This is a genomic window from Streptococcus parauberis NCFD 2020 (assembly GCF_000187935.1).
Taxonomy (GTDB): Bacteria; Bacillota; Bacilli; order Lactobacillales; family Streptococcaceae; genus Streptococcus; species Streptococcus parauberis.
This window is the reverse complement of the sequence record NZ_AEUT02000001.1, coordinates 1,094,779-1,890,000: the sequence shown is the minus strand read 5'-3', so window position 1 is coordinate 1,890,000 and position 795,222 is coordinate 1,094,779. Positions and strand designations below refer to the sequence as shown.

The window sequence follows — 795,222 nt, the reverse complement described above, 5'->3', positions numbered from 1 at the left end:
GATTTGTTGATGGCTCGGTAGCTCAGTTGGTAGAGCAATGGATTGAAGCTCCATGTGTCGGCGGTTCGATTCCGTCTCGCGCCATAAAATTTAATATTTTACTTGGAAAGATAGCGAAGAGGCTAAACGCGGCGGACTGTAAATCCGCTCCTTCGGGTTCGGGGGTTCGAATCCCTCTCTTTCCATCCTAACGGGCATAGTTTAAAGGTAGAACTAAGGTCTCCAAAACCTTCAGTGTGGGTTCAATTCCTACTGCCCGTGTTTGGAATATGGCGGGTGTGGTGAAGTGGTTAACACATCAGATTGTGGCTCTGACATTCGTGGGTTCGATTCCCATCACTCGCCTATTTTTTTGGGGTATAGCCAAGCGGTAAGGCAAGGGACTTTGACTCCCTCATGCGTTGGTTCGAATCCAGCTACCCCAGTTTTTAAATGAAAATTTTAAATGCCGGCGTGGCGGAATTGGCAGACGCGCTGGACTCAAAATCCAGTGTCCTCACGGACGTGCCGGTTCGACCCCGGCCGCCGGTATACTTATAAAGACAAGGTTTAATGACCTTGTCTTTTTTGTTTTAATTTAACATTTTTTATTACATGGTACCTAAAGGTTACCTTTTTCAATTCTTAATTGATTTAATGTCAAAAAAAATCCATATGCTAGAATTGCCTTTTTTACTAGTAAATCTGTGATTTTTTCATCTTCTACATGGCCATTCATAAATAAATTTCTATTTAGTGGTATATAACCATTGTCTATTGATGTTGCTACTAAAGGATCTTCTGAAAAATCTCTATATATGTTGAATTTGAGATATTTTTTAGGATCTTTTTCTTTAAGTTTTAAAATTTGATTCAATATTTCTTTCAAATCATCATTAGTTGTTTCAGTTAAGATTTTCATATATTCTTGAACTGATTTCATTTGTGTAGTCCTATTTTTAATAGTTTTTGTTGTGTATGAAAATCTAAGCTGATGCATACAATGTTCTATTCTCTCGAAACAGAATAGTATAATTAATTTTTTATAATTAAATTCATACAATGTCTTTATTTGCGCAACCTCATTTTTGGTTTCTTCAGTTTCTGGAATTGAATCATATACAGTAAAATTTATTGATTCTAGATATTCTAATAAGTGTGACAAATAATCATCAGCTTCTTCTTGTGAATTAAATTCTGATGTAATTGGGATTTCTTTTAATATTTGTAAAGGAAGATATATATCATATTCTAGACAAATCGGTATTTTTGATTTGTTTATTAAATCTAACTCTTCAATAATTTTTTTAATATCTATCTTGTGTAAAGTCTTAATTGTATTTTCAAAGATATTACTGTTAATTATTTTTTGAGTTTCAAATTTTAGTTTTGGTATATTCAACTGTTTTATTATTTTAGAATCTATATTAATTGAGTTTTTGGGAATATTATTTTTGTAAAAATTTTTTGGTATGTTAAATAAGTTTGTATTGTTGTGGTTTAATAGATTCTTATTGTATAGTAAGGCAGTATTTTTAATATTACTAGTATCAATTATATTAATATAATTGTTTTTCAACATTTTCCCATGTATCATATTTTGTCTTTGTAATTCAGTGTATAGACTTGTGTTAACAAACTGACTGGATATTTTACTAAAGTTATTTAGATTTTTGGAAAGTGAAGTATTTTTCAGTATTTCATTTAGGTTTAAATTATTATGATTATTTTTAGAATTGCCATTTACTTGTTGTATATCTTTTCCCATTTTTTCTCCTTTTTTTCATTATATAAAAAAGAACTATTAAGATAAATAGTTCTTTGAATTTTAATTAATATAAATCGTCTAATTTGTCAGCAATTGATTTTTGTTTGCTGGGATATAGATGGGAATAGGTATCAATTGTAGTTGTGATAGAGGCATGTCCTAAACGTTCTTTTACAACTAGGTAATCTTCTCCTTGATTAATCAATAATGAAGCGTGAGAGTGCCTAAAATCATGGATTCTTATTGTCTTTAAGTTGGGATCTCTTTGAAGTATTTGTTTAAACTTTTTATCAATCATATTTTTAGTAACTGTTACCGGTGTTGACTGAATTACTTGCAAGTTTTGTGTTGAATTGGTAAATTGACTGAGTATTTCACCTTGCTTGTTTTTCCACTCTTTCAGTGTATTTAAGAGTTTCTGATTTAAAGTAATATACCTTGTTCCAGCTCTTGTTTTTGTACTATTAACATGGTTGGTTTTATGTACGTAGTAAACGGATTTAGTAACATGAATAGTAGAGGTATAAAAGTTTATATCATTCCAAGTTAAAGCAAGGATTTCTCCCATTCTCATACCAGTAAAATATGCCAGAGTGAAAAATAAATTATATTGATATTCATCCTCAGTAATTAAACTTTTGAATTTTAAATATTCTTCAATTCCCCAAAAATTTAATTCTGGTTTTTTTATAGGTAATTTTCTTAAATTTTGACAAGGATTTTTAGTGATTAATTCATTTCTTATACCAGAATCAAACATTTTTTTTACTAATATCATTATTTTATTGATTGTATTATTACTTAGTTTTTCTTCACTATTTTGTTTAGTACTTTTTTCCTTCAGTGACTCTCTAAATCTGTAGATATGTTCATATGTTAATTTTTTCATATCTACTTGTTGAAAATATGTCTTTATATGTCGGTCATAGTTGTTCCTTTGAGTCGTTAAGTAACTAATTTTTCTGTGATTCTGATTGTCCTCTTTTTCAAGCATTGAAAATAACATATCACTAGTTACAAATGTGTCTCTGTTCTTTTCTTTTAATTCAACAACTCTTAAGTGATACTCCAACTCAATAGCATCTTTTTTGCTTTTTAGTCCTTTTCTAACTATACGAATTCTTTTAAAAGTTACAGGATCTATTCCGCCAGAAACATCAACAGTCCAAGTCCCATTCTTTGCTTTACGTACTGCCATGGCTTTATACCTTGGAAGTTAGTTTTAAATCTAATAATTCCTCCGCAATTGTTGCAGGTATAGTTCCAATCCGTTTATTGTCATAAACATAGAAGCCACGTTGAACGAGGAGGTGTTTCCCCTTACGAATAATGGAACGTGAGGTTCCTTCTGAAAAACCTAAGGCTACTAAATCATCTTTTGTTACGGTTGCTATCATGTGTATTCTCCTTAATAACTATGGTATAATTAAGGACAGGTTGAGGAGTTCCAGCTCCTCGGCTTGTCCTAAGCGTTTCCTTTTTCTCTAGCGGGATTTTGGGGACGCTTTTTTATTTGTGGTAAAATGCGAGGAAGAATATGTTCATCTAAAACACGATTAATAAAATCTGCTTTATTGTCAGTGCAATAGATATCTTCTTCCCCAAAGTGTAATTGAATCTCTTGATCATATCCCATTTGGTAATAATCGTTATAGCTCAATTCTTTAACTTCTGATAGATTATAAAATCTATCTTTTTCTTTGTCGTGATTTCCTTTTTTCTTAGAAATCTCTAGAACGTTATTAAACCGTCTGATATACTGGTTTAAATCTTCATTTTGAATCTTTCCAAAGAAAGACTTAAGAGACTGATAATTGGTAATCACAATCAGTCGACCAATAACCAATTTATTCTTATAGCGCGCAGATAGGTAAGACTTGTTTAAAGGATCTAAAAGTTTTAACCAGTCTGCTGGCAATAAGCTATCAGACCTTGGGTCATCTAAAAGAATAACCTCTTCACCAAAATACTCATCAAAAATATTCTTAGCACCAGCACTGTACATTTTCCAGTTGAGACCTTGTTCTTTAGCTCTCTTGATAATTTCTTCAATCACTTCAAGTGCTAGTGTTGTTTTTCCAATTCCAGAGGAACCATGCACATAAATAATTGTTGGCTTGAACTCACCATTCTCTAACTCCCTTAAGGTTCGTTTAGAAGCTATCTTGCCATAAGCTCTAAAAGCTTCATCAAGTCTTGTTTGATTATAAGACCAAAGAAAGGTTAACTCTTCGTCCGCAAAGATGTCATCTTCTGTTAGATTACCATTGATAATTTCTTGAAATACTTTATCCAGACTTTCGTCTGATTTTTCTCTTTTGGCAACAGCATAGCGCTTCGAAAAGTCTGCTCTGTTATCCTCAATGAAGGCCACGTAGTCAAATGTTCCAAAAGTTTCCACTTCGCTAGGAGCATACTGATGTTTATCAGGACTCTTTGCGTGAATTAAATAAGCTTTGGAATTTACCTTACCATATTTCCCTTGACCACTAGGTTCAATATATTGTGGTAAGAGACCAAGAGTACTAGCTAATACAGATAAGTCTCTACGACTGGCAAATTCAATATAAGCATGGATATGAGGCTCTACTGGCTTAATACCATACTTGATATCTTTATCATGAACAATAAAAGCGACCTTTGCTGGAATGTCTTCTTCAAGGGTTTTAATCCGACGATGAATTTCTTGGAAGATTTTTGTCTTATTCCTCTCCCAATTGGAAAATAATGCCTTTTTATCATCTTCCCAATCCCAATATTCCGCATGTAATTGTTGCTCAAAGATATAAGTTGTTGTTCTTTTTCGGCTCATTTGACTCCTTTCTAATGAATTTTTTTATTATTCTTGGGCAAATTAGTTTAATTTGCCCATTAATTTACCCATCAATTTGCCCAATATTTTCAAGGATTCTTGATTTTTCGAAAATCGCTGAAATCATTGGTATTATTGGGTTACACACCATTCTGTCGACAAGCCCTGAATGGTGTGCCCGTCATAATTGAACATTGGGCAAATTAAATCCTAGAAAACTCTTTACAAAATCAATCTAAGATTTTCCATTGTTGTTCATGCGGACACGTTTCTCACTCCCTTACGAGCTATGACTTTGTCGTCTCGCTCGTAGTGAGTGAACTCTCCGCACTCACATGAAAAATCTTTGATTATTTAGCAGGTTCCTTAGCTAATGAAATCCCATCTGCCTTTGCGCTTAACTCTAGCGAGACAAATTCGGAATTTTTGGCAGTACGTGTATACATACCAACATTAAGATTAGTAAAGGTAACAGTAGCAGATCCTAATTCAGCTAATTTTTCACTTGAAATCAAAGGAACTTCACCGTTTGGGTTTGGAACTTTAACAGCAACTTTCTCATAACGTAAGCGAGGTAAGACAATAACATATTTCCAACCAGCATGTTCACGGTCATTCCCTTTGTATTCAAACCATTCTTGAACCTCGACTAATTGGTAATCTTTTTCTTCCCAATTCTTCACTGCGATATCAGTATTTTTTAAACTCATAGTTTTCTTCTTTCTATTTTTTCCATTTTGAGAGGAAAGTTTTATCTTTTTTCTCTTCTAGTTGATCTAACCGTTCACTAAGAGTGGTTAGACGTTGCGATAAAGAATGATTCTGTTTCCCAAGTGATTGGATTAATAACAAGCTTTTCTTTTGATAAGCTTGAAAGTCTTTTCTCAAGTCAGCAATCATTTCTATTGAATCTTGTTCGAGCTGGGTATCAAGGTCACCCCAAACCTGTTTGATAGCTTGATCTAAGTTATTAGTTTTATTAACTAAACGATTTACTTCGATAAACTTAGATACTTCGTCATCAGTAAACTCATAAAAGACTTGTGTTGAATAGCGACTAACTTTATGTTTAGCTTTCTTAAAACTATATCCAGAAAGCTTTTCTATTCGTAAACGCCATTTCTTAATAGTAGATACTGATTTGCTTGTCTGTTTTGCGATTAACTTGTAATCAATATGATTTTCCTCGATATTAAATTGAAATTTAATTCTTTCTTTGTTATAATCTTTATAAAGTTCAATTATTGAACAAATCCATTCTAACATTTAAAATGGACATAAGTCAATAAAAAAAGTTCAAAAAAAGAACATTTTATTAGAAGGTGGTTTTATAATGTCAAAATTTTCTACGAGATTAAAAGAACTTCGTAAAGAAAAGAAGATTACTCAACAAGATCTTGGGAATGCAATTGGAGTCAGTCGAGTTACAATTACAAAATGGGAGAAAGAATATATTGAACCAAATATCTCACAAATTACTGATTTAGCCATCTTTTTTGATGTAAGTATCGACTACTTAACAGGGAAAACTGATTTAGATTACAGTAAATTAAACGCTGAATCTGTATTAAAAATGCCACAGGAAGAAAGAGAAAAGTTTATCCGACAAATTATTGATCATATTCTATTAACAATACAAGTATCTAAACAAAAAGGTGTATCAGAGACTGAGATTGAAAGAATATTAGTCAAAAACGGAATTGAAAAAGAAATAATAGAGACTTTACTTAATCAATTGTAGTCAGCTTCAACTTTGCTTATTACAGTATTGTCAATGATTACTTGTAGTAATAATTAATAAAGATAAAATTTGAGGATGATAAATGAAAAAAATAGATATTTTTAAGGAAATCATAAGAATTATGACAAATGATTCTTCTACTAAAAAGGACATAAAAGGAAAAAATCCAGATTTATTTCTAAATGAGATAAATGAAGAAATGTCCGATGATGAATTCTACTACTTAGTTCGATCATATTTAGCTAGTTTTGGAATAATTGGACATGTCGCTATTTCAAAAAAGGAACTTGATTTATCTTTTTTAAGATTAAAATATTATAATGGTTTACTATATGTTATTGATTCAGATGCTGAAACAAATTTGCTTAAAGGTGATCAAATAACATATATTGATGGTCTATCAATATATGACTTTTATTTAAAACATAAATTATTTTTTGTTCAAACGAATGAGGAAAGACGGTACATGGATTGGTCCTATTTTGTTAAAAAATCAAAACAAATTACCATATGTCGCAACTTCAAAGAAGTATTAGTCATATACCAACCAGTTAGTAATGAGAAGAAACGAATATTGTTTGAAAGTAAATGGATTGAGAATGATATCTTTTATATGAGAATGGATAATTTTTTTGAAGAAGATAAGATCTCTCAATTATATAAAGAATGCGAACAAGCTTTATCTTCAGCAAAATATTTGATCATAGATGTTCGTCACAATCAAGGAGGAAGTGATTCACTCTATTTTCCATTGTTTAAATATGCTTTACCAGAGGGTAAAGGATTTAATGATCTTAATATTGTAGATGACTTTGATATGGAAATCCTTTATACACCTTTTAATACAGAACAAAGATTAATATCGTTCACTGAACAATTAAATGATCCTGCAACTAGTCAAGAAACCAAGGATCTCATTAATAATTTTAAGGAAGAATTGATAACTAATGAAGAAAAGGGATATGTTAGATATCCAAGTGATATTTCCTCGTTTTTACCAGAATTAAAAGGAATTTCAGTCAGCCCTAAACAAATATTTCTTCTTTCTGATGTTTATTGTGGTTCTTCAGGTGAAAATTTTGTAGAAATGATGAAATGGATGCCTAAAGTGACGGTTGTGGGAAGAGCAACAATGGGCATTCTAGACTACTCTAATTGTTCTAGTGTTGAATTTGCAGACTATATATTAACTTATCCAACATCTAGAAGCCTTTCTATCGATGTAGGAAAAGGAATGACTAATAAAGGGGTGATACCAGATATTGAAATACCTTGGACCCAAAAACATTTAACTGAGGATATTGATCTAAAATATATAATAGACTTGATAAAAGACAAAAAAGGTAAATAGTTATAAGGAAGTCTTAATTCAAAAAAAAGTATTCAGCTGACAGTTATTATTTGTACTAAAATTATTGGGTTTTGAATCTCTTTATCTGATAAACTCCTATTTGAGAGGTGATAAAAATGATGCATCAATTTAACAAAACAATTGACTATTTAGAAAGTACACTTACATCGGAAGTTGATTTTAAAAAATTTCAAAACATATCAGGTTATTCATATCCTCTATTTAGTAGAATTTTTTCAATTCTCTCAGAGATTACATTGGCAGAATACTTGAGAAATAGAAAACTTACACTAGCTGTAGATGATTTGTTGAATACTGATCAAAAAGTAATTGACATTGCTTTGAAATATAATTATGATTCAGCTGATGCTTTTAGTTTTGCTTTTAAAAAGTTTCATGAGAATTCACCCTCAGAAGTTCGAAAAGGGAAAAACTATAAGTTATTTTCTAAAATGAAATTAGCTTTAAAAGTAATAGGAGGAAGTCAAATGAATATTAAAATAGAAACAAAACCATCCTTCAAAGTAGCTGGCATATTAAAAGAAAACATTGAATCTAATCAATGTCCAAGTACATGGGATGAATTATATAGTAAATATAGTTTTGATCAATTAGAAAGTTTTGGAAATGGTCAGTCATTAGGTGTTTGTTATGAGAATGAGGGAAATGATAAGATTAATTATATGGCAGGATATAACGTCTTGTATGACGCTAAAGCTAGAAATTTAGGACTTGATATCTTAGAAGTTAAAGAAACTGAGTATGCAGTAGTTCCAGTTAAAGGATCAGTCCCTGATTCCATTCATCAGGCATGGAAATATCTGCTTGAAGAATTTTTCCCAGAAAATGGCTACAAACATTCAGGGTTACCAGATTTTGAAGTATATACCGAAAATGATATTCATGATCCCAATTATGAAATGGAGCTTTGGGTACCAATTAGTAAACAATAAAAATGTAGATTATTAAAATTCTTAAGAAAGATTTCTTAGGGATTTTTTGGTATTCGAATAGTCTGTGCTATAATTATAGTAATTTGACGAAAGGAGGTAAAATTATGAAAATAAATAAAGTTGGAGGTTTGCTTTTAGTTTAACCTCCCAAGGAGAAAAAAATGAAAGCTTATATTGATCATAATCAAGAAAGATGGGATAGGGTTTCTAGTAGACAAGGTAACCCATATACAATTCCATACAGTCACGAAGAATTACAAGCATTAAAAGATAAACCAATTGAAGTAGCTCTTACAGTTGGGAAACTAGTGCCGTTAGGCTGGTTTGAAAAAGCCAAAGGTAAACGTTTATTAGGATTGGCTTGTGGTGGTGGACAGCAAGGACCTATGTTTGCTATGCATGGTTACGATACTACCATTATGGATTTTTCGGAATCTCAGCTCTCTAAAGACGTAGAAGTAGCAAAACGAGAAAATTTACATATTAAAACTGTACAGGCTGATATGACCAAACCATTCCCTTTTGAAGATAATAGTTTTGATATTATTTTCTGCCCAGTTTCAAATGTCTATATCGAAAATTTAGATAATATGTATTCAGAAGCCTACCGTGTTTTAAGAAAAGGTGGTTTATTAATGATTGGATATATGAATCCATGGATTTATATGTATGACGGAGATGAGGTTTGGGATCAACCTGAGAAGGAATTATTATTAAAATATAGCCTTCCTTTCAACTCAAGACTTTTAGAAGAAGAAGGTCAACTAACAATTGACCCAGAATTTGGATATGAATTTAGTCATACTTTAGAAGAACAAATTCAAGGTCAGCTGAAAAATGGCTTTGCTATGATTGACTTTTATGAATCAAAAGATAGTAGAAATCGCTTAACTCAGTTTGGCTCAGATTATATAGCTAATCTATCGATTAAGCTATAGGAGGGAATTGTGGAAAATAGTAAAGTTGAAGATTACTGGCAAAAGTTTAAGTCTGAAAAAAACATAAATAATAATCACTATGATGCTTGGCAATTTGGTTTTGATGCAGATTTGTTAGGTGGATTAGTGGTTGAGGGAAAGAAAACGGCAACAGCAAGTGCACATGTTTTTTATGGCATTGAACAAGAGGATTTACCAAAAGTTGACGATTATAATATAATATTAGACTCACAAGATAATCCACTTTGTATCACAAAAACGACTAAAGTAAATGTTATTCCATTTAACCAAGTTAGTAGTGAACATGCATATAAAGAAGGTGAAGGGGATAGATCACTAGATTATTGGAGAGAGGTACATAAAACATTCTTTACTAATGAGCTGAAAAAAATTAATCAAGACTTTCAAGAAGATATGGAAGTAGTCTGTGAAGAATTTGAAGTAGTTTATAAATAATTAATTCGTGTTTGCAATTAATAGTTTTGGTTTGCTACTTATAATTTCACATTGCAATTATTAAGTTCTTTAACAATAAAGCATTAAATGTTATTATTTATCCATCATAGATAGTAGTAAAGAAAGGTACCAAATGAAGCTAATTTTCTCACAACAACTCGTAAAACTAAGAAAAGAAAAGCATTTTTCTCAAGATGAACTTGCGGAGAAACTTTTTATAAGTAGACAAGCAATATCTAAGTGGGAAAGAGGAGAAGTAACACCTGATTTAGCTAAGATTGAACAAATTGGTGAAGTTTTTGGTGTAACAACAGAATTTCTACTCTTTGGGAAAAATTTTGAAGATACTTGGGGTGTTGAAAGTTTCAAGTATGAAGAGTTTCAAAATATTGCGGATGAGAAAAAGGAAGAACGGTTTGATAAACTTTTAGACTTATTTCGTTCATATTGGTGGTTATTATTTCCTTTTAGCGGTTTATTATTTGCACTTATAGAAGAAATCGGAAAGCTCTTAAATTAATAATGAAATGTCTCTACATAAAGTAATAATTTTGATATGCGATAGTTAATAGTTATTTGGAAAGAGGACTAATGCCAAATAAATAGAAGAAAGAAATGTATCTAATAGAATTAAAATAATTTAATATAAAAACCTCTCTTTTAGTATTTACTTCTGAAAGAGAGGTTTTTACTTACATTTTTAATCTTAATCCTAATTTTTTTCGATGATAAATAATGAATTTAGTAAAAATTAAGTTTTCCTTGTTAAACTCAATCAAATTAAAAAATTGGAGGAAAAATATGAATTTTTTAAAGAGAGCTTGGTTAGCAACAAAAGCTAAAAAAGGTCGATCAATACTATTAACTTTAGTTACCACTGCAATATTGATATTTGTTTTAGCTGGAATAACAATAAAAAATGCATCAAGTGTCGCTGTTGAAAATGCTAAGAAGGAAACAGGTTCAACTATATCATTACAATTAAATAGAGATTATATGATGTCACAAATGAAACCACCAAGTAGTTCCGGATCATCTATAATTAATAGTAAGATTATTTCAATTCCAACTTCAGTTGCAAAAAAATTAGCAAAAAATAGCGTAGTATCAAGTTATCTCTTTTCTACCACAACAACTGCAAATGCTTCTAAAGGAGTTGAAGCTATCTCAACTTCAGCAAATAATAACACAAGTACATCCGATAGTAAAGGTCCACAGATGGAATCTGGTGATTTTACCATAACAGGAGTTTCAGATACTGAAAAAGTTAGTGAATTTAAATCATCCACTAATAAAATCAGTAAAGGAACTGGTATTACATCAGATACAGCCAATAATTATGCAATTATTTCATCTGATCTTGCTGATTCAAATAAATTAGAAGTTGGTGGAAAATTCAGCATTACAAAAACAGTAAATAATAAAACTGTTACCCAAGAATTGACAATTATTGGTATTTATAAGTCATCAAGTAGCGTAAATTCTGCTCAACTTCAAAATAGTAGCAGTAATCCACAGAATAATATCTATACAAATATTGCGACTGTAAATAGCCTTAAAGGAAGTACAGATACTATTGATAGTGCCACATATACAGTTTCAAATCCAGATAAACTAAATAGTTTGTTGAAAAACATGAAGAAAGAAATCAATTCTAAGAAGTACTCTTTAGTTTCTAGTGAAGAAATGTATAAACAAATGCTACAGCCACTAAACAATATATCCTCAATTGCCCAAAATATTATCTTGTTGGTTTCAATTGCAGGAGCCATTATTTTGACTTTAATTGTTATGTTAAGTATTCGTGAACGTCGATATGAAATTGGTGTACTAATGAGTTTGGGTGAGAATCGATTTAAAATTATTGCACAATTTTTCACTGAATTACTAATTGTAACATTAGTATCACTTAGTTTAGCAAGCCTAGCAGGTAACTATGTTGGAAATGTCTTAGGAAATCAATTAATTTCAAAGAATACAACTCAACAAACGCAACCAATAGGTTCAAATAGTAGGCAAGGGAATGTACCCCCTGGGCAAGGAACACCTCCTGGTCATGGAACACCTCCTGGTCATGGAATTAATAGTGGCAGTATGGGTTCTACAGCAAATCCTAAAGGTGTAACAAAAGATTTAGATATTACAATGGGGGCACAAGATGTTGTCAAGCTTGGTGGAATGTCATTGATTATTTCATTTATTTCTACTTGCCTTGCTAGTATCGGGATATTAAAACAGAAACCCAAAGATATTTTAACATCGAATTAGGAGGAAAAGATATTGTTAAAAACTGAAAAATTAAGTTATTGGTATACAAATAAAGAAGATTATTTATTTAAAGATTTATCGGTTGAATTTACAAGTGGGAAAGTTTATGCTATTTTAGGTCAATCAGGTAGTGGTAAGACTACATTATTGTCACTGTTATCTGGTTTAGATAATCCAAAAGAGGGTAGTGTAATGTATGGTAATGAAACTATTGAAAAAAATGGATTAACCAAATATAGACAAAATTCGGTTTCAACTATCTTTCAAGCATATAATCTACTAACCTATATGACTGCTCGTGAAAATGTAAAAACAGCACTAGAAATTTCAGGAAAATCAAGTCAAGATGAGACAATTGAAAAATTATTCGAAAAAGTTGGAATAGCTAAAGATTTAATTGACAAACCTGTTTTGAAGTTATCAGGGGGTCAGCAACAACGAGTTGCTATTGTTAGAGCTTTAGCAACAAACCATGAAATAATTATTGCAGATGAACCAACAGGTAATCTTGATGAAAAAACAACTGATGATATTGTCAATATTTTTAGAACTATTGCTCATGATGAAGGTAAGTTAGTAATTATTGTGACACATGAACAATCTGTAGCAAATCAAGCTGACTTTGTTTATGAATTATCAAACAAAGAATTAGTCAAAATTAGTTAAAATTGGAGGGACTATGATATTAGAGGAGCAAATTGTTCTATTATTAAAAAACAGTTATCTAATGATTTTTAGTGACTAATAAAAAGTAATATTCTGATATTTCATTCTAAACTATCCAATCAGATATTTCGAAATTAGTAAAACTCAGAACCTATTTTCTTCCTAATTACTGAATATTATTTTATACATAAAAAAGACAAAGTTTCTGAACTATGTCTTTTTTTATGATGATTATATCAAAATAAAATTAGCTATTTCTTAGGTGGTAATATAAATAAGTAAATAATATTTTTGAGATATCTATCAATTTACTAATCAGCTATTTTTCAACTCTATTTACAAATAAGATGATTTTGTGCATATTTTAAATATTATTTTTGTTATAATATTCTAAAAATTATTAATTGTTTTAAAGGATAGGGTTTTGGAGAGATGAAAAAATGGGAAAGTATGGAAAACAAAATATTTATCGCTTATAGTCAGTTACTTTCAGAAATATTTGACAGAAAAATTAAAGTTACTGATATTATAGAAATTTGTGGAATTAGTCGACGAACATTTTATAATTATTTTTCATCAACAAATGATTTGCATTTACAAATAATTATTTTTATGCAAGATGAAATTAATTTAATTTTAAACGATAATACGATTTTTGAAAATGGAACATCAAAGAAAGTTCTAAACTATTTATTTTCAAATAAAGATTTATTTTTTAATATAATAAATTATTACCCAGATATTGATAAAATTAGTAATGCATTCATAAAGTCAACATTTCAAAATTATTCAGAGGAAAGTTTTTATGTCAACTTAAATAGATCAATGGTGATACCTACAGATTATTTATTTGATGTCTATGTTTCAATTATTCAAACTATAGTTTTTAGGTGGATAAAAAATTACTGTACTGAATCTAGTGAAGAAATTTTATTAATAATAAATAATGCAACTGCACACATTAAGATTGGGGAGGCTTTAAATTGAGAAATTTTTATAAACTATTTGCATTGCTATTAATGGCTATGACATCTATATTAAGTGTGGAAAACATTCAACAAGTAAATGCTTCAGAAATAACGAATTATATAAATAATACTAGTGTAATATATGGCGGAAAACCATTAGATTCTACAACAACTAATGAGACAGTACAGCCATATAGAAGGTTTTCTATAACTTCAAGTTTTGATTTTCCAGATGAACAAACAATTCTTTCTGGTGACAGTTTAACTTTAACAATCCCCAAAGAATTACGATTTTATGGTGCTATTCCGCCTTTTAACGTCACAAATGATGGTGGCGATGTTGTGGGGGTGGCTACTGTAAATGCTTCTACTCAGCCAAATAGTGTGAGTGTTGTATTTACCGATCAGTTTTCAAAAGTTCCTGAAAATAAAAAGATGAATTTAAATTTTGAGTTGGTAGCAAATGAAAACGTTTTAACTACTGGGGAAAAAGTTAATACTACAATTGGGGGTACTCCAATAGCATTTACCTACCAGCCGGGTACAGGAGTTGGTATAGATCAAAATATTCTAAAATATTCTTATAAAGATAACGTAGATCCTGATATAATTCATTGGGTAGCTATTGTTAATGCGGGACAAAAACCCATAACAAACATGGTAATTTCAGATACTTTAGGGCAACACCAAACATTTATTGATGGATCCCTAAAATTAGATAGACTTGAAATAAAAGCTGATGATCCAATTGATAATGAAACAGAGGCAAAATCCAGAACTGTAATAGGGAATCACGCAAGTGAAGTCATTTTTAACTCAGAGAAGACTCAGATGACTTTTACGGATTCAGTGGGTTATATTTCTAATATAAACGGAAAAGACTATGGAAATGCATATTATATAAGATATTCAAGTAAAATTGATCGAAGTACGTCTGGAGAAATGAAATCATTTGATAATACAATAAGTGTTTCAGGATCAAATATTTCTACTGTTTCAAAAAATGCCAATTATAATGATGAGAGTGGTTCAGGGAACGCCTCCTCAAGTAAATCAGAAAATGTAATATTAAAAACTAAGAAAAATTTAATCGGTAAAGATGCAGTTCTCACAGAAAATCAATTCCATTTTGAATTATATAATAAAGATGATTTATCTAAGCCAATTCAAACTAAAGGAAACAATGCTGATGGAACAATAATTTTTGATGCTATTAAATATTCTCAGGTTGGAACATACAACTATATTATAAAAGAGGTTATTCCAGCACCTGAAGATAGGGAGCCGGGATTTACCTATGATACAAATGAGGTTATAGTAACCGTAACAGTTACTAAAGAGGCAAATGGAGTCTACATGGGAGCAACAAGTTATGGCTCTACAACGGAATTTACTAACAAGTATACCTCAACTATTTCTGTGAAGGGAACAAAAATTTGGGTTAATGATAATAAAAAGAACCGCCCCGCTACCCTGCAAGTGCAACTCTATGCTAATGACGTTGCAGTTGAAGGAAAAATAACTTCAATTAATTCTGACAATACATATAGTTTCGAAAATTTACCTAAGTATGATGAAAATAGTGATTTAATTATGTATACTGTCAAAGAGATTAATGTTCCAAAAGGATACCGTGTTTCTTACGATCCTACGGGATTAAATATAACAAACACCTATACACCGACAAGTACCCAAGCAAAAATTTCAGTGACAAAAAATCTAACTGGTCGAGAGTTAAAATCGGGTGAGTTTGAATTTACTTTAAGTGGTGAAGATGGCAACAAAGTGGAAACAGTTAAAAATGGAGCAGATGGTTCCGTAAACTTCTCAAGTATTAGTTATGATAAAGCAGGAACATATAAGTATATCATTGAAGAAACCAATACAGAACTTTCAGGTATTACTTATGATACAACTCCAATAACTGTAACTGTAACAGTTATTGAAGACGATGAAGGAAAACTGGAAGCTAAGGTCACATATGAGAATGAGGATACAAGCTTTGAAAACACCTATACACCCAAAATGCCTTCTAATCATAAACCAACAAAAATTGTGAAATCACCTTACAATAGAGTAGTTTCAAAAATTAAAGCGTTATTACCATCTACAGGTGAAAAAAGTACAATAATATTATCTTTACTAGGTATTTCAATTTTAGTATTTGTTATAAGGAGACAAAGAAAGAATAAGTAAATTTTAAGCGTGAAAATTTTACATCATAAAAAATTCTGAAATTACAAATTAAAGATTATTAGTTAGTTTTTGAGTACTAAGAATAGTGAATATATCAATTACCTCAAACTAAAAATTGTAGTATCATTAATACTACTACTATTAGGATAAAATCAAACGGTTGTGGTGTATTTTTAATGAAATTGATTACTTAAATTTATCGAATAAATTTGTCACTCCAAAATCACTAAAATCTAAAAAATACTTGTTTTTTAAGTTGATTTCCAAAACTCAAACCTTGTTAAATCAAGGTTTGGTATCTTTAAAAAGTGCTTGGTAGCACTCAAAATCCAGTGTCCTCACGGACGTGCCGGTTCGACCCCGGCCGCCGGTATACTTATAAAGACAAGGTTTATTGACCTTGTCTTTTTTCTTTTCTTTGCTGAGTTAACGATAAAAGTTACTTAAAATTACTTATGTTTCTTGATATCAAAAAAACAAGATGATGGAAAAGAACCTCTTTACATGGTCAAAAACGGTAGTCACTTTCAACGATATTCCTATGATTTTAAAGTAAAAGTTGTCGAAGATTATTTAAGTCGTAATAGTGGAGAACACCAGAATAGTAAATAAATATGGCTTGAATCTACTTATCAGGTAATGATGGGGTTAAAAAATATCAATCCAGTCTAACTAGCTTATCTAAAGATCCAAGAGGAGGTAGGAGAGTTGGAAGGCCCAAAATATCACCTGGCTGACAATCCAACTCGCGGCAGAGGGCATTTAAGGTTGAGAAGCGGATCGCCTTGGCCTTATTGTTTTTCAAAATGGATAAATTGGCAGGTGTTAGCTCGATCAATTCCGCAAGGCGACCGGCGCTGATGTGTTTCTGGGCCATGACCAGATCTAAGTTTATACGTATCATAGGTCCCCTTTCTTAAATGGTGAAATCGACAGTGTCTTGTAACTGAACGGCTTTTCCGAAGGCATTACGGATGACGCGGATAACCAAGGTGAGCGCCAAGCCAGAGGCCGTAATCAGTAACATGGGAATGTAGCAAGTGACCCCCATTAGAAATGATAAGAGGGTAATGGCTGCAGCTTCCCAACCAAGAATTTGCAGGCAACGGACATTTTTCTCAATGAAAATTTGCTCCTTGCCAATGCGACTAACCAAGCTGTAAAGGTGATAGAGAAAAATCAGAGACATAAAGCCAATGCTATAACCGATGACTAACATACTCAGGTAGCGGGCAGAGCCGTGGAGGAAGGGCGAAGGGTAAATAATGGCTTAATCGACCACCCAAGTTCCTGTTGATAGCAAACCGACGGCGCCAATGAAAAGGGAAATCAAACAAATTTTGGTTAAGACAATACTAAAATCTTCGTAATTTTGGGGTTTCATAAATTTATCTCCTTATTTCGTGACTTCAGTATAGCACATTTTTATCGATTATCAATAAAAAAATATCGTTTTTAAATAAACACTTGTTGGCAAACGATAATTAAGGCTTTTTCCAAGTATGTTTTTCTCTATTTTTGCACGGTGTCGATTTCTTTTTTTGCCAGGAAATGCGAAAACGCTTTATTGATTATTCCTTGAAACATGGTTATAATAAATAGAAAGTTTAATTATCCATGCATACTTATGCATGGTTTTGTCGATTCATCAGCAGCTTGCTTGGCCAAGGACTATCCTGTATGGAGGAAAGCAAATATGGAAGAAAAATATTTTGAAATCGTAGAGCTTTTATCCGAAGATAGCTATTGTTCATCGGTGCAACTATCCGAAAAGCTTAGGCTCAGTGAAAAAACGGTTAGAACCAGAATCAAAGAACTAAATGCTATTTTGTCTGATTTTGGGGCCACTATTCCTTCAAAAAGAGGAAAAGGCTATACCATTCTGATTTCGGATAAAAAGCTCTTTTTGGAAAAGGTCAATCGTTCCAGTCTTAGTCAGTCTAACCAAAAGCAAGTGATTTATGAAGAAGTGGTCCATTTGCTTTTGGATGCGGAAGACTACATGACTATCGACGATATTGCCAGTCAATTGTATGTGTCGCGGGGGATTATTTCTAATCATATCAAGAAACTAGAAACCTTACTGGAATTATACGATTTGAAAATTGATCGTAAACCACACTATGGGATTAAGCTTTTGGGCGATGAGTTTGATATAAGGACTTTCATCGTTACCAATAATTTTTACCGCATTGAGAATAGTCAAGAAACCAAAAAATTGATGGAATATATTATTGCAGGAAATCAAGTTTATCAAGTTCATATGTCTGAAGTTGCCTTAGAGGCATTTATTCATTCAGTTTTTGTTGCTATTCGACGGATAAAAAAGCATTTCAGTATTGAAAAACCATTGGCAGGTCGGAAAGAGATTAGTCCGGCATCGCAAAAAATCGTCTCTGATTACCTCAACTACTTGAATAAGGAAAATAATGTCTACTTTAATAAATATGAAAGAGACTATATTGCCTTACAATTTACTTCTAAGTTATCTTCAAATTCATTAAGCAAGTTTGGTCCTAACTTTATTATTAGTAGCCATATTGATCAGCTGGCCTTTTCCATGCTAGAACAGGTTAATAAGGCTTTGAATCTAGATTTTCGTAATAATCTAGATTTGCGCATGTCTCTCAGCCAACATTTAGTCCCCATGGATATTCGCCTACGCTACAATATGTTACTGGATAATCCTTTAACGGAACAAATTCTCAAGGAATACCCTTTTCCTTATACAATTGCTAATACAGCTGTGACTGTTTTAAGTGAGTATTATCAAAGAGAAATTCCATTGGCTGAAGTTGCCTATATTGCCTTGATATTTGCCTTGGCAACTGAAAAACGTGATCGCGATTTGGCACGCAAAAATATCCTTTTGGTTTGTATTTCGGGGACCAGCAGTTCCCAACTTTTCAAATACAAGTATTTACAAGCTTTTGGAGAATACATTGATCATGTTTACGAATCTTCTATATCAGATTTAGACTTTTTCGATTTTGAAGGGTATCAGATTGATTATATTTTTACGACAGTTAGTCTCAATAAAAAATATCCGGTACCGATTTATGAAATCAATTTGTTCATTGATACCAATGACATTTTGACGTATAAGCAATTCTTTGAAGAGGGGGAGAAAAACTATCTTTTAGATTATTATTCAACCAATCTCTTTATGCCAAAACTTAAGGCTTCTTCGAAAGAAGAAGCTTTGCAGCAAATGTGCCAACACATCAGTCATTACGGTTTAGCCCCAGCAGATTTCTTTGAGGCTGTTATGAAAAGGGAAGCTCTCGGGCAAACGGATTTTGGCTATATTGCCCTTCCTCACCCCTACAAGGTAATGACTTCCAAGAGTTTTGTTTGTGTTGCTATTTTAGAAGAGCCGATTTTATGGGAAAACAACCAAATTCAAGTTATTTTCTTAATGTCCATAGGCAAAGAAAAGGATAAACAACTGGAAAATTTCTATAAAAGCACTAGTAATATCATGTTTGATCAGACCAAAGTTAAGCAATTGATAAAGGTACCTACCTTTGAAACTCTGGTTCAAATACTGAAATAAAGCCATTTCTCAGGATTTGGTTTTTTCTTTTGCCCTTTTACCGTTAGTCTACGGTAAAAAGAGTTATGGTAGTCTCTAAAAGATAGCGCTATCATTAAACTATAAAAAAGTGAAAGGACTTTTACCATGAGTCAAGAAAAAATCCTATTAGTTTGCTCTGCTGGAATGAGCACAAGTTTATTAGTGACAAAAATGAAGGACTACATTAATGCATCTGGTTTAGATTATGATGTTAATGCTGTCGCTTCTTCCGAGGCTTTAGATTACGCTGTTGAAAATAAGGTTAATGTTATTCTCCTCGGCCCTCAAGTACGCTTTATGGAAGGTCAATTCAAGAAAGCACTTGCTGAACACAATATTCCAATTGATTTGATTTCACCTCAAAACTACGGAACGATGAATGGGGCAAATGTTGTCAAACAAGCGCAAGACTTGATGGCAAAATAAGTGGAGGCAATATGGAACAGAAAGATTTAGAAAGCTCAATGAGTCTCATAATCCATGCTGGGAATGCTAAATCTTCAGCCATGGAAGCCATTGCCATAGTTAAAGAAGGTAGACATGAAGAAGCAGCCTTGAAAATGAAGGAAGCTGATCAGGAGATTGCTGAAGCTCATAAGGCACAAACAGCACTGCTCACCAAAGAAGCAAACGGTGAGATGACAACTTTTTCATTGCTTTTAGTTCATAGTCAAGATCACTTAATGACTGCAATTACCTTCCTTGATTTAGCAAGAGAAGTTATTGATATTTATAAAAAGTTTTAGGAGAAAAAAATGGGAAATTCATTTTTAGACAAAATGACGACAGTCTTGGGAGGCTTTGCCAACTGGGTAAACTCTCTCAGATACATCATTGTAATTAAGAATGCTTTTGCAGCCTTGATTCCAGTTATCATCACGGGTGCCTTTGGGACCTTGTTCTCAGCAATGGTTTTCAATGCTGAAACTGGTTTAGCCAGATTTGAAGCTTTACGTTTCTTAGCAGATTTACAACCAATTTCTTCTGCTATTTCGTATGTAACCTTAAGTTTCTTAACCATTTACGTTGTTTTCTTAATGGGTATTGAATTATCAAAACTTAATAACCAAAACAATGTATTTGCAGGTATTGTAGCCGTTATGAGTTACCTATCAGTAAACCCAACCATCTTCGAATTTATCACTGAAGATCAAAAATCAGTTATGGTTTCAAATGCTTTAGCAAAACAATATACTGATACAAAAGGTCTTTTCTTGGGAATGATTGTTGCTGTTTTAGCCATCGAATTATTCTGTTGGTTAAACCGCCAAGATAAATTACAAATTAAAATGCCGGACACTGTTCCACCAAGTGTTGCTAAAAGTTTCTCAGCGTTATTTCCTACAGTTATTACTGTAGCAACAATTGCTACTGGCGGTTTCATTATCAAAGCCATTACTGGTCTTTATGCTTACGATATTATCTATAACATTGTTCAAAAACCTTTAGAAGGTGTTGTTCAAGGTTTACCTGGTATCTTATTACTTGTCTTTGTTGCTCAAGTCTTCTGGGTAATCGGTATCCACGGTAACCAAATGGTTAAACCAATCCGCGAACCGTTGTTACTTGCTGCAATTGCTGTCAATACTGAAGCTTTCCAAGCTGGGAAAGAACTTCCAAATATTATCACTATGCCTTTCTGGGATATGTATATGAGTATGGGTGGTTCAGGTGTAACTATTGGTCTATTAGTATCAATCTTCTTGGTTGGTAAACGTGATGATATGAAAGAAATCACTAAATTATCAATTGGTCCAAGTATCTTCAATATCAACGAACCAGTTATCTTTGGTATGCCAATCATGCTTAACCCAATCTTAGCAATTCCATTTATTATAACTCCATTAGTAACTGGTACTATCGGATACTTTGCAACAGCAGTGGGTTTTGCTGCTAAAGCTGCTGTAATGGTTCCATGGCCAACACCACCATTAATCAATGGATACCTTGCAACTGCTGGTGACTGGGGTGCTGTAGCAACTCAAGCCATCTGTATTGTTGTCTCAATTCTGATTTACCTACCATTTGTTAAAATTGCAAATAAAGAACAACTTGCACAAAACTAAGGACAACTTATGAAAATAAAGATCCCAGAAAATTTTATTCTGGGTGCTGCCACTTCAGCATGGCAAACAGAGGGTTGGATTGGTAAAAAACCAGGTCAAGATTCCTTCTTAGATAAATGGTTTCAAGAAGAACCCTTTGTTTGGCATCAAGGGCAGGGCCCACAAGTAGCTACCAATTTTATGGAAATGTATCAAGATGATTTAGACTTAATGTCAGAAATTGGGATTAGTCATTATCGCACCTCCATCAATTGGTCTCGTTTCTTTATCGATTATGAAAATCTGATTGTCGATGAGGATTATGCTAGTCATATTGACGCTGTCATTAATGGGTTGGTAGCCATTGGGGTCAAACCAATTATCTGTTTGGAACATTATGAAGTTCCCTATCAGTTAATGGAAAAATATGATGCTTGGTCTAGCAAAAAAGTTGTTGACTTATTTGTTCAATACGCGCAAGTCCTTTTTCAACGCTATGGTGATCGGGTTCAGGATTGGATTACCTTTAATGAGCCAATTGTTAGTCAAACCCGCTGCTATCTGGATGCTATTAGATGGCCACATGAAAGAAATTCTAAAAAATGGATGCTTTGGAACTACCATAAGGTTTTAGCCACTGCTAAAGTTGTTAAGATTTTCCATGAAGGCGGCTATTCAGGACGGATTGGCTGTATCATTAATCCGGAAATGGTTTATCCTAGATCAAGTTCTCAAGAAGACCTTGATGCGGCTAGACGCTATGACTTATTTTACAATCGGGTCTTCTTAGACCCAATGATTAAAGGGTCTTATCCTGAGGAATTGATTGAGCTCTGCAAAGAAAATGATATTTATTTTGATCCAACGGAAGAAGAGCTTGCGCTAATCTCCACAAACAGGCTTGATTTTGTTGGTTTAAATCAATATTATCCAAAGCGTGTGAAATCACAACGATTTGCTTGGAGAGAAGGTGAACACTTCCATCCAGAAAAATACTATGAGGATTTTCAGTTACCTGGTCGCCAGATGAATCAATCACGCGGTTGGGAAATTTATCCTCAAATTATGTATGACTTATCACTTTATATGAATCGTAACTATCCTGATATTCCTTGGTTTATTGCGGAAAACGGAATGGGACAGGAAGATGAAGATCGATTCAAAAATCAATCAGGTATGATTGATGACCAGTACCGCATTGACTACATTAGTCAACATCTTTACCATCTTCTTCGAGGGGTTGAAGAAGGTTCTAAATGTGAGGGCTATATGCTCTGGGCCTTTACTGACTGTGTCTCACCGATGAATGCTTTTAAAAATCGATATGGTTTGGTTTCGATTGATCTTGAAAATGATAAGAAAAGAAGTTTAAAAAAATCAGCTTACTGGTTTAAATCAGTAATTGAAAATCAGTCATTTGAGTTAGAGAACAAAATGTGAAGGATTTTGATTGACTGTTAGCCAGTCAGATGAAAAAGCTGACCAGTCAAATAGTAATCAAATTGCGCACATCCTGTTGGGCGCAATTTGTTTTTTTAAAAGGAAAGAGGATTATATGTTTGGAATTATTGGATTAGGGAAAATGGGCTTGAATTTATCATTTAACGCCGTTGACCATGGTCAAGAACTAGCAGTGTATGATATTAACCAAGAAGCTGTTAAAACAGCAGCTGACTATTCAGAAAAAATTTTACCTGTAGCAAGTATTGATGACATGATTGCTACTTTGCCGACTCCACGTATTGTTTGGGTCATGCTACCTTCTGGACAAATTACAAATGAAACCATTGATTATTTAATTGAACATTTAGATGCCAAAGATATTATTATCGATGGTGGCAATTCTAATTATAAAGATAATTTAAAACAAGCTGAAGTAGCACATCAAGCAGGTCTTTATTACTTCGATGCGGGAACTTCAGGTGGCATGTCTGGTGCCCGCAATGGTGCTAACTTTATGATTGGTGGCGACCAAGAGGCTTGGCCTATTGTAGAACCAATTATTGCTGCTTTGGCTCAAGAAGATGGCTACCTCTATACTGGACGCGTTGGTAGTGGTCATTATTTAAAAATGATCCACAATGGGATTGAATATGGCATGATGCAGGCTATTGCTGAAGGCTTTGAAATATTAGATGCTAGTCCTTTTGACTATGACTTTGAAAAAGTGGCTAAACTTTGGAATCACGGTTCAGTTATTCGCGGATGGCTAATGGAATTAGCTGAACAAGAATTTGCTAAAGATCCACATTTAGAAAATATCATCGGCCGGGTTCAAGCATCTGGCGAAGGCAAATGGACTGTTGAGGAAAGTCTTGATTTAGAGGTTCCTGCACCAGTTATCGCCCTTTCATTGATGATGCGTAACCGCTCATTGCAAGATGACACAGTAACCGGAAAAGTTTTGGCAGCCTTACGAAATGGCTTTGGCGGTCATGATGTGACTAGAAAATAGGACAGAGCTATGACAGAAACAAGTCAATTTCCTAAATCATTTCTTTTTGGTGGTGCTATTGCAGCAAACCAGGCCGAGGGTGCTTGGCAAGAAGGGGGACGAGGACTGTCAAATATCGACATGATTCCTCATGGACCCGATCGGATGCCTGTCAAATTAGGCTATGTCAGCGATCCTCAACTTGATGCTCAACACTATTATCCTAGCCATTCCGGTATTGACTTCTACCATCATTACCAAGAAGACTTGGACATGTTGGCCGACATGGGCTTAGAAATTTTTAGAACCTCCATCTCATGGAGTCGTCTTTTTCCAAATGGTGACGAAAGTCAAGCTAACCCAGAAGGTTTGGCATTTTACCAAAATCTCTTTGAAGCTTGTCGTCAGAGAAAGATGAAAATTTTGGTGACCTTGGCCCACTTTGATATTCCAATGGGCTTGGTCCGCGATTATGGTTCTTGGCGCAACCGTCAGGTTATCGATTTCTATCTAAACTTTGCCGAAACTTGTTTTAAAGCCTTTGGCCAGCTTGTGGATTACTGGATTACCTTTAACGAGATCAACATCGTCTTGCATAGTCCTTTCTCAGGTGCTGGCTTGGCTATTTCGGAAAATGAAAACAGAGACCAAGTACTCTTCCAAGCTGCGCATCATATGTTATTGGCTAGTTCCAAGGCAGTTAAGAGCTTCAAGAATCTATGCCCTCAGGGACAAATTGGCTGCATGATTGCAGGAGGCAGTTTTTACCCTTACTCTTGTAACCCAGATGACGTCTGGAAAGCCATGATGGACGACCGCCTCAATACCTTCTTTGTTGATGTTCAAGTACATGGCGAATACCCTTTTTATATGGACAAAATTCTCAAAGACAAAAATGTCAGTCTAGAAATCACTGATGAGGACCGACAAACCCTCAAATCAAGCGTTGATTTTGTAGCTTTCAGTTATTATTCATCACGAACGTCTATTGCTGATATGAGTCGCGTGGAAATCAATAGCGGCAATGTGGTCAAATCAGCCAAAAACCCTTACCTCAAAGTCAGTGATTGGGGCTGGGCTATTGACCCTAAAGGCTTGCGAATCACCATTAACAGCCTTTATGAAAAATACAGAAAACCCTTGTTTATTGTTGAAAATGGCTTAGGTGCACAGGATAAACTGGAAGGTGACAAGACCGTCCATGACCCTTACCGGATTGCCTATATGGAAGAACACCTGAACGAAGTGGCTAAATCCCTTGAGGATAACATTCCTTTGATTGGATATATTTCTTGGGGGATTTTAGACTTGGTTTCGGCTTCGACGGGTGAAATGTCCAAACGCTACGGGGTCATCTACGTAGACAAGGACGACCAGGGCCAAGGCTCTTTAGCCAGATATAAAAAGGATTCCTATTGCTGGTATCAAAAATTAATTGCAGACAGAAAACTAGATTAGAAAGAGCAGCGCTATGAATTATATTTTGGGCATTGATATTGGGACAACAGCAACAAAAGGGATTCTCTACCAAAACGATGGCCAGGCTATTTCTGCCCACAGTCGAGCAAACTACTTGCTACGAGGTGACCAAGGGCAAGCCGAGCAAGATCCTGAAGCTATTTATCAGGGATTGGTTCAACTGATTCAGGAAGTCTGCACTAGTTTGAAAGCTGAAGATAAAATTGATGCGGTGGCTTTTTCTTGCCAGATGCACTCCTTAATTCTTTTAGACCAAGCTTATTCTCTGCTAACGCCTTCTATAACCTGGGCTGATACCCGAGCCAAAGCTGCTGCGGAAGCGATTAAGGACTCAGAAGTGGGACGGGTATTTATGACCACTTCTGGGACGCCGATTCACCCTATGAGTTGGTTGGCAAAAATCAAGTATTTTCAAAGTGAAAAGCCAGACTTAATGGTCCAAACTGCTCATCTGATGGGAATCAAGGACTATCTCTTCTATCGGCTTTTTGCTGTTAATGCTATTGATATTTCCTCAGCGACGGGGACTGGTTTAGTAAATCTGCAGCAAGGGACCTGGGATCAGAAGATTCTTAATTATCTTGAGATTTCGCCTGCTCTTTTGCCAGAAATTAAGGATTCTCTAGACTTTGTTCAATGTCTGCCAGCTGTTTTTCAAGGCTTAAATGGCATGACTTCGGAGACCCGCTTTATATATGGAGCAGGGGATGGACCGATGGCAAATTTAGGTATTGGCCAAATGGCTGAAAATGCTGCTGTTATTACAATTGGCACCTCATCAGCTGTTCGCCTCTTATCGCAAGATTTGCAAGTAGAAGAAAGTGGCAGTCTCTTTACCTATGCCGTCAAAAAAGGCCTTTGGGTCATTGGTGGCCCAAGCAATTCAGGTGGTAATATCCTGGAATGGCTACACAAAACCTTTTACCAAGGGCAAGCTTTAGAATCTATCTTCCAAGATATAGAAGCGACACCAATTGGAGCAAATAATCTTTGTTTCCTACCTTATCTTGGCGGTGAAAGGGCACCTCTATGGGACTCTGAAACCAGAGGGGCTTTCCATAATCTGTCCTTCACTCACCAGAAATCTCACTTTGCTCGTGCTTGTATAGAGGGTCTCTTCTATAACCTCAGAATGATTTTAGAAAGTATTGAGAAACACTACCCTGTCGACACCCTTTATGTCAGCGGAGGCCTTTTCCAAACTCAACTCTTTATTGAACTTTTAGCCGATATTAGTGGTAAAATCATTGTTCAATCGGACGAAAAAGAAGTGGGATGTCGAGCAGCCTATATACTAACAAAAGAAGCTTTAGGTCAAAGCTACATAAGTCAAAGACAGGATCAAGAATACTATCCTAATCAAGAAAATTATAAACACTATACAGTAGCCTATGAGCAGAATTTTAAACGATTGCTAGGATAATCTAAGAAATAGTCATTTATAAATAGAAAAGGAAACACCTGGATTGGTATTTCCTTTTTATTATGTGACAAAATAAAAAAAATAGCCCTAGCAGAATGTTAGTAAATCAGTATTTTAGCTTAATTTATTATCATAAAACATAAAATTTTGAAATTTTAACAAAGTGGTCAAAATATAGCTAGCTTTTTTATAAAAATGGGTTATACTAAGAATTGTATCTATTATTAAAAATTGAAAAAATAAGACCATTTATTGGAAAAAAGTATGTTTAAAAAAAATATAGTCCCTAAGAATTATCGAAGAAAAATATTAACAACCATTTATGGGCAATTTTTGCTATTGTTCATAATTTTTTGCACACTTCTCTATCTAGAAACAAAAGATTGGGATCAATCAACTCTGATCTATCTTCTGGTTGCAGGTTTTGTGCTTTATTTTATCTTCTTTGAAGTTAAACGGATTCTCTCCTACTTTGAAGCTTATGAAAATGAAAAGACCTTGTTTCAAGATAGTTTTGAAGTCCTCGATAATGTCAATCTTTACATTATTGATTTAAACTATCAATTTTTATACCTAAATCAATCCAACATCAACTTTATGGAAAAGTATTATCAGGTAAGTCCAAAAAAAGGAGACAGTGTATCCAAGTATTTATCTGAAAATCATATGCAGTTATTGAAAGAAAATTGTAAACAGGCCTTGTTTTCAGGTTTTCAAACCTCCCAAGATTCTTTCAACTACAATGGTGAAACTATTTATCTTTATACCTCTTATTCACCAGTGAAAAATAGAAGAGGACAGACTTATGCCATCTGTTGTATTACTATGAATGTCTCCGATCAAGTCAAAGAGAAAGAAAAGTATAGGGAACTCATTTATCAGGACCCGTTAACAAATGTCTTTAATCGTCGGAAAATGGTAGATTATTACAAAGACCAAATCCAAAAAAATAATCAATCAACCTGGATTTTTGTCTTTGATTTAGATAATTTCAAACAATCTAATGATCAGTTTGGTCATAAAATAGGAGATCAATTATTAATTGATTTTGCAAATATTTTAAAGATGGAATTTCCATCTGAGGCTATCATCTCTCGGATAGGTGGAGATGAGTTTAGTGTCCTGATTCCAGATGTAACTTATCAAGATGTTGTCGGAATTCAATCCAATATTAAAATGCGCATGGATGACTTTGAAAAATATGGTGTCTCTGTGTCGTTTGGTAAAGTTTTTGCAGAAAATACTGCAAGTAATGACTTAATATACTTTTTGGATCAAGCAGATAAAGAGATGTACAACCACAAGAATTCACAAAAGAGAGTTCATCTGTCTTTATCCTAATACATTCAGTTAAACGAATATCAATGAGGAAATGATTCATTGCTTCATACTAAAAGAAAGATAAAGGAAAAGAATGTCATTAGACCAATTATATTTGATCTTCCAACCGATTGTTAAAGTCGAAAAAAGAAATTCAATAATCGTAGAGGAATATGAAGTGCTGCTCAGATCGACTGAGAAGGACCAATTTCCGACCCAGTTATTCTGTGAGATTCTCTCAAACGAGGTAAAATACCAGAACTTTTTTCAGTGGTTTCAAATTGAGATTCTTAAGGTGTTAGAGGAAAATCCTAAGACTATCTTTTCACTAAATTTTGATATTGATCAATTTCAATTTTCAGCAACTACTTTTTTCTTTGATCGAGTAAGTTCATTTTCTGATCGCTTAATTATTGAAATTACAGAACATCGCCCTCGCCATAAACCTGAGCTGATGGACAGTCTTACTGACATTTTAAGAACCTTAAAAGCTTATCATTTTACGATTGCCATAGATGATTTTACGGAAGAAATTAATACTTGTTTGCTTTATATTAAATATAAAGACTATTATGATCGCATCAAAATCAGCCTAACGGGGACTTTTTCACTGTTTTATATTCTTCTACTGGTGTGCTATACAAAATGGTTAAAACTTGTATCTGAAAGAGAGATTGCAATTGTTGTGGAAAGAGTAGACAGTCGCAAAAAATCGAAAATGTTGCAAAAAATTGGGATCTCATTACAGCAAGGATTTTATTGGGGCAAGGGTAATAAATCTCCTAAAGTCTTAAGATTAAATCAATAATTATCAAAAATGCAATTTTAGAAAAGGAAATACGATGGAAAAAATGAAAAAAAAAGAAGTAACCTATGCTTATACAGATTCATTTTTTGAAGAGGGGCATTATCTGTTAAAGATAAAACAAACATTCTACGCCCTCTTTGGATGGTTTTTTTTTATCCTACCAACATTTATCACTGTCAGTAGTTACATATTCTTTGTGTCACAGCATCAACTTGGTTGGGGAATTTGGAGTTATCAAGAAGGGATCAAATTAGTTAGCTTTTTAATTGTTTTGTTCATTTTTGCTGCTTTTATGACAATGATCTATACTGTCACAATGACAATCGTTCAAAATAACCGTAGAGAATCTTTTGTTGAAAAATGGCCAACCTATGATTCAGTTTCAAGCATTGAAAGGCAAAAGAAAGCTTCCCAATTTATGGAAGATAGATTTGGTAAGGAAGATTATCGGATTAATGTTCGATATTATGATGTTATGCCAGAGAAAAACTTAGCGAATAATGAGTTGGCTAATGTTATCAACAATAAGGAGTAAACAATGATTAACGATACCATTTTTAATAATTTATCCTTAACCGAAAATTTTCTTTATAATATTATTTTGATTTTATTCTTAATTTTGTGTCTATATCCTGTAATTGGTGCCTTATTCTGGTTTTTTGGAGCCTTAAGCTATAAATTTCTAAAAAAAGATAAAAAAGAAAATGATTTCCAGTTCTTAAGTCCTCAAGACCAACCAATGATTACAATCATGATTCCTGCTCATAATGAAGAAGTTATGATTGAAGAGACAATCGATTATTTAGCCACGCAAATAAACTATACTAACTACGAAATATTGGTCATCAATGATGGCAGTAAAGATGCTACACTGGACATTTTAAAAAAATTACAAGAAAAATATGACAAGTTACGGGTTCTCAATATTCAAAAAAACCAGGGTAAGGCACATGGCTTTAATTTAGGTCTTTTCTTTGCAAAGGGGGAGTATATTTTGAGTAACGATGCAGATACCATTCCCGAACCGGATGCTTTAATGAAATATATGAACTATTTTATGAGTGATAAAGATGTCAATACGGCAGCTGTTACGGCCAATATGGATGTGCAAAATAGGAGTACACTTTTAGGGAAATCACAAACAGTTGAGTTTTCTAGTATTGTTGGCGTTATTAAACGTAGTCAGACGGCGGTCAATGATTCTATGTATGCTTATAGTGGCGCTAATACCATGTATAAAAAAGAATTTTTAATTAATGTTGCTGGGTTTCGTCAGGACAGAAGTACAGAAGATATTAGTATTGCTTGGGATCACTTGATGTTTGGAATTGTGCCTCGATTTGCCCCTGATATTATTTTCCATATGAATGTGCCAGAGACCTTGTCACAACTTTATAAACAGAGACAACGGTGGGCACAAGGAGGTACAGAAGTATGGCTGACCAACTTTAGTATGTTTATCAAACATCCAATCAAATACCGTTATGTTTTTTCGATGTTTGTTGATACGACATTTTCAATTATCTGGTCTTTCTTCTTTTTTATCTCTTCATTTGTTTTCATAGTAACTCTCACTTACTTTTTGGCAACTAGCAATTTTGAAAGAGTTTGGCATGCTGTAATAATGTCATTTATTTTTGTTACATTTGAATTGGTGGCAGGTTGTCTTCAATTATTAGCTGCACTTATTTTAGACAGTAAGGGTGAAAAGTTAAAGTATTTTATTTTTTCACCATTATATATGATTTTTTTCTGGATGATTAATCCTTTAACTATCGTAACAACTTTCCTACCAGCAGTAAGAGCCTTTCTAGGAAAAGAGACAGATTATGGAGCTTGGGTTAGTCCTACACGAAAAAGCTTAAAGAAGGAATAAAAAGATGCTTATTGAAATCTTGTTACTCATTGCAATTATTTTTACTATAGTTAGTATTGTTACAATTTTGATTAGTTATATTGGGGCCAAAAGACAAAATGCTATCTACCCAAAAACTATGAAAAATATCAAAAATTACTCATTTCATTTTCAGAAAATTATAGATAGAGATGGTCGGGTAAGTGGCTTTGAAGCCCTACTTAGGAAATATAATGAAGAAAATAAGAACTGGTCTTTACCAGAAGACATTGATCATTTTACACTACGTGAAGTTATCTACCTACTTCATAAAAGTCTACTAAAAAAGGAATACCCTAATGGTTTTCTAGCTATCAATATTAGCTTAAAACAACTGGTTGATCCTCGTTATGTCTACTTTATCAAATGGTTAAAAGGGGCCATTTACCCAATGAAAGTCCGTATAGAATTTCATATTGCTTCAACTCAATTTATTAGCCCTTGGACCAGCTGGCGCCTGAAAAAGAATTTAAAAGTAAGTAAAGACTTAGGCGTAGAAGTCATCTTGGAACAAATAAGTCCAGACAAAAACTATTATCAAAAGGTTAAAAAATATCTGAAACTGGTGTCTGGGCTTAAAATACCATTGTCCAAATTTCAAAAGAAAAATGATGAAGAATGGTATTTTAAGAACATAGGTGACTGGGTGAGACTAAGTCAGTTAAATCAAATAAGTATTGATTTAACTGAGATTGAGTCTACAGAAGATATGTCTTTAGCAGATCAATTAGATATGTCTAACCGCCAAGGTTATTACATTGGAAAACCACACCTCAAGGAAAACTAAATAGATATTTCAGTTATTCTTACTTAATACAAGAAAGTTTATAGTCGAAGGATATTTGAAATTAAAAAAATCTATCGATGTATATCAATAATAGACTACGAAATTTTAGCAGATAGTTTTTACATTAAATATTACAATATTTACTTGAGTTATGATTATTTCTTTTTATAAAGTATGTATGTACTCAGTTAATAAATAAACTGGAGAAGTTATTAGATGAATTTCGCTATATTAATACCAAGTTATCAACCGGATTTTAAATTAATAGAATTAATAAATACATTAATAGTGGATGATTATTTAAAAAAATGTCCAATTATTGTCATTGATGATGGAAGTGGTAGTGGTTATAAGAAAATTTTCTCAGAGATAGAGAAGAATGTACACTTTATCACATATCAAGAAAATAGAGGAAAAGGGTATGCTCTAAAGACTGGTTTTACATATATTTTGAAGAAACTAGATTTTATAGATGCAGTAGTTACAATTGATGGTGATGGTCAGCATACCATAAGAGATACAGTAAGGTGTTTGAAATCTTATGAAACAAATAATAAATTAAAACCAGTCGTATTAGGTTCCCGTAATTTTGAAGATAATGTGCCATTAAGAAGTAAGTTTGGAAATCTTATGACAAGAGATATTTTAAGTTTTTCAATGGGACTTAATATTTCAGACACTCAAACAGGCTTACGTGTTATTCCAGTGCAATACTTAAACAAATTATTGGAACTAAATGGTGAGCGTTATGAATATGAGATGCAAATGCTTTTATTTTTAAAAGAGAACAATATCAGAATTGTAGAAGTACCAATTGATACGATTTATATTGATGAAAATAACTCATCACATTTTAATCCTATTAAGGATTCACTTAAAATCTATTCAACCTTTTTAAAATTTATCATATCCTCTTCTAGTTCATTTATTGTCGATATCTCAGTTTTTGCATTTCTTATATTTCTTCTAAGAAACTTCAGCATCAATACTATATTTTTGGCTTCATTTTTATCTCGATTTATTTCTTCTCTCTTTAATTTCTTCATGAATAAAGCATTTGTATTTAAAAAAGGAGATAAAACAAGCTTAATTAAGTATTTTTTACTGGTGATAATTCAAATTACAATGTCAGCATCTTTTGTAACCATTATTAACAAGGTACTCCCTCAATTTAATTTAACACTTGTGAAAATATTGGTTGATGTATTTTTATTTATTTTCAGTTATCAAATTCAAAAAAAATATATTTTTACAAAAAAATCGGAGAATCAAATTGTTAAAAAATTCAAAAATTAATAAAATCCTATATTTTTTTGCCTTTCTTACTAGTGTTCTTTATTTATTTTGGAGATTATTTTTTACAATACCTTGGGAAGATTCACATTTTTCATATATTTCAGGTTTGATTCTATGGTTTAGTGAACTGACGTCCTTTTTTACAGCTTTTGTTTTAATTGTTAATAAAAGTAAGGAAGTTAATTTAGAAAAAGGTGTTATGACACAGGAAAACTTACCTGATATTGATGTGTTTATTGCAACTCATAACGAAGATTACGAGATTTTGTACAAAACAGTGAATGCTTGTGTAAGAATGAATTATCCTGATAAGTCTAAAGTACATATTTATATTGCAGATGATACAAATCGTCCAGAAATTAAAAAACTTGCTGAAGAGTTTTCTGTTGGTTATTTTGGATTAGAAAATAATAAGCACGCAAAATCAGGAAATCTAAATAATGCACTTAGTCTGACCAACTCACCTTATATTGCAACATTTGATGCAGATATGATTCCCTACAAAGATTTTTTATTAGAGACTGTCCCTTATTTTTTAAAAGACCGAGGAGACTCTAAGCCGATTGGATTAATTCAAACACCGCAGAGTTTTTATAATCCAGATATTTTCCAATTTCATTTTTATTCCGAGGATAAACTTCCAAATGAGCAGGACTTTTTTTCAAAAAGTGTAAATGTACTTAATAATACACGTGGAGCATCTGTTTATACTGGATCAAATACATTATTGAGAAGAAAAGCAATTGAAGATGCTGGTGGATTTCCTACTCAAACCATAACAGAAGATTTTGAACTCGGAGTAAGAATGAATATTGCTGGTTATCTCAATTATTCAACCACAAAACCTATGGCAAGCGGTTTAACACCAACAGACCTAAGAAGTGTCATTAAACAAAGGATAAGGTGGGGAAGAGGAGTTATTAAAAGTAGTTATAATGTAAATATCTTTTTTAATCCAAAGTTAACTTTGGGACAAAGAATGATCTATATAAATGGCTATTTTTATTGGAGTTCTTTTTTTAGAAGATTAGTCTATATTATTGCTCCGATACTTTACACTGTATTCCATATTAGAATTGTAAAAGCTAATGTCTGGCTACTATTAATTTTTTGGTTGCCATCCTATATTTTAACGAAGTTAGCCATGAGAGATGTGACAGATAGTTACCGTACGCAAACTTGGGGGGAAATAGTAGAAACAGTCTTTGCCCCATATCTTGTTATCCCTATTTTTTTAGAGTCAATCGGGATTAGTGAAAAAAAATTTAAAGTAACCTCTAAATCAGTAAGTAATCGTAATTTTGACTATCTTTTCGCCTTACCATATTTAATTTTATGGATTTTATCTTTATATGGATTAATTAGTTTTAATATTGGAAAATATGGATCGGAACTATTTTATGGTTCAGTGATTAGCTTTTGGTTGTTGCATCATTTAATAAATTTAACTTTTGCTCTTTTTTCGACTTTAGGAAGACCTATTTTTAGAAAAGAAGAGAGATTTTTGGTTAAAGAAAATGCAAATTTAACAGTTGGTGGACTGCAAGAAAATATTCAAATTGTGGATGTTTCTGAACATGGTTTATCGTTTGTTAGTTCAAAACCGCTTTACATAAGGGATAGTATGCAAATATCATTATATGATGGTGAATATGAATTTGATATAAAAGGTCAACTTACAAGAGTTGTGAGTAAAAAGGGAAAATGGCTATACGGAATTAAAATAGTTGATTTAGACAATAAGAATAAAAAGGCTTATTTCTACTATATCTATGACCGTTCCAATAAATATTTAACTGAGGTACGTGATAATTGGGTTACTATTTGGGATGATCTGTATAATAATTTAATTCAACGATTACATTTAATGACGAATTACAATTTAGTAAGTTCCAGAGGGAATACCATGTTTCCAGAAATTTCAACAAATTTTCCAGTATCTCTTAATAGTGAACCAATGCGAATAACTAAATTTAATGTTAGTGAAATTGAATTGAGTTATGATTCTCAGTTAACACCAAAAGATTATATTACTTTCGATAATTCAGATATCAGACTTAATCTTCAGAAAAAAATGATCAGCCCTTCTAATCAATTGGTATGTTATAATGTTGTAAGTTTTGAAGAGAAAGCAAATGGAGGAATGCAAAGATTTTATAACGAATTATATATGGGGAGTGTAAATGGAAATCATTAAGTTTATATTTTTTATAGTTTCTTTAGTTGGATATACAAGTTTCATTAGATTAATGACCAGTATTTCGAAATATCATATATATATAGTTGTCATTAGTTGTCAAGTTGTAATCCTTTATTTATCTTCATTAGTAAATTTCTTATTTCCTGCTTCTTTAATGATTTATTTTCTAGGTATTTTGTTGTTTATTTTTAGTATTGTGAAAGCAAAAGGATTAACAATTGGAAATCTTTTAAACCGTTTAAACTTTGTTACCTTTGGGATGTTGTTTTATGTTGGTGTTTATATAGCAGCATTATGGAATCAATCACTTTTGCATTATGATAATTTTACTCATTGGGCTACGATTGTAAAATTCTTGTTTCTAGAAGATAGACTACCGGCTGTTGCAGATCGTATTATATCATATAATACTTATCCAGTTGGGAGCTCATTGTATTTATATTATATAACGAAATATGTAGGCTTCAGTGAAGGAATTATGCTGGTTGGTCAGTTTTTAATAATCGCAGCCGCACAGTTCTCAATTTTTGGAGTCGTAAAAGATCATCGAAGGCTGTTACCGAATGCGATCATTTTTGCGAGTTTGGGAGTAATGACTTACTTAAACTTTTCTATTAGATTTAATAATTTATTAGTAGATTTATTAATTGCTATTTTGGCAATTTCAGCAATTTCGGTCTTATATTTGCAGAAAAATAATTTTCTGCAAATATCGTTTTTCATTTCTATTATTTTATCATTTTTAGTTCTTGTCAAAGCTAGTGCTTTATTTTTTGTAATATGTATTATTATTGCTTACCTAGGTGTTTTTATTAGAAAGAATAGACATGAAAAAAATATTAAGCTCTATTTAAGTAGCTTACTTTTACTACTGCCAATTATTTTTAATCAATTATGGTCAGTTCATGTGAAAAGTGTTTTTGCTGGTATGGCTAGCAAAAAACATGATTTTGCAGCTGGCCCAATCACAAGTGTGTTCGAGGGAAGGCTATCTATCAATCAGCAGCTTATACTAAATAATTATCTAAAAACGGTATTCTCAATTCACACACTCACATCTCTTCAAATTATCGTTATTTTTTCTTCTTTTCTATTATTTAGTCTTGTTATTGGAATAAAGTTTAAGACTTGGAAAACTAATATAATGGTTTTTTGGGCCAACGTACTAATTACATTTCTTTATTATTTTGGAAATTTAATAATGTATCTTACTGCAATGCCAGTTGAGGAAGCAAAAAGAATTGCTGGTTTTGAAAGGTATATTTTGACAATCATTGTTATTAATTTCTTTATGTTTATCATACAGGGAGTTAGACAATTAGATGACCTTTTTTATGAGAAAAATTATTCCAAAAGAGATAATAGATCATTCAAAAATTTTAAAAATAAAAATATTTACGAGAATGCGACACTTCTTGCAATCGTTGTCTTTCTAGGTTTTGTGATATCTGATACAAATGGTATAATCAAACAAAATATGCTACAGTCAAAAGATCAAATAATCCTAAAGAAACTATCCAAAGAAAAAGACTATGGGAAAGGGAAATTTTTGATAGTTTCTGATAACAAAGAATTAGTTGATAACTATTTTTTAAGTTATTATTCGAGATATCAATTGTGGAATTCCAAGGTTGATGTTAAATTTGATTTTATGACATCTGAGGAAAAGTTTGAAAAGACTATTAAGAATTATGATGGTATTTTTCTTTTAAATAATCACTATACATTTAAAGCAAATGTATATAAAATGACAAATAAAAAGATAAAACCGGGCTATTACCCTCTTAAGTGGTTTCAAGAAAAAGATGATTGACAGTTAGTTTAATCATAAAAAATAAAGTTTACCAATTTTCAAAAGTTAGACAAATAATCTAATAAATTGAGGTCGGTTTCTTATGGCGAAATATAATTTTTAGTCTCAGAAAACAGCTCCTAATTCCCTTAATTTCATATCTACTTTTTATTGACAGTTTTCGCTTAACTAAAAATATAATGTCCAACTTTTGGGGGTCAGTACATAATCTCATGATGATAAAGGTCCATGATAGATGATAAATAAAGTTTACGTCCTCCGAAATGGAGATAGGTAATATCTGTAACAAGTTTTTGAAGTGGTTTGTCGACGTTAAATTGACAGTCTAACTTATTATCAGTGACATAATAAGTTTTCCTAAATGAGGATCCTTCTTTGGTCTTGTGCGATATAACCAGCCATTTTTCTTCATAATGGCGATAGACTTTTTTAACATTCACAACAATCCCATACTCATCAATCAGTAAAATTCTGGTAGTTCTATACCCATAGATAAATTCATATTTTACAGATAAATTCTCAATTTTCTCAACGATGCTATCGTGATGAGTAGGTTGGCTCATATCAGATTTCCAACGATAGTAAGTAGATCGTGACACTTTAAAACAGTCAAGTATGAATTTTATAGGATATTGATTTTTATAATGTTCAACGAGCTTGATAAGACTTACCTTGTCGATTTTCTCATCAAGCTTCGATAGTTTTTTTAAAAACTCAAGTTGAAGCCTCAATTCTTCAACCTCGGATAACTGCTCCATACCTTTCCATAGGTATATTGTTTGCCTACTGGTTATAAGAAGCGATGAGTCTCTCCTTTTTGATAGCAGCTTCACCAAGTATAGACCTGACTTTTAATTTTTATTCCAAGTGTATCCATAATGACTTTGTCACTTTTACCTGTTTTTTTTATTTCAATACATGCTAATTTTGTTTCTAACGCACAAGCTTTTTTGAACATAAAAAAACACTCCTGATTCTATTTTACTAGAATTCATCAGGAGTGTTTTTCTTGAGTTTAACTTTTGGGGTGCAGGTCAAATTTCCTCAGAGTATTTTTAATTGCCTTATTTTTAGAGTTGTTTTTTTATAACTTATCTTAGTTTTCAGATGATTTTTCCATAATTTCACCAGATTTGGCATTTACAGTGTATTCATACTCTTTATTGTTAGCTGTAAAAGTTACTTCATAAGTGCTAGTTGTTCCATCCATATCTTTTTCAATAGACATCATAGATGTATCTTCTTCTTTAACATTAGCATCTTTTAAAACAATACTCTTAGCTTTATCTTGAGAGATAGCGTCCTTAGTTAAATCTTTAGCTCCGGATAATCCTTTGCTATCAGTCGATTTTTCTAAAATTTTACCAGTTTCAGCATTTACAGTATAATCATACTCTTTTTTGTCTGTATCAAAATCAATTTCATAAGTAGCTTTACCATCTTCTTTATCAGACTTAATTTGGAAATTAGATACTTCTTTTTTAGTTAGCTTAGCATCTTTTAAAACGATATCAGTAGCTTTATCTTCAGAAATACTTTTACCTGTATTGCTCTCAGAGCAAGCTGTTAACATTAGAGCTGATAACAATACTAGGGTAGATGTAAATGTTTTTTTCATATAATCACCTTTTCTATATTTAATTTAAATATATTATACCAAGTGACCACTTATTTGTAAAGTGATATGGTCTTTTTAAGACGGTTGATATAGCTATAAATTATGTTGAAAAATTGTAAAAACGTTCACTAAGTATTATATATAAATGTTTAATATGCTAATTTATTGTATTCCTACATTTTCCTCCAAAAATCAAGTCGTTCACTAATAATATTGCTTTGACTGATAATACAAGTAACCGTATAAGAACAAAGTAGTGCTTCGTTACCTGTTAAATTATAACTGCTTTATTTTTGTTAACATTAGTATTTAAAGAAGCCATTAAAGTTGGGATAGTTTTTCTATTATTGGTATATGTAAATAGGTAACCAAAAAGTTACTAAAATTTCAAAATCACTTGCTTTTTAAGTTGATTTCCAAAACTCAAACCTTGTTAAATCAAGGTTTGGTATCTTTAAAAAGTGCTTGGTAGCACTCAAAATCCAGTGCCTCACGGACGTGTCGGTTCGACCCCGACCGCCGGTATAATTGAAAAGACAAGGTTTCTATACTTTGTCTTTTTTGATTTTTCAAAGTTCAATATTTGATTTACCTTTATTCACAACATCTTATCCTAAAATTTGATATACTATAGTAAAAGCGGTTACAGGAGAAAAGTTATGGAAATTAAAGAAATTATGACTATCATTGAAGACATGAAAGTCGGAGTCTTTGCTACAGTTGATAAAGATGGAAAACCACATGCACGGCATGCACACATTGTTGCTGCAAATGAAGAAGGTGTTTTCTTTATGACCAGTCCTAAAACGCATTTTTACCAACAGCTTATGGGTGATGAACGCATTGCTTTGACAGCCATGGTCGAAGATGGTTATCTGACACAGGTTATTCGAATTGAAGGAATGGCTCGCCCTATTAATAATGAAGAATTGCGAACCATTTTTGCCAATAATCCCTACTATAACTTTATCTATACTGACGAAGAAAGTAATACTATGCAAGCATTCCAAATCTATGACGGTGAAGGTTTCTATCACAGTATGACGCAAGGTCATAAGTATGTTTACTCAATTGGCACTACCAAAGAACCATACATTAAATCAATAACATAAGGCATACAAAACATTATAGGCTGGACAAGAACTGAAGTGACCCCCAAAAGTTAGACTAAATATTTAAACTAAGGATTGAGTTCTGTATTGCACAGGACTCAGTCCTTTTAATGTTAGTTTGATTCGTTTAGTATTGTAGTAGTTGATATATACTGAAATAGCTTTTTTCAGTGCTTCAAGGGAAGTAAATTCTTTCTCAAACCCATAAAACATTTCTGTTTTCAGTGTTCCAAAGAAAGATTCCATCATGCCATTGTCTAAGCTATTGCCTTTACGAGACATTGAGGGTTTCATCCCATGGATTAAGAACATTTGACTGAGGATGTGGATTTGGAATTGGTAAAGAGATTAATAAACCGATAAAATAATATTAATTTAAAGAAACAGTAGAGGCTGTTTCTTTTTTCATGATTAACATCTCAGAAGACTTCTATTGTATTTTTGTTTTACAAGTATGTGCTTCTAGGCTTGAACCCCTCCCTTCATTGAGTGACGTTTATTTTAATATTAAAAAATATTAAGTCTTTTATAATTTTATGAAATAAGCATTGCAGAAATCGATTTCGATAGTGTATAATGTAATAAATTAAGTAAGCTTAATAAATAAAATAAACGGCGTTAAAAACATTTGCCGATTAGAAGGATAAATATGAAAGAGAAAAAAATCTGTAAAATTGCTATTTTAAGTTTAGTTTGTCCGCTAACCTTACTTTTAACTAGTCAGGCAGCAGCAGCTGAATCACAAAATGAAAACACAAGTAATTATCTCTCCAAGGTAAAAGCTGATGAGTCTCGTTCTCTAGAGGTGGAAAATGCTAGTAATTCCTCGAGTCCTATGTCAATTTATGAAGAGAAAGCAACAAATCAGTCTTCTGCTTTTGTTGAGCAAACTAATTCAGAAAATGAAAGCACTAATAAGAGTGAGCCTCTACCTACAAATCATGTTAATTTAGAACAGCCAATAAGGTCAGAAAATGCTGATGAGGCTTCTAGTCATGGAATAAAAGAATATGAAATAGAATTTGATCAGAAAACCAAGTATGTTAATGACGAGCTAATTGCAATGTTAGCAAAAAAAGAGGAAAAAGGGAAACAGAGCCTCAATGATTCCAAGGTTAATATTCAAGTCCCAGAACAATTTTCTTATTATTTAAATAAACTGGTTGGTGTCAAGAATATCAAGGAAATTGCTAATACAAATTTAGAAAAGTCAGAAAAAGAAGCTCTCACTAAATTAATTGATTCCTATATTAAATCGACAAATGATCGAAAGTTTGATGGACGGGGAATTGTCATTGCTTCTGTCGACTCTGGTGCAGACGTTAATAGTCAGGATATGACAATTGATCAAGATCCAAATGTTAAAAAGCATTTAAAATTAGCAGCTAATAAGGACTTGGGTTTTACAGAAAAAATCCCTTTTGGTTTTAATTATTTGACTGGAACATACGATATAAAAGACCGAAGTAATCGTCCGCACGGGATGCATATTGCTGGTATTTTGGCTGGGAACTCAAAAATCCCTGGAGGCTTTAAAGGTATTGCACCAAATGCACAAATTTTATCCTATCGTGTTTTTTCAACGGAACCTAAAGATGAAGATAATCCATCTTATGTCGGTCCAGATTCAAAATTCCATGCTATTGATGACGCTATTAGACGAAAAGCTGACATCATTAGCTTGAGTATCGGTGAACGAGCAAGTGGTTTATCTGATGATGACTTTTACGCCGCAGTTAAGAAAGCTACGGATGAAGGTATAATTGTAGTTGCGGCTATGGGGAATTACGCAGGTTCAGCTTCCACCAATTCTTACGATACTTATGTTGATAATGAATATAGATTAAAAGACACCTCGACAGCGGTAGGAGTTGCGGCAACAGAATCAGCAATCGGAGTTGGGTCGATCAACAATATGGTTGTTCCACTACCAAGAGTTTTGATTGATGGGAAAGAGTACCCATTCACAGAAGTTGGTGCACATTCTATTAAGCGCTTACCAAAAAACAAAGAAGACTTCGGCATTATCTATTTAGGAAAAGGGACACCGGAGGATATTGCCAAGTATAATCCAAATAATGACAGTTATAAGGATAAAGTCGTTCTTATTCAACGTGGAGATGAATCTTTAAAAACAAAAGTTGAGCGATTTTTGAAAAACTCAAAAGGTGTTATTTTAGTGAATGAGATTGTTTCTTCTACACGTGGAAATTATCATAGGGCACCTGTTATGGGATATGATGACTTGGATTTAAAACAAAATTGGGTTATTTCATTATCACATGATGACGGTAAAGAGTTAATTGACAAGGTCCAAAAGCTTGGAAACAAAAAAGTAAATCTCCAATTTAAAACGGAGCTTAAGCCATATATTATTGCTGATCAAAACGGTGTTTCTGGCTTTAGTAGTTGGGGGCCAAATTTTGGTTTAGAAATGAAACCTGATCTTCTTGGACAAGGAGAATATATTTATTCTACTAGGAATGATGATGACTATTTCATTAGTTCCGGGACATCAATGGCATCGCCACACGTTGCCGCTTCAGCAGCTTTGCTATTGCCTAAAGTTAAAGAATGGATTAATCAGAACCCAGAATTAAAAAGCCGCTTTCAATTAACTAACAGTGACATCATGAAAATTTTATTGATGAACACGGCAACTCCATTAATTAATCATCAAGCTTCTGATCTAGGAAAAGAGATTGAGCATTCTCCTCGACAACAAGGGGCTGGTTTTATCAATGTGAATAAAGCTTTTAACTCTGAGGTATTAATTAGAAGTAAGCGAAGTGGTGGAGCATCATTAGGTGAGATAGGTAAGGACCACTCCTTTACTTTGACTTTACATAATATGAGTAACCAAAGCCAAACTTTTGACATTGAAATGGGAGATATTTTTACAACAAGTGTTAAAGAAGTCACTCGAGATGATGAGTATGGTCCAGTTAAAATAAAAGCTGTCATTCCGAATATCCTAAGTGATGTCAAGTTGTCTGGTCCAAAACAGCTTACTTTAGCAGCCAAGGGTAGTATGGAAATCACCTTTAATTTGCAAAGTTCGGAATTAATTAATGATTTCATTGAAGGCTATCTTTACTTCAAGTCACATGATGGAAAACATCCACATTTAAGTGTTCCATTTATGGGATTTATGGGGGATTGGAATAGTGAGGCAGTTTTAGACAAGCCGGCGTGGGATAAAGACGCTAACACACATCTTGTTGAACTTGTTAAGGAAAAATATCTGGAACATGATAAAAATGATTATGAACCTCTAATTAAACATGAGTCTGACGAAGCAGTAAATCCGAAAGATTATGCAATGACAACGAATCTAAATCGTAAAGTTGGACCGCGACTTATCTTTTTAAGAGATGCTAGTGACTACGATGTAGCCATTGTTAAAGGAGAACAGAAAGATCAGCTTGTCCGTGTTTTAAAAGTTGGACATTACCCGTTCAAGTATATGGAAAGTTCTTACCGTGAGAGTGCAGACCTTAAAGCTAAGTTAGAAAATATTGACAGCGATATCTTATGGGATGGTAAAATCCATGATGAAAATAGCTTTGGAGAATTGAAGAAAGCTGATCCGGGCCAATATTATTTTAGAATTCGTGCTAAAGCTGGGAAATCGGATGAATTCGAAACTATTTATTTACCAATTTTAATTGATAATGAAAAACCAGACTTTGACTTGAAGTATAAAAAGCAAACACTTCAAATTAGTGCGACAGATAACCATAAAGTTGAATCCGTTAAGGTATCATTAGAAAAAGGCTATAGATATGAAGCTTTAAATGTAAGCAAAGACCAAAACGACTCATATGTTGTCGAAATTCCGAAAAAAGAAGGAGGACAAGTCACTTTAAGGATTGTAGCGACTGATATTGCAGGGAACGCCTGTGAAAAAACAGTAGTCCTTGACCAAAATGGGAAACTGACGGTTAAAGAAGAGACGCTTTCAAACTATAACTATCAGCCTAAAAAATCAGATGATAATTATGATGAGGCTGAAAATGACCTCCATAGTCTAGCTAGACACGAACTAGAAGATAGAGCAGACTCAGATGATGATGACGATGACTGGAGCGATGACGAAGAGGATGATGAAGACTCGGATATAGATGCTCATAATATAGTATTGACGCATGGAAAAGAAATTACTTTGCATACACTAGCTAGTCTTCAAGAAAATCATATTACTTATGATGATAACTCAAAAATAGCAACTTTAGACTATGCTATTTATCTTAAGAAAGGCTATCAAGCTCGTGTTAGAAATATCAATACTCAATACAACAGCCTTCAAAACAATCTTTCGGATCCATACAAAGCTATGTATGATACAACACTCAAATATGAAAACGACTCTTATAATAAGGAAAGTCAGGAGTATAATACTAAAAAAGTTCCGGATAAGCTCAAATTGGCAAATGGGAATAATCTCGTTTATGTTGATATTCTTGATGAGAAAGGTTCCACAGTCTTTCACAAAAATTATTTCATTTTTGTAGACTTAGAAACTCCGACTTTAGAGTTACTCAACAAAGAGGTCTTTAAAGACGATGAAGATTTAACTCCTGTATTAGATACTTCTAACGATTCTGACGATTTGGATGATTTTGAAGATGCCAACGAAAGTGATACCTCACAACTAGGATATTATAAAGGTATTATCAAAACAAATACCAACCAACTTACTATGAAATTTAGTGTAAAAGACAATCTTGATTTTTGGAAACTATACGTCAATAATGATATGATTGATTCCTTTAGTTTAGATGGCTATTATCAAAAAAATCAAAAATTTGTGTCCTATACAATGCCAGTTAAAGATAAGCAAAAAATCTGTGTCAGATTAGAAGATAGGTATGGAAATAGCGTTGAAGACCATTATGTAGTTGTTATTGATCCGACTTACCAAGATAAAAAGGATGTGATTCAAGCAAGTACACTTGTAACGGCAAAAAGTTATTGGAATCAAACAAGTACTCTGCCTGTTAAAGTTAAACAAGGTATTCTTGAAAGAGGAAAAGAGTACTCAATCAATGACTTAATAGAAGTTGGAGAAGGCACTTCTTATAGTATTAAAGAACCATTATCAACACAGCAAGAAGGGATTAAAAAACTGAGTATTGAATTATTTAAAGGCAATACACGACAATTCCAAATCCTTACATTCACTATTACAGATCCACAATCTGATAATATTCAAAAGAAGGAAATTAAAGATTTGCCACTAACTGAAGATGAGAGCCAAAAACAGGTAGATGACTTAAATAGTCAGGAAGTAATACAGGTGCAAGACGGTTTAAATATTATTAATCCTATACCACTTAAAATAAAGGAAACTCAAAAACATCAACAAAAAGTGCAGGGTAACAGAGGACATACCTTACCAGAAACTGGAAGCCGAGATGATTGTTCTAAGCTTGGTGCACTGTTTAGTGTAGTTATGTCTCTGGCAATATTCCTAAAAAATCCAATTAAAGGTAAAAAATTTTAGTGGAACATCTCAAAACCTATGGCTGTATTAAGGTCATAGGTTTTTTAGCTAGTTAATTTTTGGTGCTAGAACTTGTCATCTGAAACTGAGATATTAGTAGTGTTTTTGTCAAAAAACTCAGTAAATCGATAAGATCACTGTTAAAAGAAGTATAATGATAAGAATAGTAGGAAAAAATTTTTTAATCATTTGATTTCTTGAAATGAAAGCAGGTTCAAAAAGTGAATAAAATTAAAAATATGATTGCTTCTTGTCCAGAAATTATGGATATATTAGCCATGATTAAAAGTGTTGGGTTAGAAGATTCATGGCTTTGTGCAGGAACCTTACGAAACTTTGTTTGGAATCAACTATCCAATAATGCAAACGAGCAAACAACTGATGTGGATTTAGTATTTTATGATCCAAACATAAGCTATCAAGATACTCTAAATTTAGAACAAGAAATCAAAGAGAAGTTCCCGCAGTATGATTGGGAAATAAAAAATGAAGTCTATATGCACGTCCATACTCCAAATGCGCAACCCTATCTAAATGCCTGTGATGCCATTGCTAAGTTTCCGGAAAAATGCACAGCCATTGCAGCAAGACTCGACCCAGAGAATTGTTTAGAAGTCTTTTTACCTTATGGGGAAAGTGATATTTTGGAATTTAAGGTAAGTCCAACTCCTTTCTACCAAGAAGATACCCAACGTCATAAAGTATATAACCAGAGGATGCTCAAAAAGAATTGGCAAAAGTCTTGGCCACAACTTGATATTTATTATTTCTCTGAATAAACTCGCAAAAGAAAGGCACTCTATGTCAGTTAATCTTGAATCATATAAAGAAATGCTTGCTCAACCCTGGGGTAAAATTCAATATGAATTAACCTTTGTCCAGCTTGCCCATATCAAAAATCAGAGGGTCCTAGATTTCGGGGCTGGCTTTGGCTTGACCAGTCAATTCTTAGCCAAAGAAAATGAGGTCATCGCTATCGAGCCAAATGAGGCGGTGCTTGATCCCCAGACGCCGCAAGCTTTTCAGAAAATTTTAGGAAGCATCGAAAAAGTAGAGGAGTTAGAAGCTCAGTCTTTCGATCTGATTATTTGCCACAATGTTTTGGAATATGTAGCTCCGCAGGAACGGACGACCTATTTGCAGGCACTAAAGCGTGTCTTGAAGCCAGATGGTCAACTATCTATTATTAAGCACAATCAGGCCGGTAAGGTCATGCAGGCAGCAGTTTTTGAAAATCGAATCGATAAAGCTTTAGGTCTACTTAACGGTGAAGACTTTGAGTCTGTGTCTTTCACGCAAGGCACTACTTATTCTTTGGAGGAATTGCTAGACGCTTCGCAGATGACCTTGGTCAAATATCAGGGATTGCGCTGCTTCTACAGCCTCCAACCTAATGCCTTCAAAACAGGCGATAATTGGTTTGCAGAAATGACCCAGCTAGAATTAGCTGTCTGTGACTTGAAACCCTATAAAGATATTAGCTTTTTACAACATATTTGGTTAAAAAATTAGTTCTTTTTTCGAAAGCCTATATTAGCTAAAAACTAAGTGGAAATACCCTCTTATTATAGTTAAATATGATATCTAAACCACTTGCTTTCCCTTATGTTTAAGAGTATACTTCATCTCATATTAATTTATGAGAAGGTATATGAGAATGGAAACTATATTGGAACCCTTTTTTGCTCTTATTGGCTTTGCATTTTTAGTGGCTCTCGTTTACTTCCCTTTTAAGGGGAATATTGATGCTGCTAAGGCAGTCGGTGCTCTATACGTCGTAAGTTTTCATGATGTTGATAGACATATTGACTTGAAAGAAAACAAGAAGATGGTGGGAAAAGTCAGGATTGTTTCTAAAACCAGTGACGGTAATTCTTACAATGTCCAGTCTAAAATGAATGACAAAAGCTTAAGAGAATTCTTGATGCAAGAATATGGCCTGACCAAGCATCAAGTTGTAGTTGCCATTGGATAAAAAGTAAAAAGTGTATTTCATAAATGGCTCAGTTGATAAGAATCAGCCGGGTCTTTTTTTATATACAAATTTTTTCTTGACTTAAAGTCCACTTCAAGGTGTATACTTAACATAAGTTATCAGAATTATTAAAAATCATAACTGGTAAAGAATAAGGAGAAGTCAGATGAAAGCAACTATTTTTCATAAAGCAGGCTTAGTTGAAGTTGAAGAAGTCTCAAAGCCTAGTATTCAAGAGGCTGACGATGTTATTATTAAAGTTGTCAGAGCATGTGTTTGTGGCTCGGACTTGTGGGCATATGCTCACGGTGACAACAAAGCAGCTCATTCCATTAATGACGGCCATGAGGCTCTAGGAATTGTTGAGGAAGTTGGAGCAGATATCACGACTGTTCAACCTGGAGATTTTGTTATCGTTCCTTTCACCCACGGATGTGGGCATTGCGATGCCTGTCGAGCTGGTTTTGATGGAACATGTGATAATCATCCTGGCTACAGTAATTGGTCTAATGGTTTCCAATCAGAATACATTCGTTTCCATTATGGCAATTGGGCCTTAGTAAAAGTTCCTGGTCAACCTTCAGACTTCTCTGAAGGAATGATAAAATCATTATTGACACTTGCAGATGTTATGCCAACTGGCTATCACGCTGCTCGTTGTGCACAAGTTTCGGCTGGTGATAAGGTAGTTGTCATAGGTGATGGTGCTGTTGGTCAATGTGCTGTTATTGCTGCTAAAATGATGGGGGCATCTCAAATTGTCTTAATGAGCCGTCATCAGGATCGTCAAGAAATGGCTTTAGCATCTGGTGCCACAGCGGTTGTTGCTGAACGGGGCGAAGAAGGTATTGCCAAAGTTAGAGAAATCCTTGGTGGTGGTGCGGATGCTGCTTTAGAATGTGTTGGGACAGAAGCAGCGATGGACCAAGCCTTAGGTGTTCTTCATAATGGTGGTCGTGTCGGTTTTGTTGGTGTTCCTCACTACAATAACCGTCCATTAGGGTCAACCTTTGCTCAAAACATTTCAGTGGCTGGTGGTTCTGCCTCAGTGACGACTTATGATAAGAAAGTTCTTTTAAAAGCGGTCTTGGATGGTGATATTAATCCAGGACGTGTTTTCACACAGACCTATGCGCTTGAAGATGTCAACCAAGCTTATCAAGATATGCAGGATCGTAAGACCATAAAATCTATGTTAGTCATTGCTGAATAAGGCTAAATTGACCTAGGCTAAATGGGCATAATTCTTTAAAATTCTGAGAAAAGACATTTCTTTTTCAAGGAGATGTCTTTTCTCATGTCTTTCTGTAAAAAAATGACAAAAATGACTTCAAAATGAAAAATTTCAAAATCATTTGTTTTATTCTTGAAACAAATTGGAGTATAATATAAGGGTTAAAGGATATCTAAAAGAAAGGCTTTTTATGACAATTCCTGTATTTTTGGAGCTTGTGGAAATGAAAGCTAAAACAGCGAGTGTTTTACCTTTTCTGATTGGTTTATGCCTTAGCTATTATTACTATGATAGTCTTCATCCCTTCTTAGTTCTTTTGTTCTTTATCGCCATGTTCTTTTTCAACATGTTTGTCGATATGTGGGATAATTATAACGATTATAAAAATGCTATTAACTTGGATTACCAAGCAAAGACCAATATTATTGGCCGCGAAAGCTTATCGGTCAGTTTGATTGAAAAACTGATGGCTGGCTTTCTCTTCATTTCAGCTAGTATTGGTATCCTGTTAACCGCAATAGTGGGTTGGCCCTTATTTGTGATGGGACTCTTTTGCTTTGGTGTCGGCATCCTTTATTCCTATGGTCCGAGACCCTTGTCTAGTTTACCTTTGGGTGAGTTTTTCTCTGGCTTTACGATGGGCTTTGTCATCTCACTGATTTGTGTTTATCTCAATACTTATCAAGATTTCAAGTGGGATTTACCTAACTTAGCAGCTGTTTTCTTGATTTCTCTACCCAACACCCTTTGGATAGCAAATCTCATGTTAGCAAATAATTTATGTGATAAAGAAGAAGATGAAAGTAATCACCGTTATACTTTGGTCCATTACACGGGCCTAAAAGGTGGACTTATGCTATTTGCATTAGGAAATATCATAGCAATTTTAGCAATTGTAGGACAATACTTACTTGGTTTAGCTCCAGTGACTGTATTATTGTGCTTATTTTTGGTACCATTTATATATAAGCAAAGTCGCTTACTATGGCAAAAGCAAGTCAAAAGAGAAACCTTTATCTGCGCTGTCCGCATTTTAGCTTTAGGATCATTTACACAGGTTGTAACCTATTTTATTGGTATATTTTTAAAATAATAAATTGACGTTAATATTACAAGGAGAATATTATGCAAGAAATTTTAGTATTAGGAGCTGGTTACGCTGGCTTGAAAACGGTTCGTAGTTTACAAAAACAAGCTGGTGATTTCCATATTACGCTTGTTGATCGGAACGATTATCATTATGAAGCAACTGAATTACATGAAGTAGCATCTGGTTCACAGCCAAAAGAAAAAATTACTTTCTCAATCAAAGAAGTAATTGATGAAAAAAAAGTAACTTTCATTCAAGACAGTGTTGTTAAAGTTAATCCTGAAGAAAAAACTGCTGAATTAGCAAAATCTGGGACACTCCATTTTGACTACGTTGTAGTTGCTTTAGGTTTCTGCTCTGAAACCTTTGGTATTGTAGGTGCGGAAGAAAATGCCTTGCAAATGGTTGATATCAACACTGCAGAAAATATCCACCGTCATATCATTAAAATGATGGAAAAATACCGTGAAACTAAGGATAAAAATTATTTACGTATCTTAGTATGTGGTGCAGGTTTTACTGGAATTGAGTTAGCTGGTGCTCTTACTGACGAAAAGAAACGTTATGCTGAAATTGCTGGTGTTACTGCAGATCAAATTGAAATCATATGTATCGAAGCTGCAACACGTATCCTTCCAATGTTTGATGATGAGTTAGCTAATCATGGACTTGAATTGATTAAAAAACTTGGTATTAATTTAATGCTTGGTTCTATGATTAAAGAAATCAAACCAGGTGAAGTCGTATATGCAACTAGTCCTGATGAAAATGCTGAACGTCAATCAATCGCTGCAGAAACAATCATCTGGACAACAGGTGTAAGTGGAAGTAAGGTTATGGGAGAGTCTGGATTTGCAGAACGCCGTGGTCGTGTTATAATCAACGCTGATTTACGTGACCCTAAATATGACAATGTCTATATCATCGGTGATGTATCAGCGCTAATCGATCCTTCAAATGATCGTCCTTACCCAACAACTGCTCAAATTGCAACACAAATGGGTGCGCATGCTGCAAAAAATATTTCGCATCAATTGAACAATGAAGCTACTGAGAACTTTACTTATGAATCGAAAGGAACAGTTGCCTCTGTTGGTAATACTCATGGCTTAGGTATTGTTGGTAAATCAACTAAAGTTAAAGGTTATCCAGCATCGTTCATTAAAAAAGCAATTATGAATAAATCATTAGTTGATATGGGGGGGTTGAAAGAACTCTTAGCCAAAGGTCGTTTCGATTTATATCATTAAGATAAAGGCTACTATTTAATTATCGGTTTTTCTTAGCTGTGATGGGTTAGGAAGACACTATACAAATCGGAGGATTTATTAATGACTATTGAAACACTTGCACGTTTTCAATTTGCCATGACAACGATTTTTCACTTCTTTTTTGTGCCTTTTACAATCGGGACATGTTTTGTTGTTGCAATCATGGAAACCTGTTATGTTGTCACTAAAAATGAAGAATATAAAAAGATGACAAAATTCTGGGGCAATATCATGCTCCTCAGTTTTGCTGTTGGTGTTGTTACAGGTATAATCCAGGAATTTCAATTTGGAATGAACTGGTCTGACTATTCTCGTTTCGTAGGGGACATCTTTGGGGCGCCTTTAGCTATTGAAGCCTTACTTGCATTCTTTATGGAATCAACTTTCTTAGGTTTATGGATATTTACTTGGGACAATAAAAAAATTAGTAAAAAGATGCATGCTAGCTTTATCTGGTTAGTTGTTTTCGGTTCATTGATGTCAGCAATGTGGATTCTTATTGCCAATGCCTTTATGCAACATCCAGTGGGCTATGAAGTAATCAATGGACGTGCTCAGATGACGGATTTCTTCGCGCTTATTAAAAACCACCAATTTCTCTATGAATTTTCTCATGTTATTACTGGTGCCATTACAATGGGTGGAACAGTTATTGCAGGTATGGCTGCCTTTAGATTATTGAAAAAAGATAGTTTATCTGAATCTACTCAAAAAATTTATCAAAAGTCATTACGATTGGGGCTACTTGTTACCTTAATTGGATCTATTTCAGTTATGGGTGCAGGAGACTTGCAAATGAAAGCTTTGCTTAATGACCAACCAATGAAATTTGCTGCTATGGAAGGTGACTATGAAGATTCTGGTGACCCTGCAGCATGGACAGTGGTTGCTTGGGCAAATGAAGCAAAAAAAGAACAAGTCTTTGGTATTAAAGTTCCTTACATGTTGAGTATCCTATCCTATGGTAAACCTTCTGGAGCTGTTAAGGGGATGGAAACGGCAAACAAAGAATTAGTTGCTAAATATGGCGAAGACAATTATTACCCAATGGTCAATCTATTATTCTACGGCTTCCGTACGATGGCTGCATTTGGGACATTGATGCTTGGTGTATCAACAATTGGACTATTCTTAACACGTAAGAAAAATCCAATTCTATTTAGACAAAAATGGATGCTTTGGATTGTTGCCCTAACAACAGTTGCACCTTTCCTATCAAATACATTTGGGTGGATTATTACAGAACAAGGACGTTACCCATGGACAGTCTATGGATTGTTCAAAATCAAAGATAGTGTCTCACCAAACGTTTCAGTAACCTCGCTTTTTGTTTCTAATACTGTTTACTTTTTACTATTTAGTGGACTGGGTGCTATGATGGTCTATCTGACTATTCGTGAGTTGAAAAAAGGTCCGGAATTTGAAGAAGAACAATTGTTACTTATGAAAAATGCAGTTGTTGATCCATTTGAGAAAGGAGCCTACTAATGAGCGGTTTACAAATTTTTTGGTTCATCCTTATCGGAGTGCTTTTCTCAGGTTTCTTCTTCTTGGAAGGTTTTGACTTTGGTGTTGGTATGGCGGTTCAAACACTCGCCCATAATGAAGAAGAGAAAGATCAAATTGTTTCTACCATTGGTCCAGTTTGGGATGGTAATGAAGTTTGGTTGCTTACTGGTGGCGGTGCAATGTTTGCATCATTCCCATACTGGTATGCATCTCTATTTAGTGGTTATTACTTAATTTTATTAACAATCTTATTTGGATTAATTATTCGTGGTGTCTCCTTTGAATTTAGACATAATGTTCCTAAATCTCAAAAACAAATTTGGAATTGGACTTTATCAATTGGCTCTGCCATTGTTCCCTTTTTCTTTGGGGTTATGTTCATTAGTTTAATTCAAGGGATGCCTTTAGATGCTAAAGCAAATATGACTGCTCATTTTGGAGATTATTTCAATATCTTCTCTATCGTTGGTGGTGTTGCCATGGTCTTGTTATCTTATCTTCACGGTCTAAATTATATTGCTTTAAAAACAGAAGGACCTGTTAGAGAACGTGCAAACAACTTCGCACAATTTCTTTACTTTGTTCTCTATCTTGGATTAGTAGCATTTGCTATTCTTTTATTCTTCCAAACAGACTTCTTCAGTAATCATCCAATAGTAACAACTCTCTTAGTTTTATTAATTGTTGGGCTAACAGTTTTTGCTCATATCTCAAGCTTTAAAAAAGCTGAGATGCAAGCTTTTATTGCTAGTGGATTGACATTAGTGGCAGTTGTTGTCTTGATTTTCCAAGGATTATTCCCACGTGTAATGATTAGCTCTATCGGCTCAAAATATGATTTGCTAATTCAACATGCATCGTCATCACCATATACTTTAAAAGTGATGTCCTTTGTAGCTATCGGTTTAATACCTTTTGTACTTGCTTACACAGCTTGGGCATATTATATCTTTAGAAAACGGATTACTCTACCAGTTATTGTAACGGGGGAAAAATAATGCTAGATAAAGCAGTTATGCGCTTGTTCGGTATTCATAAAATATTAGGATTGCTTGCAGGATTAGATTTCCTTCAAGCAATCTTTATTATAGGACAAGCTTATTTCTTAAGTAGTGCCATTACAGGACTTTGGCAAGGCCAGAGCCTAAATGCTCAGTTGCTATCTATAATGTTTTTTGTTGGAGCTTATTTTTGCCGACATCTGATTAACTATATTAAGGATGAAAGTTTAGATAAATTCTCTGCTAGGCACGCAAAAGAAATTCGAACGCAACTTTTGAAAAAAGTTTTTGAATTAGGACCAAGTGTAGTGCAGGAACAAGGCTCAGGGAATATGATTACTATGGCTTTAGATGGTGTCTCACTCGTAGAAAATTACTTACATCTTGTTCTCAATAAGATGATGAATATGACAGTAATACCAGTAATCATACTTGCTTTCATTTACTATTTGGATATTGATTCAGGGATCATTTTAACTTTGGTTTTTCCTTTAATTATTCTATTTATGATAATACTAGGTTTGGCTGCTAAAGCAAAGGCTGACCGACAATATGCTTCTTATCAAGTCTTATCGAACCATTTCTTAGATTCACTAAGAGGTATTGACACTTTAAAATTTTTTGGTTTAAGTAAACGTTATGCTAAAAGTATTTATAGTACCAGTGAAAACTTTCGCAAGTCGACCATGTCGGCATTACGAATTGGAATTTTGTCGACCTTTGCCTTAGATTTTTTTACTACCTTATCAATAGCTATTGTAGCTGTCTTTCTTGGGTTAAGATTAATTAATGAAGAAATCTTACTTTTCCCTGCCTTAACAGTCTTGATTCTTTCTCCAGACTATTTCACACCAGTTCGTGATTTTTCAAGTGATTATCATGCAACTCTTGACGGAAAAAATGCATTCCAAGCTATTCAGTCCATTTTAAGTAAAAATAGTTTTAAAAAAGACCAAGTTACTCTAAAAAGTTGGTCTCAAAATAGTCGGTTAGATTTAGAAAACATTGAACTAGCATATGATGGTAATCATTTTATGTCAATTCCAGGCATTAGTATTTCTGGTTTTCAAAAGATTGGTATCATCGGCATGAGTGGTTCTGGGAAATCAAGTCTGATAAATCTCCTTAGTGGATTTTTAGCGCCAAGCAAAGGACAATTTGTACTTGATGGTCAGAAACTAGAAAATATGGATCAAGATGATTGGAAGAAGCAGATGCTTTATATTCCACAAAATCCTTATGTTTTTGAAATGACATTAAGAGACAATTTGACCTTCTATACACCAAATGCAAACCAAGAGGAGATTGATCAAGCAATTGCGGTCGTTGGTCTCCAAGAATTAGTTGCGGAATTACCGCAAGGGTTAGATACAAAAATTGGTAATGGGGCGAGACCTTTGAGTGGAGGTCAGGCACAACGGATAGCTTTAGCTCGTGCTTTTCTGGATAAGGAACGCCGTATTATGCTTTTGGACGAACCCAGTGCTCACCTAGATATTGAAACAGAGCTGGAATTAAAAGAGAAAATGGTTCCACTTATGGCTAATCGTCTTGTCTTTTTTGCCACTCATCGTCTTCACTGGTTAAAAGAGATGGATCAGATTTTGGTTATGGATCAAGGAAAGGTTGTGGAAATGGGTTCTTATCAAGAGTTGTTGGCTAAAAAAGAACATCTTTATAATCTGCAACATGCGATGGGAGGTTTTGATGATTAAAATACCAATAATTCAAGCCCTAGCAAAAGATCAATGGGTCAAACCTTTTTTCAAACGCTATAAGAAATCATTAATATTGGCCTTGTTTTTAGGATTTTTAACTTTCTTTGCTGCCAGCTCACTCATGTTTAACTCAGGTTTTCTCATCAGTAAGTCGGCATCACTACCAAGCAATATCCTCTTAGTTTACATACCAATTGTTTTAACTCGCGCCTTTGGAATTGGTCGCCCTGTTTTTCGATATGTCGAACGACTAACAAGTCACAATTGGGTATTAAAAATGACTTCTAAGCTGCGCCTAAAACTTTATGAAACATTAGAGGAAGACGCAATTTTTCTCAGGAAGAATTATCGACTAGGCGATATCATGGGTCTGTTAGCTGAAGACATCAATCATATTCAAAATCTATATTTGAGAACTGTCTTCCCTACCATTATTGCCTGGGTCTTATATGTCTTTATTATTGTTGGACTGGGTTACTTTAATATCTGGTTTGCCCTATTTGTACTTCTGTATTTGGGAGTTCTTGTTTTTCTTTTTCCACTTTGGTCAGTTATTATTAATGGTGCCAGACAAGAGCAGGAAAAACAGTTAAAAAGTAAATTATATACAGATTTAACAGATAATGTGTTAGGAATTTCAGATTGGATTTTTAGTCAACGTGGTCAAGAATATGTTGCCTTACATGCAGAATCTGAAGCGAAGTTGGCAAGTGTTCAAGCCAAAATGAAGCATTTTAATAATAAACGTAATTTCATTTTTCAATTAGCCTTTGCCATCCTAGCAGTTGTCACCCTAGCTTGGGCTTCAAATCAGTTCCCAGGTGACCATGGAGGTGCGGCTAACTGGATTGCTGCCTTTGTTTTATCAGTCTTTCCACTGATTGATGCCTTTTCAGGCTTAGCTGCTGCAAGTCAAGAATCATCAAGTTACGCAGAATCTTTAAATCGTTTAAACGATTTGCCACAGATCAAAGAACAACAGGTCACTAGACAGCTTCCTGCTGCACCATTTAATTTGAGTATCAGAAATTTAGATTTCCATTATGCTGATTCGGATAAGTTAGTCCTGTCTGACTTGAATTTGGAAATAACAGCTGGCCAAAAACTAGCTATTCTTGGTAAAAGTGGTTCAGGTAAAAGTACCTTAGCCAGTTTAATACGTGGAGATTTACTAGTATCAGCGGGATCTATTTCTCTTTCTGGAATACCTGTTGGTGAGTTAGGAGAACACATTTCAGATTATATCGGTGTGATTCAACAAGCACCCTACCTCTTTAACACAAGTCTCTTGAACAATATTCGCCTTGGCAATAATCAAGCGAGTGAATCCGATGTCTGGGATGTCCTAGCACAAGTTGGTTTAAAAGGAATGGTTTCAGCACTACCCCACGGTATCCATACCATGGTTGATGAAGCAGGTTTGCGTTTTTCAGGTGGTGAAAGACATCGGATTGCCCTTGCTCGGATACTCTTGCAAGACACACCGATTGTACTTTTAGATGAACCAACTGTTGGTTTGGATCCAATTACTGAAAAAGCATTATTAGAGACAGTTTTGGAAGCCTTACAAGGTAAAACTCTTATTTGGATTACACACCATCTGAAGGGAATTGAAAAAGTTGATAAGGTCATCTTTATTGAGGATGGTCAAATTGAAATTTCAGGTGAACCTTCTGTTTTACAAGAAACGAATGACCGTTACCGTCAATTAAAAGCTATCGATGATGGTAAATAAAAGAGCAAGGGAAGAAATCCTTTGCTCTTTTTATATATTTCGTTTTAACAATTCCTTGGTTACTTTTAAGAGTTGTTTTTGGGCTTTTATTTTTGGTAGTTGTTCAATATCGGCCAGTGCTTTTTCGGTGTACTTATTAGCCAATGCTTTAGCTTCCTCAACACCACCATAAGTTAAAACTAATTCTTTGACTTGTAACCGATCTGCGGAGGTCATGTCTCGCTGCTTATCGAGTAGGGGTTTAAAGGCAGCAGGATTTTTTTTCATTGCTAGTAAAAGAGGCAGACTATAGACACCATTGCATAAGTCTTCTAATACAGGTTTGTTGAAAGTTTTAGGGTCTGCTGTGTAATCTAAGATGTCATCTAAAATCTGGAATGTCATTCCGATGTGATGGCCAATTCTACCAGCAAGGCTTACTACATCTTGACTTGCTCCGGCAAAATAAGCCCCTTCTTGACTAGCTAATTGGAAAAGCTCTGCCGTTTTCCCCGAAATAGCAGTTAGGTAACTTTCCACATCTTGTTCTTGATTGAAGTAGAGCTCCATTTGTTCCAATTCGCCAATTAGAATCTGTTTCATGGCTTTGGCATTGATGGTCATGTAAGGAGAATCTTGCATGCTTTCGAGGATTAATTCGAAGAAAATGGTGAAAAGAAAATCACCTGTATATACGGCCACATCTTTTCCGAATTGGGTTTGAATTGTTTTTTGACCTCGTCTAAGCGGAGAATCATCAATGACGTCATCATGAATTAAGGTGGCCATGTGGAGAATCTCTAGAGAGGCAGCAATTTGACGGAGTTGGTCACGATTTTTTTGTTCTTGGTCTCCGAATTGAGAAAAGAAAAAGAAAAAGGCTGGTCTCAGGTATTTTCCCCCGGCTGTACTTAAATCTACAATTGCAGCTTTTATATCCGAATTTCGAACATTGGCACGTTGACCGATTAATTCTACAACGGCATCAATTTCTTTTTGGATTTCTGGAAACTTGTTCCAATAACGTGACATCTATGGTTCTCCTTGCATACTTTTACCTCTCTATTCTACCTTAAATAGAAGGTGATTGCTAGAATAATATTCGGAGAAAAGTATTATTAGCAGGCATAAGCTATTGATAGACTTGGCTTTTGAGGAATTGACAGAGTCAGTTGACATAAAATTGGAATAACAGATAGTTGAGTTTTTTATTAATATTGTGTATATTTTAAGATATATCAAAGATTAAGTGAGGGGTCTTATGGTTTCAATAATTGAAAGAGCTCCTGCAAAAATTAATTTAGGCTTGGATGTGCTTGGTAAGCGGGATGATGGCTATCATGATTTATCAATGGTCATGGTAAGTGTTGATTTATGTGACTATATTACATTGTCAGACAGAGAAGACAATAAGATTGTGATAACTTCTAATTCTCCTAAAATGCCAGTAAATGATAAAAATGATGTCTTTAAAGCAGCTCAACTGATAAAAGCTGATTATGGTATAAAAAAAGGAGTAAGCATCAATTTGGACAAGAAAATTCCAATTTGTGCAGGTATGGGTGGTGGCTCAAGCGATGCAGCGGCGACAATTAGAGGACTCAATAAGCTTTGGCAATTAAATCTAACTAAAGAGGAAATGATTGCAATTGGCAAACGTATTGGCAGTGATGTTCCCTATTGTATTTCAGGTGGCTGTGCTCAGGTTGGCGGCATGGGAGAGCAGGTAGATTGTATAGATGGGAAATTGTCATCTTGGGTTGTTCTGGTTAAGCCTGAATTTGGGATTTCAACGCGAACGATTTTTTCTGAGGTTGATTGTCAAGAAATTTCTCGTGTTGATATTTCTGCCATAATAAATGCTTTAGAAACTAATAACTATCAGGCTTTGATTACTAGCATGGGAAATTCTTTGGAAAATATTAGTATTACAAGAAAGCCATTTATTCAGAAAATAAAAGATAAAATGATTTTTTCGGGAGCAGATGTTGCCTTGATGACTGGGAGTGGACCAACAGTGTTTGCTCTATGTCGGACAGAAAAACAGGCCAATCGGGTCGTCAATAGTCTAAAAGGATTTTGTAAGGAAGTTTATAAAGTAAGAACATTATAGAGGCAATTCATCTTGCTTCTTTGATTTCTTTTTGTTATAATTAACTGGTTAAGAAAATGAGGTGTGTTATGGGGACTTTAGAAAAGAAAATTGATAGCTTGGTTAATCGAATTTTGATGAAGGCTGAAAATCAGCACGAACTATTATTTGGCTCATGCCAAAGTGATGTTAAATTGACAAATACTCAGGAACATATTTTGATGCTCCTGTCACAGGATAAACTGACAAATACTGAATTAGCAAAAAAATTAAATATCAGTCAGGCTGCTGTTACAAAAGCAATTAAAAGTTTAATTAAGCAAGGCATGCTGGCTTCATCTAAGGATGCAGTAGATGCGCGTGTTACCTATTTTGAATTAACTGAACTGGCTATGCCAATTGCCCAAGAACATACACATCATCATGATCAAACACTAGATGTCTATAAGAGACTGCTTGAAAACTTCTCAGAGGAAGAGGAAGCAGTCGTTGAAAAATTCTTGACTGTATTTGCCAAGGAATTAGAAAGGTAAATTTTGAGATATTTAACAGTTGAAAATCTCTCCTTCTATTATGAAAGTGATCCCGTCCTAGAGGGGGTCACTTATCATTTAGACAGCGGAGAGTTTGTTACCTTAACCGGAGAAAATGGTGCCGCGAAATCAACCTTAATTAAAGCGACTCTAGGTATATTGACACCAAAGGTTGGTACAGTAACTTTTTCGAAAACGAATAAAGAAGGAAAAAAACTTCGAATCGCCTACCTACCGCAGCAAGTTGCCAGTTTTAATGCTGGGTTTCCATCAACTGTCTATGAGTTTGTGAAATCAGGACGGTACCCTCGTAATGGTTGGTTCAGACGTCTTACAAAGCATGATGAAGAACATATCAAAGCTAGCTTGGAATCAGTTGGCATGTGGGAAAGTCGTAACAAACGGATTGGTAGTTTATCTGGTGGACAAAAGCAAAGGGTTGTGATTGCACGAATGTTTGCTTCTGACCCTGATGTTTTTGTCCTCGATGAACCGACTACTGGTATGGATAGTGGAACGACTGAAACATTTTATCAGTTAATGAATCATAGTGCACATAAACATGGTAAAGCTGTTTTAATGATTACCCATGACCCTGAAGAGGTCAAAGATTATGCTGATCGTAATATTCATTTGGTTCGTAATGAAAACCTCCCATGGCGTTGTTTTAATGTCCATGACCAAGAAAGCAAGGAGGTTTAAGTATGTTAGAGATATTATCTTATGATTTTATGCAGAGAGCTGTAATGGCTGTTATCGCTATTAGTATTTTTGCTCCTATACTTGGTATCTTTTTAATTCTGCGTCGCCAAAGTCTAATGAGTGATACACTGAGTCACGTTTCCTTAGCAGGGGTGGCACTTGGCGTGGTCCTGGGTGTTAATCCAACTTGGACAACGATTATTGTCGTAGCGATTGCAGCGGTGGTTCTTGAGTATCTTCGTGTAGTTTACAAGCACTACATGGAAATTTCAACAGCCATTCTCATGTCAATGGGGTTAGCAATCTCGCTCATTATTATGAGCAAATCTTCAAGCAACTCCAATGTTAGCCTAGAGCAGTATCTCTTTGGATCAATCATTACAATTAGCATGGAGCAGGTTATTGCCCTCTTCGTTATAGCTATTCTAATCCTTGTCTTGACTATGCTCTTTATTAGACCCATGTATATTTTGACCTTTGATGAGGATACCGCTTATGTCGATGGCTTACCTGTTAGATTGATGTCAGTTCTGTTTAATGTTGTAACCGGTATAGCTATCGCGTTAACAATCCCCGCGGCAGGAGCCTTACTAGTTTCGACAATCATGGTCTTGCCAGCAAGTATTGCTATGCGAATAGGTAAAAATTTCACTTCCGTGATTTTCTTAGGTATTGGCATTGGGTTTGTCGGTATGACTGCCGGAATCTTCCTGTCCTATTTCTGGGAAACACCAGCAAGTGCCACTATCACAATGATTTTTATCACAATTTTCTTGATTGTGAATATTATCGGGATACTCAAAAAATTAGTTAAATAAAAATGTCCTACCTTGAGGTAGGACATTTTTTCTTGTGATTAATAAGTTAATACAGCGTACTTTTTCTTGCCACGACGGATAACAGTTAATTGTCCATCGATTTTATCTTCATCTTGTAATTGATAGTCTAAATCTTGAAGGCGTTCGCCATTGACATAGATTGCACCATTACTTACATCTTCGCGTGCTTGACGTTTTGATGGGGAGATACCAGCTGTAACTAACATCTCAACAATATTCATATTAGCTTCGGAAGATACATGATAGTTTGGCACATTGCTAAGACCTTGTTTTAATTCACTTGCTGATAATTCTTTGATATTTCCGGCAAAAAGTTGTTCAGTGATTTTGACAGCTTGATCGTAAGCAGCCTTACCATGGACTAGAGTAACAACTTCACAAGCTAATGTTTTTTGAGCTAGACGTTCATGTCGCGCAGCATCAAAAGTTTTTTCGATGGCATTAATTTCGTCTAAGCTTAAGAAAGTAAATATTTTCAAGAAGCGAACAGCATCATCGTCCATTACGTTTAACCAGAATTGGTACATTTCATAAGGAGATGTTTTATCTGCGTCTAGCCATATTGCATTACCTTCAGACTTACCGAACTTTTTACCAGTTGCATCTGTGATTAACGGAACGGTCATAACATGACCGGTCTTGTCTGATTTTCTGCGAAGCAGCTCTGTTCCGGCAGTCATGTTTCCCCATTGGTCAGAACCACCAATTTGGAGAGTGACATTGTGTTTTGCGTTCAATTCGTAGAAGTCATATCCTTGCATGATTTGGTAGGCAAATTCAGTGTATGAAATTCCTGTTTCAATTCTTTTTTTAACAGAATCTTTACTCATCATGTAGTTAACGGTAAAGTACTTACCAACATCTCGGAGGAAGTCGATGAAGCTAATTTGAGAGAACCAATCATAGTTGTTTACAAGTTCAGCTTTGTTGTCACCATTTTCAAAATCAAGGAAATTAGATAGTTGTCCCTTAATTTTGTCACTCCATTCCAAAACAGTTTCTTTGGTTTGAAGGCTACGTTCAGCATCTTTAAATGAAGGATCACCAATTAAACCTGTTGCTCCTCCGACAAGAGCATATGGTTTGTGCCCTGCAAGCTGTAAGCGACGTGAAGTCAAAATCGCCACTAAGTGACCTAGGTGTAAGCTATCAGCTGTTGGATCATAACCTGTATAATAGGATACTTGCCCTTCTGTTAGTGCTTTGACAAGGGCTTCTTCGTCGGTCGTTTGAAAGACCAAGCCACGAGCTTTGAGTTCTTCAAAAATATTCATAGGCTTTCTCCATTTTCTTTTTAGTTACGGAAATCATTATATCAAAAAAAGCAACTGCTATGCAAGCTTTATCAAAGTTTGGTATAATAGAAGTTGAGGTATTTTATAGTGAACCAATTAAAGAAGAAAAAAACAGGTAGAAAGCAAAATCTGGATGCTAAAGATATTAGCTTTGTTGCCTTAAGAACTGCAAAATTACTAACCAATTTTATATATATTACAATCTTCCTATTTGGTATGCTTGGTGCTGGGATGGCTTTTGGCTATTTAGCTAGTCAGATTGACTCGGTTAAAGTTCCTAGTAAGGATAGTTTAGTCAAAGAAGTTAAGACTATCACGATGATTTCACAACTTAAGTATTCAGATGATAGTATGATTTCTCCGATTGATACTGATTTATTGAGAACGCCTGTAGCTAATGATGCTATTTCACCAAATATGAAGAATGCCATTATTTCAACTGAAGATGAAAACTTTAAAGAACATAAAGGTGTTGTTCCCAAGGCAGTCTTTAGGGCAACTCTAGGATCTATCCTAGGTTTAGGAGAATCTAGTGGGGGGTCAACCTTAACTCAGCAGTTAATTAAACAGCAAGTGCTTGGGGATGATCCAACCTTTAAACGTAAATCCAAAGAAATTATTTATGCTTTAGCTTTAGAAAGATATATTAATAAGGATGATATTTTATCTACTTATTTGAATGTCTCTCCTTTTGGTCGTAATAATAAAGGACAAAATATTGCTGGTATCGAAGAAGCTGCTCAAGGGATATTCGGTGTTTCAGCAAAAGATTTAACAGTACCGCAAGCAGCTTTTTTAGCTGGTTTGCCACAAAGTCCAATTGTTTATTCACCTTATTTAGCAACTGGTCAGTTAAAATCTGAAAAAGAAATGTCTTTCGGTATTACACGACAACATAATGTTCTCTATAATATGTATCGGACAGGATTCCTTTCTAAGAAAGATTATGAATCTTATAAAAACTATCAGATTAGTAAAGATTTTAAAAAACCAGAATCTATCAAAATTAATAAGCATGACTATCTTTATTATGCTGTTTTAGAAGATGCTAAAAAAGCCATGTTCACTTATCTTATTAAACGAGATAAAATTTCGCCACGAGATTTGAAAAATGATGAGATAAAAGCCTCTTATGAAGAGATGGCTATGAAAGAGCTACAACAAGGTGGTTACACTGTAAAAACAACAATCAACAAGAATGTATACAATGCTATGCAAGATGCTGTTAACCGATTTGGCGGCTTGCTTGATGATGGCTCTGGTATGGTTCAGGTCGGGAATGTCTTAACCAATAATTCTAATGGAGCAATTATTGGTTTTATTGGCGGACGTGATTATACCATGAACCAAAATAATCATGCTTTCAATACCATGCGTTCTCCAGGATCAAGTATTAAGCCAATTATTGCATATGGCCCTGCTATTGACCAAGGTTTGATGGGGAGTGAAAGTATGCTTTCTAATTACCCGACAACCTATTCTAGTGGACAAAAAATTATGCACGTTGACAGTGAAGGTACGGCAATGATGAATCTTCAGGAAGCTTTAAACACTTCTTGGAATATTCCGGCATATTGGACTGAGAAATTGCTTCGTGATCAAGGTGTTGATGTTGAAGCCTATATGTCTAAGATGGGATATCGAATCAATGATTATTCAATTGAAAGTCTTCCACTTGGCGGAGGTATCGATGTATCTGTTGGAACACAGACAAATGCTTATCAGATGATTGCTAATAATGGTGAGTTTCATGAGCAATATATGGTTGAAAAGATTACTGCTAGTGACGAAACTGTCGTTTACCAACATGAGAAAAAAGGACAACGTGTTTTTTCAGCGCCAACAGCGACAATATTACAGCAATTATTACGTGGTCCAATTGATTCTGGTGCAACTACAACTTTCAAATCACGTTTGAATGGACTTAATCCATCTTTGGGTTCAGTTGATTGGATAGGTAAAACGGGTACTACTGAGAATTATTCTGATGTTTGGCTAATGCTTGCTACTCCAAAAGTAACCTTAGGTGGTTGGGCTGGACATGATAATAATAATTCCTTAACACCGATGGCAGGCTATAATAATAATTCAAATTATATGGCAAATTTAGTAAATGCCATTAACCAAGCAGATCCAAGTTTATTTAAATCAGGAAGATTTGGATTAGACAAAGGTGTAATAAAATCTAATGTCTTGAAAACAACAGGGCTACAACCAGGAACTGTAACAGTCAATGGTCGCCGCATCACACTTGGAGGCCAAACAGTGACTAGTTTATGGGCGAAAAATGGAGCTGGTCCGATGACTTATAAATATGGTATTGGTGGTACGGATGCAGACTATCAAAAAGCTTGGGCAAGTTTCAATATTAGAAAAAAATAGCTTGAATTTTAGTGACAAATAGTGTATAATACTAATAACTATTTGTCGTCCAATCTAGTTGAAATATTGTCCAACTAGGAAGTACAGCAGTTAAATCAAACTGATTCAGTCAGATTTAGCTGCTCTTTTTGTGCCTATTTTTGCTAAATATAGTCATTTGTCATCTATATTTAAAGATTCTAAAAATTCACAATTGGGATAAATTATAAAATTAGACCTATTTGCTATCATGCAAATGTTAAAAAGAAAAAGGAGCTAAAAACTTGGCAGGACATGAAGTTCGATACGGAAAACACCGTACACGTCGTAGCTTTTCAAGAATCAAAGAAGTTCTTGATTTACCAAACTTAATTGAAATTCAAACTGACTCATTCCAAGAGTTTCTTGATGCAGGATTAAAAGAAGTTTTTGAAGATGTATTACCAATTTCAAACTTTACTGACACAATGGAACTTGAATTTGTAGGTTATGAATTTAAAGAACCAAAGTATACTTTAGAAGAAGCTCGTATCCATGATGCAAGTTATTCTGCACCAATCTTTGTTACTTTCCGTTTAGTTAACAAAGAAACTGGTGAAATTAAAACTCAGGAAGTTTTCTTTGGCGATTTCCCAATCATGACTGAAATGGGAACATTCATCATCAATGGTGGTGAACGTATTATCGTATCTCAATTAGTTCGTTCGCCTGGTGTTTACTTTAATGATAAAGTGGACAAAAATGGCAAAATTGGTTATGGTTCAACTGTAATCCCTAACCGTGGTGCATGGTTAGAATTGGAAACTGATGCTAAGGATATTGCTTATACGCGTATCGACCGTACTCGTAAAATTCCATTTACAACACTTGTTCGTGCTTTAGGATTCTCAGGTGACGATGAAATTGTTGATATCTTTGGTGAAAGTGATTTAGTTCGTAATACAATTGAAAAGGATATTCACAAAAACCCAAGTGATTCACGTACTGACGAAGCCCTTAAAGAAATTTATGAGCGCTTAAGACCGGGTGAACCTAAAACTGCTGATAGTTCACGTAGTTTATTGATTGCTCGTTTCTTCGATGCTCGTCGTTATGATTTAGCAGCTGTTGGACGTTACAAAGTCAATAAAAAATTGAACATCAAAACACGTTTGTTGAATCAGACAATTGCTGAAAACTTGATTGATGCTGAAACAGGTGAAATTCTTGTTGAGTCTGGTACAGTAATGACTCGTGAAGTGATTGAATCAATTGAAGAACATATTGATGGAGATTTGAACAAATTTGCATATACACCAAATGATTATGCAGTTGTCACTGAACCCGTAATTCTTCAAAAATTCAAAGTGGTTTCACCAATTGATCCGGATCGTGTTGTTACCTTGATTGGTAATGCCGCTCCTGATGATAAAGTTCGTGCATTGACACCTGCTGATATTCTTGCAGAAATGTCTTATTTCTTAAACCTTTCTGAAGGTATTGGTAAAGTAGATGACATCGACCACCTTGGTAACCGTCGTATTCGTGCCGTTGGTGAATTACTTGCTAACCAATTCCGTATTGGTCTTGCACGTATGGAACGTAACGTTCGCGAACGTATGTCTGTTCAAGATAACGATGTTTTAACACCACAACAAATTATTAATATTCGTCCTGTAACTGCTGCGGTTAAAGAATTCTTTGGTTCTTCTCAGTTGTCACAGTTTATGGACCAACATAATCCATTGTCTGAGCTTTCTCATAAACGTCGTTTATCAGCCTTAGGCCCTGGTGGATTGACTCGTGACCGTGCAGGGTATGAAGTACGTGACGTACATTACACTCACTATGGTCGTATGTGTCCAATTGAAACTCCTGAAGGACCAAATATCGGTTTGATTAATAACTTGTCATCATTTGGTCACTTGAACAAGTATGGCTTTATTCAAACGCCTTATCGTAAGGTTGATCGTTCTACTGGTATCGTTACTAGCGAAATCGTCTGGTTAACAGCTGATGAGGAAGATGAGTTCACAGTTGCACAGGCAAATTCAAAACTAAATGAAGATGGCACATTTGCGGAAGAAATTGTAATGGGTCGTCACCAAGGTAATAACCAAGAGTTCTCTGCAAGTATTGTTGACTTTGTTGACGTTTCTCCTAAACAGGTAGTTGCTGTTGCGACAGCATGTATTCCTTTCTTGGAAAACGATGACTCAAACCGTGCCCTTATGGGTGCCAACATGCAACGTCAGGCTGTTCCATTGATTAATCCAAAATCACCATTTGTTGGTACTGGTATGGAATATCAAGCAGCTCATGACTCAGGAGCTGCCGTTATTGCTCAATACAGTGGTAAAGTTGTTTTCTCAGATGCTGAGAAAGTAGAAGTTCGTCGTGAAGATGGCTCTCTAGATGTTTACCATATTACAAAATTCCGTCGTTCAAACTCTGGTACAGCCTATAACCAACGCACACTTGTTAAAGCTGGCGATATCATTGAAAAAGGTGACTTCATTGCTGATGGACCTTCAATGGAAAATGGAGAAATGGCACTTGGACAAAACCCAGTCGTAGCCTATATGACTTGGGAAGGTTATAACTTCGAGGATGCTGTCATCATGAGTGAACGTCTTGTCAAAGAAGATGTTTATACATCAGTTCACTTAGAAGAATTTGAATCAGAAACTAGAGATACAAAGCTCGGCCCTGAAGAAATTACACGTGAAGTACCAAACGTTGGTGAAGAAGCTCTTAGAGATCTTGACGAAATGGGGATTATCCGTATTGGTGCTGAAGTTAAAGAAGGCGATATTCTTGTAGGTAAAGTTACACCTAAAGGTGAAAAAGACTTGTCTGCTGAAGAACGTCTATTGCATGCAATCTTTGGTGATAAATCTCGTGAAGTTCGTGATACATCACTTCGTGTTCCTCACGGTGGAGATGGTATCGTTCGTGATGTTAAAATCTTTACACGTGCTAACGGAGATGAATTACAATCAGGCGTAAACATGTTAGTTCGTGTTTACATTGCCCAAAAACGTAAAATCAAAGTTGGAGATAAAATGGCTGGTCGTCACGGAAACAAAGGGGTTGTTTCTCGTATCGTTCCTGTGGAAGACATGCCTTATTTACCAGACGGAACACCAGTTGATATCATGTTGAACCCTCTTGGGGTACCTTCACGTATGAACATTGGACAAGTTATGGAACTCCACCTTGGTATGGCTGCTCGTAATTTAGGAATTCACATTGCAACACCAGTCTTTGACGGTGCTACTGCCGATGACCTTTGGGAAACAGTTATAGAAGCTGGCATGGATTCAGATGCTAAAACAGTTCTTTATGATGGCCGTACAGGTGAACCATTTGATAACCGCGTTTCTGTTGGTGTCATGTATATGATTAAACTTCACCACATGGTTGATGATAAACTTCATGCGCGTTCTGTTGGGCCATACTCACTCGTTACACAACAGCCTCTTGGTGGTAAAGCACAATTTGGTGGACAACGTTTTGGTGAGATGGAAGTTTGGGCCCTTGAAGCCTATGGAGCTTCAAATGTTCTTCAAGAAATCTTGACTTACAAGTCAGATGATGTAACTGGACGTTTGAAAGCTTATGAAGCTATTACAAAAGGTAAACCAATTCCAAAACCAGGTGTTCCAGAATCATTCCGCGTGCTTGTAAAAGAATTACAATCTCTAGGTCTTGATATGCGTGTCCTTGATGAAGATGATAACGAAGTTGAACTTCGTGATCTTGACGAAGGTGAAGATGATGACGTGATGCACGTTGATGATCTTGAAAAAGCACGTGAAAAACAAGTTCAAGAAACTCCAGTTCCAGAAACAACTGAAGTAGCTGAAACAACTGAAGACTAAGAATAATAACATTGAAGTGAATTTACTAGACTAGAGCAGGAGCTCTAGTAACTAGTAAAATGATAAAACGAAGAAAGGTAAAACTAGTGGTTGACGTAAATCGTTTTAAAAGTATGCAAATCACATTAGCTTCACCAAGTAAAGTCCGTTCATGGTCTTACGGGGAAGTTAAGAAACCTGAAACAATCAACTACCGTACGTTAAAACCAGAACGTGAAGGTCTATTTGACGAAGTCATCTTTGGCCCAACAAAAGACTGGGAATGTGCGTGTGGTAAATACAAACGTATCCGTTATAAAGGAATCGTTTGTGACCGTTGTGGTGTAGAAGTAACTCGTGCCAAAGTTCGTCGTGAACGTATGGGACATATTGAGTTGAAAGCACCTGTATCTCATATTTGGTATTTCAAAGGAATTCCATCACGTATGGGACTAACATTGGATATGAGTCCTCGTGCCTTGGAAGAAATTATTTACTTCGCAGCATATGTTGTTATTGATCCAATGGACACACCTCTTGAACCTAAATCACTTTTAACAGAACGTGAATATCGTGAAAAAGTTCAAGAATATGGTTATGGATCATTCATCGCAAAAATGGGTGCCGAAGCTATTCAAGATCTCTTGAAACGTGTTGATTTACCAGCAGAAATTGCTGAGTTAAAAGAAGAACTTAAATCAGCATCTGGTCAAAAACGGATTAAAGCTGTTCGTCGTTTAGATGTTCTTGATGCCTTTAACAAATCTGGTAATAAACCTGAGTGGATGGTTCTTAACATCTTACCAGTTATCCCACCAGATTTGCGTCCGATGGTTCAATTAGATGGTGGCCGTTTTGCTGCGTCTGACTTGAATGACTTGTATCGTCGTGTTATCAACCGTAACAACCGTCTTGCTCGTTTATTAGAACTAAATGCCCCAGGTATTATCGTTCAAAATGAAAAACGTATGTTACAAGAAGCAGTTGATGCTTTGATTGATAATGGTCGTCGTGGTCGTCCAATTACAGGACCAGGAAGTCGTCCATTGAAATCTTTAAGTCATATGCTTAAAGGTAAACAAGGTCGTTTCCGTCAAAACTTGCTTGGTAAACGTGTTGACTTCTCAGGACGTTCAGTTATCGCAGTTGGTCCAACTCTTAAAATGTACCAATGTGGTGTACCACGTGAAATGGCAATCGAACTCTTCAAACCATTTGTTATGCGTGAAATTGTTGTTCGCGAATTCGCAGGTAACGTAAAAGCTGCTAAACGTATGGTTGAACGTGGAGATGAACGCATTTGGGATATTCTTGAAGATGTTATTAAAGAACACCCAGTTCTACTTAACCGCGCACCGACTCTTCACAGACTTGGTATTCAAGCATTTGAACCAGTTCTGATTGATGGTAAGGCACTTCGTCTTCACCCACTTGTGTGTGAAGCCTACAATGCCGATTTCGATGGTGACCAAATGGCCATCCACGTACCACTTTCAGAAGAAGCGCAAGCTGAGGCTCGTCTATTGATGCTTGCAGCGGAGCATATTCTTAACCCTAAAGATGGTAAACCAGTTGTTACACCTTCACAGGATATGGTTTTAGGTAATTATTACCTTACTATGGAAGATCCAGGTCGCGAAGGCGAAGGAATGATCTTCAAGGACTTAGATGAAGCTGTTATGGCTTATCAAAATGGCTTTGCCCATTTACATAGTCGTGTAGGTATTGCAGTTGAAAGTATGCCTAACAAACCTTGGAAAGATAGTCAAAGAAATAAAATTTTAGTAACAACAGTTGGTAAAATCTTGTTCAATGCTATCATGCCTGAAGACCTTCCTTATTTAAATGAACCAAACAATGTGAATTTAACTGAAGGTACTCCAGACAAATACTTCCTTGAACCTGGTAAAGAAATTCAAGAATTAATTGATTCATTAGAAATCAATGTACCATTCAAGAAGAAAAACCTAGGAAACATTATCGCTGAAACCTTTAAACGTTTCCGTACAACAGAAACTTCAGCATTCCTTGACCGTCTTAAAGATTTAGGTTACTATCATTCAACACTCGCTGGTTTGACAGTGGGTATTGCCGATATCCCTGTAATTGATAATAAAGTTGAGATTCTTGAAGCTGCTCACCATCGCGTTGAAGAAATCAACAAAGGTTTCCGTCGTGGTTTGATGACTGATGAAGATCGTTATGTTGCCGTTACAACAACATGGCGTGAAGCAAAAGAGGCTCTTGAAAAACGCTTAATTGAAACTCAAGATCCTAAGAACCCTATCGTTATGATGATGGACTCAGGAGCCCGTGGTAATATCTCAAACTTCTCACAGCTTGCTGGTATGCGTGGTTTGATGGCTGCTCCGAATGGTCGCATTATGGAACTTCCTATCCTCTCAAACTTCCGTGAAGGTTTGACCGTTTTGGAAATGTTCTTCTCAACTCACGGTGCTCGTAAGGGGATGACCGATACAGCCCTTAAAACAGCCGATTCGGGTTACCTTACTCGTCGTTTGGTGGACGTGGCTCAGGATGTTATTATCCGTGAAGATGATTGTGGAACAGACCGTGGTCTACTTATCAAAGCTATTACAGATGGTAAAGAAGTTACAGAAACTCTTGAAGAACGTTTACAAGGTCGTTATACTCGTAAATCAGTAAAACATCCTGAAACTGGCGAAGTACTTATCGGAGCTGATCAATTAATTTCTGAAGACATCGCACGCAAAATTGTTGAAGCTGGTGTTGAAGAAGTTACAATCCGTTCAGTATTTACATGTGCAACACGTCATGGTGTATGTCGTCACTGTTATGGTATTAACCTTGCAACTGGTGATGCGGTTGAAGTTGGTGAAGCAGTTGGTACAATTGCTGCCCAATCAATCGGTGAACCTGGTACACAGCTTACAATGCGTACCTTCCATACGGGTGGTGTTGCGTCAAATACCGATATTACTCAAGGTCTTCCTCGTATCCAAGAAATCTTTGAAGCACGTAACCCTAAAGGGGAAGCTGTTATCACAGAAGTTAAAGGTAAAGTGGTTGATATTGAAGAAGATGCTTCTACACGTACTAAGAAAGTATTTGTTGAAGGCAAAACGGGTAAAGGTGAATATGTTGTACCATTTACAGCTCGTATGAAAGTTGAAATTGGTGATGAGATTAATCGTGGAGCTTCACTAACTGAAGGTTCTATTCAACCTAAACGTTTGTTAGAAGTTCGTGATACACTGTCAGTTGAAACATATCTATTGGCTGAAGTACAAAAAGTATATCGTAGCCAAGGGGTTGAAATCGGAGATAAACACGTTGAAGTAATGGTTCGCCAAATGCTTCGTAAAGTTCGTGTTATGGATCCAGGTGATACTGAATTGTTACCAGGAACACTACTGGATATTGCTGACTTCACTACTGCTAACAAAGATATTGTTATCGCTGGTGGAATCCCTGCAACTTCTCGTCCAGTTCTTATGGGTATTACTAAAGCCTCACTTGAAACTAACTCATTCTTATCTGCTGCTTCATTCCAAGAGACAACACGTGTTCTTACAGATGCTGCAATTCGTGGTAAGAAAGACCATCTACTTGGTCTTAAAGAAAATGTTATTATTGGTAAAATCATTCCAGCTGGTACTGGTATGGCTCGTTATCGTAACATTGAACCACAAGCAATGAATGAAGTTGAAATTATTGAAGAACCTGTTTCAGAAGAAATTGTGGTTACTGAAAACTAATGAAAAAGAGTCTATTGACTCTTTTTTATTTTCTTCGTGAGCAGAAACTTTTTAAAAAGCCTACTATTTAGCTATAATATACTAAAGAGAAGGAAAAATGTATATGTATGAAGTAATAAAAATGTATGGTGACTGGGAACCTTGGTGGTTCATTGACGGTTGGAGAGATGATATTATCTATCAAAAAGAATATGAAAAATGGGAAGATGCTTTAGCTGATTTTCAAAATCAGTGGAATCACTTAAAGGAAACTTACCCAAGTATTCATAGTCAGAAAAATTTACTAGCTACTTTTTGGCAAGAAAGTGAAAAGAAATGGTGTGAAGATTGTGCTGATGATTTACAACAATACCATTCTATTTTACTTTTAAAAAATAATGACATTATCCCACTTGAAAAAAATATTGCTTCCTTCGAACAGCGTAATGATATCCCACCAGTACCATTTATTTGTAAATTAAGACTAAAAAAAAGTTAACTTATTATTAATAAGTTAACTTTTTTTCGAATAAATTGATAAGGAGGTAAATAATGATCCAAGGTTTGGGTAAGCAAATAATAAGTGAAGCGATGGAGTTGCAAGTTCAAGATATCTATATTTTACCTGAAGAGAATGGGTATCAATTGTTTTTCCGAATTCATGATGAAAGGCAAAAATTAGAAAATTTTCAAACAAGTCAATTACAACAATTAATGAGTCATTTTAAGTTTTTGGCTGGTATGAATGTTGGCGAAAAAAGAAGGTGTCAGTTAGGTTCTTGTAATTATGATATAGATGATTCTATATCAATCTCATTAAGACTTTCTACAGTTGGTGATTATCGTGGGCGTGAAAGTATGGTTATTCGTATTCTTTATCCTTATCAAGAGAATCAAACCTATTGGGAGGATATGGATGAAAAAATTAATCAATTTATAATCGGACGTGGACTCTATCTTTTTGCTGGACCAGTTGGATCAGGTAAAACAAGTCTAATGTATAGACTTATTGAGAAAAATTTCCATGACAGGCAAGTGATTACGATTGAGGATCCAGTTGAAATAAAGAATCCCAAATTCTTACAATTACAAGTTAATGATAGTATTGGAATGACTTATGATAATCTCATAAAGTTATCTCTGCGTCATCGACCGGATATTTTAGTAATTGGTGAAATTCGAGATAGGGAGACTGCACAGGCTGTGATTAGAGCAAGTTTAACAGGAATTATGGTCTTTTCAACAGTACATGCAAAAAGTATTCCAGGGGTATATTATCGCCTTTTAGAATTAGGAATTAATCAAAATGAATTAGAAAACGCCTTAAGATTAATAGTTTATCAAAGATTAATGGGAGGGAAAGGTTTAATTGATTTTACTAACAAAAACTATATTAGTCATTCGCATGAAAAATGGAATCAAGCTATTGATCAGTTGGTTGCAAAAGGACATTTCCCTGAAGAAAAAGGGGAAAAAGAAAAGATTATCAAGTAAAAAACAATATCAACTTATCCAATTGTTACATAATCTCCAAGCAAGCGGATTTAATTTAGTTGAAATGGTATCTTTTCTGAAGAAAAGTAAATTAATATCTGAAGAGCAGGTTAAAATTATGGAATTTCACATGCTCAATGGTAGTAGTTTATCAAAAATCATGCTTGATTTAGGTTACCCAGATAGTATTATAACTCAATTGAGTTTAGCAGAATTACATGGGAATATTTTGGGGAGTCTTGAAAATATAGAAACATACCTTTTGCAAGTGAATCATATTAAAAAGAAAACTTTCGAAGTGGTAATGTATCCACTTGTATTACTATTTTTTCTAACAACTATACTACTTGGTTTGAGACAATATTTATTGCCTTCGCTTAATGAGGAAGGTCCACTTATGTTCCTACTAACCTATTTTCCTCACCTTTTAATAATCCTAATTGTGATAATCCTCTTTGTCTCTATAGTAGTTATTTATAAATGGCGACGCAGTTCACCACTCAAGCTAATTAGCCAAATTAGTCGATTGCCTTTAATAGGATACGTCATCCAGTTATATATGACAGCCTTCTATGCTCGAGAATGGGGAAATTTATTAGATCAGGGGCTTGAATTAAGTACGATTTTGTCTGTTATGAGTAAGGAAAAATCACTTTTGGTACGGGAAATAGGTATAGAAATGAATAGTGCTTTTGTAGAGGGGATTCCGTTTGAGCAAAAGGTACTAGATTATCCATTTTTTAAAAATGAATTGAGTTTAATTATTTCATATGGACAAGTTAAATCAAAATTAGGGAAGGAGTTAGAAATATATTCTCAAAATACATGGGAGTCTTACTTCAGGTTCCTCATACAACTTACTCAGCTGATTCAACCAATTGTATTTTTAGCAGTTGCTCTAATTATTGTCATGATTTATGCAGCAATGCTATTGCCAATTTATCAAAATATGGGAGGAAATTTATGAAAAAATTTATTATTAATTTTAAAAACAAATCAGTACAAGCATTCACTCTTTTAGAGATGCTAATGGTTATTCTTATTATTTCTATACTGATGCTCTTATTTATTCCAAATTTAAACAAACAAAAAGAAAAAGTCTTGAATACCGGAGGAGAGGCTCTAGTTAAAATAGTTGAAAATCAAGCTGAACTCTATGCATTGAATAATGCTGGCAAAGTGCCATCATTAAATGATTTAAAGAGCAATGTAAATTTAACAGAAAAGCAAATAACCGCTTATAATGATTATTATAAAAAACACAGTGATAAAATCCCAAATGTTAAATAAGGAAGTATCAGCGTTTACCTATTTTGAATCTTTACTATGTCTAGTAATTACTTGTTTTTCAGTTATTATATTGACAACAAGTGTGGGTACAGTATTTGAAAAAGTTACAAATAATCTATTCTATATTGAATTTGAAAATTTTTATCGGCATAGTCAAAAAATTTCCATACTAAAACGGGTTGCAGGAACAATGGTATTTAAGGAAAAATCAATTTCATATCACAATGAAACAATTACCTTACCAGATACAATCAGACTTGGATTTGTTAACAAGGTAAAGATAAACCAGTTTGGTGGAAATCATTCTCTTGCTAAAATAAATTTTATTAGTTCGGATGAAACTGTTACTTATACTCTAAATTTAGGAAGTGGTACTTATAAAAAAACAAAAAATTAAAGGTTATATCCTTTTTGAAAGTCTTCTTGCTTTAGGTATTCTTGTTTATATTGTATTAGTTATTTTAGGCGCAATTGAGCAATATCAACAACTTCATAATCGGTACATACAGGAAGAAGAGGCTCTAAATGCTGCAATATCAGCTATTCAGACTCAAAAGGACAGTCTGGCTATTAATAATGTAGAAATTATTGTTCATTCAACAGCAAAGGAAATGAGAGTCAATGACAAAAGTAAAGAGTTGTTTCATGTTACAAAAATTAGTGACTAAGGGTTTTACCTTATTTGAAGCCTTAATTGCACTTTTAGTTATCTCTGGATCTCTACTGGTTTATCAAGGTTTAACTAAGTCAACGTTTGCCAATATGAACTATCTAAGTCAAAGTGATCAAGATAGTTGGCTCTTATTTGCAAATCAGTTTAGAGCTGAATTGGAAGGTTCACAATTTATTGAAATTAAAGGAAAAAAAATGCTTGTTAAAAAAGATGAAAAGGTAGTTTCTTTTAGATTAACTGAAAAAAATGACTTTAGAAAATCGGCGGCTAGTGGGAAAGGCTTAAATCCAATGTTGTTAAACTTACAGGATATTCAAATGACGACAGTAAATCACCAACTAACTCTTCATTTGATCTGGCAAAGTGGCCTGGAAAGGGATTTTATCTATGCATTTGAGAAGCCAAGTTAAAGCAGGAGTTCTCTTATATTCACTTTTGATGGCTTCAATTTTCATATTAATTGTTCAGGTTTACATTATTCAGAGCAACCGACTACAAGTTGAACATCAAGCTCATCTTGCAATTGCTAAGGCTTATGCAATGGCTGAAATGACAAAGTCTTCTCGTTCTGACAAACAGAATGGACAAATCTCATTTAATACAGGTACTGTAAAATATTCTAATAAAAATGATCAACTTCATATGCAAATTAATGTGGAAGGAGGTTTTGATTATCACTTTAGTTATGGCAATCAAAAACAAGAAAATCTAGAAAAAAACTCATTAATTGAAGATAACCAAAATCCAAATATACCAAGTAAAAAGAGAAAAGTTCGAAAAGAAAAACCATCAACAAACCAAGAGGAGAGGCAAGGTAAAGTCAAAGATCATACAGTATAATTTGAAAAAGATGATGAGGATAAGATATTATCAGTTGTTGAATAATTGGTAATATGAAAAGAATAATGAAATTTATTGAAATTATAAAGCAAGATTACTAACTGAAAGAAACTTCCTTTTCAATTAAGGCTTATTTTGTTATGATAGAATTATGAATTTTGAAAAAATAGAAAAAGCCTTTGAGCTTATTTTAGAGAATAGTCAGCTTATTGAAACGGACTTACATACACATATTTATGATGCAATTATTGAACAAAATTCCTACTTATTGGGTGCAAAAGGGGCAAACAAACAAGTTGAAGGAAATATTCAAGCATTAAAAGAATTACACTTAACAAAAGAAGAATGGCGACGTGCCTTTCAATTTGTATTTATTAAGGCCTCACAGACCGAGAGATTGCAAGCCAATCATCAATTTACTCCAGACAGTCTTGGTTTTATCTTGCTCTATATGATGGAGACTTTAGTATCTAATCATTCATTTGATTTATTAGAAATTGGTAGTGGAACTGGTAATTTGGCTCAAACTATCTTAAACAATACGAGTAAGTCTATTGACTATCTTGGTATTGAGCTGGATGACTTGCTTATCGATTTATCAGCAAGTATTTCTGAAATAATGGATTCTTCTGCAAAATTTTTACAGGAAGATGCTGTGAGACCACAAATTCTTAAAGTAAGTGATGTTATCATTAGTGACTTACCAGTTGGTTATTACCCAAATGACGATATAGCAAGTCGTTATAAAGTAGCTAGTAAGGAAGAGCATACTTATGCTCACCATTTATTAATGGAACAGTCATTGAAGTATCTAAAAGAAGGTGGTTATGCTATATTTTTAGCTCCAACTAATATTTTAACTAGTCCACAAAGCGATCTGTTGAAGCAATGGTTAAAAAACTATGCCCAGGTTATGGCAGTTGTTACTTTACCTGAAACGATGTTTGGCAATCCAAATAATGCCAAGTCGATTTTTGTCTTAGGAAAAACGAAAAATCAAGCGGTTGAAACATTTGTCTTTCCAATTACTAACATTCAATCCACAGAGCTTATTCAAGATTTCATGAACAAGTTTAAAAATTGGAAACTTGCTAATGTCATTTCATAGAATTTTTGATATAATAGTAGAGCATTACAGAAAACGATTACAAGCGAGGTAAAACATGTCAAAAACAATTGCAATTAATGCTGGTAGTTCAAGTCTTAAATGGCAACTATATCAAATGCCTGAAGAAACAGTTCTTGCACAAGGAATTATTGAACGTATTGGATTAGAAAATTCAATTTCAACTGTTAAGTTTAATGGTCAAAAAGAAGAAGATATTACTGATATTCCAGATCATTCAACAGCAGTTAAAATTTTATTGAATGATTTAATTCATTTAGGGATTATTGCATCTTATGATGAAATTACAGGCGTTGGTCACCGTATTGTGGCTGGTGGTGAATATTTCACGGATTCAGTATTAGTTGATGAAAAAGTTGTCGAACGAGTTGAAGAATTAGCAGCTTTGGCACCATTACATAACCCAGGTGCAGCAGCAGGTATTCGTGCTTTCCGCGAAATCTTACCGGATATCACAAGTGTATGTGTCTTTGATAATGCTTATCATATGACAATGCAAAAACATACTTACTTATATCCAATCCCACAAAAATATTATACTGAACATAAAGTTCGTAAATACGGTGCACACGGAACTAGTCATAAGTATGTTGCCAATGAAGCAGCAAAAATGTTAAACCGTCCTGTTGAAGAATTAAAGATCATTACTGCTCATATTGGTAACGGTGTTTCAATAACTGCTAATTACCATGGAGAGTCTGTTGATACATCAATGGGATTCACTCCACTAGCAGGTCCAATGATGGGAACTCGTTCAGGTGATATTGACCCTGCAATTATTCCTTATATCATTGAACGTGATCCAGAATTAAAAGATGCAGCTGATGCCGTAAATATGCTTAATAAAAAGTCTGGTTTAGGTGGCGTATCTGGTATTTCAAGTGACATGCGTGATATTGAAGCTGGACTACAAGAACATAATCCAGAGGCTGTGTTGGCTTACAATATGTTTATCGATCGTATTAAAAAATATATTGGTCAATATTTTGCAGTTTTAAATGGAGCTGATGTGCTTGTCTTTACAGCAGGTATGGGTGAAAATGCACCATTAATGCGTCAAGACGTTATTGCTGGTATGTCGTGGTTTGGTATGGAACTAGATACTGAGAAAAATGTATTTGGTTACCGTGGTGAAATCTCTACTCCGGATTCAAAAGTTAAAGTACTTGTTATTTCAACTGATGAAGAGTTATGTATTGCCCGTGACGTTGAACGTCTACGCCAAAAATAAGAAACAAGAAAACACATTATTCTTAATGTGTTTTTTATTTTTCTCTTGACAAAAAATGTAAAGTCAACTATACTATAAATGTAAAGTTAAGTTGACATAAAAGGGGAAATATGAAAAATAATCTTCAAGAACTCCGCAAAGAAGGTAAAATAAGTCAATCAGATTTAGCTGAACAAGTTGGAGTTACAAGGCAGACGATTATCTCACTAGAAAAAGGTCGCTACAATGCATCTTTAGAATTAGCCTTTAAATTATCAAAGTATTTTCATGTGGGTATTGAAGATATTTTTATCTATGAAGAAGAGGGATTAGAAAATGATTAAAGGATTAGTTAATGTGTTAACAGGTAAGAAAACACTTGAAGATTATAAAAAATCAATTCAATTTTGGTCTATTCTTTTATTTTTTATTGCATCACTTACATTAATTATAAATGGAAAACTGCATCTTACTTCGTTTGGTAAAGGGGTTTTAATTGGTGTAGCATTAGCCTTGTTCGTTTTAATTGGTAGAAATTACTATTTATTAGGTAATGAAAAGAAATTAAAAGAAGCTTACTTAAGTGCCTATGATGAAAGAAATCAGCAAATTTTTTTAGTAGCCAGTGCTTTTGCCTTGAGTTTGCAAGCAATAATCGTTAGTATAGGATTAATCCTATTTGCTTTCTGGTCAATTGAATGGTCAATCATTGGTTTTCTGATCATTGATTTGTATGTCTTATTGATCAGTTTCATAGGAACTAAAATAATTTTAGATAAAGTCATATAGGAGGTTTCATGGATACAGCTCTATCAAAAATTAAGTGGTTTTTTATTGCTCTGGGGATTGTTGTTGTCGAGCAATTACCAATTCTATTGGTAAAAAAAGGCCAACCACTATGGCAAGTTTTAGCCATTTCAAGTATATTATTAATTATCACTGGGCTAACTTATTATTTTGCGAAAAAATCGGAACTGCTAGAAAATAAACTCATTTCAGATGGTGATTCTGCCATCCTTTGGATAGGGCTGGGTTTTGCAGCATTAACGATCACCAAATTCATAGGTGGTATGGTTCTATTTTTAGAACACGGAGCTAATGCTAACACAGCTAACCAGGCGGCTTTAGTACAGGCTGGTCTGCATCCGATCTTGCTCTTCATTCTAGCAGCAATAGTTGCACCGGTCGTTGAAGAGACAGTCTTTCGTGGCATTATCTTTGGGAAACTCTTTGGTAGTGAATCCTATCTTGGCTTAGTTGTCAGCAGTTTGCTGTTTGGTGGTCTACACATGCCATCAGACATCGGCAGTTGGATTATTTATGCTGGTATGGGACTGGTTTTAGGCTTCGTTTATCATAAAACTAGAAATTTAAGCTATTGCATGATTATCCATTTTATCAACAATGGCTTAGCTGTTGTTCTCATGCTCTTGCTCCCTCATATAACATAAAAAAACCTTGTAAATTTTACAAGGTTTTTGCTTTTTCGATTGTTTTGTCAATTGCAGAGCTGACAGTTGAAGTCAGACCTTTTTCTTCAAGTTCCATTAGACCAGCAATTGTAGTTCCGCCGGGGCTACAAATCTTATCAATTAAGTCGTTAGGGCTATCATTGCCAACTAATAACTGTTGGGCACTGGCCTGAACAGTTTCAGCTACGATTGCTAAAGCTTTGTCCTTTGGCAATCCATGTTTAACCCCGGCCTTTGCCATGGCTTCGATGAAGAGGTAGATGTAAGCAGGGCTAGAGCCGGCTAATGCAGTAAAAGTATCAAAGTCCTTCTCATCGATAATAAAAGTCGAACCAAAACTATCAGTAATCTCTTTAGCAGTTTCTAACAGATTATCTGACACCCAATCGTTGGCTGTTAAAGCAGTTGTAGATTGCAAAATCTGAGCATTCATGTTGGGCATAATTCGAATCACAGGTAGATCAGAACCAACAAGTTGACTGATCCGCTCTAAACTTAAACCAGCAGCCATTGATAAAACAGTTTGCTTGAAATGTAAGGGGCTGAGCACTGATTCAAACATCTGGGGTTTTATGCCTAAGACAATTAAATCCACTTGATCAATTAAATCTTGATGTGAGTCGGCATAGTTTAGATTGAGCTGTCTCGCTAATTCTTTTGAGCGATCCAAGGAAGAACCAGAGATGAGGATCTCATGCTCGGTCTTTTTCAAACCTTGGATAATAGCGCTAGCCATTTTTCCGACTCCGATAAATCCAATTTTCATAGGTCTACCTTCTAGTATTTCTTAATTAAATCAACAGTTGAGCGGTCAAGTTTTTTAATAATGGCTTGTAAATAAGCTTGTGCTTCAAGGAAATCATCCATAGCATAAAGCGTTTGATGTGAGTGGATGTAACGGGCACAAACACCAATTGTAGTTGATGGAACGCCGCCATTTTTAAGGTGTGCAGCACCAGCATCAGTACCACCTTTTGCACAGTAGTATTGGTATTTGACACCAGCTTCTTCAGCTGTTGTTAAAAGGAAATCACGCATATTTTTGAGCATGATATGGCCAGGGTCATAGAAACGTACTAATGTGCCTTCTCCAATAGCTCCTTGATTACCTGAGATATCACCTGCAGGTGAGCAGTCAACGGCAAAGAAAAGTTCAGGATCAAATTTAGTAGTGGAAACATGAGCTCCACGTAGACCAACTTCTTCTTGAACATTAGCACCCGCAATTAGGGTATTTCCTAATTCTTCTCCCTTAAGACTTTCCAGTAACTCAGAGACCATTAAGACACCATATCGGTTATCCCACGCTTTTGAAATGATATTCTTTTTATTTGCTGTTAAAATGGTTTCAGACTGTGGCACGATGATATCACCTGGTGTAATTCCGAAGCTTTCAGCCTCTTCCTTGTTAGCAAAGCCACCGTCGAATGTGATATCACTGATAGCTGGGAGACCTGCAGAGCCATTTCCTCCGCGTAAAAAGTGAGGGGGAACAGAACCAGAAATAACTGGAATGGCTTGTCCTCGGCGAGTATAGAGGGTGAAGCGTTGGGAACTCACAACTAATGGATTCCATCCACCGATCCCAACAACATTGAAAGTCCCGTTAGCATTGATTTGACTAACCATAAAGCCGACTTCATCCATGTGAGCAGCGACTAAAATACGTGGGGCATCACTTGCTTTGCTTTCTTTAATACCGAAAATTCCTCCAAGACCGTCTGTTTCGACACGATCAACCAAGGGGGTCATTTTTTGACGCAAAAAATCACGGACATTATGCTCATAGCCAGCAATGCCATCAAGTTCGGTTAATTCTTTAATTTTAGAAAATAATTCTGTCATTATTACACTTCCTTTATCTATTAAGGGATTTCCCTATTATCATTATATATTTTACCATTTTTATAGCAGAAAAGCCCTATAAATATAGATTAGTAGTGTAAGGTGAAAAGAAAATAGAGGAGAATTACTAATGAAAAAAGAAGAAAGATGGTGGCACAAAATATGGAAATTTGTGTTTCGTTTGTACAAGCAATAAGTTGACTACATAATTGGGACATTGGGCCTCCTTTTTATGACTAACTTACCTAAATTACAATTAAATGTCAATATTTTAACCAAAAACTAATATAAAGAAATTTTTCATTTATCATTCTAGACTCAGACCTATCCCAAATACTCCATTTTATGATAAAATATAGGATATGACTAATAGAAAACAAAAAGGTATTTCTGGGTTAGTAGGGCTATCAGCAGTTGCAGTGACAGCCCTAGTACTCAAGGAAAAATACCAAGAAAACAGAAGACTAAAAATCACAAATGAGATTCGTCAGTATTTTTCTGATTTAGGAGAAATTGATGTTCTTTATATCAATGACTATTCCTCAAGTTTTAGGGTTATTAATGGAGGAGTCGTCATGGCTGATAGCAGAGCTTACCAATTTACCTATAGTCGGGGCGATATTGTCTTTCAGGAGGAAAAATAATGATTATTCCAAAAAACTATGAAGAAATCGCTGAATTGCTTGAAAAGAAAGAAAAACTATTGCTTTTCTTTACTGCCGATTGGTGCCCAGATTGCCAATTTATATATCCAGTCATGCCAGAAATTGAATCAGAAAATCAAGAGTTAACCTTTGTCCGTTTAGATCGCGATGATTTTATGGATCTTGCACAAAAGTGGAATATTTTTGGCATTCCAAGCTTTTTAATCATTGAAAATGGACAAGAGAAGGCGAGACTGGTTAATAAATTAAGAAAAACTAAAGCTGAAATTAATCAGTTCATTTCAAGTAACAAGTAAGGAATAGGAAGAAAAATGATATTTGCTTATAATAAAGAACAAGTCGGTGATGTCTTGATGGTCATCTTAGAAGACACTAAAGATATCAAACGTTCTGTTGAACGTAAGGGACAAGTTGCCCGAATTACTGCTGATGAAACTGGCAAGACGCTTGCTTGGAATATCTTTGATGTCTCTAGCTTGATTAAGGTTGAAGGAAACGGCCAAGTTTTCCCAAGTCGAGAAGAACTTGATCGTTTAAATCAAGAATTAGCAAAAGAAGGATTTGAAGAAAGATTAACTGAGACAGTGTCTCCTGTGTTTGTTATTGGACAAATTACAGAAATGGTAGCTCATCCTGACAGTGATCACCTCAATATTTGCCAAGTGGCCATCGGAGAAGATAAAACAGTCCAAATCGTAGCAGGAGCACCAAATGCAGCTCTTGGTTTGAAGACGATTGTCGCCTTACCAGGCGCAATGATGCCAAGCGGCAGCCTTATTTTCCCTGGCAAACTACGAGGACAAGACAGCTATGGGATGATGTGCTCTCCACGTGAATTGGCACTTCCAAATGCCCCGCAAAAACGTGGCATCATCGAACTTGATGATAGTGCAGTTGTTGGCGAATCATTCAATCCAGAAAAACATTGGCAAGTTTAATAAATTTGAAAGCGGGACAAAAATCAGTCATTTCGTAGAAATGACTGATTTAGTTGTTCCCCTTTTTTTGTTTAAATATAGACAAATACCTTAACTAAACATTTCGTTTACGAATAATTAGTTAAGGAGGTACAAAAATGTACAATAGAGTAATCATGATAGGACGCTTAGTTGCCGACCCACAATTAATCAAGACACCGAAAGATAAGTCGGTTTGTCGTGTTTCAGTTGCTGTTAATCGTCGTTATAAAAATGCTCAAGGTGAAAGGCAAGTGGACTTTGTCAATTTAGTCTTATGGGGGAAACTTGCTGAATCACTAGTTTCCTATGGTAGTAAAGGCAGCCTAATTTCTTTGGAAGGCGAGTTGCGAACACGTCGCTATGAAAAAGATGGGAAGAACTGTTATGTGACCGAGGTTTTGTGTCATACTTTTCAATTATTAGAAAGTCGTGCGCAGCGAGCAATGCGTGAAAATAACATGACGAATGATCTCTCTGACTTAGTTCTTGATGAGGAAGATGACCTACCCTTCTAAAATTTTTTTATTAAACTTTTGATTTTGTCTTATATGTCTGCTTAGCCCTGTCATAATAGGCTTTAGCAGTGAATCATTTGTCAGAATATTTCAACTAAAAGAGATGATTTGTATTTTTAGGTGTTGACAGGCCTAAAAAAATGGATTATAATTTAAAAAAATTAAACGAAGGAAAACAGGAGGTGCCCTATGGTAAACATTTGCACAACTCATAACATCAATAAGCGTTATTACTTTAGCTTCTTTAGATAGTGTTTGTAGTCATGGTAAACATGGATACAAACACGTGAAACGTAAGTTTGTATCTATGAGGCTAGGGCTATTTGAGTTGTATGTCCACATAGATAAATCATATCTAAGTGGACACCACCATAGAGCAGTGTATTTTTAGCACTCTTGTATTTGTGTAAGACCATTTAGATATATCTAAATGGTCTTATTTTTGTACACAAATGAAAGAGGAGTCGAATGAAATTTAAACAATTATTTTTTACAGTCGGTGTATTAAGCTTATTGGTTATCTTATCAGCTTGTCGTAGAGAAGCGACAGAAAACAAAGGACAAGTTAAAGTAGGGATTATTCAATATGCCAAGCATCCTGCTTTAGATGCTTCACGAAAAGGCTTTATCGAGGCACTTAGAGATGGTGGTTATAAAGAAGGCAAGAACTTACAAATTACCAGTAAAAATGCTCAAGGTGAACAAGCTAATCTCCAAACCATGGTTGACCAATTAACTGGTAAGAATGATTTGAATTTTGCCATTGCAACACCGGCAGCACAGGCACTCTTGACTAGTGATCCAGATACACCCGCCGTTTTTACTGCCGTTACTGATCCCGTTGGAGCAGGTTTAGTTGATTCAATGGAAAAACCTGGTAAAAACATGACCGGTTCAATTGATGCTGGAAATGTTCCACAACAAGTCGCCTTGTTGCTAAAAGCTGTTCCGACTTCTAAAAAAGTGGGCATCTTTTATAATTCCAGTGAAGTAAATTCACAGATGCAAGCTAAAGAAGCAAAAAAAGCTCTGAAGAAAAAAGGAATTATAGCTGTTGAAAAGACAGTTACAACAAGTAATGATGTGCAACAAGTGATGACAAGTTTAGTTGGTCAAGTTGATGCTGTGTACTTACCGACTGATAATACAGTTGCATCAACAGCGATGACAATTGGTCAAATTTTAAAAGAAAATAAAACCCCGGCAATTGGCAGTGACAAAGCTTACCTTGACGCAGTACTCTTCACATCAGGCGTTGATTATGAAGCGATTGGTAGGCAAGCCGGGGAAGAAGCTGTAGCAATACTCAATGGCAAAAAAGCTTCAACCATCGCCGTTGCCAAACCAGAAAAACCTGAACTAGCTATTAATAAAGACATGGCTAAATCACTTGGATTAAATCCTAAAGAACTTGAAAAACAATTAGTAGAAAGCAAATAGAGGACACTGACATGGAAGTTAACTATCAAAGAATCACAAAATTAAGCAAATTACTCTTCTTAGCTCTTACTAGCATTGTCTTAGTTGCATGTCGGACAAGTGCAACGGAAAATGTGAGAACCTCAAAAAAAGAAATTAAAATTGGAATTCTGCAGTATATGGAACATGTCTCTTTAGATCAAGCTCGTAAAGGGTTTAAAGACGAGTTAAAAGCGCAGGGCTACACTGAAGGTGAGGATGTAACCTTTGATTACCAGAATGCGCAAGGGGATCAATCTAATTTACAGACTATCTCAGAACAGTTGGTCAAAAAAAATGATTTGGTCTTAGCTATTGCAACACCGGCAGCGCAAGCAATGGCAACAGCCTCTACTGATAAACCGATTGTTTTTACAGCTGTAACAGATCCTGTTTCTGCTAAATTAGTTTCTTCTATCAAAAAACCTGGGGGGCTGTTGACCGGAGCAAGTGACCAAGCACCAATCGATAAGCAAGTTGATTTACTGGGGCAAGCACTTCCCAAGGCAAAAAAAGTCGGAATTCTCTATACAAATAGTGAGCGCAACTCAGAAGTACAAGTTAAAGAAGCTGAGAAAGATTTGAAGAAAGCTGGCTATCAAGTGGTTAAAAAAGCTATTTCTTCGACCAATGATGTGCAAGATGCGACTAATAGTCTGATGTCACAAGTGGATGCTGTTTTCGTTCCGACAGATAACACGGTTGCTTCAACCATGTCAATGATTGGTCAATTGTCAGTAGAGCACAAGGTTCCAATCATTGGTGGGTCAACAGATATGGTCGATGCGGGTGGCTTGCTGACTTATGGTACAAACTATCGTCAGTTAGGTAAACAAGTAGCAAAACAAGCTATTAAAATCATCGAAGGTAAAAAGGCAGCTGAGATTCCGGTTGAGTATCCAAAGACACTTGAGTTGCATATCAATAAGGAGCAAGCCAAGAAATTAGGCTTAGATCTTAATCACTTATCAGTTAAATAATAAACAAGTAGTGGTAACTACTTAAGGGGGAAACATGGCATTAATATTATCAAGCTTGTCACAAGGGCTCTTATGGTCCGTGATGGCAATTGGCGTATACATCACATTTAGAATATTGGACATCGCGGACTTAACAGCAGAAGGGTCATATCCCTTAGGTGCAGCGGTTTGTGCGACAGGAATTGTATCTGGTCTCAATCCTTTACTTTCCACTCTCTTAGCTTTAGCTGCCGGGTTCATAGCCGGACTTGTATCTGGATTAATTCATACCAAGCTAAAAATTCCAGCTCTTTTGACGGGGATCATCACTTTGACAGGCCTTTACTCAATTAATCTGAAGGTGCTAGGTCGTGCTAATGTCGCCTTATTAGGACAAAAAACCTTAGTTAGCCAAGTCTATGATCTGGGCTTTACCAAAACGGCCTCAGTCATGATTCTTGGTGGCATCTTTGTTTTAATGGTTATTGCTGTCCTAACCTTACTCATGAAAACACAACTAGGATTAGCACTTCGTTCGACCGGAGATAACATTCCGATGAGTGAGTCCAACGGCATTAAAACGGACAATATGAAGATTTTAGGATACATGATTTCCAATGGCTTAATTGCTCTTTGTGGGGCACTTCTTTGTCAGAATAATGGCTACGCAGATTTGAATTCTGGGGTAGGAACCATTGTTATCGGTCTGGCATCAATTATTATTGCAGAAGTAGTGATTCGGAATTTGAGCATAGGCTGGCGCCTAACCTCAATTGTTATCGGTTCAATTATCTACCGTCTGATTATTCTAGCCATTTTATCTATTCCTGGTATGGATGCAGACTTAGTTAAACTCTTCTCAGCTATTCTTTTAGCCAGCGTTCTTTATGTTCCAGAAGTTCAAAAGAAATTACGTATTCGTCAACCCAAATTAGGTTAGGAGTTCATATGACAGCATTATTAACAATCGATTCGATTCACAAAGTATTTGAAGCAGGCACTGTTAATGAAAACCATGTCTTGCGAGGTCTATCTTTGGAAGTTGAGCAAGGTGACTTCATTTCTATTATTGGGGGCAATGGAGCCGGTAAGTCAACATTAATGAATAGCTTAGCAGGAACTCTCAGTCTTGATCAAGGAGATATTTTATTAGAAACTCAATCGATCAAAAATCAACCAGCTTCTCGTCGCGCAAAATTCATCAGCCGTGTTTTCCAAGACCCTAAGATGGGGACAGCATCACGCCTAAGTATTGAAGAAAACATGGCTATTGCTTACCGCCGTGGTAAAAAACGTGGTTTATCTTGGGGAGTTAAAGAAAACGAACGGCAGATTTTCAAGGAAGCTTTAAAAGAACTAGATTTGTCTTTAGAGAATAGGATGAAAGTGGACACACAATTCCTATCTGGTGGACAAAGACAAGCCTTAACTCTATTAATGGCTTCATTAGAAAAGCCCAAACTCTTGTTGTTGGATGAGCATACAGCGGCCCTTGACCCAAAAACCAGTGATATGGTGATGCGCTTGACTGATAAAATTGTCCAGACACATCAATTAACAGCCTTAATGATTACACACAATATGGAGAATGCCATTGCCTATGGCAATAGACTAGTGATGCTCCATCAAGGTAAAATTGTTGTAGATATTTCAGGGGAAGAAAAGCAAAAGCTCACCGTCCCACAGCTGCTAAATCTTTTCCAAGAAAGAAGTGGTCAAGAACTTAATGATGATGCCCTAGTTTTAGGCTAAATACCTACCATATCGTTTAAAACAGGAAAAATGATAAGATAAAAAACCCAGTATAGAGCTATTTTCTATACTGGGTTTTTTATTATAGTAAATCTAATTTTTTAAGTTTTTCATCGACCATTGCTAAGACGCGTTTGAGGTCATCTTCGTTTTGGACAAAATCAAGAACGTCGCCATTGATTTTCATTTTTGGTGATACATCGTAGTTTTCATACCATTCTGGATATTCACCGTGAACTTGTTGGTAGTAGTGTTCAAGACTTGGATTATCATCCACTTGCTCAAAGCTACGGCCACGTTTTTCAATGCGTTCTAGCATCCGTTCAAAGGAAACATCAATATAAATTAAGAGATCGGGACGTTTTTTTGGCATGCCTTCAAGTTCTTCAAGCATATTTGCCAATAATTCTTTATAGATTTCTAATTCAGCTTCTGTTACATTGCCATTTTTATAGTTGAGGGTTAAAAACAACTCGTCTTCAAATATAGAACGATCTAGTATATTGTTATCTGCTTTGTAAGCTTCCTTGATTGATTTAAACCGTTTGTTTAAAAAGAAAATTTGAAGTAAAAAAGCATACTTCTTAGGGTCTTCGTAATATAAATCAAGAACTGGATTATTATCCACAGCCTCATAAAAGACTTCAGTTCCGAGGTGTTCACCAAGTGCGGCTGCAAGAGAACTTTTTCCTGCACCAATTGTTCCAGCTAATACTATCAACATGATTCTCCTTCTTTATCTTAGCGGACAGTTGCAAAAATGTCCTGAACTTCACTTAATGTTTCGGCGCGTGATACTACCCCACGAACCTTTGCAGCACCTGCCGTACCGCGAAGGTAGTGCGGTGCTAAACCACGAAATTCACGAACAGCAATCATTTCACCTTTCAGTGAAACCAGCCGCGTTAAATGATCTTCAGCAATATCTAATTTTTTGGTAAATGGAAGATCTGGCAATTCTTGACCCGTTTCAAAGAAATGGTTAATTTGTGTGAAAAGGTAAGGGTTGCTCATAGCTGCGCGCCCAATCATCACGGCATCGACACCAATTTCTTCAATCATAAATTTGGCATCTTGGACATTGCGAACATCACCGTTGCCAATAAATGGAATTGTAGTGATGGCTTTTGAAACGCGTGCTAGTGTCTCATGATCACAGGTGCCCGTATACATTTGTTTCCGGGTCCGGCCATGCATGGCTAGCGCAGCGACACCTGCTGATTCAGCAGCTAATGCATTCTCAACAGCAAGAGAGCTGTCGTTCCAGCCGGTCCGCATTTTGACGGTTAATGGTATATCAAGGACAGCTGTGACTTCTTTTATAATCTGGTAGATTTTCTCTGGGTCGCGGAGCCATTTGGCGCCAGCCTCATTTTTAACCACTTTGTTGACCGGGCAACCCATATTTATATCAACGATGTCTGCTTTTGTATTGGTCTGAATAAAATCAGCGGCTCGTTTTAAGCCTTCAATATCACCTCCAAAGAGTTGAATCGACATTGGATGCTCAGTCTCGTCAATATGAAGCATGTGCAGGGTCTTTTCGTTATTATAAAGTAGTCCCTTTTCCGAAATCATTTCCATGACAACTAAACCAGCTCCAAATTCTTTGGCGATTGTCCGAAATGCTGAGTTAGTCACACCAGCCATCGGTGCTAGCACTGTACGATGAGGTATCTCAACATTCCCAATCATAAAGGAAGAATTAAGCTTTGTCATTGATGATTCCTTCCAAATTTGTTTCATCAAATGTGTAGACAGTCTGACAAAATTGGCAGACGATTTCGGCACCATGATCTTCATCGATCATGGCTTTTAAATCACTGGTCGGTAAAGAGATTAGTGCAGACTCAAACCGTTTCTTAGAACAATCACAGGTAAAGCTGAGAGGCTCTTCTGATAAACATTTGTATTCATCTTCTCCATAGATAGCTGATAAGAGAGCTTCAATATGGTCATCTGATTCTAAGAGAGTAGAAATGGCGGGCATTTCTTGAAGACGCTTTTCATAACGGGCAATTTCTTCGTCCGATGTACCAGGTAAAACTTGGAGCATGAAGCCACCAGCAACTTTGACCTGATCATTCTCGTCTAAAAGAACGTTTAAGCCGACAGCAGATGGTGTTTGTTCAGATTCAGTTAAATAGTAGGCGAAGTCTTCACCGATTTCACCAGAAATTAAAGGGGTCGTCGACGTATATGGGTTACCTGTTCCGTAATCAATGATTGATACAAAATGGCCATTACCCATAAAAGGTCCGACTAGAACTTCTCCAGTAGCAGTCTTTTTAATGTCAACGCCTCTGTTTTGGATGTAGCCCTTAACATGGCCTTTGGTATCAGCAACAGAGATAATGTGGCCAAATGAAGAGTCACCAATGACTTTGACCGTAATTTTACTATCCCCTTTTTGATTAGCTGCTAAGATTTGATTGGCAATTAAAGTGCGTCCTAAAGCAACAGTAGATGAAGAAAGAGTTTCATGTTTTTTTTGAGCAGTTCTGACTGTCTCAGTGCTGTCAAGAACAAAGGCTCTAAACGAGCCTGATTTGGCTATTGATTTAATTAGTTTATCCATAGCTAATATTATAGCATAAAGACAATTTTATGACTTATGAGATAACTGACTTCTTTCATATTTAGATTGAAATTGCAATTTTAATTGTTTTCGTAAATAGTCATTTAAACGACACAAGACTTCTGCAGGAACCAATTTATTAAAGTAAAGAACGGTCACGCCTTCCATTTCACTTAAAAGTGTGTCGGTGATGATTAGATCACAGTCATCGGTATTTAAGTGGGCTAAGTTATAATCTGTGAAAATCGAAATTTCAAAAAATTGTCCCAAATAGACTTGAAGAAAATGACCAAGGCTCCCTTTCCCGCGTTCAACGACCATCAACTTCTGTTTCTCAATATGCTGACTTAAATGGAGGAACAGATTTTCCCAAGTCATCAGTAAAAGATAAGTTAAATGGTCAACAGTATAATCAATAATCTCACTAGGATATTCGCGGATCATCAAATTAGCATGCTTTTGGACTTCTTGCATAAAATGAGGATAATCTTGACTAAAGTAATCTAAGAATTCTTTACGATAGTCGTAAACCAAGAAATTAAGATAAAAGTCCTCATTTCCGAGTTCCAGTGCATTATGACAGCGCATGATAATCTCATCTTTGTTGGTGATAGGAAGATGAATTTCGCCTTCTAAGCAAAGCAAGAGGTGACGCCAAGTTTTGAAATGTAAAAACTTATTTTCAGACAAGGAAACTTGCTTTGGGTTGCACAGCAATTCCTCTGACAAGAAAGAGGAAAAAAGGTCTGTAAAGGTCTGATCGTCTAAAGGTTTTTTGAAGTTTTCGTGGAATCGCTGGCACAGAAAGTGATTTTTTGGAGATTGAGCTAGTTGCTTTGACAAATTATGGTTGAGGCAAGAGAGGTTCCCCTTTTGATAACCATCCAAGTAACGAATCAAGTTAACAGTAGCATAAATCAGCAGGTGCTGATACTGTGAAAAATCCATTTGCCACTTTTGTTTCTCTGCCACAAAGGAAACCAAATCTTCAATTAAATCTTTGGGAATGTAGGGAGTAAACGGCCAATCGTCAATACTATTAATTTCTGAAAAATACTTAAGAAAAAAGAGACGAATAGCTTTCTCCTCACCAATAAAGACTAATTTTTTCAAGTCTACTTTAAAGTGATAACGAGTTGTCAGATAACTGTTGGTCTTTTTTAATAAACGTTTTAGAGTAGACAGACTAATGAAGAGTTTATCTGCTAGTTCCTCCATCGTTTCGCATTCGGAAAAAAAGATGAGCTTCAAGAGATTTAAAGAGGGAGAATCTTTAAGGATTGTCTGGTAAAACTTTTGGGTTCCGTATTGTTCTTTATAGGTAATGGCTAGGTGGGAGGGCTGGTAAGACATATCTTCTATCTCAGGAAATGTTTTCAAGGTGGAAATTTCAGTCTGCAGGGTCAGAAAGGAGCAATCTAAATAGTGACAAACCTTTCTATAATCTAATAATGACTTATGTTCTTGCAAGAGGGTGATCAATTTCAATTCACGCACTTGCTGATTGGTAAAGATATCCTTATGAAATGGCATAACTACTCCTTATTAAATGTATTACAATCCCTTATGGATAAGGCTTTGAAACGGTACCATAAAAGCTTGCTTGTTCAAGATATCTCAAAATGAGATAGTTGTCAATGATTTTATAATAAAAAATTAATTGTTTTATTAGAATAGTTTTGAGTAACACATGCCAATTAATGTAAGTAATAAGCGGTTTTAAATCTTTTTTCCTATTTATTATAGAAAACTGACACAACCAAAAATTATAAATTAAATAAAAAATATGAACTTTATTCTAATTAAAAACTCATATATAATTTATTAAGAGCTTTAGTGAACAGGTAGATAGATAATGCATTTTGTCTACAGCATAAAGCGATACTTAAGAAGTAAAAAGGAGAAAGAAACAAATGGCTAAAAAAATTAAAGCCCGCAAACACGCACTTAGAAAAGCGGTCACTGCTACAGTATTAGCAGGTACCGCCATGCAAAGTCTTGGAGTACTTTCAAGTGATGTAGAAGCAAAATCTAAATTGGATAGCCTATCAGCATATAATACCTTTCGAAGAACTGGACCAGATAAAAGAATTCGAAGAGATATTGTAAAAAAAATTGTAAATGATGCATCTGATAATCTACTTGAATACTATTTAAAGCTGAATGGTAAAAGTAATTTGAACATTGTTTCTCCAGAAAATGCACCAATTTTTAAAGGGGTAGCGAATGAAGTAGCAATCGAAAGGATAAAAGATTTCAGAAAACAAAAAGATATGTATAAAAGTCTTTTTGAAAATTCAAGAAAGTACTCTAAGGAAATTGAAAAAGAAAAAGCAAATGTTCTTGAAAAATTTTATGATCAAGAAAAGCAGTTAAAAACCACTAATAATATCATTGCTGATAAAAACAGAGAAATTGTTAAACGAGATTTAAAAATTAAAGAATTAGAAGATAAAGAAGTAAAGTTAAATGAACGACTTGCTAAGGAAAAGAACAGATACCGACATGTAGTTAAAGATGCTGCAAATCTATTTATTCAACGAGAGTCAATTCAAAAAGAAGCTGATAAATACAAAAACGAAGCTAAGGTCATGACCCATGCCTTAGAACAAGCTAAGCAAGAGTTTGATCAAAAAGCTAAAGAGGGTGAAGTTGCTAACAATCGTGTTATTGTTTTAAGTAATGCTTTAAATCAAGCTAAAGAAGAATTTGATTTGAAAGCTGCTGAAGCACAAAAACTGAATAATAACGTCACTGTATTATCAAATGCCCTACAACAAGCTAAAGAAGAATTTGACAAAAAAGCCCAGGACTATCAAGCAGCTCTTGCAGAAAAAGATGCTATTGACGGACAATTAGAAACTGCTTTGACTAAAGTTTCAGACCTAGAAAGTCAATTGGCAAGTTTAAAAGAAGCTAATGAAGCTGCTAATCAAAAGATTACTCAATTAGAACAAGAAGTTGCTGATGGTGGGGTTGCCTTTAAAGACCTTAAAGGGCAAAAAGAAAAATCAGACGCACAAGTTAAAGCTCAAGCAGATAAGATTAAAGAACTGGAATCTGACTTAGAAGCGACTCAATCAGAATTAAACCAGGTGAAAGAGCAACGTGCTAATTTAGAACAAGAAGTTGCTGAGCTTGGAACTAAGGTAAAAGATTTAGAAAAAGAAAAAGCTGATTTAGAGAAAAAAGCGATAGACTTGGAAGCTGACAAAGCGGAACTTGAAGCAGAAATGGATCGTTTAAAAGCCTTACTAGCTGATAAAGACTTAGCAAATGATAAATTACTTAAAGAAATGGAAGATCTACAAAAAGACTTTGATACTAATAAAAATCATAGTGACAGAGAAATTGCCGACTTCCAAGCTGAAATTGCACGCCTTCAAAAAGAATTGGCTGACCAATTAGCTAAGATGAACATTGCTCACCCACAGAACCAAGGTTTAGGCAAAGCGATGGCTGCTTCACCGATGACTGACAGTCACAAAGCGTCTACAGATGCTAAAAACCATTTGCCTTCAACTGGTGATGTGATGGCAAATCCTTTCTTTACAGCCTCTGCAATGGCTATTATTATTGGAGCTGGTGGTTTGGCTCTCAATCGTAAACGTAAAGAAGCTTAAGCAAGTCGTCCATTCCCCCTTATACATTTAGTCTTGCTTAATCAAAAGAGTTGAACCTAGATGGTTCAACTCTTTTTTGTCTTCTATAAAATGGGCACTTCTGGAAATAGTTTTGCTAAGATTTTAGGAGTAATAGCTTGTCCAGGTCCACCATGACAGTATGTGTGCATGTACATTGAAGGATTGAAATTTAATTCAATACAAGAACAGTTTGGTTCTACTAGACTAGCTTGTTTACTGATATCTGGAATAATCAGATCAACGCCACAGACCCACGCCCCAATAGCTTTAGCCATTTGTGCTGCTAACTCTTTATATGACGGGTCCATTTCCTCTGTTAAATCAATAGAATCTCCACCAGTTGAAATGTTGGAATTCCGTCTTAATTCGACCTTGCGATCTTTCTCTAGAACACTGTTTTCATCTAGTCCTTCTTGAGCAAGCATTAGTTTTTCAATTTTGCCCAGTTGAATTTTTTCTAAAGGAGAACGATGGTCTAATCCTCGAAGAGGATTTTGGTTCTTGATTTCAATTAATTCTTTTATAGTATGCTTACCATCGCCAACTACATTAGCCGCTATGCGAAGCAGTACAGCCTCGCATTTGCCATCTAAGATGAAGAAGCGGTATTCTGTTCCAGAAATGAACTCTTCAACTAAGACATCGGTATCTTCAGAAAAAGCAATGTCCAATGCTTTTTCATAATCTGAAAGGCTAGCCGGTTTTTGGAAGATGGAAATGCCAAGTCCAAAATTAGTTGATTTTGGTTTGACCACAATCGATTTGTCAGCAATTAATTGATAATAACGAAGAGCCTCATCCTTAGTGGCAAATTCTCTTCCCTTTGGTGTTGGATAACCAGCCTGATCCAAAATTTTCTTGGTTACTGTCTTATTAGCCATGGCTAATGGAACAATATAATTATCTTTGGAGGTCATATTACCATTTTTGACATACTCAAAATGATCATTGTGCCAAAGCTTCAGAAATTGGTCATTTTCATCCAGAATTTCTAAATTGATTCCTTTTTGAATGGCATCAAACATTAGCATCTGAGTTGACAATTCCATGGTTTCATAACCTTTTAAAGCATAAGGAGCTTGGTTTAACTCTTCTGTGAAGTGTCTAGCTTGGTCTAATCCAAATGCTTCTAAAGAACCCTCTTGAATATGTGATGCGAGCTGTCCACCTATTGTGCGTACTGGCTGATTTACAGCCTCAGACAGGTGCTCAACTAACTGCTTAGCATAGTCCCCTAATTGGAAATGTTCAATCATGTCTGTCATCTCTTGGAGAATAGCTATTGCGTCAGCCGGGTTTGGCAATGGGTCAAGAGGAGATGCAAGGGCAATGTCCTCATTAAGTTGACGGGCGCTAGCAATTTCTCCATCAAAATCAAGCACATCGTCCATCCAAAGGAGGCTGAGGATAAAGAGATGGAAGCTATCTAGAGTCTCTTGAGAGATTCCTAGACGGTCAAAGGGGTTGATGTCGAAATTACGAAACTCAATATAGGTAATGCCCTTTTCCAGATAATCACGCGAGTGCTTGCTGCCGCGTAAGCGTACGGACGAGTAGAATTCCTTTTCAAGTGACAGAGCGCCAGAATTAATGGCTGTTTCCATATCCTTAACGTAATTTTCAAGTGAAGAAAATGAAATTTGAACAGAATCATCGTTGCTATAGCCAAATTGATGGCTGGCCCGCAGTGCACGAACAGTTTGCTGAGGGGCATCTTGGTAGAAGTCTTTTTCAGCAATCGGACTAGCACCAAATAAGTAAGTTGCAAACCATTGATAACGTAAGAACTGTCTGGCAATTTTCATGTAAAGCTGATTTTTAAAGTCAGTTAGATTGTCACTTGCACTTAATTCGAAAAGGTGCTTCGTTAAGTCTTTACCTAATTCAAAGTTATAGTGAATCCCCGAAATAGATTGGAGTCTTTTGCCATAATTTTGGGCCAACTTTTCGCGGTAGTCAACTTCATCTTGATTTTCTAGTTTGGCGATTTGAATGTCATCTTCAGTAATGTAAGGTGGCATTGATAGTGGCCAAATCATTTCATCGGTGGGCATTGAAGCATGAGCAACATCAGTAATAGCATTTAATCGTCTAAGTGCTTGTTTTGTTGTCTGTGAAATTGGTGTAATTAATTCTAATTGCGCTTCACTAAAATCGGTTTGGATATAGGGGTGAGATGTTCGTGATCCTAATGATTTCGGATGGTTGGTTTGAGCAACCTGTCCTGATTCCTTGATACGTAAGCCTTCACGTTCCAAACCAAAAGTGGCTTCTAATATATTAGTTGTCGCTGGGACATTTTGTAATAGCTGATCTAATACCAAATACTTGGTCTCCTTCGTAGTCTTTTGTTCCAGTTTACATGTTTCAAGACTGAATTTCAAAAAATTGATACGTTTATCACAAAAAAATGACTTACTTTCGCAAGCCACTTTTTAAAAGGATAGTTTATTCTTAATTAGTCGTAGATGCTGACGGTTGATCAACTTCATCTTGCGTAGTTCGCCCTTCATTGAGTAATGCTTGGACAATCTTCTCATCACGCAGTTTGACCGAGTCATTAATAGTTTCAGCGGATTTAATAATAGTATGTTCCAATTGGGCCCGTTTTTGACGGCCACTATCAATAGCAGCAATAATGCCGTTATTTTGAGCAACTAAACTTTCAGCAAGGGAAGTGACAGACTTGATAGACATGGTTGGGTTTTGTGCCGAACGTTCCAAAGCAGGAATAACTTCTTTACTTGTTTCAGCTAACATTTGAAGAGCTGCATTATTAGCATTAACAATGGCATCCGCAGTAATCCCAGATTTGAGTGATTGTTGCAAAATGCCTAGTTGCGCAATTGACAACTTCATCGTAGGGATAGTGTTGCGACGCAGCATGCCAAGTTTTTGACGCATGTCAGAAGAAACTTTTACTAAGTTACGCATTTGTGGTGTTGTTGCCCAGGCAACATAGAGACGACTGAGGTACTCAGTATGTTGTTGTTCAAGCGTATTAATGACTTCAGTTGTGCGCGCTAAGAGATCACTAGCTTGTTGGTATTCAGGAGTTTGGGCATCTAGTTTAGCAAGTTCAGTCTGAATACTACTTGCACGTTTAGTAGCTTCATTTTGGCTGGCTTCAACAAAGGAGATAACACCAACTAAATTTTCAATTGATTTAGTATTGTCTTCAATTAAGAGTTCAGCTGAAACAATATTTCTAGCCAAGGTGTCTTCTTGCTTGACAACAGCAGCAGCCATCCCGTCCATTTTTTGCTCAATATTCTGTGCATCAAAATAGAATTCTTGGAGGGTATCTTTGCTTTGTTTAAAGAATTTTTGAAGCAAGTTTGGTTTCTTTTCTAATTCAACAGGACCGATGTCTTTATATTTAGCAATAAAACCGTTGAGTTCACGGTTAGTATTTTTTAACAAATCATCAACTTGTGGAATTTCAATTTTCTTTTGTTCAGCAAGGATATGATTAACAGTGTTATTTACTCCTTCGACAGCAGATTGACCAAAGTCAAGTAAGGCATTTTGGTCTGCCATAAAACTATCAACAACAGCAGGTACTTTGCTTTGAATAGCTGTTCGTTGTTCAGGACTTAATTTCTCTAAGAAGGAAATTGGCTTACTAACATCACTTGCTTCATGGCTAATGATTTCAGTTGTTTTATCATTTTTAGTAATAGCATTATTAGCTATTTGGTCAATGTCAAAATTAAAATCTGGCATGGTTTATCTCCTCTAAATTGTTGTATCTGAGTCAGGTGTCCGCTTATTAGTTTGCATCATTCGAAGACTAATATCAAAATCACTAAGATCACTTTCATTGAGTTGTCGCAATGTTTCATCCAAATCTAAGTCAAAAGCTTTGATAGCGACTAATGCATTTTCTAGCCGTTGTTCAGCGTTGTAGTAATCCTTTGGTGAAGCTTTTATTTTGAGGTAACCATCTAAAATATCATAGAATTTTTGCATACCACTTTCATGAAGTGCTTCTAGTTCAGCAACATTATCTGCTTTTTTGATTTTTTCAAGAATGTTATGATGATCTTTTTGGATATTTTGATAGAGTTCGTTTATTTCCGGTGCTTCTTGGACAATCTGTAGATGTAAATCGGTATGTTCAGCTTGCGGACCAGATATTTGTTGCAGTTTTTCTAATTGTAATACTGTATCTACTTTGACATCGTCTGCTTTTTGGTTCATTCGACTATAAACATCTCGAGGAATATGAGATTGTAAATTGTAAGATTCATCTTTGATATATTCAATTCGGGCTAATAATTGTTCAGCTGTTACTTTGAAATTACTGTAATCACTGATAGCTAGATAGTCTTTTAAGAGATTACTTTGCTTGTCAGCCAAATGAACATTGTCTTTGAGATTTTGAATGCGTTTAGCTAATTTTTGGCCAGTTAGCCATTTTTTCCGTTTGCCGACATAATTAAAACCAAGACCAAGACCAATCATAGCCGTAAAAAGAAGACCATCTGGTAGGACATCAGATAATGGTGCAATCATCAAAAAATAAATAATAAACCAAACCCACTTTGGTAGCTTTGGAAGATGCTGAATAATACCATCAAATTTTTGTAACATAGATTGTTCTCTTTCTAGGACTCTTTAGTGGGTTAAACCCATTATTATACTGTTATTTTACCTCAAATAGGACTTTTCTTAAAGAGAATACTTTAAAAATAGCGGATATTATTTAGATTACAAATAGAATAGCAAAATAGGGCATAATAAAGTGATGAAATACAAATGTTCGGATTTTGCTTAATTGAAAATAATAATTTTTCTAATAAAATGTATTTTCTTAATATTATTATAAAAGTTGGCAAATATATCCATTTTTTGCTATAATAGGGTGTAAGATAAACTGCAGGTGAGATTCCTGCCATGTTTTCAAGAAAGGTGAAGGCCCCTGCTCTACCATTCTAGAGTAAGCCTATATCGTATACATATGACATCAGTAGTAGTTGTTGGTACCCAATGGGGTGATGAAGGTAAAGGAAAAATCACTGACTTTTTATCTGCAGATGCAGAAGTGATTGCTCGTTATCAAGGTGGTGATAATGCTGGACATACAATTGTCATCGATGGAAAAAAATTCAAATTACATTTGATCCCATCAGGTATTTTCTTCCCAGAAAAATTTTCTGTTATTGGTAATGGAGTGGTTGTTAACCCTAAATCATTGGTTAAAGAACTAGCTTATCTTCATGAAGAAGGCGTTACAACAGATAATTTGCGTATTTCAGATCGTGCCCATGTTATCTTGCCTTATCACATTAAATTGGATCAATTACAAGAAGATTCAAAAGGTGATAACAAAATCGGAACAACTATTAAAGGAATTGGCCCAGCTTATATGGATAAAGCTGCGCGTGTTGGTATCCGCATTGCTGATTTATTAGACAAAGAAATCTTTGCTGACCGTTTGATGGCTAATTTGGCTGAAAAAAATCGTTTGTTTGAAAAAATGTACGATTCGACTGCACTTGACTTTGATGAGATTTTTGAAGAATACTATGCTTATGGTCAAGAAATCAAAAAGTATGTAACAGATACATCAGTTATTTTGAATGATGCCCTTGATGGTGGTAAACGTGTCTTATTTGAGGGCGCACAAGGTGTTATGCTTGATATTGACCAAGGTACTTACCCATTTGTAACATCTTCAAATCCAGTAGCTGGTGGAGTAACAATTGGTTCTGGTGTTGGCCCAAGTAAAATCAATAAAGTAGTTGGTGTATGTAAAGCTTACACTAGCCGTGTTGGTGATGGACCATTCCCAACTGAATTATTTGATGAAGTTGGGAACCGTATCCGTGAAATTGGTCATGAATATGGTACAACAACTGGCCGTCCACGCCGTGTTGGTTGGTTTGACTCAGTTGTTATGCGTCATAGCCGTCGTGTGTCAGGGATTACTAACCTTTCACTCAACTCAATCGACGTTCTTTCAGGACTCGATACAGTTAAAATTTGTGTTGCTTATGACCTTGACGGAGAACGCATTGATTACTACCCAGCAAGTTTAGAAAAATTAAAACGTTGCACACCAATCTATGAAGAATTACCAGGTTGGTCTGAAGATATCACAGGTGTTCGTAGCCTTGAAGACCTTCCAGAAAATGCTCGTAACTATGTTCGCCGTGTTGGTGAATTAGTTGGTGTTCGCATCTCTACTTTCTCAGTAGGTCCAGGACGTGAACAAACAAACATTCTAGAATCAGTTTGGGCAAATATCTAATAAAATGTAAATAACAATCTTTCTTTGGAAAGATTATCAGAGTGAAGATAAGCTACTTGTCTTCACTTTTTTTGTTTGTAAATGGAAAAGCATCATAGGATGTCCAACGACTATCAATAATTCAGCGGAATTATTCTATAAAGGGTGAAGAAAAAATTGACTTGTAAAGTTAATAAATGTTATATTTATGAAAAATAATTAAAAGGAGAAAAATATGTCTAAAATTTCGAAAGATAGATTTTCAGTTATTAATACTGATTTTGGAACACAAGTGATTGTTGATAATGAAACAGGTGTCGAATACTACAAAAATGGTAACCACATTATTCCTCTTCTTGAAGCAAATGGCAAACCTAAGTTAAATAGAGAATGGTTATCAAATCAATAATCCTATCGGAACATATGAAACATCATGAATTATCCTGTGACCATTCTGTGTTAAAATAGAAAAAAAGAGTTGGAGTTTAATGCTATGTCACATAAAGTATTTCAAATGTCATTTCAATCAATCTATAAGGCTTTAGTAGCCAAAGTTGAGCGCAAAGGTGGCCAGGCTCAGAATGTGGATGCCATTATTGAATGGTTAATGGGCTATTCGGCCGATCAAGTTGCCCAACTGAATCAATCAGATACTACTTATGGAGAATTTCTCGAGCAGGCACCTAGCTATAATCCTTTGCGTCAAAATATCACTGGTAAAATTTGTGGTGTTCAAATTGAAACCATCGAAGATGATCAGACACAAAAAATGCGCCAGTTGGATAAACTCGTTGACTGGTTAGCAAAAGGCAAGAGTCCTCAACAAGTCTTCGACAAGTATGATAAGTAAAAAAGAATAGCTGAAAAATTAGATTAAACATATGAAAAGACAAGCCAATCTTTTAGCTTGTCTTTTTCTTTCTTAAAAGTAACAATGAATCTGATGGTCTAGGAAGACTTGTTGATAGTCTTTGAGGTCTTCGGGATGGTAAGCTGGGACATCACTCATTGTGTAGTCGCGTTCCAAGAGTTTGTATTTGTTTTCCCCAAATTGATGGAAAGGAAGTAATTGCACCTGATTAATGTCCAACTCGTTAAAGAGTTGGGCAAAGCATTGGGCATCTTCTAGGCTGTCATTGAAGTTAGGGATGACAGGGATGCGGAGAACGATTTTTTTGCCAGCTTGAAAGGCAGCATGGATATTCTTGATAATGACCTGGTTAGCTACGCCTGTAACCTTGCGGTGTTTGATTTGATCATAGTGCTTGAGGTCGGTGTAGATAAAATCGACATATTGAATCAAATCTAGGAATTGCTCGTGTTTGGTATAAGCGGTGGTCTCAATGGCGGTATGCAGTCCAGCTTTTTTGGCTGCCTTTAAGATGGCCTTTGCGAATTCAAATTGAGCAAAAATTTCACCACCTGATAAGGTTAGTCCGCCTCCAGATTCTTCATAGAAATCTTGGTCTTTGAGGACTTCTTCCATAATTTGGTCGATTGTTTTAACTTGACCGACTGTTTCATAGGATTGACCGTCTGCCTTGAGCATTTCCTCCGGTTCTCTCCGTTGAGACTCTGGGTTAGCACACCAAGGACATCTTAGAGGACATCCCTTTAAAAAAACAGTGGTCCGGATACCTGGGCCGTCATGGATACTAAAGTGTTGGATGTTAAAGACAATTCCTGATTCTGTCATAGTGCTACCCTTTCTTTTATGGACATGATAACACATAAACGTAATTTTATCAATTACGTTCGTAAGTCATTTTTTTCTTTCAATTTTCTTGCTCAAACTGATATAATGACAAGTGAGGTGTCCAATGAATAGATTAGAAAAGATTATCCAATTAGTATCAAAACATCAAAAAATTGACGTTAATACCCTTTCTCGTAAGTTAGCTGTTTCGAAAGTAACTATAAGGAAAGATTTAGATAAATTAGAAGGAAAAGGTCTTCTGCATCGAGAGCATGGTTATGCTGTTTTGAACAGTGGCGATGACCTTAATGTTCGCCTGTCTTACAATTATAATATCAAGCGTAAGATTGCTGAAAAAGCGGCTGAATTGGTTGCGGACAACGATACTATCATGATTGAATCAGGCTCAACCTGTGCTCTTTTGGCGGAAGTCCTTTGCCAGACCAAACGCAATATTAAAATTATTACCAATTCTTGTTTTATAGCCAATTTTTTGCGTCAATATGACTCCTGTCAAATCATTCTCTTAGGGGGTAATTATCAGCATAACTCGGAGGTGACTGTTGGGCCTCTGCTCAAGCAAATGATTAACCTCTTCCATGTGGATATGGTTTTTGCGGGGACGGATGGCTTTAGCCCACAAGTTGGTTTTATGTGCAAGGATATGATGCGCTGTGAAGCGGTCCAAAGCATGGCTGACGCGGCCGAAAAAACGATTATTCTTACTGATTCCAGCAAGTTTCTCAAATCAAGTTTGGTGCATCAGCTGAGCCTTGACAAGGTTAGCCGCATTATTACTGACAAGGGGATTGATCAAGAGAGCAAAGGCTTTCTAACTTCCTCTGGGATTGCCATGGACTACGTATAAGAGCAAGTGAGGGTGTCATGAAGGAAGAAAAAAAACGACTCTTGGCCAAAATCGCCTATATGCACTATATTGAGGGCAAAAGTCAAACCACCATTTCCAAGGAGTTGGATATTTATCGGACCACGGTCTGTCGCATGTTGGCCAAAGCTAAGGATGAGGGCATTGTTAAAATAGAGATTCAAGGCTATGACTCCACCCTATTTGCCTTGGAATCCTACGTTCAAGAAAAGTATGGTCTCAAAAAAGTGACTATCTTGCCTTATCAAGTAGGGCATGACGACCAAGATAACCTCAATCATATAGCTAAAGAAGGGGCGGAAGTTCTCCGTTCCATGATTAAAGACAATGAGGTTATTGGCATTTCATGGGGTTCTAGCATTAGCGCCTTGATTGACCATATGACTCAGAAGAGTTTGAAGGGGATTTCGATTTTCCCACTTTCTGGAGGTCCAAGTGCTATCCATGCTAACTTTCATGTGAATACTTTGGTTTACCGCTTAGCTCGGTTATTTCACGGTCAAAGCTCATTTATTAATGCCACTGTCATTCAGGAAAATGCTACGATTGCTCAGGGGATTAAGAAATCCAAATACTTTGAAAAAACCTTGCTTTCCTGGGAGAAACTGGATTGGGCAGTTATTGGTATTGGAGCCGAGCCTAATGCTCAAAAAAATAGCCAATGGCGTGATCTTTTGATGGGTAGCGACTATATGAAACTGCGTCAACTTGAGGCTGTCGGTGAGATTTGCTGCCGCTTCTTTGACAAGAATGGTCAGTCAGTTGATAAAGACCTACAAGAACGCACGATCGGTATTTCCTTGCAACAATTAAGGCAAGTACCAAATGTCTTTGCCATTGCTTGCGGCCAAGAAAAAGCTGCTGCCATCTTAGCTGCTTTAAAAGTTAAGTGTATTAATTATTTAGTTACCGATGAAGAAACTATCAAAGTCTTATTAGCAAAGGACGGCGATACCTATCTGCAAGATAAAATAGGATAATTTTGCACAATTGTGTAAAATTCCTCTCCCTATACATTTTATTTTTAAGTATGCTTTCCATGGAATGAAATAGCTTAGCATTTTCCAGCTTAAAAAATGTCAGTTATGACTATGAAATGGTAAGAGGTAAGTATCTGAAATACTGATTAGATATTTTCATAGCTATTGCAAAGAACTTGTTTTGAAAGACAGGTTCTTTTCATTAGCAAAAATATGCATCAAGCAAAACTGGAAAATCTTGAAGTAGCCTAAAGTGCTAGCGTATGTTTTTAATTTGTCTAATGTTTATACATTTTTTTGAGAAAAACTTAAATATTGAAATGAAAAAATGAATGAAAATAAATTTAGGCATGGGAAAGGGTGATAGCCCAGGATGAGATTTTATCAGATTATTCAAAAAAATAGAGGTATATTTTTTTGCTGAAAGTAAAAATTGTTTAATTAATTATAAATATAAGACTATACAAAATGTCTAGACAAGGAATGGAGTAGTCTTGATTAAGACCTCCTTTTTCGGCTTGACAGTGAGGATAGGAGCTTGTTATACTGACAAATGTAACCGCTTTCTGAAAAAAGAGTTACTTTTATTTATTAGAGAAAGTGCACTAACTCTAATAAATGATTCACATCAAACACAAATCCAAAGGAGAATTTACGCATGAGCGTTAATAACGAAGTCTTAGCAAGAAATACTGAACTTGCTCCTAAAATTCTAGGATCTCACACTGTAGCTTTTTCACACTACAACAATCTATCAGCACAGTTACCAATTGATGTTTCATCTGGTCAACTGGTTGAAGGTGGGATTAAAGAACAAGCCCAACAATGTTTTCAAAACTTAAAAATAGTTGTTGAAAGCATTGATCATGTCCTAACTGACATTGTAAGACTTACTATTTTCGTTAAAGATATTCAAGATGTTGATACTATTAATTTAGTTCAAACAGATTTCTTCCCAACCTATGTACCTTCACGCACAGTTGTAGCAGTTTCTGCTCTACCAATGGATGCGAAAGTGCAAATGGATGCCATTATTTCAAATGGTGAGGGGACAATTCCAAATGCTCCTCAAGCAGGTGATTTGGTTAAATTAACGAATAATACTTATAATGCTCCTGTGTCCGCAATGTCAACACAAACAGTAGCTTTTTCACACTATAATAATGTAACTGCTCAATTACCAATCGATCCTAAAACTGGACGTTTAGCAATTGGTGGCGTTAAAGAACAAGCCCAACAATGTTTGAAAAACATCAAAGTAGTGCTTGAAAGCATCGATGTCCCTCTTGATGACGTTGTTAAAATGACTGTTTACGTCACTAACTTAGCTGACCTTGATGTCGTTAACGAAGTATACAAAACTTTCTTACCAGATTCAGGAATTGCGCGTGCTGTCAACTACCTACCAGCTCGTACAGTTGTTCCAGTTGCAGCACTTGAAATGGGTGCATTAGTTCAAATGGAAGCAACGGTATCACACGGTGATGGAACTCCGCCACAAGCTATCGAAGACCGTCACGGCCTTATCATTGAACACTCAAACACTGACAAAGCTCCTAAATGTGCTTATTCTAGCCAAACAGTTGCCTTCTCACACTACAACCACATTTCAGGCCAACTTCCAGTTGATGCAAGCACTGGTGACTTAGTAGCTGGGGCTGTTAAAGAACAAGCACAATTAGCTTTTGAGCATATCCAAGCAATCATCGAAAGTGTTGATCATGTTATGGCTGATGTTGTGAAAATCAATGTTTACATGACTGATCTTAATGAAATGACTGCAGTAGAAGAAGTCTTCTCAGCAATCTTTGCTGAAACTAAACCAGCACTTCGTTTCGTAGGTGTTTCTGAATTACCAAAAGGTGCTTCTGTTCAAATTGACGCAACAGTTGGTAATGCTGAAGGAACTCCTCCAGTAATTTAATATAAACAATGTCAAGGCACCGAGATATTGCACAATTGTGCAATATCTTTTTGCTTACGCTTTTAACGAAAGAACATATCTTTTAGAATATATTTTATGTTAAAATAGTTACGAAAGAAACATAAAACTATTACGAAAGAAAAAACAAGGAGTGATAGCTATGACCCTAACTAATTCACGTTTTGGCCAATTAACTGAACGGATGAGCACTTACCGCGAGGCTGTGCTTGATAAAAAACCGTATATCGATGCTGAGCGAGCTATTCTGGTAACAGAAACTTATAAAGAGCATCAAGATAAACCAGCCAATCTTAAAAGAGCTTATATGTTGCAAAATATTTTGGAACATATGTCAATTTATATTGAAGATGAAAGCTTGATTGCTGGTAACCAAGCTTCTTCAAATAAAGATGCCCCCATTTTTCCTGAGTATACACTTGAATTCGTAATTAATGAATTGGATCTCTTTGAAAAGCGCGATGGCGATGTCTTCTATATTAAGGAAGAAACCAAAGAGCAGTTGCGTTCAATAGCACCATTCTGGGAAAACAATAATCTCCGGGCACGCGCAGGTGCGCTTCTACCAAGAGAAGTTGATGTCTATATGGAAACAGGCTTCTTTGGGATGGAAGGTAAAATGAATTCAGGTGATGCTCACTTAGCTGTCAATTACCAGAAAGTTCTTGAATTTGGCTTGAAAGACTTTGAAGCCCGTGCACATGCTGCTAAAGATGCCTTGGACCTAACTGTTCCAGAAAACATTGATAAGTATCATTTCTACGATTCCATTTTCATCGTCATCAACGCCATCAAGACTTACTCTCGCCGTTATGCAGAATTAGCACGCCAAATGGCGGAAAAGGCTTCGGCTGATCGCAAAGCTGAACTCTTGGAAATTGCTCGAATCTGTGACAAAGTACCTTATGAGCCAGCTGCGACATTTGCGGAAGCTGTCCAATCTGTTTGGTTTATCCAGTGTATTTTGCAGATAGAATCAAATGGTCACTCCCTCTCATATGGACGTTTTGACCAATACATGTATCCCTATGCCAAAGCAGATTTAGAAGCTGGACGTGAAACAGAGGAATCAATTGTTGAACGCCTAACCAATTTATGGATAAAAACTTTAACCATCAATAAAGTACGCAGTCAATCACATACCTTCTCTTCAGCAGGTAGTCCAATGTACCAAAACGTGACCATTGGTGGTCAAACCAGAGATAAAAAAGATGCTGTCAATCCAATGTCCTATATGGTTCTGCGCTCAGTAGCTCAAACTAAATTACCACAACCAAACTTGACTGTTCGTTACCATAAAGGTTTAGATAATGATTTTATGAATGAATGTATCGAAGTCATGAAACTTGGTTTTGGAATGCCAGCCATGAATAATGATGAAATTATCATTCCGTCCTTTATCAAAAAAGGTGTTTTGGAAGAAGATGCTTATGATTACTCAGCTATTGGCTGTGTTGAAACAGCTGTCCCTGGTAAGTGGGGTTACCGTTGTACAGGGATGAGCTATATTAACTTCCCGAAAATCTTATTAATTACTATGAATAACGGCATTGATCCCTCATCTGGTAAACGTTTTGCTAAGGGACACGGTTACTTTACAGATATGACTTCTTATGAGGAGTTGAAAGTTGCTTGGGATAAAACTCTACGCGAAATAACCCGCATGAGTGTCGTTGTCGAAAATGCCATTGACCTTGGTTTGGAACGCGAATGCCCAGACATTCTTTGCTCTGCCTTAACTGATGACTGTATCGGCCGAGGTAAGACTTTGAAAGAAGGCGGAGCAGTTTATGACTTTATCTCTGGCCTTCAAGTAGGGATAGCCAACCTTGCTGATTCCTTAGCAGTGCTTAAGAAATTAGTCTTTGAGGAGCACAAACTGACTCCTCAAGAATTGTGGCATGCTTTGGAATCCGATTTCGCGGGGGACCGCGGCGAAGAAATTCGTCAAATGCTCATTAATGATGCCCCTAAATATGGGAATGACGACGATTATGTCGATCAGTTAGTCGTCGATGCTTATGATACTTACATTGATGAGATTGCCAAATATCCAAATACGCGTTATGGTCGTGGTCCAATTGGAGGTACGCGCTATTCAGGAACATCATCAATTTCAGCTAATGTCGGTCAAGGAAAAGGAACACTGGCAACGCCCGATGGACGTCATGCTGGTACGCCACTAGCTGAGGGTTGTTCTCCTGAACATAGTATGGATAAAAAAGGGCCAACTTCAGTACTGAAATCTGTTTCTAAATTGCGCACAGATGAAATTGTTGGTGGTGTCTTGCTTAATCAAAAAGTCAACCCACAGACTTTAGCCAAAGAAGAAGATAAGTTGAAACTGATGGCTCTTTTAAGAACATTCTTTAATCGCCTTCATGGTTATCATATCCAATATAACGTGGTCTCTCGTGAAACCTTAATTGACGCTCAACTGCATCCAGAAGAACACCGTGATTTAATTGTTCGTGTTGCTGGCTACTCAGCATTCTTCAATGTTTTATCAAAAGCAACACAAGATGACATCATTGAACGCACTGAGCATACTTTTTAAGGATTTTGTTTAGAAAAGGAAATGTAATGGAATATATGTTAGACACCCTCAATCTTGAGGCAATTAAAAAATGGTCAAAAATTTTACCTCTAGCCGGGGTTACTTCAAATCCGACAATTGCTAAAGCAGAAGGTCAGATTGATTTTTTTGAACGAATTAAAGAAGTTCGTTCCATTATTGGTGATAAAGCGTCAATCCATGTTCAAGTGGTCGCAAAAGACTATGAAGGGATATTAAAAGATGCTGCTGAAATTCGTCGTCAGGCAGGAGATAGTATTTTTGTTAAAGTTCCTGTAACTACCGATGGCCTTACTGCTATTAAAACCTTGAAAGCTGATGGTTATCATATTACAGCAACAGCTATCTATACAACTTTCCAAGGTCTGTTGGCTATTGAAGCAGGAGCAGATTATTTAGCACCATACTATAACCGGATGGAAAATCTCAATATTGATGCGGAAGCTGTTATTGGACAATTAGCGGAAGCAATTGACCGCGAATGTTCTGACAGTAAAATTTTAGCTGCTAGCTTTAAAAATGTTGGACAAGTTAATAAAGCATTTGCCCTTGGCGCCCAAGCAATAACAGCAGGGCCAGATGTCTTTGAAGCCGGATTTGCTATGCCATCAATCCAAAAAGCAGTTGACGATTTTTGCAAAGACTGGGAAAGTATTCATCAAAAACAAAGCATTTAGGAAAAACAATGTTTACCAAAGGCAATGAAAAAGGAATTATTACTTGGGATGATAAGCAACAAGTCCTTATCTTAAAGAAGAAAATAATCCCATTAAATGATATCAAGGCTGTAAAATTGTATACTTCAGGCATTGAAACAACTGTCGATGATTTAGTAAGGCGATTAAATCCCCAAACTAATTATCTGGACTACTTTGCAATGACTTCTCTAGAAGTAGAACTTTACTTAAAATCAAAAGCAAGACCAGAACAAATTACCTATTACAAAACACCCTTTCAAGCTTCTGAGAAAGAATAGCTTATGGAAAAGAAGTAATAAGTCTAATCAATAAGGTTAATCAGATAATATCTGGGAACTAAAAAGTAATGAATAAAAATGACAAAAGCACCCATTTTCCAGGGTGTTTTTTTATTCCTAACAAAAATAGAACAAAAGTGTTAATTGTTCATCTTTGATTAATTATTTAAAAAATTTACAATACTTTTACAAAAATCATATGGGAAATTTAAAGTCTCTCGCTATACTTAGCTTAAGCTTTAGTTAAGGAGAGAAACATGGCCCTCTATTTTTTACTCTTAGCCATCATCGCAGAAGTCATTGCAACATCAACTTTAAAGTTGACTAAGGGATTTACACTATTCTGGCCAAGTATCTTGTGCTCTTGTGTATATATGATCTGTCACTATTTTTTTGCCAAAGCTATCCAAGAATTAAATTTGGGAGTGGCATATGCCTTATGGTGTGGTCTAGGAATCCTAGTAACAGTTCTAGTATCTCTTATTTTTTATAAGGAAAGTCTATCTCTTACTGGGGTACTAGGGATTATATTAATTTTAGCTGGCTGTCTTTTAGTCAATTTAGGAGGAAACTAACCAATGACCTTAAGTCAAAGTCGTTTCAAAAATGCCTTGTTGGTAGCATTATTTGTTCTACCAGCCTTTATTCCTTTATTTATTTTCTGGGTTTATCCAATTCTTCGAACCTTTTGGTTAAGTTTTACAGACTGGAACTTCATGACACCGGAGTATCAGTTTGTACAGTTTAGCAATTATAAGAGTTTACTTGCTGATTCCAGATTCTACGAAGCCTTAAAAAATACCCTAGTCTTTACATTGGGAACTTTAGTTCCAACGATACTTGGTGGACTAACTTTAGCTATGTTATTACAAAAAAAGATGGCAGGATCAGGTTTATTCAAATTCATCCTATTCTCACCTTGGATTACACCAACAGTAGCAATATCAATTGTTTGGACTTGGATTTTTGAACCTAAAAATGGTTTTGCAAACTTAATCTTACAAGCTTTGCATTTACCAGCTTTAGAGTGGTTAAAGAGTTCTCAGACAGCAATGTTAGCAGTTGTTATTGTTACTGTTTGGAAAAGCCTCGGCTACGCAATGATTTTCTACTTGTCAGCTCTTGAAAAAGTTCCAAAAGATATCTACGAAGCAAGTTCACTGGATGGGGCAAAGCCTTTGCGTCAATTCATTGACATGACTTTACCAAGTATTTCTCCGACAACCTTCTTTCTGATGATCATTACCATGGTTAATTCTTTACAGGCCTATGACCAAATTCAGATTTTAACACAAGGTGGACCAAGCGGAAGCACCAGAACCTTACTTTATATGTATTACCAACTTGGTTTCCAAGAATACAATATGGGACAAGCAACAGCCGTTGCCGTCGTCATGGTCCTTATAACAGTGGTTCTATCTTATATGCAATTTGTTGGTTCTAAACGTTGGGTTCATTATTAAGGAGTAATCATGTCGGAAAATCAAAATATGAATGCCAAGAGCATTTTAGCCACACTTATTAAGTGGACCATCTTAATTCTCGTTAGTATCTTTACAGCATTTCCATTCTTATGGATGATTATTAGTTCTCTAAAAACTAAGGCGGAAGTAATGAATCCAGATAATTTTTGGCCAACCGTACCACAATGGTCAAATTTTTCAGAGATTTTCTTCAACTCACCTATTCCGCTTTATATCTGGAATAGTTTGTGGACATCATTAGTCATTGTTTTAATCCAAATTGTTACTGGTGCTATGTTAGCCTATGCCTTAGTTTTTTTGAGATTTAAAAGCAGAAACCTCATTTTTACCATCGTTATGGGAACATATATGTTACCAGCGGCGGCAACTTATATCCCGAGCTACATTATCTTATCTCAAAGTGGCTTACTAAATACTTTATCAGGCTTGATTGTCTCAAGTACGATTAGTATCTTTGGAATCTTCTTGTTACGTCAGGCATTCATGCAGGTTCCAAAAACCTTAGTTGAAGCCTCGCGGATGGATGGTGCTTCACATTTCCGAGCTTTATGGGAAATTGTTTGTCCGATGACCAAGTCATCATTTATTACTTTCGGTTTGATGAGTTTTATAGCAGCTTATAACAGTTATATGTGGCCATCATTAATTACTAATGATCAGCCTAAGTATCTAGTGTCACAAGGGTTGCGTAGTTTCTTCATTGAAGGTGGAGCTTATGGAACAGAGTGGGCAAAAGTAATGGCAGCAAGTGCTGTTATTGTCCTACCTTTACTCATCATCTTTGCATTCACTCAAAAATGGTTTATCAATGGTATCGGTGGTGACACTGGTGTCAAAGGTTAATATATATTGTTTTACACTTATTAAAAAAAGAGGATTTTATCATGAAAAAAAATTGGTTAGCACTTGCTTCAGTTGGACTATTATCGACACTTGTACTTTCGGCATGTGGTGGTTCAAGCTCCTCAGCTCCTAAAACAAAAGATGGCAAAATTGAAGTTGAATTTTGGTTTGCAGGTGGGAAAACAGCCGTTAATGTTTGGAAAGATATTATTAAAGACTATAACAAGTCTCAAGATAAATATGAAATTAAAGCAGTAACACAAGCAGACTATGGTGAAACTTATACTAAATTACAAGCAGCAATTGCTGGTAATAAAGCACCAGACCTTGTCCTATTAGATACTGCACCATCTCGTAATCTAGATAAGAAAAAATTATTAGTTGATATCAATGAATTAGCTAAGGATGATAAAGACTTCAAAGAAGATAACTACCTTCAAGTATTCGCTGATCAAGGTAAAAATAAAGATGGTAAACGTTATGGCTTACCAGCTTATGGTACAACACAGGTTATGTACTATAACCAAGAAGCTTTCAAAACTGCAAATATTCAACCAGATTCAATTAAGACTTGGCAAGATATGGGCAAAGCAGCCCAAGCCATCAAAGATACTGGTAAATTCAAATATGGTTGGGAACCAATGTGGGGCCAATATAACCTAATTGATGCATCTTTAAGTAATGATGCAAAAATGTTCAGCGAAGATGGGAAAACAGTTACCATCAATGATAAAGAGTGGGTTGAAGTTTGGGAACAATTCAGAAGTTGGATCCATGATGATAAAACAATGACTGTTAACTCAGGTGGGCAAGGCTGGGAGTATTGGTACAAAACAATTGATGATGTACTAGATAACACTGCCGGTGGTTACATTGGATCATCTGGTGACCAAGCCGACCTTGACTTCAAAAAAGTACAAGCAATGGAACAACCTGCTTGGGATGCAGACTCTAAATCAGCACCAGCAGCAGACGCTCTCTTAATGGACGTCCTCGCGAAATCTACCAAAGACGAGCAAAAGGGTGCTTATGACTTCATGAAATACTTTACAGATGTTGAAAACCAAGTTAAGTGGACTAAAGCTGTTGGTTATGTAGCCGTAAACAAAGCAATCACAGAAAATACTGACTACAAAGCATATGTTAAAGAAAACCCACAAGCATTAGTACCATTTGAACAAGCAAAACATGGTTCAGTATTACCAATTGACCCAACTGATGGTGCTATTTACGACGCTTTGAAGATTGCTGCTGATAAAGTTGAATTAGAAAATGTTCCTGCACAAAAAGCTTTAGATGATGCACAAAAAACAGCACAAAAAGCCTTAGATAAAGCTTTAGAAAAATAATAATAGGAGTTAAATCAGCATGGAAACTTATCACTTTCAATTAAATAAAGATACGCATAAGATATCTCCAGTCTGTTTCCAAATGCCTGAAAATTGTACAGGGATTAGTTTACAGTATGATTTAGAAGCGCCTTATACAATGCTTGTTCTCTTAATGATTAAGGATGAAAAAGGCAGACTCCGTTTTCAAAAGCAACTCAGTTATAGCAACCCAATTATTTCATTAAGTAATGACCCTAAAACCAGCACCCTTGGCGCAATTCCAGGGGAGCTCGGCCAAGGTCAATGGACAATTGAAGCTGTCTACAACCAAGAATATGGCAAGCACTTTGATAAAGACTTGATTGAATTCAAAATTGACCTTAGTTTTGAAGCTAGTTCTATTTTGGAAGCAATTGGTGGCCCAATCTGGGTTGATAAAGACTTTAACTATAGCTTTTTCGACCAAGACAAAATTTATCAAAAAGGCAAAGCCTGGTATAAAGGTGACTTCCATACACACACCCAATTATCAGATGGAAAAGAATTAATTCCTACAGTCACTGAAAAAGTTCTTGGAGAGGGATTAGATTTCTATTACGCAACTGAGCATAACTTGCTTCATACAGGATGGCAAGAAACAGAATTAATGGTTCTACCAGGAATGGAAATGACCACTAATTTTGGTCATGCTAATGTTTTTGGAATGACTAAACGACCTGAAAGCCTTGATGCCATTATCAACGATAGTGGACAAGAAAAGGTTCTTGCAGCCATTGATAAATTTATCAAAGAGTGTAATGATAATGATTGGTATTTTTCAATCAATCATCCATTTCTATACCAATGGAAATGGCAATTCGATGAATTAAGTCTAGACAAAATAAGAAGTCTAGAAATAATAAATGACCCTACTTATGAATTAGAGCCCAAAGCCCGAGGGAAATTGGCTAATCAACAAGCTGTGGATTTATCAGATTTCTTCTGGTCAGAGGGGTATCGTATTTGTGCAATTGGTGGTAGTGACTCTCACCTCCTAAAAGATGAATGTTATCCAACTGCAACGACCCCTTCTGTGCCTGGAGACCCTGCAACATGGGTACTAATGGATGACCTTACGCCCAATAATCTCAAAAAAGGATTGGCAGCTTGCCATACCTATGTGACTCGTTTTTGTCAGTTAGACAGTCAATTTACAACTGATGACAATCAAGTAATTGTTTATGGTGATAAAGTAGCTGATGACTGTCAGGAATTACACTTTGATATTTGTATTGAAATGGAAAAAAAACCATACCTTTTCTATAAACTTAACGGCCAAGAAGTTGCTCTTGATTTAGAAAAAATCGATCAAGATCAATACCGTGCTCAAGGGAAAATTAGCTTTAGTCAAGAATCGTATGACTGGATTCGCTTTGGTGCAAATACTCAGGATGGAGATTTTCGATTTTATGGTAATCCAATCACTAGGGGTGAAAAAACGACTAGTATTAAAACATTTGGTCAAGCTAAAGAGAAGTTAGGACTGGAATAATGATAAAAGGAATATTATTTGATAAAGATGGCACTTTAATAGATTTTTTCAGCTTGTGGCAACCAGCTATTATTCCTGTATTAAATCAACTTATTAAAGATTATCACTTATATCCAAGTGACATATATCTTGAACAATTGTCTGATGCCATCGGGTTTCATAAAGGTGAAGTTGATCCAGAAGGAGCAATTGCCTGGAAACCATATCAGTTGATTGCTGAAGATTTAGGTGAGATTATTGAAAAAGAAGTCAAAGACCTTGATTATAACCTCTTAACACAACGCTTACAAGATTATTTTACAGATGCCGTTCATGTTTCTATGTCGGATATACCAACCTTTACAGATACTAGAAAACTCTTTGATAAGCTCAAAAGAATGGATATTGCAATTGGAATTGTCACAACGGATACTTTCTTATCTACCTGGAAAACGATGGAAGATTTAGGTTTAGATCATTTCATTAGTTTCGTTGGAACGTCAGACAATAGTCGGCCAATTAAACCAAATCCTGAATTGCTTTATCAAGCTGCAAGACTTTGGGGATGCGACAGCTCTGAGATTATAGTTGTAGGAGATACACCTAATGATATGCGTTTTGCTAATAATGGCAGAGCGATAGGCGTAGGCGTAACCAGTGGAACTGGCAATCTTTTCAGTCTTGCAGAATACACGTCTTATGTGATTCCTACGGTGGCAGAATTAGTGCCTCTATTGGAAGAAATTAATCAAATGAAAGAGGATCCGCGTGTCAACTATTGAATTAAAGCACATTAATAAGGTTTATGAAACTGCAACTGCAGTAAAAGATTTCAATTTAAAAATTGAAGACAAGGAATTCATCATCTTTGTTGGACCATCGGGATGTGGCAAGTCAACAACGCTTCGAATGATTGCTGGCTTGGAAGATATTTCATCTGGTGATTTACTGATTGATGGTAAGAAAATTAACCACGTCAGTCCAAGTGATCGAGATATCGCCATGGTTTTCCAAAATTATGCCTTATATCCACATATGACTGTTCGGAATAACATGGCTTATAGCTTGAAAATTCGTGGTCTAAAAAAAGCCCAAATTGATAAAAAAGTAGCAGAAGTTTCTAAATTGTTGAGAATGGATGCTTATCTTGATCGTCGTCCAGGTCAATTATCTGGTGGACAAAAACAACGTGTAGCCATGGGTAGAGCAATGGTTCGCCATCCTAAAGTGTTTTTAATGGATGAGCCTTTGTCGAACTTAGATGCTAAGTTGAGAGGGGAAATGCGCCTTGAAATTGCTAGTCTTTATCAAAAATTAGATGCAACATTTATCTATGTTACACATGATCAGACAGAAGCAATGACTTTAGGTACACGAATTGTTGTTATGAAAGATGGCGAAATTCAGCAAATTGATAGTCCAAAAAATCTCTTTGATCATCCAGTAAATCTTTTTGTTGCTGGTTTTATAGGAACTCCACCAATGAATTTCTTAGATGGTCACTTGACGCAAACGAATGGTCAACTACAGCTTGAAACAGACTATCATGAGCAAGTGATTAGTCCAGCTAAAGCATTAGAATTTGAAGATAAAGGTTGCCTAGCCAAAGAATTGGTCCTAGGAATCAGACCAAATGATATTGAAATTTTCCATGAGGAGAAAGCAAATACCATTAAAGGTCACGTTAAAGTTTATGAGATGCTTGGTGAGGATGCAATAATTCATGTCAAAATTGAAGGCTCCAAAACAAATCTTGTCGTAAAAAGCACCTCTAAAGAATTATTTGAAGTTGGCGATTCATTGTACCTTGGACTTCCTGAAAAATTTCTTTACCTTTTTGATAAAGCAACTGAATTAGCTTTAGTCAATTAAAAAAAGCCCTAATGGGCTTTTTTTAATTGATCTATTTGGCTATGATGTTTTAGAGTAAATAGTCGTTTAATAGAATGAATTGATACCACCAGTGAAGGCTTGAATTAAATCATCGTAATAGTAGTTTTGATCACTATCAGATGTATCAACAGTCCATTTACCAGTATCAGTGTCTTTAGTTAAGTTAATTTCGTACCCATCACCAGACATAGAATCTGGTGTTGAAATTGATGCAGAATCATAACGTGTGTGCATATTTTCAAAGATATACTTTTCAGCATCTTTGTAGACTTGGTCATAATCTGAATAGTTATTGTTTTTCAATTTCTCTTTTGCATCATTAATTAAGCTATCATAATCCATATCACCATAGTTGATAACGGATGGTTTAACAGCAATAGTAGCTGATGTTGGGAGATAATTTTTTACAGTATATTCAATTTTTGCACGTTTTGAATTAGCCGCAATATATTGTTGAGCGAATTTTTGTAAATCTGCTTCGCTTGGACTGTAATCTGAGAATGAACCTTTAATTTCTTCTTTAAATTTATTCATATAAGCAGCACGATCTTCGTCAACTTTATTAGTTAATTGCCACTCTTTGCTTTTTTTAGATCCAAGTAGTTCAACTTGTCCACCACCAGTTGTGCTTGCAGCTTCAGCATCTGAACCAGCAATAGCCGCTTTCTCATCTAGGAAAGTTTGTGTAACAAAGGTTTCAGCAAGTTTTGTAATTTTCTCTGTGTTGTCATTGTATTTAGTTGCATTAACAGGAATTTTAAGTTCTTGAGAATTTTCGTCATCCATTGAAGCATCAACAACTAGATTGTATTTTTTCTGATCTTTATCAACTTCATATACAAGATAGCCTGTTTTTGAGCGACCTTTTGAAACTTTACCGTAAGAAATAGTTTTAAAATGATCTAGCGAGTCATAAACTTGACTTGGTTCGATACTTTCTTCATCTTCATCCTTACCAGTATAAAGTGTGAAATTATCTTCACCATAAGTAACACTTTTATCACCAGTATTTTTTAATTTAACTTCTAAAGCAAGGTAACCTTTGTTACTACTAGATGTTTTTAAGTCCTCATTTGTGATATACTCGCCGTCAACAATTTTTACTTGAAGACCATCTTTAGTTGTTGTTGCATTTTTTTCATCTTTGCCACCGCAAGCAGTTAAAACAAATACTGATGACAACGTTAACAAGCCATAAATAATTTTACGTTTTTTCATAAACTTCTCCTAACCCCAAAACGATTTCTAATATATGAGCCAAAATTAGAAATTGTATTATTATTTAAATTTACTCTAAAATCCAGACAAGAACTGGATATCATATCCTCCTTTCTATTATTTTACCCCCGTTTTGTAAAGGCTGTCAAATGTTACCTTAATTTTTTCACAATTTTATGTAAATAAACGAACGTTGAAGGTCGAAAATTTTCTGAAAATATCATAATAATATTTTATAAAATAGAAATTTTCATTGACAAGTGAGTGATTACTCACTATAATGTATTTATAAAAAGTGAGTGAACACTCACCTAAAAGAAGGTAACTATGGAAAACATCTATATCCTAGATTCACTAGAGAAATCATATGGACAAAGTAAAATATTAGATAAGGTTAGTTTTGCCCTATCTAAGGGTCAGATTGTTGGACTGATTGGTCCCTCAGGTGCCGGCAAATCTACCATGATCAAATTAAGTCTAGGGATGGAGAAAGCTGACGCAGGGCAATCCACCATACTTGGGGTAACAATGCCGAACAGACAAGTATTAGGTAAAATAGGGTATATGGCACAGGCTGATGCTCTTTATGAAAGCTTAACGGCCTATGAAAACTTGAAATTTTTTGCCCAAATGAAAGGTGTTAAAGGTAATGCTATAAAGGAAGTCATTGAACATGTGGCCAAGATTGTTGGACTTGTAAATGATTTAAGCAAATTGGTATCAGGCTTTTCAGGTGGAATGAAACGCCGTTTATCTTTGGCAATAGCCCTACTAGGTGATCCTCAAGTACTAATTTTGGATGAACCAACAGTTGGGATAGACCCATCCTTAAGATTAAAAATTTGGCAAGAATTATATCACTTAAAAGAAAAGGGTGTTGGTATCCTTGTAACAACCCATGTCATGGATGAGGCTGAGAAAACAGACAAAGTAGGCTTATTATTGGATGGACGGCTAATTGCTTTAGATACTCCGGAACAATTGAAGACTACTTATGGTGTATCAAGTATTGAAGAAGTCTTTTTGAAAGCTGAAGGTGAGTAATATGACACTTGCAATTGTAAAAAAAGTAATTACTGAATTATTAAGAGATAAGCGGACAGTCTTGATGATGTTTGTAGCACCTATATTTATACTTTTCTTGATGAATGTCATGTTTTCGGCTGAGACTAGTGTTTCTGTCAATTTGGCTGCCAATAACTTACCAACAGAACTTGTTAACGGGTTGAAGAAAGTAGAAGGTATAGAAATAATGGATGTCTCTTCAGAAGAAGAAGCTGTAAAAGGTATGAAAGAAGATATGTATGATGCGTATCTTAATCGAGAACAAGACGGCAATTATACTTTGCTCCACGCAAATACCGACAGTTCGAAGACCAAGATGACTCGTCAGGCAATTAATACCGTTCTAGCAACAGATGGACAAAAAGAGCTCATTTCATCAATTACCAAAAAGTTATCCCAACTATCAATTCCGAAAACTACCCCACAAGCTAAACCAGCACTTAAAATTGAGGCACCCAAGCTTCCTGAAATAAGTCAAAGCTACCGATATGGTGATAAAAATACCAGCTTCTTTGCGAAGATGATTCCAGTTTTAATTGGTTTTATTACCTTCTTCTTTGTTTTTCTAATTTCGGGTATGGCTTTGCTGAAAGAAAGAACTTCAGGTACACTTGATCGCCTCTTAGCAACACCAGTCAAAAGATCACAAATAGTCTTTGGCTACATGATTTCTTATGGCATACTAGCTTTAATTCAGACAACAATTATTGTCATTGCATCAGTTTACCTTATGAAATTAGAAGTTGTCGGCAACATTTATTTATTAGTTTTGGTCAGTAATGTTTTAGCACTTGTTGCCTTAGCCTTTGGGATCTTGTTATCAACGCTTGCGAAATCAGAATTTCAAATGATGCAATTCATTCCTTTAGTTGTTCTTCCCCAATTATTCTTCTCAGGAATTATTCCGTTAGACACGATGACAAGCTGGGTTCGAAGTATTGGTAAAATTTTACCTCTCACTTATTCTGGTCATGCCATGTCAGGGATTGTCCTTCAAGGCAAAGGATTTATGGATATCTGGTCTGATATAGCAGTCTTGTTAATTATTTTAGTTATCCTCACATTTGCTAACATTTTTGGGATGAAACGCTACCGCAGAGTATAGAAAGGACTTATGATGACCGACAATCAAATGACCACCTATCTTGAGGTTTTAGCAACGCTATCTATTCCCAAAGGAAAAAAGCAAACCATTTTAGCTGCCTTAGAATTATTTTCCAAGCAGGGGTATGATGGAACCTCAACAGCAGAGATTGCAGCAGCCGCTAGAGTTAGTCAAGCAACCGTATTTAAGTATTTTGTGACCAAAGAAAACTTATTGTTAGAAGTTATTAATCCAGTTTTACCAGCATTGTTTGGTGATTTTTTTAATCTATTAAAGGATAAAAATGATTTAGAAGAAGCGGTTGACTTCATTGTTGTCAATCGACTAACCTTTTTTGAAGTAAACTATCCACTTCTACAAATCGTATTTCAAGAAGTGATGGTTAATGCCAGTCTAAAAAAGCACATTTTGGCCTTGTCCGAGAAAAATCATATACTTTCCAAAATGGGAAGTTGGTTGGAAACCCTAAAAGAAGCTAACCCAACTGTTAATCAAGACTTAGACTTAGTATCAATAATCAGATGCATTATTGGCCCGATGTTAGCCTATTTTGGTCAACGTTACATCATGGGCATAGCAAGTCAGGACCCAGAAATGGATATTGCTATTATCAAAAAACAAATTCTAGCAGGCATAACAAATTAGATTTGGAAGTTAATTCCGTTTATATAAAAAAAGGAACTAAAATATCTTAGTTCCTTTTTTTAGGTCATATTCAGGTCATATTTCTCTTTTATTCAGGGCACTACAGTAGCTGTGTCTTTACCCAACAAACTGTAAAAGTTGAAGAGGTTGTTTTCTTCAGTTTTTTTTAATCTTTGAAAGAAAATTTACAGAAGGTTTACACAAATCGCAAACTAATTTTACAAGCGAGTATTACAATAGAGGTGTAGCCAATTTGTTTAGGGAAAAAAGGAGATTTATTGTGGCAGTAACTACACATTCGTTTAAAAAGATAGGTACACTTCTCATAGCATCATCTATTTTATTAGGAGCTTGTTCAAAACAAGCCGATGTCAAAATTGATACTGATGCAGCAAATAGCACTAAATTAGCTAAGAAAACAGCTAATGGTAAAGCTGTTCAAATGTATGATGCGAAGCGTCCAAAAACTGAGGATTACTCTAAAGTTAATGAGAACAAAGCAAAATATGTTTTCTTATTTATTGGTGACGGGATGGGTGTTACCCCAGTAACGGCAGCTGAGGATTATTTAGGATTTACTAAGACCAATAAAGATGAAGTTTATCCTACACGCATGAATTTCACTGAGATGCCAGTCATTGGCTTAAAGTCACAATATGATTGTCACTCTTTCATTCCTGATTCGGCTTCCACAGCGACAGCCTTTGCCACAGGAAATAAAACACAAACCAATACAATTGGCCTTAATGGCGACTTCTCAAAATCAAGTGACTCTGTAGCTGAAAAAGCTAAACGGGCTGGGAAATCTGTTGGGATTTTAACAACTGTTACACTTAACCATGCAACACCAGCTGCTTTCTATGCTAATGAAGAATCACGTAAATCAAATTATTCAATTGGTTTACAGATGGCAGAATCAAATTTTGACTTCTTCGCTGGGGGTTCTTTAATGGATCGTAAAGGTGAAAATGAAGATCAAAAGGACCTTTATGATGTCTTGAAAGACAAGGGCTACAATGTCGTCGAAACCAAAGATGAAGCTAAAAAAGTCAATCCTAAATCGAAGAAGACTTACATTGTTTCAGAAGATCTTCAAGATGATGGCGCAATGCCATATCAGATAGATCAGAAAAAAGGTACGCAAAATCTTAATGATATGGTCAAAAAAGGGATTGAAGTAATGGAAGATGATCCTGAAGGCTTCTTCATGATGGCTGAATCTGGTAAAATCGACTGGGCTGAGCATGCAAACGATGGAGCAACAACAGTTAATGAAGTCATTGGATTCCAAAAATCAATTCAGTCAGCTGTTGATTTTTATAACGAACATCCAGATGAAACGCTAATTGTTGTAACGGCAGACCATTCAACAGGTGGCTTTACGATCGGTAACGAATCAACTGGTTATGAAACTTACTTTGATCAATTAACTAAACAAAAAGGTTCACAGGTTGAATTTGATAATCTTGTAACCAAAGAATTAGAAGCAAATCCTGATATGTCTTTCAAAGACTTTGCATCAAAAATTGAAGACTACTTTGGTTTAACTTTGAAAGAAGATGCACCGTCTGAAAAAGTAAGCAATGCTGATGAAGATGCTTACCTTGAAGAAAAAGCTAAAGATCGTGGCTTATGTTCTAAAGAAGAATATGAGGCCTTGAGAGCAGCTTTTGAAGAGTCTAAAAAAGAATCTGATGATCAAGATACCAATTATGGTGGCTATATTCCAGTTTCAATTACAGCAACTCGTATTCTAGATAAGAAGGCTGGACTTGCTTGGTCAACAACTGACCACTCAGGTGAAAAAGTTCCTGTCTATGCTATGGGTTCAGGTGCTTTCATGTTTGACGGCGAGTATGATGATACAGATGTAGCTGTGCGCATGGGTGAAGCTATGGGCTTCAATGGAAAAGATTCAAAACCGAAAAAAGAAGTTGAGAAGAAATCCAAAAAACCAAGTGGTGTTGGCTTAAAAGCACCAAAGAAAAATTAATTAACCAATAAGGCTTCCTCCTAAAAAGTCGTTGAAAAAACCTCTATTTTCTAATAGAGGTTTTTTGCTTATTGTTGGTTAGTAATGGCACTTTTATCTGGGTCATTATGAGCTAGACGGCTAGCGGCAGCCGCAGCAATGGCTGCTACGATATCATCTAAGAAAGTATGACATTGTTTACCATCTTTTTCGTTAAGCTTGGCGATAACGCCAGGTTTAATTTTATCAAGGTAACCGTAGTTAGTGAATCCAATTGAACCATAGAGATTGACAATTGAAAGTGCCAAAATTTCATCTATCCCATACAAGCCTTCATCTTTCATCAGAATAGTTAATAGTGGCTTAGACAGAAGCTCTTGCTCAGCTAATTTGTCTAATTCAATCCCCGTTATGATAGCATTTTGAACTTCTCTTTTTTTCAAAACGGCAGCAATACTTTCTAAACACTCTTCTTTATTCAGATTTGGAATATATTTGTTTTGTAAAGATAAAACGATGTCAGCAATATCATCAAGGCTAACACCACGTTCGACTAATAATTGACTGGAAATCTCTTTTAATTGATAACTATTATTCATTTTGAATCCTCCTTGACACAATCATTATAACACAGTCTGCAAAAAAGCTTAGATAATAAGTTGGGATTGATTTTATATTTTATTGTTACAGTCATTTTAGAACTGTATTACAATTTTGAAATATATAAGTTTATATTATCCTAATCACTGAAATATATAGTATAGTAGTTGTACTATACTATATATTTCAGTGATTAGGATAGGTCTAAACAAGTGTGGACGCAAAAATTGAGGGATTGGGATGGTATGCATTGTTGCAAAATCCTAATGTCTTTTCTTTTTATTCAAGTATCATTAGTCCTTCTTTTAAAGTTTAATTTTGAACGTTAATTCAGATATTATTTTAATTGGATATCGTAAATAGACAAGTAAAGAAATTGATTCTTTTAATCATTTGCTTGATAAATAAGGTTAATTAGAAAGGTTCTAATTGGTTTATGATGAAATAATGATGTTTTCTGAAAACAATTCTTTTTAAATTACAACCTTTAAAAGTTTATGTTCAGAGAAATAGTTACTTGTGTTATTGAATAAATAGGAAAGAAAAACCTTTAAAGGTTGAAAGGGAATAAAAATGTCATTAAAAAATCTAAAAAATTTTGTGATATATGTGTAGAATTAATGTTATGAGGTAAAAATTAATGGATAATAAAATATTACAGGAATATATTTCCAAGAGAATTCGACTTTTAAGGTTGGAACGTGGGATGACCCAAGAGCAACTAGAGGAAAAAGCAGACCTCGGGACTAATTATGTGTATAAATTAGAAAATCAGTCCACAAACATAAAGGTGAAGACTCTGGAAAAGGTCATGAAGGCACTAGAAGTTGATTTTGAAGGATTTTTTGATATTAGTTTAATTGAAGAAAATTCTGATCTATCAGATCTCATGATGCAAATTAAAGAACTATCTTCAGGTCAACAAGATCGTATTATAAACGCCTTGTCAGTGATTATAGGGGAAATAAAAGGGAAATAATAGCCTTTTATGTCACCACATTAAAAGAAGTCGTATTGAAGTACGCTTTTTTTTATTGAAAAATTCAGAAAAGGTATGATTCTTCATTGGATATGATAAATAAAACTTGAAGACGGAGGAAAACAATGGAGAAAATGTGTCAATCATGTGCTATGCTTTTAATGCCAAAGGGACAAGATTTAAGAGGAAGCAATGATAAAGGATGAAAATCTGATGAGTATTGTTATTTATGCTATGTAAATGGCAAATTTTTATCTCCAGATATCACCTTTGAACAAATGGTTGCCTTAGGACGGAAAGGTATTTCTAAAGGAGAAGGGAGTACTCTGGCAAAAGTGATTTTCAAAATGACCTATCCAATGGTCTTAAAACAGACAAAACGCTGGCGGAACGCTAAGTAGAAGGACTAGTTAAAAACTAGTCTTTTTTTGTTAGAATCATCACCATATAATAACTAAATCAGACTATAATTTACCTAAAAAGGAAAGGTATGGCGATTATGGAAAAAAAGGTATTGAAATCATTAGTAAAGCAGAAGCAATCAACATAAGAAAAGAAAATGGAACGGAAGTAGATTATTATAGTTCTAGTGAATTTGAAGTACATCATAATCTGATACCAGACCAAAGCCATCAAGATTAGCATCGCCATATAAAAATAGAGGAAGTCCTATACATCTTAACTGGACAAGGAAAAATTCAAGTATTTGAAGAAAATAGAATAGAAAGCTTTAATGTAACAACAGGTGATGTAATTAGGGTTAAAAGATCAATTCATCGATTAATTAGATAGTACAAATTCAGCTGCAACTTTCTTAGTTTTTAGGTTTGTATCAGATGGTATTAATAAAAGTACAATGATAAAAAATGATAAGGTTGATAGCCAAGATATAATTGACTGAACGAAGTTGAAATCAATAAATCAAAATCATTAACAATTATGCTATAATAAAAAAACTAAGGAGGTGTATCTGATGATTAAAACAATTGGTATAGTTAGTTTATCCAGTGGTATTATTGGTGAACAAATGGTTAAACATGAAGTCCTACTTGGAATTCAACGACTTGAAGACATGGGCTTGAAAGTTGTTTTTCTACCCCACAGTTTAAAGGGTGTCGACTTTATTGAAGACAATCCTAAAGCACGTGCTGAGGATTTAATCCAAGCATTTGCTGATCCAGATATTGATTTGATTCTCTGCGCCATTGGTGGTGAAGATACTTACCGCCTTTTACCTTACCTCTTTGAGAATAATGAACTTGAAAAAGTCATCCAACAAAAGCCTTTTTTAGGATTCTCAGACACGACGATGAATCACCTGATGTTGCACAAACTTGGAATTCAAACTTTCTACGGGCAGGCTTTCCTACCAGATATTTGCGAGTTGGACAAGGACATGCTTCCCTACACTGAGCACTATTTCAAAGAATTGATCAGAACAGGAAAGATTTCTGAAATAAAAGCTAGCGATGTTTGGTATGATGAACGGACTGATTTTTCGGAGGACGCCCTAGGTACACCACGTATTTCCCATGATAATCAGGGTTTCCAACTGTTAAAAGGTTCTGGAAAATTTAGTGGCCCTATATTGGGAGGGTGTTTAGAATCCCTCTATGATCTCTTTAATAATGAGCGACATGGAGATAGCGTTGAGCTCTGCAAAAAATATGACTTATTCCCAAGTTTGCAAGATTGGACAGGAAAAATTTTATTGCTTGAAACTAGTGAAGAAAAACCGGAACCAGCCCTCCATAAAAAAATGTTACTAGCTCTAAAAGAAACAGGTATCTTCTCTGTCATTTCTGGACTGCTTGTTGGTAAACCGATGGACGAAACCTTCGATCAAGAATATAAGGAAAACTTACTAACAGTAGTTGATCAGGATATCCCTATAGTGGCTAATCTAAATGTTGGTCATGCGACCCCAAGGGCCATTATCCCGTTTGGTCCAGTAGCTTATGTTGATGCAGAAACAGGCTTAATCCGTTTTTCTAATGAAAAGTCCATCTAAATTATGGCTAAAATGTTTTTATAATCAAAAAATTTGAATTACTTCATAAATCATCTATACTTGAATCAGAACATAATATTAAGGAGATTGTTGTGAAAAAATATATTTCAGAATTTTTTGGTGCATTTTTACTAGTTTTTATCGGCTCTGCGACAGCTGTTATTACAAAAGGTAGTGTTTTGGCCATTGCCATGGCATTTGGTTTAGCTATTACTATTTCAGCCTATACATTTGGTAGTATTTCGGGTGGTCATTTTAACCCAGCCGTTACAACAGCCATGTTAATTCAAAAGAAAATTTCCGGTAAAGATGCTGGATTTTACATGCTTGCCCAATTTGTTGGCGGACTCATAGCAGCAGGCCTTATTGCCTTATTTGTTAAAGCAGCAGGCTTACCAGCAAATATGCTAGCACAAAATGATTTTCCAACTATTTCAGCTGGGATGGCGATTTTAGTTGAAACTTTAGCTACTTTCTTGTTTGTAACATTAATCTTACTAGTAACTGATAATAGATTTGGTAATCCAAATTTTGCCGGCTTAATTATCGGCTTGTCACTAACGCTATTAATTCTTACAACAATTAGCTTGACAGGTGCATCATTAAATCCTGCTCGTTCATTTGGTCCAGCTTTATTAGCAGGTGGATCTAGTTTGAGTCATTTATGGGTTTACTTCTTAGCACCTGAACTTGGTGGCGCATTAGCAGCAGTTTTTGCTAAATGGTTAACAAGCGAAGACAAGTAATTTTAAAACAGTCCTTAGGGCTGTTTTTTTATTTTCACTTGAAATAAGAAGACAATTGTATTATTATAACAAGATAAGAATGAAATGAGGATGATTATGGCTAATAAAATGTTGTCATTTAATACTGACCGCTACCAAAAATGGCCAGCTTGGCTTATCATTATCTTGGCTTGTGTGATGACACAGGTCGCTATGTTCGTAGGAGTGACTATTTATTCTTTACTTTCACTACTTGTTTTTTTTATATATAGTTTACTAAAAGATGGTCATACGGGTAATGTCTTGAATATGATGCAAAGTATGCATTTTGAATTATTGGGATTTGCTGGGGCAGCGTTGGCCTTAATGGCTTGGGTAAAGTGGTTTGAAAATCGACCAATTACCAGTCTCGGTTTTTTTAAGCAGAAATGGGCTTTCGAGATTGCCAAAGGTTGGTTCTGGGGAACAGTTCTTTTATCAAGTGCCTTTTTACTATCCTATCTATTTGGAGGTCTGACTTTTGATAAAGTTGACTTATCCAGTAAAACCATCTGGTATGTACTTTCCTTAATTCCCTTATGGTTTATTCAAGGAGGGACTGAGGAGTTGATTACCCGAGGGTGGTTCCTACCTCTCATAAATAAGCGAAGTAATTTGGCGATAGCAGTTGCAGTGTCAAGTAGTCTTTTTGGTCTTATGCATTTAGGAAATGATCATGTGACCATTGCTTCTATGCTTAGTCTCATTTTATCTGGTTTCCTAATGGCACTTTACATGCTGAAAACGGATAATATTTGGGGTGTGGCTGGTCTTCACGGAGCATGGAATTTTATGCAAGGTAATTTCTTTGGTGTTGCAGTCAGTGGTTCGCAGACGGGGGCTTCGATTCTAACATTCAAAAGCAAGGTTGGTGCACCGGACTGGCTATCAGGCGGAGCTTTTGGGACTGAAGGTAGTCTTATGGCAAGTCTTGTTCTTTTTGTTGGAATTGCTATACTAGCTTGGCAATTGAAAAAAGGAGAAATTTCATAAGATATGATAGAGGCTGAAATGGGTAAAGATAATCAAGGAAGTTTAAAAAAACAAATCATTATGAATGAGACACCTTATTTAGTCTTTGACTTGGACGGAACACTGGTTTTTGATGGGATAAGGATTGCTGATGGTCTTAACGAAATCTTGCAACTCTTAAATAGTCGTTTTAACATCATTTTTGCGTCCGCTCGTCCGATTCGTGATATGTTGCCACTTTTAAATGATTTTCCAGATAATGATTTAATCGGTGGGAATGGAAGCATGTATCGTCAGGATGGCCAAATCATTCTAATGGAATCCATTCCTGTTAAAGCTGTTGCTGCAATTAGAGTAATTATGGACAGGGAAGATTTAGATTATATTTTTGATTATGATTGGGATTATACAGCTAGAATTAGAAATTCTCAAAATCATATTTTGCAAAAACTAGACAGTGGACGATTGGCAAAGGCTCAGCCTATAAGGAATAGTAAAGTCAGTAAAATTATCCTGTTTGATGTATCTTCTGAAAGGCTTGCTCATTTTTCTGACATAAAAGGCATTTCTTATGTTTATCATCCGTTAGAAAAGGAACTTGTCATTACAGCAAAAGGAAATGATAAGTATGCCGCTCTTTCTAGATTAATCGGTGCCCAAGCATATCTTGCTTTTGGAAATGACCACAATGATATAGAAATGTTAAGACAGGCAACCTATGGCTTTGCGATTGGAAAAGAATTAGTTTCGGGTGCAAATCAATTTATATTAACAGTTGACCACTTACAAAAATTATTAAATCAATTTGAAAAAGAGAATGCTAAATAGTTTTCTCTTTTTTTTGCCATTTTAGGAGAGGGATTCAGGCTGTCTACCATGGTATAATAGAAGAAAGATTATCTGGAGGGATTATTATGATTGACAGACAATTGTTGTGTGATTTATTGGACCGATCTGAGGAACGATTTTTAGATTCTTTCCATCAAATGACCCTGGAAGAAGCAAACACCATGCCAGATCCACTGATTAAATCAGTCTCATGGTTGATTTGGCATACTGCTAAGATGTTGGATCAACAAGTATCAGAGCTAAAGGGTGAGGAAGCACTCTATTTTTCTCAGGGGTGGGTTGATCGCTTTGCATTTGATTTACCAAGAGACACTGAAGAATGGAAACATCGTCCAGAGGAAGCAAGAAAAGTCATTATTAAGGATAAGAATTTGTTGATAGATTACTTGAAGGTCACATTTAACCTAAGTAAGACTTATCTCAGTCAACTTGATTTTAACAGTCTAGATGAAATTATTGATCGTTCTTGGAATCCACCAGTCACTCGCGCAGTTCGCCTAGTCTCAACTATTGACGATGCTCTCATGCATTCAGGTCAAGCAGTTTATACAAGACGATTGGTTCTTGGTAAATAGATAGGAAAGGAAATGACAAACAATACCAAAAAAGACCTTATCATAGGGTCGCTTTGTGCCATTGGATGTGAAATTTTATTTGGGCTAAGCTACCTTTTCACTAAAGAAGCTGGCCAAACAGCATCAGCTTTAGCTCTACTTGGCTGGCGTTTTCTAGTGGCTGCACTTTTTCTCCTAATCCTATTTGTGATAGGATTAATAAGAGTCAATTTTAAAGGCAAGTCCATTAAGTATGTCCTTTTGGCAGCAATTTTTAGTCCCGTTCTCTACTTTTTAGGTGAAACATTAGGTATCAATTTAACTACAGCATCCGAAAGTGGAGCCTTTTTAGCCTCAATTCCAGTCATGGCTTTAATTGCGGCAACTTTGATATTGAAAGAAAAGCCAAGTAAGCATCAGATTGTCGGTATTGCAATAACTGTTTCAGGTGTTTTGCTTAGTGTTATGGCCGTAGGCATGTCAGCTAGTTTTTCGGTGCTAGGGTATGCCATGCTCTTTCTAGCAGTACTATCCTATGCCCTCTATTGTGTTTATGTAGACAAGGCTAGCCATTTTACAGGAGTAGAATTAACCGTCGTCATGATTTTGCTTGGTTTTCTGGTATTCGCTAGCCTGGCTATAGGCGAAGCAATCGTTCATCAAAACTTATCACAACTCATCATTCTGCCATTTGAAAATAATACTTTTGCGCTAGCCATTCTTTATCAAGGTATTGGTTGTTCAGTCTTGGCCTTCTTCTTATCAAATGTGGCTATTGCCAAAATTGGTGTCAATCGAACAGCTTCCTTTATTGGCGTATCGACGGCTGTGGCTATTGTGTTTGGTGTGCTTATTTTAGGCGAATCTTTTACGGGCTTGCAAATTTTTGGTGTTTTGGCTATTATGATTGGTGTTTATACTTCAAATAAAGGATAAGTAAAGGAGTTGCTTATGGACTTATATCAGCCTGTTGCAGACAAGTTAAATGAACTAGGCATTGCTTTTCAGATTGTGGGACATGAACCTGCTTTAACAACTGAACAAGCTGATTCTTTCATTGAAGGGATAGACGGCGTCCGGACAAAAACTATGTTTTTAACCAATAAGAAAAAAACACAGTTTTATCTTTTGATAATGGATGACCAAAAGATGTTAGATATGGATGCTTTTAAGGAGGTTGTCGGAGCTAATAGAATGCGCATGGCTTCAAGTGACAGTCTATATGAGAAGATGCTCTTACCACCAGGTGTCGTCTCACCTTTTGGTTTACTAAATAACAAGGACCACGACATCTCAGTTTATATTGACAAGGAGATTATTCCTGAAGAACGAATGAGTTTCCACCCCAATACGAATGAAAAAACAATTTTCTTAGCTACCAATGATTTACTGACATTCTTGGCAGCAATCGACTATCCAGCAACAATTATTGAATTGTAATGGAGATATCCAATAAAAAAGACGCCATATAAAATGGCGTCTCAGAATGAAGGACCTTGATTCATTTTTAAATCCTTATAAGAAAATAAAGTTCTATTTGAGAAATCACTTTTCAAAAAAGTTTCTAGTTAGGAAAGTTGAGTTTTCTGATATGGATACTCATCAGTGATATAATATATTTCATAAGGCATTGATATTATTGTAAAACAATAATATAATTTGCTTGTTAAATAAAGAAATTGTTGTCTATTAAGTACTTAAAGGGGGATTTTGATTGTTGTTTAGGCAAGGTGTCAGCTATCGGAAAGAATAGAATAAAGGTGAAATAGATGAAAAATTTTATTAAAATAATAATTGTTATATTTTGTCTTGTACTTGTATTTGGTGGTGTTATTATAGCACTTCGAAAAACGAATGATGCAAAATATGGAGATGGTGATCCAAATACCCCTAAGTATTTGACCGACGTGACCAATGTGAGTTATTATCCTACTAAGATAGCTGGTGTATCGGTAACTTATGTGGATGAGGGGACTATGCAAGGCTTCCACTTGGTTCCGGATCAGAAAAAATATGAGGGAATTGTGGTTTGCTATGGCGGATCTGAAGGGAGTCCTAACTTTGGAGAGGCTGAGCGTTTAGCTAAAGAGGGATATGAGACATTGGCAGTCTTTATGTATGGTATGAACAATCAACAAAAAACATTGGCAAGAATTCCTTTAGAACAATTTGAAGATGTCCTCAATTATATTCAGGAACAGAAGGTTGAAAAAGGGCCGATAACAGTTTTAGCTGGGTCAAAAGGCGCAGAATATACTTTGAATCTTGCCAGCAAATATGATGATATTTCAAATCTTGTATTGACAGCCCCATCTGCGTATAATTTTGCCGGTTTGGATTTTAAGGATTACGGGTCTTCATGGACTTGGCAAGATAAAGAACTACCATATATTGATATTAAGAAGAGTTCATTTGTTGCTTTGGTAAAAAATATGCTTTGGCCGATGCTCACAAAAGGACCAATTGTATATAAGGAAACCTATGATACGGCTATCAAGAGTGACAAATCATTGGTAAAAAAAGTCATACCTGTAAAAGATGTTAAAGCTCATATTATGATTATTGTAGGGGAAGATGACCAAATGTGGAATAGTCCAGCTATGGCTAAAAAAATAAAAGAGCAAAAACCTGATACAGAAATTAATCTTTATAAAGATGCTGGTCACCTCTTTCTTGGAAATGGTGTTCTTAGTACACCTGAGATGAGGATGAGAACTGGTGGTAGCTTATCCGCAAATGAAAAAGCCAATACAGAAAGTCAAAAAGCTATTAACAATTTCCTATTGGAAAAACATGGTAAATAAAAAAAGCCTTTAGATAAGGCTTTTCTTTTATTCTAAATATTACAGTAGACAACTCCTCGCTCTGCCATCTTTTGAATTTTAATGGTGGAGTTGTTTTGGTAAATGACACCATTAATCAGCGCTCCATGTGCAAATAGAGTTGGCATTGCACCATATTTAGGTGACATGACTTGCATAGTCTCTGGTCTGACAGACAGCCCTCCAAGGTCATCGATTTGAGCTAGTTCTTGCTTAACGATGTTTTGCAAGAATGGAGTCGCCAGTTCAATTGTCTTTTCGGTCAGTTGGTAGCCAGTAGCATTAATAACTTGATCAACAGTGATTGCTTCGCCAACCAGGAATTTGTCGCCCTTTACGTTGATTTCCTCAACACCAGAAATGATGTTCAATCTACCTTGGGCTGCCGCTTCTAAAATAGTTTGAGCTGACTCTTCAGGCATGGGGTTTCGTAAATTCACGATGGCTTTACCATAGTTTTCTTGGTAGGAATGGCGGTCCGCAGGGGACATTAAGGGCCACAGGTCGGTTAAGTAATCGACCAGTCGAGATGCTAGTTGCTGTAAGTGATAGAGATGCTCGGCCATGTCAAGCGACAGCTTGATACCAGCAATCCCTTCTGACAAGAATTCATTTTTTGTTTTTTCCCAGTTACTAAAGCCTAGTGCCTGCAATTCCTTTTGGAATAGTTGATCAAGTTCCTGATAGCTGACGCTTTTGCTGTCAATGAGTGTTTGAATGGTTTGGTCGGTCAGATGGTGCCAGGTGATGTCGGGGCCTTGGGTGATGCGAACAGTCGGAAAGTAGTTGCTACGTGAGAAGGCTTTGATAGTAACAGTTGTTCTCAATAAAAGCCATTTGATCACATCAACTGCTGCTAGGCCGGTGCCAATAATTGCTACATCTTTATTATCCCAGCTCTTTGTGGCTAATTCCTTTTGAATTGGATAAGGATCTGCTATGTAGGAAGAATGCCCGGTTAGCTGATAGGGGTCAGCAACGGGAAGTGCTCCACAGGCCAAGTGAACATGGTCAAATATTTGAGGGGACCTTGTATTAGTAAGGGTTAATTGGAAGGTCTGAGTCGAAGGCGAGTAGCTAATAGACTCAACGGGTTCTTTGATAATGGTAACTGGTAGTTGTGTAATGAGCTGATGAGCACGTTCTTTCATGTATCTTCCATAGAGGGCGCGTGAGGTGTAGGTCACACTTGTATCGTACTTGTTTACTTTTAGCCAGTCCATAAAATCCATCATCTGATGGTAATCAAAAGAAATATCATCGAGTGGTGAATTAATTAAGGCTGAGTCATCATCTTCCTGAAAAGGAATACCACGGCCAAAATGTTCACTGTCATCAAAACAGCTAATTTCTATTGATTGTAAATACTCTTTTGTCTGTTGAGAGATGGCCAGTAAAACAGCTAAACCACTGACACCCATCCCAATAATTGCAATCTTCTTCGTCAAAATTAAACCTCCGCTTTAATATCATAGCATAAACAAGGAGTAGGATATAGGTTTTAGAGGAGGAGAAGCCCTATTATTTATTAATTTAGGTCATTATTTATTGTGATACATAAAAAGTTGATTATTAGAGAAATATCCAATTGAAAATCTCAATTTAGCTATTGTATCTAGTGATACTGGTATTCTTGTCGAAAAGAGAGTTTCAGATTTATAAAAGTCAGATTATTCCCATAAAAATAGCATTGACTGTATAAAAAATAAATAATAACATATTTACAAATTGGTTAAGAGAGCCATTTGAAAAGTAAGTCTTAGAGATTCTTAAAGTGACAAAACATTCTCTATAGACTAAGCTTTCTTATAAAATAATTGAATAATTTTAAAAATTGAAAGGAGAAAGATGAAGAAATTATCGAAAAAAGAAAAGAAAATGATCACAGCAGGACGATTCTGTATCGTTGGACTTCCTAAACGAAAAGGACTTTTTTGTTGGGATTAGAATATAATTGGTGAGAAAAATGAAAAAATTATCAAATAATGAAAAGAAGATGATTACAGCAGGCCGTCTTTGTGTTTTTAATATAAGAAAAATAGGATATTTCTGTTTTGATTAATTATCTATAAGATTAAATAATTAGTAATTGTTTCGTCGATAGTTTGTCACTTTACTATCGACTTTTTTATATTTTAATAAGAGATGTTGAGGTTTAGTAAATGAATCAAGCTTTAATAGATATTCAAAATATAACAAAATACTACAATAAACGTATAACATTAAATGATCTTAGTTTCACAGTTCATAAAGGAGAAATTTGTGGTCTGGTTGGTGAAAATGGTGCTGGTAAGACAACATTAATTCGGATTATTGCAGGACTAATAAAATCCGATGGTGGTGTAATAGATAAATCTAAAATTAAGAATTTAAGCTGCATTATTGAATCGCCAGCATTTTATCCCAATCTGTCAGCATATGATAATTTAAAGTATCATATGCTCAGACTAGGTTTTCCAAAAAGTAATAAAAAAATTGATGAAATTCTAAATTTAGTAGGTTTAAAATAGGTTGAAAGAAATAAGAAAGTAAAAAATTTCTCCTTAGGAATGAAGCAACGTTTGGCTATTGGACTGTCCATAATTGATTCTCCTCAGTTACTGATATTGGATGAGCCTATTAATGGACTTGACCCAGTAGGAATTAAAGAAATGCGAGAGCTTTTGTTAAACCTGAAAAAAAATTACAATATGACAATTCTTATATCCAGTCATATCTTATCTGAACTAGAACTCGTAGTGGATCGATATATTATTTTGCATAAAGGAAAAATTATTCAAAATATTACAAAGGCAAGTATTCAAAGATATTTATCTTCAAAAATAATATTAGAAGTAGATAATATTGATGATTGCTATCGACTTTTAAATAAAAATAATTATAGTTGTAGAATAGTTTCTAATAGAATTGAAATTAATTCTTCCACAGATTCAATTAATAATATTGTTCAAGGCATAATTGAGGAGAATCTAGTCATTTATGGAATTTATTCAAGAAAAACCTCTTTTGAAGAATATTATATGGCTTTACTTCAGGAAAGGAAGTTGATGAATGTTTAATTATTTTAAAGCAGATTTTTTTAGAGCTACTAAAGAAAGCAGTTTTAGAGGAACTATCTTGTTGATCGTTGCTATTTCATTGGTATTTTCCTATCTATTTAGAAATGAATCAGGACAAGAAGGTTATTGGGAAACTCAGTCGATGTTGACTAGTTTTATACCATTATATTTTATGAGTATCACAAACTTTTTTTGGGGTGAAGATATATATTATCGAACTATAAATAATGTAATAATAAAATCGAATTCTAGGTCATCAATTTTTATTTACAAAGTAGCAGCTACATTAATAACTTCTTTTGCTATTATATTACTTAATTTATGTTTAATTGCAATTATAAGAGGAATAATTGGTTTCCAAGTATCTGGATACTATTTGTTTACAATTTTTTGTAATCAATTACCAATATACAGTTGCCTTATTATGCTTTGTATTTTTATTTTTATTTATTTGGATAGAAGTTATCAGGCATATATAAGTTACATCATAATTATTTTACTGTTTGACCAATTGTTTGGTTTTGTAATCGACTCAATGTTTGAAACTAATTTTATGGATGACTTTTTAATGATGACAAATTTAAAAGAGATTTGTGTTAATGATGTCTTTTTTACTAAAACATCATCAGTAGCACTTGTTTTTTCAATAGTTTACTTTTCTGCAAGTTATACAATATTTATTAGAAAGGAATTTAAGTAAGGGGTTTAATGAAAAAAATAATTTTACCGATAGTTTTACTAATTGTTATGATCATGGTAGCAGTAGTTACAAGTTTTAATAACGGCAAGACAAATTTAAAACTATCAAAATCTTGGATACTAAAAGACAAAAATATTAAGTCTATCGTTTTATATGGAACTGAGCAACCCTTAAAAGTCGCCTTGCATGAAACGGATCAAGAGGTGACAACTATTTTAGCAGAAGGAATAGTTTCTAAAGAGACTCTGAAGTCATTAAAGAAAGCAAAGGTATCAGATTCAGAAGTTTATATCCCTTTCACAAAGAAGGGATTTAAGTGGTCAACTTCAACTGAAGGGAAAGACGTATTAAATGTAACTATTAATCTGAGGAAAGATGCAATTGCTAAGGAAATATTTATTGACCCTTGGAATGGTAATGTAAATGTTTTGGTACCAAAGACATTCAATGGTTCTTATGATATTAAGCTAAATCAAGACTCTAAGTTATTACATATACCTCAAACCGATGAATCCGATGACAGCACTATAAAAGTTGATGCCTATGGTGATGTCACAATTGAGAAAGCTAACTACTATGACAATAGAACATCATAAACAAGTATCTCTATTAGATTGTGGTTTAGCATGTACTAAGACTCTTTTATCATTCTTTGAGATTTCAAGTGAAAATATAAATGAAAGTTTTAATGTTAAGTCTACTCAAGGAATGTCTCTTCTAGATATCGAAAATGTTTTAAAGAAATATAATATTAGTTCCAATTCATATAAGATAGATGATATAAAATCACTTAGACAAATAGAACGACCTTTTATTGCAGTAGTAGAAAGAAACTCTTTACCGCATTATATTGTGATTATTAATATAACAGAAAATAAGCTAACGATTTCTGATCCTGCATTTTCTAAAATTTCAACTAAGAAAATTGATGAATTTAATGATGAGTTCTTAGGAATAATATTAATTCCCGAGTTAGCTAAAGAGTGTCTGGAAAGTTTAAACACATATGAAGCTAAAGAGGATGTTTCCTCTGAACTCTATTGTAGTTTTATTTCAAATTTAAAGACACAACAAAAATTTCTTTTAGTATGTACAGGAATTTCTAGAATAATTTTGCCTATGGTAATAGCATTATTTTTACAATATATTTTAACGCATGTTTTTCTCGAAGAAACTCAACTAAAAGTATTGACGACCTTAGTAATATTATTTGTAATGTTTATTTATTATGTAATTACTAAGACTGATACAAAATTAAAAACAATAATTGAAAATGATTTTCTCCAAAAAACAATAGAAAAATACTATTGTGAAAGGCTATATAATTACGAAAATAGTAAAAATTATGATTTTGTAATGGGTTATTTTTGGAACCTTTTAACATCAGCCTCAGGAGTAATACACAAATTTTATCTTTCAATTTATTTATTTATGTTGATGATAATAATATTGTGCCTCTTATCCTTGAACCTTTCACTAGCAATATTAACAATATGTTCCCTCGTAGTTTTATTTTTTTATAATTATAAAAAGTTATCTAAAATTGAGGAAAATCAAAGGAAATATGTGATAGCAAGTTCAAATTTCACGTATTTGGTTGAAAGTTCTATCGATGGCTTGTATGATATATCCGCTAATAAAAAAGAAGAGTCATTTAAGAAAGAGTTCATAGAAAAAATTAAAAGTTTACTTACTGTAAAACTGGAAGCAGCTGAACTTTCAAATTGTATCTTTACATCTATCTCAATATACATAATTGGATTAGCAACTTGTATATTGATATTCTCAAATTTTTATCGATTTGAGACGAGTTATGTTGATAATTCAAATATAATATTACTCATTTCATTGTTGACTACAATTTTACAACCTATCTTAACTACTTGGCTTTCTTATAGTAGAAGTAGGTTCTCACTTGAATATATAAGTATGAAAGATAAGGGAAATTTTATTTCTAGTATGGATATATATTCTTTAGGGATAACTGAGATAGAATCAATCAAGATTGAAGGACTATCAATGCAATATCTAGATAAGACAATCTTTAATGATATCAATATTAATTTAGAAAAGGGAAGTCTGTATGTTATTACTGGAGATAATGGATCAGGTAAGTCTACATTTTTAAAAATCTTACAAGGTTTTATTACTCCAACAAAAGGGAAAATTATTATAAATAATTCCGAGTATAAAACTCTCAAACATACAAATATATGTGATTATATAGGAATTTATTCAAATGAATTCCGTTTATTTGCTGGAAGCATTGATAAAAACATCAATTTTGATTTGTTTAATCTTAGTTCAGGAATTAATTATAAAGAAAATAAATTTATTGGTTTACCACTTAGTTATCAAATCGACTCTCAAGGAAAAAATGTGTCTTTAGGTCAAAAACAAAGAACATTGATTTTGCGATCTTTGTCTGATGAGAGTAAAGATATTTTTTTACTTGATGAACCAACAAGTAACCTTGATAAATCCTCAAAACAGCAGTTAAAAGAAATGATAGCAAGACTCCTAAAAAAGAAAAAGATAATTTGTATTGTAACCCATGATGAGGAATTTATAGAGCTTGCAACTAATATTATTCATTTAAATAAGTGACTGCTCTATCATTAATTATCTTTCTATCTTATTTTGAATAGTTATTTTTTTATGAATGTGCTAGATTATATAATTCTTGGATGTTTTTTGGTAGGTTGTTTGGCAATTTTGCTTGTATTTTCTTTTCTGTGCCATCAATAATAGCTTGGTCATAGTACCAAGATTTGAATTTCACCATTGCTAAGTATTTTTCTAATTGTTTCATTTCTTCTTCAAGATGGGCCTGCTTTTCTTTAAAAAGTTCTTTTCTTAGACGATATGTTGACGGACCTTGATTACACCAATCAATGAATAATTTAATATCTTTGATTTCTAAACCAGCAAATTTTAAGCATTCAATAATATTTAGTGCTTCAATTTCAGTTTCACTAAATTTACGGATACCGTTTGTTCTTTCTAGAAATGGGAAAAATCCTTCTTTATCATAATAACGTAATGTAGAGACAGGTAAATTAAATAATTTTGAAACTTCTCCAATTGTGTACATTTTTTCTCCTTATTCCTTGACCTAAAGTCAACTTTAGGTGTTATAGTGATTATAACATTTAATATTAGATGTTGTAAAACAGATATGGAGGATATTAATTATGCAACAAGAAAAGTTAGTTCTAGAGGAAAAGTGGGATAAAACATTTGAAAAAAGTAACGCTGTAAAACATCAGAAGGTTACTTTTACAAATCGATACGGAATTACACTTGCAGGTGATTTTTATCTTCCTTTAAATAAAGAGCACAAGAAATTATCAGCTATTGCAGTGTCAGGTCCATTTGGCGCTGTTAAAGAACAATCAAGCGGACTTTATGCTCAAATAATGGCTGAAAAAGGGTACGCAACACTTGCTTTTGATCCTTCTTTCATAGGAGAAAGCGGAGGTTATCCAAGAAATATGGCTTCTCCTGACATTAACACAGAAGATTTTCAAGCAGCTGTAGATTTTCTGTCTACTCATGAGTTTGTTGATACTGATAAAATAGGAATAATAGGTATTTGTGGCTTCGGTGGAATGGCAATTAATGCTGCTGCTTTAGATACACGTATAAAGGCAACACTTGTTTCTACCATGTATGATATGACAAGAGTTAATGCTAAAGGCTACTTCGACGCAGATGATAGCGAAAAAGCAAGATATGAAACACGAAAATTATTAAATCATCAACGAACTCTTGATTATAAAAATGGAGATTATGCGCGTGCAGGAGGCGTTGTTGATCCCCTTCCAGAAGATGTTCCGTCTTTTGTGAAAGATTATTTTGACTATTATAAAACTAATCGTGGCTATCATGAAAGATCTTTAAATTCTAATGAGGGATGGAATGTAGTTGGAACGATGTCTTTCTTGAACCAACCAATTTTACAATATAGTAATGAAATTCGTAGTGCAGTACTAGTTATTCATGGTGACCAGGCACATAGTTATTATTTTGGAAAAGATGCATTTGATAATATGATTACTAACAGTAATTATATTGAGAATAAAGAGATGTTAACTATCCCTGGGGCTTCTCATACTGATTTATACGATCAAACTGATGTTATACCATTTGATAAAATAGAACAATTTTTTGAGAATTATTTAAACTAATATTTAAGCTTATCGAAGAGAGTAGGTAATATGTCAATGAAATTAAAAATTAAAGACAATGACATCCCAGTTGATTGGGAATTAAATCAGGCTGTGTATACCTTGAATGAAGATGCTCAAAAAAGTCCAATTAACGTAAAGATGGAAAAATATGGTGGTTTTGAACAAGTCGGATTTTTAGGAAAGAATTATCCGAGAAGTGATAAACATATAAAAACAGAAGTAGGAGATATTGTCCTTTATAATGGCAATAATATTGTTATCTTTTACGGACAAAATAGCTGGTCTTATACGAAATTAGGAAGAATTAAGCTTTCTGACAATCAAATAGTGGACTTATTAAGTAATGAAGAATTACTTCTAACATTAACAAGTTAAAAGAAAAAAGCCTTGTGAAAGGCTTTTTTCTTAATAGTTACGGATGCTTGGTGCTTGATAATCAGTGATAAAGCTCTCAATTTTTGAGATATCATCTGTGAAGAGTACCTTATTACGGTCTTTTTGGCTGAGAAAACCTTCTGAAACCATGTGGTCAAACTGATTTTTCAAGTCATTAAAATAACCATTGACGTTATAGAGAACACAGGGACTATCATTTTGACCAATACGAGACCAAGAAATGACTTCTGATATTTCTTCGAGTGTTCCTGGGCCTCCAGGTAAGGCTATGAAGGCATCGCCTAAGGTCATCATTTTTGCTTTACGGTCTGACATATTGTTGACAATAATTAGTTCGGTTAGACCCGCGTGAGCAATTTCCCGATCCTTCAAAAAAGCAGGCATGACACCAGTTGTGTGGCCTCCATGGGCAATAATCGTATCTGCCATGATTCCCATTAAACCAATCTTTCCACCACCAAAAACAAGATTATGTTTTGTCTCAGCCATCCATTCAGCTAGCTGGATTGTTTTTTGACCATAAATAGGGTTATTGCCTGTGCTCGCTCCGCAAAAAATTGTGATGTTCACTCTTCAAATCTCTTTTCTAATTTTGTTTTGTGGGCTTGGACGATGTCTTCCAAGGATATTTGATACAAGTCAGCTAGGATGAAAATATTATCTAACACATCTCCTAGTTCTTCCTTAATATCTTCTAGATTTTCTCTTTCAGTCCTGGTGGTTTCGTCCGGACGATCCCGTCCAATTTCATATTTGCGAATAGCTTGCGCAAGTTCACCGACTTCCTCAGTCAAAAAATTACTGCGGATAAAAGGGTTGTACTGGTACCAGTGACGCTTCTTGTAAAAATCACTGACCCATTGCTGATAAGCTTTAATATCCATAGATACCTCCAAAATTAGTACAATATTATCAAATATTGTAATATTGTACCATCAGAAACTATTTTTATGAAAAATTATTCGTCTTTTGTCGAATATTCCATCTATTAGAATTGACTCTAAAGCACAGCTGATCCTTGCATTTTGTTAAGCAAGTGAGATATAGTAAGTGTAATAAAAAGGTGGGGAGTGCTAACGATGGACCAGTGGTTTAGAAAATTACTTTTGACGGATACGCAAGGAGCAGCCAAGGCTTTGCTTGGGATGGAACTCTATTTAGGTGATGAGAAGCTAGGGCGGATTGTCGAAACCGAGGCTTATCTAGGTGCTTTTGACAGTGCTTGTCACAGTGCCCAAGGACGTCGGACTCCCAAAAATGAGTCCATGTATCTGGAAGCGGGTCATTGGTATGTTTATCAGATTCATGGGCACAACATGCTTAATTTAGTGACGCGAGAGAAAGAAGTCCCTGAAGCAGTCCTTATTAGAGCTTTAGAAACGCCTGATGGTTTGCCTGAAGGCAATGGGCCGGGCAAACTGACTCGACTTTTTGGGATCACTCGAGCTTGGGATGGGCAAGATAGTGAAAACTGCGCCCTGCATCTTAGGCCAAGTCTTAAGCCGAAAAAAATTGCCAGTCGTGCTAGAATTGGCGTGACATGTACAGACCTCTGGCGCGAGGCGCCACTCTGTTTTTATGTAGCAGGCAATCAGCATGTTTCGAGAATTCGCAAACGGGGTTTGGTTCCTGATCGGGAGACGTGGAGATAAGAAAAAAGCCTATAATTGGGGCTTTTTTGTTAGATTATAATATTTTTTAATAAGCAGTTGACTTATATAGTTAAACTGTATATAATATAAATATAAAGTTAAACTGTACATTGAGGTGATATAATGAAAAGAGATAAAAATATTCCACTAACTGAAACAACTTTCTATGTTCTACTAGCATTACTAGAACCTGCACATGGCTATGTAATTATGCAAAAGGTAGAAGACATGAGTAATGGTGACGTTAGAATTGCTGCAGGAACCATGTATGGAGCTATTGAAAATTTACTCAAACAAAAGTGGATCAAATCTGTTCCTAGTGAGGATAGCAGAAGGAAAGTTTATATTATCACTGAAAAAGGTAAAGAAATGGTTAATCTTGAAATTAATCGTTTAAAATATCTGGTTAATTTAACCAACCAACTAAGATTAGGAGATAAGTGAGATGATAAAATTTAAACTTTATTTTAATTCGATGACTAAAGAAGAAGAATGGTTAAACAGTATTCAAGAAAAGGGTTACTCTTTATCTGGAGTCAGTTCAATTATCCCCTCGCTTTATTATTTTAAGAAGGATGAATCTAGTCGGGATAAGAAAGTAAGAATGGATTATAAAAGATACATGTCAAAAGATAAATTTTTAGATTATGTAACGCTCTTTGAAGATAGTGGCTGGAAACATGTTGCGGGCAGCCGTTGGGGTGGACTTCATTATTTCCAACAACTTAATTCCCGAGAAAATTCCGAAATTTTCTCTGATCCAGAATCAAAAGAGGCCATGGTGAATAGTTACTACAAATATGCTAGTGAAATGGCTTTTGTCTTTATTATTTATTTCTTTTTGTTAATGAGAGTAACTCAATTTAATCTTATAAATCCTCAATCATGGTACTTAACTCAGGGCTTATGGGGCATGGAAGGACGTATGTTCTGGCTAGGATTTCTCTTTGAAACTCCATTTGTTCTCCTTAGAGTTTTACCTATATTCTACTTTCTTATAGCTGGTATATATTATTTGGGGCGAGCACACAAAAGTAAGAAATAATTATTAATAAAAAAAAGCCTTTATTTAAAGGCTTTTTTGTTAACTCTAGATTAAAAATATATTGTACATAAATGTAGGAATTCATGTCATTTAATTTCTTTTTTATGTTTCAATTATTATGTTTGCTTCCTTCTCGAACGGTTTGTAGAAAAGGTCATAAGACTCCTTTGATTCAATTAAGGATAATTTCTACTAATTGAATTAGTTTCTATTTTCTTGTTTAAAAGTAATTTCTTATAGTATCTATCATACTATAAATTAAACATTCAAAAATGAAGAGAAATAACTTTTTCTTCATTCTGAAAGCAGTGTTAAAAGGCTTTTTATGTATTAAATTTTCATCATACTTTAAAGAAATGTTGTTCATCAAAGTGATATTAAGAGAGTTAAGTTAAATTAGATAAAGTATCTTAATTCAATATGAGGTGTTTGAAAATTATAGGGCTCTTCAATAGTCTCTAATAACAAGATCTTAGTAATGTTCTGTTCATTTGATAACTGTTTGATTTTATTTTCAAGATTATGTTTAGTGATATGTTCAGCATGAATATGACTATTCTTCAGACAAATAATATTTTTTACTAAACTGTCTTTTTTACATTTTTGAACTTTACAGGCAAGAAAAGATTTCCATTGGTCCTCATTTTTTACCATAAAGATACCAATTCGTTGATCAAATATTAGATTTTTTTTCTTAATTTCCAGAATCATTTTCTGAATTCCGTGATAATAACCTTCAGATAAAATAGTGGCGTCCGTGGATTCAAGGAAGTAGTCTTCATCACCAGGTTCGATATGATAATGTGAGCTATGGTCTAGTTGATTTGACAGATTTATTTGCTTTTTAAATTGCTCTATCTGATATTTGTCTTCTTTGATAGCTAACTCTTTTAAACGAATTTTTTCTTCTGCTTGTTGTAAAAGCTCAGCTATATGAATCTGACCATCTTTATCAATAAATTGAGTAAATTCTTTTAAGGGAATACCATAGTCTGCACAGATTTTAATCAATTTTACATAATCAATTGTAGCAAATAGAAAATATCTATAACCATTTTGAGGATTTATATATGTTGGTTTTAAAATATTAATACTCTCATAATAGCGCAGGGCCTTGATATGAATTCCAGAAAGTTTACTTAATTGTCCAATTGTTAATAATGAGTGCATTTTTTTACCTCACCCTTGACATTACCGTGACGGTATGGTTTATACTTCTAGTATATCATAATTACGACTCAGAGGTAGAAAAAGATGAAACAATTAAAAAAATTAAATTTAGAAATTAAATTATACTTCTTTGGGGTTGTCCTCTTTATGATTGGCCTTATCATTCCTTTACCAACTCAATTTAAAACAATTATCTATATGATAGCTATTTTGATATCAGGTTTTCATGTGATGTGGGAGGGTTTATCTGACACAGTCACAAACTCACTAAGCAGAAAAAAATTTTTACCAAATACACACATTTTAATGACAATTGCTGCACTCGGAGCAATATTTATCGGGGAGGCAATAGAAGCGGCCTTGTTAATTTTTATCTTTGCAGGAGCTCACTTTTTAGAAGAATATGTTGAGTCAAAAAGTCAAAAAGAGATAAAGGCACTCTTAGAGCTTAATCCGACTGAAGCAAGAAAAATAATGAGTGATGGTTCAATTGCTTTAGTGGCTGTCGAAAGTTTAAAAGTTGGGGATCAACTGCAAGTACTAAATGGCGCTCAAGTTCCTACGGATGGGGTTATCACTGAGGGTCAAGCAAGCATAAATGAATCAAGTATTAATGGGGAATCTATTCCTCGAGAAAAAAGAATTGGTGATACAGTTTTTGGATCAACCATAAACGGGAACACAAGTTTTACAATGAAGGTTACTAAGGATAGCAAGGATACAGTTTTTGCAAAAATCATCCGTTTAGTAGAAGCCTCTCAAGGGAACTTATCACCGACAGCAAGTTTTATAGAACGTTTTGAACCTATCTATGTCACAACTGTGTTAATTATATTTGTTCTGCTCTTACTATTGGGACCTAACTTGTTTGGGTGGACACTTATGGGAACACTGACTAAAGGTTTGATTTTTATGGTTTCAGCATCTCCATGTGCATTGGCAGTCTCCGCTATTCCAGCGACACTGGCCGGCATATCGAATTTAGCCAAAGAAGGTATTCTTTTCAAAGGAGGAGCTTTTCTTTCAAGCTTAGAGGATGTCAAAGCCATAGCATTTGATAAAACAGGAACGCTGACTGCTGGCAAGCCGAGAATAGTCGACTACGATTTAGAGCCAAGTCAGGTAAGTACGGCAGTACTAATGACCATTATTTTAGGAATGGAGCAACAATCAAACCATCCCCTAGCACAGGCTATTTGTTCTTACTTTTCGGAAAAGGTCAAACCTGTTATGGTTATTAAAACTGAAAACAAACTTGGTGAAGGTTTAACGGCTGACTACCAAGGTGCCCTTTACCAAATTGCAAAGCCTAGTATTTTTGATAACGTCCCTCAGAAATGGCTTAGTGCAAAAGAAACTCAAGAAAGTAAGGGGGCTACCGTAGTGTTTGTTGCTATAGACCATCAAGTCTGTGGTTACATCGCAATTCAAGACAAACCACAGGAATCTGCTCACATACTTTTAGATTATTTGAGAAAGAATCAAATAAAAAGTGTTATGATTACAGGAGACTCTGAAAAAACTGGAAAAGCATTAGCTAGTCAAATGGGTATGGATGATGTTAAGGCAAATGTTTTACCTGAAGAAAAATCAAATTTGATTCAGAGACTACAAAAGGCAGATGGATTGACAGCGATGGTTGGAGATGGAGTAAACGATGCGCCAGCACTAGCAAAAGCCGATATTGGGATTGCAATGGGAGATGGAAGCGACGTGGCAATTGAAACTGCTGATATTGTGATTATGAAAAATGATTTGAGTAAACTCATAATTGCTCACAAACTTTCGAAATCTTTGAAACAGATTATTATTCAAAACGTTGCCTTGTCTATGATAGTAGTTCTTCTCTTAGTTATTTTTACATTTTTTAGCAATTTAACAGTTGTTCAAAGTGTTTCCTTGCATGAAGGGTCGACATTATTAGTTTTAATTAATAGTTTAAGATTACTCAGAAAATAATAACTTAATGGGAGGTGTTATGCTATTTCGGTTGTTTATTATACTCTTATTTGTCATATTTTATAGTATTTATTTTGGCAAATTACATTTTTTAAAAGGAAAACAGATTAAAGCAGTCCATTTAGGACAAGGAAAATTATACTCTAAAGAAAAAATTGCACAACAATTTATGTCTGGAATAGCTTTTTCTTTAGTTCTTTATCAGATATATAAACTTTTCTTTGATTATCATGTAGATAATAGATTTTATACTCTTGGTATAGTCATAATTATATTAGGAATTGTCATATTTGGTCTAAGTGTCTCTGAAATGAAAGACAGTTGGCGCGTGGGCTTTGAAAAATCTGATAGAACAACCCTTATAACTAAAGGAATTTATGCCTATTCTCGAAATCCAGCCTATCTAGGCTTCTTCTTATTCAATTGTGGTTATTTATTTCTCATTGGTGATGCTATGATGGTTCTACTCATTTTAGTTGACACACTCTCTTTACATTATTTAGTGTTAAGTGAAGAAAAACATTTACGAAAAATGTTCCAAAAAGAATATGATACTTATTATAAAAAAACAAGACGCTATTTATAAAGAATATTGCATTTTAGGATTCCCGTATAGATATACAAAAAGCCTTTATTTAAAGGCTTTTTGTCTGTATTTTCATCCTTCTAATTTAAATACATCGCAAATAAATAAGGAAGTATTGTAATAGTTATAATGATATAAAAGATACCATAACGGATGGCTAGGAAGAGTTTGTGGATTCTGATGATGGTTAACATTGTCCAAAAGATGAGGACAGTGATAAACCAGCCTGAGATTAAGCGAAGTGGTGTTATACCATAGAGAGCTATGTAGATGCCAAATAATTTCCATGAGGCCAAAAGTGCAAAGGCTAGGGTATAGCCAAATAGAATGGTTAATAGAATTTTTCCTGCTTTTTTATTCCACACTGCTACTTTTGAGAAGAAGTAGCAAACAGCTAGGGTCGCAAAGTTAAGAAGAGCGACGCGGACTAGCTGCCAGAAACCTGATACGGCTGTATGTGAGGCATTTTGTGGGCTAATGGTATGCACTTGAAAGAGGGATTGCAAATCCAGGAAACTAATGACTAAAAAGAGAGTGTAGATAAAGCAGAGACTACCAATTACAATATAACTACTAAATAGAGGTAAAAGTCGGTTTCGATTGATTTTTGCCTGGATAGCTTGGTAGTTAGCCTTTTTACCCGCCTTGCGAATTAGTGGACCAAAGATAAGGCCATAAATATAGGCGCCTAAAGGCAATGAAAAGAGTAGATAGACCATAAAGTCAATGATGGAATCCATCCAATGAATTTTTGAAAAGAATACTCCCCAAAGGTCAGTGAAGTTAGTTGTGAGTAACTTGAAATTTTCGGAGACAGCTTGCAATTGATTAACGGCAAAGAGAACGACACCAATAGCAACCCAAAAGGTTCCTATGCTAATCAGAACTAAAGCTGGTGTGATTTTCATTTTCAAATGTTGGTCTGGAAGTTGCACTTTTAGTATATTTTTTCTGAATCGAAAATTCTTAACTGGAATGATCCAAAAGCCACGCCAGGCATCAATCAGAAAGAGACTTCCAAATCGACCTTGAATGAAGCTGTTATTTCTGGACAAAATATAATAAAGGAAGGTCATGTGTAAGCTGACCATCTGAAAGAGTACTAATTCTTCGAAGGTTCCCCAAATGGCTAGGGCTACAATCTGTACGAGTAGGGCACTTATGAGCAAAAAATCCTCAGCAGTTTTTTGCTTGAACAGTTCTCGATAGTTAAATTTGGCTACATTCATTTCCACGATTAGAATTATCAGTATACAAGACAAAATAAGGTAAAAGTAGTTGTCCTGATAGAGGTTCACGATATAGAAATAAGCCGGGAAAAAACTAAGGAGGGCGCCCAGTTTAAAGTGTTTCAAGTCGGCATCGGGGTGTTGGTTGATGTAGAGTGGGGACAGGTGCTTGCGGTTTAAAGGTTGAGGGTTCACGCAAATTTACTCACTTTCTTCGTCAGGGACATACTCTAGAATGTCGCCAGGTTGGCAATCCAATTCACGGCAAAGGGCATTCAAGGTCGAAAAACGAATAGCTTTGGCCTTGTTGTTCTTCAAAATCGAGAGGTTGGCGGGCGTCAGATCAATCAGTTCGGCAAGCCGGCCAGCGCTGATGTGCTTTTGCACCATAATTAGGTCTAAATTTATACGTATCATAATGGTCCTTCCTTAAATCGTGAAATCAACTTCATCCTGTAATTCGACAGCTTTCCCAAAAGCATTACGGATGACCCGAATGACAAGGGTTAGGGCAATTCCTGCGGCAGTAATCAAAAGAACGGGAATATAGCAAGTTACCCCAATGATTAAGGAAAGTAGCGTAATGGCTGCCGCTTCCCAACCAAGTAATTGGAGACTGCGTACATTTTGAGCAGTAAAAATTAGATTTTTAGCAAAACGACTAACCAATTGATAAATATGATAAATGAAAATTAGAGAAAGAAAACCAATTCCATAGCCCAAAATTAGCATGGTCATGAAACGCTGAGTACCCTGTAGAAAAGGTGAGGGGTATACGACAACAAGGTCAACAACCCAAGTTCCAGTGCAAAGAAGAATGACAGCACCAATAAAAAGTGCAATCAAACTAATCTTAGTTAAAAGGATGCTAAAGTTTTCATAAGTTTTTGTGTTCATAATTGAATCTCCTCTTTCATATTGACAACAGTATAACACAAATATATCGATAATCAATAAAAAAATATCGTTTTTTAGAAAAAAATAATTGAAAATCGATAAAAATAATGAATTTGGTTAAATTTTTATGAAAAGTTAAAAAATTGATGGAAGTATTTCTGTAAAAAAAAGAATAAATTTCGTATAGTAAGATGAATGGGTAAGTAATTAAAAGGATCTGAAAAATGAATAAACTGAATTAGAAGCAAGGGTAGTACCTTGGATGACCGTCTTCATTCCATTAGGTCAATAAGTTGGTTTTATGAATTTTTTAAAATGTTCTATTAAAAAGCCGAAAAATTATTATTTTGTAATTGTGGTTGAAATCTTTTTAAAAATAAATATAAACTACAAATAAATAAGTGAAGAGGAAGTTAAGAGTTTAGTTGTCGCCCTTTTATTTGTAGGAATGCTAATTTCAGGAACTGTATTGGCAGCTTCTGTTGATGGAGAAACTTGGCATTACGGTGTGGGATATACTGGAACATATGGTTATTCTAATTACCATCATCCTAATAGGAGTCATACTGCTAGAAGATCCTTTCTGGTTATGTGGAGGAATCTATGGGCAAAATTGTGAAATCTACTTGCATTGTCATTACACTATGTATCAGCTTACTTATCATAAACATTTTTCGAACACAAGAAATAAATCGAATTAACAATATGGAAGATAGTCCCTATATTGTCCATTTTTATCTAACTGATCAAAGACAAAATTCAACTGAAATGATGAAATATTTATCATTTCTATCAAAGAAATATAACGTTTATTGAACCAACAGAAATTAAAAAAGAAGATAGCTTATTGAAATAATAATTTGATAATCTAAAATTGGAATAAAAAAAATAAAAATATTTTTCGTAGTTATCAAGATCTTTCATTTTTCAATCTCCTAAATGAAAGTAGAAAGAGTACTAATAATTTATTAGTACTCTTATTTTTATTATCTTTAATATCTAAAACAATTATAATATTGACGAAAGCGCCTATATAAATCTGCCCTACAGACGTAATTGAGTTAAGATTGATTAAATCAAGAATTGAAAAGGCAGATTTATCAAGGTTTTATCACTCATTAATTTGTAGGAAAAATATTTTGGTAGAGTAAAAGAAAAACTGCATCATATTTTAATTTCTATTTCTATTTATTGATAAAAGAATTTATGATCTATTAGTTCTTATTAATATATTAATAATTCACGTTGTAATTAAATTTTATTAACGCTTTAAATGCAATAACATAAAGGGATTAGTTATTTCTTGATGGTTTCTATAATATACTAATTTATGTAATTTTTTCAAAAAGATTTATTAATGTTATTAATGTGTCGTTTAGTTGAATATTTTCGGGATACGCATAACTAATAAAAAAAGAAATGTCATCTTCTGTTTTTAGTGGAACTTTTACAAGATTATTATCATCTTGATCTAAAGCAATGTCAGTTAGTAAGGATATACCTTTTAATTCTAGGTGGTATTTTGATTAGATTTTTTAATTAAAGAATTCCAAAATAAGAGGTGTAATAAAAAAGTTTCTATGACTATAAAATAAATATCAAGAAGGTGCTTCAGATGAGATCATTCTTACTTAAATTGGATAATTGTATACTGGAGATAGTCTTAAATGTTTTTTATAAATTATAGATAAAGATTTATGTCATAAAATAAGATAGTAAAATTTCTTTTGAAAATTTCCCATAATAACGCTGATATTTATTAGTGTAAATTGAATTCAATATAAATCTCTCAAATAGAACACATCAAAACAAAGCATCCTAGCAGTTAATTGCTAGGATGCTTTGTTTTAATATGATAACGATGGTAAAATAAATACTAAAATAAAATAGGACAAAACACAAATATGGAAATTTCATGGGTGTTGTTTAACTAGAAAAATGGCTCAGATGCAGGAATTAGAAGTCCTGAAGAATGTTATATTTATACTACTGAAAAAGAAAAGGAATTGTTTAAAAAAAATGATTCTGAGACAGAAAAGATGTTATTTTATCGTGCCCAGCAATTAGTAGTTGATGTCTACTGTAAAGGTGCTAAATAACAAATAAGATTGGCCCCAGAGGTAACTATACAAGATTCGTTGTTTGTAGATAATATGCAGGTCAAAATTCAAGAATTTTTTGATCTAGTTCATGCAGTGGGTCTTCAAGAAGATGGGACTTTTTCTATAGTTTAAATATTACACCGATTACGTCGCAGGTGATGAAGGTGAAAATACTCCGATTGTATCACCTTGTGTTAATTTTATTATTATTATCAAGTGTTAGCTATTTTTTTAAAAAGTATTAAATTCTTTATTTAACATCCCATCAAAAATTATTTCGGGGACAAATCCTCTTTAGACAAGCAAAAATCCTTTAATAAAAGGCTTTTTTGATAATTACACTATGCCCCCTACAGCCTAAAATGAGTTGAATTTTAATAAATTAGGAAATAAAAATATTAAATTATCAAGGTTTTGTCACTCTTTTATATGTAGGAAAAATGTTTTGGTAGAACAGTGGTAGAACAAAAGCTTTTTAGTTATTTATATTTTCTAATTTAAGCATTGTACAAAAAATGTAGGTGATTTTATGTATTTAATGTCATAGATCTAAATATAAAAGGAGAGAACTAGGGGAATTTTCACAGAGATTTTTTTTGGGGAGGGGGTGCAATATCTGCTAATCAATTAGAAGAAGCTTGGAATATTGATGGAATAGAGTTAGTGTTGCTGATTGTTGCACTGAAGTATCAGTTAATTATCCACAAAATTTCTTTTCATGCAACTTTTTATTAAGAAATACATTCATTATAGTTAGTAAATTTGAACTCGGTATGACCTAATATTTTTTAACTATTGTTAAAAATTGTACTTCACAAACTAACTAATCTATCTAAGAATAATTTATAAGTTTTATCACCTAATTGAGTCAATTTTTCAAATGATGGAACTATTAGTAAGTGATACTGCCAATAATTTTATGTAGTACACAAGCAGAGTTTGCAAATATTATTCAAATAAACATTCAAGGTTATCACAGCATTTTATTTAGCTTTTTATGAATACGATATCCGAACCTAGCCTTAGATTCATCAAAAAAGCTTACAAGGTATCGTTTTAAAGCTTCCTCATTTGAAAAAACTACCCCTCTTCTTGTTTTGGCGTTTGATTTCCTAATTTAGCGATTCAATCAATTTTTTAGAGTATGTACTACTCCAAATGTGATGTGGAAATTGGAATACGGTGTGGAAATTTTCCTTTGTTTCAAGTGATATCATGAACTTTTTGTAACGAGGCTTCCATTCAGAGACAAATTGCTCTAATATTTTAGTAACTTCGTGTAAATTTGTGGTGTGATAAATCTGTTTGAACTAATTCAGAATAAGTGATCTATGTGCTCGCTTGACTTTACTGCCAACATTACGACCTATATGAACCATATAACACTGATGTTTAGCTAGTGGATATTCTTGTTGGATAATATAAACTAGTCCGTGTTTTTGAAGGCGATTGATAAGCTCCTTCAAAGAGATATTATTTATCTCATAGCCAAGACCCACTTATTCCTTTCAGGCGTGTTACCGAGTTCAATGTAAATACATTCTTTACTGACCGTACCTCATCGCAAGAGAAAGTAAGTTCCGTCCAGATACAAGACTGAGTAGTTAGTTTGAAGTGAACGCTCATGAAAGACAGAGATACTTTCTTGGGTCACTTTTGTGATATTTGAAACAGCTGCTGGACTGTAATGGGGAGCCTACATGCGCTCAGCAATGTCACTGATTTCCCGTGCCGTAACGCCAGTCTGATAGAGTTTAATCACCATATCTTTTAGCATAATATGGCGATTAACTGGTGAAAATTTACCGATTCGATTTTTTAGGATTATAAAAATTACTGCCCCTACTTCGTTTCAAACTGTCGAGAAATAGTCCCATTACGGCTAGTACCAGAGTTGTAACCTTTTTTTCATATAGCTCATGTCCAAGGAAAGCTGGGAGTTCAACCTGCAATTAGTCATTCATAGCTATTACTTAAGAGGAACGAATGAATTCTTCAACATCTAATTTTGTGCTAGGAAGTTAAGTAATTTGGTGGCAAACTGAGTCATGAGAATAAATCTCATTCTAGAGAAATATTGTAAGTATACCATACAGGATTTATTCCTTTTTTTGTGTTTACACAAGATATTTTACACTACCTGATTACTTTGCTTAGCAAACTCTTCTAATCTATTTTTTGAAAAGAAATCATTTATTATATTGTTAGTTATTCTGCCAAAAACTCTATCTTCATCTAATAATTTTTGAATATTGGCTTCAATGATTTCATTATCGATTAAAAAGTCTTCAGAATTAAAAATTTTTATCAAAGGTAACAGTAAAGATAAAAGGTTGGACAGTTTCTTTTTATCAACACCAGGATATGTTTCAATTACTATACTTTTACCTTCTTTAATATATTTATTTATTTTTTGACTAATTTTTTTTACATTTTTGGCTAGTAAATGTTGGTTATGGTTAATAACTTTGGGTTCCAAATTATACATTATTTCTCCTTTGTATAAATCTATTTAGAAAAGCAACCTAAATACTGATTGTTTCTCTACCTATAGTATAGCCAAAGAACAGACTAAGTCTTAGAAAAAATGACAATCGTAACTAGATTCTGTAGTTTAATAGTGTTAAAATTGTGGGTAAAGAGAATGGAGGTATGTACATGAAAAAAATCATTTTCAGTGATATTGATGGGACTTTAATAAACGATCGTTTAGAGGTGACGCCAAGGACAGTACAATCTCTTAAGAGGGCTATTGCTAATGATACGTTATTTGTGCCTGTATCAGCAAGAATGCCCCTAGCTATAGAACCTTTAATTAATAACATCTCTGAAAATAGTCCAATTATTTCATATAATGGAGCTTTAATTCAAAATGAAGATGGTGAGACCATTGATTCAATCACTATAGATTTAGAAGAAGTAATTCAATTATGTACTTTTATAGAAGAAAGTTCCCAAAATGTTTATTGGAACGTATATAGTAATAATAATTGGTTATCACAAGATAAAGAAAATTTCTGGATAAAACGTGAAGAAAAAATTGTTGATATTCATTCAAATGAATCAACTATCAATGAGATTTCTAAACTAAAAGAAGTTCATAAATTATTGATTATGGGTGATACAAATGAAATAATAGAATGTGAAAAAATTTTGTTGAGAAAATTTCCAGATTTATCATGTTCAAAGTCTACCCCATATTATTTGGAAATTATGCGAAAAGGAATCAATAAGGGGAAAGCTGTAAAAATATTAGCTGACTATTATCATATTGATCTAACAGATACAATTGCTTTTGGTGATAATTTTAATGATATCGATATGCTTCAAACAGTTGGAAAAGGGTATGTTATGTTAAATGCTCCACAAGAAGTAAAGCAATTAATTGGTAATATAACAAATAGTAATAATTTCGATGGAATTGCTGAAGTCTTAGAAAAAATGTACCCTTAGTAACTTATATCACACACGAAATTTTGGAGTAATATGAAATCAGTAAAAAAACTTTTATGGATATTTATGTTTATGATACTGACAGTTTCAGTGAGTATCATACTAACTAATAAAAAAGTTGAACAGTATAGTTCCAAAAAATTAAAAGTCGGAACGACTTATATGACCATGAATAATCCTTTTTACGCAGTTATCAATGAAGAAATTAAAAAGAATATATCAGCAGTTGGTGGAAATGTCTATACTAGAGATCCGGGATTAGATAGTAAAAAGCAAGTAAAACAAATAAAATATTTCATAAAAAATCATATGGACGTTATTATTTTAAATCCAGTAAAAAGTGATGATAGTGCAACGATTGAAATAGTAAAAAAAGCAGAAAAGTTAGGGATTAAAGTTATTGTAGTTGATAGTGAGCTTTCCAAAAAAGTAAAAGTCACTTCTACCATTATTTCCGATAATTATAATGCAGGAGTATTAATCGCTAAAGATTTAATAAAGCGAAAATCCAATGCAAATATTTTGATATTGGAACATAGGGGTGCAAATTCAAGTGAGGAGAGAATATCCGGTTTTACCAATACAATGAATAATAAAGAGCAATATCAGATTATTTCAAGGATAGAAACGATGGGGCAAACGGAGATATCCATGCCTGAAGTAGAAAGAGTCTTAAATTCTGGGAAAAAATTTGATGTTGTAATGGCTTTAAATGATCAAGCAGCAATAGGTGCTGTAGCTGCAATTGAAAAAAGTGAAAAAAAAGAATCATTTCTCATCTATGGTGTTGACGGCTCTCCTGATATGAAAAATCTGTTACAGACAACTGAAAAGGTCACTGGAACGGTATCTCAGTCACCAATTAAAATGGGTAAGAAAGCAGCAGAACTTTCTATTTTGGTTTCGAAGAAAAATCAAGTTCCAAAAATGACTGTTATTCCTGTGAAGTTGATAACTAAGCAATCAGTTTCTAGTAATAATATTAGTGGGTGGCAATGATGGGGAAATCAAAGTATATAAAAGTTAGTAAATTTCTATTATTATTTATAAACTTTGTTGCGGTTATATTTTATTCCCTAGTTTACAAATTCTCAACAGAGTATATAACTATACAGGGTAATAGCAGATCATTATTGGAGGAGCTAACAACCTTAAACACTAATCCAACAGTTATACTTTACTTATCACTGTTTTTATTTTTTGTTTTAGTTTTGTTGATTTTTTATAGAGATTATATTAAGCCTCAAAATGATATTCAAATTTTAGATATTTGGATTATTTGTGAACTTATAGTGTCATTTGGTTTATTATTTAGCCTACAATTCTCATATAATGGTTTTCTACTTCTTGTATTTTCAAATGTTTTCTATCATTCCAATGATATGTACGATTTGTTAGATAAGAAATACTGGCTATTTTTTTTAGTACTTAGTTTTGGTTTATTATTAATTACTGATAACAGCGTGTTGTCAACTTTTGTGAGACTTCCTGATATAAATGTATACATAAGTTACTTACCTTATTACTTACGAATCTCATTAATTTTTGTTAAGAATTTCATCAATTCTTTAAATATTACAGTATTTATCACTTCACTTATCTCTTATATTATATACTCAATTACGGAAAAACATAAACTAGAAGAAGAATTTCGTATGGTATCTCGAGTTAACGGGGAGTTAAATGACTATATAGCCATAACAGAGAAAGTTGCGGTAGATAGAGAAAGAAAACGGATTTCCAGAGAAATACATGATACATTAGGTCATGCTTTAACTGGAATATCTGCAGGGATTGATGCTGTTAAGGTGTTAATTGAGATAGACTCTAATAAAGCTAAATCCCAACTTAATATTGTATCTGATGTTGTAAGAGAAGGAATTGTTGATGTTCGAAGGTCTCTAAATAAACTAAGGCCAGATGCTCTTGAGGGAAGAACACTTGAAGATGCGTTAAATAAAATTATTAGAGAATTTGAAGGTGTTTCAAATATAAAAATAAAACTAAATTATAATTGGACGACTGCAGATTTATCGGTCGCAGTAGAAGATATTATTTTTAGGATTATTCAAGAGTCTATAACAAATTCATTAAGACATGGACATGCCTCAGAAGTAATTATTGATATGGTAGAAGATGCAGATTATATGATGTTTATTAAAGATAATGGCATCGGAGCTGAAGAAATAGTTTATGGTTATGGCTTAATGCAAATGCAAGAACGACTTGCGATTATAGGAGGAGAAATTACTTTTAATACTAAAAATGGTTTTGAAACTGTTATACGTATTCCAAAAAAAATAAGGGGATCCAATGATAAAAGTTATGATAGCTGATGATCAGGAATTGATAAGAGAATCGTTGAAGATCATTTTATCAGCAAATAATGATATTGAAATTGTTAGTTCAGCCTCGAACGGTTTTGAGGTTCTAGAAAAAATTGAATGTAATAAACCAGATATCATATTAATGGATATCAGAATGCCAAAAATGGATGGAGTAGTTTGCACAAAGGAGGTAAAAGATAGATATCCAGATATAAAGATTATTATTTTAACAACTTTTGATGATGATGAATTTATTTTTTCTGCTTTAAAGCATGGTGCCTCAGGTTACCTTCTAAAAGGTGTTTCGATGTCAGAACTTCATGAAGATATAAAAACTGTGTACAATGGCGGAGCAATGATAAATCCAGACATAGCAACAAAAGTATTTAAGGCATTTTCTCAAATGTCCCAAAATACAAGTTCAATAAAGGTAAAAGAAACTGAAATAGAGAATATTTCTAAGATGGATTGGAAAATAATTCAACAAGTTGGTTTAGGACTTTCAAATAAAGAAATCTCAAATAAACTATATTTATCAGAAGGAACTATCCGGAACTATCTTTCAACAGTTTTATCAAAGCTTAATTTAAGAGATAGGACACAATTAGCAATTTGGGCTGTCCAGACTGGAGTGACAACACGAAATTTGGAGGAATAAAGTGAAAAAAAATAAACTTTATACTATTTCTATACTGATAATTCTCATTATATTTTTCGGTGGAATTTACAAATTTATTTTCACTCCAAAGAAGGTGACTCTAACGTTAGGAATACAGGAAGGTTCAAGTTGGGGTGTTCCACAGGGAAAAGAAAATAAAGTTATAGATGATGCCATACGCAGGTTTGAAAAAGAAAACCCAGGTATTGAAATTGAATATGAGAGTGGAATAAGGAAAACAGATTATTCTGATTGGTTGTCAAATAAACTCCTTAAAGGAGAACAACCAGATATATTTTTAGTTCCAGATAAAGATTTCAATTTATTAGCTTCAATAGGAGCGTTGAAAAATCTTGATAGTAGTATTGACAAATATATTGACCCAACAGATTATTATAATGTAGCGTTTGATGCTGGAAAATATGAAAATTCTCAGTATGCACTACCATTTGAAAGTAATCCGATGATGATGTGTATTAATAAAGATTTGCTAGAGAAGTCCGGGTATAGTATTCCAAAAAAAAACTGGTCGATTGAGAATTTTTTTAACAGTATTAAATCAACAACAAAAGATACTAATAATGATGGTACCTTTGATCAGTTTGGTATTGTTGGTTACAATTGGTATTATGCAACGGCAGCTTATAATAGCAATATATTTACTAAAGATAAAATAAATTTAAATACAAACCAAACTAGAAAAGCTTTCAATTTAATTGAAGACATCAATACCTTGACTGGTAACAATAAGGTTTCTGTAGAAGATTTTGATAAAGAGAAAGTTGTCTTTAGGCCAATGTCAATGGCAGAATATCGAACGTATAAGCCATACCCCTATCATATTTCAAAATATTCAAGATTTGAATGGACCTGTGTACCAATGCCAAGTCAAACTTCGAAAGATCAGACTACCCAGGTAGATACATCATTGTTTGCTATTTCAGCTCGTACAAAACATGTAAAACAAGCATGGAAATTTTTAAAATTTTTATCAAATGATAAAGTAACACAACAAGAATTAATGAACCATTCACAAGGTGTATCAGTTTTAAAAAGTACAATGAAATCTAAAGAAACACAAGAAATACTGCAAAAAGATAATTTTGGAAGTAATTCATTAGTTTCAACTACAATAGACCAGATGATGTCTTCAGGTTTCTCCACGCAAAAGTTTAAAAAATATAATTTAGTTTATGAAGAAGCAGATTATTTAATAAAAAATTCTATTGAAAAAGGAACTTTAGATTTTGATATTGAAAATATCGAAAAGAGATTAAACTTATTATTAAAATAAAAACAATAACAATTAGTTATTGTTTTTTTATGACATTTGTCATATTAAATTCGTGACATTTAACAATTATATCTTATAAATAATAATATTAAAATAAAGGAAAGAGATGAAAGGAAGAACAAAATGAAATATATTCTACTAGTTAGCCATGGAAAATTTTCAGAGGGAATTAGAGATTCTTTATCTATGTTTGTTGAAGATAAAATGGATCAGGTTATCGCTGTTGGTCTAAAAAAAGGACAGTCAGTAGATGATTTTTCTAAGACTTTATCTAAAAAATTAGTTGATATTAGTCTGGGGAATCAAATTATAATTCTTTCAGATATTATTGGCGGAAGTCCTCTTACGACAACTTTAAACTATTTAGATGAAAAGGGACTATTAGATAACTCAGTCGTACTTGGTGGTATGAATTTAACGATGGCTATAACTGCTACTGTTATGAAAGATATTTCTGAGGGTGATGATTTTGTCGACAATATTTTATCAGAATCACATTCTGCACTTCAGGAATTTAAAATTAGTGATGCAAAAGCAGAAGAGGATGAAGAAGATTTCATCTAATTCTATGATTTTAGGAGGATAAAAGAATGTCAGTATCATTTGTTAGAATTGATGATAGAATCATCCATGGTCAAACGGTAACTCGTTGGGCAAAAGAATACCCATGCGATGGGTTGATTGCAGTTAATGATGCAGCTGCAAATAGTAATGTCCTTAAACAAGCATTTAAGGGAGCTTCAGATAAAAAAACATTTGTATGGTCCGTAGAAGATTTTAATAAAAAATCGCAAAAAGTTTTGGATTCGGATACACAATATTTTATTATTGCAAAAAATCCAATAGATATGAAAAAAATACTCGTTGATAATAAATTCGTACCTGGGGATATTAAAGAAATCATCGTTGGTCCAGCAAATGATCGTCCTGGAACTATTAAGCTTGGAAACAACCAATCAATTACACCTGAAGAAGCAGAAGCTTTTGAAGAAATTGAAAAAATGGGTTATAAAGTGAAATTCCAACTATTACCTGATGTATCAATTGGATATTGGAGCAATTTCAAGAGTAAATTTGGTTATTAATAAAGGAGAAGGATATGACAATATCATGGTTTCAAGCGACTATTCTAGGAATATTTGCTAGTCTTGCATCAATGCCTGGTATGGGTGGATCAAGTATTGGGAATTATACTTTGGGTAGACCATTAGTCGGTGGTTTGGTTTGTGGTTTAATTTTAGGAGATTTAAAATTAGGAATTATATGTGGTGTAGCTATGCAATTGGTATATATTGCCCTAGTTACTCCTGGAGGAACAGTCTCAGCGGACGTTCGTGCAGTTTCATATATTGGAATACCACTTGCAATGATTGCTATAAAATCTCAAGGGCTTTCTTTAGAATCAAGTCAAGCTTCTGATTTAGCAAAATCAATGGGAACTCTAGTTGGTACTATTGGTACAGTTTTATTTTATGGTACAGCAACACTTAATCTGGTTTGGCAACATATTGGTTGGAAAGCTGTTGAAGATGGTGAGTTTCATAAGCTTTATAAAGTAGACTGGGTGTATCCTTGGATTTCACATTTTATTTTCTCATTTCTACCAACACTAATTATGTGTAAATTAGGATCCACTGCAGTTACTTCACTTCAACAAGCTTTACCAATGGATGGTATTGCAATGAAAACTTTATTCACTGTTGGAGCATTATTACCATGTGTAGGGATTGCTATCTTATTAAAACAACTAGTTGATAAAGTAACTGACTTTATTCCATTCTTTGTTGGTTTTACATTAGCAGCTTCACTTGGATTAAATCTTGTTTCTAGTGCTGTGATCTCACTAATCTTTGCTTTCCTATTTTATGAATTAGATATGATTAAATTAAATCCTAAAAATCAACAGGTAGCATCTGAAGAATATATTGATGATGAAGAGGAGGATATCTAAAATGGCAGAAAAGAAAAAACTTTCTAAAAAAACATTAAATAAGGCTTTTCATCATTGGTATTATGGCCATTTAACTTGTTTCTCACAAGAGCATATGCAAACTTTTGGATACTTAACTTCAATGTTACCAATTATTGAAGAATTGTATGATGACAAAGAGAAACAAAAAGAATCAATGAAAACCTATACTGCTTTCTTCAACACTGAACCTCAGTTAGGTACCGTAGTAGTAGGTATAACTGCTGGTTTAGAAGAAGCAAGAGCAAATGGTGAAGCTGTTGACGATGAAGCTATTAATGCTATGAGAGCTGGTTTAATGGGGCCAGTAGCAGGTATTGGGGATTCCTTAATTGTAGGAACTTTGATTCCTATATTACTTGGGATAGCATTAGGCCTATCAAAAGGTGGTTCACCAGTTGGTGCAATCTTCTATATCATTGTTTGGAACTTATTAGCTTATTTCGGTATGAAATTTGCATTCTTTAAAGGCTATGAACTAGGTGATAAAGCTGTTGAATTTCTAGTAGGGCCTCAAGGTCTTGCAATTAGGAAAGCAATAGGTATTGTAGGTGGAATGGTAATTGGCGCAGTTGCAGCTACCTGGGTTTCTGTTAGAACATCATTTACACTTGGAAGTGGGAAAAAACCATTTCTAGTTCTGCAAGATCAATTAGACGCTGTCTATCCTGGGTTACTAACAGCTATATTCATCGTACTTTGCTGGTGGTTGATGTCTAAAAAGAAAATGTCTCCACTAAAAGTAATGTTACTTTTGGTCGTGGTAGCTTTTGTAGGAGTTTTAATTGGATTTTTCAATCCAGGATTAAGTTATTAATTTTATAGGAGTAGTCAATGACTGATAAAAATGTAGTTAAAGGATATGAAACAGAAATCAGCTATCAAAAACATATGATAGAAAATCTAGAACGCTGGTTTTCAACACTATTACTTACCTCCAGTGTTGCTGTAGCTCTTTTATTTATTTTACTTCATCAAAATTCTATTTTTAAAGTTATTGAAATTGTGCTTTTATTAATAAGTGTTTTAGGAATGATAGTAATTGGTCGTGGAATTTATAATGGTAAAAGAAATATTAATATGATAATTATGGAATTTGAAAAGAAATTAAGTGTGTAAATATTATTAATCTCCTTAATATTTAAATTAATGATCTATCATTTAAAAATTCTTTCTAAAAGATCTACCATCAATTTATGGTAGATCTTTTATTTTTATGTTAAAACCTGAGGTTGTTTTTAATGATGATAATGAATACTAAAAAACTAATACTTTTTTAGTATTGCTTTTTTTTGTACAAATAAATACTGTCTTTTTCTATTTTTTGTCTTATTGAAATAAATTTAAGTGATCTAAATTTAATTTATTGAATCAAGAATGGCATTAAATCAACTTTTCTGACGATTACAAAACTTTAAAAAACATGGAGTAAATGTTGTTCAAAGATGTGGCACGTTACATCGAATTCTACAACACATAACTTTATGAATCAAAATTAAACTACCTAACTCCTCAAGAATTCAGGAATCAGATTGCTTAACTTATCTTATATTATTTGACTGTCTAATTGACAGTTAGCTATTCACCTAAAATAGTATTGTCTTTATTTGTATATATTTTTACCAATAAAGGCAACAAGACTGTAAATTAGATAATAATTTTTATATAATTTAATAAATATATTGTAAGATGCCCCCTACAACGATTTCCTACAAATTTTTGTGATAATAATAATTAAGAATGCTGATTTTAAAGGCTTTTTATTTTGCTGAATTTTTGAAAAATTGTTATCAGAAAAATAATGTGGGACAAAAAGGGGACAATATAAATTTTCGTTTAGTTCTTGTATTAATTTATTCATTGTCATATATCACTTTAAATTAAATTTGAAAAATGAAATTAGCAAACTTCAAAACTTATAAACGGTATTTTAAAAATATTTAGTTTTTAAAATAGTAACATCTCCATTTGGATTGATTTTTATTAATTTCATTTCTGTAATTTGAGATTTTAGATTTATTATTTTATTTAAACAATAACTAAAAAGCTCTTTAATTTTGTTAGATGCAATACGATTGGCGATTGTTAAATGAGGAACCCAATTTTCTATTGAGTAAACTGAATTAACATCAATGTAGTTTGAGAAGAATTTAGCTACATTATTGTGTAGGTAAATTAATTGCTGACTGTAAAATGGACTCAGAAATAAAATATTTGTTTTGCAAAAAGATCCAATTGAGACGAAATTAATTGGAAAACCATTTGGAAGATTATACTTTTCGAATCGATTTATTAATTCACTTTCTCTACAATTTTCAGAGAATGAGGCTAAAGTTAAGTGGGGTTCTCGATCCATTATTTCAAATCCATAGTTTGAAAGATCGTTGTCTCTAAGATCTTTCCAAATTGATTTGATAAAATTTTGAGTATTATTGTCAAAAGTAATTATTATTGCATACATATTTATCTCCCTTTCTTAAATATATCAAAATAATATTTAAGATAACTTATACCAAAATTACTTTACTATAGATCTGTAGTTTTGATAGTTCTGTCTTTTACTTATCACTTTTAGTTGAAACATTCTATTATTTCGTGTAATTTCCTCTTTTATTTCAATTTCAGCTTTATGAAAATTGGAGGTGTCGATAAAATGAATATAGTTTTCTGAAGAAAGATTAACTAATGTATCTTTTCCTAAAAAAGTTGATAAGTTCCTTACTTTAGATTTTAGGTCATCATTTCCAAAATAAAGTACAAAAAATTCAACTTTTGTGACTTTTTGAAAATCCTTATTAAAAAAATCTAAAAAAATTTCTTTATCAAGAATATCAAGTGAGTGACCAAAAATTATGATTCTACAAATATCAAAATTTTTTAATGAACTTGGATCAATAAACTTCTTATATTTAAAACCTGTTTTTTTAATAATTCTTTGGAAAGTTTTTTGATAATTAACTAGATCGTTGTTTACGATATTATCGTTATCTTCAATTCCAAAGACCAGGTGATTATTATCTATTGAAGACTCAATGAAATTTTGTCTACCATGAATATAGTGAATAGATTCTTTGTCTAAATTATATTTCTGTTCAGCAGTATCAGTATAGTTAAAAGTCAATATATTATCTATTTTCCCAAAGTTATCAATAATATTGACGCCATTATTCTTAATAATTTCTTTTTTATCTTCAATATTATCAAGATAAAATAGATAAAATTCTAGTAGTAAGGTTAATGAATTTAATGATTGTTCTACTCTATGATTATATCTAGTTAATATACTATAAATTGAAATTTCATCAGAGTTATCTTGATATGCCAATTCTTCTAAAATAAAAGATATATGACTGCTATTTTGAAAGTTTTGGAAATAGTTTTTAGCAGATTGTAATTTATCATAATCTGTTTGAGAATTGATATCGTTATATATAAAAAGTAGATCTTGTTCTTTAAGGCTTTCTTTAATTATTGTAATTCCACTCGCTAACTGTGAAATTTGACTTTCAAGGTTATTCCAATTATCAATTTTTAGTTTATTTAAAAGTATGAATCTAAGGATAATGTTATCAGAGAATTGATCGAAAAAAGCTCGGTACGAATTAATAATTTTATCGTCATTAACTTCTTTTATATTTTTATTGTTTTCATACCAACTTTCAGTATATTTGGAATAATTGTCTTTAAAAAAGTTGGTAGTCTGAACTATATCTAGTAATAATTCAAAATAAATACTACTATCTTTATAAGTTATCCAAAGGTCTTGAAATGTATCATGAATAAATTCAATAAAATAATCAGTTTCTCCCATAGGGAATTGAATATTATCACTGAATAATGAAACATATTTTTCTATCGTTTCGTCGTACCCAATAAAAGTTGCATCCTGAAAAAATATTAAATTATAATCATAAATAAAATTCAAATTATTTTTATTAAGACCTGGGTATCTATCACTGTATAAATTAATAATTTTTTCAATAATTTCATAAGTTAAGACATTTTTATTTGAGTTAAAACTTTCCAAGATAGTTTCTGGTGAAACTGCAAACGAAAATGTTTCGGATAGACTTATATATTTTTTGTCTCTATCAGGAAATCCAACTATCTGGCATGCAAACTTAATGAAATCTTCATATTTAGTTTTTCTTTTCAGTGCAAGATCAAATCCATTACCAATAATTAATATATTTTTTTCTTTCATAACTTTAATTATAATTTCTTCCGTTATATTTTATTTATTTTCAATATCAAAATGATCGGAGATATATCGAACTTTTTCAAACATCTCATTAATCTTTTCTTCCGAACCTAAGATTAGGTCTAAAGGTGCATTTCCTCTAGCCATTTCAATTGCTTCTTCAACCTCAGTTGTTAGTTTTCCATCATTATCTCTATACAATTCCTCTCCTCTTGAATCATATAATTGATAACCTCTAGTAAGGAATAATAGATCATTAATTAAGTTTTGGAAATTTTTATCGTACTCTAATTCGGAGATAGCATTACTTGCTTTTAGAATGGTACTCGCTTTATCGCTATATTCATCTGTTTCAAACACAGCTTTTTCTAATTGAATTTGCTGTGGTGTTCCAAATAGATCTGTTGGAGAAGCATTGAAAAATCCAGCAATTTTCTCTAAATTTGTAAATGTTGGATAAGCACTTTGATTTTCGATATTTGAAATAGTTTGTGATGAAATACCTAGTTCTTGGGCTAACTCTTTTTGAGATAGTCCTTTTTGTTTCCGTAAACGAATTAAATTAGGTGCAAAGTTTTCAATCATTATAAAAGCTCCTTAAAATTTATATTTATATTATAACATTTATTTTGATAATTTTATAAGCTTTTGTTGACAATTTAAAATAACGATGTATAATGTAATTAAATAAATTATAATATAAAAAAATAATTTAAAATTTAATAAAGGTGGTGATGCTATAGATTATAAAGAAATAGCTTTAATAACAAACAAGTCGGTTAGTACAATCAAGAAATGGCGTTTACGTATTGAAACTTTATCTGGATACAAATTTAAAAAAGTCAGGAGAAGAGTTTCTAAGCGTAGCACACAAGTTTTCTTTGATTTTACAGAAACAGAAGTTACTAAATTTATTGTCTTGTCTAAACTGGTAGATAAGACAAAGAAATTGGATGACTCTATTAAAGAAGTCTGGGGCGACTCAAAAGCTCAGTCCGAACGAGATATAAAAAGTGAATTAGAAATGCTATCAGATGATTTTTATAAATTCCTATTTAAAGCAGAAGATAGTTTATTTCAATTGAAAAAATCTAATCAGTCTTTACAGAAACAGGTCGAGAATCTAGCAGAGCGATTAGACACTTTAGAAAATGAGAAAACTTCAAGTATACTTAACAAATTCAAGCGAGGTTTCTGAGGGCAATCGATTATCTAACGAGGAGCGAGGTGCTGGAAGCCATAGCGACTCGGGAGATAAAAGCAGAGTGCTCGAGGACAAACCTAAGTTTGATAAGTTAATAATCTATGAAAATTCTTTTGAAATTTATATGAAAATAGTTACCCCGCTACTAATAGGGGGTACACACGTACATGAAATACTGCTCAAACCTTTGATATATATGGGGTGAAGGTGATTTGATACCATTAAATGCTGAAATCCATTGAGAGAGTAAGGCTGAGAGTAACTTTTGTGTACAGGAAGAAAAGATGCAAATAATTTATTATGAAAATGAGGTAGAAAAATGGCAATAATTAAACTAACAGATACAGTAAGTCTAGGAGACTTAAACTTGGAAAAATCTCAATTTGAAATTCCTAAAAGAGTAATTATCTTATCCGCACGTATTAACAATAAATATAATAATATCAATGGTGAATCAGTTCAAACTGATGAAATTTCAAAAATAACTTGTCAAGTACAAGATGCGGAAAAAGTTAAAGTCTTAAAAGAGATGGGAATGTCTGCTGATGACTTGAAAACAATCCCATTAGAAATTTTGGATAATCTTGATAAGATTAGTAAAATTGCAAGCAATGATGGGCTTATTGAAAAATCAATTGAATTGGTTAATCCCCAAGTTCGTTTAGCATGGAACATGAATCGAAAAGGTTGGGGTGGAATAAAACTTACAACCTCAGATATCAAAATTATAGGTGAATAAGATTGTTTAACAGCGTTAAGATTGATTACTTCGCTGTTACAGTAAAAGATGTCACTCCAAGGTTTGTAATAGAGAAAATTTTATTGATACCTTTAACGAATTTTACATTGAATGATTGGGGAGTCAATAAGTATCAACGTCACTATGCTTGTTCAGAGATAAAAGTTTACTTTAACTTAGATCCTAATAGTAGTATGGGAGTTTATATTGAATTGAAAGGACAAGGCTGTCGTCAGTATGAGGAATTTCTTGAAGGTAATGATAATAATTGGACTAGTTTAGTACAGAGACTAATTGATTATAATTCAAATTTTACGAGATTAGATATTGCGAATGATATTTTTGATGACTCAATAAATGTTCAAAAGCTTTATGACTATAGCAAAAAAGGATTATGCATCACGACTGCTAGACATGCGGAATATCATGAAAAATTTATTATCGACTCAGGAGAACTCGTTGGTGAAACAGTTGTCTTTGGTGCAAGAGGAAACCAACAATGGTGTGTCTATAATAAATTAATGGAGCAAAATGGAAAATTACAGATGGATATTGACATTAATTCATGGGTTCGAGCTGAGCTAAGATGTTGGCAAGAGAAGGCTAACCTGATTGCTTATCAACTAAATGACATGCGACCTCTTGCTTCAATATATTTTGAGGCTATCAATGGACATTATCGTTTTGTTTCTCCAAAAGCAAGAGATAAAAATAAACGAAGAAGAGAATCTGTAAGATGGTGGCAAAACTATATCAATACAGAGGAGAAAACACGACTGAGTATTGTGAGAGAAAAACCAACATTAAGGCAGTCTGAAGCGTGGACTGATAAACAAGTGTCAAAGACAATCGCAAAGGTTTATATGGCAAAATACGAAGCCTACGGTATCGATCAGGCAGAAGTCTTTTTACAAGACTTACTTCGCAGGGGAGTTGAAAAGTTTACTGATAATGACGAAAAGGAGATTGAACAATATGTACGTGAACAACAAAGCTCTGAATATTGGGGCATAAAAAAAGCCGACTTGTGAAAGAAGTCGACATAGAAAAAATATTCTAGATAAATTATAACACGAAAGGAAAAAAATACAATGACAAATAATGTAATGACTAATAAAGACTTAATTGAAATGGGCTATCGTCCCTCAACAGCAAACCATATTATCCATCAAGCTAGAAATTTAATGGTGGAACGTGGTTATACTTTCTATGATCGTAAACGTCTTATGGTTGTCCCTAGAAGTGCGGTTTCAGAAGTAATTGGACTTGAGGTGTAACATATGGCAAATGCAAGATATAGAAGGAGAGGGAATCAAAATCTTTGGGCATATGAAATTCGTGAAGAAGGTAAGACGGTTGCCTATAATAGTGGTTATAAGACTAAGAAACTAGCGGAGGCGGAAGCAGAGCCGATTCTCCAAAAGTTAAGAACTGGGAGCATTATTACAAAAAATATCTCATTACCAGAACTTTATCAAGAGTGGTTAGATTTAAAGATTATACCTAGTACTAGAAGTGATGTGACGAAAAAGAAATATCTAAGTCGTAAGGTAACACTTGAAAAGTTATTTGGAGATAAGCCTATTTCTCAAATTAGACCTAGTGAATATCAACGGATTATGAATAACTATGGTAATAGGGTAAGTCGTAATTTCCTAGGTCGTTTAAATACTGGCGTGAAACAAAGTTTACAGATGGCTATCGCTGATAAAGTTATGATTGAAGATTTCACTCAAAATGTAGAATTATTTTCGACAGCAAAAAGTCAAGATGCGGATAGTAAATACCTTCATAGTGAAAAGGATTATTTGGATCTTATAAATGCTGTAAAAGGTAAATTCAATTATAAGAAATCTGTTGTTCCATATATTATCTATTTTTTATTAAAAACAGGTATGAGATATGGAGAATTAATTGCTTTAACTTGGGGAGATATTGATTTTCATAAAGGAATCTTAAAAACTTATAGAAGATTTAACTCTGAAACAAGTCAGTTTGTTCCACCTAAAAATAAAACGTCAATCAGAATTGTTCCAGTTGATAATGAGTGTCTAGAAATCTTGAAAAATCTTCAGATTGAACAAAATCAATCAAATAAAGAGCTTGGATTACAAAATACAAACAATATGGTATTTCAACATTTTGGTTATCCTAATAGTGTACCGAGTACAAACGGTACAAATAAGGTTCTAAGAGGCATCGTTCAAGAGTTGAATATAGAACCCATCATTACGACAAAAGGTGCTAGACACACCTATGGAAGCTTCCTATGGCATAGAGGATATGATTTAGGAATTATTGCGAAAATTCTAGGTCATAAAGATATATCTATGCTAATTGAAGTATACGGTCACACGCTTGAAGAAAAAATTCAAGAAGAGTACAATGATATTAAACAACTTTGGCAATAATTTAATAACAAGGGATTAATAGATGACAGATGAAGAATTTGCAGATTTGGTAGAACAAAAAAGTATGGGTAAAAAATTAGATATCAATAATAAAGAAGCTATTGAAGAATTCTTTGGCGATGAAGATTTTTCTGAATATGAATATTTATTTTTTGACGATTCTCAAAAAAATTAAAATCAAAGCTATTTATGATAAAGGGGTGAAATATGAAAAAATTAACATCTTATATTAGAAGTATTGAAATGATACTATAGTTAATATCATCATTCATTGCTACAATGTTTTATCTGTCCTTTAGGTAAAAGTTGAAAAAAATAATTTTATTGGTCGTTCAGAAAAAAAGCACCATGAGTAGTGTGTAAAAAAACAAAATACTCATGGTACTTTTTACTTTTATTAAGGATACGATATTTATTAATTAATATTTGTGTAACTGTGATAGAATAAATATTAAAATCCCGAAAGGAAAAAATAAATATGGAAATTTCAAAGATCTTGTTTAATTTAAAGAGTGGCTCAGAAGTTGAAATACGAAGTCCGAAAGAAAGTGATGTTGAGAAAGTCATTTCTTATTTATTTAAAACGGCTGGCGAGACAGAATTTATTTATAGATATCCTGAAGAATGTTATATCTATACTCCTGAAAAAGAAATGCTACTCTTTAAAAAAATTAATGAATCTGAGACTGAAGCGATGTTGTTGTGCTTGAAAGATAATGAGGTAATCGGAGATTGTCGTATCTCATGGAATAAAAGGATTAAGACAAAGCACAGAGCCAATCTATCAATTGCTGTTTTGCAAAAGTATTGGAGTCAGGGAGTGGGTTCAAAGTTACTGAGCGAGGCAATAAATATAGTAAATAATAATAAGGATATCTTACAAATAGAATTAGATTTTGTTGAGGGGAATTCGAGAGCTAGGGCTTTATACGAGAAATTTGGTTTTAGAATAACAGGTGTTAAACCAAGTGCAATTCGATTAAGAAATGGAAAATTATTGAATGAATACTCAATGGTAAAAGAATTCTAAAAAACACACAGAAAATAAGAAAACATAAGTAAATTTAAATTCAAGTATGAAATTTAGAAAGGAATATTGAATGAATATTAAACTCGTGAAATTATCATATGATTATAAAGACCAACTCGTTGATATGCTTACTGAATGGAAGGAAGATATTAAGACTAATCATACAGATTCTTCTCCCTGGATGATATTTAGAAATGACTTTAATCATTTTGATTACTATTTAGAAAATCTGGAAATTAAAGAAGAAACAGATGACGGTAGAGTTCCGGATACAACACTGTTTTGTCTGGATACAGATCGTAATATTTTTGTAGGCGCTGTAAATATTCGTCACTATCTAAATGAAGGACTACTAAGGACAGGAGGGCATATTGGAGATGGTATTCGACCTAGTGAACGAAGAAAAGGTTATGCTACAGCTATGCTTAAGCTTGCCTTAATTGAGTGTAAGAAAATGGGTATCGATAGAGTCTTAATGAGTTGTGATAAAAGTAATATTGGTTCTGCTAAATCAATCATTAATGTTAGTGGTGTTTTAGAGAATGAAGTGGAAGAGAATGGAAAGATTGTGCAAAGATACTGGATTCAACTTTGATTCATACGAATATACCTTTTTTATCAGTTTAAGAACAAAGAATTTATTTAAACTATCTCGGGGAAAATGATGGGATAATTACCCTTTAGACATGTAGAAAGCCTTTAAACAAAGGCTTTTTATGTATAGTATGGATGTCCTCTACAAGATGAAACTAAAATTCTTCAAATTATTGAAAATTATGATATTAGTTTTTTAAAAAATTTTTGAATCGTAATCTGACTTTCAAAAATATAAAAAATTGAATCTTTGGTGGACATAAAGGTATTTCTATGCTAATTTAAATTTGTGACTACATACTTGTAGAAAAATACAAGGATAGTATAAAGATATTAGAATAAATATGCTAATGTAAAGTAAAGTAGGAGATAGTCATTATGAGGGATGAGCAAGAAATATATAATTTGGTTTTATACATAGCAAATCGAGATAAAAGAATCGAAGCTGTACTATTGAATGGATCTAGGGCTAACCTAGATGTACCGAAAGATGATTTTCAAGATTATGATATTGTATTTGTTACTAGTTTTATAGAAGACATTATTTCTGACACTAATTATCATAAAAAATTCGGTGATATTCTTATAATGCAAAAACCAGATGAGGTTAGAAATAAGACGGAATACAATTGCTTTGCTTACTTAATGCAGTTTCAAGATATGACGAGGATTGATTTAAGGCTTATTAAACCAGAATTTTTGGAGGATTATTTAAATGATGCTTTTTCAAAAGTCCTTTTAGATAAAAAGAATAAATATCTTGATTATAGTTTTGAAAGAAGTTCACTGTACGAAACAAAGCAATTATCAGAAGATGAAATCAACAAAATTCTTAATGAAATATATTGGGTTAGTACTTATGTAGTCAAGGGGATAGCAAGAAATGATATTATTTATTCAGAGTTTATGATATCTAATCCTATTAAAAATGCTTTTATCAAACTTCTAAAACAAAAAATATTAATAGAAAGAAAGCTAGATTCATTATCTTTTGGAAAGCTCGACAAGGATATCTTACAATATATTACAGATAAAGATCAACTATTGAAAATTTTTTCAAATAAATCTTTAAAAGACATTGAGACTAACTTGCGATTTTTGTTAGATGAAACAAATCAAATGGCAAAATATATTTCTATTAATAGAAAACTTAATCTGAATCAAGGAGAATACCAATCAGCAATGAAATTCATGAATAACGTCTTGTCAAATTCATATCAAGATTTCAACTAAGATTATTGTGGAAAGGAATAATATGAAAACCACATTTTATTTTATACGTCACGCTGAACCTAATTACAATAATCATGATGATATTTTAAGAGAATTAACTGAAAAAGGGATAGATTCAAGCAAAAAATTAGTTAATTTGTTTTCATCCATAGCGATAGACAAGTTTTATTCCAGTCCTTACAAACGTTCGATAGATACTATCAAACCATTAGCAGATAGCAAGAATAAACAAATTACAATTATTGATGAATTAAGAGAGCGAAAACTTTCTGAAGGATGGATTGATAATTTTAATGAAGTGGCACGAAAACAATGGGAAGACTTTAATTATAAGTTGCCAAATGGTGAAAGTCTAAAAGAAGTTCAAGAAAGAAATATTCTTGCTGTAAATACCATTTTAGAAACTTCTAGAAATGAAACAGTTGTAATAGGGACACATGGAACAGCCTTATCAACAATAATTAATTATTATCAAGAAGACTTTAAGTATGAAATGTTTAATAAATATAAACATGAGTTTCCATGGATTGTCAAATTTGAGTTCAATGAGAGTCGAAAGAAAAATATAGAAATCATCATATAATAAAGAGAGGTACTCAAATGTCAATAGAACTAGTCGAAGTGAATCTTCAATCTAATCAAGATATTATTGATTGTGCTTATGAACTGATAAAGAGCTTTTGGAAGACACATAGCAACTATATTCAAACTGATGAAGAGAGTAAGCAAGACTTCAAGGAATGGCAAAGTGAGGGTAATCTTTTCTATATAGTTAAATTTCAAAACCACTATATTGGTTTCGCAAGATTAGGAAATAGAGGTGCTAAAATTGATTGGTTAGAAGATTTATTTATAGATGAGCAATTTCAAAATAGAGGACTAGGAACACAAGTCATTAATATACTAGAAAATAAAGTAAAACAATATTCGGAATCTTTGTATCTAGAAGTGGCTTCAAGAAATTTGAAAGCAATGAAATTATATAGAGAGTTAGGCTTTGATTGTCTAAACTCAATTACTATTCGTAAAGATTTTCAAAAAGAAAATTTTGAAGTAATTGAACGTCAGAAAATTTCAGATTTTCAATTTGACATCAAAAAATATAATAAATAATTTCGGGGACAAATGATGGGACAAATCCTCATGAGACAAGCAAAAAAGCCTTTAAACAAAGGCTTTTTTATGTATAGTATGATGCCCCCTACAGGGCTCGAACCTGTGACCCATAGATTAAGAGTCTACTGCTCTACCAACTGAGCTAAGGAGGCGTAAAAAAAGAATGCTGTATTGGCACCGGTGGTCCACGTTTTGTATTGATCCCGCACGATATAAGCAGGTGGGTAACGCGTCCTCTCTTGGAAGTTGCTTCCGCGTGAAACGGCTTGCAGACTAGAGAGAAACTTTGTTTCCCGAAATACAAAGAAATAGTCGGTCAACACTTATATGTGGACTCGTATGCCACAGCAATTTTTCTTTATATATATGATACCACTTTTTGAGAATTTTTCAAGACTTTAGGGGAGTTTTTTGGAAACGGTTGCTTGCTTTCACATCTTTTCAATTGTCAGAAAGTTTGTCAATCCTTTCTTTATTGGCTCCGAGGGCCCTCTCATACTTACCAGTTTCATTTGGGTCAAAATAGTTTTTATTTTTAATCTTATCTGGCAAGTATTGTTGCTTAACCCATTTCTCGGGATAGGCATGGGGATAGAGGTAATCTTGGGCGTTGCCAAGTTCTTTGCTGCCAGAATAGTGGCCATCGCGCAGATGCCTTGGAATTGGCAGGTTACCTGATTTCCGAAGGTCGCTAAGTGCAGCATCCATGGCCGCATAGGCCGAATTAGATTTGGGTGATAAGGCCAAGTCAATAACCACATTAGCGATCAGTATGCGTGCTTCTGGGAAGCCGATTTTCTGCGCAGCATCGAGTGCTGTGACGGTGTGAATTTGAGCCTCAGGATTGGCCAAGCCGATATCCTCATAAGCGATGACGGTCAAGCGGCGAGCCAAAGAAGGTAGGTCCCCGGCCTCAACTAAACGTGCGGCGTAATGGAGGCTGGCGTTGACATCAGAACCCCGAATCGATTTTTGCAGAGCAGACAGGACATCGTAGTGACCGTCCCCATTTTTATCCATGGTAATATAGCTTCGCTGCAAGCTATTTTCAACCGTATCCAGCGTCACATGACGACTTCCGTCCTTGTTAGGATGGGTGGACATAATGGCCAAGTCTAAGGAATTATAGGCAGACCGTAAATCGCCATTGGTGGCTGTTGTGATGAAGTCCAAGGCATCCTCGTCTAGTTTGACCTCAAACTCGAAACCTCGCTCATGATCGCTGATAGCAGCTTGAACAGCCTCTTTGACATCTTGATTGGAAAGTGGCTCTAGCTCGAAAATTTGAACCCTGCTGCGGATGGCAGGTGTGACTGAGAAGAATGGATTTTCAGTGGTGGCCCCAATCATGATAATGTTGCCATTTTCCAATAGTGGTAGTAAGAAATCTTGCTTGGTTTTATCTAGTCTGTGAATTTCATCAAGCAAAAGAACCAGTCCGCCGGAGAACTTAGCTTCTTCGGCGATTTCTTGGAGCCGTTTTTTGGTGTCAACCGTCGCATTAAAGGTGCGAAAGGCATACTTAGTTGTGCCAGCAATGGCACTGGCTATGGAGGTTTTACCAATTCCCGGAGGTCCAAAGAGAATCATTGAAGATAACATGTTGGCATCAACCATGCGGCGGATGATTTTGCCTTCGCCGACTAGGTGCTTTTGTCCAATGACTTCGGAAATCGTTCGTGGACGCAACCGTAAGGCTAAATTATCAGGCATCAGTTTCCTCCAATTCTTTTGTGAATAGTAAGTCGTCGTGTGGAACACCATTAATGATCAGGTGTCCTTTGAGTTGGGCTTCCAGTTTAAAGCCCCTTTTTTGATAGAGTTTGATGGCAGAGCCATTGCCGCCCGTCACATGCATAGTGATTTTTTTGTAGCCAAGAGCTAGGGCGATGGGAAAGAAGTTAGACAGCATGGCTTGGCCGATTCCCTGCCCTTGATTTTGGCTAGCAATGGCTAGCCAAAAAGTTACAACGTGAGTTCCTTGCTCAAAAGGATACATGGGATTAAAAAAGAGACAGCCTAAAATAGTCCCAGTTTCTTCCGCAACCAGTATCCCAGAACGAGCTTCTTTGCTGCGTTCAAGATCTTTAGCTGTGGTGGCACGATCATAAACGGGCGAATTATAAGGGTTCCAAACCGAATTCTTGATTGCTATGACTTGCTGGGAGTCTTTTTCTTCTATTGACCGTATCAGCATGCGTTCTCCTTTGAAATATTATTCTTTCATTGTATCAAAAAATAAGCTTTCTTTCATTGAATTGCATATTCAGATAGTTAAGTGCAAGAATTAGGCAACAAAAAAACCATAACCGAAGTTATGGTTAAAATTATTATGCTAATTTTGTGATGTTTGATGCTTGAGGACCACGTTGTCCGTCAGTAACATCAAATTCAACTTTTTGACCTTCGTCTAATGATTTGTAACCATCAGATTGAATTTCAGAGAAGTGAGCGAAAACGTCTGAACCGTTTTCTTGTGTGATAAAGCCGAAGCCTTTTTCTGCGTTAAACCATTTTACTGTTCCTTGAGCCATGTTATATGTACCTCTTTTATATTATTTTGTAAAAAACTTATTAAGAGGAAAACATAAGATAAACTAACACTTTGACTCAAAAAACTTATTTACATTCCCTACTTTAACAGTATAAGTTGGAGAAGTCAATAGCAAAACTCATTTTTTTATTTTTATTAGCAGAAACATTTGCGAATAAGATTGATTCCAGCCCATACCTAGGCTCTTTAAGCAAATAAAATAAAAAATAAAATAAATTTTTAAAAAAGATCATGATTTTTGTTAAAAATGCTTGAAATGAAGATTATCTCAATAATTGGGATAATTACGATCTTCAACTGCAATGCTACGATAAAGGTCTTATAGAATTAAGACTATTTAATGAGGATGGGAGAAGTTTATCTATTTAATTATAAAAAGAAAAAAATCTTCATTATGGCGAGCAGTTTCTATTTTTATCTGAAATTAGTGATAAGATTAAAATAGATCAAAATAGGCTTTAGCCTCTATTAAGTCAGCACCAGTTAAATCAATGAGGTAATTCCCACGTATTAGTTATGTTGAGTACATTTGTATATAAGCATTGCTAGGATTTTTTCTAAGCAATTCAAAGAACTTTATATTAGCAGTTCTACTCTCTGATAAAACATAGTTATGACTTAAAATTTCGACACAAATATATTGTTCCTAAAGTGATTAATATTATTTTTACAATTAATTCAATCCATAATAAATTAATGATTATATAAACGATAAGATGAGTAAAAAAAGCACAAAGAATTATTAAGATTTCAACCATAAAATTTATATTAACCTTTAAAAGTAATATAATTGATATTGTTTTCAGTTAACACTTGAGATATATTGTCCTGAATTTTTTGAAAATTTTCGTAGTTTTCTACTATTTCTTTTAAATTTGATTGATTCATTATTTTGCCTCATTTATTTTGAAAAATTTATCTCTTTAATTATTAGTTATAGATTCTACATTAGTAACACACTATTTGTTGCTTACTTAAATATAGCTCGTTGTATGCTTTTATAGAATTTTTAGCCTTTTTTCGATAATAGGCTTTCTTATTATTTATGTAAATAGCCAAGAACTACAATTCTAGACTCTTCATATGAAATAATAAACAAACTATAGCACAGAATATTTTATTATTCAAACCTTAATGTGGAAATTAACTCAAATGATTTTCCATCAAATTTTGAATATGGACTTTATAAGGTTTTGTTATCAACAAGGATAAGAATTGATGAAGTCTATGTACTTGAACGGTCTGACCTTGGCCTAATTAATGGTACAATAAAGATTGATAAGACTTACAGTAAAACTATTAAGTAATTAAGAACTACTAAGTCAACATCTGATATACATATATTTCATTTCATGCTCACACATGCTAGCTTATTTTTATTGCTTGTATTAGCTAAAAAGAATTGCAATATCGGCTAGGTCATGCTAATATATCGATGACATTAGATACATATGTTCACTTATCCAAGGACAAGGAAAAAGAAGCGGTATTCTATTTTGAAAAGGCAATAAATAGTATTTAGTACGAAAAAAGGTACACAAAAAAATATAACGTCAACTACTAAGGTCTTAGAAACCCTTATATATCAACATTTAGAAAGACTAGGTAACAACATTATGGCTAAATTTGGCTTTTTATCAGTTTTAGAAGAAGAAATGGATAAGCATTTTCAATTTGATTATGCCATGGATTGGGACAAGAAAAATCATGCAGTGGAAGTGACTTTTGTTTTGGAGGCTCAAAACTCTGCGGAAGTGGAAACGATTGACGACCGAGGGGAAGTCACTCAAGAAGATATTGTCTTTGAAGATTATGTGATTTTCTATAATCCAGAGAAAAGCTCTTTTGATAAGGATGACTATTTGGTGGCCATTCCTTACGAACCAAAAAAAGGTTTGACTCGTGAATTTTTGGCTTACTTTGCCCAATTTTTGAATGATGTGGCAACTGAAGGTCTATCTGATTTAATGGACTTCCTTGAAGATGACAGTAAAATTGACTTTGGTTTGGAGTGGAATCAAGAACTTTTCGAAGAAGGACAAAAAGGATTGGAAGAAACAGAATTCTTCGCTTATCCAAGATATTAATAGAGGACAAGATTAATGAATGCATGGCAAGAATTGACAGTGACCGTCCATCGTGACGCTGAAGAGGCTGTCTCAAATATCTTAATTGAAGCTGGTAGCCAGGGTGTAGCCATTAGTGACACAGCTGACTACCTAGGGCAAGAGGATCGTTTTGGTGAGCTCTATCCTGAGATTGAGCAATCCGAGATGGTTGAAATTACGGGTTATTTTCCGGATACCATGGGCATTGACCAAGTCAGACAAGTGATTGACCAAGGGATTAAAGCCTTGGAAGGAACAGGTCTGGCAGTTGGTCATGTCGCTGTCGCTTCCAAAGAATTGGCAGAAGAAGATTGGGCTGACAACTGGAAGAAATATTACCAGCCAGCCCGAATCACCCATGACTTGACCATTGTCCCATCATGGACTGATTATGAATCAAGACCAGAAGAAAAAGTCATCAAACTTGATCCTGGCATGGCTTTTGGAACCGGGACACACCCAACGACCAAAATGAGCCTATTTGCTTTAGAACAAGTACTTCGTGGTGGTGAAATAGTCATTGACGTGGGAACTGGTTCTGGCGTCCTTTCCATTGCTAGCTCACTACTCGGTGCAAAGGATATTTATGCTTACGACCTCGATGATGTAGCTGTTCGTGTGGCCCAAGAAAATATCGACCTCAATCCAAGCACAGAAAATATTCATGTAGCAGCAGGTGATCTTCTTCGTGGAGTGGACATTCAAGCAGAGGTTATTGTCGCCAACATCCTTGCTGATATCTTAATCCACTTAACAGAAGATGCTTACAGATTAGTTAAGGATGAAGGTTATTTAATTATGTCAGGAATTATTTCTGAGAAATGGCCAATGGTTAAAGAAGCAGCAGAAGACGCCGGTTTCTTCCTTGAAACTCACATGATTCAAGGGGAGTGGAATGCCTGTATCTTCAAGAAAACAGATGATATGTCAGGAGTGATCGGCGGCTAATGCAACAGTACTTTATATCAGGCGCAGCTCAGCCACTTGTTACTATCACAGATAAAGACACGATTAAGCACATGTTTCAGGTTATGCGCCTGGGCGATGGCGACCAAGTCGTACTAGTCTTTGATGATGGGATTAAATATTTGGCTAAGGTGGTAGATGGCGCCGCTTATCAATTAGAAATTGTTCAAGACTTGGGCGAGAATCTGGAGTTACCCGTGCAAGTAACCATAGCCAGTGGCTTTCCGAAGGGGGACAAGCTAGACTTTATCACGCAAAAAGTGACAGAATTAGGGGCAGAAGCTCTTTGGGCCTATCCGGCCGACTGGTCAGTGGTTAAGTGGGACGGCAAGAAGTTAGCTAAAAAAGAAGAAAAATTAGCAAAAATTGCCTTGGGCGCCGCTGAACAAAGCAAACGCAACAAGGTGCCAGAAATCAAACTTTTTGAGAAAAAGGCAGATTTTATCGGCCAATTAGCTGAATTTGATAAAATCCTCATCGCCTATGAAGAGTCAGCCAAAGAGGGTGAAAAGAGTGCTTTGGCGCGTGCGTTGGCGACTTGTCAAACAGGTCAAAAAGTTCTCTTCATCTTCGGACCAGAAGGTGGCATTTCACCAAAAGAAATTGAAATTTTTGAAGAAGCGGGTGGCTTCAAAATTGGCCTCGGACCACGTATCATGCGTACCGAGACCGCACCACTTTATGCCCTCAGTGCAGTTAGTTATGCTTTGGAGATGAATAATTAAAACAAGTAGTTAAATGACTGCTTGTTTTTTTATAAATTAAGTATTGACTTAATTCAGGAAATGTTTTATAGTTTAGTTAAGTAATTGCTTAATAAAAATAAAGTGGTGATTTATGAAAAAGATATTTTCCAATAGATTATTTATGGCGACCTTTGTGTCGGACTTGATTTCCAATTTTGGAGATATTGTCTATTATCTAGCATTGATGAACTATGTTCTAATCTTACCTAATGGAAAAACAGCCATAGCCCTAGTGACTATTTCTGAGACATTCCCATTTTTAACTAATATTGTAATGGGGATACTTGGAGATAGAACAAAAAATAAAGTTGATACTATTTTAGGAACTCTATTTTTCAGAGTATTATTATATGGCATTATTGGTCTGGTTATGGGATTTAAGCCTACCTTATGGATTCTTGTTATTGCTGTTATCATTAATGTTCTTTCAGACCTAGCTGGTCAATATGAAAATGCACTGTTTAAGCCTGTAACGCTGAGAATTATTAAGGAAGAAGATAGAGAAAAGTTTTTAGGTTTTCGACAAGGAACGATGACTGGTTTCCAAATGGGTTTTATGGCCAGTGGTGCTATTTTATTAATGATTTTTAACTTTCAACAATTGGCATTTGTTAATGCTTTAACTTTTTTGATGAGTTCCATAATCATTTTATCCATTCGAAAAGGTTTAAAGAAAAAAGTAGTAGATGCATCCATTCATATAAATGAGAGTGAAAAGAGTGACCCTTTTATAAAAGAAATAAAAAAATCTTTATACACCGCATATGAGTCCCTGTCAAAAGTCCCAGTCTTAAAATCTTCCATTATCATAGTCGCTGGTCTCAATGCTATTTTAGCTGTAGAGGATGCTATTCTATTATTAATTTTTAAAGAAAATCCTAATTTTGGCTTTGGCTCACTTGCGGCTACAATTGCAATTTTAGGTTTAGTTTCTAGTATTGGAATGATATTAGGTAGTTTTCTGCTTACTAGGGATCAGTTTACAATTACAATTGAACAGTCGCTTTTAGGATCAACACTTGCTGTTGTAACTTTGTTTCTTGGTATATTTCTTCAGAATGTTTATACAATGATGTTTGCAATAGGGCTATTATCCATCAGTATAGGGATCATCAATCCAAAAGTAGAGGTGCTAATTATGAAAACCATGCCAGAGAATCAATTAGCAACTATTACATCAGGAATCTCTACTTTTTGTACCTTTAGTATGGTTATTAGTAAAGCACTTGTTTCAGCCCTGGTACTTTTTCTTTCGGCGAAAATGTTGGGGTTACTTTTCCTCTTGCTTTCTTTAATACTCTTAGGTTACACTATTAAAAAGTACTATTTTTAGAAAAGTGGAGCAACCTATTTTATGGATTACCAGTATTCAGAACAAGCTAGTTCAGTCGTGGAATACTTCTTCATGCCTTTATTCATATCTTTTGGCGACAAAGAGGACGCAATGGAATTCACTGCCAAAGAAAAAGAAAATTTTAAAGACTATTTTGAAGTCATAGAGGACATTAAATTAAAATTAGCACCATTTAAAGAAGAAGCACGTCATTATTATTTATTTGGGTATAGTATTAGTCTTTTACACGCTGTATATTATGATGCAGAAGAAAATGGTGTTCGATGTGAAACTGTTAAAGATGTTCATGATTATGCGTTAAGTTTATCTAAAGAAAAAATTCGGAAATGCATTGCCTATCTGCTCATAAATCATAAAAAAGACAATCAAAAAGATTTTTGGACATTGCTAGAAGAGTCGACTATAAAAGCTGAAACTAAGTGGTATTTTAGTCAGTTTTATAGAAATCCACAAGAAAGTATGAAGCAGTTGGTGGATTTATCAATTCAACTAAACAAGATTTATCGACCTTATTTTGAAAAAGGATTAACTATACGGCAATCATATGCTAAACAGTTTAGTTTAGAAAAATTTATTCAAAAATTGCCAGCAAATATTGGTGAAAATCTTCTATCTGAAGAATTTGAACGTCATATCTATATCCTCAGCCCTTGGCTTATCAGGCTTTCGATGATTGATTTTAGCATTAAGGATAAATTTAGACTTGGTTTGATAATAACGTGTCATATTGAAAACTTCTTCCACTCCGAGGATGATTTAGATGATGAAGACTTTTCAATTGTATTAAAACTTCTGAGTGATACTAGTCGTTATCAGGTATTGCTGGAAGTTTTAAAACCCAATTTTAAAAGTAAAGATATTGCTAAGCAACTAAATATTACTGCGGCTGCAGTCTCTTTCCATACTCAAAAATTAGTCAATGCTCAAATTCTGCAATTTAATACAGAGGATGAGGATGGAAAATATAACTTAAATAAAAAACTCTTAAATAATGTTCTTGAAAAAATGGTTGAGGACTTCAAATTAAATGAAAAATAAAAATGAATTCCTGAAAGGGGATTCATTTTCTTCTTGACAGGTTAGCTTAAAATGTCTATTCTATTTAAAAAAGAAGCTTTAAAGGAGAAATCGTGGTTACAATTAAAGATGTGGCAAGGTTAGCAGGGGTTTCTCCCTCTACTGCCTCGCGAGCAATGCATGATAATGATATGATTAGTCAAGCAACCAAGGACCGAGTTAAAAAGGTTATGGAAGAATTGGACTATTCGCCTAATTATTCTGCTCAAAATTTGGTCAAACGCCGAAATAATACGGTAGGGATTATTTTACCAATTAGGGAAAGTCATGAAACAATAGGTGACAACCCATTCTTTATGCAAATTATTCAAGGTATTTCAGGGATTTGCACTGACAAGCAACAGATGGTGGCTTTAGCTACTGGACGTACAGAGCAAGAATTACTTGCTAATATAACGACCATGATTCGTAGTGGAAATATCTCTAAGTTTATTTTTCTATATTCTAAAGCTGAAGATCCAGTCTACAATTTTGTCACTCGAGAAAAAGTTGACTGCGTCGTTGTCGGTCGTTCATTTACGGAAGAAGAGAGCGAAAATTCACAGTACATCGATAATGATAACAGACAAGCTGGGTATGACGCTAGTAAGTATATACTTGATAAAGGCTTCAGCAAAGTTACCTATATCTATAACGATATGGATGAAATGGTTCAAGCAGAGCGTTATATCGGCTTTGCCAATGCTATGAAAGAAATAGGGCAAAAAGCTAATAGTTTTAACATTTCTTTGGCTGATTGTTTAAAATTGCAGAGCTACTTGCTAGAAAATCCAACTCAAGCTTTCGTCAGTTGTGATGATATTATGGCCATTAAACTGCAAAAATTGCTCCGAGATATCGGTCAGGGGGCTGACCAGAAAGCAATTATCAGCTTTAATAATTCAATTATTGCGCAAATCGCAAATCCTTCATTAACTTCTGTAGAGATTTTTCCTTACAAGCTAGGTGAAGCAGCAGCAGAAGCAATACTAGCAGAAAATCAAAGCAAAAACGAGCTAGTTATCATTCCTCATCAAATTATTGAACGGTCATCAACACAAGAGTCCTAATGCAGATTAGGCTCTTTTTTGACAAATTTTAAGAAAACGCTTTACAAATTAATAGTGAGGGGGTATAATAAAAAAAGAAAACGCAAACGTTTGCGTAAAACGTTTGCGTAATACCTTAATGGGATGGTTTGTAGAAATAAGAGGAGATAATGATGAAATCACAGATTAAACAATTTTTTAGTTTCGAATTTTGGCAAAAATTTGGAAAATGTTTGATGGTTGTTATCGCAGTTATGCCTGCGGCAGGTTTGATGGTTAGTATTGGGAATTCAATTCCAATGATTAATCCTAATTTAGCAATCCTAGTAACTATTGGACACGTTGTTGCTGAACTTGGTTGGGCAGTTATTGGTAACTTGCATTTACTATTTGCACTTGCAATTGGTGGGTCATGGGCGAAAGAACGTGCTGGTGGTGCCTTCGCAGCCGGCTTAGCTTTTGTTTTAATTAATCGTTTAACAGGTGCTATCTATAATGTAAATTCAGCTATGCTTGCTGATCCTGAAGCAAAAATTAAGAGTCTTTTGGGAACTGAAATAGTTGTTAAAAACTACTTTACAAGTGTTTTGGAATCACCAGCTCTTAATACTGGGGTTTTCGTAGGGATCATCGCCGGTTTTGTTGGTGCAACAGCTTTTAACAAATATTATAACTATCGTAAACTTCCTGAAGTTTTAACTTTCTTCAATGGCAAACGTTTTGTTCCTTTTGTTGTTATCTTACGTTCAACTCTTGTTGCTTTAGTCTTAGCTCTTATCTGGCCAGTTATTCAAGCTGGAATCAATGGTTTTGGAATGTGGATTGCTTCCTCACAAGACACTGCTCCAGTTCTAGCACCATTTATCTACGGAACAATGGAACGTCTCTTGTTACCATTTGGCTTGCACCATATGCTAACAATTCCAATGAACTATACTGCTCTTGGTGGTACATATGAAGTAATGACAGGTTCTGGTGCAGGTACGAAAGTATTTGGTCAAGATCCGCTTTGGCTTGCATGGGTAACTGACTTGGTTGGTCTTAAAGGTTCTGGCAATACTGAAGCTTATAAACATTTAATGACAACTGTTACACCAGCTCGTTTTAAAGTTGGTCAAATGATTGGAGCAACTGGTACATTGATGGGTATTGCATTTGCAATGTACCGCAATGTTGATGAAGATAAAAAAACGAAATATAAAATGATGTTCATTTCTGCTGCGGCAGCCGTATTCTTAACTGGGGTTACAGAACCACTTGAGTATATGTTTATGTTTGCTGCTATGCCATTGTACATCGTTTATGCAGTAGTTCAAGGTGCTTCATTTGCCATGGCTGACTTGATTAATCTTCGTGTTCACTCATTTGGTAATATTGAGTTGCTAACACGTACGCCAATGGCTATTAAAGCAGGTCTTGGCATGGATTTATTTAACTTTGTTTGGGTTTCTATTCTCTTTGCTGTAATTATGTACTTCATAGCTGATTTCATGATTAAGAAAATGAACCTAGCGACAGCTGGCCGTTTAGGCAACTATGATGCTGATATGTTAGAAGATGCTTCACCTGAGGAATCAGGTAAGGTAGCAGATGCCAACTCACAAATTGTTCAAATTATTAATTTATTAGGTGGCCGTGATAACATTGCTGATGTTGATGCTTGTATGACGCGACTACGTGTTTCAGTTAAAAAAACTGAAAAAGTTGGGTCTGAAGATTTGTGGAAAAAAGCTGGTGCTATGGGTCTGATTGTTAAAGGCAATGGTGTTCAAGCAGTTTATGGACCAAAAGCTGATATCTTAAAATCTGATATTCAAGATTTATTAGATTCAGGTGCTACAATTCCAGCGTCAAACTTCTCCGAAAAAGAAACTGTTAAAGAAGTAACAAGTTTTAAAGGATTGACTGAAGAAATAATGACTGTCGCTGATGGCCAAGTAATACCAATTACGGAAGTTAATGACCAAGTTTTTGCAGGTAAAATGATGGGTGACGGTTTTGCTGTTGAACCTGAAAGAGGAGAAATCTATGCACCAGTTTCAGGTCTTATAACTAGTGTATTCCCAACCAAACATGCTTTTGGACTATTGACAGATAATGGTCTAGAAGTACTTGTCCATGTTGGTCTTGATACAGTTGCATTGAATGGGGTACCTTTCTCTGCAAAAATTAAAGAAGGACAAAAAGTTCAAGCAGGTGACTTACTAGTTGTAGCTGATTTAGCTGCCATCAAATCGGCTGACCGTGAAACGACAATTATTGTTGCCTTTACTAATCAAGCTGATATTGAGTCTGTTGAATTAGTGGCACAAGGAAAACAAGTCGCAAAAACTGTCGTTGCTAAAGTAATGTTATAAAATAAGAGAGAGTGGCGTATACAATTGGTCACTCTTCTTGTGCTTATGAAGGAGATGAGATAATGGCAAAATGCTTAACTTTAAATACCCATTCATGGATGGAAGTAAATGCTTTGAAGAAATTAGTTGATCTTGCAGAGCATATCATGGCAGAAAAGTATGATATTATCTGTCTTCAGGAGATTAACCAATTGATTGAGAGTGAGGTTGCAAGTGAGCTCTTCAATTATCAACAGGTACCAGGAACGCCTTCAATTCATAAGGATAATTTTGCTTTGCTTTTAGTTAATTATCTAAGAAAGCACGGCCATGATTATTTTTGGTCATGGGCTTATAATCACATTGGTTATGGGATTTACAATGAAGGCGTAGCAATTCTATCAAAGGAACCACTGAAAGTTTCGGATGTCCTAATTTCGAAGGCTGATGATGAGACGGATTTTCATACGCGTCGTGCGTTGGTTGGAAAGACGAAATTAGATGGTCGTGAGGTTACGGTTGTTAGTCTGCATATGTCTTGGTATGGGAAGGGCTTTGAACGTGAGTGGAAGACGCTGGAGTCTCATCTTTTAAAATCTGTTGATGGGCCTTTGATGTTAATGGGTGATTTTAATAATCCGACGGACTTGGAAGGTTATCAAATCATCGCGAGCAGTCCCTTAGGTTTACAAGATAGCCATAAGGTTGCCCAGTTTGTTTTTGGGGATCACAGTATAATGCAAGACATCGATGGATGGGAAGGCAATCAGCATGCTTATAAAGTAGACCACATTTTTACAAGTCAGGACTTTGAGATTTCATCTTCAGAAATTACTTTTGAAGGTGGTTATGCCCCTATCGTTAGTGACCATTTTGGACTTGAAATAACAATTAGATAAATAGAAAAAGACTAGGAATCAACTTCCTAGTCTTTTATTAATTTGGTGAGAACTTGAAATTTGGCTTCGTCGATGGATAATTCCGATGAAAGGATTTGTTCATTGAATAAGTCGAGGAAGTCCTTATCATTCCACCATTTTTTTAAGGCATCTTGACCAAAATCATTGGACTTTGTTCGACTTGCATGACGTTTGACAGTTTCTTCAAAGGATAAATCATAGTAATAAGCTTGGCAGTCATTTTGATAGTTGTCAAGAAGATGATCCCAGATGGGTTGATACCAGTCTTTTCTAAGAATTCCTTCAATGATAATAAAGTTAAATTTAGTATAGCTAAAATCAATTAGATGAATAAGTAGCGTAATCGTTGGAGTGTCAAAGCCATCATGAGCGCCTAATAAGTCTCTCCTAATAATATCTTGAGACAAGATAATGCACTTTTCAGGAAATTGACTTTGAACGGCTTTGGCAAGACTAGTTTTACCACTGGCTGAATTGCCTCGGATAATGATTATTTTTGCCATTACTGTCCTCCAAACTAGTCAATCATATCACTCAATAAATATGCATCCACCAGTTTTTCTGTTGCTTCTACGGAATCAATGTGGGTACGTTCGTAGGAGTGGCTTGATTCGATACCTGCCCCAAGGAGGGCATGGCGAACTTCAGCACCAGAACGCATAGCTGCTGAGGCATCAGAACCATAATATGGATAGATATCAAGTTTGTAAGGGATATTATTTTCTTGGCATAGGGCAACCATTTGTTGACGCAATTCATAATGGTAAGGTCCTGAAGCGTCTTTAACACAGATGGATACAGTATACTCATCTGTTGTTTGATCGTCTCCCATAGCTCCCATATCAACTGCTAAGTATTCGACTGCTTCTGATGGAAGGCTTGAATTAGCACCGTGTCCGACTTCTTCAAAGGCTGAGAAGTAAAAGTGTGTTGTGTAAGGAAGTGTAATATCTTCTTGTTTATATTTTTTGAGTAGTTCAATCAGGATGGCTGCAGATACTTTGTCATCTAAGTGACGTGATTTAATAAAGCCGTTATCTGTTACAATGACACGTGGGTCAAAGGAAATAAAGTCTCCGACTTCGATGCCAAGTGCGCGTGTTTCGTCGGCAGTTTGAACCTTTTCATCTAAACGAACTTCCATGTTAGATTGATTACGTTCAGCAGTTCCAGCATCTTTATAAACATGAACTGAAGTTTGATGGATTAAAATTGTTCCTGAAATTTCTTTGTCATTGTGAGCAAGGTGAACGGTACAGTTTTCGCCTTCGATGGCATTATAAACAAAACCACCAACTAAATCCATTTTTAAACGACCATCAGGTTTAATGGCACGAACCATTGCTCCTAGAGTATCAAGGTGGGCAGTAACCACACGGTGTTTTTGATCGTTATCTCCTTTTACAGAGACCATTAAGCCACCTTTGTTAGTGCGAATGACTTCATAGCCAAAGGAAGAAATCTCTGTAGCAACATAATCCATAATACGTCTAGTGAATCCTGTTGGCGAAGGAATTTGAGTTAGTGTCGTAATGTAATCAACTGTCGTTTTCATAAAAGCTCCTATCAATTTTTCTTTCAACTCTCCTATTATATCATGACTGAGCAGGAGAAAGAGAAAAAGGCCCGAAAATTCTGACCTTCTTTTTATGCCTTAAATGATTCTCTGGTTTCTAAGATGACTTTCGCAAGTCGTTCAATATCAGAAATGGTTCCACGCATCTCAAAATCCCCAATCATTGGGAATCCGAAGCGTTTTGAATATTGCTTTGCGGTCAAGCAATATTGGTTATTGAAGTTGAGATTACCTGAACCAATAACCCCGAAACACTGCTTATAGTTGTCATGCGCAGCGATAAAATCCCCAAGAGGAGTGGTAAGAATTTCGACATCACCAGAATCAAGTCCGTTCCCACCTTCTAAGTAAGTTGGTAAGATAGCAACGAAAGGTTGTTCAACAGGAAAAGTTTGATGATTCTGATCTTTGATGTTAATAGGATTTGCGGTGATTTGATAGTTTTCAGCTAAATAAGTAGAGAGGCGTTTGACGAAACTTAAGGTGTTTCCACTCAAACTAATAAATACAATGGTTAACTCAGACATATGACTCCTTAACTATATGTTGTAATCTATTTATCAGTTTAACACAATATATAGTTGTAGACAAGATGAAAAATGGTGAGAATTGAGTATCAAAAAAGCGTAGACATTGCTTGTCTTCGCTCTCAGCATTTTTGTTTAGTTTTGACGACGATTTTTTCTTGTGAAGAGTGCGCCAATGCTTAGGAATGCAAAACCAAATAGAGAAATGGTTTGTGATTCCTGGCTACCAGTTGTTGGTAAGCTTTCTGTTTTAGCTGCTAACTGCCGTACCAGTTGTGATGACCATGATCAAAAAATAGCACTCTTGGAAACAAAGTGATTTTTCATTTTTTTTCATTCTCCTTAATAAATCTCCTAAATTTTCCCAAATAAGAACTTGGAGTTCTATTACATCGATAGTAAAGGCTTTCAGCAACATTAAACACGGACTTTTATTAAGGTTTTTTAATGATATCTCAGTTTTTGATAGATATAAATTATAGTAATAGAAAATAATGTATAAAAAGTTTGCCTTTAAATGACTTTAAGATAAGAATTCTTCCTTTTTCTTTTGGAATGAAAGTGTTAAAATAGGAAAAAGACTAGATTTAGAGGATAATAATGGCAAAAGAAGTGAATTTATCAGGGGAAGAAGTTGTAGCTTTGGCTCAAAAATATATGAATGACAAGGATCTTGCACTTGTTAAAAAAGCTTTAGGCTACGCGACTGATGCTCATTTTTACCAAGCTCGCAAGTCTGGAGAGCCATACATTATCCACCCGATTCAGGTGGCAGGGATCTTGGCTGACTTGCAATTAGATGCAGTTACGGTCGCTTGCGGCTTTCTTCATGATGTTGTAGAAGATACAGAGATTACTTTAGAAGATATTGAAGATGAGTTTGGTAAAGATGTTCGCGACATTGTGGATGGCGTAACCAAATTAGGTAAAGTAGAGTACAAGTCACATGAAGAACAATTAGCCGAAAATCATCGTAAAATGTTAATGGCTATGTCCCGTGATATTAGAGTTATCTTGGTCAAATTATCAGACCGCTTGCACAATATGCGAACACTAAAACATTTGCGTAAAGATAAACAAGAGCGTATCTCGCGTGAAACAATGGAGATATATGCGCCATTAGCACATCGCTTGGGAATTAGCCGAATTAAATGGGAATTAGAAGATCTCTCTTTCCGGTATTTAAATGAAATTGAATTTTATAAAATCACCCACCTCATGTCTGAAAAACGTCGTGAGCGTGAAGCCTTGGTTGATAATATCGTTGAGAAGATAATTAGCTACACCAACGAACAAGGACTATATGGGGAAGTTTACGGAAGACCAAAACATATCTATTCCATCTACCGGAAAATGCGTGACAAGAAAAAACGCTTTGACCAAATCTTTGACTTGATTGCCATTCGTTGTATCATGGAAACCCAAAGTGACGTTTATGCCATGGTGGGTTATATCCATGAATTGTGGCGTCCAATGCCTGGTCGTTTTAAGGATTATATTGCTGCGCCAAAAGCCAATGGCTATCAGTCAATCCACACAACTGTCTATGGTCCTAAAGGACCAATTGAGATTCAGATCAGGACTAAAGAAATGCATCAAGTTGCCGAGTACGGGGTTGCCGCACACTGGGCATACAAAAAAGGTCTCAAAGGTAAAGTCAGTCAATCAGATCAAAAAGTTGGGATGAATTGGATCAATGAACTGGTTGAACTGCAAGATGCCTCAAATGGTGATGCCAAAGACTTCGTTGACTCAGTCAAAGAAGAGATTTTCTCAGAACGTATTTATGTCTTCACCCCAAATGGTGCCGTTCAAGAGTTACCAAAAGAGTCTGGTCCAATTGATTTTGCCTATGCCATTCATACCCAAGTGGGTGAGAAAGCGACTGGGGCAAAGGTCAATGGCAAGATGGTTCCATTAACCTCAAAATTAAAAACAGGTGATGTGGTTGAGATTGTCACAAATCCAAATTCATTTGGTCCAAGTCGTGACTGGATTAAATTGGTCAAAACTAATAAAGCTCGCAATAAGATTCGTCAGTTTTTCAAAAATCAAGATAAAGAACTATCAATCAATAAAGGTCGTGAATTGCTAGTCTCTTACTTCCAAGAGCAAGGCTACGTGGCCAATAAATACTTGGAACGCAAACGAATCGAGGAAATCCTACCTCGCCTTAGTGTTAAAAGTGAGGAATCCTTGTATGCTGCAGTTGGCTTTGGAGATATAAGTCCCTTATCAGTTTTCAACAAATTAACTGAAAAAGAACGACGTGAAGAAGAACGTGCTAAACTTAAAGCTGAAGCTGAAGAATTGGTCAAAGGTGGTGAAGTTAAGCACGAAAATAAAGAAGTGCTTAAAGTTCGGAGTGAAAACGGTGTTATCATTCAAGGAGCTTCAGGGTTATTAATGCTAATTGCAAAATGCTGTAATCCAGTTCCAGGTGATCCTATTGAAGGCTACATTACTAAGGGCCGAGGAATTGCCATTCACCGGGCCGATTGTAACAACATCAAGGGTCAAGACGGCTATGAACAACGCCTAATTGAAGTCGAGTGGGATTTAGATAACTCAAGCAAGGATTACCAAGCAGAAATTGATATCTATGGATTGAATAGAACAGGCTTACTAAATGATGTTCTACAAATTTTGTCAAACTCAACCAAGAGTATTTCAATGGTCAATGCCCAACCAACCAAAGATATGAAGTTTGCTAATATCCACGTCAGCTTTGGTATTCCTAACCTTGTTGAATTGACGACAGTTGTTGAAAAAATAAAAGCTGTTCCAGATATTTACAACGTCAAACGTCGTAATGGTTAAGTGAGTTTAAGAAAAAGGTGTGGTAATGAAAATTATTATTCAGCGTGTATCCCAAGCGTCAGTTTCCATAGATCGGGTTGTAAAAGGGAGTATTCAGGTTGGTCTCTTGCTTTTAGTGGGGGTTGGTCCTGATGATAACCAAGAAGACTTGGATTATGCCGTTCGAAAAATTGTTAATATGCGGATTTTCTCGGATCAGGATGACAAGATGAATTTGTCGATTCAGGATATTCATGGAGCTATTTTATCCATCTCGCAATTTACCCTCTTTGCTAATACCAAAAAAGGCAATCGGCCAGCTTTCACAGGGGCAGCCAACCCTCAAATGGCCAGTCAAATGTATGATGATTTTAATCGTCAATTAGCCGGCTTTTGCCCAGTCGAGACTGGTGTTTTCGGAGCCGACATGCAAGTCAGTCTGATTAACGATGGTCCGGTCACTATTACTCTTGATACAAAAAACAAATAATTATCAAAATTAATAAAAGACTTCTCATTTTAAAAGAGAAGTCTTTTTGCCTAAATATGGGATGTGTTTGTGTGAGTCGATATCTGAAAAAAATCTATTAATATTGTTTCTAGAAAAAATAAATCCGACTTATCTAAAATAAAGCTAGGATATTGTTAATTATAATCTTTTCGGTATGCTCTCGGACTTTTATTGTAGAATTTTTTAAAAATCTTACTAAACTGGAGTGGGTCGCTATACCCTATTGAATTAGCAACTTCCGATATGCTAAGCCGTGAGTCTTGAAGAAGTTCTTTACTTTTTTCTAATTTTACATGTAAAATATAATCTTTTATGGAATATCCTGTGTAATCCTTAAATATCTTATATAGATAACTGCGATTGAGAGATAATTTATCAGCGATTTCTTGTATCTTTATTGGTAAATCATACTTTGCATATATGAGTTTAATTGCTTCTTTAACATAAGTCTTAGTAACTTGATCTGATTGAAGGGATTTCTTAGATGGGAACTCTTGAATAAGAAATCCTAACAATTTATACAGTTCACCAATAAGTACGAGTTCAGTTATTCTGGTAGGTGTTTCATCTGCAAAACGTATAAGTTTTAATAATTGATTTAAAATAGGTGATTCAAGACTAGAATGACCAATAGATTTATCCAGTATTGATGTTTCTTTTAAAATACTCTCGGCTTTTGAACCACTAAAACCAACCCAGATATAAGTCCATGGTCGATATCTATCAGCTTGATAAAAGGTTACTTTATTTTGAGGTAATAAAAATAAATCACCTTCTTTGAGATAATATTTTTTATCATCCACAATAAACTTTCCTTGACCATTTACAATAAAATGTAAAACGTAGTCATTTCTAATACTAGGACCAAAAGAGTAATCACCATCGCAAATTTCTGCCCCATAGTGATCGACATTTAAATCAAAGTTACTAATATTAAATTCATTGTAAGTGTTCAAGATATTCATAAATCAATCTCCTTGGCAACATTATACCATATTTAAGAAACAAAAAGATATAGTAAAAGCGCTTTCTTTTTAGTAAACTATAAGTAATTTATAAGACCGAAAGGGTAATAAGATGATTTCTTTTGAGGAAAAAGAGAGGATATTTCATATAAAAACTGAGAAGTTCTCTTATGTAATGCAAGTATTAGAACATAATATATTAGTTAATTGTTATTTTGGTAAAAAGGTTAATAAATATAGTAAAAGTAACAAAATAGCATATCTTGATCGCGCTTTTTCTCCGAATCCTACCAGTAATAATCGAACTTTTTCACTAGATACACTAATGCTTGAATATAGCAATAATGGACTTGGTGATTTTAGGACGTCCTCAATAGAGGTAACCGGAGAGCATGGGTCTTCAATTGATTTAAAATACAAAGGTCATCGTATTTTTTCAGGTAAGCCAGAATTACAAGGCTTACCAGCAAGTCATGCTGAAGATAATCAAGTGGAAACATTGGAAATTGATCTTTACGACCAACTGGCAGACGTCACTGTTACCTTAAGCTATAGTGTTTTTGAAGAAGCAAATTATCTTTCGCGCTCAGCAAAAATTACTGCCGGTCAGAATCCTGTTCAAGTTGAAAAAGCCTTTTCTTTTTCAATTGACTTACCATCTAGTGATTACAATGTTCATACTTTGACAGGACGTTATGGCCATGAAAAAGATTGGACTATAACACCATTACCGGATGGGAAATATGAAATTGGAAGTGTTAGAGGAGCTTCCAGTCACTCTAAAACACCATTCATTGCATTAGCTGATGCAAATGTTTCAGAGGAATCAGGTCAAGTTTATTCCGTGCACTTGGTATATAGTGGTAATTTCAAAGCATTCGCTGAAAAATCTCCCTTGAAAACTTGTCGTCTTGGGATGGGAATTAATAATGATGAGTTTAATTGGCAGCTTGCGGCTGGTGAAATCTTTCAAACGCCGGAGGTATTAATTTCCTATACTGATCAAGGCTTAAGAGATATGACGAATACTAGTCAACAGTTTATAAGACATCATATTTGCCAGGGTAACTTTGTTGAAAAAGTTCGACCTATTCTCATCAATAATTGGGAAGCCACATACTTTGATTTCACAGAGAAAAAACTATTAGATTTAGCAAAAGTAGCTAGTAAAGTCGGTGTTGAACTCTTTGTTCTGGACGATGGTTGGTTTGGGCAACGTAATTCAGATACCTCTTCTTTAGGAGACTGGACTGAAAACCAAAAAAAACTTCCGAGTGGTCTTAGAGGAATGGCAGAGCAAATCAACCAATTAGGAATGGAATTTGGTATCTGGATAGAACCTGAGATGATTTCAGAAAATAGCGAGCTTTATAGGAAACATCCTGAGTGGACGATAGCTACTAAAGGAAGAGCCCATACTTACAGTAGAGAACAGTTAGTCTTAGATTATTCTAAGCAAGAAGTTTGTGATTACATTGTTGATTCTATAGCAAATGTCTTGAACTCAGCAAATATTTCATATGTGAAATGGGATATGAACCGTAATATCACAAATCTACCTGAAACAAAATCGAATAATCAAAAACGAGAATTTTTCCATCGCTATATTTTAGGTTTGTATCAAATATTAGAGAGATTGAATGAAGCATTTCCTGAAATATTATTTGAATCATGCAGTGGTGGTGGTGGTCGATATGACTTAGGAATGCTTTATTATATGCCTCAAACATGGGCAAGTGATAATACAGATGCCATTGGAAGACTATCCATTCAAGAAGGGACAAGTCTAATCTACCCTGCGATAACAATGGGTTCGCATGTCTCTGCATCACCAAATCACCAGACAGGTCGAGAGACATCTTTAGCTACTCGGGGAAATGTAGCCATGCTAGGTAACTTGGGCTATGAGTTGGATTTGACAAAACTTTCAGATATTGAATTAGAGGCTATTAGTGGACAGATTGCCAATTATAAAATAATTCGTGAAACGATACAGTTAGGTGATTATTATAGACTTAGAAAAACGGATAATTTTGTAGCATATAACTACGTAAACAAAGATAAAAGTCAAGTTGTCTTTACTTTCGTTAAAATTTTATCAGTCGCGGAAGCTCCAACCTTACAAGTGAAACTAGCTGGGTTGGATCCAGATAAAGAGTATTACTGTAAGGAGCTGGGTTCAAGTTTTTACGGTGACGAGTTAATGAATATTGGATTAACAATGCCACATATTCAAAAAGATTTCTTTAGTGTTCAATATATTTTTCATATTATTTAGGAGGGCTTTATGAAAGTCAAAGGTTTATTAAAGGGCGCAGCAATCTGTGCATTCGCTAGTACATTAGTAGCTTGTGGAAATGGTGGCGGTTCAGCTAGCAAGGGTGCTGTTGAGCTGGAATATTTTTCACAAAAAGCAGAAATGCAATCTACTCTAAAAGAAATAGTTAAAGATTTTGAAAAAGCTAATCCAGATATAAAGATCAAATTAACAAATGTTCCAGATGCTGGAACTGTTTTAAAAACTCGTATGGCTAACAACGAGGATCCTGATATCATCAATGTTTACCCACAAAATATGGATTTCCAAGAATGGGCAAAAGATGGTCAATTCTTAGAACTTGATGATAAGTCTGGTCTTGAAAACTTGAAAGATGGCGCAGCTGAAACTTACGCTCTTAACGATAAAATCTATTCTCTTCCATTGACAGCAAATGCTTATGGGTTCTACTATAATAAAGACAAATTCAAAGAATTAGGACTTGAAGTACCAAAAACATTCGATGAATTTAAAGAAATTGTAGATACCATTAATAAAGATGGGAAAGCGAGTCCATTTGCTTTATCACTGAATGATCCTTGGTCGCTTAACGGCTACCACCAACTAGCATGGGCAACTAATGCTGGCGGTTATGATGGCGCAGAAGAAAAACTTATTCGTAGTGGCAAAGGCGCAATTATGGCTGATGACGCGATAACTGTAAAAGTTAATAAAGCTTTAGAACTACTCCATGGTAATGGTCAAAAAGGTTATGAGGGTGCAAAATATACAGATACTGTTGCAAAATTTGCTAAAGGGGAAGCATTAATGATGCCACAAGGCACTTGGGCAGCTCCAGTTATTAATCAACAAAAACCTGATTTTGAAGTTGGTATGTTCCCATATCCTGGACAAAAAGCAGGTGAAGAACTTACAGTAGGGGCAGCAGACTTAGCGCTTTCTATCAGTAAAGATTCTAAACACCCCAATGAAGCTAAAAAATTCTTAGACTTCATGTCAAGTAAAAAAGCTATTCAAAAATATTATGATGTTGATGGATCACCAACATCAGTAGATGGTGTCGATACTGAAGGTAAATTCAAAGAAACTGAAGGTGTTACAAAATATGCTTTCACTGACAAACATATTGTTTGGTTGCAAAATGAATGGCAATCTGAAGAAGAATTTTGGAATATTACTGTAAAAGATATTAAGAAACCAGATGCTAAAGAATTAGCAAAAAGTCTTAATAAGTTCTTTGACTCAATGAAAAAATAAGATAATTAACTGGTAGTTGACTAGCATGCTAGACCTATCAGTTTTTCTTTAAGGAGTATCTAGAGGAAAAATTGTTATGAATAAAAAAAGTTTCGTGTTGCGTTATTGGGGGTGGCTGTTTATCATTATTCCAGTCATACTCCAGCTGATTTTTTTCTACTATCCATTATTCAATGGAATTTTCTATAGTCTAACTGACTGGAGTGGATTAACTGGCAATTATAATATTATTGGATTGAAAAATTATAGTCATATTTTTTCTAATTCGGATTTTTACCAAAGTATGTCATTTACTGTATTATTTACAATTGGTCTAGTAGTAGGAGAAATTGTTATAGGGTTATTTATGGCGACTCTATTAAATAGAAAAATCAAAGCTGTAGGCTTCTTTAGAACATGGTACTTTTTCCCTGCTGTACTATCAACGGTTACACTGGGCTTGATTTTTAGTCAATTTTTTAACTATGGTGTTCCACAAATAGGAGAATTTTTGCATATTGACTGGCTATCGTCAAACTTGTTGGTTAGTGAAAAATCTGTTATTCCTTCCGTTATTTTTGTTGCACTTTGGCAAGGATTGGCGATGCCAATTATCATTTTTTTAGCTGGTTTGCAAAGTATCCCTAGTGATGTTATTGAAGCGGCAGAGATTGACGGGGCTAATAAAAGTCAGAAATTCTTCAATGTCGAATTGCCGTTCTTATTGCCATCTATTAGTATGGTTTTCATTCTTGCTATGAAATCAGGTTTAACAGCTTTCGACTTAATCTTCGCACTGACAAGTGGTGGACCAGATGGTAAAACAGAATCATTAGGATTATTGGTTTACAATTATGCGTTCTCAAATAATCAATTCTCTTATGCGAATGCTTTAGCAGTTATTCTGTTTATTTTCATTGTTATTATTTCCGTTATTCAAATGACAATTTCTAAGAGATTTGAAGTGTGAGGTAGCTAGAATGTCTAACAAAAATCAAAAAAATTGGTGGGCTTATATGATCCTGTTTGCTGGGATTCTTTTCATGATTATTCCGTTGGTTGTGACAATTATTTCTTCTTTTAAACCAACAGCAGAAATTACAGGAAACTTCTTTGGATTACCTGAAGAATTTACTCTGGACAACTATACTCGTTTGTTCGAAGATGGGATTACACAATATTTCTTTAACTCAAGTTTACTGACAATAATTGGTGTTGGTTTAATTGTTGCAGTAGTTCCGATGGCAGCATTCTCAATAGCTCGGAATATGAAGCGAAGTAAAGCTTTTGCAATAATGTATGTATTCTTAATTATGGGAATTTTTGTACCATTTCAAGTTATAATGTTGCCTATGACAAAACTAATGTCAATTTTAGGATTAAATAATCATGTTGGACTTATTATCTTATATCTTGCATATGCGATACCTCAGACACTTTTCTTGTATGTTGGCTACATAAAGGCTATAGTACCAGAAGATATGGATGAAGCAGCTGCAATTGATGGCTGTGACAAATTTACAATGTATTGGAAAATAATTTTCCCACTTTTGAAACCAATACATGCGACGGTTTTGATTATCAACGCACTTTGGATTTGGAATGACTTTTTACTTCCCTTACTGATTTTAAATAAAGATCAAAATCTTTGGACCTTGCCGTTATTCCAATATAATTATCAAGGTATGTACTTTAGCGATTATGGACCAAGTTTTGCATCATATGTTGTAGGCATTATCCCGATCTTAATTGTCTACTTAATTTTCCAAAAGAATATCATTTCAGGTATGACAAGTGGTGCAGTAAAATAAGTAGGATGGAAATATGACACTAACAAATAAAACAATGTTAATTACCTATTCAGATAGTTTAGGTAAGGATCTGAAAGAGTTGCAAGATAACTTAGAACGATACTTTGGCGATTCAGTTGGAGGGGTTCATTTGCTTCCTTTCTATCCATCAACTGGTGACCGTGGTTTTGCTCCAGTTAATTACGAACAAGTTGACTCTGTCTTTGGTGATTGGGAAGATATCAAACGCCTTGGTGAAAAATACTACCTTATGTTTGATTTTATGATTAATCATATTTCTAAGCAATCATCTTATTATAAAGATTACCAAGAAAAACATGAGGCTAGCGAGTATAAAGATCTTTTCTTGAACTGGGACAAATTTTGGCCAGAAAATAGACCAACACAAGCCGATGTAGATTTGATTTACAAGCGAAAAGATAGAGCTCCTAAACAAGAAATTGTATTTGAGGATGGTCAAAAAGAATATCTCTGGAATACTTTTGGTGAAGAACAAATTGACCTTGACGTTTCCAAAGAAGTTACAATGGACTTTATTAAGAAAACGATTGAACATTTAGTGGCAAATGGATGTGACTTGATTCGTTTAGATGCTTTTGCTTATGCAATAAAAAAACTAGATAGTAATGATTTCTTTGTTGAGCCAGATATTTGGGAACTATTAGATAAAGTTCGCGATATTGCTAAGGAAGCAGGAGCAGAAATTCTTCCTGAAATTCATGAACACTATAGTATTCAATTTAAGATTGCAGATCATGATTATTTTGTCTATGACTTTGCATTACCAATGGTTACTCTTTTCAGCCTATATAGTGGAAAAACAAAGCGACTTGCTAAATGGTTAGAGATGAGTCCAATGAAACAGTTTACAACTCTCGACACTCACGATGGGATTGGTGTGGTCGATGTGAAGGACATTCTAACAGATGAAGAAATTGTTTATGCTTCTAATGAGCTTTACAAAGTCGGAGCAAATGTTAAACGTAAGTACTCATCTGCTGAATATAACAACCTAGATATTTATCAAATCAACTCAACCTACTATTCAGCCTTGGGCGATGACGACAAAAAATACTTTATTGCACGCCTCATCCAAGCTTTTGCGCCAGGGATTCCGCAAGTTTATTACGTAGGATTCCTTGCAGGTAAGAATGATTTGGAATTGCTAGAGCGCACCAAAGAAGGTCGAAATATCAACAGACATTACTACACTAGCCAAGAAATTGCAAAAGAAGTGGAACGTCCATTAGTGAAATCACTCTTGAAACTATTTAGTTACAGGAATAATTCATATGCTTTTGATCTTGAAGGAAGTATCTCTGTACAAACACCAGATGATAATTCAATTGTCATTGTAAGAAGCAATAAAGATCAGAGTGTAACGGCTGAATTACAGCTTAACTTAAACGATGACACCTATCAAGTAATAGAAAATGGACAAACCGTATTATTTGATTAAGAATACTCCTAATTTACTAGAGTTATCTAAATAAGATGTTTTCCTAACATTGAGATTTAGCTAACTCTTTTTATATGTTATAATTTTTATATGAAGTTTAAGAAAGGATGCTATATGGAATTGAAAGCCTATTTCCCGGAAGTCAAAAGAAGTTATTTTCCAATTTTTGATTCAGATTGGATAAGCATACAAGATGGGGAAGAATACCTTCATTTCCCAATAAGTTCCTTGACCAAGCGCGAACTTATTCTTTTGGAAGTGCTAGCCCATAAAAATAGCCCTGCTGAAAAGCATAGATCGGCCTGGCATGCTTATCTTGTTGATGGTAAGGGAGATGTTCCAGAGGAGCTAAGCGCTTATCAGTTTATTTATTTTAACCATCAGGAGCAACTGTCTCAAGAATTCAATGATGTTTTATCTTCAATTATAGGGACTGTTATAGGGACTGTCATAGATCACATTGCTATCAGTCAAACAAGAACGGCTTTTTTGATCGATAATCAAACAAAAACTGATAATTTTGCTACGTTGATAGATATTCTACCGACCTTGGAAAATGATTTTGGTCAAGCATTCAGAGTATTTATTGGGAATGAATGGCCCAAGGATAGTTTGGCGCCAATATCAGCTTATTTTAAAGAAGAAAATAACCTGTTTTCATCTTACTTAGCTGACAAAAGAAGCCATCAAGTTGTTAGTTTTCCAGAACTCATGTTATGGTCCCTAATTGCAGTTATTCCTTTAAAAACTGTTGAAGCTCATTTTAACCATTGTTTAATACAAAATAAAGACATGTCAGATATGGTTGTGGCAATGTGGCAATCTCAAGGAAACTTGGTGCAATCTGCACAAAAACTATACATTCATAGAAACTCTTTACAGTACAAGCTAGACAAGCTTAAAGTACAATCTGGTTTAAACCTCAAGAATCTTGATGATCTGGCTTTCGCCTATTTATTTATAGAAAAAAAATAAAGACTGTGCAAGGTGCCCAAAGAAATTTGGGCGCTTTGTCTATGTTATGAAAACGTTATCTTTGATATACTATAGCTAATTAAGGAACTGTTTTAGTATACAGTTTAATAGAAAATCAGGAGCTACCCATGGTACAATTAAATTTAAATCACATTTATAAAAAATACCCAAACACAACTCACTATGCAGTTGAGGATTTCAATTTAGAAATCGGCGATAAAGAATTTATCGTTTTCGTTGGTCCTTCAGGATGTGGTAAATCAACAACACTTCGTATGATTGCTGGTCTTGAAGATATCTCAGAAGGTGAACTATCAATTGATGGCGAAGTAGTCAATGACAAATCACCTAAAGACCGTGATATTGCCATGGTTTTCCAAAACTATGCCCTTTATCCACATATGACTGTATATGATAACATGGCATTTGGTCTTAAACTACGTAAATATAAAAAAGATGACATTGATAAACGTGTTAAAGAAGCAGCAACTATCCTTGGTTTGACTGAATTCTTAGATCGTAAACCAGCTGACTTGTCAGGTGGACAACGTCAACGTGTTGCTATGGGACGTGCCATTGTCCGTGATCCAAAAGTGTTCTTGATGGATGAGCCGCTATCAAACTTGGATGCCAAGTTACGTGTCTCAATGCGTGCTGAAATTGCAAAAATTCACCGCCGTATCGGATCAACTACAATTTATGTAACCCATGACCAAACAGAAGCGATGACATTGGCCGACCGTATTGTTATCATGAGTGCTACTAAAAATCCAGAAGGTAATGGAACAATTGGTAAAATTGAACAAGTTGGTTCACCTCAAGAATTGTATAACTTACCAGCCAATAAATTTGTTGCCGGCTTTATTGGAAGCCCATCCATGAACTTCTTTGAAGTAACAGTTGATAATGGTCGTTTAACTAGTGACCAAGGTTTAGATATTGCTATTCCTGAAGGACAAGAAAAAGTTCTTAATGCAGCAGGTTACAAAGGTAAAAAAATCATCTTTGGTATTCGTCCAGAAGATATTTCTGCTAATAAACTTGTTCAGGATACTTTCCCAAGTGCAAGTGTTAAAGCTGAAGTTTTAGTGTCAGAATTACTTGGTTCAGAAACAATGCTTTATGTGAAACAAGGTACTACTGAATTTGCTTCTCGCGTAGATGCGCGTGATTTCCACAACCCAGGGGAAGTTGTTGACTTAACATTTAATGTATCAAAAGGTCATTTCTTTGACTTGGAAACAGAACAAGCAATTCGTTAATTTGCTATTCCTCCTAGAATAAAACAGAGACCTCGAAAATATAATTTTGGGGTTTTTGTTTCAATAAATTATTAGAAAGTATATGGATTATGATACAAAAATGGTGGCATAAGGCGACAATCTATCAAGTTTATCCTAAATCATTTAAAGATAGTAATGCTGATGGGATTGGTGATTTAAGAGGTATCACAAGTAAACTAGACTATTTGCAAAAACTAGGCATCACTGCCCTCTGGCTATCACCTGTTTATCAGTCGCCGATGGATGATAATGGTTATGATATTGCGGATTATCAAGCTATTGCAGCTATCTTTGGGAACATGGCTGACATGGATAATTTAATTGCAGAAGCAAACAAGCGTGATATCAGAATTATCATGGATTTGGTGGTTAACCATACCTCTGATGAGCACGCTTGGTTCGTTGAAGCTAAGGAAAATCCAGATAGTCCAGAGCGTGATTATTATATTTGGCGTGATCAGCCAAATGCATTGACATCGACTTTCTCAGGGTCAGCTTGGGAATTAGATCAAGCATCAGGTCAATACTATTTACATTTATTCAGCAAGAAACAGCCAGATCTGAACTGGGAAAACCAAGAGCTTCGTCAAAAAATTTATGACATGATGAACTATTGGATTGATAAAGGAATTGGTGGTTTCCGCATGGACGTGATTGACCTGATTGGTAAACTACCTGATCAAGAAATCACAGGCAATGGACCCAAACTGCACAGCTATTTAAAAGAAATGAATCAATCTAGCTTTGGTAATCATGATTTACTGACAGTTGGTGAAACTTGGGGGGCAACACCAGAAATAGCTAAACAGTATTCACGCCCTGAAAATAATGAGCTTTCCATGGTATTCCAATTTGAACACATTGGCTTACAACATCAAGACAATCAACCAAAATGGGAATTTACTGAGAGCCTCGATGTTTTTGCTTTGAAGAAAATTTTTACCAAGTGGCAAACAGAACTAAAACTTGGTGAGGGCTGGAATTCACTTTTTTGGAACAACCATGACTTGCCACGTATCCTTTCTATTTGGGGAGATACGGGACAAAACCGTGTTAAGTCAGGAAAAGCCTTCGCTATCCTTCTCCATTTAATGCGAGGAACACCTTATATCTATCAAGGAGAAGAAATTGGCATGACCAATTATCCATTCCAAGATTTGAGCCAAGTTGATGATATTGAATCCGTCAACTATGCCCATGAGGCTTTGGAAAATGGCAAAGCGATGGAGGATATCATGGAAAGTATCCGACGGATTGGCCGTGACAATGCAAGGACCCCTATGCAATGGGATCCTTCAGCCAAGGCTGGTTTTTCAGAAGCAGGAAAAACTTGGTTACCAGTAAATCCAAATTACCAAGAGATTAATGTAGAAGCAGCCTTGGCTGATAAAGACTCACTCTTCTACACCTATCAAAATCTCATTAGCTTACGCAAAACAGAAGACTGGTTGGTCGAAGCAGACTTCCAACTGTTAGAATCCGTCGACAATGTCTTCGCTTACCAACGCCAATTAGGTCAAGATAAGTATCTCGTCGTAGTCAATCTGTCTGACCAAGAACAAGCATTCAAATTACCTGAAGGAAATCACCAAGTCATTATTTCCAATACAGATTGTGACCAAGTAAAAGCATGCTCACACTTACAAGCATGGGATGCATTTTGTTTAAAGTATCATGAGAACTAAGTAGAAAAATCTAAAAAGAGAACCAACGGTTCTCTTTTTTAATCTAAATTTGTTACTATTTTGGCTGGTGACCCCATGACCAGTGTATTATCAGGTATATCTTTTGTTACCAAACTATTTGCGCCCACAACTACATTGTTGCCAATGGTTACACCCTGCAAAACGGTCACATTTGCTCCTAGCCAAGAATTTTCGCCTATAGAGACAGGCAGGTTATATTGATATCCCTCTTTACGAAGTTGAGTTTCTAGTGGATGTGTTCCGGCAATCAAGGTTACATTTGGTCCAATCATGGTATGAGAACCAATAGTGATTCTTGTATCATCAACCATTGTTAAATTGTAATTAATGTAGACATTATTGCCGATTTTATAAAAGTGACCGCCCCGGTTTGCGTTAAGTGGAGGTTTAATATAAACATTTTCTCCCAATTCATTAAACATTATTTTTAGAAGTTCTTCTCTTTTTTTCCTTTGACTTGGGCGTGTATGATTGAAATCATAGAGTAAATCTTGACAATTGAGTTGCTCATATAAAATATCAGGTTCAGTCGGTAAGTATAATTCACCACTGTGCATTTGGTCAAATTGTGTCATTTTTTCCTCCGCATTTATCTTAAATACTAGATTCTCGTAGCGTTAGTTTTGTGCCTAGGCGAGTCATAGTCACGCTATTTCCAGGCTTGATCAATTGCTTATTTAAAATATCGACGGCTGTAATACCCATTTCTTCGGTATAGACTGTGATTGAACTTAAGGCTGGGAAAACTTGTTTAGTAATCGCCGTGTCATTAAAACAAATAAGGCTGACACGACTAGGAACTGAAATTTGTGCTTCCTGAAGAGCCTTCATGGCTCCAACAGCTAAGGTGTCATTGGGTACAAAGAAAGCTTGTGGCAACTTGTCTCCCAAAGTTTGAATGGCATCTTTCATCAAATTGTAGCCTGATTGAGCAGAAAATGGTCCAACAAAGATAAAATCAGAATTATAAATTCCATTTTCGTAAGCATAATTTTTAAAAGTTCTAAAGCGTTGGTCAATCAGTAATTCACTTTGATCGCTAGTCCGTTCTTCACCGGCAATCATCCCAATTTTAGTTAACTCATATTGTAAGAAATGATCAATCACCTCTTGAACAGAATGGTCAAAATCAGTTGTTACACAGTGGTGTCCCTGTGGTAGCGTATCAGAATCGACAAAAACTAAGACATTACTTTTTCGTTCTAAACTTTTAATCTGTTTTTTTGAAAATTTACCAATTGCAATAATCCCAACTACAAATTCGTCTATTACTAATGTGTCATTATTGAAGAAGCGAACCACATCATAACCCAGCTCTTGAGCTCTTTTTTCAATACCGATTCGAATAGAGTAATAATATAAATCATTTAATTCCTCTTGTTGACTATACCATTGATAAATAGCAATCCGTTGTTTAATTTTAGGAGCATTGGTTATCTTTTGATGTTTAGAATAACCAAGTTGATCAGCAGCTGTTAAAATCCGGTGGCGAGTAGCCTCCCCAACTGATAAGGATTGGTCATTATTCAAAACACGTGATACAGTAGCTTGTGATACATTTGCGAGTTTTGCAATATCTTTTAATGTTGCCATAAGGCTCCTTTCTAGAAGTTTATGGTTATTATAACATAGATAAAACCAATGTGCTATATATTTAGTAAAATTTTAGTAAAACATTTGACTATCTCTCAATGATTTCTTAGAATAAAGGTAATAGAATAAAAGGAGCAAAGAAATGACTAATTTAGAACTACAAGAAGCTTTTAAAAAGGTATTTGGAGAAGAAAGCAATGATTTGTTTTTTTCACCTGGACGTATTAATCTAATTGGTGAACACACTGATTATAATGGTGGTCATGTTTTCCCAGCGGCGATTACTTTAGGGACTTATGGTGCAGCTCGAAAAAGAGAAGATAAAAAATTGCGTTTTTACTCAGGTAACTTTGAAGAAGTTGGAATGATTGAAGTTGACTTAGACAATCTTGTCTTTGAAAAAGAAGATAACTGGACTAACTATGCTAAAGGCGTAATTAAATTCTTGCAAGAGGCTGGACATGTTATTGATTCTGGTTTTGATTTATATGTCTTTGGTAATATTCCTAATGGCTCAGGCTTGTCATCATCAGCTTCTTTAGAACTGTTGGTTGGAATTGTCTGTGAAAAATTATTTGATCTTAAATTAGAACGGTTAGACCTAGTAAAAATTGGTAAACTAACAGAGAATCAATTCATTGGTGTGAATTCAGGAATTATGGATCAATTTGCAATCGGGATGGGCGCTGATAAGCGTGCAATCTATTTGGACACAAATACCCTAGAATATGATTTAGTTCCATTAGACTTGGGCAACCATGTTATTGTCATCATGAACACTAATAAACGACGTGAGTTAGCTGATTCTAAATACAATGAACGTCGTGCAGAATGTGAAAAAGCTGTAGAAGAATTGAATGATAAATTAAACATAAAAACATTAGGTGAATTAGATGCGAATACCTTTGATCAATTTGCTTACCTCATTAAAGATGGCAACCGTATCAAACGGGCACGTCATGCTGTATTAGAAAATCAACGTACCTTAAATGCTCGTAAAGCTTTGGAAGAAGGGCGCCTAGAAGACTTTGGACGTATAGTGAATGCTTCTCATGTTTCTTTGGAACATGATTATGAAGTTACAGGTATTGAATTGGATACATTAGTTCACACAGCTTGGGAGCAAGAAGGTGTCCTTGGAGCTCGCATGACTGGTGCAGGTTTTGGTGGCTGTGCAATTGCAATAGTTGCCAAAGATAAAGTTGAAGCCTTTAAAGAAGTAGTCGGCAAACACTATACTGAGGTCATTGGTTATGCTCCAGCTTTTTATATTGCAGAAATTGCCCAAGGCTCACACCTACTTTAAAGAAAGTGATAGAAATGAAACTAATTGAACAATTTGTTAATGCAGTTATTGCTGCATCCGATTACCAAGAAGAAGACTACATCTACTTGTACAACAGAGTTTTGACACTTGTTGGAGAGGAAGGTAGTGATCAAGAATGCAATCAAACAGAGCTTATTGCACTGAAAGATCAATTAGTTGACTTGGCAGTAGCTAATGGAAAGGTTGGAGCTTTACTAGAAGAAAAAGACTGTTTGGGTGCGGAATTAATGAACTTCATTACTCCAACCCCAAGTCATTTGAACAAGCAATTTTGGGATACTTATCAAAAATCTCCTGATAAGGCTATCTCTGATTTCTATGCTTTAAGCAAGGCTAATAATTATATAAAAGTGTCAGCTATTGCCAAAAATATTGCTTTCAAAACGGCGTCTGAATATGGGGATATGGAAATTACCATTAATTTATCTAAACCTGAAAAAGACCCCAAAGCTATTGCGGCAGCAAAATTAGTTAAAAGTTCAACTTATCCAATGTGTCAGTTGTGCATGGAGAATGAAGGTTATCAGGGGAGAATTGATCATCCTGCGCGTGCTAATCACCGAATTATCCGGATGGATTTAGATGGTGAAAAATGGGGCTTCCAATATTCGCCTTATGCCTACTTCAATGAACATTGCATTTTCTTAGATACTCAACATCTTCCAATGGTGATTAGTCAAAAAACATTTGACCAATTATTAGGCATTGTTGATCAATTCCCGGGCTACATAGCAGGCTCAAATTCCGACTTGCCAATAGTTGGAGGCTCAATTTTAACGCATAACCATTACCAAGGAGGGCGTCATGATTTTCCGATGGCTTTGGCAGAACTGGACCAAGTCTTCACAATTGAAGGTTTTGAGGATATTGAAACAGCCACTGTTAAATGGCCAATGTCTGTGATCCGTTTAAGAGGAAAAAATGCTGAGAGAATGAGTCAACTGGCAGAAAAAATTCGACTCACTTGGCGTGATTATAGTGACGCGGAACTGGACATCCTTGCATATACAGGAGAAACACGACATCATACGGTAACACCGATTGCGCGCAAGCACGGCCAACTTTTTGAATTAGACCTTGTTCTACGTGATAATCACACGACAGATCAATTTCCTGACGGAGTCTATCATCCCCATAAAGGCTTACATCACATTAAAAAAGAAAACATCGGACTAATTGAGGTAATGGGCTTAGCGATTCTTCCGCCAAGGTTAAAAGATGAACTTTTGGAAGTTGAAAAATATCTTCAAGATGAGTATAATAGCATAGCAGACTATCACAAGGAATGGGCTGATCAGATCAAAGTAGCTGGTGCATTTGACCGAGCTAGTGTGCATGATTATGTTCAAGAACAAGTGGGACAAGTTTTCGTCAAAGTTTTAGAAGATGCTGGAGTTTATAAGAACACAGCTGAAGGTAAGGTCGGTTTTGCTCGCTTTATCTCAAACTTGGGCTTAAAAGGAGAATAATAATGGCAATTTTAGTACTCGGTGGTGCTGGTTACATAGGATCACATATGGTTGATCGTTTAATTGAAGTGGAGCATGAAGAAGTTGTAGTCGTTGATAATTTGGTTACAGGGCATCGTCAAGCAGTCCATAAAGATGCTAAGTTTTATGAAGGTGATTTAGCCGACCAGGCTTTTATGCGTCAAGTTTTTTCTGAAAATCCACAAGTAGATGCAGTAATTCATTTCGCGGCTTATTCATTAGTCGGTGAATCAATGGAGAACCCCCTTAAATACTTCGATAATAACACTGTAGGAATGGTTAAATTGTTGGAAGTGATGAACGAATGTGGCGTGAAAAACATTGTCTTCTCATCAACAGCAGCCACTTATGGGATTCCTGAAGAAATGCCAATCAAAGAAAGTACAGCACAAAAGCCAATTAATCCTTATGGCGAAAGCAAGTTGATGATGGAAAAAATCATGGCTTGGTGTGATCAAGCTTATGGCATCAAATTTGTGGCTCTTCGTTACTTTAATGTTGCTGGTGATAAACCAGATGGTAGCATAGGTGAAGACCACAATCCAGAAACGCACTTGGTTCCTATCGTTTTGCAAGTTGCACAAGGAAGTCGCGACAAGATTACAATCTTCGGAGATGACTATGCGACTGCAGATGGGACAAATGTCCGTGATTATGTTCATCCTTTTGATTTGGCGCAAGCGCATAGCCTTGCTGTTAAGTATTTAAAAGAAGGTAATGAATCAACTGCCTTTAACTTAGGTTCCTCTACAGGCTTCTCGAATTTGCAAATTGTAGAGGTGGCACGAAAAGTAACCGGAGAATCAATCCCATCTGAAATTGGTCCACGTAGACATGGTGATCCGGATAGCTTGATTGCTGACTCAAGTAAAGCGCGTGAGATTCTTGGTTGGAAACCAGAATTTGATGATATCGAAAAAATCATCGCAACTGCCTGGACGTGGCAATCAAGCCATCCTAATGGTTACGAAAAATAAAGCTAAAAAGACTAATTTTAGTCTTTTTAGTCTCTCTTCTTGAAAAATAATTACTTTTTGCATAAAATAGCAATATAAATTTAAAAGAGAAGAGTTAATTATGAATTTTGAGGATGCTTTAAATCATTTCACTGAAATTTCCATTCAAGAGTTGATTACTAAAATAGAAAATGAAGACAAGGTTATTGCTTTTTTAGGGCGTGAAACTTGTGGTTTTTGTCGACGATTTGCACCAAAGTTGGCGCAAATCAGTCAAGAATATGATTTAACAGTTTATTATATTGCTAGTGATAACATCGATGATATGGCCTTACTTTCTCGCTTTAGAGAGTTACATAATATTCCAACCGTTCCAGCCTTAGTGGTTACTGATCAAGGAATAATTCGTCGGATATGTGATTCATCATTGAGTGAAGAAGCAATTGCTACTTTTATTGATGCATAGACTAACTTGCTATCTGATAGCAATTTTGATATAGTTAATCATGACTTTTATATAGACTTAAGGAGAAATTATGGGACTTTCAACAATATTAATGTTTGCAGTAATGATTGGTTTAATCTTTGTTATGCAACGTCAACAAAAAAAACAAGCTAGCGAACGCCAAAACCAATTAAATGCAATTGCTAAAGGTGATCAAATTGTTACCATCGGTGGCATGTATGCATTTGTCGATGATGTTGATAAAGAGGCTAACCGGGTTATTTTAGATGTTGATGGTGTCTTTCTACCATTTGAGCTATCAGCGATCAAACGCGTTATCTCAAAAGGTGATGCTGTAACTGAAACAGTTGCAAGCACTGAAGAAGAAGCTGTAGCAACTGAAGAAGCAAGTCTTCCAGTTGTGGAAGATACTGACCTAGCTGTGCAAGAAGAATCAGCAATTAGTGAAACAAAATAATATTATTTTTATTTATATAATATTGATCCAAAATGAGTTCTTGTAGCTATTTGTTTACCATTTAGCTATAGGGGCTCATTTTTTACATAAATCGACTATAAAAGGTAAGTAAAATAGTGGTTATTATGGTAAAATATTATGTAAGTACGCTTAAAATAAGGAAAAGACATGTTTGGACTAAAAGTAAAATCAAAAAATACAAAATTAGATAAAATTCCAAAACATATTGGAATTATCATGGACGGCAATGGCCGTTGGGCAAAGAAACGCCTAAAACCACGCATTTTTGGTCATAAAGCAGGAATGGATGCACTTCAAGAAGTAACAATCGCCGCTTCTGATTTGGGTATAAAAGTTCTCACTGTTTATGCTTTCTCGACTGAGAATTGGTCTCGCCCTGAAGACGAAGTTAATTTTATTATGAACTTACCTGTTGAATTCTTTGACAAATATGTTCCTGAATTAAATAAAAATAATGTTCGTATTCAAATGATTGGTGAAACACACCGTTTACCAGAAGCAACATTAACTGCTTTAAATAATGCTATTGAGAGAACACGACGTAATTCAGGCTTAATACTGAATTTTGCCTTGAATTATGGAGGTCGTGCTGAAATTACTTTGGCTGTTCGCAATATTGCTCAAGATGTTTTAGATGCTAATTTGAACCCAGGTGATATTACTGAGGACTTGATTGCCAATTATTTAATGACTGATCACCTTCCATATCTCTATCGAGATCCGGATTATATTATTAGGACTAGTGGTGAGTTGCGTCTTAGCAACTTTTTACCTTGGCAGTCAGCTTATAGTGAATTTTATTTTACACCAGTCCTCTGGCCTGATTTTAAACAGGAACAGCTGATTGAAGCTTTAGAAGAGTATAACCGCCGTCAACGTCGATTTGGTGGGGTTTAGTAGGAGAAATTGTTTTTATGAAAGAACGCGTTATATGGGGCTTGATTGCGGCTGTAATCTTTTTACCCTTTTTAGTGTTTGGAAGCTTGCCCTTCCAACTATTTGTCGGAGGCTTAGCCATGATTGCAGTCTCTGAAATGTTCAAGATGAAACGGTTGGAAATTTTTTCATTTGAAGGAGCTCTCGCAATGATGGCTGCATTCGTGTTGACAATTCCCATGGATTCATACTTAACTTTCTTACCAATAGACGCCAGTTTTGCATGTTATGGCTTGTTTGTCTTCTTAATTTTAGCTGGAACTGTTATTAACAGTGAACGTTATTCATTTGATGACGCAGCTTTTCCGATTGCAGCTAGTCTATATGTCGGGATTGGCTTCCAAAACCTTGTTCATGCAAGAATGGCTGGAATAGATAAAGTCTTGTTAGCTCTCTTTATTGTTTGGGCAACAGACATTGGTGCTTATTTGATTGGTCGCCAGTATGGAAAACGTAAATTATTGCCAAAAGTCTCACCTAATAAAACAATTGAAGGTAGTTTAGGCGGTATCTTATCTGCAGTTGTCGTAGCCTTAATTTTTATGTTGGTTGATAAAGCAGTCTATGCACCATTTAATTTCTTCTTAATGTTGATTTTTGTGGCATGTTTCTCAGTCTTTGCCCAATTTGGAGATTTAGTGGAAAGCTCTATTAAACGTCATTTTGGTGTTAAAGATTCAGGGAAACTAATTCCAGGACACGGTGGTATTTTAGATCGCTTTGATTCGATGATTTTTGTTTTTCCAATTATGCATTTATTTGGTTTATTCTAAAACCAATAAATAGACTGAAAGGAATGTTATGTTAGGTTTATTTACCTTTATTATCATCTTTGGAATATTAGTCATTGTCCATGAATTTGGACATTTCTATTTTGCAAAGAAGTCTGGTATTTTAGTTCGTGAGTTTGCAATAGGGATGGGTCCGAAAATCTTTTCACAAGTTGACAAAGAAGGTACCCTTTACACTATTCGTATTTTACCTTTAGGTGGTTATGTTCGCATGGCCGGCTGGGGTGATGACACAACTGAAATAAAAACTGGAACACCGGTCACTTTGACCTTGAATGAACAAGGGCTGGTTAAACGAATTAACTTATCTCAAAATAAGATTGATCCAACAAGTTTGCCTATGAATGTGACCGCTTATGACTTAGAAGATAAGCTTGAAATCACAGGATTGGTGATTGATGAACGCAAAACCTATGCGGTTGATCATGACGCAACAATTGTTGAAGAAGACGGCACAGAAATTCGCATCGCCCCCAAAGATGTTCAGTATCAAAATGCTAGCATCTGGGGAAGATTGATCACGAACTTTGCTGGCCCGATGAACAACTTCATACTTGGCTTGGTCGTCTTCATCGTCTTAGCCTTCGTTCAAGGCGGTGTTCCTGACTATAATTCAAATCAGATCCGTGTTGTGGACAATGGCCCTGCTGCCAAAGCTGGGATTAAATCTGATGATCAAATTATCAAAATCAATCAGTACCCTGTTAAAAATTGGGAAGATTTAACACAAGCTGTTCAACAGTCAACCCAAAAATTAGCAGACAATCAAAGCTTGCAAGTGACAACGCTGTCGCATGGCAAGAAAAAAATAGTTAACTTAAAACCCCAAAAGAATGGCAAACAATATATCATTGGTGTTCAGACCAAGATAAAAACAAGTCTCAAAGATAAAATTGTTGGTGGCTTTGAAATGTCTGTTCGCGGAGCTTTGTTAATTATTACAGCACTGAAAAATTTAATCACAGGTTTTAGTCTTGATAAATTAGGTGGGCCCGTGGCCATGTACCAAATGTCTAATCAGGCTGCTAATAGTGGCATTGAGTCAGTGTTATCTTTAATGGCTATGCTATCAATCAACCTTGGAATCTTTAATTTAATCCCGATTCCAGCACTTGACGGTGGTAAAATTTTCATCAACTTAATTGAAGCTATTCGTCGGAAACCACTGAAACAAGAAACTGAATCTTATATTACGCTTGCAGGTGTTGCAATTATGGTCTTATTGATGATTGCAGTAACTTGGAACGATATTATGCGTGCTTTTTTCTAATAAACTAGGAGAAATGAAATACAATGAAACAATCTAAAATGCTTATTCCAACACTTCGCGAAATGCCAAGTGATGCTCAAGTTATCAGCCACGCCTTGATGGTTCGTGCTGGTTATGTCAGACAAGTCTCGGCTGGTATCTATGCTTATTTACCACTTGCTAACCGTACAATTGAAAAATTCAAGACCATTATGCGTCAAGAATTTGACAAAATTGGGGCAGTTGAAATGTTGTCTCCGGCTTTACTAACAGCTGATTTATGGCGTGAATCTGGTCGTTATGAAACTTATGGTGATGACCTTTATAAATTGAAAAATCGTGACCAATCTGATTTTATCTTAGGTCCAACTCATGAAGAAACGTTTACAACATTAGTTCGTGATGCTGTTAAATCTTACAAACAATTACCTTTAAACCTTTATCAAATTCAGTCTAAGTACCGTGATGAAAAACGGCCACGTAATGGACTGCTTCGCACTCGTGAATTCATCATGAAAGATGGTTATAGCTTCCATCCTGATTATGAAGATCTTGATATTGCCTATGAAGACTACCGTCGTGCCTATGAAGCTATTTTTACTAGAGCTGGTCTTGATTTCAAAGGTATTATTGGTGATGGCGGAGCGATGGGTGGGAAAGATTCTCAAGAATTCATGGCAATTACGCCTGAACGTACGGATCTTGATCGTTGGTTAGTTCTTGATAAATCAATTCCATCGGTAGATGAGATTCCTGAAGATGTCTTGGATGCTATTAAGGCAGAACTAAAAGCTTGGATGATCTCTGGGGAGGACACGATTGCTTACTCAAGTGAATCAAGCTACGCGGCCAACCTTGAAATGGCCAGCGATGAGTATAAACCATCTCAAAAAGTTGAAGCACAAAATGAACTGGCTGAAGTGGAAACTCCAAATTGCAAAACAATTGATGAGGTTGCAGCATTTCTATCAATTGATGAAACAGCAACCATCAAAACACTTCTCTTTATGGCAGACCAAGAGCCTGTCATTGCTTTGTTAGTTGGTAATGACCAAGTAAATGATGTCAAATTGAAAAACTATCTTGGAGCAGATTTTCTTGAAGTAGCAACTGAAGAAGAAGCTTTCGCTGTCTTTGGTGCTCACTTTGGCTCACTTGGACCAGTTAACCTTCCTCAAACTGTTCGCATTGTGGCTGATCGGAAGGTGACCAATCTTGCTAACGCTGTTGCCGGCGCAAACAAAGATGGCTACCATTTGACTGGTATCAATCCTGAACGTGATTTCCAAGCAGAGTATGTTGATATTCGTGAAGTTAAAGAAGGTGAAATTTCTCCTGATGGACATGGGGTTCTTCAATTTGCCCGCGGTATCGAAATTGGTCACATCTTCAAATTAGGCACACGCTATTCAGATAGCTTGGGAGCAACCATACTTGATGAGAATGGCCGAGCTGTACCAATTGTTATGGGTTGTTATGGAATCGGAGTGAGCCGTATTTTATCAGCTGTCATTGAGCAGCATGCGCGCCTGTTCGTTAGTAAGACGCCTAAAGGCGACTATCGTTTTGCCTGGGGAATTAACTTCCCTAAAGAGTTGGCACCATTCGATGTTCATTTGATTACTGTTAATACCAAAGATCAAGAAGCACAGGAATTAACAAATCGTATTGAAACTGACTTAATGGCTAAAGGTTATGAAGTCTTAACGGATGACCGTAATGAACGTGTTGGTTCTAAATTCTCTGACAGTGATTTGATTGGTTTGCCAATCCGTGTCACAGTTGGTAAAAAAGCATCAGAAGGTATTGTTGAAATTAAGATTAAATCAAGTGGTGCCAGCATTGAAGTCAATGCTGAAAACTTAACTGAAACATTAGAAATTTTGACAAAAGAGAATTAAGAAGAGACCAGTCCGTCTGGTCTTTTTGTTTTTTCGAATTTTTCAATTATAAGAAGTGGATATGAGGTTTTTAATTTTTTTCAACTTGCTTTCATGGTATACTAAAATAGAGGGAAAGGGGTTCCACCTATGAAAAGTAGATCAGAGTTAAAACGTCAAGCAAAAGATTCCCTAAAGGGCAATTGGAAGTGGGCATTGCTGACACTATCTTTACCAACAGCAATTGTAACCTGCATTTATATGGTGGCCTATATAGCAGTAATGCTAAATTATGGCTCAACTGATATGAATGGTAATACAACATTGACAACTACAGGGACAGTCTTAGCATTTCTTATCCTGGTTATATTTTCTTTGGTTATTGTTGGTTTATATAGTGGCATCACAAAAGGATCGATGGATTTAATTCGCAATCAAAAACAAGATAGTAAAGAGACAGTTCTTTTTGGCTTTACACCAAAGCACTATACTAATTTTTTAATATTAAATATTTTAATTGCGGTCTTTACCTTTTTATGGAGATTATTGTTGGTTATTCCTGGAATCATCAAAGGACTTGCTTATTCACAAGCCCCATATGTTATGGTTGATCGCTTGGTATCAGGTTTAGACGGCAAACCACTGGAATCAATTACCCGTAGCCGTGAATTAATGGATGGTCATAAGTGGCGTTATTTTGTTCTGCAACTGAGCTTCATTGGCTGGGCTATCTTAGCTTCACTTAGTGCTGGGATTGGTTATTTCTTCTTAATTCCATATGTCATGGCTACAAATGCGGCCTTTTATGATGATGTATTAGTTGATAAAGGACTTAATAGTTTTACCAAAAAACTTGATCCAGAACCAAGTCCAAAAGATATAGTTGAATCAAAAGAAGAAATTGTTAAGGATGTTCCTTTAATGGGGCAACCAGAAGTTAAGGATGTTATCGTGAAATAATTGAAAGACTTGTTTCCCTTATGGAACAAGTCTTTTTTCTTTTCCTAATTGTCAGGGTCGAAATGTCTTGCTATTTATGGTAAAATATAGGCTAAGATATTCAGGAGAAAACTATGTCAGATTTATTCGTAAAACTAATGGAACAGATCCAAATGCCGCTTGAAATGAGAAATTCAAGTGCTTTTTCGTCTGGGGACATCATTGAAGTTAAAGTTCATTCTGTGTCACGACTCTGGGAGTTTCATTTTTCCTTTGCGGAGCTATTGCCCATTGAAATCTATCAAGAACTGGCCTATCGATTGAAGTATACCTTTGAAGTTGCGGAAATCAAGATAAAGTTTGATATTGCTGTTGAAAATCCAGAATTTTCGGATCAACTTTTACAAGCTTATTATAAAGAAGCCTTTGAACATGAGCCTTGTAATGGAGCTAGTTTTAAGTCTTCTTTTGCCAAATTAAAGGTTGCTTTTCAGGATGGTCAAGTCCAAATTTTGACCCCTGACTTTGTTAACAATGATCACTTTAGACAAAATCACATTCCAAATTTGGTCAAACAATTTACGGATTTTGGTTTTGGGGAATTAGAGATTATCATGGTCTCTGATTCAGAAATGACCCAAACACTTCAAGAAAGTTTTGATAACAGTCGCCAGGCAATTTTGGAAAAGGCTGTTCAAGAAAATCTTGAAGCACAAAAATCACTTGAAGCGATGCAACCTGCCCCTGAGGAACAGGCAAGCAAACCATCTTATGACTTTAAAGAACGGGTTGCGCAACGCCAAGCTGGATTTGACAAGGCTCCTATTACACCGATGATTGAAGTGGAGACTGAGGAAAATCGGATTGTCTTTGAGGGAATGGTATTTGATGTGGAACGCAAAACAACGCGAACTGGTCGTCACATCATCAACTTCAAGATGACTGATTATACGTCAAGCTTTGCCATGCAAAAATGGGCAAAAGATGATGACGAACTGCGTAAATTTGACATGATTGCCAAAGGTTCGTGGCTGAGAGTCCAAGGGAATGTAGAGAATAATCAATTTACCAAAAGTTTAACTATGAATGTTCAACAGGTTAAGGAGATTGTCCATCATGAACGCAAGGATTTAATGCCAGCAGATAAGAAACGGGTCGAGTTTCATGCTCATACCAATATGTCAACCATGGATGCTTTACCAACTGTTGAATCACTGATTGATACTGCAGCTAAATGGGGGCATAAGGCGGTTGCTATCACGGACCATGGAAATGTACAAAGTTTCCCACATGGCTATCACCGTGCTCGTAAAGCAGGAATTAAAGCAATCTTTGGTCTTGAAGCCAATATTGTGGAAGATAAGGTTCCCATTTCATATGATCCAGTAGACTTGGATTTGCATGAAAGTACTTATGTTGTTTTTGACGTGGAAACAACTGGTTTATCTGCTATGAATAACGATTTGATTCAGATTGCTGCTTCAAAAATGTACAAAGGCAATATCTTGGAACAATTTGATGAATTTATTGATCCAGGGCACCCTTTGTCAGCATTTACAACCGAACTAACAGGAATCACAGATAATCATTTAGTTGGTGCTAAGCCATTGCATCAAGTATTGGTAGAATTCCAAGCTTTTTGTAAAGATACCGTTTTAGTGGCCCATAATGCCAGCTTTGACGTTGGCTTTATGAATGCTAATTATGCTAGAGAGAATTTGCCAAAGATTACCCAGCCTGTCATTGATACATTAGAGTTTGCGCGTAATCTTTACCCAGAATATAAGCGTCATGGTCTTGGTCCTTTAACCAAACGATTTCAAGTAGCTCTTGATCACCATCATATGGCCAATTATGATGCCGAGGCTACCGGTCGTCTCCTCTTTATTTTCTTAAAAGATGCCAGAGAAAAGCATAATGTGACAAATCTTTTAGATTTAAACACAAAATTGGTGGCGGAAGATTCTTATAAGAAGGCCCGTGTTAAACATGCCACAATCTATGTTCAAAACCAAGTTGGATTAAAGAACATGTTCAAACTGGTTTCCCTGTCAAATGTCGTTTATTTTGAAGGCGTACCAAGAATACCTCGAACAATTCTCGACCAATACAGAGAGGGATTACTACTTGGTTCGGCTTGCTCAGAGGGCGAGGTTTTTGACACTGTCTTAAATAAAGGTGTTGATGCAGCTGTTGAAGTCGGCAAATATTATGACTTTATTGAAATCATGCCCCCTGCTATTTACCAACCTTTAATTGCGCGTGAATTAATTAAAGATCAAGAAGGTATTCATCAAATAATCAGAGATTTGATAGAAGTGGGAGCTCGTCTCAATAAACCGGTACTAGTTACGGGGAATGTTCATTACATCGAGCCAGAGGATGAAATCTATCGAGAGATTATTGTCCGCAGTTTAGGACAAGGGGCTATTATTAATAGAACCATTGGACGTGGGGAAGGAGCTCAGCCTGCTCCACTACCTCAAGCTCATTTTAGAACAACAAATGAAATGCTTGATGAAATGGCCTTCCTTGGCGAAGACTTAGCTTATCAAGTTGTCGTTCAAAATACTCAAGATTTTGCTGACCGAATTGAAGAAGTCGAAGTTGTAAAGGGTGATCTTTACACACCATTCATTGAAAAAGCAGAAGAAACAGTGGCCGAATTAACTTACCAAAAAGCCTTCGAAATTTATGGCAATCCTTTACCAGATATCATTGACTTACGGATTGAAAAAGAATTGACGTCGATTTTGGGGAATGGCTTCGCGGTGATTTATCTTGCGTCACAGATGTTAGTTAACAGATCTAATGAGCGTGGCTACTTAGTAGGTTCACGGGGATCAGTTGGTTCTAGTTTCGTTGCGACCATGATTGGGATTACTGAAGTTAACCCAATGCCACCTCATTACGTTTGTCCTAAGTGTCAACGATCAGAATTCATTACCGACGGATCAGTTGGTTCAGGTTATGACTTGCCAGATAAGGACTGTCCAGACTGCGGGACTAAATATCAAAAAGATGGACAAGATATCCCATTTGAAACTTTCCTAGGTTTTGATGGGGACAAGGTTCCCGATATCGATTTGAACTTCTCTGGGGATGATCAACCAAGTGCTCACTTGGACGTCAGGGATATTTTCGGTGCAGAATATGCTTTCCGGGCCGGAACTGTAGGTACAGTTGCCGACAAAACAGCCTATGGTTTTGTTAAGGGGTATGAGCGGGACTTTGGAAAATTCTATCGTGATGCCGAAGTTGATCGACTAGCCAAAGGTGCTGCCGGCGTTAAACGAACAACTGGTCAGCACCCGGGTGGTATCGTTGTTATTCCTAACTATATGGATGTCTATGACTTTACGCCAGTTCAATTCCCAGCAGAAGATGTTTCTGCCTCTTGGCAAACAACCCACTTTAACTTCCATGATATCGACGAAAACGTCTTGAAATTAGATATTCTAGGTCATGATGATCCGACCATGATCAAAAAACTAGAGGATTTATCAGGTATCGATGCAAAAACAATTCAAGCAGATGACCCTGGAGTTATGGCTCTCTTTTCAGGGACTGAAATACTTGGCGTTACACCAGAACAAATTGGCACACCAACAGGTATGCTTGGTATTCCCGAATTCGGAACGTCATTTGTTCGTGGTATGGTTAATGAAACACGACCAACAACCTTTGCCGAACTCTTGCAGTTATCTGGACTTTCTCATGGTACCGATGTTTGGTTAGGTAATGCCCAAGATTTGATTAAAGAAGGAATTGCAACCCTAAAAACCGTTATTGGTTGTCGTGATGACATTATGGTTTACCTTATGCATGCTGGCTTAGAGCCGAAAATGGCCTTTACCATTATGGAACGGGTTCGTAAGGGGATGTGGTTGAAAATTTCTGAAGAAGAACGTAATTCTTATATCCAAGCCATGCGTAAAAATAATGTACCAGACTGGTATATTGAATCTTGTGGAAAAATCAAATACATGTTCCCGAAAGCTCACGCGGCAGCTTATGTTTTAATGGCCTTACGGGTAGCTTATTTCAAAGTTCATCACCCATTAATGTATTACTGTGCATACTTTTCCATTAGAGCCAAAGCTTTTGAATTGAAAACAATGAGTGGCGGTTTAAAAGCTGTTAAGGCGCGAATGGAAGATATTCAAATTAAACGCAAGAACAATGAAGTAACTAACGTTGAAAATGATCTTTTCACGACTCTTGAGATTGTCAATGAGATGCTTGAGCGTGGTTATAAATTCGGCAAACTCGATTTATACCGCAGTGAAGCTATAGAATTTCAAATTGATGGCGACACCTTGATTCCGCCTTTCGTTGCTATGGAAGGTTTGGGGGAAAATGTGGCCAAACAAATCGTTCGAGCACGCCAAGAAGGCGAATTCCTATCTAAAATGGAATTGCGTAAACGAGGCGGTGCTTCATCCACATTAGTTGAAAAAATGGATGATATGGGAATCCTTGGAAATATGCCAGAGGATAACCAGCTAAGTCTCTTCGAAGATTTCTTTTAAAATAAATAAAGTCAATTACTTAATCAAGTAATTGACTTTATTACTATCTAGTGGTAAAATGACAAAAATAGAAATGAAGAGAAAGGAGATACAATGAGTGAATTTAAAAATAATGCTGTAAAATCAATGGTTGTGATGCGTAAAGCTTTTCGAACAATTGATGCTAAAGTTTCAGAATCTTATAAAGAGTTTGATTTAACGCCAACTCAATTTGCTGTACTAGACTTGTTACATGCAAAAGGAACGATGAAAATTGGCGAACTAATCAACAGTATTTTGGCAACATCTGGAAACATGACAGTTGTTATTAAGAACATGGAGAAAAAAGGCTGGGTTGAACGCATTTCGTGTCCTAATGATAAGCGGTCATTCCTAGTTAGCTTAACTGAAGACGGGCAAGCAGTGATTGAAAAGGCTTTGCCAAGCCATATTGGCTATGTTGAAGAGGCATTTTCTGTCTTAACAGAAGATGAGCAAGGGCAGTTAATAGAGTTATTGAAAAAATTTAAAAACTTATAAGCATATTCCTTTACATTTACTCTGAAGATGATATAATCACTACATAGTATTAATTTATCACTATTTAGTAATAAACTAAGGAGGCAATAATGCTTTTTGTTGATACAATTAAAAACATATTCAAAGGAGAAAAAGAAATGTCATTTTTAGAAGAATTAAAAAACCGTCGCTCAATTTATGCTTTAGGTCGTAATACTGAAGTATCAGATGAAGAAATCGTTGAAGTTATCAAAGAAGCGGTTCGTCAATCCCCATCAGCTTTCAACAGCCAAACTACTCGCGTTCTTATCTTAATGAATGATGAAGCATCAGCATTTTGGAATGAATTAGTTGCTACTGATTTAGAAGCAACAATGAAAGAACAAGGTGCTCCTGAAGAAGCGATTGCTGGAACTAAAGAAAAACTTGCAAGCTTTGGAGCTTCAAAAGGAACTGCATTATTCTTTGAAGATCAAGATGTTGTAAAAGGTTTACAAGAACAATTTGCACTTTATGCTGATAATTTCCCAGTTTGGTCAGAACAAGCTTCAGGAATCACAAGTGTTAATGCTTGGACTGCACTTTCTTCAGAACTTGGCTTAGGCGCTAATTTACAACATTACAATCCTGTTATTGATGCATCAGTTATTGCTAAATACAACGTGCCAGCTAGCTGGAAACTTCGTGGACAATTAAACTTTGGCTCAATTGAAGCACCTGCTGGGGATAAAGAATTTATGAACGATGAAGATCGTTTCAAAGTAATTGGCTAATCCTAATTCCTAATAGAATGCTAGAAGCTCTCTCTGAATAATCCATAAAACACTCCTAAATTTAGGAGTGTTTTATTAATTTGAATAAACAATCATCAGCAAGCCAGCATCTTTGATGAAATAATTTATACAAAAATTTAAAAATATAATAAAGAGGAGCATATTTCTTTACATAATCTCTGAAGATGATATAATTACTACATAGTATAAATAATCACTATTTAGTGATAAAGTTAGGAGACAATAATGTCTATCATTGCTAAATTAAAAACCATCTTCAAAGGGGAAAAAGAAATGAAAAATATTTTATTTATCGACGGATCATTACGTAAAGGTTCATTCAACCACCAATTGGCAGAGACAGCTGAAACCGTATTAGCTGGTAAAGCTAATGTTTCTTTTCTTGACTGGGCTCAAGTACCTGTCTTTACTCAAGATTTAGAAGCAAATGCTCCAGAATCAGTAGTTAAAGTTCGTGAAGCTATTCAAGCTGCAGATGCTATTTGGATTTTCTCACCAGTTTATAACTTTTCTATTCCTGGTTCAGTAAAAAACCTACTTGACTGGGCTTCACGTGCTTTAGACCTCTCAGACCCAACAGGACCTTCAGCTATCGGCGGAAAAATTGTTACTGTTTCATCAGTAGCAAATGGGGGACATGATCAAATGTTCCAAATCTACAATGATTTGATGCCATTTATCCGTACATCAGTTGCCGGTGAATTCACTAAAGCCACAGTTAACCCAGAAGCTTGGGGGACTGGGGTTCTTGAAGTAACTGAAGATACTAAAGCTAGCTTGATAGCTCAAGCAGAAGCTCTATTAGCAGCAATGGAAGCGTAATTTCAAGTTAAAATTATATGGGATGCAATAAATAACCCTCTCCAAAAAGATGCTCCCACATTTAAAATTAATTGAAAGCAGTTGACACCTTAACCGAATCAACTTGCATAATGATAATAAAAAAGTTCTCAAGTTTGAAATTTGAGAACTTTTTGTCTAATTAACTTTGCAATTGTTATTCAATAATCAGCATGCCTTCTTTAATCGCAAAGGGTGTATCACTGTTAATACGGTCATAGAACATAATCCCATTAATATGGTCAATTTCATGTTGAACAACAATTGCATTGTAGCCTTTTAATTTAATTCTATGTTTTTCGCCTTCTTTGTCAAAGTATTCAACAGTCACACGAGCATGGCGAACAACGTAGCCCTCAATCAAACGGTCCACAGATAAGCAGCCTTCGCCATCAGCAAGTGCAGCATCTTGAACAGAATGAGAAACAATCTTAGGATTATACATAACTTCTTTAATACTGAATGCTTCTTTTGGAGGATTTCCTTCAGCATCTTCCATATTAGGAACGAGAACTGCGATGATACGTTTTGAAACATCTAATTGCGGTGCTGCTAAACCAACGCCACCACGTAGGCCAAGTTTTTCAGCCATTACTGGATCCTGTGAATTTTTCAGAAATTGCATCATTTTTTCTCCCAAGATAAGGTCTTGGTCTGAAAGAGGTAAGGAAACTTCCTCAGCATGTGCCCTTAAAGTAGGATTCCCTTCACGAATAATATCATCCATATCAATCAGATGACTGGCTTTAATAAGTTTATCTTGTGCAGACATTGTTACTCCTTTTAATCTTTTCAATGGCTCTACTATATCATATTTCAGGCTATTTTAAAAGTAGACAACTGGTAAGACTCTATGAAAAATGAGAAATAATAGAGCACAATCTGACTCAAAAAATAATTTTTCATAATGACTGTAAAAGTCTTGACAGAGGGATTTGGTGGGACTATAATGAAATCATTATTTCGAAATAATAAAAAATATATAGTAAACACATAGGAAGAAAGTGTGAGATTTATGAGTGATCAATTTGAACAAATTATTGCATTTGTTTTGATAGTTGGGATGTTTTACGGAATGTATTCAGGAGTTAAGGCAAAAATATGGGTGACTAAGAATTTAGGTTATGATTACTATATCCGTTTCAATTATCCAGGAAAGATAATTAACCTTCAAAAAGATAGTATATTACTAAAACAAATAAAGATTGTAGCTAATAGTAAAGACTTGTCTTCTTATTCAGTTCAATCTAAAATGAATGATAAAAACCTCAAAAATTATCTTATGAAACAATATCATTTAACTGACCAACAAGTCGTGGTTCAGACTGAACAGTTTTCAGGGCCTTTAGGAATGATTTAAGTGGTATATATGTCTTGTTTTTTACAGATAAATAAGATATGCTTAGGTAAGCTCCAAACAAGATTCTTAAAGAGAGAGAAGAATAAACTGGAAAACAATAAAAAAAGCCAATTCCTGGTGAGAGAGGAATTGGCTTTTTTGTCTATCAAGACTATTTAAAAAGTTTAAATAGTCTTGAAAGGAACCTTTCTTTTGAAGGACTTGGTTGGTTCTGAATAAGTTGGAGATTTTGTTGCTTATAGTAGTTTTCTTCTGCCATTTCGATAAATTTATCTTGAGCAGAATAGGCTTCTTGACCTTTGCTTAACTTGATATTTTGATAAGCACCATCAGTGGCAACCATCCGTCCTTTAATAGCATCAGAGAACTGCATATCTAAATACTTCATGATTTGATCTTTCAAAGATTCATCGAGGATGGGAGCAGCAATTTCCACCCGTTCTTCCATATTTCGAGTCATCAAGTCAGCTGAAGAAATATAAATAGCTCTGCTTTCATCTTTACCAAAAACATAAATTCGTGGATGCTCTAAGTAACGTCCCACAATACTGTGAATTTCGATTCGTTCAGTTAGTTCCTCAACACCAGGTAGTAGACATGTAATCCCTCTAATAATTAACTTAACAGTTACGCCAGCTTGAGAGGCTTGAACTAATTTGTCAATAAAATCTTTGTCAGTCAGAGAGTTAAATTTAAAGAAGAGATACCCAGCTTTACCTTTAAGAATTTCTTCATCAATCAATTCCAAAAAACGTTGTTTTAGACTTGAAGGTGCTTGCAGAAAATGTTTGTATTTACCATTGAGATTGCCCAGTGATAAATGATAGAAGAAGTCATTAGCATCCCAACCAAAATTTTTATTAGCTGTTAAGAGTGACAAGTCTGTATAAATCCGAGAAGTTTTCTCGTTGTAATTACCTGTTCCTATCTGCGTAATAAAGTTCAAAGTCTCATCGGGATTCTTAAAGATTGCAAGAAATACTTTTGAATGCGTTTTGTAATCCTCATAGCCATAGATAACATGACAACCCGCAGATTCAAGAATACTTGAATAGGAAATATTGCTTTCCTCATCAAATCGGGCTTTCAGTTCCATTAAGACAGTCACTTCAATGCCGTTTTCAGCTGCTTTAATCAATTGCTCCACTATTTGCGAATTGGAAGCTAGTCGGTAAATAGTTATCTTAATCGCCTGACAAGTTGGATCTTCGGCAATCTCTTTTAAAAGAGCAATGAAGGCATCAATGTCATCATAGGGGTAAGATAATAAATAATCTTTTTCTCTGACAGCGTTGATAATTGACGGAGTATATTTAAATGGATTATAAGCGTGAATTGGTGGGTAGAGCAAGTCATTTTTGATGGCCGTTGGTACATTATCAATCATTGGAAAAACAAACTGCATAGTCAAAGGTGTTTGGCTTACCATATAGTGATCTTGATCAAAGCCTAGTTTCTTAAAGAGGTATTCTTTTCCGAGTTCTGGTAAATTGCCTTGCGATTCTAACCGGACAGTACTCAAGCGTTTCCGTTTCTTGACAATAGATTTCATGAATTCAGCGTAGTTACTAAACATATCCTGATTTTCATAATCTGTACTCAAGTCAGTGTTCCTTGTCACACAAATGATGTTTTTATGTTTAACGGTATAACCAGCAAACAAATCATCGATATGACTCATAATGATTTCTTCAAGTAAGATAAAATCAACTTGGTGACCTGGCAAAGATACAATCGGAGAAAAGTCATCGCGGATTGGCAATAATCCAAAAGTAGGCACACCATCTTGTTCTAATTCGGTAAAAACGTAATTTCGATTATTTTCTAAAAAAGGAAGCGGATGACTTAAATCAATAATTTGTGGTGATAATAAATGATGAAGTCTCTTTTTGAAATAACGATCCGTATATTTCCTTTGTTCCTCATTTAATTCAGTATATTGTAATTGTCTAATATTATAGTTTTTTAAATCTTTCAAGATGGACTGATAAATACGATCCCGTTTTTGATATAAATCAGGCATCATTTTTAAAATCGCATCAATTTGTTGGGCTGGTGTCATGTCTGACTTGGTGTCAATTTTGTTTTTCTTCATTAACATCAAGTCATGAAGTGTACCTACACGAACCATAAAGAATTCATCTAAATTACTGGTAAAAATGGCGATGAATTTTAATTTTTCTAGTAAAGGTACTTCTTTAGCCTCAGCTTCCAATAAGACACGTTCATTAAAATGTAACCATGCAATTTCTCTGTTTTGCATGTATTTTAGTCCCATAACTTACTCCTTTGTTGAAAGTTGAAGATCTGATTTTTGCAGATAATCAACTAGGTAACCTTCTCTAAGGCCTTTATTTGAAATTAGAATTTTTTTAACTTTAAACCATTTGCAAACTTCTAAAAGGACAATGACCCCAGGGGTAATTGTATGAATCCGATCTGGGGAAACTTTAAAGATTGCAATCAGAGTGTTTTTGTCATGATTGAGCAATTTCTTACTAACACTCTTTAATTGGTCGACGGTAAACTCAGTAGCACTATCAGTGTTTTCAACTTTCTGAATAACTTTCCCAACTGCCCGGATACTACCACCTATACCAATCAAAGTATCGAGCTTATCAACCTTTTCATCTTCTTTTTTCTTTAACAGTTTTTTGACTTTTTCAGTTATCCGATTATACTCATCTAAAGTGGGTAAAATTTCATCAACATAACGTTTATATAAAGATAAACTACCTTCAGAAAAGTTGAAGTTAGCAATAACCTTTTCATCTTCAAAAATAGAGATTTCAGTTGACCCCCCACCGATGTCGATTGACAAACCATCAGTTTTACCGTATACTTCCTCAATCCCTATATGGCCAAGACGAGCCTCTTCTTCTTGGGGTAATAGGTTAATGGCAATGCCCATTTCCTTTTTCACTTGAGCAATAATCTCATCTTGATTGCTGATATTTCGTAATGAAGCTGTCGCAAAATAATGAATTGACTCTAAAGTTACAAAAGAAGTAGCGTTTTGAATTGATTTCAAAGTCTTTTTCAAGGTTTTGATCCCCTCTTCACTTAATTGCCCATCCTCAAAATAAGAGGCAAGACTAGCCGTATATTTTTTGGTAAACAGAATAGAATATTCGTTTTTTTCTACATGGTAAATATTAAGACGGATGGTGTTGGATCCGATATCGACAATTGCTATGTTCATAAGAGTCTCCTTTATATCTATTATAAATCAAACTAAAAGCGAATAAAACTCTTTGACAAAAATTTACAAAACTTTTACATTAGAGAAAGGGAAAATGGCAATTGTTTCAGAAAAACTTAACATTATTTTGAAAACAAAGGAAAAATTAAGAAAAATGTTAATTGATAAAAACAGAGAAGCATGATTATGACAAGTAAATTAAGAAATAATCTTGAATGCTATATTATTAACCAATAATCTATTATAATAATAGAGCACAGATAGAAGAAATGAGGATTTTAAATGAAACAATTGACAGAGAAAATCAGTTTGTTAGGTTTATCCCTAATGATGATCACGCCATTTTCTGTTTCCCCAGCAATCTCGATGATGTTGGATTACTACCAAGAACAAGGCTATGCCAGTAATGATGTCAATATCCTCTTTTCACTACCCTCTTTTGCAATTTTGGCAATCTTGTTAATCAATCCCTTTGTTAGCAAATTATTATCGGCAAAAAAAATAGTTATTTTAGCTCTCTTATTAATTGCATTTGGTGGAGCAACACCTGTCTTTACACAACTTTATAGACTGGTTTTTTTATCACGACTATTACTAGGGGCAGGAATTGGTTTGATTAATGCCAAGGCAATTAACATAATCAGTGAACGCTCCACTGGTAAAGAACGGATTCAAATGCTAGGACTCAGATCATCATCTGAAGTTGTCGGGGCAGCTGTCATGACTACCTTAGCGGGATTACTGATTAGCTTTGGCTGGCAATATGCTTTCTTGATTTACCTATTCGCCATCATTATCTTAGCCATGTACCTCTTATTTGTTCCAGAAATTAAGATTGAACAGGTTGAAGAAAATCAAGAAATTCCCTTAACATCAAAACAAATGTTTAGCCTGATCGCCATGGCCATTTATGCAGGATTTGTAATTTTAGTGAACACCTCAAATACACTACGTATTCCTCTTGCTATTGATCAACTCCATTTGGGAAGCCCAGCCCAAGCCAGCCTCATCCTAAGTTTAATGATGTTAATGGGCATCTTATCTGGGATCTGCTTTAGTAGTTTATTATCCTGGTTTCACTCCTATTTGATGGCAGTTGTAGCTACCTCACTAGGACTAGGCATGTTTGTTCTTTTCTATGCCGATAACCTCTTCATGATCGGACTTGGTGCCCTCCTAACAGGTTTTATTTATAGTGTTGGTGTCACAGTTATTTTCCATACAGTCTCAGAAATAATCCCTGCAAATCAACTGACAGCAGCAACCACCCTTGTCCTTCTTGGTTGTAACATAGGGGGTGGTGGTGCAGCTCTGGTTCTCCAGTGGTTAACTAGCCTTACCAATTCAGTCATAGCACCTTATTTTATTTATGCCGTTCTCAGTTTAATTTTAGGTCTTGGTTTATTGATAGCAGAGCTAATCAGAAGGAAAACTGTCAGAAACTAAGTTGCTTCCAATTGCTAAATAAGTTGACCTTGCTCAGCGATTCTGCTAAAATAGAATGGTCGTAAAGACACACCAACTTTTTCTTGGTTTTAGGAGTGCCAATCCTAAGACTCGGATTAAGCAATAAAAGGAGAAAATACTATGGCAATCTCAAAAGAGAAAAAAAATGAAATCATCGCTCAATATGCACGTCATGAAGGCGATACTGGATCAGTTGAAGTTCAAGTAGCAGTACTTACTTGGGAAATCAACCACTTGAATGGTCATATCAAAGAACATAAAAAAGACCACGCAACTTACCGTGGTTTGATGAAAAAAATTGGTCACCGTCGTAACCTATTAGCTTACCTACGTCGTACTGATGTACCTCGTTACCGTGAACTTATCCAATCTCTTGGATTACGTCGTTAATTTTTTTGATAAAACTTCTTCAGGCTTCGTTAGCTTGCTTCGGCTAACTCTAGTTATGCCTTCAGCGCGCTGCCTTGCCTGAGAAAAATTCTATCTAAAAAAATAAAAAAAGTCTCCAGAAATGGAGGCTTTTTTTATTGCTTTCAATAGATTTGAGTGTTATCGTTGCTCCTCTTCTTTGCTATCAAGAATTTTTACTTAGAAAAATAATATAATTCTTCTAAAAAGAAGAATTCAATATAATGACAAAATTATTTAACTTCATTTTTGATACTTTTCTTGGTGTCCGGCAACAAGCGACTTCCTCCGGAATTCCATTGTTAAAAAGACTGTTCATAATAAAATCATACCATGGTTCTAAATGTTTATTATCGAAATACATATTAATAAATTCGAACATCGCTATATTGAATATTTGAAATAAAAGAGATTAATAGATTGTTACATTTTTCAGACTTTGACTAAAAAATTAGGTATGGAATTTCTTGGGAAGTCGCTGCCGTCCCACACCAAAGTAAAAAGTTTCTAAATACTATTTTATTCCACAATTTTAATATAGGTCGTTCTGTCAAAAAATCTTATTCTAGTGGCGCCAAAGGCCATGAAATTTTTCACAAATTGTGGTAAAATGAACCAGATACGTCGTTTGATACAAAGAGGAGTAGATAAGCTATTATCTGTTGCTTTTTGTAGCAGAACAACGTAGACAAAAACAAGATATTTTTGAAAGGAATGGAACAGGATTATGTTGTCATAAATCTGTTTCAGGTAACGTATTTTATGTCAAAACAAACATTTACAACAACATTTGCTGGTAAACCACTTGTTGTTGAAGTTGGTCAAGTGGCAAAACAAGCTAATGGCGCAACTGTTGTCCGTTATGGTGAATCAACTGTTTTAACAGCTGCCGTTATGTCTAAGAAAATGGCGACAGGTGATTTCTTCCCACTCCAAGTCAATTATGAAGAAAAAATGTATGCGGCAGGAAAATTCCCAGGTGGATTTATGAAACGTGAAGGCCGTCCTTCAACGGATGCTACCTTAACGGCTCGCCTCATTGACCGCCCGATCCGTCCAATGTTTGCGGATGGCTTCAGAAATGAAATCCAAGTTATTAACACTGTCCTTTCTTTTGATGAAAATGCTAGCGCCCCTATGGCAGCTATGTTTGGTTCGTCATTAGCTCTTTCAATTTCAGATATCCCATTCAATGGCCCAATTGCTGGAGTACAAGTTGGTTACATCGATGGAGAGTATATCATCAACCCAAATAAAGCACAGCTTGAAGCTTCGCTATTAGAATTAACGGTTGCTGGTAGTAAAGAAGCCATCAACATGGTTGAGTCTGGTGCTAAAGAATTATCAGAAGATATCATGCTTGAAGCCTTACTTCGTGGTCACAAAGCAATTCAAGAATTGATTGCCTTCCAAGAAGAAATTGTAGCAGCTGTTGGTAAAGAAAAAGCAAAAGTTGAATTATTACAAGTCAATGCTGATTTACAAGCTGAAATTGTTGAAAAATACAATGCAGATCTTCAAAAAGCTGTTCAAGTTGAAGAGAAAAAAGCCCGTGAAGCAGCAACTGAAGCTGTTAAAGAAACAGTGAAAGCAGATTATGAAGCTAAATTTGCTGAAGACGAATCTCTTTCAACAATCATGCGTGACGTGGCTGAAATCCTTGAACAAATGGAACATGCTGAAGTTCGTCGTTTAATCACTGAAGATAAAGTTCGTCCTGATGGTCGTAAGATTGACGAAATCCGTCCTTTAGACGCCCAAATTGACTTCTTACCAAAAGTACATGGTTCAGGTTTATTTACGCGAGGACAAACTCAAGCATTGTCAGTTTTGACTCTTGCTCCAATGGGTGAAACTCAAATAATCGATGGTTTAGATGATGAATACAAAAAACGTTTCTTACACCATTATAATTTCCCACAATACTCAGTTGGTGAAACAGGGCGTTATGGAGCAGCTGGACGTCGTGAAATTGGTCATGGTGCTTTAGGTGAACGTGCCCTTGAACAAGTTCTTCCAAGTTTAGAAGACTTCCCATATGCTATCCGTTTGGTTGCTGAAGTATTAGAATCAAATGGTTCATCTTCACAAGCATCAATCTGTGCTGGAACACTTGCCCTGATGGCTGGTGGTGTGCCAATTAAAGCACCGGTTGCTGGTATTGCCATGGGTCTAATCTCTGATGGTACAAACTATACTGTCTTAACAGACATCCAAGGTTTAGAAGATCACTTTGGCGATATGGACTTTAAGGTTGCTGGTACACGTGAAGGGATTACTGCTTTACAAATGGATATCAAGATTGAAGGTATTACACCACAAATTCTTGAAGAAGCATTAGCTCAAGCTAAAAAAGCACGTTTTGAAATCTTAGACTTGATCCAAGCAACAATTGCTGAACCACGTCCAGAATTAGCACCAACAGCACCAAAAATTGACACTATTAAAATTGATGTTGATAAAATCAAGATTGTCATTGGTAAAGGTGGTGAAACAATTGATAAGATTATTGCTGAAACAGGCGTTAAGATTGATATTGATGATGAAGGTACAGTTCAAATTTTCTCAAGTGACCAAGTAGCCATTAACCGTACTAAAGAAATTATTGCTGGTTTAGTCCGCGAAGCTAAAGTTGGTGAAGTCTACCATGCTAAAGTAGTCCGTATTGAAAAATTTGGTGCCTTTGTTAACTTATTTGATAAAACAGATGCACTTGTTCATATTTCAGAAATTGCATGGACACGTACAGCTAATGTTTCAGATGTTTTAGAGTTAGGCGAAGAAGTTGACGTTAAAGTTATTAAAGTTGATGAAAAAGGCCGTGTAGATGCTTCAATGAAAGCATTATTACCAAGACCTCCAAAACCTGAAATATCTGAAAATGCTCAAGAAGGTTCAGCAGATATACCTAAAGAAAGACACCACGGTTTTAAACAACATGGTAGTAAACCACACCATGTTGATAAAGCTGAAAATGTCGAAACAAATAAAGAAGAAAAACATGACTAATAATACAAGTAATGAATTAGATAATCGTCTAAGAGCTTTTATCAATGCACCAGACAATTTTTTAGATGGTGTTGGACTGGTCAATGCTTTGCACCATTTCCCAGTTTGGGCAACAAAAGAACCTTATGCTATTGAAGTAGATGACCAGATTGTAACGCCAGTCTTTACAGATGAAGAAGATATGGTACTCTTTAAAGCAGATCAAGAAAGTGCTCAAAGTCATTATTGGCTTGAACGCTCTGCTATTGCTGTTCTTGAGGAGGTGATTAAATCAGGCGTTTCTGGTTTAGTCTTCAACCTTAAGAAAAATGGTGATTCTGGCAATTCAACTATTTTTAAAAGTAGTGATTTAATCCGTTTTATGAATGATTACACTGCTATCTTAAACGCTATTATGGGGGACCAAAATCAAGCAGCTGATACAATGGATAAATTCTATTTAGTCCCAGCTTTTGTCTTACCACGTGAAGATAATCATTATGATCGTCTATTCCCAACAATGGCTACTCCTGACGGGAAATCATATATTCCAGCTTTTTCAAATTTAGAGAGTTTTGCTAAATGGTATAATCACGAAAAATTTGGCGGAGCCTTTCGTGAGAGTCATGGTGTTATATTAACTTGGAAAATTGAGGATATCTATCAACCGCGTAATGGGGAAAATGAAATTGACCAAACTGTAGGTGTCGCTATCAATCCATTTGATGACCAACAGATTTTGCTCAATTGGACAGATATTGAAAAGTAAGAAGGAGTTTGCATGGGTTGGTGGAAAAAAAGTATTGATATTATTAAAGAAAAAGACCCTGCAGCACGTAGTTCACTTGAAATTATATTAACCTATCCTGGGCTCAAAGCATTGGCAGCCCACCAATTATCACATTGGATGTGGCAGAAAAATTTAAAACTATTGGCAAGAATGCACAGTCAAAGCTGGCGTTTTTGGACTGGAATTGAAATCCATCCAGGTGCTTGCATTGCGCCCGGTGTCTTTATTGACCATGGGGCAGGTTTAGTAATTGGAGAGACAGCTATTGTAGAAGAAGGCGTTATGCTCTACCATGGGGTTACCCTTGGCGGAACTGGTAAGGATAAAGGTAAACGCCATCCAACTATCCGTCGTGGCGCCCTTATTTCTGCACATTCCCAAGTTATTGGCCCAATTGAGGTCGGTGAGAATGCTAAGGTTGGAGCTGCAGCTGTTGTCTTATCAGATGTACCGGGTGATGTGACCGTTGTAGGAGTACCTGCTAAAGTGGTCCGTGTACACGGGGAAAAAGACGAAATAAAAATAAAAACAATAGAACACAAACGTGAAGAATCTTATTATTCTTCTAAACTATAAGTGAGACAAAGGAAAAAAGCGATGATAAAAATATATGATAGTATGACACGCAGTTTACGTGACTTTTACCCTATAAAAGAAAATCAGGTAAATATGTATGTCTGTGGACCAACCGTCTACAATTATATTCATATTGGTAATGCACGGTCGGCTGTAGCATTTGATACCATTCGTCGCTATTTTGAGTACAGGGGCTATCAAGTTAACTATATCTCCAATTTTACGGATGTTGATGATAAAATCATTAATGCCGCAGCGCAAGCTAAGATGACACCAAAAGAACTGGCAGATAAGTTCATTGCAGCTTTTATGGAAGATACTGCACAGCTTGGTATTAAACCAGCAAGCCAAAACCCACGGGTAATGGACTACATGGATCAAATTATTGATTTTGTAGCTGCCTTAATTGAAAAAGGCTTTGCTTATCAATCAGAAGGAGATGTCTACTTCCGTGTTGACAAGTCTAGTAATTATGGCAAATTAGCTAATAAAACACTTGAAGATTTAGAAATTGGGGCTTCTGGTCGAACGGATACAGAAACTGATTTGAAGGAAAATCCGTTGGACTTTGCCCTTTGGAAGTCAGCTAAAGTTGGTGAAATTTCATGGGAAAGCCCTTGGGGAGCCGGTCGCCCAGGTTGGCACATTGAATGTTCTGTCATGGCGACGGAAATTCTCGGTGATACCATTGATATTCATGGTGGCGGTGCGGACCTTGAGTTCCCTCACCATACTAATGAAATTGCCCAGTCGGAAGCTAAAACGGGTCAAACCTTTGCCAATTACTGGATGCACAATGGTTTTGTTAATGTCGACAATGAAAAGATGTCTAAATCATTGGGCAACTTTGTGACAGTTCACGACATGCTTCAGACTGTTGATGGCCAAGTCTTGCGTTTCTTCCTAGCGACGCAACAGTACCGTAAGCCGATTAATTTCACAGAAAAGGCCATTCATGATGCCGAAGTTAACCTCAAGTATTTAAAAAACACCCAAAGTCAACCATTGACAGGGGATGCTTCTGCAGAAGAATTGCAAAGCTACGTCACAGCCTTTACAGATGCCATGGATGATGACTTCAATGCAGCCAATGGGATTACTGTAGTCTTCGACTTTGCCAAATGGATAAACTCAGGTCACTACACAGAAGCTGTTAAGGCAGCCTTTGAAAGTATGTTAGATGTCTTTGGAATTATTTTCCAAGAGGACGTGCTGAATGCTGATATTGAAGCTTTGATTGCCGATAGACAAGCTGCGCGTGCTAGCCGTGATTTTGCTAAAGCCGATGCCATTCGTGACCAATTAGCGGCTCAGGGTATTAAATTGCTGGATACAAAAGATGGTGTGAGGTGGACACGTGACTAAAGTCGATGTCAACTTGATCAACGGGATTGCACTGGCCTTTGAAGGGGATGCTGTATATTCTTATTATATCCGTCGTCACTTGATTTTTTCAGGTCAAACTAAACCTAGTCAGTTGCACCACAAATCAACTCGCTATGTCTCTGCTAATGCTCAAGCTATGCTGATTACAGCTCTCTTAGAGGCGCAGCTATTGACCGAAAAAGAAGAAGATATTTTTAGACGGGGTCGCAATACTAATAGTCATACCAAGGCTAAAAATGCCGACATCATCACCTATCGGATGTCGACCGGCTTTGAGGCTTTGATGGGCTACTTGGATATGACTGAGCAAAAGGAACGCCTTGAGGAGTTGATTGCTTGGTGTATCAATTATGTTGAAAATCACTAACAAGAGTAAGGAAACTTTCTCTTGTTTTTTTGTTATCTATAGGGAAGACAGTAAAATATTGAATAATTAAAAATAACCTTTATAATAAAAGATAATCATTAAGAAAATGGAGGATTTCCTATGATCAAAATGAGAAAATTACTAATTTCTGGAGCAGCATTAACAACTAGTCTTGGTTTGATGCTAATTTCCGACACACAAACGGTTGTCGCGGAAGGGCAAACGCCAGCTGTCGTTGCACCTGGACCAGTCACAGGGCGCCAAGTTATTGTGACTAGCAACTACAGAAAAGATACAACGATTATGGATATTGGTATACAGCTTGGGGCTGACTTACAAGGTGGTAGTCAAGCTAAAATCAATTTGCTAGATGCTAACAAACAGGTGATTAACACCATTGATTATACCCTTGCCTCTGGCCAGGGGAAAATGACTGCTTGGTTTGATATGAAAGGTTATCCAGCCGGTCAATATAGTATACAGGTCACGATTTCCGACAGGAAAGGGAATGAAACAGTCGAAGCAGATCCCTTCACATACCCACTCAACTAATAAAGCCTTAAGTAATCAAGACTAGTCAAATGACTGGTCTTTTTATTGCAGAAAACGAGAAGTCTAGAAGCCAAGTGACAGCTTTCATGCTATAATAAGAATTATGAAAGATAACCAATTAATAGAAGAAAACAATGACATGGTCTATGGCGTCCATGCCGTAGTTGAAAGTTTAACAGCTAACACAGGGAACAAACTCTACATCCAAGATGATTTGCGCGGCAAAAATGTTGATAAGATTAAGGCCTTAGCAACTGAGAAAAAAGTGTCAATCTCTTGGACACCAAAGAAAAGCTTGTCTGAAATGACCGACGGCGCTGTTCATCAGGGCTTTGTTTTGCGTGTTGCGGAATATGCTTACGCAGAATTAGACGAAATTATCAGCAAAGCTGACGCAGAGGATAATCCACTGATTCTGATTTTGGATGGGATTACAGACCCTCACAATTTTGGTTCGATTTTGCGGACTGCTGATGCTACAAAAGTTGCTGGTGTAATCATTCCTAAGCATCGTGCTGTTGGTGTAACACCAGTTGTTGCCAAGACTTCAACAGGTGCTATTCAGCACATGCCAATTGCTCGAGTAACCAATTTGAGCCAAACCTTGGATAAGCTGAAAGAAAAAGGCTATTGGATTTTTGGAACAGACATGGACGGCACACCATCACCTAAATGGAATACTTCAGGCAAATTAGCCTTGATTATTGGTAGTGAAGGTAAAGGCGTTTCGCACAACATCAAGAAACAAGTCGATGAAATGATTACTATCCCAATGGATGGTCATGTTCAGAGTCTGAACGCTGGTGTCGCTGCTGCCGTCCTCATGTATGAAGTCTACAGAAATAAGTTGTAGGATTTGCCTATGAAACGGAAAATCATGTTGGTCGACGGCTATAATATGATTGCTTTTTGGCAGGAGACAAAACAACTCTTCAAAACCAATCAGTTGGACCAAGCACGGACTATTTTTTTAAATAAATTGAACAACTATGCCCATTTTGAGAAAATTGAGATTGTCTGTGTTTTTGATGCCCAATTTGTGCCGGGTGTGCGACAACGTTATGACCAATACATGATTTCTGTTGTTTTCACTGAGGAAGATGAGACAGCTGATAGCTATATTGAACGGACAGCAGCTGAACTGAACACGGTTAGAAACTTAGTTGAAGTGGCCACCAGTGACCTCAATGAACAATGGACCATCTTTTCCCAAGGTGCCCTCAGAGTACCTGCCAGAGAACTAGAACGCCGTGTCAACACCGTTAAATCCGATTTAGACCAGATGTCCAAATCCATTGAAATGAAAAAACCAAAACTCCGCCCCTTTGAGGAAGGTAATATGCAAAAACTCAAAGACTTTATGGATGATTTGGGTAAGTGAGTTAAAAGAAAGTGTATTAGTATGTTTGGAATAATTGCTTCAATCGTTTTTTTAATAGTTCTTATCTTTGGCATTTTTAAAATTGTTAGTAGTATTAGAGATGTGAGCAGACCAGAAAATGCCACTTTTGCCAGAGGTAACTACCATATTCAATTAAAGAATTTAGAAGAGCCTATTAATCTTTTTGATAATGAGAAACTGACTCAACATATCAAAGAAATTCTTCCTTCAGATGATCCCAATTTTTACACAGTAGAAGCAGACTTGAACGAGTCTGCCTTGAAAGAATTGATCATGACTGAATTTGGATTAAGTAAAGAACAAGTCGTGGTAAGCCGCGGTTAAAAGAAGAAGCACTGAGGTGCTTTTTTTCTTTGCTTAAAAAAGCTTAATAATGGAAGAAAATCTCATGAAGACCGTCATTTTTGTAGGATTAATAAGTCATACTATGCCACTTGAGACATGAGTTTTTCCAACAATTTATACTTTTTATTTGCTAAAAATGAACACCCTTACTTAGCTTCAAAGCTTGCACCACTAAAAACTTTCTGCTAAAATAGGGCAATAATAATTTGATTGTCAAATAAATTATTTTTCAAAGGAGTTTACATGTCGTTTTACATACTTACGGATTCAACAGCGGACTTAGACCCGCACTGGGCAGCAGAACACGAGGTGGATGTCTTAGGTCTAACCATTTCTTGTGATGGCAAAACCTACCAAACTGTAGGCTCAGATGCCCTAAGCAGTTCTGAACTCTTAGCCATGATGAAGGCTGGCAGTAAACCCCAAACTAGCCAGGTCAATATCGGTGAGTTCGAAGCTTACTTCCGCAAACAGGCACAAGAAGGGCACCCAGTCCTCTACATCGCCTTTTCGTCGGTTCTGTCTGGAACTTACCAGAGTGCGGTCATGGCGCGTGAAATGGTTCTTGAGGATTATCCTGATGCGGTCATCGAGATTGTGGACACTCTAGCAGCCGCGGGCGGCGAAGGCTACCTGTCGATTCTGGCAGCGCAAGCTCGGGACCTAGGCCAGTCTATTCAGGCCGCCAAAGCTTTGGTTGAGGATTTCCACCCTCGTCTTCGAACATACTTCTTGGTTGACGATCTTTACCATCTGATGCGTGGCGGTCGTTTGTCAAAAAGCTCAGCCATTATCGGAAGCCTAGCCAGCATCAAGCCAATTCTCTGGATTGATCAAGCCGGAAAGTTGGTGCCCATCGCTAAAGTCCGTGGTCGCAAAAAAGCCATCAAGGAAATCGTGAATCAACTGACTGCTGATATCGGTCATTCAACAATGATTGTTGGTTATTCAGAAGATTTAGCAGGCGCTAAAGAACTACAGGAAACCCTTTTGGAGAATCCGCAAGTCACAGACGTGCTGATCATGCCGCTAGGTCCAGTTATTGCTGCTCACGTTGGGCCAAATACCTTGGCAGCCTTTGTTTTTGGTCAGGAAAAACGCTAATCAGAATAAGTTTTTGGTCAGGAAAAAAAGAAAAATAAAAGAGAAAAAGTACTTGCTAGTGGCAAGTATTTTTGATATTATAGTAGGCGGTATTGTTTACCCCATTTGAGAGGCCCCGGAACCTTCCAAATACCTTCGATGGGACGGAACACCCATCACCCCTGTAAACAAATATTACGAATTCGTATAGGAGAAATCATGAACAAAACAACTTTTATGGCTAAAACTGGCCAAGTTGAACGCAAATGGTACGTTGTTGACGCAACTGATGTGCCACTTGGACGTCTTTCTGCAGTAGTTGCTAGCGTACTTCGCGGAAAAAACAAACCAACTTTCACACCTCACACTGATACAGGTGATTTTGTAATTGTTATCAATGCTGAAAAAATCAAATTAACTGGTAAAAAAGCAACTGATAAAATCTACTACACTCACTCAATGTACCCAGGTGGTTTGAAACAAATCTCAGCAGGTGAACTACGTTCTAAAAATGCTGTACGTTTGATTGAAAAATCTGTTAAAGGCATGCTTCCACATAACACTCTTGGACGCGCGCAAGGCATGAAATTGAAAGTATTCGTTGGAGCTGAGCATACACATGCTGCACAACAACCAGAAGTACTTGACATTTCAGGACTTATCTAAGAGGAAAGGAGCATTAAATAATGGCACAAGCACAATATTTAGGTACTGGCCGTCGTAAAAACGCTGTTGCACGCGTACGTTTGGTTCCAGGTACTGGTAAAATCACTGTTAACAAAAAAGATGTTGAAGAATACATCCCACACGCAGACTTACGTCTTGTTATCAACCAACCTTTCGCAGTAACTTCTACAGAAGGTTCATACGACGTTATGGTTAACGTTGTAGGTGGTGGATACGGTGGACAATCAGGAGCTATCCGTCATGGTATCGCTCGCGCATTGCTACAAGTAGACCCAGACTTCCGCGATTCATTGAAACGCGCTGGACTTCTTACACGTGACGCACGTATGGTTGAACGTAAAAAACCAGGTCTTAAAAAAGCCCGTAAAGCATCACAATTCTCAAAACGTTAATTATCAGCGATATATCAACGTTTCAAGACATTCAAGATTTTTATCTTGGGTGTCTTTTTTTACTCGAAAATCAAAAGTTTCCACCAAAATTTCCACCATATTCCCACCATTACTTTTTGAGGTACCTATATGCAGTCTCTCCAGCTGTCTGGGAAACGGTACTCGTGATATTGATATAAGTTTTTGTAATTGACTGGTCGCTATGAGTCAATGCCTCCGAAATCTCTTCTAGTGAGCGACCTGCTTTTTTGGCTAGTGTGGCTCCAGTATGCCTAAGTTTATGTGGCGTTGCAGGAGCTAATTCAGGATGTCGTCTTTTAATAGAGTTCATGCGATAATTGAGGTAATCAATATGCAAGACAACGTTTATATTGTTTTGTCTATCATTGTAGGTAAATACAAACTGTTTCTTTGTTTGCTTGATGCCAAATTGTTTTAGTTCTTCCCGTTGCAAATCTTTCCATTTTTGCAATAATTCCATCAGTTCAGTAGGAGCATTGAATAATGTGCGCTTGCCTCCCTTTGTTGCTTTCACATTTCCAAAGCGGTCTAAGGCATTTTCGATTAGGATTTCTTTGTTTTTGAAGTTTATATGCTTCCATTGAAGAGCATAAGATTCAGACTTTCTATCGGACAGAAAAAAAGTAGTATAGAATAGGACATAATCCTTGAATTCTAAAAGACCTTTTTCTAAATCATCGTCAAAGGCCTGCAACCAAAAGCGCAATTCATCTTCATCTAACGCTAAGTCTTCTTCACGTTTACTCTCTTTTAGTATTTGTTTTTTAGTTGCCTTAATGCGACTAATCGTTTTGTGTAGTCGGTTGACTGGGATGTATTCCAGCTCTTCCGCCCAGTCAAAAACAGAGTTAATGTATCCACGGAGAGCCTTGAAATTTGCATAGCTATTTGCTTTCGGTGTCAGTAATGACAGAACCAGTTGTTTGTTTTCGTTGAGATGACTCAAAGAGTATTTACCTAGAATAGGTAAGATATGTAGTCTAAAGAGATTTTCGGTTTGAAAGATTGTTGCTGCTGTAGGAGGCTTATTCGTATTAGTTGTTTGCCCGGCTTTATAGGGCTCAAGCCAGACCTCCTCATAGAAATGAGAAAAGAGAATATCTTCTTTTTTGAGAGGTTGTTGAAAGTGTTTATTGTGTCTAGCTTTCTCAATATCTACAGATAGCTTTAATTCAGCTTCTTTAGCCTCACGTCTTGTCTTAAATCGTTTCTCATATAACTTACCTAGTCCAAGTTTTGCTTGGGTGTCTTCTGGAATATAAACCCTAAGCTGATAGGTACCATTTTTAGTTTTCTTTATCGACATCGCTATTCCTTTCTAGGCAGAGATTTCAAGTCTTGCCATCCAATGATTAACGCTTTCCTTATTGAATCGTATGGATTTACCAATTTTGATATATGGTAAGCCCATAGAAATCCATAGGTCAAGAGTGTTATTAGAAATCCCTAAATAATCACAGGCTTGTCGTTTATTTAAAAAAGGAGAGTCAGCACCAACTGATTCTCTTGCATTTTTAACTTCGGATTTGATTAACTCTCCAATCATGTGTTGGATTTCAAGAGTTTGTTCTTCTGCTAAAATAACTTGCATGGTCATTTCCTCCGATATGTAGTATTTAATAAAAACGAAAACAAGCCCATTTATGAGCTTGCTTCCAAGGAGATTATGAAAAAGAAAAGTTATTTAGGATGGATACAGTATAGCTGAGTCACCCTAAACAAATCTTAAATCATAATCGCAAAAACTATAAAGAATCGTAAAAATTCGTAAAAGCTATTGTGCAACCGCAAAGCTGTAATAGCTTTGATTGGTGAGCACAGCATAGTGTGGTTTGTTTTGAACACCACCGACATTACATTCGGAGATGAGGAAGGTTCCGTCTTGGTTGACGGCTTCGACAAATGCCACGTGACCGTATTCTGCATAGGTGCCTCCATATCCACCTTGAACGGACATGACAGCGCCAACTTGTGGTTCTGATACTTGTTTCCAGCCACGAGAGACAAGGCTATCCACCCAATCTTGCCCGTTACCATTGTAGTTATAAATGGCCGAGTTGGTACAGATGCCTGTCTCAATCAGTCTATTACAAACATACCAGGTACATTGTCCAGCAGGATAGGTATTGTTTCCTTGAGTCGTGACAGTGTTCTCACTAGGAACCCCGTATTTGAGTTTTCCAAGGTATTCTGGTGGCAAGTCAAAGGTAGAAGTCAGTGTGCCAGAAACAAGCCCTGTATCGTCTGAGAAAGCGACAGAAGAGTCTGAGGTGATTGTTCCATCGAAAACCTTAAACCACTTGTCGGCGTCCGTTTGGAGCTTTTCTGCCTTGGTCTGACCGTCTGACAGCGCCACACCTTCATAATGTTCTGACCAATACAAAGCAGCATCTCCAGGGTCAGTTGCTTTCTGCATCTCTGTTTTGACTTTTTTGTAGGCACCGTTTAACTCGGTTGACATGAGTTGAAGCTCAACATCCGCATCAAGTGTTCGGCTTGAAGCTTGTGCCCAGCGGTCTCCGTTTACGGTATTAGACCAACCTGACCATTGGAAGTAACCAGCTACCCCACCGCCAGTATTTCTAGCTTTAGGGTCAAAGCCTGACTCACGTTCCGCAACAGCTAAACTACCAGTAGAACCTGCCAGTGTAAAGCCTTCTTGGGAGAGTTGGTAATTGAGGATTTTGATGACATCCTCTGCCCGTTCTTCTGTGATTGACGCTTTCTGAGCTACCTCTTTAGCTGTTAGTGTCGTTCGCTTCCCAGTTGAACTTCCATTATTTGATGAGTTAGTCGAGTCACCAGCAATCGCAGCTGCACAAATGATGACAAGTAATAGGGGCAACAGAAGCGAAGAGAGCAGACAAAGTTTGAATATTTTTTTCATGTGTCCCTATCACCTCCTTTAGTGCTTGAGATAGACTTTGAAGATAACTGTCCCAAAGAGCCATTTTGCATCTAGGACAGCAGGTATATCACGGCAGAGTTCGATAATCCGTTTTGCCTCTTGGTCATCGACAGGATAGAACACGGTTACCTTGATAGCTTTGAGGTCATTTTCGTAGGCTTGATAGATATACTTTTCAAGGACAGGTTGAACCTGACTTCGGGCATATATCCTAATAGCGTCCATTTTGCTCACCTCGCAATCTATTGAGTTCTTGAGTGAGACGATTTTTCCGCTCAATATTGGCTTTGATTTTGTCGTCTCTAGTCATAGTTTGACGGAAGCTTCGGGTAAAGGCATTCGAGCCTTGCGCCTGATACATAGCACCAGCATCATCATAGGCGCTAAGTTCTCTTTCCATGCGTTCCATCTTCCGTTGTTTACGTGGAGATACCCATTGTTCATTAAGTTCCTGGAATTCCATTTCTGGTGATGGAGGAGTTGTTGGCTGACTAGGGATAGATTCAGGAGTTGGTGCTTTCTCCTGGCTAGGATTATCTGTCGTAATATCCTGTTTTGGAAGATTTGGTTCAGAGGATGTTGGTGGCAGTTGGTCAGGTATTGGAGCAGGTTGTTCAGTCGGCTGTTCTGTTGGAACGTTTGGTTCCTCAGCTGGCTCAGGACTTGGTTTTGACTGTCTAAAGAAGTTGCCAACTTCCTTGATGTGAGAAGAAGCGTTCATAGCACTTCCAGCCACAAAACCAGTACCAGCCATGGCAAAGTTACCGAGATGTTGTGCTGTTTCAAAGCTACGTGATGGCATCTGTTGGATAAGGTCTTTACCTTGGCTAACTCTGCTTTCTACTTGGTTTCCAATATCTTCCATCTTGATGCGTGCCCGTGAGCCCATGATAAATTCAATGAGTTCGCCTTTATAAATCCAAAGGAAATAATAGACAGCAGCTTTAGCAACTACTGATAGAATGAGCTTGAAGAGGAGGGCGAATGTTCCCAAAGATGGGAAGCTTTCGATAACCCCATCAAAACCAGAAGTAATCAGCGTTTCGATGACTTTTTCGATGTAGAAAATAATGAGTGTGATGAGTGTCGTAATCGTCGGGAAAACGAGACCACCAAACATGACCTTGAAAATCCCAAAGATGATGTCTTGCATGGCAGGGACAAATGAAATGAGAAGAGCGATAGGGAACAAGAGAATCATGACCAGGACTAAGAGTTGAGCAATGAGATTCAGGAGTTGCACCAGGATAATTGGAACCGCAATAACGATAGCTTCAACAATCTTGAAGATGATGTAGAAGGTCTTGATGAAAAGGTAATCCCAAACGGCTGATACCCAGCGGTTCTTTTCTTTCCCGTCATCAGCCTTGTCGCCGAGTTTATCCAGATAATCTTTTCTATCTTTGTTTTTGACCGCTACAAATTTCCCTGAGTCATCCACGCTTCCCAAGACTTTAGAATCCTCGAAAGCTTCTTCTTCACCTGTTTGGCTATTGACGTATTTACCGTTTTCTTGACCTGTGTTGACAAAGACGTAGGCAGTGTAAGAGGTCTGTGCGATATAGCTATCAGCCATAGACTTTCCTACCTTGATTGACTTATCCTCGCCGTAAGAGACGGAGATATTGGAAATCTTTGAGGTGACAGTGTCTGCTAGATTATTAACCGTATCAAGGATGTAGAGCCCTCCAGAGGTAGAAGCGACTGTTCCAAAGTAACCAAATCCAAGTAGGACAACGAGAAGCACATGAAGGACTTTTCGCATGAAGTTTCCACGAGAAAAGAAATACTGGTAGAAGAGGTAAAAGGCTCCGATGGTCAGAAGCATGGAAACTAAGGAACCACTTGATAAACCGCCAGAAGTTGAACCTGTTAGTCCCTGCCATATGGATTTAGCAGCGTTATAGACATAGGTTTTGTAAGAGTCGTAGAGGTCAATGTTCTCCATGATACGAATCATGAGGGAGAAGAAACCGACCACTAGATTGAGCAGAAAGAAAAAGAGATTGACGAAAATCTCATTCATTGCCACGATAATGGAGGTCTCAATTTTTGACGTCTTTTCCAGATACGATTTTAAGGCGAAGATGTCCACGCCTTTTAGTTTCTCAAAGGCTTCTTGCATGTGAGCCCTCCTTTCTAACTAGCATATTTATTTTCAAGGCTAGATGATACCGTTGCTTTCATTGGTTTTAGAAGCATGTCGATGTCTTCAAAGATGTTGTGAATGGAAATCATGTTCAGATTGCCATAGACGTCATAGTAGAGGCATTGACCTGAAATCATATTGTCAATCCATTCCAGGTTGCTTTCTGTTGGTTCCAGATTGACGTGCTTGAGAATATCTTCTCGTTCTGATTTTTCGTAGAAAGCAAAGATGGTTCCAAAGCCAGTTGTGTCATCATCGTTTTCAGCATCGTGGACAGATTGCGTGATGAGTGCCAGGGTGTTATTTTTAGAGCGACCGATACGGCGCATGTTCTTGATAACAGCTTGACCTTCGGCAGACTTCATAAGAATCCAGGCTTCGTCAAAGAACTCAATAGTATCTTCACTTTCGTCACGTTCACCAAAGTGGGTACAGAAAGCACCAAGGGCAAACATGAGAGCAATAGAGTTTCGTTCGTGGTCAGAAATCTTCGTGGCATCTGTCTTAGGTAATTTCAGGTTAGCAACTTCAAGAATGGTGACTTGTGACTCATAGTTGAGCCCTTGAGTTGTTCCGTCAGAGAAGGCGAGTTCCAAGATGGAGTTGGTTACAATAGAAGTGAGGTAGCGACCGACTGAGGCGATTTGGTCGTTATCACTGTCTTTAAGTGCTTCCAGAACGTGCTTAAAGCCAACCGTTTGACCTGCTTGTCTTTTATCGACAATATCGTTGATGGTTTCGGTAATAGCTGTCTTCTGATCCATGGTGACGTTGTCAACCGCTTGGAGCAAGAATTCCAGCATATTCTTAGCGACTTCAACGGCTTGTTCTTTATCCAGTACGACAATAGGGTCAAGCACTCCGTGGTTGGAGGTGAGCGAGCTATCGAGAGTGACAAAGTTGAAGGCTTCAATTTGTTTTTTGCGTTCAGGATAGAGATGGGCAAACTTAGGATTATTGATGATTTCTTGGTAGTGATGGCGGAGTTCCCGTTTAGGGTCAATGTAGAGTGTCTTCACATTTTGAAGGGCGACAGATAAGAAGATAATCTGTGCTAGGAAGGATTTCCCTTGACCTGTGGCACCTGTAATGATGATGTGTGGGTTCTTGGTAATCTTACCTGCAATGTCTTCTTTATTACCGACAGTCGCATTAAAGAGGACAATGTTTTTAGAGGCGATGATGGCTTTTTCGATATTGTCCCAGCGACCCGTCCAGTTATCGACTCGTCCGATATACCAGCCAATACGGTTACCAGCCGATGTGTTGGTAAAGGGCATGAGCTCCGCAAAGCCACGGCTGGTGACCATGTGTGTCCAGGTTCGAGTTTTCTTCTGCAAGTCTTGACCGTAGAGCAGAGCTTGGAAGAGGTAAGGTGTGTCATGGCTAGCCTCACTGATTTCAACTCTCATGTCATCAAAGTAGTTAAGGACGACCTGACGACGACTTCTCAGCTGACTAAGTGACGAACCAGAGACAATGAGATAGGTACCGTATTCAATGATTTCTTCTTTATTCCCTACTTTCTTCATTAGGTCTTTCAGCGAGAATGAGCCCATGATAATCTCGTCTTGTTGGACGGTATCGGTATTCTCAGCTTCTTCCATGATGTTCTTATAGCGAGTGTTGGAACGACCCATTTTTCCTTTGATTTTATTGCGGTCAATGAACTCAGCCTTGAAGCGTAGTTCCACGGGGAAGTTGAGACGTTGGACAAATTCGCCTAGATGGAAACCGTTGAAGATTGTGTTGAATCTCCCAACAGGAAGAATGGACACAAAGGAACTGCCATAGGGACTTTCGAGTTTGAGAAAACCACCGTTCATGCTTTTAATCAAGGTGTCTGTGACATTGAAAAGGGAGCGGTTAGCAATGACTTCTTTCTTAAGGTGGGGAATGTAGCGGAGGTATTGCATCCGCTGGTAATAGAAGAGCTCGTCATCTGTCAGGCGGCGACAGCGAAGGGTTGAAAGTATTTGGTAGATGACTTGTTCATCAGCGAGGTAGTCTTCAAACCAGGGCTTTTCTTCCTCCAGTTCAAAGCCAAGGCCGTTAGCCAGGGTCTCTGAAATCTCAGAGAGTCGTTCATAGGCGAGGTCAGCAAGACTAGCTCCCTTGTCATGTTTTCTCAAACGGACACCGACTAGCCAGTCAAACTGATAAGGGATTTCCATTTCATCCGTCAGCTTATCAACCGTGTAGAGTAGTAGGTCTTGACCAAGTGCTTGATTGTTTGGAGAGAGAGCATCCATAAAGTCACGCATCTTTTCTTCCAGTAGGTAATCCTTTGGAATGAGGGAAATGTCAAAGTGCTGGTTTTTAGCCAGTTTTTTGAGCATCTGACTGACCGTGATTTTGTGCTTTCCTTTTTTCTCGTCATCAGTGATGGTGATGGGCGTATTAGGAATACGGTAGTAAGCCATGACTTGCTTGTCTTTGCGAAAAACTAAGTTTTCATGAGTAGCTTTGATGGGGTATTGTAGTTTTAGTGCCATAGCGCCTCCTTTCTAAAGGTGTGTTTGTTCAAAGACAATGTCTTCATCGTCATAAGGTTCCACTCTCTCATCATGGTAGATGGCTTTCTTGTTCCAGCGAAATTCATAGAGGTAACGGAAGTAGTCAGCCAGAAAGTTGTGCATTTTCTTTCCGTGTGGTTCATACTCTGTGTAGAATTTGGCGAGCTTGTAGGGAACGTAAGCGTAGAGCAACATGGAGATTGAGTGAGTGATTTTAGCTAGTGGGACAAGGATGAAAGAAAGTCCCAGGAGCATGACGACAAAGACGAGAATAAAGACAACAAAAAAGGACAGCTGCATCGGTGTTGCGAAGTACCAGATACGTGCCCCTTTCTGTGTCTTGATTTCCTGTATCCAGTAAGGAGCATTTAGCCCCCTAGCGTAGTCATAGAGTGGTTCTTTCTCGTTGTTCATATCAGAGCCCCGTTTCAATACCAATGAGGCGTAGGAACCAACCAATGACAGAAAGAATCTGTTGTCCTTTGGTCATGGACACGATGATTCCCCAAAATCCAATGACGGAAAAGAGCTGGAGCCAGGAGCTGTTTTTCCAAGCCTTGATGGCTAATAGGATTGCCACAGCAGTGATAATCCAAGCACCATCACCTTGGAGAAATTGTTGTAGTGAGCTTGTGTTCATAGATATTATTCTCCTTCATGTTTTGCATAATTTTTTGGAATAGTGTGAGCGACTTTAGTCACATAGTAGGAATTTCCTTTAGGTGTGAGGGTCAGGGTGAAATTCTCTGAGCGAGTGTTGCCAGCGACTTCAAAGGTGGCTTGAACGTAGGCGGTAATGGTATCACCATCTTCTGTCAGATAGACATAGTCCAGTGATTTGAAAGTTGTGTTTTCGAGGACGGCTAAATCCTTACCAACCAAGTCCAGATTGTCCTGGTCAGTGGTGTAGTTGGTAAAGAAGACGTTGAGGAACTTTTTGACTTTCTTGTGTGTCTTTTCAGGGAGATTGTCAGAAGCGGTCAGACTGAGCACTGATTCTTTGCCAAAGCCTTTGGCTTGGTTATTGCTTAGGCTGGAATACCAGGGAAGTCCTGAGACGTAGTGGGAGCCATTTTTAGAAGCGTAGGGGATATTAAACCCTGTGATGATTTCTTCTTCCTTATCACTGACTTTCTGCTTGTAGGTCACTTGATAAGTCGCCGTGTTCTCCGTCAGCAATAACAACCTAGCTGAGACCAGAGACATAGGTGTTCGTTTCTGACCTTGTGACTTAATCTCAGGTTCAACATCATAAAAGCTATTGAGCTTTTCAATTTGGGCTTCTTGTTCTTCGGCTTTATCAGAGAAAGAGAAGTAGGCTGCGACAAAGTCGTTGAGGTAATAGGTTAAACGGTAGTCGGTGTCAGTTGCCCTAGTCACCACTTGAGAGGATTGAGCCTTTTTGACCTCCTTTTCAAGAAAAGTGACCTTGCTTGATAGCGTGATAGCACGCAAGGAACCAGTGGCTCCGATGAAAACTAAAAATCCTAATCCAGTAAGGACTAGGATATTCACGTTTTTCCGTGTTGTTTTGATGAGCTTTGGTGAGCCACGCTTCTTATCTTGTTTCTTGAAACGAGACAAGTAATGATTGATTTGTTGGATGAGTGTTTTCAGTTTATTCATAATCCCTCCTTATCAGGCGCTAGCCAGTTCAATCAATTTATTGCCTTTGGCATAGAGCTGCTTGTGGAGTTTATTGATTTCTCCATTGACGTAGTAGTAGCCACGAAGTTCCAGGCGGATTTTTTCGAGAAGGTCAGCAGGGAGTTTTTCAGCTTCCTCATTTTTAAGCAGGTGATTGAGCTCACCAGCTTTTGTCCAGGCTTCTTTATCTTTGTGTGCCTTGAGGAGTTCGCCCAGTTCTAGGGAAGCAGCTTTGATTTTCTTTTCAATGAGTGATTGTTCTGCCATGATAATTTCCTCCATGAATTGTTCTTGTTGGTCTAAGATGACTTGTCGAAAAAGAGTGACCAGTTTGGTATCCATGTTTCGGTTAAAGTCTAGGACTTGACCATCAGTCGTAAAGTAGGCGTGTTGGTATTTAGCGGGAGAGTCGAGGTCAACGGTTTCGCGAGCAAAGGCATCAAAGAAAAAGTCCTTTTCCTTCATGAGTACGATATAGAGATTCCAGAACTCATTAGTATCAGGAAAGCAGGTGATGCCTTCGTAGATTTTTTTGACAAGCATGGGTCATAGGTGCCTCCTTATCATTCTTCGATTAGGTCATGATAGCCAAGTGCTTGATAAATATAGTCATCATCAAACCAGAGCCAATCATTGATTTGTCCCTCTGTTGGTGTGCTACTTGAGAAAACATCTTCACAGAGGCTAGTGAGTTGGTCAATTCCGCCACGTTCACGGACAGTGTCTAGGGTTTCTCTGCCACCAGACCAAGCCTTGAAATTGTCGATGCTAGAGAGTTCAACTTTGTATTCCATGATTTTCCTCCTTTTTCTTTAGGTTATAGGATGCTTGCAAGTCTTGCAGGATACTTTCTGCTCTATCAGTGATTTCACCATTTTCCTGAATCGTCTTGATAAAGTCAGTCTCCATAATTTTGTCAGCCTCCTCTACTAGTTTGAGCGAGTTGGCGACTTGGTACATGAGCCATTTTATCGTCCTATCGATGGAATAGGGTTCGGGTTTCATCCTGAGTTTCAAGGGCTCTGTGCCACCAAACATGCGTTGCCATTTTGGGTCAGGGACAAAGGCACCAAATTTATTGGTACCATCGTAAACCTGCATTTCATGATTGATAACGCCACGGGCAATTTCTGCCAGATCAACACCGCTGATGTATTCTTCAATAGCCAGCTGTGCTTTTTCTTGAGCGAAGCGCAACTCGTAACGGTTCCAGATACCAAAAATCTCCAGGGATTCTTCCACGGAGAATTGTTCACTTTTAGCGAGTTCGTAACGTTTTTCATAGAAGTTGAAGTAGAGGTTACTCTGGCGACTTCCAAAATAAAGGGAGATACCTTGGCTACCGTCCACCTCTTCCATGTTTCTGAGGTTACCACCGCCAATGTGATTCCAGGTTCTGATATTCTTAAAACTCACCTCGTCTTTATAGACCTTGGCAATCATATCAGAGAGAAGAAATTGTTCGTCCTCTCTGTCATGTCCTAGATAGCGTTCATCCATGGCAATATCTAGTCGTGTTACTCGGCTATCTGTGAGGTCAAAGAGCAGAGCTTGAAGAAATTCTTGCCAGATCATGTCGATACTGTCTAGGACAAGTTCCATTTCACGGCATCCTTGACCAGAGAGTTGTAGGGTCACTTGGTAATTTCCTGTTTCGATTTTGTCAAAAAAATCAAATAACCAAATGTTGCCTCGCTTCCAGAGCCTTGTGTAATTTAGGAGCCTGGTTTCGAACTCTTTGAACTCGGTAAAGGAGCAGTGAAGATAGGTCTGGCAGAAGTGAGATAGGTCACGGATAGACATGAAGGTCATGCGGAGGTAGTCGATATGAACATCAATCAGTTCTTCGGCATTCTCTTGATGATAGCCAAGCTCCGCTTTGAACTGACCGAACTTTTCTAGGCTCAAACCTCGTGAGCCATCTTCATAGCTGCGGTAGGTACGGGTAGAAATCCCAACGGACTCCGCAAATTGTTTTTGCGTCATCCCTGTTTGCTTTCGGAATTTCTTGAGATTGAGTGGGCTTAGTTTATCCATTCATAGGGTAGCCTCCTTTCTAGCGTGTGACACAGTTTTTTGGCAAAAGTGACACACTAAGTAAATCTTTGAAAACTTTGGTACTATTGGCGTGTTGGGGGGCGGATGTTGTCATTTTGACAAATGTTACCCCCCTATTAGAATTCGGGGGTTGAATCACAATCATGGGCGGTAGGAACTGCGAGCTACGGTCTGCGCCTGACGGTGTCAGGCTTGCCCTTACTCTTGTCCTAGCCCATGATTTGCGAGACAGCTTTCAACCGCCTTTGGATAAGACTTCCGTCCTTCCTCTTCAAACAGAGCCAAGGTTTCAAAAAGCAGCTGTTCTTGAAAAGGTGTCACCACAAGCGAGTTCTCCTCTTTGTCGAAAGGAACTCCTCGTTCATCCAGAAGGTAGATGATTTTGCGGAGTGTCTTGACCGTCAGGTCATTTTCTTTGGCAAAATCTGTCAGTAGACGTTTTTCTTCCAAGACTTCCAAGACGTCCTCCTCCATTGGTTCATAAAACTCTTCGATGAGTTCCGTGTCCTTCGTTAAGCTTTCATAACTGATAAGTTGCTCATCTTCTAGGACAGGTAATTTCATAAATTCTTCCTCAAAAGAAAAGCCTTTGTTAAAGGGAACGTAAGGGGAGAAGAACTCACCAGCCAGCTCACCGTTATTGGAAATATAGCCACGTCCGTGAACTTTTTTACCATTGATTTTATCTAGCTTTTTGAACTCTTTATTGCGGTTAGCATCGCCAAACATCATGTTATAACCAGTATCTTCCAAATGTCCGACAGAGAGCCGTTTCATGAAGTTGTCCCGAAGGGCAGTCTTGATATACTCGCCGTCAGGACGTTGCATGGCTTGAATGACGAAAAGTCCAGCTTGGCGTCCTTCTAGGACTATCTGGGTCAGATATTCCGTAGCTTCTGATTGCAGGCGGTAGTCGTTTTCAATTTTCGCGATGAAAGCTGCCCACTCGTCAATAACGATGAATTTGGGCTTTAGTCCGTACTGGGCAAAGTTTTTTCCTATCTTGTAGTCAGGGTGATTTTGCATGGTCTCGTAGCGATTATCCATTTCGGTGACATTGTCTTTGAGGCAAGTGATGATATCTTCTTTGGAAATGAAGACACGCCCTTTGAAGACGGGAATATTTTTAAGACCTGATAAATCAGCGTTCTTCGGATCGCACAGGTCTATAAAACCAATCTTTGCCAGAGCTAAGACAATGGTCATGAGGATAACCGTTTTACCGCCACCAGTTCCCCCACCAATCAGCAAGTGAGGCTCAGCGATATAATCCCAAAAGACATCTTTCATGAGGCGTATGCCCTGGTCAGTCATAGCAACTTCTGAAACATCAATACGGGATGCAATACGATTGATGGCAATATCATACTGAACAAAGCGCTCATCAAAGGTCTTGTTTCTAAAGTCGCCATTATACATGACTTCAAGCGTAGCCCCAAGATTGATAAATCGGTCTTGGAACTTATTTCCTTCTAGGACAAAGGAAGCAAACAACTGATACCGTCCACGCTTGACATAGACTCTAGGAAGAGAAATTTTCTCAAAAGTTTTGCCATCACGTCTAACCGTTTTTGAAAGATAGTACCGATTTTCCATAAGAAAGTTCGTCATAATCCTCAGCGAGTTAAGGCGCTGGAAGAAGCGGACTTTCTGGTAGAGAATGATATTGACAATCGGAATTATCACGTTAGGTGGCAGAGTGGTGAGTAGGATTTTTGGCAAGTAAAATAAAGGGTCAGCAATAATCAGGTCGTAGATGGGATAGTAGTAAAAGACATTACCAATCAAAAAAGGTGATAACATGAGAAGTCTTGTTATCATCCTGATATGACGGTAGAATTTATGGACACGGAGTCCCCGATAGGTAAAGAGGTGCATGATTACCTCCTAGCATCATTTTTTTTCTGCAGCATTAGGTTCAGATTTGGGAGTAGCCTGAGTACCTTTTTTCTTGATGGCAGAAGCATAGAGACGGTAGTTGTCGCTTCGACCGATAGCGGAGTAAGTCACAGCAATATCAGTCAGTTCTACTTCCTCGCGATAGTTGAGCCTAAGGTCATTGAGCTGTTGTTCAGACATATCCACGATAGTGAAAAAGAGTGTTTCGTGTTGGTTAGCCGAGTGAATCCCCACGGTAATCCCACGGACTTCACCTGTTGGGACTTGGACATAGGAGCCATCGTCATTGCGTTGACTGCGGTCATCTTCATAGATGAGTTCAGTGCCTTCAATGGAGCGGAAGGTCAGTTTCCCGAAGACCTCATCGAGCTTAAGGGCATCCGTGATAACACGGTAGCTTTTATCAACGATCTGGAGTTTTTCTCCGAAGTTCAATCCTGTTTTAGCCATAGTATTCTAATTCCTTTCTTATTTAACGATTTCGAGTTTTTCCGCAAAGACATTAAGGGCAGGGGCTACGTTTGAGCCATTGACTGCACGGTCTGGGAAGAAGATAGGGTTGACGAGTTTGACGAGAGTGTCTTCATCAAAGACAGTATTGGTTGCAGAAGTGATGACATGGAAGGAACCATGTTCTTGACTGTTCAGGACATGACGTTGGTATTTGCCTTCTTTGCCAAAGACAGTACGTGGGGCATGACCAAGTTTTTCGTAATAAGCAGTTCCAATAAATTCTGGTTTCATAGCAAGTGTTTCAGGAATCATAAGTGTTCTCCATTTCTAGTTTGTGGTAATAAAAAAGTCAGCACATCACAGAGCTGACTTGAGCAAAGTAAAATCGATTGATTTTGTTTTTGTAGATTTGACTATAATAGGTCAATTCAGCAAGTGGATAGCCAGTTGCCTTGAATTTCTTGACGAGTGTGTCAATTTCTTCTTTGGCAGCGCTAAAGAGACTGGCCTGCAGGTTTAAGCTGTGAGCGTACATCTTATGAGTGAAAAGATAATTCTGGAAGTGACGCTCCAAGTATTGTTCAAAATATGAGGTCATAAATGCCTCCTTTCTTTGTTGTAAAAACAAAAGCTACCAGAAAAATCTAGTAGCTTGAGCATAGACTACTCCTATGAAATGATGAGAAGTAGTCAGTTTGAAAAAGAATTATTTGGTTGAAAGACCTATCTAGGAATTAGACAAACCTTTTACGGTGGCAACGTTTAGCAAGGTGCTTTGCGTCAATTACCATCGCTTTCCCGGCCAATCATCCAGGTAGTCGTTATCATGCCTGTCACGATTCTCTTACGCCCTTTGGCGAAGCCAGTTCACTTTACTATTCGGAAAAGTGCGAAAGTCCGAAATGCGTGTGAGCCCACAATTCCTTAGAGTTGTTTTACTATCTCAACTTCAACCACAAACGGACTTGACTTTCTTTTTCAAACAAGATACAATAAAGGTACGAAGTTTAGTGTAGTTTGATGGTCAGTCCTCTGGTTGTCAGACGCACTTTTTATTTAATTTGCAATGAACATTAGTGATTCCAAAAGAAAAACTAAATTTTTTTGGAATCAAATACATCAACCTTGATGTACATATATTTTACATCATGTGTGATGTAATGTCAAGGTTTTTTTGTAAAAAACTTAAATATTTTTGAGGAACAGAAAATGACATTACCATATCGCTTAAAAGAATTACGACAACAGAAGAATTTAACTCAAGCTAAAGTAGCAGATTCCCTAGAAATTACTCAACAAAGTTATGCTCGCTGGGAAAATGGAAAAGTTACTCCTACACCAGAAAAATTATCAAAAATTGCTAAATTTTACGGAGTAACTACGGATTATCTATTAGAGGGACAAAAAGATGACATAGATTTATCGAATGTCGAAGTATTATTTCGTATGACTTCCGATGGATTAACAGAGGAAGAGAAGGCAATCTTTCGTGATGAACTGATTGAATTCATGAAAGAAAGGAAAAAATTGTTTGATGACACCAAGCGATAAAATTTTAAGGAAGTAGTATGGGCAATAAATCAAATATTTTGGGAGAGAATCTCAAAAAGTTGAGGAAACTTTTTGGGCATACACAAGATGAACTTGCTGAAATATTACATTTTAGCAAGGGGAATGTCATATCTTACTATGAAAAAGGAGAACGGTATCCAGACCAGGAAACTTTAGAAAAAATTTCAGACTATTTCCATATTTCGTTAGATGACTTGCTGAATCAGGAACTTTCAGAGCCAGGGAGATTATCCAATTATTTTGAAAAAATGAAAAATGATATTGTTGGGAGTACTGATGATTTTTTTGCATTATTTCCGAAGGTAAATTTTTCATCGGGTGGATTCCCTGCTGGTTATCAAGAGGTTTATAGCATTCACGAATCAATATCCGCTGACGTATATATGAATCCAACGGAAAAAATAAATATATGCTTAGACAAATATCAGATGCTATACGAACAGTATAATGATTCTATGCTATTGGTCAATGTGCTTAATATATATTTTTATGTTGGAATCTCAAACTATGCTGAACCTATTTCTGGACAAGTAGAACTGTTACTTAAAGATAAACTAAATTCAAAAGATTTTACCAAAAAAACAGCAGCTGACTTATTAAAAAAGCAGGGGAATAATGAAGAACTAAATGAGTCTATCTTTGAATTATTAGTTCATTTAAGAGGAGAAAATAGTACAAGAGATTATTTTGAATACTATTATGCGTTGACATATATTTTCAATTTAACAAATCATGGAGAAGATAGTATTCAAAATGACCAGTTTGGCCTTCAGTTGATGATGGATTTTGCTTTATTTGGTAATGTTTATTCATATCAATATTTGAAATACATTCAAAAATACAATATATAGATTTCTTCACAAATTGTGGAGGATTTTTTTATTCTCGTTTTTTATAATAAACCTATAAAAGAACTGAGGTGAAAAACATGGAATTTAATACTTATATTGAATACTTACTAAACAATAATGACATCATCTACATTGATACATCGTCAGTCATGTTTACAAAGGAATTCCGAGGATTTATTGAATACAATTATGATAAATTTATCAATATGAATAAACGGATAACTATTACCAGAGAAGTGTGTTTAGAAATCGTAAAGCACTATATGTCGACGATTGAAGAAAAACATGACAAAGCGAAAATGGTATTATCAATTCTGAAACAATTTCAGGAAATATTTATTATTGAAGGAGATACCTTTAATAATGAGGAAATACAGAGAGCTTTTGCAGACTCAGAATTATTAGCTAGAATTACAAAAACTAAACCTCAATATAGACAGTTACTGATAACTAATGATAAAGCTTTGAGTGTGGATGCTGATAGTTTAAATGACTTGAATTCGTGTAAGGGGAAGAAAATAATGGTGTGTTATATTGATAAAAATGGCAACCTAAACAGAGGAAGGACTGTAAATAAACAAGAGGATAAGGCAGAGCTAAATTCCGTAAGTTCTAATGAGAGAGAGGTAACTCAATTTGAAGAAGATAAAGTTTCTCAAACCCAATTTGCTTTTTCAAAGGCTTTAAGAATTTTTCTTTGTGGAGCAGGGGTGTTTTCGTTGGGCATTATTACTGGTAAATATGTAAAGTGAGGAAAAAAATGGAAAAAATTATTGATATGGTTAAAACATCACGAGGCTACTTGTTAATTTTAATGTCAGGAGGAATAGTTTGGTACGCTATCTATAGAGGTGGGAAATATGAAATTAGATACAAAGAGATAGGTTTTCAAGCAGATATTCCAACAAATAGGTAATTATAGCTTAGTAAACCAGAAAAAAAGAGCCCAGAGAAATTTTCTGAGCTTTTTTCTATTATTCTTCCGTCACGTTAAACTTTTTGAGTTCTTTTTGGTAAACCTCACTACCTTTTTGAAATATTGGCGCTCTGAGCCTGTGATATTTGAAGTGATAACATCGTCTTTGTATTCATATTCGATAGTTGGATTGACAAAACCTGGAATTTCAAAGGTTTGTGTATCAGTATCAATGGTCATACTACTGGTCGAACCTTCAGCATCGACAGTTCCTTTGTCACCCATAATAGTGATAACCAGGTCAATTCCGTAATCTCCAATTTCATAGTATTCCCCATCCATGTTAGGTTTACTTGAACAAGCAACCAAGACGATAGCAGTAAACGCTAGTGCAATAAAGCTGAGTAATTTTTCATAAGTGTTTCCTCCTAGATGAAATTTATTTTACAGGAATCGTGTTACAAACGGGTTAATGATAGGGTTTCGATTTAGTTACGAGAAATATTTGTTAGTTAGTAAACTAATTTCCAGTGGACAATCGTCCAGTTTTTTTATATAATTATAGTCAACTAAATAGTTGACTGATAAATTTGTGAGGAGGTGTACTGTGAGAGATGTTTATACAAGAGTAACCCAAATTGCAAGAGAGCAACTATATCAATTTATGAAAGATAATCAAGTTTCACCTTTGAATTATCATTTTCATTATTATTTTGATGACTGTATTCAAAAATTCAATATCGAAGTGATGAAACACCATTTTACCAATCGAAAGATTGAAGGACTGACTATGATTGATGAAGACGGCATTTCAATTTCCTATGAAAGTCAGAACCCTCCAGTGAAACAGAACTTCACTAAGTGCCATGAACTAGGTCACTATATCTTGGGACATTCAGGTAAGCAGTTTACACAATTAAGTAGTAAAAAAGATACAGTGAAAGAAAGCGAAGCCAATCTTTTCTCTGCTTATATTCTCATGCCTGATATAGTCTTACTGTCAAAAATTTATTATCGCTTGGATAGTTTTAAGCAGGTCATGACAGAGCTATCCGTATCAGCGGACGCCTTGAAATTTCGATTACAAGATTTATTCCGCTATCGTTTGAAACGAAACAATCAAGAGATTAGCTCAGCTATTTATCAATATCAATCGGGTCAAAGCAAGCCTGTCCTCAGTCTTTTTGAGGAAGTCCATACTGAGATTGAAGACGAGTACCGAGCAGTTGAAGAGGATGTTCTTGCTAAAGTTCTAAATCACCTGAGAGAGTGTAATTTTGTGGCAAGTACACAGTTTCCTGAGTTGCTAGAAAATAGCTTTCGCAAGGAGTTGGAACAAGAAGACGATATTGATACTTGGTTAGAGTATGACTTTGGGCAGTCAGTAGGCTATGCCTGGCATACAGATAAGTTGACCGCAAAACAAGCAAAATTACGAGCCAAAACAATACTCCTATTAGAAAAGAGGTAGTTATGTATCAACCTGATAAATTAAAGCAAAAGCGAGAAGAACTAGGCTTTGAGCAACAAGAACTGGCTGAACGCATCGGAGTTTCAAAGCAGGCTTACTTCAAGTGGGAAAAGGGCTTGTCAAAACCGACTAAAGTTAATATTGCAAAGTTGGAGAAAGCCCTAAATGTTACAGAAGGATATCTGAGTGAGGATGAAATCTCATCCCTCTATAAGCAACTGACTGAGCCAAACCAAGAGAAAGCTATTACCTATGTTCGTGACATGGTGTTTTCACAGAAAGTTATCAGCATTGCTGAGAATCGTTCAGAGTATCATGTTTACGAGAAACTTTCTGCTGGTATCGGTGCATCTGTTTACGGAGACCTGGACTATGACGTGGTTTATTACAATGAAGAATTGCCACATGATTTTGCTTCTTGGGTTGACGGAGATTCGATGGAACCCACCTATCAAAACGGAGAAGTGGCTCTTATCAGAGAGACTGGTTTCGATTATGACGGGGCGGTTTATGCTGTCGTCTGGGATTCGCAGATCTACATTAAGAAAGTCTACCGTGAAAAAGAAGGGCTCCGTTTGGTGTCAATCAATAAGGATTACCCAGATAAGTTTGTGCCATTTGATGAGAATCCACGAGTAGTCGGAAAAATTGTTGGTCACTTCATGCCATTGGAGGATTAGCTATGGGTTATTTTGATTATTCACGAGAACCTAAAAGCGATATTGCTTTTATTGATATGAAGTCCTTCTATGCAAGCGTAGAATGTGTCGAGAGAGGGCTTCATCCTTTAAAAACTTCTTTGTGTGTGATGAGTAGAGCAGATAATTCAAACGGATTGATTTTAGCCTCATCACCAATGTTCAAAAAAGTATTTGGCAACCAAAATGTAGGTAGAATGTATGATTTGCCCTTTGATATTCATACGCGTAAATTCTCATATTATAATGCTAAGCGACAGGGACTTGAGATAACACCTGAATACGTTAGATTTATCGAAGAGTGGGCGAAAGTCACTTTCATTGTTCCCCCACGGATGAATCTCTACATTGAGAAAAATATAGAGATACAGCGTATTCTACAGAACTATGGTGGTCCAGAGGATATTCTCCCTTATTCGATTGATGAGGGTTTTATCGACCTGACAGGATCATTGAACTATTTCGTGCCAAATAAGGTTATGTCGAGAAAAGAAATGCTCGATGTTGTTTCTAGCAAGATTCAACATGACATTCTCCGAAAAACAGGTGTATATTCCACTGTAGGTATGTCAAATAGTAATCCATTGTTAGCTAAGCTAGCTCTTGATAATGAAGCTAAGAAAACAAAGACTATGCGTGCTAATTGGTCTTATGAAGATGTTGAGACTAAAGTTTGGGATATTCCAGAGATGACAGATTTTTGGGGAATTGGTCATCGAATGAAGAAGCAACTCAATTCCTTAGGAATAATGTCAATCAAAGAACTTGCTAATAGCAATCCTGATGTTTTGAAAGCACATTTGGGAGTTAATGGTGTTGATTTGTTTTTTCACGCTAATGGCATTGATGAGAGTAATGTTCACAAACCTTATAAACCCAAGTCAAATGGGATAGGAAATTCCCAAGTTTTGCCAAGAGATTATGTCAAACAAAGAGAGATTGAGTTAGTTCTTGGAGAGATGGCAGAGCAGGTAGCTATTCGACTTAGAAAAGCTGGTAAGAAGACGACTTGTGTTTCTATAGGCATAGGCTATTCAAGGATCGAGAATAAGAAAAGTATTCATGCACAGATGAAAGTTGAGCCAACGAATCAGACGAATACATTAAAAAATCATGTTTTGGCACTGTTTCATAAAAAATATAGCTCAGGTTCCGTTAGAAATATTAGTGTTTACTATTCTCAGTTAGTAGATGAATCTTTTGGACTTATATCATTATTTGATGATGTTGAACAAATTGAAAAAGAAGAAAGGCTCCAATCAACCATTGATACAATACGACAACAATTTGGTTTTACTTCAGTGTTGAAGGCAAATGCTTTGATGGACGGATCACGAGTGATTGCAAGAAGCAAATTAGTTGGTGGACATTCCGCGGGTGGGTTGGAAGGACTAAGATAATGGTAGATAGAAGTTATTTACCCTTTCAATCAGCAAGGGTTCATCAAGACCGTGGAATGATGAAATGGTTAGGATTTTTCTTGTCAGAGCACACTACATCCTTGGGTGAGGAGAAAAACAAAATTGAGTTTTCAGAAGTACTTAGTTTACCTGACAAGCTCACACTTATCTCACAACTCTATGTTGGTCAATTTAAAGGGCAATTCACGGTAAGAGAAGACAAACAAAAAGCCACCTATCAGGGACAGGTGACAGAATTATCTAAAAACGAAATTGTAGTAAAATCAGATGAACAATTTCATTTGATAAAAGTTAATGATATATTAGTTATCCAATTAGTCGAGGGAGAAGTAATAGATGAATAGGAAAGAGATTTATAAAGATAAGCTACAGATAGATTATTTTTCAGAGAGCTATATTAAGTTTGAAGAAGATTTTTACCGGCATTCGGCAGACGGAACACCCCTAACATTTATCATTGATGATATTCTATTGTCCATGGCATTATCTCATAAAAATTATTTCAAGCTTAACAAGGAAAAATCAAGTGATGGACGAGACCATTATTTTCATTTCCGAGTATCTCTGGAAAACGACAATAAAAATGTCAGGACTTTTCGATATGTAGGGAATGATATAAATAAAAAGTAGATTGAAAAAAATAGTATTTATTATCAATCCTATTTTTTCAAACTCTTCTTAAAGCAGTTGGAGCATTTGATGAATTAAGTTGAAAGAAGAATTCTATACGCTTTGATGAGAGCTAATATGGTAAATAAATGGATTGAGGTGGTTAAGGAATATTATTTAAAACACAAAATTATATTTTTCCTAATGAATCTGAATTATGGAGTGAATAAAACGAATATTTTCATGTGGAAAGATAAGTAACTAAATAATGTGAGTTAAATGGGGAAAATGTCTAACTAGACCTAAATTATCAAAGAATATACTTTGTCAAGGATGTATATGTTAGAAATTCCAAGGTATAAGAAATAGAGGGAGGGAAAATTGGGAAAAATTGAAGATATTATTACATCAATTAAATCGTCTCAAAAAACAAATAATTATTTTGCAAGCTTCACAAGCTCTTTAGTTCTTATTGATATTTGTTCAGCTTTAGAATATAAGAATATTAATAAACAATCTAATGAACGTTACAAATTATGGATAGAAAATTTTTTATTGAATGGGACTTTTTTTTCAGCAGATGAATATTTAGACGCCTCTAATATTTGGCATCTAAGATGTGCTCTACTTCATGAAGGTTCAGCAAATCCTAACACACAAAAAAGTTACTCCAAATGGGCGAACAAGAAGGTTGATGATATAGTTCCAGTCTCTGATCTTGGAAGTCCTAAAAAAATTTTTTCTGCTAAGTATGATGGTGAGACTATTCTTTTCTTTGATATAAATTATTTTGTTGATGGAATCATCAAGGCCGTTGAAAATTGGAAGGAAAGTAGTCCAAAATATAATCAAGAGTCGGAAAAAAAGATTTTTTCAATAGCCCATTCTTTTTGTAAGGATGATGGAAAGATGAGAATAATGAGAAAACAATAATTTTAACGTGTTAAACTCAAAACAAATAAAATTTTATAAAAATAGAATTTTTAGGTTTCACATAAGTTAAGTCATTTTTTTAGTTACCCAAATTGTCAAATTAAGTTAGACAGTTTATCTTACTCAGAAAAACTTGATATGGTGTTTGATAGTTTAGTGATTTTCTAGGTATTCTATTCCTTTTATCAGCTATAGCTGATAAGTCGTTTTGAGAGAGATTACTAAACTCCATTTGCTTTGGAAGTCCACACCTTCTTAAAAGACCGTTAGACTGTTCACTCAGACCACGTTGACCTGGGCAACCTGGATCCGCAAAGAAAATATCAATGTCGTGTTTATTAGAGAGAGACTGCCAGTTTGAGAATTCTTTACCACAATCAAAGGTAATAGACTTAAAAAGGTGTCTTGGTAATTGTGACATCCACCGACTGATTGAATACTCAATATCACTAGCTTTTCGTCCATTGGTCTGTAGCGTGATTATGGCTTTCGACTGCCTTTCAACTAATGTGATGACAGCACTCTTATGATTCTTACCTACAATCGTATCTCCTTCAAGATGCCCAAATTCTATGTCAAAGTTTGGATAGATATCAGATCGTTCGCGAATATCTCTACGAAAAGATTGCTTCCCGCGCATTTCCTTCTTGCCGTTTGGTTTTCGTTTACCTTTCCAAGGCAGGTCTTCCTTAGCAAAAATACCACGATCAGCCAAACGATAGAGTGTTCGCATAGAACAGGGAATAGTATCGGGATAAGTTCCTTTAATGACGTCAAGACTCCAATCACGGTCCAAATAGCTTTGAATAAATACTTTTACATCTTTCGTCAGCCATATTTTACGGCGACCACAGCGCTTTTTGTTCGCTTTGTAGTGCTCATAGTACTCATAGGCTGAATGTCCTGCTTTAAGATAGTGTATAACCTTATAAATCGTCTGTTTTGATCGCCCTAAAGACGCAACAATAGCACTAACTGTTGCTAGTAAGCCTCTATCATAACAAGTTCATTTGTGGTAAGATGAGTATAGGTCATTTATGTTAGTTCCTTTCAGACAAATGTGGTGTTTATCTGAGCCTAACATAGATGGCTTTTTTCTGTCTAGCTTAATTTTACAAATTAGGTTATTAAAAGATATTCCTCATATTAAAATTTAAACTAATAAAAACTTGAATTATAAGCATGAATTTCTTTAAAGAAGAGATAAAATTTTTCAGAAAAAAGTGTACAACTTTCGAATAAGGTTTTAATATTTGTAATTTTAATTGGAAACAAGGAATGGAAACGATATAATGTTAGTAGTAAAATAAGAGCTGGAGGTGTTGGCATGAAGTTAGATAGTCCAAATAGTATTTTTAATATGGGTGATACTTCTATTCGTGTAAAACAACTGGTAGAAGTAAACAAGTTAATTTTAAAGCATGTATTTGAATATATGAGTAGTGGTTTAATTTGGGAACGTAATACAATATTACAAGAGGAATTTTATAAATCATTCATTGATGAAATTGTTAGATTAGAGAAAGAAGAAGGAATTGAACTATTTAGCGATTTTAGACGAGCGAAGAATTATAAGGTAAATCCAACTAGATTAGGTTTAAGAGGAAGGACTTTGACGAATGCTCTAATGAAAACAGGGTTAATTTCATCAGATAGGAAAGTAAGTTCTGTAGGACAAGCCTATTTCAATGGTGACTTAAAGGAAGCTGATGCTATTGAGACTGTTTTAAACATGTCTAATGATAATTTGGTTTATTTTAGGCAATTTCTAAAACTTAGAATATATGCTTCTGATTCAGATGATTATTTCTATAATTTCCGGTTTGCTTTGCAATTTTTGTCTAAGTATGATGATGTACCTCAGCAAGACTTTTTAAAAATTATTGAGTCGATTAAGCCTGGACTGAGTGAAGAAGAGTTACAAAATATTATCCGTGATTATCAAGGTACATATAATAATCGTGAGATTTTTGACGATTATTATCAGCGACTTTTTGCACCAACTCTACGCTCACAAGTCGAGTTAGATTTAGTTAAAGAGATGTTTAGTAAAGATGATTTATCTGATGAAAACTTTATTAAGTACTTCAATAACAGGGATAACAACCAAACTTCTTTACTGTATAAGGAGTATGTCCTTTACCTTCTGGAGTTTTCAAAAAATCATTCAGATGACATACTAGCAAAAATAATAAAATTGTCAAAGGATGATAAAATTAAAAAGGCATTCGGAGAAGGAAAAACACCATTTAAAATCAGTAGAAATACTACAGTTACGGAGTTTCTTGATGATAATGTTGATAATCATCTTCTGAGTGGAGATGGTTACCAAATCTATCTCCGATTTATTTTTAGTAAACATAATGATTTAATTAGAGAGTATTCAGATATGTGCCGAAGGGCATTTCAAGTAACTGGTTTGATTAGTTTTGAAAATGGATTGGCAAATCTCAATAGTAAATGGATTATATCTCCGTTGATTGATTTACTGGGAAACAAATTTACTTTAACTGGTAGTGAACCCTATACTGATTACGAATTGACAGCAGATAGTCCCTGGTTTTCAGACTTATCGACGACTGAGATTTTAGATATTTCCTCAAGTGAGATAGATTCAATTTATCAAGTTTTAGGGGAAGAATTTGGAATTACAAACTTAAGCCAAGTCAATGATGTAATCGTCGAAAGAAGAGAAAATGAATACCGGACATTCATCGAAACGAACTTTCCAATTGAAAAAGTCGTAACTATTTTGGAATCAATCAAAGAAAGAGATGATGAGAAAATTTTTGAACTTGTCACAGAAACTGCGACTGTTCCAACCATTTATGAATACGTTTTGACGATTGCTTGGTATTATATTTCTAAAAATAAGAAATTCAAGGTGCATCAATTATTCCAAGTTTCGCTTGATGGTAACAAGCTGCCATTAACCCATAGAGGTGGTGGAGCAGGAGATATTGAGATTGTTAATGAAGACTATTCACTTTTAATTGAAGCGACCCTCATGGATATGAACACTCAAAAACGAGGTGAGCTAGAGCCAGTAATACGTCATAGTATCAATTTTGAAATCGCAAATCGTAATTCTCAGACTATATTTATCGCCAATGAGTTAGATAATAATGTCTTGAATATTTTTAGAGCAAGCCAATATGTACAGTTTAATGGTACTTTCAACTCAGGAACTATCAATGGATTAAGGATTTTTGCACTAACGACTGACGAAGTTATGCAGATTTTAATTAAACGTATTTCAGACATAGAACTTTTATCAATCATAGAGTCTCATAGATCTCCTAAGCCTCAGCTTGTTTTAAATAATTGGAGAGATGAGATAGTTAAAGAAGTTCTAAAAAGCAGATAAAATTAGGATTTTTACTATTAACATACTACATTTTATATATGACAAACTATTAGCTTTTGAATTCGTTAATATTGATAGTGAAAAGTGTAATGAACAGTTAATAAATGATAAAGTTAAAGTGTTAAAAAGTTTAGTTAGTATAAAATCGATATTTCAAAATAGTCAGGACAAAATGGTAAAGGAAAATGGAACTGGAGTAGTATTGTGCAGGACCACTATTTGTGATGAGTTCAAGTAAAAAAGTATGTGACTGTAAACACATACTTTTTTAGTAGTTTGTTATCAAAACCTCAATAGTGCTATTGGATTTCGCTTTTGATTGGTAATTGGAATTATTATAGTTGAAATTAAGATAATGGATGTTATACTTTTTGGCCCAAGTCGTGAGGATATTATTTTCCGTTCCCTTATGAACTAGAACATTTGAGAGTGCAAACTTTACACCTCTGGCATCTAGAATATCTAAATAATTTAGAAGATCGAGCTCATCTTTTTCTTCCCATCCCCCATTTTCATTGTAAGAAGCAGTAGAAATAAGATAAGGTGGATCTAGATATACGAAATCATCAGTCTCAAAAAACTGTTGTTTCAGGTAGTCTTTGAAATCTAATGAAGAATAGGATACGTCACGCCTATGCAAGGCTTCCATGAAGGCTTCAAGTTTTCGTGCCATTTTTTGGTTAAAATCTCTTTTTCCCGTAGGCATGTTGAACTTGCCTTTACTATTAAATCTTATTTGATTATTAAACCCATAGACTATTAGAATGTAGAAAATTAGTGATTCAGTATCCTTATCGAATTCACCATTATTATAACTTTCTCTGAGATTAAGATAAGATTTTTGGTTAACTTCTTTTAATCCTGTAGAAGAATCTGTATTATAAAATTCATATCCGTGTTTTTTGGTATTTGATAATCCATATTTTGAAATTATGTGTTCAATTTTAATATATATATCATTGTATTTGGTGCGATCAAAAAATTTATATAGTTCGATAACTCGCGAACTAATATCGTTTACAAAATACTTATTTGCTTCTACATTGAGTGTAATATTAGCACCACCAGCAAAGACATCGTGAAAATTATTAATTTTTTTAGGAAATAGAGGGAGTAATTGAGAAATTAGCTTAAATTTACCACCTGTATAGTTTATTGCAGATTGTATAGAAGTAGTGTCTTTTTTTTCTTTTTCAATTGAATTATCTTTTGTTTCACATAGGTATAATATCTCTTTATGGTCATCAATATTTGTTTTTCCAGTTGTAAATACCTTGAAAGGTAACTCGAAAATTTTTACCGTACCTTTTTTCTTTAATATTTCAATAATTTCTTTGTTTGAAATTTTAGAATTTGAGCGTCCACTCCCTTTTTTAGCCATGTTATTATATGACACTAGTATGTACTTTGCTTGTATGTTCTTTATTAGATCTTCAAAGGCTTCAGGTGCTTTTGAAGTGGAATATTTCGATTTAATATGGCTTCTGTTAATCATTTTTAAGGCTACACCCGTTAATTCGGGTTTTTCCCAATCGACTATGTTTTCTAAAAGATGATACGCGTCACCATATTGTCTAGAGTTATATGGTGTATCTATATATACAAGATCTGCTTGAATCCTTTTAACTAAATCGTTAGCATCTTCGCTATATATTTCATTATCAGTATTCAAATTATATTCAGGCACTTTTAAATGTATGGGGTTCAAAGTATCCATCTTTTTCCTATATGCGTCATAATGTCCGACAGTATTTGCAACCTTGTCCATTGCATAGAGTAAAGAAGTAAGTAAAAATGCCCTCTCACGCTCGTTTACATCATATTTTTCGATGCTTTCTCGAATTACACCAATCTTTCTAGCATTTTCGATAGAGAAATATTTATCACCAAAGTTTTTTGAAACATAATTGTCGGATATAGGAGTAAGTTTATTCAGTTCATCAATTATAGAAATAACTTTATTATAATCAATAACTTCATTTCCAAACCAAGTCTTATAGTTTACAACATTTGAATGTAGAATATCATTTATAATAATCTTTTTGCCTTGCTTCCGAAATAAATCAGAGACTACTCCTGTACCTCCAAAGATATCGGCAACAGTCGTAACTTCTGAAACATTATTTTCGACAACCTCGCTTATAAAGTTTAACATCTTTTGTTTAGAACCAAGGTATCGTCGATTTTCAATTTTCAACGAACTATCATTGATTTTATAGGAATTGTTATCGGAAGTTTTCTTTTCGATTATATTTTGGATATTTTGAATATCCTGCTCAGACCAGATATACCAATTTCTAAAATCTTTTTTTGGAGGAGCAAGGATTCCTTCATTAATCCAATTATGGAGTGTTTGACGTGTTATGTTGAATTTTTCTTCAACCATTTTTGTTGATAAGTTCATTTTATACCTTTTTATGCATCTGAGCATCCTATTCTTTTTACAGATAGTTTAGTATAACATAAGTTATACAGTAAATCTATGAAAAAAAGAACTCGGTGGGCACTGCACCCTAATAGTGGGACGCAAGAAAAACACTTTTAGGCGATCAGTTTTCTGTACTGTACAGGAGACTGGTCGTTTAATCTCTGTTGAATTCTAGTTTCATTATAAAATGTTATGTAATTTTCAACAATTTTTGTTATACTATCTTTGTTGTATTTTCTCCTATCATGGAGATAAAAGGTTTCAGTCTTTAGGGCGGAGTGAAACCATTCAATACAGGCGTTATCTGCAGGTGTTCCTTTTCGGGACATTGAGCGGATAATGCCTTTTTTCGTACAAGCTTGATAGTAAGCCATAGAAGTATACACTGAGCCTTGGTCACTGTGTAAGATTGCACCTTTAGGCAATTTTAACTGATTAAGGGTATCTAGTACAAAATCCGTATCCTGACAATCTGAGATAGTGTAAGCTATAATTTCTCGGTTATAGAGATCCATAATTGATGAGAGATACAATTTACAGTTACCAAAATATAGGTAGGTAATATCTGTTACAAGCTTTTCCATAGGCTTATCTGCATGGAAATCCCTACTCAATTTGTTATCTGTTAAATCATAAGCTTTACCCAAATTTGGAACTTTCTTGGTACGTGTCCGACAAAGCCAGCCATTATTTTTTATGATACGATAGACTTTCTTTGCATTAACAGTCAATCCGTGGATCTTTTTGAGCAATCGTGTAATGGTACGATATCCATAAATAAAGTGATTCTCCATGTAGAGCTGTTCAATTAATTCAATGACGTCATCTTTTTTTTGTGGCTTCTCATACTCCTTTTTCCAACGGTAATAAGTCGACCGTTTGATGTCAAAACAGTCTAGAATGACAGCTATCGGGTAGTTGTTTTTATAGTCTTCCACAAGCTTGATAAGACTTACTTTATCGATTTCCTTATCAAGCCTCGATACTTTTTTAAGAGGTCAACTTGTAATTGTAATTGTTCCACTTCAGATAGATGTTCCAAGCCTTTACCATAGGTATATTGCTTGCCAACACCTTGATGGAAACGATAAAGCTCCTCGTTTTCGTACCATTTCATCCAAGTATAGATTTGACTATCATTTTTGATACCTAGTGTCTCCATAATAACTCTGTTAGACTTGCCTGCTTTCTTCATCTCGATGCAAGCAAGCTTAGTTTCCCATGAATATGCTTTTTTTTACCATAATAAAACACTCCTGTTTCTAGTTTACTAGATTTCAACAGGAGTGTTTTTCTTTTGTCTCATTTTAGGGATTCAGTGCCATTAATTAATTGCCTTTATTTTTATCTTAAATTTATGTTGAAATAGCATTAATTATTTTAACTGTTACAAAGTTTAAAATTATTTATATGCTTCAGTACCGCTCATAGTGATAACAAATTATTTACTGAAACTACATAACAGATCTAAAAATCCTTAAGTGAATTTTCAATGATTAGTCTTTTTACAAACAATATATTTTTTTAAAAAATTCTTATTGAAAGCATTTTAATTTGATATTATTGATATAGTAGATTATTATGAAACGAGGAAAAATAATGATAAGAAATGAAATAGTTGCATGGGTAAAACTTCAACCATATTGGATGCAAGCAATAGCAGATTTGATTTTCAAGGGAGAAGCGATCAGTGAAGATAGTTTAGATAATATTTATATATTGTTCAAAAAAGAATATAGATTGATTCAAGGCACAATAAATAAAGAATGTTTTGAATTTTTACTTCAAAATGATGAAGATGAAATTCGAGAAAAAATGATTTGGAATTCAGTTTCCAATATAAAAGGTGTTAATGCATTGAAGGAAGGTGAATCTATAAAGATTGGGGAACAAGTAACCTTAATTTATGGTGAAAATGGTAGTGGTAAATCAGGATATACTCGACTTTTAAATAATGCATTTATTTCAAGAGGAGATAAAACTATCCTACCGAATATTTTTAAAGCTTCTGCAATCAAACCTAGTGCTACCTTTAATTTTAAAGATGAAGAAGATAATATTAAAAGTGTTAAATTTCCCGAAAATCGAAGTAACTACTTATTTAGTTCAGTATCAGTATTTGATACTGTTAGTGCTGTAAATGATTTAACAAAAGAGTCTGAGTTAGCATTTGCCCCTATGGAATTTAGATTCTTTGATGACTTTACTAGAATATTTTTAGCTATTAAAAGTAGATTACAAGCTGAAATAGAAAATAATCAACAAACTAATGAGTTTGGAAATTATTTTGATAAAGATACAGAAATAAAAAAGACAATACAAAAAATAAATGGAAAAACAAAGTTTGCTAGTATAAAAAAGTTGTCAGAAGTTTCAGATGAGAGCTATAAAGAAAATGTTAAGAGAAAAATGTTTTTACAGTCATTAAATATTAATGAAAAAACAAAAGAGTTTCACAAACTTAAACAAGACTTGTCAATTATTAAAGAAAAAATAATATTACTAAATAACAAGTTTTCAGATGATAGGATTATGAAAACTGAAGAACTTTTAGTTGAATGGTCTACACTGAAAGAATTAACAGCTATTGAGGGTATAGAACAGTTAAAAGGAGAACATATTTATGGATTAGGTTCAACTGAATGGAAGCAGTTTATTCTGGCTGCAAAGACGTATTATGACTCAATAGATGAGGAGATTGAAGAATGCATTTTCTGTGGTCAAAGTATTGAAAATATAATGGTAATTAATAAGTATTGGGAGTATTTAAATAGTACTGCAGAAAAAAATTTGAGTATAGCTGAGTATAATATCGAAAAGATAAAGAAAGATTTTGAATCGCAGGAGATTAGAATAATAATTGAGGGTTCAAAACTGGAAGAATGGTTAAAAGAGTATCAAAAAGATTTTTATAATCAACTTATTGCTGCTGAAAAAAATTTTAATAAAATAAAATCAGAAATTGTAGAAAATTTGACCGATTTAGAATGGAAAAAAACAATTGAACCATTTATTGTGAATCTTTCAAACTTTGATGAATTATTTACTCTATTAGATAAGGAAATTCAGCAGTTAGATGCTGATAAAGTAAATAAAGAGCTAGCTAAAATTGAAAGTAAAATTGATGAATACAACGATAAGTTAAAATTAAAAAAACTTTTACCCAAAATAGAATCTTTTATTTATAGTAATAAATGGGTAGGATTAGCAAAAGAAATTAGATTATCGACACAAAAAATAACGACATTTCAAAATAAATTATTTTCAGAATATATAACTAGTAAATATATTGAAACGTTTGATGATGAATGTAAAAAATTAGATGCTAATTTTTCTGCTGAGATAAAACAGAGAGGCCATAAAGGTGCTACATTAAGTAAGTTATCAATAAAAGGAAAAAGTCCCATAGAAATTTTGAGTGAAGGGGAACAACGGTCAATAGCTCTAGCTAATTTTTTAGCAGAAACGAGGTTAAATAAAAATAATAGCTGTCTTGTATTTGATGATCCTGTGTCTTCACTCGACCATGTCCGAAGAGAGCGTATTGCTGAACGTTTAGTTGAAGAAGCCAGTCATAAACAAGTGGTTATATTAACTCACGATATTACTTTTCTAATAAGTGTACAAAACTATTGTAGTGCTAAAGGTGTAGATTGTAGTACAACTACAATTAGAAAATTTAGAGATGAGTCGGGAATTGTTCAAAATGAAGCAGTACCATGGATTGGCATGCCAGTACAGAAACGAATAAATCAATTGAGAGATAGATTACAATCTATGGAAAGTTTTTATTCAGATATTGACTCATCTAATATTGATAAATTGGTTGAATACGAAGACAGAGCAAAACTCTGGTGTGAGCAATTGAGAGAAACTTGGGAGAGAACTATTGAAGAAATTCTTTTTAATAAGTCCGTTCAACGGTTTGGTCCTGCAATACATACGCAAAATTTAAAAAAAGCACCATTTACAAAAGATTTATATTTTGAATTAGAAAAAGGAATGACAAATTGTTCTAAATGGGTCCATGATAGAGCAGCTGGATTAGGTGAAGCAATTCCTGAGCCACAAGAATTAAAAGCGTATTTGAAAGATTGTGAAGATTTTGTAAAAACAAATAGACCCAAAGGTTAAAATGAATATAGCAAATTGAGACAAAGTTTTTATCATTACTAAGAAGTAATATATTAGCTTATAATTTCCACCATTCAAATGAAATTACTAATAATTTATAGCATTATTCTCTTTAAATAATTCTCAAAAATGCTGATTTTAAAATATTTTGATATTATTTCCAATATAATTGTTTCAAACCAGGTCTTAAGAAAGCTCGTAAAGCATCACAATTCTCAAAACGTTAATATATATTTATATATCAACAATTTGGAGCACTTCATGGTTCACACCATGGGGTGTTTTTTTGTATTGTTTTATGATTTTCCACACCAATTTTCATCCTTAATTCACACTAGTTATTTTTTAAATTTCTAAAAGCAATTTCACCAACAGTCATTGGAACAATATTCGAGGTGTTAACATATGTTTTAGTAATCAGGGTGTCACTATGTGTCAAAGCTTGAGAAATGTCTTCCAAGGATGTTCCGGCTTGTTTAGCTAGAGTTGCTCCAGTATGTCTTAACTTGTGTGGAGTGGCGTGTTTTAGCTCAGGATGTCTTCTATTAACTAATTTCATCTTAATATTTAAGTAATCAGTATGAAGAGGACTATTTAAGTTTTCTTTGGTATCTATATAAGTAAAAACGTATTGATCATTTGTTTGACTAATTCCAAGTTTACTGAGTTCCATTTTTTGTTGATTTTTCCAAGAAATAAGTAGTTCCTGTAATTCAAGAGGGATATTAAAGGTGGTTTTTTTATTTCCTTTTGTAGCTTTTTTGTTTTTGTATTTATCTAGGGCTTGTACTAGTTGAATTTGACGATTATTAAAGTCGATATGTTTCCACTGTAAAGCATAAGTTTCCGATTTCCTATCTCCTAGGAAAAGGTTGTATAAAATAAAACATAATCCTTAAAAAGAATTTTATTATTTAAAAGATCTTCTTCAAACGCTTTAAACCATTCTAATGGTTCTTTTTGAGATAAAAATAAGTCTGAATCTTCTTTTGATTCTTGTAACATTATTTTTTTAGTAGCCTTAATTCTCCTAATTGTCTTTGAAACTCGATTTGCTTCAATATATTCAAGTTCTTCAGCCCAGTCAAATATTGAATTGACATAACTTCTTATTACTTTGAAATTCGCATATTCTTCCGCTTTTTTAGTTAATAGATTAAGTACTACTTGTTTGTTCTGATTCAAAAAATTTATTGAATAATTACCCAACAATGGCAAAATATGAAGTCTAAAAACAATTTCAGTATTATCTATTGTAACTTTTGATGGTGGTTTATTTGTAGGAGTGGTTTGACCAGATTTATAAGAATTCCACCAAATATTTTTGTAGAATTCTGAGAATAATATATCACCAGTATCATGAATATTTTGAAACGAACCATTGAGTGCATTATCAATTTTATTTTGAAGTTCTAATTCATATTTTTTTGCAGTACTTCTTAATTTAAACCTTTTTTCTATTAATTTTTTATCAATACCGAGTGATTTTTTTGCTTCTTCTGGTATATATACTCTCAGGCGATAAGTGCCATTCTTGGTTTTTGTAATTGTCATATTACTAAAGCTTTTTCTATAAATATGAAATCAAACCCTGGCAAACCAGGATTTGTCACGCTATTTCGGAGAAGCGGATGATCGCTTTATTGAGGGTACTGTCGTGGCGGACTGTCAAGCACTGATCGAATAGCACAAAAGGGACACAGCCTCTTTGAAAAAATGCAGTAGCTTTCAACTTAGTTCCGATATTTGTATTTTGATTAAAGGATGTGTCTTTGATTGGTGCATATCCCCTCAACATAAGAGTCTAGAAGAAACAGCGCAGCGCATCTTATCACAATTTTTAAATAACTATGATGACTAAAAAAACCTATCGCTGTCTAATCAGCTGATAGGTTTTTGTTCTTATTTCATTGCTTCAAGAACTGGAACACTCTCGACAATCTGGGTAAACTTAGCTACCTTATGCTCGCTATTAAAGACATAATAGTGAACGAAGTCCGTCACAAACGATTTTCCGGTTGCTTTGAAAGTACCACTGTACTGGCCATAGACCATGACTTCCTGACCATTGAAGGTGTAGGTTTTTGGTACTGCCTGATAACCTTCCCATTCTGTACCTAACTTCATGTGGACATTTTCAACAACAGCGTCTGGTCCGACATAGGTCCCAGCGTAGGGAAATCCTACACTCTCTGTCCAGACCACATCGTCTGCTAGATAGTTTTTAAAGGCTTCCAGTTGACCTTGAGCAGTTAGTTGATAGGTTTCATCTAAGCGTTTTTTATAGTCCATACTTATCCCCATGGCATCTCCCCTGTGATAACCTTAGCACTCAAAACTAGTACGCCAGTGTTGAGGTAACTAGGGTATCGATTTTTCATGGCATCAGCAAAGCTGGTAGAATCGCTAACTTGGTTCAAGACCTCGAGGCAAGCTTCCAGGTAGTCGGCTGTTGCTTGCAGCGCAGCTTTGTCAAAAGAGGCAGAACCATCTGCATGGCTAGGAATGACGAGTGCTGTATCTAGGGCTAGCAATGAGTTAAGACGGCTCCTCCAATCCTGTATCTTTTCTTTGGTCGCGGTGTCTGCAAGGAAGACGTGGGTTTCATTGAAGGTATCGATACCGCCAATTAAAAGTCTGTTTTCTTTGTTATAGAGACTAAGGCGGTGCGCGTTGTCACCAACAAGGGCAAAGTCTTGACCTGCAAACTTGATACTTTTTTCAGTGAAGGCTTTTGGAACAACTACATTTGTTGGCGCATTGTCACCTAATTGAGGTTCCCAGACTGCTAATTTTTTTTGTACAGAGTGCAAGATATGATCAATCGTGTAAATACTTGCATAGACAACTACATTTGGGAAGGCCTTTTTAATGGTCTCAAGTCCAAAGTAGTAATCTGGATCACCGTGAATCACATAGATTTTTTCAAGTTCTAAGTCTTTTTCAGTGATATAATCCACGATTTCTTGGCTGTCTGATTGGGTAAATTTGCCATTGACCAAGAAAGCTTTTTGGTTATGTTCGATGAGGGTTGCAGTTACTAAGAAGCTAGCTTCTGATGATGTAAATACAGTAACGGTAAAATCTTTTGTTTGAAATTGTTTCATGATTGTTTCCTTTTATGCTCGTAAGAGTCGTTGATAGTTTGCCTCTAAATCGGCAAGGGTATAGGCATTTTGACGCAAATCGTAGAATGTACCATCCTTTTCGGCGATAAGGGTCGGGTAGCTCGTCACGCCCATCTGTGCAGCCAGGTTAAAGTCCTCGTCAGCAAGGCTATAGTTATCCCAAGAAGCTGCAAGTTCTTCGTTTAGGATTTCAGGGAGTTGATAGGTTTCGATTAGTTCCGCATAGGTTCCCAGGTCGCTTAGGCTTTTACCTTCTTGGAAGAATTTCTTCTGCATGGCATAAACAAAGGCAACATGTTCTTGCGGTGCTAAGTACGCTTTGATAAGACTATAAGCGATGGCTGGGTGATTAGAATTGATTACCAGTTCACCCTTATTTAACTGGCTATTGTAAGCTTCAGAAAACGCTGCACCGTAGATCGATTTGATTTGCTCGTTGCCAGATTTCATAAAGTCGTAGGTTGATAGTGGCTTGATACGCTTACCTGTAAACAAGCCACCGGATGTGATGTGAACTTCTAATTCAGGGTGTTTTTCCATAAAGGGCGTGAAAATCCCTTCAAAACCATAACACCAACCGCAGTAGGCATCCCAGATGTAGTAAAGTTTCATTTGATACCTCTTCCTTTCAATTATAGTCCTATTATAAAGTGTACAGTTTATTTGTAAAGTAGGTATTTTTGTTATAGTTACTATCTTTTTGGATAGAATTGTGTCATATCATCGATTATTTCAAAAAAATTATAAATTAGCATTGTATTTTTAGCTTACTTTACTTTTTATAAGTATCTTGTTATAATATCGTACACATAGAAAGGTGAATCATGGCTACATTTACAAAACATACCGTTCCAGACTGTCCTTATGTGACTACACAGAAAGTTCTCTCGGGCAAGTGGTCTATTATCATTTTGCATTTATTGGAAGAAAAAGCTGTGCGTTTCAACGAATTGCACCGCCAGATTGGGGGTATTTCTCAAGCGACCCTGACCAAGCAGCTCCGTCAGCTGGAAGAAGACGGACTCATTACTCGAAAAGTCTATGCCCAAGTTCCACCAAAAGTGGAGTACGAGCTTAGCGGCCTTGGGCAGGAATTTATTAGTGTCCTCGACCAGATCAGTATCTTTGGGAAAAAATATATTGAATTTGTCAAAGAAAAAGAAATTTGAAGTCAGAGGAATTCATTGATATGGAATACTCCTTTTTAGATTCAATGGATTGGAAAAATTCATTGTTATATTTTTTTCAAATACATTAGAACCGCAGACAACATTTTTCTTGATTCATTGATAACCTTTGAGGGGAATCAATGAATCAAGAATAGGATAAGAGATTATCTACTGAACTAATTTCTTGGAATAATGGTAGTTGAATAAGATAGCTAATGTATAAATGATGAATTATCATTAAAATACGTTGTCAAAATGTTTTACTGGTCCATGATATAAATTGTTAGGAATTATTTATCTTGAATTCAATATAACATAATGGATAAGAAGTTAACTGAGTTGATTCAAATTACCTGAAATTCAATCACATTTTGACAAAAATAAAAAGCATTTAAAGACCGTTATTAAAGCTTTATTTAATAATTTGAAATAATGTCCTGACAAACCAGGTCTTAAAAAGCCCGTAAAGCATCACAATTCTCAAAACGTTAATATATACTTATATATCAACATTTGGAAATACTTCATGGTTCACACCATGGGGTGTTTTTTAATTTTTTAGAGTATTTACCCCCAAAATTGCTCTTAATTTATGCTTAGAGTGTTAAGTTCATGAAAAGAATGATTTCTAAACAAAAATAAAAAACACTCAAAAATGAAATAGTTGGTCATTTTCGAGTGTTAGTTGTTTAGCAAAAACTAATTATAAGCAAATGTAAAATAACAAAATAAGACGGTAGTTGCAATCCGGAAAGGAGCAACTAAGATTTGTCTAGGTTTGAAATATTGATGATAATGTTCGTGATGAGTAATTAATTATATCACTCATGAAATTAATACTTAATCTTATCAGAGAGTTCAAAAATGTTCTCCAATAATTTGGCAAGGTTTACGGTTATTTTTTTAAATAGATTGCAACCACAGTCTTAATTGTCTCTGATATAAGCACTTTATAACTTATTTGTAATCAAATTTTAACATATTATAGAAATGGACGCAAGATGATTTTTTGAAAAAAGTTCAATCGATTTAATGACAATGAATAGGATTAGGTTTTTTATGATTAATCTCTTGGTTTACTTAGAAATGATTTTGGCAGATAATCTATGTTGGGGATTACATAAAATTTAATATTTTATAGAAAGTGGAATATTTAGTTTTAGTGCCTTTTGAAGCTCTTCATCAACTGCAAAGAGATAAAGTCCATTAACACCTCGTGTCAATAGAACGTTTAACTCATTTTGTAGTAATGTTTCTCCAAATGATTGTTTCCGTCCGTCTGACAAAGTTCTACGTTCTATAGCTTTAGCATTTTTACTTTCACTAGGATCAAAAATAACTTGTCCATTGCGGTATTTAACGGAAGGTCCAATAATGACTGCAGCATAGTTCAAATCAAATCCTTGGATGGTATACGTCGACCCAACTTCATCAATTGTTTGTGCTTGCTCTGCCCAAGATAAATCTTTTACTTTTCTAGTTTTAGGTAATTGAAGATTCCAAGGTAGTTTGAAGTCTCCTATTTCAACATAATAATAACCTTCTTCTGATTTAGAGTTTTTAAATGTCCAATCATAAGTTGCTAAAAGTCTGGAAATACCATTATCTTGGTTTAATGATTTTTTCTTAATTTCTGCATACATTTCTGTTGGTGAATCAAAAACTTTTAAATCATAAGTATTATCAGGAATATAAGGTTTAATCTGACCATCATCTATGAATTGGCGTATCCAAGTAATTGTTGAAATATTAGCATTAATACGCATTTGATTCTTTAACTTTATGGTATCTCGAGCATCAAGACGAATTTCAGCTAAATCCTGTGATTCCCAAATTTGCTCAGCTGTTAAAATTTGTTTCTCATCAAAAACAGCTATAACTACTTTAGCATTTTCCAGAATATCCTTTAGATGATTCTTTCCACGATAAGATTGTTTTCCGCGAGTGAGTAGTAAATGGGCCTCGTCAATAATGACAATATCAGCCTTTTGGTTACGTTTAGATTGCTTATTTATGAAACTTGTTGGCTTAGCTACAACAGGCATTTGATTTTTATTTTTAAGTCCTAATTTTTTAGCTAATTGTTCGTAAACAACTAATTGTTGTTCATGATTGACAAGTAAATGGATAGATAATTCATTACTTTTTATAGGAAGCGATTCATCACTAAACAAATCATACAGTAGATTACTCATTAATACAGTTTTTCCAGAACCAGCTTCTCCTTCAACTAATAATAGTTGCCCTTCTAAATTTTGGCTTAAAATTGAAATAGTTTTTAGGATTATCTCATTTTTAGCTTCAATTTGCTCGTCCGTTAATTTATGAAATGGAGAAGCTTTAAACAAAGCTGAATCTCTAATGATTGATTCAGTCGGAAAAAGTTCAGGGTTCGTACGATGCAATTTTCTCCATACTTTTGAAAATATTGTTTCCATTGTTTCAGAAGTATAGTAGTTATTTTGTGGATTCTCTTTTCGATTATTAACTTTTACTACAGCTTCAACACTAGATAGGTAATGTAATAGCTTATTTTCTATATCTAAGGTAAGAGATTTATTGAAGTATTTATGCCCTATAATGAACATTTCCGCAGTTGCTGAATCACTTAGCTCTATGAAATCTTCTCTCCCGTTACGAATATCATCATATAAATGTTGTTTTGTTCGTCGACCGATATCGTTTGTCTCTCCAATATATACGATATATTTAGACTTTTGTTTACTATCTTTATCATTAATAATATATACGGTTGGATAGTCTAAGATTAAAGATTGATCATTTTCATTAAGTTTTTGAGATTTGATAGAATTTAAAGTGAGTGAGTCATAGTTAATTTTAGTTATTACTGGACTGTAATGGTTATTTAGTGACATTTTTTCTCCTAAATAATTGATAGTTTTATTTTACCATAATTCATTATAATGTAATATGTTATGATAGAATAATAAATAAGAGGTGTATGATGAAAAGTATAATAAATGAAATAAACAATTTTAGAGATGAGCGGGAATGGCGACAATTTCATAATGAAAAAGATTTAGCTATTTCTGTTTCATTAGAGGCAAGTGAATTACTAGAACTATTTCAATGGAAAACAAGTGAAGAAGTTATTCAAACTAAAAGTGAAGATTTAAAAGAAGAAATTGCGGACGTTGTAATTTATGCATATATGTTGGCTGACAATTTAGGGTTTGATATGGAATCAATAATCAGGGAAAAACTGGCAAAAAATGCAGAAAAATACCCAGTTTCGAAAAGTAAAAATAGTAATAAAAAATACACAGAATTATGAATGTTGAGCGAAAAAAGTCAGATTGAAACTTGAAGGTTGTACCATAAGTCTAACAAATACAACTACTGATCAATATGGAGTTTGACTTTTTGAAAGATAGGATAATACTGGCAGATACAAGCATAATGGAAGTTCTCTAGCCATCGAAGAAGATATACTTTGAAGATTTAAAGGGGTGTCTGATCTCGAAAGGTGTTTCTGAATTTGAAATAAAAAAGTTGTAAAAGCTTATCTTTATTTACATATTATTCCGAGAGCTATTTTTAGCTCTCTTTTTTTATCCTATTTTCCATTTCTTGATAGAAATCAATTTATTTGGGGCTGGGCTTGGATATACTGGAGTCAGTTAGGAGGTAGTTGTGATGCAAAAATGGTTATCGTCGTATCGGAATTGGTTGACTGCTGTGACTGGAGTTCTTATTGTGGGCGCTTTTGCTCAGGAGTGGTTGTTTGGGAATGAGGGGTTGTCGGCTTTCTTGCTTTTATTGGCGTCCTTGGTTGGAGGTTTTCCGATTCTTGTTCAGGCTTTTCAGGCGCTGAGGGTTGGGGTGGTTAGTATTGATTTGCTGGTGACACTTGCGATTCTTGGGGCTTTTGTTATTCAGGAGTTTGAGGAGTCGGCGATTGTGGCTTTTCTCTTCTTGTTCGGGGCTTTTTTGGAGCAGCGGACCTTGGCCAAGACGCGTTCGGCCATTAAGAATTTGGTCAACTTGGTGCCTGAGACTAGCTTTCGGCAGACCGAAAATGGTGATTTCCAGGAAGTTGGTGTGGATGAGATTGTTGAGGGTGATCTTCTTTTGGTCAAAACCGGAGGTAAAATACCGGTTGATGGTGTGATTACGTTTGGTTCTGGTAATGTGAATGAGGCTAGTATCACGGGAGAATCCGTTCCGGTTGCTAAAACAATTGGGTCCAGTGTTTTTGCTGGGACTATTCTCGAAAATGGGACTTTGCAGCTTCGGACGGAGAAAATTGGTGATGAGACGACTTTTGGGAAAATTATCGAGTTGGTTGAAGAGGCTCAAGATTCCAAGTCCGAAGCAGAACGGTTTATTGATCGCTTTTCGAAATACTATACGCCGGCTGTTCTTGTCCTTGCCATTTTTGTTTGGCTTTGGGCCCAGAATATGCAATTGGCTGTTACTATTCTGGTATTAGGTTGTCCCGGTGCCCTTGTCATTGGGGTGCCAGTTTCCAATGTTTCAGGGATTGGTAATGGTGCTAAAAATGGTATTTTGTTCAAAGGAAGTGACGTTATTAATCACTTTAGTAAAGTTGATACCATTCTCTTTGATAAGACGGGGACTCTAACTTATGGAAATCCTCAAGTGACCCAAGCTATTCACTATAGTCATAACAGGAACTATGTGGAACGCTTGTTGGTGAGTGTTGAGAAAGAATCGGATCATCCTTTAGCAAAGGCCATTACCAATTATTATGAAACTCCCTTTGTTGACGTCGTTGATTCAACAGAGGTGGTGACTGGTGGTGGTATTGTTGCCCAGATTGGACAAAATCAGGTCCTTGTCGGCAATCGCTATTTGATGGAGCAATATAAAATTCCACTTAATAAGCAGATGACAAGTGATATAGAAAGCTTGGAGGCCCAAGGTAATTCTTTGGTTTTAACAGCTGTCAATGGGCAATTAGTACTTGTGCTTGGTATTAGGGATCGGGTTCGTAAGGGGGTTAAAGAAGACTTCGAAACATTGAAAAAAATGGGGGTTAAGAACCTAATTCTCTTATCTGGTGATAATCAAGGGACAGTTGATTTAGTTGCCAAAGAATTAGCTTTAACGGAAGCTTACGGACAATTGCTTCCGCAAGACAAGGCGGAATTTGTGAAGCAACGTCAAGCAAAGGGTGAAATTGTTGCCTTTGTTGGTGATGGTATTAATGATAGTCCTTCTTTAGCCCTTGCTGATATTGGTATCGCAATGGGTGGCGGAACCGATGTTGCCATTGAAACCTCTCAGGTGGTCTTGATGCATTCTGATTTCCATAAGATTCCGCATGCCATTGCTCTTGCCCGAGCTACGCGATTCAACATGATTGAAAATATTGCCATCGCTTTATTCGTAGTAGTGACACTTTTGGTCAGTGTTCTCACCAGTTCTTGGATGAATATGGCGATTGGTATGTTTGTTCATGAGGGAAGCATTCTGGTAGTTATTTTAAATGCAATGAGGCTATTAACCTATAAAAAATAAAAAACTTGACCTTTATCAATTTTATTTAAATGGCGTCGTTCTATACTGGAGCTATGATTAAGAAAGGAATTTTGAAAAATGAAAAAGACAATTTTACAACTTGAAACCTTGGCTTGTCCAAGCTGCATGAAAAAAATTGAAGCTGCCATTAAATCGGTTGCTGGTGTTGATAAGGAGACTGTCAAAGTCCTCTTTAATGCCAGTAAAGCCAAGCTTAGTTTTGATGATAATGTGACAAGTAGTGCTGAGATTGCAAAAGCAGTGGAGGCTATTGGTTACACTGTCCTAAAAGTTTCCGAAAAATCGTAAGGAGAATGGATTATGTTAAAAGAGTTTTTTGAAAAAAATGATGAGTTGCTTGATTTATACACCAATGCAATTACTAAGGCACATGGGAAAAATCATCCCGAGGTTTTTGAGGTCCGTCGTAGTTATCAGGCTATTCAAGAAAAGATGCAAGAAAATCAACTTGATTTAGCACCTGAATTTGGGCAAATCCGTCAGCTAACAAATGACTATGCTATTCCAAATGATGCTTGTCCAACACTTACTAAAACCTATCAAGTCTTAGAAAAATTTGATATACTATCACAAAAGTAGCTTATAGAATTAGAAAAGAGGATTGCCATGGATCACCATATGTGTGTGACACTTGTTCCCTTATTCAACCATTTATCGGTGGAAGAGCAAGCCGAAATTAACAAACTCGCAAGCCATAAACACTATCAAAAGAATGAGACCATTTTCCAACCAGGTGATGACCAATTGGATATCGTCGCGCGAGGTTCCATAAAGGTCTATCAGTTATCGGCTAATGGGAAAGAGCAACTCTTACGTGTCGTTGAACCTGGTGGTTATGAAGGTGAAAACCAGCTTTTCGGCATTGAAAATGAAACACTGTTTGCGGAAGCTTTAGAGGATACGGAAATCTGCACCATTAGCAAGCAGGCTTTTAATCAAGTCATGCTCAAAAATCCCAAAATTGCCATTAAACTCTTTGAATTAAGTGCCCAAAAAATGGTTCAACTGGAAAAGCAATCACAACTTTTATCAATGGAACGGGTTGAAGAACGCCTAGCAAATTACTTACTTGATTTAGCCAAAGTGACTGAAACAGATCAAGTGACTCTGCCTATGAAAATGAAAGATATTGCCCAATTTTTGGGCACCACTCCGGAGACCCTCTCGCGAAAATTTTCCTTATTTGAGAGTCTAGGCTATATCAGCAGAACTGGTAAAATAGTAACTATTCTTGACCTAGATGGATTGCAAGATATGTGAGTGAGATAGAATCGGACTCAATTTGTAAATGAGCCGATTGCTGTAATATTTTTTCTGTTCCCCTGAACTTTTTGTCCATCTTTCCCCCATATTTTTAAATCAATTTGTGATCTTTTGACCGCTTTGGGGTTGAGAGGTCTTTTTTCATGACTGTCTATGGTAAAATTTGGGTATTAGTAAATCAAGAAAAAGTGAGGTTTTAGCATGGAATTTAAGTCTTTGATGATATTGCTTCCTACACGGATCAGTTGGATCAGATGTTGGATTTTTACGTTAACAAACTGGGGATGACTAAGAAGTCTGAGGTTAACTATTCTGTTTATTTGAATCGGGATGACCGGCCGGCTTTGCAGGAGATTGCGCGTGATGAGCCTGACAGAATTTTTAATAGTTACCTTGAGGCTGCTCCCGGTCAGTTTATTGAGCTTTTTACGGCTCATGCGACTCAGAAGGAGCACACGCAGTGGGATGAGCATAAGGGCTGTTCGCATTTTGCCCTTTTGGTGGACGATATTTTCAAGACACGCGATCAGCTTCTAGCGGCTGGTGTGGAGCTGGTTCACGATATTTCCAAGGGTCCGTCCGAGACCTACCAGATGTGGCTTCATGATCCAGATGGTAACTATTTTGAAGTGATGCAGTATACGGAAAAATCCATCCAGCTTGTTGGTAACTGCTAGTTGGTTTTGACGTCTAAAACAGATTCTGTCTGATGAAGGCTCTGGCAGAATCGAAGGGAGTAAATAAGAATGTCTCAAGATTTACTGGTATTGGCGCAGCAATTCTCCGAGGAAGATAAGGCAATTTTGGCGGCGATTGAGCAGCGTTTGGTTTTTCAGGTTTTTGATAGTCAGGCGGCTCTGGCTTTGGGGGCACTTTTGGTGGAGGAAGCGGTGGCATTTGGTGAGGAGCCGGCCATTCGGATGGAGCGTTTGTCTGATGGGGCAGCGATTTTCCAATACATTGGCAACTCTGGTGGGGAGCGCAATATTGGTTTCGCTGAGCGGAAGATGGCTGCTGTTCGATCGACGGGTTATTCTAGTCTCTATTCACTAGCCCTGTTGGGTGACAATCCGCAATTTTTAGATTTAGAGGCTACTTTGCCTGTGGCTGGAGCTATTCCTATCAGAGTAGATGGGGCAATGGTGGCTATTTTAGGGATTTCCGGTTTGCATCATGGCAATGACCACCGGCTCTTAATGGTGGCTCTGTCCAAATATTTGGGAGTGGATTTACCGGAATATGAGGGATTGATTATTTAAGATAAAGCATCCAAGTATGCTTTTTTTTGTGCAAAAAACCTTTGATCATCAAGTGGTTGACGGTGCTCCAGCAGCGGAATTTTTGGCAACCATTATTGACTACTTAGAAGATCCTTTCCAACTGTTATTTTAATCAATATGAATGGTTGCTTGTAATAATGACAATGAGATTTAGTTTAGAATATTGGGCAAATAAATAAAAGTAGTTATTAAAGTTAAACAATGAATCGAGGAAATTTTTTATGAATGAAGTTTCTATTGTTACAGGTGCTGGTCAAACATTGGTAGTTGACGGGGAGTTGTTTTCCATTAAGTCTAGAGAACATAAAAATTAATAATCTTTTCTATAAAAATCACTGCATTAACTAGCAGTGATTTTTGGTTATGATATATTTAAAATTTGTTATGATTAATTTACTTCTCAAGTGCATTTATTAATTTCATTATTTTTTATCTGGAAAATAGTATTTAAGTTTTGGAATCAGCAATTTGGGTACAAAGAACTAAAAATAACTACTTTGAAAATATATTTCTCCATTTTATAAGCTCCGAAAACCGCATTTTTGATAACCCCTCTGCGACCATATTGTAATACATAGTACGATTTTTGAATGAGAAATGCTGAATTATTACTAGTTTATACCATATTACGCCATATATTTCAGTTGTCAGAGAAAGCCAGGTCTTAAAAAAGCCTGTAAAACATCACAATTCCCAACACGTTAATCTGTTTCGAATATACAAAAATCATTCTCCGTTGGAGGATGCTTTTTTGTATTGCAAATTTAGTGATAACTTATGTCTAATATTTGTTATAATTGGGTTTACATATATTTTCCAAAATATTTTAGTTGATATAGAAAAGGAAGTAATTTCATGTTTATATTTAATGATAAAGAAAATACTATTGAAACAGACCGTTTGTTATTGAGAAGATTTACTCTTGATGATAGTCAAGCTGTTGCACACATTTGTAATTCAGCAGCTATTCAAAAGAACACGCTGACTTTGCCTGATCCTTATACAGAGGAGTCTGCTATTGAGTGGATATCTAATCAAGAACAAAACAACAAACAAGATAAGTGCTATGATTATGCTATCACTGATAAAGTTACTGATCGTATTCTTGGATGTGTCAGTTTAGCTGTTTTTAAAAATGGCTATATTGCTGAGCTAGGTTATTGGATTAGTCCTGATGTGTGGAATAAAGGGATAGCTACAGAGGCTGCGAGAGCACTTATTAAATATGGCTTTGAAATTAAAGAATTTCATAAAATAGTGGCCAAGCATTTCAAGTATAACGGTGCATCTGGCAGAGTGATGGAAAAAACGGGCATGAAAAAAGAAGGTACTCAGGAAAAGCATGTTTTGAAGAATGATCTGTACGAGGACATTGTTTTATATGGCATTATCAATCCTCAGGAATCCTAATTTTATATGTCAATCAATCTTAAGTGTTTTCTCTCTTTGGCTTATTGCTTTAATATCATCGAAGCTAATGAAAAAGAAAGAATCAAAATAAAAAATAAGGCGTCCATTTAAAGGGATGCCTTATTTTTTTATTAACTTAAATCTGGTTAGTAAACATATACTTTACGCCTTCATATGATTGACAAAATCATAAAAGTCGTCTATGTTTTTCAAGTTCTGGTTACAGATGGCACTATCTCGGCAGATGTAGTCGCCTTTTTTGGTGTAGGTACCGTCGCCTGAGGTTTTTGATTTTAAAAGGAATAAAGAGGTTTCAGTTTCTTCTTTACAGATTTTACAGAAGCCTTTGACTTTGTCTGTTGAGAGGTCTCCATAGAAAGCAGCGCTTTTGTTGTTATCTTCATAAATGACATATTTTCGGTTAGAGGATTGCTCATTCCAAGCTAGATAAATAATTTCTTTTTTATCATAAGTTTCAAAATTGGGAACTTTTAATTTCTTTACCTTTCGGAGTAGTTTAGTGATTTCTTTATTTGATGGAATGGTAAAGGGTTCCACCCGCACTTTTAAATCTTCTAATAAGTTATCTACTTGGCGGTGAGATATTCTTTTATCTGCTAAGTTTGTCATAAACATTTGAGAATCAATCTCATGTTCAATCAGGATTGCACCAATTTCGAGTAATGTTTCTTTAATTAATAAAGCATAGTTTAAATAATCGTTTGTTTTATAATAGTTTATTAGCTCTTTAATCAACCCCTTGATTTGATTAAATTCATAGACTTTTAAATGTGACAGCTTTCTTTCCCCCCATTAGCAATTTGTATGGCATATTATAACAGTTAAAAAGGAGTTTATCTAGCAAGAAGACAGATAAATTCTGTTTTTCTTTCAACTATTTAGCGTAAAGTGTTATGATAGAAAAAATAGGCAAGGAGCTTGGTTAATGAAAGAAAAACTGATAACATGTTTATTTGTGGGTGAGGTATTACTAATTTTTGTAGGGATGGGTTTTGACTTATATAGTTTAAAGCTTGGTATCAAAGATATCTTCTACAACACTTGGATATCTGATCCAATTACCAATGAGACCAATACGGTTGGGACTTTCTCAGCAATGGCCCTAATGGTTGGGACAATCTTCTTTATCTTCATTCCATTTATGATAAAAGATGATATTGAACATAAAAAGTTTCATCCCTTTACCTACTTGATGTCATTAGCCAGTCTAAGCTATTGCCTATATATTTTAAGCAAAGGTATTCCTTATATATTCAAATATTTTGTAAATAGTTAGTAGAAACATGTTGTGTTAGCACCACATGTTTTTTATATGTCAAATCATTTTTCAATGTTAATTTTCTCTAAATATTTAATTATAATTGTAGTATACTAGTCTTAAAAGGAGAAAATGAAAGGGGTTTTATGGGATATTCACGTGTGGCAAAAAAGTTAAATGAGGCAAAAAAACCCAAGAAACAACAATTCAGTTTAAGAAAATCATCAGTGGTTGGTGTTGCCTCGGTAATTGTCGGTACAGTTGGCTTTTTATCAGGAACAGTGCAGGCGGATGACTTAACTGATTCAACTACAACCAGGTCAATGGAGGTTGTTACGAATGATTCGAGCAATAGTGAAACGACAAATATTTCTGAACAAGTTACTTCTTCAAGTCAACCAGTTTTATCAACTGAAGTCATTGACCAACCAGTAGTCGCTGAAGTTGGAACGAATCCTCAAACTGAGGCTAGTAATGAATCTACAAGTCCCTCGAAGGAATCTGACGCTACTTTGGTAACATCGAGTGAAGCAATTGCTATCGATGCATCTACTCAAAAGTCAGAACTAAATAGTAATACAGAAAGTTCAACTCCCGAAATAGAATCAGTTCCAAGTGCTCCAACTGAAGTCACAAATCAGGTTCAAACTCAAACTGCTATCCAGTCAAAAAGTGTCGCACCAGTCGAAACAGTCTCAGCTGATGTGAGTGGTCATGTTTTAAAAATTGTCTATAATGGGCAACTAGAACCAACTAAGAAGATAAAGTATGCAGTTTGGACAGATAATGCTGGCCAAGATGATTTAGTTTGGTATACTGCTGATCAAGTTGGTGCGGCATATATTGATTTATCTAAAAAACATAGAGCATATGGGCTATATAATATTCATACCTATTCACAAGATGTAACAGGTAAAATGTCTGGCTTAAATGCGAGACAATTTACTATTCTTAAACCAACAGTAAGTACATCGTTTAACGTACAAACTAATGGTATTGTTGATATTGTCGTTTCAAATGTGAGAGGTGATATTAGCTCAATTAAAGTTCCTGTTTGGTCAGATTTAGGTGGCCAAAATGATATTAAATGGTATCAAGCTACTCAATCAACTGATGGAACATACAAAGTTTCAGTAAAGATTTCAGATCATTCAAATGATACTGGCCATTTTGCTGTTCATGTTTATGGGAATAGTACAATCACGAATAGTCAAATCGGATTAGGGACAACAGAAGGTTTTACAATTGCTACCCCAGACCCCAAAAATGTAGTGTCAGCCGTAGTAGCTAATGATGGTTTCCACCTAGCATTAAATTCGAATGTTGTTAAAGAATTTACCAAAGTGAAATTTGCTGTTTGGTCGGATCAAGCTGGTCAAGATGACCTTCATTGGTACACAGCCAATGCTCAGGGTCAAGTCATTGTTCCTTATGTTAATCATAGTAATTATGGTCTATACAACATCCATACCTATAGTTTTGAGTCGGGAAGTGCTAAAGGTCTAAATACAAGAACAATTACAGTACCAAATCCAACTGCTAGCGCAGCCATTACACAGAAATCAGATCTTGAATTTTTAGTATCAGTTACGAATGTCCCAGCTTATATCACAAAAGTTATGTTACCAAGTTGGAGTGAAATTAATGGCCAAGATGATATCAAGTGGGTGACGGCAAGTAAGCTAGCTGATAATAGTTACCAAGCCATTATTAATATTGGAGATCATAAGTATAATTTAGGTCATTATTTAGTTCATATATATGGCTATAGTCAAATTGGTTCTAAAACAGTTGGATTAGCTGGGACATCGGGATTTGATGTCAAATCACTACCAGCTCAAACTGGTCAACTTACTATTTCACCTTTAAACAATTCTAACTTTACCTTCACTGCCACAGTATCAAATGTCTATAGTGCAAAAGGGGTAAAAAATGTTAAATTTGCTGTATGGTCTGATAAAAATGGACAAGATGAGTTGCAGTGGCTGTCAGCTCAAAAAAATTCAGCTAGTACTTACAGTGCCGTCATTGATCTTGAAAAGCATAAATTTGATAGCGGACTTTATCATGTTCATGTTTATTATGATTTAATGTCTGGTGAATTTGTAGGACAAACAAGTGGGACAACTACTTTTTCATTGCCGGCTGTTAGTGGTGTTGCTGCTAAAATTGATGGGACTAATGGTTTTGTTCCAAGTGTTTCAATTCGTAACTTATTAGCTAGTGCTATAAAAGTTATCACTGATCAAGGTTATCAGGTCGGATTTACAATGTTTGACGCAATATCTAAACAAGGTCTATCCTACAATAGTAATCAGAAATTTTATGTAGCAAGTTCAATTAAGGGAATTTATGTAGCAAGTCTAGTAGCTCAAAATCCATTAGCATTCAATACCAACTACACTGCAATTAAAAATATCCTTTATTATTCTGACAATGATGCTTACGCCAACTTACGAGCTACTTACGGAGCAGGTTATATTGCGAACTGGATGGCCAAAGCTGGCGTAGATACAAGTTTATCTGTACCAGGTTATCCTTATGTTACGTCAAATGAATTGGCCAAAATGTGGGGACAAAATTACTCATTTTTTAATACAACAACCAAAGGGAAAGAATTATCAAAACTCTATGAAAACCCTAATTTATCACCAATTCATGCTGTTTTAGGATCATCATATAGGACAATGAGTAAAGCTGGTTGGATTGGCATGACAGGTTATCATGCTGCAAACGATGCTGGTATTGTTTCGACTGGAAATGGAGACTACATTATCTCAATCACAACAAATGCGGATGGCAAATTAGGGTTACTGAACAACCTTGTTTCTGCATTGAACACTGCTTATAAAGAAATTTGAGTAAAGTGAAAAAAGACTAGTTCCTGCTAGTCTTTTTTTGCCATAGCCCTAACCTATTATCCTGATAAAAAATAGATAATACCACCTAACCTTGTCTTATGCTAAACTATAACTTATAGAAAAGACAGGAGGACAGCCGGTGAAACGACCAATAATTGGAATAACAGGAAATGAGAGTCAAAGTAGACAGCTGGAATCTTGGGATAATGGTATTCAACGGACTTTTGCCTCAAAGATATTTTCAGATATTATTATGGAATCGGGAGGCCTGCCTCTAGTCTTGCCCATCGCCCACGGGGAAATGGTCAAAGATTATGTGGCGACCATTGATAAGCTTTTAATTACGGGTGGTCAACATGTCCTTCCTCATTTTTATGGAGAAAAGAAGATCATCACAAGTGACGATTACCATGAAGCAAGAGATCGCTTTGAATTACAACTTGTCAGAGAGGCTTTTCATCAAGGTAAGCCTGTATTTGCAATTTGCCGGGGGACTCAATTAGTTAATGTCCTTCTTGGTGGTACTTTAAATCAAACAGTCTCCAATCATTGGCAAGACTTGGCACCAACTCAAGTCACTCAGGAGGTTGATTTTAAGAAGAATAGTATTCTCTATGATATTTATGGCGAAAAGAACCGGGTCAATAGTCTGCACATGCAAGCCATTAAAGAAGTAGCCCCTGATTTGAGAGTACTTGCTCGTGATACTGATGACCAAACGATAGAAGCTGTCGAAGGCAAATCATTCTCATTTCTCGGCTTACAATGGCACCCAGAGTTCTTAGTAAAAAGCCATCCAGAAAGTAAACAAGTCTTTCAATACTTTGTCAATGAAATGAGTTAATTAAATAAAAATACCCTAGACCCTAGGGTATTTTTTGAGGTTGTTTCGCGTTAAAAATACGCAATTTATCACCTTTGATGATACAATATGATTAAGTGGCTAAGGAATGAAGGAGGACAAAATTTTACTTCATAAAATCAAGTTAGCTTGACCAAGGAGGAAAGATTGTGTCTGTTCCATTATATAAAAAAGCAGTATTAAATTATGATTTTGTGGGAGCAAATAACCGGTCAAACTACTTTGAAGGCTGGTATCTTAAGTGTGCCCTTAAAGACAAAACAATTGCTTTAATTCCCTCCTTGCATGTTGAAAAAGGCCTAATGACTGGGCATCTACAGTGGATTGTCTCACAAGGTGACCGACTCTTTTCTGGTTGTCAATCTTATAGCAATGAAGAAACGATTCTTTCTAGTAATCCTTTCTACCTCAGATTAGGTGAAAATAGTTTCTCTGAAACGGGCTTTAATGTCAATGAAGAAAACCTAATTATTTCAGCACAATTCCAAGAAATTACCCCCTATCCAAAAAATATCATGGGACCATTTAGTATCTTTAAGAATTTACCTTGTATCCATGGGTTACAGGCTATTGATGGTCGGGTTGATTTTACCACAGAGAATCCATTTTTCAACGGAAGCTACAGTAGCTCTTTTTATTGTGAAAAAGACCGAGGGACGACCTTCCCAGAACGCTATATCTGGTTGCACAGCGATTTTTCAAAAGAAAAAGCTTCGATTTTCTTCACTATTGCCTTAATTCCAATAGGACCAATCAAATTTGATGGTTATATCGCCAATCTAAATATCGATGGGGTCAACGAAACCTTTACCACTTATGACTTTAGTCAGGTATTGATTTCGCAGAATTCCCAAGGGCAAGAGCTCATTTCCATTTCAAATAGAAAAAAAGCGATTGAAATCACACTCACCCAAGGTAAGGTGGAGTCCCTTATTAGTCCGCGAGAGGGATCAATGGTGGATACAGTGGAAGAATCCATGGACTCTAAGATTGAAATGATGGTCACGGACAAACGGACAGGAGAGGTTAAAAACTTCAAATCTAATCGTTGTAGCTATGAAATCAGTGGTTGGTTTAAACCAAATCCAAAAAGTTAAAGGCTTTCTTTGTGAGAAAGCCTTTTTTTGATGACCGGATTCATAGTAAGCTGATTATTCATTATTGAGATGTGAATTGTTAGAAAATATATCTATAAATTTTATGATAAAACGTTAGTAAAATATGCGTTTTTTTCATTATTCATCAACTTTATTAGATATTTTAAGTTAAATTACGAATTTTATCGCATATTCAACATTTTATTTTAGACTGATTTTTATCAAAATTTTAAATTTTATTAAAAAGTAAATTTTTGATTGGAAATTCTTTTTTTCTGACAAAATTGTGGTATAGTAATACTAGATTATGAAAAGAGGAAAGCTTTATGTATCATACTAAAGATAGGCAACAACGCTTCTCACTACGCAAATTTAAGTTAGGTTTAGGAGCTGCTATTATTGGACTTGCTTTTGCTAGCCAAACAAGTATTTTTGCAGATACACCTTCGACTACTACTGATCCAATTTCTTCAGCAGCTGTAACACCAGTAGAGCAACCTATAGCACCAGTTGAAACAACTAGCACATCTACAAATGATGTCTACTTGACTGACCAATCTGCTACTGATCTGGCTGATACAGAGATTTCAGCAAAAGAAAACTTATCAGTTGAAGCAGCTGATCAAGCGCAAATCGGTGATGTGATTGATGTAACTGTTGATGAAGGTGAAACCACTGAAACAGAATACGACGATGGAGTTGTAACTGAAGTAGGAACTGTTACTGTTAAAACAACAAGTATTGCGGATCCTAGTCAGGTACAGATTGCGCCTCAAACAGAAACAAAAACATATATTTCAGATGGGCAATATCTTGATGGGCAAGATTGGATTAATTCTTATGAAGAAATTGCTAAAACAACAACTATTGAGTATGTATTAGCTTCTAATACTACAGAGTGGACTGCACTTGGCGACAAATGGTTAAAAATCGTCACTGAATCTTATGATTATTATGTAGAATTATCAGCTGATGGCGATATTAAAGATGTTAAGAAAATTAATCCATCTGCTTACAAACCAAAACAAATCAGCCCAACATCTTCTACTAGAACACAAGCATCGGATGAAAAATTCACCAAATCAGAATTACCAGAAACTGGAGACCACTCACAAGCTAGCTTAGCCTTTATGGGCATAATGATGTCAGCTATAGCTTTAGTCTTGGCAAAAAAGTATAAACATGAATAAGACAGAAAAAAGCCGAGCAATTGTTGCTTGGCTTTTTTAGTCTTTTTTATTTTGGCGATAAATCAGTAAACCTACCATTATTGCTCCAACTGTGAAAAGGGCAAGCATACTTGCTTGATGACCGATTTCACCGTTCAATGAGAGGGCTTGGCGTAGTCCTGATACAGAGTAGGACATTGGTAAAAATGGATGAATCTTGGTGAAGAATCTTGGAATAATTTGTAATGGGTATGTTCCTTCACTTGAGCCTAATTGGAGTAAAAGAAGGATTAATGCACCAAAAGCACCAAATCGTTTATCCCAACCAAGAAGGGCTGTGACAATGGCCATTGACGCCCATGATGATAAGAGGATCATCACAAAAGTTGCCACCGGATAACTTGGATCCATTCCTAAAATTCGTACCAGAGCATAGAGCATGATTGCTGCCAATGTTGAAATTAAACCATTGATAAAGAGTTTTGATTTGGCCCATTCCATACGTGTTTCATGTTTTTTACCAGCTAGTGAATCAGCAAAGATAACGTTGGCTGATAAAGCAGCGACAAGTAGAGATACGGAAATCATGTAAGGAGCCATGCCTACACCATTGGTTTTGACATTGTCTTTATCAACATGTTTAGTGGCGATAGGGCTCGCTAATTCTTTGGAGTTACTTTTCTTGAATGACAAGGTCGCAAGTTTTTGATCAGTCAGTGCCAACTTGTCGGATAAAGTGCCTGCCCCGTACGAAAGAGCTGAAATACCAGTAGATAATTGGTTACCGCCTTGGGCGATTTTTCCAGAACCTTGTGCAAATTGACTAGCGCCATCACTAAGTTTTCCGGCACCAGCAGTCAAGTCTCCTGATTTACTATCGAGTGTTGAAGCACCGCTGCTTAAGCCAGCAACGCCTGAAGTTAACTGAGCATTGTTCCCAGATAATTGATTAGCACCAGACGCCAATTGGCCAACGCCATCGGTGTACTGAGTAATGCCATTTGCTAGTTTACTACCGTTTGTGGCAAGCGTTGTTTGTAAACCTTGGACACCACCTAGAATTCGAGAACTAGCAGCGACCATTTTACTTGAGTTGGAATTTACTTCAGCGAGGCCACCTGATAAGGTATTGAGAGCTGTAACTGCACCGGGAAGGACAACATTTGCGGTGTTGTTCAGAGTTGCAACACTTGTTTGTAATTGACCAAGGCTAGCAGATGGGTTTGTAGTAGTGGTTGATGATTGACCAGTTACTTGATCTAAGGTCGTTTGTAATTCACCGGCAGCAGATTTGATTGCTTGGGCAGCTGTTGCGTTGCTTGATTGTGGTGTTGCCGAAATAGCATTAGAAATTTCAGCTTGTTGAGCCGGTGTTAGTGATTGATAGGCAGAAGTTCCTTGCACTGAAGCAGTAATTGTTGCTTTGTCTGATGTAGTAGCAGAGATGATTGTATCTGCTTGGCTAATAATTGAAGTTAAATCTACTTTAGCTTGGCTCAGATTTGGAGATGTTGTGGTAGTTGTCGTAGCTGATTGGTTACCCAGTTCTGCAACGGTTTTATTCAATTGATTAATACCTTGTTGAATAGCTGGTAGGACTGTTTGTAGGGCTTGGATACTAGCTGTTTGTTCCGGAGAAAGGCTAGTTTCTGTTTGTAATTGAACCAGTCCTGCATTTAATTTGCTTGCACCGTCAACTAATTCTTGCATCTGGCTTGCACCACCAGCAATCTGATTAGCGCCATCTTTTAAGTTTTGTGAATTGGCGTTGAGTTGATTAGCTCCTTGGGATAATTGACTAACGCCATTGGTATAAGTTGTTAAGCCAGTTGATAATTTGCCAATACCAGTATTTAATTGACCAACACCACTTGTGTATTGACCAATCCCATCATTAAGTTGGCTTGCACCAGAAGAAAGTTGATTTCCAGCATTGGCAAGTAATAATAAGTTATTGGTAATTTGTTGGCTACCATCCAAAGCCTTATTAGCTCCATTTGCTAGATCTTTACTACCTTTTGCTGCTTTTCCAAGACCCTTTTGTAGTTGAACAAGGTTGGTAAAGAGGTTTTTATTATATGCTTTTGTTACTTCTTCAGAAACTTTTGCTTCTAATTTAAGCATGGCTGATTGGCCCATCTTAGACGAAACAAAGTTATGCCCTTTTGAGGTTTGATATGTGATAATTGGTTTTTCAGGATGGTCAGTTAAGATGCTGCTTGACTTTTCTGATAAATCTTTGGGAAAAGTCACAACCATATAGTACTTACCATCTTTCAAGCCTTTGTTAGCTGTTTTGGCTGTTACAAAATGATAATCTAAATCTTTACTTTTGGACATCTTGTCCACAATCTTATCTCCAGCATTGATTTTCTTGTGGTTGAAATCAGCTGCTCTGTCTTGATTCACAATGGCAACGGGCAACTGATTAAGATTACCATAAGGATTCCAAAGTGACGTTAGAAAAACTAAGTTATATAATGTTGGGACTAGAGCAACCCCCAATATGGTTACCCATAAGTGAGGATTCCGCCATAAATTTTTTACTTCTTTTGTCAATGTCTTACCTCCATACGATCTGTAGATTGTTAGTACAATAGACTATTATACAAACTTGAATTCTGTTTTCAAGACTTATGTTTGGTTTTTGGACAAAGTGTACAATAGTGTACAAAAAAAGATACAATGTAAGCCATTGCATCTAAATATCCTCTTTTAGGACGGATGAACTAGCTAAGCGACTCACTTCAATTTTCTGAGAGGCTGTTTTTCGAAGTTTTACATTTTTATCATAGCTTTGGGCAAAAACGCAAGAATAGAGAACGTCTAGGAGATATGCGATTGCTACATCAGTTGAAAAAGTGGAAATCTTTGAATAGAGTTTTTCTTTGGTGGCCAAGTGTAATTCAACGTCAGCAAGCTGACTAATTGGATTAACCCCTAAACTAGTAATTGAGATGATTGGTACTCTTTTTTTCTTTCAGTAATTGACAGATATCAATTAAATTGGCTGTACCCCCTGAGTAGCTAATGATAATAGCACAAGCATCCTCCTCAATTAATAGGCGTTAAAAATCGTTTCCCCTTGGAGTTGATGAATCCGCAGATCCTATCAAAATACTATAATAGAATGACAATTTTGAGAATAAATCAGTTGAGAGGTGAATGAGATGAAAAGAATCAGAGGGATTCTTGCTTATAGTTTTGCGGCCATTTGGGTCACACAGATTTGGCGTCTTTTTGCTGCTCCCGTTGCTCCATATGCTGGATTCGTAGTAGCTATTATTGCTATCACTCCAGCTTGGTATATCTGTCACTATCGAGGTTTTATACCACAAAGTCAGGAAGAAATTGCCATTGATATGGGGGGCATTGGCTCTGCTGTTTTTGTAAGTAATAGTCTTAAGTATGGCTTGGGAGTGAGTTAAAAATCTTTTCCAACTTTACTCTGTTTAGTGATTGGAGCTTGTTTAGCCGGTTACCTCTACGAAAAAATTGAAATAAAGGGATATTAATATGCAATACCTAATGATTACCTTAGGGGGGCTTTATTCTACCTTTTTCCATTCTCTGTATCTGGGGAAAATTGGACAATCGTTTTGGTGCAATTGGTGGTTGGGTTGCAGCCTTTATTATTATTGAACCAGTTTGGTTTAATAACCACGGCATGCCAGTACCTTTCATTCATCAAAGTAGTAGAGTTTTTATTGATATGGGATTTTCTACAGCTATTGGTGTTTGTGTAGATGGCATAAGGCGAGGAATTTCCCTTGCTCACCACCGCTCAAATATCTTAGCTGCAATCTTCGGTGGATAGTTGTAGGAGTAGTTATTGCAACGGTAATCTTATAAAAGAACTCAAAAAGGTTGACCTGAGGTCAACCTTTTTGAGTAAATGGATTGTAAAATCTTCCTTTATTAATGACGAATAAGATAAATGATGTCAGCAGGATTGCAATTGCTAGGAAAATCGTCATGATATCATTTTTATCTAGTTGTTTTGAGGTATACCAAGTCCGTCGCTTATTCTTACCGAACCTTCTCAGTTCCATTGCTGTAGCGACTAGATCGATGCGATCTAAGGAACTGAAAATTAATGGGATAATGATTTGCAAGTTACCTTTGATGCGATCAAATAGCTTTGCTTTCTTAGACAACTCCAAACCTCTTGCTTCTTGCGAGGTTTTTATCATGTAAAATTCTTCTTGGACATCGGGAATATAGCGAAGGGTTAAGCTGACCGCATATGCCACTTTATAAGGTAAGCCGATTTGGTTGAGACTTGACGCGAATTGACTCGGGTTAGTCGTTAATAAGAAGAGAAGGGCTAATGGAACAGTTGAAAAGTACTTCAAACTAAGATTAAAGAGGTAAAACAATTCTTCTTTTGTTAGATAAAAGGGACCCCAGGCATTTGCAATGACTGTTTTGGAATGATAAATTTGCTCGCCATATGCGGGTGCAAAAAGATAGACCATTAAGACGTTTAAAATAGCAAAGAAAGTCACAAACTTAATGACAAATGAAACGCTTTTCCAAGGTACTCTAGCACTTGCAAACAGAGTAAGTGATAAGCAACCAATGAAAATGATCAAACGCGTATCATAAGTTGTCATACAGGCAACTGAAACCAGAATGAAAAAAATTAGTTTGCTTGCCCCAGTTAAGTGATGGAGGAAATTATCTTCCTTCTGATAGCCGATTAATTTCTGAGGCATGTCTATCCCTTTCTTTAGTAATATAGTAGTGTGTTAATGCTAGTGGTGAACACCCAAGATAAGGTGCCAGATGGAAAAGACTGGTTTTTTTCAAACAAGCCTGTTCCAAAATAGGAGCATTGGATAGAATTTCTTCAGGACTAGCGTCAGCAATGATTTTCCCTTTGCTCATTACAATTGTCCGATCAGAGTACTCCATCATCAACTGCATATCATGCGTAATCATAATAATTGTATGCCCTTCACGATTTAGTTTATCCAAAAAGTTCATGATTTCAGAATAATTTTTCTTATCCTGACCAGCAGTTGGTTCATCTAGAACGATGATTTCTGGATCAAGAATCAAAATTGAGGCAATCGTCACCCGTTTCTTTTGACCAAAGGATAAAGCTGAAATTGGCCAATTTCTAAACGGATATAGCCCACATATTTTCAGGGTTTCTTCAACTTTAACTCTGATGTCATCCTCATTCACACCTCGCAAACGCAAACCCTGAGCAACTTCATCAAAAATCTGAGCCTGACTAATCATTTGATTAGGATTTTGTAAAACATAACCGATTCGGTCAGCTCTTTCTTTGATAGAGTCGGTAGAAATGTCTTGCCCCTTGTAGAATAGCGGCGCATCAGACTCTTGGAAAGCACACAGTAGTTTTGCAAGAGTTGATTTACCAGCTCCGTTCTGACCCACTAAAGAAATCTTTTCCCCTTGGAAAATAGTCAAATTAACATCTGTGAGAATTGGTTTATTGGCTTGATAGGCGAAGTTAAGATTTTTCCATTCTAATAGAACAGGTCTATCAGTTCGTGCAATCGGCTCGTCTTGTAAGTGACAAGATAGATTCGAAAAATCAAGATGATCTAGTTGAGTTAATTTCAAGTTATCAGCAAAAGAAAATCCTAAATCTCGTAAACATGTGATGTAGAGTGGCTCACGAATTCCATTTTGATTTAATAAATCGGTTAAGAGTAACTGATCAGGTGTTCCATCAAAGAGAATCCGACCGTCATTGATTAAGATTACTTTATCAACTGGTCGATATAGGACATCCTCAAGGCGATGTTCAATGATAATAGTAGTAGCTTTTGTTGATTGATGAATGCGATCTATCAAGTCAATTGTATCAAGCCCAGACTTAGGATCAAGATTGGCTAAGGGTTCATCAAAAAGAAGGATAGGGCTTTCATCAACTAAGACACCGGCTAAACTGACCCGTTGCTTTTGACCGCCAGATAGATCTTGTGGACGGTTATCTAAGAGGTCTTCTAGTTCTAACTGTTTGGCCCAATAATTAATAGCACTAATCATTTCAGGCTTATCAAAACAATCATTTTCTAAGGCAAAGGCAATGTCTTCAGCGACAGAGAGCCCAATAAATTGGCCATCTGGATCTTGAAGAACGGTTGAAATTAGTTTTGACTTGTCATAAATTGACAAATCAAAAGCATCTTTATCTTCTATAGTAAGGAAACCTTGGTGTTGTCCATGGAAATGATTGGGAATAATTCCGTTTAAACAATTGCCTAAAGTAGACTTACCACTTCCGGAAGGACCAACAATAAGTACTTTTTGTCCTTTTTCAATACTAAGGTTTATATTATTTAAAGTTGGGCTTGACTGGGCATCATATTGAAATGTAAAGTCTTTAAATGTAATTAGGTTACTCATGTATCTTCCTGAATCCTAGTCTTTTGAAAGACTACCAGATTTTGTTCTTGTCTTAGTGTAAGCAATTAACAAAATAGTTCCACCCAAACCGACTGTAATAATATTTGCGATTCCGGCAAATAATCCTTGGGTAAACACTTTATTAGCAGGCTCTTGATAAATTAAGATATCACCAATTGGTGCAACAATTGCCCAAGCAATAATATTAACGATAACTTGAGTAACGTTGAATACAATAATGTCTTTTTTAGAAAAAATTCCTTTAGTGACTTGTAATTTATTTTTCAATAGACCAATTCCAAGACCAACTAGTCCACTAGGAAGTACCCAAGACCACCAAACACCGTAGCCAGCTAACATATCTTTTAACATGTGCCCCAGAAAACCAATTAAGAAACCAGCTAGAGGGCCAAATATAACCGCGAACAATGCTTGTAAAGCATATTGTAATGAAATAGTTGTATTGGTAAAGATAGTAATAGGTACAAACATCCCAATGATAACAAATAATGCAGCTCCGATACCTGTTGCGACAACAGTTTTAATAGATGTGTTTTTCATGATTTCTCCAGTTCACTTAGATTCTTTTTAGTTCGATGTGCCAGTTTTGACCGACACCTACGTTATAAGCTTTAGCAAAAGATCCTTGATTAATCGCCAAGCCAACACGGTATAAGGAATTAATATAGATAATAGGTTGGCCAATTCTTACGTCCGCAAAAGACTTACCATAAGTTACCTGATTTTGGTATACTAACATGTCATTGTTGAAAATTGTAATTTCAAATCTGTCGCTAAATTGTGGATTAAAATGGTAAAATTCTTCGCGCGTTATTGACGTCCAAAGAGATCCGAAGCGAACGTCAAGGACATCGATGACCCCTCTGATAGTATCTTCAGTAATTTGAGTTTCGACAACAGGAACTTCAACAATCGCATTAACAGAAAGTTCAGGTCCAACATCTTCGAAATCAATGTGCCCACTGGCAAGTTTGGCACCAGTATAAGCATAGACATCACGGCCATGGAAAGTGTAAGAAAGTTCAGTGTTTTGCCGACGGTTTGATGCTTCCAGAATTTCACGAATAGCTTTAATTCCGATATGTTTCTTAATATAGGATAGTGTTCCATTATCTGGTGTAACAATATATTGATTGTTTTCTGTTAAAGCAACAACACTTTTACGTTTTGAACCAACACCTGGGTCAACAACAGAAACAAAAGTGGTACCTTCTGGCCAATAGTTGACTGTCTGAAACAATCTGTAAGATGCTTCGAAAATATTATAGGGTGTAATATCATGGGTTAAATGATGGATACCTAAGGTAGCATCTTCTTGTAAAGCAACTCCGATCATCGCCGATACAGCACCATCGACAAGACCAAAATCCGATTGAAGCACCAATAATTTGTTTTGCATGGTCAGTTTTTCCTTATCTATTAGTGATTAATCTTATTTTATCATAAAAAATGCTTAAAAAAGCAGATATTTTTAGAAGAAATAAAGTCAATCATGTATACTTTCTACTATAAAATAGGTAACATCATCACAAATTTTTGAATAAGATAATTCTACATCGATATATTAAGCAAATAAAAATGATAAAACTAAGTGAAAGCTATTGACAATCCCTTCAAAAGCATATATACTAATAAAGTTGTCAGAAAGCGAGCTAGTAGTCGAAAACAAAAAACGAAAAAGTTTAAAAAAGTTATTGACAAAGGCGTTGTGACCTGATAGAATATAATAGTTGTCTCGTAAGAGATAAGAAGACCTTTGAGAACTGAATAAGACAAAAACCAAACGTGCAGGGTGATATGTTTATGCATATTACCTGTCAATTAAGTAACAAAAAAACAATAAATCTGTCAGCGACAGATAAGAATGAGTTAAACATCAAATTAACATATAAATGAGAGTTTGATCCTGGCTCAGGACGAACGCTGGCGGCGTGCCTAATACATGCAAGTAGAACGCTGAAGACTGGTGCTTGCACTAGTCAGATGAGTTGCGAACGGGTGAGTAACGCGTAGGTAACCTACCTTATAGCGGGGGATAACTATTGGAAACGATAGCTAATACCGCATGACAATTAAGTACTCATGTACTAAATTTAAAAGGAGCAATTGCTTCACTATGAGATGGACCTGCGTTGTATTAGCTAGTTGGTGAGGTAACGGCTCACCAAGGCCACGATACATAGCCGACCTGAGAGGGTGATCGGCCACACTGGGACTGAGACACGGCCCAGACTCCTACGGGAGGCAGCAGTAGGGAATCTTCGGCAATGGGGGCAACCCTGACCGAGCAACGCCGCGTGAGTGAAGAAGGTTTTCGGATCGTAAAGCTCTGTTGTTAGAGAAGAACGGTAATGGGAGTGGAAAATCCATTACGTGACGGTAACTAACCAGAAAGGGACGGCTAACTACGTGCCAGCAGCCGCGGTAATACGTAGGTCTCGAGCGTTGTCCGGATTTATTGGGCGTAAAGCGAGCGCAGGCGGTTATTTAAGTCTGAAGTTAAAGGCCGTGGCTCAACCATGGTTCGCTTTGGAAACTGGATAACTTGAGTGCAGAAGGGGAGAGTGGAATTCCATGTGTAGCGGTGAAATGCGTAGATATATGGAGGAACACCGGTGGCGAAAGCGGCTCTCTGGTCTGTAACTGACGCTGAGGCTCGAAAGCGTGGGGAGCAAACAGGATTAGATACCCTGGTAGTCCACGCCGTAAACGATGAGTGCTAGGTGTTAGGCCCTTTCCGGGGCTTAGTGCCGCAGCTAACGCATTAAGCACTCCGCCTGGGGAGTACGACCGCAAGGTTGAAACTCAAAGGAATTGACGGGGGCCCGCACAAGCGGTGGAGCATGTGGTTTAATTCGAAGCAACGCGAAGAACCTTACCAGGTCTTGACATCCCTCTGACCGTCCTAGAGATAGGACTTTCCTTCGGGACAGAGGTGACAGGTGGTGCATGGTTGTCGTCAGCTCGTGTCGTGAGATGTTGGGTTAAGTCCCGCAACGAGCGCAACCCCTATTGTTAGTTGCCATCATTAAGTTGGGCACTCTAGCGAGACTGCCGGTAATAAACCGGAGGAAGGTGGGGATGACGTCAAATCATCATGCCCCTTATGACCTGGGCTACACACGTGCTACAATGGTTGGTACAACGAGTCGCAAGCCGGTGACGGCAAGCTAATCTCTTAAAGCCAATCTCAGTTCGGATTGTAGGCTGCAACTCGCCTACATGAAGTCGGAATCGCTAGTAATCGCGGATCAGCACGCCGCGGTGAATACGTTCCCGGGCCTTGTACACACCGCCCGTCACACCACGAGAGTTTGTAACACCCGAAGTCGGTGAGGTAACCTATTAGGAGCCAGCCGCCTAAGGTGGGATAGATGATTGGGGTGAAGTCGTAACAAGGTAGCCGTATCGGAAGGTGCGGCTGGATCACCTCCTTTCTAAGGAAATGGAAGCACGTTAGGAAAAGTCTTATTTAGTTTTGAGAGGTCTTATTAAAGTAATGAGATAGAAACACCACTAATAATGTAACAACCAGTTTATTAGTTGGGGCCTTAGCTCAGCTGGGAGAGCGCCTGCTTTGCACGCAGGAGGTCAGCGGTTCGATCCCGCTAGGCTCCATTATCTAGGATACAAAGAGATGTTCGGCTTGCCGAAATTTCTTAAGAAATTAATCTCGTGTTCAACTAGATAAGTAGGATAAAAATCCTAACATAGTCCATTGAAAATTGAATATCTATATCAAATTCCACAATTAAGAAATTAATTGTAGAAAAAAGTAACAAGAAATAAACCGAAAAAAAGATAAACGCGAACATATTAAAAAATTAAAAGAAGGTCGAAAGACTGGAAATAAGGTTAAGTTAATAAGGGCGCACGGTGGATGCCTTGGCACTAGAAGCCGATGAAGGACGTGACTAACGACGAAATGCTTTGGGGAGCTGTAAGTAAGCAAAGATCCAGAGATGTCCGAATGGGGGAACCCGGCATGTAATGCATGTCATCCATGACTGTTAAGGTCATGAGAAGGAAGACGCAGTGAACTGAAACATCTAAGTAGCTGCAGGAAGAGAAAGCAAACGCGATTGCCTTAGTAGCGGCGAGCGAAACGGCAGAAGGGCAAACCGAGGAGTTTACTCCTCGGGGTTGTAGGACTGCGACGTGGGATCAAATACTATAGAAGAATTACCTGGGAAGGTAAGCCAAAGAGAGTAATAGCCTCGTATTTAAAATAGTAAATGACTCTAGCAGTATCCTGAGTACGGCGAGACACGCGAAATCTCGTCGGAATCTGGGAGGACCATCTCCCAACCCTAAATACTCTCTAGTGACCGATAGTGAACCAGTACCGTGAGGGAAAGGTGAAAAGCACCCCGGAAGGGGAGTGAAATAGAACCTGAAACCGTGTGCCTACAACAAGTTCGAGCCCGTTAATGGGTGAGAGCGTGCCTTTTGTAGAATGAACCGGCGAGTTACGATATGATGCGAGGTTAAGTTGAAGAGACGGAGCCGTAGGGAAACCGAGTCTTAATAGGGCGACTTAGTATCATGTTGTAGACCCGAAACCATGTGACCTACCCATGAGCAGGTTGAAGGTGAGGTAAAACTCACTGGAGGACCGAACCAGGGCACGTTGAAAAGTGCTTGGATGACTTGTGGGTAGCGGAGAAATTCCAAACGAACTTGGAGATAGCTGGTTCTCTCCGAAATAGCTTTAGGGCTAGCGTCGATGTTAAGTCTCTTGGAGGTAGAGCACTGTTTGGGTGAGGGGTCCATCCCGGATTACCAATCTCAGATAAACTCCGAATGCCAACGAGATATAATCGGCAGTCAGACTGCGAGTGCTAAGATCCGTAGTCGAAAGGGAAACAGCCCAGACCACCAGCTAAGGTCCCAAAATAATTGTTAAGTGGAAAAGGATGTGGGGTTGCACAGACAACTAGGATGTTAGCTTAGAAGCAGCTATTCATTCAAAGAGTGCGTAATAGCTCACTAGTCGAGTGACCCTGCGCCGAAAATGTACCGGGGCTAAAACAATTTACCGAAGCTGTGGATTACCTTTAGAGGTAATGGTAGGAGAGCGTTCTATGTGTGAAGAAGGTATACCGTGAGGAGTGCTGGAACGCATAGAAGTGAGAATGCCGGTATGAGTAGCGAAAGACAGGTGAGAATCCTGTCCACCGTAAGACTAAGGTTTCCAGGGGAAGGCTCGTCCGCCCTGGGTTAGTCGGGACCTAAGGAGAGACCGAAAGGTGTATTCGATGGCCAACAGGTTGATATTCCTGTACTAGTATGTAAAGTGATGGAGGGACGCAGTAGGCTAACTAAAGCGTGCGAATGGAAGAGCACGTTCAAGCAGTGAGGTGTGGTATGAGTCAAATGCTTATACCTAATACATTGAGCTGTGATGAGGAGCGAAATTAAGTAGCGAAGTTAGTGATGTCACACTGCCAAGAAAAGCTTCTAGCGTTTAATTACATACTACCCGTACCGCAAACCGACACAGGTAGTCGAGGCGAGTAGCCTCAGGTGATCGAGAGAACTCTCGTTAAGGAACTCGGCAAAATGACCCCGTAACTTCGGGAGAAGGGGTGCTGGCGTTAGCGTCAGCCGCAGTGAATAGGCCCAAGCAACTGTTTATCAAAAACACAGCTCTCTGCTAAATCGTAAGATGATGTATAGGGGGTGACGCCTGCCCGGTGCTGGAAGGTTAAGAGGAGTGCTTAGCGTAAGCGAAGGTATGAATTGAAGCCCCAGTAAACGGCGGCCGTAACTATAACGGTCCTAAGGTAGCGAAATTCCTTGTCGGGTAAGTTCCGACCCGCACGAAAGGCGTAATGATTTGGGCACTGTCTCAACGAGAGACTCGGTGAAATTTTAGTACCTGTGAAGATGCAGGTTACCCGCGACAGGACGGAAAGACCCCATGGAGCTTTACTGCAGTTTGATATTGAGTATCTGTACCACATGTACAGGATAGGTAGGAGCCATTGAAGACGGGACGCCAGTTTCGTCTGAGGCAATGTTGGGATACTACCCTTGTGTTATGGCTACTCTAACCCAGATAGGTTAACCCTATCGGAGACAGTGTCTGACGGGCAGTTTGACTGGGGCGGTCGCCTCCTAAAAGGTAACGGAGGCGCCCAAAGGTTCCCTCAGATTGGTTGGAAATCAATCGTAGAGTGTAAAGGTATAAGGGAGCTTGACTGCGAGAGTTACAACTCGAGCAGGGACGAAAGTCGGGCTTAGTGATCCGGTGGTTCCGCATGGAAGGGCCATCGCTCAACGGATAAAAGCTACCCTGGGGATAACAGGCTTATCTCCCCCAAGAGTTCACATCGACGGGGAGGTTTGGCACCTCGATGTCGGCTCGTCGCATCCTGGGGCTGTAGTCGGTCCCAAGGGTTGGGCTGTTCGCCCATTAAAGCGGCACGCGAGCTGGGTTCAGAACGTCGTGAGACAGTTCGGTCCCTATCCGTCGCGGGCGTAGGAAATTTGAGAGGATCTGCTCCTAGTACGAGAGGACCAGAGTGGACTTACCGCTGGTGTACCAGTTGTCTTGCCAAAGGCATCGCTGGGTAGCTATGTAGGGAAGGGATAAGCGCTGAAAGCATCTAAGTGCGAAGCCCCCCTCAAGATGAGATTTCCCATGATTTTATATCAGTAAGAGCCCTGAGAGATGATCAGGTAGATAGGTTAGAAGTGGAAGTATAGCGATATATGAAGCGGACTAATACTAATAGCTCGAGGACTTATCCTAAGATAAGTATGAACAAATAGTTTATTGACAGTTTTGGTCAAACTTGTTAGAATATAGATATTCAATTTTGAGTGGACTCAAAGTTAAGTGACGATAGCCTAGGAGATACACCTGTACCCATGCCGAACACAGTAGTTAAGCCCTAGAACGCCTGAAGTAGTTGGGGGTTGCCCCCTGTTAGATACGGAAGTCGCTTAGCATTGATCCGCCATAGCTCAGTTGGTAGTAGCGCATGACTGTTAATCATGATGTCGTAGGTTCGAGTCCTACTGGCGGAGTAAATTGAGATAGGCTAGCCTATCTTTTTTTATTGATTGGCTTGCATTTTTAGCGATAAAGGTGTAAGATATTTCTAGGTAATTAAGTAGCACCCTTAGCTCAACTGGATAGAGTACCTGACTACGAATCAGGCGGTTAGAGGTTCGACTCCTCTAGGGTGCATCATAATTTAAACAACATGACATGGATGTCATGTTGTTTTTGTTTATTCTAATAGGTAAAGTAACAGACATATCTAATAAGATATGTCTGTTAAATTATTCAAAGAAGGCATGATACAATGCTTTAATGGCTTTCTTTTCATCTTTAGAGTTGACTACAAACATAACAGAAAATTCACTTGAACCTTGAGAAATCATTGCTAGGTTTATTTTATTTTCAGAAAGTGCTTTTGTTGCTGTTGCTGTTACCCCAACATGGCTTTTCATTTGTTCACCAACAATCATAATGATGGATAAGTCTTTAGTTATAGTTACTTCATCAACTTCTAGTTTTTGGATAAGGTATTTAAGGATTTCTTGTTCTTTTATGGGTGTTAATTCTCTTTCACGGACAACAATTGATAAATCATCAATTCCGGTTGGCATATGTTCCCATCTTATATTTAAATCTTCTAGAATTTGAAGTACTTTTCTACCAAAACCGACTTCTCTATTCATTAAATACTTGGACATATTAATTGAGACAAATTTATCATCTCCTGAAATACCAACGACTGGCGCATGTTCTCCTTTATGTTCTAATACAATCTGAGTCCCGGGGTGCTCCGGATTATTTGTATTCTTGATAACTAAGGGTATTTTACCACGATAGGCTGGAATCAATGCTTCATCATGCAATACAGAGAATCCAGCATAGGCCAACTCACGCATTTCCTTATAGGTAAGAACTTCAATGGAGTGTGGGTTATTAATTATTCCTGGATGTGCTGCAAAAATACCATCTACATCAGTAAAATTTTCATAAAGTTCTGCACCGACACCGGCAGCAATCAATGAACCAGTGATATCAGATCCACCACGGGAAAAAGTACAGATATTATTTTCTTTTGTTACACCAAAGAATCCAGGGATTACAAGGACACCTTCTAACTCTGTAAGTTTTTCAATTTTATCGTAACTTGAAGGGAGGATTCTAGCATTTTGTGGCTCATCAGTGACTATTAAACCAACCTGTTTTGGATGAATATATCTAGCCTTGATTCCATTTGCTCTAAAAAAAGATGCAATTAGTTTTGCATTGTTATTTTCCCCAGCTGCTAAAAAGGTATCGTAAAGATATGGATTATTCTCACTTGGTAATGTAGCTAATTCGAGAATTGACTGTTCAATATCTTTAGCTATCTTAGGATTTAGATTGAGTTCTTCACAGACGGTGTTAAAACGGTTGATAATCCAATTTTGTTGGTGAGTAAAATTATCACCAGTTACAAAAGCATCATGATAAGCAATTAAAGCATCAGTAATTTTGGTATCACCATCATTTCTTTTTCCTGGTGCAGAAACAACCACAATTTTTCGATTCTTATCAGACTTAATTATGTTTAAAACCTTTTTTAGTTGTTGAGCAGATGCTAAAGAACTACCACCAAATTTAGTAACTTTCATATGTTTATCCCTTTTTTTTATATTAGGGACAATTATAACAAAATAGAAAGCAAATGTCAGTAAGATTTTAAAATCAGTTCACGCATTATTTGTATGGGGACAGTTTGAGAAAAAAACTATTTCTCTTTTTATCAATCATGATAAAATATACTCATGACAAGATATAAAGCAACTATTTCTTATGATGGATCAGGTTTTTCTGGCTTTCAAAGGCAACCGCATGCTAGATCAGTTCAGGAAGAAATCGAAAAAACACTCTTAAAATTGTATAAAGGCCAAGTTATTAAAATTCATGGTGCTGGTAGAACTGATGCAGGCGTGCATGCTTATGGACAAGTGATACACTTTGATTTGCCACTGGAGCGAGATATTGAAAAAATTAGATTTGCCCTTGATACACAGACACCAGATGATATTGATTTTATTAAAGTTGAAAAAGTAGCAGATGATTATCACTGTAGGTATTTGAAACATAAAAAAACTTATGAATTCTTAGTTGATATTGGCAGACCCAAAAATCCGATGATGCGGAATTATGCGACACATTATCCTTATCCACTTGATATTAGCTTAATGGATGAAGCAATAAAAGATTTAGTTGGGACCCATGATTTTACAGGATTCACAGCATCTGGAACGAGTATAGAAAATAAGGTTAGGACTATTTCGGAAGCGAAACTTACTTATGATGCTAAACGAAATTTTCTAATATTTTCTTTTACCGGAAATGGTTTTTTATACAAGCAAGTTCGCAACATGGTTGGAACACTATTGAAAATAGGTAATCAGCGTATGCCTGTTAGTCAGGTTCAACGTATTTTAGAAGAAAAAAATCGTCAATTAGCTGGACCAACTGCGGCAGGAAATGGCCTTTATTTAAAGGAGATTATCTATGAAGACTAATCTACTAACTATTGCCGGCAGTGATATCTTAAGTGGAGGAGGACTTCAAGCAGATTTGCTTACATTCCATCAGTTAGATGGCTTCCCATTTTTAGCAACAACTTGTTTAACTAGTATTAAGGATGGACAATTTGAAATTCATCCAACTGAAATTGAGATTTTCCGCAAACAATTAGCTTCACTTATGGATGTGCCTTTTGCGGCAATCAAAATCGGATTATTACCAAATTCGGAAATTGCTGAAGCAACTAAAAATTTTATCAAAGCAAAGCAAGTGTCAAAAATTGTTCTTGATCCTGTTCTGGTTTTTAAAGAGAATAATGATGCGACTGTTGTGACAATGGCAGAGCAAATCAAAGGAATGTTTCCTTACGTTGATATTATTACACCAAATCTTAAGGAAGCTGAGTTGTTGTCAGGGGTGCCCATTATAGATGAAAAATCGATGCTTGAAGCGGCTAAAGTACTGAAAGCATTAGGGGCAAAAAGTCTCGTCATTAAAGGTGGGAACCGTCTAGTAAGTGATAAAGCCATTGACTTATATATGGATCCATCAAAGTGGTTTATGCTTGAGAAACCTGTTCTTTCTCGAAATAACAATGGTGCAGGATGTACCTTTGCTTCTGCTATAGCTTCCTATTTATCAAAAGGAAATGAAATGGAAAAAGCAGTCGAATTGGCCAAAGATTTTGTTTATCAAGCCATTGAAAAATCAAATGAATATGGAGTTGTAATCGAATGAATAAATTAACGACTAAAGAATTAACCTTATTGTCAATTTTAACAGCCTTAACTATTATTTTAGGGAAATTTATCAGTATTGGAACACCAACAGGCTTTTTAACTTTGTTGGATGCGGGTATCTATTTTACAGCTTTTTATTTAGGAGCTAAGGAGGGCATGATAGTTGGTGGTTTTTCAGGTTTCTTAATTGATTTAGTTTCTGGTTACCCTAATTGGATGTTCTTTAGTTTGCTTGCTCATGGCTCACAAGGCTTTTTTGCAGGCTTAGAAGGTAAAAAAAGACCACTTGGACTTGTTTTGGCATCAATTATGATGGTGGGTATTTATTTCCTTGTATCTATTCCGATGTATGGATTCGGTGCGGCCCTAGGGGGTGTCATGGGTAACATTGGACAGAACTTTTTGGGGATGATAGTTGGTTATATTATTTATATCTTATTTTCAAAAGTTCAGGCAAAATAATTCTTAGATTGGGGCAAAAATGGAACTTAAGCAAATTGAAGAAGAAACGCGGGCAATAATAACTGATGTAGTTGAAAGAAGTGCTATTAAGAAGGGACAAGTCTTTGTTTTAGGTCTATCTTCAAGTGAAGTCAGTGGTGGCAGAATTGGTAAGAATTCTAGTTTAGAAATTGGTGACTGTATTGTCAAAGTGATCTTGGATGTTCTAAAATCAAAAGGGATTCATTTGGCTGTTCAAGGCTGTGAGCATGTCAATCGTGCGTTGGTAATAGAAGAATCCGTTGCGGAAGAAAAGGGCTATGAAATTGTTAATGTTCTTCCAACACTTCACGCAGGTGGTAGTGGTCAATTGGCAGCTTTTAAGTGGATGTCTTCTCCTGTGGAAGTTGAAGAAGTGATTGCTCATGCCGGTTTAGATATTGGTGATACTTTTATTGGTATGCATGTTAAACGTGTACAAGTTCCTCTAATTCCTATCCAGCGGGAATTAGGAGGTGCACATGTTACTGCTTTGGCTAGTCGACCTAAGTTGATTGGTGGGGCTCGAGCAGAATATAAGACAGATACAATCAGAAAAAATTAATATAATAAGAGGCAATTTTTAAAATTGCCTCTTATTTTCTTATCTGTGGATATGCTTGAGTAGTTGGTAGGGTAATTCCTCTAGCCAGCAATGCTTCTTGATATAACTTGTAGAAGGTTGAATAAATTTGGAACTGTTGTCCATTCTCAGTAAAAATTGCAACACGGTAAATAAATTGACCGTTGGCATTGACTTGAGGTCCTAAAATATTTGGATAATCGACAATCTGTGGGTAATCTTTGACATGGAGTTCATTGACTTGGGTGATTACTTGATTAACATCCTCAAGATTTGTTGTTGAGTATAATGGTATTTCAATTAGAGCTCGCATATTGCCACGCGATTTATTTGATACTACAATGATACTACGATTAGGGATGAAATGGAGTGTCCCATCAAAACCTCTGATTTGAGTTGTCCGGATACCGACACTTGCTATTGTTCCCTCAACGGATGCAATAGATATGGAGTCACCGACTTCAAATTGATTTTCAAAAAGGATGAAAAAGCCATTGACGACATCAGATAAGAAGCCTTGAGCACCTAAACCGATAGCAACTCCAGCAATCCCTGCACCTGCGAGCAAACTAGAAACTGGAATATCTAATAAACTAAGCACCCAGTAAATTAAGAGAAAATAAAGAGTGTAGTTTAATAAGTTATGCGTAAGTTTTGATAAGGTTTTTTTACGAGCCTCACTTTGTCTAGAAAATGAAAAGGATTTATCGGCAATTTTTTCGAATAGTCGATTAGCAACCTCTTTTAAAATAAAAAAGAAAATTAATAATAAAACTAGAGAAATTATTTTTGTTAAAAGGGTAAATAGGAGTTCTTCGAGGTGAAGGTGATCCAAATATCTAAGAATAAATGTCATGCGCAATCCTTTCTGTCCTAGTTAGTTTATCAAAAAATAGGAAAAAATCAAACAATGAGAAAAAATAATTAATAATGGTTGAAAGTATCACTTGTTCCTGCACAAAACACTTTAAAATAGCGTTGAAATGTGATAGAATGAACTGTATCTAAATTATTTTAAGGAGAAATGACTTAATGTCTACATCATTTGAAAACAAAGCTACTAACCGTGGCGTTATTACATTTACAATTGGTCAAGAACAAATTAAACCAGCTCTTGATCAAGCATTTAATAAAATTAAAAAAGACCTAAATGTACCAGGATTCCGTAAAGGTCACATGCCTCGTCCAGTATTCAACCAAAAATTTGGTGAAGAAGTTCTTTATGAAGATGCTTTGAATATTGTTTTACCAGCTACTTATGAAGCTGCTGTAACTGAATTAGGACTTGAAGTTGTAGCTCAACCAAAAATTGACGTTGTTTCTATGGAAAAAGGTCAAGATTGGAAAATTAACGCTGAAGTAGTTACAAAACCAGAAGTTAAACTTGGTGATTATAAAAATCTTGCAGTAGAAGTTGAAGCTTCAAAAGAAGTTAGTGACGAAGAAATCGACGAAAAAATTGAACGCGAACGTAAAAACCTTGCTGAACTTGTTGTTAAAGAAGACGCAGCAGCAGAAGGCGATACAGTTGTAATTGACTTCTTAGGTTCAGTTGATGGCGTTGAATTTGACGGCGGTAAAGGTGATAACTTCTCACTTGAGCTTGGTTCAGGTCAATTTATCCCAGGCTTTGAAGAACAATTAGTTGGTGTTAAAGCTGGTGAAACTGTTGACGTTAATGTTACTTTCCCTGAAGAATATCAAGCAGAAGATTTAGCTGGTAAAGATGCTAAATTCGTAACAACTGTTCATGAAGTAAAAACTAAAGAAGTTCCAGAATTAGATGATGAATTAGCTAAAGACATCGATGAAGAAGTTGAAACACTAGATGAATTAAAAGCTAAATATCGTAAAGAACTTGAAGCAGCTAAAGAAATTGCTTATGATGATGCCGTTGAAGGGGCTGCAATTGAATTAGCAGTTGAAAATGCTGAAATCGTTGAATTACCAGAAGAAATGGTTCATGATGAAGTACATCGTGCTATGAATGAATTTATGGGTAACATGCAACGTCAAGGTATTTCTCCAGAAATGTACTACCAATTAACTGGAACTTCTGAAGATGACCTTCATAAACAATATGAGTCTGAAGCTGACAAACGTGTTAAAACTAACCTTGTTATTGAAGCAATTGCTAAAGCAGAAGGATTTGAAGCAAGCGACGAAGAAATTGAAAAAGAAATCAATGATCTTGCAACTGAGTACAATATGCCAGTTGAGCAAGTTCGCACTCTTCTTTCAGCTGATATGCTTAAACATGATATTGCAATGAAAAAAGCAGTTGAAGTTATCACAGAATCAGCAAAAGTAAAATAATAAGTATTGGATTGTAAAACAATCAAATTGACAATTGGACTGAAATTTATTTCAGTCCTTTTTTATAGGAGGAAAGTTATATGATATCTGCAATTGTGTTTGATATGGATGGTGTCATCGTTGATACTGAGTATCTTGATTACCAACTGCAAAGTGAATATATTTTATCAATTTCTAAAAACTCCACACCTTTGACTAAGGAAGACTTTTCGTCACTTGTTGGTCGTTCAGGATTTGACTTGCAAAAGAGGATAAATCAGCTTGCCTGCACAAATCTTAGTAGTGAAGATTTTGAAGTGGCCTTCCAACAAATTGAACGGCATAAATATCATCCAGAGACTGTGGTGCCAATCTTTAGAAAAGATATGGTCGCCATTCTGGAATGGGCTAAAAGTCAAGATATCAAATTAGCAGTAGCTTCTTCCAGTCCACTTGATGCCATTCTAACAGTTCTTGATGTCTGCCAGATTCGTCACTATTTCGACCGTGTCACCTCAGGTGAGTCCTTTAAGGAGAGCAAGCCTAATCCTGAGATCTATTTACATACCCTGCAGAGCCTTTCCGTAGAGGCAAATGAAGCAATAGCTATCGAAGACTCCCCTTCGGGAATTGCTGCCGCTAAAGCAGCCGGTATGAGGGTCTTAGCTTATAAAGAAGAGCGGATGCTGATTGACCAGTCTGGTGCTGACCACATTTTGGATGGAATGTCAGAAATTTATAGTTGGTTAAAAAAAGAGGTCAATAAAGCTGAGATTAACTGATAAAAGCTTTGACGAATGGGGAAATTTAGCGTAAAATAGTAAGGAATGATAAAATAAGGAGAATTGCCTTGAAATTAGACGTATTTGCGGGACAAGAAAAAAGCGAACTCTCAATGATTGAGGTTGCACGCGCCATTTTAGAAGAACGTGGCCGCGATAATGGAATGTATTTTAGTGATCTTGTAAATGATATCCAAATATACTTAGGAAAATCAGATGCTGATATCCGTGAAGCTTTACCATTTTTCTATACAGATTTAAACATCGATGGATCTTTTATTCCATTAGGTGAAAACAAATGGGGACTTCGCTCATGGTATGGTATCGACGAAATTGATGAAGAAATCATCACTCTTGAAGATGAAGAAGACGGCGCTCCAAAACGTAAGAAAAAACGTGTTAACGCCTTTATGGATGGTGATGAAGACGCTATTGATTATAGTGATGATGATCCAGAAGATGAAGACTTCGAAGAAGAAACTGAAGATGCTGAATACGATGAAGAAGACCCAGAAGACGAAAAATCGGAAGTGGAATCTTATGATTCAGAATTGAACGAAATCATCCCAGAAGATGAGATTGAAGAAGTTGAAATCAATGAAGAAGATGAAGACGAAGAAGACGAAGAGTAATCTTTTGAAATTTCTCCTTTGAAAATTTTCAAGAAAATCTATTTGACAAATGAGATGATATAGTTTATATTATTATTCGGGCACCTCTTTATGAGGTCGATAAAAGCTCCCTATTTATTAGGGGGCTATTTTTATTTTTTAAAAATGGTGTATTTAGTTGTTAATGAGGTAATAACTACTCTCGAACCCCAAGATTATAGATAGCAAAGCTGTCGCGAAAAGGAGTTTTTAAAATTATGACAAAGTATATTTTTGTTACAGGTGGAGTTGTTTCTTCAATTGGTAAAGGTATCGTTGCAGCTAGCCTAGGCCGTTTGTTAAAAAACCGTGGCTTGAAAGTAACGATTCAAAAATTTGATCCTTATATTAATATTGACCCAGGAACAATGAGTCCTTATCAACATGGTGAAGTTTATGTTACAGATGATGGTGCCGAAACTGACTTAGACCTTGGGCACTATGAACGTTTCATTGATATCAATCTTAATAAATTTTCGAACGTAACAACGGGTAAAATTTATAGTGAAGTTCTGCGTAAAGAACGTAAAGGTGAATACCTTGGAGCAACTGTACAGGTCATTCCTCATATTACTGATGCGCTTAAGGATAAAATTAAGCGTGCTGCTGTGACCACTGACTCAGATGTGATTATTACAGAAGTTGGCGGAACTGTTGGGGATATTGAAAGTCTGCCATTCTTAGAAGCCCTTCGACAAATGAAGGCTGATGTTGGTTCAGATAATGTTATGTATATCCATACAACATTATTACCATATTTAAAAGCCGCTGGTGAGATGAAAACAAAACCAACCCAGCATTCTGTAAAAGAATTACGTGGTTTAGGGATTCAACCGAATATGCTTGTTATCCGTACGGAAGAACCAGTTGAACAAGGGATAAAAAATAAATTGGCTCAATTCTGTGATGTCGAACCGGAAGCTGTTATTGAATCTATGGATGTTGATCATCTTTACCAAATTCCATTAAATCTTCAAGCTCAAAATATGGACCAGATTGTTTGTGATCATTTGAAATTAGATGCACCGCAAGCTGATATGGCAGAATGGTCTGAGATGGTTGATAAGGTAATGAACCTTAAGAAAACAACTAAAATTGCCCTAGTTGGTAAATATGTTGAATTACCTGATGCTTACCTATCAGTTGTTGAAGCATTAAAACACTCAGGATTTGTTAATGATACAGCTATTGATTTAAATTGGGTTAATGCTAATGATTTAACTGCCGAAAATGCTCAAGAATTATTAGGTCGTGCTGACGGAATCATCGTTCCTGGAGGCTTTGGTCAACGTGGTACTGAAGGTAAAATTGAAGCTATTCGTTTTGCTCGTGAAAATGATGTTCCAATGCTTGGTATTTGTCTTGGTATGCAATTAACCTGTGTTGAGTTTGCCAGAAATGTTCTTAATATGGAAGGTGCAAATTCAGCTGAATTAAATCCAGATACAGAGTTCCCAATCATTGATATTATGCGTGATCAAATTGATGTGGAAGATATGGGGGGAACACTACGTCTTGGACTTTACCCATGTAAATTAAAAACCGGTTCACGCGCAGCTGCGGCTTATAACAACCAAGAAGTTGTTCAACGTCGTCATCGTCACCGGTATGAATTCAATACCAAATTCCGTAAGGATTTTGAAAATGCTGGATTTGTTTTCTCGGGTGTGTCGCCTGATAACCGTTTGATGGAAATTGTTGAACTGTCAGACAAAAAATTCTTTGTAGCAGCCCAATATCATCCAGAATACCAAAGTCGACCAAATAAAGCAGAAGAACTCTATACTGCCTTTATTACTGCTGCAGTAGAAAACAGTCTCTAAGGCTTGTGCCCGATTGTCCAAAATGCAGATGCTTTTCCAAGTAATTTAGTACGTGATATAATAAACCAATGAGGTTACCATATGCTATCACTATTTTTACCACTCCTAGAGCGAGTTGGTCTAATTATATTGTTGGCTAATCTATTAATGATTAGCCCTTTTTATAAGAAAATGATGTATGAAAGAGATAAACCGCAGGTTCGCTGGGTTTTGATCATCACTTTCAGCATCTTCGCTATTATTAGTAATTTTACGGGTGTCTTAGTCTCATCTTCTGCTAACAGTGGAATTGGTGGCTTAGTGGCTTTGCCTGCCCATAATTCAATTGCTAATACCAGAACCTTAACAATTGGGATGTCCGGTCTGATTGGAGGTCCTTTTGTTGGGATTTTTGTCGGACTTATCTCAGGTACTGTTCGACTCCTACAAGGAGGTACAGCTCCGTATACCTATTTCATTTCCTCACTTCTTATTGGTCTGTTTTCCGGCTTAGTTGGTCAGGTTTCTCTCAAGAAAAAGACCTATCCAGAAATTTGGCAAGGTAGTTTATGTGGTGCCCTGATGGAAGTAATTCAGATGCTTTGTATCTTTGTCTTCCATCCTGATAAAGCACAAGCATTGGCCTTGATTCATACAATCGCTTTGCCTATGTTAGTGGTTAATGCCTTAGGAACGGGGATATTCCTCTCGATTATCCTGGGAACACTCAAACAAGAAGAAAGCATGAAAGCCATCCAAACTCATGATGTTTTGGAACTTGCCAACACTACTCTACCTTTTTTTCGTCAAGGTTTGACTTTAGAATCGGCCGAGCAGGCAGCTAAAGTGATTATGAAATACATGCGCGTGTCAGCTGTCAGTATTACCAATCGGCAGTCGATTTTAGCCCATGTTGGATTAGCTAGTGATCATCATATTCCCACAAAGAAAATTATCACTGACCTCTCTAAAGAAGTGATAGAAACTGGGAAAATCCATATTGTCCGCAGTAAGAATGAAATTGGTTGTCATTACCCAGACTGCCCCTTAGCGGCAGCCATTGTTGTACCCTTATATGTAAAAGGTAAAGTGGCAGGGACTTTTAAATTATACTTTTCAGACCCTGATGACTTAACTTACGTTGAAGAACAACTAGCAAATGGTTTAGGAGATATCTTCTCTTCTCAACTGGAACTTGGCCAAATGGCCTTGGAACAAGGTTTACTCAAGGATGCTGAAATCAAGTCCTTACAAGCTCAAGTTAACCCCCATTTCCTCTTTAATGCTATTAATACTATTTCGGCCTTGATGCGGATTGATAGTGAAAAGGCTCGTTATCTGTTGCTTCAATTAGGTCAGTATTTCAGGTCTAATATTACCTCTACACGTAAGAATGTTATTACGGTTGAAGAAGAACTGAATCACTTGAATGCTTATTTAACGATTGAACAAGCCCGCTTTCCAAATCGTTATCAAGTTGATATAAATATGCCAGATTCACTCAAGAAAGCTAGCATTCCTCCATTTATTATTCAAATCTTAGTCGAAAATGCTTTGAAACACGCTTTTCCAGGCCGCAAAGCCAATAATAAAGTTTGGGTAAAATTGACCCAAATGACTGCTAATATCTTGGAACTAGAAGTTAAAGATAATGGTGAAGGGATTGCAAAAGAATTATTAAGTAGGCTTGGTCGTGAGATTGTTCCTTCAAATCGCGGAACAGGTTCAGCACTTGAAAATATGAATCGACGATTAATCAGTCTTTATGGAACTAGTGCCCACTTACAAATTGACTCAAGTAAAGAGGGAGCATCTTTTAAAGTTCTCATCCCACTAAAACTAATAGAAGAGGAGCAATAATGAAAGTAGCAATAATTGATGATGAGCCTTTGGCGCGGATGGAACTTACTTATCTTTTGGAACAAACCAATGAAGTAGCTAGTATCGTTCAAGGTGAATCGATTGAAGAAGCTTTTCAAATTCTTTTAACTGATCAACCTGACCTTTTGTTTTTAGATATTCATTTGACAGATGAAAGCGGGATTGATTTAGCCAGAAAGTTAACAATGGTGGCCAATCCGCCACTAATTATCTTTGCGACAGCTTATGATAATCATGCTTTAGAGGCTTTCGAAGTTAATGCCTTAGACTATATTTTAAAGCCCTTCGAAGAAGAGCGTGTCCGCAAAGCGATTGCCAAAGCAAAAGATGCCTTAATGGCTAAGGAAATTAAGGTTAATGGGATTAGTCATGAAAAGAACGTGTCTCGTTTGACTATTGAGACGGATGAACGGATTTACCTGGTTGACTTTGAGGATGTCTACTACTGTGAGGTTCAGGGTAAGGAAACGACTATTTACACACGTAAGGGTACTTATACCAGTCATACAACACTTGCTGCTATTGAACGGACTTTGTCGCCTGAGCAATTTATTAAAGTTCATCGGAGTTATATTATCAATCTTGAGGCAATCAAGGAAATACAACCTTGGTTTAATCAAACTTACCAGATAACAATGGCTAATGGTGGGAAAGTCCCGGTTAGTCGTTCTTACATCAAGAGCTTTAAGCAACAAGTTGGACTATAATTTAGCATTTCATAACTGATAAAATGCATTTCATACCAAGAAGAAAGCGTTTTATTCCAAAAAGAACCCAAGGGTTCTTTTTTTATTTATAATAAAACCATAAAACAAGTCGAAAAAATCAATAACATAACTAAAAAGGAGTGACTATCATGAAAAAAACATATACTACTATTTATCAAAGCGTACTTATTGGAACAATAGTATTGATGTCAAAATTAATTGAACATGCTCTTCCTTTTGTTATGCCTGCCTCAGTTATTGGATTGGTCTTAATGTTTTTAGCTTTAAGCTTAAATGTTATCAAGTTAGAACAAGTTGAAAAAGTCGGCGACGGATTAGTCAATAATATTGGTTTATTCTTCGTTCCAGCCGGTGTCTCAGTAATTAATTCTCTCGGCTTATTACAAAAACACTTTCTTTCAGATATTTTCTTAATTTTTGCTTCAACATTAATTTTACTTGTATCAACTGGTTGGATGACACAACTTGTCATGCAACTTGAACCAAGTCATTTCTTTAAATCATCAAAAAAGACTACAGATGCCACTTCAATGGCTAGTCAAAAATTCTACGCTAAATAAGAAGGAGTTCAATCATGTTAGAAATCATTAATTTGTTTAAAACTAGCCCGATCTTCGGTGTCTTATTATCAGTTGGCACTTTCTTTTTAGGTCAAATTTTATTTAAAAAATCAAAAGGATTCTTCTTATTTGCACCTTTGTTCGTGGCAATGATTCTAGGAATTGCAACTTTAAAAGCCACTGGCATTACCTTTGAGGAATATAACAAAGGTGGACAAATTATCAGTTTCTTCCTTGAACCAGCAACAATCTGCTTTGCGATTCCACTTTACAAGAAACGCGATGTTTTGAAAAAATACTGGTTACAAATTCTTGGTGGTTTATCTCTAGGTAGTATCGTGGCAGTTTACGGCATTTACTTTATTTCTAGTCTCCTACAATTAGGTAAAGTCGTAACCGCATCAATGCTTCCACAAGCTGCAACAACAGCTATTGCTATGCCAACATCTGTGGCACTTGGTGGTTCAGCAGAGTTAACTTCACTTGCTTGCATTCTAAATGGTGTCATTATCTATGCCCTAGCCAAACCACTTATCAATTTATTTAAGATTGATGACCCAATTGCTCGTGGTTTAGCCCTAGGTACAGCGGGACATGCACTTGGTGTTTCAGCTTCAAAAGACTTTGGTCAAGTTGAAGAATCAATGGGCTCAATTGCATTGGTAGTTGTCGGTGTGATTGTTTCAGTGGTTGTCCCTCTATTAAGTACAGTACTTCTCTAAAAACAAAAAAGAAAGAAAATAGTCTTTCTTTTTTTGTTGTTTTAGTGTAAACTGTTTGATATGAAAATGATTCGACTATCAAAGTATTTTGCAGTATTATTAGTACTTGCAACGCTCATTTCAATAGGAGCAAGTTTTTATTTTTTCCATGTTGCACAAGTTAGAGAAGATAAGTCATTCATCAATGACGGACCGCGGTCAAAGCTAAATCCCCTTCATCAATCAGAAATAGCTTTTGATAAATTAAAAGCTGAAAAACGTTGGATGACTAATCGTGGGAAGAGACAAGTTGCTTTTTATTTACCGGCTAATCAGAAAACAAATAAGACAGTTATTGTTGTTCATGGGTTTACAACCAATAAAGAAAACATGAAGCCTTATGCCATGCTTTTTCATGATTTAGGCTATAATGTCTTGGTACCAGACAACGAGTCTCATGGTGAAAGTCAAGGCAAATTAATTGGTTTTGGTTGGAATGATCGTAAAAATGTGATTGCTTGGTCCAATATGCTAATTAAAGATAATCAGGAAAGTCAAATTACTCTTTTTGGTCTCTCGATGGGAGCAGCAACAGTCATGATGGCAAGTGGTGAGCAATTACCAACTCAAATTCACCAAATTATTGAAGACTGCGGCTACTCTAGTGTTTGGGATGAGTTGAAATTTCAAGCTAAAGATATGTATGGATTACCCGCTTTTCCAATTCTCTATGAGGTTTCAGCCATATCAAAAGTGAGGGCTGGCTTTACTTATGGAGAAGCAAGTGCTGTGAAACAGTTAGAGAAAAATAAGTTACCTGTTCTCTTTATTCACGGGTCTAAAGATGATTTCGTCCCTTCTAATATGGTCTATGATTTATACAAGGCAACAAGGGGACCTAAAGAACTCTTAATCATCAATGGGGCTAAACATGCTCAAGCCTATGAAACGGATATGAAAAAATATAAGGAAAGCGTCAGCAATTTTTTGAAAGAAAATCAGTAAAGACAGTTGACACAGAAACTCATAGTTGATATAATAATTAATGTTGCTAATGAGTAGCGGAAATGGCGGAATTGGCAGACGCGCAGGACTAAGGATCCTGTGACCGCTTTAGGTCGTGAGGGTTCAAGTCCCTCTTTCCGCATTATGTAAAGAGCTTTTGTGGCTCTTTTTTTGTGTTTCAAAAGATTTTCAAGAAATGTGAAAAGTATAACATAAAGAAAACGCTTTACATTAGCCAACTAGTGGAAATTTGTTCATAATTATGCTAAAATGTACTTTGTAAACGGGTCAAAAGACTCGAAAAATAAGAGGAGGCCTAACAAATGGCAATCGTTTCAGCAGAAAAATTTGTACAAGCAGCTCGTGAAAACGGCTACGCTGTTGGTGGATTTAACACTAACAACTTAGAATGGACTCAAGCTATCTTGCGTGCAGCAGAAGCTAAAAAAGCTCCAGTTCTTATCCAAACATCAATGGGTGCTGCGAAATACATGGGTGGTTACAAAGTATGTCAATCACTTATTTCTAACCTTGTAGAATCAATGGGGATCACTGTTCCTGTAGCTATTCACCTTGACCACGGTCATTATGAAGACGCTTTGGAATGTATCGAAGTTGGCTACTCTTCAATCATGTTTGACGGTTCACACCTTCCAGTTGAAGAAAACCTTGCTAAAACTAAAGAAGTTGTTGCTTTAGCTCATGCTAAAGGTATTTCTGTAGAAGCTGAAGTTGGTACTATCGGTGGTGAAGAAGATGGTATCATCGGTAAAGGTGAACTTGCTCCAATCGAAGACGCTAAAGCTATGGTTGAAACTGGAATTGATTTCCTTGCTGCTGGTATTGGTAACATCCATGGTCCATACCCTGCAAACTGGGAAGGTCTTGCTCTTGACCACTTAGAAAAATTAGCAGCAGCAGTACCAGGATTCCCAATCGTATTACACGGTGGATCAGGTATTCCTGACGATCAAATTCGTGCAGCTATCAAACTTGGCGTTGCTAAAATCAACGTTAACACTGAAAGCCAAATCGCATTTACTGAAGCTACTCGTGAATTTGCTCGTAACTACGAAGCAAACGAAGCTGAGTACACTGCTAAAAAATTATTTGACCCACGTAAATTCTTGGCTCCAGGTATGAAAGCAGTTCAAGCAGCAGTTGAAGAACGTATCGATGTATTCGGTTCAGCGAATAAAGCATAATAAATTAAAAATTGCATAACAATAAGGTCTATCCGAAAGGATTGATCTTTTTTTAATTTTTGGGTTTCGAGTAATATTTCCTAGGCTTCGTGTAAGACGAAGCCTAGGAAATATTAAGGAACAAAAAGTTATCTACCGTCAAAAAAGCTATTTCTAGTGGAAAAGGGCCAGGTGGTGGGGTTTCAACTTGTGCTGATTTAATGATTTTCATTAAGGTATTCTTCGAAGAAGAGTTCATCAATAGTCATCATTGGTCTGAAATAAAAGATAATTACTTTCTACGATGTAATTATACCTCTGTTATGTATGGCGGGGACACATGATGGTTTTAATTGGTAATGATGATAAAGTTAATCGTCCAAAATTTTATGGTAATTCCGGAACATCTGGTACTTTTGCCTTCTATTGTCCTCACCAATTGATGGCGCGTAAAAAGAGCCTCTAACGATTTTATTCACACATAATCCTGCTTTAATAATGGGCGTTTAAAATCCTTCTGGATTGACTTATACCTTTGAGTTTATTAATGAAATTGAAGATAATATTACGGAAGTTACTTATGATGGAACTCAAAAAAACTTATTTAACCGTATTTATGAGCATCTTAATCAACAATGAAATGTTCAGAAAAAAGCCTTGCCAAACCTATGTCCTTATGATAAAATAGTTAAGTATGTGGTGCTAGCACATCCGTAAACATATTCTACGTAGGAGGAAACAAACAAAATGGCTAAAGTATGTTATTTTACAGGTCGTAAAACTGTATCTGGTAACAACCGTTCACACGCTATGAACCAAACTAAACGTACTGTAAAACCAAATCTTCAAAAAGTTACTGTTCTTATTGATGGTAAACCAAAGAAAGTTTGGGTTTCAGCTCGTGCGCTTAAATCTGGTAAAGTAGAACGCGTTTAATAGAAATGAGCCTTAGGGCTTTTTTTCTTGTTCATTTTAGGGGATAAAGGGGCTTTGAAATCCCTTATCACCTACATCTTTTACATTGCTTCCAGTTTATGGTAAAATAAACTGGTTTTTTATTTGCAATCAATACATGTAAATGCTATCATTAAGAAAAATATAGGAGAACATTAACATGTCAGAAGAAAAATTCGAAGCAAAATTAGATCAAGTTAAAGGTAGCGTTAAAGAAAGTGCTGGAAAATTAACTGGCGATAAAGAATTAGAGGCTGAAGGTAAAGCTGATAAAGTTATCGGAAAAGGTAAAGAGTTAGTTGATGCTGCTAAAGATGCAGTAAAAGGCGCTATTAATTCTCTAAAAAATAAGTAAGCGAAAACAATTCCCTTAATTGAGAGTTGTTTTTTAATAGTTATAATTTGAAAATTATGATACAGTTATTAAAAAAGTGATTGATTTTCTCTTGTTCCCTCTCTCTCCTAAGAATTGTGGGTCACTTTCCAGCTTTTCTCCCCGATTGCTGGTTTTTTTATGTCCAATATAACGGAAATAGAAAAAGTTGCCGAAAAAGTCCCAAAAACAACGCAAAACTACGTAATTTCACGTAAATTATATATTTTTACTACTAGATAAAAAGCGTATTTCGTGCGCATTCGGTGGATTACGTGACAAAACGGATAATGTTTAGTATAATAAACTGATAAAAACTTTTTGAGGTAGTAAATATGACTGTAAAAATTAATACAAATGATGGTCTCATTGAACTATCCGATGACGTTATTGCAACTGTCGTTGGTGGTTCAGCAACAGAAATCTTTGGCGTTGTTGGTATGGCTAGTAAAAGTGCTCTAAAAGACAATTTTCAATCACTACTTCGCAAAGAAAACTACGCAAAAGGTGTCGTAGTTAAATCAACAGATGCAGGTATTACTGTTGATGTTTATACTGTAATGAGTTACGGTGTAAAAATTAGTGAAGTATCAAAGAATATCCAAGAGCGTGTGAAATTTAACTTAGAAAGCCAATTGGGTCTTTCTGCTGATAAGGTAAATGTCTACGTTACAAATATTAAGGTTGTGGGAGAAAATTAGTGTCTAAAATAACAACAAGCTTATTCCAAGAAATGGTCCAAGCAGCAGCAACTCGTTTAGGAAATCAAGCAGAATATGTCAATTCTTTAAATGTCTTTCCTGTACCAGATGGTGATACAGGTACTAATATGGGCATGACTATGGATAATGGCGCAAAAGAAGTAGCTGATAAACCTGCTTCAACAGTAGGTGAAGTAGGTCAAATTTTGTCTAAGGGTCTACTTATGGGTGCACGTGGTAACTCAGGAGTTATTACATCGCAATTATTCCGTGGTTTTGGTCAAAGTATCAAAGGTAAAGTAGAACTAGATGGTAAAGATTTAGCACTCGCTTTTCAATCTGGTGTTGAAGTTGCCTATAAAGCTGTAATGAAACCCGTAGAAGGAACGATTCTTACTGTTTCTCGTGGTGCAGCCTCTGCCGCATTGAAAAAATCAGAATCAACTGATGATGTTGTTGAAGTCATGGCTTCAGCTTTAAAAGGAGCTAAACGTGCTTTAGCTAAAACACCGGACATGCTTCCTGTTCTTAAAGAAGTTGGTGTTGTTGATTCAGGTGGTCAAGGTTTGGTCTATATTTATGAAGGCTTTATGTCAGCCCTAAATGGTGACTATGTTGCTTCTGAGGACTATGTTGCAACTCCAGCAAACATGTCTGAAATGATTAATACAGAGCATCATAAAGCAGTAATCGGTCATGTTGCCACTGAAGATATCACTTATGGCTACTGTACTGAAATTATGGTTGCTCTTAAACAAGGCCCAACTTATGTAAAAGAATTTAACTATGAAGAATTCCAAGGTTATTTAAGCCAATTGGGTGATTCGTTATTAGTTGTTAACGATGATGAGATTGTTAAAGTCCATGTTCATACAGAAGATCCTGGTTTAGTAATGCAAGAAGGATTGAAGTATGGTGCCCTTGTGAAAATTAAAGTTGATAACATGCGTAGTCAACATGATGCACAGGTTGTCAAAACGGATCAAGAAAGCAAAAAAGCTGAAGCTAAAGAGTTAGCAATTATCTCAGTAGTAGCAGGTGATGGTTTAGCTGACATTTTTAAAGCGCAAGGCGTAGACTATATTATCTCAGGTGGTCAAACTATGAACCCGTCTACTGAGGATATAGTTAAAGCAATTGAAGCTGTAAATGCTAAGCAAGTTATTATCTTACCAAATAACAAAAATATCTTTATGGCTGCTCAATCTGCTGCAGAAGTTGTTGATATACCAGCTGCTGTCGTTGAAACAAAAACTGTTCCTCAAGGCTTTACAAGTCTATTAGCTTTTGACCCTAGTCAATCCTTAGACGAGAATGTAGCAGCTATGACAGCAAGTCTTTCAGAAGTTGTTTCAGGCAGTCTAACTTTAGCAGTTCGTGACACAAGTATTGATGGCTTAGAAATTCATGAAAATGACTTCCTGGGTATGGTTGACGGTAAAATTGTAGTTTCTGTTAATGATATGGAAGAAGCAATGAAAGCTACTTTTGAACATATGATTGATGAAGATAGCGAAATTGTAACTATTTTTGTTGGTGAAGGTGGAAAACAAGAGTTAGCTGAGGAACTTGCCAGTTACCTAGAAGATAAGCATGAAGATGTAGAAGTTGAAATCCATCAAGGGGATCAACCAGTATACCCGTACCTGATGAGTGCCGAATAAAAGAAGCGAAAGAGTAAAATGTTTATTTTACTCTTTTTTTAAAATATTAAAATAATATGTTGACTTTACTAAAGAAATGATTATAATATGTATCATAACAATAAGTCAATATACTTCTTGTTATGAAATTGTCCAGATATAATCTGGCAGAGGAGGAGATTTTATGTTGTTCACTTTAATATTTACTATTATTTTAGTAATCATTATATTGTCAGTTATTGTTAGTACTCTTTATGTGGTCAAGCAACAAACAGTTGCTATTGTTGAACGGTTTGGGAAGTATCAAAAAACATCAACAAGTGGTATTCATATTCGCTTACCTTTTGGGATTGATAAGATTGCTGCGCGTGTCCAATTACGTCTCCTACAAACAGAAATTATTGTTGAAACTAAGACTAAGGATAACGTGTTCGTTACCTTGAATATTGCAACACAATACCGTGTTAATGAACAAAATGTAACTGATGCCTACTATAAATTGATGAAACCTGAAGCACAGATTAAGTCTTATATAGAAGATGCCCTTCGTTCATCAGTTCCCAAATTAACTTTGGATGAATTGTTCGAGAAAAAAGATGAAATTGCCTTAGAAGTTCAACACCAAGTGGCAGAAGAAATGTCAACTTACGGTTATATTATTGTTAAAACGTTGATTACTAAAGTTGAACCAGATGCTGAAGTTAAACAATCAATGAATGAAATCAATGCTGCTCAACGTAAACGTGTTGCGGCACAAGAATTAGCTGAAGCAGATAAAATTAAAATTGTTACAGCAGCCTCTGCAGAGGCTGAAAAAGATCGCTTGCACGGTGTTGGTATTGCCCAACAACGTAAAGCGATTGTTGATGGGCTAGCTGAGTCTATCCAAGAATTAAAAGAAGCAAATATTAGTCTAAATGAAGAACAAATCATGTCAATTCTGTTGACTAACCAATATTTAGACACATTAAATACCTTTGCTGCAAAAGGTAACCAAACCTTGTTCTTACCAAATACTCCAAATGGTGTAGATGATATTCGTACACAAATTTTATCAGCACTTAAAACAAAATAAAAAAACAAGTAAGACGGAGGGATTTGTCTTACTTGTCTTTTTGTCTGACTAAATGATCTGCTTATTTTTTACCAGATCGTTTGTGCTCATGAATGATTTTAAGAGCACGTTTTTTAGTTTTAATATTTGGACTTTTTAGCCTACGATATGCAGACGCCAAGTCAGTTTTTTCTGCCATTGAAACCTCCTATAATATAGATTATTAACGTTAATAGTAATAGTTTAACACAATATACTTAACCAGTAAAGCATATTGTGAAGAAAAAGAGAATCGTAATGATTCTCTTATTTTAAGAAGCGTTGTAAAAACTCTTTTGTTCGGCCTTGTTGAGGATTTTCAAAGATTTGTTCTGGTGTCCCTTCTTCAGCAATGACACCTTTATCCATGAAGATAACACGGTCAGAAACATCTCTGGCAAAATCCATTTCATGTGTCACAATTATCATTGTTAAACCAGATTGTGCTAACTCTTGCATGGTTACTAAAACTTCACCAACCATTTCAGGGTCGAGTGCTGAAGTTGGTTCATCAAATAGCATAGCTTCAGGATCAACAGATAGTGCACGAGCAATCGCAACACGCTGCTTTTGACCACCAGATAACTGCTTTGGTTTTGCTTTCCAGTATTGTTCAGTTAAACCAACAGTGATTAAATTTTCTTTAGCAATTTTTTCAGCTTCACTACGGCTACGTTTTAATACAGTAGTTTGAGCGATAATAGCATTCTCAAGGACATTAAGATTTTCAAAAAGGTTAAATGATTGAAAAACCATTCCCAATTTTTCACGGTAATGCGTAAGATTATAATTATCAGCTAGAACATTTTTTCCATGATAGAGTACTTCTCCGTCAGTTGGTTCTTCTAATAGATTGATTGAACGTAATAAAGTAGATTTACCCGAACCAGATGAACCGATGATAGAAATTACTTCACCTTTGTTAACAGTTAGGGAGATATCTTTGAGGACTTCATTGTTACCATAAGATTTCTTTAAATGTTTAATTTCAATAATTGGATCTGACATCTTAGGCCTCCTCTACGTGGATTTGATTAGCAGCTGTCGTATAAGTATCTTCATCAAATCGACGTTCAATATAACGTAAAATACGTGTTACAGTGAATGTTAAGATAAAGTAAATGACTGCGATAACTGAGAATGTTTGGAAGTATTGATAATTTTGTGTAGCAACTGTGTTACCAGAGAAGTAAAGTTCAACTACGGAGATAACATTCAATACAGAAGTATCCTTGATGTTGATGACAAACTCATTCCCTGTGGCTGGTAAGATATTACGCATGACTTGCGGAATGACAATTTTACGCATTGTTTGACCATGTGTGAATCCAAGAGCTGTCGCGGCTTCGAATTGTCCATTATCAACAGATAAGATACCACCACGAACGATTTCGGTCATATAAGCACCAGTATTGATAGAAACGATAAAAATAGCGGCTAGGGTCCGGTCAAGTGATATACCAAATGCTTGAGCCGTACCATAATAGATAACCATTGCTTGTACAATCATTGGCGTACCACGGAAAATTTCAATGTAGATATTCAAGAGGACTGAGAAAATCTTTTGGAGAATAGCTAGTGCTTTATTTTTCGCAATAGGAGCCGTCCGATAGATACCAATTAAAAGTCCAATGATTAGACCAACAACAGTACCAATAGTTGAAATGAGTATAGTTAAACCAGTCCCACGGAGAAATTGTTTCCAATTTTTCTGAGCAATAGCCCACATTTGTTCGAAGAAATTAGGTTTAGCATTGTCAGTTGATTTCTTTTCTTTTGGTTGAAGTGTAACCATTCTATCCATCAAGCCAATACGTTCTTTTTCGTTCATTCCTGCTAAAACAGTATTTACTTCATTAATGCGTGCATCATCTTTACGCATACCAACAGCGATAGCAGCATCTGATTCTGACACGGTAAAGCCATTTCCTTTTTTAAGTGTAATCATTTTAAAGGAAGCGTTAGCGTTTTCGGCGGTCATTGCTTCAGGACGCTCGGAAATGTAGCCATCAATTACGCCTGATGATAAGGCCTGCCTCATTTGTGAAAAGTCTCCCATAGGCGTTTGAGCTTTAACTCCTTTAATTTGAGGGATCAAGTTTACGTGCCAAACCCCTTGTTGGGCAGTGATTTTTGCTCCAGAGAAATCTGATAATGATTTTGCTTTTGCGAATTTACTGTTTGACTTAACCACTAGAACGGGCTCACTTGTATAGTAGCTGTTTGAGAAAGAAATTTCTTTTTTACGTTCTTCAGTTGGGCTCATCCCCGCTGCAATCATGTCAATTTTACCAGATGTCAATGCAGGAATTAAACCTGTCCATGATGTCTTAACAACTAGTAATTTTTTATTCATTTGCTTGGCAACTTTTTGTGCAATTTGCACATCATAGCCATTTGCATACTGATTTGTTCCTTCAATTGGAGCAGCACCATTTGCATTTGTATCTTGTGTCCAGTTGAATGGCGCATAGGCGGCTTCCATTCCGACCCGTAGATATTGGTCTGCCTGTGCACTATTAACTCCTCCTAATAGAAGAAATAAGGTAAACAAGCAACTATATAGTAGCTTTTTCATAAAAAAGACTCCTGTCTTATAAATTGTAATACCCATTATTTTACAGCAAATACCTTTGCATTTCAATCTAAAAATGTCACATTTTTGGAAAATTATACGTATAATTTAACTTTTTTTGAGTAAAAATAAGGGAGCACCCCTTAGGGTTAAAGCTTATCTTTTATGAGAATATGTGGTAAAATAATTTCAGAAAGCAGGATATAAAGTGAAAAAATTAATTTTTGTTTTTTGTTTCATTGTCTCATTTCTTTCCATTCAAGTTAGTGCAAACGATATTCGCTATCGAATTCCATCATATAAAGGTGAATTAACAATAAATGAGGATAATTCTGCCCAATTTAAAGAAGAAGTAGACTTTATCTTTAGTTCAGAATTTGGAGGACAATATGTCAGTTTAGGAAGTTCAGGAAGAGTTCCTAATGGTTTCATAATTGATAATAACCCCAAAGTAAATGTCTATAAAAATGGTAAACCAGTTCAAGTAAATACACAAATGTTTGAATTGGGTGATGGACTAAAGCTTAAAGTTTATAATCCTGGTCAAGAGACAGATCGGGTAAAAATAATAATCGTTTGGCATTTAAATCAGATTCTATATAAATATGATGACGTTGCTGTTTTAAATTGGATACCAATCTCGGATTGGGACCAACCAATAAAAAAAGCAACTTTCACAGTAAAAACACAAAAAGATAGTAAATTTCATCAATTAAATGTTCATCGCGGATATTTTGATTCAAATACTGTTGAACAAGAAGGAGATGTTTTTAAAACTGTTTCTTATGATGTAAAAAATCAGTTAGAGTTGCATGGTGCATGGGATTCTTCAATTGTTAATGCGCCTGTCATTCATCAAAATTATAAGGATAACTTTCTCAAAATAGAAGATAATATCAGTGCTTACACCAGAAAAGTACAAAATTTCTTCCGCTATCAGTTATTCTTGATTATTTCAGGATTATTAGCACTATCTCTTCTCATCAGATCTTTGATTAATCGTTCCTTGTTTCGTTACAAAACGGATAGTGATGCACAATTCTATGGTTTACCTGGAGATATGACTCCTTTAATGGTTGCTGACAGTATTTACAATTTGAATTTAAATAAGTTGAGTCCTCTCAACAGAGAGCGTTTTACAGATGATGTTAGTTTTGAGAATTTACTTCAAGCTACTTTACTAGACTTAGTAGATCGAAAAGTACTTAAGATTAAAGAGGAAGGTGCAAATCCGACAATTAGTATCTCATCAAGAAATAACGTGTCTGATTATGAAGAAAAATTTTTACAGATGGCTTTTGGTACTGAAACTAAATTAAAGATTCAGGATTTGTTTAGCCGTTACCTCTTTGATACAAATATCTCTGAAAAGCTCAAAGGAACATATTCAGGGAAAGAGTTAGAAAATCAGGTAAGAAATAGAGGAAACAGACAGGTTCAATTACTAAAAAATGCCCTAAATGACATAACTGAATCAGTCAAAAAAGGTTCTGGACCCTTAGCTAAAGAGCATTATAGAGATATGTCGACTACAGAATCTTTCTGGTTAGTGATTAGTAAAACAATCTTATTTGTTAGTATTTTTATTTTACTGCTCAGTATTTATTATTTAATGAATTTAACCCAGTACAATTTAGCAATGTTTTATTTGATTGCAATTCTTGTCTTGGTTGTAGTAGCTTACTTTTTCCACAAAAAGGATCGCCATTTTAAACTTCAGGGAATTTTAACTGAAAAAGGAAAGATGGACCGTGAGGTTTGGGATGATTTCAGAAGAATGTTAAAAGATATCAATCGTTTTGATCAAGCTGAAGTTGAAAGTCTAATTGTATGGAATCGGATTTTAGTTTATGCTACTTTGTTTGGCTATGCTGATCAAGTCGAAAAATACATGAACTTACATGATATTAATATTCAAAATACTGAATTAGGTCAACATTATTATACTTTTGCTCCATACAGTTTTGGCGCCATAAATAATATTGGTAGTTCTGGTTTAGCTGCAACGCAAGCAAGCAATTTCAGCGTTTCAAATGGCACAAGTAATGGTGGTGGATTTTCAAGTGGTGGCTTCTCTGGCGGCGGAGGCGGCGGAGGCGGCGGAGCTTTCTAATAAGTGAAACTATTTTAAGCTAATCTTAAGAAAATTTGTTACAATGGATAATAGCAAAAAGGCAAGGAGAAAGCATGTTGTTTGTTGAATTATTAAAAGCCATTTTCTATGGTATTGTAGAAGGTATCACAGAATGGTTACCAATTTCTAGTACAGGTCATTTAATTTTAGTTGAAGAGTTTGTCAAACTAAATCAAAGTGCTGCCTTTATGGAAATGTTTAATGTTGTTATCCAATTGGGAGCGATTTTAGCCGTTATTGTTAGATACTTTAATCGCCTTAATCCTTTCCAACCAGGAAAAAGTAAACAAGAAGTTCAGTTAACTTGGCAATTGTGGGCAAAAGTAATAGTTGCTATTTTGCCAGTTGTGATTATTGGTTTGCCTTTTGATAATTGGTTTAATGCTCATTTTTATAATTTTATTACTGTAGCTTTAATGTTAATTGTTTATGGGGTAGCCTTTATTTGGGTTGAAAAACAACATAAAAATGTTGAACCTGAAGTAACAAGTTTGGCTAAAATGTCATATAAAACAGCACTCTTCATTGGCCTCTTTCAAGTCTTGAGTATAATCCCAGGAACAAGTCGATCAGGGGCAACTATTCTTGGTGGTATAATAATGGGGACGAGTCGTACTGTTGCCACAGAATTTACCTTTTTCTTAGGAATCCCGGTAATGTTTGGTGCTAGTTTATTAAAAGTCTTGAAGTTTTTCTTAAAAGGGAATGTCCTTGGATTCGGTTCAATTTTAATCCTTTTAGTTGCTAGTCTAACAGCTTTTCTAGTCAGTCTCCTTGCTATTAAATTTTTGACTGACTATGTTAAGAAACATGACTTTACAGCCTTTGGAAAATACCGAATTGGTTTAGGTATCATACTAGTTATTTATTTTATTTTTACATTAATTTTTTAATTAAGACCAGTTAAGCTGGTCTTTTCTTTTATTTGGGATGAAAAATTGCTTAATAGTACCATTTCTAGTATAATAGAATGACTACGCGTGCGAGGTATATACTATGGAAATGAAACAAATCAGCGAAACAACGCTAAAAATAACGATCAGCATGGATGATTTAGAAGAAAGAGGTATGGAATTAAAAGATTTCTTGATTCCACAAGAAAAGACCGAAGAATTTTTCTATTCAGTTATGGATGAACTTGATTTACCAGAAAACTTTAAAGATAGTGGTATGCTTAGTTTCAGAGTGACACCTCGAAAAGATCGATTAGATGTCTTTGTTACAAAATCAGAATTAAGTAAAGACATCAATTTTGAAGATTTAGCTGAACTAGGTGATATTTCACAAATGACGCCTGAAGATTTTTTCAAAACGATTGAAAAAAACATGATGGAAAAAGGTGATGTCGATGCTCACCAAAAATTAGAGAAAATTGAAGAAATGCTTGAGGATGCTTCTGCTCAGGCGCAGGAGCAAGCAAAAGTTGCTGAACAAGAAGAGTATGAAGCAGAAGTTCTTGATTATGTTCACTTCGTATTGAATTTTGCTTCTATTGAAGATGCAATTAATTTTTCAAAAACAATTGATTTCCCAATTGAAGCATCTGAGTTATATAAGGAAAGCAAAAGTTATCACATGACTATTTTATTAGATGTTCAAAATCAACCTTCATATTATGCAAATGTTAGCTATGCACGTTTAATTGAACATGCTAATCCTGGGATTAGGACCAGAGCTTATTTACAGGAGCATGGCATTCAATTAATTGAAGATAATGCTGTTGAAGAATTGAAAAAAATTGAGATGGTGTAATATTGTATGTTTCCTTTTACTTTTAATCATATACTTGTCCTGATTGGTGCACTATTAATATCTTTACTTATTACTCCAATTTTCCGCTTAGTAGCTTTCAAAATTGGGACAGTCGACAATCCTAATGCTAGGCGAATCAATAAAATTCCAATGCCTAGTGGGGGTGGAATTGCAATCTTTATTTCATTTATGATTGTAACTTTGGTGTTTATGCCTAAGGTTACACCGGACTTATCCAAAGAGCAAATAAGTTATTTTAGTTATATTTTTCCAGTCGTCATGGGGTCCTTGATGGTTACAGTGACTGGCTTTATTGATGATTTATTTGAAATTGCACCCCGAGTAAAAATGCTTGGTATAATTTTTGGTGCATCAATTATTTGGGCTTTTACAACCTTTCGATTCGATTCTTTTAAGATTCCATTTGGTGGCCCACTTTTAGAATTTGGTCCCATTGTAACTTATATCCTTACTGTTCTATGGATTGCATCAATTACTAATGCTATCAATTTAATTGATGGTTTGGATGGTTTGGTTTCTGGTGTGTCGATAATTAGTTTGTTGACAATGGCTGTTGTGTCATTTTTCTTCTTACCACAAGCAGATTTTTATTTGACCTTAACCATTCTTATATTAGTTGCTGCAATTGTGGGCTTTTTCCCTTACAATTACTATCCCGCAATTATTTATTTAGGGGACACAGGAGCCTTATTCATCGGCTTTATGATTGGTGTTCTATCTTTGCAAGGATTAAAGAATGCTACAGCTGTCGTAGTGGTGACACCAGTTATAATCCTTGGTGTACCAATTATGGATACTGCGGTAGCGATTATCCGAAGAAGTCTATCGGGCAAGAAATTCTACGAGCCGGATAAAATGCATTTGCACCACCGTCTTTTGTCGATGGGTTTCACCCATCGCGGAGCAGTCTTGGTTGTTTATGCTATAGCCATGTTGTTTTCACTGGTTTCTTTGCTACTCAATGTCTCTAGTAGAATTGGTGGGGTTCTGTTAATGTTTGGTCTTTTGTTTGGACTGGAAGTTTTAATTGAAGGACTAGAAATTTGGGGTGAGAAAAGGACACCACTTTTTCATCTCTTAAAATTCATTGGGAACAGTGACTATCGACAAAAGGTATTGGAAAAACGAAAAGAAAAACACTGATTTTATAATCTATTGAAAAGCCTTTCAAGGCTTTTTTTGCTATAATAAAAGTATTGGTTTAAAAATGATTAGAATCCTTAAATTTTTAGAAAAAAGGATTACTATAGAATATATGAGGTAAATAATGTCTACTCTAGAAATTAAAAACTTGCACGTCTCAATTGAAGACAAAGAAATTCTTAAAGGTGTGAATTTGACATTAAAAACAGGTGAAATTGCGGCAATTATGGGTCCAAATGGTACTGGTAAATCAACTTTATCGGCAGCCATTATGGGTAATCCGAATTATGAGGTTACTGAAGGACAAATTCTCTTAGATGGTCAAGATATCTTAGAACTTGAAGTAGATGAAAGAGCCCGCCTAGGACTATTTCTAGCTATGCAATACCCATCTGAAATTCCAGGTATTACTAATGCTGAATTTATTCGTGCAGCAATGAATGCTGGTAAAGCAGATGAGGATAAAATTTCAGTCAGAAACTTTATTACTAAGTTAGACCAAAAAATGGAGTTACTTGGAATGAAAGAAGAAATGGCTGAACGTTACCTCAACGAAGGTTTCTCAGGTGGTGAAAAAAAACGTAATGAGATTTTACAATTGTTGATGTTAGAACCTAGGTTTGCCTTATTAGATGAAATTGACTCTGGTCTTGATATTGATGCAATGAAAGTTGTTTCCAAAGGGGTTAATGAGATGCGAGGAAACAACTTTGGCGCAATGATTATTACTCATTACCAACGCCTTTTGAATTACATTACTCCTGATCGTGTTCACGTGATGATGGAAGGTCGCATTGTCCTATCAGGCGGAGCAGAATTAGCAGAGCGTCTTGAAAAAGAAGGTTATATGACAATCGCTCAAGAACTTGGAATTGAATATAAAGAAGAAATTTAATGATGTTTTTTGATTTGTGAGTGATTAGTGACATACTAAAACGAACAAGATTTAAGACAAGAATAACAAAAGAGAAGGAAACATCATTATGACAATAGAAACAATTAAAGCATTTTCACAGTCAAAAGCTGAGCCTAATTGGTTACAAGAGCTACGTCTAGCAGCTTTTGATAAAATTGAAGAATTACCTTTGCCTTCTATTGAAAGGGTAAAATTTCACAGATGGAATTTGGGAGATGGTACTATTTCTGAAAGTACAGAAATAGCTGCAGTACCAGATTTTATGGCAATTGGAGACAATCCTAAATTGGTTCAAGTTGGGACACAAACGGTTGTTGAACAAGTACCCTATGAATTAGTTGAAAAAGGCCTTATTTTTACTGATTTTTATTCGGCTTTGGAAGAAATTCCAGAGGTAATAGAAAAACATTTTGGATCAGCTGTTCAGTTTGACCAAGATAAATTATCTGCCTACCACACAGCATACTTTAATAGTGCGGCTGTCCTTTATGTTCCAGATTTTATGGAAATTGCGGAGCCAATCGAAGGTGTATTCTTACAGGATAGCGATAGCGATGTGCCACTTAACAAGCATATCTTGATTATTGCAGGGAAAGAAAGTAAGTTTTCTTACCTGGAACAATTGGAAAGCATTGGTGGACAGACTGCTAAAGCGACAGCTAATATTACCGTCGAAGTCATCGCCCAAGCAGGCAGCCAAGTTAAGTTCTCAGCAATCGACAAACTAGGTGCAAATGTCACAACTTACATTAGTCGACGAGGAAAATTAGAGTCCAACGCTACAATCAATTGGTCACTAAGTATCATGAATGACGGGAATGTTATTGCGGATTTTGATAGTGATTTGTTAGGTGAAGGCAGTCACGCTGACTTGAAAGTAGTTGCTGTCTCTGCAGGTCGTCAAGTTCAAGGGATTGATACCCGTGTGACTAACTATGGTCGAAATTCTGTGGGGCACATTTTACAACATGGAGTTATTTTAGACCGTGGGACATTAACTTTTAATGGGATTGGCCATATTATTAAGGGTGCAAAAGGGGCTGATGCCCAACAAGAAAGTCGTGTCCTTATGCTTTCAGATAAGGCAAGAAGTGACGCTAATCCAATTTTGCTAATTGATGAGAATGAAGTTACTGCAGGACATGCAGCGTCTATTGGGCAAGTGGATCCAGAGGATATGTATTACCTAATGAGTCGCGGACTTGATAAGGATACGGCTGAGAAATTGGTTATCCGTGGCTTCTTGGGGACTGTTATCACAGAAATCCCGGTCAAAGAAGTACGAGACCGTATTATCAAAGTATTAGATGAAAAATTACAAACTAACTAACCATGTCAGAGAAAAGGAGTTTTAATGTTTGACCCAGTTGAAATAAAAAAAGATTTTCCAATCTTAAATCAGGTCGTTAATGATGAAGCCCTTGTATATCTTGACAATGCTGCAACAACCCAAAAGCCACAACAAGTTTTAGACAAATTGCAGGCTTACTATCTTGAAGATAATGCTAATGTCCATCGTGGTGTGCATACCCTTGCCGAACGAGCAACACGTTCATATGAAGCTAGTCGTGAAAAAGTGACTCGCTTTATTAATGCCAACTCAAGCAAAGAAGTTCTCTTTACGAGAGGCACAACAACTAGTCTAAACTGGGTTGCACAGTTTGCAAAATCGATTTTACAGCCTGAGGATCAGGTGCTTATTTCTGTCATGGAGCACCATTCAAACATCATTCCTTGGCAGCAAGCCTGTCAGGCAACTGGTGCAGAACTAGTTTATGTCTATTTAAAAGATGGTCAACTAGATATGGATGACCTAAAAAGTAATTTGACTGAGAGGACTAAATTTGTCTCTTTAGCACATGCGTCAAATATTCTTGGAACGGTTAATCCTATAAAAGAAATTGCCCAATTAGTCCACCAGGTTGATGCATTTTTAGTAGTCGATGGCGCACAATCTGTGCCACACATGGCAATTGATGTTCAAGATTTGGATTGTGATTTCTTTGCCTTTTCAGGACATAAGATGCTTGGACCAACTGGGATAGGTGTTCTTTACGGAAAAGAAGTTCTTTTAAACCAAATGGAACCAGTTGAGTTTGGGGGAGAGATGATTGATTTTGTCTTAGAGCAAGATGCTTCCTGGAAAGAATTACCCTGGAAATTTGAAGCCGGCACACCAAATATAGCAGGTGCTATTGGCCTTAGTGCAGCAATTGATTACCTGGAACATTTAGGCATGGACCAGATTGAAAAACATGAAGCAGAGCTTGTTGCCTATATCATGCCAAAACTTTCTGCTATTGAGGGTTTAACCATTTACGGTCCAGCCAATCCAGCAGACCACACGGGAGTAATTGCCTTTAATATTGATGGCTTACACCCTCATGATGTCGCAACAGCTTTGGATTATGAAGGCATTGCAGTTAGGGCTGGACATCATTGTGCACAGCCACTTTTGGGACACCTCCAAGTGTCTTCAACAGCTCGGGCAAGTTTTTATATCTATAATACAAAAGAGGATTGTGACAAGTTAGTTGAAGCAATCATTAAAACAAAGGAGTTCTTTAATGGCACTCTCTAAACTAAATAGTTTATATATGGCAGTCGTTGCTGATCACTCAAAAAGTCCACATCACCGAGGAATATTGGAAGGTGTTGAAGCTGTTTTACTAAATAACCCAACCTGTGGTGATGTGATTAGTTTAACTGTCGATTTCGATGGTGAAATAATTAAGAATATTGCCTTCGCAGGGGATGGCTGTACTATTTCAACAGCGTCATCAAGTATGATGACGGATGCCGTGATTGGCAAGACTAAGGACCAAGCCTTGGAGTTAGCTCAGCTATTCTCCGAAATGGTCCAAGGAAAAGAAAATCCTAAGCAAGAATTGCTGGGAGAGGCTGAATTGTTAGCAGGTGTTGCAAAATTTCCGCAACGCATTAAATGCTCAACTTTGGCATGGCATGCACTTGAAAAAGCGATTGAGCGTAGTCGCCAAAATTAGAAGCCGCAATTAGAAAAAGGAAAGTATATATGTCTGAAATCAATGAAAAAATAGAACCCAAACCTATTGATTTGGGAGACTATCAATTTGGCTTTCACGATGACTTCGAGCCGATTTATTCTACCGGAAAAGGTTTGAGTGAGGCAGTAGTTAGAGAATTATCGAAAGCTAAAGATGAACCTGAGTGGATGTTAGATTTTCGTCTCAAATCTTTAGAGACTTTTAATAAAATGCCCATGCAAACATGGGGAGCTGATTTATCTGATATTAACTTTGATGATATTATTTATTACCAAAAAGCATCAGACAAACCGGCTAGATCTTGGGATGATGTTCCAGAAAAAATCAAAGATACCTTTGAAAAAATTGGGATCCCGCAGGCTGAACGCGCTTATTTAGCAGGAGCATCAGCCCAGTATGAATCTGAAGTTGTTTATCATAATATGAAAGATGAGTATGACAAACTAGGTATTGTCTTTACAGATACTGACACAGCCTTAAAAGAATACCCAGATCTTTTTAAACAATACTTTGCAAAATTAGTACCACCAACTGATAATAAATTAGCTGCTCTAAATTCAGCTGTGTGGTCAGGAGGGACATTCATCTATGTACCAAAAGGTGTAAAAGTTGATATTCCACTCCAAACTTATTTCCGAATTAATAATGAAAATACAGGTCAGTTTGAACGAACTTTAATTATTGTTGATGAAGGAGCAAGTGTTCATTACGTTGAAGGCTGTACAGCACCAACCTATTCAAGTAATAGCTTGCATGCTGCCATTGTTGAGATTTACGCTCTTGATGGCGCCTATATGCGTTACACAACCATTCAAAACTGGTCTGATAATGTTTACAACTTAGTTACAAAACGAGCTAAAGCGCAAAAAGATGCGACAGTAGAATGGATCGATGGAAACCTTGGTGCAAAAACAACCATGAAATATCCATCAGTTTATCTCGATGGACCAGGTGCGCGTGGAACCATGTTGTCAATAGCTTTTGCTAACGCAGGACAACACCAAGACACCGGTGCAAAAATGATACATAATGCACCACACACTTCGTCTTCAATTGTTTCTAAGTCAATCGCCAAAGGCGGAGGCAAAGTTGACTACAGAGGACAAGTTACCTTTAATAAAAATTCTAAGAAATCAGTTTCCCATATTGAATGTGATACGATTTTAATGGATGATTTATCAAAATCAGATACCATCCCATTTAATGAAATTCATAATTCGCAAGTAGCTCTAGAACATGAAGCCAAAGTCTCAAAAATCTCAGAAGAACAACTTTATTACCTAATGAGCCGAGGCTTATCTGAAAACGAAGCAACTGAAATGATTGTCATGGGCTTCGTCGAACCATTCACTAAAGAACTACCAATGGAATACGCAGTCGAACTAAATAGATTGATATCGTATGAAATGGAGGGTTCAGTTGGTTAAAACGACTAGAGTAAAATAGCAGATAGCTATTTTACACAATCATTTACCAACTGAAGTTGTGGATAAGGAAAATGCAGTTTTGTACATTCTTAAGGCAGATAAATCTAAAATGGAGTAGCTTTTTGGCTACTCCATTTTAGATTTTAATCGTTGCTTGTAGAAATTGATGTTTGTCTCGTTTTTGCTACTAGCTTCACTATGTATAAACCTGACTATTATTTTTTAGCCAAGAGTATACATTATGACTTTGTCACTTTTACCTGTTTTTATACAGTCTAATTTTGTTTTTTCGCAATGGTTTTTTTGTCTTATTTATAAATTGCTATGAGACTGGTGATTAAAACAGATATAATAAAAAGACTTAAACAAAGAAAAACAAAATGATGGTGTCGGTCTACAAATTTTTCGAATTTATCATAAAATGTTTTTGGTTCATTCTTGTTTTTATAATGCCGGCTATGACTCTCATTAGTTTTATGGGTATCTGCAAGGATAATATTTGGATGATTATTTTGATGCAATGCATCATTGGTAAACCCATATTCAGTAATAGCATTAATAAATGGGTGTCTATGAAACTCTCCTTCTTGATCTGACCAATCACCGACACCCATGACAATCGAAATGAGTCGCGTATCATCTCTTTTTGCAGTAATAACAGCATTAAAAGCAGCGCTAGGGCTAGATCCTGTTTTTAAGCCATCCACACCTTTTATTCCGAATTTATCTCCAGGAAGGGAGTAGTTGTAGGAATGGAATTCTTCTTCGTAAGGTGTCCGATCCATAGTTTTGACTGAAGACTTACACGTAAATTCCAGAATTTCGGGGTAATTTTTTAAAAAATGATAACATAGAATGGCTAGATCACGAGCAGACGTTTTATTAGGTTGGTTGCTATCATAACCTTCCGGGGAATAGTGACCTTCAAAGGCGCTGGCTACAGCTCCGCTAGCATTTGTAAAAAAGGTGTTTTTCATGCCTAATTTCTGAGCTGTCACGTTAATCCGATTGATAAATGCACCGGCATCGTTATCAGACATATAATTAGCTAACATTAGAGTAGCAGCATTAGAAGAAGGAACGGCAGTCATGGTTATCAGGTCCCTAATCGGATAGTCGACCCCGGCAACAATTTTATTATTGCTAATGGCATAAATCTGACTAATATCCTGATCGGTCTGGCTAGCTCTTATATGATCAGAAAGAGAAAGTTTACCAGCTTTAATATCTTCAAATAGAAGATAAAGGGTGAAAAGTTTACTCATGCTTGCTGGATCACGACTAGCATCAATATTATCTTGCCAAATAATGTCCCCATTCTTTGCATTAACAACAATAGAAGAAACGGGTTTGTCGGCTGGTTTAACTGAATAACCATAACGTCGCGTCAGAGATAAGATATCATCTTGTTCTTCTCCCTTAACAGAAAATAATGGAATGAGAGCAACGAAAAAACACAATAACAACATTATTTTTTTAATCAAACGACAACTCCTTATCATAAATGATAGGATAATTATACCATTAGACTAATACAATTACAAAGTGTTTTTTTAGATTTAATAATCAAGAATAATATTAGGAATTTTTAAATAATCGGTAGATTTTATCAAAAACTGTTAATTTATCAACAGTGGTGCTTGCGTAGACTTTTGTTTTAGTCTTACCAAAGAGGTATCCCTCCCCAATTGTATCCTGATCATTAAATTCATAAGTTCCAATAAATTGATTTTTCTTAATAGGTGCAACTAGTTTATTTTTTGACTTGAAAGATAATTTAGGAGCAGTATTTATTTTATGAATAGCATAGATATTGGTTTTAGTTTTGATACTAATTTTGTCTTTTTTTCCGTTTTCTACAGCAATTCGGTTAGGCAAAGGTTGATCCTTTTTTACCATCAATTTCTTCTGATAGTTCTGAAAGCAATAATCTAAGAGTTGATTGGTTTGAGTGAAACGAGCATAGTGATCTTCTTTTGTATGATTAGCATGAAGCAGAACCGTTATCAAACGCATATTGTTTTCAGTGGCTGTAGCAATATAAGTTTGTCCTGCTAAATTGGTGGTACCAGTTTTTAAACCATCTACGCCAGCTCGGCCCATTTCTTGACCAGGAAGAAGGTAATTTGAGCTATAAAGTGTTTCATAACCCCATATCATCTGTGGCTGTGATGTGATTTGAAGAACTTCCGGAAAATCATGAATCAGATGATAAGCTATTATAGCTAATGATTTGGCGCTGAGCATGTTTTCGTCTTTTGGGGATGAACCGGGATAGGTATGACCTTTAAGGAGACTGTTTGGAAGACCAGAGGAATCGACTAGTAAATAATCTGTGATCCCCCATTGTTCGACTTGCTTTTTCATCATGTCGACAAATTTTGGCTCACTTCCAGCAATATATTCAGCCAATGCGATAGCTGAGCTATTAGCCGAGACAATTAAACTTGAGTCAACCAATTCTTTAACAGAATAGGTATCACTGGTAAGCGGAGGGTTACTTATTTCAGGATCAGTCGCAAGGCTTTGTGCATATTCTGAAAGCTTAACTTGATCATTCCAAGAAATCTTTCCAGCTTTTATTTCTTTTAAAGTGATATAGATTGTTAAAAGCTTGGTGAGAGAAGCAATCGGTGCTTTTTTATTACCACTTTTTTCATAAAGAATTTTACCAGTGTCAGATTCAACAGCAATAGCATGGCGACTATCGGCTGAAAAGTCAGCCGCGAAAACTGTTTGAGCAGAAAACGTAACTAATAATGACGTGGTTAATATGAGTTTTACAATAAGCTTTTTCATACTTTAATTTTATCAGGCTTTCCACTCTAGGTCAAAGAAGTTAAATAGAGAGAGTTGCACATATATCACTGCGTATCGATTATAAGACTAAAAAAGCTGAAAATTTTCTTCCCAGCTTTTTGGTTTTATAAATTAGTATTAACATAATCAACGAAGTGATTCCACCAAACTTTTAAGAAGAAACTGCGCTTAACTTCTTGATTGGCTTGAATAGTGACAACTGGTGATTTACCAATGTACCCCATTCCAATAATGTTTGGATCCTTATATTTTGCAGTCGCCAGTGTGTCACCTTTGGCTAGTGGAGCATAGAAAGGATTTTCGTTCTTGTTATAAATGATTTCATTTTGATGTGTTGTACCAATTTTTTTGATAATCGTCATGTCTTCTTTTGGAGAAATTGAAACAGACTGATCCGGACTATCTTTAATAGCGAAGGATTTATCTTTGATGACTTGATTTTTCTTAAGTAAAGTGACGCGTTCAAAATTTTGGTAGAGGTAATCTAACAAGAGAGAAGTTGTCTTAAATGGCTCAGTCACATCGTTATCTTCTTGATGCGCTCCAATAACAATAGAGATGACTTTCATTTTATTAATTTTGCTACTGGCGATGAAAGTCGGACCACTTTTTTCCGGGCTTCCTAAGAAGAGTCCATTGATGCCAACTCTTTCATAAGGGTAGCCTTCTAACATATAATTATAAGAGTAGATATCTTGACCATCAAAAGTTGCCTTTGGCAGACTAGTATACTTAAGGACCTCGGGATATTCCGTCAATAAGTGATGGGTAATGATGGCTAAATCTTTAGCACTCAGTTTATTTTCTGCGGATTGCTTAGACTTGGGATAGATGTTATCACCAAGAATAGAGTTGGGTAAACCAGTTGCATTATAGAGCTTTGCATCATTGATGCCCCATACCTCCAGTTGCTTTTTCATCTTATCGACAAAAATGGGTTCTGTTCCGCCAATTTTTTCAGCTAAAGCAATGGCTGCGCTGTTAGCATTAGTCACTAACATGGCCTTCATCAATTGCTTTACAGTATATTTCCTTGCATCAAGTGGCACGTTACTAATTGTGTAGTTTGTAGTTAATTGAAAAGGATAGTCAGAAATAGTGACCGGTGAAGACCATTCTAGTTTACCTTGTTCGATTTCTTTATAGACCATATAAGTTGTCAAAACTTTGGTGGCAGATGCGACTGGTAAAATCTTTTTTGCATTTTTTTCATAGAGGACTTTCCCTGATTCTATATCAAAGGCAATTGCACTGTCTGTTTTTAACTCTATATCTTCAGCGGAGGTAGTCGTAATAGTTATCGTTGATACTAGCAATGATAGTATCATTATTATTTTTTTCATTATTTAGTCCCATTCTTGTCGTATGTTACCATTATATCATAGTATGACATCTCATTTTGGTCAAGATTTGTGTTTTATTCTAAGTTAGTAAAGCGTTAACATGAGAATAAAACTAAAATCATTAAAAGTACACAAAATCGCATTAAATAGAAGAAAAAAACGTTTCCAATATGATAAACAGTCACTAATGTTATTTGTAGATATAAAATATTCAGATAACTTTGTCTTCAATATTCTTTTTAAATAAAAATTATGATATAATATTTTTAATTAACACATAACTTTTGTGTTTTGTGTATAGAAATGAAGAAAAATTTTAGGAGTGTCTCTTATGAAAAATGGGAAATGGTTAGCGGCAGCGGGGATTGCTGTTTTGTCAGTTTCAGCTTTGACTGCCTGTGGTAATGGTTCAAGTAAAGATAGCAAAAGTAAAACCTATAGCTATGTTTATACAACTGATCCTGATACCTTGGATTACTTAGTTTCAGGGCGTTCAACAACCAGTGAAATCACCCAAAATGGTGTTGATGGCTTGATGGAATATGACAACGAAGGGAATTTGGTTCCTTCTGTAGCTAAAAGCTGGACAGTATCAAAAGACGGTTTAACTTATACCTATAAAATACGTAAAGATTCAAAATGGTATACAGCTGATGGTGAAGAATACGCTAAGGTAACAGCGGAAGACTTTGTGACTGGCATGAAACATGCTGCAGATAGCAATTCTGATGCCCTTTACCTAGTTCAAGATTCAATTAAAGGTTTAAGTGATTATATCGATGGGAAAACAAAAGATTTCTCAACTGTTGGTGTTAAAGCCGTTGACAAAAACACAGTTCAATATACATTGAAACAACCAGAAAGTTTCTGGAATTCTAAATTAACTTATGGTATCTTATCTCCAGTTAATGCAGATTTTCTAAAATCACAAGGTAAAGATTTTGGTAAAGCATCTGATGCTTCATCGATTCTTTATAACGGACCATTCCTTATCTCCGCATTAACAAGTAAATCATCAATTGAATTTACAAAAAATGAAAACTATTGGGATAAAGAAGATGTTCACTTAGATGCTGTTCAATTAACTTACTATGATGGACAAGATCAAGAGTCTCTATTTAGAAACTTTGATAAAGGTGCTTATTCGGCTGCACGTTTATTCCCAACAACTCCATCTTACAAGACAGCTAAGAAAAAATATGGCGAAAACATCACTTATGCACCTCAAAAATCAAATATTTATTATGCAACATTTAATTTAAACCGTACGGCTTATGACCATACTAAAAAGACAGACGATAAACAAAAAGAGGATACTCGTAAAGCAGTTCTAAATAAAGATTTCCGTCAAGCTTTAACATTTGGTTTTAACCGTAAATCCTATACAGCTCAATCAGCTGGTGAAGAAGCAGCAAGCAAATCACTTCGTAATATGCTAATTCCACCAGCATTTGTTCAAATTAAGGGTGAAGACTTTGGCAAGACTGTTGAAAAAGATTTAGCGACATATGGAGATCAATGGAAAGATGTTAGCCTAGCTGATGCCCAAGATGGTCTTTACAATAAAGACAAAGCTAAGGCTCAAATGGATAAAGCTAAAGAAGCCTTGGAAGCTGAAGGTGTTCAATTCCCAATTCACATTGATATGCCTCAAGATCAGACTGCTACCGTAAATATGCAACAAGCCCAATCCATGAAGCAATCAATGGAAGACTCACTTGGTAAAGAAAATGTTGTAATTGACATTATTGAGCTCAATGCTGATACCTATAACAATGTTACTTATATGGCAGAAACACCAACTCAACAAGATTGGGATATTTCTACAGCTTCTGGATGGAGTCCTGACTACTTAGACCCAAGCTCATATCTTGATATCTTTAATCCAAGCTTGGCTAATGCACAAACTAAATTTATTGGACTTGAACCAATTAAAGATAATACTATAGCATCTGAAGCTGGTTTAGATGAATTTACTAAATTAGCAAATGAAGCAAGTAAGATTACTGATGACAAGGATGCTCGTTATGAAAAATATGCAAAAGCACAAGCTGCTCTTGCGGATTCAGCAGTCTACATTCCAACATACTCACTTGGAGGAACGCCTGCAGTAACAAAAGTTGTTCCATTCTCAGCTGCATTTGGTTGGGCAGGTAACAAATCAGATAATACATATTTCAAATATGTACAATTACAAGATAAACCTGTAACGGCTAAACAATTCAACAAAGCAATGAAGGATTGGAAAAAGTCAAAAGAAAAATCAAATAAAAAATATGAAGAGTCATTAGAAAAGCATATTGAAAAATAAGGCTAGTTCAATTAAGAACTTTCTCTAAATCTGAGAAAGTTCTTTTGAACTTATTATGAGGATTGGAATGAAAAAGTATATATTCGAGCGCATTTTGAGGTCTTTGATTTCAATTTTGTTGGTAACGACATTAACTTATGTCATTGTTTTTACATTGGTACCAACAAACTTGATTTTTAAACAGGACCCCAACTATAATAAGATGGTTACTACACCAGATAAGAAAGATAACTACCGTAATACCATTTTTGAACGCATGGGTTATGTTAATTACTATAATAGTAAAGAACTTCAAAGCAAAGCTGAAAAAATGGATAAGACCGTAACGATTGAACCAACTGCTAAAAATAAAGCGGTCTACAAAAAATTCATCAAGCAACAAGGTAAAGGTTGGACGCTGAAAGAATTCGAAGAAAGCAAAGAATTTTATGCGGTTAGAAATATTCCAATCTATGAACGTGTTTGGAACTTCTTTAGTCATATCCTTGTTATTGATCATCCTTGGACGATACAAGATCCAAAGAATCCTAATTTGGAACGCTATATTAGACCCGAAATGGATCCAGCAGTCGGACCTGCCTTAGTTGGTTCTGGAACTAAGCATAAATACTTGCTCTTCTTTGATGGAAATTTCCCATTCATTCACCAAAACTTTGTTTCCTTTGACTTAGGAACTTCTTATCCAACCTATGCTAATATTCCTGTAATTCAGGTTATCACACAAGGACAAGGTAGAAGTCTATCAGAACAAACTAAATTCCCGTCTGGAGTTACTAAGTTTTCACCAATTGATATCACAAGTAGAACTTATAAATCACCTAAAGATGCAGATGCTCGTGACCGAGCTAATTTCGGCCCGAAAGATCCTTATACAGCAACTAAGAATAAACATGCTGAGCCATCAATGATTGCAAATTCATTTAAAATTGGAATCATTGGTGTTGCCTTGTCATATATTATTGGGCTACCTATTGGTATGCTTATGGCCTATTATAAAGATGGAATTTTTGATCGATTTTCTACAGCAGCTACAACATTTATGTTGGCTTTGCCAAGTATTGCCTTGATTTATATCGTTCGCTTCTTGGGTTCGAAAATTGGTTTACCAGATACTTTTCCATTGTTAGGAGCCAGTGATCCAAGATCTTATGTATTGCCTGCATTAATTTTAGGTATTTTAGGAACGCCAGGAACCGTTGTATGGTTCCGTCGTTATATCGTTGACTTACAAGGAAGCGATTTTGTTCGATTTGCGCGTGCAAAAGGATTAACAGAAGCTGAAATTTCAAAAAATCACCTATTTAAGCAAGCGATGGTACCAATTGTTAATGGTATTCCCCAAGCAATTGTTGCAACTATCGCAGGTGCGACACTGACTGAAACAGTCTTTGCCTTCCCAGGTATGGGTAAAATGTTAATTGATGCTATTAAAGCAGCAAATAACTCAATGGTCGTTGGACTAGTCTTTATCTTTGCAGTCTTATCAATTCTTGCTTTATTAGCAGGGGACATTTTAATGACTATCTTAGATCCACGTATTAAATTATCAAGTAAAGGAGGGAAATAATGGCGTCTATAGATAAAAGCAAGTTCGAATTTGTCGAGCTAGATAGTTATGCATCAGAAGTCATTGATGCCCCTTCCTATTCATACTGGAAATCAGTATTTAGACAATTCTTTTCACGTAAATCTACTATTGTAATGTTAGTTATTTTAATTGCAATCATCCTAATGAGTTTTGTATATCCGATGTTTGCTAACTATGACTTTGGTGATGTGTCAAACATTAATGATTTCTCTAAACGCTATATCTCTCCAAATGGGGAATATTGGTTTGGTACAGACAAAAATGGTCAGTCACTCTTTGATGGTGTTTGGTATGGTGCTAGAAACTCGATCCTAATTTCCGTTATTGCTACAGCAATCAATATGATTGTTGGGGTAGTTGTTGGTGGCCTTTGGGGAGTTTCAAAAGCAGTTGATAAGGTAATGATTGAAGTCTACAATGTTATTTCTAACTTACCTCAAATGCTTATCATTATTGTCTTAACTTATTCAATTGGTGCTGGTTTCTGGAATCTTATCTTTGCCTTCTGTGTAACTGGATGGATAGGGATTGCTTATGCTGTCCGTGTCCAAGTACTCCGTTACCGTGATTTAGAGTATAACTTAGCCAGTCAAACACTAGGAACACCAACTTACAAAATTGTATCCAAAAATTTATTACCACAGTTAGTTTCTGTTATTGTATCAATGGTTTCTCTTTTGTTACCAGCCTACATTTCATCAGAAGCCTTCTTATCATTTTTTGGTTTAGGATTACCATTGTCAGAACCAAGTTTAGGCCGTTTGATTTCAAATTATTCATCATATTTGACAACAAACGCTTACCTATTCTGGATTCCATTAACTACTCTTATTCTAGTATCTCTTCCACTTTATATAGTTGGACAAAACTTAGCAGATGCTAGTGACCCAAGAACACATAGATAGGAGTAGTCATGACTGAAAATAAAGAAGTAATTTTAAGTGCAAAGAATGTTGTTGTAGAATTTGACGTACGTGACCGTGTTTTGACTGCCATCCGTGATATCTCTATCGATTTACATGAAGGAGAAGTCCTTGCGGTTGTTGGCGAGTCAGGTAGTGGTAAGTCAGTACTAACAAAAACATTTACCGGAATGTTAGAATCTAATGGTCGCGTTGCCTCAGGGTCGATTGATTACCGCGGACAAGAACTAACAAAACTAAAAAATCATAAAGATTGGGAAGGAATACGTGGTGCAAAAATTGCGACCATCTTCCAAGACCCGATGACCAGTTTAGACCCAATTCAAACCATTGGGAAACAAATTACGGAAGTAATAGTTAAACATCAGAAAAAACCTAGATCAGAAGCTAAAAAACTTGCGATTGATTATATGAATAAAGTTGGTATTCCAGAAGCTGAAAAACGTTTTGATGAATATCCTTTCCAATACTCTGGTGGGATGAGACAACGTATCGTTATTGCCATTGCTCTTGCATGTCATCCAGATATCCTTATCTGTGATGAGCCAACAACAGCTTTAGACGTTACTATCCAAGCTCAAATTATTGATTTATTAAAAACACTTCAAAAAGAATACGAATTTACAATTATCTTCATCACTCATGATTTGGGCGTTGTTGCAAGTATTGCAACCAACGTTGCAGTAATGTATGCTGGCGAAGTTGTTGAGTATGGAACGGTTGAGGATGTTTTCTATGATCCTCGTCATCCATATACATGGAGTTTATTATCAAGTCTACCTCAATTAGCAGATGACAAGGGGATTCTCTTTTCAATTCCCGGAACGCCTCCATCTTTATACAAACCAATTATTGGCGACGCCTTTGCTCCAAGATCTCAGTATGCTATGAAGATTGATTTTGAAGAAGCTGTTCCAAAATTTGACATTAGCGACAGCCATTGGGCTAAAACATGGTTACTCCATCCGGAGGCTCCAAAAGTTCAAAAACCAGTAGTTATACAAAATTTACATGAGAAAATCTCAAGTAAGCAAATTTATCGGGAGGAAGGAAATGTCTGAGAAGCTAGTTGAAGTCAAAGACTTAGAAATTTCCTTCGGTGAAGGAAAGAAAAAATTTGTTGCTGTTAAAAATGCCAATTTCTTTATTAATCGAGGGGAAACTTTTTCTTTGGTTGGTGAGTCAGGAAGTGGGAAAACAACAATTGGGCGTGCTATCATTGGTTTAAATGATACGAGTTCAGGTGAAATCATTTATGATGGTAAACAAATCAATAAGAAAAAAAGTAATTCAGAACGTGAAGAATTAATTAAAAAGATTCAAATGATCTTTCAAGATCCAGCAGCAAGTTTGAATGAACGTGCAACTGTTGACTATATTATTTCTGAAGGACTATACAATCATAAACTGTTCAAAAGTGAAGAAGAACGTAAAGATAAAATCAAAAACATGATGACAGAAGTTGGACTTTTGTCTGAACATTTAACACGTTATCCTCATGAATTTTCAGGTGGACAACGTCAGCGTATCGGGATTGCGCGTGCTTTAGTTATGGATCCAGAATTTATTATTGCTGATGAGCCTATCTCGGCTCTAGACGTTTCGGTTCGAGCTCAAGTGCTAAATCTTCTAAAACGGATGCAAAGAGAAAAAGGTTTAACTTATCTCTTTATTGCCCATGATTTATCAGTAGTTCGGTTCATATCTGATCGAATCGCAGTTATTCATAAAGGTGTTATTGTAGAAGTAGCTGAAACTGAAGAATTATTTATCAATCCAGTTCATCCATATACTAAATCTCTATTATCCGCTGTACCGATTCCGGATCCAATTTTGGAAAGACAGAAAAAACTTCTTGTCTATAACGTTGATCAGCATGACTATACAGTTGACAAACCAGAAATGGTAGAAATCCAACCAGGTCATTTCGTTTGGGCGAATAAATTAGAAACAGAGAAATATAAAAAGGAAATTGCTGATAGACAGCAGTCCAACTAAAAAAACTCCTTAAAAGGAGTTTTTTTAGTTGGAATTGAAGGTATTGTTTGAATATATTAGATGTTATATTTTTGAAGAAAACACTCAACTTAATATAAAATAATATTATCTAAAATAATATTATATAAGATAATATTGTTTTAGATATTGAAAAAAGTTGGATAATAATGGGAATATTGTTGATTTATTATGAATCAATCACACCTTCCGATATTAAGATCAGCCCCATTGCTATGACAGAAGTTATTTTACAGTAATTCAACCAACGATCGGAAAAAACATTCCATTTTGACTAAGCCAAATAATGTAACTTTCGGAATGTCAAATAAACGACTACTAGCTTTCAATGAAGGTTGATACTATTTGATGAACTTCGGATATGACAGTGTGGGCCGGAATTTAAATAGCTTAGCTGTGGTTTTAGATTAAGGCATACTAAATTTTAGTATTATTTTTACTGATGATACTTTTACTGTAGAAGAGGTCGATGATCGTGAAGTACTTGCATTTAGACAATTAGGTTTTGAACCACCCATATTAATATTAACTAAAGATCAAGAAAAACATCCATGAGTTAATGGATGAGGATGGGTAAGTAGCAAATCAAAGATAAAGATGTGAAGTCTAAAAATGTTATTGGAAATCCTGAAATAATTTAGAAACTCTATTGACAATCCCTTCAAAAGCATATATACTAATAAAGTTGTCAGAAAGCGAGCTAGTAGTCGAAAACAAAAAACGAAAAAGTTTAAAAAAGTTATTGACAAAGGCGTCGTGACCTGATAGAATATAATAGTTGTCTCGTAAGAGATAAGAAGACCTTTGAGAACTGAATAAGACAAAAACCAAACGTGCAGGGTGATATGTTTATGCATATTACCTGTCAATTAAGTAACAAAAAAACAATAAATCTGTCAGCGACAGATAAGAATGAGTTAAACATCAAATTAACATATAAATGAGAGTTTGATCCTGGCTCAGGACGAACGCTGGCGGCGTGCCTAATACATGCAAGTAGAACGCTGAAGACTGGTGCTTGCACTAGTCAGATGAGTTGCGAACGGGTGAGTAACGCGTAGGTAACCTACCTCATAGCGGGGGATAACTATTGGAAACGATAGCTAATACCGCATGACAATTAAGTACTCATGTACTAAATTTAAAAGGAGCAATTGCTTCACTATGAGATGGACCTGCGTTGTATTAGCTAGTTGGTGAGGTAACGGCTCACCAAGGCCACGATACATAGCCGACCTGAGAGGGTGATCGGCCACACTGGGACTGAGACACGGCCCAGACTCCTACGGGAGGCAGCAGTAGGGAATCTTCGGCAATGGGGGCAACCCTGACCGAGCAACGCCGCGTGAGTGAAGAAGGTTTTCGGATCGTAAAGCTCTGTTGTTAGAGAAGAACGGTAATGGGAGTGGAAAATCCATTACGTGACGGTAACTAACCAGAAAGGGACGGCTAACTACGTGCCAGCAGCCGCGGTAATACGTAGGTCTCGAGCGTTGTCCGGATTTATTGGGCGTAAAGCGAGCGCAGGCGGTTATTTAAGTCTGAAGTTAAAGGCCGTGGCTCAACCATGGTTCGCTTTGGAAACTGGATAACTTGAGTGCAGAAGGGGAGAGTGGAATTCCATGTGTAGCGGTGAAATGCGTAGATATATGGAGGAACAACGGTGGCGAAAGCGGCTCTCTGGTCTGTAACTGACGCTGAGGCTCGAAAGCGTGGGGAGCAAACAGGATTAGATACCCTGGTAGTCCACGCCGTAAACGATGAGTGCTAGGTGTTAGGCCCTTTCCGGGGCTTAGTGCCGCAGCTAACGCATTAAGCACTCCGCCTGGGGAGTACGACCGCAAGGTTGAAACTCAAAGGAATTGACGGGGGCCCGCACAAGCGGTGGAGCATGTGGTTTAATTCGAAGCAACGCGAAGAACCTTACCAGGTCTTGACATCCCTCTGACCGTCCTAGAGATAGGACTTTCCTTCGGGACAGAGGTGACAGGTGGTGCATGGTTGTCGTCAGCTCGTGTCGTGAGATGTTGGGTTAAGTCCCGCAACGAGCGCAACCCCTATTGTTAGTTGCCATCATTAAGTTGGGCACTCTAGCGAGACTGCCGGTAATAAACCGGAGGAAGGTGGGGATGACGTCAAATCATCATGCCCCTTATGACCTGGGCTACACACGTGCTACAATGGTTGGTACAACGAGTCGCAAGCCGGTGACGGCAAGCTAATCTCTTAAAGCCAATCTCAGTTCGGATTGTAGGCTGCAACTCGCCTACATGAAGTCGGAATCGCTAGTAATCGCGGATCAGCACGCCGCGGTGAATACGTTCCCGGGCCTTGTACACACCGCCCGTCACACCACGAGAGTTTGTAACACCCGAAGTCGGTGAGGTAACCTATTAGGAGCCAGCCGCCTAAGGTGGGATAGATGATTGGGGTGAAGTCGTAACAAGGTAGCCGTATCGGAAGGTGCGGCTGGATCACCTCCTTTCTAAGGAAATGGAAGCACGTTAGGAAAAGTCTTATTTAGTTTTGAGAGGTCTTATTAAAGTAATGAGATAGAAACACCACTAATAATGTAACAACCAGTTTATTAGTTGGGGCCTTAGCTCAGCTGGGAGAGCGCCTGCTTTGCACGCAGGAGGTCAGCGGTTCGATCCCGCTAGGCTCCATTATCTAGGATACAAAGAGATGTTCGGCTTGCCGAAATTTCTTAAGAAATTAATCTCGTGTTCAACTAGATAAGTAGGATAAAAATCCTAACATAGTCCATTGAAAATTGAATATCTATATCAAATTCCACAATTAAGAAATTAATTGTAGAAAAAAGTAACAAGAAATAAACCGAAAAAAAAGATAAACGCGAACATATTAAAAAAAATTAAAAGAAGGTCGAAAGACTGGAAATAAGGTTAAGTTAATAAGGGCGCACGGTGGATGCCTTGGCACTAGAAGCCGATGAAGGACGTGACTAACGACGAAATGCTTTGGGGAGCTGTAAGTAAGCAAAGATCCAGAGATGTCCGAATGGGGGAACCCGGCATGTAATGCATGTCATCCATGACTGTTAAGGTCATGAGAAGGAAGACGCAGTGAACTGAAACATCTAAGTAGCTGCAGGAAGAGAAAGCAAACGCGATTGCCTTAGTAGCGGCGAGCGAAACGGCAGAAGGGCAAACCGAGGAGTTTACTCCTCGGGGTTGTAGGACTGCGACGTGGGATCAAATACTATAGAAGAATTACCTGGGAAGGTAAGCCAAAGAGAGTAATAGCCTCGTATTTAAAATAGTAAATGACTCTAGCAGTATCCTGAGTACGGCGAGACACGCGAAATCTCGTCGGAATCTGGGAGGACCATCTCCCAACCCTAAATACTCTCTAGTGACCGATAGTGAACCAGTACCGTGAGGGAAAGGTGAAAAGCACCCCGGAAGGGGAGTGAAATAGAACCTGAAACCGTGTGCCTACAACAAGTTCGAGCCCGTTAATGGGTGAGAGCGTGCCTTTTGTAGAATGAACCGGCGAGTTACGATATGATGCGAGGTTAAGTTGAAGAGACGGAGCCGTAGGGAAACCGAGTCTTAATAGGGCGACTTAGTATCATGTTGTAGACCCGAAACCATGTGACCTACCCATGAGCAGGTTGAAGGTGAGGTAAAACTCACTGGAGGACCGAACCAGGGCACGTTGAAAAGTGCTTGGATGACTTGTGGGTAGCGGAGAAATTCCAAACGAACTTGGAGATAGCTGGTTCTCTCCGAAATAGCTTTAGGGCTAGCGTCGATGTTAAGTCTCTTGGAGGTAGAGCACTGTTTGGGTGAGGGGTCCATCCCGGATTACCAATCTCAGATAAACTCCGAATGCCAACGAGATATAATCGGCAGTCAGACTGCGAGTGCTAAGATCCGTAGTCGAAAGGGAACAGCCCAGACCACCAGCTAAGGTCCCAAAATAATTGTTAAGTGGAAAAGGATGTGGGGTTGCACAGACAACTAGGATGTTAGCTTAGAAGCAGCTATTCATTCAAAGAGTGCGTAATAGCTCACTAGTCGAGTGACCCTGCGCCGAAAATGTACCGGGGCTAAAACAATTTACCGAAGCTGTGGATTACCTTTAGAGGTAATGGTAGGAGAGCGTTCTATGTGTGAAGAAGGTATACCGTGAGGAGTGCTGGAACGCATAGAAGTGAGAATGCCGGTATGAGTAGCGAAAGACAGGTGAGAATCCTGTCCACCGTAAGACTAAGGTTTCCAGGGGAAGGCTCGTCCGCCCTGGGTTAGTCGGGACCTAAGGAGAGACCGAAAGGTGTATTCGATGGCCAACAGGTTGATATTCCTGTACTAGTATGTAAAGTGATGGAGGGACGCAGTAGGCTAACTAAAGCGTGCGAATGGAAGAGCACGTTCAAGCAGTGAGGTGTGGTATGAGTCAAATGCTTATACCTAATACATTGAGCTGTGATGAGGAGCGAAATTAAGTAGCGAAGTTAGTGATGTCACACTGCCAAGAAAAGCTTCTAGCGTTTAATTACATACTACCCGTACCGCAAACCGACACAGGTAGTCGAGGCGAGTAGCCTCAGGTGATCGAGAGAACTCTCGTTAAGGAACTCGGCAAAATGACCCCGTAACTTCGGGAGAAGGGGTGCTGGCGTTAGCGTCAGCCGCAGTGAATAGGCCCAAGCAACTGTTTATCAAAAACACAGCTCTCTGCTAAATCGTAAGATGATGTATAGGGGGTGACGCCTGCCCGGTGCTGGAAGGTTAAGAGGAGTGCTTAGCGTAAGCGAAGGTATGAATTGAAGCCCCAGTAAACGGCGGCCGTAACTATAACGGTCCTAAGGTAGCGAAATTCCTTGTCGGGTAAGTTCCGACCCGCACGAAAGGCGTAATGATTTGGGCACTGTCTCAACGAGAGACTCGGTGAAATTTTAGTACCTGTGAAGATGCAGGTTACCCGCGACAGGACGGAAAGACCCCATGGAGCTTTACTGCAGTTTGATATTGAGTATCTGTACCACATGTACAGGATAGGTAGGAGCCATTGAAGACGGGACGCCAGTTTCGTCTGAGGCAATGTTGGGATACTACCCTTGTGTTATGGCTACTCTAACCCAGATAGGTTAACCCTATCGGAGACAGTGTCTGACGGGCAGTTTGACTGGGGCGGTCGCCTCCTAAAAGGTAACGGAGGCGCCCAAAGGTTCCCTCAGATTGGTTGGAAATCAATCGTAGAGTGTAAAGGTATAAGGGAGCTTGACTGCGAGAGTTACAACTCGAGCAGGGACGAAAGTCGGGCTTAGTGATCCGGTGGTTCCGCATGGAAGGGCCATCGCTCAACGGATAAAAGCTACCCTGGGGATAACAGGCTTATCTCCCCCAAGAGTTCACATCGACGGGGAGGTTTGGCACCTCGATGTCGGCTCGTCGCATCCTGGGGCTGTAGTCGGTCCCAAGGGTTGGGCTGTTCGCCCATTAAAGCGGCACGCGAGCTGGGTTCAGAACGTCGTGAGACAGTTCGGTCCCTATCCGTCGCGGGCGTAGGAAATTTGAGAGGATCTGCTCCTAGTACGAGAGGACCAGAGTGGACTTACCGCTGGTGTACCAGTTGTCTTGCCAAAGGCATCGCTGGGTAGCTATGTAGGGAAGGGATAAGCGCTGAAAGCATCTAAGTGCGAAGCCCCCCTCAAGATGAGATTTCCCATGATTTTATATCAGTAAGAGCCCTGAGAGATGATCAGGTAGATAGGTTAGAAGTGGAAGTATAGCGATATATGAAGCGGACTAATACTAATAGCTCGAGGACTTATCCTAAGATAAGTATGAACAAATAGTTTATTGACAGTTTTGGTCAAACTTGTTAGAATATAGATATTCAATTTTGAGTGGACTCAAAGTTAAGTGACGATAGCCTAGGAGATACACCTGTACCCATGCCGAACACAGTAGTTAAGCCCTAGAACGCCTGAAGTAGTTGGGGGTTGCCCCCTGTTAGATACGGAAGTCGCTTAGCATTGATCCGCCATAGCTCAGTTGGTAGTAGCGCATGACTGTTAATCATGATGTCGTAGGTTCGAGTCCTACTGGCGGAGTAAATTGAGATAGGCTAGCCTATCTTTTTTATTGATTGGCTTGCATTTTTAGCGATAAAGGTGTAAGATATTTCTAGGTAATTAAGTAGCACCCTTAGCTCAACTGGATAGAGTACCTGACTACGAATCAGGCGGTTAGAGGTTCGACTCCTCTAGGGTGCATCATAATTTAAACAACATGACATGGATGTCATGTTGTTTTTGTTTTGGTTCCTTTATAATAATTTCAATACTATTATAAGGAGTAAGAATGGATCAATTTGATAAATGTTTTAAAACTGTCAAACCAACTATTTATAAATTTATGCGGTCTTATTATATTCACTTATGGGAAAAGGATGATTGGTTTCAAGAAGGTCGACTCATTTTGCATGATTTACTTCATCGAAATCCAGACTTGTATAAGAATGAGCAACAACTATTAGTATATTTTAAAACTAAATTTTCTTCACACTTAAAGGATGTTATCCGTTTCCAAGAGAGTCAGAAGAGACGATTTAATAGAATGCCATATGAAGAAATTGGAGAAATAGCTCATAAAATTCCAAGTCAAGGATTGGTATTGGATGAGTTTATTGCATACCAATCAATTATTGAACAGATTTCTGGTATTTTAACAAAAGAAGAGCAGTCTCAATTATATGCATTGATGAGAGGCGAAAGGTTTATTGGTAGAAGAGCACTATTAAGAAAAATTAAACCATTTTTTATCGATTTCTTGGATGAATAATATAAATTTTAAAATTTATATTGTTATAACTTAGCCTACGTATAAGCGATAGTTTGATTACTTTTCATTTTAAATATGGTATAATTAAGGTACTAACGACTTTTGGAGAAAAAATGAGTATAGACGATTATAGGCCGACCTATATGGTTGGAGCTGTTTACGATTTAAGAGCAAATGATTTATTAAGAAATGGCATAAATGCTGTATTAGTTGATTTAGATAATACTTTAATTGCATGGAATAATCCAGATGGTACGCCTGAAGTTAGAGCATGGTTGGATGAAATGACGATTGCTGATATAACTGTAGTTGTTGTTTCAAATAATAATTATAAACGTGTTGAACGAGCTGTATCACGCTTTGGTGTTGATTTTATTAGTAGAGCAATGAAACCTTTTGCAAGGGGAATTAACATTGCCATTAAACGTTATGGTTTTGACCGCGATGAAGTTATTATGGTTGGTGATCAGTTAATGACAGATATTCGAGCGAGCCATAGAGCTGGAATTAAATCAGTTTTAGTTAAACCATTAGTAGCTTCTGATGCATGGAATACTAAAATCAACCGTGCACGCGAGAAACGAGTTTTTGCAAAATTAGAAGATAAATATGGAAAATTAACATATAAAAAAGGAATTTAATGGAAGAATTAATTTGTATTGGATGTGGTATAAACATTCAAACTGAAAATAAAGAACAAGCTGGTTATACACCAACTGGAGCACTTAAAAAAGGTCTTGAAACTGGTGAATTGTATTGTCAGCGTTGCTTTAGATTACGACACTATAATGAAATAACAGATGTCAATATTTCTGACGAAGAGTTTTTGAAATTACTTCATGAAGTTGGAGATAGTGATGCTTTAGTCATTAACGTTATTGATATTTTTGATTTTAATGGCTCAGTTATTCCAGGCTTATCACGCTTTGTTTCTGGTAACGATGTTCTTTTGGTTGGTAACAAAAAGGATATTTTGCCTAAATCTGTAAAAGAAGGCAAAGTTACCCAATGGCTGACTGAGAGAGCACATGAAGAGGGGCTAAGACCACTCGATGTAATTTTAACTAGTGCTCAAAATAATAATGCAATAAAAGAATTAATTGAAAAAATTAATCAACTTCGCAAAGGGCGAGATGTCTATGTTGTTGGCGTTACCAATGTTGGTAAATCAACCTTAATTAATGCTATTATTCAGGAAATTACTGGTGACAAGGATATAATTACAACATCTCGATTTCCTGGAACAACCCTTGATAAAATTGAAATTCCACTTGATGATGGGACTTTCATCTTTGATACACCTGGGATTATTCATCGCCATCAAATGGCCCACTTTTTGACTGCTAAAGATCTTAAATATATCAGTCCTAAAAAAGAAATTAAACCAAAGACTTATCAGCTTAATTCCGAACAGACACTATTTTTAGGTGGATTAGGACGTTTTGATTTTATCTCTGGTGATAAGCAGGGCTTTACAGCGTATTTTGATAATAATTTAATGGTTCATAGAACCAAGTTAGAGGGTGCAAGCGAATTTTATCAGAAGCACTTAGGTTTATTATTGACGCCACCAGGACCAGCTGATAAGGAAGATTTTCCTAAGCTAGTGCCACATGAATTCACTATTTCTGACAAGACAGATTTAGTCTTTTCAGGACTAGGCTGGCTAAGAATTAATGGCAGCAAAGATGCTCCCGTAAGAATTGCAGGATGGGCTCCTAAAGGAGTTAGCGTTCTAACCCGCAAAGCGATTATCTAAAGATAATCTAAGAAAAAAGGATATTACATGTTAACAAGTAAACAACGTGCTTTTTTGAAATCAGAAGCACATAGTCTTAAACCAATTGTTCAGATTGGTAAAAATGGCTTAAATAATCAAATTAAAACAAGCATTAGACAAGCACTCGATGCCCGTGAATTAATCAAAGTAACATTGTTACAAAATACTGATGAAGACATTCATGACGTTGCTGAAACTTTAGAAGAAGAAATTGGTTGTGATTCAGTTTTAAAAATTGGTCGCATTATTATCTTGTACAAAGTTTCTGCAAAAAAAGAAAATCGCAAATTGTCAGTCAAAGTTAAAGCAATTCAATAATAGTAAAATATACAGCTGGAGAAGGTATGTCTTTAGAACTCGTTACACCATTTACAAAAGTAGAATTAAAAACAGAAGAAAAAGATACAAATCGCAAACAAGTTGGAATTTTGGGTGGAAATTTCAACCCTATTCATAATGCCCATTTAGTGGTTGCAGATCAAGTTAGACAACAACTAGGTCTTGACCATGTCTTTTTGATGCCTGAATTTAAACCGCCGCATGTTGATACTAAGGAAACGATTGAGGAATCACATCGTCTTAACATGCTTAAATTAGCTATTGAAGAAGTTGATGGGCTAGAGATTGAGACCTGTGAACTTGAGCGTAAAGGGAAATCTTATACTTTTGATACGATGAAAGCCTTAACTGAGCAAAATCCAAATGTTGATTATTACTTTATTATTGGTGCAGATATGGTTGCTTATTTACCAAAATGGTATCGTATTGACGAGCTTGTGGAAATGGTTCAGTTTGTTGGAGTTCAAAGACCAAAATTTAAAGCAGGTACTTCTTATCCAGTTATTTGGGTAGATATTCCGTTAATGGATATTTCTTCAAGTATGATTCGTGACTTTATCAAAAAGGGCCGCAAACCAAATTACTTGCTTCCACAATCAGTATTAACTTATATTGAAAACGAAGGTCTTTACAAATGACATATCAAGCTTATATTCCCTATAAACGTAAGGAATTACTTGAAAAAATTGCTACGCAGATGAGTCCACGGAGATATCAACATGTTCTAGGTGTCGAAAAAGCTGCAAAAGCCTTAGCTAAAAAGAATCAATATGATCCTGAAAAAGCTGGTCTCGCTGCTTTATTACATGATTATGCTAAAGAATGTGATAATCAGGTTTTTATTGATTTAATCAAAAAGTATCAATTAGATCCCGATTTGTTAAATTGGAATAATAATGTATGGCATGGTAAAGTGGGTATCTATAAGATACAAGAAGATTTAGGTTTAAAAGACCCAGAAATCTTACGTGCAATTGAGATTCACACTGTCGGTGCAGCAGAAATGACGCTCTTAGATAAAATTTTATACGTTGCTGATTACATTGAAGAAGGTAGGATTTTCCCATTAGTGAATGATGCACGAATAATTGCAAATGAGAGTCTAGATAAAGCAGTTGCATTTGAAACAGTAAATACTGTTGCTTACTTAGCTAAGAAGTCGGTACCTATTTATCCGCAAACGATTGAAACTTATAATGCATTTTGTCACTATTTGAGGGATTGAAAATGAAAGAAGCATTACTAGTAGTTGATATGCAAAATCAATTGATTGAGGAAGGACCTTATCAATTGATACAAATGGTTGAAGGTATTCAAAAATTACTTGCTAATTTTCGAGAAAGAAAGCAACCAGTTATTTTTGTTAGGCATAATGGTTTAGGGATGCTACTTGGCAGTCGAGATTGGGAAATTTACCCAAGCTTGTCTCCACAAAAAGGTGAAAAAATTATTGATAAAACCTTTAATAGTGCCTTTAAAAAGACTGACTTGAAAGAGTACATCGATAACCAAGCAATTACACAATTGGTAATTGTTGGCATGCAAACTGAGTATTGTATAGATGCAACTGTTAAGTCTGCATTTGATTTGGATATACCTGTTATCCTACCAATTGGCTTAACCTCAACTTTTGATAATTTACTAATGTCGGCTCAAACACTGATTGCCCATTATTCTGATATATGGCAAGGTCGCTTTGCTCAACTACTGTCTCTTGAAGACCTTATAAAATAGAAAGAAATAAACATTTAATGAAAAAAGAAGAACTTTTAGAACTTGCTGCTAAGGCAGCTGACGAAAAACGGGCTGAAGATATTTTAGCATTAGACCTTGAAGGCTTAACTAGCTTAACTGACTATTTCCTAATTGCTAGTGCAACAAACACTCGTCAACTGGAAGCAATTGCTGAAAATATTCGTGAGAAAGTTAAAGAAGCTGGCGGAGAGGCAAGTCATGTTGAAGGTGACAGTGCAACTGGCTGGGTATTGTTAGACTTAAATGATGTTGTTGTTCATATTTTTACAGAAGATCAACGTTTCCATTATAATATTGAAAAACTCTGGCATGAAGCGCCATCAGTTAACTTAGAAAATTTATTAGCATAAAAAAACAGTCAATTCGACTGTTTTTTCAGAATAGAGGATATATGACAATTTATGAAACATTTGCATCAGTTTATGATGCTGTTATGGATGATAGTTTATATGACTTGTGGACCGATTTTACTCTTCGTCACTTGCCGAAGAGTAAAGACCACAAAAAATTATTGGAATTAGCTTGTGGAACAGGTATTCAGTCAATTCGTTTTGCTCAAGCGGGGTTTGATGTCACTGGTTTAGATCTTAGTCAAGATATGTTGGATATTGCAGAAAAAAGATCTAAGACAGCTAAACAAAACATAAAATTCTTACAAGGGAATATGCTTTACTTAAAGCAAGCTGGTAAGTATGATTTTGTAACTTGTTATTCAGATTCAATTTGTTATATGCAAGATGAAGTAGAAGTTGGAGATGTCTTCAAAGAAGTTTATAATGCTTTAAATGAAGGTGGTGTCTTTATCTTTGATGTCCACTCAACATACCAAACGGATACAGTTTTCCCAGGCTATTCTTACCATGAAAATGCTGATGAGTTTGCTATGATATGGGACACCTATGAGGATGATGCTCCCCACTCGGTCGTTCATGAATTAACATTCTTTATTCAGGAAGAGGATGGCACCTTCACTCGTCATGATGAAGTTCATGAAGAACGAACTTATGAAATTTTAACCTATGATATCTTACTTGAACAAGCAGGCTTTAAATCATTTAAAATCTATGCTGATTTTGAAGATAAGGAACCAAATGAAACTAGTAAACGATGGTTTTTTGTAGCACAGAAGTAAAAAATATTTGAATGAGGAGATTTTATGAAAATTGCTTTACTAATTTATCCAGAATTTTCCTTATATGAAATTACTCCATTAACAGCATCATTAGCACTTCAATATAATGAAAAAGTTGATATTATTGCTAGTCAGAAAAAACTGCATAAAAGTGAAGATGGTTTCCAAGTAATGCCTCATTATTCAATTGATGAGATTGACTTAACAACATATGAACTAATTCTTCTAACTGGCACAATGGACCCTTTTTTTGCTGTAAATGATGTTAATTTAATCAATACGCTTTCAAAAATTAGCTTAGAAGATACAGTTGTAGCTTCTATTTCATCCTCTCCATTACTACTTGCAAAAGCAGGGTTATTAGATACTTATAAATTTACAGGTGGAATCTATCGTAACTATTTTAATAGTTTTACTTGGTTGAAAGAAAGTAACTATTTACCTAGACTTTGTACCATTGATAGAAATCTGATAACTGCAATAGGTAGTTCTATGGCTGTTTCTTTATTTACTGATTCAGTCTTAGCTAAATTACATTTCATAAATGAATTTCCTGAACTACCAAGTGAGGAAGTTTCGTTTACTCTAGAACAAAATGATTATGAACAAATGATAGGAGAAGTTCGACGTCTCTATCCAAACATTAATTAACCAAGGAGGTTCTATGGCTATTACAGGCATTGTTGCTGAATTTAATCCTTTCCATTATGGCCATAAGTACCTGCTTGAGCAGGCTGAGGGCCTGAAAATTGTGGCCATGTCGGGCAATTTCGTCCAGCGTGGTGAGCCGGCTATTGTTGATAAGTGGACTCGGGCTCAAATGGCACTGGAAAATGGTGCAGACATTGTTGTTGAGCTCCCTTTTCAAGTGGCTGTTCAGTCGGCTGATTATTTTGCTCAGGGAGCTGTCGACATTCTTACTAAGATGGGTGTAGATACTTTGGCTTTCGGCACAGAAGAAAACCTGGATTATAGTGAGATTGCTAGGGTTTATGAGGAAAAATCTGAGCAGATGACAGCTTTTCTAGCGACGCTAGATGATTCCCTCTCTTACCCTCAGAAAACCCAACTAATGTGGGAAAAGTTTACCGGAATTGATTTTTCTGGTAATACCCCAAATCACATTTTGGCTTTGGCTTACGCAAAGGCTAGCGCGGGGAAAAATTTACGACTACAGCCCATCACAAGGCAGGGCGCCGCATACCATTCCCAAGATAAAAATCAGCTCATGGCCTCCGCAACGGCCATCCGCAAACACATTTCAGACCCAGTATTTTTAAAACAGGCAACGCCCAGCACGGAGTTGATTCTATCCGCACCGCACTTGACTTGGGACAACTATTACCCTCTTTTAAGGTATCAGCTCTTAACGCATTCCGATTTGACCCAGATTCCGCAGGTTAACCAGGAATTGGCCAGTCGCATCAGCTCGGCCATTGCGAGCGCAGCGAACTTGGAAGACCTAGTGGAGCAAGTGGCGACCAAACGCTACACCAAAGCGCGGGTTCGCCGGCTCTTGACCTACATCTTAGTTAATGCTCAGGAAGCGCCTTTGCCGCAAGGAATCCATCTTTTAGGTTTTACGGAAAATGGCCAAGCTCATTTAAAGAGTTTGAAAAAATCAGTCCATTTAATCAGTAAAATCGGTGCCGATCCTTGGGATAAACCAACACAGCAGGCTGATTTGGTCTATCGAATAGGCCATCCTGATCTGCCAGAACAAACTTTCGGGCGAAGCCCCATTAGGATTTTAAAAAATTAACTTGGTTTAGCCAAGTTTTTTTATTTTCTGCTTGACCCTAACCTAAGGTAATGGTTTATACTAGTCTTAAGCTAGCAAAGATGAGAAAGGAGGACAGTATGAAGACTGTTAAAGAAGTCAGTCAATTAACAGGGATTACCATTCGAACCCTGCATCACTATGATAAAATTGGCTTATTAAAGCCAGCAGTCATAAAGGAAAATGGCTATCGTTATTATGATGATGACAATTTGCAAAGATTACAAGAAATTTTACTTTTCAGAGAATTAGAATTTCCTTTAAAGGCCATAGACCAAATCCTCAATCACAGGTCTTATGATCGTCAGCAGGCACTTAAAGATCACATAAAATTATTGGAAATGAAAGAGGCAAAGCTAAAAGAATTATTGGCTTTTGCTAGAGATTTAGAAAAAGGAGTAGCAACAATGACATTTGACGCTTTTAAAGACAAAGAGTATGAAGAGTATCAAACAGAGGTTAAGGAACGCTGGGGTTCAACTCAAGCTTATGCTGAATATGAAGGAAAAAAAGACAAAGTAGATTATCAGGCAGTCAGCCAAGAAATGGCAGCCATTTTTGGACAATTTGGGGCCTTGAAAGACTTGGGTGCAGACCACGAAACGGTACAAACTCAGGTTAAAAGATTGCAAGACTATATCACAAATCATTTTTATACTTGTACAAATGAGATACTAGCTGGCTTAGGTCAAATGTACGTTGGCGACCTACGCTTTAAGGAGAATATTGACCAAATGGGTGGCCCTGGGACAGCTGATTTTGCGTCAGAGGCTATTGCTATTTATTGTCAAAAATAAAAAGTTAATTGAATTTTTCTATATTTTTTTCGAATCATAAAGTATGGACTAGTTGAGAATCTATTCCTTAAACTAAATTCTAAAGGCATTATTCATTCCATGATATAATATCTTGGAAAAAGGAGATTGCTATGACGACAATTGCGATAACAGGTGTAACTGGAAAGCTCGGTGGCTACTTAGCTTCTGAATTAAATCAATTAGGGATAGAAAGCCGTCATTTGGCTAGAAGGCCAGAAAAGGCACAAACATATGCTAATGCGGAGCTTGTTCAGTCTTTCTATGATGAGTCAGATCAAACAATCAAGTCTCTGACTGGGATTGAGGTATTATTCATGGTTTCGGCTCGTGAGAGTTTATCACGACTTGAGGAGCATAAAGCCCTTTTGCGTGCTGCCCAAAAAGCTGGTGTCAAGCATATTATTTACACTTCCTTCATGAATGCAAGGCCTGATGCAACCTTCACCTTGGCTCGTGATCATGCTTGGACGGAGGGTTACATCAAAGAATTGGGCTTTAGCTACACTTTTTTGCGGGATAATTTTTATCAGGATATGTTTTTGGAAATAGCTGAGCAGGCTAGCTTATTAAGAGGCCCAGCAGGGCAAGGAAAAGTCTCTGCCCTACTTCGTTCAGATGTGGCAGCAGTTGCTTTAAGAATCCTCCAAGAACCCGCAAAATGGGAAAATCAGAGCTTGAACTTAACGGGACCGCAAGCCCTATCCCTAGAGGAGATAGCTGCCTTATTGACTCAGTATTTAGGTAAAGAAGTCACTTATTATGATGAAGGGCTTGAAGAAGCTTATGAGTGGCGTAAGCAGTGGCCAGTTGAAGACTGGCAGTATGATGCCTGGGTCTCAACCTATACCGCAATTGCCAAAGATGAATTGTCTTTAGTCTCTAATGACATTGAAAAGGTCTTGGGGAGACCGGCAACTTCTTTGCAAGACTTCTTGAAAAATCGCTAATGAATTTTTTAGCCACTGGCTCCTTATTTTCCATTTTACCAATTGCCCTCAAAGTGCTATAATAATAGAGTTAATGAGACAGCTCTGCTATTTACAAAAAAGAGAGCTTTAAAAAAATACACTTATAACGAGGAGAATCCAATGGGACGTAAATGGGCCAATATTGTTGCCAAAAAAACTGCTAAAGACGGAGCTACTTCAAAAGTTTATGCTAAGTTTGGCGTAGAAATCTATGTTGCTGCTAAGCAAGGAGACCCAGATCCAGAATCAAACTCTGCTCTTAAATTCGTTATCGATCGTGCGAAACAGGCCCAAGTGCCAAAACACGTTATCGATAAAGCTATTGATAAAGCTAAAGGTAACACAGATGAGACCTTCGTTGAAGGCCGTTATGAAGGCTTCGGTCCTAATGGTTCAATGATTATCGTTGATACTTTGACATCAAATGTAAACAGAACGGCTGCTAATGTTCGTACTGCCTACGGTAAAAATGGTGGTAACATGGGTGCTTCAGGATCTGTTGCCTATATGTTTGACAAAAAAGGGGTCATTGTTTTTGCTGGTGACGACGCAGATGCTATCTTCGAATTGCTTTTAGAAGCTGATGTTGAAGTAGATGATGTTGAAGCAGAAGAAGGAACAATTACAGTCTACACTGCACCAACTGATTTACATAAAGGAATTCAAGCCCTTCGTGATTCAGGTATTTCAGAATTCCAAGTGACCGAATTAGAAATGATTCCACAAAGTGAAGTGACACTTGAAGGTGAAGACTTAGAAAAATTTGAAAAATTAGTAGATGCTCTAGAATCTGACGATGATGTGCAAAAAGTTTACCATAACGTTTCAGATTTTTAATGAAACCTTCTCTATTAGAGGATGAGCCAAATGGCTTGTCCACTTTTTTGTTGTGATAAGGAAAGCATATCACAGTGATACCTTATTGGTATTAGTGCTAGTTAATGAATCATGCTAAAATACTACTATTATAACTAAGGAGATTATTTAATGGCTTTAAAAAAAATAGTAGCAGTCAGTGCTTTGGGTTTGGCAACAGTCAGTCTATTAGCAGCATGTGCTAATGATAAAAATGCTAATTCAGATAAAAAAGAAAAAGTGAACTTTGCGACAGTTGGAACAACAGCTCCCTTTTCTTATCAAAAAGATGGGAAATTGACAGGCTATGATATTGAGGTTGCTAAAGCTGTTTTTAAAGATTCTGAAGACTATAAAGTTAACTTTAAGAAAACAGAATGGTCATCTATTTTTACTGGTTTAGATGCTAGCAAATTCCAAATGGGTGCCAACAATATTTCTTATACCAAAGAACGTGCCAATAAGTATCTTTTCTCTTATCCAACAGGAACTACACCTTCAGTTTTAGTCGTTCCTAAAGATAGTAATATTAAATCATATGCTGATATTAAGGGACATTCAACTCAAGTCGTCCAAGGGACTACAACAGCTGCTCAGTTAGAAGACTACAAGAAAAAAGAAGGCGATAAAAGCTTAAACTTGAAATACACTAACGAAAATATTACACAAATTTTAAGTAACTTAAGTCAAGGAAAAGCTGACTTCAAAATTTTTGATGCCCCAACTGTAAATTCAATTATCAAAGAGCAAGGCTTGGATAATTTAAAAACAATTCCCTTGGAAAGTAAGGACCAACCATATATTTACTTCATTTTTGGTCAAGACCAAGAAGAATTGCAAAGCTTTGTTAATAAACGTCTAAAAACTTTAGAAAAAGACGGAACCTTGACTAAGTTAGCAAAAGAATATCTCGGTGGATCATATGCACCTCAGCAAGATCAAATGAAATTACCAAAATAATAATAAATTTCAATTGTGAAGACGATATCAATGTCTTCACATTTTTTTAAAATTTAATATAGTTTTAAACTATATTAAATACTATGTTTTATCTATTTGAAAACTATAACAAAAAAAGGTAGAATAATAACATGCTTAAGAAATGAGGAATAATATAGATGAAATTACATAAAATTATAGGAATTACTGGTATTGCATTACTTTCAACAGTTTTAGTTGCATGTGGCAGTCCCAAAAACGACAAAAATACTATTACAGTTGGCGTAATGACAAAGACTGAATCTGATCAGGCTCGTTGGGATAAGATTGAAGAGCTCTTGAAAAAAGAAAATGTTACGCTCAAGTATAAAGAGTTTACTGATTACAATCAACCTAATAAAGCTGTTGATAATGGTGAGGTAGATATTAATGCTTTCCAACATTATAATTTCTTGTCTAACTGGAATAAAGAAAACAAAGGTGATTTAGTTGCTATTGCCGATACTTATATTAGTCCAATTCATTTATTCTCAGGAACCAATCAAAAAGGTAAAGCTAAGTATTCAAGTATCAAAGATTTACCAAATGGGGCACAAATTGCCATTCCAAATGATGCGACAAATGAATCACGTGCTCTTTATCTCTTAGAATCTGCTGGTTTGATTAAATTAGATGTTTCAGGTGAAAAATTAGCAACAATTGCTAATGTCACAAGTAACAGCAAAAAATTAGATATTAAAGAACTAGATGCTAGTCAAACAGCTCGTTCATTAACATCCGCAGATGCAGCAATTGTTAATAATAGTTTCGCCGTACCTGCTAAAATTGACTTCAAGACATCTCTTTACAAAGAGAAAGTTGATAAAAATACTAAACAGTGGGTTAATATCTTAACTGCTAAAAAAGATTGGAAGAAATCTGATAAAGCAGTAGCTATTAAAAAATTAATCAAAGCTTATCATACAGATGAGGTTAAAAAAGTTGTTGATAAAACATCTGATGGTGTTGATATTACAGTTTGGTAATGGTCAGAAATAAGTGATATTGAAAGGTTGATGACAAAAGTCCCAACCTTTTCTTGATAGGAGGATAGTGATGACAAGTTTAAATAACAATGATATTATTGATCGCTTTTGGCAAGACCAATTAACCCAGTCATATTTTGAAGATTTAAAGAGCCTAATAGCTAGAAAGTCGATATTCGCTCAAGATATAGGACTTATGGAAGTCGCAACCTTTCTAGAATTACTATTTCAAAAGGCTGGTGCTCAGGTTATTTTAGACACAACCTACAAAGCTCCCTTTGTACTAGCAACTTTTACTAGTCCTAAGAAGGATGCCAAAACACTTATTTTTTATAATCACTATGATACTGTCCCAGCTGATGCTGATCAAGAATGGCAAAGTGATCCTTTTGAATTGACTATTCGAGATAATTTTATTTATGGAAGAGGTGTTGATGATGACAAAGGTCACATTATCGCCCGTTTGACGGCTGTTCAAAAGTATTTAGCAGAATATGGGTCGCTGCCAATTAACATAATTTTTATGATGGAAGGTGCTGAGGAATCAGCATCAGTCGACTTAGAGCATTATCTAAAAAAATACCAGTCACAATTGCAAGATTCAGAGCTTTTGATATGGGAGCAGGGAATTCGTAATGAACTCAATCAGCTGGAGGTAACTGGTGGTAATAAAGGAATTGTTACCTTTAATGCAGAGATTAAAAGTGCTAAGTTGGATAGCCACTCCAAATTAGGTGGCAGTATTGAATCTGCTACTTGGTATTTGATTAATGCCTTGACTAGTTTAAGAGGAAATAATGGTCAGATATTAATTGATGGTTTGACTGATACCATTCAAGCACCAAGTCAAAAAGAATTAGAACTTGTTGCACAATATGCATTAGAAGATGAAGATAAGATCAAAGACCTTTACGGCCTACAATTACCTATGTTACAATCAGATAGATTAGAATTTCTGAAGACCTATTATTTTCAGCCTGCCTTAACGATTCAAGGCATTTGGTCTGGCTATTTAGGCCAAGGTGTCAAAACGATTATTCCTTCCCAGGCACAAGCTAAATTAGAAATAAGATTGGTGCCTGGCATGGACCCCAAAGTTGTCTTTAAACAAGTTCAGCATCAACTACAAAAAAATGGTTTCGGTCATGTTGAATTAACTTATACGCTTGGGGAAAAAGGCTACCGCAGTGATTTAAGTCATCCAGCTATTCAACACTTGATTTCTGTTTTAGATAAGCACTATCCAGGAGGGCTAAGCCTTTTGCCAACATCGGCCGGAACTGGACCAATGCATACAGTCTTCGAAGAATTAGCTGTACCTATGGCTTCCTTTGGATTAGGAAGCAAAGATAGTCGAGATCATGCTGGAGATGAAAATATTAGTATTGCAGATTATTATACCCATATTATATTGGTAGAGGAGTTAATTAAAAGTTATGAGTGAAACAATGATTCAACTAGATCATATTGATATTACTTTTGAACAAAAGAATCGAAGAATTGAAGCTGTTAAAGATGTTTCAATTGATATCCAAAAAGGTGATATCTATGGGATTGTTGGTTATTCTGGTGCTGGGAAATCAACACTGGTCCGTGTGATCAACCTCTTACAAAAGCCTACTGCAGGAAGAATTACTATTGATAAGGACCTGACTTTCGATCAGGGCAAAATCCAATTATCATCTCAAGCCCTGCGTGAAAAACGTCGTGAGATTGGAATGATCTTCCAACACTTTAATTTGATGGCTCAAAAAACGGCTAAGGAGAATGTGGCATTTGCACTACGTCATTCAGGCTTAGCCAAAACGGACATTGACAAAAAAGTTGAGGACTTACTGGAATTAGTTGGGTTGGCTGATCGTGCCAACAATTACCCATCACAATTATCAGGTGGGCAAAAACAAAGGGTGGCAATTGCACGTGCTTTGGCTAATGATCCGAAAATTTTAATTTCCGATGAAGCAACTTCAGCACTGGATCCGAAGACGACGAAACAGATTTTGAGTCTCTTACAGGATTTAAATAAGAAGCTGGGCTTAACAATTGTCATGATTACCCACGAGATGCAAATTGTCAAAGATATCTGTAATCGAGTGGCGGTTATGCAAAATGGGCATTTGATTGAAGAAGGAACTGTTCTGGAGATTTTTTCTAATCCCAAAGAGGCCTTAACTCAGGAATTTATCTTAACAGCAACTGGTATAGACGAAGCCTTATTGAAAATAAATCAGCAAGACATCGTCCAAAATCTGCCCCAAAATGCACTCTTGGTCCAGTTAAATTATGTCGGTAGTTCGACTGATGAACCAATTCTCAATCAAATTTACCGTGACTTTGAGGTAACGGCCAACATTTTATATGGGAATATTGAAATTCTTGACCAAACGCCAGTTGGTGAAATGATTCTCGTCTTGGAAGGCAATCAAGACAATATCTTAGCTGCTGAGAAAGCACTCAATGCAGCAGACGTTCAAGTTCAAATTTTAAAAAGGGGAGAATAAATGACTGATCTTTTACAAAATTATTTACCTAATGTTGTTCAATTGGGTTGGTCAGGTGATGCCGGCTGGGGCATGGGTATTTGGAATACCTTATTTATGACCATTATTCCTTTTATTATAGGTGGGACAATTGGACTTTTCCTTGGCCTAATGCTAGTTCTAATGGGGCCTGGTGGGGTTATTGAGAATAAACAAGTGTCTTGGTTTTTGGACAAAGTAACTTCAATTTTCAGAGCAATTCCCTTCATCATTTTAATTGCTATTCTTGCAAGTCTGACTTATTTATTAATGGGGACTATCTTGGGTGCTAAGGCTGCTTTGGTTCCTCTAACCTTTGCGACTTTTCCTTTTTTTGCTCGCCAAGTTCAAGTTGTCTTTTCTGAACTGGACAAAGGGGTTATAGAAGCCGCCCAAGCATCAGGAGCAACTTTCTGGGACATTATTATGGTTTACCTAACTGAAGGCCTACCAGACTTAATCAGAGTCTCTACGGTGACCCTTATCTCACTTGTTGGTGAAACGGCGATGGCCGGGGCAATTGGTGCTGGTGGTCTTGGGAATATAGCTATTTCTTATGGTTATAACCGTTTTAACAATGATGTTACCTGGGTAGCCACTTTGTTAATTTTATTACTGATCTTTTTGATTCAATTCTTAGGCGACAGCTTAACACGTCGTGTCAGCCACAAGTAAAAAAAGTTGACCTTAGTCAACTTTTTTTTACTTGTCTTAAATTTTCTGTTTGTAAGAATTAACTGACAGCAGAGCTATTCATCAAAAATCTAAGAGATTTAGTTAAAATAGCCTAGGTAGTCAAACTTTTCAATGGTATTATCATTTGCGATGGCGACAATGATTGTATCTTTTGATAATGATTTGTTTGGATCAACATTGGGAATTAATTTTTTATCTGGTAAGTGACGGACCCCAATAACATTTAGGTCATAATTTTGACGGACATCGAGTTCTGTAAGGCTTTTCCCAACCCATTTTTTAGGTATATGGAAATTGATCATTGATACCCCCTGTTCTAGATAAATGATATTCTCAATATGATTTTTCATTATATTGGAAGCTAATTGCTTACCAGAGTCGCGTTCTGGTGTAATAACTTTGGTAGCCCCAATGCCTAATAGAACCTCTTCAAAGACTCTATTTTTTGCTTTAGCAATAATCACAGGAACACCTAATTTTTTACAGTTCATAATGGCCAGAACGGATGATTCTAAGTTCTTTCCTGAGGCGATAACTACTGTATCACAGTTATCTATACCCACGCCTAATAAGAATTCTTGGTCTGTCATATCGCCAACGGCAGCTTTTGTCACCAAATCAGCAACCTGATTAACCAGTAATTCATTGCTATCTATGGCAATGACATCTTGATCAAATTCACTTAAGCGTCTAGCCACAGTTCGACCAAATATTCCGAGTCCTAGTACTCCAACGGTTTTTCGTTTATACATAATAATCTCCTTATCCAATTAGAATTTTTGCTTCTGCAAAGTTTACTTTCTTTTCATGACCTTTAATCAAGCTGAGAAGGAAGGTTATTGGGCCAACTCGTCCCATAAACATTAATATCATAATAATGATTTTACCCATTGATGATAATTTTGGTGTGACGTCCATTGATACACCGACTGTACCTATTGCAGAAACTGACTCAAACATTAATGCGATTGGCTCTATTTCTGGTTCAACCCAAATTAATAATAAGAAGCCAATAAATAATACAGTGAAGAAGAAAATAGCAACAGTTGTTGTTTGTTTAATCGTTTTAGTTGAAATAGTCCTAAAATGGTAGGTGACTTTTGAGAGCCCTGAAAATTCAGCTTTGAAAAGTAAAAAAATGATTGCTGCTGTTGTTACCTTGATACCACCAGCAGTACCGCCTGGTGCCCCGCCAATGATCATTTGAAACATATATAAGAAGTTGGTTGGGGCAAGTGCATCTGTATAGGAAATGGTAGCAAAACCGGCAGTACGCATGGTTACAGTTTGGAAAAATGAAATCATAATTTGCTGCAGAAAGTGATAGTTTCCGATTGTTTTAGGATTATCTTTTTCTAAAAACCAAGTAATCAGTGTACCTGCAACAAGGATAATTGTAGTTGTTTGTAATACAAGACGGGTGTGATGTGAGATCTTTCTAAAAAAAGATTTAAAATGGCGTGGACGGTCAGTAAGTGTATTACGAATGATGGTATAGATATCATTCCATACAGTAAAGCCAATCCCACCAGAAATAATTAAGGTGCAGATAACTAAATTTATGGTGGGATTAACAATAAATGCCTTCAAACTACTTGATGAAAAATTATCAAATCCCGCATTACAAAACGCAGAAACGGCTAAAAAAATGCTATTAAAAATGCCGTTCTTCCAACCAAAACGAGGCACAAAGTCGCTAGCTATAATGCAAGCAGCTGTAGTTTCAATAAAAAATGTAAGCTTATAAGCAAAGAAAAGATAGCTTTTCAAACCTATGTTATCTTCTCGGTTTAAGGCGGATTGTAACAGACTACTATTGGCAACATCTAACTTTTTATTGATAAAAAAAGTACTAATTGCAATTAAGGTAACAAGTCCCAAACCACCAATTTGCATTAAAAAGATGGAGATTGTTTGTCCAATCCCATTATAGGCGTCAGCTACAGGGACAACAGAAAGACCTGTCACACAGACCATTGACACTGCTGTAAATAGATGATTAATATATGCAACATCAGGACTGTTAGCATAATGTGAAAAAGGCATTGCTAAAAGAATACTACCAACTAAAATAACAATAGCAAAACTTAATGTTAATCGTTGTGTAATAGACCATGATCTTGGCTTCGTAATTTTCATCATTTCTCCTTTACCAATCAAAACTATCATATCAAAAAAAAGACAAAACTGCATGGAAACTGTCAAGTTTTTGTCTTTCAATTGTTATAATGGTTTTTTGTTTGGTAAACCTGCTTTTCGGGGGTATTTATTTGGAGTTTCTTTTTTCTTCTCTACAATTGTTATATATCTAGAGTCACCATTTGGCAATTGGTAATGTTGGTTTAAGTCGACTTGTGAAAAAAGAGTAGCTAATGCTTTTTTTGCATCACTTAATTCTTGATCAGCTGCTTGTGCTTTCAAAGCAATCAGTTGACCTTTAATTCTTAAGAAGGGAATAGTCAATTCTGATAAGACTTGCATGCGAGCAACTGCTCTGGCCGTTACAATGTCAAACTGTCCTCGAAAATTTTTATCTTGTCCAAAATCTTCTGCTCTGCCATGATAAAAATGAACATTGGTCAAGTTAAGTTTGTCAGCTAACAAATTCAAGAAATTAATTCGTTTATTTAAGGAGTCAATAATCGTCACATCAAGTTCTGGGCAGATGATTTTCATTGGAATACTGGGGAACCCGGCTCCAGCCCCAATATCTAAGAGTTTAATCGGCTGATTAGTGATATGGCCTTGTAAGATTGGAGCAATTGAATCATAAAAGTGTTTTAAATAGACTTCATCAAGATCTGTAATTGCAGTTAAGTTAATTTTTTGATTCCACTCGATAAGTGTTTCAAGATAGGTTTTAAATTGGTCTTTTTGATAATCAGTCAAAAAGATTTGATGGCTTTCTAGAGCCAGGTAAAATTCTTCAGGGGTCATGGTAATCCTCAATATCTCATTTTTACCATTTTACCACAAATTGATTAATAAAAAAATCAAGTAGAATAGCATTTCTTGCCTAATTAGTATCAAAATGATATAAAAGTTGTTATAATAAAATTAAACAATAAAGGAGAATTCAGATGCCAACATTTTTAATAATACTTATCATCGTGGGACTTGTAGCCCTATGGTTAATGACAACATATAATAGTTTAGTGAAAGCTAGAATGCATACAAAAGAAGCTTGGAGTCAAATTGATGTTCAACTAAAACGTCGTAATGATTTAATTCCAAACTTAATCGAGACAGTAAAAGGTTATGCAAACTATGAAGAAAAAACCTTTGAAAAAATTACTAATCTTCGTGCTAAAGTAAATCAAGCCTCAACACCAGCTGAAACAATGGAGGCATCAAATGAATTAACTAAACAAGTTACACAGTTGATTGCCGTTGCTGAAAACTATCCAGATTTAAAAGCAAATCAAAATTTCCTAAAATTACAGGATGAATTGACAAATACTGAAAATAAAATTTCTTATTCACGTCAATTATTCAACAGTACAACAGCAAACTATAATACAAAATTAGAAACATTCCCAAGCAGTTTTGTTGGAAAAATGTTTGGTTTTAAACCAAGTGAATTTTTACAAGTTCCAGAAGCTGAAAAGGAAGTTCCAAAAGTTAATTTTGAATTTTAATATTCGTTACGAATTCAAGAAGGGAGGCTAAATGTTATATCAACAAATTTCACAAAATAAACGACGGACTGTCATTTTAGTTATTGTATTTTTTATCCTCCTGACAGTAATTGGTGCCGCGGCAGGTTATATGTTGTTTGAAAACTATCAGCTAGGAATAGCAATTGCTGTGATTATTGGTTCAATTTATGCTTTTAGTATGATTTTTCAATCAACTGCCGTCGTTATGAGTATGAATAATGCGCGTGAAATAACAGTTGACCAAGCTCCTGAATTTTTTCATATCGTCGAGGATATGGCAATGGTTGCACAGATACCAATGCCAAAGGTTTATATTATTGATGACCCTTCCTTAAATGCATTTGCAACTGGCTCCAGCCCTAAAAACGCTGCAGTAGCAGCGACAAGTGGTTTATTGCAAATTATGAATCGGGAAGAATTAGAAGGGGTTATTGGTCACGAAGTAAGTCATATCCGTAACTATGACATACGAATCTCAACTATAGCAGTTGCATTAGCTTCTGCTATTACCTTAATCTCGTCAATTGGTGGGAGAATGATGTGGTATGGTGGTGGTCGTCGAAGTAGTAATGACCGCGACAGTAACAGCGGATTAGGAATAGTGATGCTTGTTGTTTCGATTTTGTCACTCATACTAGCACCGCTTTTAGCGACCTTAGTCCAACTAGCTATTTCTCGGCAACGAGAATTCTTAGCAGATGCTAGTTCAGTTGAACTAACTCGTAATCCGGAAGGTATGATTAAAGCTCTAGAAAAATTGGATAATTCACAAGCCATGGATAATCCTGTTGATGATGCCAGTGCTGCTTTATATATTAATGAGCCTAGAGATAGAGAAAAAATCTCGTCATTATTTAGTACTCATCCACCAATTGAGGAAAGAATCAATCGATTAAGACACATGTAAAAAAATTGAAATATTTTATTTTTTTAACAAGTGTTTAATTATTGATTATTCTATTTTTTAGTATTCTATTGACAAGGACTAAAATTAATAGTAAAAAAATAATTAGATATTTATTAGGAGAAACAATGTTACAAGTTTCAGAACTCAAAAAAAGACAAGAACCGAAACACTTTGCTGTCAATTTAGAAATTGGTTCAATTTTAAAAGATCGCAACCCAGAAATTATTGATATCAAGGATGTCCTTGCGGAAGGCACAGTTGTTTATGAACAGGGATTGTTTATCTTAGACTATAGTTTAGATTATACAATTATCTTACCTTCTAGCCGTTCAATGAAAGAAGTTAGCTTGACTGAACATCAATTAATTCAGGAGTTGTTCATTGAGGAATCTGAAGTATCAAATAAGAAGGATTTGGTTGAAGAAAATCTTGTTCTTGTACTAAATGAACCGGTTATTAATCTGGAAGAAAGTGTAATTGATAACATATTATTAAACATTCCTTTACAGGTTTTAACAGAAGATGAAAAGTCGTCTGAAGATTTCCCAACTGGACAAAATTGGGAAGTTTTAACAGAAGAACAATATTTGCAACTTAAAGCAGATCAGAAAAAAGAAACTAACCCATTTGCAAGCTTACAAGGGTTGTTTGATGAATAAACCTGTGAATTATGAATAAAACTGAATCTTTAAGATTTTTGTAATTTTCTGTTGAAAAAATGACTTGACTTTGGTATACTCTATACAGTATCTAATCACTTTCTTTAAATTTCTCTTAACACCTTACGTAGAAAGAAGTTAGCGGTGTTTTTTATCAGAAATTTAATGGCAATGTCGTAGAGACGAAAAAAATATAAAAGATGTCCTTTTAAGTTCAAAATCTAATAGAACTTAAAAGATTAAGGATTGGTGTAAATGACGAAGAAAATTTTAATTGTTGAAGACGAAAAGAATCTAGCAAGATTTGTTTCTCTTGAATTACAACATGAAGGCTATGAAGTTAGTGTTGAAGTAAACGGTAGAGAAGGACTTGAAACTGCATTAGAAAAAGATTTTGATTTAATTCTGCTTGACTTAATGCTTCCTGAGATGGATGGTTTTGAAGTTACTCGCCGCTTACAAACAGAAAAAACAACTTATATCATGATGATGACTGCGCGTGATTCAATCATGGATGTTGTTGCAGGTCTTGACCGTGGTGCGGATGACTATATCGTAAAACCTTTTGCGATTGAAGAATTGTTGGCACGTATTCGTGCAATCTTCCGTCGACAAGATATCGAAACTGAGAAGAAAGCGCCAAATCAAGGCGTTTACCGCGATTTAGTGTTAAATCCTCAAAATCGTTCAGTTAATCGTGGAGATGAAGAAATTTCATTAACAAAACGTGAATATGATTTATTAAATATTTTGATGACTAATATGAACCGTGTGATGACTCGTGAAGAGTTATTATCAAGTGTATGGAAGTATGATGAAGCTGTTGAAACAAACGTAGTTGATGTTTATATTCGTTATCTTCGTGGCAAAATTGATATGCCAGGAAGAGAATCTTACATCCAAACAGTTCGTGGAATGGGATATGTAATTCGCGAGAAATAAGATGCAAATAAAAATTCGGAAAACAGGTCAGTATAAGAAATCTTTACCAAAAAGTTTATCTAATTTATTCTTTGTACTATTTTTCTGTATTTTTTCTGCATTTACTTTGATTGCATACTATTCAACAAATTATTTTTTATTGAAAAAAGAAAAACAGGCTGTTAATCAGACTGTTGATATGGTTAGAGTTCGTCTGTCACAGGTGAACTCTAATTTTTCGATTAATAATTTATCAGATGTTTTATATCAAAATAGCAAAGAAAATCTAAAGATTGACAGTTATAGTGGTCAAGAATTAATACGGAGTCGTAGAGATTTAACAAATATTTTAGATTCAAAACAAGATATTTATATCTATAACATTGATAAACGAATGATTTTTACGACTGATGAGGAAGAAAATTCGTTTAATTTAGAAGGTCCCATTAATAAAGTTTTTGAAGATCAGTTACCTGATGAATATCGAGGGCTTTCAATAATTCAGAAAGTTTATTCAAAAGAAACTGGCCATTTGTTAGGATATGTTCAAATCTTTCAAGACTTAGAAAACTATTATATTATTCGAGCACGGCTGTTAATATGGTTGCTTTTTGTTGAATTATTTGGGACAAGTTTGGCTTATTTCATCATATATTTCTCAACAAGACACTTCTTAGAACCCCTGCAAAATTTACATGATGTGATGCGGATGATCTCTGAAAATCCAAATAATTTAGCTCTGCGATCAAACATAAAATCAGGTGATGAAATTGAAGAGCTGTCATCGATTTTTGATACCATGCTAGACAAGGTTGAAAACTATACTAATTTACAGTCTCGCTTTATAAGTGATGTTAGTCATGAGTTACGAACACCAGTGGCAATCATTAAAGGCCATATCGGTCTTTTACAACGGTGGGGTAAAGATGATAGTGAGATTTTAGAAGAAAGTCTGAATGCGACGGCTCATGAAGCTGATCGGATGGCTATTATGATCAATGATATGCTTGATATGATTAGGGTACAAGGTAGTTTTGATGGGCATCAAAATGATATAACTAATCTAGAAAGTTCAATTGAAACAGTCATTGGCAATTTCAAGGTTTTACGTGAAGATTTTATTTTCAATTGGACCAATCCTAAACTTGATTTAGAGGGCAAAATATACAAGAATCATTTTGAACAAGCATTAATGATATTAATTGATAATGCTATTAAGTACTCGCAAAAAGAAAAAGAAATAACAATTGATTTGCGGCTTCAAAGTACCAACCAGGCCATTGTCACAGTTACTGATAAAGGTGAAGGAATTTCGCAAGAGGATTTTGAACATATTTTTGAGCGTTTCTACCGATCTGATAAATCACGCAACAGGACAAGCACGCAAGCCGGACTAGGAATCGGATTATCTATTTTACATCAAATTGTCGAGGGATATAATCTCAGTATGGAGGTTAAGAGTCTGTTACATGAAGGATCGACTTTTATATTATATATTCCACTAGTGGACCCCTTACAATTAATCAATTAGCTAATCTGTAGATTAGCTAATTTTTTCTTTGAGTTGGGTTTCGAGAGTCGTTTATACAAAGGGGAATATTCTTTTTTTTAAGTGAAAAATATGATAGAATAGAGTACTAAATTAATTTGATAGAATTGGGGTGTTTGCGTGCGTTGTCCAAAATGTAATTATAATAAATCTAGTGTCGTTGATAGTAGACAGGCTGAAGATGGCAATACCATCAGACGTCGAAGAGAGTGTGAGAAGTGTCATACACGATTTACTACATTTGAACGACTCGAAGAGCTCCCATTGTTAGTCATCAAAAAAGATGGTACCAGAGAACAATTTTCTAGAGATAAAATTCTGAATGGTGTTGTTCAAAGCGCCCAAAAGCGTCCAGTTTCTAGTACTGATATTGAAAATCTTATTTCAAGAATAGAGCAAAAAGTAAGAGCTGACTATGAGAATGAAGTTTCTAGTACGGCTATTGGTAATTTAGTGATGGAAGAATTGGCAGAATTAGACGAAATTACTTATGTCCGTTTTGCAAGTGTTTATAAAAGCTTTAAAGATGTTGATGAAATTGAAGAATTGCTTCAGCAAATCACTAATCGTGTTCGTGGAAAAAAGAAAAGTAGTGTAAATGATGAAACCCATTGATGAATTTTATTATGTAAAAAATAATAAAATTTTATACAATTCAAATAGTTTAATCCAAGTTTATGCCCCAATTATTGGGAATGATGCTGTTCTCCTATATCAATATTTTATTGAATTTTTTGATGATGCAAGAAGAAGTCATAAATTTTCAGAAATTTTAAATCAACTTCAGTTTGGGATGAGTCGATTTGAAGATGCCATGGTTCTATTGACAGCAATGAATTTGGTCACTTTTTATCAACTCCCAGACGGATATGCGGTTAAATTGCAAACGGCTTTAGATGTGGAAGAGTTTTTATCAAGTCCAGTCTACAAACGCCTCTTAGAACAAAAAATTGGTGATTTAGCAGTCTCAGAAATGCAACCAAGTGTACCTAAGTATGCACAAGATATCTCTAAAAAATTCTCAGATGTTTTTTCTACAGATGTCAAAGGTCAAGTTGCAGCCCCTTCTACCAAAAAACGTCAAGTACAATTTGATTTAGCAAGCTTTAAACGATTGATGACCAGAGATGGTTTGCAGTTTAAAAATGAAAATGAAGCAGTAGTTGGACTCTATAGTTTTTCTGAACAATATGGATTAACTTGGTTTGATACTTATCAAGTTGCCAAGGCGACAGCAATCAACGGGAAAATTTCACCCAGTCGAATGCACTTGAAGCAGTCCCAATCTGCTGTGGCAGACACTGATGCTACATTTTCGGAACCAGAAAAAGTAATCATTACTGCTGCTAAAAATGATACAGCTCTGCAATTCCTGGAAAAAATCAAGAAAGCTCGTCGGGCTACCGTAACCCAAGGTGAGCGTGATTTACTTTTGCAACTAGCTGAAATGAATTTCTTGGATGAGGTAATCAATGTCATGGTCCTTTATACTTTTAACAAGACTAATTCTGCTAACTTGCAAAAAAATTATCTTTTAAAAATCGCAAATGATTTTTCTTATCAGAATATCGCTAGCGCGAATCAGGCCGTTTTGAAGATGCGTAGTTTTGAAGAACGCAAGCAACAAGCGATAAGTAAGGCTAAACCTAAGAAATCAAACGTTCCTGAATGGAGCAATCCAGACTATCAAGAATCAACCAGTCAGGCAGAGCAAGAAGAACTAAATCATTTTAAAGAAGAAGCGTTAGAACGTTTAAAAAATCTCAGAAAAGGTGGTGACTAGATGGAAAAAATTGGTCAAACAATCAATAAAAAAGGTCAACTTGTACGCAACAATGCAAACGAGCTAATTCAAGTGATTTTGGCTGATCCTGAAGTTGCTGAATTTATTTCTAGCCATCAGTTAAGTCAAGATGAAATTAATTTAAGTTTGTCAAAGTTCAATCAATTTTTGGTTGAACGTGCTAAATTCAAAACTGGTGATCCGTCTTATATAGCAAAAGGCTATTCACCGATTTTAGTGATGAATGAAGGTTATGCTGATGTTTCTTATCAAGAGACTAGAGAATTAATTGATGCTAAAACGAAGGCTGCCATCTCTGACAGAATAAATTTAGTCAATCTACCAAAGTCATATCGCAATATTCGCATGTCTGATTTTGATATCAATAATGCTAGTCGAATGAAAGCTTTATCAGAGTTATTGGATTTTGTTGAACAATATCCTTCACCTGACCAAAAGGGACTGTACTTATTTGGTGACATGGGAATTGGGAAATCATATTTGATGGCTGCTATGGCTAGAGAATTATCTGAGCAAAAAGGAATTTCAACTACCTTGCTCCATTTTCCTAGTTTTACAATTGATGTCAAAAATGCTATCTCAACAGGTTCAGTTAAAGAAGAAATTGATGCTGTTAAATCTGTACCCGTTCTAATTTTAGATGATGTTGGTGCAGAACAAGCAACCTCTTGGGTACGTGATGAAATTTTACAAGTTATTTTACAATACCGAATGTTAGAAGATTTACCAACTTTCTTCACATCCAATTATAGTTTCAACGATTTGGAGAAGAAGTGGGCAAATATTAAAGGAAATGATGAAACTTGGCAAGCTAAAAGAGTGATGGAACGCGTACGCTATTTAGCTAAAGAATTCCACCTCGAAGGTGCCAATCGTCGTTAATGAATCTTGTCATAGAAGATGACAAAAGAAGGAGAATCATGGTTTTACCTACAGTTGCCATAGTTGGGCGCCCTAATGTCGGCAAGTCCACATTATTTAATCGAATTGCAGGAGAACGTATTTCTATCGTCGAAGACGTTGAAGGCGTGACACGTGACCGGATTTATACCACTGGTGAGTGGTTAAATAGAAAATTTTCACTAATTGATACAGGTGGGATTGACGATGTCGATGCCCCATTTATGGAACAAATTAAACACCAAGCACAAATTGCTATGGATGAAGCAGACGTTATTGTCTTTGTTGTATCAGGTAAAGAAGGGGTAACTGATGCGGATGAGTATGTATCAAAAATTCTATACCGCACAAATAAACCGGTTATTCTTGCCGTAAATAAAGTCGATAACCCAGAAATGCGTAATGATATTTATGATTTCTACGCTCTTGGCTTAGGCGATCCATACCCAGTTTCATCAGTCCATGGTATTGGTACAGGTGATGTGCTCGATGCCATTGTTGAAAATCTACCAATTGAAGTTACAGAAGAAAATGATGATGTTATTCGTTTTAGTTTAATTGGGCGTCCAAATGTTGGAAAATCAAGTCTAATCAATGCTATACTTGGTGAAGACCGAGTAATTGCCAGCCCAGTTGCGGGGACTACCCGTGATGCTATCGATACATCATTTAAAGATGAAGATGGTCAAGAATTTACAATGATTGATACAGCTGGTATGCGTAAATCAGGTAAGGTCTATGAAAATACTGAAAAGTATTCTGTTATGCGCGCTATGCGCGCCATTGATCGCTCTGATGTCGTATTAATGGTAATCAATGCAGAAGAAGGTATCCGCGAGTATGACAAACGGATAGCTGGTTTTGCTCATGAAGCCGGAAAAGGGATGATCATTGTCGTCAACAAGTGGGATACCCTTGAAAAAGACAATCATACCGTTTCGAAATGGGAAGCTGATATTAGAGACCAATTCCAGTTCCTATCTTACGCACCAATTATCTTTGTTTCAGCAGAAACAGGGCAAAGACTGAATAAATTGCCAGAAATGATCAAACGAATCAGTGATAGTCAAAGTCGCCGTATTCCATCAGCTGTCCTAAATGATGTCATTATGGATGCGATTGCTATTAACCCTACCCCAACAGATAAAGGAAAACGTCTTAAAATTTTCTATGCGACACAAGTTTCCGTTAAACCTCCAACTTTTGTCGTCTTTGTTAATGAAGAAGAGTTAATGCATTTCTCTTATCTACGCTTCTTAGAAAATCAAATTCGTGCCGCCTTTACATTTGAAGGAACACCAATTCACTTAATTGCTCGTAAACGTAAATAAGAGTGGGACAGAAATCGATTAATTCGTAGAAATATGACTTTGTTATATCACCACTTACTCAACTGAACATAAACTCTATAAAAAGAAGCTGAAACTTTTTGTCCCAGTTTCTTTTTTGTTGGAAAAAATATTCTAATTCTCTATTTTATTAGAGAAATTTTTTCTGTTAATGGGTTATTAAGAGGCATTCTCAATAGAATTTTGATATAATTAAGGGATAATGACAGAGGTGGGGTAAAGATGGCGAGATTAATTCCAGGAAGAATTAGAAATCAAGGAATAGCCTTGTATGATCAAGGATTAGTTAAAATTGTTAAAGAAGAAAAAAGCCAAATTGAGGCACAAGTTGATTGTCAAAAAGTTACCTATGGAGTAGATGATGATGCCATAACCTGTCAATGTGATTTTTTTGCGCGGAAAAAATATTGCCAGCATATTGCTGCTCTGGAATACTTTTTGAAAAATGATCCAAACGGGAAAGTTATTTCTGAGCAATTTACCAACCAGTCTGAATCAAAAGAAGAAACCAAAAAAATGACATCCTTTGGTAGTCTATTTTTAGATAATTTAAAAATGAATGAGGATGATACCACAGTCTACCGACTATCGGCAACCGGTAGTCGTAGTCCTTATTCTTCAGAATTTTGGTGGAGTTTAAAGATTAATCGACTTCCTGATGATCGGACTTATGTCATCAGAGATATCCGAGGATTTATTAACTTAATCAAAAAAGAAGGTTTTTATCAGATTGGAAAAAACTATTATGAACAATTATCACTCTTGAAATTCGATCAAGCTAGCCAAGATTTAATCTCATTTTTATGGCGACTAGCTCCTGACTCTGATAAAAGTGATCATAGTTTTGTTTTTCCAAATCACGCCAGACATTTACATCTACCAAGTGGCTTTTTTGAAGAGGGCATATTTTTACTGAGAGATTTATATGAATTCACTTTTGAAGGGGCATATCAGAACTATTCAACTGTTTTTGTTAAACCACTAGACGCAGAGGCTGAATTGTTTAAATTTACAATTGAAGTTCATCGTAAATCAATTGAATTAAAAATCAGTGAAAAGTCAGTTAGTTATTTATTTGATAATGTCTACCTATTACATAATGACACCTTCTATTACAATACTTTAAGACAACAGAAAATGATTTCTGCTCTACGCAGTCTACCAATTGAATCAGATTTGCAAAAGCATATTTACTTTGATTTAGATGACCAAGCTAAATTGGCTGCAAGTCTTTTAGATTTCAAAGAGATTGGTCTAGTAAAGGCACCTAAAAGTTTTGACATTAGAGATTTTGATGTTACTTTTAACTTTGATACCAACAAAAATCAAATTTTGCTTGAACTAGTCTTTGATTATGGTGATTTGCTGGTCTCTGATAAGATGACATTAGATCAATTGCCTTTTGCAAGTAACTATAAAAAAGAAGAAAAAATATACAGAGCAATGAGCTTCTATGATTTTTCTCCTCAGTTTCAGTCCATAAAAGAAATTGAATCACCACATGACTTATATCGATTTTTCACTCAAGCTCTTCCTTATTTTAATAAATTAGGTAAAGTTAATTTATCTGAATCTGTTAGTCAATTGAGATTCTCAGAAGCACCACAAATTGTTATTGAAAGACAACAAGGCGGTTTATTAGATGTCTCATTTGATTTTTCTCAAATTCTTGAAAATGATATTGATGATGCTTTGACGGCATTATTTACCAATAGTCCATATTTTGTAACTGAAAGTGGTAAATTAGTTGTTTTTGATGATCAGACTCAAAAAATCAGTCAATCATTACTTAAACTACGGGCACAACAAAAAGAAAATGGCCACCTACAATTAGACGGAATTGCGGCAGTTCAATTATCACAACTTTTTGAAGGGCAAGAAAACGTCCATTTTTCTCAAGAATTGGAAGAGTTAATTTCTGACTTGAGACATCCAGAGCGTTTAGTTTTACCTGACTTAGCTGTGAATGCTTCAATTAGGGATTACCAATTTCAAGGAATAAAATGGATGACGATGCTTGATAAGTATGGTTTTGGTGGCATTCTAGCAGATGATATGGGATTGGGTAAAACCCTTCAAACAATTGCTTTTTTAAAAAGTAAGTTATCTACTGGCAAAAAGGTTCTGATTCTATCACCTTCAAGTTTACTCTATAATTGGTTAGATGAATTTGAAAAATTTGTGCCTGATTTAGATGTTGTTGTCTCTTATGGGCATAAACAAGTCAGAGACCAACTTATTTCAGAAGAACACCAAGTTACTATTACCTCATACTCATCTTTCAGACAGGACTTTACAAGCTACAAAAATTATAACTATGATTACTTGATTCTTGATGAAGCACAAGTTATAAAGAACTCCCAGACTAAGATTGCTAAAAGTTTACGGGAATTTAATGTTAGTAATTGCTTTGCCTTATCTGGGACACCAATTGAAAATAAACTTCTTGAAATTTGGTCTATCTTTCAAATTGTCCTACCGGGATTGCTTCCCAATAAAAAAGACTTTTTAAAAATGGATGCTAAGCAGGTGTCACGTTATATTAAGCCATTTGTTATGCGTCGTCGTAAGGATGATGTATTACCTGAATTACCAGAACTAATCGAAATGAACTACCAAAACGAAATGTCAGATCAGCAAAAGGCAATTTACTTAGCTCAGTTACGTCAAATGCAAGACAGGATTCGAAATTCTAGTGATGCTGATATTAATCGTCGTAAAATCGAAATTTTGTCAGGTATTACGAGATTGAGACAAATTTGTGATACACCAAGTTTATTTATGGATTATGATGGAGATAGTGGTAAATTAGATAGTTTAAAAACCCTACTTGTTCAAATCAAAGAAAATGGACATCGTGCACTGATTTTTTCACAATTTCGTGGAATGTTAGATATTGCTGAAAAAGAAATGGAAGCTTTAGGTTTGACCCATTATAAAATCACCGGTTCAACTCCGGCTAATGATCGCCAGGAGATGACCAGAGCATTTAATAATGGCTCAAAAGATGCCTTCCTAATTTCCCTTAAAGCAGGTGGTGTCGGATTGAATTTGACGGGGGCTGATACTGTTGTTCTAATTGATTTATGGTGGAATCCTGCTGTCGAAATGCAAGCTATTAGCCGAGCTCATCGACTTGGCCAAAAAGAAAATGTGGAAGTCTTTCGTTTAATCACCAGAGGAACCATTGAAGAAAAAATTCTGGAAATGCAAGAAGGAAAACGGAATTTAGTAACAACAGTTCTTGACGGTAATGAAAGTAGAGCTAGCATGACCATTGAGGAAATTAAAGAAATTTTAGGTCTCGATAGTTATTGAAGTCAGCTTTTCTAATAAAACTGACTTTCGCTAGGGGAATACTTTGAAAAATAGCCCTAATTAGTTTATAATAGTGAATGCTACAGGAAGAAAGAGGACTATAGTATGACTAAGCATCAATTTCCATTGGTTGCCGATGGTCAGCCGATAATCGAAGCAGGTCGTCAAATGTATTTGTATGAAAATACGGACTTGATAACAAACATTCATGGCTACTATCAGGATAAAAATTACGAAGATATCAGACACGAAAATGAACTTGCTTTTGAAAATCAATCAGAGTCGTATCAGGAATCAAACCGTAAGAAAATCATTGACGAAGGTCGTAATTATGCAGAAATGGCACGAAAAAGAGCTAAGCGCGATATTAAAGCAAAACGCCAAGACTATATTGCTAAAGAAATGATCTATTCTCCAAAACCAAAATATAAATCAGAGAAGTCAGCAGTCAGTGGAAAAAATAGTCAAATGACTAGTCATCCTGCGACAGCATTAAGTCATTTGAGTGAAAAGTTAAGCCAGGAATCCTATATCTTAGCTGAAATTTCCACTCATTATAATGAACCAAAAGAAACTAACCAGCCAGTGGCTAAAAAAAATAATTATGATTTTCTGAAGAGAAGCCAGATTTATAATAATGAAGAGGCTCGTATTCATAGAGAGAAAACAATCGCTCAAGAACTGAATCTAACACGTTTAGAAGATGTCAAAAATTAATGGGTTATCTATTAGAAGGAGTTAACATGTCAACAACCTATCATTTTATTGGAATTAAAGGATCTGGAATGAGTGCTTTAGCACTAATGCTACATCAAATGGGCCACAAGGTTCAAGGGAGCGATGTGGAGAAATATTACTTTACACAACGTGGCTTAGAAAAAGCGGGTATTGAAATCCGACCTTTTAGTAAAGATAATTTGAATGGAGATATGGAAGTTATTGCTGGTAATGCCTTCAGAGAAGATAATAACGAAGAAATAGCCTACGCAATTCAAGAAAATATTCCTTTTAAACGATACCATGAGTTTCTTGGTGATTTCATGAAACAATTTACAAGTTTTGGTGTTGCAGGTGCCCATGGCAAAACATCAACAACAGGACTTTTATCACATGTATTGAAAAATATTACTGATACCTCTTATTTGATTGGTGATGGAACTGGTCGTGGATCAGCTAATGCTCAGTACTTTGTTTTTGAATCAGATGAATATGAACGTCATTTCATGCCTTATCATCCTGAATACTCAATCATTACCAATATTGACTTTGACCATCCAGATTACTTTACAGGGATCGAAGATGTTTTTGCTGCCTTCAATGACTATGCTAAACAAGTTAAAAAAGCTTTATTTGTATACGGTGAAGACCCTGAGTTGAAAAAGATTTCTGCTAATGCACCAATTTATTATTATGGTTTTAGTGATGAGGATAACTTTACTGCTTATGATATTCGTCGTACGACAAATGGTTCAGACTTTAAAGTCAAACATGATGGCCAAGAAATTGGTGATTTCCATGTTCCTGCCTATGGTAAACACAATATCTTAAATGCAACAGCTGTTATTGCCAACTTATTTATTGCCGGTTTTGACATGGACTTGGTTGCTAAACACATGGTAAGTTTCAATGGAGTTAAACGTCGTTTCACCGAAAAAATTATCAATGATACAATCATTATTGATGACTTTGCTCACCATCCAACAGAAATTGTGGCAACCATCGATGCAGCTAGACAGAAATACCCAAGTAAAGAAATTGTTGCGATTTTCCAACCTCATACTTTCACAAGGACAATTGCTTTGCTTGATGAGTTTGCACTTGCATTAAATGAAGCAGACAGTGTCTACTTAGCAAAAATCTATGGTTCAGCGCGTGAAGTCGACCACGGTGATGTAAAAGTTGAAGATTTGGAAGTAAAAATAAACAAGCCATCAAAAATTATCACAGTTGAGAATGTTTCACCATTACTTGATCATAACAATGCAGTGTATGTTTTTATGGGAGCTGGTGATATTCAGCTATATGAACGTTCATTCGAAGAACTATTGGCTAACTTAACACACAATAATCAATAAAACTAACCTGCCTAGTGCAGGTTTTCTGTTAGAAGAGGTAGCATATGATTATTAGAAATGTCCGACCTGAAGATTGGGTGAAAATATCAGAAATCGAAGCAAACAATTTTTCCGAACAAGAAGCGTCTACTAAAGAAGTTATCAAAGAACGCTGTCAACTCATTCAAGACACTTTTTTGGTAGCAGAGATAGATGATCAAATTGTAGGATACATCGAAGGACCAGTCGTATCACAACCTATCTTAGAAGATTATCTTTTTCAAGGTGTCAGTAAAAATCCAGTAATTGGTGGCTATATTGCAGTGACCAGCCTATCGATTGATAGTCATCATCAGCAAGAAGGCATAGGGATTGCATTATTAGCAGCTTTAAAAGATTTAGCTATTGCCCAGGAAAGATTAGGTATCATTTTAACTTGTCACGAAGAATTAATTTCTTATTATGAGATGAATGGCTTTACTAGTTTAGGCTTGTCCGACTCAAAACATGGCGGTTCTATATGGTATTTGATGGAGTGGAAAGCTTGAAACTAGCTTAAAATACCTATTTTTATTAAGAATTAGTAACATTGTTAGGAATTAATTGCATTTATAGCTATATTGGGTTATAATTGCGGTTGATTACATTTAGGAGGATCCGCATTGACAGATCACAAAGATGATAAGCAAAAGACTCCATCTAAGATGAGCTTTAAGGAGCAAATTCTTGCAGAGTTGGAAAAAGCTAATCAAATCAGAAAAGAAAAAGAAGAAGAACTGCATCAGCAGGGCTTAAGAGAAGATGAACTTCGACAGAAGGAAATTGAAGTTCAAAAAGCTACTCAAAGAACAGCCGAGCTATATCATGAGTATCAAAAAGAAGCAGAATCTCAAACAGTTAAAGATAGTGAAAGTTTAACAATTGGGGAAACTCAACCCCAAATAGTGCCACTTTCAGCCAATCATCTAGTAGCTGAAGCAATTGAAGTATCTGAAATTGAAAGTATAGAAAGTTTCTCAGAGAATAATAGTCTAGAGGAAGATTCAGGTTCAGAATCCTATGCTGTTTATTCAGAATCTGAAACAAGTCCTTTAGAAAAACAGACTACAAGTGATCGTTCAAACACAAATCAAACTGATTTTTCTGAGAGTCAAGAGGAAAGTCTTGAAAAATCTGACGAGAATTTCAAAGAAGATGAAAGTGATTTATCTAAAACAATTCCTTTTACACCATTAATGGCCAATGATCTCGATCCTACAGGGTTGACTACTGAAAGTCAGGCAACAATCCTTAGCAACGATGATATTGTTCATTATGATCACTCAGAAAATGATAAAGAGACTTTGACCGAAAAGCAAAATGAGACTTCTACTGATGAAGGAGGCCTTGTGAAGAAAAGGGCAAAACGTCAACATGTCAATCGACTAGCAAATAAAATTTCATTAATGATTATTGCTGGTATCCTAGCTCTAATGTTATTAGTTGCTGTAATTGGTACAACTTATGTTTATAGTGCAGTGAACCCGATTGATAAAACTGATAAAAAATATGTTCAAGTTGAAATTCCAGTTGGATCTGGTAATAAATTAATTGGACAAATTCTTGAAGAAAAAGGATTAATCAAAAATAGTACGGTTTTTAATTTCTATACTAAATTTAAAAACTATGGAAACTTCCAAAGTGGCTATTACAATCTTCAAAAGAGCATGTCGATGGGTGAGATTGCTAAGTCCTTGCAAATAGGTGGAACTGCAGAACCAACAAAACCTGTTTTGGGGAAAGTTCTCATTCCAGAAGGTTATTCAATCCGACAAATGGCTAAGGCTATGGAAGATAACGTCAATACTAAGTCGACAAAAGATAAATCACCATTTAGTTCGGAAACCTTCTTAAAAGTAATTTCAGATGATGTTTTTATTAAAGAAATGGTAAAAAAATATCCTCGTCTTTTATCAAGTATTCCTAAAAAATCTGATGCTATTTATCAATTAGAAGGTTATTTATTCCCAGCTACTTACAATTACTATAAAGGTAGTAGTGAGAAGGAAATGATTGACCAAATGTTAGCAACAACTGATGCAAAAATGGCTAATTATTATGATCAGATTGAAAATGATGGTAAAACGGTTAATGAAGTGTTAACACTGGCATCTTTAGTGGAAAAAGAAGGTTCTACGGATGAAGATCGTAGAGATATTGCTAGTGTCTTCTATAATCGTCTGAATAATGGTATGGCTTTACAATCTAATATTGCTATTTTATATGCAATGGGTAAATTAGGAGATAAAACTTCACTTGCTGAAGATGCTTCTATTGACACAACCATTAAATCACCTTATAATATTTACACGAACACAGGTCTTATGCCTGGACCGGTAGATAGTCCTGGGGTATCTGCAATTGAAGCAACTGTAAAACCTGCAAATACAGATTACCTATACTTTGTTGCGAATGTTAAGACTGGTGAAGTGTATTACGCTAAGACTTATGAGCAACATTCCGCGAACGTTGAAAAATACGTCAATAGTCAAATTCAGTAAAATGAGACATGATGCTTAGGCATCATGTTTCTATTTCTGATAACATAACATGAAAAGAGAGAAAAATTATGGCTGAAAAAACTTATCCAATGACACAAGGTGAAAAAGATCAACTTGAACTAGAATTAGAAGAATTAAAATTAGTTCGTCGTCCAGAAGTAGTTGAACGTATAAAAATTGCTCGTTCATATGGTGATTTGTCAGAAAACTCTGAGTATGATGCAGCAAAAGATGAACAAGCTTTCGTTGAAGGTCAAATATCGACTTTGGAAACTAAAATCCGTTTTGCAGAAATCATTAATAGTGATGACGTGGCAAAAGATGAGGTTGCAATTGGAAAAACAGTTGTCGTTAAAGAAGTTGGCACAAATGATAAAGATACATATCATATTGTTGGTGCAGCTGGAGCAGATATCTTCTCAGGTAAAATATCTAATGAGAGCCCAATTGCGCATGCCTTAATTGGTAAAAAGAAAGGTGATATCGTAAAAATCGAAACACCAGCTGCAACTTATGACGTTGAAATTATTAGTGTTGCAAAAACAAAATAAGAGGGTTGCTGAATTTTCAGCGCTTTTTTATTTTACACAAAAAGTTCCACTAATTATTAGTGGAACTTTTTGTGTTGTTATTTACGTTTCTTTTGTTTACCAGCATTACGATTTGTCTTTGTATGGCCAGTATTTGATAAGTTTTTTGAAGTTTGAGGTTTACTTGCAGTCACATCCTTGCGAGGATTGTTTGATTTGTATGCTTTTGGAGGGTTATTTTTGTATTCTTCTTCAATTTTTTGACGAAGTTTAGGTTTAATTATGTATGTTGTAATCAATTGTTGAATTATACTGAAGAAACCACCAACTAACCAATAAAGACCAACACCAGCAGGAAGACTCAATGTCATGAATATCATCATGATTGGCATTGTGTACATCATTGTTTTCATTTGAGCACGTTGCTCTTCAGCAACAGCTTGCATTGACAACCATGATTGGAAGAAATAAAGAATAGCAATTATTCCTGTTAAGGCTAAGCTACGGCTTCCTAAGTCAATCCCCATGAAAGTACTTGTTGAAATGCCCTTAGTGTACATAGCTGCAAAGTACATTGCAGAGAAGAAAGGCATTTGGATAAGTAAAGGAAGACATCCCATACCACCAAGCATGTTAATGCCATTTGCTTTTTGAGCTGCCATCAAGTCTGACTGGGCAGCAAATTTTTCTTCTTGTGTGCTTGCATTTTTCATGCGTTGATTAATTGGATCAAAAATTGGTTTTAAGTAAGCCATTTTTTCTGATTGATAGCTTGCTTTCCAAGATTGATACAAACCGAGTGGGAGGATTATTGTTCTAACAATAATGGTTACTATAATAATAGATAAACCAAATCCAAGCCCCATATGGTTAGCGAAGTAGTCGATGAAGTATGACATGGGTTTACCAATTGTATCCCAAATCATCCCTTTTGGATTACCATGAGAATCTCTACCAACACAGCCTGATAAGCTTACTAATACTGACAAGGCAAGTCCTGATAAGAGAATACGATTTAATTTAATTTTCAATGTATTTTTCCTTTAAATTTTAATATACCTATCTATTTTACTTTTTTTCTTTAAATAGCACAATACTTCTGTAGCCTGATTTTTAATTTGACATCTTAAAGTCATGATAATCAGGAGAATTATCCAAAGCAACATCTAAATAAGTCACATTTGACCACCGAGAGGGACCTTTTCTAATTTCTTGAATAAATTTAGCTACCTTACTTGGATCTTCAGATTGGGCTATAATTCCAACCGTACCGTCATCGTTGTTCCAAACCCGCCCATAAATATTGCCCATTTCAAGAGCAAGTGAATAGGTCGAATATCGAAAACCAACTCCTTGTACCTTTCCAGATACCGTCAAACGTACTTTTTTCATAGTAATCCTCCTTATCCACTTATTATAGCATAAGTAAGACTTTTCTTATTTTTTTAGGATTAATTATAGGGTTGATATTCTTATTAGCAATAGTGCCTAGATATGGTATAATATGGGCATGATTATTACTTCAAAAGCAAATCCATTAATTAAACAAACAAAAAAATTATTGACAAAAAAACATCGCAAGGGAAGCTATCTAATTGAAGGCTGGCATTTATTTGATGAAGCCCAAAAAGCACATCAGGAATTTGTCCATATTTTCTTACAAGAAGACATGGCTGATAAGCTGCGCTCTTTAGAAGGTGTCATACTAGTCACTAACGAAGTGCTGAAAGAATTAACGGACTCGCCGAATCCCCAAGGAATTATTGCCGAGATTAAGATGCCATCACCGACAGTCCTTGAAGATATGCAAGGCAAATACCTCTTATTAGAAGATGTTCAAGATCCTGGAAATTTAGGAACATTGATTCGTACAGCAGATGCAGCAGGCTTTACAGGTGTCTTTCTATCTGACAAATCTGCAGATTTATATAACCCAAAAACACTTCGGTCCATGCAAGGATCTCACTTTCATTTACCAGTTTGGAGAGACAATGTCTTGCAGTTTTGTCAACAAGCAAAAGAAGTTGGCGTTCCAGTTATCGCAAGTACCTTATCTGATCAGTCCGTTGATTACCAGTCGATTGAAACACCTGAATCATTTATTTTGGTAATGGGTAATGAAGGGGCTGGTATTAGCAGTCAGATGACTGAAATAGCCGATACTCTAGTTCATATTACGATGCCTGGGCAAGCTGAGAGTTTAAATGTTGCTGTTGCAGCAGGGATACTTATTTTCAGTCTGATTTAAGCTCATATGTTATAATAGTCCCATGAGAGGTGATAGTATATGGACTATAAAAAAGATATAGAATTTATGGAGCTAGTCGGTGAAATGATTGATCATCCTCGATTCCAAAAACTAGAAAAAATCGTGCAGCACCATCATTCAACCCGACTAGAACACTCAATTAATGTCGCATACAGTAGTTTTAAAATGGCCAAAAGATTTGGCTGGGACGCAGCAAGTACAGCTCGTGGAGGTTTACTTCATGACTTCTTTTATTATGACTGGCGTGTAACTAAATTTAATAAAAGTCATGCATGGGTTCATCCAAGAATTGCCATCCGTAATGCCAGAAAATTGACTACACTTAATAAAAAAGAAGAGGATATCATCCTTAAACATATGTGGGGTGCAACAATTGCATTTCCACGTTACAAAGAATCCTATATTGTAACCATGGTCGACAAATATTGGGCTGTCAAAGAAGCTGCAACACCAATACGTAATCGTTGGGTAAATCGTCGCTTCTTTAATAAAAAAGCAATAATTAGAAAGACTTTAAATAGTCATAATCGATAGGAGAGAAAATGAACGAAAATATTATTTATACAGAGACTGACTCAGGTCTCAATCAGTTTTTTGCCAAAATTTATAGTTTAGTCGGTATGGGAATTGGCTTATCAGCTTTTGTTTCCTACTTAATGCTTTATCCCTTTAAAGATAACTTACTAAATATTGTTGCCAATCATCCTTTTGTTTATTATGGAGCAATTATTTTTGAATTGTTATTAGTCTTTTTTGCTAGTGGTGCAGCTCGCAAAAATACACCAGCTGCTTTGCCATTATTCTTAATATATTCTGCTTTAAATGGATTTACTTTGAGCTTTATCATTATGGCTTACACTACATCGACAGTAATGCAGGCTTTTGTCTCATCCGCAGGCGTCTTCTTCGTTATGGCTATGATTGGTGCTCGTATCAAACGTGACCTTTCAGGCATGAGAAAAGCTCTATTTGCTGCTTTGATTGGTATTATCTTGGCCAGTGTGGTAAATATCTTTCTTGGTAGTGGTGCTATGAGTTATATCATTTCTATTATTTCAGTTCTGATTTTCTCTGGCTTAATTGCTGCCGATAATCAAATGATTAAGCAAGTTTATCAATCAACCAATGGTCAAGTCAATGACGGTTGGGCAATTGCTATGGCACTAAGCTTGTACTTAGACTTTATCAACTTATTTATTAGTCTACTTCGTATTTTTGGACGAAATGATTAATTCACATTAATAGTCAGTCGAAATAGACTGGCTATTTTTCTGTCATTCTGTACCAACTTATGTTATACTGTTTCTAATATTTTTGAAGATTCGGAGAATTGCCATGAAAGAACCCTTTGTCAGTAAAGAAACCCTAGAAAAAATTATCACGACCTATCCAACTCCTTTTCATCTTTATGATGAAAAAGGAATCCGAGAAAAAGCGCGAGCTCTTAACAAAGCGTTTTCATGGAACAAAGGTTTTAAAGAGTATTTTGCGGTCAAGGCAACACCCACGCCTGCCATCTTAAAAATATTACAAGAAGAAAATTGTGGCGTTGATTGTGCAACTGATGTTGAACTATTAATGAGTCATGAATTAGGCTTTACAGATGTTATGTTCTCTTCTAACAATACAAAGGCCAGTGAATATCAATATGCTAGACAGATTAATGCGACAATCAATTTAGATTCCTATGATCAAATTGGATTCTTGAAAGCGATAACTAGCCTTCCTGAGACTATTTCACTCCGTTACAATCCAGGTGGTACTTTTACTTTAGGCACAGCGATTATGGACCATCCGCAAGAGTCAAAATTTGGGATGACCAAAGAGCAACTTTTTCAAGGAATTCGTGATCTTAAAGCTGATGGTGTTCAGTCATTTGGAATCCACTCTTTCTTGGCTTCAAATACTGTAACCAATGATTATTATCCAGAATTGGCAAGAGACTTGTTTAACTTAGCTGTAGAAATAAAAGACCAGCTAGGTGTGAAACTTGATTTTATTAATTTATCAGGGGGAATTGGGGTCAACTACAGGCCAGAAGAAAAGGCTAATGATATTGCAGTAATTGGTGAGGGAGTCAGAAAGGTTTATCAGGAAGTTATAGAACCTCATAATTTAGGAGACTTGAAAATTTTCACTGAATTAGGTCGTTTTATGCTTGCACCGCATGGTCATCTCATTACGACTGTTTTACACCGGAAAGAAACCTATAAAAAATATGTGGGTGTAGATGCTTCAGCGGTTAATTTGCTACGTCCGGCAATGTATGGATCTTATCACCATATCACTAATAGTAGTCATCCGCTAGCAGATTTTGAAACTGTTGATGTCGTCGGCTCTTTGTGTGAAAATAATGATAAATTTGCCAAAGACCGTCAGTTGCCAAAGGCTGAAATTGGGGACATTCTGGTTATCCATGATACTGGTGCTCATGGCTTTTCAATGGGCTATCAATATAATGGAAGACTCAGATCAGCTGAGATTCTATTGAAAGAAAATGGAGATACTCGACTTATTAGAAGAGCAGAAACTCCGGAAGATTATTTTGCAACTATTCGAGGTTTTGATTTTTAATAATCATGGTATTTGAATAAGTTTTGAGAAGAAGACTAATTTGTAAAAAGAAGGTAAATTTGATATAATGAGTGGAATAAAAAACTAGGAGAATTTATATACATATGTCTACAGCTATTTGGATTTTATTAATTATTGTTGCCCTTGCAGGTGGTTTATTTGGTGGCGTTTTTCTTGCCCGTAAACAAATTGAAAAAGAACTTGGTGAGCACCCACGTTTGACACCAGAAGCAATCCGTGAAATGATGAGTCAAACAGGACAAAAACCTAGTGAAGCTAAGGTTCAACAAACTTACCGTAACATTGTCAGACAATCTAAAGCAGCTTCAAACAAAGGTAAAAAATAAGAAATTGTAATTAGAATTACTTTCGATTCTAAGAAGAATTTCTGACAAGGAACAGTCATCGATAGTCAAAGTTTGAAATAGCTTTTGTAATTGATTTCATTGTCAACTGTTCAGGGTTCAAAATCAACTCAGTTGGCAAAACCGACTGAGTTTTTTACCGTATTGATTAGGAAGAGACATAATGGATAATAGACCAATTGGATTTCTAGATTCAGGTGTAGGAGGCTTAACAGTCGTTCGGGAACTTAGAAGACAATTACCACATGAAAACATTGTTTATATAGGAGATTCAGCAAGAGCACCTTATGGCCCAAGACCAGCGGAGCAAATTCGTGAATTCACTTGGGACTTAGTTAATTTTTTATTGACCAAAGATGTGAAGATGATTGTATTTGCCTGTAATACTGCAACTGCAGTCGCTTGGGAAGAAGTCAAAGAGGCATTATCAATCCCAGTTCTTGGTGTGATATTACCTGGATCAAGCGCAGCAATCAAATCAACGACAAATCGTAAAGTTGGCGTGATTGGGACGCCAATGACAGTTTCGTCCAATATCTATCAAGAGAAAATTCAACTCTTGGCACCAATGTTAAGCGTGATTAGTTTAGCATGTCCTAAATTTGTCCCCATCGTTGAGTCTAATGAGATTAAGTCGAGTGTAGCTAAAAAGGTTGTTTATGATACGTTGAGCCCATTGGTTGGGAAAGTGGATACACTTGTTTTGGGATGCACACATTACCCATTACTGCGTCCGATTATTCAAAATGTTATGGGGCCAGGAGTGAAATTGATTGATAGTGGGGCAGAATGTGTCCGTGATATCTCTGTTTTATTAAACTATTTTCAAATAAATGCTAATCCAAAAGAAATTGAAAAAAATCATCGTTTTTATACAACAGCTGGTGTTGAAAGTTTTCAAGAAATTGCAACGGACTGGTTAGAAGAGAATGTAAATGTGGAGCATGTAACCTTATGACAAACAAAATTTACCAAATGAAAGATGATGATAACTGGTTTATCGGAAAATGGAATGGCTACAATTCAATTGAATTGCTAGGTGGAGTCCTTGATGAAGATCTAAACAGTCTAAATCAAATGTTAGCCCCATTAAATAATCAAGATTATGATGAAGAAAATTGGCAAGAATTTGGCTATGCGATTACCGTTATTGAAAAAAATTCTGATTATAAATTAGTTTCCTTTGTCTTAAATATGATTAATGAAGAGACTGGACGTCATCTTGTTGCAATCGAAGAAGCAGGGGCGATCATTATTTTAGAAGACGAAACTATTTATGCGATTAAAGTTCCAAGACAAGGCGTCAGTAAACAAGCCTTCTTTGGTAAATCAACACAAAGTTTTGGTGATACTATTTTAATTGCGACACATAACCAAGGCAAAACAAAGGAATTTCGTCAATTATTTGGTAAAATTGGATATAAAGTGGAAGACTTAAGTAACTATCCAGAGTTACCAGAAGTTGAAGAAACAGGTGTTACTTTTGAAGAAAATGCAAGATTAAAAGCTGAAACGATTGCTAACCTAACTGGGAAGATGGTCTTAGCTGATGATTCAGGTTTGAAAGTGGATATTCTTGGTGGATTACCTGGCGTTTGGTCAGCACGATTTTCTGGTCCAGAAGCAACTGATTTAAGTAATAATGCCAAATTATTGCATGAACTAGCAATGGTTTTTGAAAAAAAAGATCGATCAGCACAATTTCACACGACATTAGTTGTGGCTGCACCAGGTAAAGACAGTTTAGTCGTAGAAGCAGATTGGCTAGGCTATATTGCGACAGAACCAAAAGGTCAAGAAGGATTTGGTTATGATCCTCTCTTTATTGTTGGAGAGAGCGACAAACACGCAGCAGAATTATCTGCCGAAGAAAAAAATGAGATTTCACATAGAGGGCAAGCTGTTAAGAAGTTAATGGAGGTATTTCCATCATGGCAGGCAAAACTTTCATAGTTATGAGTGATACTCACGGTGATCGTGGGATTATTGAATCTATAAAAAGCCGTTATTTAGGACAGGTAGACGCCATATTTCATAATGGGGATTCTGAACTTAAAAGTTCAGATAATATATGGCAAGGTATTTACGTTGTAGCCGGAAACTGTGACTATGACCCTGGCTACCCAGAAAAGAATATCATTAAAATTGGTCCATTTACTATTGCACAGACACATGGACATCTATATCATATTAATTTTACATGGGATAAATTAGATTATTTTGCCCAGGAAGCCCAAGCAGACATCTGTCTATATGGGCATTTGCACCGAGCTGATGCTTGGAAGGCAGGGGGAATTATATTTATTAATCCAGGAAGTTTATTACAACCGAGGGGTGAAATTAATGAAAAACTATATGCTTATGTGCAACTCACAGATGATTTGATAAAAGTTGAATACTTTAATCGAAATCATCAACTTTATCCCCTATTAACTAAGGAATTTAATCGATGATTGCAAAAGAATTTGAAAGCTTTTTACTTCAACACCTAGATAGTTATTTGATTCCAGCGGATGATTTAGCTATCTTTATTGATACACATAATTCAGATCATGTCATGCTTTTATTAGTAAGTAATGGCTTCTCTAGAGTACCTGTTTTATCTAAGGATAAAATCTATAAAGGGACAATTAGTATTTCGGATATAATGAATTATCAACGTAAGAAACAATTGACTGACTGGGAAATGAATCAAATTGATATTGGCAAAATGGTTAATACAAAAATTGAACCACTCTCAGTTCATGCAAAGCTAGCAACTATTATGCATCAATTGGTAGAATATCCATTTTTACCAGTTGTCGATGATCAGAAAAAATTTGTTGGTATTATTACAAGAAAATCGATTTTAAAAGCTGTAAATTCTCTTTTACATGATTTTACTGAAGGATATGACATTGTCAAAAAGCATAATTGATCAAATTGACCCATTTCTAAATCAAAAACGTATTGCTGAAAATACTAAACTGTCTTACCGTTATGACTTATTACAATTTATTGAGATTATTGGTGAGCGCCTTTCTCAAGATAAGCTGAAATTATATCAAATGTGTTTAGCCTCTTTAAGTTTATCTGCTAAAAAAAGGAAGTATTCGACAGTTAACCAGTTTTTGTTTTATTTATACCAACAAAAATTTGTTCCAGACTATTACTTTTTAGATGAAAAAATTAGGTTAGAAATAGATTCTAACAGTCCCAAATCAGTGATTAAGTATGAAGCTTTTTACAAAGCTAGTGCTTTTGAACAAGGTCGACTAATCGCACTTCTCATTTTAGAGATGGGCTTACTGCCTAATGAAATTGCTCGGTTAACTGTAAAAGATATTGATTTGTCATTTGAAGTAATTCGTATCAACCAGAATCATCGGGTGAGAGTGCTAACAATTCCCAAACATATAATGCATTCAGTTAAAGAACAACTAAGATTTGAACAGACTTTTTTGTTTGAGCATGGTGGCAAGGCATTTTCAAGGCAGTGGTATTTTAGTCAATTGAAAGGCTACTTGGAGTCGATTGGCTATGGACAACTTTCAGCTCAAGATCTTCGTCAGGAATTTATTTTGAATCAAAAGGAAAAAGGTAAGTCGATGATGGAATTAAGTAAGGAACTTGGCTTGAAAAGTCCAATTACCCTAGAAAAGTATTATAAAAATTAATGGATATTAAATTAAAAGATTTTGAGGGGCCCCTCGATTTATTACTTCACCTTGTTTCTAAATATCAAGTGGATATCTACGACGTGCCAATTGTTGAAGTTATTGAGCAATATTTAGCCTATCTTAATACCCTACAAGCTATGAAATTGGATGTTGCAGGGGAATATATGGTTATGGCCAGTCAACTGATGCTAATAAAGAGTCGTCGGTTGCTGCCGAAAATTGTTGAAGCTGACCCTGAAGAAGATGATCCTGAAATGGACTTGTTAAGCAAAATTGAAGAGTATAGTCGCTTTAAAGAACTGAGTCAAGAATTAGGTAAGCAACATGACAGGCGGGCCAAACTCTACTCGAAAGCAAAGCAAGAGCTGATTTTTGAAGATGCTGTTCTCAATCAAGACCGGAGCATTACAGACCTCTTTTTGGCCTTCTCGAAGATAATGACAGTTAAACAAGAGGAATTTAAAAATAACCATACCGTTATTGACCGCGATGACTTTAGAATTGAAGACCTGATGAACCACTTGGAAGAAAAATTAAAGCAGAAAAGTACAATTAAGCTAGCTAGTGTCTTTCAGGAATGTTCCGGTTTGAATGAAGTGATCACATTATTTTTAGCTACCTTAGAATTAGTGAAGATTCAACATGCCTTTATCCAACAAGAACACAATTTTGGAGAAATTATTTTAAGAAAGGGAAATTAATGACTTATTTGTCTCAAATAGAAGCACTTCTATTTGTTGCTGGTGAAGAAGGATTGAGTATTAGAAACTTAGCAACAATGGTTAATCTAACACCGACAGCCTTGCAACAACAATTAGAAAAATTGTCAGATAAATATAAGAATGATAAAGATTCAAGTTTGTCATTAATAGAATCTGCTAACACTTATAAATTGGTTACTAAAGATGAGTACTGGGAATTGCTTAGAGCTTTTGCGAAAGCGCCGATGAATCAGAGTTTATCAAGAGCTAGCTTGGAAGTCCTATCAATTATTGCATACAAGCAGCCTATTACCAGAATTGAAATTGATGAAATTAGAGGAGTTAATTCTTCTGGGGCTTTAAGTAAGCTATTGGCTTTTGAGTTAATCAAGGAGGCTGGTAAGAAAGAAGTAATTGGTCGTCCCAACCTTTACGTCACATCAGACTATTTCCTTGATTTCATGGGAATTAATGATTTAAATGAATTAATTGATATATCAGAAGTTGATATACAAGAACAAGAAACTGAGCTTTTTCATAATAATGATTAATTGGTTGGTTTGAACGCAATAGAAAAGAGAAAAAATGAGAATTAACAAATTTATCGCCCATGCTGGGGTTGCCAGTAGACGGAAAGCTGAAGAACTAATTAAACAAGGACTAGTTACTATCAATGGTCAAGTCGTTACTGAATTAGCAACGACTGTTAAATCAGGTGATCAAGTAGAAATTGAAGGTAGTCCAATCTACAATGAAGAAAAAGTCTATTATCTTTTAAATAAACCTCGTGGTGTGATTTCTTCCGTTTCAGATGATAAAGGAAGAAAAACCGTAATTGATTTACTACCACAAGTTAAAGAAAGAATTTATCCAGTAGGTCGTCTAGACTGGGATACATCTGGTTTACTTCTTTTAACTAATGATGGTGATTTCACAGACATGATGATTCACCCAAGAAATGAGATTGATAAAGTCTATCTGGCGCGTGTTAAAGGAATTGCTACAAAAGATAACTTGCGTCCATTGACTCGTGGAGTGGTTATTGATGGTAAGAAAACTAAACCAGCTCGTTATAATATCATTCGAGTTGAAGCTGATAAGAATCGCTCGATTGTTGAGTTAACTATTCATGAAGGTCGCAACCACCAAGTTAAGAAAATGTTTGAATCAGTAGGCTTGATTGTTGATAAACTATCTCGGACTCAATTTGGTACGTTAGATTTGACTGGATTACGTCCAGGCGAAGCTCGTCGATTAAATAAGAAAGAAATCAGTCAGTTGCATAATGCAGCAGTAACAAATAACAAATGAAAAAACTATTAATAGCACCAGTGAAAGTCTACCAAAAGTGGATTTCTCCACTCTTTCCACCTTCTTGTCGATACCGTCCCACCTGTTCCACATATATGATTGTGGCGATTGAAAAACATGGTATATTAGGTGTAGTAATGGGGGTTGGACGCATTTTGCGTTGCCATCCATTTGTTGAAGGTGGGAATGATCCTGTCCCTGACTATTTTACTTTAAGACGTAATAAAAATATTTGAAAAAAACAACTTTATAAAGATAAATTGTTGACAATCTTTGATAGAGTGTTATAATAAGTAATAAGTTTTCGTTGATTTAAATCAAACCTGTTATGATTTAAGTTTGCGAAGCACCACAACCACATTGTTTGCTGAGCATGACTCCGAGCAGTGTGGTTTTTTTATGAGTGAAAAGGTAGAATAATATAATGGGAAACAAACTAGAAGACATAGACTATAGAGAAAACAATAGTAGAAACCATGTGGTTTTATTTCAACCACAAATTCCACAAAATACAGGTAATATAGCAAGAACATGTGCGGCAACCAACGCACCCCTTCATATTATCAAACCAATGGGATTTCCAATTGATGATCGAAAGATGAAACGTGCAGGACTAGATTATTGGGATAAATTAGATGTTCGATTCTATGATTCCTTGGATGATTTTTTGGGAAAAGTGGACGGACAAATTCATTTAATCAGTAAATTTGCAGAAAAGGTCTATTCAGATCACAATTATGATGATGGACAAGCCCATTACTTTATTTTTGGTCGAGAAGATAAAGGACTACCCGAAGAATTCATGCGAGAACATTCTGAGAAGGCTTTACGCATCCCAATGAACGATGAACATGTCAGAAGTCTAAATCTATCTAATACGGTTTGTATGATAGTATATGAAGCCTTAAAGCAACAATCATTCCAGGGTCTGGAATTAAGCCATAGATATGAACATGATAAATTGAAGTAGTAATATATAAAAAAGCATCTTTTTTTGAAAAGGTGCTTTTTTATATAAATAAAATTCTAAAATAGAGTCAGTTTGCATATTATTTATAATTTTAATCAAAAGTCTTGCTATATAGTGAGATATTTGCTATTCTATTAGTGTCTTCAGGGCAGGGTGTAATTCCCGACCGGCGGTGACTAGGTAACTAGAAGTCCGCGAGCGAAAGCTGACGTGGTGTGATTCCACGACCGACAGTAAAGTCTGGATGAGAGAAGACCGGGTTTTTTGGCTACTACTTTTTTGGTACCCAAATACGAAGGAACTTCTTTCAATTTGAAAAAATTGGAGGAACTTTTTTATGTCAAAAACACAACGTATGGTAATGATTGCTGCACTTTCAGCGGTATCATTTGTCTTGATGTTTTTTAGCTTTTCAATCATACCAGGAGCTAGTTTCCTAAAGATTGAATTTTCAATTATACCGGTGTTAATTGGTATGGCTTTATTAGATTTAAAGAGTGCTTATGTCATTCTGATTTTGAGATCACTATTGAAGTTATTACTGAATAATAGTGGAGTCAATGATTTTATTGGTTTACCCATGAATATTGTTGCATTAGGATTATTTGTGACTGTGTTTGCCTTGATTTGGAAATCAAAACAAACAGTAAAACAGTACCTTGGAGCTAGTCTTATTGGAACAATTGTTTTAACACTTTCAATGGTCTTATTAAATTACTTTTATGCCATTCGACTTTATGCTAAATTTGCTAATTTTGATATTAGATCTTTTATTGGTATTGGTAAATATATTATGGCAATGGTGGTACCTTTTAATATTGTAGAAAGTATAATATTTGCTATTTCATTTTATTTTGTGTATATTGCTTGTAAACCAATTTTAGAAAGATATACACAATAGATGAAAAATAAGCAACAACATTGGTTAATTGCTTCCTTTGCTTTATTGATATTCGTTATGATTGGCTACATTGTTAAATTTTTCCCGGAAAGTTTAGTCCAGTTTGATCAGACGATTCAATCAGCAGTTAGAGGCAGTTTACCAGAAAATCTAACTGAATTTTTTAAAACCATTACTATCGCCGGTAATGTGATTACACAAATAATGATTGTCATTGTTTCTGTAGTTATTTTAGCATTAAAAAAATGGAAGTCAGAAGCATACTTTATGTTGACTATTGGTATCATTGCAGCCATTTTAATCACAGTATTAAAACTGATTTACCAGCGTGGACGGCCTTCCCTTATTCATATAGTTGTGGCTGATGGCTATTCATTCCCTTCTGGACATGCAATGGGAAGTATGTTGATTTTTGGAACTTTATTGATTATTGCCTATCAAAGGATTAGTAATAAGCCTCTTCAAATGCTAACAGTCGGCTTACTTGGGTTATTAATTCTTATCATAGGGACTTCACGAATCTATCTTGGTGTTCACTATCCAAGTGATGTATTGGGCGGATTTATCCTAGGATTTGGAGTACTCCAGTTTTTATATCCAATATATGATAAAAAACGGTTCGAGTGGCGCTTTCAATCAAAACAAAAATAATGTCTAAACAACTCAATCGAGTTGTTTTTTTCTGTCTATTTAATGCTATAATATGAATATGAAAAAGAGATATCAAACCCTCAATGATTACTATCGACGGATATTTGGAGAAAAGATTTTTAAAGTTCCCATAGATGCTGGTTTTGATTGTCCAAATAGGGATGGAACAGTGGCCCATGGGGGCTGTACATTTTGCACTGTCTCAGGTTCAGGTGATGCCATTGTCGCACCAGATGCACCAATTCGTGAGCAATTTTATAAGGAAATTGATTTTATGCATGCCAAGTGGCCAGAAGTGAAAAAATATCTGGTCTATTTTCAAAATTTCACAAATACTCATGCCCCCTTGGCAACCATTAAAGAACGTTATGAACAAGCTATTTTCGAACCAGGCGTAGTAGGAGTAAATATTGGTACACGACCAGACTGCTTACCAGATGATGTGATTGCTTATCTGGGCGAGCTGGCGGAAACCATGCATGTTACTGTAGAGTTAGGTTTGCAAACAACATATGAAGTAACTTCACAGTTAATAAATCGTGCCCATTCTTACGCTTTATACAAGGAAACAGTTAAGCGCCTTCGCAAATATCCTAAGATTGAGATTGTTTCGCACTTAATTAACGGGCTCCCTGGTGAGACCCATGAGATGATGATTGAAAATGTTCGACGTTGTGTCACTGATAATGAGATTCAAGGGATAAAGCTCCATTTACTCCATCTAATGACAAATACCCGGATGCAACGAGATTACCATCAAGGTAGACTTCAATTAATGTCACAAGAGGACTATATATCTGTTATCTGTGATCAATTGGAGATCATACCAGAGGATATTGTTATCCACCGCATTACTGGCGATGCTCCAAGAGAGATGTTAATTGGTCCCATGTGGAGTTTAAATAAGTGGGAAGTTCTTAATGCAATTGATTTTGAAATGGAAAGAAGAGATTCTTACCAAGGATGTCGTAGTTCAAAAGAACTAAATGACAGGAGGAGAGAAGATGTCTGATACAATTTTAAAAATTGACAAATTATCTAAGTCTTATGGAAGATACTTAGCATTGGATAATTTAAATTTATCAGTTGAAAAAGGCGAAATTTTTGGCTTTTTAGGTTCAAATGGTGCTGGAAAGTCAACGACTATTCGTTGTATTTTGGAATTAATTGGGCATAGAAAAGGGACTATTACGCTTTTCAACAACCGTCATAAAACTATGGAAGATCTATTAGAGCATATTGGATACATGCCATCTGAGGCAATGTTTTACCCAACAATGACTGCTAAACAAGTTATCCGTTTTGCAGCTAAAGCACATGATAAAGATTGTACGAAAGAAGCAGACCGCATATGCAAATTGTTAGATGTACCGATGAACAAACGAATTCAAGATTTATCACTCGGAAATCGTAAAAAGGTCAGCATTGTTTGTGCTTTACAGCACCAGCCAGACTTGTTAATTCTTGATGAACCGACATCTGGTTTAGACCCTCTCATGCAGGAACGATTCTTCCAATTACTCCTGGAAGCCAAAGAGGCTGGAAGGACAACCTTCCTTTCCTCACATGTTTTATCAGAAGTAAAAGACTATTGCGACCGGGTCGGTATTCTCAAAAAAGGAAAACTGTTAGCAGTTGATACTGTAGAAAACTTGATGCGCAGTCAGAAGAAAATTGTCACTACTTGGAAAGATGGCGAATCAAATACCTTCACTTTTGAAGGGAAAGTTGATCAGCTTTTGGCCGACTTGAGCCAATTAAATCCTGATGATGTCTTGATTGAGGAACCTAGTTTAGAAGAACTGTTTATGCATTATTATCAGGAGGATGGCAAATGATTATCAGACATGAATTACGTCAAAACACAAAAAGTCTTTTGATATGGGCCATCACAGTTGGCTTAAGTAGTGCCCTTTGTATCCTGCTCTATGAGAGTGTCGCAGATAGTATGAAGAACATTTCAAATATCTATCAAGATATGGGTGGTGTCTCTAAGGCCTTGGGAATGGACAAAGTCTCTATAGCTTCTCTTGGGGGCTATTATGCGGTAGAAATTGCACTAATCTTTTCATTAGGCGCTGCCATGTATGGTGCTTTACTTGGTGTTTCAATTGTTGCCAAGGAAGAAGAAGCTCACACGGCAGAGTTCCTCTATAGTTTACCTTTGAGCAGACAAAAGGTTCTTAATGGTAAATATGTTGGCATGTTAATTTGCTTAGTTATTTTCAATATTATTGGCATCGGGCTAGAATACCTTGCTTTATGGAAAGTTAATATGGATTTTGATTATGCAGCGTTTTGGCAATACCATGGTCTGGTGCTTTTGTTACAAATTGAAATTGCCAGCCTTTGTTTTATGATTTCTGCTTTTACTAGAAAACGACTTATTGGACTTGGAATGGGAATCGTTCTATTGGCATACTTTATGGATATTATTTGTCGCCTAGTAGAAAAAGTTGACTACCTCAAGTTTGTCACACCATTTTATTTTACTAATGCGACAGATCGCTTTGCTGGTCAAAATTTAGACTGGAAAATGTTGGTTGTTGCTGCAGCAGTGATATTAATTTCATTAGCAATGGCAAGCTTAGTGTATAACCATCGTGATTTAGCAAGTTAGGAAGTAATAGTGAAAAAACCAATTCAATTATCACATGAATTTTTAAAAGAAGTTTTAACCCAAGATAGTTTGTTTGTTGATGCGACAATGGGAAATGGTAATGATACGCTTTATTTTGCACCCTTGGTAAAAGAAGTCATTGCCTTTGATATCCAAGAAGAAGCCCTTTTAGCGACTAGAAAAAAATTAGATGCTATTCATGTAAATAATGTTCAACTAATTCTTGATGGTCATCAACATGTGGATAAGTATACGGATAAGATTGATGGAGCGATTTTTAACCTTGGTTATTTACCAAGTGCAAATAAAGATTTAGTGACTAAACCAGATACAACAATACTAGCGCTTGAAAAAATTATAGAACGTTTAGTCGTCGGTGGTCGGATAGCAATTATGGTTTATTATGGCCATGAAGGTGGTCAAGAAGAGCGCAAAGCTTTGATGGCCTACCTGTCCAAATTGAATCAAAAAGAAATAACCGTGATGACTTATCAGGCGATTAATCAAGTCAATAATCCTCCATATCTGGTTATGATTGAAAAAAATAATTAGAAGTTAGCTTTGGCTAGCTTCTTTTTTTGTAGAGATATTTACTGAAAAATATATATATGAGTTTTTACGGAAAATTTTAGGATAATAAAAACAAAATAAATGCCAAGTAGTAAATATGTGCTATAATGAATGTACTATATATATTTTTAGGAGTTATTATTAATGGAAGACCCTGTGAGTCAGCCCTTATATTTACAAATTTTATTACTACTTGCCTTGACCTTATTAAATGCCTTTTTCTCAGCAAGTGAGATGGCTTTAGTTTCTCTTAACCGCTCGCGTGTTGAACAAAAAGCAGCAGACGGTGACAAACGATACATTCGCTTATTGACAGTTTTAGACCAACCAAATAATTTCTTATCAACCATTCAGGTTGGTATTACCTTTATTGGTCTCTTATCTGGGGCAAGCTTATCTGCTTCGCTTGGAAAAGTATTTTCACAATGGATGGGTGGTTCTGAAACAGCCCAGACAGCAGGAAGTGTTATTTCACTTGTTTTCTTAACCTATATCTCGATTGTGCTTGGTGAACTTTATCCAAAACGGATTGCCATGAATTTAAAAGATAAATTGGCAGTTATTTCTGCACCCGTGATTATTGTCTTAGGAAAAATGGTTAGTCCTTTCGTTTGGTTTTTATCAGCTTCGACTAATTTACTTAGTCGCATAACACCAATGACCTTTGATGACGCTGATGAACAAATGACGCGTGATGAAATAGAGTACATGCTTTCAAATAGTGAAGCAACTCTAGATGCTGAAGAAATTGAAATGCTACAAGGAATTTTCTCTCTTGATCAATTGATGGCGCGTGAAGTCATGGTCCCACGGACTGACGCATTTATGATTGATGTCAATGACGATGCAATGGAAAATATTAAAGAAATACTGAGTCAAAATTTTTCAAGGATTCCTGTTTATGATGATGACAAGGATAAAGTCATTGGCTTAGTTCATACCAAACGTCTGCTTGAAGCTGGCTTTAAAAACGGATTTGAGAATATACATATGAAACGTATTCTCCAAGAACCACTTTTTGTTCCAGAAACAATTTTTGTTGATGATCTTTTGAGACAATTTCGAAATACGCAAAATCAAATGGCTATTCTTTTAGATGAATATGGTGGAGTTGCTGGTTTAGTAACTTTAGAAGATTTGTTAGAAGAAATTGTTGGTGAAATTGATGATGAGTCAGATAAGGCTGAAAAGTTTGTTCATGATATCGGTGATAGAACTTATATTGTCGTTGGGACAATGACTTTGAATGATTTTAATGAATTCTTTGAAACAGAACTTGAAAGTGATGATGTGGATACCATTGCTGGTTTCTATATAACAGGAATTGGAAATATTCCAAGTCAAGAAGAAAAAGAAACTTATGAGTGTGAAAGTAACGGTAAACACTTAATTCTGATCAATGATAAGGTTAAAGATGGCCGTATTACTAAGCTAAAATTAATTGTTTCTAATATAGAACAGAATATTGACGAAGACTAGGCTATGGCCTAGTCTTTTTGGCTAAAAATGATATAATGAAATTGTTAACCGTTTTCATGAAAAGGAGTAAAAATGACAATTATAGATTATGGTCAAGTAACTGGTATGATACATTCTACAGAGAGCTTTGGGTCAGTTGATGGACCTGGAATTCGTTTTATTATTTTTATGCAAGGCTGTAAAATGCGTTGTCAGTATTGCCATAATCCTGATACTTGGGAGATGGAAACGAATAAATCACAAGAACGGACTGTTAAAGATGTCTTAAATGAAGCTTTGCAATATAAACATTTTTGGGGTAAAAACGGAGGGATTACCGTCTCTGGTGGTGAAGCCATGCTTCAAATTGATTTTATTACTGCCCTCTTCACGGAAGCAAAAGCTTTAGGTATTCATACGACGCTTGATACCTGTGGATTTGCCTATCGTGCAACACCTGAATACCATGAAAAATTAGATACTTTATTAGCTGTAACTGACTTAATTTTACTGGATCTTAAAGAAATTGATGAAGAACAGCATAAAATTGTTACCAGACAACCAAACAAAAATATCTTATTATTTGCCCAGTACTTGTCAGAAAAAGGGATTCCAGTCTGGATTAGACACGTTTTAGTGCCCGGTCTGACAGATATTGATGACCACTTAGAACGATTGGGTGCATTTGTAGCCACATTGAAAAATGTTGATAAATTCGAAATCCTACCATACCATACAATGGGAGAATTTAAATGGCGTGAACTTGGTATCCCTTATCAATTGGAAGGCGTCAAACCACCAACAAGAGAACGTGTTCAACATGCCAAAGAAGTGATGAAAACTGAGACATATACTGAATATCTCAATCGTGTTCATCAAAGTTAATGAGATTAGCAAATTTGCTAGTCTTTTTCTTGTTTTGTAAGGCTTTAAAGAAGGATACTTTGATTTTGAAAGGTAAATTTGCTAAAATAGAGTGAATAAATAGAATGAGGTATAAACATGTCTAAAATTTTTGTTTTTGGTCACCAAAATCCAGACTCTGATGCCATTGGTTCATCGTATGCATTTGCTTATTTAGCAAAACAAGCTTATGGTTTAGATACTGAAGTAGTCGCTTTAGGTCAACCAAACGAAGAAACTGCTTTTGCTCTTGATTACTTCTCAGTTACAGCACCACGTGTTGTGGAATCAGCTAAATCTGAAGGAGTGGATACGGTTATCCTAACAGACCATAACGAATTCCAACAATCTATCTCAGATATCCAAGAATTAAACATTTATGGCGTTGTTGACCACCACCGTGTAGCCAACTTTGAAACAGCTAACCCTTTATTTATGCGTGTAGAACCAGTTGGATCAGCATCATCAATTGTTTATCGTATGTTTAAAGAAAACAATCTTGAAGTACCAAAAGAAATTGCTGGGCTTATGCTTTCAGGCTTGATTTCAGATACACTTTTACTTAAATCACCAACAACTCATATGACAGACCCTAAATTGGCTGAAGAATTGGCAGAGCTTGCAGGTGTTAATTTAGAAGAGTACGGAATGGCCCTTCTTAAAGCAGGAACTAACCTCTCAAGTAAAACAGAAGAAGAATTAATTGACATCGACGCAAAAACATTTGAATTGAATGGTAATGCTGTTCGTGTCGCACAAGTTAACACTGTTGATATCAATGAAGTTCTAGAACGTCAAGATGCCATTGAAGCTGCAATCAAAACTGCAATTGCAACTGAAGGTTATTCAGACTTCGTGCTTATGATTACAGATATTGTTAATTCAAATTCAGAAATTTTAGCAATTGGTAGCAATATGGATAAAGTAGAAGCAGCATTTAAATTCACTCTTGAAAATAACCATGCTTTCTTAGCTGGTGCTGTATCACGTAAAAAACAAGTTGTACCTCAATTAACAGAGAGCTTCGGTATTTAATGTCATATATTGTAAATTTTAAAGAAGTTGAAACAACTTTATTAGAGGATTCTCCAGTAAAAGAAGTTTTAGCTGGTCTTCGCGCAAACGAAGCACGTTATTTCTGGAATAAATATAAGATTGACTATGAAGTCTTTACACCAGAAGAAAAACCAGAAATCCTCCCTTTCATTGAAAAAGTACTGGAAGAACGTGACATGGTTTTCCCCTATAAAGCACTTTGTGTTTCACAGATGGAAGTTGATGGTATTTTATGGTCACATGTCTATTATGTCAATGGACTTGCAGTAAATGTCTTATATACACTTGCTGAAGGTGGCAAACGCGCAGTTGGGTTTAAATTATCCAACGGCATTGACATTCCAAAAGAATTTGAGGGCAAATTTAAATTTGCCCGCCAACGTTCAAAATTAGCCGGTGAAATTCGTGGAACATTCTTTGTCGTCAAAAAAGAATACTTGTAAGAAGAAGGAGCAATCCTTCTTTTTTTGCTATAATAAGAACATGATTAAAATAATAAATCCGGATAAATTAACAGGCCAGCCATTTTTTAAAGAACTAATTAATTATTTGGCTGAAAATAATGATGTCATTTTAAGACAAATCAAAAAAGACTTTCCAGACCAAAAAAACTTGGATCGACACATAGAAGATTATATACAGGCTGGTTATATCGTAAGAGCTGACAAACGCTATCACTTGGCTTTGCCAATGCTTGAATCACTTGATAAACTACAATTAGATCAAATGGTTTTTATTGATGATTGCTCTGCTATTTACCAAGCCTTACAAGAGCTGCGCTTTGAAACCAAGCTAATAAATGAAACCAATGCTTGTGTTATCATAGAATCAACGGACTTTGAACGCCAGCAGTTGACCTTGTCTAATTATTTCTACAAGTTAAGTCATAAATATTCCTTATCTGACTCACAATTATCCCTTTATGAGCTAATTGGTGATGTAAATCAAAATTATGCCATGAAGTATGTGTCGACATTTCTTCTGAAGTTTACCCGTCGTCCAGTGGTCAAACAAAAAGTTGATGATATTTTTTGTCAAAGTTTGGTATTATTGGGTTATATTCAAATAGTTGGGGAAAATGCCTATGGTCTCCAAATGGCAGTTGATAGTGACCAACTAACTTTTATAGCAAAAAAAGCTTAGACACCATTGTCTAAGCTTTTATTTTGATTTTGACATCAGATAAAGGAAATAGGGTGCTCCAATAATTGAAATAACAATTCCTGTTGGGATATTAGTGCCAACTAAGAAAACGCGCACCAAGGTATCTGACAGGAGGAGAAAAATCATTCCAAGTAAAGCTGCAAAAGGTAATTTTAGGCGATGGTCTGCTCCGACAAATTGACTTGCAATATGTCCACAAATCAGTCCAACAAAGGAAATGTTCCCAAGTAATAAGACACTTAAGGCTGCTAAACTTGTTGAAAGGATAAGCGTAATTAACCTTTCTTTTTTTAGTGATAAACCTAGAGATGTCGCCGTTTCTTCATTAAAACTCAAAATATTTAGAGGATAACTGTGCCAGAAAGCTAAGGCTAGTAAAATAATCATGACTGGCAGGACCAAACTTAGACTTTTCCAATCATCACCAATAATTTGTCCACTTAGCCAACTAATAATATAATCAAGTTTAAAGGGGTTAACACGTCCTGTAATGGCAATCATCAGACTAGAAAGCATTAGTGACAAACCTACTCCGGTAATAATCAGTGTTTGACTTTTGAGACGACCAGTAGGACTTAAGGACATCCAATATACAAGGGCGACAGTTAGTAGGGCACTAGATATTACAATTAAGGGGAGAAAGGTCATGAGACCGGGCACTTCACCTGCATATACCGTTACCAAAGCTATTGCTAAGCCAGCCCCAGCATTGATGCCCAGGATACCAGAATCGGCTAATGGATTCTTACTGAGTGTCTGGAGTAATAGGCCCGAGATGGCCAAACTGGCACCGCCAAAGATGGCAGCTAAAATACGGGGTAGTCGAATGCTTGTAATAATAAAGGTCGTTGAAGCGTCAGCTTTTCCCATTAAAGACTTAAGGACAGCCAGAAGAGACATTTGAGAATCGCCAAAGGATAAGCTTAGGAAAAATAAGAAAGCGAGGAAGCTGATCAGAATAGCTAGAGAAAATGCAAATTTTTGTTTAGTCATCAATTTTCCGCCTTTCTAACCAGCCATAATAAAACTGGGAATCCGAGTAGACTCACCACAGCTGTTATAGGTGTTTCATAGGGTGGATTAATGACGCGACAAAGCAAGTCGACCCAGACGATAAAAGCTGCTCCTAGGATACCGATAATTGGTAAGGACTGCTTGTAATTGTGAGGGATGAAAGCTTTAGTGAGATGGGGTACAATCAGTCCGACAAAGGCTATATTACCAGCTAAAGAAACGGAAGTTGATGAGAGTACAAGGACTAAAGCTAAGAATAGTAGGGTTAGAGTAAAAGTTGATTGACCTAATGATTTTGCTTTTTCTTCTGCTAAACTCAAAATACTTAATTGATAAGCAAAGACTTGCAGAATAATGAGGGCTAGGATAATCACTGGTCCGACCATAGTAACCATTTTCCAATTGACGCCAACCAAGCCACCTGCTTGCCAGCCAATAATGGCGGTTGCTAAGTGAAAATAGTTAATCAACGCTTGTCCGATGGCTGAAAGGAGCATGGCTACCATTGCCCCAGATAAGATAAGGCGCATTTGCTGATACCCTCGGCCTTTTTGATAGGAAAGGCCAAAGACTAATAGGCATGCAAGTGTAGAGCCAACCATAGAAATTACAATAATTAAGGAATAGTGAAGCTGGGGCCAAATGGTATAGGCAATAGCCAGAGCTAAGGCAGCACCAGCATTAATTCCTAAAAGTCCAGGATCAGCAATTGGATTTCTGGTCACAGCTTGCATAATAGATCCAGATAACGATAAAGCAGTACCAACTAAGATAGCCGCAACAATTCTTGGTAAGCGAACATCAACCAGTATTGTTCTGATTTTCGATGGCTGACTAGATTTTAAGGCTATGAGTAATTCTTGAAATGAAAATGATTTTGCCCCATAGATTAAACTGAAATAGATTCCAATAAGTAGGATAAGGCAACTTATGAAAAGAATAAGCCAAAAATTTCTTGGCTTATTCTTAACTTTATCTTTTGTTTGTCCAAATAACATGGATTGTATAGTCCTTTTATTTTTGTGCCAAAATTGCCTCTTTGAGTGTTTTTAATTCATACTCTAAGGAAATTGGATCAGTGAAGTAGAAGGTATTTGCATTGACTTTAATGACATGCTTATTCTTTACAGCTGGAATATCTTTCCATAACTGGCTTTCATATAAAGCAGCGCCAGTTTTGTCATCCTCGGCAGCAACGACAACATAATCTCCAATGTAATCAGGCAAGACTTCTTGTGAGAGTGAAAGATAGCCTTTTGGAAAGACCTCTTTTTCTACCTTTTCTGGTGCATCATAGTGGAAGGCCTGATGGATAATTTCACCGCCTCGGCCCCAATCTTTACCAAACAAATAAATATCTTTTTGATAAAGTCCCATAATGGTGAAGGTTGCTTTGTCTCCGGTGACAGCTTTGACTTTCTTCTCAAATTGTGCGGTATCTTTATTCCATTTTTTTAACCAAGCTTCTGTTTTATCTTCTTGATTAAAGACTTTTCCAAAATCTGAAAAAACTTGGAGATAGTCATGTTTACGGTATTGAACGCATAAAGTTGGTGCGATTTTTGCTAATTGAGGCAAATTCTCTTCAGTTGAACCAGCCACAATTAAATCTGGTTTTAAGGCAGCAATACTTTCTAAATCCGCTGCCGAAACAATCTTCGCATCTTTTAAAGCATCTTTTAGGAGTGGATTCTTTTGATCATAAGTTGTTGCTCCTACTAAATGCAAATCTAATTTTGCAAGATAGCCTGTATAAGTTGAAGTTAAACTAACGACACGCTTTGGATGTTCTGGTATCGTTCCTTTATATGTGAAGCCTGTTATTTTAGGCATTTTAGATGGTTTTATAGTTGTTTTTTTTGGAGAATTGCTTGCGCAAGCAACCAAGATAAAAACAGATAAAGCTAAAGTAAGCAGTGACAGTATTTTTTTCATGAATTCTATTCTCCTAGAATAAATTTATAGTAAATCATAACTCAATAAAGTTGGGCAATGATGTTTAGGGTCTTCAATAATATCCGCTTGAATATTAAAGATATCTTTAATAATTGCAGGTGACATCACTTCAGTGACGGTTCCTTGGTATTGAATTTGACCATTTTTCATAGCAATTAATTGGTCAGAAAAGCGAGATGATAAGTTGAGGTCGTGCAAGACCATAATAATAGTTTTACCTTCATTTTCATTTAGACTTTTTAGTAATTGTAATATTTCTAACTGATGATTCATATCTAGATATGTCGTTGGTTCATCAAGAAAAATCGTATCCGTATCTTGTGCCAAGGCCATTGCAATCCAAACTCTTTGACGTTGACCACCAGACAAAGAATCAATAGCAAGGTCAGCCAGTTCACTGGTATTTGTGGCAGTAAGGGCCCAATTTATGATAGCAATATCTTTGTCTTTTAATCGACCAAGTCTGTCTTGATGTGGGTAGCGACCATAAGAAACTAAGTCATAAACTTTGATGCCTTGACTGGCTTCTTGAACTTGAGGTAATAAAGCAATTTTTTTAGCAATTGTTTTGGTCGGCATAGTTGCAATGGATTGACCATCGATGATGATTTGTCCTTGATTAATAGGGAGGATACGGGTTAATGCTTTCAGCAAAGTCGATTTGCCACAACCATTTGCGCCAATAATAGTAGTCATTTTATTATCCAATAATTCAAGTGACAAGTCATTCAATACAATAGTTTGATCATATGCAACTTCAATTTTTTCTGCTGAAATAATTGACATTATCCCCTCCCTTTTTCTTATAGTATATTTTAAGAGCTTTCTCATTATAGCATAGAAAAAAGACAGGACAAAGCCTTTTATATTGCATTTCTGTAAAAATTGACTTGTTTGTAATGGTTAAAAAGAGTAGTAAGAATGGTTATAAAAATCACTAATAATGATTATAAATAATGCTCTTTTACCAATTGAGCAGTAAAAAAAGACACCAGAGAGGCGTCTTAATCATTTATTAATGATTGAGCAACTGCTAAGTCACCAGGATAATCTGTTTTTTGGCCATTAACAATTTGATAGGCGTCGGCTCCTTTACCAGCAATGATTAAGGCGTCACCTTCTTTTTGGCAATCTTTGATGGCCGTTGAAATGGCTTTTGTACGATCAGCAATGATCGAGACAGATCTATTGACGTGATTTGCAATTTCTTGGCAAATATCTTGTGGGTCTTCGAAGTTTGGATCATCAGCAGTTAAATATACTTTTAAGGTTGGGTGATTATTAATTACCTGACCAAAATCTGCTCGACGGCTTTCACCCTTGTTACCTGTTGCACCAATGATTAAGCTGATATTTCCTTTTTGGTGTTCTTCAACAACTGTAACTAATTTTTCTAGACTATCTCCATTATGAGCATAATCAACGAAAACTTTTGCACCACTTGGATGTGAGATAACTTCCATTCGTCCAGGGACGCTAGTCCTAGCAATTCCTTGCTTAATGTCTGTCAAATCAGCACCTAGACGTAGACAAGCTAGTCCAGCAGCAGTAGCATTTTCTTGATTGAATTTCCCAATTAATTGGATATCATAATCTCCAGCCATTTTACCATTAGCACTAAAAGTAAAGGCTTGACTGTTTAATATCTGATTTTCTGACTGACTACCATAGAAGTCGTGCTCCTGATTGGCAACTTGTTCAGCTAAAATATCAAAATGATCCATATCACTATTAATGATAACTGCTCGGCTATTCTCCATTAAAAGTCTCTTATGATAGAAGTAGTCCTCGAAAGTAGGGTGCTCAATTGGACCAATGTGATCTGGGCTGATATTGAGAAATACACCGACATCAAAGGTTAAACCATAAACACGTTCGACCAAGTAAGCCTGACTTGAGACTTCCATAATCAAATGAGTCATTCCATTATCAACAATAGTTGACATCATTTGGAAAAGGTCCAAAGATTCTGGTGTAGTTAATTGAGATTTGAAGAAAGTTTTGCCATCAAGAGTGGTGTTCATTGTTGATAACATGGCTGGCTTATGGGATTCTTGCAAGATATTGTAAGCGAAGTAAGCAGCAGTCGTTTTGCCCTTAGTTCCGGTAAAGGCTAATAGCTTAAGCTTATCTTGCGGATTACCATAAAAATCTTTAGCAATAATAGCCATTGCCTTTTTGATATCAGTAACGATGATTGCCGGAATACCAACTTGATAGTCAACTTCTGAAACATAGGCAGTTAATCCCAATTTAATTGCAGATTCTAAGTATTCTGCCTTAAATGCTGCGCCTTTAGCAAAAAAAAGCGTACTCATATCAACTTTTCGGCTATCATAAGTAAGGTTAGAGAAGGTTAGGGCAGAATAATTAAAATAATAATTTTCTTTGTCTAACACTTCCCTAAAGTTTTTATCTTCCTTAAGAAGTTCAATAGTTTTTTCAATTGTAATCATATAACTTATTTTATCTCTAAAGTTCTAGATTTACAAGTATCATTCAAAAGTTTATAATATAGCTACTACATCTTAGAAAGAATAGATATGGAAACAAACAACAACGAAATAACCCAAAAGGAACTGATGTTGCGTGGAACAGCATGGTCCACAGCTAGTAATTTTATCAGTCGACTCTTAGGTGTGATCTATGTCATCCCATGGTTTATCTGGATGGGCAAATATGCGACACAGGCCAATGCCTTATTTAACATGGGCTATAATGTATATGCCTATTTTTTATTGATTTCTACTACAGGCCTCAATGTCGCAATTGCAAAACAGATTGCCAAATATAATTCCCTTGGACAAACTGAGCATAGCTACCAGTTGATTCGTTCAACTATGAAATTGATGCTGGGTCTAGGACTCTTCTTTTCATTTGTTATGTATATCACTTCCCCTATTTTTGCATCAATGTCGGGTAGTGATCAACAGTTAATTCCAGTCATGCACAGTTTATCATTAGCTGTCCTTATTTTCCCTATCATGAGTATCATTAGGGGAATTTTTCAGGGACATAACAATATTAAACCATATGCATTGAGTCAGATTGCTGAACAAATTGTTCGGGTCATTTGGATGCTAATCGCAACTTACATGGTTATGAAACTGGGATCTGGTAATTATGTTGAAGCAGTAATCCATTCGACATTTGCAGCATTTATTGGGATGATTGCCAGTATGTTAGTCTTGGTTTTTTATCTCAATAAAGAAGGATTGTTAAAGAAAATTTTTGCAAAACCTGTTATGGATATTAAAATTGATGCCAAAGGTTTATTGTGGGAAACAATAAAAGAATCAATTCCTTTTATTGTTACTGGTAGTGCCATCCAAGCCTTTCAATTAATTGACCAATGGACTTTCATTAATAGTATGTTGCTCTTTACCAAGCTTCCTAAGGCACAACTAATGGAGCTATTTGGATACTTTAATGCCAATCCAGCAAAAATTACGATGATTCTTATTGCTGTTGCAGCTTCAATTGGTGGCGTTGGAATTGCTTTATTGACAGAGAATTATGTCAAGAAAGATATGCATGCAGCAGCTAAATTAATCATCAATAATATTACCATGTTATTCATGTTTTTATTACCAGCATTGACAGGGGCAATTATTTTAGCCAAACCTCTCTATGTGGTCTTTTATGGAGTGACAGTACCAACAGCAATCAGTTTGTTTAGAGTTGTTTTATTACAAGTTATTTTACTAGCACTCTATTCCTTACTTGCACCAATGCTCCAAGCCTTATTTGAAAATAAAAGAGCCATGCTCTACTTTGCTTATGGGGTTATTGTAAAACTTGTCTTACAGATTCCATCGATTTATTTATTCCATGCTTATGGACCCTTGCTTGCAACGACTTTTGGTTTACTCTTACCAATCGTGTTAATGATCCGTCGCTTACATCAAGTAACTAAATTTAATAGAAATTTGTTATTCCGTCAAATTCTATTATTAGCAATTCTAACAGCAGTAATGGGAATTGTGGTGGTTCTTGGAAATTGGATATTAGGTTACTTCTTATCGACTGATGGCCGAAGCGCCAGTCTCCTTTATTTATTAATTATTGGTGGTCTTGGCTTTAGTATCTATGGCTATTTAACATTAGTGACACATCAATTGGATAAATTGATTGGTGATCGCAGAGCTGAAAATCTTCGTCGAAAATTTAAAATTGCTTAAATTGACAACCTAGTGAAACTAGGTTGTTTTTTTTATTCTAGTGGATCGAGTAGAATCTATTTACTCTGTTAAGGTTAGAATAACTTAGGCTTTAAAAAAATCTGCAAAAGTTGAAGATTTCTGCTATAATGTTACAAGTGAAAAAAATAAGAAGGAAGTAAACGACCATGGGAAAATTTCAAGTTATTTCGCATCCACTAATTCAACACAAATTATCAATTTTGCGTCGTCAAACGACGTCAACTAAAGATTTTCGTGAATTAGTCAACGAAATTGCAATGTTAATGGGATATGAAGTATCTCGAGACCTTCCAGTTGAAGATGTTGAAATCACAACTCCAGTTTCAAAAACTGTTCAAAAACAATTAGCTGGTAAGAAATTAGCAATTGTTCCAATCTTAAGAGCTGGTATTGGTATGGTTGATGGATTTTTAAGTCTCGTTCCAGCTGCAAAAGTTGGACACATCGGTATGTACCGTGATGAAGAATCATTAGAACCAGTTGAGTACTTAGTCAAACTTCCAGAAGATATTGATCAACGCCAAATCTTTGTTGTAGATCCAATGTTAGCGACAGGTGGTTCAGCTATTTTAGCAGTTGATTCATTGAAAAAACGTGGTGCTGCAAACATCAAATTTGTATGTTTAGTAGCAGCTCCAGAAGGGGTTAAAAAATTACAAGATGCTCATCCTGACGTTGATATCTTCACAGCCGCTTTAGATGAAAAATTAAACGAACATGGTTATATAGTCCCAGGACTCGGCGATGCAGGTGACCGCTTGTTTGGTACTAAGTAAAAGTCCGGTGGACTTTTACTTAGACGAGCCTTGAAATAAAGACGCGAGTCCTTAGACTCCGGTGGACTTTTACTTAGACGAGCCTTGAAATAAAGATGCGAGTCCTTAGACTCCGGTGGACTTTTACTTAGACGAGCCTTGAAATAAAGACGCGAGTCCTTAGACTCCGGTGGACTTTTACTTAGACGAGCCTTGAGAAACAGATTAGAGTAAACAGCTCTTTTCAAAATATTGTTCTAAATGGACTTTCTAGTTTAAGTGCTAGAAAGTTTTTTTAAAAGTAAGTTTATTATTTGACCTATTTTGACCAATAGATTATAATAAGGTCATCATAAAAGATTACCTGGCGCAAGAGTTGATTTCACTCTACAGGTAAATTAGATTGGAGAATTATATGATTCCTGTTGTTATTGAACAAACAAGTCGTGGTGAACGATCTTATGATATTTACTCACGTTTATTAAAAGATCGTATTATTATGTTAACTGGTCCTGTTGAGGATAACATGGCTAATTCTATCATTGCTCAATTGTTATTCTTAGATGCACAAGATAATACTAAAGATATTTACCTTTATGTTAATACACCTGGTGGTTCTGTATCTGCTGGTTTAGCAATCGTTGATACAATGAACTTCATTAAATCTGATGTCCAAACAATTGTTATGGGGATGGCAGCTTCAATGGGTACAATTATTGCATCATCTGGAACCAAGGGTAAACGGTTCATGTTACCAAATGCTGAGTATCTAATTCACCAACCAATGGGCGGTGCTGGAAATGGTACACAGCAGTCGGATATGGCAATCGTTGCGGAGCAATTATTAAAAACTCGTAAACGCTTAGAAAAAATTCTTGCTGATAACAGTGGAAAAACAATTAAAGTAATCCATAGAGATGCTGAAAGAGATTATTGGATGGATGCTAAAGAAACTTTAGCTTATGGGTTCATCGATGAAATCATGGAAAACAATAGCTTGAAGTAAAAAAGCCTAGACATCTTGTCTAGCTTTTTTTGTACTATAATTATATCCAAATAATCAGGATACTGAGATAAAAGACATATCTGTGGAGAGTGATGTCTTTTTATTTTAAACATGCTATAATTGAAGAAAGCCAATAATAAATAAAAATCGACTAGAATAACTGATTCTGAGACATTATGATATAATCAAGTTATGTTAGTCATAAATGAAGACTTAATAGTAATTGATGATGCCATTGACCAATTGGTCAATGATTTGCTTGAGAGAGATGAGTTTCTTAATTATCAAGAAAAGTTAAATGCACTTGATCAAGATAGTGAGGTCCAAGTTGCTATTCAAGAACTAAGTCAATTAACTGATAGCTATACAAAAGAGATTGATTTTGTAAAGTTTCGACCAGAATTGAGAGAGTTGAGGAGGACGATTCTGGCAAACAAGAAGAAACTTGATATGAATTCAAAAGTGATCGAATTGAGATATGCGGAAGTAGCATGTCAAGAAATTCTAGCTGAAATCAGTCAGCAGATTGCAAATGTGGTGTCTCCCACAATTTTTGTTGATGAAGGTTTACCTCTATCATCAAGTAAAGAGCACCCAGAAATTGGTATCTATCAAAATATCAAAGAAAAGGATTAAACATGTATTCAAAACAAGATAGAGTAGGCATCGTTGTTTATTTATATTACAATCGTGATGCAAGAAAAGTTACTAAGTTTGGTGACTTATATTATCATTCTAAACGCTCTCGTTATTTAGTATTGTATGTCAATAAAGAAGATGCAGAGTCGAAAATACAAGAAATTGAAAAATTTAAGTTTATTAAAGAGGTAAAACTATCTGCATTTGATGATATCAATCATGAATTTGTAGGAAATTTACACCGTAAGGAAGAGGAGAAATCTAAAATTGTCTGACAATTAAAGTGTCCTTTAAAAAGCCTAGAAGTATTACTTCTTGGTTTTTTCTTTATTTTTAAAAAAATAATCTTAAATTATTGACAATTTTCAGATAATTCTGTATTCTTATCTACATATCAATTTTATTAAATGAGGAAATGCATATGAAAAAGAGACTTGTACTTTGGTCAATGGCAACAATATCACTAATGTCTTTAGCAGCTTGCGATGCTGCGCCGCCAAGTAGTACTTCTAATGCCAAAGGAACAGAAATAAAAAAAACCATTAAGTTAGGCTTAAATTTAGAGTTGACTGGCCCAGTCTCAGCCTATGGTGGTGCTGAAAAGGTCGGTGCTCAAATGGCAGTTAACGAAATCAATCATGCAGGTGGAGTCAATGGTAAAAAAATTGAGTTGGTAACTAAAGACAATAAATCAGAGAATGCTGAATCCGCAACTGTAACAACCAGTCTTGCTACTCAAAATAATGTTAATGTTATCGTCGGACCAGCTACTTCAGGTGCAGCAGCTGCTGCCTCACCAAATGCTACGGCAGCCGCAGTTCCATTAATTACCCCTTCGGGAACACAAGATGACTTAACTATTGCTCGTGATGGGAAAACCTATGATTACATCTTTCGAACTACCTTTATTGATTCCTATCAAGGGGATGTCATGTCAACCTTTGCGACTGACCAATTAAAAGCTAAAAAAGTTTTCCTTTTTTATGACAATTCAAGTGATTATGCAAAAGGAATAGCTAAACAATTCAAAAAGGTCTATAAGGGTAAAATTGTTGCCGAAGCAACCTACCAATCTGGAGACACAGATTTTCAATCTGCTCTTACCAAATATAAAAATAAATCATTTGATGCGGTGATTATGCCAGGTTATTATCAAGAAACTGGAACAATTATTAAACAGGCTCGAGAAATGGGTATTACTGCACCAATCGTTGGTCCTGATGGCTTTGCTGATGATAAGCTTGTTGAACTTGGTGGCAAAGAGAATGTTACCAATGTTTACTACCTATCAGGATATTCAGAAAAGACTTCCAAGAAAGCCGCTAAATTTGCCAAAACATTCAAAGTAAAATATGGCTCAAATCCTTCAATGTTTGCAGCCTTAGGCTATGATTCAGTTTATATGGCAGCAAAAGCCTCTGAAAATGCAAAATCTTCAAAGGATATTTCTAAAGCTCTCGCCAAATTGAAAGATTTTAAAGGTGTTACAGGAACAATGACCATTGATAAGCATCACAATCCTATTAAATCTGTATCTGTGATTGGCTTAACAAAAGGTAAAGTAACCTCGACAACAGTTATCCAAGCAAAAAAATAATGCTTGTACCAGATTATTAAGAAAGAACGGTAACAAATATGCTCCAACAACTTGTAAATGGCCTAATCTTAGGTAGTGTCTACGCCTTGTTGGCCCTCGGCTATACAATGGTCTACGGGATCATCAAACTCATCAACTTTGCTCACGGCGATATTTATATGATGGGTGCCTTCATTGGCTATTATTTAATTAATACACTTCATTTAAACTTTTTTGTAACCCTATTGTTAACAATGGTTACCACAGCAACCTTGGGGGTGTTAATTGAATTTTTAGCCTATCGACCCCTAAGGAATTCGACGAGAATTGCTGCGCTGATAACAGCAATTGGTGTCTCATTCTTGCTAGAATATGGCATGGTCTATTTTGTGGGTGCAGAAGCGCGTGCTTTTCCACAAGCTCTCAAAATCATCAAGTACAACTTTGGACCAATTAGCGTGACCAATGTCCAATTAACCATCTTGTTGGTTTCTCTTATGCTGATGCTTGCTCTGCAATTCATCGTCAAACAAACCAAAATGGGTAAAGCCATGCGTGCAGTTTCGGTTGATAGTGATGCTGCTCAACTAATGGGAATTAATGTCAATTCAACAATAAGCTTCACCTTTGCTTTAGGTTCTGCCTTAGCAGGTGCGGGTGGGGTCTTAATTGGTTTATACTATAATTCAATCAATCCATTAATGGGTATGACACCAGGGATTAAAGCTTTCGTAGCTGCCGTTCTCGGAGGAATAGGGATTATTCCTGGTGCAGCCCTAGGTGGCTTTATCATCGGTCTCTTGGAAACATTTTCAACTTCTATTGGTTTATCAAGTTACCGTGATGCTATTGTGTATGCTGTCTTAATTATTATCTTACTAATTAGACCAGCCGGACTTCTAGGAAAAAATGTAAAGGAGAAGGTATAGTCATGAAAAAAAATATGTCATCCATTTTATCATGGGCAGTCTTAGTTACTGTTATTTTCCTTGTTCTTAGTTTTCTTATTGGTCAAGGTATTTTAGGTCCCTATTATGTGCAGATTTTAATGGGGATTGGAATTTCAATTATTATGGCGATGGGAACTAACCTTGTACTTGGTTTCTCTGGTCAGTTTCCTTTAGGACAGGCTGGCTTTATGGCCATCGGGGCATATACTACAGCCATTATTACACAAAATATTCCAACTTATTTAGGATTTTATGTTTCAATGCTAGTTGGAATATTAGTTGCAGGCTTAGTAGCGGTAATAGTTGGATTTCCGACCTTACGTTTGAAAGGGGATTACTTAGCTATTGCAACTTTGGGTGTTGCTGAGATAATTCGAATCGCTATTGTCAATGGTGGAGAAGTAACCAATGGCGCAGCTGGTTTAACAGGGATTCTTCGTTACACATCATGGCCAGTAGTTTTTGCCTTTGTTGTCCTCATCATTGTTTTAACCATGAATTTCTTACAGAGTTCAATTGGTCGTCAAGTCATTTCTGTTCGTGAAGATGAAATTGCGGCTGAATCAATGGGAGTTAATACAACTAAAATCAAAGTAGCAACCTTTGCTTTTGCTGCCATGACAGCAAGTGTTGCTGGTTCACTTTATGTCGGTTATATTGGCACTGTTGTACCAAAAGACTTTACAATTATGCGTTCGATTGATTATTTAATTATTGCTGTATTAGGTGGCTTAGGTTCAATGACTGGAACCATCCTTGCGGCAATTGTACTTGGAGGACTAAATATGTATCTCCAGAGCTTTTCAGAAGTTCGAATGATTGTTTACTCATTAGCATTAATACTCGTCATGGTTTTCAAACCAGGTGGATTATTAGGGACAAAGGAATTTCAATTTTCTAAATTATTTTCAAATAAGACAAAGGAGGGCAGATAGATGGCGCTTCTTGAAGTGAAAAATTTAAGTAAACACTTTGGCGGTCTAACAGCTGTTGGAGATGTCACGATGGAATTACATGAAGGGGAATTAGTTGGTTTAATTGGGCCAAATGGTGCTGGTAAAACAACCCTCTTTAACTTATTAACTGGTGTTTATGTACCTAGTGAAGGGACTGTAAGCCTTGATGGTACTGTCTTAAATGGTAAATCCCCATACAAAATTGCATCTTTAGGTTTATCTCGGACTTTCCAGAATATTCGTCTCTTTAAAGATATGACTGTTCTCGAAAATGTCTTAATTGGTCTTGCTAATCAATCAAAATCTCATACTTTAGCTAGTTTGCTTCGTTTACCAGCTTATTACAAATCAGAAGCAGAACTTAAAGAAAAAGCTTTAGAATTACTGGCTATCTTTAATTTGGAAAAAGAAGCTGATACACTTGCTAAAAATTTACCTTATGGTCAACAACGACGCTTAGAAATTGTCCGTGCCTTGGCAACCAGGCCAAAGATTCTTTTTTTAGATGAGCCTGCTGCAGGGATGAATCCACAGGAGACAGCAGAGCTGACGGCATTAATTCGTCAGATCAAGAATGACTTTGGGGTTACAATTATCCTTATCGAGCACGACATGAGTCTTGTTATGGAAGTTACTGAGCGGATCTATGTTTTAGAATATGGTCGCTTAATCGCCCATGGCAATCCTGAAGAAATAAAAAATAATAAGCGCGTTATCGAAGCTTATCTTGGAGGTGATCTATAATGTCAATGTTATCAGTTGAAAACTTATCCATTAATTATGGAGCTATTGAAGCTGTTAAGGATGTTTCATTTCACGTTGAAGAGGGCGAGGTTGTAACCTTAATTGGGGCTAACGGTGCTGGAAAGACTTCCATTTTAAGAACAATCTCGGGTTTAAATCGTCCCAAAAGTGGAAAAATTAGTTTTTTAGGTAAAGAGATTCAAAAAATGCCAGCGAGAAAAATTGTAGCTGAAGGTTTATCTCAGGTGCCAGAAGGACGCCATGTTTTTCCTGGCTTAACAGTTATGGAAAATTTGGAGATGGGTGCCTTTTTGAGCAAAGATCGTGAAGAAAATCAAAAAAATCTTAAAATGATTTTTGATCGTTTCCCACGACTTGAAGAGCGTAAGGTTCAAGATGCCGCAACTCTTTCGGGTGGTGAACAGCAGATGCTTGCAATGGGTCGAGCCTTAATGAGTAAACCCAAATTACTCCTTTTGGATGAACCATCGATGGGATTAGCGCCAATTTTTATTCAAGAAATTTTCGATATCATTCAGGATATTCAAAAGCAAGGGACAACGGTCTTGTTAATTGAACAAAATGCCAATAAAGCATTATCTATTGCTAATAGAGCCTATGTTCTAGAAACTGGGAAAGTAGTTTTATCCGGTTCTGGTGTGGAACTATTAGCTTCTGATCAAGTTAAAAAGGCTTACTTGGGTGGCTAATTTAGGTAAAGTCGCTTGCAAGATGCATATAAATTATGGACCATGCTATAATAAATTATCAAGATAAATGAGGATAAAAATATGTCAGTAAAAGATTATATGACTAAAAACGTTGTTACCATTACACCTGACACAAGAGTAGCCAAAGCTGCCGATTTACTAAGAGAAGAAGACTTGCGTCGTCTACCAGTTGTCGAAAATGGACATTTAGTAGGTTTAGTGACTGCTGGGACAATGGCCGATGCCACTCCCTCAAAAGCAACCAGCCTGTCTATCTATGAAATGAATTACTTATTAAACAAAACGAAAATTAAAGACATTATGATTAAAAAGGTCATAACTGTTGAACCAAATGCTAGTTTAGAAGATGCAATCTACCTCATGCTTACACATAAAGTGGGTGTTTTGCCTGTTCTCGATGGCGAAGAACTTGTTGGTATCATTACTGACCGTGATGTTTATAAAGCCTTTCTCCACATCTCAGGATATGGTTTAGAAGGTATTCGTGTTGTAATTAATACAGATAATGCTGTAGGTATATTAGCGCGTGTTGCGTCAACTATTTCAGAGGAAAATTTAAATATTAGACGTACTGTTGTTGATACGCGTGCCAATGGTAAGACAGTTGTTGAACTTCAAATTGATGACGATATCTCACCTGAAATTCTGAAAGAAAAATTGCATAATACTGGTGTTGAAGTCGAGTCAGTAATGAAAACACATGAAAAACCAGAAGTAAATTGAGGAATAAAGCACTGCTAATAATTGGCAGTGTTTTTTCTTCCAAAATTTTGGTAAAATAGATGTATGAATAATAAAGTAAACGACCTATCAAAGGGATTAATTATAACATTTGAAGGCCCTGATGGGGCGGGCAAAACTAGTGTTTTAGAGGCCCTCTTGCCTCTTTTAAAGGCTGAGTTTGATAAAGAATTGATTACGACAAGAGAACCAGGTGGCGTTGCTATTGCCGAAGAAATCAGAGAGGTCATTCTTGATGTTAACAATACAGCCATGGATTATAAAACGGAATTATTACTTTATATTGCAGCTAGACGCCAACATTTGGTAGAAAAAGTTTTACCAGCCAAAGAAGCGGGCAAGATTGTTCTGATGGATAGGTTTATTGATAGTTCAGTGGCTTATCAAGGAAGTGGCAGAGGTTTAGACAAAGCTGATATCCAGTGGCTAAATGATTTTGCAACAGATGGAGTTGATCCTGATTTGACCCTCTATTTTGATGTTCCTTCCTCAGTTGGCTTGGCTAGAATTGCTAAAAATAGGACACATGAAGTTAATCGCCTTGATCTTGAAAAGTTAGAAATGCATCAAGCTGTGCGAAATGGCTATTTAGAGTTGGCCAAGGAAAATCCTAATCGGATTGTCACTATTGATGCTTCAAATGTTTTAGAACAAGTCATTTCAGATGCCTTTAATGCAATAAAAGCAAAACTAAATGTCTGAGGGGGAAGTGGTATGCAAATAGAGCAACAAGCACCAAAAGCATTCCAAGAATTCAAACAGATATTAAAAAAAGATCGCCTTAATCATGCATATCTCTTTTCTGGTGATTATGCCAATTTTGAGATGGCCATTTTTTTGGCCAAGGCTATTTTTTGTAACAACAAAATTGATTTTTTGCCTTGCGGGGATTGTCGAACTTGTCAGTTAATCGACAAAAATGAATTTTCAGATTTAACAATTTTAGAGCCAACTGGTCAAGTTATCAAAACAGAAGCTGTGAGAGAAATGATGCGTAACTTTTCTCAAACTGGATATGAGAGTCAAAAGCAAGTTTTCATCATTAAAGATTGTGAAAAAATGCATACAAATGCAGCTAATAGTCTTTTAAAATTTATAGAAGAACCACAGAGTACTTCTTATATATTCCTCTTAACTAATGATGATAATCAGGTCTTACCGACAATCAAAAGTCGGACACAAATTTTTCACTTCTCTAAAGATATTGAATTTCTATCTAGGGAAGCTCAAAAATTAGGATTATTAAAGAATCAATCTGATTTAATTGCACAACTTGCCAAGAATCCACAAGATTTAAAACTTTTAGCAAAAGATAATAGGCTTTTAGATTTAATCAATAAGAGTCAACAATTTGCTAATATTTTATTGACGGATAAAGACAAAGCATATCTTGAAGCAAGCAGACTGAGTCTTCTTGCGAGTGAAAAAGCAGAACAGGATACGGTCCTAAAATTATTAACACTTATTCTTGCAAAAGATTATTCACAAAAAAATAGCCTACATTATCTTCAAGCTTTATATCAAGCACGATTAATGTGGCAAAGTAATGTTAATTTTTTAAATGTTATAGAATTTATGGTGATGGCATGACTAAGGTAATTGGTGTCAAGTACGGACAAGCAAACTTGGCGAAATTTGTAAAAACAGATAAAGAATTTCCGGAAACAAGTCTGCTTGTTATAAAAGATGGCAAAGGTAGTTATTTAGCTAAAGTTTCACATAAGATGAGAGAAATTGCTGACGAAAAATTACCCAAAGATCTTCCAGAGATTGTTCGAGAAGCCTCTGAAATGGACACCAAAGCCCATGAAAATAATGCTAGTTATGCCCAATCTTCTCGAAAACTTGTTAAAGAGCTCATTGAAGCTAACAAGTTACAAATGAAGATTGTTGATATTATCTTTCCTTTAGAAAGAAGTTTCGTTTTGATAACATTTACAGCTGAGGACCGTGTTGATTTCAGACAACTATTAAAGGACTTAGCTACGCTGTTCAAAACAAGAATTGAATTAAGACAAATTAATAGCCGAGAAGAAGCAAAAATCCATGGGGCAATTGGGCCTTGTGGTCGTCCCTTATGCTGTACGAGCTTTTTAGGCGAGTTTCCCCCTGTTTCGATAAAAATGTTAAAAAATCAAGGATTATCATTAAATTCTGGCAAAAGTCAGGGTTATTGTGGACGCTTGCTGTGTTGTTTAAAATATGAAGACGATTTCTATAAAGAAAGTAAGCAAAAATTTCCTGATTATGGCACAATTGTTGAAACAAAAGATGGTTTAGGACGAGTTGTCTCTATTGACCTCTTTAAAGAAATTCTTAAAATTAAACTAGAAGAAAATGATACAGTTGTTCCTTACCCACTAGAGGAGGTAAAATTTGGTCAATAAAAGAGAGCTCTTTGACGCATTTGATGGTTTTTCACAAAATCTAATGGTTACATTAGCTGATGTAGAAGCTATGAAAAAACAAGTCCAAGGCTTAGTTGAAGAAAATACAGTATTACGAATTGAAAATACAAAATTACGTGATCGTTTAAGTCAAGTAGAACATGAAACGGTTCATAAAACCCTAAAACAAGGGAAAGAACACTTAGAAAGCATATATGACGAAGGTTTCCATATCTGTAATTTATTTTACGGACAACGCCGTGAAAATGATGAAGAGTGTATGTTTTGTAGAGAATTATTAGACAGAAAGTAGCCCATGCAAATTCAAAAAAGTTTCAAAGATAAAAAAACGTCAGGAATTCTTTATTTAGTTCCGACCCCGATTGGTAATCTGCAAGATATGACGTTCAGAGCCGTTGAAACGCTTAAGTCTGTCGATTTGATTTGCGCAGAAGATACTAGGAATACCGGATTACTACTTAAGCAATTTGAGATTCCAACCAAACAGTTTTCATTTCACGAGCATAATGCATTTGAAAAAATTCCTTATTTAATTGATTTATTATTATCTGGGCAATCGCTGGCGCAGGTCTCAGATGCTGGGATGCCATCTATTTCTGACCCTGGTCATGATTTGGTCAAATCAGCTATCGCAAATGACATTAACGTTGTTGCCTTGCCAGGAGCATCCGCAGGAATAACAGCTTTGATTGCAAGTGGTTTAGCACCGCAACCCCATATATTTTATGGCTTTTTGCCAAGAAAAGCAGGCCAACAAAAAGAATTCTTTAGAGAAAAAGAAGTTTATCCAGAAACCCAAATTTTTTATGAATCACCATACCGTGTAGCAGATACTTTAGAAAATATGCTGACAATCTATGGTGATCGTCAAGTAGTGCTGGTCAGAGAATTAACAAAAATATTTGAAGAATATCAACGCGGTCAAATTTCTGAACTCCTTACCTCTATTAAAGAAACCCCATTAAAAGGGGAATGTTTATTGATTGTCTCAGGACAAAGTGAACTAAAGCAAGATATTAACCCTGAAGATCTGGAAAGAAGTTTACCAGACTTAGTTCAAGAATTGATTAATCAAGGTATAAAACCAAATCAGGCGATCAAAACAGTTGCAAAAGATTATCAATTAAATCGACAAGATGTCTATAATGTATATCATGGTCTATAAATGAGTTGAAAAAATTTCAACTTTTTTATTTTATCTTCTTCAATCTATTGGTTTAAGGTTAGAAATATGTTAAAATTTATATATTAGAATGTTATTATGACAATTTCGTCAGATTATTGTCATATGTTTTTTTCAGAAAGAGGAGATTTATGACTGAAGATGAATATGCATTAGTTGCCATTGTGGGCATCTATGGAATTATTTTTATTATTGCTTTAATTTCAATACTTTTAATGGTAATTGGGAATTGGCGTCTATTCAAAAAGGCTGGCCAAGAAGGTTGGAAATCAATCATTCCAATCTATGCTGATTTTGTCAAACATGAAATTACATTTGGGCCTGAAAATAAATGGCTTTACTTTATTGGATGGGTTTTCCCGATTTATTATTCTTATACACATTTTTGCTATTTAAGAGCATTTGGTGCATCAAAAGGCTTAGCAGTACTTGGTTTATTTTTCCCAGGAATTGTGACCTTAGTTGTAGCTTTTGGTAAACTATATCAAGAAGATAACTACCATATTGTTAAACACCTTATGGGCTAAAAAGATCAACTCATTGAGTTGATCTTTTTAGATTATTTTTGTGCCGTGAACAACTTTTGTTCCAGTCATTTGACTGAGTTCTTCTGCATTCGCGGCAGTGACACCTCCACCGATCATTAACTCAATGCGTCCGTCAGCATAGTTGATTAAATCTTTGATGTGGTTTATATTGTCGTATATACTTTGATTAGCTGAACCGCCATGCAATAAAATGCGAACAAAACCATAATCAATCAAGGCATCGATGCTTGTTTTTTGCTCTTCTTCAGGGATTGCATCAAAAGCCATATGGAAGACAAGTGGTAAACCTTGGCTAGCCGGTAGGAGCTGTTCTATGGCATCTGTATCTAAGAGGTTTTCTGATGTTAAGCATCCTAGGACTAAAGCATCTGAGCCAGCTTCAATGGCTTTAATCATATCTTCTTCCATGGCTCTTAGTTCTATGTCGTTATAAATGAAGTCTCCACCTCTTGGGCGAATCATTGTTGCTACAGTGATTGATTTTTCCTGTAATAATTGACAAGCCTCTTTAATAACTCCAAAAGAAGGTGTTGTTCCACCAACAGCTAAGTTATCACATAATTCAACACGTGAAATAGCAGGAGCTTGTAAATTGCTTAAATTAGTTAAATTTTCTGCACAAAATTCTTTGATTAACATATCTTCTCCTTTACCTTTCTATTATACCATGATTATGGCCAGGAAATTTTCTAAAAATCTTTGTAAAATTCTGAAAATTATGATATACTCTGAATAATAATTTTGGAGGTGTACCTATGACAATTTATAATTTCTCTGCAGGACCTGCTGTCTTGCCAAAACCTGTCCTTGAAAAAGCACAAGCAGAAATGCTTGACTATCAATCAAGTGGCATGAGTGTATTAGAAATGTCCCACCGATCCAAAGAATTCGATAAAATCATCAAAGATGCTGAATACCTTTTAAGAGAATTAATGGCTATTCCTGATAACTACCGTGTCCTCTTTTTACAAGGGGGAGCATCAACGCAATTTACCATGCTCCCATTAAACTTAGCTCGTGGTAAAAAAGCCTACTATTTGGTGGCAGGTTCATGGGGGAAAAAAGCATATACAGAAGCATTGAAACTTGCTAAAACAGTGCCCTTTGAACCAATCTTGCTAGCATCATCAGAAGATAGCAACTTTGACCAGATTCCAACTTACGATGCGACGCAAATTGACCCAGATGCCGCTTATGTCCACCTAACAACCAACAATACTATTGAAGGAACAGCTATCTATGATTTGCCGGACACCAACGGTGTCCCCATTGTGGCCGATATGTCATCAAACATTCTAGCAGTTCGCTACCAAGTGGAAAAATTTGGTCTGATTTATGCTGGCGCTCAGAAGAATATTGGGCCAGCTGGAGTAACTGTTGTCATTGTCAGAAATGATTTTCTCAACGAACAACCAACGCCGTCAAGTATGTTAGATTATAAGATTCAAGCAGATGCACAATCTTTATATAATACGCCACCAGCTTATAGTATTTATATTGCTAAGATGGTCTTTGAATGGGTCAAAAAACTTGGTGGCTTAGATCAAATGGAAACTTTGAACAGAGATAAATCAGGTTTATTATATAACTATATTGATCAATCTGAGTTTTATTCAAGCCCTGTCAAAAATTCAAAAGACCGTTCAGTGGCAAATATTCCCTTTACAACACCAAGTAAAGAATTAGATGATGCTTTTGTCAAAGAAGCAGATGCTCGTGGCTTTAAAAATATTAAGGGTCACCGTAGTGTTGGAGGTATGCGTGCCAGCTTATACAATGCCTTTCCAGCTGAAGGTGTTGTTGCTTTAGTTGATTTTATGAAAGAATTTGAAGCTAAGAATAAGTAATAGAAATGTGAGTTTTATAGGTATGGAAATTAGATTGGCTTTTCCTAATGAAGTAAAGCAAATTATGGACCTCATTGATGGGGCAAAAGAAATCATTGCTGCTTATGGCAGTGACCAATGGCAAGATGGTTATCCAGATGCCTCAATAATTATTGATGACATTTTGGCTGGTCAGGGTTATGTTGCCTTGGAAGATGGTGAGATTGTGGCTTATACGGCTGCCATTTTTGGCAATGAGGAAGCCTATAATGCTATATTTGATGGTAATTGGTTAACAGATAATAAAGACTATATTACTTTTCACCGAATTGCTGTTGCTAAAGACAAACAAGGACAAGCTATCGGACAAACCTTCTTACAAGGACTCATTGAAGGATTTGATCAAGTTGATTTCCGTGGCGATACGCATGAAATGAACTTGGGTATGCAACATATTTTTGAAAAGTTGGGCTATACCTACTGTGGTAAAGTGCCATTAGCAGGTGTAAGACTTGCCTATCAAAAAATTAAAGGTGACGACGAAAAGGCTGATTATCAAGAAGTTGATGAAGATAGTCGCTATGGTTTATAAAAAATAATAAGGAGTGCTGAGATAAAAATCTCAGCTTTTAAAAAATTATGGTATTTAGTGTAAAAACATTTAATAATATTAATCAAATTGGACTAAAAGAACTAGGAAATGCATTTCAAATTGATGGGGATTTGGCAGAGAATCCCGATGCCTATATCTTAAGAAGTGAAAATCTCCATGATGTTGTATTTCCAGACAATTTAAAAGCTATTGCGCGTGCAGGTGCAGGAACTAACAATATACCAATTCAGGAAGCAACCCAAAAGGGAATAGTTGTTTTTAATACACCCGGAGCAAATGCCAATGCTGTTAAAGAAGCTGTTTTAACATCTATTTTATTATCTGCCAGAGATTATATCTCAGCAAATATTTGGACCAATTGTTTGGTTGGAAATGACGTTCCTAAACAAGTTGAAGCCGGCAAGAAACAATTTGCAGGTAGTGAAATAAGTGGTAAGACACTGGGTGTTATTGGACTGGGTGCAATTGGAGCAAGAATTGCTAATGATGCTTATCGACTAGGTATGCATGTATTTGGGTATGACCCATATGTTTCAATTGAGACAGCTTGGAATATCTCAAGTCATGTCAAACGGGTCAATGATCTTAAAGATATCTTTGCCCAATGTGACTATATTACAATCCATGTTCCCTTGACTGAAGATACCAAAAATACTTTTAACAAAGAAGCGTTTGGTATTATGAAAAAAGGAACAACGGTCATCAACTTTGCACGCGCTGAATTAGTTGATAATCAAGCCCTCTTTGAAGCTATTGAAACAGGTGTCGTCAAACGTTATATCACAGACTTTGGTACAGAAGAATTACTAAATAAAGAAAAAGTGACAGTCTTCCCTCATGTCGGTGGTTCAACAGAAGAAGCTGAATTAAATTGTGCCATTATGGCCGGACAAACCATTCGTCGATTCATGGAAACTGGCGAAATAACTAATTCAGTTAATTTCCCCAATGTTCACCAAGAATTAACAGCACCTTACCGAATTACTCTAATCAATAAGAATGTTCCCAATATTGTGGCCAAAATATCAACAGCTGTTTCTGATATGAACATCAATATTGCCAATATCATTAACCGTTCAAAAGGAGATTATGCATATACCCTACTAGATTTGGATGAATGTGATGCCAACAAAATTGACCAACTGGTACAAGGTTTCAAAGACAGTGACAATATCATTAAGGTCAGATTAATTACTAAATAAAAAGAGGCCTTCTGAAATTTGCTTTCGGGAGGTCTTTTGATTATACTAATTATTAAGAGGTGAAACGGATGACATTATACCATACGAGCTACCAATCACCGTTGGGACCGATGTCACTAGTGGCCGATGATTCTAACATTCTTGGAGCTTGGTTTATAGACCAAAAGTACTTTCAAGCAGGGCTTAAGCAACCCGTTTTTTTGGAAAAAAAGACACACGTTCTCCAGCAAGCCATTAACTGGTTGGACACCTATTTTTCCGGAGAAATCCCAGTAAAAGCGACATTTTTAAAAGCCCAAGCTAGTGACTTTCAAGCAAAAGTTTGGGATCAATTGTTGAACATTCCTTTAGGGCAGACCAGTTCTTATGGAGCTATTGCTAAGGCAATTGACTGCGCCTCAGCCCAAGCTGTCGGTGGTGCTGTGGGTCGTAACCCTTTAAGCATTTTTGTTCCTTGCCACCGCGTCCTAGCAAGTGACGGCAGCCTTAACGGCTACGCAGGTGGCCTGGATAAGAAAGAGTGGCTCCTCAATCATGAAAAAGAAATTCTAAGAAAGGCAAAAATATGATTACATTTTATGAATATCCCAAATGTTCAACCTGTCAACGGGCAAAAAAAGAGTTGAAAAGCTTGGTTGACCAATTTGAATCAGTAGATATTAAATCTAACCCCCCAGTAGCTTCGGTTATCAAAGACTGGATGGAAAGTTCTGATTATACCATTAAGAATTTTTTCAACACTAGTGGGAATAGTTATAAAGAAATGGGGTTAAAAGATACAATTGATCAATTGAGTGTAGATGAAGCAGCAGACCTTTTGTCAAAGGATGGTATGTTGATAAAAAGACCAATCTTGATAAAAGATGGTAAAGTCGTGCAAATAGGTGCCAGAACACCTTATATAAAGGAATTATTTGATTAAAAAATGCTATCCAAAAGGATAGCGTTTTTATTATTTTGCTAATTCTGTGTTAATTTGCCACATGATACCATATTGGTCAATAAAGTTAGCATAGGCTGGGCTCCAGAAGATTTCTTGAAGTTCCATTAGAATGTTTTGGGCATTTACTGTTAATTTCTTGTAGAGGTCCTGAGCTTCTTCAACACTATCTACGATAATAGCAGCTGACATGTTACCACCAGCTCTGTATTCAAAATCAGGGTTTTCATCTGATAATTGAAGACGAAGGCCATTAAATTCAAGTTGAGCATTCATTACTAAATCTTCACGTTCTTTTGGACAATCAGGAACGCCATCTTTCCAGAACATTAAGTTTGTGATTTCAGCATTGAAAACATCCTTGTAAAATTGAACAGCTTCTTTTCCATTACCATTAGTAATTAGATAAACATTAATTGATGCGACCATGAAATTCTCCTTTGAGTCTTAGTTAGCCTGACGAATAGCAATATAGTTGCCTTCACTATCAGTGAAAGTAAAATGAACAATTCCTTGATATTCCATGATTGGATTAGTAGTGACACCAGCAGCAGTCATACGTTCATATTCAGCTTCTAAATTATCAGTTTCAAACATTAATGAAGGAAAACCAACATTCATTTCAGGATTTGCCACAGCAACTAAGCCTTTATTAAATAAACCAAATTTAACATTTGATTCTTGAGAAGGTGCAATCTCGTAAGACATATGTCCTTCACCTTCAGCTTGCTCAATAATGACAAAGCCCATTTTTTCAGTCCAAAATTCCATTGCAGCCTTAGTGTCATCAACATAAAGCATTGTAGTAGATTTAATAATCATTGTTCTCTCCATTTAGTAATAAATTATTTTAAGTAATTATAGCTTGACTGGAAAAAATAGACAAGCTTTTTGACTTAAATATATTTACTAGCTTCTCTAAAGGATAGTGGGGCTAAATCCTCCTGATATGTAATGACAAAATCTCTAACCCAATGGGGATTAACTTTGGAATAGTCACGTAAACTCCATCCAATAGCTTTGTTAATGAAAAACTCCTTAGAGCCAAAATTATTGGTAATAATTTCTTCCAATAAAGCAGTATCCGTTTTATCTTTACGACCTAGTTGGTGGTCAATAGCTATTCGTCGAAACCAGAAATCCTCAGATTGAGAAAGCTCCAGCATCAACGAAGGGATTCTATCATCGGAGATGTTTCCTAGAATCCGGTCAAAGTGATCAATGGAGTCCCACCATTGATTACTTTTAGCAAATGTTAGAATAAGCGGCACATCATCGTAACTTAAAAACTTATGCAGTCCCTTTAAATAATCACAGACAAAGTAGTGGAGTTCCCGTTTTTCTTGAGACCAAACTAAATTTAGCAAATCCCAATCAATCTTTCCATTCTTTTTATCAGCAATAATAATATCTTTATAAAGAGTCCTGCGGATTGGCGTTTGTACCCCATAAAAAGGAAAATGATTTTTCATATATGCAGCCATTCTACTAGCTTGCTCAGCATTAGCTTGCTCTTCAAAACGCACAAGCAATTCCTGATATTTTTCTCTTGCGTCAGTCATTTTATAAATCAATTTCTAATAAAATTGGGGTATGGTCTTGTCTTGCACCTGAGTTAATCATTTCTGATTTGAGGACTTTGTCAGCCACTCGGTTTGAAGTTAACCAGTAATCAATTCTCCAACCTGTGTTGTTGATTTTGCTGGTTTTGCTACGCTGTGCCCACCAGGTATAGACATTTGGAATGTCGCCATGAATGTGACGGAAGGTATCAGTGAAGCCATGACCTAAAAGCATGGTGAAGCCAGCCCGTTCTTCATCAGTAAAGCCAGCTGAACGACGATTGCTTGCTGGGTTTGCCAAGTCGATTTCGTTATGGGCAACGTTATAATCACCTGTTGCTAAAACGGGTTTTTGGGCATCTAATTGAGCCAAATATTCCGCATATTTGATATCCCAGAGTTGACGGTCTGTCAAGCGTTTTAAGCCATCACCGGCATTAGGAGTATAAACTTGGGTTACAAAGCAATCATCAAATTCAAGGGTGATAATGCGACCCTCAGCATCCATAGTTGTAGGAGCACCGATTTCAGGGAAGGTGACAATTGGGTTTAAGCTTTTTTTGTAGAGGAACATGGTACCTGCATACCCTTTACGGGCAGGTTCAACAGATGAACGCCAAACGTGAACATATTCTGGAAAGTAGCTTTCAATACTTTCAATGTGTTTTTTAGTTGGCCCTGTTGCTGACAATTTTGTTTCTTGGATGGCAATAATATCAGCATCTTGTGCGACTAAAGTATCGATAACGGCGCGTGAAAGAAGGGCGCGTGGTGATTCGCCGGTAAGGGCTGCGTTTAAGGAATCAATGTTCCAGGAAATCAGTTTCATTAGTAGTCTCTTTCTGTCTTTAAGATAAGTCTATTCTAGCAAAAAACCACCTTTCAAGCGAATTTTCGCAACTTGAAAAACTATTTTGAATTTTTTCGAAATAGCTCTTGCATTTTAGTTTGGGAGTGCTATAATCTATTTAGAAATATTTCGAAATAGAAGGAGGTTGGCCAATGGGCTTCGCAGAAACATTTAAGGCTTTATCTGATCCGGTCCGCCGGGAAATTCTCAATCTATTAAAAGATGGGGAGTGGTCAGCCGGCGACATTGCCAAGCAATTTGATTTGGCACAAGCTTCGGTTTCCTACCATTTGAACATCTTGAAAAAAGCTAATTTGATCGAAGAGAATAAGGTTAAAAATTTTATTTATTATGAGATTAACACCTCAGTCTTGGAGGACGTTATGGTCTGGTTATCAGATTTAAAAGGAGATAAGAAAAATGACAATTAATAAAAAACGTTTGTTAATAACTAGTCTGGTTGTGATTTTCCCCATTGTGATTGGCTTACTCTTATGGAAGCAATTGCCTGATCAAGTACCAACGCACTTTGACTTTTCTGGCAAAGTTAATGATTATTCAAGTAAATCATTTGCTGTTTTTTTCTTACCCTTATTTTTGTTAGCGATTCATCTCATTGTGGTTTGGATGGTTTCCAGAGACCCTAAATCGGCTCGTCTTGGTAAGATGGCTGCCTTGGTTTATTGGATTATCCCAGTTATTTCAATCATTGTACAGTCCATGATCTTTTTAGCAGCCGTTGGCCCTGACCATAGTATGACTTTAAACGTCAACGTCTTCATGGGTCCCCTTTTCTTGGTTTTGGGCAACTATTTACCAAAAATTCGTCAAAACTATACTGTCGGCATCAGAGTTCCTTGGACCTTAAATAATGAAAACAACTGGAATAAAACACATCGTATGGCTGGAAAAGTTTGGGTTATTGGTGGCTTATTACTTTTTATCCTAGGTCTCTTAAATATTGCCAACGGTTTTGTTTTTGGAATCACTTTAACCCTCATGTTTGTTGTGCCTATTATTTATTCTTATCGGCTTTATAAAAATGGTAATTGAGAAATCCCTTTCATAATGTGCTATAATAGAGGATAATACATTTTAGAAAAGGTTAGCTTATGAAAAGAAAGATACAGGCTTTAGCAGGCCTGATTTCCCTGCTAGTCATTGCCTCTTATTACTGGACCAATCTGCCGCCATTAAACATTTGGAGTGGTGACTTTTGGTTATTTGTAATCTTCCTGCTAGTTGTGCTGATAGTCAATATCTATCTGAATTCCCTTTCGGATGGTATTGCAGGTATTTTTACCACCACAAAAAGTAAAGGAAAAGTTAAAGATGTAACCAAAAGTTTTAATCTCTTTTCCGGAGTCAATCGCTGGCTTACGACGGCAATTCTAGTAATTGCTCTTGCATTAGGACTTCTGTCATTCTTCAACACTAGGCTTTTTCGGGCTAAGGCTTATGCTGGCGTGATCAGCGTTAAGAGTGCAGATTTCAAGAAAGATTTCCCTGAAAGCAATATTTCTACCTTGGCTTTGTTGGACCGAGAATCAGCGGAGAAGATAGGCGATACCTACCTTGGAACAATTGATAAGGTGTCTCAATTTGGCATTTCCAAAGAATACCGGCAAATAACCATTGGGAAGCAACCTTATCGGGTTTCCCCACTGGAATACAAGAGCTTTTGGAAGTGGGCGACTAACCGTCAAGAGGGAATTGATTACTATGTTAAAGTCAATCAAACCACCGGTAAAGCACAATTGGTTCGCTTGCAAAAGGCAATGAAATATTCAAGTTCAGAATATCTCTTCCGAGACACCTTACGTCATTTACGTTTTACCCATCTTTTTACCATTTTTGGTGACCCTTCCTTTGAAGTGGATGACCAAGGCAATCCCTACTATGTTGCCACCACTTACAAACCAAGATTTGGCTTGTCTTCACCAGACCCAAGTGGTGCCATTTTGTTAGATGCCGTGACGGGTAAAACTAAACAGTATAGCTTAAAGGCTATTCCAAAATGGGTTGACCGTGTTTATTCAGCCTCTAATGTTTTGGAAAGGGTAAATGATCATTATACTTATCAAAATGGTTATTGGAACACTGTCTTTAGCCAGTCAGGTGTTAAGAAAACCACTGATAATTACAATTACTTGACCATTGGTTCAGACCTTTATCTTTATACAGGTATTACCTCAGCGACGGCTGATTCGTCAAACCTTGGCTTTATTTTAGTCAATATGCGCACTCGAGAGGTCACTAATTACAAGCTTTCTTCAGCTACTGAGAGCTCAGCTATGCGATCCGCCGAAGGCGAAGTCCAAGAGAAGGGTTATCAGGCGACTGCGCCAGTTTTGGTTAAGTTAAATGATAAAGCTTTCTACCTGGTTTCCTTGAAAGATGATGCAGGTTTGATTAAATCTTATGCTTTAGTTGATGCCGAAGACTATCAACAAGTGACGGTCAACAATGATATTGAAACCTTGATTGCTCAGTTTACTGACCGTGACACGAGTGGCTTATCGTCACAAGCTGATAGCGGTAAGAAAGTCAAAATCGTTTCAGGACAGGTTGATCAAGTAGCTAGTCAAATGATAGCTGGCAATACTGTTTATTACTTATTCTCTGAAGGAAAAGTCTACAAAATCAAAGCCAGCAAGGATACCCCAGATCAGTTACCATTTATTAAAGCAGGTGATCACTTCAAAGGTCAATTAGGCCAGGATAATTACCTGCAAAATATTACTATTGAAAGTAGTAGTTCAGCAACAAGTACTACACCCTAAGAAATAGAAACTTTAAACCTGATCTAATATTCTCCCAAAAGCCAGAAACTAATGTTTCTGGCTTTTTTCTAGGGCCAAAAGTTTCGAAAAGCATTAGAGCAAGGGTCGTAAATCTTGAGAGAGAAATTATCCAGTGGATGATTTCTGCCCGAGCTTGAAAACAAAAAAGCGAGGGGGTTAAGATTTAGAAATGCCATTTGCTAGTAATTTGCTCTTGTACCAATTACAATGGAATATGATTGATTCATTAAGATGATGGGATTTTTTACCATTTAGTTAGCAAGATTCAAATTTCAGATTTCATTCCTTTTTTCTCCCTTGACTATTGTTAATAGGTTCTTCCTGTGCTATACTATTATTAGTTTTTGGAGGATTACCCAAGTCCGGCTGAAGGGAACGGTCTTGAAAACCGTCAGGCGTGTAAAAGCGTGCGTGGGTTCGAATCCCACATCCTCCTTAATAAGTCAATAAAATACTGGTGATCAGTATTTTTTTCGTGTTCTTTAGAGGAAGGAATTCATGTCAAAACGCAAAAAACAAAGATACTATATTCATGAAGCATTACGATGCGCCATCACTTTGACCTTTATTTCGGGTTATATTAATGCCTTTACTTTTATGACCCAGGGGCAGCGCTTTGCCGGGATTCAATCCGGTAATGTGGCATCTTTAGCCATGAGTTTGGCACAAGGGCAATACTATCGGGCCTTAGATTTTCTTTTACCCATTATTGTTTTTATGTTAGGACAATCCTTTACCTATTTTATGCACCGATGGGCAAATAAGCATGCCATTCATTGGTATCTCTTTTCAAGTTTTGTCTTAACGGTCATTGCTTTGGTGACTTGTATTCTGACACCTTTCTTACCAGCCTTTGTAACTGTTTCGGGTCTTGCTTTCTTTGCATCTATTCAAGTAGATACGTTTAAATCACTGCGGGGAGCCACTTATGCCAATGTCATGATGACCGGTAATGTCAAAAATGCAGCTTATCAGTTAACCAAGGGTCTTTATGAAAAAAATAAGGACATGATTATTATTGGCAGAAATACAGCCTTTGTTATTCTAACCTTTATCATTGGCGCTTTAGCTGCTTCCCTCTTATCCTTAAAATGGGGGGAATGGTCTTTATGGCTTGTCCTGATTCCCCTAAGTTATGTCAATTATATCCTAGGAAAAGAGTATTACCATATTCAAAGTAAAATTAAACCTTTTATGCCGTCTTATTCTGAAGAATAAGCGGTTTTTTTGATGCCGACAATATGCTATAATAAATAATATCTCTTAAAAAGGTCATGACAGCCAGTTAGAGAAGAAATTGATAAGGTTTCATTAGCCTTGAAAGGAAATCAAATGACTGATAAAAAACCATTTTACATTACAACCCCAATTTACTACCCATCTGGGAAATTACACATTGGTTCTGCCTATACTACGATTGCCTGTGACGTTTTAGCGCGCTACAAACGTTTGATGAACCATGAAGTCTTTTACCTTACAGGTCTTGATGAACATGGCCAAAAAATTCAAACCAAAGCTGAAGAAGCAGGCATTACACCACAAGCTTATGTTGATGGCATGGCTGAAGGGGTAAAAGAACTTTGGAGCTTACTTGACATTTCTTATGACAAATTTATCCGGACAACAGATTCCTACCATGAAGAAGTGGTTGCTGCGGTTTTTGAAAAATTATTAGCTCAAGATGATATCTACTTAGGTCAGTATTCAGGTTGGTATTCGGTTTCAGATGAAGAGTTCTTTACTGAAAGCCAATTGGAGGAAGTTTTCCGTGACGAATCAGGCAATGTTACTGGTGGTATTGCACCATCTGGACATGAAGTTGAATGGGTCTCAGAAGAATCTTATTTCCTCCGTCTTGGAAAATATGCGGACAGATTGGTTGCATTCTTTAATGAACATCCTGAATTCATCCAACCAGACGGTCGGATGAATGAAATGTTGAAGAACTTTATTGAGCCGGGTTTAGAAGATTTGGCTGTTTCTCGTACGACATTTACATGGGGTGTGCAAGTTCCTTCAAATCCTAAACATGTTGTTTATGTTTGGATTGATGCCCTCCTTAACTATGCTACTGCACTTGGTTACGGTCAAGAAAATCATGCTAACTTTGATAAATTCTGGAATGGCACAGTCTTCCATATGGTTGGTAAGGACATTTTACGATTCCATTCTATTTACTGGCCAATTTTGTTGATGATGTTAGATATGCCTTTACCAGAAAGATTGATTGCTCATGGCTGGTTTGTCATGAAAGATGGCAAAATGTCTAAGTCAAAAGGCAATGTCGTTTACCCTGAAATGCTAGTTGAACGTTTTGGTTTGGATCCATTACGTTATTATCTGATGAGAAGTTTACCGGTTGGATCTGATGGAACATTCACTCCAGAGGACTATGTAGGCCGTATCAATTATGAACTTGCTAACGATTTAGGAAATCTCTTGAATCGTACAATTGCCATGATTAACAAATATTTTGGTGGACAAGTTCCTTCCTATGTAGAAAATGTAACAGAGTTTGACCTTGACTTAGCTTATCTAGTTGAAGAAAAAATTGCTGATTACCATAAACAAATGGATGCAGTTGATTATCCACGTGCACTTGATGCCGTTTGGTCAATCATTTCACGTGCAAATAAATATATTGATGAGACAGCTCCATGGGTTCTTGCCAAAGAAGATGGTGATAAAGAACAACTAGCCTCAGTAATGGCTCATTTAGCAGCTAGCTTGCGTGTGGTTGCCCACTTAATCCAACCATTTATGATAGAAACGTCAAATGCAATCATGACTCAGCTTGGTTTGTCGATAGACTTTGACCTAGAAAATTTAACCCTCGCTAATATGCCTGAAAATATTCAAGTTATTACAAAAGGGCAACCTATTTTCCCACGTTTAGATATGGAAGAAGAAATCGCCTTTATCAAGAAACAGATGGAAGCTAGCCCCGCCAATTCTACACAGGAAAAAGAGTGGATTCCTGAAGAAGTTGAGCTAAAATCAGAAAAAGAAGAGATTAAATTTGAGACCTTTGATGCAGTCGAAATCCGTGTTGCCGAAGTAAAAGAAGTTTCTAAGGTCGAAGGCTCTGATAAATTGCTGCGCTTTAGACTTGATGCCGGAGATGGTGAAGATCGTCAAATCCTGTCAGGAATTGCTAAGTTCTATCCCAACGAACAAGAGTTAGTTGGCAAGAAATTGCAGATCGTCGCGAATCTAAAACCACGTAAAATGATGAAAAAATATGTCAGTCAAGGGATGATTTTATCTGCTGAATTTGATGGTCAATTGTCAGTCCTAACGGTTGATTATTCAGTTCCAAATGGTTCAGTTATTGGTTAAAAAATGATAAGAGTTACTGTAGTTGCAGTAACTCTTTATTAAATGTTTGAATTGTTAGAAAATTTCGAAAAAAGACTAGATTATTCAAAAATTTCTGTTATAATAGATAACAATCTATTCATTTTAGGACATTTGTCCGCTATTATGGATGAAACGAAAAAGAAAGGTGTAAGCAAAGGTTTACATAACTGGTGTTTTATGGTTAAAAAAGGTTTTCTAACAGGGTTACTTTTATTTGGAATATTTTTTGGAGCAGGTAACCTGATTTTCCCTCCTGCCTTAGGTGTTGATTCAGGTACCAATTTCTGGCCAGCAATTTTAGGATTCTGTCTATCAGGAGTAGGACTTGCCATTATTACCTTGCTTGTCGGAACCCTCACAAATGGAGGTTACAAGTATGAGATGGATTTAAAGTTTAGTCCATGGTTTTCATTAGGATTCCTTGTTTTACTTTATTTAACCATTGGCCCGCTATTTGCCATTCCTAGAACAGCAACTGTCTCTTTCGAAGTTGGACTAACGCCGCTTGTAGGACACAGTCAACTTGCCCTTTTCATCTTTACCCTAATCTATTTCTTGGCGGCATTTGCCTTGGCATTCCGACCAAACAACATTCTTAATAGTGTCGGTAAAATTTTAACACCCCTTTTTGCTTTATTAATTCTTTTATTAGTGACAATAGGTGCCCTGAAGTATGGTCATGAAACGAGTTCTGTAGCTAACGCGGCCTATACAGCCAGTGCATTTGGATCAGGAATCCTTGCTGGTTATAATACACTTGACGCTTTAGCCTCTGTCGCTTTCTGTTTGGTAGCAATTGAAACCCTCAAACAATTTGGTTTTAAGAGTAAACAAGAATATTTATCAACCATTTGGGTAGTTGGAATTGTAACCAGTTTGGCCTTCAGTATCTTATATATTGGACTAGGCTTCCTAGGTAACAAATTCCATATACCAGCTGATGTTTTAGCTGATCCAAATGTTAACAAAGGAGCATATGTTTTAGCCCAAGCCTCATATAGTTTATTTGGTCCTTTTGGACGTATCTTTTTAAGTTTGATGGTTGTGCTCACTTGTTTTACAACAACTGTTGGCTTAATTGTCTCTGTATCAGAGTTTTTTGATAAGCATTTCTCATTTGCTAATTATAAAGTATTTGCAGTTGCCTTTACGATTATTGGCTTCTTGATTGCAAATTTAGGCTTGAATACTGTGATTCAATTCTCTGTACCTGTTTTGACCTTACTTTACCCAATTGTGATTGTAATGGTCATCATTATTTTAATCAACAAATGGTTGCCTTTATCTAAAAAAGGGATGTCGGTGACTATTGGTTTGGTCAGCTTTGTTTCACTTCTAGAGGTTTTAGCAGGTTTAATTAAATCACAATTCTTATCAAACATAGTAAATGCTATTCCTTTCCATGCTCTGTCAATGGGCTGGTTGGTGCCAACAGTGATTGGTTTAGTGATTGCTTTGATTCTGCCAGATAAGCAATTGGGTCAAGCATTTAATCTTTCTCGTTTCCAAGCGGAAGCTAATGAAGAACTATCATAATTATCAAAAAGAGCTTCTGAGCTCTTTTTTTGGTATACTGGTTTTACCAATTCAAAGGAGAAAAAGCATTTGAAAGAAGTTACACAAGATTTATTTACAGTTGTTATGGCAAATGCTGATAACCCTGAGGATATCCTCTTTTTAAAAAATAAGTTACAAGTTGATGAAGAGATTTTGACTTATGCCTCTGACAAAAATGAGTTATCCCATTTAGAGTACAATAAGGACGAGCATAGTCTTCTCTTAATTTATAATGTTTTGGATGTATCCAAACAGGGTCATTATTATCAAACAGTTCCCATTACCTTTTATGTTCACCAAAATCGTTTGATTACGATTTATAAGGATCGCAGTGCTTACATTGTCAATCAAATGGCGACATTCTTGAAAAAAACGGATGGTCAAAGTCTTTATAAATTTCTATTTACCATGTTATATGTCATTTCAAAGAACTATTTTCCAACTGTTGAGAAGATGAACCATGAGCGCAATCGACTTAATCTATTGTTAAGGGAACGAACTAGTAAACGTGAATTACTGGAGTTGTCAGATTTAGAGACTGGTTTAGTCTATATGGTTTCGTCAAGTAAGCAAAACGTTTTGTTGCTTCAACAAGTCAAGAGCTTGGGTGCTCATCTGAAGTTGACTGATATTGAAGCAGAAGAGTTAGATGATGCCATCATTGAGGCCAAGCAGTTATTGGAAATGACCCAATTATCTGCTCAAGTCTTGAACCAGCTTGAAGGTACTTATAATAATGTCTTAAACAATGAGTTAAATGATACGATGAAAATCTTGACCTTATTGTCAATCCTTCTAACCATTCCAAGTATTGTAACTGGTTTCTTTGGGATTAATGTTCCACTTCCAAGAGGATTGACCCACAATCCGATTGGTTGGGTCATGGTTATTCTCATTTCAGTCGTTCTTTGGTTTGTGATGGCATTAATTTTAAGAGTCATGATGAAATATCGAAAAAAATGAGTAAAATTTTAATAGGGGTCACAAAACGAAAGCAGAGCTTTTTGTCTTCGTTTTGTGATATTTTTCTATAGTGGTGAAGGACGGCAGCGAATTCCGAAAGAATTCCATGTCTAATATTTTAACTTTGGTCTAAAATATTTTCCGCTCACTATATCTTATAAAAAAGGGAAACTAGTAATATCTGATTAGCTCCCTTTTTTTATGTTTTGCCTATTAGATGGTATAATAGACAGAGAATTAAGAAAAGGAGTCATTGACATGACATTTGAAGAGATTATTTTTCTTTGCTATTGATAGTCCTTAATAGGTTTGAATAACCTTGATATTAAAGCTTTTTATAAAATTCAATATTTAATATAGTTGAATATTTGTTCACCAAAAGTCCACTAAAAAGAGTATTAAAATAAGTCCCGCAAGCAAGAAGAAAAGCACCTTAAAGGGTGCTATTTTTGATATTTAAATTATCCCATATAGATTGACAAATAGCATTATAAAAAATATTAAAATCAAAAGTAACTGAATTAGGACAAATTCAGTTATTGGGTTTATATTTTTCAACCAGACATTTTTTTGAGCTGTGTTTAGCCTTCCTCTATACTCATAAGGAAGCAGTAAATCTAATAACCAATCAACACCGAACCATAGAGGAAAGACGTCTAGTAATTGGTGCTTAATAGCAAAATAGTAACTAACAAAAAGAAATAGTATTATCTGTATAACCTTTACTATTCTAATATGTTTAATGTCAGTAAATTGTTTTGCTTCATAGGATTACCTTACTTATTTAAGAAATATAATATAATAACAACCAATGCAATTAAGCCATCAGTGATTAGGTTTTCAGTCAGTGGACTAACATTTTTTAGAAAAATGTTCTTTTGTGCTTTATTATATCCGCCCCGATACTCATAAGGAAGTAACAAAGATAATAACCAGCTTATACCTATTACAAAAAAGACGCCAAACGGGTTTCCCCATTTTATGATTAATATATATATTGCTAAGACTAGTACAATGGCTAGTATTATCCTAAATGTCTTTATATGTTTAATGTCAATAATCTTCTTCATGGTCTTTTACCCCTAATATCTAAAAAAACAGAAATGTATTAGGACCTATCTTATTATGTAATTGTGGACTTTTTTGTAATGCCATATAAAAAGCAATAGTTTCGCTTGATAACTTTCTATTGATGGCTAAACGTGATATATCAGATACTAGTTCCTTTGCAACTGGGATATAGTAGTCATTGTTCTCTAGTGCCATTTTGGCTTTTAGCATTAGTTCTCGCTCACTTTGAGGTGTGTTAGTGTCTAAAATAAGATTGTAGATATTTTCAAGCAACCAATCTTTAGTAAGTTTCTTCTTCATTGTCTCGCTCACTTCCTAAGTACATACTGCCACCAACACCACCAAGTACACCAATCAGAATAAGGATAAATAATTTAACTATCTTTTTCATCTATTCGCCTCTTTCAATCAATATCATCTAGTACATATTTGACTAATCTATACCAAGGAATGATAAATATCTTTAGTAGAATATCAAGTATATCCCTAACCATAGTAAGCCCCCTATGCTATTTTATACCTGAATAATACCACCATGAAGTTTTTAGCACAATAGGAATGCCATATTATGATAAAAGACTTTACTTTTAATAATAAAAAACTCATGCAATGTTAGGAGACATTGTACGAGTCGAGAAATGTTAGCAAGAGGTCTAGACCTCTCAAGTAACAACTTAACATATTACTATTCTAATTACAAATAAAAAAAGCCCGTGCACACTCTCTCTCTGATAGCATAGGCTCGTCTTTATTTAGATAAGTATATTATAATTTAAATATTTAAAAAATTCAATATATTCTAGGATTTTTGTTAATTAATTTTTATAAAACAATATTGCATATTTATTACAAGTCAAATGTATAGGGAGAAGCTCATTTATTTGGCTAATAGTAGATACAATATTAGAGACAGAGTATATTTTAATACCAGTTGCAGTATTGCAAAAAGAAATATCTATGCTATAATTATTCAAAACGGGAAAATTATATATTCTCTCTCTCCATAAAAATAAATATATAATTATCCCAATTCTCCCGTTTTGCGCTCTTTATTTAGAAGAGTGCTTTTTTTATATTATAAAAGACATCTCTATTTAAGAAATACCTTTCTGATTTCTATTGGTTTGAGTAGCTTTCGTTAACTATGTATATTTCACTATACCCTTTTATAGAACTTTTGTAACTTTTAGCTTCTTCTTCGGTAGTAAATTTTTTGATTATTTTATTAGATTGCCAACGACTACATTTTTCTGTTCTCAATACTTCCCAATGCATTTGAATACTCCTATTTAAAATAATAGGTTTACTATAACATAGGTCTTGTTGGGGTTCAATCTTTGATATAAAAACAGACGGTAACGTTCGGAAAAAATAAATTTTTTAATTTAAGACATTCTAGGCGCGTGTCATTCACAGATAAGCAAGAAGAAAAGCACCCATTGAAAGGTGCTGTTTTTGTTTCCTGTGAATTGTTGGGATATGCTCGTATTTTCTAGTAATGATTAGTAGTTTACAAATGGCAGTATCGGAAAAAGTCGGAAAGTTTTGTTTTCTATATCCTAACTTGAACAATGGTTATTTCTAAAATATGTTTAAAGCCTTGATATATAAGAGATTAATGGCACTCTCTTGTTTTTAATATTGCTCAGCTTTGTTCTAATTCCTAACGTGAATAAAAATGTACAATACAGCGGGAAGTTCGCAAAATGGGGGTGGGGTAGGTAGGGATAGCCCCAAGTGTGTGTAATTGCCAGTCAATTATATGCTATAATTAAGATAAGTCAAATTTAAGGAGTTAATATCAAATGATAATGCAACTTATTGCAATTAGTTCTTCAATTTTATTAGCGATTACTAGGATAATGATATGTAATTTTTCCCCTAATAATATGAATCTAAATAATTTACATGTTTGGAGAAACTCAAAATTAAGATTATTAAAGATTAGCGACGAGATACTTTTTTTTTCTATTTTCTTATTTACAGTTTACATTCTTTCTCGACTATTTCAAAATATGGATAAAAATTTAATCTTAGTAAGCTCCATAATTACTAGTCTAATTTTCTTTATTATTCCTTTAATTAGTAATGTATTATTGATTGGTAATCTAGTATACCCTGTGAATGGGATAGGTATAATAAAATCTGATTCTATCTCAGTATACCTATTAGGTATATATTCTAGAATGCATTTATCTGAGTTGGCGCTTGGGATACTTACAATGCTTTTATCATTCCTAAGCAAAAATATTTTTGTTTTATATATAGGTATCATTGTTGGTATAGTGCAAATAGCACAAACTTATTACTCTAAATCGATAAATCAACCTCTTTATTATTCCTCTGTTGCAATCTGGTCGGTTTGGCTAATAATTTTTCAAATGGTATAAAATTTATCCAGTCTTACATAAGGCTGGTTTTTTTGTGTAAGATTGCCAATCTAAGCCAAGGTAAAGTTTTTAAGTGACTGATTATCCGTATCAATTGATATAACTAGCTTTATAGCAATTTGAAAAAGAATAAAAGTTGGCAATTATTGAACTTTATATATCCATTAAGCACGCGCCTCTATATGTTTTTTCAAATTCTTTTATCGCTTGTTTCTTCTTTGGATAATACCACGATTCTGATTTTCCCATAATTATATAGATATCATAATCTTTTAGTTTGTCAGTTGCTATATAGTTTAATATTAATATCTGTCTTAATCTAATATCTTTGATTGAGTTAATTCCGTCCGTTATTGCGTTAAGTTCTTCAAGGGCGCATTCACGATTAATCAAAAGGCGTTCTCTGCGCGTGTATGGTGGTTTAGAATAGTCGTTCAATTCAAGCAAATAATTATCATTATAGTTAATTGGCTGATTGCCTGAAATACGTTGCCAACGTTTAAACTCTTTTAGCTTCTTTGTTCCTTTATTATCTTTCATGTTACCCCTTAATTATGATATAATATCTTTAGGAAGAAATTCCAAAAAAATAAAAATAGAAAAATGGTATAATATTTTTATTAGCTATATACTTGAGGCGCTCACTCTGTGGGTGCTTTTTGTTGTCTCGGTCACTGTTAATCAGTGGCTTTTTTGCTGTCTAAAACAGGTACGTTTTTCACTCATATTTTTTAAAGAAAGCTGTTATATCAATGATTATAAAGACCATGCCACCCCTATAAAAAATCTGAAAAATTGGATATTTTTGTAAGAAGACACCTTATAGTGGCTCTCCTATGGCTCATACATGGGCGGGGTGTAATTTTTATAGCACGTTCGATATATTAACCATAAAAACTTAAACGCTCGTAGAAACGATTTTAGGCGTGTTTTCTTTGGGGTAGTATATCAGGTAAAATATGCCAACAAATGCCTAGAATATAGGCTTTTTATTCTTTTGAAAATTTTAAAAACGGGAAATACTGCGCGAAATAGGGTGCGTTCTTTTGTTTAAACTTAATCATAGCCCCGTTAAATTTAGGTGGGGTACTCTGGTACTATACTATGATATTCTATGAAAAAAAGTTATGCATATATACCAAAACAATATCATTATAATACTATTGTATGATTTAGATGATACAAAAAAATAGTTCCGATTGTTTCCGATAATCAAGTAATAGAAAAGGATTGTTTTATTACACTGTGAGAGGCTCTCACTTGCATTTTAAGCCACTTCAATAGGAAATGCGATAAACTTATATACTTAATAATAAATGTGTCTCATATCGCTTTATATAGACAATAAAAGGAAGTTACTACCTACTTTTTAATACCGCTATACTGTTTATATTTTTTTCTAAAGTTAGGAGCATGCTTCTTTTCTGTTAAGTCTCTTTCTATTTTTGATAACATTTTTTCCAATTTAATTTCTTCTAAAGTCAATTTCTTTTTCATATCGTTATCCGTTTCAATAATGATTTAATATGTTTCATGTAAGCTATTACTATTTAGTAATTATTTTAATTAAGTTTTCTCTAGTTATGATTAAGTTTGTGATAGTTTTTAGATACCATTTTATAGGGCAATTTCTGTTTCAAGTGTCGAAAAAAATGGGAGAGAGTTTTACAAGAGGAGTACAACCGTTATTCTGGCGCGGTTTTCGAGCGTTTCATAGGGGGGTTATCATGTTTCATTTAACAAACTATAAAACACTTCAAAAATAATAAAAATCTTTTTTTTATCAAATATTTAATTTTAAACCTCATCAACACTTACAGCCCAACAAAACAAAAGGCAAGCGCACTGTGTACGCCTACCAAAAGAAAGTGATTTGTAATATGAAAACTTATGAACTGAAAGTTATTTACAAGATAAGCACGATTACAAAACAGCCACTTTTAAACTACAAAAACCTTTCCCATCCTACCCGCCCAACTGGTCTTATTTTTTATTATTCATTTTATATTTCTTTGATTGTTGTTCATCTTGATGAATAAACATACGTTCTAAGAATGATTGTTCTTTTTTAATTCCTAAGCGCTGTGTCAAGTGTGATGATTTAATATCATTGAATAAAAGTCTAGCATTTTCATAATATGAAAATGATGGGTTAATCATGTCATCACTCTTATACAAGTCTCTAAATAAGATATCTAGTAGTTCATTAGTTTCATTGAAAATAATATCTGTTTGCTCAGCCAGTTCCTTAATCTGTGTGATAAGCGGTAACGCTTTATCATTGATAGCTTCAATCTTAGTGATTGCATTATCTTCTAACTGTTTACGTTTCTTCTTGTATTCAGCTTCATCTATTAAAGGCGTATCTAAAATCTTATCATGCTTTAACTCATAGATACGTTTGGCATTTTCAAGCTTTCTAATTTTATCATCAACTGTATTGTATTGGTCAATATTAAGCTGTTCCTCGGCTTCAATTAATTCAGCTTTTGATTTCTCAAGCTCTTCCTCGGTATCTGTAATTTGTTGCTTACAGTCTGATAGTTCTTTATCGTATTTAGCTTTTTTTGTTCTAACTTCTTTTTCTACTTTATCAAATAATGCCATTGTGTTTATCTCCTCTATTTCTTTATAAATGAATTTTTACTGTCGCTTGCTTAATAAGTTTATTGCCTGCCATCTTCGCACTGGTTTTCCCTTGCGCTTTTCTTAAAGCAATAAATTTTCTATCACAGTTAGCCTTAGCCTCTTGGTATTCTTTACTATTTTTCCCTTGCACCTCAGCCAACTTTTTTAGTGTAAGCGCCTTGTCGGCTTCTTTTTTTAGCTGTTCGATTGTTGTCATTGTCTTCCCCCTTTTGTTATCATTCGTGAACGTAAGTCCCGTTTACCGTAAATAGTTTCATTGTCGTTTATCTGGTCTTTAATCAATTCAGCTTTAAATTTCAATGTCTGATTATCAGCGTCGTTGATGATTGCCAGTAGTTTTTCAAAACCCTGTTTATAATTCATCTGTCCTATCTCCTAACTAAAATAAAAAACTCAATGACAAATAAGAATTATAATCCCTACTTATGTCATTGAGTTCTTCTCTTTAGACTTTATTTAATTGTTTGCGTTCTATCTACTTGATAGATTTTTCCGCCCTTAAATTTAAAAATTATTTGCCCAAAATCTACCTTTTCAACTAAGTCTATTATACCATTTTTTTCATATAATAAGTATCCTTGCAATAGCATTTCTTGCATTTTTTCTTTATTCATTTTTCACCATTTCCTTGTATAGTTGCCACCTTAAGAACTAAAGTTTCATTTTCTAGCATTTTCTAGAGAAGCCCCTTTAAGTCGTCTTTATCTTATAATCAGCTAATGTTAGCCACCAATAATATAATCATGGATGCCGTCAAGCTCTTTATTAGTATCTAATTCCTTAACTAATTTAATAACGTCATCACCTAACAGCTCAATGGTTTCAAAACCATGTTGGTCATCTAATGGTAGTGGTTCATCACTTAACAATCTGTCAGCATGGTCTAATAGCTCTAACTCGTAAGCGATAATGTCATTAATCAAAATATCTTTATCCAATGATTGCAACTGTTGCACGCGCATATCATGATAGCTTAATCTGAAAGTGTCAGGCTCATAATCTGCTTCAAATTTTACATAAGCTTCTTCTAGCTTTTGAATTGTACTGTTTGCAATTGTGTACTGTGGTGATACATATACGACAACCGTGTCAGGGCGTTGCTCAAAGACAAAGTTATTGCCATTGGTTAAATTATCATCTAGGTTTTCCGTGAATGCTTGTGCTTGACCAAGTGTGTCAAAAGAACCAATTAAAGCGGTGTATGTGTCTAAGTCACCTTTGAGAGTTGGTTCATCTTCTTCATAATCTTCAAAGTCGTCTGTGTGGTCAAGTGAGTTTGCAATCCTTTCAAAGTTTTCTGTCAGGTCTTCATCACTGGTATACTCAACCTCGATATCACCGTTACCAATATAAGTGATGTCAATAGCTGACTGGTCATAAGTTCCAACCATATAGCCAATAAGTGCGCTTCCTGCTTTCTGTGCTTGTTCAAAGTTAGGTAGTGTAGTAGTGAAAGTAAATGTTTTTGGTGTATCTGATAATGTTTTCATAGTGTAATATCTTTCTAGGCTTTCAAGCCATTGTGCGCGAACCTCTAGCAATCCTTTATATCTGCCATTGGTACGAGTAGTGAATAAGTGTATGTTAGTTTGACTCATGGTACATGACCATAATTGATAGTAGTGTCGTTAAGTTCTCATAATCGCCTGTTATCGCTTCTTGATATTTAACGTCAATGACTTGTTTATCAGTCATAAATTCGTTAACACGCGCTTCAAATTCGTTCATTTTTTCTTTATGACGTTGATAAAATACTTTGATTTTCATGCTTCTAACCTCTTTCAATAATATAATTCTTTTTTTATACGCTTTTGCTATTTTTTAGACGCTTAATTTTAAAGTGTATAACGTTTCAGCCCTTTAGCCCCAAGGGGTTTAGACACTTTAGGCGCTTTAGGCGCTTTTTTTTAAAATTCACCACAATTTCTATATATTCTTTTTTATATATACCTTACTTATATAAAAGTTTTTAACTTAAAATATAGTGTATAAAGTGTATAAAGAGTATAGAGTTATTGATATGACTGGCACGGATTGTTATACACTATTTTTATAAGTGTCTAAAATTCAAAGAAAGTGTATAAAGTTAGTTGTTTTTATAGTTACAGTTCCAATAACCGCGCTCGTTTTTTGTTTTCCTTTGGTTAATGGTGTTAGCTCTACCATTGCCGTAGTCTTTCATAGCATAATGTGGTAAGTCATCTTTAGGATAAAAATTAGTATGGTGTTCCCTGCCTTTTGGGATTGTCCTTTGCCCCGCTTTAATATAATCAGGTAGGTTTGTTTTTATCTCCCTATGTAGAGCCGTTTCAGTTCTAAAGCTTCTTAAGTTATTATACTCAAGATAATTTTTCCATACGTGCCAAACAAAGCTATTGGGAATAAATTCACTGTTTAGGCTGTCAGTGAAAAAGTCTTCAATAAATGCTAACACGGGATTAATTTCTAATAGATAATCATGTACAAGCTCTTTGCTACTACTTGGGTATATTTCTTTTGTTGGTGTTTCGATAGCCAGTTTCAAGATATACTCTAAGACGTTTTTATTATTAATGTAATACTTTTTGATAGCTTTATTTGGTTTGTTCTTGTACTTACTGGTGAATGGGATAATCATCAAGCGCCTTGAAATAGCATCCTTGTCGCCGTCCATGATAGGAAGCCCATTAGATGATTGAATAACAGTCATCTGTAAACGTAAGCTATAAGGCTTTAGACCTTTTTCTTCAATGGTCATGATGTCGCCCGTGGTTAAGCTGAATAATTCAGATGTGTCTTTAATCATTGCGTTTTGTTGAATATCATCACCAATGACAATAGACTTGCCTAGAAGTATAGAAGTAGTAAAACGACTTCTTGCCAGCTCTGTTATTTTCAAACTTGCTACATTATCAAGCCCAACTAGATTAATGATAAACTGTTGTAGTGTGCCTTTACCTGTTCCACCCGCCCCATATAGCCAAAAGATACGCTCTAGCGGTTCGTTAGTGATACATGCTTTAAACATTTGGATAACAAGGTCATACATTTCATTATCATTGTCAAATAGTTCTTTTAGCCATTTAGTAGGAGACCACCCTTTTATATCTGGTTCTGTTGCTTCGGGATTGTAGTTCGTTTCAATCTTACGAGTAACAGGTATATCAGGACTAAAATCATAAAATTGTTTTGTCTTATAACTGTAAACACAGTTACCAAGCGCGGTATATTCAGGGTTTAGCTCTTTAATTGGGCTTTTTCGTCCTATAATATATAGAACGTTTTTAGCTACGTTTTCAACTATACCCGCTTTTATGATGTTCATAATATCCTTGATAAGTTCGTTATCTTGCATGTAATAACCCTTATCAGGATTATAGAAATACAAGGGCGCTTGTTGGTTAACGTTCGCGGGTTTAATTCTGATAAAACGGATATATTTTTTAATCAGGATTGCAACTCCTAAAGCTTCCTTAGGTAAAGCATTAGATTTTTTACTTTCAGCATATTTTTCAATATCTTTAATTGTTATTTTTCCATCTGCTAAGGCTTTGCTGTTGCTAGGGTCATTTTTAAACTCTTGGTAGGCTTCTTCATAAGCTTTTTCTTTAATGTCATTGCAAATGCCAATGAATTGACCTCTGATATTCCTGAAAGTAGTGAGATATAAATCTTTGCTTTTTGCTTCTTCAAGTTTACCTTGATATTCTTTCAGTTCTTCTTTGTCTATGGCTGTAATCCTCTCTTTCTCATTTCAGCCTGCAAGATACTCCTAAAGGTGGTATCTAATTCATTAATAGTTAACGGTGGCTCGGTGTTCTCATTGGCAATTAAAGCCAAGTCATAAGCAGTTTCAATGTCACAATTCACGTATTTATTTAGGAGTAACCCCACAAATTTAGTCATTGCAACATTGCGCCCGCCCTCGTTTCCATATCCGTTAAATAAGGTATTAATTACCCGCATTGTCATAGATAATTGTCCACTCGGTGGATTGAAATTGCCTGTGGTTGGATGTGTCGTCACTGTTTGACCTCTTATAGTTGGGAAGTCAGTTCCAAGGTTAACAACTCGGTCATATTGGTCAATCTCTTGGCGCGTGACTGGTAGTCCTTGTAATTGTGACCATGTTATGGAAGTTTGGTCATAAGGTAAGCCAATCATGTCAGCTATCTGATTAACTGTTGCTTCATAGTCAGTTTTTGTCAGGTTGCTATCTGGTTTTACTACAAGGCGATAGCGTGGCTTTTCAGGCGTGTGTTTAATAGTAGGGTACAATATGTAGGAGTAGTCACTAAGAACGCTGTGGACGGTGTCCTTAAACGTCTCAGCACTAATAGGAATGTCATCATAGTCAATGAAAACTAAGTCACGATATACCAAAGTGGCATTGCTTCTTTTGTAACTTCCATTTTTTTCAGTTTTCACTTTACCAGATATACAGTAAGGTGCATGGGACTTCTTAAAATCATCAATGGTCATATTCTCGGGCGGTTTCATTGGTTTAAATTGTGCGATATAGTCAAACGGTGTTAGCTTACCAGTGTAGGGGTATAGAAGTGAGCCAAAACCGATACTTTCATAAATAGCCATTATCTCACCCCCAAAAATTGCAAGATGTCAGTCACACGATAGAAGACCTTTCTGGTATCTTCTAAAGGTGGAATGTATCGGGGTAGCCCGTTATCTTCCCATTTTCTAAGCGTGTTGTAGTCTATACCTAGCTCTTTTTTTAGGTCGGTTTGAGTAATTAAACCTAGTAGTCTTGGTTCTGGTTTAGTGTAATTGTCTAAGAAAGTAGTAACAGTAATAGCCACTTCCTTTTTTATTTCGTTTTCTGCTTCTTTAGATAGCCATGTCATGGGTTAACCTCCTTAGTTATAATACTTACCTTGTGATTGCAGATACGCCCCATATAAAGGGTCCCCCGTTGGTTTTGGCTCTGATTTGATATCTGGTAAGTCAATAGCAATATAGCTCTTAAAATGGCTTAAAATGACCATAAGAAGAAGCAGTGCCAAAAGAGTGGCAAGGTATTGCATAGGTGTTAAATTTAGTTCATTAATCATTTTTTAATACCTCCAATTCATGTTTATCATCAGCATTTAAAAGATAGCAAGCAACTTCATCTAATTTTCTAGAAATGTTTTCATTCAATGTGTAGTTAGTAGTAAAGAATTGCCTAGCTATCCATTGAAAAGTTAAGTCGTCTTTACGTTCAGTAAATTCAAGCCCTTGAATGGCTACGTTAACCATATCTAACTGATAAATGATTTCATTTAATTCAGCACCTAGCTTGTTTAGGTCTTTAACAGTTAGTAATACTTCATTTTTTTCTTGTTTCATTTTTACGCCCCTTATTTCGCTTGATAGTTTGAAAAGTATTCAGTTAATTCTGTATCATTCATATTGAGGACTTTGTCGCATTCGTCATCACTAATAGACTTATTTATTACAAGGTCGTCTAAGAAATTAATTAATCCCGTTGGTTGTTCATTGCCTAATAAAGTTTTAAAAGTTTTAGTATTGTTTTTCATTTTTCCTTGTCTCCTATGGTCAAATTTAGTCAAATATGTTATAATTAAGTTAATAAAAAATTATGCAACTCCCTTACTTGCTTGTGGGTGGGTTTGTATTTTATTATTTTCATATTCTTAAAAGCCTATTCAGTCGCCAAACTTTTTAAGGCTTTTTTTGTTGTCATCACGCGCATTCAGGCGCTTTTTTTAATGCCAAAGTTTTAATTTCATCATAATCACAATCCAAATTGATTAATGCTATTGCCATGTCTTCTAAAGCTGTGTACTGTGCTAACTCAATTGAGTTCAAGCAGTCAATGCCAGACTGTGCGCCTCGGGTTGCTCTTAGCTGTTTACTGTTTTTACCAGTGACAGATTTAAGCAGTAGATTGTAGACAGTCGGGTAAGCCATTTTAGGAGCGCTTTTCCATGTCTTGATAGCTTCATTAAGTGTTTTACGCTTAGGTGCTTCAAGAGTTCGCTGTAATTTGATTTGAGTGAGTTCATCTCTCATTTCAAAGAATGCTTTAACAAGATTTTCTTTAAATGTTGCCACTTGGTCGGTGTTCTTTAAAAATGTAATCAGCAAGGTTGCCTGCTGTTCGTTTAAGTGATAAAGCTTTTCAGGTCGTCCACGTCCGTCTAATTTACGCATTTCAAATGCGATTATTCCAAAACGTTCTAACCTAGCTTTGTGTTTTCTGATATGTTCTTGTATTGCATGATGACTAATACCAGCACAATCAGCAATGATACTTGATAGTGTGTAGGGTTCTTTTGCCCCGTCAATGTAAACTAGTTCCATAGGTTTCCTTTCTAGTCTTGATAAAATAGTTCGTCTATTGTGATGTCAGATTTTACTTGTTTTACCATGTCGCGGATTGCTAAGCGCTCACGGTCGTTGAAAGCATTTTTTCCAGTTTCTTTGTTATTATAAGATTGTAAAGAAATTCCCAACTTATCTGATAACTCTTTTTGGGTAAGTCCTAACATTACGCGATAACCTTTTAGTTTGCTCAAATTGATAACCTCCTTTTTTTAATATGTCCCCGCTCAATAGATTGAAAGTGTGAAAGGTGTTTGAGAGGGGGTATAAATATAGTTTTCTATATCGATAAGTTAATTGTATATAGTTATCTATATTTTGTCAATAGGTATTTTAAAAAAATATAGTTTTCTTTGATTTTTGTTCAAAATTTGGTTATAATCTTCCTTGAAAGGTAAATAATAAAATGAATAGGTTGAAAGAATTAAGAAAAGAAAAAGGCTTAACACAAGAAAGTTTAGCCCATGGAATAGGTACAACAAAACTGACTATCTCAAATTGGGAAAATGAAAAGCATGTAATAAAATCAGATAAAGCAAAACAGTTAGCTGATTATTTTAATGTGTCAGTCCCCTATCTTTTGGGTTTTAGTGATTTTAAAGACGAACAAAAAAGCGCTTTGGAAGTTTATAAAACAAAGGATGGTTTTGAAGTAGTCAAAAGTAGAGTAGCGGAATTGATTGGCGAAAAGCGCCTTAAGATAATTGAAGAAAATTACACAACTTACAAAAGAGATGAGCCTGACTTTGATAAGTATATTGATTTAATGTGTGCGATTGGTAATATCTCATATATGGATAATGAAGAAAGGTTGCTTGTTAACTTTGCTTTATTGCCTGATGATGATAAAGAGATAATAGTAGATTTAACCGAAAATTTAGCAAATAAGATAATCGCAATAAGAGACGATATAAAAAGTAAAAACTTACCATTTTAGCCACACACGCGCCAACAACCCAACATTTTCCAACATTTCAGTAACGCCAATTACTGACTTTACCTTATCTAATTCCTTTACTTGCTTGTGGGTGGTTAGAAGAGGTAAGAATATGAAAATAACAGAATACAAAAAGAAAGACGGTACAATCATGTACCGCTCACAAATTTATTTAGGCGTTGACTCGGTAACTGGTAAGAAAGCTAGAACCAGCGTATCAGGGCGAACAAAAAAAGAGTTAAAGAATAATATCAAACTAGCTAAGTACGAGTTTCAGGCGAACGGTGAGACAGTCTCAAAGAAAGTACAAGTTAAAACTTATAGCCAACTGGTTGAGTTATGGCTAGAAAACTATAAGCTTACTATTAAACCTCAAACTTATAGAGTGACTACCCGTTTGATTGATTGCCACTTGTTGCCATACTTTGGTAAAATGAAAGTTGAAAAAATATCTAATACAGATATCCAATCTTTTGTAAATGGATTATCTAGTAAACTAGTTAATTTCAGAACAGTTAATTCAATCAATACCCGTGTATTGCAATATGGGGTATCGTTAAACTTAATACCGTTTAACCCTGCGCGTGATGTTATTTTACCGAAGAAGCAAAAAGCGGGGCGTGACAGTGTCAAATTTATTGATACTAATGATTTAAAAACTTTGCTTAATTTTATGGAAAAGCAGTCTTTCAGGCGTTACCGTTATCAAGTTGAATATGTATTCTATAAGTTATTGCTTGCCACGGGCTTGCGTATTGGTGAGGCGGTGGCTCTTGAGTGGTCGGATATTGACCTTGAGAATGCCACAATTGACATTAATAAGAGTTTTAGCCAAGAGTTGCGCCTAGTCAGCACCACTAAGACAAAGGCGGGTACACGCTTAATTAGTATCGATAAAGAGACGGTCAATCTCTTAAAGCTGTATCAAGTCAGACAAAGACAATTGTTCCATGAGGTTGGAGGAGGTGTTCCGAAAGTAGCCTTTGCAACTCCTACAAGGGAATACCTGTCACGCTTAACACTACAAAATAACTTAAATAGTAGGTGTGAACGCTTAGGAATACCTAGATTTACTTTCCACGCTTTCAGGCATACTCATGCTAGCTTGTTATTGAACGCTGGTATCAGTTATAAAGAATTACAATATAGGCTAGGTCATTCAAATATAGCCATGACTTTAGATGTCTATTCTCACTTATCCAAAGACAAAGAAAAAGAAGCAGTTTCCTATTATGAAAAAGCAATAAATAGTATTTAGTACGAAAAAAGGTACACAAAAAAATAAAACCTAAATTATATAGGTCTTACAAACGTTGATATAATAGTATTTAATGAAAGAAAAGGTAAAAACATAATGAAAAATCGTGGATTTGAATTAGTTAGTGCATATACAGATGAGAATTTATTACCAAAACGTGAAACAACACATGCTGCTGGTTATGATTTGAAAGTAGCAGAGCCTGTTACTATTAAACCAGGTGAGATTAAATTGGTCCCAACTGGTATCAAAGCCTATATGCAAGCTGGCGAAGTACTCTTTTTGTTTGACCGCTCATCAAATCCTCGCAAAAAAGGACTAGTATTGATTAATTCTGTGGGTGTAATTGATGGTGATTACTACGGAAATCCGGACAATGAGGGGCACATCTTCGCTCAGATGAAGAACATCAGCGACCAATCAGTTGTTCTTGAACCTCTAGAACGCATTGTCCAAGCTGTTTTTGTACCGTTTTTACTTGTTGATGGCGATCAAGCTGATGGCGTCCGTACAGGTGGATTTGGGTCAACAGGTCGTTAAGTTGTATCAGCGCAGCAATTCTTAAAAAGGAAAGGCCTAAAGATGGCAAAGAAAAAGGCAACATTTGTCTGTCAGGAGTGTGGTTATCAGTCGCCTAAGTATTTGGGTCGCTGCCCTAACTGCTCGTCTTGGTCGTCATTTGTTGAAGAAGTTGAAGTTAAGGAAGTCAAGAATGCGCGTGTTAGCATGTCTGGAGAGAAATCGAAACCGATTAAACTGAAAGATGTGGATAATATACACTATGCTCGCACTCAGACTGATATGGATGAGTTTAATCGTGTGCTTGGTGGTGGTGTTGTTCCTGGGAGCATGATTCTAATTGGTGGTGATCCTGGGATAGGGAAGTCAACTTTGCTTTTACAGGTATCGACCCAGTTAGCGAACAAGGGGACGGTTCTCTATGTTTCTGGTGAGGAATCGGCAGAGCAAATTAAACTCCGTAGTGAACGTCTTGGTGACATTGATAATGAATTCTATCTTTATGCTGAGACTAATATGGAAAATGTCCGTGTAGAGGTGGAACGGATTCAGCCTGATTTTTTAATTATTGACTCGATTCAAACGATGATGAGTCCAGAAATTTCTGGTATCCAAGGTTCTGTTAGTCAGGTAAGAGAAGTGACTGCTGAATTGATGCAATTAGCCAAAACTAATAACATTGCCACCTTTATTGTTGGTCATGTAACTAAGGAAGGGACTTTGGCAGGTCCACGGATGCTAGAACATATGGTGGATACGGTTCTCTATTTTGAAGGAGAAAGGCATCATACCTTCAGGATCCTAAGAGCTGTCAAAAATCGTTTTGGGTCGACTAATGAAATTGGTATCTTTGAGATGCAATCGGCTGGTTTAGTAGAAGTGCTTAATCCTAGCCAAGTATTCTTAGAAGAACGTTTGGATGGAGCTACTGGTTCTGCCATTGTCGTCACAATGGAAGGTAGTCGGCCAATTCTTGCAGAGGTGCAATCACTTGTAACACCAACCGTATTTGGTAATGCCAGACGGACGACAACGGGTTTGGATTTTAACAGGGTCAGTTTGATTATGGCTGTTTTGGAAAAACGCTGTGGACTTCTCCTGCAAAATCAGGACGCCTATCTCAAGTCTGCTGGGGGAGTCAAGCTTGATGAACCAGCTATTGACCTTTCTGTAGCGGTAGCCATTGCGTCCAGCTATAAGGAAAAGCCGACTAATCCTCAAGAAGCTTTCTTAGGTGAGATAGGTTTGACGGGAGAGATTCGTCGAGTGACGCGAATTGAACAGCGGATAAATGAGGCAGCCAAATTAGGCTTTACGAAGGTTTATGCGCCTAAGAACTCTTTACAAGGGATTAAAATTCCTAGTGGTATTGAAGTTATTGGGGTAGCAACAGTAGGACAAGTCCTAAATGCTGTATTTTCGAAATAAATAGACCATCTCTTGGGATGGTTTTTATTTTCCGAACATTGTAAAGTTTACAGTTTGGACAACTGATTTTTTAAAAAAATCGTGATAAACTAAAAGAAATCTGATAGTCAAACCACTTAGGTGCAACAATTAGGAGGAATTATGTCATACTTTGAACAATTTTTGAAAGCCAATCAAGCTTATGTGGAACTTCATGGGACTACACATTTGCCAAATAGTCCAAAAATGCGGGTAGCAATAGTCACATGTATGGATTCTCGTCTCCACGTAGCGCAAGCACTAGGACTTGCCCTTGGGGATGCTCATATTTTAAGAAATGCCGGTGGTCGGATTACAGATGATATGATTCGTTCTTTAACAATCTCGCAACAGCAGATGGGGACCCGCGAAATTGTTGTTCTGCACCATACAGACTGTGGTGCGCAGACTTTTACCAATGAAAGTTTCACTGCTCACCTTCACAAAGAGCTAGGTGTCGATGTAAGCGGTCAAGACTTCCTACCTTTTGAAAATGTGGAAGATAGCGTCCGCGAGGACATGGCTATTCTCAGAAAATCACCATTAATTCCTGAAGATGTTGTGATCAATGGCGCGGTCTATGATGTTGACAGTGGCCGAATGACGCAAGTAATGGAATAATTCATAACCTTTTGCAGAGCTGAATTCAGCTCTTTTTTTATTTTTAAAGATTACTGAAAATATTAGACAAAGAATAAGAAAAGCGTTATAATAATTGTATCAAGTCTTTCATACAAATAAGGAGAGTAAGATGGTCGACAATAGGATGAGATTTACGATTGATCAAGACATGCAGTTTCCATTAGTTGAGATTGAACTGGAACATGGGGAATCAGTATACTTACAACAAGGTAGTATGGTCTATCACACTGAAAATGTGACCCTAAATACTAAATTGAACGGTAAGGGATCTGGTTTAGGAAAATTAGTCGGAGCTATTGGTCGTTCGATGGTTTCAGGCGAGTCAATGTTCATCACACAAGCTATTTCCAATGGTGAAGGAAAGCTAGCACTTGCTCCAAATACTCCAGGACAAGTTGTTGCATTAGAATTAGGCGAAAAACAATACCGCCTAAATGATGGTGCTTTTCTAGCCTTAGATGGTTCAGCTGAGTACAAAATGGAACGCCAAAATATTGGTAAAGCGCTGTTTGGTGGTCAAGGTGGATTATTTGTAATGAGCACAGATGGACAAGGAACCTTATTAGCTAACTCATTTGGTTCAATTAAGAAAATTACCCTTGAAGGTGGCACAATGACTATTGATAATGCCCATGTAGTAGCATGGAGTAGAGAACTTGACTATGATATTCATTTAGAAAATGGCTTTATGCAGTCAATTGGAACTGGTGAAGGTGTTGTCAATACCTTTAGAGGTCACGGAGAAGTTTATATTCAAAGTTTAAACCTTGAACAATTTGCTGGTGCCCTTAAACGCTACCTACCAACAAATTCAAATTAATAAGATAAACATAGAATCAGCCTTTCTAGGCTGATTTTTTTCGCCTAAGGCTGTAAAATATGCTATAATAATAAAGATTTAAATCGTAAGATTTTATAGGAAACTAATTTGGTTGGAGCAAGCTCAAATAGCAATTTGTTGCTTGTTTTTCATGCCACAGGTTTCTTAATGTACTTTGTAATAGGAGAAGAAGAATGTCTAAACCAATTCGTGTGCGTTACGCACCAAGTCCAACTGGACTTTTACATATCGGGAATGCCCGTACAGCCCTATTTAACTACCTTTATGCTCGCCATCATGGTGGAGATTTCATCATTCGTATTGAGGACACTGACCGCAAACGCCATGTTGAAGATGGTGAACGTTCACAGCTTGAAAACTTAAAATGGTTGGGAATGGATTGGGATGAAAGTCCAGAAACACATGAAAATTACCGTCAATCTGAACGCTTAGAACTCTACCAAAAATATATTGATCAGTTATTAGCTGATGGTAAAGCTTACAAGTCATATGTAACAGAAGAAGAACTAGCTACTGAACGCGAACGCCAAGAAGCAGCTGGTGAAACGCCTCGTTACATTAATGAATTTATTGGTATGTCTGCAGACCAAAAAGCAGACTACATTGCTGAACGTGAAGCAGCTGGTATTATACCAACAGTCCGTCTTGCTGTTAATGAAGCTGGTATTTACCAATGGACTGATATGGTTAAAGGCGACATCAGCTTTGAAGGTGGCAACATCGGTGGAGACTGGGTTATCCAGAAAAAAGATGGTTACCCAACTTACAACTTTGCCGTTGTGATTGATGACCATGATATGCAGATCTCACACGTTATTCGTGGGGATGACCATATTGCTAATACACCAAAACAATTGATGATTTATGAGGCACTTGGCTGGGAAGCACCAGAATTTGGACATATGACCTTGATTATCAATTCTGAAACTGGGAAAAAACTGTCTAAACGGGATACTAACACACTTCAATTTATTGAAGACTATCGTAAAAAAGGTTACCTTCCAGAATCAGTTTTCAACTTCATAGCTTTGCTGGGATGGAATCCCGGTGGTGAAGATGAGATTTTCAGCCGCCAAGAATTAATAGACCTCTTTGACGAAACTCGTCTTAGCAAATCTCCAGCTGCCTTCGATCAGAAGAAAATGGATTGGATGAGCAACGAGTACCTTAAACATGCCGATTTCCAAACTGTTTTTGCTCTCTGTAAACCTTTCTTGGAAGAAGCAGGACGATTAAACGAAAAAGCCGAAAAATTAGTTGAATTGTATCAACCTCAATTAAAATCTGCAGATGAAATTGTGCCACTAACAGACTTGTTCTTTGCTGATTTCCCTGAATTGACTGAGGCAGAAAAAGAAGTAATGGCTGGTGAAACAGTTCCGACTGTCTTGAAAGCCTTTAAAGAAAAATTAGAAGCTATGTCAGATGAAGATTTCCAGCCTGACAATATCTTCCCACAAATCAAAGCTGTTCAAAAGGAAACAGGTATCAAAGGGAAAAATCTCTTTATGCCAATTCGGATTGCTGTTTCAGGTGAAATGCATGGTCCAGAATTACCTAACACCATCTATCTTTTAGGCCGCGAAAAATCTATTGAACATATTAACAATATGCTCTAATTTTAAATCCCCCTTTTGTGTGTAACAATTGGGGGATTTAAAATTTAATTGTGAAAAATTTCAATGGTAAGTCGTTGATTAAAAGAGATAGGTATAGTATGATTTATAAGAAATCGGTTTGTGAGAGGGAACGTTGAATGACTGATTCTTTATTAATAATGATAACCTTTATTGTACGTTTTGGGGTGGCTTGGTTCATGTTTTTTGACATGGAGTATTCAGTCGACTCTGAAAAAAATAAAATGCCTTGGCTAACGCTAGGGCTATTTGTCGTACTTGAAATGGTAATCATTGGTTTTGTCGGACCTTGGTACCTGCTAAATGAGCCGCTTTTGATGTTTATCTATCATTACATGAAATTTCCTCATGACAAAATGTTACATCATCTTTTTTTCTCACAATTTCCTGTTGTTGCAACTGATTTAATTTCCAAAGTTATGCTCTTTTTTGTCATACCTTTCCTTAGCAATTCGAGTATGTCTGAGACAGTTTCAAATTACTATTATTTGATTTTAGCTTATCTTTTAGTTATGCCAGTTTTGAACTTTTCGTCCAAAGTCTTCTCCATAGACGACTTTAAATTTATTAGATTTAATACAAGAGTTTTTAACCGTTTTGTCATTTTTACGGAAGTCACTTTTATCATTTATTATATCTTAATATATAGTCATCTTAATTTTTTCCAAGATATTCATAGCTTTAAAAAACTAATAATTATTATTGCGTTTTTTATTTTCTTGTATTTGCTTTCTTTTTTAAATAATTACTTTATCCAAACGAGTAAAAATCGGATTCGCGAAGAAGAAGAGAATCACTTAAGACTCTTGGAAGATTATAATCGGTATTTAGAAAAACTCTATAAAAATATTCGCTCATTTAGACATGACTATGACAATATCATTATTAGTTTATCTGGAAGTATTGATAGTGGAGATTTTGAAACAATTCAAACAATCTATACTCAAATATTAAATAGAGTTGAAAAAATTATGGATGATGATTTATCTTTGCGCTTAAATGAATTTTCAAAAGTAAAAGACTTCAACTTAAGGTTACTTTTAGCTTTAAAAGTTTATAAAGCAAGGCAAATTGGAATAGACACTCAAATTGATATTTCTGGAAGTTTAGATGTTCCTTTTCTAGATAGTGCAGATGATATGGTCCTATTATCTGCTGTCAGTGATTTAGCTATTAACCTTGTTCAAGACACGCAAGAAGCTTTAATTAAGGTTCGTTATGATTTGACACAAAGTGAAGGTATTAATTTAGTAATAGAAACTGGAGCTGAAAAATTATTTGGTCCAGAGCGTAAGGAAGTTCTGGATCAAATCGAACAAGTCCGGAATACATTTATAAGTTTGCTAGCAAAATATGATAAGCTTACTTACCGGGTCAAACAGTTTGATCGTGTGATTGTTCAGCAAGTAACTATAGAACCGCTAGAAAAAGAACCGCTAGAAAAGATTGGGGGTAAATAAGATGGAATTGATTCGTTCATTTTTAGTATACATTTTAGTCTTATCAGCCTACTTATTTGTTTTTCAAAGAATTACTAATCGGAAAGTTACAGTTTTACCTGTTCTATCTTATTTTGTCATAGGGTCGCTTTGTACTTATGTCTTAGACTTTTTTACAATTATGATTGATCCAGTTTATCTCATTGTTTTTTCTTTTTTCACTAAAAGAAATTCACCAATAATCCATCATGTTTTTTATTGTTTCTATGCTGTAACTACTGTGGAACTATTATCTCGTACACTTGGCTATGTTATACTACCGACTATTTTTCAAGTTAGTACGGACACTATATCTAGTGATTACCGCTATCTCTTTGTGACTTATATCTTGGTTTTTCCATTTTATTATTTAGTTCACTACTTACTTCATATTGACTATCAAATGATACGAAGGGCTAATGCTGCCTCTTTAAGTCGAAACTTAATTAATTTAGGTATCGGTACTATTATTTTCTATACTGGTATCAGTATTCTATTATATATTGAATTTCAATTCCCAATGCTCCATTTTGATATAGGTCGAGTACGCTCAGTATTCGTTCTGATTTATATTATTATTTTTATTTGGAATCTGTATGTTATCAATCGTTATGCAAAGAATGTAATTGAAACTCAAATAATGGTTGAGCGGAACAATCATTACCGTAATTTAGACAGTTATAATCATTACATAGAATCCTTATTTGAAGAAATAAAGGATTTTAAAGAGTCAACGAAAGATTCTCTTTTGAAACTCGGTCCAAGTATTGAAGATGGCGATATTAATCAATTGAATCGTATTTTTGATCAAGAATTCATTGGTAAAATCAATCCTTCTAGAACGGAAAAGTATTCTTTAGATCTCCTAATCAATCTTAAGGTGCCAACTGTCAAAAGTTTGTTAGCTGCCAAATTATTTAATGCTACACAAACTCATGTTCATATTAATGTTGAAATACCAGACGTGATTGAAGAAATACCGATGAAAATCGTTGATTTTATCGTCGTTTTGTCTGTTTTTGTCGATAACGCGATTGAAGCAGCGATTGAATCGAAAGAAAAACGTGTTGACTTAGCCTTTTTTTATAATGACGATAAGCTTCAATTAGTTGTCCAAAATTCAAGCAAAGAGAAGCAAGTTTCAATCAGAAATATGTTTAATCAGGGCTTTTCAACTAAGGGGGATAATCGAGGAATCGGTTTAGCCAATGTGAAATCGATTCTTGAAGAATATCCAAAAGTCGAACTTATAACTAAAAGTAAAAATTTCTTGGTTACACAAGAACTAAGTATGACTCGTTAGGCACTCTTCTCAAAAACTATTATTCATATTTTTAACAGTAGTTTTAATAGAAAATTAACTGCAGTTTTGCTACCTATAGTCAATCGTTTGTTACTTGGGGAAAGTAAACTAGTCAGTTAAAGTTAGTTTGTGATAAAATAGATTATCTAGAAGGGAGGAATTTAATGCCTTTAGTTCAATTAATTTGTTTAATACTCTCTATAATTGTATATTACGCAACAGAGTTTTATATCTTTTCATTTTTGTCAGACATTAAATTCCCTTTTTGGAAGATAATTTTATTGATGTCTTTTGCAATTTTTATTAATCATATACCAGTGTTATCACCGATGATTATCGATCCTATTTTATTTCTATTCTTGCTGAGCTTAGAAAAAAGAAATATCTTCAATATAAAATCAATATTCACAGCTTTTTTTCCTAGCATCTTTATTGATTTATTTTCTCGATTTTTAATTACAGTTGTTCTACCCTATATCTTTTTGACAAATGAGATAAAGGTTGGCTATTCCTTTGCTAACTTAATAGTTTATCTACTGATTTTCCCAACTCTCTTACTAGTTGACTACTTTGTTGGTAATGATTATAGGCATATTTTTCGAATGGAAAATACCGATCGGGCAAGAAATTTCTATAATATCTTCATCATTTTCATGGTGGCTTATTATGTTGATATTTTCTTGGTATTGGGAATTGTGGATCCTTTTATCTACTATAAACATCCTATGAAGGTTGAACCTTCTTATAAAATCTTGTTCTTTACTTTTACTTTATTATTTCTTTATATGTTGTCATATTTTAATTATAAATCAAAGGAATATATGGAAGAAGACTTAAAAAAAGAACAAGAGGAGTATATTCAAAATTTAGAGGCTTACGGCCATCACTTAGATTCCTTATATAGAGATGGCAAAGAATTTCAAGCAAATTATTTAGCCCGATTAAATAAACTAGGCTATGCTTTAAAAGAAAATGACCTAGATCATGTCAAGTCTGTTTATTATCAGATTGTTGAGAAGGCTAATCATTATTGGGATCAGAAGCATTATAACATCTCTAAATTGGGAGCTATCTCGATTTCTTCTGTAAAGAGTTTACTCTCAGCAAAAATTATTGAAGCTGAGGATAAAGGTCTTGAAGTATCCTTAGAAATTCCAGATTATATCACGCATTCCAATATTTCAGAATTAGACTTTCTTCTATTAATTTCTGTCTTTTTTGATAATGCCATTGAAGCAGCGCAATTATCCAAAAGAAAAACAATATCCATCGCCTATTTCACGATGGATGAAAAGCAATACTTCGTTATTGAAAATAGCACTTTGGAAGAGAAAGTAGATATTACGACTATCTTTGGTGATGGTTTTTCAACTAAAGGACAAGGACGTGGAATCGGTTTGGCCAATGTTGAAAAGATCCTGGAGAAATATCCGCTAGTGATTTTAGCTACAAAAAGCTCAGCCTATTTGTTTAGTCACGTGCTTACACTGCCAGAGAATGGGGAAGTTTAAATGCAACAATTATTACCAACCCTTGTTTTATATAGTTTGATTTTTTTTGATATTTGTTTTTTCTTTTCGATAGTATCGGACATTTCCAAATCTTGGTGGGAACTAGCTTTAACATACATAATGTTTTTAGTTTTAAATGTTACTTTCAATAATAGTATACTTTTCAATCAATTATTTTTTATAGCTCTTTCATATTTTTGCGGAAAAGATAAAAAATGGTCACATCATATTTTTTATGGTTTATTTTCGATTATTTTATGTGAGATCATATTTAGGCTCATGGCCTTGTTAGTTATGCCAATTTTATTTTCAATAACCTTATCTGAAATTAATGCCCAACTCTGGATTAAAGTGGTTGTTTATTTAGCAATTTTACCCGTCTTTAGCCTAGTATCATATCTTTTCAATGTAGATATCACATTAATTAAACATATTAATAATGAACGATTTTCAAAATTTGTAGTTGGAATGAATCTCATCATGTTTTCATACTTGATTATCGTCAATTTCATTCCTAAAGAACTAGGAATTTTACCAGAGGTTTTCCAAACCTACCGTACACACATTACTTTAGTATACATGATAGTCCTTACCTGGTTTATTATGCAACTGGATCGCTTTGCAAAACAACAGCTTCATCAAAGATTTAAGCTGGCTCAGCAAGAAAGAATCAACAATTTAGAGAACTACAATAATTATATTGAGGGCCTCTATCAAGATATCAGAACGATAAAACATGACTCTGAAAATATTTTAATAAGTTTAAAAGATAGTATTGATAAAGGTAGTAAGGAAGAAATTGAAAGAGTTTATCATACAGTGGTTCAACAATCTGCTCGTCAATTCTTGGATCTATCTTCAGGCTATCAAGATTTAGAAAATATTGAAGAAGGTGTTGTACGAAGTTTATTAAATGCTAAAATCTACGAAGCACACCATCTAGGAATGGAAGTCTATTTAGAAATTCCAGATAAAATTAATTCTTATCACATTAAATTACTAGATTTAGTTGTATTGATTTCAATTTTATTAGATAATGCTATTGAAACAGCTAAAGGTAGTTTGCGCCCCTTTATTTCAATTGCAATGTTTGAAGAAGGGGACCAACATTTTTTAATTATTGAAAACGCTAGTAAAAATAAAATTGTTGATATGTCAAAATTATATAATACTAGTGAATCAACTGATATGGAAAGTTACCAAAAGAGTTTATCACGCTTTGTAGCTATTCTAAATGACTATCCAGCCTCAACTTTTTCAACAAGAAGCAATCATTATCGCTTCCGACAAATCTTAGAAATGAGACTATAGTAATGAACATTTTTATATTAGAAGATGATTTTATCCAGCAAACTCGAATAGAATCAGCAATTGAAAGTATCCTCAAAGAAAATAATATAAGCTGCAAATTTATGGAAGTTTTTTCAAATCCCCAAAAGCTGTATGATGCCATCCTAGAAAAAGGTGACCATCAGATTTTTTTCCTTGATATCGAAATTCAAGGAGAATCACGCAAGGGCTTGGAATTAGCAACTGAAATTCGTCAAAAAGATCCAAATGCAGTTATTGTTTTTGTGACGACTCATTCAGAGTTTGCTCCAATTTCCTATAAATATAAAGTGTCAGCACTTGATTTTATTGATAAGTCGGTTGATACTAAGCAATTTAAGGAACAAATACAAGAATGTATTTTTTACACGAATGAGATGATGTCAAAAAACGAACCAGAAGATCTCTTTATTTTTGAGACATCTCAAACTAGACTAAAAATGCCACTAAAGGATATCCTTTACTTTGCAACTTCAACAACACCCCATAAAGTTTGTTTGTGGACACAAACAGAACGACTCGAGTTTTATGGTAAATTATCTGAAATTCAAGAAGTAGCACCAGAGTTATTTCTCTGTCACCGTTCTTACTTGATTAATCTTGATAATGTTGTTCGAATTGATAAATTTAATCAATTAGTCTATTTTGAAAATGGTGATGATGTTATGGTCTCACGACTCAAAATGAAAAGTTTAATTGAAAAATGGCAAGAATTACACTAAAAATACAAAAAAATAACATTTTAGGATGAAAAATCAACATTTCAGGAAAAAGTCATGCACATTGAGAAATATTGGCTATAATAAATAATGTAAATAAAGACATAACGTCACTAGTTTATAAGAGTCAATCCCCAATTCAATCAAAATATTGTTTTCTCTCTCTCTCCATAAACAAATAGTATTTTTGATCTGACTCTTCTGAAACTAATGATTAATTCAGTTGTCTTTGTTTGGATAACATATTGACTGATTTTTACATCAGTAAAAAAACTCGGAATCCCATCCGAGTTTTTTTTTGCCCATATTTGTATAACAATACATTATTTCGCGCAAAAATATTCACTAAGCTGACGTATAAAATTGGTAAACGAAATAATAATACGGTTACAAGGACATATTTATGATTTTTTAGAATAAAAATACCAAAAACTATTGACATTTAAATAAATATACATTAGTATAAACACTAATATTATTTAGAAAAGAGAAATGCTATGTCTAAAGAAAAACTAATTTTAGCTTATTCAGGTGGTTTGGATACTTCTGTTGCCATTGCTTGGTTAAAAGAAAAATATGATGTTGTTGCTGTTTGTATGGATGTTGGTGAAGGAAAAGACTTAGACTTTATCCATGATAAGGCCTTAATGGTTGGTGCTGTCGAATCCTTTGTGATTGATGTTAAAGATCAATTTGCAGAAGAGTTTGTATTGCCAGCATTGCAAGCACATGCTTTTTACGAACAAAAATATCCTCTTATTTCAGCCTTAAGTCGTCCATTGATTTCTCAGAAGTTAGTAGAGATTGCCCATCAAACAAATGCAAGTTTAATTGCTCATGGTTGTACTGGAAAAGGCAACGACCAAGTTCGTTTTGAGGTAGCTATTGCTGCACTTGACCCGGATATTAAAGTTATTGCTCCGGTGAGGGAATGGAAGTGGTCGCGTGAGGAAGAAATTAATTTCGCCAAAGAAAATGGTGTACCGGTTCCTGCTGAATTGGACAGTCCCTATTCAATCGATCAAAATCTATGGGGCCGTGCTAATGAATGTGGTGTTCTCGAGAATCCATGGAATCAAGCTCCTGAGGAAGCCTTTGGCATTACAACTTCTCCTGAAAAGGCACCAAACGAGCCGGAATTTGTTGATATTACCTTTAAAGCAGGTAAACCAATTGCTATTAATGGGCAAGATATGCCTTTGGCCAACTTAATTTTAGAATTAAATAAAATAGCTGGTGCTCATGGCGTTGGTCGTATTGATCATGTTGAGAATCGTTTGGTTGGTATTAAGTCTCGTGAAATATATGAGTGCCCCGGAGCGATTACTTTGCTGACGGCACATAAAGAAATTGAAGATATTACCTTGGTTCGCGAATTATCTCACTTTAAACCAATTCTGGAAAATGAAATTTCCAACCTTATTTATAATGGTCTCTGGTTTAATCCAGCAACTGATGCTATCAAAGCTTATATTAAACAAACACAAAAAAATGTTAATGGTATAGCTAAAGTCAAACTATATAAAGGTTCAGCGCAGGTTGTGGCTCGTCAATCTTCAAATTCATTATATGATGAAAACTTGGCTACTTATACAGCTGCGGATAGCTTTGATCAAGATGCGGCAATTGGCTTTATTAAATTATGGGGCTTACCAACTCAAGTGAATGCACAAGTGAACCAAATTAATAATAAAGAATAAGGCAATGCTTATTATTTTCATACAAAAATAGAGGTAATAATGACAAACAATAATAAATTATGGGGTGGACGTTTTGAAGCTGGCCTGGAGAAGTGGGTTGAGACCTTTGGAGCTTCAATTTCTTTTGACCAAAAATTAGCACTTTTTGATATTAAGGCATCTATTGCACATGTTACCATGTTGGGACAAACAGATATTATATCTTCAGATGAAGCAAGTCGAATAAAAGAAGGTCTAAAAGCCTTATTAAAAGAATTTGAAGCTGGCCAACTTACTTTTGATATTAGTAACGAAGATATTCATATGAATATTGAGAGTTTACTGACTGAGAAAATTGGACCAGTTGCGGGCAAATTGCATACTGCTCGCTCACGTAATGACCAAGTAGCCACAGATATGCATCTGTACTTAGTAGATACGTTAAAACAAGTGGACGACAAATTGAAGAAGCTAAGACAAGTATTGGTGCAACTTGCCCAAGAGCATGTTGAAACCATTATGCCAGGTTATACGCACTTGCAACATGCCCAACCAATATCGTTTGGGCATCACTTAATGGCTTACTATCAAATGTTTACCAGAGATAGTCAACGGTTTGCCTTTAATATGGAACATACAGATCTATCTCCATTAGGAGCGGCTGCTCTAGCAGGCACAACTTTTCCAATCGAAAGAGAACTATCAGCTGATTTGATGGGCTTCTCGAAAATCTACAGTAATTCTCTAGACGCTGTCTCAGATCGTGATTTCATTTTAGAATTTTTATCTAATGCTAGCCTTTTGATGATGCATATGAGTCGTTTATGTGAAGAGCTTATTAACTGGTCCTCATTTGAATATCAGTTTATCACCCTTTCCGATACTTTTTCTACGGGTTCTTCAATTATGCCTCAGAAGAAAAATCCCGACATGGCAGAGCTAATTCGGGGGAAAACAGGACGGGTTTATGGCAATCTCTTCTCCCTGTTAACTGTCATGAAGGCTCTGCCATTGGCCTACAATAAAGACTTACAAGAAGATAAAGAAGGCATGTTTGATACGGCAGAGACAATTACGGTGGCCGTGGATATCCTGGCTGGGATGTTGTCAACGATGACAGTTAATAAGGAAAAAATGGCTAGCGCCACGCAGAAGGACTTCTCAAATGCGACTGAGCTAGCAGACTATTTGGCGTCTAAGGGAGTTCCATTCAGAAAAGCCCATGAGATAGTTGGGAAACTAGTTTTAGAGGCTACAAAAGGTGGTTACTACCTGCAGGATATAACTCTTGATGATTATAAAAAGATATCGGAAGTTATAGAAGAAGACATCTACGACAAACTAAGCTCCAAACAAGCTGTCGCTCGTCGAACGTCTTTAGGTGGAACAGCATTTAGTCAAGTGACAGAACAAATTAAAAAAGCTCTAAGTGAACTTGAAAATTAGTATGAAAGCTTTAATCTCTATAGGTTGAGGCTTTTTTCACTTTTATGGTATAATAGTAATAATATAGATAGTTGGAGTTAAATTTTGAAGAAATCCTATCGTGTCAAGCGTGAGAAAGATTTTCAAGCCATTTTTGATGGTGGAGAAAGTACGGCAAATCGTAAATTTGTCATTTATTTTTTAAATGAAAAAGAAGACCAAAACCATTTTCGTTTAGGTATATCAGTAGGCAAACGCCTAGGTAATGCGGTAACACGAAATGCTGTTAAAAGAAAAATACGACATGTCATCATGGAATTTTCAGAAAGTCTGAAGCCAACCGATTTTGTCATCATTGCCCGCAAAGGCGTAGAAGAGTTAGAGTATCAGGAAGTTAGACAAAATCTAAAACATGTCTTAAAACTAGCACATTTGCTCGAGGAAGGTTTTGAAAGTGAAGAAACAGATTAAAATTGCAAGTCTCGTTCCCTTAGCACTATTATTAGCTGCTTGTGGAAGAGGTAATGTCTCAGCCAACTCATCTAATGGATGGGACCAATTGGTTTATTTTTTTGGAAAGTCCATCCAATGGCTATCCTTTAATGGTAGTATTGGTGTAGGGATTATTCTTTTCACCCTAATTATCAGAATTTTGCTGATGCCTTTATTTAATATTCAAATTAAATCAAGTCAGCGCATGCAAGATTTGCAACCTGAATTAAAAGAGTTGCAAACTAAGTATGCTGGGAAAGACACAGAAAGCCGCATGGCCTTAGCTGAGGAAAGTCAGGCTCTCTATAAGCGTAACGGTGTTAATCCCTATGCTAGTATTTTCCCACTATTAATTCAAATGCCAGTGATGATTGCTTTATTCCAAGCCTTGTCACGTGTTCCTTTTTTAAGAGAAGGTTCCTTCTTATGGATTGAATTAGCAAAAGCAGATCCTTATTTTATTTTGCCAATTCTGGCCGCTTTGTTCACGTTCTTATCAACATGGTTAACTAACCTTGCCGCTAAGGAAAAGAACATGGTGATGACAATGATGACCTATGCAATGCCCTTAATGATTTTCTTCATGGGAATTAGCTTGGCTAGTGGGGTTGTCTTATATTGGACTGTGTCCAATGCTTTCCAAGTCTTCCAACTCTTGCTTTTAAATAATCCATTCAAGATTCTTGAAGAGCGTAGACGTGAGGCGGAAGCAGAAAAACTATTACAAAGTAAAGAACGACGTGCCCGTAAAAAAGCGCGTAGACAAAAGAAATAGGAGTTAATTATGGTAGTATATACAGGTAAAACTGTTGAAGAAGCAATCCAAAAGGGGCTTCAAGAATTGCAATTGCTACGCCAAAAAGCCCATATTAAAGTTATTTCAAAAGAAAAAAAAGGCTTTTTAGGTTTTGGTAAAAAGTTAGCACAGGTTGATATTGAAGGGATTAACGAGAGGACAGTCTACAAGGCTGATAAAAAAGCTGTCAGTGGCGTGCCCGACGAAATTAACCGTCAGAATGCACCAGTTGTCAACCCAAGTAAACCAGTTCAAAAAGAAGCAGTTGAAGTTGAAGAAGAAGTCGTTGAAGAAAAAATTCCAGTTTCAAATGTAACTAGTCTTCATCCACAGACTGAAGAAGCAGTCACTGAAACTGAAGAAAAGATTTCTGAATCAGCAGTTAGTGAAGAACCAACAAAAGAACAGTCATTTGAAGAATTTGTAGCTCAAGAATTTACTGAGGATACAATCAGTAAAGATATTGAAAAAGCTTCAGCAGATGTGACTGACTATGTTAAAAAGATTATCTATGAAATGGATATCGAGGCTAGTCTAGAGACAAGTTATAATCGTCGTCAAATCAACATTCAAGTTGAGACACAAGAAGCAGGACGTGTAATCGGTTACCATGGAAAAGTCTTGAAATCATTACAATTATTAGCTCAAAACTTTCTACATGATCATTATTCAAAAAACTTTGCTGTTAATTTGAATGTCCATGATTACGTTGAACACCGCACAGAAACTTTGATTGACTTCACACAAAAAGTGGCCAATCGTGTTCTGGAAAGTGAAGAAGACTATACTATGGACCCAATGAGTAACAGTAAACGTAAAATTGTCCACAAAACAATTTCTACAATCGAAGGCGTAACAAGTTATTCAGAAGGAAACGATCCAAACCGCTACGTCGTTGTCAGTTTAGAAAATTAAAAAAAGAAGACAGATTTCATCTGTTCTCTTTTTTAATTCTTTTTCTCGAGTTTTAATCATTTAAAGCTCCGATAGTTAGATTTCTTATGTATGAATCTATATTCTATTTCTAGTAAAAAAGATAAGCTAATGAGCTTATCTTTTTTTGCGTAGTTGGTTATTAATCCAATCTTGTGAGTCTTGGTAAAGGGCCATCGTATTAGGTAAGTGACCTGTGTTGGCATAAATCATTAAACGATGGTTTTGGTTATACCAACCGGCTAAATCTCTTGAAGCATTTTCAAATGTGCTTGGTATTTCTTCTGTAAAGGAAATTTGATGGCAGTTCATTGTGTCATTCTTACTGATTATAAATGTGTTTGTTGCACCAAACCAGTCAAAAGCGAAAGCTGAGGCTTTTTCTTCTTTGAGAATAGCTAAGCTGACATCAGACTGGCCGGCTAAGAAGCGCAAGCTATTCTCTTGCCGAGACAATTCTGGGAACCATTTCTGCAAACCAGAAGTAGTGGCTAATAAGCTCCAGAAGTCGTCGATATGACCCTTAATGTCATATGTTAATGTTAATGTGTAACCAGTTTCGGTCGGTAATAATTTCTTGTTCATTAGTCTATTCTAACAAGATGAGGCAATTATGACAAGGGCAACTTTTTAAAATTGGAACTTTAGAAAAAGATTGCTCAGCTGTGCATGGGATTCTCAGCAAATCTATTCCAACTACGATTTCCCCTCTTAGCGTCCTTTTTTTACCACTAAGCATAAAAGTTGTCACAGGTAGTCTTTTCCTTGGTAAGATTAGTTTGTACCAAGGAGGACGAAAGATGTTAATTACAGCAAGAAATATTATCAAATCGTATGGCAAAAAACAAGTCTTAAAAGGTTTAGATCTGGAAATTGAAAAAGGGTCAATGGTTGCTTACTTAGGAACCAATGGTGCAGGCAAGTCAACGACTATCAATATCTTATCAGGTTTGTTGGCTTTAGATTCAGGACAAGTCATTAGAGATAAACACCTTAAAATGGGGATGGTCTTTCAGGATAGTGTCCTTGATGGTGAATTGAGTGTCGCTGCCAACCTAAAAAATAGATTGCATATGTACAAAGCAGCAGATAAGGACTGGCTTAAGCATTTGATTGAGATCACCAAGATTCAACCAATCCTAAAGCAAAAATATCAAAGTCTCTCAGGTGGTCAAAAAAGACGGGTTGACATTGTTCGAGCATTAATTAATAAGCCTGATATCCTTTTCTTAGATGAGCCAACAACAGGATTGGATATTCAAAGCCGTGAATTGATCTGGTATTTATTTAATACTTTACAAAAAGAAGAAGGTTTAACTATCTTTTTAACAACTCACTATTTGGAAGAAGCGGAAACAGCTGACAAAGTTTATGTTATTGACAATGGAAACATCTTAGCTAGTGGCAAACCTAGTCAATTAATTGCAGATTATGCCAAATCGCAATTGATTTTGGAAATGACTAGCGCTGAAGCAATGCCTGAGCAAGAATTTATAGAGCTAGAACCGGGCCGTTACTTTATAGAAGGTTTAAAAACACAAGAAGTTATCACCCTACTCAATCAATACCAAAAAGAAATTAGTAGCTTCAGTTTCCAAGAAGGCACTTTGAACGAAGCATTCTTAACTCTGACAGGAAAGGAAATCCAAGCATGAAAGCAACAATTGAGCGTCACTTGAAATTATATTTTAGTAGTAAAGCAGGAGTCTTCTTCTCCTTACTTGGGGCCTTAATAGCCTTCGTTCTTTACATTCTATTTCTCCAAAACAACTTAGTTATCAGTTGGAAAGATAGTATGCCCAAACCTGAAAAAATCTTAGATCTCTGGATTATGGGGGGTGTACTTACTGTAACAGGCATTACAACCAGTTGGGCTGCCCTTTCTCGGATCGTCTCAGATAAAGAACGTCATGTTTGGCAGGATTTGATTCTAACAGATGTTAGTCCGTTAAGTATCACACTGGGTTATATCCTCAGCGCCAGCATCATCAGTTTCATAATGCAAATTTTAGTTGGGTTGGTCATGGCTTTCTACTTCAAGCAGGAAGACGGATTGGTCATCTCGACAAAATTGATTCCTCAACTCTTACAGGTTGCCTTACTCTCTAGTCTTCAAGGTTCTCTGTTTGCGACCACTGTTCTGCAATTTGTCAATAAAATGTCCCTCGAAAGTAGCCTCTCAACCTTGGTTGGAACGGCTTCAGGTTTCTTGGTTGGGGTTTATATGCCAATTGGTGTCCTACCAGATTCAGCACAGCAATTAGTCAAATTTGTGCCAGGTGCATATGTTGCATCATTGTTCCGTCACATCTTGCTGGATGCTAAAGTTGAGAGCTTTGGTCAAGCGGGAATTCATTTCAGCAAGTTCATGGGTATTGGCTTGGAGTGGGATAAGTTAACAACGAAAGTCCAGGATTATCAGATTGTTTTAGCAATTATTGCAGGGCAGTTACTTATTTTAGCCATCATCTTGATGCTTAAAAGAAAGAATAAATTAACTGATTGAGACCACTTATCCTCATAATCTTACCTGATACCAAGTTTCTGCATACAAGCCATATCATTTCTGATATGATACAAGTAAAGAAATAAAGCATGAGGTATCAAAATGAAATGGTTGTTTAAGGAAAATCCTAATAAAGAAGAGATTGAACTTGTCATTGCTAAAGAAAGTTATGATCAAGAAGTGGCTGCCCTAGTGGATTATTTACAAGGATTTAAAGCTATGAAAGCTGATGTTTTAGCAGTTAAAATAGAAGATAGTATTCAACTGCTTAAATTAACTGAAATTATTGCTGTAGAAGTTGACGGTGATTACTTAGATATCATGACGAGCCAAGGGCAATATCATACGAGGGAACGCTTATATAAACTGAAGGAGAAATTGCCAAGCAGTAATTTTATCCAGGTTTCAAAGCAAAGTCTGATTAATATTAATCATTTAATCCGATTGGAAGCTTCTTTCTCTGGAAATATGCTTGCTATTTTAAGTCAAAAAAATAAAGTGATTATTAGTCGTCGCTACGTCAAAGAATTAGAAAAAAGTCTGGGACTTTAGGAGGAAAAATCATGAAAAAAATAATAAATACTTATATCTATGGGATTGGTATTGGAGGGATTATTTATTCCTTATCACTACTCTTTAGTGATGTAAATTCGCAAACTATTTCAAACATTGTCTCTTGTTTATTTATCAGTGGCTTTATGGGATTAGCATCACTGATTTATGATATAGAAAAACTCCCCTTTCTATATAAAAGTTTGATTCATTTAATTAGTATCAGTAGTCTGGTTTACTTAATGAATATTTACAATGGTTGGTTGAACCCTAATCAATATCTTGGTTTTCTCATCCAGTTTCTCATTATTTATCTAATTATCTGGGCCATCGTTTTCTATCTCAACTATAGTACAAGCAATACAATTAATAAAAAGTTGAAAGAAAAGCTTGTGAAGAAACAATAGAATTTATTTAGCACAGAAAAAGTCTTCCAATGGGAGGATTTTTTCAATGATCTTATAAGATCGTTGAAAAAGAGAAACTACTCGAGATATTTTAAATTTATCTTGACAAGCCACCCTATATGTTATAGAATATTAAGGTATGTTTAGTAACTGATATCACAAAAATAGCCGGCTAAACGAATACGAAAATCTATGAGGAGGTATTCACTGTGAAACGTACTTATCAACCAAGTAAAATCCGTCGTCAACGTAAACACGGATTCCGTCACCGTATGGCAACTAAAAACGGACGTCGCGTGCTTGCGAGCCGTCGTCGTAAAGGACGCAAAGTATTATCAGCTTAATTGCAATTGATACGAATACAAACAAATAAAACCAAGAGTGCTCGAGACTCTTGGTTTTTTTGTATGCTCTGAAACTAGTTTTAAGAAAAGCTGCCAATTTTTGCTGCTTTTGAAAGTCAATTCTAAATGGCTACAACCTATTGAAAACGCTTTTATAGTTGATATAATGAAGATTGTTAAGAAAGAAACAAAGCAAAAGAAAGGATGACACATGTTACATCAGACAAGTAAAGAAGATTTGCGAATTGCCTTCAAAGATGGCATCATCGTCTCTTGTCAGGCTCTGCCAGGAGAACCCTTGTATTCTGACAGTGGTGGCATTATGCCCCTGATGGCCAAGGCTGCAGAGGAAGCGGGAGCTGTTGGGATTCGAGCTAACTCCGTTCGTGACATTAAAGAGATACAAGCCGTGACGGCTTTGCCAATCATCGGAATTATTAAGAAAGAGTATCCACCTCAAGAGCCCTTTATCACAGCGACCATGGCCGAGGTTGACCAGCTGGCTGAGCTTGAGATTGCAGTCATCGCGCTAGATTGTACCAAGCGTCCCCGCTATGATGGTTTGACCATCCGTGAATTCATTCAGCAAGTCAAAGACAAGTACCCCAATCAACTACTGATGGCTGATGTTTCGACTTTCGAGGAAGGAAAAGAAGCTTATGAGGCCGGTGTTGATTTTGTTGGAACGACCCTTTCAGGCTACACTAGTTATAGTCGGCAATCCGATGGACCTGACTTAGAGCTGATTGATCAATTGTGCCAAGCTGGCATTGACGTGATTGCTGAAGGGAAGGTTCATTATCCTGAACAAGCCAAAGCCATCAAGGATTTAGGCGTCTTTGGTATTGTTGTTGGAGGCGCCATCACTCGGCCAAAAGAAATCGCTGAACGGTTTATTGAAGCAGTGAGAAAGTAATAGGAGAAATGATGTGAAAAGAAATAAAAGTTCTTCAAACACCTTTAACAAACAACTCCCCGGTTATTTATTTATAGCACCCCAAATGCTATTAATGTTTTTGTTTATTGTCTACCCTGTCATTAAGGGATTTAGAATGAGTCTTTACAAATCCTATGGTATGGATACCTATTATGTCGGATTTGAAAATTTCAAGGCTCTCTTATCAGATGCAGTTTTTGTAAAGTCAATTGCTAATACAGTCTTCTTTGTGGTTGCAATTGTTTTCCTGACAATATTGTTTGCTCTCTTTGTAGCAACGACTGTTTATGATAAGAATAGCAAATATGTTTCATTTATCAGAGGCTCTTACTATTTACCAGTTATGGTTTCTATGGTTGTCATGAGTATTGTCTGGAATTTTTTATTAAATCCCTCTAATGGACTGATCAGTTATGCTTTTGACAATATTGGTATTCATAATGTTAACCTTTTAGGTAATACTAAAACAGTCATGCCAATTATTGTTTTTGTCACATTTATTGGAAATGTTGGTCAAGCTATAATTTTATATTTAGCTACAATGATAGGAATTTCTCAAGACTATTTTGAAGCAGCACAGTTAGACGGTGCCACAAGATGGCAACGCATTTATCACATTATTATTCCATTGGTACGGCCGACTACAGCATACTTGGTAGTTATTAATATCATTGCCGTCCTTAAAATATTTGTAGTTATTCAACTACTCACTGGTGGTGGGCCTAATAATGCATCTGTTACGATGATGTATTACCTGTATCAAAATGCTTTTGTCTATAACAATACAGGAGTTGCTTCAGCCATAGGAGTATTGATGTTTATGATTGCTCTAATATTGAGTGTCCCACAACTGAGATCTTTTATAAAGAATAAATAGTAGGAGGAGAAACATTGAAATATTTAAAGCGAATGGAAAAATTTGATTTGATTACAAATGTATTAGTTTTCTTACTAGCTATTTTATTCTTGCTTCCATTATTTTGGTTAGTGACGAATACATTTAAAACATCAGCCGAGATTTACCAGATGCCACCAGACATATTACCTAAGAGATGGTTTATGGGAAATCTAAATGAATTATTTTCAGGACAACCTACCATCAAATGGGTAATGAACAGTTTTATTGTCTCATTTTTCACTGCTTTATTAAGCGTCTTCATCTCAGCCTTAGCTGCATATGGCTTTTCAAAATTACAATTTAAAGGAAAGACAGTTCTATTTCTTTTAGTCATTGCGTCTATCATGATTCCTAAAGAAACATTTATTGTTCCATTGTTCAATATTATAGAAAGTTTCAATTGGGTTGATACTTATCAATCAATGATTATCCCAAACTTAGCTACTGGTTTTGGAACATTTATGCTGTATTCATATTTCAAGGCGATTCCAGAGTCTATTAGAGAATCAGCTAAGATGGATGGGGCTAGCGAGTGGACGGTATTTTCAAAATTAATGTTACCTATTGTCAAACCAGGAATTGGTGCTTTATTTATCTTAAATTTTGTCACTGCTTGGAATGATTATTTATGGCAATTACTGATGGCACGAAGTAAAGAAATGAAAACGTTGACCATTGGTGTTGCTAGTTTACAACAAGATATCAATCCTAATATAGGTTTGAAAGTGGCTGGTGCGGCTATTGCAGCACTTCCAATGATACTAATTTTTTTCCTTTTTCAACGATTCTTCATTAAGGGTGCTACAAATGGTGCCATAAAAGAATAAGGAATATTATTTCAATTATATAATAATTTTTAAATTTGAAAGGAATTTACTCATGAAAAAGAAAATTTTTCAACTTGCCGCTGTAGCAATACTACCTCTTGTAGCCCTAGCTGGTTGTTCATCGAAAGAGTCTGCTAAACCTAAAGAAAATAAGGATCAGAACACTATTGAAGTTTGGTTAACTCCTCAATGGAAGGGCACTTATAAAGGTGACGAAAAAGGGGCTGATTATGATAGTTTCTTTAAAACTGCAGCAAAAATGTATGAAAAAGAAAATCCTGGTAAAAAAATTAAAGTTCAAGTCATCCCAGGCGAAGAAAGAGACAGTAAATTAAGTGTTGCAACACAAACAAAAACACTACCTGATGTCTTCTTTGAGTCAAGCTTTGCAATTTCAAACCTTGCTCATCAAGGTTTATTAGCACCTTTAGATTCAGTAATTGATGAAAAAAGTAAAGCCGATATTGGTCAGTCTGTTTGGGATAATGTGTCAATTAAAGATAAAACTTACTTCTATCCATTTGCTCAGAACCCAGGTATGTTAGTCTATAATGCCGAAATGTTTAAAAAAGCTGGCTTAGAAAAATACGTTGCTGGTGAACAAAATATTGCCTCTTGGACAACAGATGACTTCCAAACTATCTTAACAAAACTTAAAGACAGTGATGATAAAGTTGCTCCTTTAGGTTTTTATGCTAAAAATAATCAAGGGGATACCTGGACAATGATGTATCTCAGGATGTTTGGCGGAAAATTCTTTGATAAAGAAGGAAAACTAGCAATCAATGATAAAAATGGTGTAAAAGCTCTTGAATACATTAAGGAACTTAATGACAAAAAAATCATTACTTCTGGTGCAGAATCTCTAACAAGTAATGATGTCAATGCTATGTTCCAAAATAAACAAGTTGCCATTAGCTTTACAAATGCAGTTCTATATAAAGGTATGATGGATAGCATGGAAGCTGGTACTGTCAATAAATTTGATGCTCGATTAGCTAATGTTCCTAGTGTTGACGGTCCAAAATCATTCACTTATGTTTTGGGATCAGCAGTCTTTAATACAAATGGTGATAAACGTACAAAATTAGCTAAAGATTTTGTTAAATATTACTCTGAAAATGAAGAATTAATCAAAGCAAGTATGAACTTTATGCCGGTCCGTAAATCACTTGTAGAAAAAGAAAAAGCTAATAACCCATTGTTAGAAACTTACATCAATAATGATGAATATGTCATCAATTTCTCAAATAACTCACCAAGTTATGTTGAAATTCGTAATGCACTATTCCCAGAATTGCAAGCTGTTTTGACTGGAGAAAAATCACCTAAAGAAGCATTGAATGCATTTGTGGAAAAAGGAAATAAAGCAGTTGAAGATGGTCTTAAAAATTCCAAAGCATTGAATGATAAATAAGGTATAAATGATGATATTTGACCAACTTTCAAATTTAGCACAATATAAAGGAATTCATCCAGAATTAGATAATGCTATTGATTATCTAATTCTGGATGATTATAAAACATTACAAGTCGGTAGCCATCACATTAAGGGAGATGAGATTATTCTCCACGTTAGTGAAACAGATTTAAATGATGTTGATCAATCAGTTTATGAATATCATGAAACTTATGCCGATATTCACTTGCTATTAGTTGGGCAAGAGAGTCTTTCTTATGGTTATGGGAAAACAGATGAAATTGCAAGCTTCAAGAACGATGATGATTTTGGCTTAGTTACTTGTCAACAATCATGCTCAATGGGGTTAGGTATAGATAGCTTTGCAATATTTTTCCCCAAAGAATCCCATCAACCAGGTCAGCAATTAGGAAATGACAAGCATATTAAGAAAGTAGTTGTAAAAGTATTGATGAACTAATTACATAAATAGAATAGGAGTTAAGTTAATATAGATGAATGATTTAAGTAAATATCAAGGTGTTATACCTGCATTTTATGCTTGCTATGACAATAAGGGAGAAGTTAGCCCAGAGGCAGTAAAACAACTAACACAATATTTTGTGGATAAAGGTGTCAAAGGATTGTATATTAATGGTTCTTCAGGAGAGTGTATTTATCAAAGTGTTGAAGATCGCAAACTCATCTTAGAAAATGTTATGGAAGTTGCAAAAGATAAGTTAACAATCATTAATCATGTCGCATGTAACAATACCAAAGATAGTATTATTTTGGCTAAACATTCAGAGAAATTAGGAGTTGATGCCATAGCAGCCATTCCTCCTATTTACTTCCGTTTACCTGAATATTCGATTGCAGCTTATTGGAATGCTATTTCTGAGGCAGCACCTCAAACTGATTTTATTATCTACAATATTCCACAGTTGGCTGGAACTGCATTGACACCATCTTTATATAAAGAAATGTTGAAGAATGAGCGCGTGATTGGTGTCAAAAACTCATCAATGCCAGTTCAAGATATTCAAACATTTGTTACTCTCGGTGGTGCTAATCATATGGTCTTTAATGGTCCTGACGAACAGTTTTTAGGTGGTCGATTAATGGGTGCCAGTGCTGGAATTGGTGGAACCTACGGGGCAATGCCAGAATTATTCTTACAATTGAATACTTTTATTGCGGTCAAAGAATTAGAGGAAGCGAAAGCTTTGCAGTATGCTATTAATGAGATTATTGTGACCTTGGTATCTGCACACGGTAATATGTATGCAGTCATTAAAGAAGTATTGAAGATTAATGAAGGAATTGACATTGGTTCTGTTAGGTCTCCATTGACAGCACTTGTTCCAGAAGATTTAGTTATCTGTGAAAAAGCAGCTAAAATGATTATGACTGCTAAAGAAAGATTTTGTAATAAAAAGTGAGGTAGGGAATGATAAATTATCTTGCGATTGATATTGGTGGAACCTCCATTAAATATGGGATTATTGATGATAATGCCAGTATTCTAGAAAAAAATGAAATGGATACGGAAGCTTATAAAGGTGGTTCTGTAATTTTAGATAAAGTTTTAGCATTAACTGCCTTTTATAAAGATAAGATGAACCTTGCAGGCGTAGCTATTTCATCAGCAGGAATGGTCGATCCTGACAAAGGAGAAATTTTTTATTCCGGTCCCCAAATTCCGAATTATGCTGGAACAAATTTTAAAAGTGCAATAGAAGATACTTTTCATATCCCGTGTGAAATTGAAAATGATGTTAATTGTGCTGGATTAGCAGAAGGCATATCAGGAAGTGCAGAAGGTTCAAATGTTGCACTTTGCTTAACTATTGGTACAGGTATTGGGGGCTGTTTATTACTTGATTCAAAAGTATTTCACGGTTTTAGTAATTCTGCCTGTGAAGTAGGTTACATGCATTTGTCAGATGGATCATTTCAAGACTTAGCATCAACAACTGCTTTAGTTGCTTACGTTGCTGATAAATCAGGAGATAGTTTGTCTGTTTGGAACGGCTATCGAATCTTTAGAGAGGCTAAGGAAGGAAATCTTATCTGCATAGAAGCTATTGACAGGATGGTTGACTACCTATGTCAAGGGATTGCCAATATAGCATATGTCGTCAATCCTCATCAAGTTGTTCTTGGTGGCGGCATAATGGGTCAAGTCAATTATCTGGAAGCGAGAATCAATAAGACTCTTAATCACTATTTAGTCTCTAGCCTTAGAGAACCTCTCGTGATTTCATTTGCTCATTACAAAAATGATGCAGGAATGATTGGTGCTTTTTATAATTTCAAACAACGTCAACCAAAAATCTAATCTCCTAAACAAAAAAACTCTCAAAAATTGATTTTGGGAGTTTTTTAATTGATGATTGTTTTTTCAAAGATGTGCTCTTTTTTATCTCGATCGATTTCCAGCACATAAGCGTAGATGATGTCCATCATAATCAACAAGGGGAACTGCGGTGAAACCCGATTGCCATAGTTGAGCTGATGGGTCGAAGAGACGTTGATAATGTCTAACTGATCAGAAAAGTACTTCTGATTGCGCGTGGTAATGAGGGTTGTTTTGGCGCCATTAGCAGCTGCTTTTTCCAAAGCTTTGATAACTGAGGTGGTTTTTCCTGATAAAGAAAAACCAATCACTAGACAGTTCTTATTGACCAAGCTATTGGCCCAAGTGAATCCATCGGTGTCAGAGTAGGCATCACAGATGATACCAAGACGCATAAAGCGCAGCTTCATTTCTTGAGCCACTAAGGCAGAGGAACCCTTCCCATAGAAATAAATCCGTTCAGCCTGGTCAACTTGTTCGGCCAAGCTCTGCAATTTTTCCTCATCGACCAAACTATAGGTCTTATTAATGAGGGTGTCATAGTCGACCAGAACGCGTTTAGTGACGTCGCGGTTGATGTCTTGGAATGTTGATTCGGAAGCTTGGATTGCTTGGAGATAGTCAAAGGTAAAGGACCGATAGCCCGAGTAGCCACATTTCTTGGCGAAACGGGTCAGAGCGGCTTGTGAGACATGCAGACGTTGAACAATCAGACGCGATGAAATGTGTGCTTCGTCCAAATCATTATCAATAAAAAAGTGACCAATACTCATCTCAAGAGGTGTCATTTGCGAGAAAGCATCTTCAATCTTGGCTTTTATTTGTAATTTTTTAGTCATAAGCATGCTCCTTTTTATGGAATTTAAAAGTCTAAAATAATCATATCATAAAAAGTAACCGTTTTAGTAATTCTTACAGCTTATATCAAATTTATTAGAATTTATATGTGTTTATAGTCCACTTATGTCAAAAAGTTCCGTTATAACGGAACTTGTTTCCTCTTAACTTCATGTAAAGGCTTTGCTATACTTAAATAGTAATGAATATCTCATAAAAGGAGAAACAGATGAAAAAGATTGTTGCTATTACGTCTTGTCCGGTGGGGATTGCCCACACTTACATGGCGGCGGAAAATTTGGAAAAGGCAGGTAGAGAACTTGGTGTGGAACTTAAGGTTGAAACACATGGCTCAATTGGTCGTGAAAATGAATTGACTGCTGCTGACATTGCTGAAGCCGAAGGTGTAATCATTGCGGCGGATACTAATGTTGACAAGTCACGTTTTGCTGGTAAATTATTGGTTGAACGTGGGGTCCAAGATGGCATCCATCATAGTAAAGAATTGATTGAAAAAATTCTTAATAAGGATGCAAAAGCCTATGTAGCAACTGGTGCAGAATTGGAAGTTCAAGAAGAAAAAGAAGAAAAACTTGGTAAGAAAGTCTACAAAAGTTTAATGAATGGTGTATCTTATATGGTACCATTTGTTGTAACTGGAGGGTTGATGATTGCCGTTGCTCTTTCACTTGGTGGCAAACCTACAGCAAGTGGTTTGCAAGTTCCTCCAGGTACTTTCTGGGCGACTTTATTAACACTTGGTGGCGCAGCAATGGGCTTGATGGTTCCAGTTTTATCAGCTTTTATTGCACATAGTATTGCCGACCGTCCCGGTTTAGTTCCTGGCTTTGTTGGTGGGATGTTAGCTGCTAATGCCTCTTTATATGGTGGAACTGCTAATGCTGGCTTTATTGGTGGGATTATTACTGGTTTCCTAGCTGGTTTTGTAGCTCTTTGGATTAAAAAATGGCCAGTACCCAAAACTATTCAATCAATTATGCCAATCATTGTTATACCAATTTTATCAACTTTTATTGTTGGTTTCTTATTCATTTATGTCATTGGCGGACCAGTAGCTTGGCTCTTTAAATCGTTAACAAGCTTCCTTGCAGGCATGCAAGGTGGTAGTCAAGTTATTTTAGCAATGATTCTAGGTGCGATGATTGCCTTTGATATGGGTGGTCCATTCAACAAAGTTGCTTTCCTCTTTGGTTCAGGCTTAATTGCAGAAGGTAATTATAAAATTATGGGTCCAATTGCTGTAGCTATCTGTATCCCACCATTATCGCTAGGTGTTGCCTCAATAGTTCTAAAAAACAAATTTAACAAAGTTGAAAGAGAAGCTGGTAAAGCCTCACTTGCAATGGGACTATTTGGTATCACCGAAGGTGCCATTCCATTTGCCACAACTGACCCAATTCGCGTTATACCAAGTATCGTCGTAGGCTCAATGGCCGGTAGCGTTGTTGCCATGTTGTCAGGTGTTACTGACCACGTTGCGCACGGGGGCCCAATTGTCGCTGTACTCGGAGCCGTTGACCATGTCCTAATGTTCTTCGTTGCTGTCCTTGTCGGAATTGCAGTGACAGTGATCATGCTTCACTTCTTAAAACCAACACTTCAAGTGGTACCAGTAGGTGTAGGCTCTGTATCTGCTGAGCCAGTAGCCAACCAAGAAAAACACGAAGACATGTCAGAATCAACTCTCGGTGACATCTCCCAACTATTATCAGATGAAACAATTACTTTAGATTTACCGAATACAAGTAAAGAAGCAGTTATTTCAGATCTTGCAAGTCGTATTGTATCAACTGGAAATGTGACAGAGCAAGCAGGACTAGAAGCTGATATTTATGGTCGTGAGGGTGAAAGTACAACTGGTATTGGTATGGGAATTGCTATACCTCATGCTAAATCAACCTATGTTAAGAAACCAACCTTAGCATTTGGACGTTCAACAGCAGGTGTTGACTGGCAATCACTTGATAATGAGCTAGCTCATTTAGTTTTTATGATTGCAGTTCCAGCTGATAATAAAGATGATGTTCATTTAAAAATTCTTCAACGTTTATCTCGTAAATTGATGGATAACGATTTCCGTCAGTCTTTACTAGATGCGCCAACTAAAGAAGACGTCAAAGCATTATTAAATAGTTTATAAGCAAAATCGATATGCTAAAATAGTAGCATATCGATTTTCAAGTATAGAAAGAGTAGTAAAGTGATTAATTCAAGACAGCTTAACCTGATAGAAATTTTAATTAGAGCAGAAGGCTATCTGACTGTTAGTCAACTCAGTCAACAAATAGCAGTTTCTGAGCGAACTTTGCAAAAGGACTTAAATCATCTGCAGTTGATGATGCAAGACACTAAATTGCCAATTAGCCTTGATCGAAAAAAAGGAACAGGAATTTTATTCAGAGGATTGTCCTACGATAAAGAAAAGTTCCAGCAGATTCTTTTGAAAAATCAGGCTAACTCAATGATTAATCAAGAACTACAAGATTTATTAATTTTCCATATGTTACAGGTTCCAGATGAGAAAATAAGTCTGACAGACTTAGCCAATCAGCTATTTGTTAATCGGAAAGTCATTCAAGATGAGATTAAGGTACTAAGAAGTTATTTTGAACAGTACCACTTACAATTACTTTCAAAACCAGGTGTTGGAATTCAAGTCATTGGCAAAGAACAAGACAAGCGTAGGCTTCTCGTCAAGACCCTAGCTAATATCAAACAATCAGGCTCAAAAAGTCCTAGCTTAAAAGAGTTTTTTAAACAGGACCGACTTAAGGTCATTCAAGACTGCTTGAAAGAAGTATTAACTGATAATCAGGTTGACATGGTCAGTGATTTGTCCAACATTGAAATACACATCTATTTTATGTTAGAACGGATGAAATTGGAACGTGATATCTTACTGAGTCAGTCCGAAATTGAAGCCGTTGAGGATAGTAAAGCGCAAGAATTAAGTAGCCAAGTCTTAGCTAAATTAACCACCATTTATCCCATTAATTTCTCTCCAGGCGAAATAAATTATCTAGCTATTAGAATAGCTAGCACCATTCCGTCGGTTAGATCAGCATTTACCTTTGATGCTGAAGCAACTCAATTAATGGACTATCTTGTTGGCCAAGTTGATGAGATGTTTAATTACCAGTTAAAAGAAGATGACCTACTCAAAAAAAATCTCTTATCTCATCTATCATCGACCTATTTCAGATTGAATTATGGCTTATCCATTACCAATCCCTTAACAGAAGATGTCTTTAGAGCCTTTCCCCAATTATTCTTAGTAATTCAATTGACTTTGGATGATTACTTTAAACAACGTAAACAGTTTGTTCCACAAGAAGAAATTGCCTACTTAGCCATTCATTTTCAATCAGCAATTGAACGACAAAAATATCGTAAGCACAGAAATTACCAAGTTGTCTTAGTTAGTGAGTACTCTAAAGCAATGGCTACCTTTATTGAAGCTCGCTTACAAAGAGAGTTACCAGAATTACAGGTCAAAGAATTAGTTCAATATAAAGAATTCTCACCTCAAAGAGATTTTACGGGGATTGATTTTATCTTGTCAACAGTCCCATTTTCTCACCCAGAAGTAGCTGTTTTACCCATTTCGCCGATGATTAGTGATAAAGACCTAAGAGCGATTGAAAAGTATATGCTTGAGAACAGTCCTAGCCAACAAAAGAAAAATTTTGATATCGCCCGCTTCACCCAACCATTTTTAATCTATCCCCAACTCAAATTGACAAATCCAGAGGACATATTAACCTTTTTAGGAAACAATTTAGTGGCTAATGGCTATACAGAAGCTCAATTTGTTGATGAACTCTTGTCACGAGACAGGGTTTCGAGTACCCGTGTTGCACCATTTATTACCCTGCCACATGCCAATCCCAACTATGTTAAAAAGTCGATTATTTCAATTGCTAGCTTACCTCAATCTATTGATTGGCATGGTGAAGCAATCTCCCTCGTAATTATGATTGCTGTTACCAAAGACCAACTCAAAGATAAGGAATTCAAAAAATTATTCTCCCTGATTCACTACATTGCAAAAGACAGTCGCTTACTCGAACGACTCTGTCAAACCAAAAATGTCCTGGAACTGTTGAGTCTTCTATCCTCCTATGAATAAGGTCAGACACTGTCTGGCCTTATTCAATTGCTATCGCAGTGATTCCAATCTAGATATGGTATAATAAGAGCCGAGAGAAACCTTCCCAAAACAGAGCTTTGCTTTAGAGCACAGCCATTCCCAAGAAACAAACAGAGGAAGGATGAATGAAAGGATGCCAGAAATGATCAGTATATTTGATACCCATACTTTTAACCTCAAATACTGATAGGATTGGTAATTAAAAAAAATAATAAAAATTAACCCAAAAACTAACCAAAGAAAAGTTATGTAGCAAATAAGTGGAGCAGTTTCTTCTTTTATTAACTTTAAACAAGTTTAATTGTATAAATAAATTCTTTATTAGCTTGTGGTATAATTATCTTAATAATTAGAGGAGAAATCGAAAGTATGGAATACTTTATTTACAAATTAAATGTTGGAGCAAAGTTAGCTAAAAATATTAGAGAACAAAGTGAGGAACAGTATCTAAAAAGTGATTTAATAGTTTCGACTTTTGATCTGTTATACCATCAAGAAAAAGTTTCTGATGATATTTACAAAATAAATATTATTACAGATTCTAAAAATATAAATGAGTTTCGTGTAGAGTGGGAAGTGTTAATGAGTAAAACTATGCGTCAATTTGATTTATATTTGGAAGCGATTGATTATTACAATGAATATAATCAGGTCTTATATTCCCAAGAATTTCTTGAACTTACCGAAGAATGTGGGAGTCTTCGCAGACAATTTGAATATAAATATTCAAGACTAAAGGAAGCAGAAATGCTAAGTGATAACTTCATAGAGGAAAAATATGATATTCCTATTGAATTTAGGATTGGTACAGGAATAACGCATATAAAAAAGTTTTTTAAATTAAAAGAAGTTATAGAATCAAGTTCAATAGAATTTTTAACGAATAATGTTTTAACATTTTTCTATAATTCCCAAACGGAACATTTATTGATTGAATCTGAAGATGAAAATAAATCAAGGGTTACTGCCCGTCGGATTGAATCACTTCTACAAAATAATAAAGATGTAAAAACACATTTAGGTTTTGTGAAAGTTACTCCTATCTATAAAGAAATAAATATGGTGGGGGATGAAATTTCAGAAATTGAGTATACTATAGTGTATCCGAATCCTGTATCTGAGGAGGTAGATGAAGAATTATTAGCAACGCTTCGATCCTCAGGTGGCGAGGAACAAAAAACAATAATAAAAGCTAAAGGGGAAAATTTTCTCACTATTGATTCTCTTTCACCTAAACTACAGGAGTTAGCGAATGTTGGTTATTTGAAAGATATTAATATTAAAAAAAGGAGAAAAAAGGATAATTTTAAGCTTTACGTAAAAAGTATTCTTAGACTGGAGGACGATTAAATGAGTGAGTATGAAAAATACGATGGTAGACCAGTAAAGTTTTTGATTCATGCTCGGACAGGTCTAATGGATGAAAAATTATGGTGTTCTTGGTTATTTTTATGTTTAATTCTTTTTCTTTTGAATATCACAGGGGTCATGGATTTAAAATTGATCAAGATAGGTGAATTTGTAGATTCTTCTATTGCTGGTTTGAGTTTTTCCTTAATTGTTGTTTCAGCGGTACGTGAGATTTTTGAAAAAAATGAATTAATAATAATCTATAAAAGGCAAAATGATAACGAGAAGCAAGGACTTCTTTTATTGAAAGTATTAGCTCCCTATGTTTTTACTTCAATGATATTTCTTGTATTAGGGATTATATCATTAATAGCCCCCTTGGTTACTGTGGCATTACCAATAAATATGGTTATTATGATAAAGTATTTATACGTAGCACTTTTATTATTAGGTTTATTTTCTCTTTTCCACGTATGTTATGGCATAATAATAAATATTTATAATTCTGTCAGACGTGAAGTGATTAAAGAAAATATAAAAAATAAAGAAAAGAAAGAATAATATTCTATTACTAAAGTTTTTAAAATGCTTAATTACAGCAAAATATAAAAAAGATACTCTACAATAAGACAGAGTATCTTTTTTATATCTATTCTGAAAATTTAGTTATTTTTGTCTAATTCAATATCTAAAATTTTATCGAATACATCTAAAATTTTTTCTTGATCATTTACTAAAGAAAGTTTTGAAATAATTTTTGAATAATTATTTTCTTGATCTTGAAACGAGAAGAAGGAATTATAATCAACTTCGAGTGCATTAATTATTTTATCCAATGTTTCAACTTTTATATTGTAATTTTGCCCTCGTTCAATTCTTCCTAAAGCATTTACATCCATTCCTGCCTTTTCAGCAAGAGTTTCTTGTGTTAAATGCTTGCTTAGTCTTAGTTCATAGATGCGATTTGAAATGCTTTTTCCTAACGACATAAATAATACTCCTTAGCTTATATTATTAGAATAAGCGAAAATCATTAAAATAATTAGGTGTTTAATGTATGTATTTTAAATAAAATGATTATCTAAATAATTATTTGTGCTATAATATAAGATATTAGTGTTTGTTTTTTTTAAAAATCAATAATTAAAAATATTATTATAGAAATATTTTTTTAATAAAACTAACTAATAAACGGATTGTCAAATTCATAAAGATTTTATTTGATAATTTCTAAAACTATAACTTACTAATTTTGAAAAGGAAAATTATTATGAAGAAAAAAACAAAATACATTTTATTAGGATTGTTAGGTATAATAATTGCTATGATTCTAGTATCTTGCCACGGGAATAAAATGGATGGAATGTATTACCACTATACAGAGAGTGGTAAGATGGAGGTTCAATTTTATCTAAAAATTGAAGATGGTAAAATTACAGGGAAAACATCTGGTTACGGATCTGTAACTGGAAAAATTGATTACAATAATAAAACCATTGTATTTGATGATAAAGATGACGAATATACGTATAAATTTGACAATGTTACAGATGTTCTTACGATTAAAACCTTTGGATTGGAAGCTGATTACGTAAAAAAAGGTGGGGAAACATATGATACTTTAAAATAAATAGTATCAATTTAAAAAAACTCTAAGCAATTGATTTTGCTTAGAGTTTTTTTAAATTTGGTTAACTATAAACTATTCTGTTTTAGAGGATTTCTTTGATAATAAATGTAAGTTCTCTACAATAATCGAAATCTTCTTCTGATTCAAATCTTGAGTACCAATTAGAAGAATTATGTTCTTTAATAATTCTTCTAAAGATGTGTTCATTTGATAATAAATAATCTAAGTCTTCACTCTGTGGGTAAGGTAATATATTTAAGTTTGAATAATCTTTTATTACTTCAAAAATTAAATTTAAAGACTCACTAAGAATCATTTCTTGTTCTACCTTATCAATATAATTTTCAAGTGAATAAGGTGAGTAATCATGCTCATTAATCCTTAGGAGTAGTAAAGCCCAAAATTGTTTAAAAAAGCATAATACAATAGTTTCATCGTTATTTTTAATATGAATAGAATATAAATCATTAAAGAGATTTAAACGATTCTTTGAAGGACGATGAAGATTTGAGACATTTATTGATTTCAAAACTTGGTTTATCCATTCTTCTCTTAGTTGTATATTTTGTTTAGAAAATTTAAAAAGTAGAATGTAAAAAATGGAATCCAAGTTTTCACTTACCCAATCATTCATTTTTGAATAACTGTTTTGATATTTGCTGTAATTTAGCCATGAGGAATATAGATAATCTATGTTTTCTGCTGTAACATTAATACTCTCATTATTTAAAACTCCTAATTCATAAACACCTCTAATATTCTTGTTTTGTAAATGTTCCATTGTTGTCTTTAGATTATCATTATTTAAATTGACCTCAATCCATTCTATAAAACTTAAACCGATATTATAGAATAGTTTAGAGTAGATATCATTTAATAGGTGGATACATTCTATATAGAAACCTTCTATTATTTTGCTCTTCTCTGCATAGAATTCTTTAGTATCTATGAAAAGATTTAGGTATATAAAGTTTTCATCTACAATTTTTTTAGATAATTTTTGAGTGTAGTCGTAATTAAAAATATAATCTAACAAACCATTTTTATAGATAAAAATGAAATCATTAATTTGAGATTCTAAGTCTGGGCTTTTTAAGAAACTTGAAAAATTTTCATTTAAGGAAATATTATCAAAAGAAGTAGTGAGCGCAGTCAAATTTGGTAAATCACAAAATATCTTTATTTTTTCAAGATTAGCTTCAGAGGGAAACTCTTTTCCGTTTCTCCACTTAGAAATTTGTCCCTTCGATACTCCAAATTTTTCAGCTAGAAATTGAGGAATGCTATTTTTATATTTAAAGGGTATCAAATTTGCAAGTTCAAGTGCTTGTAAATGGCTAAATTCGATTTCATTAATAGTTAATTGTGATAGTTTTTCAAGGGTAGTGACCATATTATTAAATGCTAGATGAAACTTTCTTCTTTGTTCTAGATTGTATTTTTTAGACACTTCGTTAAGCTGATTCTGCTTAGATAATATATAACAAGTGAATTTTAATGATTGAAAACTTTGTATTAGTTCACCTTCATCATCATTGATGTACTTATATTCTATTTTTGCTAAGTATTTTAACAACGTTTCTAAATGGGACTTTTGAGGTTTCCCCCCTTTTTTCCAATATGTAATCGTATTTTTGGAAAAACCACAGCTATTAGAAATTTGTGTAGACGTAATTCCAGTTGTTAATTTTAATAACTTTAAAAATTTTACTAGATCAATTTGAAAATCACTCATATTTAATATACTAACATAGAATCCCTAAAAAACTAAAATAGGAAACTGTGTTATTTTTTGTATGTTAAATTGTATTATAGCTTAAGCAAAATAAACAAAAAAAGTGGGGTGATAATATAATCTGAAATTGAAAGTTTTGACCAGTTGCATGTTTTATATAAGAGAAATTAGAAGATAGAGGTATAGATTATGACTTTAGTAAATTTACGTTCGTTCATCAGTTTTGATTTTGATGGATTTCAAAAAGATAAAAGCTTAGTGTTTTTATCTGCTAAAAATAAGATGGAGAATAAGGGGGTTAAAGTTGTTCTGTTAATAATGAGTGATAATACTCATTATCAAAACGACAAGAGTAATTTAGGTGAGCAAATTGCTGTTACGATTTTAAATAAAACAGAGTCAGATTTTTCTGACTTTCTGCCTCTTAAGACGTTTTGCAAGGTAATTAATGTTACAAAGTCTACAGTTTATGGAGAATTTCAAAATCAACTTTCTTTGCATGCCGATGTTACAAAAATAGACAATGAGGTTAAAAGATGACGAAAAAAGTTTCTGTAAATTGGCACTATCCTATTGTAGGCAATATTGCATACCCAATATTAATTATAAGTACTCTCATCACCGTTTGGTTTTTTAATGATGAGATTATAGATATTACAAATATGCTACATATCAATCACATAACTTCATATCTTAGTAACTATTATTCCGTTATCTGGTTTATTGCAGTTGTTTGGTTAGCATTAGCAATAAAACTGTCAAGGATCTATGATAATCGAAAGTTATTAAAAGATTTTATTGAAAAAAATAATTTGTATTCTTCTGAAAAAAACGAAGATGGGCAAAAAACAATTACCGATTCATTAATTATGGAATGGATTGAAGACAATAAAAAAATAGTTATCAGAGTTTATAAATCGGGTGGCCCGTTGGATAATCTTATCGATAGCTCGATTGGTAGTAAGTTGCAGTCTTTAATAAAAAAAGAATTAGAAAGTGAAAATTTAGGACTTGATTATATTGATTATTTATTTGCTATGGAAGAAGATGAGAGATTGATATTATGAATTCAAAAGTAAAGCTTAGTAAATTACTCTCAGTCGATATTTCAAAATCACCTCATTGTTTGATAGTAGGTCAGACAGGTTCTGGTAAAACAATGTTTGCCAACTACATGATTTTACAATATGTCAAAATGATTAACGAAGGTATCGAAGGAGAACTCTTTATTGCTGATGGCAAACACGCTGATCTTTGGCTTGTTTCAAAAATTGAGAACTTTCCTAAGGAAAATATTGCAACCTCCCCTTCACAGATTTGTAAAATATTACGGTTAGCAGACGAGAAAATGCAAAAGCGTTATGAAAAATATTTCGTTACTATTGAGGATGCTGGCAAAGATTTTAAAGATTTTGGACTAGCTCCAATCGTTGTAATTATAGATGAGTTCGCAGGATTTGCAAAAAGAGCTGATAAAAATCTATTAAGTGAAGCAAAAAGTTATTTGTTCGACATAATTATGAGGGGGCGACAAGCTGGTGTTTTTATTGGAGCATTAATTATGCAAAGACCCGATGCAGAGCTCCTCGATGGGGCGATTCGAGATCAAATGTCATTAAGAGTATCTTTTTCAAACTTATCATCAGATGGATATCGAATGGTTTTTGGAAAAACTGATGTGAAGTATAAATCTATTATTGGAAAAGGTGTTGGTTATATAATGATTGATGGACAATTAAATTCACCAATATATTATGAAGCACCATGGATGCCTGAAAATTTCAATTTTCTTAAGGAGTTGAGTAAATACTATCAATATAATGACAAAAAATAGGAGAATAGCGAAACGTGGCTCGGAGAGCCAAACGTTAGCAGAGCGTAAAGTCTTTCTGCAATTTTTTGTTATCAGAAGAATGCATTAGCATTCTTCTATTAACTTGATAAGCGTCAAACAAAAGAACGAGGAAGGAGTAGTATTGTCTGAAATTAACTCAGAAAAAATAGTAAAGTCTTACATATATGGTAATACGCTTGAAATGACAACTGCTAATGGTCAACAAGCTCAGATAATAAAAGTTATAGATGGAAGACGATACGTGAATCTTGAAACTGGTGAAATTCATAATATGAATACTTCTAGAACGACTCGATTGGATAATTTGAAGTCAACTAAACAGACTATGAAGAAAATCCGTCGTATAGTTGCTCATAATTTTACTGGAGGAAAAAATCAACTTTGGGTGACTCTGACATATCGTAATCATATAACTGATGCTAAAGTGGTTTATAATGACTTTAAAATATTTATTCGTCGTCTTCGAAAAACTTTTGGTAACATTGAATACATTTCTGTAATTGAACCACAAGCAAGTGGTAGATGGCATCTGCATATATTGATAAAGAATGATAGTGTTTTGGTTATTCCAAACCATGTTCTATCAAAACTATGGGGGCAAGGGTTTACAAAGACAAAACGGTTGAAAAAAGCAGATAAAATTGGAAATTATCTAGTTTCGTATCTATCAAATCTAGAGTTAGTAGTAAATAACTTAGATTCAGAGAAAAAGTCTATTGTTAAAGGGGGAAGACTCTATATGTATCCTAAAGGAATACGAATTTATCGCACAAGTCGGGGAATAAGGAAGCCATTAGAAATAACAACAAATAAAGAACACTTGTTAGAAACATATAAAATTCAAAAACCTCCAAGCTTTTCTAGGACAACAAAACATATAACACCAATTGGTATTAAAGAATATACTACTGAATTTTATGATGACGTTAATATGGATAGATAAATAATTGAAGGATTGTAAGTCAAAGAAACAAAACACAAGAAAGAGGCTACTAGTGGAAAATTTAATATATAGAAACAAGAAATCTTTATCAGAATTATTTGATGTACCAATAAAGACATTGAATAACGATTTAACAGAAATGCGAAGGCTGTCACGATTTCAAAAATCAATACTAAAGCCTTCTCATAAGCGGGTATATATTAGTGTGGAGGGTTACCGTCAATTCTTGCAATACAAACAGGAGAAACGTGAGAAAGCTATGTAAGTATGGTATAATAAGCCATGCTACATAGCTTTTCTTTAATATAAGGAGAAGATATGTTTTACAAACTTTTAGAAAATGGTAAGTACCGATATTTTGAAAAATTCTATGACAGCAGAGAGGAGAAATGGAAGCAAGTAACTGTTACACTGAATTCAAAATCAAGAATCTCACAAGCTGAGGCAAAAAGACTACTTGCAATAAAGATTGATAAGGTTTTGTCCAGACCGACTAAGGAAGAGGAACAACAATTGAAATTGGCTAATAAAACGTTTAGTCAGTTACTGGAAGAATGGAAGTTGGTACGTATAAGTGAAATTAAACCAGCTAGCTTCAAGAGTGAAATTAATAGTTTGATCTATTTTAGGAATGATGTCGGAGATTTAAAACTTTCAGAGTACACGACCCAAATGATTCAAAACTATTTAATGGGTCTGAATATTGCAAACGTGACAAGAAAGAATAGAAAAATATACTTGAATGCAATCTTCGGATTTGCAGAACGTATGAACTATATTGATAAAACTCCCGTAAAAAATGTGGTAATCCCTCGAGTTCGTAAAGATTATGAAAAGCTTAAAAAGGCACAGAATCATTTTATCAGTAAGGAGGAACTTGGTTTGGTGATATCCTATTGTCAAAACCACGATAAAGATATTCGCTACACATTAGCAATGGAATTTATTTTCCTTACGGGGCTAAGATTTGCTGAATTTATTGGAGTTCGGTATTGTGATGTAGATTTTGACAATCGCCTCTTGAAAGTTGACCACACGATAGATTATGTGGCTCATAATTATGATGATAGAGTGTTGCAAACAACAAAGACAGTAGGGTCAGTTAGAACGATTATTTTGTCAGAACGATGTTTTGAAATCATTGATTATTTTAAGAAATACTGTTTAGATGAGATTTTTATCTTTGTGACAGATCGTGGTCAAATCATGCGACAGCCAAAACTCTATCAATTTATAAAAAATATGTGTGATACAGCCCTAGGTGAAGGTAGGGCATATAATATTCACATGCTCCGTCATTCCCACATTAGTCTGTTAGCCGAACTTGGTGTACCTATTAAAGCGATTATGGAGCGAGTAGGACATGTTGATGAGTCGATCACGCTAAAGGTATATAGTCATGTGACTAAATCTATCCATGATGATGTGAGGAAAAAATTGAACTCTATTAACTTCTAGAAACTAACCATAGAACTAACCAGATAATAACCATAGTAGAGGTTTTTATTAGGAAAATAGAGGAATTATTAAAATCAGAAATCCCATGTTTAAACCTATCAGGATACCATTAGGAAGTAAGAGGTAATATAAAAAACATAATGATAGAAATATTTGATACCCATACCCATTTGAATGTGGAGAATTTCATTGGTAAAGAAGATGAAGAGCTAGCCTTGGCTAAGGAAATGGGGGTGATGGCTCACAATGTTGTTGGATTTGACAAAGAGACAATTGAAGGCGCCTTAGCTTTAGCAAACAAGTACCCAGAGGTGTATGCCACCATTGGTTGGCACCCAACTGAGGCTGGTTCCTATACGAAAGACATTGAAGAGATGATAATTGCTAATTTGGAAAATGAAAAAGTCATTGCTTTGGGTGAAATTGGCTTAGACTATCATTGGATGGAAGATCCTAAAGAAGTCCAAATAGAGGTTTTTAAACGTCAAATTCAATTATCAAAAGATTACAATCTTCCCTTTGTTGTACACACTCGTGATGCCTTGGAAGATACTTATCAGGTGATTAAAGAAGTTGGCGTAGGACCTTGCGGAGGCATCATGCATTCTTACAGTGGTAGCTTGGACATGGCACAAAAATTTATCGAGCTGGGAATGCTGATTTCATTCTCTGGTGTAGTAACTTTTAAGAAAGCAACCGATATTCAAGAGGCTGCGCAAGCCATTCCCCTAGATAAAATGCTGGTTGAAACAGATGCGCCCTATCTTGCGCCGGTCCCAAAACGGGGTCGCGAGAACCATACAGCCTATACCCGTTACGTGGTTGATAAAATTGCCCAGCTACGTGGGCTGACTTCTGAAGAAGTTGCAGCAGTAACGACAGCTAATGCCAAGAGGATATTTAACATTGACTAAAAAAATTAAGATTCAAGAAGTCGTCGTTGTAGAAGGTAAGGATGATACTGCTAATCTCCGACGTTTCTATGAAGTTGACACTTATGAAACAAGAGGGTCAGCAATTAACGAAGCTGACCTAGAGAGAATTGACCGCCTCAATCAGCTGCGCGGCGTAATTGTCTTCACCGATCCAGACTACAATGGCGAACGCATTCGTAAAATCATCATGCAAGCTGTACCGACAGTTCGCCATGCCTTTTTAAACCGTGATGAAGCCGTACCAGGGTCTAAATCAAAAGGGCGTTCATTAGGTGTCGAGCATGCCTCATTTGAAGACTTACAAAAAGCCTTGTCCAAAGTTACCCAAACCTATGATGACCCAAATGAATTTGATATCACTAAAGAAGACCTGGTTAAACTTGGACTGCTCTTGGGTGGAGACAGTCGCAAACGTCGAGAATATCTGGGGGAGACACTGCGAATTGGTTATTGTAACGGTAAACAGTTGTTGTCAAGACTAGAACTCTTTGGGATCAGCTTAACTGAAGTTGAAGATGCTATGGCAAAATTTTAAAAGCTAGTCCTTGTAATTATGCTACAATAGAGAAAACAAATTAGTGGGAAATAATATTAAATGAGAATTGCAGACTATAATGTAACCCGTGCTATTTTAGAACATCATGGCTTTACATTTAAAAAATCTTTCGGTCAAAATTTTTTGACGGATACCAATATTTTACAAAAAATTGTTGACACGGCTGAGATTGATCGAAATGTCAATGTTATTGAAATTGGTCCTGGTATTGGTGCTTTAACTGAATTTATAGCTGAGAATGCGGCGGAAGTAATGGCCTTTGAAATTGATGATCGTTTGATTCCGATTTTAAAAGATACCTTGAGAGACTTTGATAATGTTCAGTTGGTTAATCAAGACATCTTAAAAGCCGATTTACAAACTCAGATTAAGGCTTTCAAAAATCCAGAATTACCAATTAAAGTAGTAGCTAACCTGCCTTACTACATCACGACACCAATTTTGATGCACTTAATCGACAGCAAAATTCCATTCCAAGAGTTCGTTGTCATGATGCAACGTGAGGTGGCTGATCGAATTTCCGCAGAGCCTAATACAAAAGCTTATGGATCTTTATCAATTGCTGTTCAGTACTATATGGATGCAAAGGTGGCCTTTATAGTCCCAAGAACGGTCTTCGTTCCTGCGCCAAATGTTGACTCTGCCATTTTAAAAATGACACGTCGCGACCAACCATTGGTTGCTGTTCAAGATGAGGATTTCTTGTTTAGAGTTTCCAAAGCTAGCTTTGTGCACCGTCGTAAAACCCTGTGGAACAATTTGACTAGTCATTTTGGCAAGACTGAAGAAATCAAAGCTAATTTAACAAAAGCCTTAGAGATATCGGAAATTAGCCCAAGCATCCGTGGTGAAGCTTTATCCATTGAGCAATTTGGGAAATTAGCGGACGCCCTTAAGGAAGTAGGATTTTAAGTATGATTGACAAAAGGCTCCGCTTTGAAGATAGTCACAGCTTTTTTGCCTGCCCCAACTGTCAGAATCCACTTCAGAAAGTCCATAATAGCCTTAAATGTGCTAATAATCACACTTTTGATTTGTCTAAATTTGGTTATGTCAATTTGCTTAGTGGTAAAAAAGTGGATGACCATTACAGTAAAGAATCATTTGAAAATCGCCAATTGATCTTGGAACGTGGCTATTATGACCATATTCTGGATGGAATTCATGCGTTTTTGCAAGCTCATTCAGAGCTTGGCTCTGTACTTGACGTTGGTTGTGGGGAAGGGTTCTACTCACGCCGGTTGATTGATCAGTTGGACAAGGAATTCTTGGCTTTTGATATTTCTAAAGACTCTGTCCAGATAGCCGCTAAGAGCGATCAGAGTCGCTTGGTTAAATGGTTTGTTTCTGATTTGGTGCACCTGCCGATTCAAAAGAAAAGCATCGATTGTATTTTAGATATCTTTTCACCGGCCAACTATGGGGAATTTAAGCGTGTCTTGACTGAACAAGGCCTTTTGCTAAAGGTTGTGCCGACTGAAAAACATGTTCAGGAGTTGCGAGGCAAGGTAGCTCATCTTCTTAAAGGCGATGGCTATTCTAATCAGAAAATCCTTAATCATCTGCAGGAATCACTTGAGATAGTTGAAGAACAAGAGCTGACAGCGACATTGACCTGTAGTCCAGAAGAACGTGATGCTTTTATTCAGATGACCCCATTACTGTTCAATGTTAATAAGGAAGCCATTGATTTCTCAGATGTCACACAGATCACAGTTTCCGCCATACTAATAGTCGCAAAAGCGAAATAAAAAAAGACAGGCTAGAGGTGCTGCACCTCAATAATGGGATAGAAGAAAAATACTCTTATGGAACCAATTTCCTGAATTGAACAGAAGATTGGTTTTTTAAAATGACGTTGACTTTTAGTTTTTCTTGTTATGATGGCAGGATAGTTTCCTATTTAAATAAATGATTTACCTCTTATTTCAGAAATAGCCCTTCCTATTTAGGAAAGGCTATTTTCTATTCTGTAATACCAAGAGCTTTTTTAATTGCTCAACTTGCATTTTAGTAAAGGCTTTTGGATCCTTTTTAGCTAGAGCTTGCATTTGCATAGCCATTTTAGGATTTGCTTTCATTGCTTTTTCTTGCTGTGCTTTGAGTTGCGGTACAAGATTAGCCAATTTTTTAGCTTGTTTTGGTGTTAAGACTAACCAAGTATCTTTGGGAACAATGACTTGCGCTTTTTCTGAAATCAGTTCATGGTTCTCATCACCAAAACCATACATCATTTTTGCAAAATCTGATGCCCAAACATAACGTTTAGTAGTTGTTTTGACGATGGCTTTATCTGTGTCAGCCATCTTGTAGTTGGCTGTTTTTTTGATAGCTTGACTAATTTTCTTTTTATTTGGAATAAAGTGAGCTTTTGCTTTTTCTTGCTCTTTTTGATCTCTGTAAATGAGAACATGGTGATCTGATTTACTTCCAATTTTTTGATTGAGTAGAAGTCCAAAAGCTGCTTTAGTATCTCCTGCTGTGTATATAGCTTTCTCAGTCACTTTAGTTTCAGTTTTCATACCAGTATGATTAACAAAATGGTCTGTCAATATGAAGGTGCTTGCTAAAAGTAAGAGTAAAGAAAGACTTCCTAGTAAATATCTAAGGCCTGTTTTTTGAATATACATCCAGGTAATAAAGGATAGGATTGTTGAAATGATTATAAGGAATAAGATCATCTTAGAGCTCCTTTTCTACTTCGATAACTTTTCCTTTGCGGAGGAAGAGCGCAACTACAAAACCAATGATGGCAAATGATAGACCGATGGCAAATGAGACGTGGAAGCCTTTTAGGCTAGCTTCTAACATTTTAGCAGCATATTCTAATGGATTTTGATCTTGTAACAGTTTTGAAGGCTTATTATTGTTGATCACATTTTGTGTCACACTTGATAAAAGAGCAACAACAATAGCAGAGGCGATTTGGCGTGCTGTATTATTAGATGCTGTTCCATGAGCGGCTTCATGTGGTGGTAATGCACTCATAGCTGAAGCTGTCAACGGCATCATGATCATAGCGATACCAAACATACGAACAGCATAAAGAAGAGTGATGTAGTGGTCTGGTGTTGAAGCTGTTAGGAAAACAAATGGAATTGTTCCAATTCCTAGGATAGAGAATCCGATGAGAGCTAGGCGACGAGCACCAACTTTATCGTAGATACTTCCAGCAATTGGACTAATTAATCCCATCATTAATGCTCCGGGTAATAGGACAAGCCCTGAATCAAGCGCTGAAAGTCCATGGACATTTTGTAAATAAAGAGGAAGCATCATCTCAACCCCCATCATAGCCATCATGGAGAGGGCAATGGCAAGTGTCGTGATGGAGAATTGTTTAACCTTGAAAACTCGGATATCAAGGAAGGGTTCATCTAAAATTAATTGACGGTGAATAAAGATTGCGATGAAGACAAGACCGACTAAAATTGGTGTGATTACGGTTTTGACATCGCCCCAACCATCGCTGGCAACATTGGTGAATCCCCAAAGGAAAAGTCCAAAACCAACGATTGATAAAATAAATGAAGGGACATCTAGGGTCATTTTTCTGTTTGGAATGACGTCTTTAATCAAAAATGGTGATAAGAGGAATGAAATAAATAAAATAATCAAAGGCAATACAAAAATAGCGCGCCAGGATAAATTGTGTCCTAAGAGGATGACATCATGTTTTAACAGCCATCCAGCAAAAGTTGGGCCGATAGCAGGGCCAAGGCCAACGACCAATCCGCTAAGCCCCATAGCTGCACCACGTTGTTCAGATGGGAAGATGTTTACCATAACCACTTGCATCAAGGGCATAGTAATCCCAACGGCGATGGCTTGAACGATTCGTCCAAAAAGGAATAGTGTCCAGTTAGATGTTGGTGCTAATGCAGTTATCAATAACCCGATAACCAAAATAGCATAGGCAGAAACATAAAGCCATTTGGTTGAGAAGCGAGTAGCTAAATAGGCAGAAACGGGAATCATAATTCCATTAGCTAATAAGAACCAGGTTGTTGCCTGTTGTGCTGTCGCTAAGTTGATGTTGAAACTATCCATTAGTGTAGGGATAGCAGTTCCAAGACTTGTTTGATTTAAAATCCCGGCAAATGTTGCCACTAATAATAAGATAACCATTGCGGTTCTATTAAAGTGTTTGCCGTGGATATCAACAGTATAATCTGTAGACATTTTTTCTCCTTTGTTCATAGTATTTATTTTTCTGAAACAACATTACATTTTCAGAAAATAAAATAGTTACCCTGAGAACTATATCATAAGTGAAAAACTCCTGCAAGAACTTTGTACCTTTTTTCAAAAAATTTTTAGGGTCTAAGCCAGTTTGTAGGAGATGAAAAAAATGTAAATCTACTGATTAAATGTCGTATTTTTGCTATAATGAACTTATTATAGTTAAGAGGAGTTCAATTGCAAGGAAGAATTGTTAAATCCTTAGCTGGCTTTTATTATGTTGAGTCAGAAGGAAAAGTATTTCAAACACGGGCGCGTGGAAATTTTAGAAAAAAAGGGCAAGTCCCATATGTTGGAGATTTTGTTGATTTTTCTGCAGAAGATAATTCAGAAGGTTATATTCTAGCTATTCATGAGCGTAAAAATGAATTGGTAAGACCCCCAATTGTTAACATCGATCAGGCTGTTGTAGTTATGTCGGCGAAAGAACCGGATTTCAATAGTAATCTCCTAGATCGCTTTTTGGTCTTGTTAGAAAATAAACACATCAAACCAATTGTTTATATTTCTAAACTAGATTTGCTTGATGATTTAACTGAGATTGAGGCTATTAGCCAAAAATATAAGGCTATCGGTTATGATTTTGCTTTGACCTTGGATCAATTACTTCCCCATTTAACCAATAAGATTACAGTCTTTATGGGCCAAACAGGGGTTGGCAAATCAACACTGCTCAATAAAATTTCGCCAGAACTGAGCTTGGAGACGGCAACGATTTCTGATAGCTTAGGCCGCGGACGCCACACCACGCGTGCTGTTAGTTTCTATGATGTTAATGGTGGAAAAATTGCTGATACGCCAGGATTTTCCAACTTAGACTATGCTATTGATAATGCTGAAGACTTGAGTGAGGCCTTTCCTGAAATCAGGCATTTTAGTCATGACTGTAAGTTTAGGTCTTGTAGTCATCGACATGAGCCACAATGTGCTGTAAAGGCAGCGGTCGAAGCGGGTGACATTTGGCAAGTTCGTTATGATAATTTTTTACAATTTCTTAGTGAAATTGAAAATCGTCGGGAAACCTTTAAAAAAGTAATCAAAAGAAAGTAGGTCTATCTAATGACAAGTTACAAAATCGCACCTTCCGTTTTAGCAGCAGATTATGCTAATTTTGCTTCTGAATTGAAACGCATTGAAGAAACTGATGCGGAATACGTCCATATTGATATTATGGACGGACAATTTGTTCCAAATATTAGCTTTGGTGCTGACGTGGTTGCTAGTATGCGTAAACATAGCAAATTGGTTTTTGATTGTCATTTAATGGTAGTTAATCCAGAACGGTATGTTGATGCCTATGCACAAGCAGGTGCAGATATTATGACAATTCATACTGAAAGCACTAGTCATATTCACGGAGCACTCCAAAAAATTAAAGCAGCAGGTATGAAGGCTGGTGTAGTTATTAATCCTGGGACTCCAGTTTCTGCACTTGAACCAGTCTTACCATTAGTAGACCAAGTTTTAATAATGACAGTTAATCCAGGTTTTGGAGGTCAATCCTTTATTCCAGAATGCTTAGATAAAGTCAAAAAAGTCGTTGACTTGCGTCAAGCTGGTGGTTATTCCTTTGATATTGAGGTTGATGGCGGTGTTGATGATAAAACTATTGCTGCATGCGCTCAAGCAGGAGCTAATGTCTTTGTAGCCGGCTCATATCTATTTAAAGCTGATGATTTGGTTAGGCAAGTTCAAACTTTAAGAAAGGCTTTAAATGACTAAGATTGCTCTTTTTGCTGGGGGAGAATTGTCCTACTACCAAACAGATTTTGATTACTACGTTGGTATAGATCGGGGTAATTTGTTTCTACTAGAGCATGCGCTACCAATAGAAATGGCAATTGGTGATTTTGATTCTGTTTCTCTCCAAGAATTTACGAATATAAAAGAGAAGGCCAAAAAAACCATCGTGTCACCAGCAGAAAAAAATGACACAGATACAGAGCTTGCTTTAAAGAGTGTGTTTGCTTTATATCCCAAAGCACAGATTACCATTTTTGGTGCTTTCGGAGGAAGACTAGACCACTTGATGTCTAATCTGTTTCTGCCAAGCGATCCTGAGTTAGCCCCTTTTATGGAACAAATTGAGCTCAAAGATGGGCAAAATGTCATCTCATTTAAACCAGCCGGTAGTCATTTGGTTGAAGAAAATCCCGATATGAGATATATCTCGTTTATGACTGATGGTGATCAAGATTTGACTATTACAGGAGCTAAGTATGACCTCAACGAAGGAAATTTCTTTAAAAAGAAGATATATTCAAGTAATGAGTTTATCGGTCAGGCCATAAAAGTCACTGTTACTAGTGGCTATGTTATTATAATTCAAAGTAAAGATAGGAGATAGCTTGGACATTCTTATGTTGTTAATTCTTCTTGCAGTACTTGTCTTAGCAGTTGTTCTCTTCTTTAAAGTACAACACCTGCAAGATCAACTTAGCAAGACCTTAGAAAATAATGCTGACAACTTATCTGACCAGCTCAGCTATCAGCTAGAAACCTTTAGTAAAAATCAAATTGTCGAAATTTCTAGTTTGATGAATCGCCAACAGGCTGATTTGTTTCAGCAACTCAATGACTTGAAAATGGTCCTTCATCAAAACTTGACCGAAAATCGTGATCGTTCTGATCAACGTTTAGAATCTATTTCCCAACAACTTGGTCGTTCTGTTAAAGAAATGCAAGAGTCTAATGAAAAACGCTTAGAAGAAATGCGTCATACTGTTGAAGAAAAACTGGAAGCAACCCTAAAAAATCGTCTGCAGGTATCTTTTGAAACGGTTTCTAAACAATTGGAGAGTGTCAACCAAGGTTTGGGTGAGATGCGCAATGTGGCTAAAGATGTTGGAACCCTTAACAAGGTATTATCCAATACCAAAACACGTGGTATTTTGGGGGAACTCCAGTTGGGGAAAATTATTGAAGATATCCTAACAGTTCAGCAATATGAACGTGAGTTTTCAACTATCAAAGGTTCGACTGAACGGGTTGAGTATGCTGTTAAGCTCCCGGGTACTGTGCAGGGAGATTACATCTATTTACCAATTGACTCTAAGTTTCCCTTGGAGGATTACTACCGTCTTGAAGAAGCATATGAGACGGCTGATAAGGTTCAAATTGACTTATCTCGTAAGGCTCTCTTAGGAGCAGTTAAACGCTTTGCTAAAGATATTAATAAAAAGTACCTTAACCCACCAGAAACAACTAATTTTGGGATTATGTTTTTACCAACTGAAGGACTCTATTCAGAAGTGGTTCGAAATGCCGCCTTCTTTGATGCACTCCGCAGAGAAGATAATATTGTTGTGGCAGGACCATCCACTTTGTCCGCTCTATTAAATTCTTTATCAGTTGGCTTTAAAACATTGAATTTACAAAAAAATGCTGATGATATCAGTAAGATTTTAGGAAATGTCAAAGTAGAATTTGAAAAATTTGGTGGTATTTTAGTTCAAGCTCAAAAACAAATCAATACAGCAAATTCAACCTTAGATAAATTAATCTCAACTAGAACAAATGCTATTGTCAGAGCACTAGCCGAAGTTGAAACATATCAAGATAAAGATACAGAGGCATTATTGAACATGCCAGCTATAGAAGAGGTTTATAATGAAGATTAGCCAAATGAAAAAGGATCAGCTATTTGATGGCTTTTACCTAATTAAATCTGCAGAAGTCAGAAAAACAAGAGCGGGGAAAGATTTTATTGCTTTTACCTTTCAAGACGATTCTGGCGAAATTTCAGGGAATCTCTGGGATGCTCAAACATATAATGTCGAAGAGTTTGTTGCTGGTAAAATTGTTTATATGAAAGGGCGTCGTGAAGTTTACAATGGCACCCCACAAGTCAATCAAATTTCTCTTCGCAAGACTCGCGAAGGTGAACCAAATGATCCCAAAGATTTCAAAGAAAAAGCACCCGTTAGTGCCAGTGAAGTCAAAGATTACTTGGAGCAAATGCTGTTCAAAATTGAAAATGCAACATGGCAACGGATTGTTCGTGCCTTATACCGTAAGTACGATAAAGAATTTTATACTTACCCAGCTGCAAAAACCAATCACCATGCATTTGAAGCCGGTTTAGCTTACCATACAGCGACAATGGTGCGACTAGCTGATAGTATCGGCGATATCTATCCTGACTTAAATAAGAGTCTTTTATTCGCAGGAATTATGCTTCATGACTTGGCAAAAGTAATTGAATTGACTGGTCCTGATCATACTGAGTATACAATTAGAGGTAATTTGATTGGACATATTTCACTTATAAATGAAGAAATTACAAAAGTCCTAGCCGACCTAAATATTGATGACACAAAAGAAGAAGTCATTGTTCTTCGTCACTTGATTTTAAGTCATCATGGTCAATTGGAATATGGTAGCCCAGTACGTCCGCGTATTTTAGAAGCAGAAATTTTGCATATGATTGATAATATTGATGCCAATATGATGATGATGACAACTGCTCTAAATCGTGTATCAGAGGGCGAAATGACCAATAAAATTTTTGCTATGGATAATCGCTCTTTTTACAAACCCAAATATTAAGAGACATCTTAAGAGTAAACTAGTTTCACATTGTATTGTAGTCAGTTTTTTTTGAATTGCTTTGCGACGAACATTAAAGACAATAGACATCAAAACTATATAGAGCTGCAATGAAAGTCTCATCGAGGTCTGTTTTTATTAATTTAATTTGATATATAGAAGTGCATTTATTAAAAATATTAAGAGTCTAATTGTCAAACTGTGATATACTTAAAGAGTCTAAAATTTCTTATTCTAACATCATCTCAAGTGTTAACTAATTTAATTAATAAACCGACAGGATATGGGGGAAGAGTAGTGAAAAGAGAAAAAATACCCTCTCAACTTGTTGAAAGTATAGGTTGGGAAAATGAAATTGTTGAGATACAGTTTTTAAATGGATACATTCATCGTTTTCAAGATATTCCCAAAATTTATTTTGATGAGTTAATGCTAAATATTACTGACGAAAAGATACATGATTTTGCAACAAATAATGCAGGTTCAAGAGTTAGAAAAGAAAGACGCTAAAATCTACTTCACTGAGGAAGTAGATTTTTAATTTTCTAAATAATGAAAATTTCTCGAAATGGAAATTTAACAGGCTTAAACCTTAGTTTTATTCAGTCAACATCCGCTTATGTTACAAACATATGTTAAATATTAAAAGATGAACATATTTTTTCCTGAACGTTCGTCTTTTTTTGTTCAATATGTTATACTTATTTAAAAGTACTTTAAAATGGGGAAAATATGAAATTAAGACGTAGTGAACGTATGGTTGTCATTTCAAATTATCTGATAAACAACCCTTATAAATTAACAAGTTTAAATACATTTGCAATAAAATATGAAGCAGCAAAATCATCAATTTCTGAAGATATAGCAATTATAAAAAAAGCCTTTGAAGAGGCTAATATTGGAGAAATAGAAACACTAACTGGTGCTAGTGGAGGAGTTATCTTTACACCGACTATTTCTAAAGAAGAAGCAATTGCCATCGTGGAAGACTTATGTCAACAGTTATCAGAAAATAATAGAATCCTTCCAGGAGGCTACATTTACTTATCTGATATTCTAAGTACACCCAAGACTTTGCAAAATATTGGGCGTATTATTGCGAACGCTTTTAGAGGTCAAAAAGTTGATGCAGTTATGACTGTAGCAACTAAAGGTGTGCCTTTAGCAAATGCTGTTGCCAACATTTTGAATGTGCCTTTTGTAATTGTTCGACGTGATTTGAAAATTACGGAAGGGTCAACAGTATCAGTCAATTATGCCAGTGCATCTAGTGACCGCATTGAAAAAATGTTTCTGTCAAAGAGAAGTTTACAACCGAATAGCCGTGTTTTAATTGTGGACGACTTCTTAAAAGGTGGCGGTACAATTACAGGTATGATTAGTCTATTGACAGAATTCGACAGTACTTTAGTAGGTGTAGCTGTCTTTGCTGAAAATGCGCAAGAAGAGAGAGAACAAATGGCTTACAAGTCATTGTTAAAAGTATCTGAAATAGATGTCAAAAACAACAACGTCGTTGTTGAACTAGGGAATATCTTTGATTAACCACTGAGAGGAAAGAGACTTATCATGGAATTGGAAAACGGGAAAACAAACCACATTAAAACCACAATTGCTTTAACATCAACAATTGCATTGCTAGGGGCTGGTGTTGGGGTTTCACATCAAGTACAGGCTGATGACTTATCACCAACCGGAGCTGAAAACTCAAATAATGAATCCCCTTTATTACCAACTACTGCAACGGTTGCTGATGCCACTGCAGCAGTGAAAACTGCGGAGACACAATTAGCTAGTCAACAAAATGAACTTATTGCAGTTAATAAAGATATCAAAAATTCAAGCCTTGAAGTTTCAGATTTGAAAACAGAAATTGTAGCTCAAGAAAAAGCTGTAGAAGTTGCTCAAGAAACTTTAACTACAGTCTCTACTTCAAATGATGCAGAATTTGAAAAACTTGTAACTGAAAACCAAGTTAAACTAGCTGAAACTAATAAAGCTCTAAGTCAAGCACAAACAAGTGCACAAACAGTAAGCTCTGACGTTCAAAAGCAAACTCAAGTTGTTGCGACTCAAAGTGAAGCAGCTAAAACGCTCGTTAAAGAAGCAGAATCTGCTGATAAAGCTGTAGCAGATTTGACGAAAGTTGTTAATCAACCTGAAATGATTGCATCACAAGTTAAAGATGCTCAAAACACAGTTAAAATTGCAGCATCAGACTTAACAAAAGCACAGACTAATTTAGCAACAGTTAAGCAAGAAACTAAGACTGCATTAACAACAAGTCTCGCTTCTAACAAGACAGCTCTTACTGCAAAACAAGCAGAACTAAATGCTGCTCAATCACAAACTTCTACAAAGACAGTTAATATTGCTGGTGAAAATACATTTGTATTGCCATCAAGCTACCCATTTGCAGAATTAAAACGTTTAGCGGATAGTGGATATATTGGTTCATGGAGCTATATTTCAGCTTTTAATAAACTTGAAAGTGCTATCAGTTCAAAAGCTCGCGCTGGAATGACTCTAAATAGCTATAAAAATATTGCTAAAGATTTAAATCGCCAAGTTGATTTAGACAACTTATCTCTAGATGTCCAAAATGAGTTAGCTTTATTTACAGCTCAAATGTTAAATTCTGTTCGTTCGCAATTGAACTTGTCTAAAATTGAAGTAACTGAAGGATCACAACAATTTGCTCGTCTAGTTACAACTCAATATAAAGCAACTCACGGTTCAACAATTCCATACTTTTCTTATGGTCAAGTTGGTGCTGGAGGACACACCGGAATTGGCCCGCATGACCGCACAATCATTGAAAGCTCGGCAACTCGTGTTGGTTTGAAAGCTAATGATGATAACATGTATGAAAATTTTGGTATGTTTGATGATCTTCCTACTGTTAATGGTATTAAGAGAAGTATTTACAACACTCTTAAGTATATGTTGTTCACCGATGACTTACATGGCAATACTTGGGGACATGCGGTTAACTTTCTACGTACTGACAAAGCGAATGCAAGTAATCCTATTTATCTTGGTTTCTCAACAGAATCTGTTGGTGGCTTAGATACGCATTTCCTATTAATTCCAAAATCAAATATTCAAAATAAAACTTTATTTAGTACCAAAGCTGTTTCTGCTGGTAAGACAACAATTAATAATTCAGCAAAAATTCAAAGTTTGAAATCGGGTATTTCTTCTATTAAGGGGAATATTACTACTATTGAAAAACGTTTGAATAATCTTTCGGCTGAAGAAGCTGTTAAAACAGCTCAAGCACAGGTAATTAAATTTAATACTAAACTATCTGCAGCAAAACAAAGTCTTGCTAAACTTGAAGCACAAGCAATCCAAGCCAAGAAATCTAAAGATGGCTTGCAAATTCAACTAGCGTTAGCTAAGACTATTCAAGCAGATGTAAAAGCAAAACTTGACGAAACTCTTGTTAGTTTAAATAGCGCTAAGCGTTCACTTAAAACACTTGAAACAAAACTTGTGCAAGCAGCAGCACAGGTTACAAGTTTAGTTGATAAAAAAGTAAACTTGGCAAAAATGCTTGAATTAAAACAAAATCCAAAGCGTGTTGAGTTAGCAAAAGAAGCACTTGCTCAAGCCAAGAAGGATTTAGCTGAAACAAATGCCAAGTTAATTGTAAGTAACAAAGTACTAGTTGATTTGTTCGATACTAGAACTCAGCTTCAAGATGCAATTAAGTTATCTGAAAAACAAATTTCTCTTTTGAAAGCAATTGTTAATACAAAAGGTGACGAAAGTAAAGTACAGAAACCTACTAAAGTACAAACACCAGTAGTTCACGGTGGAGAATCAGGTTCATCTATTGCTGCTAAACCAATCGAGTACAATGAGAAAGATTCGTCAGTTCTTACATCAGCTGATATTACTAAAGAAAAAATCAGTGATACAAGTGAGAAAGACCAAATTAATTCTGAAACTGAACGTATGTCTGCAAGTACAAGTTTAATTGCACAAAAAACGGAACAAGAAATTGCTGAAATTAAGGCAGTTATTACTGAAAAAATTGCTACTGCAACATCAACTGTTATTGCGGAAACTAACAAAGTTTTAACAAATGAAGCTAATAAGATTGCTCAAGGGGTTGTTGAAGTTGTTCCGGAAACAATGCCAGCTCAAAGTATCTTAAACAAAGTTGCTAAGAGTGTTAGCGAAAATAATAATTCAGAGTCTTCTAACTATGGTTCAACTACTGTAAGTAAAGTGACGGCAGCAAGTGATGAAAGCACAAAACGAGCTGTCAAAGCTGGTATCGTTATGCTTACGGCAGTCGGTTTAACTGGATTTAAACTCAGAAAACAAGGCAAAAAATAAGTAAAAATCATTTAAAATATTATTGACAATTAAGTGCCGTCTATGTTACTATAGTAGACGGTACTTTTTACTTTTGGTCTCTCAAAAGTGTACAGAGACGTGCTGACAATTGTTGCAAAAAGTACACCCGGATATAGGCTGTCACCAAGCGCTATATCAACCAAAAATAAAAAAATACAGGAGAATGTAGATGCCTACAATTAACCAGTTGGTACGTAAACCTCGTAAATCTAAAGTTGAAAAATCAGATTCACCAGCTTTAAACATCGGTTACAACAGCCACAAAAAAGTTCACACTAAAATTTCTGCACCACAAAAACGTGGTGTTGCAACTCGTGTTGGAACAATGACACCTAAAAAACCTAACTCTGCCCTTCGTAAATTCGCTCGTGTACGTTTGAGCAATCTTATTGAAGTTACTGCATACATCCCAGGTATCGGTCACAACTTGCAAGAGCATAGTGTGGTACTTATCCGTGGTGGACGTGTAAAAGACCTTCCAGGGGTACGTTACCATATCGTTCGTGGTGCACTTGATACTGCAGGTGTTGCTGATCGTAAACAAGGCCGTTCTAAATACGGTGCTAAACGTCCTAAAGGATAATAGAAGGGGGATAAGAAAGAATGAGTCGTAAAAATCAAGCGCCTAAACGCGAAGTATTACCAGATCCATTGTATAACTCAAAAATCGTAACACGTCTTATCAACCGTGTTATGCTTGATGGTAAACGTGGTACTGCTGCAACTATCGTCTATGATGCTTTTGAAGCAATCAAAGAATCTACTGGAACAGATGCTCTTGAAGTGTTTGAAACAGCTATGGACAACATTATGCCTGTACTTGAAGTACGCGCACGTCGTGTTGGTGGATCAAACTACCAAGTCCCAGTTGAAGTTCGTCCAGAACGTCGTACTACTTTAGGATTACGTTGGTTAGTAAATGCATCACGTTCTCGTGGTGAACATACTATGAAAGATCGTCTTGCTAAAGAAATCATGGATGCTGCAAACAACACTGGTGCATCAGTTAAAAAACGTGAAGATACTCACAAAATGGCTGAAGCTAACCGTGCATTTGCTCACTTCCGTTGGTAGGATTATGACATTCAGATTTGAGTTAGCTTAAATCAAATGTCGCTAAACAATGTCGTAATTACGGGTAGGTCCTGCCTATCCGTTTTTTATAAATAATGATATAATATTCATATCAAATAAAAATATAGGAGAAATAACCTAATGGCTCGCGAATTTTCACTTGAAAAAACTCGTAATATCGGTATCATGGCTCACGTTGATGCTGGTAAAACAACAACTACAGAGCGTATCCTTTATTACACTGGTAAAATTCATAAAATCGGTGAAACACATGAAGGTGCTTCTCAAATGGACTGGATGGAACAAGAACAAGAACGCGGTATCACAATCACATCTGCAGCAACAACTGCACAATGGGATGGTCATCGTGTAAATATCATCGATACACCAGGACACGTGGACTTTACAATTGAAGTTCAACGTTCACTTCGTGTACTTGATGGAGCTGTTACAGTTCTTGATGCTCAATCAGGTGTTGAACCTCAAACTGAAACTGTTTGGCGTCAAGCTACTGAATATGGAGTTCCACGTATCGTTTTTGCTAACAAAATGGATAAGATCGGTGCTGACTTCCTTTACTCAGTAAGTACATTACATGATAGACTTCAAGCAAATGCACATCCAATTCAATTACCAATTGGTGCAGAAGATGACTTCACGGGAATTATTGACTTAATCAAAATGAAAGCTGAAGTTTATTCTAATGACCTTGGTACTGATATTCTTGAAGAAGATATTCCAGCTGACTATTTAGAACAAGCACAAGAATACCGCGAAAAATTAGTTGAAGCAGTTGCAGAAACTGATGAAGAATTAATGATGAAATACCTTGAAGGTGAAGAAATCACTAATGAAGAATTGATGGCAGCTATTCGTACTGCTACAATTAACGTTGAATTCTTCCCAGTTATGTGTGGATCAGCCTTTAAAAATAAAGGTGTTCAAATGATGCTTGACGCAGTTATCGACTACTTACCAAGCCCACTTGATATCCCTGCAATCAAAGGTATCAATCCTGATACTGAAGAAGAAGAAACTCGTCCTGCGTCAGATGAAGAGCCATTCGCAGCGCTTGCGTTTAAAATCATGACTGACCCATTTGTAGGTCGTCTAACTTTCTTCCGTGTTTACTCAGGTGTTCTTCAAAGTGGTTCATACGTTATGAATACTTCAAAAGGCAAGCGTGAACGTATTGGACGTATTCTACAAATGCATGCTAATACTCGTAAAGAAATTGAAGTAGTTTACTCTGGTGATATCGCTGCGGCAGTTGGTTTGAAAAATACAACTACTGGTGATTCATTAACTGATGAAAAATCAAAAGTTGTTCTTGAATCTATTGAAGTTCCAGAACCAGTTATCCAATTAATGGTTGAACCAAAATCTAAAGCAGATCAAGACAAGATGGGTGTTGCCCTTCAAAAACTTGCTGAAGAAGATCCAACATTCCGCGTTGAAACAAACGTAGAAACTGGTGAAACTGTTATTGCTGGTATGGGTGAGCTTCACCTTGATGTCCTTGTTGACCGTATGCGTCGTGAATTCAAAGTTGAAGCAAACGTTGGTGCTCCTCAAGTATCATACCGTGAAACATTCCGTTCAGCTACAAACGCTCGTGGTTTCTTCAAACGCCAATCAGGTGGTAAAGGACAATTTGGTGATGTCTGGATTGAATTTACACCTAATGAAGAAGGTAAAGGATTCGAGTTTGAAAATGCTATCGTTGGTGGTGTTGTCCCTCGTGAATTTATCCCAGCTGTTGAAAAAGGTCTTGTTGAATCAATGTCTAACGGTGTTCTTGCTGGATACCCAATCGTAGACGTTAAAGCTAAACTTTATGATGGATCATACCATGATGTCGATTCATCAGAAACTGCTTTTAAAATTGCAGCATCTCTTGCACTTAAAGAAGCAGCTAAATCAGCTAGCCCAGCTATCCTTGAACCAATGATGCTTGTTACTATTACAGCTCCAGAAGATAATCTTGGAGATGTTATGGGACATGTTACAGCTCGTCGTGGACGTGTTGACGGTATGGAAGCTCGCGGAAATGTACAAGTTGTTCGTGCATTTGTTCCACTTGCTGAAATGTTTGGTTATGCAACAATTCTTCGTTCTGCAACTCAAGGACGTGGTACATTTATGATGGTATTTGACCATTATGAAGATGTTCCTAAATCAGTTCAAGAAGAAATTATCAAAAAAAATCGTGGTGAATAACCATTAATATGAAAAAGATTAGGATTTATTTCCTAGTCTTTTTTGCATTTTGAAAGCGTGAAAATGCTTGATGTATAACAGTGGAAATGCTTACATTATTTATAGCGAAATGGGGCTAGACCGCTTTGTATGCTTATTGAAAATGACTTAATCATTTGCAATTTTTATGAAATAGTTATATAATAGTTCTGTTGAAAGGTTACTGGGGATATCTTCAAGTTAATCTTTTCACAATATAGTTAAGGGAGTATCCCTTGTATAATAAATCTTTTGATTTTCATAAGGAGGAAATCACTAATGGTAGTTAAAGTTGGTATTAACGGTTTTGGCCGTATCGGACGTCTTGCTTTCCGTCGTATTCAAAATGTAGAAGGTGTTGAAGTTACTCGCATCAACGACCTTACAGATCCAAATATGCTTGCACACTTGTTAAAATACGATACAACTCAAGGTCGTTTTGACGGTACTGTAGAAGTTAAAGATGGTGGATTTGACGTTAACGGAAAATTCATTAAAGTTTCTGCTGAAAAAGATCCAGAACAAATTGACTGGGCAACTGACGGTGTTGAAATCGTTCTTGAAGCAACTGGTTTCTTTGCTAAAAAAGCAGCTGCTGAAAAACATTTACATGAAAATGGTGCTAAAAAAGTTGTTATCACTGCTCCTGGTGGAGATGACGTGAAAACAGTTGTATTTAACACTAACCATGATATCCTTGATGGAACTGAAACAGTTATTTCAGGTGCTTCATGTACTACAAACTGTTTAGCTCCAATGGCTAAAGCTTTACAAGATAACTTTGGCGTAAAACAAGGTTTAATGACTACAATCCACGCTTACACTGGTGATCAAATGCTTCTTGATGGACCTCACCGTGGTGGTGACTTACGTCGTGCCCGTGCTGGTGCTAACAATATTGTTCCTAACTCAACTGGTGCTGCTAAAGCAATCGGTCTTGTTATCCCTGAATTAAATGGTAAACTTGACGGTGCTGCACAACGTGTACCAGTTCCAACAGGTTCAGTAACAGAATTAGTAGCAGTTCTTAATAAAGAAACTTCAGTAGAAGAAATTAACTCAGTAATGAAAGCTGCAGCTAATGATTCGTATGGTTACACTGAAGATCCAATCGTATCATCTGATATCGTTGGTATGTCTTTCGGTTCATTATTCGATGCTACTCAAACTAAAGTACAAACTGTTGATGGAAATCAATTAGTTAAAGTTGTTTCATGGTATGACAATGAAATGTCTTACACTGCTCAACTTGTTCGTACACTTGAGTACTTCGCAAAAATTGCTAAATAATTAGTTATATAGCATGAAAGGAAGAGATTTCTCTTCCTTTTTTTTATGAAAAAATTGTGAAATAATTAATTTATTATTTTCATATTTTAGATTATTGAAAATAAATATGATATAATAGTCTGTATAAAAAAATATTAAGGAGTCTATCCAAATGGCTAAAATGACTGTAAAAGACATCGACTTAAAAGGGAAAAAAGTCCTTGTACGTGTTGATTTTAATGTTCCTTTAAAAGATGGTGTTATCACAAATGATAACCGTATCTCTGCAGCACTTCCAACAATTAAATATATTGTTGAAAACGGTGGTCGTGCAATTTTATTCTCTCACCTTGGACGTGTTAAAGAAGAAGCAGATAAAGAAGGCAAATCACTTGCACCGGTAGCTAAGAACTTAGCTGAAAAGCTTGGTCAAGATGTTATTTTCCCAGGTTCAACACGTGGTGAAGAACTTGAAAAAGCTATTGAAGCTCTTGAAGATGGACAAGTTTTACTTGTTGAAAATACACGTTTTGAAGATGTTGACGGCAAAAAAGAATCAAAAAATGATCCTGAACTAGGGAAATATTGGGCATCACTTGGAGATGGTATTTTTGTAAATGATGCTTTCGGTACAGCACACCGTGCTCATTCTTCAAACGTTGGTATCTCTGCTAATGTAGAAAAAGCTGTTGCTGGTTTCTTACTTGAAAATGAGATTGCATACATTAAAGAAGCTGTTGAAACTCCAGAACGTCCTTTTATAGCTATTCTTGGTGGTTCAAAAGTTTCAGATAAAATTGGTGTTATTGAAAACTTACTTGATAAAGCTGATAAAGTCCTTATCGGTGGTGGTATGACATACACATTCTACAAAGCTCAAGGTATTGAAATTGGGAACTCACTTGTAGAAGAAGATAAACTCGATATTGCGAAAGAACTACTTGAAAAATCAAATGGTAAATTAATCCTTCCAGTTGACTCTAAAGAAGCTAATGCTTTTGCTGATTACACTGAAGTTCACGATACTGATGGTGAAGCAATTTCAGAAGGTTTCCTTGGTTTGGATATCGGTCCTAAATCAATTGTTGAATTTGAAAAAGCCCTTGAAGGTGCTAAAACAGTTGTATGGAATGGTCCAATGGGTGTATTTGAAAACCCAGACTTCCAAGCAGGAACAATCGGTGTTATGGATGCCATTGTTAAACAACCAGGTGTTAAATCTATCATCGGTGGTGGTGATTCAGCAGCAGCAGCAATTAACCTAGGCCGTGCAGAAAAATTTTCATGGATCTCAACAGGTGGTGGAGCATCTATGGAATTATTAGAAGGTAAAGAGTTACCAGGGTTATCTGCATTAACAGAGAAATAAATATCCATCTGTTGAAAGTCTCTGCAAAATCCTGATTTTGTATAAAAGAAACAAAACTGAAGTGTTAGAAAAAGGCCGCATGTGTGGCCTTTTTCTTATATTCTAGGACTTGGTTAGGAATCTCAGGGAAAAATATTTACAAGGTGAAAAGTGCGATTTCTTGTCAAAATTGTGGAATCAAACTCAGATATTTTAGTGATTTTACACAGTTTAGCTTAGAAAATAAACTACCATCAGTAAAAGCATGACAAACTATTCACAACATGTTAAACTGAAATATATTGATGTGAAAGATAGGAAATTATGAATTTTTACTTTGATCCTAAAAAATTAAAATTAGGTATGCGTACGTTTAAAACTGGCTTAGCTGTCTTTTTTGTCTTATTGTTATTCCATATTTTTGGCTTTCAAGGTTTGCAAATTGGTGCCCTGACAGCTGTGTTTAGTTTGAGAGAAGATTTTGATAAGACGGTATCTTTTGGTAGCTCAAGAATCCTCGGAAATAGCATTGGTGGCTTCTTTTCCTTAATATTCTTTTTATTACAAGCAGCTTTTAATCATCATTTTATTATTACCTTAATTTTTGTACCTATTTTAACCATGTTAACAATTATGTTTAATGTCGCTTTTAATAATAAATCTGGTATTATTGGTGCCGTCGCAGCTTTGTTGATTATCACCCTATCTATTTCATCGGGTGAAACAATAGCTTATGTATTTGCGAGAATATTTGAAACCTTCTGTGGTGTATTCATTGCCATATTGATTAATACAGATATTGATATCATAAAAAACAAGTTGAATAAGAAAAAAAATTGAATCAATGTTAGAAAACCTAACATTGATTCTTGACTTCTTTCTTTATTGAGCATATAATAGACTGGTGAAAGGAGTTTTCATGAAAGAAAAAGAACTCAGACGTTCAATGGCTGTTTTTCCTATTGGGACTGTAATGAAATTGACAGATTTATCTGCTAGACAAATTCGTTATTATGAAGATCAGGAATTGATTAAACCGGAACGAACTGATGGTAATCGCCGTATGTTTTCATTAAATGACATGGACAGATTACTTGAAATTAAGGATTTCTTGGATGATGGCTTAAATATTGCTGCTATTAAAAGAGAATATGCTGACCGTTTGGAAAAATCAATGCATAAACAAGCCACATTGACAGATGCTGATGTTCGTCGTATTCTTCATGATGAACTTTTAAATCAAGGGGGATTTTCAACTCCCTCGCAATCTTTGGGGAATTTTCGTATTTAGTTGATATACGAAAAAGGTTTAAAAAATAAGGAGACCTATTTTATGACAATCACAGCAGCAGATATTAGACGTGAAGTAAAAGAAAAAAATGTTACTTTTCTCCGTTTAATGTTTACAGACATTATGGGAATCATGAAAAATGTAGAAATACCTGCAACAGATGAACAATTAGATAAAGTTTTATCAAATAAAGCAATGTTTGATGGTTCTTCAATTGAAGGGTTTGTGCGTATTAATGAATCTGATATGTATCTTTACCCAGATTTAGATACATGGCTTGTTTTTCCTTGGGGAGATGAGAATGGTGCTGTCGCAGGTTTAATTTGTGATATTTACACTGCAGAAGGTGAACCATTCCCTGGTGATCCTCGCGGCAATTTAAAACGTGCTTTGAAACATATGGAAAAAGTAGGATATAAGTCTTTTAACTTAGGACCAGAACCTGAATTTTTCCTTTTCAAAATGGATCAAAATGGGAATCCAACTCTTGAAGTAAATGACCAAGGTGGTTATTTTGACTTAGCACCAACTGACTTGGCTGATAATACAAGACGTGAAATTGTCAATGTATTAACTAAAATGGGCTTTGAAGTAGAAGCTAGTCACCATGAAGTGGCTGTTGGACAACATGAAATTGATTTTAAATATGATGATGTTCTTAAAGCATGTGATAACATTCAAATCTTTAAACTAGTCGTTAAAACTATTGCACGCAAAGATGGTCTTTATGCAACTTTTATGGCAAAACCTAAATTTGGCATTGCTGGCTCAGGTATGCATTGTAATATGTCATTATTTGATAAAGAGGGAAATAACGCTTTCTTTGATGAAAAAGATAAGAACGGTATGCAATTGTCTCAAGATGCCTATTATTTCTTAGGTGGTTTAATGAAACATGCATACAGTTATACTGCTATTATGAATCCGACTGTTAATTCTTATAAACGTCTTGTACCTGGTTATGAAGCGCCAGTTTATGTTGCTTGGGCAGGTCGTAATCGTTCTCCACTTATTCGCGTACCAGCGTCACGAGGACAAGGTACTCGTTTAGAATTACGTTCAGTAGATCCAACAGCTAACCCTTATTTAGCATTAGCTGTCCTATTGGAATCAGGTCTTGATGGTATTGAAAATAAAATTGATGCTCCAACACCAGTTGAGGCTAATATCTATACAATGACGGCAGAAGAACGTGAAGCGGCTGGTATTGTTGACTTACCGTCAACTTTACATAATGCTTTAAAAGCACTTCAATCAGATGATGTTGTTAAAAGTGCTCTTGGTGAACATATCTTTACAAATTTTATTGAAGCTAAGAGAATTGAATGGGCTTCTTATGCGACATTTGTCTCACAATGGGAAGTTGATAACTATATTCATAGTTACTAAGATTAGAAAAGCTGCACTTTCGAGTGTGGCTTTTTGAATATTTAATGAAAATATACAAAATTTTGATTTTATATTAACAGAAACACTTGAAAAGTCATACTTGACAGCATTTTTACAAGACGTTGTACATAATAATTTAATATCAAAATTTTCAGATAAATTTGTTCCCTTTTTTCTGAATTGTGGTATAATTTAATGTATTAAACTTAATAAGAATGTTTGACTAGGAGGTCTCTCAAATGACAAGTTCAAAAAGCACTAATTGGAAACGTGTTGGTCTTGGAACATTGGCTTTAGCTTCTGCAGCAGTATTAATGGCGTGTGGAAATAAATCAACTGATTCTAATGATAATAAAAATGAAATCAATTGGTACACACCAACTGAAATTATCACTTTAGACATTTCAAAAAATACTGATACGTATTCATCACTTGCTATTGGTAACTCAGGAAGTAACTTACTACGAGTTGATGATAAAGGGAAACTCCAACCAGATTTAGCTGAAAAAGTTGACGTATCAGAAGATGGCTTAACTTATACAGCAACTTTACGTGATGGTTTGAAATGGTCAGACGGTAGTGAATTAACTGCAAAAGATTTCGTCTATACTTGGCAACGTATGGTTGATCCAACAACTGCTTCTGAGTATGCCTATCTTGCAACTGAATCACATTTGAAAAATGCTGAAGATATCAATACTGGTAAAAATAAAGATTTAACTGCTCTGGGTGTTAAAGCTGAAGGTAATAAAGTAATCTTTACTTTGTCAGAACCAGCTCCACAATTCAAGAGTCTTCTATCATTTGCTAACTTTGTTCCACAAAAAGAAGATTTTGTGAAAAAAGCTGGTAAAGATTATGGTACTTCCTCAGAAAAACAAGTTTACTCTGGGCCTTATACAGTTAAAGATTGGAATGGTACAAGTGGTACTTTCAAACTTGTTAAAAACACTAAATACTGGGATGCTAAAAACGTTAAAACTAAAACAATCAACGTTCAAACAGTTAAGAAACCTGATACTGCTGTACAAATGTACAAACAAGGTAAACTTGACTATGCAAACATTTCAGGAACTTCAGCGATTTACAATGCTAACAAGAAAAATAAAGATGTTACACCAGTTTTAGAAGCAACTACAGCTTATATGGTTTATAACCAAACTGGTAAAGTAGAAGGTTTATCAAATACGAAGATTCGTCAAGCTCTTAATCTTGCAACTGACCGTAAAGGTATTGTTTCTGCAGCAGTAGATACTGGTTCTAAACCAGCGACAGCTATTGCTCCAACAGGACTTGCAAAACTTAAAGATGGTACAGATTTAACAAAACATGTTGCTCCTGGTTACTCATATGATGAGAAGAAGGCCGGAGAACTCTTTAAAGAAGGTCTTAAAGAACTAGGTAAAGATAGTCTTAAAGTAACAGTAACAGCGGATGCTGATAGTCCTGTTGCCAAAGCGTCAATTGACTATATTAAAGAAACTTGGGAAAAAGCTCTTCCTGGATTAACTGTTGAAGAAAAATTTGTAACCTTCAAACAACGTTTAGAAGATACAAAAAATCAAAACTTTGAAGTTGCACTTGTACTTTGGGGTGGTGACTATCCAGAAGGTTCTACTTTCTATGGCTTGATGAAATCAGGTTCAGCTTATAACTACGGTAAATTTACAAATGAAACATTTGATAAAGCCTACGAAAAAGCTTTAACAACTGATGCACTTGATACAAATGCAGCAGCTGATGATTATAAAGATGGTGAAAAAGCACTTTATGAAGCGGCTAACTATAATCCAATTTACTTCCGTAGTGGAGAAGGATTACAAAATCCAAGTATCAAAGGCTTAATCCGTAACTCAACTGGTTTGAATGTTGACTTCACTTACGCTTACAAAAAATAAGCACCTGAAGCACTAGTAATGTAATATTGCAAGAATTGGTTATGGACCAGTTCTTGCTTTTGTTAGAGGAACAATATGACTAAATACTTATTAAAACGTGTAGCTATCTTAATTGCTACACTTTGGGTTGTTGTAACCTTATCTTTCTTCCTGATGCAGATTATGCCTGGGACACCTTACAACTCACCAAAATTAACCGAAGAAATGATTGCAATGATGAATAAGCAATATGGCTTAGACAAACCATTATGGGCTCAATATCTAAAATACATAGTAGACATTCTACATGGTGATTTTGGAACATCTTACCAATCAATCAATCAATCTGTTTCTAAATTGATTGCACAACGTTTAGGCGTTTCTGTCCATTTAGGGATTCAGGCTTTAGTAGTCGGTATCACAGGTGGCTTATTAGTTGGGGCCGTTTCAGCTCGTAATAAAAATAATAAAATTGATGCTTTCTTAAGTGTTGTTTCAACACTTGGTATTTCTGTACCTGCTTTCATCATTGGTCTTTTGTTATTAGATTATTTTGGTTTCAAATGGGGTCTTTTACCATTATCTGGTTGGGGAACATTTGCACAAACTATTCTACCAACACTCGGTTTAGCGATTCCCGTTTTTGCACAGGTTACGCGTTTCTTCCGAAGTGAAATGATTGAAACTTTGAATTCTGATTACATTCAATTAGCCCGTGCCAAAGGTTTAACAAATCGTCAAGTTACAAATAAGCATGCTTACCGAAACTCAATGATTCCTGTTTTGACCCTTGTTGGTCCAATGGCGGCTAATATTTTGACTGGGTCAGCCTTGATAGAACAAATCTTTTCAATCCCAGGAATTGGTCAACAATTTGTCTCATCAATTCCAACTAAAGACTACCCTGTTATTATGGGGACTACAATTGTTTATGCCGTGATGCTGATGGTTGCAATTTTGATTACTGATATTATCATCAGTATTTCAGATCCACGCGTGCGTCTTGGATAGGAGAGTAACATGCTAGAAGAAAAGAAAACTTTTACTCTTGTCGGTGCAGGTAATTCTGACACACAAGAAAAAATTGAAAAGCCGGCATTGTCTTTCCTTGAGGATGCTTGGCGCAGATTAAAACACAACAAATTAGCTGTAGTAGCAATGGTCTTTTTAGCAAGTTTATTGATTTTTGCTATAGGATCTAGTTTTATTGTTACTAAAAATGATGCAAACAGCTTTGATAGTAAACAAGTTAGTGTTTATCGTAACTTACCACCTAAACTTAGTTCATCATTGCCATTTTGGAACGGTAGCATTACATATGCTGGTAATACTGAAGCTAATGATGCTTATGCAGACCAAGGCGTTCCTGAGAATCAGAAATTCTTGTTGGGTACTGATAGCTTAGGTCGTAGTATTGGTAAGCGTATTACAGTTGGTATACGTATCTCATTATTAATTGCCATTGTAGCAACTATAATTGACTTAATCATCGGAGTAACCTACGGTTTAGTATCTGGTTTTACTGGTGGGAAAGTCGATACAATTATGCAACGTATTATTGAGATTATTTCTTCAATTCCTAACTTGGTTATTGTAACCATGCTTGGACTTTTGCTTGGTAATGGTGTTATGTCAATTATTATATCGATCGCGATTGTTGGCTGGACCTCAATGGCTCGTCAGGTTCGGAACTTAACTCTCTCTTACCGTGAGCGTGATTTCGTACTTGCTTCTCGTGCACTTGGCGAAAGCAATTATAAAATAGCCTTCAAACATGTCTTGCCAAACATTTCTGGGATTATCATCGTTCAAATTATGATGACTGTTCCGAGTGCAATCATGTATGAATCAGTATTGTCAGCTATCAACCTTGGTGTTAAACCACCGACGGCTTCTCTTGGGTCATTGATCACAGATGCTCAGGAAAACTTACAATACTTCCCTTACCAAGTTATGCTTCCAGCTATGGCTTTGGTATTCATCTCACTTGCTTTCATTCTTTTAGGTGATGGCTTGCGCGACGCATTTGATCCAAAATCAAGTAACGACTAGGAGGAAAAATTAATATGACTAAAGAAAAAGTATTAAGTGTCAAAGACCTCCATGTTGATTTTAAAACATATGCTGGAGCTGTTAAGGCAATCCGTAATATCAATTTTGATTTATATAAAGGTGAGACACTAGCCATTGTTGGTGAATCAGGTTCTGGTAAATCCGTTACGACACGGACTTTGATGGGGCTAAACGCTAAGAATGCAAGTATCACTGGAGATATTGATTTCAAAGGTAAGAAATTAATTGAGCTTAATGAAGACGAATGGGTTAAAGTTCGTGGTAAAGAAATTGCCATGATTTTCCAAGATCCCATGACAAGTCTTGACCCTACAATGAAAATTGGCATGCAGATTGCAGAAGCGATTCTAATCCATGAAAATGTTTCTAAAAGTGAAGCTTTGGAACGTGCATTGAAATTGATGAATCAAGTTGGGATTCCAAATGCGGAAGAACATATCAATGATTATCCACATATGTGGTCTGGTGGTATGCGTCAACGTGCTGTCATTGCTATTGCACTTGCTGCAAATCCAGAAATTTTAATTGCTGACGAACCTACAACTGCCCTAGACGTAACAATTCAGAACCAAATTTTGAAATTGATGAAAGGTTTGCAATCACAAATTTCTTCATCAATTATCTTTATCACCCATGACCTTGGGGTTGTGGCTGGTATGGCTGATCGTGTAGCTGTTATGTATGCAGGTAAAATTGTTGAATATGGTACAGTAGATGAAGTTTTCTATAATCCACAACATCCCTACACATGGGGCCTTTTGAACTCTATGCCTACAACTGATACCGAAGAAGGAAGCCTTGAATCTATTCCAGGGACACCTCCTGACCTGTTGAATCCTCCAAAAGGAGATGCCTTTGCTGCTCGTAATGAGTATGCCTTAGATATCGACTTGGAAGAGGAACCTCCTATGTTTAAAGTTTCTGATACACATTACGCTGCAACATGGTTGTTAGATGAACGTGCACCACAAGTAACACCACCTGCACCAATTTTAAAACGTTGGGCTAAATGGAATAAGAAGAAAGGACAAATTTAATGACTGAAGAACGTAAAAAATTAGTTGAACTAAAAAACGTTTCTTTAACCTTTAATAAAGGGAAAAGCAACGAAGTCAAGGCCATTAATAATGTCAGTTTTGATATCTATGAAGGTGAAGTCTTTGGATTAGTTGGGGAATCAGGTTCTGGTAAAACAACAGTTGGCCGTGCTATCTTAAAACTTTATGAAATTACCGATGGCGAAATTATTTTCAATGGTGTAAATATCACTAAACTAAAAGGAAAAGAACTTCATAATTTCCGTAAAGATGCACAAATGATTTTCCAAGATCCACAAGCAAGTCTTAATGGACGGATGAAAATTAGAGACATCGTTGCTGAAGGACTAGATATTCATGGTTTAACTAAAACAAAGGAAGAACGTGAAGCTCGTGTTCAAGAACTACTTGACCGTGTTGGTTTGAATAAAGACCATGTGACTCGTTATCCACATGAATTTTCAGGAGGACAACGTCAACGTATTGGTATTGCCCGTGCCTTGGCTGTAAAACCCAAATTTATCATTGCTGATGAACCAATTTCTGCTTTGGACGTATCTATCCAAGCACAGGTTGTTAACTTGATGCAAAAATTACAAACTGAACGTGGTTTAACCTACTTGTTTATCGCCCATGATTTATCAATGGTTAAATACATTTCAGATCGTATTGGTGTTATGCACTGGGGTAAAATGTTAGAAATTGGGACATCTGAAGATGTTTATAATAACCCAATTCACCCATATACAAGAAGTCTCTTATCAGCTATTCCTGAACCAGACCCAGATTATGAACGCCAACGTGTTGCGGAAATTTATGATCCAAGTATTGAATTGGATGGAAAAGAACGTGAAATGCGTGAAATCACACCAGGTCACTTCGTATTTTCAACAGAAGAAGAAGCAGTAGCTTACAAAGCAAATTCAAATAAATAAAAAACAGCTTAGGCTGTTTTTTTATTGCTCAAACAAAAAAAGCCTGATTTCAATCAGGCTTCCAATTACTCTTCGTCTGGTATTAATACCATCGGAATAATAATTGGTTCACGTTCTGTTTTTTCATATAAGAATGGTCTTAAAGCATTAACAATTGCACCATTTACAGATTGGATGCTTGCTTCTTTATTTTTCAAAGCAATTCGAATTGCGTTAAATAAGACACGTTGGCTTTCTCGAATCAGATCGCCTGATTCACGCATATAGATAAATCCACGGCTGAGGATGTCTGGACCAGCTAAAATCATTTGTGACTTAAAGTCAACAGTCGCAACTGCTAAAACGACACCGTCTTCAGATAAATCACGACGGTCACGTAGAACAGCTGTGCCAATGTCACCAATACCATTACCATCAACATAGATATCTTGCGCATTGAAATGACCAGCACGACGTGCAGTATCACTTGTTAAGGCAAGAACATCACCATTTTCAAGAATAAAGATATTTTCTTTAGGAACACCAGTATCCATTGCTAAACCAGCATGGACTTTTTGCATCCGGTATTCACCATGAACAGGCATAAAGAATTTTGGTTTCATTAAACGGAGCATCAATTTTTGTTCTTGTTGACCACCGTGTCCTGAAGTATGGATGTTGTTTACTTTACCATGAATTACTTCAACACCAGCTTCCTGGATAGCGTTAATCAATTTATTAACACTAGTGGTGTTACCAGGAATTGGACTTGATGAGAAGATAACTGTATCACCTGGTTGAAGTGTAACCTGACGGTGCGTACCATTAGCAATACGTGCTAACGCAGCCATTGATTCACCCTGGCTACCAGTACACATAATCAAAACTTCATTAGCATGGTAATTTTTCAACTCATTTGGTTCAATAATTGTCCCTTTAGGAACATTGATATAACCAAGTTCAATCCCGTTTACAATCGCTTTTTCCATTGAACGTCCAAAGACTACGATCTTACGACCAGTTTTAACAGCAGCTTCAGCAGCTTGTTGCAAACGGTAGATATTTGAAGCAAAAGAGGCGAAGATAATTCTTCCATGAATGCCTTCAATAATCTTCAGAATTGATTGACCAACGACTTTTTCTGAGTTAGTAAAAGTAGGAACTTCCGCATTTGTCGAATCTGACAAGAGACAAAGCACGCCATCTTCACCAAGCGCAGCCATCCGATGGATATCCGCAGGATCACCAACAGGCGTAAAGTCAAACTTAAAGTCACCAGTACAAACAACTTTCCCTTGAGGCGTATGAATAACAATCCCTAAAGGTTCTGGAATCGAGTGGGTTGTACGGAAGAAAGTCACGCTCAAGTTTTTAAAGGTTAACTCAGTATTGTGGTTGATTTCGTAAAGGGTTGTATCACGAAGCAAACCATGCTCTTCTAATTTTCCACGAATTAAGGCTAAAGCCAATGGCCCAGCATAAATTGGAACATTAGCCTGTTTAAGTAGGAATGGAATCCCACCAATATGGTCCTCATGGCCGTGCGTAATAACTAAAGCTTTAACACGGTCGAGATTGTCAACGATGTAAGAATAATCAGGGATTACATAATCAATCCCGAGAAGATCTTCTTCTGGAAATTTGATACCAGCATCAACAATGATAATCTCATCTTGATACTCAATGCCATATGTGTTTTTCCCGATTTCCCCTAGACCACCAATGGCGAAAACGCCGACTTCATTAGGTTTTAAATCGATATTTGACATATTACAACTCCGTTAATTCGAAAACACCAGTTTCTTTTTCATATTCTAGGTGTTTATCTGAAAGAAGTTCAATAAATTCAACGTTGTAACTTGTTTTTTCTTCAACAAGTTTACGGGTTTTAATGCGACCTTCTAGTTCTGTCTCAGCATCAATATCGATGTAGAGTGTTTGAGTGTTTTCCCGACGTGGGTTACGGTTCTTTGTTTCTTGATAGAAAACTTTAAAAATCATGTGTTAAAAATTCCTTTCCTAATGAATCAATTATCCAAACAATAAGAAATAAGACCATCTTAAAATGGTAACTAAGTATTATTGATTATTTGTGTAATAGATTAAACCTGATTCTTTGCAATTACTAAAATTATAACATAATATTAGCCGATAGTAAAAGCATTGACCGACGATTTTATAGAGTGAAACCCCTATCATATAGAGCTTTTTTGTTGGTCAGTCAATTTTATGATATAATTGGGAATAGAAATTCAATGAAGAAAGTGGATAAAATGAATATACTTGCATTTGACACGTCTAACAAAGCTCTATCAGTGGCTATTCTCGAGGATCAGGAGCTATTGGCAGAAACAACTTTAAATGTAAAGAAAAATCACAGTGTCAGCCTTATGCCTCATATCGAGTTTTTAATGGATTCTATAGAAATAGCCCCAGGCGACTTAGACCGTATCGTGGTGGCAGAAGGTCCAGGCTCATATACAGGATTACGAGTGGCGGTAGCCACAGCAAAAATGTTGGCCTACAGTTTAGCAATTGAACTAGTTGGCGTATCTTCACTCTATGCATTAGCTGCACCAGCCATGCAAAAAGATGCTTTAATTATTCCTTTAATTGATGCAAGACGTCGCAATGTTTATGCAGGATTTTACCAAAATAACCAATCTGCAAGACCTGACCAACATATTGCTATCTCGGAATTATTAGCAAGTTTAGACCCTAGCCAAAAAATTTGTTTTGTCGGCGAGGTTGAGGCCTTTGCAGAGGAAATAGCAGAAAAATTGCCAGATGCCAAGATTCAAGCGACACTACCATCAGCCTACCAAATTGGTAAAGTCGGTCAAATGATGGTACCAGTAGATGTCGATGCCTTTGTCCCAGAATACTTGAAAAAAGTTGAAGCTGAAGAAAATTGGTTGAAAACGCATCAAGCAGGTAATCAAGACAACTACATAAAACGGGTATAAGCTTATGCAAAAAGCGCAAAGCATTTATGCCATTCTAGACGATGCCTACCAGGGTCAATCGCCTTGGAATCTCAAGCAAATTGAAGCTGATTTAAGCTCGCCCAATAACGACTACTTCTTTGCTTACGACCAAGAACAATTGATTGGCTTTCTCTCAGTCCAGCAATTAGTGGGTGAGTTAGAATTAACCAATATTGCAGTAAAAAGTCGATATCAAGGGAAAGGCATCGGAGCACAGCTAATGACACACCTCTTTGATTATGACTTGCCAATTTTTCTAGAGGTGCGTGCTTCTAATTCAGCAGCGCAAGCTCTCTATAAGTCATGTGGCTTTGCTGCACTAGCCATTCGCAAAAACTATTATCATAATCCGGTGGAAGATGCCGTTGTAATGAAAAAAGAAGGAAGAAATGACAGATAGATACATTCTTGCGGTCGAAAGTTCTTGTGACGAGACAAGTGTCGCAATTCTTAAGAATGACCGAGAACTTTTAAGTAATATCATTGCCAGTCAGGTTGACAGCCATAAACGCTTTGGTGGCGTGGTGCCAGAAGTTGCCAGCCGTCACCATGTGGAAGTGGTAACGACCTGCTTTGAAGACGCTTTGCAGGAAGCTGGCATCACAGCTAAAGACCTATCAGCAGTTGCTGTAACCTATGGACCTGGGCTTGTTGGGGCGCTTTTGGTTGGAATAGCTGCTGCAAAAGCCTTTGCTTGGGCCAACCAACTCCCATTAATCCCAGTCAACCACATGGCAGGCCACCTGATGGCTGCGCGTGAGCAGAATGAACTGAGCTATCCGCTGATGGCATTACTGGTTTCCGGAGGGCACACAGAGTTAGTTTACGTGACAGAACCTGGTGCTTACCATATCGTCGGGGAAACTCGTGATGACGCAGTCGGCGAAGCATACGACAAAGTAGGCCGTGTCATGGGCTTAACATACCCAGCAGGGCGAGAAATTGACCAGTTAGCACACCAAGGTAAAGATACCTACAGCTTCCCAAGGGCGATGATTAAAGAAGACCATTTGGAATTTTCATTCTCAGGACTAAAATCAGCCTTTATCAATTTGCATCACAATGCTGAGCAAAAAGGGGAAGAGTTGGTCTTAGAAGACCTTTGTGCTTCTTTCCAAGCTGCCGTCCTTGATATCTTGATTGTCAAAACCAAGAAAGCCTTATCTAAGTATCCATCTAAAATGTTGGTTGTAGCAGGTGGCGTAGCAGCCAACCAAGGCTTACGGGAACGCCTAGCCACAGATATCACTGAAACAGAAGTGGTCATTCCACCACTAAGACTCTGTGGAGATAATGCCGGCATGATTGCCCTTGCCGCAGCTGTTGAGTACGACAAAGGTCACTTTGCCCAAATGGATCTCAACGCTAAACCAAGTTTAGCTTTTAGTTATTTAGAGAATTAAAGTAACAATTTACACCTCCTTAGAGAAACTAAGGGGGTATTTTCTTGATTAGATACTATCCTTTATTATAAATGAAAAGTGTAAAAATAAATTCAATTTGAATATATTAAAAGTGTTATTTGTACAAGTTATAGTCTGAAGAATTATTACCTTTAAGGACTGAAAATACTAGTTTACTTGTCTTTAAAGCAAGCAATAAATTAAGACAAATAATAAATAATGAATCATATTTTAGGCATAGAAAGACAACTTGATATCATATATTATCTGAATTCTCCTTGTGAAATAAAATGAGAGAAACGCGCTGACTAATCATAAGGAAAAATATCAAGAAAGGTGAAGTTAAAGTCTTTGTCTTTATTAAAAAGGCCTTTCCAATAGTAAAGGCCTTTTTAGTTGATTATTAATTCTGCATAAATGATAATTTCTCACATGGACAGGAGAGAGAAAAAAGTAATATTTTATGCACAAACAAGATAGTTAAGAAAATAAATGTTTTCCAAGGATAATCAACTTTTGGTAAAAAAAGCCCGGCATCTTGGCATACCGGACTTAAAATGATAAATAATTGGCTTCTATGATTACCGAACAATGATAAATATCGGGGAAGATGACTTATCACTTAGGTGGTAAAGCTTACCAGCTAGCTTTTGTGATGCCAGGTAGTTGACCTTTGTGAGCTAGGTTACGGAAGTTAATACGGCTAACACCAAACTTACGCATATAAGCATGGGGACGACCATCGATTTGATCACGGTTTTTCAAACGGTTTGGGTTTGAATCGCGTGGCAATTTACGAAGGGCTTCATAATCGCCTTTAGCCTTAAGTTCACGACGAAGGTCAGCATACTGATCAATCAGTTGGAGCTGCTTCTGGTACTTAGCAATTTTTGATTTCTTTGCCATTGCTTTCTCCTTCTATATTCTTGTAATCATTGGGCTTATCAGACCCTGTTTCCTTAACTGGTACATAACCGGTTAAGGAAACATATAACTATTATACAACATCATTTTCAAAAATCAAGAAAAATATGTAACTAGTTAAGCATTTTTAAAAAGTCTTGAATTTCAAGACTTTCTACATTAATAATGAGGGCTTCCTGCGACCCAGCCTGAACAGAGGGCGGAAGTGATGTTAAAACCACCTGTGTGGGCATTGATATCCAAAACTTCTCCGGCAAAGTGGAGTCCTGGGACTTGTTTGCTTTCTAAGGTTTTGGGATTGATTTCTTTCAAGTCAACACCGCCTTTGGTCACGAATGATTTAGCCAGTGACATTTTACCTGTGATGGGAATTGGCATTTTCTTGAGTTTATCCATAACTTCTTCCAATTCGTTTGGTGACAACTGTTTGACCTTCTCCGCGTAGCCAGTGGCAATAAATTCTGCCACCCGCTCTGGGACTAATCCTTTGAGGGCATTTTTTAGAGACTTATCTCTGTTGTCCTCTAGGTAATGGACCAAGTCATCCTGAGTCATTTTGGGCAAAAAGTCCAGTGTAGCAATTTCCCCGCCGGAGACAAATGAAGACAGGCGAAGGGCAGCTGGTCCTGATAAACCAAAGTGGGTGAAGAGCAAATCGTGAGTGATCACGTGTTTGTCATAGGATAGTGTCACGTCGTCCAAGTCGATGCCTTGGAGCGCCTTGTGAGGGAAGTCAGTCAAGAGTGGACTTTCTGCTGCCTCTAATTCGGTGATGTTCAGCTTAAAATGTCTGGCAATCTCATGGCCAAAGCCGGTTGAGCCAGTTGAGGGATAAGATTTGCCACCCGTTGTTACAATTAATTTGTCACAGGTGAACTCTTCGTTAGCAGATTTGACGTGAAAGACATCATCAATTTTCTTAACGGAAATCACTTCTGTATTGGGTAAAATGTGACCACCTAAGGCTTGAATTTTCGCTTCCAAGGCACCGATGATTGTTCTTGATTTATCAGTGGTCGGGAACATCCGTCCATGGTCTTCTTCTTTTAAAGCAACGCCATTATCCTGGAAAAAAGCAATAATGTCATGGTTATCAAATTGCGAAAAGACACTATAAAGAAAGCGACCATTGCCTGGAATGCCAGCTAAGAGTTCTTCAAGTGTACCATTGTTAGTCACATTACAACGTCCGCCACCAGTTCCGGCCAGCTTCTTACCGAGGCGTTTGTTCTTTTCAATTAGCAGAGTTTTGTAGCCGTGATAGCTACTGGAAATGGCTGCCATCATTCCGGCTGGGCCACCCCCAATTACAATTGTTTCATACTTATTCATATCTTAATCATATCATAATGTGGCTGTAATTGTTACTAAAGTGACATCTGATTTTTGATAGGCAAAAAGGAGACAGATAAAATTTTTAAGGTTATAATAGAAGTAGTAAGAGAAGTCCATCGGTTTTTTCTTACCTAAAAATAGAATACAAAGATTGGAGGGTGTTTTCCTTGAAACCGACTGAAAACTGAAAGGAAGGTGATCCCGTTATCTCTGTCTTGGCCGTACAGTAAAACGGCTTTATTTTTATATCCAGAATACTCTAATAATATAGTGAAATTGACAGAATACTAGTATTATGTTACTATTCTTGTAAGAATATTCAGGAATATATTAAAGAGGAAAATATGGCAATAGAAAAGACAGTTAGTGAGCTAGCTGAAATTTTGGGAGTTAGCCGTCAGGCCGTTAATAATCGTGTAAAAGCTCTTCCAGATGAGGATCTTGATAAGAATGACAAGGGTGTCACTGTGGTTAAACGTAGTGGCCTTATTAAGTTGGAAGAAATTTATAAAAAAACTATTTTTGATGATGAGCCAATTAGTGAAGAAACTAAACAACGTGAATTGTTAGAAATATTAGTTGACGAAAAAAACACTGAGATCACTCGTCTTTATAACCAATTAAAAGCCAAAGATGACCAGTTAGCTGCTAAAGATGAACAAATGCACGTTAAAGACGTGCAGATTGCTGAAAAAGATAAACAATTAGATCAGCAACAACAATTAACTGCTAAAGCAATGGCAGACAAAGAAACTCTTAAGTTAGAACTTGAGGAAGCAAAAGCAGAAGTTGACGAAGCGCGTAGCCAAGTCGAAGACCAAACAGTTGGTAAAAAAGGCTTCTTTGCACGTCTTTTTGCTAAATAAATCATGAGTAATGCAAGGCCCAAATGGGCCTTTTTCTAAGGAGAAAAAATGGAAAATCTAGCAAACTATATTGCCTTTGATTTGGAATTTAACACCGTCGATGACAAAAGCCACCTAATTCAACTTTCAGCAATCAAGTGTCAAAATCACAAAGAAGTTGACAGCTTTGACACCTATGTTTACACCGTTGTGCCCTTACAAAGCTTTATCAATGGTTTAACAGGCATTACAGCGGATAAAATTGCTGGCGCTCCAAAGGTTGATCAGGTTATCTCGGACTTTACAAGTTTCGTTGGAGACCTATCCCTCATCGGTTATAATTCTCACAAGTCAGATCTGCCTATCTTGGCAGAAAATGGCTTGGACCTGACAAGCCAGTACAAAGTTGACCTCTATGACGAAGCTTTTGAACGACGTAGCACCGACTTAAACGGCATCGCCAATTTAAAACTAACGACAGTGGCGGACTTCCTAGGCATCAAAGGGCGTGGGCACAACAGCCTGGAAGACGCCCGAATGACGGCTCGTGTCTATGAAACTTTCTTGGAGTTCGATGACAATAAGACTTATCTTGACCACCAAGAGGAGGAGAAGATGAGTTCGGGGGATAACCCTTTTGCAGCTTTAGGCGGATTATTTGATTAAAAAAGACTCTCTTTATTGAGAGTCTTTTGCTATTTAGAATGGCATTTTGCCAGCGAAGGCACCAAGTGTCTGTTTGGTTGCTTCTTCAATTTGCGTCATGGCATCATTGATGGCTTGTGTCGTCATATCAGACAAAGTTTCAATGTCTTCAGGATCTACAACAGCATCTTTAAAGTCAATAGAAACCAATTTCTTGTCACCAGTAAAAGTAGCCATCACCAAATCCTGAGCAGATTTACCAACAAACTCCATTGCTGCCAAATCAGCTTGCTTTTGTTCCATCTGTTTCTGAAGCTTTTGCGCTTGCTTCATCATGTTTTGCATATTCATCAATGTACTAGGTACTCCTTATTAGTTAATATAGACTATTATAACATAGTGAAGGGAAAATTTTGGTATACTAGGTTAATAGAAAATGGAGTTACAAAATGGATAATTCATACGAAAGATTTTCTCCAAATCCTGAAAATAGGAATGTATATTGGGAAATCGCTTTTGGCCTACAAGTGGGATATCATTACTCACCTTCAAAATTGTTAAAAAATTTATCATTGAAACATATAATAAAGAGGTAGAATTACAAAATATTTATTCTCAAATAAATGACTATTATTTTGGTAAGATAGGGCAGGATTTATTATTCCGTGATTCTGATTTTGTCACTACTAGAATTGTTGAATACCTTGAAAATATTGAATTTGGCTTTCAATTAAGTCACCAAAGCATTAATTCAATTCATAAGATTATCTATCAAGATATTGACTTACCACATCAATTGAGAGCTGAAGAATACAGAAATTATAATCTTAGAACTGAAATGAGTAATAAAAATGAACCACCAATTCATTATGAAGATTACTCTGATATTTATAGGACGTTACACAATCAAATAGATGTAGAGTTAAGAAAGACTATTCTAATTTCTCAAGGATTGAAACAATATCATCAATTGAAAATTTTGTTTCTCGTATTTGGACTATTCACCCGTTTCCAGTGGGAAATACAGTGACAATGCTTCTATTTGCAATAATATATTTACAATCAAAATCCTTTCATATCAGCACAAAATTTATAGAAGAAAATGCTTCAAAATTCAGATCAGCATTAATTTATGCTAATACTTCAAAAGTGCGAGAGAAAAGAACAGTTTTTTTAGATGATTTTTTCTTTGATATGGTAACTTCTAAATGATTTATATCAACACAAAAACACTCTAAATAGTGGTTTTTGTGTTGTCACATGTTTGAATTTTTATCAATAAGCTCTTTGTATATTATGATTAAGTTGTTTTAAAGCACTGAATTGCTTTACAATATTTACGATACATGATACAGTTTAAAAAAATAAGAAAAGAGAATGCCTTTGAAACAAATATCTATTAAAACATCTAGTGAGATTCTTTAGGTGAGAATAGAATGTAAAAATTATCTCACCGAAAAAACGAAAGTGGGAAAAGAGTTGAATAACAAAGTAACAACAGAACGATTGCAAATAAGACTATTGTATGATATGGAAATGCAGGAACTGATTGATAAAGAAACAAATCCAGGATTAAAACATGCTTATTCTCGAATGTTGAAGGCAAGTGAAAGTAATCCAGGGGAGAGACAATGGTTTGCTACTTGAGTGATTGAGCTAAATGATGATGCTCAGGATAGAGTAGGTGACTTATGTTTTAAAGGTTTAAAATCAGGTGGTCAGGTAGAAATAGGTTATTGTCTAATTGATACTTATTGGAACAAGGGATATGCTACGGAAGCGGTTGATGTAATAGTGAAGTGGGCACTTAATCAACCTGGTGTTAAGTATGTAGAAGCGGAAGCAGAACCTGACAATATTGCATCAATAAGAGTTTTAGAAAAAAATAATTTTGTATTAACTGGAGAAATGGGCGAAGAAGGCCCAAAATATATTTTTCATTAGTAATATCTCAAAAAGTCAATACAGTTCGATAACAACTTGTAATACACACAAAGCATTCCCAATTGGGAATGCTTTTTTTGTCTTCAAAATGCTTATTTTACTGTTCGTTTTGAGGATTTATATCAATTTAATTTTTTTAGATGAAGACTGTAAGATTGAAAATCACCTTTTTCAAAGGGGATAGATAAGCCTGAATATTTTAGCTCATCACCAAAGTAATGATATCCATTAGAATCTATATATTCAGCTGTTGGATCTGCATATGGAATGGTGAGGATAGTGTTTAGTTCGGTAATGTTAAAACAATTTTTAAAAACAAATAAAAGGATTTCGTCCTTTGCTTTGCTTTCAAATAGCCAAGCTGTTATATTGCTTTCAAAAGGAGAACAAAGTCGATAGAAGCTACCATTTTGAATTAAGTCACGTTGTGCTTTATATTGATTTAAATGATTTTTTATTGCTCTTTTATCTTCATCAGACAGTGTAAGGATATTTAGTTCGTAGCCCATGTTAGTTGATGATGCAAGGTTCATACGGGTTTGGATGGGAGTAATACGATTTGTTTGATGATTTGGAACATCGGAAACATGTCCCGTTAGTTGATAGGGGTGGAATAAATAAGAGGCTCCATATTGAATCTTTTGTCTATCTAAGGCATCCGTATTATCACTTGCCCAAGTTTGTGGGAAGTAATATAGCATTCCAAAGTCAAGACGCCCACTACCACTGGAACAATTTTCAAAAATTATTTCTGGGAATTCTGTAGTTAATTGATCTAGTATTTCATATAGTTTAATCATGTAGCGATGAGAAAATTCTTTTGGAAGAAACTCTGAAATTTGACTGAATGGTTCAACGATGTGGCGATTCATATCCCATTTGATATAATCTGGTTTATAAGTATAAATGAATTCTCTCATTGTGTTTAGCAGAAATTGCTGTGCTTCATTTTGAGTCAAGTCTAAGACATATTGGTTTCTACCTAAATGTGCTGCATGGTGTGGTGCTTTAACTATCCAATGGGTTTTTCTGGTATAAAGATCACTTTCAGGTGAGATCATTTCAGGCTCGAACCATATTCCAAATTTAAGTTTTTTTTGTCGACATTTTTCGACAATGACTTCTAGACCATTTGGAAATTTAGACTGATCTACCTGCCAATCACCAAGGGAGGTTTTACTTGAGTTTCGACCTTTGAACCACCCATCGTCCAGAACAACTGCTTCAAAACCTAATTGGGAAGCTTGATCGATGAGTTTTAACATAAGTGCTTCATTTACTTCAAAATACGTCATTTCCCAACTATTAATAAGGATGGGTTTTGTAGTACTAACTTGGTTTGGTGGTGAGATGTGGTTCTTATTGAAAGAATGAAAAACTTTTGACATGCCATTAAAACCATTCTTTGAATAGACTAAAAGTGCTTGTGGAGACTGGAAACTTTCTTGCTCTGCTAATTGCCAAGAGAACTGACTTGGATTTAATCCAATTTGTAATCTTAATTGATCGTACTGGTCTCGCTCAATTAATTCACGATGATTTCCAGAATAAAGCAAGGTCATCGCATGTATTTGCCCATGTTGTTCATCAGCATTTTTTCCTACGGCTATAAATGGTACATATTGTGGTCCGCTTGAGCCACGACTAGTTCCTGTAATAAATTGCCCATGTTGGATAGGTGCATTGTTCTTCTGAAATTCAGCTTGGTGGGATCCATAAAAACTAATAACTTCTTGTCCACTATATAATTGATCTAATGATGCACTCATAAGTTGATCAATGATAAGTGATTTTTTTCCAAGGTTAATCACTTCGGAAGAACGAATAAGTGCATCATAGTTTTCGAATATTGTGTAATATAAGTTCACTTGGATATGTGTAATTTCGTCAATCAAATTAATAACTAATGTTTTGGAATGACTATTTCGATTTTTTCTTGCATGGGGTAAAGGGGCAATATCAGGACTATCCGTAATGATTTGGTAATCGCTATAAGTAAGTCGAAAGACATGACTATTATCATGAAACGTGACTTCTAAAGCTGATTCTTTATAATCTCCTTGATAAGATATTGGAAATTCTTGGGGAACAAATTCCAAGGAAAAATGCTCATCACTCTTTTCAGGACGGCTTGAGAAGGTTCTTTTTTTTAATGGTTTTTGATTTAGTTTATCAAATTGCTTTATGTAAGGACCCCAATAACGATGAGCAAGGTACTTGTCTTCCAGCAATTCAATCATATAACTCATTGAATTATTGTGCAAATGAAATATTTGACTGCTTTCATCAAAGGCAATATTTAAAGTCATGTAATTGATTCCTTTCGATAGGTACTTGGAGATTGGCCAGTTATTTTTTTGAAAAATTTTGAAAAAGTTAACGCATCAGTGAAACCAACAGAGCTTGAAATAATATTAATAGGTTCGTCGGTGTCTCTTAGAAGTTCTTTTGCTTTTGATAATTTGAGTTGGGTAAGATATTGTTTTGGACTAATTCCTACCTCATCTTGAAAAATATTAGCCAAGTAATTTGGATGAAGGTTAACAAATTTTGCAACATCACTGATTTGTATGGCATCATGATAATGTAAATTCATATAATGCATCGCTCTTTTTGAAATTGATTCTTGCTGAATAACTTGCTCACTAGTAGGAATCTCAGCTATAAGATTACCAATAATATCGTACATTAAACCATTAATTATTAGAAATGAAGATAGTTGATTATCTGCTTGCTCTAAGATATGACCAATTTTATTTTTATACATATAAACATCTTTGCAATCAAATACAAATTCATTACCTATTCTTAATTGATTTAAGTAGCGTTGAGCTTGTATCCCCAAAAATCCTATCCAGGCGTATTTCCATGGATTATTTTTATCAGCTGTATAAGTTGAAACGGTACCCGCAGGAACAATAAAAAATTGATTTTTCTGAACGGTATATTTTTGCTGATTAATTTCTAATTTCCCTTGCCCTTCAAAAACAAAGTGGATAAAATGATACTCTCTTCTTTTGGGACCATAACTGTAATTAGGTTCACAATGTTCAATACCGCAATTATAAAGAATAAAATCGGAAATAGATTTATTTCCCATTTCGTTGTAGCTGTCCGTATATTCCTCTAAAAAATTACTCATACTATCATTATAAGCTAAAAAACCACAATAAACACAACATCTTAGAAAATACCATATATAGATTAATTATTTCTATGTATATAGCTACACTAATCATTTAGAATAAGGTTATGAAAAATGAAAACGTTTTACAGAAAGGGGGGTTGTATTTGGAAAATCCATATAAAAATAATATTCATTTAGAGCCTCCCAAAGGATTACTTAACGATCCAAATGGTTTAGCTTTTTATCAAGGAGTATATTATGTCTTTCATCAATGGAATTCTAAATCTACAGATCATAGTTACAAGGAGTGGGGACTTTTTACATCAACTGATTTGAGGAATTGGAAGCATTATGGTAGTAAGGTAACTCCAACTGATTTAGAAGACAAAGACGGTGTCTATTCAGGATCAGCACTTAGACACAATAATTCTCTATATCTCTTTTATACTGGAAATAGTAAAGATAGGGGTAAGCGAAAAAGTTATCAGAAAGTTGTAAAATCAGATGATGGTCAACAGTTTCAAAAATTGCTAACCAATCTCGAAACACCTAAGGGCTTTACCGAACATCATCGAGATCCCAAAGTTTGGTCAAATGATAAATCTTTCCATATGATTGTAGGGGGACAACGAATTAATGGTGAAGGAAGTATTGCCCACTATCAATCGGTCGACTTAACAGAATGGCAGTATACCGGAGAGTTTTTTTCAAGTCCTGATTTAGATCAGATGTGTGAATGCCCTGACTACTTCCAAATGGATGGTAAAGAGTTTTTGCTTGTCTGCCCTCAAAAAAGAGACTTACTGACTGATGATGATATTTCAAGTTATTCAGCTTATTATGAAGGCTATTCAAATGAGAATAAATTTTTTCCAACACAAAGTCTTCAAATATTAGATGCTGGTTTTGATTTTTATGCACCTCAGACGTTTATTGACAATAATGGCAGACGTATTTTAATGGCATGGATGTCGAGGATGTCTGGAATTGAAGAAAAATTATGTCCCACAAATAAATTTGGTTATTTACATTGTCTGACAATACCAAGAGAATTAACTTATAAAAATGGTAAATTGCTTCAAAATCCTGTCAAGGAATTATTAGACAAGAATGAATTAATATGGACCACTAATAAATCAGAAGTTTGTTTTGAACATGGTCAGCAAGTAACTATATTTGATGTTAATTTTGAGGAACAAGCCAACAAATTTGAGATTAGTTTGGGTGACAGTTCCGTTATACTCAGATATGAAGGGAATAAGTTGATTTTAGCCAGAAAAAACTGGGTATCGAATCAGTTTGAAGAAAAAGTCAATACAATTAATCAGTTAAATTCAATGAAATTTGTGATTGATCAATCAGCAGTAGAGATTTTTATTAATGAAGGTGAAATGGTTTTATCTTTACGATACTTTATTTCAAAAATGAATAAAACTGCTTCATTTACTAGTTTAGATAAACATATCAGTCATTTATACATAATAGAAACGGAGATAGGCTATGAATAATAAGGAATTAGCACAAGCAATTTTAGAAAATGTTGGAGGTGTTGGAAATGTTAAATCTGCTCAACACTGTGCAACGCGATTAAGAATAATAACTAAAAATCAGAATCTGGTTAATGTAAAAAATATTGAGAATTTAGATAAAGTAAAGGGGAGTTTTTACAATTCCGGTCAGTATCAAGTAATTCTTGGGACAGGACTGGTTGATAAAGTATATGATGAATTTATGCCTTTGATTGCTCAGGAGCCGAGTGCAAGAGTTGAAGAAGATGATAAACCTGAAAAACTAACTTTTAAAAGAGCAATAAGAATTTTTGGAGACGTTTTTGTCCCAATTATTCCTGTTTTAGTTGCAACGGGTCTCTTTATGGGGTTGCGTGGCTTGCTAACACAAGAAGCAATATTACATTTATTTGGAATGACACCTGCAGACATTCCTGAACAGTTTATCCAATTAACTCAGATTTTAACAGACACTGCATTTGCCTTTTTACCAGCTTTGGTAGCTTGGTCGACTTTTAAAATTTTTGGTGGGACACCTGTTCTTGGTATGGTTCTTGGATTAATGTTGGTAAATAGTGTTTTACCAAATGCTTGGGCAGTGGCATCAGGGGATGCAAAACCAATGATTTTCTTTGGATTTATTAAAGTGGTTGGTTATCAAGGATCAGTACTACCAGCATTTGCTATTGGTATCATTGGTTCTAAGATTGAAAAATGGCTCAAAACAGTAATTCCAGATTCACTTGACTTGATTCTCCGTCCATTCTTAACACTTTTATCTGGAATGTTAATTGCACTGTTTGTTGTAGGTCCAATTTTACATGAAGTTGAAACATATGTTTTGTCAATTGTTGAATTTTTATTAACTTTACCATTTGGTATTGGTGGTTTAATTTATGGAAGTTTTGGACAATTGTTGGGTATCTTTGGAGTGCATCATATCCTCAACTTATTGGAAATCAATATGTTAGCAAAAGATGGATGGAATTTACTTAATCCAATCGGTACATGTGGAAATGTAGCTCAAGCTGGTGCCGTATTGGCAGTAGGAATAAAAACAGCATCACAAAAAATGAAACAGATTGCTTTCCCATCAGCACTCTCAGCAACTCTAGGAATTACAGAGCCAGCAGTCTTCGGGGTAACACTTCGACTTGGAAAACCATTCATTATGTCTATGATTGGTGGAGGTATTGGAGGATTCTTTGCTGCTTTGTTCAAATTAAAAGCAACAGGAATGGGATTGACAGGTATTCCTGGTACGCTTCTTTACCTAAATAACCAACTACCACTTTATATTCTTACAAATCTAATTGCCTTTTCAACAGCATTCGCACTTACTTGGATGTTTGGATATAAAAAAGATGATACATTATCATAAAGATTATATAAATCATTACACTATGCTGTAATGGTTTTTTCTTTTCCCTTACATTTCGTTTTTTCACACTTAAACAACTGTTTAAGATTTGTAGTTTTCTTATTGTTATTTGCTTCCTGAAAAATTAAAAAGTGACTAAATTTTATAAAAGTATTGACAAAAAATAAAAAGATGATAAAATGTAAACGTAAACATAACAAGGTGTTACTCCACAGAGGCACTACTTGAATGCGAAATTTCAGTTTAAAGACTGGTTTGGCTTTTTTGAGTAGGCTCTGTGGTTTTATTTTGAGGAGGTTATCGTGCTAGTTATCAAGCAAATTAATAATAATGCTGCCATAGCAAAAGATGCTTCTGGTACAGAAATAATTATTTTAGGCAAAGGGGTAGGCTTCCCAAAGACGCCTTATGAGATAAAGGATATGTCAAAGATTGAGCGAACATTTTATGATGTTGATTCACAATATTTAGAAATGATTGCTTCTTTGCCTCAAGATGTGTTAATGGCTAGTGCTGATATAGTTGAGCGTGCTGAAATTGAATTAGACAGTGTTTTTAATACAAATTTGCCTTTTACTCTAGCAGATCATATCAATTTTGCCATTGAAAGAATGTCCAAAGGGATTGATATAACATCCCCGATTGCTTATGATGTGAAACATTTATATCCACAACAATATAGTATTGGCCAAGTGGCAATGAAGATTATTCAAGAAGCAACTGGTCATCTCTTACCAACGACAGAAGCCGTTAATGTTGCTCTTCATTTGATTACAGCTCAAGCTGAGTCTGGAGATATGCATGATATTATTCAATCTGTTGAAATCATTTCCGAAATTCGAAAGCTCATTGAAGGTAATTTGGATATTACAATTGATGAAGAATCATATCAGTTTTCTCGGTTTGTTATGCATCTTCGTTATCTTATTAAAAGACTTAACGCAGGTAATCATTCCCATAGGGATTCTACTATGTTGAAAACTATGAGAAGAGAATATCCTAAGGAATACCATTGTGTTCTTCAAATAAGAGATTATCTTATAGAAAATTGGTCTTGGATCTGTGATGAAGAAGAGATGCTTTATCTCTTGATTTATGTAACTCGATTATCAAATAAAACTTAATACTACTACCGATTGGAGTGTTAGCTTAGGCGCATAACCCATAGTCAAGAAAGTAGAAATGGTCTTGGACTCTTTCTGTTTTCTTGACTATGGGTTTTTCTTATCAATAAGAAAGGAAAAGTTATGGTAAATAATGACATCAAAAACACCATTATATTGCTAGCAGGTGATTATAGCAATGTCATTAATGAACATCAATCTAAAAATATTTTAACCCTAAAAGTTAAAGATAGAAGTGTTGTTCAAGTGGATGAAATTGAAAAACTTGACGAAGTTATCTCAATTTCAGTCGTACAAAATAGGATTAGAATCCAATTAATAAAAAAATATCTCAAAGAGGATGTAATAATGGCAAAAAAGAAAGATTTTAAACAGTTAGCCAATACTATTGTGGAAAATGTTGGTGGCAAAGATAATATCAATGGTTTACGACACTGTATTACACGCTTACGTTTTCGTTTAAAAGATGAAAGTCTAGCAAATAAAGATGTGTTAGAAAATACAGATGGGATAATTTCTGTAGTTAAAGGTGGCGGAGAGTATATGGTAGTAATAGGTAATGATGTTGTAAAAGCCTATAATGCCGTTAATGATGTTCTAGGAATTTCAGAAGGTCAGTTAGACCAACATGCATCAAGTGTAGATAAACAAAATCCGATTATGAAAGTGATCAATGCTGTTGTTGGATCTGTTATGCCAGCTTTGAATTTCATCTGTGCTGGAGGTGTTCTAAAAGGACTTTTAACAATACTTTCAATGACCGGCTTGTTAGATGCTAAAGATGGCTTATACATTTTAATTAACGCGATGGGGGATGCTGTTTTCTTCTTCCTTCCAATAATTTTAGGGTATAACTTTGCCAAACACATGAAAGGAGATCCCTTCCTTGGTTTAGTCATTGGAGCAATCTTATGTTACCCAGCCGTAAATGGAGTAGATCTTAAACTATTTGGTATAGCTACTAAGGCTACATATACAAGTTCTTTCTTACCTGTTATTGCTATTACAGCAATTGCCGTTATTATTGAACGATTCTTGAAAAAATACATTCCAAGTGTTGTTTCAGGATTTTTAGTACCCGTAATCACCCTTTTGATAGTTATTCCATTAGGATTTGCTCTTGTGGGACCATTTGTTAACGGAGCAAGTAATGCTGTAAATGCTGGTTTAAACTTCTTATTAGGAAGTTCACCAATTATTGCCGGATTAGTCTTTGGTGGCTTGTACCAAGTCATGGTTTTATTTGGCATTCACCAAGCTGCAACATCTATTTCCTTCATGAATGTCTTATCAGGAAAACCTGACCAAATTATGGCAATGGGTGTATTAGTATGTTTTGCACAAGTTGGTGTTGTTTTAGCTATTTACTTAAAAACAAAAGATAAAAAATTAAAAGGAATTGCTTTACCAGCGGTTATTTCTGGTTTATTTGGAATTACAGAACCTGCTATCTATGGTGTGACGCTTCCAAGATTAAAAATGTTTATTATTTCTTGTATTGGTGGTGCTTTAACAGGAGCATTTATTATGGCAACTGGTGTTACCATGTATAGTTTTACTGGATTAGGTTTAGTGACTTTCTTAGGATTAGTCTCACCAAAAAATCCTGATTTTATTTTACCAATCATAGCTGCCCTAATAGGTTTTGTCTTCTCATTTGTTGCTGCTTTTGCCCTCTATAAAGACAATGATAGTGACTTAGTAGTATCAACTGAAGTAGCTGATGATAAGAGTAAAGACACAGTAGTAACATATACTGTAAAAAGCCCATTAGCTGGTATAGTCCATGAATTGACAGAAGTTCCAGATCAAGTATTTGCCTCAGGTGCTCTTGGTAATGGCGTAGCAATTCAACCAGCAACAAATGAAGTGTTTGCTCCTGCAGATGCAACAGTTACTGCTCTTATGCCTTCAAAACATGCTATTGGTTTAACCCTAGATAATGGGGCAGAATTATTAATCCATGTTGGTATTGATACGGTTAATTTAAATGGACAATATTATGATTACTTGGTTAAAGAGAATCAAATAGTTAAAGCTGGTGAACAATTAATGACATTTGATAGACAAGCTATCGAAGCAGCCGGATACAAAACTATAACACCTATCATTATCACTAACTCTAGTGAATTTGGAACAATTAATGTATTAGCAAAAGACAGAGTCCAAGTAGGGGACTTACTATTAGATTTTTCAATATAAGGAGAAAAAGATGTCACAATTTCCAAAAGATTTTTTATGGGGTGGTGCCATAGCTGCTCACCAAGTTGAAGGTGGTTGGGATGCCGATGGTAAAGGTCCTTCAGTAATGGATATGGTAACCAATGGAAGCCATACTGTACCGCGTATTTTTGATCCAAGTCTGTCAAAAGAGAACTATTACTCGACACATGATGCTATTGATTTTTTCAATCATTATCCAGAAGATATCGCATTATTTGCTGAAATGGGTTTTAAAACATTGCGTTTATCTATTAACTGGACTCGTATCTTTCCAACTGGAATGGAAGAAGTAGCAAATGAAGCAGGACTACAATTTTATGATAAGGTTTTTGATGAATGCTTGAAGTATGGTATTGAGCCACTTGTGACTTTATGTCATTATGAAATGCCATATGCACTAGTAGAGAAGTATAATGGTTGGGCAAGTAGAGAAGTTATATCTTGTTTTGAAAAATTCTCTAAAACGGTTATAGACCGTTATCATACTAAGGTCAAGCGTTGGTTAACTTTTAATGAAATTAATGCTGGCACATTATTTACAGGTGTTGTTATGACTTTGGGAATTGTTAAAGATTATCAAGGACCAATGTTGGATGCTCCAGCTAGTGAAGAAGAGAAATTTCAAGCTTTACATCACCAGTTTGTTGCTAGCGCACGTGTTGTTCGCTATGCTCATGAACATTATCCAAATCTATTGCTGGGAAATATGATTGCTATTCTACCACAATATCCATATAGTCCAAATCCGGATGATGTTTTATTGGCACAAGAAAAAAATCGGATGGTAAACTGGTTCTGCTCGGATATTCAAGTTAGAGGTCACTATCCATCATATGCAAAGAGATTCTTTAAAACAAATAACATCCATCTAAAAATGGAAGCGACAGATTTAGATGATTTAGCTGAGGGAACTGTTGATTTTTACACTCTTAGTTATTATATGTCATTCTGTGTATCAAGTGATGAAACCTTAGAAAGTACCGGTGGAAATCTTTTGGGTGGTATAAAAAATCCTTATTTAGAAGCATCTGACTGGGGCTGGCAAATTGACCCTAAGGGACTAAGATGGCTTTTGAATGAGATCAATGATCGTTATGAAATCCCGATTATGGTAGTTGAGAATGGTTTAGGTGCTTATGATGAGAAATCTTCTGACGGTAAGATTCATGACGATTATCGATCAGCTTATTTAAGAGAACATATCATTCAGATGGCTGAAGCTATTGAGGATGGTGTCAATCTGATTGGCTATACACCTTGGGGTTGTATTGATCTTATCAGCCTATCGACTGGCGAAATGGCAAAAAGATATGGCTTTATTTATGTTAATAAGTTTGATGATGGAACTGGGGATTTTAGTCGAGAAAAGAAAGACTCATTTGAATGGTATAAAAATGTTATTGAATCTAATGGCGAAAGGCTATAAGAAAAGGAAGCCTCATTATCTATAAGTTTTTGAATATTAAATCTCCATATTTTAAAAAAACTTTTTCAAACAAATTAAAAAAACTTCCCTCTTTTGAAGGAAGTTTTTTGTACATTTTTTGATAATGTCTTTGTCTATTTTTGTCTTATTGTAATAAATTTTAATGATTTTAGTTGGTCTTAGTAAATTTAAAAAGGCTTTAAATCAGCTTTTCTGACGATGACAAGACTTAAAAAATTATGGAGTAAGTTTTGCATATTCATCATAAGATAATATTCTCCTACGGTTTAATATAGATAATTATATCATAGGAATTAAATTTTTTGATATACTTATATTATAAATATACAAATATAAGTAATATGAAAGAAAAAAAATTATAAAAGTAATATGGTTTATGAACTAATATGGTGGTAAAATCAAATTAGATAAATTGAATACTAAAGATAGGTAAGAGAATGAATAAAAAAGTAACAATTTCAGATATTGCAAATTTGTCTGGAGTTTCCAAAACGACAATATCTCGTTATTTAAATGGCAAGTATGAAGGCATGTCTGAAGCAACCAGGAATCGCATACAAGAAGTGATTGAAGAGTTAGATTATCGACCAAGTCGTCAAGCTAGGGCTTTAAAATCACAGTACTCATCAATAATTGGTATTGTCGTAGCTGATATCTCGAATTCATATACTTCGCGTATGATCAAAGGTGTTATGGATCGTTTAAATAGTACCGACTATCATACTATCATTATGGATTCTGATTTAAATACAAAAAGAGAAGCCAATAATATTAAAAAATTAATAGATGAACAAGTTGATGGGATTGTCATTCAACCGATTGGTGAGTCCTCATTGGAATATGACTTTATTCCGTCAGGAATGTCACTTGTTCAAATTGATAGGTATGTTGAGCCATTGAAATGGCCAGCAGTAGTATCAGATAATTTTCTTCAATCACAAAACTTGGGCAGAACTATAGCTGAACATAATTATAAGAGAGTTATCATCTTAACTCCCGAAATAAAAAATGCCTCTCCTCGTATAAACCGTTATAAAGGATTACAAAATGGTCTAGCTGATTATGATGTTGAGGTTATAATTGTTACTACTAATGAGATAAAAGACATTGTTGCGAGGGATATTGATATTTGGGATCAGATGAAGCAATATATTTACGATGATGTCAAGACGGTACTTTATGCCTTCAATGGCGGATTACTTTATGGGTTAATCAGACTTTTAAAGGAAAAAAATATTCCTGTTCCTGATAAAATTGGCTTGGTTGGTTATGATGATGGAGCATTAACAGATTTATTCAATCCAGAAATTACCTCGATAGAACAAAATCCTGTGGAAATTGGGCATAAGGCAGCAGATATTCTATTGAATACGATGGCTGGGAAGGACATTCTAATTGACTTGTACTGTATTGATTCTAAGTTAAACAATCGGAAATCGCTATAAAAAGGTAATATAAAAACAAAGCATCTCATTAATTGAGATGCTTTATTGTGTAAAAAAGCACAAAAAAACTATTGACATTTAAAATGTAAGCGTTATAATATTCATGTAAACCGGTTTCGTAAACCGATTGACCAAGAAAAGTCGACAATTCTTTGGTAAAAATAAATTTTTTAATGTTTTTAGGAGAAATAAAATGAGACAACAAACTTTTGAAACACGATATACACATGCACCAAATGATATTGAACATTTTAGTACTGAGGAATTGCGAAATGAATTTGTCATTGAAAGCATTTTCGAACCAGGGTGGATTCATCTAACATATACTCATAACGATCGTCTTATTTTTGGTGGTGTAGAACCTTTAGATGAGCCGTTGGAAATCGTTTTGGATAAAGTTTTAGGAGTTGACTACTTTTTACAACGTCGAGAATTAGGTTTTATTAATATTGGCGGAGATGGAAGCGTTATCATAGACGGTGTTGAAGATGAAGTCTTGCATCGTGATGGTTATTATGTTGGAAAAGAGACTAAAGAAGTTATTTTTAAATCTAAGGACCCAAAAAATCCAGCTAAATTTTATGTGGCTTCTGCCCCAGCGCATCAAAAATACCCAAGTAAAAAAATTGCCTTGGCAAATATTATTCCACTTACTCCTGGGGATGATGAGCATATGAATAAGCGCAAAATTAATCAATATGTACATCCAAATCAAGTTGAATCTTGTCAGCTACAAATGGGATTAACATCTTTAGCCAAAGGTTCTTCTTGGAACACAATGCCATGTCATACACATGAACGACGCGCGGAAGTTTACATGTATTTTGAATTACCAGAAGAAGATGCAGTCTTCCATATGATGGGTAAACCTAATGCTACAAAGCATGTTGTTTTGCATAATGAACAAGGTGCAATCAGTCCTAGTTGGTCTATCCATGCGGGTGTAGCAACAAGTAACTATTCATTTATCTGGTTGATGGCAGGTGAAAATATTACTTATGATGATATGGATATTGTGCCTATCAATGAATTGAAGTAGTGTTGTCATTATAAAACTGATTTTCAATCAAACAATTAAAGGTGATCAAAATGAAATTGAAAAGTACTATCGAAAAAATCCCTGCTGGAATGATGATTGTTCCACTGTTTATTGGTGCTATTATTAGAGTATTTTATCCTAATCCGCAAATGCCTACTGAATTTTTACCAGGGTTTACTGGAAGTTATTTAACAGGAACAGGTGTAATCTTATTTATTTGGTTCGTAAGTGTAGGGGCAACAATTAATTTAAAAACTTCCGCATACGTTGCTAAAAAAGGTTTAACATTATTAGTTGGTAAAGTGTTATTAGCTGGACTTCTGGGTGTAATAGTTGGGAAATTACTACCTGGCAATGGAATTACAAGTGGAGCTTTTGCTGGTTTATCAGCACTTGCTGTTATTGCCTCTTTTAATGAAACCAACGGTGGTCTCTATATGGGGATTATGACGACATTAAAACGTGATGAAGATGCGGCAGGATTTCCATTTATTTCAATTGAATCCGGCCCATTTATGACAATGGTCACAATGGGTGTGGCTGGTATGGCTTCCTTTCCAATTACAGCGTTTATTTCAACTTTAATTCCATTTACAATTGGGATTATTCTTGGATCTCTGGATATTGAGTTTCGTAAATTTTTTGCACCAGTAGTACCTGCAATGATTCCCTTCTTTGCATTAACACTAGGATTTGCTATTGATTTGACTGCTATCTTTAAATCAGGAATGATTGGTGTGTTAATGGGTGTTGCAGTAGTAGCAATTTCTGGAGGAGTTCTGTCATTTCTGGATCGTTTTATCACAGGTTCAGATGGTGTCGCTGGCTGGGCGGCTTCATCAACAGCTGGTGCAGCAGTCGCAGTACCTAGTGCAATTGCACAATTGGCCCCTCAATATGAACCAATTGCTGGTCAAGCAACCGCAATCGTAGCAACCTCAGTCTTAGTCACAGCTGTACTTACTCCTATTGTAACGATGTACATGGAGAAACGTGCAAGAAGATTGGGTCGTAATGTTTTACCTGAAAATGTAGCCGCTAAAAAAGATGAATATTTAAAAGAGATTAATGCAATTAAGCAAGCCTCAGTTTAATTAAGGAGAAAGTAATGAAAGAAACAATTTTAGATTCATTTTCACTAAAAGGAAAAGTTGCCCTAGTTACTGGAGCAAGTTACGGTATTGGTTTTGCCCTCGCTTCAGCATTTGCTAAAGCTGGTGCAACAATTGTTTTTAATGACATCAATACAGATGCTCTTTCAAAAGGAGAAAAAGCTTATCAAGAAGCAGGTATCAATGCTAAAGGTTATGTTTGTGACGTGACTGATGAAGATGCAGTCAATAAAATGACAAGTGAAATTGAAAGTGAATTTGGGAAAATTGATATTCTTGTTAATAATGCAGGGATTATCAAACGGATACCAATGACTGAAATGTCCGCAAAAGATTTCAGACAAGTAATTGATATTGATTTAAATGGACCATTTATTGTTTCTAAAGCAGTTATTCCTGGAATGATAAAAAATGGTGGTGGTAAAATCATTAACATTTGTTCAATGATGTCTGAATTAGGTCGTGAAACAGTTTCCGCATATGCAGCAGCTAAAGGTGGATTAAAAATGTTGACTAAGAATATAGCATCAGAATATGGTAAGTATAATATCCAATGTAATGGCATTGGTCCTGGCTATATTGCAACACCACAGACAGCGCCACTTCGTGAATTACAAGAAGATGGTTCAAGGCATCCTTTTGACTCATTTATCATCGCTAAAACGCCTGCAGAAAGATGGGGAGATGCAGAAGACTTGCAAGGACCCGCTGTTTTCCTTGCTTCCTCGGCTTCTGATTTTGTTAATGGACATATTCTTTATGTTGATGGCGGAATTTTGGCATATATTGGAAAACAACCCTAATAACTACTATGAGTTGGAACAGTACTATTAAGTAGTACTGTTCTCTTAATAATGGAGATTAAATATGAATAATCAAATTGTAGCAAACTTACTTATTTTTGAAGATAAGTGGAAAAATGGTGAGAAACAAAGTGAATTAATTCAAAAGGCTTTAGAACTTGGTTTTTCAGCTATTGAAATTAGAAGAGAATACTTCTTTAACATACATGAAGAAATTGAAGAGATCAAAACTCTTCGTATGAAAAATAATTTTGAACTTTATTATAGTATTCCTGATAAAATTTTTGTTGATGGTAAAGTAAATCAGGCATTCAAAAACTATATTTCTGAATCTAAAGATCTTGGTGTTTCTAAAATTAAATGTAATATTGGCGATTTTCAAAATTTTAAAGGAAATATGAAAGAAGAATTATCTTTCATACTTGATAACTCGTTTGAAGTTAATGTTGAAAATGACCAATCAAAAGAAAATGGGACAATAGCACCTATTCAGAAGTTCTTTGTAAAAGTAAGTAATGAAGGATTAGATATTGGTTTTGTATATGATATTGGAAATTGGCTATTCGTTTCTGAATCTCCTGAAACGGCTAAGGAACAATTGAAAACATATACAAGATATATCCACTTAAAAGATATTGAAAAAACAAGTAATTCGGAACTTACTGTTGTTGGAATTGACAAAGGGCAATTAGATTGGAGAAAACTACTTAGAGATTTATTAAGTGATTATCCCCTTGCCATTGAGTATCCAATGGAAAATAATGAAGACATTCATAGTGATTTGGAAACAATAAATACATATTTGGAGACTTTATCATGACAGATATTATTACAATAGGCGAACCACTAGTGGTACTAGCTTCTGAAAATTTAAACAAAAATTTAGTTGATACCTCAGTTTTTTCAAAGATTTTAGGTGGTGCGGAATTAAATGTTATGATTGGTGCATCACGTTTAGGACATTCAACGGAATATATTACTCAAGTGGGTGAGGATCCATTTGGTCAATTTACGGTTAAAGAAATTGAAAAACAGGGTGTTGGTAATTCTTATATTGGTAAAGATTCAAAATATTGGACAGGTTTTTATTTGAAAGAATTTACAAATCAAGGAGATCCAAAAACATTTTACTTTAGGAAGGGTTCAGCAGCAGCACATATTTCAGAGGAAACTATTGATCACGTTGATTTGAGTGATGTCAAATGGGCTCATCTTTCAGGAATATTCCCAGCAATTTCAGAACAAGCTTTACAAATGTTTAAACGCTTGTTAATTAGAATCAGAGAAAATGGTATACATACAACTTTTGATCCAAATTTGCGGCCTGCACTTTGGGAATCTGAGGCCAAGATGCGAGATACCCTCAATGAATTAGCAAAATTTGGTGAAATTGTAATGCCAGGAATTGGTGAAGGGAAGATTTTAGTTGGGTCAGAGGACCCAGAGGAGATTGCCAATTTTTATCTTTCTCAAAGTCATATTACAAAAATTGTTATTGTTAAACTTGGTGCTAGTGGAGCCTTTGTAAAAACAGTAGAAGGTGAGAGTTATTTAGTTCCTGGTTATAGAGTTGAAAAAGTTATTGATACAGTAGGAGCTGGTGATGGCTTTGCGGTGGGCGTTCTAACAGGATTAATTGAAGGCTTAACATTAAAAGAAGCAGTAAAAAGAGGCTGTGCAATAGGAGCATTAGCTGTAATGACTCAAGGAGACAATGATGGTTATCCAACACGAAAACAACTGGATACTTTTCAAAAATCAAATATAGGAGCTCAATATGAAACGATATAATATTTTACAACAAATGATAAATTCGGGCGTTGTGGCTGTCGTTCGGGCTAATAGTCCAGAAAAAGCAATAAAAATTGTAGATGCAATTATTGAAGGTGGAATTAAATCAATAGAGTTAACTTACTCAGTTCCTCAGGCTAATGACGTTATCAAAGAATTAGTTGATAAATACCAAGGTTCAGGTGTAACAATTGGTGCGGGAACAGTTTTGGAACCTATTTCTGCAAGATTAGCCATTATTGCAGGAGCTCAATTCATTGTCAGTCCTTGCTTTGATAGAGAAGTAGCAAAATTATGTAATTTATATCAAATTCCTTATATACCTGGAATTTTTACACCAACGGAAGTCAAAACGGCATTAGAATATGGTTCAGAAGTCATCAAACTCTTCCCTGGTGATATTAGTGGTGCAAATATGATTAAGGATTTAAAAGGTCCCTTCCCAGATCTCAATATTTTGCCTTCAGGTGGGGTAAATGCAGATAATATTAAAGATTGGATGAAGGCAGGAGCGACAATAGTTAGTGCTGGTTCAAGTTTATATTCCATTGGAAAAAATGATGATTTTGAACTAATTACCCAAAATGCAAATGAATTTATTAGAAGTTATCAAAAGTGTTTGATAACTAAAAAATAGAGAATAGCTTTTAAATGTTTAAGAAGTAATTTCCCATGATCAAAATCTAAAATTGAAAAAAGACTAATCTAAGCTATAAAAATAATAAATTTAATTATAAAAGAGAATACTCCTGAAAACTAGGCTAATAGTTATTAGGAGTGTTCTCTTTTATTTTCATATAATACTATTATATATCCAACTGTATCTTCAAGATGCCATTTCTACTATCCAATTGTTACTCAATTTAAACTAATTTATAGCAGAGATTATAAGATTTTTAAAGTCAAAGTCAGCTTGATAAGCTTCAGACTGTTTAGACTTTTCCAAGAGAATGAGCAAGTCTTCGCTATTTTGGCAATTTTATCAAATATAAGGCCACTCCTTTAAACTGTTAATTCAACTATTTCAAGATACTATAAGATGAAATTGTAGCAGGCCTTTTTTTTAAAAAAAATTAAAAATAAGAATTAAAAAGATGAAAATAATTGTTTACATCTCTCATAGTTTTTGTTAAACTGAAACAGTTGTAACATAAATGAAATAAATGTAATGTAAAAGAAATTAAAATATTGGAGAATTTTTATGGGTACAAATTTTTCTTATAAAATGGGCATCAGCACTGAGGAACACGATGCCTTTGTGAAAGCAAGCAGTGAAACAAACTTGCTACAAAGTAGCGCTTGGGCACAAGTTAAAAGTAATTGGGCTAGTGAACGAATTGGTATTTACAAAGGCAATGAACAAGTAGCCTCCATGTCAATTCTTATTAAGCCATTACCTTTGAAACAAAGTATTATCTACATCCCAAGGGGACCAGTTTTAGACTATTCGGACAAAGAATTATTGGCGTACACTTTTGGAATTCTCAAGAAAATCGGGAAAGAAAAGAAAGCTATTTTTATCAAGTTTGATCCAGCAATTCTATATAAGCAATATAGTATTAATGAAGTGGGAACTGAGTCAGAGAAGGCTAAGGAAATAATTTATAATATTATTTCAGCTGGTGCAAAATGGACCGGTTTGACAATGGAAATTGCTGACAGTATTCAGCCCCGCTTCCAGGCCAATCGTTATCTCCATGATAACTTAGAAACAAGTTTTCCAAAACATACGAAACGTTTGATGAAAGATGCGATTAGACGAGGTGTAAAAGTCAAACGCTCAGATATAAGTGAAATTGACGTCTTTGCAAATGTTGTCGCCTTAACTGAGGAACGCAAAAAAATTGCCTTAAGAAACAAAGCTTATTTTAAAAAGCTGATGACTATTTATGGAGATGACGCCTATCTTCATTTAGCTACGGTTAACATTGCAGAGCATTTGGTTACATTTAAATCAGAGCTTGCGCGTGTTGAAAAAGACTTAAGTGAAACATTGGAACATCAGGTGAAAAGAATCAAAAAGTTATCTGATCAAAAAGAATCACTTAAAAAATACATTTCAGAATTTGAAAGATACTCTGTTAAATATCCAGATGAAGTCGTTATTGCTGGTATTTTATCCATAGGTTATGGAACATCTATGGAAATGCTTTATGCTGGTATGAATGAAGACTTTAAGAAATTCTACCCACAATACCTGCTTTATCCAAAAGTCTTTCAAGATGCTTTTGATAATGGGATTGCATGGGCAAATATGGGCGGTGTAGAAGGTAGCCTAGATGATGGCTTAACAAAATTTAAAGCCAATTTTAACCCAACCATTGAAGAATTCATTGGAGAATTTAATATTCCCGTTAACCCACTTTACTACCCAGCCAACGCCCTCTATAAATTGAGAAAAACATTGCGGAATAAGCATTAATCATTATCCAAAAACAGTAATGAACTTTTTGTTCATAAAAGTTCAAAAATATAAATATATCTTGTACTTTTAAATCTATATTGGACCTAATTATATATTATTCTGTCCCTCTGCTATAAAATATAATCAGAACTTGTTATCAGTACAAGTCTTAGATTATCTATTAGATAAGAGGAGAAATAATATGAAATTATTAATTGCTGGCGCAGGAATGATTGTCAAAGATTTTTTAACAATGACAAAAGATTTGGAAAATATTGAATTAGTTGGAATTGTTGGGATTGAGCAAGATTTAGAAATAATGACTCACTTGAGTGAAACATATAGTATTGAACAAGTTAGTACGAACTTCCAATCAGCATTAGAGACAATGGAGATTGATACAGTCTATGTAGCTTTGCCCAATCACTTGCATTATCAGTTTTCAAAGTTGGCTTTAGAAGCTGGAAAACATGTTATTTGTGAAAAACCATTTACACTAAAATTGAAAGAATTGGAAGAGTTAGAAGAGCTTGCTAAACAGAGACATTTAATTTTAGTTGAAGCAATTACTACTCTATATCTCAAAAATTATCACCTTTTAAAAGAATCAATCGCTCAGATTGGGACTGTTAAACTTTTGGAATGCAATTATTCACAATATTCATCTCGATATAATTTATTCAAAGAAGGAACAATTCTGCCAGCATTTAATCCTAAATTTGGTGGCGGAGCCTTGATGGATATCAACATTTACAACATTCACTTTGTCGTAGGTCTTTATGGAGCTCCCGACTCTGTCAATTACTTTCCAAACATTGAAAATGGGGTTGATACTTCTGGAATTTTGGTCCTATCCTATCCAGAATTTAAGGCTGTTTGTATTGGGGCAAAGGATTCCTCATCACAGTCATTTGCCAAAGTTCAAGGGACTAAAGGCACTGTACAAGTTAATGGCTCAGTTAACTTTTTAGAGAGTTTTAGTCTAAATTTATTATATGAGCAGGAAGAAATCATTGATGTTAAAAACCATAGTCACCGCATGTTTGATGAATTTAAACAATTTATTTGCTTAATTGAGGAAAAAGATTTTGACTTTGCGACAAAACAAATGCAGGAAAGTAAAACAGTTATCAGTATTGTTGAGCAAGCCTTTGAAGGCACTGGAATTACTATAGGTTAAGTTATGGTATAATGAAAATAAAAACTAGGTGAGACCATGACATTACTTTACCAATTGCAAGAAAAGTCTGATTTTACAGGAACTGAAGCGCGAGTTTCAGATTATATATTGCAAGAATTAGAAAATTTTTCAGCCATGACTATTCATGACATTGGTATAGGAGCTTATACCTCTAATGCATCAATTATAAGACTTGCCAAAAAATTAGGTTTCGAGGGATTCAAGGACTTCAAGATTCAACTTGTTAAAGATATTCAAGCAAGTTTTACTCAAGTTAGTGCAGTAGATCCTAATTTTCCTTTTGATGTGACTGATAACGTAAATGCGATTAGTAAGAAATTATCAGATTTATCTATCAAGGCAATTACTGAAACTACCAATCATATCAATACAAAGGAAATACAAGAGCTTGCCAAGGTAATGTCAAAAAGCAATCGAATTTTTTTATATGGTATTGGTGACTCTCAAATCAGAATCAATAGTTTCCAAAATAAATTAATGAAACTAAACATCTACGCCATTGTAGCTGATAACTATAGTGAAGAAATTTGGCACACTCTTAATGCTCAAACGGGAGATATCGCCTTATTCGTGACCTATGGTGGTCATACCCAAAGTATGGCAAATAATTTAAAACAGTTACGGCGAAATAAAGTAAAAACAGCATTAATTACAGCAAGCCGAGAAGATCAGTTACGTAGCTATAGTGATTTTGTCATTTCCTTACCAAAGGGTGAAGGTGACAAAGGGAAAATAAGCACCTTTTTCTCACAAATTGCCATAGATTATGTCTTAAATTTGTTATTTTCATTGATTTATAAAGAAGACTTTACAAAAAATGCCATAGAAACAAAGAAAAAGAACCTAGCTTTCAAAAAAATAGGAGGAAAGAAATAAGGACCACTCAAATGAGTGGTTTTTTACAACCTGATTCTTCTTTTGGGTTTAATTCTAAATCAATTTTTTGTAAACTTTGTTTCAATTATTGGGAAAAGGGTTCGTTTATGGGGATGGTCATGGTAGACTTAGATTACTAGTTAGTAAACGAAGGAGTTTGTTTTGTTGAAAAATTATAAAAATAGCTATTTGAGTTATTTTCTCATGTATACCTTTTACTTTTTATCTTTTGCCCTCTTTTCATCTTTAATATCTGTCTATTTATTGGACAAAGGGTATGGACCGAGTCAAGTGTCATTGGTTGTTTCTGTTTCATTTTTTACATCTATGTTGGCACAGCCATTTATAGGGGCGTTGAATGACCGTTACAATGTTAAAACAGTGACTATTATTTCATTTGCATTGACCATATTGGGAGCTATTTTATTTTTGTTGGCCAATTCGATTTGGTTTTATATTATTTCATATAGTTTAGTCTTACTTTTGATTAATGGGACCAACCCTGTTATGGAGCAATTAGCCACGTCAAGTCCATACCACTATGGGAAAATCCGTATTTGGGGGACTATTGGCTATGCCTTAGGAACGCAGATAGCAGGATTGATTTATGATTTCATTTCTCCACAGGCTATCTATATTATCTTTGTTGGCACCATGCTACTTGCTATCATCGGGACAATGGGGATTCAAGTTCGTCAGAATACAATTGAGCCAAAAACTGACTTGTTGACTGAAAAAAATAGAACAAGTTTTAAAGAAATTCTAAAAGATAAAACCTTTTTGCTCTATATGATTATTGTCATGCTCTTTTCTGGAGTGATGAATACTGGACACACTTATTTACCAGCCATGCTTGAAGCAGATGGTCTTAGTGTTGGTCTAGCGACTACAGTTGTCTCACTCTCAGTTATTTGTGAATCTCCTTTGATTTATTTTTCTCATCTCTTCATGGATAAGTTTAAAAGTAAGCAACTTTTCTTGGTTTCTGTAGGATTTGTACTCTTACAATATCTCATTTATGCCTTACATATTAATATCACTTCAACAGTTGCCGTCACTTTATTGGCTAAACATGCTGCTGCAATGTTATTCATTATGCTTAATATCAAAATTGTTGCTTCACTTGTTGATCGTCATGTCTTGATTACAGCTTTAGCACTTATTCAGACTGCACGTAATCTTTCCTCAATTATTTTTCAAAGCATTGCTGGACAAATTCTGGAAGTGTCAACCTATACTGTCCTTTGTTTGGTCTTGGTAGCAGTATTAACAGTTATCTTTGTGATGGTTGCTCTGCTTGATTTACCAAGCGGCAACCAGGAGAAACTTTTTTCACGTTAAGGTTAGCTTTTAACAATGGAACTCTGTTTACAAAATCCAAGATATTCCACAATAAAAACAGGAAATATGTTCTAAAGTAAGGTAAATGTCTGATAACTTTAATAAGGTTTGATATGATAGACTTAACAAACAAAAGGAGAAAATCATATGTCATTTCCAAAAGATTTCTTATGGGGCGGAGCCCTTGCTGCACACCAATTTGAAGGTGGAGTTCTGGAAAGTTCAAAAGGCTTGAGCGTTGCGGACGTTATGACGGCTGGCGCCCATGGGGTTCCTCGTGTGATTACGGATGGTGTGGTTGAAGGGAGCTATTATCCTAACCACGTCGGAATTGATTTTTATCATCGTTATAAAGAAGATATTGCTATGTTTGCGGACCTAGGCTTTAAAGCTTTTCGCACGTCAATTGCTTGGACACGTCTGTTCCCAACTGGTTTTGAAAATGAACCGGATCAAGAAGGACTTAAATTCTACGATGATGTTTTTGATGAATTATTGAAATATGGAATTGAGCCAGTTATTACTTTGTCTCACTTTGAAATGCCTTATGAGTTAGCTAAGAAAAACGGTGGCTTTATGAGTAGAGAAACAGTTGATGCTTTCGTTAGATTTGCAGAAGTTTGTTTCACGCACTATCAAGATAAAGTTAAATACTGGATGACATTTAATGAGATTAACAATCAAATGAATTATCGTAATGACATCTTTGGTTGGACAAACTCTGGTGCGCATTTTGGTGAGTATGAAAATCCCGAAGAAGCGATGTACATCTGTGGTCACCATACGTTGCTAGCTTCAGCACGCGCTGTTAAAATTGGTAAAGATATCAATCCAGATTTTCAAATTGGGAATATGATTGCCATGGTACCAATTTATCCATACTCATGTCGTCCAGAAGATGTACTTCTAGCTAATCAGGCTATGCATGACAGATGGTTCTTCTGTGATGTTCAAGTAAGAGGACATTACCCAGCTTATGCTCTTAAGATGTTTGAACAAAAAGGATTTAACATTCCAATTACAGAAGAAGACAAGGCAGTCTTAGCTGAAGGAACAGTAGATTATATTGGTTTCTCATATTACATGACAAATGTGGTTGATTCTCAAAAAGAACAAGCTGACATGTCAAAAACCATTGAAGCTTCTAATCCTTTCAGTGTTAAAAATCCTTTCATCAAGGAGTCAGATTGGGGCTGGGCAATCGACCCAGTTGGTATGCGTTATGCTCTTAACATTTTCTATGAACGTTATGAAAAACCAATGTTCATCGTTGAGAATGGTTTTGGTGCAGTTGACGTCAAAGAAGAAGACGGTTCAATTCATGACCAATACCGTATTGATTACCTTAAAGCTCATATCCAAGAAATGGAAAAAGCAATCAATGAAGATGGTGTTGAACTAATGGGCTATACTCCTTGGGGCTGTATCGACTGTGTGTCATTTACAACAGGTGAAATGAAAAAACGTTACGGCTTCATTTACGTAGACCGTGATAATGAAGGTAAGGGAACACTTGAACGTTCTAAGAAAGATTCATATGACTGGTACAAACAAGTAACAGCTTCAAATGGTGAAGTTTTATAATAGAATTGAAAAAGGTAAGTTTAGGCTTACCTTTTTTGTGCATCAAAGTAATTTCTTGACAGTTATGATAGTACTTACTATACTTAAGCCTAATAAAGGGGTGTGGAAGATGAAGATATTAGTTACTGGTGGCAGTGGTTTTGTAGGAAAAGAAGTTATCAGACAAGCGCTTATGCAGGGGCATACAGTGGCATATTTATCAAGACATGAAGGACAAGGTAAGCTTTTTGAGAATCCTATGGTGACGCATATCAAAGTAGATTTAGTAAAAAATCAGAAAATGACACTCCCAAATAATTATGATGTCATTGTTCATTTGGTCGGAGCAATCAAACCAAATGATTTACAACTCTTAAATGTGCAAGCGATGAGAGGGGTCATAAAACTAGCTGTGGAAAATCAGATTGAACAGCTTATTTACTTATCGGCACGAGTTGGGTACCCAGCCTATTTAAAAAGCAAACAAGAAGCTGAAGAATTGTTAAAAGCTTCAGGACTAACTTATGGGATTTTACAATCCGGGTTAATTTATGGAACTGAGCGTCCTCTTGCCAGTATCATTGGACAAATCAGTAGATACTGTAATCAACTACCGCTCCTTGGGAAACTAGTTACCGTACTTTCTCCTATACCTGTACAGGAAGTAGCACAAGTGTTACTAGAAAAAGTCAAAACAAAACCAGCTTCATTTACAGAAAAACTAATAACCTTATACATAAAAAAGAATAGCTTATAGGCTATTCTTTTATTTATTTTATTATCTTATCTTTGTTTTTCTCTTGCTTCATAAGATAATATATCTCCTGGTTGACAATCTAAAATCAAACAGATTTTCTCAAGGGTTTCAAAACGGATGCCTTTTGCTTTCCCTGTTTTTAATATAGATAAGTTGGCTTGAGTGATGCCAATCCTTTCAGCCAACTCCTTGGAGGTCATTCTTCTTTTGAGAAGGACTTGGTCAAGGTTTACTGAGATCATTGCAATCCCCCTTTAAATGATTTGATCTGAATTATCTTGTGATTTCAGACCTTCTTTAAATAAAATATAAATAATGTAAATGAATCCCAAGAAAACGACATCACGTGTCAATTTCAATCCCGTTTCCATCAGAATCGTCATATCTAGTTTTAAATAGAGTCTTTCCATCAGTACAGAATTGATAATATTTGAACAGATGAAAAGTTCATAAATATGAAAATATGCGACAACATCTTTAAATTAGCTTTTCTAAAGAAAACACTTCTCAGCCTATTTAAGATTAGTAACTGGACAATGAAAAAGATAAAGAAGAATAAAAAGATATTAATAGCAATTGCTATTCCAATCATCGGTTTTTCCCATCCATGAAATTATTTGAAATCATACCAAGGATCAGTATGGAAGAGGAAGGTCTTTAAACTTTCTGGGAAAACAGCAGCAATCAAAATTGTCCACTGAAATATATCCCCATCAAATCCATCACAATTAGTGTAATGAAAACGATTGTTCAGAGAATCTTAGTTGACTTTGACATGAGTGGGCTTTCTAGTTTTTAGTTTCAAATTACATAACTGTGACTATTATAATATAAAATGTCCAGACTGAAAAGAGGAGAAAACTAATAGTAAGAGACCAAAAACTTTCACAAGAATATGTGTAAGCGTTGACATTATTGTTTTGGGATAATATAATTATTTTAAGAAGTAAAAAATGTCTGATTCTCTAAGATTATAATGAGATAGCGATAACAATTAAGTGGATACAGGAGGAGAACACTTAGGGTAAAATTAACAATTATTTCATAAAAAGTGAAAGCTGATTCTTTATTTTGGGAATTGCGTCAGCTTTGTAGTCAGTTAAAAGGTCTACTAGTGATTTGTTAAATCAGAAAATGACTAAATAGTGCAACGATTCATCAAGAATGAAAAAGGATGAGGAGAAGTCCTGTAAGAATCAAAGTTGGTATGTTATGAGGAAGGGTCTAGAACTCTTTAGCTAAATAGGAAGATGGAAAAGGGTAAGGAATATGAAAAAATTAGCAATTAGCATGGTTACATTATCGTCAATCTTTTTATTAACTGCTTGTGGTGGCAATAAAGAAACTAAAGATGGTACCGTTGCATCAAATGGTTTACAAGTTAAAGTCGTTGACGGTGAATACGTACAACCATATGATATGAAAACTTCAAGTAGTAAAAATGGCTTCTTAGCATTACAACTTAAACTAAAAAATACTGGTGACAAATCTCTAACTTATAGTGAGTCAGACATCACACTTAATAGTGAGGATGAAGATTTAGAACCAGAACATGCTTACGATTCAACTAACAAATTTAAAACAATTGGCTATGAAAAATTATCAAAAGGTCGCTCAAAAACAGAATATGTTGTTTTTGAAGTTGATAAGAGTGAAAAAGGTTATAAATTAACAATTGATCCTAACACTTCTGAAAAAGCAGATCCAATTGAACTCAAAGTTAATGCAAAAAAATATAGAGATAATACAGAAAACATTAGAGATTTAGTAGACAGCTATGTTAAACAAACTTTCTTGCCAGGTGCAGAAAATGCAGATAAGAAATTATCAAAAGACTTTACATTAGCTAACAAAATTGAAGAAGACCAAAAGAAATATATGGACGAATTCAAAAAAGATATCAAGGATTCATGTCGTTACTATCAACCAAGTGATGCGGATCTTGAAAAAATTGCCAAAGGTTATGTGGATGCTAACTCTAAACGTGCCAAAATGGAATACACTGTTAAGTCATACCTTCCTACATCAGCAACTATCACAGTTAAACCATCTGTTATCAACTTTGATGATATGGACCTTGAAGGTTTAGCTAATGACTATGTTGAAAAACATGGCAATTCAAGTGCTGACTACGAAACAAAATATAAAGAAGCTGAAAAATACATCTTAGAAAACCTAGGAAGTCGTTATGATTCAGCAGCTATTAATACACCAAAATACATGTCTGGCGATGGTTATGATATCAATATCTCAAAAGATGTTGATTCAGGAAAATGGACTGTTGATTCATCAGATGCAGATTTAAACTACTCTTACAAAGATTTAGTTAAAGCATTCACAGGTGGAATTAAATATTAATAAAACCAAAGCACAGATGGGCCTGGAGGAAGCATATGGTAAGAGTAAGTATCCATAGACAGGTTAGTCTAGTCAATGATCGAGGTTTACTCTTCCTGGAAGTTGATCAGATTAAAAAGGGGAAATTGATTATAGGGAAGGTGTTGACCTTTGATTTAACTAAAGGAAGGCACCAAATAAGAATTAAAGATGTCCTTGGTTTTACTAGCAATACTTTTTACATCAATGATCAAGAGACAAACGACCTCCAACTTATTGTCTCAAATGCTAGCTCGGTCGTCTATGTCTTAATGTTACTCGTGTTAACAAGCTTAGCCTTATGTTTCACCCACCATCAAGAAACTATCTTTATTCTTTGGCTAGTCTTTTGCATCTACATTTGTCTATTTAAAAGACACCAACTTTATAAGATTAAGAGAAGAGAAGAATAAAAAACAAGCCGATGGCTTGTTTTTTTGTTTTGAAAATTAATTCAATATATTGCTTAGTTTGAGTTACTTATTTAAGTTGAATACGAAGTAATTCTTTAAGTAATTAGTGTTAGCCTGTGCTAATGCTCTATTCAATGAAAATATTCATTATTTTCATTGAATAGAGCTATATTTATCATATTAATTATCAATTTGTTAAATGTATGCGTTTACGTTAAACTTGAATTAACAAAAAAATAATAGAGGTATAAATCATGGAAAATTTAACAGTCGTAGAACAAATGGGACTATGGGTAGCTGGAAAATCATTTGAAGATTTATCTAAAGAAGAAATTGAAGCATTAAAAGGACGTGTGCTTGATGCCGTAGGCTGTGCTATTGGTGCTCTAGATAGTACAACTATTAAAAGTATTCAAACAATGACTCATGATTTAACTAATGATGGATCTGTTACAATGATTGGTGGAGGGAAAACTACACCGGACAATGCGGCACTCTTTAACGGAGCAGCAATTCGCTATTTAGATTATAATGATTCTTACCTAGCTAAAGGTGAAACGTGTCACCCATCAGATAATATATCGGCTGTATTGGCAGCTACAGAACATAACAAAGGAAATGGTAAAGATTTCCTATTAGGCCTAGCTATTGCTTACCAAATTCAATGTCGACTTTCTGATGAAGCTCCAGTTCGTAAACATGGCTTTGACCATACCGTACAAGAGGCTTATGGAGCAGCAGCGGGCGCAGCAAAAGCTCTTGGACTTGATGCGAAACAAATTGCTAATGCCATTGCTATTTCAGGAACAAGTTACAACTCACTCCGTGTAACTCGTACAGGTGAATTATCAAACTGGAAAGGCTTAGCAGCACCTAATACAGCACGTGGAGCAATGTCTTCAGCATTGCTTGCTAAATATGATATTACAGGTCCTCGTGAGGTTTTTGAAGGAAATAAAGGATTCTATGAGACAATTGCTGGTAAGTTTGATATTGATTGGGAACGTGAAGGATTAGATCGTGTCCTTGGCACAATTATCAAACGTTATAATGCGGAAATCCATTCGCAATCTTCAATTGAAGGACTCATTGAATTTAAAAATGAGAAAAATATTCCAGCGGAAGATATTAAAGAGATTCGCTTAGATACATTTGATGTAGCTTTCCATATTATTGGTGGTGGTGAAGAGGGAGATAAAAAACAAATTCGTCTGAAAGAAGAAGCAGACCATTCCCTACCATATATGCTATCTGCAGCGTACCTAGATGGTCAAGTATTACCAGCACAATATGAACAAGACCGTATTCTTAAAGATGATATTCAAAACTTGTTACAAAAAGTTACAGTTAAAGAAAATCCAGAATTTAGTCAACGATTCCCTAAAGAAATGGCAATTAAGCTTGAAATTGAAACTAATGATGGCCAAGTTTATGTAGTGAATAAAGATGATTATCAAGGATTTACTTCTCGACCTGCAAGTTGGGATGTATTACTAGAAAAATATAATTTACTTACAACAAATATTGATGCAGAATTAGCTTCAAATATTGCTAAGACAATTGAAAATATTGAAAATATTGAAATTACAGAATTAACTGATCTACTAGCTAAAATCTAAAGGATGAAAGGTTAACACTATGTTAAGAGAAATACCTGTAAGTATTTATAGAGGTGGAACCAGTAAAGGTCTGTTTATCAATGAATCCCTTCTTCCTGAAAACTTGGAAGAGCGGAATCTGATTTTATTAAAATTGATGGGTAGTCCAGATACTAGACAAATAAATGGACTAGGTGGCGCTGTGTCTACTACAAGCAAAGTGGCAATTATTTCAAAAGAAGAAAAAGAAGATTGGGACGTCAATTATACTTTTGCTCAAGTTTCTGTTGATAAACCTGTGGTTTCCTATTCAGGAAACTGCGGGAATATCTCTTCAGCAGTTGGTATTTATGCCATTGAAAATGATTTGGTATCCATTTCTACTCCAATAACTAAAGTAAGAGTGTATAATACAAATACGAAAAAAGTGATAAATGAGTACATTCCGACACCAAATGGCAAACTGACTTACGAAGGAGATTTTGAGATTTCTGGGGTACCAGGTAAGGGATTAAAAATTGAATTAGAGTTTTTAGATCCATCAGGTGCTTTTTCAGGTAACATATTACCAACTGGTAACGTAAAAGATCACATCACATTGGAAGATGGACAAACTGTGACAGTATCAATCGTTGATGCAGCTAATCCATTAGTATATTTGAAATCTGATGAAATAAAATTGATTGGAACAGAGACGCCTGAAGAAATTGATAGTGATCCTGTTTTATTAGCTAAACTTGAAGAAATTCGTGGTAAAGCTGCAGTATTAATGGGGATTATAGATGATTATAAAATCAGTGCCACTGTCACACCCGGTGTTCCCAAAATGACAATTATTTCAGAAGCCCAAGATTATCATTCTACCGAAGGCCATGAAATTTTGGCATCAGATTATGATTTAAGTGTAAGAATGATGAGTATGCAAAAAGCACACAAGTCTATTGCTCTAACAGGAGCTTTATGTACTGGTGCGGCTTATCAAATTAAAGGGACACTTGTACACGAATTACTTGAAGAAACAAGTAGGAGTGGACAAGTTTTGGAAATTGGTCATAGCAGTGGCATGATTACTGTTTCAATCAAAACAAAAACAGAAAATAAAAATACAACTATAGAATCAGTTTCCAGCTACAGAACTGCTCGTAAGTTGATGGTTGGTACTGCATACATCGAGGAGGCATAATTTATGCTCGCAATATTAGGTTATCTTATGATTCTCACCTTTATGGTCTTGTTACTGACTAAAAAGGTGACGCCATTTAATGGTTTAGTTCTAGTACCAGTAGTATTTGGTATCATAGCAGCCATTGCTACAAATACACCAATTTTAGATGCCTTTAAATGGATTTTTGAAGGACTCTACTTTAAAGCAGGTGATGCTGGGAAAATAACAGCCGGGGTTGCACCGACAATCACTTTGCTATTATTTGCTATTTTATATTTCTCAGTAATGTTAGATGTTGGTCTTTTTGATCCCTTAGCTGTATACATGATTAAATGGGCAAAAGGTGACCCGATGAAAATCACCATTGCGTCAGCATTAATCACTTTAGCTGTTTCACTTGATGGTGATGGTACAACTACAGTTTTGATTGTAACTGCTGCCATGTTATTGATGTATAAAAAAATGGGAATGAAACAGATTTACTTAGCAGCTATTATTGGGTTTGGTAATTCTGTAATGAACTTGGTTCCATGGAGTGGACCAATGGCGCGTGCGATGCCAGTTTTAAATATAGGACCAAAAGAATTCCTCCTTCCAGTCTTGCCAGGAATGTTTGCGGCCGCTTTACTTTGTATTTTCCAAGCTTATACTTATGGAAAAAAAGAAAGAAAAAGACTTGGTTATAAAAAAGGTATGGGTATTCTCTCTGAGGACGAAACCAAGCACATTATTGATGATGTGACATTAAATAATATTGACTACAAACGACCTAAACTAATCGTATTTAACTTGGCACTAACAATTGCCATTATGGTTCTCTTAATCATGGATGTGATTAACGGAGGGATCCTTTTCTTAATAGGAACGGGAATTGCCTTGATGGTTAACTATAAAGATTTAAATTTACAAAACTCACGACTTCTTGCAAATGGAGCAGAGGCATTAGGACCAGTTTCTCTTGTATTTGGTGCTGGTGTAATCATGGGTATTTTAAATGGATCAGGAATGAGTAGTGCCATTGCGACACAGTTAGTTTCCATGATTCCTGAAAGTCTTGGTGGCTATATTCCATTAATTTTAGCGTTAATTTCTTTACCTGGACTATTCTTTTTACCAAACGATGCCTTCTACTTCGGGATTTTACCAGTAATTGCACCAATCGCTTATAGTTATGGTGCAACACCGGTTGAGATTGGTGTGGCCTCTCTTATGGGACAAGCTATTCGTTTTGCTAGTCCACTAGTAGCCTTCCTTTATGTCTTGGTTGACCGAACTGAAGTAAGTTTTGTTGACTATCAAAAAGAATATCTCAAATGGGGCTTTATTAGTTTTGCTTTACAATTAACAATAGCAATTCTTACTGGTGCAATTCCTATTTAAATTGTTTCTTTACAGATATCAATAAATGCTTGAGCATAGGTTGGTAATTGACGATGCTTACGATAAGCAACAATTAAATCAACATAAAATGGAATTTTTAAAGAAAAAAATGTAATCTTGTCAGTCATCATAATGTGTTTTGAATGACTACTATTGATAAAACAAACTCCTAAATTATTTGCAACAAGATTTGAAGCTGTTTCAATATTTCTTGTTGCAAGTACATGTTTAGGCTTGAAATGGTGCATAGCAAAAATTTGATCTGATACTTGTCGAGAAAATTGGTCAGGTTGATGTAGGATAAAGAGTTCGTTTTCTAGTAGATTAAGATCCATAATTGGAAAATTTTGATTTTGATTATTTGCAATTTTTTTACAAAGGGAGTGCTTTGTTGGCAAAGCAATAAGCATTTCTTCAGCTTTTATTTGTTCACTATGTAGATATTGATTTGTTTCAATACGATTCATCAGAGCAATATCAACATCTCCGTTCTCTAATAGTTGTGTAAATTTTGCGGATGATGATTCATTCAATATAATTTCTACATTTGGGTATAGTTTTTTAAATTTTGGAAGTAAGACAGGTACTAGATAAGAACTTCTTAGAAGAGGAATTGCAATTTTTAAGCGACCAAATTGATTGTTTTGGATAATCTGGAGACGATCTTCAAAATCTCCTTTTATTTTTAATATCTCAAGACCGTATTTTAGGAATTCTTCTCCCAAATAGCTTAGTTCAAATTTTTTACCATGTTGCACAAAAACGTCAAAGCCAAGTCTACTATTCATGTTCTTTAAGTAAGTACTCAATGAGGGCTGAGTGATATAGAGTGCTTCAGCTGCTTTAGTGACACTTCCCTTATCTAGGATTGCTTTGACATATTCAATATCTTTAATTTCCATAGTTTACAAACCTTTTTTCATTACTTTTTTGAAAGTAAGAAATCCTCCTAATTTATGTTAAACCTTTATAGGTTATTTAGTAATAAAGCACCATTTTCAATCCTGTGAAGTTGAAAATGGTGTTTTTAATTCTTAATAATGGATAACATTGGTCTCATGTTGAATGTTACGAATAATCTCACTTGCTTGGCTTGATTTAAAATACTGATAAGTACTTTCAGGAACAAATTTTTTAATAGCTTCTAGATTATCTTCTTTTATCAGTTGTCGAACAGTTGAAGCACTAACAATCTCGCCATCAATACTTAGTCTAGGGATAACTATACAATCAATACCCATTTGAGGGAGTTTTTCTTGCATAGCCTGATTGTAGATATTAGTTACTAGACTATTTGGCTCCTCACCAACATATCGCTTAGTGATGTCGAGTGTCTTGGCAATTTTGGTGAAGATGCTAAGGTCGACTTCAGCTTGGCTTTTTATGATACTTTCGCTGTCCTTTTGGAAATACGAAGGAAAGGTGGATTGACTAATGATATAAGAGCCTGTTTCATGGTAAATAATATTCGTCAGGTGACTTGTACCTGCTAAGATAAGTGCTTTGCGAACTTCAAAGGGAACTAAGCTTGTGTCTTCGCTCACCAAAAATAGATGGACTACTTGGTTCTCACGGGCCGCTTTTTCTATCAGGTGTAAATGTCCTAAGGTAAAAGGATTAGCATTCATAACAATAGCGGCAGCATCAGTAATGTTTCTGTTGTCATCTGCTACTAGTTTTTTGAGGTAATCACTAAAACCTGCTCGGCGATTCTCCATAAAAGTAACTAAATTTGGAATTTCGGCAATGGGATAGAAGCCCAAGTCTTTAAAAAATTTGCTGGATTCGGGTTTGGTGTATACAAATAAATGTGTGTTACCTCTCTCAAACTGAACGGAAATTAAATGTGTTATTATTTGGTTTAGGAGGCCTTCACCGGTATACCTTTTACATACAGCGAAACAGCGTAATGTATTTACAAACAAACTTCCCGTGGCAATTAGGGTTCCATCCTCTTCAAAAATGCCACAAGTGTAATCAAGATTGGCATCACGTTTTATACCAGCATCTTCAAGTAATTGAGTTACTTTTGCTTGGTTTACTTTATCAAAAGTAAAAATTTGTGAAACAGTAAAATGTGGCATATGAGTTCCTTTCCTTGATAGCTTAAATTGACTAAGTCTATTTAAATATAGACAACTTATATCTTAATTATACACATCTAAAAATAAAAAAACATGTCGAATCATAAATGAGAGCTATAAAAACAGTAAAAGAACATTTTACTTCTTTATTATAATATAAGGAGTTATAAGTAGAAATTCATATTTTCTTTTGATTGCCCAGTAATAGTCAAAATAATGAGCTAGGTTTTTAGGATGCATTGGTGTATACTGTTACTATTGTAAATGTCATGAAAAAAGTAGAAAGGGAAAAATGGTTATAGTATTTTATACAGTCACAGTTGGTTTGCTCGGCGGAATGATAGCCAAGAAGTTGACCATTCCAGCACCTTTTATGATTGGGAGTATGTTAGCAGTAGCCCTCTTGTCTGTTACAACAGGTCAGATGGGAACAGTCCATTCGATGAAGCTCTTTGCCCAGATAATCAGTGGTGCTTATATTGGACAGAATGTGAGTAAAGAAGATTTTCTCAATCTACCCAAATTAGGTAAAGCTATTGCTGGATTAATGACTCTTTTTACGTTAAATATGTTGGTTCTTGGGACCATTTTGATAGTATTTTTCAAAATGGATGCTGTCACAGCTTTTCTTTCTTGCCTACCTGGGGGGATTGTTGACGTCTCGTTAATGGCAATTGATATGGGAGCGAAAGCGGACACTGTGGCTACTATGCAAACCGTCAGATTAGTCGGGATATTACTTATTTTACCCAATTGGGTTGGTTTTATTACGAATCGTTTTGCACCGGAATTGCGACAAATCCCAAGACAACAAAATGAATCTATCAAAGAAGTGAAGGAACTAAGCTTACGCAAGCAGAATAGACTAACCAATGATTTGCTAATCTTGGTGATTTCGACAATTGGCGGTCTGATTGGCGAATGGAGCGGATTACCAGTAGGGGCCCTCATTATCTCTTTGCTTTTTTCATCAGCTCTGAAGGTAAAGCGAGATACAAAACAACTACATCCCTATATCAGATATATTGCGCAGATATGTGCGGGTTCTTTAATTGGATGTAATTTCACCCACGAAAGTTTCTTACAAATGATTCATCTCATTATTCCAATAATTCTTTTATTATCCAGTTATATGATAATAAATGGTGTCTTTGGATATATTATGTATAAGCGTGGTTTTTTAGATATTCAGTCAGCTTTGTTTGCTTCATCCCCTGCAGGGGCAACGGATATCTCACTACTAGCTGGTGAATTAGGTGGAGATATGCCTAAAATTGCTGGAATTCAAATCAGTCGAACACTTTATACTGTGATTATTATGCCTCTTATTATTAAATTAATTACCTTGTTTATATAAAAAATGACTTATAATTAAGTCATTTTTTATATTATTTTCTCTAGGAATGCAAAATAAAGACTAAGTGCAAATAGATCTGCGCTGCCACCGGGGCTTAAGTGTAACTGAACTAAATGGTCGTTGTAGTCGGATAATTGCTTACACAGGTCAGGTGATGCTAAGTTCTTGTCCTTTAACTCTTTAGCTTCTTTCTGGACGGTTCTTAGGGCACCAATTCCTCCGCGATGAATAAGATTAGCATCTTCAACAAAAGTCATCAAGTGGAGGAGCAGTTTTAGTTGTAAAAAATGTTTATCTGATGTTGAATTAGCATGGTTTCGTAAGTAGGGGAGGGCATTTTTTGTTAGGCTTGGATACCCTTCTGCAGCCTCGCCTCTGGGACCTTTGATACCATAATTAAGGTAGAGTTTCTCTCCATATGTTAATTGTTCTTTTTCTGCTAAATTTTGCAAGTCATTTGCGATCAGGTGGCTTGTCATTGGAACTATCAGTTGACAAATAGCTCTGGTATCATCAGCTGTAAAGGAATCTTTTAAGTTTTTGTTAGGATTTTGTGCCAGATAAGCGCCTGTTGCTCCTAAAATTAATGCAAAGGAAAAGTTTACACCTTTGTGGGTATTGATACCATTAGTGGCGTCAAACATTGAACGTTCAGCTTCAATACCTTCCTCTCTGAGCAAGTTGAAAATTATCTGTGGGTCTTGTCTAAAATTATCAAAACCAATTTTGATATACCGATAGAAGTGAGCGGTTAATACGGCAGTTGAATCAATAAAAGTTGCAAGGGTCATGTCGGAGTGGGAACCATCATTGGCACAATCAACTAATCCTGGCTTTGGAGTTAAGGTCACTTCATATAAGAGTGCTTTACTAGCAGCCTGGCTAAAATAAAGCAATGGGGCATCAAGCATCTGTTCTACCTTCCAAATCTTGAACAATAAAATCTAAAGAATTATTGAGGTGTTCATGTGTAATTAAATTAACTTGTTGGTAATCTTTATTTTTCATACCACGATAAATCATCCAATGTTCATCTAGTGCTTTGCGTCGTCTCTCAACTGATGAGATAGAGATACGACGAAAATAGAGTAAGTAAGCCTGCAATTCAGAAACAATTTCTTTTAGACGAAGCATTTGGCTTTTTTCATAAATTAAGTTATTAAAATCATTGAAATTATCGAGGACTTTATCAACTTGGTCTTGAACTAAGTAGCCTTCACATGTATTTAAGAGTTGGCGCATTTCTTCAAAATCTTCAATGGACATTTTATTCATTGCAGTTGTCGATGCCAAGGTATCAAGTGCTTTTCGAATTTCAAATATCTCATGTGCATCATCAAGGCTGACTCCTTTAACAATAATACCTTTATTAGGCAAATGTTCAACGAGTTTTTCTTCCTCAAGTGCACTCAAGGCATACCGAATAGGAGTTCTACTGATATTTAATTCAGTTGAAAACTCTTTTTCATTGATACGGGTTCCAGCTGGAATCTCCCTTAGTACAATGGTCTTTTTGAAGGCTTCATATAAGGCAATTTTTAATGGTTTATTTTGTGAGAGTTCTAAATTATGTTTTACTACTTCGGTAATCGGATTCATTGGAGCTCCTTAAAGTCTGTTTTTTCTATTATATCTAAAAAAATGATAAAGATATAATAGAATCCCAACAATATATTATTATTATGTAATAGTTTAAAATAAAAAGGTTATGTCCATGGACATAACCTTATATATACAATAAGTGATTATTGAGGAATATAGATTGGCATATGGCCCATTAAAACAATAGTTACAATGAAGATAATAAAGATACCTAGAGCATATTTACCAGCTGTTTTTTGCCATTCACCCATATCTAAGCCTGTTAAACGAAGAAGGAGGTAAATGAAAGCTACTAAAGGACTTAGTAAGTGGAATGCTTGTCCCATAAGTGATGCTAAGGCCATTGACATGTTGTCGAAGCCATAACGTGCACCTGCCTGAGCAAGTACTGGCATAATACCATAATAGAAACCATCATTTGATAAGAAGAAGGTACCAGGTGCTGATAGTAAGGCAATAATTATGCCCCAGAATCCGCCTAATTGTTTAGGAATGATAGTTGTAAAGCTTTGTGCTAAGGCATTTGCCATTCCAGACCCTTGGAAGAGCCCCATAAAGATACCAGCAGCAAAGACTAGAATTACGACCTGAACAGCATCGCCAGCATTGTCACCAATACGTTTTGATTGATCCTTTAAATTAGGGTAGTTAACCATTAAGGCGATAATTGTACCTACTGCAAACAGAAGAAGTGATGGAATAGCAATTGATTCAATAAATGAGCCTGCGACTAACCATGCAATAAGTACGATAGTTAAGATACCATTGAAAAGGAAGAGATTAGGTCTTTTAATCGAATCTTTTTCACTATCAGCAACAGCGGTCAGTTCTGCTAATTCTGCCTCAGATAACTCTTTAACTCCAAGTCGTTGGCGTTCTTTTTTACCCATGCTTCTTGCAACAAAGAAGATAACATATAGAAGTGACAATACCATACCTGGTGCTAAATACCCAAGGATTTCTGATCCAACATTTAGAACTGACATAGCACGTGCAGTAGGTCCACCCCATGGAAGAAGGTTCATGATGGTGTTTTGTAAAATAATCAAAACACCTAAGTTCATGACTTTCATGTTGAGCTTTTGGTAGATTGGTAAGAAAGCAGACACAACAATAAGGGTTGTTGTTGTACCGTCACCATTCATTGATACAGCGGCAGAAACAATAGCAGTAGCCATCAAGACTTTCATTGGATCACCTTTTGCAAAGCGAATCATTTTTGCAGTAATTGGATCAAATAGACCTGTATCTAACATGATTGAGAAATATAGAATAGCAAACAGTAACATAATACCTGTTTTGGCTGTTTGACTAATTCCATACATAACCATTGGGCCAATAGCTGTGAAATTATTGGCAATTTTATCACCGCCTAGTGATTCAACGAAAGCTGCATCTGCAGTTAAGTCAGCTGAACCTGTTAGGATTGCAATGACTGCAAACACTAAAGGAATCATTACCAAAGCAGATAAGGGTGACATTTTCTTGGTCATTACGACATACATGAAAATGGCGATCATGGCATAAGCCAATATTGTGAGTAACATATGTTCCTCTCCTTTATATAAAATTATTTAGTAAACGATTTAATAATGAAACTCATACAAATAATAATGCAAATATTTTTATTTTCTGAAAAATAATACATTTTTAGTGTAAATGAAAGCGTTTAAAAAAGATAGATGTTTTGTGATAAAGAACACTAAAAAAACAAAATCTCTAATTTTCTATTTATTTCATATAAAGTTCTGTAAAAATATTCTTTTTGTGATGAAAGAACAATAAAAAGCCATTAAATTAGGAAATTACATATTATAATAATATTAAGCGAACAGATAGTTTCGATACGATGACTAGGAAAGGAGGAACCTATGGGATTATTTCAGCGACTATTTGGTAAGTCAGAAGAAAAGGAAATTCCTATTAACACTGTTGATAAAGGAGAGACCGAACAAATTGAAAAGGAATGGGAAAAATTACCAGCTTTCATTCCAGTTAATGAAGAAGACTATTCTTTAGTTAGTCTAATTGCCACTGCTATTGCCGCAGGTGATCGACCTGAGAGTAAATTTGTCGTTAAAAAAATTATGCAGCGAAATCCAGAAGTTTTACATGTTTCACTAATTGCTTCTAGTTTAGCAGCCGCAGATGTTATTGACAGCAAATTTAAGATAAAAACAGTTTATCGGAAAACAAATTAATAAGGAGACATGAACATGTTACGTAAATTTAAAATTTCTATTGATGGAAAAGAATACTTAGTTGAAATGGAAGAAATTGGTGGCACTCCAGCACCAGCACCTGTAGCTCCGGCTGCACCTGTCGAGTCAGCTGTAGAAACTCCAGCACCAGCACCAAGTCCAGCTGCTTCAGCGCCTGCAGGTGGAGATGCAATGCCATCACCAATGCCGGGAACTATTTTAAGAACATTAGTTAATGTTGGTGATACAGTATCAGAAAATCAACCACTTATGATTTTAGAAGCTATGAAAATGGAAAATGAGATTGTCGCAAGTAAAGGTGGAACAGTAGCAGCTATTCATGTCACTCAAGGGCAAGTCGTTAATGCCGGAGATGGTTTAATTACAATTAACTAATAATTATTTTATGGAAGGAAGTATCAAGTGGAAACTTTAATTCAAGGAATTACATCAATTACCATCCCACAAGTTGTGATGATGATTATTGGTGGCGTGTTAATGTATTTAGGTATAAAAAAAGAGTATGAGCCAACGCTACTCGTACCAATGGGATTAGGAACAATCTTAGTAAACTTTCCTGGTACTGGGGTCCTAACTCAAGTTGTCAATGGAGTTGAGCAAGAAGGTGTCTTTGACGTACTATTCAATTTTGGTATTGGTACAGAATTATTTCCATTACTAATTTTTATTGGAATAGGTGCAATGATAGACTTTGGTCCATTATTACAAAATCCATTCATGTTACTTTTTGGAGCAGCTGCTCAGTTCGGGATTTTCTTTGTTGTCGTTATAGCTGTTATGGCAGGTTTTGATATTAAAGAGGCTGCCTCAATTGGGATCATTGGTGCAGCTGATGGACCAACATCAATTTTTGTAGCTAATCAGTTGGCACCTAAATTATTAGGACCAATTACTGTAGCAGCCTATTCATATATGGCTTTGGTTCCTATTATTCAACCATTTGCGATTAAATTAGTAACAACTAAAAAAGAACGTCAAATCAGAATGCATTATAAAGCTGAGAGCGTCTCAAAATTAACAAAAATTTTATTCCCAATCGTTATTACTTTTGTAGCAGGATTTATTGCCCCAATTTCTTTACCACTTGTTGGTTTCTTAATGTTTGGTAACCTACTACGAGAGTGTGGTGTATTGGATCGCTTATCATTAACAGCACAAAATGAATTGGTAAATATTGTATCGATTCTCCTAGGTTTAACTATCTCTGTTAAAATGCAAGCTGAGTTATTCTTAAACTTCCAGACATTGATGATTATCTTATTTGGTCTAGTTGCCTTTATTATGGACTCAATTGGTGGTGTTATGTTTGCTAAGATGCTGAATATTTTCCGTAAGGAAAAAATTAATCCGATGATTGGTGCGGCAGGTATCTCTGCCTTTCCGATGTCTAGTCGTGTTATTCAAAAAATGGCAACGGATGAAGATCCACAAAACTTTATCTTAATGTATGCAGTTGGAGCTAACGTTTCAGGACAGATTGCTTCAGTTATTGCAGGTGGACTCTTACTTGCATTCTTTAGTTAATAAAAAGGAAGTTGAGAACAATTATGAATATGGAACATTTAACCATGGCCTTTGAACTAATGGGTCTTGGTATGGCTGGAGTCTTTATTGTATTAGGAATTTTGTATGCAGTAGCAGAAATTCTTATCAAAGTATTACCTGCCGAAAAATAAATTTGTGTAACAAGAGACGACACATCTTAATTTCAAGACAGTGCCGCCTACTGAATAAATAATGAGGTGAAATTATGGAAATTAAGCAAACTGCCGTAGCAGGAAGCCTGGAATCTAGTGATATCATGGTGACAGTTAGTCCTGCTACCAATGGCATCCAGATTGATTTAGAAAGTAGTGTTGAAAAACAATTCGGTCGTCGTATTCGTCAAGTAATTGAAGAAACAGTAAAAAATTTACAAGTTGAAAATATTGGAATCCACGCAGTAGATAAAGGTGCATTAGATTGCACTGTACAAGCTCGAACAATTGCTGCAGTTCATCGTGCTGTAGGACTTGATCAATATGATTGGAAGGAGATTGACTCATGGAACGTTTAAGAAGAACAATGATGTTTGTCCCTGGGGCTAATGCAGCCATGTTACGTGATGCCCCCCTTTATGGTGCGGATTCAATCATGTTTGACTTGGAAGATTCAGTGTCTTTAAAAGAAAAAGATACTTCTAGAACCTTGGTTCATTTTGCATTAAAGACCTTTGATTATAGCAATGTCGAAACGGTAGTTCGTGTTAACGGACTTGATACTGTTGGGGCGCTAGATATTGAAGCTGTTGTCCTAGCGGGCGTTAACGTTGTCCGTCTTCCAAAAACAGAAACAGCACAAGATATCATAGATGTAGAGGCTGTAATTGAACGTGTTGAACGTGAAAATGGGATTGAAATTGGTCGCACCAAAATGATGGCAGCCATTGAATCAGCTGAAGGTGTACTTAATGCAAGGGAAATCGCAAAAGCTTCAAACCGCTTAATTGGCATTGCATTAGGTGCTGAGGACTATGTTACAAATATGAAAACGCGTCGTTACCCCGATGGACAAGAATTATTCTTTGCAAGAAGCATGATTCTCCATGCAGCTCGCGCAGCTGGTATAGCAGCGATTGATACCGTATATTCTGATGTCAATAATCCAGAAGGTTTCCAAAATGAAGTGAAACTGATTAAGCAATTAGGATTTGATGGTAAATCAGTTATCAATCCTCGACAAATTCCACTAGTAAATGAGATTTATGCACCAAGCGAAAAAGAAATTCAGAATGCTAAAGAAGTTATTTGGGCCATTCGTGAAGCTGAAAGCAAAGGATCTGGTGTCATATCTCTTAAAGGGAAAATGGTTGATAAACCAATTGTTGAACGTGCAGAGCGTGTCATTATGTTAGCCAAAGCAGCAGGGCTAATGACTGAGGAGGATTTATAATGGTTGAAAATAAGGTGAAACGTGACATTCCTCAAAAATATGCTGATCAATACGGCGTATTTGACGGTGAATTAGCAAATGTAAAAGAATATAATGAAGCAAGTCGTCTCATTAAACCAGTTAAACCACGTGATGAGAAATTAGTATCATCCATTCGTGAAGTGATTGAAAAAACCGGTTTGAAAGATGGTATGACAATCTCTTTTCACCATCACTTCCGTGAAGGTGATTACGTTATGAATATGGTTCTTGCACAAATTGCTGCAATGGGTATTAAAAATATCTCAATTGCGCCAAGTTCAATTGCAAATGTGCATGAACCACTAATTGATCATATTAAAAATGGTGTCGTAACAAATATTACTTCTTCAGGATTACGCGATAAAGTAGGAGCTGCAATTTCAGCCGGAATCATGGAAAATCCTGTAGTTATCCGTTCACATGGTGGTCGTGCGCGTGCTATCGCAGCTGGGGATGTGCATATCGACGTTGCATTCTTAGGTGCGCCAAGTTCGGATGCTTATGGTAATGCTAATGGAACAAAAGGGAAAGCAACTTGTGGTTCTTTAGGTTATGCTATGATTGATGCTAAATATGCTGATCAGGTGGTTATTATCACAGATACCTTGATGCCATATCCTAACACTCCAATTTCAATCCCACAAACGGATGTTGATTATGTAGTTGTTGTCGATGAAATAGGGAATCCAGATGGCATAGCAAAAGGTGCAACACGTTTTACAAAAAATCCGAAAGAACTTTTGATTGCTCAATATGCTTCTGAGGTGATAACTAATTCACCATATTACAAGGAAGGATTTTCTTTCCAAACAGGTACTGGTGGTGCATCTCTAGCTGTAACACGTTACATGCGTGAACAAATGATTAAAGACGGTATTACTGCAAGTTTTGCACTTGGTGGAATTACCAACGCAATGGTTGAATTACTTGAGGAAGGCCTGGTTGAAAAGATTCTTGACGTTCAGGACTTTGACCATCCATCAGCAATTTCCTTAGATAAAAATAGTCAGCATTATGAAATTGATGCCAACATGTATGCCTCACCATTGAGTAAAGGCTCTGTAATCAATCAATTAGATACCTGTGTTTTATCAGCATTAGAAGTTGATACAGACTTTAATGTTAATGTTATGACAGGTTCTGATGGTGTTATTCGTGGAGCATCAGGTGGACATTGTGATACAGCTTTTGCTGCCAAAATGAGTTTAGTTATTTCACCACTTGTTCGTGGACGCATTCCAACCTTTGTTGATAAAGTTAATACTGTTATCACTCCTGGTACAAGTGTCGACGTTATCGTAACAGAAGTTGGTATTGCAATCAATCCAAACCGTCCTGACTTAGTTGAGCATTTTAAATCATTAAAAGTTCCCCAATTTACTGTGGCAGAATTAAAAGAAAAAGCTTATTCAATTGTTGGACAACCAGATGATATCGAATATGGTGATAAGGTTGTTGCCTTAATTGAATATCGTGATGGCAGTATCATTGACGTGGTCCGTAATGTCTAAGGACATCTTATTTAATGGGGAAATTGTTTGTTTAGATGACATGTTAAGGGCGCGTGAAATTAGAAGTTATAGACAGTATACACTTCTACAAGACCATCCCAATCAGAGTCTTTTGTCAGTGACAATGAATATTCCAGGAGCTGTTAAGAGCTCTGACTTGTTAGAAAAAGCATTTCTAACAGTAGTTAATCAAATCCAAAATAGCTTAGGCTCTCAAGCCATTGGCTTTGAAAAAACAGTCTTTCAAAAAACTGGTCCGGAATATTATTGTCTAACTGACTTAAGTGCTCAGCAATTAAAAGAAAAAATGATCGTTATTGAAACGGCTAGTCCGATTGGAAGATTGATGGATCTTGATGTGCTTTGGTGGAATGAGGGCCACCTGGTACCAATCAGTCGGAAAGATTTAGGATATGAAGCAAGGCAATGTTTTATCTGTTCTGCTGACGCTAAGACTTGTGGTCGTTCGCGAAAACATACTGTCTTAGAGATGCAAGAAAAAATTGCCGCAATGCTTGAGCCTTTCTTGACTAACTTAAAGGAGGAATGAAATGGCAAAAATCCGTATTACGGAAACTGTTCTAAGAGATGGGCAACAAAGTCAAATTGCCACTCGGATGACAACAGAACAAATGTTACCTGTTTTAGAACAACTAGATAATGCCGGCTACCATGCTCTTGAAGTTTGGGGCGGTGCAACATTTGATTCATGTTTGCGCTACTTAAATGAAGATCCATGGGAAAGATTACGTACGATACGTAAAGCCGTCAAACATACAAAACTACAAATGTTATTACGAGGACAAAATATTCTTGGTTACCGTAATTATGCAGATGACGTAGTTCGTGAATTTGTTCAAAAATCAATTGAGAATGGGATTGATATTATCCGTATATTTGATGCTTTGAACGATCCAAGAAACCTACAAACTGCAGTAGCAGCAACTAAAGAATTTGGTGGCCATGCACAAGTTGCAATATCTTATACAACTAGTCCTGTCCATACTGTAGATTATTTTGTCCATTTGGCAGAAGAATATGCTAAATTGGGTGCAGATTCTATCTGTATCAAAGATATGGCAGGTGTTTTAACACCACAAACCGGCTATGACTTGGTTAAAGGAATTAAAGCAAGAATTGATCTCCCCTTAGAAATTCATACACATGCAACGGGTGGAATTTCAGAAATGACTTATTTAAAAGTAGCTGAGGCAGGTGCAGATATCATTGATACAGCAGTATCTTCTTTTGCAGGAGGCACCAGTCAGCCGGCAACTGAATCTGTTGTTATGGGTCTTGAAGATTTAGGATTTGAAACTGGACTTAATCTGAAAGAAGTTGAGAAAGTTGCTAGCCACCTTAATACTGTTCGTGATCATTTCCGTTCAGAAGGTTTACTTAATCCAAAGGTAAAAGATATTGAACCTAAAACCTTGATTTATCAGGTTCCTGGTGGAATGTTATCGAATCTCCTTAGTCAATTATCTGAACAGGGATTAGATGATAAATATGAAGAAGTTTTAGCAGAGGTACCACGTGTGCGTGCAGACCTTGGCTATCCACCATTAGTAACACCACTTTCTCAAATGGTTGGTACACAAGCCCTAATGAATGTCATTTCAGGTGAGCGTTATAAAATCGTTCCTAATGAAATTAAAGATTATGTTCGTGGCTTATATGGTAGACCACCGGCACCACTAGCTGAGGGAATAAAAGAAAAAATTATTGGTGAGGAAGAAGTTATGACAATCAGACCAGCTGATTTGATTGAGCCGCAATTACCAAAATTACGTGAAGAAATTGCCCAATATGCTAAATCGGAAGAAGATGTATTAAGTTATGCTTCTTTCCCAAATCAGGCTAAGGATTTCTTGGGACGTCGAGAAGATCCATTCTACGATGTACCATTCCAAGAAGTTCAGGTCACAATTGACATTGACTAAAAAAACTTAGGTAGTATAACTACCTAAGTTTTTTTGATTTTAAGTTAATTGCTCAATAATAGTTTCTAATTTGGAGATGCTGTCTGCTAATAAGGAATTATCTTTTTCTGAAGTCTGAAATTCTTTTAAATAATCCAATCGAAAGGCCATGCGATCTTTTAATAAAGCTAAGTAATGAGTATCATTCTCGTCGACTTTAAAATCTGCTATGTCTAGATAGGAGAACTCTGGTAGATGCGCAAAATCTTTAAACATTGCATCACCATCTACTAGTTTCTCAATACAAGATAAGGAAATCTCCTTACTGATTTTAGTATTCAAATAAGATCCAGTGTTGATAATATAGGCTTCAACACCTGAGGCAAACAAGTCATGGAATTTCTCAAAATCTTCAATTAATGGATAAATCCGGAATGGATTAGCATACGGTTCAATGACCAGTTTTCCTAAATCGCCGCTAGTATTTTCTGCATTAGAACGTTTTGTCATAAGAGTACAACCAAATGCTGAAGCAAGTGTCGGATCACTAATTTTAACAAGTGGAGGGAGAGATTCATCTTTCATTATCCAAAATATGGCTGAAATAGGTTCATGAATGACATCAACTCGGTCTGGAGTTGAATAACGAGATTTGATCGTTCGACCGTTTCCATTTCGGATATCCTCAGTCACCAAAACACGTTCTCCTGATTCATTTAAAGTGACTCCACAGTTTTGGACAGTTAAGAAATAATCTTGCTCAGGATGACCCACTGGATAATCATTAGTTTTATCAAAGTAAGCCGGTTCCAGAGCTACCGCAGAACCATCCTTAGTAGAAATGACAAAGGCATCATCATGAAGTACTTGAATTTCATATTTATTATCATGTTTTGCATGGGTTAATGTTGATTTACCTGATCCCGATAAGCCAAAGAAAGAAGCTACATAAAGCTCACCATCTTTTCTAAATTCTTTAAGACCTCCATGACAAGCGACGTAATTATTTCGTGCAGCAGTTGCCCAAGCTAAGGTTAAAGTCCCTTTTTTTATTTCACCAAAATAATTCATGCCCAAAATAGCAGCGACATTCTGTTTTGTATCAAAATATGCTAATCCATCTGGGTAATTATCATGTTTCCAATCAGGATTGAAATAGATAAAAATATCATTTTCGTCATATGTAAGAGACTGCTCAAGAAGTGCTTGATAATTATCATTAAGAATTTGGAAATTAAGAAGCCAAGAGTACATGTTATTGATTTCCTGTTTAGGCATCATAATATGAGCTTCAATCATAAACTGTTTATCTAGCCCAACTACAGACTGAGCTGAAATGAATGGTTTGAAGCTAGATTGGTAAATATCCTCTCTTAGTAGAGCTTCAATATTTTTATCTTCGTTAGGTTCTTGACCTTTTATACGTCGAGCCTTTGCAGTTCGACCAACAACAGCTCCACCATTTGCGACAATGACATGCGTATCTTCATCCAGTTCTAAGTCCTTAGCATGTTTAATCTTCTGATCCAGAACAATTGTATTTGGAGCAGCAGCAGCTAACTGATAAGCTTCTTTTATAGAATTGATAACTTGTACATTATTACCATAAAAAGCAGTTTCTATAATTGTTTTGCAAGATGAAAAGTGGGAATTTTGTAAATTAATATCCTCGTTTTTATAATGCCCGATGGTTGTCATAATACACCTCCTGTATAAATATTCAATCCTATTGTACCAAATGTAAACGCATACAACAATTAAATGTGTGAAAAAGAACACATTTAAACCCAAATAATCTCTTGACAAGTACACTAACTTGCAATACAATATAGTTAGATAAAGTAACTTGTATTACAAGATAGTGAAAGAGGTGGTCTATTTGATTCCATCACAGATGTTAAAAGGCTTATTGGAAGGTGCCATATTAGAGATCATTAGGCAAGAAGAAACTTATGCTTATGAAATCTCAAAAAAATTGGAAGCCTACGGATTTGGGACAGTTTCTGAAGGAACCATTTATCCGATTATTTTAAGATTGCAGAGCAGTAAGTCAATTGAAGGCATAGCTAAACCATCGCCGCAAGGGCCAAAACGTAAATATTATAGTTTAACGGATACTGGCTTACAACAATTAGCAGACTTTAAAGAAAATTGGCTGTCGCTCAGCTCTGCGATCAACCAACTCTTAAGTAATGAAAATAGCGATCTGAGAGAGGTAGAATGAAGATGAACAAAGTCAAAGCACTACAAAAGGAAAATGGTAGATTAGAAGATGGTATCAAGGAAGTTTACTCCAAGGATTATACTGATATGATAGTATATCTGCGGGGGGCCAAAATTAATGACTACCATCAAGAAGAAATCCGCAACGATTTGGTTTCGCTATTGCTGGAAGGGCAAGATCGTGGCGAAAGGTTAGAAGACATTTTTGGTCAGGATAAGCAAGCTTTCATTGATGATGTTATTGCTTCGTTGCCAAAAATGAATGCTACAGAAAATTTTTTAAGACATCTCAATATGATATTGCTTTTAGTTTTTAACTTCTCACTAATCTTTTTAGCAGGGGATATCCTAACTTATTGTTTAGAACGCATTGTCAACCATAAAAGTCCAGAGTTTACAATGACTATTACATGGCTAGACATACTGCTAATGATTGTAATCATCATCGTTTCAATTGCTATCGTGGAAATGATTGTTAAAGGAACCTATTCCCTAACTGACAAAGCCATGAGAAGACGTTTCATCGTCTATTGTCTCCCAATCATCATGATTATTTTTGGATTACCTTTTCTAAATCGATCACTAGACGTAAGCGTGCTACATGGACCTATTTGGTATTATCTTCCTTTAGGAGGATTGCTAGCGCTGGCTAAATTTGGCCTCAGCAACTATCTGGATAAAACCTACAACACACCACTCTGAGAGGCATAGCTAAACCATGAGCGAGATATCTTTATAGATAATTAGCATCAGAAAATTAGAATCTTTAAAAGACAATTCTCAGACAAAGCACCCCCAAAAAAATTGGAGGTGCTTTTTTAGTAAAAAAAGGAAAATCATATCTTAATATAAAAAATTAGCATGCTAACAATTAGAAAGATAGAAGTAAAATAAAAGCTCGTGATTGTAAATATTTTGCAAATAGGATGTAAAACTTTAGTAAATGTGCATTTTTTCTAGTTTTGGACACTTGTATAAGATATAACCGGTATAGTTGCTATCGCAGTAAAGGATAAACAAACTGGAGAGACTTACATTGCATACGCAGGTACTAACAAGGATGCGGATGGACTACGCGATTTTATTTCAAATGCTCATATAGGGGTAAATAATTCTGCTTACTTAGAACGATTAGGAGATAAAGCTACTAGCATTTATGATAAGGTTCAAAGTAATGGTAAAGGAAATGAGATGTTATTAAGAAAAAAAATTTATATTGGAGAAACTAATAAAGGTGTGGTTTACTATAATACGAGAACAGGAGAAATACTTTCATCTGAAAAAGTAAACTAATAAATACAGAAAAAGCGGGTAACTATAATAAGTATATTCCTCTTATTATTTCATTACTAATATTATTTGGAAGTTTAGGAATTACGGCCATTTCTTTTGGTATATATAATAAAACAATATTAGGGATACTAGTACTATTGTGGATTTTAGAATTTTTAGGAATGCTGATTCTTGTAGAGCAAGCATTATACAAACATGTAAAAATCGGAGAAATTACAACAAAAAAAGAATTTTTAATTGCAGCTAATGGAAATTTAATTTGGAATAATTTTGGAGACAAAAAAATCACTATAGGCAAAAAAATTTATATATGGATAATAACATCGATAATAGGTGCTAGTGGATTTTTACCCATCCTTATCATTAATATCGTAGTTCACTCATTTGGTTCTCCAATAAAAAGTGAAATTGTAATGTATAGTTTAATGGGTATAATGCCAGCAGTGATGGTGATTGGTATTTTTCAAAACAATCCTATTAGGTTTATTAAAGCAGTAGAAAATGTTCGCAAAAATAAATAGTTAGTAAAAGAAAGAGGACTGATATGAATGAAGAAATTTTACCACTAGGTAGTGTTGTTACATTAAAAAATGGAGATGGTAGTGAAGTAATGATAGTTACAAGAGCAGCCATCATTGAGGAAAATGGATCAGAAGTATATTTTGATTATGGATCAGTGTTAATACCACAAGGGATGGTAAGTCCAGAAAATGTATATTTCTTTAATATTGAAAATATTGAGAATGTTTTTTTAAAGGTTACGAAAACGAAGATGAATTGAAATTTCAAAATGATTATGGTAATATGAATTTGACTCTATCTATTCAAAGGGAGATGTAGATAATTAATAGAAGATTTATTAGAGACAAATCATTTAACAGAAAAAATAGAAAAGAATTGAAAATTTTGAAAAAAGATAAATACATTACAATGCTGATGCTTGTGGCTTTGGCCGTTCCAAGCATTCAAACTTTAAGTGTTTTGGCGGAGGATACGACTCCTAGCACCAGTCAATCGTCGTCGAGCACGACATCGATGACGTCAACGGAAGGGGCGACGGATAGTACGGCTACTAGTTCATCTAGTGAGACAGCTACTAGTACGGATCAAACGACGGCTCCTTCATCTTCGACGGAGACAGTTCCGTCGTCAAGTTCTACGGAGCCTTCTAGTTCGTCTAGCTCAAGCACGACGCCAACTAGCACTTCAACATCGTCTTCACCGACTACTGACGCTAGCCAGACTCAACCGGGTACGGCTGAAGGCAACAAAACGCCTGCGCCAGAACCGACTCAACCTGCTCCAGCGACACCACAAGAAGCAACTCCAAGTCCAGCGCAATTGCCAACAGTGGATTCGTGGTCTGATTTCAGTGTGCCTGCTCATCTGCCTTCGGCAATGGCTAGCGCAGCTTATGTGGAACACTGGACTGGTCAGGATGCATACAGCCATAACCTGCTCTCACACAGATATGGTATCACTGCAGCGCAACTGGATGGCTACCTGAAATCTACAGGGATTTCCTATGATACCAATCGTATCAATGGTGCCAAGCTATTAGAATGGGAAAAAGAAAGCGGACTTGACGTCCGAGCTATTATTGCCATTGCCATGGCTGAAAGCTCTCTAGGAACGCAAGGAGTAGCTAAAGAAGCCGGTGCCAATATGTTTGGTTATGGGGCATTTGATAACAATCCGGGTCATGCCAAGGCCTTTAATGATCAGGTGGCTGTGACTAAGTTGACCGAGGAGACCATTATCCAAAATCATAATACGAGTTTTGAGATTCAGGATAATAAAGCTAAACTCTTATCTGCTGGCCGATTAAATATTTCTGTTGAAGGTGGTGTTTATTTTACAGACACTAGCGGAACAGGTAAGAGCCGTGCTAAAATCATGGAAGCTATTGATCAATGGATTGATCAACATGGTGGCACACCAGCCATTCCTAAAGAATTACAGATGCAGTCATCTGCTTTACTAACCGCCGTACCAGTAAGCTTTAAGTTGTCTAAGCCTAATCATGTGATTGGCTACTCAGCCGTTACCTATCCATGGGGTCAATGTACTTGGTATGTTTATAACCGTGCGCAAGAACTTGGCTATCACTTTGGTCAATTTATGGGCAATGGTGGTGACTGGAAGAACAAGGCTGGTTATGAAACAACCCATACACCAAAAGCAGGTTACGCTCTTTCCTTTAGCCCAGGACAAGCAGGGGCAGACCCATCTTACGGGCATGTTGCCATTGTCGAAGAGGTCAAGAAAGACGGCACCGTCCTCATCTCAGAATCCAACTGCATTGGACTAGGCGTCATTTCCTACCGCACTTTCTCAGCAGCGCAAGCAAGCCAACTGACCTATGTGGTTGGGGAGAAGTAAAAGAGATTCTTTGACAAGCAAAACAACCTTAAGAAAAACTTCTTAGCTGTTCAGACAATGTCAAGAAGTATATCTAATAATTCGTCAGTAATATAGCCAATCTTAATATTAAAATAAAAATAGTCAACAAAAAAAGTAAATCACCAACAAAATTGAAGGTGATTTACTTTTTTTATTTTCTTGTAAATGTCGCAAGTTCAGATAGTTTATCGTTACTTGGGTTGAAAGTAGTGTTCATTGGACGGATCCATTGAACATATGTTAATTTATCGCCGTTTAATTTAAAACCCATTTCTGCTTCAAACCCTGCACCTCCCATTCCAAGCACTGGAAATGCCGCTGAGAAATTATCCCCTTTTAATTCTACGAAATGGTAAAGTCCAGGAGAAATCTCTTCGACTGGGTTAATTACACCAGTATACTTATTTCCTTTATCATCAACACGATTTGCATTACCTTTTGCATCATATGTTAATGCTTGATAGCCTTGACTAGGTGAGGTGTACTCCCATGTACCTACGAGACCTTCAGGTACTATCTGTTCATTGTTTGAACTTTCTGTTTTACTTTGACTACCATTATCAGTAGGTTTCTCTTGTTTTAAGAGTTCCTGATACTTATTTTGCATATCCTCTGGCGCGTGCTTATAAGTTGATTTGCTACCATCCTTGTAATCAGATACCAAGTATACAATCCCATTATTTCCTAAGATGATTTGATAACTTGGTTTATCAGGAGCCAAAAGTTCCTCATATAAGTATGAGTATCCATAATGAGATGCTTTGAAATTCTTAGACTCGGGAACACGAGAACTAATAATTTGTTGAGTTTCCTCTTCAAATGACAAATTTAAGTGTGTTTTGTCAGGTAAGTTATATAATCTGAAACAGCTTTTAGCAGCATATTCTGAGGTTTGACTACTTCCAACTTTAACACCTAATCTGGCTATCTTTAAAGATTTTAGTTTAGTTCTAAATGCTTCTAAACTACCTTCATAATATTCGTTTGGGGTTGGGTAGGTTCCTGTATCTATATCCATATTTTCTGTTAAACCAGTGATTCTTAAAAAGATTGGTCCATCAACTGTTTGACTTGACCAAACACCAACATTTCCTGCTCGGAAGTTAGATGTAAATGCAGGATCATCAGGAGCTCCACTTACTAATATACTATCTATAGCATAGGCAGAGTTAAATAGCCAAACTCCAAACGATTTATTGATTGCATCAATAGCAGTTATATCATACTTACTTGTGTCATTTATTGACTCGTCTTTAGAACTATTAGTAGTTGAAGAACTATTATTGGTACTACTTGGTTTTGCATTGTCATCAGATGTTTTATTCTTATTAGAATCTAGTGATTTCTTTGTAGTTATTTGGCTTGTTTCTATTTTGGGTTTTGAATTATCTTGTGATTGACAAGCTGTTAATGATATAAAACTTATAAAAAAAGTGTTAAGACAGTTAATTTAATAAATTGTTTTCTCATAAGTCTTCTCCTTTATCCTTATACTATTATAACACTTTTCCCACATTATTATTAGGATGTTTTAATCAAATCTTGTATTCTCTTCCCTCTTTATGCTATAGTTTTAGTGTTACTTAAATGGTTAAGGAGTCATATAGGGCAAGTTTAATATATCTGGTGGACGATGAAACAAATATTCGCAATCTTTTATCTTCTTTAAGCCATGAAGAGTTTGCGTTCAGGCTTTTGAAAATGGGGATAGTCTTTATGGGGCCTTTTTTGGTTAAAAATCCTGATTTACTCATTTTAGATATTATGATGCCGTGAACAGATGGGCTTTCTATTCTTGAGAAAATTCGCGAGGTTGATAAGTTAATCCCAGTCATTCTTTTGACTGCCCGCGATTCTGATGAAGCAACAGTAGATCAAAACGCACAACTTGAAGCACTCACCAAAAAAGCCGAAGCTATATATCAAAAACATGGCATCACCCAAAGACCATTAACAAATTACTACAACCAGTCAGCAATCCCCGCAGACTAAGTTCCAAAAAGAAATAGCGGAATGCATTTCCAATTGCAAACAGAAACTACTCTCTCGCAAACAAAAAACTAATCGATAAGACAGAAAAAATCAAGACACATATTTGTCTTCATTTTTATACAGTTTGATTTTATAATATCAAATGTCATAACTATGATTGGAATAAAAGATTGTCGGTTCATTTAATTCAAATAAAAGAAAGAATTGATGTATTAATAATGCATAAAGAAAATAATAAATGTTGGAAAACGATTGCAAACATGATAAAATAATCTAAATATAAATGAAAGGTGATTAACATGGAAAAGACATCTACAATGAAAGATGTGGCACGACTAGCTGGTGTTAGTGTAGGAACTGTTTCTCGGGTTATAAATAATGAAGCCGGAATAAAGGAATCAACTTTAGAAAAAGTTGCCTCTGCAATTGAAGCATTGCACTATATTCCGGATGCATACGCAAGAGGTATGAAAACAAGTAAAACTCAAACAATAGCATTGATTGTACCGACCATTTGGCATCCCTTTTTTGCAGAATTTGCTTATTATGTTGAGGAAGGTTTAAGTAAGCTTAATTATAAATTGTTACTATGTAATACAGATGGTAGTCGAAAGGAAATTGAGTATATTAATATGCTTCAGCAGAATAAGGTTGATGGTATAATAGCGATTACTTATAGTCCAATAGATGATTATTTGGCTTCTGGTATCCCCTTTGTTAGCATTGATAGAACATATGTTAATAAGGAAATTCCTTGTGTAACATCAGATAACTATTCGGGTGGTAATTTAGCGGCGGAAAAATTAATTGAACATGGTTGCACCAAGTTGGCATTTTTAGGTAGTCACAATAAGACTATCAATGAAACAAAACGTCGAAGAGATGGTTTTGAGGATTATTTAGTTCAAAAAGAAAAGGACTATGTTATTTTTGATTTAGAAGAACCATTTACTGATTATGATCATCAATTAGAACAATTTCTCATATTGAACCCCAAAATTGATGGTATTTTTGCAATAAATGATTTTACAGCAATGACAGCAATTTCATTATTGGAGAAGTTAGGAAAGAATGTCCCTGAAGATGTTCAAGTTATAGGATACGACGGTATTAAATATGCCAAGGAAAGACACTATCCGGTTACCACAATAAAACAACCATTAGAAAAAATGGCTAATGAGGCAATCCATATATTAATGTGTATCTTAAATAATCAACCACATGAGCCACAAGTAATTTTGCCAATTACCTTTGAAGAAGGTAGTTCAACAAAAATTGTAAATTAGTTATTGACAGAAAGCGCTAACAATGATAAAATTTAGCTGTAGAAATTAATTTACTTTTTTTTATCAAAGAAAATGAAACGTTTCAAATATCGGGAGAAACGTTGTTTTCTTAAAATAAAAATGAAACGTTTCAAAAACTAGGAGAATATGATGAAACAAAAGAACGGGAAATCAAATGTGGTAGAAAGACTGAAAAAGCAAAAGTTACTTTTCCTGATGCTATTACCTGGCTTACTCCTAACTTTTATTTTCAAATATGTCCCAATGTACGGCATATTAATTGCTTTTAAAGATTATAACCCCTTATTAGGGATTTTGAAGAGTCCTTGGGTTGGATTGCAAGAATTCCACCAATTTCTTTCTTCCCCTAACTTTGAAGTTATATTAATGAATACAATCAAGTTAAGTGTTTTCGGATTATTGCTAGGTTTTCTTCCACCAATTATCTTAGCTATTATGCTGAATCAGCTAGTTAGTGATAGAGTTAAAAAGAAACTACAATTAATTTTGTATGCACCAAACTTTATTTCAGTCATAGTTATTGTTGGTATGCTCTTTCTTTTCTTTTCTATAGAAGGTCCAGTCAATGATTTATTAAAAATGTTTGGTTTTAACACTAATTTTATGACAAATCCTAATTATTTTAGATCTTTGTATATTTCTAGTGGTATCTGGCAAGGAATGGGTTGGGCATCTACTTTGTACACGGCTACTTTGGTTAATGTAGATACATCCCTAATAGAGGCAGCGCAATTAGACGGAGCAAATATTTTTCAACGTATTCGCCATATTGATTTGCCAACATTAAAACCAATAATGGTTATTCAATTTATATTAGCCGCAGGAAATATTATGAATGTTGGTTATGAAAAAGCATTCCTGATGCAAACATCATTAAATCTAACAACATCTGAAATTATTTCTACCTATGTTTATAAAGTTGGTCTTGTATCAGGAGATTATTCTTATTCTACAGCAGTTGGAATATTCAATTCAGTCATCAATATGATTCTCCTGTTTTCTGTTAATAAAATTGTTGAACGGATGAATAATGGAGAAGGGATATAGGGCGAGACAATGAATACACAATTATATTCAGATTTTGATAAGCGAGTTCTTATTGTTAATAAAATTCTACTGGGATTTCTAATTTTGATAACAATTTTACCATTGGGATATGTCCTGATCGCATCCTTTATGGATCCACAAGTATTAGCAAATCAAGGTTTAAGTTTAAATCCAAATGATTGGACAGTTGATGGTTATAAGCGAGTTTTAGGAGACTCAGCAATTTTAAGAGGTTTTTTAAATTCATTTATTTATTCAACTTTATTTTCTATTATTACTGTTGCAGTTTCTGTATTAACAGCCTATCCATTGTCAAAAAAGGATTTAGTTGGACGGAAATGGATAAATTACTTCCTCATTTTTACCATGTTCTTTGGTGGTGGGTTAGTACCAACTTACTTACTAATTAAGAATTTAGGGATGTTAAATACTATGTGGGCAATTATTATTCCAGGAGCTGTTAATGTTTGGAATATTATTTTGGCCAGAACATATTTTCAGAGTATTCCTGATGAGTTAGTGGAAGCTGCAGTTATTGATGGTGCAAATGATATGCAGATATTCTTCAAGATTATGTTGCCATTAGCCAAACCAATTATGTTTGTTCTATTCTTATATGCATTCGTAGGTCAATGGAATTCCTACTTTGATGCAATGATTTATATAAAAGATCCAGATTTAGCTCCCCTACAATTAGTATTAAGAAATATCTTAATACAAAGTGAAGTTAGTAAAGATATGATAGGGGCTCAGGCAGCTATGAATGAAATGAAAAAGATTGCAGAAATGATTAAATATGCAACGATTATTATTTCAAGCTTGCCGTTGATTATTATGTATCCATTCTTCCAGAAATATTTTGATAAAGGTATTATGGCAGGATCACTAAAAGGGTAAAAATTTAAAGGAGATTTTCGATGAAAAAATCAAATATTTACGTTGGTATGCTAGCATTAGCTAGTACTTGTCTATTAACTGCTTGTGGATCAAAAAATGAGGTTTCTAGTCCGGATTATGAACTTAAAAATGTTTCTTTCCCTGTTAAAAAAGATGTCACATTAAAATTTATGACGACTAGTTCAGCGCTAGCTCCAAAAGACCCAAATGATAAATTGATTTTAAAACGACTTGAAAAAGAAACTGGTGTCCATATTGATTGGACAAACTATCAATCTGACTTCGGTGAAAAAAGAAATCTTGATATTTCAAGTGGTGATTTGCCAGATGCCATTCATAATGATGGTGCATCCGATATTGAGTTGATGTCATGGGCTAAGCAAGGGGTAATTGTTCCAGTAGAAGATTTGATTAAAAAATATATGCCGAATCTTCAAAAAGTGTTAGAAGAAAAACCTGAATATAAATCTATGATTACAGCACCTGATGGGCATATCTACTCATTCCCTTGGATTGAAGAGTTAGGTCAGGGCAAAGAGTCTATCCATAGTGTTAATGATATGGCTTGGATTAACAAAAAGTGGTTGGATAAATTAGGGTTAGAAATGCCTAAAACTACAGAGGAATTGAAAGTTGTCCTGGAAGCTTTTAAAACAAAAGATCCTAATGGTAATGGTAAAGCTGATGAAATTCCAATGTCATTTATTAATCAACCTGGAAATGAAGATATGAAGTTATTGTTTGGCGCATTTGGTGAAGGAGACAATGATGATCATATTGTTGTTTCAAATGATAATAAAGTAGATTTCACAGCTGACAATGATTCATTTAAAGAGGGTGTCAAATATATTCGTTCTCTTCAAGAAAAAGGATTAATTGATAGTGAAGCCTTCGAACAGGACTGGAATTCATATGTTGCAAAAGGTAGTGAACAAAAATATGGTGTTTACTTTACTTGGGATAAAAATAATATCTCTGGCGATAATGATGATTACGAAGTATTACCAGTATTAGCAGGCCCTGATGGACAAAAAAATGTGACAAGAACTAATAATTCAGGCTTTGCGCGTGACAAAATGGTTATCACAAGTTCCAATAAAAACTTAGAATTAACAGCAAAATGGATTGATCAACAATATAAACCACTACAGTCTGTTCAAAATAACTGGGGTACATATGGTGATAAAAAACAACAAAATATCTTTAGTTTTGATAAAGCAAATAAAATGTTGAAACATTTACCACTGGGAGGTACAGCTCCTACTGAGATTAGACAGAAAACTGAAGTTGGAGGCCCACTAGCCATTCTTGATAGTTATTATGGAAAAGTGACAACTATGCCTGATGATGCTAAATGGCGTTTAGATATTTTAAAAGAAAATTATGTACCATATATGAAGAATGAGAATACTTATCCTAAAGTCTTCATGAAAGAAAAAGACCTTGATAAAATAGCTCAAATTGAAGCAGATATGCTTGATTTCATTGCAAGAAAACGTGCTGAGTGGATTACTAAAGGTAATGTAGATCAAGAGTGGGATGGTTACAAAAAAGAATTAGAAAAATATGGGTTGTCAGAGTATTTAAGTATTAAACAAAAATATTATGATGATTATCTAGAATCCAAATAAGAGGAGAAAAAGAATGACTTATAAATTCACAATTGAAAAAGCAAATGCATTTACCAAGGAAAACAGTCAATCCGTGAAAAATCAATTTAAACCAGAAATTCATTTTACAGCTCCAATTGGATGGATTAATGATCCTAATGGCTTTATCTTTTTCAAAGGTGAATATCATCTTTTTTACCAACACTACCCATATGGAACTGAGTGGGGGCCAATGCACTGGGGTCATGCTAAAACAAAAGACTTTTTAACTTGGGAGCATCTTCCAATTGCTCTGGCACCAGATATGCCATATGATAAAGATGGTTGTTTCTCAGGTAGTGCTATTGTTAAAGATGATAAATTGTGGTTGATGTATACAGGAAATATTATTGATGCTGAAAATGGGAATCAGCAGGTTCAAAATATGGCATACTCTACAGATGGTATTACATTCAAAAAACTGGACAAGAACCCAGTTGCCACTGGAGAAATCCTTCCTGATACAATTGTTAAGTCTGATTTTAGGGATCCAAAAGTATTTGAAAAGGATGGTATTTACTATGCAGTTGTAGCTGCACAAGACAAAAAACATGTTGGTAGTATTATACTCTTATCATCATTAAACTTGATTGACTGGTCCTTTGAATCAATTTTTCTCGAGGGACAGAAAAATCAGGGAGTGATGTGGGAATGCCCAGATTACTTCGAAATTGACGGCACGTCATACCTTGTTCTTTCACCGATGCGTTTTCCAAGAGACCAGTTTCATTTTACAAATATTAATTCTTCAGTGATTTTAAAAGGTGAAGTTGATTGGGAAACTAAAACATTTAAGATGGATTCACTGACAGAACTTGATCAAGGACATGACTTTTATGCTCCACAAACATTAGTTGATGAAAAAGGTCGTCGTATTATGATTGCTTGGATGCATACTTGGGGAAGAACCTTACCAACGCATGAACTAAATCATAAATGGGCTGGGCAAATGACTATGCCACGAGAATTGCATCCCTTTGAGAATGGAATTAAGCAGGCATTTCTTGTAGAGGTAGTTGAAAATCTCCCAACTTTACCTTTAAATCAGGCAGTAGAGACAGCTGGAAAATTAGTCACAAATCCTTCATCTTCGATACACTATCGACTTGGTGAAGAGGGTGATGCTATTCACTTCGGCTATGATCAAGAAGAAGATATTGTTTATATCAATCGTTCTGAACAAGCTCAAGTCATCAAAGGTGAGGAAGAGTGGCCAATTGACTTGAAAGCATCAAAAATTAAGGCTGATAAATTAACAGTCATCATTGATAAAAATGCAATTGAAATCATTGTAAATGATGGACAAGCAGTTTTAAGTTCAACTTACTATTTGACAAACAGTCAACCAATCCTTGAAGAAACCAAGTCTAAGTGGGTCACAAATTAGTAATGAAGGGAAAGTACTAAGAGATGGCAAATGAATTATATGGAAGTATCGAAGCTGGCGGGACTAAATTTGTTTGTGCTGTTGGTGACAAGCTTTTGAACATTATTGATAGTGTGCAATTTTCAACTGAAGATCCAAAATCAACTCTAACTAAAACAGTTGATTACTTTAAACAATTTACATCTGACTTAAAGGCTATTTCTCTAGCCTCATTTGGGCCAATAGATATTATTAAAGGATCAGAAACCTATGGTTGTATACAAGACACACCAAAGATGGGCTGGTCACATACAGATCTTTTTGGATTCTTAACAGAATCTTTACAAGTTCCCATTCATGTGACAACTGATGTAAACGCATCTGCTCAGGGTGAAATGACACAGCGATCGGACATCAATAGTTTAGTTTATTATACTGTTGGAACAGGTATCGGAGCGGGAGCAATTCAAGCAAGTATGGAAATTGGTCAAATTGGGCATCCCGAAATGGGACATATTCTTGTAGCAAAACATCCAAAGGATCAAGAGTTTGTTGGAATTTGTCCATTTCACAAGGATTGCTTAGAAGGACTGGCTGCTGGACCAAGTCTGGAAGCAAGAACGGGTATTCGTGGGGAAAATATTGCAGAGAATCATTCTGTTTGGGAAATTCAAGCATATTATATTGCACAAGCTCTTTTACAGACTACGTTAACTCTTAGACCTGAAATTATTGTTTTAGGAGGAGGTGTAATGTCACAAAATCATGTTTTACAACTAGTTAGAAAACAATTTAGTAAACTCTTAAATGATTATATTACAGTCCCTCCCTTAGAGGATTATATCGTGACACCAATCATTGAGAATAACGGGAGTGCCACTTTAGGTAATTTTTACCTGGCCAGAAAAATCGATCTTGAAAATAATTAATATTATATTTACTAAATGATATTCAGCTACTAAACAAATCAGAAAACTTACAGTCCTGATTTTATTGAATAAAAAAATAGTCTCCTATAATGTACTGCTCCCTAAAAGTTAGACATAAAATCTAACAATTGGGGGTCAGTACATAAAGAGGCTATTTTTTGTTATTAGTATTTTGTTTTTCTAGTAGTTCTTCGCCAAAGTCCAATAATTTTTTAAAATAGGACTCATCGAGCTGTTCAGAGATCATTTGTAGGTCATGCAAATGACGTTTCGGGAGGGGATAGTTTTGACGATCTGCTAAATCGACCTCCATTAGTTCAGTTAAAGAAACTTTGAAGAGATTAGCAATTTTTCCAAGGATATCTGTTTTTGGAGTATACTTCCCTTTTTCCCATTCACTAATTGAAGAGGAACTTTTACGGCCAAGGTACTCAGCAAGTTCTAATTGTTCCATCTTATTTTTTAATCTAAGATATTTTAAATTTCGAGCAAAGAGACTTTTTTGTCCTGACATTTTTGACCTCCAACTATTTCTAAATCATATCATATCATAAAGCACCTAGAATCGGAAGTTTTTGAAAAAAAATTGTCTGAAAGTATTGACTTCATAAAAACCGAAGTTTATAATATAGATATCATAATTCCTTAATAAATAAAAAGGAGGTCACCAATTGTCACAAACATCTCTCAAATCACTGAGATTGGCTAAAAAATTGACGCAAGAACAGTTAGCCAATAAAACTGATATTTCAGTTAGAACTATTGCCCGCTATGAAAAAGATGTAGCTGTTCTACGAAGAGCTAAGTATGAGAAATTAAAAGCTATTGCCGAAGTCTTATCAGTCACAGTTGATGATATTTTTTTAGGGTAAACTTCGGAATTTATGAATTTGCTTCAATATCTCCTTTCCTAACATAAAAAATAAGGTATCCAAAGGATACCTTATTTTTTAGTTAAATAGATTTTTTTCTAAATCTTCTTTCCAGAATTTGATAGCATCCCAGTTGAGGGCAAAATCAAAGTCTTTTAGATTGATTTGAGCATCAACTTGTTGGTTAGTAATCTTGACCATTAGAACTGTTTCTTCTAGAGTTTCTCCAAAATACCAATAGTAGACTTGATTATCTTGAGCCTGCTCTATATCAGCAAGAATTACTTCTTTAACTTGATCTAAGTTGGCAAAATCTGTATTAAAAATTTTGCCATATTCATGGTCAGACATCAAGTCTGCTTGGTACCAAAAATGAAAGCTATTGCCGTATTTTTCTTTTGCGACTTGTTTCATGTTTCTCTCCTATGTTTCTGTACTTATTTCGGTATCTTTAGTTTAGATGCCTTTAAATCCACTGTCAACTGATAGTCCTCATTATCACGAACTGTGTGTTCAAAGTCAGTTGTGTAAAGAATTAAACGTAGCTGGTCACCTTTTTTTAATTGATAAATACTTGGTTGCAAATCAAATTGAAGGGTCATCCATTGGTCAGGAATAACCTCCTCAATCTGCAAAAGCCCAGATCTATTTTGCAAGTTGATAACCCCTTTAGAAACTACACGGTAGTCCGACTCTTTGAAAGGCAATTCTTTTAGATCTTCACGTGCAAAGTTCTGACCATTATCAATAGTTCTTAGCTCTAAAACACTGGGCAAATCACTATGTCGTTTGGCTTTTCCGTAGTCCAATAGCTGAGCTGATAAAAGTCCCTTATTGACTGAAGATTTAATCTTTAGGTCTAGAGTAACAGGCCCATTTATCAAGAGATCCTCTTCCAATGTCAGATCGATGTGGATTTGATTTGACTTCCCTAAGAATAGACTCGCCTTAAATGCCCTAAAATCTTTACCATATGCTGTGAATTCTTGTTCTGGATAATTATTGTTAATAGTCGCTAAACCGTCTCCCAGTGGTAACTGGAGGCTGTCTGAACCACCAAATAATTCTAAAGTCTTCCAAGTCTGTGCTGCTTTATTATCTTGCCAAATTACTGTTGGCAATTGGTATTCATTTTCAAGGTCCAATAATTTTTGACATAACAAGGCATTCATGCTTTCTTTAAAGTCAATGGATTGCCAGTTGTGTAAATAAACATGTTGTCCTTGATGAAGAAAGAGATGTTTTTTAATCGAAGCAGGAAGAGCGTTGAAAATGTTGTAAACTTGTTTTGGTTTAACATTCCAGTCTTGAAGACCATGTGTATAAACCACATCACAAGTGACCTTGTCAGCATGCGAGAGATAGTTGCGGTTGTGCCAATATTGGTTATAGTCCCCACTGGTACGGTCTAAAGCTTGCGACTGGTCTGCTAACATGGCTTGGTACTTATCTTTTTGACGGAGATAGTCACCAGCCAAGAGGCTTCTGGAGTAAGTTAGTTCTGTCAGTACGTCCAGGTCTTCCCCTGGGTAGCCACCAGGGCTGCAAACCAAACCGTTTTCTCTATAGTAGTCGTACCAAGATGAGATGCCAGCTTCCGCTATGATAACTTTCAAGCCATCAACTCCGGTGGTTGCCAGCCCGGTAGACATGGTCCCCAGATAGGATTTTCCTGTTGTTGCCACTAATCCATTTGACCAGGTGGCAAGGACATAGCTGTCGCGTTTGTGGCTAGCAAAGGCTTTTGCACGGCCATTCAACCAATCAATAACAGCCTTAAAGCTTTCAATTTGAAGGTAATCCCCACTCGTCATAAAGCCATCCGAACCTGCAGTCCCCACGCCAGAGACGTAGATATTAGCAAATCCACGTGTTAAAAAGTAATCATTGAGGGTGTATGAGTCGATATAAGTAAAGCTTTCTTGACTGCCAGTAACTGGAAGTGCCGCATCAGTAGTCGGCATTTTTTCAATTAATTGATTTTTGCAGTGAATTTCATGGGCTTCTTTGACAGCAAGTTCCCCTTCCATTTGGTAGAGCTTCTTGTCATTAGCGACTTCATTTACACCTTGGTGGTATGGACTAGCCGTCATCATGGTTGGAATTTTATGACTCGTTTTGGGTCTAATAATATTGACCTTAATCAAGTCTGTTCTGCCGTCATTATCTGTATCAATTGGTGCTTCAACATAGACAATCTCGCGAATCAAACTGCTAGTGTCAAAAGTAGCTAACGATTTACCGTTGAAGTAGTGGTAATCATTATCCATTGATAGAAAGCCTTGACTAACCAAATAGTCAATCAGAGTCATCCCATTTTTTTGTCTTGTAGCCAATAGCTGGTGCAGATTAACTAGAATTTCATCTGCATTGTAGGTAATTGGGAAGTCCAGTTGACTGAGGAATTGGTCTAAGACAGTGAAATCCACTCCAGGAACGAATTCAAGGAGTTGTAGTGTCACATAATAAAAAATCTCTGCAGTTAGCACCGCATCTGACTGGAAAAAGCTTAATAAATCAGTGTCTTGATCAGCAAGTAAGAGTGAAAAAGCATAATCTTTATCAGGCTGATGAAGATAGCAAGTGGATACGAATGACTGAAGAGCTTCTTTGTTAGTCATTTCTTTGGTGATTGTAAAGCCTAATGCAGTGAGTTCAGAATAGGCTTGGTCATTTGTAACTGGTATATAAGAAAATTGATTATACTTCATAAAATTTAGTCTACCTCCAAGTAAACGTTTTAATTTGTTGGATGAACTTTACATTGTCTATTATACTTGATAAAATGGTACTTGTCTAAATTAATAAAAATCTGGAGGATTTTAAAAAAAATGGAAATTACATGGGCTGTGAAGTACATCACAGAATTTCTTGCAACTGCTTTACTATTGATTCTTGGTAATGGTTCTGTTGCAAATGTTGACTTAAAAGGAACTAAAGGACATAATTCAGGTTGGATTATCATTGCCTTTGGTTATGGATTTGGGGTTATGATGCCAGCATTGATGTTTGGTAACGTTTCTGGTAACCACATTAACCCAGCCTTCACTATTGCACTTGCGGTATCAGGATTTTTCCCTTGGGCACATGTTGCACCTTATATCATTGCACAATTGCTCGGTGCTATCTTTGGTCAATTAGTTGTTGTTGGTGTTTATGGTCCATATTTCCGTAAAACTGAAAATCCAAATCCAATTTTAGGATCATTCTCAACTATCTCTGCACTTGATGATGGTTCGGTTGAAAGTCGTAAACCTTCAATCATTAATGGTTTTGCAAACGAGTTTGCTGGTTCATTTATCCTTTTCTTCGGAGCTATGGCTTTGACTAAAAACTTCTTTGGTTCAGAATTAGTTGGTAAATTAGTAGCTGCTGGTTATGATAAAGCAGCTGCTGAAACACAAGTGGCACCATTTACTTCAGGCTCACTTGCTGTAGCTCATATGGGTATTGGTTTCTTAGTTATGACTTTAGTAGCCTCACTAGGCGGACCTACTGGTCCTGGACTTAACCCTGCACGTGACTTAGGTCCTCGTATTGTTCACCATTTCTTACCTAAATCAGTTTTAGGTCAAGCAAAAGGTGATTCAAAATGGTGGTATGCATGGGTTCCGGTTTTATCTCCAATCCTTGCAGGTATTGTTGCGGTAGCATTATTCAAATACCTATACATCAAATAATAAGCAAAAGAAGACAAACATTGTCTTCTTTTTTTGTTAATTAACGCAAAACTAGAACTGCTTAGCAGTTCTAGTTTTTTGATTATATGACAATTTATGACTCAATTTCAACTAGTCCTTGGATTTTTTCTTGTCTCCTAGAGGCAATTGATGAGCGGATTAACATAATCCCTGTAAAGATAACAATTAGGACAACTAGTTTTTTTAGATTATTGATATCAAGGTTTGTTAGGAAAAAGACGGCAATTAAAACGCCAATCACACCACCAATGACGATACCAGCAAAGCCTGTCCAAGAAACGCGGTTACCTTTAATAAATTGTCGGCTTGATGCAGTCATAATCATGGCAGCGTCTAGCATCATGACGGGCATGGCCACTGCTGGGCTTAGTCCCATCAAAGAGAAGAAAATTAGCTCAGGGGCGTAGTTTCCAAGTCCCATAGTCATTAGGACTCCAATTGTAAAATTAAAAGCTATCCCAACATAGAGCCAGATACCATGGAGACCATGGAGTGAATGTACGATGTCAGAGCCAGGGTTGGTAATCATTCTAAAAGTCATAATTAAGGATGCTAGGATGAGTAAGCATCCTAAGATGGCCTGAACTGTCGGTGTATGCCAGTTCTTGGTGATTTTTGTGCCGAAGTAGGCTCCTAGGAAGGCTGCGCCAGCCATTGAGACCAAAGTCAATACTTCGACTTTAACGACAAAGATAAAGCAGAGGGACTGAATTAGGACGGGAATGACGTGTGCGGCAGTCATGGTACCTGGAAGTTTGCTGTCATCTTCAACCAATTTAGTCATTTTAAAGAGGGAGGTCGTTGTCGCAAATGAGCCGATGCCAAGTGTATCCAGTGCATCTGTAATAAGGCCAATCCAAAATCCGGTGAAGAATCGTTTAGAGGGATTAATCTGATGTTCTTTAAGATGACGAACAAGTGTGACAGAAATAAAAAGAATTGCTAGAACTAGCAAAACTTGAATTAGGTGGAGAATTAAGTTTTCATTCATAAATAATAGTTTACAAAAAAAAGTCCCTGCGGTCAATTGGCTAATTAGCGCATAATTTCTTGTCAAATAACCATTTTTTGTCTATAATAACAGAGGATTAGGAGGATTTCATGACATTATTAAAGAATGTAAGCTTTATTACTCCGGTAGTTAGAGTCAATAATCGTCAAGTTAATATCGATTTTTACAAACAAAGTTTAGGAATGCGTTTGGTTTCTGAAGAAAATGCCATTGCTATTTTTTCATCATATGGACAAGGCAAGGAACGTTTTGTCATTGAAGAGTCACCATCAGTTCGCACACGTGCGGTCGTTGGAACTAAGAAACTGAACACTATTGTAATTAAAACCAGTGATGCTAATGCGATTCAAAGCCTTTTGGCAAATGGTGCAAGCGTTGATAATTTATTTAAAGGAACAAATGGCTACGCCTTTGAGACAGTTTCCCCAGAAGGAGACCGTTATTTGTTGCACTCTGAAGATGATATCAGCCAATTAGAAGTTGCTGACATGCCAGAATTAACAGCAGATGACAACTTTAAAGGCCTACCAGATTTCTCCTTTGAAACAATTGTCATCAATGTACCAAATGAAGAAAAAGCTAAAGCTTTTTATCAAGATACTTTCCAAGGACAATTACCAATTGATATCCAATTCATGGCAGCAGAAGGACCAGATTTGGAAATTGAGCCACAAATTGCTTGGGATCTAGAAATCATTGAAATGGCCGTGCCAGTTGAAATGGACTTGGCAGCTTATAAAGAAGAACTGGAAGCAAAAGGACTAGAAGTTTATCTTGATAAAAAAGAAAAAATTCTAGTGGTCAGTGATTTAAGTAAGATTGAATTATGGTTTACAAAATGAGAAAAAAGCTGTTGCAATTAATTGAACAACAGATTCAAGACAAAGAATATCATGGGGCTACTTTAGCCCTTTTTGAACAGGGAAAATGGCAAGAGTACTACATTGGTACCACCGATGGGAAATGTCCTGTCAAGCCTGGCTTAGTCTACGATTTAGCCAGTGTTTCCAAGGTTGTCGGCGTCGGAACTATTTGTATTTTTATGATTAATAGCGGAGCTTTGGACTTAGATGCTTCTTTAACCAAGTATTATCCTAGTTTTCATGATGATCGGGTGACGCTGCGCCAGCTATTAACTCATACCAGCGGACTGGATCCCTACATCCCTAACCGAGACCAACTGGATGCTGTTCAATTAAAAGAAGCCATGAATCAGTTGACAGTTACTTCTGATAAGACATTTCATTATACAGATGTGAACTTCTTATTACTTGGCTTTATGTTGCAAGAAGTGACAGGTAAAAGTTTGGATCAACTCTTTACAGAAGAAGTTTTTGAACCTTTTGGGATGACCAAAACGACTTTCGGACCAAGAACAGAAGCTGTTCCAACAGTTAATGGAGTAAATGATGGCTTTGTTCATGATCCTAAAGCCAAAGTCTTAGAAAATCATGCAGGATCTGCTGGACTCTTTTCTACTGTTAAGAATTTAGAATTATTTTTGAATCATTATATGGAAGATGACTTTGCTCAAAATCTTTTTCAAAATTATAGCCAACAAGTTAAAGAACGGTCAATTGCATGGCGACTTGAAAAAAATAATTGGTTAGACCATACAGGCTATACTGGACCCTTCATTATGTTCAATGATCGTAAACAAGCTGCTGTTTTTTTAACTAATAGAACTTATGACAAAGATGACCGAGCGCATTGGATTAGTCAACGTGACATATTAATGCAAGCTATTAAAGACAGTTTTAAATAAGCCTCCCTAGTTAGGAAGGCTTATTTTTTTGTTGAGGTTCTAAACCATTAATACTGAAGATATGATAGGTTTGAAAACAAATGAAGAAAAAATTACAGCCCAAATAGACATTGATTGGTTTAAAGGGTGGGAGGAAGAAAGCTAAAATGGAAATGAGACACACAAGAAGGTTTTTCCATTGATTTTTGATGTTAAGCAACATAAGTTTGCCAGTTTCTTGAAATGTGGTAAATTTCTTTTTGGGATCAATAGTACAGAGGTAAAGCATGAGATAATAAAAATTAACTATTATTTGAAGAAAAGTTATGGCTTGATATGGTATGGATAGCCATCTGCCAATCATGACATTAAGACCAATAATTAGTATACATGACAGAAGTGCACGAGTTGAATTTTTCATATGTAAGTTCCTTAATAAGAGATTATGGTTCTATTTTACAAAATCTAAGTAGTTTAAAACGAAATTGATCCTGAAAAGTTTTATATGAGCCTAAACTGTTATAAATACGCTCATCCCTTTATATGAGAGGGATTTTTTTGTAAGATTACAAAAAATAATAATTAAAAACAGCAAACGATATTGACATTTAAGATTAATGTTAATATAATTTATTAAAAGAAAACGCTTGCGTAAAATTGCATAATTTAGGAGGAGCTATTGAAAAAAAGAATTTTATTGTTAGGCCAGCTGTTAGTGCTTGCTACATCTCCATCAATGGTATTTGCAGAGAACAAATCTATTGGTCCAGTTAATTCGAAGGATACTATCTATCAAATTATTACTGATAGATTTGTGGATGGAGACAAAACAAATAACGTACTTTCTGATAAGAATAAACACTTATTTGATGGTCAAGGAAAAGATCTAAAAAAATTTCAAGGAGGAGATTGGAAAGGGATAATAAATAAAATTGACTATCTGAAAGGCATGGGAATTACAGCAGTCTGGATTTCAGCACCATACGAAAATCGTGATGATGAGATAAAAGATTTTAAAGAAAATGGCGGCTATGATTCCTGGACAAGTTTTCATGGTTATCATGTTAGAAATTATTATGCTACAAATAAACACTTTGGAACTTTAAATGAATTTAAAGAGTTGAGAGATAAACTTCATGAAAATAATATAAAACTTGTTATCGATTTTGTAACGAATCATACAAGTCGTGGTCATAACCCAACTAAAAATAATGAGAATGAGGATGGAAAATTATACGAGCCAGATAAGTTGCCAAATGGTACTTATGCTATAGATAATGATGGTAATCCTTATGACTACAATAAAGATGGCAAGTTAGAAAATCTAATTGCGGATCCGAATAATGATAAAGATGGTTGGTTTCACCATTTTGGGGATCGAGGAAATGATGAAAGTAAATGGGCCTATAGAAATAAAGAACTAGGTTCCCTTTCAGATTTTTCTCAGGAGAATAGCCAAGTGGTCAATTATTTAGAAAAAGCTGTCAATTACTGGACTACTTTTGGAATTGATGGTTTAAGGCATGATGCAACATTACATATGAGTCCATCGTTTGTCAAAGGGTTAAAAGATAGTATTTCTTCAAATGTAACAATTTCGCATTTTGGTGAATTTTTTATAAGTAGACCGTCTTTAAAGTATGATGAATTTGTAAATTTTCCAAAACAAACCGGCGTAAATAATCTTGATTTTGAAATGTTTCGTTCTTTGACGAGTACTTTTGGAGATTTTTCAAAACCGATGAGTGATTTTGGAAATATGTTAGATTATACTGAAAAAAACTATGAATATCCAAATCAAGCTGTGACATTTATTGATAATCATGATGTTACTCGTTTTGGTAAATATCAACCCAATGAAAAAGCTTTCAACGCCGGCTTGGCGGCTTTATTAACATCAAGAGGAATACCGAATATTTATTATGGGACTGAACAACATGTAAAAGTTAATGAGAATAGTGATATTGCTGGCAGGATTTTTATGGAGAAAGAATGTAAGTTTGATACTAACTCCAAACAATACCAATTAATAAATAAAATTTCATCTTTAAGACAATCTAATGATGCTATTGCTTTTGGAAAGACAACTATTGTTAAATCCGATGAAAACACAATTATCTATGAAAGGAAATTCTTTGATGATGTTGTTTTAGTTGCAATAAATCGTCAACCAGATAAAACTTATACCATTAACAATATAATTACCACTCTACCTGATGATACATATCATGACCATTTGAATGGTTTATTAAATGGTGAAAAATTAGAAGTCAAAGAAGGTAAAATTGATTCATTAACATTGAAAGGTGGAGAAGTTGGCATATGGACTTTTAAAAAACAAAATAATAGTGATGCTCATATTGGTGATGTTGTTTCAACAATGGGAAAGGCAGGTGAGAAAATTTATATCTATGGACAAGCATTTGATGGAAGTGTCCAAGTAAAATTCGGTGATAAAGTAGCAAAAGTCATCTCAAAAACATCGAATATTATCGAAACTGTGGTACCTGATGATGTAGCTCCAGGTGTAAATAATATTACAATTGAAAAAAATGGAAAAACATCAAATAGTTTTAGTTACCATGTTCTAACAGACGATCAAAATCAAATTGTCTTTAAAATAAAGGCAGAAACTAGACCAGGAGAGCAAATTTATTTAGTAGGAAATGTCGCAGAATTAGGTAATTGGGATGTTAAAAAATGTACTGAATCGTTGCTTAATCCAAATCATCCAGAATGGTACCTTCCAGTAAGTGTACCTAAAGGAAAAGAAATCGAATTTAAATTTATCAAAAAAGATGGGAATGGGAATATTACATGGGAAGACAAAATTCCTAATAGGAAAGTAAAATCATCTGTAGAAAGTGCTGGTGTTATTGATACGCCGTTGTATGTTTGGAATAAATAGAAAGAGAAAAACATGAAAAAACGAATAATATATACTACCATTGGACTTTGTTCTGTAATTTTATTGTCAGCATGTTCAGCATCAAAAAGTAATGATAATTCAAAGTCGAATAAACAATTAACTGTTGCTGTTGATAAATTATACGTTAAGTACATGAATGATATAAAAAAAGACTTTGAGAAAGAAAATAAAATAAAATTAAATGTAAAAGTTGTTGATCAAAGTGACGTTATTACAAATTTACCAACAGATGGTCCAACTGGGGCAGGTCCAGATGTATTAATGGCACCTTATGATAGAGTTGGTGGCTTATCTACTGATGGACATATTTCTGAAATAAAATTAAAAAATAGTGATCAATATGAAGAAAAGCTAAAACAATTAGTTACAATAGATGGGAAAATTTATGGAGCACCAAATGTAATTGAGACACTTGTTTTATACTACAATAAAGAGTTTTTAAAGGGAGCACCTAAGACTTTTGAAGAATTAGAAGCACTGCAAAATGATCCTAAATACTCATTTGAAACAGAAAAAGGGAAAAATACCGCATTCTTGGCGAACTGGACTAATTTTTATTTTGCATATGGCTTAACAGCCGGTTATGGTGGATACGCATTTGGTGAAAATGGTACAAAAGCAAGTGACATTGGTTTAGCTGCAAATGATTCACAAAAAGCTCTGGAATATGCCAAACAGTGGTATGATACTTGGCCAAAAGGGATGCAAGATACAACAAAAGCTGGAAACTTTGTGAAAGATCAATTCCTTTCTAAAAAGACAGCTGCCATTATTGAAGGTCCGTGGGTAGCCGCGTCATTAAAAGAAGCGAAATTGAACTTTGGAGTATCAGAAATTCCAGTTTTACCAAATGGTAAAAAGTATAGTCCATTCGCAGGTGGAAAAGCTTGGGTTGTTTCAAATTATTCAAAAAATAAGAAAGCATCAGAAAAATTTATTTCATTTGTGACCTCGTTTGAAAATCAAAAGAAATTTTATGATTCTACTCAGGAGATACCTGCAACCACAAAAGCAAGAGAATATGCTTTAGACCAAAAGAATGAATTAACCACAGCTGTTATTAAACAATTTAATTCTTCAAAACCAATGCCAAATATACCTGAGATGGCAGAAGTATGGGGACCATCAGCTACAATGTATTTTGATGCAGTTTCAGGTAAAAAAATACCACAGAATGCAATAAGAGATGCTTTAAAAACAATAAAAGATACTATTGAACAAAAATATGGTAAGAATTAGTCTTTCTTAACTTATAAAGCTGAACATTTCTTTAGAAAAATGTTCAGCTATTTTTTCTCAAATGTATTTAGAAAGGTAACTTATGAAACAAAGTACACTCCATAATGAAAAAATTGCAATTATGCTATCTTTTATACCTGGATTAGGTCAAATTTATAATCATCAGAAGACAAAAGGAATATTGTTTGTCATGATTTTTCTGTTAGAAATTATTGAAATCACTTTTTGGGGTAGTTCAGCAGTATCGGGGCTGATAACACTTGGAAAGGTACCAATGGAAGATCACTCACTATTTTTGCTTATTGAGGGCACAATGCAAATTATTATATTCAGTCTTATGATTTGTTTCCACCTTTATAATCTTCATGATGCAAAAGTTGTAGCAGGTCAATTAAAAATGGGTAAAAAAGTAAGTCAAAATAGAAACGAAATGATTTCTAACCTAGTTGAGAATGGTTTTTCATATCTTTTAGTCATTCCAGCCTATTTATTAATGCTTTTCGTAATTGTGTTTCCTGTTCTGGTAACCATTTTTATCGCCTTTACAAATTATGATTTCAAACATATCCCACCTTATCGATTAATAGAATGGGTAGGTGCCAAAAATTTTATTAATATTCTTCAACTGAGTACTTTTAGAAATGCATTTAGTTCTGTCTTCACATGGACCGTTATTTGGACTTTCTTTGCGACTAGCTTGCAAATTATCATTGGTGTATTCACTGCACTAGTAATGAATCAAAAGTTCGTTAAATTCAAGAGGATATTTGGGGTTATCTTTTTACTACCATGGGCAGTTCCAGCTTTTGTAAGTATTATGAGCTTTAGTAATTTTTTTAACGATTCTATTGGTGCTATGAACTTACAAGTAATACCATTAATTGAAAAGATTTTCCCGTTTTTTAGTTTCGAATTAATACCGTGGAAAACGGATCCTTTTTGGTCTAAAATTGCAATCATATTAATACAAGCTTGGTTGGGTTTTCCTTATATTTATATATTAACGACTGGTATTTTACAATCAATTCCAAATGAATTATATGAAGCTGCAACAGTCGATGGTGTAAATAGAAATCAAAAGTTTTGGAAAATTACTTGTCCTATGATATTAGCAGTTTCATCACCAACTTTTATTACTCAATACACTTTTAATTTTAATAACTTTTCTGTAATTTATTTATTTAATAATGGTGGACCTGGTAGCATTGGTGGAGGTGCAGGTTCAACGGATATATTAATATCATGGATTTATAAACTTACTACTCAAAATTCTCCTCAATTTTCAATGGCATCGGCAGTAACATTAGTTATTTCATTGTTGATTATTATGGTTTCTTTAATTAGCTTTAGAAAATTTAATTCATTTAATATGGGAGGTAACTAATGGCTAAAAATATAAAAAGCTACAAAAGTATTTATAAAAAATTAGTAAGCCAAGGGTTAACTTATCTCTATTTACTATTCTTATCAGTAATAATATTATTTCCAGTAATGGTAACCTTAAGTTCAGCTTTTAGAGCTGGAAATGTTGTATCATTTTCTCTCAATTTACGAGAAAATTATACGCTGTATAATTTCCAAAGGTTATTTTTTGAAACTAACTATATAAAATGGTATTTGAATACCCTAATCATCGCTTGCTCTACAATGTTGATACAAGTACTAATAATTACACTAACTGGTTTTGCCTATAGTCGATATAATTTTATCGGTAAAAAGAAAAGTCTATTATTTTTTCTAGTTATACAAATGGTTCCAACAACAGCATCATTAACAGCTTTCTTTGTTATGGCATGGTTATTTAATGCTTTAAATCAATATTGGTTTTTAATTGCAATCTATGTAGGTGGAGGAATCCCAATGAATACTTGGTTGATGAAAGGGTATTTTGATACGATTCCTTATGATTTAGATGAATCAGCAAAACTTGACGGAGCTGGTCATTTTAAAATATTTTATTCAATTATTCTTCCATTGGTTCGTCCAATGATTGCTGTTCAGGCACTTTGGGCATTTATGGGGCCATTTGGAGATTTTATGTTAGCCAAGTTTCTGCTTAGGTCTCCAGAATACTTTACAATTGCTGTAGGATTGCAGACTTTTATCACTGATCCGAAAAGACAAGAAATTACACTATTTGCAGCAGGTGCTATATTAGTAGCCTTACCAATATCAGTTTTATTTTTTATTCTTCAGAAACATTTCGTTTCAGGTTTGTTGCAAGGTGGAACTAAGGGATAAGTAAATAATGAAATTTTAAATTTAAAAAGGAGTAATAATGAACAAAATATTGCAATCTGTTTACTCAGATTCAACTCGTCAATTTGTGTCTAATCCATATCCTCGTAGAAAAGAATCAATTACAATTGCTATAAGAATAAAGAAAAATAACCTCTATAAGATATTTCTTAAATATAAAAGACTGGGTGTTGAAATAGTAGAAGAGATGAAAGAAAGTCGTGAGTTAAATGGTTTAATCTATTATGAATATACACTGATTTGTTACGATGAAGAACTTTCATATCAATTTTATATTTTAGGAGAAAATAAGTTATATTATTACACACAAAAGGGAATTTCAGATTATCTTCCTGACGATAGTACAAATTTTAAAATACTTATTAATTATGATGCCCCTTCATGGTTGGCTAAATCTGTTTTTTATCAAATCATGCCAGATAGATTCTGTATAGGTGATTCGGAAAAGATAATTGAAGATAAGTACACTTATAATGGGAATAAGCCTGTCATCATGAACTGGGATGATAAACCATTACCGTATTCAAAGACGAATGCTATGGATTTTTATGGCGGGGATTTGTGGGGAATCATAACTAAACTAGATTATCTACAGAAATTGGGAGTTAATGCCATTTATTTAAATCCAATTTTCAAATCACCAATATATCACAAATACGATGCTTTAGATTATTTTGAAATAGATCCAAGTTTGGGTGGTGATGAGGCCCTGATTGCATTAACAAAAGAAATTCATAAAAGAGGAATGCGGATCATACTTGATATTTCAATTAATCATACAAGTTCATCATCAAAATGGTTCAATAAAACGAACGAATTTTATCCTGATGGGACTGGTGCATATAATAACGTTAAGTCCAAAGAAAGAGAGTATTACTTTTTCCAAGATAACAATACATATCTCTCCTGGTTTGGTGTTGAAACAATGCCTCAGCTCAATTACTCGTCAGCAAAATTACGAGATATTATTTATCGAGATGAAGATTCAGTTATAAAAAAATATTTAAAAGAACCATACAATATTGATGGCTGGCGATTTGATGTTGCTGACGTCATGGCAAGAAATGAAGAAGTAGACTTGTATCATGAAGTATGGAAAGAAATATACAGGGAAATTAAAAAAACAAAAAAAGATGCAGCTATCATTGCTGAAGAATGGACAGATGCATGGCAAATGTATGATGGTACTCAATGGGATACAACAATGAATTATTTTCAGGTTGCAAGACCGCTAAGGGAGTTCGCAGGTGCAAAAGATTTGCTATTAGATCGAACACCTGAATTTTCAAATCTGCCAAATCAAATGGATGCTTTAAAGTTAGAGAAAAGAATACTTCATTTTAAAAATAAAATACCTGAGCAAATTCAATATCAAATGTTTAATTTAATTGACTCTCATGATGTACCACGCTTATATCATGAGAATAATGTTGAATTAACATCTTTTATTGGTGCTGTTATTACACTATTTGGTTTACCTGGTGCAACAAGTATTTGGTATGGAGATGAAATATTATTAAGTGGACATAGTAGAAACCATGAAGGGACTAGATATCCTATGAATTGGTCAGGTAAGTTGACGAAGAAACAAAAAGAAACTCAAAAGATATTTAAACAATTAGCTACTTTGAAAACAAATAAAAGTAGCTTGCAAGAAGGTAGCTTTAAAATTTTAAGAGAATATATTGATATTTTCTCCTTTGTTAGATTTACTGATGAAGAAATGTATATTTTTATTTGGTCAGAAGCAAAGAAAAAAAGAAGACTTATTATTGACTTAGATAACTATGGCATGCAAACGAAGGAAGGAAAAACAGTATTAGGTAATATTAAGATTAAACAAGAAAAAGAAAAACTTGAAATCGAGATTCCAGAGAAGGAATCCGGAATAATTTCTTTAACATAGTTCAATAAAGATTTTTTTAAAATACAAAACCACCCCATCACTATTTTTGACGGGGTGGTTTTAGATTAAAGCTCTTTTACCATTGTCTGATGATCAATTCCAGCTTCTTGGAAGATGTCTCCTTGGGAAGTAAATCCTAGTTTGTCATAGAATGGTTTGGCAGTTAGTTGTGCATGTAATTCCATTGTTTTGAAGCCTTGCTTTTTGCAGTAGGCAATGGTTTCTTGCATAAGGAATTGGCCTAGTTTTTGTCCTCGGTAGTTAGCAAGCACAGCCATTCGTTGTAGAGTTACCTTGTTAAACTTGGAATCAGGTAAGATTCGGCAGGTTGCACAGGCAATATCTTTGTCGTCGTAGGCGACAATGTGAAGACAGAGGGCTTCCTTATCATCAATCTCAATTGATAGTGGTACGCCTTGTTCTTGAACAAAAACTTTCTGTCTAATTTTAACGGCATCTATGTAGGTTGGTGAGAGTGTATCTCGGCTTTGTCTTATTATCATACCTATATTTTAACGAAAAAAAAGACGTTGTCAATTGACAACGTCTTTTTGTGAATGATTATTTGCTTCTAACTTCTGTTACTGCATCGTCCATTGAAAGTACTTCGTGGAAGACACGGTGAGTTAATTCAGCTTTTTGTTCAGGTGTAAGGTATTTAGTGTTTACACAGTATCCAGAGATACGTACGATAACATCTTCTCCACCCATGATTTTGTCGTAAACTTCTTTAAGGTCCATAACGTTCAAGTTAACATGTTGTCCACCATTTTCGAAATAACCATCAAGAACTGTTACTAAGTTATCAACTTGTTCGTCAAATGTTTTACCAAGTGCACGAGGTGAAACTTGAGTAGTTAAAGAGATACCATCATTAGCGTGTGAGAAGTCAAGTTTAGCTAATGAGTTCAAGTTTTGTAACCATCCACCTTTAGCTTTATTAGATGGGTTTGCACCTGGAGAGAAAAATTCAACTTTACTTGTGTTAGCTGTTCCATCTTCGTTTAAGAATACTCCGCGGTGAACTGGAGAGTTACCAGTTTGTTTAGAGTAAGCAACGTTTGATGTGATTGTAAGAAGTGATACTGAAGCTTCAGCGTTCTTGTAAAGTTTATGGCTTGCAAGACGTGTATGGTAAGCTTCCATCAACCATTTAGCAATATCATCAACACGGTCATCATCTTCACCGAAGCGTGGGAATTCACCAGTTACTTCGTAGTCGTAGATGTAGCCATTTTCGTCGCGGATAGTTTTAACTGTTGCATATTTGATTGCTGACAATGTATCAACAGTATTTGCGAAACCACAGATACCGAATCCCATGTTAGCACGTTGTTTACTTGGCAAGAAGGCCATTTGAACTGCTTCATAGTTGTATTTGTCTGTCATATAGTGGATGATGTTAAGAGCATCTACATATGTATCAGTCAACCAGTCAAGAGATTTTTCGAAGTTAGCCATAACTTCATCGTAGTTAAGGACTTCAGAAGTGATAGGTTCAACAACGTTAAATACTTTGTAGTCTCTATGAACGTCATCATAACCACCGTTAAGACCAGTAAGAAGTGCTTTAAGAACGTTAACACGAGCGCCGAAGTATTGAATGTTATGACGTTGATCTTCATTTTCTGGGTCAAGTGGAGATACACAACATGAGATACATGACATTTCGCCGTATCCTTCTTTAGCCATAGTTGTTACACCTTCATATTGGATTGAAGAGTGTTTATGACTCATTGTCATACAATAGCGACGGAAAGCATATGGTAATTGGTCAGTCCAAAGAACTGTTAAGTTTGGTTCTGGAGAGTTACCGATGTTATCAAGAGTGTTCAAGAAACGGTAGTCCATTTTAGTAACACGGTGACGACCGTCGTTACCCATACCAGCCATAGAAGTGGTGATAAATGTTGGGTCACCTGAGTAAAGTGTATCGTAAGCTTTAGTACGACCAAATTTAACTGTACGTAATTTAAGAACGAAATCATCAACGAATTCTTGGATTTCTGATTCAGTAAATGTTCCACGAGCTAAGTCGCGTTCTGCAAAAATATCAAGAACGATTGGCACACGTCCAAGTGATGTAGCAGCACCATTGATTACACGACATACTGCCATGAATGCAATGTTAACCCATTGGATAGCTTCTTTAACGTTTTCAGCTGGACGACGAACGTCAACTCCGTAAAGATCACCAAGTTTTGCAACTTCACCAAGTGCTTGGTATTGTAAATTAATTTCTTCACGTAAACGGATTGATTCTTCATCAATTTCATTGATTGAGTTCCAGTCGTTTACTTTTTCTTGCATTAAGTAGTCTGCACCGTAAAGAGCAAGACGAGCATAAACACCGATGATACGTCCACGTGAATATGCATCTGGAAGACCAGTTACAGTGTGAGCATGACGTGCGCGACGGATGTTTGAAGTGTAAGCGCGGAAGATACCATCATTAACTGTTGTTACATATTTAGTAAAGATTTCATGTACAGCTGGGTCAGGTTCATAGCCATTTTCTTTAAGAGTAGTTTCCGCCATACGGATACCACCTTTTGGCATAAAGTTCAATTTGAACAATTCATCATTTTGAATACCGTAGATAAGTTCATTTTCTTTGTCGATATATCCTGCAGGAATACCAGCGATTGAAGATGGACGAGTGTCAAATGGGAAGCGAGTTGCTTCGTATTGTTCTTTAGTGTCTTCGATAATTTTTTTAATTTTTAATGAACGTTCAGTAGCTTCAGCTAAAAATGATTCATCACCATCATAAGGGTTATAGTTAGCTTGAACAAAGCGTGAAACACTTGCTTTTTCTTTCCAGTCTGTTCCTTTAAAGCCTTCCCAAGCCTTTTCAAAAACATCTGTGTTAGTTTTTACAGTTGCCATAAGATTCTCCTTAATAATCATGTAACAGACTCTCTGTTACTTATATATCAATAGTTTAACATATAGGAAACGGTTTCCCAAGCAAATTTCTTGACAAAATTAAGATTCTTTTATAATACAGTTGTAAAATCAATCACAAACTGTATTATATGATTTAAATTTGCAACTTTGAGCAATAATTGTATAATACAGAGAGAGGTATACTATGCTGATTTTTCCACTGATTAATGATACATCACGCAAAATAATCCATATCGATATGGATGCTTTTTTTGCTGCAGTGGAAGTTCGCGATAATCCTAAATTAAAAGGCAAACCAGTAGTTATTGCAAAAGATCCGCGAGAAACTGGAGGTCGTGGGGTGGTTTCCACCTGTAGCTATGAAGCAAGAGAATTTGGTATTCATTCTGCTATGAGTTCAAAAGAAGCCTATGAGCGGTGTCCACAAGCAATTTTTATTTCCGGAAACTACAGTAAATATAAAGAAATTGGCCTTCAAATTCGGGAGATATTCAAAAGATATACCGACCTAGTCGAACCCATGTCGATTGATGAAGCATACCTTGATGTGACAGAAAATAAATTAGGGATTAAGTCTGCATTGAAAATTGCCAAGCTGATTCAACTTGATATCTGGACAGAATTACATTTAACGTGTTCAGCTGGAGTTTCTTACAATAAGTTCCTCGCAAAATTAGCTAGTGATTATCAGAAGCCTCGGGGATTGACACTAGTTTTGCCTGATGATGCGCTGAGCTTTTTATCCGACTTACCAATAGAAAAATTTCATGGCGTTGGAAAAAAATCGGTTGAGAAGTTGCATGATATGGGGGTTTATAAAGGGGATGATTTGTTACTTCTGACAGAGATGCAATTGATCGACCAATTTGGTCGTTTCGGATATGACCTCTATCGCAAAGCTAGGGGGATCAGTCAATCACCAGTCAAACCAAATCGTATTCGAAAATCAATTGGTAGTGAGCGAACTTATGCTAAACTCTTATTTAGTGATGGAGACATTAAGGCTGAGATTACCAAAAATGCTAAACGCGTAGCTGATTTAATGGAAAAAAATGATAAATTAGGAAAAATAGTTATTTTGAAGGTTCGTTATTCTGATTTTACGACCTTGACCAAACGGGTTAGTTTGGAAAGACTGACTAGGGATTTTAAGCTGATTAATCTCACAGCAATTGAAATTTTTGAAAGCTTGGCTGACAATGACAGTGGTGTGCGCCTGTTAGGTGTGACCATGTCAGGATTGGCTGACAAGCAAGCTGATATTTCCTTGGAATTATAAAAAAAACGCCAATAGGCGTTTTTTTTATAATTTATTCATTTTCTTTATCATTCAGTGTTTTAGCTTTTGAAAAGGCAAAGTAATAAAGGGCTAGGAAGACAAGTTGGATGACGATTGAGAGGATAGTTGGTTGTGACAAGAGAATTGAAATCAAGTTGACGACAACTAATCCAAAACCTAATAGATAAGGTAAAATCGAAATTTCTTGGTTAGATTTGATTTTCTTTTGGTTTATAAAAGTTAGAACGATAATTGCGATTGTTAGTAGAATTGCTAATGCTGAAATGAAAATGGCAAATGGTGTCATTGCTTGTTCCATAATAGCTAATTTATCAGCAGGCATGGCTGCTTTGAATTCATCATTACCTAAAAATAGGATAATTGAGACCAAACCAATGACTGAAAAGATTGTAATAATCGTGTTAAGGACAATGATAAATATATTTAGTGTTTTAAGTGACTGACGCACCTTTTCATATGAAATCATAAAACCTCCAATTTGTATGCATTTGATAATACAAGACAAGTATAGCACAGATACTCTACTTGTCCACTATAAATTGCCTATTTTTTAAAAAAATTTTTAAAATCAGCATCAGTCAAGCCAATCAGTGGATCAATAGATAACATATTTGCTGTCGTTAAAATCGTTGGTTCTTCAGATTCTAAGGGCTTTGCAATAGTATTTTGGGCTTGTCCTAGACTGTCCGAACTGTTTTCAACTGTATCAATTTTTGCTAATTGGTCGCTTGATTCTGTTGTCAGGTCTTGGTCAAATCGTTGCACTAGGAAAGTTTTTCGTTTATCACCCTCATTTTTGATTGCATAATCAAAAGCTGAGTGCTCACCCAGTAAAATTAATTTACTCTTTGACCTTGTGACAGCTGTATAAATCAGATTCCGTTGAAGCATGCGCCCACTCTGGCGGGTGATTGGAAGAATAACCACTTGGAACTCACTCCCCTGCGACTTATGAATACTCATGGCATAGGCCAAGGTGATTTTTAACCATTCATTGCGAGGATAAGTTACTTCTGACCCATCAAAATCCATCATAATTTCATCTTGTTTGGACTCGGTGTACTTGGCTGGAATTAAATCTGTAATGTAACCAATATCACCATTAAAGACATTCAATTGGGCATCATTAACTAAGTGTAAGACTTTATCTCCCTTTCGAAAATGTATCTCATTAAAGACAAATTCTGTACCATTATCTAATGGATTGAGAAGCTCTTGCATAAGCTGATTGAGATTGTTGATGCCTGCTTGTCCTTTATACATGGGAGCAAGAATCTGAATTTCATCAGCTGGGATACCACTTTTAACAGCAGAAGCGACAATTTTTGTGACCATGGTTGGAACATGTTGAGGCATGGCATCAAAGTAAGAACGGTCTGCTTTTTTATCTCGAAAATCTACTGGCAATATGCCTTGACGCATTTGATTTGCCAAATCAACGATGGTTGAATCAGCTGATTGACGGAAAATTTTACGAAGGGCGATTTGTGGTAGACTGGTAATTTTCAAAAGATCTGCTAGAACCTGACCTGGTCCTACAGACGGTAACTGGTCACTGTCACCAACAATGATTATTTGGGTATTCGATGATATGGCACCTAATAATTGATTGGCTAACCAAGTATCAACCATAGAAAATTCATCAACAACTAATAAATCACAGTCTAAGTAGTCTTCCATGGCTTGGTAATCATTGTCACCATTTAAGCCTAAATGACGATGAATAGTGGCACTTGGTAGGCCAGTTAATTCATTCATCCGACGAGCAGCTCGACCAGTAGGCGCTGCTAGAACAATCGGTAAATCTTTTTTATTTAAATCAATGTCATTAATCCGAGCATAAGCTTCTAGAATTCCTCTGATAACGGTTGTTTTACCAGTACCTGGACCACCAGTTAAGATAAAGACCTTGCTGGTCAATGCTTGATAAATTGCGTCCTTTTGGACCTGATCATAGCTAATGGCAAATTCCTTCTCAATTGCTTGTACTTCTTTTTCAATCTTATCTTGACTGATTTGTTTCTCAAATGGGGTATCTAGTAAACGTTGAAGTTGATTTTTAATTCCCTCTTCAGCTGTAAATAGAGAGGCATCAAATATTTTAGTACCTGCATTATAAACTTTTTCATCAGAAATTAAATGACTTAATTCTTGGGCAACTTGCGCAGGATCACATTCAATTTGTCGAGAGTCTTCTAACAAATCAATAGCATAGGCTAATAAATCACGCGCCTCGATGTAGGTATCACCTTGGCTAATTGATTGTTCCAATAAACTATGTAATAGAGCAGCCCGAAACCGTTCAGGTGCAGAATCAGCTATACCGATTTCCTGAGCTAATTTATCAGACATTTTAAAGCCGATGCCTTGGATGTCTTCTACGAGTTGATAGGGATTAGTCCTAACCCGTTCGACAGCTTCTTCTTTATATTGATCGTATATTTGGAAGGCCATCCGATTAGACAATCCTAATTCTACCAGTGCAGCGATGATTTGTTCTGTTCCGTAATTGATTCTTAGCTTAGCTACAAAGGCTTCTCGGTTAGCTTTTGAAAAGCCGTTGATATCCTCTAACTTGCTAGGGTCGTCAAGAATTTTATCAATCGTATTGTCACCGTATAAAGAGACAATTCTCTCGGCGGTCTTTTTCCCAATTCCTTTAAAATGCTCACTGGAAAAGTACTTGATTAGACCAGATGAACTTGGTTTAGCTCGCTGGTAACGGCTGAGTTGCAGTTGCTGGCCATATTTGGGATGTTGGCTTAATTGCCCCCAGAAGGTATAATCTTCTCCCTCCATGATGTCAGCCATGGTTCCAGTAATGATGATTTCAAAGTCATCAAAGTCACTGTCGGTATCTTCAATCATTAGGTTTAAGATTTTAAAAAAGTTACTGCTATTTTCGAAAATGATGCGATCAACAGTCCCGGAAAAAAAGTATTCCATGTCAAATCCTTTCTAAGGAATTGTCTAATTTAAAACCTGCCTCAGGCAGGTTTCATTTTATTTTAAAAGATCAATGCGATTAAATGGCCAGAAACGGAATTTTACTTCACCAATCAGATTTTTGGCTTTGAAGGTTCCGACTTCACGGCTATCTTTAGAAACAATTCGGTCATCCCCGAGTAATAAATACTGACCTTTAGGCACGTCAATGCTAAAGGTAGCTCGGTTTTCACTATCAGCTGTAAAGGCACTTGAGTTACGGGCTAACTCTTGGAAGAGGCTACTATATGAATAGGTTTTTTGAAGACGATCTTTTTTAAAGAGGGCAATAAACTTCTTCAAATAAGATTCTTTAGTTTTTTTGCCATTGACATAAAGTGTATCATTTTTATATTCGATTTTATCTCCAGGCATTCCGATGACCCGTTTAACGATTTCTTTTTGAACACCATCTTCAGTTTCTTGAGCAACGACAATATCAAAGCGATCAATTTTTGCTTGGTTAAACACAATTAAGCGTTCGCCGTGAGATAAGGTAGGGTCCATTGAGTGTCCGTCGACCTTCACTGGTTGCCAGATAAAAATACGACTGAAGCCAAATACTAACATAAATAATGTGAAGAGACCCCATTCTTTAATAAAATTTTTCATGATACTCCTTATGGTAATTTCTTAGCTAAACTAAGAGCTTTCTTGGTATTTGCAAAATGCAATTTGGCACTAAATTCTAGTGCAGGCATGCCGTAAGCTTCAAGTAGCTTAGCAGCAACTTGGTCTGATTGTTTCCCAGCACCACTTGGCAACTGATAGCCTAATTCTGCCCCTAACTCCTTTAAATTTTCTAAAAAAAGATTACGGGCAATAATTGAACTGACAGCCACAGCTAGGAAGTCACTCTCAGCTTTCTCTTGAAAGGTCAGTACATTCGTAAATTGGTTCTTTTCCCTTTTTAAGTGCTTTTGATAATTGGCTTGACTGGTAAAGGCGTCAATCACAATTTTGTCAGCTTTGACTCCCTCTTGAAGCAATAAGAAAATGGCTTGATTATGGAGCGCGACTTTAACAGAGACAGCGTTATAAGGCTTATCTGGTCCGACCATTTGGTTATATTTTTTGGGTGACAATAGCAGAGCTTTATGAGGAATTCTAGCCTCCAACAATGGTGCAATGTGACGAATTTTGGGATCAGTTAAGTTTTTTGAGTCATCAACCCCTAATTCTTTCAGATAGGTATGATCTTCTGGGGTCACAAGACTTGCTACTACGGCGATGCCCCCAAAATAAGAGCCGTTGCCAACTTCGTCGCTGCCTATGAGGGCAAGGTTTTGATTTTTAGAGCTATCTATTCTACTAGATGAAGAATCAGGAGCTTGATAACCAAACTCCGAAGCAACCTCTAGTGTCGCAGATCCCTGGAAAACCAGTTTGCCTGATGTGTATAATAAAATGGTTACCCCTTTATACTTTGCTGAAAAGGCAACATAGGGGTTGTTATTACTAGTTTGATAGGCATTAAGACGGTTTAAAAGCTTGGCTTTTTGAAAACCGTCCATTTTCATCACAATGGTTTCCATAGGAAATATTTTAACATAATTTTGGCTGTCCAGGGTAATCAATCTTCTTACAATTTGATTAAATTTGTTATTTTACGAAAGGCTGAAATTAGGGTATAATGCTATAAAGAGGTATCCTATGAATAGTAAGAATCGTTACAAGTTCACCTTTGGTGAAAAGACATTAACATTAACGACTGATAAAGACAATCTCTTCATGGAAGAAGTCGAACGCGTTGCTACTGAAAAGTATAATGCCATTAAAGAGAAACTTCCAGAAGCAGACCCTGAAACGGTTGCAATTTTAATGGCCATTAATTCATTATCAACACAATTAAAACGTGAGATTGAAGTCGAAAAAATTGAACAAGAAATTAATCAATTGCGTCAAAGAGCTTTAGAAGGTCTACAAGAAAAAGCTTATCAAGCAGATATGGATGAGGAGTAGTTATGTTATCACTTCTCATCATTTTTATCATGCTCTGGAATTTTTATATTGGTTATAATCGTGGTATCATCTTACAAGCCTTTTATTTTGTTGGCATCTTAACTTCATTATTTGTGGCAAGTCAGCATTATCTTGATTTAGCCAAAAAAATTGCACTCTGGGTGCCTTATTCAAGTCCGACTGAAGGTGCAAAGATGCTTTTTTTCAAGGATATCAATATCTTTGAACTAAGCAAAGTCTATTATGCAGGGATTGCTTTCTTTGTAATTTTTCTAGCAACCTATGCCGCCGTCCGTTTAATTGGTATCTTAACCCATTTTTTCCCAATTGATTACTATGATAATCAAAAGGCAAATATTGCCAGTGGAATCATTGCCAGTCTGGTTATTGTCTTAGTTTTTTCCATAGGGTTAAGCATTTTAGCAACTGTACCAATGGAAAGTATTCAAACGCAACTACATAATCATTTCTTAACACGCTTATTAATTGAGCATTGTCCACCAGTGACAACAATGATTCGCAATTTATGGATTACAAAAGTCTTATAAGATCAGATAAATCATCTGGTCTTTTATTCATTCATTTTATAGGGAATTTAGGGTATAATGAAGCTTATGGATATAAAAATTTTAGAACAGTTAGAATTTCAAAAGGTTAAAGAACAATTTCAAACCTACCTTCAAACTGAACAAGGGAAAGTGGAACTCCAACAGCTAGTTCCAACAGACAATCCCGAAAAGATTAAAGATTATTTTACGGAAATTTCAGAAATGGAGATGATTTTCATTGAGAATCATCATTTTGCCATGGGAAGCTTACGGGATGTTAATGACAGCCTCCACCGCCTTGAGTTGGATGCTGATTTGAATATTTCGGAACTCTTAGATATCAAAAAACTCTTGCTTGTCTCTGCCGAAGCCAGTCGTTTTTTTATGAATTTAGAAAATGTTGAATTGGTTGCCCTAAAAAAATTATTTGAGAAATTAGAAATTTTTCCTCAGTTGCAGGGAAGCCTGCAAGCCATCAACGATGGGGCCTTCATAGAAAACTTTGCCAGTCCAGAATTGGAAGCCATCCGTCGCAAGATTTTTAATAGTGAACACCAAATTCGTCAATCGCTTCAGGATGTGCTCAAGAAACATGCTGACTATCTGTCAGAATCATTGATTGCCAGTCGGAACGGCCGTAGCGTGCTTCCGGTTAAAAACACCTTTAGAAACAAAATCGCAGGGGTTGTCCACGATATCTCAGCATCTGGGAATACAGTCTATATTGAACCACGAGCTTTGGTCCAATTAAATGAAGAAATAACCCAGTTGCATGCTGATGAACGTCATGAAATGGCACGGATTCTTAAAGAACTCTCAGCCATGGTTCGTCCACATAGTCGTGCTCTTGCCAATAATGCTTGGTTACTAGGACATTTAGATTTTGTTCGAGCAAAATATCTTTATCTGAAGGAGAAGAAGGCGACTATTCCAACTGTCACTGCTGATAAATCAGTGCAATTGTTGAATGTTCGTCATCCTCTCTTGCAAAAGCCAGTTCCTAATGACCTACACTTTTCTAAAGACTTAACAGTTATTGTTATTACGGGTCCTAATACGGGTGGTAAGACAATCATGTTAAAAACCCTTGGTTTGGCTCAGTTAATGGGACAGTCTGGTTTGCCAATTCTAGCTGACTACGGTTCGAAGATTGCTGTTTTCAATGGAATTTTTGCCGATATTGGCGATGAGCAATCGATTGAACAAAGCTTGTCGACCTTCTCTAGTCATATGACCCACATTGTGTCAATTCTTGACCAAGCGACAGCAGATAGTCTAGTTCTCTTTGATGAACTAGGTGCTGGTACCGATCCGCAAGAAGGTGCTAGCTTAGCGATGGCCATTCTAGAAGAACTTCGCTTGAAAGAAATCAAGACCATGGCGACGACCCATTATCCTGAGTTGAAAGCTTACGGGATTGAGTCGGAGTTTGTTGAAAATGCTAGTATGGAGTTTGATAGTAATAGTCTTCAGCCAACCTATCGTTTTATGCAAGGCGTGCCTGGTCGTTCTAATGCTTTTGAAATTGCAAGACGGTTGGGCCTAGCCAGTCATATTGTGACGGACGCTCAGAATTTTACTGATACGGATAGTGACGTCAATCGGATTATTGAAAAGTTAGAAAGTCAGACTTTGGAGAGTCGGAAACGTCTTGAACATATTAAAGAGGTCGAGCAGGATAACCTTAAGTTCAATCGTGCTGTTAAAAAGCTGTATAATGAGTTTTCTCATGAGCGTGATAAGGAAATGGAAAAGGTTACTAAAGAGGCGCAAGAGATTGTTGATTTGGCCTTGGCGGAAAGTGAGTCTATCTTAGCTAAGTTACATGACAAATCGCAATTGAAACCACATGAAGTCATTGAAGCTAAGACACAATTGAAAAAGTTAGTACCTCAAACTGATTTATCCAAAAATAAAGTTTTGAAACAGGCTAAGAAGTTAAGAGCTGCGCGTGTTGGTGATGATATCATTGTTTCTGCATATGGTCAACGTGGTACTTTAATTAATCAATTAAAAGATCAAAAATGGGAAGCACAAGTGGGGTTAATTAAAATGACCCTCAAAGAGGATGAATTTACCTTGGTTAAGGCTGTTGAAGAAAGCCAGAAACCTAAAAAACAAATGGTTAATGTCATTAAGAAAGCAGCAACAGGTTCTGGACCTAGAGCCCGTCTTGACTTACGTGGCAAACGTTATGAAGAAGCCATGCAAGAGCTGGATACCTTTATTGACCAAGCTTTAGTTAATAACATGAGTCAAGTTGATATCATTCATGGGATTGGTACTGGGGTTATTCGTGAAGCAGTTACTAAATATTTGAGACGCAACAAACATGTTAAGAGTTTTGCTTACGCTCCGCAAAATGCGGGAGGGTCAGGTTGTACAATTGTGACCTTGGGTTAGACTGTTGTTACCTGGGCAGGTATATCAATCTCCGTAGCAGATTTTTGCATTCTTAACTTAATTGCCCTAAAATAGGGTTATAAAACAAAAGAAAGTGAGATAATCAGATGACAAAGATCGTAACAGATGCAACATTTGAAACAGAAACTAAAGAAGGATTAGTCTTAATTGACTTTTGGGCAACATGGTGTGGTCCATGCTTGATGCAAGCTCCAATTCTTGAACAATTATCTGAAGAACTTGATGAAGATGAATTGAAAATCGTTAAAATGGACGTTGACGAAAATCCAAATACAGCACAAACTTTTGGCATTATGTCAATCCCAACATTAATGTTCAAAAAAGATGGCCAAGTTGTTAAACAAGTAGCCGGTGTTCACACAAAAGATCAAATCAAAGCAATCATTGCTGAATTAAGCTAACAAAAAAGCCCAGAGAAGGGCTTTTTTGTTTTGTGATTTTTTTACTTGTAAGCTAGTTCGAAAAGGCTGTATCGGTTGAGTCCCACGGTCACTTGTTTCTTATTCATATTGTATTTATTATTAAAAAGTAAGGTAAGCTCTTTAGGGTTTTCTAGACAAAGACCAGTATAACCTTTAAGATTGTCATTGTAGTGCCAATCTGTTAATTGAGCTATCTCAGGATAGTCAGCAATGTTTCTTTCTTTGTCCTTGAAAACAATAAGAATACTATATTTATGCTTATCATTTGCTGACTTACTTTTTTTCAAAAGATGTCTTTGATAGAAAAACCCAATTACTAACAAGAGGACTGTAATTTCACCAACAATAGTATATAAATTAGTTTGGAAAAAGATGAGTAACATAATTTCACTTTCTTTCTTTGGAATGAATCAAAAATATGACTAGATAATAGTTAGCCAATCAGACTTATTAAAATTTGTTATTTAAGCAATTGAGCAATCATTTTTTTCTGGGGTGTTGCCATTGGGAAGTTTTCAAAATCTTCGAGACTTAGCCACTGCAGTTCTAACCCTTCAGGAAGTTGATTATCACTAACTCGACCTTCAAAAAGTTCGATTGTCCATTTCTGGTGACTAAAGGTGTGGGTAACTTTCTTATGAACCGTATCTTGCCAAATTGGATAAAGCTGATACTGCTCTTGAAAGGCGTCCTTTTGTGATAGCGTCTCTAAAATTTCCTGAGCATCTCCAAATAGATCAATCTGTTTAGCTTGAAAGCTTGTTTCAATAATTGGGAATGTCCAAAATCCGCCAAGCAAGGGTCCAGCATTGTTTTTCTCAATTAAGTATTTGCCTTCAGCATTTCGAATGACAAAAGCTTGAATTACCATTGGACGCGGCTTTTTCTTAGGTAATTTAATTGGATACTTGTCGTAGGTTCCATGTAAATAGGCTGCGCAGAAAAACTTTATTGGAGAGTCATCTGGTCTGGGATTTTTTGCAGATTCGATATCAGTGCCCAGATCCATTAGTGCCTGATTGAAATCTCCAGGACGTTCTGAATCAATTAACTCCTCCATGATGGCTTGGAAAATCTTTCGATTTTTAGGATTACCAATATCGTATTCTACTTCAAACAATCTGGCCATAACCCGCATGATATTGCCATCAACTGCTGGTTGTGCTTGATTAAAGGCAATACTGGCAATTGCGCCAGCAGTATAAGGGCCGATGCCCTTTAATTCTGATATATCTTCAAACCGTGATGGGAAAGTCCCATCGAATTCGGTCATTATTTGTCGCGCAGCTTTCTGCATATTTCTTACACGAGAGTAATAACCAAGTCCTTCCCAAGCCTTTAAAAGTTTGTGCTCAGGGGCGCTAGCCAATTCTTCAATAGTCGGAAACCACTCGATGAAGCGGTGATAATAAGGAATGACGGTTTGAACTTGCGTTTGTTGCAGCATAATTTCGGAAACCCATATGAAATAGGGATTTTTTGTGCGACGCCAAGGCAGGTCGCGTTTTTCTTGGTCATGCCAATTGAGGAGGGTGCGTCGAAAGGATTGAATTTTTTCTGGATCCCACATCTCTACACCGTAATCTTTTAATTCTAACATGTTCATATTGTAGCAGATATTTCAAGTTTGTGGAAAAGAAAAACAATGAGACATACATAAAATGTAAGCTTATAAAAAGCATCATCTTTTTATTTGACAAAGGTAACCGCTTACAATATAATAAAAGTATAAAGAAGGATGGCATTTTAGAAGACATTTATAGGAGGTAATCTTATGATTAATCTACATGTCGCACGGTACAAAAACGGAGACTAAGTAGCTCCGACAACGGTAGGCAAACCAAATTTTACGTATGTTAGCAAAGTGATCACATTGTTAAACTTATTCTAGTTCGAGTGATTTGGCCAAAGGAGCGCTCTACACAGTATAAGTTTAAATTCTCTAACCATAAAAGGTAATAGTTAACTTTTTATGACTAAAATATGCAATTATTGTAGCCAGAAATTCTAGATTAGGCAATCAATAATTGTAACAATATTATTGTCACTCAGGGAAAACGTTAAAATTTATGATTGTTATTGTCACTCAGGGTATAGAATTTTATTAAAATATTGTTATTGGCGCACAGGAAAATGAGTTTTTCTTTAATAGGAGGATCTTATGAATCTTGCAAGATACAAAAACGGAGACACAATTGGCTATTGTAAAAATAGCCAAAAGAGTGAAATAATGTAAAATCCATAAGAACGAAATTACAAACTATGTGAAAATTAAATAGTTTATATTTTAAAACCATTTCATCAAAAGAAAGGAGAATAAACCTATCAGAATAAAAATAAGATTTATTTCCTTTTATAAAGGAAAATTGACAGTTAACTCCTTATGAAATGAATGAGAAAGGAATATATTCTATAAGAATTATTTAAAAGAAGAAGACATCCAAAAGTGTGCATTGGATGTCTTTATATTTTTTGAAATTTTTCTTGCTTCTGAGCTCAATTTAGAGTATAATAGTAATCTGTGAGAATACCTCACTTACCTGCAACAAAGTTGTAGGTCATTAGTCCAAAAGGAGGAAAAATCAATGGCAAAATACGAAATTCTTTATATTATTCGTCCAAACATTGAAGAAGAAGCTAAAAACGCTTTGGTATCACGCTTTGACTCTATCTTATCTGACAACGGTGCAACAATCGTTGAATCAAAAGATTGGGAAAAACGTCGTCTTGCATATGAAATCAATGATTTCCGCGAAGGCCTTTACCACATCGTTAACGTTGAAGCAACTGATGCTGTCGCTCTTAATGAGTTTGACCGTTTATCAAAAATCAACGGTGACATTCTTCGTCACATGATCGTTAAACTTGACGCTTAAGACTTATAAGAAGGTAGTTTATGATTAATAATGTAGTACTAGTTGGTCGTATGACCAAAGATGCAGAACTTCGTTACACACCAAGTCAAGTGGCAGTAGCTACTTTTACACTTGCTGTTAACCGTACATTCAAAAGTCAAAATGGGGAACGTGAAGCAGATTTCATTAACTGTGTAATCTGGCGTCAACCAGCTGAGAACTTAGCGAATTGGGCTAAAAAGGGTGCTTTAGTTGGGATTACTGGTCGTATTCAGACTCGTAATTATGAAAATCAACAAGGGCAACGTGTCTATGTAACTGAAGTGGTTGCGGATAATTTCCAAATGTTGGAAAGCCGTGCTACACGTGAAGGTGGTTCATCTAACTCTTATAATGGTGGTGGATTAAATAATAATTCTTCATCATCAAACAATAGTTACTCAGCCCCTGCTCAACAAACACCTAATTTTGGTCGCGATGATAGCCCATTTGGTAATTCAAATCCAATGGATATCTCAGATGACGATCTACCATTCTAATTAGAGTGGGTTTGGAAAAAAGAACTCAATAGAGTTCAGACACTGATAACAAATCAGGTCACAAAGATAATATAAAAGGAGAAAACACATGGCTCAACAACGTCGTGGCGGATTCAAACGCCGTAAAAAAGTTGACTTTATCGCAGCTAATAAAATTGAATATGTTGATTACAAAGACACTGAACTTTTAGGCCGTTTCGTTTCAGAACGTGGTAAAATTTTACCTCGTCGCGTAACAGGAACATCAGCTAAAAACCAACGTAAAGTAACAGCAGCGATCAAACGCGCACGTGTTATGGCATTAATGCCTTACGTAAACGAAGATTAAATCCAAAAGAGCGCAAGCTCTTTTTTTGATGAAAAGATTGTGGTGGCTCTGTAAAGAGACCGCACAATCCCTTAGCAAGATATGGCATTAATGCCTTACGTAAACGAAGATTAAATCCAAAAGAGCGCAAGCTCTTTTTTTGATGGAAAGATTGTGATGGCTCTGTAAAGAGACCGCACAATCCCTTAGCAAGATATGGAAATACAGAATTTGATTGTGACAGGACTGAAGGGATAGTCACAATCATATAGCAAGTTATGGCATTAATGCCTTACGTAAACGAAGATTAAATCCAAAAGAGCGTAAGCTCTTTTTTTGATGGAAAGATTGTGATGGCTCTGTAAAGAGACCGCAGAATCCCTTAGCAAGATATGGAAATACAGAATTTGATTGTGACAGGACCGAAGGGATAGTCACAATCATATAGCAAGTTATGGCATTAATGCCTTACGTAAACGAAGATTAAATCCAAAAGAGCGCAAGCTCTTTTTTTAATGAAAAGATTGTGGTGGCTCTGTAAAGAGACCGCACAATCCCTTAGCAAGATATGGAAATACAGAATTTGATTGTGACAGGACCGAAGGGATAGGCACAATCATATAGCAAGTTATGGCATTAATGCCTTACGTAAACGAAGATTAAATCCAAAAGAGCGTAAGCTCTTTTTTTGATGGAAAGATTGTGATGGCTCTGTAAAGAGACCGCACAATCCCTTAATATTAGCGATTCTTGTCCTCGTTTATTTTAACAATAACTATCTTTCTTGATTTTGGTAAATAGTGAAACGGTCTAGGCAGTTAAACTAAGGAAAAATTGATAAAAAAAGAACCGACGACTTTATTGTCGGTTCTTTTGTAATACTTGATTTTATTTCTAACTTAGCGTTGTTGCGCAGCCATTGCATTAAGAATATTGTATTTACGTTGTAAGAAGTAGCGAGTAGCGAAGGCTAAGGCACCAATAACGACAAGGGCGAATGGTGGGAGAATTGGGTTAAGAGATCTTGGTAAGAAAGCTGTTGCTGTATAAAGACCAACCCAAACAGCCATAGCTAAAGAAAGAGCACCGATGATTTTTAACCAACTTGGACGTTGACTTTTGTCTTTGCCCATATGACGGTATACAAAATAGTAAGTTGCATACATAGATGCACCACCACCGAAACCAAGGGCAAGAAGTGAGATAATTCCAGTCACTGTAGCATGAGAATTAAAGAGTGTCATCATGCCGTTTAGCAAAGCAACAACACCAATAAATAGGAGAGAGGTATCTAACCACATTAACCATGGATTAGTATTTTTTGGTTTTTCTTCGGTTTTACCGTTCTTGCTGTCTTTTCTTTCAGTAAATGAGCCAGCCCAAGCTGTTGGTGCTCCCAAAAATGAACGGGCAGGAATCCCTTGTCTTTGCTTCTCAAGGATTGTTGGAACAGTTTCTTCAAGAATGGCCTTGACTTCTTGATCAGATTTACCATCTTCAATAAGACGGTTAGTAGCAATATGTATGAATTCTTGATTTTTCTTAGTTAAGTTTTGAAAATCCATTTTATCTCCTTAGATAAATTTCTTCTTGTTAAAAGTAATGTAGATTGTTTTACAACTTCAATGTTGATAATGTTCCGGAGCAAATTAGAACCATTTTTTGCGGATAAAGTATAAAACAATTAATGATGACAAAGCACTTGCCAGTAGGACAATAACCCAAAAGCCGTGTTCTAAGCCGTTTAAAGGCATCCAGTTATTTTGGAAGTTCATTCCGTAGGCCGAAAAAATAACCGTCGGGATATCCAAAGTCATAGTCATTAAAGCAAGTGTCTTCATGATTGTATTCTGATTATTATTAATGATAGAGGCGGTGGTATCAGTCATGGCATTCAAGACATTTTCATAGATGCCCGCCATTTCGATGGCCTGTTGTGTTTCAATCAAAGTGTCCTCTAAAAGGTCTTCGTCTTCAATATATTTTTTCAATGAGCTAGTGCTGCTAGACAATTTCTTAACAATTCGTTCATTGAATTTTAAGGAGGCTTTTAAGTAGACAATTGATTTTTCAAGTTCCATCATGTCAATTAGTTCTTCGTTACGGGTTGCAGCCTCTAGCTGTGCTTCCAAACGATCACTTTGTCTGTCGATAGTGCGTAGGGCGGTAAGAAATAGCTCAGCATTGCGGTAAAGTAATTGGAAGACAAAACGCGTCTTCATAAACGTGAAAAAGTTTTTAACGCGTTTTTTATGAAAATGGTCAAAGAGTGTTAAGTCATTTAAACAGGTTGTAATAACAGCATTTTCTGTAACGATTATACCAAGCGGAACCGTCACATAATAACTTTTATTATTTCGTTCCTCATAGGTTGGAACGTCGACAATGATAAGGGTGTAATCATCCTCAACTGCGATACGAGAGGTTTCTTCAATATCGAGTGGAGCTCGCAAGTCAGAAATATCGATATCAAATTGATCGGCGATTTCAACTGATTCTTCCTGGGAAGGGTTAACCAATTTAATCCAAGCCCCTGGCTCGAATGTTTCTATTTCTTTGAATTCAATTGCCGATGAAAGAAACATTTGTTTCATGACAAGCCCTCCTTTTTCTAAAGTTTATGTTGATGATTACTAGCAATTTATGATTTGAAAATTTGTGAAAACTTATCAATCCTAGGTTCCACAGAAAATTCTCTAAAAATGGCAATAATACTTTACTATTATACTACAAAAAGTTAAATTTGGGGGTAGTATAAAATGATAAAATTTTCATTTTGAACTAAAAAACGTTTTAAAAAAATATATATCATTTTTCAAGTAATATCATACTTTAATATGTTTCAAGATAGTTTGATGGATTGAAGTGAAAGCAGTTAAATTTTCTAACTGTGCAGAAAGAGGTTGAAAATCTTTTCAGTCTGTTATATCTTAAAATTTTGGTATAATATAAGAAATTTCAAGGGAGGTGTGCTGACAAGCACTATCACATGCAAGATAAATTAATTATTCATGGAGCGAGAGCTCACAATTTAAAAAATATAGATGTGGAGATTCCTCGTGATAAACTTGTTGTTGTGACGGGTTTGTCTGGTTCTGGGAAATCAAGTTTAGCTTTTGATACTATCTATGCTGAGGGTCAACGTCGTTATGTTGAAAGTCTCTCAGCATATGCACGCCAATTTTTAGGCAATATGGAGAAGCCTGATGTTGACTCAATTGATGGTCTCAGCCCTGCCATTTCAATCGACCAAAAAACGACTAGTAAGAATCCACGATCAACGGTCGGTACTGTGACAGAGATTAATGATTATTTACGTCTGCTTTATGCGCGTGTTGGTACGCCATACTGTATCAATGGGCATGGGGCAATTACAGCTTCTTCTGTTGAACAGATTGTAGAGCAAGTTTTAGAATTGCCAGAACGGACAAGAATGCAAATTTTGTCTCCAATTGTTCGTCGGAAGAAGGGTCAACATAAATCTATTTTTGAAAAAATACAAAAAGATGGTTATGTTCGTGTCCGTGTTGATGGGGATATCTATGATATTTCAGAAGTTCCAGAATTGTCTAAAAGTAAAATGCATGATATCGAAGTGGTCATTGACCGTTTGGTCAATAAAGATGGCATTCGAAGTCGTCTCTTTGACTCAGTTGAAGCAGCACTTCGTTTAGGAGATGGCTATCTAGTGATTGACACTATGGATGGTAATGAAATGCTCTTTTCAGAACATTATTCTTGTCCTGTCTGTGGTTTTACTGTTCCTGAATTGGAACCGCGATTATTCTCTTTTAATGCTCCTTTTGGGTCATGCCCAACTTGTGATGGACTTGGAATTAAATTAGAAGTTGATATGGATTTGGTCATTCCGGATCCAAGTTTAACCTTAACTCAAGGTGCTCTTGCACCCTGGAATCCGATTTCATCCAATTATTATCCGACTATGCTTGAACAAGCTATGAAAGCTTTTGGTATTAGCATGGATACACCTTATCAAGATTTAACTGACCAAGAAAAGGATATCATTTTATATGGTTCGGGAGATAAAGAATTTCATTTCCACTATGTGAATGATTTTGGTGGTGAACGCAATATTGATATTGCTTTTGAAGGTGTTGTGACTAATATTAATCGTCGTTATCATGAAACCAACAGCGAGTATACTCGTAATGTAATGCGCGGCTACATGAATGCTCTTAAATGTACAACTTGTCATGGTTATCGTTTAAATGACCAAGCCTTATGTGTCCATGTCGGTGGAGAAAGTGGCTTAAATATTGGACAGTTATCAGAACTATCTATTGCAGATCATTTAGAGTATATAGAGACAATTCACCTATCAGAAAATGAATCAACAATAGCTAAACCAATTGTCAAAGAAATTCAAGATCGTCTGACCTTCTTAAATAATGTTGGTCTTAATTACCTGACCCTTTCTCGTGCTTCGGGAACTCTGTCTGGTGGGGAAAGTCAGCGGATTCGACTAGCAACGCAAATCGGTTCTAACCTATCGGGAGTTCTTTACATTCTGGATGAGCCATCAATTGGTCTCCACCAAAGAGATAACGATCGCTTGATTGAGAGCTTGAAGAAAATGCGTGATTTAGGCAATACCTTGATTGTCGTTGAACATGATGAAGATACGATGATGCAGGCGGATTGGCTGATTGACGTTGGTCCAGGAGCTGGTGACTTTGGTGGCCAAATTATTGCTTCGGGAACGCCAAAACAAGTGGCGCGCAATCGGAAATCAATTACTGGTCAGTATTTATCTGGTAAGAAGTCAATTCCCGTGCCATTAGAACGCCGTTCGGGCAATGGTCACTTTATTGAAATAAAGGGGGCCAGTGAAAACAACTTGCAAAATCTTGATGTTCGCTTCCCTCTAGGCAAATTTATTGCTGTGACAGGTGTCTCCGGATCAGGAAAATCTACGCTAATTAATTCGATTCTGAAAAAAGCGCTGGCCCAAAAACTCAATCGTAATTCTGAGAAACCGGGGAAATACAAGTCCATTGAAGGAACAGAACATATTGAACGCTTGATTGATATCGACCAAAGTCCAATTGGTCGAACACCGCGTTCAAATCCAGCCACTTATACTGGTGTTTTTGATGATATTCGTGATTTGTTTGCCCAAACTAATGAGGCTAAAATTCGTGGCTACAAGAAGGGGCGTTTCTCCTTTAATGTCAAAGGCGGACGCTGTGAGGCTTGTTCTGGAGATGGGATTATCAAGATTGAAATGCATTTCCTACCTGATGTTTATGTTCCATGTGAAGTTTGTCATGGACGTCGTTATAATTCAGAGACTTTAGAAGTGCATTATAAAGAAAAAAATATTGCCCAAATCTTGGATATGACAGTTGATGATGCCTTGCCATTCTTCTCTGCTATTCCGAAGATTGCTCGTAAAATCCAGACAATTAAGGATGTTGGTCTCGGCTATGTCACCCTAGGTCAGCCAGCAACAACTCTATCTGGTGGGGAGGCTCAACGGATGAAGTTAGCTTCTGAATTGCATAAACGGTCAACGGGTAAGAGCCTTTATATTTTGGATGAGCCGACAACTGGTCTACATACTGATGACATCGCCCGGCTCTTGACTGTTTTAGAACGTTTTGTTGACGAAGGAAATACTGTTCTTGTGATTGAACATAATCTAGATGTCATTAAATCAGCCGATCATATTATTGACTTAGGTCCGGAAGGTGGTGTTGGTGGCGGTCAGATTATTGCGACTGGGACACCAGAAAAGATTGCTAAAGTTAAAGAAAGTTATACTGGTTATTATTTGAAAGATAAATTGGACCTTATTTAAAATACGAGTCAATCTAAAAATGATTTATTATATACTTTTCATATGTTGTGAGGGATGGTAGGTTAACCAGTCAGGGTAAGAAAATCAAAAAATTCCATGCCTAGCTTTTTAGTAGTTCTAAAAAATCCCTGTACTTGAAAACTCTTGTTTTCAAGTATTAACACCACATTGAAAAGTATATTTTTGCTAAGCTTTATTATGATTAAATATAAGATTGTATACAAAGTGTTGAAATGATATTAATATTTCTTTTTACTAATAAACTTTAGAATCATTTAGAAAATCATAATAAATTAAAAATTCAACAATGAAATTTCGATGATTAAAATACTCCGGTGGACCATTTTAGTTGCACTTCTAGTAATCAGAAAGAGCCCATACCAAGTCTGGACCATCAAGAAAAGTATTATAAAATGAAGACAAAGGACTTTGTCTTCATTTTATAATATATTCTTTAGAAACGACGGAAGATAACTTTCAAAAGCTTTTAAATCATGGTAAACTAAAGGGAAGTGTAATGTGTACAGGAGAATAAAAATGGAAGACTTTTTAAGTGGTCGTTTAGCGACTTTAAAAAAACGATTAGTAAGTAGTCAATTAGAAGCTATCTTAATTACAAATCTTAAAAATATTTATTATTTAACTGGTTTTTCAGGAACGGCAGCAACAGTATTAGTGACACCAAAGAGAAGTATTTTTATTACAGATGCCCGGTACACCTTGATGGCCAAAAACAAAGTTAAACATTTTGATGTTATTGAAAGTCGGACGCCATTAAAAGAGATTCTAACTATTTTACGAGCTGATAAGTGTCAGCACTTAGCTTTTGAAAACGAAATTAGCTTTGCTTTTTATCAAAGTTTACAAGCTCAATTTTCAGGGATAGAATTACAAGCACAGTCAGGTTATATTGAAGAACAACGTATCATTAAAGATGCTAGTGAAATTGCAACAATTGCAAAAGCTTGTTCAATTTCAGATAAGGCTTTTATTGATGTTCTTGATTACATTAAACCAGGGCAAACAACAGAATTGGATGTCGCAAACTTTCTTGATTTTCAAATGCGTCATTATGGGGCTTCAGGAACTTCCTTTGAAACGATAGCAGCATCAGGTCATCGTTCAGCAATGCCACATGGCCGTGCCAGCAATAAAGTTATTGATAATGGTGATAGCTTGACCATGGATTTTGGTTGTTACTACGACCATTACGTCAGTGACATGACGCGGACCATCCATATTGGTCAAACGACAGACCAAGAAAAAGAAATTTATCAGATTACCTTAGAGGCCAATAAGGCTTTGATCGAAAAAGCGCGTGCTGGCATGACCTACACCAACTTCGACCGTATTCCACGTGAGGTCATTTCTAATGCTGGCTATGGTCCCAACTTCACACACGGGATTGGGCATGGCATCGGACTTGATATCCACGAGAATCCATATTTTACGAAAAGTGACAAGATTTTACAAGCTGGTATGGTTGTGACTGACGAGCCTGGAATATATTTGGATAATCTCTATGGTGTCCGAATTGAGGATGATTTAGTGCTAACTGAAGATGGTTGCCAAGTTTTAACACTAGCACCAAAAGAATTGATTGTGATAAACTAATCAGCTCTGCAATTTGAAAGAGGAAAAAGATGGAAGAAAGATTATCATGGCAAGATTACTTCATGGCTAATGCCGAGTTAATTTCTAAACGTTCGACTTGTGATCGGGCTTATGTTGGGGCTGTCTTAGTTAAGGATAATAGAATCATTGCGACCGGATATAATGGTGGTGTTTCGGCGACTGATAATTGTGATGAAGCTGGTCATTATATGGAGGATGGGCATTGCATTCGGACGGTTCATGCTGAGATGAATGCTTTGATTCAATGTGCCAAAGAGGGAATTTCAACTGCTGGAACAGAACTTTATGTGACTCATTTCCCTTGTATCAACTGTACTAAGGCCCTTTTACAAGCAGGAATTAAGGCCATCACCTATAAGGCCCATTATCGCCCTCACCCATTTGCAATTGAGTTGATGGAGAAAAAAGGCGTTGTTTACCAACAACATGATGTCCCAGAAATTAAGCTGGGTGGCGAAGAGTCGAATTAAGTTGATTCATATGCAGAGGGTAATGATGAAAGTGTTATTTGAATGCTTCCATGGACATAAAAGATTTGAGAATAGTCACTAGTTGTGGTAAAATGAGATGATAAATATTTTAGTAAGAGGTAATAATAATGATTGAAGCAAGTAAGCTAAGAGCAGGTATGACTTTTGAATCAGAAGGCAAATTAATTCGCGTTCTTGATGCAAGTCACCATAAACCAGGTAAAGGTAACACTATCATGCGTATGAAATTACGTGATGTACGTACTGGATCAACTTTTGATACAACTTACCGTCCTGATGAAAAATTCGAACAAGCAATTATTGAAACTGTTCCAGCTCAATACTTATATAAAATGGATGATACAGCTTACTTTATGAATACAGATACATATGATCAATATGAAATTCCTGTAGCAAACGTTGAGCAAGAATTGCTTTACATCTTAGAAAACTCAGATGTAAAAATCCAATTCTACGGAGATGAAGTAATCGGTGTTACAGTTCCAACTACTGTTGAATTAACAGTTGCAGAAACTCAACCATCTATTAAAGGTGCAACAGTTACTGGTTCAGGTAAACCAGCAACTCTTGAAACAGGACTTGTTGTTAACGTACCAGACTTTATCGAAGTTGGACAAAAACTTGTAATCAACACAACAGAAGGTACTTACGTTTCTCGTGCTTAATTGTTTCATCAACAATAGGTTGTGAACAGAAAGGAAATGCTATGATCAGTGAAAATATCGGTGAAATCGTAATTTCACCTCGCGTTCTTGAAGTGATTACTGGGATTGCCGCAACACAAGTTGATGGCGTTCATTCACTTCATAACAAAAAAATGGCAGATAGTTTTAATAAATCTAGTCTAGGAAAAGGTGTTTATCTTCGTACTGAAGAAGATGGAACTGTTAATGCAGATATTTATGTGTATCTTCAATATGGTGTAAAAGTACCAACTGTTTCAGTTGCTATTCAAAAATCAGTTAAATCGGCAGTATATGATATGGCAGAAGTAACAATTTCAACAGTGAATATTCATGTTGAAGGAATTGTTCCAGAAAAAATGCCAAAACCAGATATGAAATCATTGTTCGATGAGGATTTTTTGGATGACTAAAAGTTTTCAAAATTCGAGACGTGATTTAAGAGAACGTGCTTTTCAAGCTTTGTTCAATATGGAGCTAGGAGGCGAATTCTTAGAAGCTTCTCAGTTTGCATATGATTATGATAAGATTGTAGAAGAAGGGGAGAAATCAGATGTCCCTGCTTTCTTATTAAATTTAGTAAATGGTGTTAATGACCATAAAGTAGAATTGGATCAATTAATCACAGAAAACCTTAAAACAGGTTGGTCAATTGAACGACTTACTTTGTCAGATAAAACAATGTTACGTTTAGGTCTTTATGAGATTAAATATTTTGAAGAAACGCCTGACCGTGTTGCATTGAACGAAATCATTGAGATCGCCAAAAAATATTCTGATGAAACATCTGCAAAATTTATAAACGGCTTACTCAGCCAATTTGTAAAAGCTGAATAAAAAAAAGCAGTAGCTCTTGTAGTTACTGCTTTTTTATTTTAATACGGATGTCTAGTTCACTATATGCTTCCTCAAAGTGATTTTTCCCGTCCAGCCTCTTTGAAAAAAATGTCATCATGGTTTAATAGAAGAATGCAAATATATATTACGAGTTAAGTATTTTGTCTATACCTTATGGTATTTCGTATTAGAAAAAAATAATAAAGAACTTTATAAGTATTGATTATTGAAGAAAAATATTGAAGATATTTCTGAAATTTCAGATTCACAAGAAGGTGTGAAAATCAACCTTTAGTATTCATTTATTCTCTAAAAAAAACATTTTAGAAATCAGTGAATGTACTAAAAAACTCCAAGACGAATTTACAAGACATACCTGATACTAGGAAAAGTAATAATATTTATTTTGTTTAAATAACAAATAAGCTGAAGATAAGTAATTTTATCCTCAGTCTTTTTATATACTTGAACCAGGTAAGAGAGTTATGGGTAAGATATAATCCTTACTGGTTTTTTCTTTATTCATTTTTTTAAGCAATATTTCGACAGATAATTTTGCTATCTCTTCGATAGGTTGCTTGATTGTTGTCAGTTGTGGATAGTAATTTTCAATGAAAGCTGTGCCGTCATAACCAATTATTTTTACATCCTCTGGAACCTTAAGACCTAACTGATGAGCGACTTTCATAATTAATATCGCTGTCAAATCATCAGAAGCAAAGATACCATCAGGTTGTCTTGTTCCTAAAATAGACTTAATTTCCATTTCTCGTCGAATAGTCGATAAGTTGTTTGGTAATTTTATGACTTCAGCTTTTCTTTTTAATTGGTAAGAGAAACCTAATTGTCTTAGACCAGTCGGTGAATCAGAATTATCGTTCCCTGTAATCATGATGATTTTTTGACATTTGTACTTTTGTAGGGTTTGCGCAGCTAATTTTCCACCTTGGAAATTATCTGAGGAGATTATCGGAATATTGGGAGCTAGGTTCCGGTCAAAAGCAACTATTGGCGCCTCTACACGCTCATAATCCTCTAGACCCAAATTATGACTTGATGAAATGATGCCATCGACTTGATTGGCTGCTAACATTTCCAAGTATTCTTTTTCTTTTTGGGGATTGCTTTGGCTGTTACAGATAATTGTCTTGAAACCATGATTAAAAAGCTCTATTTCAAGATACTCGATAAGCTCTGCATAAAAAATATTACTGATATTTGGGAAAATTAATCCCACTAATTGAGCAGATTTTCCTTGTAAGCTTCTGGCAAGATTGTTAGGTTGATAACCTAATTCTTTCATTGCCGCTTTCACTTTATCAACTGTTTTTTGAGAAAGGTAACCTTTTTTATTTATCACCCGAGAAACAGTCGTAGGGCTAACACCAGCTAATTCAGCCACATCAGTTAATTTTGCAACCAAAATCATTTCCTCATTTCGTAATATTTACCTGAAACTTGACCTTCTATTACTGAAATTCCTGTTTCTGTTTTTGATGGAAAGACACGACTTGTTAAAACACTTTGTCCATTGTTGACAAAAATTTCAACGGTTGACTGATCAAGATAGATATTAAGTGTAACATCTTCTTTAGGAATTTGGCAAGTTCTTACAGTGTCGAACTCTAATGCATATTGTTGACCAACTTGACTACGATCTAATTGTAATCGACCTGATGCAGTATCAACAATTAGCTTAAGCCCACGATTATTACCCATTACACAAAGGTTTAGCTGAGTAGTCTGATTGGCAGGAATTTGTAATTCTAATTCATAGCAATTTGATGTTGAAGTTTGCTTGACAAATTCTTGGCCTTTTCCTCTTAAGGATTTAATTGCTTCAACAGGTTTTTGGAAAAGTTTACCATCTTTGATATGTAATTCTTTGACCAAGCTCATTGCGCCTTGATAGTCATATTGATCAGTTGGATAGTTGATATCAGGTAAACCAATCCAAGAAATAGCTAGGGCTTTTCCCTCAGGCGTGTTAAAAGCCTGCGTAGCATAGGCTTCAAATCCAAAATCTAGATTTTCTAAATTTCCTGGGCCAATTAATTTCCCATTTTCTGGATCAAAACTTTCAAAAATCTTATATGTATTTGGGTAGATGTTAGTATAGTTTAACTCCTCTCGTGACAAGCCTTGTGGACTAAAGATGAGTACTGGTTTCCCATCAACAAAAACCAAGTTTGGACACTCAATCATGTAGGCTGTTCCACTATTATCAAAATCCAAATCAGCCACAAATTGCCAGTTATCAACATGATTATTCACAGCTTTGTACAGTTTGATAATGCCTTGCTTAGCTGTATTTTGACCGCCGACAATAGCGTAGAATTGTTCGTGAAATTTGAAAATTTGGGGATCGCGGAAATGATCTGTCACATCTCCAGGCTGTTCGATTAAGACCTGATCGAATTTCTCAATATGACCTTCTTTATCCATAAAAGCCCCAACCTGTAAGGGATGGCGGACCCAATCTTGATCACGAACATTTCCTGTATAAAAAAGGAAGAGTTTTTCGCCGATAGCATAAGCTGATCCAGAGTAAGCTCCGTGACTATCGTTTGCATGGTCAGGCAGCAATTTACTTCCTGTCTCAGTAAAATGGACAAGATCCTTAGACACCAGATGAACCCACTGTTTCAATCCATGAGCTGCACCAAATGGCCAGTTTTGATAGAAGAGATGATATTGCCCATCAAAATAAGAGAAGCCATTAGGGTCATTTAACAAGCCAGTTTTTGCTTCAATATGATAGGTGCAGTGCCAAGGAGATTGACTGACACGTTCCTCTATTTTTTCAATTTCTGCTCTTGTCCATTGGTCATAGGGCTTATAACGGACTTCTTTTGGTAATTCCATATTGGCTCTCTTTCATTTTATTATATACTATTATATTAAACGTTTTCCTTCGTAAAATCAACAATAAATAGCCAAATAAAAAAATATATGTCAAACGCTTGACATATATTTTTGACATGCTAAAATAATATACAAGAGGTGAAACGGTTTCACTTAAAAATTAAAGGAGATTTTGCAGAATGGACAACAAACAAATTGCAAAAGAAGTCATTGATGCAATTGGTGGTCGTGAAAATGTTAGAAGTGTCGCACACTGTGCAACGCGTTTACGTGTCATGGTTATTGATGAAAACAAAATTGATAAAGAAAAAGCTGAGAACATTGAAAAAGTCAAAGGTGCCTTTTTCAACTCTGGTCAATATCAAATGATTTTTGGTACAGGTACTGTTAACAAAATTTATGATGAAGTGGTAGCACTTGGTTTACCAACTGCATCTACTGGTGAACAAAAATCCGAAGCTGCCCAACAAGGAAATATGTTCCAACGTGCAATTCGTACCTTTGGTGACGTTTTTGTCCCAATCATTCCAGCAATTGTTGCGACTGGTTTATTCATGGGAGTTCGTGGTTTAGTTACACAACCTGCAATTATGGATTTATTAGGTATTCATCATTATGGTGAAAACTTCTTAATGTATACACGCATCCTTACTGATACAGCATTTGTTTATTTACCAGCCTTGGTTGCTTGGTCTGCCTTTCGTGTCTTTGGTGGGAATCCACTAATTGGTATCGTACTTGGTTTGATGCTTGTCTCAAATGAATTACCAAATGCATGGGTTGTTGCCTCAGGTGGTGATGTTAAACCTTTAACTTTCTTTGGTTTTATTCCCGTTGTTGGCTACCAAGGAACAGTCCTACCAGCCTTCTTCGTTGGTTTAGTTGGTGCCAAGCTTGAAAAATGGTTACATAAAAAAGTACCAGAAGCTTTAGATTTATTAGCAACACCATTCTTAACGTTTGCGATTATGAGTGCCCTTGGTTTATTTGTTATTGGTCCTGTTTTCCACTCACTTGAAAATGTTGTTTTAGCTGGTACTCAAGCAGTTCTCCATTTACCATTTGGGATTGCTGGTTTGATTATTGGTGGTATCCAACAGTTAATCGTAGTAACAGGTATTCACCATATCTTCAATTTCCTTGAAGCTCAATTAATTGCCAATACTGGAAAAGATCCGTTTAATGCCTACTTAACAGCAGCTACTGCTGCACAAGCTGGAGCAACTCTAGCAGTTGGTGTTAAAACAAAATCACTTAAACTTAAAGGATTAGCTTTCCCTTCTACATTTTCTGCCTTACTAGGTATTACAGAGCCAGCTATCTTTGGGGTTAACTTACGTTATCCAAAAGTATTTGTCTCAGGTTTACTTGGTGGTGCAGTAGCTGGTTGGGTTGCCGGATTATTTAATCTTGCTGGGACTGGTTTTGGTATTACAGTATTGCCAGGAACATTACTTTACTTAAATGGACAATTAATTCCTTATATCATTACTCTTCTTACTGGTTTATCAGTTGCCTTTGCTATCTCTTATGTTTGGGGTTACAAGGAAGAGGAAGCAACAGAAACTGTTGCTTTATCATCAGAAGCACAAACACCAATTGCTGAAAATGCACAGTCAAGTTTAAAAGAAGAAACAATTGTTAGTCCTTTAGAAGGAACTTATCAAGCCCTTGATCAAGTAACTGATCCAGTATTCTCATCAGGAGCGATGGGTAAAGGAATTGCTATTAAGCCAAGCGGAGATGCTGTATACTCTCCAGTAGATGGAACTATTGAAGTTGCTTTCGAGACAGGTCATGCTTTTGCAATTAAGTCTGATTTAGGTGCAGAGGTACTTATTCATATTGGTATTGATACAGTTTCAATGGCAGGCGATGGTTTTGAAGCAGTAGCTAAGGTTGGTCAAAAAGTTAAAAAAGGTGACTTATTAGGTCGTTTTGATTCAGTTCGAATTGCTTCAGCTGGTCTTGATGACACGACAATGGTGATTGTTACAAATACAGCAGATTATGCTAAAGTTACACTTCATGACTCAGAAGCTTTAACAACAGGTCAAGAAATTATCACTGTAAAGTAATAGAAGGGCTAGGAAACTAGCCTTTTTGTTATCTATTTAGCAATTTTATTATGAAATTTTTTGATATTAACTTGCCTAACATGAGTGAAACACCTATAATAAAAAGAAGAAAACGCTTCATAAAAGGAGATAAAATGAGAAAATTATACGGAAGTTTAGAAGCTGGTGGGACAAAATTTATTTGTGCTGTTGGTAATGATGACTTAGAAATAGTTGCTAAGGGTCAGTTTCCAACTACCAATCCTGAAGAAACCATAGCTGCAACCATTGCTTTTTTCCAAGACTTTAAAGATGATTTGGTAGGGCTTGCCATTGGTTCTTTTGGTCCGATTGATATAGATGAAAAATCAGAAACTTATGGTTACATTACAACAACCCCTAAGCCAAACTGGGCAAATGTTGATTTACTTGGAAAAATTAAAGATGCCTTACAAGTACCCGTTTATTTCACAACTGATGTTAACAGTTCGGCATATGGAGAAATGCTGGTACGTAAAGGTGTTGATAGCTTAGTTTACTATACTATTGGAACTGGCATTGGTGCTGGGGCTATCCAGGATGGACGTTTCATCGGGGGGCTTGGCCACACTGAAGCTGGTCATACTTATGTGATGGCTCATACAAATGATATTGAAACTAATTTTACTGGCGTATGCCCATTCCACAAAGGATGCTTGGAAGGCATGGCAGCTGGACCAAGTTTGGAAGCAAGAACTGGAATTCGTGGCGAGCTAATTGAAGAAAATTCAGCCGTTTGGGATGTTCAAGCCTTTTACATTGCTCAAGCAGCATTGCAAGCGACCATGCTCTATCGTCCACAAGTGATTGTTTTTGGTGGCGGTGTGATGGCACAGTCACATATGGTCACTCGGGTTCATCAAGCTTTTGAGGAATTAATGCAAGGCTACTTACCTGTTCCTGACTTGAAAGATTACATTGTTACACCAGCAATTGCTGAAAATGGCTCCGCTACTCTTGGAAATTTTGCATTAGCTAAATTAGTAGCTGGTCAATAATCAGAAAAACCACTTAAACAGTATTTTAAGTGGTTTTTCTCTTTCTTTTGTTTCCAAGAGATGATACTATTTTAGTATAAAATGACTAATGGAGTAGAAATGGACTTTAAAGAACGTATATCTGTTCAATTTACAAATCTGACTAAAACAGATAAGAAAATATCTAATTATTTAATACAAAATCCAGAATTTTTAACGGAAAATAGTGTACAAGGGGCAGCTAAGGTGATGAACACCTCGCCAGCTGCATTGGTTCGTCTAGCCCAAAAAATTGGTTATAAAGGCTTGGCCGATTTCAAAATGGACCTAGAAAATTATGCAAAAGACAAACCAGGCAAGGAGCTTGCTGAAGGTGCAACGGTCCGTGATCAAGTTTTGTCAAACTATCGGGATACTATTGATGTCATTCAGGGGCATCTGAAAGAAGAAGATTTACAGCAGGTGGCACGAATTATTCTTGAAGCTAGTCGAGTCAGAATTCTCGGAATTGGGAGTTCGGGTTTGCGGGCCGAGGAGTTGGTTTATCTCTTGCTTTATCAGGATGTTTATACGGAAAGTATTACTAGTAAGACCAAGATGCTTTATCTAGCTCGTAATTTAAGTGCAGATGATGTTTTGATTTTTTATACTGTTTCGGGTAATAAGGATTTTCAAGAATTATTTACAGCAGCAAAAGAAGTAGGTGCTAAAATAATTATCTTAACTATGGTCGATAATCCATATGTCCGTGACTTTGCTGACCACTTATTTGTTTTACCTTCGAATTTGCAACAATTAACCAATACTAGCGGTGAATTCTATCAATTGGATAATCGTCTTCAGTTTTCAATTTTCTCTGAAATATTAGCAGCTTATGTCAATCAAGAATTAAAATAAATTTCAATATAAAAATTAGTATTGAAATAAATTTCAAACATGGTATAATAGCCTTACATAAAAAATACTATTCACTAGTTTAAAGGAGATTACCATGAATAAATTTATGGATATGCTAAGTGAAAAGGTCTTGCCTGTGGCAACAGTTTTAGGGAATAATAAATACTTATTAGTCCTTCGTGATGCTTTCATGCTATCTTTTCCGTTGACAATGTTTGGTTCTTTGATTGTTGTTTTCAATAATCTACCGTTTTGGCCAGATAGTTTAAAAGCACAATTTTCAACTCTATTTGGAAATGGTCAAAGTGCAACTATGTCGATTATGACTGTTTTTGTTTCATTAGGAATTGGTTATTATATGGCTAAAGCAGAAGAAATGGAAGAAGGTATCTATGCTGCAGTTGTTTCCCTAGCTTCATTCTTAGTTCTAACACCCTTTTTCTTTGATGTCTTTGGTGAAGATGGTAAAGTTGCTGCAACTGCAAATGGTGCCTTGAGTCTTGATCGCCTTGGTGCCAAAGGGATGTTTCTAGGTATTATTGCTTCATTCTTAGCTGCTAAATTGTTTGTCTATTTAACAAAACGAGGCTTTACGATTAAAATGCCTGAGAGTGTTCCACCAGCAGTTTCAAAATCTTTCTCAGCTTTAATTCCAGCAATTGGGACATTACTTTCCTTCTTAATTGTTAATGCCATTATGGTTGGCTTGTTTAAAACCAATCTACATGATGTCATTTATAATCTTATCCAAAAGCCATTGACTGGTTTAGGAACAAGTTTACCAGCGACAATTGTAGCTCTCTTCTTTGTTCAATTCTTATGGTTCTTTGGTTTGCATGGACAAGTTATTGTCAATTCTGTATTTGAGCCGTTTTGGCAAACAAACATGTTAGATAATGCTCAATTAACCCAGCAAGGGGCTGATGCTTTAGCTAAACATGGTCATATTGTTACTAAATCATTCATGGATACTTTTACAGTTGGTTTAGGTGGTTCTGGTTCGACCTTAATAGTGGTTTTAATTATGGCATTCTTTATGAAGCATAAACAATATAAAGAAGTTGGTCGCTTTGCCTTAGGACCTGGTATCTTCAACGTAAATGAACCAGTTATCTTTGGTTTACCAATTGTTATGAATGCTAGCATCTTTATCCCTTGGTTATTAGCACCAATTGTTTCAGTCATTATTGCTTACCTAGGGTTTGCTAGTGGTATAGTGCCTCTAACAACAGGTGCTCAAGTACCATGGACAATGCCAATCTTTATTTCAGGATTCTTAGCTACTAACTCAATTATGGGGTCATTATTGCAGTTGGTTCAAGTTGTTGTGATTGGATTAATTTGGTTCCCATTCCTCAAAATGATTGATCGTAACGACCAATCGTTATAATACATATCAAGAGGGAGTTGACATGACATCGACTTCCTCTTTTAAGGAGAAACTATGAAAACATTACAATTTCCAGAGAATTTTTGGTGGGGAGCTGCAACCAGTGGACCTCAGTCAGAAGGAAATTTCAAAAAAAAACACCAAAATGTGATGGACTATTGGTATGCGACTAGTCCTCAAGACTTTTACAATCAAGTTGGACCTGACACAGCTTCCGATTTCTACCATGACTACATAAATGATATCAAATTGATGAAAGACTGTGGCCTCAACACTGTCCGTACATCTATTCAATGGTCTCGGTTGATTGATGATCTGGAAACCAACACCGTTAACCAAGATGCAGTTGATTTCTATAACGCTGTTATTGATGAGTTCATAGCCCAAGGCATAACACCATTCATGGACTTACACCATTTTGATTTACCTGTTGAATTATTGCACACTTACGGAGGCTGGGAGAACAAGCATGTTGTTGAATTATTTGCAGGGTTTGCAGAAAAATGTTTCCAGCTGTTCGGCGACCGTGTCAAATATTGGTTTACGCACAATGAACCTTTAGTAGTTGTTGAAGGTGGTTATTATGAACAGTTCCATTATCCTAAAAAAGTCGACGGTAAAGCGGCAGTTCAAGTTGCCTACAATCTCCAGCTTGCTAGCAGCAAAGCGATTGCCAAATATCGTCAATTGAATTTGGACGGAAAAATTGGGATTATCCTTAATTTGACGCCAGCATATCCAGCTAGTCAAGAAGCAGAAGACCTTAAAGCAGCTCATATAGCTGACTTGTGGTATAACCGTCTCTTTATGGATGCTAGTAGTAAAGGTGAGTTCACTCCAGAATTAGTTGATATCTTGATTAAAGAAGGTGCTCTTTGGCAAACAAATACTGAAGAATTGGCGATTATTAAGGAAAATACCATTGATATCTTAGGTGTTAATTTCTATCATCCAAATCGTGTTCAAAGACCAAAATATTCCTCAAATAGTTTAGCAGTTGATTTTCTTCCGACAAAATTCTGGCAATCCTATGAAATGCCAATGGCTCGAATGAATGTTGATAAGGGTTGGGAAATTTATCCTAAGGCTGTATATGATATTGCTAAGGATATTCAGGATAATTATGACAATATCGACTGGTATATCAGTGAAAATGGAATGGGTGTTTCTCGTGAAGAACGCTATATTAACCAAAATGGCTTAATTGAAGATGACTACCGGATTCAATTCATCAAAGAGCACCTCTATTGGCTTCACAAAGGAATGGAAGAAGGTAGTAACTGTCTAGGCTATCACTTGTGGACACCAATTGATTGTTGGAGTTGGGCTAATGCCTATCGTAACCGTTATGGTCTGGTGACAAATAATATCCACACACAAGTCAAAGCATTAAAAAAATCAGGTTACTGGATGAAAGAAGTGGCAGATAAGAGTGCTTACGAGATTGATGAAACCATCATTGCGGACTAATTTAAGCTAGTAAAAATGGGTGATAAATGACAAAAATTAACTATTTAAATTATTGCAAACAATCATTTTTGAGCATTCACCTTTAAAAATATTTTTTTACTTAACATACTAACAATTTTAGGTTATTATTAAATTGTATAAGAATTTTAAGGAGAGAGAAAATTCTTATGCAGTCCAAACAAGACGGGGAGTAACGTGATGTTACTCCTTTTAGAATTTTGTAAAATTAAAAGATAATATTTGATATTCTAATAGATTGGTCTAAACTTTTAAGGTTAGAAACTAATTTATTGTTAATGATTCTATTCGAAACTTATTCAAATTCAGATCGATCAAGCTGACTCTATAAAAAAATGATATAATAGACGTATTATAGATGACAATGAAATGAGGTATATTATGGCAGAACCATTTTTTCTAAACTCTTGTATGCATGATAAAATTTGGGGTGGGACTAAATTAAGAGAAATTTTTAATTACGAAATTCCAACTGAAACAACTGGGGAGTATTGGGCAATTTCAGCTCATCCAAATGGGGTTTCAAAAATTGCTAATGGGAAATTTGAAGGACAAGGATTGGATCAAGTTTATGTTGAAAATCCTGACTTATTTGGTAATCCTAGTGAAAAAGTCTTTCCTCTTTTAACTAAAATTCTTGATGCCAATGATTGGTTAAGTGTTCAAGTGCATCCTGATGATGTTTATGGCTTGGAACATGAGGGCGAACTTGGCAAGACAGAATGTTGGTATATTATTTCAGCGGAGCCAGGTTCAGAGATAATTTACGGTCATAATGCAAAATCAAAAGAAGAGCTTGCTCAATTAATCGAAGCGGGAGCTTGGGATCAGTTATTAACGAAGATTCCTGTTCAAGCTGGTGACTTTTTCTATGTGCCAAGTGGAACAATGCATGCCATCGGCAAAGGCATTATGATTCTTGAAACGCAACAATCGAGTGATACAACCTATCGTGTTTATGACTTTGATCGTAAGGATTCAGAGGGTAATTTAAGAGATTTACATATTAAAGAATCAATTGATGTCTTAACAATTGGTAAACCAGAAAATAGTGTTCCAGCCACAATGGTGATGGACAATATTGTTACTACGACTTTAGTATCTAATCCGTTCTTTACAGTTTATAAATGGTCGATTAATCAGATTGTTAGTATGCGTCAAACAGCACCTTATTTACTTGTCTCAGTATTATCTGGTCAAGGCCACTTAGTAGTTAGTGATAAGTCCTACCCGCTAGAAAAAGGGATGCATTTTATCCTTCCAAATGATGTTAAGAATTGGTCGTTTGAAGGTCAGCTGGAGTTGATTGTTAGTCATCCAAATAAAAAATAAAGATTAAAATTTTTTGTAATATGAGAATGATGAGAAAAGGGATGATAACAAGGCTCTTTTCTCTTTTCAATTGGTGGGATTTCTTGAACTGACTGCCCAATTATGTTAGAATAAACTGACAAGACACTCGAAAGGAACCAGGATGGCCAATATTGTACGCAAAGTCATTGAAAATGACAAAGGCGAAATAAGAAAACTAGAAAAAATAGCAAAAAAAGTTGAAGCATATGCTGATCAAATGGAGGCTCTATCTGATTCAGATTTGCAAGCTAAAACACCCGAATTTAAACAAAGATATCAAAATGGTGAAAGTCTTGAAGACTTATTACCAGAAGCTTTTGCAGTTGTTCGCGAAGCAGCAAGACGTGTTCTTGGTCTTTATCCATACCGTGTCCAAATCATGGGTGGTGTTGTCCTCCATAATGGTGACGTCCCTGAAATGCGTACTGGTGAAGGTAAAACGTTAACAGCGACTATGCCTGTATACCTTAATGCTCTTGCCGGTGAAGGTGTTCACGTTATCACCGTAAATGAATACCTTTCAACACGTGATGCGACTGAAATGGGTGAAGTTTATAGTTGGTTAGGATTATCAGTTGGGATTAACTTGGCTGCTAAATCTCCAGCTGAAAAACGTGAAGCATACTTATGTGACATCACTTATTCAACAAACTCAGAAGTTGGTTTTGATTACCTTCGTGATAACATGGTTGTTCGGCAAGAAGATATGGTTCAAAGACCACTTAGTTATGCTTTAGTCGATGAAGTTGACTCAGTTTTAATTGATGAAGCTAGAACGCCATTGATTGTTTCAGGTGCTGTTAGTTCAGAAACTAACCAATTATATATGCATGCAGATATGTTTGTTAAAACATTGTCTAAGGATGATTATATTATTGATGTTCCAACCAAAACAATTGGTTTAAGTGACTCTGGGATTGATAAGGCTGAAAATTATTTCAAACTTAATAACCTCTATGACATTGAGAATGTTGCACTCACCCACTTCGTAGACAATGCTTTGCGTGCAAACTATATCATGCTTTTAGACATTGACTATGTGGTCAGTGAAGATGGGGAAATCTTAATTGTTGACCAATTTACTGGTCGTACAATGGAAGGTCGTCGTTTCTCTGATGGTCTTCACCAAGCAATTGAAGCTAAAGAAGGCCTTCGGATTCAAGAAGAATCTAAAACTAGCGCATCAATTACCTACCAGAATATGTTCCGTATGTACAAAAAATTGGCAGGGATGACTGGTACAGCAAAAACTGAGGAAGAAGAATTCCGCGAAGTATATAATATGCGCATCATTCCAATTCCGACAAACCGTCCAGTAGCTCGTCTTGACCATACTGATTTATTATATCCAACATTAGAGTCTAAGTTTAGAGCAGTAATTGCCGACGTAAAAGAGCGCCATACAAAAGGTCAACCAGTCCTTGTAGGTACAGTTGCTGTAGAAACCAGTGACTATATTTCCAAAAAATTGGTTGAAGCGGGCGTACCTCATGAAGTATTGAATGCTAAAAATCACTTTAAAGAGGCTCAAATCATTATGAATGCTGGACAACGTGGAGCAGTAACAATTGCAACCAACATGGCCGGTCGTGGTACAGATATTAAGCTAGGTGAAGGTGTTCGTGAATTAGGTGGACTTTGTGTGATTGGTACCGAACGTCACGAAAGTCGCCGTATTGATAATCAGCTACGCGGACGTTCAGGTCGTCAAGGTGACCCAGGTGAGTCTCAGTTCTACCTATCACTAGAAGACGACTTAATGAGACGTTTCGGTTCTGATAGAATTAAATCAGTTCTTGATCGCATGCGCCTTGATGAAGAAGATACTGTTATTAAATCAGGCATGTTAGCACGCCAAGTTGAGTCAGCACAAAAACGTGTTGAAGGTAATAACTATGACACGCGTAAGCAAGTCCTTCAATATGATGATGTTATGCGTGAACAACGTGAAATCATTTATGCTAACCGTCGTGATGTTATCACAGCAAACCGTGACCTTGGTCCAGAAATAAAAGCAATGATTAAGCGTACTATTAAACGTACCTTAGAAGCACATTCACGGAGCAACCGTAAAGATGCTTTGGATGCTATTGTTGCTTTTGCAAGAACTAATATTGTTCCTGAAGAAAGTATTTCAGTCAAAGATATTCGTGACATGAAAGATGAGCAAATTAAGGATTATCTCTACGAGAAAGCCTTGGCTATCTATGAAAGTCAAATTGCAAAATTACATGATAAAGAAGCTATCTTAGAGTTCCAAAAAGTCTTGTTATTAATGATTGTCGATAACAAATGGACAGAACACATCGATGCTCTTGATCAATTACGTAATGCAGTTGGTTTACGTGGTTATGCGCAAAATAACCCGGTTGTTGAATACCAAGCTGAAGGGTTCATGATGTTCCAAGCAATGATTGGAGCAATTGAATTTGATGTAACACGTACGATGATGAAAGCACAGATTCATGAACAAGAACGTGAACGTTCAACCCATCATGCAACAACGACAGCAGCTCACAATATTGCTGCGCAAGGTAATGGTCAAGAATCTGAGGGAGCTCTTGATTTTTCTGGTGTTAAACGAAATGATCTTTGCCCATGTGCTTCAGGTAAGAAATTTAAAAATTGTCATGGAAGAAAAAACTACTAAGACAAGCCAGATTTTTCTAACACATAAGACAAAGGAAGCTGGGAAAATTCCCAGCTTCCGAGGTTTATCATCACAAATACATTGATTTAGGATAAAAAATGATTATTGGACATGGTATAGATTTACAAGAGATTTCTGCTGTTGAAAAAGCTTTTAGACGAAATGAACGTTTTGCCCAGAAAGTTCTAACATCAAATGAACTTGCTATCTTTAATGGATTAACTGGTAAGCGCCAAATCACTTATTTAGCAGGACGTTGGTCAGCTAAGGAAGCTTTTTCCAAAGCATTAGGAACAGGTATTGGCAAGTTAAGTTTCCATCATATTGAAGTATTATCTGATAAAAAGGGACGCCCTTACATCAGTCGGTCTCCATTTAATGGAAATAGTTTTGTTAGTATTTCTCATAGTGGTGATTATGTTCAAGCAAGTGTGATTTTGGAGGAAGAGTAATGATTTCAAGTTTACATCGACCAACTGTGGCCAAAGTAAATCTTAATGCAATAAAAGACAATATTAAGCAAGTTCAATCTCATATCCCAACGGGCAAAAAAGCCTATGCAGTAGTCAAAGCAAATGCCTATGGACACGGAGCAGTCGAAGTAGCTAAAGCTATTGATCCAGATATAGATGCTTATTGTGTATCCAACTTGGATGAAGCTTTGGAGCTTCGCCAGGCTGGTATCACAAAAGAAATTCTAATTTTAGGGATTATCTTAGCTGATCAGCTAGCCTTGGCAATTGAGAACAATGTGACATTAACTGTCTCAAGTCTGGAGTGGCTTGAAGATGCTAAGCAAAGCGGAGCAGACCTAAGCAAGTTGCATGTCCATCTCAAGGTTGATTCTGGCATGGGTCGGATTGGAGTTCGTAGTCTTTCTGAGGCTAACGCCTTGATTGCTGCGCTCTTAGCTGAAGATAGCCATATTGATGGCGTCTTCACTCATTTTGCAACAGCCGATGAAGCTAACGCTGACAAATTCAAACAACAGTTACACTTCTTTACAGAGTTAGTAGAATCATTGGACCATAAGCCTGCGCTGGTGCACGCTAGTAATTCAGCAACCAGTCTTTGGCATAGTGAAACCATTTTTAATGCAGTCCGATTAGGCATTGTTATTTATGGATTGAACCCGAGTGGAACTGATTTAGACCTACCATATCCACTAACTGCTGCGCTGTCTTTGGAAACTCGTTTAGTCCATGTGAAGACAATTAATGCAGGTGATACAGTTGGTTATGGGGCCACCTATCAAGCCAAAGAAGCAGAAGTAGTTGGAACAATTCCAATTGGTTATGCCGATGGCTGGACGCGTGATATGCAAGGTTTCTCAGTCTTAGTTGATGGACAAGCCTGTGAGATTATCGGACGCGTGTCAATGGATCAGGTAACCATCAGATTACCTAAGGTTTATCCAATTGGAACCAAGGTAACCTTGATTGGGCAAGATGGGTCTTCCGTAATTTCAGCAACGGATGTCGCAGACAAACGTGGAACAATCAATTATGAAGTTCTCTGTGTCTTAAGTGACCGTGTGCCTAGAAAGTACTTTTAACTGAAAAGTTGGCAAAACTCTTGTATAATAGGTACAAGAGTTTTATTAATGATGAGGGGTATAAGAGATATATGAATTTACAATCACCAATTTCAGAATTGAAAGGGCTTGGCCCCAAGTCTGCAGAAAAATTTCATCAATTAGAGATATATACCATTGAAGACTTATTGATCTATTATCCATTTCGTTATGAAGATTTCAAGAGTAAGTCAGTTTTCGACTTGCAAGATGGTGAGAAGGCTGTCTTAACTGGACAAGTGGTGACGCCAGCAACTGTCCAATATTATGGCTTCAAACGGAATCGTCTTTCCTTTAAAATTAAACAAGACGAGCTAGTGATTGCGGTCAATTTCTTTAATCAGCCCTATCTAGCTGATAAGGTTGAAATTGATAAGGAAGTAGCTATTTTTGGGAAATGGGATCAGAAAAAAGCTGCGCTTACAGGCATGAAATTTCTGATGTCTCTAGAAGATGATTTGCAACCTGTTTATCACACAGTTCAAGGAGTTAGCCAAACTGCTCTAATTAAAGCAATCAAAGCTGCATTTGATGCAAATGTCTTGGACCAAATTAAAGAAAATATTCCAGCATTACTTCTTCAAAAATACAAACTGATGCCTCGACAAGATGCAATCAGAGCCATGCATTTTCCAAAAGATTTAAGGGAATACAAATTAGCTCTTCGTCGCATTAAATTTGAAGAACTCTTTTACTTCCAAATGCATTTACAGTTGTTAAAAGTGGCTAATAAATCTGAAAGCTCAGGTTTAGCCATCAACTTTTCGCAGGAAGCTGTTAATGCCGTCATTACCAACCTACCTTTTCCATTAACTGGCGCACAAAATAAAAGTCTTAGAGAAATCTTAGCCGATATGAAATCGGGCCACCATATGAACCGTCTTTTACAGGGAGATGTTGGTTCAGGGAAAACAGTTATTGCTAGTCTAGCCATGTATGCCGCATACACTGCCGGCTTTCAATCAGCCTTAATGGTTCCTACAGAAATCCTCGCTGAGCAGCATTATGACAGTCTAAGCCAACTATTTCCTGATCTTTCGATAGCTATCTTAAAATCGGGAATGAAGGTAGCTGAGCGACGAACAGCCTTAGCAGCCATTGCTGACGGATCAGTGGATATGATTGTAGGTACCCACGCGCTGATTCAAGATGCTGTTCAATATCACCACTTGGGACTAGTAATAACCGATGAACAGCACCGCTTCGGGGTTAAGCAACGACGAATTTTTAGAGAAAAAGGTGACAATCCCGACGTCCTTATGATGACGGCTACACCCATTCCTCGTACGCTGGCCATTACCGCCTACGGCGAGATGGATGTGTCAATCATTGATGAACTGCCTGCAGGGCGCAAGCCGATTGTGACCCGTTGGGTCAAACATCAAGAGTTAGATAAGGTTTTGCCTTGGATTATGGATGAAATTGCCCAAGGCGCTCAAGTCTATGTCATCTCTCCTTTGATTGAAGAGTCCGAGGCACTGGATTTAAAAAATGCTGTCGCTCTTGAGAGTGAGTTGAAAGACTACTTTAAAGAGTCTGCCAGAATTGCCTTGATGCACGGGAAAATGAAGAATGAAGACAAGGATGCTATCATGCAAGCCTTTAAGAATAAAGAGACTGATTTGCTGGTGTCAACGACTGTTATTGAGGTTGGTGTCAACGTTCCGAATGCAACTATAATGATGATAATGGATGCTGACCGGTTTGGTCTTAGTCAATTACATCAGCTTCGTGGTCGGGTTGGACGTGGTCATAAGCAGTCCTATGCAATTTTAGTGGCAAATCCAAAAACTGATTCTGGTAAAAAACGGATGAGGATTATGACAGAAACGACAGATGGTTTTGTTTTAGCGGAGGCTGATTTGAAGATGCGTGGTTCTGGTGAAATTTTTGGAACGCGCCAGTCAGGGATACCAGAATTTAAGACCGCTGATATTGTCGAAGATTACAATATCTTAGAAGAAGCTAGAAGAATTGCCAGTGAAATTGTTTCGCAAGTGGCTTGGCAAGAGGATGACCGTTGGCAAGCTATTCTTCCCAATCTTAGTGAAAAAGGTAGCTTTGATTAATCTTTCAGACTAAAGGCTAGAGTGGGAAATCGATTTCAAAAAATGGTATACTTATAAGACTAGTTAAATGAAAAGGAGACTACTATGAGCAATCAGATAATTGGGCAAACATGTCTTGAGGGATCGCGTATTGCACTTGGCTGTATGAGAATGGCGGCTTTAGAAGTAGAAGAGGCTAAAAAAGTAATTTCAACAGCAATTAATGAAGGGATTAATTTCATTGATCATGCTGATATCTATGGAGGTGGGGAATCTGAAATTCGTTTTAGAGATGCTGCTAAGAATCTTGGACTTTCGCGTGACCAATATCTTCTACAATCTAAGTGTGGGATAAGAAAAGGCTTTTATGACTTTTCTAAAGAATATATTCTATCATCTGTTGATGGTATTTTAGAACGTCTTGATACAGACTATTTAGACATTTTAGTCTTGCACCGTCCAGATGCACTTGTTGAACCTGAAGAAGTGGCAGAAGCTTTCCTTCAATTAGAAAAAGCTGGCAAAGTGAAACACTTCGGTGTCAGCAACCAAAATCCACATCAAATTGCTTTATTACAGTCTTATCTGAATGAACCATTAGCAGTGAATCAGATGCAATTATCACCTGCTCATACGCCTATGTTTGATGCTGGATTCAATGTTAATATGCGTAATCAAGCGTCAATTGATCATGACAATGGTGTTGTTGAGTATTGCCGTTTGAATAAGATTACTATCCAAGCTTGGTCTCCTTTCCAAATTGATTTGGACAAGGGTCTCTTTGCTGGTAACCCAGATTATGAAGAATTAAATCAAACCATTGCTAATTTAGCTGCTCAATATCAAGTTTCTGATGAGGCAATTGTCATGGCTTGGATACTACGTCATCCAGCGAAAATGCAAACTATTGCTGGTTCAATGAATCCAGAACGACTTTCAAAAATTGCACGTGCATATGATGTTCAACTAACTCGTGAAGAGTGGTATGATATCTACCGAAGTGCTGGTAATTCATTACCATAACAAAAAATTGAGACTTTTGGTCTCAATTTTTTTGTTATTATAAAAGACTAGCCTTCAATGTATTCTTTCAGTTCATGGCCTTCTAAACCAGCATTGAGAGCTATTAATAGTTTTAGGCGTGCTTTTGGTGCGTTCAACTCTTTGACGAACATAACACCTGCTTTTTGTAAGCTAGCTCCGCCACCAATATAGTCATAGACAGGCTCTGCTATTCCATTAAAACAACGAGAGACAAGGACAACGGGGATGCCTAACTCCAGTAATTTTTGAACTTCGGGGACAGCTAATGGAGGAATGTTACCAGCGCCTAGGGCTTCAATGACTAATCCTTGAATATTATCTGGTGTTAAGAGACTGAGGATGCTTTGGTCGCCCATTCCGGCATATGCTTTGATGATTGGTACAGTCCCAGAAATTTGCTTAAGGTCAAAGCGGACGCGCGGTTCAGCAGTTTTGAAGAAAAGGATATCGTCTTTAAGGATCACACCTAGAGGTCCGTGGGTAGGTGTCTGGAAGGTCGAGATGTTGGTGGTATGTGTTTTTGTGACATATTTGGCGGCATGGATTTCGTCATTCATAACGACTAAAACTCCTTTATCTTTTGCTTTGTCATGGCTAGCAACTCGCAGTGCGGTTAAGTAGTTATAAATGCCATCGCTCCCAACTTCATTGGTACTCCGCATTGCACCAGTAATGACAATGGGAATATTGGGAATTTTCATGGTATCTAAGAAGTAGGCTGTCTCTTCTAAGGTATCCGTTCCATGGGTAATTACGACGCCGTCGTAGTTATCCCCCACTTCTTTAATTTTCAGATAAAGGTCAAGCATATGAACAGGTCTAATATGAGGACTTGGTAAGTTTAAGAAATCAACAACACTTAATTGGATGTTTTCAAGTTCAATTCCAATTTGGGTCATTGGATTAATTTGGTTTGGAGCGACTTTTCCAAATGCATCAGATTGCATAGAAATTGTTCCACCAGTATGTAAGACCAAAATTTGTTTCATTATTTGTCATACTTCCTTCAATTTTATGTTATAATCTATTCTATCATAAAGAGAAGTGAGTAAAATAAGTTTTGACAATTAAAGCCGTTTTTTTTGATATTGATGGGACATTATTGAATGACCGAAAAAATGTTCAAAAAACAACTCAGAAAGCTATTAGAAGTTTAAAAAGTCAAGGGATCATGGTTGGCCTAGCGACAAGTCGTGGGCCTGGTTTTGTGCAGCCTTTTCTTGAGAACTTTGGGATAGATTTCGCGGTAACTTATAATGGTCAAATTATTTTAACACGGGATAAAATTCTCTATCAAAATCAATTACCAAAATCACTAGTCTATAAAATCATTCGTTATGCCAGTGAAAAGAAAAAAGAGGTCTCTTTAGGTACAGTAGCTGGTTTAGCCGGTTCTCGAATTATTGATATGGGGACAAGTCAGTTTGGACAGGTTGTCTCAAGTATTGTTCCCAAGAGTATGGTCACAACAGTTGAGAGCAGTTTTAAAAACTTGATTCGTCGGGTTAAACCACAAAGTTTCACTAACCTTGTCACAATCATGCGTGAACCAATTTATCAGGTTGTTATGGTTGCTTCAGTGGAAGAAACAAATGAAATTATCGAAAAATTTCCCCACGTCAAAATTACCAGAAGTAGTCCCTATTCCATTGATTTCATTTCGATGGAGCAATCAAAAATCAAAGGGATTGAACGCCTAGGTGGAATGTTTGGTTTTGAATTATCTGAAGTAATGGCCTTTGGCGATTCCGATAATGATGTGGAGATGTTAAATGGTGTGGGAGTCGGAGTTGCCATGGGCAATGCCGATGAGTTAGTTAAAGAAGGTGCTCACTTTGTTACAGCCTCAAATAATAATGGGGGTATCTCAAAAGCTCTTGCGCATTACGGCTTGATTCATTTAGATGTTGAAAAAAGCTTTAAGAGTCGTGATGAGAACTTTAACAAGGTTAAAGATTTCCACCGCGTTATGGATGGTGATACTGTCGAAACACCGCGCGGCTATTCTCTGAAGGAAGCTAGTCATCGAGCTGACTTTAAGGTTGAAGAACTAGTTGAATTCTTATATGCGGCTAGCCAGGGTGAAAAGGGTCAATTTACTCAATCCTTGATGGATTTACACTCTGCCATTGACCGCGCAGCCATAAAAGTACAGTCCAAAGAACATCCTGAAACCCCAATGGTCGGTCAAGTTGATGCTTTGACAGATTTACTTTACTTTACTTATGGCTCCTTTGTTTTAATGGGTGTTGACCCACAACCGATTTTTGAAACAGTGCATGAGTCCAATATGGGTAAAATGTTCCCCGATGGGAAGGCCCATTTTGATCCTGTGACCCATAAAGTTTTAAAACCGGCTGATTGGGAGAAACACTACGCCCCAGAGGCAGCAATAAAAAAAGAATTAGATAAGCAACTTCAAAAATCACTGCAAAAATTAGAAAAATAAAAAAGACTTGAATAATCAAGTCTTTTTTATTATAAAGTTTTTTTACTATCACGAACGACTAATAGGTCAACTTTTGCATGGCGTAGGATATACTCTGATGAAGACCCAATAAGTAAGCGTTCAAAAGTATTAAGCCCAGTTGCCCCAACCATTATGAGATCAACGTTTTCGCGATCTGGAATTTCATGGGCAAGTAAGTTTTTCGGATTGCCAAATTCAATTACTTGGCGTACTTGTGTTAGGCCTTGGGCGCGTGCTTGTTGTTCTAATTCGGACAAGACTTCTTTGGCTTCTTGTTCTAACTTATCATAGATGTAAGTATCAAAAGTGGCAACGCTTTGTAATGCACGTGTATCAATAACATGAGCTAGAATTAATTCACCGTTATTACGAAGTGCGACGTTTACACCTTTGTTAAAAGCCAATTCAGATTCAAATGAACCATCGACGGCAACCATTACGTGTTCATACTTTTGTGACATAATCTTGTCCTCCTATGTTAAACTAATAAAGTATACTTTATAGTAATATTATACACCATATCAGTTAATTATGAAAGCGTTTCACGCGTTTTCCTGAAATGATTTTACGATATAATTTCATTATTTTAATTATTAATAAGTTCTTCCTATTTTAACAATATTTGTTTATAATATAGAGCAAAAGGAGTTTGCTATGAAAATATTTGAAAAATCATCGAAATTAGATCATGTGGCTTATGATATCCGTGGTCCAGTTTTAGAAGAAGCAGAACGCATGATGGCAAATGGCGAAAAAATATTGCGATTAAATACTGGAAATCCAGCTGCTTTTGGATTTGAAGCCCCAGATGAAGTTATTCGTGATTTGATTGTCAATGCGCGTGCAAGTGAAGGCTACTCTGACAGTAGAGGAATATTTTCAGCCCGTAAAGCAATTATGCAATATTGTCAGCTTAAAAAATTTCCAGATGTTGATATTGATGATATATATTTAGGAAATGGTGTATCAGAATTAATTTCAATGTCTATGCAAGCTTTACTTAATGACGGGGATGAAGTGCTAGTACCGATGCCTGATTATCCACTATGGACGGCCTGTGTCAGTCTATCAGGTGGTAAAGCTGTTCATTATTTATGTGATGAAGAGTCAAATTGGTACCCTGATATTGAAGACATTAAATCAAAAGTATCCAATAAGACTAAAGCAATCGTCGTTATTAATCCTAATAACCCAACAGGTGCTCTATACCCTGATGAGATATTAGAAGATATTATTCAAATTGCACGAGAAAATGAATTGATTATCTTCGCTGACGAGATTTATGATCGGTTAGTGATGGATGGTGGTGAACATACTGCTATTGCTAGTCTGGCACCAGATATATTCTGTGTCTCAATGAATGGCTTATCTAAGTCACATCGGATTGCAGGTTTTCGTGTTGGTTGGATGGTTTTATCTGGTCCCAAAAAAAATGTCCGTGGCTATATTGAAGGACTAAATATGTTAGCTAATATGCGTTTATGTTCAAATGTATTGGCTCAACAAGTTGTTCAAACCTCACTAGGAGGTTATCAATCTGTAGATGAATTGTTATTACCTGGTGGACGGATTTATGAGCAACGTAATTTTATTCATAAAGCAATTAATGATATTCCAGGTTTATCTGCTGTTAAGCCACAAGCTGGACTTTACATTTTCCCTAAAATTGATCGCAATATGTATAATATTGATGATGACGAACTCTTTGTATTAGATTTATTAAAACAAGAGAAGGTGATGCTTGTCCATGGTCGTGGTTTCAACTGGAAAGACCCTGATCATTTCCGAATAGTCTACCTTCCAAGGGTGGAAGAGCTAGCAGATGTGCAGGAAAAAATAACACGTGTGCTAAGCAAATACAAACGTTAAAAAATCAAATAAAATTAAAAGAACTTGGAATATTTACAAGTTCTTTTTTTATTAATGAAGTAAAAAAAGATTAAAATAGGAATTGTAGAAATAATAAACAATTTTCTGAAAATTCCTTGCGAAATCGCTTCACCTTTGATATAATTGAAGCGCAATAAAATCAAAGGAAAAGGTGAAAAATGCCAAATTTATTAGAAAAAACACGTAAAATTACGTCCATTCTACAGCGTTCCGTTGATAGTTTAGATACTGAACTACCATACAATACAATGGCATCTCGTTTAGCAGATATTATTGATTGTAATGCTTGTATTATTAATGGTGGTGGAACTCTATTGGGTTATGCCATGAAATATAAAACAAATAATGACCGCGTTGAAGAGTTCTTTGAAGCGAAGCAATTTCCAGATTCATATGTTAAAGCAGCAAGTCGTGTTTATGATACAGAAGCAAACTTAACTGTTGAAAACGAGTTAACAATCTTTCCAGTTGAATCTAAAGATGACTTTCCAGAGGGATTGACAACAATTGCCCCAATTTATGGTGGCGGTATGCGATTGGGTTCATTAATTATTTGGCGTAATGATGAACAATTTGATGATGATGATTTGATTTTGGTTGAAATTTCAAGTACTGTTGTAGGTATTCAATTACTTAACTTACAAACAGAAAACCTTGAAGAAACAATACGTAAACAAACTGCTGTAAATATGGCAATTAATACCCTATCTTATTCTGAAATGAAAGCTGTCGCAGCTATTTTAGGTGAATTAGATGGTAACGAAGGACGTTTAACAGCATCAGTAATTGCTGATCGTATTGGAATTACGCGTTCTGTTATTGTTAATGCCTTACGTAAGCTTGAAAGTGCTGGGATTATTGAAAGTCGCTCACTTGGTATGAAGGGAACTTATTTAAAAGTTATTAATGAAGGTATCTTTGATAAACTAAAGGAATATTAAGATGACAAAAGCACTAATATCAATTGATTATACAGAAGATTTTGTTGCTGATAATGGCAAGTTAACTGCTGGTCAACTAGCGCAAGCTATTTCAGAAGCAATTTTCCAAGTGATCAAGAAGGCCTATGACGATGGAGACTATATCTTTTTTGCCATTGATGGTCATGATTTAGATGATAAATTTCACCCTGAATCAAAACTTTTCCCACCACACAATGTTAACGGTACAAGTGGCCGTAATTTATTTGGGCCCTTAGCTGACCTATATGAGTCTATTAAAGAGGATGATTCTGTTTTTTGGATGGATAAAAGACACTATTCTGCTTTTTCAGGAACAGATTTAGATATTCGTTTAAGAGAGCGTGGTGTAACTAGTCTCATCTTAACAGGCGTATTAACTGATATTTGTGTATTGCATACAGCAATTGATGCCTATAATTTAGGTTATAAAATTGAAGTTGTTAAAAATGCAGTTGCGAGCATCACTGAAGAAAATAACCAATGGGCACTCAATCATTTTGAGTCAGTTCTTGGTGCAAAAATTATATAAAAAAGACGTGAGAAATCCACGTCTTTTTGCTTATTTCTTGATAATTAAATTTATTGCTTGATTGATACGTTCTTCTTGAAGTTGTGGGTCATCTGATGGATTTTCGATGACTTGTGTAATTTTTTCCCCAATAATTACACCCATTGTACTATTAATGCTTGAACGAATGGCAGTCAACTGAGTAATGACATCGAAGCAAGATTTTTCTTCTTCAATCATCCTTTGAATTCCTCGGATTTGTCCTTCGGTCCGTTTAAGTCTATTAATAATATCCTTCTTTTTTGTTTTCATAAAAACCTCACTTCCGAAGAATAATTATACTTGGCTTAAGACACTTTGTCAATTTTTAACCAAATTTTATTAGTTGACTTTCGGAGTTTCGCGTGCTATTCTAAAAATACCACAAGGGGTATATAAGGAGTGAGAATGATTTTTAATAAACTTTTTGCTAAACAAAAACAAGAAACAATTTCGACTCAAAAGTTGGAAGAACTCTTAAAAACTAAAAACATTGATATACTAGATGTCCGGACAAGTAATGAATTTCGATCAGGACATATTAAGCAATCTCGAAACTATCCATTATCTTCTATTTCATCTTATCAAGGAAGAAAAGATAAAAAGATTTACCTAATTTGTCAGTCTGGGATGCGAAGCAAAAAAGCATGCAAAACCTTGAATCAAATGGGGTATCAAACTGTAAATATAAAAGGTGGCATGTCTGCATGGACAGGTCCTAAAACAAATTAAGAATGCGTAAAGGAGTAAAAATGACTAAAATTATTATTGTTGGTGGCGTTGCTGGTGGTATGTCAGCTGCAACTCGTCTTAGACGATTAATGGAAGATGCAGAAATTATTGTATTTGATCGGGGACCTTATGTTTCTTTTGCTAACTGTGGCCTTCCCTATCATGTTTCGGGAGAAATCGCTGAACGCGGAAGCTTATTAGTCCAAACACCAGAAAGACTTAAAGCTCGCTTTGAATTAGATGTGCGACCAGAAACAGAAATCATTGCTATCAATACGCAAGAGAAGACAGTTACAGCACGTCACGAAGGAAAAAAATACACTGAAACTTATGATAAACTGATTCTATCTCCAGGTGCAAAACCATTTATTCCCCAAATGCCAGGCTTAGAGCAAGCAGAAAATGTATTCAGTTTAAGAAATATTCCTGATTTGGATGAAATTATGGCTCAAATCGAGAGGCAAAAAGTTGGTAAAGCAACCGTTATTGGTGCAGGTTTTATTGGTCTAGAAATGGCTGAAAGCTTGTCAAATAAAGGCTATCAAGTTACAATTATTGAAAAAGCACCACATGTTTTACCACCATTAGATGAAGAAATGGCCAGCTTTGTTCAAGCAGAGTTAGAAAAGAATAAAATTACTGTCATTACAGGCCAATCAGCCCGCTCTTTTGAAGAAAAAGGACAAGTTATTGTCTTAGAAGATGGCAACCGCATTGAATCTGATTTGACAATTATGTCTGTTGGCGTGATGCCAGCCTCTGATTTAGCAAAAAATGCCGGCATTAAATTAGGCATGAAAGATGGAATCTTGGTTGATGATAATTATCAAACAAGTATCGAGGATATCTATGCTGTTGGCGATGCTATTATTGTTAAACAAGAAATTACAAGACAAGAGGCATTGATTTCACTTGCTAGTCCTGCTAACCGTCAAGGTCGTCAAGTTGCTGACGTTATTGCTGGCTTGAGTCGCAAAAACAAAGGCAGCATCGGAACTGCGATTGTCCGCGTTTTCGGTTTAGCTGCTGCATCTACTGGCCTCAGTGAACGTGTGGCTAAACAAAACTTTGACGACGTTGCTGTTCTCCATACAAGCGGAAAGGATCACGCTTCCTATTTTCCAGGAGCAACCGATATAACACTTAAATTGGTCTTTAGTAAAAATAGTGGCCGTATTTATGGAGCGCAGGCTATTGGGCAAAAAGGCGTTGATAAACGAATTGATATCATAGCTACCGCTATAAAGGGTGGGTTGACTGTGGAGGATTTGCCAGAGTTAGAATTCACTTATGCTCCGCCATTTGGCGCGGCCAAAGATCCAGTCAATATGGCAGGATATGTTGCTATTAATATTATGGAAGGAACCAGTCATACAATCCAATGGTATCAACTAGAAGAAGAACTAGCTAAAGGTAAAAAACTACTAGATGTTCGTACCACAACTGAATTTGCAAAAGGGAACTTTGCTGATGGCATTAATATTCCATTAGATGATTTGCGCGGTCGTCTTAATGAACTTGATAAAAATCAAGCTTATATTGTAAGTTGCCACAGTGGATTGCGATCATACTTAGCAGAACGCATTTTAATACAGGCAGGCTTTACTGTTCAAAACTTGGACGGTGCCTACTCTCTATACAAAAGTGTTTACCCAGAAAGGATTAACCATGTTTAAATCAGAATCAATTGTTGAATTAGAAGGATTATTGAGACAAGATCAGATTAACCTGATTGACGTTCGTGAAAGTTTTGAATATGAAACTGGGCACGTACCTAGTGCAGCCAATATGCCATTAAGTCATTTTGAAGAAACCTATCAGACCTTAGATAAAAACAAAAGTTATCATATTATTTGTCAATCTGGAGGTCGTTCAGCCCAAGCTGCAACATTTCTTGTAAATCAAGGGTATAAAGATGTGACAAATGTTGAAGGTGGAACTGGAGCCTGGACAGGTAAATTAGATTAGTAAAAAAACCTTAGGAAGAATTGAAGTGATCCCTAAAAGTTAGACAGTATATTTAAGTTAAGGATTGAGTTCTGTATTGTACAGGGCTCAGTCCTTTTAATGTTAGTTTAATTCGTTTATTGTTGTAGTAGTCAATATATTCCGTAATAGCGGATTTCAATGCTTCAAGTGAAGAATGACTTTTCTCAAAACCATAAAACATTTCTGTTTTTAATGTTCCAAAGAAAGAATCCATATGCCATTATCTAAGCTATTGCCTTTACTAGACAATGAGGGTTTCATACCATGGTCTTCAAGAAACTTATGATAAAACGCATGTTGGTACTGCCAACCTTGGTCGCTATGTAAAATGGTTCCCAGATATATTTTCTCTGGAAAAGCACTTTCAAGCATGGTTTTTAGTTGTTTTATTTTCTTCAGAATAAACAGTCACTAAACGTTGTATTCGCAACTTACCTTGTTCTAGTGCTGTGTCATTAATATCATAGATAGTAACATCAAAACCTTAGTAAGCTGTTTGAAATACAATTTGATTTCCTAATACGTCGCTTCCTGCGCCAGTAACTTTTTTAATTGACAAAATTTGACCTCCTAAATATTCTAAAAACGGTTACGGATGCAGTGTAACTGAAATGTAAGTCAAATTAAATACAATATTAGTCATAAACAATATTTTTTTATATTTTTGACTTGATATTCCGAATAAAGAGTATATAATATACTACATAAGGATATAGTGTATCACATTTAGAGAATAGGAGGTGTTTCTTATCCAATTTTCCGCTAGACAAAAATCGATTGTTTCGATAGTAAAAGAAAAAGAACCGATAACTGGTGAAAAAATCGCGGAAGTATTGAAAGTCACTAGAGCTGCCATAAGATCAGACTTAGTTGTCCTAACAATGCTTGGTGTATTGGACGCCAAACCAAAGGTTGGCTATTTTTATGCAGGTCGTAAAGAGTCTAACTCAGAATATAACCTGTATAAAGATATGAAAGTGTCAGACATTATGGGAATACCCCATATGGCACATCAAAAAGATTCCGTATACGACGTTATTGTTCAAATTTTTATGGAAGATTCTGGTGGTGTCTTTATCTTGGATGAGTCAGATTACTTATGTGGTTTGGTTTCTCGGAAGGATCTATTAAAAGCTACAATTGGTAGTGGTGATTTAAGCAAGATTCCTATTGGCATGATTATGACCCGAGTACCAAATATTTCAACAGTTAGTGGAGACGAATATGTGCTCTCAGCAGCAGAAAAGTTGGTTGCCCGTGAGGTTGATAGTTTACCTGTTGTCGAACAATTAGAAAATGGCAAGATGAAGGTGATAGGTAAACTATCAAAAACGATTATTACCAAACTTTTCCTTGAGATAAAGGAAAAGTAGAATGGTGGAGGTATTATGGACGATCAATTAGAAATATATATTGTATCAGATTCGTTAGGAGAAACGGCACGTGTAATCGCAAATGCTTGCATACAACAATTTCCTATGCAGGGAGAATGGCAATTTAAACGTTTTTCATATATTAACACTGAGGACCTGTTAGAGACTGTTTTAGATGAGGCTAAGGATAAAAATGTTTGTATCATGTACAGCTTGGTCGATGATCACTTAGCAACTTATGCTCAGAAAAGATGTGAAGAAGAAGACTTGGTCTACGTTGATTTATTAACTAATGTCATTAAGGCTATGTCAAGGGTATCTGGGATAGCGCCACTTGGGCAACCTGGTCTCTTACGTAAATTGGATAAAGAGTATTTTAAACGTGTTGAAGCAATTGAATTTACAGTTAAGTATGATGATGGGAAAGATCCAAGAGCAATTCTTGCTGCGGATTTAGTCTTATTAGGTATCTCGAGAACTTCAAAAACACCTTTAAGTATGTACCTTGCAGATAAACATCTCAAGGTCGTAAACATTCCTTTAATCCCAGAGATTCCGATACCAAAGGAACTTTATCAAATTAATTCCAGAAAAATTATTGGTTTAACCAATTCGATTGAGCGTTTAGGTCAAGTACGAAAAGAACGGCTAAGAGCCATGGGCTTATCGAGTTCAGCAAGCTATGCTAATATGGAACGCATTTTTGAAGAATTAACATATGCTGAAGATGTTATGAAAAAGCTGAATTGCCCAATTATCAATGTTTCGGAAAAAGCAATTGAAGAAACAGCAACAATCATACTTGAAATCTTAAAAAATAATGATTTATAAAAATGGAGGCACACATGGAAACTAAGTTTGTTTATCGTTTTGTTGAAGGTCATAAAGACATGCGCAGTCTTTTAGGTGGGAAAGGAGCTAATTTGGCAGAAATGACAAGCATTGGCTTGCCTGTTCCCCAAGGATTTACTATTACAACTGAGGCTTGTAATGATTATTATGATAATGGTAGTCAAATTCGAGATATCATTTTAGACCAAATTGATTCAGCTTTAGAAAAATTGGAAGTTGAACAAGGTAAAAAATTAGGAAGTGACCAAGATCCGTTATTAGTATCTGTTCGTTCGGGTGCGGTTTTTTCAATGCCTGGTATGATGGATACCATCCTAAACCTTGGCTTAAATGATACTAGTGTCCTTGGACTAATTTCAGCAACGAAAAATGAACGCTTTGCATATGATAGCTATCGTCGTTTCATCCAAATGTTTGCAGATGTAGCTATTGGAATTCCAAAATACAAATTTGAATCTGTCCTTGATAAAGTAAAAGCTGAAAAAGGCTATCAAGATGATACAGATTTATCAAGTCAAGATTTACAAAAAATTGTAAGCGTATACAAAGATATTTACCAATCAGAAACTGGTAATGCTTTCCCACAAGAACCAAAAGAACAATTGATGCTTGCGATTGAAGCAGTTTTTAAATCTTGGAATAATCCAAGAGCCCAAGTTTATCGTCGCTTAAATGATATCTCACATACACTTGGTACAGCAGTTAATATCCAATCAATGGTTTATGGAAATATGGGTGATAACAGCGGAACAGGGGTTGCTTTCACTCGTAATCCATCAACAGGTGAAAAACACCTCTTTGGCGAATATTTGATTAATGCACAAGGGGAAGATGTGGTTGCTGGTATTCGTACTCCTCAAAGCATTGATCGACTAAAAAAAGATATACCTGAGATTTATGACCAATTTGTTGAAATTACTAACATTCTTGAAAAGCATTACAAAGATATGCAAGATGTTGAGTTTACCATTGAAAAAGGACGTTTATTCATGCTCCAAACTCGCAATGGTAAACGTACAGCTAAGGCAGCTATTAAGATCGCAGTCGATCAAGTTAATGAAGGTTTAATCTCTAAAGAAGAAGCTCTTCTCCGCATTGAACCTCGTCAATTGGAACAATTGTTACACCCTTCATTTGATCAAAAAGATTTGGAAAAAGCAGAACTTCTTGCAAAAGGACTTCCTGCTTCACCAGGTGCAGCTTGTGGTCAAATTTACTTCCATGCAGAAGATGCTGTCCGTGAAGCAAATGCAGGTAAAACCGTTCTTTTAGTAAGACAAGAAACTTCTCCTGAGGATATCGAAGGTATGGTTAGTGCCAAAGGAATCATTACTGCGCGTGGTGGAATGACTTCTCATGCTGCAGTTGTTGCTCGTGGTATGGGTAAGCCTTGTGTAGCTGGATGTAGCCTGTTAATGGTTGATGAAGAAGAAAAATTATTAACTTGTGGATCATTAGTCATCAAAGAAGGTGAATTTTTATCTATTGATGGTGGAACAGGAACAGTATATCTTAATCAAGTACCAATGGCATCGACAGCACTTGATCAAGACTATCTTACTTTCATGGAATGGGTCAATGAAGAACGTGACATGATGGTTAGATGCAATGCTGATACACCTCGGGATGCCAAAAAAGCTTTGGAATTTGGTGCAGAAGGTATAGGTTTATGCCGTACAGAACATATGTTCTTTGATGAAGAACGTATCCCTCTTGTCCGTGAGATGATTGTTGCTGACAATGTGGATGATCGTGTTAAAGCACTTGATAAACTTCTTCCTCACCAAAGAGATGACTTCTATCAACTCTTCATGGTTCTTAATGGCAAATCTTGTACTATCCGTCTTTTAGACCCGCCACTTCATGAATTCTTGCCACATGATCAGGCTTCTATTGAAAGTCTTGCTAGCCAGTTAAGGATGTCAGTTAAAGATCTCCAAAAACGCATCAAGGAACTTGAAGAATTTAACCCGATGTTAGGTCACCGTGGTTGCCGCTTAGCAATTACATATCCAGAGATGTGTATCATGCAAGCGCGAGCAATTGCCCAAGGAGCTATTAAAGCGCATAAAGCAGGCGTGAAAGTTAGTCCTGAAATTATGGTTCCACTTGTAAGTATCGTTGAAGAATTTAAAATTTTAAAAAAATTAATTGAAGATACAGTGGAAGAAGAGTTAGCTAAAGCTAATATTCAAATGAATTACACAATTGGTACAATGATTGAAATTCCAAGAGCCTGTGTAACTGCTGATGAAATTGCAGAAGTTGCTGATTTCTTCAGTTTTGGTACCAATGATCTTACTCAAATGGGCTTCGGTTTCTCTCGTGATGATGCCGGCAAGTTCTTAGGTGAGTATGTTGACAAGAACATCTTCGAAAAAGATCCATTTGAAGTTCTTGATCAAAAAGGGATTGGTCGTTTATTAAGCATGGCCGTAAAACTTGGTCGTGGCGTGAAACCTGATCTTAAACTTGGAATCTGTGGAGAACATGGTGGCGAACCCAACACAGTAGAATTTTGTTACCGCCAAGGTCTCAACTATGTATCCTGTTCACCTTTCCGTGTGCCTATTGCAAAATTAGCGGCTGCACAAGCCAAAATTAAAGGCCAAGGCTCAAGCCTTCATGTAGATAAATAAAGTCAACCCTTAATTGATTACTAATGTAATCAATTAAGGGTTTTTAGATGTGCAAAGCCTAAAAGAATCAGTTAGTTGGCTGAAAAAATGAGTTGAAATGTGTTATAATAACTTAGACTATGTCAATTTGAAACCTAAGGAGTAAACATGAAAATTTCTGAAGAAGAAGTTCGCCATGTAGCGACACTATCAAAATTATCATTTACTGACCAAGAAACAAGTGAATTTGCCACAACCTTGACAAAAATTGTTGAAATGGTTGAAATGTTAAATGAAGTTGATACAGAAGGTGTTGCCGTTACATCAACAATGGCAGACCGTAAAAATGTTATGCGTCAAGATGTTGCTGAAAAAGGAACTGACCTTGATTTGTTATTTAAAAATGTACCAGAAAAAGAAAATAATTTTATCAAAGTACCAGCAATCTTAGAAGATGGAGGAGATGCATAATGTCATATAATCACTTTACTGTTGACCAATTACATGAACTCCTCGTCACCAAAGAAATTACTGTTCGTCAATTAATTGAAGCTACTATTGCTGATATTAAAGAACGTGAGGAAGTAATTGGTTCTTTTATCACAATTGCTGAAGATCAAGCACTTGCTGCTGCTGATGCCATTGATGAAAAAGGGATTGATCCTGAAAATGTGATGGCTGGGATTCCTTTGGTTGTTAAAGACAATATCTCGACAAAAGATATCTTAACAACAGCTGGGTCAAAAATGCTTTATAATTATGAACCAATTTTTGATGCTACAGTTATTACTAATGCCAAAGCTAAAGATATGATAATCATTGGGAAAGCAAACATGGATGAATTTGCTATGGGAGGCTCAACCGAAACATCATATTTTAAGAAAACAAAAAATACTTGGGACCACACTAAAGTACCTGGTGGTTCATCAGGTGGTTCAGCCACTTCAGTTGCTTCCGGTCAAGCTCCTTTATCTTTAGGATCTGATACGGGTGGTTCAATCCGTCAACCTGCAGCCTTCAATGGGGTAGTTGGGATGAAACCAACCTACGGAACCATTTCACGCTTTGGCTTAATTGCTTTTGGTAGCTCATTAGACCAAATTGGCCCATTTTCGAAAACAGTTAAAGAAAATGCCCAATTAATGAATGTCTTAGCTAGTCCAGATGAAAAAGATTCAACTTCAGCACCAGTCAGAATTGCTGATTTTACTTCTAAAATTGGACAAGACATTAAAGGAATGAAGATTGCCCTTCCTAAAGAATATCTGGGTGAAGGTATTGACCCTGAAATCAAAGACAACGTTTTAGCAGCTGCTAAACAATTTGAAGAACTTGGTGCAACGGTTGAAGAAGTTAGTCTACCACATAGCAAATACGGCGTAGCTGTTTACTATATTATTGCCTCATCTGAAGCATCATCAAATCTTCAACGTTTCGATGGTATTCGTTATGGCTACCGTGCCGAAGATGCAACAAGTCTAGATGACATCTATGTTAAAACACGTAGTCAAGGCTTTGGTGATGAAGTTAAGCGACGGATTATGCTTGGAACCTTTAGTTTGTCTTCAGGTTATTATGATGCCTATTTTAAAAAAGCAGGACGTGTCCGTACTTTGATTATTCAAGACTTTGAAAAAGTATTTGCTAACTATGATTTAATCATTGGCCCAGCTACACCAAGTCCAGCCTTTGGACTTGATACACTTAACCATGACCCAGTTTCAATGTATCTTGCTGACCTTTTAACTATTCCAGTTAACTTAGCCGGTATCCCAGGTATTTCAATCCCTTCAGGATTCGTTGATGGCTTACCAGTCGGTATTCAATTGATTGGACCTAAGTACAGCGAAGAAACTGTTTACCAAGCTGCGGCAGCATTTGAAGCTGCGACAGATTATCATACCAAACGACCAAGTATTTTCGGAGGTGATAAGTAATGAATTTTGAAACAATCATTGGTCTTGAAGTCCATGTTGAACTAAACACAAATTCAAAAATTTTCTCACCTTCATCTGCCCACTTTGGGAACGAAGCTAACGCAAACACCAATGTTATTGACTGGTCATTCCCAGGGGTTCTCCCAGTCATTAACAAGGGTGTCATTGAGGCGGGTATCAAAACTGCGCTGGCACTAAATATGGATATCCACCAAGAAATGCATTTTGACCGCAAGAATTATTTCTACCCTGATAATCCCAAAGCCTACCAAATTTCTCAATTTGATGAGCCAATTGGTTACAATGGTTGGATCGAAGTGCAGTTGGAAGATGGCTCTAAGAAGAAAATTCGTATCGAACGTGCCCACTTAGAGGAAGATGCTGGTAAAAACACGCACGGAACTGATGGCTATAGTTATGTTGACTTAAACCGTCAGGGTGTCCCATTAATCGAAATCGTTTCTGAAGCTGATATGAGATCGCCTGAGGAAGCCTATGCCTACTTAACAGCTCTTAAAGAAATCATTCAGTATACTGGAATTTCGGATGTTAAGATGGAAGAAGGTTCAATGCGCGTGGATGCCAATATTTCTCTACGTCCTTATGGACAAGAAAAATTTGGTACCAAAACCGAATTGAAAAACCTAAACTCATTCTCAAATGTTCGAAAAGGTTTAGAACATGAAGTTGAGCGTCAGGCTAAGATTCTTCGTTCTGGTGGGATTATCCGTCAAGAGACACGTCGTTATGATGAAGCCAATAAGGGAACTATCTTAATGCGTGTCAAAGAAGGTGCAGCAGATTACCGCTACTTCCCAGAGCCTGACCTACCATTGTATGAAATTGACCAAGCTTGGATTGAGGAAATGCGTGGTCAATTACCACAATTCCCTGCTGAGCGTCGTGACAAATATGTCAGCCAACTTGGTTTATCAGATTATGATGCTAGTCAGTTAACAGCTACTAAAGATTTGTCAGATTTCTTTGAAGCAGCTGTTATTATTGGTGGTGATGCCAAGCAAGTTTCTAACTGGTTACAAGGTGAAGTGGCTCAATTCTTGAATGCTGAAGGTAAGACAATTAGCCAAATTGAATTAACACCAGAAAACTTAGTTGAAATGATTGCCATTATTGCTGATGGTACGATTTCATCGAAGATTGCTAAGAAGGTTTTTGTTCACTTAGCAAAAAATGGTGGTTCAGCTAGAGAATATGTTGAAAAAGCTGGTTTAGTACAAATTTCTGCCCCAGAAGTCTTGATTCCAATAATTCATCAAGTTTTTGCTGACAATGAAGCAGCAGTGGCTGACTTTAAATCAGGTAAACGTAATGCGGATAAAGCCTTTACTGGTTTCTTGATGAAAGCAACTAAAGGACAGGCTAACCCACAAGTAGCTCAACAGTTATTAGCTCAAGAATTACAAAAATTATTAGCTTAATCAAAACGAGTATGAAACTCTCTAAGTAAGAGGACAAAGTCATTTGTCTTCTTTTTTTGTATTTTGTGATTGTGCTCCAGATAATGTTCGTTTATTACTGTATTTTAAATAATATATCTTGAAAAATATTGATTAAGTATTATAATAAAGGAACAATAACAAAAAGCTTCGGAGGAAGATATGGAAAAGATTTACACAGGAAAAACTAAAGATGTTTTTGAAATTGATGATAAAACCGTTCTTTTACATTTTAAAGATGATGTGACAGGTAAAGATGGTGTTTTTGATCCAGGTGAAAATCAAGTTGGTTTACAAATTGAAGGAGCAGGACGTTCTGCTATCTCAATGACACAATTCTTTTATCAAAAATTAAATGAGCTAGGACTAAACACACATTTCGTTTCAGCTGATTTAGCAAAAAATGAAGCTGTTGTTCGCAAAGCAAAGGTATTTGGAAAAGGTTTAGAAGTTATTGTACGTTATCGTGCTGTGGGCTCTTTCATCCGTCGTTACGGTGATTACATTGAATCAGGAACAGTAATTCCTCCATATGTCGAAGTTACATTGAAGGATGATAAACGTAATGATCCATTAATTACAGCTGATGCTTTAGATACTTTATATATCTTATCGTTAGCTCAATATGATGAATTGAAACAATTGGCCTTGCAAATTGGTGAAGTTGTCAAAGCTGAATTAGCTAAAAAAGACTTGGAACTTTATGATATCAAATTTGAATTTGGTGAAATTGATGGTAAAGTAGCTCTCATTGATGAAATTTCAGGTGGCAATATGCGCGCCTATAAAGATGGTGAGTATATTCTTCCATTAGATCTAGAAAAATTGCTTTTAGGTTAGTCAAAAAGAGAGTCCTTGATGGACTCTTTTTATATGTAAAAATAAGCTGAACTGACTAACCATTTCTGTGATACAATAGTTATGAAAATAGATAAAGAATGGTGGTTATGGTGATAAATAAAGGTTCTTTAATGGTCTTGTTTGCAGGAATTGCTTGGGGTCTATCAGGCGTATCAGGACAATATCTGATGTTACATGGAGTAGAGGTGAATTTACTAACATCTCTTCGTCTGATGATTTCAGGTTCAGTGCTCTGTGTAATGGCCTTTATGACACAGAAAGAAAAAATGCTACGTGTGCTTGCTAGTCCAAATATCCTGCTTAACATTTTCATGTTTAGTATCCTTGGATTATTGATGAATCAGTATACCTATATGAATGCAATTAAGCATACCAATGCCGGAACAGCAACTGTTCTTCAATATTTGTCACCGGTTTTAATTATGTCAGTTGTTGCGATCAATGAAAAACGTATGCCAAGTGTAGCAGAAGGTCTTTCAATTATTTTTGCTATTCTGGGGACGGCCGTGATTGCCACTCATGGTCAGCTAGGCAGCTTAGCCATTACCCCGGAGGGATTAGTTTGGGGACTTATTTCAGCTATCACCGCCACTCTCTATGTTTTGATGCCGGCGCGCTTGATTGAAAAATGGGGAAGTCTGGTCGTGATTGGCCTAGCCATGATTTTTTCGGGGTCGCTTTTCACCGTCATCGTTCGGCCTTGGCGCTATAATATGGATCTGACAACTGGCAACAGCATTGCCCTCTTTGGTCTGATTGCAATTGGCACCATCTTTGCTTATACCTTTTTCTTGAAGGGAGCAAGTCTGGTAGGTCCCGTTAAAGGAACGCTTCTTGCCGCAGTTGAACCTGTTGCTTCCGTGCTATTTGCAGTGGTTCTTCTTTCCGAGTTTTTCTATCCTATGGATTTGATTGGCATGTTTTTTATTATGATGGCTGTACTTTTGATTTCATTACGGGATTTCATTTTGTTAAGACGGCAAAAACGGCTGCAAGACTTAAGCTGAGCCTTGCACTTTACTCAGTTTGAAACTATGTTATAATTAGGAAAAATAAAAGGAGTTTACTATGATTGGATCATTAATCGTTGGGGCTATCATCGGAATGATTGCAGGGAAAATTACAGATAAAGGTGGACAAATGGGATGCTTGGCTAATATCCTTGCTGGTTTAGCTGGTTCATATGTGGGTCAAAGATTACTTGGTAATTGGGGACCACATTTAGCTGGCATGGCAATCTTACCATCAATTGTTGGTGCCTGTATCGTTGTCGCACTCATCTCTGCCCTTTTAGGGAAAAAATAAAAACCGTTAATCAGTTTAACGGTTTTTTGCTTGATCCATTAGTTATGCCATAATTAATGTCAAGAATGTCATAAAAGAAAGAAAAATATAGAATGAAAAGACAAGCAGTCGTAGCACGCATGGTCAAATCAATCGGCTGGGAAGACAATGTCCTCGAAGTCGAGTATATCTCAGGCCTCATTCACCAATACCCGGGCGTCACCGAAGCAGAATACATCCGTTCCCTAATTGGTAACATCGACAAAAAAGTCAGACTAATCGGCAAAAGCCACCCCTTCAGGAGGGTGGAGGAGTAGGGGTTGGACTAAATCAAATAAAAATTCCAATCAAAATTGCTAAGCTGATGATAATAATCAATGAAATTGCAGTTTCGATGACAGCATTATTATTCCTTGAAAATGTAGTTTTTTCAGCAGTGAACCCCCACTTATATTGCTTTGGAATTGGAATGGCTAGGAGTAATATTACTATTAATATGCCATAACTAAAATAACTTGAAAATCCTTTGCTTAATAGGACATTTCCTAATAAAAAAAGTATAATTTGGACTATTTTGATTAGCCGAATACTTTTTATATCATTTATCTTTTTCATCTTTAGTCTTCCTTCTATCAATATCCTCTTGCGGGTACTTCCCCATAACAGACCAAGACCAAGCAAAGACGCCAGTTAGAATAATAATCATGATAGCTGCCAAAGTAGAACCTCGCATTGTTTTGTTAAAGTGACTGATACTCAGATCATTCGTAATATTCAAGAGAATTAGTCAAAATGGGAAAAGATTTTACTTTTAATAAATAAGTATATAAAAAAAGACATTCGGATGAATGTCTTTTGTCTTGAATGTTAACTTGATGTAGGCCCTTTACATCGCCCCTAGCGGACCTGAGTTTTGAAGAGACGTAATAATGACTTGATTAAGCTTAAGATTGTATTCTGACATGATAAGTTCTCTTAATTCCTTATCATTGAGATGTGATAATACAGTATATACATTATTTCCCCTAGAATGAGAAATAATCTTGATGTTCTCTATGATAGTAAAATTATCTTTTAACTCAATAACTTGGTCTGTATTTTTAATATTTATAGAATAGTTGTATCCACGCATTTTAGTTGCTGGAATTTGTCCAATGATTGCCATGGTAGTACCACCTTTTTCTTAATATAATAGGAATTATAGCACTTTTGTAACTGTTGTCAACTAAATAAATTCTTTTATAAATATATTTTCTATTAAAAAAACACACCTAGAATCCTTATTAAATAAAGGATTTTAATGGTGTTGTTTTTTTAAGCAACATAAAATTGTCTTATCTTTTATTGGTTGCTATAATCATTATAGAGGAAGAGTGTGGTGATTTGGTGTCAATTGAGTGACAATTTTCATCTTTAATGTTGTAGTTGTCATCTGCTTGAAATGAATTAACGTATAAGAAGGAATTGGCTAGAATTGTACGGCTTTTTGTGGTAAAATTTAACAAATATTAGGAGGTGCTTCATATGAAAGCTATAATCACAGTTGTTGGTAAAGACAGTAAAGGAATTGTTGCAGGTGTTTCTGGTAAGATTGCTGAACTTGGTTTAAATATTGATGATATTTCGCAAACTGTCCTAGATGACTATTTTACAATGATGGCCTTGGTTTCAAGTCCAGATAAGCAAGACTTCACGGTCTTACGTCAAGTTTTTAAAGATTATGGTGATAGTTTACAAGTGAAGATTAACATCCAAAGTACAGCTATTTTTGACGCTATGCATAATTTATAAGGAGCCCTAAATGGATATCAAACAAGTTCGAGAAACTATCGACATGATTGAAGAGCAGCATTTTGATATTAGGACAATTACAATGGGGATTTCACTCCTTGATTGTATTGATCCTGATATTGACCGTGCAGCTGAAAAAATTTACAATAAAGTAGTGACTAAGGCAGCTAATTTAGTTGCTGTCGGGGATGCAATTGCTGCGGAATTAGGTATTCCAATTGTCAACAAACGCATTTCTGTTACACCTATTGCCTTAATTGGAGCAGCAACTAATGCGACGGACTATTTGCCGCTTGCCAAGGCTTTAGATAAAGCCGCGCATGAAATTGGTGTTGACTTTATCGGTGGTTTCTCAGCTCTAGTTCAAAAGGGCTACCAAAAGGGTGATGAGATTTTAATTAATTCTATTCCTAAAGCACTCGCTGAGACCCAAAAAGTCTGTTCCTCAGTAAACATTGGTTCCACTAAATCTGGAATTAATATGACAGCGGTAGCTGATATGGGCCGTATCATTAAAGAAACTGCTCAACTTTCTGACTTAGGTGCAGCCAAACTGGTCGTCTTTGCTAATGCTGTTGAGGATAATCCTTTTATGGCGGGTGCTTTTCATGGTGTTGGTGAAGCAGATGTCGTGATTAATGTCGGTGTTTCGGGTCCTGGTGTGGTCAAGCGTGCCTTGGAAAAAGTGCGTGGTGAAAGCTTCGATGTGTTGGCAGAAACAGTTAAGAAGACAGCTTTCAAAATTACTCGGATTGGTCAATTGGTTGGTCAAATGGCCAGTGAGCGTCTAGGCGTTAAGTTTGGGATTGTTGATTTGTCTCTTGCTCCAACACCAGCTGTTGGTGACTCTGTGGCGCGCGTGCTCGAAGAGATGGGTCTTGAAATGGTTGGGACTCATGGGACGACTGCTGCGCTTGCCTTACTAAATGATGCCGTAAAAAAAGGTGGTGTAATGGCCTGCAACCAGGTCGGAGGTCTGTCAGGTGCCTTCATACCAGTCTCTGAGGATGAGGGGATGATTGCAGCTGTACAGAATGGATCTCTGAACCTGGAGAAATTAGAAGCCATGACGGCGATTTGTTCAGTAGGTTTAGATATGATTGCTATTCCTGAGGATACACCTTATCAAACGATTGCTGCCATGATTGCTGACGAAGCAGCCATTGGTGTTATTAATCAAAAAACAACAGCTGTTCGGATTATTCCTAAGGGTAAAGTTGGAGAAATGATTGAGTTTGGAGGTCTATTAGGAGCAGCTCCTGTAATGTCCGTTAACGAGAACTCATCAGCAGACTTTATTGCCCGTGGCGGACAAATCCCGGCACCAATCCATAGTTTTAAAAATTAAATCGAAGACACTTGCTTTTGCAGGTGTTTTTTTTGATGATGCTTAAAAATTCAGTTAGCCTAATCAAATAACTTTGATTAATTGTCTGAAAGCCCTATTTAATGCTATAATATTAAAGAGAATCTGGAGGTTACTATGACAAAAACAAGATTATATATTGCTCGCCACGGGAAAACAATGTTTAATACAATTGGTCGTGCCCAAGGTTGGAGCGACACACCATTAACAAAAAAAGGTGAAGAAGGTATTAGAGAACTAGGATTGGGCTTAAAAGATGCGGCTATTCCTTTTCAAGCGGCTTTTTCAAGTGACTCTGGCAGAACTATGCAGACGATGGAGATTGTTTTACGTGAGTCAGAAAATGAGTTTCTACCTTATACTAAAGACAAACGTATCCGTGAGTGGTGCTTTGGTAGTTTAGATGGTGCCTATGACTCAGAATTGTTCCTTGGTGTTCTACCACGGACAAAAGCCTTTGAAGGCAAGGAAAATATGTCAGAAGTTCCTTATTCAGAATTAGCTCAAAGTATTGTCGAAGTGGATACAGCAAATTGGGCTGAACCATGGGAAGTATTGAGTAAACGGATTTATGAAGGTTTTGAAGCAATTGCTTTAGCCATTCAAAATGGTGGTGGTGGGAATGCCATTGTTGTTAGTCACGGAATGACCATTGGGACCTTCATGTGGTTGATTGATCCAAACCGACAAAAACAATACATTGATAATGGTAGTATCACAGTAGTCGATTTTGAGGACGGCAAATTTACCATTAATACAGTCGGAGATATGTCCTACCGTCTGCGTGGTCGTCAAATGATAGAAGAATTAAATGAAAAATAAAAACTTAGTCCTATTAGCAGGAAAAATCCTTGTTGTTTTCTTGTTCTTAAGTGGTCTGTACCTCTTTATTAGAGAAGATAATCCTAATCAGACCGTACGTCAGAACAAAGTTAATTTAACCAAAGATAAAAAGCATACAACAAGTAACAAGAAAATTACTGGGCTACCTAAGGTGTCGCCGAAAGACTGGGAACTAGTCCTAGTTAATAGGGACCATCCGACAGAGGAAATGAATCCGACAGTTGCTGATTTTAATGGCATTCAGTTAGACTCACGAATTGTTGAGGATGCGGCCGGATTTCTAGCAGCTGCGCAAGCCATTGACCCCGAAGAACATGTCATTTCAGGATACCGAAGTGTCGATACCCAAGCGCAACTTTATCAGTCTTACATCGATCAAGAGAAGGCGAATAACCCATACTTAACCGATACTGAGGCTGAAAAGTTAGTACAAACCTATTCCCAACCAGCTGGGGCCAGTGAACATATGACTGGTTTAGCCATGGATATGGGGACTTCCAATTATCTGAATCAAAGTCATGCTGAGACAGTTAAACAAATTGTTGCTCTTGCTGCTGACTATGGCTTTGTTCTGCGTTTTCCTGAAGGGAAAGAGAACATCACAGGTGTTGGTTATGAGGATTGGCATTACCGTTATGTGGGAAAAGCATCTGCTAAGTACATGGCTAGGCATAAGCTGACGCTAGAAGAATACATTACCTTATTGAAGGAGAATCAATGAGATCACGTTTAAAATTAAATTCATTTTTAATCTTGCTCTTTTTCTTTATCTTTGCCATGATCATGCCTTTAATCATGAATGCTAAGATACCTAATTCCAGTCAATTAATCAAGGTGCCTTATTCAGAGAAGGTTTTTATTGATGATGTTGCTAAGGAAGTTAAACCCTATGCCAAAGCCTATGGAGTTCGTCCTTCAATTATCATTGGTCAAATTTTAATTGATAGCCAAGGTGGCCAAAGTATCTTATCAGCAAAATATCATAATCTCTTTTCAATGTTGGCAAAACCTGGTGATAATTACGTTATTTTAGAGACGACAAAACCTGTGTTAAATAATCCGACAACCACAAAATTAAAATTTGCAACTTATCCAAGTTGGAAAGAATCTATTGCGGATTACTTTGCGAGTTTAAGTCAGGGACAGGTTTGGGACCAGCAACTATATCGTGAATTAGCTACTTTTGAAGGTTATAAATTGCCTGCTCAGTCTTTGGAAAAATACATCTATTCTTATGATAACAATTATGCTGCAAAACTGATTAAAGTTATTGAAGAAAAAGATTTAACAAAATATGATTAAGGGGATTAGCACTCTAAAAAAAGAGTGCTAATTTTTTGTGTTTTTCTCTTGACAAGGTTCATTTTAAGAGTATAATAGAAATATAAGTTAGCAGTCTAGATAGTAGAGTGCTAATGTAAAAAGGGGGATTGTTAATGATAACAGAACGTCAAAATGAAATTCTTAATCTAATTGTTGACCTCTTTACTCAAACACATGAACCTGTTGGGTCAAAAGCGCTCCAAGCCAGTATCGAATCAAGCAGTGCAACTATTAGGAACGAGATGGCTAAACTAGAAAAAATGGGATTACTTGAAAAAGCTCATACTTCTAGCGGACGCATGCCGAGTCCAGCTGGCTTTAAATTTTTTGTAGAGCATTCTTTGAGTCTTGATAGCATTGACGAACATGATGTTTATCAGATGGTTAAAGCTTTTGATTTCGAAGCTTTCAATTTAGAGGATATCTTAAAAAAAGCCAGTCAGGTTCTAGCAGAAATTACGGGTTACAGCGTAGCCATTCTTGATGTGGAACCGGCACGACAAAAATTGACGGGGTTTGACATCGTTCAATTGTCGACGCATGATGCTTTAGCTGTTTTAAACTTAGATGACTCCAAAGCACTAACTGTTCAGTTTGCAATTCCGAAAAATTTCTTGGCGCGTGATTTGCTCAAGTTAAAAGAAATTGTTGACGAACGGCTGACGGGTCGGGATTTGTTAGATGTGCATTATAAGCTAAGGACTGAAATCCCTCAAGTTCTACAGAAATATTTCATAATTACGGATAATGTTTCCGACTTATTTGATTATATTTTCAGTAGTCTTTTTCAGGAAACGATTTTTGTTTCTGGGAAGGTAAATGCTCTTGGGTATGCGGGAATTGAAACCTATCAATTCTTAGATAGTGAACAAGCTCTAGCAATTTCAATCAGGCAGGGGATGGCAGAGAATGAAATGGCTACTGTTCAGGTAGCTGATAGTAGTGAACCTGCTTTAGCCGATTTAAGTTTACTTACTTACAAATTCTTAATTCCTTATAGAGGGTTTGGTTTACTCAGCTTGATTGGTCCAATTGACATGAATTATCGTCGGAATGTCAGCTTAATTAATGTTGTTGGACGGATATTAGCTATGAAGTTGCGAGACTACTACCGTTATCTTAATAGTAACCACTATGAAGTTAATGAATTTTAATAGATACAGATATGAAAAGAGGTGCTTGAATTGTCAAAACATACAAATGATGACATCAAAAACGAAGAACTGAACGAAGAACTGAATGAGGATTTAAATCAAACAACTGAAGAAGTTGTTGACACTGATCAAACAGTTGAGGAAGTTCCTGAAGAGGAAAAAGCTCCTGAAAAAAGTGAGCTTGACTTAGCTAAGGAACGGGCTGAGGAATTTGAAAATAAATACCTTCGGGCTCATGCCGAAATGCAAAATATCCAACGTCGAGCTACTGAAGAACGCCAAACGATTCAACGTTATCGTTCGCAAGACCTTGCTAAAAAAATCTTGCCAAGTCTAGATAACTTAGAACGTGCACTGGCTGTTGAAGGCTTGACAGAAGATGTTAAAAAAGGTATAGAAATGGTTCAAGAAAGTCTACTTAATGCCCTTAAAGAAGAAGGCATTGAAGAAGTCCCTGTTGAAACATTTGACCACAACTTGCATATGGCTATTCAAACTATGCCATCCGATGATGACCATCCAGCTGATTCTATTGCTCAAGTTTTTCAAAAGGGTTATAAACTCCACGAACGCTTGTTAAGACCAGCAATGGTAGTAGTTTACAACTAGGATGCAAAGGGCGTTAGAAATCTGGAAGAAAATAGGAAATCTATAGAAAATACTGATTTCCTATATGATTTATCCAATCTCACTAAGATTTCAGCCTGTGCTCAGCTAATTAATATAAAATCGAAATTATTATTTCGACCGCCAAGTCGTTAAACTAGACAAGTATTAGAAAAAAGTAAAGAGGTATAAATTATGTCTAAAATTATTGGTATTGACTTAGGTACAACTAACTCAGCTGTAGCAGTACTTGAAGGTACTGAATCAAAAATTATTGCAAACCCAGAAGGAAATCGTACAACACCCTCAGTAGTATCATTTAAAAATGGTGAAATCATCGTTGGTGATGCTGCAAAACGTCAAGCAGTGACAAATCCAGAAACAGTAATTTCTATTAAATCTAAAATGGGTACTTCTGAAAAAGTTTCTGCAAATGGTAAAGAATACACTCCACAAGAAATTTCAGCAATGATTCTTCAATACCTTAAAGGTTATGCTGAAGACTATCTTGGTGAAAAAGTAGAAAAAGCCGTTATCACTGTACCTGCTTACTTTAACGACGCACAACGTCAAGCTACCAAAGATGCTGGTAAAATTGCTGGTTTAGAAGTTGAACGTATTGTTAACGAACCTACAGCAGCAGCTTTAGCATATGGTATGGATAAAACTGATAAAGAAGAAAAAATCTTAGTATTTGACCTTGGTGGTGGTACTTTTGACGTATCAATTCTTGAATTAGGTGATGGTGTCTTTGATGTACTAGCTACTGCAGGTGATAACAAACTTGGTGGGGATGACTTTGACCAAAAAATTATTGATTTCTTAGTAGAAGAATTCAAAAAAGAAAACGGCATTGACCTTTCACAAGATAAAATGGCATTACAACGTTTGAAAGATGCTGCTGAAAAAGCTAAAAAAGATCTTTCAGGTGTTACTCAAACACAAATTAGCTTGCCATTTATTACTGCTGGTAGCGCTGGCCCGCTTCACTTAGAAATGAGTATGTCTCGTGCGAAATTCGATGATCTTACACGTGACTTAGTAGAACGTACTAAAACACCAGTTCGTCGTGCATTATCAGATGCTGGTCTTTCATTATCGGAAATTGATGAAGTTATCTTAGTTGGTGGTTCAACCCGTATCCCAGCTGTTGTTGATGCTGTTAAATCTGAAACTGGTAAAGAACCAAATAAATCAGTTAACCCTGATGAAGTTGTAGCGATGGGTGCTGCAATTCAAGGTGCTGTTATCACTGGTGATGTTAAAGATGTCGTACTCTTAGATGTAACTCCATTATCACTTGGTATTGAAACAATGGGTGGTGTATTTACTAAACTAATTGATCGTAACACAACCATTCCAACTTCTAAATCACAAGTCTTCTCAACAGCAGCAGATAACCAACCAGCTGTTGATATCCATGTACTTCAAGGTGAACGCCCAATGGCAGCAGATAACAAAACACTTGGTCGATTCCAATTGACTGATATTCCAGCTGCACCACGCGGAATCCCTCAAATTGAAGTAACTTTTGATATTGACAAAAATGGTATTGTTTCTGTTAAAGCAAAAGACCTAGGTACTCAAAAAGAACAACATATCGTTATTAAATCAAATGATGGTTTGAGTGAAGATGAAATCGATCGTATGATGAAAGATGCTGAAGCTAATGCTGAAGCAGATGCGAAACGCAAAGAAGAAGTTGACCTTAAAAACGAAGTTGACCAAGCTATTTTCGCAACTGAAAAAACAATTAAAGAAACCGAAGGCAAAGGATTCGACACAGAACGCGATGCTGCTCAATCAGCTCTTGATGAATTAAAAGCTGCTCAAGAATCAGGTAACCTTGAAGAAATGAAAGCTAAACTTGAAGCATTAAATGAAAAAGCTCAAGCATTAGCAGTTAAGATGTATGAACAAGCTGCAGCAGCCCAACAAGCAGCTCAAGGTGCTGAAGGCGCTCAATCTACAGACCAAGCTTCAAATGGTGATGATGTTGTAGATGGTGAATTCACGGAAAAATAAAACAGTCCTGTGGACTGTTTTATCCCACGGGCCTAGAAATAGGAAGCGAGGGGCAAACACTAGTTCAATTCAACGAACGATAGTAGTATTCCAAAAAGGCGGGGCGCCTCGCCCCGTCTGTTTTGGCTACTATAGGTCAACTAAAAAGAAATCTTTCTATCATTATTGGATTTCTTGGCAACCATAATAAAAGGCTATCAAATGATTTGTGTGAAATTTGAAGTAGTCTATAACATAGAGAGGAAATTAACCTGCCTTAAGGACTTAGTCATCGAAGGGAGGAAACTAAATATATGAATAATACTGAATTTTATGAACGTCTTGGGGTATCAAAAGATGCTTCCTCGGATGAAATAAAAAAAGCTTATCGAAAAATGTCTAAAAAATATCATCCAGACATTAACAAAGAAGCCGGAGCTGAACAAAAATACAAAGATGTTCAAGAAGCTTATGAAACATTAAGTGATTCGCAAAAACGAGCTGCCTATGATCAATATGGTGCAGCTGGTGCGCAAGGCGGCTTTGGAGGACAAGGCGGTTTTGGTGGCGGTTTTGATGGGGCTGGCTTTGGTGGCTTTGAAGATATCTTTTCAAGTTTCTTCGGCGGCGGCGGTGGCATGCGTAATCCTAATGCGCCTCGACAAGGTGATGACCTTCAATACCGTGTCAATCTAAGTTTCGAGGAAGCTGTTTTTGGTGCCGAAAAAGAGGTTACTTATAACCGTGAGTCAAGTTGTTCAACATGTAATGGTTCTGGAGCTAAACCAGGTACAAGTCCTGTAACCTGTGGACGCTGTCATGGTGCAGGTGTTATCAATGTGGACACACAGACACCACTTGGTATGATGCGTCGCCAAGTTACATGTGATGTCTGCCACGGAACAGGTAAAGAAATCAAAGAACCATGTCAAACTTGTCACGGAACAGGTCATGAAAAAGAAGTACATAAAGTTTCTGTCAAAATTCCTGCAGGAGTTGAAACTGGTCAACAAATCCGCCTTCAAGGACAAGGTGAAGCTGGAACAAATGGTGGGCCTTATGGCGATCTTTTTGTTATTTTAAATGTATTGCCAAGCAAACAGTTTGAACGAAATGGCTCTACAATCTATTACACAATGAACATCAGCTTTGTTCAGGCCGCTCTGGGAGCAAATGTTGATATCCCGACAGTGCACGGAGAGGTAGAAATGTCTATCCCAGCAGGAACACAAACAGGTAAAGTCTTTAGACTCAAAGGCAAGGGGGCTCCAAAACTTCGCGGAGCTGGCCAAGGTGATCAACATGTAACCATTAATGTTGTGACACCGACAAAATTAAATGATCAACAAAAAGAAGCATTGGAAGCCTTCGCCGCAGCAAGTGGTGAAAGTATTTCACGCCCTAAGAAAAAGGGTTTCTTTGATAAAATGAAAGATGTCATTGAGGATATTTAAAAAAGATAGAGTGCTAACTCTCTATCTTTTTTTGTATGGAAATAGCAAAGATTTCAGAATAATATTTATATTTTTCTTGCATGATTTCTTCAAGTAGTGTAAAATACATTTAAATAGTTTGATAATCAAATTATTTGAGTATAAAATAATTTGTGTATTAGAAAGTGAGAAGTCATGAATTATCAGCATATTCTTTTTGAAATTGATGAAGATACAGCCTACCTTACATTTAATCGAGTGGAGGTAGCCAATGGATTTAATATCCCCATGTGTCAAGAAATTTTAGATGCGCTAGCAATTGTCAAAAAAAAACAAGCAGTTCGTTTTCTTGTTATCCAAGCTGAGGGGAAAATCTTTTCAGTTGGTGGTGACTTGGTGCAAATGCAAGAAGCAGTCGAGCAGGATGATGTTAATTCTTTAGTGAAAATAGCTGAGCTTGTTCAAGATATCTCTTATGAGATTAAGCAATTACCCAAGCCTGTTATCTTAGCTGCGGATGGGGCAGTAGCTGGTGCAGCATTCAATATTGCTTTAGCTGTTGATTTTTGTCTGGCAAGCACTAATACCAAATTTGTCCAAGCTTTTGTAAATGTTGCCTTAGCTCCTGATGCTGGAGGCTTATACTTGTTAACTAGAGCTGTTGGCGTCAATAAAGCAACTCATTTGGTGATGACAGGTGAAAGCGTTACTGCTGAAAAAGCCTTTGATTATGGCTTTGTCTATAAAGCTGTAGAGCCTGAAAAACTAAATAGAGCATTGGAACAATTGCTAAAACGACTTAGAAGAGGATCTTCTAATTCTTATGCAGCAATGAAAGGGTTGATTTGGCAAAGTAATTTCTCAGATTGGGATGCTTATGCTAAACAAGAATTGCAAAGCCAAAAAGACCTAGCCTTTAAGGAAGATTTTAAAGAAGGTGTTATAGCCTATGCTGAAAGAAGAAGACCTAACTTTATGGGGCAATAAGTAACTCATCTTGCAAAATACTTTGGTGTTTGATATAATTTGACTATCAAAGCTTATTTGCTGGGAGGTGTAGAATTGGAATACAATAAAATCAATGATTACTTAGTCGACGTCTTTAATAGGATTTTAGTAATTGAAGAAATTAGTTTAAAGACTAGTCAATTTAACGATGTTTCACTAAAAGAAATGCATACCATTGAGATTATCGGAAAATATGACAATGTCACACCAAGTGACGTAGCTAGGGAACTAATGGTTACCTTAGGTACAGTCACAACTAGTTTAAATAAACTTGAAGCAAAAGGTTATATTAATCGGACAAGGTCAGTCAACGACCGTCGCGTCGTTTTTTTATCTCTGACAAAACGGGGAAGACTACTCAATAGATTGCATGCTAAATTTCATAAAAATATGGTCGGTCATGTGACTGAAGGTATGGATGAGGAAAGCATGGAAGCCCTATTGAAAGGTCTCAAAAACTTACATCAATTCTTGGAGGACTTGATTTAATGCCTTTTGCAAAAATCAGTCAAGTAGCACACTATGTTCCAGACCAAAAAATTGAAAATGATAAACTAAGTCAAATTCTTGATACAAGTCATGAGTGGATTCAATCACGGACAGGAATTGAATCACGTTTTATTAGCTTTAATGAGAATACAAGTGATCTAGCTAGTCAGGTCGCTCTTCAATTAATCGAAGGAGCTAAACTTAATTCAGATCAAATTGACTTTATTATTGTGGCAACGATTACGCCTGATTCGATGATGCCTTCTACGGCAGCCTTGGTTCAAGCGAAAATAAAAGCAAGTCATGCTTTTGCCTTTGACTTATCTGCTGCCTGCAGTGGTTTTGTATATGCTTTAGCGATGGGTGAGAAATTGATTGCTTCAGGACAGTACAAAAAAGGACTAGTTATCGGGGCAGAAGTTATATCAAAAACAATTGATTGGTCAGACCGAACGACTGCAGTACTATTTGGTGATGGTGCTGGAGGGGTCTTACTTGAAGAGAGTCAAGAAAAACATTTTTTGGCTGAATCACTACATACTGACGGGTCACGTGGTCAGAGTTTACAAGCTGATCAGAAGCCATTGGCTTCACCTTATTCTGAAACTAGCCAGTCAAATCCTTATTTGACTATGGATGGTCGCTCAATTTTTGACTTTGCCATTCGAGATGTCTCAAAAAGCGTCTCTGAATTGATTAATAGCTCTGCTATTTGCAAAAAAGAAATTGATTATGTTTTTTTCCATCAAGCCAATCGACGTATCTTAGATAAAATGGCTCAAAAGATCGCTTTACCTCGAGAAAAATTTCTTGAGAATATGATGACTTATGGAAATACCAGTGCAGCAAGTATCCCAATCTTGCTTTCAGAGTCAGTTAAAAATGGGAAAATTAAATTAGATGGTAGCCAAACAATCTTGCTTGCCGGTTTCGGTGGAGGTTTGACATGGGGAAGTCTAATTGTTAAAATCTAGTTATATCATGTGCCTAGCACATTTATAAAAAACATATACATTACTTAAGGAGAAAATAAAAATGGCAGTATTTGAAAAAGTTCAAGAAATTATCGTTGAGGAACTTGGTAAAGAAGCAGAAGAAGTGAAAATGGAAACAACTTTTGACGAGTTGGATGCTGACTCACTTGATGTATTCCAAGTTATCTCTGAAATTGAAGATGCGTTCGACATCCAAATTGAAACTGAAGAAGGCATTAAAACAGTAGGTGATTTAGTTGCCTATGTTGAATCAAAAACTAAATAAGAAAAACAGATAAAAGTTCATCTAAAATTAGCTTACTAATAAGATTATCTTTGACTTGTGGGTGAGATTAGCCCCTTTATTGGACCTAACTCACTCTTTCTTTTTTTATAATAGTTTGATAATCAAACTATTTTCTTAAGTAAAGTAGGAAAAATTAATGAAAACACGTATTACTGAATTATTAAATATCAAATATCCAATCTTCCAAGGGGGTATGGCTTGGGTAGCAGATGGTGATTTAGCCGGGGCTGTTTCAAATGCTGGTGGTTTAGGTATTATTGGCGGGGGAAATGCACCCAAGGAAGTTGTCAAAGCTAATATTGATAAAGTAAAGTCAATTACTTCAAATCCTTTTGGAGTTAATATTATGCTCCTTTCGCCTTTTGCAGACGACATTGTCGATCTCGTTATCGAAGAAGGTGTAAAAGTAGTTACTACTGGTGCGGGTAACCCTGGTCGTTATATGGAGCGCCTTCATGCAGCAGGAATTCAAGTTATTCCGGTTGTTCCAAGTGTTGCATTAGCAAAACGAATGGAAAAACTAGGTGTTGATGCTGTTATCACTGAAGGAATGGAAGCTGGTGGGCACATTGGAAAATTAACAACGATGACCTTAGTTCGTCAAGTTGTAGAAGCAATCTCAATTCCCGTTATTGCTGCTGGTGGAATTGGTGATGGAGCTGGCGCGGCCGCAGCCTTTATGCTGGGAGCTGAAGCGGTGCAAGTTGGAACAAGATTTGCCATCGCAACCGAATCAAATGCGCACCAAAATTTCAAAGATAAAATCCTCAAGGCCAAAGATATTGATACAGTTGTTTCTGCTCAAGTTGTTGGACATCCAGTTCGCTCAATCAAAAATAAACTAACTTCAGCTTATGCAAAAGCAGAAAAAGAATATCTTTCTGATTTAAAAACGGTTGAGGATATTGAAGAAATGGGTGCGGGATCATTACGTGATGCGGTTGTTGACGGCGATGTTGTTAATGGCTCTGTTATGGCTGGGCAAATAGCTGGTTTAATCAACAAAGAAGAGACATGTCAGGAAATTCTAGAAGATATTTTCTACACAGCTGCCGATGTTATCAATAAAGAAGCACAGCGCTGGGCTTCAGTGAGCAGAATCTAGACTGGAAAAAGAGGAAAAAAGATGACGAAACTTGCATTTCTATTTGCAGGACAAGGTGCTCAAACAGTTGGCATGGCTAGAGATTTGTATGACACATATCCAATTGTTAAAGTAACGTTTGAGCAGGCCAATTCAGTTTTGGGTTATGATATTCGTTCTTTAATCGATCAAGATTCAGAAAAGCTCAATCAAACCAGATATACTCAACCAGCCATTTTAACGACTTCAGTAGCTATATACAGACTCCTAGTCGAAAAGGGGATTCATCCTGATTTAGTTGCTGGTTTGTCACTTGGCGAATATTCTGCACTGGTAGCTACTGATGCACTTTCTTTTGAAGATGCTCTGCAATTGGTCCAAAAAAGAGGACAATTAATGGAAGAAGCTGCTCCTGCCGGAACTGGTAAAATGGTTGCTATTTTGAACACGGATGCATCTATAATCGAGACTGCCTGTGAGCAGGCGTCTTCTTTAGGAGTCGTGGCTCCTGCTAATTACAATACACCAAATCAAATTGTGATTGGTGGTCAAGTTGAGGCAGTTGAACGAGCTTTGGTATTGCTGAAAGAAGAAGGGGTTAAACGAATGATTCCTTTGAATGTATCTGGTCCATTCCACACGGCACTGCTAGAGTCAGCAAGTCAAGAGTTGGCAAAAGTTCTTGAAAAACAAGATTTCAAAGAGATGATGGTTCCACTTGTAGGTAATACAGAAGCAAGTGTTATGAAATCAAGTCGAATTAAGGAGTTGTTAACTAGACAGGTAATGGAACCAGTTAGATTCTATGACAGTATTGAGACCATTCGTTCAATGGGAATTAACCATTTTGTTGAAATTGGTCCAGGAAAAGTACTTACTGGATTTGTTAAAAAAATTGACAAAAATTTATCATGTATAAGTATCGACTCGGTTGAGAGTCTTAAACAGTATCTTAATCAATAGAAAGGTAAATTAATGGATATAAAAGAGAAAAATGTTTTTATTACAGGTTCAACACGAGGCATTGGTCTAGCAATTGCCCATCAATTTGCAAAAGCAGGTGCTAATGTTGTCATTAATGGTCGCTCAAAAATTTCGGAGGATTTATTAAGTCAGTTTAAAGATTATTCTGGACAAGCATTGGCGATTTCTGGTGATGTGTCAGATTACAATGACGCAAAACGGATGGTTGAAGAAGCTAGTCAATCATTAGGGACAATTGATGTCTTGATTAACAATGCTGGAATCACCAATGATAAACTTCTTTTAAAAATGACAGAAGAGGATTTTGAACAAGTCCTAAAAATCAATTTAACTGGTGTCTTTAATATGACCCAGGCTGTTTTGAAACCCATGACTAAAGCTCGACAAGGTGCAATTATTAACCTTTCAAGCGTTGTTGGTCTAACAGGTAATGTTGGCCAAGCTAACTATGCTGCTTCAAAAGCTGGTTTAATTGGTTTTACAAAGTCAGTTGCGCGTGAAGTTGCTGGTCGTAAAGTAACTGTTAATGCAATTGCACCAGGCTTTATTGAATCAGACATGACCGGTGCACTACCAGAAAAAATGCAAACATCGATTTTAAGTCAAATTCCAATGAAACGCATTGGTCAGCCAGAAGAAGTAGCACAGTTAGCTCTCTTTTTAGCCAGTCAAGAATATATTACAGGACAAGTTATCGCCATTGATGGTGGCGTAACCATGCAATAAGTATAGGGGAATGAGAATGAACGGAACTAGAGTTGTAATTACAGGTTATGGTGTAACATCACCAATTGGAAATACACCAGCAGAATTTTGGACTAACTTGAAAGAAGGAAATATTGGGATTGGACCAATTACCAAATTTGACAGCAGTGACTATCAAGTGAAAAATGCGGCCCAAATAGATGATTTTCCTTTTGATAAATATTTTATCAGAAAAGATTTGAATCGTTTTGACATGTATTCATTGTATGCCCTTTATGCCTCATTAGAAGCTGTTGAAAATGCTAAATTAGATTTAGATAGTTTAGATCCAGATCGCTTTGGTGTTATAGTAGCAACAGGTATTGGGGGGATTAAAGAAATTGAAGATCAAGTTATTCGACTTCATGAAAAAGGACCACGACGCTTGAAACCAATGACATTACCAAAAGCCTTACCAAACATGGCAGCTGGAAATGTGGCAATGCGTTTGAAAGCACAAGGAATCTGTAAATCAATTAATACAGCATGTGCTTCTTCAAACGATGCCATTGGTGATGCTTTCCATACAATTAAGTTTGGTTTACAAGATATTATGGTTGTCGGTGGTGCAGAAGCAGCAATCACACCATTTGCTATCGCTGGCTTCCAGGCTTTGACGGCTTTATCTACTACAGAAGATCCAAAACGCAGTTCAATTCCATTTGATAAAGATCGTAATGGATTTATTATGGGTGAAGGATCTGGGATGCTTGTGCTTGAAAGTTTAGAGCATGCCCAAAAACGTGGAGCAACTATTTTAGCTGAAGTAGTCGGTTACGGGAATACTTGTGATGCCTATCATATGACTTCTCCTCATCCAGAAGGTCTCGGTGCGCGTAAGGCAATTATACTAGCCTTAAATGAAGCTGGTATTGAAGCTAATCAAGTAGATTATGTAAATGCTCATGGAACTTCTACACCAGCCAACGAAAAAGGTGAAAGTAGTGCCATTGTTGCAACTTTAGGAAAACAAGTTCCGGTTTCTTCAACTAAATCATTTACAGGTCACTTACTTGGTGCTGCTGGTGCAGTAGAGGCTATTGCAACTTTAGAAGCTATGCAACATTCTTACATCCCAATGACTGCTGGAACTCAAGAATTATCTGAAGATATTGAAGCAAATGTCATTATGGGACAAGGACAAGAAGCAGAAATTAAGTATGCTATTTCAAATACTTTTGGATTTGGCGGACACAATGCTGTTTTAGCCTTCAAAAAGTGGGAGAATAATTAATGGAAATCAAAGATATTAAAGATTTGATGGCACAATTTGATGATTCAAGTCTTAAAGAATTTACATACCAAACCAAAGAAGAAGCTATTTCATTTAGTAAAAATGAAGTTAAAATAGAAAATCAAAAAAGAGAATTTGAGGTACCACAAAGTCCATCAAAACAACTTAGTGAAAAGTCGGAGACTGAATTGACATTTGATAGCTCAAGAAGCAATCTTTCAGAGGAAGAATCAACAAGTGCAGAAGGTCAGGTAGTGAATAGTCCTTTAGTGGGTGTTGCCTATTTATCTTCAGCACCTGAGAAAGACAATTTTGTTACAGTTGGAGACCAGGTTAAAAAAGGACAAACACTCTTAATCATCGAAGCCATGAAAGTGATGAATGAAGTTCCAGCCCCATGTGATGGAATAGTAACTGAAATTCTTGTTAACAATGAGGACTTAGTCGAATTTGGGAAAGGATTAGTGAGAATTAAATGATCGATATTAAAGCTATTCAAGAAGCTTTGCCCCATCGATACCCAATGCTTCTAGTTGACCGTGTATTGGAAGTGTCAGATGATCAGATTATAGCTTTGAAAAATGTTACAATCAATGAACCTTTTTTTGAAGGGCATTTCCCGGGCTATCCAGTAATGCCTGGTGTTCTTATCATGGAAGCCTTAGCACAAACAGCAGGTGTCCTAGAATTATCAAAAGAAGAAAACAAAGGGAAACTAGTTTTCTACGCAGGTATGGATAAAGTTAAATTTAAAAAACAAGTTGTTCCAGGTGATCAATTAATCATGACTGCGACATTTGTTAAACGCCGTGGCACTATTGCAGTTGTCGAGGCAAAAGCAGAAGTTGATGGGAAATTAGCCGCAAGTGGCACCTTAACCTTTGCAATTGGAAACTAAAAAATAGAAAGTCTCTCTGGGGGAAGTTATGTTTAAAAAAATCTTAATTGCTAATCGCGGTGAAATCGCTGTGCGTATTATCCGAGCGGCTAGAGAACTTGGAATTTCCACAGTAGCTGTCTACTCTGAGGCAGATAAGGATGCCCTTCATACGGTTTTGGCGGATGAAGCCATTTGTATCGGCCCGGCCAAATCAACTGAATCTTATTTAAACATGAGTGCTGTGCTGTCTGCAGCGATAATTACTGGAGCACAAGCCATACATCCTGGTTTTGGTTTTTTGAGTGAAAATTCAAAATTTGCAACAATGTGTGAAGAAATGCAAATTAAGTTTATTGGACCTTCTGCATCCATTATGGATAAAATGGGTGATAAAATTAATGCGCGTGCTGAAATGATTAAGGCAAGTGTACCTGTCATTCCTGGTTCAGATGGCCAAATTCACACAGTTGAAGAAGCAAGAAAGTTAGCAGCCTCAATTGGATTTCCACTGATGCTTAAAGCATCAGCTGGTGGCGGTGGTAAAGGCATTCGTAAGGTTGAACAAGAAGTTGACTTAGTTGCTGCCTTCAATTCTGCATCCCAAGAAGCAATCAGTGCTTTTGGTAATGGTGCTATGTATATGGAAAAAGTTATCTACCCAGCAAGACACATTGAAGTACAAATTTTAGGTGATGCTTTTGGTCATGTTATTCATTTGGGTGAACGTGATTGCTCATTGCAAAGAAATAATCAAAAGGTGCTTGAAGAAAGTCCGTCAATTGCTATTGGGAGAAGCTTAAGACAGGAAATGGGTGATGCGGCGGTGCGTGCTGCCAAAGCTGTTGGTTATGAAAATGCGGGAACCATTGAATTCTTACTGGACGAAGCTAGTGGACAGTTTTACTTTATGGAAATGAATACTCGAATACAAGTGGAACACCCAGTGACTGAATTTGTGACTGGTGTTGATTTGGTAAAAGAACAAATCAAGATTGCTGCGGGCATCCCATTGGAGCTAAAACAAGAAGATATTCAGTTTCGTGGGCATGCTATTGAGTGTCGGATTAATGCTGAAAACCCAGACTTTAATTTTGCACCAAGTCCTGGGCGGATTAGTGATTTATATTTGCCAAGTGGTGGGGTTGGACTAAGGGTTGATTCAGCTGTTTATCCGGGTTACACCATCCCGCCTTACTATGATAGTATGATTGCTAAGGTTATTGTTCATGGTGAGAATCGTTTTGATGCCTTGATGAAAATGCAAAGAGCTCTCTATGAGATGGAGATTGAAGGTGTTTCGACCAATATTAATTTCCAATTGGATCTTATTGCTGATAAACAAGTTATTGCTGGAGATTATGACACGTCATTTTTGATGGAAACATTTTTACCAAACTATAATAAAGAATAGGAGTAGATATGTCGTTATTTAGAAAAAAAGACAAATATATTCGTATCACTCCTAATCATTCTGCGTCCAGTGCTACTAGTAATCTTGTCCCAGAAGTACCTGATGAACTCTTTGCTAAATGTCCGTCTTGTAAACATCTGATTTACCAAAAAGATTTAGGATTGACTAAAATTTGTCCTCGATGTTCTTATAATTTTAGGGTTTCTGCTCAAGAACGATTAGAAATGGTTGTTGATAAGGACTCGTTTAGTGAGTTGTTTAATGATATTGAGACCAAAGACCCTTTGAATTTTCCTGATTATCAGAAGAAAATTAGTCAAGCAAGACAAAAGACTGGTTTACATGAAGCTGTTCTCACTGGTAAAGCATCAATTAAAGGAAATAACGTGGCCCTAGCAATTATGGATAGTCATTTTATTATGGCTAGTATGGGGACGGTTGTTGGTGAAAAATTAACTAGATTAATTGAGTTAGCGATTGAAGAATCTCTTCCACTGGTGATATTCACTGCCTCTGGTGGAGCTCGTATGCAAGAAGGAATCTTTAGCTTAATGCAAATGGCGAAAATCTCGGCAGTCATTAAAAAGCATTCGAAAGCAGGGCTTTTTTACTTGACCATTCTGACAGACCCAACAACTGGTGGGGTGACCGCCAGTTTTGCCATGCAAGGTGATATTATCTTAGCGGAGCCTCAGTCCATGGTTGGTTTTGCGGGACGTCGTGTGATTGAGACAACCGTCAGACAGGATTTACCGGAGGATTTCCAAAAAGCCGAATTTCTCTTAAGTCACGGCTTTGTCGATGCTATTGTGAAACGAACTGATTTACGACGAACGATTGCCAAATTACTTGACTTACATGGAGGTAGCAAATGACAGATACAGCTAGAGTTTTAAAAGAAGCCCGTGATCAGAGTCGTTTGACTGCTTTAGACTATGCTAAAGTGCTTTGTTCAGATTTTATGGAATTACATGGTGATCGGCAGTTTGCGGATGATGGTGCTATCATTGGAGGAATTGGACACCTTGGTCAGGATCCTGTTACTATTATTGGGATTCAAAAAGGCAAAAACCTTCATGATAATCTCCACCGCAATTTCGGTCAGCCTCATCCTGAAGGCTATCGTAAAGCTTTGCGATTAATGAAACAGGCTGAAAAGTTTGGGCGACCAATTGTCACTTTGATTAATACAGCGGGTGCTTTTCCAGGGATTGGTGCTGAGGAACGTGGGCAAGGAGAAGCTATTGCCCGTAATCTCTTAGAAATGAGCGACCTAAAAGTTCCAATCATTGCTGTAATCATCGGTGAGGGAGGTTCTGGAGGAGCATTGGCCTTAGCTGTCGCTGATAAGGTTTGGATGCTTGAAAACACCATTTATGCAGTTTTGAGTCCGGAAGGTTTTGCTTCTATTCTTTGGAAGGATGGCTCGCGCGCCAGCGAAGCGGCTCAGTTAATGAAAATTACATCTCGGGAGTTATTGCAGATGGGCGTGATTGATCATATTATAGCTGAACGAGGCTATTTTTCATCTGAAATAATTGATAACTTACGTGACCAGTTGATCAAAGAATTTACAGAATTAAAAAAATTGACACTAGACCAATTGGTGGAAAAACGTTATCATAAATTTAGACTATTTTAAAATCCTTTTTATAAGGATTTTTTTGATGACTAGGAGGTCCTTGCTTGAAAAAATATTCTTACTTACTCTTAATTCCTCTTTTGTTCACTTTAGCAGCATGTCAACAGAACCAATCACAAGGTAAAACGAAAGATTCTGAAAAAATTACAGAATCTTCACAGCCGAAAAAGAAAGTGGCTAGCAAAAACAGTAAGTCTGCTAAGGTTACAAACAACGGTTCTTATTATAGTGTAGAAGGAAAATATGGACCAGTAATTATTGTTAATAAACAACACCCATTAGATAAGAACTATAATCCTGGGGAGGACCCTCAAGCTAAGGAAGCTTTCTTACAAGTTTTAGCTGCGATGAGAAATCAAGGTTTTTCAGTTAGTGAGCAATATAGTGGGTTCAGGTCCTATGATACACAGACAGAACTCTATCAAAATTATGTCAATCGGGACGGACAAGCTCAAGCAGATCGCTATTCTGCAAGACCTGGCTACAGTGAGCATCAATCCGGTTTGGCTTTTGATATCCTTGATGGTCAGGGAAATTTATTAGAAGAACCACAAGCATCTCAGTGGCTTTTGGAACATGCGCCTGATTATGGTTTCGTTTTGCGTTATTTGCCTAGTAAGGAGTCCTCTACGGGTTATCAGGCAGAGAGCTGGCATATTCGTTATGTTGGTAAAGAAGCAGGTGACATCGCTAAATCTGGCAAAACCTTAGAAGAGTACTATGGTGTACCTGGTGGAGATTATACTAATTAATACAAAACAACCATTAAAACAAAAAAGACAAAGCTAAGGCTTTGTCTTTTTTGTTTATTTTATTTTGGTGCAATAACTTCAGCCCCACCCATATATGGGCGTAGTACTTCGGGAATTGTTACAGATCCATCCTCGTTTTGGTAGTTTTCAAGGATTGCTGCTACGGTGCGCCCTACGGCCAAACCTGATCCGTTCAAGGTATGCAAGAGTTTAACCTTGCCATCAGCTTCGTCGCGGTAGCGGATTTGAGCGCGTCGCGCTTGGAAATCTTCAGTGTTTGAACAACTTGAAATTTCACGGTAGGTGTTTTGAGCTGGAATCCAAACTTCTATATCATAAGTTTTAGCTGCTGAGAAGCCCATATCTCCTGTACAGAGTGTAATAACACGGTATGGAAGATTAAGTTTTTGAAGTATGTTTTCAGCATTAGCTGTCATTTTTTCCAATTCTTCATAAGATTCTTCTGGTTTAGCAAATTTTACCATTTCTACTTTATGAAATTGGTGCAGACGAATCAAACCACGTGTGTCACGTCCTGCAGAACCGGCTTCAGAACGGAATGATGGACTCATTGCTGTGAAGTATATTGGTAGTTCTTTGCCTTCCAAAATTTCTCCACGGTAGTAGTTGGTCAATGGTACCTCAGCAGTTGGGATGAGAACAAAGTTTGTATCTTTTAATTCAAATGTATCTTCTTTAAATTTAGGATATTGTCCTGTACCGAACATTGAGTCATGGTTGACCATGTAAGGTGTAATAATTTCTTGGTAGCCTTCTTTTCCATGTTCATCTAACATAAAGTTATAGATGGCACGTTCTAAACGGGCGCCTAAGTTTTTGTAGAATAAGAAGCGGGCTCCGGTTACTTTAGCTCCACGTTCCCAGTCAAGGATATCGAGGTTTTCTCCAATTTCCCAATGAGGTTTAGCTTCAAAACCAAATTCGGGTGGTGTACCCCAACGACGTACTTCCACGTTTTCGTCTTCGTCAGCACCAACTGGAACTGAGTCATGAGGTGTATTAGGTAAAACTGTGATGATTTCAGTAACTTTTTCATCAATTTCTGCTAATTCAGTATCAATTGCTTTTATATCTGCAGAAACTTTTTGCATATCTTTAATTTGTTGATTAGTATCTTCTTTTTGACGTTTAGCTTGAGCAATTGCAGCTGAAGCAACATTACGTTCTGCTTTTAATTCTTCTGATTTAATTAATAAATGACGACGCTTTTCATCAAGTTCCTTAAGATTAGCAAGAACATCTTCTTTGACACCACGAACTTTTAGTTTTTGTGCGACTTGATCAAAATCGGTACGAATACGTTTTAAATCTAACATAGTTTTACTCCTTTAGTATATAAAATAAAAAGCACAGATTATGTTATCGCTGGAGCGCTTTTGCGCGGTTCCATCCAGCTTCACAATCTGTGCACTTAATTAATATCTGATTATATGTGTCGGTAGAATTTCATATTGCTAATCTATCTGTTCACAGCGACCACAGACTTCCTGAAAGCTTAGTAAATATTACTTATCCGATAAAATCATTATATCAAAAAAAGAAAAAAAGTAAACTCTTTCCCTAAAATTGTCTCTGAATAGTTGAAAATAGCATAAATATAAGACTTATGATAAACTTATTTCATGACAGAATTGATAAAAAAACGAAAAAGAGAGCACCACTATGGGCTTGATTTACTCCGTATTATTTCTATGTTTATGATTGTTATTACCCATGTTCTAGGTAAGGGTGGCTTAAGGTCTTCAGTTGCTGGTGCCGGTGAGTCTGATTCTTATTTCGTTGTTACTTGGGTGATTCAAGTATTAGTTTATGGAGCAGTAAATTGTTATGCCTTAATTTCTGGTTATGTTGGAGCTTGCTCAACATATAAATATTCAAAATTATTAAATATTTGGTTACAAGTATTCTTTTATACTTTCACCATTACCACTGTTTTTGCCCTTTTTGGTTACCATGTGACCTTAAATGATTGGCGGCACACATTTTTTCCAATAGTCAGTGGCGAATATTGGTACATGACTGCTTATTTTGGCTTATTAATCTTTATGCCTGTCATCAACGGTGGACTTAAGTCGATGTCGGATGTACAATTGAGAAATCTTGTTGTACTTATGGGCATATTCTTTTCATTCTTACCAGCTCTAATGAATAATCGTGTTAATGAGTTCTCACTGAGTAAAGGTTTTGAAATGACATGGTTAATAATTCTCTATATCGTTGGGGCGTATTTACATCGAATTGATTTAAAAAAATATAGTACAAAAAAATTATTAACAATTTATACTATCTGTATGTTGATTACTTACAGTATGAAATTTATTGTAGGTAACATTTGGTATTGGTATGTCTCACCAAGCCTTAGTATGGGAGCCATTTCATTATTTATCATTTTTGCTAAAATGAAAATGCCAAATAATAAAGCTCTCCTAAAGTTTATTGCTATTGTCTCACCAACGACATTAGGTGTTTATTTAGCTCACCTTCATCCTTTACTTGTTCGCTTTGTTATTCGAGATTTTGCCGAACCATTTGTTAAAGCACCAATTCTGGTCTATCCATTTTTGATATTAGGAGTTAGTATCATAATTTATCTGATAGCATTTATAGTTGAAAAAATTCGACTTAAAGTCTTTAAAATTTTTCAAGTGGCTCGAATTAGCCATTGGATTGATGATAAATTCCCATTTACGGAATTATAAAAAACTGTTAGAAAATCTAACAGTTTTTTATTTACGTTTAAACCATTTTTGAATCATCATTTGAATCAGAGTAGGAAGTTTTATCACTTTATCGTTGCCAATATAACCTCGAGCAATTTTTAAAATTTTTCCAGAATCTTTGGAAGCGAACAAGAATTTACCTTGATCGGTGAAAATCTCAAAATGGCGACTTACTTTTTTACCCGAAACGTTGGCACCGATTTGATTGATTGATGACCATGGAATTTGAATATAATCGTCAACATTTCTGTCGTTATAAAATTCAAATGCATTATCACCAACTAAAATTTTTCCAACTTTGCCCCCCATACCTAAGTAAGAAGTAGCCTTCGTTTGGAAGTCAACCGTAGTATTCATTGATTTTGCCAAAGTGAATCTCCCTTCATTGAGTTAAAAATATTATAGCATATGAAGAGTAATCATATAACCTATCAAAAAAAAACCTGGGATTTAATCCCAGGTTTAAGTCTATTACATGATACCGAATAGACGAGCAAGGATACCAACGACAAACAAAGCGATAATGATTGTAATTGGAGACACTTTTTTCTTAAGTAACCACATACATAAGAATGTAAGTGCAAGACCCATTAATCCAGGGATAAGTGAATCAAGTTGTCCTTGAAGAGATTGTGCTTGATATTTATCAAGGCTCATACCACCAATAGCTTGTCCTAAAATACCTTTTAATTCAGCACCGTTGATGTTTCCTTTAGGGAATTCAACATAAGCACCTTTTGATAAAAGTTTTGAAGGAAGAGCTACAGTAAATTTGATTGATACCCAACGTTCAACCAATACTGCAAGGATGAACATACCAAGGATTGATGCACCTTTAGTGATGTCTTGTAAGATACCACCAGACATGTCTTTAGTGATTTCAGAACCCGCTTTATAACCAAATTCTTGTGTATACCATAAGAAGGCCATACGGATGATGTTCCATCCAAGGAAGAAAATGATTGGTCCCATGATGTTACCAGATTGTGCTAATGACGCACCGAGAGCTCCCAAGATTGGACGAACTGTAAACCAGAATACTGGATCACCGATACCGGCCAAAGGTCCCATCATACCGATTTTAACCCCTTGAATAGCAGCATCATCGATATCAGTACCATTAGCTCTTTCTTCTTCAAGAGCTAGGGTAACACCCATAATAGGTGCAGCTACATAAGGGTGAGTATTGAAGAATTCTAAGTGGCGAGTAAGCGCAGCCGCTTGATCTTCTTTAGTTGTGTATAATTTCTTGATTGCTGGAATAAGAGAATAAGCCCAACCCAAGTTTTGCATACGTTCATAGTTCCATGAACCTTGCAAGAATTGTGAACGCCACCAAACTTTTTGGCGATCAGCTTTTGATAATTTAATTTGTTCAGTCATGTTAGGCCCCTTTCTAGTAGTCTTCTAGGATATCGCCGATAGGATCGTTTGATCCACCGTTACCTGATCCACCGTTACCACCTTGTTTTGAAAGGTTGAGGTAGATTAAGGCCATAGCTACACCGATTACACCAAGTGCGATAAGTGTTAAGTCACTTAAGGCTGCGAAAGCAAAACCTAGAGCGAAGAATGGCCAAACTTCACGAGTAGCCATCATGTTGATAACCATAGCATAACCTACGGCAACAACCATACCACCACCAACAGCCATACCGCCGTTTAACCAGTCAGGCATCATTCCTAAAGCATCTTTAACAGCGCTAGCTGGGATAGCAATAAGAAGTGCAGCTGGAATAGCAATACGAAGACCTTGCATCATCAATGCGATGAAGTGAGCGCGTTCAACACCAGCAATATTACCGTCTTTAGCAGCATTATCAGCTGTATGTGCTAAGGCTACTGAAAGTGTACGAACAATCATAGTGAGGAATAAACCTGCAACTGCCAAAGGAATAGCTGTTGCTGTTGCAACTGCAACACCTTGAGAAGTGAAGTTACCACCTTTAACCATGATGATAGCAGCAGCTACTGAAGCTAAAGCAGCATCAGGTGCAACTGCAGCACCAATGTTTGCCCAACCAAGAGCGATCATTTGTAAAAATCCACCAAGCATGACACCTGCTTCTAAGTTACCAGTTACAAGACCGATAAGCGTACAAGCTACAAGTGGTTGATGGAATTGAAATTGGTCAAGGATACCTTCCATACCTGCGAAGAAGGCAATCACAACGACCAAGATAGCAGAAATAATTGAAATATCTGACATTTTCTTATCCTTTCGAAGTGTATCTAACGAAATCTAAGCATTTAAATTTCGATAAATTTGAGTATTAAACGCTTCCTTTTAATCTTAAACTAAAGGAAAGTTCTTATTGAATGTGAGTTTTTTTGATCAGTTCAAATAAGTTCTTTTTAGAATCATTTGGAACTTTACGAACATCAAAAGCAACTCCTAATTGTTGGAGTTTTTCAAAGGCAGCAACATCATCTTTATCCATAGATAATACGTTGTTTACCATTGTTTTACCAGTTGAGTGAGCCATTGAACCAACATTAAGTTCTTCAATTTGAACACCACCTTCAACAGCACGAAGTGCATCTTGAACAGTTTCAAAAAGGATAAGAGCTTGTGTATTACCAAAGCGAGGATCCTTAGAAGCTTCAACTAATTTGCTAACTGGAACAACGTTTGCTTTAACTCCACCAGGAGCAGCTTGTTTAATCAATTGTTTACGCAAGTCATCTTTAGCAACTGTGTCAGAAGCAACGATGATCCGGTTAGCTTTTGAAGCAGGTGTCCATGCTGTTGCAACTTGTCCGTGTAAAAGACGAGTGTCGATACGAGCAAGGTTAATTTTAAGTTTGCCATCTCCAATAACTGTTCCTTCAGGAATAGCACCTTGTAAAGCAGGAGCTGCAGTTGCTGTAGGAGCAACCTCAACTGGATTGAGTTCTTCAGGAAGTGCTTTAACACCGTCCTTAGACTCTTTAATAATGTTTGCTGCAACTTTTTCAACGCCTGCTTCAGCATCCATAAGACGCTCAGTGTAAGCTTGAATTAGCATAGGCAAGTTAAGACCTGTGATGATAGCCATTTTACGTTCAGGATTTTCTCCCATAACGCGACTAGCTTGATTAAATGGAGAACCACTCCAAAGGTCAGCTAGGACAAGGATTTCATCATCAGCATCAAACTGTTGGATAGCATTGTTGAAGTGTCCATACAAATCATCAGGTCCTTCGTTTGGCATGAAAGTTACGACTTGAACTTTTTCTTGTTCGCCAAAAATCATAGAACCGGATTGATGAATACCTTCAGCAAATTTACCGTGGCTGGCAATAATAATACCGATACCCATTCTTGTTCTTCCTCCTTTAATATTTTTTTTCGTTAACTTGAAGAAGAATAATCTCCTTCCAAAATTAATTTTGGCAATTCTTTTTCAAAAAAACGAAATTCAAGAACGTCTTTATTTTAAAACGTTTTCAATGAAAAAGCAATACCTTTTTCAATAATTTTATAGAATATGAAAAAATTTTCAGAATTTAGTAGGATATTATCAGCTTAAGGATAAAATTAATATTATCTTATGATTTTGAACAAAAAATATTCAAAAATAAAGCATACAAATACATAACGCTTTCAGAAAACGCTTGTAATTTCTCGAAAATATGCGAACAAAAAACCACGATTAGAATAAAAAGTGGTTTCGTTTGCCTTTATAAGAAAAGCTCTTCCAGTTTTCTAGCAACGCCATCTTCCTCATTAGTAAAGATTAACTGTTGATCAGCATATGGTAAAAGAACTGGACTAGCATTTTTCATAGCATAACCTGTTCCTGCAAAACTGAGCATTTCAGTATCATTATGTTCATCGCCAAAGGCAATCAAATCATTTTGATCCTTATTGAAGATGCGGAGTAGGTAATTGAGTGCGTAAGCTTTGTTGATATTCTTAGAAGAAACTTCTAAAATATTGAGTGGGCCTCCCCAAGAATCAACTTCAATCTCGTGCTTAAAGAAAGCTTCCATTTCCTTAGCTAAAGCATATTTATCCTGATGATGAGTTTGTGTCAATAATGCATTAGGGTTACGAGTGATTTTGGGAATCTCTAAGGTCATACCCTCTGTTAATTCTTCGACACCAAATAATTGAGGATCAATTTTATCACGATTTTCCATGGTAATATAGAAGTTCTTACGATATTCACTAGCAATGAAATCCATTTGAAAATCGTCTTTATGTTTTAAAATATCTAATAAATAGTTTTTTTCTAATGTAACATTATGTTCATATTCCCACTTTTGTTCAGGCATATGAGTTAAGGCACCATTAAATGTAATCATCGGTGTCTTCAAATTAAGTTGAAGATAATAATCTAAAGCCATACGATAAGGTCGTCCCGTTGAAATAACAACCTGATGTCCTTTTGCTTGAACTTTACTGATAACTTCTTTTGTGTAGTTGGAGATGGTACTATCATAACGGAGTAAAGTACCATCTAAATCAATTGCAATAATCTTTTTAGTCATAGCTAGATTATAACAAATATTATGCTTATATAAAGGAAAAAATAAGATTTATGGATAAAAAATATAAAAACTAAGAAATGATTATTGAAGATTGAACGATTAAATAGTATAATAGTTACATCGTTCGTAAAACGATAATAATTTACTTATTGACGAAGCCCATCAGTAGTGATGACGCTTTTTTGATTTAGTTTTATAATTTTTAAGGAGACTCCATTAAAATGGATAAATTTTTTAAGTTAAAAGAAAGTGGAACTACTGTTTCAACTGAAATTGTTGCAGGTTTGACAACTTTCTTCGCCATGTCTTACATTCTGTTTGTTAACCCTAGTATTTTAGGTGCTGCAGGTATGCCAACTAAGGCAGTTTTCTTAGCGACAATCATTGCTGCATCAATTTCGACTTTGATAATGGGATTATTTGCTAACGTACCATACGCACTTGCTCCAGGTATGGGATTAAATGCTTTTTTTACTTATACCGTTGTCTTTGGTCTAGGTTTTACTTGGCAAGAAGCACTAGGTATGGTATTTATCTGTGGTTTATTTAATATCTTTATCACGGTAACTAAATTCCGTAAAAGCATTATCAAAGCTATTCCGCTTAGCCTTCAACATGCAATTGGTGGTGGTATTGGTGTCTTTGTAGCCTACCTTGGTTTCAAAAATGCAAATATTATTGATTTCTCGTTATCAGCACAAAATATTGTTGCTGTAAATGGCGTTGAACCTGCGAAAGCAACTGCCAAAACGTTTGCTCATGGTGTATTTTCAGTAAATGCAAATGGGGGCGTTGTACCTGCTATTTCAACATTTACAGAACCAAGTGTTCTTTTAGCGATTTTTGGTTTGCTCTTAATGGCTGTCCTAGTTATCAAAAATGTTCGTGGAGCCATCTTAATTGGAATTATCGTGACAACACTTGTTGGTATACCAATGGGTGTAGTTGATCTTTCAGCAGTCAACTTTGGAGCAAATCATATTGGTCAAGCTTTCAAAGAACTTGGCACAACTTTCTTAGCAGCATTTGGTGGCATGGGATCTCTCTTTAAAGATTCAAGTCGTTTACCTCTCGTCTTAATGACAATCTTTGCTTTCAGTTTGTCAGATACTTTTGACACAATTGGTACTTTTATTGGTACTGGCCGTCGTACAGGAATATTCACAGAAGCTGACGAAGAAGCACTTGAAAACAGTACAGGATTTAGTTCAAAAATGGACCGAGCCCTTTTTGCGGATGCAATTGGAACATCAATTGGTGCATTATTTGGAACATCAAACACAACAACTTATGTTGAATCTGCAGCAGGTATTGCCGAAGGTGGTCGTACAGGTCTGACAGCTGTATCAACTGCAGTATGTTTCTTACTTTCAATTTTACTATTGCCTTTGGTTGGTATTGTTCCCGCTGCGGCAACTGCACCAGCCTTGATTATTGTTGGGGTAATGATGGTTTCATCATTCTTAGACGTTGACTGGAGCAACTTCGAAGATGCGCTACCAGCCTTCTTTGCAGCTTTCTTCATGGCTTTATGTTATTCAATTTCATACGGAATTGCTGGCGCATTTATTTTCTATTGCCTAGTGAAAATTGTTAAAGGAAAAGCTAAGGAAGTTCACCCAATCCTTTGGGGAGCAACATTCCTATTCATCCTAAACTTTGTCATTTTAGCCATTTTATAATTAACGAGGGAGATGCTTTGCCATCTCTTTTTTTATTTCTAAACAAATTCTTCTTGGAAGAAAATTTGATTAATGCTATAATAACTTTATGTTTTATACTAAAAATGAAAATGAACTAATTGCCTTTGGTAAACGATTAGGACAAGCTTTACAAAAAGAAGATCTTATTGTTCTGACAGGTGACTTAGGTTCTGGGAAAACAACTTTAACAAAAGGTATTGCGCAAGGGTTGAACATTGCTCAAATGATAAAAAGTCCTACCTATACAATTGTTCGAGAATACGAAGGCCGTTTTCCTTTGTATCATTTGGATGTTTATCGAATTGGTGACGACCCAGACTCAATTGATCTGGACGAATTCATTTATGGGCAAGGTGTTACAGTTATTGAATGGGGAGAGTTGCTTGATGCTTCCTTGCTTAATGACTTCTTAGAAATTATTATTGACAAAGTCGATTCTGGTCGCTCTGTTACTCTAAAGTCTCACGGGAAAAGATCAGAAGCGATAGCTGAGGAGATGTTCGATGCCAACTTATGAGCTTAGTATTGAAGAAGCACAAGCTAGTGATGCGCCAGCAATTCAAAATCTCCTAAGAAAACTTAGTCTAGAAACCAACTTTATTTCTGAAACACAAGCTATTTTGGAAATAAGCCAAGAAAAACTTAGTTATGCACTTGAGCAATTAAACGACAAAGTAGACAGTATTTGTTTATTAGCAAGAGTCAATGAGCAAGTAGTTGGCTTAATCAGCATGTCATCAGGCTCTACTGTTGATACTAATCATATTAGCGAGCTTTTTATTGTTTTGGATGTCTCAGTTCGAGGACAAGGTTTGGGAAAAGAACTAATGGCAATTGCCCTAGATTGGGCAGAACAAACACCTTCAATTAAAAAGATTGAATTGGAAGTACAAATTGCTAATGAAGTTGCTGTTCAATTGTATCAGTCGTTTGGCTTTGAAATTGAAGGCACTCGCAAACATGCAGTAAAACTACACAATGGAAAATACTCAGATGTCTATTTAATGGGCAAACTATTAGACAAGTAAGGAAACGAATGAAAATCGGAAAAAAAATACTCCTCATGTTATCGGCCATTTTAATTACTACGGTTGTAGCCTTGGGGGTTTATGCAACAAGTGCATATCACTTTTCAACTGATGAACTAGCAAAAACTTTTAAAGATTTTTCAATTAGTGGAAAGAAAAGTACAGCAATTAAACAAACAAAACCTTTTTCAATATTGCTTATGGGTGTTGATACAGGATCGGCTGAAAGAAAATCAAAGTGGGCAGGAAATAGCGATTCTATGATTTTAGTGACAATCAATCCTAAAACTAAGAAAACGACCATGACAAGTTTAGAACGAGATATTTTAATTAAATTATCTGGACCTGAAGGAAATGAAATGGATGGTGAAGAAGCAAAATTAAACGCTGCATATGCCTCAGGTGGTGCTCAAATGGCAATAATGACCATTCAAGATTTATTGAATATAAAGATTGATAATTTTGTCCGCATCAATATGCAAGGGTTGGTTGATTTAGTCGATGCTGTAGGTGGAATAACGGTTACGAATGAATTTGATTTTCCAATTTCAATATCGGAGAATGAGCCTGAGTATAAAGCCACAGTAGCACCAGGGACACATAAAATTAATGGGGAACAAGCCTTAGTTTATGCACGGATGCGTTATGATGATCCTGAAGGTGATTATGGACGACAAAAACGTCAGCGAATCGTTATTCAAAAGGTATTACAAAAAATCTTAGCTTTAGAGAGTGTAAGCTCTTATCGAAAAATTTTGCATGCTGTAAGTAACAACATGCAAACGAATATTGAGATATCATCATCTACTATTCCGAAACTTTTGGCATACTCTGATGCGCTGAAAAAAGTAAAGGCATTCCAACTAAAGGGTGAAGATGCTACCTTAGCAGATGGTGGATCTTATCAAATTGTTACCGAGGACCACTTACTTAAAATTCAAAATCAAATTCGTAAACAATTAGGTATAGCCGAAGTTACGGTGTTGAAAACAAGTGCAATTACCATCGAAGAATTAAATGGAACAAGTAAGGTTGAAAAGGAGCAAACTGATGTTCCTGCTTCAATTCAAGAAGATAATTATACAAACTATTCAGACAACACTAATCAAGGTAATTATAATTCAAATAACAATATCACGATTATCCCACCAGAAAGTAGTGCTCCAGTTCAAACTTATCCATCAAGTGAACCTACAACTTCAGGAACAGTGCCGGTTGCTCCAGTGCCATCAGCGCCTGCACCAATAACTCCTGTTTCACCAAGTACAGGTACAACTCCAGTTGCGCCTGTACAATAATAAAGAAATAAAGAGATCCTTTCGGATCTCTTTTACTTTTCTTCAGGTTTTTCTTGATATTTTTCCATTCGCTCTTTAATTTGTTGCATTAAGGGCTCAGTTTCCTGATTAAATGCTCTAAATTTATAAGATAAATCTTTATTAATTTTTTCGATTTTACTAGTTTCAGATTTAATCACGGCCAAGTTTACTTTAATGCGATCAACATCCTTTTGAATAGCATCTTTTGACTCTTTTGATTCTTTGAGGCCGGTCTTGATTTTGTCTCGGTTTTCATAAGCTTTATAGGATGTGTAGGCAGCGACGCCAAAAGTAATCAGTGAATTGATTCTCATTCGGTTATCTCCTTATGGATTTTTTGGGCTAATACGGCGAGAGCTTCAAAGTCAGGCTCATGTGTTGTATAAGTAATGTCAATTCCATCTTCAGAACCGTAGCGTGGAATCAAATGAATATGGGCATGAAAAACAGACTGACCAGCAATTTCCTCATTGTTGTTGATGATGTTCATAGCTGGCGCTTCGGTTGCTTTTTGCAGTGCGCGAGCAATCTTAGGCAAACGTGAAAAAGTTTTACTAGCTAATTCGGCGTCCATATCGAGGACGTTACGAACATGTTTTTTTGGGATCAGAAGAGTATGGCCAGGTGTGGTTTGTGTGATATCAAGAAAAGCCAAAACTTGGTCATCTTCGTATATTTTGGACGAAGGAATCTTACCAGAGATAATATTACAGAAAATACAGTTATCCATCTTATTCACCTACGCTTCTTAATTTAATAAATGTAACTGTTATTAGTATATCAAAATCTTTAAATAATCTAAATTATTTGCTTAGCGCTTTCACCCTTTTTCAAGAGACTAAGCTTGGATTTGAATCAAAAATTTATAATATTTTAAAAAAATGATTATTACTATCTCTAATCTTGGAGAGGATTAAGGTATCTTTCTGTCACCTTCTTGATTTGAATTTGGTATAATGGGTATCAGACGAAAACTTTAGAAAGAGTACTTATGTTAAAAATTGAAAATCTGACAGGTGGTTATATTAATATCCCTGTTTTGAAGGACATTTCTTTTTCCGTTGATGCTGGTCAATTAGTAGGATTAATTGGTTTGAATGGTGCAGGAAAATCAACGACAATCAATGAAATAATTGGTTTGTTAAGACCTTATAAAGGTAGCATTACCATTGATGGCATCTCCTTGATAGATGACAAAACAGCCTACAGGAAGAAAATTGGCTTTATACCCGAAACACCAAGTCTTTACGAAGAATTGACCTTGGCTGAACACATTGAAACAATTGCCATGGCTTACGACATTCCAGTAAAAGAAGCACATGATCGAGCAAAACCTTTATTGAAAACATATCGTTTGGAGGATAAATTGGATTGGTATCCCGTTCATTTTTCTAAAGGAATGAAACAAAAAGTAATGATTATCTGTGCTTTTATTATTGATCCTAGGTTATTTATTCTAGATGAACCATTCCTTGGCTTAGATCCGTTAGCAATTGCTGACTTAATTGCCTATTTGGACGAGGAAAAAAAGAAAGGCAAGTCAATTTTGATGAGTACACACGTTCTCGATTCTGCAGAAAAAATGTGTGATCGGTTTGTCATTTTACATCATGGACAAATCCGTGCCCAAGGGACTTTGGACGATTTACGAACTGCATTTGGTGATAACCAGGCTAGTCTAAATGATATATACTTAGCCTTGACCAAAGAGGCTTAATCATGGAAGAATTGTTTAAAAAACGAAAGCAGGACTTTCAAAAACTTCATCGTAAGTACCTCCCCTATGTTCTGAATGATCATTTTGTGCTTGTACTAGTCTTTTTATTAGGCTATGTTTTATATCAATATAGCCAACTCTTGCGCCATTTTCCTGAAAATCACTGGCCAATTATTATTTGTCTAATTTTCTTAACCTTCTTTTTATTACAGGTTGGCTCTGTGGCGACTTATTTGGAAGAGGCTGACCGTCAGTTCTTGCTTGCCAAAGAAAATCAACTGATTACCTATATAGACAGAGCTGGGCGTCACTCATTTGTTAGTGGAACTGTGATTCAAAGCGTTTGTTTAGCTCTGCTATTCCCCATCTTCGCAAGACTTGGCCTATCGCTGACGCTCTTTGTTCTCATGTTGGTACTCTTAGCTGGTTTGAAGTGGTTGATCCAGAAAAGGAAAGTAGCTGCGCTGATGGCCGATAGTGGCTTGAATTGGGATGCTAGTATTGTCAGTGAGAAAAGACGAAAGCAACAAATTCTGAAGTTTTATTCCCTTTTTGTAAATGTCAAGGGTGTATCCACCAGTGTAAAAGAAAGATCTTACTTAAATCCGCTTTTAAGAACTGTTGAAAAAAAATCAGGCTCACATTGGCTCAATCTCTTTGCTCGTGCTTTTTTGCGAAGCTCAGATTATCTTGGTCTCTATATTAGATTAACCTTTTTAGCATTATTATCACTAATATTTATTAGTAATGATTATTTATCAATGGCTTTGGCGTTGATTTTTGACTACCTTTTATTATTTCAATTGCTGTCACTATATCATCATTTTGATTATCATTACTTATCAATTTTATATCCGGAAGATAGTAAGCAAAAGAAAGCTGATTTACTCAAATTATTACGAGGGCTATCTTTGGTTTTATTGATCATAGAGATTGGATTTACAGGCAATTTCATAAATGCTGTAATCATGACTATCTTCTTTGGGGTAATGGCCTATCTCTATTTGCCTTATAAGTTAAAGAACATAATTGACTAAGTAAGTCAAAACAAGTAAAATAAGAATAAGTGATTAGAAATAGAAAAGGAGGGCGACAGTTTGACAACAACAGATCAGGACCTAACATTAACGCCCTTAAAAGGGAAAAGTGGGAAAGCTTATAAGGGAACATATCCGAATGGTGATAATGTTTTTATTAAATTGAATACCACACCAATCCTTCCGGCCTTAGCAAAAGAACAAATTGCTCCTCAATTATTGTGGGCAAAACGCTTGGGTAACGGAGATATGATGAGTGCTCAAGAATGGTTGGATGGCAGAATTTTGAATCGTGGAGACATGAATAGCAAACAGATTGTTCAGATCTTAAGTCGCCTTCATAAATCGAAGCAGTTAGTTAATCAACTCTTGCAACTAAACTATAAAATTGAGAACCCTTACGATTTATTAATTGATTTTGAACAAAACGCACCATTTCAAATTCAACAAAATACTTATCTACAAGATATTGTTAAAGAATTGAAAAAAAGCCTTCCTGCTTTTAGAGCGGAAGTAGCAACTATTGTTCATGGTGACATTAAACATAGTAATTGGGTTATTACAACTAGTGGCATGATTTATTTATGTGATTGGGACTCTGTTAGATTGACTGACAGAATGTATGATGTTGCTTATTTATTAAGCCATTACATTCCACAATCACGTTGGCCAGAATGGTTATCTTATTATGGCTATAAGAACAATGAAAAAGTCATGAGTAAGATTGTATGGTATGGCCAGTTGTCTTATTTGACTCAAATCCTGAGATGTTTTGATCAACGAGATATGGAACATGTTAACCAAGAAATTTATGCGTTACGACGTTTTAGAGAGATATTTAGAAAGAAATAATGCGAGTTAGAAAACGAAAAGGTGCCGAAGAGTATCTTGAAAACAATCCAAATTATGTCATTTTGACACCTGAAGAGTCTAAAGGGCATTGGAAAGAAGTTTTCGGAAACAATAATCCGATTCATATTGAGGTAGGATCTGGTAAGGGTGGATTTGTGACTGGAATGGCCCAAAAAAATCCTGATATTAATTACATTGGAATCGATATTCAACTCTCTGTCCTTAGTTATGCACTGGATAAGGTATTGGAATCAGGTGTTTCTAATGTGAAATTATTAAGGGTTGATGGCTCAAGTTTAACCAACTACTTTGATGATGGTGAGATTGATTTACTTTATCTCAATTTTTCTGATCCATGGCCAAAAACCAAACATGAAAAACGTCGCTTAACCTATAAGGACTTTTTAAAGACTTATCGACAAATTTTACCAGAAAACGGTCAAGTCCACTTTAAGACAGATAATCGTGGCTTGTTTGAATATAGTCTAGCTAGTATGTCACAGTATGGCATGACACTTAATCAAGTCTGGCTCGATTTACATGCAAGTGATTATCCGGATAATGTGATGACCGAATATGAAGCAAAATTCTCAAGTTTAGGCCAAGTTATTTACCGCCTAGAAGCACAATTTTAACTATTTAGAAGTTGTTAAGACAACTTCCTTATGGAGAGGTCGCATAGTGGCCGAGTGCGCACGCTTGGAAAGCGTGTAGTCCTTAACAGGGCTCGGGGGTTCGAATCCCCTCCTCTCCTTTTATCCTGCTGATATATCAGTGTTATGAAGTGGTTCGCCCACTATACACCCACAAAATTATAGAATATAAAAAATGTCCTTGATAATTTGGTCATTTTTTTTATTTAATGTGCAAATTTTAGCAGAAATAGCAATATCATTTGCATTACCCTGTTTTTGTGGTATAATACAAGTAACTAATACAGAAAGGTGGTGGGAAAACTTCTCGCCACTTTTGTATTGAAATTTTGTAACGAGGACATATTCTTTAGTTCTAGTTAATTAAAAAGGAGGTCATGACAATAGCTAATCAATCAATTATTGAAACCGTTACAGAAGCGGTAGCGCCTAAAATCCTAGCACCTTTTGAATTGGTCGATGTTGAATATGAAAAAATGGGAAACGACTACGTTTTAAGTATTCTTATTGACAAGGATGGAGGGATTACTGTTGAAGATACTACGGCATTAACTGAAATTATCAGTCCAGTACTCGATCAGATAACACCAGATCCATTTCCTGAACAGTACATGTTAGAAGTGTCTAGCCCTGGTTTAGAAAGACCATTGAAAACCGCTGAAAGTATTACCAATGCTGTTGGTTCTTACATCAATGTTAGTCTTTATAAAGCAATCGACAAAATCAAAGTCTTTCAAGGTGATTTAGTGGCATTTGATGGCCAAACTTTAACCATTAACTATTTGGAGAAAAATCGTCAGAAGACTGTTGAAATCCCTTATCAATCTGTTGCAAAAGCACGTCTAGCAGTAAAGCTGTAAGAGTATACTGTTATTATGCTTTTGAGAGATTTGCAATTTATCTCAGAAAGGAAATTTGTTCTGGATTTTTAACCAGAACGTAAAAATTATGAGCAAAGAAATGCTAGAAGCCTTCCGCATTTTGGAAGAAGAAAAACACATTAATAAAAGTGATATAATTGAGGCAGTAACTGAATCATTAAAATCTGCTTACAAACGTCGTTATGGTCAGTCTGAATCATGTGTTATTGAGTTTAATGAAAAAACTGGAGATTTCCAAGTTTTCACAGTTCGTGAAGTAGTTGAGGAAGTTTTTGATAGCCGTTTAGAAATTGGTCTAAAAGATGCCTTGGCAATTAGTTCAGCTTATGAATTAGGCGACAAAATCCGTTTTGAAGAGTCAGTAGCAGAATTTGGACGGGTTGCAGCTCAATCTGCTAAACAAACAATTATGGAAAAAATGCGACGTCAAATGCGTGAAGTAACCTTCAATGAATACAAAGAACATGAAGGTGAAATTATGACGGGTACGGTTGAACGTTTTGACCAACGCTTTATCTATGTTAACCTAGGTTCGCTTGAGGCACAGTTATCCCATCAAGATCAAATTCCTGGTGAAACGTTCAAATCACATGATCGAATTGATGTTTATGTCTACAAAGTAGAAAACAATCCTAAAGGCGTCAATGTATTTGTTAGCCGGAGCCATCCAGAATTTATCAAGCGCATCATGGAACAAGAAATTCCAGAAGTTTTTGATGGAACTGTAGAAATTATGAGTGTCTCACGTGAGGCTGGTGATCGTACTAAGGTTGCGGTGCGTAGCCATAACCCAAATGTTGACGCTATTGGTACTATTGTTGGACGGGGTGGTAGCAACATTAAAAAAGTTATTAGTAAATTCCATCCAAAACGTTTTGATCAAAAAGCCGGAGCTGAAATTCCAGTTGAAGAAAACATTGATGTTATCCAATGGGTTGATGATCCAGCAGAATTCATTTACAATGCTATTGCACCAGCAGAAGTTGATATGGTATTGTTTGATGAGGCTGATTCTAAACGTGCAACGGTCGTTGTTCCGGATAGTAAATTATCACTTGCGATTGGCCGTCGTGGACAAAACGTTCGTTTAGCAGCTCATCTAACTGGTTACAGAATTGATATTAAATCTGCTAGTGATTATGAGCGCATGGAAGCTGAGCAAGAAAACCAATCAACTGAGCTTGTAGAAGAGACTATCGCTCCTACAAACGAGGAAGAATAAGAAAAGAGGTGTTTTATGCCTAAAGAAAAAAAAATACCTTTACGTAAGTCACTTGTTTCAGGTGAAATAATTGATAAGCGTGATTTGCTTCGTATTGTTAAAACAAAAGAAGGGGAGATATTTATTGACCCGACAGGGAAGAAAAATGGTCGTGGTGCCTATATTAAACTTGATAATGCGGAGGCAAAGCAGGCAAAGAAAAAACAAGTCTTTAATCGTAGTTTCTCTATGGACGTTCCGGAAAGTTTTTACGATGAGTTGATTGCTTATGTTGATCACAAAGTAAAAAGAAGAGAGTTAGGTCTTGAATAATTTACAAAGATTGTCCAATCTAATCGGTCTCGCTCAACGAGCAGGGAAAATTATTTCTGGGGAAGAGATGGTTGTGAAAGCTATTCAGCATGAAGCAGTTAATATAGTTTTCTTAGCAAATGATGCTGGACCAAATGTGACAAAAAAAGTAACAGATAAAAGTAAATATTATAATGTAGAAGTCTCCACAGTGTTTAATGCACTGGAATTAAGTGCTGCACTAGGCAAACCACGTAAAGTTGTTGCAGTTGCAGACGCTGGATTTTCAAAGAAAATGAGGACTCTTATGGAATAGACGAGTAGGAGGACACAAATTGTCAAAAAGAAGATTACATGAAATTGCCAAAGAAATTGGTAAAACAAGTAAAGAAGTTGTGGATCACGCAAAAAACTTAGGTTTAGACGTTAAAAGTCATGCTTCAAGTGTTGAAGATTCGGACGCAAAGAAAATAATTTCAAGTTTTTCAACGCCAAAAGTTGAAAAATCTGAACTTCAAAAATCAAATCCTGTTGAAAAGAAAGTTTCTAACTCAGTTCAAAAAACTGAAAAATCGAATGAAAAAAAAGCTGAAGTAAAAAATACGAAAACTGCAGAAGTTGTGAAGCAAGATGTGTTAAATAAGACTAACGAGCAAGTAGCAAGTTCACCATTAAGTTCTCAATCAGCAACACCAAGACCAAAGAGTCGTAACTTTAAAGCTGAACGTGAAGCTAGAGCTAAAGAGCAGGCTGCCAGAAGAGCGAACGGACAACAAGCGACTAATGGTCGTCAAGGGGAAAGCAGAAGTCGTCAGCAAGGTGGTTTTTCAAACCGAGACAATCAACTAGGTAACACTAGACAAGGAAATCAGTCTAGAGATAATCGTCAATCATTTAGAGATGGCAATCAATCTAGAGATAACAAACCAGGATTCAAAAAAGATTATAATAATCGAGATCGTTTCCAAGGTAATCACAATCAAAACACAGCTTCTAAACCAGCAGCTGGCAAGATTGATTTCAAAGCAAGAGCAGCAGCTTTAAAAGCAGAACAAAATGCTGAGTATACTCGTAAACGAGAAGATGACTTCCGTCAAGCTAAAGAAGCACAGCGATTAGCTGAAAAAGCGCAGGAAGAAGCAAAACGTTTAGCAGTTAAAGAAGCAGCTGAAAAAGCAAGATTGGAAAAAGAAACACCAAAAGTAAAACCGACAGCAAAGGTTAGCCAAGGTGTTCCTGAAGTAGCTAAAACAAGTACTGCCAAACCTGTTGATAAACGTCGTAAAAAATCCCGTCCAGAAAAAGGTCAAGGTGAAAGCCCTCGAACTGAAGATGGACCAAAGCAAAATAAGAAAAGTTGGAATAATCAGAGCCAAGTGAGAAATCAAAGAAATAGTAACTGGAATAAAAGACCTAAAAAAGGTAAAAACAACAGAAATAACAATTCAGCTCCAAAACCAGTAACAGAGCGTAAATTCCATGAATTGCCAAAAGAGTTTGAGTATACTGGAGGTATGACAGTTGCTGAAATTGCAAAACGTATTAAACGTGAACCTGCTGAAATTGTTAAAAAACTTTTCATGATGGGAATTATGGCAACTCAAAACCAATCTCTTGATGGAGATGCTATTGAATTGTTAATGGTAGATTATGGTATAGAAGCGATTGCTAAAGTTGAAGTTGATAATGCCGATATTGAACGTTTCTTCGAAGACGAAACTTACCTTAACCCAGAAAACATTGTTGAACGTGCACCAGTTGTTACAATCATGGGACACGTTGACCATGGTAAAACAACTCTTTTAGATACATTACGTAACTCACGTGTTGCTACAGGTGAAGCGGGTGGTATCACTCAGCATATTGGAGCTTACCAAATTGAAGAAGCTGGTAAGAAGATTACTTTCTTAGATACACCTGGACACGCGGCCTTTACAAGTATGCGTGCTCGTGGAGCATCTGTAACTGATATTACAATCTTGATTGTTGCTGCCGATGATGGTGTTATGCCTCAAACAATTGAAGCAATTAATCACTCAAAAGCTGCTGAAGTTCCAATTATTGTTGCTATTAACAAAATTGATAAACCAGGAGCAAATCCAGAACGTGTTATTTCTGAATTAGCTGAACATGGAATTATTTCAACTGCTTGGGGTGGAGACTGTGAATTTGTCGAAATTTCTGCCAAGTTCAATAAAAATATTGATGAACTTTTAGAAACTGTTTTATTAGTAGCAGAAGTTGAAGAACTTAAAGCTGATCCAACTGTCCGTGCCATTGGTACTGTTATCGAAGCTCGTCTTGACAAAGGTAAAGGTGCTGTTGCAACTCTTCTAGTTCAACAAGGAACGCTTCATGTTCAAGACCCAATCGTTATTGGGAATACATTCGGTCGTGTTCGTGCGATGACAAATGACCTAGGGCGTCGCGTTAAATATGCATTACCATCAACACCAGTTTCAATCACAGGGTTGAATGAAACGCCAATGGCGGGTGATCACTTTGCTGTTTATGAAGATGAAAAAGCAGCGCGTGCAGCTGGTGAAGAACGTGCAAAACGTGCCCTTCTAAAACAACGTCAAAATACACAACGTGTTAGCCTTGATAACCTCTTTGATACCCTTAAAGCAGGTGAAATTAAAACTGTTAATGTTATCATCAAAGCTGATGTTCAAGGTTCAGTTGAAGCTCTCGCAACATCACTTCTTAAAATTGAAGTTGAAGGCGTTCGTGTAAATGTTGTCCATTCGGCTGTTGGTGCTATCAATGAGTCTGATGTCACATTGGCTGAGGCTTCTAACGCTGTTATTATTGGTTTCAACGTTCGTCCTACACCTCAAGCTCGTCAACAAGCTGACGCTGACGAAGTAGAAATTCGTCTTCACAGCATCATTTACAAAGTGATAGAAGAAGTAGAAGAAGCAATGAAAGGTAAACTTGATCCAGTTTACAAAGAAAGAATCATTGGTGAAGCTATTGTTCGTGAAACGTTTAAAGTATCCAAAGTTGGTACAATTGGTGGATTTATGGTTACAAGTGGCAAAATCACTCGTGACTCTAGCGTCCGCGTAATTCGTGATAGTGTTGTTATTTTTGATGGTAAATTAGGCAGTCTTAAACATTATAAAGATGATGTTAAAGAAGTCGGTAATGCCCAAGAAGGTGGTTTGATGATTGAAAACTACAATGACCTTCAAATGGATGATATCTTAGAAGCATATATTATGGAAGAAGTTATTCGTAAGTGATACTACCAAAGGAGACTGAAGTCTCTCTTTGGTAGACGGAAGCCGCCATATTGCGGTCTTCCTAATCACCCCACTAGGCTCAAAGTCGAGAGGAATCGTCTCTCCTAATCTGTTAACCATAATAAGATTGACAGATAGTTTTAGAAAGGAATTTCTTATGGCAAATCATCGTATTGACCGTGTTGGAATGGAAATCAAACGTGAAGTGAATGACATTTTACAAAAAAAAGTTCGTGATCCACGTGTTCAAGGAGTTACCATTACAGAAGTTCAAATGCTTGGTGATTTATCTGCTGCCAAAGTGTACTATACTCTAATGAGTGACTTAGCCTCAGATAATCAGAAAGCCCAAACTGGTTTGGAAAAAGCAACTGGAACGATTAAACGTGAATTAGGTAAAAGCCTTACTATGTATAAAATTCCAGATTTGATTTTCGAAAAAGATAATTCTATTGCTTATGGTAATAAAATTGATGAACTTCTTCGTAACCTTGATCAAAAAGATTAATTGTAAATACAAAAAACTCGAACTCGATAATAATCATCCAGTTCGAGTTTTTTTAAGGTAAATTGGTTTACAAATGTAGACCGTTGTGTTAGAATAAATTTACAAATGTAAACAAATAAAGGGGAATTATGACTCAAATATCAAATTCAGAGTGGGAAGTCATGCGAGTGCTCTGGGCCAGTGAAGAACAAAAGAGTAGTGATATCATAAGAATCTTGCAAGAAAAGTTTGACTGGTCTCCATCTACTATTAAAACCTTGCTAGGAAGATTAGTTGATAAAAAATTGGTAACGAGTAAAAGAGATGGGCGCGCTTATCTGTATCGAGCTATTGAAGGACCAAAAGTTTATCAAGAGGCATTAATAAGAGAAGACTTTGATAAAATTTGTCAACGACAACATAGTGATATTATTTACCAACTATTAGATGACTTACCAATGACTTCCCAAGAAGTGGCATTATTTATTTCACTCTTACAAGGAAAGAAAACGGTTGAATCAGTTGCTTGTAACTGTGTACCGGGACAATGTGCCTGCCATGTCAAAGGAGAGATGACTTATGACTAAAGATACTTATTTGATTGAGGGGATGACCTGTGCTTCCTGTGCTTTAACTGTCGAAAATGCCGTCAAAAACTTACCTGATGTTGATCAAGCTTCAGTTAATTTAACAACTGAAAAGTTAACAATTAATTCTGAAGCTCCGATTACATCTGAAACCATCGAGAGAGTAGTTTCAGAAGCAGGTTATAAAGCTAGTCCTTATCATCCTGAAAATAGTCAATCTACACCAGTTCGTCAAGAAGAACATGCTAGAGCTTTATGGCATCAGTTTGTGTGGTCTGCTCTATTTACCATTCCCTTGCTTTATATAGCTATGGGACCAATGGTAGGACTTCCTCTGCCACAGTTTTTATCACCAATTACACATGCTAAATTTTTTGTAGGGCTTCAATTACTTCTTACCTTGCCAGTTATCTATATGGGCAAATCATACTATACAAATGGTTTCAGGGCCTTATTCAGAGGTCATCCTAACATGGATAGTTTAGTGGCAGTAGCCACCTCAGCAGCTTTACTCTATAGCATCTTTGGCTTTATTCAAGTTTTTAGAGGAGCTTTCCATTATGCTGGTCATTTGTATTTTGAATCAGCAGTAGTTATCCTAACCTTAATCACATTAGGGAACTATTTCGAAAGTCGGTCGAAAAGTAGCACATCACAAGCTATTTCAAAATTGTTGCAGTTAAAGGTCAATGAAGCTCATTTAATCAAAGATGACTCGACCAAATTAGTGCCAGTTGAAAGCATTCATGTTGGTGATCTGGTATTAATTAAACCCGGTGAAAAGGTCCCTGTTGATGGTCAAGTTGTCCAAGGGTCATCATATATTGATGAATCTATGTTGTCAGGTGAAAGTAAACCTAACCAAAAAAATCAAGAAGACCCTGTTTACACCGGAACAATTAATGGACAAGGTAGTCTAACGGTTCAGGTCACTAAAACTGGAAATGAAACCTTCTTGGCACAAATTATTGGATTGGTCGAAGAAGCGCAAGGCAATAAAGCCCCTATTGCTAAAATTGCTGATATCGTTTCTGGGAAGTTTGTACCAATAGTGATGATTTTAGCTCTTTTAACAGCCATATTTTGGTTCTTCGTCATGAAAGAGACCTTCACCTTTTCATTAACAACTGCAATAGCAGTTCTAGTTATTGCATGTCCTTGTGCCCTTGGTTTGGCTACTCCAACAGCCATTATGGTTGGTTCTGGACGCGGAGCAGAAAATGGTATTTTGTTTAAAGGTGGAGATTACCTTGAAAACCTTCATCATGTCCATACAATCGTTTTTGATAAAACAGGAACGATTACTCAAGGAAAGCCTGTGTTAACAAAATTAACCATATTTAGTGGAGATGAACAATCGGTTCTGGTTGAAATGGCTTCAGTAGAGCAGGACTCCGAACATCCTATCAGCAGAGCTATTCTTAATAAAGCAAAAGAAGAAAATTTGAATCTTTTACCAGTTACTGAGTTTGAGTCTATCACAGGACTAGGGGTGAAAGGGATGGTTGATAAACAGGCTATCCTTGTCGGAAATAGTCGTTTGATGGAAGATTATGGTCTGACAGTTGAAGACTCAAGTCTCATGTATATGGCGAAAGATGGGCAATTAGTGGCAAGCTTTAATGTGGCTGACCAACTCAAGGAAGATAGTAAAGCAACGATCCAAGCTCTAAAAGCGCGTGGTATCAAAACAGTTATGCTGACGGGGGATCAAGAAGACACGGCAAGGGAAATTGCTGACGCTGTTGGAATTGACCAAGTCTATAGTCAGGTTCTACCAGATCAGAAGGAAGCCATCATAGCATCGCTGCAAAAGGATGGACATACAGTAGCCATGATTGGAGATGGGATAAATGATGCCCCTGCCTTAGCTGCTGCAGACATCGGGATTTCATTGGGTTCTGGAACAGATATAGCTATTGAAGCGGCGGATGTCATCTTGATGAAACCGCAGATGCTCGATTTAGTGAAGGCCATTCAACTCAGTCAGGCAACTATTAAAGTTGTTAAAGAAAATTTATTCTGGGCATTTATTTACAATATCTTAATGATACCTATTGCTATGGGAGTGCTTTATTTTTTTGGTGGGCCCCTATTAAACCCAATGTTAGCCGGCCTCGCTATGAGTTTTAGCTCTGTATCAGTTGTCTTAAATGCTCTTAGACTTAAAGCAATCCCATTAAAGGAGAAATAAAATGGAAAAATCATATAAAATTACAGGAATGAAATGTCAGGGCTGTGTAGATACAGTTACTGAAAAACTTTCAGCAGTCAGAGGTGTTGAAGCAGTTTCGGTCGATTTGGAAAAAGGCACTGCCCAAGTAACAGGAAAAACCCTTAGCTTTGCCTTAAAACGTGCATTGAAAGGCACCAAATTTACCATTGAAAAGAATTAAAAAAAGGAACCTCATGTTGAGGTTCCTTTTTAGATATGATTGAAAATTATAGATAGTTGTTTGACTGATTTTTTAAAAATGTTACACTTAAAAGGTAGACTTAATTGTATGTGAAAAATGAGTTACCTATTAGGAAAGTGAGTTAGAAAAATGATCAAACTAATTGCCATCGATTTGGATGGAACTTTATTAAATAGTAAGAAAGAAATTCCGCAAGAAAATATTAGAGCGATTCAGGAAGCGACTGCTAATGGCACTAAGATAGTTCTATGTACTGGACGTCCGAAAAGTGGAACAAAACCTTACTTCGATCAGCTGTGCTTATCTGAAGATGAGTTTCTGATATTAAATAATGGCTGTAGCACTTATACCAGTTTGGAGTGGAACTTAATTCATCATCATGAATTAACGATTGACGATGTCAAAAAACTTGAAAAATTAAGTAGTGCTTATCCAGAAGTTCACTTAACGTTGACAACGGAAGAAAATTATTATGTTCTAGGTGACGATGTTCCAGATTTAGTTGCTATGGACGGAGAATTAGTTTTTACTAAGGTGAAAGCAACTGCCACTTCATCATTAGAAGAAAAGCCAGAAATCATTTTCCAAGCCATGTATATGGGACCATCAGAAATTTTGGATCAGTTTGAAAAAGCAGTTCGCTCGCAGCTTGTGGAGGATTTCAGTGTTGTCCGCAGTCAAGACTATATTCTTGAAGTTATGCCTAAAGACGTCACAAAGGCCTATGCTCTTAAGGCTTTGGCTGATGATTTGAATTGCTCTGCTGAAGAAGTGATGGCCATCGGAGACGCGCCAAATGATATAGAGATGCTGACCTTTGCAGGTACAGGCGTAGCAATGGGCAACGCCAGTGAATCAATCAAAGTCCTAGCAAATCATATTACCAGTCATTGTGACCAAGCAGGGGTGGCAGAAGCGATTGATAAGTATGCCTTATTGAAATAAAAAAAGACCAGTCAGAATTAGAACTCATCATAATGAGTCAGTTCTGAACTGGTTTTCTTATGGTAAAAGAGGTAAGCCCATTTTAGCCATTTCTTCAGCTGGCGTCTTCATACCATCTTTTATCCAAGTCGATAAAACAGAGACAATGGCATTACTCCAAAAGAGTCGTGAATAATGGGATTGTTTAGCCTTTTTCCAACGTTGATAGGCTTTTAATCGTTTTGTAACCATCTGTGTTAGCAATTGTTGCATATGCTGTTTGAAAATAGCTTTAAAAAGTGTTTCTTCTTTTTTTGCTTCAGTAAAAAGGTAAAGCCAAGCTTGACTGGCCTGTGTATTTAAATCAAATGACTTAATTCCTTTAAAAATACGACGCAATACACCAGATAAATAGCTTTCTAAAATTTCTTCTTTCGATGAAAAATTGCGATAAAATGCATTTCTCGACACTCCGGCCTTGGATACAAGTTCAGAAATTGAAATCTGAGCAATTGATTTTTGATTGAGAAGATTTAATAGGGCAGTTTCTAGGGATTCCCTGGTTAATTGCCGAGTTTCTTTATTAAATTTCATTAAATTATTTAAGGAATTTTTAGCGATTATTTTATCGGTCATTACACTTTCCTTTCAACTGTGACATCGGACTATTTTTACTAGCTATTAATAGGCTAATGATGATATAATTTTAGGTGAAAAGCTTTAAAATGTCAATAGATTAAAAGCATATCAGAACGAAAGAGGAAAAAATATGACTTGGAAAATTGTAGCTGACTCAGGCTGTGATTTATTAGCCTTAAAAAACAGTGATAATCAAATAGAATTTGAGCGCGTGCCTTTAACAATTAGAATTGGGCAAGAAGTTTTTACAGATGATTTTGCTCTCGACGTAGATGATATGATGACTAAGATGTATGCTACTTCCGAAGCCGCTACATCTAGTTGCCCAAGCCCAGACGCTTTTATGCAGGCCTTTAAAGGAGCAGATAATGTCATTGCGATTACCATCACTGGTACTTTATCAGGAAGTAATAACAGTGCTCGTCTCGGTAAAGAAATGTTATTGGAAGAGAATCCAAATCTTAATATCCACGTAATTGACTCTTTGTCTGCTGGTGGAGAAATGGATTTAATCGTTTTAGAACTGGAAAGATTAATTTCTCAAGGACTTTCATTTGAACAAGTGGTTGAAGAAATCACAGCTTATCAAAACAAGACGGGCTTAGTCTTTGCCTTAGCAAAAGTAGATAATCTAGTTAAAAATGGTCGTGTTAGTAAACTTTTAGGAAAAGTCATTGGTTTAATGAACATCCGCATGGTAGGTTGTGCCAGTGAGGAAGGAAGGCTAGAATTACTACAGAAAGCCCGTGGTCAGAAGAAAGCTGTTTTATCAATAGTTGATGAAATGAAAAAAGCTGGCTATGAAGGTGGCAAAACATTTATTTGTCATCGTAAAAATGAGAAGATCTGTCAACAAATTTTAGAGAATCTTAAAGAGAAATACCCTACAGCAACAATGGAAGTAGCTGAAACATCTGGTTTGTGCAGTTTCTATGCTGAAGAAGAAGGTATTCTCCTTGGATATGAAAAAGCCTAACAAAAAAGCTGACTCAATTGATTGAGTCAGCTTTTTTTAACTATTGACCGGAAGTTCCTGTTGTTCCATCAGTACCTGTTCCATTTGTTGTATCAGTAGCAGGTGCACTTGTTTCAGGTGCGGGTGTTGTGGGTACAATTGGTGTGGAAGCTGGTGCTTGAGGAATATAACTCTCGGCTGGAGCTTGACCCGCGTCTACTGTAGTATCAGTAGCAGGTACACTGGGATTTGAATCAGATTCAATCACAGTGGTATCTATAATGACAATGGCATCTAATTGGCTTTGTAAATCAGCTTTTTTCTTTTCATCATTAACTTTATCAATTGCTGCTTGAGCTAAATCTTTATTTTCAGTTGTCGGATTATTTTTAGTTTCTTCAACAGCTTTTTGAGCTTTTTCATAGGTCTCAAAATCACTCTTGATTTGGTCTAATTTTTTTTGAAGTTGTTTTTTTGTATCTGTGTTTTTGAGCTTGTCTAGTTTCTTCTGTGCCTTTTCAATAGCATCCTTACTTGGATTTTTCTCGGCGTTAGCTATGAGGTCAACAGCTTCTGAAAGGTTATTATTTTTGCTGACGACTTTATGGGTAGGTTGCACTGCATTTTCACTTGAGTTAACATTAGCCATGTCACCAAAAATAAAATAAATTCCACCCGCAAGAATCAAGGTGATTACGCTTAGAACGAGAAAGAGCCGTTCTGTTTTTTCCTGTTTCATACTTATCTCCTAATACTTCTTTGAATACTGACAAGCTCTATTATACAAGAAAAGTAAGAATTATTAAAGATGCTTATTAATAATAAAAATTAACATTTGAATCGGTATATACCATTTACAAATTTTTAGAATAGGCGTATAATGTAGAAAAAGGGAGGACTTACGATGACAAGCTATATTAAAGCAGATTGTTTTTACTACTCAGATCATAGAAAAGATAAAGGTTATTTAGAAATTACAGATGAGAAATTTGGACAATGGCATGAATCTGTTGATTCATCGGTAGAAATTCTTGATTATACAGGATATCAAATTGCTCCAGGGTTAGTTGATACCCATATTCATGGTTTTGCTGGAGCAGATGTGATGGATAATTCTGCCGAAGGTATCCATAAAATGAGTGAGGGATTATTATCGACAGGAGTGACATCATTCTTGCCGACAACCTTAACTTCTGATTTCGAACAGTTGAAAAAGGTTTCCGAAACAATTGCTTCTGTAGCGGACTCTGTAAAAGGTGCTAAGATTCAAGGGATATACTTTGAAGGACCTTATTTTACAGAAGAATATAAAGGGGCACAAAACCCAATTTATATGAAAAATCCAAGATTAGAAGAATTTGCACAATGGCAAGAAGCTGCAAATGGATTAATTAAGAAAATTGCTCTTGCTCCTGAACGTGAAGGAGTTGAAGAGTTTGTTTCAACAGTTACCAAAGAAGGTGTCACAGTTGCACTAGGACACTCAAATGCAACCTACAAAGAAGCACAAGCAGCGGTTCAGGCAGGTGCTAGTGTCTGGGTCCATGCCTATAATGGTATGCGTGGTTTAAACCATCGTGAACCAGGAATGGTTGGAGCGATGTATAATATTGAAGGAACCTTTGCTGAACTAATTTGTGATGGGCACCATGTTAATCCAGTTGCCTGTGATATTCTAATGCAACAAAAAGGCTACGAAAAAGTTGCTATGATTACCGACTGTATGCGAGCAGGTGGTGCAGCAGATGGAGATTACATGCTCGGCGAATTTCCAGTTATCGTTGAAAACGGAACAGCTCGTTTGAAAGATAATGGCAGTTTAGCTGGATCTATTCTTAAATTGAAAGATGGTATCAAAAACGTAGTTGAATGGGGCATTGCAAATGCGGAACAAGCTATTCACATGTCTTCTTATGTACCAGCTAAATCCGTCGGAATCGACCATGTCTGTGGTCAGATTAAAGAAGGATATGCGGCTGACTTTATCGTTTTAGATCAAGAATTAGAATTAAAAGCTACCTTTTTAGATGGAAAAAAGGTATATCAAGCATAAAAACTGAGTCGACGACTCAGTTTTTTTGAGGAGTTATTATTAAAATTATGATACAATATTTCTAAAATAAGGAGGCTATTCTATGGTTAAAACTTTAAAAATGAACAATGGTTTGGAAATCCCAATATTAGGATTTGGAACCTTTAAAGCAGCAGATGGTGAAGAAGCTTACCAATCAACTTTGGCTGCTATCAAAGCTGGCTATCGTCATATTGATACAGCTGCTGTTTATAAAAACGAGGTTAGTGTCGGTAAAGCAATTAAAGATAGTGGTATCCCTCGTGAAGAATTATTTGTTACTACTAAACTTTGGAATGACTCACATTCTTATGATAAAGCTAAAGAAGCCTTAGCTGCTTCACTTGAACGTCTAGGACTGGATTACGTCGATTTATACTTGGTTCACTGGCCTAATCCTAAAGCATACCGTGATAATTGGAAAGAAGCTAATGCCCAAGCATGGTCATATATGGAAGAAGCTGTTGATGCTGGCTTAGTAAAAACCATAGGCGTCAGTAACTTCTTAGTTCATCATTTAGAAGCTTTAGCTGAGACCGCTAAAATTGCCCCCGCTGTTAACCAAATTCGCTTAGCACCAGGATGTTATCAAACTGAAGTAGTTGATTATTGTAAAGAACATAATATTATCCTTGAAGCATGGGGTCCACTAGGACAAGGTGACATTTTTACAAATGAGGAAATGCAAGCCTTAGCAGAAAAATATGGTAAAACAGTAGCGCAATTAGCTCTTGCATGGTCAGTTTACCAAGGATTTTTACCACTTCCAAAATCAGTTCATGAAGATCGAATTAAAGAAAATATGGATTTCTTTGATATTGAATTAAGTGAAGAAGATGCTGAAACAATTAAAAATCTTGATGGAATGACTGAAATTCCTGATCCTGATACAAAAGATTTTTAAGTAAGACTAAATCAAAAAGTTCAGTTTTTTAACTGGGCTTTTTATTATTGATTTGACTTAGTTGCTAACTTTTTAATATACTCGTCAAAGTAATGATGACTTAAAGGAGTTTTGAAAAGTGGTATTGTTTATTGTTCTTTGCTTATTTGTAATCAGATTATATTTTTTGAAAATATCGATTGCTAATGAAAAAGCTATTAAGGCAGCAGGTGGAAGAGAATTTGGGATCAAGAATTCACAATTTATTACTTTGCTACATATAATGTAATGATTTATTTTTTTGCTAGCTTAGAAGCCTATTTAAAAATGATTAAGCTAGACAATCAGGGGATAATTGGAATGGTCCTAATAACATTTTCCATATTTGTCTTGTACAAGGTTACACAACTCTTATCTGGTATTTGGACAGTAAAACTAATGATAGTTTCAAATCACAAATTTGTCGATCACTGGTTATTCCGTTATATTAAGCATCCAAATTATTTTTTAAATATTTGTCCGGAACTGATTGGGCTTGTCTTACTTTGTCATGCCCAAATCACTGCCATGCTACTGTTTCCATTCTATACCATTGCTCTAACAATTAGGATAATCGAAGAAAATAGATTGATTGACGAAGTCATTAAACCGAACGGCTACATTAGCAAATAATTCTCAGCTGGACTCTAGTAGCAATAGACAAGCAAACGGAATTATGCTACAATGATTTACAAGAAAGAAGTAAATTATTAAGGTTTCTTAAGCGAGTCTAGAGGTGGTGGAAGCTAGATGAATATGATAATTTGATGGCACTTTCTATTACAATTAAACAAATTAATGAAGTGAAAAACTAGGGTGGAACCGCGTATCAACGCCCCTATACCAGTAATGGTATAGGAGTTGGTGTGGTTGCATCCTTTTCTGATACCAAAATTTCCTTTAATGAGATAGACTATAGTTGTTGATATAGTATTATCTGTTAGTGAGACACATTAGAAAGCAGGCAAAAATGAGTAACAAACTAACCTTTCAAGAGATTATTTTAACCTTGCAACAATATTGGAATGACAAAGGTTGTATGCTGATGCAAGCATATGATAATGAAAAAGGGGCTGGGACAATGAGTCCATATACATTCCTTCGTGCAATTGGTCCTGAACCCTGGAATGCTGCCTATGTTGAACCAAGTCGGCGTCCAGCAGATGGTCGTTATGGTGAAAACCCAAATAGACTTTATCAACATCATCAATTCCAAGTTGTTATGAAACCTTCACCATCAAACATTCAAGAGCTCTATTTAGAATCACTTGAAAAACTTGGTATTAATCCTCTTGAACATGACATTCGTTTTGTTGAAGATAACTGGGAAAATCCTTCAACCGGTTCAGCAGGACTTGGCTGGGAAGTTTGGTTAGATGGGATGGAAATTACACAATTTACATACTTTCAACAAGTTGGTGGATTGGCAACTAGTCCTGTGACTTCAGAAGTAACATATGGTTTAGAAAGATTAGCTTCTTATATTCAAGAGGTTGATTCAGTTTATGATATTGAGTGGGCACCAGGTGTAAAATATGGCGAAATTTTCTTGCAACCTGAATATGAACACTCAAAATATTCCTTTGAAATTTCTGATCAAGCAATGCTTTTAGAAAACTTTGAAAAATTTGAGAAAGAAGCAGGACGTGCCCTTGAAGAAGGACTAGTTCACCCAGCTTATGATTATGTGTTGAAATGTTCTCATACTTTTAACTTACTTGATGCTCGCGGTGCCGTTTCAGTTACTGAACGTGCAGGTTACATTGCAAGAATCAGGAACTTAGCTCGTATTGTTGCTAAAACATTTGTTGCTGAACGTAAGAAATTAGGTTTCCCATTATTGGATGAAGCGAGTCGTGCTGACTTGCTTAAAGAGGAGGCAGAATAATGACAAAAAATTTATTAGTAGAATTAGGATTAGAAGAACTGCCAGCGTATGTTGTTAGTTCAAGTGAAAAACAATTTGGTGAAAAAATGGCTGCTTTCTTAACAGAAAACAGATTAACATTTGAAACTATTCAAACATTTTCTACTCCTCGACGATTAGCTGTACGAGTAACCGGTCTTGCTGATAAACAGTCAGACTTGACAGAAGATTTCAAAGGACCTTCAAAGAAAATTGCTTTGGATGCTGAAGGTGATTATTCAAAAGCTGCCCAAGGGTTTGTTCGTGGAAAAGGTCTAACTACAGATGACATTGAGTTCTGTGAAATTAAGGGCGAAGAATATGTATATGTGACAAAGCATGAAGAAGGAAAAGCTACAGAAGAAGTTTTACAGGGAATTCCGCAAGTACTAGCAAGTTTATCATTCCCTGTATCAATGCACTGGGCTTCAAATAGTTTTGAGTATATTCGTCCGGTACATACATTAACTGTATTATTGGATGATCAAGCTCTTGATATGAACTTTTTAGATATTTCATCTGGCCGTGTATCACGTGGTCACCGCTTCTTAGGAGAAGAAACAACCATTGCCTCAGCAAATTCTTATGAACAAGATCTTGCGCGTGTATATGTCATTGCTGATGCTAGAGAACGTCAAGAAATGATTGTTCACCAAATTCATGAATTAGAAATTAAATTTAATGTCAAAGTTGATATTGATGAAGATTTATTGAATGAAGTACTAAATTTGGTTGAGTTTCCAACTGCATTTATGGGAAGCTTCGATTCAAAATACTTAGAAGTTCCAGAAGAAGTACTTGTCACTTCAATGAAAAACCATCAACGGTACTTTGTAGTCCGTGATCAATTTGGTAAGTTATTACCAAACTTTATTTCAGTCAGAAATGGTAATGACCAACATATTGAGAATGTCATTAAAGGAAATGAAAAAGTACTTGTTGCTCGTCTAGAAGATGGTGAATTTTTCTGGCGTGAGGACCAAAAATTACAGATTGAAGATTTGGTTAATAAACTTGATCAAGTGACATTCCATGAAAAAATTGGTTCATTGAGAGATCATATGAAGCGGACAGGTGTGATTGCAGACTCCCTTGCCCAAGAATTAGATTTGTCAAGTCAAGATAGTCAAGTACTTGCTCGTGCTAGTCAAATTTATAAGTTTGACTTATTAACTGGTATGGTTGGTGAGTTTGATGAGTTACAAGGTTTAATGGGTGAAAAGTATGCCCTACTTGCTGGTGAAAACCCAGAGGTTGCGCAAGCTATCCGTGAACACTACTTACCAAATTCAGCTGAAGGTGAACTACCTGAAAGCAAAGCAGGTGCTGTCCTTGCCTTAGCTGATAAATTAGATACACTTTTATCATTCTTCTCAGTTGGACTTATTCCAAGTGGATCAAACGACCCATATGCTCTTCGCCGTGCGACACAAGGGATTGTTCGTATCCTTGATGCTTTTCACTGGAATATTCCATTAGACCAATTAATTGCTAATTGCTACAATCTTCCATTTGACAGCTTAAGCTATGACAATCAAAGTCAAGTCATGGATTTTATCTCTGCACGGATTGAAAAGATGATGGGCGCAGCCATTCCAAAAGACATCAAAGAAGCCGTCCTCGCAAGCACTATCTTCCAAGTTCCACAAATGCTCGAAACAGCTCAAGCACTAGTTGAAGCTTCTAAGGGTTCTACATATAAATCAGCTGTTGAAAACTTGTCTCGTGCCTTTAACCTGGCTGAAAAAGCTGAAGAGCAAGTTGTCGTTGATTCATCGCTATTTGAAAATGATCAAGAAAAAGCATTATATCAAGCCGTGAATTCACTAGATCTACATGGCAATGCTAGTGAGAAAATTAATCAATTGTTTGCCTTAAATGACTATATTGTAAACTTCTTTGATAGCACAATGGTTATGTCAGATAATGCTCAACTTAAAGCCAATCGTCTAGCCTTATTAGTAAGTTTGGTTGAGAAAGCCAAGAGTGTCGCAAGCTTTAATAAACTCAATACAAAATAGTAGAAGGAAGGTAATGTTGATGGATCCTAAAAAAATCGAACGCATCAATGAGTTAGCCAGAAAGAAAAAAATAGAAGGCTTAACTGGTCCAGAAAAAGTCGAACAGGCAGAACTTAGACAAGAATATATCGAAGGATACCGTCGTTCAGTCCGTCACCACATTGAAGGTATCAAAGTGGTTGATGAAGAAGGCAATGATGTAACTCCTGAAAAATTAAAACAGGTTCAACGGGAGAAAGGACTCCATGGTCGCTCATTAGATAATCCTGAGTCATAACATTAGAGAAACTAGGTTAAATCCTAGTTTTTTATTTTTAATAGCCCCTAATCTCTAATGCTTTTCTTAGATTAATGATTAATATTTTAGTATATTGAAATAAATAAGAGAACGAAGGTATCGTATGGTGAGAAAAAAATATATACTCCTAGCAATGACTTCCTTATCACTCTTAAGTATAGGTGCTTGTCAAAGTACCAATTCAAAAAGTGCTAATGGAAATGAACAGCCTAAGCAAACCAGTCAAAAAGAAATTTCAGAGAAGAAGGCTAAAAAGATTGTATTTGATGAGGCTAAAGTTAAAGACGTAGACTCAAAAAATGTAACTGTCAATAAGATAAAGACGATGATAAAATAGTCTATGAAGTCGAATTTGAAAATGGTAAGGATGAGTACAGTTATAGCATTGATATTTATTCAGGCAAGATTATTGACCATTCAAAAGAAGCTATTAATGAATAATTAATCCTTATAGGCAGAAATAAAAAGTGAAGACAAGGTAACTTGTCTTCGCTTATTTACTTTCATCAGGTGAATTTGTCCTAGACTGGAGCCAAGGTAATTTTAAGTTTTGTGAAAAGTCAGAGAAGTTTAACATTATGACGATTAATGAATATTATTAATGACAACTATATCTAGCAAATATGATAACCAAAAGAAATTGCTTTTGATTGTGATATGCTAATTTCAACAAAATGAGCATTCTGATAACATTTTCGAACTTTTTATCACGAATTTTCCATCTTTATTAATATTTTGATAATACTTTTATATAAAATTCAGTTATAATAGAATCATCAAAAAGAAAACGCTTACTTTGGAGGTTAAATTTCATGACAGAAGAAAAGTACATTATGGCCATCGACCAGGGAACTACTAGCTCAAGAGCTATTATTTTCAACAAAAAAGGCGAGAAAATTGCTAGTAGCCAAAAAGAGTTTCCTCAAATCTTTCCACAAGCAGGATGGGTAGAACACAATGCTAACCAAATTTGGAATTCTGTTCAATCTGTTATTGCAGGTGCTTTTATTGAATCAAGTATCAAACCTGGACAAATTGAAGCAATCGGAATTACCAATCAACGTGAAACAACAGTTGTTTGGGACAAGGCAACAGGACTTCCGATTTACAATGCTATTGTTTGGCAATCTCGACAAACAGCGCCAATCGCAGATCAATTAAAACAAGATGGTCATATTGACTTAATTCATGAAAAAACAGGTTTGGTCATCGATGCGTACTTTTCAGCAACAAAGATTAGATGGATTCTAGACCATGTACCCGGGGCGCAAGAACGTGCTGAAAAAGGTGAACTATTATTTGGTACTATTGACACTTGGTTGGTTTGGAAATTAACTGACGGTGCGGTTCATGTAACAGATTATTCTAATGCAGCTCGTACTATGCTTTATAATATCAAAGATTTATCGTGGGATGATGAGATTCTTTCTATTTTAAATATTCCTAAAGCAATGTTGCCAGAAGTTAAATCAAATTCAGAAATATATGGGAAAACAGCTCCTTTCCATTTTTATGGTGGAGAAATACCAATTTCGGGTATGGCTGGGGATCAGCAAGCTGCTTTATTTGGACAATTAGCATTTGAACCAGGGATGGTTAAAAACACATACGGAACTGGTTCTTTCATTATTATGAATACCGGTGAAGAGATGCAATTATCTGAAAATAATCTCTTAACAACAATTGGTTACGGTATTAATGGTAAAGTTTATTATGCATTGGAAGGTTCAATCTTTATTGCGGGAAGTGCAATTCAATGGTTACGTGATGGATTACGTATGATTGAAACCTCACCTGAGTCAGAAGAATTAGCCAAATTATCAAAAAGTGATGATGAGATTTATGTAGTTCCAGCATTTACTGGGCTCGGTGCACCATATTGGGATTCCAATGCACGTGGTTCGGTCTTTGGCTTGACACGTGGTACCACAAAAGAGGACTTTGTCAAGGCAACACTGCAATCTATTGCCTATCAAGTCCGTGATGTTATTGATACTATGCAAGATGAATCTGGTATTGATATTCCTCAACTTCGTGTTGATGGGGGTGCTGCAATGAATGATTTACTAATGCAGTTCCAAGCTGATATTCTCGGAATCGATATTGCTAGAGCAAAAAATTTAGAAACAACAGCTCTCGGTGCAGCCTTCCTAGCAGGATTGGCGGTAGGTTATTGGGAAGATTTAGATTCTCTGAAAGAATTAAATGCGACTGGTAAGCTCTTCAAATCAAGTATGAATGAATCAAGAAAAGAAAAGTTATACAAGGGATGGAAGAAAGCAGTTAAAGCAACACAATTATTTGCTACAGACGAGGATGAATAATTAGGAGGAAAGAATGGAATTTTCGCGAGAAACAAGACAATTAGCACTTCAAAAGATGCAAGAACGCTCCTTAGATTTACTAATCATTGGAGGGGGGATTACAGGAGCAGGTGTGGCTTTACAAGCTGCAGCAAGCGGTTTAGACACTGGACTCATTGAAATGCAAGATTTTGCTGAGGGAACTTCAAGTCGATCTACTAAATTAGTTCATGGTGGTTTACGATACCTCAAGCAATTTGATGTTGAAGTCGTGTCTGATACGGTATCAGAACGTGCCGTTGTTCAACAGATTGCTCCTCATATTCCTAAACCAGATCCAATGTTATTGCCAGTCTATGATGAACCTGGTAGTACATTTAGTATGTTTCGACTTAAAGTGGCTATGGACCTATATGATTTGTTAGCTGGTGTGACCAATACTCCACAAGCGAACAAGGTCTTGTCTAAAGAGGAAGTATTGAAACGCCAACCTGATTTACAATCAGAAAATCTTTTGGGTGGTGGTGTTTACCTTGATTTTAGAAACAATGACTCTCGACTTGTCATTGAAAATATTAAACGTGCAAATCGTGATGGCGCTTTAATTGCTAGCCATGTTAAAGCAGAAGATTTCATTAGTAATGATAATGGTAAAATTACTGGTATTATTGCTCGGGACTTACTTTCTGGAGAAGAAATTCAGATTAATGCGAAAGTTGTGATAAATACAACTGGTCCTTGGAGTGATACAGTAAGAAACTTTTCAAGAACTGAAGATCCAATTCAACAAATGCGTCCTACAAAAGGAGTACATTTAGTTGTAGACCGTCAAAAATTAGATGTATCACAACCTGTCTATATTGATACTGGACTTAATGACGGACGTATGGTCTTTGTTCTTCCAAGAGAAGAAAAAACCTATTTTGGAACTACGGATACTGACTATACAGGTGATTTAGAAAATCCAACTGTTACTCAAGAAGATGTTGACTACTTGCTTGAAATTGTCAACAGAAGATTCCCTGAAGCTCAGCTTTCACTTGACGATATCGAAAGCTCATGGGCTGGTTTAAGACCATTATTATCTGGTAATAGTGCGTCTGATTATAATGGTGGTAATAGTGGCAAACTAACTGATGATAGCTTTGATAACCTTATTGAGAAAGTTCAAGAGTATGTTGAGCACAAAACAAATCGTGAAGCTGTCGAAAAAGCCATTCATTCAGTTGAAACGAGCTCATCAGAAAAAGAATTAGATCCTTCAGCTGTATCAAGGGGCTCAAGCTTTGAACGTGATGATAATGGTCTATTTACGTTAGCCGGTGGTAAAATAACTGATTATCGTAAAATGGCAGAAGGAGCTCTAAAAACAATAATAGATGTGCTCAAAACTGAACATAATCGTCAGTTTAAACTAATTAATTCTACCACTTATCCTGTTTCTGGTGGTGAGATTAATCCTGCAAATGTTGATTCTGAGATAGAAGCGTATGCTCAATTAGGAACTCTAAGCGGTTTGACTATGGAAGAAGCACGTTATATCGCAAATCTTTACGGCTCAAATGCCCCTAAAGTATACGCTTTAACACGTAAAATTAAAGCTGCGGAAGGGTTATCATTAGCTGAAACAATTTCACTCCACTATGCAATGGATTACGAAATGGCCTTATCGCCAACTGATTATTTCCTAAGAAGAACAAATTACATTCTATTTATGCGTGATAAACTTGAAGCAGTTATTTCGCCAGTCATTAATGAAATGGCAAAGCATTACCAATGGACTGAACAAGAAAGAGAAGAGCAAGAAAAAGAATTTCGTGAGACATTGTCAGCAAATGACTTGTCAGGACTAAAAGGAAAATAGGAGATTGATTTAATGGATGTATTTGGAGAGTTTTTAGGAACGGCATTGCTTATTTTGTTAGGTAATGGTGTTGTTGCAGGTGTTGTTTTACCTAAAACAAAAAATAATAATTCAGGATGGATTGTTATTACGATTGGCTGGGGTATTGCAGTTGCAGTAGCTGCATTCATTTCAGGAAGAATAGCACCAGCACACTTGAACCCAGCAGTAAGTATTGGTTTTGCACTCAATCATACTATTACATGGGGAACAGCGATGGTTTATACACTTGCTCAAATTTTAGGTGCAATTGTTGGTCAATTATTCGTTTATTTACAATTCAAGCCTCATTATGAGATTACAGAAGAAGCCGCTGACATTCTGGGAACATTTGCAACAGGACCCGCTTTAAGAGATACAACATCTAATCTATTGAGTGAAATTTTTGGAACATTTGTTTTAATGTTAGGAATATTATCAATTGGTACATATAAAATGCCTCCAGGATTAGGAACATTAAGTGTTGGTATTTTAATCGTTGGGATTGGTGTTTCACTTGGTGGAACGACAGGTTATGCGATTAATCCAGCCAGGGACTTAGGACCACGACTTGTACATGCTATTTTACCTATAAAAAATAAAGGAAATTCCGACTGGTCATATTCTTGGGTTCCAATTGTTGGCCCAGTTATCGGAGCAGTCTTGGCTGTATTACTCTTTCAAGCGATTAGTTAATCACTAAGCTATTAAGCTCAATCTTTGGTTGAGCTTTTAGTGCTTTTTGAAAAATAATTATATAATAAATATATGAAAAAAATACATATCATTGGTGCTTCATTTGCCGGTATGGCATGTGCAAGGAAGCTAGCAACATTATTGCCAAATTATCTTATTGTTATCATTGATAAGGAAGAGCAATCAGAGTACATCCCAAATGGCTTGAATGAGCTATTGCAACAAAAAATAAAACATCTGTCAGAATCTACATGGGATGATGGTTCAACAACTTTGCCCAATATAGTTAGAATCACTGCAGAAGTTATCCGTATCCATACAGATAACAAATATCTCCAATTACGCACTCCTGATGGCCAAGAAAAGATGGAAACTTACCAAACTTTAGTTTGTGCAATGGGAGCAACTGCCAAATCTAATTATATAAAAGGAAGCCACATAGAAGGCGTAATGACGACCAAGTCATTTACTGACTCCAAGCAATGTTTAGAATTGATTGAACAAAAGCAAAGTATAACAATTATTGGTGCTGGAATAATTGGCTTGGAATTAGCTTATAGTTTAGATTTAGCTGGTAAAGATGTTACAATCCTTGAAGCAACTGATGATATTAATTTTAGTCAGTTTGATAAAGAGATGATGGTACCCATACTTGAAAATATAAAAAAAAGTTCAGTTAAGATTAAAACGAATGCGAGAGTCAATGAAATTCAAAAAAGGGATGATTCTTTAACTGTCATTACGGATACTTATCAAGAATTTACATCTGATATGGTAATATTGGCCGTTAATTTTAGACCTAATAGTGAGTTATTGGAAGAACATCAGTTATGTCACTTTGATAGAACTGTAAAAGTAAATGACCAGTTTCAAACCCCAATCAAGGATATTTATGCAATAGGTGATTTAATTGCATTAAATTTAACAACAATCAATGGGCCTTATTACAATCCTTTAATTAACGAAGCAATCAAAACAGGTGAAAAATTAGCTTATCATTTAGCAGGTATAAGGATTCCCAAAATTGAGATTACTAAAGTTATGGGCTCCTATTACTTTGGTTATTATGTTTCAAGTGTTGGTTTAACAGAAGAAGAAGGCAGTTTATACCATGATCTAGTTAGTCTTATTTATAAAACAGAAATAAAAAATCAAGATAATTCTACTATTTGGATAAAATTAATAGCACAAAAAGAGTCAGGTATCCTTATGGGGGCGCAGATTATTTCAAGAGAAAATCATTTTCTTTTAACAAATCAACTTTCCCAAGCTCTACAGCACAAATTAAAGGACGTGGAATTAGCTTTTCAGGATTTTATCTATTCAAGTGGTAAAACGACATTAGCTTATACATTACATCAAGCAATGTTGGCTCTTTTTGAAAAAAGGAGCCTAAAATGAAAATTGAACAGTTAATGAACAAAGAAAGGAATGCTCAGTATCAGCTGCTAAAATTGTTATATGATTCAGAAGAAGCTGTTCAGCTGAAAGATAGCTTAGTCGCAATGAATCTTTCCAGAGTGACACTTCTGAAGTATATTGAGCATATCAATGATCTCTTTGAAAATAAAGCTATTAATTGTCGTTTATTACTGACTGATGATTGCATCAAATTAAAAGAAGACTATCATTTTACATGGTCGGACCTTATTTCAATCTTGTTAGAAGATTCAATTCCCTATCAGATGTTGCGATATTTTTGTTGTCATGAAACGTTTCAGGTTACAAAACTCTCGCAGGAACTAATGATTAGTGAAGCAACTTTTAATAGACAACTAGCATTGATTAATACCTTATTGGTAGAGTTTGATATTTCAATTACACAAGGCAAACAACAAGATAGTGAATTGCAATGGCGTTATTTTTTCTATAAATTGCTGAGCATAAGCCTGAGCCAGTCTGAGAAAAAAAGTTTCATGCATGTTATTAATCATAGTCATTTGAAGAATCTAGCAGAAAAATTGACTGGTCATCCTCTGGATACTACCCAGGTAGAAGATTTGACCTTATGGTTAGCCATATCCCGTCATCGATTCTTTTTTGAAAAAGAGAAACGGATTGCAAAAACTGATTTAGCTAATTATTTTCAAGAAAATGTATTTTATTTACGATTAGAAAGATTAATGATTCGTTATCTGAGTCGATTTGCAATTGAATTCGATCGTTTTGAATCACAATGTTTAATCATATTTTTACACACTCATACCGTCCTACCAATTCCCTCGATGGAGTACATTTTGGGATTTGGGGGACCAATTTCAGATAAAATTTCAGAAGCTCTTTGGATACTAAGGAAAGCCAAAATTATTGGTGAAAAAACAAAAGAAGAAGTCATCTATGGCTTAAGTCATTTTTTTTCTCACCTTCATTTTTTAAAGGGGACAATTGTTTCGAATTCAAAAAATAGTGAGTCTTTAAAACAATTGCTTTCACAAGAAGATCGAATGAAAATCGATCTAGTCATGCCCCACCTTTTTGGTCTGGTTGATTATAACGCTCGCTTACATACTGAAACATTAAATGAATTGGAATTCGAATTAGTTGAATTGTTAATTTTTTCAATTGAAAAACATCAAAAACCATTAAAAATTGGCCTTGATATTGGAAAAAATCCTGTTAAAATTGAGCTTATTAAATTGACACTAAAAAAGTTCTTAGACAATAATCTTAATTATCAATTTTATTCAGTTCATGGGCAGGACACCTATGATTGTATTATTTCTTATGGGAATCATAAAACAAGTAGATTATCTTCCTATTTTCACCTGAAGTCATATACTTCACGTCACGAATTAAAAGAGATGGAGGAATTTTTAGCAAGTAAATTAAAAGAAAAAAATGAACTGGAAAGTTATCTTTAACAAAAAAGTCTAAAGTTGAACACAGAATGGTGTAAGACTTGGACTTTTACTGTATTAGATAACAGTTATATAATAAAAATAGAAAAAGTACATAATCAAAAATTGGAGGAAATGATGAAATTTTTCTTAGATACAGCAAATGTTGAAGCAATCAAAGCTATTAATGAACTTGGTCTTGTAGATGGTGTAACAACTAATCCAACCATCATCTCAAAAGAAGGAAGAGATTTTGAAACAGTTATTAAAGAAATCTGTGAGATTGTCGATGGCCCAATTTCAGCTGAAGTCACTGGTTTAAAAGCAAAGGAAATGGTTGAAGAAGCTCGTGTTCTTGCAAAATGGCATAAAAATGTCGTTGTCAAAATACCAATGACAACAGAAGGTTTGAAAGCAACTAATATTCTTTCTAAAGAAGGAATCAAAACTAATGTTACTTTAGTCTTCACTGTCTCACAAGGTTTAATGGCTATGAAAGCAGGTGCGACCTATATTAGCCCATTTGTTGGTCGCTTGGAAGATATTGGCTCAGACCCATATCAATTGATTGAAGAATTAAGAGAAATTATTGATCTATATGGTTTCGATACAGAAATTATTGCCGCAAGTATTCGAAATGCCGCACATGTTGAGTCAGTAGCTAAGTTAGGTGCACATATTGCCACTATACCAGAAAACATTTTTGAAAAGATGACCAAACATCCTTTGACAACAAATGGTATTGCTCAATTTATGAAAGACTGGGAATCCTTCAAAAAATAATTCTTAGAAACCTAGCAGTCACAGATTGGCTAGGTTTCAAGTTATTACCAAGAAATTACTAAATTTCTAAATAATATCGGACACAATCCTGATTTATGACGAAAACTTAAATGAAATATGATACAATAGTTGAGGGAAATTAAACTATTTGATGCAAAACAGAAAGGTTTTTTAAGATTATGACATTCGATGCAGTTGACCAGTTGGCAGTAAATACTGTCCGCACACTTTCAATGGATGCGATTCAAAAAGCAAACTCAGGCCACCCCGGATTACCAATGGGTGCAGCACCAATGGCCTATGTTCTTTGGAACAATTTTATGAACGTAAACCCAAAAACAAGTCGTAACTGGACAAACAGAGACCGCTTTATTCTATCTGCTGGTCATGGATCAGCAATGCTATACAGCTTATTGCATCTTGCAGGCTACAATCTAACTATTGATGATTTAAAAAGCTTCCGCCAATGGGGCTCTAAAACACCAGGTCACCCTGAGGTAAACCACACAGATGGCGTGGAAGCAACAACTGGTCCTCTAGGACAAGGGATTGCTAACGCAGTTGGTATGGCAATGGCTGAAGCACATCTAGCGGCAAAATATAACAAACCAGGATTTGATATTGTTGATCATTATACTTTTGCCTTAAATGGTGATGGTGACCTTATGGAAGGTGTCAGCCAAGAAGCAGCAAGTCTTGCTGGACATTTGAAACTTGGTAAATTGGTTATGTTATATGATTCAAATGACATTTCACTAGATGGACCAACATCAAAAGCCTTTACTGAAGATGTCAAAGGCCGTTTTGAAGCATACGGATGGCAACATATCCTTGTCAAAGATGGTAATGATTTAGAAGCTATCGAGCAAGCCATCACAGAAGCAAAAGCGGAAACAGAAAAACCAACAATCATTGAAGTTAAAACAATCATTGGTTTTGGGGCAGAAAAACAAGGCACATCTGCAGTCCATGGTGCACCACTTGGCGCAGAAGGCATTAAATTTACTAAAAATGCTTATAAATGGACTTACGAAGACTTCTTTGTACCAGAAGAAGTTAAAGCACGTTTTGCGGAAGGCTTACAAATCCGTGGTGAAAAAGCTGAGAATGCTTGGAATGAACTATTCACTAAATATGAAGCTGAATATCCAGAACTTGCTAAAGCTTACAAAGAAGCATTCTCAAATGAAGCTATTTCTGTAGAATTAGCTGCGCATGAACTTGGTTCATCAAAAGCAAGTCGTGTTTCAAGTCAAGAAGCAATCCAACAAATTTCTGAACAAGTCGCATCATTCTGGGGCGGCTCTGCAGACCTTTCAGCGTCAAACAACACAATGGTTAAAGTTGAAAAAGACTTCCAACCAGGTCATTACGAAGGTCGCAACATTTGGTTTGGTGTTCGTGAATTTGCAATGGCAGCAGCCATGAACGGAATTGCCCTTCATGGTGGAACACGTGTTTACGGTGGAACATTCTTTGTCTTCTCAAACTATCTCTTACCAGCAGTCCGTATGGCAGCACTCCAAAGCTTACCAACGATGTATGTCATGACGCATGACTCAATTGCAGTTGGTGAAGACGGACCTACACATGAACCAATCGAACAATTGGCAAGTGTGCGTTCTATGCCAAACTTGAACGTTATCCGTCCTGCAGATGGTAACGAAACAAATGCCGCATGGAAACGTGCTTTAGCAGAAACTGAAAAACCAACTATGTTAGTACTTACTCGTCAAAACTTACCAGTTTTGGAAGGGACAAAAGAATTAGCAGAAGAAGGATTAAACAAAGGTGCTTATATCTTATCAGAAGCTAAAGACGAAATTGATGGTATCATTATTGCGACTGGTTCTGAAGTGAAGTTAGCTCTTGATACTCAAGAAGCATTAGCTAAAGAAGATATTTATGTTCGTGTTGTCTCAATGCCATCACAAAATATCTTTGACGAGCAATCTGCCGAATATAAAGAAGAAGTACTTCCTTCAAATATCACAAAGCGTTTAGCTATTGAAGCTGCATCAAGCTTTGGTTGGGCTAAGTATGTTGGATTACAAGGTACATTATTAACAATTGATACTTGGGGCGCATCAGCACCAGGAGATCGTATCTTTGAAGAATATGGATTCACTGTTGATAATGCTCTTAACTTGTATAAATCTCTATAATCAAGCAATTAATAAATAAAAAGGCTGGAAAACCAGTCTTTTTTGGTTGCTTCCAACTATTAAGAATTATTGACAAAAGATAGAAAAAAGCATATGATGAATTTATAGAGTTGTATTAAGTTAAAGATACAAAAATGGAGATGTTATGGAAAAAGCAAGACAGGATATCTACAAACAAATTACTTTAGCATTTAATAACCCAGATACTAGAAATAATTCTCAACTTTCAAGTTACTTACTTGCAGCCTCTAATGAGTTGATTAAAAATAAAAATCCCATTTTAGTTGCTCAACAATTAAATTATCAAGTTGACCATTATTTAGCTTTGAATGATTTGCAATTACCAGATTCCTTTGTAGCATTGAAAAAACTATTAAGTAGGTTTAGTGATTAACAATCTTTAATTGAAAAGAAAGATATAGAGAGTGAAAAGTAAAGATGATTGAATTTAAACATGTATCCAAGATTTATGATCAGAAGGAAGCATTAAGTGATTTGAACTTAACCATTAATAATGGCGAAATATTTGGTTTAATTGGCCATAATGGAGCTGGTAAGACAACAACTTTAAGTATTCTAACTTCTATTATTGAAGCATCTTATGGTGAAGTTTTAGTTAATGGACAAGTGCTAAATGAAAATCGTGATGTTATTAAAAAACAGATTGGCTATGTTCCTGATTCACCGGATGTTTTCTTAAATTTAACTGCAAGTGAATATTGGCATTTCTTAGCTAAAATTTATGGCGTTACCCCACAGAATACTGAGATGCGAATTGACCAATTAAGTCAATTATTTGATATGCAAAAGGAACTTAATAACACAATAGATAGTTTTTCTCATGGGATGCGTCAAAAGACAATTGTTATCGGAGCACTAATTTCGAATCCAGCAATTTGGGTTTTAGATGAACCATTGACTGGTCTTGATCCGCAGGCTGCTTTTGATTTAAAGGCGATGATGAGGGAACATGCTGATTCTGGCAATATAGTCCTGTTTTCAACTCATGTTTTATCTGTGGCAGAGCAACTTTGTGATCGAATAGCTATCTTGAAACAGGGGAGAATGATTTTCCTAGGTACTATGGATCAACTAAAAGAAAACTATCCGGATAAGGACTTAGAGACAATTTATCTTGAGTTAGCAGGACGTCATGCTAAAGGGGAGGACTGATTATGAATTGGTCTACAATCTGGGAGTTAGTTAAAATCAATATACTTTATTCCAGTCCGCAAACAATAGCTGCCATTAAAAAGAAACAAGAAAAAAATCCACAACGCCATTATGTGGCTTATAAAGAAACACTAAAGCAACAAGCAATGATGGTTCTAATGTTTTTATTTGTTTATATTTTCATGTTTCTGGGGATAGATTTTAATAAGTATCCTGGATACTTTTCTTTCTATATTGCCCTCTTTTTCATTATGGCAACCATTACCTCCTTTACAGCTCTCTATACGATTTTTTATGAGAGTAATGATTTGAAACTGTATGTGCACATGCCTATCAAATCATCAGAAATATATATGGCAAAGACTATTTCTTCACTCGGGATGGGCTCTATGTTTTTAATGCCTCTCTTATCCCTCTTTATAATTGCTTATTGGCAAATTTTAGGAAATGCTTTGGCTATTCCAATAGCACTGATTGTTTTTCTGATTATGCTAATTAGTTCAATAGTCTTATCTCTCTACATTAATTCTTGGGTTGGTAAAATTATCCTTAGATCTTCAAAGCGGAAATTAATTTCGACTATCCTAATGTCATTGTCTGCTGTAGGATCAATTGGCTTGATTATTTTTTTGAATATCACAAATAATAATAGAATAAATCAGAATAAGTTGTTAGATAGAAGTCAGATTCCATTTTTCTCAGGCTATTATCATGTGATTTCATCACCATTTTCTAGCCAAGCTTTACTTAATTTTTGGCTTCCCCTTCTAATTTTCGTCATAATGACTATTGGAATTGTGAAAAATATTATGCCACGTTATTTCCAAGAAGCCTTGTATAGTGCGCCTAAAGTAAATGATTCTACTAAGAAGAAAGTTGTAAAAAGAAATTATTCAGGTGAAAGTTTGAAACAAGTGATGATTAGGCATCATCTTGGCTCTATACAAAATGCAGTTCTGATTACACAAACTTACATTATGCCCTTTATATTTATTGTTTCATTGGCCGTACCCTTATTACGTAGTGGTACAAATCTCAGCCATTTCTTAAGTCCTTCTTATTTTGGTCTTGCTTTTATTGCTGGTCTTATGCTAGCCGTTATGGGTACAGGACCAGCCACCTTTTTAGGAGTAGGAATTTCATTAGAAAAGGAAAACTTTACTTTCATCAAGGCTTTGCCATTTAATATGAAAAATTTTATACTGCAAAAATTCACTGTCTTATATTTGGCACAAGTAAGTGTACCGATTCTTTTCTATTTGATATTAAGCTTATTTGTTCTAAAATTGAATATTTTTATTACTCTAATGTTTGCTCTTGGCTATATGATTCAAGCTTGGATTCAAGGTCAGTTCATGTTTAAGAGAGACTACGATAATCTGAATTTACACTGGCAAGACATCTCTCAACTATTCACCAGAGGTAACAGTCAATGGTTAATGATGGGAATAATGATGGGTGCAATGATTTTTGGTAGTGCATTAATTGGTTTAATGATTTTCCTATCTTTCTATTTAAAACAAGCTTTGATAATCAATTTGACTTTCTTTATCATTTCTGTCAGTATCTTGAGTATTAGTCAATTTATTATCAAGGTGAAATTTTGGGATAAGTTATATACTATTAAAGAATAAGAGAATATAATCAGAAAATCAGTCTCAAAGACTGATTTTTTGTTATAATCAAATTATGAAGAAACGAAATTTTGAATCTGTAAAACGGATTGTTATTAAAATCGGGACAAGTTCCCTAGTCCAAAGTAGTGGAAAAATAAATTTAGAAAAAATTGATCAATTAGCCTTTGTTATTTCAAGTTTGGTTAATAAAGGAAAAGAAGTTATCTTAGTCTCATCCGGAGCAATGGGTTTTGGACTCGATATCTTAAAGATGGACAAGCGTCCTAGCGATTTAGCACAACAACAGGCAGTATCAAGTGTTGGACAAGTGGCGATGATGAGTTTATATTCTCAAATTTTTTCACACTATCAAACTAACGTCTCGCAAATATTATTAACGCAAGATGTGGTAGTCTTTCCGGAAAGTTTATTAAATGTAACTAATGCTTTTGAATCATTAATATCAATGGGAATTGTACCAATTGTCAACGAGAATGATGCTGTTAGTGTGGATGAAATGGACCATGCCACAAAATTTGGTGATAATGATCGACTATCAGCAATTGTTGCAAAAATTACAAATGCTGATTTACTAATCATGTTGTCGGATATTGATGGCTTGTTTGATAAAAATCCTACTATTTTCGATGATGCCATTCTTCGAAGTCAAGTTAATGAGATTACAGAAGAAATTATTTCTCAAGCTGGTGGGGCTGGTAGCAAGTTCGGAACTGGGGGTATGTTGAGCAAAATTCAATCAGCTCAAATTATTTTCGAAAATAATGGTCAAATGGTACTAATGAATGGTGCAAATCCTAGAGACATATTAAATGTCTTAGAAGGTCAATTGATTGGAACTTGGTTTATTAAAAGTTAGGAGTAATGTATGACACTTATTGAAACACTTGGCAAACAAGCTAAAGAAGCAAGTAAACAACTATTAAGAGTTTCAAGTCAAACAAAGAATCATTTTTTACTTGAACTAGCAACTTCGATAGAAGCTGAAAGCACATCAATACTTGAAGCAAATAAAATGGATATGGAAAAAGCGAAAGAGCATGGCATTTCCGAAATAATGCTCGACCGACTTTTACTCACAGAAGACCGACTTTTGGCCATGTGTCAAGGGCTACAACAAGTTGCTGATCTAACTGATCCCATTGGGCAAGTGATTAAAGGTTATACAAATGCTGATGGTCTGAAGATTGTTCAAAAACGTGTTCCACTTGGCGTTATTGCTATGATTTTTGAGAGTCGTCCAAATGTTACTATTGATGCCTTCAGTTTAGCTTTTAAAACTAACAATGCTATTATTTTAAGGGGTGGCAGGGATGCTCTAAATTCTAATATGGCTTTAGTTAGTGTGGTTAAAAAAGCACTAAAATCATCCGGTCTTCCTGAACATGCCATTCAATTACTTGAAGACCCTTCACATGCTTTAGCAGAGGAATTAATGAAAGCAACTAACTATATCGATGTGTTAATTCCGCGTGGTGGTGCACGGTTAATACAGACAGTTAAGGACAAGGCAAAAGTTCCAGTCATAGAAACTGGGGTTGGGAATGTCCATATATATATCGATCAATCTGCGGATCTTGATATGGCGACAGAAATTGTTATAAATGCTAAGACGCAAAGACCTAGTGTTTGTAATGCAGCTGAAGGATTAGTCATTCATGAGTCCATAGCTGAAAAATTTATCGCGCAATTAGAAACAGAAATTGTTAAGGTCCATTCTGTTGAGTTTCGTGTCGATCAAAAAGCCCTCTCCTTATTTAAAAATGCTAAACTGGCTAAAGAGGAAGACTATGCTAGTGAATTTCTAGATTATATTATGTCAGTTAAAATCGTTTCATCTTTAGATGAAGCTATTGACTGGATTAATCATTACAGTAGTCATCATTCTGAGTCAATTATTACTAAGGATTTGGAATCAGCCGAGCAGTTCCAAGAATTCGTTGATGCTGCAGTTGTCTATGTCAATGCATCGACTCGCTTTACTGACGGTTTTGTATTTGGCTTAGGGGCTGAAATTGGAATATCTACCCAAAAAATGCATGCCAGAGGTCCCATGGGTCTTGAGGCACTGACAAGTAGTAAGTATTATATTAATGGCAATGGTCAAACCAGAGAATAAAAAATAGAACTGTATAGTCTAGCGCTTACAGTTTTTCTTTTTGTTTTCTTAATAACTAAAATGTGTTAAAATTAAAGTTATGACAAAAGAATTCCACCATATTACAGTTCTTCTTAACGAGACCGTCGATATGTTAAATGTAAAGCCTGATGGTATCTATGTTGATGCTACTCTAGGTGGTGCTGGTCACTCAGCATATTTATTATCTCAATTAAATGAAAATGGGCATTTGTATTGTTTTGACCAAGATCAAAAAGCAATCGATAATGCACAGGTCTTTTTGAAACCCTTTATTGATAAAGGACAAGTAACTTTTATTAAAGATAACTTTAGGAATCTTAAGTCAAGATTAGCTAGTTTAGGTGTTACTGAAATCGATGGTATTCTGTATGATTTAGGTGTTTCTAGTCCGCAACTTGATGAACGAGAACGTGGTTTTTCATACCGTCAAGATGCACCTCTTGATATGAGAATGGACACAGAAGCTGAATTGACTGCTTATCAGGTTGTTAATCATTATGCCTTTAATGATTTGGTGCGTATTTTCTTCCGATACGGTGAGGATAAATTTTCTAAACAGATCGCAAGAAAAATTGAACAAGCCAGAGAAATTAAACCGATTGAAACGACAGCTGAATTAGCGGAGCTTATCAAATCAGCTAAACCAGCCAAGGAATTGAAGAAAAAAGGGCATCCTGCAAAACAAATCTTTCAAGCAATCCGGATTGAGGTTAATGATGAATTAGGTGCTGCAGAAGAATCTATCCAACAAGCAATGGATATCCTAGCTTTGGATGGAAGAATTTCTGTCATTACCTTCCATTCCCTTGAAGATCGATTAACCAAACAATTATTTAAAGAAGCAAGTACAGTCGATGTTCCAAAGAATATTCCAATTATTCCAGAACATCTGCAACCAAAATTTGAATTGGTTTCAAGAAAACCGATTCTGCCTAGTCTTGAGGAATTAGAAGCAAACAACCGCGCCCACTCGGCAAAATTGCGTGTCGCAAGAAAAATTCGGGTATAAACTATGAATAATGAAAAAAGAAGTCAAGAAGTTACTTCTGCCTTACAAAAGAGAATAAGAACTTTCTCTCGAGTTGAGAAAGCTTTTTATACTGCATTGATTTTGACAGCTATTACCATGTCAGTAAGTATTATTTTTTTACAGAGTCGAAAATTGCAACTGCAACAAGATATTACCGCTTTAAATAGAAAAATCGATGATAAAAAAACAGAACTCAATAATGCACGACAAGAAGTTAATGAATTATCACGACGTGATCGTATTATTGATATTGCTGGTAAAGGTGGTTTGAGTATCCAGAATGATAATATTAAGAAGGTCAAATAGTAGATGAATAAGTTTATTAAAGGTTTTATTGATTACGCCGTACGTGATCGGAAAACACCTGTGAAAAACAGAGAACATGTTGGACAAAACATGATGATATTAAGTATCTTTCTCTTTTTTGTCTTTATCATTAACTTTGTGATTATTATTGGAACTGATAAAAAATTTGGTGTTAACCTTTCTGAAGGGGCGAAGAGTGTTTATCAAGAAACGGTAACAGTTCAAGCTAAACGTGGAACAATCTATGACCGAAATGGGATAGCAATAGCTATTGACTCAACGACATATAGTATTTATGCTGTTTTAGACAAATCGTTTGTTTCAGCAACTGGTGAAAAGTTATATGTTCAACCATCACAATTTGACACTGTTGCTTCAATTTTAAACAAGCAATTGAAAATGAAGAAGACTGATGTTATCAAGCAACTAAAACAAAAAGGCCTATTCCAAGTTTCTTTTGGAACAACTGGTTCGGGTATTTCTTATAGTAAGATGACTACCATTCGTCGTGAGATGGAAAAAGCTAAGATAAAAGGTGTTGCCTTTACAACTAGTCCGGGTAGAATGTATCCTAATGGGACATTTGCTTCTGAATTAATTGGACTAGCTTCGCTAAATGAAAACAAAGATGGTAGTAACAGTTTAGTTGGTAAAACTGGTTTAGAATCTTCCATGAATGATATACTGTCAGGTCGAGATGGAACTATTACTTATGAAAAAGATAAGAATGGGAATACTTTGCTTGGAACAGGAAAAACAGTAAAGAAAGCAGTTGACGGGAAAGATGTTTATACAACTATTTCAGAACCAATTCAAACTTTCTTAGAAGCCCAAATGGATGTCTTCCAAAAAGAAACTAAAGGGGTCTTATCAAGTGCTACCTTGGTAAATGCAAAGACAGGGGAAATTTTAGCCACCTCTCAAAGACCAAGTTATAATGCGGATACTTTGGAAGGGTTAAATAATAAAGACTATAATTGGAAAAGTGCCTTGTATCAGAATAATTTTGAACCTGGTTCAACAATGAAAGTTATGACTTTAGCCTCTTCAATTGATGATGGTGTTTTTGAGCCAAATGATGTCTATAGTAGTGTAAATGGTCTTACTATTGCCGATGCCACTATTCAAGACTGGAATGTCAATGAAGGAATTTCAACTGGTCAATATATGACTTATGCCCAAGGTTTTGCCTTTTCAAGTAACGTTGGGATGACAAAGTTAGAACAAAAAATGGGTGGAAAGACTTGGCTTGATTACCTTTCGAAATTTAAATTTGGATTCCCAACTCGTTTTGGTATAGGGGATGAAGAATCTGGTATTTTCCCTGGTGATAACATTGTTACACAGGCAATGAGTGCTTTTGGACAAGGGATTTCTGTAACAGAAATTCAAATGTTAAGAGCCTTCTCGGCAATTGCTAATGATGGTGTTATGCTAGAGCCAAAATTTATTAGCAAGATATATGATCCAAATAATGGCAGTTACCGAACTTCTCAAAAAGAAGTGGTCGGAAAACCAGTATCGAAAAGGGCTGCTAGTGAAACTAGAGATTATATGGTCACTGTAGGAACAGATCCTGTATTTGGGACACTTTATTCAAAATCCACTGGACCTATTATTAAAGTTGGTGATTTACCTGTAGCTGTTAAATCTGGTACGGCCCAAATTGCTGCAGAAAATGGAAGTGGTTATCTTGATGGCGGTCTAACCAACTATGTTTATTCAGTTGTTGCAATGGTCCCATCTGATAACCCTGATTTTGTCATGTATGTAACAATTCAACAACCAGAACACTGGAGTGGGATGTTTTGGCAAGATGTGGTTAATCCAGTCCTAGAAGAAGCATATCTGATGCAAGAAACTCTAACTGAACCAGTTCCAGATGCCACTAGTGGTTCTGAATATAAGCTGCCTGATTTCATAGGTCAAAATCCTGGAAATACAGCTGATGAATTACGGCGTAATTTAATTCAACCAGTTGTTTTGGGAACAGGTAAGAAAATTGTTAAGGTTTCTAAGTCAAAAGGAACGAAATTAACTGAAAATAAACAAATCCTGGTTTTGACTGACAAATTTACAACTTTACCAGATATGTATGGTTGGACAAAATCAAACGTCAAAAAATTTGCCAAATGGACAGGAATTGAAGTAAAATATAAGGGTTCGAATTCTGGAACTGTAATTAAACAAAATATTGAAGTTGGTAAAGCACTTCATAAAATTAAAAAAATAACAATAACACTAGGAGATTAACATGTTTTTAACTATCATAGCAGCAATCATATCTTTAGTATTGACTGCTCTTGTCATGCCATTTTTTATAAAGTACTATCAATTGAAAAAAATTGGTGGCCAACAAATGCATGAAGATGTTAAACAACATTTAGCAAAAGCTGGGACACCAACGATGGGTGGGACAGTCTTTCTCCTTGTTGCGACCCTAATATCATTTGTTTTTGCTTTACTATTTTATCGCCAAAGCAATAGTTTTGGACTGATTTCAGGGATTCTATCAGTAGTTGTTATCTACGGATTTATCGGCTTCTTTGATGATTTCTTGAAAATATTTAAACAAAAAAATGAAGGTTTAACGGCTCGACAAAAGTTTGCATTACAGATTATTGGAGGCTTAATTTTCTATTTCCTTCATGTCTTACCAAACGGCATTGATGCAATAAATATCTTTGGTTATCACTTACCATTAGGGATCTTCTACGTTTTATTTGTACTCTTTTGGGTTGTTGGTTTTTCTAACGCAGTCAATTTAACAGATGGTATTGATGGTTTAGCTTCAATCTCAGTTGTTATTTCGCTCATTGCCTATGGTTTTATTGCTTTTTTCCAAAATCAGTTTGATGTCCTATTATTAATTGGTGTTATGACTGGTGCATTACTTGGTTTCTTCCTATTCAATCATAAACCTGCTAAAGTGTTTATGGGCGATGTTGGTAGTTTGGCGCTTGGTGCTTTATTAGCAGCAATCTCAATTGCTTTACGCCAAGAATGGACATTACTTATTATTGGTATTGTCTATGTTTTCGAAACAACATCAGTAATGATGCAAGTTTCTTATTTCAAATATACAAAGAAAAAATTTGGTGAAGGTCGTCGTATCTTTAGGATGACTCCTTTCCACCATCACTTGGAATTAGGTGGACTAACTGGCAAATCTGACCGTTGGTCTGAATGGAAGGTTGATGCCTTCTTATGGTCAGTTGGCTTAGTTGCAAGTTCAATTGTTTTAGCAATTTTATATTTATAAAGTGATTTGCAGTGCAGATGATGCACTGCATTTTGCTTGTCTTTAGCTTTAATGTTATAATATGAGAGAAAAAGAGGTTAATATGTCATTTAAAGATTATAATTTTAAACAATACATTCAGGATGCCCTGGATGCAATCAAGTTTACTGAACCAACTGATGTTCAGAAAAAACTTATTCCAATCGTTAATTCTGGTCGTGATTTAGTAGGTGAATCAAAAACTGGGTCTGGTAAGACTCATACTTTCTTGTTGCCAATTTTTGAGAAATTGGACGAAGATTTAGCACAAGTTCAAGTTTTAATCACGGCACCAAGTCGTGAATTAGCTACTCAAATTTTTGATGCAGCAAAACAAATTGCAAGCCATTCAGATAAAGAAATTCGTTTAGTTAACTATGTTGGTGGAACAGATAAACTCCGTCAAATTGAAAAATTGAAAGTTTCTCAACCTCATATTGTTGTGGGGACACCAGGACGGATTTATGATTTAGTTAAATCAGGTGATTTAGAAATTCATAAAGCAACAACATTTGTTGTTGATGAAGCTGATATGACAATGGATATGGGATTCCTAGACACTGTTGATAAAATTGCGTCAGCTCTTCCGAAAGCGGTACAAATTTTAGTCTTTTCAGCTACTATCCCACAAAAATTACAACCATTTTTGAAAAAATATCTAACTAATCCAGTTATTGAACAAATTAAAACTCAAACAGTGATTGCGGATACCATCGAAAATTGGTTAGTGTCAACTAAAGGTAGAGATAATAATAGTCAGATTCTGTCCATTCTCCAAAACATGAATCCCTATTTAGCTATGCTATTTGTTAATACAAAAGAAAGAGCAGATGAACTTCATTCTTTCCTTGTTGCTAATGGACTTAAAGTAGCTAAAATTCATGGTGGTGTTCCGCCAAGAGAACGTAAACGGATTATGAACCAAGTTAAAAAGCTTGACTTTCAGTATATCGTAGCGACAGACCTAGCTGCGCGAGGAATCGATATTGAGGGTGTGAGTCACATAATCAATGATGCAATTCCCCAAGATTTATCATTCTTTGTGCACCGTGTTGGTCGTACTGGTCGTAATGGTATGTCGGGAACAGCTATCACCCTTTATAAGCCTAGTGATGATTCTGATATTAAAGAACTTGAAAAATTAGGAATTCAGTTTGTACCAAAAGTGTTGAAAAATGGGCAATTTGAAGATACTTATGATCGTGATCGTCGTCAATCAAGAGAAAAATCATATAAGAAGCTTGATACTGAGATGATTGGTCTTGTTAAAAAGAAAAAGAAAAAAGTTAAGCCAGCCTATAAGAAAAAAATTCAATGGGTTGTTGATGAAAAGCGTCGTAAAGAACGTCGTGCGGAAGGCCGTGCTAAGGGTCGTGCTGAACGTAAATCAAAGAAACAAAGTTTCTAATCTGAATAAAAAGATAGTCCCAAAGGGCTCTCTTTTTTTTGTGATAAAAATTTATTATTGCCTTGATAGAAAAGCTGTATTAGATAGACAATTCAATTTTTGCTACTATAGTGACATAAGAAAAAAGGGGTTACGAGAATGAAAAAATTGATAACAGGATTTATGGGCATACTTTTATTACTAATGGCAATTGGTATTTCAACTGTGAAGGCTGATACTAAGGAAGAAGTTATTGTAGCCACTGATAGTGCGACAAAACCATTTACATATAAAGAAGGTAAAAAGGACACAGGATATGATATTGAGGTACTAAAAGCAGTCTTCAAAGACTCAAAAAAGTATAAGTTATCTGTGCAAACAGTAGCTTTTCCATCAATCTTAACAGGAATTGATGCGGGACGTTACCAAATTGCTGCCAATGACTTTGCCTTCAGTAAAGAAAGAGAAGCAAAATATCTCTTTTCAAGTCCAATTTCTAAATCTAATTTTGCAATAGCCACTAAAGGCAAAACAGATATATCACACTTGAAAGACCTGTCTGGTAAGAAAACGCAGGGAATTTCTGGAGCAAACTATATGCAAATTATGGAAAAATGGAATAAACAAAATCCAGACAAAAAACCGATTGGTTTAACGTATGCTGGTTCGTCTACACCATATACACAACGTTTACAAATGCTTGAAGATGGGCAATTAGATTTCCTTTTGTATGATGCCATTTCTTTAAAAACGGCAATTAAGGATCAAGGATTTGATTTGAAAGTAACCAACTTGAAAGGGCAAGTAGGAGATGAAAAGGATGGCTTAGAGTATTTTATCTTTTCTCAAGATGATAAAGGAAAAGAACTACAAATTTACGTCAATAAGAGACTAAAGAAACTAAAAAAATCTGGACAACTAAAAAAATTGAGTCTCCAATTCTTTGAAGATGACTTTGTTTCCTCAATTAAATAACTAAAAACCTTGTCACTGGTTGGTGATAAGGTTTTTCTATTAAGGTCATAGTATATTCATATTTTACAGATTTAAGAGGCAATGATAGACTATAGGGTACTATTATTAAAAGGAGTTGCTATGTCACATTTATATTTAGCCAGTTCATGGGATTGGTTTCATCAGTTAACAGCAAAAATACCAGAAGGAAAATTATTTAGTTGGCGAGCTGTCTTTGATGCTATTCCAGATATTATTAATCGCTTACCAATTACTTTGTTGCTCACAATCATTGGTGCAATTATTGGCTTACTTTTAGCACTGCTTTTTGCTATTGTAAAAATTAACCGTGTAAAAGTACTCTACCCGATTCAAGCGGTCTTTGTTAGTTTTCTTAGAGGCACACCAATTCTTGTTCAATTAATGTTAACCTATTATGGGATACCTTTATTTCTAAAATATTTGAACCTTACATATGGGCTTAATTGGAATATAAATGCAATTCCTGCGTCATTCTTTGCGATTACAGCTTTTGCCTTTAACGAGGCAGCTTATATGAGTGAGACTATTCGCGCAGCAATTCTTTCTGTCGATGATGGAGAAATTGAGGCTGCTAAAAGTCTGGGTATGTCCAATAAACAAGTCTATCAAAGGGTTATCGTTCCCAATGCGGCAGTAGTTGCGACACCCACATTAATCAATGGCTTGATTGGCTTGACCAAGGGTACATCTTTAGCCTTTAATGCAGGAATTGTTGAAATGTTTGCGCAAGCCCAAATTCTCGGTGGGTCGGATTACCGTTATTTTGAGCGCTATATTTCGGTAGCTTTAGTTTATTGGTTAATTAGTTTCTTTGTCGAACAGCTAGGCGCATACATTGAGCGACGAATGGCCATTCCGGCTCCGAAACAAGTCAGTGATAAAATGATTGGAGAACTACGTTAATGATTAACATCTCACATTTAAGCAAGAGCTTTTCAGGACAAAAAGTTTTGGACGATATTTCGTTGACCATTGAGAAAGGACAAGTTATTGCCTTAGTTGGCTCATCTGGAGCTGGTAAATCAACATTTTTAAGGAGCTTAAATTTTTTGGAAAAACCGGATTCAGGTCTACTAACAATCGGCGGCAATACATTTGACTTAGAAAAAATTTCAGGTGATGATATTCTCTTATTAAGACGTAAATTGGCTATGGTTTTTCAGCAGTTTAATTTATTTGAACGCAGAACAGCACTAGCAAATGTCAAAGAGGGTTTAACTGTTGTTAAAAAAATGTCGGATAAAGAGGCGACAGCGATTGCTCAGGAAGAACTGGCAAAAGTTGGTCTTTCTGATCGTCAAAATCACTACCCAAGACATTTGTCGGGTGGACAAAAACAGCGTGTGGCCCTGGCGCGTGCGTTAGCCATGAAACCAGACGTTTTATTATTAGATGAACCAACTTCAGCACTAGACCCTGAATTAGTAGGTGAAGTAGAGAAAGCCATTGCCTTAGCCGCCCAATCAGGACAGACAATGATTTTAGTAAGTCATGATATGGATTTTGTTTATCAAGTAGCTGACAAAGTACTATTTTTAGATCAAGGGAAAGTGATTGAATCTGGCTCACCTGAGGAAATTTTTAATTCACCAAAAGAAGAACGGACCAAAGCATTCTTTATGAAATATTCAAATTCCATTTTATAATTTATTTTTTTTACAAATAATTTGATATAATAGTAAAGTCTAGGTTTACCTGGGCTTTTTCTTGTCAGAGGACGGGAAAAAGAAAAAGTGTTAAGTGGGAGAAGGAAGCTATGTTACAAGAATTATTTGGTCTTTATGTGCAAGGACTTTTCTTATCATCAATTACGGTCCTCATTATTTGCTCCCTTTGGATGTTGATAAGAGCTAGAAGTAAGAAAGATAAAACAGCTTCTGAAAAACAAGCTTTTCTTTATGAAATGATCACCATTGCCATCCTACTGATACCAATAGTATCTTTTGCATTTATGAGTATCTTGATAGTCTTAAAATCATAATTTTTGCATTAGCATGTAGACACTGATAAAATGATGAAAGAAACAAACAAGGAGAAAAACAGATGTATGATACGCTAATAATTGGCTCTGGCCCTGCTGGGATGACAGCAGCTTTATATGCAGCGAGAAGTAATCTCAAAGTTGGTATTATTGAACAAGGTGGCCCAGGTGGACAAATGAATAATACCTCAGAAATTGAAAATTATCCTGGTTATGACAATATTACTGGGCCTGAGTTATCAATGAAAATGTTTGAACCACTTGAGAAATTCCATGTCGAACATATCTATGGGATTGTTGAGAAGGTCGAAGATTTAGGAAATGTAAAACGTGTTTGGGCAGACGATGAACATTATGATGCAAAGACAGTCATCGTGGCCACAGGGGCAAAATATAAGCTCTTAGGTGTACCTGGTGAGGAAACTTATACTAGTCGTGGTGTATCTTATTGTGCAGTCTGTGATGGTGCATTCTTCAGAAATCAAGACCTACTAGTTGTTGGTGGTGGAGATTCAGCAGTTGAAGAAGCTATCTATTTGACGCAATTTGCAAAGTCTGTCACTGTCGTGCATCGTAGAGACCAATTACGTGCTCAGAAAATTTTGCAAGACCGTGCTTTTGCTAATGAAAAAGTAAGCTTTATTTGGGACTCAGTTGTTGAAGAAATAAAAGGTAGTGATATCAAAGTTTCATCAGTAGCTATAAAAAATGTCAAAACAGGGCAAGTCACTGAACTTGAATTTGGTGGTGTCTTCATCTATGTTGGGATGATACCAGTGACAAGCATGGTTAAAGATTTGGGTATCTGTAATGCAGAAGGTTGGATTGAAACAGATGACCATATGCGCACTAAAACGCCAGGAATCTTTGCAATCGGTGACGTACGACAAAAAGATTTAAGACAAATCACAACTGCAGTGGGTGATGGTGCTATTGCAGGACAAGGTGTTTACCATTATATCGAAAATTTACCAGTAGAGAAGTAAGAGTAAAGACCAGTCATTGAAGAAGTGATTGGTCTTTACCAATACTTTTTGATTAGCTAATGTTGTCAATTTTCTGAAAATATAGTATAATAATCATATTTTATTGAACGGAGTTAAGAATGTCAAAAGAAAAACAGTCAGAACATAATGAACTTGAGAATGGGATGGTTCGTGGTTTACAGAATCGACATGTCCAATTAATTGCTATTGCAGGTACTATTGGAACAGGTTTATTTATGGGGGCGGGTCGCTCAATTGCTTTAACAGGACCTTCAATTATATTGATTTATATCCTTACAGGCGTCTTCATGTACCTCATGATGCGTGCTATTGGGGAGATGTTGTATTATGATCCAGATCAGCACACATTTATCAACTTTATCACAAAATATATTGGACCAGGTTGGGGACATTTCTCCGGTCTTTCTTATTGGGTTTCATTAGTTTGTATCGGTATGGCCGATCTTACTGCCGTTGGTACCTATGTCCAGTATTGGTTCCCTCATTGGCATGCTTGGCTTATTCAGTTAGTTTTCCTTGCAATATTAGCATCAGTCAATTTGATTGCGGTTCGATTATTTGGGGAAACAGAATTTTGGTTCGCGATGATTAAAATCGTGGCTATTTTATCTTTAATTGCAACTGGTATTTTTATGGTCATGACAGGATTTAAAACACCTGAAGGGCATGCTAGTTTAGCTAATATTAGCAATCATTTCTCAGTGTTTCCGAATGGTATCTTAAAATTCTTGATGGGCTTCCAAATGGTTTTCTTTGCTTACCAAGCCATTGAATTTGTTGGTATCACAACATCAGAAACTGCTAATCCAAGAAAAGTTTTACCTAAAGCTATTAAAGATATTCCTGTTCGTATTGTTATCTTCTATGTTGGGTCACTAATTTCAATTATGGCAATTGTTCCTTGGACTGATTTACCAGTTAATCAGTCACCATTTGTTATGGTCTTTCGTTTACTTGGTATCAAATGGGCTGCTGCTTTAATCAACTTTGTTGTATTAACGTCTTCAGCATCTGCATTAAACTCAGTATTATACTCAACTGGACGTCATATGTATCAATTAGCTAATGAAAATCCAAATAAATTAACTAAAGATTTAAAACTAAATACCTTATCAAAACAAGGTGTTCCAAGTCGTGCGATTATCTTTTCAGCAATTGTTGTTGGTATATCAGCAATTTTTACTATCATTCCTGGAATCTCTGATGCTTTTGCCTTAATTGCAGCATCATCATCAGGTGTATATATTGCTATCTATGCTCTTACCATGATTGCTCATTGGAAATATCGTCAGTCTGCTGACTTTATGCCAGATGGTTTCATAATGCCAGCCTATAAAATTACAACTCCAATTACACTTGTTTTCTTTGCCTTAGTATTTATCTCATTGTTCCTTCAAAGTTCAACATATATTGGAGCAATTGGTGCCACAGTCTGGATTGTCGCATTTGGGATTTACTGTAATAGACGATTTAATAAATAAAAAGATGATAATTATCATCTTTTTTTATTTTATAAAAACTTTAATATATAAACCAAGAGAACTAAAGACTTGTCAAAATTATGTTATAATATTAACAATAATTTAAAGGAGTCACCTCAATGTATAAAGATGACAGTTTAACACTTCATACTGATTTATATCAGTTAAATATGATGCAAGTTTATTTTGAGCAAGGCATCCATAATAAAAATGCGGTTTTTGAAGTCTATTTTCGGAAGGAACCATTTGAAAATGGCTATGCTGTTTTTGCTGGTTTAGAAAGAGTCGTAAACTATCTGGAAAATTTATCATTTTCAGAAACAGATTTGGCTTACTTAATGGACTTAGGTTATAATCAGGCTTTTCTTGATTATTTGTCAAATATGAAATTGGAATTGACTGTTCGCTCTGCTAAAGAGGGAGATTTAGTTTTTGCCAATGAACCAATTGTTCAAATCGAAGGACCTCTTGGGCAGTGTCAACTTGTCGAAACAGCCTTATTGAACATTGTTAATTTTCAAACCTTGATTGCTACAAAAGCAGCGCGTATTCGTTCCGTAATAGAAGACGAACCTTTACTTGAATTTGGTACTAGACGTGCACAAGAATTAGATGCTGCTATCTGGGGCACCCGCGCAGCTGTTATTGGTGGTGCAAATGCGACTAGTAATGTACGTGCTGGTAAGCTCTTTGATATCCCTGTTTCAGGAACTCATGCTCATGCATTAGTTCAAACTTACGGCAATGATTACCAAGCTTTTAAAGCTTATGCTCAAAGTCATAAGGACTGTGTCTTCCTTGTGGATACTTATGATACGCTTCGTGTGGGTGTACCTAATGCAATAAAAGTTGCTAAGGAAATGGGCGATAAGATTAATTTCCTTGGTGTTCGTTTAGATTCAGGAGATTTGGCTTATCTTTCAAAAAAAGTACGCCAACAATTGGATGAGGCTGGTTTTCCAGATGCAAAAATTTATGCTTCAAATGATTTAGATGAAGAAACGATTTTGAGTTTAAAAATGCAAAAAGCAAAAATTGATGTTTGGGGTGTTGGGACAAAACTTATCACTGCATACGATCAACCTGCTTTAGGTGCTGTTTATAAAATTGTTTCTATTGAAGATGATAATGGAAACATGCGTGATACTATTAAACTTTCCAACAATGCTGAAAAAGTCTCTACTCCAGGTAAAAAACAAGTATGGCGGATTACAAGTCGTGCTAAAGGGAAATCAGAAGGTGATTATCTAACCTTTACAGATATTGATGTTAATCATTTAACAGAAATTGAAATGTTCCATCCGACCTATACTTATATCAATAAAACCGTAAAAGATTTCGATGCAGTTCCGCTTTTGGTTGACATCTTTGTGGATGGTAAACGAATCTATGATTTACCAAGTTTGAAAGAAATTCAAGATTATGCACGCAGAGCATTTGATAACCTTTGGGATGAGTATAAACGTATTTTAAATCCGCAAGATTATCCAGTTGACTTAGCGCGTGATGTTTGGGAAAATAAAATGGCACTCATTGACAAAATTCGTAAAGAAGCATTGGGAGCAGGTGACTTAACATGACATTACAAGAGGAAATCATCAAACAACTAGGTGTTAAACCGACAATTGAACCACTTGAGGAAATTAGAAAATCTGTGGACTTTTTAAAGGCATACATGCTTAAACATAGCTTTTTAAAGACACTTGTTTTAGGGATTTCTGGTGGACAAGATTCAACCCTTGCGGGCCGATTAGCTCAAATTGCAATTGCTGAATTAAGAGCAGAACAAAATGACAGTAGTTACCAATTCATCGCAGTTCGTTTACCATATGGTGTTCAAGCGGATGAATCGGATGCTCAAAAAGCATTATCATTTATCATGCCTGACCAATCATTAACTGTTAATATTAAAGAGGCAGTTGATGCACAAGTTGAAGCTTTAGAACAAGCAGGAGTTGTGGTTTCTGATTTCAACAAAGGAAACATCAAGGCACGTCAACGGATGATTACCCAATATGCTATAGCAGGACAAACCAGTGGGGCAGTGATTGGAACAGATCATGCAGCTGAAAATATTACTGCTTTCTTTACTAAGTTTGGTGATGGCGGTGCAGATATCTTACCATTGTTTAGATTGAACAAGCGTCAGGGAAGAGCCTTATTGAAAGAGCTGGACGCTGATAAATCACTTTATGAAAAAGTACCGACTGCGGATCTGGAAGAAAATAAACCAGGTATTGCTGACGAGGTAGCATTGGGGGTAACCTACAATGATATTGATGATTATTTAGAAGGTAAGCAAATTAGCAAAGATGCTCAGAATAAAATTGAATCTTGGTGGAATAAAGGCAAACATAAACGGCATTTACCAATTACAATTTTTGATGATTTCTGGAAATAAAAAGTAAAAAGTTAGGGAAACCTAACTTTTTTGTATTGAAGAAATTTAAATAAGGAATATAATAGAAGAGTAAATAAAAATGGAGGACACTATGACAGAACTTACAAAAAACTTCACAGAAAAATTGTTCAATCAATATGAGACAAATGCTAAATTTTCAGCAGTAGAAAATGCAGTTACTCATAATGGCTTGTTAAAATCACTAGAAACTAGACAAAGTGAAATTGACAATAATTTTGCTTTTTCAATTGATTTAACCAAGGATGAAGTATCAAATCAAAAAGCATCCGGAAGATGCTGGATGTTTGCCGCATTAAATACATTCCGTCACAAATTAATCACAGATTTCCAATTAGAGAACTTTGAGCTTTCTCAAGCTCATACATTCTTCTGGGATAAATATGAAAAATCAAATTGGTTTATGGAACAAGTTATTGCAACAGCAGACCAAGAGTTAACTAGTCGTAAAGTTAAATTTCTTTTAGATGTACCTCAACAAGACGGTGGTCAATGGGATATGGTAGTAGCTTTATTTGACAAATATGGAGTTGTTCCAAAATCAGTTTATCCAGAATCTATTTCATCAAGTAATAGTCGAGAATTGAATCAATATCTCAATAAGTTATTGAGACAAGATGCTCAAATTTTGCGTGAGCTAATTTCGTCTGGTCAAAAAGAGGAGACTATTCAGAATAAGAAAGAAGAACTACTAACAGAAATATTCAATTTCTTAGCTATCAACCTCGGATTACCTCCTCGTCAATTTGACTTTGCATTCCGTGATAAAGATAATAATTATCAAGCAGAAAAAGCAATTACACCTAAAGCATTCTATGAAAAATATGTGGGATTAAAGCTATCTGACTATGTTTCTATTATTAATGCGCCAACAGCTGATAAACCATATGGAAAGGCATATACGGTTGAAATGCTTGGAAATGTTGTAGGTGGTCCAGAAGTTCGTTACTTAAATGTTGAGATGAACAGATTCAAAGAATTAGCTATTAAACAAATGGAAAGTGGCGAAACTGTTTGGTTTGGTTCAGATGTTGGTCAAGTATCGGATAGACAAAAGGGAATCTTAGCAACAAATACTTATGATTTTACATCAAGTATGGATATTGTTTTGAGTCAAGATAAAGCTGGTCGATTAGACTATAGTGAAAGTTTAATGACACACGCTATGGTTTTAACAGGAGTTGATTTAGATCAATATGGTACTCCAATTAAATGGAAGGTAGAAAATTCTTGGGGAGATAAGGTTGGTGAAAAGGGCTACTTTGTTGCTTCAGATGCCTGGATGGATGAGTACACTTATCAAATTGTTGTTCGAAAAGAATTTTTAGCAGAAAATGAATTAGCTGCTTTTGAAGGAGAAGCTCAGGTATTAGCACCTTGGGACCCAATGGGAGCTTTAGCAAAATAAAAAAATCGGAGATTCGGCACTGCACCCAATAAATGAGACACAAGAAAAACACTCCTGTAGAATTCTAGTAAAATAGAATCAGGAGTGTTTTATTATGTTCAAAAAAGCTTACTCGTTAGAAACCAAATTAGCCTGTATTGAAATGAAGAAATCAGGTAAGCCCAAAAAAGTTATTATGGATAGACTTGGTATTAAAAATAAAAGCCAGATATATACATGGTGGCGCTGGTATCAAAAAGGAGAAACGTATCGTTTTCATCAACCTGTAGGTAAGCAATATACTTACGGTCAAGGAATGGAACAGTTATCAGAAGTTGAGCAATTAAAACTACAAGTTGAACTTTTAAAAAAGTATCAAAGCTTGATGAGAAAATCGATAAAGTAACACTCATCAAGCTAGTTGATTACTACAGATATCAGTATCCATTAGGTTTTATTCTGGACTGTTTTAAGGTCTCACGCTCAACCTATTATCGGTGGAAATCTAATATCAAGCCTCCTATTCATGATAGTCTTATCGAAAAAGTTGAAGAGCAGAGGGTGGCTATGTCGAACTAGAATAAAGAAGTCCCCTAAATTAGGTAGGCCATACTACGTCACAGACAATAAGCTAGACCGTGACTTTAAGGCAACCAGACCATTACAAAAACTAGTTACAGATATTACTTATCTCAACTTTGGAAAAACTACCTTATACTTGTCATCTATTATGGACCTTTATAATCGTGAAATTGTGGCCTATACTATTTCAGATACACAGGACAATGATCTTGTACTTGATACCCTTAATCAACTTGATTTAGAATCAGGAGTCCTATTACACAGTGATCAAGGATCTGTCTATACATCACATGCTTACTATCTCGCTTGTATTGAAAAAGGCATTACCCGCTCAATGTCTCGAAAAGGGACACCTGCAGATAACGCCTGTATTGAATGGTTTCACTCCGCTTTAAAGACTGAAACCTTTTATCTCCAAGATAGGAGAAAACACAACAAAGTTAGTATAACAAATATTGTTAAAAATTACATAACATTTTATAATGAAACTAGAATTCAACGTCATTTAAAAAACCAATCTCCTGTTCAATTCAGAAAATTGGTTTCATAAGAGTGTTTTTCTTCTGTCCCACTATTGGGGTGCAGTGCCATTCCTCCGATTTTTTTATTTATTGACCAGCTGTTCCATTACCGTTACCATTTCATGGTCTTACGCTAGGAGTAGTATCACTCGTAGGAGGCGTAGTACTGGGATCTGTTTCAGATGCAGTCGATGAATCAGAACTTTCAGGTGTAGAAGCACTAGCACTACTTGAATTTGAATCTGATGAAGCTTTTGAGCTACTTGAATTACCATAGATGTTATTGTAAACTGAACTACCATAATTATTATTAGTGGTGTATGTTCCACTTAAATAGAGGAAGCCACCACTGCGATATAAACCAGTTGGCATTAACCAGTCTTCACTATATCCTTCAGTGACATAAGCCATCATATTACGGTATACACTTGTTGCTACCTTCAAGCCTTCTCCATACACTGGAGTTAGACGGCTTTTATAACCAGTCCAAACTGCCATGGCATATTTATTAGTAAATCCGACAAAGTTCTCGTCTGGAGCCATTGTTCCAACATAATCAGGATATAGTCCAGTTTCTGCCGAAATTTTTGCAAGCTCATCATCGGTATAGTTTGAAGTTCCTGTTTTACCAGCTTGAACAACGCCAGGAATCTGTGCATCAACCCCTGTACCATAAGTTAAAACGGTTTTCATCATATCTGTCATCATGTAGGCCGTTGTTTCTTTCATAGCACGGGAGCCTTTATTTTCAAAGACTTTTTTTGTACCATCACTAAATTCAATTTTGTTGATGTATTGAGGTTTGTAATATGTACCACCGTTTGCAAATGCAGCATAGGCTATAGCCATTTTTTCACTGCTTGCACCATACTTGTCTCCAGTACCACTGTTATTACTTGAGATAGCATTTGAATAATTCATTTCAGGATAGTCAATACCTAAACCATTCAAGAATGATTTAGCTGTTTCTAAACCTGCAGCTTCAAGTGCTCTAACTGCTGGAACATTACGTGATTGTTGGATAGCAGTTTGAATGGTCATCCAACCATTGTACTTACGATCCCAGTCATATAGTTGTGTTTGTGTTCCAGGCCAGTAGTAGATGGAGTCATTTGTTGATTGTGATGTTGAATTATATGTTCCAGATTCAATTGCTGGAGCATAAGCAGAAATTGGTTTCATAGTTGAACCCCAATCTCGGTCAGTCAGAACAGCTTGGTTTGTTCCAAATGAAACATTTGAATCTTGATTTCTACCACCTAACTGAGCAATTACATGACCATTTGTTACATCTACAATTGTTGAAGCTACTTGGAATTTATCATCAGGGTAGTAAACATAATCCTCTGTGTTATAAATATCATAAAGACGTTGTTGGGCATCAGGAACTAAATTTGTATAAACTTTAAGACCTGATGTAAAAATATCTTTATTAGTTTCGGATTTAACTTGTGCAATTGCTTGCTTCAAATAATTATCCATATATTTAGGATAACTTGAAGTCTGTTTTAAGGGTTTTAATCCATCATTGACAGGTGTGTTAATTGCTTCATCATATTCTGATTTAGTTAAATTTTTATCGTGATACATTTGTTGCAGTACCACATTACGGCGAGTAGTTGCGGCTTGAGGATTTGCATATGGATCGTACTGATTAGGTGCTTGTGGTATCCCAGCAAGTAAAGCTAGTTGAGCAAAAGATAAATCTTTTAAGTCTTTCCCATAATATGCTTTAGAAGCTGTTAACATACCATAGTTCCCATTTCCCATATAAACTTTATTGATATAGAAAGTTAGGATTTCTTGCTTAGTATATTTTCTTTCCATTTTAAGTGATAGCCAAACTTCTTGAGCTTTACGTTTCAATGTTTGGTCAGATTCCTTAGTAGAGAAATAAGCTAACTTGATAAGCTGTTGGTCTAAAGTTGAACCACCTTGAGTAGTAGAGCTGGTTAAGTTATGGAAAGCTGCTCCCAGAATACGATATAAGTCCACTCCTCGATGATTGAAGAAACGTTTATCTTCAATTGAAGTGATGGCATTAACCAAATTTAACGGAATGCTGTCAGCTGTAACGTTTTCTCGTTTTTCAGACCCGAGGTCAGCAATTAATTTATTGTTTGCATCATAAACCAAGCTGGAATTAGTTGACTTAAGTGATGTTTCTGAAAGTTTTGGAGCTGAACTTACATAAAATGCGAATAAAAGTCCGCCGAAAAGAATTGAAATAATGATAAAACTAAGGATACCTGCGATTGCATATTTTAGTATTTTTCTAACTGTTGGATTTTTGATTTTAATCACCGCCTATAAAATTTTCTTCTATAATATCTAAGTAAGGAACCTGGGGAAAGGCTCCAATAATTATCGGGAAACTGTTTTTTTTGATATAATCAAGTGGCATTGACTTGTTGCCCTTATCAATTTGATAAAAAGCTATCAATTTTTCAGCTGGAAGATAATATGTTTCTTTTAGGGTTGAAAAGTGTAAAAGGACAAAGCAAATTCCCTTTTGTTCTAAAACCGAAGCCATATGCTCTATCTGATGTGCATGGAAATTCTTCATGGGCATGGCCGTTTTTTGCCGTGTTTCCTTGGCTTCGAAATCTATATAGTACCCTTTATATACACCGGAATAGTCAGTAGTGGAAGCTTGTCTGAAATAAGCTTCGACAATTTTGGCTCGACTTCGATGTGGATAGTCAACTTTGACAATTTGTATTGGTGTAGGTTTTTTATGGATAACAGCAAGATGTCGAGAGAGGTAATAATCATTTGTGGCATTAATTGCTGCTTCAAATGACATCCCACGATTTGCAAAATCAACTTTTGACTCTTTTTTCTTTGTTTGAACAGGGCTTGCATTTTTCCGTTTAAGATGATGAGGGTAGTTAACCATTGTTCTCCTATCTTCATTGACTTAATGAGAAATTTAAGCATTCTTATTATATCATAATTTCTGAAAGGTTTACATAAAATGACTGCAATTCTAATCAGTGGCTATAGGAGTTCCGATTTAGGAATATTTCAAGATAAAGATAAGCGAATTCCATATATCAAAATAGCTATAAAGAAAGATATTATTGCATATATAGAAGAAGGAATTGAATGGTTTATCTTTACTGGTAACTTAGGATTTGAATATTGGGCTCTTGAGGTTTGTCAAGAATTAAAAAATGATTACCCTATTAATTTGGCAACAATATTTATCTTTGAAAATCACGGTGAGAATTGGAACGAGAGTAACCAGAATAAGTTACGTGTCTTTCGTCAAGTTGATTTTGTTAAATATTGTTTTCCGTCATATGAAAATCCAGGCCAGTTTAAACAATACAATCAGTTTTTAGCGGATAATACAGATAAAGCTTACATCTTTTATGATGAAGAAAATGTCACAAATTTGAAGTATCTAGTTAAATTTTTAAAAGCACAACCAGGCTATTTAGTTGATTCGTTAACCTTTGAACGACTTAATGAAATAGTAGAAGATCAGTAATCTTATTTTAATAGTAATAACTATTTTAATACTTGCTTTTTAGTTTGTTTTTCTGTATGATTAATAGTGATATCAGAATTCTGACATCAGAGAAGAAAGACCGGTCGGAGAGTATAGAATGACAAGTATTATTTATAGTCCAAAGGACATTTTTGAACAAGAATTTAAAACAAGTATGCGGGGCTTTGATAAAAAAGAAGTTGATGAATTTTTAGACAATGTTATCAAAGATTATGAAACATATATTGCTGAAATTGAAGGATTGAAATCTGAAATTGAACAGTTGAGACGCCAAGGAAATCAAGCTCGAAGTAACATTCAAGAAGAACGTCCTGCTCCTGTTCAACCAACTAGAGTGACTCAAACAGCCACTAATTTTGATATATTAAAACGCATTAGCCGACTTGAAAAAGAAGTTTTTGGCAAACAAATTGTAGAGTAATAAGCTAATGTGCAATTTTTGGATAATCGCGTAGTATTTCAATACTATGAGGAAAGTCCATGCTAGCACCGGCTGTGATGCCGGTAGTGTTTGTGCTAGGCGAAAAAATAAGCCTAGGGATGCAGAAATGCATTACGGCGAAAGAACGAGCTAAGTCTTCGGATATGTTTTAGTATTTCTGAAAGTGCCACAGTGACGCAGTTTCTATGGAAACGTAGGAAATGGAACGCGGTAAACCCCTCAAGCTAGCAACCCAAACTTTGGTCGGGGCATGGAATAGATTGGAAACAAGAACGAGCTATTCTGACTGTTATACGGTAGACAGATGATTATCGAAGGAGATGATACCTAGTCATCTCTGGAACAAAACATGGCTTATAGAAAATTGCATAATAGGTTAAGCTAGCTATTGCTAGCTTTTATTTAATTAAGAGAAAGAAATTTGAAATGAAACAAAATTTTAAACTGGTTGCAACAGTTGCCGCAGGTCTTGAATCTGTAGTTGGAAAAGAAATCAAAAACCTTGGTTTTGATTGTAAAGTTGAAAATGGTAAGGTCTTTTTTGATGGTGATGTAGAAGCTATCATTAAAACCAATTTATGGTTACGTGCTGCCGATAGAATTAAAATTATCGTTGGTCAGTTTCCAGCCCGTACTTTTGAAGAACTCTTTCAAGGGGTAACCAATTTAGATTGGGAAGACTATATTCCACTGGGAGCTAAGTTTCCAATTGCTAAAGCGAAATGTGTTAAATCTAAATTGCATAACGAACCAAGTGTTCAAGCTATTACCAAAAAAGCTGTTGTTAAAAAACTTCAGAAACATTACCATCGTCCCGAGGGTGTCCCTCTACAAGAGATTGGTGCAGAGTTCAAATTAGAAGTTTCCATTCTTAAAGATGTGGCGACAATTATGATTGATACAACTGGTACAAGTTTATTTAAGCGTGGGTACCGTAGTCAAAAAGGTGGCGCACCAATTAAAGAAAATATGGCAGCAGCCATCTTAGCTTTAACAAATTGGTACCCTGATAAGCCCTTGATTGATCCAACTTGTGGTTCTGGTACATTTTGTATTGAAGCAGCTTTAATTGGGATGAATATTGCACCAGGATTTAATCGCTCATTTGCTTGTGAAGAGTGGAATTGGGTAGATAAAGACTTAGTTGAAAAAGTCAGAAATGAAGCAGACGAACAAGCTAATTACGATGTTAAATTAGATATTTCAGGCTTTGATATCGATGCCCGTCTAATTGAGATTGCTAAAGAAAATGCTGTTGAGGCAGGTTTAGCAGATGTCATTACCTTTAAACAGATGCGTTTACAAGACTTGAAAACTGATAAAGTTAATGGTGTACTGATTTCTAATCCACCATATGGTGAACGATTACTGGATGACAAAGCTGTTGACATTTTGTATAATGAAATGGGTCAATCCTTTGCACCACTAAAAACATGGAGCCAATTCATATTAACTAGTGATGAAAATTTTGAAAAGAAATTTGGAAGAAAAGCGGATAAAAAACGTAAACTTTATAACGGCACCTTAAAAGTAGATTTATATCAATTTTATGGTGAGCGTGTGAAGAGAAATCTTGCAGAGAGGTAATATCGTGTCAGAAGAAAATAAAGATTTTGAAATTAACCAAGAAGGTCAGTCCCTTGATATAGATCAAGCTAAAAATATGACTGTTGGTGAAGCAGTTCGTAAGGATTCAGAAATCAAAGCAGGCGTGACTGAAAATGATAATATCCTTGATAAGTATATTAAACAGCATAGAGAAGAAGTGGCATCACAAAAATTTGATACCAAATATTCTGACTTAGAAACGCTTGATACAGAAACACTTGATAACTTTATTAAAAAACAACGAGAAGAACTGTCGAAATCTGAACAAGAAGAAATAATTTCAGAAGAGCCAAATCAAACTGAAGAAGATTCAGGTGCTGCTGGCGCAGCAATCGCTGGCGCTGGTGCTGGAATTGGTGCATCAACTCTCGCTTCTGATCCAGTAGTTGCTGAAGATAAAAATGAAGCAGTGTCAGAATCAACTGAGTCAAGACAAAGTATTCTTGCTGATAATGAAAAGCCTAGAAAATCTTCTGGCAAGATGAAAAAAATTCTAGCAAGTTTGCTCGCGTTAATTCTATTAATCTTAGCTATCTTCTTTGGAATGGATTATCTAAAAGGGTCATCCACAAGTACAAAGACAGATCCTTCAACAAAACAAACTACTAGTAAAAAAGAAAAATCGTCAAGCGCAGCAATAGCCAAAAAGAAAAACAAAGCATTTACAGATGTTTATGCCGGTTTCTTTACTGATGAGAAAAAAGATAAGTTGAAAAATGAATCTTTTGCAAAATTAGGCGATTTGGAAACAGCTCTTAAAGATTTAAAAGGTACTGCATATTACGACAAAGCTAAAGAAAAATTTGATGCTTTGAAAAAGCAAGTTACAGCTATCGAGGCCGTTAATGGTAAATTCTCTACTGAGGCCATTAAAGATGGTAAGAAAATTAGCGCTACCGTTAAGTCAAATGCCAAGTTTGATGATTTGAAAGATGATTTAGTTAATACTGGTAATCCAAGTTTAGATCTCTTAATTCAATCGGCAATTAAAGACGGTCGTGATCAATTGAGTAAAAAAGCTGAGGCAGAAAAGGCGGCTGCAAGCAAAAAAGCTGAAGAAGATAAGAAAGCTGCTGATGCTGCAGAACAACAAGGTCAAGCAAACGCTGCTGCAAGTGCTAATCAAGCTGCAGGTTCAACCACTAACAATGGTTCATCTGCAAATACCAATAATGCAGCTCCAAGTACACAAATTCCTTCAGGTAACTATTCAGGTCTTCAACGAGATTTATCTCGTGTCCCTTATAATAGCGCTGTGATCGCAGATACAACTAATCCTGCTTGGCTATTTAGCCCAGGTATTCTAGAAAAAGTTGTTGCAACAGCTCAAGCTCGTGGTTATATTTCAGGAAATAATTATATCTTAGAACCAGTAAACATTGTAAATGGTAATGGTTACTACAATATGTTTAAAGCTGACGGAACTTATTTGTTCTCTATCAACTGCAAAACTGGATTCTTTGTGGGTAACGCCAAAGGACATTCAGACGGTTTAGATTATTAAAAAAGAGAGAAGGAAACTTCTCTTTTTTATTTTATGACAGTTTAGGTCGTATATTAACCGTTTAGGATGAATCGTTCATAATCAGGCAGTAAATGATACACTTCGTTTGATTACCCAACATATTCTTCGGAGGTTTTTAAGGAAGTATTTTATAAGAATAAACTTGTTAAAGTTTGGCAAATTTCAAAAGAGGGAGCACAACTAAAGCGGGTTCCAGCGGCTTTTGAAAGAAATTATTTCCAATGGATTGATAATTATGTTCGTAATTTTATGGTTGGGCTTGACCCAGATGCTTCTACAAATACAAAAAATGGTTTGATTGGTTATACTGCTGGTGGTGGCTTTGCGGGCTATCATATGTATCAAAATGCCTATATTGGAGACTGCTTTGATGCAAAAAATCATTAGATTATCAGTGCTACTATTTTGCTAAACATTATCAAGTCAAGACAGAAAAAGAGGCTGGGACAAAAGTCTTCATAACTAATAAAAACAGAGAGTCACGTTTGATGTGATTCTCTGTTTTTAATTTCTTATCATTCTCTTATTGTATTTCAGTAGATTATTGGCCATGAGGACCAATCCCATATCAATTTTTACTTTCCCTTTTCCTCTCAGGTTACAACGTTTGTAACCTAAACAAGCCTTTATCTGACCAAAGACAGGTTCTACACCAATCTTTCGTTTTGCAAAGATGTGACTGCCTTCTTCAGATAAAAGCGCTTGACTCTCTTTTCTTTTTAACTCTTGGTATCTCTGATTCACATAAAGACATTTCTGAGGGGCTAAATCAGGATATTCTGCCCTATAAACTCTGCTCTCTTGTTGGAATCCAGTAGATGTTCTAGTCTGTTTGATATAGTCAAAATGATAATCCCAACCATCCGGATGCGTGTAGGTATCACTGACCTCATCGTAAAACCAATTATCTAGATTCTTTGTGGATTGTCTCTTCTTTCTTTTCTGTTCCTTATCAAACATGCCATATTTAATCAGGTGCTCAACTCCAAGTTGGTCAAGTCTGGTTAAGTTTTCTTCACTACCATAACCTGCATCCGCAACAACCATCTTGAGGTCATGGGGATAACTATCTAATAGTGGAATGAGTGTTGTGGTATCGGTTGGGTTTGGAAAGATATCATAATGAAGGACAAACTGATTTTCCGTGGCGATTTGAAGATTATAACCTGCTTTAAGTTGCCCATTCCTCATATGGTCATCTCTCATCCGCATAAAGGTGGCGTCTGTATCTGTTTTGGAGAAGCTATTGCGACCATCGAAGGTAGAGTGATAGAATTCATATTTCTCAGCCCGCACTGAAAAATCATCCTTAACCTTTCGTAGGACCTTCTTAAGTTTTCGGCGTTTGACTTTTCGTGTATCCTGACCTTTGACAGGTTCCTCCTCAATGACTTGATTTAACTCTGCCAATTCTTCTTCGATAATTTGAGCAAATGCGGTCAACTGTTCAGCAGTTACTGGTTCTTGTTCATCTAGATTAATCGCCTCGTTAATCAAGGGGCTAACTTCTTCTTGAAAATAGCTGTGTAGGTCATCTTGAAGCTTGGCAGAGAATTTATCAGTCGCTTTCTTCCAGACAAAGCTGTATTTATTGGCATTGGCTTCAATCTTAGTGCCGTCAATATAGAGACAGTCTAGAGTAACTAAATCCGCCATCTTGAGACGAAGATTTAGTTCGATGAATAACTCTCTGATTAAGTTTTCCATTTCTTTGGCCACACGGAAGCGATTAATGGTTCGATAACTAACGACCAGTTGACCAGTCAGATACTGCATAGCTATGTTTTCCAACATTAATTTTTCAATTTTGCGACCAGAGAAGACTCCTTGAGTATAAGCGAACAAGAGAGCAGATAATAACAATTTAGGGTGATAAGAAGGACGACCAAAGGTCGAGTAAAAGTCAGTAAAACAATTTTCTTCCAAATCATTTACCACTTTTTCGATAGTAAAGACAATATGGTCTGGTGGCAAGAAATAGGCAATTTCTAATGGTAAAGTTGTTTGATTTGTGTTATAGTGAATATGCATGAGGTAGCCTTTCTAAAGTGTTTTTAGACAATTCTATTTTATCAAGACTATCGCAACCATGCAAAAAGCAACGGCAAAAACCGTTGCTTTTTTGTTATAGTCGTGTAGAATTTTGTCCCAGACTCTTTTTAGAAAACAAATTCTAAATGAATTTGATCAAATTTTTTGCGTAAATGATTCAATAAATCTGCCTTTTTTAAAGCAAACTGTTTGATAATGTAATGACTTTCAAGATCTAAAATTAATATTCTGACGTTTATTTGCATTCCTTGTTTATGAACAAAAATGTCATAATCATCTTGATATTCCTTTAGATGGTGATTAACGACATAAACGATTGCTTCTTCAAGTTTATCATTTTGAACTGTTGAATAGGCAAATTCTTTAAAGGAATGGATTAATATCGTTAGAGGCTCTTTAAAGGAAAGTAGCACTAATATTACCGTGATAAAAAAATCACCTGTGTAATGGAAAAAGCCCAGTTGTCCATCTTGACTGATGAAATTTAGTAGAAAAACGGTTATTCCGATACCAATGGAGATAAGACCGTCAACTAAATTTGCCTTGCTTTCAGCATGTAAAATTGTACTAAGATTATTGATTGCCTTATTTTTTCGATGGTTATAGTAGGAAAGGACGAAACAAATTATACCTGTAATAATTGTATAAGGTAAAACGGGTCCCGTGTGGATGAGTTCACCTTCACCATATGTAAAATATGAATAAGCGACTGCGCCACTTTCAAGAAGTGCAATCAGCAGTAACATTAAAGTAGCTATTGATTTTAATACCCCAAATAATGGCTCCAAGAAATAGAGACCCCTAGGAAAATTGTCAGTTTTTTTGTGGCTATTTTTACTAATATAGATAGCAGCAATTGAAGAAACAAGTCCAATGACTGAAAAGACACTATCTAATAAAAGTGCGTTTAATCCCGTGATAATATAAATAAAAATACCAGCGAAAGCATTAATGCCATTAACAATTGAAGAGATTAAAAGTGCTTTTTTTTCTATATTTTTGTAGTTCATTTTTCCTCCTTTTTAATAATTATAATATTATTATATCATGAGAAAATTAAAAAAACAAAAGTGACTCTTAAAGCTCTACTTGAAGAAGTCTCTTTTAGACAAAATAATAAAAGAAGAGTCTGGGACAAAATTCTACACGACTATAACAAAAAAGCAACGGTTTTTGCCGTTGCTTTTTGCATGGTTGCGATAGTCTTGATAAAATAGAATTGTCTAAAAACACTTTAGAAAGGCTACCTCATGCATATTCACTATAACACAAATCAAACAACTTTACCATTAGAAATTGCCTATTTCTTGCCACCAGACCATATTGTCTTTACTATCGAAAAAGTGGTAAATGATTTGGAAGAAAATTGTTTTACTGACTTTTACTCGACCTTTGGTCGTCCTTCTTATCACCCTAAATTGTTATTATCTGCTCTCTTGTTCGCTTATACTCAAGGAGTCTTCTCTGGTCGCAAAATTGAAAAATTAATGTTGGAAAACATAGCTATGCAGTATCTGACTGGTCAACTGGTCGTTAGTTATCGAACCATTAATCGCTTCCGTGTGGCCAAAGAAATGGAAAACTTAATCAGAGAGTTATTCATCGAACTAAATCTTCGTCTCAAGATGGCGGATTTAGTTACTCTAGACTGTCTCTATATTGACGGCACTAAGATTGAAGCCAATGCCAATAAATACAGCTTTGTCTGGAAGAAAGCGACTGATAAATTCTCTGCCAAGCTTCAAGATGACCTACACAGCTATTTTCAAGAAGAAGTTAGCCCCTTGATTAACGAGGCGATTAATCTAGATGAACAAGAACCAGTAACTGCTGAACAGTTGACCGCATTTGCTCAAATTATCGAAGAAGAATTGGCAGAGTTAAATCAAGTCATTGAGGAGGAACCTGTCAAAGGTCAGGATACACGAAAAGTCAAACGCCGAAAACTTAAGAAGGTCCTACGAAAGGTTAAGGATGATTTTTCAGTGCGGGCTGAGAAATATGAATTCTATCACTCTACCTTCGATGGTCGCAATAGCTTCTCCAAAACAGATACAGACGCCACCTTTATGCGGATGAGAGATGACCATATGAGGAATGGGCAACTTAAAGCAGGTTATAATCTTCAAATCGCCACGGAAAATCAGTTTGTCCTTCATTATGATATCTTTCCAAACCCAACCGATACCACAACACTCATTCCACTATTAGATAGTTATCCCCATGACCTCAAGATGGTTGTTGCGGATGCAGGTTATGGTAGTGAAGAAAACTTAACCAGACTTGACCAACTTGGAGTTGAGCACCTGATTAAATATGGCATGTTTGATAAGGAACAGAAAAGAAAGAAGAGACAATCCACAAAGAATCTAGATAATTGGTTTTACGATGAGGTCAGTGATACCTACACGCATCCGGATGGTTGGGATTATCATTTTGACTATATCAAACAGACTAGAACATCTACTGGATTCCAACAAGAGAGCAGAGTTTATAGGGCAGAATATCCTGATTTAGCCCCTCAGAAATGTCTTTATGTGAATCAGAGATACCAAGAGTTAAAAAGAAAAGAGAGTCAAGCGCTTTTATCTGAAGAAGGCAGTCACATCTTTGCAAAACGAAAGATTGGTGTAGAACCTGTCTTTGGTCAGATAAAGGCTTGTTTAGGTTACAAACGTTGTAACCTGAGAGGAAAAGGGAAAGTAAAAATTGATATGGGATTGGTCCTCATGGCCAATAATCTACTGAAATACAATAAGAGAATGATAAGAAATTAAAAACAGAGAATCACATCAAACGTGACTCTCTGTTTTTATTAGTTATGAAGACTTTTGTCCCAGCCTCTTTTTAGATAAAATGACGATTAAAAGCATCATCCGAGATGCCTTGTGAGAGAATCAATTTTGCCCATTCTTTGGCAGAAAAGAGGCTGTGATCCTTATAATTTCCACAAGACTCAATTGTTGTTCCAGGTACATCTTCCCAAGTAATTTCATCAGCAATTTCTTCTAAACAAGATTTAATCACATTGGCAATTTCCGATGCAGAGTGTTGTCCCCACATAATCAAATGAAAGCCTGTACGACAACCAAAGGGTGAACAATCAATCATTCCGTCTATCCTTTGACGAATCAGTTTGGCTAACAAATGTTCAATTGTATGCAGTCCTGCAGTTTCAATAGAATTATGATTTGGTTGGACTAAACGTATATCAAAATTAGTAATGATGTCACCTTTAGGTCCTTTATCCTCCGAAATTAATCGAATATACGGTGCTGTGACAATTGTATGATCTAATTCAAAACTTTCTACAATAACTTCTTTTACCATACAAAGACTCCTCTTCATTTTTTGATACTATCATACCATAAAATAGGTCATTATTGAGTATTGACCATTTCACTTTTGGAAAATGCAGAGCAAATTATAAGTAGCTAGTAGCTATGATGAAAAGTTCGGCTAAAAACGTACTTACAGAAACTGTAATAATAGTTCCTTTAAAGGTATTTGATACAATATTTTGCAGAATATTAGGCTACTTTGTCAGTAAAGTCAACCACACATAAATTGTAACCATATTAACAATTCGATCGAAATTTTTCTTTTATTATGTGGAAAACCAGTGTCATTACAAATAAAAGTTATATCCATTATTCTTCTTTCGATTAGAGCACCATTCATCTTTCATGGGCTTTCATTTATCATAAATCCACCAACTATTTATCGTATCGCCCTCTTTTATATGAGATATAGTTTCTTGAATTGCCATTTCTTTTGTTACGTTTTCATCCGTAAGTCGATATTTTATAAATATTTTTAGTAAATGACGATAGAAATTCGACTTAAAAAAAGGGAATTTTAATGTATTCCTAAGTTTAATTTGTAAAAATTTTTGGAGTTCTTTTGTCTTATTCGACATGTTAATTCTTTAGTGAGATTTCTGTAAGACTAATATGTTAATTTTTATGGTAAATAGGCAGTATTGTTTTTCTATAGTCCTATAAAAATTTTTGATAGGCATTCAATTGTTCAAAACTTAAAAACGTGTCTTAATATGTAATAAAAAAACAAGAATAAAATAAAAGGAAGGTTTAATTGGGTATTAATCGAATTAGGTACTTTATTTCCATAAATGGCTGTAATATAAAGCTTTTGTAGTTGCAGAACTACTTTTTATTTCCAAATCTACCTTAAGTATTGTAATTATCGATTTTGAAAAGTGCGAGGGTTTAAATTTCTTTAAAAGAGAAAAGGAAGAATAGTTGGGTTAACTTATAATGGACAAAATTAATTTAAGGATGGCAAAAGCGGACTTATTGAATACAATCAGATGTTTGTGAGACTTCATCAACATCTAAAGAATGTTTCTGATAATAATCATAATGTATTGCTCAATTTTCCGAGATAGATTACTTATAAATATACTTCAAGTGATTTCGACTGTATCAGAATGAAACAAACGAGAATTTGGTAGGTTCAATTAACATGACTACGAAAAGTTAGGTATAGTAAAATAGAAGCTTGTATAATGGATAGTCATCTTCAATCTTTTCTAAATAACGATATTAATAATTAAATTAGGTATCATTTTTGTTAACGCTTTTAAGTGTTGGAATTGTTTTAAAGGTCATTTTGTGGTAAACTTAATTATAGTTTTCCATGAGGAAACTAATAAAAATTGAGGTATATATGATGGTTAATATTATTTTATTAATTGTTTGTACCCTCATTGGTTTGATACTAGGTTATGTAATTATTTCGCTTAAGTTAAAATCAGCGAAAGAAAATGCAGACTTGACTCTTTTAAATGCAGAACAAGAAGCTGTAAATATCCGAAGCAAAGCAGAAGAAGAAGCTTCTACAATTAAGAAAACAGCAGAACGTGAAACAAAAGCGAGTCGTAAAGAAATGCTTTTGGAAGCAAAAGAAGAATCAAGAAAATATCGTGAAGAAATTGAACAAGAATTTAAATCTGAAAGACAAGAGCTTAAACAGTTAGAAACACGTTTAACCGAACGTGCCTTTTCTCTTGACCGAAAAGATGAAAATTTGTCAACTAAAGAGAAGGTTCTTGATAGTAAAGAACAAAGTCTGACCGATAAATCTAAACATATTGATGAGCGTCAAACACAAGTTGAAAAACTTGAAGAAGAGAAAAAAGAAGAACTACAACGTGTAGCAGCGATGACAATTGCTGAAGCTCGCGAAGTAATCTTGATGGAAACTGAGAATAAATTATCTCAGGAAATTGCAACACGTATTCGTGATGCAGAACGTGAAATCAAAGATAGAACTGATAAGACAGCTAAAGATTTGCTAGCACAAGCTATGCAACGGATGGCAGGAGAGTATGTCACTGAACAAACGATAACAAGTGTTCATTTGCCAGATGATAACATGAAAGGTCGTATTATTGGTCGTGAAGGACGCAATATTCGTACACTTGAAAGCCTCACAGGTATTGATGTTATTATTGATGATACACCGGAAGTTGTTGTCCTTTCAGGCTTTGATCCGATTCGTCGTGAGATTGCTCGAATGACTTTGGAATCATTGATTGCAGATGGTCGCATTCATCCAGCTCGGATTGAAGAATTGGTTGAGAAAAACCGTTTGGAAATGGATAACCGGATTCGTGAATATGGTGAAGCAGCAGCTTATGAAATTGGAGCACCAAATCTTCATCCTGATTTAATTAAAATTATGGGCCGTCTTCAATTTAGAACATCTTATGGGCAAAATGTCCTTCGACATTCAGTTGAAGTTGGTAAGTTAGCTGGAATTTTAGCTGGTGAACTTGGTGAAAATGTAGCACTAGCTCGACGTGCTGGTTTCTTACATGATATGGGGAAAGCAATTGACCGTGAGGTTGAAGGTAGTCACGTTGAAATTGGGACAGAATTTGCTCGTAAATATAAAGAACATCCAGTAGTTGTAAATACTATTGCAAGTCACCATGGTGATGTTGAACCAGAATCTGTCATTGCAGTAGTTGTCGCTGCTGCGGATGCTTTGAGTTCGGCGAGACCTGGTGCACGTAATGAATCTATGGAAAATTATATTCAACGCCTTCGTGATTTAGAAGAGATTGCCAATGGCTTTGATGGAGTTCAAACTAGCTTCGCTTTACAAGCAGGCCGAGAAATTCGAATCATGGTTCAACCAGAAAAAATCAGTGACGATCAAGTTGTTATTCTTTCACACAAAGTTCGTGAGAAAATTGAAAATAATCTAGATTATCCAGGGAATATTAAAGTAACAGTTATTCGTGAAATGCGTGCAATTGATTATGCAAAATAAAAGAGGAGTTATCCTCTTTTTTTGTTTTCCTAACTTGCGCAATTATTGGCTTGAAAATCATGCTTTATCATGATAAACTATTAGAAAGCAATTATTAAGGAGAACATAATGTCCGAACGTGGTTTGTTAATCGTCTTTTCTGGACCATCTGGTGTTGGTAAGGGGACGGTCAGACATGAGATTTTCTCAACCCCCGATCATAAATTTGAATATTCAGTTTCGATGACCACACGTGCACAAAGACCTGGAGAGGTTGATGGTGTAGATTATTACTTCCGTACACGTGATGAGTTTGAAGAATTAATAAAAAGTGGTCAAATGTTAGAATATGCAGAGTATGTGGGTAATTATTATGGAACACCGCTCAGCTATGTTAACGAAACTCTTGATAAAGGGATAGACGTCTTCTTAGAGATTGAAGTTCAAGGCGCCCTACAAGTTAAAAGCAAAGTGCCAGATGGCGTTTTTATTTTCTTAACTCCTCCAGATTTGGAAGAATTAGAAGATCGTCTGGTAGGTCGCGGAACAGATAGTCAAGAAGTGATTGCTCAGCGCATTGAACGTGCTAGAGAAGAAATTGCCTTGATGAGAGAATACGACTATGCAGTTGTAAATGATCAAGTACCATTAGCTGCAGAACGTGTCAAACAAATTATTGAAACAGAACATTTTAGAGTTGAGCGTGTTATTGGTCGCTATGACAAAATGATTTCGAATACAAAGCCAATCCGTTGATAGAATAGAAAAGAGTTAAATCCAATGATGTTAAAACCTTCAATTGATACTTTACTAGATAAAGTACCATCAAAATATTCCTTAGTGATCTTACAAGCTAAACGGGCTCATGAACTTGAAGCTGGTGCAAATCCAACCCAGGGCTTCAAATCAGTAAAATCAACTTTACAAGCCTTAGAAGAAATTGAGTCAGGAAATGTTGTTATTCATCCAGACCCATCAGCAAAACGTGCAGCAGTTAGAGCAAAAATTGAAGCTGAACGCATTGCAAAAGAAGAAGAAGAACGCAAGATTAAAGAACAAATTGCAAAAGAAAAAGAAGAAGAAGGAGAAAAAATCTAAGGTTGATGAAATCTTAGTTTTTTTCATTTAAGTAGTATGGAAAGGAGAATTGATGAGAGTTGCCCATATAATTGTAGATATCCCTTTAATGCAAACGGATAAACCTTTTAGTTATGCAATACCGGACCAACTGATTGGACTGGTTGAACTAGGTTCCCGAGTACACGTACCGTTTGGGAAAAGTAATCGCTTGTTACAAGGCTTTATCGTTGGTTTTTCTAACCTTGATGGAGACTATAAAGAGATAAGTGACTTACTGGATGTAGATCCAGTTCTAAATTCAGAACAGTTACAACTTGCAGACTCTTTAAGAAAAACAGTTTTTTCTTATAAAATTACTCTCCTCAAAGCTATGCTTCCCAATCTTCTAAATTCGCATTATGATAAAGAATTGCAAGTTACAGAAAATACAAGTTTGCAAGAAAGAAATCTTATTTTTAATCATAAATCAAGTGTCTTGATGTCACAATTAACTAGTGACCAAGAAGCGTTGGCACTTAAAGCAATCAAAAATGGTCGTATTGAAATGACCTATCTGGCTAAAGATAAAAAAACGATCAAAACAGTTTCCTATTATAAGGTAAACAAACAATTATTAATGGCTTCAGAAATCTCAGCCCGTGCAAAAAAGAAATTGCAACTTAAAGATTTTCTATTAAGTCATTCAGAAGATGGCAAGTTAAGTGATTTGCGTAAAGATTATTCGAGTGATGTGGTCAAATATTTTGTTAGCAATCACTTAATTGATTCATATGAGGAAGCTGTCAATCGAAGTGATGCTTATTTTGAAAAGGTTGAGTCTTCTCACTTTTTAAAGCTGAATCACCAACAAGAAACTGCTGTTCAAGAGATTACTCAGGCTATTGGGAAAGATTCTAATCCTTTCCTAATTGAAGGAATTACGGGTTCAGGTAAAACGGAGGTATACTTACATACAATTGATCGTGTCCTTAAAATGGGAAAAACAGCTATTGTCCTAGTTCCTGAGATATCTTTGACACCACAAATGACCAACCGATTTATTTCACGTTTTGGGAAACTGGTTGCTATTATGCACTCGGGCTTATCCGACGGCGAAAAGTTTGATGAGTGGAAAAAAATCAAGACTGGCCAAGCACGAGTAGTTGTTGGTGCGCGCTCAGCTATTTTTGCACCCTTAGAAAATATCGGGGCTATCATCATTGATGAGGAACATGAGTCAACTTATAAGCAAGAATCTAATCCACGCTACCATGCACGAGATGTGGCTTTATTGAGGGCAAAATTCCATCAAGCTGTATTAGTTTTAGGATCTGCAACACCAAGTATCGAAAGTAGGGCTCGAGCTAGTCGAGGCTTATACCATTTTATTGAATTGACGCAACGTGCCAATCCTTTGGCTAAAATTCCAGAAGTGGAAGTTGTTGATTTTAGAGACTATATTGGTAAACAATCACTTAGTAACTACACGCCTTATTTGTTAGACAAAATTAAAGACCGTTTGCAAAAAAATGAGCAGGTTGTTTTGATGCTTAATAGACGTGGTTATTCAAGCTTCATCATGTGTCGTGATTGTGGTTATGTTGATGGTTGTCCAAATTGTGACATTTCTTTGACCCTTCATATGGACACAAAGTCTATGAATTGTCATTATTGTGGTTTCCAAAAGGAAATTCCGAGAATTTGTCCAAATTGTCAAAGTAAGAGTATCCGCTATTATGGGACGGGTACACAAAAAGCTTACGATGAATTGCTAGAAGCAATTCCTGAAGCGCGGATCCTCCGAATGGATGTTGATACGACTCGTAAAAAAGGAAGCCATGAGAAAATTCTTGCGCAATTTGGAAATCATGAGGCTGATATCTTATTAGGTACTCAAATGATTGCTAAAGGTTTAGATTTTCCTAATGTCACTTTAGTCGGTGTTTTAAATGCTGATACCTCTTTAAACTTGCCGGATTTTAGGTCTTCTGAGAAGACCTTTCAGTTGTTGACACAGGTTGCAGGTCGTGCGGGACGGGCAGAAAAACCCGGTGAGGTTTTAATTCAAACTTATAATCCCAATCATTATGCCATCCAAATGGCTAAAAATCAGGATTATGAAGCATTTTATACTTATGAAATGGGCATTCGTCAAAAGATGGCTTATACACCATATTATTTTACAGTTGGTATAACCTTATCCTTGAAAGACGAACAAGAATTAGTTATAAAATCTTATCAAGTTATGTCCATATTAAAAGAAAACTTATCTGACAAAATTAAGATTTTAGGTCCTACACCTAAACCGGTCGCACGGACGCATAATTTATACCATTATCAAATAATTGTAAAATATCGTTTTGAGAATAATTTAGAAGAGACATTAAATACTATTCTAGATTGGACGCAAGCAAAAGGAAATAAAGATTTAAAAGTGATTATTGACCAAGAACCGCAAAATTTTATGTAAAATAATTATAGAATAGATTCTTACTAAAATAGTAAGTATTAAGGAAGGTCACATGACAAAAATATTATTTATGGGAACCCCCCAATTTTCTGCTACAGTATTGCAAGGCATTTTAGATGATGGCAAGTATGATATTTTAGCAGTTGTAACACAACCAGACCGAGCAGTTGGTCGCAAAAAAGAAATCAAAATGACACCAGTTAAAGAAGTTGCTTTAGCCAACCAATTACCAATTTATCAACCTGAGAAATTATCTGGATCAAAAGAACTAGAAGATATTATGGCATTGGGTGCAGATGGCATTATCACAGCCGCCTTTGGTCAATTTTTACCAAGCAAATTACTCAATTCAGTTGACTTTGCTTTAAATGTTCATGCCTCACTATTACCAAAATATCGTGGAGGGGCACCAATTCATTACGCTATTATTAATGGCGAAAAAGAGGCTGGTGTGACTATCATGGAAATGGTCAAGGAGATGGATGCTGGCGATATGGTGTCAAAAGCTAGTACACCAATCACAGAAACTGATAATGTTGGAACCATGTTTGAGAAATTAGCCGTTATTGGGCGTGATTTATTACTTGAAACTTTACCCGCATATTTATCAGGTGAGTTAAAGCCAACAACTCAGGATCATTCTCAAGCGACCTTCTCACCAAATATTTCTTCTGAAGAAGAAAAAATTGATTGGTCAAAAACTGCGCGAGATGTATTCAATCAAGTTCGTGGAATGAATCCATGGCCAATTGCCCACACCTATCTCTCAGGCCAACGTTTTAAGTTGTATGAAGTTGAAGTGGTTGATGGTCAGGGACAGCCAGGTCAAATTATTGCTAAAAACAAGAAAAGTCTGGTGGTTGCTGCAGGGAAACAAGCTGTCGCATTAAAATTAGTTCAGCCTGCTGGCAAGCCTAAAATGGGAATTGCTGACTTTTTAAATGGTGTTGGACGGGAATTAGAAATAGGTGATCGATTTGGCCAATGATTGGAAAAAATTAGCAAGAGGAAAAGCACTAATTGTCTTAGAAGATATCTTTGAAAATGATGCCTATTCAAATCTTGCATTGAATAATCAATTAACAAATATTGCTTTATCAAGTAAGGATAAAGGTCTAATAACAGAAATAGTTTATGGAACTTTGTCTCGTAAGATGACTTTAGAATGGTATTTAGCCCACTTCATAGAAGACCGTGATAAAATTGAAAAATGGGTTTATTATTTACTGCTGCTCAGTCTTTATCAATTACTATATTTAGATAAAGTACCAGCACATGCAATTGTTAATGATGCTGTAAATATCGCCAAAAATCGAGGAAATAAACGTGGTGCTGAAAAGTACGTTAATGCTATTTTGCGACTTTTGAGTGAAAATAAAATGCCGGATATTGAAAATATCAAACGAAAAAATAAACGTTATTCAGTCAAATATTCAATGCCGACTTGGATGGTCAAAAAAATGATTGACCAATTTGGAGAAGAACGGGCTGTCAAAATCATGGAAAGTTTATTTACCCCAAGTAAAGCAAGTATTCGTGTTACAGATGATGTCTCTATTGACCAACTACAAGAAGAATTAGAAGCTGATAAGTCAGTTCTGTCACCTGTTGGTTTAACCAAATCATCAGGACATTTTGCCTCAAGTCAGGCTTTTGCCGAAGGCAAAGTGACTGTTCAAGATGAGTCAAGTCAACTTGTTGCTCCTACTTTAGAGATTAAACAAGATGATAATATCCTTGATGCTTGTAGCGCGCCTGGGGGGAAAGCCGTTCATATGGCTTCTTATTTAACAAGTGGCAAAGTTACTGCTTTGGACATATATGATCATAAATTAGAATTGGTCGTGGAAAACGCTAAAAGACTTGGCTTAAGTGAGCGTATCGACACGCAAGTATTAGATGCCCGAAAAGTTCATGAGTTTTTTCCAGCAGATTCTTTTGATAAAATCTTGGTTGATGCACCATGTTCTGGAATTGGATTAATACGACGTAAACCAGATATTAAATATAGTAAAGACTTAACAGATTTGGAAGCATTACAGGCTATTCAATTGGAGATATTGGCTAGTGTTTGTCAAACCGTACGAAAAGGTGGTATAATAACATATAGCACTTGCACAATTTTCGATGAAGAAAACTTTCAAGTCATTGAAAAATTCTTGCAAAGTCATTCAAATTTTGAACAAGTAAAACTAAACCATACACAAGCGGATATTGTTAAAGATGGCTGTATTGTTATTACACCTGAACAATATCAGACTGACGGATTCTTTATTGGACAAGTTAGACGCGTCTTGTAGTATTTAGGAGGAAACTGACTCTGTCAGACGGACACATATGAAAATTTCATTAATTACTGATATTGGGCAAAAACGCTCAAATAATCAAGATTTTATCAATAAATTTGATAATAAAAAAGGGATTACCTTAGTTATCTTAGCTGATGGTATGGGTGGTCACCGAGCTGGTAATATTGCCAGTGAAATGACTGTTACAGACCTAGGTAAAGAATGGGTTCAAACTGAATTTACAGAACTAAGTCAAATTAGAGATTGGTTATTAGAAACGATTGAATCTGAAAATCAACGCGTATACCAAATGGGGCAAACAGAGGACTATAAAGGCATGGGTACGACAGTTGAAGCCGTTGTTCTAGTTGGTAATAGTGCAATCTTTGCTCATGTTGGAGATTCTCGAATTGGACTTGTTCAAAATGGTCAGTACAAACTTTTAACAAGCGATCATTCGCTTGTTAATGAGCTAGTTAAGGCAGGACAAATTTCTGAAGAAGAGGCGGCCAGCCATCCACAAAAAAATATTATTACGCAATCGATTGGTCAAGCTAATCCCTTAGAAGTTGATTTAGGTATTAAAGTTTTAGAAATAGATGATTACCTCGTTATCAACTCCGATGGGTTAACTAACATGGTGACTAATGATGAAATCGTAGAAATTCTTTCTCGCACGCTTAGTCTTGATGAAAAGAATAAAGCTCTTATTGACCTAGCTAATGAAAGAGGCGGACTGGATAATATCACGATCGCTTTGGTTCATAACGAAAGTGAGGATGACGAATAATGATACAGATTGGCAAATTATTTGCTGGTCGTTATCGTATCCTGAAGTCTATTGGCCGCGGTGGTATGGCTGATGTATATTTAGCCAATGATTTGATATTAGATAATGAAGATGTTGCAATAAAAGTTTTGCGAACCAATTATCAGACGGATCAAGTAGCAGTAGCTCGTTTCCAACGGGAAGCGCGTGCTATGGCTGAATTAAATCATCCAAACATCGTTGCAATTAGAGATATAGGGGAAGAGGACGGACAGCAGTTCCTAGTAATGGAATATGTTGATGGATTTGATCTTAAACGATTTATCCAGGAAAATGCACCAATTCCAAATGAACAAGTTGTTAGAATCATGGAAGAAGTTTTATCTGCTATGACTTTAGCCCATCAAAAAGGGATTGTTCATAGAGATTTAAAACCTCAAAATATCCTGCTAACTAAGGATGGAGTTGTCAAAGTTACAGACTTTGGGATCGCAGTTGCCTTTGCTGAGACAAGTTTAACTCAGACAAATTCAATGCTAGGTAGTGTTCACTATCTTTCACCTGAACAAGCAAGAGGTTCAAAAGCGACTATCCAAAGTGATATTTATGCCATGGGTATTATGTTATTTGAAATGTTAACTGGTCATATTCCTTATGATGGGGATAGTGCCGTAACAATTGCTTTACAACATTTCCAAAAACCACTGCCTTCAATTATTGAAGAAAATAAAGGTGTACCGCAGGCTCTTGAGAATGTTGTTATTAAAGCGACAGCTAAGCGTTTAAGTGATCGATATGCGACTACTTTTGATATGAGCAGAGATTTGATGACAGCGCTAAGCTATAATCGAAGCCGTGAACGGAAGTTAGTCTTCCATGATGTTGAAAGTACCAAGCCACTACCTAAAGTTACACCTGTTCCGGTTACGCAAACCAAATCATCTGTAGCACCTCAAACATCTGGATCTGAAATCCATGATGATGCGGTTACACCTCAAAAAACAAAGAAAAAACGTGGACGTCTTTTGGGAACTTTACTCAAAATTTTATTCGCCCTATTTGTTGTTTTGGTTGCTGTCTTTGCCTTTTTAGTCCTAACGAAGCCATCTACGGTGAAGATTCCAAATGTGAATGGAACTACATTGAGTGTGGCCAAAAAAGAATTGACTGATTTAGGTTTCCAAGTTGGTCAGATTCACAAAATGGAAGATGCAGCAGTTGATTCTGGTAAGGTCATTAAAACAGATCCTAAGGCAGGCACTGAGCGCCGTGAAGGGGCTCGGATTGATCTCTTTGTTTCAACTGGACAACCTAAAGTTAAGAAGAAAAGTAAAGATAAAGTGTTAATGCCTGATTTTACGAATATGACTTACAAAGATGTCCTTGATATGTTAACAAATGAGTATGGTATTCACCCAAATCGAATTGTTGCCTA

General features: G+C 35.8%; 761 protein-coding genes, 16 tRNA genes, 6 rRNA genes, 2 other RNA genes, 13 pseudogenes and 1 riboswitch (1 of these 799 only partly in view). Of the genes and pseudogenes, 614 read left to right on the top strand and 184 right to left on the bottom strand.

Features of this window, described 5'->3' with window-relative positions; all coding sequences use genetic code 11:
- The first annotated feature begins 11 nt into the window (after window positions 1–11).
- From SPB_RS09435 to SPB_RS09410, 6 genes are all read left to right on the top strand, one after another.
- Window positions 12–84, top strand: a tRNA-Phe gene (locus SPB_RS09435).
- A gap of 20 nt (window positions 85–104) precedes the next feature.
- Window positions 105–185: transfer RNA gene (locus SPB_RS09430), tRNA-Tyr, on the top strand.
- Window positions 186–190: 5 nt separating this feature from the next.
- Window positions 191–261, top strand: a tRNA-Trp gene (locus SPB_RS09425).
- 11 nt (window positions 262–272) lie between these two features.
- A tRNA-His gene (locus tag SPB_RS09420) sits at window positions 273–345 on the top strand.
- An 8-nt stretch (window positions 346–353) separates the two neighbouring features.
- Window positions 354–425: transfer RNA gene (locus tag SPB_RS09415), tRNA-Gln, on the top strand.
- Window positions 426–447: 22 nt separating this feature from the next.
- A tRNA-Leu gene (locus SPB_RS09410) sits at window positions 448–531 on the top strand.
- 70 nt (window positions 532–601) lie between these two features.
- On the opposite strand, the gene SPB_RS09405 is transcribed toward SPB_RS09410, so the two are convergent.
- The 6 genes from SPB_RS09405 to SPB_RS09380 form a co-directional block, all read right to left on the bottom strand.
- Complete coding sequence (locus SPB_RS09405) at window positions 602–1,747, bottom strand: hypothetical protein (RefSeq protein ID WP_003105689.1); 1,146 nt, start codon at window positions 1,745–1,747, stop codon at window positions 602–604.
- A gap of 64 nt (window positions 1,748–1,811) precedes the next feature.
- The gene (locus SPB_RS09400) at window positions 1,812–2,945 is read right to left on the bottom strand and encodes a tyrosine-type recombinase/integrase (protein ID WP_003105687.1); all 1,134 of its coding nucleotides are present in this window, start codon (window positions 2,943–2,945) and stop codon (window positions 1,812–1,814) included.
- Between the two features lie 4 nt (window positions 2,946–2,949).
- Window positions 2,950–3,144 carry a DUF3173 family protein gene (locus SPB_RS09395; protein WP_000562208.1) on the bottom strand — a complete coding sequence of 65 codons (195 nt, stop codon included), beginning with the start codon at window positions 3,142–3,144 and terminating at the stop codon, window positions 2,950–2,952.
- A gap of 68 nt (window positions 3,145–3,212) precedes the next feature.
- Window positions 3,213–4,559 carry a Rep family protein gene (locus tag SPB_RS09390; protein ID WP_003104234.1) on the bottom strand — a complete coding sequence of 449 codons (1,347 nt, stop codon included), beginning with the start codon at window positions 4,557–4,559 and terminating at the stop codon, window positions 3,213–3,215.
- 350 nt (window positions 4,560–4,909) lie between these two features.
- On the bottom strand, window positions 4,910–5,269 hold the full coding sequence (locus tag SPB_RS09385) for a hypothetical protein (RefSeq protein ID WP_003105117.1): 360 nt from the start codon (window positions 5,267–5,269) through the stop codon (window positions 4,910–4,912).
- A 13-nt stretch (window positions 5,270–5,282) separates the two neighbouring features.
- On the bottom strand, window positions 5,283–5,825 hold the full coding sequence (locus SPB_RS09380; RefSeq protein WP_003105510.1) for a hypothetical protein: 543 nt from the start codon (window positions 5,823–5,825) through the stop codon (window positions 5,283–5,285).
- A gap of 67 nt (window positions 5,826–5,892) precedes the next feature.
- On the opposite strand from SPB_RS09380, the gene SPB_RS10920 reads away from it, so the two are divergent.
- From SPB_RS10920 to SPB_RS10915, 10 genes are all read left to right on the top strand, one after another.
- A complete protein-coding gene (locus SPB_RS10920) occupies window positions 5,893–6,300 on the top strand; it encodes a helix-turn-helix domain-containing protein (protein WP_003102719.1) in 408 nt (135 codons plus the stop codon).
- A gap of 82 nt (window positions 6,301–6,382) precedes the next feature.
- On the top strand, window positions 6,383–7,651 hold the full coding sequence (locus SPB_RS09370; protein ID WP_003103760.1) for a S41 family peptidase: 1,269 nt from the start codon (window positions 6,383–6,385) through the stop codon (window positions 7,649–7,651).
- 116 nt (window positions 7,652–7,767) lie between these two features.
- On the top strand, window positions 7,768–8,604 hold the full coding sequence (locus SPB_RS09365) for an AraC family transcriptional regulator (protein WP_003104627.1): 837 nt from the start codon (window positions 7,768–7,770) through the stop codon (window positions 8,602–8,604).
- 161 nt (window positions 8,605–8,765) lie between these two features.
- Window positions 8,766–9,542 carry a class I SAM-dependent methyltransferase gene (locus SPB_RS09360; RefSeq protein WP_003104976.1) on the top strand — a complete coding sequence of 259 codons (777 nt, stop codon included), beginning with the start codon at window positions 8,766–8,768 and terminating at the stop codon, window positions 9,540–9,542.
- A 9-nt stretch (window positions 9,543–9,551) separates the two neighbouring features.
- Entirely contained in the window at window positions 9,552–9,998 is a 447-nt protein-coding gene (locus SPB_RS09355) for an ASCH domain-containing protein (RefSeq protein ID WP_003105839.1), read from the top strand.
- A 133-nt stretch (window positions 9,999–10,131) separates the two neighbouring features.
- Window positions 10,132–10,518, top strand: a complete 387-nt coding sequence (locus tag SPB_RS09350) for a helix-turn-helix domain-containing protein (RefSeq protein WP_003103291.1) — start codon at window positions 10,132–10,134, stop codon at window positions 10,516–10,518.
- 281 nt (window positions 10,519–10,799) lie between these two features.
- Entirely contained in the window at window positions 10,800–12,266 is a 1,467-nt protein-coding gene (locus SPB_RS09345) for an ABC transporter permease (protein ID WP_003104136.1), read from the top strand.
- A gap of 9 nt (window positions 12,267–12,275) precedes the next feature.
- On the top strand, window positions 12,276–12,932 hold the full coding sequence (locus SPB_RS09340) for an ATP-binding cassette domain-containing protein (protein WP_037621252.1): 657 nt from the start codon (window positions 12,276–12,278) through the stop codon (window positions 12,930–12,932).
- Window positions 12,933–13,364: 432 nt separating this feature from the next.
- Window positions 13,365–13,919 carry a TetR/AcrR family transcriptional regulator gene (locus SPB_RS09335; RefSeq protein WP_003104194.1) on the top strand — a complete coding sequence of 185 codons (555 nt, stop codon included), beginning with the start codon at window positions 13,365–13,367 and terminating at the stop codon, window positions 13,917–13,919.
- A complete protein-coding gene (locus SPB_RS10915) occupies window positions 13,916–16,096 on the top strand; it encodes a Spy0128 family protein (protein WP_003105433.1) in 2,181 nt (726 codons plus the stop codon). Before SPB_RS09335 ends, SPB_RS10915 begins: the two co-directional genes overlap by 4 nt.
- A 658-nt stretch (window positions 16,097–16,754) precedes the next feature.
- Here SPB_RS10915 and SPB_RS09325 read toward each other — a convergent pair.
- Together SPB_RS09325 and SPB_RS09320 are read right to left on the bottom strand one after the other, a co-directional pair.
- Entirely contained in the window at window positions 16,755–17,000 is a 246-nt protein-coding gene (locus SPB_RS09325; protein WP_003103689.1) for a helix-turn-helix domain-containing protein, read from the bottom strand.
- A gap of 12 nt (window positions 17,001–17,012) precedes the next feature.
- Window positions 17,013–17,480: pseudogene (locus SPB_RS09320) on the bottom strand (DUF2975 domain-containing protein).
- Window positions 17,481–17,792: 312 nt separating this feature from the next.
- On the opposite strand from SPB_RS09320, the gene SPB_RS09315 reads away from it, so the two are divergent.
- The 16 genes from SPB_RS09315 to SPB_RS09240 all read left to right on the top strand — a co-directional run bounded on the left by SPB_RS09315 (window position 17,793) and on the right by SPB_RS09240 (window position 37,172).
- Window positions 17,793–19,652, top strand: coding sequence for a BglG family transcription antiterminator (locus tag SPB_RS09315; protein WP_003103904.1), 1,860 nt, complete (start codon window positions 17,793–17,795; stop codon window positions 19,650–19,652).
- A 126-nt stretch (window positions 19,653–19,778) separates the two neighbouring features.
- Window positions 19,779–20,099, top strand: coding sequence for a PTS sugar transporter subunit IIB (locus SPB_RS09310; protein WP_003105004.1), 321 nt, complete (start codon window positions 19,779–19,781; stop codon window positions 20,097–20,099).
- A gap of 11 nt (window positions 20,100–20,110) precedes the next feature.
- Complete coding sequence (locus SPB_RS09305) at window positions 20,111–20,419, top strand: PTS sugar transporter subunit IIA (protein ID WP_003103213.1); 309 nt, start codon at window positions 20,111–20,113, stop codon at window positions 20,417–20,419.
- Between the two features lie 9 nt (window positions 20,420–20,428).
- A complete protein-coding gene (locus SPB_RS09300) occupies window positions 20,429–21,739 on the top strand; it encodes a PTS sugar transporter subunit IIC (RefSeq protein WP_003102429.1) in 1,311 nt (436 codons plus the stop codon).
- 9 nt (window positions 21,740–21,748) lie between these two features.
- The gene (locus tag SPB_RS09295; RefSeq protein WP_003103588.1) at window positions 21,749–23,158 is read left to right on the top strand and encodes a glycoside hydrolase family 1 protein; all 1,410 of its coding nucleotides are present in this window, start codon (window positions 21,749–21,751) and stop codon (window positions 23,156–23,158) included.
- Between the two features lie 115 nt (window positions 23,159–23,273).
- Window positions 23,274–24,173 carry a phosphogluconate dehydrogenase (NAD(+)-dependent, decarboxylating) gene (gene gnd, locus SPB_RS09290; RefSeq protein WP_037621413.1) on the top strand — a complete coding sequence of 300 codons (900 nt, stop codon included), beginning with the start codon at window positions 23,274–23,276 and terminating at the stop codon, window positions 24,171–24,173.
- A gap of 9 nt (window positions 24,174–24,182) precedes the next feature.
- A complete protein-coding gene (gene ascB, locus SPB_RS09285; protein WP_003104107.1) occupies window positions 24,183–25,610 on the top strand; it encodes a 6-phospho-beta-glucosidase in 1,428 nt (475 codons plus the stop codon).
- 13 nt (window positions 25,611–25,623) lie between these two features.
- Complete coding sequence (locus tag SPB_RS09280) at window positions 25,624–27,054, top strand: gluconokinase (RefSeq protein ID WP_003102901.1); 1,431 nt, start codon at window positions 25,624–25,626, stop codon at window positions 27,052–27,054.
- A 264-nt stretch (window positions 27,055–27,318) separates the two neighbouring features.
- On the top strand, window positions 27,319–28,395 hold the full coding sequence (locus SPB_RS09275) for a sensor domain-containing diguanylate cyclase (RefSeq protein WP_003106106.1): 1,077 nt from the start codon (window positions 27,319–27,321) through the stop codon (window positions 28,393–28,395).
- Between the two features lie 73 nt (window positions 28,396–28,468).
- Window positions 28,469–29,182 (top strand): EAL domain-containing protein, encoded by a 714-nt coding sequence (locus SPB_RS09270; RefSeq protein ID WP_003105169.1) that lies wholly within the window; start codon window positions 28,469–28,471, stop codon window positions 29,180–29,182.
- Window positions 29,183–29,216: 34 nt separating this feature from the next.
- Entirely contained in the window at window positions 29,217–29,717 is a 501-nt protein-coding gene (locus SPB_RS09265; protein ID WP_003102544.1) for an energy-coupling factor transporter transmembrane component T family protein, read from the top strand.
- Window positions 29,718–29,720: 3 nt separating this feature from the next.
- Window positions 29,721–31,058, top strand: coding sequence for a glycosyltransferase family 2 protein (locus SPB_RS09260; protein ID WP_003105413.1), 1,338 nt, complete (start codon window positions 29,721–29,723; stop codon window positions 31,056–31,058).
- Window positions 31,059–31,062: 4 nt separating this feature from the next.
- Window positions 31,063–31,863 carry an EAL domain-containing protein gene (locus tag SPB_RS09255; RefSeq protein ID WP_003105767.1) on the top strand — a complete coding sequence of 267 codons (801 nt, stop codon included), beginning with the start codon at window positions 31,063–31,065 and terminating at the stop codon, window positions 31,861–31,863.
- 216 nt (window positions 31,864–32,079) lie between these two features.
- Entirely contained in the window at window positions 32,080–33,159 is a 1,080-nt protein-coding gene (locus SPB_RS09250; RefSeq protein ID WP_003103720.1) for a bifunctional glycosyltransferase family 2/GtrA family protein, read from the top strand.
- Window positions 33,137–35,356: a glycosyltransferase family 2 protein gene (locus tag SPB_RS09245; RefSeq protein WP_003104095.1), complete on the top strand. Its 2,220-nt coding sequence runs from the start codon at window positions 33,137–33,139 to the stop codon at window positions 35,354–35,356. Before SPB_RS09250 ends, SPB_RS09245 begins: the two co-directional genes overlap by 23 nt.
- Window positions 35,343–37,172: a hypothetical protein gene (locus SPB_RS09240; RefSeq protein ID WP_003102375.1), complete on the top strand. Its 1,830-nt coding sequence runs from the start codon at window positions 35,343–35,345 to the stop codon at window positions 37,170–37,172. Before SPB_RS09245 ends, SPB_RS09240 begins: the two co-directional genes overlap by 14 nt.
- Window positions 37,173–37,369: 197 nt before the next feature.
- Here SPB_RS09240 and SPB_RS09235 read toward each other — a convergent pair whose 3' ends face one another.
- The 3 genes from SPB_RS09235 to SPB_RS09225 form a co-directional block, all read right to left on the bottom strand.
- The gene (locus SPB_RS09235; RefSeq protein ID WP_080558365.1) at window positions 37,370–37,735 is read right to left on the bottom strand and encodes a hypothetical protein; all 366 of its coding nucleotides are present in this window, start codon (window positions 37,733–37,735) and stop codon (window positions 37,370–37,372) included.
- 266 nt (window positions 37,736–38,001) lie between these two features.
- Window positions 38,002–38,130, bottom strand: a complete 129-nt coding sequence (locus tag SPB_RS11610; RefSeq protein WP_003104483.1) for a hypothetical protein — start codon at window positions 38,128–38,130, stop codon at window positions 38,002–38,004.
- 138 nt (window positions 38,131–38,268) lie between these two features.
- Window positions 38,269–38,790: a PepSY domain-containing protein gene (locus SPB_RS09225; RefSeq protein WP_003105760.1), complete on the bottom strand. Its 522-nt coding sequence runs from the start codon at window positions 38,788–38,790 to the stop codon at window positions 38,269–38,271.
- Window positions 38,791–39,449: 659 nt separating this feature from the next.
- Here SPB_RS09225 and SPB_RS09220 point away from each other — a divergent pair.
- Window positions 39,450–39,902 carry a pyridoxamine 5'-phosphate oxidase family protein gene (locus SPB_RS09220; protein ID WP_003104970.1) on the top strand — a complete coding sequence of 151 codons (453 nt, stop codon included), beginning with the start codon at window positions 39,450–39,452 and terminating at the stop codon, window positions 39,900–39,902.
- Window positions 39,903–39,965: 63 nt separating this feature from the next.
- On the opposite strand, the pseudogene SPB_RS09215 reads toward SPB_RS09220, so the two are convergent.
- Window positions 39,966–40,199, bottom strand: a pseudogene (locus SPB_RS09215) (transposase); the annotation flags it as partial.
- A 352-nt stretch (window positions 40,200–40,551) separates the two neighbouring features.
- On the opposite strand from SPB_RS09215, the gene SPB_RS09210 reads away from it, so the two are divergent.
- The 11 genes from SPB_RS09210 (at window position 40,552) to cydC (ending at window position 56,941) form a co-directional block, all read left to right on the top strand.
- On the top strand, window positions 40,552–45,408 hold the full coding sequence (locus tag SPB_RS09210) for a S8 family serine peptidase (protein WP_003102839.1): 4,857 nt from the start codon (window positions 40,552–40,554) through the stop codon (window positions 45,406–45,408).
- A gap of 221 nt (window positions 45,409–45,629) precedes the next feature.
- Entirely contained in the window at window positions 45,630–46,187 is a 558-nt protein-coding gene (locus SPB_RS09205; protein WP_003102382.1) for a nucleotidyltransferase family protein, read from the top strand.
- A gap of 22 nt (window positions 46,188–46,209) precedes the next feature.
- Window positions 46,210–46,920 carry a class I SAM-dependent methyltransferase gene (locus tag SPB_RS09200; protein WP_003105479.1) on the top strand — a complete coding sequence of 237 codons (711 nt, stop codon included), beginning with the start codon at window positions 46,210–46,212 and terminating at the stop codon, window positions 46,918–46,920.
- Window positions 46,921–47,065: 145 nt separating this feature from the next.
- On the top strand, window positions 47,066–47,383 hold the full coding sequence (locus SPB_RS09195) for a hypothetical protein (RefSeq protein WP_037621247.1): 318 nt from the start codon (window positions 47,066–47,068) through the stop codon (window positions 47,381–47,383).
- A gap of 166 nt (window positions 47,384–47,549) precedes the next feature.
- A complete protein-coding gene (locus tag SPB_RS09190) occupies window positions 47,550–48,596 on the top strand; it encodes a zinc-binding dehydrogenase (RefSeq protein WP_003103293.1) in 1,047 nt (348 codons plus the stop codon).
- A 211-nt stretch (window positions 48,597–48,807) separates the two neighbouring features.
- Window positions 48,808–49,710: a prenyltransferase gene (locus tag SPB_RS09185; protein ID WP_037621245.1), complete on the top strand. Its 903-nt coding sequence runs from the start codon at window positions 48,808–48,810 to the stop codon at window positions 49,708–49,710.
- 32 nt (window positions 49,711–49,742) lie between these two features.
- Window positions 49,743–50,957, top strand: coding sequence for an NAD(P)/FAD-dependent oxidoreductase (locus tag SPB_RS09180; RefSeq protein ID WP_003102957.1), 1,215 nt, complete (start codon window positions 49,743–49,745; stop codon window positions 50,955–50,957).
- An 81-nt stretch (window positions 50,958–51,038) separates the two neighbouring features.
- Window positions 51,039–52,466: a cytochrome ubiquinol oxidase subunit I gene (locus tag SPB_RS09175; RefSeq protein WP_003102532.1), complete on the top strand. Its 1,428-nt coding sequence runs from the start codon at window positions 51,039–51,041 to the stop codon at window positions 52,464–52,466.
- Window positions 52,466–53,485 (top strand): cytochrome d ubiquinol oxidase subunit II, encoded by a 1,020-nt coding sequence (gene cydB, locus SPB_RS09170; RefSeq protein WP_003103466.1) that lies wholly within the window; start codon window positions 52,466–52,468, stop codon window positions 53,483–53,485. Before SPB_RS09175 ends, cydB begins: the two co-directional genes overlap by 1 nt.
- The gene (gene cydD, locus SPB_RS09165) at window positions 53,485–55,203 is read left to right on the top strand and encodes a thiol reductant ABC exporter subunit CydD (protein WP_003105290.1); all 1,719 of its coding nucleotides are present in this window, start codon (window positions 53,485–53,487) and stop codon (window positions 55,201–55,203) included. Before cydB ends, cydD begins: the two co-directional genes overlap by 1 nt.
- The gene (gene cydC / locus SPB_RS09160) at window positions 55,196–56,941 is read left to right on the top strand and encodes a thiol reductant ABC exporter subunit CydC (RefSeq protein WP_037621243.1); all 1,746 of its coding nucleotides are present in this window, start codon (window positions 55,196–55,198) and stop codon (window positions 56,939–56,941) included. Before cydD ends, cydC begins: the two co-directional genes overlap by 8 nt.
- 30 nt (window positions 56,942–56,971) lie before the next feature.
- On the opposite strand, the gene SPB_RS09155 is transcribed toward cydC, so the two are convergent.
- Window positions 56,972–57,952, bottom strand: a complete 981-nt coding sequence (locus SPB_RS09155) for a polyprenyl synthetase family protein (protein ID WP_003103898.1) — start codon at window positions 57,950–57,952, stop codon at window positions 56,972–56,974.
- A gap of 229 nt (window positions 57,953–58,181) precedes the next feature.
- On the opposite strand from SPB_RS09155, the gene ispE reads away from it, so the two are divergent.
- The 4 genes from ispE to SPB_RS09135 all read left to right on the top strand — a co-directional run bounded on the left by ispE (window position 58,182) and on the right by SPB_RS09135 (window position 61,065).
- A complete protein-coding gene (gene ispE, locus SPB_RS09150) occupies window positions 58,182–59,033 on the top strand; it encodes a 4-(cytidine 5'-diphospho)-2-C-methyl-D-erythritol kinase (RefSeq protein ID WP_003103055.1) in 852 nt (283 codons plus the stop codon).
- Window positions 59,034–59,101: 68 nt separating this feature from the next.
- Complete coding sequence (locus SPB_RS09145; protein ID WP_003104958.1) at window positions 59,102–59,545, top strand: zinc-dependent MarR family transcriptional regulator; 444 nt, start codon at window positions 59,102–59,104, stop codon at window positions 59,543–59,545.
- Between the two features lie 3 nt (window positions 59,546–59,548).
- Window positions 59,549–60,247 carry a metal ABC transporter ATP-binding protein gene (locus tag SPB_RS09140; protein ID WP_003105804.1) on the top strand — a complete coding sequence of 233 codons (699 nt, stop codon included), beginning with the start codon at window positions 59,549–59,551 and terminating at the stop codon, window positions 60,245–60,247.
- A gap of 2 nt (window positions 60,248–60,249) precedes the next feature.
- Window positions 60,250–61,065 carry a metal ABC transporter permease gene (locus tag SPB_RS09135; protein ID WP_003103272.1) on the top strand — a complete coding sequence of 272 codons (816 nt, stop codon included), beginning with the start codon at window positions 60,250–60,252 and terminating at the stop codon, window positions 61,063–61,065.
- A gap of 38 nt (window positions 61,066–61,103) precedes the next feature.
- Here SPB_RS09135 and tyrS read toward each other — a convergent pair whose 3' ends face one another.
- The gene (gene tyrS, locus SPB_RS09130; protein ID WP_003105208.1) at window positions 61,104–62,360 is read right to left on the bottom strand and encodes a tyrosine--tRNA ligase; all 1,257 of its coding nucleotides are present in this window, start codon (window positions 62,358–62,360) and stop codon (window positions 61,104–61,106) included.
- 93 nt (window positions 62,361–62,453) lie between these two features.
- Here tyrS and pbp1b point away from each other — a divergent pair, with 93 nt between their 5' ends.
- The 16 genes from pbp1b (at window position 62,454) to SPB_RS09050 (ending at window position 80,387) form a co-directional block, all read left to right on the top strand.
- Window positions 62,454–64,763 carry a penicillin-binding protein PBP1B gene (pbp1b, locus tag SPB_RS09125; protein ID WP_437437301.1) on the top strand — a complete coding sequence of 770 codons (2,310 nt, stop codon included), beginning with the start codon at window positions 62,454–62,456 and terminating at the stop codon, window positions 64,761–64,763.
- A gap of 263 nt (window positions 64,764–65,026) precedes the next feature.
- Window positions 65,027–68,605, top strand: a complete 3,579-nt coding sequence (rpoB, locus tag SPB_RS09120; RefSeq protein ID WP_003105515.1) for a DNA-directed RNA polymerase subunit beta — start codon at window positions 65,027–65,029, stop codon at window positions 68,603–68,605.
- An 86-nt stretch (window positions 68,606–68,691) separates the two neighbouring features.
- Window positions 68,692–72,324, top strand: a complete 3,633-nt coding sequence (rpoC, locus tag SPB_RS09115) for a DNA-directed RNA polymerase subunit beta' (protein ID WP_279386803.1) — start codon at window positions 68,692–68,694, stop codon at window positions 72,322–72,324.
- A gap of 103 nt (window positions 72,325–72,427) precedes the next feature.
- Window positions 72,428–72,802, top strand: coding sequence for a DUF1033 family protein (locus tag SPB_RS09110; protein ID WP_003103833.1), 375 nt, complete (start codon window positions 72,428–72,430; stop codon window positions 72,800–72,802).
- A gap of 53 nt (window positions 72,803–72,855) precedes the next feature.
- On the top strand, window positions 72,856–73,797 hold the full coding sequence (comGA, locus tag SPB_RS09105) for a competence type IV pilus ATPase ComGA (RefSeq protein WP_003102925.1): 942 nt from the start codon (window positions 72,856–72,858) through the stop codon (window positions 73,795–73,797).
- Window positions 73,709–74,764, top strand: a complete 1,056-nt coding sequence (gene comGB, locus SPB_RS09100; protein WP_076751810.1) for a competence type IV pilus assembly protein ComGB — start codon at window positions 73,709–73,711, stop codon at window positions 74,762–74,764. Before comGA ends, comGB begins: the two co-directional genes overlap by 89 nt.
- Window positions 74,761–75,087: a competence type IV pilus major pilin ComGC gene (gene comGC / locus SPB_RS09095; protein ID WP_003104947.1), complete on the top strand. Its 327-nt coding sequence runs from the start codon at window positions 74,761–74,763 to the stop codon at window positions 75,085–75,087. Before comGB ends, comGC begins: the two co-directional genes overlap by 4 nt.
- Window positions 75,041–75,484, top strand: coding sequence for a competence type IV pilus minor pilin ComGD (gene comGD, locus SPB_RS11605; RefSeq protein ID WP_307877782.1), 444 nt, complete (start codon window positions 75,041–75,043; stop codon window positions 75,482–75,484). The genes comGC and comGD overlap by 47 nt, the downstream gene beginning before the upstream one ends.
- Entirely contained in the window at window positions 75,456–75,755 is a 300-nt protein-coding gene (gene comGE, locus SPB_RS09085; protein WP_003104125.1) for a competence type IV pilus minor pilin ComGE, read from the top strand. Before comGD ends, comGE begins: the two co-directional genes overlap by 29 nt.
- Window positions 75,733–76,170, top strand: a complete 438-nt coding sequence (comGF, locus tag SPB_RS09080) for a competence type IV pilus minor pilin ComGF (protein ID WP_003102915.1) — start codon at window positions 75,733–75,735, stop codon at window positions 76,168–76,170. Before comGE ends, comGF begins: the two co-directional genes overlap by 23 nt.
- Window positions 76,148–76,600: a competence type IV pilus minor pilin ComGG gene (comGG, locus tag SPB_RS09075; protein ID WP_003105699.1), complete on the top strand. Its 453-nt coding sequence runs from the start codon at window positions 76,148–76,150 to the stop codon at window positions 76,598–76,600. Before comGF ends, comGG begins: the two co-directional genes overlap by 23 nt.
- A gap of 151 nt (window positions 76,601–76,751) precedes the next feature.
- A complete protein-coding gene (locus SPB_RS09070) occupies window positions 76,752–77,708 on the top strand; it encodes a class I SAM-dependent methyltransferase (protein WP_003103712.1) in 957 nt (318 codons plus the stop codon).
- Window positions 77,709–77,763: 55 nt separating this feature from the next.
- Entirely contained in the window at window positions 77,764–78,957 is a 1,194-nt protein-coding gene (locus SPB_RS09065) for an acetate kinase (protein ID WP_003102855.1), read from the top strand.
- A 110-nt stretch (window positions 78,958–79,067) separates the two neighbouring features.
- A complete protein-coding gene (locus SPB_RS09060; protein ID WP_003105344.1) occupies window positions 79,068–79,280 on the top strand; it encodes a helix-turn-helix transcriptional regulator in 213 nt (70 codons plus the stop codon).
- On the top strand, window positions 79,273–79,725 hold the full coding sequence (locus SPB_RS09055; protein ID WP_003104510.1) for a hypothetical protein: 453 nt from the start codon (window positions 79,273–79,275) through the stop codon (window positions 79,723–79,725). The genes SPB_RS09060 and SPB_RS09055 overlap by 8 nt, the downstream gene beginning before the upstream one ends.
- 8 nt (window positions 79,726–79,733) lie before the next feature.
- Window positions 79,734–80,387: a CPBP family intramembrane glutamic endopeptidase gene (locus SPB_RS09050; protein ID WP_003104674.1), complete on the top strand. Its 654-nt coding sequence runs from the start codon at window positions 79,734–79,736 to the stop codon at window positions 80,385–80,387.
- Window positions 80,388–80,403: 16 nt separating this feature from the next.
- Here the strand turns inward: SPB_RS09050 and proC are convergent, their stop codons facing one another.
- Both proC and pepA read right to left on the bottom strand, forming a co-directional pair.
- Window positions 80,404–81,174, bottom strand: a complete 771-nt coding sequence (proC, locus tag SPB_RS09045; protein ID WP_003104671.1) for a pyrroline-5-carboxylate reductase — start codon at window positions 81,172–81,174, stop codon at window positions 80,404–80,406.
- A gap of 11 nt (window positions 81,175–81,185) precedes the next feature.
- Window positions 81,186–82,253, bottom strand: a complete 1,068-nt coding sequence (pepA, locus tag SPB_RS09040) for a glutamyl aminopeptidase (protein ID WP_003105090.1) — start codon at window positions 82,251–82,253, stop codon at window positions 81,186–81,188.
- Window positions 82,254–82,615: 362 nt separating this feature from the next.
- Between pepA and SPB_RS09035 the strand changes: the two genes are divergently transcribed.
- The 8 genes from SPB_RS09035 (at window position 82,616) to SPB_RS09000 (ending at window position 88,561) form a co-directional block, all read left to right on the top strand.
- Window positions 82,616–82,897, top strand: a complete 282-nt coding sequence (locus tag SPB_RS09035; RefSeq protein ID WP_003102775.1) for a DUF4651 domain-containing protein — start codon at window positions 82,616–82,618, stop codon at window positions 82,895–82,897.
- Window positions 82,897–83,214 carry a thioredoxin family protein gene (locus SPB_RS09030; protein ID WP_003103432.1) on the top strand — a complete coding sequence of 106 codons (318 nt, stop codon included), beginning with the start codon at window positions 82,897–82,899 and terminating at the stop codon, window positions 83,212–83,214. The genes SPB_RS09035 and SPB_RS09030 overlap by 1 nt, the downstream gene beginning before the upstream one ends.
- A 15-nt stretch (window positions 83,215–83,229) precedes the next feature.
- Window positions 83,230–83,856, top strand: coding sequence for a YtpR family tRNA-binding protein (gene ytpR, locus SPB_RS09025; RefSeq protein ID WP_003104282.1), 627 nt, complete (start codon window positions 83,230–83,232; stop codon window positions 83,854–83,856).
- Between the two features lie 137 nt (window positions 83,857–83,993).
- A complete protein-coding gene (locus SPB_RS09020) occupies window positions 83,994–84,392 on the top strand; it encodes a single-stranded DNA-binding protein (protein WP_003105619.1) in 399 nt (132 codons plus the stop codon).
- A gap of 468 nt (window positions 84,393–84,860) precedes the next feature.
- Window positions 84,861–85,832, top strand: a complete 972-nt coding sequence (locus tag SPB_RS09015) for an ABC transporter substrate-binding protein (protein ID WP_003106116.1) — start codon at window positions 84,861–84,863, stop codon at window positions 85,830–85,832.
- Window positions 85,833–85,843: 11 nt separating this feature from the next.
- The gene (locus SPB_RS09010; RefSeq protein ID WP_003102951.1) at window positions 85,844–86,830 is read left to right on the top strand and encodes an ABC transporter substrate-binding protein; all 987 of its coding nucleotides are present in this window, start codon (window positions 85,844–85,846) and stop codon (window positions 86,828–86,830) included.
- Between the two features lie 34 nt (window positions 86,831–86,864).
- Window positions 86,865–87,749, top strand: coding sequence for an ABC transporter permease (locus SPB_RS09005; RefSeq protein WP_003104091.1), 885 nt, complete (start codon window positions 86,865–86,867; stop codon window positions 87,747–87,749).
- Between the two features lie 8 nt (window positions 87,750–87,757).
- Entirely contained in the window at window positions 87,758–88,561 is an 804-nt protein-coding gene (locus SPB_RS09000) for an ABC transporter ATP-binding protein (RefSeq protein ID WP_003104647.1), read from the top strand.
- Between the two features lie 82 nt (window positions 88,562–88,643).
- On the opposite strand, the gene SPB_RS08995 is transcribed toward SPB_RS09000, so the two are convergent.
- Genes SPB_RS08995 through SPB_RS08980 form a run of 4 tightly spaced genes read right to left on the bottom strand, consistent with a single transcriptional unit; the run spans window position 88,644 to window position 92,672 of the window.
- Entirely contained in the window at window positions 88,644–89,285 is a 642-nt protein-coding gene (locus SPB_RS08995) for a deoxynucleoside kinase (protein WP_003102694.1), read from the bottom strand.
- A gap of 17 nt (window positions 89,286–89,302) precedes the next feature.
- Window positions 89,303–90,280 (bottom strand): tRNA dihydrouridine synthase DusB, encoded by a 978-nt coding sequence (gene dusB / locus SPB_RS08990; protein ID WP_003102414.1) that lies wholly within the window; start codon window positions 90,278–90,280, stop codon window positions 89,303–89,305.
- Window positions 90,267–91,139 carry an Hsp33 family molecular chaperone HslO gene (gene hslO, locus SPB_RS08985; RefSeq protein ID WP_003105524.1) on the bottom strand — a complete coding sequence of 291 codons (873 nt, stop codon included), beginning with the start codon at window positions 91,137–91,139 and terminating at the stop codon, window positions 90,267–90,269. The genes dusB and hslO overlap by 14 nt, the downstream gene beginning before the upstream one ends.
- A gap of 27 nt (window positions 91,140–91,166) precedes the next feature.
- The gene (locus SPB_RS08980) at window positions 91,167–92,672 is read right to left on the bottom strand and encodes an AcpB/EbpR/MafR family transcriptional regulator (RefSeq protein WP_037621241.1); all 1,506 of its coding nucleotides are present in this window, start codon (window positions 92,670–92,672) and stop codon (window positions 91,167–91,169) included.
- 380 nt (window positions 92,673–93,052) lie between these two features.
- On the opposite strand from SPB_RS08980, the gene SPB_RS08975 reads away from it, so the two are divergent.
- Complete coding sequence (locus SPB_RS08975) at window positions 93,053–94,762, top strand: LPXTG cell wall anchor domain-containing protein (protein ID WP_003104010.1); 1,710 nt, start codon at window positions 93,053–93,055, stop codon at window positions 94,760–94,762.
- Window positions 94,763–94,845: 83 nt separating this feature from the next.
- Here SPB_RS08975 and gshAB read toward each other — a convergent pair whose 3' ends face one another.
- The 3 genes from gshAB to SPB_RS08960 all read right to left on the bottom strand — a co-directional run bounded on the left by gshAB (window position 94,846) and on the right by SPB_RS08960 (window position 99,379).
- Window positions 94,846–97,107 (bottom strand): bifunctional glutamate--cysteine ligase GshA/glutathione synthetase GshB, encoded by a 2,262-nt coding sequence (gene gshAB / locus SPB_RS08970; RefSeq protein WP_003103117.1) that lies wholly within the window; start codon window positions 97,105–97,107, stop codon window positions 94,846–94,848.
- Window positions 97,108–97,237: 130 nt separating this feature from the next.
- Window positions 97,238–98,509 (bottom strand): toxic anion resistance protein, encoded by a 1,272-nt coding sequence (locus tag SPB_RS08965; protein ID WP_003104670.1) that lies wholly within the window; start codon window positions 98,507–98,509, stop codon window positions 97,238–97,240.
- A gap of 12 nt (window positions 98,510–98,521) precedes the next feature.
- Window positions 98,522–99,379 (bottom strand): hypothetical protein, encoded by an 858-nt coding sequence (locus tag SPB_RS08960; protein ID WP_003103553.1) that lies wholly within the window; start codon window positions 99,377–99,379, stop codon window positions 98,522–98,524.
- A gap of 367 nt (window positions 99,380–99,746) precedes the next feature.
- Here SPB_RS08960 and SPB_RS08955 point away from each other — a divergent pair, with 367 nt between their 5' ends.
- The 3 genes from SPB_RS08955 (at window position 99,747) to SPB_RS08950 (ending at window position 101,868) form a co-directional block, all read left to right on the top strand.
- Window positions 99,747–101,039: an adenylosuccinate synthase gene (locus tag SPB_RS08955; RefSeq protein ID WP_003104787.1), complete on the top strand. Its 1,293-nt coding sequence runs from the start codon at window positions 99,747–99,749 to the stop codon at window positions 101,037–101,039.
- Between the two features lie 214 nt (window positions 101,040–101,253).
- A complete protein-coding gene (locus tag SPB_RS11395; RefSeq protein ID WP_003105051.1) occupies window positions 101,254–101,427 on the top strand; it encodes a DUF6440 family protein in 174 nt (57 codons plus the stop codon).
- A gap of 84 nt (window positions 101,428–101,511) precedes the next feature.
- Window positions 101,512–101,868, top strand: a complete 357-nt coding sequence (locus SPB_RS08950; RefSeq protein WP_003105842.1) for a DUF2200 family protein — start codon at window positions 101,512–101,514, stop codon at window positions 101,866–101,868.
- 72 nt (window positions 101,869–101,940) lie between these two features.
- On the opposite strand, the gene SPB_RS08945 is transcribed toward SPB_RS08950, so the two are convergent.
- Complete coding sequence (locus SPB_RS08945; RefSeq protein ID WP_003102756.1) at window positions 101,941–102,714, bottom strand: glycyl-radical enzyme activating protein; 774 nt, start codon at window positions 102,712–102,714, stop codon at window positions 101,941–101,943.
- A 124-nt stretch (window positions 102,715–102,838) separates the two neighbouring features.
- Here SPB_RS08945 and SPB_RS08940 point away from each other — a divergent pair, with 124 nt between their 5' ends.
- The 13 genes from SPB_RS08940 (at window position 102,839) to SPB_RS08880 (ending at window position 117,113) form a co-directional block, all read left to right on the top strand.
- A complete protein-coding gene (locus SPB_RS08940; protein ID WP_003102828.1) occupies window positions 102,839–103,582 on the top strand; it encodes a DeoR/GlpR family DNA-binding transcription regulator in 744 nt (247 codons plus the stop codon).
- A 17-nt stretch (window positions 103,583–103,599) separates the two neighbouring features.
- Window positions 103,600–104,580 carry a sugar-binding transcriptional regulator gene (locus tag SPB_RS08935; RefSeq protein ID WP_003103568.1) on the top strand — a complete coding sequence of 327 codons (981 nt, stop codon included), beginning with the start codon at window positions 103,600–103,602 and terminating at the stop codon, window positions 104,578–104,580.
- A 658-nt stretch (window positions 104,581–105,238) separates the two neighbouring features.
- Window positions 105,239–106,504: a RidA family protein gene (locus SPB_RS08930; RefSeq protein ID WP_003104391.1), complete on the top strand. Its 1,266-nt coding sequence runs from the start codon at window positions 105,239–105,241 to the stop codon at window positions 106,502–106,504.
- A gap of 160 nt (window positions 106,505–106,664) precedes the next feature.
- Window positions 106,665–109,079 (top strand): glycyl radical protein, encoded by a 2,415-nt coding sequence (locus tag SPB_RS08925; protein WP_003103262.1) that lies wholly within the window; start codon window positions 106,665–106,667, stop codon window positions 109,077–109,079.
- Window positions 109,080–109,105: 26 nt separating this feature from the next.
- Window positions 109,106–109,774, top strand: a complete 669-nt coding sequence (locus SPB_RS08920) for a fructose-6-phosphate aldolase (RefSeq protein WP_003103287.1) — start codon at window positions 109,106–109,108, stop codon at window positions 109,772–109,774.
- 8 nt (window positions 109,775–109,782) lie between these two features.
- Complete coding sequence (locus SPB_RS08915; protein WP_003103504.1) at window positions 109,783–110,073, top strand: hypothetical protein; 291 nt, start codon at window positions 109,783–109,785, stop codon at window positions 110,071–110,073.
- 257 nt (window positions 110,074–110,330) lie between these two features.
- On the top strand, window positions 110,331–110,648 hold the full coding sequence (locus tag SPB_RS08910; RefSeq protein ID WP_003104461.1) for a DMT family transporter: 318 nt from the start codon (window positions 110,331–110,333) through the stop codon (window positions 110,646–110,648).
- Between the two features lie 3 nt (window positions 110,649–110,651).
- On the top strand, window positions 110,652–111,536 hold the full coding sequence (locus SPB_RS08905) for a carbohydrate ABC transporter permease (RefSeq protein WP_003105195.1): 885 nt from the start codon (window positions 110,652–110,654) through the stop codon (window positions 111,534–111,536).
- 9 nt (window positions 111,537–111,545) lie between these two features.
- Window positions 111,546–112,400 (top strand): carbohydrate ABC transporter permease, encoded by an 855-nt coding sequence (locus SPB_RS08900; RefSeq protein ID WP_003106045.1) that lies wholly within the window; start codon window positions 111,546–111,548, stop codon window positions 112,398–112,400.
- 41 nt (window positions 112,401–112,441) lie between these two features.
- The gene (locus SPB_RS08895; protein WP_003102871.1) at window positions 112,442–113,749 is read left to right on the top strand and encodes an extracellular solute-binding protein; all 1,308 of its coding nucleotides are present in this window, start codon (window positions 112,442–112,444) and stop codon (window positions 113,747–113,749) included.
- 19 nt (window positions 113,750–113,768) lie between these two features.
- Complete coding sequence (locus tag SPB_RS08890) at window positions 113,769–115,262, top strand: CehA/McbA family metallohydrolase (RefSeq protein WP_003104740.1); 1,494 nt, start codon at window positions 113,769–113,771, stop codon at window positions 115,260–115,262.
- On the top strand, window positions 115,262–116,023 hold the full coding sequence (locus tag SPB_RS08885; protein WP_003105565.1) for an HAD family hydrolase: 762 nt from the start codon (window positions 115,262–115,264) through the stop codon (window positions 116,021–116,023). Before SPB_RS08890 ends, SPB_RS08885 begins: the two co-directional genes overlap by 1 nt.
- Window positions 116,010–117,113 (top strand): ABC transporter ATP-binding protein, encoded by a 1,104-nt coding sequence (locus SPB_RS08880; RefSeq protein ID WP_003102443.1) that lies wholly within the window; start codon window positions 116,010–116,012, stop codon window positions 117,111–117,113. Before SPB_RS08885 ends, SPB_RS08880 begins: the two co-directional genes overlap by 14 nt.
- A 66-nt stretch (window positions 117,114–117,179) precedes the next feature.
- Here SPB_RS08880 and SPB_RS08875 read toward each other — a convergent pair whose 3' ends face one another.
- Window positions 117,180–118,352 carry a DUF4352 domain-containing protein gene (locus SPB_RS08875; protein ID WP_003103426.1) on the bottom strand — a complete coding sequence of 391 codons (1,173 nt, stop codon included), beginning with the start codon at window positions 118,350–118,352 and terminating at the stop codon, window positions 117,180–117,182.
- Between the two features lie 327 nt (window positions 118,353–118,679).
- Between SPB_RS08875 and SPB_RS08870 the strand changes: the two genes are divergently transcribed.
- The 4 genes from SPB_RS08870 to SPB_RS08855 all read left to right on the top strand — a co-directional run bounded on the left by SPB_RS08870 (window position 118,680) and on the right by SPB_RS08855 (window position 123,160).
- Window positions 118,680–119,396, top strand: a complete 717-nt coding sequence (locus SPB_RS08870; RefSeq protein ID WP_003105277.1) for an ABC transporter ATP-binding protein — start codon at window positions 118,680–118,682, stop codon at window positions 119,394–119,396.
- A gap of 1 nt (window position 119,397) precedes the next feature.
- The gene (locus tag SPB_RS08865; RefSeq protein ID WP_003106017.1) at window positions 119,398–120,522 is read left to right on the top strand and encodes an ABC transporter permease; all 1,125 of its coding nucleotides are present in this window, start codon (window positions 119,398–119,400) and stop codon (window positions 120,520–120,522) included.
- A 12-nt stretch (window positions 120,523–120,534) separates the two neighbouring features.
- Window positions 120,535–121,167, top strand: a complete 633-nt coding sequence (locus SPB_RS08860) for a TetR/AcrR family transcriptional regulator (protein ID WP_003103400.1) — start codon at window positions 120,535–120,537, stop codon at window positions 121,165–121,167.
- Between the two features lie 280 nt (window positions 121,168–121,447).
- Window positions 121,448–123,160: an alkaline phosphatase gene (locus SPB_RS08855; protein WP_003105625.1), complete on the top strand. Its 1,713-nt coding sequence runs from the start codon at window positions 121,448–121,450 to the stop codon at window positions 123,158–123,160.
- A gap of 68 nt (window positions 123,161–123,228) precedes the next feature.
- On the opposite strand, the gene SPB_RS08850 is transcribed toward SPB_RS08855, so the two are convergent.
- Window positions 123,229–123,738: a phosphatidylglycerophosphatase A family protein gene (locus tag SPB_RS08850; protein ID WP_003104794.1), complete on the bottom strand. Its 510-nt coding sequence runs from the start codon at window positions 123,736–123,738 to the stop codon at window positions 123,229–123,231.
- 641 nt (window positions 123,739–124,379) lie between these two features.
- Between SPB_RS08850 and SPB_RS08845 the strand changes: the two genes are divergently transcribed.
- The 11 genes and pseudogenes from SPB_RS08845 to SPB_RS08800 all read left to right on the top strand — a co-directional run bounded on the left by SPB_RS08845 (window position 124,380) and on the right by SPB_RS08800 (window position 132,672).
- Window positions 124,380–124,718 (top strand): helix-turn-helix domain-containing protein, encoded by a 339-nt coding sequence (locus SPB_RS08845; protein WP_003105259.1) that lies wholly within the window; start codon window positions 124,380–124,382, stop codon window positions 124,716–124,718.
- 218 nt (window positions 124,719–124,936) lie between these two features.
- Window positions 124,937–125,119 (top strand): annotated as a pseudogene (locus SPB_RS11545) (zinc ribbon domain-containing protein); the annotation flags it as partial.
- A gap of 250 nt (window positions 125,120–125,369) precedes the next feature.
- On the top strand, window positions 125,370–125,510 hold the full coding sequence (locus SPB_RS11665; protein ID WP_367682863.1) for a hypothetical protein: 141 nt from the start codon (window positions 125,370–125,372) through the stop codon (window positions 125,508–125,510).
- 181 nt (window positions 125,511–125,691) lie between these two features.
- Window positions 125,692–126,729 (top strand): S66 family peptidase, encoded by a 1,038-nt coding sequence (locus SPB_RS08835; protein ID WP_003102533.1) that lies wholly within the window; start codon window positions 125,692–125,694, stop codon window positions 126,727–126,729.
- A 92-nt stretch (window positions 126,730–126,821) separates the two neighbouring features.
- Window positions 126,822–127,475 carry an MIP/aquaporin family protein gene (locus SPB_RS08830; protein ID WP_003106122.1) on the top strand — a complete coding sequence of 218 codons (654 nt, stop codon included), beginning with the start codon at window positions 126,822–126,824 and terminating at the stop codon, window positions 127,473–127,475.
- A 96-nt stretch (window positions 127,476–127,571) separates the two neighbouring features.
- The gene (locus SPB_RS08825) at window positions 127,572–128,486 is read left to right on the top strand and encodes a CPBP family intramembrane glutamic endopeptidase (RefSeq protein WP_003104823.1); all 915 of its coding nucleotides are present in this window, start codon (window positions 127,572–127,574) and stop codon (window positions 128,484–128,486) included.
- A gap of 3 nt (window positions 128,487–128,489) precedes the next feature.
- Window positions 128,490–129,293 carry an HAD-IIB family hydrolase gene (locus tag SPB_RS08820; protein ID WP_003103607.1) on the top strand — a complete coding sequence of 268 codons (804 nt, stop codon included), beginning with the start codon at window positions 128,490–128,492 and terminating at the stop codon, window positions 129,291–129,293.
- Window positions 129,294–129,379: 86 nt separating this feature from the next.
- Window positions 129,380–129,889 (top strand): DinB family protein, encoded by a 510-nt coding sequence (locus SPB_RS08815; RefSeq protein WP_003104567.1) that lies wholly within the window; start codon window positions 129,380–129,382, stop codon window positions 129,887–129,889.
- 12 nt (window positions 129,890–129,901) lie between these two features.
- Window positions 129,902–130,804 (top strand): DMT family transporter, encoded by a 903-nt coding sequence (locus SPB_RS08810; RefSeq protein WP_003103706.1) that lies wholly within the window; start codon window positions 129,902–129,904, stop codon window positions 130,802–130,804.
- Between the two features lie 15 nt (window positions 130,805–130,819).
- Window positions 130,820–131,308 carry a prolyl-tRNA synthetase associated domain-containing protein gene (locus SPB_RS08805; RefSeq protein WP_003105798.1) on the top strand — a complete coding sequence of 163 codons (489 nt, stop codon included), beginning with the start codon at window positions 130,820–130,822 and terminating at the stop codon, window positions 131,306–131,308.
- Window positions 131,309–131,637: 329 nt separating this feature from the next.
- Window positions 131,638–132,672, top strand: a complete 1,035-nt coding sequence (locus tag SPB_RS08800) for an acyl-CoA thioester hydrolase/BAAT C-terminal domain-containing protein (protein ID WP_003102521.1) — start codon at window positions 131,638–131,640, stop codon at window positions 132,670–132,672.
- A 32-nt stretch (window positions 132,673–132,704) separates the two neighbouring features.
- Here SPB_RS08800 and SPB_RS08795 read toward each other — a convergent pair whose 3' ends face one another.
- Entirely contained in the window at window positions 132,705–134,138 is a 1,434-nt protein-coding gene (locus tag SPB_RS08795) for an FAD/NAD(P)-binding protein (protein ID WP_003103410.1), read from the bottom strand.
- 714 nt (window positions 134,139–134,852) lie between these two features.
- Here SPB_RS08795 and SPB_RS08790 point away from each other — a divergent pair.
- The 4 genes and pseudogenes from SPB_RS08790 (at window position 134,853) to SPB_RS08775 (ending at window position 139,056) form a co-directional block, all read left to right on the top strand.
- Window positions 134,853–135,749 (top strand): annotated as a pseudogene (locus SPB_RS08790) (ATP-binding cassette domain-containing protein).
- Window positions 135,742–136,449: an ABC transporter permease gene (locus SPB_RS08785; RefSeq protein ID WP_003105288.1), complete on the top strand. Its 708-nt coding sequence runs from the start codon at window positions 135,742–135,744 to the stop codon at window positions 136,447–136,449. Before SPB_RS08790 ends, SPB_RS08785 begins: the two are co-directional and overlap by 8 nt.
- 8 nt (window positions 136,450–136,457) lie before the next feature.
- Complete coding sequence (locus SPB_RS08780; protein WP_003105880.1) at window positions 136,458–137,045, top strand: hypothetical protein; 588 nt, start codon at window positions 136,458–136,460, stop codon at window positions 137,043–137,045.
- Window positions 137,026–139,056 carry a cysteine peptidase family C39 domain-containing protein gene (locus SPB_RS08775; protein WP_003102991.1) on the top strand — a complete coding sequence of 677 codons (2,031 nt, stop codon included), beginning with the start codon at window positions 137,026–137,028 and terminating at the stop codon, window positions 139,054–139,056. Before SPB_RS08780 ends, SPB_RS08775 begins: the two co-directional genes overlap by 20 nt.
- Before the next feature lie 49 nt (window positions 139,057–139,105).
- On the opposite strand, the gene SPB_RS08770 is transcribed toward SPB_RS08775, so the two are convergent.
- Window positions 139,106–139,543, bottom strand: a complete 438-nt coding sequence (locus tag SPB_RS08770; RefSeq protein ID WP_003103997.1) for a MerR family transcriptional regulator — start codon at window positions 139,541–139,543, stop codon at window positions 139,106–139,108.
- 100 nt (window positions 139,544–139,643) lie between these two features.
- On the opposite strand from SPB_RS08770, the gene SPB_RS08765 reads away from it, so the two are divergent.
- Both SPB_RS08765 and SPB_RS08760 read left to right on the top strand, forming a co-directional pair.
- Entirely contained in the window at window positions 139,644–140,639 is a 996-nt protein-coding gene (locus SPB_RS08765; RefSeq protein ID WP_003102852.1) for an alpha/beta hydrolase, read from the top strand.
- A gap of 30 nt (window positions 140,640–140,669) precedes the next feature.
- On the top strand, window positions 140,670–141,017 hold the full coding sequence (locus SPB_RS08760; RefSeq protein WP_003105703.1) for a cyclophilin-like fold protein: 348 nt from the start codon (window positions 140,670–140,672) through the stop codon (window positions 141,015–141,017).
- 30 nt (window positions 141,018–141,047) lie between these two features.
- Here SPB_RS08760 and SPB_RS08755 read toward each other — a convergent pair whose 3' ends face one another.
- Complete coding sequence (locus SPB_RS08755) at window positions 141,048–141,608, bottom strand: LOG family protein (protein ID WP_003104687.1); 561 nt, start codon at window positions 141,606–141,608, stop codon at window positions 141,048–141,050.
- Window positions 141,605–141,922 (bottom strand): MazG nucleotide pyrophosphohydrolase domain-containing protein, encoded by a 318-nt coding sequence (locus tag SPB_RS08750; protein ID WP_003105066.1) that lies wholly within the window; start codon window positions 141,920–141,922, stop codon window positions 141,605–141,607. The genes SPB_RS08755 and SPB_RS08750 overlap by 4 nt, the downstream gene beginning before the upstream one ends.
- A gap of 195 nt (window positions 141,923–142,117) precedes the next feature.
- Between SPB_RS08750 and SPB_RS08745 the strand changes: the two genes are divergently transcribed.
- The 3 genes from SPB_RS08745 (at window position 142,118) to SPB_RS08735 (ending at window position 143,735) form a co-directional block, all read left to right on the top strand.
- Complete coding sequence (locus tag SPB_RS08745; protein WP_003103982.1) at window positions 142,118–142,690, top strand: DNA-3-methyladenine glycosylase; 573 nt, start codon at window positions 142,118–142,120, stop codon at window positions 142,688–142,690.
- A 123-nt stretch (window positions 142,691–142,813) separates the two neighbouring features.
- Window positions 142,814–143,134: a PadR family transcriptional regulator gene (locus SPB_RS08740; protein ID WP_003103385.1), complete on the top strand. Its 321-nt coding sequence runs from the start codon at window positions 142,814–142,816 to the stop codon at window positions 143,132–143,134.
- Window position 143,135: 1 nt separating this feature from the next.
- Complete coding sequence (locus tag SPB_RS08735) at window positions 143,136–143,735, top strand: DUF2812 domain-containing protein (RefSeq protein WP_003105464.1); 600 nt, start codon at window positions 143,136–143,138, stop codon at window positions 143,733–143,735.
- 396 nt (window positions 143,736–144,131) lie between these two features.
- On the opposite strand, the gene SPB_RS08730 is transcribed toward SPB_RS08735, so the two are convergent.
- On the bottom strand, window positions 144,132–144,905 hold the full coding sequence (locus tag SPB_RS08730; RefSeq protein WP_003104564.1) for a MerR family DNA-binding transcriptional regulator: 774 nt from the start codon (window positions 144,903–144,905) through the stop codon (window positions 144,132–144,134).
- Window positions 144,906–144,989: 84 nt separating this feature from the next.
- Here SPB_RS08730 and SPB_RS08725 point away from each other — a divergent pair, with 84 nt between their 5' ends.
- Together SPB_RS08725 and SPB_RS08720 are read left to right on the top strand one after the other, a co-directional pair.
- Window positions 144,990–146,864: a heavy metal translocating P-type ATPase gene (locus SPB_RS08725; RefSeq protein ID WP_003105468.1), complete on the top strand. Its 1,875-nt coding sequence runs from the start codon at window positions 144,990–144,992 to the stop codon at window positions 146,862–146,864.
- 19 nt (window positions 146,865–146,883) lie between these two features.
- Entirely contained in the window at window positions 146,884–147,450 is a 567-nt protein-coding gene (locus SPB_RS08720) for a methyltransferase family protein (protein WP_003104783.1), read from the top strand.
- Between the two features lie 80 nt (window positions 147,451–147,530).
- On the opposite strand, the gene SPB_RS08715 is transcribed toward SPB_RS08720, so the two are convergent.
- The 3 genes from SPB_RS08715 to SPB_RS08705 all read right to left on the bottom strand — a co-directional run bounded on the left by SPB_RS08715 (window position 147,531) and on the right by SPB_RS08705 (window position 149,576).
- Complete coding sequence (locus tag SPB_RS08715; RefSeq protein WP_003105908.1) at window positions 147,531–148,679, bottom strand: DUF4153 domain-containing protein; 1,149 nt, start codon at window positions 148,677–148,679, stop codon at window positions 147,531–147,533.
- Window positions 148,680–148,880: 201 nt separating this feature from the next.
- The gene (locus tag SPB_RS08710) at window positions 148,881–149,096 is read right to left on the bottom strand and encodes a helix-turn-helix domain-containing protein (RefSeq protein ID WP_003105649.1); all 216 of its coding nucleotides are present in this window, start codon (window positions 149,094–149,096) and stop codon (window positions 148,881–148,883) included.
- Window positions 149,097–149,108: 12 nt separating this feature from the next.
- A complete protein-coding gene (locus SPB_RS08705) occupies window positions 149,109–149,576 on the bottom strand; it encodes a DUF2975 domain-containing protein (RefSeq protein WP_003103306.1) in 468 nt (155 codons plus the stop codon).
- A gap of 448 nt (window positions 149,577–150,024) precedes the next feature.
- Here SPB_RS08705 and SPB_RS11600 point away from each other — a divergent pair, with 448 nt between their 5' ends.
- The gene (locus tag SPB_RS11600) at window positions 150,025–150,195 is read left to right on the top strand and encodes a lactococcin 972 family bacteriocin (RefSeq protein ID WP_003104165.1); all 171 of its coding nucleotides are present in this window, start codon (window positions 150,025–150,027) and stop codon (window positions 150,193–150,195) included.
- A 2,431-nt stretch (window positions 150,196–152,626) separates the two neighbouring features.
- On the opposite strand, the pseudogene SPB_RS08695 reads toward SPB_RS11600, so the two are convergent.
- Window positions 152,627–153,728: pseudogene (locus SPB_RS08695) on the bottom strand (IS256 family transposase).
- Window positions 153,729–153,809: 81 nt separating this feature from the next.
- Entirely contained in the window at window positions 153,810–154,166 is a 357-nt protein-coding gene (locus SPB_RS08690; protein ID WP_003105010.1) for a DUF8485 domain-containing protein, read from the bottom strand.
- 170 nt (window positions 154,167–154,336) lie between these two features.
- Between SPB_RS08690 and SPB_RS08685 the strand changes: the two genes are divergently transcribed.
- The 10 genes from SPB_RS08685 (at window position 154,337) to SPB_RS08640 (ending at window position 162,498) form a co-directional block, all read left to right on the top strand.
- Window positions 154,337–155,131: a Cof-type HAD-IIB family hydrolase gene (locus SPB_RS08685; RefSeq protein WP_003105795.1), complete on the top strand. Its 795-nt coding sequence runs from the start codon at window positions 154,337–154,339 to the stop codon at window positions 155,129–155,131.
- A 33-nt stretch (window positions 155,132–155,164) separates the two neighbouring features.
- Complete coding sequence (locus SPB_RS08680; protein WP_003105075.1) at window positions 155,165–156,130, top strand: substrate-binding domain-containing protein; 966 nt, start codon at window positions 155,165–155,167, stop codon at window positions 156,128–156,130.
- Window positions 156,130–157,467 carry a sensor histidine kinase gene (locus SPB_RS08675; RefSeq protein WP_003105836.1) on the top strand — a complete coding sequence of 446 codons (1,338 nt, stop codon included), beginning with the start codon at window positions 156,130–156,132 and terminating at the stop codon, window positions 157,465–157,467. The genes SPB_RS08680 and SPB_RS08675 overlap by 1 nt, the downstream gene beginning before the upstream one ends.
- Window positions 157,445–158,116 (top strand): response regulator transcription factor, encoded by a 672-nt coding sequence (locus SPB_RS08670; RefSeq protein WP_003105653.1) that lies wholly within the window; start codon window positions 157,445–157,447, stop codon window positions 158,114–158,116. Before SPB_RS08675 ends, SPB_RS08670 begins: the two co-directional genes overlap by 23 nt.
- Window position 158,117: 1 nt before the next feature.
- Entirely contained in the window at window positions 158,118–159,410 is a 1,293-nt protein-coding gene (locus SPB_RS08665) for an ABC transporter substrate-binding protein (protein ID WP_003102582.1), read from the top strand.
- A gap of 123 nt (window positions 159,411–159,533) precedes the next feature.
- Complete coding sequence (locus SPB_RS08660; protein WP_003105353.1) at window positions 159,534–159,974, top strand: PTS sugar transporter subunit IIA; 441 nt, start codon at window positions 159,534–159,536, stop codon at window positions 159,972–159,974.
- Window positions 159,975–160,000: 26 nt separating this feature from the next.
- Window positions 160,001–160,495 (top strand): PTS sugar transporter subunit IIB, encoded by a 495-nt coding sequence (locus tag SPB_RS08655; RefSeq protein ID WP_003103258.1) that lies wholly within the window; start codon window positions 160,001–160,003, stop codon window positions 160,493–160,495.
- 14 nt (window positions 160,496–160,509) lie between these two features.
- A complete protein-coding gene (locus SPB_RS08650) occupies window positions 160,510–161,361 on the top strand; it encodes a PTS mannose/fructose/sorbose/N-acetylgalactosamine transporter subunit IIC (protein ID WP_003104340.1) in 852 nt (283 codons plus the stop codon).
- A gap of 1 nt (window position 161,362) precedes the next feature.
- Complete coding sequence (locus SPB_RS08645) at window positions 161,363–162,196, top strand: PTS system mannose/fructose/sorbose family transporter subunit IID (protein WP_003105289.1); 834 nt, start codon at window positions 161,363–161,365, stop codon at window positions 162,194–162,196.
- A gap of 17 nt (window positions 162,197–162,213) precedes the next feature.
- The gene (locus tag SPB_RS08640; protein ID WP_003104963.1) at window positions 162,214–162,498 is read left to right on the top strand and encodes a hypothetical protein; all 285 of its coding nucleotides are present in this window, start codon (window positions 162,214–162,216) and stop codon (window positions 162,496–162,498) included.
- Window positions 162,499–163,309: 811 nt separating this feature from the next.
- Here SPB_RS08640 and SPB_RS08635 read toward each other — a convergent pair.
- Genes SPB_RS08635 through SPB_RS08625 form a run of 3 tightly spaced genes read right to left on the bottom strand, consistent with a single transcriptional unit; the run spans window position 163,310 to window position 166,165 of the window.
- Complete coding sequence (locus SPB_RS08635) at window positions 163,310–163,840, bottom strand: 2'-5' RNA ligase family protein (protein ID WP_003105759.1); 531 nt, start codon at window positions 163,838–163,840, stop codon at window positions 163,310–163,312.
- A gap of 57 nt (window positions 163,841–163,897) precedes the next feature.
- Window positions 163,898–165,583 carry an AbiH family protein gene (locus SPB_RS08630; protein ID WP_003103484.1) on the bottom strand — a complete coding sequence of 562 codons (1,686 nt, stop codon included), beginning with the start codon at window positions 165,581–165,583 and terminating at the stop codon, window positions 163,898–163,900.
- Window positions 165,584–165,613: 30 nt separating this feature from the next.
- Window positions 165,614–166,165: a helix-turn-helix transcriptional regulator gene (locus tag SPB_RS08625; protein WP_003104837.1), complete on the bottom strand. Its 552-nt coding sequence runs from the start codon at window positions 166,163–166,165 to the stop codon at window positions 165,614–165,616.
- 938 nt (window positions 166,166–167,103) lie between these two features.
- Between SPB_RS08625 and SPB_RS08615 the strand changes: the two genes are divergently transcribed.
- The 10 genes from SPB_RS08615 (at window position 167,104) to SPB_RS08570 (ending at window position 173,904) form a co-directional block, all read left to right on the top strand.
- Entirely contained in the window at window positions 167,104–167,523 is a 420-nt protein-coding gene (locus tag SPB_RS08615) for a hypothetical protein (RefSeq protein ID WP_003104153.1), read from the top strand.
- A gap of 2 nt (window positions 167,524–167,525) precedes the next feature.
- Window positions 167,526–168,554, top strand: coding sequence for a replication initiation factor domain-containing protein (locus SPB_RS08610; protein ID WP_003105771.1), 1,029 nt, complete (start codon window positions 167,526–167,528; stop codon window positions 168,552–168,554).
- 60 nt (window positions 168,555–168,614) lie between these two features.
- The gene (locus SPB_RS08605; protein WP_000184043.1) at window positions 168,615–168,800 is read left to right on the top strand and encodes a DUF3173 domain-containing protein; all 186 of its coding nucleotides are present in this window, start codon (window positions 168,615–168,617) and stop codon (window positions 168,798–168,800) included.
- A 3-nt stretch (window positions 168,801–168,803) separates the two neighbouring features.
- Window positions 168,804–169,934, top strand: coding sequence for a tyrosine-type recombinase/integrase (locus SPB_RS08600; protein WP_003105275.1), 1,131 nt, complete (start codon window positions 168,804–168,806; stop codon window positions 169,932–169,934).
- Between the two features lie 22 nt (window positions 169,935–169,956).
- A complete protein-coding gene (locus SPB_RS08595) occupies window positions 169,957–170,109 on the top strand; it encodes a hypothetical protein (protein WP_003105955.1) in 153 nt (50 codons plus the stop codon).
- A gap of 303 nt (window positions 170,110–170,412) precedes the next feature.
- Window positions 170,413–170,964 carry a GNAT family N-acetyltransferase gene (locus SPB_RS08590; protein ID WP_003105921.1) on the top strand — a complete coding sequence of 184 codons (552 nt, stop codon included), beginning with the start codon at window positions 170,413–170,415 and terminating at the stop codon, window positions 170,962–170,964.
- A gap of 70 nt (window positions 170,965–171,034) precedes the next feature.
- A complete protein-coding gene (locus SPB_RS08585) occupies window positions 171,035–171,559 on the top strand; it encodes a GNAT family N-acetyltransferase (protein ID WP_003103710.1) in 525 nt (174 codons plus the stop codon).
- A 377-nt stretch (window positions 171,560–171,936) separates the two neighbouring features.
- Window positions 171,937–172,791, top strand: a complete 855-nt coding sequence (locus SPB_RS08580; protein ID WP_003105613.1) for an aminoglycoside 6-adenylyltransferase — start codon at window positions 171,937–171,939, stop codon at window positions 172,789–172,791.
- A gap of 22 nt (window positions 172,792–172,813) precedes the next feature.
- Window positions 172,814–173,374, top strand: coding sequence for a histidine phosphatase family protein (locus SPB_RS08575; protein WP_003103057.1), 561 nt, complete (start codon window positions 172,814–172,816; stop codon window positions 173,372–173,374).
- 17 nt (window positions 173,375–173,391) lie between these two features.
- Window positions 173,392–173,904 carry a GNAT family N-acetyltransferase gene (locus SPB_RS08570; protein WP_003104330.1) on the top strand — a complete coding sequence of 171 codons (513 nt, stop codon included), beginning with the start codon at window positions 173,392–173,394 and terminating at the stop codon, window positions 173,902–173,904.
- Window positions 173,905–173,986: 82 nt separating this feature from the next.
- Here SPB_RS08570 and SPB_RS08565 read toward each other — a convergent pair.
- The 5 genes from SPB_RS08565 to SPB_RS08550 form a co-directional block, all read right to left on the bottom strand.
- Window positions 173,987–174,059 (bottom strand) — tRNA-Lys (locus SPB_RS08565).
- A gap of 7 nt (window positions 174,060–174,066) precedes the next feature.
- Window positions 174,067–174,261: non-coding RNA, 6S RNA (gene ssrS / locus SPB_RS11115), on the bottom strand.
- Window positions 174,262–174,348: 87 nt separating this feature from the next.
- Complete coding sequence (locus SPB_RS08560) at window positions 174,349–175,620, bottom strand: replication-associated recombination protein A (RefSeq protein ID WP_003104925.1); 1,272 nt, start codon at window positions 175,618–175,620, stop codon at window positions 174,349–174,351.
- Window positions 175,613–176,104: a GNAT family N-acetyltransferase gene (locus SPB_RS08555; protein ID WP_003102522.1), complete on the bottom strand. Its 492-nt coding sequence runs from the start codon at window positions 176,102–176,104 to the stop codon at window positions 175,613–175,615. The genes SPB_RS08560 and SPB_RS08555 overlap by 8 nt, the downstream gene beginning before the upstream one ends.
- Window positions 176,105–176,237: 133 nt before the next feature.
- Window positions 176,238–176,441, bottom strand: coding sequence for a cold-shock protein (locus SPB_RS08550; protein ID WP_003105608.1), 204 nt, complete (start codon window positions 176,439–176,441; stop codon window positions 176,238–176,240).
- Window positions 176,442–177,630: 1,189 nt separating this feature from the next.
- Between SPB_RS08550 and SPB_RS11540 the strand changes: the two are divergent.
- From SPB_RS11540 to SPB_RS08510, 9 genes and pseudogenes are all read left to right on the top strand, one after another.
- Window positions 177,631–177,983: pseudogene (locus SPB_RS11540) on the top strand (site-specific integrase); the annotation flags it as partial.
- 94 nt (window positions 177,984–178,077) lie between these two features.
- The gene (locus tag SPB_RS08545; protein WP_003104309.1) at window positions 178,078–178,548 is read left to right on the top strand and encodes a DUF3013 family protein; all 471 of its coding nucleotides are present in this window, start codon (window positions 178,078–178,080) and stop codon (window positions 178,546–178,548) included.
- Window positions 178,549–178,563: 15 nt separating this feature from the next.
- Window positions 178,564–179,517 (top strand): 50S ribosomal protein L11 methyltransferase, encoded by a 954-nt coding sequence (gene prmA / locus SPB_RS08540; protein WP_003104145.1) that lies wholly within the window; start codon window positions 178,564–178,566, stop codon window positions 179,515–179,517.
- Window positions 179,517–180,260 carry a 16S rRNA (uracil(1498)-N(3))-methyltransferase gene (locus tag SPB_RS08535; protein ID WP_003103185.1) on the top strand — a complete coding sequence of 248 codons (744 nt, stop codon included), beginning with the start codon at window positions 179,517–179,519 and terminating at the stop codon, window positions 180,258–180,260. The genes prmA and SPB_RS08535 overlap by 1 nt, the downstream gene beginning before the upstream one ends.
- Window positions 180,261–180,372: 112 nt before the next feature.
- Window positions 180,373–181,614 (top strand): MFS transporter, encoded by a 1,242-nt coding sequence (locus tag SPB_RS08530; RefSeq protein WP_003105891.1) that lies wholly within the window; start codon window positions 180,373–180,375, stop codon window positions 181,612–181,614.
- Window positions 181,615–181,635: 21 nt separating this feature from the next.
- On the top strand, window positions 181,636–182,673 hold the full coding sequence (locus SPB_RS08525) for an ArsR/SmtB family transcription factor (RefSeq protein ID WP_003104872.1): 1,038 nt from the start codon (window positions 181,636–181,638) through the stop codon (window positions 182,671–182,673).
- A gap of 92 nt (window positions 182,674–182,765) precedes the next feature.
- A complete protein-coding gene (locus SPB_RS08520; RefSeq protein ID WP_003105073.1) occupies window positions 182,766–183,761 on the top strand; it encodes a LacI family DNA-binding transcriptional regulator in 996 nt (331 codons plus the stop codon).
- A 152-nt stretch (window positions 183,762–183,913) separates the two neighbouring features.
- The gene (locus SPB_RS08515) at window positions 183,914–186,097 is read left to right on the top strand and encodes a PTS transporter subunit IIBC (RefSeq protein WP_003104703.1); all 2,184 of its coding nucleotides are present in this window, start codon (window positions 183,914–183,916) and stop codon (window positions 186,095–186,097) included.
- Window positions 186,098–186,159: 62 nt separating this feature from the next.
- Window positions 186,160–186,975 (top strand): endonuclease/exonuclease/phosphatase family protein, encoded by an 816-nt coding sequence (locus tag SPB_RS08510; protein ID WP_003103668.1) that lies wholly within the window; start codon window positions 186,160–186,162, stop codon window positions 186,973–186,975.
- Window positions 186,976–187,001: 26 nt separating this feature from the next.
- On the opposite strand, the gene SPB_RS08505 is transcribed toward SPB_RS08510, so the two are convergent.
- The 4 genes from SPB_RS08505 to SPB_RS11660 form a co-directional block, all read right to left on the bottom strand.
- Window positions 187,002–187,499, bottom strand: coding sequence for an AAA family ATPase (locus tag SPB_RS08505; protein ID WP_003105046.1), 498 nt, complete (start codon window positions 187,497–187,499; stop codon window positions 187,002–187,004).
- Window positions 187,500–187,513: 14 nt separating this feature from the next.
- Window positions 187,514–188,551 (bottom strand): M42 family metallopeptidase, encoded by a 1,038-nt coding sequence (locus tag SPB_RS08500; RefSeq protein ID WP_003105531.1) that lies wholly within the window; start codon window positions 188,549–188,551, stop codon window positions 187,514–187,516.
- A gap of 92 nt (window positions 188,552–188,643) precedes the next feature.
- On the bottom strand, window positions 188,644–189,099 hold the full coding sequence (nrdI, locus tag SPB_RS08495) for a class Ib ribonucleoside-diphosphate reductase assembly flavoprotein NrdI (protein ID WP_003102705.1): 456 nt from the start codon (window positions 189,097–189,099) through the stop codon (window positions 188,644–188,646).
- Window positions 189,100–189,234: 135 nt separating this feature from the next.
- Window positions 189,235–189,306, bottom strand: coding sequence for an LPXTG cell wall anchor domain-containing protein (locus tag SPB_RS11660; protein ID WP_367682862.1), 72 nt, complete (start codon window positions 189,304–189,306; stop codon window positions 189,235–189,237).
- On the opposite strand from SPB_RS11660, the gene SPB_RS11535 reads away from it, so the two are divergent.
- The 3 genes from SPB_RS11535 to dtd all read left to right on the top strand — a co-directional run bounded on the left by SPB_RS11535 (window position 189,275) and on the right by dtd (window position 192,388).
- Complete coding sequence (locus tag SPB_RS11535) at window positions 189,275–189,418, top strand: hypothetical protein (RefSeq protein WP_003103350.1); 144 nt, start codon at window positions 189,275–189,277, stop codon at window positions 189,416–189,418. The genes SPB_RS11660 and SPB_RS11535 overlap by 32 nt on opposite strands.
- Window positions 189,419–189,699: 281 nt before the next feature.
- Window positions 189,700–191,919 (top strand): RelA/SpoT family protein, encoded by a 2,220-nt coding sequence (locus tag SPB_RS08490; protein WP_003104228.1) that lies wholly within the window; start codon window positions 189,700–189,702, stop codon window positions 191,917–191,919.
- A gap of 25 nt (window positions 191,920–191,944) precedes the next feature.
- Window positions 191,945–192,388 carry a D-aminoacyl-tRNA deacylase gene (gene dtd / locus SPB_RS08485; protein ID WP_003104659.1) on the top strand — a complete coding sequence of 148 codons (444 nt, stop codon included), beginning with the start codon at window positions 191,945–191,947 and terminating at the stop codon, window positions 192,386–192,388.
- Between the two features lie 155 nt (window positions 192,389–192,543).
- On the opposite strand, the gene SPB_RS08480 is transcribed toward dtd, so the two are convergent.
- Window positions 192,544–193,374 carry an AraC family transcriptional regulator gene (locus tag SPB_RS08480; protein WP_003105409.1) on the bottom strand — a complete coding sequence of 277 codons (831 nt, stop codon included), beginning with the start codon at window positions 193,372–193,374 and terminating at the stop codon, window positions 192,544–192,546.
- 175 nt (window positions 193,375–193,549) lie between these two features.
- Between SPB_RS08480 and SPB_RS08475 the strand changes: the two genes are divergently transcribed.
- From SPB_RS08475 to SPB_RS08440, 8 genes are all read left to right on the top strand, one after another.
- The gene (locus SPB_RS08475; RefSeq protein ID WP_003102883.1) at window positions 193,550–195,652 is read left to right on the top strand and encodes an alpha-galactosidase; all 2,103 of its coding nucleotides are present in this window, start codon (window positions 193,550–193,552) and stop codon (window positions 195,650–195,652) included.
- A gap of 9 nt (window positions 195,653–195,661) precedes the next feature.
- The gene (locus tag SPB_RS08470; protein WP_003104073.1) at window positions 195,662–196,909 is read left to right on the top strand and encodes an extracellular solute-binding protein; all 1,248 of its coding nucleotides are present in this window, start codon (window positions 195,662–195,664) and stop codon (window positions 196,907–196,909) included.
- A 76-nt stretch (window positions 196,910–196,985) separates the two neighbouring features.
- A complete protein-coding gene (locus SPB_RS08465; protein ID WP_003103746.1) occupies window positions 196,986–197,858 on the top strand; it encodes a carbohydrate ABC transporter permease in 873 nt (290 codons plus the stop codon).
- Between the two features lie 10 nt (window positions 197,859–197,868).
- Entirely contained in the window at window positions 197,869–198,699 is an 831-nt protein-coding gene (locus tag SPB_RS08460; protein WP_037621227.1) for a carbohydrate ABC transporter permease, read from the top strand.
- A gap of 13 nt (window positions 198,700–198,712) precedes the next feature.
- Window positions 198,713–200,158 carry a sucrose phosphorylase gene (gtfA, locus tag SPB_RS08455; RefSeq protein ID WP_003105019.1) on the top strand — a complete coding sequence of 482 codons (1,446 nt, stop codon included), beginning with the start codon at window positions 198,713–198,715 and terminating at the stop codon, window positions 200,156–200,158.
- Between the two features lie 114 nt (window positions 200,159–200,272).
- On the top strand, window positions 200,273–201,133 hold the full coding sequence (locus tag SPB_RS08450; RefSeq protein ID WP_003105474.1) for a helix-turn-helix domain-containing protein: 861 nt from the start codon (window positions 200,273–200,275) through the stop codon (window positions 201,131–201,133).
- 128 nt (window positions 201,134–201,261) lie between these two features.
- Window positions 201,262–202,395, top strand: coding sequence for an ABC transporter ATP-binding protein (locus SPB_RS08445; RefSeq protein ID WP_003103388.1), 1,134 nt, complete (start codon window positions 201,262–201,264; stop codon window positions 202,393–202,395).
- Between the two features lie 89 nt (window positions 202,396–202,484).
- The gene (locus SPB_RS08440; RefSeq protein ID WP_003103529.1) at window positions 202,485–204,101 is read left to right on the top strand and encodes a glycoside hydrolase family 13 protein; all 1,617 of its coding nucleotides are present in this window, start codon (window positions 202,485–202,487) and stop codon (window positions 204,099–204,101) included.
- Window positions 204,102–204,139: 38 nt separating this feature from the next.
- Here SPB_RS08440 and SPB_RS08435 read toward each other — a convergent pair whose 3' ends face one another.
- Window positions 204,140–204,697 carry a sugar O-acetyltransferase gene (locus tag SPB_RS08435; RefSeq protein ID WP_003104621.1) on the bottom strand — a complete coding sequence of 186 codons (558 nt, stop codon included), beginning with the start codon at window positions 204,695–204,697 and terminating at the stop codon, window positions 204,140–204,142.
- Between the two features lie 19 nt (window positions 204,698–204,716).
- On the bottom strand, window positions 204,717–205,715 hold the full coding sequence (locus SPB_RS08430) for a LacI family DNA-binding transcriptional regulator (protein WP_003105561.1): 999 nt from the start codon (window positions 205,713–205,715) through the stop codon (window positions 204,717–204,719).
- Between the two features lie 142 nt (window positions 205,716–205,857).
- Between SPB_RS08430 and SPB_RS08425 the strand changes: the two genes are divergently transcribed.
- From SPB_RS08425 to SPB_RS08360, 14 genes are all read left to right on the top strand, one after another.
- The gene (locus SPB_RS08425; protein WP_003102767.1) at window positions 205,858–207,021 is read left to right on the top strand and encodes a galactokinase; all 1,164 of its coding nucleotides are present in this window, start codon (window positions 205,858–205,860) and stop codon (window positions 207,019–207,021) included.
- Window positions 207,022–207,035: 14 nt separating this feature from the next.
- On the top strand, window positions 207,036–208,511 hold the full coding sequence (gene galT / locus SPB_RS08420; RefSeq protein WP_003103637.1) for a UDP-glucose--hexose-1-phosphate uridylyltransferase: 1,476 nt from the start codon (window positions 207,036–207,038) through the stop codon (window positions 208,509–208,511).
- Between the two features lie 2 nt (window positions 208,512–208,513).
- Window positions 208,514–209,509: a UDP-glucose 4-epimerase GalE gene (galE, locus tag SPB_RS08415; RefSeq protein ID WP_003102432.1), complete on the top strand. Its 996-nt coding sequence runs from the start codon at window positions 208,514–208,516 to the stop codon at window positions 209,507–209,509.
- A gap of 100 nt (window positions 209,510–209,609) precedes the next feature.
- Entirely contained in the window at window positions 209,610–209,954 is a 345-nt protein-coding gene (locus tag SPB_RS08410; protein WP_003103525.1) for a DUF6568 family protein, read from the top strand.
- A 70-nt stretch (window positions 209,955–210,024) separates the two neighbouring features.
- Window positions 210,025–210,411, top strand: coding sequence for a preprotein translocase subunit YajC (gene yajC, locus SPB_RS08405; RefSeq protein WP_003106024.1), 387 nt, complete (start codon window positions 210,025–210,027; stop codon window positions 210,409–210,411).
- A gap of 168 nt (window positions 210,412–210,579) precedes the next feature.
- The gene (uppS, locus tag SPB_RS08400) at window positions 210,580–211,329 is read left to right on the top strand and encodes an undecaprenyl pyrophosphate synthase (RefSeq protein ID WP_003103317.1); all 750 of its coding nucleotides are present in this window, start codon (window positions 210,580–210,582) and stop codon (window positions 211,327–211,329) included.
- A gap of 17 nt (window positions 211,330–211,346) precedes the next feature.
- Window positions 211,347–212,141, top strand: coding sequence for a phosphatidate cytidylyltransferase (locus tag SPB_RS08395; protein WP_003104075.1), 795 nt, complete (start codon window positions 211,347–211,349; stop codon window positions 212,139–212,141).
- Window positions 212,142–212,169: 28 nt separating this feature from the next.
- Complete coding sequence (gene rseP / locus SPB_RS08390; RefSeq protein ID WP_003104692.1) at window positions 212,170–213,429, top strand: RIP metalloprotease RseP; 1,260 nt, start codon at window positions 212,170–212,172, stop codon at window positions 213,427–213,429.
- 23 nt (window positions 213,430–213,452) lie between these two features.
- Complete coding sequence (locus SPB_RS08385) at window positions 213,453–215,309, top strand: proline--tRNA ligase (RefSeq protein WP_003105719.1); 1,857 nt, start codon at window positions 213,453–213,455, stop codon at window positions 215,307–215,309.
- Between the two features lie 129 nt (window positions 215,310–215,438).
- A complete protein-coding gene (locus SPB_RS08380; protein WP_003102403.1) occupies window positions 215,439–216,248 on the top strand; it encodes a DUF975 family protein in 810 nt (269 codons plus the stop codon).
- A 113-nt stretch (window positions 216,249–216,361) separates the two neighbouring features.
- On the top strand, window positions 216,362–220,759 hold the full coding sequence (locus tag SPB_RS08375; RefSeq protein ID WP_003106023.1) for a PolC-type DNA polymerase III: 4,398 nt from the start codon (window positions 216,362–216,364) through the stop codon (window positions 220,757–220,759).
- A 93-nt stretch (window positions 220,760–220,852) separates the two neighbouring features.
- Window positions 220,853–221,278, top strand: a complete 426-nt coding sequence (locus SPB_RS08370) for a MarR family winged helix-turn-helix transcriptional regulator (protein ID WP_003105345.1) — start codon at window positions 220,853–220,855, stop codon at window positions 221,276–221,278.
- 137 nt (window positions 221,279–221,415) lie between these two features.
- Window positions 221,416–222,030, top strand: coding sequence for a nitroreductase family protein (locus tag SPB_RS08365; RefSeq protein WP_037621399.1), 615 nt, complete (start codon window positions 221,416–221,418; stop codon window positions 222,028–222,030).
- A gap of 294 nt (window positions 222,031–222,324) precedes the next feature.
- Complete coding sequence (locus tag SPB_RS08360; protein WP_175282155.1) at window positions 222,325–222,873, top strand: NADPH-dependent FMN reductase; 549 nt, start codon at window positions 222,325–222,327, stop codon at window positions 222,871–222,873.
- A gap of 175 nt (window positions 222,874–223,048) precedes the next feature.
- On the opposite strand, the gene def is transcribed toward SPB_RS08360, so the two are convergent.
- On the bottom strand, window positions 223,049–223,663 hold the full coding sequence (gene def / locus SPB_RS08355; RefSeq protein ID WP_003102806.1) for a peptide deformylase: 615 nt from the start codon (window positions 223,661–223,663) through the stop codon (window positions 223,049–223,051).
- A 243-nt stretch (window positions 223,664–223,906) separates the two neighbouring features.
- On the opposite strand from def, the gene SPB_RS08350 reads away from it, so the two are divergent.
- Window positions 223,907–224,251, top strand: a complete 345-nt coding sequence (locus tag SPB_RS08350) for a hypothetical protein (protein WP_037621395.1) — start codon at window positions 223,907–223,909, stop codon at window positions 224,249–224,251.
- Window positions 224,252–224,402: 151 nt separating this feature from the next.
- Here the strand turns inward: SPB_RS08350 and ppk1 are convergent, their stop codons facing one another.
- Window positions 224,403–226,529 (bottom strand): polyphosphate kinase 1, encoded by a 2,127-nt coding sequence (ppk1, locus tag SPB_RS08345; RefSeq protein WP_003105045.1) that lies wholly within the window; start codon window positions 226,527–226,529, stop codon window positions 224,403–224,405.
- 3 nt (window positions 226,530–226,532) lie between these two features.
- Window positions 226,533–227,453, bottom strand: a complete 921-nt coding sequence (locus tag SPB_RS08340) for a Ppx/GppA phosphatase family protein (RefSeq protein WP_003104223.1) — start codon at window positions 227,451–227,453, stop codon at window positions 226,533–226,535.
- Between the two features lie 282 nt (window positions 227,454–227,735).
- On the opposite strand from SPB_RS08340, the gene SPB_RS08335 reads away from it, so the two are divergent.
- The 14 genes from SPB_RS08335 to rpsI all read left to right on the top strand — a co-directional run bounded on the left by SPB_RS08335 (window position 227,736) and on the right by rpsI (window position 239,896).
- Window positions 227,736–228,899 (top strand): MFS transporter, encoded by a 1,164-nt coding sequence (locus tag SPB_RS08335; protein ID WP_003105425.1) that lies wholly within the window; start codon window positions 227,736–227,738, stop codon window positions 228,897–228,899.
- A 141-nt stretch (window positions 228,900–229,040) separates the two neighbouring features.
- Window positions 229,041–229,310, top strand: a complete 270-nt coding sequence (gene rpsO, locus SPB_RS08330; RefSeq protein WP_003105611.1) for a 30S ribosomal protein S15 — start codon at window positions 229,041–229,043, stop codon at window positions 229,308–229,310.
- Window positions 229,311–230,090: 780 nt separating this feature from the next.
- Entirely contained in the window at window positions 230,091–232,337 is a 2,247-nt protein-coding gene (gene pnp / locus SPB_RS08325; protein ID WP_003104534.1) for a polyribonucleotide nucleotidyltransferase, read from the top strand.
- Window positions 232,330–233,085, top strand: a complete 756-nt coding sequence (locus SPB_RS08320) for an SseB family protein (protein WP_003105781.1) — start codon at window positions 232,330–232,332, stop codon at window positions 233,083–233,085. The genes pnp and SPB_RS08320 overlap by 8 nt, the downstream gene beginning before the upstream one ends.
- A gap of 12 nt (window positions 233,086–233,097) precedes the next feature.
- Entirely contained in the window at window positions 233,098–233,682 is a 585-nt protein-coding gene (gene cysE, locus SPB_RS08315; protein WP_003104753.1) for a serine O-acetyltransferase, read from the top strand.
- A 21-nt stretch (window positions 233,683–233,703) separates the two neighbouring features.
- Entirely contained in the window at window positions 233,704–235,047 is a 1,344-nt protein-coding gene (cysS, locus tag SPB_RS08310) for a cysteine--tRNA ligase (protein ID WP_003104180.1), read from the top strand.
- The gene (locus SPB_RS08305; RefSeq protein WP_003103081.1) at window positions 235,040–235,435 is read left to right on the top strand and encodes a Mini-ribonuclease 3; all 396 of its coding nucleotides are present in this window, start codon (window positions 235,040–235,042) and stop codon (window positions 235,433–235,435) included. The genes cysS and SPB_RS08305 overlap by 8 nt, the downstream gene beginning before the upstream one ends.
- Window positions 235,436–235,555: 120 nt before the next feature.
- Window positions 235,556–235,987 carry a flagellar hook assembly protein FlgD gene (locus SPB_RS08300; protein WP_003105647.1) on the top strand — a complete coding sequence of 144 codons (432 nt, stop codon included), beginning with the start codon at window positions 235,556–235,558 and terminating at the stop codon, window positions 235,985–235,987.
- 103 nt (window positions 235,988–236,090) lie between these two features.
- Window positions 236,091–236,840 carry a 23S rRNA (guanosine(2251)-2'-O)-methyltransferase RlmB gene (rlmB, locus tag SPB_RS08295; RefSeq protein WP_003104840.1) on the top strand — a complete coding sequence of 250 codons (750 nt, stop codon included), beginning with the start codon at window positions 236,091–236,093 and terminating at the stop codon, window positions 236,838–236,840.
- 9 nt (window positions 236,841–236,849) lie between these two features.
- On the top strand, window positions 236,850–237,368 hold the full coding sequence (locus tag SPB_RS08290) for an NYN domain-containing protein (RefSeq protein WP_003103295.1): 519 nt from the start codon (window positions 236,850–236,852) through the stop codon (window positions 237,366–237,368).
- Between the two features lie 21 nt (window positions 237,369–237,389).
- Window positions 237,390–237,713, top strand: coding sequence for a hypothetical protein (locus tag SPB_RS08285; protein WP_003102389.1), 324 nt, complete (start codon window positions 237,390–237,392; stop codon window positions 237,711–237,713).
- Between the two features lie 264 nt (window positions 237,714–237,977).
- Window positions 237,978–238,838: a DegV family protein gene (locus SPB_RS08280; RefSeq protein ID WP_003105006.1), complete on the top strand. Its 861-nt coding sequence runs from the start codon at window positions 237,978–237,980 to the stop codon at window positions 238,836–238,838.
- 198 nt (window positions 238,839–239,036) lie between these two features.
- Window positions 239,037–239,483, top strand: coding sequence for a 50S ribosomal protein L13 (rplM, locus tag SPB_RS08275; protein WP_003104162.1), 447 nt, complete (start codon window positions 239,037–239,039; stop codon window positions 239,481–239,483).
- Window positions 239,484–239,503: 20 nt separating this feature from the next.
- The gene (gene rpsI / locus SPB_RS08270; RefSeq protein WP_003104965.1) at window positions 239,504–239,896 is read left to right on the top strand and encodes a 30S ribosomal protein S9; all 393 of its coding nucleotides are present in this window, start codon (window positions 239,504–239,506) and stop codon (window positions 239,894–239,896) included.
- Between the two features lie 109 nt (window positions 239,897–240,005).
- Here the strand turns inward: rpsI and SPB_RS08265 are convergent, their stop codons facing one another.
- The 16 genes from SPB_RS08265 to SPB_RS08190 form a co-directional block, all read right to left on the bottom strand.
- Complete coding sequence (locus tag SPB_RS08265; protein WP_003104623.1) at window positions 240,006–241,223, bottom strand: tyrosine-type recombinase/integrase; 1,218 nt, start codon at window positions 241,221–241,223, stop codon at window positions 240,006–240,008.
- A 12-nt stretch (window positions 241,224–241,235) separates the two neighbouring features.
- Window positions 241,236–241,508: a helix-turn-helix domain-containing protein gene (locus SPB_RS08260; protein ID WP_003103297.1), complete on the bottom strand. Its 273-nt coding sequence runs from the start codon at window positions 241,506–241,508 to the stop codon at window positions 241,236–241,238.
- A 183-nt stretch (window positions 241,509–241,691) separates the two neighbouring features.
- The gene (locus SPB_RS08255) at window positions 241,692–242,804 is read right to left on the bottom strand and encodes a phage tail tip lysozyme (protein ID WP_003105784.1); all 1,113 of its coding nucleotides are present in this window, start codon (window positions 242,802–242,804) and stop codon (window positions 241,692–241,694) included.
- Window positions 242,805–242,822: 18 nt separating this feature from the next.
- A complete protein-coding gene (locus tag SPB_RS08250) occupies window positions 242,823–243,050 on the bottom strand; it encodes a hypothetical protein (protein WP_003105128.1) in 228 nt (75 codons plus the stop codon).
- On the bottom strand, window positions 243,037–244,950 hold the full coding sequence (locus tag SPB_RS08245) for a hypothetical protein (protein WP_003103538.1): 1,914 nt from the start codon (window positions 244,948–244,950) through the stop codon (window positions 243,037–243,039). The genes SPB_RS08250 and SPB_RS08245 overlap by 14 nt, the downstream gene beginning before the upstream one ends.
- Before the next feature lie 14 nt (window positions 244,951–244,964).
- Entirely contained in the window at window positions 244,965–247,469 is a 2,505-nt protein-coding gene (locus tag SPB_RS08240) for an ATP-binding protein (protein ID WP_037621224.1), read from the bottom strand.
- A 12-nt stretch (window positions 247,470–247,481) separates the two neighbouring features.
- Window positions 247,482–247,904: a conjugal transfer protein gene (locus SPB_RS08235; RefSeq protein WP_003105679.1), complete on the bottom strand. Its 423-nt coding sequence runs from the start codon at window positions 247,902–247,904 to the stop codon at window positions 247,482–247,484.
- A gap of 1 nt (window position 247,905) precedes the next feature.
- Window positions 247,906–248,130 (bottom strand): hypothetical protein, encoded by a 225-nt coding sequence (locus SPB_RS08230; protein ID WP_003104677.1) that lies wholly within the window; start codon window positions 248,128–248,130, stop codon window positions 247,906–247,908.
- A gap of 5 nt (window positions 248,131–248,135) precedes the next feature.
- Entirely contained in the window at window positions 248,136–249,116 is a 981-nt protein-coding gene (locus SPB_RS08225) for a conjugal transfer protein (protein WP_003102906.1), read from the bottom strand.
- Window positions 249,117–249,128: 12 nt separating this feature from the next.
- Complete coding sequence (locus SPB_RS08220) at window positions 249,129–249,680, bottom strand: hypothetical protein (RefSeq protein ID WP_003104355.1); 552 nt, start codon at window positions 249,678–249,680, stop codon at window positions 249,129–249,131.
- 20 nt (window positions 249,681–249,700) lie between these two features.
- Window positions 249,701–249,931: a hypothetical protein gene (locus SPB_RS08215; protein ID WP_003103792.1), complete on the bottom strand. Its 231-nt coding sequence runs from the start codon at window positions 249,929–249,931 to the stop codon at window positions 249,701–249,703.
- Window positions 249,915–251,174, bottom strand: a complete 1,260-nt coding sequence (locus SPB_RS08210) for a replication initiation factor domain-containing protein (protein WP_003104105.1) — start codon at window positions 251,172–251,174, stop codon at window positions 249,915–249,917. The genes SPB_RS08215 and SPB_RS08210 overlap by 17 nt, the downstream gene beginning before the upstream one ends.
- 219 nt (window positions 251,175–251,393) lie before the next feature.
- Window positions 251,394–253,073: an FtsK/SpoIIIE domain-containing protein gene (locus tag SPB_RS08205; protein WP_037621222.1), complete on the bottom strand. Its 1,680-nt coding sequence runs from the start codon at window positions 253,071–253,073 to the stop codon at window positions 251,394–251,396.
- A 15-nt stretch (window positions 253,074–253,088) separates the two neighbouring features.
- The gene (locus SPB_RS08200) at window positions 253,089–253,544 is read right to left on the bottom strand and encodes a hypothetical protein (RefSeq protein ID WP_003105429.1); all 456 of its coding nucleotides are present in this window, start codon (window positions 253,542–253,544) and stop codon (window positions 253,089–253,091) included.
- 18 nt (window positions 253,545–253,562) lie between these two features.
- Window positions 253,563–253,859, bottom strand: coding sequence for a hypothetical protein (locus SPB_RS08195; protein ID WP_003104580.1), 297 nt, complete (start codon window positions 253,857–253,859; stop codon window positions 253,563–253,565).
- A gap of 37 nt (window positions 253,860–253,896) precedes the next feature.
- Window positions 253,897–254,145: a hypothetical protein gene (locus tag SPB_RS08190; protein WP_003105203.1), complete on the bottom strand. Its 249-nt coding sequence runs from the start codon at window positions 254,143–254,145 to the stop codon at window positions 253,897–253,899.
- 611 nt (window positions 254,146–254,756) lie between these two features.
- Here SPB_RS08190 and SPB_RS08185 point away from each other — a divergent pair.
- The 4 genes from SPB_RS08185 to SPB_RS11390 all read left to right on the top strand — a co-directional run bounded on the left by SPB_RS08185 (window position 254,757) and on the right by SPB_RS11390 (window position 256,886).
- Entirely contained in the window at window positions 254,757–255,098 is a 342-nt protein-coding gene (locus SPB_RS08185) for a helix-turn-helix domain-containing protein (RefSeq protein ID WP_003104298.1), read from the top strand.
- A 17-nt stretch (window positions 255,099–255,115) separates the two neighbouring features.
- Window positions 255,116–255,970 carry a helix-turn-helix domain-containing protein gene (locus SPB_RS10900; protein WP_003103079.1) on the top strand — a complete coding sequence of 285 codons (855 nt, stop codon included), beginning with the start codon at window positions 255,116–255,118 and terminating at the stop codon, window positions 255,968–255,970.
- A gap of 77 nt (window positions 255,971–256,047) precedes the next feature.
- Complete coding sequence (locus SPB_RS08175) at window positions 256,048–256,722, top strand: PIN domain-containing protein (protein ID WP_003105595.1); 675 nt, start codon at window positions 256,048–256,050, stop codon at window positions 256,720–256,722.
- A gap of 8 nt (window positions 256,723–256,730) precedes the next feature.
- The gene (locus SPB_RS11390) at window positions 256,731–256,886 is read left to right on the top strand and encodes a hypothetical protein (protein WP_003104914.1); all 156 of its coding nucleotides are present in this window, start codon (window positions 256,731–256,733) and stop codon (window positions 256,884–256,886) included.
- Between the two features lie 69 nt (window positions 256,887–256,955).
- On the opposite strand, the gene SPB_RS08170 is transcribed toward SPB_RS11390, so the two are convergent.
- Window positions 256,956–257,228 carry a hypothetical protein gene (locus SPB_RS08170; protein ID WP_003105931.1) on the bottom strand — a complete coding sequence of 91 codons (273 nt, stop codon included), beginning with the start codon at window positions 257,226–257,228 and terminating at the stop codon, window positions 256,956–256,958.
- Between the two features lie 265 nt (window positions 257,229–257,493).
- Here SPB_RS08170 and SPB_RS08165 point away from each other — a divergent pair, with 265 nt between their 5' ends.
- The 6 genes from SPB_RS08165 to SPB_RS08140 all read left to right on the top strand — a co-directional run bounded on the left by SPB_RS08165 (window position 257,494) and on the right by SPB_RS08140 (window position 262,018).
- Entirely contained in the window at window positions 257,494–258,357 is an 864-nt protein-coding gene (locus SPB_RS08165) for an ImmA/IrrE family metallo-endopeptidase (RefSeq protein WP_003102878.1), read from the top strand.
- 2 nt (window positions 258,358–258,359) lie between these two features.
- Window positions 258,360–259,037, top strand: a complete 678-nt coding sequence (locus SPB_RS08160) for an XRE family transcriptional regulator (RefSeq protein WP_003104305.1) — start codon at window positions 258,360–258,362, stop codon at window positions 259,035–259,037.
- Between the two features lie 2 nt (window positions 259,038–259,039).
- Window positions 259,040–260,455, top strand: a complete 1,416-nt coding sequence (locus SPB_RS08155; protein WP_003105108.1) for a Y-family DNA polymerase — start codon at window positions 259,040–259,042, stop codon at window positions 260,453–260,455.
- Window positions 260,455–260,820 carry a hypothetical protein gene (locus SPB_RS08150; protein ID WP_003105590.1) on the top strand — a complete coding sequence of 122 codons (366 nt, stop codon included), beginning with the start codon at window positions 260,455–260,457 and terminating at the stop codon, window positions 260,818–260,820. Before SPB_RS08155 ends, SPB_RS08150 begins: the two co-directional genes overlap by 1 nt.
- Entirely contained in the window at window positions 260,813–261,106 is a 294-nt protein-coding gene (locus SPB_RS08145; protein ID WP_037621218.1) for a DUF5960 family protein, read from the top strand. Before SPB_RS08150 ends, SPB_RS08145 begins: the two co-directional genes overlap by 8 nt.
- 360 nt (window positions 261,107–261,466) lie before the next feature.
- Window positions 261,467–262,018, top strand: a complete 552-nt coding sequence (locus SPB_RS08140) for a hypothetical protein (RefSeq protein ID WP_003102524.1) — start codon at window positions 261,467–261,469, stop codon at window positions 262,016–262,018.
- A gap of 100 nt (window positions 262,019–262,118) precedes the next feature.
- On the opposite strand, the pseudogene SPB_RS08135 reads toward SPB_RS08140, so the two are convergent.
- A pseudogene (locus SPB_RS08135) lies at window positions 262,119–263,053 on the bottom strand (IS30 family transposase).
- Window positions 263,054–263,345: 292 nt separating this feature from the next.
- Here SPB_RS08135 and SPB_RS08130 point away from each other — a divergent pair.
- Window positions 263,346–265,385 (top strand): AlwI family type II restriction endonuclease, encoded by a 2,040-nt coding sequence (locus SPB_RS08130; protein WP_003104805.1) that lies wholly within the window; start codon window positions 263,346–263,348, stop codon window positions 265,383–265,385.
- 268 nt (window positions 265,386–265,653) lie between these two features.
- Here the strand turns inward: SPB_RS08130 and SPB_RS08125 are convergent, their stop codons facing one another.
- On the bottom strand, window positions 265,654–267,789 hold the full coding sequence (locus SPB_RS08125) for a Dam family site-specific DNA-(adenine-N6)-methyltransferase (protein ID WP_139058238.1): 2,136 nt from the start codon (window positions 267,787–267,789) through the stop codon (window positions 265,654–265,656).
- Between the two features lie 137 nt (window positions 267,790–267,926).
- Window positions 267,927–269,008 (bottom strand): IS3 family transposase gene (locus SPB_RS11105; RefSeq protein WP_139058237.1). Its coding sequence is split into 2 segments (ribosomal slippage): window positions 267,927–268,786 and window positions 268,786–269,008, totalling 1,083 coding nucleotides; the frame shifts between segments, so codons are not numbered across the junction.
- 404 nt (window positions 269,009–269,412) lie between these two features.
- On the opposite strand from SPB_RS11105, the gene SPB_RS08110 reads away from it, so the two are divergent.
- Window positions 269,413–271,947 (top strand): AAA family ATPase, encoded by a 2,535-nt coding sequence (locus SPB_RS08110; protein WP_037621217.1) that lies wholly within the window; start codon window positions 269,413–269,415, stop codon window positions 271,945–271,947.
- A 334-nt stretch (window positions 271,948–272,281) separates the two neighbouring features.
- Here the strand turns inward: SPB_RS08110 and SPB_RS11100 are convergent.
- From SPB_RS11100 to SPB_RS08085, 4 genes and pseudogenes are all read right to left on the bottom strand, one after another.
- A pseudogene (locus SPB_RS11100) lies at window positions 272,282–273,501 on the bottom strand (tyrosine-type recombinase/integrase).
- Window positions 273,502–273,849: 348 nt separating this feature from the next.
- Entirely contained in the window at window positions 273,850–274,239 is a 390-nt protein-coding gene (locus SPB_RS08095) for a nuclear transport factor 2 family protein (protein WP_254655072.1), read from the bottom strand.
- 2 nt (window positions 274,240–274,241) lie between these two features.
- Complete coding sequence (locus SPB_RS08090; RefSeq protein ID WP_003105396.1) at window positions 274,242–275,054, bottom strand: MBL fold metallo-hydrolase; 813 nt, start codon at window positions 275,052–275,054, stop codon at window positions 274,242–274,244.
- A 12-nt stretch (window positions 275,055–275,066) separates the two neighbouring features.
- Window positions 275,067–275,687: a DsbA family protein gene (locus SPB_RS08085; RefSeq protein WP_003104066.1), complete on the bottom strand. Its 621-nt coding sequence runs from the start codon at window positions 275,685–275,687 to the stop codon at window positions 275,067–275,069.
- 212 nt (window positions 275,688–275,899) lie between these two features.
- On the opposite strand from SPB_RS08085, the gene SPB_RS08080 reads away from it, so the two are divergent.
- A complete protein-coding gene (locus SPB_RS08080) occupies window positions 275,900–276,244 on the top strand; it encodes a winged helix-turn-helix transcriptional regulator (protein ID WP_003104606.1) in 345 nt (114 codons plus the stop codon).
- Window positions 276,245–277,371: 1,127 nt separating this feature from the next.
- On the opposite strand, the gene SPB_RS08075 is transcribed toward SPB_RS08080, so the two are convergent.
- Window positions 277,372–279,120 (bottom strand): DUF2075 domain-containing protein, encoded by a 1,749-nt coding sequence (locus tag SPB_RS08075; RefSeq protein WP_003106075.1) that lies wholly within the window; start codon window positions 279,118–279,120, stop codon window positions 277,372–277,374.
- Window positions 279,121–279,209: 89 nt separating this feature from the next.
- Here SPB_RS08075 and SPB_RS08070 point away from each other — a divergent pair, with 89 nt between their 5' ends.
- The 9 genes and pseudogenes from SPB_RS08070 (at window position 279,210) to SPB_RS08035 (ending at window position 285,723) form a co-directional block, all read left to right on the top strand.
- Window positions 279,210–279,539, top strand: coding sequence for a nucleotide pyrophosphohydrolase (locus SPB_RS08070; RefSeq protein ID WP_003103171.1), 330 nt, complete (start codon window positions 279,210–279,212; stop codon window positions 279,537–279,539).
- Between the two features lie 362 nt (window positions 279,540–279,901).
- The gene (locus SPB_RS08065) at window positions 279,902–281,749 is read left to right on the top strand and encodes a heavy metal translocating P-type ATPase (protein ID WP_003102459.1); all 1,848 of its coding nucleotides are present in this window, start codon (window positions 279,902–279,904) and stop codon (window positions 281,747–281,749) included.
- A gap of 78 nt (window positions 281,750–281,827) precedes the next feature.
- Window positions 281,828–282,058 (top strand): heavy-metal-associated domain-containing protein, encoded by a 231-nt coding sequence (locus tag SPB_RS08060; protein ID WP_003103457.1) that lies wholly within the window; start codon window positions 281,828–281,830, stop codon window positions 282,056–282,058.
- Window positions 282,059–282,070: 12 nt separating this feature from the next.
- On the top strand, window positions 282,071–282,349 hold the full coding sequence (locus SPB_RS08055) for a hypothetical protein (protein WP_003105500.1): 279 nt from the start codon (window positions 282,071–282,073) through the stop codon (window positions 282,347–282,349).
- A gap of 27 nt (window positions 282,350–282,376) precedes the next feature.
- A complete protein-coding gene (locus SPB_RS08050) occupies window positions 282,377–283,030 on the top strand; it encodes a Crp/Fnr family transcriptional regulator (protein ID WP_003102662.1) in 654 nt (217 codons plus the stop codon).
- A gap of 227 nt (window positions 283,031–283,257) precedes the next feature.
- A complete protein-coding gene (locus tag SPB_RS08045) occupies window positions 283,258–283,710 on the top strand; it encodes a VOC family protein (protein WP_037621214.1) in 453 nt (150 codons plus the stop codon).
- A gap of 69 nt (window positions 283,711–283,779) precedes the next feature.
- Window positions 283,780–284,292, top strand: a complete 513-nt coding sequence (locus SPB_RS08040; protein WP_003104884.1) for a heme-binding protein — start codon at window positions 283,780–283,782, stop codon at window positions 284,290–284,292.
- A gap of 37 nt (window positions 284,293–284,329) precedes the next feature.
- Window positions 284,330–284,425 (top strand): annotated as a pseudogene (locus SPB_RS11095) (2-oxo acid dehydrogenase subunit E2); the annotation flags it as partial.
- Window positions 284,426–285,168: 743 nt separating this feature from the next.
- Window positions 285,169–285,723 (top strand): GNAT family N-acetyltransferase, encoded by a 555-nt coding sequence (locus SPB_RS08035; protein ID WP_003104068.1) that lies wholly within the window; start codon window positions 285,169–285,171, stop codon window positions 285,721–285,723.
- A gap of 162 nt (window positions 285,724–285,885) precedes the next feature.
- On the opposite strand, the gene SPB_RS08030 is transcribed toward SPB_RS08035, so the two are convergent.
- Window positions 285,886–286,521 carry an elongation factor G-binding protein gene (locus SPB_RS08030; RefSeq protein ID WP_139058236.1) on the bottom strand — a complete coding sequence of 212 codons (636 nt, stop codon included), beginning with the start codon at window positions 286,519–286,521 and terminating at the stop codon, window positions 285,886–285,888.
- Between the two features lie 148 nt (window positions 286,522–286,669).
- On the opposite strand from SPB_RS08030, the gene SPB_RS08025 reads away from it, so the two are divergent.
- From SPB_RS08025 to SPB_RS08005, 5 genes are all read left to right on the top strand, one after another.
- Window positions 286,670–287,020: a hypothetical protein gene (locus SPB_RS08025; protein WP_003105326.1), complete on the top strand. Its 351-nt coding sequence runs from the start codon at window positions 286,670–286,672 to the stop codon at window positions 287,018–287,020.
- A 128-nt stretch (window positions 287,021–287,148) separates the two neighbouring features.
- Entirely contained in the window at window positions 287,149–289,863 is a 2,715-nt protein-coding gene (locus SPB_RS08020) for a GBS Bsp-like repeat-containing protein (RefSeq protein WP_003103978.1), read from the top strand.
- Window positions 289,864–290,002: 139 nt separating this feature from the next.
- On the top strand, window positions 290,003–290,707 hold the full coding sequence (locus SPB_RS08015; RefSeq protein ID WP_003103023.1) for a gamma-glutamyl-gamma-aminobutyrate hydrolase family protein: 705 nt from the start codon (window positions 290,003–290,005) through the stop codon (window positions 290,705–290,707).
- A gap of 167 nt (window positions 290,708–290,874) precedes the next feature.
- Window positions 290,875–291,822: a hypothetical protein gene (locus SPB_RS08010; RefSeq protein WP_003103737.1), complete on the top strand. Its 948-nt coding sequence runs from the start codon at window positions 290,875–290,877 to the stop codon at window positions 291,820–291,822.
- Between the two features lie 326 nt (window positions 291,823–292,148).
- A complete protein-coding gene (locus tag SPB_RS08005) occupies window positions 292,149–293,012 on the top strand; it encodes an LPXTG cell wall anchor domain-containing protein (RefSeq protein WP_003102364.1) in 864 nt (287 codons plus the stop codon).
- 36 nt (window positions 293,013–293,048) lie between these two features.
- On the opposite strand, the gene SPB_RS08000 is transcribed toward SPB_RS08005, so the two are convergent.
- On the bottom strand, window positions 293,049–295,550 hold the full coding sequence (locus SPB_RS08000) for a YhgE/Pip domain-containing protein (protein WP_003106058.1): 2,502 nt from the start codon (window positions 295,548–295,550) through the stop codon (window positions 293,049–293,051).
- A 611-nt stretch (window positions 295,551–296,161) separates the two neighbouring features.
- On the opposite strand from SPB_RS08000, the gene SPB_RS07995 reads away from it, so the two are divergent.
- The gene (locus tag SPB_RS07995; RefSeq protein WP_003105279.1) at window positions 296,162–296,419 is read left to right on the top strand and encodes a Lin0368 family putative glycerol transporter subunit; all 258 of its coding nucleotides are present in this window, start codon (window positions 296,162–296,164) and stop codon (window positions 296,417–296,419) included.
- A 158-nt stretch (window positions 296,420–296,577) separates the two neighbouring features.
- Window positions 296,578–296,808 carry a Lin0368 family putative glycerol transporter subunit gene (locus tag SPB_RS07990; RefSeq protein ID WP_003104120.1) on the top strand — a complete coding sequence of 77 codons (231 nt, stop codon included), beginning with the start codon at window positions 296,578–296,580 and terminating at the stop codon, window positions 296,806–296,808.
- Between the two features lie 61 nt (window positions 296,809–296,869).
- On the opposite strand, the gene SPB_RS07985 is transcribed toward SPB_RS07990, so the two are convergent.
- Genes SPB_RS07985 through SPB_RS07970 form a run of 4 tightly spaced genes read right to left on the bottom strand, consistent with a single transcriptional unit; the run spans window position 296,870 to window position 300,798 of the window.
- Complete coding sequence (locus tag SPB_RS07985) at window positions 296,870–297,709, bottom strand: energy-coupling factor transporter transmembrane component T family protein (protein WP_003102963.1); 840 nt, start codon at window positions 297,707–297,709, stop codon at window positions 296,870–296,872.
- Complete coding sequence (locus SPB_RS07980; RefSeq protein WP_003104956.1) at window positions 297,672–299,378, bottom strand: ABC transporter ATP-binding protein; 1,707 nt, start codon at window positions 299,376–299,378, stop codon at window positions 297,672–297,674. Before SPB_RS07980 ends, SPB_RS07985 begins: the two co-directional genes overlap by 38 nt.
- Window positions 299,379–299,393: 15 nt before the next feature.
- Complete coding sequence (locus SPB_RS07975; protein WP_003104583.1) at window positions 299,394–299,939, bottom strand: ECF-type riboflavin transporter substrate-binding protein; 546 nt, start codon at window positions 299,937–299,939, stop codon at window positions 299,394–299,396.
- A 16-nt stretch (window positions 299,940–299,955) separates the two neighbouring features.
- On the bottom strand, window positions 299,956–300,798 hold the full coding sequence (locus SPB_RS07970; RefSeq protein WP_003103226.1) for an SAM hydrolase/SAM-dependent halogenase family protein: 843 nt from the start codon (window positions 300,796–300,798) through the stop codon (window positions 299,956–299,958).
- Between the two features lie 489 nt (window positions 300,799–301,287).
- On the opposite strand from SPB_RS07970, the gene SPB_RS07965 reads away from it, so the two are divergent.
- The 6 genes from SPB_RS07965 to SPB_RS07940 all read left to right on the top strand — a co-directional run bounded on the left by SPB_RS07965 (window position 301,288) and on the right by SPB_RS07940 (window position 306,597).
- Window positions 301,288–302,836, top strand: a 16S ribosomal RNA gene (locus SPB_RS07965).
- A gap of 108 nt (window positions 302,837–302,944) precedes the next feature.
- Window positions 302,945–303,017, top strand: a tRNA-Ala gene (locus SPB_RS07960).
- 235 nt (window positions 303,018–303,252) lie between these two features.
- Window positions 303,253–306,156: ribosomal RNA gene (locus tag SPB_RS07955) — 23S ribosomal RNA — on the top strand.
- An 83-nt stretch (window positions 306,157–306,239) separates the two neighbouring features.
- Window positions 306,240–306,355: ribosomal RNA gene (gene rrf, locus SPB_RS07950) — 5S ribosomal RNA — on the top strand.
- Together the 16S, 23S and 5S rRNA genes with 3 tRNA genes alongside form the textbook arrangement of a ribosomal RNA operon.
- 5 nt (window positions 306,356–306,360) lie before the next feature.
- Window positions 306,361–306,434: transfer RNA gene (locus SPB_RS07945), tRNA-Asn, on the top strand.
- Between the two features lie 89 nt (window positions 306,435–306,523).
- A tRNA-Arg gene (locus SPB_RS07940) sits at window positions 306,524–306,597 on the top strand.
- 95 nt (window positions 306,598–306,692) lie between these two features.
- Here SPB_RS07940 and SPB_RS07935 read toward each other — a convergent pair.
- Window positions 306,693–308,042, bottom strand: a complete 1,350-nt coding sequence (locus tag SPB_RS07935; RefSeq protein ID WP_003104574.1) for an aspartate kinase — start codon at window positions 308,040–308,042, stop codon at window positions 306,693–306,695.
- A 153-nt stretch (window positions 308,043–308,195) separates the two neighbouring features.
- On the opposite strand from SPB_RS07935, the gene truA reads away from it, so the two are divergent.
- Genes truA through SPB_RS07915 form a run of 4 tightly spaced genes read left to right on the top strand, consistent with a single transcriptional unit; the run spans window position 308,196 to window position 310,734 of the window.
- A complete protein-coding gene (gene truA, locus SPB_RS07930) occupies window positions 308,196–308,945 on the top strand; it encodes a tRNA pseudouridine(38-40) synthase TruA (RefSeq protein WP_003104092.1) in 750 nt (249 codons plus the stop codon).
- The gene (locus tag SPB_RS07925; protein ID WP_003102758.1) at window positions 308,935–309,687 is read left to right on the top strand and encodes a bifunctional hydroxymethylpyrimidine kinase/phosphomethylpyrimidine kinase; all 753 of its coding nucleotides are present in this window, start codon (window positions 308,935–308,937) and stop codon (window positions 309,685–309,687) included. Before truA ends, SPB_RS07925 begins: the two co-directional genes overlap by 11 nt.
- Window positions 309,684–310,151 (top strand): ECF transporter S component, encoded by a 468-nt coding sequence (locus SPB_RS07920; RefSeq protein WP_003103205.1) that lies wholly within the window; start codon window positions 309,684–309,686, stop codon window positions 310,149–310,151. The genes SPB_RS07925 and SPB_RS07920 overlap by 4 nt, the downstream gene beginning before the upstream one ends.
- A 19-nt stretch (window positions 310,152–310,170) precedes the next feature.
- Window positions 310,171–310,734, top strand: a complete 564-nt coding sequence (locus SPB_RS07915) for a TIGR01440 family protein (RefSeq protein ID WP_003106126.1) — start codon at window positions 310,171–310,173, stop codon at window positions 310,732–310,734.
- 31 nt (window positions 310,735–310,765) lie between these two features.
- Here the strand turns inward: SPB_RS07915 and SPB_RS07910 are convergent, their stop codons facing one another.
- The gene (locus tag SPB_RS07910; RefSeq protein WP_003105726.1) at window positions 310,766–311,608 is read right to left on the bottom strand and encodes a mechanosensitive ion channel family protein; all 843 of its coding nucleotides are present in this window, start codon (window positions 311,606–311,608) and stop codon (window positions 310,766–310,768) included.
- A 176-nt stretch (window positions 311,609–311,784) separates the two neighbouring features.
- Between SPB_RS07910 and tig the strand changes: the two genes are divergently transcribed.
- The 17 genes from tig (at window position 311,785) to SPB_RS07830 (ending at window position 327,086) form a co-directional block, all read left to right on the top strand.
- The gene (gene tig, locus SPB_RS07905; protein WP_003104766.1) at window positions 311,785–313,068 is read left to right on the top strand and encodes a trigger factor; all 1,284 of its coding nucleotides are present in this window, start codon (window positions 311,785–311,787) and stop codon (window positions 313,066–313,068) included.
- A gap of 80 nt (window positions 313,069–313,148) precedes the next feature.
- Complete coding sequence (locus SPB_RS07900; RefSeq protein WP_003103387.1) at window positions 313,149–313,829, top strand: HAD family hydrolase; 681 nt, start codon at window positions 313,149–313,151, stop codon at window positions 313,827–313,829.
- 68 nt (window positions 313,830–313,897) lie between these two features.
- Entirely contained in the window at window positions 313,898–314,461 is a 564-nt protein-coding gene (gene rpoE, locus SPB_RS07895) for a DNA-directed RNA polymerase subunit delta (protein ID WP_003102462.1), read from the top strand.
- 236 nt (window positions 314,462–314,697) lie between these two features.
- On the top strand, window positions 314,698–316,302 hold the full coding sequence (gene pyrG, locus SPB_RS07890) for a CTP synthase (protein WP_003104888.1): 1,605 nt from the start codon (window positions 314,698–314,700) through the stop codon (window positions 316,300–316,302).
- Window positions 316,303–316,383: 81 nt separating this feature from the next.
- Entirely contained in the window at window positions 316,384–318,141 is a 1,758-nt protein-coding gene (locus SPB_RS07885) for a sensor histidine kinase (RefSeq protein WP_003106026.1), read from the top strand.
- Window positions 318,141–318,869 carry a LytR/AlgR family response regulator transcription factor gene (locus SPB_RS07880; protein ID WP_003102614.1) on the top strand — a complete coding sequence of 243 codons (729 nt, stop codon included), beginning with the start codon at window positions 318,141–318,143 and terminating at the stop codon, window positions 318,867–318,869. The genes SPB_RS07885 and SPB_RS07880 overlap by 1 nt, the downstream gene beginning before the upstream one ends.
- 149 nt (window positions 318,870–319,018) lie before the next feature.
- Window positions 319,019–319,450, top strand: a complete 432-nt coding sequence (lrgA, locus tag SPB_RS07875) for an antiholin-like murein hydrolase modulator LrgA (protein WP_003103757.1) — start codon at window positions 319,019–319,021, stop codon at window positions 319,448–319,450.
- A 14-nt stretch (window positions 319,451–319,464) separates the two neighbouring features.
- Entirely contained in the window at window positions 319,465–320,172 is a 708-nt protein-coding gene (gene lrgB, locus SPB_RS07870) for an antiholin-like protein LrgB (protein ID WP_003102753.1), read from the top strand.
- Between the two features lie 60 nt (window positions 320,173–320,232).
- Window positions 320,233–321,156: an alpha/beta hydrolase gene (locus tag SPB_RS07865; protein WP_003103703.1), complete on the top strand. Its 924-nt coding sequence runs from the start codon at window positions 320,233–320,235 to the stop codon at window positions 321,154–321,156.
- Between the two features lie 56 nt (window positions 321,157–321,212).
- A tRNA-Leu gene (locus tag SPB_RS07860) sits at window positions 321,213–321,298 on the top strand.
- A 181-nt stretch (window positions 321,299–321,479) separates the two neighbouring features.
- Window positions 321,480–322,361, top strand: coding sequence for a class II fructose-bisphosphate aldolase (locus SPB_RS07855; protein ID WP_003104481.1), 882 nt, complete (start codon window positions 321,480–321,482; stop codon window positions 322,359–322,361).
- A gap of 319 nt (window positions 322,362–322,680) precedes the next feature.
- Window positions 322,681–322,806, top strand: a complete 126-nt coding sequence (locus SPB_RS11595; RefSeq protein WP_003102783.1) for a hypothetical protein — start codon at window positions 322,681–322,683, stop codon at window positions 322,804–322,806.
- Window positions 322,807–323,087: 281 nt separating this feature from the next.
- Window positions 323,088–323,276, top strand: coding sequence for a 50S ribosomal protein L28 (gene rpmB / locus SPB_RS07850; RefSeq protein ID WP_001140949.1), 189 nt, complete (start codon window positions 323,088–323,090; stop codon window positions 323,274–323,276).
- Window positions 323,277–323,454: 178 nt separating this feature from the next.
- Window positions 323,455–323,649 carry a CsbD family protein gene (locus SPB_RS07845; protein WP_003102747.1) on the top strand — a complete coding sequence of 65 codons (195 nt, stop codon included), beginning with the start codon at window positions 323,455–323,457 and terminating at the stop codon, window positions 323,647–323,649.
- A 353-nt stretch (window positions 323,650–324,002) separates the two neighbouring features.
- On the top strand, window positions 324,003–324,368 hold the full coding sequence (locus SPB_RS07840; protein WP_003103618.1) for an Asp23/Gls24 family envelope stress response protein: 366 nt from the start codon (window positions 324,003–324,005) through the stop codon (window positions 324,366–324,368).
- Window positions 324,368–326,032, top strand: a complete 1,665-nt coding sequence (locus SPB_RS07835; protein WP_003106085.1) for a DAK2 domain-containing protein — start codon at window positions 324,368–324,370, stop codon at window positions 326,030–326,032. Before SPB_RS07840 ends, SPB_RS07835 begins: the two co-directional genes overlap by 1 nt.
- Before the next feature lie 163 nt (window positions 326,033–326,195).
- Window positions 326,196–327,086, top strand: a complete 891-nt coding sequence (locus tag SPB_RS07830; protein ID WP_003105709.1) for an SPFH domain-containing protein — start codon at window positions 326,196–326,198, stop codon at window positions 327,084–327,086.
- Between the two features lie 61 nt (window positions 327,087–327,147).
- Here SPB_RS07830 and SPB_RS11270 read toward each other — a convergent pair whose 3' ends face one another.
- The 3 genes from SPB_RS11270 to SPB_RS07820 form a co-directional block, all read right to left on the bottom strand.
- Window positions 327,148–327,264 carry a putative metal homeostasis protein gene (locus SPB_RS11270; RefSeq protein ID WP_003105912.1) on the bottom strand — a complete coding sequence of 39 codons (117 nt, stop codon included), beginning with the start codon at window positions 327,262–327,264 and terminating at the stop codon, window positions 327,148–327,150.
- A gap of 107 nt (window positions 327,265–327,371) precedes the next feature.
- The gene (locus tag SPB_RS07825) at window positions 327,372–328,112 is read right to left on the bottom strand and encodes an amino acid ABC transporter ATP-binding protein (protein WP_003103247.1); all 741 of its coding nucleotides are present in this window, start codon (window positions 328,110–328,112) and stop codon (window positions 327,372–327,374) included.
- Window position 328,113: 1 nt separating this feature from the next.
- The gene (locus SPB_RS07820; RefSeq protein ID WP_003104342.1) at window positions 328,114–329,682 is read right to left on the bottom strand and encodes an ABC transporter substrate-binding protein/permease; all 1,569 of its coding nucleotides are present in this window, start codon (window positions 329,680–329,682) and stop codon (window positions 328,114–328,116) included.
- Window positions 329,683–329,887: 205 nt separating this feature from the next.
- Between SPB_RS07820 and SPB_RS07815 the strand changes: the two genes are divergently transcribed.
- The 9 genes from SPB_RS07815 (at window position 329,888) to sufB (ending at window position 340,098) form a co-directional block, all read left to right on the top strand.
- Complete coding sequence (locus tag SPB_RS07815) at window positions 329,888–331,792, top strand: DUF2207 domain-containing protein (RefSeq protein ID WP_003103368.1); 1,905 nt, start codon at window positions 329,888–329,890, stop codon at window positions 331,790–331,792.
- 74 nt (window positions 331,793–331,866) lie between these two features.
- Complete coding sequence (locus SPB_RS07810) at window positions 331,867–332,706, top strand: undecaprenyl-diphosphate phosphatase (protein ID WP_003102685.1); 840 nt, start codon at window positions 331,867–331,869, stop codon at window positions 332,704–332,706.
- Between the two features lie 103 nt (window positions 332,707–332,809).
- Window positions 332,810–333,565: an adaptor protein MecA gene (gene mecA, locus SPB_RS07805; protein ID WP_003104886.1), complete on the top strand. Its 756-nt coding sequence runs from the start codon at window positions 332,810–332,812 to the stop codon at window positions 333,563–333,565.
- 6 nt (window positions 333,566–333,571) lie between these two features.
- Window positions 333,572–334,729 carry a glycosyltransferase family 4 protein gene (locus SPB_RS07800; protein ID WP_003104405.1) on the top strand — a complete coding sequence of 386 codons (1,158 nt, stop codon included), beginning with the start codon at window positions 333,572–333,574 and terminating at the stop codon, window positions 334,727–334,729.
- Window positions 334,730–334,853: 124 nt separating this feature from the next.
- The gene (sufC, locus tag SPB_RS07795; RefSeq protein WP_003103864.1) at window positions 334,854–335,624 is read left to right on the top strand and encodes a Fe-S cluster assembly ATPase SufC; all 771 of its coding nucleotides are present in this window, start codon (window positions 334,854–334,856) and stop codon (window positions 335,622–335,624) included.
- Between the two features lie 88 nt (window positions 335,625–335,712).
- Entirely contained in the window at window positions 335,713–336,975 is a 1,263-nt protein-coding gene (gene sufD, locus SPB_RS07790) for a Fe-S cluster assembly protein SufD (protein ID WP_003102572.1), read from the top strand.
- A 24-nt stretch (window positions 336,976–336,999) separates the two neighbouring features.
- On the top strand, window positions 337,000–338,226 hold the full coding sequence (locus SPB_RS07785) for a cysteine desulfurase (RefSeq protein WP_003105991.1): 1,227 nt from the start codon (window positions 337,000–337,002) through the stop codon (window positions 338,224–338,226).
- The gene (sufU, locus tag SPB_RS07780) at window positions 338,213–338,650 is read left to right on the top strand and encodes a Fe-S cluster assembly sulfur transfer protein SufU (protein WP_003105140.1); all 438 of its coding nucleotides are present in this window, start codon (window positions 338,213–338,215) and stop codon (window positions 338,648–338,650) included. Before SPB_RS07785 ends, sufU begins: the two co-directional genes overlap by 14 nt.
- Window positions 338,651–338,679: 29 nt before the next feature.
- On the top strand, window positions 338,680–340,098 hold the full coding sequence (gene sufB / locus SPB_RS07775; RefSeq protein ID WP_003104098.1) for a Fe-S cluster assembly protein SufB: 1,419 nt from the start codon (window positions 338,680–338,682) through the stop codon (window positions 340,096–340,098).
- 308 nt (window positions 340,099–340,406) lie between these two features.
- On the opposite strand, the gene SPB_RS07770 is transcribed toward sufB, so the two are convergent.
- From SPB_RS07770 to pbp3 (SPB_RS07760), 3 genes are all read right to left on the bottom strand, one after another.
- Window positions 340,407–341,600, bottom strand: coding sequence for a D-alanyl-D-alanine carboxypeptidase family protein (locus SPB_RS07770; RefSeq protein WP_437437300.1), 1,194 nt, complete (start codon window positions 341,598–341,600; stop codon window positions 340,407–340,409).
- A gap of 76 nt (window positions 341,601–341,676) precedes the next feature.
- Window positions 341,677–342,897 carry a D-alanyl-D-alanine carboxypeptidase PBP3 gene (gene pbp3, locus SPB_RS07765; protein WP_003104003.1) on the bottom strand — a complete coding sequence of 407 codons (1,221 nt, stop codon included), beginning with the start codon at window positions 342,895–342,897 and terminating at the stop codon, window positions 341,677–341,679.
- Between the two features lie 125 nt (window positions 342,898–343,022).
- Window positions 343,023–344,261, bottom strand: a complete 1,239-nt coding sequence (gene pbp3, locus SPB_RS07760; protein ID WP_003103785.1) for a D-alanyl-D-alanine carboxypeptidase PBP3 — start codon at window positions 344,259–344,261, stop codon at window positions 343,023–343,025.
- Window positions 344,262–344,592: 331 nt separating this feature from the next.
- Between pbp3 (SPB_RS07760) and SPB_RS07755 the strand changes: the two genes are divergently transcribed.
- From SPB_RS07755 to SPB_RS07610, 30 genes are all read left to right on the top strand, one after another.
- Window positions 344,593–346,572 (top strand): peptide ABC transporter substrate-binding protein, encoded by a 1,980-nt coding sequence (locus SPB_RS07755; RefSeq protein ID WP_003102586.1) that lies wholly within the window; start codon window positions 344,593–344,595, stop codon window positions 346,570–346,572.
- 67 nt (window positions 346,573–346,639) lie between these two features.
- The gene (locus tag SPB_RS07750) at window positions 346,640–348,139 is read left to right on the top strand and encodes an ABC transporter permease (protein ID WP_037621210.1); all 1,500 of its coding nucleotides are present in this window, start codon (window positions 346,640–346,642) and stop codon (window positions 348,137–348,139) included.
- Window positions 348,139–349,065 (top strand): oligopeptide ABC transporter permease OppC, encoded by a 927-nt coding sequence (gene oppC / locus SPB_RS07745; RefSeq protein ID WP_003104826.1) that lies wholly within the window; start codon window positions 348,139–348,141, stop codon window positions 349,063–349,065. The genes SPB_RS07750 and oppC overlap by 1 nt, the downstream gene beginning before the upstream one ends.
- 8 nt (window positions 349,066–349,073) lie before the next feature.
- On the top strand, window positions 349,074–350,144 hold the full coding sequence (locus tag SPB_RS07740) for an ABC transporter ATP-binding protein (RefSeq protein WP_003104172.1): 1,071 nt from the start codon (window positions 349,074–349,076) through the stop codon (window positions 350,142–350,144).
- A complete protein-coding gene (locus SPB_RS07735) occupies window positions 350,137–351,081 on the top strand; it encodes an ATP-binding cassette domain-containing protein (RefSeq protein WP_003104982.1) in 945 nt (314 codons plus the stop codon). The genes SPB_RS07740 and SPB_RS07735 overlap by 8 nt, the downstream gene beginning before the upstream one ends.
- A 954-nt stretch (window positions 351,082–352,035) precedes the next feature.
- Window positions 352,036–353,584: ribosomal RNA gene (locus SPB_RS07730) — 16S ribosomal RNA — on the top strand.
- A gap of 108 nt (window positions 353,585–353,692) precedes the next feature.
- Window positions 353,693–353,765, top strand: a tRNA-Ala gene (locus SPB_RS07725).
- Window positions 353,766–354,003: 238 nt separating this feature from the next.
- A 23S ribosomal RNA gene (locus tag SPB_RS07720) occupies window positions 354,004–356,906 on the top strand.
- Window positions 356,907–356,989: 83 nt separating this feature from the next.
- Window positions 356,990–357,105: ribosomal RNA gene (gene rrf / locus SPB_RS07715) — 5S ribosomal RNA — on the top strand.
- Window positions 357,106–357,110: 5 nt separating this feature from the next.
- Window positions 357,111–357,184 (top strand) — tRNA-Asn (locus SPB_RS07710).
- 88 nt (window positions 357,185–357,272) lie between these two features.
- A tRNA-Arg gene (locus SPB_RS07705) sits at window positions 357,273–357,346 on the top strand.
- 88 nt (window positions 357,347–357,434) lie between these two features.
- The gene (locus SPB_RS07700; RefSeq protein WP_003106108.1) at window positions 357,435–357,914 is read left to right on the top strand and encodes a sigma-70 RNA polymerase sigma factor region 4 domain-containing protein; all 480 of its coding nucleotides are present in this window, start codon (window positions 357,435–357,437) and stop codon (window positions 357,912–357,914) included.
- Window positions 357,915–358,027: 113 nt separating this feature from the next.
- The gene (locus SPB_RS07695) at window positions 358,028–358,555 is read left to right on the top strand and encodes a YqeG family HAD IIIA-type phosphatase (RefSeq protein WP_003103362.1); all 528 of its coding nucleotides are present in this window, start codon (window positions 358,028–358,030) and stop codon (window positions 358,553–358,555) included.
- A complete protein-coding gene (gene yqeH, locus SPB_RS07690; protein WP_003103642.1) occupies window positions 358,555–359,673 on the top strand; it encodes a ribosome biogenesis GTPase YqeH in 1,119 nt (372 codons plus the stop codon). Before SPB_RS07695 ends, yqeH begins: the two co-directional genes overlap by 1 nt.
- Before the next feature lie 27 nt (window positions 359,674–359,700).
- Window positions 359,701–360,012: a ribosome assembly RNA-binding protein YhbY gene (gene yhbY / locus SPB_RS07685; RefSeq protein WP_003105311.1), complete on the top strand. Its 312-nt coding sequence runs from the start codon at window positions 359,701–359,703 to the stop codon at window positions 360,010–360,012.
- A 26-nt stretch (window positions 360,013–360,038) separates the two neighbouring features.
- Window positions 360,039–360,671: a nicotinate-nucleotide adenylyltransferase gene (locus SPB_RS07680; protein WP_003104077.1), complete on the top strand. Its 633-nt coding sequence runs from the start codon at window positions 360,039–360,041 to the stop codon at window positions 360,669–360,671.
- A complete protein-coding gene (yqeK, locus tag SPB_RS07675; protein ID WP_003102923.1) occupies window positions 360,668–361,258 on the top strand; it encodes a bis(5'-nucleosyl)-tetraphosphatase (symmetrical) YqeK in 591 nt (196 codons plus the stop codon). Before SPB_RS07680 ends, yqeK begins: the two co-directional genes overlap by 4 nt.
- A 2-nt stretch (window positions 361,259–361,260) precedes the next feature.
- Complete coding sequence (locus SPB_RS07670) at window positions 361,261–361,767, top strand: cysteine hydrolase family protein (RefSeq protein ID WP_003102420.1); 507 nt, start codon at window positions 361,261–361,263, stop codon at window positions 361,765–361,767.
- A 17-nt stretch (window positions 361,768–361,784) separates the two neighbouring features.
- Window positions 361,785–362,138, top strand: a complete 354-nt coding sequence (rsfS, locus tag SPB_RS07665) for a ribosome silencing factor (protein ID WP_003105715.1) — start codon at window positions 361,785–361,787, stop codon at window positions 362,136–362,138.
- Between the two features lie 41 nt (window positions 362,139–362,179).
- Window positions 362,180–362,920 carry a class I SAM-dependent DNA methyltransferase gene (locus SPB_RS07660; protein ID WP_003105124.1) on the top strand — a complete coding sequence of 247 codons (741 nt, stop codon included), beginning with the start codon at window positions 362,180–362,182 and terminating at the stop codon, window positions 362,918–362,920.
- Window positions 362,921–362,944: 24 nt separating this feature from the next.
- Window positions 362,945–363,571: a DJ-1/PfpI family protein gene (locus SPB_RS07655; RefSeq protein ID WP_003103520.1), complete on the top strand. Its 627-nt coding sequence runs from the start codon at window positions 362,945–362,947 to the stop codon at window positions 363,569–363,571.
- A 13-nt stretch (window positions 363,572–363,584) separates the two neighbouring features.
- Complete coding sequence (locus SPB_RS07650; RefSeq protein ID WP_003102861.1) at window positions 363,585–364,682, top strand: nucleotidyltransferase; 1,098 nt, start codon at window positions 363,585–363,587, stop codon at window positions 364,680–364,682.
- Window positions 364,683–364,780: 98 nt separating this feature from the next.
- Window positions 364,781–365,497 carry a MerR family transcriptional regulator gene (locus SPB_RS07645; protein ID WP_003106051.1) on the top strand — a complete coding sequence of 239 codons (717 nt, stop codon included), beginning with the start codon at window positions 364,781–364,783 and terminating at the stop codon, window positions 365,495–365,497.
- Window positions 365,498–365,628: 131 nt separating this feature from the next.
- Window positions 365,629–366,465, top strand: coding sequence for an SDR family oxidoreductase (locus SPB_RS07640; protein ID WP_003105730.1), 837 nt, complete (start codon window positions 365,629–365,631; stop codon window positions 366,463–366,465).
- A 141-nt stretch (window positions 366,466–366,606) separates the two neighbouring features.
- Window positions 366,607–367,323: a YebC/PmpR family DNA-binding transcriptional regulator gene (locus SPB_RS07635; RefSeq protein WP_003102947.1), complete on the top strand. Its 717-nt coding sequence runs from the start codon at window positions 366,607–366,609 to the stop codon at window positions 367,321–367,323.
- 150 nt (window positions 367,324–367,473) lie between these two features.
- Window positions 367,474–368,301: an amino acid ABC transporter substrate-binding protein gene (locus tag SPB_RS07630; protein WP_003105553.1), complete on the top strand. Its 828-nt coding sequence runs from the start codon at window positions 367,474–367,476 to the stop codon at window positions 368,299–368,301.
- A 158-nt stretch (window positions 368,302–368,459) separates the two neighbouring features.
- Entirely contained in the window at window positions 368,460–369,305 is an 846-nt protein-coding gene (locus SPB_RS07625) for a MetQ/NlpA family ABC transporter substrate-binding protein (protein WP_003103284.1), read from the top strand.
- 70 nt (window positions 369,306–369,375) lie between these two features.
- Complete coding sequence (locus SPB_RS07620) at window positions 369,376–370,749, top strand: M20/M25/M40 family metallo-hydrolase (RefSeq protein WP_003104141.1); 1,374 nt, start codon at window positions 369,376–369,378, stop codon at window positions 370,747–370,749.
- Window positions 370,742–371,806, top strand: a complete 1,065-nt coding sequence (locus SPB_RS07615; protein WP_003105013.1) for a methionine ABC transporter ATP-binding protein — start codon at window positions 370,742–370,744, stop codon at window positions 371,804–371,806. Before SPB_RS07620 ends, SPB_RS07615 begins: the two co-directional genes overlap by 8 nt.
- A complete protein-coding gene (locus tag SPB_RS07610) occupies window positions 371,807–372,499 on the top strand; it encodes a methionine ABC transporter permease (RefSeq protein WP_003105022.1) in 693 nt (230 codons plus the stop codon).
- A gap of 98 nt (window positions 372,500–372,597) precedes the next feature.
- On the opposite strand, the gene ktrA is transcribed toward SPB_RS07610, so the two are convergent.
- The 3 genes from ktrA to rsmG form a co-directional block, all read right to left on the bottom strand.
- Entirely contained in the window at window positions 372,598–373,272 is a 675-nt protein-coding gene (gene ktrA, locus SPB_RS07605; RefSeq protein WP_003105783.1) for a potassium uptake transporter gating subunit KtrA, read from the bottom strand.
- Window positions 373,273–373,282: 10 nt separating this feature from the next.
- Entirely contained in the window at window positions 373,283–374,659 is a 1,377-nt protein-coding gene (locus SPB_RS07600) for a TrkH family potassium uptake protein (RefSeq protein ID WP_003103871.1), read from the bottom strand.
- Between the two features lie 84 nt (window positions 374,660–374,743).
- Window positions 374,744–375,457 carry a 16S rRNA (guanine(527)-N(7))-methyltransferase RsmG gene (gene rsmG / locus SPB_RS07595; RefSeq protein WP_003104507.1) on the bottom strand — a complete coding sequence of 238 codons (714 nt, stop codon included), beginning with the start codon at window positions 375,455–375,457 and terminating at the stop codon, window positions 374,744–374,746.
- Between the two features lie 143 nt (window positions 375,458–375,600).
- Here rsmG and SPB_RS07590 point away from each other — a divergent pair, with 143 nt between their 5' ends.
- The 15 genes from SPB_RS07590 to greA all read left to right on the top strand — a co-directional run bounded on the left by SPB_RS07590 (window position 375,601) and on the right by greA (window position 392,731).
- The gene (locus tag SPB_RS07590; protein WP_003103300.1) at window positions 375,601–376,158 is read left to right on the top strand and encodes a LemA family protein; all 558 of its coding nucleotides are present in this window, start codon (window positions 375,601–375,603) and stop codon (window positions 376,156–376,158) included.
- A 31-nt stretch (window positions 376,159–376,189) separates the two neighbouring features.
- A complete protein-coding gene (gene htpX, locus SPB_RS07585) occupies window positions 376,190–377,086 on the top strand; it encodes a zinc metalloprotease HtpX (RefSeq protein ID WP_003106015.1) in 897 nt (298 codons plus the stop codon).
- 125 nt (window positions 377,087–377,211) lie between these two features.
- The gene (locus tag SPB_RS07580) at window positions 377,212–377,745 is read left to right on the top strand and encodes a YceD family protein (RefSeq protein ID WP_003102943.1); all 534 of its coding nucleotides are present in this window, start codon (window positions 377,212–377,214) and stop codon (window positions 377,743–377,745) included.
- A gap of 255 nt (window positions 377,746–378,000) precedes the next feature.
- Complete coding sequence (gene covR / locus SPB_RS07575; RefSeq protein WP_003104116.1) at window positions 378,001–378,687, top strand: two-component system response regulator CovR/CsrR; 687 nt, start codon at window positions 378,001–378,003, stop codon at window positions 378,685–378,687.
- A gap of 1 nt (window position 378,688) precedes the next feature.
- Window positions 378,689–380,197 (top strand): HAMP domain-containing sensor histidine kinase, encoded by a 1,509-nt coding sequence (locus SPB_RS07570; RefSeq protein WP_003104114.1) that lies wholly within the window; start codon window positions 378,689–378,691, stop codon window positions 380,195–380,197.
- Window positions 380,198–380,335: 138 nt separating this feature from the next.
- On the top strand, window positions 380,336–380,830 hold the full coding sequence (gene nrdR, locus SPB_RS07565; protein ID WP_003105627.1) for a transcriptional regulator NrdR: 495 nt from the start codon (window positions 380,336–380,338) through the stop codon (window positions 380,828–380,830).
- Entirely contained in the window at window positions 380,814–381,998 is a 1,185-nt protein-coding gene (locus tag SPB_RS07560; protein WP_003102742.1) for a DnaD domain protein, read from the top strand. Before nrdR ends, SPB_RS07560 begins: the two co-directional genes overlap by 17 nt.
- A complete protein-coding gene (gene dnaI, locus SPB_RS07555) occupies window positions 381,999–382,901 on the top strand; it encodes a primosomal protein DnaI (protein ID WP_003103419.1) in 903 nt (300 codons plus the stop codon). It begins immediately after the preceding gene.
- A 38-nt stretch (window positions 382,902–382,939) separates the two neighbouring features.
- On the top strand, window positions 382,940–384,250 hold the full coding sequence (gene der, locus SPB_RS07550; protein ID WP_003103613.1) for a ribosome biogenesis GTPase Der: 1,311 nt from the start codon (window positions 382,940–382,942) through the stop codon (window positions 384,248–384,250).
- A gap of 240 nt (window positions 384,251–384,490) precedes the next feature.
- A complete protein-coding gene (locus tag SPB_RS07545) occupies window positions 384,491–387,586 on the top strand; it encodes a pilus expression-regulating Snf2 family helicase (protein ID WP_003104450.1) in 3,096 nt (1,031 codons plus the stop codon).
- 105 nt (window positions 387,587–387,691) lie between these two features.
- Window positions 387,692–388,303, top strand: coding sequence for a divisome accessory protein ZapJ (zapJ, locus tag SPB_RS07540; protein ID WP_003106089.1), 612 nt, complete (start codon window positions 387,692–387,694; stop codon window positions 388,301–388,303).
- Between the two features lie 26 nt (window positions 388,304–388,329).
- Complete coding sequence (gene murC / locus SPB_RS07535) at window positions 388,330–389,661, top strand: UDP-N-acetylmuramate--L-alanine ligase (RefSeq protein ID WP_003105247.1); 1,332 nt, start codon at window positions 388,330–388,332, stop codon at window positions 389,659–389,661.
- A 44-nt stretch (window positions 389,662–389,705) separates the two neighbouring features.
- Entirely contained in the window at window positions 389,706–390,188 is a 483-nt protein-coding gene (locus SPB_RS07530; protein ID WP_003102934.1) for a GNAT family N-acetyltransferase, read from the top strand.
- Window positions 390,189–390,302: 114 nt separating this feature from the next.
- The gene (gene mltG / locus SPB_RS07525) at window positions 390,303–392,180 is read left to right on the top strand and encodes an endolytic transglycosylase MltG (RefSeq protein ID WP_003104821.1); all 1,878 of its coding nucleotides are present in this window, start codon (window positions 390,303–390,305) and stop codon (window positions 392,178–392,180) included.
- Between the two features lie 68 nt (window positions 392,181–392,248).
- Window positions 392,249–392,731: a transcription elongation factor GreA gene (gene greA, locus SPB_RS07520; protein WP_003105138.1), complete on the top strand. Its 483-nt coding sequence runs from the start codon at window positions 392,249–392,251 to the stop codon at window positions 392,729–392,731.
- A gap of 77 nt (window positions 392,732–392,808) precedes the next feature.
- Here greA and yidC read toward each other — a convergent pair whose 3' ends face one another.
- Window positions 392,809–393,741: a membrane protein insertase YidC gene (yidC, locus tag SPB_RS07515; protein WP_003105894.1), complete on the bottom strand. Its 933-nt coding sequence runs from the start codon at window positions 393,739–393,741 to the stop codon at window positions 392,809–392,811.
- Window positions 393,742–393,823: 82 nt separating this feature from the next.
- On the bottom strand, window positions 393,824–394,102 hold the full coding sequence (locus tag SPB_RS07510) for an acylphosphatase (RefSeq protein ID WP_003102554.1): 279 nt from the start codon (window positions 394,100–394,102) through the stop codon (window positions 393,824–393,826).
- 118 nt (window positions 394,103–394,220) lie between these two features.
- On the opposite strand from SPB_RS07510, the gene SPB_RS07505 reads away from it, so the two are divergent.
- From SPB_RS07505 to SPB_RS07380, 26 genes are all read left to right on the top strand, one after another.
- Window positions 394,221–394,958 carry a TrmH family RNA methyltransferase gene (locus tag SPB_RS07505; RefSeq protein ID WP_037619739.1) on the top strand — a complete coding sequence of 246 codons (738 nt, stop codon included), beginning with the start codon at window positions 394,221–394,223 and terminating at the stop codon, window positions 394,956–394,958.
- 39 nt (window positions 394,959–394,997) lie between these two features.
- Window positions 394,998–395,513 (top strand): HD domain-containing protein, encoded by a 516-nt coding sequence (locus tag SPB_RS07500; RefSeq protein ID WP_003104643.1) that lies wholly within the window; start codon window positions 394,998–395,000, stop codon window positions 395,511–395,513.
- 8 nt (window positions 395,514–395,521) lie between these two features.
- Window positions 395,522–396,211, top strand: coding sequence for a Bax inhibitor-1/YccA family protein (locus SPB_RS07495; protein ID WP_003105583.1), 690 nt, complete (start codon window positions 395,522–395,524; stop codon window positions 396,209–396,211).
- Window positions 396,212–396,314: 103 nt separating this feature from the next.
- A complete protein-coding gene (locus tag SPB_RS07490) occupies window positions 396,315–397,553 on the top strand; it encodes a diaminopimelate decarboxylase (protein WP_003104705.1) in 1,239 nt (412 codons plus the stop codon).
- A gap of 104 nt (window positions 397,554–397,657) precedes the next feature.
- Window positions 397,658–397,900, top strand: coding sequence for a YneF family protein (locus SPB_RS07485; protein WP_003105388.1), 243 nt, complete (start codon window positions 397,658–397,660; stop codon window positions 397,898–397,900).
- 181 nt (window positions 397,901–398,081) lie between these two features.
- Window positions 398,082–398,876 (top strand): glutamate racemase, encoded by a 795-nt coding sequence (gene racE, locus SPB_RS07480; protein WP_003104131.1) that lies wholly within the window; start codon window positions 398,082–398,084, stop codon window positions 398,874–398,876.
- Window positions 398,873–399,871 carry a nucleoside-triphosphate diphosphatase gene (locus tag SPB_RS07475; protein WP_003105157.1) on the top strand — a complete coding sequence of 333 codons (999 nt, stop codon included), beginning with the start codon at window positions 398,873–398,875 and terminating at the stop codon, window positions 399,869–399,871. The genes racE and SPB_RS07475 overlap by 4 nt, the downstream gene beginning before the upstream one ends.
- Complete coding sequence (locus SPB_RS07470) at window positions 399,850–400,371, top strand: metallophosphoesterase (RefSeq protein WP_003104938.1); 522 nt, start codon at window positions 399,850–399,852, stop codon at window positions 400,369–400,371. The genes SPB_RS07475 and SPB_RS07470 overlap by 22 nt, the downstream gene beginning before the upstream one ends.
- Window positions 400,368–400,835 (top strand): cyclic-di-AMP-binding protein CbpB, encoded by a 468-nt coding sequence (cbpB, locus tag SPB_RS07465; RefSeq protein ID WP_003105902.1) that lies wholly within the window; start codon window positions 400,368–400,370, stop codon window positions 400,833–400,835. The genes SPB_RS07470 and cbpB overlap by 4 nt, the downstream gene beginning before the upstream one ends.
- Window positions 400,816–401,574 (top strand): site-specific tyrosine recombinase XerD, encoded by a 759-nt coding sequence (xerD, locus tag SPB_RS07460; RefSeq protein ID WP_003102437.1) that lies wholly within the window; start codon window positions 400,816–400,818, stop codon window positions 401,572–401,574. The genes cbpB and xerD overlap by 20 nt, the downstream gene beginning before the upstream one ends.
- Window positions 401,574–402,278, top strand: a complete 705-nt coding sequence (locus SPB_RS07455; RefSeq protein WP_003103887.1) for a segregation/condensation protein A — start codon at window positions 401,574–401,576, stop codon at window positions 402,276–402,278. The genes xerD and SPB_RS07455 overlap by 1 nt, the downstream gene beginning before the upstream one ends.
- On the top strand, window positions 402,278–402,829 hold the full coding sequence (gene scpB / locus SPB_RS07450; RefSeq protein ID WP_003103138.1) for an SMC-Scp complex subunit ScpB: 552 nt from the start codon (window positions 402,278–402,280) through the stop codon (window positions 402,827–402,829). Before SPB_RS07455 ends, scpB begins: the two co-directional genes overlap by 1 nt.
- 34 nt (window positions 402,830–402,863) lie before the next feature.
- The gene (locus SPB_RS07445) at window positions 402,864–403,589 is read left to right on the top strand and encodes a pseudouridine synthase (RefSeq protein ID WP_003102482.1); all 726 of its coding nucleotides are present in this window, start codon (window positions 402,864–402,866) and stop codon (window positions 403,587–403,589) included.
- Window positions 403,586–403,825 (top strand): membrane protein insertion efficiency factor YidD, encoded by a 240-nt coding sequence (yidD, locus tag SPB_RS07440; RefSeq protein WP_037621206.1) that lies wholly within the window; start codon window positions 403,586–403,588, stop codon window positions 403,823–403,825. The genes SPB_RS07445 and yidD overlap by 4 nt, the downstream gene beginning before the upstream one ends.
- A 188-nt stretch (window positions 403,826–404,013) precedes the next feature.
- Window positions 404,014–404,559, top strand: coding sequence for a tRNA (cytidine(34)-2'-O)-methyltransferase (locus SPB_RS07435; RefSeq protein WP_003102349.1), 546 nt, complete (start codon window positions 404,014–404,016; stop codon window positions 404,557–404,559).
- A 135-nt stretch (window positions 404,560–404,694) separates the two neighbouring features.
- Window positions 404,695–404,819: riboswitch (FMN riboswitch) on the top strand.
- 77 nt (window positions 404,820–404,896) lie between these two features.
- A complete protein-coding gene (locus SPB_RS07430) occupies window positions 404,897–405,460 on the top strand; it encodes an ECF transporter S component (RefSeq protein ID WP_003105567.1) in 564 nt (187 codons plus the stop codon).
- Window positions 405,461–406,111, top strand: coding sequence for a phosphatase PAP2 family protein (locus tag SPB_RS07425; RefSeq protein ID WP_003102506.1), 651 nt, complete (start codon window positions 405,461–405,463; stop codon window positions 406,109–406,111).
- A 58-nt stretch (window positions 406,112–406,169) separates the two neighbouring features.
- On the top strand, window positions 406,170–407,123 hold the full coding sequence (gene mnmL, locus SPB_RS07420) for a tRNA modification radical SAM protein MnmL/YtqA (RefSeq protein WP_037621380.1): 954 nt from the start codon (window positions 406,170–406,172) through the stop codon (window positions 407,121–407,123).
- A complete protein-coding gene (locus SPB_RS07415; RefSeq protein WP_003104290.1) occupies window positions 407,116–407,949 on the top strand; it encodes an ABC transporter ATP-binding protein in 834 nt (277 codons plus the stop codon). The genes mnmL and SPB_RS07415 overlap by 8 nt, the downstream gene beginning before the upstream one ends.
- Entirely contained in the window at window positions 407,946–408,731 is a 786-nt protein-coding gene (locus SPB_RS07410) for an ABC transporter permease subunit (RefSeq protein WP_003105061.1), read from the top strand. The genes SPB_RS07415 and SPB_RS07410 overlap by 4 nt, the downstream gene beginning before the upstream one ends.
- Before the next feature lie 6 nt (window positions 408,732–408,737).
- Entirely contained in the window at window positions 408,738–409,283 is a 546-nt protein-coding gene (gene mnmM / locus SPB_RS07405) for a tRNA 5-(aminomethyl)-2-thiouridylate-methyltransferase MnmM (RefSeq protein WP_175282154.1), read from the top strand.
- 162 nt (window positions 409,284–409,445) lie between these two features.
- Window positions 409,446–410,780 (top strand): hemolysin family protein, encoded by a 1,335-nt coding sequence (locus SPB_RS07400; protein ID WP_003102824.1) that lies wholly within the window; start codon window positions 409,446–409,448, stop codon window positions 410,778–410,780.
- 72 nt (window positions 410,781–410,852) lie between these two features.
- Window positions 410,853–411,644 (top strand): pyruvate formate-lyase-activating protein, encoded by a 792-nt coding sequence (gene pflA, locus SPB_RS07395; RefSeq protein ID WP_003103661.1) that lies wholly within the window; start codon window positions 410,853–410,855, stop codon window positions 411,642–411,644.
- A 117-nt stretch (window positions 411,645–411,761) separates the two neighbouring features.
- Window positions 411,762–412,697, top strand: coding sequence for a manganese-dependent inorganic pyrophosphatase (locus SPB_RS07390; protein ID WP_003102751.1), 936 nt, complete (start codon window positions 411,762–411,764; stop codon window positions 412,695–412,697).
- Entirely contained in the window at window positions 412,697–413,161 is a 465-nt protein-coding gene (locus tag SPB_RS07385; protein WP_003104139.1) for a DUF8821 family protein, read from the top strand. Before SPB_RS07390 ends, SPB_RS07385 begins: the two co-directional genes overlap by 1 nt.
- Before the next feature lie 40 nt (window positions 413,162–413,201).
- Complete coding sequence (locus SPB_RS07380) at window positions 413,202–413,861, top strand: DUF1803 domain-containing protein (RefSeq protein WP_003103390.1); 660 nt, start codon at window positions 413,202–413,204, stop codon at window positions 413,859–413,861.
- Window positions 413,862–413,879: 18 nt separating this feature from the next.
- On the opposite strand, the gene SPB_RS07375 is transcribed toward SPB_RS07380, so the two are convergent.
- From SPB_RS07375 to SPB_RS07355, 5 genes are all read right to left on the bottom strand, one after another.
- Window positions 413,880–414,875, bottom strand: coding sequence for a FecCD family ABC transporter permease (locus SPB_RS07375; protein ID WP_003105420.1), 996 nt, complete (start codon window positions 414,873–414,875; stop codon window positions 413,880–413,882).
- Window positions 414,875–415,894: a FecCD family ABC transporter permease gene (locus SPB_RS07370; RefSeq protein ID WP_003104560.1), complete on the bottom strand. Its 1,020-nt coding sequence runs from the start codon at window positions 415,892–415,894 to the stop codon at window positions 414,875–414,877. Before SPB_RS07370 ends, SPB_RS07375 begins: the two co-directional genes overlap by 1 nt.
- Before the next feature lie 16 nt (window positions 415,895–415,910).
- Window positions 415,911–416,831 carry an iron-hydroxamate ABC transporter substrate-binding protein gene (locus tag SPB_RS07365; RefSeq protein ID WP_003103818.1) on the bottom strand — a complete coding sequence of 307 codons (921 nt, stop codon included), beginning with the start codon at window positions 416,829–416,831 and terminating at the stop codon, window positions 415,911–415,913.
- Window positions 416,832–416,855: 24 nt separating this feature from the next.
- A complete protein-coding gene (locus tag SPB_RS07360) occupies window positions 416,856–417,638 on the bottom strand; it encodes an ABC transporter ATP-binding protein (RefSeq protein ID WP_003105857.1) in 783 nt (260 codons plus the stop codon).
- Window positions 417,639–417,856: 218 nt separating this feature from the next.
- The gene (locus SPB_RS07355) at window positions 417,857–419,308 is read right to left on the bottom strand and encodes a UDP-N-acetylmuramoyl-L-alanyl-D-glutamate--L-lysine ligase (RefSeq protein WP_003104981.1); all 1,452 of its coding nucleotides are present in this window, start codon (window positions 419,306–419,308) and stop codon (window positions 417,857–417,859) included.
- An 87-nt stretch (window positions 419,309–419,395) separates the two neighbouring features.
- On the opposite strand from SPB_RS07355, the gene SPB_RS07350 reads away from it, so the two are divergent.
- From SPB_RS07350 to SPB_RS07270, 17 genes are all read left to right on the top strand, one after another.
- Complete coding sequence (locus SPB_RS07350; RefSeq protein ID WP_003105776.1) at window positions 419,396–421,033, top strand: putative polysaccharide biosynthesis protein; 1,638 nt, start codon at window positions 419,396–419,398, stop codon at window positions 421,031–421,033.
- Between the two features lie 167 nt (window positions 421,034–421,200).
- Entirely contained in the window at window positions 421,201–421,830 is a 630-nt protein-coding gene (upp, locus tag SPB_RS07345; protein ID WP_003104995.1) for a uracil phosphoribosyltransferase, read from the top strand.
- Window positions 421,831–422,224: 394 nt separating this feature from the next.
- The gene (locus tag SPB_RS07340) at window positions 422,225–422,815 is read left to right on the top strand and encodes an ATP-dependent Clp protease proteolytic subunit (RefSeq protein WP_003104338.1); all 591 of its coding nucleotides are present in this window, start codon (window positions 422,225–422,227) and stop codon (window positions 422,813–422,815) included.
- A 192-nt stretch (window positions 422,816–423,007) separates the two neighbouring features.
- On the top strand, window positions 423,008–423,451 hold the full coding sequence (locus SPB_RS07335; RefSeq protein ID WP_003105053.1) for a YlbF family regulator: 444 nt from the start codon (window positions 423,008–423,010) through the stop codon (window positions 423,449–423,451).
- A gap of 2 nt (window positions 423,452–423,453) precedes the next feature.
- Window positions 423,454–423,729, top strand: a complete 276-nt coding sequence (locus SPB_RS07330) for a YlbG family protein (RefSeq protein ID WP_003102688.1) — start codon at window positions 423,454–423,456, stop codon at window positions 423,727–423,729.
- A 146-nt stretch (window positions 423,730–423,875) separates the two neighbouring features.
- The gene (locus SPB_RS07325; protein ID WP_003105666.1) at window positions 423,876–425,051 is read left to right on the top strand and encodes an ABC transporter substrate-binding protein; all 1,176 of its coding nucleotides are present in this window, start codon (window positions 423,876–423,878) and stop codon (window positions 425,049–425,051) included.
- Window positions 425,052–425,089: 38 nt separating this feature from the next.
- Entirely contained in the window at window positions 425,090–425,959 is an 870-nt protein-coding gene (locus SPB_RS07320; RefSeq protein WP_003104378.1) for a branched-chain amino acid ABC transporter permease, read from the top strand.
- A 2-nt stretch (window positions 425,960–425,961) separates the two neighbouring features.
- The gene (locus SPB_RS07315) at window positions 425,962–426,915 is read left to right on the top strand and encodes a branched-chain amino acid ABC transporter permease (protein WP_003103523.1); all 954 of its coding nucleotides are present in this window, start codon (window positions 425,962–425,964) and stop codon (window positions 426,913–426,915) included.
- Window positions 426,916–427,680, top strand: a complete 765-nt coding sequence (locus SPB_RS07310) for an ABC transporter ATP-binding protein (RefSeq protein ID WP_003103139.1) — start codon at window positions 426,916–426,918, stop codon at window positions 427,678–427,680.
- On the top strand, window positions 427,680–428,390 hold the full coding sequence (locus SPB_RS07305; protein ID WP_003106074.1) for an ABC transporter ATP-binding protein: 711 nt from the start codon (window positions 427,680–427,682) through the stop codon (window positions 428,388–428,390). The genes SPB_RS07310 and SPB_RS07305 overlap by 1 nt, the downstream gene beginning before the upstream one ends.
- 81 nt (window positions 428,391–428,471) lie before the next feature.
- The gene (locus SPB_RS07300; protein WP_003105020.1) at window positions 428,472–429,134 is read left to right on the top strand and encodes a CBS domain-containing protein; all 663 of its coding nucleotides are present in this window, start codon (window positions 428,472–428,474) and stop codon (window positions 429,132–429,134) included.
- Between the two features lie 63 nt (window positions 429,135–429,197).
- The gene (gene tmk, locus SPB_RS07295; RefSeq protein ID WP_003105765.1) at window positions 429,198–429,854 is read left to right on the top strand and encodes a dTMP kinase; all 657 of its coding nucleotides are present in this window, start codon (window positions 429,198–429,200) and stop codon (window positions 429,852–429,854) included.
- A 12-nt stretch (window positions 429,855–429,866) separates the two neighbouring features.
- On the top strand, window positions 429,867–430,742 hold the full coding sequence (locus SPB_RS07290; RefSeq protein ID WP_003104949.1) for a DNA polymerase III subunit delta': 876 nt from the start codon (window positions 429,867–429,869) through the stop codon (window positions 430,740–430,742).
- Window positions 430,739–431,539: a regulatory iron-sulfur-containing complex subunit RicT gene (gene ricT, locus SPB_RS07285; RefSeq protein WP_003104246.1), complete on the top strand. Its 801-nt coding sequence runs from the start codon at window positions 430,739–430,741 to the stop codon at window positions 431,537–431,539. The genes SPB_RS07290 and ricT overlap by 4 nt, the downstream gene beginning before the upstream one ends.
- 43 nt (window positions 431,540–431,582) lie before the next feature.
- On the top strand, window positions 431,583–431,852 hold the full coding sequence (gene yabA, locus SPB_RS07280) for a DNA replication initiation control protein YabA (protein ID WP_045406722.1): 270 nt from the start codon (window positions 431,583–431,585) through the stop codon (window positions 431,850–431,852).
- 3 nt (window positions 431,853–431,855) lie between these two features.
- Window positions 431,856–432,725, top strand: coding sequence for a 16S rRNA (cytidine(1402)-2'-O)-methyltransferase (gene rsmI, locus SPB_RS07275; RefSeq protein WP_003105705.1), 870 nt, complete (start codon window positions 431,856–431,858; stop codon window positions 432,723–432,725).
- Window positions 432,726–432,874: 149 nt separating this feature from the next.
- A complete protein-coding gene (locus SPB_RS07270; protein WP_003104681.1) occupies window positions 432,875–433,270 on the top strand; it encodes a DUF5684 domain-containing protein in 396 nt (131 codons plus the stop codon).
- Window positions 433,271–433,297: 27 nt separating this feature from the next.
- Here the strand turns inward: SPB_RS07270 and SPB_RS07265 are convergent, their stop codons facing one another.
- A complete protein-coding gene (locus tag SPB_RS07265) occupies window positions 433,298–433,930 on the bottom strand; it encodes a copper homeostasis protein CutC (protein ID WP_003103574.1) in 633 nt (210 codons plus the stop codon).
- 116 nt (window positions 433,931–434,046) lie between these two features.
- Here SPB_RS07265 and serC point away from each other — a divergent pair, with 116 nt between their 5' ends.
- From serC to SPB_RS07240, 5 genes are all read left to right on the top strand, one after another.
- On the top strand, window positions 434,047–435,138 hold the full coding sequence (serC, locus tag SPB_RS07260; protein ID WP_003102451.1) for a 3-phosphoserine/phosphohydroxythreonine transaminase: 1,092 nt from the start codon (window positions 434,047–434,049) through the stop codon (window positions 435,136–435,138).
- Between the two features lie 22 nt (window positions 435,139–435,160).
- A complete protein-coding gene (locus SPB_RS07255) occupies window positions 435,161–435,709 on the top strand; it encodes a GNAT family N-acetyltransferase (RefSeq protein ID WP_003103473.1) in 549 nt (182 codons plus the stop codon).
- Between the two features lie 47 nt (window positions 435,710–435,756).
- Window positions 435,757–436,932, top strand: coding sequence for a 3-phosphoglycerate dehydrogenase family protein (locus SPB_RS07250; RefSeq protein WP_003102540.1), 1,176 nt, complete (start codon window positions 435,757–435,759; stop codon window positions 436,930–436,932).
- Window positions 436,933–437,000: 68 nt separating this feature from the next.
- Window positions 437,001–437,501: a methylated-DNA--[protein]-cysteine S-methyltransferase gene (locus SPB_RS07245; RefSeq protein WP_003103208.1), complete on the top strand. Its 501-nt coding sequence runs from the start codon at window positions 437,001–437,003 to the stop codon at window positions 437,499–437,501.
- The gene (locus tag SPB_RS07240) at window positions 437,498–437,854 is read left to right on the top strand and encodes an arsenate reductase family protein (RefSeq protein ID WP_003106070.1); all 357 of its coding nucleotides are present in this window, start codon (window positions 437,498–437,500) and stop codon (window positions 437,852–437,854) included. The genes SPB_RS07245 and SPB_RS07240 overlap by 4 nt, the downstream gene beginning before the upstream one ends.
- A 30-nt stretch (window positions 437,855–437,884) precedes the next feature.
- Here the strand turns inward: SPB_RS07240 and SPB_RS07235 are convergent, their stop codons facing one another.
- The 4 genes from SPB_RS07235 to SPB_RS07220 all read right to left on the bottom strand — a co-directional run bounded on the left by SPB_RS07235 (window position 437,885) and on the right by SPB_RS07220 (window position 440,263).
- A complete protein-coding gene (locus SPB_RS07235) occupies window positions 437,885–438,301 on the bottom strand; it encodes a VOC family protein (RefSeq protein WP_003105741.1) in 417 nt (138 codons plus the stop codon).
- A gap of 18 nt (window positions 438,302–438,319) precedes the next feature.
- Window positions 438,320–438,694: a glyoxalase/bleomycin resistance/extradiol dioxygenase family protein gene (locus tag SPB_RS07230; protein ID WP_003102748.1), complete on the bottom strand. Its 375-nt coding sequence runs from the start codon at window positions 438,692–438,694 to the stop codon at window positions 438,320–438,322.
- A 74-nt stretch (window positions 438,695–438,768) separates the two neighbouring features.
- On the bottom strand, window positions 438,769–439,434 hold the full coding sequence (locus tag SPB_RS07225; protein ID WP_003102896.1) for a DNA alkylation repair protein: 666 nt from the start codon (window positions 439,432–439,434) through the stop codon (window positions 438,769–438,771).
- Window position 439,435: 1 nt separating this feature from the next.
- Entirely contained in the window at window positions 439,436–440,263 is an 828-nt protein-coding gene (locus SPB_RS07220) for an exodeoxyribonuclease III (RefSeq protein ID WP_003104069.1), read from the bottom strand.
- 173 nt (window positions 440,264–440,436) lie between these two features.
- Here SPB_RS07220 and SPB_RS07215 point away from each other — a divergent pair, with 173 nt between their 5' ends.
- From SPB_RS07215 to SPB_RS07180, 8 genes are all read left to right on the top strand, one after another.
- The gene (locus tag SPB_RS07215; RefSeq protein ID WP_003105189.1) at window positions 440,437–440,715 is read left to right on the top strand and encodes an autorepressor SdpR family transcription factor; all 279 of its coding nucleotides are present in this window, start codon (window positions 440,437–440,439) and stop codon (window positions 440,713–440,715) included.
- On the top strand, window positions 440,705–441,337 hold the full coding sequence (locus SPB_RS07210; protein WP_003105850.1) for an SdpI family protein: 633 nt from the start codon (window positions 440,705–440,707) through the stop codon (window positions 441,335–441,337). Before SPB_RS07215 ends, SPB_RS07210 begins: the two co-directional genes overlap by 11 nt.
- A 59-nt stretch (window positions 441,338–441,396) precedes the next feature.
- Entirely contained in the window at window positions 441,397–443,067 is a 1,671-nt protein-coding gene (locus SPB_RS07205) for a hypothetical protein (protein ID WP_003102373.1), read from the top strand.
- A gap of 367 nt (window positions 443,068–443,434) precedes the next feature.
- Window positions 443,435–443,524 (top strand) — tRNA-Ser (locus tag SPB_RS07200).
- Between the two features lie 62 nt (window positions 443,525–443,586).
- The gene (locus tag SPB_RS07195) at window positions 443,587–444,306 is read left to right on the top strand and encodes a YoaK family protein (RefSeq protein WP_003104215.1); all 720 of its coding nucleotides are present in this window, start codon (window positions 443,587–443,589) and stop codon (window positions 444,304–444,306) included.
- 114 nt (window positions 444,307–444,420) lie between these two features.
- Window positions 444,421–446,427 (top strand): methionine--tRNA ligase, encoded by a 2,007-nt coding sequence (metG, locus tag SPB_RS07190; protein ID WP_003102534.1) that lies wholly within the window; start codon window positions 444,421–444,423, stop codon window positions 446,425–446,427.
- A gap of 198 nt (window positions 446,428–446,625) precedes the next feature.
- Entirely contained in the window at window positions 446,626–447,984 is a 1,359-nt protein-coding gene (gene brnQ, locus SPB_RS07185; RefSeq protein ID WP_037621378.1) for a branched-chain amino acid transport system II carrier protein, read from the top strand.
- Window positions 447,985–448,053: 69 nt separating this feature from the next.
- The gene (locus tag SPB_RS07180; protein ID WP_003103164.1) at window positions 448,054–448,968 is read left to right on the top strand and encodes a magnesium transporter CorA family protein; all 915 of its coding nucleotides are present in this window, start codon (window positions 448,054–448,056) and stop codon (window positions 448,966–448,968) included.
- A gap of 776 nt (window positions 448,969–449,744) precedes the next feature.
- On the opposite strand, the gene SPB_RS07175 is transcribed toward SPB_RS07180, so the two are convergent.
- From SPB_RS07175 to SPB_RS07100, 18 genes are all read right to left on the bottom strand, one after another.
- Window positions 449,745–450,038 carry a hypothetical protein gene (locus SPB_RS07175; RefSeq protein WP_037621202.1) on the bottom strand — a complete coding sequence of 98 codons (294 nt, stop codon included), beginning with the start codon at window positions 450,036–450,038 and terminating at the stop codon, window positions 449,745–449,747.
- 19 nt (window positions 450,039–450,057) lie between these two features.
- Window positions 450,058–450,339: a bacteriocin immunity family protein gene (locus SPB_RS07170; protein WP_003103407.1), complete on the bottom strand. Its 282-nt coding sequence runs from the start codon at window positions 450,337–450,339 to the stop codon at window positions 450,058–450,060.
- 2,243 nt (window positions 450,340–452,582) lie between these two features.
- A complete protein-coding gene (locus SPB_RS07160) occupies window positions 452,583–452,969 on the bottom strand; it encodes an ArpU family phage packaging/lysis transcriptional regulator (protein ID WP_003102996.1) in 387 nt (128 codons plus the stop codon).
- 822 nt (window positions 452,970–453,791) lie between these two features.
- Entirely contained in the window at window positions 453,792–453,926 is a 135-nt protein-coding gene (locus tag SPB_RS11590; protein WP_003103514.1) for a hypothetical protein, read from the bottom strand.
- A gap of 486 nt (window positions 453,927–454,412) precedes the next feature.
- Window positions 454,413–455,036 carry a hypothetical protein gene (locus tag SPB_RS07155; protein ID WP_003105978.1) on the bottom strand — a complete coding sequence of 208 codons (624 nt, stop codon included), beginning with the start codon at window positions 455,034–455,036 and terminating at the stop codon, window positions 454,413–454,415.
- Between the two features lie 22 nt (window positions 455,037–455,058).
- Window positions 455,059–455,274 carry a hypothetical protein gene (locus tag SPB_RS07150; RefSeq protein WP_003105310.1) on the bottom strand — a complete coding sequence of 72 codons (216 nt, stop codon included), beginning with the start codon at window positions 455,272–455,274 and terminating at the stop codon, window positions 455,059–455,061.
- On the bottom strand, window positions 455,271–455,441 hold the full coding sequence (locus tag SPB_RS11385) for a hypothetical protein (RefSeq protein WP_003103437.1): 171 nt from the start codon (window positions 455,439–455,441) through the stop codon (window positions 455,271–455,273). The genes SPB_RS07150 and SPB_RS11385 overlap by 4 nt, the downstream gene beginning before the upstream one ends.
- A gap of 89 nt (window positions 455,442–455,530) precedes the next feature.
- Window positions 455,531–455,692, bottom strand: a complete 162-nt coding sequence (locus SPB_RS11380) for a hypothetical protein (RefSeq protein ID WP_003102525.1) — start codon at window positions 455,690–455,692, stop codon at window positions 455,531–455,533.
- A 108-nt stretch (window positions 455,693–455,800) separates the two neighbouring features.
- Window positions 455,801–456,568, bottom strand: a complete 768-nt coding sequence (locus SPB_RS07145) for a hypothetical protein (protein ID WP_003104953.1) — start codon at window positions 456,566–456,568, stop codon at window positions 455,801–455,803.
- 94 nt (window positions 456,569–456,662) lie between these two features.
- Window positions 456,663–456,845, bottom strand: coding sequence for a sporulation protein Cse60 (locus SPB_RS07140; protein WP_003105758.1), 183 nt, complete (start codon window positions 456,843–456,845; stop codon window positions 456,663–456,665).
- A gap of 319 nt (window positions 456,846–457,164) precedes the next feature.
- Window positions 457,165–458,772: a phage/plasmid primase, P4 family gene (locus SPB_RS07135; RefSeq protein ID WP_080558362.1), complete on the bottom strand. Its 1,608-nt coding sequence runs from the start codon at window positions 458,770–458,772 to the stop codon at window positions 457,165–457,167.
- An 11-nt stretch (window positions 458,773–458,783) separates the two neighbouring features.
- A complete protein-coding gene (locus SPB_RS07130) occupies window positions 458,784–459,650 on the bottom strand; it encodes a primase alpha helix C-terminal domain-containing protein (RefSeq protein WP_003103495.1) in 867 nt (288 codons plus the stop codon).
- Entirely contained in the window at window positions 459,650–459,919 is a 270-nt protein-coding gene (locus SPB_RS07125; protein WP_003105431.1) for a transcriptional regulator, read from the bottom strand. The genes SPB_RS07130 and SPB_RS07125 overlap by 1 nt, the downstream gene beginning before the upstream one ends.
- Before the next feature lie 12 nt (window positions 459,920–459,931).
- A complete protein-coding gene (locus SPB_RS07120) occupies window positions 459,932–460,126 on the bottom strand; it encodes a hypothetical protein (protein WP_003105957.1) in 195 nt (64 codons plus the stop codon).
- A complete protein-coding gene (locus SPB_RS07115; protein ID WP_003102993.1) occupies window positions 460,119–460,403 on the bottom strand; it encodes a hypothetical protein in 285 nt (94 codons plus the stop codon). The genes SPB_RS07120 and SPB_RS07115 overlap by 8 nt, the downstream gene beginning before the upstream one ends.
- Before the next feature lie 11 nt (window positions 460,404–460,414).
- A complete protein-coding gene (locus SPB_RS07110) occupies window positions 460,415–460,594 on the bottom strand; it encodes a hypothetical protein (protein ID WP_003103900.1) in 180 nt (59 codons plus the stop codon).
- A 166-nt stretch (window positions 460,595–460,760) separates the two neighbouring features.
- Entirely contained in the window at window positions 460,761–461,381 is a 621-nt protein-coding gene (locus SPB_RS07105) for a Rha family transcriptional regulator (RefSeq protein WP_003105821.1), read from the bottom strand.
- Window positions 461,382–461,392: 11 nt separating this feature from the next.
- On the bottom strand, window positions 461,393–461,596 hold the full coding sequence (locus tag SPB_RS07100; RefSeq protein WP_003102838.1) for a helix-turn-helix transcriptional regulator: 204 nt from the start codon (window positions 461,594–461,596) through the stop codon (window positions 461,393–461,395).
- Window positions 461,597–461,808: 212 nt separating this feature from the next.
- On the opposite strand from SPB_RS07100, the gene SPB_RS07095 reads away from it, so the two are divergent.
- From SPB_RS07095 to jag, 17 genes are all read left to right on the top strand, one after another.
- On the top strand, window positions 461,809–462,339 hold the full coding sequence (locus SPB_RS07095; RefSeq protein WP_003103726.1) for a helix-turn-helix domain-containing protein: 531 nt from the start codon (window positions 461,809–461,811) through the stop codon (window positions 462,337–462,339).
- 112 nt (window positions 462,340–462,451) lie between these two features.
- Entirely contained in the window at window positions 462,452–463,597 is a 1,146-nt protein-coding gene (locus SPB_RS07090; RefSeq protein ID WP_003104570.1) for a tyrosine-type recombinase/integrase, read from the top strand.
- A gap of 96 nt (window positions 463,598–463,693) precedes the next feature.
- Window positions 463,694–464,137, top strand: coding sequence for a dUTP diphosphatase (locus SPB_RS07085; protein WP_003104476.1), 444 nt, complete (start codon window positions 463,694–463,696; stop codon window positions 464,135–464,137).
- 42 nt (window positions 464,138–464,179) lie between these two features.
- Complete coding sequence (gene radA, locus SPB_RS07080) at window positions 464,180–465,544, top strand: DNA repair protein RadA (RefSeq protein ID WP_003105352.1); 1,365 nt, start codon at window positions 464,180–464,182, stop codon at window positions 465,542–465,544.
- 141 nt (window positions 465,545–465,685) lie between these two features.
- Complete coding sequence (locus SPB_RS07075) at window positions 465,686–466,183, top strand: beta-class carbonic anhydrase (RefSeq protein WP_003104325.1); 498 nt, start codon at window positions 465,686–465,688, stop codon at window positions 466,181–466,183.
- Window positions 466,184–466,313: 130 nt separating this feature from the next.
- A complete protein-coding gene (locus SPB_RS07070; protein ID WP_003105176.1) occupies window positions 466,314–467,024 on the top strand; it encodes a TIGR00266 family protein in 711 nt (236 codons plus the stop codon).
- Window positions 467,025–467,218: 194 nt separating this feature from the next.
- Window positions 467,219–468,664 carry a glutamate--tRNA ligase gene (gene gltX / locus SPB_RS07065; RefSeq protein WP_003103001.1) on the top strand — a complete coding sequence of 482 codons (1,446 nt, stop codon included), beginning with the start codon at window positions 467,219–467,221 and terminating at the stop codon, window positions 468,662–468,664.
- 137 nt (window positions 468,665–468,801) lie between these two features.
- Complete coding sequence (locus tag SPB_RS07060) at window positions 468,802–470,142, top strand: hypothetical protein (protein WP_003103654.1); 1,341 nt, start codon at window positions 468,802–468,804, stop codon at window positions 470,140–470,142.
- A gap of 1 nt (window position 470,143) precedes the next feature.
- The gene (locus tag SPB_RS07055; RefSeq protein ID WP_003104454.1) at window positions 470,144–471,463 is read left to right on the top strand and encodes a GHKL domain-containing protein; all 1,320 of its coding nucleotides are present in this window, start codon (window positions 470,144–470,146) and stop codon (window positions 471,461–471,463) included.
- Window positions 471,464–471,627: 164 nt separating this feature from the next.
- Complete coding sequence (locus SPB_RS07050; RefSeq protein ID WP_003105491.1) at window positions 471,628–472,974, top strand: GHKL domain-containing protein; 1,347 nt, start codon at window positions 471,628–471,630, stop codon at window positions 472,972–472,974.
- A 279-nt stretch (window positions 472,975–473,253) separates the two neighbouring features.
- On the top strand, window positions 473,254–474,285 hold the full coding sequence (locus tag SPB_RS07045) for a GHKL domain-containing protein (protein ID WP_003103083.1): 1,032 nt from the start codon (window positions 473,254–473,256) through the stop codon (window positions 474,283–474,285).
- 2 nt (window positions 474,286–474,287) lie between these two features.
- Window positions 474,288–475,025, top strand: coding sequence for a response regulator transcription factor (locus SPB_RS07040; RefSeq protein ID WP_003104803.1), 738 nt, complete (start codon window positions 474,288–474,290; stop codon window positions 475,023–475,025).
- 494 nt (window positions 475,026–475,519) lie between these two features.
- Window positions 475,520–476,722: an argininosuccinate synthase gene (locus SPB_RS07035; protein WP_003103497.1), complete on the top strand. Its 1,203-nt coding sequence runs from the start codon at window positions 475,520–475,522 to the stop codon at window positions 476,720–476,722.
- Between the two features lie 39 nt (window positions 476,723–476,761).
- Complete coding sequence (argH, locus tag SPB_RS07030; protein ID WP_003102529.1) at window positions 476,762–478,147, top strand: argininosuccinate lyase; 1,386 nt, start codon at window positions 476,762–476,764, stop codon at window positions 478,145–478,147.
- A gap of 84 nt (window positions 478,148–478,231) precedes the next feature.
- The gene (rnpA, locus tag SPB_RS07025) at window positions 478,232–478,597 is read left to right on the top strand and encodes a ribonuclease P protein component (RefSeq protein ID WP_003106032.1); all 366 of its coding nucleotides are present in this window, start codon (window positions 478,232–478,234) and stop codon (window positions 478,595–478,597) included.
- Complete coding sequence (locus tag SPB_RS07020; RefSeq protein WP_003105313.1) at window positions 478,581–479,393, top strand: YidC/Oxa1 family membrane protein insertase; 813 nt, start codon at window positions 478,581–478,583, stop codon at window positions 479,391–479,393. The genes rnpA and SPB_RS07020 overlap by 17 nt, the downstream gene beginning before the upstream one ends.
- Window positions 479,394–479,402: 9 nt before the next feature.
- On the top strand, window positions 479,403–480,329 hold the full coding sequence (jag, locus tag SPB_RS07015; protein WP_003104014.1) for an RNA-binding cell elongation regulator Jag/EloR: 927 nt from the start codon (window positions 479,403–479,405) through the stop codon (window positions 480,327–480,329).
- A gap of 135 nt (window positions 480,330–480,464) precedes the next feature.
- Here jag and SPB_RS07010 read toward each other — a convergent pair whose 3' ends face one another.
- Window positions 480,465–480,932, bottom strand: a complete 468-nt coding sequence (locus SPB_RS07010; protein ID WP_003103125.1) for a hypothetical protein — start codon at window positions 480,930–480,932, stop codon at window positions 480,465–480,467.
- Window positions 480,933–481,147: 215 nt separating this feature from the next.
- Here SPB_RS07010 and SPB_RS07005 point away from each other — a divergent pair, with 215 nt between their 5' ends.
- The 12 genes from SPB_RS07005 to SPB_RS06950 all read left to right on the top strand — a co-directional run bounded on the left by SPB_RS07005 (window position 481,148) and on the right by SPB_RS06950 (window position 490,558).
- The gene (locus SPB_RS07005; protein ID WP_003103907.1) at window positions 481,148–482,002 is read left to right on the top strand and encodes an ABC transporter ATP-binding protein; all 855 of its coding nucleotides are present in this window, start codon (window positions 481,148–481,150) and stop codon (window positions 482,000–482,002) included.
- On the top strand, window positions 481,999–482,853 hold the full coding sequence (locus tag SPB_RS07000) for an ABC transporter permease (protein ID WP_003102919.1): 855 nt from the start codon (window positions 481,999–482,001) through the stop codon (window positions 482,851–482,853). Before SPB_RS07005 ends, SPB_RS07000 begins: the two co-directional genes overlap by 4 nt.
- A 102-nt stretch (window positions 482,854–482,955) precedes the next feature.
- Window positions 482,956–483,405, top strand: coding sequence for a LytTR family DNA-binding domain-containing protein (locus tag SPB_RS06995; protein ID WP_003102885.1), 450 nt, complete (start codon window positions 482,956–482,958; stop codon window positions 483,403–483,405).
- Window positions 483,406–483,416: 11 nt separating this feature from the next.
- Entirely contained in the window at window positions 483,417–483,812 is a 396-nt protein-coding gene (locus tag SPB_RS06990) for a DUF3021 domain-containing protein (protein ID WP_003104112.1), read from the top strand.
- A 209-nt stretch (window positions 483,813–484,021) separates the two neighbouring features.
- Window positions 484,022–484,156 (top strand): 50S ribosomal protein L34, encoded by a 135-nt coding sequence (gene rpmH, locus SPB_RS06985; protein WP_003102296.1) that lies wholly within the window; start codon window positions 484,022–484,024, stop codon window positions 484,154–484,156.
- A gap of 211 nt (window positions 484,157–484,367) precedes the next feature.
- Window positions 484,368–485,072, top strand: a complete 705-nt coding sequence (locus SPB_RS06980; RefSeq protein WP_003106060.1) for an N-acetylmannosamine-6-phosphate 2-epimerase — start codon at window positions 484,368–484,370, stop codon at window positions 485,070–485,072.
- Between the two features lie 13 nt (window positions 485,073–485,085).
- Entirely contained in the window at window positions 485,086–485,970 is an 885-nt protein-coding gene (locus tag SPB_RS06975) for a carbohydrate ABC transporter permease (RefSeq protein WP_003102430.1), read from the top strand.
- Window positions 485,971–485,984: 14 nt separating this feature from the next.
- On the top strand, window positions 485,985–486,818 hold the full coding sequence (locus tag SPB_RS06970; protein WP_003103595.1) for a carbohydrate ABC transporter permease: 834 nt from the start codon (window positions 485,985–485,987) through the stop codon (window positions 486,816–486,818).
- Between the two features lie 52 nt (window positions 486,819–486,870).
- A complete protein-coding gene (locus SPB_RS06965; protein ID WP_003102386.1) occupies window positions 486,871–488,235 on the top strand; it encodes an ABC transporter substrate-binding protein in 1,365 nt (454 codons plus the stop codon).
- 7 nt (window positions 488,236–488,242) lie between these two features.
- Window positions 488,243–488,698: a NanQ anomerase/TabA/YiaL family protein gene (locus tag SPB_RS06960; RefSeq protein WP_254655071.1), complete on the top strand. Its 456-nt coding sequence runs from the start codon at window positions 488,243–488,245 to the stop codon at window positions 488,696–488,698.
- A 34-nt stretch (window positions 488,699–488,732) separates the two neighbouring features.
- On the top strand, window positions 488,733–489,659 hold the full coding sequence (locus SPB_RS06955) for a dihydrodipicolinate synthase family protein (RefSeq protein ID WP_003104555.1): 927 nt from the start codon (window positions 488,733–488,735) through the stop codon (window positions 489,657–489,659).
- A gap of 8 nt (window positions 489,660–489,667) precedes the next feature.
- Complete coding sequence (locus tag SPB_RS06950) at window positions 489,668–490,558, top strand: ROK family protein (RefSeq protein ID WP_003105382.1); 891 nt, start codon at window positions 489,668–489,670, stop codon at window positions 490,556–490,558.
- A 44-nt stretch (window positions 490,559–490,602) separates the two neighbouring features.
- Here the strand turns inward: SPB_RS06950 and SPB_RS06945 are convergent, their stop codons facing one another.
- Window positions 490,603–491,415, bottom strand: coding sequence for a MurR/RpiR family transcriptional regulator (locus SPB_RS06945; protein ID WP_003103367.1), 813 nt, complete (start codon window positions 491,413–491,415; stop codon window positions 490,603–490,605).
- A 227-nt stretch (window positions 491,416–491,642) separates the two neighbouring features.
- Here SPB_RS06945 and SPB_RS06940 point away from each other — a divergent pair, with 227 nt between their 5' ends.
- From SPB_RS06940 to SPB_RS06925, 4 genes are all read left to right on the top strand, one after another.
- The gene (locus SPB_RS06940) at window positions 491,643–493,574 is read left to right on the top strand and encodes a PTS fructose transporter subunit IIABC (RefSeq protein ID WP_003104217.1); all 1,932 of its coding nucleotides are present in this window, start codon (window positions 491,643–491,645) and stop codon (window positions 493,572–493,574) included.
- Window positions 493,575–493,634: 60 nt separating this feature from the next.
- On the top strand, window positions 493,635–495,563 hold the full coding sequence (locus SPB_RS06935; RefSeq protein ID WP_003103531.1) for a BglG family transcription antiterminator: 1,929 nt from the start codon (window positions 493,635–493,637) through the stop codon (window positions 495,561–495,563).
- A gap of 390 nt (window positions 495,564–495,953) precedes the next feature.
- Complete coding sequence (locus SPB_RS06930; RefSeq protein WP_003104449.1) at window positions 495,954–496,934, top strand: hypothetical protein; 981 nt, start codon at window positions 495,954–495,956, stop codon at window positions 496,932–496,934.
- Entirely contained in the window at window positions 496,935–497,495 is a 561-nt protein-coding gene (locus SPB_RS06925; protein ID WP_003105802.1) for a hypothetical protein, read from the top strand.
- 101 nt (window positions 497,496–497,596) lie between these two features.
- Here SPB_RS06925 and SPB_RS06920 read toward each other — a convergent pair whose 3' ends face one another.
- The gene (locus SPB_RS06920) at window positions 497,597–497,923 is read right to left on the bottom strand and encodes a helix-turn-helix domain-containing protein (protein WP_003102647.1); all 327 of its coding nucleotides are present in this window, start codon (window positions 497,921–497,923) and stop codon (window positions 497,597–497,599) included.
- A 281-nt stretch (window positions 497,924–498,204) separates the two neighbouring features.
- Between SPB_RS06920 and SPB_RS06915 the strand changes: the two genes are divergently transcribed.
- Window positions 498,205–498,564 carry a hypothetical protein gene (locus tag SPB_RS06915; RefSeq protein WP_003104147.1) on the top strand — a complete coding sequence of 120 codons (360 nt, stop codon included), beginning with the start codon at window positions 498,205–498,207 and terminating at the stop codon, window positions 498,562–498,564.
- Window positions 498,565–498,646: 82 nt separating this feature from the next.
- Here the strand turns inward: SPB_RS06915 and SPB_RS06910 are convergent, their stop codons facing one another.
- Window positions 498,647–500,299, bottom strand: a complete 1,653-nt coding sequence (locus SPB_RS06910; RefSeq protein WP_003105202.1) for a helix-turn-helix domain-containing protein — start codon at window positions 500,297–500,299, stop codon at window positions 498,647–498,649.
- 189 nt (window positions 500,300–500,488) lie between these two features.
- Between SPB_RS06910 and SPB_RS06905 the strand changes: the two genes are divergently transcribed.
- The 9 genes from SPB_RS06905 to SPB_RS06865 all read left to right on the top strand — a co-directional run bounded on the left by SPB_RS06905 (window position 500,489) and on the right by SPB_RS06865 (window position 507,797).
- Window positions 500,489–500,839: a hypothetical protein gene (locus SPB_RS06905; protein WP_003106095.1), complete on the top strand. Its 351-nt coding sequence runs from the start codon at window positions 500,489–500,491 to the stop codon at window positions 500,837–500,839.
- Complete coding sequence (locus SPB_RS10895; RefSeq protein ID WP_003105361.1) at window positions 500,836–501,366, top strand: hypothetical protein; 531 nt, start codon at window positions 500,836–500,838, stop codon at window positions 501,364–501,366. The genes SPB_RS06905 and SPB_RS10895 overlap by 4 nt, the downstream gene beginning before the upstream one ends.
- Window positions 501,363–502,133, top strand: a complete 771-nt coding sequence (locus tag SPB_RS10890; protein ID WP_003105374.1) for an FtsK/SpoIIIE domain-containing protein — start codon at window positions 501,363–501,365, stop codon at window positions 502,131–502,133. Before SPB_RS10895 ends, SPB_RS10890 begins: the two co-directional genes overlap by 4 nt.
- A 142-nt stretch (window positions 502,134–502,275) precedes the next feature.
- Window positions 502,276–503,097 (top strand): rolling circle replication-associated protein, encoded by an 822-nt coding sequence (locus SPB_RS06895; RefSeq protein ID WP_003104532.1) that lies wholly within the window; start codon window positions 502,276–502,278, stop codon window positions 503,095–503,097.
- 318 nt (window positions 503,098–503,415) lie between these two features.
- On the top strand, window positions 503,416–504,555 hold the full coding sequence (locus SPB_RS06885; RefSeq protein WP_003104253.1) for a tyrosine-type recombinase/integrase: 1,140 nt from the start codon (window positions 503,416–503,418) through the stop codon (window positions 504,553–504,555).
- Between the two features lie 140 nt (window positions 504,556–504,695).
- A complete protein-coding gene (locus SPB_RS06880) occupies window positions 504,696–505,469 on the top strand; it encodes a TatD family hydrolase (protein WP_003102889.1) in 774 nt (257 codons plus the stop codon).
- A complete protein-coding gene (gene rnmV / locus SPB_RS06875) occupies window positions 505,441–506,025 on the top strand; it encodes a ribonuclease M5 (RefSeq protein ID WP_003105878.1) in 585 nt (194 codons plus the stop codon). The genes SPB_RS06880 and rnmV overlap by 29 nt, the downstream gene beginning before the upstream one ends.
- A gap of 60 nt (window positions 506,026–506,085) precedes the next feature.
- On the top strand, window positions 506,086–506,958 hold the full coding sequence (rsmA, locus tag SPB_RS06870) for a 16S rRNA (adenine(1518)-N(6)/adenine(1519)-N(6))-dimethyltransferase RsmA (RefSeq protein ID WP_003105585.1): 873 nt from the start codon (window positions 506,086–506,088) through the stop codon (window positions 506,956–506,958).
- A gap of 2 nt (window positions 506,959–506,960) precedes the next feature.
- Window positions 506,961–507,797 (top strand): putative RNA methyltransferase, encoded by an 837-nt coding sequence (locus tag SPB_RS06865; RefSeq protein ID WP_003102959.1) that lies wholly within the window; start codon window positions 506,961–506,963, stop codon window positions 507,795–507,797.
- Between the two features lie 207 nt (window positions 507,798–508,004).
- Here SPB_RS06865 and SPB_RS06860 read toward each other — a convergent pair whose 3' ends face one another.
- Together SPB_RS06860 and SPB_RS06855 are read right to left on the bottom strand one after the other, a co-directional pair.
- Window positions 508,005–508,727, bottom strand: a complete 723-nt coding sequence (locus SPB_RS06860; protein ID WP_003106120.1) for a DUF4811 domain-containing protein — start codon at window positions 508,725–508,727, stop codon at window positions 508,005–508,007.
- Between the two features lies 1 nt (window position 508,728).
- On the bottom strand, window positions 508,729–510,228 hold the full coding sequence (locus SPB_RS06855; protein ID WP_003105153.1) for an MDR family MFS transporter: 1,500 nt from the start codon (window positions 510,226–510,228) through the stop codon (window positions 508,729–508,731).
- Between the two features lie 237 nt (window positions 510,229–510,465).
- Here SPB_RS06855 and rsgA point away from each other — a divergent pair, with 237 nt between their 5' ends.
- The 21 genes from rsgA (at window position 510,466) to SPB_RS06750 (ending at window position 533,738) form a co-directional block, all read left to right on the top strand.
- A complete protein-coding gene (gene rsgA, locus SPB_RS06850) occupies window positions 510,466–511,338 on the top strand; it encodes a ribosome small subunit-dependent GTPase A (protein WP_003103435.1) in 873 nt (290 codons plus the stop codon).
- A 9-nt stretch (window positions 511,339–511,347) separates the two neighbouring features.
- The gene (rpe, locus tag SPB_RS06845; protein ID WP_003104870.1) at window positions 511,348–512,010 is read left to right on the top strand and encodes a ribulose-phosphate 3-epimerase; all 663 of its coding nucleotides are present in this window, start codon (window positions 511,348–511,350) and stop codon (window positions 512,008–512,010) included.
- The gene (locus SPB_RS06840) at window positions 512,003–512,635 is read left to right on the top strand and encodes a thiamine diphosphokinase (protein WP_003102665.1); all 633 of its coding nucleotides are present in this window, start codon (window positions 512,003–512,005) and stop codon (window positions 512,633–512,635) included. Before rpe ends, SPB_RS06840 begins: the two co-directional genes overlap by 8 nt.
- Window positions 512,636–512,648: 13 nt before the next feature.
- A complete protein-coding gene (locus tag SPB_RS06835; protein WP_372703350.1) occupies window positions 512,649–513,908 on the top strand; it encodes a DNA recombination protein RmuC in 1,260 nt (419 codons plus the stop codon).
- Window positions 513,898–514,836: a 3'-5' exoribonuclease YhaM family protein gene (locus tag SPB_RS06830; protein WP_003104011.1), complete on the top strand. Its 939-nt coding sequence runs from the start codon at window positions 513,898–513,900 to the stop codon at window positions 514,834–514,836. Before SPB_RS06835 ends, SPB_RS06830 begins: the two co-directional genes overlap by 11 nt.
- A 297-nt stretch (window positions 514,837–515,133) precedes the next feature.
- A complete protein-coding gene (locus SPB_RS06825; protein ID WP_003103884.1) occupies window positions 515,134–515,346 on the top strand; it encodes a KTSC domain-containing protein in 213 nt (70 codons plus the stop codon).
- 222 nt (window positions 515,347–515,568) lie between these two features.
- Complete coding sequence (purR, locus tag SPB_RS06820; RefSeq protein WP_003102585.1) at window positions 515,569–516,381, top strand: pur operon repressor; 813 nt, start codon at window positions 515,569–515,571, stop codon at window positions 516,379–516,381.
- Window positions 516,382–516,405: 24 nt separating this feature from the next.
- The gene (locus tag SPB_RS06815; RefSeq protein WP_003105504.1) at window positions 516,406–519,186 is read left to right on the top strand and encodes an SEC10/PgrA surface exclusion domain-containing protein; all 2,781 of its coding nucleotides are present in this window, start codon (window positions 516,406–516,408) and stop codon (window positions 519,184–519,186) included.
- A 190-nt stretch (window positions 519,187–519,376) separates the two neighbouring features.
- Window positions 519,377–519,790, top strand: a complete 414-nt coding sequence (gene rpsL / locus SPB_RS06810) for a 30S ribosomal protein S12 (RefSeq protein ID WP_003103558.1) — start codon at window positions 519,377–519,379, stop codon at window positions 519,788–519,790.
- 20 nt (window positions 519,791–519,810) lie between these two features.
- Window positions 519,811–520,281, top strand: coding sequence for a 30S ribosomal protein S7 (gene rpsG, locus SPB_RS06805; RefSeq protein ID WP_003102391.1), 471 nt, complete (start codon window positions 519,811–519,813; stop codon window positions 520,279–520,281).
- A 141-nt stretch (window positions 520,282–520,422) separates the two neighbouring features.
- Window positions 520,423–522,501, top strand: a complete 2,079-nt coding sequence (gene fusA / locus SPB_RS06800) for an elongation factor G (RefSeq protein ID WP_003105809.1) — start codon at window positions 520,423–520,425, stop codon at window positions 522,499–522,501.
- A gap of 297 nt (window positions 522,502–522,798) precedes the next feature.
- On the top strand, window positions 522,799–523,809 hold the full coding sequence (gene gap / locus SPB_RS06795; RefSeq protein ID WP_003103042.1) for a type I glyceraldehyde-3-phosphate dehydrogenase: 1,011 nt from the start codon (window positions 522,799–522,801) through the stop codon (window positions 523,807–523,809).
- 151 nt (window positions 523,810–523,960) lie between these two features.
- The gene (locus tag SPB_RS06790) at window positions 523,961–525,157 is read left to right on the top strand and encodes a phosphoglycerate kinase (protein ID WP_003103991.1); all 1,197 of its coding nucleotides are present in this window, start codon (window positions 523,961–523,963) and stop codon (window positions 525,155–525,157) included.
- 303 nt (window positions 525,158–525,460) lie between these two features.
- Window positions 525,461–525,976, top strand: coding sequence for an FUSC family protein (locus tag SPB_RS06785; protein ID WP_003105651.1), 516 nt, complete (start codon window positions 525,461–525,463; stop codon window positions 525,974–525,976).
- 79 nt (window positions 525,977–526,055) lie between these two features.
- Entirely contained in the window at window positions 526,056–526,427 is a 372-nt protein-coding gene (locus SPB_RS06780; protein ID WP_003103527.1) for a MerR family transcriptional regulator, read from the top strand.
- A 42-nt stretch (window positions 526,428–526,469) separates the two neighbouring features.
- Window positions 526,470–527,816: a type I glutamate--ammonia ligase gene (gene glnA, locus SPB_RS06775; protein WP_003105328.1), complete on the top strand. Its 1,347-nt coding sequence runs from the start codon at window positions 526,470–526,472 to the stop codon at window positions 527,814–527,816.
- Between the two features lie 239 nt (window positions 527,817–528,055).
- Window positions 528,056–529,714, top strand: coding sequence for a peptide ABC transporter substrate-binding protein (locus SPB_RS06770; protein ID WP_003106046.1), 1,659 nt, complete (start codon window positions 528,056–528,058; stop codon window positions 529,712–529,714).
- A 75-nt stretch (window positions 529,715–529,789) separates the two neighbouring features.
- Window positions 529,790–530,704 carry an ABC transporter permease gene (locus SPB_RS06765; RefSeq protein WP_003103193.1) on the top strand — a complete coding sequence of 305 codons (915 nt, stop codon included), beginning with the start codon at window positions 529,790–529,792 and terminating at the stop codon, window positions 530,702–530,704.
- A gap of 9 nt (window positions 530,705–530,713) precedes the next feature.
- Complete coding sequence (locus SPB_RS06760; RefSeq protein ID WP_003102826.1) at window positions 530,714–531,745, top strand: ABC transporter permease; 1,032 nt, start codon at window positions 530,714–530,716, stop codon at window positions 531,743–531,745.
- A 14-nt stretch (window positions 531,746–531,759) separates the two neighbouring features.
- Window positions 531,760–532,803, top strand: coding sequence for an ABC transporter ATP-binding protein (locus SPB_RS06755; protein ID WP_003103717.1), 1,044 nt, complete (start codon window positions 531,760–531,762; stop codon window positions 532,801–532,803).
- Window positions 532,803–533,738 carry an ABC transporter ATP-binding protein gene (locus tag SPB_RS06750; RefSeq protein WP_003105521.1) on the top strand — a complete coding sequence of 312 codons (936 nt, stop codon included), beginning with the start codon at window positions 532,803–532,805 and terminating at the stop codon, window positions 533,736–533,738. Before SPB_RS06755 ends, SPB_RS06750 begins: the two co-directional genes overlap by 1 nt.
- Window positions 533,739–533,803: 65 nt before the next feature.
- Here the strand turns inward: SPB_RS06750 and rnjA are convergent, their stop codons facing one another.
- Both rnjA and SPB_RS06740 read right to left on the bottom strand, forming a co-directional pair.
- Window positions 533,804–535,486, bottom strand: a complete 1,683-nt coding sequence (gene rnjA, locus SPB_RS06745; RefSeq protein ID WP_003104437.1) for a ribonuclease J1 — start codon at window positions 535,484–535,486, stop codon at window positions 533,804–533,806.
- A 1-nt stretch (window position 535,487) separates the two neighbouring features.
- Complete coding sequence (locus tag SPB_RS06740; protein WP_003102975.1) at window positions 535,488–535,718, bottom strand: DNA-dependent RNA polymerase subunit epsilon; 231 nt, start codon at window positions 535,716–535,718, stop codon at window positions 535,488–535,490.
- Window positions 535,719–535,990: 272 nt separating this feature from the next.
- Here SPB_RS06740 and tsaB point away from each other — a divergent pair, with 272 nt between their 5' ends.
- The 3 genes from tsaB to tsaD are packed head-to-tail and all read left to right on the top strand — an operon-like array spanning window position 535,991 to window position 538,107.
- Window positions 535,991–536,683, top strand: a complete 693-nt coding sequence (gene tsaB, locus SPB_RS06735) for a tRNA (adenosine(37)-N6)-threonylcarbamoyltransferase complex dimerization subunit type 1 TsaB (protein WP_302621693.1) — start codon at window positions 535,991–535,993, stop codon at window positions 536,681–536,683.
- Between the two features lie 4 nt (window positions 536,684–536,687).
- Window positions 536,688–537,104 (top strand): ribosomal protein S18-alanine N-acetyltransferase, encoded by a 417-nt coding sequence (gene rimI, locus SPB_RS06730; RefSeq protein ID WP_003105855.1) that lies wholly within the window; start codon window positions 536,688–536,690, stop codon window positions 537,102–537,104.
- Complete coding sequence (tsaD, locus tag SPB_RS06725; protein ID WP_003105067.1) at window positions 537,094–538,107, top strand: tRNA (adenosine(37)-N6)-threonylcarbamoyltransferase complex transferase subunit TsaD; 1,014 nt, start codon at window positions 537,094–537,096, stop codon at window positions 538,105–538,107. Before rimI ends, tsaD begins: the two co-directional genes overlap by 11 nt.
- Before the next feature lie 636 nt (window positions 538,108–538,743).
- Here tsaD and rpsN read toward each other — a convergent pair.
- Window positions 538,744–539,013, bottom strand: a complete 270-nt coding sequence (gene rpsN / locus SPB_RS06720; RefSeq protein ID WP_003102422.1) for a 30S ribosomal protein S14 — start codon at window positions 539,011–539,013, stop codon at window positions 538,744–538,746.
- 177 nt (window positions 539,014–539,190) lie between these two features.
- A complete protein-coding gene (gene aao / locus SPB_RS06715) occupies window positions 539,191–540,363 on the bottom strand; it encodes an aminoacetone oxidase (RefSeq protein ID WP_003103366.1) in 1,173 nt (390 codons plus the stop codon).
- A 347-nt stretch (window positions 540,364–540,710) separates the two neighbouring features.
- Between aao and SPB_RS06710 the strand changes: the two genes are divergently transcribed.
- Together SPB_RS06710 and SPB_RS06705 are read left to right on the top strand one after the other, a co-directional pair.
- Window positions 540,711–541,232 carry a DUF536 domain-containing protein gene (locus tag SPB_RS06710; RefSeq protein WP_003105729.1) on the top strand — a complete coding sequence of 174 codons (522 nt, stop codon included), beginning with the start codon at window positions 540,711–540,713 and terminating at the stop codon, window positions 541,230–541,232.
- Window positions 541,233–541,280: 48 nt separating this feature from the next.
- On the top strand, window positions 541,281–541,877 hold the full coding sequence (locus tag SPB_RS06705) for a 3'-5' exonuclease (protein WP_003104702.1): 597 nt from the start codon (window positions 541,281–541,283) through the stop codon (window positions 541,875–541,877).
- Window positions 541,878–541,910: 33 nt separating this feature from the next.
- Here the strand turns inward: SPB_RS06705 and SPB_RS06700 are convergent, their stop codons facing one another.
- A complete protein-coding gene (locus SPB_RS06700; RefSeq protein WP_003103594.1) occupies window positions 541,911–542,210 on the bottom strand; it encodes a YbaB/EbfC family nucleoid-associated protein in 300 nt (99 codons plus the stop codon).
- A gap of 148 nt (window positions 542,211–542,358) precedes the next feature.
- Between SPB_RS06700 and SPB_RS06695 the strand changes: the two genes are divergently transcribed.
- The 3 genes from SPB_RS06695 (at window position 542,359) to SPB_RS06680 (ending at window position 543,800) form a co-directional block, all read left to right on the top strand.
- On the top strand, window positions 542,359–542,886 hold the full coding sequence (locus SPB_RS06695) for a hypothetical protein (RefSeq protein ID WP_003104049.1): 528 nt from the start codon (window positions 542,359–542,361) through the stop codon (window positions 542,884–542,886).
- A 449-nt stretch (window positions 542,887–543,335) separates the two neighbouring features.
- Complete coding sequence (locus tag SPB_RS11375) at window positions 543,336–543,503, top strand: hypothetical protein (RefSeq protein ID WP_175282149.1); 168 nt, start codon at window positions 543,336–543,338, stop codon at window positions 543,501–543,503.
- Window positions 543,504–543,800, top strand: coding sequence for a GNAT family N-acetyltransferase (locus tag SPB_RS06680; RefSeq protein WP_003102405.1), 297 nt, complete (start codon window positions 543,504–543,506; stop codon window positions 543,798–543,800).
- A 122-nt stretch (window positions 543,801–543,922) separates the two neighbouring features.
- Here SPB_RS06680 and SPB_RS06675 read toward each other — a convergent pair whose 3' ends face one another.
- Together SPB_RS06675 and SPB_RS06670 are read right to left on the bottom strand one after the other, a co-directional pair.
- Window positions 543,923–546,109, bottom strand: coding sequence for an alpha-galactosidase (locus SPB_RS06675; RefSeq protein ID WP_003105430.1), 2,187 nt, complete (start codon window positions 546,107–546,109; stop codon window positions 543,923–543,925).
- On the bottom strand, window positions 546,106–546,942 hold the full coding sequence (locus tag SPB_RS06670; protein WP_254655070.1) for an AraC family transcriptional regulator: 837 nt from the start codon (window positions 546,940–546,942) through the stop codon (window positions 546,106–546,108). Before SPB_RS06670 ends, SPB_RS06675 begins: the two co-directional genes overlap by 4 nt.
- A gap of 149 nt (window positions 546,943–547,091) precedes the next feature.
- Here SPB_RS06670 and SPB_RS06665 point away from each other — a divergent pair, with 149 nt between their 5' ends.
- The 18 genes from SPB_RS06665 to SPB_RS06575 all read left to right on the top strand — a co-directional run bounded on the left by SPB_RS06665 (window position 547,092) and on the right by SPB_RS06575 (window position 568,942).
- Window positions 547,092–548,435, top strand: a complete 1,344-nt coding sequence (locus SPB_RS06665) for a glycoside hydrolase family 32 protein (protein ID WP_003105204.1) — start codon at window positions 547,092–547,094, stop codon at window positions 548,433–548,435.
- Window positions 548,428–549,816, top strand: a complete 1,389-nt coding sequence (locus SPB_RS06660) for a PTS transporter subunit EIIC (protein WP_003104343.1) — start codon at window positions 548,428–548,430, stop codon at window positions 549,814–549,816. The genes SPB_RS06665 and SPB_RS06660 overlap by 8 nt, the downstream gene beginning before the upstream one ends.
- A gap of 302 nt (window positions 549,817–550,118) precedes the next feature.
- Window positions 550,119–550,940, top strand: coding sequence for a PRD domain-containing protein (locus SPB_RS06650; protein ID WP_003102965.1), 822 nt, complete (start codon window positions 550,119–550,121; stop codon window positions 550,938–550,940).
- A 123-nt stretch (window positions 550,941–551,063) separates the two neighbouring features.
- Entirely contained in the window at window positions 551,064–553,142 is a 2,079-nt protein-coding gene (locus tag SPB_RS06645; protein WP_003105562.1) for a beta-glucoside-specific PTS transporter subunit IIABC, read from the top strand.
- A gap of 10 nt (window positions 553,143–553,152) precedes the next feature.
- The gene (locus SPB_RS06640) at window positions 553,153–554,589 is read left to right on the top strand and encodes a glycoside hydrolase family 1 protein (RefSeq protein WP_003105443.1); all 1,437 of its coding nucleotides are present in this window, start codon (window positions 553,153–553,155) and stop codon (window positions 554,587–554,589) included.
- Window positions 554,590–555,047: 458 nt separating this feature from the next.
- On the top strand, window positions 555,048–556,055 hold the full coding sequence (locus SPB_RS06635) for a LacI family DNA-binding transcriptional regulator (RefSeq protein WP_003104466.1): 1,008 nt from the start codon (window positions 555,048–555,050) through the stop codon (window positions 556,053–556,055).
- A 193-nt stretch (window positions 556,056–556,248) separates the two neighbouring features.
- Window positions 556,249–557,094 carry a 5-dehydro-4-deoxy-D-glucuronate isomerase gene (gene kduI / locus SPB_RS06630; protein WP_003104156.1) on the top strand — a complete coding sequence of 282 codons (846 nt, stop codon included), beginning with the start codon at window positions 556,249–556,251 and terminating at the stop codon, window positions 557,092–557,094.
- A gap of 50 nt (window positions 557,095–557,144) precedes the next feature.
- Window positions 557,145–558,188 (top strand): 2-keto-3-deoxygluconate permease, encoded by a 1,044-nt coding sequence (locus SPB_RS06625; RefSeq protein WP_003105001.1) that lies wholly within the window; start codon window positions 557,145–557,147, stop codon window positions 558,186–558,188.
- Between the two features lie 14 nt (window positions 558,189–558,202).
- A complete protein-coding gene (locus SPB_RS06620) occupies window positions 558,203–559,009 on the top strand; it encodes a gluconate 5-dehydrogenase (protein WP_003103636.1) in 807 nt (268 codons plus the stop codon).
- A 64-nt stretch (window positions 559,010–559,073) separates the two neighbouring features.
- A complete protein-coding gene (locus tag SPB_RS06615; RefSeq protein WP_003103265.1) occupies window positions 559,074–559,829 on the top strand; it encodes a sugar phosphate isomerase/epimerase family protein in 756 nt (251 codons plus the stop codon).
- Entirely contained in the window at window positions 559,826–560,800 is a 975-nt protein-coding gene (locus tag SPB_RS06610) for a sugar kinase (protein ID WP_003102549.1), read from the top strand. The genes SPB_RS06615 and SPB_RS06610 overlap by 4 nt, the downstream gene beginning before the upstream one ends.
- Window positions 560,787–561,437 (top strand): bifunctional 4-hydroxy-2-oxoglutarate aldolase/2-dehydro-3-deoxy-phosphogluconate aldolase, encoded by a 651-nt coding sequence (locus SPB_RS06605; RefSeq protein ID WP_003105665.1) that lies wholly within the window; start codon window positions 560,787–560,789, stop codon window positions 561,435–561,437. The genes SPB_RS06610 and SPB_RS06605 overlap by 14 nt, the downstream gene beginning before the upstream one ends.
- 564 nt (window positions 561,438–562,001) lie before the next feature.
- Window positions 562,002–563,222: an aminoacyltransferase gene (locus tag SPB_RS06600; RefSeq protein ID WP_003104650.1), complete on the top strand. Its 1,221-nt coding sequence runs from the start codon at window positions 562,002–562,004 to the stop codon at window positions 563,220–563,222.
- A 184-nt stretch (window positions 563,223–563,406) separates the two neighbouring features.
- Window positions 563,407–564,384, top strand: a complete 978-nt coding sequence (locus SPB_RS06595) for a Gfo/Idh/MocA family protein (RefSeq protein WP_003104096.1) — start codon at window positions 563,407–563,409, stop codon at window positions 564,382–564,384.
- Window positions 564,385–564,420: 36 nt separating this feature from the next.
- Entirely contained in the window at window positions 564,421–565,281 is an 861-nt protein-coding gene (locus SPB_RS06590; RefSeq protein WP_003102712.1) for a MurR/RpiR family transcriptional regulator, read from the top strand.
- A gap of 162 nt (window positions 565,282–565,443) precedes the next feature.
- Window positions 565,444–566,622: an MFS transporter gene (locus SPB_RS06585; RefSeq protein ID WP_003104414.1), complete on the top strand. Its 1,179-nt coding sequence runs from the start codon at window positions 565,444–565,446 to the stop codon at window positions 566,620–566,622.
- 147 nt (window positions 566,623–566,769) lie between these two features.
- Complete coding sequence (locus SPB_RS06580) at window positions 566,770–568,206, top strand: 6-phospho-beta-glucosidase (RefSeq protein WP_003103468.1); 1,437 nt, start codon at window positions 566,770–566,772, stop codon at window positions 568,204–568,206.
- 109 nt (window positions 568,207–568,315) lie between these two features.
- Complete coding sequence (locus tag SPB_RS06575; RefSeq protein WP_003102610.1) at window positions 568,316–568,942, top strand: SDR family oxidoreductase; 627 nt, start codon at window positions 568,316–568,318, stop codon at window positions 568,940–568,942.
- A gap of 26 nt (window positions 568,943–568,968) precedes the next feature.
- On the opposite strand, the gene SPB_RS06570 is transcribed toward SPB_RS06575, so the two are convergent.
- A complete protein-coding gene (locus SPB_RS06570; protein ID WP_003106019.1) occupies window positions 568,969–569,184 on the bottom strand; it encodes a helix-turn-helix domain-containing protein in 216 nt (71 codons plus the stop codon).
- A 1,027-nt stretch (window positions 569,185–570,211) separates the two neighbouring features.
- Between SPB_RS06570 and SPB_RS06565 the strand changes: the two genes are divergently transcribed.
- The 5 genes from SPB_RS06565 to SPB_RS06545 all read left to right on the top strand — a co-directional run bounded on the left by SPB_RS06565 (window position 570,212) and on the right by SPB_RS06545 (window position 575,874).
- Complete coding sequence (locus tag SPB_RS06565; protein WP_003103294.1) at window positions 570,212–571,300, top strand: DUF4352 domain-containing protein; 1,089 nt, start codon at window positions 570,212–570,214, stop codon at window positions 571,298–571,300.
- A gap of 35 nt (window positions 571,301–571,335) precedes the next feature.
- Window positions 571,336–571,731 (top strand): hypothetical protein, encoded by a 396-nt coding sequence (locus tag SPB_RS06560; protein ID WP_003102589.1) that lies wholly within the window; start codon window positions 571,336–571,338, stop codon window positions 571,729–571,731.
- Window positions 571,732–571,985: 254 nt separating this feature from the next.
- Entirely contained in the window at window positions 571,986–573,350 is a 1,365-nt protein-coding gene (locus SPB_RS06555; protein WP_003103863.1) for an MmgE/PrpD family protein, read from the top strand.
- Window positions 573,351–573,369: 19 nt separating this feature from the next.
- The gene (locus tag SPB_RS06550; RefSeq protein ID WP_003104284.1) at window positions 573,370–574,512 is read left to right on the top strand and encodes a 2-methylaconitate cis-trans isomerase PrpF family protein; all 1,143 of its coding nucleotides are present in this window, start codon (window positions 573,370–573,372) and stop codon (window positions 574,510–574,512) included.
- Between the two features lie 3 nt (window positions 574,513–574,515).
- Window positions 574,516–575,874, top strand: coding sequence for a CitMHS family transporter (locus SPB_RS06545; RefSeq protein WP_003105318.1), 1,359 nt, complete (start codon window positions 574,516–574,518; stop codon window positions 575,872–575,874).
- Here the strand turns inward: SPB_RS06545 and SPB_RS06540 are convergent.
- Complete coding sequence (locus SPB_RS06540; protein ID WP_003105506.1) at window positions 575,871–576,776, bottom strand: LysR family transcriptional regulator; 906 nt, start codon at window positions 576,774–576,776, stop codon at window positions 575,871–575,873. The two genes, SPB_RS06545 and SPB_RS06540, sit on opposite strands and share 4 nt — an antisense overlap.
- A 132-nt stretch (window positions 576,777–576,908) precedes the next feature.
- Entirely contained in the window at window positions 576,909–577,958 is a 1,050-nt protein-coding gene (gene citC, locus SPB_RS06535) for a [citrate (pro-3S)-lyase] ligase (RefSeq protein WP_003103966.1), read from the bottom strand.
- Between the two features lie 292 nt (window positions 577,959–578,250).
- On the opposite strand from citC, the gene SPB_RS06530 reads away from it, so the two are divergent.
- Entirely contained in the window at window positions 578,251–579,315 is a 1,065-nt protein-coding gene (locus SPB_RS06530) for an AbrB family transcriptional regulator (RefSeq protein ID WP_003103428.1), read from the top strand.
- A 26-nt stretch (window positions 579,316–579,341) separates the two neighbouring features.
- On the opposite strand, the gene citG is transcribed toward SPB_RS06530, so the two are convergent.
- From citG to SPB_RS06515, 3 genes are all read right to left on the bottom strand, one after another.
- Window positions 579,342–580,226, bottom strand: coding sequence for a triphosphoribosyl-dephospho-CoA synthase CitG (gene citG / locus SPB_RS06525; RefSeq protein WP_003106036.1), 885 nt, complete (start codon window positions 580,224–580,226; stop codon window positions 579,342–579,344).
- A complete protein-coding gene (locus SPB_RS06520) occupies window positions 580,219–580,914 on the bottom strand; it encodes a GntR family transcriptional regulator (protein WP_003104845.1) in 696 nt (231 codons plus the stop codon). The genes citG and SPB_RS06520 overlap by 8 nt, the downstream gene beginning before the upstream one ends.
- Window positions 580,915–581,060: 146 nt before the next feature.
- Window positions 581,061–582,464, bottom strand: a complete 1,404-nt coding sequence (locus tag SPB_RS06515; RefSeq protein WP_003103413.1) for a CitMHS family transporter — start codon at window positions 582,462–582,464, stop codon at window positions 581,061–581,063.
- A 324-nt stretch (window positions 582,465–582,788) separates the two neighbouring features.
- Between SPB_RS06515 and SPB_RS06510 the strand changes: the two genes are divergently transcribed.
- From SPB_RS06510 to SPB_RS06470, 9 genes are all read left to right on the top strand, one after another.
- Window positions 582,789–583,118, top strand: coding sequence for a hypothetical protein (locus SPB_RS06510; RefSeq protein ID WP_003103052.1), 330 nt, complete (start codon window positions 582,789–582,791; stop codon window positions 583,116–583,118).
- Between the two features lie 15 nt (window positions 583,119–583,133).
- Window positions 583,134–583,514: an acetyl-CoA carboxylase biotin carboxyl carrier protein subunit gene (locus SPB_RS06505; RefSeq protein WP_003105147.1), complete on the top strand. Its 381-nt coding sequence runs from the start codon at window positions 583,134–583,136 to the stop codon at window positions 583,512–583,514.
- 27 nt (window positions 583,515–583,541) lie between these two features.
- A complete protein-coding gene (locus tag SPB_RS06500; protein WP_003105652.1) occupies window positions 583,542–584,663 on the top strand; it encodes a sodium ion-translocating decarboxylase subunit beta in 1,122 nt (373 codons plus the stop codon).
- A gap of 23 nt (window positions 584,664–584,686) precedes the next feature.
- Complete coding sequence (locus tag SPB_RS11525) at window positions 584,687–584,815, top strand: OadG-related small transporter subunit (RefSeq protein ID WP_003103335.1); 129 nt, start codon at window positions 584,687–584,689, stop codon at window positions 584,813–584,815.
- 74 nt (window positions 584,816–584,889) lie between these two features.
- Window positions 584,890–585,195, top strand: a complete 306-nt coding sequence (citD, locus tag SPB_RS06490) for a citrate lyase acyl carrier protein (RefSeq protein ID WP_003104254.1) — start codon at window positions 584,890–584,892, stop codon at window positions 585,193–585,195.
- Entirely contained in the window at window positions 585,183–586,070 is an 888-nt protein-coding gene (gene citE / locus SPB_RS06485) for a citrate (pro-3S)-lyase subunit beta (protein WP_003106049.1), read from the top strand. The genes citD and citE overlap by 13 nt, the downstream gene beginning before the upstream one ends.
- Window positions 586,070–587,602, top strand: a complete 1,533-nt coding sequence (gene citF / locus SPB_RS06480) for a citrate lyase subunit alpha (RefSeq protein ID WP_003105164.1) — start codon at window positions 586,070–586,072, stop codon at window positions 587,600–587,602. Before citE ends, citF begins: the two co-directional genes overlap by 1 nt.
- Window positions 587,595–588,152 (top strand): citrate lyase holo-[acyl-carrier protein] synthase, encoded by a 558-nt coding sequence (citX, locus tag SPB_RS06475; protein ID WP_003103521.1) that lies wholly within the window; start codon window positions 587,595–587,597, stop codon window positions 588,150–588,152. Before citF ends, citX begins: the two co-directional genes overlap by 8 nt.
- Window position 588,153: 1 nt before the next feature.
- Window positions 588,154–589,545 (top strand): oxaloacetate decarboxylase subunit alpha, encoded by a 1,392-nt coding sequence (locus SPB_RS06470; RefSeq protein WP_003102435.1) that lies wholly within the window; start codon window positions 588,154–588,156, stop codon window positions 589,543–589,545.
- A gap of 39 nt (window positions 589,546–589,584) precedes the next feature.
- On the opposite strand, the gene SPB_RS06465 is transcribed toward SPB_RS06470, so the two are convergent.
- The gene (locus tag SPB_RS06465) at window positions 589,585–591,222 is read right to left on the bottom strand and encodes a phosphoenolpyruvate carboxykinase (ATP) (RefSeq protein ID WP_003105677.1); all 1,638 of its coding nucleotides are present in this window, start codon (window positions 591,220–591,222) and stop codon (window positions 589,585–589,587) included.
- Window positions 591,223–591,403: 181 nt separating this feature from the next.
- On the opposite strand from SPB_RS06465, the gene SPB_RS06460 reads away from it, so the two are divergent.
- The 6 genes and pseudogenes from SPB_RS06460 to SPB_RS06440 all read left to right on the top strand — a co-directional run bounded on the left by SPB_RS06460 (window position 591,404) and on the right by SPB_RS06440 (window position 595,422).
- Window positions 591,404–591,748: a PadR family transcriptional regulator gene (locus SPB_RS06460; RefSeq protein ID WP_003104807.1), complete on the top strand. Its 345-nt coding sequence runs from the start codon at window positions 591,404–591,406 to the stop codon at window positions 591,746–591,748.
- Window positions 591,745–592,449, top strand: coding sequence for a hypothetical protein (locus SPB_RS06455; protein ID WP_139058235.1), 705 nt, complete (start codon window positions 591,745–591,747; stop codon window positions 592,447–592,449). The genes SPB_RS06460 and SPB_RS06455 overlap by 4 nt, the downstream gene beginning before the upstream one ends.
- A 282-nt stretch (window positions 592,450–592,731) precedes the next feature.
- A pseudogene (locus SPB_RS11080) lies at window positions 592,732–592,926 on the top strand (hypothetical protein); the annotation flags it as partial.
- A 251-nt stretch (window positions 592,927–593,177) separates the two neighbouring features.
- The gene (locus tag SPB_RS11520; RefSeq protein WP_003104818.1) at window positions 593,178–593,561 is read left to right on the top strand and encodes a hypothetical protein; all 384 of its coding nucleotides are present in this window, start codon (window positions 593,178–593,180) and stop codon (window positions 593,559–593,561) included.
- A gap of 23 nt (window positions 593,562–593,584) precedes the next feature.
- Window positions 593,585–593,821 carry a DUF4176 domain-containing protein gene (locus tag SPB_RS06445; protein ID WP_003103542.1) on the top strand — a complete coding sequence of 79 codons (237 nt, stop codon included), beginning with the start codon at window positions 593,585–593,587 and terminating at the stop codon, window positions 593,819–593,821.
- Between the two features lie 125 nt (window positions 593,822–593,946).
- On the top strand, window positions 593,947–595,422 hold the full coding sequence (locus SPB_RS06440) for a CHAP domain-containing protein (protein ID WP_037621184.1): 1,476 nt from the start codon (window positions 593,947–593,949) through the stop codon (window positions 595,420–595,422).
- Window positions 595,423–595,594: 172 nt separating this feature from the next.
- Here SPB_RS06440 and SPB_RS10880 read toward each other — a convergent pair whose 3' ends face one another.
- Complete coding sequence (locus tag SPB_RS10880; RefSeq protein WP_003105707.1) at window positions 595,595–596,461, bottom strand: hypothetical protein; 867 nt, start codon at window positions 596,459–596,461, stop codon at window positions 595,595–595,597.
- A 178-nt stretch (window positions 596,462–596,639) separates the two neighbouring features.
- On the opposite strand from SPB_RS10880, the gene SPB_RS11370 reads away from it, so the two are divergent.
- From SPB_RS11370 to scrK (SPB_RS06405), 7 genes are all read left to right on the top strand, one after another.
- A complete protein-coding gene (locus tag SPB_RS11370; protein WP_175282148.1) occupies window positions 596,640–596,843 on the top strand; it encodes a hypothetical protein in 204 nt (67 codons plus the stop codon).
- 891 nt (window positions 596,844–597,734) lie between these two features.
- Window positions 597,735–598,721: a LacI family DNA-binding transcriptional regulator gene (locus SPB_RS06430; RefSeq protein WP_003103231.1), complete on the top strand. Its 987-nt coding sequence runs from the start codon at window positions 597,735–597,737 to the stop codon at window positions 598,719–598,721.
- A 150-nt stretch (window positions 598,722–598,871) separates the two neighbouring features.
- The gene (locus SPB_RS06425; protein WP_003105883.1) at window positions 598,872–599,789 is read left to right on the top strand and encodes an ABC transporter permease; all 918 of its coding nucleotides are present in this window, start codon (window positions 598,872–598,874) and stop codon (window positions 599,787–599,789) included.
- A gap of 9 nt (window positions 599,790–599,798) precedes the next feature.
- Window positions 599,799–600,686: a carbohydrate ABC transporter permease gene (locus SPB_RS06420; protein ID WP_003103942.1), complete on the top strand. Its 888-nt coding sequence runs from the start codon at window positions 599,799–599,801 to the stop codon at window positions 600,684–600,686.
- Between the two features lie 20 nt (window positions 600,687–600,706).
- Complete coding sequence (locus SPB_RS06415) at window positions 600,707–602,317, top strand: ABC transporter substrate-binding protein (protein ID WP_003105160.1); 1,611 nt, start codon at window positions 600,707–600,709, stop codon at window positions 602,315–602,317.
- 13 nt (window positions 602,318–602,330) lie between these two features.
- Window positions 602,331–603,722: a glycoside hydrolase family 32 protein gene (locus SPB_RS06410; RefSeq protein WP_003102530.1), complete on the top strand. Its 1,392-nt coding sequence runs from the start codon at window positions 602,331–602,333 to the stop codon at window positions 603,720–603,722.
- A gap of 23 nt (window positions 603,723–603,745) precedes the next feature.
- Window positions 603,746–604,630, top strand: a complete 885-nt coding sequence (gene scrK, locus SPB_RS06405) for a fructokinase ScrK (protein ID WP_003103475.1) — start codon at window positions 603,746–603,748, stop codon at window positions 604,628–604,630.
- A gap of 151 nt (window positions 604,631–604,781) precedes the next feature.
- Here the strand turns inward: scrK (SPB_RS06405) and SPB_RS06400 are convergent, their stop codons facing one another.
- On the bottom strand, window positions 604,782–605,144 hold the full coding sequence (locus tag SPB_RS06400) for a helix-turn-helix domain-containing protein (protein WP_003104960.1): 363 nt from the start codon (window positions 605,142–605,144) through the stop codon (window positions 604,782–604,784).
- A gap of 157 nt (window positions 605,145–605,301) precedes the next feature.
- On the opposite strand from SPB_RS06400, the gene SPB_RS06395 reads away from it, so the two are divergent.
- Complete coding sequence (locus tag SPB_RS06395) at window positions 605,302–605,502, top strand: helix-turn-helix domain-containing protein (RefSeq protein WP_003102601.1); 201 nt, start codon at window positions 605,302–605,304, stop codon at window positions 605,500–605,502.
- Between the two features lie 78 nt (window positions 605,503–605,580).
- Here SPB_RS06395 and SPB_RS06390 read toward each other — a convergent pair whose 3' ends face one another.
- Window positions 605,581–605,916, bottom strand: coding sequence for a hypothetical protein (locus SPB_RS06390; RefSeq protein ID WP_003103824.1), 336 nt, complete (start codon window positions 605,914–605,916; stop codon window positions 605,581–605,583).
- 23 nt (window positions 605,917–605,939) lie between these two features.
- On the bottom strand, window positions 605,940–608,213 hold the full coding sequence (locus SPB_RS06385; RefSeq protein WP_003104373.1) for a Xaa-Pro dipeptidyl-peptidase: 2,274 nt from the start codon (window positions 608,211–608,213) through the stop codon (window positions 605,940–605,942).
- Between the two features lie 120 nt (window positions 608,214–608,333).
- Between SPB_RS06385 and gla the strand changes: the two genes are divergently transcribed.
- Window positions 608,334–609,182 carry an aquaglyceroporin Gla gene (gene gla / locus SPB_RS06380; RefSeq protein WP_003104815.1) on the top strand — a complete coding sequence of 283 codons (849 nt, stop codon included), beginning with the start codon at window positions 608,334–608,336 and terminating at the stop codon, window positions 609,180–609,182.
- Between the two features lie 94 nt (window positions 609,183–609,276).
- Here the strand turns inward: gla and SPB_RS06375 are convergent, their stop codons facing one another.
- A complete protein-coding gene (locus SPB_RS06375; protein ID WP_003105570.1) occupies window positions 609,277–610,194 on the bottom strand; it encodes a TSUP family transporter in 918 nt (305 codons plus the stop codon).
- A 110-nt stretch (window positions 610,195–610,304) separates the two neighbouring features.
- On the opposite strand from SPB_RS06375, the gene SPB_RS06370 reads away from it, so the two are divergent.
- The 7 genes from SPB_RS06370 (at window position 610,305) to SPB_RS06335 (ending at window position 620,292) form a co-directional block, all read left to right on the top strand.
- Complete coding sequence (locus SPB_RS06370) at window positions 610,305–611,057, top strand: CppA family protein (RefSeq protein ID WP_003105403.1); 753 nt, start codon at window positions 610,305–610,307, stop codon at window positions 611,055–611,057.
- Window positions 611,054–611,980, top strand: coding sequence for a serine hydrolase domain-containing protein (locus SPB_RS06365; RefSeq protein ID WP_037621368.1), 927 nt, complete (start codon window positions 611,054–611,056; stop codon window positions 611,978–611,980). The genes SPB_RS06370 and SPB_RS06365 overlap by 4 nt, the downstream gene beginning before the upstream one ends.
- A gap of 658 nt (window positions 611,981–612,638) precedes the next feature.
- A complete protein-coding gene (locus tag SPB_RS06355) occupies window positions 612,639–614,867 on the top strand; it encodes an alpha-amylase family glycosyl hydrolase (protein WP_003104300.1) in 2,229 nt (742 codons plus the stop codon).
- Window positions 614,868–614,879: 12 nt separating this feature from the next.
- Window positions 614,880–616,127 carry an extracellular solute-binding protein gene (locus SPB_RS06350; RefSeq protein WP_003103162.1) on the top strand — a complete coding sequence of 416 codons (1,248 nt, stop codon included), beginning with the start codon at window positions 614,880–614,882 and terminating at the stop codon, window positions 616,125–616,127.
- An 82-nt stretch (window positions 616,128–616,209) separates the two neighbouring features.
- On the top strand, window positions 616,210–617,511 hold the full coding sequence (locus SPB_RS06345) for a carbohydrate ABC transporter permease (RefSeq protein WP_003105898.1): 1,302 nt from the start codon (window positions 616,210–616,212) through the stop codon (window positions 617,509–617,511).
- Window positions 617,511–618,368, top strand: a complete 858-nt coding sequence (locus SPB_RS06340) for a sugar ABC transporter permease (RefSeq protein WP_003104855.1) — start codon at window positions 617,511–617,513, stop codon at window positions 618,366–618,368. Before SPB_RS06345 ends, SPB_RS06340 begins: the two co-directional genes overlap by 1 nt.
- A 37-nt stretch (window positions 618,369–618,405) precedes the next feature.
- The gene (locus tag SPB_RS06335; RefSeq protein ID WP_003103826.1) at window positions 618,406–620,292 is read left to right on the top strand and encodes a glycoside hydrolase family 13 protein; all 1,887 of its coding nucleotides are present in this window, start codon (window positions 618,406–618,408) and stop codon (window positions 620,290–620,292) included.
- Between the two features lie 65 nt (window positions 620,293–620,357).
- Here SPB_RS06335 and SPB_RS06330 read toward each other — a convergent pair whose 3' ends face one another.
- Window positions 620,358–620,795, bottom strand: a complete 438-nt coding sequence (locus SPB_RS06330) for a GNAT family N-acetyltransferase (protein WP_003102732.1) — start codon at window positions 620,793–620,795, stop codon at window positions 620,358–620,360.
- A 58-nt stretch (window positions 620,796–620,853) separates the two neighbouring features.
- Window positions 620,854–623,181, bottom strand: a complete 2,328-nt coding sequence (gene pflB / locus SPB_RS06325) for a formate C-acetyltransferase (protein ID WP_003103702.1) — start codon at window positions 623,179–623,181, stop codon at window positions 620,854–620,856.
- 205 nt (window positions 623,182–623,386) lie between these two features.
- On the opposite strand from pflB, the gene dinB reads away from it, so the two are divergent.
- Window positions 623,387–624,481 (top strand): DNA polymerase IV, encoded by a 1,095-nt coding sequence (dinB, locus tag SPB_RS06320; RefSeq protein ID WP_003103230.1) that lies wholly within the window; start codon window positions 623,387–623,389, stop codon window positions 624,479–624,481.
- Between the two features lie 31 nt (window positions 624,482–624,512).
- On the opposite strand, the gene SPB_RS06315 is transcribed toward dinB, so the two are convergent.
- From SPB_RS06315 to rnhC, 4 genes are all read right to left on the bottom strand, one after another.
- On the bottom strand, window positions 624,513–624,968 hold the full coding sequence (locus SPB_RS06315) for a hypothetical protein (RefSeq protein ID WP_003105993.1): 456 nt from the start codon (window positions 624,966–624,968) through the stop codon (window positions 624,513–624,515).
- A 77-nt stretch (window positions 624,969–625,045) separates the two neighbouring features.
- The gene (gene recD2, locus SPB_RS06310) at window positions 625,046–627,448 is read right to left on the bottom strand and encodes an SF1B family DNA helicase RecD2 (protein ID WP_003105039.1); all 2,403 of its coding nucleotides are present in this window, start codon (window positions 627,446–627,448) and stop codon (window positions 625,046–625,048) included.
- A 57-nt stretch (window positions 627,449–627,505) separates the two neighbouring features.
- Window positions 627,506–628,099, bottom strand: coding sequence for a signal peptidase I (lepB, locus tag SPB_RS06305; protein WP_003103516.1), 594 nt, complete (start codon window positions 628,097–628,099; stop codon window positions 627,506–627,508).
- 8 nt (window positions 628,100–628,107) lie between these two features.
- Window positions 628,108–629,022, bottom strand: a complete 915-nt coding sequence (gene rnhC / locus SPB_RS06300) for a ribonuclease HIII (protein ID WP_037621363.1) — start codon at window positions 629,020–629,022, stop codon at window positions 628,108–628,110.
- A gap of 118 nt (window positions 629,023–629,140) precedes the next feature.
- On the opposite strand from rnhC, the gene zapA reads away from it, so the two are divergent.
- From zapA to trxA, 4 genes are all read left to right on the top strand, one after another.
- A complete protein-coding gene (gene zapA, locus SPB_RS06295; RefSeq protein ID WP_003105645.1) occupies window positions 629,141–629,449 on the top strand; it encodes a cell division protein ZapA in 309 nt (102 codons plus the stop codon).
- A 2-nt stretch (window positions 629,450–629,451) separates the two neighbouring features.
- On the top strand, window positions 629,452–629,997 hold the full coding sequence (locus SPB_RS06290; protein WP_003104122.1) for a CvpA family protein: 546 nt from the start codon (window positions 629,452–629,454) through the stop codon (window positions 629,995–629,997).
- Window positions 629,998–630,063: 66 nt separating this feature from the next.
- A complete protein-coding gene (locus SPB_RS06285) occupies window positions 630,064–632,400 on the top strand; it encodes an endonuclease MutS2 (RefSeq protein WP_003104070.1) in 2,337 nt (778 codons plus the stop codon).
- A gap of 107 nt (window positions 632,401–632,507) precedes the next feature.
- Window positions 632,508–632,822: a thioredoxin gene (gene trxA, locus SPB_RS06280; RefSeq protein WP_003102914.1), complete on the top strand. Its 315-nt coding sequence runs from the start codon at window positions 632,508–632,510 to the stop codon at window positions 632,820–632,822.
- 41 nt (window positions 632,823–632,863) lie between these two features.
- Here trxA and SPB_RS06275 read toward each other — a convergent pair whose 3' ends face one another.
- Complete coding sequence (locus SPB_RS06275; RefSeq protein WP_003105722.1) at window positions 632,864–633,226, bottom strand: hypothetical protein; 363 nt, start codon at window positions 633,224–633,226, stop codon at window positions 632,864–632,866.
- A 77-nt stretch (window positions 633,227–633,303) separates the two neighbouring features.
- The gene (gene mutY / locus SPB_RS06270) at window positions 633,304–634,443 is read right to left on the bottom strand and encodes an A/G-specific adenine glycosylase (RefSeq protein ID WP_037621360.1); all 1,140 of its coding nucleotides are present in this window, start codon (window positions 634,441–634,443) and stop codon (window positions 633,304–633,306) included.
- Window positions 634,444–635,428: 985 nt separating this feature from the next.
- On the opposite strand from mutY, the gene rpsF reads away from it, so the two are divergent.
- The 3 genes from rpsF (at window position 635,429) to rpsR (ending at window position 636,565) form a co-directional block, all read left to right on the top strand.
- Window positions 635,429–635,719 carry a 30S ribosomal protein S6 gene (gene rpsF / locus SPB_RS06265; protein WP_003104479.1) on the top strand — a complete coding sequence of 97 codons (291 nt, stop codon included), beginning with the start codon at window positions 635,429–635,431 and terminating at the stop codon, window positions 635,717–635,719.
- Window positions 635,720–635,739: 20 nt separating this feature from the next.
- Entirely contained in the window at window positions 635,740–636,237 is a 498-nt protein-coding gene (locus tag SPB_RS06260; RefSeq protein ID WP_003103409.1) for a single-stranded DNA-binding protein, read from the top strand.
- Window positions 636,238–636,325: 88 nt separating this feature from the next.
- On the top strand, window positions 636,326–636,565 hold the full coding sequence (rpsR, locus tag SPB_RS06255) for a 30S ribosomal protein S18 (RefSeq protein ID WP_003102945.1): 240 nt from the start codon (window positions 636,326–636,328) through the stop codon (window positions 636,563–636,565).
- Between the two features lie 878 nt (window positions 636,566–637,443).
- Here the strand turns inward: rpsR and SPB_RS06250 are convergent.
- The gene (locus SPB_RS06250) at window positions 637,444–638,109 is read right to left on the bottom strand and encodes a DUF1129 domain-containing protein (protein ID WP_003105966.1); all 666 of its coding nucleotides are present in this window, start codon (window positions 638,107–638,109) and stop codon (window positions 637,444–637,446) included.
- Window positions 638,110–638,193: 84 nt separating this feature from the next.
- Window positions 638,194–639,138 (bottom strand): magnesium transporter CorA family protein, encoded by a 945-nt coding sequence (locus tag SPB_RS06245; protein ID WP_003105810.1) that lies wholly within the window; start codon window positions 639,136–639,138, stop codon window positions 638,194–638,196.
- Between the two features lie 395 nt (window positions 639,139–639,533).
- Between SPB_RS06245 and uvrA the strand changes: the two genes are divergently transcribed.
- The 6 genes from uvrA to nusB all read left to right on the top strand — a co-directional run bounded on the left by uvrA (window position 639,534) and on the right by nusB (window position 646,011).
- Entirely contained in the window at window positions 639,534–642,365 is a 2,832-nt protein-coding gene (gene uvrA / locus SPB_RS06240; protein ID WP_003104927.1) for an excinuclease ABC subunit UvrA, read from the top strand.
- A 537-nt stretch (window positions 642,366–642,902) separates the two neighbouring features.
- Window positions 642,903–643,979: a M24 family metallopeptidase gene (locus SPB_RS06235; protein WP_003102856.1), complete on the top strand. Its 1,077-nt coding sequence runs from the start codon at window positions 642,903–642,905 to the stop codon at window positions 643,977–643,979.
- 29 nt (window positions 643,980–644,008) lie between these two features.
- Window positions 644,009–644,470, top strand: coding sequence for a deoxycytidylate deaminase (locus SPB_RS06230; RefSeq protein WP_003105453.1), 462 nt, complete (start codon window positions 644,009–644,011; stop codon window positions 644,468–644,470).
- 128 nt (window positions 644,471–644,598) lie between these two features.
- Complete coding sequence (gene efp, locus SPB_RS06225; protein ID WP_003104307.1) at window positions 644,599–645,156, top strand: elongation factor P; 558 nt, start codon at window positions 644,599–644,601, stop codon at window positions 645,154–645,156.
- Between the two features lie 41 nt (window positions 645,157–645,197).
- Complete coding sequence (locus SPB_RS06220) at window positions 645,198–645,587, top strand: Asp23/Gls24 family envelope stress response protein (protein ID WP_003102745.1); 390 nt, start codon at window positions 645,198–645,200, stop codon at window positions 645,585–645,587.
- Window positions 645,580–646,011, top strand: a complete 432-nt coding sequence (nusB, locus tag SPB_RS06215) for a transcription antitermination factor NusB (RefSeq protein ID WP_003103322.1) — start codon at window positions 645,580–645,582, stop codon at window positions 646,009–646,011. Before SPB_RS06220 ends, nusB begins: the two co-directional genes overlap by 8 nt.
- Window positions 646,012–646,468: 457 nt before the next feature.
- On the opposite strand, the gene SPB_RS06210 is transcribed toward nusB, so the two are convergent.
- Entirely contained in the window at window positions 646,469–647,434 is a 966-nt protein-coding gene (locus SPB_RS06210; protein WP_037620040.1) for a LacI family DNA-binding transcriptional regulator, read from the bottom strand.
- A 2-nt stretch (window positions 647,435–647,436) separates the two neighbouring features.
- Window positions 647,437–648,876 carry a sucrose-6-phosphate hydrolase gene (locus SPB_RS06205; protein ID WP_003102626.1) on the bottom strand — a complete coding sequence of 480 codons (1,440 nt, stop codon included), beginning with the start codon at window positions 648,874–648,876 and terminating at the stop codon, window positions 647,437–647,439.
- A gap of 179 nt (window positions 648,877–649,055) precedes the next feature.
- Between SPB_RS06205 and SPB_RS06200 the strand changes: the two genes are divergently transcribed.
- The 11 genes from SPB_RS06200 to SPB_RS06150 all read left to right on the top strand — a co-directional run bounded on the left by SPB_RS06200 (window position 649,056) and on the right by SPB_RS06150 (window position 664,371).
- Window positions 649,056–650,954, top strand: a complete 1,899-nt coding sequence (locus tag SPB_RS06200; protein WP_003102979.1) for a sucrose-specific PTS transporter subunit IIBC — start codon at window positions 649,056–649,058, stop codon at window positions 650,952–650,954.
- 134 nt (window positions 650,955–651,088) lie between these two features.
- Window positions 651,089–651,970, top strand: coding sequence for a fructokinase ScrK (gene scrK / locus SPB_RS06195; RefSeq protein WP_003104428.1), 882 nt, complete (start codon window positions 651,089–651,091; stop codon window positions 651,968–651,970).
- A gap of 99 nt (window positions 651,971–652,069) precedes the next feature.
- Window positions 652,070–652,846 carry a MurR/RpiR family transcriptional regulator gene (locus SPB_RS06190; RefSeq protein ID WP_003103815.1) on the top strand — a complete coding sequence of 259 codons (777 nt, stop codon included), beginning with the start codon at window positions 652,070–652,072 and terminating at the stop codon, window positions 652,844–652,846.
- Window positions 652,847–652,940: 94 nt separating this feature from the next.
- The gene (locus SPB_RS06185) at window positions 652,941–654,236 is read left to right on the top strand and encodes a PTS sugar transporter subunit IIC (RefSeq protein WP_003104196.1); all 1,296 of its coding nucleotides are present in this window, start codon (window positions 652,941–652,943) and stop codon (window positions 654,234–654,236) included.
- Between the two features lie 54 nt (window positions 654,237–654,290).
- Complete coding sequence (locus SPB_RS06180) at window positions 654,291–655,706, top strand: glycoside hydrolase family 1 protein (protein ID WP_003103355.1); 1,416 nt, start codon at window positions 654,291–654,293, stop codon at window positions 655,704–655,706.
- A gap of 399 nt (window positions 655,707–656,105) precedes the next feature.
- Window positions 656,106–657,056 carry a mannose-6-phosphate isomerase, class I gene (gene manA, locus SPB_RS06175; RefSeq protein WP_003105701.1) on the top strand — a complete coding sequence of 317 codons (951 nt, stop codon included), beginning with the start codon at window positions 656,106–656,108 and terminating at the stop codon, window positions 657,054–657,056.
- A 142-nt stretch (window positions 657,057–657,198) separates the two neighbouring features.
- Window positions 657,199–659,727, top strand: a complete 2,529-nt coding sequence (secA, locus tag SPB_RS06170; RefSeq protein WP_003102552.1) for a preprotein translocase subunit SecA — start codon at window positions 657,199–657,201, stop codon at window positions 659,725–659,727.
- Between the two features lie 98 nt (window positions 659,728–659,825).
- A complete protein-coding gene (acpS, locus tag SPB_RS06165; protein ID WP_003102702.1) occupies window positions 659,826–660,179 on the top strand; it encodes a holo-ACP synthase in 354 nt (117 codons plus the stop codon).
- Window positions 660,179–661,282 (top strand): alanine racemase, encoded by a 1,104-nt coding sequence (gene alr, locus SPB_RS06160; protein ID WP_003105497.1) that lies wholly within the window; start codon window positions 660,179–660,181, stop codon window positions 661,280–661,282. Before acpS ends, alr begins: the two co-directional genes overlap by 1 nt.
- A gap of 44 nt (window positions 661,283–661,326) precedes the next feature.
- Window positions 661,327–663,369 (top strand): ATP-dependent DNA helicase RecG, encoded by a 2,043-nt coding sequence (recG, locus tag SPB_RS06155; RefSeq protein ID WP_257876044.1) that lies wholly within the window; start codon window positions 661,327–661,329, stop codon window positions 663,367–663,369.
- An 84-nt stretch (window positions 663,370–663,453) separates the two neighbouring features.
- A complete protein-coding gene (locus SPB_RS06150) occupies window positions 663,454–664,371 on the top strand; it encodes an aldo/keto reductase (RefSeq protein WP_003103492.1) in 918 nt (305 codons plus the stop codon).
- 47 nt (window positions 664,372–664,418) lie between these two features.
- Here the strand turns inward: SPB_RS06150 and SPB_RS06145 are convergent, their stop codons facing one another.
- Window positions 664,419–665,381: an asparaginase gene (locus tag SPB_RS06145; protein WP_003106022.1), complete on the bottom strand. Its 963-nt coding sequence runs from the start codon at window positions 665,379–665,381 to the stop codon at window positions 664,419–664,421.
- A 71-nt stretch (window positions 665,382–665,452) separates the two neighbouring features.
- Between SPB_RS06145 and SPB_RS06140 the strand changes: the two genes are divergently transcribed.
- Window positions 665,453–666,841, top strand: coding sequence for a Cof-type HAD-IIB family hydrolase (locus SPB_RS06140; protein ID WP_003105322.1), 1,389 nt, complete (start codon window positions 665,453–665,455; stop codon window positions 666,839–666,841).
- Between the two features lie 29 nt (window positions 666,842–666,870).
- Here SPB_RS06140 and SPB_RS06135 read toward each other — a convergent pair whose 3' ends face one another.
- Window positions 666,871–667,323, bottom strand: a complete 453-nt coding sequence (locus tag SPB_RS06135; protein WP_003103948.1) for a universal stress protein — start codon at window positions 667,321–667,323, stop codon at window positions 666,871–666,873.
- A 193-nt stretch (window positions 667,324–667,516) separates the two neighbouring features.
- On the opposite strand from SPB_RS06135, the gene SPB_RS06130 reads away from it, so the two are divergent.
- The 3 genes from SPB_RS06130 to SPB_RS06120 all read left to right on the top strand — a co-directional run bounded on the left by SPB_RS06130 (window position 667,517) and on the right by SPB_RS06120 (window position 670,243).
- The gene (locus SPB_RS06130; protein ID WP_003103131.1) at window positions 667,517–668,731 is read left to right on the top strand and encodes a pyridoxal phosphate-dependent aminotransferase; all 1,215 of its coding nucleotides are present in this window, start codon (window positions 667,517–667,519) and stop codon (window positions 668,729–668,731) included.
- Between the two features lie 179 nt (window positions 668,732–668,910).
- Window positions 668,911–669,693 (top strand): GTP-sensing pleiotropic transcriptional regulator CodY, encoded by a 783-nt coding sequence (codY, locus tag SPB_RS06125; protein ID WP_003103534.1) that lies wholly within the window; start codon window positions 668,911–668,913, stop codon window positions 669,691–669,693.
- Window position 669,694: 1 nt separating this feature from the next.
- Window positions 669,695–670,243 carry a cysteine hydrolase family protein gene (locus SPB_RS06120; RefSeq protein WP_003102874.1) on the top strand — a complete coding sequence of 183 codons (549 nt, stop codon included), beginning with the start codon at window positions 669,695–669,697 and terminating at the stop codon, window positions 670,241–670,243.
- Between the two features lie 30 nt (window positions 670,244–670,273).
- On the opposite strand, the gene SPB_RS06115 is transcribed toward SPB_RS06120, so the two are convergent.
- A complete protein-coding gene (locus SPB_RS06115; protein WP_003103711.1) occupies window positions 670,274–670,534 on the bottom strand; it encodes a metal-sensitive transcriptional regulator in 261 nt (86 codons plus the stop codon).
- A gap of 135 nt (window positions 670,535–670,669) precedes the next feature.
- Here SPB_RS06115 and SPB_RS06110 point away from each other — a divergent pair, with 135 nt between their 5' ends.
- The 3 genes from SPB_RS06110 to SPB_RS06100 are packed head-to-tail and all read left to right on the top strand — an operon-like array spanning window position 670,670 to window position 672,961.
- The gene (locus SPB_RS06110) at window positions 670,670–670,993 is read left to right on the top strand and encodes a rhodanese-like domain-containing protein (protein ID WP_003104545.1); all 324 of its coding nucleotides are present in this window, start codon (window positions 670,670–670,672) and stop codon (window positions 670,991–670,993) included.
- A 20-nt stretch (window positions 670,994–671,013) separates the two neighbouring features.
- Complete coding sequence (locus SPB_RS06105) at window positions 671,014–672,669, top strand: FAD-dependent oxidoreductase (protein ID WP_003103950.1); 1,656 nt, start codon at window positions 671,014–671,016, stop codon at window positions 672,667–672,669.
- Complete coding sequence (locus SPB_RS06100; protein WP_003105267.1) at window positions 672,662–672,961, top strand: rhodanese-like domain-containing protein; 300 nt, start codon at window positions 672,662–672,664, stop codon at window positions 672,959–672,961. The genes SPB_RS06105 and SPB_RS06100 overlap by 8 nt, the downstream gene beginning before the upstream one ends.
- Window positions 672,962–673,013: 52 nt before the next feature.
- On the opposite strand, the pseudogene SPB_RS11255 reads toward SPB_RS06100, so the two are convergent.
- Window positions 673,014–673,372, bottom strand: a pseudogene (locus tag SPB_RS11255) (IS3 family transposase); the annotation flags it as partial.
- Between the two features lie 350 nt (window positions 673,373–673,722).
- Here SPB_RS11255 and ccpN point away from each other — a divergent pair.
- The 10 genes from ccpN to SPB_RS11365 all read left to right on the top strand — a co-directional run bounded on the left by ccpN (window position 673,723) and on the right by SPB_RS11365 (window position 683,681).
- Complete coding sequence (gene ccpN / locus SPB_RS06090) at window positions 673,723–674,355, top strand: transcriptional regulator CcpN (RefSeq protein WP_003104563.1); 633 nt, start codon at window positions 673,723–673,725, stop codon at window positions 674,353–674,355.
- A 15-nt stretch (window positions 674,356–674,370) separates the two neighbouring features.
- Entirely contained in the window at window positions 674,371–675,186 is an 816-nt protein-coding gene (locus tag SPB_RS06085; RefSeq protein WP_003106029.1) for a pyruvate, water dikinase regulatory protein, read from the top strand.
- Between the two features lie 14 nt (window positions 675,187–675,200).
- On the top strand, window positions 675,201–677,846 hold the full coding sequence (gene ppdK / locus SPB_RS06080; RefSeq protein WP_003103381.1) for a pyruvate, phosphate dikinase: 2,646 nt from the start codon (window positions 675,201–675,203) through the stop codon (window positions 677,844–677,846).
- A 147-nt stretch (window positions 677,847–677,993) separates the two neighbouring features.
- The gene (gene gatC / locus SPB_RS06075; protein WP_003102441.1) at window positions 677,994–678,296 is read left to right on the top strand and encodes an Asp-tRNA(Asn)/Glu-tRNA(Gln) amidotransferase subunit GatC; all 303 of its coding nucleotides are present in this window, start codon (window positions 677,994–677,996) and stop codon (window positions 678,294–678,296) included.
- Window positions 678,296–679,762, top strand: a complete 1,467-nt coding sequence (gene gatA / locus SPB_RS06070) for an Asp-tRNA(Asn)/Glu-tRNA(Gln) amidotransferase subunit GatA (protein ID WP_003104669.1) — start codon at window positions 678,296–678,298, stop codon at window positions 679,760–679,762. The genes gatC and gatA overlap by 1 nt, the downstream gene beginning before the upstream one ends.
- Window positions 679,762–681,201 carry an Asp-tRNA(Asn)/Glu-tRNA(Gln) amidotransferase subunit GatB gene (gene gatB, locus SPB_RS06065; RefSeq protein WP_003105541.1) on the top strand — a complete coding sequence of 480 codons (1,440 nt, stop codon included), beginning with the start codon at window positions 679,762–679,764 and terminating at the stop codon, window positions 681,199–681,201. Before gatA ends, gatB begins: the two co-directional genes overlap by 1 nt.
- A 180-nt stretch (window positions 681,202–681,381) precedes the next feature.
- Window positions 681,382–682,059: a phosphoribosylaminoimidazolesuccinocarboxamide synthase gene (locus tag SPB_RS06060; protein WP_003102464.1), complete on the top strand. Its 678-nt coding sequence runs from the start codon at window positions 681,382–681,384 to the stop codon at window positions 682,057–682,059.
- Window positions 682,060–682,166: 107 nt separating this feature from the next.
- Entirely contained in the window at window positions 682,167–683,087 is a 921-nt protein-coding gene (locus SPB_RS06055) for a DMT family transporter (RefSeq protein ID WP_003103615.1), read from the top strand.
- A gap of 61 nt (window positions 683,088–683,148) precedes the next feature.
- Window positions 683,149–683,385, top strand: a complete 237-nt coding sequence (locus SPB_RS06050) for a GlsB/YeaQ/YmgE family stress response membrane protein (protein ID WP_003105245.1) — start codon at window positions 683,149–683,151, stop codon at window positions 683,383–683,385.
- A gap of 92 nt (window positions 683,386–683,477) precedes the next feature.
- Window positions 683,478–683,681: a hypothetical protein gene (locus tag SPB_RS11365; protein WP_037621180.1), complete on the top strand. Its 204-nt coding sequence runs from the start codon at window positions 683,478–683,480 to the stop codon at window positions 683,679–683,681.
- Between the two features lie 13 nt (window positions 683,682–683,694).
- Here the strand turns inward: SPB_RS11365 and SPB_RS06040 are convergent, their stop codons facing one another.
- Together SPB_RS06040 and SPB_RS06035 are read right to left on the bottom strand one after the other, a co-directional pair.
- Window positions 683,695–683,979, bottom strand: a complete 285-nt coding sequence (locus tag SPB_RS06040) for a hypothetical protein (protein WP_003106002.1) — start codon at window positions 683,977–683,979, stop codon at window positions 683,695–683,697.
- Window positions 683,980–684,250: 271 nt separating this feature from the next.
- A complete protein-coding gene (locus SPB_RS06035; protein ID WP_003103995.1) occupies window positions 684,251–684,529 on the bottom strand; it encodes a hypothetical protein in 279 nt (92 codons plus the stop codon).
- 359 nt (window positions 684,530–684,888) lie between these two features.
- On the opposite strand from SPB_RS06035, the gene SPB_RS06030 reads away from it, so the two are divergent.
- From SPB_RS06030 to ldcB, 23 genes are all read left to right on the top strand, one after another.
- Window positions 684,889–685,155 (top strand): ACT domain-containing protein, encoded by a 267-nt coding sequence (locus SPB_RS06030; protein ID WP_003103097.1) that lies wholly within the window; start codon window positions 684,889–684,891, stop codon window positions 685,153–685,155.
- A gap of 10 nt (window positions 685,156–685,165) precedes the next feature.
- Window positions 685,166–686,503, top strand: coding sequence for a PFL family protein (locus SPB_RS06025; RefSeq protein ID WP_003103310.1), 1,338 nt, complete (start codon window positions 685,166–685,168; stop codon window positions 686,501–686,503).
- A gap of 135 nt (window positions 686,504–686,638) precedes the next feature.
- Window positions 686,639–687,343: a histidine phosphatase family protein gene (locus SPB_RS06020; RefSeq protein WP_003104397.1), complete on the top strand. Its 705-nt coding sequence runs from the start codon at window positions 686,639–686,641 to the stop codon at window positions 687,341–687,343.
- Window positions 687,333–688,085 (top strand): M15 family metallopeptidase, encoded by a 753-nt coding sequence (locus SPB_RS06015; protein ID WP_003104940.1) that lies wholly within the window; start codon window positions 687,333–687,335, stop codon window positions 688,083–688,085. The genes SPB_RS06020 and SPB_RS06015 overlap by 11 nt, the downstream gene beginning before the upstream one ends.
- Window positions 688,082–688,666 (top strand): glycoside hydrolase family 73 protein, encoded by a 585-nt coding sequence (locus tag SPB_RS06010; RefSeq protein ID WP_003106010.1) that lies wholly within the window; start codon window positions 688,082–688,084, stop codon window positions 688,664–688,666. The genes SPB_RS06015 and SPB_RS06010 overlap by 4 nt, the downstream gene beginning before the upstream one ends.
- Before the next feature lie 134 nt (window positions 688,667–688,800).
- Window positions 688,801–689,841 (top strand): heat-inducible transcriptional repressor HrcA, encoded by a 1,041-nt coding sequence (hrcA, locus tag SPB_RS06005; RefSeq protein WP_003102500.1) that lies wholly within the window; start codon window positions 688,801–688,803, stop codon window positions 689,839–689,841.
- A gap of 30 nt (window positions 689,842–689,871) precedes the next feature.
- Window positions 689,872–690,450, top strand: a complete 579-nt coding sequence (gene grpE, locus SPB_RS06000; RefSeq protein WP_003105282.1) for a nucleotide exchange factor GrpE — start codon at window positions 689,872–689,874, stop codon at window positions 690,448–690,450.
- A 192-nt stretch (window positions 690,451–690,642) separates the two neighbouring features.
- On the top strand, window positions 690,643–692,472 hold the full coding sequence (dnaK, locus tag SPB_RS05995; protein WP_003104808.1) for a molecular chaperone DnaK: 1,830 nt from the start codon (window positions 690,643–690,645) through the stop codon (window positions 692,470–692,472).
- 293 nt (window positions 692,473–692,765) lie between these two features.
- Window positions 692,766–693,905, top strand: a complete 1,140-nt coding sequence (dnaJ, locus tag SPB_RS05990) for a molecular chaperone DnaJ (RefSeq protein ID WP_003105587.1) — start codon at window positions 692,766–692,768, stop codon at window positions 693,903–693,905.
- Between the two features lie 174 nt (window positions 693,906–694,079).
- Window positions 694,080–694,871 (top strand): trans-2-decenoyl-ACP isomerase, encoded by a 792-nt coding sequence (fabM, locus tag SPB_RS05985; protein WP_003103890.1) that lies wholly within the window; start codon window positions 694,080–694,082, stop codon window positions 694,869–694,871.
- 75 nt (window positions 694,872–694,946) lie between these two features.
- The gene (gene fabT, locus SPB_RS05980) at window positions 694,947–695,381 is read left to right on the top strand and encodes a fatty acid biosynthesis transcriptional regulator FabT (RefSeq protein ID WP_003107571.1); all 435 of its coding nucleotides are present in this window, start codon (window positions 694,947–694,949) and stop codon (window positions 695,379–695,381) included.
- A complete protein-coding gene (locus SPB_RS05975; RefSeq protein WP_003105070.1) occupies window positions 695,381–696,355 on the top strand; it encodes a beta-ketoacyl-ACP synthase III in 975 nt (324 codons plus the stop codon). Before fabT ends, SPB_RS05975 begins: the two co-directional genes overlap by 1 nt.
- 61 nt (window positions 696,356–696,416) lie before the next feature.
- Window positions 696,417–696,641, top strand: a complete 225-nt coding sequence (locus tag SPB_RS05970; RefSeq protein ID WP_003102750.1) for an acyl carrier protein — start codon at window positions 696,417–696,419, stop codon at window positions 696,639–696,641.
- A gap of 157 nt (window positions 696,642–696,798) precedes the next feature.
- Window positions 696,799–697,767: an enoyl-[acyl-carrier-protein] reductase FabK gene (gene fabK, locus SPB_RS05965; protein ID WP_003103349.1), complete on the top strand. Its 969-nt coding sequence runs from the start codon at window positions 696,799–696,801 to the stop codon at window positions 697,765–697,767.
- Window positions 697,768–697,788: 21 nt separating this feature from the next.
- Complete coding sequence (fabD, locus tag SPB_RS05960; RefSeq protein ID WP_003104249.1) at window positions 697,789–698,709, top strand: ACP S-malonyltransferase; 921 nt, start codon at window positions 697,789–697,791, stop codon at window positions 698,707–698,709.
- Between the two features lie 12 nt (window positions 698,710–698,721).
- A complete protein-coding gene (gene fabG / locus SPB_RS05955; RefSeq protein ID WP_003105410.1) occupies window positions 698,722–699,456 on the top strand; it encodes a 3-oxoacyl-[acyl-carrier-protein] reductase in 735 nt (244 codons plus the stop codon).
- 16 nt (window positions 699,457–699,472) lie between these two features.
- Entirely contained in the window at window positions 699,473–700,708 is a 1,236-nt protein-coding gene (fabF, locus tag SPB_RS05950; RefSeq protein WP_003103325.1) for a beta-ketoacyl-ACP synthase II, read from the top strand.
- Complete coding sequence (gene accB, locus SPB_RS05945; protein ID WP_003103660.1) at window positions 700,708–701,187, top strand: acetyl-CoA carboxylase biotin carboxyl carrier protein; 480 nt, start codon at window positions 700,708–700,710, stop codon at window positions 701,185–701,187. The genes fabF and accB overlap by 1 nt, the downstream gene beginning before the upstream one ends.
- Window positions 701,184–701,606, top strand: a complete 423-nt coding sequence (gene fabZ / locus SPB_RS05940; protein WP_003104549.1) for a 3-hydroxyacyl-ACP dehydratase FabZ — start codon at window positions 701,184–701,186, stop codon at window positions 701,604–701,606. Before accB ends, fabZ begins: the two co-directional genes overlap by 4 nt.
- A 28-nt stretch (window positions 701,607–701,634) precedes the next feature.
- A complete protein-coding gene (locus tag SPB_RS05935; RefSeq protein ID WP_003105768.1) occupies window positions 701,635–702,999 on the top strand; it encodes an acetyl-CoA carboxylase biotin carboxylase subunit in 1,365 nt (454 codons plus the stop codon).
- 8 nt (window positions 703,000–703,007) lie between these two features.
- On the top strand, window positions 703,008–703,874 hold the full coding sequence (gene accD, locus SPB_RS05930; RefSeq protein ID WP_003103762.1) for an acetyl-CoA carboxylase, carboxyltransferase subunit beta: 867 nt from the start codon (window positions 703,008–703,010) through the stop codon (window positions 703,872–703,874).
- Window positions 703,871–704,641 (top strand): acetyl-CoA carboxylase carboxyl transferase subunit alpha, encoded by a 771-nt coding sequence (locus SPB_RS05925; protein ID WP_003105632.1) that lies wholly within the window; start codon window positions 703,871–703,873, stop codon window positions 704,639–704,641. The genes accD and SPB_RS05925 overlap by 4 nt, the downstream gene beginning before the upstream one ends.
- A 44-nt stretch (window positions 704,642–704,685) precedes the next feature.
- Entirely contained in the window at window positions 704,686–705,393 is a 708-nt protein-coding gene (gene ldcB / locus SPB_RS05920; RefSeq protein WP_003104672.1) for an LD-carboxypeptidase LdcB/DacB, read from the top strand.
- 59 nt (window positions 705,394–705,452) lie between these two features.
- Here ldcB and serS read toward each other — a convergent pair whose 3' ends face one another.
- A complete protein-coding gene (gene serS / locus SPB_RS05915) occupies window positions 705,453–706,730 on the bottom strand; it encodes a serine--tRNA ligase (protein WP_003104085.1) in 1,278 nt (425 codons plus the stop codon).
- Between the two features lie 306 nt (window positions 706,731–707,036).
- On the opposite strand from serS, the gene SPB_RS05910 reads away from it, so the two are divergent.
- Complete coding sequence (locus tag SPB_RS05910; protein ID WP_003102969.1) at window positions 707,037–708,113, top strand: acyltransferase; 1,077 nt, start codon at window positions 707,037–707,039, stop codon at window positions 708,111–708,113.
- A 27-nt stretch (window positions 708,114–708,140) separates the two neighbouring features.
- Here SPB_RS05910 and SPB_RS05905 read toward each other — a convergent pair whose 3' ends face one another.
- The 5 genes from SPB_RS05905 to SPB_RS05885 all read right to left on the bottom strand — a co-directional run bounded on the left by SPB_RS05905 (window position 708,141) and on the right by SPB_RS05885 (window position 712,610).
- Window positions 708,141–708,503: a DUF956 family protein gene (locus SPB_RS05905; RefSeq protein ID WP_003105332.1), complete on the bottom strand. Its 363-nt coding sequence runs from the start codon at window positions 708,501–708,503 to the stop codon at window positions 708,141–708,143.
- 102 nt (window positions 708,504–708,605) lie between these two features.
- A complete protein-coding gene (locus SPB_RS05900; protein ID WP_003104013.1) occupies window positions 708,606–709,517 on the bottom strand; it encodes a PTS system mannose/fructose/sorbose family transporter subunit IID in 912 nt (303 codons plus the stop codon).
- Window positions 709,518–709,530: 13 nt separating this feature from the next.
- Window positions 709,531–710,343 (bottom strand): mannose/fructose/sorbose family PTS transporter subunit IIC, encoded by an 813-nt coding sequence (locus SPB_RS05895; RefSeq protein WP_003103100.1) that lies wholly within the window; start codon window positions 710,341–710,343, stop codon window positions 709,531–709,533.
- Window positions 710,344–710,446: 103 nt separating this feature from the next.
- The gene (locus SPB_RS05890; RefSeq protein WP_003102754.1) at window positions 710,447–711,436 is read right to left on the bottom strand and encodes a PTS sugar transporter subunit IIB; all 990 of its coding nucleotides are present in this window, start codon (window positions 711,434–711,436) and stop codon (window positions 710,447–710,449) included.
- Between the two features lie 361 nt (window positions 711,437–711,797).
- Window positions 711,798–712,610: a Cof-type HAD-IIB family hydrolase gene (locus SPB_RS05885; protein ID WP_003103714.1), complete on the bottom strand. Its 813-nt coding sequence runs from the start codon at window positions 712,608–712,610 to the stop codon at window positions 711,798–711,800.
- A 221-nt stretch (window positions 712,611–712,831) separates the two neighbouring features.
- On the opposite strand from SPB_RS05885, the gene SPB_RS05880 reads away from it, so the two are divergent.
- From SPB_RS05880 to lytR, 4 genes are all read left to right on the top strand, one after another.
- On the top strand, window positions 712,832–714,292 hold the full coding sequence (locus SPB_RS05880) for an NCS2 family permease (RefSeq protein WP_003104259.1): 1,461 nt from the start codon (window positions 712,832–712,834) through the stop codon (window positions 714,290–714,292).
- Window positions 714,293–714,380: 88 nt separating this feature from the next.
- A complete protein-coding gene (tsaE, locus tag SPB_RS05875; protein ID WP_003103132.1) occupies window positions 714,381–714,830 on the top strand; it encodes a tRNA (adenosine(37)-N6)-threonylcarbamoyltransferase complex ATPase subunit type 1 TsaE in 450 nt (149 codons plus the stop codon).
- Window positions 714,817–715,341, top strand: a complete 525-nt coding sequence (locus SPB_RS05870) for a GNAT family N-acetyltransferase (protein ID WP_003102412.1) — start codon at window positions 714,817–714,819, stop codon at window positions 715,339–715,341. The genes tsaE and SPB_RS05870 overlap by 14 nt, the downstream gene beginning before the upstream one ends.
- Before the next feature lie 8 nt (window positions 715,342–715,349).
- Window positions 715,350–716,639, top strand: a complete 1,290-nt coding sequence (gene lytR / locus SPB_RS05865) for a glycopolymer--peptidoglycan transferase LytR (protein WP_003106134.1) — start codon at window positions 715,350–715,352, stop codon at window positions 716,637–716,639.
- Window positions 716,640–716,671: 32 nt separating this feature from the next.
- Here the strand turns inward: lytR and SPB_RS05860 are convergent, their stop codons facing one another.
- On the bottom strand, window positions 716,672–716,974 hold the full coding sequence (locus SPB_RS05860; protein ID WP_003104696.1) for a hypothetical protein: 303 nt from the start codon (window positions 716,972–716,974) through the stop codon (window positions 716,672–716,674).
- Window positions 716,971–717,390, bottom strand: coding sequence for an HIT family protein (locus tag SPB_RS05855; protein ID WP_003103589.1), 420 nt, complete (start codon window positions 717,388–717,390; stop codon window positions 716,971–716,973). The genes SPB_RS05860 and SPB_RS05855 overlap by 4 nt, the downstream gene beginning before the upstream one ends.
- Before the next feature lie 261 nt (window positions 717,391–717,651).
- On the opposite strand from SPB_RS05855, the gene SPB_RS05850 reads away from it, so the two are divergent.
- The 15 genes from SPB_RS05850 (at window position 717,652) to SPB_RS05780 (ending at window position 730,997) form a co-directional block, all read left to right on the top strand.
- Window positions 717,652–718,377 carry an ABC transporter ATP-binding protein gene (locus tag SPB_RS05850; RefSeq protein WP_003105648.1) on the top strand — a complete coding sequence of 242 codons (726 nt, stop codon included), beginning with the start codon at window positions 717,652–717,654 and terminating at the stop codon, window positions 718,375–718,377.
- A 2-nt stretch (window positions 718,378–718,379) separates the two neighbouring features.
- A complete protein-coding gene (locus SPB_RS05845; RefSeq protein WP_003104381.1) occupies window positions 718,380–719,414 on the top strand; it encodes an ABC transporter permease in 1,035 nt (344 codons plus the stop codon).
- Window positions 719,415–719,474: 60 nt separating this feature from the next.
- Window positions 719,475–720,266 carry a cell cycle regulator CcrZ gene (ccrZ, locus tag SPB_RS05840; RefSeq protein WP_003103774.1) on the top strand — a complete coding sequence of 264 codons (792 nt, stop codon included), beginning with the start codon at window positions 719,475–719,477 and terminating at the stop codon, window positions 720,264–720,266.
- Window positions 720,266–720,901: a tRNA (guanosine(46)-N7)-methyltransferase TrmB gene (trmB, locus tag SPB_RS05835; protein ID WP_003102841.1), complete on the top strand. Its 636-nt coding sequence runs from the start codon at window positions 720,266–720,268 to the stop codon at window positions 720,899–720,901. The genes ccrZ and trmB overlap by 1 nt, the downstream gene beginning before the upstream one ends.
- Window positions 720,902–720,933: 32 nt before the next feature.
- Window positions 720,934–721,020 (top strand) — tRNA-Ser (locus SPB_RS05830).
- Between the two features lie 276 nt (window positions 721,021–721,296).
- Window positions 721,297–721,779, top strand: coding sequence for a ribosome maturation factor RimP (rimP, locus tag SPB_RS05825; protein ID WP_003102760.1), 483 nt, complete (start codon window positions 721,297–721,299; stop codon window positions 721,777–721,779).
- A gap of 88 nt (window positions 721,780–721,867) precedes the next feature.
- Window positions 721,868–723,022 carry a transcription termination factor NusA gene (gene nusA, locus SPB_RS05820; RefSeq protein ID WP_037621358.1) on the top strand — a complete coding sequence of 385 codons (1,155 nt, stop codon included), beginning with the start codon at window positions 721,868–721,870 and terminating at the stop codon, window positions 723,020–723,022.
- A 15-nt stretch (window positions 723,023–723,037) separates the two neighbouring features.
- A complete protein-coding gene (gene rnpM / locus SPB_RS05815; protein WP_003104517.1) occupies window positions 723,038–723,334 on the top strand; it encodes an RNase P modulator RnpM in 297 nt (98 codons plus the stop codon).
- Window positions 723,327–723,629 carry a YlxQ-related RNA-binding protein gene (locus SPB_RS05810; RefSeq protein WP_003103628.1) on the top strand — a complete coding sequence of 101 codons (303 nt, stop codon included), beginning with the start codon at window positions 723,327–723,329 and terminating at the stop codon, window positions 723,627–723,629. The genes rnpM and SPB_RS05810 overlap by 8 nt, the downstream gene beginning before the upstream one ends.
- Before the next feature lie 19 nt (window positions 723,630–723,648).
- Complete coding sequence (gene infB / locus SPB_RS05805) at window positions 723,649–726,561, top strand: translation initiation factor IF-2 (RefSeq protein WP_003104453.1); 2,913 nt, start codon at window positions 723,649–723,651, stop codon at window positions 726,559–726,561.
- 157 nt (window positions 726,562–726,718) lie between these two features.
- Window positions 726,719–727,069 (top strand): 30S ribosome-binding factor RbfA, encoded by a 351-nt coding sequence (gene rbfA / locus SPB_RS05800; RefSeq protein WP_003103872.1) that lies wholly within the window; start codon window positions 726,719–726,721, stop codon window positions 727,067–727,069.
- Window positions 727,070–727,197: 128 nt separating this feature from the next.
- Window positions 727,198–727,635, top strand: coding sequence for a CopY/TcrY family copper transport repressor (locus tag SPB_RS05795; RefSeq protein WP_003103261.1), 438 nt, complete (start codon window positions 727,198–727,200; stop codon window positions 727,633–727,635).
- Window positions 727,628–729,829, top strand: coding sequence for a heavy metal translocating P-type ATPase (locus SPB_RS05790; RefSeq protein WP_003105516.1), 2,202 nt, complete (start codon window positions 727,628–727,630; stop codon window positions 729,827–729,829). Before SPB_RS05795 ends, SPB_RS05790 begins: the two co-directional genes overlap by 8 nt.
- 1 nt (window position 729,830) lies before the next feature.
- The gene (locus SPB_RS05785) at window positions 729,831–730,031 is read left to right on the top strand and encodes a heavy-metal-associated domain-containing protein (RefSeq protein ID WP_003104952.1); all 201 of its coding nucleotides are present in this window, start codon (window positions 729,831–729,833) and stop codon (window positions 730,029–730,031) included.
- Window positions 730,032–730,181: 150 nt separating this feature from the next.
- Window positions 730,182–730,997, top strand: coding sequence for a Cof-type HAD-IIB family hydrolase (locus tag SPB_RS05780; protein WP_003104113.1), 816 nt, complete (start codon window positions 730,182–730,184; stop codon window positions 730,995–730,997).
- A gap of 57 nt (window positions 730,998–731,054) precedes the next feature.
- On the opposite strand, the gene SPB_RS05775 is transcribed toward SPB_RS05780, so the two are convergent.
- The gene (locus tag SPB_RS05775) at window positions 731,055–731,612 is read right to left on the bottom strand and encodes a TetR/AcrR family transcriptional regulator (RefSeq protein WP_003105828.1); all 558 of its coding nucleotides are present in this window, start codon (window positions 731,610–731,612) and stop codon (window positions 731,055–731,057) included.
- A gap of 133 nt (window positions 731,613–731,745) precedes the next feature.
- On the opposite strand from SPB_RS05775, the gene SPB_RS05770 reads away from it, so the two are divergent.
- Window positions 731,746–732,591, top strand: coding sequence for a DegV family protein (locus SPB_RS05770; RefSeq protein ID WP_003105082.1), 846 nt, complete (start codon window positions 731,746–731,748; stop codon window positions 732,589–732,591).
- 40 nt (window positions 732,592–732,631) lie between these two features.
- Here SPB_RS05770 and SPB_RS05765 read toward each other — a convergent pair whose 3' ends face one another.
- A complete protein-coding gene (locus SPB_RS05765; protein WP_003103802.1) occupies window positions 732,632–733,309 on the bottom strand; it encodes a hypothetical protein in 678 nt (225 codons plus the stop codon).
- A gap of 165 nt (window positions 733,310–733,474) precedes the next feature.
- Between SPB_RS05765 and nagA the strand changes: the two genes are divergently transcribed.
- The 35 genes and pseudogenes from nagA (at window position 733,475) to SPB_RS11065 (ending at window position 771,807) form a co-directional block, all read left to right on the top strand.
- A complete protein-coding gene (gene nagA, locus SPB_RS05760) occupies window positions 733,475–734,623 on the top strand; it encodes an N-acetylglucosamine-6-phosphate deacetylase (RefSeq protein ID WP_003102835.1) in 1,149 nt (382 codons plus the stop codon).
- An 82-nt stretch (window positions 734,624–734,705) separates the two neighbouring features.
- Window positions 734,706–735,545: an aldo/keto reductase gene (locus tag SPB_RS05755; protein ID WP_003105450.1), complete on the top strand. Its 840-nt coding sequence runs from the start codon at window positions 734,706–734,708 to the stop codon at window positions 735,543–735,545.
- Between the two features lie 118 nt (window positions 735,546–735,663).
- Window positions 735,664–736,196, top strand: a pseudogene (locus SPB_RS05750) (isoprenylcysteine carboxylmethyltransferase family protein).
- A 337-nt stretch (window positions 736,197–736,533) separates the two neighbouring features.
- A complete protein-coding gene (gene glyQ / locus SPB_RS05745) occupies window positions 736,534–737,451 on the top strand; it encodes a glycine--tRNA ligase subunit alpha (protein ID WP_003103911.1) in 918 nt (305 codons plus the stop codon).
- Window positions 737,451–739,490 (top strand): glycine--tRNA ligase subunit beta, encoded by a 2,040-nt coding sequence (gene glyS, locus SPB_RS05740; protein WP_003104980.1) that lies wholly within the window; start codon window positions 737,451–737,453, stop codon window positions 739,488–739,490. Before glyQ ends, glyS begins: the two co-directional genes overlap by 1 nt.
- A 19-nt stretch (window positions 739,491–739,509) precedes the next feature.
- Entirely contained in the window at window positions 739,510–739,767 is a 258-nt protein-coding gene (locus tag SPB_RS05735; RefSeq protein ID WP_003107525.1) for a DUF896 family protein, read from the top strand.
- Between the two features lie 124 nt (window positions 739,768–739,891).
- On the top strand, window positions 739,892–740,125 hold the full coding sequence (locus tag SPB_RS05730) for a hypothetical protein (RefSeq protein WP_003104067.1): 234 nt from the start codon (window positions 739,892–739,894) through the stop codon (window positions 740,123–740,125).
- Window positions 740,122–740,229: a PepSY domain-containing protein gene (locus SPB_RS11655; RefSeq protein ID WP_080610139.1), complete on the top strand. Its 108-nt coding sequence runs from the start codon at window positions 740,122–740,124 to the stop codon at window positions 740,227–740,229. Before SPB_RS05730 ends, SPB_RS11655 begins: the two co-directional genes overlap by 4 nt.
- Window positions 740,230–740,600: 371 nt before the next feature.
- Window positions 740,601–742,112 carry a glycerol kinase GlpK gene (glpK, locus tag SPB_RS05725; RefSeq protein WP_003105149.1) on the top strand — a complete coding sequence of 504 codons (1,512 nt, stop codon included), beginning with the start codon at window positions 740,601–740,603 and terminating at the stop codon, window positions 742,110–742,112.
- 13 nt (window positions 742,113–742,125) lie between these two features.
- Window positions 742,126–743,955: a type 1 glycerol-3-phosphate oxidase gene (glpO, locus tag SPB_RS05720; protein WP_003105406.1), complete on the top strand. Its 1,830-nt coding sequence runs from the start codon at window positions 742,126–742,128 to the stop codon at window positions 743,953–743,955.
- A gap of 12 nt (window positions 743,956–743,967) precedes the next feature.
- Complete coding sequence (locus SPB_RS05715) at window positions 743,968–744,669, top strand: MIP/aquaporin family protein (RefSeq protein ID WP_003102570.1); 702 nt, start codon at window positions 743,968–743,970, stop codon at window positions 744,667–744,669.
- 72 nt (window positions 744,670–744,741) lie between these two features.
- Window positions 744,742–746,070: an FAD-dependent oxidoreductase gene (locus SPB_RS05710; protein ID WP_003104697.1), complete on the top strand. Its 1,329-nt coding sequence runs from the start codon at window positions 744,742–744,744 to the stop codon at window positions 746,068–746,070.
- Entirely contained in the window at window positions 746,067–747,530 is a 1,464-nt protein-coding gene (locus SPB_RS05705) for an AcpB/EbpR/MafR family transcriptional regulator (protein ID WP_003103127.1), read from the top strand. Before SPB_RS05710 ends, SPB_RS05705 begins: the two co-directional genes overlap by 4 nt.
- A 114-nt stretch (window positions 747,531–747,644) precedes the next feature.
- A complete protein-coding gene (fsa, locus tag SPB_RS05700) occupies window positions 747,645–748,289 on the top strand; it encodes a fructose-6-phosphate aldolase (RefSeq protein WP_003103969.1) in 645 nt (214 codons plus the stop codon).
- Between the two features lie 179 nt (window positions 748,290–748,468).
- Window positions 748,469–750,454, top strand: coding sequence for a transketolase (gene tkt, locus SPB_RS05695; RefSeq protein WP_003105059.1), 1,986 nt, complete (start codon window positions 748,469–748,471; stop codon window positions 750,452–750,454).
- Between the two features lie 145 nt (window positions 750,455–750,599).
- Window positions 750,600–750,848: a bacteriocin immunity protein gene (locus tag SPB_RS05690; RefSeq protein WP_003105120.1), complete on the top strand. Its 249-nt coding sequence runs from the start codon at window positions 750,600–750,602 to the stop codon at window positions 750,846–750,848.
- 44 nt (window positions 750,849–750,892) lie between these two features.
- A complete protein-coding gene (locus SPB_RS05685) occupies window positions 750,893–751,627 on the top strand; it encodes an ABC transporter ATP-binding protein (protein WP_003106114.1) in 735 nt (244 codons plus the stop codon).
- Window positions 751,628–751,629: 2 nt separating this feature from the next.
- A complete protein-coding gene (locus tag SPB_RS05680; RefSeq protein WP_003103892.1) occupies window positions 751,630–753,261 on the top strand; it encodes a hypothetical protein in 1,632 nt (543 codons plus the stop codon).
- Window positions 753,262–753,316: 55 nt separating this feature from the next.
- Window positions 753,317–754,120, top strand: coding sequence for a glutamate 5-kinase (proB, locus tag SPB_RS05675; protein ID WP_003103129.1), 804 nt, complete (start codon window positions 753,317–753,319; stop codon window positions 754,118–754,120).
- Between the two features lie 9 nt (window positions 754,121–754,129).
- Entirely contained in the window at window positions 754,130–755,380 is a 1,251-nt protein-coding gene (locus tag SPB_RS05670; protein WP_003102763.1) for a glutamate-5-semialdehyde dehydrogenase, read from the top strand.
- A gap of 79 nt (window positions 755,381–755,459) precedes the next feature.
- Window positions 755,460–756,410, top strand: coding sequence for a 16S rRNA (cytosine(1402)-N(4))-methyltransferase RsmH (rsmH, locus tag SPB_RS05665; RefSeq protein ID WP_003105805.1), 951 nt, complete (start codon window positions 755,460–755,462; stop codon window positions 756,408–756,410).
- 3 nt (window positions 756,411–756,413) lie between these two features.
- Entirely contained in the window at window positions 756,414–756,737 is a 324-nt protein-coding gene (ftsL, locus tag SPB_RS05660; protein WP_003104409.1) for a cell division protein FtsL, read from the top strand.
- A gap of 3 nt (window positions 756,738–756,740) precedes the next feature.
- Window positions 756,741–758,990 (top strand): penicillin-binding protein PBP2X, encoded by a 2,250-nt coding sequence (gene pbp2x, locus SPB_RS05655; RefSeq protein WP_003103609.1) that lies wholly within the window; start codon window positions 756,741–756,743, stop codon window positions 758,988–758,990.
- A gap of 1 nt (window position 758,991) precedes the next feature.
- The gene (mraY, locus tag SPB_RS05650; protein WP_003105029.1) at window positions 758,992–759,999 is read left to right on the top strand and encodes a phospho-N-acetylmuramoyl-pentapeptide-transferase; all 1,008 of its coding nucleotides are present in this window, start codon (window positions 758,992–758,994) and stop codon (window positions 759,997–759,999) included.
- A gap of 82 nt (window positions 760,000–760,081) precedes the next feature.
- Window positions 760,082–761,425 carry a DEAD/DEAH box helicase gene (locus SPB_RS05645; protein WP_003103994.1) on the top strand — a complete coding sequence of 448 codons (1,344 nt, stop codon included), beginning with the start codon at window positions 760,082–760,084 and terminating at the stop codon, window positions 761,423–761,425.
- Window positions 761,426–761,563: 138 nt separating this feature from the next.
- Window positions 761,564–762,379, top strand: a complete 816-nt coding sequence (locus SPB_RS05640) for a transporter substrate-binding domain-containing protein (protein ID WP_003103348.1) — start codon at window positions 761,564–761,566, stop codon at window positions 762,377–762,379.
- A 120-nt stretch (window positions 762,380–762,499) separates the two neighbouring features.
- Complete coding sequence (locus SPB_RS05635) at window positions 762,500–763,303, top strand: amino acid ABC transporter permease (protein ID WP_003106039.1); 804 nt, start codon at window positions 762,500–762,502, stop codon at window positions 763,301–763,303.
- Complete coding sequence (locus tag SPB_RS05630) at window positions 763,303–764,046, top strand: amino acid ABC transporter ATP-binding protein (protein ID WP_003105363.1); 744 nt, start codon at window positions 763,303–763,305, stop codon at window positions 764,044–764,046. Before SPB_RS05635 ends, SPB_RS05630 begins: the two co-directional genes overlap by 1 nt.
- Window positions 764,047–764,156: 110 nt before the next feature.
- Window positions 764,157–764,381 carry a DUF4059 family protein gene (locus SPB_RS05625; protein ID WP_003104578.1) on the top strand — a complete coding sequence of 75 codons (225 nt, stop codon included), beginning with the start codon at window positions 764,157–764,159 and terminating at the stop codon, window positions 764,379–764,381.
- Between the two features lie 62 nt (window positions 764,382–764,443).
- On the top strand, window positions 764,444–765,367 hold the full coding sequence (gene trxB, locus SPB_RS05620) for a thioredoxin-disulfide reductase (RefSeq protein WP_003103652.1): 924 nt from the start codon (window positions 764,444–764,446) through the stop codon (window positions 765,365–765,367).
- A 119-nt stretch (window positions 765,368–765,486) separates the two neighbouring features.
- Window positions 765,487–766,869 (top strand): amino acid permease, encoded by a 1,383-nt coding sequence (locus tag SPB_RS05615; RefSeq protein WP_003102744.1) that lies wholly within the window; start codon window positions 765,487–765,489, stop codon window positions 766,867–766,869.
- A 119-nt stretch (window positions 766,870–766,988) separates the two neighbouring features.
- A complete protein-coding gene (locus SPB_RS05610; protein WP_003105446.1) occupies window positions 766,989–768,449 on the top strand; it encodes a nicotinate phosphoribosyltransferase in 1,461 nt (486 codons plus the stop codon).
- Window positions 768,446–769,270 (top strand): NAD(+) synthase, encoded by an 825-nt coding sequence (nadE, locus tag SPB_RS05605; RefSeq protein ID WP_003104587.1) that lies wholly within the window; start codon window positions 768,446–768,448, stop codon window positions 769,268–769,270. Before SPB_RS05610 ends, nadE begins: the two co-directional genes overlap by 4 nt.
- Window positions 769,271–769,361: 91 nt before the next feature.
- Window positions 769,362–770,696, top strand: coding sequence for an aminopeptidase C (gene pepC, locus SPB_RS05600; protein ID WP_003103731.1), 1,335 nt, complete (start codon window positions 769,362–769,364; stop codon window positions 770,694–770,696).
- Between the two features lie 94 nt (window positions 770,697–770,790).
- Window positions 770,791–771,807: pseudogene (locus tag SPB_RS11065) on the top strand (IS3 family transposase).
- 91 nt (window positions 771,808–771,898) lie between these two features.
- Here the strand turns inward: SPB_RS11065 and pbp1a are convergent.
- Both pbp1a and recU read right to left on the bottom strand, forming a co-directional pair.
- A complete protein-coding gene (gene pbp1a, locus SPB_RS05585) occupies window positions 771,899–774,082 on the bottom strand; it encodes a penicillin-binding protein PBP1A (RefSeq protein WP_003105041.1) in 2,184 nt (727 codons plus the stop codon).
- Entirely contained in the window at window positions 774,075–774,677 is a 603-nt protein-coding gene (recU, locus tag SPB_RS05580) for a Holliday junction resolvase RecU (RefSeq protein ID WP_003105133.1), read from the bottom strand. Before recU ends, pbp1a begins: the two co-directional genes overlap by 8 nt.
- A gap of 78 nt (window positions 774,678–774,755) precedes the next feature.
- Between recU and SPB_RS05575 the strand changes: the two genes are divergently transcribed.
- The 6 genes from SPB_RS05575 to SPB_RS11360 all read left to right on the top strand — a co-directional run bounded on the left by SPB_RS05575 (window position 774,756) and on the right by SPB_RS11360 (window position 779,257).
- Window positions 774,756–775,274 (top strand): SLOG family protein, encoded by a 519-nt coding sequence (locus tag SPB_RS05575; protein WP_003103895.1) that lies wholly within the window; start codon window positions 774,756–774,758, stop codon window positions 775,272–775,274.
- A 118-nt stretch (window positions 775,275–775,392) separates the two neighbouring features.
- The gene (gpsB, locus tag SPB_RS05570) at window positions 775,393–775,716 is read left to right on the top strand and encodes a cell division regulator GpsB (protein WP_003105833.1); all 324 of its coding nucleotides are present in this window, start codon (window positions 775,393–775,395) and stop codon (window positions 775,714–775,716) included.
- A gap of 14 nt (window positions 775,717–775,730) precedes the next feature.
- Window positions 775,731–776,099, top strand: an RNA gene (gene rnpB / locus SPB_RS11060) — RNase P RNA component class B.
- Between the two features lie 64 nt (window positions 776,100–776,163).
- Entirely contained in the window at window positions 776,164–777,324 is a 1,161-nt protein-coding gene (locus tag SPB_RS05565; protein ID WP_003104991.1) for a THUMP domain-containing class I SAM-dependent RNA methyltransferase, read from the top strand.
- Between the two features lie 4 nt (window positions 777,325–777,328).
- Complete coding sequence (locus tag SPB_RS05560) at window positions 777,329–778,849, top strand: cell division site-positioning protein MapZ family protein (RefSeq protein WP_003104633.1); 1,521 nt, start codon at window positions 777,329–777,331, stop codon at window positions 778,847–778,849.
- 270 nt (window positions 778,850–779,119) lie between these two features.
- Window positions 779,120–779,257, top strand: a complete 138-nt coding sequence (locus SPB_RS11360; RefSeq protein WP_003103598.1) for a hypothetical protein — start codon at window positions 779,120–779,122, stop codon at window positions 779,255–779,257.
- 117 nt (window positions 779,258–779,374) lie between these two features.
- Here SPB_RS11360 and SPB_RS05555 read toward each other — a convergent pair whose 3' ends face one another.
- Together SPB_RS05555 and SPB_RS05550 are read right to left on the bottom strand one after the other, a co-directional pair.
- The gene (locus tag SPB_RS05555; protein ID WP_003102606.1) at window positions 779,375–780,901 is read right to left on the bottom strand and encodes an IS1182 family transposase; all 1,527 of its coding nucleotides are present in this window, start codon (window positions 780,899–780,901) and stop codon (window positions 779,375–779,377) included.
- 128 nt (window positions 780,902–781,029) lie between these two features.
- Window positions 781,030–781,932 (bottom strand): cation transporter, encoded by a 903-nt coding sequence (locus SPB_RS05550; protein WP_003103822.1) that lies wholly within the window; start codon window positions 781,930–781,932, stop codon window positions 781,030–781,032.
- Window positions 781,933–782,172: 240 nt separating this feature from the next.
- On the opposite strand from SPB_RS05550, the gene SPB_RS05545 reads away from it, so the two are divergent.
- Entirely contained in the window at window positions 782,173–783,699 is a 1,527-nt protein-coding gene (locus SPB_RS05545; RefSeq protein ID WP_003102606.1) for an IS1182 family transposase, read from the top strand.
- Window positions 783,700–783,769: 70 nt separating this feature from the next.
- Here SPB_RS05545 and SPB_RS05540 read toward each other — a convergent pair whose 3' ends face one another.
- A complete protein-coding gene (locus SPB_RS05540; RefSeq protein WP_003105588.1) occupies window positions 783,770–784,252 on the bottom strand; it encodes an S-ribosylhomocysteine lyase in 483 nt (160 codons plus the stop codon).
- Between the two features lie 1,362 nt (window positions 784,253–785,614).
- On the opposite strand from SPB_RS05540, the gene SPB_RS05530 reads away from it, so the two are divergent.
- The 8 genes from SPB_RS05530 to pknB form a co-directional block, all read left to right on the top strand.
- A complete protein-coding gene (locus tag SPB_RS05530) occupies window positions 785,615–787,222 on the top strand; it encodes a ribonuclease Y (protein WP_037621175.1) in 1,608 nt (535 codons plus the stop codon).
- 108 nt (window positions 787,223–787,330) lie between these two features.
- A complete protein-coding gene (gene gmk / locus SPB_RS05525) occupies window positions 787,331–787,957 on the top strand; it encodes a guanylate kinase (protein ID WP_003106012.1) in 627 nt (208 codons plus the stop codon).
- 24 nt (window positions 787,958–787,981) lie between these two features.
- Window positions 787,982–788,299 carry a DNA-directed RNA polymerase subunit omega gene (gene rpoZ / locus SPB_RS05520; RefSeq protein WP_003102967.1) on the top strand — a complete coding sequence of 106 codons (318 nt, stop codon included), beginning with the start codon at window positions 787,982–787,984 and terminating at the stop codon, window positions 788,297–788,299.
- A gap of 49 nt (window positions 788,300–788,348) precedes the next feature.
- Window positions 788,349–790,730 (top strand): primosomal protein N', encoded by a 2,382-nt coding sequence (locus SPB_RS05515; protein WP_175282147.1) that lies wholly within the window; start codon window positions 788,349–788,351, stop codon window positions 790,728–790,730.
- Window positions 790,731–790,782: 52 nt separating this feature from the next.
- A complete protein-coding gene (fmt, locus tag SPB_RS05510; RefSeq protein WP_003104470.1) occupies window positions 790,783–791,718 on the top strand; it encodes a methionyl-tRNA formyltransferase in 936 nt (311 codons plus the stop codon).
- Window positions 791,708–793,030, top strand: coding sequence for a 16S rRNA (cytosine(967)-C(5))-methyltransferase RsmB (rsmB, locus tag SPB_RS05505; RefSeq protein ID WP_003105444.1), 1,323 nt, complete (start codon window positions 791,708–791,710; stop codon window positions 793,028–793,030). The genes fmt and rsmB overlap by 11 nt, the downstream gene beginning before the upstream one ends.
- A 37-nt stretch (window positions 793,031–793,067) precedes the next feature.
- A complete protein-coding gene (locus tag SPB_RS05500; protein ID WP_003102848.1) occupies window positions 793,068–793,808 on the top strand; it encodes a Stp1/IreP family PP2C-type Ser/Thr phosphatase in 741 nt (246 codons plus the stop codon).
- Window positions 793,808–795,222: the 5' portion of a Stk1 family PASTA domain-containing Ser/Thr kinase gene (gene pknB, locus SPB_RS05495; RefSeq protein WP_003103640.1), read on the top strand. 319 nt of this gene lie beyond the right edge of the window; only the first 1,415 of its 1,734 coding nucleotides appear in the window; its start codon is at window positions 793,808–793,810; its stop codon lies off the right edge, out of view. The genes SPB_RS05500 and pknB overlap by 1 nt, the downstream gene beginning before the upstream one ends.

Bases quoted from the DNA above. Each gene is read 5' to 3' on its own strand.
- SPB_RS09405 (WP_003105689.1), bottom strand. From the start codon at position 1,747: ATGGGAAAAGATATACAACAAGTAAATGGCAATTCTAAAAATAATCAT.
- SPB_RS09400 (WP_003105687.1), bottom strand. From the start codon at position 2,945: ATGGCAGTACGTAAAGCAAAGAATGGGACTTGGACTGTTGATGTTTCT.
- SPB_RS09395 (WP_000562208.1), bottom strand. From the start codon at position 3,144: ATGATAGCAACCGTAACAAAAGATGATTTAGTAGCCTTAGGTTTTTCA.
- SPB_RS09390 (WP_003104234.1), bottom strand. From the start codon at position 4,559: ATGAGCCGAAAAAGAACAACAACTTATATCTTTGAGCAACAATTACAT.
- SPB_RS09385 (WP_003105117.1), bottom strand. From the start codon at position 5,269: ATGAGTTTAAAAAATACTGATATCGCAGTGAAGAATTGGGAAGAAAAA.
- SPB_RS09380 (WP_003105510.1), bottom strand. From the start codon at position 5,825: ATGTTAGAATGGATTTGTTCAATAATTGAACTTTATAAAGATTATAAC.
- SPB_RS10920 (WP_003102719.1), top strand. From the start codon at position 5,893: ATGTCAAAATTTTCTACGAGATTAAAAGAACTTCGTAAAGAAAAGAAG.
- SPB_RS09370 (WP_003103760.1), top strand. From the start codon at position 6,383: ATGAAAAAAATAGATATTTTTAAGGAAATCATAAGAATTATGACAAAT.
- SPB_RS09365 (WP_003104627.1), top strand. From the start codon at position 7,768: ATGATGCATCAATTTAACAAAACAATTGACTATTTAGAAAGTACACTT.
- SPB_RS09360 (WP_003104976.1), top strand. From the start codon at position 8,766: ATGAAAGCTTATATTGATCATAATCAAGAAAGATGGGATAGGGTTTCT.
- SPB_RS09350 (WP_003103291.1), top strand. From the start codon at position 10,132: ATGAAGCTAATTTTCTCACAACAACTCGTAAAACTAAGAAAAGAAAAG.
- SPB_RS09345 (WP_003104136.1), top strand. From the start codon at position 10,800: ATGAATTTTTTAAAGAGAGCTTGGTTAGCAACAAAAGCTAAAAAAGGT.
- SPB_RS09335 (WP_003104194.1), top strand. From the start codon at position 13,365: ATGAAAAAATGGGAAAGTATGGAAAACAAAATATTTATCGCTTATAGT.
- SPB_RS09325 (WP_003103689.1), bottom strand. From the start codon at position 17,000: ATGATACGTATAAACTTAGATCTGGTCATGGCCCAGAAACACATCAGC.
- SPB_RS09315 (WP_003103904.1), top strand. From the start codon at position 17,793: ATGGAAGAAAAATATTTTGAAATCGTAGAGCTTTTATCCGAAGATAGC.
- SPB_RS09310 (WP_003105004.1), top strand. From the start codon at position 19,779: ATGAGTCAAGAAAAAATCCTATTAGTTTGCTCTGCTGGAATGAGCACA.
- SPB_RS09305 (WP_003103213.1), top strand. From the start codon at position 20,111: ATGGAACAGAAAGATTTAGAAAGCTCAATGAGTCTCATAATCCATGCT.
- SPB_RS09300 (WP_003102429.1), top strand. From the start codon at position 20,429: ATGGGAAATTCATTTTTAGACAAAATGACGACAGTCTTGGGAGGCTTT.
- SPB_RS09295 (WP_003103588.1), top strand. From the start codon at position 21,749: ATGAAAATAAAGATCCCAGAAAATTTTATTCTGGGTGCTGCCACTTCA.
- gnd (WP_037621413.1), top strand. From the start codon at position 23,274: ATGTTTGGAATTATTGGATTAGGGAAAATGGGCTTGAATTTATCATTT.
- ascB (WP_003104107.1), top strand. From the start codon at position 24,183: ATGACAGAAACAAGTCAATTTCCTAAATCATTTCTTTTTGGTGGTGCT.
- SPB_RS09280 (WP_003102901.1), top strand. From the start codon at position 25,624: ATGAATTATATTTTGGGCATTGATATTGGGACAACAGCAACAAAAGGG.
- SPB_RS09275 (WP_003106106.1), top strand. From the start codon at position 27,319: ATGTTTAAAAAAAATATAGTCCCTAAGAATTATCGAAGAAAAATATTA.
- SPB_RS09270 (WP_003105169.1), top strand. From the start codon at position 28,469: ATGTCATTAGACCAATTATATTTGATCTTCCAACCGATTGTTAAAGTC.
- SPB_RS09265 (WP_003102544.1), top strand. From the start codon at position 29,217: ATGGAAAAAATGAAAAAAAAAGAAGTAACCTATGCTTATACAGATTCA.
- SPB_RS09260 (WP_003105413.1), top strand. From the start codon at position 29,721: ATGATTAACGATACCATTTTTAATAATTTATCCTTAACCGAAAATTTT.
- SPB_RS09255 (WP_003105767.1), top strand. From the start codon at position 31,063: ATGCTTATTGAAATCTTGTTACTCATTGCAATTATTTTTACTATAGTT.
- SPB_RS09250 (WP_003103720.1), top strand. From the start codon at position 32,080: ATGAATTTCGCTATATTAATACCAAGTTATCAACCGGATTTTAAATTA.
- SPB_RS09240 (WP_003102375.1), top strand. From the start codon at position 35,343: ATGGAAATCATTAAGTTTATATTTTTTATAGTTTCTTTAGTTGGATAT.
- SPB_RS09235 (WP_080558365.1), bottom strand. From the start codon at position 37,735: ATGAGCCAACCTACTCATCACGATAGCATCGTTGAGAAAATTGAGAAT.
- SPB_RS11610 (WP_003104483.1), bottom strand. From the start codon at position 38,130: ATGTTCAAAAAAGCTTGTGCGTTAGAAACAAAATTAGCATGTATTGAA.
- SPB_RS09225 (WP_003105760.1), bottom strand. From the start codon at position 38,790: ATGAAAAAAACATTTACATCTACCCTAGTATTGTTATCAGCTCTAATG.
- SPB_RS09220 (WP_003104970.1), top strand. From the start codon at position 39,450: ATGGAAATTAAAGAAATTATGACTATCATTGAAGACATGAAAGTCGGA.
- SPB_RS09210 (WP_003102839.1), top strand. From the start codon at position 40,552: ATGAAAGAGAAAAAAATCTGTAAAATTGCTATTTTAAGTTTAGTTTGT.
- SPB_RS09200 (WP_003105479.1), top strand. From the start codon at position 46,210: ATGTCAGTTAATCTTGAATCATATAAAGAAATGCTTGCTCAACCCTGG.
- SPB_RS09195 (WP_037621247.1), top strand. From the start codon at position 47,066: ATGGAAACTATATTGGAACCCTTTTTTGCTCTTATTGGCTTTGCATTT.
- SPB_RS09190 (WP_003103293.1), top strand. From the start codon at position 47,550: ATGAAAGCAACTATTTTTCATAAAGCAGGCTTAGTTGAAGTTGAAGAA.
- SPB_RS09185 (WP_037621245.1), top strand. From the start codon at position 48,808: ATGACAATTCCTGTATTTTTGGAGCTTGTGGAAATGAAAGCTAAAACA.
- SPB_RS09180 (WP_003102957.1), top strand. From the start codon at position 49,743: ATGCAAGAAATTTTAGTATTAGGAGCTGGTTACGCTGGCTTGAAAACG.
- SPB_RS09175 (WP_003102532.1), top strand. From the start codon at position 51,039: ATGACTATTGAAACACTTGCACGTTTTCAATTTGCCATGACAACGATT.
- cydB (WP_003103466.1), top strand. From the start codon at position 52,466: ATGAGCGGTTTACAAATTTTTTGGTTCATCCTTATCGGAGTGCTTTTC.
- cydD (WP_003105290.1), top strand. From the start codon at position 53,485: ATGCTAGATAAAGCAGTTATGCGCTTGTTCGGTATTCATAAAATATTA.
- cydC (WP_037621243.1), top strand. From the start codon at position 55,196: ATGATTAAAATACCAATAATTCAAGCCCTAGCAAAAGATCAATGGGTC.
- SPB_RS09155 (WP_003103898.1), bottom strand. From the start codon at position 57,952: ATGTCACGTTATTGGAACAAGTTTCCAGAAATCCAAAAAGAAATTGAT.
- ispE (WP_003103055.1), top strand. From the start codon at position 58,182: ATGGTTTCAATAATTGAAAGAGCTCCTGCAAAAATTAATTTAGGCTTG.
- SPB_RS09145 (WP_003104958.1), top strand. From the start codon at position 59,102: ATGGGGACTTTAGAAAAGAAAATTGATAGCTTGGTTAATCGAATTTTG.
- SPB_RS09135 (WP_003103272.1), top strand. From the start codon at position 60,250: ATGTTAGAGATATTATCTTATGATTTTATGCAGAGAGCTGTAATGGCT.
- tyrS (WP_003105208.1), bottom strand. From the start codon at position 62,360: ATGAATATTTTTGAAGAACTCAAAGCTCGTGGCTTGGTCTTTCAAACG.
- SPB_RS09110 (WP_003103833.1), top strand. From the start codon at position 72,428: ATGTATGAAGTAATAAAAATGTATGGTGACTGGGAACCTTGGTGGTTC.
- comGA (WP_003102925.1), top strand. From the start codon at position 72,856: ATGATCCAAGGTTTGGGTAAGCAAATAATAAGTGAAGCGATGGAGTTG.
- comGB (WP_076751810.1), top strand. From the start codon at position 73,709: ATGAAAAATGGAATCAAGCTATTGATCAGTTGGTTGCAAAAGGACATT.
- comGC (WP_003104947.1), top strand. From the start codon at position 74,761: ATGAAAAAATTTATTATTAATTTTAAAAACAAATCAGTACAAGCATTC.
- comGD (WP_307877782.1), top strand. From the start codon at position 75,041: ATGATTATTATAAAAAACACAGTGATAAAATCCCAAATGTTAAATAAG.
- comGF (WP_003102915.1), top strand. From the start codon at position 75,733: ATGTTACAAAAATTAGTGACTAAGGGTTTTACCTTATTTGAAGCCTTA.
- comGG (WP_003105699.1), top strand. From the start codon at position 76,148: ATGCATTTGAGAAGCCAAGTTAAAGCAGGAGTTCTCTTATATTCACTT.
- SPB_RS09070 (WP_003103712.1), top strand. From the start codon at position 76,752: ATGAATTTTGAAAAAATAGAAAAAGCCTTTGAGCTTATTTTAGAGAAT.
- SPB_RS09065 (WP_003102855.1), top strand. From the start codon at position 77,764: ATGTCAAAAACAATTGCAATTAATGCTGGTAGTTCAAGTCTTAAATGG.
- SPB_RS09060 (WP_003105344.1), top strand. From the start codon at position 79,068: ATGAAAAATAATCTTCAAGAACTCCGCAAAGAAGGTAAAATAAGTCAA.
- SPB_RS09055 (WP_003104510.1), top strand. From the start codon at position 79,273: ATGATTAAAGGATTAGTTAATGTGTTAACAGGTAAGAAAACACTTGAA.
- SPB_RS09050 (WP_003104674.1), top strand. From the start codon at position 79,734: ATGGATACAGCTCTATCAAAAATTAAGTGGTTTTTTATTGCTCTGGGG.
- proC (WP_003104671.1), bottom strand. From the start codon at position 81,174: ATGAAAATTGGATTTATCGGAGTCGGAAAAATGGCTAGCGCTATTATC.
- pepA (WP_003105090.1), bottom strand. From the start codon at position 82,253: ATGACAGAATTATTTTCTAAAATTAAAGAATTAACCGAACTTGATGGC.
- SPB_RS09035 (WP_003102775.1), top strand. From the start codon at position 82,616: ATGACTAATAGAAAACAAAAAGGTATTTCTGGGTTAGTAGGGCTATCA.
- SPB_RS09030 (WP_003103432.1), top strand. From the start codon at position 82,897: ATGATTATTCCAAAAAACTATGAAGAAATCGCTGAATTGCTTGAAAAG.
- ytpR (WP_003104282.1), top strand. From the start codon at position 83,230: ATGATATTTGCTTATAATAAAGAACAAGTCGGTGATGTCTTGATGGTC.
- SPB_RS09020 (WP_003105619.1), top strand. From the start codon at position 83,994: ATGTACAATAGAGTAATCATGATAGGACGCTTAGTTGCCGACCCACAA.
- SPB_RS09015 (WP_003106116.1), top strand. From the start codon at position 84,861: ATGAAATTTAAACAATTATTTTTTACAGTCGGTGTATTAAGCTTATTG.
- SPB_RS09010 (WP_003102951.1), top strand. From the start codon at position 85,844: ATGGAAGTTAACTATCAAAGAATCACAAAATTAAGCAAATTACTCTTC.
- SPB_RS09005 (WP_003104091.1), top strand. From the start codon at position 86,865: ATGGCATTAATATTATCAAGCTTGTCACAAGGGCTCTTATGGTCCGTG.
- SPB_RS09000 (WP_003104647.1), top strand. From the start codon at position 87,758: ATGACAGCATTATTAACAATCGATTCGATTCACAAAGTATTTGAAGCA.
- SPB_RS08995 (WP_003102694.1), bottom strand. From the start codon at position 89,285: ATGTTGATAGTATTAGCTGGAACAATTGGTGCAGGAAAAAGTTCTCTT.
- dusB (WP_003102414.1), bottom strand. From the start codon at position 90,280: ATGACAAAGCTTAATTCTTCCTTTATGATTGGGAATGTTGAGATACCT.
- hslO (WP_003105524.1), bottom strand. From the start codon at position 91,139: ATGGATAAACTAATTAAATCAATAGCCAAATCAGGCTCGTTTAGAGCC.
- SPB_RS08980 (WP_037621241.1), bottom strand. From the start codon at position 92,672: ATGCCATTTCATAAGGATATCTTTACCAATCAGCAAGTGCGTGAATTG.
- SPB_RS08975 (WP_003104010.1), top strand. From the start codon at position 93,053: ATGGCTAAAAAAATTAAAGCCCGCAAACACGCACTTAGAAAAGCGGTC.
- SPB_RS08965 (WP_003104670.1), bottom strand. From the start codon at position 98,509: ATGCCAGATTTTAATTTTGACATTGACCAAATAGCTAATAATGCTATT.
- SPB_RS08960 (WP_003103553.1), bottom strand. From the start codon at position 99,379: ATGTTACAAAAATTTGATGGTATTATTCAGCATCTTCCAAAGCTACCA.
- SPB_RS08955 (WP_003104787.1), top strand. From the start codon at position 99,747: ATGACATCAGTAGTAGTTGTTGGTACCCAATGGGGTGATGAAGGTAAA.
- SPB_RS11395 (WP_003105051.1), top strand. From the start codon at position 101,254: ATGTCTAAAATTTCGAAAGATAGATTTTCAGTTATTAATACTGATTTT.
- SPB_RS08950 (WP_003105842.1), top strand. From the start codon at position 101,512: ATGTCACATAAAGTATTTCAAATGTCATTTCAATCAATCTATAAGGCT.
- SPB_RS08945 (WP_003102756.1), bottom strand. From the start codon at position 102,714: ATGACAGAATCAGGAATTGTCTTTAACATCCAACACTTTAGTATCCAT.
- SPB_RS08940 (WP_003102828.1), top strand. From the start codon at position 102,839: ATGAATAGATTAGAAAAGATTATCCAATTAGTATCAAAACATCAAAAA.
- SPB_RS08935 (WP_003103568.1), top strand. From the start codon at position 103,600: ATGAAGGAAGAAAAAAAACGACTCTTGGCCAAAATCGCCTATATGCAC.
- SPB_RS08930 (WP_003104391.1), top strand. From the start codon at position 105,239: ATGAGCGTTAATAACGAAGTCTTAGCAAGAAATACTGAACTTGCTCCT.
- SPB_RS08925 (WP_003103262.1), top strand. From the start codon at position 106,665: ATGACCCTAACTAATTCACGTTTTGGCCAATTAACTGAACGGATGAGC.
- SPB_RS08920 (WP_003103287.1), top strand. From the start codon at position 109,106: ATGGAATATATGTTAGACACCCTCAATCTTGAGGCAATTAAAAAATGG.
- SPB_RS08915 (WP_003103504.1), top strand. From the start codon at position 109,783: ATGTTTACCAAAGGCAATGAAAAAGGAATTATTACTTGGGATGATAAG.
- SPB_RS08910 (WP_003104461.1), top strand. From the start codon at position 110,331: ATGGCCCTCTATTTTTTACTCTTAGCCATCATCGCAGAAGTCATTGCA.
- SPB_RS08905 (WP_003105195.1), top strand. From the start codon at position 110,652: ATGACCTTAAGTCAAAGTCGTTTCAAAAATGCCTTGTTGGTAGCATTA.
- SPB_RS08900 (WP_003106045.1), top strand. From the start codon at position 111,546: ATGTCGGAAAATCAAAATATGAATGCCAAGAGCATTTTAGCCACACTT.
- SPB_RS08895 (WP_003102871.1), top strand. From the start codon at position 112,442: ATGAAAAAAAATTGGTTAGCACTTGCTTCAGTTGGACTATTATCGACA.
- SPB_RS08890 (WP_003104740.1), top strand. From the start codon at position 113,769: ATGGAAACTTATCACTTTCAATTAAATAAAGATACGCATAAGATATCT.
- SPB_RS08885 (WP_003105565.1), top strand. From the start codon at position 115,262: ATGATAAAAGGAATATTATTTGATAAAGATGGCACTTTAATAGATTTT.
- SPB_RS08875 (WP_003103426.1), bottom strand. From the start codon at position 118,352: ATGAAAAAACGTAAAATTATTTATGGCTTGTTAACGTTGTCATCAGTA.
- SPB_RS08870 (WP_003105277.1), top strand. From the start codon at position 118,680: ATGGAAAACATCTATATCCTAGATTCACTAGAGAAATCATATGGACAA.
- SPB_RS08865 (WP_003106017.1), top strand. From the start codon at position 119,398: ATGACACTTGCAATTGTAAAAAAAGTAATTACTGAATTATTAAGAGAT.
- SPB_RS08860 (WP_003103400.1), top strand. From the start codon at position 120,535: ATGACCGACAATCAAATGACCACCTATCTTGAGGTTTTAGCAACGCTA.
- SPB_RS08850 (WP_003104794.1), bottom strand. From the start codon at position 123,738: ATGAATAATAGTTATCAATTAAAAGAGATTTCCAGTCAATTATTAGTC.
- SPB_RS08845 (WP_003105259.1), top strand. From the start codon at position 124,380: ATGGATAATAAAATATTACAGGAATATATTTCCAAGAGAATTCGACTT.
- SPB_RS08835 (WP_003102533.1), top strand. From the start codon at position 125,692: ATGATTAAAACAATTGGTATAGTTAGTTTATCCAGTGGTATTATTGGT.
- SPB_RS08825 (WP_003104823.1), top strand. From the start codon at position 127,572: ATGGCTAATAAAATGTTGTCATTTAATACTGACCGCTACCAAAAATGG.
- SPB_RS08820 (WP_003103607.1), top strand. From the start codon at position 128,490: ATGATAGAGGCTGAAATGGGTAAAGATAATCAAGGAAGTTTAAAAAAA.
- SPB_RS08815 (WP_003104567.1), top strand. From the start codon at position 129,380: ATGATTGACAGACAATTGTTGTGTGATTTATTGGACCGATCTGAGGAA.
- SPB_RS08810 (WP_003103706.1), top strand. From the start codon at position 129,902: ATGACAAACAATACCAAAAAAGACCTTATCATAGGGTCGCTTTGTGCC.
- SPB_RS08805 (WP_003105798.1), top strand. From the start codon at position 130,820: ATGGACTTATATCAGCCTGTTGCAGACAAGTTAAATGAACTAGGCATT.
- SPB_RS08800 (WP_003102521.1), top strand. From the start codon at position 131,638: ATGAAAAATTTTATTAAAATAATAATTGTTATATTTTGTCTTGTACTT.
- SPB_RS08785 (WP_003105288.1), top strand. From the start codon at position 135,742: ATGTTTAATTATTTTAAAGCAGATTTTTTTAGAGCTACTAAAGAAAGC.
- SPB_RS08780 (WP_003105880.1), top strand. From the start codon at position 136,458: ATGAAAAAAATAATTTTACCGATAGTTTTACTAATTGTTATGATCATG.
- SPB_RS08775 (WP_003102991.1), top strand. From the start codon at position 137,026: ATGACAATAGAACATCATAAACAAGTATCTCTATTAGATTGTGGTTTA.
- SPB_RS08770 (WP_003103997.1), bottom strand. From the start codon at position 139,543: ATGTACACAATTGGAGAAGTTTCAAAATTATTTAATTTACCTGTCTCT.
- SPB_RS08765 (WP_003102852.1), top strand. From the start codon at position 139,644: ATGCAACAAGAAAAGTTAGTTCTAGAGGAAAAGTGGGATAAAACATTT.
- SPB_RS08760 (WP_003105703.1), top strand. From the start codon at position 140,670: ATGTCAATGAAATTAAAAATTAAAGACAATGACATCCCAGTTGATTGG.
- SPB_RS08750 (WP_003105066.1), bottom strand. From the start codon at position 141,922: ATGGATATTAAAGCTTATCAGCAATGGGTCAGTGATTTTTACAAGAAG.
- SPB_RS08745 (WP_003103982.1), top strand. From the start codon at position 142,118: ATGGACCAGTGGTTTAGAAAATTACTTTTGACGGATACGCAAGGAGCA.
- SPB_RS08740 (WP_003103385.1), top strand. From the start codon at position 142,814: ATGAAAAGAGATAAAAATATTCCACTAACTGAAACAACTTTCTATGTT.
- SPB_RS08735 (WP_003105464.1), top strand. From the start codon at position 143,136: ATGATAAAATTTAAACTTTATTTTAATTCGATGACTAAAGAAGAAGAA.
- SPB_RS08730 (WP_003104564.1), bottom strand. From the start codon at position 144,905: ATGCACTCATTATTAACAATTGGACAATTAAGTAAACTTTCTGGAATT.
- SPB_RS08725 (WP_003105468.1), top strand. From the start codon at position 144,990: ATGAAACAATTAAAAAAATTAAATTTAGAAATTAAATTATACTTCTTT.
- SPB_RS08720 (WP_003104783.1), top strand. From the start codon at position 146,884: ATGCTATTTCGGTTGTTTATTATACTCTTATTTGTCATATTTTATAGT.
- SPB_RS08715 (WP_003105908.1), bottom strand. From the start codon at position 148,679: ATGAATGTAGCCAAATTTAACTATCGAGAACTGTTCAAGCAAAAAACT.
- SPB_RS08710 (WP_003105649.1), bottom strand. From the start codon at position 149,096: ATGATACGTATAAATTTAGACCTAATTATGGTGCAAAAGCACATCAGC.
- SPB_RS08705 (WP_003103306.1), bottom strand. From the start codon at position 149,576: ATGAACACAAAAACTTATGAAAACTTTAGCATCCTTTTAACTAAGATT.
- SPB_RS11600 (WP_003104165.1), top strand. From the start codon at position 150,025: ATGCTAATTTCAGGAACTGTATTGGCAGCTTCTGTTGATGGAGAAACT.
- SPB_RS08690 (WP_003105010.1), bottom strand. From the start codon at position 154,166: ATGTATAATTTGGAACCCAAAGTTATTAACCATAACCAACATTTACTA.
- SPB_RS08685 (WP_003105795.1), top strand. From the start codon at position 154,337: ATGAAAAAAATCATTTTCAGTGATATTGATGGGACTTTAATAAACGAT.
- SPB_RS08680 (WP_003105075.1), top strand. From the start codon at position 155,165: ATGAAATCAGTAAAAAAACTTTTATGGATATTTATGTTTATGATACTG.
- SPB_RS08675 (WP_003105836.1), top strand. From the start codon at position 156,130: ATGGGGAAATCAAAGTATATAAAAGTTAGTAAATTTCTATTATTATTT.
- SPB_RS08670 (WP_003105653.1), top strand. From the start codon at position 157,445: ATGATAAAAGTTATGATAGCTGATGATCAGGAATTGATAAGAGAATCG.
- SPB_RS08660 (WP_003105353.1), top strand. From the start codon at position 159,534: ATGAAATATATTCTACTAGTTAGCCATGGAAAATTTTCAGAGGGAATT.
- SPB_RS08655 (WP_003103258.1), top strand. From the start codon at position 160,001: ATGTCAGTATCATTTGTTAGAATTGATGATAGAATCATCCATGGTCAA.
- SPB_RS08650 (WP_003104340.1), top strand. From the start codon at position 160,510: ATGACAATATCATGGTTTCAAGCGACTATTCTAGGAATATTTGCTAGT.
- SPB_RS08645 (WP_003105289.1), top strand. From the start codon at position 161,363: ATGGCAGAAAAGAAAAAACTTTCTAAAAAAACATTAAATAAGGCTTTT.
- SPB_RS08640 (WP_003104963.1), top strand. From the start codon at position 162,214: ATGACTGATAAAAATGTAGTTAAAGGATATGAAACAGAAATCAGCTAT.
- SPB_RS08635 (WP_003105759.1), bottom strand. From the start codon at position 163,840: ATGTATGCAATAATAATTACTTTTGACAATAATACTCAAAATTTTATC.
- SPB_RS08630 (WP_003103484.1), bottom strand. From the start codon at position 165,583: ATGAAAGAAAAAAATATATTAATTATTGGTAATGGATTTGATCTTGCA.
- SPB_RS08625 (WP_003104837.1), bottom strand. From the start codon at position 166,165: ATGATTGAAAACTTTGCACCTAATTTAATTCGTTTACGGAAACAAAAA.
- SPB_RS08615 (WP_003104153.1), top strand. From the start codon at position 167,104: ATGGCAATAATTAAACTAACAGATACAGTAAGTCTAGGAGACTTAAAC.
- SPB_RS08605 (WP_000184043.1), top strand. From the start codon at position 168,615: ATGACAAATAATGTAATGACTAATAAAGACTTAATTGAAATGGGCTAT.
- SPB_RS08600 (WP_003105275.1), top strand. From the start codon at position 168,804: ATGGCAAATGCAAGATATAGAAGGAGAGGGAATCAAAATCTTTGGGCA.
- SPB_RS08595 (WP_003105955.1), top strand. From the start codon at position 169,957: ATGACAGATGAAGAATTTGCAGATTTGGTAGAACAAAAAAGTATGGGT.
- SPB_RS08590 (WP_003105921.1), top strand. From the start codon at position 170,413: ATGGAAATTTCAAAGATCTTGTTTAATTTAAAGAGTGGCTCAGAAGTT.
- SPB_RS08585 (WP_003103710.1), top strand. From the start codon at position 171,035: ATGAATATTAAACTCGTGAAATTATCATATGATTATAAAGACCAACTC.
- SPB_RS08580 (WP_003105613.1), top strand. From the start codon at position 171,937: ATGAGGGATGAGCAAGAAATATATAATTTGGTTTTATACATAGCAAAT.
- SPB_RS08575 (WP_003103057.1), top strand. From the start codon at position 172,814: ATGAAAACCACATTTTATTTTATACGTCACGCTGAACCTAATTACAAT.
- SPB_RS08570 (WP_003104330.1), top strand. From the start codon at position 173,392: ATGTCAATAGAACTAGTCGAAGTGAATCTTCAATCTAATCAAGATATT.
- SPB_RS08560 (WP_003104925.1), bottom strand. From the start codon at position 175,620: ATGCCTGATAATTTAGCCTTACGGTTGCGTCCACGAACGATTTCCGAA.
- SPB_RS08555 (WP_003102522.1), bottom strand. From the start codon at position 176,104: ATGCTGATACGGTCAATAGAAGAAAAAGACTCCCAGCAAGTCATAGCA.
- SPB_RS08550 (WP_003105608.1), bottom strand. From the start codon at position 176,441: ATGGCTCAAGGAACAGTAAAATGGTTTAACGCAGAAAAAGGCTTCGGC.
- SPB_RS08545 (WP_003104309.1), top strand. From the start codon at position 178,078: ATGGCTAAATTTGGCTTTTTATCAGTTTTAGAAGAAGAAATGGATAAG.
- prmA (WP_003104145.1), top strand. From the start codon at position 178,564: ATGAATGCATGGCAAGAATTGACAGTGACCGTCCATCGTGACGCTGAA.
- SPB_RS08535 (WP_003103185.1), top strand. From the start codon at position 179,517: ATGCAACAGTACTTTATATCAGGCGCAGCTCAGCCACTTGTTACTATC.
- SPB_RS08530 (WP_003105891.1), top strand. From the start codon at position 180,373: ATGAAAAAGATATTTTCCAATAGATTATTTATGGCGACCTTTGTGTCG.
- SPB_RS08525 (WP_003104872.1), top strand. From the start codon at position 181,636: ATGGATTACCAGTATTCAGAACAAGCTAGTTCAGTCGTGGAATACTTC.
- SPB_RS08515 (WP_003104703.1), top strand. From the start codon at position 183,914: ATGAAATCACAGATTAAACAATTTTTTAGTTTCGAATTTTGGCAAAAA.
- SPB_RS08510 (WP_003103668.1), top strand. From the start codon at position 186,160: ATGGCAAAATGCTTAACTTTAAATACCCATTCATGGATGGAAGTAAAT.
- SPB_RS08505 (WP_003105046.1), bottom strand. From the start codon at position 187,499: ATGGCAAAAATAATCATTATCCGAGGCAATTCAGCCAGTGGTAAAACT.
- SPB_RS08500 (WP_003105531.1), bottom strand. From the start codon at position 188,551: ATGAAAACGACAGTTGATTACATTACGACACTAACTCAAATTCCTTCG.
- nrdI (WP_003102705.1), bottom strand. From the start codon at position 189,099: ATGTCTGAGTTAACCATTGTATTTATTAGTTTGAGTGGAAACACCTTA.
- SPB_RS11535 (WP_003103350.1), top strand. From the start codon at position 189,275: ATGCTTAGGAATGCAAAACCAAATAGAGAAATGGTTTGTGATTCCTGG.
- SPB_RS08490 (WP_003104228.1), top strand. From the start codon at position 189,700: ATGGCAAAAGAAGTGAATTTATCAGGGGAAGAAGTTGTAGCTTTGGCT.
- dtd (WP_003104659.1), top strand. From the start codon at position 191,945: ATGAAAATTATTATTCAGCGTGTATCCCAAGCGTCAGTTTCCATAGAT.
- SPB_RS08480 (WP_003105409.1), bottom strand. From the start codon at position 193,374: ATGAATATCTTGAACACTTACAATGAATTTAATATTAGTAACTTTGAT.
- SPB_RS08475 (WP_003102883.1), top strand. From the start codon at position 193,550: ATGCAAGTATTAGAACATAATATATTAGTTAATTGTTATTTTGGTAAA.
- SPB_RS08470 (WP_003104073.1), top strand. From the start codon at position 195,662: ATGAAAGTCAAAGGTTTATTAAAGGGCGCAGCAATCTGTGCATTCGCT.
- SPB_RS08465 (WP_003103746.1), top strand. From the start codon at position 196,986: ATGAATAAAAAAAGTTTCGTGTTGCGTTATTGGGGGTGGCTGTTTATC.
- SPB_RS08460 (WP_037621227.1), top strand. From the start codon at position 197,869: ATGTCTAACAAAAATCAAAAAAATTGGTGGGCTTATATGATCCTGTTT.
- gtfA (WP_003105019.1), top strand. From the start codon at position 198,713: ATGACACTAACAAATAAAACAATGTTAATTACCTATTCAGATAGTTTA.
- SPB_RS08450 (WP_003105474.1), top strand. From the start codon at position 200,273: ATGGAATTGAAAGCCTATTTCCCGGAAGTCAAAAGAAGTTATTTTCCA.
- SPB_RS08445 (WP_003103388.1), top strand. From the start codon at position 201,262: ATGGTACAATTAAATTTAAATCACATTTATAAAAAATACCCAAACACA.
- SPB_RS08440 (WP_003103529.1), top strand. From the start codon at position 202,485: ATGATACAAAAATGGTGGCATAAGGCGACAATCTATCAAGTTTATCCT.
- SPB_RS08435 (WP_003104621.1), bottom strand. From the start codon at position 204,697: ATGACACAATTTGACCAAATGCACAGTGGTGAATTATACTTACCGACT.
- SPB_RS08430 (WP_003105561.1), bottom strand. From the start codon at position 205,715: ATGGCAACATTAAAAGATATTGCAAAACTCGCAAATGTATCACAAGCT.
- SPB_RS08425 (WP_003102767.1), top strand. From the start codon at position 205,858: ATGACTAATTTAGAACTACAAGAAGCTTTTAAAAAGGTATTTGGAGAA.
- galT (WP_003103637.1), top strand. From the start codon at position 207,036: ATGAAACTAATTGAACAATTTGTTAATGCAGTTATTGCTGCATCCGAT.
- galE (WP_003102432.1), top strand. From the start codon at position 208,514: ATGGCAATTTTAGTACTCGGTGGTGCTGGTTACATAGGATCACATATG.
- SPB_RS08410 (WP_003103525.1), top strand. From the start codon at position 209,610: ATGAATTTTGAGGATGCTTTAAATCATTTCACTGAAATTTCCATTCAA.
- yajC (WP_003106024.1), top strand. From the start codon at position 210,025: ATGGGACTTTCAACAATATTAATGTTTGCAGTAATGATTGGTTTAATC.
- uppS (WP_003103317.1), top strand. From the start codon at position 210,580: ATGTTTGGACTAAAAGTAAAATCAAAAAATACAAAATTAGATAAAATT.
- SPB_RS08395 (WP_003104075.1), top strand. From the start codon at position 211,347: ATGAAAGAACGCGTTATATGGGGCTTGATTGCGGCTGTAATCTTTTTA.
- rseP (WP_003104692.1), top strand. From the start codon at position 212,170: ATGTTAGGTTTATTTACCTTTATTATCATCTTTGGAATATTAGTCATT.
- SPB_RS08385 (WP_003105719.1), top strand. From the start codon at position 213,453: ATGAAACAATCTAAAATGCTTATTCCAACACTTCGCGAAATGCCAAGT.
- SPB_RS08380 (WP_003102403.1), top strand. From the start codon at position 215,439: ATGAAAAGTAGATCAGAGTTAAAACGTCAAGCAAAAGATTCCCTAAAG.
- SPB_RS08375 (WP_003106023.1), top strand. From the start codon at position 216,362: ATGTCAGATTTATTCGTAAAACTAATGGAACAGATCCAAATGCCGCTT.
- SPB_RS08370 (WP_003105345.1), top strand. From the start codon at position 220,853: ATGAGTGAATTTAAAAATAATGCTGTAAAATCAATGGTTGTGATGCGT.
- SPB_RS08365 (WP_037621399.1), top strand. From the start codon at position 221,416: ATGTCATTTTTAGAAGAATTAAAAAACCGTCGCTCAATTTATGCTTTA.
- SPB_RS08360 (WP_175282155.1), top strand. From the start codon at position 222,325: ATGAAAAATATTTTATTTATCGACGGATCATTACGTAAAGGTTCATTC.
- def (WP_003102806.1), bottom strand. From the start codon at position 223,663: ATGTCTGCACAAGATAAACTTATTAAAGCCAGTCATCTGATTGATATG.
- SPB_RS08350 (WP_037621395.1), top strand. From the start codon at position 223,907: ATGAGTGATCAATTTGAACAAATTATTGCATTTGTTTTGATAGTTGGG.
- ppk1 (WP_003105045.1), bottom strand. From the start codon at position 226,529: ATGGGACTAAAATACATGCAAAACAGAGAAATTGCATGGTTACATTTT.
- SPB_RS08340 (WP_003104223.1), bottom strand. From the start codon at position 227,453: ATGAACATAGCAATTGTCGATATCGGATCCAACACCATCCGTCTTAAT.
- SPB_RS08335 (WP_003105425.1), top strand. From the start codon at position 227,736: ATGAAACAATTGACAGAGAAAATCAGTTTGTTAGGTTTATCCCTAATG.
- rpsO (WP_003105611.1), top strand. From the start codon at position 229,041: ATGGCAATCTCAAAAGAGAAAAAAAATGAAATCATCGCTCAATATGCA.
- pnp (WP_003104534.1), top strand. From the start codon at position 230,091: ATGTCAAAACAAACATTTACAACAACATTTGCTGGTAAACCACTTGTT.
- SPB_RS08320 (WP_003105781.1), top strand. From the start codon at position 232,330: ATGACTAATAATACAAGTAATGAATTAGATAATCGTCTAAGAGCTTTT.
- cysE (WP_003104753.1), top strand. From the start codon at position 233,098: ATGGGTTGGTGGAAAAAAAGTATTGATATTATTAAAGAAAAAGACCCT.
- cysS (WP_003104180.1), top strand. From the start codon at position 233,704: ATGATAAAAATATATGATAGTATGACACGCAGTTTACGTGACTTTTAC.
- SPB_RS08300 (WP_003105647.1), top strand. From the start codon at position 235,556: ATGATCAAAATGAGAAAATTACTAATTTCTGGAGCAGCATTAACAACT.
- rlmB (WP_003104840.1), top strand. From the start codon at position 236,091: ATGAAAGATAACCAATTAATAGAAGAAAACAATGACATGGTCTATGGC.
- SPB_RS08290 (WP_003103295.1), top strand. From the start codon at position 236,850: ATGAAACGGAAAATCATGTTGGTCGACGGCTATAATATGATTGCTTTT.
- SPB_RS08285 (WP_003102389.1), top strand. From the start codon at position 237,390: ATGTTTGGAATAATTGCTTCAATCGTTTTTTTAATAGTTCTTATCTTT.
- SPB_RS08280 (WP_003105006.1), top strand. From the start codon at position 237,978: ATGTCGTTTTACATACTTACGGATTCAACAGCGGACTTAGACCCGCAC.
- rplM (WP_003104162.1), top strand. From the start codon at position 239,037: ATGAACAAAACAACTTTTATGGCTAAAACTGGCCAAGTTGAACGCAAA.
- rpsI (WP_003104965.1), top strand. From the start codon at position 239,504: ATGGCACAAGCACAATATTTAGGTACTGGCCGTCGTAAAAACGCTGTT.
- SPB_RS08265 (WP_003104623.1), bottom strand. From the start codon at position 241,223: ATGTCGATAAAGAAAACTAAAAATGGTACCTATCAGCTTAGGGTTTAT.
- SPB_RS08260 (WP_003103297.1), bottom strand. From the start codon at position 241,508: ATGCAAGTTATTTTAGCAGAAGAACAAACTCTTGAAATCCAACACATG.
- SPB_RS08255 (WP_003105784.1), bottom strand. From the start codon at position 242,804: ATGAAAAAAATATTCAAACTTTGTCTGCTCTCTTCGCTTCTGTTGCCC.
- SPB_RS08250 (WP_003105128.1), bottom strand. From the start codon at position 243,050: ATGGACGCTATTAGGATATATGCCCGAAGTCAGGTTCAACCTGTCCTT.
- SPB_RS08245 (WP_003103538.1), bottom strand. From the start codon at position 244,950: ATGCAAGAAGCCTTTGAGAAACTAAAAGGCGTGGACATCTTCGCCTTA.
- SPB_RS08240 (WP_037621224.1), bottom strand. From the start codon at position 247,469: ATGGCACTAAAACTACAATACCCCATCAAAGCTACTCATGAAAACTTA.
- SPB_RS08235 (WP_003105679.1), bottom strand. From the start codon at position 247,904: ATGAACAACGAGAAAGAACCACTCTATGACTACGCTAGGGGGCTAAAT.
- SPB_RS08230 (WP_003104677.1), bottom strand. From the start codon at position 248,130: ATGAACACAAGCTCACTACAACAATTTCTCCAAGGTGATGGTGCTTGG.
- SPB_RS08225 (WP_003102906.1), bottom strand. From the start codon at position 249,116: ATGAATAAACTGAAAACACTCATCCAACAAATCAATCATTACTTGTCT.
- SPB_RS08220 (WP_003104355.1), bottom strand. From the start codon at position 249,680: ATGCTTGTCAAAAAAATCTACGAAGGCATCACCTGCTTTCCTGATACT.
- SPB_RS08215 (WP_003103792.1), bottom strand. From the start codon at position 249,931: ATGGAATACAAAGTTGAACTCTCTAGCATCGACAATTTCAAGGCTTGG.
- SPB_RS08210 (WP_003104105.1), bottom strand. From the start codon at position 251,174: ATGGATAAACTAAGCCCACTCAATCTCAAGAAATTCCGAAAGCAAACA.
- SPB_RS08205 (WP_037621222.1), bottom strand. From the start codon at position 253,073: ATGCACCTCTTTACCTATCGGGGACTCCGTGTCCATAAATTCTACCGT.
- SPB_RS08200 (WP_003105429.1), bottom strand. From the start codon at position 253,544: ATGGCTAAAACAGGATTGAACTTCGGAGAAAAACTCCAGATCGTTGAT.
- SPB_RS08195 (WP_003104580.1), bottom strand. From the start codon at position 253,859: ATGATTCCTGAAACACTTGCTATGAAACCAGAATTTATTGGAACTGCT.
- SPB_RS08190 (WP_003105203.1), bottom strand. From the start codon at position 254,145: ATGACCTCATATTTTGAACAATACTTGGAGCGTCACTTCCAGAATTAT.
- SPB_RS08185 (WP_003104298.1), top strand. From the start codon at position 254,757: ATGACATTACCATATCGCTTAAAAGAATTACGACAACAGAAGAATTTA.
- SPB_RS10900 (WP_003103079.1), top strand. From the start codon at position 255,116: ATGGGCAATAAATCAAATATTTTGGGAGAGAATCTCAAAAAGTTGAGG.
- SPB_RS08175 (WP_003105595.1), top strand. From the start codon at position 256,048: ATGGAATTTAATACTTATATTGAATACTTACTAAACAATAATGACATC.
- SPB_RS11390 (WP_003104914.1), top strand. From the start codon at position 256,731: ATGGAAAAAATTATTGATATGGTTAAAACATCACGAGGCTACTTGTTA.
- SPB_RS08170 (WP_003105931.1), bottom strand. From the start codon at position 257,228: ATGGATGGGGAATACTATGAAATTGGAGATTACGGAATTGACCTGGTT.
- SPB_RS08160 (WP_003104305.1), top strand. From the start codon at position 258,360: ATGTATCAACCTGATAAATTAAAGCAAAAGCGAGAAGAACTAGGCTTT.
- SPB_RS08155 (WP_003105108.1), top strand. From the start codon at position 259,040: ATGGGTTATTTTGATTATTCACGAGAACCTAAAAGCGATATTGCTTTT.
- SPB_RS08150 (WP_003105590.1), top strand. From the start codon at position 260,455: ATGGTAGATAGAAGTTATTTACCCTTTCAATCAGCAAGGGTTCATCAA.
- SPB_RS08145 (WP_037621218.1), top strand. From the start codon at position 260,813: ATGAATAGGAAAGAGATTTATAAAGATAAGCTACAGATAGATTATTTT.
- SPB_RS08130 (WP_003104805.1), top strand. From the start codon at position 263,346: ATGAAGTTAGATAGTCCAAATAGTATTTTTAATATGGGTGATACTTCT.
- SPB_RS08125 (WP_139058238.1), bottom strand. From the start codon at position 267,789: ATGAACTTATCAACAAAAATGGTTGAAGAAAAATTCAACATAACACGT.
- SPB_RS08110 (WP_037621217.1), top strand. From the start codon at position 269,413: ATGATAAGAAATGAAATAGTTGCATGGGTAAAACTTCAACCATATTGG.
- SPB_RS08095 (WP_254655072.1), bottom strand. From the start codon at position 274,239: ATGGACTATAAAAAACGCTTAGATGAAACCTATCAACTAACTGCTCAA.
- SPB_RS08090 (WP_003105396.1), bottom strand. From the start codon at position 275,054: ATGAAACAATTTCAAACAAAAGATTTTACCGTTACTGTATTTACATCA.
- SPB_RS08085 (WP_003104066.1), bottom strand. From the start codon at position 275,687: ATGAAACTTTACTACATCTGGGATGCCTACTGCGGTTGGTGTTATGGT.
- SPB_RS08080 (WP_003104606.1), top strand. From the start codon at position 275,900: ATGGCTACATTTACAAAACATACCGTTCCAGACTGTCCTTATGTGACT.
- SPB_RS08075 (WP_003106075.1), bottom strand. From the start codon at position 279,120: ATGTCACTAAATAACCATTACAGTCCAGTAATAACTAAAATTAACTAT.
- SPB_RS08070 (WP_003103171.1), top strand. From the start codon at position 279,210: ATGAAAAGTATAATAAATGAAATAAACAATTTTAGAGATGAGCGGGAA.
- SPB_RS08065 (WP_003102459.1), top strand. From the start codon at position 279,902: ATGCAAAAATGGTTATCGTCGTATCGGAATTGGTTGACTGCTGTGACT.
- SPB_RS08060 (WP_003103457.1), top strand. From the start codon at position 281,828: ATGAAAAAGACAATTTTACAACTTGAAACCTTGGCTTGTCCAAGCTGC.
- SPB_RS08055 (WP_003105500.1), top strand. From the start codon at position 282,071: ATGTTAAAAGAGTTTTTTGAAAAAAATGATGAGTTGCTTGATTTATAC.
- SPB_RS08050 (WP_003102662.1), top strand. From the start codon at position 282,377: ATGGATCACCATATGTGTGTGACACTTGTTCCCTTATTCAACCATTTA.
- SPB_RS08040 (WP_003104884.1), top strand. From the start codon at position 283,780: ATGTCTCAAGATTTACTGGTATTGGCGCAGCAATTCTCCGAGGAAGAT.
- SPB_RS08035 (WP_003104068.1), top strand. From the start codon at position 285,169: ATGTTTATATTTAATGATAAAGAAAATACTATTGAAACAGACCGTTTG.
- SPB_RS08025 (WP_003105326.1), top strand. From the start codon at position 286,670: ATGAAAGAAAAACTGATAACATGTTTATTTGTGGGTGAGGTATTACTA.
- SPB_RS08020 (WP_003103978.1), top strand. From the start codon at position 287,149: ATGGGATATTCACGTGTGGCAAAAAAGTTAAATGAGGCAAAAAAACCC.
- SPB_RS08005 (WP_003102364.1), top strand. From the start codon at position 292,149: ATGTATCATACTAAAGATAGGCAACAACGCTTCTCACTACGCAAATTT.
- SPB_RS07995 (WP_003105279.1), top strand. From the start codon at position 296,162: ATGAAAAGAATCAGAGGGATTCTTGCTTATAGTTTTGCGGCCATTTGG.
- SPB_RS07985 (WP_003102963.1), bottom strand. From the start codon at position 297,709: ATGCCTCAGAAATTAATCGGCTATCAGAAGGAAGATAATTTCCTCCAT.
- SPB_RS07980 (WP_003104956.1), bottom strand. From the start codon at position 299,378: ATGAGTAACCTAATTACATTTAAAGACTTTACATTTCAATATGATGCC.
- SPB_RS07975 (WP_003104583.1), bottom strand. From the start codon at position 299,939: ATGAAAAACACATCTATTAAAACTGTTGTCGCAACAGGTATCGGAGCT.
- SPB_RS07970 (WP_003103226.1), bottom strand. From the start codon at position 300,798: ATGCAAAACAAATTATTGGTGCTTCAATCGGATTTTGGTCTTGTCGAT.
- SPB_RS07935 (WP_003104574.1), bottom strand. From the start codon at position 308,042: ATGAAAGTTACTAAATTTGGTGGTAGTTCTTTAGCATCTGCTCAACAA.
- truA (WP_003104092.1), top strand. From the start codon at position 308,196: ATGACAAGATATAAAGCAACTATTTCTTATGATGGATCAGGTTTTTCT.
- SPB_RS07925 (WP_003102758.1), top strand. From the start codon at position 308,935: ATGAAGACTAATCTACTAACTATTGCCGGCAGTGATATCTTAAGTGGA.
- SPB_RS07920 (WP_003103205.1), top strand. From the start codon at position 309,684: ATGAATAAATTAACGACTAAAGAATTAACCTTATTGTCAATTTTAACA.
- SPB_RS07915 (WP_003106126.1), top strand. From the start codon at position 310,171: ATGGAACTTAAGCAAATTGAAGAAGAAACGCGGGCAATAATAACTGAT.
- SPB_RS07910 (WP_003105726.1), bottom strand. From the start codon at position 311,608: ATGACATTTATTCTTAGATATTTGGATCACCTTCACCTCGAAGAACTC.
- tig (WP_003104766.1), top strand. From the start codon at position 311,785: ATGTCTACATCATTTGAAAACAAAGCTACTAACCGTGGCGTTATTACA.
- SPB_RS07900 (WP_003103387.1), top strand. From the start codon at position 313,149: ATGATATCTGCAATTGTGTTTGATATGGATGGTGTCATCGTTGATACT.
- pyrG (WP_003104888.1), top strand. From the start codon at position 314,698: ATGACAAAGTATATTTTTGTTACAGGTGGAGTTGTTTCTTCAATTGGT.
- SPB_RS07885 (WP_003106026.1), top strand. From the start codon at position 316,384: ATGCTATCACTATTTTTACCACTCCTAGAGCGAGTTGGTCTAATTATA.
- SPB_RS07880 (WP_003102614.1), top strand. From the start codon at position 318,141: ATGAAAGTAGCAATAATTGATGATGAGCCTTTGGCGCGGATGGAACTT.
- lrgA (WP_003103757.1), top strand. From the start codon at position 319,019: ATGAAAAAAACATATACTACTATTTATCAAAGCGTACTTATTGGAACA.
- lrgB (WP_003102753.1), top strand. From the start codon at position 319,465: ATGTTAGAAATCATTAATTTGTTTAAAACTAGCCCGATCTTCGGTGTC.
- SPB_RS07865 (WP_003103703.1), top strand. From the start codon at position 320,233: ATGAAAATGATTCGACTATCAAAGTATTTTGCAGTATTATTAGTACTT.
- SPB_RS07855 (WP_003104481.1), top strand. From the start codon at position 321,480: ATGGCAATCGTTTCAGCAGAAAAATTTGTACAAGCAGCTCGTGAAAAC.
- SPB_RS11595 (WP_003102783.1), top strand. From the start codon at position 322,681: ATGATGGTTTTAATTGGTAATGATGATAAAGTTAATCGTCCAAAATTT.
- rpmB (WP_001140949.1), top strand. From the start codon at position 323,088: ATGGCTAAAGTATGTTATTTTACAGGTCGTAAAACTGTATCTGGTAAC.
- SPB_RS07845 (WP_003102747.1), top strand. From the start codon at position 323,455: ATGTCAGAAGAAAAATTCGAAGCAAAATTAGATCAAGTTAAAGGTAGC.
- SPB_RS07840 (WP_003103618.1), top strand. From the start codon at position 324,003: ATGACTGTAAAAATTAATACAAATGATGGTCTCATTGAACTATCCGAT.
- SPB_RS07830 (WP_003105709.1), top strand. From the start codon at position 326,196: ATGTTGTTCACTTTAATATTTACTATTATTTTAGTAATCATTATATTG.
- SPB_RS11270 (WP_003105912.1), bottom strand. From the start codon at position 327,264: ATGGCAGAAAAAACTGACTTGGCGTCTGCATATCGTAGGCTAAAAAGT.
- SPB_RS07825 (WP_003103247.1), bottom strand. From the start codon at position 328,112: ATGTCAGATCCAATTATTGAAATTAAACATTTAAAGAAATCTTATGGT.
- SPB_RS07820 (WP_003104342.1), bottom strand. From the start codon at position 329,682: ATGAAAAAGCTACTATATAGTTGCTTGTTTACCTTATTTCTTCTATTA.
- SPB_RS07810 (WP_003102685.1), top strand. From the start codon at position 331,867: ATGTTGTTTGTTGAATTATTAAAAGCCATTTTCTATGGTATTGTAGAA.
- mecA (WP_003104886.1), top strand. From the start codon at position 332,810: ATGGAAATGAAACAAATCAGCGAAACAACGCTAAAAATAACGATCAGC.
- SPB_RS07800 (WP_003104405.1), top strand. From the start codon at position 333,572: ATGTTTCCTTTTACTTTTAATCATATACTTGTCCTGATTGGTGCACTA.
- sufC (WP_003103864.1), top strand. From the start codon at position 334,854: ATGTCTACTCTAGAAATTAAAAACTTGCACGTCTCAATTGAAGACAAA.
- sufD (WP_003102572.1), top strand. From the start codon at position 335,713: ATGACAATAGAAACAATTAAAGCATTTTCACAGTCAAAAGCTGAGCCT.
- SPB_RS07785 (WP_003105991.1), top strand. From the start codon at position 337,000: ATGTTTGACCCAGTTGAAATAAAAAAAGATTTTCCAATCTTAAATCAG.
- sufU (WP_003105140.1), top strand. From the start codon at position 338,213: ATGGCACTCTCTAAACTAAATAGTTTATATATGGCAGTCGTTGCTGAT.
- sufB (WP_003104098.1), top strand. From the start codon at position 338,680: ATGTCTGAAATCAATGAAAAAATAGAACCCAAACCTATTGATTTGGGA.
- SPB_RS07770 (WP_437437300.1), bottom strand. From the start codon at position 341,600: ATGATAAGGAGTTGTCGTTTGATTAAAAAAATAATGTTGTTATTGTGT.
- pbp3 (WP_003104003.1), bottom strand. From the start codon at position 342,897: ATGAAAAAGCTTATTGTAAAACTCATATTAACCACGTCATTATTAGTT.
- pbp3 (WP_003103785.1), bottom strand. From the start codon at position 344,261: ATGAAAAAAATAATAATGATACTATCATTGCTAGTATCAACGATAACT.
- SPB_RS07755 (WP_003102586.1), top strand. From the start codon at position 344,593: ATGAAAAATGGGAAATGGTTAGCGGCAGCGGGGATTGCTGTTTTGTCA.
- SPB_RS07750 (WP_037621210.1), top strand. From the start codon at position 346,640: ATGAAAAAGTATATATTCGAGCGCATTTTGAGGTCTTTGATTTCAATT.
- oppC (WP_003104826.1), top strand. From the start codon at position 348,139: ATGGCGTCTATAGATAAAAGCAAGTTCGAATTTGTCGAGCTAGATAGT.
- SPB_RS07740 (WP_003104172.1), top strand. From the start codon at position 349,074: ATGACTGAAAATAAAGAAGTAATTTTAAGTGCAAAGAATGTTGTTGTA.
- SPB_RS07735 (WP_003104982.1), top strand. From the start codon at position 350,137: ATGTCTGAGAAGCTAGTTGAAGTCAAAGACTTAGAAATTTCCTTCGGT.
- SPB_RS07700 (WP_003106108.1), top strand. From the start codon at position 357,435: ATGGATCAATTTGATAAATGTTTTAAAACTGTCAAACCAACTATTTAT.
- SPB_RS07695 (WP_003103362.1), top strand. From the start codon at position 358,028: ATGAGTATAGACGATTATAGGCCGACCTATATGGTTGGAGCTGTTTAC.
- yqeH (WP_003103642.1), top strand. From the start codon at position 358,555: ATGGAAGAATTAATTTGTATTGGATGTGGTATAAACATTCAAACTGAA.
- yhbY (WP_003105311.1), top strand. From the start codon at position 359,701: ATGTTAACAAGTAAACAACGTGCTTTTTTGAAATCAGAAGCACATAGT.
- SPB_RS07680 (WP_003104077.1), top strand. From the start codon at position 360,039: ATGTCTTTAGAACTCGTTACACCATTTACAAAAGTAGAATTAAAAACA.
- yqeK (WP_003102923.1), top strand. From the start codon at position 360,668: ATGACATATCAAGCTTATATTCCCTATAAACGTAAGGAATTACTTGAA.
- SPB_RS07670 (WP_003102420.1), top strand. From the start codon at position 361,261: ATGAAAGAAGCATTACTAGTAGTTGATATGCAAAATCAATTGATTGAG.
- rsfS (WP_003105715.1), top strand. From the start codon at position 361,785: ATGAAAAAAGAAGAACTTTTAGAACTTGCTGCTAAGGCAGCTGACGAA.
- SPB_RS07660 (WP_003105124.1), top strand. From the start codon at position 362,180: ATGACAATTTATGAAACATTTGCATCAGTTTATGATGCTGTTATGGAT.
- SPB_RS07655 (WP_003103520.1), top strand. From the start codon at position 362,945: ATGAAAATTGCTTTACTAATTTATCCAGAATTTTCCTTATATGAAATT.
- SPB_RS07650 (WP_003102861.1), top strand. From the start codon at position 363,585: ATGGCTATTACAGGCATTGTTGCTGAATTTAATCCTTTCCATTATGGC.
- SPB_RS07645 (WP_003106051.1), top strand. From the start codon at position 364,781: ATGAAGACTGTTAAAGAAGTCAGTCAATTAACAGGGATTACCATTCGA.
- SPB_RS07640 (WP_003105730.1), top strand. From the start codon at position 365,629: ATGACGACAATTGCGATAACAGGTGTAACTGGAAAGCTCGGTGGCTAC.
- SPB_RS07635 (WP_003102947.1), top strand. From the start codon at position 366,607: ATGGGACGTAAATGGGCCAATATTGTTGCCAAAAAAACTGCTAAAGAC.
- SPB_RS07630 (WP_003105553.1), top strand. From the start codon at position 367,474: ATGGCTTTAAAAAAAATAGTAGCAGTCAGTGCTTTGGGTTTGGCAACA.
- SPB_RS07625 (WP_003103284.1), top strand. From the start codon at position 368,460: ATGAAATTACATAAAATTATAGGAATTACTGGTATTGCATTACTTTCA.
- SPB_RS07620 (WP_003104141.1), top strand. From the start codon at position 369,376: ATGACAAGTTTAAATAACAATGATATTATTGATCGCTTTTGGCAAGAC.
- SPB_RS07615 (WP_003105013.1), top strand. From the start codon at position 370,742: ATGAGTGAAACAATGATTCAACTAGATCATATTGATATTACTTTTGAA.
- SPB_RS07610 (WP_003105022.1), top strand. From the start codon at position 371,807: ATGACTGATCTTTTACAAAATTATTTACCTAATGTTGTTCAATTGGGT.
- ktrA (WP_003105783.1), bottom strand. From the start codon at position 373,272: ATGTATAAACGAAAAACCGTTGGAGTACTAGGACTCGGAATATTTGGT.
- SPB_RS07600 (WP_003103871.1), bottom strand. From the start codon at position 374,659: ATGAAAATTACGAAGCCAAGATCATGGTCTATTACACAACGATTAACA.
- rsmG (WP_003104507.1), bottom strand. From the start codon at position 375,457: ATGACCCCTGAAGAATTTTACCTGGCTCTAGAAAGCCATCAAATCTTT.
- SPB_RS07590 (WP_003103300.1), top strand. From the start codon at position 375,601: ATGCCAACATTTTTAATAATACTTATCATCGTGGGACTTGTAGCCCTA.
- htpX (WP_003106015.1), top strand. From the start codon at position 376,190: ATGTTATATCAACAAATTTCACAAAATAAACGACGGACTGTCATTTTA.
- SPB_RS07580 (WP_003102943.1), top strand. From the start codon at position 377,212: ATGTTACAAGTTTCAGAACTCAAAAAAAGACAAGAACCGAAACACTTT.
- covR (WP_003104116.1), top strand. From the start codon at position 378,001: ATGACGAAGAAAATTTTAATTGTTGAAGACGAAAAGAATCTAGCAAGA.
- SPB_RS07570 (WP_003104114.1), top strand. From the start codon at position 378,689: ATGCAAATAAAAATTCGGAAAACAGGTCAGTATAAGAAATCTTTACCA.
- SPB_RS07560 (WP_003102742.1), top strand. From the start codon at position 380,814: ATGATGAAACCCATTGATGAATTTTATTATGTAAAAAATAATAAAATT.
- dnaI (WP_003103419.1), top strand. From the start codon at position 381,999: ATGGAAAAAATTGGTCAAACAATCAATAAAAAAGGTCAACTTGTACGC.
- der (WP_003103613.1), top strand. From the start codon at position 382,940: ATGGTTTTACCTACAGTTGCCATAGTTGGGCGCCCTAATGTCGGCAAG.
- SPB_RS07545 (WP_003104450.1), top strand. From the start codon at position 384,491: ATGGCGAGATTAATTCCAGGAAGAATTAGAAATCAAGGAATAGCCTTG.
- zapJ (WP_003106089.1), top strand. From the start codon at position 387,692: ATGACTAAGCATCAATTTCCATTGGTTGCCGATGGTCAGCCGATAATC.
- murC (WP_003105247.1), top strand. From the start codon at position 388,330: ATGTCAACAACCTATCATTTTATTGGAATTAAAGGATCTGGAATGAGT.
- SPB_RS07530 (WP_003102934.1), top strand. From the start codon at position 389,706: ATGATTATTAGAAATGTCCGACCTGAAGATTGGGTGAAAATATCAGAA.
- greA (WP_003105138.1), top strand. From the start codon at position 392,249: ATGGCTGAAAAAACTTATCCAATGACACAAGGTGAAAAAGATCAACTT.
- SPB_RS07510 (WP_003102554.1), bottom strand. From the start codon at position 394,102: ATGAAAAAAGTACGTTTGACGGTATCTGGAAAGGTACAAGGAGTTGGT.
- SPB_RS07505 (WP_037619739.1), top strand. From the start codon at position 394,221: ATGATTATTACTTCAAAAGCAAATCCATTAATTAAACAAACAAAAAAA.
- SPB_RS07500 (WP_003104643.1), top strand. From the start codon at position 394,998: ATGGACTATAAAAAAGATATAGAATTTATGGAGCTAGTCGGTGAAATG.
- SPB_RS07495 (WP_003105583.1), top strand. From the start codon at position 395,522: ATGAACGAAAATATTATTTATACAGAGACTGACTCAGGTCTCAATCAG.
- SPB_RS07490 (WP_003104705.1), top strand. From the start codon at position 396,315: ATGAAAGAACCCTTTGTCAGTAAAGAAACCCTAGAAAAAATTATCACG.
- SPB_RS07485 (WP_003105388.1), top strand. From the start codon at position 397,658: ATGTCTACAGCTATTTGGATTTTATTAATTATTGTTGCCCTTGCAGGT.
- racE (WP_003104131.1), top strand. From the start codon at position 398,082: ATGGATAATAGACCAATTGGATTTCTAGATTCAGGTGTAGGAGGCTTA.
- SPB_RS07475 (WP_003105157.1), top strand. From the start codon at position 398,873: ATGACAAACAAAATTTACCAAATGAAAGATGATGATAACTGGTTTATC.
- SPB_RS07470 (WP_003104938.1), top strand. From the start codon at position 399,850: ATGGCAGGCAAAACTTTCATAGTTATGAGTGATACTCACGGTGATCGT.
- cbpB (WP_003105902.1), top strand. From the start codon at position 400,368: ATGATTGCAAAAGAATTTGAAAGCTTTTTACTTCAACACCTAGATAGT.
- SPB_RS07455 (WP_003103887.1), top strand. From the start codon at position 401,574: ATGGATATTAAATTAAAAGATTTTGAGGGGCCCCTCGATTTATTACTT.
- scpB (WP_003103138.1), top strand. From the start codon at position 402,278: ATGACTTATTTGTCTCAAATAGAAGCACTTCTATTTGTTGCTGGTGAA.
- SPB_RS07445 (WP_003102482.1), top strand. From the start codon at position 402,864: ATGAGAATTAACAAATTTATCGCCCATGCTGGGGTTGCCAGTAGACGG.
- yidD (WP_037621206.1), top strand. From the start codon at position 403,586: ATGAAAAAACTATTAATAGCACCAGTGAAAGTCTACCAAAAGTGGATT.
- SPB_RS07435 (WP_003102349.1), top strand. From the start codon at position 404,014: ATGGGAAACAAACTAGAAGACATAGACTATAGAGAAAACAATAGTAGA.
- SPB_RS07430 (WP_003105567.1), top strand. From the start codon at position 404,897: ATGTCAAAAACACAACGTATGGTAATGATTGCTGCACTTTCAGCGGTA.
- SPB_RS07425 (WP_003102506.1), top strand. From the start codon at position 405,461: ATGAAAAATAAGCAACAACATTGGTTAATTGCTTCCTTTGCTTTATTG.
- mnmL (WP_037621380.1), top strand. From the start codon at position 406,170: ATGAAAAAGAGATATCAAACCCTCAATGATTACTATCGACGGATATTT.
- SPB_RS07415 (WP_003104290.1), top strand. From the start codon at position 407,116: ATGTCTGATACAATTTTAAAAATTGACAAATTATCTAAGTCTTATGGA.
- SPB_RS07410 (WP_003105061.1), top strand. From the start codon at position 407,946: ATGATTATCAGACATGAATTACGTCAAAACACAAAAAGTCTTTTGATA.
- SPB_RS07400 (WP_003102824.1), top strand. From the start codon at position 409,446: ATGGAAGACCCTGTGAGTCAGCCCTTATATTTACAAATTTTATTACTA.
- pflA (WP_003103661.1), top strand. From the start codon at position 410,853: ATGACAATTATAGATTATGGTCAAGTAACTGGTATGATACATTCTACA.
- SPB_RS07390 (WP_003102751.1), top strand. From the start codon at position 411,762: ATGTCTAAAATTTTTGTTTTTGGTCACCAAAATCCAGACTCTGATGCC.
- SPB_RS07385 (WP_003104139.1), top strand. From the start codon at position 412,697: ATGTCATATATTGTAAATTTTAAAGAAGTTGAAACAACTTTATTAGAG.
- SPB_RS07380 (WP_003103390.1), top strand. From the start codon at position 413,202: ATGATTAAAATAATAAATCCGGATAAATTAACAGGCCAGCCATTTTTT.
- SPB_RS07375 (WP_003105420.1), bottom strand. From the start codon at position 414,875: ATGACTAAACAAAAATTTGCATTTTCTCTAGCTATTCTGATCAGCTTC.
- SPB_RS07370 (WP_003104560.1), bottom strand. From the start codon at position 415,894: ATGTTATTTGGACAAACAAAAGATAAAGTTAAGAATAAGCCAAGAAAT.
- SPB_RS07365 (WP_003103818.1), bottom strand. From the start codon at position 416,831: ATGAAAAAAATACTGTCACTGCTTACTTTAGCTTTATCTGTTTTTATC.
- SPB_RS07360 (WP_003105857.1), bottom strand. From the start codon at position 417,638: ATGTCAATTATTTCAGCAGAAAAAATTGAAGTTGCATATGATCAAACT.
- SPB_RS07355 (WP_003104981.1), bottom strand. From the start codon at position 419,308: ATGATTACAATTGAAAAAACTATTGAACTTCTTAAGGAAGATAAAAAC.
- SPB_RS07350 (WP_003105776.1), top strand. From the start codon at position 419,396: ATGGAAACAAACAACAACGAAATAACCCAAAAGGAACTGATGTTGCGT.
- upp (WP_003104995.1), top strand. From the start codon at position 421,201: ATGGGAAAATTTCAAGTTATTTCGCATCCACTAATTCAACACAAATTA.
- SPB_RS07340 (WP_003104338.1), top strand. From the start codon at position 422,225: ATGATTCCTGTTGTTATTGAACAAACAAGTCGTGGTGAACGATCTTAT.
- SPB_RS07335 (WP_003105053.1), top strand. From the start codon at position 423,008: ATGTTAGTCATAAATGAAGACTTAATAGTAATTGATGATGCCATTGAC.
- SPB_RS07330 (WP_003102688.1), top strand. From the start codon at position 423,454: ATGTATTCAAAACAAGATAGAGTAGGCATCGTTGTTTATTTATATTAC.
- SPB_RS07325 (WP_003105666.1), top strand. From the start codon at position 423,876: ATGAAAAAGAGACTTGTACTTTGGTCAATGGCAACAATATCACTAATG.
- SPB_RS07320 (WP_003104378.1), top strand. From the start codon at position 425,090: ATGCTCCAACAACTTGTAAATGGCCTAATCTTAGGTAGTGTCTACGCC.
- SPB_RS07315 (WP_003103523.1), top strand. From the start codon at position 425,962: ATGAAAAAAAATATGTCATCCATTTTATCATGGGCAGTCTTAGTTACT.
- SPB_RS07310 (WP_003103139.1), top strand. From the start codon at position 426,916: ATGGCGCTTCTTGAAGTGAAAAATTTAAGTAAACACTTTGGCGGTCTA.
- SPB_RS07305 (WP_003106074.1), top strand. From the start codon at position 427,680: ATGTCAATGTTATCAGTTGAAAACTTATCCATTAATTATGGAGCTATT.
- SPB_RS07300 (WP_003105020.1), top strand. From the start codon at position 428,472: ATGTCAGTAAAAGATTATATGACTAAAAACGTTGTTACCATTACACCT.
- tmk (WP_003105765.1), top strand. From the start codon at position 429,198: ATGAATAATAAAGTAAACGACCTATCAAAGGGATTAATTATAACATTT.
- SPB_RS07290 (WP_003104949.1), top strand. From the start codon at position 429,867: ATGCAAATAGAGCAACAAGCACCAAAAGCATTCCAAGAATTCAAACAG.
- ricT (WP_003104246.1), top strand. From the start codon at position 430,739: ATGACTAAGGTAATTGGTGTCAAGTACGGACAAGCAAACTTGGCGAAA.
- yabA (WP_045406722.1), top strand. From the start codon at position 431,583: ATGGTTACATTAGCTGATGTAGAAGCTATGAAAAAACAAGTCCAAGGC.
- rsmI (WP_003105705.1), top strand. From the start codon at position 431,856: ATGCAAATTCAAAAAAGTTTCAAAGATAAAAAAACGTCAGGAATTCTT.
- SPB_RS07270 (WP_003104681.1), top strand. From the start codon at position 432,875: ATGACTGAAGATGAATATGCATTAGTTGCCATTGTGGGCATCTATGGA.
- SPB_RS07265 (WP_003103574.1), bottom strand. From the start codon at position 433,930: ATGTTAATCAAAGAATTTTGTGCAGAAAATTTAACTAATTTAAGCAAT.
- serC (WP_003102451.1), top strand. From the start codon at position 434,047: ATGACAATTTATAATTTCTCTGCAGGACCTGCTGTCTTGCCAAAACCT.
- SPB_RS07255 (WP_003103473.1), top strand. From the start codon at position 435,161: ATGGAAATTAGATTGGCTTTTCCTAATGAAGTAAAGCAAATTATGGAC.
- SPB_RS07250 (WP_003102540.1), top strand. From the start codon at position 435,757: ATGGTATTTAGTGTAAAAACATTTAATAATATTAATCAAATTGGACTA.
- SPB_RS07245 (WP_003103208.1), top strand. From the start codon at position 437,001: ATGACATTATACCATACGAGCTACCAATCACCGTTGGGACCGATGTCA.
- SPB_RS07240 (WP_003106070.1), top strand. From the start codon at position 437,498: ATGATTACATTTTATGAATATCCCAAATGTTCAACCTGTCAACGGGCA.
- SPB_RS07235 (WP_003105741.1), bottom strand. From the start codon at position 438,301: ATGGTCGCATCAATTAATGTTTATCTAATTACTAATGGTAATGGAAAA.
- SPB_RS07230 (WP_003102748.1), bottom strand. From the start codon at position 438,694: ATGATTATTAAATCTACTACAATGCTTTATGTTGATGACACTAAGGCT.
- SPB_RS07225 (WP_003102896.1), bottom strand. From the start codon at position 439,434: ATGACTGACGCAAGAGAAAAATATCAGGAATTGCTTGTGCGTTTTGAA.
- SPB_RS07220 (WP_003104069.1), bottom strand. From the start codon at position 440,263: ATGAAACTGATTTCCTGGAACATTGATTCCTTAAACGCAGCCCTTACC.
- SPB_RS07215 (WP_003105189.1), top strand. From the start codon at position 440,437: ATGGGCTTCGCAGAAACATTTAAGGCTTTATCTGATCCGGTCCGCCGG.
- SPB_RS07210 (WP_003105850.1), top strand. From the start codon at position 440,705: ATGACAATTAATAAAAAACGTTTGTTAATAACTAGTCTGGTTGTGATT.
- SPB_RS07205 (WP_003102373.1), top strand. From the start codon at position 441,397: ATGAAAAGAAAGATACAGGCTTTAGCAGGCCTGATTTCCCTGCTAGTC.
- SPB_RS07195 (WP_003104215.1), top strand. From the start codon at position 443,587: ATGTCAAAACGCAAAAAACAAAGATACTATATTCATGAAGCATTACGA.
- metG (WP_003102534.1), top strand. From the start codon at position 444,421: ATGACTGATAAAAAACCATTTTACATTACAACCCCAATTTACTACCCA.
- brnQ (WP_037621378.1), top strand. From the start codon at position 446,626: ATGGTTAAAAAAGGTTTTCTAACAGGGTTACTTTTATTTGGAATATTT.
- SPB_RS07175 (WP_037621202.1), bottom strand. From the start codon at position 450,038: ATGAAGAAGATTATTGACATTAAACATATAAAGACATTTAGGATAATA.
- SPB_RS07170 (WP_003103407.1), bottom strand. From the start codon at position 450,339: ATGAAGAAGAAACTTACTAAAGATTGGTTGCTTGAAAATATCTACAAT.
- SPB_RS07160 (WP_003102996.1), bottom strand. From the start codon at position 452,969: ATGAAAGATAATAAAGGAACAAAGAAGCTAAAAGAGTTTAAACGTTGG.
- SPB_RS11590 (WP_003103514.1), bottom strand. From the start codon at position 453,926: ATGAAAAAGAAATTGACTTTAGAAGAAATTAAATTGGAAAAAATGTTA.
- SPB_RS07155 (WP_003105978.1), bottom strand. From the start codon at position 455,036: ATGGCATTATTTGATAAAGTAGAAAAAGAAGTTAGAACAAAAAAAGCT.
- SPB_RS07150 (WP_003105310.1), bottom strand. From the start codon at position 455,274: ATGACAACAATCGAACAGCTAAAAAAAGAAGCCGACAAGGCGCTTACA.
- SPB_RS11385 (WP_003103437.1), bottom strand. From the start codon at position 455,441: ATGAATTATAAACAGGGTTTTGAAAAACTACTGGCAATCATCAACGAC.
- SPB_RS11380 (WP_003102525.1), bottom strand. From the start codon at position 455,692: ATGAATAAAGAAAAAATGCAAGAAATGCTATTGCAAGGATACTTATTA.
- SPB_RS07145 (WP_003104953.1), bottom strand. From the start codon at position 456,568: ATGAAAACATTATCAGATACACCAAAAACATTTACTTTCACTACTACA.
- SPB_RS07140 (WP_003105758.1), bottom strand. From the start codon at position 456,845: ATGAAAATCAAAGTATTTTATCAACGTCATAAAGAAAAAATGAACGAA.
- SPB_RS07130 (WP_003103495.1), bottom strand. From the start codon at position 459,650: ATGGCTATTTATGAAAGTATCGGTTTTGGCTCACTTCTATACCCCTAC.
- SPB_RS07125 (WP_003105431.1), bottom strand. From the start codon at position 459,919: ATGACATGGCTATCTAAAGAAGCAGAAAACGAAATAAAAAAGGAAGTG.
- SPB_RS07120 (WP_003105957.1), bottom strand. From the start codon at position 460,126: ATGATTAATGAACTAAATTTAACACCTATGCAATACCTTGCCACTCTT.
- SPB_RS07115 (WP_003102993.1), bottom strand. From the start codon at position 460,403: ATGAAACAAGAAAAAAATGAAGTATTACTAACTGTTAAAGACCTAAAC.
- SPB_RS07110 (WP_003103900.1), bottom strand. From the start codon at position 460,594: ATGAAAAACAATACTAAAACTTTTAAAACTTTATTAGGCAATGAACAA.
- SPB_RS07105 (WP_003105821.1), bottom strand. From the start codon at position 461,381: ATGGAACTAGTTTACATTGACGGGGCAAAAGAACCCTACACACTATCA.
- SPB_RS07095 (WP_003103726.1), top strand. From the start codon at position 461,809: ATGAATAGGTTGAAAGAATTAAGAAAAGAAAAAGGCTTAACACAAGAA.
- SPB_RS07090 (WP_003104570.1), top strand. From the start codon at position 462,452: ATGAAAATAACAGAATACAAAAAGAAAGACGGTACAATCATGTACCGC.
- SPB_RS07085 (WP_003104476.1), top strand. From the start codon at position 463,694: ATGAAAAATCGTGGATTTGAATTAGTTAGTGCATATACAGATGAGAAT.
- radA (WP_003105352.1), top strand. From the start codon at position 464,180: ATGGCAAAGAAAAAGGCAACATTTGTCTGTCAGGAGTGTGGTTATCAG.
- SPB_RS07075 (WP_003104325.1), top strand. From the start codon at position 465,686: ATGTCATACTTTGAACAATTTTTGAAAGCCAATCAAGCTTATGTGGAA.
- SPB_RS07070 (WP_003105176.1), top strand. From the start codon at position 466,314: ATGGTCGACAATAGGATGAGATTTACGATTGATCAAGACATGCAGTTT.
- gltX (WP_003103001.1), top strand. From the start codon at position 467,219: ATGTCTAAACCAATTCGTGTGCGTTACGCACCAAGTCCAACTGGACTT.
- SPB_RS07060 (WP_003103654.1), top strand. From the start codon at position 468,802: ATGACTGATTCTTTATTAATAATGATAACCTTTATTGTACGTTTTGGG.
- SPB_RS07055 (WP_003104454.1), top strand. From the start codon at position 470,144: ATGGAATTGATTCGTTCATTTTTAGTATACATTTTAGTCTTATCAGCC.
- SPB_RS07050 (WP_003105491.1), top strand. From the start codon at position 471,628: ATGCCTTTAGTTCAATTAATTTGTTTAATACTCTCTATAATTGTATAT.
- SPB_RS07045 (WP_003103083.1), top strand. From the start codon at position 473,254: ATGGCCTTGTTAGTTATGCCAATTTTATTTTCAATAACCTTATCTGAA.
- SPB_RS07040 (WP_003104803.1), top strand. From the start codon at position 474,288: ATGAACATTTTTATATTAGAAGATGATTTTATCCAGCAAACTCGAATA.
- SPB_RS07035 (WP_003103497.1), top strand. From the start codon at position 475,520: ATGTCTAAAGAAAAACTAATTTTAGCTTATTCAGGTGGTTTGGATACT.
- argH (WP_003102529.1), top strand. From the start codon at position 476,762: ATGACAAACAATAATAAATTATGGGGTGGACGTTTTGAAGCTGGCCTG.
- jag (WP_003104014.1), top strand. From the start codon at position 479,403: ATGGTAGTATATACAGGTAAAACTGTTGAAGAAGCAATCCAAAAGGGG.
- SPB_RS07010 (WP_003103125.1), bottom strand. From the start codon at position 480,932: ATGAACAAGAAATTATTACCGACCGAAACTGGTTACACATTAACATTA.
- SPB_RS07005 (WP_003103907.1), top strand. From the start codon at position 481,148: ATGTTAATTACAGCAAGAAATATTATCAAATCGTATGGCAAAAAACAA.
- SPB_RS07000 (WP_003102919.1), top strand. From the start codon at position 481,999: ATGAAAGCAACAATTGAGCGTCACTTGAAATTATATTTTAGTAGTAAA.
- SPB_RS06995 (WP_003102885.1), top strand. From the start codon at position 482,956: ATGAAATGGTTGTTTAAGGAAAATCCTAATAAAGAAGAGATTGAACTT.
- SPB_RS06990 (WP_003104112.1), top strand. From the start codon at position 483,417: ATGAAAAAAATAATAAATACTTATATCTATGGGATTGGTATTGGAGGG.
- SPB_RS06980 (WP_003106060.1), top strand. From the start codon at position 484,368: ATGTTACATCAGACAAGTAAAGAAGATTTGCGAATTGCCTTCAAAGAT.
- SPB_RS06965 (WP_003102386.1), top strand. From the start codon at position 486,871: ATGAAAAAGAAAATTTTTCAACTTGCCGCTGTAGCAATACTACCTCTT.
- SPB_RS06960 (WP_254655071.1), top strand. From the start codon at position 488,243: ATGATGATATTTGACCAACTTTCAAATTTAGCACAATATAAAGGAATT.
- SPB_RS06955 (WP_003104555.1), top strand. From the start codon at position 488,733: ATGAATGATTTAAGTAAATATCAAGGTGTTATACCTGCATTTTATGCT.
- SPB_RS06950 (WP_003105382.1), top strand. From the start codon at position 489,668: ATGATAAATTATCTTGCGATTGATATTGGTGGAACCTCCATTAAATAT.
- SPB_RS06945 (WP_003103367.1), bottom strand. From the start codon at position 491,415: ATGACTAAAAAATTACAAATAAAAGCCAAGATTGAAGATGCTTTCTCG.
- SPB_RS06940 (WP_003104217.1), top strand. From the start codon at position 491,643: ATGAAAAAGATTGTTGCTATTACGTCTTGTCCGGTGGGGATTGCCCAC.
- SPB_RS06930 (WP_003104449.1), top strand. From the start codon at position 495,954: ATGGAATACTTTATTTACAAATTAAATGTTGGAGCAAAGTTAGCTAAA.
- SPB_RS06925 (WP_003105802.1), top strand. From the start codon at position 496,935: ATGAGTGAGTATGAAAAATACGATGGTAGACCAGTAAAGTTTTTGATT.
- SPB_RS06920 (WP_003102647.1), bottom strand. From the start codon at position 497,923: ATGTCGTTAGGAAAAAGCATTTCAAATCGCATCTATGAACTAAGACTA.
- SPB_RS06915 (WP_003104147.1), top strand. From the start codon at position 498,205: ATGAAGAAAAAAACAAAATACATTTTATTAGGATTGTTAGGTATAATA.
- SPB_RS06910 (WP_003105202.1), bottom strand. From the start codon at position 500,299: ATGAGTGATTTTCAAATTGATCTAGTAAAATTTTTAAAGTTATTAAAA.
- SPB_RS06905 (WP_003106095.1), top strand. From the start codon at position 500,489: ATGACTTTAGTAAATTTACGTTCGTTCATCAGTTTTGATTTTGATGGA.
- SPB_RS10895 (WP_003105361.1), top strand. From the start codon at position 500,836: ATGACGAAAAAAGTTTCTGTAAATTGGCACTATCCTATTGTAGGCAAT.
- SPB_RS10890 (WP_003105374.1), top strand. From the start codon at position 501,363: ATGAATTCAAAAGTAAAGCTTAGTAAATTACTCTCAGTCGATATTTCA.
- SPB_RS06885 (WP_003104253.1), top strand. From the start codon at position 503,416: ATGTTTTACAAACTTTTAGAAAATGGTAAGTACCGATATTTTGAAAAA.
- SPB_RS06880 (WP_003102889.1), top strand. From the start codon at position 504,696: ATGATAGAAATATTTGATACCCATACCCATTTGAATGTGGAGAATTTC.
- rnmV (WP_003105878.1), top strand. From the start codon at position 505,441: ATGCCAAGAGGATATTTAACATTGACTAAAAAAATTAAGATTCAAGAA.
- rsmA (WP_003105585.1), top strand. From the start codon at position 506,086: ATGAGAATTGCAGACTATAATGTAACCCGTGCTATTTTAGAACATCAT.
- SPB_RS06865 (WP_003102959.1), top strand. From the start codon at position 506,961: ATGATTGACAAAAGGCTCCGCTTTGAAGATAGTCACAGCTTTTTTGCC.
- SPB_RS06860 (WP_003106120.1), bottom strand. From the start codon at position 508,727: ATGATCTTATTCCTTATAATCATTTCAACAATCCTATCCTTTATTACC.
- SPB_RS06855 (WP_003105153.1), bottom strand. From the start codon at position 510,228: ATGTCTACAGATTATACTGTTGATATCCACGGCAAACACTTTAATAGA.
- rpe (WP_003104870.1), top strand. From the start codon at position 511,348: ATGACAAGTTACAAAATCGCACCTTCCGTTTTAGCAGCAGATTATGCT.
- SPB_RS06840 (WP_003102665.1), top strand. From the start codon at position 512,003: ATGACTAAGATTGCTCTTTTTGCTGGGGGAGAATTGTCCTACTACCAA.
- SPB_RS06835 (WP_372703350.1), top strand. From the start codon at position 512,649: ATGTTGTTAATTCTTCTTGCAGTACTTGTCTTAGCAGTTGTTCTCTTC.
- SPB_RS06830 (WP_003104011.1), top strand. From the start codon at position 513,898: ATGAAGATTAGCCAAATGAAAAAGGATCAGCTATTTGATGGCTTTTAC.
- purR (WP_003102585.1), top strand. From the start codon at position 515,569: ATGAAATTAAGACGTAGTGAACGTATGGTTGTCATTTCAAATTATCTG.
- SPB_RS06815 (WP_003105504.1), top strand. From the start codon at position 516,406: ATGGAATTGGAAAACGGGAAAACAAACCACATTAAAACCACAATTGCT.
- rpsL (WP_003103558.1), top strand. From the start codon at position 519,377: ATGCCTACAATTAACCAGTTGGTACGTAAACCTCGTAAATCTAAAGTT.
- rpsG (WP_003102391.1), top strand. From the start codon at position 519,811: ATGAGTCGTAAAAATCAAGCGCCTAAACGCGAAGTATTACCAGATCCA.
- fusA (WP_003105809.1), top strand. From the start codon at position 520,423: ATGGCTCGCGAATTTTCACTTGAAAAAACTCGTAATATCGGTATCATG.
- gap (WP_003103042.1), top strand. From the start codon at position 522,799: ATGGTAGTTAAAGTTGGTATTAACGGTTTTGGCCGTATCGGACGTCTT.
- SPB_RS06790 (WP_003103991.1), top strand. From the start codon at position 523,961: ATGGCTAAAATGACTGTAAAAGACATCGACTTAAAAGGGAAAAAAGTC.
- SPB_RS06785 (WP_003105651.1), top strand. From the start codon at position 525,461: ATGAATTTTTACTTTGATCCTAAAAAATTAAAATTAGGTATGCGTACG.
- SPB_RS06780 (WP_003103527.1), top strand. From the start codon at position 526,056: ATGAAAGAAAAAGAACTCAGACGTTCAATGGCTGTTTTTCCTATTGGG.
- glnA (WP_003105328.1), top strand. From the start codon at position 526,470: ATGACAATCACAGCAGCAGATATTAGACGTGAAGTAAAAGAAAAAAAT.
- SPB_RS06770 (WP_003106046.1), top strand. From the start codon at position 528,056: ATGACAAGTTCAAAAAGCACTAATTGGAAACGTGTTGGTCTTGGAACA.
- SPB_RS06765 (WP_003103193.1), top strand. From the start codon at position 529,790: ATGACTAAATACTTATTAAAACGTGTAGCTATCTTAATTGCTACACTT.
- SPB_RS06760 (WP_003102826.1), top strand. From the start codon at position 530,714: ATGCTAGAAGAAAAGAAAACTTTTACTCTTGTCGGTGCAGGTAATTCT.
- SPB_RS06755 (WP_003103717.1), top strand. From the start codon at position 531,760: ATGACTAAAGAAAAAGTATTAAGTGTCAAAGACCTCCATGTTGATTTT.
- SPB_RS06750 (WP_003105521.1), top strand. From the start codon at position 532,803: ATGACTGAAGAACGTAAAAAATTAGTTGAACTAAAAAACGTTTCTTTA.
- rnjA (WP_003104437.1), bottom strand. From the start codon at position 535,486: ATGTCAAATATCGATTTAAAACCTAATGAAGTCGGCGTTTTCGCCATT.
- SPB_RS06740 (WP_003102975.1), bottom strand. From the start codon at position 535,718: ATGATTTTTAAAGTTTTCTATCAAGAAACAAAGAACCGTAACCCACGT.
- tsaB (WP_302621693.1), top strand. From the start codon at position 535,991: ATGAATATACTTGCATTTGACACGTCTAACAAAGCTCTATCAGTGGCT.
- rimI (WP_003105855.1), top strand. From the start codon at position 536,688: ATGCAAAAAGCGCAAAGCATTTATGCCATTCTAGACGATGCCTACCAG.
- tsaD (WP_003105067.1), top strand. From the start codon at position 537,094: ATGACAGATAGATACATTCTTGCGGTCGAAAGTTCTTGTGACGAGACA.
- rpsN (WP_003102422.1), bottom strand. From the start codon at position 539,013: ATGGCAAAGAAATCAAAAATTGCTAAGTACCAGAAGCAGCTCCAACTG.
- aao (WP_003103366.1), bottom strand. From the start codon at position 540,363: ATGAATAAGTATGAAACAATTGTAATTGGGGGTGGCCCAGCCGGAATG.
- SPB_RS06710 (WP_003105729.1), top strand. From the start codon at position 540,711: ATGGCAATAGAAAAGACAGTTAGTGAGCTAGCTGAAATTTTGGGAGTT.
- SPB_RS06705 (WP_003104702.1), top strand. From the start codon at position 541,281: ATGGAAAATCTAGCAAACTATATTGCCTTTGATTTGGAATTTAACACC.
- SPB_RS06675 (WP_003105430.1), bottom strand. From the start codon at position 546,109: ATGACTTTAAATATTGCCTTTGATGAAAGCAGTCAAATATTTCATTTG.
- SPB_RS06670 (WP_254655070.1), bottom strand. From the start codon at position 546,942: ATGAGTAATTTTTTAGAGGAATATACGGACAGCTACAACGAAATGGGA.
- SPB_RS06660 (WP_003104343.1), top strand. From the start codon at position 548,428: ATGAATAATAAGGAATTAGCACAAGCAATTTTAGAAAATGTTGGAGGT.
- SPB_RS06645 (WP_003105562.1), top strand. From the start codon at position 551,064: ATGGTAAATAATGACATCAAAAACACCATTATATTGCTAGCAGGTGAT.
- SPB_RS06640 (WP_003105443.1), top strand. From the start codon at position 553,153: ATGTCACAATTTCCAAAAGATTTTTTATGGGGTGGTGCCATAGCTGCT.
- SPB_RS06635 (WP_003104466.1), top strand. From the start codon at position 555,048: ATGAATAAAAAAGTAACAATTTCAGATATTGCAAATTTGTCTGGAGTT.
- kduI (WP_003104156.1), top strand. From the start codon at position 556,249: ATGAGACAACAAACTTTTGAAACACGATATACACATGCACCAAATGAT.
- SPB_RS06625 (WP_003105001.1), top strand. From the start codon at position 557,145: ATGAAATTGAAAAGTACTATCGAAAAAATCCCTGCTGGAATGATGATT.
- SPB_RS06620 (WP_003103636.1), top strand. From the start codon at position 558,203: ATGAAAGAAACAATTTTAGATTCATTTTCACTAAAAGGAAAAGTTGCC.
- SPB_RS06615 (WP_003103265.1), top strand. From the start codon at position 559,074: ATGAATAATCAAATTGTAGCAAACTTACTTATTTTTGAAGATAAGTGG.
- SPB_RS06610 (WP_003102549.1), top strand. From the start codon at position 559,826: ATGACAGATATTATTACAATAGGCGAACCACTAGTGGTACTAGCTTCT.
- SPB_RS06605 (WP_003105665.1), top strand. From the start codon at position 560,787: ATGAAACGATATAATATTTTACAACAAATGATAAATTCGGGCGTTGTG.
- SPB_RS06600 (WP_003104650.1), top strand. From the start codon at position 562,002: ATGGGTACAAATTTTTCTTATAAAATGGGCATCAGCACTGAGGAACAC.
- SPB_RS06595 (WP_003104096.1), top strand. From the start codon at position 563,407: ATGAAATTATTAATTGCTGGCGCAGGAATGATTGTCAAAGATTTTTTA.
- SPB_RS06590 (WP_003102712.1), top strand. From the start codon at position 564,421: ATGACATTACTTTACCAATTGCAAGAAAAGTCTGATTTTACAGGAACT.
- SPB_RS06580 (WP_003103468.1), top strand. From the start codon at position 566,770: ATGTCATTTCCAAAAGATTTCTTATGGGGCGGAGCCCTTGCTGCACAC.
- SPB_RS06575 (WP_003102610.1), top strand. From the start codon at position 568,316: ATGAAGATATTAGTTACTGGTGGCAGTGGTTTTGTAGGAAAAGAAGTT.
- SPB_RS06570 (WP_003106019.1), bottom strand. From the start codon at position 569,184: ATGATCTCAGTAAACCTTGACCAAGTCCTTCTCAAAAGAAGAATGACC.
- SPB_RS06565 (WP_003103294.1), top strand. From the start codon at position 570,212: ATGAAAAAATTAGCAATTAGCATGGTTACATTATCGTCAATCTTTTTA.
- SPB_RS06560 (WP_003102589.1), top strand. From the start codon at position 571,336: ATGGTAAGAGTAAGTATCCATAGACAGGTTAGTCTAGTCAATGATCGA.
- SPB_RS06555 (WP_003103863.1), top strand. From the start codon at position 571,986: ATGGAAAATTTAACAGTCGTAGAACAAATGGGACTATGGGTAGCTGGA.
- SPB_RS06550 (WP_003104284.1), top strand. From the start codon at position 573,370: ATGTTAAGAGAAATACCTGTAAGTATTTATAGAGGTGGAACCAGTAAA.
- SPB_RS06545 (WP_003105318.1), top strand. From the start codon at position 574,516: ATGCTCGCAATATTAGGTTATCTTATGATTCTCACCTTTATGGTCTTG.
- SPB_RS06540 (WP_003105506.1), bottom strand. From the start codon at position 576,776: ATGGAAATTAAAGATATTGAATATGTCAAAGCAATCCTAGATAAGGGA.
- citC (WP_003103966.1), bottom strand. From the start codon at position 577,958: ATGCCACATTTTACTGTTTCACAAATTTTTACTTTTGATAAAGTAAAC.
- SPB_RS06530 (WP_003103428.1), top strand. From the start codon at position 578,251: ATGGTTATAGTATTTTATACAGTCACAGTTGGTTTGCTCGGCGGAATG.
- citG (WP_003106036.1), bottom strand. From the start codon at position 580,226: ATGCTTGATGCCCCATTGCTTTATTTTAGCCAGGCTGCTAGTAAAGCA.
- SPB_RS06520 (WP_003104845.1), bottom strand. From the start codon at position 580,914: ATGAATCCGATTACCGAAGTAGTAAAACATAATTTAGAACTCTCACAA.
- SPB_RS06515 (WP_003103413.1), bottom strand. From the start codon at position 582,464: ATGTTACTCACAATATTGGCTTATGCCATGATCGCCATTTTCATGTAT.
- SPB_RS06510 (WP_003103052.1), top strand. From the start codon at position 582,789: ATGGGATTATTTCAGCGACTATTTGGTAAGTCAGAAGAAAAGGAAATT.
- SPB_RS06505 (WP_003105147.1), top strand. From the start codon at position 583,134: ATGTTACGTAAATTTAAAATTTCTATTGATGGAAAAGAATACTTAGTT.
- SPB_RS11525 (WP_003103335.1), top strand. From the start codon at position 584,687: ATGAATATGGAACATTTAACCATGGCCTTTGAACTAATGGGTCTTGGT.
- citD (WP_003104254.1), top strand. From the start codon at position 584,890: ATGGAAATTAAGCAAACTGCCGTAGCAGGAAGCCTGGAATCTAGTGAT.
- citE (WP_003106049.1), top strand. From the start codon at position 585,183: ATGGAACGTTTAAGAAGAACAATGATGTTTGTCCCTGGGGCTAATGCA.
- citF (WP_003105164.1), top strand. From the start codon at position 586,070: ATGGTTGAAAATAAGGTGAAACGTGACATTCCTCAAAAATATGCTGAT.
- citX (WP_003103521.1), top strand. From the start codon at position 587,595: ATGTCTAAGGACATCTTATTTAATGGGGAAATTGTTTGTTTAGATGAC.
- SPB_RS06470 (WP_003102435.1), top strand. From the start codon at position 588,154: ATGGCAAAAATCCGTATTACGGAAACTGTTCTAAGAGATGGGCAACAA.
- SPB_RS06465 (WP_003105677.1), bottom strand. From the start codon at position 591,222: ATGACAACCATCGGGCATTATAAAAACGAGGATATTAATTTACAAAAT.
- SPB_RS06455 (WP_139058235.1), top strand. From the start codon at position 591,745: ATGAAGATGAACAAAGTCAAAGCACTACAAAAGGAAAATGGTAGATTA.
- SPB_RS06445 (WP_003103542.1), top strand. From the start codon at position 593,585: ATGAATGAAGAAATTTTACCACTAGGTAGTGTTGTTACATTAAAAAAT.
- SPB_RS10880 (WP_003105707.1), bottom strand. From the start codon at position 596,461: ATGGATATAGATACAGGAACCTACCCAACCCCAAACGAATATTATGAA.
- SPB_RS06430 (WP_003103231.1), top strand. From the start codon at position 597,735: ATGGAAAAGACATCTACAATGAAAGATGTGGCACGACTAGCTGGTGTT.
- SPB_RS06425 (WP_003105883.1), top strand. From the start codon at position 598,872: ATGAAACAAAAGAACGGGAAATCAAATGTGGTAGAAAGACTGAAAAAG.
- SPB_RS06420 (WP_003103942.1), top strand. From the start codon at position 599,799: ATGAATACACAATTATATTCAGATTTTGATAAGCGAGTTCTTATTGTT.
- SPB_RS06415 (WP_003105160.1), top strand. From the start codon at position 600,707: ATGAAAAAATCAAATATTTACGTTGGTATGCTAGCATTAGCTAGTACT.
- SPB_RS06410 (WP_003102530.1), top strand. From the start codon at position 602,331: ATGACTTATAAATTCACAATTGAAAAAGCAAATGCATTTACCAAGGAA.
- scrK (WP_003103475.1), top strand. From the start codon at position 603,746: ATGGCAAATGAATTATATGGAAGTATCGAAGCTGGCGGGACTAAATTT.
- SPB_RS06400 (WP_003104960.1), bottom strand. From the start codon at position 605,144: ATGTCAGGACAAAAAAGTCTCTTTGCTCGAAATTTAAAATATCTTAGA.
- SPB_RS06390 (WP_003103824.1), bottom strand. From the start codon at position 605,916: ATGAAACAAGTCGCAAAAGAAAAATACGGCAATAGCTTTCATTTTTGG.
- SPB_RS06385 (WP_003104373.1), bottom strand. From the start codon at position 608,213: ATGAAGTATAATCAATTTTCTTATATACCAGTTACAAATGACCAAGCC.
- gla (WP_003104815.1), top strand. From the start codon at position 608,334: ATGGAAATTACATGGGCTGTGAAGTACATCACAGAATTTCTTGCAACT.
- SPB_RS06375 (WP_003105570.1), bottom strand. From the start codon at position 610,194: ATGAATGAAAACTTAATTCTCCACCTAATTCAAGTTTTGCTAGTTCTA.
- SPB_RS06370 (WP_003105403.1), top strand. From the start codon at position 610,305: ATGACATTATTAAAGAATGTAAGCTTTATTACTCCGGTAGTTAGAGTC.
- SPB_RS06365 (WP_037621368.1), top strand. From the start codon at position 611,054: ATGAGAAAAAAGCTGTTGCAATTAATTGAACAACAGATTCAAGACAAA.
- SPB_RS06350 (WP_003103162.1), top strand. From the start codon at position 614,880: ATGAAAAAACGAATAATATATACTACCATTGGACTTTGTTCTGTAATT.
- SPB_RS06345 (WP_003105898.1), top strand. From the start codon at position 616,210: ATGAAACAAAGTACACTCCATAATGAAAAAATTGCAATTATGCTATCT.
- SPB_RS06340 (WP_003104855.1), top strand. From the start codon at position 617,511: ATGGCTAAAAATATAAAAAGCTACAAAAGTATTTATAAAAAATTAGTA.
- SPB_RS06335 (WP_003103826.1), top strand. From the start codon at position 618,406: ATGAACAAAATATTGCAATCTGTTTACTCAGATTCAACTCGTCAATTT.
- SPB_RS06330 (WP_003102732.1), bottom strand. From the start codon at position 620,795: ATGATAATAAGACAAAGCCGAGATACACTCTCACCAACCTACATAGAT.
- pflB (WP_003103702.1), bottom strand. From the start codon at position 623,181: ATGGCAACTGTAAAAACTAACACAGATGTTTTTGAAAAGGCTTGGGAA.
- dinB (WP_003103230.1), top strand. From the start codon at position 623,387: ATGCTGATTTTTCCACTGATTAATGATACATCACGCAAAATAATCCAT.
- SPB_RS06315 (WP_003105993.1), bottom strand. From the start codon at position 624,968: ATGATTTCATATGAAAAGGTGCGTCAGTCACTTAAAACACTAAATATA.
- recD2 (WP_003105039.1), bottom strand. From the start codon at position 627,448: ATGGAATACTTTTTTTCCGGGACTGTTGATCGCATCATTTTCGAAAAT.
- lepB (WP_003103516.1), bottom strand. From the start codon at position 628,099: ATGAAAAATTTTATTAAAGAATGGGGTCTCTTCACATTATTTATGTTA.
- rnhC (WP_037621363.1), bottom strand. From the start codon at position 629,022: ATGGAAACCATTGTGATGAAAATGGACGGTTTTCAAAAAGCCAAGCTT.
- zapA (WP_003105645.1), top strand. From the start codon at position 629,141: ATGAATAGTAAGAATCGTTACAAGTTCACCTTTGGTGAAAAGACATTA.
- SPB_RS06290 (WP_003104122.1), top strand. From the start codon at position 629,452: ATGTTATCACTTCTCATCATTTTTATCATGCTCTGGAATTTTTATATT.
- SPB_RS06285 (WP_003104070.1), top strand. From the start codon at position 630,064: ATGGATATAAAAATTTTAGAACAGTTAGAATTTCAAAAGGTTAAAGAA.
- trxA (WP_003102914.1), top strand. From the start codon at position 632,508: ATGACAAAGATCGTAACAGATGCAACATTTGAAACAGAAACTAAAGAA.
- SPB_RS06275 (WP_003105722.1), bottom strand. From the start codon at position 633,226: ATGTTACTCATCTTTTTCCAAACTAATTTATATACTATTGTTGGTGAA.
- mutY (WP_037621360.1), bottom strand. From the start codon at position 634,443: ATGTTAGAATTAAAAGATTACGGTGTAGAGATGTGGGATCCAGAAAAA.
- rpsF (WP_003104479.1), top strand. From the start codon at position 635,429: ATGGCAAAATACGAAATTCTTTATATTATTCGTCCAAACATTGAAGAA.
- SPB_RS06260 (WP_003103409.1), top strand. From the start codon at position 635,740: ATGATTAATAATGTAGTACTAGTTGGTCGTATGACCAAAGATGCAGAA.
- rpsR (WP_003102945.1), top strand. From the start codon at position 636,326: ATGGCTCAACAACGTCGTGGCGGATTCAAACGCCGTAAAAAAGTTGAC.
- SPB_RS06250 (WP_003105966.1), bottom strand. From the start codon at position 638,109: ATGGATTTTCAAAACTTAACTAAGAAAAATCAAGAATTCATACATATT.
- SPB_RS06245 (WP_003105810.1), bottom strand. From the start codon at position 639,138: ATGAAACAAATGTTTCTTTCATCGGCAATTGAATTCAAAGAAATAGAA.
- uvrA (WP_003104927.1), top strand. From the start codon at position 639,534: ATGCAAGATAAATTAATTATTCATGGAGCGAGAGCTCACAATTTAAAA.
- SPB_RS06235 (WP_003102856.1), top strand. From the start codon at position 642,903: ATGGAAGACTTTTTAAGTGGTCGTTTAGCGACTTTAAAAAAACGATTA.
- SPB_RS06230 (WP_003105453.1), top strand. From the start codon at position 644,009: ATGGAAGAAAGATTATCATGGCAAGATTACTTCATGGCTAATGCCGAG.
- efp (WP_003104307.1), top strand. From the start codon at position 644,599: ATGATTGAAGCAAGTAAGCTAAGAGCAGGTATGACTTTTGAATCAGAA.
- SPB_RS06220 (WP_003102745.1), top strand. From the start codon at position 645,198: ATGATCAGTGAAAATATCGGTGAAATCGTAATTTCACCTCGCGTTCTT.
- nusB (WP_003103322.1), top strand. From the start codon at position 645,580: ATGACTAAAAGTTTTCAAAATTCGAGACGTGATTTAAGAGAACGTGCT.
- SPB_RS06205 (WP_003102626.1), bottom strand. From the start codon at position 648,876: ATGGAATTACCAAAAGAAGTCCGTTATAAGCCCTATGACCAATGGACA.
- SPB_RS06200 (WP_003102979.1), top strand. From the start codon at position 649,056: ATGGACAACAAACAAATTGCAAAAGAAGTCATTGATGCAATTGGTGGT.
- scrK (WP_003104428.1), top strand. From the start codon at position 651,089: ATGAGAAAATTATACGGAAGTTTAGAAGCTGGTGGGACAAAATTTATT.
- SPB_RS06190 (WP_003103815.1), top strand. From the start codon at position 652,070: ATGGACTTTAAAGAACGTATATCTGTTCAATTTACAAATCTGACTAAA.
- SPB_RS06185 (WP_003104196.1), top strand. From the start codon at position 652,941: ATGAATAAATTTATGGATATGCTAAGTGAAAAGGTCTTGCCTGTGGCA.
- SPB_RS06180 (WP_003103355.1), top strand. From the start codon at position 654,291: ATGAAAACATTACAATTTCCAGAGAATTTTTGGTGGGGAGCTGCAACC.
- manA (WP_003105701.1), top strand. From the start codon at position 656,106: ATGGCAGAACCATTTTTTCTAAACTCTTGTATGCATGATAAAATTTGG.
- secA (WP_003102552.1), top strand. From the start codon at position 657,199: ATGGCCAATATTGTACGCAAAGTCATTGAAAATGACAAAGGCGAAATA.
- acpS (WP_003102702.1), top strand. From the start codon at position 659,826: ATGATTATTGGACATGGTATAGATTTACAAGAGATTTCTGCTGTTGAA.
- alr (WP_003105497.1), top strand. From the start codon at position 660,179: ATGATTTCAAGTTTACATCGACCAACTGTGGCCAAAGTAAATCTTAAT.
- SPB_RS06150 (WP_003103492.1), top strand. From the start codon at position 663,454: ATGAGCAATCAGATAATTGGGCAAACATGTCTTGAGGGATCGCGTATT.
- SPB_RS06145 (WP_003106022.1), bottom strand. From the start codon at position 665,381: ATGAAACAAATTTTGGTCTTACATACTGGTGGAACAATTTCTATGCAA.
- SPB_RS06135 (WP_003103948.1), bottom strand. From the start codon at position 667,323: ATGTCACAAAAGTATGAACACGTAATGGTTGCCGTCGATGGTTCATTT.
- SPB_RS06130 (WP_003103131.1), top strand. From the start codon at position 667,517: ATGAAAATATTTGAAAAATCATCGAAATTAGATCATGTGGCTTATGAT.
- codY (WP_003103534.1), top strand. From the start codon at position 668,911: ATGCCAAATTTATTAGAAAAAACACGTAAAATTACGTCCATTCTACAG.
- SPB_RS06120 (WP_003102874.1), top strand. From the start codon at position 669,695: ATGACAAAAGCACTAATATCAATTGATTATACAGAAGATTTTGTTGCT.
- SPB_RS06115 (WP_003103711.1), bottom strand. From the start codon at position 670,534: ATGAAAACAAAAAAGAAGGATATTATTAATAGACTTAAACGGACCGAA.
- SPB_RS06110 (WP_003104545.1), top strand. From the start codon at position 670,670: ATGATTTTTAATAAACTTTTTGCTAAACAAAAACAAGAAACAATTTCG.
- SPB_RS06105 (WP_003103950.1), top strand. From the start codon at position 671,014: ATGACTAAAATTATTATTGTTGGTGGCGTTGCTGGTGGTATGTCAGCT.
- SPB_RS06100 (WP_003105267.1), top strand. From the start codon at position 672,662: ATGTTTAAATCAGAATCAATTGTTGAATTAGAAGGATTATTGAGACAA.
- SPB_RS06085 (WP_003106029.1), top strand. From the start codon at position 674,371: ATGGACGATCAATTAGAAATATATATTGTATCAGATTCGTTAGGAGAA.
- ppdK (WP_003103381.1), top strand. From the start codon at position 675,201: ATGGAAACTAAGTTTGTTTATCGTTTTGTTGAAGGTCATAAAGACATG.
- gatC (WP_003102441.1), top strand. From the start codon at position 677,994: ATGAAAATTTCTGAAGAAGAAGTTCGCCATGTAGCGACACTATCAAAA.
- gatA (WP_003104669.1), top strand. From the start codon at position 678,296: ATGTCATATAATCACTTTACTGTTGACCAATTACATGAACTCCTCGTC.
- gatB (WP_003105541.1), top strand. From the start codon at position 679,762: ATGAATTTTGAAACAATCATTGGTCTTGAAGTCCATGTTGAACTAAAC.
- SPB_RS06060 (WP_003102464.1), top strand. From the start codon at position 681,382: ATGGAAAAGATTTACACAGGAAAAACTAAAGATGTTTTTGAAATTGAT.
- SPB_RS06055 (WP_003103615.1), top strand. From the start codon at position 682,167: ATGGTGATAAATAAAGGTTCTTTAATGGTCTTGTTTGCAGGAATTGCT.
- SPB_RS06050 (WP_003105245.1), top strand. From the start codon at position 683,149: ATGATTGGATCATTAATCGTTGGGGCTATCATCGGAATGATTGCAGGG.
- SPB_RS11365 (WP_037621180.1), top strand. From the start codon at position 683,478: ATGAAAAGACAAGCAGTCGTAGCACGCATGGTCAAATCAATCGGCTGG.
- SPB_RS06040 (WP_003106002.1), bottom strand. From the start codon at position 683,979: ATGAAAAAGATAAATGATATAAAAAGTATTCGGCTAATCAAAATAGTC.
- SPB_RS06035 (WP_003103995.1), bottom strand. From the start codon at position 684,529: ATGGCAATCATTGGACAAATTCCAGCAACTAAAATGCGTGGATACAAC.
- SPB_RS06030 (WP_003103097.1), top strand. From the start codon at position 684,889: ATGAAAGCTATAATCACAGTTGTTGGTAAAGACAGTAAAGGAATTGTT.
- SPB_RS06025 (WP_003103310.1), top strand. From the start codon at position 685,166: ATGGATATCAAACAAGTTCGAGAAACTATCGACATGATTGAAGAGCAG.
- SPB_RS06020 (WP_003104397.1), top strand. From the start codon at position 686,639: ATGACAAAAACAAGATTATATATTGCTCGCCACGGGAAAACAATGTTT.
- SPB_RS06015 (WP_003104940.1), top strand. From the start codon at position 687,333: ATGAAAAATAAAAACTTAGTCCTATTAGCAGGAAAAATCCTTGTTGTT.
- SPB_RS06010 (WP_003106010.1), top strand. From the start codon at position 688,082: ATGAGATCACGTTTAAAATTAAATTCATTTTTAATCTTGCTCTTTTTC.
- hrcA (WP_003102500.1), top strand. From the start codon at position 688,801: ATGATAACAGAACGTCAAAATGAAATTCTTAATCTAATTGTTGACCTC.
- dnaK (WP_003104808.1), top strand. From the start codon at position 690,643: ATGTCTAAAATTATTGGTATTGACTTAGGTACAACTAACTCAGCTGTA.
- dnaJ (WP_003105587.1), top strand. From the start codon at position 692,766: ATGAATAATACTGAATTTTATGAACGTCTTGGGGTATCAAAAGATGCT.
- fabM (WP_003103890.1), top strand. From the start codon at position 694,080: ATGAATTATCAGCATATTCTTTTTGAAATTGATGAAGATACAGCCTAC.
- SPB_RS05975 (WP_003105070.1), top strand. From the start codon at position 695,381: ATGCCTTTTGCAAAAATCAGTCAAGTAGCACACTATGTTCCAGACCAA.
- SPB_RS05970 (WP_003102750.1), top strand. From the start codon at position 696,417: ATGGCAGTATTTGAAAAAGTTCAAGAAATTATCGTTGAGGAACTTGGT.
- fabK (WP_003103349.1), top strand. From the start codon at position 696,799: ATGAAAACACGTATTACTGAATTATTAAATATCAAATATCCAATCTTC.
- fabD (WP_003104249.1), top strand. From the start codon at position 697,789: ATGACGAAACTTGCATTTCTATTTGCAGGACAAGGTGCTCAAACAGTT.
- fabG (WP_003105410.1), top strand. From the start codon at position 698,722: ATGGATATAAAAGAGAAAAATGTTTTTATTACAGGTTCAACACGAGGC.
- fabF (WP_003103325.1), top strand. From the start codon at position 699,473: ATGAACGGAACTAGAGTTGTAATTACAGGTTATGGTGTAACATCACCA.
- accB (WP_003103660.1), top strand. From the start codon at position 700,708: ATGGAAATCAAAGATATTAAAGATTTGATGGCACAATTTGATGATTCA.
- fabZ (WP_003104549.1), top strand. From the start codon at position 701,184: ATGATCGATATTAAAGCTATTCAAGAAGCTTTGCCCCATCGATACCCA.
- SPB_RS05935 (WP_003105768.1), top strand. From the start codon at position 701,635: ATGTTTAAAAAAATCTTAATTGCTAATCGCGGTGAAATCGCTGTGCGT.
- accD (WP_003103762.1), top strand. From the start codon at position 703,008: ATGTCGTTATTTAGAAAAAAAGACAAATATATTCGTATCACTCCTAAT.
- SPB_RS05925 (WP_003105632.1), top strand. From the start codon at position 703,871: ATGACAGATACAGCTAGAGTTTTAAAAGAAGCCCGTGATCAGAGTCGT.
- serS (WP_003104085.1), bottom strand. From the start codon at position 706,730: ATGTTAGATTTAAAACGTATTCGTACCGATTTTGATCAAGTCGCACAA.
- SPB_RS05910 (WP_003102969.1), top strand. From the start codon at position 707,037: ATGACAGAATTGATAAAAAAACGAAAAAGAGAGCACCACTATGGGCTT.
- SPB_RS05900 (WP_003104013.1), bottom strand. From the start codon at position 709,517: ATGACTGAACAAATTAAATTATCAAAAGCTGATCGCCAAAAAGTTTGG.
- SPB_RS05895 (WP_003103100.1), bottom strand. From the start codon at position 710,343: ATGTCAGATATTTCAATTATTTCTGCTATCTTGGTCGTTGTGATTGCC.
- SPB_RS05890 (WP_003102754.1), bottom strand. From the start codon at position 711,436: ATGGGTATCGGTATTATTATTGCCAGCCACGGTAAATTTGCTGAAGGT.
- SPB_RS05885 (WP_003103714.1), bottom strand. From the start codon at position 712,610: ATGACTAAAAAGATTATTGCAATTGATTTAGATGGTACTTTACTCCGT.
- SPB_RS05880 (WP_003104259.1), top strand. From the start codon at position 712,832: ATGGATAAATTTTTTAAGTTAAAAGAAAGTGGAACTACTGTTTCAACT.
- tsaE (WP_003103132.1), top strand. From the start codon at position 714,381: ATGTTTTATACTAAAAATGAAAATGAACTAATTGCCTTTGGTAAACGA.
- SPB_RS05870 (WP_003102412.1), top strand. From the start codon at position 714,817: ATGCCAACTTATGAGCTTAGTATTGAAGAAGCACAAGCTAGTGATGCG.
- lytR (WP_003106134.1), top strand. From the start codon at position 715,350: ATGAAAATCGGAAAAAAAATACTCCTCATGTTATCGGCCATTTTAATT.
- SPB_RS05860 (WP_003104696.1), bottom strand. From the start codon at position 716,974: ATGAGAATCAATTCACTGATTACTTTTGGCGTCGCTGCCTACACATCC.
- SPB_RS05855 (WP_003103589.1), bottom strand. From the start codon at position 717,390: ATGGATAACTGTATTTTCTGTAATATTATCTCTGGTAAGATTCCTTCG.
- SPB_RS05850 (WP_003105648.1), top strand. From the start codon at position 717,652: ATGTTAAAAATTGAAAATCTGACAGGTGGTTATATTAATATCCCTGTT.
- SPB_RS05845 (WP_003104381.1), top strand. From the start codon at position 718,380: ATGGAAGAATTGTTTAAAAAACGAAAGCAGGACTTTCAAAAACTTCAT.
- trmB (WP_003102841.1), top strand. From the start codon at position 720,266: ATGCGAGTTAGAAAACGAAAAGGTGCCGAAGAGTATCTTGAAAACAAT.
- rimP (WP_003102760.1), top strand. From the start codon at position 721,297: ATGACAATAGCTAATCAATCAATTATTGAAACCGTTACAGAAGCGGTA.
- nusA (WP_037621358.1), top strand. From the start codon at position 721,868: ATGAGCAAAGAAATGCTAGAAGCCTTCCGCATTTTGGAAGAAGAAAAA.
- rnpM (WP_003104517.1), top strand. From the start codon at position 723,038: ATGCCTAAAGAAAAAAAAATACCTTTACGTAAGTCACTTGTTTCAGGT.
- rbfA (WP_003103872.1), top strand. From the start codon at position 726,719: ATGGCAAATCATCGTATTGACCGTGTTGGAATGGAAATCAAACGTGAA.
- SPB_RS05795 (WP_003103261.1), top strand. From the start codon at position 727,198: ATGACTCAAATATCAAATTCAGAGTGGGAAGTCATGCGAGTGCTCTGG.
- SPB_RS05790 (WP_003105516.1), top strand. From the start codon at position 727,628: ATGACTAAAGATACTTATTTGATTGAGGGGATGACCTGTGCTTCCTGT.
- SPB_RS05785 (WP_003104952.1), top strand. From the start codon at position 729,831: ATGGAAAAATCATATAAAATTACAGGAATGAAATGTCAGGGCTGTGTA.
- SPB_RS05780 (WP_003104113.1), top strand. From the start codon at position 730,182: ATGATCAAACTAATTGCCATCGATTTGGATGGAACTTTATTAAATAGT.
- SPB_RS05775 (WP_003105828.1), bottom strand. From the start codon at position 731,612: ATGACCGATAAAATAATCGCTAAAAATTCCTTAAATAATTTAATGAAA.
- SPB_RS05770 (WP_003105082.1), top strand. From the start codon at position 731,746: ATGACTTGGAAAATTGTAGCTGACTCAGGCTGTGATTTATTAGCCTTA.
- SPB_RS05765 (WP_003103802.1), bottom strand. From the start codon at position 733,309: ATGAAACAGGAAAAAACAGAACGGCTCTTTCTCGTTCTAAGCGTAATC.
- nagA (WP_003102835.1), top strand. From the start codon at position 733,475: ATGACAAGCTATATTAAAGCAGATTGTTTTTACTACTCAGATCATAGA.
- SPB_RS05755 (WP_003105450.1), top strand. From the start codon at position 734,706: ATGGTTAAAACTTTAAAAATGAACAATGGTTTGGAAATCCCAATATTA.
- glyQ (WP_003103911.1), top strand. From the start codon at position 736,534: ATGAGTAACAAACTAACCTTTCAAGAGATTATTTTAACCTTGCAACAA.
- glyS (WP_003104980.1), top strand. From the start codon at position 737,451: ATGACAAAAAATTTATTAGTAGAATTAGGATTAGAAGAACTGCCAGCG.
- SPB_RS05735 (WP_003107525.1), top strand. From the start codon at position 739,510: ATGGATCCTAAAAAAATCGAACGCATCAATGAGTTAGCCAGAAAGAAA.
- SPB_RS05730 (WP_003104067.1), top strand. From the start codon at position 739,892: ATGGTGAGAAAAAAATATATACTCCTAGCAATGACTTCCTTATCACTC.
- glpK (WP_003105149.1), top strand. From the start codon at position 740,601: ATGACAGAAGAAAAGTACATTATGGCCATCGACCAGGGAACTACTAGC.
- glpO (WP_003105406.1), top strand. From the start codon at position 742,126: ATGGAATTTTCGCGAGAAACAAGACAATTAGCACTTCAAAAGATGCAA.
- SPB_RS05715 (WP_003102570.1), top strand. From the start codon at position 743,968: ATGGATGTATTTGGAGAGTTTTTAGGAACGGCATTGCTTATTTTGTTA.
- SPB_RS05710 (WP_003104697.1), top strand. From the start codon at position 744,742: ATGAAAAAAATACATATCATTGGTGCTTCATTTGCCGGTATGGCATGT.
- SPB_RS05705 (WP_003103127.1), top strand. From the start codon at position 746,067: ATGAAAATTGAACAGTTAATGAACAAAGAAAGGAATGCTCAGTATCAG.
- fsa (WP_003103969.1), top strand. From the start codon at position 747,645: ATGAAATTTTTCTTAGATACAGCAAATGTTGAAGCAATCAAAGCTATT.
- tkt (WP_003105059.1), top strand. From the start codon at position 748,469: ATGACATTCGATGCAGTTGACCAGTTGGCAGTAAATACTGTCCGCACA.
- SPB_RS05690 (WP_003105120.1), top strand. From the start codon at position 750,600: ATGGAAAAAGCAAGACAGGATATCTACAAACAAATTACTTTAGCATTT.
- SPB_RS05685 (WP_003106114.1), top strand. From the start codon at position 750,893: ATGATTGAATTTAAACATGTATCCAAGATTTATGATCAGAAGGAAGCA.
- SPB_RS05680 (WP_003103892.1), top strand. From the start codon at position 751,630: ATGAATTGGTCTACAATCTGGGAGTTAGTTAAAATCAATATACTTTAT.
- proB (WP_003103129.1), top strand. From the start codon at position 753,317: ATGAAGAAACGAAATTTTGAATCTGTAAAACGGATTGTTATTAAAATC.
- SPB_RS05670 (WP_003102763.1), top strand. From the start codon at position 754,130: ATGACACTTATTGAAACACTTGGCAAACAAGCTAAAGAAGCAAGTAAA.
- rsmH (WP_003105805.1), top strand. From the start codon at position 755,460: ATGACAAAAGAATTCCACCATATTACAGTTCTTCTTAACGAGACCGTC.
- ftsL (WP_003104409.1), top strand. From the start codon at position 756,414: ATGAATAATGAAAAAAGAAGTCAAGAAGTTACTTCTGCCTTACAAAAG.
- pbp2x (WP_003103609.1), top strand. From the start codon at position 756,741: ATGAATAAGTTTATTAAAGGTTTTATTGATTACGCCGTACGTGATCGG.
- mraY (WP_003105029.1), top strand. From the start codon at position 758,992: ATGTTTTTAACTATCATAGCAGCAATCATATCTTTAGTATTGACTGCT.
- SPB_RS05645 (WP_003103994.1), top strand. From the start codon at position 760,082: ATGTCATTTAAAGATTATAATTTTAAACAATACATTCAGGATGCCCTG.
- SPB_RS05640 (WP_003103348.1), top strand. From the start codon at position 761,564: ATGAAAAAATTGATAACAGGATTTATGGGCATACTTTTATTACTAATG.
- SPB_RS05635 (WP_003106039.1), top strand. From the start codon at position 762,500: ATGTCACATTTATATTTAGCCAGTTCATGGGATTGGTTTCATCAGTTA.
- SPB_RS05630 (WP_003105363.1), top strand. From the start codon at position 763,303: ATGATTAACATCTCACATTTAAGCAAGAGCTTTTCAGGACAAAAAGTT.
- SPB_RS05625 (WP_003104578.1), top strand. From the start codon at position 764,157: ATGTTACAAGAATTATTTGGTCTTTATGTGCAAGGACTTTTCTTATCA.
- trxB (WP_003103652.1), top strand. From the start codon at position 764,444: ATGTATGATACGCTAATAATTGGCTCTGGCCCTGCTGGGATGACAGCA.
- SPB_RS05615 (WP_003102744.1), top strand. From the start codon at position 765,487: ATGTCAAAAGAAAAACAGTCAGAACATAATGAACTTGAGAATGGGATG.
- SPB_RS05610 (WP_003105446.1), top strand. From the start codon at position 766,989: ATGTATAAAGATGACAGTTTAACACTTCATACTGATTTATATCAGTTA.
- nadE (WP_003104587.1), top strand. From the start codon at position 768,446: ATGACATTACAAGAGGAAATCATCAAACAACTAGGTGTTAAACCGACA.
- pepC (WP_003103731.1), top strand. From the start codon at position 769,362: ATGACAGAACTTACAAAAAACTTCACAGAAAAATTGTTCAATCAATAT.
- recU (WP_003105133.1), bottom strand. From the start codon at position 774,677: ATGGTTAACTACCCTCATCATCTTAAACGGAAAAATGCAAGCCCTGTT.
- SPB_RS05575 (WP_003103895.1), top strand. From the start codon at position 774,756: ATGACTGCAATTCTAATCAGTGGCTATAGGAGTTCCGATTTAGGAATA.
- gpsB (WP_003105833.1), top strand. From the start codon at position 775,393: ATGACAAGTATTATTTATAGTCCAAAGGACATTTTTGAACAAGAATTT.
- SPB_RS05565 (WP_003104991.1), top strand. From the start codon at position 776,164: ATGAAACAAAATTTTAAACTGGTTGCAACAGTTGCCGCAGGTCTTGAA.
- SPB_RS11360 (WP_003103598.1), top strand. From the start codon at position 779,120: ATGGTTGGGCTTGACCCAGATGCTTCTACAAATACAAAAAATGGTTTG.
- SPB_RS05555 (WP_003102606.1), bottom strand. From the start codon at position 780,901: ATGCATATTCACTATAACACAAATCAAACAACTTTACCATTAGAAATT.
- SPB_RS05550 (WP_003103822.1), bottom strand. From the start codon at position 781,932: ATGAACTACAAAAATATAGAAAAAAAAGCACTTTTAATCTCTTCAATT.
- SPB_RS05545 (WP_003102606.1), top strand. From the start codon at position 782,173: ATGCATATTCACTATAACACAAATCAAACAACTTTACCATTAGAAATT.
- SPB_RS05540 (WP_003105588.1), bottom strand. From the start codon at position 784,252: ATGGTAAAAGAAGTTATTGTAGAAAGTTTTGAATTAGATCATACAATT.
- SPB_RS05530 (WP_037621175.1), top strand. From the start codon at position 785,615: ATGGTTAATATTATTTTATTAATTGTTTGTACCCTCATTGGTTTGATA.
- gmk (WP_003106012.1), top strand. From the start codon at position 787,331: ATGTCCGAACGTGGTTTGTTAATCGTCTTTTCTGGACCATCTGGTGTT.
- rpoZ (WP_003102967.1), top strand. From the start codon at position 787,982: ATGATGTTAAAACCTTCAATTGATACTTTACTAGATAAAGTACCATCA.
- fmt (WP_003104470.1), top strand. From the start codon at position 790,783: ATGACAAAAATATTATTTATGGGAACCCCCCAATTTTCTGCTACAGTA.
- SPB_RS05500 (WP_003102848.1), top strand. From the start codon at position 793,068: ATGAAAATTTCATTAATTACTGATATTGGGCAAAAACGCTCAAATAAT.